The sequence below is a fragment of the Pseudoduganella sp. HUAS MS19 genome, assembly GCF_053615455.1.
Genome location: NZ_CM132133.1, coordinates 2,324,695 through 3,232,293 on the forward strand (window position 1 = coordinate 2,324,695; position 907,599 = coordinate 3,232,293).

General features: G+C 62.8%; 811 protein-coding genes, 17 tRNA genes, 1 other RNA gene, 5 pseudogenes and 1 riboswitch (2 of these 835 cut by a window edge). Of the genes and pseudogenes, 499 read left to right on the forward strand and 335 right to left on the reverse strand.

The features are described from left to right. Positions 1–1,385, forward strand: the 3' portion of a protein-coding gene (locus ACWBU6_RS10630) for a TonB-dependent receptor (protein ID WP_452648764.1). The gene continues 1,354 nt to the left of window position 1, outside the view; 1,385 of the gene's 2,739 nt are visible here — the last part of the coding sequence; the start codon falls outside the window, past its left edge; its stop codon occupies positions 1,383–1,385. Here the strand turns inward: ACWBU6_RS10630 and ACWBU6_RS10635 are convergent. Beyond that, positions 1,382–2,068, reverse strand: a complete 687-nt coding sequence (locus ACWBU6_RS10635) for a YjjG family noncanonical pyrimidine nucleotidase (protein ID WP_452648765.1) — start codon at positions 2,066–2,068, stop codon at positions 1,382–1,384. The genes ACWBU6_RS10630 and ACWBU6_RS10635 overlap by 4 nt on opposite strands. A 51-nt stretch (positions 2,069–2,119) precedes the next feature. Further along, a tRNA-Lys gene (locus ACWBU6_RS10640) sits at positions 2,120–2,195 on the reverse strand. An 83-nt stretch (positions 2,196–2,278) separates the two neighbouring features. Between ACWBU6_RS10640 and ACWBU6_RS10645 the strand changes: the two genes are divergently transcribed. Both ACWBU6_RS10645 and ACWBU6_RS10650 read left to right on the forward strand, forming a co-directional pair. Next, the gene (locus tag ACWBU6_RS10645; protein WP_452648766.1) at positions 2,279–2,494 is read left to right on the forward strand and encodes a hypothetical protein; all 216 of its coding nucleotides are present in this window, start codon (positions 2,279–2,281) and stop codon (positions 2,492–2,494) included. Positions 2,495–2,501: 7 nt separating this feature from the next. Then, positions 2,502–3,149: a pentapeptide repeat-containing protein gene (locus ACWBU6_RS10650; RefSeq protein ID WP_452648767.1), complete on the forward strand. Its 648-nt coding sequence runs from the start codon at positions 2,502–2,504 to the stop codon at positions 3,147–3,149. 89 nt (positions 3,150–3,238) lie between these two features. Here ACWBU6_RS10650 and ACWBU6_RS10655 read toward each other — a convergent pair whose 3' ends face one another. After that, complete coding sequence (locus ACWBU6_RS10655) at positions 3,239–5,437, reverse strand: DUF945 family protein (protein WP_452648768.1); 2,199 nt, start codon at positions 5,435–5,437, stop codon at positions 3,239–3,241. Positions 5,438–5,598: 161 nt separating this feature from the next. Here ACWBU6_RS10655 and ACWBU6_RS10660 point away from each other — a divergent pair, with 161 nt between their 5' ends. Continuing rightward, positions 5,599–6,744, forward strand: a complete 1,146-nt coding sequence (locus ACWBU6_RS10660) for a glycerophosphodiester phosphodiesterase (protein ID WP_452648769.1) — start codon at positions 5,599–5,601, stop codon at positions 6,742–6,744. Position 6,745: 1 nt separating this feature from the next. Here the strand turns inward: ACWBU6_RS10660 and ACWBU6_RS10665 are convergent, their stop codons facing one another. The 4 genes from ACWBU6_RS10665 to ACWBU6_RS10680 form a co-directional block, all read right to left on the reverse strand. Further along, on the reverse strand, positions 6,746–9,733 hold the full coding sequence (locus ACWBU6_RS10665; protein WP_452648770.1) for a TonB-dependent receptor: 2,988 nt from the start codon (positions 9,731–9,733) through the stop codon (positions 6,746–6,748). 115 nt (positions 9,734–9,848) lie between these two features. Further along, entirely contained in the window at positions 9,849–11,909 is a 2,061-nt protein-coding gene (locus ACWBU6_RS10670) for a hypothetical protein (protein ID WP_452648771.1), read from the reverse strand. Positions 11,910–11,919: 10 nt separating this feature from the next. After that, complete coding sequence (locus ACWBU6_RS10675) at positions 11,920–13,878, reverse strand: glycoside hydrolase family 97 protein (RefSeq protein ID WP_452648772.1); 1,959 nt, start codon at positions 13,876–13,878, stop codon at positions 11,920–11,922. 69 nt (positions 13,879–13,947) lie between these two features. Beyond that, positions 13,948–14,976, reverse strand: a complete 1,029-nt coding sequence (locus ACWBU6_RS10680) for a LysR family transcriptional regulator (protein WP_452648773.1) — start codon at positions 14,974–14,976, stop codon at positions 13,948–13,950. Between the two features lie 154 nt (positions 14,977–15,130). On the opposite strand from ACWBU6_RS10680, the gene ACWBU6_RS10685 reads away from it, so the two are divergent. The 4 genes from ACWBU6_RS10685 (at position 15,131) to ACWBU6_RS10700 (ending at position 18,386) form a co-directional block, all read left to right on the forward strand. Continuing rightward, a complete protein-coding gene (locus tag ACWBU6_RS10685) occupies positions 15,131–16,357 on the forward strand; it encodes a GNAT family N-acetyltransferase (RefSeq protein ID WP_452648774.1) in 1,227 nt (408 codons plus the stop codon). 104 nt (positions 16,358–16,461) lie between these two features. After that, positions 16,462–17,526 carry an acyltransferase family protein gene (locus ACWBU6_RS10690; RefSeq protein ID WP_452648775.1) on the forward strand — a complete coding sequence of 355 codons (1,065 nt, stop codon included), beginning with the start codon at positions 16,462–16,464 and terminating at the stop codon, positions 17,524–17,526. Positions 17,527–17,607: 81 nt separating this feature from the next. Next, on the forward strand, positions 17,608–17,832 hold the full coding sequence (locus tag ACWBU6_RS10695) for a hypothetical protein (protein ID WP_452648776.1): 225 nt from the start codon (positions 17,608–17,610) through the stop codon (positions 17,830–17,832). Between the two features lie 5 nt (positions 17,833–17,837). After that, on the forward strand, positions 17,838–18,386 hold the full coding sequence (locus tag ACWBU6_RS10700) for a substrate-binding periplasmic protein (RefSeq protein ID WP_452648777.1): 549 nt from the start codon (positions 17,838–17,840) through the stop codon (positions 18,384–18,386). Here ACWBU6_RS10700 and ACWBU6_RS10705 read toward each other — a convergent pair. The 3 genes from ACWBU6_RS10705 to ACWBU6_RS10715 all read right to left on the reverse strand — a co-directional run bounded on the left by ACWBU6_RS10705 (position 18,307) and on the right by ACWBU6_RS10715 (position 22,531). After that, positions 18,307–21,258, reverse strand: coding sequence for a hypothetical protein (locus tag ACWBU6_RS10705; protein WP_452648778.1), 2,952 nt, complete (start codon positions 21,256–21,258; stop codon positions 18,307–18,309). The genes ACWBU6_RS10700 and ACWBU6_RS10705 overlap by 80 nt on opposite strands. A 111-nt stretch (positions 21,259–21,369) precedes the next feature. Further along, a complete protein-coding gene (locus ACWBU6_RS10710) occupies positions 21,370–21,687 on the reverse strand; it encodes a putative quinol monooxygenase (RefSeq protein ID WP_452648779.1) in 318 nt (105 codons plus the stop codon). 31 nt (positions 21,688–21,718) lie between these two features. Next, positions 21,719–22,531 (reverse strand): helix-turn-helix domain-containing protein, encoded by an 813-nt coding sequence (locus tag ACWBU6_RS10715; protein WP_452648780.1) that lies wholly within the window; start codon positions 22,529–22,531, stop codon positions 21,719–21,721. 69 nt (positions 22,532–22,600) lie between these two features. Here ACWBU6_RS10715 and ACWBU6_RS10720 point away from each other — a divergent pair, with 69 nt between their 5' ends. After that, a complete protein-coding gene (locus ACWBU6_RS10720) occupies positions 22,601–23,548 on the forward strand; it encodes a gliding motility protein GldB-related protein (RefSeq protein WP_452648781.1) in 948 nt (315 codons plus the stop codon). Positions 23,549–23,583: 35 nt separating this feature from the next. Here the strand turns inward: ACWBU6_RS10720 and ACWBU6_RS10725 are convergent, their stop codons facing one another. Beyond that, positions 23,584–24,489, reverse strand: coding sequence for a LysR substrate-binding domain-containing protein (locus tag ACWBU6_RS10725; RefSeq protein WP_452648782.1), 906 nt, complete (start codon positions 24,487–24,489; stop codon positions 23,584–23,586). A 116-nt stretch (positions 24,490–24,605) separates the two neighbouring features. On the opposite strand from ACWBU6_RS10725, the gene ACWBU6_RS10730 reads away from it, so the two are divergent. Then, positions 24,606–24,998, forward strand: a complete 393-nt coding sequence (locus ACWBU6_RS10730) for a RidA family protein (RefSeq protein ID WP_452648783.1) — start codon at positions 24,606–24,608, stop codon at positions 24,996–24,998. Between the two features lie 78 nt (positions 24,999–25,076). On the opposite strand, the gene ACWBU6_RS10735 is transcribed toward ACWBU6_RS10730, so the two are convergent. The 12 genes from ACWBU6_RS10735 to ACWBU6_RS10790 all read right to left on the reverse strand — a co-directional run bounded on the left by ACWBU6_RS10735 (position 25,077) and on the right by ACWBU6_RS10790 (position 34,383). Next, entirely contained in the window at positions 25,077–25,697 is a 621-nt protein-coding gene (locus tag ACWBU6_RS10735; RefSeq protein WP_452648784.1) for a hypothetical protein, read from the reverse strand. 146 nt (positions 25,698–25,843) lie between these two features. Next, entirely contained in the window at positions 25,844–27,655 is a 1,812-nt protein-coding gene (locus ACWBU6_RS10740; protein WP_452648785.1) for a GmrSD restriction endonuclease domain-containing protein, read from the reverse strand. 282 nt (positions 27,656–27,937) lie between these two features. Then, positions 27,938–28,013: transfer RNA gene (locus ACWBU6_RS10745), tRNA-Lys, on the reverse strand. A gap of 17 nt (positions 28,014–28,030) precedes the next feature. Next, positions 28,031–28,106: transfer RNA gene (locus ACWBU6_RS10750), tRNA-Lys, on the reverse strand. A 64-nt stretch (positions 28,107–28,170) separates the two neighbouring features. After that, positions 28,171–28,923, reverse strand: coding sequence for a tol-pal system protein YbgF (ybgF, locus tag ACWBU6_RS10755; RefSeq protein ID WP_452648786.1), 753 nt, complete (start codon positions 28,921–28,923; stop codon positions 28,171–28,173). Between the two features lie 337 nt (positions 28,924–29,260). Continuing rightward, positions 29,261–29,785, reverse strand: coding sequence for a peptidoglycan-associated lipoprotein Pal (gene pal, locus ACWBU6_RS10760; RefSeq protein WP_452648787.1), 525 nt, complete (start codon positions 29,783–29,785; stop codon positions 29,261–29,263). A gap of 55 nt (positions 29,786–29,840) precedes the next feature. Beyond that, positions 29,841–31,106 carry a Tol-Pal system beta propeller repeat protein TolB gene (tolB, locus tag ACWBU6_RS10765; protein ID WP_452648788.1) on the reverse strand — a complete coding sequence of 422 codons (1,266 nt, stop codon included), beginning with the start codon at positions 31,104–31,106 and terminating at the stop codon, positions 29,841–29,843. After that, positions 31,106–31,954 carry an energy transducer TonB gene (locus ACWBU6_RS10770; RefSeq protein ID WP_452648789.1) on the reverse strand — a complete coding sequence of 283 codons (849 nt, stop codon included), beginning with the start codon at positions 31,952–31,954 and terminating at the stop codon, positions 31,106–31,108. Before ACWBU6_RS10770 ends, tolB begins: the two co-directional genes overlap by 1 nt. 3 nt (positions 31,955–31,957) lie before the next feature. Beyond that, positions 31,958–32,398: an ExbD/TolR family protein gene (locus ACWBU6_RS10775; RefSeq protein WP_452648790.1), complete on the reverse strand. Its 441-nt coding sequence runs from the start codon at positions 32,396–32,398 to the stop codon at positions 31,958–31,960. Between the two features lie 15 nt (positions 32,399–32,413). Further along, positions 32,414–33,103, reverse strand: a complete 690-nt coding sequence (tolQ, locus tag ACWBU6_RS10780) for a protein TolQ (RefSeq protein WP_452648791.1) — start codon at positions 33,101–33,103, stop codon at positions 32,414–32,416. Positions 33,104–33,121: 18 nt separating this feature from the next. Next, a complete protein-coding gene (ybgC, locus tag ACWBU6_RS10785) occupies positions 33,122–33,520 on the reverse strand; it encodes a tol-pal system-associated acyl-CoA thioesterase (RefSeq protein WP_055935129.1) in 399 nt (132 codons plus the stop codon). A gap of 119 nt (positions 33,521–33,639) precedes the next feature. Beyond that, positions 33,640–34,383 (reverse strand): SDR family NAD(P)-dependent oxidoreductase, encoded by a 744-nt coding sequence (locus ACWBU6_RS10790; RefSeq protein ID WP_452648792.1) that lies wholly within the window; start codon positions 34,381–34,383, stop codon positions 33,640–33,642. 217 nt (positions 34,384–34,600) lie between these two features. Then, a riboswitch (ZMP/ZTP riboswitch) is annotated at positions 34,601–34,711 on the forward strand. 80 nt (positions 34,712–34,791) lie between these two features. Between ACWBU6_RS10790 and glyA the strand changes: the two genes are divergently transcribed. The 9 genes from glyA (at position 34,792) to ACWBU6_RS10835 (ending at position 41,401) form a co-directional block, all read left to right on the forward strand. Then, positions 34,792–36,036: a serine hydroxymethyltransferase gene (gene glyA / locus ACWBU6_RS10795; protein WP_452648793.1), complete on the forward strand. Its 1,245-nt coding sequence runs from the start codon at positions 34,792–34,794 to the stop codon at positions 36,034–36,036. Between the two features lie 78 nt (positions 36,037–36,114). Then, a complete protein-coding gene (nrdR, locus tag ACWBU6_RS10800) occupies positions 36,115–36,588 on the forward strand; it encodes a transcriptional regulator NrdR (RefSeq protein ID WP_090443505.1) in 474 nt (157 codons plus the stop codon). 60 nt (positions 36,589–36,648) lie between these two features. Further along, positions 36,649–37,245, forward strand: coding sequence for a type IV pilus modification protein PilV (gene pilV, locus ACWBU6_RS10805; protein ID WP_452648794.1), 597 nt, complete (start codon positions 36,649–36,651; stop codon positions 37,243–37,245). Beyond that, complete coding sequence (locus ACWBU6_RS10810) at positions 37,242–38,114, forward strand: PilW family protein (protein ID WP_452648795.1); 873 nt, start codon at positions 37,242–37,244, stop codon at positions 38,112–38,114. The genes pilV and ACWBU6_RS10810 overlap by 4 nt, the downstream gene beginning before the upstream one ends. Before the next feature lie 9 nt (positions 38,115–38,123). Then, on the forward strand, positions 38,124–38,684 hold the full coding sequence (locus ACWBU6_RS10815) for a pilus assembly PilX family protein (protein ID WP_452648796.1): 561 nt from the start codon (positions 38,124–38,126) through the stop codon (positions 38,682–38,684). After that, positions 38,681–39,124, forward strand: a complete 444-nt coding sequence (locus ACWBU6_RS10820) for a type IV pilin protein (RefSeq protein WP_452648797.1) — start codon at positions 38,681–38,683, stop codon at positions 39,122–39,124. Before ACWBU6_RS10815 ends, ACWBU6_RS10820 begins: the two co-directional genes overlap by 4 nt. Further along, the gene (locus tag ACWBU6_RS10825) at positions 39,052–39,678 is read left to right on the forward strand and encodes a GspH/FimT family pseudopilin (protein WP_452648798.1); all 627 of its coding nucleotides are present in this window, start codon (positions 39,052–39,054) and stop codon (positions 39,676–39,678) included. The genes ACWBU6_RS10820 and ACWBU6_RS10825 overlap by 73 nt, the downstream gene beginning before the upstream one ends. Further along, the gene (gene ribD, locus ACWBU6_RS10830) at positions 39,675–40,772 is read left to right on the forward strand and encodes a bifunctional diaminohydroxyphosphoribosylaminopyrimidine deaminase/5-amino-6-(5-phosphoribosylamino)uracil reductase RibD (protein WP_452649552.1); all 1,098 of its coding nucleotides are present in this window, start codon (positions 39,675–39,677) and stop codon (positions 40,770–40,772) included. Before ACWBU6_RS10825 ends, ribD begins: the two co-directional genes overlap by 4 nt. An 8-nt stretch (positions 40,773–40,780) precedes the next feature. Next, the gene (locus ACWBU6_RS10835; protein ID WP_452648799.1) at positions 40,781–41,401 is read left to right on the forward strand and encodes a riboflavin synthase; all 621 of its coding nucleotides are present in this window, start codon (positions 40,781–40,783) and stop codon (positions 41,399–41,401) included. 6 nt (positions 41,402–41,407) lie between these two features. Here ACWBU6_RS10835 and ACWBU6_RS10840 read toward each other — a convergent pair whose 3' ends face one another. From ACWBU6_RS10840 to ACWBU6_RS10850, 3 genes are all read right to left on the reverse strand, one after another. Next, on the reverse strand, positions 41,408–42,703 hold the full coding sequence (locus tag ACWBU6_RS10840; RefSeq protein ID WP_452648800.1) for a DUF7256 domain-containing protein: 1,296 nt from the start codon (positions 42,701–42,703) through the stop codon (positions 41,408–41,410). A gap of 85 nt (positions 42,704–42,788) precedes the next feature. After that, positions 42,789–43,502, reverse strand: coding sequence for an SDR family oxidoreductase (locus ACWBU6_RS10845; protein WP_452648801.1), 714 nt, complete (start codon positions 43,500–43,502; stop codon positions 42,789–42,791). A 118-nt stretch (positions 43,503–43,620) separates the two neighbouring features. Next, complete coding sequence (locus ACWBU6_RS10850) at positions 43,621–44,043, reverse strand: OsmC family protein (RefSeq protein WP_452648802.1); 423 nt, start codon at positions 44,041–44,043, stop codon at positions 43,621–43,623. Between the two features lie 145 nt (positions 44,044–44,188). On the opposite strand from ACWBU6_RS10850, the gene ribBA reads away from it, so the two are divergent. From ribBA to ACWBU6_RS10880, 6 genes are all read left to right on the forward strand, one after another. Beyond that, entirely contained in the window at positions 44,189–45,298 is a 1,110-nt protein-coding gene (ribBA, locus tag ACWBU6_RS10855) for a bifunctional 3,4-dihydroxy-2-butanone-4-phosphate synthase/GTP cyclohydrolase II (RefSeq protein ID WP_452648803.1), read from the forward strand. A 39-nt stretch (positions 45,299–45,337) separates the two neighbouring features. Next, complete coding sequence (ribH, locus tag ACWBU6_RS10860) at positions 45,338–45,826, forward strand: 6,7-dimethyl-8-ribityllumazine synthase (protein WP_452648804.1); 489 nt, start codon at positions 45,338–45,340, stop codon at positions 45,824–45,826. Positions 45,827–45,846: 20 nt separating this feature from the next. Then, entirely contained in the window at positions 45,847–46,317 is a 471-nt protein-coding gene (gene nusB / locus ACWBU6_RS10865; RefSeq protein ID WP_130313202.1) for a transcription antitermination factor NusB, read from the forward strand. Positions 46,318–46,425: 108 nt separating this feature from the next. Beyond that, a complete protein-coding gene (locus tag ACWBU6_RS10870; RefSeq protein ID WP_452648805.1) occupies positions 46,426–47,481 on the forward strand; it encodes a type 1 glutamine amidotransferase domain-containing protein in 1,056 nt (351 codons plus the stop codon). Between the two features lie 2 nt (positions 47,482–47,483). Further along, positions 47,484–48,155: a response regulator transcription factor gene (locus ACWBU6_RS10875; protein WP_452648806.1), complete on the forward strand. Its 672-nt coding sequence runs from the start codon at positions 47,484–47,486 to the stop codon at positions 48,153–48,155. Next, positions 48,152–49,435, forward strand: a complete 1,284-nt coding sequence (locus ACWBU6_RS10880; RefSeq protein ID WP_452648807.1) for a sensor histidine kinase — start codon at positions 48,152–48,154, stop codon at positions 49,433–49,435. The genes ACWBU6_RS10875 and ACWBU6_RS10880 overlap by 4 nt, the downstream gene beginning before the upstream one ends. 42 nt (positions 49,436–49,477) lie before the next feature. On the opposite strand, the gene ACWBU6_RS10885 is transcribed toward ACWBU6_RS10880, so the two are convergent. Further along, positions 49,478–50,410 carry a transglycosylase SLT domain-containing protein gene (locus ACWBU6_RS10885; RefSeq protein ID WP_452648808.1) on the reverse strand — a complete coding sequence of 311 codons (933 nt, stop codon included), beginning with the start codon at positions 50,408–50,410 and terminating at the stop codon, positions 49,478–49,480. A gap of 476 nt (positions 50,411–50,886) precedes the next feature. Here ACWBU6_RS10885 and ubiD point away from each other — a divergent pair, with 476 nt between their 5' ends. The 6 genes from ubiD (at position 50,887) to recR (ending at position 56,424) form a co-directional block, all read left to right on the forward strand. Next, entirely contained in the window at positions 50,887–52,371 is a 1,485-nt protein-coding gene (gene ubiD, locus ACWBU6_RS10890; RefSeq protein ID WP_452648809.1) for a 4-hydroxy-3-polyprenylbenzoate decarboxylase, read from the forward strand. A 16-nt stretch (positions 52,372–52,387) separates the two neighbouring features. Further along, positions 52,388–52,486: signal recognition particle sRNA small type (gene ffs / locus ACWBU6_RS10895), an RNA gene on the forward strand. A gap of 112 nt (positions 52,487–52,598) precedes the next feature. After that, positions 52,599–55,166, forward strand: a complete 2,568-nt coding sequence (dnaX, locus tag ACWBU6_RS10900; protein WP_452648810.1) for a DNA polymerase III subunit gamma/tau — start codon at positions 52,599–52,601, stop codon at positions 55,164–55,166. Between the two features lie 36 nt (positions 55,167–55,202). After that, the gene (locus ACWBU6_RS10905) at positions 55,203–55,529 is read left to right on the forward strand and encodes a YbaB/EbfC family nucleoid-associated protein (RefSeq protein WP_130313213.1); all 327 of its coding nucleotides are present in this window, start codon (positions 55,203–55,205) and stop codon (positions 55,527–55,529) included. Between the two features lie 9 nt (positions 55,530–55,538). Continuing rightward, a complete protein-coding gene (locus tag ACWBU6_RS10910) occupies positions 55,539–55,829 on the forward strand; it encodes a YciI family protein (protein ID WP_452648811.1) in 291 nt (96 codons plus the stop codon). Between the two features lie 4 nt (positions 55,830–55,833). After that, positions 55,834–56,424 (forward strand): recombination mediator RecR, encoded by a 591-nt coding sequence (recR, locus tag ACWBU6_RS10915; protein WP_452648812.1) that lies wholly within the window; start codon positions 55,834–55,836, stop codon positions 56,422–56,424. Here recR and ACWBU6_RS10920 read toward each other — a convergent pair. From ACWBU6_RS10920 to ACWBU6_RS10935, 4 genes are all read right to left on the reverse strand, one after another. After that, positions 56,404–58,491 (reverse strand): putative bifunctional diguanylate cyclase/phosphodiesterase, encoded by a 2,088-nt coding sequence (locus ACWBU6_RS10920; protein WP_452648813.1) that lies wholly within the window; start codon positions 58,489–58,491, stop codon positions 56,404–56,406. The genes recR and ACWBU6_RS10920 overlap by 21 nt on opposite strands. Positions 58,492–58,495: 4 nt before the next feature. Further along, on the reverse strand, positions 58,496–61,465 hold the full coding sequence (locus tag ACWBU6_RS10925; RefSeq protein WP_452648814.1) for a response regulator: 2,970 nt from the start codon (positions 61,463–61,465) through the stop codon (positions 58,496–58,498). Between the two features lie 178 nt (positions 61,466–61,643). Next, positions 61,644–61,844 carry a YbdD/YjiX family protein gene (locus ACWBU6_RS10930; RefSeq protein WP_452648815.1) on the reverse strand — a complete coding sequence of 67 codons (201 nt, stop codon included), beginning with the start codon at positions 61,842–61,844 and terminating at the stop codon, positions 61,644–61,646. A gap of 4 nt (positions 61,845–61,848) precedes the next feature. Further along, positions 61,849–63,909 (reverse strand): carbon starvation CstA family protein, encoded by a 2,061-nt coding sequence (locus ACWBU6_RS10935; protein WP_452648816.1) that lies wholly within the window; start codon positions 63,907–63,909, stop codon positions 61,849–61,851. A 129-nt stretch (positions 63,910–64,038) separates the two neighbouring features. On the opposite strand from ACWBU6_RS10935, the gene ACWBU6_RS10940 reads away from it, so the two are divergent. The 7 genes from ACWBU6_RS10940 (at position 64,039) to ACWBU6_RS10970 (ending at position 74,632) form a co-directional block, all read left to right on the forward strand. Continuing rightward, on the forward strand, positions 64,039–65,400 hold the full coding sequence (locus ACWBU6_RS10940) for a cache domain-containing protein (RefSeq protein WP_452648817.1): 1,362 nt from the start codon (positions 64,039–64,041) through the stop codon (positions 65,398–65,400). Further along, entirely contained in the window at positions 65,397–66,014 is a 618-nt protein-coding gene (locus tag ACWBU6_RS10945) for a response regulator (RefSeq protein ID WP_452648818.1), read from the forward strand. The genes ACWBU6_RS10940 and ACWBU6_RS10945 overlap by 4 nt, the downstream gene beginning before the upstream one ends. Before the next feature lie 204 nt (positions 66,015–66,218). Then, positions 66,219–67,382 (forward strand): HDOD domain-containing protein, encoded by a 1,164-nt coding sequence (locus tag ACWBU6_RS10950; RefSeq protein ID WP_452648819.1) that lies wholly within the window; start codon positions 66,219–66,221, stop codon positions 67,380–67,382. Positions 67,383–67,384: 2 nt separating this feature from the next. Further along, complete coding sequence (locus tag ACWBU6_RS10955) at positions 67,385–69,442, forward strand: putative bifunctional diguanylate cyclase/phosphodiesterase (RefSeq protein ID WP_452648820.1); 2,058 nt, start codon at positions 67,385–67,387, stop codon at positions 69,440–69,442. Positions 69,443–69,444: 2 nt separating this feature from the next. Next, complete coding sequence (locus tag ACWBU6_RS10960) at positions 69,445–70,242, forward strand: substrate-binding periplasmic protein (protein WP_452648821.1); 798 nt, start codon at positions 69,445–69,447, stop codon at positions 70,240–70,242. 271 nt (positions 70,243–70,513) lie between these two features. Further along, positions 70,514–71,746 (forward strand): TonB-dependent receptor plug domain-containing protein, encoded by a 1,233-nt coding sequence (locus ACWBU6_RS10965; RefSeq protein WP_452648822.1) that lies wholly within the window; start codon positions 70,514–70,516, stop codon positions 71,744–71,746. A gap of 9 nt (positions 71,747–71,755) precedes the next feature. Beyond that, complete coding sequence (locus tag ACWBU6_RS10970) at positions 71,756–74,632, forward strand: TIM-barrel domain-containing protein (RefSeq protein WP_452648823.1); 2,877 nt, start codon at positions 71,756–71,758, stop codon at positions 74,630–74,632. A 9-nt stretch (positions 74,633–74,641) separates the two neighbouring features. On the opposite strand, the gene ACWBU6_RS10975 is transcribed toward ACWBU6_RS10970, so the two are convergent. The 5 genes from ACWBU6_RS10975 to ACWBU6_RS10995 form a co-directional block, all read right to left on the reverse strand. Further along, positions 74,642–77,473, reverse strand: coding sequence for an MASE4 domain-containing protein (locus ACWBU6_RS10975; protein WP_452648824.1), 2,832 nt, complete (start codon positions 77,471–77,473; stop codon positions 74,642–74,644). Between the two features lie 118 nt (positions 77,474–77,591). Further along, positions 77,592–77,936 carry a YggL 50S ribosome-binding family protein gene (locus ACWBU6_RS10980; protein ID WP_452648825.1) on the reverse strand — a complete coding sequence of 115 codons (345 nt, stop codon included), beginning with the start codon at positions 77,934–77,936 and terminating at the stop codon, positions 77,592–77,594. A 208-nt stretch (positions 77,937–78,144) separates the two neighbouring features. After that, entirely contained in the window at positions 78,145–78,732 is a 588-nt protein-coding gene (locus ACWBU6_RS10985; RefSeq protein WP_452648826.1) for a hypothetical protein, read from the reverse strand. Further along, positions 78,713–79,096, reverse strand: a complete 384-nt coding sequence (locus ACWBU6_RS10990; RefSeq protein ID WP_452648827.1) for a hypothetical protein — start codon at positions 79,094–79,096, stop codon at positions 78,713–78,715. The genes ACWBU6_RS10985 and ACWBU6_RS10990 overlap by 20 nt, the downstream gene beginning before the upstream one ends. Positions 79,097–79,105: 9 nt before the next feature. Then, on the reverse strand, positions 79,106–79,600 hold the full coding sequence (locus ACWBU6_RS10995) for an Hcp family type VI secretion system effector (RefSeq protein WP_452648828.1): 495 nt from the start codon (positions 79,598–79,600) through the stop codon (positions 79,106–79,108). Between the two features lie 1,342 nt (positions 79,601–80,942). Here ACWBU6_RS10995 and ACWBU6_RS11000 point away from each other — a divergent pair. The 8 genes from ACWBU6_RS11000 (at position 80,943) to istB (ending at position 91,044) form a co-directional block, all read left to right on the forward strand. Further along, a complete protein-coding gene (locus ACWBU6_RS11000) occupies positions 80,943–81,974 on the forward strand; it encodes a DNA cytosine methyltransferase (protein ID WP_452648829.1) in 1,032 nt (343 codons plus the stop codon). A gap of 1 nt (position 81,975) precedes the next feature. After that, the gene (locus ACWBU6_RS11005) at positions 81,976–83,757 is read left to right on the forward strand and encodes an ATP-dependent nuclease (RefSeq protein ID WP_452648830.1); all 1,782 of its coding nucleotides are present in this window, start codon (positions 81,976–81,978) and stop codon (positions 83,755–83,757) included. Positions 83,758–83,782: 25 nt separating this feature from the next. Next, on the forward strand, positions 83,783–84,487 hold the full coding sequence (locus ACWBU6_RS11010; protein ID WP_452648831.1) for a hypothetical protein: 705 nt from the start codon (positions 83,783–83,785) through the stop codon (positions 84,485–84,487). Positions 84,488–85,705: 1,218 nt separating this feature from the next. Next, positions 85,706–86,341 (forward strand): hypothetical protein, encoded by a 636-nt coding sequence (locus ACWBU6_RS11015; RefSeq protein ID WP_452648832.1) that lies wholly within the window; start codon positions 85,706–85,708, stop codon positions 86,339–86,341. Between the two features lie 835 nt (positions 86,342–87,176). Next, positions 87,177–87,425 carry a hypothetical protein gene (locus tag ACWBU6_RS11020; protein ID WP_452648833.1) on the forward strand — a complete coding sequence of 83 codons (249 nt, stop codon included), beginning with the start codon at positions 87,177–87,179 and terminating at the stop codon, positions 87,423–87,425. A 14-nt stretch (positions 87,426–87,439) separates the two neighbouring features. Further along, positions 87,440–87,871 carry a hypothetical protein gene (locus tag ACWBU6_RS11025; protein WP_452648834.1) on the forward strand — a complete coding sequence of 144 codons (432 nt, stop codon included), beginning with the start codon at positions 87,440–87,442 and terminating at the stop codon, positions 87,869–87,871. Between the two features lie 874 nt (positions 87,872–88,745). Continuing rightward, a complete protein-coding gene (gene istA, locus ACWBU6_RS11030) occupies positions 88,746–90,257 on the forward strand; it encodes an IS21 family transposase (RefSeq protein ID WP_452644063.1) in 1,512 nt (503 codons plus the stop codon). Then, positions 90,250–91,044, forward strand: a complete 795-nt coding sequence (istB, locus tag ACWBU6_RS11035) for an IS21-like element helper ATPase IstB (RefSeq protein ID WP_452644064.1) — start codon at positions 90,250–90,252, stop codon at positions 91,042–91,044. Before istA ends, istB begins: the two co-directional genes overlap by 8 nt. A 440-nt stretch (positions 91,045–91,484) precedes the next feature. Here istB and ACWBU6_RS11040 read toward each other — a convergent pair whose 3' ends face one another. The 4 genes from ACWBU6_RS11040 to ACWBU6_RS11055 all read right to left on the reverse strand — a co-directional run bounded on the left by ACWBU6_RS11040 (position 91,485) and on the right by ACWBU6_RS11055 (position 96,305). Next, a complete protein-coding gene (locus tag ACWBU6_RS11040) occupies positions 91,485–93,446 on the reverse strand; it encodes a hypothetical protein (protein ID WP_452648835.1) in 1,962 nt (653 codons plus the stop codon). 42 nt (positions 93,447–93,488) lie between these two features. Continuing rightward, positions 93,489–93,578 (reverse strand) — tRNA-Ser (locus tag ACWBU6_RS11045). A 79-nt stretch (positions 93,579–93,657) separates the two neighbouring features. Continuing rightward, complete coding sequence (locus ACWBU6_RS11050) at positions 93,658–94,677, reverse strand: LacI family DNA-binding transcriptional regulator (protein ID WP_452648836.1); 1,020 nt, start codon at positions 94,675–94,677, stop codon at positions 93,658–93,660. Positions 94,678–94,742: 65 nt separating this feature from the next. Continuing rightward, the gene (locus tag ACWBU6_RS11055; RefSeq protein WP_452648837.1) at positions 94,743–96,305 is read right to left on the reverse strand and encodes a tryptophan halogenase family protein; all 1,563 of its coding nucleotides are present in this window, start codon (positions 96,303–96,305) and stop codon (positions 94,743–94,745) included. Positions 96,306–96,414: 109 nt separating this feature from the next. On the opposite strand from ACWBU6_RS11055, the gene ACWBU6_RS11060 reads away from it, so the two are divergent. From ACWBU6_RS11060 to ACWBU6_RS11070, 3 genes are all read left to right on the forward strand, one after another. Then, positions 96,415–98,775: a TonB-dependent receptor gene (locus ACWBU6_RS11060; RefSeq protein ID WP_452648838.1), complete on the forward strand. Its 2,361-nt coding sequence runs from the start codon at positions 96,415–96,417 to the stop codon at positions 98,773–98,775. 71 nt (positions 98,776–98,846) lie between these two features. Beyond that, complete coding sequence (locus ACWBU6_RS11065) at positions 98,847–100,148, forward strand: GH1 family beta-glucosidase (protein WP_452648839.1); 1,302 nt, start codon at positions 98,847–98,849, stop codon at positions 100,146–100,148. Beyond that, positions 100,145–101,446 (forward strand): MFS transporter, encoded by a 1,302-nt coding sequence (locus tag ACWBU6_RS11070; protein ID WP_452648840.1) that lies wholly within the window; start codon positions 100,145–100,147, stop codon positions 101,444–101,446. Before ACWBU6_RS11065 ends, ACWBU6_RS11070 begins: the two co-directional genes overlap by 4 nt. Here the strand turns inward: ACWBU6_RS11070 and ACWBU6_RS11075 are convergent. Continuing rightward, positions 101,422–102,252: an alpha/beta fold hydrolase gene (locus ACWBU6_RS11075; RefSeq protein ID WP_452648841.1), complete on the reverse strand. Its 831-nt coding sequence runs from the start codon at positions 102,250–102,252 to the stop codon at positions 101,422–101,424. The two genes, ACWBU6_RS11070 and ACWBU6_RS11075, sit on opposite strands and share 25 nt — an antisense overlap. 151 nt (positions 102,253–102,403) lie before the next feature. Here ACWBU6_RS11075 and ACWBU6_RS11080 point away from each other — a divergent pair, with 151 nt between their 5' ends. The 3 genes from ACWBU6_RS11080 (at position 102,404) to ACWBU6_RS11090 (ending at position 104,712) form a co-directional block, all read left to right on the forward strand. Further along, positions 102,404–103,300 (forward strand): ribose-phosphate pyrophosphokinase, encoded by an 897-nt coding sequence (locus tag ACWBU6_RS11080; protein ID WP_452648842.1) that lies wholly within the window; start codon positions 102,404–102,406, stop codon positions 103,298–103,300. A gap of 54 nt (positions 103,301–103,354) precedes the next feature. Further along, complete coding sequence (locus tag ACWBU6_RS11085) at positions 103,355–104,038, forward strand: hypothetical protein (RefSeq protein ID WP_452648843.1); 684 nt, start codon at positions 103,355–103,357, stop codon at positions 104,036–104,038. 113 nt (positions 104,039–104,151) lie between these two features. Next, the gene (locus ACWBU6_RS11090) at positions 104,152–104,712 is read left to right on the forward strand and encodes a hypothetical protein (RefSeq protein ID WP_452648844.1); all 561 of its coding nucleotides are present in this window, start codon (positions 104,152–104,154) and stop codon (positions 104,710–104,712) included. On the opposite strand, the gene ACWBU6_RS11095 is transcribed toward ACWBU6_RS11090, so the two are convergent. Continuing rightward, positions 104,709–105,725, reverse strand: a complete 1,017-nt coding sequence (locus ACWBU6_RS11095) for a zinc-binding alcohol dehydrogenase family protein (protein WP_452648845.1) — start codon at positions 105,723–105,725, stop codon at positions 104,709–104,711. The two genes, ACWBU6_RS11090 and ACWBU6_RS11095, sit on opposite strands and share 4 nt — an antisense overlap. 102 nt (positions 105,726–105,827) lie before the next feature. Here ACWBU6_RS11095 and ACWBU6_RS11100 point away from each other — a divergent pair, with 102 nt between their 5' ends. Then, entirely contained in the window at positions 105,828–106,730 is a 903-nt protein-coding gene (locus tag ACWBU6_RS11100) for a LysR substrate-binding domain-containing protein (protein WP_452649553.1), read from the forward strand. Here ACWBU6_RS11100 and ACWBU6_RS11105 read toward each other — a convergent pair. After that, positions 106,727–106,951, reverse strand: coding sequence for a hypothetical protein (locus ACWBU6_RS11105; RefSeq protein ID WP_452648846.1), 225 nt, complete (start codon positions 106,949–106,951; stop codon positions 106,727–106,729). The two genes, ACWBU6_RS11100 and ACWBU6_RS11105, sit on opposite strands and share 4 nt — an antisense overlap. Positions 106,952–107,059: 108 nt before the next feature. On the opposite strand from ACWBU6_RS11105, the gene ACWBU6_RS11110 reads away from it, so the two are divergent. From ACWBU6_RS11110 to ACWBU6_RS11120, 3 genes are read left to right on the forward strand one after another with little or no spacing between them, the layout of a single operon-like run. Further along, positions 107,060–107,722: a phosphatase PAP2 family protein gene (locus ACWBU6_RS11110; RefSeq protein WP_452648847.1), complete on the forward strand. Its 663-nt coding sequence runs from the start codon at positions 107,060–107,062 to the stop codon at positions 107,720–107,722. Then, positions 107,719–108,621 (forward strand): diacylglycerol/lipid kinase family protein, encoded by a 903-nt coding sequence (locus ACWBU6_RS11115; protein WP_452648848.1) that lies wholly within the window; start codon positions 107,719–107,721, stop codon positions 108,619–108,621. Before ACWBU6_RS11110 ends, ACWBU6_RS11115 begins: the two co-directional genes overlap by 4 nt. Further along, entirely contained in the window at positions 108,621–109,430 is an 810-nt protein-coding gene (locus ACWBU6_RS11120; RefSeq protein ID WP_452648849.1) for a metallophosphoesterase family protein, read from the forward strand. The genes ACWBU6_RS11115 and ACWBU6_RS11120 overlap by 1 nt, the downstream gene beginning before the upstream one ends. Here ACWBU6_RS11120 and ACWBU6_RS11125 read toward each other — a convergent pair. The 3 genes from ACWBU6_RS11125 to ACWBU6_RS11135 form a co-directional block, all read right to left on the reverse strand. Beyond that, positions 109,427–109,876 carry a hypothetical protein gene (locus tag ACWBU6_RS11125; RefSeq protein ID WP_452648850.1) on the reverse strand — a complete coding sequence of 150 codons (450 nt, stop codon included), beginning with the start codon at positions 109,874–109,876 and terminating at the stop codon, positions 109,427–109,429. The genes ACWBU6_RS11120 and ACWBU6_RS11125 overlap by 4 nt on opposite strands. Positions 109,877–109,929: 53 nt before the next feature. After that, positions 109,930–111,351, reverse strand: a complete 1,422-nt coding sequence (locus ACWBU6_RS11130) for a phospholipase D-like domain-containing protein (protein WP_452648851.1) — start codon at positions 111,349–111,351, stop codon at positions 109,930–109,932. Between the two features lie 64 nt (positions 111,352–111,415). Beyond that, on the reverse strand, positions 111,416–112,693 hold the full coding sequence (locus tag ACWBU6_RS11135) for an acetyl-CoA hydrolase/transferase family protein (RefSeq protein WP_452648852.1): 1,278 nt from the start codon (positions 112,691–112,693) through the stop codon (positions 111,416–111,418). A gap of 71 nt (positions 112,694–112,764) precedes the next feature. Between ACWBU6_RS11135 and ACWBU6_RS11140 the strand changes: the two genes are divergently transcribed. Together ACWBU6_RS11140 and ACWBU6_RS11145 are read left to right on the forward strand one after the other, a co-directional pair. Continuing rightward, positions 112,765–113,850 (forward strand): porin, encoded by a 1,086-nt coding sequence (locus tag ACWBU6_RS11140; RefSeq protein ID WP_452648853.1) that lies wholly within the window; start codon positions 112,765–112,767, stop codon positions 113,848–113,850. A gap of 40 nt (positions 113,851–113,890) precedes the next feature. After that, a complete protein-coding gene (locus tag ACWBU6_RS11145; RefSeq protein ID WP_452648854.1) occupies positions 113,891–114,730 on the forward strand; it encodes a branched-chain amino acid aminotransferase in 840 nt (279 codons plus the stop codon). Here ACWBU6_RS11145 and ACWBU6_RS11150 read toward each other — a convergent pair. The 4 genes from ACWBU6_RS11150 to ACWBU6_RS11165 all read right to left on the reverse strand — a co-directional run bounded on the left by ACWBU6_RS11150 (position 114,711) and on the right by ACWBU6_RS11165 (position 117,027). Beyond that, the gene (locus ACWBU6_RS11150; protein WP_452648855.1) at positions 114,711–115,304 is read right to left on the reverse strand and encodes a DUF3617 domain-containing protein; all 594 of its coding nucleotides are present in this window, start codon (positions 115,302–115,304) and stop codon (positions 114,711–114,713) included. The two genes, ACWBU6_RS11145 and ACWBU6_RS11150, sit on opposite strands and share 20 nt — an antisense overlap. 63 nt (positions 115,305–115,367) lie before the next feature. Continuing rightward, the gene (locus ACWBU6_RS11155) at positions 115,368–116,033 is read right to left on the reverse strand and encodes an OmpA family protein (protein WP_452648856.1); all 666 of its coding nucleotides are present in this window, start codon (positions 116,031–116,033) and stop codon (positions 115,368–115,370) included. Positions 116,034–116,129: 96 nt separating this feature from the next. Then, positions 116,130–116,276, reverse strand: a complete 147-nt coding sequence (locus ACWBU6_RS11160; RefSeq protein WP_139232699.1) for a lmo0937 family membrane protein — start codon at positions 116,274–116,276, stop codon at positions 116,130–116,132. Positions 116,277–116,355: 79 nt separating this feature from the next. Next, on the reverse strand, positions 116,356–117,027 hold the full coding sequence (locus ACWBU6_RS11165) for a glycine zipper 2TM domain-containing protein (protein WP_452648857.1): 672 nt from the start codon (positions 117,025–117,027) through the stop codon (positions 116,356–116,358). Between the two features lie 128 nt (positions 117,028–117,155). Between ACWBU6_RS11165 and ACWBU6_RS11170 the strand changes: the two genes are divergently transcribed. Continuing rightward, positions 117,156–117,875, forward strand: coding sequence for a Crp/Fnr family transcriptional regulator (locus tag ACWBU6_RS11170; RefSeq protein ID WP_452648858.1), 720 nt, complete (start codon positions 117,156–117,158; stop codon positions 117,873–117,875). Here the strand turns inward: ACWBU6_RS11170 and ACWBU6_RS11175 are convergent. Both ACWBU6_RS11175 and ACWBU6_RS11180 read right to left on the reverse strand, forming a co-directional pair. Beyond that, positions 117,872–118,093 (reverse strand): glycine zipper 2TM domain-containing protein, encoded by a 222-nt coding sequence (locus tag ACWBU6_RS11175; protein WP_452648859.1) that lies wholly within the window; start codon positions 118,091–118,093, stop codon positions 117,872–117,874. The two genes, ACWBU6_RS11170 and ACWBU6_RS11175, sit on opposite strands and share 4 nt — an antisense overlap. An 89-nt stretch (positions 118,094–118,182) precedes the next feature. Further along, positions 118,183–120,201: an AsmA family protein gene (locus tag ACWBU6_RS11180; protein WP_452648860.1), complete on the reverse strand. Its 2,019-nt coding sequence runs from the start codon at positions 120,199–120,201 to the stop codon at positions 118,183–118,185. A 109-nt stretch (positions 120,202–120,310) separates the two neighbouring features. On the opposite strand from ACWBU6_RS11180, the gene ACWBU6_RS11185 reads away from it, so the two are divergent. From ACWBU6_RS11185 to ACWBU6_RS11210, 6 genes are read left to right on the forward strand one after another with little or no spacing between them, the layout of a single operon-like run. Beyond that, positions 120,311–120,703, forward strand: coding sequence for a DUF4398 domain-containing protein (locus ACWBU6_RS11185; RefSeq protein ID WP_452648861.1), 393 nt, complete (start codon positions 120,311–120,313; stop codon positions 120,701–120,703). A gap of 13 nt (positions 120,704–120,716) precedes the next feature. After that, positions 120,717–121,610 carry an OmpA family protein gene (locus ACWBU6_RS11190; protein WP_452648862.1) on the forward strand — a complete coding sequence of 298 codons (894 nt, stop codon included), beginning with the start codon at positions 120,717–120,719 and terminating at the stop codon, positions 121,608–121,610. Positions 121,611–121,622: 12 nt separating this feature from the next. Beyond that, entirely contained in the window at positions 121,623–122,129 is a 507-nt protein-coding gene (locus ACWBU6_RS11195; RefSeq protein WP_452648863.1) for a ferritin-like domain-containing protein, read from the forward strand. 26 nt (positions 122,130–122,155) lie between these two features. Then, complete coding sequence (locus ACWBU6_RS11200; RefSeq protein ID WP_426170993.1) at positions 122,156–122,458, forward strand: DUF883 family protein; 303 nt, start codon at positions 122,156–122,158, stop codon at positions 122,456–122,458. 3 nt (positions 122,459–122,461) lie between these two features. After that, positions 122,462–122,851: a phage holin family protein gene (locus ACWBU6_RS11205; protein ID WP_452648864.1), complete on the forward strand. Its 390-nt coding sequence runs from the start codon at positions 122,462–122,464 to the stop codon at positions 122,849–122,851. A gap of 10 nt (positions 122,852–122,861) precedes the next feature. After that, on the forward strand, positions 122,862–123,221 hold the full coding sequence (locus ACWBU6_RS11210; protein ID WP_452648865.1) for a hypothetical protein: 360 nt from the start codon (positions 122,862–122,864) through the stop codon (positions 123,219–123,221). On the opposite strand, the gene ACWBU6_RS11215 is transcribed toward ACWBU6_RS11210, so the two are convergent. The 4 genes from ACWBU6_RS11215 to ACWBU6_RS11230 form a co-directional block, all read right to left on the reverse strand. Further along, positions 123,218–123,829, reverse strand: coding sequence for a Crp/Fnr family transcriptional regulator (locus ACWBU6_RS11215; RefSeq protein WP_452648866.1), 612 nt, complete (start codon positions 123,827–123,829; stop codon positions 123,218–123,220). The genes ACWBU6_RS11210 and ACWBU6_RS11215 overlap by 4 nt on opposite strands. Before the next feature lie 78 nt (positions 123,830–123,907). Further along, positions 123,908–124,255, reverse strand: a complete 348-nt coding sequence (locus ACWBU6_RS11220) for a hypothetical protein (RefSeq protein WP_452648867.1) — start codon at positions 124,253–124,255, stop codon at positions 123,908–123,910. Between the two features lie 14 nt (positions 124,256–124,269). Continuing rightward, positions 124,270–124,422: a DUF3309 domain-containing protein gene (locus ACWBU6_RS11225; RefSeq protein ID WP_452648868.1), complete on the reverse strand. Its 153-nt coding sequence runs from the start codon at positions 124,420–124,422 to the stop codon at positions 124,270–124,272. Positions 124,423–124,434: 12 nt separating this feature from the next. Then, positions 124,435–124,884, reverse strand: a complete 450-nt coding sequence (locus ACWBU6_RS11230; RefSeq protein ID WP_452648869.1) for a glycine zipper 2TM domain-containing protein — start codon at positions 124,882–124,884, stop codon at positions 124,435–124,437. Between the two features lie 156 nt (positions 124,885–125,040). Here ACWBU6_RS11230 and ACWBU6_RS11235 point away from each other — a divergent pair, with 156 nt between their 5' ends. Together ACWBU6_RS11235 and ACWBU6_RS11240 are read left to right on the forward strand one after the other, a co-directional pair. Beyond that, on the forward strand, positions 125,041–125,352 hold the full coding sequence (locus ACWBU6_RS11235; RefSeq protein WP_452648870.1) for a BON domain-containing protein: 312 nt from the start codon (positions 125,041–125,043) through the stop codon (positions 125,350–125,352). 18 nt (positions 125,353–125,370) lie between these two features. Next, entirely contained in the window at positions 125,371–126,441 is a 1,071-nt protein-coding gene (locus tag ACWBU6_RS11240; protein WP_452649554.1) for an AI-2E family transporter, read from the forward strand. A 2-nt stretch (positions 126,442–126,443) separates the two neighbouring features. On the opposite strand, the gene ACWBU6_RS11245 is transcribed toward ACWBU6_RS11240, so the two are convergent. From ACWBU6_RS11245 to ACWBU6_RS11255, 3 genes are all read right to left on the reverse strand, one after another. After that, positions 126,444–127,319, reverse strand: a complete 876-nt coding sequence (locus ACWBU6_RS11245) for a YihY/virulence factor BrkB family protein (RefSeq protein WP_452648871.1) — start codon at positions 127,317–127,319, stop codon at positions 126,444–126,446. A 94-nt stretch (positions 127,320–127,413) separates the two neighbouring features. Then, positions 127,414–128,466: an OmpA family protein gene (locus ACWBU6_RS11250; protein WP_452648872.1), complete on the reverse strand. Its 1,053-nt coding sequence runs from the start codon at positions 128,464–128,466 to the stop codon at positions 127,414–127,416. 252 nt (positions 128,467–128,718) lie between these two features. After that, positions 128,719–128,967 (reverse strand): hypothetical protein, encoded by a 249-nt coding sequence (locus tag ACWBU6_RS11255; protein ID WP_452648873.1) that lies wholly within the window; start codon positions 128,965–128,967, stop codon positions 128,719–128,721. A gap of 233 nt (positions 128,968–129,200) precedes the next feature. Between ACWBU6_RS11255 and ACWBU6_RS11260 the strand changes: the two genes are divergently transcribed. From ACWBU6_RS11260 to ACWBU6_RS11270, 3 genes are all read left to right on the forward strand, one after another. Next, complete coding sequence (locus ACWBU6_RS11260; protein ID WP_452648874.1) at positions 129,201–129,836, forward strand: winged helix-turn-helix domain-containing protein; 636 nt, start codon at positions 129,201–129,203, stop codon at positions 129,834–129,836. Between the two features lie 94 nt (positions 129,837–129,930). Continuing rightward, positions 129,931–130,827: a M90 family metallopeptidase gene (locus ACWBU6_RS11265; protein WP_452648875.1), complete on the forward strand. Its 897-nt coding sequence runs from the start codon at positions 129,931–129,933 to the stop codon at positions 130,825–130,827. 18 nt (positions 130,828–130,845) lie between these two features. Beyond that, positions 130,846–132,039 carry an ATP-binding protein gene (locus ACWBU6_RS11270; RefSeq protein WP_452648876.1) on the forward strand — a complete coding sequence of 398 codons (1,194 nt, stop codon included), beginning with the start codon at positions 130,846–130,848 and terminating at the stop codon, positions 132,037–132,039. On the opposite strand, the gene ACWBU6_RS11275 is transcribed toward ACWBU6_RS11270, so the two are convergent. Together ACWBU6_RS11275 and ACWBU6_RS11280 are read right to left on the reverse strand one after the other, a co-directional pair. Beyond that, the gene (locus tag ACWBU6_RS11275) at positions 131,999–133,261 is read right to left on the reverse strand and encodes an HD domain-containing phosphohydrolase (RefSeq protein WP_452648877.1); all 1,263 of its coding nucleotides are present in this window, start codon (positions 133,259–133,261) and stop codon (positions 131,999–132,001) included. The two genes, ACWBU6_RS11270 and ACWBU6_RS11275, sit on opposite strands and share 41 nt — an antisense overlap. Beyond that, positions 133,258–134,679 carry an ATP-binding protein gene (locus ACWBU6_RS11280; protein WP_452648878.1) on the reverse strand — a complete coding sequence of 474 codons (1,422 nt, stop codon included), beginning with the start codon at positions 134,677–134,679 and terminating at the stop codon, positions 133,258–133,260. Before ACWBU6_RS11280 ends, ACWBU6_RS11275 begins: the two co-directional genes overlap by 4 nt. 123 nt (positions 134,680–134,802) lie before the next feature. Here ACWBU6_RS11280 and ACWBU6_RS11285 point away from each other — a divergent pair, with 123 nt between their 5' ends. Then, positions 134,803–135,333, forward strand: a complete 531-nt coding sequence (locus ACWBU6_RS11285) for a hypothetical protein (protein WP_452648879.1) — start codon at positions 134,803–134,805, stop codon at positions 135,331–135,333. A gap of 166 nt (positions 135,334–135,499) precedes the next feature. Further along, positions 135,500–135,859 (forward strand): hypothetical protein, encoded by a 360-nt coding sequence (locus ACWBU6_RS11290; RefSeq protein WP_452648880.1) that lies wholly within the window; start codon positions 135,500–135,502, stop codon positions 135,857–135,859. A 6-nt stretch (positions 135,860–135,865) separates the two neighbouring features. On the opposite strand, the gene ACWBU6_RS11295 is transcribed toward ACWBU6_RS11290, so the two are convergent. From ACWBU6_RS11295 to ACWBU6_RS11325, 7 genes are all read right to left on the reverse strand, one after another. Then, positions 135,866–136,765: a universal stress protein gene (locus ACWBU6_RS11295; RefSeq protein WP_452648881.1), complete on the reverse strand. Its 900-nt coding sequence runs from the start codon at positions 136,763–136,765 to the stop codon at positions 135,866–135,868. A gap of 9 nt (positions 136,766–136,774) precedes the next feature. Beyond that, on the reverse strand, positions 136,775–137,152 hold the full coding sequence (locus ACWBU6_RS11300) for a TraR/DksA family transcriptional regulator (RefSeq protein WP_055934865.1): 378 nt from the start codon (positions 137,150–137,152) through the stop codon (positions 136,775–136,777). A 54-nt stretch (positions 137,153–137,206) separates the two neighbouring features. Beyond that, positions 137,207–137,671 carry a hypothetical protein gene (locus tag ACWBU6_RS11305; RefSeq protein WP_452648882.1) on the reverse strand — a complete coding sequence of 155 codons (465 nt, stop codon included), beginning with the start codon at positions 137,669–137,671 and terminating at the stop codon, positions 137,207–137,209. After that, positions 137,668–138,492, reverse strand: a complete 825-nt coding sequence (locus ACWBU6_RS11310) for a hypothetical protein (protein ID WP_452648883.1) — start codon at positions 138,490–138,492, stop codon at positions 137,668–137,670. Before ACWBU6_RS11310 ends, ACWBU6_RS11305 begins: the two co-directional genes overlap by 4 nt. A 72-nt stretch (positions 138,493–138,564) precedes the next feature. Beyond that, on the reverse strand, positions 138,565–139,347 hold the full coding sequence (gene otnI / locus ACWBU6_RS11315; RefSeq protein WP_452648884.1) for a 2-oxo-tetronate isomerase: 783 nt from the start codon (positions 139,345–139,347) through the stop codon (positions 138,565–138,567). A gap of 95 nt (positions 139,348–139,442) precedes the next feature. Continuing rightward, the gene (locus tag ACWBU6_RS11320; protein ID WP_452648885.1) at positions 139,443–140,864 is read right to left on the reverse strand and encodes a DEAD/DEAH box helicase; all 1,422 of its coding nucleotides are present in this window, start codon (positions 140,862–140,864) and stop codon (positions 139,443–139,445) included. A 152-nt stretch (positions 140,865–141,016) separates the two neighbouring features. Beyond that, positions 141,017–141,799, reverse strand: coding sequence for an inositol monophosphatase family protein (locus ACWBU6_RS11325; protein WP_452649555.1), 783 nt, complete (start codon positions 141,797–141,799; stop codon positions 141,017–141,019). A gap of 151 nt (positions 141,800–141,950) precedes the next feature. Between ACWBU6_RS11325 and ACWBU6_RS11330 the strand changes: the two genes are divergently transcribed. The 6 genes from ACWBU6_RS11330 to ACWBU6_RS11355 all read left to right on the forward strand — a co-directional run bounded on the left by ACWBU6_RS11330 (position 141,951) and on the right by ACWBU6_RS11355 (position 150,471). Continuing rightward, positions 141,951–142,712: an RNA methyltransferase gene (locus ACWBU6_RS11330; protein ID WP_452648886.1), complete on the forward strand. Its 762-nt coding sequence runs from the start codon at positions 141,951–141,953 to the stop codon at positions 142,710–142,712. Positions 142,713–142,780: 68 nt separating this feature from the next. Then, the gene (locus tag ACWBU6_RS11335) at positions 142,781–143,278 is read left to right on the forward strand and encodes a hypothetical protein (RefSeq protein WP_452648887.1); all 498 of its coding nucleotides are present in this window, start codon (positions 142,781–142,783) and stop codon (positions 143,276–143,278) included. After that, entirely contained in the window at positions 143,275–144,882 is a 1,608-nt protein-coding gene (locus ACWBU6_RS11340; RefSeq protein ID WP_452648888.1) for a GMC family oxidoreductase N-terminal domain-containing protein, read from the forward strand. Before ACWBU6_RS11335 ends, ACWBU6_RS11340 begins: the two co-directional genes overlap by 4 nt. Positions 144,883–144,885: 3 nt before the next feature. After that, the gene (locus tag ACWBU6_RS11345) at positions 144,886–145,773 is read left to right on the forward strand and encodes an esterase/lipase family protein (protein ID WP_452648889.1); all 888 of its coding nucleotides are present in this window, start codon (positions 144,886–144,888) and stop codon (positions 145,771–145,773) included. Positions 145,774–145,843: 70 nt separating this feature from the next. Then, positions 145,844–146,812: a sensor histidine kinase gene (locus ACWBU6_RS11350; protein WP_452648890.1), complete on the forward strand. Its 969-nt coding sequence runs from the start codon at positions 145,844–145,846 to the stop codon at positions 146,810–146,812. Positions 146,813–146,847: 35 nt separating this feature from the next. Next, the gene (locus ACWBU6_RS11355) at positions 146,848–150,471 is read left to right on the forward strand and encodes an EAL domain-containing protein (protein ID WP_452648891.1); all 3,624 of its coding nucleotides are present in this window, start codon (positions 146,848–146,850) and stop codon (positions 150,469–150,471) included. Here ACWBU6_RS11355 and ACWBU6_RS11360 read toward each other — a convergent pair. Next, entirely contained in the window at positions 150,468–152,372 is a 1,905-nt protein-coding gene (locus ACWBU6_RS11360) for a SagB/ThcOx family dehydrogenase (RefSeq protein ID WP_452648892.1), read from the reverse strand. The two genes, ACWBU6_RS11355 and ACWBU6_RS11360, sit on opposite strands and share 4 nt — an antisense overlap. An 84-nt stretch (positions 152,373–152,456) precedes the next feature. On the opposite strand from ACWBU6_RS11360, the gene ACWBU6_RS11365 reads away from it, so the two are divergent. Genes ACWBU6_RS11365 through ACWBU6_RS11375 form a run of 3 tightly spaced genes read left to right on the forward strand, consistent with a single transcriptional unit; the run spans position 152,457 to position 154,061 of the window. Beyond that, on the forward strand, positions 152,457–152,804 hold the full coding sequence (locus ACWBU6_RS11365) for a phasin family protein (RefSeq protein WP_452648893.1): 348 nt from the start codon (positions 152,457–152,459) through the stop codon (positions 152,802–152,804). A 58-nt stretch (positions 152,805–152,862) separates the two neighbouring features. Then, positions 152,863–153,528, forward strand: coding sequence for a TetR/AcrR family transcriptional regulator (locus tag ACWBU6_RS11370; protein ID WP_055934831.1), 666 nt, complete (start codon positions 152,863–152,865; stop codon positions 153,526–153,528). Next, positions 153,525–154,061, forward strand: a complete 537-nt coding sequence (locus ACWBU6_RS11375) for an LOG family protein (RefSeq protein ID WP_452648894.1) — start codon at positions 153,525–153,527, stop codon at positions 154,059–154,061. The genes ACWBU6_RS11370 and ACWBU6_RS11375 overlap by 4 nt, the downstream gene beginning before the upstream one ends. Positions 154,062–154,132: 71 nt before the next feature. Here ACWBU6_RS11375 and ACWBU6_RS11380 read toward each other — a convergent pair whose 3' ends face one another. Next, positions 154,133–154,630: a YgjP-like metallopeptidase domain-containing protein gene (locus tag ACWBU6_RS11380; protein WP_452648895.1), complete on the reverse strand. Its 498-nt coding sequence runs from the start codon at positions 154,628–154,630 to the stop codon at positions 154,133–154,135. A 26-nt stretch (positions 154,631–154,656) separates the two neighbouring features. Here ACWBU6_RS11380 and ACWBU6_RS11385 point away from each other — a divergent pair, with 26 nt between their 5' ends. Both ACWBU6_RS11385 and ACWBU6_RS11390 read left to right on the forward strand, forming a co-directional pair. Beyond that, positions 154,657–155,502 (forward strand): endonuclease, encoded by an 846-nt coding sequence (locus ACWBU6_RS11385; protein WP_452648896.1) that lies wholly within the window; start codon positions 154,657–154,659, stop codon positions 155,500–155,502. Then, the gene (locus ACWBU6_RS11390; protein WP_452648897.1) at positions 155,503–155,718 is read left to right on the forward strand and encodes a DUF7661 family protein; all 216 of its coding nucleotides are present in this window, start codon (positions 155,503–155,505) and stop codon (positions 155,716–155,718) included. Positions 155,719–155,762: 44 nt separating this feature from the next. Here the strand turns inward: ACWBU6_RS11390 and cydX are convergent, their stop codons facing one another. Genes cydX through ACWBU6_RS11415 form a run of 5 tightly spaced genes read right to left on the reverse strand, consistent with a single transcriptional unit; the run spans position 155,763 to position 159,393 of the window. Next, the gene (gene cydX, locus ACWBU6_RS11395) at positions 155,763–155,915 is read right to left on the reverse strand and encodes a cytochrome bd-I oxidase subunit CydX (RefSeq protein ID WP_452648898.1); all 153 of its coding nucleotides are present in this window, start codon (positions 155,913–155,915) and stop codon (positions 155,763–155,765) included. Positions 155,916–155,927: 12 nt separating this feature from the next. Beyond that, entirely contained in the window at positions 155,928–157,070 is a 1,143-nt protein-coding gene (cydB, locus tag ACWBU6_RS11400) for a cytochrome d ubiquinol oxidase subunit II (protein ID WP_452648899.1), read from the reverse strand. Then, positions 157,067–158,623 (reverse strand): cytochrome ubiquinol oxidase subunit I, encoded by a 1,557-nt coding sequence (locus ACWBU6_RS11405; RefSeq protein ID WP_452649556.1) that lies wholly within the window; start codon positions 158,621–158,623, stop codon positions 157,067–157,069. Before ACWBU6_RS11405 ends, cydB begins: the two co-directional genes overlap by 4 nt. Positions 158,624–158,626: 3 nt before the next feature. Then, positions 158,627–158,812, reverse strand: a complete 186-nt coding sequence (cydP, locus tag ACWBU6_RS11410; RefSeq protein ID WP_452648900.1) for a cytochrome oxidase putative small subunit CydP — start codon at positions 158,810–158,812, stop codon at positions 158,627–158,629. Further along, entirely contained in the window at positions 158,809–159,393 is a 585-nt protein-coding gene (locus ACWBU6_RS11415; protein WP_452648901.1) for a GbsR/MarR family transcriptional regulator, read from the reverse strand. The genes cydP and ACWBU6_RS11415 overlap by 4 nt, the downstream gene beginning before the upstream one ends. A 111-nt stretch (positions 159,394–159,504) precedes the next feature. Here ACWBU6_RS11415 and modA point away from each other — a divergent pair, with 111 nt between their 5' ends. From modA to ACWBU6_RS11460, 9 genes are all read left to right on the forward strand, one after another. Further along, entirely contained in the window at positions 159,505–160,245 is a 741-nt protein-coding gene (modA, locus tag ACWBU6_RS11420; RefSeq protein ID WP_452648902.1) for a molybdate ABC transporter substrate-binding protein, read from the forward strand. 3 nt (positions 160,246–160,248) lie between these two features. Then, positions 160,249–160,923, forward strand: a complete 675-nt coding sequence (gene modB / locus ACWBU6_RS11425) for a molybdate ABC transporter permease subunit (RefSeq protein WP_452648903.1) — start codon at positions 160,249–160,251, stop codon at positions 160,921–160,923. After that, positions 160,920–161,600 carry an ATP-binding cassette domain-containing protein gene (locus tag ACWBU6_RS11430; RefSeq protein ID WP_452648904.1) on the forward strand — a complete coding sequence of 227 codons (681 nt, stop codon included), beginning with the start codon at positions 160,920–160,922 and terminating at the stop codon, positions 161,598–161,600. Before modB ends, ACWBU6_RS11430 begins: the two co-directional genes overlap by 4 nt. Then, entirely contained in the window at positions 161,593–162,393 is an 801-nt protein-coding gene (locus ACWBU6_RS11435; protein WP_452648905.1) for a TOBE domain-containing protein, read from the forward strand. Before ACWBU6_RS11430 ends, ACWBU6_RS11435 begins: the two co-directional genes overlap by 8 nt. Before the next feature lie 78 nt (positions 162,394–162,471). Next, positions 162,472–162,834 (forward strand): DUF805 domain-containing protein, encoded by a 363-nt coding sequence (locus ACWBU6_RS11440; RefSeq protein ID WP_452648906.1) that lies wholly within the window; start codon positions 162,472–162,474, stop codon positions 162,832–162,834. A 4-nt stretch (positions 162,835–162,838) separates the two neighbouring features. After that, positions 162,839–165,037: an FAD-binding protein gene (locus ACWBU6_RS11445; protein ID WP_452648907.1), complete on the forward strand. Its 2,199-nt coding sequence runs from the start codon at positions 162,839–162,841 to the stop codon at positions 165,035–165,037. A 1-nt stretch (position 165,038) separates the two neighbouring features. Further along, positions 165,039–166,058 carry a hypothetical protein gene (locus ACWBU6_RS11450; protein WP_452648908.1) on the forward strand — a complete coding sequence of 340 codons (1,020 nt, stop codon included), beginning with the start codon at positions 165,039–165,041 and terminating at the stop codon, positions 166,056–166,058. 65 nt (positions 166,059–166,123) lie between these two features. After that, on the forward strand, positions 166,124–166,276 hold the full coding sequence (locus tag ACWBU6_RS11455; RefSeq protein ID WP_452648909.1) for a hypothetical protein: 153 nt from the start codon (positions 166,124–166,126) through the stop codon (positions 166,274–166,276). Between the two features lie 137 nt (positions 166,277–166,413). Next, positions 166,414–166,653: an alpha/beta fold hydrolase gene (locus ACWBU6_RS11460; protein ID WP_452648910.1), complete on the forward strand. Its 240-nt coding sequence runs from the start codon at positions 166,414–166,416 to the stop codon at positions 166,651–166,653. Here ACWBU6_RS11460 and ACWBU6_RS11465 read toward each other — a convergent pair. The 3 genes from ACWBU6_RS11465 to ACWBU6_RS11475 form a co-directional block, all read right to left on the reverse strand. Further along, entirely contained in the window at positions 166,650–166,937 is a 288-nt protein-coding gene (locus tag ACWBU6_RS11465) for a KGG domain-containing protein (RefSeq protein WP_452648911.1), read from the reverse strand. The two genes, ACWBU6_RS11460 and ACWBU6_RS11465, sit on opposite strands and share 4 nt — an antisense overlap. A 121-nt stretch (positions 166,938–167,058) precedes the next feature. Next, positions 167,059–167,604 (reverse strand): hemerythrin domain-containing protein, encoded by a 546-nt coding sequence (locus ACWBU6_RS11470; RefSeq protein ID WP_452648912.1) that lies wholly within the window; start codon positions 167,602–167,604, stop codon positions 167,059–167,061. Between the two features lie 58 nt (positions 167,605–167,662). Continuing rightward, positions 167,663–168,673, reverse strand: a complete 1,011-nt coding sequence (locus ACWBU6_RS11475) for an NADP-dependent oxidoreductase (RefSeq protein ID WP_452648913.1) — start codon at positions 168,671–168,673, stop codon at positions 167,663–167,665. A gap of 102 nt (positions 168,674–168,775) precedes the next feature. Here ACWBU6_RS11475 and purU point away from each other — a divergent pair, with 102 nt between their 5' ends. From purU to ACWBU6_RS11515, 8 genes are all read left to right on the forward strand, one after another. Next, positions 168,776–169,645, forward strand: a complete 870-nt coding sequence (gene purU, locus ACWBU6_RS11480; protein WP_452648914.1) for a formyltetrahydrofolate deformylase — start codon at positions 168,776–168,778, stop codon at positions 169,643–169,645. Between the two features lie 6 nt (positions 169,646–169,651). Beyond that, positions 169,652–170,188: a YaeQ family protein gene (locus tag ACWBU6_RS11485; RefSeq protein WP_452648915.1), complete on the forward strand. Its 537-nt coding sequence runs from the start codon at positions 169,652–169,654 to the stop codon at positions 170,186–170,188. A gap of 31 nt (positions 170,189–170,219) precedes the next feature. Next, positions 170,220–170,939 carry a M48 family metalloprotease gene (locus tag ACWBU6_RS11490; RefSeq protein ID WP_452648916.1) on the forward strand — a complete coding sequence of 240 codons (720 nt, stop codon included), beginning with the start codon at positions 170,220–170,222 and terminating at the stop codon, positions 170,937–170,939. 15 nt (positions 170,940–170,954) lie between these two features. Continuing rightward, positions 170,955–171,374, forward strand: a complete 420-nt coding sequence (locus tag ACWBU6_RS11495; RefSeq protein ID WP_452648917.1) for a DUF2946 domain-containing protein — start codon at positions 170,955–170,957, stop codon at positions 171,372–171,374. Positions 171,375–171,409: 35 nt separating this feature from the next. Then, positions 171,410–171,856, forward strand: coding sequence for a copper chaperone PCu(A)C (locus tag ACWBU6_RS11500; RefSeq protein WP_452648918.1), 447 nt, complete (start codon positions 171,410–171,412; stop codon positions 171,854–171,856). Between the two features lie 10 nt (positions 171,857–171,866). Further along, positions 171,867–172,253, forward strand: coding sequence for a YcnI family protein (locus ACWBU6_RS11505; protein WP_452648919.1), 387 nt, complete (start codon positions 171,867–171,869; stop codon positions 172,251–172,253). A gap of 8 nt (positions 172,254–172,261) precedes the next feature. Then, entirely contained in the window at positions 172,262–174,496 is a 2,235-nt protein-coding gene (locus tag ACWBU6_RS11510) for a TonB-dependent receptor (protein WP_452648920.1), read from the forward strand. An 89-nt stretch (positions 174,497–174,585) separates the two neighbouring features. Continuing rightward, a complete protein-coding gene (locus tag ACWBU6_RS11515) occupies positions 174,586–175,593 on the forward strand; it encodes an Rpn family recombination-promoting nuclease/putative transposase (RefSeq protein WP_452648921.1) in 1,008 nt (335 codons plus the stop codon). 33 nt (positions 175,594–175,626) lie between these two features. Here the strand turns inward: ACWBU6_RS11515 and ACWBU6_RS11520 are convergent, their stop codons facing one another. Further along, positions 175,627–176,397, reverse strand: coding sequence for a head GIN domain-containing protein (locus ACWBU6_RS11520; protein ID WP_452648922.1), 771 nt, complete (start codon positions 176,395–176,397; stop codon positions 175,627–175,629). A 139-nt stretch (positions 176,398–176,536) separates the two neighbouring features. Between ACWBU6_RS11520 and ACWBU6_RS11525 the strand changes: the two genes are divergently transcribed. Further along, positions 176,537–177,172, forward strand: coding sequence for an SAM-dependent methyltransferase (locus tag ACWBU6_RS11525; protein ID WP_452648923.1), 636 nt, complete (start codon positions 176,537–176,539; stop codon positions 177,170–177,172). A gap of 78 nt (positions 177,173–177,250) precedes the next feature. Continuing rightward, positions 177,251–178,363 (forward strand): type IV pilus twitching motility protein PilT, encoded by a 1,113-nt coding sequence (locus ACWBU6_RS11530; RefSeq protein WP_452648924.1) that lies wholly within the window; start codon positions 177,251–177,253, stop codon positions 178,361–178,363. A gap of 85 nt (positions 178,364–178,448) precedes the next feature. Here ACWBU6_RS11530 and ACWBU6_RS11535 read toward each other — a convergent pair whose 3' ends face one another. From ACWBU6_RS11535 to ACWBU6_RS11545, 3 genes are all read right to left on the reverse strand, one after another. Beyond that, a complete protein-coding gene (locus ACWBU6_RS11535; protein WP_452644803.1) occupies positions 178,449–179,636 on the reverse strand; it encodes an IS4 family transposase in 1,188 nt (395 codons plus the stop codon). A gap of 153 nt (positions 179,637–179,789) precedes the next feature. After that, on the reverse strand, positions 179,790–181,073 hold the full coding sequence (locus ACWBU6_RS11540) for a c-type cytochrome (protein ID WP_452648925.1): 1,284 nt from the start codon (positions 181,071–181,073) through the stop codon (positions 179,790–179,792). Then, entirely contained in the window at positions 181,070–181,777 is a 708-nt protein-coding gene (locus ACWBU6_RS11545) for a c-type cytochrome (protein ID WP_452648926.1), read from the reverse strand. The genes ACWBU6_RS11540 and ACWBU6_RS11545 overlap by 4 nt, the downstream gene beginning before the upstream one ends. Before the next feature lie 91 nt (positions 181,778–181,868). Here ACWBU6_RS11545 and ACWBU6_RS11550 point away from each other — a divergent pair, with 91 nt between their 5' ends. Continuing rightward, positions 181,869–183,326 (forward strand): aminotransferase-like domain-containing protein, encoded by a 1,458-nt coding sequence (locus ACWBU6_RS11550; RefSeq protein ID WP_452648927.1) that lies wholly within the window; start codon positions 181,869–181,871, stop codon positions 183,324–183,326. Here ACWBU6_RS11550 and ACWBU6_RS11555 read toward each other — a convergent pair. Together ACWBU6_RS11555 and ACWBU6_RS11560 are read right to left on the reverse strand one after the other, a co-directional pair. Continuing rightward, positions 183,299–183,991, reverse strand: coding sequence for a 3'-5' exonuclease (locus tag ACWBU6_RS11555; protein ID WP_452648928.1), 693 nt, complete (start codon positions 183,989–183,991; stop codon positions 183,299–183,301). The two genes, ACWBU6_RS11550 and ACWBU6_RS11555, sit on opposite strands and share 28 nt — an antisense overlap. Further along, positions 183,991–184,467 (reverse strand): ProQ/FINO family protein, encoded by a 477-nt coding sequence (locus ACWBU6_RS11560; RefSeq protein ID WP_452648929.1) that lies wholly within the window; start codon positions 184,465–184,467, stop codon positions 183,991–183,993. The genes ACWBU6_RS11555 and ACWBU6_RS11560 overlap by 1 nt, the downstream gene beginning before the upstream one ends. Before the next feature lie 349 nt (positions 184,468–184,816). Between ACWBU6_RS11560 and rpoD the strand changes: the two genes are divergently transcribed. Continuing rightward, positions 184,817–187,285, forward strand: a complete 2,469-nt coding sequence (gene rpoD, locus ACWBU6_RS11565; RefSeq protein WP_452648930.1) for an RNA polymerase sigma factor RpoD — start codon at positions 184,817–184,819, stop codon at positions 187,283–187,285. Positions 187,286–187,351: 66 nt separating this feature from the next. Here the strand turns inward: rpoD and ACWBU6_RS11570 are convergent, their stop codons facing one another. Together ACWBU6_RS11570 and ACWBU6_RS11575 are read right to left on the reverse strand one after the other, a co-directional pair. Continuing rightward, entirely contained in the window at positions 187,352–188,902 is a 1,551-nt protein-coding gene (locus ACWBU6_RS11570; RefSeq protein WP_452648931.1) for a S10 family peptidase, read from the reverse strand. A 276-nt stretch (positions 188,903–189,178) separates the two neighbouring features. Then, positions 189,179–189,520, reverse strand: coding sequence for a zinc ribbon domain-containing protein YjdM (locus ACWBU6_RS11575; RefSeq protein ID WP_452648932.1), 342 nt, complete (start codon positions 189,518–189,520; stop codon positions 189,179–189,181). 10 nt (positions 189,521–189,530) lie between these two features. Here ACWBU6_RS11575 and ACWBU6_RS11580 point away from each other — a divergent pair, with 10 nt between their 5' ends. Beyond that, entirely contained in the window at positions 189,531–190,208 is a 678-nt protein-coding gene (locus tag ACWBU6_RS11580; RefSeq protein ID WP_452648933.1) for a GNAT family N-acetyltransferase, read from the forward strand. A gap of 23 nt (positions 190,209–190,231) precedes the next feature. Here the strand turns inward: ACWBU6_RS11580 and ACWBU6_RS11585 are convergent, their stop codons facing one another. Next, positions 190,232–190,858, reverse strand: coding sequence for a GIN domain-containing protein (locus tag ACWBU6_RS11585; RefSeq protein ID WP_452648934.1), 627 nt, complete (start codon positions 190,856–190,858; stop codon positions 190,232–190,234). A gap of 95 nt (positions 190,859–190,953) precedes the next feature. After that, positions 190,954–193,773, reverse strand: coding sequence for a phosphoenolpyruvate carboxylase (gene ppc / locus ACWBU6_RS11590; RefSeq protein WP_452648935.1), 2,820 nt, complete (start codon positions 193,771–193,773; stop codon positions 190,954–190,956). 166 nt (positions 193,774–193,939) lie between these two features. Between ppc and hemC the strand changes: the two genes are divergently transcribed. The 6 genes from hemC to ACWBU6_RS11620 all read left to right on the forward strand — a co-directional run bounded on the left by hemC (position 193,940) and on the right by ACWBU6_RS11620 (position 200,496). Next, on the forward strand, positions 193,940–194,923 hold the full coding sequence (hemC, locus tag ACWBU6_RS11595) for a hydroxymethylbilane synthase (protein ID WP_452648936.1): 984 nt from the start codon (positions 193,940–193,942) through the stop codon (positions 194,921–194,923). Between the two features lie 148 nt (positions 194,924–195,071). After that, positions 195,072–195,836: a uroporphyrinogen-III synthase gene (locus tag ACWBU6_RS11600; RefSeq protein WP_452648937.1), complete on the forward strand. Its 765-nt coding sequence runs from the start codon at positions 195,072–195,074 to the stop codon at positions 195,834–195,836. After that, positions 195,833–197,020 carry a uroporphyrinogen-III C-methyltransferase gene (locus ACWBU6_RS11605; protein ID WP_452648938.1) on the forward strand — a complete coding sequence of 396 codons (1,188 nt, stop codon included), beginning with the start codon at positions 195,833–195,835 and terminating at the stop codon, positions 197,018–197,020. The genes ACWBU6_RS11600 and ACWBU6_RS11605 overlap by 4 nt, the downstream gene beginning before the upstream one ends. Continuing rightward, on the forward strand, positions 197,020–198,216 hold the full coding sequence (locus ACWBU6_RS11610) for a heme biosynthesis HemY N-terminal domain-containing protein (RefSeq protein ID WP_452648939.1): 1,197 nt from the start codon (positions 197,020–197,022) through the stop codon (positions 198,214–198,216). Before ACWBU6_RS11605 ends, ACWBU6_RS11610 begins: the two co-directional genes overlap by 1 nt. Before the next feature lie 82 nt (positions 198,217–198,298). After that, on the forward strand, positions 198,299–198,835 hold the full coding sequence (gene ppa / locus ACWBU6_RS11615; protein ID WP_452648940.1) for an inorganic diphosphatase: 537 nt from the start codon (positions 198,299–198,301) through the stop codon (positions 198,833–198,835). 83 nt (positions 198,836–198,918) lie between these two features. Further along, entirely contained in the window at positions 198,919–200,496 is a 1,578-nt protein-coding gene (locus ACWBU6_RS11620) for an FAD-dependent oxidoreductase (RefSeq protein ID WP_452648941.1), read from the forward strand. Here ACWBU6_RS11620 and ACWBU6_RS11625 read toward each other — a convergent pair. Then, entirely contained in the window at positions 200,493–201,614 is a 1,122-nt protein-coding gene (locus ACWBU6_RS11625; protein WP_452648942.1) for a GNAT family N-acetyltransferase, read from the reverse strand. The genes ACWBU6_RS11620 and ACWBU6_RS11625 overlap by 4 nt on opposite strands. 146 nt (positions 201,615–201,760) lie before the next feature. Here ACWBU6_RS11625 and ACWBU6_RS11630 point away from each other — a divergent pair, with 146 nt between their 5' ends. After that, positions 201,761–203,815, forward strand: a complete 2,055-nt coding sequence (locus tag ACWBU6_RS11630) for an NAD(+) synthase (RefSeq protein ID WP_452648943.1) — start codon at positions 201,761–201,763, stop codon at positions 203,813–203,815. Positions 203,816–203,835: 20 nt separating this feature from the next. Beyond that, positions 203,836–204,174, forward strand: a complete 339-nt coding sequence (locus ACWBU6_RS11635; protein ID WP_452648944.1) for a P-II family nitrogen regulator — start codon at positions 203,836–203,838, stop codon at positions 204,172–204,174. Here the strand turns inward: ACWBU6_RS11635 and ACWBU6_RS11640 are convergent, their stop codons facing one another. The 5 genes from ACWBU6_RS11640 to trxB form a co-directional block, all read right to left on the reverse strand. Further along, positions 204,175–205,380, reverse strand: coding sequence for a GGDEF domain-containing protein (locus tag ACWBU6_RS11640; protein ID WP_452648945.1), 1,206 nt, complete (start codon positions 205,378–205,380; stop codon positions 204,175–204,177). It abuts the gene before it with no gap. Continuing rightward, on the reverse strand, positions 205,377–206,603 hold the full coding sequence (locus ACWBU6_RS11645; RefSeq protein ID WP_452648946.1) for a GGDEF domain-containing protein: 1,227 nt from the start codon (positions 206,601–206,603) through the stop codon (positions 205,377–205,379). The genes ACWBU6_RS11640 and ACWBU6_RS11645 overlap by 4 nt, the downstream gene beginning before the upstream one ends. Positions 206,604–206,698: 95 nt before the next feature. Continuing rightward, entirely contained in the window at positions 206,699–207,325 is a 627-nt protein-coding gene (locus ACWBU6_RS11650) for a trimeric intracellular cation channel family protein (protein WP_452648947.1), read from the reverse strand. A 67-nt stretch (positions 207,326–207,392) separates the two neighbouring features. After that, positions 207,393–208,082: a Smr/MutS family protein gene (locus ACWBU6_RS11655; protein ID WP_452648948.1), complete on the reverse strand. Its 690-nt coding sequence runs from the start codon at positions 208,080–208,082 to the stop codon at positions 207,393–207,395. Continuing rightward, positions 208,079–209,029, reverse strand: coding sequence for a thioredoxin-disulfide reductase (gene trxB / locus ACWBU6_RS11660; RefSeq protein ID WP_452648949.1), 951 nt, complete (start codon positions 209,027–209,029; stop codon positions 208,079–208,081). Before trxB ends, ACWBU6_RS11655 begins: the two co-directional genes overlap by 4 nt. Positions 209,030–209,207: 178 nt before the next feature. Between trxB and ACWBU6_RS11665 the strand changes: the two genes are divergently transcribed. The 16 genes from ACWBU6_RS11665 (at position 209,208) to ACWBU6_RS11740 (ending at position 223,584) form a co-directional block, all read left to right on the forward strand. After that, positions 209,208–211,604 (forward strand): DNA translocase FtsK, encoded by a 2,397-nt coding sequence (locus ACWBU6_RS11665; protein ID WP_452648950.1) that lies wholly within the window; start codon positions 209,208–209,210, stop codon positions 211,602–211,604. A gap of 8 nt (positions 211,605–211,612) precedes the next feature. After that, a complete protein-coding gene (gene lolA / locus ACWBU6_RS11670) occupies positions 211,613–212,230 on the forward strand; it encodes an outer membrane lipoprotein chaperone LolA (RefSeq protein ID WP_452648951.1) in 618 nt (205 codons plus the stop codon). A 2-nt stretch (positions 212,231–212,232) separates the two neighbouring features. Further along, complete coding sequence (locus ACWBU6_RS11675; RefSeq protein ID WP_452648952.1) at positions 212,233–213,012, forward strand: hypothetical protein; 780 nt, start codon at positions 212,233–212,235, stop codon at positions 213,010–213,012. Continuing rightward, complete coding sequence (locus tag ACWBU6_RS11680) at positions 213,002–214,309, forward strand: replication-associated recombination protein A (RefSeq protein ID WP_452648953.1); 1,308 nt, start codon at positions 213,002–213,004, stop codon at positions 214,307–214,309. Before ACWBU6_RS11675 ends, ACWBU6_RS11680 begins: the two co-directional genes overlap by 11 nt. A 74-nt stretch (positions 214,310–214,383) precedes the next feature. Then, entirely contained in the window at positions 214,384–215,001 is a 618-nt protein-coding gene (locus ACWBU6_RS11685) for a TetR/AcrR family transcriptional regulator (RefSeq protein WP_452648954.1), read from the forward strand. A gap of 104 nt (positions 215,002–215,105) precedes the next feature. Continuing rightward, complete coding sequence (locus ACWBU6_RS11690; protein ID WP_452648955.1) at positions 215,106–215,846, forward strand: alpha/beta fold hydrolase; 741 nt, start codon at positions 215,106–215,108, stop codon at positions 215,844–215,846. Between the two features lie 79 nt (positions 215,847–215,925). Next, a complete protein-coding gene (locus ACWBU6_RS11695; protein WP_452648956.1) occupies positions 215,926–216,444 on the forward strand; it encodes a hypothetical protein in 519 nt (172 codons plus the stop codon). A 153-nt stretch (positions 216,445–216,597) separates the two neighbouring features. Then, positions 216,598–216,795, forward strand: coding sequence for a hypothetical protein (locus ACWBU6_RS11700; RefSeq protein WP_452648957.1), 198 nt, complete (start codon positions 216,598–216,600; stop codon positions 216,793–216,795). A gap of 93 nt (positions 216,796–216,888) precedes the next feature. Then, positions 216,889–218,178 carry a serine--tRNA ligase gene (serS, locus tag ACWBU6_RS11705; RefSeq protein ID WP_452648958.1) on the forward strand — a complete coding sequence of 430 codons (1,290 nt, stop codon included), beginning with the start codon at positions 216,889–216,891 and terminating at the stop codon, positions 218,176–218,178. 82 nt (positions 218,179–218,260) lie between these two features. Further along, positions 218,261–218,351: transfer RNA gene (locus ACWBU6_RS11710), tRNA-Ser, on the forward strand. Positions 218,352–218,630: 279 nt separating this feature from the next. Further along, positions 218,631–220,085: a helicase-related protein gene (locus ACWBU6_RS11715; protein ID WP_452648959.1), complete on the forward strand. Its 1,455-nt coding sequence runs from the start codon at positions 218,631–218,633 to the stop codon at positions 220,083–220,085. Positions 220,086–221,009: 924 nt separating this feature from the next. Continuing rightward, complete coding sequence (locus ACWBU6_RS11720; RefSeq protein ID WP_452648960.1) at positions 221,010–221,426, forward strand: PAAR domain-containing protein; 417 nt, start codon at positions 221,010–221,012, stop codon at positions 221,424–221,426. After that, positions 221,423–221,929, forward strand: a complete 507-nt coding sequence (locus ACWBU6_RS11725) for a DUF4123 domain-containing protein (RefSeq protein WP_452648961.1) — start codon at positions 221,423–221,425, stop codon at positions 221,927–221,929. The genes ACWBU6_RS11720 and ACWBU6_RS11725 overlap by 4 nt, the downstream gene beginning before the upstream one ends. Before the next feature lie 94 nt (positions 221,930–222,023). Beyond that, complete coding sequence (locus tag ACWBU6_RS11730) at positions 222,024–222,269, forward strand: hypothetical protein (protein WP_452648962.1); 246 nt, start codon at positions 222,024–222,026, stop codon at positions 222,267–222,269. After that, positions 222,269–222,862, forward strand: a complete 594-nt coding sequence (locus ACWBU6_RS11735) for a Tox-REase-5 domain-containing protein (protein ID WP_452648963.1) — start codon at positions 222,269–222,271, stop codon at positions 222,860–222,862. Before ACWBU6_RS11730 ends, ACWBU6_RS11735 begins: the two co-directional genes overlap by 1 nt. Continuing rightward, on the forward strand, positions 222,859–223,584 hold the full coding sequence (locus ACWBU6_RS11740; RefSeq protein ID WP_452648964.1) for an immunity 52 family protein: 726 nt from the start codon (positions 222,859–222,861) through the stop codon (positions 223,582–223,584). The genes ACWBU6_RS11735 and ACWBU6_RS11740 overlap by 4 nt, the downstream gene beginning before the upstream one ends. A 747-nt stretch (positions 223,585–224,331) precedes the next feature. On the opposite strand, the gene ACWBU6_RS11745 is transcribed toward ACWBU6_RS11740, so the two are convergent. Genes ACWBU6_RS11745 through ACWBU6_RS11755 form a run of 3 tightly spaced genes read right to left on the reverse strand, consistent with a single transcriptional unit; the run spans position 224,332 to position 225,847 of the window. Beyond that, positions 224,332–225,054, reverse strand: coding sequence for an aquaporin (locus tag ACWBU6_RS11745; protein WP_452648965.1), 723 nt, complete (start codon positions 225,052–225,054; stop codon positions 224,332–224,334). Beyond that, positions 225,054–225,530, reverse strand: a complete 477-nt coding sequence (locus ACWBU6_RS11750) for an arsenate reductase ArsC (protein WP_452648966.1) — start codon at positions 225,528–225,530, stop codon at positions 225,054–225,056. Before ACWBU6_RS11750 ends, ACWBU6_RS11745 begins: the two co-directional genes overlap by 1 nt. Further along, complete coding sequence (locus tag ACWBU6_RS11755) at positions 225,527–225,847, reverse strand: ArsR/SmtB family transcription factor (protein WP_452648967.1); 321 nt, start codon at positions 225,845–225,847, stop codon at positions 225,527–225,529. The genes ACWBU6_RS11750 and ACWBU6_RS11755 overlap by 4 nt, the downstream gene beginning before the upstream one ends. A 182-nt stretch (positions 225,848–226,029) precedes the next feature. Here ACWBU6_RS11755 and ACWBU6_RS11760 point away from each other — a divergent pair, with 182 nt between their 5' ends. The 6 genes from ACWBU6_RS11760 to ACWBU6_RS11785 all read left to right on the forward strand — a co-directional run bounded on the left by ACWBU6_RS11760 (position 226,030) and on the right by ACWBU6_RS11785 (position 233,056). Beyond that, complete coding sequence (locus ACWBU6_RS11760; protein WP_452648968.1) at positions 226,030–226,296, forward strand: ArsR/SmtB family transcription factor; 267 nt, start codon at positions 226,030–226,032, stop codon at positions 226,294–226,296. Positions 226,297–226,354: 58 nt separating this feature from the next. After that, positions 226,355–228,217 carry an arsenic resistance N-acetyltransferase ArsN2 gene (gene arsN2 / locus ACWBU6_RS11765; protein ID WP_452648969.1) on the forward strand — a complete coding sequence of 621 codons (1,863 nt, stop codon included), beginning with the start codon at positions 226,355–226,357 and terminating at the stop codon, positions 228,215–228,217. Positions 228,218–228,229: 12 nt separating this feature from the next. Next, entirely contained in the window at positions 228,230–229,120 is an 891-nt protein-coding gene (locus ACWBU6_RS11770; RefSeq protein WP_452648970.1) for a sterol desaturase family protein, read from the forward strand. Positions 229,121–229,123: 3 nt separating this feature from the next. After that, the gene (locus ACWBU6_RS11775) at positions 229,124–230,326 is read left to right on the forward strand and encodes an MFS transporter (protein WP_452648971.1); all 1,203 of its coding nucleotides are present in this window, start codon (positions 229,124–229,126) and stop codon (positions 230,324–230,326) included. A gap of 730 nt (positions 230,327–231,056) precedes the next feature. After that, on the forward strand, positions 231,057–232,520 hold the full coding sequence (zwf, locus tag ACWBU6_RS11780) for a glucose-6-phosphate dehydrogenase (RefSeq protein ID WP_452648972.1): 1,464 nt from the start codon (positions 231,057–231,059) through the stop codon (positions 232,518–232,520). 158 nt (positions 232,521–232,678) lie between these two features. After that, a complete protein-coding gene (locus tag ACWBU6_RS11785) occupies positions 232,679–233,056 on the forward strand; it encodes a thermonuclease family protein (protein ID WP_452648973.1) in 378 nt (125 codons plus the stop codon). Here ACWBU6_RS11785 and ACWBU6_RS11790 read toward each other — a convergent pair. Beyond that, positions 233,053–233,949, reverse strand: a complete 897-nt coding sequence (locus ACWBU6_RS11790; RefSeq protein ID WP_452648974.1) for a LysR family transcriptional regulator — start codon at positions 233,947–233,949, stop codon at positions 233,053–233,055. The genes ACWBU6_RS11785 and ACWBU6_RS11790 overlap by 4 nt on opposite strands. A 116-nt stretch (positions 233,950–234,065) precedes the next feature. On the opposite strand from ACWBU6_RS11790, the gene ACWBU6_RS11795 reads away from it, so the two are divergent. Together ACWBU6_RS11795 and ACWBU6_RS11800 are read left to right on the forward strand one after the other, a co-directional pair. Beyond that, positions 234,066–234,584, forward strand: a complete 519-nt coding sequence (locus tag ACWBU6_RS11795; protein WP_452648975.1) for a hypothetical protein — start codon at positions 234,066–234,068, stop codon at positions 234,582–234,584. Positions 234,585–234,654: 70 nt separating this feature from the next. Next, the gene (locus tag ACWBU6_RS11800; protein WP_452648976.1) at positions 234,655–235,284 is read left to right on the forward strand and encodes a glutathione S-transferase family protein; all 630 of its coding nucleotides are present in this window, start codon (positions 234,655–234,657) and stop codon (positions 235,282–235,284) included. A 152-nt stretch (positions 235,285–235,436) separates the two neighbouring features. On the opposite strand, the gene ACWBU6_RS11805 is transcribed toward ACWBU6_RS11800, so the two are convergent. Further along, positions 235,437–236,450 carry a glycoside hydrolase family 53 protein gene (locus ACWBU6_RS11805; protein ID WP_452648977.1) on the reverse strand — a complete coding sequence of 338 codons (1,014 nt, stop codon included), beginning with the start codon at positions 236,448–236,450 and terminating at the stop codon, positions 235,437–235,439. 126 nt (positions 236,451–236,576) lie between these two features. On the opposite strand from ACWBU6_RS11805, the gene ACWBU6_RS11810 reads away from it, so the two are divergent. Beyond that, positions 236,577–237,098 (forward strand): DUF4256 domain-containing protein, encoded by a 522-nt coding sequence (locus ACWBU6_RS11810; RefSeq protein WP_452648978.1) that lies wholly within the window; start codon positions 236,577–236,579, stop codon positions 237,096–237,098. A gap of 19 nt (positions 237,099–237,117) precedes the next feature. On the opposite strand, the gene ACWBU6_RS11815 is transcribed toward ACWBU6_RS11810, so the two are convergent. The 4 genes from ACWBU6_RS11815 to ACWBU6_RS11830 all read right to left on the reverse strand — a co-directional run bounded on the left by ACWBU6_RS11815 (position 237,118) and on the right by ACWBU6_RS11830 (position 244,878). Then, positions 237,118–240,021, reverse strand: a complete 2,904-nt coding sequence (locus ACWBU6_RS11815) for a response regulator (protein WP_452648979.1) — start codon at positions 240,019–240,021, stop codon at positions 237,118–237,120. Positions 240,022–240,058: 37 nt separating this feature from the next. Continuing rightward, a complete protein-coding gene (locus tag ACWBU6_RS11820; RefSeq protein WP_452648980.1) occupies positions 240,059–240,304 on the reverse strand; it encodes a hypothetical protein in 246 nt (81 codons plus the stop codon). A gap of 259 nt (positions 240,305–240,563) precedes the next feature. Then, positions 240,564–242,546 (reverse strand): site-specific recombinase, encoded by a 1,983-nt coding sequence (locus ACWBU6_RS11825; RefSeq protein WP_452648981.1) that lies wholly within the window; start codon positions 242,544–242,546, stop codon positions 240,564–240,566. Between the two features lie 25 nt (positions 242,547–242,571). Next, positions 242,572–244,878 (reverse strand): glycosyl hydrolase family 28 protein, encoded by a 2,307-nt coding sequence (locus ACWBU6_RS11830; protein WP_452648982.1) that lies wholly within the window; start codon positions 244,876–244,878, stop codon positions 242,572–242,574. 177 nt (positions 244,879–245,055) lie between these two features. Between ACWBU6_RS11830 and ACWBU6_RS11835 the strand changes: the two genes are divergently transcribed. The 6 genes from ACWBU6_RS11835 (at position 245,056) to ACWBU6_RS11860 (ending at position 255,950) form a co-directional block, all read left to right on the forward strand. Further along, on the forward strand, positions 245,056–247,965 hold the full coding sequence (locus ACWBU6_RS11835) for a TonB-dependent receptor domain-containing protein (RefSeq protein WP_452648983.1): 2,910 nt from the start codon (positions 245,056–245,058) through the stop codon (positions 247,963–247,965). A 1-nt stretch (position 247,966) separates the two neighbouring features. Beyond that, positions 247,967–250,168 (forward strand): pectinesterase family protein, encoded by a 2,202-nt coding sequence (locus tag ACWBU6_RS11840; protein WP_452648984.1) that lies wholly within the window; start codon positions 247,967–247,969, stop codon positions 250,166–250,168. Between the two features lie 92 nt (positions 250,169–250,260). Beyond that, positions 250,261–251,352, forward strand: a complete 1,092-nt coding sequence (locus tag ACWBU6_RS11845) for an SMP-30/gluconolactonase/LRE family protein (protein ID WP_452648985.1) — start codon at positions 250,261–250,263, stop codon at positions 251,350–251,352. 197 nt (positions 251,353–251,549) lie between these two features. Beyond that, entirely contained in the window at positions 251,550–253,472 is a 1,923-nt protein-coding gene (locus ACWBU6_RS11850; RefSeq protein WP_452648986.1) for a TonB-dependent receptor plug domain-containing protein, read from the forward strand. A gap of 4 nt (positions 253,473–253,476) precedes the next feature. Then, complete coding sequence (locus ACWBU6_RS11855; protein ID WP_452648987.1) at positions 253,477–254,073, forward strand: YfiR family protein; 597 nt, start codon at positions 253,477–253,479, stop codon at positions 254,071–254,073. Next, positions 254,073–255,950, forward strand: coding sequence for a hybrid sensor histidine kinase/response regulator (locus ACWBU6_RS11860; protein WP_452648988.1), 1,878 nt, complete (start codon positions 254,073–254,075; stop codon positions 255,948–255,950). Before ACWBU6_RS11855 ends, ACWBU6_RS11860 begins: the two co-directional genes overlap by 1 nt. A gap of 152 nt (positions 255,951–256,102) precedes the next feature. On the opposite strand, the gene ACWBU6_RS11865 is transcribed toward ACWBU6_RS11860, so the two are convergent. Continuing rightward, on the reverse strand, positions 256,103–256,288 hold the full coding sequence (locus tag ACWBU6_RS11865) for a hypothetical protein (RefSeq protein ID WP_452648989.1): 186 nt from the start codon (positions 256,286–256,288) through the stop codon (positions 256,103–256,105). A 175-nt stretch (positions 256,289–256,463) separates the two neighbouring features. Between ACWBU6_RS11865 and ACWBU6_RS11870 the strand changes: the two genes are divergently transcribed. The 14 genes from ACWBU6_RS11870 (at position 256,464) to ACWBU6_RS11935 (ending at position 269,086) form a co-directional block, all read left to right on the forward strand. Further along, a complete protein-coding gene (locus tag ACWBU6_RS11870) occupies positions 256,464–256,601 on the forward strand; it encodes a hypothetical protein (protein ID WP_452648990.1) in 138 nt (45 codons plus the stop codon). A 67-nt stretch (positions 256,602–256,668) separates the two neighbouring features. Further along, positions 256,669–257,028: a hypothetical protein gene (locus tag ACWBU6_RS11875; protein ID WP_452648991.1), complete on the forward strand. Its 360-nt coding sequence runs from the start codon at positions 256,669–256,671 to the stop codon at positions 257,026–257,028. A 6-nt stretch (positions 257,029–257,034) separates the two neighbouring features. Next, positions 257,035–257,898, forward strand: coding sequence for a class I SAM-dependent methyltransferase (locus tag ACWBU6_RS11880; RefSeq protein WP_452648992.1), 864 nt, complete (start codon positions 257,035–257,037; stop codon positions 257,896–257,898). A 156-nt stretch (positions 257,899–258,054) separates the two neighbouring features. Continuing rightward, positions 258,055–258,192, forward strand: coding sequence for a hypothetical protein (locus tag ACWBU6_RS11885; protein ID WP_154668206.1), 138 nt, complete (start codon positions 258,055–258,057; stop codon positions 258,190–258,192). Between the two features lie 81 nt (positions 258,193–258,273). After that, positions 258,274–259,248 carry a TOMM precursor leader peptide-binding protein gene (locus ACWBU6_RS11890; protein ID WP_452648993.1) on the forward strand — a complete coding sequence of 325 codons (975 nt, stop codon included), beginning with the start codon at positions 258,274–258,276 and terminating at the stop codon, positions 259,246–259,248. A gap of 3 nt (positions 259,249–259,251) precedes the next feature. Continuing rightward, a complete protein-coding gene (locus ACWBU6_RS11895) occupies positions 259,252–260,580 on the forward strand; it encodes a YcaO-like family protein (RefSeq protein WP_452648994.1) in 1,329 nt (442 codons plus the stop codon). Continuing rightward, complete coding sequence (locus tag ACWBU6_RS11900; RefSeq protein WP_452648995.1) at positions 260,577–261,434, forward strand: SagB family peptide dehydrogenase; 858 nt, start codon at positions 260,577–260,579, stop codon at positions 261,432–261,434. The genes ACWBU6_RS11895 and ACWBU6_RS11900 overlap by 4 nt, the downstream gene beginning before the upstream one ends. Continuing rightward, a complete protein-coding gene (locus ACWBU6_RS11905) occupies positions 261,431–263,791 on the forward strand; it encodes an ATP-binding cassette domain-containing protein (RefSeq protein WP_452648996.1) in 2,361 nt (786 codons plus the stop codon). Before ACWBU6_RS11900 ends, ACWBU6_RS11905 begins: the two co-directional genes overlap by 4 nt. Further along, positions 263,788–264,897, forward strand: a complete 1,110-nt coding sequence (locus ACWBU6_RS11910; protein WP_452648997.1) for an ABC transporter permease — start codon at positions 263,788–263,790, stop codon at positions 264,895–264,897. Before ACWBU6_RS11905 ends, ACWBU6_RS11910 begins: the two co-directional genes overlap by 4 nt. Before the next feature lie 22 nt (positions 264,898–264,919). Further along, positions 264,920–265,363, forward strand: coding sequence for a DUF2141 domain-containing protein (locus tag ACWBU6_RS11915; RefSeq protein ID WP_452648998.1), 444 nt, complete (start codon positions 264,920–264,922; stop codon positions 265,361–265,363). Beyond that, on the forward strand, positions 265,363–266,037 hold the full coding sequence (locus ACWBU6_RS11920; RefSeq protein WP_452648999.1) for an ABC transporter ATP-binding protein: 675 nt from the start codon (positions 265,363–265,365) through the stop codon (positions 266,035–266,037). The genes ACWBU6_RS11915 and ACWBU6_RS11920 overlap by 1 nt, the downstream gene beginning before the upstream one ends. After that, a complete protein-coding gene (locus ACWBU6_RS11925; RefSeq protein ID WP_452649000.1) occupies positions 266,034–267,263 on the forward strand; it encodes an ABC transporter permease in 1,230 nt (409 codons plus the stop codon). Before ACWBU6_RS11920 ends, ACWBU6_RS11925 begins: the two co-directional genes overlap by 4 nt. Positions 267,264–267,266: 3 nt before the next feature. Then, complete coding sequence (locus tag ACWBU6_RS11930) at positions 267,267–267,977, forward strand: outer membrane lipoprotein-sorting protein (RefSeq protein WP_452649001.1); 711 nt, start codon at positions 267,267–267,269, stop codon at positions 267,975–267,977. Beyond that, the gene (locus ACWBU6_RS11935) at positions 267,974–269,086 is read left to right on the forward strand and encodes a hypothetical protein (RefSeq protein WP_452649002.1); all 1,113 of its coding nucleotides are present in this window, start codon (positions 267,974–267,976) and stop codon (positions 269,084–269,086) included. Before ACWBU6_RS11930 ends, ACWBU6_RS11935 begins: the two co-directional genes overlap by 4 nt. A 25-nt stretch (positions 269,087–269,111) precedes the next feature. Here ACWBU6_RS11935 and ACWBU6_RS11940 read toward each other — a convergent pair whose 3' ends face one another. Beyond that, positions 269,112–270,494, reverse strand: coding sequence for a M16 family metallopeptidase (locus ACWBU6_RS11940; RefSeq protein WP_452649003.1), 1,383 nt, complete (start codon positions 270,492–270,494; stop codon positions 269,112–269,114). A gap of 3 nt (positions 270,495–270,497) precedes the next feature. Then, positions 270,498–271,814: a M16 family metallopeptidase gene (locus ACWBU6_RS11945; protein ID WP_452649004.1), complete on the reverse strand. Its 1,317-nt coding sequence runs from the start codon at positions 271,812–271,814 to the stop codon at positions 270,498–270,500. A gap of 104 nt (positions 271,815–271,918) precedes the next feature. Here ACWBU6_RS11945 and ACWBU6_RS11950 point away from each other — a divergent pair, with 104 nt between their 5' ends. Continuing rightward, a complete protein-coding gene (locus ACWBU6_RS11950; RefSeq protein WP_452649005.1) occupies positions 271,919–274,789 on the forward strand; it encodes a CheR family methyltransferase in 2,871 nt (956 codons plus the stop codon). 27 nt (positions 274,790–274,816) lie between these two features. Continuing rightward, positions 274,817–275,299, forward strand: a complete 483-nt coding sequence (locus tag ACWBU6_RS11955) for an acyl-CoA thioesterase (protein WP_452649006.1) — start codon at positions 274,817–274,819, stop codon at positions 275,297–275,299. A 9-nt stretch (positions 275,300–275,308) separates the two neighbouring features. On the opposite strand, the gene ACWBU6_RS11960 is transcribed toward ACWBU6_RS11955, so the two are convergent. The 3 genes from ACWBU6_RS11960 to ACWBU6_RS11970 all read right to left on the reverse strand — a co-directional run bounded on the left by ACWBU6_RS11960 (position 275,309) and on the right by ACWBU6_RS11970 (position 279,225). Then, positions 275,309–275,500: a hypothetical protein gene (locus ACWBU6_RS11960; RefSeq protein WP_452649007.1), complete on the reverse strand. Its 192-nt coding sequence runs from the start codon at positions 275,498–275,500 to the stop codon at positions 275,309–275,311. Between the two features lie 19 nt (positions 275,501–275,519). Continuing rightward, entirely contained in the window at positions 275,520–278,390 is a 2,871-nt protein-coding gene (locus ACWBU6_RS11965; protein WP_452649008.1) for a bifunctional diguanylate cyclase/phosphodiesterase, read from the reverse strand. Positions 278,391–278,451: 61 nt separating this feature from the next. Further along, positions 278,452–279,225: a spermine/spermidine synthase domain-containing protein gene (locus ACWBU6_RS11970; RefSeq protein ID WP_452649009.1), complete on the reverse strand. Its 774-nt coding sequence runs from the start codon at positions 279,223–279,225 to the stop codon at positions 278,452–278,454. 154 nt (positions 279,226–279,379) lie between these two features. On the opposite strand from ACWBU6_RS11970, the gene ACWBU6_RS11975 reads away from it, so the two are divergent. From ACWBU6_RS11975 to ACWBU6_RS12005, 7 genes are all read left to right on the forward strand, one after another. Beyond that, positions 279,380–279,655, forward strand: coding sequence for a hypothetical protein (locus tag ACWBU6_RS11975; RefSeq protein WP_452649010.1), 276 nt, complete (start codon positions 279,380–279,382; stop codon positions 279,653–279,655). A gap of 21 nt (positions 279,656–279,676) precedes the next feature. Next, positions 279,677–280,846 carry a GGDEF domain-containing protein gene (locus ACWBU6_RS11980; RefSeq protein WP_452649011.1) on the forward strand — a complete coding sequence of 390 codons (1,170 nt, stop codon included), beginning with the start codon at positions 279,677–279,679 and terminating at the stop codon, positions 280,844–280,846. 65 nt (positions 280,847–280,911) lie between these two features. Further along, a complete protein-coding gene (locus ACWBU6_RS11985) occupies positions 280,912–282,366 on the forward strand; it encodes a Ppx/GppA phosphatase family protein (RefSeq protein ID WP_452649557.1) in 1,455 nt (484 codons plus the stop codon). 42 nt (positions 282,367–282,408) lie between these two features. Then, positions 282,409–282,906, forward strand: coding sequence for a hypothetical protein (locus ACWBU6_RS11990; protein ID WP_452649012.1), 498 nt, complete (start codon positions 282,409–282,411; stop codon positions 282,904–282,906). Positions 282,907–282,989: 83 nt separating this feature from the next. Further along, positions 282,990–283,769: a GNAT family N-acetyltransferase gene (locus ACWBU6_RS11995; RefSeq protein WP_452649013.1), complete on the forward strand. Its 780-nt coding sequence runs from the start codon at positions 282,990–282,992 to the stop codon at positions 283,767–283,769. 121 nt (positions 283,770–283,890) lie between these two features. Continuing rightward, a complete protein-coding gene (locus ACWBU6_RS12000; RefSeq protein WP_452649014.1) occupies positions 283,891–284,361 on the forward strand; it encodes a nuclear transport factor 2 family protein in 471 nt (156 codons plus the stop codon). A 2-nt stretch (positions 284,362–284,363) separates the two neighbouring features. Beyond that, positions 284,364–284,921, forward strand: coding sequence for a TetR/AcrR family transcriptional regulator (locus ACWBU6_RS12005; protein WP_452649015.1), 558 nt, complete (start codon positions 284,364–284,366; stop codon positions 284,919–284,921). 62 nt (positions 284,922–284,983) lie between these two features. Here ACWBU6_RS12005 and ACWBU6_RS12010 read toward each other — a convergent pair whose 3' ends face one another. The 6 genes from ACWBU6_RS12010 to ACWBU6_RS12035 all read right to left on the reverse strand — a co-directional run bounded on the left by ACWBU6_RS12010 (position 284,984) and on the right by ACWBU6_RS12035 (position 289,417). Further along, on the reverse strand, positions 284,984–285,271 hold the full coding sequence (locus tag ACWBU6_RS12010) for a hypothetical protein (protein ID WP_055934583.1): 288 nt from the start codon (positions 285,269–285,271) through the stop codon (positions 284,984–284,986). A gap of 136 nt (positions 285,272–285,407) precedes the next feature. After that, positions 285,408–286,088, reverse strand: a complete 681-nt coding sequence (locus tag ACWBU6_RS12015; protein WP_452649016.1) for an ABC transporter ATP-binding protein — start codon at positions 286,086–286,088, stop codon at positions 285,408–285,410. A 3-nt stretch (positions 286,089–286,091) separates the two neighbouring features. Further along, complete coding sequence (gene phnE, locus ACWBU6_RS12020; RefSeq protein WP_452649017.1) at positions 286,092–286,880, reverse strand: phosphonate ABC transporter, permease protein PhnE; 789 nt, start codon at positions 286,878–286,880, stop codon at positions 286,092–286,094. Beyond that, positions 286,877–287,722, reverse strand: a complete 846-nt coding sequence (locus ACWBU6_RS12025) for a PhnE/PtxC family ABC transporter permease (protein ID WP_452649018.1) — start codon at positions 287,720–287,722, stop codon at positions 286,877–286,879. Before ACWBU6_RS12025 ends, phnE begins: the two co-directional genes overlap by 4 nt. A gap of 3 nt (positions 287,723–287,725) precedes the next feature. Next, complete coding sequence (locus ACWBU6_RS12030; protein ID WP_452649019.1) at positions 287,726–288,547, reverse strand: phosphonate ABC transporter ATP-binding protein; 822 nt, start codon at positions 288,545–288,547, stop codon at positions 287,726–287,728. A gap of 3 nt (positions 288,548–288,550) precedes the next feature. Then, positions 288,551–289,417 (reverse strand): putative selenate ABC transporter substrate-binding protein, encoded by an 867-nt coding sequence (locus tag ACWBU6_RS12035; RefSeq protein WP_452649020.1) that lies wholly within the window; start codon positions 289,415–289,417, stop codon positions 288,551–288,553. 109 nt (positions 289,418–289,526) lie between these two features. Here ACWBU6_RS12035 and egtD point away from each other — a divergent pair, with 109 nt between their 5' ends. Both egtD and egtB read left to right on the forward strand, forming a co-directional pair. Further along, positions 289,527–290,531 (forward strand): L-histidine N(alpha)-methyltransferase, encoded by a 1,005-nt coding sequence (egtD, locus tag ACWBU6_RS12040; RefSeq protein WP_452649021.1) that lies wholly within the window; start codon positions 289,527–289,529, stop codon positions 290,529–290,531. Next, complete coding sequence (gene egtB / locus ACWBU6_RS12045) at positions 290,524–291,711, forward strand: ergothioneine biosynthesis protein EgtB (RefSeq protein ID WP_452649022.1); 1,188 nt, start codon at positions 290,524–290,526, stop codon at positions 291,709–291,711. The genes egtD and egtB overlap by 8 nt, the downstream gene beginning before the upstream one ends. A gap of 29 nt (positions 291,712–291,740) precedes the next feature. Here egtB and ACWBU6_RS12050 read toward each other — a convergent pair whose 3' ends face one another. From ACWBU6_RS12050 to leuA, 5 genes are all read right to left on the reverse strand, one after another. Beyond that, positions 291,741–292,928, reverse strand: coding sequence for an IS4 family transposase (locus ACWBU6_RS12050; RefSeq protein WP_452644803.1), 1,188 nt, complete (start codon positions 292,926–292,928; stop codon positions 291,741–291,743). A 211-nt stretch (positions 292,929–293,139) separates the two neighbouring features. Further along, positions 293,140–293,757, reverse strand: coding sequence for a hypothetical protein (locus ACWBU6_RS12055; RefSeq protein ID WP_452649023.1), 618 nt, complete (start codon positions 293,755–293,757; stop codon positions 293,140–293,142). Between the two features lie 19 nt (positions 293,758–293,776). After that, on the reverse strand, positions 293,777–294,844 hold the full coding sequence (locus tag ACWBU6_RS12060; RefSeq protein ID WP_452649024.1) for a HAMP domain-containing protein: 1,068 nt from the start codon (positions 294,842–294,844) through the stop codon (positions 293,777–293,779). Positions 294,845–295,107: 263 nt separating this feature from the next. Beyond that, entirely contained in the window at positions 295,108–296,733 is a 1,626-nt protein-coding gene (locus ACWBU6_RS12065; protein ID WP_452649025.1) for a methyl-accepting chemotaxis protein, read from the reverse strand. Between the two features lie 106 nt (positions 296,734–296,839). After that, complete coding sequence (gene leuA, locus ACWBU6_RS12070; RefSeq protein ID WP_452649026.1) at positions 296,840–298,537, reverse strand: 2-isopropylmalate synthase; 1,698 nt, start codon at positions 298,535–298,537, stop codon at positions 296,840–296,842. A 278-nt stretch (positions 298,538–298,815) separates the two neighbouring features. Between leuA and ACWBU6_RS12075 the strand changes: the two genes are divergently transcribed. Both ACWBU6_RS12075 and ACWBU6_RS12080 read left to right on the forward strand, forming a co-directional pair. Next, on the forward strand, positions 298,816–299,265 hold the full coding sequence (locus ACWBU6_RS12075; RefSeq protein WP_452649027.1) for an Lrp/AsnC family transcriptional regulator: 450 nt from the start codon (positions 298,816–298,818) through the stop codon (positions 299,263–299,265). A gap of 30 nt (positions 299,266–299,295) precedes the next feature. Continuing rightward, the gene (locus ACWBU6_RS12080; protein ID WP_452649028.1) at positions 299,296–299,937 is read left to right on the forward strand and encodes a hypothetical protein; all 642 of its coding nucleotides are present in this window, start codon (positions 299,296–299,298) and stop codon (positions 299,935–299,937) included. Here ACWBU6_RS12080 and ACWBU6_RS12085 read toward each other — a convergent pair. The 3 genes from ACWBU6_RS12085 to senB all read right to left on the reverse strand — a co-directional run bounded on the left by ACWBU6_RS12085 (position 299,915) and on the right by senB (position 302,840). Continuing rightward, entirely contained in the window at positions 299,915–300,682 is a 768-nt protein-coding gene (locus tag ACWBU6_RS12085) for a flagellar regulator YcgR PilZN domain-containing protein (RefSeq protein WP_452649029.1), read from the reverse strand. The genes ACWBU6_RS12080 and ACWBU6_RS12085 overlap by 23 nt on opposite strands. A gap of 125 nt (positions 300,683–300,807) precedes the next feature. Then, complete coding sequence (gene selD, locus ACWBU6_RS12090) at positions 300,808–301,857, reverse strand: selenide, water dikinase SelD (RefSeq protein WP_452649030.1); 1,050 nt, start codon at positions 301,855–301,857, stop codon at positions 300,808–300,810. After that, positions 301,854–302,840, reverse strand: a complete 987-nt coding sequence (gene senB / locus ACWBU6_RS12095) for a selenoneine biosynthesis selenosugar synthase SenB (RefSeq protein ID WP_452649031.1) — start codon at positions 302,838–302,840, stop codon at positions 301,854–301,856. Before senB ends, selD begins: the two co-directional genes overlap by 4 nt. Positions 302,841–302,876: 36 nt before the next feature. Between senB and senA the strand changes: the two genes are divergently transcribed. After that, positions 302,877–304,079 (forward strand): selenoneine synthase SenA, encoded by a 1,203-nt coding sequence (senA, locus tag ACWBU6_RS12100; RefSeq protein ID WP_452649032.1) that lies wholly within the window; start codon positions 302,877–302,879, stop codon positions 304,077–304,079. Between the two features lie 103 nt (positions 304,080–304,182). On the opposite strand, the gene ACWBU6_RS12105 is transcribed toward senA, so the two are convergent. After that, complete coding sequence (locus ACWBU6_RS12105) at positions 304,183–306,249, reverse strand: prolyl oligopeptidase family serine peptidase (protein WP_452649033.1); 2,067 nt, start codon at positions 306,247–306,249, stop codon at positions 304,183–304,185. A 75-nt stretch (positions 306,250–306,324) separates the two neighbouring features. On the opposite strand from ACWBU6_RS12105, the gene ACWBU6_RS12110 reads away from it, so the two are divergent. Beyond that, positions 306,325–308,154 carry a DUF885 domain-containing protein gene (locus tag ACWBU6_RS12110; RefSeq protein WP_452649034.1) on the forward strand — a complete coding sequence of 610 codons (1,830 nt, stop codon included), beginning with the start codon at positions 306,325–306,327 and terminating at the stop codon, positions 308,152–308,154. Positions 308,155–308,244: 90 nt separating this feature from the next. Here ACWBU6_RS12110 and ACWBU6_RS12115 read toward each other — a convergent pair whose 3' ends face one another. The 5 genes from ACWBU6_RS12115 to ACWBU6_RS12135 form a co-directional block, all read right to left on the reverse strand. Continuing rightward, entirely contained in the window at positions 308,245–309,477 is a 1,233-nt protein-coding gene (locus tag ACWBU6_RS12115; RefSeq protein ID WP_452649035.1) for a malic enzyme-like NAD(P)-binding protein, read from the reverse strand. 106 nt (positions 309,478–309,583) lie between these two features. Next, positions 309,584–310,867 (reverse strand): Glu/Leu/Phe/Val family dehydrogenase, encoded by a 1,284-nt coding sequence (locus ACWBU6_RS12120; RefSeq protein ID WP_452649036.1) that lies wholly within the window; start codon positions 310,865–310,867, stop codon positions 309,584–309,586. Between the two features lie 156 nt (positions 310,868–311,023). After that, a complete protein-coding gene (locus tag ACWBU6_RS12125; RefSeq protein WP_452649037.1) occupies positions 311,024–311,986 on the reverse strand; it encodes a LysR family transcriptional regulator in 963 nt (320 codons plus the stop codon). 10 nt (positions 311,987–311,996) lie between these two features. Then, positions 311,997–313,256 (reverse strand): MFS transporter, encoded by a 1,260-nt coding sequence (locus tag ACWBU6_RS12130; RefSeq protein ID WP_452649038.1) that lies wholly within the window; start codon positions 313,254–313,256, stop codon positions 311,997–311,999. Beyond that, a complete protein-coding gene (locus ACWBU6_RS12135; RefSeq protein ID WP_452649039.1) occupies positions 313,256–313,681 on the reverse strand; it encodes a MarR family winged helix-turn-helix transcriptional regulator in 426 nt (141 codons plus the stop codon). The genes ACWBU6_RS12130 and ACWBU6_RS12135 overlap by 1 nt, the downstream gene beginning before the upstream one ends. A 101-nt stretch (positions 313,682–313,782) precedes the next feature. Between ACWBU6_RS12135 and ACWBU6_RS12140 the strand changes: the two genes are divergently transcribed. Further along, positions 313,783–314,319 (forward strand): DUF882 domain-containing protein, encoded by a 537-nt coding sequence (locus tag ACWBU6_RS12140; protein WP_452649040.1) that lies wholly within the window; start codon positions 313,783–313,785, stop codon positions 314,317–314,319. On the opposite strand, the gene ACWBU6_RS12145 is transcribed toward ACWBU6_RS12140, so the two are convergent. The 3 genes from ACWBU6_RS12145 to ACWBU6_RS12155 form a co-directional block, all read right to left on the reverse strand. Beyond that, on the reverse strand, positions 314,310–315,083 hold the full coding sequence (locus ACWBU6_RS12145; protein ID WP_452649041.1) for a M23 family metallopeptidase: 774 nt from the start codon (positions 315,081–315,083) through the stop codon (positions 314,310–314,312). The two genes, ACWBU6_RS12140 and ACWBU6_RS12145, sit on opposite strands and share 10 nt — an antisense overlap. A gap of 10 nt (positions 315,084–315,093) precedes the next feature. Continuing rightward, positions 315,094–315,993 carry a L,D-transpeptidase family protein gene (locus ACWBU6_RS12150; RefSeq protein ID WP_452649042.1) on the reverse strand — a complete coding sequence of 300 codons (900 nt, stop codon included), beginning with the start codon at positions 315,991–315,993 and terminating at the stop codon, positions 315,094–315,096. A gap of 128 nt (positions 315,994–316,121) precedes the next feature. Then, a complete protein-coding gene (locus ACWBU6_RS12155) occupies positions 316,122–317,834 on the reverse strand; it encodes a DEAD/DEAH box helicase (protein WP_452649043.1) in 1,713 nt (570 codons plus the stop codon). Positions 317,835–318,334: 500 nt separating this feature from the next. Here ACWBU6_RS12155 and ACWBU6_RS12160 point away from each other — a divergent pair, with 500 nt between their 5' ends. Further along, positions 318,335–318,823 carry a hypothetical protein gene (locus tag ACWBU6_RS12160; protein ID WP_452649044.1) on the forward strand — a complete coding sequence of 163 codons (489 nt, stop codon included), beginning with the start codon at positions 318,335–318,337 and terminating at the stop codon, positions 318,821–318,823. A 133-nt stretch (positions 318,824–318,956) separates the two neighbouring features. Here ACWBU6_RS12160 and ACWBU6_RS12165 read toward each other — a convergent pair whose 3' ends face one another. The 4 genes from ACWBU6_RS12165 to ACWBU6_RS12180 all read right to left on the reverse strand — a co-directional run bounded on the left by ACWBU6_RS12165 (position 318,957) and on the right by ACWBU6_RS12180 (position 321,591). Then, positions 318,957–319,568, reverse strand: a complete 612-nt coding sequence (locus tag ACWBU6_RS12165; protein WP_452649045.1) for a class I SAM-dependent methyltransferase — start codon at positions 319,566–319,568, stop codon at positions 318,957–318,959. After that, positions 319,552–320,424, reverse strand: a complete 873-nt coding sequence (locus tag ACWBU6_RS12170) for an ADP-ribosylglycohydrolase family protein (protein WP_452649046.1) — start codon at positions 320,422–320,424, stop codon at positions 319,552–319,554. Before ACWBU6_RS12170 ends, ACWBU6_RS12165 begins: the two co-directional genes overlap by 17 nt. 108 nt (positions 320,425–320,532) lie before the next feature. After that, positions 320,533–320,724, reverse strand: coding sequence for a hypothetical protein (locus ACWBU6_RS12175; protein WP_452649047.1), 192 nt, complete (start codon positions 320,722–320,724; stop codon positions 320,533–320,535). Positions 320,725–320,730: 6 nt separating this feature from the next. Continuing rightward, positions 320,731–321,591, reverse strand: coding sequence for an SPFH domain-containing protein (locus ACWBU6_RS12180; protein ID WP_452649048.1), 861 nt, complete (start codon positions 321,589–321,591; stop codon positions 320,731–320,733). A 142-nt stretch (positions 321,592–321,733) separates the two neighbouring features. Here ACWBU6_RS12180 and ACWBU6_RS12185 point away from each other — a divergent pair, with 142 nt between their 5' ends. Continuing rightward, positions 321,734–324,577 (forward strand): VIT domain-containing protein, encoded by a 2,844-nt coding sequence (locus ACWBU6_RS12185; RefSeq protein WP_452649049.1) that lies wholly within the window; start codon positions 321,734–321,736, stop codon positions 324,575–324,577. 2 nt (positions 324,578–324,579) lie between these two features. On the opposite strand, the gene ACWBU6_RS12190 is transcribed toward ACWBU6_RS12185, so the two are convergent. The 4 genes from ACWBU6_RS12190 to ACWBU6_RS12205 form a co-directional block, all read right to left on the reverse strand. Further along, positions 324,580–325,317, reverse strand: a complete 738-nt coding sequence (locus tag ACWBU6_RS12190) for a hypothetical protein (protein WP_452649050.1) — start codon at positions 325,315–325,317, stop codon at positions 324,580–324,582. Further along, positions 325,314–325,850: a sigma-70 family RNA polymerase sigma factor gene (locus ACWBU6_RS12195; RefSeq protein WP_452649051.1), complete on the reverse strand. Its 537-nt coding sequence runs from the start codon at positions 325,848–325,850 to the stop codon at positions 325,314–325,316. Before ACWBU6_RS12195 ends, ACWBU6_RS12190 begins: the two co-directional genes overlap by 4 nt. Before the next feature lie 165 nt (positions 325,851–326,015). Beyond that, the gene (gene fabI / locus ACWBU6_RS12200; RefSeq protein WP_426171296.1) at positions 326,016–326,807 is read right to left on the reverse strand and encodes an enoyl-ACP reductase FabI; all 792 of its coding nucleotides are present in this window, start codon (positions 326,805–326,807) and stop codon (positions 326,016–326,018) included. A 135-nt stretch (positions 326,808–326,942) separates the two neighbouring features. Then, positions 326,943–328,253, reverse strand: coding sequence for a transglycosylase SLT domain-containing protein (locus tag ACWBU6_RS12205; protein WP_452649052.1), 1,311 nt, complete (start codon positions 328,251–328,253; stop codon positions 326,943–326,945). A gap of 172 nt (positions 328,254–328,425) precedes the next feature. On the opposite strand from ACWBU6_RS12205, the gene ACWBU6_RS12210 reads away from it, so the two are divergent. Continuing rightward, on the forward strand, positions 328,426–328,983 hold the full coding sequence (locus tag ACWBU6_RS12210) for a DUF1415 domain-containing protein (RefSeq protein ID WP_452649053.1): 558 nt from the start codon (positions 328,426–328,428) through the stop codon (positions 328,981–328,983). Next, positions 328,983–329,177, forward strand: coding sequence for a DUF1289 domain-containing protein (locus ACWBU6_RS12215; protein WP_452649054.1), 195 nt, complete (start codon positions 328,983–328,985; stop codon positions 329,175–329,177). The genes ACWBU6_RS12210 and ACWBU6_RS12215 overlap by 1 nt, the downstream gene beginning before the upstream one ends. 107 nt (positions 329,178–329,284) lie before the next feature. Here ACWBU6_RS12215 and ACWBU6_RS12220 read toward each other — a convergent pair whose 3' ends face one another. Continuing rightward, a complete protein-coding gene (locus ACWBU6_RS12220; RefSeq protein ID WP_452649055.1) occupies positions 329,285–329,800 on the reverse strand; it encodes a DUF1993 domain-containing protein in 516 nt (171 codons plus the stop codon). Between the two features lie 87 nt (positions 329,801–329,887). On the opposite strand from ACWBU6_RS12220, the gene ACWBU6_RS12225 reads away from it, so the two are divergent. Together ACWBU6_RS12225 and ACWBU6_RS12230 are read left to right on the forward strand one after the other, a co-directional pair. Continuing rightward, positions 329,888–333,004: an EAL domain-containing protein gene (locus ACWBU6_RS12225; protein WP_452649056.1), complete on the forward strand. Its 3,117-nt coding sequence runs from the start codon at positions 329,888–329,890 to the stop codon at positions 333,002–333,004. A gap of 10 nt (positions 333,005–333,014) precedes the next feature. Continuing rightward, positions 333,015–335,282: a molybdopterin cofactor-binding domain-containing protein gene (locus ACWBU6_RS12230; RefSeq protein ID WP_452649057.1), complete on the forward strand. Its 2,268-nt coding sequence runs from the start codon at positions 333,015–333,017 to the stop codon at positions 335,280–335,282. Here ACWBU6_RS12230 and ACWBU6_RS12235 read toward each other — a convergent pair. Continuing rightward, on the reverse strand, positions 335,279–335,704 hold the full coding sequence (locus tag ACWBU6_RS12235) for a thioredoxin family protein (RefSeq protein WP_452649058.1): 426 nt from the start codon (positions 335,702–335,704) through the stop codon (positions 335,279–335,281). The two genes, ACWBU6_RS12230 and ACWBU6_RS12235, sit on opposite strands and share 4 nt — an antisense overlap. Positions 335,705–335,744: 40 nt before the next feature. On the opposite strand from ACWBU6_RS12235, the gene tsaB reads away from it, so the two are divergent. Genes tsaB through ACWBU6_RS12255 form a run of 4 tightly spaced genes read left to right on the forward strand, consistent with a single transcriptional unit; the run spans position 335,745 to position 339,238 of the window. Beyond that, on the forward strand, positions 335,745–336,443 hold the full coding sequence (tsaB, locus tag ACWBU6_RS12240; protein WP_452649059.1) for a tRNA (adenosine(37)-N6)-threonylcarbamoyltransferase complex dimerization subunit type 1 TsaB: 699 nt from the start codon (positions 335,745–335,747) through the stop codon (positions 336,441–336,443). Further along, entirely contained in the window at positions 336,443–336,913 is a 471-nt protein-coding gene (gene rimI, locus ACWBU6_RS12245) for a ribosomal protein S18-alanine N-acetyltransferase (protein ID WP_452649558.1), read from the forward strand. The genes tsaB and rimI overlap by 1 nt, the downstream gene beginning before the upstream one ends. After that, a complete protein-coding gene (locus ACWBU6_RS12250) occupies positions 336,910–338,277 on the forward strand; it encodes a uracil-DNA glycosylase family protein (RefSeq protein WP_452649060.1) in 1,368 nt (455 codons plus the stop codon). The genes rimI and ACWBU6_RS12250 overlap by 4 nt, the downstream gene beginning before the upstream one ends. After that, positions 338,246–339,238: a DUF1853 family protein gene (locus tag ACWBU6_RS12255; RefSeq protein ID WP_452649061.1), complete on the forward strand. Its 993-nt coding sequence runs from the start codon at positions 338,246–338,248 to the stop codon at positions 339,236–339,238. Before ACWBU6_RS12250 ends, ACWBU6_RS12255 begins: the two co-directional genes overlap by 32 nt. A gap of 1 nt (position 339,239) precedes the next feature. Here ACWBU6_RS12255 and lplT read toward each other — a convergent pair whose 3' ends face one another. Next, the gene (lplT, locus tag ACWBU6_RS12260) at positions 339,240–340,502 is read right to left on the reverse strand and encodes a lysophospholipid transporter LplT (protein ID WP_452649062.1); all 1,263 of its coding nucleotides are present in this window, start codon (positions 340,500–340,502) and stop codon (positions 339,240–339,242) included. Positions 340,503–340,628: 126 nt separating this feature from the next. Here lplT and alr point away from each other — a divergent pair, with 126 nt between their 5' ends. From alr to fliD, 4 genes are all read left to right on the forward strand, one after another. Continuing rightward, complete coding sequence (gene alr / locus ACWBU6_RS12265) at positions 340,629–341,717, forward strand: alanine racemase (protein WP_452649063.1); 1,089 nt, start codon at positions 340,629–340,631, stop codon at positions 341,715–341,717. A 4-nt stretch (positions 341,718–341,721) separates the two neighbouring features. After that, positions 341,722–343,098, forward strand: coding sequence for a DNA repair protein RadA (radA, locus tag ACWBU6_RS12270; RefSeq protein WP_452649064.1), 1,377 nt, complete (start codon positions 341,722–341,724; stop codon positions 343,096–343,098). A gap of 66 nt (positions 343,099–343,164) precedes the next feature. Next, a complete protein-coding gene (locus ACWBU6_RS12275) occupies positions 343,165–343,485 on the forward strand; it encodes a PilZ domain-containing protein (protein WP_229210053.1) in 321 nt (106 codons plus the stop codon). Between the two features lie 18 nt (positions 343,486–343,503). Next, entirely contained in the window at positions 343,504–344,805 is a 1,302-nt protein-coding gene (gene fliD, locus ACWBU6_RS12280) for a flagellar filament capping protein FliD (protein ID WP_452649065.1), read from the forward strand. A gap of 290 nt (positions 344,806–345,095) precedes the next feature. Here fliD and sixA read toward each other — a convergent pair whose 3' ends face one another. Then, positions 345,096–345,563 carry a phosphohistidine phosphatase SixA gene (sixA, locus tag ACWBU6_RS12285; protein ID WP_452649066.1) on the reverse strand — a complete coding sequence of 156 codons (468 nt, stop codon included), beginning with the start codon at positions 345,561–345,563 and terminating at the stop codon, positions 345,096–345,098. 21 nt (positions 345,564–345,584) lie between these two features. Then, positions 345,585–347,651 carry a polyphosphate kinase 1 gene (ppk1, locus tag ACWBU6_RS12290; protein WP_452649067.1) on the reverse strand — a complete coding sequence of 689 codons (2,067 nt, stop codon included), beginning with the start codon at positions 347,649–347,651 and terminating at the stop codon, positions 345,585–345,587. A gap of 135 nt (positions 347,652–347,786) precedes the next feature. On the opposite strand from ppk1, the gene pstS reads away from it, so the two are divergent. The 15 genes from pstS to ACWBU6_RS12365 all read left to right on the forward strand — a co-directional run bounded on the left by pstS (position 347,787) and on the right by ACWBU6_RS12365 (position 362,863). Beyond that, entirely contained in the window at positions 347,787–348,830 is a 1,044-nt protein-coding gene (pstS, locus tag ACWBU6_RS12295) for a phosphate ABC transporter substrate-binding protein PstS (protein WP_452649068.1), read from the forward strand. A 230-nt stretch (positions 348,831–349,060) separates the two neighbouring features. Next, entirely contained in the window at positions 349,061–350,026 is a 966-nt protein-coding gene (pstC, locus tag ACWBU6_RS12300; RefSeq protein ID WP_452649069.1) for a phosphate ABC transporter permease subunit PstC, read from the forward strand. Further along, the gene (pstA, locus tag ACWBU6_RS12305; RefSeq protein ID WP_452649070.1) at positions 350,023–350,880 is read left to right on the forward strand and encodes a phosphate ABC transporter permease PstA; all 858 of its coding nucleotides are present in this window, start codon (positions 350,023–350,025) and stop codon (positions 350,878–350,880) included. Before pstC ends, pstA begins: the two co-directional genes overlap by 4 nt. A 12-nt stretch (positions 350,881–350,892) precedes the next feature. Further along, positions 350,893–351,657: a phosphate ABC transporter ATP-binding protein PstB gene (gene pstB, locus ACWBU6_RS12310; RefSeq protein ID WP_452649071.1), complete on the forward strand. Its 765-nt coding sequence runs from the start codon at positions 350,893–350,895 to the stop codon at positions 351,655–351,657. A gap of 24 nt (positions 351,658–351,681) precedes the next feature. After that, on the forward strand, positions 351,682–352,380 hold the full coding sequence (gene phoU, locus ACWBU6_RS12315) for a phosphate signaling complex protein PhoU (RefSeq protein WP_452649072.1): 699 nt from the start codon (positions 351,682–351,684) through the stop codon (positions 352,378–352,380). Beyond that, entirely contained in the window at positions 352,381–353,073 is a 693-nt protein-coding gene (phoB, locus tag ACWBU6_RS12320; RefSeq protein ID WP_452649073.1) for a phosphate regulon transcriptional regulator PhoB, read from the forward strand. Beyond that, complete coding sequence (phoR, locus tag ACWBU6_RS12325; RefSeq protein WP_452649074.1) at positions 353,070–354,383, forward strand: phosphate regulon sensor histidine kinase PhoR; 1,314 nt, start codon at positions 353,070–353,072, stop codon at positions 354,381–354,383. The genes phoB and phoR overlap by 4 nt, the downstream gene beginning before the upstream one ends. A 141-nt stretch (positions 354,384–354,524) precedes the next feature. Beyond that, positions 354,525–355,505 (forward strand): patatin-like phospholipase family protein, encoded by a 981-nt coding sequence (locus ACWBU6_RS12330; protein WP_452649075.1) that lies wholly within the window; start codon positions 354,525–354,527, stop codon positions 355,503–355,505. Between the two features lie 18 nt (positions 355,506–355,523). Continuing rightward, complete coding sequence (locus ACWBU6_RS12335; RefSeq protein ID WP_452649076.1) at positions 355,524–355,928, forward strand: heme-binding protein; 405 nt, start codon at positions 355,524–355,526, stop codon at positions 355,926–355,928. 49 nt (positions 355,929–355,977) lie between these two features. Next, a complete protein-coding gene (locus tag ACWBU6_RS12340; protein ID WP_452649077.1) occupies positions 355,978–356,664 on the forward strand; it encodes a substrate-binding periplasmic protein in 687 nt (228 codons plus the stop codon). 3 nt (positions 356,665–356,667) lie between these two features. Then, complete coding sequence (locus tag ACWBU6_RS12345) at positions 356,668–357,315, forward strand: substrate-binding periplasmic protein (protein ID WP_452649078.1); 648 nt, start codon at positions 356,668–356,670, stop codon at positions 357,313–357,315. A gap of 179 nt (positions 357,316–357,494) precedes the next feature. Beyond that, a complete protein-coding gene (gene carA / locus ACWBU6_RS12350) occupies positions 357,495–358,658 on the forward strand; it encodes a glutamine-hydrolyzing carbamoyl-phosphate synthase small subunit (protein ID WP_452649079.1) in 1,164 nt (387 codons plus the stop codon). After that, positions 358,659–361,877 (forward strand): carbamoyl-phosphate synthase large subunit, encoded by a 3,219-nt coding sequence (gene carB / locus ACWBU6_RS12355; protein ID WP_452649080.1) that lies wholly within the window; start codon positions 358,659–358,661, stop codon positions 361,875–361,877. 96 nt (positions 361,878–361,973) lie between these two features. Continuing rightward, complete coding sequence (greA, locus tag ACWBU6_RS12360; protein WP_452649081.1) at positions 361,974–362,450, forward strand: transcription elongation factor GreA; 477 nt, start codon at positions 361,974–361,976, stop codon at positions 362,448–362,450. Beyond that, complete coding sequence (locus tag ACWBU6_RS12365) at positions 362,450–362,863, forward strand: DUF4149 domain-containing protein (protein WP_452649082.1); 414 nt, start codon at positions 362,450–362,452, stop codon at positions 362,861–362,863. The genes greA and ACWBU6_RS12365 overlap by 1 nt, the downstream gene beginning before the upstream one ends. A 98-nt stretch (positions 362,864–362,961) precedes the next feature. Here ACWBU6_RS12365 and yhbY read toward each other — a convergent pair whose 3' ends face one another. After that, the gene (yhbY, locus tag ACWBU6_RS12370; protein WP_452649083.1) at positions 362,962–363,423 is read right to left on the reverse strand and encodes a ribosome assembly RNA-binding protein YhbY; all 462 of its coding nucleotides are present in this window, start codon (positions 363,421–363,423) and stop codon (positions 362,962–362,964) included. A gap of 44 nt (positions 363,424–363,467) precedes the next feature. Between yhbY and ACWBU6_RS12375 the strand changes: the two genes are divergently transcribed. The 6 genes from ACWBU6_RS12375 (at position 363,468) to ACWBU6_RS12400 (ending at position 368,842) form a co-directional block, all read left to right on the forward strand. Further along, positions 363,468–364,115 (forward strand): RlmE family RNA methyltransferase, encoded by a 648-nt coding sequence (locus ACWBU6_RS12375; protein ID WP_452649084.1) that lies wholly within the window; start codon positions 363,468–363,470, stop codon positions 364,113–364,115. Positions 364,116–364,281: 166 nt separating this feature from the next. Then, positions 364,282–366,168 (forward strand): ATP-dependent zinc metalloprotease FtsH, encoded by a 1,887-nt coding sequence (gene ftsH / locus ACWBU6_RS12380; protein WP_452649085.1) that lies wholly within the window; start codon positions 364,282–364,284, stop codon positions 366,166–366,168. Between the two features lie 191 nt (positions 366,169–366,359). Next, positions 366,360–367,184 carry a dihydropteroate synthase gene (gene folP, locus ACWBU6_RS12385; protein ID WP_452649086.1) on the forward strand — a complete coding sequence of 275 codons (825 nt, stop codon included), beginning with the start codon at positions 366,360–366,362 and terminating at the stop codon, positions 367,182–367,184. Positions 367,185–367,203: 19 nt separating this feature from the next. Then, positions 367,204–368,556, forward strand: coding sequence for a phosphoglucosamine mutase (gene glmM, locus ACWBU6_RS12390; protein WP_452649087.1), 1,353 nt, complete (start codon positions 367,204–367,206; stop codon positions 368,554–368,556). A 54-nt stretch (positions 368,557–368,610) separates the two neighbouring features. Next, positions 368,611–368,687: transfer RNA gene (locus tag ACWBU6_RS12395), tRNA-Pro, on the forward strand. A gap of 78 nt (positions 368,688–368,765) precedes the next feature. Beyond that, a tRNA-Arg gene (locus ACWBU6_RS12400) sits at positions 368,766–368,842 on the forward strand. Positions 368,843–368,986: 144 nt separating this feature from the next. On the opposite strand, the gene ACWBU6_RS12405 is transcribed toward ACWBU6_RS12400, so the two are convergent. After that, positions 368,987–369,862: a DUF7305 domain-containing protein gene (locus ACWBU6_RS12405; RefSeq protein ID WP_452649088.1), complete on the reverse strand. Its 876-nt coding sequence runs from the start codon at positions 369,860–369,862 to the stop codon at positions 368,987–368,989. A 339-nt stretch (positions 369,863–370,201) separates the two neighbouring features. Here ACWBU6_RS12405 and ACWBU6_RS12410 point away from each other — a divergent pair, with 339 nt between their 5' ends. After that, positions 370,202–370,774, forward strand: coding sequence for a PEP-CTERM sorting domain-containing protein (locus tag ACWBU6_RS12410; RefSeq protein ID WP_452649089.1), 573 nt, complete (start codon positions 370,202–370,204; stop codon positions 370,772–370,774). A 65-nt stretch (positions 370,775–370,839) separates the two neighbouring features. Here the strand turns inward: ACWBU6_RS12410 and ACWBU6_RS12415 are convergent, their stop codons facing one another. Then, the gene (locus ACWBU6_RS12415; RefSeq protein WP_452649090.1) at positions 370,840–371,535 is read right to left on the reverse strand and encodes an SOS response-associated peptidase; all 696 of its coding nucleotides are present in this window, start codon (positions 371,533–371,535) and stop codon (positions 370,840–370,842) included. A 117-nt stretch (positions 371,536–371,652) separates the two neighbouring features. Between ACWBU6_RS12415 and ACWBU6_RS12420 the strand changes: the two genes are divergently transcribed. Continuing rightward, positions 371,653–371,829, forward strand: coding sequence for a hypothetical protein (locus tag ACWBU6_RS12420; protein ID WP_452649091.1), 177 nt, complete (start codon positions 371,653–371,655; stop codon positions 371,827–371,829). A gap of 12 nt (positions 371,830–371,841) precedes the next feature. Beyond that, positions 371,842–372,474 (forward strand): NAD-dependent dehydratase, encoded by a 633-nt coding sequence (locus ACWBU6_RS12425; RefSeq protein WP_452649092.1) that lies wholly within the window; start codon positions 371,842–371,844, stop codon positions 372,472–372,474. A gap of 3 nt (positions 372,475–372,477) precedes the next feature. Here the strand turns inward: ACWBU6_RS12425 and ACWBU6_RS12430 are convergent, their stop codons facing one another. The 3 genes from ACWBU6_RS12430 to ACWBU6_RS12440 are packed head-to-tail and all read right to left on the reverse strand — an operon-like array spanning position 372,478 to position 375,610. Next, on the reverse strand, positions 372,478–372,948 hold the full coding sequence (locus tag ACWBU6_RS12430) for a Dps family protein (protein WP_452649093.1): 471 nt from the start codon (positions 372,946–372,948) through the stop codon (positions 372,478–372,480). 35 nt (positions 372,949–372,983) lie between these two features. Beyond that, on the reverse strand, positions 372,984–374,999 hold the full coding sequence (locus tag ACWBU6_RS12435) for a spermidine synthase (protein ID WP_452649094.1): 2,016 nt from the start codon (positions 374,997–374,999) through the stop codon (positions 372,984–372,986). An 8-nt stretch (positions 375,000–375,007) separates the two neighbouring features. Further along, positions 375,008–375,610 (reverse strand): LysE/ArgO family amino acid transporter, encoded by a 603-nt coding sequence (locus ACWBU6_RS12440; RefSeq protein WP_452649095.1) that lies wholly within the window; start codon positions 375,608–375,610, stop codon positions 375,008–375,010. Positions 375,611–375,717: 107 nt separating this feature from the next. On the opposite strand from ACWBU6_RS12440, the gene ACWBU6_RS12445 reads away from it, so the two are divergent. Further along, the gene (locus tag ACWBU6_RS12445) at positions 375,718–376,608 is read left to right on the forward strand and encodes a LysR family transcriptional regulator ArgP (protein ID WP_452649096.1); all 891 of its coding nucleotides are present in this window, start codon (positions 375,718–375,720) and stop codon (positions 376,606–376,608) included. A gap of 53 nt (positions 376,609–376,661) precedes the next feature. Here the strand turns inward: ACWBU6_RS12445 and ACWBU6_RS12450 are convergent, their stop codons facing one another. Further along, on the reverse strand, positions 376,662–377,729 hold the full coding sequence (locus ACWBU6_RS12450; protein ID WP_452649097.1) for a type II asparaginase: 1,068 nt from the start codon (positions 377,727–377,729) through the stop codon (positions 376,662–376,664). A 122-nt stretch (positions 377,730–377,851) separates the two neighbouring features. Here ACWBU6_RS12450 and ACWBU6_RS12455 point away from each other — a divergent pair, with 122 nt between their 5' ends. The 10 genes from ACWBU6_RS12455 (at position 377,852) to ACWBU6_RS12500 (ending at position 386,980) form a co-directional block, all read left to right on the forward strand. Continuing rightward, positions 377,852–378,325, forward strand: a complete 474-nt coding sequence (locus ACWBU6_RS12455; RefSeq protein WP_452649559.1) for a DUF3305 domain-containing protein — start codon at positions 377,852–377,854, stop codon at positions 378,323–378,325. Further along, positions 378,315–378,725: a DUF3306 domain-containing protein gene (locus ACWBU6_RS12460; protein ID WP_452649098.1), complete on the forward strand. Its 411-nt coding sequence runs from the start codon at positions 378,315–378,317 to the stop codon at positions 378,723–378,725. Before ACWBU6_RS12455 ends, ACWBU6_RS12460 begins: the two co-directional genes overlap by 11 nt. After that, complete coding sequence (locus tag ACWBU6_RS12465) at positions 378,700–380,838, forward strand: 4Fe-4S binding protein (protein ID WP_452649099.1); 2,139 nt, start codon at positions 378,700–378,702, stop codon at positions 380,836–380,838. Before ACWBU6_RS12460 ends, ACWBU6_RS12465 begins: the two co-directional genes overlap by 26 nt. Beyond that, complete coding sequence (locus ACWBU6_RS12470) at positions 380,835–381,395, forward strand: TorD/DmsD family molecular chaperone (protein ID WP_452649100.1); 561 nt, start codon at positions 380,835–380,837, stop codon at positions 381,393–381,395. Before ACWBU6_RS12465 ends, ACWBU6_RS12470 begins: the two co-directional genes overlap by 4 nt. Positions 381,396–381,463: 68 nt before the next feature. After that, the gene (locus ACWBU6_RS12475; RefSeq protein ID WP_452649101.1) at positions 381,464–381,661 is read left to right on the forward strand and encodes a hypothetical protein; all 198 of its coding nucleotides are present in this window, start codon (positions 381,464–381,466) and stop codon (positions 381,659–381,661) included. Positions 381,662–381,673: 12 nt separating this feature from the next. Continuing rightward, complete coding sequence (locus ACWBU6_RS12480; RefSeq protein WP_452649102.1) at positions 381,674–384,640, forward strand: formate dehydrogenase subunit alpha; 2,967 nt, start codon at positions 381,674–381,676, stop codon at positions 384,638–384,640. Between the two features lie 10 nt (positions 384,641–384,650). Further along, positions 384,651–385,253 carry a formate dehydrogenase FDH3 subunit beta gene (fdh3B, locus tag ACWBU6_RS12485; protein ID WP_452649103.1) on the forward strand — a complete coding sequence of 201 codons (603 nt, stop codon included), beginning with the start codon at positions 384,651–384,653 and terminating at the stop codon, positions 385,251–385,253. Further along, positions 385,250–385,471: a hypothetical protein gene (locus tag ACWBU6_RS12490; protein WP_090436928.1), complete on the forward strand. Its 222-nt coding sequence runs from the start codon at positions 385,250–385,252 to the stop codon at positions 385,469–385,471. The genes fdh3B and ACWBU6_RS12490 overlap by 4 nt, the downstream gene beginning before the upstream one ends. 11 nt (positions 385,472–385,482) lie before the next feature. Then, a complete protein-coding gene (locus ACWBU6_RS12495; RefSeq protein ID WP_452649104.1) occupies positions 385,483–386,637 on the forward strand; it encodes a formate dehydrogenase subunit gamma in 1,155 nt (384 codons plus the stop codon). Positions 386,638–386,647: 10 nt separating this feature from the next. Further along, positions 386,648–386,980 (forward strand): hypothetical protein, encoded by a 333-nt coding sequence (locus ACWBU6_RS12500; RefSeq protein ID WP_452649105.1) that lies wholly within the window; start codon positions 386,648–386,650, stop codon positions 386,978–386,980. Between the two features lie 43 nt (positions 386,981–387,023). Here the strand turns inward: ACWBU6_RS12500 and ACWBU6_RS12505 are convergent, their stop codons facing one another. Then, positions 387,024–387,575, reverse strand: a complete 552-nt coding sequence (locus ACWBU6_RS12505) for an FxDxF family PEP-CTERM protein (protein WP_452649106.1) — start codon at positions 387,573–387,575, stop codon at positions 387,024–387,026. A gap of 473 nt (positions 387,576–388,048) precedes the next feature. On the opposite strand from ACWBU6_RS12505, the gene ACWBU6_RS12510 reads away from it, so the two are divergent. The 8 genes from ACWBU6_RS12510 (at position 388,049) to ACWBU6_RS12545 (ending at position 394,181) form a co-directional block, all read left to right on the forward strand. Continuing rightward, the gene (locus tag ACWBU6_RS12510; protein WP_200951567.1) at positions 388,049–388,204 is read left to right on the forward strand and encodes a hypothetical protein; all 156 of its coding nucleotides are present in this window, start codon (positions 388,049–388,051) and stop codon (positions 388,202–388,204) included. A gap of 164 nt (positions 388,205–388,368) precedes the next feature. Further along, entirely contained in the window at positions 388,369–388,725 is a 357-nt protein-coding gene (locus tag ACWBU6_RS12515; protein WP_452649107.1) for a LiaF transmembrane domain-containing protein, read from the forward strand. Beyond that, on the forward strand, positions 388,725–389,483 hold the full coding sequence (locus ACWBU6_RS12520; protein WP_452649108.1) for a LiaF transmembrane domain-containing protein: 759 nt from the start codon (positions 388,725–388,727) through the stop codon (positions 389,481–389,483). Before ACWBU6_RS12515 ends, ACWBU6_RS12520 begins: the two co-directional genes overlap by 1 nt. After that, positions 389,483–390,544, forward strand: a complete 1,062-nt coding sequence (locus ACWBU6_RS12525) for a sensor histidine kinase (protein ID WP_452649109.1) — start codon at positions 389,483–389,485, stop codon at positions 390,542–390,544. The genes ACWBU6_RS12520 and ACWBU6_RS12525 overlap by 1 nt, the downstream gene beginning before the upstream one ends. A 1-nt stretch (position 390,545) precedes the next feature. Next, positions 390,546–391,271, forward strand: a complete 726-nt coding sequence (locus ACWBU6_RS12530) for a LytR/AlgR family response regulator transcription factor (protein WP_452649110.1) — start codon at positions 390,546–390,548, stop codon at positions 391,269–391,271. A gap of 272 nt (positions 391,272–391,543) precedes the next feature. Further along, positions 391,544–392,014, forward strand: coding sequence for a glutaredoxin domain-containing protein (locus ACWBU6_RS12535; protein WP_452649111.1), 471 nt, complete (start codon positions 391,544–391,546; stop codon positions 392,012–392,014). A gap of 955 nt (positions 392,015–392,969) precedes the next feature. Beyond that, on the forward strand, positions 392,970–393,533 hold the full coding sequence (locus tag ACWBU6_RS12540; RefSeq protein WP_452649112.1) for a hypothetical protein: 564 nt from the start codon (positions 392,970–392,972) through the stop codon (positions 393,531–393,533). A gap of 144 nt (positions 393,534–393,677) precedes the next feature. Then, positions 393,678–394,181: a DUF4124 domain-containing protein gene (locus tag ACWBU6_RS12545; RefSeq protein ID WP_452649113.1), complete on the forward strand. Its 504-nt coding sequence runs from the start codon at positions 393,678–393,680 to the stop codon at positions 394,179–394,181. On the opposite strand, the gene ACWBU6_RS12550 is transcribed toward ACWBU6_RS12545, so the two are convergent. From ACWBU6_RS12550 to ACWBU6_RS12575, 6 genes are all read right to left on the reverse strand, one after another. Further along, the gene (locus ACWBU6_RS12550) at positions 394,178–396,448 is read right to left on the reverse strand and encodes a helicase C-terminal domain-containing protein (protein WP_452649114.1); all 2,271 of its coding nucleotides are present in this window, start codon (positions 396,446–396,448) and stop codon (positions 394,178–394,180) included. The genes ACWBU6_RS12545 and ACWBU6_RS12550 overlap by 4 nt on opposite strands. Further along, complete coding sequence (locus ACWBU6_RS12555; protein ID WP_452649115.1) at positions 396,445–398,085, reverse strand: VRR-NUC domain-containing protein; 1,641 nt, start codon at positions 398,083–398,085, stop codon at positions 396,445–396,447. The genes ACWBU6_RS12550 and ACWBU6_RS12555 overlap by 4 nt, the downstream gene beginning before the upstream one ends. 62 nt (positions 398,086–398,147) lie before the next feature. Continuing rightward, positions 398,148–398,681, reverse strand: a complete 534-nt coding sequence (locus ACWBU6_RS12560; RefSeq protein WP_452649116.1) for a phasin family protein — start codon at positions 398,679–398,681, stop codon at positions 398,148–398,150. 49 nt (positions 398,682–398,730) lie between these two features. Beyond that, positions 398,731–398,931 carry a hypothetical protein gene (locus tag ACWBU6_RS12565; protein ID WP_452649117.1) on the reverse strand — a complete coding sequence of 67 codons (201 nt, stop codon included), beginning with the start codon at positions 398,929–398,931 and terminating at the stop codon, positions 398,731–398,733. Beyond that, entirely contained in the window at positions 398,928–401,063 is a 2,136-nt protein-coding gene (locus tag ACWBU6_RS12570; RefSeq protein ID WP_452649118.1) for an ATP-binding protein, read from the reverse strand. Before ACWBU6_RS12570 ends, ACWBU6_RS12565 begins: the two co-directional genes overlap by 4 nt. Before the next feature lie 12 nt (positions 401,064–401,075). After that, positions 401,076–401,465, reverse strand: a complete 390-nt coding sequence (locus ACWBU6_RS12575) for a winged helix-turn-helix transcriptional regulator (RefSeq protein WP_452649119.1) — start codon at positions 401,463–401,465, stop codon at positions 401,076–401,078. Between the two features lie 82 nt (positions 401,466–401,547). Between ACWBU6_RS12575 and ACWBU6_RS12580 the strand changes: the two genes are divergently transcribed. Next, on the forward strand, positions 401,548–402,399 hold the full coding sequence (locus tag ACWBU6_RS12580) for an NAD(P)H-binding protein (protein ID WP_452649120.1): 852 nt from the start codon (positions 401,548–401,550) through the stop codon (positions 402,397–402,399). Positions 402,400–402,440: 41 nt separating this feature from the next. Here the strand turns inward: ACWBU6_RS12580 and ACWBU6_RS12585 are convergent. From ACWBU6_RS12585 to ACWBU6_RS12605, 5 genes are all read right to left on the reverse strand, one after another. Continuing rightward, positions 402,441–402,525, reverse strand: a tRNA-Leu gene (locus ACWBU6_RS12585). A 33-nt stretch (positions 402,526–402,558) separates the two neighbouring features. Next, positions 402,559–402,643 (reverse strand) — tRNA-Leu (locus ACWBU6_RS12590). Between the two features lie 178 nt (positions 402,644–402,821). After that, positions 402,822–402,906: transfer RNA gene (locus ACWBU6_RS12595), tRNA-Leu, on the reverse strand. 64 nt (positions 402,907–402,970) lie between these two features. Then, complete coding sequence (locus tag ACWBU6_RS12600; RefSeq protein ID WP_452649121.1) at positions 402,971–404,041, reverse strand: NF038122 family metalloprotease; 1,071 nt, start codon at positions 404,039–404,041, stop codon at positions 402,971–402,973. Between the two features lie 162 nt (positions 404,042–404,203). Continuing rightward, a tRNA-Leu gene (locus ACWBU6_RS12605) sits at positions 404,204–404,288 on the reverse strand. A 214-nt stretch (positions 404,289–404,502) separates the two neighbouring features. On the opposite strand from ACWBU6_RS12605, the gene rnr reads away from it, so the two are divergent. From rnr to ACWBU6_RS12640, 7 genes are all read left to right on the forward strand, one after another. Then, positions 404,503–407,064: a ribonuclease R gene (rnr, locus tag ACWBU6_RS12610; protein WP_452649122.1), complete on the forward strand. Its 2,562-nt coding sequence runs from the start codon at positions 404,503–404,505 to the stop codon at positions 407,062–407,064. 61 nt (positions 407,065–407,125) lie between these two features. Next, positions 407,126–407,857 carry a 23S rRNA (guanosine(2251)-2'-O)-methyltransferase RlmB gene (rlmB, locus tag ACWBU6_RS12615; RefSeq protein WP_452649560.1) on the forward strand — a complete coding sequence of 244 codons (732 nt, stop codon included), beginning with the start codon at positions 407,126–407,128 and terminating at the stop codon, positions 407,855–407,857. 25 nt (positions 407,858–407,882) lie between these two features. Next, positions 407,883–409,625, forward strand: a complete 1,743-nt coding sequence (locus ACWBU6_RS12620; RefSeq protein WP_452649123.1) for a hypothetical protein — start codon at positions 407,883–407,885, stop codon at positions 409,623–409,625. An 84-nt stretch (positions 409,626–409,709) separates the two neighbouring features. Continuing rightward, positions 409,710–410,450, forward strand: coding sequence for a serine O-acetyltransferase (cysE, locus tag ACWBU6_RS12625; protein ID WP_452649124.1), 741 nt, complete (start codon positions 409,710–409,712; stop codon positions 410,448–410,450). Positions 410,451–410,459: 9 nt separating this feature from the next. Then, the gene (locus tag ACWBU6_RS12630; protein WP_452649125.1) at positions 410,460–411,134 is read left to right on the forward strand and encodes a YceH family protein; all 675 of its coding nucleotides are present in this window, start codon (positions 410,460–410,462) and stop codon (positions 411,132–411,134) included. 102 nt (positions 411,135–411,236) lie between these two features. Next, complete coding sequence (locus ACWBU6_RS12635; RefSeq protein ID WP_452649126.1) at positions 411,237–413,123, forward strand: methyl-accepting chemotaxis protein; 1,887 nt, start codon at positions 411,237–411,239, stop codon at positions 413,121–413,123. An 11-nt stretch (positions 413,124–413,134) separates the two neighbouring features. Next, a complete protein-coding gene (locus ACWBU6_RS12640; protein ID WP_452649127.1) occupies positions 413,135–413,953 on the forward strand; it encodes an outer envelope protein in 819 nt (272 codons plus the stop codon). Between the two features lie 56 nt (positions 413,954–414,009). On the opposite strand, the gene ACWBU6_RS12645 is transcribed toward ACWBU6_RS12640, so the two are convergent. Next, positions 414,010–414,570 (reverse strand): glycine zipper 2TM domain-containing protein, encoded by a 561-nt coding sequence (locus ACWBU6_RS12645; RefSeq protein ID WP_452649128.1) that lies wholly within the window; start codon positions 414,568–414,570, stop codon positions 414,010–414,012. Positions 414,571–414,763: 193 nt separating this feature from the next. Here ACWBU6_RS12645 and ACWBU6_RS12650 point away from each other — a divergent pair, with 193 nt between their 5' ends. The 4 genes from ACWBU6_RS12650 (at position 414,764) to groL (ending at position 417,781) form a co-directional block, all read left to right on the forward strand. Beyond that, positions 414,764–415,033, forward strand: a complete 270-nt coding sequence (locus ACWBU6_RS12650) for a hypothetical protein (protein ID WP_452649129.1) — start codon at positions 414,764–414,766, stop codon at positions 415,031–415,033. 24 nt (positions 415,034–415,057) lie between these two features. Continuing rightward, positions 415,058–415,687, forward strand: coding sequence for a diguanylate cyclase (locus ACWBU6_RS12655; RefSeq protein WP_452649130.1), 630 nt, complete (start codon positions 415,058–415,060; stop codon positions 415,685–415,687). A 146-nt stretch (positions 415,688–415,833) separates the two neighbouring features. Beyond that, positions 415,834–416,148, forward strand: a complete 315-nt coding sequence (locus tag ACWBU6_RS12660) for a co-chaperone GroES (protein WP_452649131.1) — start codon at positions 415,834–415,836, stop codon at positions 416,146–416,148. 28 nt (positions 416,149–416,176) lie between these two features. After that, complete coding sequence (gene groL / locus ACWBU6_RS12665; RefSeq protein ID WP_452649132.1) at positions 416,177–417,781, forward strand: chaperonin GroEL; 1,605 nt, start codon at positions 416,177–416,179, stop codon at positions 417,779–417,781. 68 nt (positions 417,782–417,849) lie between these two features. Here groL and ACWBU6_RS12670 read toward each other — a convergent pair whose 3' ends face one another. The 4 genes from ACWBU6_RS12670 to ACWBU6_RS12685 form a co-directional block, all read right to left on the reverse strand. After that, positions 417,850–418,815 (reverse strand): hypothetical protein, encoded by a 966-nt coding sequence (locus ACWBU6_RS12670; protein WP_452649133.1) that lies wholly within the window; start codon positions 418,813–418,815, stop codon positions 417,850–417,852. Continuing rightward, the gene (locus ACWBU6_RS12675) at positions 418,812–419,669 is read right to left on the reverse strand and encodes an ABC transporter ATP-binding protein (RefSeq protein WP_452649134.1); all 858 of its coding nucleotides are present in this window, start codon (positions 419,667–419,669) and stop codon (positions 418,812–418,814) included. The genes ACWBU6_RS12670 and ACWBU6_RS12675 overlap by 4 nt, the downstream gene beginning before the upstream one ends. Continuing rightward, complete coding sequence (locus ACWBU6_RS12680; RefSeq protein WP_452649135.1) at positions 419,666–420,034, reverse strand: GntR family transcriptional regulator; 369 nt, start codon at positions 420,032–420,034, stop codon at positions 419,666–419,668. The genes ACWBU6_RS12675 and ACWBU6_RS12680 overlap by 4 nt, the downstream gene beginning before the upstream one ends. A 125-nt stretch (positions 420,035–420,159) precedes the next feature. Continuing rightward, a complete protein-coding gene (locus tag ACWBU6_RS12685; RefSeq protein ID WP_452649136.1) occupies positions 420,160–420,972 on the reverse strand; it encodes a DUF72 domain-containing protein in 813 nt (270 codons plus the stop codon). Between the two features lie 47 nt (positions 420,973–421,019). Between ACWBU6_RS12685 and ACWBU6_RS12690 the strand changes: the two genes are divergently transcribed. From ACWBU6_RS12690 to ACWBU6_RS12735, 10 genes are all read left to right on the forward strand, one after another. Next, positions 421,020–421,610: a DUF1439 domain-containing protein gene (locus ACWBU6_RS12690; RefSeq protein WP_452649137.1), complete on the forward strand. Its 591-nt coding sequence runs from the start codon at positions 421,020–421,022 to the stop codon at positions 421,608–421,610. Between the two features lie 30 nt (positions 421,611–421,640). Next, positions 421,641–422,396 carry a hypothetical protein gene (locus tag ACWBU6_RS12695; protein WP_452649138.1) on the forward strand — a complete coding sequence of 252 codons (756 nt, stop codon included), beginning with the start codon at positions 421,641–421,643 and terminating at the stop codon, positions 422,394–422,396. Positions 422,397–422,415: 19 nt separating this feature from the next. Next, positions 422,416–422,799, forward strand: coding sequence for a hypothetical protein (locus ACWBU6_RS12700; protein WP_452649139.1), 384 nt, complete (start codon positions 422,416–422,418; stop codon positions 422,797–422,799). Further along, entirely contained in the window at positions 422,796–423,794 is a 999-nt protein-coding gene (locus ACWBU6_RS12705) for a DinB family protein (RefSeq protein WP_452649140.1), read from the forward strand. The genes ACWBU6_RS12700 and ACWBU6_RS12705 overlap by 4 nt, the downstream gene beginning before the upstream one ends. A 65-nt stretch (positions 423,795–423,859) precedes the next feature. Further along, positions 423,860–426,331: an adenosylcobalamin-dependent ribonucleoside-diphosphate reductase gene (locus ACWBU6_RS12710; RefSeq protein ID WP_452649141.1), complete on the forward strand. Its 2,472-nt coding sequence runs from the start codon at positions 423,860–423,862 to the stop codon at positions 426,329–426,331. A gap of 175 nt (positions 426,332–426,506) precedes the next feature. Next, entirely contained in the window at positions 426,507–426,758 is a 252-nt protein-coding gene (locus ACWBU6_RS12715; protein ID WP_452649142.1) for a hypothetical protein, read from the forward strand. A gap of 91 nt (positions 426,759–426,849) precedes the next feature. Then, a complete protein-coding gene (locus tag ACWBU6_RS12720; RefSeq protein ID WP_452649143.1) occupies positions 426,850–429,120 on the forward strand; it encodes a nitric-oxide reductase large subunit in 2,271 nt (756 codons plus the stop codon). Positions 429,121–429,123: 3 nt separating this feature from the next. Further along, positions 429,124–429,519: an RrF2 family transcriptional regulator gene (locus ACWBU6_RS12725; protein ID WP_452649144.1), complete on the forward strand. Its 396-nt coding sequence runs from the start codon at positions 429,124–429,126 to the stop codon at positions 429,517–429,519. A gap of 10 nt (positions 429,520–429,529) precedes the next feature. Then, positions 429,530–429,757: a DUF2249 domain-containing protein gene (locus tag ACWBU6_RS12730; RefSeq protein ID WP_452649145.1), complete on the forward strand. Its 228-nt coding sequence runs from the start codon at positions 429,530–429,532 to the stop codon at positions 429,755–429,757. Further along, positions 429,757–431,016 carry a permease gene (locus tag ACWBU6_RS12735; protein WP_452649146.1) on the forward strand — a complete coding sequence of 420 codons (1,260 nt, stop codon included), beginning with the start codon at positions 429,757–429,759 and terminating at the stop codon, positions 431,014–431,016. The genes ACWBU6_RS12730 and ACWBU6_RS12735 overlap by 1 nt, the downstream gene beginning before the upstream one ends. Here the strand turns inward: ACWBU6_RS12735 and ACWBU6_RS12740 are convergent. The 7 genes and pseudogenes from ACWBU6_RS12740 to ACWBU6_RS12770 all read right to left on the reverse strand — a co-directional run bounded on the left by ACWBU6_RS12740 (position 430,973) and on the right by ACWBU6_RS12770 (position 438,472). After that, the gene (locus ACWBU6_RS12740) at positions 430,973–431,653 is read right to left on the reverse strand and encodes a Crp/Fnr family transcriptional regulator (protein WP_090440394.1); all 681 of its coding nucleotides are present in this window, start codon (positions 431,651–431,653) and stop codon (positions 430,973–430,975) included. The two genes, ACWBU6_RS12735 and ACWBU6_RS12740, sit on opposite strands and share 44 nt — an antisense overlap. 77 nt (positions 431,654–431,730) lie before the next feature. Continuing rightward, positions 431,731–433,137 carry a copper-containing nitrite reductase gene (gene nirK, locus ACWBU6_RS12745; RefSeq protein WP_452649147.1) on the reverse strand — a complete coding sequence of 469 codons (1,407 nt, stop codon included), beginning with the start codon at positions 433,135–433,137 and terminating at the stop codon, positions 431,731–431,733. Between the two features lie 178 nt (positions 433,138–433,315). After that, entirely contained in the window at positions 433,316–435,109 is a 1,794-nt protein-coding gene (gene ampC, locus ACWBU6_RS12750; RefSeq protein WP_452649148.1) for a class C beta-lactamase, read from the reverse strand. A gap of 12 nt (positions 435,110–435,121) precedes the next feature. Further along, the gene (blaOXA, locus tag ACWBU6_RS12755; protein ID WP_452649561.1) at positions 435,122–435,970 is read right to left on the reverse strand and encodes a class D beta-lactamase; all 849 of its coding nucleotides are present in this window, start codon (positions 435,968–435,970) and stop codon (positions 435,122–435,124) included. Between the two features lie 39 nt (positions 435,971–436,009). Beyond that, positions 436,010–436,858, reverse strand: a pseudogene (locus tag ACWBU6_RS12760) (M56 family metallopeptidase); the annotation flags it as partial. A 20-nt stretch (positions 436,859–436,878) separates the two neighbouring features. Continuing rightward, positions 436,879–437,259: a BlaI/MecI/CopY family transcriptional regulator gene (locus ACWBU6_RS12765; protein WP_452649149.1), complete on the reverse strand. Its 381-nt coding sequence runs from the start codon at positions 437,257–437,259 to the stop codon at positions 436,879–436,881. 73 nt (positions 437,260–437,332) lie between these two features. Next, on the reverse strand, positions 437,333–438,472 hold the full coding sequence (locus ACWBU6_RS12770; RefSeq protein ID WP_452649150.1) for a cytochrome-c peroxidase: 1,140 nt from the start codon (positions 438,470–438,472) through the stop codon (positions 437,333–437,335). A gap of 202 nt (positions 438,473–438,674) precedes the next feature. Here ACWBU6_RS12770 and ACWBU6_RS12775 point away from each other — a divergent pair, with 202 nt between their 5' ends. Beyond that, positions 438,675–442,208 (forward strand): IPT/TIG domain-containing protein, encoded by a 3,534-nt coding sequence (locus tag ACWBU6_RS12775; protein ID WP_452649151.1) that lies wholly within the window; start codon positions 438,675–438,677, stop codon positions 442,206–442,208. A 30-nt stretch (positions 442,209–442,238) separates the two neighbouring features. Continuing rightward, the gene (locus ACWBU6_RS12780) at positions 442,239–447,707 is read left to right on the forward strand and encodes an RHS repeat-associated core domain-containing protein (RefSeq protein WP_452649152.1); all 5,469 of its coding nucleotides are present in this window, start codon (positions 442,239–442,241) and stop codon (positions 447,705–447,707) included. A gap of 532 nt (positions 447,708–448,239) precedes the next feature. On the opposite strand, the pseudogene ACWBU6_RS12785 reads toward ACWBU6_RS12780, so the two are convergent. Continuing rightward, a pseudogene (locus tag ACWBU6_RS12785) lies at positions 448,240–448,434 on the reverse strand (transposase domain-containing protein); the annotation flags it as partial. 558 nt (positions 448,435–448,992) lie between these two features. Between ACWBU6_RS12785 and ACWBU6_RS12790 the strand changes: the two are divergent. The 5 genes from ACWBU6_RS12790 to ACWBU6_RS12810 all read left to right on the forward strand — a co-directional run bounded on the left by ACWBU6_RS12790 (position 448,993) and on the right by ACWBU6_RS12810 (position 453,489). Further along, positions 448,993–449,439, forward strand: a complete 447-nt coding sequence (locus ACWBU6_RS12790; protein WP_452649153.1) for a hypothetical protein — start codon at positions 448,993–448,995, stop codon at positions 449,437–449,439. Between the two features lie 569 nt (positions 449,440–450,008). Continuing rightward, a complete protein-coding gene (locus ACWBU6_RS12795; RefSeq protein WP_452649154.1) occupies positions 450,009–450,575 on the forward strand; it encodes a hypothetical protein in 567 nt (188 codons plus the stop codon). 544 nt (positions 450,576–451,119) lie between these two features. Next, the gene (locus tag ACWBU6_RS12800; RefSeq protein WP_452649155.1) at positions 451,120–451,575 is read left to right on the forward strand and encodes a hypothetical protein; all 456 of its coding nucleotides are present in this window, start codon (positions 451,120–451,122) and stop codon (positions 451,573–451,575) included. Between the two features lie 538 nt (positions 451,576–452,113). Continuing rightward, entirely contained in the window at positions 452,114–452,491 is a 378-nt protein-coding gene (locus tag ACWBU6_RS12805; protein WP_452649156.1) for a hypothetical protein, read from the forward strand. A gap of 47 nt (positions 452,492–452,538) precedes the next feature. Then, entirely contained in the window at positions 452,539–453,489 is a 951-nt protein-coding gene (locus ACWBU6_RS12810; protein WP_452649157.1) for a bifunctional helix-turn-helix transcriptional regulator/GNAT family N-acetyltransferase, read from the forward strand. A gap of 31 nt (positions 453,490–453,520) precedes the next feature. On the opposite strand, the gene ACWBU6_RS12815 is transcribed toward ACWBU6_RS12810, so the two are convergent. Genes ACWBU6_RS12815 through ACWBU6_RS12825 form a run of 3 tightly spaced genes read right to left on the reverse strand, consistent with a single transcriptional unit; the run spans position 453,521 to position 455,452 of the window. Next, positions 453,521–454,246 carry a UDP-2,3-diacylglucosamine diphosphatase gene (locus ACWBU6_RS12815; RefSeq protein ID WP_452649158.1) on the reverse strand — a complete coding sequence of 242 codons (726 nt, stop codon included), beginning with the start codon at positions 454,244–454,246 and terminating at the stop codon, positions 453,521–453,523. Position 454,247: 1 nt separating this feature from the next. After that, positions 454,248–454,739: a peptidylprolyl isomerase gene (locus ACWBU6_RS12820; protein ID WP_130313869.1), complete on the reverse strand. Its 492-nt coding sequence runs from the start codon at positions 454,737–454,739 to the stop codon at positions 454,248–454,250. Positions 454,740–454,771: 32 nt separating this feature from the next. Next, entirely contained in the window at positions 454,772–455,452 is a 681-nt protein-coding gene (locus tag ACWBU6_RS12825) for a peptidylprolyl isomerase (RefSeq protein ID WP_452649159.1), read from the reverse strand. 184 nt (positions 455,453–455,636) lie between these two features. On the opposite strand from ACWBU6_RS12825, the gene cysS reads away from it, so the two are divergent. The 22 genes from cysS to ACWBU6_RS12935 all read left to right on the forward strand — a co-directional run bounded on the left by cysS (position 455,637) and on the right by ACWBU6_RS12935 (position 498,909). Beyond that, entirely contained in the window at positions 455,637–457,034 is a 1,398-nt protein-coding gene (cysS, locus tag ACWBU6_RS12830) for a cysteine--tRNA ligase (RefSeq protein WP_452649160.1), read from the forward strand. Further along, entirely contained in the window at positions 457,034–457,681 is a 648-nt protein-coding gene (locus tag ACWBU6_RS12835) for a DNA-3-methyladenine glycosylase family protein (RefSeq protein ID WP_452649161.1), read from the forward strand. The genes cysS and ACWBU6_RS12835 overlap by 1 nt, the downstream gene beginning before the upstream one ends. Before the next feature lie 65 nt (positions 457,682–457,746). Continuing rightward, positions 457,747–458,721 (forward strand): acetyl-CoA carboxylase carboxyltransferase subunit alpha, encoded by a 975-nt coding sequence (locus tag ACWBU6_RS12840; protein ID WP_452649162.1) that lies wholly within the window; start codon positions 457,747–457,749, stop codon positions 458,719–458,721. Between the two features lie 107 nt (positions 458,722–458,828). After that, positions 458,829–460,151, forward strand: coding sequence for a tRNA lysidine(34) synthetase TilS (gene tilS, locus ACWBU6_RS12845; RefSeq protein ID WP_452649163.1), 1,323 nt, complete (start codon positions 458,829–458,831; stop codon positions 460,149–460,151). A gap of 134 nt (positions 460,152–460,285) precedes the next feature. After that, positions 460,286–461,533, forward strand: a complete 1,248-nt coding sequence (locus ACWBU6_RS12850) for an aspartate kinase (protein WP_452649164.1) — start codon at positions 460,286–460,288, stop codon at positions 461,531–461,533. Positions 461,534–461,624: 91 nt separating this feature from the next. Next, positions 461,625–461,717 (forward strand) — tRNA-Ser (locus ACWBU6_RS12855). Between the two features lie 175 nt (positions 461,718–461,892). Further along, positions 461,893–463,344, forward strand: a complete 1,452-nt coding sequence (locus ACWBU6_RS12860) for a type VI secretion system Vgr family protein (protein ID WP_452649165.1) — start codon at positions 461,893–461,895, stop codon at positions 463,342–463,344. Next, a complete protein-coding gene (locus ACWBU6_RS12865) occupies positions 463,226–467,407 on the forward strand; it encodes an RHS repeat-associated core domain-containing protein (protein ID WP_452649562.1) in 4,182 nt (1,393 codons plus the stop codon). The genes ACWBU6_RS12860 and ACWBU6_RS12865 overlap by 119 nt, the downstream gene beginning before the upstream one ends. Positions 467,408–467,439: 32 nt before the next feature. Continuing rightward, positions 467,440–468,024 (forward strand): hypothetical protein, encoded by a 585-nt coding sequence (locus ACWBU6_RS12870; protein ID WP_452649166.1) that lies wholly within the window; start codon positions 467,440–467,442, stop codon positions 468,022–468,024. 93 nt (positions 468,025–468,117) lie between these two features. Next, positions 468,118–468,621 (forward strand): SMI1/KNR4 family protein, encoded by a 504-nt coding sequence (locus tag ACWBU6_RS12875; protein WP_452649167.1) that lies wholly within the window; start codon positions 468,118–468,120, stop codon positions 468,619–468,621. A gap of 255 nt (positions 468,622–468,876) precedes the next feature. Then, positions 468,877–469,461, forward strand: a complete 585-nt coding sequence (locus ACWBU6_RS12880) for a hypothetical protein (RefSeq protein WP_452649168.1) — start codon at positions 468,877–468,879, stop codon at positions 469,459–469,461. Between the two features lie 164 nt (positions 469,462–469,625). Beyond that, the gene (locus tag ACWBU6_RS12885; RefSeq protein WP_452649169.1) at positions 469,626–470,132 is read left to right on the forward strand and encodes a hypothetical protein; all 507 of its coding nucleotides are present in this window, start codon (positions 469,626–469,628) and stop codon (positions 470,130–470,132) included. Positions 470,133–470,501: 369 nt separating this feature from the next. Continuing rightward, on the forward strand, positions 470,502–471,017 hold the full coding sequence (locus ACWBU6_RS12890) for an RNA polymerase factor sigma-70 (RefSeq protein ID WP_452649170.1): 516 nt from the start codon (positions 470,502–470,504) through the stop codon (positions 471,015–471,017). 128 nt (positions 471,018–471,145) lie between these two features. After that, positions 471,146–471,382, forward strand: a complete 237-nt coding sequence (locus tag ACWBU6_RS12895; protein ID WP_452649171.1) for an MbtH family protein — start codon at positions 471,146–471,148, stop codon at positions 471,380–471,382. Positions 471,383–471,390: 8 nt separating this feature from the next. Continuing rightward, positions 471,391–472,131, forward strand: a complete 741-nt coding sequence (locus tag ACWBU6_RS12900; RefSeq protein WP_452649172.1) for a thioesterase II family protein — start codon at positions 471,391–471,393, stop codon at positions 472,129–472,131. Further along, positions 472,109–472,789, forward strand: a complete 681-nt coding sequence (locus tag ACWBU6_RS12905) for a 4'-phosphopantetheinyl transferase family protein (protein WP_452649173.1) — start codon at positions 472,109–472,111, stop codon at positions 472,787–472,789. Before ACWBU6_RS12900 ends, ACWBU6_RS12905 begins: the two co-directional genes overlap by 23 nt. Positions 472,790–472,830: 41 nt before the next feature. Continuing rightward, positions 472,831–473,808, forward strand: a complete 978-nt coding sequence (locus tag ACWBU6_RS12910) for a TauD/TfdA family dioxygenase (protein WP_452649174.1) — start codon at positions 472,831–472,833, stop codon at positions 473,806–473,808. A gap of 25 nt (positions 473,809–473,833) precedes the next feature. After that, positions 473,834–479,143 (forward strand): amino acid adenylation domain-containing protein, encoded by a 5,310-nt coding sequence (locus ACWBU6_RS12915; RefSeq protein WP_452649175.1) that lies wholly within the window; start codon positions 473,834–473,836, stop codon positions 479,141–479,143. A 2-nt stretch (positions 479,144–479,145) separates the two neighbouring features. Continuing rightward, entirely contained in the window at positions 479,146–483,654 is a 4,509-nt protein-coding gene (locus ACWBU6_RS12920; protein ID WP_452649176.1) for an SDR family NAD(P)-dependent oxidoreductase, read from the forward strand. A 9-nt stretch (positions 483,655–483,663) separates the two neighbouring features. Further along, positions 483,664–487,002 carry an amino acid adenylation domain-containing protein gene (locus tag ACWBU6_RS12925; protein WP_452649177.1) on the forward strand — a complete coding sequence of 1,113 codons (3,339 nt, stop codon included), beginning with the start codon at positions 483,664–483,666 and terminating at the stop codon, positions 487,000–487,002. A gap of 3 nt (positions 487,003–487,005) precedes the next feature. Continuing rightward, positions 487,006–494,811, forward strand: coding sequence for an amino acid adenylation domain-containing protein (locus ACWBU6_RS12930; protein WP_452649178.1), 7,806 nt, complete (start codon positions 487,006–487,008; stop codon positions 494,809–494,811). Continuing rightward, a complete protein-coding gene (locus ACWBU6_RS12935) occupies positions 494,812–498,909 on the forward strand; it encodes an amino acid adenylation domain-containing protein (protein ID WP_452649179.1) in 4,098 nt (1,365 codons plus the stop codon). Positions 498,910–498,981: 72 nt separating this feature from the next. Here the strand turns inward: ACWBU6_RS12935 and ACWBU6_RS12940 are convergent, their stop codons facing one another. Next, positions 498,982–501,177, reverse strand: coding sequence for a TonB-dependent siderophore receptor (locus ACWBU6_RS12940; protein WP_452649180.1), 2,196 nt, complete (start codon positions 501,175–501,177; stop codon positions 498,982–498,984). Between the two features lie 41 nt (positions 501,178–501,218). Beyond that, positions 501,219–502,508 (reverse strand): SidA/IucD/PvdA family monooxygenase, encoded by a 1,290-nt coding sequence (locus ACWBU6_RS12945; RefSeq protein ID WP_452649181.1) that lies wholly within the window; start codon positions 502,506–502,508, stop codon positions 501,219–501,221. 195 nt (positions 502,509–502,703) lie between these two features. Between ACWBU6_RS12945 and ACWBU6_RS12950 the strand changes: the two genes are divergently transcribed. The 4 genes from ACWBU6_RS12950 to ACWBU6_RS12965 all read left to right on the forward strand — a co-directional run bounded on the left by ACWBU6_RS12950 (position 502,704) and on the right by ACWBU6_RS12965 (position 509,129). Next, a complete protein-coding gene (locus ACWBU6_RS12950; RefSeq protein WP_452649182.1) occupies positions 502,704–503,528 on the forward strand; it encodes a formyltransferase family protein in 825 nt (274 codons plus the stop codon). Between the two features lie 28 nt (positions 503,529–503,556). Next, a complete protein-coding gene (locus ACWBU6_RS12955) occupies positions 503,557–506,034 on the forward strand; it encodes a penicillin acylase family protein (protein ID WP_452649183.1) in 2,478 nt (825 codons plus the stop codon). A 126-nt stretch (positions 506,035–506,160) separates the two neighbouring features. After that, positions 506,161–507,819, forward strand: coding sequence for a cyclic peptide export ABC transporter (locus tag ACWBU6_RS12960; RefSeq protein ID WP_452649184.1), 1,659 nt, complete (start codon positions 506,161–506,163; stop codon positions 507,817–507,819). Further along, entirely contained in the window at positions 507,816–509,129 is a 1,314-nt protein-coding gene (locus ACWBU6_RS12965; protein WP_452649185.1) for a PepSY-associated TM helix domain-containing protein, read from the forward strand. The genes ACWBU6_RS12960 and ACWBU6_RS12965 overlap by 4 nt, the downstream gene beginning before the upstream one ends. Positions 509,130–509,138: 9 nt before the next feature. On the opposite strand, the gene fur is transcribed toward ACWBU6_RS12965, so the two are convergent. Continuing rightward, the gene (gene fur, locus ACWBU6_RS12970; RefSeq protein ID WP_452649186.1) at positions 509,139–509,561 is read right to left on the reverse strand and encodes a ferric iron uptake transcriptional regulator; all 423 of its coding nucleotides are present in this window, start codon (positions 509,559–509,561) and stop codon (positions 509,139–509,141) included. Positions 509,562–509,759: 198 nt separating this feature from the next. On the opposite strand from fur, the gene ACWBU6_RS12975 reads away from it, so the two are divergent. The 5 genes from ACWBU6_RS12975 to ACWBU6_RS12995 all read left to right on the forward strand — a co-directional run bounded on the left by ACWBU6_RS12975 (position 509,760) and on the right by ACWBU6_RS12995 (position 513,259). Then, on the forward strand, positions 509,760–510,119 hold the full coding sequence (locus ACWBU6_RS12975) for a hypothetical protein (protein WP_452649187.1): 360 nt from the start codon (positions 509,760–509,762) through the stop codon (positions 510,117–510,119). A gap of 46 nt (positions 510,120–510,165) precedes the next feature. Beyond that, positions 510,166–510,906 carry a substrate-binding periplasmic protein gene (locus ACWBU6_RS12980; RefSeq protein WP_452649188.1) on the forward strand — a complete coding sequence of 247 codons (741 nt, stop codon included), beginning with the start codon at positions 510,166–510,168 and terminating at the stop codon, positions 510,904–510,906. A gap of 76 nt (positions 510,907–510,982) precedes the next feature. Continuing rightward, on the forward strand, positions 510,983–511,480 hold the full coding sequence (locus ACWBU6_RS12985) for a hypothetical protein (RefSeq protein WP_452649189.1): 498 nt from the start codon (positions 510,983–510,985) through the stop codon (positions 511,478–511,480). A gap of 198 nt (positions 511,481–511,678) precedes the next feature. Further along, complete coding sequence (locus ACWBU6_RS12990; protein ID WP_452649190.1) at positions 511,679–512,758, forward strand: extracellular catalytic domain type 2 short-chain-length polyhydroxyalkanoate depolymerase; 1,080 nt, start codon at positions 511,679–511,681, stop codon at positions 512,756–512,758. 18 nt (positions 512,759–512,776) lie between these two features. Further along, positions 512,777–513,259 (forward strand): hypothetical protein, encoded by a 483-nt coding sequence (locus ACWBU6_RS12995; protein ID WP_452649191.1) that lies wholly within the window; start codon positions 512,777–512,779, stop codon positions 513,257–513,259. Positions 513,260–513,296: 37 nt separating this feature from the next. Here the strand turns inward: ACWBU6_RS12995 and ACWBU6_RS13000 are convergent, their stop codons facing one another. Continuing rightward, positions 513,297–515,405 (reverse strand): TonB-dependent receptor, encoded by a 2,109-nt coding sequence (locus ACWBU6_RS13000; protein ID WP_452649192.1) that lies wholly within the window; start codon positions 515,403–515,405, stop codon positions 513,297–513,299. Positions 515,406–515,547: 142 nt separating this feature from the next. Here ACWBU6_RS13000 and ACWBU6_RS13005 point away from each other — a divergent pair, with 142 nt between their 5' ends. From ACWBU6_RS13005 to ACWBU6_RS13030, 6 genes are all read left to right on the forward strand, one after another. Next, complete coding sequence (locus tag ACWBU6_RS13005) at positions 515,548–516,804, forward strand: IS256 family transposase (RefSeq protein WP_452645046.1); 1,257 nt, start codon at positions 515,548–515,550, stop codon at positions 516,802–516,804. A gap of 216 nt (positions 516,805–517,020) precedes the next feature. Continuing rightward, positions 517,021–518,688, forward strand: coding sequence for a sodium:solute symporter family transporter (locus tag ACWBU6_RS13010; RefSeq protein ID WP_452649193.1), 1,668 nt, complete (start codon positions 517,021–517,023; stop codon positions 518,686–518,688). Between the two features lie 42 nt (positions 518,689–518,730). Continuing rightward, positions 518,731–521,316, forward strand: a complete 2,586-nt coding sequence (locus tag ACWBU6_RS13015) for a TonB-dependent receptor (protein WP_452649194.1) — start codon at positions 518,731–518,733, stop codon at positions 521,314–521,316. Between the two features lie 13 nt (positions 521,317–521,329). Further along, positions 521,330–523,777, forward strand: a complete 2,448-nt coding sequence (locus ACWBU6_RS13020; RefSeq protein WP_452649195.1) for a beta-galactosidase — start codon at positions 521,330–521,332, stop codon at positions 523,775–523,777. A gap of 12 nt (positions 523,778–523,789) precedes the next feature. Beyond that, positions 523,790–524,716: a Gfo/Idh/MocA family protein gene (locus ACWBU6_RS13025; RefSeq protein WP_452649196.1), complete on the forward strand. Its 927-nt coding sequence runs from the start codon at positions 523,790–523,792 to the stop codon at positions 524,714–524,716. Between the two features lie 94 nt (positions 524,717–524,810). Next, positions 524,811–525,176, forward strand: a complete 366-nt coding sequence (locus ACWBU6_RS13030; protein ID WP_452649197.1) for a hypothetical protein — start codon at positions 524,811–524,813, stop codon at positions 525,174–525,176. On the opposite strand, the gene ACWBU6_RS13035 is transcribed toward ACWBU6_RS13030, so the two are convergent. Next, positions 525,122–525,757: a cysteine hydrolase family protein gene (locus tag ACWBU6_RS13035; RefSeq protein WP_452649198.1), complete on the reverse strand. Its 636-nt coding sequence runs from the start codon at positions 525,755–525,757 to the stop codon at positions 525,122–525,124. The genes ACWBU6_RS13030 and ACWBU6_RS13035 overlap by 55 nt on opposite strands. Positions 525,758–525,837: 80 nt before the next feature. Here ACWBU6_RS13035 and ACWBU6_RS13040 point away from each other — a divergent pair, with 80 nt between their 5' ends. Next, positions 525,838–526,797, forward strand: a complete 960-nt coding sequence (locus ACWBU6_RS13040; protein ID WP_452649199.1) for a GlxA family transcriptional regulator — start codon at positions 525,838–525,840, stop codon at positions 526,795–526,797. Here the strand turns inward: ACWBU6_RS13040 and ACWBU6_RS13045 are convergent. The 14 genes from ACWBU6_RS13045 to ccmA are packed head-to-tail and all read right to left on the reverse strand — an operon-like array spanning position 526,783 to position 537,438. Further along, entirely contained in the window at positions 526,783–527,364 is a 582-nt protein-coding gene (locus tag ACWBU6_RS13045) for a cytochrome c3 family protein (protein WP_452649200.1), read from the reverse strand. The genes ACWBU6_RS13040 and ACWBU6_RS13045 overlap by 15 nt on opposite strands. A gap of 10 nt (positions 527,365–527,374) precedes the next feature. Continuing rightward, the gene (locus ACWBU6_RS13050; protein WP_452649201.1) at positions 527,375–527,857 is read right to left on the reverse strand and encodes a nitrate reductase cytochrome c-type subunit; all 483 of its coding nucleotides are present in this window, start codon (positions 527,855–527,857) and stop codon (positions 527,375–527,377) included. 5 nt (positions 527,858–527,862) lie between these two features. After that, positions 527,863–530,358, reverse strand: coding sequence for a periplasmic nitrate reductase subunit alpha (napA, locus tag ACWBU6_RS13055; protein ID WP_452649202.1), 2,496 nt, complete (start codon positions 530,356–530,358; stop codon positions 527,863–527,865). Beyond that, positions 530,355–530,624: a chaperone NapD gene (locus tag ACWBU6_RS13060; protein WP_452649203.1), complete on the reverse strand. Its 270-nt coding sequence runs from the start codon at positions 530,622–530,624 to the stop codon at positions 530,355–530,357. The genes napA and ACWBU6_RS13060 overlap by 4 nt, the downstream gene beginning before the upstream one ends. A gap of 2 nt (positions 530,625–530,626) precedes the next feature. Then, positions 530,627–530,788, reverse strand: a complete 162-nt coding sequence (gene napE / locus ACWBU6_RS13065) for a periplasmic nitrate reductase, NapE protein (RefSeq protein ID WP_452649204.1) — start codon at positions 530,786–530,788, stop codon at positions 530,627–530,629. Positions 530,789–530,825: 37 nt separating this feature from the next. After that, complete coding sequence (locus tag ACWBU6_RS13070) at positions 530,826–531,917, reverse strand: tetratricopeptide repeat protein (RefSeq protein WP_452649205.1); 1,092 nt, start codon at positions 531,915–531,917, stop codon at positions 530,826–530,828. Continuing rightward, complete coding sequence (locus ACWBU6_RS13075) at positions 531,914–532,237, reverse strand: cytochrome c-type biogenesis protein (RefSeq protein ID WP_452649206.1); 324 nt, start codon at positions 532,235–532,237, stop codon at positions 531,914–531,916. The genes ACWBU6_RS13070 and ACWBU6_RS13075 overlap by 4 nt, the downstream gene beginning before the upstream one ends. Next, positions 532,230–532,757 (reverse strand): DsbE family thiol:disulfide interchange protein, encoded by a 528-nt coding sequence (locus tag ACWBU6_RS13080; RefSeq protein ID WP_452649207.1) that lies wholly within the window; start codon positions 532,755–532,757, stop codon positions 532,230–532,232. The genes ACWBU6_RS13075 and ACWBU6_RS13080 overlap by 8 nt, the downstream gene beginning before the upstream one ends. Continuing rightward, positions 532,754–534,757: a heme lyase CcmF/NrfE family subunit gene (locus ACWBU6_RS13085; RefSeq protein ID WP_452649208.1), complete on the reverse strand. Its 2,004-nt coding sequence runs from the start codon at positions 534,755–534,757 to the stop codon at positions 532,754–532,756. The genes ACWBU6_RS13080 and ACWBU6_RS13085 overlap by 4 nt, the downstream gene beginning before the upstream one ends. Then, on the reverse strand, positions 534,754–535,203 hold the full coding sequence (ccmE, locus tag ACWBU6_RS13090) for a cytochrome c maturation protein CcmE (protein ID WP_452649209.1): 450 nt from the start codon (positions 535,201–535,203) through the stop codon (positions 534,754–534,756). Before ccmE ends, ACWBU6_RS13085 begins: the two co-directional genes overlap by 4 nt. Then, positions 535,200–535,373 (reverse strand): heme exporter protein CcmD, encoded by a 174-nt coding sequence (gene ccmD / locus ACWBU6_RS13095; protein ID WP_452649210.1) that lies wholly within the window; start codon positions 535,371–535,373, stop codon positions 535,200–535,202. Before ccmD ends, ccmE begins: the two co-directional genes overlap by 4 nt. Beyond that, positions 535,370–536,140, reverse strand: a complete 771-nt coding sequence (locus ACWBU6_RS13100; protein ID WP_452649211.1) for a heme ABC transporter permease — start codon at positions 536,138–536,140, stop codon at positions 535,370–535,372. Before ACWBU6_RS13100 ends, ccmD begins: the two co-directional genes overlap by 4 nt. A 15-nt stretch (positions 536,141–536,155) precedes the next feature. Further along, on the reverse strand, positions 536,156–536,824 hold the full coding sequence (ccmB, locus tag ACWBU6_RS13105) for a heme exporter protein CcmB (protein WP_452649212.1): 669 nt from the start codon (positions 536,822–536,824) through the stop codon (positions 536,156–536,158). Further along, positions 536,818–537,438 carry a cytochrome c biogenesis heme-transporting ATPase CcmA gene (gene ccmA, locus ACWBU6_RS13110; RefSeq protein ID WP_452649213.1) on the reverse strand — a complete coding sequence of 207 codons (621 nt, stop codon included), beginning with the start codon at positions 537,436–537,438 and terminating at the stop codon, positions 536,818–536,820. Before ccmA ends, ccmB begins: the two co-directional genes overlap by 7 nt. A 144-nt stretch (positions 537,439–537,582) precedes the next feature. Between ccmA and ACWBU6_RS13115 the strand changes: the two genes are divergently transcribed. Beyond that, on the forward strand, positions 537,583–539,781 hold the full coding sequence (locus ACWBU6_RS13115) for a carbohydrate binding family 9 domain-containing protein (RefSeq protein WP_452649214.1): 2,199 nt from the start codon (positions 537,583–537,585) through the stop codon (positions 539,779–539,781). A gap of 9 nt (positions 539,782–539,790) precedes the next feature. Here ACWBU6_RS13115 and ACWBU6_RS13120 read toward each other — a convergent pair whose 3' ends face one another. Together ACWBU6_RS13120 and ACWBU6_RS13125 are read right to left on the reverse strand one after the other, a co-directional pair. Then, a complete protein-coding gene (locus ACWBU6_RS13120) occupies positions 539,791–541,005 on the reverse strand; it encodes a diguanylate cyclase domain-containing protein (protein ID WP_452649215.1) in 1,215 nt (404 codons plus the stop codon). Positions 541,006–541,120: 115 nt separating this feature from the next. Continuing rightward, positions 541,121–543,247, reverse strand: coding sequence for a TonB-dependent receptor (locus ACWBU6_RS13125; protein ID WP_452649216.1), 2,127 nt, complete (start codon positions 543,245–543,247; stop codon positions 541,121–541,123). 92 nt (positions 543,248–543,339) lie between these two features. On the opposite strand from ACWBU6_RS13125, the gene ACWBU6_RS13130 reads away from it, so the two are divergent. From ACWBU6_RS13130 to ACWBU6_RS13150, 5 genes are all read left to right on the forward strand, one after another. Beyond that, positions 543,340–544,596, forward strand: coding sequence for a PepSY-associated TM helix domain-containing protein (locus tag ACWBU6_RS13130; protein WP_452649217.1), 1,257 nt, complete (start codon positions 543,340–543,342; stop codon positions 544,594–544,596). A gap of 20 nt (positions 544,597–544,616) precedes the next feature. Beyond that, positions 544,617–545,621, forward strand: coding sequence for a diguanylate cyclase domain-containing protein (locus ACWBU6_RS13135; RefSeq protein WP_452649218.1), 1,005 nt, complete (start codon positions 544,617–544,619; stop codon positions 545,619–545,621). 75 nt (positions 545,622–545,696) lie between these two features. Continuing rightward, entirely contained in the window at positions 545,697–546,455 is a 759-nt protein-coding gene (locus ACWBU6_RS13140) for a TorF family putative porin (RefSeq protein ID WP_452649219.1), read from the forward strand. 10 nt (positions 546,456–546,465) lie between these two features. After that, positions 546,466–548,454: a methyl-accepting chemotaxis protein gene (locus ACWBU6_RS13145; protein WP_452649220.1), complete on the forward strand. Its 1,989-nt coding sequence runs from the start codon at positions 546,466–546,468 to the stop codon at positions 548,452–548,454. Next, entirely contained in the window at positions 548,451–548,825 is a 375-nt protein-coding gene (locus ACWBU6_RS13150; protein WP_452649221.1) for a four-helix bundle copper-binding protein, read from the forward strand. The genes ACWBU6_RS13145 and ACWBU6_RS13150 overlap by 4 nt, the downstream gene beginning before the upstream one ends. Here ACWBU6_RS13150 and ACWBU6_RS13155 read toward each other — a convergent pair whose 3' ends face one another. After that, positions 548,826–550,505: a diguanylate cyclase domain-containing protein gene (locus ACWBU6_RS13155; protein ID WP_452649222.1), complete on the reverse strand. Its 1,680-nt coding sequence runs from the start codon at positions 550,503–550,505 to the stop codon at positions 548,826–548,828. It abuts the gene before it with no gap. Between the two features lie 275 nt (positions 550,506–550,780). Here ACWBU6_RS13155 and ACWBU6_RS13160 point away from each other — a divergent pair, with 275 nt between their 5' ends. Continuing rightward, the gene (locus ACWBU6_RS13160; protein WP_452649223.1) at positions 550,781–553,084 is read left to right on the forward strand and encodes an FdhF/YdeP family oxidoreductase; all 2,304 of its coding nucleotides are present in this window, start codon (positions 550,781–550,783) and stop codon (positions 553,082–553,084) included. Here ACWBU6_RS13160 and ACWBU6_RS13165 read toward each other — a convergent pair. Then, positions 553,068–554,684 (reverse strand): sensor histidine kinase, encoded by a 1,617-nt coding sequence (locus ACWBU6_RS13165; RefSeq protein WP_452649224.1) that lies wholly within the window; start codon positions 554,682–554,684, stop codon positions 553,068–553,070. The genes ACWBU6_RS13160 and ACWBU6_RS13165 overlap by 17 nt on opposite strands. After that, a complete protein-coding gene (locus ACWBU6_RS13170) occupies positions 554,681–555,424 on the reverse strand; it encodes a substrate-binding periplasmic protein (RefSeq protein WP_452649225.1) in 744 nt (247 codons plus the stop codon). Before ACWBU6_RS13170 ends, ACWBU6_RS13165 begins: the two co-directional genes overlap by 4 nt. A 227-nt stretch (positions 555,425–555,651) precedes the next feature. Here ACWBU6_RS13170 and ACWBU6_RS13175 point away from each other — a divergent pair, with 227 nt between their 5' ends. The 11 genes from ACWBU6_RS13175 to ACWBU6_RS13225 all read left to right on the forward strand — a co-directional run bounded on the left by ACWBU6_RS13175 (position 555,652) and on the right by ACWBU6_RS13225 (position 570,966). After that, complete coding sequence (locus ACWBU6_RS13175; protein WP_452649226.1) at positions 555,652–555,918, forward strand: DUF6916 family protein; 267 nt, start codon at positions 555,652–555,654, stop codon at positions 555,916–555,918. Positions 555,919–555,935: 17 nt separating this feature from the next. Further along, positions 555,936–556,442 carry a phage tail protein gene (locus ACWBU6_RS13180; RefSeq protein WP_452649227.1) on the forward strand — a complete coding sequence of 169 codons (507 nt, stop codon included), beginning with the start codon at positions 555,936–555,938 and terminating at the stop codon, positions 556,440–556,442. A 12-nt stretch (positions 556,443–556,454) separates the two neighbouring features. Beyond that, entirely contained in the window at positions 556,455–556,982 is a 528-nt protein-coding gene (locus tag ACWBU6_RS13185; RefSeq protein WP_452649228.1) for a phage tail protein, read from the forward strand. 10 nt (positions 556,983–556,992) lie between these two features. Beyond that, a complete protein-coding gene (locus ACWBU6_RS13190; RefSeq protein WP_452649229.1) occupies positions 556,993–557,520 on the forward strand; it encodes a phage tail protein in 528 nt (175 codons plus the stop codon). Further along, the gene (locus ACWBU6_RS13195; RefSeq protein ID WP_452649230.1) at positions 557,520–557,993 is read left to right on the forward strand and encodes a GNAT family N-acetyltransferase; all 474 of its coding nucleotides are present in this window, start codon (positions 557,520–557,522) and stop codon (positions 557,991–557,993) included. Before ACWBU6_RS13190 ends, ACWBU6_RS13195 begins: the two co-directional genes overlap by 1 nt. Next, the gene (locus tag ACWBU6_RS13200; protein ID WP_452649231.1) at positions 557,986–558,402 is read left to right on the forward strand and encodes a DUF6916 family protein; all 417 of its coding nucleotides are present in this window, start codon (positions 557,986–557,988) and stop codon (positions 558,400–558,402) included. The genes ACWBU6_RS13195 and ACWBU6_RS13200 overlap by 8 nt, the downstream gene beginning before the upstream one ends. Before the next feature lie 9 nt (positions 558,403–558,411). Next, positions 558,412–565,818, forward strand: coding sequence for a YDG domain-containing protein (locus ACWBU6_RS13205; protein ID WP_452649232.1), 7,407 nt, complete (start codon positions 558,412–558,414; stop codon positions 565,816–565,818). Positions 565,819–565,845: 27 nt separating this feature from the next. After that, positions 565,846–566,166 carry a hypothetical protein gene (locus ACWBU6_RS13210; protein WP_452649233.1) on the forward strand — a complete coding sequence of 107 codons (321 nt, stop codon included), beginning with the start codon at positions 565,846–565,848 and terminating at the stop codon, positions 566,164–566,166. 20 nt (positions 566,167–566,186) lie between these two features. Continuing rightward, the gene (locus ACWBU6_RS13215; protein ID WP_452649234.1) at positions 566,187–567,893 is read left to right on the forward strand and encodes a ShlB/FhaC/HecB family hemolysin secretion/activation protein; all 1,707 of its coding nucleotides are present in this window, start codon (positions 566,187–566,189) and stop codon (positions 567,891–567,893) included. Between the two features lie 121 nt (positions 567,894–568,014). Continuing rightward, positions 568,015–570,204 (forward strand): NHL repeat-containing protein, encoded by a 2,190-nt coding sequence (locus ACWBU6_RS13220; protein ID WP_452649235.1) that lies wholly within the window; start codon positions 568,015–568,017, stop codon positions 570,202–570,204. Between the two features lie 12 nt (positions 570,205–570,216). After that, positions 570,217–570,966 carry a substrate-binding periplasmic protein gene (locus tag ACWBU6_RS13225; protein ID WP_452649236.1) on the forward strand — a complete coding sequence of 250 codons (750 nt, stop codon included), beginning with the start codon at positions 570,217–570,219 and terminating at the stop codon, positions 570,964–570,966. On the opposite strand, the gene ACWBU6_RS13230 is transcribed toward ACWBU6_RS13225, so the two are convergent. Then, positions 570,967–571,266, reverse strand: coding sequence for a putative quinol monooxygenase (locus ACWBU6_RS13230; RefSeq protein ID WP_452649237.1), 300 nt, complete (start codon positions 571,264–571,266; stop codon positions 570,967–570,969). It abuts the gene before it with no gap. Positions 571,267–571,373: 107 nt separating this feature from the next. On the opposite strand from ACWBU6_RS13230, the gene ACWBU6_RS13235 reads away from it, so the two are divergent. Then, positions 571,374–572,342, forward strand: a complete 969-nt coding sequence (locus ACWBU6_RS13235; RefSeq protein ID WP_452649238.1) for a GlxA family transcriptional regulator — start codon at positions 571,374–571,376, stop codon at positions 572,340–572,342. Positions 572,343–572,348: 6 nt separating this feature from the next. Here ACWBU6_RS13235 and ACWBU6_RS13240 read toward each other — a convergent pair whose 3' ends face one another. Together ACWBU6_RS13240 and ACWBU6_RS13245 are read right to left on the reverse strand one after the other, a co-directional pair. Next, a complete protein-coding gene (locus tag ACWBU6_RS13240) occupies positions 572,349–574,757 on the reverse strand; it encodes a CehA/McbA family metallohydrolase (protein ID WP_452649239.1) in 2,409 nt (802 codons plus the stop codon). Between the two features lie 213 nt (positions 574,758–574,970). Further along, positions 574,971–575,414: a universal stress protein gene (locus ACWBU6_RS13245; RefSeq protein ID WP_452649240.1), complete on the reverse strand. Its 444-nt coding sequence runs from the start codon at positions 575,412–575,414 to the stop codon at positions 574,971–574,973. A 102-nt stretch (positions 575,415–575,516) separates the two neighbouring features. Here ACWBU6_RS13245 and ACWBU6_RS13250 point away from each other — a divergent pair, with 102 nt between their 5' ends. From ACWBU6_RS13250 to ACWBU6_RS13280, 7 genes are all read left to right on the forward strand, one after another. Then, positions 575,517–576,533, forward strand: coding sequence for an ABC transporter substrate-binding protein (locus ACWBU6_RS13250; RefSeq protein ID WP_452649241.1), 1,017 nt, complete (start codon positions 575,517–575,519; stop codon positions 576,531–576,533). Next, positions 576,530–577,111, forward strand: coding sequence for an SCO family protein (locus tag ACWBU6_RS13255; protein ID WP_452649242.1), 582 nt, complete (start codon positions 576,530–576,532; stop codon positions 577,109–577,111). The genes ACWBU6_RS13250 and ACWBU6_RS13255 overlap by 4 nt, the downstream gene beginning before the upstream one ends. After that, positions 577,108–577,545: a cupredoxin domain-containing protein gene (locus tag ACWBU6_RS13260; RefSeq protein ID WP_452649243.1), complete on the forward strand. Its 438-nt coding sequence runs from the start codon at positions 577,108–577,110 to the stop codon at positions 577,543–577,545. The genes ACWBU6_RS13255 and ACWBU6_RS13260 overlap by 4 nt, the downstream gene beginning before the upstream one ends. Further along, positions 577,533–578,291 (forward strand): ABC transporter permease, encoded by a 759-nt coding sequence (locus tag ACWBU6_RS13265; RefSeq protein ID WP_452649244.1) that lies wholly within the window; start codon positions 577,533–577,535, stop codon positions 578,289–578,291. Before ACWBU6_RS13260 ends, ACWBU6_RS13265 begins: the two co-directional genes overlap by 13 nt. Then, positions 578,281–579,009 (forward strand): ABC transporter ATP-binding protein, encoded by a 729-nt coding sequence (locus tag ACWBU6_RS13270; protein WP_452649245.1) that lies wholly within the window; start codon positions 578,281–578,283, stop codon positions 579,007–579,009. The genes ACWBU6_RS13265 and ACWBU6_RS13270 overlap by 11 nt, the downstream gene beginning before the upstream one ends. Before the next feature lie 5 nt (positions 579,010–579,014). Beyond that, positions 579,015–579,638, forward strand: coding sequence for a glutathione S-transferase family protein (locus ACWBU6_RS13275; RefSeq protein ID WP_452649246.1), 624 nt, complete (start codon positions 579,015–579,017; stop codon positions 579,636–579,638). A gap of 82 nt (positions 579,639–579,720) precedes the next feature. Next, on the forward strand, positions 579,721–581,316 hold the full coding sequence (locus ACWBU6_RS13280; protein ID WP_452649247.1) for a hypothetical protein: 1,596 nt from the start codon (positions 579,721–579,723) through the stop codon (positions 581,314–581,316). Positions 581,317–581,480: 164 nt separating this feature from the next. Here the strand turns inward: ACWBU6_RS13280 and ACWBU6_RS13285 are convergent, their stop codons facing one another. Then, positions 581,481–582,236 (reverse strand): helix-turn-helix domain-containing protein, encoded by a 756-nt coding sequence (locus tag ACWBU6_RS13285; RefSeq protein WP_452649248.1) that lies wholly within the window; start codon positions 582,234–582,236, stop codon positions 581,481–581,483. A 101-nt stretch (positions 582,237–582,337) separates the two neighbouring features. On the opposite strand from ACWBU6_RS13285, the gene ACWBU6_RS13290 reads away from it, so the two are divergent. Genes ACWBU6_RS13290 through ACWBU6_RS13315 form a run of 6 tightly spaced genes read left to right on the forward strand, consistent with a single transcriptional unit; the run spans position 582,338 to position 587,595 of the window. Then, positions 582,338–583,282, forward strand: a complete 945-nt coding sequence (locus tag ACWBU6_RS13290; RefSeq protein WP_452649249.1) for a 4-hydroxyproline epimerase — start codon at positions 582,338–582,340, stop codon at positions 583,280–583,282. Between the two features lie 2 nt (positions 583,283–583,284). Then, entirely contained in the window at positions 583,285–584,406 is a 1,122-nt protein-coding gene (locus ACWBU6_RS13295; protein WP_452649250.1) for an NAD(P)/FAD-dependent oxidoreductase, read from the forward strand. Further along, the gene (locus ACWBU6_RS13300; RefSeq protein WP_452649251.1) at positions 584,399–584,641 is read left to right on the forward strand and encodes a 2Fe-2S iron-sulfur cluster-binding protein; all 243 of its coding nucleotides are present in this window, start codon (positions 584,399–584,401) and stop codon (positions 584,639–584,641) included. The genes ACWBU6_RS13295 and ACWBU6_RS13300 overlap by 8 nt, the downstream gene beginning before the upstream one ends. After that, the gene (locus tag ACWBU6_RS13305) at positions 584,638–585,915 is read left to right on the forward strand and encodes an FAD-dependent oxidoreductase (protein WP_452649252.1); all 1,278 of its coding nucleotides are present in this window, start codon (positions 584,638–584,640) and stop codon (positions 585,913–585,915) included. Before ACWBU6_RS13300 ends, ACWBU6_RS13305 begins: the two co-directional genes overlap by 4 nt. Position 585,916: 1 nt before the next feature. Next, positions 585,917–586,828, forward strand: a complete 912-nt coding sequence (locus ACWBU6_RS13310; protein ID WP_452649253.1) for a dihydrodipicolinate synthase family protein — start codon at positions 585,917–585,919, stop codon at positions 586,826–586,828. 23 nt (positions 586,829–586,851) lie between these two features. After that, positions 586,852–587,595 (forward strand): YoaK family protein, encoded by a 744-nt coding sequence (locus tag ACWBU6_RS13315; RefSeq protein WP_452649254.1) that lies wholly within the window; start codon positions 586,852–586,854, stop codon positions 587,593–587,595. On the opposite strand, the gene ACWBU6_RS13320 is transcribed toward ACWBU6_RS13315, so the two are convergent. The 3 genes from ACWBU6_RS13320 to ACWBU6_RS13330 form a co-directional block, all read right to left on the reverse strand. After that, entirely contained in the window at positions 587,592–587,996 is a 405-nt protein-coding gene (locus ACWBU6_RS13320; RefSeq protein WP_452649255.1) for a universal stress protein, read from the reverse strand. The two genes, ACWBU6_RS13315 and ACWBU6_RS13320, sit on opposite strands and share 4 nt — an antisense overlap. Before the next feature lie 58 nt (positions 587,997–588,054). Then, positions 588,055–588,465, reverse strand: coding sequence for a DoxX family protein (locus tag ACWBU6_RS13325; RefSeq protein WP_452649256.1), 411 nt, complete (start codon positions 588,463–588,465; stop codon positions 588,055–588,057). A 98-nt stretch (positions 588,466–588,563) separates the two neighbouring features. Next, positions 588,564–589,019, reverse strand: a complete 456-nt coding sequence (locus ACWBU6_RS13330; protein WP_452649257.1) for a bacteriohemerythrin — start codon at positions 589,017–589,019, stop codon at positions 588,564–588,566. 79 nt (positions 589,020–589,098) lie between these two features. Between ACWBU6_RS13330 and ACWBU6_RS13335 the strand changes: the two genes are divergently transcribed. Then, positions 589,099–589,839: an SDR family oxidoreductase gene (locus tag ACWBU6_RS13335; protein ID WP_452649258.1), complete on the forward strand. Its 741-nt coding sequence runs from the start codon at positions 589,099–589,101 to the stop codon at positions 589,837–589,839. Here ACWBU6_RS13335 and ACWBU6_RS13340 read toward each other — a convergent pair whose 3' ends face one another. Then, positions 589,840–590,259: an NUDIX hydrolase gene (locus ACWBU6_RS13340; protein WP_452649259.1), complete on the reverse strand. Its 420-nt coding sequence runs from the start codon at positions 590,257–590,259 to the stop codon at positions 589,840–589,842. Between the two features lie 233 nt (positions 590,260–590,492). Here ACWBU6_RS13340 and ACWBU6_RS13345 point away from each other — a divergent pair, with 233 nt between their 5' ends. The 4 genes from ACWBU6_RS13345 to ACWBU6_RS13360 are packed head-to-tail and all read left to right on the forward strand — an operon-like array spanning position 590,493 to position 595,481. Next, complete coding sequence (locus ACWBU6_RS13345; RefSeq protein WP_452649260.1) at positions 590,493–591,743, forward strand: hypothetical protein; 1,251 nt, start codon at positions 590,493–590,495, stop codon at positions 591,741–591,743. 14 nt (positions 591,744–591,757) lie between these two features. Beyond that, a complete protein-coding gene (locus ACWBU6_RS13350; protein ID WP_452649261.1) occupies positions 591,758–592,180 on the forward strand; it encodes a phosphate ABC transporter substrate-binding protein in 423 nt (140 codons plus the stop codon). Between the two features lies 1 nt (position 592,181). Further along, positions 592,182–594,827 (forward strand): bifunctional diguanylate cyclase/phosphodiesterase, encoded by a 2,646-nt coding sequence (locus ACWBU6_RS13355; RefSeq protein ID WP_452649262.1) that lies wholly within the window; start codon positions 592,182–592,184, stop codon positions 594,825–594,827. An 18-nt stretch (positions 594,828–594,845) separates the two neighbouring features. Further along, the gene (locus tag ACWBU6_RS13360; RefSeq protein ID WP_452649263.1) at positions 594,846–595,481 is read left to right on the forward strand and encodes an FABP family protein; all 636 of its coding nucleotides are present in this window, start codon (positions 594,846–594,848) and stop codon (positions 595,479–595,481) included. On the opposite strand, the gene ACWBU6_RS13365 is transcribed toward ACWBU6_RS13360, so the two are convergent. After that, positions 595,482–596,669 (reverse strand): NnrS family protein, encoded by a 1,188-nt coding sequence (locus ACWBU6_RS13365; RefSeq protein WP_452649264.1) that lies wholly within the window; start codon positions 596,667–596,669, stop codon positions 595,482–595,484. It lies immediately after the preceding gene. 93 nt (positions 596,670–596,762) lie between these two features. On the opposite strand from ACWBU6_RS13365, the gene ACWBU6_RS13370 reads away from it, so the two are divergent. Together ACWBU6_RS13370 and hmpA are read left to right on the forward strand one after the other, a co-directional pair. Continuing rightward, the gene (locus ACWBU6_RS13370; protein WP_452649265.1) at positions 596,763–597,227 is read left to right on the forward strand and encodes an RrF2 family transcriptional regulator; all 465 of its coding nucleotides are present in this window, start codon (positions 596,763–596,765) and stop codon (positions 597,225–597,227) included. Positions 597,228–597,302: 75 nt separating this feature from the next. After that, the gene (gene hmpA / locus ACWBU6_RS13375; protein WP_452649266.1) at positions 597,303–598,484 is read left to right on the forward strand and encodes an NO-inducible flavohemoprotein; all 1,182 of its coding nucleotides are present in this window, start codon (positions 597,303–597,305) and stop codon (positions 598,482–598,484) included. Positions 598,485–598,505: 21 nt separating this feature from the next. Here hmpA and ACWBU6_RS13380 read toward each other — a convergent pair whose 3' ends face one another. Continuing rightward, positions 598,506–599,342, reverse strand: coding sequence for an HDOD domain-containing protein (locus ACWBU6_RS13380; RefSeq protein ID WP_452649267.1), 837 nt, complete (start codon positions 599,340–599,342; stop codon positions 598,506–598,508). A 128-nt stretch (positions 599,343–599,470) separates the two neighbouring features. Next, positions 599,471–600,760, reverse strand: coding sequence for a D-amino acid dehydrogenase (locus ACWBU6_RS13385; RefSeq protein WP_452649268.1), 1,290 nt, complete (start codon positions 600,758–600,760; stop codon positions 599,471–599,473). 99 nt (positions 600,761–600,859) lie between these two features. On the opposite strand from ACWBU6_RS13385, the gene ACWBU6_RS13390 reads away from it, so the two are divergent. The 5 genes from ACWBU6_RS13390 (at position 600,860) to ACWBU6_RS13410 (ending at position 605,351) form a co-directional block, all read left to right on the forward strand. Further along, positions 600,860–601,354: an Lrp/AsnC ligand binding domain-containing protein gene (locus ACWBU6_RS13390; protein ID WP_055926035.1), complete on the forward strand. Its 495-nt coding sequence runs from the start codon at positions 600,860–600,862 to the stop codon at positions 601,352–601,354. A 94-nt stretch (positions 601,355–601,448) separates the two neighbouring features. Beyond that, positions 601,449–603,023, forward strand: coding sequence for a hypothetical protein (locus ACWBU6_RS13395; protein WP_452649269.1), 1,575 nt, complete (start codon positions 601,449–601,451; stop codon positions 603,021–603,023). A 111-nt stretch (positions 603,024–603,134) separates the two neighbouring features. After that, positions 603,135–603,593 (forward strand): hypothetical protein, encoded by a 459-nt coding sequence (locus ACWBU6_RS13400; RefSeq protein ID WP_452649270.1) that lies wholly within the window; start codon positions 603,135–603,137, stop codon positions 603,591–603,593. Between the two features lie 55 nt (positions 603,594–603,648). Beyond that, a complete protein-coding gene (locus tag ACWBU6_RS13405; protein WP_452649271.1) occupies positions 603,649–604,947 on the forward strand; it encodes an NAD(P)/FAD-dependent oxidoreductase in 1,299 nt (432 codons plus the stop codon). Beyond that, a complete protein-coding gene (locus tag ACWBU6_RS13410; protein WP_452649272.1) occupies positions 604,944–605,351 on the forward strand; it encodes a hypothetical protein in 408 nt (135 codons plus the stop codon). The genes ACWBU6_RS13405 and ACWBU6_RS13410 overlap by 4 nt, the downstream gene beginning before the upstream one ends. 3 nt (positions 605,352–605,354) lie before the next feature. Here ACWBU6_RS13410 and ACWBU6_RS13415 read toward each other — a convergent pair whose 3' ends face one another. Continuing rightward, positions 605,355–606,038 carry a sensor histidine kinase gene (locus ACWBU6_RS13415; RefSeq protein ID WP_452649273.1) on the reverse strand — a complete coding sequence of 228 codons (684 nt, stop codon included), beginning with the start codon at positions 606,036–606,038 and terminating at the stop codon, positions 605,355–605,357. 115 nt (positions 606,039–606,153) lie between these two features. On the opposite strand from ACWBU6_RS13415, the gene ACWBU6_RS13420 reads away from it, so the two are divergent. Then, positions 606,154–606,648, forward strand: a complete 495-nt coding sequence (locus tag ACWBU6_RS13420) for a hemerythrin domain-containing protein (RefSeq protein ID WP_452649274.1) — start codon at positions 606,154–606,156, stop codon at positions 606,646–606,648. Here the strand turns inward: ACWBU6_RS13420 and ACWBU6_RS13425 are convergent, their stop codons facing one another. Next, entirely contained in the window at positions 606,649–607,734 is a 1,086-nt protein-coding gene (locus ACWBU6_RS13425; RefSeq protein WP_452649563.1) for a hybrid sensor histidine kinase/response regulator, read from the reverse strand. It abuts the gene before it with no gap. 228 nt (positions 607,735–607,962) lie between these two features. After that, a pseudogene (locus tag ACWBU6_RS13430) lies at positions 607,963–608,280 on the reverse strand (response regulator); the annotation flags it as partial. Positions 608,281–608,403: 123 nt separating this feature from the next. Here ACWBU6_RS13430 and ACWBU6_RS13435 point away from each other — a divergent pair. Then, positions 608,404–608,820, forward strand: coding sequence for a hypothetical protein (locus ACWBU6_RS13435; RefSeq protein WP_452649275.1), 417 nt, complete (start codon positions 608,404–608,406; stop codon positions 608,818–608,820). A gap of 32 nt (positions 608,821–608,852) precedes the next feature. Here the strand turns inward: ACWBU6_RS13435 and ACWBU6_RS13440 are convergent, their stop codons facing one another. The 3 genes from ACWBU6_RS13440 to ACWBU6_RS13450 all read right to left on the reverse strand — a co-directional run bounded on the left by ACWBU6_RS13440 (position 608,853) and on the right by ACWBU6_RS13450 (position 613,552). Beyond that, entirely contained in the window at positions 608,853–609,824 is a 972-nt protein-coding gene (locus ACWBU6_RS13440) for a diguanylate cyclase domain-containing protein (RefSeq protein ID WP_452649276.1), read from the reverse strand. A 126-nt stretch (positions 609,825–609,950) separates the two neighbouring features. Beyond that, complete coding sequence (locus ACWBU6_RS13445) at positions 609,951–612,692, reverse strand: ATP-binding protein (RefSeq protein ID WP_452649277.1); 2,742 nt, start codon at positions 612,690–612,692, stop codon at positions 609,951–609,953. A gap of 47 nt (positions 612,693–612,739) precedes the next feature. Beyond that, positions 612,740–613,552 (reverse strand): response regulator, encoded by an 813-nt coding sequence (locus tag ACWBU6_RS13450; RefSeq protein WP_452649278.1) that lies wholly within the window; start codon positions 613,550–613,552, stop codon positions 612,740–612,742. A 384-nt stretch (positions 613,553–613,936) separates the two neighbouring features. On the opposite strand from ACWBU6_RS13450, the gene ACWBU6_RS13455 reads away from it, so the two are divergent. The 6 genes from ACWBU6_RS13455 to ACWBU6_RS13480 all read left to right on the forward strand — a co-directional run bounded on the left by ACWBU6_RS13455 (position 613,937) and on the right by ACWBU6_RS13480 (position 617,143). Beyond that, positions 613,937–614,013 (forward strand) — tRNA-Arg (locus tag ACWBU6_RS13455). Between the two features lie 95 nt (positions 614,014–614,108). Then, a tRNA-Arg gene (locus ACWBU6_RS13460) sits at positions 614,109–614,185 on the forward strand. A 54-nt stretch (positions 614,186–614,239) separates the two neighbouring features. Further along, positions 614,240–614,316 (forward strand) — tRNA-Arg (locus ACWBU6_RS13465). A 71-nt stretch (positions 614,317–614,387) separates the two neighbouring features. Continuing rightward, positions 614,388–614,855 (forward strand): DUF3016 domain-containing protein, encoded by a 468-nt coding sequence (locus tag ACWBU6_RS13470; protein WP_452649279.1) that lies wholly within the window; start codon positions 614,388–614,390, stop codon positions 614,853–614,855. A gap of 87 nt (positions 614,856–614,942) precedes the next feature. Continuing rightward, positions 614,943–616,079: an alpha-hydroxy acid oxidase gene (locus ACWBU6_RS13475; RefSeq protein WP_452649280.1), complete on the forward strand. Its 1,137-nt coding sequence runs from the start codon at positions 614,943–614,945 to the stop codon at positions 616,077–616,079. Between the two features lie 167 nt (positions 616,080–616,246). Continuing rightward, complete coding sequence (locus ACWBU6_RS13480) at positions 616,247–617,143, forward strand: LysR family transcriptional regulator (RefSeq protein ID WP_452649281.1); 897 nt, start codon at positions 616,247–616,249, stop codon at positions 617,141–617,143. 3 nt (positions 617,144–617,146) lie between these two features. Here ACWBU6_RS13480 and ACWBU6_RS13485 read toward each other — a convergent pair whose 3' ends face one another. Further along, positions 617,147–617,326 carry a hypothetical protein gene (locus ACWBU6_RS13485; RefSeq protein WP_452649282.1) on the reverse strand — a complete coding sequence of 60 codons (180 nt, stop codon included), beginning with the start codon at positions 617,324–617,326 and terminating at the stop codon, positions 617,147–617,149. A gap of 113 nt (positions 617,327–617,439) precedes the next feature. Between ACWBU6_RS13485 and ACWBU6_RS13490 the strand changes: the two genes are divergently transcribed. Genes ACWBU6_RS13490 through ACWBU6_RS13510 form a run of 5 tightly spaced genes read left to right on the forward strand, consistent with a single transcriptional unit; the run spans position 617,440 to position 621,237 of the window. Next, positions 617,440–617,670: a hypothetical protein gene (locus ACWBU6_RS13490; protein ID WP_090440761.1), complete on the forward strand. Its 231-nt coding sequence runs from the start codon at positions 617,440–617,442 to the stop codon at positions 617,668–617,670. Positions 617,671–617,683: 13 nt separating this feature from the next. Beyond that, entirely contained in the window at positions 617,684–618,067 is a 384-nt protein-coding gene (locus tag ACWBU6_RS13495) for a response regulator transcription factor (RefSeq protein WP_452649283.1), read from the forward strand. Beyond that, positions 618,064–618,798 carry a YaiO family outer membrane beta-barrel protein gene (locus tag ACWBU6_RS13500; RefSeq protein WP_452649284.1) on the forward strand — a complete coding sequence of 245 codons (735 nt, stop codon included), beginning with the start codon at positions 618,064–618,066 and terminating at the stop codon, positions 618,796–618,798. The genes ACWBU6_RS13495 and ACWBU6_RS13500 overlap by 4 nt, the downstream gene beginning before the upstream one ends. Beyond that, on the forward strand, positions 618,776–619,825 hold the full coding sequence (locus ACWBU6_RS13505; protein ID WP_452649285.1) for a HEAT repeat domain-containing protein: 1,050 nt from the start codon (positions 618,776–618,778) through the stop codon (positions 619,823–619,825). Before ACWBU6_RS13500 ends, ACWBU6_RS13505 begins: the two co-directional genes overlap by 23 nt. After that, entirely contained in the window at positions 619,822–621,237 is a 1,416-nt protein-coding gene (locus ACWBU6_RS13510) for a glycosyltransferase family 2 protein (protein ID WP_452649286.1), read from the forward strand. The genes ACWBU6_RS13505 and ACWBU6_RS13510 overlap by 4 nt, the downstream gene beginning before the upstream one ends. An 8-nt stretch (positions 621,238–621,245) precedes the next feature. Here the strand turns inward: ACWBU6_RS13510 and ACWBU6_RS13515 are convergent, their stop codons facing one another. Genes ACWBU6_RS13515 through ACWBU6_RS13525 form a run of 3 tightly spaced genes read right to left on the reverse strand, consistent with a single transcriptional unit; the run spans position 621,246 to position 625,287 of the window. Beyond that, positions 621,246–623,396 carry an ATP-binding protein gene (locus ACWBU6_RS13515; protein ID WP_452649287.1) on the reverse strand — a complete coding sequence of 717 codons (2,151 nt, stop codon included), beginning with the start codon at positions 623,394–623,396 and terminating at the stop codon, positions 621,246–621,248. Further along, positions 623,393–624,343 (reverse strand): D-2-hydroxyacid dehydrogenase, encoded by a 951-nt coding sequence (locus tag ACWBU6_RS13520; protein WP_452649288.1) that lies wholly within the window; start codon positions 624,341–624,343, stop codon positions 623,393–623,395. The genes ACWBU6_RS13515 and ACWBU6_RS13520 overlap by 4 nt, the downstream gene beginning before the upstream one ends. Further along, positions 624,340–625,287, reverse strand: coding sequence for a LysR family transcriptional regulator (locus tag ACWBU6_RS13525; protein WP_452649289.1), 948 nt, complete (start codon positions 625,285–625,287; stop codon positions 624,340–624,342). The genes ACWBU6_RS13520 and ACWBU6_RS13525 overlap by 4 nt, the downstream gene beginning before the upstream one ends. Positions 625,288–625,453: 166 nt before the next feature. Here ACWBU6_RS13525 and ACWBU6_RS13530 point away from each other — a divergent pair, with 166 nt between their 5' ends. The 7 genes from ACWBU6_RS13530 to blaSMB all read left to right on the forward strand — a co-directional run bounded on the left by ACWBU6_RS13530 (position 625,454) and on the right by blaSMB (position 634,039). Further along, positions 625,454–625,621 carry a hypothetical protein gene (locus ACWBU6_RS13530; RefSeq protein WP_452649290.1) on the forward strand — a complete coding sequence of 56 codons (168 nt, stop codon included), beginning with the start codon at positions 625,454–625,456 and terminating at the stop codon, positions 625,619–625,621. Further along, entirely contained in the window at positions 625,618–626,463 is an 846-nt protein-coding gene (locus tag ACWBU6_RS13535) for an alpha/beta hydrolase (protein WP_452649291.1), read from the forward strand. The genes ACWBU6_RS13530 and ACWBU6_RS13535 overlap by 4 nt, the downstream gene beginning before the upstream one ends. Positions 626,464–626,568: 105 nt before the next feature. Next, positions 626,569–627,777 (forward strand): efflux RND transporter periplasmic adaptor subunit, encoded by a 1,209-nt coding sequence (locus tag ACWBU6_RS13540; protein WP_452649292.1) that lies wholly within the window; start codon positions 626,569–626,571, stop codon positions 627,775–627,777. Positions 627,778–627,780: 3 nt separating this feature from the next. Then, entirely contained in the window at positions 627,781–630,960 is a 3,180-nt protein-coding gene (locus ACWBU6_RS13545; protein ID WP_452649293.1) for an efflux RND transporter permease subunit, read from the forward strand. A gap of 1 nt (position 630,961) precedes the next feature. Next, complete coding sequence (locus ACWBU6_RS13550; protein ID WP_452649294.1) at positions 630,962–632,401, forward strand: efflux transporter outer membrane subunit; 1,440 nt, start codon at positions 630,962–630,964, stop codon at positions 632,399–632,401. A 130-nt stretch (positions 632,402–632,531) separates the two neighbouring features. Beyond that, the gene (locus ACWBU6_RS13555) at positions 632,532–633,200 is read left to right on the forward strand and encodes a polyphenol oxidase family protein (RefSeq protein ID WP_452649295.1); all 669 of its coding nucleotides are present in this window, start codon (positions 632,532–632,534) and stop codon (positions 633,198–633,200) included. Continuing rightward, positions 633,197–634,039 (forward strand): SMB-1 family subclass B3 metallo-beta-lactamase, encoded by an 843-nt coding sequence (gene blaSMB, locus ACWBU6_RS13560; protein ID WP_452649296.1) that lies wholly within the window; start codon positions 633,197–633,199, stop codon positions 634,037–634,039. The genes ACWBU6_RS13555 and blaSMB overlap by 4 nt, the downstream gene beginning before the upstream one ends. Before the next feature lie 418 nt (positions 634,040–634,457). Here the strand turns inward: blaSMB and trbK are convergent, their stop codons facing one another. Both trbK and ACWBU6_RS13570 read right to left on the reverse strand, forming a co-directional pair. Continuing rightward, positions 634,458–634,697: an entry exclusion lipoprotein TrbK gene (gene trbK / locus ACWBU6_RS13565; protein WP_452649297.1), complete on the reverse strand. Its 240-nt coding sequence runs from the start codon at positions 634,695–634,697 to the stop codon at positions 634,458–634,460. Positions 634,698–634,879: 182 nt separating this feature from the next. Beyond that, positions 634,880–635,263 carry a hypothetical protein gene (locus tag ACWBU6_RS13570; RefSeq protein ID WP_452649298.1) on the reverse strand — a complete coding sequence of 128 codons (384 nt, stop codon included), beginning with the start codon at positions 635,261–635,263 and terminating at the stop codon, positions 634,880–634,882. Between the two features lie 188 nt (positions 635,264–635,451). Here ACWBU6_RS13570 and ligD point away from each other — a divergent pair, with 188 nt between their 5' ends. Then, the gene (gene ligD / locus ACWBU6_RS13575; RefSeq protein WP_452649299.1) at positions 635,452–637,899 is read left to right on the forward strand and encodes a DNA ligase D; all 2,448 of its coding nucleotides are present in this window, start codon (positions 635,452–635,454) and stop codon (positions 637,897–637,899) included. Between the two features lie 193 nt (positions 637,900–638,092). On the opposite strand, the gene ku is transcribed toward ligD, so the two are convergent. Both ku and ACWBU6_RS13585 read right to left on the reverse strand, forming a co-directional pair. After that, complete coding sequence (ku, locus tag ACWBU6_RS13580; protein ID WP_452649300.1) at positions 638,093–639,097, reverse strand: non-homologous end joining protein Ku; 1,005 nt, start codon at positions 639,095–639,097, stop codon at positions 638,093–638,095. Between the two features lie 2 nt (positions 639,098–639,099). Then, positions 639,100–640,083 (reverse strand): SDR family oxidoreductase, encoded by a 984-nt coding sequence (locus ACWBU6_RS13585; protein ID WP_452649301.1) that lies wholly within the window; start codon positions 640,081–640,083, stop codon positions 639,100–639,102. 112 nt (positions 640,084–640,195) lie between these two features. On the opposite strand from ACWBU6_RS13585, the gene ACWBU6_RS13590 reads away from it, so the two are divergent. The 5 genes from ACWBU6_RS13590 to ureB all read left to right on the forward strand — a co-directional run bounded on the left by ACWBU6_RS13590 (position 640,196) and on the right by ureB (position 646,216). Beyond that, the gene (locus ACWBU6_RS13590) at positions 640,196–641,644 is read left to right on the forward strand and encodes a diguanylate cyclase (protein ID WP_452649302.1); all 1,449 of its coding nucleotides are present in this window, start codon (positions 640,196–640,198) and stop codon (positions 641,642–641,644) included. Positions 641,645–641,755: 111 nt separating this feature from the next. After that, positions 641,756–642,325: a TetR/AcrR family transcriptional regulator gene (locus ACWBU6_RS13595; RefSeq protein ID WP_452649303.1), complete on the forward strand. Its 570-nt coding sequence runs from the start codon at positions 641,756–641,758 to the stop codon at positions 642,323–642,325. Continuing rightward, positions 642,325–643,953, forward strand: coding sequence for a SulP family inorganic anion transporter (locus ACWBU6_RS13600; protein ID WP_452649304.1), 1,629 nt, complete (start codon positions 642,325–642,327; stop codon positions 643,951–643,953). Before ACWBU6_RS13595 ends, ACWBU6_RS13600 begins: the two co-directional genes overlap by 1 nt. A gap of 172 nt (positions 643,954–644,125) precedes the next feature. Continuing rightward, on the forward strand, positions 644,126–645,874 hold the full coding sequence (locus ACWBU6_RS13605) for a DUF885 domain-containing protein (RefSeq protein ID WP_452649305.1): 1,749 nt from the start codon (positions 644,126–644,128) through the stop codon (positions 645,872–645,874). A 69-nt stretch (positions 645,875–645,943) separates the two neighbouring features. Further along, on the forward strand, positions 645,944–646,216 hold the full coding sequence (gene ureB / locus ACWBU6_RS13610; protein ID WP_452649306.1) for an urease subunit beta: 273 nt from the start codon (positions 645,944–645,946) through the stop codon (positions 646,214–646,216). Here the strand turns inward: ureB and ACWBU6_RS13615 are convergent. Next, positions 646,194–646,796 carry a 1-acyl-sn-glycerol-3-phosphate acyltransferase gene (locus ACWBU6_RS13615; protein WP_452649307.1) on the reverse strand — a complete coding sequence of 201 codons (603 nt, stop codon included), beginning with the start codon at positions 646,794–646,796 and terminating at the stop codon, positions 646,194–646,196. The two genes, ureB and ACWBU6_RS13615, sit on opposite strands and share 23 nt — an antisense overlap. A 109-nt stretch (positions 646,797–646,905) precedes the next feature. On the opposite strand from ACWBU6_RS13615, the gene ACWBU6_RS13620 reads away from it, so the two are divergent. The 7 genes from ACWBU6_RS13620 to ACWBU6_RS13650 all read left to right on the forward strand — a co-directional run bounded on the left by ACWBU6_RS13620 (position 646,906) and on the right by ACWBU6_RS13650 (position 654,139). Beyond that, positions 646,906–648,249 (forward strand): sigma 54-interacting transcriptional regulator, encoded by a 1,344-nt coding sequence (locus ACWBU6_RS13620; RefSeq protein ID WP_452649308.1) that lies wholly within the window; start codon positions 646,906–646,908, stop codon positions 648,247–648,249. Positions 648,250–648,503: 254 nt separating this feature from the next. Beyond that, positions 648,504–650,300 carry a hypothetical protein gene (locus tag ACWBU6_RS13625; RefSeq protein WP_452649309.1) on the forward strand — a complete coding sequence of 599 codons (1,797 nt, stop codon included), beginning with the start codon at positions 648,504–648,506 and terminating at the stop codon, positions 650,298–650,300. A gap of 34 nt (positions 650,301–650,334) precedes the next feature. Then, complete coding sequence (locus tag ACWBU6_RS13630; protein WP_452649310.1) at positions 650,335–650,733, forward strand: hypothetical protein; 399 nt, start codon at positions 650,335–650,337, stop codon at positions 650,731–650,733. Continuing rightward, positions 650,730–651,398 carry a C39 family peptidase gene (locus ACWBU6_RS13635; RefSeq protein ID WP_452649311.1) on the forward strand — a complete coding sequence of 223 codons (669 nt, stop codon included), beginning with the start codon at positions 650,730–650,732 and terminating at the stop codon, positions 651,396–651,398. The genes ACWBU6_RS13630 and ACWBU6_RS13635 overlap by 4 nt, the downstream gene beginning before the upstream one ends. A 12-nt stretch (positions 651,399–651,410) precedes the next feature. After that, a complete protein-coding gene (locus ACWBU6_RS13640; RefSeq protein ID WP_452649312.1) occupies positions 651,411–651,830 on the forward strand; it encodes a hypothetical protein in 420 nt (139 codons plus the stop codon). A gap of 10 nt (positions 651,831–651,840) precedes the next feature. Next, on the forward strand, positions 651,841–653,148 hold the full coding sequence (locus ACWBU6_RS13645; RefSeq protein WP_452649313.1) for an acetate kinase: 1,308 nt from the start codon (positions 651,841–651,843) through the stop codon (positions 653,146–653,148). 52 nt (positions 653,149–653,200) lie between these two features. Then, positions 653,201–654,139 carry an MBL fold metallo-hydrolase gene (locus ACWBU6_RS13650; protein WP_452649314.1) on the forward strand — a complete coding sequence of 313 codons (939 nt, stop codon included), beginning with the start codon at positions 653,201–653,203 and terminating at the stop codon, positions 654,137–654,139. A 98-nt stretch (positions 654,140–654,237) separates the two neighbouring features. On the opposite strand, the gene ACWBU6_RS13655 is transcribed toward ACWBU6_RS13650, so the two are convergent. The 3 genes from ACWBU6_RS13655 to ACWBU6_RS13665 form a co-directional block, all read right to left on the reverse strand. Then, positions 654,238–655,293, reverse strand: a complete 1,056-nt coding sequence (locus tag ACWBU6_RS13655) for an alkene reductase (protein ID WP_452649315.1) — start codon at positions 655,291–655,293, stop codon at positions 654,238–654,240. Further along, positions 655,290–655,598: an ArsR/SmtB family transcription factor gene (locus tag ACWBU6_RS13660; RefSeq protein ID WP_452649316.1), complete on the reverse strand. Its 309-nt coding sequence runs from the start codon at positions 655,596–655,598 to the stop codon at positions 655,290–655,292. Before ACWBU6_RS13660 ends, ACWBU6_RS13655 begins: the two co-directional genes overlap by 4 nt. 80 nt (positions 655,599–655,678) lie before the next feature. Further along, positions 655,679–656,038 carry a DUF1304 domain-containing protein gene (locus ACWBU6_RS13665; protein WP_452649317.1) on the reverse strand — a complete coding sequence of 120 codons (360 nt, stop codon included), beginning with the start codon at positions 656,036–656,038 and terminating at the stop codon, positions 655,679–655,681. A gap of 124 nt (positions 656,039–656,162) precedes the next feature. On the opposite strand from ACWBU6_RS13665, the gene sugE reads away from it, so the two are divergent. After that, positions 656,163–656,483 carry a quaternary ammonium compound efflux SMR transporter SugE gene (gene sugE / locus ACWBU6_RS13670; RefSeq protein WP_452649318.1) on the forward strand — a complete coding sequence of 107 codons (321 nt, stop codon included), beginning with the start codon at positions 656,163–656,165 and terminating at the stop codon, positions 656,481–656,483. Here sugE and ACWBU6_RS13675 read toward each other — a convergent pair. The 3 genes from ACWBU6_RS13675 to ACWBU6_RS13685 form a co-directional block, all read right to left on the reverse strand. Continuing rightward, positions 656,480–657,268 (reverse strand): substrate-binding periplasmic protein, encoded by a 789-nt coding sequence (locus ACWBU6_RS13675; RefSeq protein WP_452649319.1) that lies wholly within the window; start codon positions 657,266–657,268, stop codon positions 656,480–656,482. The genes sugE and ACWBU6_RS13675 overlap by 4 nt on opposite strands. A gap of 39 nt (positions 657,269–657,307) precedes the next feature. Next, entirely contained in the window at positions 657,308–658,270 is a 963-nt protein-coding gene (locus ACWBU6_RS13680; RefSeq protein ID WP_452649320.1) for a succinylglutamate desuccinylase, read from the reverse strand. Positions 658,271–658,349: 79 nt separating this feature from the next. Then, positions 658,350–659,630, reverse strand: a complete 1,281-nt coding sequence (locus ACWBU6_RS13685; RefSeq protein ID WP_452649321.1) for an RNA-guided endonuclease InsQ/TnpB family protein — start codon at positions 659,628–659,630, stop codon at positions 658,350–658,352. 119 nt (positions 659,631–659,749) lie between these two features. Here ACWBU6_RS13685 and ACWBU6_RS13690 point away from each other — a divergent pair, with 119 nt between their 5' ends. Next, a complete protein-coding gene (locus ACWBU6_RS13690; protein WP_452649322.1) occupies positions 659,750–660,904 on the forward strand; it encodes an acyltransferase family protein in 1,155 nt (384 codons plus the stop codon). After that, the gene (locus tag ACWBU6_RS13695) at positions 660,867–661,565 is read left to right on the forward strand and encodes a hypothetical protein (RefSeq protein ID WP_452649323.1); all 699 of its coding nucleotides are present in this window, start codon (positions 660,867–660,869) and stop codon (positions 661,563–661,565) included. The genes ACWBU6_RS13690 and ACWBU6_RS13695 overlap by 38 nt, the downstream gene beginning before the upstream one ends. Here the strand turns inward: ACWBU6_RS13695 and ACWBU6_RS13700 are convergent. The 3 genes from ACWBU6_RS13700 to ACWBU6_RS13710 are packed head-to-tail and all read right to left on the reverse strand — an operon-like array spanning position 661,562 to position 663,540. After that, the gene (locus ACWBU6_RS13700; RefSeq protein ID WP_452649324.1) at positions 661,562–662,029 is read right to left on the reverse strand and encodes a hypothetical protein; all 468 of its coding nucleotides are present in this window, start codon (positions 662,027–662,029) and stop codon (positions 661,562–661,564) included. The two genes, ACWBU6_RS13695 and ACWBU6_RS13700, sit on opposite strands and share 4 nt — an antisense overlap. Positions 662,030–662,052: 23 nt before the next feature. After that, positions 662,053–662,922 (reverse strand): pirin family protein, encoded by an 870-nt coding sequence (locus ACWBU6_RS13705; RefSeq protein ID WP_452649325.1) that lies wholly within the window; start codon positions 662,920–662,922, stop codon positions 662,053–662,055. A gap of 18 nt (positions 662,923–662,940) precedes the next feature. Next, complete coding sequence (locus ACWBU6_RS13710; RefSeq protein ID WP_452649326.1) at positions 662,941–663,540, reverse strand: FMN-dependent NADH-azoreductase; 600 nt, start codon at positions 663,538–663,540, stop codon at positions 662,941–662,943. Positions 663,541–663,663: 123 nt separating this feature from the next. On the opposite strand from ACWBU6_RS13710, the gene ACWBU6_RS13715 reads away from it, so the two are divergent. Next, positions 663,664–664,593 carry a LysR family transcriptional regulator gene (locus tag ACWBU6_RS13715; RefSeq protein WP_452649327.1) on the forward strand — a complete coding sequence of 310 codons (930 nt, stop codon included), beginning with the start codon at positions 663,664–663,666 and terminating at the stop codon, positions 664,591–664,593. A 425-nt stretch (positions 664,594–665,018) separates the two neighbouring features. Here ACWBU6_RS13715 and asd read toward each other — a convergent pair whose 3' ends face one another. Beyond that, positions 665,019–665,870: an archaetidylserine decarboxylase gene (asd, locus tag ACWBU6_RS13720; RefSeq protein ID WP_452649328.1), complete on the reverse strand. Its 852-nt coding sequence runs from the start codon at positions 665,868–665,870 to the stop codon at positions 665,019–665,021. Positions 665,871–665,962: 92 nt separating this feature from the next. Here asd and ACWBU6_RS13725 point away from each other — a divergent pair, with 92 nt between their 5' ends. From ACWBU6_RS13725 to ACWBU6_RS13740, 4 genes are all read left to right on the forward strand, one after another. Beyond that, entirely contained in the window at positions 665,963–668,101 is a 2,139-nt protein-coding gene (locus tag ACWBU6_RS13725; protein ID WP_452649329.1) for a TonB-dependent receptor plug domain-containing protein, read from the forward strand. A 191-nt stretch (positions 668,102–668,292) separates the two neighbouring features. Beyond that, entirely contained in the window at positions 668,293–668,586 is a 294-nt protein-coding gene (locus tag ACWBU6_RS13730; protein WP_452649330.1) for an H-NS histone family protein, read from the forward strand. 150 nt (positions 668,587–668,736) lie between these two features. Next, the gene (locus ACWBU6_RS13735; protein ID WP_452649331.1) at positions 668,737–669,351 is read left to right on the forward strand and encodes an LON peptidase substrate-binding domain-containing protein; all 615 of its coding nucleotides are present in this window, start codon (positions 668,737–668,739) and stop codon (positions 669,349–669,351) included. A 50-nt stretch (positions 669,352–669,401) separates the two neighbouring features. Then, positions 669,402–670,106, forward strand: coding sequence for an FMN-binding negative transcriptional regulator (locus ACWBU6_RS13740; RefSeq protein WP_452649332.1), 705 nt, complete (start codon positions 669,402–669,404; stop codon positions 670,104–670,106). Here ACWBU6_RS13740 and ACWBU6_RS13745 read toward each other — a convergent pair. After that, positions 670,093–671,046: a DMT family transporter gene (locus tag ACWBU6_RS13745; RefSeq protein WP_452649333.1), complete on the reverse strand. Its 954-nt coding sequence runs from the start codon at positions 671,044–671,046 to the stop codon at positions 670,093–670,095. The genes ACWBU6_RS13740 and ACWBU6_RS13745 overlap by 14 nt on opposite strands. A 60-nt stretch (positions 671,047–671,106) precedes the next feature. Between ACWBU6_RS13745 and ACWBU6_RS13750 the strand changes: the two genes are divergently transcribed. Further along, positions 671,107–672,438 (forward strand): erythromycin esterase family protein, encoded by a 1,332-nt coding sequence (locus ACWBU6_RS13750; protein WP_452649334.1) that lies wholly within the window; start codon positions 671,107–671,109, stop codon positions 672,436–672,438. Here ACWBU6_RS13750 and ACWBU6_RS13755 read toward each other — a convergent pair. The 3 genes from ACWBU6_RS13755 to ACWBU6_RS13765 all read right to left on the reverse strand — a co-directional run bounded on the left by ACWBU6_RS13755 (position 672,385) and on the right by ACWBU6_RS13765 (position 674,403). Beyond that, entirely contained in the window at positions 672,385–672,687 is a 303-nt protein-coding gene (locus ACWBU6_RS13755; RefSeq protein WP_452649335.1) for a DUF1294 domain-containing protein, read from the reverse strand. The two genes, ACWBU6_RS13750 and ACWBU6_RS13755, sit on opposite strands and share 54 nt — an antisense overlap. Further along, entirely contained in the window at positions 672,687–673,706 is a 1,020-nt protein-coding gene (gene trpS / locus ACWBU6_RS13760; protein ID WP_452649336.1) for a tryptophan--tRNA ligase, read from the reverse strand. Before trpS ends, ACWBU6_RS13755 begins: the two co-directional genes overlap by 1 nt. A gap of 283 nt (positions 673,707–673,989) precedes the next feature. Next, the gene (locus tag ACWBU6_RS13765; RefSeq protein WP_452649337.1) at positions 673,990–674,403 is read right to left on the reverse strand and encodes a YXWGXW repeat-containing protein; all 414 of its coding nucleotides are present in this window, start codon (positions 674,401–674,403) and stop codon (positions 673,990–673,992) included. 133 nt (positions 674,404–674,536) lie between these two features. Here ACWBU6_RS13765 and ACWBU6_RS13770 point away from each other — a divergent pair, with 133 nt between their 5' ends. The 5 genes from ACWBU6_RS13770 to ACWBU6_RS13790 all read left to right on the forward strand — a co-directional run bounded on the left by ACWBU6_RS13770 (position 674,537) and on the right by ACWBU6_RS13790 (position 679,162). Beyond that, a complete protein-coding gene (locus ACWBU6_RS13770) occupies positions 674,537–676,426 on the forward strand; it encodes a CocE/NonD family hydrolase (RefSeq protein ID WP_452649338.1) in 1,890 nt (629 codons plus the stop codon). 29 nt (positions 676,427–676,455) lie between these two features. After that, complete coding sequence (locus ACWBU6_RS13775; protein WP_452649339.1) at positions 676,456–676,881, forward strand: GNAT family N-acetyltransferase; 426 nt, start codon at positions 676,456–676,458, stop codon at positions 676,879–676,881. A gap of 16 nt (positions 676,882–676,897) precedes the next feature. Further along, the gene (locus tag ACWBU6_RS13780) at positions 676,898–677,335 is read left to right on the forward strand and encodes a DUF6869 domain-containing protein (RefSeq protein WP_452649340.1); all 438 of its coding nucleotides are present in this window, start codon (positions 676,898–676,900) and stop codon (positions 677,333–677,335) included. A gap of 276 nt (positions 677,336–677,611) precedes the next feature. Beyond that, positions 677,612–678,607, forward strand: coding sequence for an MBL fold metallo-hydrolase (locus ACWBU6_RS13785; RefSeq protein WP_452649341.1), 996 nt, complete (start codon positions 677,612–677,614; stop codon positions 678,605–678,607). A 9-nt stretch (positions 678,608–678,616) separates the two neighbouring features. Further along, a complete protein-coding gene (locus ACWBU6_RS13790; protein WP_452649342.1) occupies positions 678,617–679,162 on the forward strand; it encodes a hypothetical protein in 546 nt (181 codons plus the stop codon). Positions 679,163–679,180: 18 nt separating this feature from the next. Here the strand turns inward: ACWBU6_RS13790 and ACWBU6_RS13795 are convergent, their stop codons facing one another. The 4 genes from ACWBU6_RS13795 to ACWBU6_RS13810 are packed head-to-tail and all read right to left on the reverse strand — an operon-like array spanning position 679,181 to position 682,788. Continuing rightward, complete coding sequence (locus ACWBU6_RS13795; protein ID WP_452649343.1) at positions 679,181–680,053, reverse strand: EamA family transporter; 873 nt, start codon at positions 680,051–680,053, stop codon at positions 679,181–679,183. Beyond that, positions 680,053–680,877 (reverse strand): substrate-binding periplasmic protein, encoded by an 825-nt coding sequence (locus tag ACWBU6_RS13800; protein ID WP_452649344.1) that lies wholly within the window; start codon positions 680,875–680,877, stop codon positions 680,053–680,055. Before ACWBU6_RS13800 ends, ACWBU6_RS13795 begins: the two co-directional genes overlap by 1 nt. Before the next feature lie 7 nt (positions 680,878–680,884). Beyond that, a complete protein-coding gene (locus ACWBU6_RS13805) occupies positions 680,885–682,141 on the reverse strand; it encodes a TCR/Tet family MFS transporter (protein WP_452649345.1) in 1,257 nt (418 codons plus the stop codon). Further along, a complete protein-coding gene (locus tag ACWBU6_RS13810) occupies positions 682,138–682,788 on the reverse strand; it encodes an HD domain-containing protein (protein WP_452649346.1) in 651 nt (216 codons plus the stop codon). Before ACWBU6_RS13810 ends, ACWBU6_RS13805 begins: the two co-directional genes overlap by 4 nt. A 145-nt stretch (positions 682,789–682,933) precedes the next feature. On the opposite strand from ACWBU6_RS13810, the gene ACWBU6_RS13815 reads away from it, so the two are divergent. Further along, a complete protein-coding gene (locus ACWBU6_RS13815) occupies positions 682,934–683,404 on the forward strand; it encodes a chemotaxis protein CheW (protein WP_452649347.1) in 471 nt (156 codons plus the stop codon). Then, on the forward strand, positions 683,401–684,948 hold the full coding sequence (locus ACWBU6_RS13820) for a methyl-accepting chemotaxis protein (protein WP_452649348.1): 1,548 nt from the start codon (positions 683,401–683,403) through the stop codon (positions 684,946–684,948). The genes ACWBU6_RS13815 and ACWBU6_RS13820 overlap by 4 nt, the downstream gene beginning before the upstream one ends. Here ACWBU6_RS13820 and ACWBU6_RS13825 read toward each other — a convergent pair. Next, the gene (locus ACWBU6_RS13825) at positions 684,945–685,412 is read right to left on the reverse strand and encodes a ribonuclease HI family protein (RefSeq protein ID WP_452649349.1); all 468 of its coding nucleotides are present in this window, start codon (positions 685,410–685,412) and stop codon (positions 684,945–684,947) included. The two genes, ACWBU6_RS13820 and ACWBU6_RS13825, sit on opposite strands and share 4 nt — an antisense overlap. A 58-nt stretch (positions 685,413–685,470) precedes the next feature. Here ACWBU6_RS13825 and ACWBU6_RS13830 point away from each other — a divergent pair, with 58 nt between their 5' ends. The 5 genes from ACWBU6_RS13830 to ACWBU6_RS13850 are packed head-to-tail and all read left to right on the forward strand — an operon-like array spanning position 685,471 to position 692,864. After that, positions 685,471–686,835: an SWIM zinc finger family protein gene (locus ACWBU6_RS13830; protein ID WP_452649350.1), complete on the forward strand. Its 1,365-nt coding sequence runs from the start codon at positions 685,471–685,473 to the stop codon at positions 686,833–686,835. Continuing rightward, positions 686,835–688,382, forward strand: coding sequence for a DUF5691 domain-containing protein (locus ACWBU6_RS13835; RefSeq protein ID WP_452649351.1), 1,548 nt, complete (start codon positions 686,835–686,837; stop codon positions 688,380–688,382). The genes ACWBU6_RS13830 and ACWBU6_RS13835 overlap by 1 nt, the downstream gene beginning before the upstream one ends. A gap of 2 nt (positions 688,383–688,384) precedes the next feature. Further along, positions 688,385–689,473 (forward strand): AAA family ATPase, encoded by a 1,089-nt coding sequence (locus ACWBU6_RS13840; protein WP_452649352.1) that lies wholly within the window; start codon positions 688,385–688,387, stop codon positions 689,471–689,473. Further along, on the forward strand, positions 689,473–691,719 hold the full coding sequence (locus ACWBU6_RS13845) for a DUF5682 family protein (RefSeq protein WP_452649353.1): 2,247 nt from the start codon (positions 689,473–689,475) through the stop codon (positions 691,717–691,719). Before ACWBU6_RS13840 ends, ACWBU6_RS13845 begins: the two co-directional genes overlap by 1 nt. Next, positions 691,716–692,864 (forward strand): VWA domain-containing protein, encoded by a 1,149-nt coding sequence (locus ACWBU6_RS13850; protein ID WP_452649354.1) that lies wholly within the window; start codon positions 691,716–691,718, stop codon positions 692,862–692,864. The genes ACWBU6_RS13845 and ACWBU6_RS13850 overlap by 4 nt, the downstream gene beginning before the upstream one ends. A 15-nt stretch (positions 692,865–692,879) precedes the next feature. Here the strand turns inward: ACWBU6_RS13850 and ACWBU6_RS13855 are convergent, their stop codons facing one another. After that, positions 692,880–693,416, reverse strand: coding sequence for a YXWGXW repeat-containing protein (locus ACWBU6_RS13855; RefSeq protein WP_452649355.1), 537 nt, complete (start codon positions 693,414–693,416; stop codon positions 692,880–692,882). 108 nt (positions 693,417–693,524) lie between these two features. After that, complete coding sequence (locus ACWBU6_RS13860; RefSeq protein WP_452649356.1) at positions 693,525–693,764, reverse strand: hypothetical protein; 240 nt, start codon at positions 693,762–693,764, stop codon at positions 693,525–693,527. Positions 693,765–694,028: 264 nt separating this feature from the next. Between ACWBU6_RS13860 and ACWBU6_RS13865 the strand changes: the two genes are divergently transcribed. The 4 genes from ACWBU6_RS13865 to ACWBU6_RS13880 are packed head-to-tail and all read left to right on the forward strand — an operon-like array spanning position 694,029 to position 699,865. After that, a complete protein-coding gene (locus ACWBU6_RS13865; RefSeq protein ID WP_452649357.1) occupies positions 694,029–696,218 on the forward strand; it encodes an SPFH domain-containing protein in 2,190 nt (729 codons plus the stop codon). A 12-nt stretch (positions 696,219–696,230) separates the two neighbouring features. Further along, positions 696,231–698,543, forward strand: coding sequence for an SUMF1/EgtB/PvdO family nonheme iron enzyme (locus ACWBU6_RS13870; RefSeq protein WP_452649358.1), 2,313 nt, complete (start codon positions 696,231–696,233; stop codon positions 698,541–698,543). A gap of 33 nt (positions 698,544–698,576) precedes the next feature. Further along, the gene (locus ACWBU6_RS13875; protein WP_452649359.1) at positions 698,577–698,975 is read left to right on the forward strand and encodes an OsmC family protein; all 399 of its coding nucleotides are present in this window, start codon (positions 698,577–698,579) and stop codon (positions 698,973–698,975) included. Positions 698,976–698,980: 5 nt separating this feature from the next. Beyond that, the gene (locus tag ACWBU6_RS13880) at positions 698,981–699,865 is read left to right on the forward strand and encodes a pirin family protein (RefSeq protein ID WP_452649360.1); all 885 of its coding nucleotides are present in this window, start codon (positions 698,981–698,983) and stop codon (positions 699,863–699,865) included. On the opposite strand, the gene ACWBU6_RS13885 is transcribed toward ACWBU6_RS13880, so the two are convergent. Together ACWBU6_RS13885 and ACWBU6_RS13890 are read right to left on the reverse strand one after the other, a co-directional pair. After that, positions 699,862–701,352: an FHA domain-containing protein gene (locus ACWBU6_RS13885; protein WP_452649361.1), complete on the reverse strand. Its 1,491-nt coding sequence runs from the start codon at positions 701,350–701,352 to the stop codon at positions 699,862–699,864. The genes ACWBU6_RS13880 and ACWBU6_RS13885 overlap by 4 nt on opposite strands. 217 nt (positions 701,353–701,569) lie before the next feature. Beyond that, on the reverse strand, positions 701,570–702,010 hold the full coding sequence (locus ACWBU6_RS13890) for a glycine zipper 2TM domain-containing protein (protein WP_452649362.1): 441 nt from the start codon (positions 702,008–702,010) through the stop codon (positions 701,570–701,572). A gap of 195 nt (positions 702,011–702,205) precedes the next feature. On the opposite strand from ACWBU6_RS13890, the gene ACWBU6_RS13895 reads away from it, so the two are divergent. After that, a complete protein-coding gene (locus tag ACWBU6_RS13895; RefSeq protein ID WP_452649363.1) occupies positions 702,206–703,642 on the forward strand; it encodes a M20/M25/M40 family metallo-hydrolase in 1,437 nt (478 codons plus the stop codon). 61 nt (positions 703,643–703,703) lie between these two features. Here ACWBU6_RS13895 and ACWBU6_RS13900 read toward each other — a convergent pair whose 3' ends face one another. Next, a complete protein-coding gene (locus tag ACWBU6_RS13900; protein WP_452649364.1) occupies positions 703,704–704,561 on the reverse strand; it encodes an MBL fold metallo-hydrolase in 858 nt (285 codons plus the stop codon). 156 nt (positions 704,562–704,717) lie between these two features. On the opposite strand from ACWBU6_RS13900, the gene ACWBU6_RS13905 reads away from it, so the two are divergent. From ACWBU6_RS13905 to ACWBU6_RS13925, 5 genes are all read left to right on the forward strand, one after another. Further along, positions 704,718–706,643: a TonB-dependent receptor plug domain-containing protein gene (locus tag ACWBU6_RS13905; protein WP_452649365.1), complete on the forward strand. Its 1,926-nt coding sequence runs from the start codon at positions 704,718–704,720 to the stop codon at positions 706,641–706,643. Positions 706,644–706,668: 25 nt separating this feature from the next. Then, positions 706,669–707,052 (forward strand): hypothetical protein, encoded by a 384-nt coding sequence (locus tag ACWBU6_RS13910; RefSeq protein ID WP_452649366.1) that lies wholly within the window; start codon positions 706,669–706,671, stop codon positions 707,050–707,052. 72 nt (positions 707,053–707,124) lie between these two features. Further along, the gene (locus ACWBU6_RS13915; protein WP_452649367.1) at positions 707,125–708,480 is read left to right on the forward strand and encodes a TolC family protein; all 1,356 of its coding nucleotides are present in this window, start codon (positions 707,125–707,127) and stop codon (positions 708,478–708,480) included. Next, on the forward strand, positions 708,477–709,865 hold the full coding sequence (locus ACWBU6_RS13920) for a multicopper oxidase family protein (protein WP_452649368.1): 1,389 nt from the start codon (positions 708,477–708,479) through the stop codon (positions 709,863–709,865). Before ACWBU6_RS13915 ends, ACWBU6_RS13920 begins: the two co-directional genes overlap by 4 nt. Next, positions 709,858–711,078, forward strand: coding sequence for a chloride channel protein (locus ACWBU6_RS13925; protein ID WP_452649564.1), 1,221 nt, complete (start codon positions 709,858–709,860; stop codon positions 711,076–711,078). Before ACWBU6_RS13920 ends, ACWBU6_RS13925 begins: the two co-directional genes overlap by 8 nt. Here the strand turns inward: ACWBU6_RS13925 and ACWBU6_RS13930 are convergent. The 6 genes and pseudogenes from ACWBU6_RS13930 to ACWBU6_RS13955 all read right to left on the reverse strand — a co-directional run bounded on the left by ACWBU6_RS13930 (position 711,067) and on the right by ACWBU6_RS13955 (position 716,783). Further along, positions 711,067–711,930 carry a DUF72 domain-containing protein gene (locus ACWBU6_RS13930; RefSeq protein WP_452649369.1) on the reverse strand — a complete coding sequence of 288 codons (864 nt, stop codon included), beginning with the start codon at positions 711,928–711,930 and terminating at the stop codon, positions 711,067–711,069. The genes ACWBU6_RS13925 and ACWBU6_RS13930 overlap by 12 nt on opposite strands. Then, complete coding sequence (locus ACWBU6_RS13935) at positions 711,927–712,715, reverse strand: NF038132 family protein (protein ID WP_452649370.1); 789 nt, start codon at positions 712,713–712,715, stop codon at positions 711,927–711,929. The genes ACWBU6_RS13930 and ACWBU6_RS13935 overlap by 4 nt, the downstream gene beginning before the upstream one ends. Before the next feature lie 134 nt (positions 712,716–712,849). After that, positions 712,850–713,383 carry a hypothetical protein gene (locus ACWBU6_RS13940; protein ID WP_452649371.1) on the reverse strand — a complete coding sequence of 178 codons (534 nt, stop codon included), beginning with the start codon at positions 713,381–713,383 and terminating at the stop codon, positions 712,850–712,852. 5 nt (positions 713,384–713,388) lie between these two features. Then, on the reverse strand, positions 713,389–714,063 hold the full coding sequence (locus ACWBU6_RS13945) for a hypothetical protein (RefSeq protein ID WP_452649372.1): 675 nt from the start codon (positions 714,061–714,063) through the stop codon (positions 713,389–713,391). Continuing rightward, positions 714,023–715,095: pseudogene (locus ACWBU6_RS13950) on the reverse strand (ATP-binding cassette domain-containing protein). The gene ACWBU6_RS13945 and the pseudogene ACWBU6_RS13950 overlap by 41 nt, the downstream one beginning before the upstream one ends. Further along, positions 715,092–716,783 (reverse strand): ABC transporter permease, encoded by a 1,692-nt coding sequence (locus tag ACWBU6_RS13955; protein ID WP_452649373.1) that lies wholly within the window; start codon positions 716,781–716,783, stop codon positions 715,092–715,094. Before ACWBU6_RS13955 ends, ACWBU6_RS13950 begins: the two are co-directional and overlap by 4 nt. 325 nt (positions 716,784–717,108) lie before the next feature. On the opposite strand from ACWBU6_RS13955, the gene ACWBU6_RS13960 reads away from it, so the two are divergent. The 5 genes from ACWBU6_RS13960 to ACWBU6_RS13980 are packed head-to-tail and all read left to right on the forward strand — an operon-like array spanning position 717,109 to position 722,215. After that, positions 717,109–718,023, forward strand: coding sequence for an STM4015 family protein (locus ACWBU6_RS13960; RefSeq protein WP_452649374.1), 915 nt, complete (start codon positions 717,109–717,111; stop codon positions 718,021–718,023). Next, positions 717,992–719,122, forward strand: coding sequence for an STM4014 family protein (locus tag ACWBU6_RS13965; RefSeq protein WP_452649375.1), 1,131 nt, complete (start codon positions 717,992–717,994; stop codon positions 719,120–719,122). The genes ACWBU6_RS13960 and ACWBU6_RS13965 overlap by 32 nt, the downstream gene beginning before the upstream one ends. Continuing rightward, positions 719,119–719,955, forward strand: coding sequence for an STM4013/SEN3800 family hydrolase (locus ACWBU6_RS13970; RefSeq protein ID WP_452649376.1), 837 nt, complete (start codon positions 719,119–719,121; stop codon positions 719,953–719,955). The genes ACWBU6_RS13965 and ACWBU6_RS13970 overlap by 4 nt, the downstream gene beginning before the upstream one ends. Beyond that, on the forward strand, positions 719,952–721,334 hold the full coding sequence (locus tag ACWBU6_RS13975) for an STM4012 family radical SAM protein (RefSeq protein WP_452649377.1): 1,383 nt from the start codon (positions 719,952–719,954) through the stop codon (positions 721,332–721,334). The genes ACWBU6_RS13970 and ACWBU6_RS13975 overlap by 4 nt, the downstream gene beginning before the upstream one ends. Continuing rightward, positions 721,328–722,215 carry an STM4011 family radical SAM protein gene (locus ACWBU6_RS13980; RefSeq protein WP_452649378.1) on the forward strand — a complete coding sequence of 296 codons (888 nt, stop codon included), beginning with the start codon at positions 721,328–721,330 and terminating at the stop codon, positions 722,213–722,215. The genes ACWBU6_RS13975 and ACWBU6_RS13980 overlap by 7 nt, the downstream gene beginning before the upstream one ends. An 8-nt stretch (positions 722,216–722,223) precedes the next feature. On the opposite strand, the gene ACWBU6_RS13985 is transcribed toward ACWBU6_RS13980, so the two are convergent. Continuing rightward, positions 722,224–722,307, reverse strand: a tRNA-Leu gene (locus ACWBU6_RS13985). A gap of 125 nt (positions 722,308–722,432) precedes the next feature. On the opposite strand from ACWBU6_RS13985, the gene ACWBU6_RS13990 reads away from it, so the two are divergent. From ACWBU6_RS13990 to ACWBU6_RS14000, 3 genes are all read left to right on the forward strand, one after another. After that, the gene (locus ACWBU6_RS13990; protein WP_452649379.1) at positions 722,433–723,278 is read left to right on the forward strand and encodes a hypothetical protein; all 846 of its coding nucleotides are present in this window, start codon (positions 722,433–722,435) and stop codon (positions 723,276–723,278) included. Positions 723,279–723,281: 3 nt separating this feature from the next. Beyond that, positions 723,282–725,480, forward strand: coding sequence for a penicillin acylase family protein (locus ACWBU6_RS13995; protein WP_452649380.1), 2,199 nt, complete (start codon positions 723,282–723,284; stop codon positions 725,478–725,480). Positions 725,481–725,563: 83 nt separating this feature from the next. Continuing rightward, on the forward strand, positions 725,564–726,874 hold the full coding sequence (locus tag ACWBU6_RS14000) for a hypothetical protein (RefSeq protein WP_452649381.1): 1,311 nt from the start codon (positions 725,564–725,566) through the stop codon (positions 726,872–726,874). On the opposite strand, the gene ACWBU6_RS14005 is transcribed toward ACWBU6_RS14000, so the two are convergent. Genes ACWBU6_RS14005 through ACWBU6_RS14015 form a run of 3 tightly spaced genes read right to left on the reverse strand, consistent with a single transcriptional unit; the run spans position 726,871 to position 730,743 of the window. Beyond that, a complete protein-coding gene (locus ACWBU6_RS14005) occupies positions 726,871–728,205 on the reverse strand; it encodes a peptidylprolyl isomerase (RefSeq protein ID WP_452649382.1) in 1,335 nt (444 codons plus the stop codon). The two genes, ACWBU6_RS14000 and ACWBU6_RS14005, sit on opposite strands and share 4 nt — an antisense overlap. Continuing rightward, positions 728,192–729,370, reverse strand: coding sequence for a trans-sulfuration enzyme family protein (locus ACWBU6_RS14010; RefSeq protein WP_452649383.1), 1,179 nt, complete (start codon positions 729,368–729,370; stop codon positions 728,192–728,194). Before ACWBU6_RS14010 ends, ACWBU6_RS14005 begins: the two co-directional genes overlap by 14 nt. Then, positions 729,367–730,743, reverse strand: coding sequence for a pyridoxal-phosphate dependent enzyme (locus ACWBU6_RS14015; RefSeq protein ID WP_452649384.1), 1,377 nt, complete (start codon positions 730,741–730,743; stop codon positions 729,367–729,369). The genes ACWBU6_RS14010 and ACWBU6_RS14015 overlap by 4 nt, the downstream gene beginning before the upstream one ends. A 142-nt stretch (positions 730,744–730,885) precedes the next feature. On the opposite strand from ACWBU6_RS14015, the gene ACWBU6_RS14020 reads away from it, so the two are divergent. From ACWBU6_RS14020 to ACWBU6_RS14035, 4 genes are all read left to right on the forward strand, one after another. Further along, a complete protein-coding gene (locus ACWBU6_RS14020; RefSeq protein WP_452649385.1) occupies positions 730,886–731,437 on the forward strand; it encodes a thymidine kinase in 552 nt (183 codons plus the stop codon). Next, the gene (locus ACWBU6_RS14025) at positions 731,438–731,926 is read left to right on the forward strand and encodes a hypothetical protein (RefSeq protein WP_452649386.1); all 489 of its coding nucleotides are present in this window, start codon (positions 731,438–731,440) and stop codon (positions 731,924–731,926) included. Between the two features lie 145 nt (positions 731,927–732,071). Next, the gene (locus tag ACWBU6_RS14030; RefSeq protein ID WP_452649387.1) at positions 732,072–734,318 is read left to right on the forward strand and encodes a carboxy terminal-processing peptidase; all 2,247 of its coding nucleotides are present in this window, start codon (positions 732,072–732,074) and stop codon (positions 734,316–734,318) included. A 330-nt stretch (positions 734,319–734,648) separates the two neighbouring features. Next, entirely contained in the window at positions 734,649–736,907 is a 2,259-nt protein-coding gene (locus ACWBU6_RS14035; RefSeq protein WP_452649388.1) for a gluconolaconase, read from the forward strand. Between the two features lie 88 nt (positions 736,908–736,995). Here the strand turns inward: ACWBU6_RS14035 and ACWBU6_RS14040 are convergent, their stop codons facing one another. After that, positions 736,996–737,838 (reverse strand): head GIN domain-containing protein, encoded by an 843-nt coding sequence (locus ACWBU6_RS14040; RefSeq protein WP_452649389.1) that lies wholly within the window; start codon positions 737,836–737,838, stop codon positions 736,996–736,998. A gap of 340 nt (positions 737,839–738,178) precedes the next feature. On the opposite strand from ACWBU6_RS14040, the gene ACWBU6_RS14045 reads away from it, so the two are divergent. The 5 genes from ACWBU6_RS14045 to ACWBU6_RS14065 all read left to right on the forward strand — a co-directional run bounded on the left by ACWBU6_RS14045 (position 738,179) and on the right by ACWBU6_RS14065 (position 742,365). Beyond that, on the forward strand, positions 738,179–738,817 hold the full coding sequence (locus ACWBU6_RS14045) for a PEP-CTERM sorting domain-containing protein (RefSeq protein ID WP_452649390.1): 639 nt from the start codon (positions 738,179–738,181) through the stop codon (positions 738,815–738,817). 69 nt (positions 738,818–738,886) lie between these two features. Beyond that, a complete protein-coding gene (locus ACWBU6_RS14050) occupies positions 738,887–739,528 on the forward strand; it encodes a PEP-CTERM sorting domain-containing protein (protein ID WP_452649391.1) in 642 nt (213 codons plus the stop codon). Positions 739,529–739,582: 54 nt separating this feature from the next. After that, complete coding sequence (locus ACWBU6_RS14055) at positions 739,583–740,773, forward strand: acyl-CoA dehydrogenase family protein (protein ID WP_452649392.1); 1,191 nt, start codon at positions 739,583–739,585, stop codon at positions 740,771–740,773. 9 nt (positions 740,774–740,782) lie between these two features. Further along, complete coding sequence (locus ACWBU6_RS14060; protein WP_452649393.1) at positions 740,783–741,907, forward strand: acyl-CoA dehydrogenase family protein; 1,125 nt, start codon at positions 740,783–740,785, stop codon at positions 741,905–741,907. Continuing rightward, the gene (locus ACWBU6_RS14065) at positions 741,907–742,365 is read left to right on the forward strand and encodes a MaoC family dehydratase (protein ID WP_452649394.1); all 459 of its coding nucleotides are present in this window, start codon (positions 741,907–741,909) and stop codon (positions 742,363–742,365) included. The genes ACWBU6_RS14060 and ACWBU6_RS14065 overlap by 1 nt, the downstream gene beginning before the upstream one ends. On the opposite strand, the gene ACWBU6_RS14070 is transcribed toward ACWBU6_RS14065, so the two are convergent. From ACWBU6_RS14070 to ACWBU6_RS14145, 16 genes are read right to left on the reverse strand one after another with little or no spacing between them, the layout of a single operon-like run. Further along, positions 742,356–743,285, reverse strand: coding sequence for a diguanylate cyclase domain-containing protein (locus ACWBU6_RS14070; protein WP_452649395.1), 930 nt, complete (start codon positions 743,283–743,285; stop codon positions 742,356–742,358). The two genes, ACWBU6_RS14065 and ACWBU6_RS14070, sit on opposite strands and share 10 nt — an antisense overlap. Then, positions 743,282–747,712, reverse strand: a complete 4,431-nt coding sequence (locus ACWBU6_RS14075) for a PAS domain-containing protein (RefSeq protein WP_452649396.1) — start codon at positions 747,710–747,712, stop codon at positions 743,282–743,284. Before ACWBU6_RS14075 ends, ACWBU6_RS14070 begins: the two co-directional genes overlap by 4 nt. A gap of 41 nt (positions 747,713–747,753) precedes the next feature. Further along, entirely contained in the window at positions 747,754–748,986 is a 1,233-nt protein-coding gene (locus tag ACWBU6_RS14080; RefSeq protein WP_452649397.1) for an acyl-CoA dehydrogenase family protein, read from the reverse strand. 10 nt (positions 748,987–748,996) lie between these two features. Then, on the reverse strand, positions 748,997–750,067 hold the full coding sequence (locus ACWBU6_RS14085) for a phosphotransferase (protein WP_452649398.1): 1,071 nt from the start codon (positions 750,065–750,067) through the stop codon (positions 748,997–748,999). A 24-nt stretch (positions 750,068–750,091) separates the two neighbouring features. Continuing rightward, positions 750,092–750,817 (reverse strand): histidine phosphatase family protein, encoded by a 726-nt coding sequence (locus tag ACWBU6_RS14090; RefSeq protein WP_452649399.1) that lies wholly within the window; start codon positions 750,815–750,817, stop codon positions 750,092–750,094. Positions 750,818–750,823: 6 nt separating this feature from the next. Next, a complete protein-coding gene (locus tag ACWBU6_RS14095) occupies positions 750,824–751,372 on the reverse strand; it encodes a prepilin-type N-terminal cleavage/methylation domain-containing protein (protein WP_452649400.1) in 549 nt (182 codons plus the stop codon). A 22-nt stretch (positions 751,373–751,394) separates the two neighbouring features. Then, complete coding sequence (locus tag ACWBU6_RS14100; protein ID WP_452649401.1) at positions 751,395–752,096, reverse strand: type II secretion system protein; 702 nt, start codon at positions 752,094–752,096, stop codon at positions 751,395–751,397. Further along, positions 752,093–752,797, reverse strand: coding sequence for a hypothetical protein (locus ACWBU6_RS14105; RefSeq protein WP_452649402.1), 705 nt, complete (start codon positions 752,795–752,797; stop codon positions 752,093–752,095). The genes ACWBU6_RS14100 and ACWBU6_RS14105 overlap by 4 nt, the downstream gene beginning before the upstream one ends. After that, complete coding sequence (locus ACWBU6_RS14110; RefSeq protein WP_452649403.1) at positions 752,781–753,341, reverse strand: hypothetical protein; 561 nt, start codon at positions 753,339–753,341, stop codon at positions 752,781–752,783. The genes ACWBU6_RS14105 and ACWBU6_RS14110 overlap by 17 nt, the downstream gene beginning before the upstream one ends. Then, on the reverse strand, positions 753,338–753,964 hold the full coding sequence (locus tag ACWBU6_RS14115; protein ID WP_452649404.1) for a hypothetical protein: 627 nt from the start codon (positions 753,962–753,964) through the stop codon (positions 753,338–753,340). The genes ACWBU6_RS14110 and ACWBU6_RS14115 overlap by 4 nt, the downstream gene beginning before the upstream one ends. After that, entirely contained in the window at positions 753,961–755,505 is a 1,545-nt protein-coding gene (locus ACWBU6_RS14120; RefSeq protein ID WP_452649405.1) for a hypothetical protein, read from the reverse strand. Before ACWBU6_RS14120 ends, ACWBU6_RS14115 begins: the two co-directional genes overlap by 4 nt. 4 nt (positions 755,506–755,509) lie before the next feature. After that, positions 755,510–756,706 (reverse strand): type II secretion system F family protein, encoded by a 1,197-nt coding sequence (locus ACWBU6_RS14125; protein ID WP_452649406.1) that lies wholly within the window; start codon positions 756,704–756,706, stop codon positions 755,510–755,512. A gap of 1 nt (position 756,707) precedes the next feature. Next, complete coding sequence (locus tag ACWBU6_RS14130; protein WP_452649407.1) at positions 756,708–758,402, reverse strand: GspE/PulE family protein; 1,695 nt, start codon at positions 758,400–758,402, stop codon at positions 756,708–756,710. A 6-nt stretch (positions 758,403–758,408) separates the two neighbouring features. Beyond that, on the reverse strand, positions 758,409–760,229 hold the full coding sequence (locus ACWBU6_RS14135) for a hypothetical protein (RefSeq protein WP_452649408.1): 1,821 nt from the start codon (positions 760,227–760,229) through the stop codon (positions 758,409–758,411). Further along, on the reverse strand, positions 760,226–762,049 hold the full coding sequence (gene mshL / locus ACWBU6_RS14140; RefSeq protein ID WP_452649409.1) for a pilus (MSHA type) biogenesis protein MshL: 1,824 nt from the start codon (positions 762,047–762,049) through the stop codon (positions 760,226–760,228). Before mshL (ACWBU6_RS14140) ends, ACWBU6_RS14135 begins: the two co-directional genes overlap by 4 nt. Continuing rightward, positions 762,046–762,930, reverse strand: coding sequence for an ExeA family protein (locus ACWBU6_RS14145; RefSeq protein WP_452649410.1), 885 nt, complete (start codon positions 762,928–762,930; stop codon positions 762,046–762,048). The genes mshL (ACWBU6_RS14140) and ACWBU6_RS14145 overlap by 4 nt, the downstream gene beginning before the upstream one ends. Positions 762,931–763,108: 178 nt before the next feature. Between ACWBU6_RS14145 and ACWBU6_RS14150 the strand changes: the two genes are divergently transcribed. From ACWBU6_RS14150 to ltrA, 5 genes are all read left to right on the forward strand, one after another. Next, positions 763,109–764,815, forward strand: a complete 1,707-nt coding sequence (locus ACWBU6_RS14150) for a GspE/PulE family protein (protein WP_452649411.1) — start codon at positions 763,109–763,111, stop codon at positions 764,813–764,815. A 1-nt stretch (position 764,816) separates the two neighbouring features. Further along, the gene (locus ACWBU6_RS14155; RefSeq protein ID WP_452649412.1) at positions 764,817–766,046 is read left to right on the forward strand and encodes a type II secretion system F family protein; all 1,230 of its coding nucleotides are present in this window, start codon (positions 764,817–764,819) and stop codon (positions 766,044–766,046) included. A gap of 8 nt (positions 766,047–766,054) precedes the next feature. After that, complete coding sequence (locus ACWBU6_RS14160) at positions 766,055–766,594, forward strand: hypothetical protein (RefSeq protein WP_452649413.1); 540 nt, start codon at positions 766,055–766,057, stop codon at positions 766,592–766,594. 36 nt (positions 766,595–766,630) lie between these two features. Next, positions 766,631–767,149: a type II secretion system protein gene (locus ACWBU6_RS14165; protein ID WP_452649414.1), complete on the forward strand. Its 519-nt coding sequence runs from the start codon at positions 766,631–766,633 to the stop codon at positions 767,147–767,149. Between the two features lie 479 nt (positions 767,150–767,628). Then, positions 767,629–769,023, forward strand: a complete 1,395-nt coding sequence (gene ltrA / locus ACWBU6_RS14170; RefSeq protein WP_452646893.1) for a group II intron reverse transcriptase/maturase — start codon at positions 767,629–767,631, stop codon at positions 769,021–769,023. Positions 769,024–769,095: 72 nt separating this feature from the next. On the opposite strand, the gene ACWBU6_RS14175 is transcribed toward ltrA, so the two are convergent. The 5 genes from ACWBU6_RS14175 to ACWBU6_RS14195 are packed head-to-tail and all read right to left on the reverse strand — an operon-like array spanning position 769,096 to position 773,872. Continuing rightward, entirely contained in the window at positions 769,096–769,572 is a 477-nt protein-coding gene (locus tag ACWBU6_RS14175) for an MSHA biogenesis protein MshP (protein WP_452649415.1), read from the reverse strand. Beyond that, on the reverse strand, positions 769,569–770,384 hold the full coding sequence (locus ACWBU6_RS14180) for a PulJ/GspJ family protein (protein ID WP_452649416.1): 816 nt from the start codon (positions 770,382–770,384) through the stop codon (positions 769,569–769,571). The genes ACWBU6_RS14175 and ACWBU6_RS14180 overlap by 4 nt, the downstream gene beginning before the upstream one ends. Before the next feature lie 11 nt (positions 770,385–770,395). Then, positions 770,396–770,857, reverse strand: a complete 462-nt coding sequence (locus tag ACWBU6_RS14185; protein WP_452649417.1) for a type IV pilus modification PilV family protein — start codon at positions 770,855–770,857, stop codon at positions 770,396–770,398. Continuing rightward, a complete protein-coding gene (locus ACWBU6_RS14190; protein WP_452649418.1) occupies positions 770,847–771,311 on the reverse strand; it encodes a pilus assembly FimT family protein in 465 nt (154 codons plus the stop codon). The genes ACWBU6_RS14185 and ACWBU6_RS14190 overlap by 11 nt, the downstream gene beginning before the upstream one ends. Continuing rightward, the gene (locus ACWBU6_RS14195) at positions 771,308–773,872 is read right to left on the reverse strand and encodes a DUF6701 domain-containing protein (protein ID WP_452649419.1); all 2,565 of its coding nucleotides are present in this window, start codon (positions 773,870–773,872) and stop codon (positions 771,308–771,310) included. The genes ACWBU6_RS14190 and ACWBU6_RS14195 overlap by 4 nt, the downstream gene beginning before the upstream one ends. A 205-nt stretch (positions 773,873–774,077) precedes the next feature. Here ACWBU6_RS14195 and pilM point away from each other — a divergent pair, with 205 nt between their 5' ends. From pilM to ACWBU6_RS14275, 16 genes are all read left to right on the forward strand, one after another. After that, positions 774,078–774,980, forward strand: a complete 903-nt coding sequence (gene pilM, locus ACWBU6_RS14200) for a type IV pilus biogenesis protein PilM (protein ID WP_452649420.1) — start codon at positions 774,078–774,080, stop codon at positions 774,978–774,980. After that, positions 774,977–775,642 (forward strand): hypothetical protein, encoded by a 666-nt coding sequence (locus ACWBU6_RS14205; RefSeq protein ID WP_452649421.1) that lies wholly within the window; start codon positions 774,977–774,979, stop codon positions 775,640–775,642. The genes pilM and ACWBU6_RS14205 overlap by 4 nt, the downstream gene beginning before the upstream one ends. Further along, positions 775,639–776,310, forward strand: a complete 672-nt coding sequence (locus ACWBU6_RS14210) for a hypothetical protein (protein ID WP_452649422.1) — start codon at positions 775,639–775,641, stop codon at positions 776,308–776,310. The genes ACWBU6_RS14205 and ACWBU6_RS14210 overlap by 4 nt, the downstream gene beginning before the upstream one ends. Continuing rightward, a complete protein-coding gene (locus tag ACWBU6_RS14215) occupies positions 776,295–776,666 on the forward strand; it encodes an MSHA biogenesis protein MshK (protein WP_452649423.1) in 372 nt (123 codons plus the stop codon). Before ACWBU6_RS14210 ends, ACWBU6_RS14215 begins: the two co-directional genes overlap by 16 nt. Positions 776,667–776,674: 8 nt before the next feature. After that, positions 776,675–778,456 carry a pilus (MSHA type) biogenesis protein MshL gene (mshL, locus tag ACWBU6_RS14220; protein ID WP_452649424.1) on the forward strand — a complete coding sequence of 594 codons (1,782 nt, stop codon included), beginning with the start codon at positions 776,675–776,677 and terminating at the stop codon, positions 778,454–778,456. Further along, a complete protein-coding gene (locus tag ACWBU6_RS14225; protein WP_452649425.1) occupies positions 778,456–779,367 on the forward strand; it encodes an ExeA family protein in 912 nt (303 codons plus the stop codon). Before mshL (ACWBU6_RS14220) ends, ACWBU6_RS14225 begins: the two co-directional genes overlap by 1 nt. Beyond that, positions 779,364–780,662: a tetratricopeptide repeat protein gene (locus ACWBU6_RS14230; protein WP_452649426.1), complete on the forward strand. Its 1,299-nt coding sequence runs from the start codon at positions 779,364–779,366 to the stop codon at positions 780,660–780,662. The genes ACWBU6_RS14225 and ACWBU6_RS14230 overlap by 4 nt, the downstream gene beginning before the upstream one ends. A 250-nt stretch (positions 780,663–780,912) precedes the next feature. Then, complete coding sequence (locus tag ACWBU6_RS14235; RefSeq protein ID WP_452649427.1) at positions 780,913–781,272, forward strand: DUF2750 domain-containing protein; 360 nt, start codon at positions 780,913–780,915, stop codon at positions 781,270–781,272. A gap of 127 nt (positions 781,273–781,399) precedes the next feature. Then, the gene (locus ACWBU6_RS14240) at positions 781,400–781,993 is read left to right on the forward strand and encodes a hypothetical protein (RefSeq protein WP_452649428.1); all 594 of its coding nucleotides are present in this window, start codon (positions 781,400–781,402) and stop codon (positions 781,991–781,993) included. Between the two features lie 180 nt (positions 781,994–782,173). Continuing rightward, the gene (locus tag ACWBU6_RS14245) at positions 782,174–782,311 is read left to right on the forward strand and encodes a hypothetical protein (protein WP_452649429.1); all 138 of its coding nucleotides are present in this window, start codon (positions 782,174–782,176) and stop codon (positions 782,309–782,311) included. 103 nt (positions 782,312–782,414) lie between these two features. After that, positions 782,415–783,122, forward strand: a complete 708-nt coding sequence (locus ACWBU6_RS14250; protein WP_452649430.1) for an enhanced serine sensitivity protein SseB C-terminal domain-containing protein — start codon at positions 782,415–782,417, stop codon at positions 783,120–783,122. 54 nt (positions 783,123–783,176) lie between these two features. Next, positions 783,177–783,635 (forward strand): hypothetical protein, encoded by a 459-nt coding sequence (locus ACWBU6_RS14255; protein ID WP_452649431.1) that lies wholly within the window; start codon positions 783,177–783,179, stop codon positions 783,633–783,635. A gap of 204 nt (positions 783,636–783,839) precedes the next feature. Further along, a complete protein-coding gene (locus ACWBU6_RS14260; protein ID WP_452649432.1) occupies positions 783,840–784,688 on the forward strand; it encodes a hypothetical protein in 849 nt (282 codons plus the stop codon). An 88-nt stretch (positions 784,689–784,776) separates the two neighbouring features. Next, positions 784,777–785,103: a DUF2489 domain-containing protein gene (locus ACWBU6_RS14265; RefSeq protein ID WP_452649433.1), complete on the forward strand. Its 327-nt coding sequence runs from the start codon at positions 784,777–784,779 to the stop codon at positions 785,101–785,103. 72 nt (positions 785,104–785,175) lie between these two features. Further along, the gene (locus tag ACWBU6_RS14270; protein ID WP_452649434.1) at positions 785,176–785,565 is read left to right on the forward strand and encodes a hypothetical protein; all 390 of its coding nucleotides are present in this window, start codon (positions 785,176–785,178) and stop codon (positions 785,563–785,565) included. A gap of 1,380 nt (positions 785,566–786,945) precedes the next feature. After that, positions 786,946–788,046, forward strand: coding sequence for a serine hydrolase domain-containing protein (locus ACWBU6_RS14275; RefSeq protein ID WP_452649435.1), 1,101 nt, complete (start codon positions 786,946–786,948; stop codon positions 788,044–788,046). 131 nt (positions 788,047–788,177) lie between these two features. Here the strand turns inward: ACWBU6_RS14275 and ACWBU6_RS14280 are convergent, their stop codons facing one another. The 4 genes from ACWBU6_RS14280 to ACWBU6_RS14295 form a co-directional block, all read right to left on the reverse strand. Further along, positions 788,178–788,666: a hypothetical protein gene (locus ACWBU6_RS14280; RefSeq protein ID WP_452649436.1), complete on the reverse strand. Its 489-nt coding sequence runs from the start codon at positions 788,664–788,666 to the stop codon at positions 788,178–788,180. A 173-nt stretch (positions 788,667–788,839) separates the two neighbouring features. Further along, the gene (locus ACWBU6_RS14285; protein WP_452649437.1) at positions 788,840–789,829 is read right to left on the reverse strand and encodes an HD-GYP domain-containing protein; all 990 of its coding nucleotides are present in this window, start codon (positions 789,827–789,829) and stop codon (positions 788,840–788,842) included. Positions 789,830–789,846: 17 nt separating this feature from the next. Then, positions 789,847–791,001, reverse strand: a complete 1,155-nt coding sequence (locus ACWBU6_RS14290) for a pyridoxal phosphate-dependent aminotransferase (RefSeq protein WP_452649438.1) — start codon at positions 790,999–791,001, stop codon at positions 789,847–789,849. Between the two features lie 80 nt (positions 791,002–791,081). Next, a complete protein-coding gene (locus tag ACWBU6_RS14295) occupies positions 791,082–791,531 on the reverse strand; it encodes a putative toxin-antitoxin system toxin component, PIN family (RefSeq protein ID WP_452649439.1) in 450 nt (149 codons plus the stop codon). Between the two features lie 33 nt (positions 791,532–791,564). Between ACWBU6_RS14295 and yaaA the strand changes: the two genes are divergently transcribed. Then, on the forward strand, positions 791,565–792,323 hold the full coding sequence (gene yaaA / locus ACWBU6_RS14300; RefSeq protein ID WP_452649440.1) for a peroxide stress protein YaaA: 759 nt from the start codon (positions 791,565–791,567) through the stop codon (positions 792,321–792,323). 39 nt (positions 792,324–792,362) lie between these two features. Here yaaA and ACWBU6_RS14305 read toward each other — a convergent pair whose 3' ends face one another. Continuing rightward, positions 792,363–793,160, reverse strand: coding sequence for an outer membrane protein assembly factor BamD (locus tag ACWBU6_RS14305; protein WP_452649441.1), 798 nt, complete (start codon positions 793,158–793,160; stop codon positions 792,363–792,365). An 83-nt stretch (positions 793,161–793,243) separates the two neighbouring features. Between ACWBU6_RS14305 and ACWBU6_RS14310 the strand changes: the two genes are divergently transcribed. Together ACWBU6_RS14310 and pgeF are read left to right on the forward strand one after the other, a co-directional pair. After that, a complete protein-coding gene (locus ACWBU6_RS14310; protein ID WP_452649442.1) occupies positions 793,244–794,326 on the forward strand; it encodes an RluA family pseudouridine synthase in 1,083 nt (360 codons plus the stop codon). Then, entirely contained in the window at positions 794,327–795,160 is an 834-nt protein-coding gene (gene pgeF, locus ACWBU6_RS14315; RefSeq protein WP_452649443.1) for a peptidoglycan editing factor PgeF, read from the forward strand. Here pgeF and ACWBU6_RS14320 read toward each other — a convergent pair. After that, a complete protein-coding gene (locus tag ACWBU6_RS14320) occupies positions 795,150–795,350 on the reverse strand; it encodes a hypothetical protein (protein ID WP_090442024.1) in 201 nt (66 codons plus the stop codon). The two genes, pgeF and ACWBU6_RS14320, sit on opposite strands and share 11 nt — an antisense overlap. Before the next feature lie 35 nt (positions 795,351–795,385). Here ACWBU6_RS14320 and phaC point away from each other — a divergent pair, with 35 nt between their 5' ends. The 5 genes from phaC to ACWBU6_RS14345 all read left to right on the forward strand — a co-directional run bounded on the left by phaC (position 795,386) and on the right by ACWBU6_RS14345 (position 802,034). Further along, a complete protein-coding gene (gene phaC / locus ACWBU6_RS14325) occupies positions 795,386–797,107 on the forward strand; it encodes a class I poly(R)-hydroxyalkanoic acid synthase (protein WP_452649444.1) in 1,722 nt (573 codons plus the stop codon). Between the two features lie 97 nt (positions 797,108–797,204). Next, positions 797,205–797,759 carry a polyhydroxyalkanoate synthesis repressor PhaR gene (phaR, locus tag ACWBU6_RS14330; protein WP_057265143.1) on the forward strand — a complete coding sequence of 185 codons (555 nt, stop codon included), beginning with the start codon at positions 797,205–797,207 and terminating at the stop codon, positions 797,757–797,759. 96 nt (positions 797,760–797,855) lie between these two features. After that, positions 797,856–799,247: a 30S ribosomal protein S12 methylthiotransferase RimO gene (gene rimO, locus ACWBU6_RS14335; RefSeq protein ID WP_452649445.1), complete on the forward strand. Its 1,392-nt coding sequence runs from the start codon at positions 797,856–797,858 to the stop codon at positions 799,245–799,247. A gap of 146 nt (positions 799,248–799,393) precedes the next feature. Continuing rightward, positions 799,394–800,557 carry a cystathionine beta-lyase gene (locus ACWBU6_RS14340; RefSeq protein WP_452649446.1) on the forward strand — a complete coding sequence of 388 codons (1,164 nt, stop codon included), beginning with the start codon at positions 799,394–799,396 and terminating at the stop codon, positions 800,555–800,557. A 103-nt stretch (positions 800,558–800,660) separates the two neighbouring features. After that, positions 800,661–802,034, forward strand: coding sequence for a hypothetical protein (locus ACWBU6_RS14345; protein ID WP_452649447.1), 1,374 nt, complete (start codon positions 800,661–800,663; stop codon positions 802,032–802,034). Here ACWBU6_RS14345 and ACWBU6_RS14350 read toward each other — a convergent pair. Together ACWBU6_RS14350 and ACWBU6_RS14355 are read right to left on the reverse strand one after the other, a co-directional pair. Next, a complete protein-coding gene (locus ACWBU6_RS14350) occupies positions 802,029–802,394 on the reverse strand; it encodes a DUF4870 family protein (RefSeq protein WP_452649448.1) in 366 nt (121 codons plus the stop codon). The genes ACWBU6_RS14345 and ACWBU6_RS14350 overlap by 6 nt on opposite strands. 9 nt (positions 802,395–802,403) lie before the next feature. Further along, the gene (locus tag ACWBU6_RS14355) at positions 802,404–802,751 is read right to left on the reverse strand and encodes a GFA family protein (RefSeq protein ID WP_452649449.1); all 348 of its coding nucleotides are present in this window, start codon (positions 802,749–802,751) and stop codon (positions 802,404–802,406) included. 68 nt (positions 802,752–802,819) lie between these two features. On the opposite strand from ACWBU6_RS14355, the gene ACWBU6_RS14360 reads away from it, so the two are divergent. Both ACWBU6_RS14360 and ACWBU6_RS14365 read left to right on the forward strand, forming a co-directional pair. After that, a complete protein-coding gene (locus ACWBU6_RS14360; RefSeq protein ID WP_452649450.1) occupies positions 802,820–804,013 on the forward strand; it encodes a CaiB/BaiF CoA transferase family protein in 1,194 nt (397 codons plus the stop codon). A gap of 481 nt (positions 804,014–804,494) precedes the next feature. Then, the gene (locus ACWBU6_RS14365) at positions 804,495–805,274 is read left to right on the forward strand and encodes an APH(3')-I family aminoglycoside O-phosphotransferase (RefSeq protein ID WP_452649565.1); all 780 of its coding nucleotides are present in this window, start codon (positions 804,495–804,497) and stop codon (positions 805,272–805,274) included. A 71-nt stretch (positions 805,275–805,345) separates the two neighbouring features. Here the strand turns inward: ACWBU6_RS14365 and serB are convergent, their stop codons facing one another. From serB to ACWBU6_RS14385, 4 genes are all read right to left on the reverse strand, one after another. Continuing rightward, positions 805,346–806,191 (reverse strand): phosphoserine phosphatase SerB, encoded by an 846-nt coding sequence (gene serB, locus ACWBU6_RS14370; protein WP_452649566.1) that lies wholly within the window; start codon positions 806,189–806,191, stop codon positions 805,346–805,348. Between the two features lie 14 nt (positions 806,192–806,205). Beyond that, positions 806,206–809,637 carry a transcription-repair coupling factor gene (gene mfd, locus ACWBU6_RS14375; protein WP_452649451.1) on the reverse strand — a complete coding sequence of 1,144 codons (3,432 nt, stop codon included), beginning with the start codon at positions 809,635–809,637 and terminating at the stop codon, positions 806,206–806,208. A 61-nt stretch (positions 809,638–809,698) separates the two neighbouring features. Next, positions 809,699–810,646, reverse strand: coding sequence for a lipase secretion chaperone (locus tag ACWBU6_RS14380; protein ID WP_452649452.1), 948 nt, complete (start codon positions 810,644–810,646; stop codon positions 809,699–809,701). Next, a complete protein-coding gene (locus ACWBU6_RS14385) occupies positions 810,643–811,551 on the reverse strand; it encodes an esterase/lipase family protein (protein ID WP_452649453.1) in 909 nt (302 codons plus the stop codon). The genes ACWBU6_RS14380 and ACWBU6_RS14385 overlap by 4 nt, the downstream gene beginning before the upstream one ends. A gap of 245 nt (positions 811,552–811,796) precedes the next feature. Between ACWBU6_RS14385 and ACWBU6_RS14390 the strand changes: the two genes are divergently transcribed. Continuing rightward, complete coding sequence (locus ACWBU6_RS14390; protein WP_452649454.1) at positions 811,797–813,629, forward strand: methyl-accepting chemotaxis protein; 1,833 nt, start codon at positions 811,797–811,799, stop codon at positions 813,627–813,629. On the opposite strand, the gene ACWBU6_RS14395 is transcribed toward ACWBU6_RS14390, so the two are convergent. From ACWBU6_RS14395 to ACWBU6_RS14405, 3 genes are read right to left on the reverse strand one after another with little or no spacing between them, the layout of a single operon-like run. Further along, positions 813,626–814,396, reverse strand: a complete 771-nt coding sequence (locus ACWBU6_RS14395) for a PP2C family protein-serine/threonine phosphatase (RefSeq protein WP_452649455.1) — start codon at positions 814,394–814,396, stop codon at positions 813,626–813,628. The genes ACWBU6_RS14390 and ACWBU6_RS14395 overlap by 4 nt on opposite strands. Beyond that, a complete protein-coding gene (locus tag ACWBU6_RS14400; RefSeq protein ID WP_452649456.1) occupies positions 814,393–815,403 on the reverse strand; it encodes an ABC transporter substrate-binding protein in 1,011 nt (336 codons plus the stop codon). The genes ACWBU6_RS14395 and ACWBU6_RS14400 overlap by 4 nt, the downstream gene beginning before the upstream one ends. A 2-nt stretch (positions 815,404–815,405) precedes the next feature. After that, positions 815,406–817,796 carry a penicillin-binding protein 1A gene (locus ACWBU6_RS14405; protein ID WP_452649457.1) on the reverse strand — a complete coding sequence of 797 codons (2,391 nt, stop codon included), beginning with the start codon at positions 817,794–817,796 and terminating at the stop codon, positions 815,406–815,408. 107 nt (positions 817,797–817,903) lie between these two features. Between ACWBU6_RS14405 and ACWBU6_RS14410 the strand changes: the two genes are divergently transcribed. Genes ACWBU6_RS14410 through glpD form a run of 3 tightly spaced genes read left to right on the forward strand, consistent with a single transcriptional unit; the run spans position 817,904 to position 822,949 of the window. Then, a complete protein-coding gene (locus tag ACWBU6_RS14410; RefSeq protein ID WP_452649458.1) occupies positions 817,904–820,135 on the forward strand; it encodes an OPT family oligopeptide transporter in 2,232 nt (743 codons plus the stop codon). A 13-nt stretch (positions 820,136–820,148) separates the two neighbouring features. Next, positions 820,149–821,426, forward strand: a complete 1,278-nt coding sequence (locus tag ACWBU6_RS14415; RefSeq protein ID WP_452649459.1) for an amidohydrolase family protein — start codon at positions 820,149–820,151, stop codon at positions 821,424–821,426. 11 nt (positions 821,427–821,437) lie between these two features. Continuing rightward, entirely contained in the window at positions 821,438–822,949 is a 1,512-nt protein-coding gene (gene glpD / locus ACWBU6_RS14420; RefSeq protein ID WP_452649460.1) for a glycerol-3-phosphate dehydrogenase, read from the forward strand. Between the two features lie 62 nt (positions 822,950–823,011). Here the strand turns inward: glpD and ACWBU6_RS14425 are convergent, their stop codons facing one another. After that, on the reverse strand, positions 823,012–824,517 hold the full coding sequence (locus ACWBU6_RS14425) for a peptide MFS transporter (RefSeq protein WP_452649461.1): 1,506 nt from the start codon (positions 824,515–824,517) through the stop codon (positions 823,012–823,014). A gap of 182 nt (positions 824,518–824,699) precedes the next feature. On the opposite strand from ACWBU6_RS14425, the gene ppnN reads away from it, so the two are divergent. After that, positions 824,700–826,070, forward strand: coding sequence for a nucleotide 5'-monophosphate nucleosidase PpnN (gene ppnN / locus ACWBU6_RS14430; protein WP_452649462.1), 1,371 nt, complete (start codon positions 824,700–824,702; stop codon positions 826,068–826,070). A gap of 70 nt (positions 826,071–826,140) precedes the next feature. Here the strand turns inward: ppnN and lysS are convergent, their stop codons facing one another. The 4 genes from lysS to ACWBU6_RS14450 form a co-directional block, all read right to left on the reverse strand. After that, on the reverse strand, positions 826,141–827,670 hold the full coding sequence (gene lysS / locus ACWBU6_RS14435) for a lysine--tRNA ligase (protein WP_452649463.1): 1,530 nt from the start codon (positions 827,668–827,670) through the stop codon (positions 826,141–826,143). An 8-nt stretch (positions 827,671–827,678) separates the two neighbouring features. After that, positions 827,679–828,335 carry an HAD family hydrolase gene (locus ACWBU6_RS14440; protein WP_452649464.1) on the reverse strand — a complete coding sequence of 219 codons (657 nt, stop codon included), beginning with the start codon at positions 828,333–828,335 and terminating at the stop codon, positions 827,679–827,681. A gap of 3 nt (positions 828,336–828,338) precedes the next feature. Further along, positions 828,339–829,443, reverse strand: a protein-coding gene (gene prfB, locus ACWBU6_RS14445) for a peptide chain release factor 2 (RefSeq protein WP_452649465.1) whose coding sequence is annotated in 2 segments (ribosomal slippage) — positions 828,339–829,361 and positions 829,363–829,443 — 1,104 coding nt in all. Because the reading frame shifts where the segments join, the coding sequence is not laid out codon by codon here. A gap of 70 nt (positions 829,444–829,513) precedes the next feature. Further along, on the reverse strand, positions 829,514–829,798 hold the full coding sequence (locus ACWBU6_RS14450; RefSeq protein ID WP_452649466.1) for a DUF6916 family protein: 285 nt from the start codon (positions 829,796–829,798) through the stop codon (positions 829,514–829,516). Between the two features lie 217 nt (positions 829,799–830,015). Between ACWBU6_RS14450 and ACWBU6_RS14455 the strand changes: the two genes are divergently transcribed. Together ACWBU6_RS14455 and ACWBU6_RS14460 are read left to right on the forward strand one after the other, a co-directional pair. Then, the gene (locus tag ACWBU6_RS14455) at positions 830,016–831,995 is read left to right on the forward strand and encodes a bifunctional 2',3'-cyclic-nucleotide 2'-phosphodiesterase/3'-nucleotidase (RefSeq protein ID WP_452649467.1); all 1,980 of its coding nucleotides are present in this window, start codon (positions 830,016–830,018) and stop codon (positions 831,993–831,995) included. Positions 831,996–832,042: 47 nt separating this feature from the next. After that, positions 832,043–833,017 (forward strand): tetratricopeptide repeat protein, encoded by a 975-nt coding sequence (locus ACWBU6_RS14460; RefSeq protein ID WP_452649468.1) that lies wholly within the window; start codon positions 832,043–832,045, stop codon positions 833,015–833,017. On the opposite strand, the gene ACWBU6_RS14465 is transcribed toward ACWBU6_RS14460, so the two are convergent. The 3 genes from ACWBU6_RS14465 to ACWBU6_RS14475 are packed head-to-tail and all read right to left on the reverse strand — an operon-like array spanning position 832,980 to position 834,432. After that, positions 832,980–833,300, reverse strand: a complete 321-nt coding sequence (locus ACWBU6_RS14465) for a DUF2288 domain-containing protein (RefSeq protein ID WP_155456938.1) — start codon at positions 833,298–833,300, stop codon at positions 832,980–832,982. The genes ACWBU6_RS14460 and ACWBU6_RS14465 overlap by 38 nt on opposite strands. A 10-nt stretch (positions 833,301–833,310) precedes the next feature. Then, positions 833,311–833,994, reverse strand: coding sequence for an RES family NAD+ phosphorylase (locus ACWBU6_RS14470; RefSeq protein ID WP_452649469.1), 684 nt, complete (start codon positions 833,992–833,994; stop codon positions 833,311–833,313). Next, on the reverse strand, positions 833,995–834,432 hold the full coding sequence (locus ACWBU6_RS14475) for an MbcA/ParS/Xre antitoxin family protein (protein ID WP_452649470.1): 438 nt from the start codon (positions 834,430–834,432) through the stop codon (positions 833,995–833,997). It abuts the gene before it with no gap. Positions 834,433–834,563: 131 nt separating this feature from the next. Here ACWBU6_RS14475 and ACWBU6_RS14480 point away from each other — a divergent pair, with 131 nt between their 5' ends. Genes ACWBU6_RS14480 through ACWBU6_RS14490 form a run of 3 tightly spaced genes read left to right on the forward strand, consistent with a single transcriptional unit; the run spans position 834,564 to position 837,282 of the window. Beyond that, positions 834,564–836,024 carry a type VI secretion system baseplate subunit TssF gene (locus tag ACWBU6_RS14480; RefSeq protein WP_452649471.1) on the forward strand — a complete coding sequence of 487 codons (1,461 nt, stop codon included), beginning with the start codon at positions 834,564–834,566 and terminating at the stop codon, positions 836,022–836,024. Further along, positions 835,988–836,797, forward strand: coding sequence for a type VI secretion system baseplate subunit TssG (locus ACWBU6_RS14485; RefSeq protein WP_452649472.1), 810 nt, complete (start codon positions 835,988–835,990; stop codon positions 836,795–836,797). The genes ACWBU6_RS14480 and ACWBU6_RS14485 overlap by 37 nt, the downstream gene beginning before the upstream one ends. A gap of 32 nt (positions 836,798–836,829) precedes the next feature. Next, positions 836,830–837,282: a YybH family protein gene (locus ACWBU6_RS14490; protein WP_452649473.1), complete on the forward strand. Its 453-nt coding sequence runs from the start codon at positions 836,830–836,832 to the stop codon at positions 837,280–837,282. On the opposite strand, the gene recJ is transcribed toward ACWBU6_RS14490, so the two are convergent. After that, positions 837,283–838,977, reverse strand: coding sequence for a single-stranded-DNA-specific exonuclease RecJ (gene recJ, locus ACWBU6_RS14495; RefSeq protein ID WP_452649474.1), 1,695 nt, complete (start codon positions 838,975–838,977; stop codon positions 837,283–837,285). It abuts the gene before it with no gap. Beyond that, entirely contained in the window at positions 838,974–839,972 is a 999-nt protein-coding gene (locus ACWBU6_RS14500; RefSeq protein WP_452649475.1) for a hypothetical protein, read from the reverse strand. Before ACWBU6_RS14500 ends, recJ begins: the two co-directional genes overlap by 4 nt. A gap of 65 nt (positions 839,973–840,037) precedes the next feature. On the opposite strand from ACWBU6_RS14500, the gene ACWBU6_RS14505 reads away from it, so the two are divergent. From ACWBU6_RS14505 to dcd, 7 genes are all read left to right on the forward strand, one after another. Beyond that, the gene (locus ACWBU6_RS14505; protein ID WP_452649476.1) at positions 840,038–841,288 is read left to right on the forward strand and encodes a lipoprotein-releasing ABC transporter permease subunit; all 1,251 of its coding nucleotides are present in this window, start codon (positions 840,038–840,040) and stop codon (positions 841,286–841,288) included. Further along, on the forward strand, positions 841,281–842,543 hold the full coding sequence (locus ACWBU6_RS14510) for a lipoprotein-releasing ABC transporter permease subunit (protein WP_452649477.1): 1,263 nt from the start codon (positions 841,281–841,283) through the stop codon (positions 842,541–842,543). The genes ACWBU6_RS14505 and ACWBU6_RS14510 overlap by 8 nt, the downstream gene beginning before the upstream one ends. Further along, positions 842,536–843,213: a lipoprotein-releasing ABC transporter ATP-binding protein LolD gene (lolD, locus tag ACWBU6_RS14515; RefSeq protein ID WP_452649478.1), complete on the forward strand. Its 678-nt coding sequence runs from the start codon at positions 842,536–842,538 to the stop codon at positions 843,211–843,213. The genes ACWBU6_RS14510 and lolD overlap by 8 nt, the downstream gene beginning before the upstream one ends. Before the next feature lie 10 nt (positions 843,214–843,223). Continuing rightward, positions 843,224–844,027, forward strand: a complete 804-nt coding sequence (locus tag ACWBU6_RS14520; RefSeq protein ID WP_452649479.1) for a TatD family hydrolase — start codon at positions 843,224–843,226, stop codon at positions 844,025–844,027. A gap of 25 nt (positions 844,028–844,052) precedes the next feature. Beyond that, positions 844,053–846,521, forward strand: a complete 2,469-nt coding sequence (locus tag ACWBU6_RS14525) for a DNA internalization-related competence protein ComEC/Rec2 (protein ID WP_452649480.1) — start codon at positions 844,053–844,055, stop codon at positions 846,519–846,521. A 63-nt stretch (positions 846,522–846,584) separates the two neighbouring features. Then, positions 846,585–847,424, forward strand: coding sequence for an alpha/beta fold hydrolase (locus ACWBU6_RS14530; protein ID WP_452649481.1), 840 nt, complete (start codon positions 846,585–846,587; stop codon positions 847,422–847,424). Positions 847,425–847,465: 41 nt separating this feature from the next. Further along, positions 847,466–848,032: a dCTP deaminase gene (dcd, locus tag ACWBU6_RS14535; RefSeq protein ID WP_090443665.1), complete on the forward strand. Its 567-nt coding sequence runs from the start codon at positions 847,466–847,468 to the stop codon at positions 848,030–848,032. A gap of 3 nt (positions 848,033–848,035) precedes the next feature. On the opposite strand, the gene ACWBU6_RS14540 is transcribed toward dcd, so the two are convergent. Both ACWBU6_RS14540 and ACWBU6_RS14545 read right to left on the reverse strand, forming a co-directional pair. Next, the gene (locus ACWBU6_RS14540; protein WP_452649482.1) at positions 848,036–849,607 is read right to left on the reverse strand and encodes a HAMP domain-containing sensor histidine kinase; all 1,572 of its coding nucleotides are present in this window, start codon (positions 849,605–849,607) and stop codon (positions 848,036–848,038) included. Positions 849,608–849,610: 3 nt separating this feature from the next. Beyond that, entirely contained in the window at positions 849,611–850,294 is a 684-nt protein-coding gene (locus tag ACWBU6_RS14545) for a response regulator transcription factor (RefSeq protein WP_452649483.1), read from the reverse strand. 127 nt (positions 850,295–850,421) lie between these two features. Between ACWBU6_RS14545 and ACWBU6_RS14550 the strand changes: the two genes are divergently transcribed. From ACWBU6_RS14550 to ACWBU6_RS14590, 9 genes and pseudogenes are all read left to right on the forward strand, one after another. Next, positions 850,422–850,901, forward strand: a complete 480-nt coding sequence (locus tag ACWBU6_RS14550; protein ID WP_452649484.1) for a Spy/CpxP family protein refolding chaperone — start codon at positions 850,422–850,424, stop codon at positions 850,899–850,901. Then, positions 850,891–851,019, forward strand: coding sequence for a hypothetical protein (locus ACWBU6_RS14555; protein WP_452649485.1), 129 nt, complete (start codon positions 850,891–850,893; stop codon positions 851,017–851,019). Before ACWBU6_RS14550 ends, ACWBU6_RS14555 begins: the two co-directional genes overlap by 11 nt. A 128-nt stretch (positions 851,020–851,147) precedes the next feature. Further along, positions 851,148–851,648 (forward strand): annotated as a pseudogene (locus ACWBU6_RS14560) (dioxygenase family protein); the annotation flags it as partial. 149 nt (positions 851,649–851,797) lie between these two features. Next, entirely contained in the window at positions 851,798–852,970 is a 1,173-nt protein-coding gene (locus ACWBU6_RS14565) for a hypothetical protein (protein WP_452649486.1), read from the forward strand. 5 nt (positions 852,971–852,975) lie between these two features. Next, positions 852,976–854,235: a hypothetical protein gene (locus ACWBU6_RS14570; protein ID WP_452649487.1), complete on the forward strand. Its 1,260-nt coding sequence runs from the start codon at positions 852,976–852,978 to the stop codon at positions 854,233–854,235. A gap of 13 nt (positions 854,236–854,248) precedes the next feature. Beyond that, positions 854,249–856,426, forward strand: coding sequence for an 8-amino-7-oxononanoate synthase (locus ACWBU6_RS14575; protein ID WP_452649488.1), 2,178 nt, complete (start codon positions 854,249–854,251; stop codon positions 856,424–856,426). Positions 856,427–856,433: 7 nt separating this feature from the next. After that, entirely contained in the window at positions 856,434–857,471 is a 1,038-nt protein-coding gene (locus ACWBU6_RS14580) for an aminotransferase class I/II-fold pyridoxal phosphate-dependent enzyme (RefSeq protein ID WP_452649489.1), read from the forward strand. Next, positions 857,464–858,546, forward strand: coding sequence for a hypothetical protein (locus tag ACWBU6_RS14585; RefSeq protein WP_452649490.1), 1,083 nt, complete (start codon positions 857,464–857,466; stop codon positions 858,544–858,546). The genes ACWBU6_RS14580 and ACWBU6_RS14585 overlap by 8 nt, the downstream gene beginning before the upstream one ends. Beyond that, positions 858,543–859,271, forward strand: a complete 729-nt coding sequence (locus ACWBU6_RS14590) for an amidohydrolase family protein (RefSeq protein ID WP_452649491.1) — start codon at positions 858,543–858,545, stop codon at positions 859,269–859,271. The genes ACWBU6_RS14585 and ACWBU6_RS14590 overlap by 4 nt, the downstream gene beginning before the upstream one ends. On the opposite strand, the gene ACWBU6_RS14595 is transcribed toward ACWBU6_RS14590, so the two are convergent. The 4 genes from ACWBU6_RS14595 to ACWBU6_RS14610 form a co-directional block, all read right to left on the reverse strand. Further along, positions 859,268–860,605: a sigma 54-interacting transcriptional regulator gene (locus tag ACWBU6_RS14595; RefSeq protein WP_452649492.1), complete on the reverse strand. Its 1,338-nt coding sequence runs from the start codon at positions 860,603–860,605 to the stop codon at positions 859,268–859,270. The two genes, ACWBU6_RS14590 and ACWBU6_RS14595, sit on opposite strands and share 4 nt — an antisense overlap. 193 nt (positions 860,606–860,798) lie before the next feature. Continuing rightward, entirely contained in the window at positions 860,799–863,054 is a 2,256-nt protein-coding gene (locus ACWBU6_RS14600; RefSeq protein WP_452649493.1) for an Orn/Lys/Arg family decarboxylase, read from the reverse strand. 92 nt (positions 863,055–863,146) lie between these two features. Continuing rightward, entirely contained in the window at positions 863,147–863,710 is a 564-nt protein-coding gene (locus tag ACWBU6_RS14605) for a DUF4337 domain-containing protein (RefSeq protein WP_452649494.1), read from the reverse strand. 3 nt (positions 863,711–863,713) lie between these two features. Continuing rightward, positions 863,714–864,196 (reverse strand): dihydrofolate reductase, encoded by a 483-nt coding sequence (locus ACWBU6_RS14610; protein ID WP_452649495.1) that lies wholly within the window; start codon positions 864,194–864,196, stop codon positions 863,714–863,716. A 214-nt stretch (positions 864,197–864,410) separates the two neighbouring features. On the opposite strand from ACWBU6_RS14610, the gene carA (ACWBU6_RS14615) reads away from it, so the two are divergent. From carA (ACWBU6_RS14615) to ACWBU6_RS14630, 4 genes are read left to right on the forward strand one after another with little or no spacing between them, the layout of a single operon-like run. Next, entirely contained in the window at positions 864,411–865,568 is a 1,158-nt protein-coding gene (gene carA / locus ACWBU6_RS14615; RefSeq protein ID WP_452649496.1) for a glutamine-hydrolyzing carbamoyl-phosphate synthase small subunit, read from the forward strand. Then, positions 865,561–869,379, forward strand: coding sequence for a carbamoyl-phosphate synthase large subunit (gene carB, locus ACWBU6_RS14620; protein ID WP_452649497.1), 3,819 nt, complete (start codon positions 865,561–865,563; stop codon positions 869,377–869,379). Before carA (ACWBU6_RS14615) ends, carB (ACWBU6_RS14620) begins: the two co-directional genes overlap by 8 nt. Before the next feature lie 3 nt (positions 869,380–869,382). Continuing rightward, positions 869,383–871,116, forward strand: coding sequence for a methyl-accepting chemotaxis protein (locus ACWBU6_RS14625; protein WP_452649498.1), 1,734 nt, complete (start codon positions 869,383–869,385; stop codon positions 871,114–871,116). A 17-nt stretch (positions 871,117–871,133) separates the two neighbouring features. Further along, the gene (locus ACWBU6_RS14630; RefSeq protein ID WP_452649499.1) at positions 871,134–872,660 is read left to right on the forward strand and encodes a M48 family metallopeptidase; all 1,527 of its coding nucleotides are present in this window, start codon (positions 871,134–871,136) and stop codon (positions 872,658–872,660) included. Here ACWBU6_RS14630 and ACWBU6_RS14635 read toward each other — a convergent pair. The 10 genes from ACWBU6_RS14635 to wrbA are packed head-to-tail and all read right to left on the reverse strand — an operon-like array spanning position 872,657 to position 884,643. Continuing rightward, positions 872,657–873,628, reverse strand: coding sequence for a thymidylate synthase (locus tag ACWBU6_RS14635; protein WP_452649500.1), 972 nt, complete (start codon positions 873,626–873,628; stop codon positions 872,657–872,659). The two genes, ACWBU6_RS14630 and ACWBU6_RS14635, sit on opposite strands and share 4 nt — an antisense overlap. A gap of 12 nt (positions 873,629–873,640) precedes the next feature. Further along, the gene (locus ACWBU6_RS14640) at positions 873,641–875,203 is read right to left on the reverse strand and encodes a DEAD/DEAH box helicase (RefSeq protein ID WP_452649501.1); all 1,563 of its coding nucleotides are present in this window, start codon (positions 875,201–875,203) and stop codon (positions 873,641–873,643) included. Continuing rightward, positions 875,200–876,279: a threonine aldolase family protein gene (locus ACWBU6_RS14645; protein ID WP_452649502.1), complete on the reverse strand. Its 1,080-nt coding sequence runs from the start codon at positions 876,277–876,279 to the stop codon at positions 875,200–875,202. Before ACWBU6_RS14645 ends, ACWBU6_RS14640 begins: the two co-directional genes overlap by 4 nt. An 8-nt stretch (positions 876,280–876,287) precedes the next feature. Beyond that, positions 876,288–878,105 (reverse strand): ABC transporter transmembrane domain-containing protein, encoded by a 1,818-nt coding sequence (locus ACWBU6_RS14650; protein ID WP_452649503.1) that lies wholly within the window; start codon positions 878,103–878,105, stop codon positions 876,288–876,290. Positions 878,106–878,125: 20 nt separating this feature from the next. After that, positions 878,126–879,193: a lipocalin-like domain-containing protein gene (locus ACWBU6_RS14655; RefSeq protein WP_452649504.1), complete on the reverse strand. Its 1,068-nt coding sequence runs from the start codon at positions 879,191–879,193 to the stop codon at positions 878,126–878,128. Then, the gene (locus tag ACWBU6_RS14660) at positions 879,193–881,805 is read right to left on the reverse strand and encodes an FtsX-like permease family protein (protein WP_452649505.1); all 2,613 of its coding nucleotides are present in this window, start codon (positions 881,803–881,805) and stop codon (positions 879,193–879,195) included. Before ACWBU6_RS14660 ends, ACWBU6_RS14655 begins: the two co-directional genes overlap by 1 nt. Continuing rightward, positions 881,793–882,218, reverse strand: a complete 426-nt coding sequence (locus tag ACWBU6_RS14665) for a DUF4124 domain-containing protein (RefSeq protein WP_452649506.1) — start codon at positions 882,216–882,218, stop codon at positions 881,793–881,795. Before ACWBU6_RS14665 ends, ACWBU6_RS14660 begins: the two co-directional genes overlap by 13 nt. Continuing rightward, positions 882,215–883,627, reverse strand: coding sequence for an FAD-binding oxidoreductase (locus ACWBU6_RS14670; RefSeq protein WP_452649507.1), 1,413 nt, complete (start codon positions 883,625–883,627; stop codon positions 882,215–882,217). Before ACWBU6_RS14670 ends, ACWBU6_RS14665 begins: the two co-directional genes overlap by 4 nt. A gap of 2 nt (positions 883,628–883,629) precedes the next feature. Continuing rightward, positions 883,630–884,031, reverse strand: coding sequence for a DUF2069 domain-containing protein (locus tag ACWBU6_RS14675; RefSeq protein ID WP_452649508.1), 402 nt, complete (start codon positions 884,029–884,031; stop codon positions 883,630–883,632). A 3-nt stretch (positions 884,032–884,034) separates the two neighbouring features. Next, a complete protein-coding gene (gene wrbA, locus ACWBU6_RS14680) occupies positions 884,035–884,643 on the reverse strand; it encodes an NAD(P)H:quinone oxidoreductase (RefSeq protein WP_452649567.1) in 609 nt (202 codons plus the stop codon). A 53-nt stretch (positions 884,644–884,696) separates the two neighbouring features. Here wrbA and ACWBU6_RS14685 point away from each other — a divergent pair, with 53 nt between their 5' ends. After that, a complete protein-coding gene (locus ACWBU6_RS14685) occupies positions 884,697–886,049 on the forward strand; it encodes a YihY family inner membrane protein (protein WP_452649509.1) in 1,353 nt (450 codons plus the stop codon). Between the two features lie 8 nt (positions 886,050–886,057). Here ACWBU6_RS14685 and ACWBU6_RS14690 read toward each other — a convergent pair whose 3' ends face one another. Next, on the reverse strand, positions 886,058–886,852 hold the full coding sequence (locus tag ACWBU6_RS14690; protein ID WP_452644025.1) for an alpha/beta fold hydrolase: 795 nt from the start codon (positions 886,850–886,852) through the stop codon (positions 886,058–886,060). Continuing rightward, complete coding sequence (locus ACWBU6_RS14695; protein ID WP_452644027.1) at positions 886,849–888,159, reverse strand: O-acetylhomoserine aminocarboxypropyltransferase; 1,311 nt, start codon at positions 888,157–888,159, stop codon at positions 886,849–886,851. The genes ACWBU6_RS14690 and ACWBU6_RS14695 overlap by 4 nt, the downstream gene beginning before the upstream one ends. 145 nt (positions 888,160–888,304) lie before the next feature. Here ACWBU6_RS14695 and ACWBU6_RS14700 point away from each other — a divergent pair, with 145 nt between their 5' ends. Then, positions 888,305–888,763, forward strand: a complete 459-nt coding sequence (locus ACWBU6_RS14700) for a CBS domain-containing protein (protein WP_426161414.1) — start codon at positions 888,305–888,307, stop codon at positions 888,761–888,763. A 68-nt stretch (positions 888,764–888,831) separates the two neighbouring features. Here ACWBU6_RS14700 and ACWBU6_RS14705 read toward each other — a convergent pair whose 3' ends face one another. Continuing rightward, a complete protein-coding gene (locus tag ACWBU6_RS14705; RefSeq protein WP_452644030.1) occupies positions 888,832–891,093 on the reverse strand; it encodes a GGDEF/EAL domain-containing response regulator in 2,262 nt (753 codons plus the stop codon). Positions 891,094–891,310: 217 nt separating this feature from the next. Between ACWBU6_RS14705 and aroC the strand changes: the two genes are divergently transcribed. Together aroC and ACWBU6_RS14715 are read left to right on the forward strand one after the other, a co-directional pair. Further along, the gene (gene aroC / locus ACWBU6_RS14710; RefSeq protein ID WP_452644031.1) at positions 891,311–892,417 is read left to right on the forward strand and encodes a chorismate synthase; all 1,107 of its coding nucleotides are present in this window, start codon (positions 891,311–891,313) and stop codon (positions 892,415–892,417) included. Positions 892,418–892,419: 2 nt separating this feature from the next. Continuing rightward, complete coding sequence (locus ACWBU6_RS14715) at positions 892,420–893,562, forward strand: MFS transporter (RefSeq protein ID WP_452644033.1); 1,143 nt, start codon at positions 892,420–892,422, stop codon at positions 893,560–893,562. A 3-nt stretch (positions 893,563–893,565) separates the two neighbouring features. Here ACWBU6_RS14715 and ACWBU6_RS14720 read toward each other — a convergent pair whose 3' ends face one another. Next, positions 893,566–895,044, reverse strand: coding sequence for an HDOD domain-containing protein (locus ACWBU6_RS14720; protein ID WP_452644035.1), 1,479 nt, complete (start codon positions 895,042–895,044; stop codon positions 893,566–893,568). Beyond that, a complete protein-coding gene (locus ACWBU6_RS14725; protein WP_452644037.1) occupies positions 895,041–896,774 on the reverse strand; it encodes a putative bifunctional diguanylate cyclase/phosphodiesterase in 1,734 nt (577 codons plus the stop codon). The genes ACWBU6_RS14720 and ACWBU6_RS14725 overlap by 4 nt, the downstream gene beginning before the upstream one ends. 246 nt (positions 896,775–897,020) lie before the next feature. Here ACWBU6_RS14725 and ACWBU6_RS14730 point away from each other — a divergent pair, with 246 nt between their 5' ends. From ACWBU6_RS14730 to ACWBU6_RS14745, 4 genes are all read left to right on the forward strand, one after another. Beyond that, positions 897,021–898,703, forward strand: coding sequence for an isovaleryl-CoA dehydrogenase (locus ACWBU6_RS14730; RefSeq protein WP_452644039.1), 1,683 nt, complete (start codon positions 897,021–897,023; stop codon positions 898,701–898,703). 45 nt (positions 898,704–898,748) lie between these two features. Then, positions 898,749–899,399, forward strand: coding sequence for a uracil phosphoribosyltransferase (gene upp, locus ACWBU6_RS14735; RefSeq protein ID WP_452644041.1), 651 nt, complete (start codon positions 898,749–898,751; stop codon positions 899,397–899,399). A gap of 3 nt (positions 899,400–899,402) precedes the next feature. Next, a complete protein-coding gene (locus ACWBU6_RS14740; RefSeq protein WP_452644043.1) occupies positions 899,403–899,756 on the forward strand; it encodes an Hpt domain-containing protein in 354 nt (117 codons plus the stop codon). Positions 899,757–899,957: 201 nt separating this feature from the next. Further along, entirely contained in the window at positions 899,958–900,161 is a 204-nt protein-coding gene (locus tag ACWBU6_RS14745; protein WP_130314543.1) for a cold-shock protein, read from the forward strand. Positions 900,162–900,308: 147 nt separating this feature from the next. Here the strand turns inward: ACWBU6_RS14745 and ACWBU6_RS14750 are convergent, their stop codons facing one another. After that, positions 900,309–901,214 carry a LysR family transcriptional regulator gene (locus ACWBU6_RS14750; RefSeq protein WP_452644045.1) on the reverse strand — a complete coding sequence of 302 codons (906 nt, stop codon included), beginning with the start codon at positions 901,212–901,214 and terminating at the stop codon, positions 900,309–900,311. Positions 901,215–901,338: 124 nt separating this feature from the next. Here ACWBU6_RS14750 and aceB point away from each other — a divergent pair, with 124 nt between their 5' ends. After that, a complete protein-coding gene (gene aceB / locus ACWBU6_RS14755; RefSeq protein ID WP_452644047.1) occupies positions 901,339–902,928 on the forward strand; it encodes a malate synthase A in 1,590 nt (529 codons plus the stop codon). Between the two features lie 40 nt (positions 902,929–902,968). Here aceB and ACWBU6_RS14760 read toward each other — a convergent pair whose 3' ends face one another. After that, positions 902,969–903,619 (reverse strand): DsbA family protein, encoded by a 651-nt coding sequence (locus ACWBU6_RS14760; protein WP_452644049.1) that lies wholly within the window; start codon positions 903,617–903,619, stop codon positions 902,969–902,971. A gap of 13 nt (positions 903,620–903,632) precedes the next feature. Next, positions 903,633–904,418 carry a hydroxyacylglutathione hydrolase gene (gene gloB, locus ACWBU6_RS14765; protein WP_452644051.1) on the reverse strand — a complete coding sequence of 262 codons (786 nt, stop codon included), beginning with the start codon at positions 904,416–904,418 and terminating at the stop codon, positions 903,633–903,635. Between the two features lie 20 nt (positions 904,419–904,438). On the opposite strand from gloB, the gene ACWBU6_RS14770 reads away from it, so the two are divergent. The 6 genes from ACWBU6_RS14770 to ACWBU6_RS14795 all read left to right on the forward strand — a co-directional run. Next, the gene (locus ACWBU6_RS14770; RefSeq protein WP_452644053.1) at positions 904,439–905,218 is read left to right on the forward strand and encodes a class I SAM-dependent methyltransferase; all 780 of its coding nucleotides are present in this window, start codon (positions 904,439–904,441) and stop codon (positions 905,216–905,218) included. After that, the gene (rnhA, locus tag ACWBU6_RS14775) at positions 905,211–905,651 is read left to right on the forward strand and encodes a ribonuclease HI (RefSeq protein ID WP_452644055.1); all 441 of its coding nucleotides are present in this window, start codon (positions 905,211–905,213) and stop codon (positions 905,649–905,651) included. The genes ACWBU6_RS14770 and rnhA overlap by 8 nt, the downstream gene beginning before the upstream one ends. A 45-nt stretch (positions 905,652–905,696) precedes the next feature. Beyond that, positions 905,697–906,398, forward strand: coding sequence for a DNA polymerase III subunit epsilon (dnaQ, locus tag ACWBU6_RS14780; RefSeq protein WP_452644057.1), 702 nt, complete (start codon positions 905,697–905,699; stop codon positions 906,396–906,398). 12 nt (positions 906,399–906,410) lie between these two features. Next, positions 906,411–906,485 (forward strand) — tRNA-Val (locus tag ACWBU6_RS14785). A 569-nt stretch (positions 906,486–907,054) separates the two neighbouring features. Continuing rightward, a complete protein-coding gene (locus ACWBU6_RS14790; protein WP_452644059.1) occupies positions 907,055–907,363 on the forward strand; it encodes a type I restriction-modification system subunit M N-terminal domain-containing protein in 309 nt (102 codons plus the stop codon). Further along, positions 907,360–907,599 carry the 5' portion of an N-6 DNA methylase gene (locus ACWBU6_RS14795; RefSeq protein WP_452644061.1) on the forward strand. 207 nt of this gene lie beyond the right edge of the window, so the window shows 240 of its 447 coding nt (coding positions 1–240); it begins with the start codon at positions 907,360–907,362; the stop codon falls past the right edge of the window. Before ACWBU6_RS14790 ends, ACWBU6_RS14795 begins: the two co-directional genes overlap by 4 nt.

The window sequence follows — 907,599 nt, forward strand, 5'->3', positions numbered from 1 at the left end:
GCGAGGCCCGCATGCATGCTTCGTGGGCGCATGAGGTAGGCGCCTTCAAGGGCCTCGATACCGGTGTCTCGTACTCGCAGCGCAAGGTTGGGCGCAAGCAGTGGGAGAGCGATTCCTGGAATGCCTTCAGCGGCTATCATGTGCCGCTGCCGTCGTCCCTGTTCACTGTGAAGTCGCTGGACAATGCTTTCCCTGGCGCGCCGGCCAGCTACCTCAGTTTCAATCCCTACGAGTACATGAACTACCTGAACCAGCCGTCCACGCTGGCCCTGTCGAACGATCCAGCGCTGTACCTGGACAAGACCAGGTTCCCCAACGGCCCGATGGCTATCGACTACACCAAGCCGAACTTCTGGAGCGTGCAGGAAAAGGTATCGAGCATCTTCCTGGACTCGAAGTGGGAAGGCGAACGCTGGTCGGCTAATGCAGGGGTGCGCGTGGTGCACGTGAATTCGACCTCCACCGGCATCAGCCGCGTGCTGCTGTCGGCCACCAAGAGCCCGAACGACACCACCTACATCCTGAACTACGGCCCGGCGGTCGAGACTTCCGTTTCGAACAGCTACAACAGCGTGCTCCCTTCCGGCAACCTGAAGTTCGACCTGACCGACGATATGGTGCTGCGCCTGGCGGCCTCCAGGACCGAGACCCGGCCGACGCTGAACCAGATGGGCGTGGATAACTGGTACGGCGGGCGTTTCGGCGACGTGCAGACCGGCGGCGGCAATCCTTACCTGAAGCCGATGGAGTCGAAGAACCTGGACCTGTCGTACGAGTGGTACCTGTCGAAAACCAATTTCCTGGGGGCCGCGATCTTCCAGAAAAGGGTTTCGAATTTCCTTGAGAAGCGCCTGGAAGACATGACGATCCCGCAGTATTCGGAAGTGGTGCACGACACCCGTATCCGCAACGGACAGAAGGGCAAGATCAAAGGCATCGAGCTGGCGGGCCAGTACGCGTTCGATAATGGCATCGCCTGGCTGCGCGGCTTTGGTGTCGCCGCCAACTACACCTTCGTCGACGCCAACGCCAGCCGCGACGACGCAGCCGCGCTGGATTGCGGCTATCCAGGCCTGTCAAAGCAGTCGTACAACGCTTCGCTGTTCTATGAGAACGAGACCTTCTCGGCACGCGTGAGCTACAACTGGCGCAACAGGTTCGCTGTCGACTGCGGCGGTGGCAGTACCCAGCCTCGCACCCGCGCAGCCTACGGACAGTACGACCTGAGCCTGCGCTATAACGTCACGCCGAAGATCGCGCTGTACCTGGACGGCATCAACCTGAGCAACTCGCGCATGCACGAATATGCCAACAACGAGAGCCAGTTCCTGACGCTGGAAGATGTAGGGCGCCGCGTCAACGCCGGCCTGCGCTTCGCGTTTTAAGCCAGCAAGCGGGCGATATCGTCAAGGTGGGCGGCTTCGAAAGTGGGCAGTGCTTGCGTGTCGTTGGTCAAACGGCCCGGGTTGTACCAGCAGCATTCGATGCCGAAACGGTTGGCGCCGAGGATATCGGCGTCCAGCCTGTCGCCCACGATGATGGTTTCGTTCTTGCTGAAGGCGCGCGCCATTTTTGTCGCGTACTCAAAGAAGCGGCTGTCCGGTTTGGCAAAACCGCATGCTTCGGAGGTGGCTGTGAAGGAGATGTAGTCGCCCAGGCCGGAGCTGGCAATGCGGCGCTCCTGGATATGGGCCACGCCGTTGGTGATGATGCCCACTTCGCCCGCAGCGGCAAGCGTTTCGCACAAGGACTTGGCGCCATCGACCAGCACAACGGTCGCCGACAGCGACTCGAGGTAGCGGTGGCTCGCCTGCTGCGGATCGATCTCCAGTCCGTTTTCCGCGAAGGTCTTGCGGAACCGTTCCACTTTCAGGAATTCCTTTGAGACCGCGCCCGATTCAAACGCACGCCACAAGCCGATGTTGATGCCTTGATATTGCTGGAACAGTTCATCGATTCGGTCGTTGTAGCCCAGCTCGCGCAGTACGCGCTCGAAGGAGAGCTTCTCCGAAGCGCGAAAATCGAGCAGGGTGTCGTCGAGGTCGAACAGGAAGAGGGAGTGCTTCATAGTGCGGAAAATAGAATAGCCAGCCCGAAGGCTGGCTATTCTATCTTTTTCTGGTAGGCCGTGCGGGGCTCGAACCTGCGACCAACGGATTAAAAGTCCGCTGCTCTACCAACTGAGCTAACGACCCGAAGGGCCCGAATTATATAGAACCCGGATTGTTTCTGCAAGTGCCGGCGCGGCGCGTATAATCGCCACCGGAAGGAACCGATCATGACCTACGAAGAATACCTCGACGAAGTGACCACGCTCATCTTCGAAAAATACAACCTGAAAGACAGCCTTGCGGTGAAACTGGTAATGGATGCGCAGGATGCGGAATTCTTCGTGCGCCATGACGACGACAAGAAGCTCCGTAACATCGACCAGGCGCACAAGGACGCCAAGACGATCTACGAAGCCTACGCGGCCAAAAGCCAGCGCCGCTAAGATGGAAATGGATCGCGACTCGCTGGCGCAGCAGCTTGCTGCCGGCGTCCGTCATTTCGTGCAGCGCAGTTTTGACGACGCCGACTTGTCCCGCATGGACCTGCAGGACTGTGTGTTTGAGCGCTGCACTTTCAGCGGAACGATTCTGTACGCCTCTAAGATGGCCCGCAGCAACTGGCAGCGTTGCCGCGGCATGGCGGCGGACTTCGAATCCGCCGACCTGGTCGACACCCAGTTCGAAGGCTGCGACCTGAATAACAGCAAATGGCGCCGCGCCAAGCTGGCCTCGGCCGGCTTCCGCGCTTGCAAATTGACCGGCGCGGCTTTCGAAGAGGTGTCGCACCTGGGCGCAAGTTTTGAAGAATGCCTGCTGGTCGGTGCCGACATGCGCGGCTTTTCGTTCCGCAAGGCGACCTTGAACCAGCTTGATTTTTCGGATGCCGACCTGTCCGGCTGCGATTTCCGCGAGGCCGTGCTGGAAGGTTGCAGCCTGCGCGAAGCCGTGCTCAAACTGACCCGCTTCGAAGGCGCCGACCTGCGCGGGGCAGACCTTGGCGGCCTCAAACTGGCCGACGTGCGCGCATTCAAAGGTGCGGTGATTTCCCACAGCCAGGCCGCAGCGATCATGGGCGAAATGGGACTTGTCGTAGCCTGAACTTCCTGATGCCTGGCCTGCTGCATGGCGGGGATTCCGCAGGGGACGACCTGGGGCAAAGTAGACAGCCCGCTTCCTCGCCGCCCCCGCTAGTCCGGCCGCTGGAAATTGAAGTTGCAGTTGGCGGTGGAGCAGATGATGGACAGGACTTCAACCGGGAAATCCACTTCCTGCACCAGTGACGTGTCACCGTTCACGACGAAATGGACTTGCTTGCCGGTGGTGTAGACCACCAGGTCGAGCTTGTCTCCCGGCTTGTACCGCTTTTCCAGCGATTTTTCATTGCGCCCCTGGGCGCTTTGGGTGCCCGCGACCTTGCTGCTGACTTCAACTTGCGGCACTTCGCCCTGGCGGCCGCCCAGGTTGACGCAGGCACGGTCGCTGGGGTTGATCGCGCTCACGCATAGCGACAGCAAAGGCCCCCATTTTTCGTGTTCCTGGAGATTGTCGATCGACAGGCTCAGACGGCGATGCTTTGCCGCGTCAAAGCGAAAATCCAGGATCTCGTAAAAACCGGCATCCGTTACAAACGAAAAGTCCCACTGGCCCTCCACTGCGGCTTGGACGGGAACAGCCGGAGCGGCCTGGTCGCCAGCATCCGTCTCCTTCATTGCCTCGATTGCCTTCTTGTAGCCATGCCTGGCGGAGCGCTGCAGGTAGCCGGCGGCTTTCTGCTGGTCTTTCGGTACGCCCTTTCCTTCGCTATGGAGACGGTACATCAGGAATTGCGCTGCATCGACATCGTGCTTGTCAGCGGCCTCCTGCAGCATGCGGGGAATGGCGGGATCGTCCAGTTGCCCGTCCAGGTATAGCCTGGCCAGGGGCAGAGGCGCCTGGTAGCGGTGATGTTCCCATGCCCTGGTACACCATTTACTGGCCTGCTGCGGATCCTTATCGACCTCGTTGCCCTGTGCCAGACGTTCGCACAGTTCCAGCATCCCTTCCGGATTCCCGTTCATCGCAAACAGCTGCGCTGCTTCCAGGCCCCGGTCGCGCATGGAGATGACGACCGGCTGTTGCGTATCGGCCGGAAGCGGCTTCTGGTGCTCGAGCAGCGCCAGCAGCGGTTCCAGTGGCATGGCGGTGCCGTTGATGGCCAGCAGGCCGCCTTTCAGTTCAATGGTGGTGCGCAGGAACTGCTTGTCCAGCCGCGCATAATTGTTGGCGATTGCCTTGCCAAGCATCGTCTCGTAGATTTGCGCGGCCATCTTGTCAACCGGGACCTGCTGCCCTTCATTCTTGCCGTTGTGGTGGACCGCTACCGAATAGGCGATTTCACGCAACAATTGCAGGGGAATGGCCACCTCCAGTCGGCCCTGCAGTTTCTTCAGGGCCGCCGCGCCGGACGCGAAATCTTCTTCCGCCGCATGCGGCATCGACAGGCTGCCCTTGATGACGACCTTCTGACCATTGTAGCTGCCGCTCAGGTCTTCGATCTCCAGCGCCGCACCGCGCATGACCAGGCGTTTCATCAATGGCACAAGGCGTGTCAGCACATCCCCAGTCTCCCGCTCGGCGTCGCCTGCGGTGCGCGCCTGTTCCAGTTCTCCCTTCAGTCCAGCGATGGCGCCGGCATCGAGTTTGCGCAAGCGCAGGCCCAGGTGAAGGTTGTCAATGGCGTGGCCAAAGGCGCTCGAACGGCCGAATGCGATTTCCGTCCGGCTGCCGACGTACTTGCCCTCGCGTTTCGAGTCGCTGCGATACCGGATATCGTCAATGGTGAAACCGGTTTCCTCACCGCCGACCGGGGCGAAGCGCACTTTCCCGATTTCCAGGCTGGTCTTGCCGACCAGCGGATCTGCCGCGACGGTGCCGCTGCTGCGCACGCCGGACAACTCGATGCGGTCCTCTCCGTCGCTGTAGCGCACGAAAGGCAGGCTTGCCGAGAACTGCTGGCTGCCGTTCGGCGCTACGGCCAGGTTCAGGTTGGCCTGCGCCCAATCCATGGTGCTTTGGCCGTCCGTGTATTGGCGCGCCGGCAGGGACATGCTGTAACTGATGCGGCCTGCGGCGGCGGGCTGGCGCTTGACCACCAAGGGATCTTCGCTGCCGAACACTGCGCGAACTGCCGCCATCTGTTCAGGGGGATAGCTGTTTTTGCTGGCTTTATCGGGCTGGATGGATTTTCCATGCCGTACGGTGAGGCGGGAACCCAGCTCGCGCTTCACGTAGTCCGCCGCAAGGCTGGCGGTCTCCGCTGGCTTGGGCGATTCGGCTGGTTCGGCTGGTTCGGCAAAGGCAAGCGGGGACAGGGCGAGCAAGGTCCAGATGAAATACGGTTTAGCCACGGCAGGGTACAAGTACTGATTGTTGATAAAACATTATACACCTTGGTGCTGCGGCAACTTCCGCCCGCTGCCCGCACCTGCGCACGCTTGCGCGATTCACAAGCCTGTCATTTTCACTTCCTACAATCCGCCACGTTTTCAACTTATTCAGCGGGGCAGCAATGAAAAAGGCAGTAGCAGGAGCGGTGGCAGCAGCGGTATTGGCGGCATGTGGCGGCTCTGACCAGGCGCCACTTCCAACCCTGGACGGCAAGCCAACCCTGGTGGCCGCGCACCGCGGCGCCAGCGGCTACCTGCCGGAAGAGACGGTGGAAGCCTATGCCAGGGGGATCGAGATGGGCGCCGACGCGATCGAGCCGGACGTGGTCTCCACCAAGGATGGTGTGCTGATCGCCCGCCACGATCCGAACCTGGCCTACAGCACCGATGTGGCGCAGCACCCTGAATTTGCCGCCCGCAAACGCACGCTAAGCGTGGACGGCGAGGTGCAGGAGGGCTGGTTTGCCAGCGACTTCACGCTGGCGGAAATCAAGACCCTGGGGGGCATTTCGACCGATGCCGAGCGCCCGCAGCAATTCAACGGCCGGTACAAGATCGCGACCATCCAGGAAGTGATCGACATGATCAAGAAAAGTGGCCGCAATATCGCCATCTACCCGGAAACCAAGAACCCGACTTTCCACCGCCAGCAGGGCGTGCCGCTGGAAGACAAGCTGTTGGCAATGCTGGCCGCCGCCGGCTGGACCGAACGCGATGCGCCGGTCTTCATCCAGTCCTTCGAACCGGGCAGCCTGAAGTACATGCGCAGCAAAGGCTCGAAGCTAAAGATGGTGCAACTGATCGATGCCAATGACGTGGACCTTAAAACCGGCGCCCTGACTTACGCCGCACCATACGACAAGCCGTTCGACTGGGCGCAGGCCGGCGACAAGCGCCTGTTCAGCGATATGGTGACCCCGGCCGGCCTGGCCGAAATCAAGACCTATGCCGACGGCATCGGCCCATGGAAGCGCTACATCGTCAGCGTCAAGGGCGCCGTGGATATCAATGGCGACGGCAAAGTGAATGACGCCGACACCACCACCATGGAACCGAGTTCGCTGGTGGCGGATGCACACAAGGCAGGCCTGTTCGTGCACCCGTACACCTTCCGCAACGAGAAGCGCCGCCTGGCCAGCAATTACAAGGGCGACCCCGTACTGGAGTACAAGCAGTTCTTCGCCCTTGGCGTCGACGGCCTGTTCACCGACTTTGCCGACACGGCATTGGCGGCGCGTGCGGAATACCTGAAGGAAGCAGGGCGCTGACTCAGAATTTGTAGTTGTATTCCGCAGCGAAGCGCACCTGGCGTTCGGGTGCGCGCCCCAGCACTTGCCCATAGTATGGGCTGACGGTGTCGGCGCCCGCGTTGTAGACCGGCTGGGTGGCCAGGGTGGTCTGGCGGTTCAGAAGGTTGAACACGTCCGCCTTCAGGGCCAGTCCCTTGAACATGCGCGGCATATAGGTCGCGTTCAGTGCAACGCGGACGTCGGTCGGCATGCGGCCCAGGGAACCGCGTGGAGCGGGCTTGTCGTCGCAATAGAACACGGCGGCGCCGTACCCTGCGGCAGGGTTGGTGCCGTTCGGGTTGCGGGCTGCGGGCAGGTTGCCGATGCAGGATTTCGGCGCACCGGTGACGATGTTGATATTGCCGCCCACCATCCACTGCGGATCGAGCTGGTAGTAGCCGAAGGCCTTCAGCACGTGGGTATGGTCGTTGGGCAGCGGGCCGCTGGCGTAGTCCATCAGTTCAGGGAAATCGAAGGAGGTGGTGGCGGCAATATCGGCCTGGCCGATATCGGACATCACCTGGCCTTCCATATTGCCCCTGGTGCGCGACAGCGTGTAATTGAGCTTGCCGTACCAGCCGTTGCGCATCGGGTGCTCGATAAAGAGGTCCAGCGCGGTATAGGTGCGTCGCACTTTCGGCAAGCCGATTTCCTCGGCCGTCAGCGGTATGGAAGCCAGCCTGCCGTCGCCAGCCAGGTCGAGCGTCAGCGTATTGTCGCGGCCCGGGTTGATCAGCAGGCATGGCATGTTGTATTTGCTGGTATCGACATTATTGCGCTTGCCCCAGGCGTGCAGTGGACGCGAATCGCACCAGTCTTCGATGGTATTGCGCAGCGTTCGGTAGGTGAGCTTGCTGCCCACCGTGTACTCGGGCGTCAATGCCGCTTCCAGGCCCAGTGCCAGTTCATCCTGGTAGGTGGCGCCCAGGTTGCTCGATGCGACCTGGCGCGGGTCCTTGGCGTTGCCCCATTCGTTGCCGCCGGAAACCGGCGGGGAGATTTCTGTCAGTCCGGTCGGTGCGCCGGTTCTCGGATCGACGCCGGTGTAGGTGTAGTAGTGATCGATATGCACCGGGTTGCCCGCCAGGCGCAGTGCCACGCTGGTGGGGATCTGCAGGTGGTAGCGGCCAAGATTGGCAAACGCTTTCAATGTGCCGTCGCCGCGCACATCCCATGACGCGCCCAGGCGCGGTGCCAGCATGTGGCGTTGTGCGGCATAGGCCTGGCCTAAGCTGTTCTTGTTGGTGAACTGCTCGTTGCGCAGGCCCAGGTCGAGCAGCACGGTATCGGTGATCTGCCAGCGGTCCTGGATATATTGCGCCGACTGGTCGGTCTTGGGCGAGGCCGAGTCGCTCTGGTGGTACTCATTCACGTAGTAGCCCTGCAGGCCGTAGCCGCCGCCGGAAGCCGGCGTGCGGCCGCCGGGAACCGCCTTGTCCGGGTCGCCGCGGAAGTAGTTCCAGCTTCCGCCGCCGGCCAGCTCCGAGCCATTGATGGACGAAACGTTATTGCGGTCGATGCCGGCGCGCAGGGCATGATTGCCCAGTTTATATTCGATATCCAGGCGCAGTGTGGATTGCTTGTCTTCCGCGTTGGGCACCTGGATGGTGCCGCCGATGGCCTGCGGGTTGGTGTAAGCCAGTCCCGGGACCTGGGCATTGACCGGTGCGTTGACCTGGTACAGGCCCGGCACATAGCCTTCGCGCGATTGCGGATAGGTGGACTTGAAGCGGCCCGCCAGTGCGGTCACTGTCAGGTTGTCGCTCAGGAAGCCGGTGTACTTCAGGATCGAGTCGTCGGTCCTGGCGCCATCGCCGGTGGTGCCGCCGGCGCGCACCCCGTTGCGCTGCAGGGTGGCGTAGTCGAAGCCGTAATTCTGCTGTGTCTTCTTGTTCTCGTCGTGGATCCGGGTGAATTCGATGCGATGATTGTCGCTGATGTTGTAATCGAGTTTGAGCAGATAGCGCGGCGTGCGTTGTTCGCGTTCGGTCCAGCCATTGGTTTTGTTGAGCGAATCGGAATCCTTGCTGATGTAGCCGGTGCTGAAACGGTCCTGTTCAATGTTGGCGAACATGAACAGCTTGTCCTTGATCAGCGGGCCGCCGACGTAGGCGCTGCCGAAAACGTCGGTGGCGTTGTTGCTGCGGCGATAGGTGAGCAGCTTGCCGTCGGTCTTCGGATTGTGGCCGGTGTTCGGGTAGTAGGTGTTTTCCGGCTTGGCACGCAGCCGGTCCGGCGTATATTGCAGTACGGCGCCGGCTTCCCAGTTGTTGGTGCCGCTCTTGGTCGTGATGTTCACCACGCCGCCGGTGGAGCGGCCGAATTCCGCGCTGTATCCGCCTTGCAGGATCTGCGCCTGTGCGATGGCGAAAAAGGGAAGGGTAGTCGAGCCGATCTGGCGATACACATTGGTGACCGGGAAACCGTTGATGAAGTAGGCGTTCTCCGTTACGCCGGCACCGCCGAAGCTGTCGCCGCCGACGCGCGGATTGCCGCGCGAGGTGCCCGGCGCAAGCTGGATGATGCCCGACAGGTTTTGCGAAATCGGCAGCGCGGCCAGTTGGCGCGCGGTGAACACGGCGCCGTTGTTGGTGTTGCTGACGTCGATCGCCGGTCGGCGGCTGCTCACCGTCACGGCCTGGATGGTTTCGAAGGACGCCTCCACACCCTGGCCAATCAGCGCTTCCACTTCGAGCACGCGTTCGACCACGCCATTCCGCACCAGCATGACCTTGTAGGCGCCCGGCGGCATGGAACTGGCGTTGTAACGCCCGGAAGCGTCGACGGTGATGGTGCGGCGCGCGCCGGTAGCGATATTCTCCAGCACCACGCTGGTCCCGCTTGCGTTGGCGACCTGGCCGAAGATGGTGCCGGTGGCATTCGATTGTGCAAGGACCGGCCCAGAGAAGGCCATTGCAAGGGCGTGCGCGACTAGCGTCATCCGCACACGTTGGGAAGGGTTCTTCATTGCGTCTCCTGTTGTGGTAATGATTCGGCCGCGCAAGCGCGGCCGATGGAGACATGCTAGGCAGGATGATGATGGCGAACAATTGAATGTTTACGCACCATATATGCCCAAAAGGTTATATCTGGCCTGGTAGCGTGACGAGCAGCGGCGCCTTGCCGTCCCAGGCCTGGTCTAGCAAGGTCTTCCCGTCAAGGCGCACCAGCACGCGCTGGCCGCGCGGCGAGCGCGTGGTGACGATGTCGATGCCTGCGCCATCTGCGCCTGCGCCGAACGCACGGATGTGCCGCAACGCCATGCGTGGCCAGCCTTGCGGCAGGCGCGGTGCGATAGTAAAGCTGCGCAGGCTGGTTGCCTCAATGCCGAACAAGCCTTCCGTCACAACTCGCGCGTACAACCCGCTTTCGGCGGACAGGTGGCGTTGCTGGCCTTCCGGCCAGGCTTCCACGGCATACGGCACATGGTCGCCCAGCAGGCGGCGGCCGGAGTAGTAGCGCAGATAAGGCATGGTGCGTTCCAGCTCACCGGCTTTCAGCAGGCCGCGCAGCGCATACAGCGTGGCGCGGTCCCAGAAGGTCTTGTCGCCAGCCTCGGTCAGTACGCCGTTTTCGCTCCAGAGCTGCGGCGACAGCAGGGCATCGACCGTGCCGCGCTGGCGCTCATTGATGCCCAGGGCGAGCGGCAAGGCGATCCAGGCGCGCAGTTTTTCGTTGCCGTCGTAGTAGCGGTAAGTGTCGAAGCCTCCCACCTGCGCGCCGAAGTAACGCTCGATGGCGCTGCGCTGCGACTCCGCCTCCTGCCGCAAGGCCGTCGCGCGCTGCGCATTGCCCAGCGAAGCGGCCAGGCGGGCGGCGCCCTGCAGGCCGCCGTAGGCCAGCACATTGGTCGACAGGTTGGCTTTTCCTGCCGGGAAGCGGCCCTCCAGCTCATCGCTGTCCGAATGCACGATGCCTTGCGCATCGCGCTTGCGTCGTGTGAATTCCAGGCACCAGTCGATCAGGGGTTGCAGCTGGCGCGCGGTGCCGACGTCGCCCTGCGCCAGTGCGAACTGGCTGGCGCCATAGGAAATCATGGCGCAGTCTCCGCGGTCGCCGGCGCCGTTCCAGTAGCTGCGGCCTTCCGCGATGACGGAGGAGGGGATAGGCTTGTAGTCCGCGTTCATGTAGCGCGCGAACATGCCGAAGCTGGTGAGTGCGCTTTGTACGCCGGCGCTGTCGCCCAGGTAAGGGAAAAAGGGATTGATGTATTCCGCCTGGTCGTTGGCCCACACGGCGGCATAGTAGCGGGTGCCGCCGGGTCCGTGCAGCAGGCCGCCGCGCGTGGCGAAGATGCTCTCAGCTGCGCGGACCTTGGAGAACGCGAACATGGCATCCAGCACCGGCTCCGGCGTCTCCAGCACCAGGTTGGCGCGCCACTGCTCCACCTTGCGTGCGCGCTCCTGCAGGGCTTCGCTGCCGTCCACGTAAACCATTTCGTTTTGCAGGCGGCCGCTGATGATCACGTCGACATGGACGCGGGCGCCGGGCGCCAGCTCGCCTTCGCGGGCCGGGGAGCGCACTTCGACCACATAGGCGCCGTGGGTGCCACGTTCTGCCGGCGTGGTCTCGCTGCGCTCCAGTGCAGCGAAGCTGTAGCGTCGCGTGGCCGTGCCATGGTTGGCCAGCTCCAGCCGCTCCACCAGCGCCGGTTCGGTGGGCGAGGGCGTCAGGGTGCGTGTGAGCGTCAGTCCCGGCGCCAGTTGCGACCGTAGCGCGAGGCGGCCGTCGAAGCGCACTTGCTGCAGGCGTTCGGCGCCAGCGGGCTCGCCGTCGATCGCGAGGGCTGGCGAAGCCTCCGCGCCAAGCTTGCGGATCAAACTGGCGTGGGTGTCGTCCGGGACGGTGCGCAGCATCGGCCACACCACGGTGCGTGACAGAAGCAGCGAGCCGTCGGCCTGGCTGCCGTAATCGATTACCGCCGAGACCTGGCGGCCGCTCATTTCAAGCTGGTCGCGATGGACGTCCTTCACCTGCCAGCGAATGGCATCGCCATCGATCTGCCAGCGCGGCGTGAAGGCCGGGGGCGCAGCGTGCGCCCCGCCGGCGGCAGGCGCGGCGACAGCTGCGGATGCGGCGAGCGATGCGGCGGCGGCAAGGGCGGCGACGATCCGGGCCGCATGCATGCGGGATGTGTTCTGCATCTGTGTCTCCTTATTGTGTCTTGCGGATGATCGCCGCCCAGCCGCCGCCAGGAGCCATATGCATCGTCAGGCGGCTGTTGCGCGTGACGCTTGCGCTGCCTTGCCGGACGTCGGTGGCGAAGACCCCGGCGTTCGGGCCGTCTTCCATGCTCTCGAGCTGGTAGTTACCCTCGCCCAGGAAGGACAGATCCAGTTCCAGGTCGTGCCCGTCGGCGCCTGTCATCGCGCCCACATACCAGGCATCGCCACGGCGGCGTGCCATGGCGACGTAACGGCCAAGCTGGGCGTGCAGCACGCGGCTCTCATCCCATTCCACCGGGACCTGCCGGATGAACTCAAGCGAGGATGGATTGGCGCGGTATTGCGAAGGGCTGTCGGCCAGCATCTGCAGCGGGCTTTCGTAAATCACGTACATCGCCAACTGGTGCGCCCGTGTGCCCTGGCTCATGGGGCGGTCGAAACTGGCGGTGAAGTCCTTGCGGTGCGCGTTGCTCATGGCGCCCGGTGTGTAGTCGATCGGGCCGGCAAACATGCGGATGAAGGGCAGGGTGACGTCGTGTTCCGGCGTCTGCCTGTCGCTCCACTTATTGTTTTCCAGGCCCTTCACGCCTTCAAAGGTCAGCACGTTGGGCCAGGTGCGATGCAGGCCGCTGGGCTTGAAGCTGCCGTGGAAATCGACCAGCAGGCGGCGGGCGGCGGCCTCGCGCGCCACGCGCTCGTAGTAGTTCACCATCCACTGGTCCGAGCGCTGCATGAAGTCGACCTTGATGCCGGCCGCGCCCCAGCGCGCGAACTGGTCGAGCGCCGCCGTCATCTGGGCGTCCAGGGTTTTCCACGACACCCACAGGATGATGCCGACACCGCGCTGTCTTGCGTAGGCCATCAGTTCGGGCATGTCGATCTCGGGCTTGACGGCCAGCAGGTCGCCCAGCTTGTACCAGCCTTCGTCCATGATGATGTATTCGAGGCCATTGTCGGCTGCGAAGTCGATGTAGTGGCGGTAGGTGCGGGTGTCCAGACCGGACTTGAAGGGCACGCCGTACAGCTTGTTGCCGTTGTACCAGTCCCAGGCCACCTTGCCGGGCTTGATCCAGCCGGTCTCCTTCAGTTCCTGCGGTTCGGCCAGCAGGTAGGGCATCTGGTTCAGCAGCAGGCCGCCGGCATCGGCAGCGATGCCCAGGATACGCCATGGGAAGGCGCGTTTGCCGTCGGTGCGCGCGATGTAGGGCGCCTCCTGCGTGACGGGCACATTGCGGTCGTCGCGCGCGGTTTCGGCCAGAGCCACTTTGGGGAAGACGGCGCGCAGGCCGGCGGCTTCGCCGTGCAGGTACAGGCCCGGATAATCGCGCAAACCCGATTCGGTGAACACCAGGTGCACGCTGCCGTTCCGCACCAGGGCCGGTACGCCGACCAGCTTGCCGGCCGCCTCGCCGACGCTGAGCGCCTGGTAATAGTGCTCGTTATGCGACTGCATCGATTTTTCCTGCGGCCAGTACAGTGTGTAGTGCGGGCGCAGCCTGACGCCGGCCTGCTCGTCTTCGACCGTGACCTGGCCGGGCAGGGCGGTGCGGAAGCGGTAGGCGATGCCTTCGTCGTAGGCGCGCACCTCCAGCGCATAGCCGCCGGCGAAATCGAGTTGCAGGGCGTTGTAATGGTCGCGCACTTCGCGGGATTTCTGCGCCACGACCGGCCGCACGGCCGTGTCGACGCTGCGGCGCTGCTGGCCGGTCAGGCGCGGCTTGTCGCCCAGGGTGCCAATGCCGGCCAGCGTCATGCCGATCGGCGTTGGCAAGACCAGCTCGGCGCCGCGATGGCTGACGGCAAAGGCCAGCCGTTCGCCGGTATCGATTGTTACGCGCAGCTGGCGGTCGGGGGAGCTGAGCTCCAGCTGGCGGCCGGCGTGGCCGGCCAGCGGTGCAATCAGCAGCAGCGCGCCGGCCAGGCGGCGCGCGAGGGACAGATGGTTCAAGGCAGGTCTCCGGATATAGGTGTGCCGGTCCATGCTATGCGCATGTGCGGGTACCGATCCAATGACTTTTTAGGCGAGAGCTATGTCGTGCAGGTTATAGCAAGCCGGCTGAGGCTTCGTCTCCGGCTCGGGCGGCTGGGCGCTGGACGGCGCAGCGGACGGCGGCGCCGACGCCTCGCGCCGGATCGCCTGTAGCAGCAGCTCCGCGCCCGGCGACAGCACACTGTCGCGCCTGCGGATAATGCCGAAAGGGTCCATGCGGCAATCCAGCTCCAGCGGCAGGATCGCCAGCAGGCCCAGTTCACGGTAGCGCCGCGCCACGTCCGCCGACATGACATTCAGCGCATCGCTCATTTGCAGCATGCTGGTGATCAGCACGATTTCGCTGGTATCGACAATGTCGCCAGGCGGCTCCAGGCCGGCATTATGGAACAACTGGTCGAAGCGCTGGCGCAGGATGCTGCCGGGCGGCGGTGTAATCCATGGCGCCTGCACCAGTTCATGCAAAGCAAGGCCGCTTCGCCCGGCCAGCGGATGCCCGGCGCGCGCCACCACGACCACCGGCTCCGGCGCCAGTTCCTCGTACTGCAGTTCCGCGCAGTCGTGGAAGCCGGTAAGGCGCGCCAGCAGGAAGTCGAGCGTGCCGCGCTGCAGCCGCTCCAGCAGTTCGTTACTGGACTCGATCTGCACACCGATGCGCAGCTGCGGCACCTGCTGCTTGATGCGCGTGATGGCGCGCGGCAGCAGGCTCAATGCCGGCGTCATGATGCTGCCCACGTCGACCTGGCCCGCCAGTCCGGCTTTCAGTGCCACGATGTCCTCATGGGCACGCGCCAGGCTGCTCAAGGCCATGCGCGCGTGGCGGATCATGCTTTCGCCGTAGATGGTGGGCACCATGCCGCGCGGGTGGCGTTCGAACAGGGCGATGCCCAGCATGTCTTCCAGTTCCTTGAGCTGCTTCGAGGCCGCCGGTTGCGTCATGCACAGCGTCTCGGCGGCGCGCAGGATATTGCCCGCATCGTCGATGGCGATCAACAGCAGGAGCTGGCGGGTCTTGAGCCGCGCACGCAGGTACCAGTTCGGATTTGGAGCGCTCATTGCATTGCCTTTCGGGTAGATCGGCATTTTTATCATGTTCAAATTGATATCGGTGTTGCCAATTTGTTGATTGGATTTATATCGTGGCGCCCTTCAACGTATTCAGCACAATGCGGCTCGTGTTAGACTGCGCCGTCCCATTGCCAATTTTGTAATGATGAAGATCCAGCAAAAACTGCGCTCAGTCAAAACCGCCCTGTCCGAACGCCGCGAAGTGCGCAAGCGCCTGCGGGGGCCGGCCCAACTGCGTTACGCCATCGCCGACTCGATCGGCATGCTCGATGCCCAGGCATGGAAAGAGCTCACAGCCCAGTCGGGCTTCTTCCTTTCCTACGATTACCTGCGCTCGCTTGAGACGGTGCTGCCGACCAACCTCGATCCGCGCTATGCCCTGGTGTACGAGGACGAGCAGCCGGTGGCCGCACTCTATATGCAGCTGGCCGACATCAAACTGGCCCAGGCCAGCAAGACTTCTTTCGGTTCCCTGGGCGAGAGCCTGGGCCAGCGCGTACTCACCTGCGGCAACCTGCTGACCTTCGGCCAGCACGGCATTGCCATCGCACCCGGCGTCGATCCGGAACTGGCGTGGCATGGTGTGGCGGAAGTGCTGTACCGTGTACGGCAGGCCGAAAAGCTGGCCGGCTCGGCCAACTTCGTCATGATCAAGGATTTGCACGGACCGCAGGCGGAAGACGCCGCCTTCCTCAAGAACCTCAGCTACCGCTTCGTGGAAACGGAGCCGAATATGGTGCTGGCGCTGGGCGAAGACTGGAAAAGCTACGATGACTACCTGGCCAGCCTGGCCTCGAAGTACCGCGCCAATGTCCGTAACGGCATCCTGAAGCCGATCGAAGCGGCGCAGTGCACGGTGGAGCATTTCACCGACATGGCGGCGATGCAGGACGAGATCCACGCCCTTTACAAGGCAGTGCAGGTCAACGCCGGCTTCCGCCCGTTCGAACTGCTGCCGGAATACTTCCCGGCCCTGCAGGAGTCGGCAGGTGAGCGCTTCCGCTGCAGCGTGGTCAAACGCGAAGGCAAGATGCTGGGCTTCCTGGTCACCATCGCCGACGGCGAGACGGCCATCGCCTTCCATATCGGCTTTGACCGCGCCGCCGCGGCCGACCTGCCGATCTACCTGCGGCTGCTGCATGCCGGTATCGCCGATGCCATTAGCCTGGGCTGCAAGCGCGTTTCCTTTGGCCGCACGGCACTGGAGCCCAAAGCGGCGCTGGGCGCACGTCCGGAAACGTTCGGCGTATTGATCCGCCACCGCCAGCCTTTGATGAACAAGGTGATCAAGCACCTGCTGCTGAACATCGACCACGATGATGCGCCTGACCGCAGCCCGTTCAAGAAATCTGAAGGGAAGGCGGCGTAACATCTCGTTACTTTCGCGGTGCTAGGCGCGCGCCTTTAATCTGCTGAGCTCGGTTATCATGTCGACCTTTTGCATAGTCGGCAGCAGATGTAATGAAGTATGGCGTGATCAATCTATTAAAGGCTGTTGCAGCGCAGTTAATTGTGCTGCACCACCTGGCGTTTTACGGTCCCATGGCCGACCACGTGCGGCACCTCATGCCGGACCTGATCGACTGGCTGGCAGGCAGCGCCCGCATCGCCGTGCAAGTGTTCCTGGTGGTGGGCGGCTTCCTGGCCGCCAAATCGCTGGCGCCCAGCGCGCAGCCGCTAATGGCCGACCCGCTGGGAGCGGTCTGGCGCCGCTATGCCAAGCTGGCGCCGCCTTTCATCGCGGCTACCCTGATCACAGCGGTGGCGTCGGTGCTGGCCAGCCAGTGGATGGACCACGATTCCATTTCCGCACCGGCGACCGTGGGCCAGCTGGCGGCGCATGCCGTGCTGGCTCATGGCGTGCTCGGTTACCCGTCGCTGTCGGCTGGCGCGTGGTACGTAGCAATCGATTTCCAGTTGTATGCAATGGTCGTGGCCATCCTGTGGCTGGCCGCCCGCATCAGCGGCCCGGTGCGTCGTGCCTGGCTGGTGCCTGGCATGGTCGCCGTTGGCAGCGCACTGTCGCTGCTGCATTTCAACCTCGATTCCGAATGGGATAACTGGGGCGCTTATTTCTTCGGCAGCTATAGCCTTGGCCTGGCCGCATGGTGGGCCGGCGATCCGCGCCGCAAGACGCGCGGCGCGGTGCTGGTGCAGGCAGCGATCTTCCTGCCAGCCTTGCTGGCACTGGCCGTGAACTTCCGCAGCCGCCTGGCGCTGGCCATGATGGTGGCGTGCGCCCTGGTGATCGTCGGACGCATGCAGTTCAGCGGCGAGGGCCACCTGCTGGCAGCCGTCAACGCACTGGCCCGTACCTCGTACGCGGTGTTCCTGATCCACTTCCCGGTCTGCCTGCTGGTGAACGCCGCCTTTACCCGCTTCGTGCCAGCCGATCCGGTGCTGCAGGGGGTGGGCATGCTGGCTGCCTGGGGCGCCAGCCTGGCTGCCGGCGCCGCGTTCCACCGCTGGATCGAAGTGCCGCTGGGACGCCTGCTGCAGCCATCTTCGAGCGCAGCCGGCGCCGCCCAGCGCGCATAACTAGGCAGCAAGCCTCCCCTGGTATATTGTGTAGATAAGTAGGGGGACTGAGGCAGCATGTGGCTCAGGCATGCACTGCGAATGCGGTTGCGAATCTGGCTTTCGATTGCCCTGGCCTGCAGCAGTGCCGCCAGCGCGCAGGAGGCGGCCATGCCGGAAGTTCATGTCGGCATGGGTTTGCCCAAGCCACCGTATGTCATGGAGTCAGGTGTTGCCGGAGTGGACTACGACATCGCCAGGCAGGCACTGGCTGCCGGCGGTTATAAGCTGGTAGGGCACATGCTGCCGGCGGTTATAAGCTGGTAGGGCACATGCTGCCGCAAACCCGCGCGCTGGCGATGCTGCGCGCTGGCCAGCTCGATGGCCTGCTGTCGATCAGCGAAGGGATTGGCGGTCAGGACTACTTCACAGATAATTACATCGTCTACCAAAACGTCGCGACCACGCTCGCCCGCCGCAACCTGAAGATCCAGCAGATTGAAGATCTGTCCAACTATTCTGTGGCGGCATTCCAGAATGCGAGCATGGTGCTGGGCGACCGCTTCAGTCTCGTTGCCAGCGGCCATTCGGACTACAGGGAAGTGCCGGCCCAGATCACGCAGAACAAGCTTCTTTTCACGGGCAGGGTAGATGTTGTGGTGGGCGACCGTTTGATCTTCCGCTATTTCACTGAAAAGCTGGAGCCTCAGATCAACGCCAGGCAGGCGGTGGCTTTCCACCGGATCTTCCCCGAAAGCCCGCGCAAGGCCGTGTTTCGGGATGCCCGAGTGCGCGATGCGTTCAATTCCGGCCTGAAAAGCATCCACGCCAACGGCACTTACGATGCGATCGTGAAGCAATACCTTGGACCACAGCCCTGATCCAGGCGCCCGGCGGTGGCCGGCCCCAGGCCAGCAACACTGCAAGTCCAAGCATCAACACCAGCCAGGTTTGAGGTTCGGGTACCGGGGCGATGCCGAGCGCGTAGTCGAATCCGAATCCGCCTGGCCGGTCCAGCGTGAATACGGCGGTGACCAGCACCTCCTGCAGACCGGCATTGGCCGCTCCCAAGAGCAGCAGGCGATGGTCGAAGAAAAGCTCGACCTCCGACGGCGAAGCGAACGAGCGCGCAAACAGTTCGGCGCCGTGGTTGCTGATCGACAGCGCCATTGAAACGAAGCCGTTTTGTTCAGCCATGGTATCCAGCATGGAGAACGCCAATTGCCCGGGAGCAGCGAGGTCGAACTGGAAGTACGCCGTCAAAGTGCTGGAGAGCGGGCCGCCGTAAAGTTCGGGGCGCACCAGTACACCCATGGCGCCGGCTCCGGCCTGCTGTCCGCCGGCGAACGCCCCGCTGAGCTGCCGGGATTCGCTTGGAGCAGTTGCTGCATGCGAAAAGGCCGAATGCCATTCGGGGTCGAATTGCAGGGCAGGGGCCGCGCCGCCGATATTGGCCGAACTCAGTACGGCAAACGCGGTGCCATTGATGTCGGCCGCCGCGCTGGCGCGCGCTTCCGATCCATCCCACCCGGACGAAATGCTTTCCGCTCCCAGTGTGCCCTGCAGGCCATAGCCGGTCGTCCTGGCTGCGTTGCCGGCGGCGCCAAGGGAGCGGGACTTCGCCCTGGCGTCAACATACGCTCCCCAGCCGTGCGCACGCGCATAGGCGCCGCCGCTTCCGTTTGCCTCCGAATAGACAATGGCGGTCGTATCCGATGTCCTTTCGTTACCGGCGATACCGGTTGCCTCGGCGCGGGCGGTACCGGCAGCAATGGCAAATGCATGCGATGTGACGCTGCCGTCGCGGACCGGGCGATACGAGTTGATGCTCCTGCCGCCTTGAGCGGTCGCGTACGCCGAGCCATCACCCGCCGATACAACGGCCGCGCGGGCGCTCGCACTGCCGGCGCGGAGCGCTCCTGGCAGGGTGCCACCCATAACATAGCCGCCTTGCGCGTAGCTGGCCGCCTCCGCTTGCACACCGCTGGCCGTCGCCAGCAGCGCCGATGATGCGCTGGCCGAGCCGCTCCGTCCAGCCAGGGCGCCATTGCTGCCGTTGCCACTGGCGCCACCTTCCGCTGACGTGCTCAGCTTCACCTGCGCTGCTTTGCTTTCCGTCCAGGCGATACTAGAGCTGGCATTGCCGCCGTTGCCGGCCACGCCGCCTTCGCTGTTGCCGCCATTGCCGCCGGCTGCACCTTGGATCAGCCATAAACTTCCATTGCCGCTGCCCGTGACGCTGTCTGTTATGTGCGCCGACGCGCCATTGCCGCCATCGGCGCCATCCAGGCCCATGCCGCCGGAGCCGCCGTGCACGCTGGCGCCGGCCATCACATCGCCCATATTGCCGTGAGCGGTTGCTCGTGCCGAGCCACTTCCGCCATCGCCGCCACGGTTGCCGGCGCCGCGTACCCCGCCCCCGGTCCCACCAAAGGCCGAAGCGTTGCTGTACACGCTGGATCGGCCTGTGGCCTCGCTGAAGGAGAAGCCATCGCCGCCGGCGGCACCGCGGCCGCCATCGTTCTGCCATCCTCCTTCGCCGCCGTAGCCGTAGGCGTTGGAGTGGACCGCAGCAAGGCTGTTAATCGTTGACCGCGCAAGCCCGCTTGCGCCGGCACTGGAGGCGCCGCCGTACTCGGCATAGCCACCCCGTCCGCCATGGCTGATAACAAACACCTGAATCTCCGAGGCCTTTTCGTCGCTCAGTTCAAGCGCCGCCTCGCTGGCACCGGCCTTGCCCGCCTTGCCGCCGCTGCTAAAGCCGGCGGAGCCGCCAAACACGGCAACTGTATGGTGGACCTTGCCGCTGGTTGAAATCGCCGGTGTCGCGGCGTAACGCATCGCCGCGCCGTCGCCGCCCTCGGCACCACTGTAGCCGGAGCCGCCGTTTCCTCCACCCAGCCAGATATGCGTCTTCAGGTTGCCGTGGCCGGCGCTGGCTGACATCGTAGCCTGCGCAGCGGCGCCGGCGCCGCCGCGATTGCCGGCACCCCGTCCGGCCCCACCGTGGCCGCCTTGCGTGCTGCTTGAGAGCGTGACGCCCGGCCCTGCCGTTTTGGCCGACAAGGCGCTTGAAGCGGCGCCGCCATCGGCGCCGTTGCCTTGCAGGAGCGCATCGCCGCCTTGTCCTGCCGTCACCTCTACTGCGGCAGAGGAGGGCGCCTCGTCATAGCCAACCAGGGCCAGTGCGGCCTGCGCCGATCCGGCGCGACCGGCACCATTGCCGCCATTGCCACCCGTTGCCCGCACGGTCACGCCCTCGGCTTTTCGTACCCCAGGCCATAGCACGGCGGTCACGCTTGCATCGCCGCCGGCGCCGCCGATGGCGACGGAACCGCCGGCAGCTCCCGCCCCGCCCATGCCCGGAAGGCCCGCATTGCCGCCGTCGCCGCCTTTGGCGATCGCATAAAAATAGGGGCCGAGAAAGTAGGGAATATTCGTTGTGCCATAAACCTGAAGGCGTGCATTGCCGCCGGCTCCGCCGGCACCGGCGGCACCACCATCTTGCCCGGCATCGCCTGCGGCGCCATTGCCACCTGCGCCACCCGCACCCCCAGTCACCTTGTGCGCCTGGGCGGTGGCCGCGTTGGCAAGGATTGCCAGGTCCTGGCCCGCCGCCCCATTGCCGCCCGCAGCCCCTGGCGACATGCCCGGGGCGCCCGGCGCTCCCGGTTTTCCAACGATTTCGACTGCCAGTGCGTGCCCGCTGGCAATGGCGAGCAACAAAGTCAAATGGTGCAAGAATCGTCTCATGTCTTCACTCGCTGAAGTGATGGGATCTGCAGCTGTGGCCGGCAGCGATGTCGCGCGAATGAAATGTACACCGATGGCGGAAAAAGGTTGGAAGAGCTCACTACAGGACAGCTAGGCAGTTTGGTGCAATCCTTCGCACAGGAAACCTTCGAGCCGTGTCATGCGGGCCAGGGCCGGAGGCGTAGTGAGCCAGGTCCCGAACTTGGCGGCCAGGGCCTGGAGTGGCGCGCTGTCGAGGTGTGCCTGCATTGCGGCGGCATCGGCGTAGCGCTCGAAAACGACGATGCGGTTTTCGTTTTCAAGGTCGGCAAGCACCTCATATTGCAAGGTTCCAGGCTCGGTATGTGAATGAATCACCAGTTGCTCCAGTGCGGCGAGCAGGTTGGCGCGAAACCGGGGGTGAACGTCGAGCGTGGCAAGCAGGTACATTGGAAACTCCGTGAGTGAATGGAGCTTCAGCTTACGCAATCGGCCTTGAAGGCGGATTGTAAAAATGGGACTTTTCACGCATGCCGGCGATGATGGTTTGCGGCGCATAGCTCGTGAGTGTGCGTGTTTCGTGGATAAAGTGCGACTGGTCGAAATAGCCCATGCGCAAAGCAGCATCGATCGCGGGCATGCCGGGAGAAAGCGCCAGCATGCGCATCGTATGGCCAAGGCGGGCGATGCGGGCGAACTTCTTTGGTCCGAGGCCGTAAGTGTCGGTGAACTTGCGCTGGAAGTGGCGGCGTGTCCAGCCGGATTTTTCAGCTAAAGCGTCGATGCTGGTGCCAGGCGAGTAGTACAACTGGTCGAGCAAGGTGTCGAGCCAGCGCCCGCTGCGGTCTTCATACTGGCCAAGCCGCGCCAGGAGGAATTGGTCGAGCAGTGCGGAGCATTCGGCTGGACTATCAGCCTGAAGCAGGCGGTCGGACAGCCGTTCTGCGTGATCGCCCCAAATGGCTTGCGCAGGCCATTCCTGGTCGTGCAGGTGGGCCAGCGATGGCGCGCAAAAATGCCGCAGGCTGCCGCCGCGAAAACGAACGGCGACGAATCCGAGTGGTCCGTTCTCTTCGATGGCGATGGCGCGTGTGCGCACGCACAGGAGCACGCCACGCGGCGCTTCTTTTCCGTTCAGCAGGAACGGCGAGCCGTAATGGAAGATGCACTCAGAACCGGTCCCGGGTGGAAGCCGGGGCGGGAGCGTCTGTTGGCCTTGCCAGCCCCAATAGCGGTCGATATAGGGACGCAATTGCGCGGACGGACGCAGATGCCAGCGTCGGGAGTCGAACATTCTAGTTTTCATTTCAGCAACATGATATCCTGCCGCTCCTTGAACGCAATTGGTAATTTGGTAATGAGATTGAGAAAGCTGCTTCTGCCTGTGGCCCTGCTTTGGACCGGCACGGCGTTCGCCGGCGCGAAAGTCGATGCGCTCACGATCGATATTGGTCTCGGTGATGCCCTCCGATTCGCAAAGATCATGAAGGATGGCGTAGTGCCGACAGCCGAAGTCCTGCAGCGCGAATACCTGGATCAGTCCGGCGCAGGCGTGAAAGTGTTCACTCCAATGCGCATCGTGGACGCAAAGCGCTTGGCACGCGCGGTCGCCGCTAAACCCGACAATTACCGCTACGCGATCCGCGAATGCCTGCCACGGCTGCCTGCCTTGCGGAGTGACCTCAAAGCGATCTACCTGGCTTTTGCAGGGTTAATGCCAGAACGGCCGTTACCCGCTATTGAGGTCGTGTTCGGCGCTTTGAATTCCGGCGGCACGGCCAGTTCCGACATGCAGGTAATCGGCCTGGAAGTCACCTGCCCACCCGGCACGACACCCGAGCAGTTCCGGACGACGATGCGAAGTTTTTTTGCTCATGAAACGGTACACACCTGGCAGGGCGCAGCATCGCCGCAAGCACTCGCCGATCCTTTATTGAGCCAGTCCCTGAGAGAAGGCATCGCTGACTACCTCGCGTACGTAGTCACTGGCGAAATGCCCAAACCCGATCGCGATGCATGGGCACGCGAACGCGAATCGTGGTTGTGGGAAGAGTTCAAGCGTGATCGCCAGTTGATGCAGGCCGACGGCGAGAGCTTGCGCAATCCTATGGCTAATGCGCGTTTCAAGCGCTGGTTCGCCAATTGCGGAGCCGCCCCGGAGGGCTGGCCTTGCGAGGCAGGCTATTGGATCGGCATGCGCATTGCCGAAACCTACGTGAACCGATCTCCTGACAAGTATGCGGCGATCAGGAAACTGATCGAACTTGAGGACCCCGCAGCAATCCTGAAAGCCAGCGGATACGAGGAATGAGGCGCCGAATCGTGGCTGCCCGAGGGCATGGGTAGCTAGCGGCCTTGTAATTGGTGGCGCTCCATCAGTTCGACGATCCAGTCGATGAACACGCGAAGCTGTTTGCGAACATATCGATTGGGTGGATATGCCACGTGGAGCGGCATCGGCTCGATACGCCAGTCCGTGAATAGCTGCACGAGCGCGCCGCTGTCAACATGCTGCCTGGCCATGTACTGCGGCAGCCATAACACGCCAAGCCCGGCCAGTCCGGCTGTCAGGTAAGCATTGCCGTCGTCGATCGTCAGGAAGTAGCGGCCACCAATCCTGACACGCTCGCCGGATCTCTCCATCGTGTAGGGCAAACCGTTGGTCCAGCGGTACTGGACGATACGGTGGCCGGCGCCATGCAATTCACCGGGAGACGTTGGCGTTCCCGCCCGGGCCAGGTATGACGGCGCGGCATAGACCCCCAAATGCAGGTCGGCGACTCGCCGTGCAACGAGCGAAGCATCATCAATGCCGCCGCCGCGCACCACGCAGTCGACATTGTCGCCAATCAGGTCGACCTTGCGGTCGCTGGCGCCGATATCGAGCTGGATTTCCGGGAAACGGGCGTGGAATTCAGGCAGAGCCGGCACCAGGATGATGTTCGCAAACGGGCTCGGGACATCCACCCGCAACAGGCCGCGCGGCGCAGCTGATTCGCCGGGAATATTGTTTTCGATGTCCTCAAGTTCGGCCAGCAGGCGGATCACCCGCTCGTAGTATTCGGAGCCTGCCGTCGTCACGTTCACCTTGCGGGTCGTTCTATTGAGCAGCTTGATGCGCAGTTCGGCTTCCAGTTGCTGCACCAATTGGGTGATCGTGGTTTTGCTCACACCCAGCGTTTCGGCGGCCTTGGTGAAGCTGCCCGCCTCAACCACCCGAACGAATGCCCGCATGCCTTCCAGTTTGTCCATCTCGAGTTCCGCCAATAGTTTGGTTTTTCCAAACAGTGTAGCAGCCATTTTGCGGTTTATCCGAATGATTGCCGTAGCTATAGTGCTGGCATTCATCAGCACAAGGAGCAGACACCATGAAAGCGCGCGAAACCGTTTTTCCGGCCGGGCGGCACGAACTTTACGCAGTCCATAAATACTCGGCTGCGATTCGATCGGGGGATTTGCTATTCGTCTCCGGCCAGGTCGGCAGCCGTCCAGATGGAGCGCCGGAACCTGAATTCGAGGCCCAGGTACGGCTGGCATTTGAGAACCTGAAGGCGACGCTGACGGCTGGCGGGTGCGGCCTGAACGACATCGTTGACGTGACGACTTTTCACACGGACCCGGAAAAGCAGTTCAGTACAGTGCTGGCGATCAAGGACGAAATCTTCCGGGACTCGCCCTATCCGAACTGGACCGCCGTAGGGGTCAACTGGTTGGCCGGGTTCGACTTCGAGATCAAGGTCATAGCTCGGATTCCCGACTGAGTAATGCAGGGTTGGAGCAAGAACAAAAAAAGCCCACGAACCGAAAATTCGTGGGCTTCCTTGCCTCTTAAACCGCGTTTACCACTTCGGCACTAGATGAGCATGGGACTTGTTCCATTCATCAAAACTGGCAGGAACGTCGGGTTTTTCATCCGACTTTGGAATTACGGCCAGTCTCTCTTCGTCGCGGGGCTCGCGTGTGTAACCATCGAGTTTCGTCACGGTGCCTTTGATTTGATCTTTATCGATGTTGCCGGAGAACGTCAGCAGGACTCGTGCTTCGCGCTCCTTGCCGTCCACGACTTCAGTGCCATCCGAATACTTTGCCTTGAAAGAGATGGTCTTCTGTTCTTCGTTGTAGGCCACGTCATATATGGCTGCGTGCCATGGCTCCAATGAGCCGTCGGCCATTCCGATTGCGCCAAAAACGACGTTGCCTTGCTTGTACAGCTCGACGCTATAGCCGGACTCGGCGTGTGGCTCTTCGGTGTCGCTGTATTCCATGCTGAAGAAGGCCCCGATCAGCGCTACAGGCCCGGCAGGCGTGCTCGCAGGCTTTGCATTTGCCGTCATCGGCGGCGGCTGGACCACCTTGGCGCCTGAAGCAGGCAGGCTGCCGGACGTATAGCTGAAGATGCCGGCAGCCAGTACCGCAATTGCGGTGCCGGCAGCTGCAACGAGTGCAAATGATTTTTTCAATGCTGAGTTCCAGAGCGTTGTTGGGGGCAAAAACAAAAAAGCCCACGAACCGAAATTCGTGGGCTTCTCTGCGTATCTTGGTAGGCCGTGCGGGGCTCGAACCTGCGACCAACGGATTAAAAGTGCGTTTCTCTAAAGTACTCGGTCTATTTAACAAAACGAGAAAACAATTCGGCAAAGCTGTCTGGTTTTACTTCATCAAGATTGCTCCCATGCCTTACGAAATACTGATTGCCGTAGATGGAAGGTTTTGCGTCAGATTCAATTTTTAGTATTACTACCGTCTTATCAAAGTATTTGACGGAAGAGATGTTTCGCGAGATGTAATCCTTGTCACGATCACTAATTGGCTCGTTCTTAACCAATTGAGTAAGTTTCGTGAAGTAGGTATCTACATCCTTATGATGCTTCAATGCCTCACTGTCGATTCCGCAAATATGGAAATTGGCATACTTTATTGGCTTTGCCGAATAAAATTTCGCAAACTGCGCTGCTGATGAATCCTTATCTGCAATTCCCAAGACGCAATAACCAACCGAGTTAGGCAAAGTGTTCGCCATTGCGGTTAGGGTTTTAATTATTTTCGAAAAAAGCTTCTGATCAAAGGTAGAATTATCTTTGTCAAGAGAGTGCAATCCGACTTTGAAGTCATATAGCGTCTGCTCTGTGGATGATTGCATTAAAATATTTTCCAAACGAGTAATCCAGTGATTTCTCCCGGGGTCGTTTGAATTATCTTTTGCAAAGCACTTGCGGATAACGCCAGTCAACGAGTCGACAGCATTCTGTTTTTCTTTTGCTGACCAGTTGCCGCCGCCTTGGCTTAAGTTGATTAGTTTATCACCGGCCCCGTCAAGTAAAGATACCAATGTTGCCATATCAGAAACTTCCATATCTTCCTCTATCAGCATTTCATAGATAGCCAAATAGAAGATCTGGAAGTAGCGTGGGGCGCGCTCAGGAACTTTCGCAAACAGCAATGCACCGAAACTCTTCCCTGAAGCCGTCAGAATCGCAATTATTTTATCAAAAACATACTGGATATTGGTTGTGACTTGCTCTTCATTAATTTTTTGAATTTGCAAATCAACTTGGCTTGCCAACGAGGTTTCACTTGTTGCGCCCGCTGCCACATTAAGACCATATAATTGATCCAAGATGTCTGGACTTGATCGCGTTCCTCGTTCTAGCGTAACCCAAGCGGTAATGTCCGCGATAATTTCTTCATCCTTGGATTGACGAAGATCTTCTCGGTTAATGATGTTATTTCGAATCCAAAATATGTCGTCAATCGCAATTCCATAATCGAGATGCTTGTTCGTAATACTGATCTTCTTCATTGCGCTTAGATTGAGAACATCGGATGCGCTGGCATCGCCTCTTATCCCCGTAGAAACCTTACGGACGATCGATGCAAATTTACTTATAGCACCTGCTTGCCTAAGTTCTTGCCTTGAAAGGTGGCGGCCATTGGAATTAAGACGACGGAAGACTTCATCGACGTGGTCACTCCCCGTTTCTTGGAACACGGATAATGGGATTTGGTATCGAACAATATTGGCGCAAAGTTCTCGAGCCAAAACATTTTCTTTTTGGACTAATGTCTTATTATCTTTTAGGAGCTTTGTGTCCGCCATGGTATCTAGATCAAAGTAGCCTCCGCTTACATCAAATTCTTGCTCAATGAAAGACATTATTGCATTGAGTCGTTGCATCCCGTCAATGATCTCCAGCACCCTGCGTGGCGCTGAAATCTCCGCGAGGAGCACCAAAGGTACAGGATAGCCTTTCAGTATGGAATCGATGAAAGCGCGCTTCTCGTCGATGGTCCAAACCAGCTTGCGTTGGTAACGGCGATTAACGAGAAAGGTATTTGAAAGGTAGTACCCGTACAAGCTTTGAATGCTCTCGCCTTTGATCGACAGCTCAACAGTATCTTTTCGTTCTTGTTGTTTCATCAGGTATCCTGTTCTCGTCCTAGTGGCCTTTTTTGAAACCTTATCTTAACGCATTTGGTTGCGTGATGGAATCGCATGACACGAGGTTTGCATTCAGAACTTGTGGGGGCTAGAAATTGCGTCGTAGCGTCTCAAGGACCGAAATTGTACCGAAAGCGGCTGTTAAGCTCCGACTTGACCGGATGCAAAAGAGGGGAGGGGGTTTTTAGCAACTTGGACCAGAAATGGACCAGAAAACAAAAAAGCCCACGAACCGAAATTCGTGGGCTTCCTTGCGTATCTTGGTAGGCCGTGCGGGGCTCGAACCTGCGACCAACGGATTAAAAGTCCGCTGCTCTACCAACTGAGCTAACGACCCAAGGTTCCACTTTCGAATGGTAGGCCGTGCGGGGCTCGAACCTGCGACCAACGGATTAAAAGTCCGCTGCTCTACCAACTGAGCTAACGACCCGTCGAAAGAAGAAGCGAGATTATAGGCTGGGTCGGCCCAGCTGTCAAATGCTCGCTTGTACTTTTTACCTGATGGATTTCAGGCGGTCCTTGGCGGTAGCGGCCGCCGGGGTGCCCGGATAGTTCTTGATCAGGTCTTGCAATGTCCTTTTGGCATTATTTACTGCCTTCAGCTCCGTCTGGCAGCTGGCAATGTTCAGCATGGCGTCGGCAGCTTTCGGGCTGTCCGGCCAGGTTTTCACGACCACCTGCTGGGCGGTGATGGCGTTTTTGCAATCGCCCTGGGCGTAATAGGCGTTACCGAGCCAGTATTGCGCGTTCGGTGCGTAGGCCGAGGCGCCGAAGCGCTTCACGAAGTCGCCCAGCGCGTTGGCGGCGCCTTTGTAGTCGCCGCTCTTGAACTGCGCCATAGCGTTGTCGTAGGCGTTCTGTTCGTCCATGTTGACCGAGGAGGTCTGGCCGTCGATGGTCACCTGGCGCGGCTCGAGCTTCTTCATGCGGGCGTCGAGGTCAGTGTAGAAGTCCTTCTGGCGTTTTTGTGCGACCTGGATTTCGTTCAGCAGGATTTCGGTCTGGCCGCGCAGGCGTGCAACTTCTTCGCGGAGCTGGTCCTGCTGCGAGATCATGTCGAGCGTGGTGCTTTTGTCGGTCTTGGTGTCGATCAGGTTCTTCAGATCCGCTTCCAGCTTGGCGACCTTGGCCTTCAGATCCATGATGGCCTTGCGTGCCTCTTCATCGTCGAACAGGCCGGCCGATGCGGTCAGGGGCAGGGTGGCAGCAAACAGGGCTGCCAACAGGGCAGACTTAGTGAATTTCATTTTTTCTTCCTTGCACAAAAAAAGAAAGGGGGCAGGGCGCAGTATAAACTGCGCGCTGCCCCTTGTGCGGCATTGTTAGGCTGGCGAATTACTTCGCTTTGTAAATGATGTCGGTGCCGCGGTTTTGCGACCACGCTTGTTCGGCATGCCTGCCTCCTTTGGATTTTCTTCGCCCAGCGAGACCGCTTCCATTTGATTGGCGCCGAGCAGGCGGTAAGCAGGAGTATTGCGCCGATGGCGGTGAGTATATTGCGCATTCAGTTGCCCAAAAAATTAGGGGCGGTGCGCAGTCTATACTGCGCACCGCCCCTTGAGTGCGGCATCTTAAGCTAAAAAATTACTTAGCTTTGTAAACGATGTCAGCACGGCGGTTCTGCGACCATGCTTCTTCGTTGTGGCCTTCAGCCTTAGGCTTTTCTTCGCCCAGGGACACGGCTTCCATGCGGCCTTCTGGCACGCCCAGGGCTGCCATCGACTTGCGCACAGCTTCAGCACGCTTCTGGCCCAGGGCCAGGTTGTACTCGGAGCCGCCGCGTTCGTCGGTGTTACCCTGGATCAGGATGGTGCGCTGGTTTTTGCCCAGGTATGCGGAGTGGTTCTTCACCACTTCCTGGCCTTCTGCTTTAACAACGTAGCTGTCGAAATCGAAGTACACGGAACGGTTTGCCAGTTTGCCGCCTGGTACGTCCAGTTCGTCAACTTCTGCAACCACTGGCTTGACTTCGCGTGGCTCAGCTTGCTTGACTGGCTCGGCTGGCTTCTCAACCACTTCAGGTGCTTTGGTTTCTGGTTGTGGGGTCGAGCAAGCTGCCAGCAGGGCGGCGGTGCTGAGGATGAAGGCTACGTGTTTTACGTTACGCATTTTTATTTCTCCTGGTCGTTAAAGGTGCTACTTCTCGTTTACTTCTTTTACTTCTTCACTTCATGAAAGGGCCCCAAGTGGGTTCCTTGATATTGCCCGCCTGAATACTCAAGCGTTGCTTAACCCGGCCGTCTGTCGATGCCACCGCCAGCGAGCGGCGGCCGCCGTTCTGAGTGGCGTACAGGATGTACTTGCCATTCGGAGCGAAGCTTGGCGAATCGTCGCTGGTGGTATCGGACAGGCGTTGCTCTTGGCGGGACTCCAGGTCCATTACGAACAACTGGAAGGCGCCGCCATCGCGCCGCGAAATATAAGCCAGCGTCTTGCCGTCAGCGGAAATGCGCGGGCTGATATTGTACGAGCTGCCGAACGTCACGCGCTGGGCTTCCCCGCCGTTGACGCTCATGCGATAGATCTGAGGACCGCCGCTGCGGTCGCTGGTGAAATAGATGTACTGGCCGTCGGCACTGAATTGCGGTTCGGTGTCGATGGTGCTGCCATTGGTCAGGCGGCGGATGCCGCTGCCGTCGGCGTTGACGATGTAGATCTGCGTGTTGCCGGGCTTGGAGAGGGCCACAGCCAGGCGCTTGCCGTCCGGCGACCAGGCCGGTGCGGAATTGTTGCCCTTTTCATTGGCCACAACGGTGCGCTGGCGGGTTACCAGGTTCTGCACGTAGACCACCGGCTTGCGCTGTTCGAACGAGACATAGGCCACCTTGGTGCCGTCAGGAGACCACGATGGCGAAATGATTGGCTCGGTGGAGGTCAGGGCAGGGATCACGTTTTCGCCGTCGGCGTCCGCCACTTCCAGTCGGTACTGGCGGCCTTGCTGGATCACGTAGGCAATACGGGTCGAGAACACGCCTTTGATGCCGGTCAGCTTTTCATATACATCATCGGCGATCTTGTGCGCGGCCAGGCGGCCGTACTGGTTCGGCATCGGGGCGCGGAAGCCGGACAGGTCGTTACCCTGCACGGTGGACATCAGGCGGTACTGCACCTCGAACTGGCCGTTGCCGAGCGTTTGCACGGAGCAGGCCACCAGTGCGTCGGCGCCGCGTGCCTTCCAGCTGGTCGCTTCGGTCTGCATCAGGTTGGTGGTCGGCGTGGCGTCGATAATCTTGAACATGCCGCTGCGGGTCAGGTCGGCTTTGACGATTTCCGAGATCTGGGCCGGGGCCGAGGCTTCGCCGGCGCACGGGCCGATGGCGACCGGGATCTGGTTGCTGCCGACGCCGGAAATTTCGACGCGCAGTTGCGCCTGTGCCGACAGCGCGAACGCTGCGCCGGCAACTACGAACATAAATTTAGCTTTGTTCATCAAGGTACGTCCTTCAAATTGAACACGAGTTCAAGCTCGCGCGCCACCGTGCCGTCATCACGCTTGGGCAGGGGCGAGGCCTTATAAATCGCATTCTCCACCGCAGTGTCATACGCAGCTACGCCGCTGCTCTTGGTTTTCTTAACCGACATGACTTCGCCGCTGGGAAGCTGGCTGACCATGAACCTGGCTTCGATATCCTGCTTGGCGCCAGGATAGTCGATGCGGCCCATGATCTTGGTGCGCAGCTTCGCGACATAGCCCTTGTCCAGGTTAGGCGCGGTCGAACGTGCCGCCGTTCCGGTGGAGCCTGCAGCTGCCGAACCCATGATGCGCTGCATTTCTGCAGCACGGGCTTTGGCAGCCTTTTCCTTCTCTTTCAGTTCCGCCAGTTTTTTGGCTTTTTCTTCTTCCAGCTTTTTCTGCTTGTCTTGTTTATCTTGCTCAGCCAGGAGCTTCTTTTCTTCTTCCAGCTTTTTCTTCTGCTCGGCGATCTTCTGCTCGAGCTCTTTTCGCTCTTTTTCTTTCTTCTTCTGCAGCGCGATGTCCGGATCAGGCTGAACCGGCTTCACCACTTCCGGCGGGGGAGGTGGCGGCTCTGGCGTGCGCGCAGGCGGCTCGGGCTCGGGCTGCGGGTCCGGCTCAGGCGCCTGCGGTGCGGCCATCTGCGTGGTCATGTCCCAGATTTCGGCATCGACGCCGACCGGGTCATTGTTCCAGCGAATGCCCACCCACAGGAATACAAACAGCACGCCATGCATCACCAGGGCCAGCGCAAACGCGCGCGTGCCGCCGTGCCGCTTCGGCACACGGTACGGTCCGCCTGCATTTGCCATCGTCATTGCCATGCCTTACTTCGTTGCCAAGCCAACGCGGTTAATCCCCATCTTCTTCGCTTCGGAAATCAGTTGGATCACATCGTCGTACTTGCTTTCCTTGTCGCCGGCGATCAGCACCGGGTACTCAGGATATTGTTCGTGCAGGGTGCGCAGCTTGCGCACCAGGGCTTCACGGTTCGGTTCGGTTTCCGGTGCCTCGGCCGATTTGCCGCCGATACCGATCATCAGCGAGCCATTCGGTTTCACTTGTACCTGGATGAAGGCATCCGGCGGGCGCGACGCTTTCTCCGCGTGCGGCAGGTCGATCGAGCTCGGGTTGTTCGAGGTCGGCATCACCATGAAGATGATCAGCAGGCAGAGCATGACGTCGATATAAGGCACGACGTTGATCTCGGACTTCAGCTTGCGGCCGCCGCGGCTGCCGCGCATGCTGCTGGAGAAGGAAGAAGCCATCTTCAGTTTCGCCTTTTAACGGGACTGGCGCTGCAGGATGTTCGAGAATTCTTCAACGAAGCTCTCGAAGCGGATCGCCAGGCGGTCAATGTCGTGCGAGAAGCGGTTGTACGCCACCACGGCCGGGATAGCTGCGAACAGGCCGATAGCAGTCGCGATCAGCGCTTCGGCGATGCCGGGCGCCACGGCCGACAGCGTGGCCTGCTGCACATTGGCCAGGCCGCGGAAGGCGTTCATGATGCCCCACACCGTGCCGAGCAGGCCGATGTAAGGGGAGACCGAGCCGACCGAAGCCAGGAAGGCCAGGTGGGCTTCCAGGGCATCCATCTCGCGCTGGAAGGCAGCGCGCATGGCGCGGCGGGCGCCATCCAGCACGTCGCCCATATTCATGTCGCGGCTGCTGGCAGCGGCTTGCTTGCCCTTGATGTACTCACCCATGCCGGCTTCGAAGATGCGGGCCAGGGCGCCACTGTTGGCGCGGTTGCTGCCGGCGCTGGCGTGCAATGCATGCAGGTTGCCGCCGGCCCAGAAGGTCTTTTCGAACTCGACGGTCTGGTTGCGCGCGCCGCGCACATCAAACAGTTTCTTGAAAATATAGGTCCAGCTGATAACGGAAACCGCAAGCAGCAGCGCCATGATCAACTGAACGATCAGGTGTGCGTTGGTGATGAGGGCGATGAAGGAAAGGTCTTGGTTGACGTTCATTGTTTCTCAATCTAATTATTATGCGCGCATGCGGGCCGCAACGGCATCGGGCACGGCGCGTGGGCGCAGGGCCGAGTCGACGCAGCCAACTTTAACGTGGGCAGTATTTAAGAGGCGGTCGCCGCACCACGCCTCCTGTACAAACTGGATCGAAGCGCGGCCCAGTTTATCAATACGAAGCGTCAATTTTATTACATCGTCTAGTCGCGCCGGCGCGTGGTAGTCCGCGCTGACATTTTTGACAACAAACATGGCGTCGTGTTCGCGCAGGAGGCTGTCCTGGTTAACGCCGAGGGAGCGCAACCACTCGGTGCGCGCGCGCTCGAAGAACTTCAAATAGTTCGCGTAATAGACAATTCCGCCGGCGTCCGTGTCTTCGTAGTAGACGCGGACCTCCCAGGTGAACTCAGACGACATAGATAGAAGAGCTACTAAGTGAGAATCGGCAACATTTTACGCCAAATGAATCGGCGACAAGGTATTTTGCACAATCTCGTAACAATTGCTTACGGTTTTCCCTTATATGGGGCGGCATTTTAGCTGCGTTTGATGGCGAATGGCGAGAATCCTTGGCAGGTTGGCATCAATTCGATGGAATTTACATTAATGTGTTGCGGCAATGTTGCAATCCAGAAAGCCGTGTTGGCGATATCGTCGGCAGTCAGCGGGGTGGTGCCTTCGTAAATCCTGACTGCCGCCGCGTCGTCTTTCAGGCGCACATTGGAGAATTCGGTGCCGCCGCACAGGCCAGGGGCGATATTGGTGGCGCGCACTCCGGTGCCGATCAGGTCGGCACGCAGGTTGAGGGTGAATTGTTCGACGAAGGCTTTGGTGGCGCCGTAGACATTGCCGCCCGGGTAAGGGTAGGCGCCGGCCACCGAGCCGAGGTTGATAATAGTGCCGCGGCCGCGCTCGACCATGCCCGGCAGCAGGGCGCGCGTGATGGTGACCAGGCCGGTACAGTTGGTCGCAATCATGGTCTCCCAGTCTTCCAATTCGGCTTCGTGGGCGCCTTTGATGCCGAGCGCCAGGCCGGCGTTATTAATAAGCACGTCGACTTCCTGCCAGCCGGCAGGGAGGGAGGCCAGGGCGGCATGGATCGCACCCTTATCGGTCACGTCGAGTTTTACGGGCAGTAAGTTCGGGCCGAGTTCGCTCGCCAAGGCTTCCAGGCGCTCGGTGCGGCGGCCGGCGGCGATCACCTGATGACCGTTCTTGACGAAAACACGCGCCATTGCGGCGCCAAAACCAGCGGTTGCGCCGGTAACTAACACGATCATGGTCGAACTCCCATTATTAACTTTGGGGATTCTAACGCCAAAACCGGTAAACCAGTGTCAGACCCGCGGGGTCTGACACTGACTGATCATCTGGCCGGGCCGCAAGCGGGGTCTGACCCTGGTTTACCGGTTCTAAGCCGAATAAGCCGCGAAATCAGCCGAATCCGGCCAAATGATTGCCGGATTAACTCACTTAAATTACAATCCTGACTCCATTACTGTCTCACGTAACTGGCGAAAAACCAGCTGGCGCTTGCGCTGCTGGTGAGAGGTGGGCAACCACCGGGGAACGTGAGATCTCAAACAGCCGTTCGCCTGGGCAGCCACGATGGAAACGTGCGTTTCGGCTGCCCTGTCACTTTTGGCTCCCGATTCGATCCAATCTGCCTTAAAAACTGGAGTAATTTCATGTTCGCAAAAGATCACACCCTCGCCAACGTTGACGCGGAGCTGTTTGCCGCTATCCAGAACGAGAACAAGCGCCAGCACGACCACATCGAGCTGATCGCTTCTGAGAACTACACTTCGCCAGCCGTAATGGAAGCCCAGGGCTCCCAGCTCACCAATAAATATGCCGAAGGCTACCCAGGCAAGCGCTACTACGGTGGCTGCGAGTACGTGGACGTCGTCGAGCAACTGGCAATCGACCGCGTGAAGCAGCTGTTCGGCGCGGAAGCGGCCAACGTGCAGCCTAACTCCGGTTCCCAGGCCAACCAGGGCGTGTTCTTCGCCGTGCTGAAACCAGGCGACACCATCATGGGCATGTCGCTGGCGGAAGGTGGCCACCTGACCCACGGCATGGCGCTGAACATGTCCGGCAAATGGTTCAACGTTGTTTCCTACGGCCTGACCGCCGAAGAAGACATCGATTACGACGCTATGGAAGCCCTGGCCAAGGAGCACAAGCCCAAGCTGATCATCGCCGGCGCTTCGGCCTTCTCCAAGAAAATCGATTTCGAGCGCTTTGCCAAAGTGGCCAAGGCCGTTGGCGCCTACTTCATGGTCGACATGGCCCACTACGCCGGCCTGATCGCCGCCGGCCTGTACCCGAACCCGGTTCCGCACGCAGACTTCGTGACCTCCACCACCCACAAGTCCCTGCGCGGCCCACGTGGCGGCATCATCCTGATGAAGGCCGAGCACGAAAAGATCATCAACTCCTCGATCTTCCCTGGCATCCAGGGCGGCCCGCTGATGCACGTTATCGCAGGCAAGGCAGTCGCTTTCAAGGAAGCCCTGTCGCCGGAATTCAAGGCCTACCAGCAGCAAGTGGTGAAGAATGCCGACGTGCTGGCCAAGACCCTGATCAAGCGCGGTCTGCGCATCGTTTCGGGCGGCACCGAGTCGCACGTGTTCCTGGTCGACCTGCGCGCCAAGAACCTGACCGGCAAGGAAGCGGAAGCGATCCTGGGCCAGGCTCACATGACCTGCAACAAGAACGGCATCCCTAACGACCCTCAGAAGCCATTCGTGACTTCCGGCATTCGTCTGGGCTCGCCAGCCTTCACCACCCGCGGTTTCAAGGAAGCCGAGGCGGAAGAAGTGGGCAACCTGATCGCCGACGTGCTGGATAACCCGCACGACGCAGCAACCATCGAGCGCGTGAAAGCCGCTGTGAAGGTGCTGGCTGACAAATTCCCTGTTTACGCCTAAGCAAGCGGTTGGTACTATCGAGGCGCCGGATCGTAAGGTCCGGCGCTTTTTCATTCAATAATAAGAGACGCCACATCCATGAAATGCCCGTTCTGCCAGCACGATGATATCCAGGTTCTCGACACCCGCGTGTCGGAGGAAGGGGATGCCATCAAACGGCGCCGGCGCTGCGTGAACTGCGATAAGCGCTTCACCACGTGGGAGCGGATCGAACTGACCATGCCTTACGTGGTCAAGAAGAACGGCAGCCGCACCGAGTATTCGGCCGACAAGCTGCGCGCCAGCCTGATGCTGGCCCTGCGCAAGCGCCCTGTTGCTGCCGAGTCCGTCGACAAGGCAGTGTCCTCCATCGAAGAAAAGCTGCTGACCAGCGGCCAGCGTGAAGTCGACTCCGTCTTCGTTGGCGAACTCGTCATGGCCGAACTCAAACGCCTCGACAAGGTGGCGTATATCCGCTTCGCTTCGGTCTACAAGAACTTCGAAGACCTGGCCGAATTCCAGGATGCGATCGAAGAAGTTGGTGACGGTCAAGAGCTCTCTCCCAAGGCTTGATATTTCTCAAACCTGCGCGCCCTTTGCTGACTAATTTGATCAGCAGGGGAGGGCTGCGCTATGCGTCGTCCATTTGCTGGGTTCACCATGCTGGAAGTGCTGGTTGCCGTGCTGCTGCTCGCCGTTGGCCTGGTCGGCGCGCTGGCGATGCAGGCGCACGCCATGCGCACCCGGCAGGAATCGGCGCTGCAGACCGAAGCCCTGCAGGCTGCCGCCACGCTGGCTGAACACATCCGCGCGAACGCCGCGCAGTCCTCCGCTTACCTGGGGTTTGAGTTTGATGCCGCTGCCGGCAGTGGCGCGCCCGATGCGCCGGCCGCCTGCAATGGCGCCCCATGCGATTCGGTCACCATCGCGCAGCAGGAGCTGCATGAATTCCGCCGGCGTCTCGCGGCTGCGCTGCCGCTTGCCCGCGCGGTTGTTTGCCGCGATGCCGGCGCCGCGCCCGGCGGGCAGTTGCAATGGCCGTGCTCGGGCGCTGCCGATGCTCCTGTCGCCATAAAAATAGGCTGGCGCAGCAGGCGGCCGGATGGCACCAGCTTCGGCGCGGCGCCGGCTGTGGCGCTGTCTGTCGCGTTAGCCGGATCGCCTGCCGCCCCGGCAGTTCCGCCGGGCCCGCCGCCAAACATTCGGCCTGGCGCTGGGGGCGCGCAATGATGGCGCACCAGCACGGTCTGGCTTTGAGCGAGATCCTTATTGCGATGGCGCTCAGCCTGTTGGTCGCCCTGGCGGCAGCCTCGCTCCTGCACGCTTCCAGTGGCGACTTCCTGCATAACGGCGCCAACACGCGCATTGACGACAATGGCCGCTTCGCTCTGGCAATCATTGGTCAATCGCTGCGTCAGGCCGGCTATCCCGGGGAGCCCGGGGCTGGTGCCGCGGCACCTGTGCCGCCGCTGGCTATTGAGGGCCGCGACGCCGCAAGCGTGGCCACGAATTCGGATGGGCTCGGCGACGCGCAAACTTCTGTCAACGGCAGCGATGCGCTGGCCATCCGCTACCTGCCCACAGCAATCGCCGGCGCGTCGGCTGGCGGCGCCATGCTCAATTGCGCCGGTTTCCCCGCCGAGCCAGGCGAATGGGCGTGGAGCATTTTTTACCTGGCCCGGGCCGGCGACGGCATCGCCGAACTTCGCTGCAAATACAAGGGCGAGAACGGTTGGGGTTCCGATGCCGTGGTGCGTGGCGTGGATGCGTTTCACGTGCTGTACGGCATTGATACCGATGCCCCGCGCGACAACATCCCCAACCTTTACCTCACCGCCAGCGGCATTGACGCTCTCGACGACTTGCTTCCCGCGCCGGAACGCGTGATGCGGCCTCATTGGCGCCGCATCACCAGCATCCGCATTGCTTTGCTGCTGCACGGCGAACGAGGCTCGCGCGGAGGAAGCCGCTTAAGCAGCTATGAACTGCTTCCGGGTGCCGATCCAGGGGCGCGCATCGATGAAGCCAGCCTGCCGGCACCGATGCAGCACCGTGCCCGTCGCCGGTTCACGGCAACCGTCGCCCTGCGCAACCCGTAGGAGGCCGCGATGCACTACTACCAGCGTGGCGTCACCCTTCCGGTAACGATGCTGTTGCTGCTCGCCGCGCTGGCCATCGGGGCATCGGCGGCACAAATGGCCATGCTGGGTGAGAAGGCGGCCCGCGCGGAACGGGACCGCCTGATCGCCTTCCAGTCTGCGGAGGATGCACTGATGGATGCAGAACGTGATATCAACGCCGGCCTTGGCCCGCCACTCGATCCGGCGCCTGATCCCGGGCGGGCACCCGCCTGGCAAACTGTCGACCTGGCGGGCAACGGCGGCACCGAATACGGCGCGTTCACCGGCGCTTCCATGGAAACCGGTCAGGGCCTGCTGCCGTTCCGCCGTCCGCGCTACCTGGTGGAACGCATCGCCTATACGCCGGCAGGCGCGCCGCCTGCCCATTACTATCGGGTGACAGTCATCGGATTCGGTACGCGCCCCGGTTCCGAGACCGTGCTGCAGGCCAGCTTCACGCCCCCGGCACCAGTGCGTCGCCACAGCTGGCGCGAAATCATGGATTGGCAGGCGCTGCACGACGCCGCAAGCCGCGAGGACGAACAATGAATTCGCGCACCTCTGCCGGCGGCACCCTGCTCGGCATGCTGACCACGCTGGTCATCATCGGTATTCTCACCGCGGTCGCAATTCCTGTCTGGAACGGAGCGGTCATTCGCATGCGCCGCAGCGAAGCGCAAGCGACGCTGCAGGAGCTGATGCAGCAGCAGGAGCGCCACTACACGCGTTTCAACAGCTACGTTGCGTTCTCGGCGGCGACCGGCGACGAATACCGGTGGTGGTCGGGCCGTACGGCCAGCTCCAGTGCCTATGAGCTGGAAGGCAAGGCCTGCGATGGCCAGCAAATCAGCGACTGTATCCAGGTGGTCGCCACGCCCGGCACGCCCAATGTCGACGGCCGCTTCAGGGATCCGCAATGCGAACGCCTCATCCTCACCAGCAGCGGGCTTCACCTCGCCACCGGTCCCTCACGCAACTGCTGGCGCTGAGGCGAACCGCCCGCGAACGGGCGGGGCGACGACCCGGCTTCACGCTGCTGGAGCTGATGATCGTGCTCGCCATCCTGTCGATCCTGTTCGCCTCCGCGCTGCCTGAGCTGGGCAATATGCTGGCAGGTCGCCAATTGCGCAGCGCCTCCGCCGACCTGCTGGCAGCCATCAACGATACCCGCGCCCAGGCCATCGCCCGCCGCCGCGTAGTCACGCTGCTGGCCGAAAACGGCAATTGGCAGCAAGGTTGGCTGATTATTATCGACGCCAACGCCAACCGCAGCCCCGACCAGGGCGAGGCGATCCTGTACCGCCACGTGGCGGCGCCCGAGCGCCTGCGGGTAAGGGCCAGGTTCACCGACAACACGGCCCCGGCCTATATTTCATATAATGCAGCAGGAAGAAGCTGCCGCGCCGCCCATCCGAATGCCGCCAACTTTGGCACCATCACCCTTGAACTGGCCGGCGCGCAGCGCAATATCAAGATCAATATGCAGGGCAGGGCGCGCTTATGCGATCCCGCCCTGGAACCGGCGACCTGCGCAAGCATATGAATATCAACAGCGACCTCGAAGGCATGCAACTCGCCCTGCAATGGGCTGAAAAAGGTCTGTTCACCACCTCCCCGAATCCCCGTATCGGCTGCGTGATCGTGCGCGACGGGGGGGTCATCGGCGAAGGCGTGACGCAGGCCGCCGGCCAGGATCACGCCGAAGTCCAGGCCCTGAAAGATGCCAAACGGCGTGGCCATGATGTACGCGGCGCCACCGCTTACGTCACGCTGGAGCCCTGCAGTCACCACGGGCGTACGCCGCCCTGCGCCGATGCGCTGGTGCGCGAAGGCCTGGCCCGCGTTGTCGCGGCGATGGAAGATCCGAATCCGCTGGTTGCCGGCAACGGCATGGCGCGCCTGTCCGCCGCAGGAATTGAAGTTGCCAGCGGCCTTCTGGCCGATCAGGCATACGAAATGAACATTGGCTTCTTCCACCGCATGCGCCACGGCCTTCCATGGGTTCGCATGAAGACTGCCGCCAGCCTGGATGGCATGACTGCCCTGCACAATGGCCAGAGCCAGTGGATCACCGGCGCCGAGGCTCGCGCCGATGGCCATGCCTGGCGCGCGCGTGCCTGCGCCATCCTGACCGGCATCGGCACGGTAAAGGCCGATGACCCGCAACTCAACGTGCGCGCGGTCGAAACGCCGCGCCAGCCGCGCCGCATCGTGGTCGACAGCAAGCTGGAAATCAGCCCGCAAGCGCGTGTGCTGGAAGGTGGCGGAACCTGGATCGTCGCCGCCGCCCATCATCGGGAAAAGGAAGCGATCCTGCGCGACAGGGGCGCGGAGATCATCGTCCTGCCGAACGTGCACGGTAAAGTCGATTTGCCGGAGCTGATGCGCGAGCTGGGGCGCCGCCAGATCAACGAGCTTCATGTCGAAGCAGGTGGCAAGCTGAATGGCTCCATGATCCGCGAAGGATGCGTGGACGAACTGCTGGTCTACCTGGCGCCAACCTTGCTGGGCGACGCGCAAGGCATGTTCGCCTTGCCTGCGCTGACTGAACTCAGCGGCAAGCACAGCCTGAAATTTCACGAGGTTAAGCAAGTCGGGGCCGATTTGCGTATCCTTGCCCGATTCAACCCACATTAAAGATCATTATGTTTACTGGAATCGTTGCCGCAGTCGGCAAAATCAAATCCGTAACCCCGCTGGAAGGCGGCGCCGACGCAGGCGTGCGCCTGGATGTTGACGCCGGCGGCCTGCCGATGGCCGACGTCGGCCTGGGGGATTCGATCGCCCTGAACGGCGCTTGCATGACGGTGGTGGAGAAGACCGCCACCGGCTTTACTGTCGACGTTTCGCGAGAAAGCCTGAACAAGACCGTCGGCCTGGACACGACCACGGAAGTGAACCTGGAAAAGGCCCTGACCCTGGCCGAGCGCCTGGGCGGCCACCTGGTATCCGGCCACGTCGATGGCCTGGGCGTGGTGCGCAAGTTCGAACCGGTCGGGGAATCGTACGAACTGGTGATCGAAGCGCCGCGCGAGCTGGCGAAATACCTGGCTTACAAAGGTTCGGTGGTGGTGAACGGCGTGTCGCTGACCGTCAACCGCGTTGAAGACAGCGCCACCGGCTGCTCCTTCTCGATCAACCTGATCCCGCACACCATCCAGGTCACCACCCTGAAGCACCTGAAAGCCGGCTCCAGGGTCAACCTCGAGATCGACCTGATCGCCCGCTACGTGGAGCGCATGCTGAGCCTCGCCAAGGAGGCGTAATTCAGCCTAGTGGGACCAGTTGAGGACCATGCGCTTGAGGTCTATCTGGATGTCGCCGCCTGCCAGGTTGCAGCCGGCGAAGTCTTCATGGAACTCCAGGTAGTAGGGGCCAAAATACATGCTTTCGGCATTGCCGTACATCGTGCCGCCCAGGTGATGGACATGCGGGGCCTCGTGAAAGCGGGCGAAGCCCAGTTTTTCGCCCTCATCGGAAAACATTGCGATGTAGGCGCGTTCTGCGCCATCTTCTTCATCTTCCTCGCGCGGCGGTATGCCAACGTTCGGATCCTCCTGCCTTAAGGCCGAGGAAATTGGAAAGGCGGCACGCAAATCGTCTTTGCCTTCGCCTGGCGGCCACGCAAGCCGCTCCCCGCTTCCGTCGCGTGGCGCAGCGAAATGCAGCGCATAGCCGTCTGACATCCATTTTATCTCTGCGAAGTCCAGCGCTTGCGCCGTGGCCGGTGGCATTGGCGGATAACAAAGCGGCCCATCAAATTCCTCCTGGGTCAGCCAGATGGCAACATAGCTGCGGCAGATCGCGTCCTCCATCGTAAAGCTTTGAGGATGGGAAACGAGCTGTGTCGGATCAAAGCCTTCGAGATCTGGCGCATTTTCCGCCATGTCGCCCACAAAGAGGCTCAGCGCCACCAGTTTTTCGCTTTTGACCCTGTATTCAGGCGGCAGGCGCAAGGTAAATGCATGGCGTAGCGGGTAGCCATGGCGAGGGTTGAGTGGCCAATGCTGGTGCTCAATCCCCGGCGGCAAGCCGAATGCCCAGCCGTTTTCCCATTCTGCACCACGGAGCGATGCGGGAAGCAACTGTGCCTCGCCGGGCCAGATGTTGAAGGCATCTTTCAGTCCGGGATCGGCCGGTTCGAATGCAGGGTAGACGGCATCGCGTGAGCGCAGGATGATGTCGCTGACCTGCTGGCCCTTGGCCTGGATCACGATGTCGTAGCCAGGCTCGCTGCGGTCGATGAAGGCGGCGATGTCCGCGCCGTTTCCGTCTGCTGCGGCCGGCAGAGGTGTCAATTGCGGGCGTTGGGCGAGCGCCTTGTCCAGCCGCATGCAAACGAACAGTCCTTCGATACGGTGACTTTCGGGAAAGCCGGTCGAAAAACTGAGCTCCCCGATCATTTGACCGGCATCCAGGCGAGCGGCAAACTTCTTCTCATTCTTGCGTGGGACTCTGATGCGGCCCAGGTCACCATATTCGGGTGACTGCCATGCGTCGCCAAATGCTTCGGCCAGCATGCCCATCGGAAGGCCCGGGCGTAAGTTCGCAAGTTTTTGAAATTCCATTGACAAACTCTTTCGGTGTTGAACTGCGGAAATGTTATCATGGCAAAAAAAATCAACACCAGAGTTTGTCTGCAGTGATCGAGCGTTAGGTGGCGGCACGCGCAGCGGCGATGTAGGCCGGCGGTTCCGCATTAATGCCCAGCTTTACCTGACGGGTGAGGTCATCCGCCAGCACTTCGTCTTTCCCTTCCGCCAGCGCAGCAATGATTTGTGCCGCGACATCGTCCGGTTTGATCTTCGCGATGTCGTAGCCAGCGGTCATATCGGTATCCATATAGCCCATGTGGGCGCCGACCACCAGTGTGCCCTGCGCGGCCAGCTCGATACGCAGGCCGTTGGTCAGCGCCCAAGCGGCCGACTTCGACATGCTATAGGTGTTGGTCGGGCCCTGGCTGTACCAGGCCAGTACGGAAAGGATGTTGACGATGGCACCGCCGCCGTTGGCTTTCAGCGTAGGGGCGAAGCCTTTGCTCAACAGCATAGGGCCGATCACATTGGTTTCCATCTCTGCGCGCGCCTGATCGAGGGCATTGTCGGCCAAGATGCCGCCGGCTTTGACGATGCCGGCATTATTGATCAGAACACTCACGTCCTGGTATTCACGGGTGACGGCGGCGATTTCGTCGTGTTTGGTCACGTCCAGCTGGACTGGGATGACGCCAGGCAGGGTGAGCGTTTTCGGATCCCGGGCGGCGCCGTAGACTTTTTTCGCGCCAGCTGCCATTGCCGCTTTTGCCAGCTGCAGGCCCAGGCCACGGTTAGCGCCAGTGATGAATACGACGGAATCTTTGAGGTTCATGATGGTTTCCTTGAGGGTCAAAAATGATGATCATCATCTAATGGCTTAATAATAGTGATCGCAATTAAAAATTTCAAGGAAATTTTGAAAAGGGGCGCGCGACGCGCCCCGGCGGGGACTACAGCAGGGTGGTGGTAAGGGTGATGTTGGTATTGAACAGCTTCGAGACGGGGCAGCCAACTTTTGCCTTATTGGCAAGCTCTTCGAACTTGGCCTTGTCGGCGCCAGGAATCTTGGCTTGCAGGTCGAGGTGGATAGCGCTGATGGAGAAGCCGTCGGCTACCTTGTCCAGTGTCACTTCGGCCCTGGTTTCCATCTTTTCGGCAGTAAAACCGGCCTCGCCCAATATCAGCGACAAGGCCATGGTGAAGCAGCCGGCATGCGCCGCCCCGATCAGTTCTTCCGGATTGGTGCCCGGTTTGCCTTCGAAACGGCTGGAAAATCCATAAGGCGCCGCCTGTAGCGCACCACTTGCAGTACTGATCGCTCCACGTCCATCCTTGATGCCGCCAGTCCAGACGGCCGAACCGCTAGTCTTCATCGCTGCCTCCTTCAGGGTTGAAAAAGCAATTCAGTCTAGGCCAAATCGCCTAATGGCGGCGCCCGAGGGGGCGGAAGTGCGCCAAATCCTTTAAAATAGCGGGTTAACAAAGAAACGCTCTGTGCCTCACATCAAAGGAAAAAATATGTCCATATCCAGCACCGAAGAAATCGTCGCCGAACTGCGCGCCGGTCGCATGGTGATCCTGGTCGATGAAGAAGACCGTGAAAACGAAGGCGACCTGGTGCTGGCCGCCGAACACGTCACGCCGGAGGCGATCAATTTCATGATCAAGCACGCGCGCGGCCTGGTATGCCTGACCCTGACCGAAGAGCATTGCAACCAGCTTGACCTGACCATGATGACGGCCAAGAACGGCACCTCCTTCGGCACCAATTTCACAGTGTCGATCGAAGCGGCGGAAGGCGTCACCACCGGCATTTCGGCCGCCGACCGCGCCAAGACCATCCAGGTCGCCGTGGCCAAGGGCGCCAAGCCAAGCGACATCGTGCAGCCGGGCCACATTTTCCCGCTGCGCGCGGTGCCTGGCGGCGTGCTGATGCGCGCCGGCCATACCGAAGCTGGCTGTGACCTGACTGCGATGGCTGGCCTGATGCCGGCTTCCGTGATCTGTGAAATCATCAAGGACGACGGTACCATGGCGCGCCTGCCGGAACTGCTGGAGTTCGCCAAGGAACATGGCCTGAAGATTGGCACCATCGCTGACCTGATCCACTACCGCAGCCAGAACGAGTGCATGGTGGAGCGTATCGCCGAACGTCCTCTGCGCACCGCGCACGGCGATTTCCGCATGATCGCTTTCCGCGATAAGCCAAGCGGCTCGGCCCACCTGGCCTTGGTGCATGGCGATATGGCTCCTGGCAAGGAATCGCTGGTGCGCGTGCACCAGCCAGTCTCCATCCTGGACCTGCTGGAAACCGAAGCCACCACCCATTCCTGGAACGTGTCGTCCTCGATGAAGGCGATCAAGTCGGCGGAGCAGGGCGTGATGGTGCTGCTGAATTGCGGCGAGACCGCGGAGCAGCTGTTCGGCCAACTGGAGGCGCTGGACAAGAACGTGCGTCCAACCGGCCGTGCCGCCAGCATGGACCTGCGCAGCTACGGCATTGGCGCGCAAATCCTGCGCGATGTGGGCGTGCACAAGATGCAGCTGCTGGCCAGCCCGCGCAAGATGCCTTCGATGACCGGCTTTAACCTTGAAGTCACCGGCTACATGGCCAAACCTGCTGCCTGAAGCGCGGCATAATCCAATATCCTGAGAAAGAGGTACACCATGACCGTAGCAACCTACGAAACCAACTTGTCCGGCGAAAACCTGCGCATCGGCATCGTGCAAGCGCGCTTCAACGAAGACGTTTGCCACGGCCTGCTGTCGGCCTGCCTGCAGGAGCTGAAGAACCTGGGCGTGGAAGACGAAGACATCCTGCACGTGACCGTTCCGGGCGCGCTGGAAGTGCCGCTGGTGCTGCAAAAGATGGCCGAGTCCAACCAGTTCGACGCGCTGGTCGCGCTGGGCGCCGTGATCCGCGGCGAAACCTACCACTTCGAGCTGGTGTCCAATGAATCCGGCGCAGGCATCACCCGCGTGGGTCTGGATTACAGCATCCCTATCGCCAACGCCATCCTGACCACCGAGAACGACGAACAGGCGGAAGTCCGCATGGCCGTCAAAGGCGCCGAAGCAGCGCGCTGCGCCGTCGAAATGGCCAACCTGTCGATCGCCCTGGAAGAACTGCACCAGGACCTGGGCGACGACGAGTAATTCAACAAGAAGAGAAGAATATGACTGACAAAATGACGCATGCCAACCCGAGCAAGAACCGCACGCCGCGCCACCGCGCCCGCGAGTTCGCGCTGCAGGGCCTGTACCAGTGGCTGCTGAACAATGAAGACGCGACCAAGGTCGTCAACAATATCCGCGGCGCCCACGGCTTCGACAAGGCGGACGGCGAGTATTTTGCCGACCTGCTGCGCGGCACCATCAAGCAGTCGGTCGAGCTGCGTGAAGTGTTCCTGCCGCTGGTCGACCGCGGCATTGGCGAGCTCTCTCCGATCGAGCACGCCGTGCTGCTGATCGGCGCTTATGAGCTGAAGAACCACATCGAAATCCCGTACCGCGTCGTCATCAACGAGGCGGTGGAGCTGACCAAGTCCTTCGGCGGCATCGATGGCCACAAGTATGTAAACGGTGTGCTGGACAAGCTGGCCGCCCAACTGCGCGCCGACGAAGTCGCCGCCGACAAGAAGCGCTGATTCTTCACATCTGCTTCACGCCTCCGGGCGCAGCATGTCTCCTGGACAAGCGGGCGAAAAATGGGGTACGTCCCCATTTTTCGATTCCATTTTTACCAGGAGAAATCAATGATCAAGCAGTTCATGCGCGCCGCCGCCTGGCTTGCCGCAATCCTCGCCTTGCTGGCCGCCTCCGGCTACGCATACTTCCTCAGCTTTGAACTGGACCGGCAGCCGCGTGCGAATCCCCAGGCGCGGCCGGCCGATCTCGCCTGGCTTGCGGCCGCCCCGGCTGCGTCGCGTGGCCGGGTATTGGCCGTCGTGTCGAGCGCAGCGTACTTTCCGGATGGCCGCAAGAAGGCTGGCTTCGAGCTGACCGAGCTGGCGCGCGCCTATTATGTGTTCCAGGCCAGCGGGTACGAGGTCGACATCGCCTCGCCGGCCGGTGGCCGGCCTCCCGAGCGTATCGATGCGGACGATATGGGCGACGCCGACTACGCCTTCCTCAACGATCACGCCGCGCAACGAAAGCTGGAAGCTACCCTGCCGCTGGCCGGCGTCGATCCGGCCCGCTACGCGGCGGTCTTTTTTGTCGGCGGCAAGGGCGCCATGTTCGATTTTCCGGACAATGCCGATGTGGCGCGCATTGCCTCGGCGATTGCGGCAAGGGGCGGGGTGGTCGGCGCAGTCTGCCACGGACCTGCTGCCTTGTTCGGCGCGCGCAGTCCGGATGGCGGCAGCCTGCTTGCAGGCCGCCGCGTGACGGGCTTCACGAATGACGAGGAATTGTTCCTGATGAAGGATGCGCGCCAGCGCATGCCCTTCATGCTGGAGGATCGCGCCCGGGCCATCGGCGCCCGCTTTGCGGCTGCGCCGAAGTATGTCGGCCACGTGGTGGTGGACGGAAAGCTGGTAACCGGCCAGAATCCGTGGTCCACCTGGGCCACGGCGGAAGCGATGGTGAGCGCCATGGGCGCCACGCCGGCTGCGCGGCCGCAGACGGCAGAGGAGCGTAGCACGCTGGCGCTGGCGGCGTATTACAACAGCGGCCTGGAAGCGGCGCGCGCAGAGCTCCGGCAAGGCAAGGGCTTTGATAAGATGTTGGTGCTGATGCACGCCTTGGTGGCGGGCATGCAGGGCCGGGTGGGCGATGCATTCCAGCTGCAGCGCCTCGCTAAAGGATAAGGATGCCGCTGAATATACTCGTCGTCGAAGACAATCAACTGCTGGCCCGTAACCTGGCCGATGCCTTCGGCGGCCATGGCCATGCGGTGGACTTCGCGGCGAATGGCGAGCATGGCCTGTCGCTGGCACTGGAACACCCCTACGACGTGCTGGTACTGGACCTGGCGCTGCCGGGCATCGACGGGCTGGAGGTTTGCCGCCAGTTGCGTGCCCGCCTGCCGCGCCGCCTGCCGGTACTGATGCTCACTGCGCGCGATACGCTGCAGGACAAGCTGCAGGGCTTTGACGCCGGAGCCGACGATTACCTGGTCAAGCCTTTCGCCATGGAAGAACTGTTGGCACGCTGCCAGGCGCTGGCCTTGCGGCACAGGGACTACGCGCTGGAGGTAGGCGGCCTGCGGATCGACCGGCGGGCGCAGGCGGTGACACGCGCCGGCCTGCCGGTACGGCTGCAGCCCGCCGCCTACCAGTTGTTGCTGGCGTTGGCCGAGGCGCATCCCCGCGTGATGACGCGCAGCGAACTGACGCAAGTGCTGTGGCACGACGACCCGCCCGATTCGGACGCATTGCGCAGCCATTTGTACCAGCTGCGGCAGGCGCTGGACAAGCCGTTCGCCCGGCCCATGCTGCTGACGGTGCATGGTGTCGGCTTTCGCCTCGATGCCGCCCCATGAAAGCCGGACATAGCCTGCGCCGCCGCCTCGCTGCGGCCTTTGCCCTGATCGCCCTGTGCACGGCGCTGCTGTTTTCCGGCTTCGCCGTGGTGTTCATGTATGCGCTGGAGGACGAGTTCTTTGCCAACCTGCTGGCGCAGGAGACTGCGCACCAGCAGGCCAGCTGGCAGGAATCGTCCGCGCTGGCCGTGCCGCTGCGGCCGTATGTCAGCGTGCACCGCGGCCTGGCAAGCTTGCCGCCGGACCTGCGGCGCCAGCCCGGTGTTGCGCGCGGTGGCGAATTCTTCGGCGACAGCGGCCGTCATTACCACGTGCGCCAGCTCGCATTGCCTGCGGCGCCGGCGATGCTGCTGGTGGCGGAAGTCAGCAGCGAACTGCTGGTCCGCCCGCGCTTGCCGCAGGTCCTGGGCTTGCTGGGCGGATCCCTGCTGCTGCTCCTGGCGCTGACGCTGGGCTTGGGCTATTGGCTGGCCTGGCGTGCCACGCGTCCCTTGCATGCGCTGGCGCAGCTGGTCGGCAGCGCTGCCCCAGGGAGCCTGCCGCAAGGCTTCTCCGAAAGCTATCCACGCAACGAGATCGGCGCGCTGGCGAGGGCGCTCGACGATGCCATGGCGCGCACGGCCGCCTTCATCGAGCGCGAACAGCATTTCACGCGCGACGCCAGCCACGAGTTGCGCACGCCGCTGGCAGTGATCGAAGGGGCCGCCTACCTGCTGGCCGAGCAGCCAATGCCTCCGGTCGCGGCGCAGCAGCTGCAGCGCATCCGCAGTGCCGCCACCCATATGGGGCAAACCGTCGATATTCTGCTGGCGCTGGCGCGCGAAGACCTGGAGCAGGGCGCCGGCTTGCCGGCGCCGCTACCGCCAGTGCCGCTGCTGCCCCTGGCCGAGAGCACCGTGGTGCAGCTGGCGCACCTGCTGGATGGGAAAGTGGTGAGCGTCGAGGTGGACATCGGCCAGGACGCGCATTTCTGTGTGCCGCGGCCGGCACTCGCCGTCGTTCTGTCGAATATCGTCAGCAACGCTTTTCAGCACACGCGTGAAGGGTGTGTGCGAATCAGTTTCGGCGGCGGGAGCCTGTCCGTCAGCGATGAGGGTCCCGGCGTGGAGGAGTCGATCCGTACGCGTTTGTTCGAGGCGGGCGTCAAGGGCTGCAACAGCAGCGGTCATGGCCTCGGGTTGTCGATCGCACGCCGGCTGGCGGAACGCATCGGGCTGGAGCTGGCCCTGGCCCCGGGTGAGCATGGCGGGACGGTCGCCAGGCTGGCGCCGCGAAAATAAAAATGCCACCCGGGGGTGGCATTGTGTGCGGGCCGGTGGCGATTACAGGCCGGCCAGCTGGTCTGCGCTGATTGGCTTGTCGGCCTGGGCCACGGTGGTCGGGGCTTCTTTCGGCTTGGCCGGGGCTGGGGCAGGAGCGGCGGCAACCTGTTGCGGCGGGGTGATGTAAGGCACCTTCTTGCCGGCAGAAACCTGCTTCAGGCGGGAGTATTCCGCCAGGACGCGCGAGCCATAGCCGTCATCGGTTTCGAAGGCGGCAGCGCCGACGTAGTATTTCAGGCCGGCTTCAACGGAACCGCCTTTGGCTACGTAATCCTTCAGGATCAGGGCGCCAACGCGGATGTTGGCCACCGGGTTCAGCGCAGCCTGCACGCCGCCCATGTCCTCGAACTTATCGGTGTGCACCTTGGACATGACCTGCATCAGGCCTTGCGCGCCCATCGGGCTTTCCGCGAACGGGTTCAGTCCCGATTCGATCGCCATCACGGCCAGGATCAGCAGCGGATCGAGCTTGATTTCGCGAGCGGTCAGGTAGGCGGTGGAGACCAGCATATTGGTCGCATCGCCAGCTACACGGTAACGTTTGGACAGCCAGTTGGTGACGGCAACCTGCTGCTGCTTGGAGCCTGCCAGTTCTTTGTCCTCGGCGGCAGGCCGGGTTTCTGCAGTTGCGACAGCCAGGCCTGCCGGACGCACCGCTGGCGCTTCCATCAGCTCGGACAGTGGAGGCGCAACCACCACTTGCTTAGGCACCGGCTGCTCGCCACGCAGGGCGTGGGCCAGGTCGGTCGCCAGTTCAGGACGGGCAACCATGGCGCAAGCCATTACCAGTGCAGCGATACCCAGGAGGCTCAGCATGGACTGAGCGGCGGTCAGCAGGCCGCGTGCCGAAATGCTCTGCGTGGAAATCCACGCGGCGGGCTGGCGAGCCCACAGGCGGGTGCTATCAAGCAACCCATTGAATCGATTGTTCATTCAGAACTCCCCTGAAATGTAAGAGTCAAAACGCGTCCCCGCCGCGTTAAAACGCGGTCAACTCGACGTGCCATAGTCGTTACATCAGTGTTATCTTCGTCCACCGCCGCACAGGTCGCACGGGACTGGACGCCATCATTGTTTGCTAAAGCTGGCGATTTTGTTGGGCCAGTTGCAACACAACTTGTTCCGGGAGGGAGGCAGACGCCTCGTGAAAAACACTCCTTAAAATGTCTGTGGAGCCCGGATGCTCCGTGAATGTAATGAGTGACAACTTAGTTGGCATATAGGCCATGTCCTCATCAGGTAGGTCAAATTGTAGGAGGCGTATTATATCTAGTCAATACTAACACTTCCGTTCTTTATTACTTTTGAGTATGATTTTCTCGTGAACACATTGACAAAAACCAATAAAATCAACGGCTTGACTAAAAGTGCTCAGACGGCTCGTCCGGAGCAAAAAAATCGTAAAAAGTATGAAATACCGCGATCTTCGAGATTTTATTTCCCAGTTGCAAGGCATTGGCGAACTTAAGCGCACAAGCTTGCCTGTTTCACCACACCTCGAAATGACGGAGGTCTGCGACCGCACCCTGCGCGCCGGCGGGCCGGCGATCCTGTTCGAGAAGCCGGCCGGTTTCGACATGCCGGTGCTGGGCAACCTGTTCGGCACCCCGCGCCGCGTGGCGCTGGGCATGGGGGCGGACGATGTCGGCGAGCTGCGCAAGATCGGCCACGTGCTGGCGCAGCTGAAGGAACCCGAGCCGCCTAAAGGCTTCAAGGACTTGATGGGCCTGGGCTCCCTGGTAAAAGCGGTGTGGGACATGTCGCCCAGAGAAATGCGCGGCGCGCCTTGCCAGGAGATCGTCTGGGAAGGCAACGATGTGGACCTGGGCCGCCTGCCGATCCAGCATTGCTGGCCGGGCGACGTGGCGCCCTTGATTACATGGGGTCTTGTTATCACCAAGGGCCCGAACAAGAAGCGCCAGAACCTGGGCATCTATCGCCAGCAGGTAGTGGAGCGCAACAAGGTGATCATGCGCTGGCTGGCGCATCGCGGCGGCGCGCTCGATTTCCGCGAGCATTGCATCAGGAATCCGGGCCAGCCTTATCCGGTTTGCGTGGCGCTCGGCGCCGATCCGGCGACCATCCTCGGCGCCGTGACGCCGGTGCCGGACAGCCTGTCGGAATACCAGTTCGCAGGCCTGCTGCGCGGCAGCCGCACCGAGCTGGTCAAGGCGATCGGCAGCGAACTGCGCGTCCCCGCTTCGGCGGAGATCGTGCTGGAGGGGCATATCTACCCGGACCAGAACCATCCGTCCGGCTACGAGCATGGCCTCGAAGGGCCGTACGGCGACCATACCGGTTATTACAATGAGCAGGACTGGTTCCCGGTCTTCACCATCGACCGCATCACCATGCGGCGCGACCCGATTTACCACTCTACCTATACCGGCAAGCCGCCGGATGAGCCGGCCGTGCTGGGCGTGGCGCTGAACGAGGTGTTCGTGCCGCTGCTGCAGAAGCAGTTCAGCGAAATCACCGACTTTTACTTGCCGCCGGAAGGCTGCAGCTACCGCATGGCGGTGGTGCAGATCCGCAAGCAGTACGCCGGCCACGCCAAGCGCGTGATGTTCGGCGTGTGGAGCTTCCTGCGCCAGTTCATGTATACCAAGTTCATTATCGTGGTGGACGAGGACGTAAACATCCGCGACTGGAAGGAGGTGATCTGGGCGATAACGACCCGGGTTGACCCGACCCGCGACACCACGCTGGTCGACAATACGCCGATCGACTATCTCGACTTTGCATCGCCGGTCAGCGGCCTGGGCAGCAAGATGGGCATTGACGCCACCAATAAATGGCCGGGTGAAACCAGCCGGGAGTGGGGCACGACGATCGCCATGACGCCCGAGGTGAAAGCCCGTGTCGATGATATTTGGCAGCAGCTAGGTTTATAGCCTATAATTGCGCCCGGGCGGGCCCCTGCGCATTGTGGCACGGTTAACCTGGTCAGGTCGGGAACGAAGCAGCCAAAGCTGTTCACCGCAAGTGCCGCAGATCAGGCTCGCCTCTTTGAATTCATGAAAAGCTGCCACTGGCAGCTTTTTTATTGCCTGTTTGTTGCGCAAAAGGCAAGCGTGCAATCTTGTCCTCAGCGTACGCTATCTACGGTAAAATCGCGCACATGTCCTATCAAGTCCTCGCTCGCAAATACCGTCCCCGGAACTTTGAAACGCTAGTCGGCCAGGAGCACGTTGTCCGTGCGCTGACCCACGCGTTGCATACCGGGCGCCTGCACCACGCCTACCTGTTTACCGGGACGCGCGGTGTCGGCAAGACGACGCTATCCCGAATCCTGGCCAAGTCGCTCAACTGCGTCGGCCCGGACGGCAACGGCGGTATCACGGCCACCCCGTGTGGCGTGTGCGAGGCTTGTACCGCGATCGATGGCGGCCGCTTTGTCGATTACGTGGAGATGGACGCGGCGTCCAACCGCGGTGTCGATGAAATGGCGCAGTTGCTGGAGCAGGCGGTGTACGCACCGTCCAATGCGCGCTTCAAGGTCTATATGATCGACGAGGTGCACATGTTGACCAACCACGCCTTTAACGCGATGCTGAAGACGCTGGAGGAACCGCCGGAGCATATCAAGTTCATCCTGGCGACTACCGATCCGCAAAAGATTCCCGTCACCGTGCTGTCGCGCTGCCTGCAGTTCAACCTGAAGCAGATGCCGCCGGGCCATATCGTCGGCCACCTGGAAAATATCCTGGGCCAGGAAAACGTGGTGTTCGAGCAGCCGGCCTTGCGCCTGCTGGCGCAGGGCGCGCACGGTTCGATGCGCGATGCCTTGTCGCTGACCGACCAGGCGATTGCCTATGCGGCCGGTGCCGTGACGTTGGATGCGGTACAGGGCATGCTGGGTGCGTTGGACCAGTCCTACCTGGTGCGCCTGCTGGACGCGCTGGCCAACAAGGATGGCGCGGACCTGATGGCGGTTGCCGATGAAATGGCGACACGCTCACTGTCCTACAACGGCGCCTTGCAGGATCTGGGCACCTTGCTGCACCGGATCGCGCTGGCGCAGACCGTGCCTTCCGCGGTACCTGCGGACCTGCCTGAGTATAACGATATCGTGCGACTCGCTTCGCTGTTCGATGCGGAGGAAGTGCAGCTGTATTACCAGATTGCCGTGCACGGACGCAATGAGCTGGGGCTGGCGCCGGATGAATATGCCGGCTTCTCCATGACCCTGTTACGCATGCTTGCCTTTCGGCCCGGTATCGGCGGGGCAGATGGCCAACCGGCCAGCGCCCCTGTAGCGGCGCGTCCGGCCGGCGCGAATCCGGCCCGTGCGGCTGCCGCAGCGGCCATGGCGGCCAGTGCCGCAACGGCTGACCGCATGAGTGTTCCGGTCGGCCAGCCGGCGCCTGCTGCCGCTGCACCGGCCGTGCCGCCTGCACCGCCGGTCCAGCAAGTCGCATCCGCAACCGCTGCCGCTGCCAACGCCGCCAGTGCATCGCACCTGGCCAGCGTTCCAGCCGGAGCGCCGGCTTCCGCTGCACCGCAAGCACCTGCCAATGCCGCCGGTGCGCCGGTCGCTGCGCCGCAAGTCTCTGCGCCAGCCGCCGGCGCACCAGCCGCCGTGCCTCACGGTTCCGCACCGGCCGTCAGCGCACCGGCGCCTGCGCCGCAAACCGGTTCGACTGCCGCCGTTTCGCCAGCTTCCGCGCCTGCAGCTGCACCGGCCCAAGCCGCCGCACCGGCGCCGCAGCCGGCGCCTGCAGCCGACAGCCGCCCGATGAGCCCAGCGAAGATGGCCATCACCGCGGCATTGGAAGCCGCGCGCGCCGCAGCCGCTGCCCGTACCGGCCAGCGCGCCGCGGCGCCGGCACGTCCGGCGGCAGCACAGCCAGACGTGTCCGCGCCTGCACCGGCCGCCGCTGCCCAGGCGATACCTGCCGCGGCGCCGCGCGCCGCAATGCCGTCCGCGCCGGCACCGGCACAATACCAGGCGCCTGCCGCGCCAACCGTATCGCGTCCAGCACCCTGGGAAGACGATCCGGCCCCCAACGCAGCAGCCGCGCAAACCGGCGCGCCCTGGGACGAGCAGGGTGGCGGCGCCACCGTAATGGAAGCTCCGCAGCAAGTACAGCAGCGCCGCGCTGCGCCGGTAACGCAGCAAGCGGAAGAGGACGACCTGCCACCCTGGGTAACCGACTTCTCCGAAGACTCCGCAGTGCCGGCCGGCGCCGAGCATATTTCCGGGATGTCGCAGGCGGCGCCGCAGCAGCGCGCTGCCGCGCCAGCCAAGGCGCCATACGAATACGTCATCACGCCGGTTCCTGAACTGGGCTGGGACGGCAACTGGCCGGCGCTGGCCGCCCACCTGCCGCTGCGCGGCGTGGCGCAGCAACTGGCCACCCAGGCCGAACTGGTAAGCTGCGCCTTCGACGGCAATATGGCCGTGTTCCGCATCCGCTGCCCGATCGAAACCTGGGCTACGCCGGCCAACGTGGAAAAACTGACCTCCGCACTGACCGAACGCTTCGGCCGTGCGGCTCGCGTCGAGACCGAAATCGGCAAGGCCTGGTACACCACCAGCGTCGAAGCCCAGGTCCATCGCGACAACTGCCAGCGTGCGGCCGAAGAAGCAGTGGCGGCCGATCCATTTATCAAAGCAATGGTGCGCGACTTCGGCGCCTTCGTCGTGCCCGGCTCGATCGTGGCGCCGATGACGCCAGCGCACTGAACCAATACTCAACACCGAAATACGGAGAACCACACCATGATGAAGAACCAACTGGCCGGCCTGATGAAGCAAGCGCAAGCCATGCAGGACAACATGAAAAAGGCGCAGGAAGCGCTGGCCCTGATCGAAGTTGAAGGCCAGGCCGGCGCCGGCATGGTAAAGGTCGTCATGACCTGCAAGAACGACGTGAAGCGCGTATCGATCGACCCGTCGCTGCTGGGCGACGACAAGGACATGCTGGAAGACTTGGTAGCCGCCGCCTTCAACGACGCCGTGCGCAAAGCCGAAGCGACCGCTTCTGAAAAAATGAGCGGCCTGACCGCCGGCCTGCCGCTGCCGCCTGGCTTCAAGATGCCGTTCTAAACCACCATCATGTTCATCATCACGCTCACGTACCTGAAACCGGCCGAGGAGATCGACAAGCTCCTCGCGGCGCACAGCGAGTACCTGCGCGAGCAATATGCCAACGGTATGTTCCTGATGTCTGGACGCCTGGTGCCGCGCACTGGCGGCATCATCCTTGCCACGGCCGACAGCCGGGCCGATATCGAGGCGGTGATCGAGCTGGACCCGTTCAACGAAGCGGGTGCCGTCAGCTACACGATCACCGAGTTCGTGCCTACCAAGACGGCCGATTTCCTGAGCGCCTTCAAGCAATCCTGATCCAATGGCGAAGTCCTTTGAATTTTTGACGGAGGCGCTGCGCCGATTGCCTGGTGTCGGACCCAAATCGGCCCAGCGCATGGCTTTTCACCTGTTGCAGCATGACCGCGAAGGCGCCGCCATGCTGTCGCGCGCCCTGTACCAAGCGGTGGAGCAGGTGCACCACTGCGCGCTGTGCAATACCTTCACCGAGACCGACATCTGCGACACCTGCGCCGACGAGTCGCGCGACAGGCGCCAGCTGTGCGTAGTCGAAACGCCGGCCGACCAGGCCATGATCGAATCCACGCTGACTTACAAGGGCCTGTACTTTGTGCTGATGGGCCGTCTATCGCCGCTGGACGGCATCGGCCCGAAAGACATCCATCTCGAAAAGCTGCTGGCGCGAGCCGCCGATGGCGTGGTGGAGGAGGTGGTGCTGGCGACGAACTTCACCAACGAAGGCGAAGCGACGGCCCACTACATCAGCGAAATGCTGAAAGCCCGCGGCCTGGCCGTGACCCGCTTGGCGCGCGGCGTGCCGGTCGGCGGCGAACTCGAATATGTCGATGCCGGCACCATCGCCCGCGCCATGTTAGACCGCCGCAGCACCTGATCCCGCGCACGCCAGCATCCGGCTGATGGCATCCTGCGGGACGGGGCGGCCGAGCAGGTAGCCCTGCGCCATGTCGCAGCCGTAGTGCTTCAGCAAGTCGAGTTGTTCGGGCGTTTCCACGCCTTCCGCTACCACGATCATCTTCAGGCCGTGCGCCATGGCGATGATGGCGCGTGTAATGGCGGCATTCTCGCTGTCTTGCGGCAGGCCGCTGATGAAGCTCTTGTCGATCTTCAGCGCTCGCACGTCAAAGCGTTTCAGGTAGCTCATGGACGAATAGCCGGTACCGAAATCGTCGATCGACAGGAACACACCGATGCCGCGCAACTGTTCCAGCGTGGCCAGCGTGGCGAGGGCATTATCCATCAAGGTGCCTTCGGTCAGTTCCAGCTCCAGCAGGCTGGGGTCGAGGCCGGTGTCCTGCAGCACGGACAGCACGATCTGCGCCAGGTTTTCGTCCTTGAACTGGCGTGCTGAGAGGTTGACTGCCATGCGCACCGGCTGCTCGCATTCGCGCTGCCAGGCGCGGGCCTGGTTGCAGGCGGTACGCAGTACCCATTCGCCGATCGGCACAATCAGACCGGTTTCCTCCGCCAGCGGGATGAACTCCGTGGGCGGGATGATGCCGTGTTCGGGATGGCGCCAACGTATCAACGCCTCCACGCCGACGATACGGGTGGTGGGCACGTCCACCTGCGGTTGGTACAGCAGGTATAGCTCGTTGTTCTGCAAGGCCTTGCGCAAGCCGACTTCCAGCTTGACGTGGCTCATGATCTGCATCGTCAGCGAGGAGCTGTATAGCTTGGCGTTGTTCTTGCCGCAGTTCTTGGCGTGGTACATGGCCGTGTCAGCGAACTTGAGCAGCGAGGTGCAGTCTTCGCCGTCTTCCGGATAAAGCGAAATGCCGATGCTGGCAGTGACGAAGATTTCATGGCCGTCCAGGTTGAAAGGCCGGCGCATGGCGTCCTTGACCCGATGCGCCACGGCCAATGCGTCGTCCACCCGTTCGATGTCCGGTAGCAGGATGGTGAACTCGTCGCCGCCCAAGCGCGCCAGGCTGCACAGGTGATCGCCTGGACGGATGGTCTCGCGCAGGCGCTCGGTGACGATCTGCAGCAGCAGGTCGCCGATGTTGTGGCCAAGCGTATCGTTGATGCGCTTGAAGGAATCCAGGTCCATGAACAGGATGGCGAACTTGCGTTGTTCGCGTTGCGAGCGTTCCAGCTCGCGCTCAAGGGTTTCGAGGAAGGCCTGCCGGTTGGGGATGCCGGTCAGGCTGTCGCAGTAGGCCAGCTTGCGGATCTGCTCCTCGGTGCGTTTGCGCTCACTGATATCGCGTACCAGTCCCAGGACTTCGCCGGATGCGGTGCCGACCAGGCGCGCTTCAAAATGGTGGCTGACGCCGTCGCGCGTCAATTCGTAATCGACCGAGTGCACGGAAACGGAATGCAGCACTGCCGACAACTGGTCCAGCATGCGGCTTGCGATTGGCGCGGGCAGCACGTCGCGGATGTGCCGTCCCACGCATTCGCGGCTGGCGAAATCGGCGCCGGGCTCATGGCCTTCTTCGTAATCGAGGTAGTAGCCGTCGGCACTGAGGCGAAAGAACGTGTCGGGAATAGCCGCCAGCACGGCTCGGTTATGGGCGTCGGCAATGCGCAGGCGGGCGATGGCGTCGCTGGCGCGCAGCACGTACAGCACGCGGTGGCCGAGAATTGGCCAGTTGATGGGCTTGGAGACGAAGTCGGTGGCGCCGGCTTCGTAGGCTTGCGTGACGGCTTCCAGGTCGTCGCCGCCGGTGACCATGATGACGGGAACGTGGGACGAGCTTTCCAGCTTGCGGATGGCGCGGCAGACCGAAAAACCGTCCAGCAGCGGCATATCGACGTCGAGCAGGACCAGATCCGGCGCGTTGTCGCGAAAGCTTGCCACGGCTGCGCGGCCGTCGCTCGCTTCCACTGCGTCGAGCCCGACCTGGGCCAGCATCTCCAGCATCAACAGGCGCATGACAGGGTCGTCATCCGCCACCAGCACGGTGCCGCGTTTGGGGGAATAGAGCGCTGCCATGATTTCATGCTCCCTTCGGCAGGATGAGGCTGAGCGAAAGCCGGACTGACTGGAATTCACGCTCCAGTTGCGCAATCAGCTCTTTCGCACCGTCGGTCTGCCCGGCGCGGGCCATTTGTTCCAGGTCCCTGAACAGCCTGGCCAGCCGATCGGCGCCGACGTTGGCGCTGCTGGATTTCAGGCTGTGGGCGGTCTTGCGCATGGTGCCTGGGTCGCTTTGTGCGACCGCTTCGTGCAATGCTGCGAGTTGGCGCGGTGTGTCTTGCAGGAAGGTGGTAAGCACGCGCTGCACCAGTAGCTCCCCTTGTTCCGCACTGAGTGCACGGATGGCGTCCAGCGCCAGTGGATTGATGGCCGCCGCTTGCGCAGCTGCCGGAACCAAGCCTGCATCGGCCGGGCCGAATGCAGGAGGGGTGGGCGCCTTGCCGATGCCCTGAGCGCTTGCCTGCGGCGCCTGGCCCGACGCGGCGCGCACAGCGAGAGCGCGGGATATCGCACTGGCAGGGCTGTGGTGACCTGTCGCTGCGGTATGCGGGGCGGCGGCGTGGGCGGCTGGCGCATCGGGTGCCCGCGTTGGACGTGGCAGGGCTATCCAGCGGCCAAGCGTGTCGGCCAGCGCCTGCTGCGAGAAGGGCTTGCTGATGTAATCGTCCATGCCCGCCGCCAGGCAGCGCTCGCGATCCCCTTGCAGCGCGTTGGCCGTGATGGCAACGATCGGCGTGGTGCGCGCGCGGCCGCGCTGCTGCTCCAGACGGCGGATTTCGGCAGTTGCGGCCATGCCGTCCATCACCGGCATCATGCAGTCCATCAGCACCAGGTCATAGTCGCCTGCCCGAACGGCGGCCAGCGCCTCTTCGCCGTTGGCAGCGCAGGCCACTTCCATGCCCAGGCCACGCAGCATGGCCGACGCCACCTCCACGTTGACGGGATTATCTTCCGCCAGCAGGGCGCGCGGTCGCTGGCCAGGACGCGGGCGCGGCGACGCCTGCGCCGGCGATGCGCCGGCCAGCGCGGCAGCCCCCACGCCTTCGGTGGCGCGCACCGGCGTCACGATGCAGTCGTACAGGTCGGGCTCGCGTACCGGCTTAATGAGCTGGAATGCCACGCCGGCAGCGCGGCGCTGCACCTGGTCCGCGGCATTGCGTTCAGAGGAAAGCAAGATCAGGCGCACCGGCGCTATATCGGGGTCGGACTTGATCTCGGCCGCCAGCGCAAGCCCGCCGATATCGTCCAGTCCCATATCCAGCAGGGCCACATCGTAGGGCCTGCCGCGTGCGGCGGCCGTGTGCAGCTCGCGCAAGGCATCGGCCGCGCTGGGCGCGCAGCTGACCTGCAAATGCCAGCGTGCCAGCAGCCGTTGCAGCGCCAGCGCGCTCTCGGCCTGGCGGTCGACCACCAGTGCGCGCAAGCCCTTGGTGGGTTTCTGCTGGAAGCCCGCATCGTCCGCATCCACGCGCCGCTTGTCAAATTGCACGGTGAACCAGAACACCGCGCCGCGCCCCAGTGCGTTGTCGACGCCGATCGCGCCGCCCATCAGCTCCACCAGTTGCTTGGAAATGGCCAGCCCCAGCCCCGTGCCGCCGTGTTTGCGGGTAGTCGAGCCGTCGCCCTGCGAAAAGGAGTCGAAGATGTGGGCCCGTGCTTCGCGCGAGACGCCGATACCGGTATCGTGCACCTCAATGCGCAGGCGCGCCGACTGCGCATCTTCCTCAGCCACCCGGACCGCGACCTTGATCCGGCCCTGGTCGGTGAACTTGACCGCATTGCCCAGCAGGTTGACGATCACTTGCCGCAGCCGGTTCGGATCGCCGCAGATCGCCAGCGGAATATTGTGTGCCACCGCGAATTCCATCTCGATGCCCTTGGCCTGGGCCTGCGGCGCAAACACGTTCTCGATATCGTCCAGCAGCTCGCGCAGGTTGAAGTTGATGTATTCGACGGTCAGCTTGCCCGCTTCCACCTTGGAGAAATCAAGGATGTCGTTAATGATCACCAGCAGGTGCTCGCCCGAACGCCGTACCATGCTGGTGTAATGGCGCTGGGTTTCGGTGAGTTCGGTGGCGGCCAGCAGTTCAGCCATCCCCAGCACGCCGTTCATCGGCGTGCGGATTTCATGCGACATATTGGCCAGGAAAGCGCTCTTGGCCTGGCTGGCCGCTTCCGCAGCGTCCTTGGCCTTCTCCAGTTGCGCCGTGCGGATACTGACTTGTCGTTCCAGCTCGCCACGGTATTGTGCCAGTTTGGTGTCGCGGCTCTCGATCTGCGCCAGCATGCCGTTGAAGCTGTCGATCAGCGTCCCCAGTTCATCGCTGCGCTGGTGCTGCACCTGGGCGTAGGTTTGGCTGCTGCTCACCTTGTCCGCCGCCGCGATCAATTGCGCTATGGGCGCCGCAATGCCTTCGCGAAAGCGCGCCGACAGCACCAGCGCCAGCCCGAACGAGCAACCGGTGGCGGCCGCCGTAATGCCAAGGTTGCGCAGGATGCCCAGCCACAGCGAGGCTTGCCCGGCCTCGATCATCACCGCCCCGATGACATGCTGGCGCACCCGCACCGGCCGGTAGAGCCGTAACAGCGGCGCCCATGGCGGGCCATCACGCTCGGCCAGTTCGCCCGACGCCAGTTGCCGCAGGCGCAGCGAATCGAGTGCCGCGGGTGCCAGTTCGCGCAGGGCCGGATAGGAGGCGAACAGTTTGCCGTTCCGGTCGAACAGGGCAGCGCGCGTGATATCGCCCTTGACCGCCAGCGCGGCCAGGGCCTGTTCGGCCGTGGGCCGGTCGGCGTAGAGCAGGGAAGCGACGCTGTTGGCGCCGATGACGTCAGCCAGGGAGGTAAGCTGCTTGCGCTCCCCGCTGGTGTGGGAAAGGATGGACGCGACGGCGAATGCCACGAACACCAGCAGCAGGGCGCTGCCGGTGGTGAGCACCGAGATGATGGTCAGTTTCTGGCTTAAGCCGGACCGTTCGAAGTTGAGCATTTTCGCCGCCGAAGGACGATTCCATCGGGCAAAGAATAAATGCTAAGAATTTCGACACTTTGATCTGGCTCTAACTTCCAGTCGCTAGCAAAAATGTCCAGTTCGGGGTCAGGAACCCAAGTGGACAAATTCTGTAACGAAATGTCCATTTTCGTTCCTGACCCCAAGGTGGACATTGCTAGCAGCAGCCGCCTCGCTTGCCGGCGCCGCCGTAGCGCGCTTCCTGCCGTTCGCGGAAGAATTCCTCGTAGCTCATCACGGGCTCACCCGGGTGGGTGCTCTCGCGATGGGCGACGTAGGTGTCGTATTCCGGCAGGCCGCACATCAGCCGCACGCTCTGTCCCAGGTAGCGGCCTGCCTTGACGATTTCGCCCAGCATGGTCTTACTTGGCCGCCGCCGCGTACTGGGCAGGGCTTTCGTTATGGGTCGGGCGGCTGGCGTTCCAGGCTGCCAGTGCGGTGCGCGCGCCGAATACCAGCACGCTGACCACGACGATCATGAAGAAGGCCGCCAGGCCTGCATCGAGGTAGTCGTTGAAGATCACCTGCTGCATCTGTTCGATCGACTTGGCCGGCGCCAGCACCTTGCCTTCGGCCAGTGCGGCCTGGTACTTCGCGGCGTGGGCCATGAAGCCGATCTTCGGATTGGCGTCGAATATCTTCTGCCAGCCGGCGGTCAGGGTGCACAGCAGCAGCCAGACGGTGGGCACGATAGTGACCCAGGCGTACCTGGCGCGCTTCATCTTGAACAGCACGCAGGTTGCCAGGATCAGCGCCACGGCGGCCAGCATCTGGTTGGCGATGCCAAACAGCGGCCACAGGGTGTTGATGCCGCCCAGCGGATCGACCACGCCCTGGTACAGGAAGTAGCCCCAGGCCGCCACGCACAGGCCGGTGGCCAGCAGGCTGGCGAACACGGAGTCGGTGCGCTTCAGCGCCGGCGAGAAGGAGCCCAGCAAATCCTGCAGCATGAAGCGGCCGGCGCGGGTGCCGGCATCGACGGCGGTCAGGATGAACAGCGCTTCGAACAGGATCGCGAAGTGGTACCAGAACGCCATCATGGCCTTGCCGCCGATGACGTTCGACAGGATATGCGCCATACCCACCGCCAGGGTCGGGGCGCCGCCGGCGCGGGAAATGATGGTCGATTCGCCCACGTCCTTGGCGGTCTGGGTCAGCATTTCAGGCGTAACGTAGAAACCCCATTGCGAGATGGCTTTCGCGGCCGATTCGGCGGTGGTGCCGAGCAGGGCGGCCGGGCTGTTCATCGCGAAGTACACGCCCGGTTCGATGGTCGAAGCGGCGATCAGTGCCATGATGGCGACGAAGGACTCCATCAGCATCGCGCCGTAGCCGATGAAGCGGGCATGGGTTTCGTTCTCGATCATCTTCGGCGTGGTGCCGGACGAGATCAGCGCGTGGAAGCCGGACACGGCACCGCAAGCGATGGTGATGAACAGGAAGGGGAACAGGTTGCCGGACCACACAGGGCCGGTGCCGTCGATGAACCTGGTCAGCGCAGGCATTTGCAGCATCGGCGAGACGATTACGATGCCCAGCGCCAGGCCGACAATGGTGCCGATCTTCAGGAAGGTCGACAGGTAGTCGCGCGGCGCCAGCAGCAGCCATACCGGCAGCACGGAGGCGATGAAGCCGTAGCCGATCAGCATCCAGGTCAGTTCGGTGCCGGAGTAGGTGAACATCGGCGCCAGGGCAGGGTTTTCCTGCACCCACTGGCCGCCGAAGATCGCCAGCATCAGCAGCACGAAGCCGATCAGCGAGACTTCGCCGACGCGGCCCACGCGGATGTAGCGCGAATAGACGCCCATGAACAGCGCGATCGGGATCGTGGCCATCACGGTGAAGGAGCCCCAGGGCGAGTGCGCCAGTGCTTTCACCACGATCAGCGCCAGCACGGCCAGGATGATCACCATGATCATGAAGGTGCCCAGCAGCGCGATATTGCCCGGCACCGGGCCCAGTTCGGACTTGATCAGGTCACCGAGCGAGCGGCCGTCGCGGCGCGTCGAAATGAACAGCACCATGAAGTCCTGCACGGCGCCGGCAAACACCACGCCGGCCAGGATCCACAGCATGCCGGGCAGGTAGCCCATTTGTGCCGCCAGCACGGGGCCGACCAGCGGGCCGGCGCCGGCAATCGCGGCGAAGTGGTGGCCGAACAGCACGTTCTTATTGGTCGGTACGTAGTCCAGGCCATCGTTGTATTTATGGGCCGGGGTCAGGCGGTCAGCCTCCAGGCCCATGACGTTTTTGGCAATGAACAGGCTGTAGAAGCGGTACGCGATCAGGTACACGCAGACGGCTGCAATCACCAGCCAGATGGCGCTGACAGGCTCGCCGCGCTTGAGTGCAATCACGCCCAGGGCGCTGGCACCCAGCACGGACATCGCTGCCCAGCCAAGTTTCTTCATAACGGGATTCATCGGGGTCTCCTCCAAGGATGAATGGCCAGTATTCAGGAATTGAATATCTGTCACAAGCGCACCACTACGCAAACACCGTCCGTATAACTACGTAGGACAAGTGCCCGGCAGCGGGCTTACAATCGCCGCATGAAGCTGCGGCAAAAGTTCCTGTTCCTGGCCATTGCGCCACTGATCCTGGCCTTGTGCGCGATCGCCATCGCGGTGCGCTACCAGGCGACCACGCTTGCCAGCCAGCAGCGCGACACCATCCAGCAGGCCTACCTGGCCAGCAAGGAAGCGGAGCTCAAACACTACGTCACGCTGGCCAACCATTCGATTGCCCACCTGGTCAAATCCGGGCGCACGGACCCGGCCACGCTGGATGAAGCGAAACGCATCCTGTCCACCCTCAGTTTCGGCGATGACGGTTATTTCTTCGTCTATGACATGCAGGGCAATTCACTGATGCATCCGCGCCAGCCGGAGCTGGTGGGCCAGAACCTGTTCATGCTCAAAGACCAGGAAGGCAACCCCACCATCCAGCGCCTGCTGGCGCGCGCGCGCGAAGGGGGAGGACTGGAGCGCTACAACTGGGTCAAGCCCTCCACCCACAAGCCGGCGCCCAAGCTGGGCTATGTGATTCCGCTGCCCGAATGGGGCTGGATGCTGGGCACCGGCATCTATCTCGATGACGTCGACGCGGCGCTGGCCAAGGTCGACGCCCAGCAGCGCGGCAATATCCGCAACACCCTGCTGTGGATGGCAGCCATTGCCGCGATGGCGCTGGTGGCCGTTGGCGTATCCGGCCTGGCGCTGAATATCCGCGAATACCGCGTGGCCGACGCCAAGCTCAAGGTGCTGGCGCAGCGCGTGGTCGAATCGCAGGAAGAGGAGAGGGCGCGCCTGTCGCGCGACCTGCATGACGGCATCAGCCAGTGGCTGGTGTCGATCAAGCTGCAGATCGAGGCCGGCATCATCCGCCTTGGCAATCCCGCGCAGCAGGACAAGGCCAGGGCAGCGTTCGAGCACACGGCGGAACAGTTGAATAATGTGCTGGGCGAAGTGCGCCGCATTTCGCACAACCTGCGTCCGGCCATCCTGGACGACCTGGGCTTGGGCGCCGCGCTCGACCACCTGGCCGCCGAGTTCCGCGTGCATATGGGCGCCGACGTGACCTTCAGCGCCACCGGCTGCACCGACCTCCTGCCGGACGTGGCCAACACGGTGCTGTTTCGCATTGCGCAGGAAGCGCTGACCAATATCGAGCGGCATGCCGGCGCCAGCAGCGTCGATATCAGCCTCGAAGGCGATGCCGAGGGCGTCACGCTGCGCATTGCCGACAATGGCAGTGGCTTCGATGCGGAGGGCATCGCCGGGCATCCGAAGCGCGGCATCGGATTACGGAATATGATGGAGCGCATGGAAGCGATCGGCGGCCAGTTCCGCATCGCCTCCTCGCCGGCCGGCACCACGGTGCTGGCGCGTGTAGACAATAAGGGCAAGCAATGACCAGGATTCTGTTGGTAGACGACCACCCCCTCGTGCGCGACGGCCTGCGCGCGCGGCTGGAAGCGATGGCGCAGTTCGAAGTGGTAGGCGAGGCAGGCAGCGCGGCAGAAGCGCTGGAAGCCGCGCGCCTATATGGCCCCGACCTGGTCCTGATGGACATCAATATGCGCGGCACCAACGGCATTGAAGCCACCGCCCTGTTCAAACGCCAGTTCCCTGCGATTGCGGTGCTGATCCTGTCGATGCACGACAAGCTGGAATACGTGACGCAGGCCATCCAGGCCGGCGCCCGCGGCTACGTGCTGAAGGACGCGCCCGGCAAGGATATCGTGGTCGCCATCGAAACGGTGATGGCCGGCGGCATTTACTACAGCGCCAACCTGGCGCAGCAACTGGCCAAGCCCATGGCGCAGGACAACCAGCTCACCAGCCGCGAGGCGGAGGTGCTGCGCCACCTTGCCAATGGCGAATCGAACAAGCATATTGCGCGCGAACTGGACCTCAGCGTGCGCACGGTGGAAACCCATCGGCTCAACATCAAACGCAAGCTTGGCATCGAAGGCCAGGCGGAATTGATCAAGTTTGCCGTACAACACGCCCAATTCGATAAATAGAGATTAGTAAAATAATCGGTAATGTATATTTACTGATACAAAATCGACAATTCGATTGCCTCCTCTACCACTAAAAAGCTGAATTTTGGGCAATTTCTGTTAGACTCGCCGAGTCTTGTAACACAGGGTGTCCGCGCGCGCTCAATGGTTGCTTTACATTAATAGACCATTTACCATTGTTAGCGTTGCCACACCGAGATTCCGATGTTTGCGTCAGACCCGAATTCGTTTCCGCTGGTGGGCATCAAGCCTGTCCTGGATACCCAAGACCATTGGGCAGGACTGGCATTTCAAATGCCGGTAGCGGCCTCGCTGCCCGCCCTGCAAGCGCTCCTGTGCTGCCCGGAATCGGAAGAACTGGGTTCGCTCGATTACTTCATTCCCCTCGCCGATCCGCTCGCACTCGATCCCGGCCAGCTCGATGGCCTGCCGCTCGAACGCATCGTCTTCACCGTGCCCGCCGCCCTGCTGGCCGACGGCGCGGTGCAACAGCGCTGCAAGCAGTTGGCCGACCGCGGCCTGCGCCTGCTGGTCGATGGCGATGCAGGCATCGCCGTTGCCCAGGCGGGCATCCGCGGCCTTGATGCCGATTGCGCCGATGCGCTGCCGGCAGCGATCTCGATGATGTCGCTGGCCGGCCCGCACCTGGCGCGCAATGCGGATGCGCTCGGCGCCGACGCATGCCGCAAAGCCGGCTTCACCCTGTTCCGCTGCGAACTGCCAAGGGTGCCGGAGCATGACGCGGGGCAGGGCGATGGCACCAGCCGCAAACGCCTGCTTGCCTTGCTTGGCCTGCTGGCCCAGGACGCCGATTCGCGCGAGCTGGAGACCCTGCTAAAGCAAGACCCGGCGCTGTCGTTCCAGCTGCTCAAGCTGGTGAATTCGGCCGCCTTCGCACCGAACAGCCACCCGATCCACAACTTCGGCCAGGCCATCAACCTGTTGGGACGCCGCCAGCTGCAGCGCTGGCTGCAGCTATTGCTGTATGCGCGCCAGCATGCGGACGGCCAGGCGAATACGTTGTTGCCGCTGGCTGCCCTGCGCGCAGCGCAGATGGAAGCGCTGTGCAAGCTGCGCGGGGGCGAACGCGATGAGCAGGACCAGGCTTTCCTGGCCGGCGTGTTCTCGCTGCTCGACGTGCTGCTGGCCATGCCGATGATCGACATCGTCTCGGCCCTGAACCTGGACCTGGACGTGGTAGCCGCCCTGCTCGACCGCAGCGGCAACCTGGGCGAGATGCTGGCGCTGGTGGAAATGCATGAACCGCAGGCGAGCGTACTGCGCGACATCGGCATCGACAACGAAACCTACTGGCGCAGCCTGTTGCAGGCCTACCATTGGGCGCTGCAGGTCAGCAGGAACGTATAAGCATGCCTGCGCCACCGGTTGCCAACTTCCTTGCCAGCAGTGCCGCCGTGTGCGACGCGGTGCTGCGCTTGCGCGGCCCCGCGCTGGTGGAGGAGCTGGGCCGCGTGGCGCGGGAAGTCACCGGCAGCCCGCACGGCCGTTTTGTGCCGCGCGATGTGACCCCGGCCACCGGCTTGCCCGGCTGGGAGCGCGGCCTGTCGCAACTGATCCAGTATGACCAGCAGTATTTCGGCCGCTTTGAAGTTTCCGGCCTCGACAGCTACACTGAAACCAGCCGGCAGAACCTGGCCAGCCTGGCCAGCCTGGCAGGCAGCGTGCTGCAGGTTCATTCGATAGCGCAGCGCACCACCCACGCCTATGTGCAAGTGGAAGCGCGCCTGCAGCACCAGACACAAATACTGGACCAGATCCACGAATCGGTGCTGACCATGGACCTGAACGGCTTCATCACAAGCTGGAACAAGGGCGCCGAGCGTCTGTTCGGCTATTCGGCGGTGGAGGCGGTCGGCCGCAACATCATCTTCCTCTACGACGACGAAGACGAAAGCCTGGGTGACGAATTCCTGGAGCAGGGTGGCCGCCTGATGGAAGTGCGCCGCAGGAAAAAGAACGGCGAAGTATTCTGGGCCAGCCTGTCGCTGTCGCAGCTTTGCGATATGGAAGACCGTTCGATCGGCCTGATCGCCTACCTGACCGACATCACGGAACGCAAGCAGGCGGAAGAGCGCATCCACCACCTGGCCTACTACGACGCCCTGACCAGCCTGCCGAATCGTTCGCTGTTGACCAAGCTGGTCGACCAGGCCATGACCGTCGCCCAGCGCAGCAAGGCGGACGGCTGTGTCATGTTCATCGACCTGAACCGCTTCAAGCAGATTAACGACACGCTGGGCCGTGCCGTCGGCGACGCGCTGCTGCGCGAAGTGTCGCAGCGTTTCCGCCTCGCCCTGCGCGACCAGGACGTGGTGGCACGCCTGTCCGGCGACGAATTCGCGGTCGGCCTGTTCGACATCCACCAGCATTACGAATCGAGCATGGTGGCCAACAAGCTGCTCTCTGCGCTGAACGAACCTTTCCTGATCGATGGCCACGACCTGCGCGTCAGCGCTTCGATCGGCATCAGTGTCTACCCGCAGGACGGTAATGATGCGGAAACCCTGCTGCGGCTGGCCGATATCGCCATGTACCGCGCCAAGCAGAACGCGTCGACGGACGGCGAACATATCGCTTTCTACAGCCAGGACATGAACAAGGGCATGCAGGAACGCATGCGCATCGAATCGGGCCTGCGCCAGGCGCTGGGCAACGGCCAGCTGCTGCTGCACTACCAGCCCAAGTTTGAAATCAGCAGCGGGAAGATCATCGGCGCCGAAGCGCTGGTGCGCTGGAAGCATCCCGAGCGCGGCCTGGTGCCGCCGGCCGAGTTCATCCCGCTGGCGGAAGCTACCGGCCTGGTGGTGCAAGTCGGCGAATGGGTGCTGGAGGCGGCTTGCGCGCAGGCGCAGGCCTGGAAGGAAAAGGGCCTGCCGCCGGTGCGCCTGGCGGTCAACGTGTCGGCGCGCGAGTTCACCTCAGCGCTGCCTGGCCGCGTGATGGAAACGCTGCAGCGCTACGGCCTCGAACCATCGTGGCTGGAGCTGGAAATCACCGAGTCCACCCTGATGCACAATATCGAGCGCGTGATCGGCATCATGGATCGCCTGACGGCGGCCGGCATTACACTGTCGCTGGACGATTTCGGCACGGGCTATTCCAGCCTGTCCTACCTTAAGCGCTTCCCGATCGACACGCTGAAGATCGACCGCTCGTTCACCACCGGGATTCCGGTCGACACCAACGACTGCGCCATTGCCAGCACCATCATCAGCATCGCGCAGCAACTGAACCACAAGGTCATCGCAGAGGGGGTGGAAACCCCTGAGCAACTGGCCTTTCTCAAGGATTCCGGCTGCGACGAAGTGCAGGGCTACCTGTTTTCGCGCCCCTTGCCAGCCCTGGAGTTCGAGCACGCGCTGCTGCGGAACTGGGCACCGTCAGAACCCGTTGCTGCCGCCGGCTGACCATGTTCCGCGCCGCCGCCCTGGCACTGCTGGTTTCTTGCCCGACGCAGGCGGCAGAGCCGGCGCGCATCAAGTTCGGTCTGCAGGACGACATCGCCCCCTTCGTCATGCCGGACCGCCAGAGCGGCTTGCTGGTTGACGTGCTGCGCCAGGCAATGGCAACCCAGGGCGTCAGCGCCGAATTCTTCTACCTGCCGATGAAGCGCACCGAAGATGCGCTGCGCAGCGGCCTGGTCGACGTTGCCACCAGCGGCAAGCCCTCGATGGCATCTGGCGGCGTGATCAGCCGCTGGCCGGTGACCAGCTTCCATAATATGGCGATCACCCGCCGCGCGGACTTGCCGCGCCTCGATTCGGTGGCTGACCTGTCCCGTTACCGTGTGACTGCCTTCAACGGCGCCAGCCGCATGCTGGGCGCTTCCTATCGCGATGCGGTGCGAGGTAACCCGCGCTACGCGGAGCCGATGACGCTGCAGTCACCGCTGCTTGTGCTGAGGCAGGTGGATGTGGTGATCTCGCAGCGGGATATTTTCAATTACTACCTGAATCGCCAGTCCTACCTGCGCGACGGCGACTTCGACCTCGTCTACCACGATATCCTCGGCAAGCCGAACGAATACTGGTTCGTATTCCGTACCGGAGAACAGCGTGACAGCTTTGAGCGCGGCGTCGCCGCGCTGTACAAATCCGGAGAAATCGACCGCATCTTCGAGCGCTACAACAAGTCCTATGGCACCTCGCGCGAATTTTTCCGGCCGCTCGACTGCCAGTTCGCCGCCGTCAAGCCCAAGCCTTGTTAGCTAGCGCGGCACGAAGCTGTCCACTTCATCGAAGAGTCGTGGGCGGCCGCGCGCCGGCCGCTCGCGAGATCGCTGGTGCTGTCGCTATCGAGCAGGCTTTGTCTTTGCCGAGGCTGCGTCCGCAGAAGCCCACTGAGAAAAAACTCCATTCTGTTTGAAATCGTTTTCACTTTTGGTGAATTTCGTAATTGCGGCGGCGAAATTCGTAACACAAACTGTGACCACAAACGTGGAGGACCACGTGGATCGAGAAAAACGAGGAGACAACAGAGTGAATCAGTACCAGCTGAAGAAAACTGCTATCGCCATCGCTACAGCCCTTCTCGCACTGCTCGCCGCCACCAATGCAATGTCCCAGGCCCAGGCTGTGGCCGCGACAGGCGCCCAGCCGGAATCCGCCTCGGTGGTGGTCGTGACCGGCCAGCGCGCGGCGCTGCAGTCGGCCCAGGCCATCAAGCGCAACGCCGACGAAATCGTGGACTCCATCGTTGCCGAAGATATCGGCAAGCTGCCCGACCGCTCGGTGACCGAAGTGCTGCAGCGCGTGGTCGGGGTGGCAATCGACCGCACCATGGCGAAGAACGGCCCCGAACACTATTCGGTGGAAGGCTCCGGCGTGACTGTCCGCGGCTTGACCTACGTGCGTTCCGAACTGAATGGGCGCGATTCCTTCTCCGCCAACGGCGGCCGGTCGCTGAATTTCGAAGACGTTCCGCCCGAGCTGATGGCCGGCGTGGATATCTACAAAAATCCTTCCGTCGAGCAGATTGAAGGCTCAATTGGCGGCCTGGTCAACCTGCGCACGGCGCTGCCCTTCGACTACAAGGGTTCCAAAGTGGCCCTGAGCGCAGACTACACGTACAACGAACTTGGCGGCAGGAAGAAGCCGGACGGCTCCATCCTCGCTTCGAACTGCTGGAAAACGCCGGCGGGCGACTTCGGCGCTTTGGTCGACCTGGCCTATTCCGAAAGCGCCACGCGCACCGATGCCTTCCAGGTCGAGCCGTATTATCCGCGCACCGACGTCGTCAACGGCAAGACCGTGTGGGTGCCCAAGGGCGCACAGTGGCGCACCCTGGAGTTCGACCGCAAGCGGGAAGGCCATTACGGTGCGCTGCAATGGCAGAAGAACTCCATGCTCAAGTCGCACCTGACCTACTTCAAATCCAAGTACCAGATGCAATGGGACGAACGCGCGATCTTCTCCCAGGCCAGTCCCTACAATATCCGTGTCAGCCCGGACGCCATATATGGCCCGAACGGCGCCCTGCTGGCCGGCACCATGACCGATCCTGCCGACGGCGGTATCAACTTCGGCGGCGATACCCGTACCGCCAAGCACAAATCGGACACCACCGACATCGGCTGGAACATCGGCCTGGAAGGGACCAACCTGACCGACGCGAAATACCGCCAACTGATGCAGCAACATACCGGAATGATGGGCCGCGCCTGGTTCGTTTCCGGCCCGCGCTATTCCATGAAAATGCGCTACTCGTTCTAAGGAGAAGAAATGCGTCTTAACCCGATGCGGGCGGTGGCTTTGCTCGCCCTCGCTGCCAGCGGAACCGCCGTTGCCGGCATCTATGAACAAACTGCTCATGGCCTGGTTGTCAAGCCGGACAGCGGGGCGGCAAAGGAAATCCGGCTTGAACTCATGGACGACAACATCATCCATGTGGTCAAGCTGGACCAGGGGGGCAAAGTACTGGTGCCCTCGCTGATGACGGTGGCCAAGCCGTGCGCCTGCACCTTCACTGTTAATCGCAAAGGCGACACGGTCACGCTCAAGGCGAACAGGATTGCCGTTGCCGTGTCGCTGGCCACCGGCAGCCTGCAGTTTTCCGACGCCGGCGGAAAGGCGTTCCTGAGCCAGGCGTCGGAGGCCATCGAGCCGATCGAAGTGGGCGGCAAGCCGTTCGTGACCGTCAAGCAGGGCTTCAACCATGGAACGAAGGATGCGTTCTACGGCCTGGGCCAGCACCAGAATGCGCAGATGAACCTGAACGGCGAAGACGTGCTGCTGGCCCAGCACAATATGATCGCATCGGTGCCGTTCGTGATCTCGGACAAGAATTATGGTGTCCTGTGGGACAACAACGCCATCTCCCGTTTTGGCAATCCGCGGCCTTATGGACCGCTGAAGCGCGACCTGAAACTGGTCGACGCGGAAGGGAAGGCCGGCGGGCTGACCGCGCGCTACTACGTCGGCGGCAAGCTTGCTCTGACTCGCCAGGAACCGGATATCGCCTACCAATACCTGAAAGACGTGGCGGAAAACTGGCCGAAAGAACTCGGCCCGCTGAAAAGCCTGAAGGACGTAAAAGTAGTATGGGAAGGCACGCTCGCCAGCGGCAAGCCCGGCGTGCACAAGATGCAGCTGTATGCCTCCGACTACGCCACGCTGACCATCGATGGTAAGCAGATCATGGATGTGTGGCGCCAGGACTGGAACCCCTGGTACCACAACTTCGAACTCAAACTGAAGAAAGACCAGCCGGTCAGGCTGAAGCTGGAATGGAGGCCGTCCGGCGGCATGCTTGCAATGACGCACAGCGACCCGCTGCCGGACGCCGAACGCCATTCCCTGACGCTGTCGTCCGAAATCGCCCAAGGCATCGACTATTACGTGATTCGTGGCGCCAGCATGGACAAGGTGATTGCTGGATACCGCCACCTTACCGGACAGGCGCCGATGATGCCGAAATGGGCCTACGGATTCTGGCAATCGCGCCAGCGCTACGAAACCCAGCAGCAGCTGCTGGACACGCTGCGCGAGTACCGCAAGCGCCAATGGCCACTCGACAACATCGTACAGGACTGGTTCTACTGGCCGGAAAATGCCTGGGGCTCGCACGATTTCGACAAGGCACGCTTCCCCGATCCGAAAGGCATGGTGGACGAGGTGCACCGCCAGAACGCGCGCATCATGATCTCCATCTGGGGCAAGTATTACGACACCACGGACAACTACAAGGAGTTCGCTTCCAGGGGCCATATGTGGACCAGGAACGTCGAGAACGGCGCATTGGACTGGGTCGGCCCCGGCTACAAGAACAGCCATTACAGCCCTTATGCACCGGAAGCGCGTGAAATCTACTATCGCCAGATGAAGCACAAGCTTGTCGACCTGGGCTTTGACGCATGGTGGATGGACAATACCGAACCGGACGTGCTGTCCAACACCCGTCCCGAGGATTTCAAGAAACTGATCGGCCCCACAATTTACGGCGCGGGCGAAGTCACCTTCAATCCCTACAGCCTGTTGCACACCCAGGGCATGTACGAAGGCCTGAAGCGCGACCAGCCGGACAAGCGGCAATTCATCCTGTCACGCTCCGGCTTTGCCGGCATCCAGCGCAATGCGACAGCCGTATGGAGCGGCGACGTGGCCGGCCGCTGGAACAACCTGTACGACCAGATCGCATCGGGCGTCAATATGTCGATGTCCGGCATCCCGAACTGGACGCACGATATCGGCGGCTACGCGCAGGAAAACCGCTACCAGTATGGCGATCTGGGCTCGGCGCAGGAAAACCGCAGCACTACTGGCGGCAAGATCGACCCGGCCGACCTGAAGGAATGGCAGGAACTGAACCTGCGCTGGTTCCAGTTCGGGGCCTTCTCGCCGCTATTTCGCTCCCACGGCGAAGTGGTCAAGCGCGAGATCTACAATATCGCGCCGGAAGGCTCCGAGATGCGCGATTCGATGGTGTCATACCTGAAGCTGCGCTATCGCCTGATGCCCTACATCTACGCTACAGCCTCGGACACCTATCACAGCTCCGGTACCATCATGCGCGGCATGGTGATGGACTTCCCGCAGGACGACCGCGTGAAAGATATCAAGGACCAGTACCTGTTCGGCCGCGCCTTGCTGGTTGCCCCTGTGACCAGCTACGGCGCCCGCGAACGCGCCGTCTACCTGCCCAAAGGCGCGAGCTGGTATGACTTCGACAGCGGGGCAATGCACAAGGGCGGCACCACCATCACGGCAGCCGCTCCCGCCGCACGCATTCCGCTCTTCGTGAAGGCCGGCGCCATCGTGCCGACCGTGCCGGTGCAGCAGTACGTGGACCAGCACCCGGATGCACCGGTCACGCTGAAGGTCTACACCGGCGCCAGCGGCGAATTCTCACTGTATGAAGACGATGGTGTCAGCAATGGCTACCTGCGTGGCGAGTACAGCCGGATTCCGCTGCGTTACGATGACAAGACCGGCACCGTGACCATCGGCCAGCGGGAAGGGCGGTACAAGGGCATGGTGGAAAAGCGCACGTTCAGGATTCACTTCATCAAGCCTGGCATGTCAACCGCGGGGAGCCTGGATAGCGCCGACAGCGAGGTCACCTACGCAGGAAAGGAGACCGTGGTCAGGTCGCGCGGCTAGCACGCACGCCTAATGCCGCACCGGCGACGCCGGTGCGGACGCCGGCATACTCATCGACAGCAGCACGTCCAGTTCCGTGTGGTTGACCGGCTTGGTCAGGTGGAAATCGAAGCCGGCCTCGCGCGTCAGCCGGCGGTCGCTTTCCTGGCCCCATCCGGTGACGGCGATGATGCGCGGTCCCGGTTGGGCAATCCGTCCCCGCAGCTCGCGCGCCACGTCGAAACCCGACATGCCGGGCATGCCCAGGTCGAGCAGGACCACTTCCGGCTCGAACTCGAAAGCGAGCCTGAGGCCTTCCTTGCCGTCGTGGGCCTCGCGCACCTGGTGGCCGGCAGCCTGCAACAGCGCGGCCATGCTGGTGGCGGCATCGCGGTTATCGTCGACGACAAGGACGCGGCGCGGCTGCAGCCGCGTCTCACGGCTGGTGCGCGGCACGTCCGCCGGCGCCAGGGCCGGCCGCTCGAGCAGTGGCAGGCATACCGTGAAGGTGCTGCCGGCACCGGGGCCTTCACTCTCCGCCTCGACACTTCCGCCATGCAGCTCGATGAAGCCCTTCACCAGCGACAAGCCGATGCCGAGGCCGCCCTGGCTGCGCTCGAGTGCGGGGGCGACTTGCGAGAACAGGCCAAAGATATCCTTGAGGTGTTGCGGCGGAATACCGATGCCGCTATCGGCGATCGAAATCTTCGCCTTTCCCGCCAGCCGCTCGGCCGAAACGCTGATCACGCCACCGTGCGGTGTGAACTTGATGGCGTTATTCAGCAGGTTGAGGAAGCACTGGACCATGCGGGTTGCGTCGGCGGACGCATACAATGGGTCGTCTGGCAACTGCACCAGCACCTCGTGCCCGGCCGCCTTGAGCGCTTCTTCCACCGCCTGCAGTGCGTCGGACAGGCAGTCGACCAGCGACACGTCGGTCTTGCGCAGGGAGACCTTTCCTTGGGTGATGCGCGAGACCTCGAGCAGATCGTCTACCAGCCGCGCCAGGTGGCGCGACTGGCGGTCGATGACGGCCAGTACCCGCTCGGCGTTGGGCGGCAGACCGGACATGCGCGACAGCAGTACTGCGGCGTTGCGGATCGGCGCCAGCGGGTTGCGCAGCTCATGGGCGAGGGTGGCCAGGAACTCGTCCTTGCGCTGGTCCGCCAGCTTGAGCGCCTGTTCCGCCTCGGTCTGGGCGGTAATATCGGCATTCACCCCGAACCAGTGGATGATCTTTCCTTCGTTGTTGCGCAGCGCCACGGCCCGGCTCAGGAACTGCCGCCAGCGGCCATCCGTGCCCTTCAGGGGGACGACCATTTCGTACGGCTCGCCGGTGGCGACCGAATGGCGCCACCTTTCAACGATGATCGGCAACAGTTCCGGGTCGTTCACCTGCCGCCAGCCCCAGCCTTCGGCCTCGCGCTGCGACAGTCCGGTGTACTCGTGCCAGCGCCGGTTGAACCAGTAGATCCAGCCGTCCGGCCGTGCCATCCATGCGATCTCCGGCAATTCGTCTGCCAGCGTGTGGAAATGCGCCTCCATCTCGGCGGCCGCCGCCTCGCCGCGCTTGCGCTCCGTGATATCGGCAATGACGCCGGATACTGCCGTCGCCTTGCCGCTGTCGTCGTAGCTGGCTTTGCCACGGGCGAACGCCCATCGCGCGTTGCCCTGCGCATCGCGCAGGCGGAATTCGACGTCGCAGTCGCGCCGGGTATGCAGGCAGTCGCCAACGTGCGCGCGCAAGCGGTCGCGATCCTCGGCGAACACGTATGCGAGGAGCGCGTCCGGCTCAGCTGCCAGATCCCCGGGCCGCAGCCCCAGGATGTCGTGTTCCACTTCCGGACTCCACCAGGCGCGCTTGTTGACGAGATCCCAGTTGAACACGCCCATCCTTCCCGCTTCCAATGCCAGGCGCAGCACTTGCTGCATCCCCTGAAGCCTGGCCGCGGTGCCTGCAGTGGCCTGGGCTTCGGCCAGATCGCGGTACATGCGCCCGTGCTCGGTCAGCAGCATGATGAGGACGAAGCTCGAGGCGACCAGGCCGTATACCCTGCCGGCGTAAAAGCCGACATCCCATCGGCCGGCGTTGAACACGCTGACGAGCCCGATTTCGAAGAACCATGCGGACAGCACCACCACCAGCCACATATCCAGCGTCGAGGTCGAGCGGCGCGTGAACAGGATTGCCAGCGCCAGCGCGGTGATGAACCATTGGCCGTAGCGCCCTATATTGAAAACGGACGAGTAACGGTCGTCCTTCAGCATCGGCGGCAGCCAGTCGCCTCCGGCCGTGGCCAGTGTACCCAGCAAGGCCGCGCAGGCAAATGTCACCAGCAATGCCTTGGCCGTCGCCCATCCCGGCCTTTCGGCCTGCCAGTCGGCTTGCTTGATGAGGGAATAGGCGATGACCGAAGCGGGAAAACCGAGGTGCCAGAAAACGTGCAAGTAGCCGGTGGTCTGCGGGCCGGCGCCAAGCAGGCCGGTGGGCGTGAATACGCCCGGAAAGGACAACAGGTGCACCGTTGCCATGACGGCCGAGTACAGGTAGCCGCAGGCCAGGATGAGGATGCAGCGCTTGCGCACGAGGTGGAAATAGCCGAGCAGCAGTGTTGTCGTGATCAGGTCGTTGATCGCGAGCACCGGCTGGTGCAAGGGGATGAACCAGGGCACGGCTGCCAGCGGCGTGCGGGCGAAAGAGATGAGCGCGATGAACATCCCGAGCGATACTGCAACGATGATCAGCGCCAGGCGCTTTGACGCAGGGCCGGCCTCGTATTCGAACAATGTTCTGGCGGCTTTGCTGTCAGCGGAAGCCGTGCCATCGCGCGGCACGCCCGGCACCTCGGATGTGTAGTTCATGCGCAATGACCGTCACCCAAGTTTTCGCGCACACATCGTATGTCAGGTGACGAAGAAACGGAGCACGGTACAGCACTGCAGCTTCCTGTGCGGCAGCGGCGCCTGCCAGCGCCTTATTTCAGCCCCAACCGTACCACGCGTCGCGCAGTTCACCGACCTTGATGTTGGTCAGCTTGCTTTGCCTGGAAAGCCAGTCCTGTACCAGCGCACGATGGCTTTCTTCGACTTTGCCGTAGGGCTTGTTCGACACTACGATGCCACCGAAATCGTCGTTGTAGCCGCCGCCGAATGCGAGGCCATTGGCTTCGATGGCTTCTTCGAGGAACTGGTGGATCAGGGCATTGTGCTCGGCCAGGGTCAGGGTGCCGACCAGTTGCGCCTCGACGAGGAAACCGAGTTCCTGGAATTCACCGAGGTGCTTTTTCTTGAGTTGACGTTTGTTATAGCGGCGGGATGCGGTCATGGTAGGGGGCTCTTTCAAGGTAGCGCTGGGATTCGAACCCAGCGAACGGGCGTTAACAGTCAGCAGTTTGAAGTGGGCCGAAATTATTACACACATTCATTGTGTTAACGGTGTTACGGGTCTGAGGCATTATGGTGGGCGGAAGCGAAAAGAAGGCAGGGTGGCTAGCCCTGCCTTCCAAGGGACAAACCAAAAAAGGCCGCTTTATCTAATGCGCTGGCCCAAAGTAAGGTTTGAACGCTTCCTGCATCTCGGGCGGCAACTGATTGAAGTCGATACGCTGCTTCTTAATTGCAGCACGCAAGCGCTGCGCGCCTCCGGCGGCGCGCGCCATGCGCGTTACCAGATCCTGGGCGAGCGCTTGTAGCACTTCCCGTGGAATTTGCCGTGGGTCGCGCACCACAAACGTTTCTCGCGCCGGATCGCCACTGCATTCGCTGCCGGAGACCTTATAGACGCCGCCATCAATGTGTTGGAGATACGGTCGCTGGTCCGGCGTAGGGTTGCGGCGCTTGGAATACCCGTTAACGAGGTAATACGTCGCTGTGGAATGCTTTGCAACACCGAAAATCCATTGACGTGTGGTCCATGCTTCAGTGTCGGCCATCTGCACGCAAAGTGCGCGAATATCTTCGGGCACAAGGTCCAGTTTGATGCCGGCTGCAGGCAGCCTCAGGCCCAGAATGGGGTCACGCAAGAACTGGGGCGGATGGTTGCTTTCTTGCGCACCCGCACTGGCGCAGAGTACCGCAAGCAAAATGGCTACGCACCGGCCTTTAATAGCGGTAGACAGCATGGCTTGGTCTTTCTGCTCGGTATCCGGGACCTGCCCAGAAGTCAGTTTGAACGAAATCGGAAACCCACCTGCTGCCATCATAGCCGGCCACATGTCCATTCTGATTACCTCCGGTGTACGGTTGCATGACCATAACGTCGCCTTTCATAAAATGAAAGGTATCCGGGTTATCTACTGTAATTTCATGAAAGCCGAGTTGAAGCAGGACCGGGCCAAAATCTTTCCCCGACGGTGCATACTGCGCAACTTGCGCCCCGCCAGCTTGAAGGGCCATGCGGACATACTTCGCGCATTTCCCCTGTCCAAATCCTGGGAGCGCATTACTCCGCAAATGTTGCGCAAATTGATCCAGATTAAGTGGCATGAGCGGCCTTTAAACGACTTTGTTGGTTGCCAGATCCCAGCCGCCAGACGTATTGCCGCCAGTACCGCCGCCAATCTTCTGCTGCGTATATTTCCACTTCACTTTCGAGAACTTCAAGTTGACGTTCTCGGTTAAAAGCGTGTCGCTGCCACCCAAATGCGGTGTCACCATGCTGATCAGGACATTTTCGAGTTCGATCTCGAAATACTTCACGCGATCGCCGTTGGAATCAGCCCGGAAGAATTCAAACTTGGCTTTCGGGATGGTTTTTCCGGACGCGCAAGTTTGGAGCAGGATTGGCGAGGACAAATCGCTGAACTTGGAAAAGGATATGTCCGACATTTCTGCGCGTTCGGCAGTATGACCGCCGGCAGTCGATGCGGTCGCGCTTTTTGGCTGGTGCACGCCCCAGTGAATACCCCTAACTTCGATCCATTCTTTGTGCTTGTCGTCTTGCGACTCGCCTTTGATACCATCAATTTGCAAATAAACGTCAATTGCCATACTTTCCTCTTGAGTACAAAACTATCGAATAGGTAGTAACTTCCAGCAGAGTGGATTTCCAGGCTATAACCCACTCCCTTGGAAGTGCTGCGTAAAAATTAAAAATTTCGCAACAGAAAAATTATAACAATGAAACTATTTTCTTGATCAGTTCACGCCGTCAATCGTGCGCGTCCCCCTGCGAGCGGAATAAAGCGAACCGATTTTCCCTGCTTCTCCCGAGAGCTTGCAAAATACCGCTGGGACCTGCTGGAACCAAAAAACGCGTGTATTGCGATCTGATCTCCAATTGAAGCGATAAGGAAGGTAAGTATGTTGGCACTGTTACAATTGAATAAGATGGTGAGACTCTTGTTTTGCGCCGCTGCAACGTCTGTGAACTGCTTCGCTCAGGATGTCGTCACGGACCCTTTGTTGGAATATCGGACCCGGGGGAACCGGCACGGTCTTTACGAGATCAGGGAGGCGGCGAAGGAATTCATTCGCCGCGAAAATTTAGCGAAGAAGTCTCAATGGGTAGTTGGAAATCCAGATATCCGCGTTGTCGTTTGGGAGTGCGCGGTTCCTTTGGTCGCCAAATGGAAAGAGGCTGACGTGCGCAAAGGACTAAGGATCGCAGTCAGTTGCCCCCGGACATTGAAAAACGCGCCAGTGAAAACTTGGCGCGTGAGAGTTCCAGTTTATCCCTCATAGAAATCCCTTGCCTTTCCGGCGTAATGACAACTTTAAAGTCATAAGTCAATGATTTTTAAAGGAAAGTGGTGGGGACGGTGGGAGTCGAATCCGCGTGCTGGTAAAGCCTGCCTTTGCCAGGTGGATCGGAGGTCCGCATCGCGAGATAGATTCAGGCACGAAACAAGACGTCACTTGGGGAGTGAGGCCTGGAGAGTGATCAATGTCACTGAAACTGATATTGGGTAGGGGTGACCACAAAACGTTGCGGAACGGTTTCCGCAACTGGCGCTCGAAGTACTACGTGAAGGCAATAGGAAGTAATGCCGTCACTTAGGCTAGAAACGCAAAAGAGCCCTACAGGTGTGCGGGCTCGTTTGAACTCTCTGGCGGAAGCGGTGAGATTCGACGTCAGTAAAAAAAATCCAGTTAAATTAAGCACTTATTTTCCTGCGCCAACCGGTCCTTGTACCGCACATTTGTACCAGAGTAAGACTCGGTGCCGCGATGATACAAGCCAGCCCGGACAAGTGCAATGTTTCGGCACTTGGGGGGGCAACGTGCGTGCCGAATTATCCGCTGGGCACGTTGATGACTGAGTGGCAACGTTGCGGCCCGGCATGGCTTACATTAATGTATACTTGCGGGGCCCCAACTAGAGTCGCTACCAATGCCCGTTCCCAAGAAGAAACTCATCGCAATTGACCTTTTTAGCGGTTGCGGAGGGCTAACGGCCGGGCTTAAAGAGGCCGGCTACAAGGTTGTCGCAGCCGTGGAGTTGGACGAGAAAGCAAGGCAAACTTATGCATTGAATCATCCTACGACCCGGCTTGCTGGACGCGATATTCGAGACGTAGATGCAGATGACTTGATGAGTTCCCTTGGTTTGCTGCCAGGCGAGTTGGACCTGCTAGCTGGATGTCCACCGTGCCAAGGGTTCTCCAGAATGCGTAAGCGAAATAAGAACTCGTCGGCAAAGGACGACCGCAATGGTTTGATTGACGACTTTTTGCGCTTCGTCCTGACTTTTCTCCCTAAACGGGTGATGATGGAAAATGTCCCTGGGCTGTTGGATTACTATAAATTCAAAAAATTCAAGTCAGCGTTGCGTCAAGTCGGATATGACGTTCTAACCGAGGTATTAGACGTCTCTGACTTTGGTGTTCCTCAGCGTAGGAAGAGACTGATAGTTTCGTGTTCTGCACAAGGAAAAGCAGTTTTGGCACTTCCTGAGCGGAGTAGGACTACAGTTCGTGAAACTATCGCTGATTTGCCAGTTGCTGGAGCAAGCGGCGATGCACTTCACGACATCGGCGAGAGGCGCTCGCCGAAGGTGCGAGAATTGATTGAACTCATTCCACTCGATGGTGGCAGCCGCAAAGACCTTCCTCCCCATCTGCAGCTTGAGTGCCACAAAAAGTCTGACGGCTTCAATGACGTCTACGGCCGGATGTCGTGGGATGATATCTCGCCGACTATCACTGGCGGATGCTTCAATCCTTCTAAGGGGCGCTTTCTCCACCCCGCATTCCATCGAACGATTACCTTACGTGAGGCTGCTTTGTTGCAAGGGTTTCCTCGTAATTACAAGTTCGATGTTCGGCATGGAAAGGAGGCTATTGCATTGATGATTGGAAATGCTTTGCCGCCTCGATTTATTGCAGCACATGCTCGAGCAATTGCAAACTCCATAATAAGATAATATGGCAATTTCCATTGAAATAGCAAAATTAATTCAAGCCCTTAGTAAGTTTTCTCCCGGCAAGCCTCTTAATAATTTCATCGGGGAGGCGACATTTCCGAATTTTAAAGGATTGGCGCCGGGCGCAAAGATTACATTCGAGTTTCCTTTAACTGCTATTGTTGGTCCTAATGGAAGTGGAAAAAGCTCAATCCTGCATGCTCTTTGGGGTATGCCATTAAAGAAAAGCACAAGTCGTTTCTGGTTTTCGACGGCAGTCGACCCAATTGCTGAAGGCGGCGCTTATGGCGTGACGCGATACCACTATAAGCATTGGATTAGTGAACTAAATCAGTTTGTTGAGACGCGAAAAGTTCGCGGACGAAAGCGACGTGGCTATTGGGAGCCTGCTCGTGCGTTGGTGAGCGATGGAATGGCACCGATGCCTGCCCCAACAGCGAAAGCAGAGCCGTTTCGCTCGGCTGACAGGTGGACACCTACAGTGCGGGAGGTTAAATACCTTAATTTCAAATGCGAATTTAGTGCATTCGACCGGGTATTTTATTTCGCTGACAGAAGTCAAACTCTTGAGCAACGTCAGAATGATATTGCAAAAGATGCTGAGAAATTGGCTCGTGTAATTGGCAAAGGGTTGCAATCATATAAACCTGGTGGTTATCAGGCAGTGTTTGAAAACCGCGAGCTGACGCCTGTTGAATTGGAGTGGGTCTGCTATATTCTCGGCCGAGAGTATGTTAGTGCACGATATGTCTTGCATCGTTTGTATGGGCTGATTGAGGCTCCAACCGTAGTATTTAGGCGGCCAAATCTTACCTATTCTGAAGCATTCGCTGGTAGTGGCGAGCTCGCTGTTGTTCGAGCTGTCATTGAAATTCTAAGCTACCCGCAATACACCTTGGTTCTTTTGGATGAACCAGAAACTTCACTTCACCCAGGCGCCCAAGAACGATTCATGGGCTTCCTTTTGGAGACGATACGAACTAAACACATCCAAGTTGTTGTCTCAACTCACTCTCCAACATTGGTCAATATGCTGCCGCCAGAAGCAATTCGCACTTTGGAAGAGGATGCCAATGGTAAAACGCAAATTGTTGCAGTGAATCACCCAGAGGCCGCCTTCAACGTCTTAGGGCACCAATCGAACGACAAAATTACGATTGTTGTGGAGGATGTGCTGTTGACAAGTCTTGTGCAACTTGCGGCAAAACAGCTTTCCGCTGGTGACCAAAGCGCAATTACGTTCCACACGCCAGCGACTGGAGCGGACAATATTCTTACCTATGATATCCCAGGTTGGATTTCGGAAAATAGAAACATATTTGTCATATTAGATGGCGACCAAAATCCTGGTAATAAGATAGATTTCGGTAAGCTTACGGACGCGGAAAAGTTAAAGTTAGAGACTTACATTCATGCGCGCTATAAAGTTCGTCCACTTCACGTATCGGATGGAAAAGTTGAGCCAGGTTTGACGTATTTGAAATGGGTTGAGGAACGTGTTCACTTCTTGTCGTCAGTATGCCCGGAGCAGGTACTGCTGGAACAACTCGTTGGAGTGGATGCGGCGAAGCCCAGCGCGGCTAACAATAAACTTGCAAAGAAGAAGTTGATTGAGAAACTAGCTGCGGATGGGCATGCAACGGATGCTCAGGCGCTTCGTGCTTCCGTTAGTTTTATCATTCCAAACTTTGGCCGCGATAATAATCACATCAAGGCGCTGGCGGATACTCTTCGCGAAATTATAAAATTTGATGTGGCAAGAAAGGCTGCAGCAAAAAAATAGTTCTGAATAATTGGGAATCTTGGTTATGCGTGAAAAATTCAAATTTCCTTCACGAGGATTTTATATTGTTGCCGACAAGATTGCCGAAGCAGATTATTTTCTCGAAAAAATGAGGGAGACACAGTTTTCCCTTTTTGAGTTTTCATACAACCTGAGTGCATTTGCGTCAGCTGCAAGGAGTATTACATTTTCACTTCAAGCAGTAATGTCTAAGTACCCTGAATTTAGTGACTGGTATCTCCCTCATCAATTGAATCTCAAGAACAATGAGTTGGCTAAATATTTCGTAAATTTGCGGAATCACATCTTGAAAGTCGGGGAGATGCCAGTTCGTCATGCTGGAGCGATGCGTTTCGGGAAGCTTAGAAGTATGTCGCATTTTGTGGATGTCGACGGGTTGCGGAATTCACCGGATGGTGAGGTTATATCTCTGGCCGAGACTTACTTCACTGACATTCTCAAAGTTATCGAATCCTGTTACCGAGACTATTGGGCATATATAGACCCTCGCGCTATATTTACCGAAAAGGGTTTGGAAATTCTCGGGTGGACAATCGAAGATATTGAAGAGGCTTTTGGGCTACCTAGAGGATGGACTGATATCCCTTATGAAGGGGATGATAAAAATTTTCAACGACTAAGGCTGCTGGAGCGCCAATTTGGCGGCGATGAACAGTTGGAACAGTATTTCGATAAATATAAAGTAGGGCAGGGTGCGGCAACACAGTAAGCCATTCGATACTGATGGTTGCAATGACGCAAGTAAACCGGGCGGCGAAGAACCGCCCGGTCAGAGTGCCAAAAGATGCCTTTCAAGTAATATTTCCAACCTCGCTATTGAATCCGCCAAGATTCAAGTTCGTGTATCACGCCGCCAGGCGCGATATGCAGCACATAACAGCAACGGGCCGCCAAGCCCTGCCACACACTTTCGCAAACGCTCCAACCTTTCGGAACACGGTGCCAGCCGTGTCGTCACTGATGTGACTCCCCATACGCTTCGGTCGTATCGCGCACGGGTCAATCCCTACTCAGTCGGTCTCCCCCTCTCATCCATCATCCTGTACGGTGCCAACCTGCACAGTTCGGTGAGAGGTTCCCACGTTAGTTATCGGCTACTACGCAACGTAACGCCACTGTCTCCACACTTCCTTAGCCTTCCGGCTCCCCTTAGGTTTCCCCAGCCCGATGTTCCATAGCGGCTCAAGTACTCAGGTTGTGCTTCATCGACTACGAACCACGGCTTAATGCCTATGGCTTTACGCTGCTCCGCACAGCACCCATCATGGGGTGCCGTTACACGCTTAAGCTATCCAGAGACCCCCGGTTTCCCAAGGTGCCAACTGCGCCAGGTTTCCCCTTGCAGCCCTCGTACATCACTGTACGCTCATCAGCCGTCGTGTGCGGTACGGGTTACGCCCTTGCGGTACGTCCCCCGAGCCGGATTTACACCGGCATTCACCAGATAACAGGTCGCCAGGCCATTTCCTGCCTGTCGCCGTTTCCGTGTCGCCCAACGTCATGCCGGTCCCTGCCGGCGTGATTGGGTCGAAGGAGGGAGTTGCACCCTCCAGCGCCCATCGCAGCCGCACCAGCCCTATTAGAGGCATGCGGCTACAGCATTTGCTTTGCTCCAGGCTGGCGGCCTGGAACATGTCGGGTTGGCGCCCCGACGTGTCCTTTCGGACGTGTGTGTTTTGCAGTTTGGCGGTCCGCTCGCTGAGCCCTCAAGCGACTATGGAAGGCGCACCGAGCGAACCACCGTGCATGCGAGCAGTGTCGACTTTCGTCGGCCGGTGCCCTCGCAAACACGTCTTTCCTTCTAATGTATAGCTCCTCTCCCGAGCTGCGCTCGGAACATCATTACGTCTCATACCCGCTAAACCCAATGACATCTTATTCGCGCGGTTTTTTTGCTATACGGAGTGTGACTTTGATAAGGATTCATATGCTTCCATCTACGCCCATCGCACGTAGCAAAACAGCCGCCTTAGCCCGGATTCTCGACAGTGTCCCGAAAGGCTATCGACGGTTTACCTGCGGCACGGTCAACGCGGCCAAGGCCAAAGCTCTGGCGAACAAATTCCACACCCTGTATGGCATCGGATGCTCGCCGGCGCAGCGCTTAGTCAGGAAGTCGAAGGGCCTTGCTAATGCCATCCTCGTGATGTTCTGGCCGGAAAACGCGGTCGAAGTGAATTGGCTGCTACTTGCGACAGATGGTGCCGGGCTTGAATCTGAGAAGCTTCGTCCTGTCGAAGAGAAGCCCCGCCTGACTTGGCTAGGCTATGAGTTAGTTCGGCGCAGTGCGCAAGGCAGGACAAGCTGGACATGGCGACGGTCCCGGGTGGAAATGGCCGAACTACATGCTCAGTTAGCATGGCAAGCCAGTCTCAGACACCAGAAGGCCATAGAGGAAACGCTTGAGCGCATTGCTCGGCAACCAGGGTTCAGTGGCATACGGGCGCAGTCTTGGTCACTATGCCAGGAAGCCCGGCGACGCGGCTACAGCGGCCCGCTCCCCCACCTGTTCTTCATCCAGAAGGTCTGCCACGGCGACCGTCTGACTCTGGACCCGTCTTAGCTTGACCGCCCCGAAGCCCGACCCGCTACCCGAACAAAGTGGAGCTTGCCGCTAGCTGACAGAAGATACTCGCAATGAGGCGGGAAAAACGAAACCTGCGGCACCACATCCCGGCCGCCCTGGCTGCCCGACCGCGAAGCGGCGGTCTACGCACATTTGAGGGGTGCAAAGAATAAAAGATATGCTCAATTGAGCATATCTGGTTATTCCAATTTATATTCAAAATTTAATATACACAACAGGAATAACCTAATGCATATCCTCACGTAAGAATATGCTTAAGTAAGGATATTCTTACTTAAAGGATTCTAGGAAGAATATCCTTAATTTTTATATGTTCAGGGAAGGATATTCACTTTAGAGTAGCTAGGAATAGCCGAAGGCCCCTGGGGCCTTCCATCATCCAGAGTTGGATGACTCCGACAGTCATTTCGAGTCACGCGCTATCTTCACCCGCGTGCCGGTCATCTCAACTCTCCCCACAGAGACCGGTATCCCCTCGCTGCTGCCGTTTTTAGCCGACCAGCGAGGCGGTCACTCCACCTGTTCCCCTCAGTCGGAGAGGAAGGCTTTATCGTCAGGTGGCATGTGCTCAGCCGACGACGGTGACAATAGAGTATATGGAGATGGAAGGGGGCATGTTCGATGTTTCTCAAGAATATATTTCGTGGAGAGCATTTTGACGCCGCTATGCGCCTTGCCGACGTTCCTTATTGGTAATGAAAAAACAACAACAAATTGTTGCCTTGCTGCAACAGCACGTATACAGTGAAATTCGCACTTTGCAAAGCGACCAATATGCATTGATTGACCTGCACCGAGACACGTGATTATATTGGCTTTCATACTTCAGTATATTGCCTGGCATGAAATGCGACCATTAGAAAACCTCGGCCATTTGAAACAAGATTCACTTCCGGCTTGGCTCAGCGAAGTTAAGAAAACAAATCAAAGTCTTGCAACGGAACGAGCCAGTAATGCATTGATGAATGCGGCCACATTAAGAGAGAAAAATGTCGCTGGACAAGAATTGATAGCGGCTATCTTATCTGCCATCGCCCAAGATATGGCACTCATTAACTAATAGGAGCGCTAATTATGCCGGTATCCTGTGATGACCGCGTGCCGATGCTATTAGAGAAACTTGGTTTCACTGAAATCGGTCCCATGAGTGGAGGTGTCTATCACCTCGAAAACAAGCTCAGCAAAGGAAGCGCTTCTGCAGAGTACATTGCGCTTTTGTATTCACCAGCGCCGATTAGTTCAGAGACAAAATTAATACAACTCTTTGTGCAGCGTGTACCTGACCCGCTGCCAATAGATATGACTCCTACTCAAATTCAAATTCATTGGCAGAACTTGGATGCTCGCCGTCTGGAAGAATCGGGTCTGGAGCCGATAACAATAGACTTGCCAACGGATGAGCAATGGAACCAGTTGCCGATGGTGGAGTACGTCCGACCAAGTGAAACCCGGCGTATCCGTCATTGCGTACAGCTGCCTACTGGAGATGTTGTTTGTTACAACTAACCTTTTGTCACAGATACTGATTTCCCGCCTTTTGTGAGGTCTTGACCATGGACGACTTTAGCTTTTCTGCCGATGATGGATGCTCTTGCTCATCATCCTACACTTCTCCTGTTTTAGACCATTACGCAGAGTCATACAACTTTGCCACCTCCGACCTGACTGCAATCGCCATACGCCATAATCGGGAGCTCCTAGAGAGCCTTCACAGGGACGCGGACGAAGCTGCTTGTTCGAAAGGAATAGGAGCAAGCGCGCCACCGCGCTACGAGTCGTTAGCTATTTCAACTTCTTTTAGCAAATCCGCGCCGTATGAACCCGATGCACCAGATGCATACTTGGCCGCAAAGGCGCGCGGACAAAAATACTACAGCCTGCCAGGTCAACCTCAGAGCTGGCGCTGGCCTTTTGCTTCACCAGGCGGGAAGTATGACTCAAATTGGTGGCGGATATTCCACAATGCAGACTCACAGTCGATGGAACTGGCTAACGAGCTTGGTTACGTTGGAGCGCGCGATGCCGATGGATGGATTCGTCCGACCCGATTGGAACTCCTGCGCATGGGCTTCTGGAAGGCGCAGCGCTATGCTGGCGCTTACGCAGAGTTCGCTGAGGAATATGGCCTAAGAATTCCGAAGTGGGTACAGATACTTCGAACTGCGCGGAGAGGCGAGCCCAGGTCGTCTTGGTAGCACGCTAGCGCGCCTATACTGCTACATCAGGCCAGTGTAAAGCCAGTGATTCTCTCCCCGGGCCTTCTCCTGTTGCCGCCGACCGAAAATTGACCCACTTTGAGGGCTGATGCCGACTGAAAATTGACCCAGGTGTTCTACTACTCCCGCCTATTTTTTGGGCAGGAGATAATAAGGTGATCACCATGGAAATGTTAGGTAAAGTTCGACGGATGTACCTGCGCGACAAGCTGTCGCTGCACGAGATCGCGAAGCGCACGGGCCTGTCCCGCAACACGCTGCGCAAATGGCTACGCAAGCCGGAAGACGCGCCACCGCCGCGCTATCGGCGAGAATCGGCACCCACCAAGCTGAGCGAGTTCCACGCCACACTGGAGCAGGCGCTCAAAGCTGACACCCACCGCAACAAGCAGAACCGGCGTACCGGGAAAGCGCTGTTCGCCCAACTCAGGGCCGAAGGCTACGTCGGCAGTTACAGCCGGGTTACCGACTTCATCCGGGAATGGCGTGGCCGCGAAGGCAAGGCGGCAGAGGCTTTCGTCCCGCTCAGCTTCGAGCTGGGCGAAGCGTTTCAGTTCGACTGGAGCGAGGAAGGCATGGTGGTCGGCGGCATCTACCGGCGTCTGCAGGTGTCGCACATGAAGCTGTGCGCCAGCCGCGCCTTCTGGCTGGTGGCCTACCCCAGTCAGGGACACGAGATGCTCTTCGACGCCCACACCCGCTCGTTCACAGCGCTGGGCGGCGTGGCCCGGCGCGGCATCTACGACAACATGAAGACGGCGGTCGACAAGGTCCAGAAAGGCAAGGGCCGCGTGGTCAACACGCGCTTCACCGTCATGTGCGCGCACTACCTGTTTGAGCCCGATTTCTGCAACGTGGCCTCAGGCTGGGAAAAGGGCGTAGTGGAGAAGAACGTGCAGGATAGCCGGCGCCGGATCTGGATCGAAGCCCAAGACCGCCAGTTCGCTTCCCTCGCTGAATTGAACGCTTGGCTCGGAGAGCGCTGCCGGACGCTGTGGGGAGAATTGCAGCACCCGGAGTACGAGGCGCTGAGCGTGGCCGACATGCTGGAACAGGAGCAGGCCCACCTGATGCCCATGCCCACGCCGTTCGACGGCTACGTGGAAAAGGCGGCGCGGGTGTCGTCCACCTGCCTGGTCACCGTGCACCGCAACCGTTATTCAGTGCCGTGCGAGCTGGCCGGGCAGATGGTGAGCACAAGGCTGTACCCGACCCGCGTGTGCGTGGTGGCCGGCGATGCGCTGGTCGCCACCCATGAACGCATCGTCGATCGCAAGCAGGTGTGCTACGACTGGCAGCACTACATCCCGCTAGTGCAGCGCAAGCCCGGTGCGTTGCGCAACGGCGCCCCCTTTGCCGACATGCCCGCGCCGCTGCAGCGGCTGCGGCAAGGCTTGCTGCGCCACGCCGGCGGCGACCGGCTCATGGCGCAGGTGCTGGCGGCCGTGCCCGGCGCCGGCCTGCCGGCAGTGCTGGTGGCGGTGGAGCTGGTGATCGAGTCCGGCGTGCTCAGTGTCGAGCACGTCGAGAATGTGCTGGCCCGCCTGAGTGCCGCCCCGCCGCCGGCACATGCCGAGACCAGCCTGGTATTGAAGGAGGCGCCGGTAGCCAACACCAGCCGCTATGACAGCCTGCGCGAGACGGCTGGCAGCAGCGCGGAGGTGAACCATGCGTGACCTGATCAAGGAATTGAAGGGCCTGCGCCTGCACGGCATGGCCGACGCTTGGACCGATCTGGTGGCGCAAGGAGAGCACGCCGTGTCGTCGTCCAAATGGCTGATTGAGCACCTGCTGCGCGCCGAGCACACGGACCGCGCCATGCGTTCGGTGAACCATCAGATGAACGCCGCCAAATTCCCCGTGCACCGCGACTTGGCCGGCTTCGACTTCGCGGCATCCAGGGTCGATGAGGCCCTGGTGCGGCAACTGGCCACGCTGGCCTTCACCGATACGGCGCAGAACGCAGTGTTCATCGGTGGCCCCGGCACCGGCAAGACGCATTTGGCGACGGCCATCGCGGTGGCGGGCATTGCCTCAATGGGCAAGCGGGTGCGCTTCTACTCGACGGTCGATCTGGTCAATGCGTTGGAGCGCGAGAAGCGGGAAGGCAAGGCCGGTCGGCTGACACAGTCGTTGATGCGGATCGACCTGGTCATCCTCGACGAACTGGGGTATCTGCCGTTCAGCCAGGCCGGCGGCGCGCTGCTGTTCCACCTGCTCTCGAAGCTGTACGAACATACCAGCGTGGCCATCACGACGAATCTGAGCTTTGCTGAATGGTCCGCCGTGTTCGGCGACGCTAAGATGACCACGGCGCTGCTAGACCGGCTGACGCACCACTGCCACATCGTGGAGACTGGCAACGACTCCTACCGCTTCCAGCACAGCAGTATGGCGGCCAAGGGGCGGATCAAGGCGCGGGAGCAAAAACAGAAGGCCGGGAAGGCGGACTTTCCGGTGTAGCTTTGAAGACAGGATGTATAACGATATAAATCGTTTACTCCGTTAATTAACTATTGAACTGACTAAGGGGGGATTCACGGCGGGCTGCGCCCACCGCGAATCCCCCCTGTCTTTGGTACACTTATCCACAGACGCCGGCTCCCAAAGCAGCGTCCCGCCCTGGGTCAAAATTCAATCGGCAGGGTGGGTCAAAATTCAGTCGGCGCCAACATTCTCCTCCAAACCGCGTGCGTCGCGGCTCTCATGCCCTTTCTCCGGTGCCGATAATCTGCATGTGAGCTCCATGTGCTGATGAATGCACTGACTCATAGGCCAAATCGTACAAGGGCAGCGGAGAGTGGAGGCCGGGCGGCGAGCAATTCTCCCGGTCTTCCCCATTCATCTAACTTAGCTGTAGCTTCTCTGGCACGCGCAATATAAGTGCAGGTTTCATCGCTGTGCTAGCCATCCCGCCAAGCTCTTCCCCATTGAGTATCCAGAAGCGCAACCAGGTGAGAGTCGACCGCTGGACGTCCATCAAGCCATTCGGCGAACGGTTTAGGTAGCTTGATGCCGCCGTATTGAATCCTTTGAACCCAAGGCAAGATTGTGGCCGGGTCAAATCCGTCGCCATACAAACGGTCACTCGATACCTCCAAAAACAGCCTCTTGTCAGCATCGCTAGGCAACGTACGCCCGCTATAAAATTGGCCCAAACCTGGGGGCCACGGCTCAACTAACTGGGCTTGGCGCATACACCGTTCAAGCGTATGCCTGAAGCTATGATTGCCAAACCCCTTGCCGTAACCGAGCGAATCCCTTACCCATCGCAGAAAACTCTGCTCATATGAACGTCCCCACAGTGGCGCCAGACTCGAGCGCTCTGGAAGCGCAGAAGGAAACAGGGGGGCAGACAGTCCGTGGCGCCTCGAAAGTTCAAGGAAATCTAGGAACCCGAGCTCAATCAATTTCGGATGAACAGGAACCTGCCTACGAGTCGCTTCATTCTTCAGTCGTCGCGTCGGAAGTGCATTGTTATTCTTATCCTCATCATCCTTATCTTCATCATTCTCATCGCTATCAGTGTCTTCCACCTGGATTGCCATTAACAGATGGCCCGCCTTGAGCCCGAAGTCGCTTACGCGAAGCTGCATCGTCTCGCGAACCCGTAGGCCGTGGTACACGCTGATTAAGGGAGCCCAGTAACGGGCACCTAAGTCCCACTTCATCTTCCCACGCCAGTTTGTTGCGTCCGGATTAAACCAGTCGGATTCAAGAAGGCCGTTGAGTTGTTCGACTTCATACGCCTTCCGTGGCTTCTTCCTTTTCTGCTCCTCAGCCGCTTTTATTTTTGGCATCAAGTCCAGCTCTCCTGCTGGATTTCTGCTACAAAGATTCTTGAGTTTTGCAATGCCAAACGCATCCTTTAAACCAGCACGAACTTTCGGTAAATATCCCATACTCCAGGGTTTTTGCTCTGCGTACAGGCGGCTGTTGAAAAATTCGTAGATGTCGTTCTCGGAGACATCCTCTAGCGCCTTATTGTGGCAGAAGTCGACAAGTGCGACCCACCATGAAAGTTTTGTTGTCTGGGTCTTTCGGGGAGCCGTGGAGAGTCTTTCCTGATAAAGCGGAGTGATATCGGAAAGTCTGTGGACTTTCTTTTGTTTGGCCTTGGTGCTTGGAATATTGAGTTGCCAAACCGCTTGTAGTGGCTCACCCGGTGGGATATTTGGCTCAGCAAATTGTCCATCTTGACGTGCAGCCAGGACCCGGCAGCCTTCTTGAACGGCGCGTAAGAAATCATAGGTGAGGGCCTGCATGTCTTCGCCCGATTCGTCAATCAGCACGTAACCCCGCCAAAGTGCTAGCCCTGTGACTGTTGGGATAAACGCTGAAACATCGCCCATTGCTATTGCGTTCTTCAACTGCGCGGTCACCTCAGCCAATTCACCATTAAAGGCGCTCATCTCCGCTTCGCTCATCCATCTATGACCGAGGCGACGGGCTTCGGCCTCTTCAGCTAATGGTTGCAGATGCAGGACAGCCAGCTGATTTGCCAAGCCGACAGTTGCGGCAGGGAGCCGCTTTGGAGCAGGTTTATTGCGGAGATAAGCTTCCAGCGCCGACTCTTCAGACAAATGCTGCTCGAGCAGCAGTCTCTTTGCTTCGAAGAGTTTCGTGGTGTAGGCCTCAAGTTCGGACCACTGCAGCCTTATAGCTCTAGGGTCGCCGGTGAGCTGCTTCTTGATTTCGGTCTGGCCGACGAGCTTTTGCAGCTCTTTGGGGACAACCTTGCGGTACTTGTAACCGCCCGATTTCTTCTTTACGAGATTTGGAAGCTTTGAAAGTATCACATCAACCTCTTCGGTTGACGTCGGACGCTTCTTGTTTGTACCAGTCATTTGTACCAGGCGTTGCAAAAACTCAGCAATATTAAGCCAAATTATACGCCTAGAGCATTCTGGCGGAAGCGGTGAGATTCGAACTCACGAACGGGATTAACCGTCGGCAGTTTTCAAGACTGCTGCCTTCAACCACTCGGCCACGCTTCCGGAGTGCCGCATTATACAGAAATCATTGCACGCGGGCCAAACATTCCGCGCAGGCGGCCGGGGAGGGCGCTGCCAGGCATTAGCGGACGCGTCGCGTAGTCTCCCGCACCACCAGCTCCACCGGCGGGATGGTGCCTTCGACATCTTCGCCGTTGATCAGGCCCAGCATGGACTGGACGGCCGTCTGGCCGATCACGTACAGCGGCTGGCGGATAGTGGTCAGGGGCGGTGTGGTGTAGGAGGAGCCGGGCAGGTCGTCGAAGCCGACCAGCGATACATCGTCCGGCACGCGGATGCCTTTGCGGTAGAGGAAAAGCCGGGCGCCGTATGCCGTCTGGTCATTGACTGCGAACACCGCGGTGAAAGGATGATTGCTGTCGAACAGGCGGTTCATCGCCATCAGGCCACCGGCTTCCTGCAGGTCGCCTTCCACCACCAGGGCAGGATCGAAAGGGATATCGGCTTCCTTCAACGCGCGCTTGTAGCCGGCCAGGCGTTCAACCGAATCGCGGTTCTCGACCGGCCCCGCCAGATGGGCGATGCGGCGGTGGCCCATCTCGATCAGGTGGCGCACGGCCAGCCAGGCGCCGTGTTCATTATCGAGCGCAAAGCCGATGGCGCGGTTGGTGCGCAGCACGCGGCCCAGCGAAACCACAGGCCGCTGTGCCGCGAAGCTTAGCACTGCGGCATCGGTCATGCGGCCGGTCAGCAGGATGATGCCGTCCACTTTGCGCGCCAGCAGCAGGCGGATGCGCTCCGCTTCTTCGTCGGCATTCCAGTGACCGCTGACGATCACCGAGGCGTAGCCTGTGCCTTTCAGCCCATCGTCCACGCCATGCAGGATCTCGTCGAAGAAGGGCGAGGCGATATCCTGCACCACGATCCCGATCGTCATCGTGCGTCCGTGCTTCAGGCTTTGCGCCATCTGGTTCGGTGCAAAATTCAGTTCGCTGATCGCGGCCTGCACGGCTTGCCGTTTTTCGTCGGCTACCTTGGCGGTGCCGTTCAGGATGCGCGATACGGTGCTGGGGGAAACGCCGGCGCGGCGGGCGACGTCGGTCAGCGTGGCAGGCGAGGGGGCGTTGGTGTGGTCGTTCAAGGAGTTTCTCGTTATGAAAAGCTTTTCAGGTGGAGATTACCATAGAACCCGGCAGCAACCGGCGCTCAGGGGCCGGCTGTTGCACGAATGGTATGAAAATCGTTTCTGAAAGCGTTTTCATGACGGCATAACTGGGCTATGAAGGCGCGGTGGTCGGGCAGGTCGGCCACCGCGCGCGCTGAAACAGCGGCGATGTTGGCGAATTCCCGGCGCGCCGCTTCAGCCATCGATTCCAGGCCGGGCAGCTGCGGCATCGCCTGCGGGAAGCCCATGCCATACAGGACGTACTGCCAACTGGCGGGCGGATACATCTCGAAGTCGGTTGCGAAGTCCATGCGCTGCGGCGGGCGGCAGCGCCACATGGCGAGCTTGTCGCGCAGGCTGGCGGTCCAGCTGGCGGGGGCGCAATTATCGATCCAGAACTGCTCGCGGCGTTGGCTCAGGCAGTAATGCAGCTTGATGAAGTCCACGATGCGGGCATAGCGCTCACGCATGAACTGGTTGAAGTGGCGTGCCAGCGGCGCCATTTCGCCATTGTGCGGGAACAGGGCGCCCAGCATGTGCACCGCCGTTTCCACCAGGCCGATGCCGGATGCTTCCAGCGGTTCGAGGAAGCCGCCAGCCAGGCCGATCGCCACGCAATTGCCGATCCATTGCTGCTCGCGGTAGCCGACGCGCATGGGGATCTTGCGTACGTTCAGTCCTTCGGCGGCGGGCCCAGCGTAGCCGCGCAATATCAGTTCGGCGCGCTCATCGCTGGTATGCCGGCTCGAATACACGTAGCCGATGCCGCGCCGTTCCTGCAGGCCGATGTCCCAGGTCCAGCCCGCTTCGTGCGCGGTGGAGATGGTGGCGGAGGCGATCGGCGCATCGTGCGCCGCGTGGGGTATCTGCACGGCCAGCGCCGTATCGCAGAGCAGGACGTCGCCCACGCTGCGGAACGGTGAGCCGAGCGCGCCGCCAATCAACAGGGCGCGGAAGCCCGAGCAGTCGATATACAGGTCAGCGGTGAGCGCGCCGTGCTCGCGCGTCTCCACGCTGGCAATGGCGCCGGTGAGGTCGAGCTGGACGCCTTCGACGTGGTCCTGCACATGGCGCACGCCAAGCTTGCGGGCATGCCGGGCCAGCAGTGCGGCAAAGCGGACGGCGTCGAAGTGGTAGGCGTAGTTCATCGGGCCGTTGTAGTCGCTGTCGCCGATGCGTTTCGGCGCGCGTTGCGCATCGACTACGCGCTTTTGCATGGTGACCGCTTCGGCGAAAGGGGTGTCGCCTGCCATGCCTTGCAGCCAGTAAGGCAGCAGTTCCGGCGCACCTGGGCGCTGGCTCGGTATGGAGAAGGGGTGGAAATAGTGATCGTCGCCGTGCCGCCAGTTGCGGAAGGTGATGCCTTGTTTGAAGGTGGCGCTCGATTCGCGCACGAATTCCGCCTCCGGGATGCCGAGCGCCGCGAGCGTCGCGCGCAGGGAAGGGAAACTGCCTTCGCCGACGCCGATGGCACCGATTTCAGGCGCTTCCACCAGGGTGATCTCCTTGCTGTCGCCGAACATCCTGGCCAGGTAGGCAGCGCACAGCCAGCCTGCGCTGCCGCCGCCGACGATGAGTATCCGCCGTATTGGAATCGGTACCATTCTGCTCGTCTCCTTAAAAAATCTGTTGACTTTTTATTTTTTGAAAATGTACCATGAAAACGTTTTCAAGAAATAAGAAATCGTTTTCACAACAACTACCGGAGACAACATGAAGTTTTCTGCAATCCAGATCGGGGTGCTGGCCCTGGTCGCGTCCGCGAACAGCGCCACCGCGCAGCAAGCCCCTGCCGCGCCGGCCGCCAATGCCGAATCCACCGTCGTGCCAGAAGTGCTGATCACGGCGACCAAACGCACCACCTCCCTGCAAAAGACGCCGGTGGCCGTTACCGCCCTGGATGCAGCGGCGCTCGAAGACGCGCACGTGCAAACCATCCAGGACGTGACCAACCTGGTGCCAAGCTTCCAGGCCACCGGCCAGGGCGACCACGGCGTCATCACCATGACCATGCGCGGCATCGGTAACGACTCCGCCAAGACCGAATATGCTGATCCGGAAGTGGCCTTCTTCGTGGACGGCATCTACTCGCCGCGCCCGGAAGGCGCCACCGCGCTGCTGTTCGACGTGGAGGCGATCGAAGTCCTGCGCGGCCCGCAAGGCACGCTGTGGGGCCGCAACTCCACCGTCGGCGCGGTCAATATGCAGACCGTCAAGCCCAAGCTGAAGGAATTCTCGGGCAGTGTTTCCGGCGGCATCGGCGATTACGCCCGCCTCGGCGCCCGTGCAGCCTTGAACGTGCCGACCGGCGACAACTCCGCCCTGCGCGTGGCCGTGATCCACGAAGAGCACGACGGCTACGTGAAATACCAGACCTTCCCGAACATTTCGATCGCGGACCAGCAGGCGGCCTACCTGGCGGGCGGCGGCGACCCGGCCAGGTTCCAGCCGATTAACCCGAACAACTACGTCGTCAACGGGCCGCGCTACAACGCACAAAACCAGAGCGGCATACGCGTAAGCTGGCTGTACCAGCCGACCGATCGCCTGAAGTGGAATATCTCCTACGAACGCTTCCAGGACCGTGGCACCCCAAGCATGAACTTGATGCAGACCCCGCGCGCGGGCCAGGATGAGTGGTCGGCCCTGATCGACACCGCGCCATTCCTGCACCGTAATGTGAACACCTTCCGCAGCCGCGTCGAGTACGCCGTGAGCCCGGATATGTCGCTGACCTACATCGCTGGCCATTCCAAGTTCTCCGGTTCGTCCACTTATGACCAGGATGGCGGCCGCGTGCTGCCGACCAGCTTCACCACCGGCGGCGATTACCAGGCCAATAACACGGTCTGGTCCAAGTACAAGAGCAACAGCCACGAATTGCAACTGCAATCGGTAGGCCAGAAAGAAGTGGACTGGCAACTTGGCGCTTATTACGCGGCGGAAGACAATGGCATCCGCTTCGACATCCCGATCATGCACGGCACCCAGCAGGGCAGCGTGTCGTGGCAGGGTTCCTTCATCCAGCCGAAGGAAACCGTGGATTCGCGTGCCGTATTCGGCCAGGCCACCTGGAATGTCGGCAGCCTGCACCTGACCGGCGGCTTGCGCTACACCTCGGACAAGCGCACCAATCAGGGCGGCAATGGCTATACCTGGAACTACGACCCGAATGTGCCGCAAGTTCCGCTGAGCCCAAGCATCGATCCCACCAGGCCGGGCCAGGGCTACAACCCAAGCGTGCCTTCCAACGAGGGCCGCTACAAGGGCAACAAGACCACCGGCCTGGCGCGCTTGAGCTACGATGTGGACAAGAACCATATGCTGTACGCCAGCGTGGCGACCGGCTACAAGGCGGGCGGCCTGCAGGACGGCGGCCGTACTTATGACCCGGAGACCCTGACCAACTACGAGATCGGCAGCAAGAGCTCCTTCCTGGGCGGCGCGCTGCGCATCAACAACGCGCTGTACTACGAGGACTTCAAGGACTTCCAGTTCAGCTCTCCGGTCACCAACCCGGACGGTTCGCACACCTTCGTGACCAGCAATGTAGACGGCGCCAAGGTGTGGGGCGTCGAGTCGGAAATCCAGGCCAAGCTGTCGCCGGACGACAAGCTGGCGCTGGCCCTGGCTTATACCCATACCAAGCTGGGTTTCCTGATCGCCGGCTCCAACGACTACGCGCTGCCGTTCTGCCCGGACCTGAACTCGAACTGCCTGAACGTAACCGGCAATATCATGCCGCACGCACCGAAGTTCTCGGCCCACCTGAACTATCAGCACACCTTCCGTATGGCCAATGGCGACACGCTGGTCCCGCGCATTTCGGCGCACTACGAAACGAAGTCGGAGCTGTCGATTTTCAACCTTGGCCCGGAAGACCAGCAAGCTGCCTACACCAAGTTCGACATCGGCCTGCGCTACCAGGGGCCGAAGCAGTTCTGGGTGGATGCCTTCGTGCGTAATGTCGGCGACAAGCGTATCAAGACCAGCGCCATGAACGGCGCCAATGTGTGGGTGGCGCAGTACCTGCCCCCACGCACCATCGGTGTTAACGCGGGTATTGAGTTCTAAGCCCGCCGCAACGCGGCCTGCCTCGTCCCCCGGGGCAGGCCATCCCTGAGTTTTTACCTGCGAAATCAATAATGAAAGACACACGCCTGCCGCCCGATTTTCTCTGGGGCGTAGCCACCAGCGCCTTCCAGATCGAGGGCGCCAACCAGGAGGACGGCAAAGGCCTCTCTATCTGGGACGTTTTCTGCAATACGCCCGGCAAGATCAAGGATGGCAGCGACGGCAGCGTCGCCTGCGATCATTATCATCGCTACCGCGAGGACGTCGACATCATCGACTCCCTCGGTGTCGATGCCTACCGCTTCTCTATTGCCTGGTCCCGTGTGCAGCCGGACGGCAAGGGCGCCTGGAACGAAGCCGGCTTCGATTTTTATGAACGCTTGATCGACGCGCTGCACGAGAAGGGCAAGCAGGCCTATGTCACGCTGTATCACTGGGACCTGCCGCAAGCCTTGCAGGAAGAGGGCGGCTGGCTCAATCGCGCCACCTGCCGGCATTTCGCTGCCTACGCTGCCGAAGTGGCGCGCCGCTTCGGCGACCGCGTGGCCAGTATCGCCACCCATAACGAGCCCTGGTGCACTGCCAATCTTGGTTACGGCAATGGCCAGTTCGCGCCGGGCGTACGCGATGCAAAAGCCGCAGTGCAGGTTTCGCACCACTTGCTGCTGTCGCACGGCATGGCGATGAGCGCCATGCGCGCTGTCGGTTCGAAGGCCAGGCTCGGCATCGTGTTAAACCAGTGGACCGCCGACCCGGCCACGGATACCGACGCCGACCGCGCCCTGGCTGAAATAGAGTACGCGCGTTCGGTACAATGGTTCATGGATCCAATTTTCAAAGGCCATTATCCTGAACTGGCACTGCGCCACCACGGCGCCAATGCGCCGCACGTGGAAGCGGGCGATATGGCCGCAATCCACCAGCCGATCGACTTCCTCGGCGTGAATTATTACTTCCGCGCCTTTTGCAGCGCTGAAGTTCCGCCGCGCACGCCGCCGCTGGAAAACGGCCGCACCGACATGGGCTGGGAAATTTATCCGCAAGGCCTGACCGAATTGCTGCTCAAGCTGAAAGGCGAGTACGCATTGCCGCCGATCTACATCACCGAGAATGGCATGGCCAGCAGCACGCCGGAACATGATGAGGAGCGCATTTCCTTCGTTTCGCGCCACCTCGATGCGCTGGCCGGTGCAATGGAACAGGGCGTCGACGTGCAGGGCTATTTCATGTGGAGCCTGCTCGATAACTTTGAATGGGATTCCGGCTACGCCAAGCGCTTCGGTATCGTTCACGTCGACTACGCCACGCAAAAACGCACGCTGAAAGACAGTGCGCACTGGTACCGCGAGTTCATCAAGGTGCAGCGTTCATGAACCGCTCGCCGCTGCAGTGGGTGCCGAGCGGCTACTTCGCGATGGCGATGGGCTATATGATGCTGACCAGCGTCACATCCATCATGTTCAAGAACCTGGGCATGGACAATGGCCGCGCCGCCCAGTATTCGAGCATGCTGATCCTGGCCTACACCATCAAGCCGCTGTTCGCACCGGTGGTGGAAATGTACCGCACCAAGAAATTCTTCGTGCTGGTCACCCAGTTGCTGCTGGGCCTGGGCTTTGGCGCGGTAGCCCTGGTCATGGGCATGCCGGGCGCGATGGCGTTGATGATGGTGCTGTTCTGGATCATGTCCTTTATCGGCGCCACCATGGATATTGCCAGCGACGGGGTGTACGTCACCTCGCTTAGTTCGCGCAGCCAGTCGCTGTATTGCGGCGTGCAGAGCCTGAGCTGGAATATCGGTCCGGTGGTGGCCTCCGGCGTGCTGGTCTACCTGAGCGGCCGCCTGCATTCGGACTACGGCATGGACTGGCTGGGCGCATGGCGCATCGTTTTCGTCGCCGTGGCGATCCTGCTGCTGGCGATCACTGCCTGGCATTGGCGCGTCATGCCGGATGGCGCTCGTGCTGCCGACACGCCGGAAAACCTGGGGCAGGCGGCCTTCATCCTGCGCGACGCCTTCAAGACCTTCTTTGAAAAGCGCGGCGTGTGGACCATGGTGGCCTTCGCGCTGCTGTACCGCGTGTCGATCGGCCTGCTGGAAAAGATCGGCCCCTTCTTCATGGTCGACCCGGTTGCGAAGGGTGGGCTGGGCATGTCGAACGAGTTGCTGGGCATCGTGTACGGCACCTATGGCCTGCTGGCCGTCCTGGCCGGCTCCCTGATCGGCGGCTGGTACGTGGCCAGGCGCGGCTTGAAGCCGGTGCTGTTCACCTTGTGCTGCGTGCTGAACATCCCGATCGCCACTTTCCTGCTGATGGCGATCTACCAGCCCTCCAACCTGTGGCTGATAGGCGCCGGTGTAGTGATCGAGAAGTTCTCCTTCGGCTTCGGCTCGGTGGGCTTCATGATCTACCTGATGCAGCAGCTGGCGCCCGGCAAATACACCACGACGCACTACGCCTTCGGCACTGGCCTGATGGGGATGTGCGGCATGTTGACCGGCATGGCCAGCGGCCACCTGCAGGAAGCCATGGGCTATGTCAGCTACTTCTGGCTGGTGATGGCAGCGACCGTGCCATCCTTCATCGTCACCTGGTACGCGCCGTTCCACCATGAAGAAGCGCGGGCCGTCGCCGCACCCGATGATCAACTGCAGTGTAAGGCTGGCTGACGCTTGCCGTCGCGGGCGCCGATGACGTCACGGATGGCGGTGACCACCACTTCGGGATTTGCCTGCTGCATCTGGTGATCTGAGTCGACGATCACCTTGCAGGCTTTCGGGTACATATTCTTGACCATGCTGCGGGTCTGCTCGTCGTTGTTCACCGTACCCAGGTCGACTGCCACGGCGCCGGCCGACTTGGGCACGTTAAACAGGCGCACAACGGGGATTTCGTCGTTCCACGGCATCGCCAGCATGGCCTGGCCGGTGCTGTTGATCTGGTCGACTTCGGCCTCCATTGCGGAATTCAGGAAAACGTACTTGGCCATGCGCGTCATCAGGGGAAATTCCTCCGGCTTCTTGATGATGCCGGGGTAGATCGAATCGACCAGCACGACACCCTGGACTTCCTGCGGGTAGGCGCGCGCATACATTTGCATATACAGGCCGCCGAGGGAATGCCCGACCAGGGTGTAGGGCGGCTGCAAGCCTTGCTGGCGCAGCAGCTGGCGCAATTCTTCAACCACGGTTTTGCCGTCGCGCGGCGTTGTTGGCTTGTCGCTCTTGCCGTAGCCGGGGCGGTTGTAGGCGAACACGGTCGCTTCCTTGCCCACTTCCTGGATCACCTTGTCCCATTTATCGAGGGTGATGCGCGAACCATTTTCGAAAACCACGGTGGCTGGGGCACCTGGCTTGGCGATCTTCAGGACTTCGATCTTATGGCCGGCGAAGTCCTGCAACACGGCTTCGGCGTGCACGTGGGCGCTGGCCAGCGCCAGTGCCAGCACGGGCAGGGTAGAACGGGGCAATGGCATGTAAATCTCCAGGTTTGATAACGGAGGCGATTCTGGCTGCTGCGCCGGCTAGCTACCCGGAGATTGCGACGAGTTGTCAAAAATGATGCATGAATTGCGCAATTACCGGCACGAGGGCTAGAATAAAAGTCACCACTTTGAGGGAACCGCCATGACGCCACTCCTGTTCGCACTGCCCGGCAATGAAGCAACGACAGCGCAAATTGCGGCGTTGTCAGGGTGGGAACAGGGGAGTTTGCAGGTACGGCGCTTCCCGGACGGCGAATCCTACGTGCGCTACCACTCCGACGTAAAAGGACGCCAGGTGGTCCTGGTCTGCACCCTGGACCGGCCGGATGACCGCTTCATGCCCTTGTACTTTGCAGCGTGCATCGCACGCGACCTGGGGGCCGCCAGCGTCGGCCTGGTCGCCCCTTACCTGGCTTATATGCGGCACGATGCCATCTTCAACCCAGGCGAGGGCATCACCTCCGCACATTTCGCGCGTCTGGTGTCTGGCGTATTCCACTGGATGGTAACCATCGACCCGCACCTGCACCGCCATCACGACCTGGCGGAAATCTATACCATCCCAACCCGCGTGTTGCATGCCGCGCCGGCCATCTCGCAATGGATTGCGGCCAATGTGCCGCAGCCGCTGGTGATCGGCCCGGACGCGGAGAGCGAGCAATGGGCGGCCGAGGTCGCGCGCGGCGCCGGCTGCCCCTGCATCATGCTGGAAAAGGTGCGCCGGGGTGACCATGATGTGGAAGTCTCGGTCCCGGACACCGAACGCTGGCTGCACCACACTCCTGTCATCGTTGACGATATCGCATCCACCGCCCGCACCATGATTGCCGCCGCAGGCCATGTGCGCAGGGCCGGCTTGCCGCCGCCAGTGTGCGTCGCGGTCCATCCTTTATTCGCCGGCAGCGCCTTCGAAGACTTGCAAGCCTCCGGGGTAGCCCGCACCGCGAGCTGCGACACCGTGCCGCACAGCAGCAACGCCATTCCTGTAGCATCCATGCTGGTGCCTGCCCTGACAGACATGACACGAGGCGCAGCCTAGGCTATATTCCTGCCTATGTGGAATTGGATTCGTAATTGGTATCGCAAGCTGCGCATGCCCGCAGCGTATCGCGCTTACGAGCGCAGGCTGCGTGCCGCCCATGAGGAAGAGGCGCGCAAGAAGTTTTCTACCGTGCGCTACGAGGCGCGCCTGCTGGCCGCCAACAAGGCGATGGAGGAGCGTGCCCAGCGCCGCTTCGACATGCCGGTCGCCAAACTCCAGCTCGAAGTGGTGGCCCTGGAGAAGCAGCTCGAGTCCTGCCTAGCCCAGTTAGGCAATTTCGAACGCCCTTTCCGCGACGAATACGAAGTGCTGGAAGCGGAAATGGCCCTGCTGGGCGAGCGCCGCCGCAACGCCTACGCGGCCAAGGACAGCAAAGCCATCGACGAAGTCAACGCGGAGATCGCCGAACTGCAAAAGCGCACCAACGCCGTGCGCGGCGACCTGGCGGTGCAGACCGACCTGCGCGACCAGGGCCTGACGCCGGAGAAGCTGCGCCGCACCGTGCAGCGTTGCGAAGGCCGGCTGCAAACCATCAAGGACGAGCAGGAGCGGATCCAGCGCGAACGCGCCAGTTACATGAACCACTCGGCCGACCGCGCCGAGATCGATGCGATCGAACGCGAGATGCTGGCGCTGGAACGCAAGCATGTCCAGTTCCTGCGCGACTTCGACTCGCCTGCCGAACGCCGCCGCCGCGAACGCGCCCACGAACAAACCTGGCTCAACGGCGCCTAATCGCTGCTCCTTTAATCTGCATCAACCCCGGGCCTGTTCCCGCCAGCCTTGCGCTGCCTATACTTGGCTTGTCGCGCCATGCTTTCGCACGGCGCATCGTCGGGAGGAAGGCCATGCGCAATCAATCCCTTGGCAGCAATATCGGCGCGGTCCTGCGCCGTTGCAAAAAAATGGAAACCACTTTGCGGCGTGCGGGCTTGCCGGCCTTCCTGGCCTGTTTGCCGATGGCGCTGCTGGCCTGGCAATATGCGCTGATCCTGCGCCAGAAAAATGCCAACATCAGCCGCATCAGCCGCCGTATCCGTTGCTGGCAGGGCACGGTGTCTGAATTGTCCGCCCACGACTGTGCCCGTACCGAGTTCATCGACCTTGACCGCAAGATGCGCGCCGATATCGAGGGGGCCTGCGATTCCATGCGCACGCTGCGCGACCTGTGCCTGGAGATTTGCGAAATGTTCAGCGCGGTCGGCTATGAGTCGCCCATGCTGGCACGCGGCCGCGACCGCTTCGACGAGACGGTCAAGCAAGCATGCCAGCTTTCACAAGCATTGATCGACCTGGTCGATGCGCATGACCGGCGCGCACTGGCGATTCGCCAGCAGCAGCACGCGATCGAGCAGGCTGGCCAGGCGAGCGCGGTGGCCCATGCCGTGCGCGCCGCCGCCGAAGCTTAAAACCCTTCCAGCACAATCTTGCCGCGTGCGCGATTGCTTTCGAGCAGGGCGTGCGCGCGCTTCAGGTTGGCTGCATTGATGTTGCCGAAGCGTTCACCCAGCGTTGTCTTCAGCACGCCGCTGTCGACCAGGCGCGACACGTCATTCAGCAGGGCATGCTGTTGCGCCATGTCGTCGGTTTCAAACATCGAACGCGTGAACATGAACTCCCAATGCAGCGAGACGCTCTTGCGTTTCAGCAGGCGCACGTCGATGTGTGCCGGATCGTCAATCAGCGCCAGTTTGCCTTGCGGTGCCACCAGTTCGGCCAATGCGGCGAAGTGCTGCTGGCTTTCATTCAGGCTGGCGATGTAATTGACCGGCGGCAGGCCGAGGCGGCGGATTTCTTCATCCAGCGGTTTGCTGTGATCGATCACGTGGTGGGCGCCCAGCGACCTGACCCATTCAGCAGTTTCGGGGCGCGAGGCGGTGCCGACCACGGTCAGGCCGGTCAACTGGCGTGCCAGCTGGACGAGGATGGAGCCGACACCGCCGGCAGCGCCGGTCACCAGCAGGGATTTGCCGGCTTCATGCGCCACGTCGCGGCTTGCGCCGAGGCGGTCGAACAGCAGCTCCCAGGCGGTAATGGCGGTCAAGGGCAGGGCGGCTGCCTCGGCGAAGCTGAGCCTGGAGGGCTTGTGGCCGGCGATGCGCTCGTCCACCAGGTGCAGTTCGGCGTTGGTACCCGAACGGCCAAGCGCGCCGGCATACCAGACTTCATCGCCCGGCTTGAACAGGCTGGCATGCGGGCCGACTGCGCGGACGATGCCGCTGGCATCCCAGCCCAGTACTTTATTTTCGCCCTCGGCAGGAGCGACGTTGCGCCGAATCTTGGTGTCGACCGGGTTGACGGAAATGGCCCTGATCTCGACCAGCAGGTCGCGGCCGGTGGCAACGGGGGCGGGCAATTCGACATCGATCAGCGCATCGGCGTGCTCGATTGGCAGGGAGGCGCGGTAAGCGACAGCTTTCATGCTTGTGTCTTTCTTAAAAAGTGGTGATGTCGGAATCTTCGATCATTACGGCTTCAAGAAAAAGACTAAAATCATGGAAACACTTTCAATGGAATGCTGAAAATGCTGCGCCTGGACGACCTCGAAATCTTCGTCAATACGGCTGACCGCGGCAGCCTGTCGGCAGCGGCGCGCGCTCTGGACATCTCGCCAGCCCTGGCCAGCGCAGCCTTGAAGCGGCTGGAAGACGCGCTGCAATTGCGCCTGTTCGCCCGCACCACGCGTTCATTGCGCCTGACGGCGGAAGGGGAACATTATCTGCGTCATGCGCGCGAAGCGGTGCGCCAACTGCGCGAAGGGCACGAGGCGATCAGGCAAGGCCAGCAGGAATTGGCGGGCCTGCTGAGGATTTCGATGCCGTCCGACGTCGGCCGCAACGTGCTGCTGCCGTGGCTTGACGCCTTCCAGGCCGAGTACCCGGCCATCAGCCTGCAGCTGCACGTCAGCGACCGGGTGGCGGATATGTATCGCCAGCCAGTGGACCTGGCCCTGCGCTATGGCAAACTCGATGACTCCAGCCTGGTGGCCATGCCGATTGCGCCTGGCAACCGGCGCACACTGGTGGCCTCGCCGGAGTACATTCGCCGGCAGGGCGCCCCGGCCAACCTGGACGAGCTGGCGCGGCACAATTGCTTGCGCTTTGCATTGGATGATGTGCTGTATGACCGCTGGGCCTTCCCCGCCCAGGGCAAAGTGGTGCAGGTCAGGGGCAACCGCAGTAGCGATGATGCCGACCTGGTGCGCCGCTGGGCGGTAGCGGGATGGGGGATTGCCTACAAATCACGGCTGGACGTGACCGCCGACCTGAAGGCCGGCCGCTTACGCTTGCTGCTACCAGATGTAATGGGTGAAGAGGTGCCATTACAGTTGGTTTGCATGCATCGCTCGCAGGTCACGCCCATCGTGATTCGATTGCGCGACTATTTGCGCGCTCAGTATGAACAGCTATGCGAGACTGAAGCTTAGTGGGCCTTGGAGAAGATCAGCAGCCAGCGGCTGAACAGCAGTACTTCCAGGTGGCCAGGCTGCACGCCGGTGTCGCACTCGATGATCGGGTTCACAGCGTAGAAGCGCTTGCGGAAGTCGCGGCACACCAGCACTTCGCGTTTGCCGAAGCGAACCAGGAAAGACGTAGGGGCATATTCCAGGCCAAAGCGGGAGCCGAAGGTGTTGTGCATCGTGGTCATGACGAATTCCTTTTGCTGTGATGTGTTTAACGAGTGATTAGAATAACACAAATACTGTATGAATCAACAGTACTGGATGAAAAATCAGGTATTTTTGCAAAACGTTGTATGAGAGATACGATCCGCCTTCCTTTACACCTCGTGGCCGGCTTGACCCTGCTGATCGTCGCCGCTGCCGTTTTCCACGCCATTGCCGGGGCTGCCGTCGGCCCGGGGGCACGGCTGTCCGCGCTTGATGTCACGGTGTCGCAATGGCTGCATGCCCGCGCCAGCGAACCGTGGACGACAATGATGCTGGCGGTCAGTCACCTGCACAGCGTGGCCGGTATCGCCTTGCTGACGCTGCTCTTTGCCTGGCAGCTCTGGCGCCGCCAGGCGCGCTACTGGTTGCTGGCCTTGCTGCTCTCGGTGCCGCCGGGCATGGTGCTGAACGTCCTGCTCAAGCACAGCTACCAGCGGGTGCGCCCCAGCTTTGACGCGCCGCTGCTGACGTTGCCGACATACAGTTTCCCCAGCGGCCATGCGCTTGCCGCTACTGTGTTCTACGGCGTGCTGGCCTGCTACTTGTGGTCCCACACTCGCGGCAGCGCCCGGCGCGCGGCGATTGTGCTTGGCGCCGTGCTGATGGTGGCACTGGTTGCATTCAGCCGCCTCTACCTTGGCGTCCATTATTTGACGGACGTGCTGGCTGCCGTGATGGAAGGGCTGGGCTGGCTGGCCATCTGCGTGACGGCGGTCTCCAGCCTGCGCCGGCACCGGGAGCGGCCATGAGCCCGATGGCGGTGATCGTCAATGCCGGTGCCGGCCTGGGCTATGGCCAGCCGTGGCGCGAAACGCTGGCCGCGCGCTTTGCCAGCCATGGCCTGGATGCGGAGATTACGCTCGCCGCCGACGTCAATCATTTGATGGAGGCCGCCCGCTCGGCCCTGGCCGCCGGTGCGCCGGTCGTGGTGGCGGGCGGAGGCGATGGCACGATCAATGCCGTGGCCTCGGTCGTGCTCGATAGCGGCGCCGTATTTGGCGTGCTGCCGATGGGAACCCTCAATCATTTCGCGCGCGACCTGCGCATCCCGCCGCAACTCGATGCGGCCATTGCCACCCTGGCTGCCGGGCATGTGGCGCAAGTGGATGTAGGGGAGGTAAATGGCCGCATCTTCCTGAACAATTCCAGCCTCGGGCTTTATCCGGACATCGTGCGCGACCGCCAGCGGCAACAGCGCCGCCTCGGCCGCGGCAAGTGGACGGCGTTCGGCTGGGCGACGCTGGCAGCGCTGCGGCGCTATCCTTTCCTCAGCGTGCGGCTGACGCTCGGCGAGCAAGGCCATGCGCGGCGTACGCCTTTCGTTTTCATCGGTAATAATAAATACCATATGCAAGGCTTCAATATCGGCGAGCGGGCGCGTATCGATGGCGGCATGCTGAGCGTCTATGTGGCGCAGCGGCCGACGCGTTTTGGCCTGCTGAAACTGGCCTTGCGCGCGCTATTCGGACGGCTGCGCCAGTCGCGCGAGTTTCATGTGTTCCAGGCTGGCGAAATGATGATCGAGACCCGCCACCGGCGCCTGCGGGTGGCGACCGACGGCGAAGTCACAGTCATGGCGCCGCCTTTGCGTTACCGGATTCGACCGGCTGCCTTGCCGGTGATCGTGCCGCGCCCCGAGGAGGAGTGATGCGAACCCTGGTCCATATCTCCGACCTGCATTTCGGCCGCGTCGACAACGCGCTGCTGGCGCCCTTGCGGGAACTGATCGGCGATATGCGGCCGGATGTGGTCGTGGCCTCGGGCGATCTGACCCAGCGCGCCCGCAGCGCGCAGTTCCGCCAGGCACGGCACTACCTCGATACCTTGCCCATGCCGCAGATCGTGGTGCCGGGCAATCACGATATCCCCCTGTATAACGTGGCCGCGCGCTTCTTCCGCCCACTGGTCAAGTATCGCCGCTATATCACGCGCGACCTGGAACCGGAATTCATGGATGAAGAGATAGCCGTGCTCGGCCTGAACACAGCGCGTTCGCTGACCTTCAAGAATGGGCGCGTCAATCGCCACCAGGTCGACTACCTGCATCACCGCTTCGCGCGCTTGCCACGCAGCATCACGCGGGTGGTGGTTACCCATCATCCCTTCGACCTGCCGCAGCACAAGGACCGCGACGATATCGTGGACAGGGCGCCGATGGCGATGGAAGTATTTGCACGCTGCGGCGTCGACTTGCTGTTGGCGGGCCACCTGCACACCAGCCACAGCCACAACACTTCCGAACGCTATGAGATTGATGGCTATGCCGCGCTGGTGGTCCAGGCAGGAACCGCCACCTCCTCCCGCAGCCGCGGCGAAACGAATTCATTCAATGTGCTGCGCGTGCAGCACGACGAAATCCAGGTCGAGCGCTATAGTTGGATCGAAGGCAACGGCTTCACCCTTGCCGCCACCGACATCTTCCGCCGCCAGGGCGACATCTGGCGTCCCGCCATCTAAATGGCTCCAGTCACCTTGGCCAGCAGGCCAAGCAAGCCGCCAACCAGCGCGGTCAAGATCACGATGATCATGTAGTAGATTTTTGTGAAATGGCTATTCCATTCCCGCTGACCAGCGTCGATCTTGTCGTTGAGCTTTTCCGCCCCGTGATCGATCTTATCGTTGAGCTTTTCCAGCCCATGATCGATCTTCCTGTTGAGATTTTCCAGCCCATGATCGATCTTCGCATTGAGATTTTCCAGCCCGTGATCGAACTTCTCGTTGAGCTTTTCCAGCCCGTCGTCGAGCTTCTTGTCCAGCTTGTCGACCTTCAGGTCGAGCTTGTCTAACCGCAGGATAACTTCTTCCACCATTACCTCCAGCCTGGCTACGCGCGTGGGGATACCTGCATGGTCATCGCCGGGCGGGGGCTTGTCAAGCGAGGTGGGCGGCTTATGATCGTTCATGGCTCTTCCAGCCTAGGCTGAAAAGCATGGCAAGGCTTGAGAAATCTTAAACTTCAGAGCCAGTAGTCCCACACGCGGGCAAGCCATTCTTTCAAACGGTTGGAGATCGGTCGCTTGTTCCACTCCACCAGGGTGACCTCCTTAGAGTTGTTCAGGTCTTCCTTGAAGGCCTTCTCCATTTCGAGCCCGAACACGTCGCCCATGACGATCACATTGATTTCGCTATTGTGAAGGAAACTGCGCCGGTCCAAATTGGTGGAACCAACGGTCGACCACACGCCATCAATCACCACCGTCTTCGCATGCAGCACAGACAGCTTGAGCTCGTAGATCTTGACGCCCGCCTCCAGCAGGGGCTGGTAAAACGCCCGCCCGGCATGGAACACCAGCCCGCTGTCGGACACGCTTGGCAGCACAAGCTTCACATCGACACCGCGCCGGGCCGCGTCAGTCAGCGCTTCCATGGTCTGGTCATCCGGCACGAAATAGGCGCAGGTAATGTGGATCGATTTCTTCGCCTCCTGCATGGCCAGCAGCAGGGCCTGGTAGATCTCGAAGCGCCCCTCCGGCCGTGATCCCAGCACCCGCACCACCTTGTCGCCGGCTGGCGCCACCTCGGTGAAGTATTTGGCGTCGCGCAAATCATCCGCATCCTGCTCGATCCAGGCTTGCACGAACAGCCATTGCATGGCCTGCACCGCCGGACCTTCGATGCGCACATGCGTATCGCGCCATCCGACATTGTTCTCGCCCTTGGCACGGGTGGGGCCGGAGCCGCCGCCCGAACCGGAGCCAATGCCGCTCGATCCGCCGCGGAATGGCGAGCTCTTCGAATAGGTATCGCTGATATTGATCCCGCCGGTGAAGCCAATCTTGCCATCGACAATCAGCATCTTGCGATGGTCGCGGTTGTTCAGCTTCCAGCCATTGCCGCGCGCCTTGGCCGGATTGACAGGATTAAAGGCCAGCAGCTTCACGCCGCCCGCCTTCATATGGTCGAAGAACTCTTGCGGCACGCCGATCGTGCCGACACTGTCGTAGATCACATTGACCGTCACGCCTTCGCGCTGCTTTTGTATCAGCAGTTCGGCGAACTTCATGCCCAGCTCATCCTGGTCGAAGATATAGGTCTCGAAATTGATATGGTCCCTGGCTGCGGCAATGGCCTTCATCATCTCCGCCATGGTTTGCGGGCCATCGAACAGCAGTTGCACCTTGTTGCCGGCAATGAGCGGCACACCGGTCGCGGCTTCCTCCAGCGCCGCCTGGGCCTTCAGGTCCAGGGTCGACTTGGCCCAGCGCTTTTTCAGCAACTGTTCGGTCGTCTGGCGCGGCAGCTTGCCTTTGGCGGTGACCACTTCCGGCACCGCGCTGGCGCGCGCCTTGGTCCGCTCGGCATCGACCTCCGGCAGCGATGCGCAGGCCAGCAGCGTCCAGCCCGCGAGGATAAAAGCCAGCAAGCGACTTGCCTTCATGAGTAACCTCCGATGGCCAGTCTAAGGCAGCTGCGAACGGTTGAACGTTCGCTGCCGAACATAGTTAGCCGTAGTTCAGCCGGGCGGCTTCGCGCCGTAACTCGCCGCGAAAATCGGGATGCGCAATGGCAATCAGCGCTTCGGCCCGCTGCCGGGCCGACTTGCCGCGCAGCTGTGCCACGCCATATTCGGTCGCTACATAATTGATGTCGTTCTTGCTGGTGCTTACATGCGTGCCGGCGCAAAGCGTCGGCACGATGCGCGAGATGCTGCCTGCCCTGGCGGTCGAGGGCAGCACGATGAAGGATTTGCCACCGCGTGAACGATTCGCCGCGCGCACGAAGTCGGCCTGGCCGCCGGTGCCGGAATAGGGCAGGTGGGCCAGGCTTTCCGAACCGCATTGTCCCAGCAAATCGATTTGCAGGCTGGCATTGATCGACACCAGCTTGTCGTTCTGCGCCGCGATATACGGATCGTTGGTGAAGCTGACCGGATGCATTTCCAGCATCGCGTTATGGTGCATGAAGTCGTACAGCTTGCGCGAACCCAGTGCGAATGTGGCAACCATGCGCCCCGGCATGAAGGTCTTGCGGCGGTTGGTCACGGCGCCGCATTCCACCAGCTTGAGGATGCCGTCGCCAATCATTTCCGTATGGATGCCAAGGTCTTGCTTGCCGGTCAGCTGCATCACCACCGCGTCGGGAATGCCGCCGTAGCCGATCTGCAAGGTCGAGCCATCTTCGATCATCGGCGCGACGTGGGCGGCAATTGCCTCCTGCACCGGGCCGATGCTCGGCAGCCCGACTTCAATCACCGGCTCATCGCTTTCCACCACGGCGGTGACCTGCGAAATATGGATATGGCATTGGCCATGCGCAAACGGGACGTTGGGATTGGATTCCAGCACGATCACGCGCGCTTTCTGCAGTGCCGCCATGGTGTAGTCCGCGCCCAGGCTGAGCGAGAAGTTGCCGTGCTGGTCCATTTCGGAGGCCAGCGCAAACACCACGTCGGCCGGCATCTGACCGTGTTCGATCAGGGAGGGGATCTCGGAGAAATAGGCTGGAATGAAATCTGCCCAGCCAGCCTGTCCGGCCGGCCGCGAGGCTGCGCCAAAGAACAAGGCGCAGTGCCTCACATGGTGCGCCGTTGCAGGGTCGAAGTAATCGTACTTGCGCATGGCCAGGATTTGCGCCACCTGCACGCCCTGGAAATTGCGGCGCTGGGCCGACAGTTCCTTCAACAGCGTGGGCGGTTCGCCGGCGCCGGTGGGAACGATGATCATGTCGCCATCACGCACGAGGCGGATGGCGTCGGCGGGGCTGCAACGCTTGCTGGACATACCGGGTCTCCGAGTAGTTTTGTTTGTGTGCGCACAGATTGCATGACACTGCTTACCCTAAGCTGACAAGCATGAAAGCTCTTGCCATCCTGCTCACATTGCCCGCACTGGCGCTGGCGCAGACCAGGGAACCGCCGGCGGGACCAGGCGTCCAGCCCTATGGCGTCGTGGATGCCGGCGTCGTGCTCGAGCGTGGCTGCAAAGGGGATTGCGCCAGGAGCAAGGTCTCCCCGGGCATTTCGGAAGGCTCGCGCATCGGCATCAGCGGGCGCGAACCGCTCGGCAGCCATAGCACTTCTGCCGTCTTCACGCTGGAGGGCGGGGTCGAGAACGATACCGGCCGCTCGGAAGAAAGCCGGCTGCTGGGGCGCCAGGCTTGGGTCGGGCTCGACGGACCGTGGGGCATGCTGACCCTCGGGCGCCAGTACAACCTGCAATATGAGACGCTGGCCGAGGTGGCCGACCCCTTCCACGGCGGCCTGGCCGGCACCGCAACCAACCTGATGGGCTTCACCACCAAGCGCTACGACAATGCGCTGAAATACCGCACGCCGGCCGGCCACCAATGGAGCGCCAGCGCCATCTACAGTTTCGGCGAATCGGCCTTCAGCACCTCGCGCAACCGCGCTTATGGCGCAACGCTGGGCTTTGCCAATGGCTTGTTCGATATCCGTATCGCCCACCAGCGCAAGCGCAATCCGATCGAAGCGGTCGGCACCACGCAGCCGGTGGACCTTTCCGCGCGCAACACGCTGGTGGCGGCCAACCTCAACCTGGGCGCCGCCACCGTCTTCGCCGCCTATGGCATCAACCGCGGTCTCGGCAGCTCGCCGTGGGACCCGTCGAATCCCTATGGCGCCCTGGCCCTGGCCACGCCTTCGCTCTACAGCCACGATATGCTGGCCGGCCTGTCCTACACCAGCGGGCGCGCGACCTATATGGTGTCCTTCATCCACAAGGATGACCGCAGCCCGCCCAACCATGATGCCGACCAGGCGGCCATCGGCATGGTGTACTCCCTGTCCAGGCGCACCGCGCTGCACGCATCCTTCGCCCATATCCGCAACCGCAACGGTGCGCCGTATACGGCCGGCACCGCCACCGAAAGCGGCAAGGGTAACCGCGCCATTACCTTCGGCCTGCGCCACGCTTTCTGATGTGCTACATTCCCATGCTGAACTTTCAGCGGGGAACACTATGTATCTGACTTACTACAATGGAAACTGGGCGGAAGGCAACGCGCCGCTTTTCGGTGCGATGGACCACAGCGTCTGGCTCGGCTCGTCCGTTTTCGACGGCGCGCGCGCCATCCGCGGCAAATTGCCCGACCTGCGGCCGCACCTGGAGCGCGTGATCCGCTCGGCGCGCAGCCTGGGCCTGGAATGTCCGCTTAGCGTCGAAGAAATGGAGAAACTGGTGAAGGAGGGCGTCGCCCGTTTCCCGGCCGACGCCGAGCTGTATATCCGCCCGCTGGTATTTGCCACCGATGGCTTGCTGATCCCGGTTGCCGAAAAATCGGCCTTCGCGCTGACCTTGTTCGATGCGCCGGTGCCGCCCTTTACCGGCTTCTCCGCCTGCCTGTCGGCCTTGCGCCGCCCGGATGCGGACATGGCGCCGACCGATGCCAAGGCATCGGCACTGTATGCCAATTCGACCCGCGTGCTGCGCGAGGCAAAGGAGCGCGGCTACGATAACGCAGTGGTCTGCGACAGCCAGGGTAATGTGGCGGAGTTCGCCACGGCCAACCTGTTCTTCGTGACGCCCGAAGGCAAGGTGGTCACGCCGGCCCTGAACGGCACCTTCCTGGCCGGTATCACCCGCGCCCGCGTGATCCGGCTGCTGGCCGAAGCCGGCATCGAAGTGGAACAGCGCACGGTCCGGCCGGAAGAACTGGAGCGCGCCAGCGAGATCTTCAACACCGGCAATTTCGGCAAAGTCATGCCTTGCGTGCGTTATAACGGCCGCGCACTGCCGGCCGGTCCGGTCGCCGCCAAAGCCCGCGAACTGTACTGGGCGTTCATTGAGCGCGGCGAGTAGGGGCCTGCACCTCCGGCCCTGGTTTGCTGGGCGGTGCGGCTGGCGCCGGCGCGGCCACGCTGCCGCAGTCCGCGCCGAGCCAGCGGCCGCTGCCTTCCACCAGCATGGTTTGCGGCTTGCCCTGCGCTGAACTGTTCACGTTCATGCGCATGCTGTAGGCCGTGTCGCCGTCGAAGATCACCTGGCCATTGCCGCTGGAAGGCGGCCGGCTGCAATTGAAGGTCACATTCAGGCCGCCGGGCACCGGCGTGCGCGTGGTGGTGCACTGGCCGGGCTGGCCGGCGGGCAGGTCCTGCTTCTCGGCCATGTCCTTGGTCATGCAATAGGTCAGCTTGACGCCGCCGTTCGCGCCCAGGCCCAGGTTGACGCCGTGGCGCGCCATCATCTGTTCCATTGCCTTGCGCTGTTCCGGCGCCATATTCGCCATCTGTTGCTGGGCCGCCGCCATCACCGCCATCATTTCGGGGCTGGCGGAAGCAATGCGGTTATCCAGTTCCCACAGGCCCGGTTTCAAAGGCTGCGCCAACGCCGGCGCAGCGGCCAGGCAGAGCAGGAAGAAGGATTGGATTTTCATAGAGGCTCCCGGGATTCGGATACACGGCCCGCGGCACGCTTGCCGCGGGCCGTTCATACTGGTTTAGCCTTGCGGCTGGCGTGGCTCGGCCACGTAGATTTCCACGCGGCGGTTACGCGCACGGCCGGCCGCGTCGTCGTTCGAGGCGACCGGCTCCTGCTCGCCGCGGCCTTCGATCACGATGCGGGTTGGCGACACGCCGCGGGTCGCCAGGTAATCGCGCGTATGGGCGGCGCGGTCAACCGACAAGGGCTGGTTGACGCTGCTGCTGCCGGTGCTGTCGGTGTGGCCGACAATGCTGACGGAGGTGGCCGGGTTTTCATTGAGCGTGGTGGCAAAGCGGTCCAGGATAGGGCGGAAGTCCGGCTTGATGTCGGAGCGGCCGGTGTCGAACGAGATATCGCTCGGGATTTCCAGCTTCAGGCGGTTATCGCCGGTTTGCGAGACTTGCACGCCAGTGCCTTTGGTGGCTTGTTCCATCTGCTGCTTTTGCGCTTCCATGCGCTTGGACCAGACGTTGCCCACCACGGCGCCGACGGCGGCACCGAGTACCGCACCGCCGGCAGCCCGTTTGCCGCCGCCAGGACCAGTGGCGGCGCCGAGTACGGCGCCAATGCCGGCCCCGACACCTGCGCCGGTGGCAGTGCCGCGCTGGGTGGCATTCATCTCCGCACAGCCGGTCGTGACAAGCACGGCAATCAGCAGGGTAGCAAGGGTTTTATTGGGCATGAGCTTCTCCTTCGTAAAATATGCTCGAAAAAAAGCGGGACGGGTCCTGCGCCGCAGTCCCCGCCCCGCTAGTGTACGCCGGCTTGGCCGGCTTAACTAAATGCCGCGCCCACTGATCAGGCGCAGCAGGATCATGATGACGGCTACCACCAGCAAGATATGGATGAAACCGCCCACCGTGTAGGAGGTCACCAGGCCGAGCAGCCACAAGATGATGAGTACGACAGCGATCGTATAGAGCATGATGTTTTCCTCTCATAGTCCGTAATCCTGGGGTCATTATTGCTGCGTCCGACCGCGTCATCTGTACGTTGTCGAACTATCAGCGTCGTTGCAAACGCCCCTTGACGACTTTCACCTGGTCGCCAGCTTGCCAGCTGGACGAGCTGGTGCTGATGGTGCGCAGCTTGCCGTCGTCCATGCGGACGCGCACCTGGTAGCTGGTGCGCGACTTCATATTGCCTTCCACTTGGTTGCCGACCACGGCGCCGCCGACCGCGCCGGCCACGGTGGCCAGCTTGCGTCCGTTGCCGCCGCCGACCTGGTTGCCCAGCAGGCCGCCGACGAGCGCACCGCCTGCCGCGCCGAGGCCGCTGCCTTCGCCGCGTTGGGTCACGGTCTTCACCGATTCCACCACGCCGCAGCTATGGCAGGCAGCGGGCGCCGGCGCTGCCGCATAGCGGGCGTCCGGGCCGGTGTGCTCGGCCGGCGCCGCGCCGCCGCCATAGCCGGCCGCAGCGCCGCCCGAGTCGCCCGAGGTGTCAGCCATGCGCTCGAGCGGCGCATACCCTGCGGGCGCCGGTGGCGGCCCCATATCGCGCGTGCCCACCTGGACTGGCGCTTCGGCCACCGGCGGCCCCATCTTCGCGCCCGATTGCGGCAGCCAGCCCATGAGCGCGGCGATGCCGACGCCGCAGAACAGCACCACGGCGATGGCGGCAATCAGCAGCAAGGGGTGGGTGGTATAGCGCATGACTTCGGATTGTCGTTGCATGGTGTACTTCCTTTCCTATCGGCTATATGCATTGTGGCGGCCGGGCCGGGCAGCTTCCGTGCGTCAGCGTACATACAGCTGGTTTAATTGCCGCTACGCTCCGCCTAAACTCCACCAGGCTGACGGCAATGACCCTGAATCTTCATACCGTTCCAAGCAGTGAATCGCCACCCCCCCGCATTGGCAACCGCCTGCTGGCAACCCTGCCGGAAGACGACCTCGAACACCTCGAGGGCTTGTGCGAACTGGTGGACCTCGCGGCCGGCGACATCCTGTTCGAAGCCGGCCAGCCCATCGACTACATCTACTTCCCGCTCGACGCCCTGGTCTCGTTGCTGGCCGTGGCCGAAGGGCGCATGACGCTCGAAGTCGGCTCGGCCGGGCGCGAAGGCATGGTGGGCGCCTCGGTGGCGCTGGGCCAGCGCCTGGCCCAGGTGCGTGCCGTGGTCCAGCGCAGCGGCCATGCGCTGCGGATGGAGGCGGAAGACTTCATTGCCGAATTCGCGGAAATGGAATCGCTGCAGCGCCTCCTGCACCGCTATACCGACAGCCTGCTGGCGCAAGCGATCCAGATTGCCGTGTGCAGCCGCTTCCACGTGCTGGAAGCCCGCCTGGCGCGCTCCCTGCTCGTCACGCGTGACCGCCTGCAATCGGACCGCTTCCACATGACCCACGAATTCCTGGCCCATGCGCTGGGCGTGCGCCGGGTCGGCGTGACCAAGGCGGCCAGTGCCTTGCAGGGACAGGGGCTGATCAGCTACAGCCGGGGCAATATCGAAATACTGGACCCGGCTGGCTTGGAAGCGGTGTCCTGCCATTGCTACCAGCAGGTCCGTCTGCCGTCTTAGCGGCGCGGTTTGTCGACCTGGTTGCCGATCACGCCGCCGACCACGGCGCCACCCACCGTACCGGTGGTGGAGCCGCCGGTCAGCACGGAGCCGGCCACCGCGCCGACACCGGCGCCAATGGCCGTGTTCTTATCCTGTTGCGACATCGAGGAGCATGCACCCAGGCCCAGCATGGCGGTGGCGATAGCAAGGCGGGCGGCGATCTGTTTGGTTTTCATGATGTTTCCTCCGTAACTTGGAATGCTGCTTCCAGCTTACGAGTGAGCATCGATGTGCTCTGTTCGCCATTTCACGGTGTAACGGTTTGTTACCTTTGCCTCTTGCCCGGCGGCGGCGCCTGCGGTTTTTCGCGCGCCGCCGCGAGCAGGGCGGCGCACTGGTTGTCGCCCTGGCCGCCGGCGCTGATCAGCGGTGCCAGCGCCGCCACGGGGGCGGCAATGGCCCCCAGGGCAAGGGCGCCGCCGGCACGCATCGCAATCACGCCTTTGTCGATGTCGACGTCCGGCTGTTTGAGCGAGCCGCGCACATAGATCGGGGCGCGCAGCGAAATGATGCGCAAGCCCTTGCTCTCGGGCCGCAGGGTCATGTCGATCTTTTCGCTGGCCAGGTTGACCGAACCGTTGACCCGGACGGTCGCATCTTCCGTGTCGGCAATGAAATAGCGCGTTTGCGCCAGGCCATCGCGCACGCCGAAGTCGCCGGCCAGGCAGTTCAGGTGTACCGGCTTGTCGCCGAACAGCTTGGTCAGCACGATATTGCCAATGTTCAGGCCCATCTGCTCCAGCAGCAGCTTGCTGACGGTGCCGTCATTGACCAGGGTCTTCAGTTCACCGTTCGCGTGCGCCAGCAGCGTGGCCACCGAGTTGCCCTTGGCCGTCAGCTTGGCATTGGCATTGATTTCGCCGATGGTGGCCTGCTTCAGCTCAGGCAGCTTGGGCAACAGCTGCTTGAGCTTGATATGCCGGGCGCTGGCCTCGAGCGTGGCGGCCACCGCTGCGCCGCTGCTGCCGTCCAGCGTGGCCCGGGAAGCGACCTGGCCGCCGGCAAATTCGAAATTGAGCGGCGTCAGGCGCAGCACGCCATCCTTCAGGTGGAATTCCGTTTGCAGTTTGCTGAGCGGCAGTTCCTTGGTGCGCACGATGCGTTCGGCGCGGAAGCTGACATCGGCGTCGATCGCGGTCCAGCGTTCAGTCTTGAACGTTTCCACCGGCAGCAGCTTGCCGGCCGGCTGCACCGCGGCCACGCCGCGCTCTTCCTTGCTGGCGTTGGAGTCGGCGCCAATCAATGGGCCGAGGTCGCTAAATTGCAGCAGGCGCGAATGCACCGCGCCGCTCAGCAGGCCGCGCGGCTGGCGCTGCTGGTAGGACAGGGTGCCGGCGATATCGCTGTCGCCGACGCGGCCGGTGAACTTTTCGTAAGTCCACTGGCTGGCGCCCGGGGCCAGGTGGCCGCTCAGGCGCCCGGCGGTGGTGAAGGGCGGGGTTTCCGGCAGCAGCAGCCCGGTCAGCGCATACAGGCGCGCGGCGGAAGCGCCGGCGACCTTGAGCTGCAGGTCGATGGCCGCCAGCTGGGCCGGATTGGTCAGCGTGCCTTCCGCCGCCACGCTGACCAGGCCGACTTTGGCGTCGGCCTGGAGCGGGAAGGGCTGGCGGGTGTCGCGCAAGGCCAGCACGGCGCCGGTCTTGCCCTTGCCGCTGATGTCCTGCTTGTGCCACTTGCCGGCCAGCGTCCATTGCACGCCGTAGCGTGGGTCGTTGTCGAGGGTATCGACGTGGGCGGTGGCGGCGATCTGCTGTTGCGCGTCATCGAGCCTGATGCTGCCGCGGGTGAAGACCACGCGCTCCAGCTCCATGCGCCATGCCGACGGCGGGCGCTTGGGCAGGGTCCAGTTGTTCCTGCCGTCGGCCTGGCGCAGCAGCGCGAGCTGCGGCTGGTCGAAGCGCAGTTCGGGAATGGCGATCTTGCGGCCCAGCAGGGCCAGGGGGCTCAAGGAGAAGGCCAGCGTTTGCGCGCTGGCCATGTCGCCCGGCGGCAAACCGGCCGGGTTACCGACGTGCACGTCGTGCGCCACCAGGTGGGGCCAGGGAAGATGGTCGCGCCAACTGCGCGCCTGCGGCGGCAGCGGCTGCTTTTGCCAGGTCAGCGACAGCGCGCCGCGCAACGCGACCGGCCTTTGCAGCGCTTCGCTGGCGCGCGCCCCCAGCCAGGGACGGGCACGGTTCCAGTCGTAGTTCAACAGGATCACCAGGGCCACCGCCGGAATGGCCAGCAGGAAGCCCAGCACAGCCAGGCTAAGCTTTGCGCGGCGAGAAATTGTATGTGCCATGGCGACAGCTTACACCGGGCAGCCCGACTTCAATGTGCGGCACCGTACTGAACCCAGCCGGGACAGCTTATATAACTGCCATACCCCAATCGCTTTGAGGAGAACAACAATGGATCCGCTGAATCGCCTACCACTGTTGACTACCGCCTGCGCAGCATGCGTGATCGCGTTGGCCGGTTGCAGCAGCATGAAGACCCCGGCCACGGCCGAAGTAGCATCGTCGCGCACGGCAGTGGAAGCTGCTGCCTCGACTGGCGCACCGGAACTGGCTCCGGCCGAGATGGCGGCAGCGCGCGACAAGATGCTGCGCGCCAACCAGGCGCTGGCAGCCAAGGATTACCGCACCGCCCAGGACCTGGCGCAGCAGGCCCAGGCTGACGCCAAGCTGGCGCAAAGCAAGGCCAGCAGCGCGAAGGCCACCGAGGCCGCCAATAAACTGCAAGAAGACATCCGTGTGCTGCGTGAAGAACTCGATCGCGCCAACAGCACCATGACTCGCTGAGAAAGGAGCCATCATGTTCAAGCCATTCCTGAAACCTGTTGCCCTGGCAGCGGCCCTGGCCCTGGCAGCCTGCAGCACCACCCCGACCAGCACCGGCGAACTGGAAACCGCGCGCGCCGATTATGCGCAAGCGCAGGGCAACCCGATGGTTGCCAAGTACGCCGTCGCCGAACTGGCCGCCGCCACCCGCGCCATGGACAACGCCAATACGGCCGCGGCGCGCAACGAGAGCCTGGCCGAGATCGACAAGCTGGCCTATATCGCCAAGCAGAAGATCGCCAGCGCCCAGGAAGTCGCGCGCGCCAAGTCTGCCGAAGACCAGATGAAAGATGCCGCCGCCCAGCGCGACCAGGTGCGCTTGCAGGCGCGCACGGCGGAAGCCGAGGCGGCCAAGCGCCGCGCCGACCAGGCGCGAATGGATGCCGAAAACGCGCAGAACCAGGCCGCCAGCGCCGAAGCTGCCACCCGTGACGCCCAGGCGCGCGCCGCGGCGCTGGCCGCTGCCCTGTCCGAGCTGCAGGCCAAGCAGACCGAGCGCGGTATCGTCATCACCTTTGGCGATGTGCTGTTCAACGTCGACCAGGCCGTGCTGACCGCGCAAGGCATGGCCACCGCCCAGCGCCTGGCCGAAGTATTGCGCGACAATCCGGACCGCACCGTGCTGGTGGAAGGCTTTACCGACAGCACCGGCAGCGATGCCTATAACCTGCAATTGTCGCAGCGCCGCGCCGAAGCCATTCGCAGCGCGCTGGGCCAGATGGGGGTGGACCGCGCGCGCATCGAAACGCGCGGCTATGGCGAAGCTTACCCAGTGGCCAGCAATGCCACGGCTGGCGAGCGCCAGATGAACCGGCGGGTGGAGATCGTGCTGTCCGAAGCGGGCCGCCCGGTGACCTACCGCCGCTAACGAGGAGTTTTTATGATCGATAAAAATGCGATCCGCGCGGCCGCCCGCAATATGGCCGACGGTCCCGTGACCGAAGGCTACAAGGGCAACCGCGCGCTGGTGCTGCAAATGCTCAACGAAGCGCTGGCCACCGAGCTGGTCTGCATCAACCGCTACAAGCGCCACTACTACATGGTGACCGGCCTGTCGAACGCTTCCATCAAGGCCGAGTTCCTGGAACATGCGACGCAAGAGCAGGAACATGCCGACTGGCTGGCCGAGCGCATCGTCCAGCTCAACGGCGAACCCGATTTCAATCCAGCAACGTTGCTCGACAGGAGTCATGCCGAGTATGATGACTCAAGGGAGGTGCAAGCGATGGTGCGGGCCAACCTGGTGGCAGAACGGGTGGCCATCGAGAGCTATCGCCAGATGATCGAACTGATTGGTGACAGCGACCCGACGACCAAGCAACTCTTGACGCAAATCATGGCGGTGGAGGAAGAACACGCCGACGATATGCGAGACCTATTGGCGTAAATCACTTACGAAAGAGGAGTCCTATCATGCTGGAACAGAACATCAGTACCGTCAACAACGATGTCAAAACCCTGGTCAAGGATGCGCAAGCCCTGTTCACTGCCGCCACCGCGTTGACCGGTGAAAAAGCGGACGAACTGCGCGGGCGCGGCATGAAAGCGCTGGATTCGGCCCTGGCCAAGGCCCACGAAGCCCAGGCCAGCGCGATTGCCGGCGCCAAGCACGCTGCCGCTTCGACCGATGCCTACGTCAAGGAAAACCCATGGCGTTCGATCGCGGTGGCCGCCGGCGTGGGCCTGCTGGTAGGCGTTATCCTCGGCCGCAAATAAGCGATGTCCGCCGAGAACCAGGTATCACCACCCCCGCCCGGCCTGATTGCCTCATTGGCCGGGCTTGCCAAAAACTGCCTGCATCTTTTGCTGTCGCGCCTGGAGTTGGCCGCTCTCGAGCTGACCGAGGTGCGCGACACCCTGCTGCAATTGTCCATCGTGTTTGCCGTGGCCCTGCTGGCTGCCTGGTTCGCCATCGCGTTCGGCACGGCGGCCCTGATCTACCTGTGCTGGGAAGCGATGGGCTGGAAGATCCTGCTGGTGCTGGCGATCGCCTTTGCGGTATTGGCGCTCGCCCTGGTGCTGTGGGGGCGCAGCCTGGTGCGGCAAGGCAAACTCGGCTTGTCGGCAACGATGGCGGAACTCAAGTCCGACCGCGACATGCTGCTTTGAAAGGGAGACCATGGCGTCCAGACAGGAATTACAGGCGCTTGCCGTTGCCAAGGAAAGGCTGGTGCGGGAAGGGGAGTTGTACCGCCTCGGCACGCTGCGTTCCAAGCATGAAGTGCTCCATGCCCTGCAGCCGCAAGCCTTGCTGCATGGTGCGGTCGACCAGGCCATCGGCACGCTGCAGTCGCGCCTTGGCGCCTTCATCGGCCAGGGCGGCGGCCTGTCCGGCCTCAGCTTCAAGACGGTGCTGCCGTATGCGGTCACGCTGGGTTCATGGATTGCCCGCAAGCGCCTGTGGAAACCGGCCGCGGCAGCCGGGGTACTGGCGGCAGTGGGCGCCTGGTGGCTGATGCGGCGCAAACCCGACGCCTAGGGCGTCTTGCGCAGGCGCGACATGTACTGCGTCGTGATGCCGAGATAGGAGGCCAGCGCGCGCTGGGTGATGCGTTGTTCCAGGCCGGGAAACTGGCTGCGGAACGCTTCCAGCCGCGCTTCCGCCGTATTGTGGCTGCGGATCTGCAGGTTGGCCGCATAGCGGCGGATACTGCATTCGATAATTTTCAGGTAATACTCGTTGACGAAGCTGTGCTCGGCTTTATGGCGCTGCATGGCCATCCAGTCGATGCGCCAGGCTTGCACGGCAGTCTCGGCAACGAAGAATTCGCGCGCCGGTTCGCCCTGCAGGCCACCCATCATATCGCTGTGCGAACCGGTGTTTTCGCCTTCGGTGATGAAGCCCAGGGTCAGGTCTTCGCCGGCCACCGAGATATGGCCGCGCCGGGCCACGCCGCTGGCAATCCAGTAGTAATGGGTGGCGCGGGTGCCCGCTTCCTGCAGCATCGTGCCCTTGCGCACGTGGACCGGGGTCACGTGCGGGGCGCTCAGTGCGGTATAGCGGTCGTAAAGCTCCGCGCCAATGCCCAGGCGCTGGACGGTGGTGGCGCGGTGTTGCTCTCTTTGTAATTGGTATGCATGTGGCATGCACGCATCATACCCGACCTGGCCAGAGCTCAGGATGACTTTTTATGATGCGCCCATAACTTGCGGTTGTCCGCTTGCTTATTTGCCACTGGTTTCATAGGTACGCGACATGTCGCGCGTGGCCAGGTGGATCTGGCGCGCGTTGGCCATGTCCGACGCGGCGATGCGGCGCGCTTCCTTCACGCAGTCGCTGTTGGCGCCTGCTCTTTGCTGCTTGCACGCTTCCAGCGCTTCGCGCAGGGCTGCGTTGATTTCCTTGCGCAGCGTGGCAAGCTGGGCCGCTTCGGTGCGGTCCGGCTGGGTCCAGCGCGGCGGGTCGCCGCGCTTGAGTTCTTGCTGTTGTTGCCGTGCAATTTCCGGCGGCGTGACCTGGGCCCCGGCCAGCCCGCACAGGGCCAGCGCGGCGGCGCCAATCAGCATTTTCATGATGGGCTCCTTCGCTACAGCCTGCCGGTCAGCAGCAGGATGAGCAGAACGACAACGATCAGGCCGGCAATGCCGCTCGGGGCATAGCCCCAGTTGCGGCTGTGCGGCCAGGTTGGCAGGGCGCCGATGACAAGCAGCACCAGGATGATCAGCAAAATGGTGGCCATGGCGACCTCCCGTTAGTAGCGGTACACCCGGCCATCGACCACGCGCACGCGCGTGCCGACCCGCAGGTCGTAGGCGCTGTCCTGGTTGACGGTACGGTAGTCGCCGTTGTCAAGGCGCACGCTGATCTGGTACACATCGCGCGGCATGTTGCGGCTCTCTTCGACACGGTTGCCGATGACGGCGCCGCCGATGGCGCCGGCGGCGGTGGCCGCGGTACGCCCCGAACCGGAGCCGACCTGGCTGCCGGCCAGTGCCCCCAGCAAGCCGCCGGCGACTGCGCCGGCCCCGCTGGTCGCCGGGTCAACGCGCACCACGCGGATCGAGTCCACCGTGCCATACGTCGCAATATCGGCCTGCGAGGAATAATCGGTGGCCTGGGGATAGGATGGATTGCTGGCGCAGCCGGCCGACAGGGCGGCCACCGCCACCATCATCGCTGCAAGGGATACAGAGGGTTTCATGACGTCTCCTCCTGTGGGTGGGATTAGGCGCAGCTTATGGCTGGCTGCGCGTGCTCGTCTGTGCGATTCCGCACAATGTTCGCCAGCGAACAGAAAACCGGGCTTGTTAGCTGGACACTAGTGCCCGGAACACCCACCACACATAGGAGAAGCGTCATGAAATTCACTCAGAAATTCGCTGCTGCCGTGTTCATCGCAACCACCCTCGGCCTGGCTGGCTGCGCCTCGACCCCCACCAAGGAAAGCGCCGGCGAATATATCGACGACGCCGCCCTGACCACCAAGGTCAAGGCCAGCATCTTCAACGAGCCAACGCTGAAGTCGACTGAAATCAATGTCGAAACCTTCAAAGGCACCGTGCAGCTGAGCGGCTTCGTGGCCCAGCCTGCCGATATCACCAAGGCGGGCGAAGTCGCACGCGGCGTGAAAGGTGTCAAAGAAGTCAAGAACGACATCCGCGTCAAATAAACGCGGGTGGCATGGCCGATGCGCCTGGCGCAGACCATCCTTGCCACCGTCGCCTTCCTGTACGCCTTGCAGTGGGGCCGGGGTTTCCTCGTGCCCCTGCTGCTTGGCATCCTGCTGGCCTACACGCTCAATCCGCTGGTGGCCTGGCTGGAACGCGTGCGCGTACGGCGTGCGCTTGGCACCACGCTCATCACTTGCGCCGTCCTGGTCGGCGGCGCGGTGACGGCGGAGCAGGTGCACGTCGAATTTTCCAACATCATCGAAGAACTGCCCGAGGCCGGCCGCAAGCTGTCGCGCCTGGTCGCTTCCGCTACCGGCGGCAAGGACAGCACGCTCAAGCGCATCCAGGATGTCGCCACCCAGATCGAACAAGCCACCGCCGGCAAGCCTGCCGGCGCGCCGCGCAAGTCGGTGGCCGTGGTGACGCAGGAGGGGGGGCGCATCAAGGTCATCGACTGGGTCTGGGCCGGTTCGCGCGGCCTGCTGTCGTTTCTGAGCCAGGCCACCATGGTGGTATTCCTGGTGTTTTTCCTGCTGCTGTCGGGCGACACCTTCAAGCGCAAGCTGGTCAAGCTGGCCGGGCCTTCGCTCACGCGCAAGAAGGTCACGCTGCAGATCCTCGACGAGATCAACAGCTCGATCCAGGGCTATATGTTCATGCTGCTGGTGACCAATGTGCTGCTGGCGCTGCTGATGTGGCTGGCCTTGCACTTCATCGGCCTGGAGAACGCCGGCGCCTGGGCCATCGTGGCCGGCCTGCTGCACCTGATGCCGTATTTCGGTCCCTTGCTGATCGTGTGCGCCCTGAGCGTCGCCTCCTACCTGCAATCGGAATCGCTGCAAATGGTGGCGCTGGTGGCGCTGGCCTCGATTGCCATCGCGACCCTGGTCGGCACCGTCATCGCTACCTGGATGACCGGCCGCATCGCCCGCATGAATGCCGCCGCCGTCTTTGTCAGCCTGCTGTTCTGGGGCTGGTTGTGGGGCGTATGGGGCTTGCTGCTGGGCGTGCCGGTGGTGGTGATCGTCAAGGTCGTGGCCGAGAAGGTCGAAGGCATGGAAGTGGTCGCGGAATTGCTTGGCGAATGATTTCAATACTTGTGCCGCAGGCTGCCAAGCTGGATGGCGTACTGGCGCGCGAACTCGGCGCCGAGGAAGAACACCTGGGCCGAGTAGTAGACCCACAGCAGCACCGCGATCAGGGAGCCGGCCGCGCCGAAGCTGTCGGTCACGCCGCTGTTGCCGATGTAGGCGCCGATGCCGTATTTGCCAAGCGTAAACAGGGCAGCCGTGCCGAGGGCGCCGATCACCACGTCGCGCCAGGACAGTTTGACGCGCGGCAGCATCTTGTAGATGACACCGAACAGGGCGGAAATCACGCAGAAGCTGATCACCTGGTTGAGGATGGTCAGCAGCAGCGCGGCATCTTGCCAGTAGGCGCCCATTTTTTTCTCGACGAAGGCGAGGGCGGCGCTGACCGCCAGCGACACCAGCAGCAAAAAGCCCAGCACCAGCACCATGCCGAAGGATAGCAAGCGGGTGCGCACCGTATCCCAGAGGCCGCTGCTGGCCGAGGGCGGCAACTGCCAGATCTCGTCCAGGCTGCCTTTCAACTCGGTGAAGACGCTGGTGGCGCCAAACAGCAGCAGGGCGCCGGCAATGGCGGTGGCGATCAAGCCTTGCCGTTCGTTGGCGGCGCCGGACAGGATCAACTGGATGGCTTCCGCGCCGGCGCTGCCGACCAGTCCGCGCAACTGGAAGAACAATTCGCCCTGCGCCGCTTCCTTGCCGTAAAAAAGGCCGGCGATGGCGATCACTAGCACCAGGATGGGCGCCAGCGAGAACAGGGTGTAGAAGGCGAGCGCCGCCCCCTTGCTGCTGGCGCGGTGCTCCAGCCATTCGGTCACGGCGCACCAGCCAACGGCAGGCAGCTTCCTGGCGATGTGGGGAAAACGTCTCCAGCTCATGCGACACACCTTACGCCGCCGGCGGCAGGCTGACCGTGCGCCGGAGCACAAAAAAGGGGCCCGAAGGCCCCTTGGCATACTGCGCCGGCAGTGCTTACTTCACGCGGCGTTCCGCAGTCACGTTATCGATTTCAACGCGGCGGTTTGGCTCGAGGCACTTGATCAGGTCGGCGCGCTTCATCTTCTTGTTGTTGCACTGGACCAGAGGCTGGGACTTGCCCTTGCCTTGCGCGGTCAGGCGCGAACCGTCCACACCCTTGCCCACCAGGTAAGCCTTGACGGCTTCTGCGCGGCGCTCGGACAGTTTCTGGTTGTACTTGTCGGAACCCAGGCGGTCGGTGTGGCCGGTGATGACCACGTTGTTGACCGATTTGTCTTCGTTGAGCAGCTTGGCCATGTCGTCCAGCTTAGGCTGGTCCGCTGCCAGATTGGCGCTGTCGAAGCCGAACAGTTCCTGGGCCGACATGGTCACTTTTTCGAACTTCGGCGCTGGTGGCGGAGGGGCCACTGGCGCTACCACCGGTGCCGGGGTTGGCTCAGGCGCCACCACTGGCGCAACCGGTGCCGGGGCCGGGGCTGGCTGCGGAGCTGCGCCCAGCAGGTAGTTCAGCGAGAACATCAGGTACTTGTTGTTCGATTTCGAGTTGTTGAACTCGTTGCCGCGGATGAAGCCGTGCACATTGCGCAGGTCAGCTTGCAGGAACAGGCGCTCGGTGATGTTGGCCTGCAGGCCCAGGCCGACCGACACGAACGGCGAATTGCGCTTTGGCTCGGCCAGGCTGTTGGCCGCGGTGAACACGTCGCGTTCCACGCCGGCGCCTACCAGCAGGAAAGGACGTACGGATTTACGGGTGAACATGTACAGACCGTCCACGCCCAGGGTTTTCTGGCCGTAGCGGGCGCCGTTTTCCTTGGCACCGGCTTCGGTGGCGTTGAACTGCAGGTCCCACTTGTCGTTCAGCGCGCGACCCAGCTTCAGGCCGAAAGCGGCGTCGTACTTGTCGATGCCCCAGTCGGTGTCCGGACGGACCACGCCGGCGCCGGCGCCGAGGTACCAGTTTTGGTTGAGCAGGGTGTCCTGCGCCGAAGCGGCGAACGAAGCCGACAACATCGCAGCGGCGATGGCGATATTCTTAATCTTATTCACTAGAAAACTCCCGTTGTTTGAGTAGCAAAGTCGCAAAAAAAAGTTGCGCGACTTCCCTTTCCCAGCGGTGATGCATTGCTGTGGGTTCAGTTTAGGCGGTGTTACCCGCCAGTATCAGTGCGTTAGCGCACATTTTGCTTTGAAGTGTAGCAAGTATGTAGCATTTATGCAACATATAGCTTCATTCACTATTGAATTTTTCTTCAAGCCGCCACCTAAACGGGTATAGGTGGCGGTTGGTTGACTTACTGTCTATTTGTTTTCAGGTTCTGCCGGCGCCGGCGGCGGGGTTTGCGGCTGCACGATGACGGTGTCGCCGGCCTTGCCCGGCTCGCCTTGCGGGCCCGGCGCGCCCGGTTCACCTTGCGGTCCCGGCGGCCCCGGTACGACGGCAGGGGGCGGCGCCGGTTCTACCGTCGGCGGCGGATTGTTGGTGACGGTCTTTTCGCAGGCGGTCAGGCCCACCAGGGCCAGGGCTGCGAGCAGGACTGGATATTTCATGGTCGTTCCTCTCTGGTTGGTTGATGCCGGCTCCAGCATAGGCCGCTGCCGGGTTGGCCCTCTGTTCGGGAACACACACAGGAAATGCCGGTCCAAAGCAGCTGACGCAACTGAAATTGGCAAATAGCCAATGTTTGTGCGATTGTATGTTCGTTGCCGCACAGACCGATGAGTCGCAGGCAGGGCACTCTGGAGCCTGCGAATCCACCCTGGCATCTACAAGGAGTGTTCAAATGCACGCAATCAGAGAATCGTCCCATGGCCTCGAAATCGAAGCTACCGCAGAGCTGCCGGCACCGTTGCCGGCTGTGCCGTCCCGTCCACGCCTGGCGCTTGTCGAGCGTCCCGGCCCCGTGACGGAGCGCAAAGCCCTGTCGCTGGCCCCGATCGAGCGCGTCCGATCCACCTCGGCGACCCTGCGCCGCATCGAAAATATGCAGAAACTGGTGGCGGAATTACAAAACCACGAAATGCTGGCTGACGAAATCGCCTGGTTCCTGAAATTTTCGCCTTCGGGCGCCCGCAAATATATCCGCGACCTGCGCGAAGCCGGCGTGATCGAACTGGCTCGCTATATAGAAGGCACTGCAACCTACCTGGGCAAGGCGGTCTACCAGCTGACCCCGGACGCAGAACGGGTGCAAGCTTTCCTGGCCGCCATCGCCCAGCCCAAGCGCGAAGGCGCGCCGCCGCGCAAGGAGCGCCCCAGCCTGCGTGAGCAGAGCATGGCCGGCAATGGCCGTCACTTCCATATCCTGGCAGATGACACCCATTATGCAATCCGCGTCAACCGCGGCCCGGTCCAGCGCGACCCCCTGGTGGCAGCCCTGTTCGGCGCCCCCGGCTCCATGCAAAAGGCTCTGCCTTAAGGCCAGAACGGTGATAAGCTTCCATTAATGGCATGTTGAAATGCCATTAAGCAGCCCCATCTGTGGCGGAACGAGTTCTGTTATGGACGGCATCATGGACGCTTTGGTTTTGCTTATCTTGACGGCGCTGGGCATCGCGGCGCCGGTCGTGTATCCGCGCTGGAGTTTGCGGCGGGCGCTGTCCCGGCCGCTGGCAGCGGCCGAGCAGGCGGTGCTCGAACGCAGCATTCCCTTCTATCGCCAGCTGGCGCCCGATGCGCAGCGCCAGTTGCAGCGCATGGTGGTGCAATTCCTGCACCAGAAAAAATTCGTCGGCTGCGCCGGCCTCGAGGTGACGGATGCGATGCGCATCACCATCGCCGCCCAGGCTTGCCTGCTGCTGCTGAACAAGTCGAGCAAGGTGTACCGCGCCTTGCATACCATCCTGCTCTATCCGGGCGCCTTTGTCGCCCAGCGCGACGAGATGGGGGCGGGCGGCGTGATCACCGCTGCGCGCCAGCAGATGCTGGGCGAATCGTGGAGCGATGGCCGCATCGTGCTGTCGTGGGACGATGTCGAGCGCGCCACGCTGGACTGGCAGGGCGGCAACAACGTCGTGCTGCACGAATTTGCCCACCAGCTCGACAGCGAATCGGGCAGCACCAATGGTGCTCCTTATCTCGGCAGCCCGGACAGCTACCGCAGCTGGTCCGAAGTGCTGTCGCGCGATTACGCCAACTTGCGCCATGAAGCCTGGCTGGGCCGGCACGATAGCGTGCTGGACCATTACGGCGCCACCAGCCCGGCCGAATTCTTTGCCGTGGCGACGGAAACCTTCTTCACGCGGCCATGGCAGCTGGCCGCGCGCCATGCAGCCTTGTATGGCGAACTGCAAAAATATTACCGGGTCGATCCGCGCGACTGGCTGGCGGCACCGCCGCCGCCCGTGCCGGAGCCGGACTTCCCGCCCATGCCAATGCCCGTGCGAGCCTTCGCCTGGGCCGACTGGTAAGGAGAGCCCCGGGGCGCCATGGAATTCGAAGACTTCGATTTCATCACCAGCGAAGCGCCGGCCCGCGCCAGCGAACCGGCCGATCCGCTGCAGCGCCTGAAATACCTGGTCGACAATACCCCGGCCATCATCTACAGCACCGTGCCCAGCGGCGACTTCAAGATGACCTTTGTCAGCGCCAATGCCCTGAACGTGCTGGGCTACCGGCCGGAAGAGATGGTGGCCGACCCCAACTTCTGGTTCGACCATATCCATCCCGACGACGCGCCCAACATCTTTTCCAGCCTGGCGCAAATCTTTAGCGAAGGCGAGCGCGCCTACGAATACCGTTTCCGTACCGCCGACGGCCGCTACCTGTGGATGCATGACCAGCTGCGCCTGATCCGCGACGAGCAGGGCGCGCCGCTGGAAGTGATCGGTTCACTGACCGACATTACCGACCGCAAGCAGATGGAAGATACCCTGCTGCAGGCGCAGAACATGGCCTCGATCGGCCAGCTGGCGGCGGGCGTGGCGCACGAAATCAACAACCCGGTGGGCTTTGTCACCTCCAACATCGGCACCCTGAAAAGCTATGCCGAGACCCTGTTCGAACTGGTCGAGCACAGCGCCACGGCGGAGCAGCGCAGCCAGGCCGACTTCGACTTCATGAAGGAAGACACGGCGGCCTTGCTGCGCGAATCGATGGATGGCCTGCGCCGCGTGCGCGACATCGTGCAGGCGCTGAAGGATTTCTCCGAGGGCGGCGACAGCCAATGGCAGCAAACCGACCTGCATGAGAGCCTGGAGAGCACGCTGCAGGCGCTGGCCAATGAATTGCGCTTCAAGGCCAAGGTGGACAGGCATTACGGCAAGCTGCCCCTGGTGCGCGGCCTGCCGGGCCAGTTGCACCAGGTGTTCCGCAACATCTTGCTAAATGCGGTCCAGGCCATTCCCGGCCAGGGCATCATCCGTATCGTCACCAGCGCCGACCGCGAAGCCGTGCATGTGCGCATCCAGGACAACGGCGTTGGCATCGCGCCGGAAAACCTGGGCCGCATCTTCGATCCCTTCTTTACCACCAAGCCGGTGGGCAGCGGCACCGGGCTGGGACTCTACCTGGCCTACGGCATCGTCAACAAGCACGGCGGCCGCATCAACGTCATTTCCGAGCCCGGCAAGGGTTCGGCCTTCACCGTGGTCCTGCCACTGCGCCCCGCTGAACCCAGATAGGCAGGCGGTGGCCGCTCTTTTTCTCGAAATCCTGCAATTGCTGGATCATGCGCTCGTTGAGCACATGGTCCGAGGCGAGCAGCATCAGGCCGTCGCGGCTGACCACGTCGCGCGAGAGCACCATGCCCGGCACCAGTTCGCCCGACAGCAGTTCGACGTCGGTGCTTTCGGCCGCGCCGCGGATGCCGCCGTCGACCACCTGGCGGAACGCCTGCACCACCTGCGGGTCGTAACGCTTGCCGCTGCCGTCCATCACCAGTGACTTGGCTTCTTCCGGCTTCAGGTGGCGCTGCACCAGGGCGCCTTGCTGCAGGTTGTAGTAGTCGATCGCCAGGGTCAGGATGCGCGAGCCGATCGGGATGGCAAAGCCGGCCAGCCGGTCCGGATAGCCCTGGCCGTCGAAGCGCTCCATCTGGTGGCGCACGATGGCGGCAACGCCGGCCATGTCGGTCAGCGGCATCAGCAGCTGCGCGCCCGATACCGGGTGCTTGCGGAACAGGGCCAGGTCGGCGCCTTGCAGCATGGTCATCGGGGTGCGCAGCATGTCGTCGGAAAAGCCGATGCGGCCCAGGTCGTGCAGCAGGGCGGCGATGAAAATATCCTGCACCTCATTCATGTCGAGCTTGAGCTGGGTCGCCATCTTGCGCGCCAGGTCGGCCACCTGGCGCGTCTGGCCGGTCTGGCCCGTGCCGCGCGCTTCGGCTATGCTGGACAGGATCTTGATGGTGGTCAGGAAATTGGCCTTGAGCTGGCGCGTGCGCTCTTCGACTTTCTGTTCCAGGCCGGCGTTGAGTGACTTCAGTTCCTCGTTCTGCTTCAAGGTCAGCGCTTCCAGGCGCTGCTTTTCCAGTTCGAGCTGGTGCCGCTCCAGCGCGTGGCGCACGATCAGCAGGATGTCGTTGTCATCCCAGGGCTTGGTGATGTAGCGGTAGATCTCGCCGCAATTGATGGCGTCCTGGATCGACTGCACGTCGGAGTAGCCGGTCAGCAGCAGGCGCACGGTATTGGGCCAGCGTTCGCGCACCTGGGCCAGGAAGCGGGCGCCGTCCATTTCCGGCATGCGCATGTCGGAGATCACCAGGTCGACCGGCTGCTGTTCCAGCAGCTCCAGTCCCTGCGCGCCGCTGATGGCCGTCAGCACCTCGTAGCCTTTGCCGCGGAACAGGCGGCGCAGCGATGAGAGGATGTTCGGCTCGTCGTCGACACACAGGATGGTCATCATGAGGTGGCTTCCTTCTGCTCGTTGGGAGGACGCTTCTTGGGGAGGGTGACACGGAAGGTGGTGCCCTGGCCCAGCACCGAATCAACCTCGATCCGGCCATGGTGCTTTTGCACGATGCCGTAGGACAGGGACAGTCCCAGGCCGGTGCCCTTGCCCACTTCCTTGGTAGTGAAGAAGGGATCGAAGATGCGGCTCAGGTTTTCCGGCGCGATGCCGCTGCCGTTGTCCGAGACACTGAACCAGACATTGTCGCCGTCGCAGCCGGTGCGGATCTCGATCCGGCCGCGCATGGAGCCGATGGCGTGGGCGGCGTTGACCAGCAGGTTCATCACCACCTGGTTGATTTGCAGCGGCAGGCATTCGATGTCGGGGATCTCGGCATACTCGCGCACCACGTCGGCCTTGTATTTGATCTCGTTGCTGACGATGTTGAGGGTGGAATCGATGCCCTGGCGCAGGTCGGCCCATACCCATTCCTGCTGGTTGTCGATGCGCGAGAAGTCCTTCAGGTCCTGCACGATGTGGCGCACGCGCACGATGCCTTCCTTCGATTCCTGCATCAGGGTCGGGATGTCGGTGCGCAGGAAGCCCAGCTCGACCTGGTCGCGCATGGCGCGCAGGCGCGCCGCCACCGCCGGATCGACAATTGCCGCCTCGGCTTCCTGGTAGGCGTCGAGCATGGAGAACAGGCTGTCCAGGTAGCTTTGCAGGGTGCCGAAATTGGAAAAGATATAGCCGATCGGGTTGTTGATTTCGTGCGCCACGCCGGCCGCCAGCTGGCCGATCGATGCCAGCTTGTCGGACTGCACCAGTTGCTGCTGCGTGCGGCTCAAGGTTTCGTTCAGTTCGGTCAGCTCGATATTGCGCCGCCGCAGTTCCTCTTCGGCGCTCTGGCGCTGGCGGATGTCTTCCGCCAGTTGGGCCGTGCGCTGGCGCACGGTCTGTTCGAGATTGTCGTGGGCGCGGCGCAGGGCGTTTTCCGCCACCCGCCGCTCGGTCACATCGCGCAGGCTCTGGATGGCGCCCACCAGCTTGCCGTCGTGCCCGCGCAGCGGCGCTGCCGTCGATTGCAGCCAGTGGCCGGCGGCGCCCAGGTTGGGGAAGAAGTCTTCCTCCTCATAGGCGCCATCGATCAGGGAAGAGGGCTTGTACTTGTCGCGGAAATTGCGGTCCGTGGCGGGATCGATGTTATCGACGATCAGGTCCGCCAGCAGGGGGCGCGGCCGGGTGTAGAACGCTTGCCAGTGCTGGCGGGTGCCGACCATTTCATGCGTGCCCCAACCCAGCAGGTGTTCGCAGGCCTTGTTCCAGTGGGTGATGACATGGTCGGTGTCGATGACAAAGGTCGCAACGGGGTGACCGTCCAGCAATTCGGACAGGGCGTGCTCGACAGACCTTTCGACGTGGAAGCTACTCATGTCAAAGTGGCATCTGGTGTGGACGAACTGATTATACGGCGGGAAAGAGAAAAGGTGCGCGTGCGATAGCTAACAGTCATGCCGGCGCGCCTTAGGCACCCTAGGGCTTTTGAGGAGAAAACCATGAGCACCATCATTGCAGGACATTTCCAGCTGCAGGAAACCGCGCTCGATGTATGCGAAGCGTTCAAGGCGGCCGGCTTTGAGCCCGGCCGCGTCACCAGCTTTTTCAACAATCCGCCCGGGCAGCATAATGTGATCCCGACCGGCGGCGACCGCGCCGAGTCGCCGGGGGCCAAGCAGACGCCCGGGGCGGTGGCCAAGGGCGAGGTGACCGGCGCGGCCATCGGCGCAGCCGCCGGGGCAGCCACCATACCGCTGACCGGACCGCTCGGCCCGGTGCTGGGCGGCCTGGTCGGCGCCCACGTGGGCTCGCTGTACAGTTTTTCCGAGTTGAAAGAAAAAGATGAGTCGGGTCCGCCGCCGCGCCATTCGGGCATGATGGTCGCCGTGGCGGTGGCGGATGGCGAGGAAGCGCGCGCCATCGCGCTGATGCGCCAGCAGGGCGCCGAAAAGATCGAGCGCGCCCAGGGCATTATCGAAGATGGCGACTGGAGAGATTTCAATCCCTTGTCAGTCCCGCAATATGTCTGAACGCCCTGTTGCGGAATGCAAACGCCCCCTGTGCGAAAAGTAATTTTCGGTATGATAGTTGCTACAATAAAAGCAGCGAACTAGACGTGGATCATGACCACGGCGTGCCGTCCAGTACATCATCTGCCACAAGAGCTATCGCTTTGTTCTGAGGGGGAGAGGGCCAATGACACAGGCATGGGTAGTACTTTCGCGGCCCGACCGCCGCGATATTTCGGCGCCCACCGAAGCCCAACTGGTGGCGGCACTGTCGGATGTGTACGGCGGCAAGATTCACGGCCCCGACGGCATTCCCGGCAGCGCCACCCTCAAGTTCGGCTACGACGATGGCCTGATGTACCAAGTGGAAGTCGGCCAGGATGGCGCCGTGCGCTACGAGGAATGGTCGGACCGCGATTGCGAGATCGCGCTTGCCACGCCGCGGCATATGAGCTGCAAGCAGGAAGACGCGCTGCAGATCTGGAAATGGCTGGCGCTGCGCCAGGTGGCCAAGATCCGCAGCCAAGCCTGGCTGGCCGACGACTGATGCCGTTCAGTGCGACATCAGCAGCGGCAGCGTCATCGCATCGAGCACACTGCGCGTAACGCCGCCCAGCAGTGTTTCGCGGAAGCGCGAGTGGCCGTACGCCCCCATCACCAGTAAATCGCAATCGCGCTCGGCAGCCAGGGCCAGCAATTGGTCGCCCACATTGCCGGGACGCTTCAGGATGCCCTGGCGCTCGCTTTGCCCCAGCACCAGTTGCGCCACCACGCCATGCCGTTCCAGCCAGGCCAGTACGTCGCTGCCGGCCGGTTCGCCGAATACGCCGGGGCGGGCATCGGCATCGTAGATCGCCACGGTCACGCTGTCGGCGCGGCGCAGCAGCGGCAAGGCATCCTGCAGGGCGCGGCCGGCCTCGCGGCTGGCATTCCAGCCCACCAGGATGTGGCGCGCCGGCGCCGGGCCGCCGGGGCTGGCCACGCCATCGCTGCTGACGGCGATCGCGGACGAGGTGCGGGCGGCAAAGGGCATGACCAGGACCGGCTTGCCGCTGCCGGCCAGCACGTCGGCCGGCACGTCGGGACCGCGCCCGTTGGGGGAGAGCTGGCCGACAATCACCAGGTCGGCATGGCGCGCCATCAGGCTCAGGCCGGCCGCCGGTTCATCGTCGAGAATGCGCTGCTCGAACGATTGCACGCCCAGTGCCTGCAGGCGCGGCGCAAATTCCGCCAGCGCATGGCCGGCGCGTTCGCGCAGGATGTCGAGGTGGCGCGCCAGGTTGGGATCGTTGTCGTCCACCGTTTCATTCTGGTACAGGAAGCGCGAAATGCCGGTGGTGGCCACACCGATCACGTGGGCGCCTTCCTGCAGCGCCAATTCACCGGCCAGCAGGATGCGCGCTGCGCTATGCGGCGCTTCATCGACATGCACCAGGATAGTTTTATAAGCCATGGCTTTGCCTCAGCGCAGGGCCGCTGTCGCTTTCTCCAGCCGCGTCTGGCACGCGATGCAAAGCGGCGCTTCGGGCCGCGCATTCAGGCGCGAGAAGGGGATTTCATTGCCGCAGTTGTCGCACAAGCCGTAGCTGCCCTCATCGATCTTGGCCAGGGCATGGCGGATACTGCTGAGCTGGGCCTGTTTGTGCTCGTCCGCCTCCAATTCCAGCTGGTTCAGGGTGCGGTTGCTGGCGCTGTCGGCCGGCGAGGTTTCGATTTCCTCGACCGCCGGAACGCGCGCCAGCTCGCCGTCCATGCGGCCGGCAAGCTGCTGCAAGAGTGCTAGCTTGCGTTGCTCCAGCGCGGCTTGCAATGATGCAAGCTGATCCGGCGACAGGCCCATGGCGGTCTCCACGAATTCATTGTTCGGAAGACCATTGTATGCCTGCTGCGTTATTTACGCACTCTCGCGTGCATGGCGTGCGGCCAGCTGCTTTTTCAGGCTTTCCAGCGGTGCTGCCAGATGTTCCGGGCGCGCCGCCGCAATCGCTGCCGCCACCGCCAGCAGGTCGGCGCTGATGCCGGCCAGCTCCTTGACGCGGTCGATGCGGCCGATGGTGGCGCGCGCTTCAGCGGCCAGGCGCAGCATCTCGGGCAGTGTGACGCCCATGCCTTCCAGCGAATGGCTGGCAGCATCGACGTACAGGCTGTTGGCTTGCTGGCGCAGCGCCACCTCGTTTTCGAACAGGGCCTGGGCCGCGCCGTGCGTCAGCGGCGCGGCGCCGCCTTGGCCATTGCTGCCCTCCAGCCGCTGTTGCTGGCGGATGCCGCGCATGATGCGTTCATGCAGTTCGTCGGCGCTGGCGGACAGGCTGTCGGCCAGCGTTTCCAGGTCGTGCGGCAGGGCGGCGGTCAGGCTCATGGCTGGACTCCTTGGGCGGTGGCGAAGGGGATGGCGGGCGGTGCGGCGCTGGCGGCATCGGCTGCCGGCAGCGGGTCGAGGCCGCGGTACAAGGCTGCATGGCGTTCGCGCATGGTATCGACGTTCTGCGCCGCCAGCGTATGGCGCAGGCCCAGCAGGCGGTACTCGCGCAGTTTTTCCTGCCGGTGCGAGCGCGCCAGCGCGGCCAGCAGGCGGTCGCGCGGCGCATCGGCATAGGGAATTTCAATCTCCAGCATGCCGAGCACGATGCGCTGCTCGTTATCGTGATGCTTATTGAAATAGCGCAGCAGGGTGGCCATCGCGTCCAGCGTGCCCTGCAATGGCTCATAGCCTTCGCGCAGCATGGCTTGCACGGCCTGCTCCTGTTCGCGTGCGGTGGCGGCGCGCAGCAAGACGCGCACCAGGCCGGCGTAGGCATTGACGTGGCGGTCGGTCAGGCCGGTGTCGGGCCAGGCCTTGATGCTCCCGGCCATCTGCTTGACCTGGTCGCCGTAATTGAAGGTGTCGCCGCCGGCCAGGGCGCCCAGTGCGCGCAGGTAGGTGGTGGCGGCGCTGTGCAGGGCGGTGAAATCGGGCTGGGCATCGCGGCGCTTGCGGTCGACCGCTTCTTCGCGCTGCATTGCCGCGTTGCTGAGGTAGGGCTGCTGGCGCTGGTAGGTATCGCGGAAGCGCTGGCTGAGCTCGTTGAAACCGGCCAGCTTGGGGGCGTCGTCGGCAAGGGCGCGCACTTCCTGCAGGCGCGGATGGCTGGCGCAGGCAGCCAGTAGCAGGCACGACAGAATGCACAGGTAGCGTTTCATGATGGGTCTCCTCGGGCGGCAGAGACCATCTTGCGCCTCGGCGCAGGCGGCGCGTTTGCGCCAGCGCAAAGGTCAGGCGCGCAGGTAGGGAGCGAGCCAGGCCAGGCTCGCTTCGGTGCGGGCGCTGGGCAGGTATTCGCAGCCGATCCAGCCCTGGTAGCCGAGCGCGTCGAGCAGACGGAACAGGAAAGGGTAGTTGATCTCGCCGGTACCCGGTTCGTGGCGGCCCGGCGTGTCGGCCAGCTGCATGTGGCCGATTTGCGGCAGGCAGGCGCGGATGGTGTTGGCCAGCTCGCCTTCCATGCGCTGCATGTGGTAAATGTCGTACTGCAGGAACAGGTTGGGGCGGGCGGCATCGGACAGGATGTCGAGCGCCTGCCGGCTATGGTGCAGGAAGTAGCCCGGAATGTCGAAATGGTTGATCGGCTCGATCAGCACGTCAATGCCGTGCGCCGCAAACTGGTCGGCGGCAAACTGCAAGGCGCGGACATACGCATCGCGCGCACGTTCCGGCGCCAGGCCGCCGGGCAGGATGCCGGCCATGCAGTGCACGCGCGGCGTCCCCAGTTCCCTGGCGTATTCCAGCGCGAGGCCGACGCTATCCTGGAATTCCTCGAAGCGGCGCGGATCGCAAGCCATGCCGCGCTCACCGGCCTGCCAGTCGCCCGGCGGCAGGTTGTGCAGGACCAGCTGCAGCTGGTGGCGCTGCAAGCGTTCCTTGATGTCATCGGAATCGAAGGCGTAGGGGAACAGGAATTCCACGCCCTGGAAGCCGGCCGCGTGCGCCAGCCCGAAGCGCTCGATGAACGGCGCTTCGGTAAACAGCATGGACAGGTTAGCGGCAAATTGAGGCATGCCGCAAATTATAAATGTCCACCTTGGGGTCAGGAACGGAAGCGGACATTTTTTCCAGAAATGTCCACTTTGGTTCCTGACCCCGAAGTGGACATTTAGCGTGGCGGGCGGTTGCGCGGGGCGTTGGCTGGGCGGGAGCCGCTTGGGCTGCCGCCCGGGCGGGCGTCGCGGCGGATGCCGGCCGGGGCGGCGCCGCGCGGCGCACCGCTGTTGCCGTTGGCTGCCACGCGCGGCTTGCCCTGGCCGTTCTGGCTGCGGCTGCCGCTGCCATTGCCATTGCTGCCGGCGCCACCCTGGCGTGGCGGGCGGTTCTGGTGGCGGCCAACGCCGCTGCGCAGCTGGATCGGCTGCGCCTTGGCGTTCGGATCCGGCTCGAAACCGGCGATCACTTCGCGCGGCAGCGTCTGCTTGATCAGGCGTTCGATATCGCGCAGCATGCCGTGTTCGTCAACGCACACCAGCGACACCGCTTCGCCCTTGGCGCCGGCGCGGCCGGTACGGCCGATGCGGTGCACATAGTCTTCCGGGACGTTCGGCAAGTCGTAGTTGACCACGTGCGGCAGCTGGTCGATGTCGATGCCGCGCGCGGCGATATCGGTGGCCACCAGGCATTGCAGGGTGCCATCCTTGAACTCGGCCAGGGCGCGGGTACGCGCGGTCTGGCTCTTGTTGCCGTGGATTGCCATGGCTTTCACGCCGTCGCGGCCCAGTTGCTCAACCAGCTTGTTGGCGCCGTGCTTGGTACGGGTGAAAACCAGCACCTGGGTCCAGGCGTGGGTACGGATCAGGTGCGACAGCATCGGGTGCTTCTTGTCGCGGTCGACCGGATGGATCTTCTGCGAAATGATTTCCACCGTCGAATTGCGGCGTGCCACTTCGATGGTCTTCGGGTTGTCCAGCAGGCCGTCGGCCAGTGCCTTGATCTCGTCGGAGAAGGTGGCCGAGAACAGCAGGTTCTGGCGCTTCGGCGGCAGCGCGGCCAACACTTTGCGGATGTCGCGGATGAAGCCCATGTCCAGCATGCGGTCGGCTTCGTCGAGGATCAGGATTTCGATCTGGTCGAGGTTGACGGTGCCCTGGCCCATATGGTCCAGCAGGCGGCCCGGGGTGGCGACCAGGATGTCGACGCCGTGCTTGAGCAGCTTGATCTGCGGGTTGATGCTGACGCCGCCAAAGATCACGGCCGAATTCAGCTTGGTGTATTTGCCGTAGGTCTTGACGCTTTCCTCCACCTGGGCCGCCAGTTCGCGGGTCGGGGTCAGGATCAGGGCGCGGATCGGGCGCGGCGAAGTCGTGTTCGCGAGCTTGCTGCCGAAGGCGTCGGTGGACAGGCGATGCAGCACGGGCAGCGTGAAGCCGGCGGTCTTGCCGGTGCCGGTCTGGGCGCCGGCAAGCAGGTCGCCGCCATTCAGCACGGCGGGAATCGCCTGGCTCTGGATCGGGGTAGGGGCTGTATAGCCGGTTTCGGCTACCGCACGCACGATGGCATCAGACAAGCCGAGATCGGAGAAAGACATAGTGTGATTATTATATAAATTATGTGGAAATTATTGCCATACGGAAACGTCGGCCCTGTGCGGAGTATAACAGTAAGTCAGAATCGTTGACGCACGGCAATAACAAAAGAGGCCCCGCAGGGCCTCATTGTGTGGCGATTTTGGGCTGATCGTTATGCAAACTCTGCCAGCAGGCCAACCATCTGGCCGAACACTTTTGGCGAGGCTGCAATGATGTGGCCGGTGTTCATATAGTTCGATTCGCCGTTGAACTCGCCAGCAATGCCGCCGGCTTCGGTGACCAGCAGGGCGCCGGCCGCGATGTCCCAGGGCTTCAGGTTCTTTTCGTAGTAGCCATCCAGGCGGCCGCAAGCGACATAGGCCAGGTCCAGGGCGGCGGAGCCGGCACGGCGGATGCCATGCGAGCGCTCGGCCATGATGGTGAACATCTTGGCGAATTCAGCGATGGCAGCCGGGCTGCCTGGCTTATAGCCGGAGGCGAGCAGGGCGCCGCTGATGCGGTCGAGCTTGTTGACGCGGATGCGCTTTTCATTGAGGTAGGCGCCGGCGCCCTTGGTGGCGGTAAACAGGTCGTTGTGCACCGGGTCGTAGACCACGGCCTGGGTCACCACGCCTTTTTGCTGCAGGGCGATGGAGATGCAGTACTGGGGGAAGCCGTGCATGAAGTTGGTGGTGCCGTCCAGTGGATCGATGATCCACACGTATTCGCTCTCGTCATTGACGGTGCCGGTGATGCCGGATTCCTCGGCGAAGATGGCATGCTCGGGGTAGGCTTTCAGCAGCACTTCGATGATTGCCTGTTCGGCGGCCTGGTCAACATCAGTGACGAAGTCATTGTGTTGTTTTTCAGTTACGTTCACGCGATCCAGGTCGAAGGATGCGCGGTTGATCACAGCGGCGCCACGGCGCGCGGCCTTGATGGCCGTATTCAGCATTGGGTGCATACTAGCTTCCGTAAAATAGACATTGCCGCCCACGGAAGCGCTTCGCGCATCCGGCAGCGGAAATGATGACAAGATTGAAAAAGAGCGGCGCGTTGTGCGGGCAAGGTAAAATGCGGCCCAACGCAGAATCCCGCTATTGTAAATGAAGCAGACCGAAACCGCATCCTCCGCCTTCCACCGCCTGCGCGTCGTCCTGGTGGAAACCAGCCGTCCGGGCAATATCGGGTCGGTGGCGCGCGCCATGAAAACCATGGGTTTCTCCGACCTGGTGCTGGTCAATCCGCGCTTTGAAGGGGCTTGCGGGCATGAGGAAGCGGTGGCCTTTGCCTCCGGTGCGCAGGACATCCTGTCCGCGGCGCGGGTGGTGGGCAGCATGGCGCAAGCGCTGGAAGGCATCAACTTCACGGCAGCCGTGTCGGCGCGGCTGCGCGAGTTTTCGCCGCCGGTGGTGACGCCGCGCGAATTCGCCGGACAACTGGCGGCCGGTCCCGAGCTGCGCGCGGCCCTGATCTTTGGCAATGAGCGCTTCGGCCTGCCGAATGAGATTGTCGAACCATGCAATGTGCTGGTGAATATTCCGGCCAATGACGATTATTCGTCCCTGAACCTGGCGCAAGCGGCCCAGGTGCTGGTGTATGAATGCCGCATGGCGGCGCTCGATGGGCAGCGGGCGGCCAGCCCGGTCGGTTTCCACGGCGAGGCAGCCAGCGCGGCCCAGATCGAAGGCATGTACCAGCACCTGGAGCAGGCGCTGGTGGAGGTCGGTTTCCTTGATGCGAACAACCCGCGCAAGCTGATGCCGCGCCTGAAGCGCATGTTCGCCCGCGCGCGGCTGGAAACGGAAGAAGTGAACATCCTGCGCGGCATTGCGCGCCAGATGCAGGCCCGCAGCCGCAAGGATTAGAGTCCTTTCTCTAGCCGGGGCGCGGCGGCGTCCTTAGAATCCCCCTATAACTATTAAGAGGGGACTTGATGCAACGCAGAACATTCTTGAAGGCTGGGCTGCTGGGCGGCCTGGCGCTGGTTGCGGGCGGCGCCGTGTACCGGCACCTCCGCCCGGCCGTGGCGCAGCGTTTCGCGCTCGACGCCCAGGGCCGCGCCATGCTGGCCGTGCTGATACCGGCCATTGCCGGAGTCGCGCCCGATGCGCCCGCGCTGGCCGCGGCCATCGATCGCGTGGCAGCGGCCATCAACGGCCTGCCGCTGCGGGTGCAAAAGGAGATCAGCGACCTGTTTGGCTTGCTCAATATGGCGCCGACGCGCCGCCTGCTGGCCGGCGTGCCGGCCTGGCCGGAAGCGACGCCGGAACAGCTTGCGGCCTTCCTGCAAAGCTGGCGCACCCACCGCACGGAAATGCTGCAAACGGCTTACCACGGCTTGCACGACCTGGTGATCGGCGGCTGGTATGCCGAGCCATCGACCTGGGCCGCCATCGGCTATGCGGGTCCGATGAAGGAGCTGAGCGCATGAGCAGCCCGATCCCGGATCCGATCCAGGCCGGCATCGCGGCCGGCTGGCAAGTCATCGACGCTTCCGCGCTGCAGCAGGACCGCAGCTTCGACGCCGACGTGGTCATTGTCGGCACCGGCGCCGGCGGCGGCGTCACGGCGGAAATCCTGGCGCAGGCCGGCCTGAAAGTACTGATGGTGGAAGAGGGCGCGCTGAAATCCTCGAAGGATTTCAAGATGCGCGAGGCCGAGGCCTATCCTTCGCTGTATCAGGACTCCGCCGCCCGCAAGACCGCGGACAAGGCGATCAATATCCTGCAGGGCCGCACCGTGGGCGGGACCACGGTGGTGAACTGGACGTCCAGCTTCCGCACGCCGGCCGACACGCTGGGCTGGTGGCAGTCGAAGTACGGCCTGCGCGATTACGGCGTGGAAGACATGGCGCCGTGGTTCCGCAAGATGGAGGAACGCCTGCACATCAACGACTGGCCGACCCCGCCCAACGCCAACAACGACCTGCTGCGTACCGGCGCCGAAAAGCTGGGCATCACGACCGCCCTGATCCGGCGCAACGTCAACGGCTGCTGGAACCTGGGCTACTGCGGCATGGGTTGCCCGACCAATGCCAAGCAGTCGATGCTGGTGACGACCATTCCGGCCGCGCTGGAGAAGGGCGCCGTACTGCTGACGCGGGCCCGTGCCGAGCGTTTCACGCTCGCGGGCGGCCAGGCCACGGCGCTGGAATGCGTGGCGCTGACCGCCGACGGCATGGAGCCGACCGGCCGCCGCCTCACCCTGAAGGCGCGTCACTTCGTGGTGGCCGGCGGTGCGATCAATTCGCCGGCGCTGTTGCTGCGTTCCGGCGCCCCCGATCCGCAGCAGCTGCTTGGCCAGCGCACTTTCCTGCATCCGGTAGTGATTTCGATGGGACTGTACCCGCAGGCGGTGGAAGCGTTCAACGGCGCGCCGCAGACCGTGTATTCCGACCATTTCCTGCATACCCAGGCGGTCGATGGCCCGATGGGCTACAAGCTGGAAGTCGCCCCGCTGCATCCGCTACTGGGCGCCACGACACTGTCGGCATTCGGTGCCGCGCACGCCAACCTGATGCGGCGTTTCGCCCATGTGCAAGGCATGCTGGCGCTGCTGCGCGACGGTTTCCACCCCGATTCGACCGGCGGCCGCGTCACCTTGCGCAGCGACGGCTCGCCGCAGCTGGATTATCCGTTGACGCCGTACTTCTGGGACGGTGCCCGCCGGGCCTTGCTGGCGATGGCGGAAATCCAGTTCGCCGCCGGCGCCGATGGCGTGAGCCCGGTGCATGAACTGGTGGCGCAGCCGTACAGAAGTTGGGATGAAGCGCGCCAGGCCATCGCCGCGCTGCCGATGCAAAAGCTGCTGACAAGGGTGGTTTCCGCCCACGTCATGGGCGGCTGCGCGATGACGGGCGATGCCGCCACGGGCGTGGTGGCGCCGGACGGCCTGTATCGCGGCATCGGCAACCTGTCGGTCCACGACGGTTCGCTGTTCCCGACCTCGCTCGGCGCCAACCCCCAGTTGTCGATTTATGGCATCACGGCCCGCCTGGCGAGCGGGCTGGCGGAACGCCTGGCGCGAAGGGCCTGAGCAATGGTCAAACGCATGCTGCTGATGATCATGGCCACGCAAGTGGCCGTCGCGATCGGCATCGCATGGGCGCTGTCGCGCGTGGTGCCGGCCGACGTGGCGCTGCTGCTGGCGGTAATCGTTGTACTGCTGGTACGCCTGGCGATCACGGCCAATAATTTCCGCATGACGCTGCGGCCCTTGCCGGAAGACGCACAGCTCGGGCCGCTGCAACGCGCGCAGCTATTCTTCCACGAGTATGCGTCCACCATGGCGGTCACCTCCTGGCATATGCTGCGCCATCAGCCGCGCATGCATATTGCAAGGGCGCCGCGCGGCCTGCCGGTACTGCTGGTGCACGGCTATGGCGCCAACGGCGGCTTCTGGGTGCATCTTGCCGCGCAGCTGGAGCAGCGCGGCTACAGCCATGCGACCGTCGACCTGGAGCCGGTGTTCGGCGATATCGAGGATTTCGCCGTGCAATTGGAGCAGGGCGTGCAGGCGCTGCTGGCCGCCAGCGGCAGCGACAAGCTGATCATCGTGGCGCACAGCATGGGCGGCCTGGTGGCGCGCGCCTGGCTGCGCCGCTTTGGTGCGGACCGTGTGGCGCGCATCATCACGCTGGCCACCCCGCATCACGGCACCGACCTGGCGCATATGGGGCCGGGCCACAACGCGCGCCAGATGCGGCGCGATGCCGAATGGCTGGCGCAGCTCGACGCCGCCGACCGCCGCCAGCGCGGGCTGTTTACTTCCATCTACTCCTGGCACGACAACATCATCGCGCCGCAGGATTCCTGCCACCTGCCCGGCGCCCGCAATATCGCCTTGCGCGGCATCGGCCATGTCGGCATGGGGCGGCATCCCGCTATCGCAAGCCACATTCTTGCGGAGATTATGGGGATCACTTAGACTGTCTTGAGGCCAAGCAAGAAACGCTGCAATTTTTGATCCGAGTAGGTTTCAATCAGAAAGCGGGACGATGGCGATCGATTACGGCAAGCTCGAAGACACCCTGGAGAGCGAAGTGCGCTTCGGCAGCCTGCTCGAATCCATGCCCGATGCCATTGTGGCGGCCAGTGACGACGGCCGCATCGTGCTGGCCAACGGCCGGGCGGAAGACCTGTTCGACTACCTGCCCGGCGAGTTGCACGGCATGGCCATCGAAACCGTGCTGCCCAAAGGGCCGGAAGCCTGCGGAGCGCGCAAGGGCGGGGAGCGCTTCCCGGCCGACGTGCGCAGCAGCCAGCTGCACGCCGGCGCGAGCCGGCTGCATGTCCATTCCGTGCGCGACATCAGCGAGCTGGCCAAGGCCAGCCAGGCCAAGGAGCGCTTCCTGGGCGGCATGTCGCATGAGCTGCGCACTCCGCTCAATGCCATCATCGGCTTTACCGGCACCTTGCTGATGCAGCTTCCGGGGCCCTTGAACGAGGAACAGTCCAGGCAACTGCGCACCGTGCAGGGAAGCGCGCGCCACCTGCTTGCCCTGATCAATGACTTGCTCGACTTCGCCAAGATCGGCTCGGGCAAGGTGGAACTGCACCCCGAGCCGCTGAACTGCCGCGGCATCGTCGAAGAGCTGGTGCTGGTACTGCGGCCGCAGGCAAGGCAGAAAGGCCTGGTCCTGCATTTTCGCGCACCGTCGCAGGCGGTGATGCTGCGCGCGGACCGTCGTGCGCTGCAGCAGATCCTGCGCAACCTCTTGGATAACGCGATCAAATTTACCGAACGGGGAGAAGTCAGTATCGCCCTGGAACGCAGCGTGGCAGAAGGCAAACCCTTCGTGCAAGTGAGTGTCAGCGATACCGGGAGCGGGGTCACCGACGACATCATGCAGCAACTGGGCATCCGCCTGAGCCAGAAACTGGCGGCATTATTGAACGGGTCGGTGCGGCATTTCGACAAACCGGGCAATGGCAGCATATTTGTGCTCACATTGCCACTGGAATAGCGGATACTAGAGGCGATACATCGACAGGAGTACCCATGTCAGCACGCATCCTGATTATCGAAGATAACCCGACGAATATGGAGCTGATGGTGTACCTGCTCCGCGCCTTCGGCTATCAGCCGCTCCTGGCCCATAATGGCGAGGAAGGCGTGGAGGTGGCGCGCCGCGAAGTACCGGACCTGATCATCTGCGACGTGCACCTGCCCAAGCTCGATGGCTACGGCGTGGTGGCCCAACTGAAACAAGACCCCAAGCTGAAAGACATCCCGGCGCTGGCGGTGACCGCGCTGGCCATGGTCGGCGACCGCGAAAAGCTGCTGGCTGCCGGCTTTGACGGCTATATCGGCAAGCCGATCGAGCCCGATACCTTCGTCACGCAGATCGAGTCTTTTTTACCGGGGGAGATGTCGCCCCAGGATGAGAACGACATCGCGACGATCCTGATCGTCGACGACCATGTGCTGAACCGCGAGTTCCTGATGACGCTTCTCGGCTACAGCGGCCATCGCTTGCTGGAAGCGTCCAGCGGCATGGAAGGCTTGAAGGTGATGGAGGCGGAGCGGCCGGACCTGGTCATTTCCGACATCCTGATGCCCAACATGGATGGCTACGAGTTCGTCAACCGCATCCGCAGCAAGCCGGAACTGGCGGACGTGCCGATCATTTTCTATACCGCCACCTACCGCGAGCGCGAAGCGATGGCGGTGGCTGAGGCTTGCGGCGTGCGCTGGGTGCTGCCCAAGCCGTCCGATCCGGACGTGATCCTGAAGACGGTGCACCAGGCGCTAGGCATGGCGGAGCAGGGCGAGGCGCTGCCGGCATTTGCTCCGGAACCGCCCAGCCAGGGGCGCCTGTTCGACATCGAGCACAAGGTCGCCGAGTATATCGACGAACTGGAATCGAGCAGCCAGCTCATTACGCGCATCGCCAATAACGGCGAGTCGCACGATGGCGAGCCGGAACACCTGAACCAGATGACCGAGCGCCTGTCGCGCTCCCTGTCCAGCCTGCAGGCGGTCAGCCTGCGCCTGACCGCGCTGATCGAACTGGGGATTGAGCTGGGCGCGGAACGCGACGCGCAAGGCCTGATCGAAATCGGGGTGCGCGTGGCGCAGAATATCTGCGTGTCGCGCTTCGCCTGCATCGGCGTGCTGGAACAGGATGCACAGGAGACCAGCTACTTTGCTTCCTGCGGCGCGGGTGAGCAGGCCAGGGTGGTGGCGAGCCAGCCGCGCGCCGGCATCCTCGACAGCCTGCTGCAGCAACGCCAGCCCGTGCGCATGAGCCGCCTGGGCGGCGATCCGCGCGAGATCGGCCTGCCGGTCGGGCACCCGCAGGTGCATTCCTTCCTCGGTGTGCCGATCGCTTCGCGCGAGCGGGTGCACGGCTGGCTGTACCTGGTGGACAAGCTTGGCGCCGACGAGTTCAACGAAGTCGATGAGCGGGTGGCGGTGACGGTGGCGGCACAGATTTCGGTCGCCTACGAAAACCTGCTGCTGTACGAGGAAATCAGCCGCCACCACGCACAGCTCCAGCTGGACATGAATGCGCGCATCAGGCTTGACGAAGACCTGCGCCGCTTCCGGCTGGCGATGGACGCGACGGCGGACGCGATTTTCCTGGTCGACCGCGCCAATTCCTGCTTTATCGACGTCAACGTGACGGCCTGCCGCATGCTGGGCTTCGCCCGCGAGGAATTCCTGAAAGTGGGGCCGGAACGCGAACCCGATCCCGCCCTGCAACCGCTGCAAGACCTGTACGACAAGCTGCTGGCGGGCGACCAGAGCGGGGCAATGGCCGAGCTGCTGCTCGAATGCAAGGACGGTGCGCCGCTGTCGGTGGAGGTACAGCGCCGCACGCTGCGCTCGGGCCAGAACTGGATCCTGGTGGCCGTTGCGCGCGATATCACGGAGCGCAAGGAGGCCGAGCGCCGCCTGCTCAAGCTGGCCCATTTCGATACCCTGACCGGCCTGCCGAACCGCAGCCAGTTCTACGATTCGCTGATGCTGTCGCTGAAGCAGGCGGCCGAGCACAACTGGGCGCTGGCGGTGCTGTTCCTCGACATGGACCGGTTCAAGAACATCAACGACACCCTGGGCCACACGATCGGCGACGAGCTGTTGCGCCAGTTCTCCAGCCGCCTGGTGGAATGCCTGCGCGTACGCGACACCATCGGGCGCTTCGGCGGCGACGAGTTTGCCGCGATCCTGATGCTGCCGGAAGGGGCGCAGAATGCCATCGCAGTGGTCGACAAGATCCGCGAGGCGATGCGCCAGCCCTTCGATTTGAAGGGGCACGAAGTGACGGTAACGGCAAGCATAGGGATTTCGGTATTCCCCGACGATGGCAGCGATCCCGACACCCTGATCCAGTACGCCGATACGGCGATGTATCGCGCCAAGGAGGCCGGGCGCGATGCCTTCCGCTTCTTCACCGCGGAGATGAATGCGCAATCGCTGGCGCGGCTGGATATGGAAAATGCGCTGCGTCGCGCGATCGACAACAATGAATTCCGCCTGTTCTACCAGCCCAAGGTGCATATCGCTTCCGGCCGCATCAGCGGCGCTGAAGTGCTGCTGCGCTGGGAGCGTCCAGGGCATGGCATGGTGTCGCCGGCGCTGTTCATCCCGCTGCTGGAAGAAACCGGCCTGATCGTGCGTGTCGGAAGCTGGGTGATCCACGAGTCCTGCCGCAAGATTGCCGAATGGTCCAAGGGCGACGTTGGGGCGGTGCATTTGTCGGTGAACGTGTCCGGCATCCAGTTCTTCGTCGGCGGGCTGGAAGAAGAGGTGATGCGGGCTATCAAGGAGAACGATATCTCGCCCGAATTGCTGGAGCTGGAACTGACCGAAAGTTCGCTGATGTCCAATGCCGAAGAGACCATCACCGTGCTGCAAAACCTGAAGGCGCTCGGGGTAAAGATTTCGATCGACGACTTCGGCACCGGTTACTCGTCGCTGGCATACCTGAAACGCTTCCCGATCGACAAGCTGAAGATCGACATCGCTTTCGTGCGCGAGGTGACCAGCAACCCGGATGATGCGGCGATTGTGCTGGCCATCATCAATATGGCGCACAGCCTGAAACTGAAGGTGATTGCGGAGGGCGTGGAGAAGGATGCGCAACTGTCCTACCTGCGGCGCCATGATTGCGATGAGATGCAGGGCTATTATTTCAGCCGGCCTTTGCCGGAGAACGACTTCGTGCAGATGCTGCGCGAAGGCCGCCACCTGCAAACGCCGAGCGACGAGAACATCGTCGACCAGCAAACCTTGCTGATTGTCGACGATGATGCCTTCATGCTCGACGTGCTGAGCGATTTCCTGGCGCAGGACGGCTACAAGATCCTGACCGCGCAGACGGCGGCGGAAGGATTCGACGTGCTGGCACGGCACCGCGTGCAGGTGATCCTGTGCGACCAGTGCATGCCGATGATGACAGGGACCGAGTTCATGGAGCGGGTCAAGAACCTGGCACCGGATACTTTCCGGATCATGCTGTCGGCCTATGCCGACTTGACGCCTATCATGGCCGCCATCAACCACGGCGCCATCGACCGCTTCTACACCAAGCCGTGGAAGGGGGCGGTGCTGCGCGAGAATATCCGCGAAGGATTCCGGCTGCATTCGCAGATCCGGGCGCCGCAGTACCTCAATTAGTCGTCCACGCGGCCGAGGGCGGCGAAGTGCAGGACCCAGCGGCCTTTTTGCGCCTTGACCAGCGCCGCCGCCTCGTCGTCGTAAAAAGCGCCGACCGGGCAGGCGCCCAATCCCCTGGCGACGGCGCCGAGCAGCCAGCGCTGTCCCATCAGGCCCGCTTCCAGGAAGGCCATGCGGTAGCCGCGGGCGCCGTGCTTGAGCGCCTGGGCGCTGTCCGCCGACAGGATCAGGACTGCGGCGGCGTCGCCGATGACGTCCTGGTCCAGCGCTGCATTGCGGGCTTGCGTGGCGAAGTCGCCCGACTGTACCGGCTGGAGTGCATGTTTGGCCGGCAGGTAGCGGTAGACGCCTGGTTTAAGTCCCGTCACGCGATTGACCACCAGGTCGGCATGCAGCGCGCCTGACAGGAGTGGCGCTTGCGCCATGTCCGCCAGGATCGACGCCAGCTGCCGCAGTTCGACCGGCCGCTCCGAGAAGCGGCGCTGGCTCCGGCGCTGCAGGATAGAGCGAGCCAGATCCATTTCAGCCGCGGCACCGGCCGGCAGCGCTAGCAGCCCATCCCCGCCGCCGCCCTGGCCGGTGTCGCTGCCATTGACCGCCTGCGGGACGGTGAGCGAGGTGGCGGCATGGATCTGGCCCGTCACACCAAGCCCGCCCGCCTGCGCTGTCCGGGACCCGCTGGCGGGCGGCGGCGCAATATCCGCCTGCGCCGGAGGGGAGGCAGCGGCGCCTGAGAATGCCGCCACCGCAATCACGCCTTCCTGCAAGCCATCGAGCCCGAATAGCGACGCCAGCGCCATTTCATCAAACTGCCGGAGCAGGGTGGCCCGCGCACCAACATAGTGTCCCGCCAGCCGTGCATTTTCCAGCAAGTGCCCGAGATCGGCCCCGACGTAGCGGTAGGCCCGGTCGCGGTACTTGTAGCCGGTCCGCTGGAACACCGCCGAGACCACCAACAGTACGTCGGCATCGGCCGTGTGCAGTCCGCCCGGAAGCTGGCCTAGCCTTGCCAGCCGGTGCTGGCCGGGATCGAAGTGGTAAAGCCCCGGCTGCAAGCCATCCACGCGCCGAACCAGCAAGTAAAGCTCGGCGGGGAAAAGCGCGCCGGAAGAGGGGGCCGCTCGCAGCGCCAGGCCGCCGCGCCGCGCGGTGACGCCCGCAGTCAGGTGCAGCAGCTGGCCCACGGCCGCAAGATCAAGTGCCCGTGCCGAGGGCTTTGTCGCTGAACCGCGCAGCATGGCGCCGAGGCTGCGTGTGCCAGGATCGTCCGGCAGCGCGCGCGGCAGTGCAATGTGGGGCGCTGCCGGATAGGCTTTGAAGGGAGCGGGCTGCGTCCCCCAATCCACGGCGGGAGCGCGGCGCAGTACGCCGCTGCGGGAGGTGGACGATGCGTCGTGATAGCGCAGTACGGTTGCGATGGCGGCGGCATCGCCGTCCGCCTCCGGTGAGCCGGGAGCGGTCCGCCTTCCCTGTCCGCTCCAGTGCGCCCCCAGCGCAAACGCCAGCGCCAGGGCCCCGGCCGCGCCGACGGCGCGCACACTGGCGCGCCGGCTGCCGAAGGGGCGGGACCCGGGCGTTGCCGGCTTTGCCCTCTCCGCGCGCGGCGTTTCCCGCCGCTGCCGCAGCCAGCGCAAGGCTGTCGGCAGATTGAAAAACAAATGCAGCGACAGCAGCAACAGCGTCACATAGCCGAACAGGTAATGCCAGTCAAATACCGGCAATTGCTGGTTGGCGACCCAGAACAAGCCCAGTCCGGCAGTGGAGAGCAGGTAGGCTGCCAGCAGCAAGCTGCTGTGCAGATTGAGCGCCAGGCGCGACGGCGCCTTGCCGCGCCACGCCAGCGCGAGCAGGGCGGCATACACCGCCAACGGCAGCAGCACCCACAGGATTTTCGGCCCCATGCGGGCATTGTAGACCGCATTAGAAGCCCTGTTCTAGAGAGTGCGCCGTACAATGGCCCCGGAATCAATACAGGAGCCGCCGCCATGGGTAAAAAGACGAAATCGTTTGAGGAAAGCGAAGAACGGCTGACCAAGGCAGTACGCGAATCGGCACAGGAAATCTGGAAGGCGGGGCTGGGGGCCTTCACCGACCTGCAAAAACGTGCCCGCGCGGTCGAAGGCGACCGCGCCGGACATGTACGCGAAACCGTCAACTCGCTGGAAAAAGTGTTCGAAGAGCGGGTAACCCGGGCCTTGGAGTCGATTGGCGTACCGATGCGGCAGGACATTAACGCCCTGATCGACCGGATGGAGGAATTGAGCCGCCAGGTCGAGGAATTGAAGGCTTTGGTGAAAAAGCCGGTCAAAAAGGCCACAACGAAAAAAGCGTAACTTCTGGAAAACTTCTAATAGTGATATCCTTGCAGGGGAAACAATAGAGCCCCCTGTTATGCTACAAAAAGCGCCAAGACGAACCCGCGAACGCATCCTGGAACTCTCGCTGCGCTTGTTCAACGAGTTCGGCGAGCCAAACATCACGACCACTGTCATTGCCGAGGAGATGAATATCTCCCCGGGGAACCTCTATTACCATTTCAGGAACAAGGACGACATCGTCAATTCCATCTTCGTCCAGTTCAAGGCCGAAGCGGAGCGCATGCTGCAGGTGCCGAGCGGCCGCCGTTCGAACGTGGAGGACGTGTGGCTGTACCTGCACCTGATGTTTGAGCTGATCTGGCGCTATCGCTTCTTCTACCGCGACCTGAACGACCTGCTGTCGCGCAACCGCAAGCTGGAACTGGAATTCAAGGAACTGCTGGCGCACAAGATCAAGGTGGCGCGCAACCTGTGCCTGGACCTGCGCAGCGAAGGTTCGCTGGAGGCGAGCGACATGGCGATCGATGCGATGTCGGTGAATATGGTGGTGGTGGCGACTTATTGGCTGTCCTACGAATACGTGCGCAACCCGCGCAAATACTCCGAACAGCAATCCATGGCCGATGCGCTGGCGCGCGGCTGCTATCAGGTGCTGTCCCAGATCGGTCCATACCTGCGCGGCGAGACCAGCCTGCTGTTCCAGAAACTGTCCGAAGAATACCTGAAGAAGCTCAAATGAAATCGATTTGCGTGTATTGCGGCGCCAATGCCGGCGCTTCCCCCCGTTACGCCGAACATGCCCGTGCGCTGGCCGCGGCACTGGTGGAGCAGAACCTGGCGCTGGTGTACGGCGGCGGCAATGTGGGCCTGATGGGCGTGATCGCCGACGAAGTGCTGCGGCTTGGCGGCGAAGTGACCGGCGTGATCCCGACCGCCCTGGTCGAGCGCGAGGTGGGACACACCGGCCTGACGCGCCAGTTCATCGTCAAGGACATGCACGAGCGCAAAGCCATGATGGCGCAGTTGTCGGATGGCTTTATTGCCATGCCGGGCGGCATGGGGACGCTGGAAGAACTGTTCGAGATGCTGACCTGGTCGCAGCTTGGCATCCACAGCAAACCGGTTGGCCTGCTGAACGTGGACGGTTTCTACGACAAGCTGGTCGGCTTCATCGAACACGCCCGCGACGAGGGCTTTATCAAGCCGCAGCACGCGGCCCTGGTGCGTGTAAGCGGCTTGCCGGCTGCCCTGGTGCAAAGCCTGAAATGCTGAGCAGGGATGCAGCCGAGCGGCTGGCGGAGGCAGTATTGGCGACCGAGCGCGCCAGGCATGCGCTGCGCCGCCTACCAGAGGCGCTGGCCGCTGGCGTCGAGGTGGGTCAGGTATAGGCGGGTGTCGAACTCGTACTGGTGGTAGTTCGGCTCCATATAGGTACACAGCTTGTAGAACGCCTTGTCGTGTTGTTTTTCTTTTACGTGGGCCAATTCGTGCACTGCGATCATCCGCAGGAATTCCAGCGGCACCTCCCTGAACATGGTGGCGACCCGGATCTCGTGCTTGGCCTTCAGCTTTCCGCCCTGGACGCGTGATACCGAGGTGTGTAAGCCCAGTGCGTGGTTGATCACGTGGATCTTGCTGTCGAATGCCACTTTATCGATCGGCGCCGCATTGCGCAGGAACTCGTTGCGCAAATCCTGGACGTAGTCGTACAGTGCACGGTCGTTGCGGATATCGTGGGCTTTCGGATAACGTTGCAGCAGCACTTCGCCCAAGCGGCCCTGGTCCATCGCCTGGCGGACCTGGGAAAGTGTTTGTTCTGAGTAAGCGCTGAGGTATTTCATGGCGGGCCGAATGGTATCATGCCCGCATGCGCACCCACGTCAATTCGGTGGGACTGCTGGTGGTCAGCGACCCCGTTTTGAACTTCAGCTATCCCGCCCACATCCCCAGAGATTGCATCGATGCCTTGCCATCGCTGCCGGGTATTTACATCTTCCGCGATGCCGCCGGCAAGCCGGTCTACATCGGCAAGAGCGTGAACATCCGCACGCGGGTGCTGTCGCATATGCGCACGGCAGAGGAAATGCAGATGCTGGCGCGCGCCGCCACCATCGACTTCGAGCGCAGCGGCGGCGAGATCGGTGCCTTGCTGCGCGAATCGGAGCTGGTCAAACAGCACCAGCCGGTTTTCAACTCCAAGCTGCGACGGCTGCGCGAGATGTGCTCGATCAGCATGGCGGGCGACCAGCCAGAGATTGTCTTCGCGCGCGAGACGGACTTTGCGCTGGCCGAGCAGCTGTACGGCCTGTTCGGCAGCAAGAAGGCCGCCATCGAAACGCTGCGCGACGTCGTCCATGCGAGCGGCCTGTGTACGGTGGCAACGGGGCTGGAGAAGGGCATGCCGGGCCGGCCATGTTTTGCGCGGCAAGTGGCGCGCTGCAAAGGCGCCTGCACTGGCGAGGAACCGGCGGCCGAGCACGCAGCACGCGTGCGGCTGGCGCTGGCGCCATTGCGCGTGACACGCTGGCCGTTCGCTGGTGCGGTGGCAATCGTCGAGGAATCGGGAGGCTTGCGCCAGCGTGCAATCGTCGACCGCTGGTGCTACCTCGGTGTCGACAAGCCGCGGCCCGCAACTGCCAGCTTCGATATCGATGTGTACAATATCCTCGTGCGCCCGTTGCAGACGGGCGCCTTACGCATCGAGGAGCTCTGAATGTCGTTGAAGTTCAATGTTTTCGGCACGCGCATCCATATCGAGCGCCAGGGCAGCCAATGGGCCGCCTTCTATCCTGGTTCGGACGGCAAACGCCGCCCGGCCGATTTCGTCATTCCGCACGATGTCGAGGAGGCGGATCTGGCACTCTACCTCGGCGATCTGTTTCACGAAGATGCACGTCCCGCTTATCCGGAAGTGACCAGGATAGCGTAACTTCTTCCTCCACGCGGGTTAGCGTTGCCGCGACGCGGCGACCGTCACGGATCGGCATCGCGCGCGGATTCGAAGCGGGAGCGGGTCAGGTCTTCGTTGCGTTCACCGAAAGCGTAGTTGGCCTCCAGCCACATCACGTTGATGACGCCAGCGAAGATGGCGACGCAGATACCCAGGATCCAGGTGAAGTACCACATGTCCGATTCCTTTCAATAAGCGGTGTGTTCGTTGTCGAGGATGTGGGCAGTGGTCACCTTGCCGCGCACCACCCGGTATACCCAGCTTGTGTACATCACGACAATTGGCAGCATGATTGCTACGACCCAGAACATCACGGCCAGCGTCTTGTGGCTGGAGGTGGCATCCCACGCGGTCAGGCTGTGCGAGGGCATCAGCGAGGAAGGCAGCACGAAGGGGAACATGGCGCCTCCGGCGGTGAGCAGGACGCCGGCCACGCTCATGCCGCTGGCAAGGAAGGCTGCCACGGTGCGGCGCGCGGCGCTGAAGACGATTGCCAGCAGGGCGCCCAGGAAGGCTGCCGCCGGGAAGGCCAGCGTCAGCGGCCAGCGCGAATAGTTGTCCATCCAGGCGCCGGCGGCTACAACCACCGTTTTCGCGGGAGGCATGAAAGCTGTGCCGGCATCCGGCATGGCGGTGATGCGGTAGCCTGGCAGGGACGTGGCGACCCAAACTCCAGCAGCCGCGAACAATACGATGGTCAGCCCGGCGGCACCTATTGCCATGCGGCGGGCGCGGTCGGCAATCACGCCTTCCGTTTTCGGGTGCAGGAAGGTGGCGCCGTGCATGGCCAGCATGGCGACGGCCAGCACTCCGGACAGCAGGCCGAATGGATTCAGCAACTGGAAAAAGTTGCCGGTGTATTCAAGGCGCAGCAGGTCGTCGTAGCGGAATGGAATGCCTTGCAAGACATTGCCCATGCCGACGCCGAAGATCAGCGGCGGTACAAAGCCACCAATGAACAGGCCCCAGTCCCAGGCATTGCGCCAGCGCGGGTCGGCAACCTTGCTGCGGTAATCGAATCCGACGGGACGGAAGAACAGGGCAAACAGGGCCACGATCAGCGCGATGTAAAGGCTGGAAAATGCGGCGGCATAGACCAGCGGCCAGGCCGCGAACAGCGTGCCGCCAGCGGCGATGAACCAGGTCTGGTTGCCTTCCCATGTCGGGCCGATGGTGTTGATGATGACACGCCGTTCGGTGTCGTCCTTGCCGAGGAAGGGCAGGGACATGCCGACGCCGAAGTCAAAGCCGTCGGTCAGCGCAAAGCCCAGCAGCAGCACGGCGACGAAGCACCACCAGATCACCTTATACGTCTCGTAATCGAAGATCATGATTGCTGCTCCCAATGGTATTTGCCGGTATGCAGGGCGCTTGGGCCGAGGCGGGCGTACTTGAACATCAGCTTCATTTCAATCACCAGCAGCACTGTATAGAACAGGGCGAAGCCGGCCAGGCTGAAGTACAGGTTCGATGGCGGCACGCTGGATGCGGACAGGTGCGTCGGCAGGATTCCCGCAATCGTCCAGGGTTGGCGGCCGTACTCCGCCACGATCCAGCCCAGTTCCGCGGCGATCCAGGGAAGCGGGATTGCTAACACGGCCAGCTTGAGCAGCCAGCGCTGCGGTGCCAGGCGCTGGCGGACCAGGAAGTAGAACGAGGCGCTGAAGATGAACAGGAACATGATCCCCAGCCCCACCATGCCGCGGAAGGCCCAGAAAAGCGGGGCAACCTTGGGGATTGTGTCGTCCACCGCCATCCTGATTTGCGCTTCGGTGGCGTCGATCACATTTGGCGTGTATTTCTTCAGCAGCAGGCCGTAGCCCAGGTCCTCCTGCAGGGCCTTGAAGGCGGCAACTGCTTCAGGCGATTTGTCGCCCGATTTGAGGCGGGCCAGGGCGGCGTAGGCTTGCATGCCGTTGCGGATGCGGAGTTCATGCTCGAGCTTCAAGTCCTTGATGCCGGTCACTTGCCTGTCGACCGAGCGCGTAGCGATCAGGCCCAGTACATAGGGGATCTTCACCGCGTAATCGGTGCGCTGCTCCTCGTCGTTGGGCAGGCCGAAGACCGTAATGCCTGCCGGGGCGGGGGCGGTATGCCATTCGGCTTCAATGGCGGCCAGCTTGACCTTGTTTACTTCGCCCGCCGTATAGCCGGATTCATCCCCCAGCACGATGACGGACAGCGTCGACGCCAGGCCAAAGCCGGCTGCAATGGCGAACGAGCGCAGGGCAAAGGCCACGTCGCGCGCTTTCAGCAAATACCAGGCAGAGACGCCAAGCACGAACATGGAGGCCGTCACGTAGCCGGCAGCGACGGTGTGCACGAACTTCACTTGTGCCACCGGATTGAAGATCACGTCGGAGATGCTGGCCAGCTCCATGCGCATGGTTTCGTAATTGAACTGCGCGCCGACCGGGTGGTTCATCCAGCCGTTGGCAATCAGGATCCACAGCGCGGACAGGCTGGAGCCGAGCGCCACCAGGAAGGTCACAAGCAGGTGCTGGCGCCTGGAAAGCTTGTCCCAGCCGAAGAAGAACAGGCCGACGAAGGTCGATTCGAGGAAAAAGGCCATCATGCCTTCAATCGCCAGCGGGGTGCCGAAGATATCGCCCACGTAGTGCGAGTAGTAAGCCCAGTTGGTGCCGAACTGGAATTCCAGCGTGATGCCGGTGGTGACGCCCATGGCGAAGTTGATGCCGAACAGCTTGCCCCAGAACCTGGTCATGTCGCGGTAGATTTCGCGGCCGGTCATCACATAGACCGACTCCATGATGACCAGGATCCAGGACAGTCCCAGCGTCAGCGGGACAAACAGGAAATGGTATAGCGCCGTAAGCCCGAACTGCAGCCGGGACAGGGCGACGACTTCATCGACGGGGGCCATCATTCACTTTTCGCCAGGTTTCGCGGGCGCCGAGAGCAGGTGGCTTTCCACCTGCCCGGCCGGCAGCCGCATTTTCGTGGTTTGGGGATGCGAGAAAAAGGCGTACCACAGGCCGTACAGCAGCAAGACCTTCACTGCCAATGCGACCGTGATCGCCAGCGCCAGGCTGTGGCCGGCGGGGGGCTTCACTTGCTGTCCTCTTCGGCTTCGCTGCGGCTGGGGCGGAACTTGCCGCGCACCGCGTCGCCGACATCGAGCAGCTTCTTGACGGTGGAGCCCATCTTCATCAGGGAGGCCAGGGTGTCGGGCGACAGGCGCTGCACGTCGTCGAACCAGGAACTGGAAAGCTCGATCAGCTCATACATTTCGCGCATGCGTTCCTGCGCATAGCGGTCTTCCGCCGTGGAGGCCGATTCCAGCATGGCGTCGCGCAGCATCGACAGGGTCGGCTCGACTTCGCGGCGGCGGCGTTCTTCCAGCAGGGCCTTGAAGATGTCCCACACGTCTTTCGGCGGTTCGAAATATTCACGGCGGTCGTTCGGCTGGTGCAGCAGCTTGACCAGGCGCCACGATTGCAGTTCCTTCAGGCCCATGGAAACGTTGGAGCGCGAGAATTCCAGGTGCTCGGCGATCTCATCGGCGTTCAAGGGGCGGTTGCTGACATAGAGCAAGGCATAGATTTGGCCGACGGTACGGTTGATCCCCCAGCGGCTGCCCATTTCGCCGAAGTGGAGGATGAATTTTTGCGCGAGGGGGCTCAGATTTACCATTTCTTGATCTGCCTTCTTGAGTTTTTTGAAGTTTCAGGATTTCCTGAAATTATAAGACTATTCAAAAAACTTTGCGCTGTATAATTGTGTATATTGCGCTTTTGGAAAGGAATGCTGATGAAACGTATCACTGCTGTCCTGCTGTTGTGCGCCGCCGGCGCCGCCTCTGCTGCCGAGATCACCGTATCCGCCGCTGCCAGCCTGAATAACGCTTTCCGGGAGGCGGCAGCCGCTTTCGAAGCGGCCCATCCGGGCGACAAGGTCTTGCTGAACTTTGCTGCATCCGATGCGCTGGTGGCCCAGATTGCCAAGGGCGCGCCGGTCGACGTGTTCGCCTCCGCCGACCAGGAAGCGATGGGCAAGGCCGAGCCGCACCTGGCGCCGGGCAGCCGCCGCGATTTCGCCAGCAACCGGCTGGTGGTCGCGGTACCGTTCGGCAGCAAGCGCGACCTGCGGACGCTGGCCGACCTGCGCCAGCCGGCGCTGCAGCGCCTGACCACCGGCAATCCGGCCAGCGTGCCGGTGGGGCGCTATACCCGCAGCGCATTGGAAAAAGCCGGGTTGTGGTGGGAACTGGAGCCGAAGTTCGTGTTTGGCAGCAATGTGCGCCAAAGCCTTGATTACATCGCGCGCGGGGAGGTCGAGGCGGGCCTGGTGTACCAGACCGACGTTGCCGCGCAGGCCGATAAGGTGCGCGCCGCGTTCGTGGTGCCGACCACGGCGCCGATCACCTACCCGCTGGCAGTGATCAGGAATGCGCCGAATGCCGCTGGCGGCCGCGCCTTTGCCGATTTCATCATGTCGCCCGGCGGGCAAGCCATCCTGGCGCGCCACGGATTCGGAAAGCCATAAGCAATGGATGCTGCACTGATCGCACTTGGCCTGTCGCTGAAGGTGGCGCTGTGGGCCACCGTGATTGACCTGGTGCTGGGTGTCGGCTTCGGCTACCTGTTGGCGCGCGGCCGCTTTCCCGGCCGCGATGTGCTGGATGCCTTGCTTACGCTGCCGATGGTGATGCCGCCCACCGTGCTTGGCTATTACCTGCTGGTGCTGATCGGCCGCAATGGCCCGATCGGCCATTGGCTACTGGAACATTTCGGCATCAACCTGATTTTCACCTGGCAAGGTGCGGTCATTGCGGCAGCGGTGGTTGCTTTCCCGCTGGTGCTGAAAGGGGCCCGTTCAGCCTTCGAAGCGGTGGACGTGCAGCTGGAACAGGCGGCCCGCGTGCTAGGCGTTGCCCCGCTCGGCGTATTCTTGCGCGTCAGCCTGCCGCTGGCGTGGCGCGGCGTACTGGCCGGCACCTTGCTGGCCTTCGCCCGTTCGATGGGCGAATTCGGCGCCACGCTGATGGTGGCGGGCAGCATCCCCGGCAGGACGCAGACGCTGTCGATTGCCGTGTACGAGGCGGTCCAGGCCGGGCAGGACGATACCGCGAACCTGCTGGTGATGATCACTTCGCTGACATGCGTCATCGTGCTGGTGGCGGCCAACCGCCTGGTGCCGAACCGCGCGCAGGGGGCAGCATGACGATCAGGGTGGACATCCGCAAGACCCTGCGCGCAGGCCAGCGCAGTTTCCAGCTCGATGCGCAATTCGAGTCGGCCAGCAAGCGCGTAGTGATCTATGGCGCTTCGGGTGCGGGCAAGAGCCAGATGCTGAAGGCGATTGCCGGCCTGTCGCGGCCGGATAGCGGCGTGATCGAACTGGATGGACGGAAGCTGTTCGACAGTAGTGCGGGCATCGATGTGCCGGCGCGCAAGCGGCGCGTGGGGTATCTGTTCCAGGACTATGCGCTGTTCCCGCACCTGAACGTACGGCAGAATATCGGCTTCGGCCTGCAGCGCGCCTGGTTCAACCCGGCGCCGCGCGGCGAGCCGGAAGCGGTGCGCTACTGGTTGGAAGCTTTCGGCCTGGCCGAGGTGGCGCACCAGCGGCCGGCGCAACTGTCCGGCGGCCAGCGGCAGCGTGCGGCGCTGGCGCGTGCGCTGGTGGCGGAGCCAGGCGCACTGTTGCTCGACGAGCCGTTTGCAGCGCTGGACCCCGCGCTGCGCGTACGCATGCGCGCCGAACTCGATAGCCTGCAGCGGCGGCTCGATATCCCGATGCTGTTGATTACGCACGATCCCGACGATGCCGCCACTTTCGGCGGCCATGTATTGACGATGGCGGACGGCCGCGTGGCCGGGGAGGACAGCAATGGATAAGCAGGTCGCCCTGCAAGGCGAAGTTCGGATCACGCTCGATGGCAAGGACTTCGGCGGGCACCAGCGCGTCGAACTGCTGGCCAGCATCGCCGAACACGGCTCGATCACGCAAGGCGCAAAGGCGATCGGCATGAGCTACAAGGCCGCGTGGGATGCGATCGATGCGATGAATAACCTGGCCGGCGAAGCGCTGCTGGAGCGCTCCGCCGGCGGCAAAGGTGGAGGCGGCACGCGGCTTACGCAGCGCGGTGCGCAGCTGGTGGCGAATTTCCGCCGCATCGAGTACGAACACACGGTGTTCATGAAACACCTGAGCCGCCAATCGCAAGGGTTGGCAGATGATTACCTCCTGTTGCAATCAATGAAAATGAAAACCAGCGCACGCAATCAATTCTCGGGAACAGTCGCGCGTATCAAGCCGGGCGCGGTCAACGACGAAATCATTTTGCGCATTGTTGGAGGGCAGGAGATTGTTGCAATCATCACACACGAGAGCGCAGAAAGCCTGTGTTTGCAAGAAGGAACCGAAGCTTTCGCTTTAGTTAAGGCTTCTTCGATCATCCTGGCGACCGGCGCAAGCGGCAAACTGTCGGCGCGCAATCAGTTGCGCGGGACGGTATGCCGCGTGCAGCCTGGTGCCGTTAATTCCGAGGTGACGCTTGCCTTGCCTGGCGGCGGCACCATCGCGGCCACCGTCACGCGCGACAGCGAGCAAGCGATGGAGCTTGATGTGGGCGTCGAAGCGACCGCCTTGTTCAAGGCATCCAGCGTGATCATAGGTGTTCCGATATGAATTCCGTTGTGCAACATTCTTAGGATTTGCTAAGCTAGTCCACTTTTCGGGCCCGCCCCGTCCTTTGTGGGAAATGAAATGGAACTGCTAGCAAAATATTTCCGATGCCAGGGGCGCATCAATCGCCGCATCTGGCTGTCACGAGTTATCGCATTAGGCCTGGTCTGCCTGGCCTTCGGCATGCTTGCCAACGAGCTGCTGGGCGATCCCGGCGCAGCAGTGTTTGCGCTGGCATTTACATGGGGCGCGCTGGCCGTGTCCACCCAGCGCCTGCACGATATCGGCCGCTCCGGCCCGAGTCTACTTTTGCTGTTGATTCCTATCCTGGGCCCACTTTGGGTATTGCTCCTGCTTGGCCGCCGCGGTGGCGAAGGCAAGAACCGTTATGGCGATGACCCGCTGTCGCGCCACGATTACCTGCAAGTGAACATCGCAAAGTAAGACTATGCCAACCGTAAACGACGTTACCCAGCTCAATCCGATCAATGTCTACGCCGTGGCGACACCAAGCAGCACGGCGGATTTGCAGGACGCACTGCGCAAGACCAGCCTGCCGATTTCCATCGGCGGCGGCCATTTCAGCATGGGCGGCCATACGGCCAGCACCGGCAGCCTGCACCTCGATCTGCGCGGCATGAACCGCGTGCTCGAGTTCTCTCCAGCAGAGCGCCTGATCCGCGTGCAGACAGGCATCCGCTGGTGCGATATCCAGCGCTTTATCGATCCGCACGGCCTGTCCGTGAAGATCATGCAGACCTATGCCAACTTTACCGTTGGCGGCACGCTGTCGGTCAACGCCCATGGGCGCTACATGGGCCTGGGCCCGGTGGTGCTGTCGGTGCGCTCGATTACGCTGGTGTTGGCCAGCGGTGAAGTGCGCGAGGCGAGCCCGCAGCAGAACAGCGAGCTGTTTTACGCGGCCATCGGCGGCTATGGCGCGATCGGCATCATCGCCGAGGCGGAGCTGGAACTGGTGCCGAACACGCGCGTGCAACGCGGCAGCGTGAAGCTGGCCACCAAGGATTACCCGGCCTGGTTCGATGTGAATGTACGCGGCCGCAAGGAGATCACTTTCCACAACGCCGACCTGTATCCGCCGTATTACAACCGGGCGCGCGCTGTGACCTGGACCGTCACCGACCTGCCGGCCGACAAGCCGCGCCTGCAGCCACTGAACCGTGCCTACTTGGCCGAGCTGTACTTCCTGTGGTCGGTGTCCGAATCGCCGTTCGGCAAATGGCGCCGCGAATACCTGCTCGACCCGCTGCTGTACCGGCAGAAGAAGGTGCATTGGCGCAACTACGAGGCGGGCTACGACACGGCGGAGCTGGAACCCCTGGGCCGCACCGAGCGCACCTATGTGCTGCAGGAGTATTTCGTGCCCTGCACGCGCATGGACGAATTCGTGCCGAGAATGTCGGCCATCCTTGCCAAGCATAGCGTCAACACGATCAATATCTCGATCCGCCACGCCCTGTCGGATCCTGGCACGCTGCTGGCATGGGCACGCGGCGAAACCTTCGCTTTCGTGCTGTACCACAAGCAGCGCACGCGCGACAATGCGCGCGAACGCGTCGGCGTGTGGACGCGCGAGCTGATCGACGCCGTGCTGGAATGCGGCGGCACGTACTACCTGCCATACCAGCTTCACGGCACGCATGAGCAGTTCCACCGCGCCTACCCGCGTGCCAAGGAACTGTTTGCGCTGAAGCGCGCGCTCGATCCGGAGTATCGCCTGCGCGGCGCGCTGTGGGACAAGTACTATGCACCGACGCTGGACCTGAATCCGGATGGCGAGGCCGCGCGCCGTTCGCTGTTCCATTCCGTGTACGACAGCGAGCGCGAGGCCGACAAGTTCTATTCCTTCCTGCAGAATATTTTCAACCTGTTCCCGGAAGACCGCTTCCACACCCTGATCCGCAAGGCAACCACCGAGAACCACGACGAGGAGTCGATCTACCGTGCCTTGCAGGCCGGCCTGCCGGGCATTACGCCGCCGCTGTCCCAGCTGCGCTACGCGCTGCCGTCGCTGGCTTTGCAGAAAGAGGAGATGGGCAGCCAGGCCAGGCGCCTGCTGGGCGACCAGCCGTTGCGGGACTATGTGGAGATCGGCACCACCGGCCGCTACGTCAAAGCGCTGCGCAAGCATCTCAAGCTAAGGGGCAAGGTGACGCTGGTGCACGACAAGGAGCCGGGCTATTCGGCGGTCGACATCGTCGAACGCGGCGGCCTGATGCAAGTTGGCAGGTTCGTGCACATGAAAGACTACGCGCCGCTCGAGCTGCCTGAGCAAAGCGCGGACCTGGTGAGCTGCTTCGCCGGCCTGCACCATATGGCACCGCAGAAGCTGGAGCCATTCCTGGCATCGGTGGCCAGCATCGTGCGCCCTGGCGGCTATTTCGTGGTGCGCGACCACGACGTGAAGGACCGCGCGATGGACGATTTTGTCAGCCTGGCGCACTGCGTATTCAACGCCGGCCTGGGCGAGCCCTGGGCCGTCAATGCGTCGGAGCTGCGCTTCTTCGCATCGGTGGACGAATGGATCAAGCGCGTGGAAGCGGCCGGCTTCGAACACACGGGTGAACGTATCGTGCAGGAAGGCGATCCGTCCGCGAACGTCCTGCTGGCCTTCAAACGGATCTGATATGCGCAAACTCTTGCTGGCATTGAGCCTGCTGGCCGCTTGCCTGACCAGTTCCGCGGAAAGCCCGATTGCACCGGAGCAGCGGCGCAGCGTGGAGCAGACTTTCCTGACCTTCCCGGAATGGTTCCTGGTGCACAGCCCGGCCGAATACGCCCGCTATGTGAAGAAGCATCCGGCCCACAATTTCCCCTTCCTCGGGCACGCGGGCCAGATCTGGACCAGCTATGCGGCCGTGACCGAAGAACAGGTGCGCGCCAGATATCCCGGCAACCCCGGCTATCACGCCATGATCGGCGTGATCGGCAGCAGCACCACGCTGGAATACGGCTTGCGCTCGCTGTATGAAAACACGCTGGGCCGCATCAGTTGGGCCACGGCATCCGCGCTCACGCCGGAAGATGAATACGGGGCACGCGTGGCGCAGGATTACGTCGATTTCATCCGCAAGGAGCCGTGGTACCTGTACGACTTCAGCGCCAAATTGAAAGGGCTGTGGGCCGATACGCCGCTGTTCGGCGCCAATATGCTGCGCAAGCTGGAACGGCGCTATGCGCTGACGACGGAATACCTGGTCAAGGCCGCGTACGGCCAGTTGATCAAGCTGGGCACCCGCGCAGCCTACGAACCGGCCCAGATGACGACCCAGGTGGTGGCCGACCGCGAGCCTTACGACCTGGCCGAACAGCCCAACATCAAGCTGCTGCGCATGCTCGACGATGGCCGCGCGCTGCTGGAATTGCCGCGCTATTACGACTTCCGCCTGGCTGCGACGCGCCTCGGATTGCAGGACGTGCAGCTGCAGGACATCGCCGGCAACAGCGACGTGATCCTGGTGACGGTGCTGACGCGGGGGCAGGGCACGGCAGCGCCGCCAGCCACCCGGGTGCTGTTCGAACAGCCGATACTGACCGAACCGGGGCGCAAGCGCGTGGCGCTGGTGATGCGGGTGGCAGCGCTGTCGCGCTACCTGGTCGACGCTCCGCGCCAGGGGGTGGAAGTCGAACACGTTTATGACTATTAAGCGCCTGCTGGGCTACACGCTGCTGGCGCCTGGCCGGCGCCGCGGCCGCGCGGGGCGTCTTTGCCGTGCGGCAGGCGGAAGGGCGCCAGACCGGCCAGCGCGAAGCGCCGGCCACCAGCCTGGGCTACCAGGCGATCGCGTTCGATATGCCGCCTTTCGGCTCCTCGATCCCGCCCGAATCGGGCGAATACGGCAAGCAGCAGGCAGCGCTTGCGTAGGGCGCTTGACAACGCGGGGCTGGTGGATGCCGCGCCGGGACTGGATGGCGCACAGGCGCCGGGCGATAGCTTGCTGCAGTCCATCCTGCGCTGGCGCTGGGTCAGCCAGCCCCTGGCGCTGGATGGCAGCTACAGGCATGTCGCGGCCAGGCTGCCGGAATTGCCGGCCGGTGACCTTGCTGTGGGGCGAGACCGGCACGATCACGCCCCTGTCGCAGGCGGAGAACCTGCAACGCCGGATTCTCGGCGCACAAATCGTGCGCATCCCGCGTGCCGGGCATATCCCGCAGAGCGAGGCGCCGGAACTGTTCCAGCAGGCGCTGGCACGCATCCTGCAGGATGCGAGGCCCGGCCGCCGATCGTCAGGGCGGCCTTAGCCAGGCTCGCCTTTTTCCCCCTGCCGGTTGCCATGGCGCGCGGTTTGCCGACTCTCGCCGCCCTTGCGCCCGATTTCCGCCATGTGCTCGCGGTTGCGGCTTACCACTTCGCCGCCTTTCTGGCCGGCGCGGCGCGCTTCTTCCGGGGTGAATTCATGCGCCGTACCTTTCTGGTGCGCGGCCTGGCCGCCCTTGCTGGCAATCATGCGCTGGGTTTCCTTGTCCATCGCCGCGAAGCCGCGTTTGCCATTGCCGGTCCTGACCTGCTCGTCCTGTGTCGCCATGATCCACCTCCTCAATGTGCCCAAGAATCCGGGCGCGGGCCCGGGCCGGAAGCAGCGTCGTGGCTGCTTCTTGGGCTTTGAGGAAAGGTCTGCGGTAAAAGTTCAAATTATTTTTTCGACATCAGGAACCGGCCTGGCCGGTGGCCGAACGCTCGCCTTCGGCTTCAGCCGTGTTGTTGCCGCGCACGGGCTGGGCGCCGAAATCGTGCTCCAATTCTTCCTTGCGCTCTTTCAACTGCTCGCACATTTGAACCAGGTCGGCATCGCTTTGCCGCACCGTGGGGAACATTTCCTGTTCTTCTTCGGCGACGTGATGCTCCACGCATTCGCGCAGTTTCTGCACCGCGCCATCGAGCTCGCTGTCGCCGGTCGCCATGCCGCGAATATGTTCGACCAGCTCCTTGATGGTGCCGTGTTCTTCCAGCGCTTCATCGACTTGTTGCTGCGCGCCGGTGTCGGCGCGCACGGCGGGATAGAAGATTTCTTCTTCCATCGTTGCGTGGATAGTCAGGTCCATGCAGATTTGCTGCGCCAGGTCATGCTTCAGGCCCTGGTGCGCGGCGTCGCATTTTTCAAACTCGCGGAAAAGTTTCTTGACCTTGTCGTGGTCGGAGGTGAGGAGCGCCACGGCATCCTTGGCCGTGGCGTTCTGGTTTTGCTGGCTCATGCTGGCTCCTTCGCTGCGTCGGTTGGGCCGCGCACAAGGAGCCGCAGGGGAAGGGCGGTCAGGCGACCTGCAGGACCAGCTTGCCGAAGTTCTTGCCTTCGAACAGCATCGTCAGCGCCTGCGGGAATTGCTCGATGCCTTGCACCACATCTTCCCGGCTTTTGATCTTGCCTTCCTGCAGCCATTTGCCGAGCGCGGCAACGGCCACGTGGTAGCGGTCGGCGTAGTCGAAGACGACCATGCCTTCCATTCGCGCGCGGTTTACCAGAAGCGACAGGTAGTTGGCCGGGCCTTTGACCGCCGTCGTGTTGTTGTACTGCGAAATTGCGCCGCAGATCACGATGCGGGCCTTCAGGTTGATGCGCGTGAGAACGATGTCGAGGATGTCGCCACCTACGTTGTCAAAGTATACGTCAACGCCATTTGGACAGTGTTCCTTCAGGCCGGCACGCACGTCGCCGCCCTTGTAGTCGATGCAGGCGTCAAAGCCAAGCTCATTGACCACGAAGTCGCACTTTTCCTTGCCGCCGGCAATGCCGACCACACGGCAGCCGAGCTGTTTGGCAAGCTGGCCGACAGTTTGGCCGACAGCGCCGGCCGCGCCGGATACGACGACGGTTTCGCCGGCCTTCGGCTGGCCCACTTCCAGCAGGCCGAAGTAGGCTGTCATGCCCGGCATGCCAAGGGTGTTGAGCCAGGTGGTGGCCGGCGCCAGACGGGTGTCGATCTTGTGCAGGCCGGCGTGGCGGTCGTCGGCGGCGCCAACCCAGTACTGCTGGACGCCGAAACCGCCGCCCACCTGGTCGCCCACGGCAAAGCGCGGCGACTTGGAGGCCACCACTTCGCCCAGGCCGCCGGCACGCATGACTTCGCCAATGCCGACCGGACGGATATACGATTTGGCGTCGTTCATCCAGCCGCGCATGGCCGGGTCGAGCGACAGGTAGCGCGTCTTGACCAGCACTTCACCGTCGGCCAGCTCGCGCACCGGCTCTTGCGTGACTTGCCAGTCGCTGTCCTTGGGCAGGCCGACCGGGCGGGCGGCGAGGCGGAACTGGGTGTTCTCCATTTTTGCTCCTTTTTAGAAATAGTACGGTCATTCTATTCCGGAATTTGGCAGCCGTGGCAATGTTCATGCGACAATACCGTCCCGCCCATGACCTGAACTGCCATGAATCACCCAGAATACATCCTTACGCTCTCTTGCCACGACCAGCGCGGCATCGTTCATCGTGTATCGGGATTCCTGGCGGAACATGGCTGCAACATCATCGATTCGGCCCAGTTTGGTGACGCGGAAACGCAACGTTTCTTCATGCGCGTGCATTTTGCGCGCGAAGATGCGGCGTTTGGCGATGCCGTGCTGCGCGCGGACTTCGCCAAGGTGGCCGAGACCATGGGCATGGAATGGGCGCTGCACGACGCGCACGCCAAGCCGCGCGTGATGCTCATGGTGTCCAGGATCGGCCACTGCCTGAACGACCTGCTGTTCCGCTATAAGAGCGGCCTGCTGCCGGTCGAGATTCCGGCCATCGTGTCCAACCACATGGACTTTTACCAGCTGGCGGCCAGTTATAACATTCCGTTCCATCACTTGCCGCTGGCAACCGGTGCGCCGGAGGAGGCCAAGCTGGCGCAGGAGGCACGCATCGCGGAGCTGATGGATACCCATAAGGTGGACCTGGTGGTGCTGGCGCGTTATATGCAGATCCTGTCGCCGTCGATGTGCGAGCGACTGAAAGGGAAGGCGATCAATATTCATCACTCCTTCCTGCCCAGCTTCAAGGGCGCCAAGCCGTACGCGCAGGCGCACAAGCGCGGCGTGAAACTGATTGGCGCCACCGCCCATTTCGTGACGGGCGACCTGGATGAAGGCCCGATCATCGAGCAGGACGTCGAACGCGTCGACCACGCCATGGATTCGGATGCCTTGACCGCCATCGGCCGCGACGTTGAGTGCGTGGTGCTGGCGCGCGCTGTGAAATGGTTCGTCGAACACCGCATTCTGCTGAACGGCGATCGAACTGTAATCTTCAAATAACAAGTAATGGCTCTGAAATCTACGATTTACAAGGCGGAACTGTCCATTGCGGACATGGACCGCAATTACTACGCAACCCATATGCTGACGCTGGCGCGTCATCCGTCCGAAACGGATGAACGCCTGATGGTGCGCATCGTCGCTTTCGCGATCCACGCCGATGAGGCGCTGGTCAACGCGAAAGGCATTTCCGACACCGAAGAACCGGACCTGTGGCAGATGGACCTGACCGGCGCGATCCAGTTGTGGATCGAAGTGGGGCAGCCGGATGAGCGCCGCATCCTGAAGGCGGCCGGCCGTTCAGAGAAAGTGATGGTGTATTCCTACAGCTCCGCCTCGCACGTGTGGTGGAAGCAGCTCGCCAACAAGATTGACCGCGCCAAAAATGTCAGCGTGGTGAACATCGACGCCGAAGCCAGCGCCGCGCTGGAGAAGATGGCGCAGCGCTCGATGCAGCTTCAGTGCACGATCCAGGATGGCCAGATCTGGCTGACCGACGGCGCTACCACCGTCGAAATCCCGCGCGAGGTCTGGAAAGCCTGAGCCTGAGAATCGGTGGCAGAATGTGCTCATCATGCTGCGCTATCTTGTTGCCTTTCTGCTGATCGTCCACGGCGCCGCCGCCCAGGCGGTGACACAGGCTGAAGTCATGGCCGGCGCCGCGAAACTGTACCGCGAGCAGATTGACGAGTTGCGCCGGGCCTATCGGCTTGACGACGATGAGCGCTTTGGCGCGCGGGTGGCAGCGCTGGCGCGTCCGCTGATCGAGCAGGCAAAGCGCGAGTTTCCCGAGTCCGGCACATGGGATTGGGAGCTGCATACCACCACCGATGGCGATGCCAACGCCTTTGCCATGGCTGGCGGCAAGCTGCTGGTCAGCCGCGCCTACGTCGACGAGATGGCATTGACCGATGCGGAACTTGCCATGCTGCTGGCGCATGAAATCATGCACGCGGCACTGCGCCACAACCTGAAAGAATTCGAGGAGGCGCTGCGGCTTGAACCCGCGCGGGCGACACAGCCGTTCGCTGAACTCGAACACGATATCGACCACGATAATGCGCTGATGCGCAAGCTGGCGAGCCTCAACCTGCAGCAGGAGCTGGAAGCCGACCGTGAGGGGCTGCTGTTTGCGGCGCGCGCCGGATGGCCGCCGGGGGCGCTGGCCGCTTATTTCCGCAAGCTGGCAAAGCACAGCCATTCGCCCAACTTCGAACGTTTCGCCCATCCTTCGCCCGCCAGCCGCTGGCGCGCGGCGCGTGAGCTGGCGACGCGATTGGAAGCGTCGCGCTAGGCTATAATGCCCGCCATGCAGATGAAATCGTCAACCCGCCTGCGCTGGGTCTGGATCGCGTGCTTCGCCATCCTGATGAACGCGCTCGCCCCGGCGATTTCGCATGCGGTGAGCGGCAAGCCGCGCACCTGGGAAATCTGCCTGAACGACGGCACGCGCGTGACTGGCGTCGGCGAACTCGATTACGCGACCTTCGTCGCAATGACCGACCGCAGCAAGGCGCAGACCACGGTGCAACCGATGGCGCAGATGGACATGGAAGACTGCTCCTACTGCTTGCCCCATGCGGGATGGTTTGGCTTGCCGCCGACCGGCCTTGCCTTACCTTTGCCGCTCGATGGCGCGGCCTCGCGCCCAACCCTTTTCTACCAGTCGCCACAACCATTGCCGGTGTGGTCGGCGTCCAATCCGCGAGGACCGCCTACACACGCCTGATTTCGTCCCCCATTTAACGAATCAAGGAGTGAAAAATGAAAAAGCAGATCTTCGCGCTCGCAATGTCGATCGCCTTCGCCGCTTCCGCAGCGGCACAAGTCACCGTGCGTGAGCCATGGATTCGCGCCACCGTGCCGGCTGCACAGGCAACCGGCGCCTTCATGGAGCTCGTTTCCAAACAGGATGCACGCCTGGTCGAAGTGCGCTCGCCCGCCGCCGGCATTATTGAGATCCACCAGATGTCGATGCAGGGCGACCGCATGATGATGTCCGCTGTCGAAAGCCTGGATCTTCCGGCGGGCAAGCCGGTGGCGCTGGCCTCCGGTGGCTATCACATCATGATGATGGACCTGAAACGCCAGATGAAGGCGGGCGAAACGGTCCCCATGACGCTGTTCATCGAGAAAAAGGACAAGAAGCGCGAAACGGTGGAAGTGCAGGTGCCGGTCAAGCCGCTGTCCTACACGGCTCCCAAGCACTAAGGAGCCTGCCATGAAAAAATACCTGATTGCCGCAGCATTGCTGGCGGCAACGTCGGCGCACGCCCATATCTCTCTGGAACAGCGCGAGTTTGCGGCAGGAAGTTACCAGAAGCTGGTATTCCGTGTCGGCCATGGCTGCAACGGCAGCCCCACCGTGGCGGTCGGCATCCGTCTGCCGGAAGGTTTCGCAGCGATGCGGCCAATGCTGAAGAATGGCTGGAGCATCGCGCGTACGCCCGAGAGCCTTGCCTGGCGCGGCGGCCCGCTGCCGGACGACTTTTACGATGAGTTCGTCATGTTCGGCAAAATGCCGGCGGCAGGGCGCCACGTCTTCAAGATCGTTCAGACCTGCCAGTTTGGCAGCGCGAACTGGGAAGCTATCCTCGAAACGCGCTAGGACTGACCATGAAACTTGAATACAAACCGCTGGCGCTAATGTTGGCGGCGATGGGCTTCGTCTGCCCGGCGCAAGCGAACCATGTGGTGAAAATCAATGGCGGCCGGCCGACATCGCTGCCGATGCAGATACCGACCACGATAGAGGGCATCACCGGCGCGCAGGTAGAGGAGCGCATCAACGCTTTCGACAGCGAGGATGCACTGAAATACCTGCCAAGCCTGAACGTGCGCAAGCGCTTCATCGGCGATTATGACCATGCCGTGCTGGCCAGCCGCGCGTCGGGCACGGGCAACAGTGCGCGATCGCTGGTGTACGCCGACGGCATCCTGTTGTCCAACTTGCTGGGCAACGGCGCCAGTTACACGCCGCGCTGGGGCCTGGTAACGCCGGAGGAAATCGAACGCGTCGATGTACTGTATGGCCCGTTCTCGGCGGCGTATGCCGGGAACTCGGTTGGAGCCGTGGTCGATTTCCAGACGCGCATGCCAGGCAAGCTTGAGGCGCATGCCAAGCTGTCGTGGGCCGGCCAGGATTTCGAGCAATATGGGACCGATTCGCGCCACACCGGCCGCCAGTACAGCGCCTCGCTTGGCGACCGTACGGGGCGTTTGTCTTGGTGGGTGAACCTGTCGCGCCTTGACAGCGACGGCCAGCCAATCGCCTTCGCCAACAAGATGCTGTCGGCCGGAGCCGTGCCAAAGCCCGGCGAAACGACGGGCGTGCCGGTAACTGGTGCGATCGCAGACCGCAACGCATCCGGCAAGGCGTGGTACATCCTGGGCAGCACGGGCCAGGTGAATACAGTGCAGGATCACGCCAAGGTGAAGCTGGCGTATGACCTCTCCCCCACGCTTCGCGCCAGCTACACGCTGGGCTGGTGGCAGAACGATGTGGTTCGCAATGCCGATTCCTATTTGCGCGATTGCGCCGGCAATGCGGTGACCAGCGGCGTGATCAATATCGATGGCAAGCGCTTCACGCTGCTGCCTTCCGATTTTGCCGGTGCGCGCGCGGACCTTGAGCATGTAATGCATGGCCTGTCGTTGAAGACGCATGGGGGCGGCAGCTTCAATTGGGAAGTCTCCGGCAGCGCATACGACTACTCGCGCGACCTGGCGCGGGTGCCAACCGGTGGCGGGCGGGGTAACCTAACCGACATTGGAGGTAGCGGCTGGAACACCCTGGCGTTGCGCGGCAACTGGCGTGCCGGTGCCGCGCACCAGCTCGAGTTTGGCGCCCAGCGTGAGAGCGCCAAGCTGCGCACACATGTGACCAGCATTGCGGACTGGATCGCGGACGAGGGCGGCAAACATGTGTCGACATTCAACGGTAATACTCGGCTGGAGAGCCTGTACGCGCAGGACACCTGGCGCCTGTCGCCAGAGTGGAAGGCGACTTTGGGCGTGCGGTATGAAACCTGGCGCGCCTATGGCGGTGAAGTTTCTGGCATGGCCGGCAAGCTGCTGCCATTCAACGATCGCCGCGAACGGGCATGGTCGCCCAAAGCCGCTGTGGCATGGCGTGCGGACGAAGCCTGGACGCTGAAGGCATCCGCTGGTCGCGCAGTGCGGAATCCGACCGCAGCGGAGCTGTTCCAGGGCTCGATTGTCGAGGACAGGATTGTCAACACCGATCCGAACCTGCGCGCGGAGAAGTCGTGGACCAGCGAGCTGACAGCGGAATATATGAGCGCGCAGGGTAGTGCGCGCGCCACACTGTTCGGCGAAGCCACGCGCGATGCGCTCTATTCGCAGCCGCTGAGCGCCACCGTCAACACGGTGCAGAACGTCGGCAAGGTCCGTACGCGCGGGCTGGAACTGTCGCAGCAGGCGGATGATGTCCTTACGCACGGACTGACGCTGCAAAGCAGCCTTACCTATGCAGATTCGGAAATTGTGTCGAACGCAGTCATGCCGTCCAGTGTAGGCAAGCGTCAGCCGCGTGTGCCCAAGTGGCGCGCGAATATGCTGGCTTCCTACCATGCAGGGCAGCATTGGACTGCGACGTTCGGCGTGCGCTACAGCGGCAGGCAATATGGCACGCTCGATAACAGCGATCCGAATGGCTCAACCTATATGGGCGTGTCGGACTACCTGGTCGCCGATGTGCGCCTGCGGTACCGCCTCAACCGTCAGTGGGCGGCGTCGGTCGGCATCGACAATCTGAGTCGCGAGAAATACTGGGCTTTCCATCCCTATGCCCAACGCACTTTGAGCGCCGACCTCAAGTTCGACCTCTAACGCTCCCAAGCGCAAACGCCCCGCCTGCCGGGGCGTTCTTCTTTGCGTTACGCCAAAACCGAGTGGCGCCAGATTCCTACAATCGAGTGATGCCATCCCGACATGACTCCGCGTTCAAGCTTGTGTTCAGCTATCCAGAGCTGGTGCAGTCCCTGTTGGAGCTCGTACCGGATTGTCCTGCAAGGAAAGCGACCGGATTCGAACGCTTGAATTGCAGCTTTATCAGTAGTTCTGAGCGCCAACGCAATGCCGATATGGTCTGGCGTATCTATTGTCCGGAATCGTTGTTCTACCTGTTGCTTGAATTTCAGTCGACGGTGGACCGGCAAATGATGCAAAGGATGAGAGTTTATTCGGGACTGCTGTCGCAGGATCTGTATGCCCAGCATAAAAGCGCGGAACCTTTGAACCTGCTGCCTGTCGTAGTCTACTCGGGGAGCCGCAAGTGGACTTTGGCTCACCATGCGGTCCTGGACTGGCTAAGACCTTTGCAGGAGGGGAAAGTGTATGTGCTGATAGATGAGGAATCCGCTGGCGATTCCATCATCGGCGATGTCATTCGCCTGGTGCGCGCTGACACCCTCGCCGACGTCGTGAGAACGCAGAACGCCTTGCTGGCCTGGCCACGGGCGAGCGAAGGGTTACAGCGGGCCGTAATGAAGATTGCCGATGAGCGTATGAGGCTCTTTGGCGCCAACCAGGAGGCAATCATGAATGAACAAGTTCACGAGGCGGGCCGGAAAGAGTTTACCGAAGAGGAGCACGCCCTCATCCAGGAGTATATTCTGGGCGTTTATAACGCGGCCAAGGATATGCCCGAGATCAGGCGGATAGTCGAAGCTCGGCGCGCAGGCGCGCTGGAGGGCCGGCAGGAAGGTCGGCAAGAAGGTCGACAAGAAGGTCGACAAGAAGGCCGGGAGGAAGGGCGAGCGGAAGCGTTCCGGGCAATGCTCAGCAAGGCGTGTAAGCAGCGCGGTGGCGGTGAGCACCTTGTGGCAAGGATCGCGAGCGCTGAACTGGGTCAACTGGAAAGCTGGCTGGACAGACTGATCGCTGGCGAGAATCTGGAAGCATTGCTGGAAGAAGGTGGCCCGTGAAGCTGGTGGCGACCCGGGCCAGGAGAATACTGCTTAGTTCGGGCCGCCAGCCAGGCGCTTCACGCTGCCGGAACCCATGACACTCTTGGTCAGCTGCGGCTCGCCGTAATAGCTCACGTCGCCTGAGCCAGCGACACTGACGGACAGCGTTTGCTTGGCCCACACCACGGCCTGGCCCGAGCCGCCAATACTGACCGCAGCATCGCGCGTCGCCAGTTGGCCGGTGCTGACTTTGCCGGAACCGCCGATCGACACCTTCAGTTTGTCGGCCGAGCCGGTTGCCTTCAGGTTGCCGCTGCCACCCAGCGAGACAGTGACCGATTCGCCTTCGATATTGCGCAAGTTCAAAGAGCCCGAGCCGCCGACATTGAAAGACAGCTTGCCGCCACGCAGGCCTTCCGCGTCGACCGAGCCGGAACCGCCGACCGAAATGCGTTCCAGTTTCCTGGCGGTGATCACAACCTTCAGGTTGCGGGTATCGAATTGCAGGTTAGGGCGGACAGGGCGAATTTGCAGGATGCCGTCTTCGACCACGGTTTCGATCAGGGGCAGGATGTTGTCGTCGGACTCGATGCTGACGCTGTCGGTATTGCCGATGCGCACTTCCACACTGCCCGGCAAGCCCAGGCCGAGGCCGGTGAAGTTGGACGCTTCGCGTGCCTGCCTGGAGATTTTGCCGTTGCCCTGGACGCGTTCGCCGGCGAACCAGCCCAGCGGAGCCGCCGATACCACGGCGACTGGGGCGGCGACAGCAAATACGGATGCGGCGACCAGGGCGTTGCGCACTGCAGCAGACATTTTCATCGTGTTTCTCCTCAATTTGAATGAGAAGCATCGTATCGAAGCCGGGACCATGGCGCCTGCCCGATGCGACAGGACGCCGTCTCGCGGGAACAGAATGCAAATGCCGGAGACAGGGCGCCGCTGCTGTATCATTTCGCCCATGCTTACCATCATCATCAAACAGGGCAAGGAGAAGTCCATCCTTGCCGGCGATCCCTATATTTACCTGTCCGCCATCGAGCGCGTGGATGGACGTCCTGCCGAGAAGAACAAGCCCGGCGCCACCGCCACCGTGCTGTCCTCGTCCCGCAAATTCCTGGCCCGCGCCGCCTATAACGCCAGGTCGCAGATTGCCGCCCGTGTCTGGACCTTGCGTGAAGACGAGCCGGTCGATCACGCCATGGTGAAGCGCCGCGTACGTGCTGCCATTTCGCGCCGCAGCCATACGCTGCAATCGGCCCGGCCCGACGAGCTGGTGCCGGTCGTGCTCGGCGACGAAGACGGCCTGTCCGGCCTGCTGGTGCAAAGTTATGGCGGCAAGGATGGCTACCTGGTGTGCCAGTTCCAGTCGGCGGCGGTGGAAGCCTGGAAAATCGGCATCGTACAAGCCTTGATCGCCGAAACGGGTTGTCAAAATGTTTACGAGCGCGCGGACAAGCTGATTCGCGAAGGTGAGGGCTTGCATGTCAAGTCACGCGCGCTGGCGGGAGCGGAGCCGCCGCAGCGCCTGACCGTTACCGAGCGCGGTCGCAGTTTTCCTTACGATATCCGGACCGGATTTGAGTATCCGAAATAAATGTTGTTCACCAGCCACTTACATTCCGTTGAGTAAATGCAATAGAATCATGCGTACCAATTGGAGAGCACAGGCACTATGGAATACTCGCAAATTCGCACCCTGACGTATATCGAGAACGAAGACCACCCGGTCTTCGGCACCCTCGTCGAGCAAATCCTGCATCTGCTGAATTCCAAACTGGTCTTTTCCGATATCCTGATCCACCAGAACAGCCCTTTGCTGCTGCGCCAGCCAAAGGGCCTGGTAGCCGTGACCGACTCACCGATCACGCGCGAGGAGCTGGAAGAATTCTTTGAAGTCGTGGAACCGAACTGGCGCGAACGCATCCAGGACCGCGCGTTCGACCGCGCCATCGACCTGCATACCGCGCGCATCCGGGCCAACTGTTTCAGCTTCCAGGGCAAGAAACGCCTGGGCTGCGTGATCCGCCGCTTCCCGAAAGAACCGTTGCTGCTGTCCGGCCTGGGCTTGCGCCCGACCGAGGAAAAATTCGCCCAGCTGTCGAGCGGGCTGGTGCTGATCATTGGCGACACCTGCCAGGGCAAGTCGACCACCATCGCCTCAATGCTGGACGACATCAACAAGAACCGCTCGGGCCACATCATCACCATCGAAGACCCGGTGGAGACGCTGATCCCGCAACGCAAATGCGTGATCACCCAGCGCGAAGTGGGCTTTGACGGCGACGTCGAAACCTTCGACCTGGGCGCCAAGGATGCGTTGCGCGAACGCCCCGACGTGATCGTGATCGGCGAGATTCGCGACGCGGAGACCGCGCACGAAGCGCTGGCGCTGGCCGAATCCGGACCGCTGGTGCTGGCCTCGCTGCACGCACGTTCGACCGAACTGGGCCTGCAAAAGATGATCCGCCTGCTGGGCAACGCCGAACCGCAGCGCCAGGCGCTGGCCCATGCGCTGCGCGGCGTGCTGTGCCAGGCGCTGATGCCGGCAATGGACGGCGACCGCTACTACCTGGCCACCGAAAGCCTGAGCGTCAATCCGGAAGTGGCTGCCGTGATCGAAAACGGCAACGTCGCCGACTTGCGCAACGTCATGGAGCGCAAGTCCGCCCCCGGCTGCTACACCATGAACGAATGTCTGGGCAAGCTGCTGGCCGAAAAGAAAGTCAGCATCGAAGACGCCCGCCACGCCACCACCGACCGCCTCGGCTTCGCCGACATGCTGTAAAGGCGAAAGTCGGGGTCAGGTCCGGCAATCGGACATTGCGCTTCGCGCAATGTCCGATTGCCGGACCTGACCCTGACCCTTCCCCTCATATTTTGCAGACACGCACCATCGATATCAGTTCGATAAGTGCGTGTTTGATATCTGTCAGATGGATCGAAGGCGGTTGGGCCTCATTAATCCAATGCATCGCCAATGACAGGATTGACAGAGTGCTGGCAGCCTTCGCGCGACTGCCGTAAGCGACACTGAAACCTGTTTTGCGAGCGGCGAGTCCGATAAGCCAGAGTGCGTAGGTGAGCAATGTCCCCAGCAAGAGCAAAATAGCCAAGCGCCGCAATGTGTGGGTCTGACTAAGGCGTAATCCCATTCCCCACTGCGCGTTCTTGAGGTCGCGGAAGGTTTGTTCGATCTGCATGCGGCCAGCGTAAATGTTGGCGATTTGCTCGGCATTGAGTGAGGCGAGCTTGGGTGAAACGGCGAGCAACCATGGCTCGCGTTGTCCCCGACTATTCTTCTTGCTGTGGCAGCTGCGTGCCGGCTTGCCTATCTTGGTCAATCGGCGCCGCCCCTTTGGGTGGCGTTTCAGCAGCACAAGCCGGCACAGGACAGGATTAGCGCGTGTGTAAAAGTATTGGCCCAGGTCGCGCGCATGGGCGCTGGCCTGTGCATAGAGCGTCTTGCAGCCAACCCAGCCAGGACTGTCGTGCCAGCGCACCATGTCGCGATTGCGGATCCTCCCCACCCAGGCAAATCCGAGCTGGTTTAACAGCTTGAACCAACTGGCGCGAAAGCCGGCATCGGTGATGATGATGGCCCGGCTGCCCGGTGGAAGTATGCTGCGCAACGATTGTAGAAAGTGTTGATGCACAATCGGTGAGCCAAGCTTGGCGCAGGGGTGGGTTTCCTCATAGAGGGTGAACGCACGCCCTTTGACGATGGCTGCTGCCCGTAGCAACTGAATGCTGCTATCGTCTCGTACCGCCGACCAGTCCACAGCAATCTGCACACCAGGCTGGCGGATCACACGGCGAGCCAGCGCACGGTACACGGCATGCTTTTCCTGCGCCAGATGGGGGTTACTCAACAGCCGATCACAGCATTTGATGCGATGGCGCAACTGCGTCGCCGAAGCCAGCTTCTTCCCCATGCGCACCAGACTTAGGCCACCATGCAACGCCGCTGTCGCCACCTTGGCCAAGCATGTCCGCCGCTTGGCATGCATGTTCGGACATTCCTGATCCAATAACCCCTGTATGATTGCATGTGCATGCATGGCGTATTCCTTTCCCTCGCAGTTTGGACGCTACGAATGAAAGGGGTGACACAGCCATGCATGCGCCGTTTTTGGGATTGAAAGTTAACAGCTTCCTTCAACGTTTACAACAAAAATATGAGGGGAAGGGTCAGGACCTGACCCCGACTTTCATTATTCCAGGGGCACGTTGCGGTAGCGGTTGACTGTGCTGCTTTCCACGGGTGGGGCGTTGTTGCCCCATGCGGCGCGCAGGTAGGACACTACTTGCGCTACTTCCACATCATTCAATGCATGGCTGAACGGCGGCATGCCATAGGGACGCGGGTTGCCTGCCGTGCCGGGGGCGAAGCCGCCATTCAGCACGATGCGGATCGGATTCACCGCTTCATCCATCGTCAGGGCGCGGTTGCCTGCCAAGGGCGGGTAATGCGGGGCGATACCTTCGCCTTTGGCGCCGTGGCAGTCCAGGCATTGCTTGCTGTAGATTTTCTCGCCGGCTGCCAGCCAGGCCGCAGCTTCCGGTTCCTTCGAGCGTTCATATGGCTGGCGTGCGCCGCTTTCGTTCGGCAGCGATTTCAGATAGACGGCCATGGCGCGTGCATCTTCATCAGTCAGGTGCTGCAGGCTTTCGCGTACTACTTCCGCCATCGGGCCGAACACTGTCGCCCGTTGCGAGATCCCGGTCTTCAGCAGGTCGGTGATGTCTTTCACCTCCCAGTCCCCCAATCCTGCCTCGCGGTCGGAGGTGAGGGAGGGTGCATACCAGCCCAGCACGGGGATCAGGCCGCCCGACAGGCCTTTGTCGCTGGCGCCCAGGGCATTGCGTTCACTATGGCAGGCGATGCAATGGCCGGGCCCTTGCACCAGGTAGGCACCACGGTTCCATTCGGCGGATTTGCTGGCATCGGGCGTGTACACGGCGGGTTTGAAGTACAAGGCGCGCCATACAGCCAGCAGGGCTTGCTGGTTGTACGGGAAGCGCAGCGTGTGCGGCCCGCTGGCCTGCTTCACCGGCGTGATGGTCTGGAAGTAGGCGTGCATCGCGTCCGAATCGTCGCGCGTCATCGCGGTGTAGTTCGTGTAGGGGAAGGCGGGGTACAGCAGGCGGCCATCTTTGGCTTTGCCGTTGTGCAGGGCGTTCCAGAAATCGTCGGCCGACCAGTTGCCGATACCGGTTTCCTTGTCTGGCGTGATGTTGGGAGAGATGACGTTGCCGAAAGGGGTTTGCAGGACGCGTCCGCCGGCAAAGGCTGCGCCGCCGCGCGTGGTGTGGCAGGCCATGCAATCGGCAGCCTTGGCCAGGTAGGCTCCGCGCGCGACTTTCTGCGCAATCGGCATATTGTTTGAGGCGGCGCTGGGAGCCGGGCCGGTGTCGTGCTTGGGCCAGACGAATCCGACCGCTGCAACAATCAGCAGCAGCGGTATGGCGATCGCGATTTTCGTATTGCGCTTCATGGTCGGTTTGCTTGGTTGGGGATGCCGCCGCATTCCATCGGCAGTGGCTTGGGCAGGGAGCTTGCGGGGCGAGCATTCGGATCTGCCGCTTGTGCGGCCAGCCAGCCGGATACGGCTGCCACATCGGCTTCGCTCATGCGATTGGCTACTTCGGCCATGCAGTCCGGTGTGTGGGCCTTGCGCTTCTGGTTGCGCCAGGCGCCGAACTGCGCGTTGATATAGTCGCGCGGCAGGCCGATCAATCCGGGAATGGCAGGCGCCACGCCTGTCATCGCTGCGCCATGGCAGGCGACGCAGGCCGGCACTTTGCGCGATGGGTCACCCTGGTGCACCAGCACACGGCCGCGCTCGATCATCTGTGGCGTGGCGCTGCTGGTTGCCGGCGGCGGATAGGGGGCATGCTGCTCGGAGAAGTATTGTGCGATCTCGCGCAGGTAGGCGTCCGGCAGCTGTTCGACCATGTAGGTCATCATCGGATACTGGCGGCGGCCTTCCTTGAAGTTCAGGAGCTGGTTGTACAGGTAGCCGGCGGGCTTGCCGGCGATGCGCGGAAAGAATGCGTCGCCCTGCTCATTGGCCTTGTGGCAGGCGATGCAGGCTGCGACGCGCTGCTCGACCGTGTCCGGCAGGCTGGCCGGGGCGGCAATGGCGCAGGTGGCCACAAGCGCGGCGCTAAATGAGAGAATGCGGAGGAAAAGTCGCATGATGAACCCGTTTTTCTTGTGATGGTTCAAGGATACGCCTGCGTGTCAAAGAATAACAGGCTCAGAATGGCCAGGGAATGAGGGTATCAGTTTGAAGCTTTACGAAGCGCTTGCCGACGAATTGGCGGGCTTGATCGCCTCCGGCGTGCTGCGGCCGGGCGAGAAGCTGCCATCGGTGCGGCAGCAGCAGGAGCGGCGCGGCGTCAGCCCGTCCACTGTATTCCAGGCGTACTACCAGCTCGAGGCGCGCGGGCTGATCGAATCGCGTCCGCGTTCGGGCTATTACGTGGCGGCGCGGCGCTTTGCTGCAACGCCGGAGCCGGAGGTGTCGCGGCCCGATGCCGCTTCCACCCTGGTCGATGTCAGCGAGCTGGTGTTCCAGGTCCTGGAGGCCAGCCGGGCGCCGGGCAATGTGCCGTTCGGTTCCGCCTTCCCCAGCCCCTTGCTGTTCCCCCTCGATAAGCTGGGCCGAGCGGTCACGGCCAGCATGCGCCATATCGATCCCTGGAGCACGATTGCGGACCTGCCGCCGGGCAATGCAGAGCTGCGGCGCCAGATCGCCTTGCGCTACCAGCTCGATGGCTTGCAGGTGTCGCCCGACGATATCGTTATCACCAATGGCGCGCTGGAAGCGTTGAACCTTTGCCTGCAGGCGGTGGCACGGCCGGGGGATACAGTGCTGGTGGAGTCGCCCAGTTTCTATGCGGCTTTGCAGGCGCTCGAACGCATCGGTCTGAAGGCGGTCGAGGTGGCGACGCATCCGCGCGAGGGTGTTGAGCTTGGGGCGCTGGCTGCTGCGCTGGCGCAGCACAAGCCGAGTGCGTGCTGGCTGATGACCAGCTTCCAGAATCCGCTTGGCAGCCTGATGCCGGCCGAGAAAAAGCGGGCTTTGGTCGAACTGCTGGCGGCGCATGATGTGCCGCTGATTGAAGATGACGTGTACGGTGAACTGTACTTCGGTGCGCAACGGCCTGCGCTGGCAAAGCGTTTCGACAGCAAGGATATCGTCATGCATTGCGGCTCGTTTTCGAAGTGCCTGGCGCCTGGATTCCGTGTCGGTTGGGCTGCCGCCGGGCGTTTCGCGCGGCAGGTCGAGCGGCTCAAACTGACTACGTCGCTGTCGGCGGCGATGCCTTCGCAGTTGGCGCTGGCTGAGTATCTGGGACAGGGCGGCTACGAGCGGCACCTGCGGCAGTTGCGCAGCGCGTTGGCGGGGCAGCAGCAGCGGATGCTGGCGGCGATTGAGGCGCATTTCCCGGAAGGCACGCGGGTGACGCAGCCGCAGGGCGGGTATTTCCTGTGGGTGGTGCTGCCGGAGTCAGTCGATGCGCTGGAGCTGCATCGGCTGGCGCTGGGGCTTGGAATCAGCATTGCGCCGGGGCCGATGTTCAGCGCGAAGCGGGCGTTTCGCAACTGTATTCGGCTTAATTACGGGCATGCTTGGGATGTGCGGCAGGCGCATGCGATTGCCGCTCTGGGGATGCTCGCGAAAACCGGTAAACCAGTGCCTGACCCGCAAGGTCAGGCACTGTTACGCGGCGGTCGCTGATCAAGTGTCTGACCCTGTGGGTCTGACACTGGTTTACCGGTTTTAGGGCGCTTGGGCGGCTTGATCGGCGGCAGGACGTTGCCGATGCCGATCCAGTGGCGATACACGCGCAAGGCCACCTGCGCGTCGTCGGCCGCGTACAGGATCTGTTTTTCGTTCAAGCGCGGCGTAGCCCAGTTGGTGGTCGAAATCTTCTTCGACTTGGTCAGCGCCTGTCCGAAATACTTGGCGACGGCGCTCTTGGCTCCGAGGTCGTTCTTCTGCCCCGGCACGCGCAGCACTAAGCCCAGGTCCACCACTTTGAGCGGCTCGATGCCCAGCTTGGCGCGCACGCGCTTGACGTCGTCGGACAGGCCAAAGCCGATCTTCAGCGTCATATCGGATTCCAGGATCGCCTTGACGGTGGCCAGGTAGGGGAAGCCGGCGCCCACCTGGAACAGCCAGGCATGGCGGTCGTCGGCAAACTGGATCAGGTGCGGACCGTCCGAGCTTTCGCCCTTGACGAACGTCGGTTTGGACTCGGTGTCGAAACCGATGGCATCCGCCGCCAGCAAGGCCGCCTGCGCAGCCTCCGCATCGGCGGCGGTTTTCACGAGCCTGACGTCGGCCAGCCGGATGCCTTCATAGGGAGGCAGCTCGGGGACCGCTTCCGGCGCGCCGCTCATTACTTCTTGGAGAACTTGGCGGTCAGCGCCTGCAGCTTCTCCGCGCGGCGGCGTTCGGCTTCCTCGGCGGCGGCGGCTTCGCGTTCGGCGGCGCGCTCGGCCTTGCGGCGTTCGACTTCCTTCTTATAGCGCTCCGCCAGGGTTTCCTTGGCGTGCTTGCGGTGTTCGTCGGTGACTTCGGCGCCGGTGCTGCCATCGAGGTTGTAGCGGACAGTGGCTTTTTCCATCACGCGCAGGTAGCGCTGGGAGGAAGTGTGGATGCCCAGGGCAGCGCGCATCAGCTTGCGGTTAAGTTCCGGCATCGCGGCGATGAGCTGCTTGTCGATGCCGATCGACAGCGGCAGGCTGTCGCGGAACGGGGCATACTGTTGCTGCAATTGCTTGAGCAGGGCGCGTGCTGAATTGGGAGCGGCAGGTGCGGCGGCTTGGCCTTCGGCCGGCTGCTGAGGGGTAGTGCTAGTGTTCATCGACTTCATAGGTTAATCAAGAGCCGCCAGCATACCACGACGCAGGTGCGCGGCGCATTGTGTTTTCGCTCATGATGTGGTTTTGATATCGAATTAATGGGTGCGGTCCGGCACAAAACCTTGTATAATGGCAGACGCGCCAAATGCAGGACGGTGCGAATTCAGTTTGGTAAAGAGTTTCGGCCGGGGCCGCGCTGCCCTGTGAAGTCCAGTTCCAGGGCATGTGCCCTCTCTAATCACTGAATCATCGGAATCGAGCCCGGTCAAGCGGGCTTTTTCTTTTCCCGATTATCCCTGAAACCGGGCCATCGCGAGCCTTCGATAAGTGCACTTCCGGGTGTGCTGAGAGAGATATTGAATGACGAAACCTAAGACCCTGACGTTGTCCGCCAAGAAGTCCACTGGCTCCTCCACTACCAGCGCCTCGTTGGCCGTGCCAAAGACCAGCCTTTCGTATGTGATCGACAACGCTCAAGAGGAAGCAGGAAAAGTCACCGTAGTAAAGAAATCCCGCCGCCTGGCTGCCGTGCCGGTGGAGGAAGCGCCGGTGCAAGCCGTTGCCGAAGAAACGGTCGTCAAGACCCGTGCCCGCAAGACCGCTGCTGCCAAGCCGGTGTCGCTGGCTGTTGTCGCTGAAGAAGCGCCGGTGGCGGCGCCTGCAAAGCGCGGCCGCAAGCCAAAGGCTGCCGAACCGGCGCCAGTGGTCGTGACCACCGGTCCGGCGGCCGTGACCGAAGTGCGCGATGCCGCCGTGCTGGCCTCGATCGACACCTCCGGCTACCTGCTGCCGCAGGTGAAGGTGCCGGGCCGCCGCGGCCGCAAGCCAAGCGAATTCACGCCGGAAAACGATGAAGTTGCGGCACTGAACGCCGTGGAGCGCGCCGAGCTGAAGGCTGCGTCCAAGGCGCGCGAACGCAAGGCCAAGGGCATCGACGCTTTCGGCATGGCCGACGGCGCCAACGCGGAGGAGCTGGAAAAACGCCGCACCCAGTTCAAGAACCTGATCAACCTGGGCAAGGACCGCGGCTACCTGACTTACGCCGAGATCAACGACCATCTGCCGGAAAACATCGTCGATCCGGAAGCGATCGAAGGCATCATTGCGACCTTCAACGACATGGGCATCGCCGTATACGAGCGCGCGCCGGATGCGGAAGCGCTGCTGCTGTCCGATAACGTGCCGACCGCCGCCAGCGACGACGAAGTGGAAGCCGCTGCCGCCACCGCGCTGTCGACCGTCGATTCCGATTTCGGCCGCACCACCGACCCGGTCCGCATGTATATGCGTGAAATGGGCGCCGTGGCGCTGCTGACCCGCGAAGGCGAGATCGAGATCGCCAAGCGCATCGAAGGCGGCCTGCGCGACATGATCCAGGCGATTTCCGCCTGCCCGACCACCATTTCCGAGATCCTGGCCCTGGCCGAGAAGATCGAGAAGGACGAGATGAAGGTGGACGACGTGGTGGACGGCTTCGTCGACTTGAACGAAGATGCGCACACCCCGGCGCCGGCCAAGGTTCCGGCCGCCGCCTCCGACGAGGAAGATGAGGAAGAGGAACTGGACGACGAGGAGGAAGACGGCGACGTCAACGGCGGCGCCGCCGGCTACTCGACCGAACAGCTGGCGCAGCTGAAAGATGACGCGCTGGCCAAGTTCGCCCTGATCTCGAGCCAGTTCGACAAGATGCGCAAGGCCGCTTACGGCAATGCGGCCTACGTGAAGGCGCAGGACATCATCTCCAACGAACTGCTGGGCATCCGTTTCACCGCCAAGGTGGTGGAGAAGCTGTGCGACACCCTGCGCGGCCAGATGGAGCAGGTGCGCTCGATCGAGCGCGCCGTGCTGGAGCTGTGCGTGAACCGCTGCGGCATGCCGCGGGCCCACTTCATCAAGGTCTTCCCGGGCAATGAAACGGACCTGGACTGGGTGGACGGCGAGGTGGCTGCCGGCTATCCGTACAGCGCGGTGCTGGGCCGTAACGTTCCTGCCATCAAGGAACTGCAGAACAAGATGATCGACCTGCAGGAGCGCGTCGCGCTGCCGCTGGCCGACCTGCGCAAGATCAACAAGCAGATGGCTGCCGGCGAGAAGCGCGCGCGTACCGCCAAGCGCGAAATGACCGTGGCCAACCTGCGCTTGGTGATCTCGATCGCGAAGAAGTACATCAACCGCGGCCTGCAGTTCCTGGACCTGATCCAGGAAGGCAATATCGGCCTGCTGAAGGCGGTCGACAAGTTCGAATACCGCCGCGGCTACAAGTTCTCGACCTACGCCACCTGGTGGATCCGCCAGGCGATCACCCGTTCGATCGCGGACATGGCCCGTACCATCCGCGTGCCGGTGCACATGATCGAGACCATCAACAAGATGAACCGCATCTCGCGCCAGATCATGCAGGAAACCGGTTCCGAGCCGGATATGGCAACCCTGGCGCAGAAGATGGAAATGCCGGAGTCCAAGGTGCGCGAGATCATGAAGATCGCCAAGGAGCCGATTTCCATGGAAACCCCGATGGGCGAGGATGGCGACTCCCAGCTGGGCGACTTCATCGAAGACAATACCACCCTGGCGCCGCTGGACGCCGCGTTGCACGCTTCGATGCGCAATGTGATCAAGGAAGTGCTGGACTCCCTGACCCCGCGCGAAGCCAAGGTGCTGCGCATGCGCTATGGCGTGGAAATGTCGAACGACCATACCCTGGAAGAAGTGGGCAAGCAGTTCGACGTGACCCGCGAACGTATCCGCCAGATCGAGGCCAAGGCCATGAGCAAGCTGCGCCAGCCTTCGCGCTCCGACAAGCTCAAGACGTTCCTGACGGAGAAGTAACAAAAAATAGGGGACGTACCCCATTTTCCGCTTCGACGGAAAATGGGGTACGTCCCCATTTTTTTGTCAGTACTTCGCAGGTACGCCGGCGCCTGGCAACGCCTTCTGGACGAAGTCGCGCAGGTCGTCGTTAGATTTCACCAGGTCTTCCGCGCGCAGGTACATCATGTGGCCGCTGCGGTAGCCCTCAAAGCGCATGCGGTCCTTCATGCGGCCGCTCGGGTCGAGCTGCCACATGGTGTACTTTGCGTCGAAGTAGGTGGTGGCGCCGTCGAAGTAGCCCGATTGCACCAGCAGCTTGAGGTAGGGGTTGGCCGCCATCGCCTGGCGCAGGTTCTCGCCAGTGTTGTCGTCCTTGTTGTCCCAGGGGTGCACCGGGCCGAACATATTGTAGGTAAGGTCGGTCTTGTACCCCAGCACGTCGCGCAGGTAGTAGTTGATGGCCGGCGTGAACGAGTGCAGCCAGGAGGTCAGCTCCGCGTTGTAATCGACCTTGTCGCCGGCATCCTTCTTGTCGATGCCCAGGTAGCGCGAATCCAGGCGGCCGATGGTGTAGCCTTTATCGCGCAGCAGTTCCTTCCAGAAGGTGCCGACCGGCACGCTCAGATTGTTCTGCATGACGACCTTTTCCGGCAATCCCGAATAATGCGCCACTTTCGCCGCGACGGCATTGCGCCTCTGCGCGTCGAGGAAGCCGCCGTTGGCAAGTGCCGGGATCAATTCGTTTACCGCAAACGACTCCGCTTCCGGCAGCACGTCTTTCAGGTCCTTCTTCTGCAGCTCTGCCGGCAGGGCTTTCTGGTACCACGCGGCGGCGGTGTAGTAGGGCAGGGCGAGCGCCTGCCCTACCGGGCCGTCGCGCTTCAAGCCCAGGCCGGTCGGGGATACCAGCACTACGCCGTTCAGGTACATCCAGTGCGCGTTCTGCAGCTCCAGCGCCAGGCCCGAAACGCGTGCCGTGCCGTAGCTTTCGCCGATCAGGAACTTCGGCGAAGTCCAGCGGCCTTCGCGCGAGACGAAGGCCTGCAGCCAATCGGCCAGGTACTTGATGTCGGCATTCACGCCGAAGAAGGCCGCGCGGTCGGCTTTCGGATCAAGGATGCGCGAGAAGCCTGTATTGACAGGGTCGATGTAGACGATGTCCGCCACGTCCAGGATGGAATGCGGGTTGTCCTTCACGCCGTATGGCTGGACGGGATAACCTTCCGAATCGATGTTGAGCACCTTGGGGCCGGTGTAGGCAATGTGCATCCATACCGATGCCGAACCGGGGCCGCCGTTAAACGACAGTACCAGCGGGCGGCGCGACTTGTCGCTGACATCGCTGCGCTGGTAATAGGTGTAGAACAGGGAGGCAATGACCTTGCCGTCCTTGTCCCACACCGGCTGGGTGCCGGCTGTGACTTTGTAAGGTACGGGCCTGCCCCTGATGGTGACCGTGCTGTTCTTGCTGACCGAGGATTCGGCCTTGAGTGTGCGGTCGAAGGCCTTGGTCTCGGCCGGACGATCGGCGGCGGCCTGGGTTTTGGCGGCGTTTTCTGGCGCCGGCTTTTCCTGGGCATGCACGCAGCTTGCCGCAAGCATCAGGGCTGGGACGATTCGGATGTATGTTTTCATCCGGCGAGTATTGCACATAAAAAGCGCGCCGCTACGGCGGGCGGCACGCCGGAAACAAGCCGTTACATTGCTGCTATGCGATAGAAAGCATCCGGCGCTTGCTGAAGTCGAAACCTTTGCGGACATGGTCGCGGGCCTTGAATCCTGCCGTGACAGCGACGAGGGCAAGAAAGCCGAGGATCAGCCACTCGAGCGGCTTGGGTCCATGGTATGAAGGCGTGCCAGCTACGGTCCTCCATTTTGGATGCGCCGACCCGAATAAATACTCGCGGATCGTCACACCTTGCGGACGAACTCCGATTTCAGGCTCATGGCGCCGAAGCCGTCGATCTTGCAGTCGATATCGTGGTCGCTGTCGACCAGGCGGATGTTTTTTACCTTGGTGCCCTGTTTGATCACGCCGCCGGAGCCTTTTGGTTTCAGGTCCTTGATCACGGTAACAGTGTCGCCATCTTGCAGGATATTGCCGGCGGCGTCCTTGTATACGCGTACCGATTCGCCGGCTGCTTCGGCGGCCTGCCTTGGCCATTCGTGGGCGCATTCAGGGCAGACATAGTTATCGCCGTCTTCATAGGTATACTCGGACTGGCATTTTGGGCAGGCTGGGAAATTGGACATTGGAACTCGTATGCATGAATTGGAAAACCCGATCTGGGCTGCGCTGAACTCCGCGCAGCGGCATTTTAACATTGCGGCAGGTGCGGCCGGCCGCTATCCGGCCGAGGTGGCGCCGTTCATGGCGGTGGCCGAAGCGGGAGTAGCCTTGTCCGCGGCCGACCTGGAAGGGGTGGGCGAAGGCTATTACTTCCTCGGCGCCATGCCGACGCTAGCGCCAGGCTGGACGCTGCAAGCGCTGTCCGGCGTGCTGCAAATGGTGTACCAGGGCGGCCCGGTCGCAGCGCCGGACATGTCGGCGATCCGCGTGCTGGCCGCCGGCGACCCGGCGATGGTGGAGCTGACCGATATCGCCTTTCCCGGCTACTTCCGGCCGCGCACCGGCGAGATGGGCAGGTATGCCGGCATCCACCACGACGACGGTCGCCTGGTGGCGCTGAGCGGGGAACGCATGGACCTTGGCCACATGCGCGAAGTGAGCGCGGTGTGCACGCATCCCGATTTCACGGGGCGCGGCTATGCGCGCAAGCTGGTCGAATTCATCATGCACGGCATGCAGCAGCAGGGTGTGCGCCCCATGCTGCACGTGGGCGCGGCCAATGCCCGTGCCCAGGCCCTGTACCGCTCGATGGGATATGTGGCAACCCGCGAGTTGCCGCACGCCCGGCTGGTACGCGACGCCGCAGCGTAGGCAGGTCCGGGTCCGCGGCAGGCTTACTTGCCCGCTTTGACGCTGCCAAGGCCCGTCACGGATTTGTTGACATGCTTGGGGTTGCCGAAGTAGGTGAAGTTGCCCATGCCCTGGACAACCAGGTTCAGGGTGTCGCTGGCGTGGACGCTGACCTCGCCCATGCCGTTGAAATTGACGTCGGTGCGTTCGGTGTGCAGGTCCCTGGTATTGACCTGGCCCACGCCCTGGCCCTTCATGCGCAGCAGTTTGACGGTGCCGCTGGCGTACAGCGCTCCGGCGCCTTCGAAGCTGATGTCGATGCGCTCACCGCTGATGTTGGTGAGGCGCGATTCGCCGGCGCCAAGCACGCGGAAGCTGGTCAGGGCCGGTACGGTGATCGTGATCCGGTCGCCATCCTTGACCTCAACCGAGCCTTTCTGGTCTTTTTCATAGATCACGCGCAGCACGCCGCCGTCGACGGCGGTGCTGACCTTGCTGATGTATTCAGGGCGTCCACTGACCTTGACGGTCTGCGCTTTGCCGACGTCGACATAGACATTGACCGGGCCTTTGACATTCACACCGTAGAAGGTGCCGAGCGTGCGCGCCTGGTCATCGGCCAGGGCAAGGGAGGGAAGCAGCAGTGCAGCTAACAGCGTCAAACGGAACATACGTTCTCCTCATATCCGAGCGCATGATTATGACGCAGTTATGGCGTTTTTGCTAAGCGGGCCCGGATTTGCCCGGGCCCGTTGGCCAGCGTGGCTTAGCCTGTGTTGCGCAGGCCGGCGGCGACGCCGTTGATCGACAGGTGGATGCCGCGGTTGACGCGCGGGTCGGCCCGTTCTTCCTCATTGCCCAGCGCGCGGCGGCGCTTGATCAGCTCCACCTGCAGGTGGTTCAGCGGGTCGAGGTAAGGGAAGCGGTTGGTGATGGACCGCGCCAGCAGCGGGTTGCCGGCCAGCCGGTCGCGCGTGCCGGTGATCGATTCCAGGCAGTCGAGGGTCTGGTGGTACTCCTCGGTGATGCGCTTGAAGATGCGCTCACGCAGTTCCTTGTCCGTCACCAGCTCGGCGTAGCGCGAGGCGATCGCCAGGTCGGTCTTGGCCAGCACCATGTCCATGTTCGACAGCAGGGTGGCGAAGAACGGCCAGTGCTGGAACATGTCGCGCAGTTGCGCCGTGCGCTCGTCCTTGTTGCCGGCGGCGATCCAGGCGCCGATGGCGGAGCCGAAACCGTACCAGCCCGGCAGCAGCAGGCGGCACTGGCCCCAGCTGAAGCCCCAGGGGATGGCGCGCAAGTCTTCGATGCGGCGCGTCGATTTACGGGAAGCCGGGCGCGAACCGAGGTTCAGTTCCGCGATCTCCGCGATCGGGGTGGCCGAGAAGAAGTAGTCGGTGAAGCCCGGGGTTTCGTATACCAGGTTGCGGTATGCCTTGTAGGCCAATTCGGAAATCTCGGCCATCACGGTTTCGAAACCGGCCAGGCGCGGGCCGTGGCAGGCGTCGGCCGGCGGCGGCATCAGGCTCGCTTCCAGGGTCGAGCAGACCAGCAGTTCCAGATTGCGGCGGCCGATTTCGGCGTTGGAGAACTTGGAAGCGATGATCTCGCCCTGTTCCGTCAAACGCAGCTGGCCGTTTACCGTGCCCTTCGGTTGCGCCAGGATGGCCTCGTAGCTCGGACCGCCGCCGCGGCCGACGGTGCCGCCGCGGCCATGGAACAGGCGCAGCTTGACGCCGGCCTTGGCGAAGATCTGCACCAGGGCCAGTTCCGCCTTGTACAGCTCCCAGTTGGAGGTCATGAAGCCGCCATCCTTGTTGGAGTCGGAGTAGCCCAGCATGACTTCCTGGATCTGGCCCTGCTTGGCGATCAGCTTTTGCACCATCGGCACCGCCATCAGCGCTTGCATGATGCCGGCGGCGCGCTGCAGGTCGGGAATGGTCTCGAACAGCGGAATGACCATCAGGTCCGAAGTGTGCTCGCCGCTTGCGTCCTGGCGCAGCAGGCCGGTTTCCTGCTGCAGCACGAACACTTCCAGCAGGTCCGATACGGTCTCGGTGTGCGAGATGATGTAGTTGCGGATGGCGCGCTTGCCGTAACGCTGGCGGATTTCGCGGGCGGTACGCAGGATGCTCAGCTCGGAAGCGGTTTCGTCCGAATACTCGATGTAGGGCGAATACAGCGGGCGTGGTTGCGCTAACTCGGCCAGCAGCAGTTTGACCTTGGCATCTTCGTCGAGCGACGCATAGTCGGGCTGCACGCCGGCCTTGGCGAACAGTTCCGCCAGTACGCGCTCGTGGATGTCGGACGACTGGCGCATGTCCAGCGACGCCAGGTGGAAGCCGAAGATGTCGGCAGCGCGCTTTAGGGTGGTCAGGCGCGGACGGGCCAGCATGGAACCGTGGTTGGCGTCCAGCGATGCGATCAGCACCTGCAGGTCGGCCGAGAAATCGGCCGGGCATGGGTAAGGTTCGGCGTGGCCGACCTCCTTGCGCAGGATGTTGGTGGCACCCAGGGCGCGCGCGGTACTGGCCAGGCGGGCGTAGATGCCGATCAGGGCGCGGCGGTAAGGCTCGTCGCTGCGGTGGTCGGAAGTGTCGGTCGACGCGTCGGACAGCTCTTGCAGCGCAGGCGAGCAGCCAACCATCAGGGTCGACACCGACAGCTCGGCGCCCAGCGCGTGGGTTTCATCGAGGTAGAAGTCGAGGATGGTGGTGGCCTGGCGCTCCAGCGCATGCTGCATGGTGCCGGCGTTGACGTTCGGGTTGCCGTCGCGGTCGCCGCCGATCCAGCTGCCCATCTGCACGTAGGAGGCGTCGATGGCGGGCGCCGACGGGCCGTAGTGTTCGGCGATCTCGGTCTCGATATCGTCGTACAGGGCCGGCAGCTCGCGCAGGAAGGTGATGCGGTAGTAGGACAGGGCGTTGTCGATCTCGTCGGCCACGGTCAGCTTGGAGTAGCGCAGCATGCGCGTCTGCCACAGCGTCGCGATGCGGGCGCGCAGCATGTGCAGGTTGGCGCTGCGTTCCTTCGGCGTCAGCGGCAAGTCGCGCTGGGCCAGCAGGCGGGCGATATCGTGTTCGGCGTCCAGGATGGACTTGCGCTGCACCTCGGTTGGGTGGGCGGTCAGGACGGGGCTGATCAGGGCTTCCTTAAAGAAGCTGGTCACGGTGTCCAGTTCGACGCCGGATTCTTTCAGCTTGTCGAGGGCAAAGCTGATGCTGCCTTTTTGCGGTGCCGAGCCGGCCAGCAGGTGGGCGCGGCGGCGGCGGATGTGGTGCTGGTCTTCCGCAATATTGGCCAGGTGGGAGAAGTAGGAGAAGGCGCGCACCACCGTAATGGTCTGTTCGCGGGTCAGGATCTTCAGCATGCCGTCCAGTTCCTTGGCGGCGCCGGCGTCGGCTTCACGGCGGAAGCGGACAGCGGTCTGGCGAATGGTTTCGACGACGGCGAATACTTCCTCTCCTTCCTGTTGCCGCAGGACGTCGCCCAGCAGGCGGCCCAGCAGGCGGATATCTTCTTTCAACGGCGCGTCTTTATCGGCGCTCTGGTTTGCTTCGTCTGTTGCACTTACTTGATTTGCCATAGTTAATCAGTCAAAAGATAAGAATGGTCGTGCAAAAGGCTCGTGGCCGCAGTCTGCATAGGGGGCGCGCATGCTAGAATTTGTGGTCCCGATCATGCGCAATAAACTGGTGAAGGCCGGTTTGGCGCTAGCAACAGCGAAAGAACTGGTTTTGAATACTCCTGAAATGGCCCGACAGCTCCCTTCCAAATTGGTGATCGCTTCGCGCGAAAGCCGCCTTGCCATGTGGCAGGCCGAACACGTCCGCGCTCGCTTGTCCCAATTATATCCGCAGTGCAGCATCGAGATCCTGGGCATGACGACCCGGGGCGACCAGATCCTCGATCGCGCGCTGTCCAAGGTCGGCGGCAAGGGGCTGTTCGTGAAGGAACTGGAAGTGGCGATGGAAGAGGGCCGCGCTGACCTGGCCGTCCATTCGCTGAAGGATGTACCGATGGAATTGCCGCAAGGATTCGCCCTGGCGGCAGTGCTGGAGCGCGAAGACCCGCGCGACGCCTTTGTTTCCAACGATTATGCGTCGCTGGCCGAACTGCCGGCCGGCGCCATCGTCGGCACCAGCAGCCTGCGCCGCCAGGCCCTGATCGCCGCGCGTTATCCGCAGCTGGTGATCAAGCCTTTGCGCGGCAACCTGGACACCCGCCTGGGCAAGCTCGATCGCGGCGATTACGCGGCCATCATCCTGGCTGCCGCCGGCCTGAAACGCCTTGGCCTGCCGCAGCGCATCAAATCGCTGCTGGCGCCGGAAGATTCGCTGCCGGCCGCGGGGCAGGGCGCGATGGCGATTGAAATTGCGGAACGCAGCGATGGCCTGGACCTGAAAGCCATCCTGGCGCCGTTGAACGACCTGCCGACTGCGCAAGCCGTGGCGGCCGAGCGCAAGGTTTCCAAGGTGTTTGGCGGCTCCTGCCAGGTGCCGCTGGCGGCCTTCGCCACTGTCGACGCCGGCCGGATGCACCTGCGCGCCATGGTCGCCACCCCGGACGGCACCCGTGTCGCCCGCGCCGAAGTGAGCGGCGCCGCGACCGACGCCGAAGCGCTGGGCGCCAACGTCGCCGAGCAACTGCGCGCCCAGGATGCCGAAGCCATCCTCGCCGTCTGCCTGGCCGAACAAGCCGACGCCATGAACCCGAACGCCGCTCCCGCGGCCTGATCCCGGCGCCCCGCATGCCTGCCACCTGTCCGGCCGAGCCCGTGGCAACCTTGGGGTCAGACCCTTTGCTTGCCATTCGCCTTGTCGAGACCGTGTCAACCGGAGGGCCTGACCCCAAGGTTGCCACGATCGATCGGTGCTGCACTTGATGTCGCGTCCAGTCGTCATCACCCGTCCCATCGGGCAGGCCGAGCCACTGGCGGGCCGCATTCGCGCCCTTGGTCGCCAGGTCGAGGTGTTGCCGCTGCTGGAAATCAGCCCGCTGCGCGACCAGGAACCGTTGCGCTCGGCCCTGGCCGGCCTGGCGGGCTACCAACTGGTCGCCTTCGTCTCGCCGAACGCTATTGAGGCCGCCTTCGCCCACATCCCTGCCTGGCCCGAGGGCCTGCAAGCTGCCGTCGTAGGGGAGGCCAGCCGCCTGGCGCTGGTCGCCAAAGGCGTGCCCGCCAGCCAGATCGCCAGTCCCGCCGACCCCGCGCACAGCGATACGGAACATCTGCTGCAGGCGCTCGAGCTGCCAGCGCTGCGCGGCGCCAGGGTAATGATCGTGCGCGGCGACGCGGGCCGCGAGCTGATGGCCGAAGCCTTCCGCGCCGCCGGCGCCGAGGTGACCGTGCTGCCGGCCTATCGGCGCGCCGTGCCGCAGCTGACGCCGGCACTGGCCGCGCGCCTGCTCACGCTGCTTGCCACCCCGGCCGACTGGGTCATCACCAGTTCCGAAGCGCTGCGCGGCCTTGTCGGCCTGCTAAAAGAATTGAACAAGTTGACAATCGTTGCATCGTTGCAACAACATCATCTGATCGTGCCCCATTCCCGTATTGCCGAAACGGCAAGGGGTTTGGGTTTCCCGAATGTGACTCTCACAGGATCAGGCGACGAACGGGTGCTCGCCGCGTTACAATCACGTCCATGAACGATTTGCCTAACCAAACTGACAACAAAGACGTCCCGCCAAATCCGCACACTGCGCCGGCCGTCGACATTCCCACTACCGCCCAGGCTGCGCCAGCGACCCCGCCGGCTCAGGAGCGCGACGCCCTGCGCCAGCCGCTGACCATTGCCGTGGTGGTGCTCGGCATCTTGCTGGCTGCGCAAGCCTTCTACTCGAAAAACCAGGTGCACCGCCTGCGCGAAGAGATGGCGCGCCGCCTGCAGCAGGGCGATTCCCTGAATGCGCAGACCAGCCAGCTGACGAAGAGCGTGCAGGAAACGACCAAGGAAATCCAGCTTAAGGTAGGCGTGCTGGAAAACCGCCAGCAGGAAGCGCAGGCGCAGCAGCTCGCGCTGGAGCAGCTTTACCAGGACATGTCGAAGAACCGCGACGAGTGGGCGCTGGCCGAGATCGAGCAGGTACTGTCGACCGCCAGCCAACAGCTGCAATTGGCCGGCAACGTGCCGGGCGCGCTGATTGCGCTGCAAAATGCCGACCGCAGCCTGTCCCGTTCCGACAAACCGCAATTCATCACCATCCGCCGCGCCATCGCCAAGGACATTGAACGGCTGAAGGCGCTGCCGAACGTCGACAATGTCGGCCTGGCCGTGCGCCTGGATAATGTGATCGCCCAGGTCGACGGCCTGCCGATGCTGTCCGACGCCAAGCCAACCCCGCCGGCGCCGCCGGAGCGCAAGGCCCATGCGCCGGCGCCGGCCAAGGCCAAAGGCAAGGACGCCGCCGCCAGGGATGCCGCGTCCGCACCGGCAGAAGACGAGAACAGCTGGGGCAATCGCCTGCAGACGGTGTGGCAGGACTGGAGCCGCGATATGTGGGCGGAAGTGTCGACCCTGATCCGCGTGCGCCGCGTCGATACGCCGGACGCCATCATGCTGGCGCCGGAAGAAGCCTACTTCCTGCGCGAGAACCTGAAACTACGCCTGCTGAACGCGCGCATGGCGCTGCTGTCCCGGAACGAAGCGGCCTTCCGCGCCGACCTGCTGGCCGCACAGGAATCGCTGGCACGCTACTTCGACACCAAGACCACCCAGACCAAGACCGCGCAGCAGCTGCTGCGCCAGCTGCAAGGCAGCAACCTGCAGATCGAAATGCCGACGCTGGCCGACAGCCTGAACGCGGTGCGTAACTACAAGGCGAAGCCATAATGCGTCTCTTTATCTGGCTCGTTGTAATGATGGCCGCGGCCATCGGTATCGCCGTGACGGCGCGCTTCAACCCGGGCAACGTGGTGCTGTTCTACCCGCCGTACCGCGTCGACCTGTCGCTCAACTTCTTCATGGTGCTGCTGGTTGCAGCCTTCCTGCTGGTGCACTTCCTGGTGCGCGCTTTCAACGCCACCGTCAACATGCCGCGCAAAGTGGCCGCCTACCGCCAGCACAAGCGTGAACGCGACGGCAACAAGGGCTTGCGCGATGCGCTGAAAGCCCTGTTCGAAGGCCGCTTCGGCCATGCCGAAAAAGCAGCACTGCGCGCTGCAGAGCTGCCGGAAAACGCCGGCGTCGCCGCCCTGATCGGCGCCCGCGCCGCGCACCGCATGCGCCAGCAGGCCCGCCGCGACCAGTGGCTGGCCCGCATCGCCAGCGACAGCAGCATGAAGACCGCGCGCCTGATGACCATGACCGAGCTGCTGGTCGACGACCACCAGCCGGAAGCGGCGCTGGAAGCCGTGCGCGAGCTCAATGCCAGCGGCACCCGCCACATCCACGCCCTGCAATGGTCGCTGAAGGCTGAACAGCAAGCCAAGAACTGGCCGGAAGTGCTGCGCCTGGTGCGCCTGCTGGACAAGCACAAGGCCCTGCATCCGGCGCTGTCGGCGCGCCTGCGCGAACTGGCGTACGACGACCTGCTGTCCGATAACGCGCACGACGCTGAATCGCTGCAGCGCGTCTGGAGCACCATCCCGAACGCCGACCGCCTGAAACCATACGTGGCATGCCGCGCCGCCACGGCCCTCAATGCACGGGGGCTGCACGACGAAGCCCGCGTGGTGTGCGAAGAGTCGCTGGCCGCCAACTGGGATGAGCGCGTGCTGCGCGCCTACCGCGACGCTGCCGCACCGGTCGGTTCCGCCGCGCTGCTGGTGCAGATCGAGCATTGCGAAGGCTGGGTGCGCGAGCGCCCCAACGACGCCGAGCTGGCGCTGACCCTCGGTTCGCTGTGCCTGAAGCAGAAGCTGTGGGGCAAGGCCCAGCGCTACCTGGAACAGGCCCTGTCCGACGCCTCCGAATCGCGCATGGTGCGCGAATCCCACCTCAAGCTGGCGCAGTTGCACGAAGCGCTGTCCCAGCCGGAAGAAGCGGCGAACCATTATCGCCAGTGCGCCTTGGCAACTATCCTGTGACGGTGCTGCGCCGCACAAGCGGCCTCCACTTCGCTATAATTGCAAGGTTAGACTGATTAAAATGCATTAAACGAGGAAAAACATGAGCCTGAATAAAGTACCGGCCGGCAAAGACCTGCCGAACGATTTCAACGTGATTATCGAGATCCCGATGAACGCGGATCCGATCAAGTATGAAGTGGACAAGGAATCCGGCGCCATCTTCGTCGACCGTTTCATGGGCACCGCCATGCACTACCCATGCAACTATGGCTACATCCCTAACACCCTGTCCAACGACGGCGATCCGGTCGACGTGCTGGTGATCACCCCGTTCCCGCTGATCCCGGGCGTGGTGGTGCGCTGCCGCGCCATCGGCGTGCTGAAAATGACCGACGAATCCGGCGAAGATGCGAAAGTGCTGGCGGTTCCGGTCGACAAGATCCTGCCGATCTACAAGCACTGGCAGAAGCCGGAAGACCTGCAGGACCTGCGCCTGCAGCAGATCCAGCACTTCTTCGAGCACTATAAAGACCTGGAGCCAGGCAAGTGGGTCAAGGTCGAAGGCTGGTACGGCCCGGAAGAAGCGAAGAAAGAAATCATGCACGGCGTCGCACAAGCGGCCAAGCAGGAAGGCTGATTGCAGGCCTGATCGAAGAAAGCGCCCCGTGGGGCGCTTTTTTTGTATAGTCGATGCGTGCACCCTTGCAGGGAGGACGCGAGATGGAAGGATCATTGTCGATCTGGGCGAAGACCGCCCCTGTCGCCGCCATGCCGGAACTGAGCGGCGAACTGCAGGCCGATGCCTGCATCATCGGCGGCGGTATCGCCGGCCTTACGACTGCATACCTGCTCGCGCTGGAAGGGCGGCGCGTGGTACTGCTGGAAGCGCGGCAGCTGGGCAGCGGTGAAACCGGACGCACCACCGCGCACCTGATGCCGCCGGATGAGTGGTACCACTGCATCGAGCAGAACTTCGGCTCAGTCAATGCCAGGCTGGTGGCCGCCGGCCAGATGGCAGCCATCGACCAGGTGGCGTCCATCGTTGGCAGCGAAGGACTGGACTGCGAGTTTGAGCGGCTCGACGGTTACCTGTATTCCGCCACTGGCGACCCCAATGAAATCCGCCTCGAAGGCGAGGCAGCCACGCGCGCCGGGCTGGAAGCCGAGCTGTTGCCCCAGGTGCCAGGCCTGCCGTTTGAAAGCGGCACCTGCATGCGCTACGCCCGACTGGCGCAATTCCATCCGCTGAAATACCTGGACGGGCTGGCCGATTGCATCCGTCGGCGCGACGGGCGTATTTTCTGCGGCAGCCGTGCCACCGGCATCGACCGCGCCGGGGACAAGCTGCAGGTGAAGACGGCCAACGGCCGCGTGCTTGCAAACGCCGTGGTGGTGGCCACCAATACCCCGTTCAATAACCGCGTCGTGCTGCATACCAAGCAAAATGGCTATCGCACCTATGTGATCGGGGTGGAGGTGCCGCGCGGGTCCCTGCCGCACATGCTGCTGTGGGATACGGGGGATCCATATTATTACGTGCGGCTGGAAGCAGGTGGCGCCAGCCCGGGGCATGAGCTGCTGATTGTCGGGGGCTGCGACCATAAGGTCGGGCAGGACGGCGACCCGCGCCACCGGCACGACCAGCTTGAGGCCTGGACGCGGCAGCACTTCCCGATGGCCGGAGCGGTGACCCTGCGCTGGTCGGGGGAAGTCATGGAGCCGGCCGACGGGCTGCCGTTCCTCGGCCGCAATCCGGCCGATGACAGCCAGGTGTATGTAATCAGTGGCGACTCGGGCACCGGCATGACCCACTGCACGCTGGGGGCAATGATCGTGCGCGACCTGGTGATCGGACGGGAAAATCCCTGGGCCGAGCTGTACGATCCGGCCCGCAAGCCTTTCCACGGCATGAAGGAATTCATGCAGGAGCAGGTCAACACGCTGGCGCAGTATGGCGACTGGCTGCGTGGCGGCGACGTGGAGTCGGCGGTGGAAATCGCGCCGGGACAGGGCGCTATCCTGAATCGCGGCGCCAGGAAGGTGGCGGTCTATCGCGACGACGATGGCGGACTGCACGCGATGTCGGCGGCATGCACCCACCTCGGCTGCGCGGTGAGCTGGAATCCTGCCGAACGGTCCTGGGATTGTCCATGCCACGGCTCGCGCTTTTCGGCTGAGGGCGCGGTGCTGCACGGGCCGGCCAACACGGCGCTGGCGGCGGACGCGCTGGATGATGACGAAGCCGGCATCCAGCCGGTGCCGGGCCGGCACGGCAGCAGCCACCGCGCGCCGCGCTAGCGGCGGAAGGGCGTATGTTCGTTCAGTTCATCGAGGTAGGTGTCGATGCCGCCTGCCTCGCGTTCCAGGAAGCGTTGCACCGCGTCGCTGAAGGCGGGATGGGCCAGCCAGTGGGCGGAATAGGTCTTCTGCGGCAGGAAGCCGCGCGCCATCTTGTGTTCCCCCTGGGCCCCGCCTTCGAAGGTCTTGATGCCGTTGGCGATGCAGAATTCGAGCGGCTGGTAATAGGCGGTTTCGAAATGCAGGCAGGGGATGTGTTCCGTTGCGCCCCAATAGCGGCCGTATAGCGTCTCTTCGCTGTGGATGAGCAGCGAGGCGGCGACCGGCTGGCTGCCGCGCTCGGCAAGTACCAGCAGCAGGTGTTGCGGCATGGTGCGGGCCAGGCGCAGCCAGAAATCCAGGTTCAGGTAGGGCGAGGAGCGGTGCTCGGCGTAGGTGTTGCTGTAGCAGCGGTGAAAAAAGCGCCAGTCTTGCTCGCTCGTTTCGTGGCCGCGCAGCCGGCGCATGGTGATGCCGGCTTCCTTGACCTTGCGGCGCTCGGCGCGGATGTTTTTGCGTTTCTTGTGTTCCAGCGTGAGCAGGAACTGGTCGAAATGCTCGTAACCCTGGTTCAGCCAATGGAACTGCACGCCGCTGCGCAGCATGAAGCCGGCCTCGCGCAGTTGTTCCGCCTCGTCCTCCGGCGGATAAAGGATATGGGTGGAAGACATGCCGGCCACGCCTTGCTGCTCGCGCAGGAAGGTCAGCAGGGCGCTGCGCGCCGCCGCATCGCGCGCCAGCAGGCGCGATCCGGTAACGGGCGTAAAAGGGATAGCGGACAGCAGCTTGGGGTAGTACGCGACGCCGTTGCGGTGATAGGCGTCGGCCCAGGCCCAGTCGAACACATACTCGCCGTAGGAATGGGCTTTGATGTAGAGCGGCATGGCCGCAGCCAAGCTCTCGCCATCCCATACGGCGAGAAATTGCGGCTGCCACCCGGTTTCCGCGCACGCACTGCCTGATTCATGCAAGGCGTGCAGGAAGGCATGCGACAGGAAGGGATTGCCCGCCGCCAGCCGATCCCATTGGGCAGGGGCGACATCGGCGAGGGAAGAAAGGACGCTGGTACGGTATTCCATCGCGCCATTCTAACGAAATGTCCACCTTGGGGTCAGGAACGAATGTGGACATTCCTTTGGGAATGTCCACATTCGTTCCTGACCCCAAGGTGGACATTTCGCTGCAATGTTAAAATCTTCGCCATCACCTTTGGCCTTGCTGAGCTATGTCGCATTCCTTCCATAATTTGTACAACCATGATTTTGCCCGCGTGGCGGTTGGCGTGCCGCGCTGCCGGGTGGCTGATCCGCTGTTCAATGCGGCGCAGACGATCGCACTGGCGGAGCAGGCGGCGGCGAAGGGGGCGGTGCTGGTGGCTTTCCCGGAGCTGGGCTTGTCTGCCTACTCTTGCGATGACCTGTTCCATCAGCGCGCGTTGCTAGATGGGGTGTTGCAGGCCTTGCAGTGCGTTGTCGAGGCGTCCAGCCGCATTCCGACGGCCCTGGTCGTGGGGGCGCCGCTGCGGGTCGACCACCAGTTGTTCAATTGTGCGATCGTGGTGTCGGGCGGCGTGATTCGCGGCGTGGTGCCGAAGTCTTACCTGCCGAATTACGGCGAGTTTTACGAGGCGCGCCAGTTCAGCGCGGCCGACGAGGCGATTGCCACCGAGATCTCGCTGCTCGGCCAGCAGGTGCCGTTCGGCGCCAGCCAGCTTTTCGAGCTGGAGAACCTGCCGCTGTTCAAGTTCCATATCGAGATTTGCGAGGATGTGTGGGTGCCGATCCCGCCGTCCTCCTTTGCTGCACTGGCCGGGGCGACTGTGCTGGTCAACCTGTCGGCTTCGAATATCCTGGTCGGCAAGGCCGACTACCGCCGCCAGCTGGTGGGGCAGCAGTCGGCGCGCTGCATCGCGGCTTACCTTTATTCTTCGGCGGGGCGCGGCGAGTCGACCACCGACCTGGCCTGGGACGGGCAGGCGCTGATTTACGAGAATGGCGAAATGCTGGCGGAGTCTGAGCGCTTCGCGGAGGAATCGCACATCATCTTTGCCGACGTGGACCTGGAGCGCCTGTCGCGCGAGCGCATGCGCACCACGACCTTCGGCCATTCGAGCCGCCGCCACAAAGCGGAAGTGGCGCAGTTCCGTACCGCGCGCTTCCCGGTTGAACTGCCGTCGCACCGCGTGTTGCCGCTGGAGCGCAATGTGGCGCGCTTCCCGTATGTGCCGTCCAACCCGCAACTGCGCGACCGGCGCTGCAACGAGGTCTATAACATCCAGGTCAGTGCGCTGGTGCAGCGCCTTTCCTCGTCCGGCATCAGGAAGGTGGTGATCGGAGTGTCGGGCGGGCTCGATTCGACCCACGCGCTGCTGGTCTGCGCCAAGGCGATGGATCATCTCGGCCTGCCGCGCACCAATATCATCGCTGCCACCATGCCGGGCTTTGCCACCAGCAGCCGCACGCTGGACCAGGCGCGCGCGCTGATGCAGTTCATTGGCTGCACTGCGATGGAAGTGGATATCCGCCCAAGCTGCATCCAGATGCTGAAGGACCTCGGCCATCCGTACAGCGAGGGCAAGGAACAGTACGACATCACGTTCGAGAACGTGCAGGCCGGCGAGCGCACCAACCACCTGTTCCGCATGGCGAACCACCATAACGGCATCGTCATCGGCACCGGCGATCTGAGCGAGCTGGCGCTGGGCTGGTGCACTTACGGTGTGGGCGACCATATGTCGCACTACAACGTCAATGCCAGCGTGCCCAAGACCCTGATCACGCACCTGGTGCGGTGGGTGGCCGAGAGCAAGCAGTTCGGCGACGTCAATTCGAGCGTGCTGCTGGCCGTCGTGAATACGGAAATCAGTCCCGAACTCGTGCCGGGCAAGGCTGGCGAGGAAGTCCCGGCGCAGGTGACGCAGGACTTCATCGGCCCTTACGAACTGCAGGATTTCAACCTTTACTACACGCTGCGTTTCGGCTTCTCGCCGGCGAAGGTGGCCTTCCTGGCCTATCACGCGTGGCGCGACCGCGAGGCGGGCCAGTGGCCGGAAGACGAGCATGTGCCGCGCAACCAGTATGAGCTCAAAGACATCAAACACAACCTGGGCATCTTCCTCAAGCGCTTTTTCCAGAGTTCCCAGTTCAAGCGCACTTGCGTGCCGAACGCGCCGAAAGTCGGCTCCGGCGGTTCGCTGTCGCCGCGCGGCGACTGGCGCGCACCGAGCGATTCGGAAGCTGCGGCCTGGCTGGAAAACCTGAAGACCGTGCCTGACGCTTAAACCACTATAAGGAGAACGCAATGAAGCAAATTACCGCCATCATCAAGCCATTCAAACTGGACGAAGTGCGTGAATCGCTGGCCGAAGTGAACGTGACCGGCCTGACCGTGACCGAGGTAAAAGGCTTCGGCCGCCAGAAGGGCCATACCGAGCTGTATCGCGGCGCAGAGTACGTGGTCGATTTCCTGCCGAAGGTGAAGGTGGAAGTGGTGGTGGACGACGGCGTGGTCGATACCGCCGTCGACGCGATCATCAAGGCGGCGCGCACCGGCAAGATCGGCGACGGCAAGATCTTCGTGCAGAATATCGAGCAGGTGATCCGCATCCGCACCGGCGAAACCGGCGCCGACGCGGTTTGATCAGGCCGCAGTCTTAGCGACCTGTACGCAATCGCGGCCGGCGTTCTTGGCCGCGTACAAAGCCTGGTCGGCGCGCGCCAGCAGCGTGTCCGGGCCAGTGTCTTCCGCCGCCAGGCAGGCAATGCCGATGCTCAGCTGGAGTGGAACGGCCTGGCCATCATGCCGCACTTGCAGGGCATGGGCGCCAGCCCGCAGGCGCTCGGCAACTATCTGCGCCTCGTTGCTGCCGGTTGATGGCAGCAGGATTGCAAACTCCTCGCCTCCCAGCCTTGCCGCCAGGTCGCTGCGCCTGCAGGCCGTGGCGCAGTGGCGTCCGATGGCGGCAATTGCCCTGTCGCCAACAGGGTGGCCGAACTTGTCGTTGATCGACTTGAAATGGTCGATATCAATCATCAGCAGCGAGAGCTTGTGCCCATAGCGGCGCGAGCGTTCGATCTCCATTTCGCTGCGTGCCATGAACTGGCGGCGGTTGGCAATGCCGGTCAGGAAATCGGTGGTCGCGATCTCGTGCAGTTCCCGGCAGCGCTCCTCGACCGTTTTTTCCAGTTGCATGCTTTCCACTTCCAGCGCATCGGCCTGGGCCTGGAGCGAGGTCCGCGCATTGTCGCTCTCGATGCGGAACTGGGCGGCAATGACGAGAATGGCAAGCGCGCCGCGCAGCAGTTCTCCGGCCGCCGTGAGGCTGGCCGGGCCTGCGGCAATGCCGGTCAGATGCCAGGCTGCGTCGATGCCGAACAAGGCGCACAAGATGGCGCGGCCATTGCCGGGCGCGTGGCGCGACAGCAGCACGACGGCTGCCAGCAGCAATGGAACGCGAAGCGCTGCGCCAAGGGCGATGCGAGCGCTTTCGCCCGCAGGCCCGGAGCAGGCGTAGAGCAGGGCTGTCGCCAGCAGGAATTCCGTCCAGGGCTGGGGTTTGAGCAGCCATGGCGGTGGCACGGGCATGTAGCGCGCGGCCCCGCGCAGCAGCAGCACGGCATTGGCGGCGAGCAGCACGTTGGGCAGCGTGAGTGCCAGCGCGGCCGGAAGCTTGCCGCTGACACCGGCCAGCAACCATGCCAAGCCCTGGCATATGGCGGCCAGGCTCCAGTTCGAGCCGGCGGAGCGCCCATCATGCAGGGCATGCAGGCCGATGAAGGCAATACCGATCGCCAGGCATGCAAAGCCGAGCGTGAGGTGACAGGTGCCAATGTGCAGGGTGTTCAAGCCGCCTCCACCCGGTTGCGGCCACCGTTCTTGGCGCGGTACAGCGCAGCGTCGGCGCGCACCAGCAGTCCTTCCATTGACGCATCATGCGATCTGAGCGCGGCGACGCCGAAGCTGGCCGTGACCTGATGCGGCACGCCCGACAGCTCAGGCGTGATGGCGGCGATGGCGCGCCGCAGCCGTTCGGCCGCAAGGCGGGCGGCAACGGCGCTGGTTTCCGGCATCAGCAAGGCAAATTCTTCGCCGCCGAGGCGGCCTGGCAGGTCGACGTTGCGGGCGTTGGTCTGGCAGGCTTGCGCAATCACCTGCAGCAGTTTGTCGCCAGCCGGGTGCCCGAAGCGGTCATTGATCTGCTTGAAATGGTCGATATCGAGCAGCAGGAGTGCCAGCGGCAGGTGGTAGCGGCGGGCGCGTTCGATTTCGTCGTTTCCGCGCTCCATCAGGTGGCGGCGATTGGCGATGCCGGTCATGCTGTCGGTGCTGGCCTGCAGGGTCAATTCCGCGGTGCGCTCGGCCACCTCGGCCTTCAGCATGTCGCGTTTCTTGCGCAGGCGGCCGGCGTGGGCTGCCAGTTCGTCGCGAATCTGCTCGCTCTCCAGGCGGAACTGGAAGGCATTGACCAGCACATGCAGGGTGCCGCCCACTGTCACCATGACGGCAAACGACGAACCGCCTGCCAGAAAACTGTCGATATGGCTGCCGGAGAACAGGGCCGCCCCCAGGCGCAGCAGGCTCCAGATGGCGGCCAGCGCCAGGATGTCGACCAGGTAGCGGGCGCCGGCGGGCAGGCCGGGACGCTTAACCAGCATCAGCAAGGTGGCGCAGTAAAATGCGGCGCGGTAGGCGGACACCAGTCCGATGCGTGCCTGCACGCTCGGCTGAACGTAACTGAACCAGGCGAAGCCTGCGGCTGCCGCTGCAACCCCCAGGACGTAATGGCGGTCGCTGGGGCGTGCACCCACCAGTATTGCGGTGCCGCGATGGATGAAGACCAGGCTGACCACCGTCAGCGTATTGTCGGCGATGGTGCCAAGGTAGTCCGGCAGGGCGGCGGCGTTGGCTGCCAGCAGCGCGGCCGCACCGCCTGCCAGGGCCGACATGGCCCATTGCCCGCCGGGCGTGGCGCCCAGGGTGCCGCCGTGCAGGCCGCGGAAGGCGCAGGCAATCAGGATCGACAGGAAGCCGACCAGGCTAGTTGCAGTAGCGACATCAAAGGTAAACACGGACAGGCAGGCGCATCAAAAAGTTGCGACATTGTATCAGTTGTTACCAAACGTTAAGTTTTAACTTTCCAATTGAAAGTAAGATGCCGATAGCCCTATGGCCGGCTGATTTTCAGGTCGAAGCGCCAGGCCAGCAGGCGCATCACGGTGATCAGGCCGGCGCTGGACCACAAGGCCACATCGTCCGAAACCTGGGTGTATTGCAGCGCAATGTAGAGCCAGCAGCCGAAGAAGGCGCAAATCGCGTAGGGTTTGCCGTCGCGGAACACCATCGGCACCTCGTTGCAGATAATGTCGCGCAGCACGCCGCCGAAGATGCCTGTGACCACCCCCATCATCACGGCGACAAAGATCGGCATGTCCGCCGCCAGCGCCTGCGCCACGCTGGCCACGGCAAACAGGCCGAGGCCAACGGCGTCGGCCACCACGATCAGCCGCTCGGAAACGATATGGCGGATATGCTTGAAGAAGGGGGCGGCCAGCAGGGCCACCACGAACAGCAGGATGGTGTATTCCTGATGCGCGACCCAGAACAGCGGGCGCTTGTCGAGCAGGATATCGCGCACCGTACCACCGCCGAAGGCGGTGATGAAGGCGACAATGAATACGCCGACGATGTCCATGCGCTTACGGCGCGCTTCGATAAATCCGGAGAAGGCCCCGACCAGGATTGCTACGACCTCAATAATGGTGATCAGGGAAACGGCGGGGACGATTTTCATGAGGCGCAGATTAGCATCCTGATAGCAGAACCTGCAAGCCGGGCGTGCCGCCGCCAGGCGGGATGGATCAGCGCTGCGGCGCCAGGGCGGAACGCAGCAGCACCATGATGGCGCCTTCGCCGCCTTCTTCGGCGCGGGCCTGGCAGAAGGCGATCACGCCGTCGGTCTGCACCAGCCAGGAATGGACCATGGATTTCAGCACCGGCTCGCCGCCGCGCGAACCGAGGCCGCGGCCGTAGATCACGCACACGCAGCGGTAGTTGCGGCGCCTGGCCTTGAGCAGGAAGTCGTCCACCGCCTGGCGCGCCTCGTCACGGCGCTTGCCGTGCAGGTCCAGTTCATCCTGGACCGGCCAGTGGCCCTTGCGCATCTTCTTCATCACGTCCGGGCCGATGCCCGGCGCGCTGTAGTTCAGCGCCGGGTCTTCTTCCATGTAATGGTCGACGTCGAACATGTCCGACAGCATCGACTCGCGCAGCACGGCGGCATCGTCGGCCGCCTGTTCCTCGGCCGTTTGCGGCTTGCGCTGGCCGGCCGGCGCAGGGCGGCCCGCCATGGCCGGACCCTTGGCGGGCGGCGGCACGTAGCGGTCGGACGGTTTCATCTTCTGCACGCCGGCCATGGAGGACTGGAACACGTTGGCAGCGGCGGCAGCAGCCTTTTCCTGCCTGGCACGCTCCTTTTGCTCGGCCGCGCGCTGCTCTTCCTGCTCCTTGAGCTGTTTGCCCAGTCCTTTCAGGTCGGCGAAGCTTTTCACTCTTGCGCTTCCAGGTAGCGTTGCGCGTCCAGCGCGGCCATGCAGCCGGTGCCGGCCGAGGTGATGGCCTGGCGGTAGATGTGGTCTTGCACGTCGCCGGCCGCGAACACGCCTGGCACAGAGGTGGCCGTTGCCATGCCTTCGGTGCCGGTACGGGTCTTGATATAGCCGTCTTTCATTTCCAGCTGGCCTTCAAAGATGCCGGTGTTCGGCTTGTGGCCGATGGCGATGAACAGGCCGTGCACGGCCACGTCGGTCATCTCGCCGTTATTGTGCTTGACGGTGATGGCGTTGACGCCGGACTGGTCGCCCTTCACTTCGTGCAGGGTCGAGTTCAGTTTCAGTTCGATCTTGCCTTCGGCAACCTTGGCCATCAGGCGGTCGACCAGGATAGGCTCGGCGCGGAATTTCTCGCGGCGGTGCACCAGGGTGACCTTGGTGGCGATGTTCGACAGGTACAGGGCTTCTTCGACAGCGGTATTGCCGCCGCCAACCACGGCCACTTCCTGGCCACGGTAGAAGAATCCGTCGCAGGTGGCGCAAGCGGAAACGCCGCGGCCCATGAATTCCTGCTCGGTCGGCAGGCCCAGGTACTGTGCCGAAGCGCCGGTGGCAATGATCAGGGTGTCGCAGGTGTAGACGTTGCTATCGCCGACCAGGCGGATCGGTTTTTCGTTCAGGTGGGTGGTGTGGATGTGGTCAAACACGATCTCGGTCTTGAAACGCTCGGCGTGCTGCAGGAAACGCTGCATCAGGTCCGGACCCTGGACGCCCATCGGGTCGGCCGGCCAGTTTTCCACGTCAGTGGTGGTCATCAGCTGGCCGCCCTGCTCAACGCCGGTCACCAGCATGGGGTTCAGGTTGGCGCGGGCGGCGTAAATCGCGGCGCTGTAGCCTGCAGGACCGGAGCCAAGAATCAGGACTTTGGCGTGTTTGGTAGTAGTCATGGCGGATTCTTTACCTAGTTAGGATGTCTTGAATATGGGTGCGGACAGGAATGCTACAAGTCCGGGCCCAGGCAAACCGAAATTATATGCGAAGCGTGCATTTCACATGTACCGTGGGGCCGTTTTACCTTGATATGCCTTAGAATAAGCGCAATTATGGAATTTTTGCCTCCAAGCAATGAGTAAGAAGAGTCAAAAGAGTCAAGAGACAACTTCTGGTTACACTCGCAATGTCACCGAACGCCAGCCATTACCCAATCGGCTGGTGCGACTGCTGTCGGAGGCACGCTTTTTCGCGCTGTTCGTCGTCTGCGTCTATTTCATCCTGATCCTGGCCAGCTATAACCGGCTGGACCCGGGCTGGTCGCACAATAATGTGGTGCCGAAGGTGTTCAACCTGGGCGGCCGCGGCGGCGCCTGGCTGTCCGACCTGATGCTGTTCATCTTCGGTTTTTCGGCCTGGTGGTGGTGCGTCTATATGCTGCGCGTGGTGTGGCAGGGCTATCGCCGCCTGACCCGCAAGTTCGTGCTGGAAAAGGAAGAGGACCCTGAACACCGGCAGGAAGGCCTGATCCGCGTGATCGGCTTCGGCCTGATGCTGATCGGTTCGATGGGCCTGGAGTTCCTGCGCCTCTACACCATGAAAGTGCAGTTGCCGCGTGCGCCGGGCGGCGTGCTCGGTGAGCTGATCGGCCATGGCGCCCATGTGGGCCTGGGCTTTACCGGCGCCACGCTGCTGCTGTTGCTGCTGTTTGGTACCGGCTTTAGCCTGTTCTTCCACGTATCGTGGATGTCGGTGGCTGAACGGATCGGTGAAGTCATCGAGATGGGCATCGACTGGATCCGCGCCCGCATGGAAGACCGCGAAGACCGGCGCCAGGGCGACGTCGCCGTCGTCAAGCGCGAGGAGAAAGTGGTCAAGGAGCGCGTCAAGCACGAGGAGAAGCATCCGAAGCCGGTGGACCTGCCGCCGGATGCGCCGCCGGCGCCTATCGTCAAGATAGAGCCGCAGATCACCCAGGTGGTCCAGTCCGAGCGCGTGATCAAGGAAAAGCAGGGCACCCTGTTCCAGGAAATCGAAAACACCACGCTGCCGCCGCTGTCGCTGCTGGACGATGCGCCGCCGCAGCAGGAAACGGTGGCCGTGGAGACGCTGGAATTCACCAGCCGCCTGATCGAGAAAAAACTGTCCGACTTTGGCGTGGAAGCCAAGGTGGTGGCCGCCTATCCGGGCCCGGTCGTGACCCGCTACGAAATCGAGCCGGCCACCGGCGTGAAGGGCAGCCAGATCGTCAACCTGGCGCGCGACCTGGCGCGTTCGCTGTCGCTGACCTCCATCCGGGTCGTGGAAACCATCCCCGGCAAGAATTACATGGCGCTGGAGCTGCCAAATCCCAAGCGCCAGATCGTGCGCCTGACCGAGATCCTCGGCTCCAAGGTCTATAACGACAACCATTCGCCGCTGACCGTGGCGCTGGGCAAGGACATCGCCGGCAAGCCGGTGGTGGCCGACCTGGCCAAGATGCCGCACTTGCTGGTGGCCGGTACCACCGGCTCGGGCAAGTCGGTGGGTATTAACGCCACCATCCTGTCGCTGCTGTACAAGGCCGACCCGCACGATGTGCGCATGATCCTGATCGACCCGAAGATGCTGGAAATGTCGGTGTACGAAGGCATTCCGCACCTGCTGGCGCCAGTGGTGACCGATATGCGCCAGGCTGGCCACGCCCTGAACTGGGCGGTGAACGAGATGGAGCGGCGCTACAAGCTGATGTCCAAGCTCGGCGTGCGTAACCTGGCCGGCTATAACGCCAAGATCGCCGAGGCGGAGAAACGCGAGGAAAAGATCCCGAACCCGTTCTCGATCACGCCCGACGCCCCTGAGCCGCTGGAGAAACTGCCAACCATCGTCATCATCATCGACGAGCTGGCCGACCTGATGATGGTGGTCGGCAAGAAGGTGGAAGAACTGATCGCCCGCATCGCGCAGAAAGCCCGTGCAGCCGGCCTGCACTTGATTCTGGCAACCCAGCGCCCATCTGTGGACGTGATCACGGGCCTGATCAAGGCCAATATCCCGACGCGTATTGCGTTCCAGGTATCGTCCAAGATCGACTCGCGCACCATTCTTGACCAGATGGGCGCCGAAACCCTGCTGGGCATGGGCGATATGCTGTATATGCCGCCCGGTACCGGCCTGCCGGTCCGCGTGCACGGCGCCTTCGTGTCGGACGATGAAGTGCACCGCGTGGTGAAGCATTTGAAGGCGCAGGGCGAGCCGAACTACATCGAGGGCATCCTGGAAGGCGGCACGCTGGAAGAGGGCGGCGGCGACGGCGCCATGGCCGGCGCGGGCGGCGGCGGGGACGGCGAGGCCGACCCGATGTACGACCAGGCCGTGCAGGTCGTGCTGAAGCACCGAAAGGCGTCGATCTCCCTGGTCCAGCGCCACCTGCGCATTGGCTACAACCGCGCCGCACGCCTGCTGGAACAGATGGAAAACAGCGGCGTTGTATCGGCCATGCAGTCGAACGGCAACCGCGAAATCATCGCACCTACCGCGTCGGCGGAATAAGGAATTCTATGAAGACCACCAAGTTGATGGCGGCCCTGGCCGCCGGCCTGCTGTTTGCAGGTTCCGCCGGCGCTGCGGCGCTGGACCAGTTCAAGGCCTTCGTGGCCAGCACCAAGGCCGCCAAGGGCGAGTTCACGCAAAAAGTCGTGGCGCAGGGCAGCAAGGACAAGCTGTCCTCCGGCAGTTTCTCCTTCGCCCGTCCGGGCAAGTTCATCTGGACTTATACCAAGCCTTACGACCAGGTGCTGCAGGCGGACGGCGAGCAGCTCTATATTTACGACAAGGACCTGAACCAGGTTACCGTGCGCAAGCTGGGCGATGCGCTGGGTTCTTCCCCGGCCGCCATCCTGTTCGGCTCCAATGACCTGGAAAAGAACTTTGCCCTGTCCGAAGGCGGTAGCCGCGACGGCCTGGAATGGCTGAAAGCCACCCCGAAAGCCAAGGATTCCAGTTTCGAGCAAATCCTGATCGGGCTGAAAAACGGCGTGCCGGAAGCCATGGAGCTGAAAGACAGCTTCGGCCAGACTTCCATCCTGTCGTTCAAGAAGTTTGAAAAAAATCCAGCGCTGAATGCAACGTCCTTTAAATTTGTCATGCCCAAAGGTGCGGACGTCATCAACAATTAAGCATGAAGATTTACCTGACAATGCTGGCGTTGGCGTGCCATGCCACGGAATCTTTTGCCGCGGATTTCGGCAAAGAGGACCTGGTGCGCGACGACCGCATGGTCTATGAAAAAAGCTTCACCCAGGCCGAATCGGATCGCTTCAGGCCACTCATACAGGCCGCCTTCGACCGGGTCGCCGCTTTCTACGGCGAACGGCAAGGCGTCACGCCCGACATCTATTTCTGTAAAAGCGCGGCCTGCGCCCGCTTCCTGCTGGGGCCGGAATTTCGTTCGTATTCCGATATCCGGGGCGGCCAGCGCTACTTGAACGGGAGGCACCTGTTCGACAATCCCAGCATCGTGGTGACCACCCTGGCCAGCAATGCATTCGCCACCGATGCGCGCTTGCTGTCGGTGCTGAGCCATGAGTTGTCGCACCTCGAGTTGTACGCACGCGCCGCCGGGCGCCATGTGCCGGCCTGGTTCAACGAAGGGCTGGCGAGCATGGTGGGCGGCAGGGCGTGTACGCCCGGTGCCAGCGGGATCGACGACCTGTCGAAGCTGTCGGCCATGCGCGATTGGCTCGACCACACGCGCTCACGTAACAGCCAGAGCAATGCGACGTACTGCCAGGCCAAGGCGGAAGTAGAGGCGTGGGCGGTGCGGCATGGCGGACCGAAAGGAATCGTCGCGCTGCTGGCCGGCCTGCGGGAGAAAGATTTCGCCTCCCAGTATGGCGCCTTGTTGACGCGGCCGCTGCCCGCCATTAACCCCAGGGGTGCAAGAGAAAATGACCGCTGACCTGTTTGCCCCTGAGCCGACCCCGCCACTGGCCGAAGCGATGCGCCCGCACAGCGTGGCGGACGTGATCGGCCAGAGCCACTTGCTGGGCGAAGGCAAGCCGCTGAACCTGTTGTTCAAGTCGGGCAAGCCGCATTCGATGATCCTGTGGGGCCCGCCGGGCGTGGGCAAGACCACGCTGGCCCGCCTGTCGGCGCGCGCCTTCGCCTGCGAGTTCATTGCCATTTCGGCCGTGCTGGGTGGGGTCAAGGATATCCGTGCCGCCATTGAGCAGGCCGAGCAGTTTGTCGCCAGCGGCAAGCAGACCATCCTCTTCATCGACGAGATCCACCGCTTCAACAAGGCGCAGCAGGATGCACTGCTGCCTTACGTCGAATCGGGCCTGGTTACGCTGATTGGCGCCACGACGGAAAACCCTTCGTTCGAAGTCAACTCCGCGCTGCTGTCGCGTGCCCAGGTGTATGTGCTCAAAGCCTTGACCGAGGAAGAGATGCGCCAGTTGCTGGCCCGCGCCAGGGAGCGCGTCATGCCGGACCTGGACTTTGACGAGCTGGCCATCGACACCCTGATCGGCTATGCCGACGGCGATGCGCGCCGTTTCCTCAATTTGCTGGAGCAGACCAAGACTGCAGCCGCCACTGCGCGCACCAGCAAGGTCACCGGTGAATTCGTGCAGAATGCGCTGACCCTGAATGCGCGCCGCTTCGACAAGGGCGGCGATAATTTCTACGACCAGATATCGGCCCTGCACAAGTCCGTGCGCGGCTCCAATCCGGACGGCGCCCTGTATTGGTTCTGCCGCATGATCGATGGCGGCGCCGACCCGCGCTACCTGGCGCGCCGTATCGTGCGCATGGCTTGGGAAGATATCGGCCTGGCCGACCCGCGTGCCTTGACCATGGTGAACGACGCCGCCGAAACCTATGAGCGGCTCGGTTCGCCGGAGGGGGAACTGGCACTGGCCCAGGCCGTGATTTACCTTGCTGTGGCCGCCAAGAGCAATGCCGGCTACAACGCCTACAATGCCGCCATGGCTTTCGTGCGCCGCGACAAATCGCGCGAAGTGCCGGTCCACTTGCGCAACGCTCCGACCAGGCTGATGAAGGAGCTGGGCTACGGTCACGAATACCGCTATGCCCACGACGAACCGGACGCATATGCAGCCGGCGAAACCTATCTCCCCGACGGCATGGCCGAACCAGGCTGGTACCAGCCGGTACCACGCGGCCTGGAGTCCAAGATCGCGGACAAGCTGGCCTTTCTGCGCAGGCTGGACGAAGAAGCACGCAAGGGTTAAGCGGCCGAGCAACCCTGATCGTCACGGCACTGGAATTCTTGACGTGATGGGACATTTGTCCTAGGCTGGGCCGCATGACTAATCAGGCGACAGCCACCCGCGAACGCATTGTCGAAACGGCCGACCGGCTGTTTTATGAGCGCGGCTATGGCCACACCAGCTTTGCCGACATCGCTGCGGCGGTTGGACTCTCGCGCGGCAATTTCTACTACCACTTCAAGACGAAGGACGAGATCCTGGCGGCAGTGATCGAACTGCGGCTGCAGAAGACGCAAGCCATGCTCGACGGCTGGACCGCGCAAGCATCCCGGCCAGCCTTACGCATCGGCTGTTTCATCGACATGATGGCGATGAATGCGCCCTCGATCCGCCGCAATGGCTGCCCGGTCGGCACCTTGTGTACCGAGCTGGCCAAGCTGGAACATCCCGCACTGGTGCAGGCGAACGCGCTGTTTACGCTGTTCCGCGACTGGCTGCGGGCGCAATTCGAGCAGTTTGGCTCAAAGGCCGCTGCCGACGCCGATGGACTGGCCATGCACCTGCTGGCGCGCAGCCAGGGTATTGCCACCCTGGCCAACGCCTTCGACGACGGCACATTTATCCAGCATGAAGTTGCACAACTCCACGCATGGCTGGATGCCCTGGACGACGAGACCGGTTCGGGTCCAGCTGCTATCAGTTCGCAATTGTAGGAATATTCCTATTAATTGTAGATAAACTAGTGCAAACTCGTACGGGACTTTACATTTCAATTGCTCAACGTTAGGATGTTGTAAATATTCTAACGGAGGGCGGAATGGCGCAGCGTCTGACAGTCGATGGAGTAACCGTCCATGTGGAGGGGGAAGGCGAGGAAGCCATCATGATGATTCATGGCTGGCCTTACGACCGCAGCCTTTGGGATGCCCAGGTTGCGGCCTTCTCTTCAAGCTATCGCTGCGTTCGGTTCAGCTTCCCCAGCCAGGGCGTCAAGGGCAGCCACACGATTGACGAAGTGTCAAAGCTCTACGCCGATACCGTTCATGCCGTGAATGGCGGCCGTCCCGTAATCCTGATGCTGAGCGACTGGGGCTGCGTCTTTGGCTATCAGTTCGCGCTGCGCTACCCGGAACTGGTGAGCCGGGTGATCAGTGTCGGCATTGGCGGTTCCAGCCAGATGACCTACCGTGCTTCACTGGACTGGAAGACGCGCCTGCGCCTGGCGTTTGCGCATCGCCGCCTGAAAGCTTCCAGCGGCAACAGCCGTGCGGCGCGCGAGGCCTGCGCCCGCCTGCAGCTGCCCCATGCGGTCACCTGGCTGCGCGCAACCACGCCAGCGGTGGGGACCTTGCCGTTCAAGCTGCGCTGGCCCATGCTGTACATCTACGGCAAGCGCAAGCCGTTCTCCTTCCATACCCGCAGTTTTGAAGCGGCGGTCCAGTCCAAGCCGGACAGCAGGGTAATCGCCTTTCGCACCGGGCATTGGGTCATGCGCGAGCAACCGGAGGCTTTCAATAGTGCGGTGAAGGGGTGGCTGGAGCAGGGCCGCACGATGTGAAGCTTGGATTGCAGCAGGGCGCCGCGGACCGTATAGTGCCGAGTTCGCAATTTTGCGCTAATGCAATTAAAGTTTATCAATGAAATTCTTCAAGGCCACTCTTGTGCTGTCCGCATGGGCAGCATGTTCCGGCGCTTCGGCCACCGAGCGTCTCTATCTTCAAACCCCGGTTCAGTACGCTCCTACTACTTTCGCCCCCCAAGCCGTCAGGAACGAGTGCGAGCTTGAGCGCCATCTGCTCGAGGATGCCTCGGCCCAGATCGGTAAGATATATGGCCGCGTCGAACTGGCAAGTGCCAATGACGAGGTCGGCAACGACCAAGTCGTCAAGATTACGATCACCAATGCCTGGGGCGCTGGCGGGGGCAAGTGGTCGGGACCCAAATCACTGGAGGTGCTTGCCGAGCTCAGGCAAGGCGACGCCACGCTGTCGTCCGCATCGTTCAGGCGCACGACCAACGTCGGTTTGTTCCGTGGCACCTGCGAGATGTTCCATAAAGTGACCAGGGAACTGGGCGAGGACGTTGCCGTTTGGCTGAAGCGCGGCGCGCCGTCCAAGGCCGCCCCGGTCGAGAAGGCACAGAAGCCTGCTGAATAAAGCGGACCGGCAGGGCTGCAGGGCGGCGAATCCGCATTTCATCCCGCGTTTTTTGCGCTTCGTCGCAAGCACAAGGCAGGGCAGGGAGGCTTTAGGTACAGTGTAACCATGGAAGCACGCAAGTAGTTCAACACTGACCTGAAGGAGAACATCATGAATGCCCTGAAACACATGGAAGCGATCTTCGTTGTCGCAGCAGCCCTGGCCACCGCGACCAGCTTTGCAACCGCCACCACACCGGTGTTGCACGTGGCGGCCGACCCGGTCGTCGCCAAAGTGGACACCAGCATTCCAACCGTGGTGGTCGCCGCCAAGCGGCTGAGCGCAGCAGAAAAAGCGGCGCTGTTCTGACAGCGCAGCGCCGGAGGGCGTAAAACTCGGTTGTTGTGCTGTCATCTTGGTACAATTGCCCCTTTCGATTAAACCTCGTAGCGGCAGCAAAACATGATTGACATCCAACTTCTCCGTAAAGACATTGATACTGTCGCCGCCAAACTGGCGACCCGCAAGTTCCAGCTCGACGTGGCTGGCTTCAATGCCCTGGAAGGCGAGCGCAAAGCCATCCAGATGCGTACCGAAGAATTGCAAAGCAAGCGTAATTCGCTGGCCAAGCAGATCGGTATGATGAAGGGCAAAGGGGAAGATACCACCGCCGTAATGGCCGAAGCAGCAGGCCTGGGCGACGAACTGAAGGCCAACGAGATCAAGCTGGCCGACGTGCAGTTGAAGATGAATACCTTCCTGCAGGCCGTACCGAACCTGCCGCACGAATCCGTGCCGGCCGGCGCCGACGAAACGGGCAACGTGGAAGTGCGCAAATTCGGCACCCCGCGCAGCTTCGACTTTGAAGTCAAAGACCACGCCGACGTAGGCGCAGCGCTGGGCCTGGACTTCGAGACCGCCACCAAACTGACCGGTTCCCGCTTCAGCGTGATGAAGGGTGGCATCGCTCGCCTGCACCGCGCACTGGCGCAGTTCATGCTGGACACCCATACCGACAAGCACGGCTACACCGAGTGCTACACCCCCTACATGGTCAACGCCGAATCGCTGCTGGGCACCGGCCAGCTGCCGAAGTTCGAAGCGGACCTGTTCTCGGTAAAGAAAGGCGGTGCGGAAGGAGAAGGCCAGAATTTCTACCTGATCCCGACTTCTGAAGTGTCGCTGACCAATATGGTGCGCGACGAGATCGTCGCTGTCGAGACGCTGCCGATCAAGGTCACTGCCCACACGCCATGCTTCCGTTCCGAAGCAGGTTCCGCCGGCCGCGACACCAAGGGCATGATTCGCCAGCACCAGTTCGACAAGGTTGAACTGGTCCAGGTGGTGCATCCGGAGAAGTCGTATGACGCACTGGAAGAAATGGTTGGCCACGCAGAATACATCCTGCAGACCCTGGGCCTGCCATACCGCGTGATGCAGCTGTGCACCGGCGACATGGGCTTTGGCGCTGCCAAGACTTATGACCTCGAAGTGTGGCTGCCGGCGCAGAACACCTACCGTGAGATTTCGTCGTTGTCGAACTGCGAAGCCTTCCAGGCCCGCCGCATGCAGGCGCGCTTCCGCAATGCCGCGGGCAAACCTGAACTGCTGCACACCCTGAACGGCTCCGGCCTGGCAGTCGGCCGCACCCTGGTCGCCGTGCTGGAAAACTACCAGCAGGCTGACGGTTCGGTGGACATTCCAGCCGCGCTGCAGCCTTATATGGGCGGTCTCACCAAGCTCGTAGCATAAAGTTGAAAATAGCCCTTCCTTTTTTCGGAAGGGCTGCTATAATCTTGGCTCTCAACGGCGACCACCGTTAAACGCAGTACCTGGAGAGGTGGCAGAGTGGTCGAATGTACCTGACTCGAAATCAGGCGTAGGGTGTCCCCCTACCGTGGGTTCGAATCCCACCCTCTCCGCCAGAATACGAAGAACGGCCCCGGCAACGGGGCCGTTTTTTTTCGTCCGCACTCTGGGGAAAGCTTGACCAATGTCCAGGCACGTCCACCGCAATCCACTAACATCCAGACGTGAAAGGTGGATAGAAAGGTGGATAGGCTTGGTCTCGCCGAATCCGATCAAACGGTGGAGCGTGAAATTATGATAAATCAGGCGCTGCTGAACGGATTGTCGGACCCGGTGGTCAAGTTAGATTCGATCGGGTTGTTTGTTCTAAGCGATCGATCTGTGCGGGACTTTTCATGAGATTTCTGGCCGGTTATCCGGCTTTCAAAGCTCTACGCGATGCACTCGGCGATGCACAGCAAGCGGATGACTTTACCTGCCAAGATGTTCCGTTTGAGCGCTTGCGACGCGCTCTTCTGGATCAGGGCCTCACTCCATTAGACCGCGCTTTACGATTGCGTCATGCGTTGAGATATGCTGAGTTTACCTTGGCAGAGCGTGGTGAACGACTCACCCTGCCAATTCCGATGTCTAATGAATGGCCTGACAAAATGCTGGCTGCTAACTGCGGCCTCTATATCGGTGCAGGAAAAGAAACTGAAGCGCTACCTTGGGTGCCGGATTGGCTTCCGGCGGTCGGCCAGAATGGCGTTGACAGGACTGGGATGCGCGCAGAAGCCCGCCGCTGGACCAATCGCCTCCCAGACGCTGATCCCTGGCTGGCGAAGACCTTTCATCACGGGTTGTACAAAGGACCTGGCCAGGCCTTGGCAATTCGCTCGGCGCTTCAAATGCCGGCTGACCAAACTTTGCTAGCGGTGATGCCCACCGGAGAGGGTAAAAGCCTTGTGTTTCAGTCGCTGGCGGCGGCTCATCCGGATCAAGTGGTGGCAGTTGTCGTGCCTACCGTAGCACTGGCGTTAGCCCATTCCGATAGCGTCTCGCAATCCGCTGCTCTAAAACCAGAATTTGGTCATGCATACGTTGGAGGCAATGCGAGCGGAAATGCAAGCATCATTTCTCGTATCCCGAGCGGAGAGCAGGGGCTGATTTTTGCTGCGCCCGAGGCTTTCGTCGGTCGCCTGCATAAGCCGCTATTAGATGCTGCGCGTAATGGTCGCCTGGCTGCATTTGTCATCGACGAAGCACATCTAGTTGACGCATGGGGGGCCGATTTCAGAAATGAGTTTCAACTTCTTGGTGCTTTGGTCGCCGAGTTGCGCAATGCTGCACCTCTAAAACAGCAACCAAAGGTGGTCTGCTTATCTGCCACCGTGACACAAGAAGCATTCGATTCGCTGCAAGCATTGATTTCGCCTGGAAGGGCGCTTTCGCTCATCGCGGGGGCTAGATTACGCCCAGAGATCGAAACGTGGATAGCGCCTATGGCTGACCATCCTGCGGTTCGAGAACAGCGAGTTCTCGAAGCTTTGGCTCACCTCCCCAGGCCCGCTATTTTATATGTGACTCGCCAAGAGGACGCGGACGCATGGTATGACCGGCTCAAATGTGCCGGTTATGGGAGAGTACGAGTATTACACGGTGGGACTAGCCACGAAAGTCGAAATGACGTTGTGCAGGCCTGGCGCCGAGGTGAACTGGACCTTGTCGTGGGTACTTCGGCATTCGGTCTTGGTATCGATTATCCGCACGTTCGCGCCGTGGTACATGCGTGCGTACCAGAAAGCTTGGATCGATATTATCAAGAGATTGGACGTGCAGGGCGAGATAACCATGCAGGGATTGGCTAATTCACGCAGCCCTTTCAAAGCGTCCGCGAGACTCATGCTTACTTTTTGACTCACCTTGGAGGTGTCTAGCTTAAGCCAGTTGCCAATGGAGATAGACTCGATGTGAGTCCGTTTCTTCGCTCTACTGAATATGCCGACCTGGTGTGTCAGCTCCTTAGCAATCGCCTCGGTAATCAGATCGGCGGGATTAGCTTTACTGTTTTCCCACAGGTCAACATAGACAACAGTGATGGTGCGACTTTGAAGTTCGGGGCGCAGATCGTTTTGCAAAAACGTTGACTTGCCCGTGCGTCGAGGTGACGTCAAAAACAGACCGTTGCTTCCATCGCCAAACACTACCTTTCCTTCTAAGTTGTCGGCTAGCGCTCGCGCTAATTGTGGTCTGGGGAAGTGGTTCATATTTCCTCCCGCAAATTATGTCCCTTTATGGGAAAGCGCATAAAACCACCGGATGCTGGTTCCTGCTGCGAAAGTCAGCTGCGAGCCTAACTCTTCGCGGTCGGCGAGTCCGTCTCGCCTATTTTGTACTATAGCTACGGTGCGAAAGGGAACAAGCGATTGCGCGAAGCGTGGCGCAGTCCATTGATGTAGATCAGCAGTGCTGCGGAAATGTGTCGTACATGGCGGATCAAATTCCTGCCGATTTTGTGAATGGAGAATTGGAAATGCTGAATGTGAATTTTTACTTCAGCAATTTGACATCTCGATCCAATGGCAGGTGTTTTTGGGGGGAACATTGGCCTAATCGTTCGGTTTTGGAATTTCGCTATCGACATTCGCTAACAGCTCTACGGTGTTGGCATTTCACCTTCATAGTCGTTATCATGGGAGATTGATGATTTGGCAATTATATTTGCGGCGCGATAGCCGTGCCCAGGTCAACCGGATAGTCCGGCTACCAGGTATCAGCACTAGGAGTTACGTTTGAGTAGACCCCTCATTGTCATTGGCGACAAGACCAGCCATGGTGGCACGGTGATTACGGCCGACATGACATTTGATATTCACGGGAAATATGTTGCCCGTCTCGGCGACATGACGGTTTGCCCTAAATGCAAAGGCACGTTTCCTATCAAATCGGCGGCAGACGATCTAGTCGATGGTATGGGCAACGGTTACGCGCGGCACCTCGACAAAACTGCTTGTGGCGCGACGCTCATTTCCGGGCAGCTTACGACGACTTGGTCCAACCAGAGCTCTGCGGGTGATCCCGCGGCGACCGAAAAGGCCGAGGCATTGGCGGTTGCCGGCGATTTGGCCGTCCCAACCAATTCCGGGATTTGCCTCGACTGCTTGCTAAAGGCCGCCGCCGCTGGCAATGCTCTGGTGGTGCGTGAATGATCGCGCCACTTGACGTGTCGGATCGCCTGGAGCATCTGCAGCTGGAATACCCAGGGCTGAAGTTATACGGATTGCTGGACGGCGCCCAGTATCTAGAACGGACAGGTAAGCGATTCAATGCGCAGCCAGGTGCGGAGGCGCTTTTTTGGGAAACACCGGATGCGGCGCTGGCGTTCGCCGGCCCATGGTTGCTTGATACGGCAAGCGCCGATTCAGCACTGCTACAGGAATTGGTCGGTCTGGAGCGAAGCACGTACGGTGTCAGTTGGCTGATTGCGTATCAAGATCTGCGCGGACTTGCGCAACTGCTGCGTTTGAACCTGGAAACCGAACTTCCGGACGGCCGAACTGCCCTGGTCCGATTCTGGGATCCGCGCGTGCTGGCCGGATTGGCCGAGGTGCTCACCCCAGAACAGCGGCAGGAGTTTTGTGGCCATATCTTCGAATGGCATTTGTTGCTAAATCGTGAGCAACGCGTACGGATCGGGAGGCAGGGTGCTTAGGCTGAGTGAAGCACAATACGAAGCGCTGCGGGGGCGCGACGCGGACCAGTTCGTCCGTGCAGTCTGCGACCACTTTCTAAGTGAGCGGCCAGAGATGGCCGTGCAGCCGGCCGCCTCCGCCGTCTACCGACACATGCTGCGTGCGTTTGACTTTGGCAGGCGCCTGGGCTTTCAGTCGACGCCACACGTGATCCGTCTTATGTACCTGGCGGCTGATGCACCGGGCTTCCACGAAGATGCCGCAGTGTCGGCGCATCTCCGCCGTACCGGCGCGCCGCCGGAACAACGACTGGATGACTTGTTTGCCGTGATGAACCACAAACTCAAAGGGGTTAACTGATGGCCGCTTTGGCAGGACCATTAATCGAGGCAGCGGCGGTGCGCGCCCTGGCCGCGCTGGGTGTTGGCGCAGCCGGCACGAAGGCCGTGGAGATCGCGCGCAAACGCCAACAGGAAGGAGCGAAGGCGTCCGCCATGCCCATCGCCCGTGTCGATGCATGCACTGAAGATAACAGCAAATGTAAGGACTGCCCGCCAGACAAAGGCATGCCCTATTTGAGAAATACGGCCGGCTGGTCCGACGCTTCAATCACGTATCAAATTCGGATTGCGCAAATGCCCTCCGCGCCTGCAGGCTTCCTCACGGAATGGGAATTCCGCGGGGTGAAGTTCGATGGTTTTGACGCGTCCCAGTGTTTGCTTAAGGAGTCGAAGGCGAAGTACGACAAGTTCTTCGATGATTATGGCGCGCCTCGCGATTGGTGGACGGGGGACGTCGACATTCAGAAGGAAGCGACTAGTCAGTCGATGGCCGCCAAACCTATGCCCCCGGTACAATTGCGCTGGTACTTCATGACACCCATGATGTACCGATATTGCTCACAGTTGTTTGCAGCGATGGGACTACAAATTGAAACTCAATTCCAGCCATGACAAGACCAATTGAAATCACCACGACCTTTCGGCATCCTGGAAATCTGAAGGTAGAGGAACAGGTCGGCGAATTATATGCACTGCTGCCTTACATGTTGGATTGTTCACCATTGTTGAATCCTTGGCTGTTGAAAGGGAAGAGCAAGGAAGACGCGCAACGCTACATAGTGTTCGACGCCGACGGCGCCGCTACGGCGGGGATCGCGGTATTGGCCGAAGACATGAAGAAGGATGTTGATCCGCGCATCGTAGGAGTATGGAACGGGAGGGATGATGCAGAAGGGGCTTCCCTGCAATACGTTTCTCGGCCAGCGCCGCAAAGAAGCATGGTGGTTCTGCGGGCGAAACCGAAAGCCTTCACCGATGACTGGCATCTCGTCGCAGACCTGATTAAGGGCGCGGTCGCCATCTGGCAACCAGCGATGGTGAGTGTCGAACCATTTGGTTACTTTGATCATAAGGTGTTCAAGGACCGCCCGGGTGCCGGCTGGATGCTGTATCTTCCAAAGGTTTTAACTGCGCGGGAAGTCCCGGAGGCGCGCGCACTGCTCCCTGTTATGGGGACGAATGCCAAAGGCAAGCAGGAACAGATCGGCACCATCATCGTGAGTGTAATCGACGATGTATTCTCGCTGGAAGATCCTGATCATCTCAACATCGCGAACTCGATCGAGGTGCGCTTGGTTGACCAGGATCTGCTACCGAATTACGCTGAACTTTGAATTTCGGTGCCGCAATCGCTATTCGGTGCAGGAATTGTCAGATTGTAAAGGCTGCGATCGGCGGACAAAGCTTCCGTTGGACCGCTTACCATCCGTGAATTGGCGCACTGTCCCCGATGATGCGCCACTATCATCATATTGAAACGCCAGGGGCAATAAGAAGGTGGATAGGAAGGTGGATAAGGTACTGTTGGGGCAATTTCTGCCTCTCAGTACTACGGACACCCTCTCCGCCAGAATACTGAAAAAGCCCCGATGAAAATCGGGGCTTTTCCTTTTTCAGGCGAGCCGATAGATTTCCCAGCGTGGAGTGACTGAGGCAATCATTGGTTCCAGGTCTTTACTCCATTTGCGATGCGCTGCCAAAGTGCTGAGCTTATTCCAGGCCTGGCCCAGTTCCGCCAAATCCTCAATCCGAACTTCAAGCTCAACGGTCGATTCCAGTGCTCCCACGGAACCAGTCGTAATGCGAGTAGCGCTGGCACGACGCCAGCGCGAAAGGTGCACGCTGCGGCAAACCATACAGCTGCATGGATGCCGAATGAGTTCGCAATTGCGCCGGAACGCAGTGCACCGAACGCATATCCCAGGTCGCGCCAAACGCGCCTTGGGGGATCAATCACATCGCCGATGGCGGCCTGCATCGTTGGATATGCCATTGCAGTTCCAATGCCGGGCAAGACGCCGCCCGGTGCAAACTGGTGGGAAATCAGCCTCGATGTTCGGCAGATCGCTGATAGTCACGCATTAGTCCGTAACTGATTGATTGGCAAATGCGCTCGGCGCGACAGTGCCGCCCACCGTGGCGTTGGCTGGCGGAGCCGGGTAGAGCCAGGTGAAGAGCAGCGTTGCGGCAGTGGCGCCTAGCAGCTGGGCGACGATGAATCCCGGCGCGTCGGCAGGCCGAATACCGGCGAAGGTATCCGTTGCCGCGCGGGCCAAAGTCACCGCAGGGTTGGCGAATGAGGTCGAGGCGGTGAACCAGTAAGCGGAGGTGATGTAAGCGGCTACGGCGAACGGGGTGATCGATGGGCGGCTGCGCGAGCAACCGATAATCACGCCAATGAGTCCGAATGTAGCGACGAACTCGCTCCACCATTGCGCCGCACCGCTGCGCACATGCGCCGAGGCGAAGAATGCGGGTTCACTGAACATGGCGTGGGCAGCCGCAACACCGGCAAATGCGCCAGCGATCTGCGCAACGATATATGGCAATACCTGGCCTGCGGGCACGTTACGCTGCCATGCTTCGGACAGCGTGACCACAGGATTGAAGTGCGCCCCCGAGATGGTGCCGAACATCAGGATCAGCGCTGCCAGGCCGGAGCCGGTGGCGATCGTGTTGGCCAATAAAGCAATGGCCACATTGCCGCCGGCAAGGCGTTCGGCCATGATACCGGAACCCACGACCATGGCCAGCAGCAGGGCGGTGCCAAGAGTCTCCGAGACTATGCGTCGGGAAAGCGTCATCACACTACCTCGCCAATGCGGTCCAGTTCCGCTTTCATGCGGGCGCGGTCATGCTTGATTTCGTCCAGGGGAAGGGCGAAGAATAGTTCGATACGCTTGCGCAGGATGCGATAGGCAGTCATAAATGCCGCGTCAATCTCTTCGTCAGTACCGGTTGCGTGGGCCGGGTCATCCACGCCCCAGTGAGCGCGCAGCACCGGGCCAAGGTAGGCTGGACAGGTCTCGCCTGCCGCGCTGCCGCAGACAGTGATGACGATGTCTGGCGTTGCCGGCAGGTTGTCCCAGGACTTGCTATGGTAGCCCGCGGTTGGGATGCCCTCACGTTCGAGCAGCGCGAGTGAGCGCGGGTGAACGTAGCCGGCAGGTTTGCTGCCAGCGCTGAGGGCGTGCCAGCCGGTTGGAGCCAGGTGGTTGAATGTGGCTTCGCCGAGGATGGAGCGGCAGGAATTGCCAGTGCAGAGGATCAGGACGTTCATGGTTTGCAGGATTGGGTGGATGGGGAGCAGCTTTCGCCGCCGCAGCAGTTTTCGGTCAGGAAAGCCAGTACGTTGTTCATGGTGTCGAAGTTGGCGCTATAGATGATGAAGCGGCCGTCCTGGCGCGCCTCGATTAGCCCGGCGTTGCTCAGTTCCTTCAGGTGGAAGGAGAGCGAGGACGGGGCGATCTCCAATTGCTCGCCGATCTTGCTGGCGGCAAGGCCCTGCGGGCCAGTCTGGACCAATAGTCGAAAGACCTTGAGCCTGGACTCCTGTGCCAAGGCGGCAAGGGCAGCGATGACGGATTTGGTTTTCATAGAGTGCGGCTGATGGCGATTGTTCGGGTTGCCGATTATGGCATTTCTGTACGATATTTCAAAGAATATCGAATTATCTTGACAGCTGAATGACATGCGGATTATTCTTCGTTCGTCGATGAACGAATGAGCTGGGTATGATTAGTTGTTGTGGTGAGAAATCGGAAGGAGCACTGCCGGCAGTGGATGCCGACGAGGTGGCCAGGCTTTGCAAAGCGCTCGCCCATCCTGCGCGCGTCCAGTTGTTGTGCTACCTGGCGTCGTATGGCGCATGTTACTTCGGTAACCTTGCCGACGTGCTGCCGCTGTCACCGTCTACTATTTCTCAGCATGTCACCATTCTCAAGGAAGCGGGACTGATTCTTGGCTCGTCCGACGCGCAACGGGTGTGCTATTGCGTCAACCCCGAGCGGATCGGACAGCTCAAGCAACTGATCAATGCCCTCTGAGGGCATTTTTTTGAATGCTGTATTCGTAATTCGCCGAATAACAAACAGGAGGTTGGAAATGAGCTTGGAGCTGGAAATCCGCAATGCCACCGGGGCCGACTGGCGCGCCATCGAGACACTGCTGGCAGACAGTGGACTGCCTGTGGAAGGCGCCCGCGAACACCTGGACTTCTTTATCGTCGGCGCCAGCGGGAGTGAAATCCGCTGTGTTGCGGGCATTGAACTGTATGGCAGCGTTGCCTTGCTGCGTTCTGTGGCGGTCTCCAAAGCGCTGCGCGGGCAGGGGGTAGGCGACCGGCTGCTCCATGCGATCCGGTCAAAGGCGCGTGCCGAAGGTGCTGCGACACTTTACTTGCTGACCACAACGGCAGCGGCATTCTTCGGGAAAAGGGGATTTCGGCAAATTGAGCGCAGCAACGCGCCCGACATACTCAAAGCGTCGCGCGAATTCCAGGGCGTATGCCCGGCATCGGCAACGTTGATGGTGGAGAGTAGCGGTACTTCCCACCTGCCGGTGGCCGTTCTCGGCGCAGGACCGGTGGGTTTGGCTGCGGCGGCGCACCTCATTGCGCGGGGTTTTACGCCGCTGGTGTTCGAACGGGGCGAATCAGCGGGGGCCAACCTGAATAGCTACCGTCACGTGCGTCTGTTTTCGCCTTGGCAGTACAACATCGACAAGACCGCACGGCGAATGCTCGATGCGCACGGCTGGACTGCGCCTGCCGATGATCAACTTCCAACTGCGGGGGAGGTGGTGGACGCATACCTGCAGCCGCTTGCCTCCCTGCCGGAATTAGCGCACAAGGTCTACTACGCACACCGGGTTATCCGGATAACCCGCGACGGGTTTGACAAGGTCAGGACGCGTGGCCGCGAAGCGGCGCCTTTCGTTATCAGGACGCAAAGCGCGTCCGGCGAGAGGGACCACAAAGTGCTTGCCGTGATCGATGCTACCGGCACCTGGTCGCAGCCCAATCCGCTCGGCGCCGACGGACTGCCTGCATTTGGTGAAGATGCTATGGCGTCGCGCATTGACTACGGCATGCCGGATGTCCTCGGCGAAGCCCGCCCGTACTACGCGGGGCGCCGTGTACTGGTCGTCGGTGCAGGACATTCGGCGGCAGGCAATCTGCTGGCGCTGGCCAAGCTTGCCGAAGAGGTACCTGGCACGGAGATCGTTTGGGCGATGCGCGGCAATCGATTGGCCAAAGTATTTGGCGGCGGCGATGCCGATGGCCTGCCGGCGCGCGGGCAACTGGGCGCACGGCTCAAAGCCCTGAAGGAATCCGGTCGTCTTGAACTGCATACCGATTTCCGGATCAGTGCATTGCAGGAACTGGGCGGTTCCCTCACGGTGGAGGGCACAGGGGCTGATGGCGGAGCCCGAAGCATTGATGGAATCGCTCGCATTATCGCCTCGACCGGAGCTCGTCCGAACCTGGACCTGACGCGCGAACTTCGGGTGCGCCACGATCCCTGGCTCGAAAGCACTGATGCGCTGGCACCGCTAATCGACCCGAACGAGCACAGTTGCGGCACCGTGCGACCACATGGCCACCGTGAGCTGGCGCATCCGGAACCAGGCTATTACGCGGTCGGCGCGAAGAGTTACGGTCGTGCGCCGAACTTTCTGATGGCGACTGGCTACGAGCAGGTCCGTTCGGTCGTGGCCGCGCTGGCCGGCGACTTTGCAGCGGCTGATGACGTCCGGTTGGAATTGCCCGAAACCGGCGTTTGCAATATTCAGTTCGTCGATAGCGCTTCGGGCGGCGCCACTGGTTGTTGCGGAGGCCCGGCACCTGCTGGCAGTGAGGCTTGCTGCGCGCTCGATGCCGAGGAGAAGGCGAAAGGCGCCAGCGGCTGCACCTCGTCCGGCACCTGCAAACCGCGCCGCCCTGAATCATCGGGTTGCTGCGCTTGATGGGGGAGGGGCATGCGTTCACTTTTCATGCGTGGGTTCCTTCCACTTTCACTGGCGGTCAGCGTTGCCTCGTTCTGGCTGGCGTTGACACATGGCGGCAACCTGGAGTTGGCCGTCGTTTTGCCAGCGGTGGCGGCTTTGCTCGTCGGCACGGTGGCTGAGCGCCGATGGCCGTATCGTGCCGACTGGTCCCGTTCACGGGGCGATGTGGCGACTGATCTTGTGAGTGCCGGCGTATTGTTTGCGGCCGTAGATCCATTGCTTAAGTGGCTCGGTCCCGCCGCTGTGACCACCGCGTTGGCAGGCAGCGACGCAGCGAAATCGCTGGACCTGTTCCCAAGCAGTTGGCCGTTTGTGCTGCAAGTGTTGCTGGCCACGCTTGTCGCGGAATTCGGCAGCTATTGGTCGCACCGCCTGCACCACGAACGTGCCTCGTTGTGGTGGCTGCATGCCCTGCATCACGGGAGCGAACGCCTGTACACGCTCAATAACTTCCGTTTCCATCCCCTCAATTATGCGCTGAACTACCTGATGGGCATCCTGCCGTTGCTGTTGCTGGGAACGCCTGAAGCCGTGATCCTGGGATACTTCGCGGTGACGCTGCCGGTGCTGATGGTGCAGCATGCGAACCTGCCGCTGCAGAATGGATGGCTTAATTACATTTTTAGTACCAGTGAAATCCACCGTTGGCACCACTCCAGCCGCGCGGGGGAAGGCGACACCAACTTTGGCCGTTCGCTCGTGATCTGGGACCAGGTGTTTGGTACGTATCGGAACTTCCCGACGAACAATCATCCGCGCATGATCGGCCTCTACGCAGCAAGCAACTACCCTTTCCGTGCATCGTTCTTCGAGCAAGTGTGGTCGATGTTCCTGCCGGCCTGCTGCCGCAAGGCAGCTTAAAGGATGGCGATGACAGGTCCTGCTAACGCAATGCTCACCTTGGGTGTGACGCAGATAATTTCATGGGGCATCCTTTACTATGCGTTCGGCGTCATGGCGCCCGCCATACAAAGCGAGCTTGGGATTTCCGCCGCAAAGATCTATGGAGCGTTTTCGTGGGCGGTGCTCGTTGCCGGACTTGCATCGATCCCGGTGGGAGTACTCATCGACCGGCATGGAGGCAGTCGCGTCATGGCCGCTGGGTCGCTACTCGCCGGTGTAGGGCTATGCATACTCTCGGGGAGCCGCGACGTCTCGGCTTACTACCTTGCCTGGACCTTGATCGGCCTCGGTATGGCAATGAGCTTATATGAAGCCGCATTCGCGACGTTAAACCGGAGCATGCATGGCGCCTCTCGCAAAGCGATTTCGAACGTTACGCTGATAGGTGGGCTTGCAAGCACCGTGTTTTGGCCACTGACCGCATGGTTGCTTGGACGCCTGGATTGGCGTCAAACCTGCTTAATTTTCGCCCTTACGTTGCTGGCCGGCTGCATGCCGTTGCACGCGGCACTGGACGATGGGCGGGCGCGGCCAAACGCTCAAACCCCGGAGCGGCGACATTTTGCACTCGCCGAAGCGATTGCCCACCCGGTTTTCTGGCTCCTGGCGGCGATCTTTGCTACCCACGCATTCATCTTTTCGGCCCTTTCGGTTCATATGATCCCACTCCTTAGGAAGACGGGTCATCCGGAACAGGTGGTCGTTGGTCTGGTTGCCATCATCGGGCCGATGCAGGTGTTAGGGCGGCTGATCGAACGGGTTTTCGCAGGCCGCGTATCGCCTCGGGTAGTCGGCGTTGTTACAATCGCAGGGTTGCCGGCAGCGCTCGGAGTGCTCTATGCGATGGGCGAAGAGGCCTGGGCCGTAGTGTTGTTTTGCGTTCTGTATGGATTGAGCAATGGGGTTTTGACGATCCTGCGCGCTACCTTACCCCAATCGATCTTTGGCCATGCCAATTACGGGGCAATCTCTGGCGCACTGACTGCCCCATCCCTTATTGCAAAGGCGGGAGCGCCGCTGGCGCTGGCACTGATGCTTCGGGAGGATAACCACTGCCTGCTGCTCGGAGGGTTGTTCGGGCTGGCTTCGGTTTCGTTCCTGGTCTATCTGCTGGCGATTCGAGGGGGCATAGGGGAGGGCGCTACTTCGATGGAAAGGGCATAGCTTTACGCTTGGTACTATATGGCAGGCATCGGCTCGACAGGAACTTTGACGCGCCATTCACCTTTGCCCCATGTGGTCCGGGTGGCCTTGCGGCAGATTACATCGACGCTGGTCCTCGCGCCGTCCCGCCATTCGACTGCCAAGGGCGCGACGCATTTCGGCACCATCGTTTCGTCTCCCGGGTACCCGGCCTTCCATTTCGAATGACGCCGCGCATTTTCGCGGCCAACGAAGTCGCTCGCCGCTTTGTGGATATAGTAGTTTGGCTGCATGCTCTCGGAGAAAATCTCGACCGCGACCTTCCATTTGCGATCGTGGGTGGAGGGGCCGGCACGGCCGCAACTCACCATCACACTTTTCCGCGCTTGGAAGATGGCCCAGTTTGCCCTCAATGGGACAAGGCACGGCTCCAACACCATTCGGATATCAGGGCCAAGTGGCTGCCAGTCCGTCTTGTGCCTGATATTTTGCTGGTCCAGGAACCTGCTGGCGGCAGCCTGGATCTCGCATAGCTCGTGATAAGGACCGCCTTTATCGGCGCGATAGTGTGGCGGTTCGCAAATCACTCCGCCGGCCCAGGCGGGGAGCGACAAGAGGAGTAAGGCGCTTACAGTCGCCGATCGTAAAAGTGCTGGCAAACCTCCTCCTTCATCGCGGTCCAGCCGGCTGGCGAGACTTTGGGTATTATTGTCATTCCGACCCGCTACTGTAAACGCTTTTGAGCCTTGACATGACCTCTACTCCGCAATTCGACTCCAGCCTGCCTCTCGACATGATTATCTTTGGCGGGGTGGGCGACCTCGCCATGCGCAAACTGCTGCCGGCGCTGTACATGGCGCACCTGCATGGCAACCTGCCGGCCGCGACCCGCATCGTTTCCACGGGCCGCCAGGACTACGACCGTACGGCATACCTGGCCTTCGTCGAAGAGCATTCGCGCCCCTTCATTAGCGGGGAAAATTTCACGGAAGAGGCCTGGCGCAGCTTCCTGCAACTGCTGGAATTTGTGCGCGTCGACGTGGAAAAGGACGGCATGGCCCCACTGGCTGAGGTTTCGCGCTCCGGTGCGGAGCGAGTGTTCTACCTGGCCACCGCGCCGTCGCTGTTTACCACCATTTGCGACAAGCTGGCCGAAGCCGGGCTGGTTGACCGCAACGCGCGCGTGGTGCTCGAGAAGCCTCTCGGACGCGACCTGGCGTCCGCGGTAGAGATCAACGAGGCTGTCGGCAAGCACTTCGCGGAATCGCAGATTTACCGAATCGACCATTACCTGGGCAAAGAGACCGTGCAGAACCTGATGGTGCTGCGCTTTGGTAACTCGATTCTGGAGCCGCTGTGGCGTGCGCCGAACATCACCAGCGTGCAGATTACAGTCGCCGAAGAAGTGGGCGTGGGTAGCCGCGCAGGTTTCTACGACAGCGCCGGCGCCATGCGCGACATGGTGCAGAACCATCTGCTGCAATTGCTGTGCATCGTCGCAATGGAGCCGCCTGCCTCGCTCGCACCGGACGCTGTGCGCGATGAAAAGCTCAAGGTCCTGCGCTCGCTGCGCCGCTTCAGCCTTGCCTCGATCGCGCGCGACACGGTGCGTGGCCAGTATGTGCGCGGCGTGAGCGGCAACCAGGAAGTGCCGGGCTACCTGGAAGAGCGCAATGTACCTGAGGGCAGCAGCACCGAGACCTTCGTCGCACTGCGCGCTTACGTCGATACCTGGCGCTGGTCCAAGGTGCCGTTCTACCTGCGTACCGGCAAGCGCATGGCGCGCCGCTCGTCCAAGATCGTGATCGAGTTCGCCAACCCGCCGTTCCCGCTGTTCCCGGAGACGCCGGGCGGCGTGGCCAACAGGCTGGTGATCGAGCTGCAGCCGGAAGAGGCGATCAAGCTGCAGTTGATGGCAAAGCAGCCCGGCAGCGGCATGCAAATGCAACAGGTGGCGCTGAACCTGGACCTGCAGTCCGCGTTTTCGCAGCGCAGGGCCGAGGCCTACGAACGCTTGCTGATCGACGTGGTGCGCGGCCGCCTGACCCACTTCATGCGCCGCGACGAGCTGGAAGCGGCCTGGGAATGGGCCGATCCGATCATCAACGGCTGGAGCGCGCTGGCCGAGAAGCCGAACCCTTATGCTGCCGGTACCTGGGGGCCGTCCGAATCGTTCGCTCTGCTTGCGCGCGATGGCTTTAGCTGGGTGGAGTAAGCACGCTTGCTGCGGAAGCCGCGCTGTAACGATACAATTGCGGCCATCCAAACAAGTGGGGTAGGGAAATTAAGAAGCTTGCACTGATCTTTGCACTGATTTGTAATCAATCTTACGCAGACCCGGTAATCGGCGTTTCCGATGGCGACACGCTGACTGTGCTGAGCAAGGGGCGTCCAGTCAAGGTTCGCCTTGCGAACATCGATGCGCCGGAGAAGAAGCAGCCGTTTGGCGCGCGCTCGAAGCAGTCGCTGTCGGACCTTTGCTTTGGGCGTGACGCCAGGCTTGCTTCGGGCAAGCAGGACCGCTACGGACGCACGGTTGCCGTCGTACACTGCGGCGACGTCAACGCCAATGTGGCGCAAGTTCGCAAAGGAATGGCCTGGGTCTATCCCCAGTATAACCACGATCCGTCGCTGCCGGCGGTCGAAGCCGTGGCGCGCAGTTCGCGCGTGGGCTTATGGGCAGGGCGCGATCCGCTCGAGCCCTGGCTGTTCCGCAAGGAGCGCAAGGCGCGCAGCAGCTACCCGAACTAAGCGCTTCGGCCCTCGAACAGGTCTTTCATCTCACGCAGGCCGGCAGTCAGGCATTCGACCGTTGCCGACACCTTCGGCACGCCGCGCAACTGGCGTGGCGTGAGCAGCCATAGCTGCGAGCGGAACTCCGTCAGCAGCGGTGAAACGCGGCGCAGGCGCGGGTTGGCGTCGCCCAGGTGGCATGGCAGGATGCCCACGCCCAGCCCCTCTTCAATCAGCCTGCACACGGCCAGGGTGCTGGAGCAGCGCACCACCGCGCGCCGCATCAGGCCTTGCGCTGCCAGCCATTTCGATGACGCCAGGTGGCCCAGCGATTCATCAACCGTGATCCATGGCTGCTCGCGCAGGTTTTCGTCGGATACATTGGGCCAGCCTGCCGGTGCGTAGATGGCCACCTCGATATTGCAGATCACGCGCCCGATCAAGTCTCCATCGGGCTCACCGCCGGATCGCAGGGCGATATCGGCTTCCCGCTGACGGACGTTCGCCAGGTTCTCGCCGGTTTGCAGGTTGATCGAGATATCGGGCAGTTCGCGCCGGCAGCGCGCCAGCAGCGGCGGTACGATGCGGGGCACCAGCACTTCGGTCGTGGTCAAGGCCAGGCGCCCTGCGGCACCCAATCCGGCGTCCCGTTCCAGGTTGCGCAGGCGCTGGTCGAATTCTTCCGCGAGCGCCAGCAGCTCCGCGGCGGCGGCTGTCGGCTGGTACCCCTGCCTGCTGCGCTCGAACAGGGTGGCGCCGAGGCCGGCCTCGATATCGCGAATGCGGCGGAACAGCGTGGGATGGCTCGAGCCCAATGCGTCGGCGGCTTTGGACAGGGACCCGTGGCGGGCAACGGCTAGAATGACCTGGTAATCGTTCCAGGCTAGCCGGCTGGTCAGGAATGTGCTCATCGCAGCATTCTATCGTGTTGTTCATCCTTGAAAGCCCGTTGTTCATTCGATGGCTGTCGCCCGAGGAGTGCGGTGGCGACAATGGCGGCATCCAATCACTCTTCAAAGGAAAGAAAATGATCCGCAGCCTTCTGTTATCTGTTGCTTTGCTGCTTGCCGCCACTGCACATGGGGCGGAGAATACCGCCTGCAGCGCGGCGGAATACAAGCAGTTCGACTTCTGGGCCGGCAACTGGGAAGCCTTCGACCGCAATGGCAAACTGCTTGGACATACGCTGATCGAAAAGATCGAGCAGGGATGCGTGTTGCAGGAGTGGTGGCGCGGCAACGGCGCGGAAAACGGCGCGGGCACGAGCCTCAGTATGTATGACCGCAAGCACAAACTGTGGCGCCACGTCTGGGCGAGCGCGCGCGGCAATTTCGCGCCGATCGACGGCGGCTGGCAGGGCGACCGCATGCTGATGACCGGCTACTTCATCAACGACAAGGGCGAGCGGGAATTCCATCGCACGGTCTGGAAGCCGGTTCCAGGCGGTGTGCACCACGTGTGGGACGCCACCACTGATGGCGGCGTGACCTGGACAGTCCTGCACGAAGCGTGGCTACGCCGTACCGACAAGGTCCTTGCGAAGTAGGGCGCCTGCAGCCGCCGGCAATCTGATTTACTATTGTCCTGCTGACGACACCCAACTCAAAAGGACCAAGATGGCGGAATTCAAATTGCACTGCTTTGCAGCTTCCGGCAACTCGTACAAGGTTGCCCTGTTCCTGGCGCTGGCCAATGCGGACTGGGAACCCGTGGTGGTGGACTATTTCGGCGGCGAGACCCGCACTGAAAGCTGGCGCGATAAGCTGAACGAAATGGGCGAGATTCCGGTGCTGGAGCACAAGGGCCTGACCATCAGCCAGTCCGGTGTGATCCTCGACTACCTGGCCGGGGCGACCGGCCAGTTCGGGGCGCGCAACGATGATGAAAAGCGCGATATCTGGCGCTGGATCCTGTTCGACAACCACAAATTCACCAGCTACTACGCTACCTTGCGCTTCATGTACGGCCTGCAGAAGACCGGGGACACGCCAGTGACGCAGTTCCTGCGCGAACGTGCGCTTGGCGCTTACCGGATCGTCGACAAGCACCTGGCCGATACCAGGTTCCTGGTCGGCGAGCGCCTGACCATCGCGGACCTTTCGCTGGCCGGCTATGTCTACATGCCGGAAGAAACCGGCATCGACATGAGCGAGTTTGCCAACATCGCAGCATGGAAGGAGCGCATCAGCGACCTGCCGGGTTGGCGCCACCCGCACGAGCTGATGCCCGGTAAAAAGGCATTCTGATTGGCCGCTGCTTGTACCTTTTGCAGGCATGCCGGTACTTAAAACCGGGTACCGAACCGTCCAGCATGGCCGCGTCCTGAAACGGTGCACTGGATGCACAGCGCTACCTGGAGCAGTTGTCCAGATAAGCCCGGTCGCCGGCCGCAGGCCATCTATTTGGCCAGGAACGCTTTCATCGCCTTGGTCGGCTTGCCGTTGTCGCCCCAGGCGCTAAGCGGATATTGGCTCCAGCTCCGGGCGCCAATGGGCTCCCAGTAGATGACCCCCAGCCCCTTCCGGCCGGGAACCGCCTTGACTTTGCGCTGCACGGCGACCAGCATGTCGTAGGTGTTTTGCGCGCGCTTGTCTTCGCCGCCCACTTCCACCACCATGACTTCCTTGCCGTAGCGCGCGGACATGTCCTTCATATTGCGGGCAAGGTCGTCTATCGATTTCCTGTAATCCGGTTTTCCTGGCAGCCAGTAGGGGTAATACGACATGCCGATGACGTCGTAGCGGGCGCCGTTGGCTTTCGCGTTGTCGAACCAGGTTCTGAAACGCTTGCCGTCGTTGCCGCGGTCCAGGTGCAGGATCACCTTGGACGAAGGGCTGGCGGTCTTGATGGCGTCGTAGCCCATATTGATCAACTGCGCCAGTTGCGGCCAGTTCCTGGTGCTGCCTTCCGGATAGATCATGCCGCCTGCGGTTTCATTCCCCACCTGCACCCATTCCGGCGTGACACCAGCCGCCTTGAGTGCGCTCATCACGTCAAAGGTATAGCTGTAGACATCCTCCAGCAGGCGAGCGAAGTCGTGGCCTGTCCATGCTGCCGGCTTTTTCTGCTGCGACGGATCGGCCCAGCTATCGCTGTAGTGGAAGTTGATCATCACCCGCATGCCCATCTTTTGGGCGCGGACGGCCATGGCGACTGTCTCGTCCTTGCTATTGTGGCCATTCGTCCTGTGGTCCGATGGATTGACCCAGGTGCGCAGGCGTACCGTGTCAATACCGTGATCCTTGAGGATTTGCAGGGCATCTTCCTGCCTTCCCAGGTCGTTATAGAACTTGTAGCCGGTCGCTTCCATTTGCTGCAGCCAGCCGATGTCGGCTCCCTTGGCGAATTGCGCGGCGCCCGCAGGCATCGCGATTGCAAGGAGCAAGGAAACCAGCGCACCAATCTTCTTCATTCTCCACTTTCGATATTTTTGGTGGCACAATGCTAGGCCAAGAACCGGCTTTGCAGGTATGACGAAACTCGTGCGGGCCATGCGGGATCGATATGAATCGGAAAACGGAATCTCCAGGAGTGCGCCATGATCGAACTGCTTGAGCAGCGCTTCCATCAGAACATGGAGCGTCATAAAGGAATAGCCTGGAGCACAGTAAGCGCACGGCTGGAAGCGAATTCCGGCAAGCTGCGCGTGCTCGGGGAAATGGAGCGCACTGGCGGCGAGCCCGATGCCGTGGGCATGGATCCGTCGACAGGCGAAGTCGTATTCTGCGACTGCTCGCCGGAAAGCCCGGCGGGGCGGCGCAGCCTGTGCTTCGACAAGGCTGCACTGGAAGGACGCAAGGAAAACAAGCCTGCCGGCAGCGTGCTGGAAGTGGCCAGGGCGCTGGGAATTACGCTGTTGACCGAGGCCGAGTACCGCCACTTGCAAACGCTGGGTGAGTTCGACCGCAAGACATCGAGCTGGGTGCAGACGCCGGCCGATATCCGCAAGCAGGGCGGCGCCTTGTTCTGCGACCGCCGCTATGGCCACGTTTTCCTATACCACAACGGCGCCGAGTCGTATTACGCGGCGCGCGGCTTTCGCGGCATCCTGCGGGTTTAAGAGACCGTTTCAATGAACGCTAAGACGGCAGGTAGCGTTCCAGGGTCTGCATCATCTCGTCGATATCGAGCGGCTTGGGAATGAAGTCGTCCATCCCGGCGGCCAGGCAGTCGGCGCGTTCGGACTCCATCACGCCGGCAGTCATCGCCACGATGGGCAGCTTCATGCCCAGTTCCTGCCGGATGATGCGGGTCGCGGTATAGCCATCCATGACCGGCATCTGCACGTCCATCAGGACCAGGCGGTAGGCCTCTGGCGAAGCGCGCAGCATGCGCACTGCTTCCTCGCCGTTGTTGGCGACATCGACGGCCGCGCCGGCGCGCTCCAGGATGCCGACTGCGACCAGCTGGTTCATGGCGTTGTCTTCCACCAGCAGCAGGCGGCCGTTGAGGCGCTGGGCAGGCGAAGCGTCCGCTTGCACTTCTTGCAGGTCGGCCTTGTCCAGCACCTCGTGCACAGTGTCAAACAGCGTCGAAGCGGTGATCGGCTTGGTGACCAGGCCTGCGCGATCGGCATCCTCCTCCAGCATTTTGCTGCGCTCGTAGGCGCTGACCATGAGTATCACGGGAACCGCCGGTTCTTGTGCGTGGCGCAGGGATTCGATATAGCGCTGGTCCGCTTCGGGTACGCTCCAGTCGGCGAGCACCACGTCATAGGGCAAGGAGCGCTGCGCGGCCAGGGCCAGCATCTTTTCCGCCTCTGCGGCGGAAGAGGTCACGTCGACGCCCCAGCCCCAGGCTTGCAGCGTCTTGGACAGATAGACACGGCTGGTGAAATGGTCGTCCAGCACCAGCACGCGCAGGGGCCGTGAGCCGCTGCCGGTGGCGCCCTGCTTCTGTCCAGCGGGGACAGTGCCAAAAGGCAGGGTTACTGTGAAGGTGCTGCCCTCGCCAGGCTGGCTGTCGAGTGCAATGTTGCCGCCTTGCAGTTCGACCAGGCGTTGGCAGATCACCAGTCCCAGCCCGGTGCCGCCGAACTTGCGGGTCACCGATTCGTCGGCCTGTACAAAGGGCGCAAACAGGTTGGCCTTTTGTTCGGCCGAAATGCCGATGCCGGTGTCGCGCACGATAAAGCGCATGACGGAACGTTGTTCATCGCACTCCGCGCATTCGACCTTCAGGCTGACTTCACCGCGTGCAGTGAACTTGATGGCGTTGCTGGTGAGGTTGACAAGTACCTGTTGCAGGCGCAGGGGATCGCCGACCAGCATGCGCGGAACATCCGGTTCCACGCCGATGGCAAGCTCCAGCTCCTTCTCGCCGGCATTGACGCTCATGATGGTCGATACCGCGTGCAGCACCGCATCGAGTTCGAAGCGGGTGGCGTTGAGCTGGATCTTGCCCGCTTCGATCTTGGAGAAATCGAGGATGTCGTTCAGCAGCGCCAGCAAGGACTGCCCGGAGGTGCGCAGCATCGTCAGGTAGCGCCGCTGTTCCAGCGATAGCGGGGTGGTGGTCATGAGGTGCGCCATGCCCAGCACCGCGTTCATCGGCGTGCGCAATTCGTGGCTCATATTGGCAAGGAAGGAGCTTTTCGCGGCATTGGCTGCCTGCGCTTCCTTGACTGCCTCGCGCAGGGCGGCTTGCGACTTTTTCAGCTCGGTGACGTCGCGCAGCACGCCGACAAAGCGGTACCTGCCTTCGTCAATAATGGCACTGATGGTCAATTCGACGGTGAACTGGCTGCCATCCTTGCGCAGGGCCGGCAACTCCACGGCCCCCTTGCCGATCACGTGCGGCTCGCCGCCCGAGAGAAAACGCTGCATACCGCGCTGGTGGGCCGCGCGCATGGAATCCGGCATCAGCATCTGGATGCTGGAACCGACGGTTTCTTCCGGCGCGTAGCCGAAAATCTGGCTGGCCGCGCGGTTGAAAGTCTCGATCCGCCCTTGTTCGTCGATGGTGACGATGCCTTCACCGACGCTATCGACGACGGTGCTGATGCGCAGGTTGGCATCTTCGAGCTGGTCGGTGCGTTCGTGGATCAAGCTTTCAAGCTGACGGATTTTGCCGCTGATGAACCAGGCCAGGCCGAAACCGGCCAGCAGCAGGGCCAGCACGATCCAGGTAAGCCAGGTGACCGATGCCAGCAGCTCCTGCAGGATGGTGGCGCGCGGTACGCCCACCGCAACTGCCCAGCCGGTGCGGCTGGAGCGGGTGAAGATCGTATATACCGGAATGCCTTCCAGTGTCGTGGATTCGAATACGGCTTCGTCGGTCTCGGACAGGCGCTTGACCAGGCTGGCCGAACCCGGCCGGCCGACAAAGCGCTCGGGTTCGTGGGTGCGCGCAATGATCTTGCCCTGGCGGTCGAAGATGGCGAGGACGCGGTCCCTGGGCAATGTGCCGGATGTGAGGACGCGCCCGAGATTGTCCGGCAGGTAGCCAACCGACAGGCAATACACGACTTGTCCACCCCGTATCACGGGCACATGGACAGCGACCAGCGGCTTGCCGGTGGCGCCGCCAATGAACACGTCGGACACTACCACTTGTCCCGTCTCGAACACGCGCTGGATGCGGTCGCGGCTGCCGGGGTCGGGTATCTGCGGCCCGAAAGGGCGCAGGGTGTTGAGGAGCTGGACCGAGTCGCGCGAGCTGAGCACGATGTTCGAGCCGGGGAAACCGGCGTTGACGATGTTGCGCGCCTTGCGGTGGAAGCCAGCCAGGTCGCCCTGGTCAAGTTCGGCCGACATGGCCAAGGCCCGGGCTGCGGTGATGCCGAGGTCGAGATCGCGGTCAACGGCTTGCATCATGGAGCGGACGACGAACAGGGAATCCTGTTCGATCTGGGCCCGTTCACGGCTGTAGAAGTGCTGGATCAGCAGGCCGAATCCCAAGGCCGCCGGCAGCGCACATGCCAGCACCAGTGCAAACAGCATGCGGCGCAGGGTGGGCCGTCTCGGGTGCCTGGTTGGAGCCAAGTGGCGTCTTCCTTCAAGTGGGCAAGTTGTAAGCTGGTCATCGCATTGTACAGTCGTAAGCCTCGACAGGGCGCTGGATTCCGACCGTGCGCATGGCACGCTGGGCAACTTCGGCAATATTCGGTACGGCATCGCCCCAGCGTTCGAAGGGCGTGCGCAAGATGACCATGATGTCCTGATCGGCTACCCCGGCCATCGCAAGGTAAGCCCAGGCATAGACGCCGCCATAGACGAAGTCAATGCAATGGGCGTTCAGGATAATGGAAGGTCGGGGCGTGCGCATGCAGTTTCATGTTAAAGCTAGCGCACAAGAGCGGGGTGCAGCGGGAATCGGGACGGCGGCATGCGAGGTGGGGCGTGCCGTAGCTGCTGCACTCTAGCATGCGTCACGCCATCGCATCAAGCTTTTGCGTTGCTGCGCCAGGCGAGAATGTGCTCTTCGGCCAGCGAATGGCCCTCGATCATGGCAGAGCGGGCATTGATTTACGCCAGCCAGGCAGGAAGATCTGCGCGCCGCTGCACGCATGACAAGGATTTTCAGTTCAAACAACTTCACGCGGCGGCAGGAAGAAACTGCGCGGCGCCAGGCGGAAGCGCTGCCATACCAGGCCGGCCAGGGCGCGGCCACGGCCAAAACTGACGCGGCGCGAGCGCAGCGCCACCATCAGGGCCAGCGTGAAGCTCACCGCCAGGTTGGTCAGTGCGATGAGCACGATCCCGGACAGCGACAGCAGCCATTGCTCTGTACTGAGCTGGTAGTCGAGCCCGACCAGCGCGAAAGCGAAATTGGCGCTGGAGAAGGTGACATGGCGGATATCGATCGGCAAGCCCAGTACGAAGCCGATGGTGCCGATCGTACCCAGCATGATGCCGAAGAAGAAATTACCTGCCAGTGCGCCCAGGTTGCGTCCGATATAGCCGGTGACGCGCGCCAGGCGTTTCTCGCCCAGCAGCCAGCGCAGCCAGCGCAATTGCCGCAGGCGCGGGGCGATATCGTTATAGGCGGCCTTGTTGTCGTAATAGCCCGAAATCAGCCCGGACAGGAACAGGCACACACCGGCGATGGCGGCGTGCGGCAAGGCCAGGCTGTGGAGCGGATCGATATCGTGCAGCAGGTGTTGCGCCTTTTCCGCGCCCGCCAGGTGCTGGCCGAAGGCAGCCTGCCATGCCACGGCAATGGCGAAAGCGGTCGGCATGGCCAGCGCCACGTTGCCGACGATTGCCACGAATTGCGAGCGCAGCACCTTGACCACCAGGTCCGCCAGTTCGTCCAGCTTCTTCTGGCCTTCGTCGATGGCCGCCGCAATGCGCGCCGCCGTCATCGCCGGCTGCTTGGTGGCCACAGTGAAGTGCAGCACGTGGATCAGCATGAAGCCAAGCGAGTAATTCAGGCTGTACAGCGCTGCATAGCCGATCGGGGCAAGCAGCAGGCGGGCCATGAGTATCTTGAGGGTGGCCATGAAGCCGACGATGAAGCCTGCGCCGGCCGCGGAGCGCATCATGGACAGCCACTCCGCGCGCGTGCTGGCCACATAGTGTTCGCCTGAACGGCCGGCGTGCTCCGTCACCTGCAGTGCCAGCAATTCGGTATTGGTCTGGAACAGGTCGGTTAGGCTCAGCTTGCGGTTGTCGGCTTCAACCAGTTGCCGGAACAGGTCGAGCGCAGCGGGCAGCGTTTCCTGCAGCGAGGGCGCTTCCAGCAGGTCCAGCAGGATGCGCAGGCGGCCGATGCTTTGCGTCAGGCGCAAAAGCAGGCGGGTCAGGCTGACCGACACCCCTTGCACCGACGCCGCCTTGCGCACGCGGCCGATGATCTCTTCGCACTGGCCAAGCAGCACGTCAAGGTGGCGGGCGTCCGGTACTTCGGCTTGCGCATCGACCAGGCGGGCGCGCCACGCTTCGGTCAGTTGCACCACCTCGGCATTCTGGCGCAGGAAGGGCGACTCGAAGCGTTCGATGTCGGGATGGACGCGCACCAGCTCGGGCTCCAGGCCGATGGCGCTGATGCGATAGGAGAGCACTTGCACGGCTTCCAGCAGTTCGCCCAGTCCCTGGCCTTGCAGCCATCCATGCTGCGGAAGCTGGAGTGCGCTGATCAAGTCCAGCCAGACCGACGGTTCGACGCCGTTGACCCACTTGTAATCGTCCCGGTGGCTGAAGACCTGGCCGAAGACGTCCTTCAGGTAGGCGTCGTTGACGGTCGGCGGCAGCCACTTGTGGTTCAGACGGCGCCATAGTTCGCCGAAGAAGCCCTGGTTTTGCAGGACGCCCGTATCGGTGAGCAGGTGCACCAGTTTGCGCTGCCCGATTACTTCGGCCAGGTACTCGCGCAAGGCATGCGCCCATTCGGGCCGCGTGGCAAGGAGATGCGCGAGGGCGCGCAGGCGGTTGGTAGCCTGTTGCAGGTCATTGGCATGCTTGGGACGCAAGCTGCCAACCAGTTCCTGCAGCAGGGACGTATCGCGCGACGGGGCCGTGGCCTGGATGCGCGCCAGTATGCTGTCCATCATCATTTGCGACAGCATACTGGCGATCGCCGCGCTTGTCCAATCAGGCGCTGAGCGTGGTGTTGAACCGTTGGCCGCCGATGGCCACATTTTCCAGCCTGAGACCGGCTACGTTATACAGCCAGACCGGCTGCCTGGCGTTGACCGGATTGCCAAAGTCGCAGTTGCTGATGGTGACCCGGCGCACCGGTAGTACAGGCGGCGCGGGCGGCGCTCCGTTGTAGTCGCTGGCGACCGGTCCGAGGATGGCGATGGCCTGGTAGCAGGAGCCGGCAGTGCCGCCTTTGCTCACATTGCCGACGGTGATATTTTCGATATGGACGTCGGACACTTCCGGCGGGCGGATGCGTACGTTGTCGGCCGATGGCTGGTAGTCGCAATCGAAAGAGACGACGGCGCCGGCTGCGGTGGCCAGGCCTTTGGTATCGATCGGTGAGCCCGGCAGCAGGGCGTAATGCGAGGCGCTAAGCTGTACGCCGTTCGGGATCGTCACGTTCCGGACGTAGAAATGGCGTAGGTAGCCGCCGCGGTTCATATTGGTCTTGAGGCGGATCGCAATGTTCAGCGGATCGGTTGCCCAGTGCGCATTTTCGAATACCAGGTCACGGGCATAGACGTGCTCGATGCCGCCGGCCATTTCCGAGCCCAGTGTGACGGCGCCATGGCCACTGTGCATGGTGCAGCCCTGGATCACGATATTGCGCGTCGGGCCGTATTGGATGTCGCGGTTCTTGCCGGCCTTGATGGCAATGCAGTCGTCGCCGGAATCGAAAACGCAGTCTTCCACCAGCACATGATCGCAGGCTTCGGGGTCGAAGCCGTCGCTGTTCGGGCCACGGCTCTCGGCATGGACCTTGCGGATCACGAGGTTGCGGCAATTGACCGGGTGGTGCTGCCAGAACGGGGTGTTCTGCACATGGTAGCCCTGTAGCAGTACGTTGGTGCAGTTGATGAAGTGGATCATCGGCGGTCGCAGGTAGTGGCCTTTGCCGAAGACGCGCTGCTCGACCGGCACGCCGGCCTCCGACAGTGTGGGCAGGTAGCGTTCGTCGCTGCGCCATTTGTCGCCTTCGCCTTCGATCAGCTTGCGCTGGGCGGCGTCCAGGCCCGGGGCGACTTCTGACAGCGGCTTGTTAAGCGGGTTGGGCACCGCTTGCGTGGGCTGGCCTTCCTTGTAGCCAGGCGCGGTGGTTTGCGAGACGGCGTTCATGGTGCGGTTCCTGCCTTTCCAGGACCACCAGCAGGTGCCGGCTTCGTCGAAGGCGACGCCGCCCTGGCCGTCCAGTTTCGAGCTCCAGTCCTCGCCGGTGAGGGCGATATTCCTGGCGTTGACGGCGTACACCATGGGCGAGTAATTCAGGCAGTCGTTGCTTTGCCAGCGCGAAAGCGTGAGCTTGCCGTTTGCGCCGCAATCGAATTCTCCGTGGCGGGCATAGTCTTCGGGGTTTTGCGAGAACAGGATGTGGGCGCCGGATTGCAGGTGGACGTGGACGTTGGAGCGCAGCACCAGTGGGCCGGCGCAATACCAGTAGCCTTTCGGGATCACGACACGGCCGCCGCCGGCGGCGGCGCAGGCGTCGATCGCTGCCTTGAAGCTGGCGTAGCAGTCAAATGCGTCGCCGGCCTGGGTAGGCACCGGTTCCTGGTCGTCGTGCGTGACCCAGGCTTTGACTTGCTTCGTTCCGCAGGGCCGGGCGCCGAAGGCCGTGACAGTGAAGTCCTCCTTGCGGAAGCTGACCGGTGTGCGTAGCGCGGCGACGATGGCGTCGGCGCGGCGCCAGGCCGCTGCGCTGGCACGCGCTGCGGCGGAGGAGGGACCTGCGGCAGTTGCAGCGGCCAGCGCCGGCAGCCATTGCGGGGCGAGGAGTGCGGCGCCGGCTTGCAGCAGGCTGCGGCGGCGCAGGTGTCGTGGTGTGGTCAAGGCATGTCTCCTAAGCAGAGAATGTGCGGGTAACGCGGCCCAGATGCGCATGGCTTTGCGCGCAGCGGCCGGATCATGGCTGGCGATGGCTTGCAGGATGGCGCGTTCGGTCGCCACTTGCGCTGCGAGGCCGGCAATCTCCGATTCAATGACGCGCTGCGCTGACAGGACCTCGAACGGCCCCGGCCCGGCTTCCGGTAAAGGCGTGTGGCCGGGACGGCCGCAGATATAGACGCCCGAATGGCTGCGCACCTCCACCACACCGGTCAGCTCCAGCGCAAGCAATCCTTTACGCAGCGAGGCGCGACTCACTTCCAGCCTGGCCGACAACTCGCGTTCCGACGGCAGGCGATCGCCGCAAGTAAATCGTTCAGTAGCGATCATCGCCGGGATCTTGTCCGCCACCTGTTTATATAGCCTGGCCTCCATGTGCCCCGATTTTAATGTGGTCAGGCCAAAATAACAATTTGGACTGGCCAAAGAAGTGGTTTTTTTGCACAATCCTGGAATTTTTTCTTGTGAAAGTGGCCTAACCAATTTAGCCTTTGGTTGTACCAAAAGCTAAAATCGATCAAGCCAATTTGGTCGCATACTTGGAGGAGACTCATGAATTACGTGCCAGGCCCACAGGCCAAGCGTCCCGTGCTGGCGGCAGCAGTAGCAGCGGCCGTCCTGCAGATGGCGAACCAGGCGGCGGCCCAGACTGCCGCCCCGGCAGATGAGGCGATAGCCTCGGTGGTAGTGACCGGCTCCCTGATCCGCCGCGTTGCCAATGAGGGGGCAACCCCGCTGGTAACCATCAAGTCCAGCGAGCTGCAGGCGCGCGGCAACACCGAACTGAAAGACCTGGTGCTGGAGATGCCGCAATCGCTGTCGCTGGGTACCAACAGCGGTGCGGCTGGCCCGATCATCAACCTGCGCGGCCTGGGCCCGATGCGTACCTTGACCCTGTTGAACGGCCGCCGCCTGGCCAACGAACCGCTGCAGGACCAGTATGTCTCAGTCAACGTGATGCCGCGCATGGCGCTGGACCGCGTCGAAACGCTGAACGGCGGCGCCGCTTCGATCTACGGTGCGGATGCCATCGGCGGCGTGCAGAACTTCCTGACCAAGCGCGGCTTCGAAGGTGCCACGATCAAGGCCGAATACGCGCCGACGCAAAAGGGTGGTGCGGACTCGAAGAGCGTCGGCGCGATCCTGGGCACCGGCAACCTGTCGCGCGATGGCTGGAATGCCTATGTGGCGATCGATTACCAGAAGAAGGATGCGCTGTTCCAGGGCGACCGTCCGGAGCAGCACGACCCTGCCATCCTGCGCACGCTGGGCCTGGGCATGACGCCCGACGCACGCAACCCGACCCCGGCCGCCAACTTCGGCTTTGCCCGCAACGCCAACTCGAACTACAACCCGACCTTCGCCAGCGGCTGCCTGGCGCCGTACGCGACCCCGACCCTGGGCAACAACAGTACCGCCGCAACGCCGGTCTACGCGCCGGGCTGTGCGCGTAATCCACTGTTCTGGAATGCCGTCACCGACGGCAGTGAAATCATCAACGTCAGCGGCCGCGCGAGCCTGAACCTGCCGGGCGGCCATAAGCTGGACCTGGACGTCCTGCACTCCGAATTCACGGTGCAGAAGTACCGCGGCATGCAGGTGCCGGGCACCGCCCAGCCGTTTACCACTTATTCGCTGCCGGCCACCAGCAAATATTATCCAGGCAAAGGCATCACCCCTGCGGTGCAAGTGGTGGGCAGCAATACCGGTTCCAACACGCCAGCCATGTTCATCGACCCGGCCAGGACGCCAGGCACGGTCAGCGACCTGGATATGAACAACCGGACCATTTACTTCCAGTGGGGGCCTGCCGAACTTGGCCCGGCGTACCGCAATGATAAGCAGACCAACGACCGCATCGTGCTGGCCGCCGAAGGCGAGGTGCTGGGCTGGGACTATCGCGCCGGCCTGAATTACGGCGAATCGAAGCGCGACACCCGTGTCGGCGAAGGCTACATCCTGTACACCAGGGCGCAGGAAGGCTTCAACAACGGCACGCTGAACCCGTTCGGCCTGCAAGACGAGGCAGGCTTGGCTTACCTGCAAAGCATCCAGGCGGAAAACTATACCTACCGCCTGAACAAGGCCTTCAACCAGAGCGTGGACCTGACGCTGTCCAAGGGCCTATGGGAGTTGCCGGGCGGCCCGTTGACCCTCGCGGTTTCCGGCGAACTGCGGCGCGACGGTGCGCAGACTTTCAATGCCCCGCTCGACTATGTGCTGAAAAAGGCTGACGGCAGCCACAATATCGACGCGGCCGGCAATGTGGTCCAGTCCGACCTGGTGGGCGAAACACCGCAGGGCGTAGCCAAGAAAATCCACCGCACCATCGCTTCGCTGCTGATGGAAGCGGAAGCGCCGGTCACCGACAAGTTCCTGCTCAATGCAGCGGTTCGGGCCGACCGGTACAACGACCTGAAGCAGACCACGGTCAACCCGAAACTGGCCGCCCGCTGGCAGCCGTTCCAGCAACTGGTCCTGCGCGGCAATGTGAACACCGGCTTCCGCGCGCCGTCGATCATCGACATCCAGAATCCGACCCCGGAAGTGCGCAACCAGGTGATGGACGATCCGGTCCTGTGCCCAAGCACCCAGCCGCTGGTGGCCGGCACGGGCACGCCGGCGGCAGGCTACACCTATGACCAGGTATGCAATGTCGCCACCAACTACTGGACCAAGTCGCCGAATAACGACTTCCTGAAACCGGAAAAATCGCGCGGCTTCTCGTTCGGCTTCGCGCTGGAGCCGGTAAAAGACCTGTCGATCACGGTCGACTATTGGGGACTGAAGCTGCGCGACGTGCTGGGCGCAGTGACCATCGCGGAGATCCAGCAGAATCCCGCCAAGTACGAAGTCAACTTCCTGCGTAACGCGGACGGCACCATCGACCACATCGTGGCAAGCCAGGCCAACCGCGGCCAGACGCGCATCCGCGGCCTGGACCTGTCGGCCAGCTACCGCTTCCCGAAAACCAGCTTCGGCACCTTCGATGCGAAACTGGACGGCACGTATATGGACAAGTACGAGTTCCAGTCCGAGAAAAACGGTCCCTGGCTGGGCAACGTGGGCATCATCACCAACGATGGCCGCTTCGGCGGTTCGGGCCCGAACGCCGGCCTGGCCGGGCTGCCGCAGATTAACCCGCGCTGGAAGCATACCGCTTCGGTCACCTGCACCAATGGCGCCTGGGCCGGCACGCTGTCGCAGCGCTATAACTCCAGCGTGACAGACGTGACGCCGCGGGCCGGTTCGACCCTGACTGAAGTGGAAGCCTACAAGCAGTACAACCTGAACGTGAACTACACGGGCTTCAGGAACACCACCATCAGCTTCGGCGTCAACAACCTGACAGAGGAATGGCCGCCATTGACCTCCAACAGCACCTATAGCGGCGGTTATGTGACCTCGATGGCCGATATGCTGGGGCGCGTGTACCGCTTCTCCGTAGAGTACAAGTTCTGACATGCTGCTACGTTGCCTGCTGCTGGCCTGTACCTTGCTGCTGCCGGCAGCGGGGGCGAACGCCGCGCCCACTGCACAGGGCGTGGTGGAACTGCTGCCGGCTGCGGAAAATGCTGCCGTCAGTTCGGACCGCTACTTTGTCGAAGCACGCATGCGCGCTGCGCCAGGGGGAGCCGGGCAGGGCTATGTCATTGTCCGTTACAGCGATCAGCGCAACTGGCTCGGCTTTGGGCTCGATGCCGGCCCGGCCAGGCTGGCGGTGAACATTGTGCGCATGATCGACGGCCAGCCGAGGCTCCTCAAGCAAGTTCGTATCGAGCCCGATGCAGGCGAGGCTTTCTACACGATCCGCCTTGATGTGGAGGGCGCGGCTCTTACGGCCTTCCTCAATGGCACACGCCTGATCGGCGTCGACGAGCCCAACCCGCTGCCGCCGCGCATCGGCATGCTGGTGCATGGCGGCCAGTTTGAAATCCGGGGCCTGCGGGCGGGCGACATTGCGCAAGCGCCAACCAGCATCGGCCTGGTCCACCGCCATAAGCAGCTGACCCTGCAAGTTGGCGAGGCGCCGCAGCGCTTTGCAGTACGCGCCATCAGCCGCGACAGCGTGCGTGCCATACCCTTTAGCGCTGTCACGAGCGACCCGTCCGTGACCTGGGCCAGCGTGGATGGCGATGCGCTTGTGCTGGCACCGCGCGGCAACGGCAAGGCGGCAGTCACGCTTGCCAGCGCGGAGGATTCGAATGTCCGGGTGACGCTGGCGGTTCGGGTAGAGCCGGCGTTTGCGGCCGCGCTGCGCACCCCCCCGCTGGCGCCGGGCAGGGCATCGCCCGCAGCAGGTGAGCGCGATGTCCCGGTCGATACGCGCCTGCAGCTTCGCTTCGACCGTGTCCCGTCCCTCGGCGACCATGGTTCAATACGCATCGTTCGCGCAAAAGACAATGCGATAGTCGACATCATCCGGCCCGGCATGGAACTGGACGAGATCGGCGCCACGCGTGACGGCGTGAAGCGCGTTGTGCGCTACAAGGCGATCTCCATCGACGGCACAGCGGCGACAATCCGCCCGCACGACGGCAAACTGGCGTACGGCACCGACTATTACGTACTGGTCGACCGCAAGCTCTTCCCGGGCGCCATGCTGGATGGAGTGCCGTTTGACGGCATCGGGGCGCCGGCCGCATGGAAGTTCCGCACCCGCGAGCATGCGCCGCGCGGCACAGTCCTGCGTGTGGCAGCGGCAGGCAAGGCCGACTTCCGCACTGTGCAAGGTGCCCTGAATCATTCGATGCAGAACTTCCCGCGCGAACAAGCTGTGACCATTCGCCTCGCCAACGACAGGCACGAAGGCTTGCTTTACCTGCGCGGCAAAGACAACGTCACACTGCGCGGCGAAAGCCGCCACGGCGCCATCATCACAAGCGAAAACAGCGACGGCATCAACCCCGGCAGCGGTGCCGGGCAATTGCCAATGGCGCCAGGGGCCAGCGGCGGACGCTCGGTGTTCCTGGTGGAGGACGCCGACCTGCTGCGCCTGGACACGCTGACCCTCGTTAACACCACCTGGCGCAGCAGGACCATCGGTGCGCAGGCGGAAGCGCTCAACTTCAGCAGCGAAGGCCGTCTCATCGCCACGCACGCCGATTTTCACAGCGAGCAGGACACCGTCCAGGTCAAGGGCTACTCGTGGTTCTACCGCAGTCTTGTCGCCGGCAACGTGGACTTCATCTGGGGCTACAACCGTGCGGCGCTGTTCGAGCAATCGGAGATCCGGTCCATCGGCGACAGTGCCAATCCATCTGGCGGCGGCTACCTGGTGCAGGCACGCACCGTGGCGGAAGACGATCCCGGCTTCGTATTCCTGAATAGCCGCCTGACGCACGGCCCCGGGCCTGCCGGCAACAATGTGCCGCCGGGTTCGTCCTTCCTGGCACGGCCGGGTGTCGCCACGGCGTGGGACAACGTCCGCTATATCAATTGCAGCATCGGGCCGCACGTCAACGCTGCGGGCTGGCATGGCAAACCGCGTGGCGGCAAAGGTTGGGAAGAGGGCGGCAGCAGCGACCTGGAGGGCAAGCTGCTCGACCTGTCGCAGCGCAGGGAAGGGCGTGCACTGCTGCCGGCCGATGCAGCGCGCTACGACAGCCGCGCCAAGGTCTTTGCGCAATTCGCCGGCGGAAAAGGATGGGATCCCCAGCCATGAGCCGCCGCAAGCCGATGCCCGCACCGAAATTGCTCGACGTGAGTTGATAATTAGTTAAAAATGTCGGCTATCTTTGTTGTGGGGAGAGACGCTTGGAGAGCTCGAAGGGACATAAGATCGCAGCAGGCGCCGGCCTGACGCTGGCGGGGCTGGTGGCTTACCTGCTTCTGTGGCCAGTGCCGGCCGAGCCGGTTGCGTGGACACCGCAGCAGGCGCCGGGCTACACCGGGGCGCACGCGCCAAACACCAGGCTGGCCGGACTGCAGAAGATCGACATCGGCACCGAGCATGGTCCCGAGCACCTGGCCATGGGCCCGGACGGCAAGCTGTATGCCGCGGTCACCAGCGGAAAAATCCTGCGCATGGCGCCGGACGGCAGCCAGCGGGAAGTGTTTGCCAGCACCGGCGGCCGCGTGCTGGGCTTCGACTTCGATGCCGGCGGGCGCCTGATCGCGGCCGATGCGATGAAAGGCCTGCTGGCGATCGCGCCGGACGGCAAGGTTACCGTGCTGGCTGCCCAAGTCGCGCCAGGCGATCCGATCCGCTACGCCGACGGCGTGGTCGTCGCGCCCGGCGGCATGATCTACTTCACCGATGCGTCGACCCGATTTGCGCCTGCGGAGTGGGGCGGCACGTTCGAAGCCAGTGTGCTGGACATCCTTGAGCAGTCCTCGACCGGCCGCGTGCTGGCCTACGACCCGTCGAACGGCAGCACGCGCATTCTTGCCAGCGGCTTGTCGTTCGCCAACGGCATTGCCTTATCGGGCGACGGCCGCACGCTGTTCGTCAATGAGACCGGACGCTATCGCATCTGGAAGATCGACGCCCAAAGCGGCAAGCGCGCGATCCTGTTCGACAACCTGCCAGGCTATCCCGACAACCTGATGCGCGGGCGCGGCGGCAAGATCTGGGTCGGCCTGGTCAAGCCGCGCAACCCGACCATCGACAAGCTGGCGCAACAGCCCTTCATGCGCAAGCTCACGCTGCGCTTGCCGCGCGCCCTGTGGCCGGTGCCCAAGGCCTATGGGCACGTGTTTGCCTTCAGCGAAGATGGAAAGGTACTGGCCGACATGCAGGATCCTTCCGGTGCCTATCCGGAAACCACGGCCGTCTTGGAAACCCGGGAGCGCCTCTATATCCAGAGCCTGCATGCTCCCTATATCGGCTGGACACCCGGCACCTGATCCGGCGTCACCCAGGCTGCTGCCGCTCGGGGCGCGGCGGTTTGGGGAACATGGCCATCTCCTACATGTATCGAATGCGGCACATATTGGGCGCCCATGGCAAGTTTGCAAGCACATTATGGTGCCAATGCACCCAACGTGCTCCGTGCGCCAGATAGTTGTGTTTATAATTCCCCACGACAATTTGCATCCAAGCCATGTACCGGAATCCGACCCCCCTGCTGTTGCTGGCCGTGCTGTCCTTTGCGCGGGATGCGCGCGCCAGCGGCATGGCCGATGGCGACATCGCCGACCTCACGCTGGAACAATTGAATGAAGTGGTCGTCACTTCGGTATCGCGGCAGGAAGAACGCCTCGGCAACGCCGCCGCCTCGCTGTTTGTCATCAGCGCCACCGATATCCGCCGCAGCGGCGCGCGTTCGTTGCCGGAGGCGTTGCGCCTGGCACCCAACCTGCAAGTAGCACGTGTCGATGCTCGCAACTATGCCATCACTGCGCGCGGCTTCAACAGCCCTTTCGCCAACAAGCTGCTGGTGCTGATCGACGGCCGAAGCGTCTACTCGCCCTTCTTCTCCGCCGTGTTCTGGGATGCCCAGTCGGTGGTAATGGAGGATATCGAACGCATTGAAGTGATCAGCGGCCCCGGCTCGACGATCTGGGGCGTGAACGCGGTCAACGGCGTGATCAACATCATCACGCGCAATGCCAGGGACAGCCAGGGCGCGCTGCTGTCGGTGGCGGCATCGGACGGCGAGGGCGATGCCAGCCTGCGGTTCGGTGGGGGCCTGCCGAACAACGGCTTTTACCGCGCCTACGCGCAGGCCATGGCTGCCGAGGATACCGAGACCGCGGCCGGCGCCAACACCCTGACCGGCATGCAGCGCCGCCAGGCCGGCTTCCGCGCCGACTGGGGGCTGCCCGGCGGCAGCTTCACCGTGTCGGGCGACGCCTACCAAGCCAACCTGGGGCAGGCCGGCACGCGCGATATCCGCCTGTCCGGCGCCAACCTGGTTGCGCGCTTCACTCGCACGCTGGCCGAGGACAATGCCTTGCGCCTGCAGCTTGTGCTGGACCATACGGAACGCAACCAGCCCAGCGCCTATGTCGACCGGCTTGATACGGTGGAGCTGGAAGGCCAGCACGATGTGCGCTTGGGCATGCACAAGCTGTCCTGGGGCGGCGGCTACCGCCATTCGCGCGATGACAACACGCCAGGACCGGCGTTCGGCTTCTGGCCATACGAACGCAATATGCACTGGGGGAACCTGTTCGCCCAGGATGAAGTGGCGCTGACCGACAGGCTGCGCGTCACCGGCGGCGTGAAGGTGGAACACAATACCTACACCGGCTCCGAAGTATTGCCCACATTGCGCCTGGCCTGGAGCCCGGGCGCCGCGCATACCCTCTGGGGCGCACTGTCGCGCACCGTGCGCGCCCCGGCGCGCAGCGACCGCGACTTTGTAGCGCCGCCGCAACCGGTCGTGAGCGGCGGCGTGCCGCGCTTCACCATCGGCACCAGCCCCGCATTCGACTCCGAGGTGGCCAAGGTGCTGGAACTGGGCTACCGCGCGCAACCGGTGCAGAACTGGTCGTACTCGGTCACCGCCTGGTACGCCGACTACGACAGGTTGCGCACGCTGGAGCCGAATGCCACGGCCGCCCCCTATCGCGGCCTGCTGGAATTCCGCAACCAGGCGCAAGGGCGCACGCGCGGTATCGAATTGTGGGCGCGCTGGCAACCGATGCTGCGCTGGCGCCTGAACGCCGGCCTGGTGGTGCAGGATATCGACACCAGTCTCAAGCCAGGCAGCAGGGATGCCACCACTGCCGGCCTCGCGATCAACGATCCGCCCAGCACCTGGCAGTTGCGTTCTTCCCACGAAATTGGCGAGCACATGCAGTTCGACTGGACATTACGATACAACGGCAGCATGCCCAAGCCGCACGTTCCGTCGTATCATGAGCTGGATGCGAACCTGGTGTGGAAAGCCAGTCCGAATATTGACGTCGCGCTCGCCGGACAGAACCTGCTGCATGCACGGCATGGCGAATGGGGCGGCTACCCCGGCCGCAATGTGTTCGAGCGGCGCGCGGTCCTGAAATTGACGATGCGGTACTAACGAAATGGTAAGCGCAAGCCTTGCTTTATGTGCCGCGCCGCCGCAGGCGGCGGGCAGCTGGAGGAGCCGCCTCCTGGCGCTGGCGATGCTGCTGTTCGCCTTCAGCTGCGTGGCGGTCGGCTCCCAACAGAACGGTGCAACGCCGGTGCTCGAGCGCAGCGTCAAAGCTGCTTTCCTGTATAAATTCCTGGGTTATATGGAGTTTCCGTCCGACCCCGGGCCGACCCTGGTGGTGGGCGTGCTGGGCGCCGACGAAGTCGCGGCCGAACTGGCGCAGATCGCCAGCGGGCGCAGCGTCGGCAACCGCGGCATCAGCGTGCGCAAGCTGGGCGAGGGTGATGCGCTGGCCGGCCTGCACCTGCTCTTCGTCGGTGGCGCGGCCAGCCTGCCCGAAGCCGCCCTGCGGGCAGCGGAAAAGAATGGCACCGTCACCGTGACCGAGCAGGATAATGGCTTGCAACGTGGTAGTGTCATCAATTTCCGCCTGGTGGATGAACGCGTGCGCTTCGAAGTCTCGCTGCCGGCCGCCGAGCGCTGCAATGTGCGCCTCAGTTCACGCCTGTTGTCCGTCGCCTATTACGTGCAGAAAGGCGGGCAGTGATGATCGCCATGGCGTCAGGATCAGTGCGCATCAAACTGATCCTGACGGCACTGGTCACGACTTTTGTTGCGCTGGTGGTGAGCACGGTCTCGATGCTGGTGTATGACCTGCAAAGCTTCCAGCAGGGCTGGGTCGATGACCTGACCACGCAGGCAGAACTGGTTGCGACTGCTTCGGCGCCGGCCCTTTCCTTCAATGATCCGCGTGCGGCGCGCCAGAACCTGGGGCTGCTTCGCGTGCGGCCGCAGATCGAGGCCGGCGCCATCTATGCCGCCAACGGCAGCCTGTTCGCATCCTATGTGCACGCTCCGTCCGAAGTGCGGACCTTGCCGCAGATGCCTGGCCCGCTCGGTTACGCGATTGAAGGCGGGCGCATGGTGGTGACCCACCCGATTGTTGAAGAAGGCGAGCGCATCGGCACGGTGTACCTGAGCGCCTCTTACCGCCTGCTGGACCGGGTGCAAAGTTACGCCCTGATCCTGCTGGGTGTGATGCTGGGCAGCCTGCTGCTGGCTGCGCTTGTCGCGCACCGGCTGCAGCAGACCATCACGCGCCCGCTGCTGGCCATGACCGATGTGGCGCGCGCCGTGATGCTGAGGCGCGACTATTCGCTGCGCGTGGGCGAGGGCGCCAGCGGCGAGATCGGCACCCTGGTCGACGCCTTCAATGACATGCTGGCCGAGATCGCGCGGCGCTCGAATGCGCTGCAGGATGCCAACCGCACCCTGGAACACGAAATGACGGTGCGCCAGGGCGCCGAGCGGGCGCTGTTGCTGGCCGACCGCCGCAAGGACGAATTCCTGGCCACGCTGGCGCACGAGCTGCGCAACCCGCTGGCGCCGATCCGCACCGGCCTTGACATCATGCGCATCAATGCCAGCGACCAGGCGGCCTGCGAGCGTGCCCGCTCCATCATGGAGCGCCAGCTGAAGCAGATGGTGCGGCTGGTGGACGACCTGCTGGATGTCTCGCGCATCAATACCGGCAAGCTGACCATCCGCCGCGAACAGCTCATGCTGCAGGACGTGGTGAACGATGCGCTGGAACTGGCACGGCCTTTCATCGCGGCGCAGGGCCATACCCTGCATGTGCAGGTGCCGGAGCAGGCCGTCTACCTGGTGGGCGATGCGACGCGCCTGGCGCAAGTGCTCTCCAACCTGCTGCACAACGCCGCCAAGTACACCGCGCGCGGCGGCAGCATCGCGCTGGAAGCGGAGGCGCAGCAGGCGCAGGTCGAGCTGCGCGTGCGCGACAACGGTATTGGCATCCCGCCTGCCATGCTGCACGATATTTTCGAGATGTTCATCCAGGCCGATTCTTCGCTTGAGCGCAGCACGGCCGGGCTGGGCGTGGGCTTGTCGCTGGCGCGCAAGCTGGTGGAACTGCACGGCGGCAGCATCCGCGCCGACAGCGCCGGCACAGGCCAGGGCAGCACCTTCACCGTGACGCTGCCGATGCTTGCCGGTGCCAGCGCCGCCACGCCCGCAGCGGAAACGTTGCCGGCCGATGCGCGCCTGCACCGCATCCTGCTGGCCGACGACAACGTCGATTTCGTCAACGGCATCGGCGGCTTGCTGCGCTCGATGGGCCACCAGGTGCATATTGCGCACGACGGCAAGCAGGCGCTGGCGGCAGCCGAATCGTTTGCGCCCGAATTTGCCTTCCTCGATATCGGCTTGCCGGAATTGAACGGCTACGACCTGGCGCGCGCCCTGAAGCGCTTGCCGTCGCTGCGCCACACGGTGCTGGTGGCGGTGACCGGCTGGGGCCAGCAGAAAGACCGCCAGCGGGCGTTCGAAGCAGGCTTCCATCACCACCTGGTGAAGCCTGTCAGTATTGACCAGTTTCAGGAAATCCTGTCCCAAGCCGGCTCTTGATATCCTGCGAAAACGCCCGATCTGCTTTAGCAGGCAATGTTAATCGAGGAGTAATGCCATGCGAGCGCATATCACACCCGACCCGGAAGTACCTCCGCCCGAGCCGGAGAAAGATCCGCCCCCGGACGACCAGCCACGGCCGACTGAGCCGCCTATCGAGGAACCGGTGCCGAAACCCCCGCCGATGCAGGCTTGACCGCCGGTTCGGGCAGGGGCGGGATCTGGCGGATCTGCTCGTCGGTTTCCTGCTCGCCCGGCGTTTTCTCGCCGCTGCCGATATCCGCTTCCTCGATGAAATGGCGGCCCTTTTCGGGCTGCGATTTTGCTGGCTGTTCCATACTGGACCCTCCTTGCTGCCGATGCTACCAGCGCCGTGCATGCACTGTCGCTTGCTTGCTAATAGGAAACAAGTGTTGTGCGGGATGAATAAATTTTGTGTTGTCACGAACGGGTCACGATCCGCTCTCTATAATAGGTCATCGACACACGCTTTTTCTTTCGTCGGAGGCCGCGATGGGCAATTCCCTGCACAACAAGATCTACCTCAAACGCCGTTTTGACCTGCACAGCCGCCGTGTCCAGGCGCTGGTGTGCGCAGGGGCAGTGACAGGGTTGGCGCTGATGTGGCTGGCACTGCGCGCGCTCAAGTAAGCTTGCCGCCTCCGGTGCGGGCGCGTACCATGATGGGTTGCAAAGGCACCATCATGGAATACGAGCAATGAAAAACGAAAAACTGAGCACCGACGAATTCAATGCGCTGGAAGAGATTGCCCGCGGCATCAAGGGCAAGCCCAGCGCTTGCGTCGGCCGCAACAGCAAGCGCCTGTCCGGCATCAAGTTCATCAAGTTCGAGCGTAGCGGCGCCATCATCCTGACCGATGCCGGCCGCCAGCAGCTGTTCCTGCGCCGCTGCGTGATGGCGCTGCGCGCGCTGGCCCAGGCGCCGGGCGCGGTGGCGGACAAGGACGTGGCCCTGTTCCTGGGCAAGAAGTCGCACATCGTGGCGACGGCAGAGGGCTTCGCCATCACCGAGAAAGGCCGCGAGTCGCTGGCCGACATCGAAGCGCAAGGCATGTAAGCGCCCATGTCCAGCCACCTGCTCAGCGAAGGCCAGCCCAGCCGCAGCGCGCTGATGGTGGCGCGCCTGCGCGCCGCCCACCAGTTGCTGGACACGCCCGCCATTTTCGACGACCCGCTGGCGCTGCCGGTGCTGGGGCCGGAAGACTGCGTGCAAGTGCAGTCCAATGCGCGCGTCTACGACGCCGGCTTCAGCCGCATCCTGCGCGCCGCCATGGCCGTGCGCAGCCGCTTTGCCGAAGACCAGCTGGCGCGCGCCGCCGCGGCCGGGGTACGGCAATACGTGGTGCTGGGCGCCGGTCTCGACACCTTTGCCTGCCGCCGCCAGCACGATGCGGCGCTGCAGGTGTTCGAAGTGGACCATCCGGCGACCCAGGCGTGGAAGCGCCGGCTGCTGGCGGCCAGCAGCATCACGGTACCGGACAGCCTGCGCTTCGTGCCGGTCGACTTCGAGCGCGACGGGCTGGCCGACGCGCTGCGCGCGGCCGGCTGCCGGCTGGACCAGCCGGTGTTTTTCTCTTGGCTCGGCGTGACGCTGTACCTGACCGAGCAAGCCATATTCGATACCCTGGGCCTGGTGGCCAGCCTGCCAGCAGGCAGCGGCATCGTGTTCGATTACGGCATCAAGCCCGAGCTGCTCGACACGCTGGAACGGGCCGGCGTCGAGTACTTTGCCCGCCGTTATGCCGAGCAGGGTGAGCCATGGCTGTCGTTTTTTGATCCCGCCGAACTGTGCGCACGGCTGCGTAATTTAAGTTTTTCCACAGTGCAAGATTTTGGGCGCGATGCCCTGGAAACCCGCTATTTTGCTGGGCGCGGGGACAATTTGCGCCTCGGCGGCGGCACCCATTTGATGCTAGCCGGCAACTAAAGTGTTATGATTTTTGGAATGTTTCTTCTACTGGTTGTAGTTTAGTTTCATGCTACCTTCCTGAGCGGTCGTGCCCGATGCGGATTCCGCATTTGCATATGCTGGTTTCGCATATGGCACGGCCATTCTCTTAAAAACTCAAAAGGAAGCAGAGAAATGACCATTTTGATTGAAACCACCCACATCCAGATCACCGACTCCACCGAGCCGGAATACCTGATGGACGACATGAGCGGCGCCCTGGCCGACGTGAGCGTCTCCTGCTGCACCTGCTCCTGCTCTTGCTGCTGCTAAACGGTTAAGTCCGGACCCCGGCGCCGGTGCCTCGTGCACCGGCGCCGGCGCCTTGCCTTTTTTCTGAGACGGGTTAAGAGAATGAGTGAGTCCCTGTACATCTCGCCGCTGGCCGAAGTGACCACGCTGGGCGAAGACAAGATTGCCATTTCCGTGGTGGGCCGCCGATTCACGGTGGAAGACCGGGTCGGCATCCTGAAAAGCATCCTGGCCGACGCCGCCAACGGCGTGACGCTGAAACAACTGCTCGACGACCGCGCCGAGAGCTTCCCGCCCGAGGCGGTGGAAGCGGCGGTCAATGCGCTGGTCGAGGCGCGCGTGCTGCTCAAGCACAACGGCCGCACCGGCGGCGACGCCACCTTCCATCACCTGCAGCACCGCCGCGAGCAGGACGGCATGTCCGGCCCGGCCCAGCGCCCGCTGTACGACAAGTCGAACTGGGTGCTGGCGCTGGCCGGCAGCGGTTCCTGTGCCGATGCGCTGGCTGCCTCGCTGACCGAACTTGGCGTGCGGGTCGAGCGTGTGCTGCGCGACGGCCCCTTGCCGGACAAGGGCGAGCGCCGCGCGCTGCTGCTGGTGGCGTCGGACTTCGACGATATCGCACTGTTCCGCGCCATGAATGCCAAGGCGGTTGCCGCCGGCTGGCCGGCGCTGACTGTCGGCATCGACTGGAACACTGTGCATTGCGGCCCGCTGGTGCTGCCGAAGGCCACCGGCTGCTACGAATGCTACTTCCACCGCGTGCGTTCCACCCGCAAGTTCGTGGCCGAATTCGATATGCGCAGCCAGTCGGAGAACATCCTGTACCACGCGCTGCCCAGCCGCCTGGCGGTGCAGTTCGGCGTGGCCGAAGCGTCGCGCGTGGCACTGCAATTCCTGGCCGGCACGCTGGAAGGCCTGCAGCAAAGCGTGTTTAGCGAAATCGACAGCGCCAGCGGCGAGATCCTGCGTTCGCGCGTGCTGCGCCTGCCGCGTTGCCAAGTGTGCGGCACAGCCAGCACGGAGCGCCCGGTGGGCAGCGTATTCCAGCAGGCGCTGTTGCGCCGTCGGGCTTAAGCCATGGAGCGCTTGTCCGATGCGGGCCAACTGGCCCTGGTACACGACGCCCTGGTGCACCGCCGCCACGGCATCATCACGTCGCTGCTGGAAGAAACCGAACACCCCGATGCACGCGGCCTGTTCGTCTTCAATGCCCTGATGGTGGACATCAAGAGCATGATGATAGACCCGGCGCGCGGCAAGGCGAACAACCCCAACACCGACCGCGCCAGCCTGGCCGGGTCCGGCGCCGCCTTCGACCGGACGTCGGCCATGTGGGCGGCTTTCGGCGAAGCGGTGGAGCGTTATGCGGCTGCCGCGCATTTCGACGACCAGTTGCTGTATGCCTCTCAGGATGCGCTGGGTGATGCGGCAGTCGGCCCTGGACAGTTCGTGCTGTTCGCGCCAGGGCAGTATGTCGAGGGCTTTGAATACGCGGCAGACGACACCTCGCTGGTGCGCGCCTGGGCGCCGGCCGCCGACCTGATGGACCCGGCGCGTGAAACCTATGTGCCGGCGCAGATGGTCTACCTTGGCATGCAGGTCAAGGACAAGCGCGAGATCGTGATGCAGTCTTCTTCCACCGGCCTGGCGACGGGCATGGACGAGGGCAGGGCGCTGCTGAGCGGCCTGGCTGAAGTGATCGAGCGCGATGCCTTCGCCGGCATGTGGCAGATGAAATATGCGCCGCGCAGGCTGGTGCTCGCACCATCCACCATGGAACGGCTGCTGCCGGGCGTACGCCGCCAACTGGCCCATCCCAGCCTCGACGTGCACCTGTGGGACATTACGACCGATGTCGGCATGCCGGTGGTGCTGTGCCTGGCGCGCAGCCGCAACGACGGCACCATGTCGCTCGGCGCCAGCGCCCACCTGGACGTGGCCACTGCCATCAACAAGGCCGTGGTGGAAGCCTTCCACGGCTATGTGTGGGGCAGTTCGATCCTGGCGGCCGGCACGCCGCTGCCGGAGCAGGCGGCAATCCGCAACCCGGGCGACCATTTCGCGTACTTCCTGGACCGTTCGCGCCAGGGCGCGATGGACTTCCTGTTTACCAGCGAGGCCACGGTTTCTTCCGACGATCCTTCGCTGCGCCAGCTCTCCGGCATGGGCGACCTGCTGGCACGCCTGAAAGTCATGGGCCTGCGCGCGCTGGCGGTGGATGTCACTTCCGCCGACGTCGCCAGCCTGGGTTTCTGCGTGCTGCGTGCCTTTATCCCCGGCCTGCATCCGCTGCTGTTCGGCGACGGCCTAATAAGCCGCGACGAACGCCGCCTGCGCGCCATAGCCGCGCACTGGGGCTTGCCGGGCGTGCCTGAACCTAACCTCGAACCGCATCCGTTCCCATGACCAAGACACTCCAGGAATTGCTGCCGCCGCAGGCCATGGCGGGCCAGTTCGATATCGACGACCCGGCCGAAATCCTGCACGAGCAGACCAAGTTCCACCGCGCGACCTTGATGGGGCAGGTGAAGAACATCGTGCGCTTCCTGCGCCATCCGGCCTATATCGCGCGCGGCGCGGCGGGCTACAACGCTTACCCGTCCTGCCCGGCGATCGAGTTGCCGGAGCCGGTGCTGGCGCTGGGCGAGCTGGCGCAGGCGCTGGAATTGCGCAAGAGCGCGCGTGCCTTCGCCGGGGCCATGACGCTGCAGGAGCTTTCCAGCCTGCTGCACCATTCGCTGCGCGTGCGGCGCATGGCCAAGAGCGATATCGCGCCGCATGTGAAGCTGGCGTTCCGTTCCTATCCATCGCCGGGCGGCTTGTACCCGACCGAGTTCTACTTCTTCCTCAATGAAGTGGAAGGCATCGCGCCGTGCATCGCGCATTACGATGCCCGCAGCCACCTGCTGCGCGTGCTGAAGCCGCAGCAGGGCGATGCCTTCGGCAGCGCAGAGGTGAAGTCGGGCGAGTCGGGCGTCAAGGCGCCGGTGGTGTGCGTGATGACCAGCGTGCCGCAGCGCGCCACCGCCAAGTACGGCGCGCGCGGCTACCGCATGTCGCTGCTGGAAGCCGGCCATGCCTCGCAGAACCTGTGCCTGGCTGCGCAGGGCCTGGGCCTGGGCTCCCTGGTCTATGGCGCCTATTACGACGACGAATTGGCGGCCTTGCTGGATATCGACGGCGTGACCGAGACCGTGGCTTCGGTCATGCTGCTCGGCCGCGAAGCGCCGCCTGCACCTGCCGCCGGCGAGGACGAATGAACGACGCACCGGGCTGGCAGGACAGCGAGTTGTGGCTGCGCGATGCGGCAGGCGCCGTGCTGCGCCTGGCTGCGGCCGGCGACAGCGAAGGCGCCGCGCAGGCGCTCGATCGCCTGTTCGCGCTGCGCGGCCGCTTCCATGCCTATCCAATTCTGCAGGACATGCTGGCCGGGCGGCGCGCGTGGCGTGCTTGCGGCAGCGTCCATGTGCTGGGCGACCATGAGCCGCCCCCTGCGCTGCTGCACAACTTCGACGAAGCGGTGAGCGCCTGCGCCGCCTTCCTCGGCCTGCCGCCGCCGTGCATCCTGCTGCAATGCGTGCCGTCCGAACGCAATATGCACCTGACGATGGAAAGCCTGCCGGGGCTGGCGCTGGTGCGGATGTCGACGCAGGCCGACGGCTATGCCGACGGCCTGCGCGCGGTGGTATTCCACGAAGTGGCGCATTGCTTCCTCACTTGCGGCGTGCGCTTGCTCGATGAAGGACTGGCACAACTGTTTGCCAACCGTTTCGGCGGGGCCACGCCTTTACCGCGGCGGCCGGAGTTGGCGCCGGCGCTGCGTACCATGCTGTCGCGCGACGGCGACGCCATGTTCGGGCCCTCGGCTGGCGCCGGCATCGACGCCTACCGCGCCGCCTGCCGCATCGGTGCAGACCTGGTGGAAGCGGTCGACGCACGCGGTGGCGCGGCGGCGATTGTTTCGCTGTTCCGTGCCGTCTCGCGCGCCGCGGCGGATGCCCAGATAGTCGAGCTGGCAATGCAAGCCAGCGGCATCCCGATCGCCGCGCTGGCGGCAAGCGGTGACGGTGCCGATGCCCGCCAAGCCGGCCTGATCGCGCAGGTGCAGCAGGCCATCTTCACCGCCTGGAGCAGCAAGCGCGCCGAGCACCTGTCGGCCGGCATCGCAATGCTTGAAGCGGAAGCGGCGTTCACCCAGCCAGCGCTGCTGGATGCCTTGCTCGGCGCGCGCCTGAACCAGGCACTGCTCCATGTTCACGGCGGCGCCAGGCTGGCGCCCGCTCAGGAGGCCGGCATCGATGCCTTGCTGAAGGCCGCGGACATCCTGCCGGCAGGCCGCCAGTGGCTATGGCGCGGTGTACGCGCGATCCTGGCCATCCTGCTGGCCCAGCCCAACATCATCAAGGTCGCGACGGCAGGGCAGAACGCCTTGCACGCCTTCGGCAAAGCGCAGGAGCTCATTGCCGGCGATCCGGACCTGCTGATCCATCACGCCTCGCTGCTGCTGCACGCCCCACCCAATTACGGCGGGGACCGCGACCGCGGCGCGGGCATGCTGCGTGAAGCGATGCAGCACCCGTTATACCGCGCCCATGCACGCGAAATGCTGCTCGATAACGGCATCGATCCCGGCGACGAAGTCATGGCCATCGCGCCATCGACGCCCGAAGCGGCGCCTTCCTCGCCAGAGGCCGCGTGCGATCCGGACCCTGCGGCGCCATGCGCCGCGCAACCTTCCGCCATTGTCCTCGAGGCGCTCGGCATCGAACTGCGCCTGCCATCGGGCTTCACGCTGAAACCGGGCGACCTGGCACTGCGCAAGGGCGAACGCGTCGCCGTAGTCGGCCCCAATGGCAGCGGCAAGACCATCCTGCTGGAGACGCTCCTCGGCCTGCGCACGCCCGGCAGCGGCAAGGTCCAGCTGGCAATCGGGGACCCGCGCGACGCCAAAGTAAGGCAGCAATTAGGTGGCCTGCTGCAAAGCGCCGACCTGCCGGGCCAGATGCGCGTCAGTGAAATCATGGCGCTGCACGAAACGGTTTACGCCCGCACCGAACCGGCGGTGACCCGGGCCCTCGGCATGGAAGAGCTGCGCAGCAAACTGTGGCAACAACTCTCGCGCGGCCAGAAACAGCGCGTCATGCTGTGGCTCGCGCTATCCCACGTGCCGCAGCTGGCGCTGCTCGATGAACCCTCGCTTGGACTCGACGAATGGCACGCCCGCGCCTTGCGCGACCTGCTGGCCGGCCTGCCGACGACGATCCTGCAGATTTCCCACATCCCTGCCGACTTGCTCGGCATGGACCGCATCCTCTGCATGGAAAAAGGCAAGCTGGTGGACGGCGGCACGCTCGACCAACTGCTGGCGCGCCGGGTTGGCCGCTTCAAGGCCCGTATCGGCCAGGCGCTGGCAGGCGACATTGAACAATCCATGCGCGCCTTGCCGGGGCTGGTGCGCGCCGAAGCAACGCTGCAAGGCTGGCAACTCCAGGGCGCCCAAGGCTTCGACGCCGGATTCCGCCGTTTCATCGACCAGCATGGCATCGCCCACTTCAGCCTCGAAGCCTCGACCATCGAAGACTTCCTGGCCGACCTCACCAAAGGTGGAACCGCATGAAGAACCTGCTGCATCTGGCGCGCGCCGACCTTGCGCTGTTCCTGCGCGGCCGCCTGGCCCTGTTCTGGACTTTCGCCTTCCCCTTGCTGATGCTGATGATGCAGATGGCCCTGTTTGGACAGGAAGCCAAGCTTGGTCCGGTAACGCTGGTAGTGCACGACATGGACCGCAGCGCGGAAAGCGCAAGCTATGCCAGCGAACTGGCGCGCGGCCTGCGGCTGCAGAACAGCATCGAGTTCCGGGTGGTTGCGCCGGCGCTGGGCATGAAGCCGGACCTGGAACTCACCATCCCCGCCGGCTTCGCCGAAGCGGTGCGCGCCGGGCACAGCACCGAGATGAAGCTGGCGACCACGCTGACCGCCGGCCCCACACTGGAGGCCAGTTACGGCATGCTGCGCGGCTTCAGCGACGGCTACAACCTGGCGGGATTGCAGGACGAACCGCGCGTGGTCTTGCCAGCGCCGCCGGCGCCAGCCGCCGGCGCACTGGACTACCGCCTGTTCCTGGTCAGCGGCCTGGCCGGCCTGGTCATACTGTCCACCAGCCTGATGGGATTTGCCGGTCCGTTGGTCGCCGCCCGCGAAGGCGGCATGTTCCGCCTTTACCAGCTCTTCCCGATGCCGACTGGCGTGGTGGTGCTGGCCTGGTGCCTGTCGCGCCTCATCATCATCGTGCTGGCCAGCGTCGTCATGTTTGTTGTCGCCTGGGCCGTATATGGCGTGAAGCTGAACGCCGGCCCAGCTGGCATTGCGGCGGCGGGTGGCATGCTGGCCCTGGGCTGTGGCGCCTTCCTGGCGCTGGGACTATTGCTGGCGGCCGTCAGCCGCAGCGTGGCGGGCGTCACCATGGTCAGCAACCTGTTGTACTTCCCGCTGCTCTTCTCGGGTAACCTCATGATTCCGCTGGGAGGCCTGCCGCCATTCCTGCGCGATGCGTTCGAGTATCTGCCGCTGAACGCCATGATGGCCAGCATTCGCCACGCTCTCACCGGCGGCATGAGCTGGAAGGGCGACGCCTACAGCATCGTGGTACTGGCCGCAATGATGTGTGCCTGCCTGCTGCTGGCGGTGCGCCGCTTCGGCTGGACGCCGCGCGACCTGCATTAAAAGGAGTCCTGGATTGAAGAGCATGAATATCCTGATAATCGCCGGCGTGCTGGCACTGGCCGGCGTCGCCGCTGCGTATGCTTTCGGCAGCCGGCAGCCGGCAGCTGCCGGTACGGCAACCGTGAGCGTGACCCTGGACGGCATCGCAGGGCAGAAGGGCGCGTTGATGGGCGCCATCTGCAACAAGAACTCCTTCCTGAAGGCCTGCCAGTACTTCGCGGTGCAGCCAGCCGCCGCAGGCAACGTGCTGAAGTTCCCCGGCGTGACGCCTGGCAGCTACGCGGTCATGGTTTACCACGATGAGAACCTTAACGGAAGGCTGGATAAGTCGGCCAACGGCATGCCGCAGGAAGGCTGGGGCTTTTCCCGTAACGCGCGCGGCCATTATGGCCCGCCCACGTTCGACGATGCGCGCATCGACGTCAAGCCCGGCGCCAACGACGTCGCACTGGACATGGTGTATTGATGGCGCCGATCGTCGACGTCAGGCAAGTGAGCAAGCATTACCGCCGCGGCGAAGAGCGAATCGCCGCGCTCGATAGCGTTTCCTTCCAGGTGGCGCAACCGTCGGTGGTGGCAATTGCCGGGCCGTCCGGCAGTGGCAAGAGCACCTTGCTTGGCATGCTGGCGCGCTTCGAGCAACCGGACAGCGGCACGATCCACCTCGACGGCGCAGCGCTGCAGGCTTTACCGGAACATGAACTGGACACCTTCCGCAACCGCAAGCTGGGCTTCGTCTTCCAGAACTTCAACCTGGTCGGCACCCTGACCGCGCAGGAAAACGTGGAGCTTGCGCTGGCCACATGCGCCTTGCCGAAGCGCGAGCGGCGCAAGGCTGCAAGCGAGGCCCTGGCGCTGGTGGGCATGCAGCATCGCCTCGACCACACACCCGCGCAATTATCCGGCGGCCAGCAGCAGCGCGTGGCGATTGCACGCGCCCTGGTCAACCGCCCCAAGCTGGTGATCGCCGACGAACCGACCGGCAACCTGGATAGCAAGACCGCGCAGCAGATGCTGGAACTGGTCGACCGCCTGCATCGCGACCTCGGCACAACCTTCATCATCGCCACCCACGACCAGCGGGTGATGGAGATGGCGGCCCAGGTACTGCGCCTGGAGGACGGCAAGGTGGCCGCATGACGCAGTGGCTGGTGCTGGCCCATCGCAACGTGCTGCGCAACGGCCGCCGCTCGCTCCTGCTTGGCGGGACCATCGCCATCGGCACATTGGCCTTGCTGTTGTTCGCCGCGTACATCGCCGCTTCGCTGGACGGGCTGCGCGAGAGCACTATTCGCGGCGGGCTGGGACATGCGCAGATCGGCGCGGTCCCGCCCGCGGACGGCTATACGGAGCAGCAGCTCCAGTACGGGCTGGACGCCGCCGAGCGCACCCGCATCGAAACCATCCTGGCAAAAATGGAAGGTGTGCGCCGCATCGCACCGCGCCTGCAATTCAGCGGCCTGGTGTCGAACGGGCCGCGCACGCTCAACTTCGAAGCCCAAGGCGTGGACCCGCTGCGCGAGCGCCAGGCCTACGGCGCTTTCCAGGTACTGGCGCAGGGCGAGCCATTGCGTGCTGGCGACGAAGGGCGCTACCAGGTCCTGATCGGCAAGGAAATGGCGCGCCGCCTCGGCGTTCATCCCGGCCAGTCCCTGACGCTGATGACCACGACGGTGCAGGGCAGCGTAAACGCGATGGATGTCGACGTGGCGGGCATCATCGCTACCGGTATTCCGGAGCGCGACTTGTATGCGCTGCAGGTTCCCATCGAAACTGCGCAAGAGCTGCTGCGCACGACGAAAATTTCACACCTGTCCTTGCTTTACCATGACACGCAAAGTGCCGAAGCGCAGTCGGCCGCCATCACGCAGGCAATCGGAAGCGGGGTACGCCTGCAGCACTGGCAGGAACTCGCGCCGCTTTACCCTCAAGTCATGGCCCTGTTTCGCAACCAGTTCATTGTCTTCGGCGCGATCATCGGCCTGATCGTATTTCTCGGCGTGGCGGCCATGACGCTGGCTACGATTTATGAACGCGGCAAGGAGATCGGCACGTTGCGCGCCATGGGCATTCCACAAGCGATGGTACGGCGCCTGTTCATGTTCGAAGGCCTGCTGCAAGGCGCCTTCGGCGCCATCGCCGGCGGAACGGCCGCATGGCTTGCCACGCTGGCGATTAACGCAGCCGGCATCGAACTCGCGCCGCCGCCGGGGCGCAATATCGGCGTGCCTTTGCACCTGCTTTGGCTGTTTCAGCCAAGCCTGGCGATCGTCGTAGCCTTGCCGCTGCTCGCGATGGCAGCGGCCTGGCTGACCAGCAGGCGCATCGGCCGCATGCCGGTGAAAGCCATCCTGACTTCCAACTAGACCATGCTGAAACGATTCCTCATCCTGATGTTCGCTGCCGGCGCGGCACAAGCGTCCGCGCCGAGCGCCACCGAAATCCTGCAGCAGGTGGACCAGTACCGCATGCCGGTCAACAGCTTTGAAGCGAACGTGCGCATCGAAGCGGGCAATGGCCAGGAGCCCGGCACTTACGTGATCCGCGGCGCCAACTACAACCAGGTGCTGGTGGAAGCGACCAGCGTCGACCAGCGCGGACAGAAATTCCTCACCACCGATAGCGGCCTGTTCTTCTACGCACCGCGCACGCGGCGCGCCATCCGCCTGACGCCACTGCAAACCCTGCTTGGCAAGGCGAACATCGGCGACCTGTCGCGCATCCGCTTCAGCCATGATTACGATGCCGCGGTGCTGGAAGACGCGGCCGATGGCTGCCCGGTGAAGAGCTGCATCGCGCTTGAACTGCGCAGCCGCAACGAGGCCGCCACGTATTCGAAGATTACCTTGCTGGCAGCGCGCCAGGACGGGCGCTATGTGCCGCTCAAGGCGATGCTGTACGTCGCCAGCGGCAAGCTGCTGAAGATCGCCACCTTCGACACGGCAAAGGGCGGCTTGCCCCCAACCACCCGCTACGCCGACCCGCAGCAGCCGGGCGAAGAAACGCGGGTCGTATTCGAAAAGCTAAGGGCGGCGCAATTCCCGGCCAATATGTTCAACCCGCGCACGCTGGAGCAATGAAGGGCTTGCAATGCCTGCCGCTGGCGGCAGCCGTCGCCGCCGCGCCGGGCGATGCCTCGGCAGGCGAAGACTGGACTGGCGGCTTCGTATTGGGCGCGCAGGAGCGCACCATCCTGCAGGACACGCCGCTGAACCGCGATAACTTCCTCGGCATCGCAGGCAGCGGCACGCGCGCTGTCGCACTGGTTGAAGGCCGCCGGCACGACTTCACATGGCGCGTGCGCACCGAAGCGCTGCATGCCGACCGGGATGGAACGCGCGGCAAGGCCGTGCTGCAGGAACTGAACCGCGTGTTCGAGCTGGGCGCGGGAGCATCGCTGTCGCTCGGCAAACGCCTGTACGCGCTGGACCCCTCGTATATCAACCAGCCGCTTGGCTTCCTGCAAAAGCGCACGGACCTGAGCGACCCGCTGGACACCCTCGGCAACGCCGAAGGCATCCCGATGGCGGTGCTGTCGTGGAGCGGCGAGCGTGCCAGCGCCGCCGTACTGCACGCACGGCAGGCGGGCGGCCGGGTGCAGACCATGCTCAAGTTCGGATATGAATTCGACGCCATCAGCGCAGGGATGTTGCTGCGCCGGGCCCATGGCGAGCGTGCCGGTATTGGCGCCACGGTCAGCGCCGCGCCGGCCGATGTCTTGTCCTGGTACGCCTCGGCCTACCGCGCAGGCGGCGCAGATGGCTACACCCGCGCTACCGCAGGCATTGTGCTGACACCGCCAACCCTGCCCAAACTTCAACTGGAATACGCCTACAACGGCCAGGGCATGGCGCAGGAAGAATACGAAACGCTGCGCCAGCAAGCGCAATCGAACCTGCCGCCGCACGTGCTGGCAACGCTGGCCAGCCGCCTCCCCAGCCTGGGCGCAAGGCAGCATTACGCCAGCCTCACGGTATCAAAGGCGGCCGGCGCCTGGGACGTAGGCGTTGGAGTGTATCTGGGACTGGACGACAGCAGCCGGGTGTGGCACGGCCAGGCCGACTACGCACTCAGCGCACGTACGCACCTGATGTTCTCGGCCATGCGCCAGGGCGGAAAGACCGGCAGCGAAAGAGCCCTCGCACCGGTCAAGGAAACGCTGGCCCTACGACTGCGCCATGCATTTTAGAAGTCGGAGCTGACCCCGACTTTCATCATGGCTGGAAGCCGTCGGCGGTGATCTCGAGCTTGGTCACTTCGCCGTATTTGGCGGCGATCTGGTCGATCTCGGCGGCTTTGCCGACCAGAACCATCTGCAGGTTCTTGCGCGGGAAGTGCTTCGCCACCAGCTGCTTGGCGCGTTCCGGGGTCAGGCTGTCGACGTCTTTCATGAAGTTGTCGATCTGGCTGCGGCTGACGTCGTTGGCGTACATGTCTCCCAGCAGGGATGCCAGTTGTTCGCTGGTTTCGTAGCGCGGCGGGAACTGGCCTTTGACGTATGCCTTGGCCGAATCCAGCGTGGCCTTGTCGATGCCTTTGCTCCACAGGCGGTCATAGGTCTTCAACGCCAGGTCCAGCGCCGCTTCCGTCTTCGGCAGCGCGGTGAAGCTGGAGATCGAGAACGTGCCGGTCTGGGACAGGGTGTTGAAGCTCGAATTGGCGCCGTAGGTCAGGCCGGAATTCACGCGCAGTTCGTCGTTCAGCCAGGAGGTGAAGCGGCCGCCCAGCACCGTATTCAGCACCTGCAGCGGCACATAGTCGGGATCGTTGCGTGCAATGCCGGGGCCGCCGATCAGGAAGGTGGTCTCGCTCGCGTCGGATTTGTTCACCACCCAGACGCGCGCCTTGTCCGCTTGCACCGTGCCGTAGCTGGCGCGTTGCGGGGCGGGGCCTTCGGCCTTCCATTGGCCAAACAGCGCTTCCACTTTCCTGCGCATCTCGGCCGGGTCGAAGTCGCCCACCAGCACCAGCGCTGCGTTATCCGGGCGGAAGTAGCGCTGGTGGAAGGCTTTCACGTCTTCCTGCTTCAGCGCTGTCAGGCTGTTGACCGTGCCGGAGGATGGGTTGGCATATGCGGCGTTCCCGAACAGCATGGCGCGGTAGTAATTGCCGACCACCAGCCGCGGACTTTCCTTGGCCTGCTTCAGGCCATCGACCTTGCGGGCGCGCAGCTTGTCCAGTTCTGCTGCGTCGAAGCTTGGCGTCTGCACCAGTTCTGCGAACAGCGGCAGCAGGGTGTCGGTATCCTTGCGGGCGAAATTGGCTGCCACGGTCGATTGTTCGACGCTGCCGCCGCCGGCCAGGACGGCGCCGCGGAAGTCGAAGGCCTGGTCGATTTCGGCCTTGCTGTGCCTGGCCGAACCGAGCAGCACGCCGTCGCCGGTCAGGTTGGCGAGGCCGGCTTGCTTGCCGTCGTTGACCGCGCCGGCTTTCACCACGGCGCGCACGGCGACCAGCGGCACGTCGTGGCGTTCCATCATGTAGACGGTCAGCCCGTTCGGCAGCCTGGCGGTTTCAAACGCCGGCAGCTTGAATTCGGCGCCTTGCGCGGAGGCGGCAATGGCGCCGGTAAGCGCTACGGTAATCACGTTCTTCATCAATCAATCCTCCTTCGCGGCCAGCACGCCGATGGTGCGTTGCGATTTCTTCAGGTACTTGGCGGCGACGGCCTGGATGTCGGCGGTCGTCAGTTTTTCGTAGGCGGCCGGTGCGTCGAAGGCTTTCTTGTAATCGCCGTTGAAGACCTCGTAGTTGCCCAGCATCTGCGCCTTGCCGTTGATGGTTTCCTGCATGCGGTAGATGCCCAGCAGGCGGGAATTCTTCACCTTTTGCAGCTCCTCCTCGCTTACGCCTTCCTTCACGACCTTGTCGATCGCTTCCAGCATGGCCTTTTCCAGCTTGGCAGGTTCCACGCCGGCGGCGGCCACGGTCATGATGTACAGCAGGCCCGGGTCGAAACCGTCGCTGCTGTTGGCGCCTACGCTGGTTGCCAGGCGGGTTTCCACCAGGGCTTTGTACAGGCGCGAAGTCTTGCCGTCGGTGAGCACCGATTGCAACACGTCCAGCGCGTAGGTATCGGCGGAGGCGCGTTCCGGTATCTTGTAGGCCGCTATCAGGTTGGCGGAAGTGGCGGAGGGCTTGGCGACGAACAGGCGGCGTTCGCCTTTCTGTTCAGGCTCCACGGTGCGCACAGCCGGCGGCGCGGCGCGTTTGGGGATGCTGCCGAAGTATTTGGTGGCCAGCTTCTTGACCTCGGCGAGCTTGACGTCGCCGACGATCACGGACACGGCATTGTTCGGCGCGTAGTAGGTGCGGAAGTAGTCCTGCAGGTCTTTCAGCGTCCAGGCCTTGATGTCCGATTCCCAGCCGATGGTCGGAATCGCATAAGGGTGGGCCACGAAGGCGACGCTGTCCAGGTCCTGCATCAGCATCTGCGCATTGGAGTTCTCCAGGCCGGTGCTGCGTTCGGACAGCACCACGCCACGCTCGCTTTCGACCATCTTGGGATCGATCGACAGCTGGCCGATGCGGTCGCCTTCCAGCTTGAAGATGGTTTCCAGCGAAGAGGCCGGGAACCAGTCCTGGTACACCGTCACGTCGCTGTTGGTGTAGGCGTTGTTCGAGCCGCCGTTGGCTTCCATCGTACGGTCGAACATCTTCGGGCCGTAGTGCTTCGAGCCGTTGAACATCATGTGCTCGAAGAAGTGCGACAGGCCGCTGGTGCCCGGCGCTTCGTTGCGCGAACCGACCTTGAAGTAGGTGTACATGGTCGCATTCGGGATGCTGGCACTTTCCAGCACGATGAACTTCATGCCGTTATTCAGCGTGAAGCTCTTGACCTGGTCGGCCGTCAGCGCGGCCTGGGCATACGCCGCGGCTGCATAGGCCAGCACCGTTGCCAGGATTTTCAGTTTCATCGGGTTTCCTTTTCCATCAAAGAAGTTGCCGGAAGAATACTAGATCCATAGCGAAAATGCTATTCGTTCGGAAGGCGGTACAATGGACCAGGAGCACATATTCAATGAACCCGCCAAACGCGCCCGACAGGGTTGAGCAGGCCACCTCCAGCGCGAAATTTCCGCTGGTCGGCATCGGTGCGTCGGCGGGTGGCCTGGAGGCGCTGCAAAGGCTGCTGCCTGGCTTGCCGCCTGAACCGGGATTTGCCATCGTGATCATCCTGCACCTAACGCCGGACCAGCCCAGCCAGTGTGCCGAGGCCCTGCAGCGTTTCTGCAACATGGCCCTGGTTCAGGTCACCCGGCACCCGACCCAGGTCCTGGCCAACCATGTTTATGTGATCGCTCCGGGCACCCTGCTCAAAGTGGAGGATGACTATCTGTTCCTCGATGAAGCTGGTGGTGATCGGACCACGCTGGGCGTGATCGATTATTTCTTCCATGCGCTGTCCTTGTCGCACCGGAACATGGGGGTTGGCGTGCTGCTGTCAGGGATGGGCCATGACGGATGCGGTGGGCTCGCCGCGCTGCGCGAGCAGGGCGGCACTGCAATTGTCCAGTTGCCGCAAGATGCGCAATTCGCGCTCCTGCCGCAGTCTGCCATCGATGCCAGCCAGGCTGACATGGTCTTACCGGCCGCAGAGATTGGGCCGCGCCTGCAGTTGCTGTGCCAGTCGATCGGCGCGGCGCTGCCGGAACCGGCGCGCTTGCCCGATGAGGCGCAAGCGCTGCAGGAGGTGCTGTCCATGTTGCATGAGCGCACCGGGCACGACTTCCGGCATTACAAGCGCCCGACCATTCTGCGCAGACTTGAGCGCCGCCTGCACCTGCACGGCGTGCACAGTGTGGCGGCTTACCGCTCGCTGCTGGCATGCGACGAAGAGGAAGCGGCCCGGCTGATGAAGGATTTGCTGATCGGCGTGACAGGCTTTTTCCGCGACAGCGAGGCTTTCGGCCGGCTGCGCGAGGTGGTGCTGCGTGCCTTGCTGGATGGGCGCCAACGACGCGAGTTGCGCGTCTGGGTGGCGGCTTGCTCGACCGGGCAGGAAGCGTATTCGCTGGCCATGCTGTTTGCCGACATGACACGCAATATGCCGGAGCCGCCGCGCATCCATATCTTTGCATCCGATATCGACGAGCAGGCGTTGGGCGCGGCGCGCGCCGGCCTGTATCCTGCATCGATCCGCGACGAGATGCCGGCGGCCACCCTGGAGCGCTATTTCGTCCGTATCGGCAAGCAATACCGTGTCCGCCAGGTACTGCGCGAGAATATCACGTTTGCCAGCCATAATCTGCTGCGCGATCCTCCGTTCTCGGAGCTGGACCTGGTGACCTGCCGCAATTTCATGATCTATCTTGACCGGCCCATGCAAAGGCTGGTGTTGCAGCGCTTCCACTTCGGCCTGGCGCGCGGCGGCTACCTGTTCTTGGGCAGCGCCGAAACCGCGGACACAATGCCTGAATTGTTTACCGGGATCGACCGCGCCAGCCGCATCTACCAGGCACGTGTGGTCAACGGGCTGCTGCCGCTGCCGCCGGCGCCCGCTTCTGCCGCCAGGACCTGCGCGCCCGCCTTGCACCCGGCGGCAGAAGGCACGCCGCCAGCAGGATCGCCATCGCTGGATGATCTGCGCGACCGCCTGGCGGTGGCGGAGAGCGGGTGCGAGCAACTCCAGTCCAATAATGAAGAACTGAGCATCATCAATGCCGAACTCAAAGCGCGACTGGAAGACAGCAGCAAGGCCAACGACGACCTGAACAACCTGATCGCCTCGGTCGACCTGGCAACCGTGTTTGTCGATCCGCACCTGAGGATCAGGCGCTTCACGCCGCGCGCGGCCGGCATCTTCAACCTGCTTCCGCGCGACGCCGGCCGCAGCCTGCTCGACCTCACCCACCGCCTGGACTACCCGCAGCTGGAAGACGATGTGGTGCGCACTTTCGACAGCCTGCAGCCGCTGGAGCGCGAAGTACAGGGCAGCGATGGGCGCCATTACATCGTGCGCGTGCGGCCCTACCGTACGGGTGAGGACGAGATCATTGGCGCCGTGCTGACGTTCTTCGATATCAGCCGCCGCCGCAGCGCGGAAGATGCGGCGCGCCTGCTCGCCGACGACCAGGAATTCCTGCTGCAGCTGGGCGACAGCCTGCGCCCGCTGGAGGAACCGCTGCAAGTGCTGGCTTTGGGATGCCGCCTGCTGGGAGAGCGGCTGGCGTTGCCGCAACTGGCATTCGCCGATATCCATGACGGACACTATGTGATACTGCCCGGCCATGCCGCAGGCATGCCGCCGCTGCAAGGAACGGGCGAAGTCGAGGCGCTTGGGACGGCCGTGCGGGCGCGCTGGCGTGTGGGGGAGGCCGTGGTGCTGGCCGACCTGGCCGGCGACGAAAGGGCTGCCGACGCCGCTGGCGCGTTGGCCGGCATAGCCGGCAGGAGCGGTGCGTTGTTGTCGGTGGTCTGCCGCAAGGGTGAGCGTTGGCTGGGCTTCTTCCTGGGCTGCCAGGAGACCGCGCGCCAATGGACACGCCCGGACGTGAGCTTGTTCGCCGAGTCGGCCGCGCGCATTGGCGTGGAATTCGAGCGGGCACGTGCGCAGGCCGCGCTGCAAGCCAGCGAAGCGCGCTTGCGCCTGCTGCTGCGTGGCTTCGCCCAGACCTGCTGGGAAACCGATGCCAGCGGTGAGGAGAGCGAAGTTTGGCTGGATTCTGTCCACCCAGACGACCGCGCCCGTGCGCAAGGCATGTGGCGCGAGGCCGTGCGCAGCGGTGCCGGCATGGACGCTGAAGTGCGCCTTCGGCAACCCGGCGGCGGCTGGCGCCGCGGTAGCATGCTGGCCACGCCGCTGCTTGACCAGCAGGGCCAGGTCCGTCACTGGAGCGGATGCATCGTTGATACCGACGAGCGCTTGGCGGCGCCATCGGGTAGCATATAGCCATCTGTAACTACCCTTGGCATGGCGATGGAAAACACGATGCACTGGTCGGCGCACGAGCTGTCGATGACGGTTTTGATGACGCCCGACATGGCAAACTTCTCTGGCAACGTGCACGGCGGCGCCATCCTCAAGCTGCTGGACGGCGTGGCCTATGCCTGCGCCAGCCGCTACTCGGGCAGTTATGTGGTGACGCTGTCCGTGGACCAGGTGATGTTCCTGCAGCCTATCCACGTGGGCGAACTGGTGACTTTCCTGGCATCGGTCAACTATACCGGCACCAGCTCGATGGAAGTGGGTATCCGCGTGGTGGCGGAAGATATCCAGCAGCGCCTGGTGCGCCACGCGAACAGCTGCTACTTCACGATGGTGGCAGTGAGCCAGGACCGCAAGCCGCAGGCGGTGCCGCCGCTGGTGCCGCAGACCCCGGAACAGATCGCGCGCTGGGAAAAGGCGAAGCTGCGCAAAGCGGCCCGCCAGCAAGTGGCGGCTGCGGTCAAGAAAGCTTAAGCAGGCGGCTCAGGCCGGGCGGCGATGGCTCGGATAGACCAGCGTGCGCAGCGCGATCGGCTGCGGCACGCCCATCGCAAACAGGAATTCAGCGGCGCGGCGCAGGCCCACTTCGGGCAGGGCGGCGACGGCCTGGTTGATGATGTCGCGCGTCCGGTGGTCGGTGCGCACTTGCTGTCGGTGCAGGTCTACGCTGTTCATGTCCACTCTCCTTGTCTCCTCAGGCTCGCAGCCGGCGGGGCGCCGCGCTGGACAGTTGCTTGCCATCCTGCAACATCTGGCGCATCGCCGATGCGTCGACAGGACGGCTGAAATAGTAACCCTGGATTTCATCGCAGCCATGGCGGCGCAGGAATTCAAGCTGCTCTTCAGATTCTACCCCTTCCGCAATCACGCGCAACTCAAGGTTGTGCGCCAGGGCGATCACCGACACCACGATGGCTGCGTCGTCGGCGTCGGTGACGATGTCGTTGACGAAGGAGCGGTCGATCTTCAGCACGTCGATCGGGAAATTGCGCAGGTAGGACAGGCTGGAATAACCGGTGCCGAAATCGTCGATCGACAGCGCCACGCCCAGCGATTTGAGTTCGTGCAGCAGGTTCACGCCCTGCGTCACGTCGTGCATGAACAGGCTTTCAGTCAGTTCCAGCTCCAGCGCGGACGGCGGCAGGCCGGCTTCCTCCAGCACGGCGGCGATGCTGGATACCAGCTCCGGCTGCGCAAACTGGCGCGCCGACAGGTTGACCGCCATGCGCAAGTCCTGGAAGCCGGCATCGCGCAGGACGCGCGCCTGCTGGCAGGCGGTGCGCAGCACCCAGGCGCCGATCGGCACAATCAGCCCCGTTTCTTCGGCCAAGCCGATAAAGCGCGCCGGCGGCACCATGCCCAGTTCCGGATGCTGCCAGCGCAGCAGGGCTTCCATGCCGACGATAACGCCCGAGGCCAGGTCGACCTGGGGCTGGTAATGCAGCACGAACTCGTCGCGTTCCAGTGCATTGCGCAGGGCGCTTTCGATGCGCAGGCGCTCCTGCGCCTCGTCGTTCATCTGAGGCTGATAGAACTGGAAGGTGTTGCGGCCCAGTTTCTTGGCCGAGTACATGGCGATGTCGGCGTGCTCGATCAGGTTCTGCGCAGGCGTGCCGTCGGCGGCGTAGACCGCCACGCCGATGGAGCAGGTAACGAAGAATTCCTTGCCTTCCAATAGCACCGGCTGCGCCAGCGCCTTCATCACGCGTTCGATGATGGCGGGCGACAGCTGCTCGTCCGGGTACTGGCTCAGGATCGCCACGAATTCGTCGCCGGACAGGCGCGCCACGGTATCGCTTTCGCGCACGCTCGACTGCAGGCGCGTCGCCACCGTCTGCAGGAGTTGGTCGCCGGCCTTGTGGCCCAGGCTGTCGTTGACGAACTTGAAGCGGTCCAGGTCGATCAGCACCACCCACATCGGCAGGCCGCTGCGGTTGGCGTAAGCGATGGCCTGCTGCAGCCGGTCCTGCAGCAGCACGCGGTTGGGCAGGCCGGTCAGGACGTCGTGGTGGGCGATGTGATGGATGCGTTGTTCGGCCTCTTTGCGCTCGGTGATCTCGCTGCCGGTGCCGCGGTAGCCCTTGAATTCGCCCTGGGTGTCGTACACCGGCTCGCCGCTGGTGTTGAACCAGCGCGTCACGCCGTCGTGGCCGACGATCGAATATTCAAAGTTGGAGAAGGGCAGGCGCGCCTGCACCTTGTTGATATGGTCGCGGCCGGCGCTGCTGGTGTAGAGCTCCGGCGTGCATTCCCAGCGCGTGCGGCCGAGGAAGTTCTCCTTCGCCACATGCCCTTTCTCGAAGAAGCCGCCGGTAATGTGGGTGAAGCGGAAATGCGTGTCCTGTTCCCAGTACCAGTCGGAGGACAGGGCCAGCAGGCGGCGGAAGCGGTGTTCGGACTCCTGCAGCGCGCGCTCGGTGCGCTTGCGCGCCGCCACGTCTTGCGCCAGGCGCTGGTTGGAGCGCTGCAGGTCGGCGGTGCGGGCATCGACCAGCCATTGCACGCGGCGCGAGCGCTGCACCAGCGTATGCACGAAGGCGGCCGCCAGGGCGCTGAACAGCAGGCCGCCCAGCAAGGTGCCCAGCGAACCGAGGTGGTCGGCCAGGAAGGGGCGCGGCAAATCGTCGCTGCGGATATGCCATGTGCGGCCCAGAACGTCGAAGCTGCGCATCTCGCTGCTGTGATAATCGAAATCGAGCCAGCGGTGCAGCCAGTGTTCCTTGCGGTCGAGGGGCGCCGGCCCGTGGCGGTAAGCCAGGCTGCCGCTTTGCGAAGGATCGCCGGCGTACACGCTCAAGCCCAGGCTGGCGTCGTGCAGCAAGCCGTTTTGCTGCAGGATGGTGTGCACCAGGTGCGGGGTGCGGATCACGGCTGCCGTATCGCCGGCCCAGGCCTCATGGCGCTCGGCGCGCGTGCCGGTCGGCATGCCGGGCCGGTATACCGGCATGATCATGATGAAGCTGTTGCGTTGGGCCGGGTCCTGCGCCAGCTGCAACTGCTCGGTGGCGGAGGGCCGGCCGTTATGCAGGATGCGGTTGATGGCGCCGCGCACATGCACGTTATTGCCGGTATTTAGGCCCAGCGCCGGCTCATTGCCCTGCATCGGCTCCAGGTATTCAACGACGTTGTAGTAAGGCCGCTCCGGCGCCGGCACCGCTTTCCCTTCGGGTGACAGCTCGGTGATCCGGAATCCCGGGTAGAGCGCCTGCATCGACGCTTCGAACCCCGGGCGCTCGGCATGCGTCAGCACGCGGTGGTAGTTGAAAGCCTGGATGAACGGGTAGCGCTGCAGCAGCGGCTGCGAGAAGGAGTGGAACTGCGCGCGGCTGACCGGTTGCACGGTGCGGAACAGTTCATTGATCACATTCAGCACTTCCTCGGCATCGGCCAGGCCGCGCTCGATGGCGGTTACGCGGGCGTTGGCGCGCTGCTGGAAGCCCAGTTCCATCTTGCCGAATTCGAGGGCGCTGACCGAGACGAACAGCACGGCGGTGGCCGCCAGGCCAGCGCCCAAGGTGAGTGCGGCTGCACCGTAGTGCGATAGTCCCCTGCGCCGACCTGCCATGGTGTCCTTTGCATAAAAAATGTAGTTTGTCACAATTCTCATGGCTTTGGGGCAATAGTCTTTAAATTCCTGTCAAATCTCCCCGGCGCAGGCGCGCAACGGTGTAAATTGCCAACAGTCGGTTGGCCAGGCCGAATCCCAGTCCCGGCGTCGGGCTGCCCCAGGCGGCCACCCGGCGCTGCATGGCGCTGGCCGGGGCGCCGGGGGAGCGCCCGGGACGGATCGCAAACAGGATGTGGTTATTGCCGGCGATGCCGGTGAACTGGCAGACGCGGTCATGGAAAGCATTTGACAGCCGCACCAGCACGCTGCGGTACTTGGGGTCGTAGCTGAACACGTTGGCTGCCAGAACGCCGTCGGGCCGCAGCGCGCGCCGGCAATCGGCGTAGAAGTGCTCGGTGGACAGCGCATTCGGCAAGCCGTCGGCGTCGAAGCCGTCCACCAGCAGGACGTCGGCGCTGTCCTTCAGTTCCTTCATATACTGGGCAGCGTCGCACTGGATGACGCGAAAGCGCTCATTGTCCTGCGGGATGGCGAAGCGTTCGCGCAGGGCGATGACATCGGCCCGCAACTCGAGCACGGTGATGCGGGCGCGGGGCAGGTAGCGATAGCAGAATTTGGCCAGCGAGCCGCCACCCAAGCCCACCATTACGATATGCTCGGGGTTGGGCTTGAACAGGACAAAGCACATCATGGCCCGCGCGTAGGCCAGCACCAGGGCATCCGGATCGGCCGGATCCATCTGGCTCTGCACTTCGCCGGGCGTGAATTCCAGCGACAAGCGACCGCGCCGGTGGCGCACCAGCGGGCGGTGGTGGTCGGGGATGGAAGTCATTTTGTCAACTTGTTATGAACCGTGATGATCTGATAAGCTGCCGTGCTCCGGTCTCCGCCCCAGTGTACCGGATGAGCCCTGCGATAGGGCGCTCGCGTTTACATCGGCAACTTTTATAGGTACATTGCCAACATAGGCAGCCTGGAGACGATAAATGTTCTTAGACCATCCAACCATAACAGCGACCAACAGTTTCACCGAGCCGGATCGCATCGAGCGCCTGACCCGCGTCTATGGTTACGTGGCAGCGCTGGCCGACTACGCCGGCAAGCAGCAATTCATCGAAAAGGTCAGCCAGCTGCATGACCACAAAGGCACGCTGATCGTGTTCTGGCACGATGCACCGACCGAAGACGAAAAAGAATTCTTCTCCAAAGCCTGGGCCAGCAAGATCGGCGACGGCAGCAGCAACGTCGAACACGAAGTCTGATAGCGGCCTGCCCGCCAAGCAATGGATATCAAGACCCTGGTTCTCGCCCTTGCACTGGGCAACCTTAGCCTGTGCGCGGCGCTGTTTTTCTTCGAGTATGAGAACAAGAAGTCGCTGACGCTGTCGACCTGGGCCATAGCGAAGCAGTGCCAGGCGGTGGGCTGGATCCTGTTGTATTTCCGCGGCGTGGTGCCGGAGCTGCTGGCCGGCCCGCTGGCCAATGCCGTGCTGCTGGCCGGCTTCGCGCTCGACGCCGGCGCCCTGTGGGAAGGTGTCGGCCGCCCGCGCTGGCGCAATGTCGTGTACCCGGCGCTTTCGCTGGCAGTCGGCGCGCTGCTCGCTTTCCATATCCTTGACAGTTCGCCGGCGCTGCGCCTCGGCGCCGGCTCCCTGTTTGTCGGCTTCTTCTTCTTCGCCGGCGTGCTGGCGCTGGCGCGCGCCTGGCGCGGGGGCAGCATGCTGCGCCGTTATCTGGTGGTTGCCATGTTCATACTGGCACTGGTGATCGTTGGGCGCGGCCTGCTGACAGCTGCGTTCCCGGACGGCCTGTCCTGGATCGGTGCCAATGCGATGCAGCTTTTCGGCTTTGGCGGTTTCTACCTGATGATGCTGGTGAATGCCTTCGGCTACCTGCTGCTGTCGCGCGAGAAGCTGCAGATGGACCTGGCGCGGCTGGAAACCACCGATCCGCTGACCGACGTGCCGAACCGGCGCGGCTTTTACCAGGCTTTGGCGCCATGGATGGCGCTGGCGCGCCGCCCCGGCCAGCCGACCGCCATGATCATCCTGGCGCTGGACCAGTTCAAGCGCGTCAACGACAGCTACGGGCACGCGGCGGGCGACGCCGCGCTCAAATCCATGGTGGAAACCTGCAAGAAGCAATTGCGCGACTCCGACCTCATGGGTCGCCTGGGCGGGGCCGAATTCGCCATCCAGCTCCCGCGCACCGGGCAGGAAGACGCCATGATGGTGGCGGAGCGCATCCGCCGCGCCATCGAGGCGACGCCGGTAAAGGCCGAGCGGGCGATTATCAAGCTGACGGCCAGCATGGGCGTGACCACCATCCGTGCCGACGACAGCACGGTCAGCCTGTTCAAGCGCGCCGACGAAGCCCTGCAGGCGGCGAAAGTGCGCGGCGAAAACCAGGTGGCGCAGCCGCCTGCGCCCCAGTCACTGGAGGCCTTGTCATGACAGCGTAACACTGGCGGCGTACTGTGCTACCATTTTCGTTATAAACGATATAAATGGATTCCTCGATGTACGCCGCAGTGGACCTGGGCTCCAACAGTTTCCGACTCTCCATCGGCCAGCACGATGGGGGCAAGATCCGCGTGCTCAACAGCATGCGTGAACCTATCCGCCTTGCCGCCGGCCTGGATGCGGTCGGCAATCTCACCGATGAAGCCCTGCAGCGGGCGCTGATCTGCCTGAAGAATTTCCGCGTGGCGCTGGCCGCCTACGAGTTCGACGGCGTGCGCGTAGTGGCTACCGCCATCCTGCGCCAGGCGCGCAATGCGGCCGATTTCCTGCCGCAACTGGAACAGGCCATCGGCTACCCGATCGAGATCATCTCCGGCGAGGAGGAGGGGCGCCTGATCTACATGGGCGTGGCCAATGCGCTCGGCCAGCCGAACGAGAGCCGGCTGGTGGTCGATATCGGCGGCGGTTCGACCGAATTGATCCTTGGCCGCGGGCTGGACATCGAACGGGTTGAGTCGTTCAGCGTGGGCAGCGTCAAGCAAAGCCTGTCCTTCTTCGTCGGCGGCCGGGTCGATGCCCGCTCTTTCGAAGCGGCTGTGCTGTCGGCCCGCTCGCATTTCGAGGATGGGGCGCCGCCTTACCATCCCGAATACTGGAAGCGGGCCTACGGTTCCTCCGGCACCATCCGCGCCATCGGCGAGATCATCGAGAAGAACAAGCTGGGCGACGGCATCACGCTGGCGGCCCTGAACGCGGTGCGCAAGCGCTTCATCGAATTCGGCCAGGTGTCGAAGATCGACATGCCGGGCCTGCGCCCCGACCGCGCCAGTACCGTGATCGGCGGCTTGGCGATCCTGATCGCGGTAGTGCAGGAGTTGGGCATCGAAAAGCTGGAACCGATCGATGCCGGCCTGCGCATGGGCGTGATGTGGGACCTGTACCTGCGCTCCACGCGCCGCGACCGGCGCGACGAATCGGTCGGCGCCTTCCTGGCCCGCTTCCATATCGAGTCCGAGCGCGGCGCCCGCGTGTCGGAGGCGGCATCCATCCTGTTCCAGCAGATGAAGCCGGCCAGCGATGCCTTGCTGCGCCACCTTTCGTGGAGCGCACAGTTGCACGAAGTAGGGCTGGTGGTGTCGCAGACCGGCTACCATAAGCACTCGGCCTACATGATCGAGAACGCAGACATGCCCGGCTTTACCACCCGTGAGCAAAAGCTGATGGGCCGCCTGGTCCTGGCCCAGAAAGGCAACCTGCGCAAGGTCAGCGAACACCTGGCGGACAGCGATTTCGCCAAGGCGGTGGTGGCCCTGCGGCTGGCCATCGTATTCATGCACTGCCGGATCGAGGTCGAAGAGCGGGCCGTGCGCCTGCGCATGAAGAACCGCATCGACCTTGAGCTGAAGCGCGATTGCGTGACCAGCCACCCAACCTTGTCGTACTGGATGGAGAAGGAGCAGGAGTTCTGGGACGAGATCGGGGTGGATTTCAGCGTTCGCACTGTTGCGTAATAATCGTATATACTGTTTATATAATTCAACAATGGAGTATCCATGAACGCAACGAAGTCCAAAGCCCCGGCCGCCAAGCCGGCAACCAGGCCTGCCGCCAAGCCTGCCGCCAAGCGCGCACCGGCCGCTGCGAAGACTACCGCAGCCGCCAAGCCCGCCCCGGTAAAAGCTGCCGCCAAGGCGGTCGCCGCAAAGCCGGCCGCGAAAGCTGCCGCCAAGCCGGCGCTCAAGCGTGCAGCCCCAGCCAAACCGGCTCCAGTAGCGGCGCCGGCGGCCAAGCCCGTCAAGGCAGCCAAGGCAGAAAAGCCGGTCAAGCAGCACAAGGAAAAGCTGGTGCGCGACAGCTTCACCATGCCGGAATCCGAATACGCGGTGCTGGGCCAGGTCAAGAAGACCTGCCTGAAGAACGGCGTGGAAGTCAAGAAGTCCGAGCTGTTGCGCATTGGCGTCGCCCTGATCAGCCGCCTGGACATGGCTACACTCAAGCAAGTGCTGGCCTCCCTGCCGCAATTGAAGACGGGCCGCCCGAAGAAGGCGTGATGTAATATTTCTGACACATCGCTGTCATGTTCGTGCAGCAATAGCGCAGCAAACTGGCTTCGTCACTACAGAAAGGACGAAGCATGCAAACTACCATCGTCAGCGCTGCCCAGCGCACAGAAGCCAGCCCCCGCCTGGTATTGAGCATGGCAGCCACCCCGGAAGAGGTGCGCGAAGTACAACGCCTGCGCTATAAAGTCTTCATTGAAACCCAGGGCCTGAGCGCCCTGGCGACGCCGGATGGCCTGGATTGCGACGAATTCGACGCCGCCTGCGACCACCTGATCGTGCGCGATACCGCCACCCTGAAAGTGGTTGGCACCTACCGTCTGCTGAACCCCGCCGGCGCCCGCAAACTGGGCCGCCATTACTCTGAAAACGAATTCGACCTCGGCCGCCTGAAACACCTGCGCGGCCGCATCGTGGAAGCGGGCCGCGCCTGCATTCATCCGGATTACCGCGGCGGCAGCGTGATCATGCTGCTGTGGTCAGGACTGGCCGAATACATGCGCCGTCACCAGTGCGAGTACCTGATTGGCTGCGCCAGCATCAGCCTGGCCGATGGCGGCCACAATGCAGTCGCCGTGTACCAGCAACTGCGCGAGCAACACATGGCGCCGGTGGAGTACCGCGTCACGCCGCACCTGCCGTTTCCGGTGGAGAAGGTGGAGGCCGCGCGCGCCGCACAAGTGCCGCCCCTGCTCAAAGGCTACCTGCGCTCCGGCGCATGGATTTGCGGCGCACCGGCCTGGGATCCTGATTTCGAAAGCGCCGACCTGTTCGTGATGATGCCGCTGGCGAACCTGGACGGCCGCTACGCCCGCCACTACAACGTGGCGTCGGAAGCTGCCTGCGTCAGCTGATCCGCCAGTGCTTGCCGGTGCAGCACCGGGCCATGGTTCATATGGCACAGAAAAATGTGCTATATTTGGTGTACCGATCGGTAAATTGTGATCCGATCGGTACATTTGAAAGGATCAAACCATGTCAGTCCGACCTCCTGTACCACCCTTCACCCGCGCAAGCGCCATCGAAAAAGTCCGCCTGGCCGAAAACGGCTGGAATACCCGCGACCCGGAGAAAGTGTCCCTCGCGTATACCGAAGACAGCTGGTGGCGCAATCGCGCCGAGTTCGCGCAAGGCCGCGCCGCCATTGTCGCCCTGCTGAAGCGCAAGTGGGCACGCGAGCTCGATTACCGCCTGGTCAAGGAATTGTGGGCGCACGATGGCAATCGCATCGGTGTGCGCTTTGCCTACGAATACCATGACGATTCGGGCCAGTGGTACCGCGCCTACGGCAACGAAAACTGGGAGTTCGACAAGAACGGCCTGATGCACCACCGTCATGCCAGCATCAACGAACACCCGATCAAGGCCGAAGAGCGCAAGTTCTTCTGGGACCGCAGCGGGCCGCGTCCCGACGACCATCCAGGCTTGACCGAGCTGGGGCTCTGATCATGGCACGCGTTGTCGCGGAACGGGCAGACGTGATCCCCCTGGTTGCGGAAGTGTTCCGTACGTATGGCTTCGAAGGCGCCAGCTTGTCCCGCATCACCGCGGGCACGCGGCTGGGCAAGGGCAGCATTTATCACTTCTTTCCGGGCGGGAAAGACGAGATGGCGGCTGCGGTGCTGCAGGACATCGAGCAGTGGTTCCGCTTGCACGTTTTCGAGCCGCTGCGCGAGAGCGCAGATGCGGGGCAGGGCATCGCTGCCATGTTTGCGGAGGTGGAGCGGTACTTCCTGTCCGGGCAGCGCGTGTGCCTGGTAGGCGTGTTCGCGCTTGGCAATGAGCGCGACCGCTTTGCCGCTGCCGTGCGCGATTATTTCGAAGAGTGGATCGAGGCGCTGGCTGCAGCGCTGGTGCGCGCCGGACACAAAGGCAAGCAAGCCAGCGCGCTGGCGGAAGAAGTAGTGGGTGGTATTCAGGGGGGGCTGGTACTGTCACGTGCGTTCAACCGGCCGGCGACGTTTAGGGCGGCGTTGAAGCGCTTGCGGGAGAGACTGGACCGCTAGCAGGAATCGGCGCCGGTGAATGCGATGCCGGCGCCTGGCATCTATCTCAGCGTGAACCGAGCTCAGTGTACTGAGGCATTCGACAGTTCTTTGAGCTCGCGGATAGAGAGCTCAGATTTCTCATGCATGCGCAGCAGGATGGTAGCCCCGACTGCGAGCTTGCGGTGACGGATCTTGCTAATGATGGGTGGTTGCACTTCCAGCACCCTGCAGAGCTCCGCATCATTCTTCAGGTGCATCTTCTCGATCAGCGTGTCGAGCAGTTTGTTTGGAACGAAGCTGGATGGCTCCAACGCACGCGCCCTGTTCATTGCCTCGATTAGTTCGAGTTTCTTCTGCCTGACGCTCATTTTGCTCCTCCTTGACGTTGTTAACTACGTGGATAGAAAAAGCAGGCTTGCATGTTGTATTGATAACGAAGCAAGTTAATTAAATAATACTCCGCTTACCAAAAAAGCCAAGAATTTGTGAGAAAAATAATGAGTTTTATTGCGAGGCAGGGTTGACGACTGTTGTAACTTTGAGTCCATTTTTAGTGAGGCGCAGAACTTTATCGGCGCGCGCAGCGGCGGCCGGGGAATGCGTCACCATGATGGTGCTTGCGCCGCTGGATTTAAGTTCCTGGTGCAACAATTGCAGTATGGAATTTGCAGTGTCGGGATCGAGGTTGCCGGTCGGTTCGTCCGCCAGCACCAGGGCCGGGCGGTGCACCAGGGCACGGGCTATGGCAACCCGTTGCATTTCACCGCCGGAAAGTTGATGGGGGTAGTCATGGCCGCGGCCGCCGAGGCCGACTGCTTCCAGCATGTCGAGTTCGCGGCCTTGCGGCATACCGTTCAGCAGCAGGGGCAGGGCCACGTTCTGTTGCAAGGTCAGGTGGGGCAGCACATGGAAAGCCTGGAAGATGAAGCCCATGCGTGCGCGGCGCAATCGCGTGGCCGCATCGTCGTCAAGCGATGCCAGCGGCGTACCGTCGACGATGATCGCCGGCTCCTCGCTCGGGTCTGGCTGGTCGAGGCCGGCAATCAGGTTCAGCAAGGTCGACTTGCCGACGCCCGAATCGCCCATGATGGCGACAAATTCGCCAGGCTCGAAGGTCCAGCTCAGCCGATCAAGCACGCGGCGTTCGTTCGAGTAACTCTTGGTGAGGTTTCTGAGCTGGAGCATGGCTTAACGGGTCAGTGAGCGGCGCAGCGCGAAGCTCAGGGCATCGACCACGGCCACCAGCAGCAGCATGGCCAGGATCACCGTGGCAGCGCGCTCCATCTGGAACAGGGACAGGTGGTATTTGAGCATCTGTCCCAGGCCGCCGGCGCCGACCACACCCAGCACGGCGGCGGCACGGATATTGTTTTCCCACCGGTACAGCGTGTAGGACAGCATTTGCGGCAGCGTCTGCGGCAGCGTGGCGTAGAAAAAAGCCGCCATCGGCGTCGCGCCGTTCAGGCGCAGGCTTTGCTCGGGCAACGGCGGCGCATTTTCCAGCGCATCGGCAAAGAGGCGTCCCAATACGCCAGCCGTGTGGGCCGCCAGCGCCATGGTGCCGGCAAACGGCCCCAGGCCTGCTGCCACCAGCAGGATCGACGCCCACACGAGTTCCGGGATTGAGCGCAGCACGTTCAGCATGCCGCGCACCAGGGCGCGCGGCGCGCGGCCGAAACGCCCGGCGCCCGGGATCGCCAGCAGCAGGCCGCCTGCCACGGCAAGCAAGGTGCCAAGGGCCGACATGGCCAGCGTTTCCATGGTCGCGATGCCGGTCTTGCGCAGGAAGCCGCCGGCCATTTCCGGCGGCGCGAAGCCGGCCAGGAAATTGCCCATGCTGCGCATGGCTTCAACGGTGAACAGGTCGCCCAGCTTGAGCGACAGCGTGGCGAAGCTGGCGATCACCAGGGCCGCCAGTGCGGCTGCGAACAGCCAGCCGGACCAGTTGCGCGCGGGCGGCGCGGGCATATGGCTCATCCGAGCCTCCGGCGCAGGTATTTGGACACCATGTCGGCAGCGGCAACCAGCAGCACGAACACGATCAGCATGGTCGACACTTCGCCGCCGGCCAGCATCTTGGTCGATTCCTCCATGCGCTGGCCCAGGCCGCCGGCGCCGACGAAGCCCATGATCACCGAGCCGCGGATCGCGCATTCCCAGCGATAGACGGTATAGGACACCAGCTCGGATGCCGCTTCCGGCAGGGCGCCGTACAGCAGGGCGGCCAGGCGCCCGCTGCCGTTTTGTAGCAGCACATCGCTGGCGTGGTGGTCGGTGGACTCCAGGATTTCGGCATACACCTTGCCCAGCATGCCGGAATAGGTCAGGGCGATGGCCAGTACGCCGGCGGTCGGCCCCAGGCTGAAAATGCGTACGAACAGCAACGCCCACACGAGCTCCGGCACGCTGCGCAGCAGTACCAGCAGCCAGCGCACAAGCTGGCGCACGATGCGCGGCAAGGCTGCGATGCGGCCAGTGCCGATGCGCGAAATCGACATGCGTTCAGTGACGATCAAGGTGGCGGGAATGGCGCCCAGCATCGCGAGCGTCAGGCCGCAGGTGGCAATGGCCACTGTCTTCCATGCTTCACGCGCCACCATGGCGAGGAATTCCGCATCGTGCGCCGGCGCCAGGAAATCGGACAGGAAGCGCCAGGTGGCCTGCAGGCTTTGCAGGTCGAACAGCGTCCAGGGATAGAACTCGGTCGCCACCACCAGCGGCCACAGCAGCGCAATGCCGACAGCAACCGCCGCCAGGCGCTGGCGCCATGCGGGATCCGGATGGTGGGGCGAAAGGGGAACGGCAGGAACGTTATGCATCGCTTACAGGCACGCCCCGACGGCCAACTTGGCTGCCAACTCGTCCGGCTGCGGCGAGTTCGCCGGCGGCAGTTCGCCGAGATACAGCTCATCGACCATCGCTTGCGTGACCTGCTCTCGCGGCAGGTCGAAAGCGATGCGGCCATTCTTCAGCGCCACGATGCGCGGGAAGTGGGCCAGCGCCAGGTCGACCTGGTGCAGGCTGCAAACCAGCAGCGCATTGCGCTCGCGCGCTTCCTGCTGCAAGGTGTTCAGGGTGAGCTGCGACAGCGCCGGGTCGAGCGCGGACAAGGGCTCATCGACCAGCAAGGCCTGCGCCGACGACAGCAGCAGGCGCGCCAGGCCGCAGCGCTGGCGCTCGCCGCCGGACAGGCGGTCGACGCGGGAATACAGCTTGTCGCCCAGGTTGAAACGGGTCAGCGCGCGGAAAGCGGCTTCCGGATCGGCGGGCTTGAACAGCGAGAGCAGCGCCTGGCCCAGGCTCCAGTGCGGCAGGCGCGCTGCCAGCACCGCCGTCACCACGCGCTGGCGCGGCGGCAGAGGCGGCGTTTGCGGCGCCAGGAACAGCCGTGCGCGCATGGCATGGCGGCCGGCATCGGTCAGTTGCCAGGGATTGGTGCCAAAGGCCTTGAAAGCGCCGCCATCGGGGCGCTGGGCGCAGGCCAGGGTCGAGAGCAGGGTGGTCTTGCCGGCACCCGAAGGACCGATCAGGGCCACCTGTTCGCCAGGCTCGAAGGCCAGGGAAATGTCTTGCAGCGCAAGGCCGCGCGAACCGCCGATATGGCGGACCGAGAGGCCCTGCAGCTCGTACCAGGCAGAAGACATTGATTACTTCAGCAGTCCGGCATTCCTGGCTGCCGCTTCGATATTGCTGTAGTTGGCAGTCTTGGTCGGGATGAACTTCGACGCGCGCTGCAGGTCCAGGATCGCCTTGTCTTCAGGCTTGGCGCTGTCCAGCGCCAGGAAGGCGTCGCTGATCTTCTTCTTCAGCGCCTCAGGCATGTCGGCACGGACGGTCCAGTTGTAATCGTAGTAGGCCGGGGTGGTGTAGAACACGCGCACCACGGACGGGTCGACCTTCTTCTGTTCGTTCAGTTTTTCCCATACGGAGATATTCAGCGCGCCGGCATCGACCTTGCCGCCCGCTACGGCGGCCACGGTGGCGTCATGGGCGCCGGAGAAGGAAATGCGTTTCAGGTCGGTGTCCGGATCGATCTTCGACGCCAGCAGGAAGGAGCGCGGCATCAGGTGGCCGGAAGTCGAGGACTCGGAACCGAAGCTCAGGGTCTTGCCTTTCAGGTCGGCCAGCGAATTGATCGACTTGTTGGTGGTGACGAAGACCGAGCGGAACTTCTCGTCTTCCACGCGCTGCACCAGCGGCACGACCTTGCCCTTGCTCATGTGGTTGGCCTGGACGAAGGTGAAGCCCCCGAACCACACCATGTCCAGCTTGCCGTTGACCAGGCCTTCCACCGAAGCGGCGTAATCGGTCACCGGAGTGAACTCCACTTTCATGGCCAGTTTCTTCTCGAGGTATTCGCCGAGGGGCTTGAACTTGCGCTGCAGCTCGGTCGGCGCTTCGTCCGGAATGGCGGAAACGCGCAGGACCTGCTGGGCTTGGGCGCCGGCAGCGGCGAAGAGCACACCGGCAGCAAACAGGGCCGATTGAATGGTGCGGAGGGAGAAGATGGACATGAATGATCCTTATTTATGTTAATGACGAGCCGCACGCCTCGGGTGTGGGTGCGGTACCTGGTCTTGGATATTCAGCTATGATAGCAAAAATGTCCCTGGAGCCTGAGCCATGACCTTGTCACGCACGGCAGCGATCCGCCTGGTCGCACCGGAAACGAGCAGTGTGTTGTCCCCCAGAACCGCCCATGGCAACGCGGCCACCATTGCAGAGATCAGCGCCGGGCTGCTTGCACCGCAGGCTTCCACCTCGCCAAAATATTTCTACGACAGCCTCGGTTCGCACCTGTTCGAAGCGATCTGCGAATTGCCCGAGTACTACCCGACGCGCACCGAAGCGGCGATTTTCGCGCGTCATGGTGCCGACATGGCGGCCTGCACTGGCCCAGGCATGACGCTGATCGACCTGGGTGCAGGCAATTGCGCCAAGGCTGCCAGCCTGTTCCCCCTATTGCAGCCCAGCCAGTACGTGCCGGTCGATATCGCCAGCGAGTTCCTGCAGCAGGCCGCGGCGCAGCTTCGCCAGCGCTTTGCCGCCATCGAGATCACGCCGCTGGTGCTGGACCTGTCGCAGCCGCTGGTGCTGCCGCCAACGGTGCCGGCGGCGCGGCGCCAGTTTTTCTATCCCGGTTCATCGATCGGCAATTTCACGCCGCACGATGCAGTGGCCTTCCTGCGCCAGGTGCGCGAAAACGTGGGAGCCGACGGCGGCCTGCTGATTGGCGTGGACCTGGTCAAGGACCCGGCGCTGCTCGATGCGGCCTACGACGACGCGATCGGCGTCACGGCAGCCTTCAACCTGAACCTGCTGCGCCACCTGAACCACCTGGCCGGCACCGACTTCGATCCGGCACAGTGGCGCCACGTCGCCTTCTTCAACGATGCGGAGAGCCGCATTGAAATGCACCTCGAGGCGCGCTGCGCGCTGACCGTGCACTGGCCGGGTGGCGAGCGCAGTTTCGCCCAGGGCGAGCGCATTCATACCGAAAACAGCTACAAGTACACGCTGGAGGGATTCCGCAGCCTGCTGTGGGAAGCGGGCTTCCGCGTCGATGGCACCTGGACGGACGATGCGCACTGGTTCGCAGTGATGCACGCCGCGGCGGCTTATGCGTGACACCAGCCTGTGGACCGAGCGCTACACGCAAGTGCGCGCGGCAACGATGGCGTTGGCCGAGCCGCTGTCCGACGAAGATTGCGGCGCGCAGTCGATGCCGGATGCCAGTCCGGTCAAGTGGCACCTGGCGCACACCACCTGGTTCTTCGAGACCTTCATCCTCGAACGCTTCGAGCCGGATTTCCAGCCGTTTCACCCGGCATTCAGGGTGCTGTTCAATTCCTATTACAACGGCATCGGCGACAAGCACCCGCGGCCGCAACGCGGCCTGCTGACGCGGCCTTCGATGGCCGACGTACGCGCCTATCGCGCCAATGTGGATGCACGGATCGCCGCGCTCGCGTCGCGCCTGGCCGCCAGCGACGCCCGCCTGGCCGCCTTGCTGACGCTCGGCCTGCAGCACGAACAGCAGCACCAGGAACTGATCCTCACCGACATCAAGCACCTGTTGGCGCAGAACCCATTGGCGCCGGCCTACCTGCCTGGTGCCGTACCGGCCGTGCCCGCCGCAGCGGCAGCGCAATCCTGGCTAAGCTTCGATGGCGGCGTGCACGAGATCGGCCATCAGGGCGAGGGCTTCTGTTTCGACAATGAGCTGCCGCGCCATCATGTCTGCCTTGCTCCGTTCCGGCTGTCCAGGCGCCTGGTGACGAATGCCGAATACCTCGCCTTCATCGAAGCCGGCGGCTACCGCGATCCGAGCCTGTGGCTGGCCGAAGGCTGGGACTGGATTCGCGCCCAGGGGATTGAAGCGCCGCTGTACTGGCGGCGCGGCGCGGAGAAGGGCGTCTGGTCGGCATTCACCCTGCACGGGCAGCAGCCGCTCGAGCTGGATGCGCCGCTAAGCCATATCTCACTGTTCGAGGCCGACGCCTACGCCCACTGGTCCGGCGCGCGCCTGCCGACCGAAGCAGAGTGGGAACGCGCGGCCAGCGCAGGCACGCTTGAGCAAATGTTCGGCCACTGCTGGCAATGGACCAGCAGCAGCTACGCCCCATACCCCGGCTTTCGTCCTGCCGAAGGGGCAATCGGGGAATACAACGGCAAGTTCATGGTCAACCAATACGTGCTGCGCGGCTCCAGCCGCGCCACCCCGCAAGGCCACAGCCGCGCCAGCTACCGCAACTTCTTCCCCGCCAGCGCACGCTGGCAGTTCACCGGCATCCGCCTCGCAAAATAAAAGTCGGGGTCAGCTCCTGACCCTTCCCCTCATATTTTGCAGACACGCACCATCGATATCAGTTCGATAAGTGCGTGTTTGATATCTGTCAGATGGATCGAAGGCGGTTGGGCCTCATTAATCCAATGCATCGCCAATGACAGGATTGACAGAGTGCTGGCAGCCTTCGCGCGACTGCCGTAAGCGACACTGAAACCTGTTTTGCGAGCGGCGAGTCCGATAAGCCAGAGTGCGTAGGTGAGCAATGTCCCCAGCAAGAGCAAAATAGCCAAGCGCCGCAATGTGTGGGTCTGACTAAGGCGTAATCCCATTCCCCACTGCGCGTTCTTGAGGTCGCGGAAGGTTTGTTCGATCTGCATGCGGCCAGCGTAAATGTTGGCGATTTGCTCGGCATTGAGTGAGGCGAGCTTGGGTGAAACGGCGAGCAACCATGGCTCGCGTTGTCCCCGACTATTCTTCTTGCTGTGGCAGCTGCGTGCCGGCTTGCCTATCTTGGTCAATCGGCGCCGCCCCTTTGGGTGGCGTTTCAGCAGCACAAGCCGGCACAGGACAGGATTAGCGCGTGTGTAAAAGTATTGGCCCAGGTCGCGCGCATGGGCGCTGGCCTGTGCATAGAGCGTCTTGCAGCCAACCCAGCCAGGACTGTCGTGCCAGCGCACCATGTCGCGATTGCGGATCCTCCCCACCCAGGCAAATCCGAGCTGGTTTAACAGCTTGAACCAACTGGCGCGAAAGCCGGCATCGGTGATGATGATGGCCCGGCTGCCCGGTGGAAGTATGCTGCGCAACGATTGTAGAAAGTGTTGATGCACAATCGGTGAGCCAAGCTTGGCGCAGGGGTGGGTTTCCTCATAGAGGGTGAACGCACGCCCTTTGACGATGGCTGCTGCCCGTAGCAACTGAATGCTGCTATCGTCTCGTACCGCCGACCAGTCCACAGCAATCTGCACACCAGGCTGGCGGATCACACGGCGAGCCAGCGCACGGTACACGGCATGCTTTTCCTGCGCCAGATGGGGGTTACTCAACAGCCGATCACAGCATTTGATGCGATGGCGCAACTGCGTCGCCGAAGCCAGCTTCTTCCCCATGCGCACCAGACTTAGGCCACCATGCAACGCCGCTGTCGCCACCTTGGCCAAGCATGTCCGCCGCTTGGCATGCATGTTCGGACATTCCTGATCCAATAACCCCTGTATGATTGCATGTGCATGCATGGCTTATTCCTTTCCCTCGCAGTTTGGACGCTACGAATGAAAGGGGTGACACAGCCATGCATGCGCCGTTTTTGGGATTGAAAGTTAACAGCTTCCTTCAACGTTTACAACAAAAATATGAGGGGAAGGGTCAGGGTCAGCTCCGGCAATCGGACATTTCGCTTGCGAAATGTCCGATTGCCGGAGCTGACCCCGACTTTTTAAGTGCGAGTTACAGGCGGGTGATGCCGAGGGCCTGGCTGATCTCTGCCTTGAATTTGGCGGCCTGGTCGGCGTTAGGGATCTCGCCGGCCAGTTTCAATGCCAGCAGGCGTAGGTCGCTGATCTCGTCGAAATAGTCGCCGCATACGATCGCTGCCATCGGGCCGATGTAGGTGGCGAGGGTGTTTTCGAAGATGGTGCGCTGAGCCTGCGACAGGGCGGGCTTGCTGGAAGCGGGCTTGCTCGGTGCTTCCGGTGCGGCTGCCGGGCGGCGTGCCACGCCGGCCAGCAACGTGGACGCAGGCGAACTGCCTTCCGGCAGTTCGGTGATGCTGCCGTACAGGTAGTCGAGGATCGCTTCGGTCGACCATGGCAGCGGTTCGTTATTGCCTACGCTCGGACGGTCCAGGCTCATCCGTGCGCGCTGGATGGTGCGCAGGATGTCCAGGCCGTCGCGGCCGCGGCGGCCGCGGCACAGGACGAACACGATGCGCCCGCTGTCGAGGTGGATCTGCGCCATGCGGTTGTCATCGCTGACCAGCATGATGGTCGCGGTGTCGCCCTGGGCGCAGAAGCCGGCGATCTTGTCGAGCAGCTCTACGAAGGGAGTGAACTCTGGCTGTGACATATCAGTGCGCCTTTACCGATTATTTCTTACGCAGGCGATCCATCGCCATCTGGATACTCACGCCCAGGCGTTCCACCGCACGCGCCAGCGAGCCGATTTCGTCGCCGCGGGTGGTCTGTGGAATGGTCACGTCCAGCTGGCCTTTGCTCAGCTTTTCGGCGATGTCGGTCAGGTGGTTGATCGGACGGGTCAGTTGTTTGCCGAGCACGAATGCCAGGCCGGCAACCAGCACGATAACGATGATGATCAGCAGGCGCGCTTCGTTGCGCATCTTGGTCATGGCGGCATAAGCTTCGTCGTAACGCTGCTCAACCAGCACGGTCCAGCCTTGCGGCAGGTTGCGCACGAAGCCAACCATCTTCACGTCGCCGTCCATATAGACTTTTGGATCGTCGGTGATGCCTTCCACTTGCAGGGCAGGGTGCTTGCTGAAGTCTTGCAGGGCGGTCTTGATCTTGCTTGCATCACCGTGGGCGATGACTTTCTTGTCGCCATCCAGCAGGATGGCGTGGCCGGTTTCGCCGATGCGGATGTCGGTCACGGTGCGGGAGACCACGCCCAGGTCCATCGCCATTGCAAATACGCCAACAATGGTGCGGTTTTCATTGCGGATCGGCACGCCGATGTTCAGCGACGGTTTGCCGCTGGTCTTGCCGATCGCCACCAGGCGGCCTTCTTCCTTGCCGGACATGATGGCCTTGAAGTAGGAGCGGTCGCCGTAGTTGAGCATTGGGTTGCCGTCGCTACGCGCCACGTCCATGCCGTCCACGCCCAGGGTGTGGATCAGGTAGACCCATTCGTAGGAAGCGGCAGTCGCCATCAGGACCGGCGTCTGGCGCGCGGTGTTCATGGAGATCATGTCGTCCAGGCGTGCAGCCTGGCGCATGGCGCGCATATTGGTGTCGTCCCAGCCGTTAACGCCGGTGGCCACGGTGTCGGTGGTGGCGACCAGGTTTTCCGAAATTTTCGCGGTCAGTTCCTGTTCCGCGGAAGTATTGCCCAGGTACCAAAGGGCGAACAAGGGACCAAGGGTCACCACGAGCAGGGTGATCAGGACTTTTTGAAAGATATTAAGTGACAGTTTCATTTTCATAAATCATTCGTAATAATCGCGCTGACACCACCGCATTCGAACACGGACAGCGTCGGCATTAAGGCTTATTTCGAGGCAAAGCTGATGACTTGCCCGAGGCTGTTTGCAGCGCCAAGCACGCTACTTCGGGCATTGTCTGAGCAACAATTTTACGAAATCACAGGTCGCTGCTGGACCCTTATCAGGCGTGATTTTCCTGTTGCTCAGTTTATAAGTTCACGATTATACATCAGTCGGTTTCCAGGCGGAAATGATATTTAAGCGTTGTGCGCGCTGGCCAGGCGCGGTGTGTTGCGTGGCTGCGAAGCCAGGGCCGGCCGCCGGGGCCCGGCCGCCTCTCCGGAAAGGCGGAACTGGCTGACCAGGGTTTCCAGTTCGGCTGCCTGGTCGCTCATGGCCGAGGCGGCAGCAGCGGCTTGTTCCACCAGGGCGGCGTTCTGCTGCGTGGTCTGGTCCATCTGCATGATGGCCATGTTCATCTGTTCAATGCCGTCGGTTTGCTCGCGCGTGGCCAGCGAGATCTCGGCGACGATGCCGGTCACGCGCTGGACCGCCGACACCACCTCCTCCATCGTGGCGCCGGCCTGGGCAACCAGTCTTGCGCCTGCATCGACCTGCTGCACCGAGCTGGAAATCAGTTCCTTGATTTCCTTGGCTGCGCTGGCCGAGCGGGCGGCGAGGTTGCGGACTTCGCTGGCCACTACGGCGAAGCCGCGGCCTTGCTCGCCCGCACGCGCAGCTTCCACGGCCGCATTCAATGCCAGGATGTTGGTCTGGAAGGCGATGCCATCGATCACCGCGATAATGTCCACCACTTTGCGCGAGGAATCGTTGATCGAGCCCATGGTCGATACGACCTGCGACACCACCTCGCCGCCGCGCTGGGCGATGGAAGAGGCCGTACTGGCCAGCTTGTCCGCTTCACGCGCATTGTCGGCATTGGCTTTGACGGTGGATGTCAGCTCTTCCATCGACGATGCGGTTTCTTCCAGCGCCGAGGCCTGGTTCTCGGTGCGCGCCGACAGATCCATATTGCCGGTCGCGATCTGGCCGGAGGCGGAGGCTATGGCCACCGTGCCGTTGCGCACCTGGCCGACGATCTGCGACAGCGCATCGTTCATTTCGCGCAGGGCTTGCAGCAGCTGGCCGGCTTCGTCCTGCGAATGGGCCTTGATCTGGCTGCTCAGGTCGCCCGATGCGACAGTGCGGGCGACGTTCAGGGCATAGTTGATCGGGCGGGTGATCGAGCGCGTGACCCAGACAGCACAGGCGGCACCCAGCACCAGCGCCGCCAGGCCGAGCGCCACCATCGTCGCCTGGGCGGCGCCGATGTGCTGCCTGATTTCCGCGCCATTGGCCGTGACGATGCCGTCCTGCAGGATGGCCAGCTTTTCCACCGTTGCCTGCAGCCTGGCCAGGCGCGGCATGGTTTCCGACAGTGCGCGCTGCGAAGCCTGTTCGCGCTGGCCTTCTTCGAGCAGTTTGAGAACACCGGAAAACGATTGCACATAGGCTGCGCGTTCATTGGCCACCTGCGCCAGCAGCTCGCGGCCGGCGGGTCGGTAGACCAGCTTGTCGAGCGTGGACAGCGCGTCCGTGATGGCGGCCTTGTTCTTTTCGACCTGCTTGCGCAATTCGGCGGATTGGGCGGCATCGGTTACAAGCAGCAGTTGCAGCACCAGCGCTGCATTGGCGCGCGTGGTGGCGGTGACCGTGGCCGCCGCGTCGGCCTTGACCCAATCCTTGTCGATGATGGTGGAGCTCAGATCACCGATGCTGGAAAGGCGCTGGCTGCTTACGGCGATCAGCATTGCCATCAAGGCGAAGACAATTGCGAAACACAAACCCAGGCGGGTCCCGATCTTCAGGTTGGCAATGCGCATGAATGCTCCTTCCGGCGGCATGGAAAACGATTTACCAGTATAGGTAAATGCCGCAAGGAGACATTTTTGGGGACAGCACGCAGGCCGCCCCCGAATGAAAAACCGCTCAGGCAGCCGCTTGCGCGATGCTAGCCGGGACTTCCGCCTTCAATGCGATCTGGCGGTTGATGGCGCTCAGCACGGCCTTGAACGATGCGGTGACGATATTGCTGTCGATGCCGGCGCCGAACAGGGTAGGGCCGCCGTCCAGGCGCAGCTCGACGTAGCAGGCCGCTTTGGCATTGGCGCCGTGGCCGATGGCATGCTCGTGGTAGTCCATCAGTGTGACGTCCAGGCCGAGCGCGTCGACGAAGGCATCGATCGGGCCGTTGCCGCCGCCTTGCAGCGACATCGAAGCCTTGTTGTGCAGCAGGCCGATATCGATCTGCACCGGTTCGTCGCTGGCGCTGTCTTCCACCATCTTATGCGACACATAGGCGTAAGGCGCGGCCTGGTTCAGGTACTCGTTTTCGAAGATCCGGTAGATGCCTTCGGATGTGATTTCCAGGCCGGTCTGGTCGGCCACTTTCTGTACCGCGCGGCTGAACTCGATCTGCAGGCGGCGCGGCAACTCGAGGCCGTAATCCTGTTCCAGCAGGTAGGCCATGCCGCCTTTGCCGGACTGGCTGTTGACGCGGATGACGGCATCGTAGCTGCGGCCCAAATCCTGCGGGTCGATCGGCAGATACGGGATCTCCCAAGGTGCGCCTTCCTGTTGCTTGGCGAAGCCTTTCTTGATCGCATCCTGGTGCGAGCCGGAGAAGGCCGTGAATACCAGGTCGCCAACGTATGGATGGCGCGGGTGCACCGGCAACTGGTTGCATTCCTCCACCACCTTGCGCACGGAGTCGATATCGGAGAAATCCAGGCCCGGATGCACGCCTTGCGTGTAGAGGTTCAGCGCCAGGGTCACCAGGTCGACGTTGCCGGTGCGCTCGCCGTTGCCGAACAGACAGCCTTCGACGCGCTCGGCGCCGGCCATGACCGCGAATTCGGCGGCGGCGATGCCGGTGCCGCGGTCGTTATGCGGGTGCACCGAGATGATGATGGCGTCGCGGCGTTCCAGCTTGCGCGACATCCATTCGATCTGGTCGGCGTACACGTTCGGGGTCGAGCATTCGACGGTGGCGGGCAGGTTGACGATCATCTTCTTGTCCGGGGTCGGCTGCCAGATGGCGGAGACCGCGTCCACGATGTGCTTGGCGAAATCCAGTTCGGTGGTGGAAAAGGACTCCGGCGTGTATTCGTACGCCCAGTCGGTCTCCGGATGCTGGGCCAGCAGCTCCTTTACCAGCTTGGTGCCGGACGTGGCGATATTGGTGATCTCTTCGCGGCTGGCGCCGAACACCACCTTGCGGAATACCGGCGCGGTGGAGTTATACATGTGCACGATGGCGCGCTTGGCGCCGATGCAGGATTCCACGGTGCGGCGGATCAGTTCCTCACGGGCCTGCGTCAGCACGATGATGGTGACGTCGTCCGGGATGCGGTCTTCCTCGATCAGCTTGCGCACGAAATCGAAATCGGTCTGCGAGGCGGAAGGGAAGCCCACTTCGATTTCCTTCAGGCCCACCTTGATCAGCAACTCGAAGAACTTGATCTTCTTTTCCACGCTCATCGGCTCGATCAGCGCCTGGTTGCCATCGCGCAGGTCGGTGCTCATCCAGATTGGCGGCTTGGCAATGACGGCGTTGGGCCAGGTGCGGTCGGTCAGGCCGACGGTCGGGTAGGGACGATATTTCGCGGCAGGGTTCTTCAACATCATGGTGATACTCCTGTGTTTTTCAATTTTTTGGAAACCGGGACGTGGCGCAAGGGCGGCCAACGTGGGGTACAGCCAGGGGGAAATCAGGCGCGTGCCAGTAGTAGCGCCCCTAGGGATAGGGCGCCTGGCAGGTGAGCGGAAACGTGCAGATGCGAGGTCATGTCGGCCAATGTAAGGCACCGGATTTGCCCTTGTCAAGAAAAAATCTCGGCGGTAGCTTGCGATGTTTTCGCACTTTGTGCTGCTAGAATACGGGCATTAACGAAGAAAGATCGGAAATGGATAGGATTGATCGAGAAATAATCGGGCTTTTGCGCGATGATGCGAGGATAAGTTTTAAGGATTTAGGTGAGCGCGTAAGCCTCAGTGCGAACACGGTGGCGGACCGCGTGCGGCGCCTGGTGGCCGATGGCGCCGTGCTCGGATTCGAGGCGCGCATCGACCACGCGGCCCTTGGCCTGCACCTGCAGGCCTATATCGACGTCAAGCTGAAGTCGGGCACCAATACCCACGAATTCGAGGAGATCGTGAAGACCATTCCAGGCGTGCTGGAAGTGGCCCTGCTGACCGGCAATTACGACGGCCTGCTGCGCGTGGCCTGCAAAGACCAGGCCCATTTGCTGCGGCTGATCGATACCTTGCGCGACCGCGCCGGCGTGCAGGACACCTATAGCCGTGTAATCCTGCACCAGACTCCCGTGCGTGCGCCGCTGTCTGTGACAGAATAGCGGCCCCGATGATTTGATTGCAGGATTCCGATGCAAAAGCTGAATGCAGAATTGAGCCGACTTTATCTTGCGCCGCCGGATGGCGGTACCCGTCGCATTTGCCTGTCCTTCAGGAAGCTCGCTGGCGAGGGCGAGGCGTCGCACTGGGAGCGGCTTTGTGCGGTGGCTAATTCGCTGCAAGCGGAGCTGGGCTTGCCCGCTCCAGCGGTGAGCATTTCCGGGGACGGCGCATTTGGGCTTTGGCTCTCCCTGCAGCAGCCTGTAACGGCGGTGCAGGCGCAGGAATTCGCCAGGCTGGTATGCCCCGGCGCCGAGGCTACGGTAGCGCCATTGCCGCCGTTCCTGAACCAGGCTGGCGGCAAGTGGTCGGCCTTCATCCATCCTGGCATGGGCGCCTCCTTTGCCGGCGACGAAGGGCTCGACATGCAGCCGCCAGAAGCGGGGCAAGTCGCCTTGCTCGAAGGCCTGGAAAGCATTGGGGCGGCCCAGTTTGCGCAAGCGCTCGCTCAACTGCGCCCGTCCGCTGCGGTGGCAAATCCGGAGCAGGGCTCGGCACCGGGGCCTGGTGGTGCCGTACCGGATGGCTTGCTGCTGAAGGACGCGACGCTGGAAGACATCGTCACGTTCCTTCATGCGAAGAACATCGAACCTACTTTCCGCTTCCTGAAATGAGCGGCAGTTGTGCGGCGAGCTGCGCCGCCGTCTCCGCCGCCACGTTGATGAACATGCAGCCGATATGGAGCTGCTCGCCGAGCAGGAAGGAGCGGAAGCCGCGCGTAAAACGGACCTCAAGCTCCGTGGCGATCTCGATATCCTCTCCCAGCTCCAGCAGGACGTCGGGGATCTTGCGCCCCTTGAGCAAGCCTTTCGCCTCGACCTTCGAGCAGCGCAGGCCGATGCCTCCCAGCGAAAGATCGTAAATTGGCAGCTCATACGCATGGCCGTTCAATACGAATGAGGCCATGAAATTCGCTCCCAGCGGCGTTTCCATGCGTTCGGAAGCGCGCCGGTTCAGCACCGTGCAGGTTTCCGGGAATGTCATCGGGATCAGGTGCGGCTTGCCTGCGACGGGCTTCCATTCCTGGCTGGAGAGGCGAAATTGCAGCTTGGCGGTACGCAGCCAGCTTACGAAAGTGACTTTGCCGGGCTGCAGGACAGCACCTTCGTTCAACTCCATCACGAAATGCGGCAACTGCGGGTCGACGGACAGGATGCGCCCAAGGACCGGCTCGCGGTTGCCGGGCACGTACATCGAGATCGCGTCTCCGGTCGCAGCAAGAAGTGTCAGCGCGTCGCCGATCTCGTCTTCGCTCGTCATGTCGAACGAGCTGGCGGAAGCGATGAACGGGGCTAGCGCGTCTTGCGGCCGCGGTGGTCCTTTGCGGATCGGGACGGCATGAGGCTCATTGAGCAGCATATCGCGTGCATACGGGGCTGTTTATAACCTCATCATAGGACGCGAATTGCCAAATGGCAACCTCTTTTAAGTTCCTGAAAAGAGGCGGGCCAGCCGCCGAAGACAGGGGCGGCTGGCGGGGACTGTCAGGCGGCGACTTGCACGCGTGGCTCACCGGCGGCCATCTCGCCGATGACGGCGGCGTGCTCGAAGCCGTGGCTGCGGAACAGGGCCAGAACTGCGTCGACGCTCGATGGATCGCAGGACACCAGCAAACCGCCCGAGGTTTGCGGATCGGTCAGCAGGGTGTGCTGCGGCTGGGTGATGTGCGGCGACAGCAGCACGTCCTTGCCGTAAGCGTCCCAGTTGCGGCCGGAGGCCCCGGTGAAGAAGCCGTCATGCGCCAGTTTCTCGACGCCCGGCAGCAGCGGGATCTGCGACATATTCAGCCGGGCGGTCAGCTTGGCGCCGCGTGCCAGTTCCAGCAGGTGGCCCAAAAGGCCAAAACCGGTGACGTCGGTCAGCGCGTGCACGCCGGGCAGTTCGGACAGGGCCTTGCCTGGCTTGTTCAATTTGGTGGTGTTGTCGATCATGGCCTGGTAGCCTTCATCGCCCAGCACGCCTTTCTTCAGCGCGGCGGACAGCACGCCCACGCCCAGCGGCTTGCCCAACACCAGCACGTCGCCCGCTTTGGCATCGGCGTTGCGTTTTACCTTCGACGGATGCACCAGGCCCAACACGACCAGGCCGTAGATCGGTTCTACCGAGTCGATGGTGTGGCCGCCGGCAATCGGAATGCCCGCCTCGTTGCAGATCGATTCGCCGCCCTTGATGATCTTGCCGATCACGTCGATCGGCAGCTTGTTGACCGGCATGCCGACCAGGGCCAGCGCCATGATCGGGGTACCGCCCATGGCGTACACGTCGGAGATGGCGTTGGTGGCTGCGATGCGGCCGAAGTCGAACGGATCGTCGACGATCGGCATGAAGAAGTCGGTGGTGGCGATCAGGGCCTGCTCGTCGTTCAATTTATAGACGGCGGCGTCGTCTGCGGTCTCGATGCCGACCATCAGCTCCTTCGGCACAGGGAAGCCGTTGGTGTTTTTCAGGATCTCGGACAGCACGCCGGGCGCGATCTTGCAGCCGCAACCGCCGCCGTGGGAGAAGGAGGTGAGTTTGATTGGTTCAGTGCTCATGATGGGGTCTTTCGGTTCGTATGGAGCAGATTATCCACCAAGTCGAGCAGGGCTGCGTGCTCGGCTTCGGGGGCGAAAAGTCTGGCGCGGCGGGCGCATTGTTCCTGCAGCTTTGCATACCAGCCGGCGTCGTTGATGCTTTTGTCGACCAGGATGGCCAGCGCTTGAGCGTCGCCGAGCGGGAAGTAGCCAAGGTAGTCGTCGCCCAGCATGCCGCGGTTGCCGCTGATATCGCTCGCCAGCACCGGAACGCCGCTGGTCACCGCCTCGATGATGACGTTGGCGCCGCCCTCCATGCGCGAGCAGATCGCCATGGCGTGGGCGTGTTTCAGGCGCTGGCGGGTATCGGCGTGGGGCAGGGGGCCCAGCCATTGGTAGCGTCCCGGCCAGGCCGCGTTGGCTGCGGTGGCAGCTTCGCCCAGTTCGGGATCGAGCACGCCGCCGATCTGAATCAGGCGCGCGGAGGGGGCTGCCAGGTGCGAGGCGGCAAGCATGAAAGTGCGTGGGTCTTTTTCTTCGCGCAGGTGGCCAACCATCAGGATGTCATGATGGCGTGGGTTAGCAGGCCGCGCGACTGGCGCCAGGCTGGGTGCGGACTGGTAGATCACCCGGGCCTTGTGGCGCAGGTGGGGCGGCAGTTCAGTGAGGCCGGCTGGCTGCAGCAGCACCAGGGCGGCGGCGCGCTCCAGCGAGGCTTGCGCGCCGGCGTCGTTGCCGATGTCGCGATACAGGTCGGTACCGGTCAACACCAGGATGGTTGGACGGCCGGGATGTGCGGCGCAGAAGCGCGCCAGCGGTATGGCCGAACGGCGCGCGTGCAGGGCGATCAGCAGGTCGGGCGCGGCTTCGGCAGGCCAGTCGGACGCAATGTCGGCCAGGTAGCGCGTGCGCAGGAACTGTGCCCAGCGACGGGCAGTTTGCCAGTTGCCGTTGTTGGCCTGTGCCAGCGCCGGGCTGACGATGCAGATTGTCTGCTTGCTCACTGGTGTAATTCGCTCAAATATCGCTACAATCGACCCATGAACGCCATCCATGCCTCGTTCCGGACCGCCCGAACACAGCAACTTGCCGATGCCTTGCAGGCTGCGCGCAATTATACGCTGAGCCTTTTCGATTGCTTTGTTGCCGCTGGCATGGACGTGTCGATGCGGGTGCCGCAAATGCGCATTGTCAATCCGCCGTTGTGGGAGCTGGGCCATACCGCCTGGTTCGCGGAATGGTTCGTCTTGCGGGAAGCGATTTCCAGCCATCCGGCCGATGCGCTGTATATGTCCCTGCTGCGCAAGGGAGACGACTGGTTCGATTCGAATATGGTGCCGCACCGCAGCCGCTGGAGCCTGGACTTGCCGAGCACCGGCGGCGTCAAGACCTACTGCCATGAGGTGCTGGACCGCGTCCTGGACAAGCTCTCGCGCGAACCGAACACGGACGAAGCGCTTTACCCGTACCGGCTGGCGCTGGCCCACGAAGACATGCATGGCGAAGCCTTTCTCTACACCTTGCAGACATTGGGTTTGCAGGCGCCGGCGCACCTGACCCATGACGAACGTGCCACCGGTGCACCGGGCGACATTGCATTCCCCGGCGGCACGCTGCAACTGGGCTGCGCACCGGATGCGGCTGGCTTCATCTTCGATAATGAAAAATTTGCGCATCCCTGCCATGTTGCGCCATTCCGCATGGACGCCACGCTGACCACCAACGCCCAGTACGCGGATTTTGTGGAAGATGGCGGCTACGAGCGGCGCGAGTTCTGGAGCAATTCCGGCGCCGACTGGCTGATGCGGCAGGAACGTTCGGCGCCGCGTTATTGGCGCCGCGACAACGGGCAGTGGCGCACCATGCGGTTCGGGCGCCTGACGACGTTGGCGGCGCACGAACCGGTGCGGCATGTATCGCTGTATGAGGCCCAGGCCTACTGCGCCTGGGCCAATCGCCGGCTGCCGACGGAAATGGAATGGGAGTACGCGGCGCTGCATGGGCACCCGGCGTTCCGCTGGGGTCAGTTGTGGGAGTGGACGGCGTCGCCGTTCGAGCCTTACCCGGGCTTTACTGCCGACCGTTATCGCGAGTATTCGGCGCCCTGGTTCAGCACCCACCAGGTGCTGCGCGGGGCCTCATTTGCCACGCCGTCGCGGCTTGGCTCGGCCAAGTTCCGCAACTTCTACCTGCCGGAACGCGACGATATATTCAACGGCTTCCGCACTTGCGCATTCGAATAGCTTGACGCTGCTGCGCCAGGCGGGAAGCGGCTGGGAGTTCGTGGCTGTGCGTTCGATGCCGCTGGCCAGACAATAAAAAGCCGCCCGGAGGCGGCTTCAAGGCTTACTTTTTCTTCAGGTGGTCATCCAGCCAGCCGATCACGGTGTGGTGCCACAGGATCGAATTGGCGGGCTTCAGCACCCAGTGGTTCTCGTCCGGGAAAACCAGCAGCTTCGATTCGATGCCCTGGCGCTGCAGCGCCGTGAAGGTGCCCAGCGCCTGTGCGGTCGGGATGCGGAAGTCCAGGTCGCCCTGGATCACCAGCATCGGGGTCTTCCACTTGGCCACATGGTGCACAGGGTTGAATTTTTCGTAGCCGTTCGGGTTGGCGTAGTAGGTGCCGCCGTTATCCCATTCGGTGAACCAGAGTTCTTCGGTGGAGTAAGCCATGCCACGCTGGTCGAACACGCCGTCGTGGTTGACGATGCACTTGAAGCCATCGCTCCAGTTGCCTTCGATCCAGTTCATCATGAAGCCACCGTAGGAGGCGCCCAGCGCGCAAGCGTTCTGGCCATCGAGGAAGTCATACTTGGCCACGGCAGCCGCCAGGCCTTTCTGCAAGTCTTCCAGCGGCTTGCCGCCCCAGTCGCCACTGATCGAATCGGTGAAGGCCTGGCCGTAGCCGGTCGAACCGTGGAAGTCGATGAATACCGAAGCATAGCCTGCGCCGGCATAAACCTGCGGATTCCAGCGGTAGCTCCAGCTATTGCCGAAGCTGCCTTGCGGGCCGCCGTGCACCAGGAAGGCAATCGGGTACTTCTTGCCCGGTTCGTAGTTCCAAGGCTTCATCACGTGGCCGTACACGGTTTCGCCGTTTGCGCCTTTGAAGGAGAACTGTTCGTACTCCGCCATCCTCACATCTTTCAGGCGATCGGCGTTGGCCCAGGTCAGCTGCATGCCTTTCTGCTCGGCGCCTTCGGTTTTCAGCTTGACCAGCTGCGCACCGCCGCCCAGCGAGGCATGTGCGGAAATCACGGTGTCTTTCTGCACGTCGAATTCGCCGGCATAGCCTTTGCCGGTCAGCGCGGTGACCTTGCCTGAGCCGAGGTCCAGCGAGAACAGGCGATGGTTGCCGACGTCGTCGGCGTTGGCCAGGAGGGCCTTGCCGTCAGGGCGCCATTTGTAGTCGGCGACGGAGCGGTCCCAATCCTGTGCCAGCACGCGCTTTTTGCCGGTGGCGACATCCATCAGCACCACGTGGAAGCGGTCGGCCTCAAAGCCCGGGCGCTTCATCATCAGGTAGGCCAGGGTCTTGCCGTCGGGGGAGAAGGACGGCTTGGCGTCCCAGGCCGGGTTTTCGGCAGTCAGGTTGCGCGGTGCGGCGCCGCCGGCGGCCGGGACTTCGTACAGGTCGAAATTGGTGGACCAGGATTCGGCCTTGCCCGCCACACGCGCCGAGAACACGACTTTCTGGCCGTCGGGACTGAAGTGGTAGTCGGCGTTGTCGCCGAAAGGCTTGGAGTGCACGTCGCCATCGAGCGTGCCGCTCAGGCTGACCGGAGCGCCGGCCTTGCCGCTTGCGTCGATTGGCGCTGAGTACAGTACGTTGCGGCGGCCATCGGCCCAGGTATCCCAGTGGCGCACGAACATCTCGTTGTACAGCATGCCGGTCGCCTTGTTCCTGGACTTGTCGTCCAGGCGCTTTTTAGTGCATGCCAGGTCCGCGCAATCGCGGAATACTTCGAAGGCCATGGCCAGGCGGTCGCCCTTTGGCGACAGGCGGAAGCTTTCCACGCCCAGCGGGTAATCGGTAATGCGCACCGCTTCGCCGCCGGCGTTCATCGGCAGGCGCCAGACTTGCGCGGAGCCCGAACGGCCGCTGACGAAATAGATGGCGTCGCCCGAAGGGGACCATTGCGGCTGGCTGCTGCTGGCATCGTGCTGCGTCAGTTGCACCGGGGCCGGCTTGGCGGCCTTCAGGTCGATCATCCACAGTTGCGTGATGCCGCGGTTCTTTTCCATATTGGTGGCGCGGACGGTGTACACCACGCGGCTTGCATCCGGCGACAGCACAGGGCTGCCAACACGGTCCATGCTCGCCAGGTCTTCGATGGTCAAGCCGCGCGGGGCGGCAACGGCATTGGTAGCCGCAGCGATGGCGGCGCCCAGTACCAGCAGGCGTAAGGTCATTCGGGATCTCCGGTCTGTTATCAAATCTGCCAGCTAGTGACTGGCCAGCGGGCATGATACTGTAATATGCCGCGCATGGAGATCAATACTAAGAAAATCGCGGTCTGGGGATTGACCGGCGCCACCGCAGCCTTGTGCGCCGGCGCCGTACTGTTGACGCAAACGTGGTATTCGAAGCCGCTCAAGCTTGAATGGTTTTACATGCGCGGCTTTGCCTCCGTTGCGCTGAAAAGCCCGGAGATGATGTCGAAGCTGCGCGTGCTGCCCGGCTGGCTGGATTTCAGCAGTTCGCGGCTGGATGACGAATCGCCGCGCCGCCGGCATGAGTTTTACCAGGACATGAAGGACAACCTGGCCATGCTCGACCGCTACGACCGCAATGAACTGGGGCGCGAAGCGCAGCTGTCCTACGACACGCTGCATCATTACCTGACCACGGTGGCGGAGGGCGAGCGCTTCCAGCTCCATGAATTCCCGGTCAACCAGGTGCGCGGCCTGCAAAGCTCGCTGCCCGAGTTTATGTCCGATGTGCACCGCGTGACTACCCGGGGCGAGGCTGAGAGCTACATCGCCCGCCTGGAGAAATTCCCGCGCAAGTTCGGACAACTGATCGAAAGCCTGCGCGCCCAGGAGGCCGCCGGCATCCTGCCGCCGCAATTCCTGGTCGAGAAGGTTCTGCTGCAGATGCACGGCTTCGCGGGCCGGCCGGCGCGCGAGAACATGCTGTATACCACCTTCAAGGCCAAGCTCGATGCGATCCCCCTGGCCGACATGAGCGAAAAGGTGCGCAACGAGCTGCTGCAGGGCGCGGCAGACGCGATCCGGAAAAGCGTCTACCCGGCCTATGCCGAATTGATCCGCCATTTCGTCGACCTGCAGGGCCGCGTCCAGGCCAACGACGGCGCCTGGTCGCTGCCTAGCGGTGACGAATACTACGCTTGGTGTGTGCGCTTTCACACTTCGACCAACCTGACGCCGCAACGGGTGCACGAGCTTGGGCTGGCCGACGTCGACCGCCTCACCGGCATCATGGACCGCCTGCTGCGCCAGATCGGGCTCGACAAGGGCAGTGTCGGGGAACGCATGCAGCAGCTGCAGCGCGACCCGCAGTACCGCTACCCCGACACGGAGGAGGGCCGCAAGCAGATGCTGGCGGAGTACCGCGCCATCATGCAAGAAGCCGATGAGAAGCTGGCGGGCGCGTTCAGTACGCATCCCAAGGCTGCGGTGGAAGTGCGGGCCGCGCCGGCCGAATCGGCAGCGACAGCGCCCACTGCATATTACATTCCCGCCGCGATGGATGGCTCACGTCCAGGCGTGTTCTATGCAAACATGCGCTCGCTGAAAGACACCCCGAAATTTGGCATGCGCAGCACGGTCTTCCACGAGGTGATGCCGGGCCACCATTTCCAGGTATCGCTGGCGCAGGAGATGAAGGGTGTGCCGTTTTTCCGCCGGGTGATCAGTTTTTCGGCATATCAGGAGGGCTGGGGCCTGTATGCGGAGCGCCTCGCGTCGGAAATGGGCCTGACGCCGGACCCGCTCGACCAGTTGGGCCGCCTGCGCGACGACATGATGCGCGCCGTGCGGCTGGTGGTCGACACCGGCATCCACTATAAACGCTGGTCGCGCGAAGAAGCCATCGAATACATGATGGACATTACCGGCATGGCCGAACAGGAAGCGACGGTGGAAGTGGAGCGCTACATCGTTTCACCCGCCCAGGCGCTGGCTTACAAGGTGGGCATGCTGTCGATCCTCGGCTTGCGCGAAAAGGCGCGCAGCGAGCTGGGCGACAAGTTCGACCTCAAGGAATTCCACCACGAAGTCCTGAGCCACGGCGCCTTGCCGATGACAGTGCTGGAGCGTGTGGTGGACGACTGGATCGCCTCCCACCGCAGATGAAGGTCGGGGTCAGCTCCGGCAATCGGACACGGGCTCAAGCGCTAAGCGCTTGAGCCCGTGTCCGATTGCCGGAGCTGACCCCGACTTTAATTACAGAAGGTGCTTGCCGAGCGCTTCGAGGCGTTCGAAGTAGGCGGTCATGTCCAGCTCTTTACGGGCTACGCCGCTGCGCATTGCCGCCTGGGCGATCTTCGGCGTGACGGTTGGCAGCAGGCGGTCGTCCAGCAGGCCGGGCACCACGTAGTCCTTGCCGAAGCGGGCGTCGCTGTGCGCCAGGCCGGCCAGGGCGGTCACGCAGGCGCGCTTCATTTCCTGGTTGATGGTGGTGGCGCCGGTGTCCAGCGCGGCGCGGAACAGGTAGGGGAAGCACAGCGCGTTGTTGATCTGGTTCGGGTAGTCGGAGCGGCCGGTGGCGATGATCGCGTCCGGCGCCACTTCGCGTACCAGTTCCGGACGCAGTTCCGGTTCCGGATTGGCCAGGGTGAACACGATTGGCTGCTTCTTCATGCGCTGCACGTCGGCTTGCGACAGCACGCCTGGCCCCGACACGCCGAGGAATACGTCGGCGCCTTCCATGACGTCGGACAGCGTGGTGGCAGTGGTGTCCTGCGCCCAGTCGGCCTTCTCGCCGGTCAGGTTGCGGGCCTTGGTCAGCACGCCCTTGGAGTCGCACACGAAAATGTTCTCGCGGCGTGCGCCGATATCGACCAGCAGTTCCACGCAGGCGATAGCCGCTGCGCCGGCGCCGGAGCAGACGATCTTCACGTCGGCGATGTCTCGCCCGGTCATCTCGACGGCGTTCAGCATGCCGGCGCCCACCACAATCGCGGTGCCGTGCTGGTCGTCGTGGAATACCGGGATGCTCAGGCGTTCACGCAGCTTGCGTTCGATGTAGAAGCACTCGGGCGCCTTGATGTCTTCCAGGTTGATGCCGCCGAAAGTAGGGTGCATGGCGGCGATGATGTCGACCAGCTTGTCCGGATCGGTTTCGTCCAGTTCGATGTCGAAGGAATCGATGCCGGCGAATTTCTTGAACAGGATGGCCTTGCCTTCCATGACCGGCTTGCCGGCCAGTGCGCCGATATTGCCCAGGCCCAGCACCGCGGTGCCGTTGGTGATGACTGCCACCAGGTTGCCCTTGGCCGTGTATTCATAGGCCAGTGCCGGATCGCGTGCGATTTCCACGCAAGGCGCCGCTACGCCTGGCGAGTAGGCCAGGGCCAGGTCGTCCTGGCTGCCAACGCTCTTGGTCACTGCAATGGCCACTTTGCCGGGCGTGCCGGCCTTGTGGTATTCCAGGGCCTTTTGTTCAAGACTGCTCATTCTGTGCTTCTCCTTTTGTTCTGCGAAAAACGCCCGCTACAGGCCAGTTTAGCCTGTGCGGGCGTATGCTGCAGGGCGCTACGCGGGCGCCCGGCTTGGTATTTGATTAAGGGTACAGGCCACGAACTTCGCGGGCAGCCAGCACGCGGGTGCATGCCAGGATGAAGGTTGCGGTGCGCAGCGATACCTTCTTCTCTTGCGACACTTCCCATACGGAGTTGAACGCGTCCTGCATGATGCGGGTCAGGCGTGCATTGATTTCTTCCTCGCTCCAGAAGAAGGAGGAGAAGTCCTGCACCCATTCGAAGTAGGACACGGTCACGCCGCCGGCGTTACACAGCACGTCCGGAACGATCAGGATGTCTTTTTCGTTCAGGATGTCGTCCGCTTCAGGGGTGGTTGGACCGTTGGCGCCTTCCAGGATGATCTTGGTGCGGATCTGGCCTGCGTTCTTGGCGGTGATCTGCTGTTCCAGTGCTGCCGGTACCAGGATGTCGGACTCGATGCCCCAGAAGGAATCGCGGTCCTGGGTTGCTTCCGCACCTGGGAAGCCAGCCACGCCGCCGGTTTCCGCTACGTGCTTGTGCAGTTCAACGACGTTCAGGCCGCCCTGGTGCACCACGGTGCCGGTGTGATCCTGCACGGCGATGATCTTGGAGCCCGCTTCTGCGAACATGTTGGCAGCGATGCCGCCCACGTTGCCGAAGCCCTGGATTGCAATGCGTGCGCCCTGGATTGCTACGCCGCGCTTTGCAGCCGCTTCACGGCCGGTCACGAACACGCCGCGGCCGGTTGCTTCACGACGGCCCAGCGAGCCGCCCATCGAAATCGGCTTGCCGGTGACAACGCCGGTCGACAGGTTGCCTTCGATCATGGCATAGGAGTCCATCATCCATGCCATCACCTGTTCATTGGTGTTGACGTCAGGTGCAGGGATATCCTTGGTCGGGCCGATGATCAGGCTGATCTCGCTGGTGTAGCGGCGGGTCAGGCGCTGCAGTTCACCTTTGGACAGGGTCTTCGGATCGACACGGATACCACCTTTTGCGCCACCGTATGGCACGTTGACGGCGGCGTTTTTCACCGTCATCCATGCCGAAAGGGCCATCACTTCCGACAGGGTCACATCCTGGTGGAAGCGTACGCCACCCTTGCCAGGGCCGCGAGACATATTGTGTTGAACGCGATAGCCTTCGTAGTGGGCGATCGTACCGTCGTCACGCTCGATTGGAACGTCGACAACGAGGATGCGCTTAGGGCGCTTCAGGGTTTCTACCCAGCGGGACAGGCCGCCCAGGTGAGGGGTGACGCGATCAATCTGTTTCAGGTACTGGCCCCAAGGACCGAGATCTTCGGAGTTGAGGTAAGAAGGCAAGGCGTGGTTGGTCATTGTGTGACTCGCTCAGTTGTTCGGTAACGCGGCGAATCTTATTCCTGTGCAATTGCCGAAGCCAATGCCGAGTGCGCATCCGGTTATGCAAAATTTGCATAACGTGTCGGAATGGCATGTGTTTGAACCAAAACTACAAACCGGCGCAGGCCGGTTTTAACGGTCCGAAGCCGGCACGCGCCGCTTTGCCGAAGCCGGCTTTTGCTTCTCCGCCAAGTGCTCCCACAGGCGCGCCACAATCGCCTTGCCAGGCCGCGCCGCGCTAGGCCGTTCGCGGTACAGGCGGATCTCCATCTCGATTTCCCACTCCGCACGCCCGCCATCGGCGCGCGCCAGCAGCTTCTGCTTCACCTCGCGCGTCACCGCCGATTCCGGCAGGAAGGCAATCCCGCGCCCCTCCAGCGCCATCATCTTCAAGCCCTCCGCCATATCGGTTTCGTAGTGCGTCTCAAGGTGCAAAGACTGCTTCGCATCCGACATGATCAGGTCGACCATGCGCCCCAGGTAGGCATTGGTGGTGTAGGACAGGAAAGGCAGCGGGGAAGTTTTCCGTCCCGGCAGCACGAACTCCGGCTGCTTCGCCTTGTCGCAGCGCGCATAGGCGCGCAAAGCCTCGCGCCCCAGCACCAGCATGTCGTAGCGCCCGGGATCAAGCTGCACCGGCTGGCGTGGGTGGTGATAGCAAAGCAGCAGGTCGCATCCGCCTTCCACCAGCTGCAGCACCGCATCGTGTACGTTCAAGGCCATCAGGCGTGAATTGATCGGCGCGAATTCCTCCTCGAGCTGCGTGATCCATTTCGGAATGAAGGTTAGCGACAGCGTATGCGGCACGGCAAGGTCAATGCTGTTTTGCGCCGCCGCCCGCTTGCCGCGCAACAGCTCGCGCACGCCGTTGATCTGGCTGAGCATTTCCAGCGCCTGTTCGTAGAACACCAGGCCCGCCGGCGTGACGCGCGTGGGGTAGGAGGTGCGGTCGATCAAGTCCATGCCCAGCCAGTTCTCCAGCGACTGGATGCGGCGCGAGAATGCCGGCTGCGTCACGTGGCGCAGCTGCGCCGAGCGGCTGAAACTATTTGTTTCAACCAGCGAGATAAAGTCTTCCAGCCATTTTGTTTCCATGTATGTAATCCTAAGCAGCGGTTGCGATGCGGCGCATTGGCGTGAACAGCAACGCAAGCGTAGCGCAAACCAGCAGGATTGCGCCACCGCCAAAGAACATTTGCGGCAGGGTCGCGCTTTGCATGATCCATCCGGTTGCGGCCGAAGACAGCGGCGCCAGGCCGAACATGATGAACATGAAGATGCTCATCACCCGTCCCATCATCTGCGGTTGCACGCGCTTCTGGATCCAGGTGAACACCGCCACTTGCACCAGGCCGACCAGCGCGCCGAGCGACAGCAGGAGCAAGCCCCCTTGCCAGGCCGCGGTGATCAGGCCAAGCGGCATAAGCAGCAGGCCGGCCATTGCATCGACCGACAATGCGAGCAGGCCAATGCGTACAGGCTTGCCGGCGTTGTACCTGGCGCTCATGCCGGAGAAGACCATGCCCGCAAGCATGCCCGCGCCGTGGGCTGCCATCAGCATGCCGAAGGCAGCGCCGTCGTGCAGGCGTTCCTTGGCCAGCACTGGCAGGGCCACTTGCATGGTGCCGCCGATCAGCACGGACACCAGCGCCCAGTAGGCGAAGCAGGTGCGCATCTCCACGTCGCGCCACACCGACAGCAAGCCTTCGCCGACGGCGTACAGCACGTTTTGCGGCACTGGCGGCGTGGCGCCGGGCAGAGGCACCACGCGCGACAAGGTCCACGCGGAGACCACGAAACTCAGGCTGTCGAACGCGAATGCCAGTCCGAGCGCACGCATGCCGCCGGTTGCATCGCCGGCGTCGCCGATTGCCAGCAGCAGGGCGGCCAGCAAGGGACCGGCAAGCATGCCGACCTGGCGCACACCCATGATGGCGCCGTTTGCCGCCTGCAGGAGGTCCGCAGGAATGGTGCGCGGCAAGATCGAGCTGCCGGACGGGTAGGCGAATGCTTGCGCCAGGCCAATGCCGAGTGACAGCGCATACACCAGCGGCAGCGTGGCCGCCCCGGTCAGCGTAAGCAGCGCCAGGGCGCCTACCAGCAAGGCGCTGGCGTGCTTGGTCAGCATAAACACGCTCTTGGGCGAATAGCGGTCCACCACGGCGCCGCCGATCAGGATGAAGATCGCGCGCGGCGCGCCCAGCAGGGCCAGCGCCAGGCCAAGCGATAAGGGATCGCCGGTGAGTTTCAGTACCAGCCAGGGTAGGGCAATCAGGGTGAATTGATCGCCCAGCATGGAAAGGATGCCGCCGCTGAGCAACCAGCGGAAGTTGGCATTGGTTTTCAGGCTTGGGCTGGGCGTCATTATTGTGGTCCGATCAGGTTGGCGAGAACGGCGTTCAGCGGCGCCAGTTCTTCATCCTTTGAATGCCGCAGCAGATCGGCCGCGTATTCATTGGCGGTGCGTTGGGCGTTGTCGAGCAGCGCGTGGCCGGCGGCGGTAATGACCGCGTAGCCGACGCGCGCATCGCGTTCGTCAGCCTGGCGCGCCACCCAGCCGGTCTTCTCCAGCGGCAGCAGGGTGCGGGTGACGCCGGACGCGGTCAGTCCCAGCCGGTCGGCCAGGTCGACCCGGCGCAGGCGGCCGCCAGGCGCGTTGGCCAGGCTTTGCAGCAGCATGAAGTCGCTGAAGCTGAGGCCATGGTGGCCGCCCAGGACGGTGTCGAGGCGGCGAATGATGGCGGCGTGAGCGCGCGCAAGGCGCAGGCAGAATTCGAGTGCGTTATCCATGATTGCTCATTGAGAAGTGCTTGAGTACTCAAGTATATCGAAACTTCTTGCCGCGCGCCATAAAATAACATCGGAATCGGTGTCAGCGGTAGACTAGCGTCATGAACAACCGCCGATCATTTCTCAAGAGTTCCGTCGCGGTGGCATCGGCTTTGGCGCTGCCGGCCATGGCGCGCGCTGCCGTCGCGGCGCCGCATGAGCGCAGCCTGCGCTTCTACAACACGCATACCGGCGAAACCCTGCGCACCATGTTCTGGGCCGAAGGGCAATTCATCCCCGAGGCGCTGCAGGACATCAACCACCTGCTGCGCGACCACCGCAACGACAAGATCGCAGCCATCGATCCCGAGCTGATATTGCTGCTCGACCGGGTCAGCTCGCAATTTAGCAATCATGAAGTGATCCATGTGATATCCGGCTACCGTTCGCCGGAAACCAACCGCAAGCTGGCCGAAGCCGGCGGCGGTGTGGCCAAGCACAGCATGCATATCGAAGGGAAGGCGATCGACGTGCGCATTCCGGGGCGCGACCTGGCGCGCTTGCACAAGGCCGCGCTGTCGTTGCAGGGCGGAGGTGTCGGCTACTACCCGACCTCACAGTTCGTGCACATGGACACGGGCCGTGTGCGTCACTGGTGAGCCAGCAGCGGGTAAGGATTGATCGGCTTACCCTGCCACCAGTTCTTCTCCGGGCCCAGTTCAAACATGGCGAAATGCAGGTGCGGCGCTGCCGGATCGGCATTGCCGGTCGCGCCGACATAGCCAATCAAGTCGCCACGCTTGACCTGCTGGCCTTCTTTCAGCGCGCTGGCGTAGTGGTCGAGGTGGGCGTAATAGTAGGAATATTTCTCGCTCGGATCGAACTGATAGATCGTCAGCCCACCCGGTTTGCTGGTGAATAGCTTGGTGATCTTGCCGTCTGCCACTGCATAGACCGGAGTGCCTATCGGCGCGAGGATGTCGAGCGCTTCATGCACGCGTTCGGAGCCGCGCGGCTGGTTGTAGGTGTCCTGGATTTGCGCGAACTTGACGCCGGCCACGGGGATCAGCAGTGAATTGCCGCTGCCGCTTGCTGCCGGCCCGCCGGTCCCGCTGCTGTCGTTCGGACGCATGCCGGCCAGCGAATCTCCCGCCTTGCCGGGCCTTAGGGGGGCGGCAGCGTGCGGCGGATCGATCGGCGCCGCCGGTGTCGGCGTGAGCGCCGGTGCGGGCACTGCGGCGGAATCGATGACGGGTTGGCTCGCCGGTACGGTTTGCGGTACGGCTGCCGGACGGTCGCCAGGCATCGTAATGGCCGCCGTTTCACGGTTATCGAGCGGCACGCGGCTAAGCAACAGCAGCGTGCCCGCGGCACCAAGGGCGATGCCGGCAATCAGGGTGCCGAATGTGCCGATGGGTCTCATGGCAGCCTCCTTATTCCTGCAGCACGACTGGCGTTCCCGGCCCCACGGCATCGGCGACGCGCGCGGCGTCCCAGTTGGCCAGCCTGATGCAGCCGTGCGACTGCGTTTTGCCGATCTTGCCCGGCTCCGGCGTGCCGTGGATGCCGTAGTGATCTTTCGACAGGTCGATCCACGCGACGCCGACCGGGTTGTTCGGTCCGGGCGGGATGGTGGCCTTGCTCTCGCCGGGTCGCGCATCCCAGAACAGCTTCGGGTTGTAGTGGAAGGGCGGGTTGCGCGCCACGCCATTCACCTTCCATTGCCCGATGGGGAGCGGGTCATGCTCGCTGCCGGTACTGGCAGGCACTTGCGCAATCACCTTGCCGCCGGCGTCCAGCAAAGTCACTGTACTGTCGCTGCGGTCCACGACCAGGCTGGCCGCTTTCGGCAAGGGGCGCTCGCCGCCGATATTCGGCACGACTATTTGCGTGCCGGCCCGCTCAATGTCCTTGCCGGGGTTGAGCTTGCGCAGCAGCGCCGGACTGGCGTGAAAACGTTCCCCCAGGGCTTCGGCGGCGCTGGAGTAGCCAAGCGCCTGCAGCTTTGCCTTATCGGCCATCTCCTCCGGTATTGGCTGGAACGGGCCGGCGACATCGGCCTCGGTCACGGTGTATGCAGTCAGCACTGGCTGGCCGTCATCAAGCGCGGCGAGCGTAGCGTCATCCACCTTGCCCGTCTGCGGCAGGTTGCGCGCGCGCTGGAAACCGATCAAGGCTTGTCGCATATTGCTGCCGACCGCGCCGTCGATCTGCCCGCCGGAAAAGTTGGCCCGGTCCAGCAGCACTTGGGCGCGCACGGTTGGCGAGGGCGAGTCCGGAGCCGCATGCGCGCCCGTGCTGGCTAACAACAGGGCAATCAGGGTTGTTCTCATGGGCGCAGTGTCGCGCCGTTTTCCAGGCCGCTCCGTTCGGTAACGTACAAAAGAAAAAGGCCGCCGGGTTGCCCCTGCGGCCTCGGTACTAGGGTCAGACCCTTGGGTCTGAGCCAGGTTGACCGGTTTTAACGATCACCCCATGGACGGCGCGGAGCATCGGTGCGTGGGCCTTTGAAGCCGCCGGCATCGCGGTCGCGATTGCGGAAGTTGCTTTCGCCGCGCTCACGGAAACCGCCTTCCTTGCGGAAGCCGCCTTCGGCAGGACGCTCAGCGCGGAAACCGCCTTCGGAACGGAAACCGCCGCCGTCAGCACGGTTGCGGAAACCGCCTTCAGCTGGACGCTCGGAGCGGAAGCCGCCTTCGTTGCGGTTGCGGTAGCCGCCTTCAGGGCGCTCGCTGCGGAAGCCGCCATCTGAACGATCGGAACGGAAACCGCCTTCTGTACGGAAGCCGCCTTCATTGCGATTGCGGTAGCCGCCTTCCTTGCGCTCGCCTGCGAACGGATTGCCTTCGCTGCGATAGTGGCCGCCTTCCGAACGCGGATTGGAGAAGGAACGCTGGCCTGGCTTGGCGTTACGTCCGTCGCCTGGCTTCCAGCCTGGGCGCGATGCGGAGCGCGAAGGCGCTGCACGCTTAGGCTCGAAGCCTTCGATCACTTCGACCGGGATCGGCTGGCGGGTGAGGCGCTCGATGCGGCGTACCAGCATGTTTTCCGCATGGTTCACCAGCGATACAGCGATACCGTTGCGGCCTGCACGGCCGGTACGGCCGATGCGGTGCACGTAATCTTCAGGGAACTTCGGCAGGTCGTAGTTGAACACGTGGGTGATGTTCGGCACGTCGATACCGCGTGCTGCCACGTCGGTTGCAACCAGCACCTTCACGTTGCCGCGGCGCAGGCCGTCCAGGGTGCGGTTACGCGCGCCCTGGTGCATGTCGCCATGCAGCGCGGCAGCGGAGAAACCGGCGATGTTCAGGCGGTCGGCGATGGTGTCGGCGTCGCGCTTGGTGGCGGTGAAGACCACCGCCTGGTCCATGGTTTCGTCGCGCAGCAGGTGGTCGAGCAGACGGTTCTTGTGCGACAGGTCGTCCACGAAGTGCACGCGCTGAGCGATGTTTTCGTGCTTGGTGGTCGCGGTGTTGATCTGGATGACCAGCGGGTCCTTGGTGATGCGGCGCGCCATATTGCCAACCACACCATCCAACGTTGCCGAGAACAGCATGGTTTGGCGCGATTCAGGAGTGGCAGCAACGATCTTCTCGATGTCTTCGATGAAGCCCATGTCCAGCATGCGGTCGGCTTCGTCCAGCACCAGGATTTCCAGTTGCGAGAAGTCGATCTTGCCTTGATCCATATGGTCGATCAGACGGCCCGGCGTCGCCACCAGGATTTCCGGATTCTTCGCCAGCAGTTGCATCTGTTTCGGATACGGCATGCCGCCCAGAATCGCGACCGACTTGATGTGGCGCAGATGCGAGGTGTACTTGGTGGTGTTGGTGGTGACTTGCAGGGCCAGTTCACGGGTTGGAGTCAGCACCAGCATCTTTGGCTGGGCAGGGCGGAAGCGTGGACGCTCGCCGCGGGCACGTGCCGACTGGGCTTCTTGCGCGGCGGTCTTGCCGGACGTGCCGGCATAAGGCGCGCTGGCCAGGCGGTGCAGCGATGGCAGCATGAAGGCCGCGGTCTTGCCGGAGCCGGTTTGCGAGGAAACCAACAGGTCCTTGCCCTCGATCGCGGCAGGAACGGCCTGCTGCTGGACTGGAGTCGGCGCAGTGTAGCCGGCTTCGGTCAGTGCGTTGAGGATGGACGTGTGGAGACCAAGTGCTTCAAAAGTCATGTATATCTTTCGTAAAAAGCGAAAAAAGCTACGCTAAACCAAAACGAAACGACTCTATTTTGTATAGAAATTTCGGCACAAAAGCTTTGCGCCGGGACGGTGTCATTAACGACGACACACAGGGCGGAAGGGCTTTTTAGGCGGCATCCAAATTCAGGGATGCGGCAGATAGTTTCGCGAAGCTGCTATTTGTGTTGTTATTTTCAGCTGCGTTGATGTGTTGCAGCGCACAAGCGGTGAATTATACATGGAAACGCTGCTGTGCGGTAGCTTTCGTTTGGATTTGCGGCAGAGCAATATTGCATGGTTTGCGCGGCGGGAACTTCCGACCTCGGGTAGTTAGGCCAAATTCGACCCGCAAGAACTTCCTGTTCTTCGGTTCCGATAGCGGCCGCCAGCGTGCCGCCGCCATGTGTCGCCGATTTGTTGCCATGGAACGTCGCTGATTAAGTGCGTCGGCAACCAATCTAAAACAACGCCGGTTACGATAAACTGGCGACATGGATACCCGCCTAATTGATGCCTTGCGCATCGCCCCCAGCATCGACTTGTATCAACTTAGCCTGGCCGTCAGTCAGATGCTAAGCGACCCGCAACGCATTCTTGAGGTACGACGCCATCTCCACCTTGGCGCTAACGTCATGTATTTCGATCACCGTCGCGGCACCTTGGCGCCTGGCCGCGTGCTCCAGCTTCAGGCAACATCTGCGACCGTTCAGGACGATGCCACACGCACACACTGGAAGCTGCCTTACGCCGCCATCGTCGCCGATCCCGCACAGCGCGCAGAACAGGCATCACAGGCGCCACCGCGTCGTCCCGACATGAGCGCATTCAGGCTCGGAGATACCGTCAGCTTCACGGACAAGCATCTGCGCGAACGCATCGGCACGATCACTCGAATGAACACCAAAACCTATTCCTTGCTCTGCGACGGTGAGCAGTGGCGAGTGTCGCCGGGACTCTTGCGTAAGGTCGTTGATATCTAAGAAGCCTGAGTAGCGAATCCCAACCACGCGTCAAATCGTCACGCACGGCGCCCTGGAACGGAGCCCCGGCGAGGCGCGGATGGCTGCTTTCGAGGTGACCGGGCAACCGTCACCTATTGCACGAGTACACTCCTTACCTACGGAACGCAAGGCGCGTCCAAGTCACGCCTGCCATCCGATTTTCTGTCGAAACTGACTGGGTGCGAACGTTCAAAACCGGCTGTAGTCCATGAGACCGCGCTAGTTGCACGGTTTCCTCGGCTGTTACTTCAAACATGCGTCGGCCTCTTGGAACTGGGCCATGACGCAGCGACATAATCATGACACCAGTTTTGCTGAGCAATGAAGCCACGATGGGCATTGCTTTTTGGCGAAGTTCCTCATCGAGATGCATCCACACCGCGGTCAGCATAATGACATCAAACTTCTGATACCTTGATCGAAGGACTGACAAGTTCGGAAGACTGTCGTCAAGCCATTCAACGGCATATGTCCGATGCATTTCTATACCTGGAATACGCAACTCCTTGGTCGGTTCGACTGCGACGACCTGGTGGCCCATCGCAGCGAACGCAGCCGCATCAATGCCAATACCTGAACCGATGTCCAATACCAGGCTTGGGGCCGGCGGCAAAAGGCTGAAAACTATTTCATGCTGATCCTCAAAAGATATACTCCGCCATCGTTCGATTAATAGTTTTGCTTCCTCGGCGTAACCCTCTGTGCCGCTAACTTGAGCGGACATTAGTTCGTCTGTCGGCTAGGGCAGGAAAACGTTCCGCCAGCGCTTCATCAAGTCGCCGCAAATAGCTCCGGCCATATGTCCCGTCTTCCAACGCATCCACCAACCCGTGCGGAATATCGGCGACGTATTCTCGGGACAGCGAGGCTAATCCCATAGCGATGGCCGCTACACTATCGACATCTCCACCAAAGTTCACGCAGTCACGCAAAAGGCCAGACATACTGCGATTTCTGAGCAAGGCGGTGTTCACTGCATGCATCGTTTGAATCGCATCACACTCTATCTCTGCCTGCCAGTCGCGGCGCAAAGAAAGTCCCGTCTCTTGCACCACGAGGTCCGGCAAAGCGTCCAGCCGAGCATTTTCATACAAAAGCCCATGCGCCATCAATGCCACCGCTTGCGACGACAACACGCCTGCGCTGGTGGCGTGTGTGACTAGTGCCTGCTCGCGGGCAAGCGCCATCACGCGTTGTTTGTCGGCCATTAGGCCCAGCGGCACCGCCCGCATCGCAGCACCATTTCGCTTGCTATCTGGGCGGATGCGCTGCCTGAGCACGGCCCCGGTCTCACATTCGTCCAGGAGCGCCTGCAAGCCCTTAGCGTATCCCAGCCTGCGGTCGCGCCGGTAACAGCGGACATAGGCGTCGGCGAAGTCATCGCTGCGCGCGTCGGAACTGGCCAGCAGCACTTCGGCGTTGGCAATGCTCATCTGTGTATCGTCGGTATATCGGCCGGCCTCGAGCCCGAGCTCATGCTCGACGTAAGCGGCAAGCGTGTTGTACGCATCGATCTTCTCCCGGCCACAGAACTCAAAACCCGCTCCGTAGGCATCTCCAATCGCAATTTCAATCAGCATTCCAGCCTTTCCCTTTCGCATGTGGTAGCGTGATGCACAAGTGCCCGCCCGATTTGCTGTTCCCGGAAGACTCAGCTGCGCTGACAATCATTGTTTTATCAGGCCAAACTAATCGCCATCGTTCGTTGCTGGACTGTGCGGCGATTTCGGCTTGATGCCCCGGCGCGCCAATGCCTCGCGCAGCAGGAACTCGATTTCCGCGTTCACGCTGCGCAGGTCCTGGGCGGCCAGGCGTTGCAGTTCGTCCCACAACGCCGGGTCTATCCTCAGGGGGAATGCTTTTTTGCCGGGGCTGGCCATCTTGGCTCAGTTATACAGCGTGCCAGTGTTGACGATGGGCTGGGTCTCCTTATCGGAGCACAGCACCACCAGCAGGTTGCTGACCATCGCTGCCTTGCGTTCGGAATCCAATTCAACGATGTCGCGTTCGGCCAGCGCGTTCAGCGCAGATTCAACCATGCTGACCGCGCCGTGCACGATGCGGGAGCGGGCGCTGACGATGGCCTCGGCCTGCTGGCGGCGCAGCATGACTTGTGCGATTTCCGGCGCGTAGGCGAGGTGGGTCAGTTTGGCGTCCACCGTTTCCACGCCGGCTGCCTTGAAGCGTTCCTGCAGCTCGCTGCGCAGGGCCTGCGACACTTCATCCATGCCGGAACGCAGTGTCATTTCCCCCTTGGACAAGTCTTCACCATCGTCGTACGCATAGCTGGATGCCAGGTGGCGGATTGCGGCTTCGGCTTGTACGGCCACATAGCGTTCGAAATCATCCACGTCGAAAATGGCTTGCGCGGTGTCCTGCACGCGCCAGACGATGGCTGCCGAAATCTCGACCGGGTTGCCGCGCTTGTCGTTCACTTTCAGCGTCGGTGCATTCAGGTTGCGGGCGCGCAGCGACAGGCGCTGCTTGCGGTACAGGGGGAAGGCCCAGCGCAAGCCTTCATTGCGGTCGGTGCCGATGTACTGGCCGAACAGGGTAAGGATGGCGCTTTCGTTTGGCTGCAGCATGTACAGCCCTGGCGCCAGGAATACCGCTATGACGGCGCAGGCCGCTGCCAACAGCGGCTGGAATGCGCGCAGCAAAAGGAAGGCAAAGATCGCCAGCAAAACGACGACGGTCAAGGCCAGGTAACCACTGTAAGACGAAAACGGCTTTTCGGTTCGGTTCATGATCGATCCAGGAGGGTTAAATCAAAGTGATATCACTTTAGTCTCACTTTTCGGGGTTGTCAAATTATTCTCGAATGTTTAACCCCTTTTTTTCCGCCAGCCCGATTCCTGTTCAGAAGCGTTCATTTTGAAGGGAGTAAACATGTTGGCGAGGCTCATCCTGGTGGTATGCATGCTGGCTGGCGGCATGGCCATGGCGCAAACACCACCACTTATCAGGTCCAGTACGACTGGCGGCGAAATGCCGGTCCGTGTCCAAAGCGCGGCCGTGCAGACTGTCATATCGGGCGGCATGGCGGAAACGATTGTGAAGCTGGTCTTCTATAACCCGAACGTGCGCCAGCTTGAAGGCGAACTGCAGTTCCCGCTCGGCGAGGGGCAGCAGATGACGGGTTTTGCGCTGGACGTCGGCGGCGAATTGCGCCCGGCAGTGCCGATCGAAAAGGAGCGTGGGCGCCAGATCCTTGAGGCCGAGGAACGGCGCCGCATCGATCCGGGGTTGCTGGAGCAGACACAGGGCAATAACTTCAAGTTGCGCATCTATCCGATCCCGGGCCGTGGCACGCGCACGGTGGAGCTGAAGTACGCAGCCTTGCTGGCGCGCCAGCAGAAGAACTGGAGTTACCGACTGCCGTTGAAGCAATTCGGCATCCCGGTGGCGCTGGATATGCGCGTGATGGGTAGCGAGGAAGCGCCGCTCGCCCTTGGCCTGCCGGACCGCTTTGCCCGTACCGATGACGGCTGGCAGCTGGATGTGGCAAAGGCGAAAGGGGAAATCCTGGTGCGGGTGCCTGCGGCGCAGGACAAGCCGAAAACTTATTTGGAGGAGTTTAACGGCCAGCAGTACTTCCTGGCGGAAGTGCCGGTTCCCGCCGAGCGCAAGCCACGCACCTTGCCCAAAGTCGTTGGCGTGTTGTGGGATAGTTCGAACTCCGGCGCGCATCGTTCCCTGAAGGCAGAATTGCGGGTGCTTGCCAGTTACCTTGAAGCGGCAGGCAACGTTGAAGTGCGCCTGGTGCGCCTGCGCGATAAGGCAGAACCGGCCAAGGTGTTCAAGCTGGCCAAAGGGCAGGCAGGGGCCTTGGTTGAGGAGCTGGAATCGACCGTCTACGATGGCGCCAGCGCACTGGCTGACTGGCAGCCGCAGCCCGATGTCGACGAATACCTGATGTTCAGCGACGGATTGCGAAACTACGGCACCGGTGTTTTCCCGCAGCTCGCCAAAGGCCGGCGTCTGTTCACGCTGAGCTCCAGTACTGGCGCGGATATCGCGCGTCTGGCCGCTTGGGCTAATACTAACGGTGGCCGCCATATCGCCATCGATCCTGTCGATGCCCATCACGCCGCGCAGGAACTGGTTACCGATGGAGTCAGGGTAACCGGTGCCACCGGCGCGCATTCCGGCGATGTGGTGGTTGACGAAAGCCAGGTGCAGGCCGGCTTGCTGCGCGTGGCGGGCAAGGTGCGGGGCAGGGAACCGTTGGCCGTAACCCTGGAGAACCAGGGCCGCAAGATCGAGGTCGCCATCGATGCTGCCAGCGGGAAGAACGCTGCGCATCCTCTTGCAGCCTGGTGGTGGGCTAATCGGCGTATCGCCCAGCTGGAGGGCAATTACGAGCACAATCGCGCCGCGATCCGGCGTCTTGGGCTGGAATTCGGCTTGCCCACGCGCGAGACTTCGCTTCTGGTGCTGGAGCAGTTGGACGACTATGTGCGGCACGATGTGACGCCGCCTGAAAAATTCCGCGCCGCTTTCGAACAAATGAAGGCGGAGAGCCGCGCCCAGGGTGCCAACCAGCGTGTGAAGCACCTCGACAATGTGGTGCGCGAGTTCCAGGCCAAAGTGGCGTGGTGGGAGAGGCCTTTCCCCAAGTATCGTCCTCCTGCGCCGAAGAGGAAAGCCGTAGCCGACGTTCTCGACATGCGGATTGCCGAAGCACCGATGATGGAGGCGATGCAGGCACCGCCTCCGCCGCCTTCGCCGGCCGCGCGTGCGGCTCCGGCTGTACCGCCGATGCAGGTCGACGAGCTGGATATGCCAGCCGGCAAGCCGATTAACGGCGGCGTGAGCGTCCGGCTAAAAGCATGGCAAGCCGACGCGCCGTACGCAGCACGCATGCGGAAAGCGGCTGCAGGCGACATGTATCGCATCTACCTGGACGAACGGCCTTCGCACGCAGGCGGCAGCGCCTTCCTGCTGGACGTGGCGGGGCTGATGCTGGAACGCGGCCAGCGCGATCTCGGCTTGCGCGTCCTGTCCAACCTGGCCGAGATGGAATTGGAGAACCGCCACGTGCTGCGCGTGCTGGCCTATCGTCTGATGGAGGCAGGCGCGCCAAGGCTCGCGGTTCCCTTGCTGGAGCGTGTGCAGGATATGGCGGAAGAAGAGCCGCAATCCTTCCGCGACCTGGGGCTGGCGCTCGCCGCGAGCGGCCAGGAGCAGCGGGCCATCGAACAGCTATACCAGGTGGTGTTGCGGCCTTGGGACGGGCGTTTCGCCGAGGTGGAGCTGATTGCGTTGACCGAACTGAATGCGATCGTTGCGCGCGCCAGGGCTGCCGGCCGTACGCTGGATACGCGCGCGATGGATTCACGGCTGCTGCGCAACCTGCCAGTGGATTTGCGCGTGGTGCTGACCTGGGATGCGGACAACAGCGATATGGACCTGTACGTGATCGATCCCGACGGCGAGCGCGCCTACTTCGGCCATCAGCTAACCTACCAGGGCGGCCGCATGTCGCGCGACTTCACCGGTGGCTACGGGCCGGAAGAGTTCATGTTGCGGAATGCCAAGCCAGGCATATACCGCGTCGAGGTCAATTACTTTGGCAGCGCGCAGCAGATTGTCACCGGCGCTACCACGCTTCAGCTTCGATTCACGACCGGGTTTGGCACGCCCAAGGCGGACGACAAAATGGTTACGCTGCGATTGAAAGAGCAGGGCAGTTCCATCCTGGTAGGGGAATTCGAGGTGAAGCCGAAGTAGGGCTAATCCAGCGCTTTGAGGCGGTCCGCCAGGGTATCGGGCACCGGATAGTCCGGGTGGGCTTTGCGGAAGCGCTTCCACTGCGCGCCAGCCGATTCGGGATCGCCGGCATCGAGCATGCGTTCGATAGCCTGCAGCCAGTCTTTCGGGCTTTCGGCTTCGGGCGCGCGCGCGGCTGCTTTGCGGGGCGGCGGGTCGAGTTCATCCACTTCCATTGCCGGCGCGGGCGGAGCGGCTGCCGGCGCTGGCGCTGGCGCGGGCGGAGGCGGGCTTGCAGCCGCCGCCGGCTCCGGCGCCTGGATAGGCGCTTCCGCTACATGGGGTGGCGGTGCCGGTTTCGCGTAGACCATGGCGGCCTCGCGCTTCTTGTCCTCGGCTGCGACGACCTCCGCATTAGCGGCTTCTGGCATGGGCAGGGCCGCGGGCAGTTGCTCTGCCACGATGCGGACTTCAACTGGCTGGAGTTCCTGGCGCTGATAGCTGCGCCAGACCGGGAACAGGATGGCAATCCCAGCCAGGCTGGCGGCAAACGCCAGTGGTGCACGGTAGCGATGTTTTGGCCCTGGACGCGGGGCATGGACGGCCGGATCATTGGCTGCGGCAGGGCCGGGCGCCAGGTCTTTCTGGACGTGCGCGAAAATGGCCGCGTCAAGCTCCGCCGATGGCTCCGGTTGTGGCAGGGCGGCCAGGCGGCGGACCAGGTCAGCGTCTTCGAAGTCGTCTTTGTCGACTGGCGTCATACCGTCTCCTCCTGCTTGAATTGCTCGCGCAGCTTGCGCATGGCGTAGCGCAGGCGGCTTTTCACCGTCTCCGCCGGCGCCGCGACGACCAGCGCAATTTCTTCGATACTCAAGCCGCTGAAGTGCTGCAGCACCAGCGCTTCCTTCTGCTCCGACGGCAGCAGCCGGATGGCGGCATGCAAGGCCAGGTTCCGCTGGCGCTCCAGCGCAGTCGCTTCCGCCGAATCCTGCACCGGGCCGATGTCGGCGCAATCGTCGATATCGGGCTGGCGCTGCATGTCGGCCAGGCGATTGCGGCCGATCTGGAACAGGTAGCTGCGGAAGCTGCCTTGTGCAGCATAGCGCATGCGGGCGTGATGCACTGCCAGCCAGGTTTCCTGCGCCACCTCGTCAGCCCACTCCGTGCGCCCGCTGCGCCAGGCCAGGAAGCGATACAAGCCGCGGCTGTGGCGGCGATACAGTTCCTGGAAGGCTGACAGCTCGCCATCGCGGTAACGCAACATCAGTTCGTCGTCGGATTGCTCGAGGGGCATGCGCGGCGGGGACTTCCAGGTAGGCGGAATCGAGGCGCCCACTTTAGTCAATTGGTGGGGACTGCGCAAGTCGCTTATGGTTGCGTTCGTGTCTGATTGCCGGAGCTGACCCCGACTTTAAAAACAAAAGCCGCCCGGGGGCGGCTTTTTTGGGGCTGGCGCCGGTTACTCGTAATCGCTCGAGTTCAGGCCCATCACGTGGGAGAAGCCGCCGTCGACGTACATGATGTCGCCGGTGATGCCGGACGACAGGTCCGACAGCAGGAACGCCGCGGCGTTACCCACTTCTTCGATGGTCACATTGCGGCGCAGCGGGGCGTGGCCGGCGGCGAAGCCGAGCAGCTTGCCGAAGTCCTTGATGCCGGATGCGGCCAGGGTCTTGATCGGACCGGCGGAAATGCCGTTGGAACGGATGCCGTGCTGGCCCAGGTTCTCTGCCAGGTAACGCACCGATGCTTCCAGCGATGCCTTGGCCAGGCCCATGGTGTTGTAGTAAGGGATCGCGCGCACTGCGCCCAGGTAGGACAGGGTCAGCACGGAAGAGCCTGGCTTCAGCAGCGGCAGGGCGGCCTTCACCATCGCCGGGAAGCTGTATGCCGAAATATCGTGGGCCACGCGGAAGTTTTCGCGGGTCAGGCCGTCCAGGAATTCGCCGGCAATCGCTTCGCGCGGGGCGAAGCCGATGGCGTGCACGAAACCGTCCAGTCGGTCCCAGCTCTTGGCCAGGTCGGTGAACAGGTTGGCGATCTGTTCGTCGCTGGTCACGTCGCAGTCGAAGACCAGATTGCTGCCGAATTCGGCAGCGAATTCAGTGATGCGGTCTTTGAAGCGCTCGCCAACGTAGGTGAAAGCCAGTTCGGCGCCTTCGCGGTGGGCTGCCTTAGCAATGCCGTAAGCGATGGAACGGTTGGACAGGACGCCAGTAATCAGGATTTTTTTGCCTTGCAAGAAAGCCATATCTACTCCAATGGGGTTATACCGCAAGAACGGGATTGTAAACGCGCCTAGTCGGGGACTGCAAGATTTAACTTCTTGCAACCAGTCCCCGACGCCCCTGCAAGTTTGGCAAGGGGTAGCGTGTTGATAATACGGTTAATTGCTGCGGCGGGACTTCGATTTGCCGGCCTGGTCGCGCTTGACGCGTGCCTTGACCATGCTGACCGCAGGCTTGGAATCGCCGCGCGCTGAGGAGGCTTGACGGTAGTTGCTGCGTTTTGGGCCCGGGCGCTCGTTTTCCACGGCCAGGACAGCGTTTTCGATCACGTCGGCCGAAATGTCCTTGCCGGAGGCCGAGGCGGAAATATTCGGCACCAGAATGGTCGAGCCGGCTTTCAGCACGGACTTGTGCGGGATGTTGTTGGCCTGGCGGATCGCATCCGGGGTGGTGCCGAACCTGCGCGCCAGGGAGGCGATGCTTTCGCGGGCGCTGGAAATCTTATGGGTGGTCCAGCTCGACAGGGCGTGGGTCCACGAAGCCAGGTTGGCGGCGAACTTGGCGGCATTCTCGGTCGGCAGCAGGATCTTGGTCTGCTCGTTGCCGGTAATGACGGGCTTCTTGAACTGCGGGTTCAGGGCCTTGAATTCATCGACCGAGATTTCGGCCAGTTTGGCGGCCAGCGCCATGTCGATATCGCGCGTCTTGTCGATCGCTGTGAAATACGGCTCGTTGTCGATTACAGGCAGGTGCACGGCGTATTGCGACGGGTTGGCGACGATGTTTTTCACCGCCTGCAGCTTCGGCACGTAATTGCGGGTCTCGGCCGGCATCAGCTCGGCCAGGCTTTCGAAATCGGTCGGCTTGCCGGCAGTCTGGTTGCGCTTGATGGCTTTCTGCACATTGCCTTCGCCCCAGTTGTAGGCGGCCAGGGCCAGGTGCCAGTCGCCGAACATGGTGTACAGGCGCTGCAGGTAGCTCAGGGCGGCGTCGGTGGAAGCCAGCACGGAGCGGCGGTCATCCTTGAAGGCATTCTGCTTCAGGTCGTAATCGCGGCCGGTGCCCGGCACGAACTGCCACAGGCCGGCCGCATTGGCGGTCGACAGGGCTTGCGGGTTGAAGGCGGATTCGATGAAGGGCAGCAGGGCCAGTTCGGTTGGCATATTGCGCTTTTCCAGCTCTTCCACCACGTGGAAGAGGTAGAGCGAGGCGCGGGCGGTGGTGCGGTCGAGGTAGTCCTGGCGGTCGGCGTACCATTTCACATGCTTGGCCACCAGGGCATTATTTACGTCGGGAATGGCGTAGCCGGAGCGGATGCGGCCCCAGACGTCGGTTTCCTTGTATTCTTCCACGGCAGGCTGCAGCACCACGGATTTGCTGGTGTCGGCGGAGGCCAGGGCGGAGGCTGCCGGGAGCGCAGCGCACAGCGCCAGGGCGATCAGGACAGCACTTTTGATTCGTTCTTGCATAGCGTTTCGCAGTTGTCTTGTGGAAACAAGGGGCGGACTATCTAAGGCCGGAGTGTAGGGTTGAATCCCTGTCGAGTCAAGGAAAAATTCGCTATGTGCCTGATTTTCTTGGATAATTATGTCGATCAAGCTATATAATTGGTGTCTTGGATAACGATTTTTGGATGTATAGATGAGCAACACCCGAGTGGATTACGAAGCCGTTATCGCGGCAACCGAACAGTGGCTGGAAAAGGCGGTGATCGGCCTGAACCTGTGCCCGTTCGCCAAAGCCGTGCATGTGAAGAAGCAGGTGCGCTATGTGGTGTCGGAAGCTTCCTCGCCTGAGGAATTGCTGGAAGACCTGATCAAGGAGCTGGAATTCCTGGCGGCGGAAGACCCGGAAGTGGTCGATACGACCTTGCTGATCCATCCGCTGGTGCTGCAGGATTTCGAGGATTACAACGAATTCCTCGACGTGGCCGATGCGGCATTGGAGGAGCTAAGGCTGGAAGGCGAGCTGCAGGTGGCCAGTTTCCACCCTGAGTACCAGTTTGCCGATACCGACAAGAACGATATCTCGAACTACACCAACCGTTCGCCTTACCCGACCTTGCACCTGCTGCGCGAGGCGTCGATCGATCGTGCGGTGGAGGCGTTTCCGGAGGCGGCCGATATCTTCGAGAAGAATATCGAGACGATGGAAAAACTCGGCCATGAGGGCTGGGACAAGCTGGGTTTGGGGAAGTGATGACGGAAGAGAAATTACCTGAGCGGCCGGATACGCCTTGCGTGGCGGTTTGCTCGACGACGTTCGATGAGATTTGCCGCGGGTGCGGGCGCACCTATATCGAGGTGGCGCACTGGGTGGCCATGAGTGCCGAGGAAAAGGAAAGGGTCTGGCAGCGGATCCTGGCGCAGGGCTATCCGCGGCGAAATTCCTGAAACCGGTAGGGCGCTGTCTGGCCCGCAGGCTCAGGCAGCAGGCCCGAAGCCCGCGGCCGCCGATCAGTCAGGGTCTGACCCCGCGGGGCAGGCCCTGGTGTGCCGGATTACTCAGCCTTCCAAGACCCGATAAAGTCCTTCTTGCCAATCTCCAGCCCGTTATGGCGCAGGATGTTGTACGCAGTCGTGGCATGGAACGTGAAATGCGGCAGCGCATAATGCATCAAATACTCCTGACCCACCCACTGCTTGCTCTTCTCTCCGCTACCGGTGGTTACCGAACGTTGCGCCGAATCCTCGATGGCCTGGCGCGGCAGCGAGTCCAAAAAAGTCAGCGTACGCTGGATGCGCAGCTTTAATTCACCAATGGTCTTTTCCGTATCTTCATAAACCGGCACATCCGCGCCAGCCAGGCGCGCGCCGGCGCCTTTGGCGAAGTCGGCGGCAATCTGGATCTGACGGGTAAAGGGCAACATATCCGGGAACAGGCGGAATTGCAGGAAGGCATTTGGATCAAGCTTCTTTTCTTCGATGTGGGCTTCAGCCTTGTCGAGGATGGAGAACAGGCTGCCAAGGATCTGGCGGAACACCGGAATGGAAGCGGAATACATGGAAAACGACATAGGTAAACTCCTCTGATATAGAGTGGCGATGATAGCGCGTTACGTGCATAATTGCTGCTGGATAATCTTTTCCACCAGACCTGCTGAATGGCTCGGAATTTTTATAACAAATTAAGGTCCCGCCTGAGCGCTCTGTATGGGCTGTCGATTTATGGCGCCTTGTTACTGGTAGTATTCGGCGGCCTGGTGATTCCGGCCATTATCGGCTCCTACCTGCTGATCGGGGTGCACGAACAAAAGTCCGCCCAGACAGCCCTGAACGAATCCTTGCAACGCAACGCCGACATCCTGGCCCTCGGCATGCAGGAATCGCTGTGGAATATGAACGCGGAATCGGCACACTCGCTGGTCGAGTCCGTGATGCGCGACCGTTCCGTGCTGCAGGTGCAGGTCACCGGGCAAGCCGACACCCAGTTCATGCATGTCGAGGCGCCCAAGCGCGCCATCGGCAACGTGGTGCGCGCCGAGCGCGAGATCATGGTGCGCGGCGAGAAGATCGGCAAGATCATGGTCGAGATGGACGATGCCCGCAGCCAGCAGGAACTGCGCGAGAAGCAGCTTTCCTATGTCTTCGTGCTGGCGGCCCAGCTCACTGTGTCGCTGCTGCTGATCGTGCTGTTCCTGAACCAGCGCCTGCTGAAGCCCCTGCGCAAGCTGATGCGCTTCTCCGACCGCCTGTCGCATGGCGATTTCGAAACCCGCATGGAGTTAAGCGGCAACGATGAGCTGGGCCGCCTGGCCGGCCAGTTGGACCAGATGCGGGTGGCGATCAAGCACTTGTTCGAAGACATCGCCCAGCGCGAGGAACGTTTCCGCACCATCGTGACCCAGGTGCCGGGTGCCGTGTTCCGCTTCCGCCCCGATGGCCCGATCGATTTCGTGTCCGACGCGATCGAAGAAATCTCCGGCTACCCGGCCTCCCAGTTCATGCGCAGCACCACGCATGCCTGGGCCAACCTGATCTGCCCGGAAGACCGCAAACGCCAGCGCCGTGTGGTGGTGCAGGCGATCCAGGACGGTAAGCCGTACGAAATCGAATACCGCATCATGGATTCCACGGGCACTGAGCGCTGGGTGGCCGAGAATGGCCAGCCGCAGGCGGCGGAGGCGGGCGGGGCGCCATGGGTGGACGGCATCATCTCCGACATCAGCCAGCGCAAGCACAACGAAATGCGCATCGAGGCCCTGCTGGCCGAGCAGAGCGCGATCCTGGACAACGTGATGTTCGGCGTGATGTTCGTGCGCCACCGTACCATCGTCTCGGTCAACCGCCGCTGCGAAGAGTTGTTCGGCTATGAGCCGGGCCAGATGATTGGCGCCTCCACCGCCATCGTGTTTCCGACGACCTTCGATTTCGAGTCGGCCGGGGCGCGCCAGTATTCCACGCTGGGCAACGGCGAGTACTTCAGCGAAGAGCGCAATTACCGCCGCCAGGACGGATCGCGGTTCTGGTGCATGGTGTCCGGCTGCGCCATCGACCAGAACCGCCCGAACGAAGGCTCGATCTGGGTTTATGCCGATATCAGCGCCCGCAAGGAAGCGGAAGAAAAACTGCGGCTGTCGGCCACCGTGCTGGAACACATTGCCGATGGCGTGATGGTGATCGACGACAAGGGCACTATCGTCGCCGTCAACCCGGCCTTTACCCAGATCACCGGCTATACCGAATCGGAAGCCTTGGGCCACGACGTCGGCCTGACGCGCTCCGGCCGCCACGATGAAGGCTTCCACGCCGAATTGTGGAAAGAACTGGTCGAGCATGGCTACTGGCGCGGCGAGATCTGGAGCATGCGCAAGAGCGGCGAGCTGTTCCTCGAGTGGCTGACGCTGACCGCCGTGCGCGATACGCGCGGCGCGACCACCCACTATGTCGGCGTATTCAGCGACATCACCCTGGTCAAGCAGTCGCAGGAGAAGCTGGACCACCTGGCCCACCACGATGCCCTGACCCAGCTGCCCAACCGCCTGTTGTTCCACGACCGGCTGCAGCATGCCATCCAGCGCGCCACGCGCGGCAACGAGCAGCTGGCCCTGCTGTTCATCGACCTGGACCGCTTCAAGAACGTCAACGACACGCTGGGCCACCACATCGGCGACGAGTTGCTGAAACAGGTGGCGCACGCGCTGTCGGAGAAGCTGCGCGAGGGCGATACCCTGGCGCGCCTCGGCGGCGACGAATTCATCGTGCTGCTGGAGGACGTGGAAGGCCAGTACGGCGCCGGACAGGTCGCCGAGAAGCTGGTGACCATGTTCGAGCATCCGTTCATGGTGGCGGGTCACGAGCTGTTCGTGACCTGTTCGATCGGTGTCTCGGTCTTCCCGACCGACGCCAGCGACCTGAATATGCTGATCCGTAACGCCGACGTGGCCATGTACCAGGCCAAGGCGCGCGGCCGCAACGGCTACCGCTTCTACCAGCCATCCATGGCGGGCGAGGGCGTGGAGCGGCTGCGCCTGGAAACCTACTTGCGCCGCGCCATCGAAAAAGAGGAAGTGTTCCTGAACTTCCAGCCGCAGGTCGAGATCGATTCCGGCAAGCTGCTCGGCGTGGAAGCGCTGGTGCGCTGGAACCATCCGGAGCTGGGGCTGGTGCCGCCGCACCGCTTCATTCCGTTGGCCGAAGACACGGGCTTCATCAGCCAGTTGGGCCAGTGGGTGCTGTACGAAGCCTGCCGCCAGATGGTGCGCTGGCAGGAAGCGGGGCTGCATGTGCCGAAGATCGCGGTCAACCTGTCGGCCAAGCAGTTCGAGCGCGGCAGCATGGTCAACATGGTGGCCGACATCCTGCGCGAGACCGGCCTGGAGCCGCACCGCCTGCAGCTTGAAGTGACCGAGTCCGTGATCATGAATACCGGCGACGCGCTGGGCTTCATCAACGACCTGCACGCGGTCGGCGTGTCGCTGGCAATCGACGATTTTGGCACCGGCTATTCATCGCTGGCTTACCTGAAGCAGATGCCGGTGCAGACGCTGAAGATCGACCGCTCCTTCATCAAGGATATTTCGACCGACGTCAACGATGAGGCGATCGCCATTGCCATCATCCAGCTGGGCCGCAGCATGAACCTGTCCGTCATTGCCGAGGGCGTGGAGACTGAACAGCAGGCGGCCTTCCTGCTGCGCCACGGTTGCAACCAGGCGCAGGGTTTTTATTACAGCCGTCCGGTGATGCCGGAGGACTTGCTGCAGCGTTGGCTGCCATAACGAGGGAGCCATGCTCAAACCGAAGAAGTTTTCCCGCCGCCATTTCCTGCTGAGCGGCGTCGCGGTCGCCGGGGCCATGGTGGTCGGCTGGGGCGTGATGCCGCCGCGCCAGCGCGTGCGCGGCCAGGCCCCGCTGCCGCTCGAAAACGGCGCTGTCGCCCTGAACGGCTGGATCGCTATCGACCCCGACGGCGGCGTTCAGCTGGCCATGCCGCGCGCGGAAATGGGGCAGGGCGTGCATACCGCCTTGTCCATGCTGGTGGCGGAGGAACTGGATGTGCGCCTGGAGGCGATCAAGTTGATCCAGGCGCCGGCCGACAAAATCTACGCCAACCTGGCCGTGATGCGTGAAACCTTGCCTTTCCATCCGGACGATACGGGCCGCTCGCGCGAGCTCGCGACCTGGATGCTGGGCAAGGTGGCGCGCGAGATGGGGATTGTGATTACCGGCGGCTCGTCCAGCGTGAAGGACGCCTGGACCTCCATGCGCGAAGCCGGCGCCACGGCGCGCGCCATGCTGGTCGCCGAAGTCGCGCGGCAATGGAAGGTGCCGCCGGAGCAGGTGCGCGCGGAAAATGGCGTGCTGTATCACGACATCGGCAAAAAGTCCGTGGGCTACGGCGTGGTTGCCGCGCGCGCAGCGCTCGGCCGGCCGGGCAAGGTCACCTTGAAAGACCCGCACAGCTTCCGCCTGATCGGCACCAGCGTGCCGCGCCGCGATTCGCGCATCAAGTCGGACGGCTCGGCGATGTATGGCATCGACGTGCGGCCGGAAGGCATGGTGTATGCGGCGGTACGCATGTCGCCGGTGGTGGGCGGCAAGGTCGCCGGCGTGACGCCGGGCGAAGTGGTGAAGATGCCGGGTGTGCTGTCGGTGATCGATTTCTCCAATGCCATCGAAGAGAATTATGGTGCCGGGGCAGGCGTTGCCGTCCTTGCGCGCAGCTACTGGCAGGCCAGGCAGGCTGCTGCTGCGCTGCCGATCCGCTGGGACGACGGCGCCAATGCCAAGCTGTCGAGCGAGGCGATTTATGCCACGCTGGCAAATGCCCTCGAAGCCGAGGATGGCGACAATTACCACCAGCGCGGCGACATGGCGCAGGCGGCCAGCGCGCTGCGCACCATCAAGTCGGTGTACCGCGTGCCCTACCTGGCGCACGCCTGCATGGAGCCGATCAACTGCACGGCCCAGGTCAAGGATGGCAAGGTCACGGTATGGGTCGGCACCCAGGCCCCGACCTTCGCCCGCGCCGCAGCAGCCCGCGTCGGCGGCGTCAGCGAGGCTAATGTGATCCTGCATGAATACCTGCTGGGAGGCGGCTTTGGCCGCCGCCTGGAGATGGACATGGTGGCGCAGGCGGTCGCCATCGCGCGCGAGGCAAAGGGCCTGCCGGTGCAGGTGATCTGGACACGCGAGGACGATACCACGCACGACGTCTACCGCCCGGCCGCCGTGGCGCGCATGACGGCGGGGCTGGATGCCGCCGGTAATATCGTCGCATGGGAAGCCAAGACGGCGGGCGGTGCGCTGACCCACCAGTTCACCCAGCGCAACCTGCGCCTGCCCGGCGCCGGGCCGGATCGTTCGACTGCTGAAGGCGTGTACGACATGCAGTACGAAATCCCTAACCAGCAGATCGACCACGTGGTGGTCGATAGCGCCGTCCCGCTGGGGAACTGGCGCTCGGTGGGCCATTCGCAGAACGCATTCTTCAAGGAGAGCTTTGTCGATGAAATGGCCGGCGCGGCCGGCAAGGATCCGGTGGAATTCCGCCGCACCATGCTGCTGGGCCACCCGCGCCACCTGGCGGTGCTGAACGCGGCCGTCTCCAAGGCCGGCAAGGCGCCGGCAGGGCGTGCGCATGGCGTGGCGTTGCACCAGTCCTTCGGCGCCATCGTCGCACAGGTTGCCGAAGTGTCGGTGCAGGACAAGCAGATCCGCGTGCATCGCGTGGTCTGCGCGATCGACTGCGGCATTGCCGTCAATCCCAACATCATCGCGCAGCAGGTGGAATCGGGCGTGGTCTACGGCCTGTCGGCCGCGCTGGGCGGCGAAATCACGATCAAGGACGGCAAGGTCGTGCAAAGCAATTTCGCCGACTACCCGGTGCTGCGCATGAATGAGGTGCCGCTGGTGGAAACGGTGATCGTGCTGAGCGCCGAGCCGCCGGAAGGCGTGGGCGAACCTGCCACGCCGCCTATCGCACCGGCAGTGGCAAATGCGGTGTTCGCGCTGACGGGCCAGCGCTTGCGCAGCCTCCCCTTGAAATTGGCTTAACTGCGTTGTCCTAACAGGGCACGCAGGTTGCATTGCTGCTGCCACTGGCGGCGTTGCGGGGTGGACGCTGCCTGGCGCGCCAGTTCTTCGTCGGACAGTTCGGCCTGGGTTTCGATCAGGCGCTGCGCCACGTTCGGATCGGGCAGCATGGTGCCGAAGAAGGCCACGTGCTCGTGGCGCTGGATCAGCAGGGTAGGGAAGTTCTCGACATCCAGGTCGCCGACCAGGTCCGCATGGTCTTCGATATCGACCCACAGGAAGTACTTGTCCGGATGGCGGCTGGCCAATTCCTCGAATACCGCGCGGTAGGATGCGCAGGTGCCGCACCAGGCGGCGCACAGGCAGGCCACGACCAGGTGGTCCTGTGCCAGCGCGGCGGCTGCTTCGGCGCGGTTGTCGGCATGTAGGGTAGTGCTGTGCATGGGGTGCTATTGTACATGCCCACAGGGTAAAATACCGGCCATGGCTACCATTCTTGCAATCGAAACATCCTCTGAAATGGCTTCCTGCGCCTTGCTGCGCGGGGAGCGCGTGCATTTTCGCGAATCGTCCGGCGTGCGCACCCATTCGCAGGCAGTGCTGCCCATGATCCAGGAATTGCTCGCGGAGGCAGGTATCGTCCTGCGCGATTGCGATGCCATCGCCTATGGGGCCGGCCCTGGTTCCTTCACCGGCGTGCGCACCGCTTGCGGCATCGCACAAGGCCTGGGTTTTGGCGCAGGCCTGCCGTTGCTGCCGGTCGTGACGCTGGACGCCATGGCCCTGGCTTGCCGCGAGCGCCATGGCTCCGATGAAGTCCTGGCCGTGCTCGACGCACGCATGAACGAGGTCTATTGGGCCCAGTACCGGTTTGAAGGCGGCCACCCAGTGGCAACCCTGCCGCCGGCCTTGTCGGCGCCTGATGCCGTCGCCCCTTCCGGTCCGGCGCGCGCCTGTGGCAACGGCTTTGCCGCCTATGCCGAAGCGTTTGCGGGCAAGGATTTCGCCGACGGCGCCGATGGCGCGATCATGCCGCATGCGGTGCAGGTTGCGCAGCTTGGGCGCGCAGCATTTGCCGCCGGCCATGCCGTGCCGGCCGCACAGGCGCAGCCGCTGTACCTGCGCAATAAGGTTGCCTATACAAAGGCTGAACGTGAAGAGATGAAGGCGTCGCAGGCATGATGCATCAGTTATGGGATCTGGCCCGGCTCATTTACGAGCCCATGCAGGAAAGTGACCTCGATGAGGTGGTGGCGGTGGAGCAGGAGGTTTATCCCTATCCGTGGAGCCGCGCGAATTTTTCCGATTCGCTGTCGCAGGGTTATCACGCCTGGATATTACGCGCCCAGGACCGCCAGTTAATGGGGTATTTTCTGGTGATGGGGATTGTCGACGAGGCGCACCTGCTGAATGTTGCGGTGTCGCGTAACTGGCAGGGGCGCGGGGTAGGGCGCTTGCTGGTGAACCAGGCTGTCGCCTTGTCGCGCGGGCTGGGCATGGAATCGGTCCTGCTGGAAGTGCGGCCATCCAATGCCCGTGCACTGGAAATCTACCAGCGCTACGGTTTCGCCGAAATCGGACGGCGCAAAGGGTACTATCCCGCTGCTGATTCAACCCGCGAGGACGCTATCGTGATGCGTTTTGGCCTATGAGTGACCGCCGGTCCGCAGTGTTCCTGGAGGAGATGGGCGTGGGTCCGCAGTGGCGCCTGCGCAATCGCCAGGTTTCGGCCGATGCCGCCGAAGCTGCTGCCTTCGGCAGCGCCGCTGAAGCTGCGCAAGCGCCGCTGGCGCCGGCCCAGGCCGCCCCCCCTCACGCGGCAGCCGTCGCCCGGCAATCCGCGCCTGCTGCGCCACCGGCGGCCGACATGGCGCGCCGCCCAGGCGGCGCGGATGACGCATTCGCCGACGCACCGCCTGCGCCGGCCGCGGCACCAAATGTCCCCGCTGCCGGCCAGCAAGCGCCCGCCGCAATGCCGCGCGCTCCCGGCAACGCCCAATCTCCGGCCGCGGCTGCAGCTGCGGCGCGCCAGGCCCCGCCGTCGCCATCTGCGCCTGGTGCTCCTGCCGCTCCCGCTGCACCAGAGCGCGTGCCCGGCACGCCAAGCATTGCATCGACCGGCGAAGACATGTCCTGGTTTGACGACGCTCCAACGCCAGAATACAAACCGCAGCGCAAGAAAGTGGCGGCTCCCGAGCAGCCTGCCGAAACACCGCCGCCGCGCCCGATCCCAACGGCAAGGCCTGCGCCGGTACCGCCGCGCAGCGCCGGCACTGCGCCGGCAGCCAGGGCCGACGATATGCCTGCCTACGACGATATCCGGATGGACGAACCGCCATCCTGGTTCGACGACGGCCAGCCCGCCGCGCCGGGCATGGCGCCGGCAGCTGCCCGCGGCAGGGAAGAGGCGCCGCGCCAACTTGTGCCGGCCGTGGCCCGCGCACCGCAACGAGGCCAGCCCACCGACGAACAGATCGGGCAGATGGACTGGCCGGCAATGCAGGCCGCGATCGCAAGCTGTACGCGCTGTGGCCGTTGCGAAACCCGCCGGCAAGCCGTTCCGGGCCGCGGCGACGAGCAAGCGGCCTGGATCGCCCTCGACACCGCGCCCGGCCAGGCGGAAGACACCGAAGGCTACCAGTTCGCTGGCGACCCCGGCTACCTGCTCGACAACATGCTGAAAGCTGTCGGCCAGGCCACGGAAAAAGGCGCCTACCTCACCAGCCTGGTGAAATGCTACGCCCCGCACGCGCCAGGCGCTGACGAATTGCAGGCCTGCCGCCCCTACCTCCAGCGCGAGCTGGAACTGACGCAGGCAAAAGTCATCGTCGCCTTCGGGCACAGTACCGGCAAAGGCTTGCTGGGCGGCGCCGCGCGCGGCCGCATCATGCTGCATGGCAGCGTGCCCGTGGTTGCCACCTACCACCCGGCTGACCTGCTGAAGAAGCCGGAAGAAAAGGCCAGGGCATGGCAGGACTTGTGCCTTGCCAAAGCCGCCCATGCCGGCCGACGCTAGGACTTTCCACCGTAAATGGGGCCACCTCGCGCGGCCCCATGTCCGTGCCCTGGCCTGGCTGCTGGATTCGCCCGACCTGCTCGATCCCGGCAGCCCGCATTGGCAGGGCAAGATCGCCACGCTGGGACCCATCACGCCCGCCGTGGCGAACTGGCTCGACGATCTCGATGCCGACCCTTCGCCATTGGACGCAGCCCTCGGCAACCGCTTCTATTCCCGTCTTGGCTTGTACGCCGAAAAGCTGATGGCTTTCTATTTTGCCCGGCATGGCGCATTGGCCGCCCACGGCCTGCAAGTGCGCGACGGCAAGAACGGCACCATCGGCGAGTTCGATTTCCTCCTGCGCGAAGAGGGCAGCGAGAGCTTGCGCCACATTGAATTCGCCACCAAGTTCTACCTGCTCGATGGCGACCCCGGCAGCGGAAACTACAATCGCCTGGTCGGCCCCAACCTGGCCGACACGCTGGGCCTGAAAATGCGTAAGATCTTCAACTCCCAGTTGCAGCTGTCCCGGCATCCCATCGCGCAACAGGTCGCGCCGGCACCTGTCGCCAGGGCGCAGGCCCTGGTCAAGGGCTGGCTGTTCTACCATGCCACCGAAGCCGCGCCGCAAATCGAAGGCATCTCGCCCGACCACTGCCGCGGCCACTGGCGGACCCACAGCGAACAGGCGGCAGCCCCGGGCGAGCAATTCATCGTGATGCCGCGCCTGCAGTGGCTGGCGCCCCTGCGCACGCCTGCCACGCGCAGCGGCAATGCGCCAACGCCTGCGCCGCTGGGGCGTGCCCGATTGCTGGAGGTGCTGGCGGAAAAATTCCTGGCCGACCCGAGCCCGGTGCTGGTGGCGACGGTGCGGGAAGAGGGCGGCTGGCTGGAAGAGGTGGAGCGCGGCTTCGTGGTGCCGGATGACTGGCGCGCCCGTGCCCAGGCGCGCCGTAGCGACGGGGCGTTGCCCGCCTAGATCAGTGTTTCTGCTCGCCGATCAGGCCGAGCGAGTCGTGCTGCCGCTGGTTTGCAGCGTGCAACTGCTGGATCGCAAACATCGAACCCGCAACGAACAGGCCGAACAGTACGATGATGGCGTTGATGCTCAGGTGCATTTTCACCATCAGCGAGTACATGGCCAGCATGGTCAGGATCGACAGGTTTTCGTTGAAGTTCTGCACTGCAATCGAATGTCCCGCGCTCATCAGGACGTGGCCGCGATGCTGCAGCAGCGCGTTCATCGGCACCACGAAAAAGCCCGCCAGCAGGCCGACCAGGACCAGCAGCGGATAGGCCAGCCGCACATCGTGCACAAACACCATGAGCATGACGACAATGCCCATGGCAATCCCCAGTGGAATCACGCGCAGCGAGTTGCGCAGCGTAATGAAGCGCGCCGACAGGCCCGCGCCCAGCGCTACGCCGACAGCAAACACGGCGATGGTACTGGTGGCCTTATCCAGCGGCATGCCCAGCGATTGCTTGGCCCATTCGAGCACGATGAACTGCAGGGTGGCTCCCGCGCCCCAGAACAGCGTGGTCACTGCCAGCGAGATCTGGCCCAGCTTGTCGCGCCAAAGGATGCCGCAGCAGCCGGCGAACTCGCTGATCAGGCGCAGTGGGCTGCGCTCCTGATGCGCGTAGCGCGCACCGGTATCCGGGATGCGCCAGTTGAACAAAGTCGCCAGCAGGTAGCAGATCATGACAACCATCAGGGCGGTCTCGCTGACGGTATCGATGCCTGTCGTAATGCCCGGCATATCGAAGCTGTTCAGCGCGGCGGAAACCGGACCGCCGACCAGTGCCCCGCCCAGGGCGAAGCCGAGGATGACGGAGCTGACAGTCAAGCCTTCGATCCAGCCATTGGCCACCACCAGCTTTTCCGGCGGCAGCAGCTCGGTCAGGATGCCGTACTTGGCCGGCGAATAGACCGCTGCGCCAAAGCCGACCACCGCATAGGCTGCCAGCGGATGGACGTGATAGAAAATCAGCGCGCAGCCGAAAATCTTGATCAGGTTGGAAATGAACATGACCCGGCCTTTAGGCAGGGCATCAGCGAAGGCGCCTACAAATGCTGCCAACAGCACGTAAAACAGTACAAAAGTCAGCTTAAGCAGGGGTGTAACCCAGGCCGGAGCTTGCATGGTCACCAGCAGGTCGATCGCCACGATCAGCAGAGCATTGTCTGCCAGCGACGAAAAGAACTGCGCGGCCATGATGGTGTAAAAACCACGATTCATTCAGGACGCCCGATAATTATCTCGGGATGCTTTATACCATGGAAAGTATGGTTTCCAAAGATTTCGCCCTGCAGTCGGCGGGCACAGACGGTAAAATGCGCCATTCTTCTTTACCGGTTTTCCGTCATGCCTAGGCCAATCGTCGCGCACATCCATCTCGCTGCAATGCAACATAACCTGGCGCGCGCCAAAGCCTGCGCACCGGGCGCCAAGGCCTGGGGCGTCGTCAAAGCCAATGCCTACGGGCATGGCCTGGAGCGCGGCATGCGCGGTTTCGCCGCAGCAGACGGACTGGCGCTGATCGAACCGGACAACGCGGTGCGCCTGCGCGAACTGGGCTGGAACAAGCCGATCCTGCTTTTAGAGGGATGGTTCGACTGCGCCGACTTGCTGGCGATGGCAGAACATAGTATTGAAGGCGCCGTTCACTGCGTCGAGCAGCTGGAAATGCTGGAGCGTACCCCGTTGGCGCGCCCGCTCAATGTGCACCTGAAGATGAACACCGGCATGAACCGCCTCGGCTTCAAGCCGGCGGCCTACGCCGGCGCCTATGCGCGCCTGCGCGCCATCCCGCACGTGGGCAGCATTACCCTGATGACCCACTTCGCCAACGCCGACGAACTGCACCACCCGTGCATGCCGCTGGCGGAGCAGGTGCGCCGCTTTAATGAGGGGACGGCCGGCTTGCCGGGCCCGCGCAGCCTGTGCAATTCGGCCGGCATCCTGCACATGCCCGACCTGGGCGCCGGGCTGGCGACGGAGTGGATCCGTCCCGGCATCATGCTGTACGGCGGCACCCCCGGCGGCAAGACGGCCGCAGAGTTCGGACTGAAGCCGACCATGACCCTGTCCAGCGAATTGATCGGCGTGCAGGAAATCGGCCGCGGCGATTACGTCGGCTACGGCAGCCGCTTCAAGGCCGAGCAAACCATGCGCATCGGCGTGGTGGCCTGCGGTTATGCGGACGGCTATCCGCGCCACGCGCCGCTCGATACGCCGGTCCTGGTGGATGGCGTGCGCACCCGCCTCGTCGGCCGCGTTTCGATGGACATGCTGACCGTGGACCTGAGCAATGTGCCAAACGCCCGCGTCGGCAGCAAGGTCGTGCTGTGGGGCGAAGGCATGCCGATCGATGACGTGGCAACGGCCGCCGGCACCATCGGCTATGAATTGATGTGCGCCCTGGCGCCGCGCGTGCACGTGGCCGAGGCATAAACAGATGGCCAAGGCAAAGACCAACTACACCTGCAGCGAATGCGGTGGCATCAGCAGCAAATGGACCGGCCAGTGTTCGTCCTGCCAGCAGTGGAACACCATGGTGGAAACCGTGATTGAAGCCGCCGGCGGCAACCGTTTCTCGCAGGCCCAGCACCAGTCGCTGGCGCAGACCGCGCCCGTGCTGTCGCTGCAGGACATCGAAGCACTGGACGTGCCGCGCTTCGGTACCGGCATCGAGGAATTCGACCGCGTCCTGGGCGGCGGCCTGGTGGCGGGCGGCGTGGTGCTGATCGGCGGCGACCCCGGCATCGGCAAATCGACCCTGCTGCTCCAGGCGCTGGCCAATATGTCGAAGGTCAAAAGCGTGCTGTATGTCAGCGGCGAGGAATCGGGCGCCCAGATCGCGCTGCGCGCCAAGCGCCTGGCGGTCGATGCCAAGGAACTCAAGCTGCAGGCTGAAATCCAGCTCGAGAAAATCCTCGGCACCCTGGCCGACCTGAAGCCGCAGGTGGCGGTGATCGACTCGATCCAGACCCTGTATTCGGACGCCCTGGCTTCGGCGCCAGGCTCGGTGGCGCAGGTGCGCGAATGCGCGGCGCAACTGACCCGCGTGGCCAAGATGAGCGGCACCACCATTATCCTGGTCGGCCACGTCACCAAGGAAGGTTCGCTGGCCGGACCGCGCGTCCTCGAACACATCGTGGACTGCGTACTGTATTTCGAGGGCGACAACCACTCCAGCTTCCGCCTGGTGCGGGCCATCAAGAACCGCTTCGGTGCGGTGAATGAACTGGGCGTGTTTGCCATGACGGAAAAAGGCCTGAAGGGCGTGTCGAACCCGTCCGCGCTGTTCCTGTCCTCGCATGAGAACCAGGTGCCCGGCTCCTGCGTCATGGTGACGCAGGAGGGCACGCGCCCGCTGCTGGTCGAGGTGCAGGCCCTGGTCGATACCAGCCACCTGCCCAACGCGCGCCGCCTGTCGGTCGGCCTGGAGCAGAACCGCCTGGCCATGCTGCTGGCCGTGCTGCACCGGCATGCCGGCATTGCGGCCTTCGACCAGGACGTGTTCATCAATGCGGTGGGCGGGGTGAAGATCACCGAGCCGGCGGCCGACCTGGCGGTGCTGATGGCGATCAATTCCTCCATGCGCAACAAGACCCTGCCGAACGGCTTCGTGGTCTTTGGCGAAGTGGGGCTGGCTGGTGAAATCCGGCCGGCGCCGCGCGGACAGGAACGCTTGCGCGAAGCGGCCAAGCTCGGCTTTTCCATCGCCATGGTCCCGAAGGCCAACGCCCCCAAGCAGCCGATCGACGGCATGACCATCATCGCGGTCGAGCGCATCGACGACGCCTTCAATCGCTTGCGCGAGCTCCAGTAATATAGATTTTTACGAAATATTGGCTACAATAACAAGCTCGATTCCAATCAGAAACTGGACAAGAAATTGTTATTAGACTCAAGGCAAGGCGCCCGCAAGATCCTGCGCGTGCGGGCAATGATCGTGATGGATGGCGGCGGGCCGATGGCGGCACGTACCTTTGACCTCGGCCTGGCAGGCATTTCCCTCACTTCCGAACATAAAGTGCAGGTCGGCGCCAACGGCCAGGTCGTGTTCGAGATGCTTGTTGATGGCAAGCCACAAATCGTCAACACGCGCGGCAAGGTCAACAATTGCATCTTCAGCGGCGACGAATTCAAGATCGGTTTCACTTTCGCGCCACTCGACAACGAAGCAGCCGGAGCAATTACCAAGTTCATGCGCTAAACTGTAAAGATGAACAATGTGAGCAGCCTGCTAAGCACGATGTACGGAACCTCGCTGGCATTCGGGAATGCCAGCGTCGTCGGGACGCCATCGGAAGCCGTTCTGGCGCGGGTCGAGCAGACGCTCGCGCCGCAGCGCGGTGCGGCTGCCAAGCTCAATGCAAGCATCAATCTGACCCAGGCGCGTTTCTCGGGCCTGGGGCAATTGCAGTCGGCCCTGTCGGTTTTCCAGGATTTGGCCGAGAGCCTTGCCGGGACCGGCCTTAGCACGCGTGGCAGCAGTTCAGCGGCCGCTGTGCTTGGCGTGACAAGCAGTTCGACAGCAGCGATCGGCGCGCATGAAGTCAAGGTCAGCCAGCTGGCCCAGCAGCAAATTCTGGTCAGTCCGGAAGTGCAGACGGCCGACACCAGGATCGGAACCGGCTCCCCGGCCGTGATCCGGATTGGCACTGGCGACAGCAGCAAGACCATCACAATCGATAGCCGCAACAACAGCCTGCAAGGCATTGCCGATGCGCTGAAGGACGCTGGTTTCGATGCCAGCCTGGTGCGTTCCAGCACGGGCACGGCGCTGCAATTGCGCAGTGCCAGCGGAGCCGGGAACGAGCTCAATATCACGGTTGCCGGCGATACCGCGATCCGCAGCCTGTTCAGCCAGGCGACGCAGACCCAGGCGGCGCAGGACGCCATCCTGACCGTCGACGGCAAGACCATCAAGAGCGCCGACAACAATGTGGAGTCGGCCATCGAGGGCGTCACGCTCAAGCTGGCTGACGAAGGCGATGCCACCGTCACCATTGCGCGGGACAACAGCCAGATCGCCAAGAATGTGGAAGCATTCGTCAAAGGCTTCAACGCCCTGCAGGATCGCCTGGACAGCCTGGGCAAGGGCGCCTTGCGCGGCAATCCCGCACTTGGACAGGTGCGCACTCAATTGGACCAGCTGGTGCGCTCGGCCGGCGGCAGCAGCGAGGCGCTCGCCAATGTGGGGCTGTCGATCGATACGAATGGCCGCCTCAAGCTCGATAATGGCATTTTGAATGCCGCGATCACGGCCAATCCCGACGCCGTCAGCAAGGTCTTTACCAATGAGGGCAGGGGGCTTGCCGATGCGCTTGGTGCGCGGCTTGAAAGCCTGGGTGGCGAGCGCAGCGTCATTTCGCGCGCCTTGAGCCAGGCCGACCGCGAAGTCGATACCCTGCAAACCCGCAAATCGGCGATGGCGCAAATGCTCACGGTACAGGCGCAGGCGCTGGTGCGCCTGTACACGCAGGACGAGCAGCTGGGCGGCGCCGCATCGCTGTTCGACCTGCTGGTCTGATCCTAAAAAGACTGAAGGCCCCGACACCAGAATCCCGAAGGATCTGCTGCGGAGCCTCGCTTCTGCAGAAGCGAAATGCTACTCGTGGTAGCGGTCGACCAACCGATGATGTCCGCCGCGATATTCAGAGACAATTTCGAAAGCGATCAACGCGATCATGGCGCCGAATATGCTCATGGTGAACAATACCCACATGACTAACCAGCCGACGTTTCCGGGGGCTGCTCCCTAGAGTTGATACAATTAAACTCTAGCATCCAATCAGGCAATTGCAAGGCCAGCAGAAAGATCTATTTCGTCACAAGGTCAGGCTGCATTACGGCCTTGAGATAGAAGCTGGAAGGGTCGTCCGCTTCACGCTGCACAAACCACCAGGCGGCGCCTTTTTTCATCTCCCAATCGCTATCGTCTCCTGTCATCAGCAGGGCCGCGGCCTGTCCCAATGTGGGCTGGTGCCCAACCACCAACACCGCTTCTTTCGACGATGGCCAGTTGGCTGCCTTCAGGACGTCGCCGGCGTCGGCGCCTGGCGCCAGGTCGGGATGGATCTTGTACTTGCGTCCCAGGCCCGCCACCGTCTGCACGGTGCGCGTGGCGGGGCTGACCAGGATGCGGCAGTTTTCCGGCAAGACGGAATCGAGCCACTGGCCCATGCGGCGCGCCTGTTTATGTCCTTTGGGCGTAAGCGTGCGTTCCAGGTCCTCCAGCCCGGGCTGGGACGGTTCGGCTTCGGCGTGGCGCCACAAGATCAGGTCCATGCATCCTCCCGTGAGCAGGCTTCAATCCGCCGCCGCATCGGCCGGCGTACCGAGTAACTCCATCAAGTGCTGCTGGGCGCTGAAGGCTTTCTGCTTGCCGCGCGCTTTGCGGCGATGATAGTGCCCGTGCGAATCCAGCTCCCACGCGTTGGAGTTATCCTTCAGGTAAGGCGTCAAACCTTCCGCAATGACACGCCGTTTCAGGCCCCGGTCCAGTACCGGGAACGCCACTTCAATGCGGCGCAGCAGGTTGCGGTTCATCCAGTCCGCGCTGGCCAGCATCACGTCGTGGGCCAGGTCGTTGCGGAAGTAATAGATGCGGCTATGTTCAAGGAAGCGGCCGATGATGGAGCGTACGCGGATGTTCTCGGACAGTCCCGGCACCCCCGGCATCAGGGTGCAGGCCCCGCGTACGACCAGGTCGATCTTGACCCCGTCCTTCGAGGCGGCATACAGCGCCCGGATTACCGGTTCATCGGTTAATGCATTGATTTTAGCGATAATCCGGCCCGGACGCCCGGCTTTCGCGATTTTTGCCTCATTCCGTATGGCCTTGATGATCTGTTCCTGCAACGCGAACGGCGCCAGCCAGAGATGGTTCATGCGCTGCGGCTTGGTCAGGCTGGTCAGGTGCATGAAGACTTCGTTGACGTCGCGCCCCAGTTGCGGCTCGCAGGTCAGGATGCCGAAGTCGGTATAGAACTTGGTCGTTGTCGGGTGGTAGTTGCCGGTACCGAGGTGGGCATAGTAGCCGAGGCCGCCTTCATCGCGGCGGATCACCAGGGCGATCTTGGCGTGGGTCTTCAGGCCCACCACGCCGTACACTACCTGGGCGCCGGCCTGCTCCAGCTTGTCGGCCCAGTTGATATTGGCTTCTTCGTCGAAACGCGCCATCAGTTCGACCACCACCGTAACTTCCTTGCCGCTGCGGGCGGCGGCAATCAGGGCCTCCATCAGGTCGGAGTTCATACCGGTGCGGTAGACGGTCTGCTTGATTGCCACCACGGCCGGATCGAGCGCCGCGCTGCGGATGAAGTCGATCACTGTCTGGAAACTCTGGTATGGATGGTGCAGCAGGATGTCGTGCTTGCGGATGGTGGCGAAGATGTCATTGTTGACAGTCTTGGCCTGCACGCCAGCAATGAAGGGCGGGAAGCGCAGCTCGGGACGGCGTGCCTGCTCCACGATTTCATTCAGGCGCACCATATTCACCGGGCCATCGACCCGGTACAGGCGGCTCTGGTCCAGGTTGAACTGGTCGAGCAGGAATTGCGACAGCTCAGGCGGGCAGTTCTTGGCAACCTCGATGCGCACCGAGCGGCCGTAGGCGCGGCCTTGCAGCTCGCCTTTCAGGGCCTGGCGCAGGTTTTTCACTTCATCTTCGTCGACCCACAGGTCGGAGTCGCGCGTGACGCGGAACTGGGAATAGGCCATCACGTCGCGCCCGGCGAACATTTCGGAAATGTGGGCGTGGATGACGGAGGACAGCAGGCAAAACGCCACGCCGCCTTCTTTCGACAGGTGGTCGGGCAGGCGGATCACGCGCGGCAGCACGCGCGGCGCTTTCACGATCGCGATGGCGGTGCCGCGCCCGAAGGCATCCTTCCCGCTCAGGGCAACGATGAAATTGAGGCTCTTGTTAACTACCTGGGGGAAGGGGTGGGCCGGATCGAGACCGATCGGGGTCAACAGGGGGCGTACTTCGCGGTCAAAGTACTCCTTGACCCAGGCCCGCTGGGCTTCGTTGCGCTGGCTGTGGCGCACGATGTGGATGCCCTGGGCTTTCATTTCCGGCAACACTGCCGTATTAAATATTTCGTACTGGCGTTTGACCAGTTCATGACATTCGTTGCTGACCCGTTCCAGCGTGGCCGCCAGGGCCGGGTGGGTGGCGAGATCGCCGTCGACGCTGGCGGCAGCCAGCAAGCTGGCCACCCTTACTTCAAAGAACTCATCGAGGTTGCTGCTGACAATGCACAGGTAGCGCAATCGTTCGAGCACGGGGATGGTGGGGTCTTCTGCCTGGGCCATCACACGGCGGTTGAACGCCAGCTGTGACAGCTCCCGATCTAGGAATGCTGTTTTCATAACTAATAGTATATTTGAGAAATATGACAAGTTTGTGACCTTGTCCTACACTTAATTTTGACGTGTCATAAAGCTGTCATATTGGCGTCATACACTGCGCAGCATTCAACCCACCCCCTGAAAAGGACCATTGATATGCGTATGAAACAGTTGTTGACCTCCTTCGTTGTTGGCGCTTCGGCGGCAATGGCGTTCTCGACCGCTTTCGCAGCGGACATGACCGGCGCAGGCGCAACTTTCCCTTATCCGATTTACGCCAAGTGGGCTGAAGCCTACAAGGCGGCCACCGGCAACGGCCTGAACTACCAGTCCGTCGGTTCCGGCGCAGGTATCAAGCAGATCAAAGCAAAAACCGTCGATTTCGGCGCTTCCGACATGCCGCTGAAAGCAGAAGACCTGGACGCCGACGGCCTGATGCAATTCCCAGCCATCATGGGTGGCGTGGTGACCGTAGTGAATCTGGATGGCATCGCACCAGGCCAGCTGAAACTGACCGGCCAGGTTGTTGGCGACATCTACCTGGGCAAGATCACCGAATGGAACCACGCGGCCATCGCCGCCCTGAACCCTGGTGTCAAGCTGCCCGCCGCTGAAATCACCGTGGTGCACCGTGCTGACGGCTCCGGCACCTCCTATCTGTTCACCGACTACCTGTCGAAAGTAAACCCTGAGTTCAAGACCAAGATCGGCGCTGGTACCGCCGTGAAGTGGGTGACCGGCGTGGGCGGCAAGGGCAATGACGGTGTGGCCGCCAACGTGCAGCGTATCAAGGGCGCTATCGGCTACGTGGAATGGGCCTACGCCAAGAAGAACAAGATCGCTCACACCCAGCTCAAAAACAAGGATGGCAACTTCCTGCAGCCTGACGACGACAACTTCAAGGCCGCTGCCGCCAATGCGGAATGGACCAAGACCCCAGGCTTCGGCATTGTCCTGACCGACCAGGCCGGCAAAACCTCCTGGCCAATCACCGGCGTGTCCTACATCCTGATGCACAAGCAGCAGGCCGATGCGAACAAGGGCAAGGAAGTGATCAAGTTCTTCGACTGGGCATTCAAGAACGGCGACGCCGCTGCTACCGAACTGGACTATGTGCCACTGCCGGATACCGTGGTGAAACTGGTTCAGGCTTCGTGGAAGGCTAACCTGAAAGATGCTTCGGGCAAGCCGCTGAACTGATCTTCTTTAAACCGGTAAAGCAGTGTCAGACCCGCAGGGTCTGACACTAGCCCTCGGCAGCCGCAGGGCGGGTGTCTGACCCTGGGGGTCTGACACCGGGTTACCGGTTTGACGAGGAGGCTAAGCGGGGCAGCTTCCAATAAGGCGGCCCCGGTTAGCTAACCAAAACATAAATCATGAGTGCAGAAATCACCTCGCCAGCTCCCCTCCAGTTATCGGAACCCGCCACCATGAGTGCCTCCGTAGCTGCCATGCAGTCCGTGGTGCGCAAGCAGCGCATCCAGGACTGGTTCTTCCACAAGATCACCATGGTATTCGCGCTGACCGTACTGTTTGTACTGGTCGGCATTATCATTTCCCTGATCAACGGCGCCTTGCCCGCCCTGAAAGAGTTCGGGCCCGGTTTCATCACCACGGTCGAATGGGACCCGGTCAATGACCAGTATGGCGCCGCGATCGCCATTGTCGGCACCCTGGCCAGTGCCGGCATCGCCTTGCTGATCGCCTTCCCGGTCAGCTTCGGCATCGCCCTGTTCCTGACCGAGGTTTGCCCGGTCTGGCTGCGCCGCCCGCTGGGCACCGCCATCGAACTGCTGGCCGGCGTGCCATCGATTATCTACGGTATGTGGGGCTTGTTCGTGTTCGCGCCGATGTTCAGCGAATACGTGCAGCCGCTGCTGAAATCCAGCCTGGGCGCCTTGCCCTGGATCGGTGTCCTGTTCAAGGGGCCGACCATGGGCATTGGCATCCTGACCGCCGGCCTGATCCTGGCCGTGATGATCATCCCGTTCATCGCCTCCGTGATGCGTGACGTATTCGAGATCGTGCCGGCCGTGCTGAAGGAATCGGCCTACGGCCTGGGCTGCACCCGCTGGGAAGTGGTGCGCAAGATCGTGCTGCCATATACCAAGACCGGTGTGGTCGGCGGTGTCATGCTGGGCCTGGGCCGCGCCCTGGGCGAAACCATGGCGGTCACCTTCGTGATCGGTAACGCGGCCAAGCTGCCCACTTCGCTGTTCTCGCCGGGCAGCTCGATCGCCTCGACCCTGGCCAACGAGTTTGCCGAAGCGTCCACGACGCTGCACGTGTCCTCGCTGTTCGCGCTGGGCCTGATCCTGTTCCTTATTACCTTTATCGTCCTGTCCGGCGCCAAGCTGATGTTGATGGGCCTGTCGCGCAAGGAGGGCGTCAAATGATCCAGACCAAAAACCCTGTTTACCGCAAACGCCTGTTCTTCCATCGTGTCGGCATGGCCCTGTCGGTGGGCGCCATGTCGCTCGGCCTGATCGCACTGCTGTGGATCCTGGCCACGCTGCTGATCAACGGCTTCTCGGCTCTCGACGTGCTGATCTTCACCGGCGACACGCCGGCGCCAGGCAGCGAAGGCGGCGGCCTGCGCAACGCCATCGTCGGTTCCCTGATGATGGTGGGCTTGTCGACCGCAGTCTCGACGCCGATCGGCATCCTGGCCGGCATCTACCTGGCCGAATACGGCGAGGAGAACAAAGTGGCGCAGGTCACCCGTTTCGTGACCGACATCATGCTGTCCGCGCCGTCGATCGTGATTGGCCTGTTCGTGTACGCCATGTACGTGGCCAAGGTGCAGCACTTCTCCGGCTACGCCGGCTCCATCGCCCTGTCGCTGATCGCGATCCCGGTGGTGGTGCGCACCACGGACAATATGCTGAAACTGGTGCCGAACTCGCTGCTGGAAGCGGCTTACGCCCTCGGTGCACCGCGCTGGAAAGTATCGGTGATGGTGCGCCTGCGCGCCGTCAAGGCCGGCGTGATGACCGGTGTGCTGCTGGCCGTGGCCCGCGTGGCAGGCGAGACCGCGCCGCTGCTGTTCACTGCACTGAATAACCAGTTCTTCAGCGCCGACATGAACCAGCCGCTGGCCAACCTGCCGGTGGTGATCTACCAGTTCGCCATGAGTCCATACGACAACTGGCGCGAGCTGGCATGGGGCGGCGCGCTGATCGTGACCTTCAGCGTCCTGGCACTGAACATCCTGTCGCGCACCGTGTTTGCGCAAAAAGCACCAAAATAACGAGTACAGATCATGACCCAAGCTAGCAAAATCATTGAAATCTCCGGCCTGAACTTCTACTACGGTAAGACGCGCAGCCTGCATAACGTCAACCTGGACATCCACGAGAAGAAGGTGACCGCCTTCATCGGCCCGTCCGGCTGCGGCAAATCGACCCTGCTGCGCACCCTGAACCGCATGTACGACCTGTACCCCGGCCAGCGCGCCGAAGGCGCCATCCGCTACCGCGGCCAGAACATCCTGGAATCGGGCCTGGACGTGAACATGCTGCGCGCCAAAGTGGGCATGGTGTTCCAGAAGCCGACGCCGTTCCCGATGTCGATCTATGACAATATCGCTTTCGGCGTGCGCCTGTATGAAGATCTGTCGAAAGGCGAGATGGACGAACGCGTCGAATGGGCGCTGAAGAAGGCCGCGCTGTGGGGCGAGGTGAAGGACAAGCTGGCCAAGAGCGGCCTGTCGCTGTCCGGTGGCCAGCAGCAGCGCCTGTGCATCGCACGCGGCGTGGCGGTGAAGCCAGACGTGCTGCTGCTGGACGAGCCGACTTCCGCGCTGGACCCGATTTCGACCTCCAAGATCGAGGAACTGATCTCCGAGCTGAAAGAGGACTACACGATCGCCATCGTGACCCACAATATGCAGCAGGCGGCGCGCTGCTCCGACTACACCGCCTATATGTACCTGGGCGAACTGGTGGAATTCGGCGAAACCGACCAGATTTTCATGAACCCTGTGCGTAAAGAGACCCAGGACTACATCACCGGCCGCTTTGGCTAACCAGAAGAAGAGAGAGAAGAGATTATGATGGGCGAACATTCCTCCAAGGCTTACGACACCGAACTCGAAGGCATCCGCTCCAAAGTGCTGCTGATGGGCGGCATGGTCGAGACCATGTTCCTCGATGCGATGACCTGTTTCCGCATCGGTAACGTGGAACGCGCCGAGCGCGTGGTGGCCGAAGACGCCAACGTCAACCAGCTGGAAGTGCAGCTGGACGACCAGTGCAGCCACCTGATCGTCAAACGCCAGCCGACCGCCAACGACCTGCGCACCGTGATGGCCACCCTGAAGGTGATCACCGACCTGGAACGCATCGGCGACGAAGCGGCCAAGATCGCGCGCATTGCCAAAGCCCTGCACGCACGCGGCGCCGTGACCCTGAACCACTACGAAATGGTGCGCACCATCGCCACCGCCACCAGCGACCTGCTGCACGATGCGCTGGACGCCTTCGCCCGCGGCGACGAAAAGCAGGCGCTCGAACTGATCGCACAGGATGCCGTGATCGACCACGAGTACCGCTCCATCATGCGCAACCTGATTACCTTCATGATGGAAGATCCGCGTACAATCTCGGCAGCGCTGGACACGATGTGGGTGGCCAAGGCCATCGAGCGCATCGGCGACCACGCCAAGAATATCGCCGAATACGTGATCTACGTGGTGGAAGGCAAGGACATCCGCCACTCCCACGGAGCGACCCAAGAAGCAAGCAAATAAATGGCATCCGACAAAACGACTGTACTGATTGTTGAAGATGAACCGGCGATCGTAGAGCTGGTAAGGTTCTCGCTGCGCGAAGCGGGCTGGAACTGCGTGGTGGCCCAATCCACGCAGGAGGCATGGGAAGTCATGCAGACCCGCACCCCGCAACTGGTGCTGCTGGACTGGATGCTGCCGGACCAGAGCGGGTTGCGCCTGCTGGCGCGCATCCGCGGCGACCGCCATTTCGCCAATGTGCCGGTGATCATGCTGACTGCCAAGAGCATGGAAGAGGACAAGCTGGCCGGTCTGAACGGCGGCGCGGACGACTACATCACCAAGCCGTTCTCGCCGCGCGAGCTGCTGGCCCGCGCCCGCGCCCTGCTGCGCCGCAAGAGTCCCGAGCTGGCAGAAACCCAGCTCAAGGCCGGCCCGGTGGTGCTGGACCCGGTCAGTTGCACGGTGTCGATGAACGATAACAAGATCGACATCGGCCATGCCGAATACAAGCTGCTCAAGTTCTTCATGGCCCACCCCGAGCGCGTGTTCTCGCGCAGCCAGCTGCTGGACAAGGTGTGGGGCGACCATGTGGTGATCGAAGAGCGCACCGTGGACGTCCATGTACTGCGCCTGCGCAAGGCGCTGAAGGATGCCGAGCACCTGATCAAGACGGTGCGCAGCGTGGGCTATATGCTGACCGAGAAACCATGAATCCAAGAGTAGTGTTCTGGGTGCCGGTAGGGATACGGCTGGGCTTCCTGCTTGCCGGGGCAGGCCTGATGTGGTGGTGGTTCGGCCTGGCGGCCGGGATTGTCACTGCCTTTGCCGGCGTGCTGGCCGCCGTCTTCATCCAGCTCAAATACCTTTACCAGCTCAGTGAATGGCTGGACAAGCCCGAATCGGGCCGCCTGCCGGACGGCTGGGGCGAGTGGACCAATATCTTCTCCCGCCTGTACCGCCTGCGCCGCGACGACGAAAAGAACCAGGCCGAACTGACCGAATGGCTGGCGCGCTTCCGCCAGGCCATGCACCTGCTGCCCGACGGCGTGGTGATCATGGACGACGTGCTGTTCCTCGAATGGTGCAACCCGGCGGCCGAAGAGCACCTGGGCTTGCAGCAGGCGCGCGATAAAGGCATGCGCGTGACCAACCTGGTGCGCAGCCCCGACTTCATGGACTACCTGATCCTGGGCCGCTACGACCAGCCGCTGACGCTGAATTTCCGCGGCCGCAAGCTGGTGGTGCACATCATCCCGTTCGAGAACCGGCGCCAGATCCTGGTCACGCACGACATCACCGAGACCCAGCGCGCCGAAATGATGCGCCGCGACTTCATCGCCAATGCATCGCACGAACTGCGTACGCCGCTGACCGTGATTGCCGGTTTCCTGGAAATCGCCGCCTCGATGGAGCTGGACCCCGAGACCCGCGCCGCCCACCTCAAGCTGATGACCGAGCAAAGCCACCGCATGCAGCACCTGATCGAGGACATGCTGACCCTGTCGCGCCTGGAATCGGTCGACCACCCGATGCGGCCGGAGCACGTGAACATTCCAGCGCTGCTGGAACAGGTGCTGCACGAAGCGCGCGCGCTGTCCGGCGGCAAGCACGAGATCACCCTGGAAGTGCATGGCGGCGATGTGATGGGCAATATGGACGAATTGCATAGCGCCTTCGGCAACCTGGCCTCGAACGCCGTGCGCTACACGCCGGCTGGCGGCGCGATCCGCCTGCGCTGGGAAGATACGCCGACCGGCGTGCAATTCCAGGTGCAGGACACCGGCATCGGCATCAACCCCGAGCATATTTCCCGCCTGACCGAGCGTTTCTACCGCGTCGACAAGAGCCGCTCGCGCGAAACCCAGGGTACGGGACTGGGCCTGGCCATCGTCAAGCACGTGCTGCTGCGCCACAGCGGCAAGCTGAATATCAGCTCGGAGCCGGGGCAGGGCAGCACCTTCACGGTCAGCCTGCCGAAGTCGCTGGTCTCCACTACCGTCGAGCCCGCGCAAGCCGCGTAAGCAAATGTCCACCTTGGGGTCAGGAACCAGAATGGACATTTTCGTGGGAAATGTCCACTTTTCTTCCTGACCCCGAGGTGGACATTTGCTGGCTTGAGGTAAAATCTGCTCGCCTAAAAAAACGAGCTGATTAACCACTACATGCACTTGAAACGTTTCGCTTTTGCCATCCTGGCCGCCGCAGCGCTTGCCGGGTGCCAGACTACCACCTCTACCGTTACTACCGACCTGCCGCCGCCGATCAATTCGAACGACGTGCCGCTGGTCTCCGTTGAGCCGCCATTGCCGCAGCCGCCGGTGCAAGCGCCTGCGCCCGTCCTGCGCAAGGTGAAGATCGGCCTTGCCCTTGGCGGTGGCGCCGCGCGCGGCTTCGCCCACATCGGCGTGATCAAGGCCCTGGAGGCGCAGGGCATCGTGCCGGATATCGTGGTCGGCACCAGTGCCGGTTCCGTGGTGGGCGCCCTGTATGCGGCCGGCAATGACGCCAAGACCCTGCAGAAAATGGCCATCGACCTGGATGAATCGGCCATTTCCGACTGGGCACTGCCGCTGTTCGGCAAGTCGTCCGGCGTGCTGAAAGGCGAGGCCCTGCAGTCCTTCGTCAACAAGGCGGTGGGCAATCGCGTCATCGAAAAACTGAAAATGCCGTTTGGCGCCGTGGCATCGGACCTGAAGACCGGCCAGCCTATCCTGTTCCAGCGCGGGAATACCGGCATGGCGGTGCGCGCCAGTTCGGCCGTGCCGGGCGTATTCCAGCCGGTGAAGATCGGCGACCATACCTACGTCGATGGCGGCCTGGTGGCGCCGGTGCCGGTGCGCTTTGCGCGTGAAATGGGCGCGGAATTCATCATTGCAGTGAATATTTCGACCCAGGCCGAGGCGCAGGCGACCAATTCTTCGCTGGAGGTCATCATGCAGACCTTCTCCATCATGGGCCAGCGCATCAACCAGCTCGAACTGCGCGATGCCGATATCGTGATCCAGCCGCCGCTGGGCAAGATGGGTTCCGCCGAATTCACCAACCGCTCGGGCGCCATGCTGGCGGGCGAGCGTGCAACCTTGGCCGTCATGGCGCAACTGAAGCAGAAGCTGAAGGCGCGCCGCGAAACCCCGGCCCCATAATTATCAGGAAACGAGAGAATGATCACCAAGCCAGTGCTGTCCCTGGACGACATCAAAAAAATCGCCGCAGCCGCCGAAGCGGAAGCCGTCAAGAATAACTGGGCAGTCACCATTGCCATCGTCGACGACGGCGGCCACCTGCTGTGGCTGCAGCGCCTGGATGGCGCGGCGCCGCTGTCCTCGCATATCGCCCCTGCCAAGGCGCGCCTGTCGGCCCTGGGCCGCCGCGAGACCAAGATTTACGAAGACATGATCAATGGCGGCCGCACTTCCTTCGTCGGCGTGCCGATGGTGGAAGCGCCGCTGGAAGGCGGCGTCAATATCGTAGTCGATGGCCATACCATCGGCGCGGTGGGCGTGTCGGGCGTGAAGTCCAGCGAAGATGCACAAATCGCCAAGGCGGGCATTGCCGCATTGGCTTAAGTCTTGCAATTGAGGCAATGTATTCCTAGAATACAGGCAAGGGGGAGTTATGAGACTGCCGGTTACCTTGCTGTTTTGCCCAATCATCCTGACGGTGCCGCTGCACGCTGAAGAGCTGCAGCTGTCGGTCATCTCGCGCAGCACGACCCATGCCGACCTGTGGAAAGCGGCGGAAGCCGCTTTCCAGCGCGCCGGCATCAACGCGGTGGTGCGCGAGGTATCGCCTGAACGCTCCGCCGTGCTGGCCAATGAGGGCAAGACCGACGGCGATGTCGGGCGCTCATCCGGCCTCGAAAAAACCTTTCCCAACCTGATCCAGGTACCTGAACCGGTCTACCAGTACGCCCCGACGGCGTTCGCATACCAGCGCTTCGACGTGACGGCCGGCTGGGAATCCCTGCGCTCGCACACGGTCTGTATCCGGCGCGGCCTGCGCCAGACCGAGCAGCGCACCAGGGACCTGGCACGCCAGGTGCTCGCCGACGAGGCGACCATGCTGCGTATGCTTGCCGCCGGCGGCTGCGATGTCGCGGTCATGGAGCGCAATAATGCGCTGGCGCGTGCCGCCATGACTGCGGAACCGCCGCTGCAGCGCCTGTTGCCGCCGATGGAAATCATGCCCCTGTATATCTACCTGCACAAGAGCCATGCGGCGCTGGTGCCCAAAGTCTCGGCGGCACTGAAGCAGATGCGGGCCGACGGCACCATGCAAAAGCTGCTCGGCGAAGGGGAGTAGCCCATGAAAGTCCTGGCCACCCTGCTGTGCGCGCTGGTTTCGGCGCCGCTGCGAGGCCAGGACTTACAGCTCTTCGTCATCCCGGATACGCCGGCCCATATCGAGGCCTGGAAAACCGTCGAAGCAGCCGCGCGCCGCGCCGGCGTGCGCGTCCAGGTGCGGGCATTGTCATCTGAGCGCGGCATGGTGCTTGCCAACGAAGGGAAACTGGACGGCGCCATCGGGCGCACCATGCTGGCGGCGCGCAGCTATTCCCACCTGGTGGCGGTGCCGGAACCGGTTTATCTGTACGCGCCGACCGCTTACTCCTATAAGAAGATTGATGTATCGCGCGGCTGGAAGTCGCTGCGGGGCCATACGCTGTGCATGCGGCGCGGCTACAACTTTACCGAGGAGCGCACCGCCGGCCTGCCGCGGCAGCGCCTGGATAACGATGCCTCCCTGTTGCGCATGCTGAAGGCGGGCGGTTGCGATATCGCGGTCATGGGGCGCAGCAACAAGGAAGTGCTGGCGATGCAAGAGCACGATCCGGACCTGCTGCAGTTGCTGCCGCCGCTCGAAGAAGTGCCGCTTTACCTGTTCCTGCACAAGCGCCATGCGGCCCTGGTGCCGCGCCTGTCCACAGCCCTGAAACAGGTAAAACGAGAATAGGGCGGGCTTGCCGGCGGAGGAACTTTGGGTTATAATTCAAAGGTTTAGCCAATTACCATTCGACCGTAGCGCCTACCTCACACATCCATCATCATCTGACCCGCGAGCCCGGCATTGCGCCCGTCCGCCCGTGGGTTGTCTGAGTGGCGTCGCTACGGTAACTTAATCAGGAGTTGCCCTTGCCGCCATTTTTTTCTGGCCCAGCCGTTCCAGCCATCCTGGCACTAGCCGACGGAACAATCTTTAAAGGTATTTCCATTGGCGCTGCCGGTCATACGACGGGCGAAGTCGTTTTCAATACCTCCATGACGGGTTATCAGGAAATCCTGACCGATCCATCGTATTCCCGCCAGATCGTCACCCTGACTTACCCCCACATCGGCAACTACGGTATCAATGCCGAAGACGTCGAAGCTTCCAAAGTCCACGCCGCAGGCCTGATCATCCGCGACCTGCCGCTGATCCATTCGAATTTCCGCTCCAGCCAATCGCTGACCGACTACCTGAAGGCCGAGAACATCGTCGCCATCGCCGGTATCGACACCCGCAAGCTGACCCGCGTGCTGCGCGAGAAGGGCGCCCAGGCCGGCGCCATCGTGACCGGCGTGCAGGGCAACGAGCCGTCCGTGCAGCAGGCACTGGAACTGGCGCGCAGCTTCCCTGGCCTGGCCGGCATGGACCTGGCAAAAGTCGTCACTGTGCCGGAAGTGTACGAGTGGACTGAAACCGAATGGGAACTGGGCAAAGGCTATGGCAAGGTAGCCGACCCTAAGTTCCACGTGGTGGCCTACGACTTCGGCGTCAAGCGCAACATCCTGCGCATGCTGGCCTCGCGCGGCTGCAAGGTGACCGTGGTGCCGGCGCAGACTTCCGCCGCCTACGTGCTGTCGCTGAACCCGGACGGCGTGTTCCTGTCCAACGGTCCTGGCGATCCTGAGCCATGCGATTACGCAATCGAAGCGACCAAAGTCTTCATGGAGAAGAAGATCCCGGTGTTCGGCATCTGCCTGGGCCACCAGATCATGGCACTGGCTTCCGGCGCCAAGACCCTGAAGATGAAGTTCGGCCACCATGGAGCCAACCACCCGGTGCAGGACCTGGACAGCAAGAAGGTGATGATCACCTCGCAGAACCACGGTTTCGCCGTGGATGCGGACACGCTGCCGGCCAACTGCCGCGTGACCCACGTGTCGCTGTTCGACGGCTCGCTGCAAGGCTTCGCCCGCACCGACGTGCCGGCCTTCTGCTTCCAGGGCCACCCAGAAGCCTCGCCTGGCCCGACCGACGTCGCCTACCTGTTTGACCGCTTCATCAACATGATGAATGCCGCGGAGAAGAAATAAATGCCAAAACGTTCTGACATTAAAAGCATCCTGATTATTGGCGCCGGCCCGATCATCATCGGCCAGGCCTGCGAATTCGACTACTCCGGCGCGCAAGCCTGCAAGGCCCTGCGCGAAGAGGGCTACAAGGTCATCCTGGTGAACTCCAACCCGGCGACCATCATGACCGACCCGGAAATGGCCGACGTGACCTACATCGAGCCGATCACCTGGCAGGTTGTTGAGCGCATCATCGACAAGGAACGTCCTGACGCGATCCTGCCGACCATGGGCGGCCAGACTGCACTGAACTGCGCGCTGGACCTGCACCGCAACGGCGTGCTGGACAAGTACAAGGTCGAACTGATCGGCGCCACCCCGGAAGCCATCGACAAGGCCGAAGACCGCGCCAAGTTCAAGGACGCGATGACCAAGATCGGCCTCGGTTCCGCACGTTCCGGCATCGCCCACTCGATGGACGAAGCCTGGGCAGTGCAGAAGGAAGTCGGCTTCCCGACCATCATCCGTCCTTCGTTCACCATGGGCGGCAGCGGCGGCGGCATCGCTTACAACGAAGAAGAATTCGAAGCGATCTGCAAACGCGGCCTGGAAGCGTCGCCAACCAATGAGCTGCTGATCGAAGAATCGCTGCTGGGCTGGAAAGAGTACGAGATGGAAGTGGTGCGCGACAAGGCGGACAACTGCATCATCGTGTGCTCGATCGAAAACCTGGACCCGATGGGCGTGCACACCGGCGACTCGATCACCGTCGCTCCGGCGCAGACCCTGACCGACAAGGAATACCAGATCATGCGCAATGCCTCGCTGGCAGTGCTGCGCGAGATCGGCGTGGATACCGGCGGCTCCAACGTGCAGTTCTCGATCAACCCGAAAGACGGCCGCATGATCGTCATCGAGATGAACCCGCGCGTGTCCCGTTCCTCGGCACTGGCATCGAAAGCCACCGGCTTCCCGATCGCCAAGGTGGCCGCGAAACTGGCGGTGGGCTTCACCCTGGACGAACTGCGCAACGAAATCACCGGCGGTGCCACGCCGGCCTCGTTCGAGCCTTCGATCGACTACGTCGTGACCAAGGTGCCGCGCTTCGCCTTCGAAAAATTCCCGGTTGCCGACGATCGCCTGACCACCCAGATGAAATCCGTGGGCGAAGTGATGGCCATCGGCCGCACCTTCCAGGAATCGTTCCAGAAAGCTCTGCGCGGCCTGGAAGTGGGCGTGGATGGCCTGAACCAGAAAACCACCGACCGCGAAAAGCTGGAAGTGGAACTGGGGGAGCCTGGTCCTGAGCGTATCTGGTACGTGGGCGATGCATTCGCCCAGGGCTTCACCCTGGAAGAAGTGCACAACCTGACCAAGATCGACCTGTGGTTCCTGGTGCAGATCAAGGAGATCGTCGACCTGGAACTGTGGCTGGATACCCAGAAGCTGGAAAACCTGGACAAGACCACCCTGTACAAGCTGAAACAGAAGGGCTTCTCCGACCGCCGCCTGGCTTACCTGCTGCAGACCACCGACACCGAAGTGCGCAACAAGCGCCGTGCATTGGGCATCCGCCCGGTGTACAAGCGGGTCGACACCTGCGCGGCCGAGTTCTCGACCGACACCGCCTATATGTACTCGACCTACGACGAGGAGTGCGAGTCCAACCCGACCGACAAGAAGAAGATCATGGTGCTGGGCGGTGGCCCGAACCGTATCGGCCAGGGTATCGAGTTCGACTACTGCTGCGTGCACGCGGCGCTGGCGATGCGCGACGACGGCTACGAGACCATCATGGTCAACTGCAACCCTGAGACCGTATCGACCGACTACGATACCTCCGACCGCCTGTACTTCGAGCCGCTGACGCTGGAAGACGTGCTGGAAATCGTGGACCTGGAAAAACCGTATGGCGTGATCGTGCAGTACGGCGGCCAGACCCCGCTGAAGCTGGCGCTGGACCTGGAAGCCAACGGCGTGCCGATCGTCGGCACCTCGCCTGACATGATCGACGCTGCGGAAGACCGCGAGCGCTTCCAGAAGCTGCTGCAGGACCTGGGTCTGCGCCAGCCGCCTAACCGCACCGCACGCACCGAAGAAGAAGCGCTGGCGCTGGCGCAGGAAATCGGCTACCCGCTGGTGGTGCGTCCTTCCTACGTTCTGGGCGGCCGTGCGATGGAAATCGTGCACGAGCAGCGCGACCTGGAGCGCTACATGCGCGAAGCGGTCAAGGTGTCGAACGACTCGCCGGTGCTGCTGGACCGCTTCCTGAACGACGCCATCGAGTGCGACGTCGACTGCATCTCCGACGGCGACACCACCTTCATCGGCGGCGTGATGGAACACATCGAGCAAGCCGGCGTGCACTCGGGCGACTCGGCCTGCTCGCTGCCGCCTTACTCGCTGTCGCAGGAAACCATCGATGAACTGAAGCGCCAGACTTCGCTGATGGCCAAGGGCCTGAACGTGGTCGGCCTGATGAACGTGCAGTTCGCGATCCAGAAGCAGGACGGCAAAGACGTTGTGTTCGTGCTGGAAGTGAACCCGCGCGCATCGCGTACCGTGCCTTACGTGTCCAAGGCCACCGGCCTGCAGCTGGCCAAGATCGCGGCACGCTGCATGGTCGGCCAGAAGCTGGCGGAGCAGGGCATCACCAAGGAAGTCGTGCCGCCTTACTACAGCGTCAAGGAAGCCGTGTTCCCGTTCGTAAAGTTCCCTGGCGTGGACACCATCCTCGGCCCGGAGATGAAATCGACCGGTGAGGTGATGGGCGTTGGCAGCACCTTTGCCGAAGCCTTCGTGAAGTCCCAGCTGGGCGCAGGCGTCAAGCTGCCGACTTCGGGCAAGGTGTTCCTGTCGGTGAAAGCCTCCGACAAGCCGCGCGCCGTGAAAGTGGCGAAAGACCTGGTTGACGCCGGCTTCACCCTGTGCGCCACCAAGGGCACTGCTGCCGTGATCGAGGCGGCCGGCATTCCTGTCACCCCGGTGAACAAGAAGTCGGAGGGGCGCCCGCACGTGGTCGACATGATCAAGAACCACGAAATCGCCCTGGTGATCAACACCGTGGAGGAGAAGCGTACCGCGATCAACGACTCGCGTAGCATCCGTACCTCGTCGCTGGCAGCCCGCGTGACCACCTATACCACCATCGCCGGTGCCGAAGCGGCCGTGGCCGGTATCCGCCACCTGGACGAATTGCGTGTGTACGATTTACAAGGGCTGCATAAGTCTTTAAACTAAGCCCACACAGTAGTACGCTTGACAATATAACCACAGAGCCCGCGCTGAAGCATGGCGCGGGCTCTGTGCTTTTTAGCAATTTGACCAGAGACTGACATGAATACCGTTCCACTGACTAAATTCGGCGCCGAACTCCTGAAAGAAGAGCTGCACCAGCTCAAGACCAAGGAGCGCCGCATTGTCATCGATGCCATCGCCGAAGCGCGTTCGCACGGTGATTTGTCCGAAAACGCAGAATACGATGCCGCCAAGGAGCGCCAGGCCTTCGTCGAAGGCCGTATCGCGGAGCTGGAAGGCAAGCTGAGTTCGGCCCAGATCGTCGATCCGGCCACCCTGGATGCGGAAGGCCGCGTAGTGTTCGCCTCCACCGTGGACCTGGAAGACCTGGAATCGGGCCAGAAGGTCAGCTACCAGATCGTCGGCACCGATGAAGCCGACCTGAAAATGGCCAAGGTATCCGTCACCTCGCCAATCGCCCGCGCCCTGATCGGCAAATATGCCGGCGACGTGGTGGAAGTGCAGGCCCCGTCCGGCCCACGCGAGTACGAAATTCTCGAAGTGCGCTACGTTTAATGCTGCTGGCTAAGGTACGCCTGCTGGTGGCCGCCCTGTGGGCCGGCAGCCTGTGGGCGGTCGGCTACCTGGTGGCGCCGACCCTGTTTGCGTCGCTGGACCGTGTGCTGGCCGGATCGATCGCGGGCCTGATGTTCCATGCCGAAGCCATGCTGTCGCTGGGCTGCGGGGCTGCCATGGGCGTGCTGCTGTTCTTTGGCACCCGCGACTGGACGCCAAAGCGCCGCCGCTCGGTGCTGCTGATCGTGGTGGGGATGGTGATGTGCACGGTGGTGAGCCATTTCGGCATCCAGCCGATGATGGCTGCCGCGAAAGCTTCGGCTGACGGCAGCTTTGGCAAGCTGCATGGGATTTCGAGCACCATCTACCTGGTGCAGAGCGTGCTGGCGGGCTGGCTGCTCTGGAAGCAATAGACCGGTCACCCGGTGTCTGACCCGCAGGGTCAGACACCCGACACGCGGCGGCCGCCTATGAGTGTCAGACCCTGCGGGTCTGACACTGGTTTACCGGTTCAGGCAGCCGACTTCTTGGTGCCGACTTTCTTCTTGACGCGCTTGATAGTACCGCCGGCGGTAACGCGCTCGTTCCCCTTCAGCAGGACCTTGCTTACGGATGGCTTCTTGGTGCCGGAAGCGCTTGGCTTGACGATGGTGACCATGCGCATGCCCTTGCCGGCCTTGCCGGTGGAGGCTTTCTCGGCTTCCACGCGAGGGCGGTACAGCACCAGCAGCTTGCCGATGTGTTGAACGGGTGCTGCGCCAGTCTTCTCGCAGATGGTTTCGTACATTTCGATGCGGGCTTCGCGGTCATCGCCGAAAACGCGCACCTTGATCAAGCCGTGGGAGTCCAGGCCCAGCTCGATCTCCTTCATCACGGAAGGGGTCAGGCCGGATTCGCCGACCATGACGATTGGTTTCAGGCCATGGGCTTCAGCACGCAGGACACTGCGTTCGGCAGGGGTAAGGTTCAGCATAGTTATTTTTGGATAGGTTCTCTTAAAGGCAGTATTCTACGCTAATGGCTAAGAACAAATTAAACAAAAACTGGTTGCACGACCATATTAACGATCCGTATGTGAAGGCCGCCCAGCGCGACGGCTACCGTGCCCGGGCAGCCTATAAGCTGAAAGAGATCGACGAAGATGCCAAGTTGATCAAGCCCGGCCAGGTGATCGTGGACCTGGGTTGCACGCCCGGCTCCTGGGGCCAGTACACCCGGCGCAAGCTGTCGGGCAAGGAGGGCGGGGGCATCAACGGCACCATGATCGGCCTGGACATCCTGCCAATGGAGCCGATCGCCGACATGCATTTCATCCAGGGTGATTTCCGCGAACAGGAAATCCTCGACCAGCTGGCCGAAGTGCTGCAAGGCCGTAAGGCGGACCTTGTGCTGTCCGATATGGCACCCAATTTGTCCGGTATTGCCGTGGCCGATGCTGCCCGCATGGAAGATCTTATCGATATCGCCATCGATTTCAGCCAGCACCATATGAAACCAGGCGGCGCTTTATTGGTGAAGTGCTTCAAGGACCTGGGATTCAGCCAGATCGTCGAGAAATTCCGGCGCGAATTCAAGACCGTGGTGCAGAAAAAGCCGAAGGCCAGCCGCGATAAATCGTCCGAAATCTTCTTATTGGGCCGGGGATTGAAGAATCCGGTCGAATAATTGGCATTTTGACCCTTGAATTAGCAGGGAAATCCCTCATATCCTGCGCAGGAGCGCCACACAATGGATGCACCTTTGGCCGGTTTGTAGCACGGCCCGGGTTTAACGAGTAAAATCGAATTTCTGCTACAGGTAACTGGTGCGCTTTCGCATCCAAGGAGTTTTCGTGAATAACATGTTTTCCAAATCGGCTATCTGGGTCGTTGTAGCCTTGCTGTTATTTATGCTGTTTAAGCAATTTGACAGCCACAGCATCGCTGGCGGCGCGAAGCCTATCGCTTATTCCGATCTGCTGGATGAGGTCAAAGCGAAGCGCGTTAAAGATGTCCTGATTGAAGGGCAGACCATTACTGCCACCCGTGTTGACGATTCCAAAGTCCGTACCACCTCGACCTTCCTCGACCGCGGCCTGATCGGCGACCTGCGCGACAATGGCGTGCGCTTCGACGTGAAGCCGCCTGAAGAGCCAGGCATCCTGCAACAGGTCTTCGTGTCCTGGTTCCCGATGCTGCTGCTGATTGGCGTATGGGTATTCTTCATGCGCCAGATGCAGGGCGGCGGCAAGGGCGGCGCGTTCTCCTTCGGTAAATCGAAGGCGCGCATGCTGGACGAAACCAATAACACCGTGACCTTCGCCGACGTGGCAGGTTGCGACGAAGCCAAAGAGGAAGTGACCGAGATCGTCGACTTCCTGAAAGATCCGACCAAGTTCCAGAAACTGGGCGGCCGTATTCCCCGCGGCGTGCTGATGGTCGGTCCTCCAGGTACCGGTAAAACCCTGCTGGCGCGTGCCATTGCGGGTGAAGCAAAGGTGCCGTTCTTCTCGATTTCCGGTTCGGACTTCGTTGAAATGTTCGTCGGCGTGGGTGCATCCCGTGTGCGCGACATGTTCGAGAATGCCAAGAAGCATTCGCCTTGCATCATCTTCATCGACGAGATCGACGCCGTTGGCCGCCATCGTGGCGCCGGCATGGGCGGCGGTAACGACGAGCGCGAACAGACCCTGAACCAGCTGCTGGTTGAGATGGACGGCTTCGAGGCTTCGTCCGGCGTGATCGTGATTGCTGCCACCAACCGTGCCGACGTGCTGGACAAGGCGCTGCTGCGTCCTGGCCGTTTCGACCGCCAGGTGTCCGTGGGCCTGCCGGATATCCGCGGCCGCGAACAGATCCTGAACGTGCACATGCGCAAAGTGCCGATCAGCACCGACGTGAAGGCCGACATCCTGGCCCGCGGTACCCCGGGCTTCTCCGGCGCCGACCTGGCCAACCTGGTCAACGAAGCAGCCCTGTTTGCCGCACGCCGCAACAAGCGCCTGGTCGACATGAGCGACTTTGAAGACGCGAAAGACAAGATCTACATGGGCCCGGAACGCAAGTCCATGGTGATCCGCGAAGAGGAGCGGCGCAACACCGCTTACCACGAGTCCGGCCATGCTGTGGTCGCCAAGCTGCTGCCGAAGGCTGACCCGGTCCACAAAGTGACCATCATGCCGCGCGGTTGGGCACTGGGCCTGACCTGGCAGCTGCCGGAGCACGACAATATTTCGGGCTATAAGGACAAGATGCTGGAAGAGATTTCCATCCTGTTCGGCGGCCGTATCGCGGAAGAGATCTTTGTCGGTCAGATGTCGACCGGCGCCTCCAACGACTTCGCCCGTGCTACCAAGCTGGCCCGCGCCATGGTCACCAAGTACGGCATGTCCGATGCGCTGGGCGTGATGGTGTACGAAGACAGCCAGAACGACGGCTGGCTGGGCGGCGCCAACAAGACCATCTCGGAAGCGACCCAGCAGAAGGTGGATGCGGAAATCCGCACCATCCTGGATACCCAGTACGCCCTGGCGCGCAAGCTGCTGGAAGAGAACCGCGACAAGGTTGAAGTGATGACCAAAGCACTGCTGGAATGGGAAACCATCGATGCAGACCAGGTGAACGACATCATGGCCGGCCAGGAGCCGCGCCCACCGAAGGCAGGCGTTTCCATCCGCAAGCAGCCGGGCAATGACGGCTCAGGTTCCAACCCGAACCCGAACGCTACCGCACCAGCCTGATCAAAACCGGCAAACCTGGGTCTGACCCATAGGGTCAGGCCCAGTCATATCAGCCGCTGTTGGTGAGGGGCTAGGCCTTTGACCTTCGTCGAGAGTTCCAAAGCCCATACCCCAGCCACCAGCCGCCGCACACTGGGGGTCTGACCCAGCGGGTCAGACCCCGCCTTACCGGTTTAAGATCACAGAACCCCATGCCCCAACACAAGTTCGGCCGCTTCAATTTCCCCACCAGCCGCGCGCTGGTGATGGGCATCCTCAACGCCACCCCCGATTCCTTCAGTGACGGCGGCCAATTCGCCAGCCTCGACTACGCAATCACCCACGCCGAGCAGATGATCCGCGATGGCGTCGACATCATCGACATCGGCGGCGAGAGCAGCCGCCCCGGCGCCCCGGCCGTCCCGCTGGGCGAAGAATTGCGCCGCGTCATGCCCCTGATCTTTGCCTTGCGCGACTGTGGCAAGGCGATCAGCGTCGACACCTGTAAGCCGGAGGTCATGCGCGAAGCGGTACTGGCCGGGGTCGACATGATCAACGATATAAACGGTTTCCGCGCGCCCGGCGCCATTGAAGCCGTCAAGGACAGCGATTGTGCGTTGTGTGTAATGCACATGCTTGACAATCCGACAACAATGCAGGCCAACCCCGAGTACAATGATGTTGTGCGTGAAGTCACGGATTTCCTGGCTGAGCGCATTGCCGTCCTGACGGCGGCAGGCATCGACAAGGAACGCCTGTGGATCGATCCGGGCTTTGGTTTTGGTAAAACAGTCGAGCACAATTACGCACTGCTGAAGGCGGGCAGGCAGATGGTTGCCGAACTGGGCGTGCCGCTGCTGGCCGGCCTGTCGCGCAAGTCGATGATCGGCGCCATCACCGGCAAGCCTGTCGAGCAGCGCCTGGCCGGCAGTATCGGGGGAGCGCTGGCAGCAGTAGCGCAAGGTGCCCAGATCGTCAGGGTGCATGATGTAGCAGAGACCGTCGACGCACTACGCGTGTGGCAGGCGGCGCATTAGAAAAGGAAGAAAACACAATATGGCACGCAAATATTTCGGTACTGATGGCGTACGTGGCCTGGTGGGCCAGGCTCCGATCACCCCCGACTTCGTCATGCGCCTCGGCTATGCCGCAGGCAAGGTGCTGGCCAAGACCGCCGCGACGGGTACTTCCCGCCCAGCCGTCCTGATCGGCAAGGACACCCGTATTTCCGGCTACATGCTGGAAGCCGCGCTGGAAGCGGGCTTCTCGGCAGCCGGCGTGGACGTCAAGCTGGCCGGTCCGATGCCGACCCCGGCCATCGCCTACCTGACGCGCGCGCTGCGCCTGCAGGCCGGCGTAGTGATCTCCGCATCGCACAACCCGTTCCAGGACAATGGCATCAAGTTCTTCTCCGACCAGGGCACCAAGCTGCCCGACGCGGTCGAGCTCGACATTGAAGCGATGCTGGACCAGCCGATGGACTGCGTATCGCCGGAAAAGCTGGGCCGCGCCCGCCGCCTGGACGACGCCCAGGGCCGCTACATCGAATTCTGCAAGAGCACCTTCCCGTATGAGCTGGACCTGCGCGGCCTGAAAGTCGTAGTCGATTGCGCCCATGGCGCCGCCTACAACATTGCTCCGCATGTATTCCATGAACTGGGCGCGGAAGTAGTCGCCATCGGCAACAAGCCGGACGGCCTGAACATCAACGACGGCGTTGGCGCCACCGCGCCGAAAGCCATGGCTGCCGCCGTGCTCGAGCACAAGGCCGACCTCGGCATCGCGCTGGACGGTGACGCAGACCGCCTGATCATGTGCGACGCGACCGGCCGCCTGTATAACGGCGACGAGCTGCTGTATGTGATGGTGATGGACCGCGTAGCCAATGGCGGTGTGGCCGGCGCCGTCGGAACCTTGATGACCAATATGGCGGTCGAGGTGGCGCTGAAACAGAAGGGCATCGGCTTCGCCCGCGCCAAGGTGGGCGACCGCTACGTGCTGGAAGTGATGCAGGAAAAAGGCTGGATCCTGGGCGGCGAGGGCAGTGGCCACCTGTTGGCGCTGGACAAGCACAGCACCGGCGACGGCATCATTTCCGCGCTGCAGGTACTGTCCGCGCTCAAGCGCAGCGGCAAGACCCTCGCTGAGATCGCCGGCGAAGTCACGCTGTTCCCGCAAACCCTGATCAACGTGCGCGTGCCAGCCGGTTTCGACTGGCAGAAAAATGCCGCCATGGTCGCGGAAAAAGAGAAGGTGGAAGCCGAACTGGGCGACACCGGCCGCGTGCTGATCCGCGCTTCCGGTACCGAGCCGCTGATCCGCGTCATGGTCGAAGCGCGTGACGCCGACAAAGCCCAGAGCATGGCGCGCCGCATCGCCGATAAAGTCGAAACGGCGCTGGCAGCATAAAGTTGCCCGCGTGACATTGACGGATAATGCCTCGCCGGGGTATTATTCGTTCATCGGAGTGTAGCGCAGCCCGGTAGCGCACCTGCTTTGGGAGCAGGGGGTCCAAGGTTCGAATCCTTGTACTCCGACCAGGAAATTCTCGAGCGGGTTGTCTTTGGACAACCCGCTTTTCATTTGCGGCATGGCTTATCATTGCATCGCCCGCGACTCTGCCCTTAGCTCAGTTGGATAGAGCATCGGCCTTCTAAGCCGAGGGTCGCAGGTTCGATTCCTGCAGGGCAGGCCAATTACTTCAAGGACTTAAGATGCTTCTTGGTCCTTTTTTTGTATCTGAAGCTTTCGGGTCGGCCGTGCGCGGCCACAGCAGAGTTTCCAGGTGGCCCCTTGTCAAAGGATGACGCAGTGGCCACTTGGACTTGCTTTGATAAGTTCAGCCATAGCGACGACGGAACAGTGCCAACGACACCAGGCCAATTGCCAGCAGTAGCAGGCTGCCTGGCGCTGGAACTTCTGCAGTTTCCTCCGGCATTGCGGTCACGCTGCTGCCCAGGTTTAATTGGATGTTCTTTCGCACGATGAACGTGCCGCCCAGTTTTGAGTCCTGGTTGAAGTGCAAAGTGCTGTCCGCGCCGGAAGCGAACAAGGTGCCGAACCATTCGCCCCATGCACCCTGTGTCCAGTTGCCCTTGGTTTCTGTGTAGATATCGTTGGCGCTGCCGTTCAGCATTTCGAAATCGAACTTCGAGTCAATGTTGACGTTGCCGTCGATAAATAGGTTAATCGCGCCGCCGGATAGGTCGAAGATGAATCTGCTCTCGGCGCCGACTGTCAGCGAGTCAAAGTAGTACGAGCCTGCGCTCAGCTTCAGGGTCGAGCCGTACTCGAGATTGACCTTGCCGTACTGACCTGTCGCCATTTCTCCAGTAGCGCCAGATTTAAGGCCATACGCATTGCTGCCAGCCTTGAAATCGGTGGCGGGCGGCAAGGCATTCAGCGACGGTGAATTCGTCTTGACGGCAACGTTGCCGGTCACATTGGCCTGGTATTTCACCTCAACCATGTTGCCGGCAGTCGCATTTCCTTTGACCTGGGATTTCTGCTCAAGAGTGATGTTGCCGCCAGCAGCCAGGTTGCCGCTTACCTGCGACTCATATTTAGCGTGAATGTTGCCTTTAGCGCCAACGTTACCAACGACGTTGCTGCCTTGTTCCAGATTGATGTTGCCACCTGCGAGAAGAGTAAATGGTGTGGCATTGGCAAAGGTCGGGGATGCAAGGAGGGCGGCGGCGAGGAGCTTGAAGTTCATAAATGATATCTAAAATTTGCTACTGGCAATTAAGGATTTCCATAAGCAAGTTCTAGGCCATGTAGTTATAAATCTTTGATTAATAAAGAATGTAACGGCCCCGTGCATCCGCAACGGGTGCTGGATGTAAAGTTTATCGACATTAAAAAACTAATAAAGATTGACTTTGTTGCAACCCCACTTAAGACGTATGGTGTCGAAATTTTTTACATGTGCCCGCCCGGAATATCCCACGTCCTCAGCAGATCATTGTTTTCAAACAAAATTTCCATATTGGCATGAGAATTGCTTAAAAATAATTTGTGATGTCCTCACGTAAATTTAATTAAGAAAGTGAAAATGAAACTGCTGAAGAAACTGTCCCTGGCTACCGCCCTGTCGATTTCCCTGATGGCTGGCGCTTCCGCGAATGTGATCCAAACCACGACCCCGGTGTCGATGGATTCCAACGGAGGCTGGAAGGTGCAACAGATGTCCAGCATCACGCTGGCACACGGCACCAATGAGATCTTCGGACTGACCAGCTCGATGAACATTAAAGACCAGGGCTGGGGCGGCCAGGATCCGGCGGGCAACCATGTTCTGATCGGCCTGTTCTCGGACGGTGTCAATTTGTTCAACGTGCACGTTGCAGGCGGCTTGCATAGCTGGACGACCCAGGCTTTTGACATCGCGAAAGATGGCAACGCGCTGAAAAACCTCAACCTCAAGCTGGACTCGATTGACTGGACCTTGAACCCTATCGTCAAGTTGCAGATGTTCGCGTCGCCAATCGGTTATCCGGGCTGGCAGTTGCATGTGACGAATGCGACCTTCACCGTCGATTCGGCCAAGGTTCCTGAGCCTGCTTCCTTAATGCTGCTTGGACTGGGCCTTGCTGGCCTGGCAGTAGCGCGCCGTCGCAAAGCCTGATTGCTGGCATTCTTGCCAAGGGCCGGGTTCTGCATTGCGCAGGGCGCGGCCCTTTTCAATTGAAGCTACAGATCCAGCAGTGATTGCTGCTGCGGTTCGGACGCTTTTTTCCTGGCCGGTGGGCGTGGGTCTGCCCATGCCTGCATCAGGTCGTGGGGATAAGGGTTAAGAAAGGCGCGGGCAAACTCGGGATCGCGGCAGGACAGCCAGTCGCGATAGGCTTCCGGTGGTACCACAACCAAGGTGCGCTTTTCGTCGTCGGGTTTGTGGAAACGCTTCAGCAAGGGGTGTTCGTCGGCGTTGATGGTTAGCTGGGTGAATGAATGCCTGATGCCGCCGTCTGCTTCTTCCCAACTGCGCCACATGCCGGCCACGGCGAAGGGGCGTCTATCTGCCATGCTGATCTGCCAGCGCACGGCTTTGCCTGACTCGTAATTCGGTTCGTAAAATCCTGTCATCGGAACCAGGCAAAGCTGGCTTGCGCGCCAGTATTTGCTGTAGGAACGTAGTTGGCCGATGGTTTCGCTGCGGGCATTCATGGTGGTGAGCGATGGCATTGCCGCTGGCGCATGGCGGCGCGGCACAAAACCGAAGGAGGCAACGACGCATTCGGGCTGGCCGTCGAGGCCAAGGCGGATGATGGGGGCGTCGTAGTCCTTCCAGGTCTCGTCGGGCCATTCCATGCCGGCGATGTTGGACAGGTCAATGTCCATCATTTCCTGCAGCAGGTCGCGCGAAGTGGGGCGGTAATTGGTACACATGGGGGCTATGCTAACCCGATTGTGCTTGCTAAACTACTGTATATGCATACAGTTACACGAAAGCCGCTAACTGCCGCTCAGCTACGTGAAATCTGGCTGCGAAACCAGAATGACGACATGCTGGCCGTGCTGTGGGAGATCAAGCGCCTGCGCAGGCTGGTGGTACGGGCGAGTCATTTGCACTGGACGTTTCGCGAGGAACTCAAGGGAGAGCCGTGCCTGGAGGAGGACCGGCCATTTGCCACGGCAAGGGAATTGCGGCGGCGGGCCAATGCAATCAGGAATGCGGACTGATATCATTCCTGCATGAAAAATCTACTCCTGGTGGGAGCGACCGGCCTTGTCGGCCGCGTGGTATTGAAGCTGGCGCTGGCCTCGCCGGAGGTGGCGCAAGTCATTGCGCCTGTGCGCCGGAGGCTGGAGCCGCACCCTAAGCTGGTGGCGCCGATCGTTGACTTTGACCGCTTGCCGGCGCTGGAACCCTGGTGGCAGGCCGATGCTGTGATCTGCACCTTGGGTACGACCATCAAGGTGGCGGGCTCGCAGGAGGCCTTCCGCAAGGTGGACTATAGTTATCCGATGGCCGTGGCGCGGCTGGCGCGCCAGCATGGCACGCCTGCATTCGTGCTGAATTCAGCACTGGGCGCTGACGCCGGATCGAGCGTTTTCTATAACCGGGTGAAGGGCGAGGTGGAGCATGGGGTACGCTCGCTGGGATTCGAATCGCTGGTGATTGCGCGGCCTGGCTTGATTGGCGGCCTACGTGACGAATTCCGTCTGGGCGAAAAAATCCTGGTGCCGATCCTGTCGGCGCTGGCGCCGGTGCTGCCGCGCGCATGGCGCATCAATCCGGCCGGGCACATTGCGCGCGCCATGTTTGACGCTGCAATGCACCCTCAGCCGGGGGAGCACATCATTACTTCGGACAGGATGGCCTGAGGCCTATTCTTCCAGCAGGCTGCGCAGCATCCACGCGGTTTTTTCGTGCACGTCGAGGCGCTGGGTCAGCAGGTCGGCGGTCGGCTGGTCGTTCGCTTCGTCCACTACCGGCAGCAGGGAACGGGCAGTGCGTGCGGTCGCTTCCTGCGCTGTGACGAGGTGGCGCACCATGTCCATCGCCTTTGGTACGCCGGACACTTCCTTGACGGTGCTCAGCTTGCCGAACTCGGCATACGTGCCCGGAGCGGGGTAGCCCAGTGCGCGGATGCGTTCTGCAATCAGGTCCAGCGCGGTCCACTGCTCGGTGTATTGTGTCATGAACATCTGGTGCAGGGAATTGAACATGGGACCCTTCACGTTCCAGTGGAAGTTGTGGGTCATCAGGTAAAGCGAGTAGCTGTCGGCCAGCAGGCGGGACAGGCCATCGGCAATGCGTGCGCGGCTGTCGTCGGACAGGCCAATATCAATCTTCATTGCGTATTCCTTTCGATCGGTTAATTGCTTGACGATTATTTCATGATTCCTAACAGGCTGCTGTAATCGTCCGTCCAGGGGCGCACATCCGGCGCTGAGGGCAATTCCTGCAATCCTGCATAGGGCACCAGGCGCTCGCGCTGGCCTATCAGGACCCAGGTGGCCGCAGTCGTGCCGCGCTGCGGATCGGAGGCGTTCTGCGACAGGAAAGCGGTACGGCGGAAGCTGTCCGCGGCTCGCCTGACCACTGGCGCCATGTCCAGGTAGCGGTTGGAGATGTGGATCGCCAGCACGCCATCCGGCTTCAGGTGGCGGAAATAGATGTTGAAGGCCTCCGTGGTCAGCAGGTGCACCGGCACCGAGTCGCCAGAGAAGGCATCTACCGCCAGCACGTCGAACTGTTGCGGCGCTTCGGCATTCAGCACCAGGCGTGCATCGCCAAGAGCGATTTCCTTCCTGGCAGGGCAATCGCGCAGGAAGGTGAAATAATGGTCCGCGAAATCGAGCACCAGTGGATTGATTTCGTAGAAGCGGTAGATGTCGCCGGGCCGGCAATAAGCCGCCATGGTACCGGCGCCCAGGCCGATGACGCCGACATGCTGTGCCGAACCATTGCGGCTGGCGGCAATGGCAATGCCGGCACCGCTGTTGCTGCCGTAATAGGTGGTTGGCCAGCGCCGCTTTTGCGGTTCGAGAAACTGGCGGCCGTGCACGATAGTGCCATGGGTGAGCTGGCGCACCTGGCCGGCGCCGGGTTCCGTATCCTTGATCTTGACTGTCCCATAGAAATTGCGGGCCTTGATCGACGGTGTCGTTGGCCAGATCGCATTGGCGGCCCACAAGACGCCGACCAGGGTGGTGAAGAACACCGCAGCCTTGATGCGTGCTCCGCGCTGCATCGGCGCCGATGGGCGGTGGTGGCATGCGACACCGACGATGCAGACGGCGGCGATACAGGAAAGGATCAGTTCGTAGTCGTCATTGAACATGCGCGGTGCCAGCAAGCCGGTGAACAGGCCGCCAATCGCCCCGCCAGTTGCAATCATCAGGTAGTAGGCGGTCAGGTGGGTAGCTTGCGGCTTGAGGCGCGCCAACTCGCCGTGGCATGCCATGCAGTAGGTGAAGATGCAGGCGCTGAAGAGCAGGGTGGGCCATATGATTCCGCGCGGCATCAGGCTGGGGAAGGTGCTGCAGGCAACCAGCAGCGGCGTCAGCAGGGCCATCAGTGGCAGGAAGAGCCAGCGCTTGTACCAGCGCGCACTTTCGAAGCAGAGAATGAAAGTCAGCAGATAAATCACCAGCGGCAGTACCCAAAGCATGGGCACCGGCGCGATGTTGGCAGTCAGGTGGCTGGTGGCCGCCATCAGCACCACCGTTGGTACGGCGGCGAGGCCACACCACAACAGGCTGTCGTGCAAGGTCGGCTTGCCTGCCATCGCATCTTCGCGCAAGGTATGGGGCGCAGCATTGCGGTTGCGGCCACTCAAGGCGAGGGCGCCGCAAAACAGGGCAAACAGGCCAAAGCCCGCTGACCAGAAGGTGGACATTTCTTTGACGGCAAAGCGTGGCTCGAACAGCAGCGGATAGCTCAGCAAGCCAAGCAGGGAAGCGAAGTTGGACAGGGCAAACAGGCGGTAAGGCACGCTGCCGGGACGTTCCTGGGCAAACCAGTGCTGGACCAGCGGCCCCGTTGTTGAGAGCAGGAAGTACGGCAGGCCAATGGTTGCGGCAAGCAAGCCGAGCAGCAGGAGCGCCGGGTCGTCGCCTGGTGCCGGCTTCCAGCTATCGCTGGGGAGGATGGGCAGTGCCAGTACTGCGATGAGCAGCAGGCCGGCATGCAGCCATGCCTGGCGGCGCGGCGCCAGGTAGCGGCTGGTGAGGTGGGAGTACAGGTAGCCCAGCAGGAGGGTGACCTGGAAGAACAGCATGCAAACCGTCCACGCAGCCGCGGAGCCACCGAACCAGGGCAGCACCATTTTCCCAATGATGGGCTGCACCTGGAATAGCAGGAAAGCGCTGAGGACGATCGTTCCGGCGTAGAGGATAAGCATGAGAAATACTAACTCATGATAAGCCCCGCGGCGAGCGCCAGCATGACCGCGCCGGTCATTCCTTCAATGCACTTCCAGGCCAGGGGGCGCCCGAACACGCCCGCGAGGCGCGTCGCGCCAAAGCCCAGTGCGCTGAACCACAGCAGGGAGGCGGTCATGGCGCCTGCCGAAAAGCCCACGCGCTGGCCGTCCGGGTAGCTGCCGCCGATGGAGCCAAGCAGCACCACCGTATCAAGGTAGACGTGGGGATTCAGCAGCGAGAGCGCGACCACGCTGGCCAGCGCCTGCCTGGCATCCGGTGCCGGCGCCACAGCGTCGACGTCCAGCGATTTGGGCGTCAGCATCGCGCGCCAGCTGCGCAGCCCGTACCAGGCCAGGAAGGCAGCGCCCCCCCAGCGGGCAGCAGCCAGCAGGAGCGGCGAATCCTGGATCACGGCGCCCGCGCCGGCGACGCCAAGTGCAATCAGGACAACGTCGATCACGATGCAAGCGGCAACCGTCAGCGCCACATGCTGGCGTTTGATGCCCATCCGCAGCACATGGGCATTCTGGGCGCCGATGGCCATGATCAGGCTCGCGCCGAGCCCCAAACCGTTTACATAACTCTGCATTTTTCTTTGCTCCTGTTGTGGAGCCCGAATTTTGCCGCCACTGGCCCCGCAAATGAAGCTGGATTAAGATAATTCAGTATTCATTAATTTTGCTAAAGGTGATGGGGATGATTCCAGACGCGCGACAAGGCGAGGCTTTGCTGGCGGTGATCGATTCCGGCAGTTTCGAGCAGGCCGCGGCCGCCCTGCATTTGACGCCGTCGGCCATATCGCAGCGGGTCAGCGGTCTGGAATCGGCAGTCGGCTCGCCGCTCCTGATTCGCAGCCGCCCCATTCGCCTGACCAGCGCCGGGCAGCGGCTGGTGCAATACCTGCGCCGCAGCCGGTTGATGGAACAGGAATTCCTGGCTGAACTGAAAGCCGACGAGGCCCTGCCGCCACGCATTCCGGTGGCGGTAAATAACGATACCCTCGGCACCTGGTTCTTGCCGGAGTTGAGCGCTTTCCTGAATCGCGAAAACATCCTGCTGGAGATAATCCTGGACGACCAGGACCATACTTATTCGCTATTCGAAAAAGGATTGGTGCTCGCTGGTGTTTCCAGCGAGCCGGAACCGATGCGCGGCTGTCGATCGCAACACTTGGGCTTCATGCGCTACCGCTTATTGGCCCAGCCGGGGTTCGTCAAACAATGGTTTCCCGATGGCTTTAACCGCGAAGCCGCGCGCAAAGCGCCGGTGATGTTTTTTGACCGTAAAGATTCGCTGCAAGAGATATTCATCGAGCGGGAGCTGGGACTGCCGTTGGGCGCTTATCCCATTCATTATGTTCCTTCCAGCGATCCGTTCGTGGAGTCAATCCGGCTGGGAATGGGATACGGCATGCTGCCGCGCCAGCAGTATAAGTCGCTGATCGAATCGGGGGAGCTGGCCGATTTAGTGCCGGGCAAATACCTCGATATCCACCTCTATTGGCACTCGTGGCGGATCCAGTCGCCGAAGCTTGAACTGCTCACAGAGCAGGTGCTTGCCGCTGCAGGGCGGGCGCTGGATCGCTAGGCTGGAAGTTGGTGCAATCGCGCCAGTAGTTGGCGCGATTTCACACAGTGGGTTTAATACGTGTAGAACATGCGCTGCAGTTCTTTGGTATTGGCGGTCTTGGCCATGCCCAGCATCAGCAAGATGCGCGCCTTTTGCGGGCTCAGGGTATCGGCGACTACATAATCCAGTTCATCGTCATTTGCTTCGCCATTGCGGGCCAGGATGCCGTTACCGACGCGGCTGGCGCGAACGATAATGGTGCCGCTCTTGCGCGCTGCAGCCAGTTCAGGTTTTACTTTGGCTGCCACGCTGCCATCGCCCACGCCTGCATGGATAATCCCTTTCGCGCCGGCCGCAATAAAGGCATTCAGCGCCACCGAATTCATATTCGCGTAGCCATAAACGATATCGATTTGCGGCAGGGTGTTCAGGTTGGAAATATCGAATTCAGTGTCGGCGGTATGCTTGCGGGCCGAAGTGCGATAGAAGAATGCTTTAGGACCCTGCACATAACCCAGCATGCCCAATTCAGGGGTTTTAAACGAATCCGGGGTCGAGGTATTGGTCTTGGTAACGTCGCGGGCGCCGTGAATTTGATCGCCCAGGGCCACCAGTACACCTTTGCCAACCGCATCCTGGCTACCGGCAATCAATACCGCGTTGTACAGGTTGATCGGACCGTCTGCCGACAGGGCGGTGCCTGGGCGCATGGCGCCCACCAGCACCACCGGCTTGCGCGACTTGACGACCAGGTTCAGGAAATAGGCGGTCTCTTCCAGGGTGTCGGTACCGTGGGTGATGACGATCCCGTTGACGTTCGGCTGTGCCAGCAGGGTGTTGACGCGCTTGCCGAGGGTCAGCCAATGTTCATTGGTCATGCTTTCTGAAGCGATCTGGAACACTTGCTCGCCGGTGACGTTGGCAATCTTGGACAGTTCCGGCACTGCGTTTATCAATTGTTGGACGCCGACTGTCGCGGCGGTGTAGCCCACCGTGGTCGTGGAAGTGGCGCCCGAGCCGGCAATGGTTCCGCCTGTGGCAAGAATCGTGATGTTAGGAAGCTTCTCTGCATGAACACTGAATGCGATCAAGAATGCAAACAGGGTGAAAATGAAGTGCTTGGCTGTGTTGCGTTGCATAAGTTCTCCTGTGGTTAGTTTTAAGAATGTTGCGCATGTTACTAGATTTGGTGCAGTATGGCTGTACTTCCTAAGCAAGGACAATGCCAGTGGAAACAGACGCACTAAGTCTCGCTGTGGTCATGCAGCGCAAAGCATTGAAAAGCATTTGGCAACCATCGCAGTGGTTGCCGGCGGAGGTCGTCTTGTCGCCATTACCTGCCGGCGCGCCGTGTTGTTTGCGGGACGATCCTTCCGAGACCTTGTGGCTTTACCCTGGGCTGTCGATGCGCTTGTATTCCGACGAGGCGGAAGGCTACTTCCTGAATCTCGATTCCGGGTCGCCGTGCTGGTTCATCATGTGGCGGCTGGAAGGGGAGTTGGCTGTGCCGAAATTCGTGACGCTGTCCTATAACGAGGCGGCGCGCCTGATGGATGGTGGCGAGCAGGTCGATACCTTGCCCTTGCCCCCGGTACTTGTGGAGAGGCTTGGAGCATTTGTGGCGGAGTATTACCGCCCGGAGCCGAAGGGCAAGCGCCGCCGGCCTTCCTTCGAAGGCGGTGCCGCGGTTCAGCAAATGGCGCGTGCGGAAAGGGAGGGGCGAGGTGGCCGCTGAGACTTTCTTCGCCCGCTGGTCGCGCGTGAAGGCGGAGGCTCGCCAGGAGCCTGGCGCCCCCGCCACCGTCGCCGAGCACCCAGCTGTCGCAGGCGAATCTTCGGCAACCGATGCGCCGGCTCCGACCCTTGAGCAGGTGGAAAGCCTGACGCCCGATTCCGATTTCACTCCCTTCGTCGCGCGAGGCGTTGATGAAACCGTGCGGCGCGCTGCGTTGAAGAAGCTGTTTGCGGACCCGCGTTTCAACGAGATGGACGGCCTCGACACCTACGTTGGCGACTACAACAAATTCGAACCCCTGACGCCCCTGATGGTGGCAGCCCTCAATCATGCCCGGGACCTGATCGCGCGCGAATTCGACTCGGAAGAAGACGATGAGCCAAAAGACGAGGATCTGTAACTGCAACAACACCATGCCGATGGATGGTGCGGCCATTGGCAGCGCCCTCGGCGAAGGCGCGCTGCCGGTCGCCAGCCAGCTTTGCCGCCGTGAAGTCAGCCAGTACCTGCAAACGCTGGAAGGCGCACAGCGCATCGTGATCGCTTGCACGCAGGAGGAACCGCTCTTCCGAGAACTGGCGGAGATGAAATCCGCCGTGGCGCCGCTGCATTTCGTGAACCTGCGCGAGACGGGCGGGTGGAGCGAGGAGTCTCGTCACGCTACGCCCAAGATGGCGGCCTTGCTGGCCGCTGCCCGTTTGCCCGATCCGGAACCGGTGCCGGAAGTTGAATATCGATCGGAAGGCCGCGTGTTGCTGCTTGGCCCGGCGCGGCGTGTGCTGGCATGGGCGCGCAAGCTGGAGCGGCAACTCCAGGTGAGCGTGCTGCTTACGGACGGGCGGGATGCGGCGATTGCCGGGCACTCGTGGCCCACTTTCAGCGGCAGCACGCCTCGCGTGCAAGGCTGGCTGGGTGCGTTCCATGTGAGCTGGCGGCAGTCCAATCCGATCGACCTTGAACTGTGCACGCGCTGCAATGCCTGCGTGCAGGCCTGCCCGGAAGGCGCAATCGGCCTGGCCTACCAGATTGAGATGGATGCCTGCCGGTCGCACCACGATTGCGTCGCGGCTTGCGGTGCGGTGGCGGCGATCGACTTCGATCGCGCCGACAAAGAACGCAGCGGTGATTTCGACCTGGTATTCGATCTGGGCGACACGCCTTTGCTGCGCATGCACCAGCCGCCGCAGGGCTATTTTGCACCCGGCGCGGACGAGGCAGCGGCTGCATTGGCTGCAATGCAGATGCTGGAACTGGTCGGTACCTTCAGCAAGCCGCGCTTCTTCCAATATAAAGAGAGCATTTGCGCGCATAGCCGCAGCCGGCAGCCGGGCTGCAATGCCTGTATCGATATCTGCTCGGCCGAGGCGATTGGCAACGCGGGCGACCATATCAAGGTATCGCCGCAACTGTGCGCCGGTTGTGGGGCGTGCACGACCGTGTGCCCGTCTGGCGCGCTGACGTATGCGTGGCCGCGCGCTCCTGATTTCGGCGAACGCATCCGGACCATGCTGGCGGCCTATGCACGCGCCGGCGGTTTGCGGCCAGCGCTGCTGGTGCACAGCGACGAGGAGGGCAATGCGTTCGTGGGCGAACTGGGGCAGCTTGCGGCTGCTGGCGCGGCGCATGGCGTGCCATCGCGTGTGCTGCCTTTGCCGGTGCATCATATTGCATCGGTGGGGATGGATTTGTGGCTTGCCGCGGTTGCGTATGGTGCGGTGGACGTGGCGGTGCTGGCGACCGGCTGCGAGGCGCCGCAATACCTCGATGCGATCGCAGGGCAAATGGCATTCGCGCAAGCGATCATCGACGGCTTAGGCTACAGCGGCATCCAGCTGCACGTGCTCCGCGCGCGCGACGCGGCGGAACTTGACCGCGAGCTGCAACGCTTCGCCGCCACTGCTTCGTCCAGCGCCGGCCGCCCGCCCGCGAGTGCATCTGCGGCGGCGGGGCCAATGCCAGGGGTGCCGGCAGCGACCTTCCATGTCGCGGCGGCGAAGCGGGAAACGCTCGATTTCGCGGTCACGCACCTGACCAGGCACGCGCCAAGCCCTCAGGACTGCATCGCTCTCCCCAACGGCGCACCGTTTGGGACGGTCGAGATCGACACCGCCAGGTGCACGCTCTGCATGGCCTGTGTCGGCGCCTGCCCCGCATCGGCCCTGTCCGACAACCCCCAGGCACCGCAGCTGCGCTTTACGGAGTCGAACTGCGTGCAATGCGGCCTGTGCGTGAACACCTGCCCCGAGCAGGCACTCAGCCTGCGGCCGCGCCTTGCTTTGGGCACAACAGCCAGGCAAGCCCGCGTCCTCCATGAAGCCCAGCCGTACCATTGCATCAAGTGCCGCAAACCCTTCGGCACGCAGCAAATGGTGGAAAATATGGTCAACAAACTCGCGGGCCACGGGGCCTTCTCCGGAAACCTCGACCGCATCCGCATGTGCCCCGACTGCCGCGTGATCGACATGATGCAGCCGGAAAAAGAAGTCTCCATCTTTGAGGTAAAACGCCAATGACCGAAGACGAAGAATATGCGCGTTCCGAACTGTATGGCGTGCTCTCCATGCTGTTCTATGGCCCACCATCGCAAGCCGTTCTGGACCTGATCGAAAGCGCAGCCATTGAAGGCGACGGTGTGTTGGCCGATGCATGGCGCGGCCTGCAATCCGCCAGCAGCAAGACCGATGCAGCGCGCGCGCGCGAGGAATATGAGGCGCTGTTCATCGGGACCGGCAAGCCCGATGTCATGCTGTACGGCTCCTATTACCAGTCAGGCTTTCTGATGGAAAAGCCGCTGGCGGCATTGCGTCAAGACCTGGAGCGGCTTGGCCTCGAGCGCTCCGAACACCTGGCCGAAAGCGAAGACCATTTCGCCGCCCTGTGCGATGCAATGCGCTTGCTGCATGGCAGCATTGCAACACAGAAGGAATTTTTTAGCGCGCACATTCAGCCATGGGCACGCCAGCTTTTCGACGCGATCGAGGCCCATCCCGGGGCGGCTTACTACCGGGCAGTATCCGGCCTGGCGCGCAGCTTCGTGGATGTGGAAGCCCAGGCGTTCGATATGGACTAAGCATTAATGCATTGTTAAAACATTTGTGCTAGTGTTAAAAGACTAACTGTTGTTGGTTATGGGAGACCATGATGTCAACGCAATCCAACTCCGGACGACGGTCTTTTTTCACCGGCATGGGGGCCCTGGCCGCTGCCGGCATCGCCGCGAAAATGGCGAGTAGTCCGCCTGGCACGACGCCGCCAGCAGAACCGGAACCGCCTCCCGGCTCCGGCTACCGCCTCACAGAACACATCCAGAAGTACTACCGCACCACCAAGATCTGAGTGGAGGGCAACATGACGCTCCTTACACGCAAAGGGCCAGCCGGCCTCCGTACGCCTGGACGAATTGCATCGAGCCTGGAAGGCAGCCTGGCACGGGCCTTGCCGACCATGGACCGGCGCGCATTCCTGAAACGCTCCGGCATTGGTGTCGGCATGGGGCTGGCGGCATCGCAGATTTCGCTGATGCGCAAGGCGCAGGCGAAAGATCCTGCCGCTGTTGATAGCGGTAGCAGGCAGGTCGTGCGGCGCACGGTCTGCAGCCACTGTTCGGTGGGTTGCGCGGTTGATGCGGTGGTGGAGAACGGTATCTGGATTCGCCAGGAACCGGTATTCGATTCACCGCTTAACCTGGGCGCGCACTGCGCCAAGGGCGCCGCACTGCGCGAGCATGGGCACGGCGAATACCGCTTGAAATATCCGATGAAGCTGGTCAATGGCAAATACCAGCGTATCAGCTGGGACCAGGCCTTGCAGGAAATCTCGGCAAAGATGCTGGACCTGAAAAAGAAGGATGGCCCGGATTCGCTCTTCTTCGTCGGCTCGTCGAAACACAATAACGAGCAGGCGCAGCTGCTGCGCAAATTCGTCTCCTTCTTCGGCACGAATAACTGTGACCACCAGGCGCGCATCTGCCATTCGACCACCGTGGCCGGCGTGGCGAATACCTGGGGCTATGGCGCCATGACCAACAGCTACAACGATATGCAGAACGCCAAAGCGGCCATGTATATCGGCTCCAACGCTGCGGAAGCGCATCCGGTCTCGATGCTGCACATGCTGCACGCGAAGGAAAACGGCTGCAAGATGATCGTAGTCGACCCGCGCTATACGCGCACTGCCGCCAAGGCCGACCAGTACATCCGCATCCGCTCAGGTTCGGACATTCCTTTCCTGTACGGGATGCTGTGGCACATCTTCAAGAACGGCTGGGAAGACAAGGAATACATTGCGGCCCGCGTCTACGGCATGGACAAGGTACGCGAAGAAGTCGCCAAATGGACGCCGGATAAGGTGGAAGAGGCCTGCGGCGTGCCGGAAGCCCAGGTGCTGCAAGCGGCGGAGACAATGGCGAAGAACCGCCCCTCCACCGTGGTGTGGTGCATGGGCCAGACACAGCACTCGATCGGCAATGCGATCGTGCGCGCTTCCTGCATCCTGCAACTCGCATTGGGCAACGTCGGCAAGAGCGGCGGCGGCACCAATATCTTCCGCGGCCACGACAATGTGCAGGGCGCGACCGACGTCGGGCCGAACCCCGATTCGCTGCCGGCCTATTACGGACTGGCTACCGGCGCCTGGAAGCACTGGTGCTCCGTATGGGGCGTGGACTACGAGTGGGTCAAGAGCCAGTTCGCCTCTCAAGCCATGATGGAAAAGTCCGGCACGACTGTGTCGCGCTGGGTCGATGCGGTGCTGGAGAAGAACGAGCTGATCGACCAGGACAGCAACGTCAAGGCAGTGTTCTTCTGGGGCCATGCGCCGAACTCGCAAACGCGCGGCCTGGAAATGAAGAAGGCGATGGACAAGCTGGAAATGCTGGTGGTGATCGACCCGTATCCGTCCGCCACTGCCGCCATGGCCGCGATGAAAGTGGAAGGACAGGAAGTCAATGCCAACCGCGCCGTCTACCTGCTGCCGGCGGCTACCCAGTTCGAAACTTCCGGCTCGGTGACGGCATCGAACCGTTCGGTGCAATGGCGAGAGAAAGTGATCGAGCCGCTGTTCGAATCGCGCACGGACCATATGATCATGTACCAGCTGGCGGAGAAGCTGGGTTTTGGCAAGCAGCTGGTGGCCAGGATCAAGCTGGTCCCGGGCAAGGGCAATATGCTGGAGCCGGAACCGGAAGACATGCTGCGCGAAATCAACCGGGGGAGCTGGACCATCGGCTACACCGGCCAGTCGCCGGAACGCCTGAAGGCGCACATGCGCAATATGCACATGTTCGACGTGAAGACCCTGCGCTGCAAAGGCGGCAAGGATGCGGAGACCGGCTATGACCTAACTGGCGACTATTTCGGCTTGCCCTGGCCTTGCTACGGCACCCCGGAACTCAAGCATCCCGGCTCGGCCAACCTGTACGACAACAGCCAGCACGTGATGGATGGCGGCGGCAATTTCCGCGCCAATTTCGGCGTGGAGCGCGAGGGCGTCAACCTGCTGGCGGAAGACGGCTCATTCTCCAAAGGGGCCGATATTACGACCGGCTACCCGGAATTCGACCACGTGCTGATGAAAAAGCTGGGCTGGTGGGAGGAGCTGACCGATGCCGAGAAGCTGGCGGCAGAAGGCAAGAACTGGAAAACCGACCTGTCTGGCGGGATCCAGCGCGTATGCCTGAAGGGACATGGCGTGCACCCATTCGGCAATGCCAAGGCGCGCGCCGTGGTGTGGAATTTCCCCGATCCGGTACCGCTGCACCGCGAGCCGCTGTTCGGCACACGGCCCGACCTGGTGGCCAAGTATCCGACCCACGAAGACAAAAAAGCCTTCTGGCGCATGCCTACGCTGTACAAGACCGTGCAGCAGAAGGCGGTCGACGATGGGCTGGCGAAGAAGTTTCCGATCATCCTGACTTCCGGTCGGCTGGTCGAATACGAAGGTGGCGGGGAAGAGACGCGTTCCAATCCATGGCTGGCCGAGCTGCAGCAGGAGAATTTCGTCGAGATCAACCCGAAGGCCGCTGCGGAGCGGGGCATCCGCAATGGCGACTACGTGATCGTGTCGACGCCGACCGGCGCGCGCATCAAGGTGCGGGCACTGGTAACCCAGCGCGTAGGCGTGGACACGGCCTTCATTCCCTTCCACTTTTCGGGCTGGTGGCAGGGCAGGGACATGCTGGAATATTACCCGGAAGGCGCGGCGCCGATTGTGCGCGGCGAGGCGGTCAACACGGCCACGACTTACGGCTATGACTCGGTCACCATGATGCAGGAGACCAAGACGACCATCTGCAATATCGAACGCTTCGCGGGCTGAGGAGATTGCCATGGCACGGATGAAATTCATTTGCGACACCGAGCGCTGCATCGAATGCAACGCTTGCGCGACAGCATGCAAGAACGAGCACGAGGTGCCCTGGGGCGTGAACCGGCGCCGCGTTGTGACCATCAACGACGGCATCGTCGGGCAGGAAAAATCGGTTTCGGTGGCGTGCATGCACTGCTCCGACGCGCCTTGCATGGCGGTGTGCCCGGTCGATTGCTTCTATCGCACCGAGGAGGGGGTGGTCCTGCATGACAAGGACGCCTGTATCGGCTGCGGCTACTGTTCTTACGCCTGCCCCTTCGGTGCGCCGCAGTTCCCCTCCAACGGGACCTTCGGCTTGCGCGGCAAGATGGACAAGTGCACCTTTTGCGCCGGCGGTCCTGAAGAAAACGGCTCGCAGGCCGAATTCGAAAAGTATGGCCGTAACCGGCTGGCCGAGGGTAAATTGCCGGCCTGTGCCGAAATGTGTTCAACCAAGGCGCTGCTAGGCGGCGATGGCGATGTGGTGGCTGACATCTTCCGCACCCGGGTTGTCACACGCGGCAAGGGCAGCGAGGTATGGGGCTGGGGTACCGCTTACGGCAAGCAGGAGGCGAAATCATGAAGCTCTATCTGGTAGCGCTGCTGGCGCTGGCTGGCTGCGGCGAGGTTTCGCAGTCGAAGCAGGGCAGCGCGGTAAATCGCGGCGATGAGCCGGGATACAAGGGGGCACGTACGGCGCAAGTAGCCAAGGGTTGGACGCCGGGCGACAAGGCTTCATGGGACAAGCAGGTGCGCGAACGCGGGCAACTGCAGAACGAGTACGTGAAAACCAACCGCTAGGGAGGTTCGCCATGAAACGATGGTTGGCAATGCTGGCCGTGGCACTTGCCGCCGGCACGTCCCTCGCAGCCGACACCCCTGTGCCGCGCCAGCAGGACGCCTCCGCTCCAGTGGCCAGCGGCAAGGCGTCCGGTAGCGCAATGCCGCGCGTGGAACCGGTGGACATTCTCAAGCAGAACCAGGCCGAACGCACGCGCGACCAGCCGGGCAATAACGCGCCGGTATGGCGCCAGGTCGTGGCAGGGGAGACGCACTACAGCAGCCTGCCTTACCCCGAAGCCGGCGTACTGATCCAGCCCAAGGCGCAGCTTCCTGGCCAGCCCGTGGCGACGACGGCAGGCGAAGCATGGCGCCGCTTCCGCAATGGCCCCATGATGAGCATTGGCGGCTGGCTGATCCTCGGCGTGCTGGCCGCAATCGCCGTGATGTATTTCGCCAAAGGCCCGATCAAGGTCCATTCGCCGCCAACCGGCCGCAAAATCCAGCGCTTCACGCCAACCGAACGTTTCGTGCACTGGACCACAGCCATCACCTTCGTCCTGTTGGCCGTCTCGGGCCTGTGCATGATGTTCGGTAAATTTGTGCTGATGCCCGTTATCGGGCACAGCCTGTTCGGCTACCTGACCTATGCCCTGAAAACCATCCACAACTTCGTGGGCCCGCTGTTCACGATTTCGATCGTCGCCACCTTTATTCTTTTCGTTAAAGATAACTTCCCTATCGTTGCCGACATCAAATGGCTGGCCAGGCTGGGCGGCATGTTCGGCCAGGGCCACGCCCCCGCCGGCCGTTTCAATGCCGGTGAAAAGCTGTGGTTCTGGGGCGGTGTCACCTTCCTTGGCCTGGCGGCCAGTGCATCCGGCCTCGTACTCGACAAGCTGGTGCCCAATCTTGAATACACCCGCTTCGTGATGCAAGGCGCGAACCTGCTGCACATCACGGCTACCGTGCTGATGATGGGCCTGGCCCTTGGCCACATCTACCTCGGCACCATAGGCATGGAAGGCGCGTACAAAGCCATGCGCGAGGGTTTTGTGGATGATGCCTGGGCGCGCGAGCACCACGATATCTGGTACCAGGAAGTCGTGGACGGCAAAGTGCCGCGCGTGCGTGCCCCTGAACACGATGGCGAAACGGTACCGCCGCCCGCACCCAAGACTGTCTAAGGAGCATGCCATGAACAAGCCTATTGTCGCCCTGGTACTGCTGGCTGGCTGCTGCGCCGCGCAAGCCAAACTGCCAGCGCCTACCGAAGAACAGAAGGCCGCCGCAGCAGCGGCAAAAGACAAGCAGGCCTGGAACGACAAGGTTGCCGCCTACAAGCTATGCCAGGCGCAGGATCGCGTAGCGGCCCACTATTTCAAGGCAAAAGCAAGCAGCGCCAAGCCATCGGCGGCGCTGCCGCCATGCGCCGATCCCGGGCCGTATGTGGCCCAGGTGGCTGCTACCAGGGAAGTCGGTGTCGCTGATGCGAAGCCGGTGCCCGAGGCGGGCAAGAAGAAGCAATGAAAAACCCGCCGCAGCGGGTTTCCACGGGGGGAGTGGTTGCGGCTTAGCCCAGCTTGTCGTTGGACTTGCGACGGGAAGCCAGGCCCAGCAGGCCAACGCCTACCAGCAGCATCGCATAGGTAGCTGGTTCCGGAATCGGAGCCGCCAGGTTCAGGTTACCAGCATAGGAACCGCCCAAGCCTGCGATGGCGGTGCTGCCGGTGACCGTAAAGCCATAGTTCCCCGACATCAGGGCATCGATCGGGAAGAACTCGATACCGGACGAAGTGTCGAAGGTGGTGGACAGGGGAGTCTGGCTGCTGTCGGCTTCAACTTTGAAGAACTCAATGCCAGTGATGCCATAGTTTGCCAGGCGCGAACCATCGATCCAGGTTTTACCTACCACCACGCTACCGCTCGCATAGGTTGCGTTGGTATCCACGGTGAACAGGTAAGTATCGATATAGTCCCCGGCAGTCGCGTGCAGTGCGCCGAAGATGGCATTGCCTGCTGCATCAAAGGTCAGGGTGGTCTGTGCCATAGCGCCGGAGCTGGCGAACAGCCCTGCGGATAGCATCAATGTTCCGGCTACCTTGCTAAGAAACGCTTTCTTCATGTTAATACCCCTTGAGATAGTGTTGTTGTGAAGGTGAAGCGGTTGTCAGTGTGCAAGAGATTGCTTGGTTATATCGTCAGTGGCCTGCTGAAAACATAACCTTTCCTGCTTACCAACGACGATCAATATAGCCCACCCCCTCCGGCCATTAGTTCACTAATGAAGTGTGTATGTTTGCAAGCGTACAGAGCTCGACCAGGCCTGCGGGGCACAGGTAAAGCGCCGAAGAACGTCAAGGGAAAAATTTTTGTGTGCTCGAGCCCGCAAGGCTTTTCCGCCACATCGCGTAGTCCGATTCCGACAGGAACAAGAGCCGAACTGACGGGGGAATTGTGAGCAAACGCACCGTATGCAAGCGGGCCGGAAAATAAGATGGAAGCGTGATCGAAGCGCCAAGCGCTCATTACCAGACAACCTGGCCGGCTACTGCCGCAGCGAGGCACCGGCCCAAAAACAGAATACGGAGGCCTATCATGACCCAGACCAACCACCCATCCAAGTACGTGGTAAGGGAGTACCTCGAACGCCGTTCTCAAGCCGCCAAGCCACCTCCATCGCCAGAGGAGATTCGCCGTCAGTTGGGCTGGGGTTTGATGTTGTTCGAGCCGAAGATGGAAACAGGGCGCTAGACCCCCGTACTGCCACATGACCCGCCGCTTTCGGCGGGTTTTTTTTCGCCGTTCGCTGAATTGTTCGCCATTCACCGAGCCGCCGCCGTCGTTCACCGAAAAGCCGTTTCGCCGCCTCCCGCCCCCCGCTATCGTTCATCCATCCAATCAACGGGGAGCAAAAAATGAGCAAAGAAATGCAATCGCGCAGCCAGCTGCTCTGGGGCCTGATCGTGATCGCAGTCGGCGTGCTGTTCCTGACCGACATCGATATTCCGCCAATCGGCCAACTGTGGCGCTACTGGCCTTTCCTGGCCATGGCATTCGGCGCAGTCAAATTGATCCCGCCGACCACGCCGAAACATGTGCTCGATGGCCTGTGCCACATCGCCTTTGCCGGCTGGTTTTACATGTCGTTCGAACATATCTGGGGCCTGACCTTCCACAATAGCTGGCCCATCCTGGTTATCATCGCCGGCATTTGCCTGCTGGTGCAGCCATTTGTGATTAAATACAGCGCCAATAAAGAGGAGAACCAATAATGCGCAACCGCAGCCATCGCGAACGTAACACCACATCCCAGATGCTGATTGGTGCCGGCGTCATCCTGGCCGGCTTCCTGTTCCTGATCGATAACCTAGGCTGGATCGACCTCGACCTGCGAGTGCACTTCTGGCCCGTCATCCTGATGGTATTTGGCGCTTCGACCCTGGCGCAGGCGCCGCGGCGCGGCAGTGGGGCAGCAGTAGCAGGCATTTTCATGATCGGCTTTGGCGCATTATCGCTGCTGAAGGGATTGGGCCTGATTTACTTCAGCTGGAAGGTCATCTTCCCGATCGGGATTATCGGGGTAGGCCTGATGATGGTGTTCCGTGCCAGCAAGCGGCGTAAGGAGCCGGACGGCGACAGCACTGCCGCCAAAGATTTCGCCGACGACAGCTTCGTGTTCGGCGTATCGGAAGGCGAGACCAGTGAGCGCGTGCTGGACCTGACGGCCATCCTCGGCGGTTTCCAGCGCAAGGTGACCACGCAGGACTTCCGCGGTGGCGACCTGACCAGCATCATGGGCGGCATTGACCTGGACATGCGCACCGCATCGCTGAACGGCTCGGCGGTACTGAATGTGTTCGCCCTGATGGGCGGTATTTCGGTCAAGGTGCCAACCGACTGGACGGTGGAACTGGAAGGTACGCCTATCCTGGGCGGCTTCGAAGAAAAGACCATGGAGCCAAAGGACAGCAGCAAGCGCCTGGTGATCCGCGGCACCGTCATCATGGGCGGCCTGGAAGTCCGCAACTGATGCAGAGCGTGTTGACCAGCCGCAGCGGTGCGCTGCTGTACCTGACGGTCTGGCTGTTGCTGGGCATAGGCCTGGGCGGGGCGGTGGCCCAGCTGGGCGACGAACCCTGGCTGCGCGCCATGCTGTTCGCAGTGCCGGTGACCTTGCTGTTTTCGGTCGGGGCCGGCTTCTCGGCCTACTACATGTGCAAGGCCAACCCGTTGCGCGAACGCAGTCCGGCAGTGATCCTGGTGTCGATGCTGACTGCTGCCGTGTGGGCCGGCTTCTTGTGGGTGTTCCTGATGCGGCTCTGGAATGCCGCTGCTGAATCGTTCGACGTCCAGGGCATTGCGATCCGCCCGCAGTTGACGGCATTGTTGTTCTCGCTCGGCATCCTGATGTATGGCTTGCTGGCGAGTTTGAATTACCTGGTCAGCGAGTTTGTCCGGGCCCGCCAGGCGGAACAGCGCGAACTGGAATCCAAGCTGCTGGCGCGCGACGCGGAACTGCGCATGCTGCGCACCCAGATCGACCCGCACTTCCTGTTCAACAGCCTGAACTCGATCAGTGCGCTGACATCGATCGACGCCAAGCGTGCCCGCGACATGACGCAACGCCTGTCGGACTTCTTCCGCCAGAGCCTGGGCATTGAAGCGCAGGGCAAGATCACGCTGGAAGAGGAGGTGCGCCTGGTCGGCCACTTCCTGGCAATTGAAAAAGTGCGTTTCGGCGCGCGGCTTGGCGTGGAGCAGGAAGTGGATGAGGCAGCGTTGCCATGCCTGCTGCCCCCGATGATCCTGCAGCCGTTGGTGGAGAACGCCGTCAAGCACGGCATCGGCGGCATGCCGGAAGGCGGCACGGTGCGCATCGACGCCCGCCGCGAAGGCTCGCGCCTGAAGGTCACCGTGGAAAACGATACCGACCCGGACACGCCATCCCGCAAGGGCAATGGCATTGGCCTGGTCAATGTACGGGAACGATTGGCAGCGGCCTATGGCCACCTGGCCAGCGTGCACTGCACACACGAAAACAACAGTTACCGGGTGGCGCTGACGCTGCCCGCCGAGACGAAGGAGTCCTGAAATGCGCGTCATCATTGTCGATGATGAAGAATTAGCCCGCGGCGTCATGCGGGAATACCTGCGAGCCCACGCCGATGTGGAAGTGGTGGCCGAATGCGGCAACGGCTTCGAGGCCGTGAAGGCGATTGCCGAACTGGAACCGGACGTGGTGTTCCTCGACATCCAGATGCCCAAGCTGGATGGCTTTGAAGTGGTGGAGCTCGCCGGCAGCAAACCGCATTACGTATTCGCCACAGCCTACGACCAGTACGCGTTGAAGGCCTTCGAAGTGCACGCGATCGATTATCTGCTCAAACCGTATCCTCAAGAACGCCTGGACCAGGCAGTGGCGCATGTCCGCACCCGCCTGGGAAGTGCGCGCCCGCCGGTAGCGCAGATGGCGACCGAGGCTGCGACTCGCAATGGCCCCCTGGAGCGTGTGCTGATTCGTGACGGCTCGCGTGTGCACGTGATTGCCGCTGAACGCATCGACTCCATCGAAGCCCAGGACGATTACGTCGAGATCCTGGCGGAGGGAAAGCCTTACCTGAAGAACCAGCGCCTGTCGGAGTTGGAAGAACAGCTTGACCAGAGCCGCTTCGTGCGGCTGCATCGTTCATGGATCGTCAACGTGGAACGCATCGAACGCATTGAGCAGGCGACCAAAGACAGCCACTGCGCGGTGCTGAAAGATGGCCGCAGAATTCCAGTCAGCCGCAGTGGCTACCAGAAAGTGAAGGGCCTATGAGAATTGCAGCGGAACTCGCGGAGGGTATCCTCCGCGGACAGACCGCATTCATTAGATGGCTGCAGGCTGAATTGCGCTTGGCCCTTGGGCTTGCGCCATGGGGGCGCAAATGAAGCTGCAGGCGTGCCATCACTTGCCTGAAACAGGTAGTTTGCGGCAAACTAGCAAAATGATAAAAAATCAACTGAGTTACTGGAAAAAAATCCCGGAGGTTGGCGCAAGCTCGCGCGAGACGGGGCTTTTCTACAGCCTTGTTAGGCGTTAGGGCACACATGATCCGCTTCTGCATAATCACCGCATTGATGCTCGTCTCCTCGCCGGGCATGACCCAGACGCTATACAAGTTCGTTGGACAGGATGGAAAGATTGTTTATAGCGATCGCCCTCCCGCAAATGGAAAGATCGAAAAGACGCTGCACACCCAAAGTCTTCCGAACACGGCCTTGCCAAGTGCAACAGCTGGCGAACTGGCCCGCCTTCGAAAGGAAGCGAAGCCCACGACCAGTCCTAATGCTGGAACGGTCATGTTCAGTGCAGCCTGGTGTGGATACTGCCGTCAGGCGAAAGCCTATCTTGCCCAGCGCGGGGTAGCGTACAAAGAAGTGAACATCGACACTCCTGAAGGGAAGACGGCGTTCGCTAAAGCGAGCACCGAAAACGGAGTTCCTTACCTGCTCAAGGACGGTGAGGGTCTACGCGGCTACAGCAAAGAGGCGTATGACGAATTCTTTGCCAGGCGCTGAGTGTCGTCTGGCAAACAATGACTCGCTGCGGAGGTCCCTTACCGCCGCGAGGCCATTACTACGCACGGACTAAAACAGGCGCTGCGTGGTGCCGGAAAATGCGGGACACCGATCTGCTGCGGCTCCGATGCAATTTCCGAATCGGACTTCGAGAATTTGGAATGCCCTTCCGAGAGCGCAGAGGTACGGGCCGAGCAGTCGAAACCATCCATGAGCATCATCCGGGAGAACCGATCTGGAGCGAACATATCAAAACCCCTAACCGGTTAATCAACCTGACGGCTTAACGGCTGCGCGTTCAGCCGACAGGTATCGTGCCCATTCATATCATACGGAACGCTATGGCAACCACCCCACCAACAAACCCTGACCGAAGAAAGCTCCTGTGGGATCTTTCATCGGAGCGCCGGAATCAAGGCCGGCATTCCGAAAACCTTCGAGCTACAGTTGCGGCGCAAACGATGACGGTAGCTTCGGCACTGGTGGCCGTAGCAGTTTACGACAGCAAAATTAACCTCGTTGACCTTCCGTTGTGCGTTCTCGTGACGTTGGTAGGCGTCATAGGCACGGTCTTTTCTGCCACATACACAGAGCGGTATCATCGCAACCGTAAGCGGGCCTCCGATTTGCTGAAGGAGCTCGACGCGTGCACGGAGCATGGCGATCGGCAATCCGCAATGGAAATCGAGCGATGCGCAGACGAACAGACCTGGGCTAAAAAGCGCTTTTCCATCGTCCGGAGAATATCGAGCTCCCATTGGCTGTGGCTTCTGTTCCCACTTGCAGTCGCATTACTTGGCGTCGTACTTTGCGTAGTAGCGCTGGCGGCTGGTCAGTCTTCGCAGTAACAATAGCGGCCATCAGAAAGTGAAGCGCTGTGGCGCCGTCCAACCGTCTCGCGCGGAGCTATCGTGCCGGGACTGTATCGGATCGCTTAACAACCAGGAACGAAAGCATGAAGCCTGACAGGATTTACTTCAAAGACAATCCGTGGCCGGAAGGCCACCCGATCAAGGAATTTACCTGGTCTGCCAAAGAGATCGACGGTGAGATCTGGTTCGATTTCCATCTCGAGTCGGACGATTACTACGCTGAGCGGGACATTGAGGACGACGAAAACACGGAGTATCCGTCCGATTGGGCAGCCCCCATCGTATGGGGAAATTACCATTCCTGCATCTTGTCTTCAAGCTATTGGGACAATGATGGGTTCCGGGTTTGCACCAAGGCGGACTATACGCCGGAACTGCTGGATGGCCTGGAGCTGGTCTTAGACCCGGACCCGGAGGCACTTGAAGATTTTGAAGACCTGGCGTTTCACATTTATTTGTTGGGACATGATGCGGTCGGCAAGCATAAAATCAGATTCGATCGCATTGATGAAACTTCCCGGTTCAGGATTACTTGGAGCGGAAACATCGCTCGGGCCTACGTTGGTGATTACGAGTTCAAGCAGGAGTTCTCGCTTGTGATTTCGAGTGCGGATTTCCCCATGCCCTTCATTGCGAAAGACCTGTGAACGCACCGGCAACTGAAAACGCCCGATCAAGCTATTACCACTCTTCCTGGATTTAATGGTGCCCTGCGCCAGTTAATGGGTTCACACACGGAGGGTGAGAATGTGTGAGACACGGCAGGATTCGTTTTTCATATACTTCGCGTTATGAAAATTTTCTTGTCTCTGATTCTTGCCGTGGCGGCCTTGCCGGCGTATGCACAACTCTATAAGTGGACCGACGCCGACGGTAAGGTCCATTACTCGGACCGTCCCCAAGACGGTGTTAAATCCAAAGAAATCGCTGTGCAACGTCCCGCTTCGAAGCCTGCTGCGGCACCCGGCGACGATTGGCAGCGGCGCGAACTTGAGTCGCGCGAAAGGCGCATGAAGCGTGAGGTGGCAAATCAGGAAGCTGCCGACACTGCGGCACGCAATGCGGGAAAAACGCCGTACAACCCCAGCCAGCACCGCAACAACAAGCCGATGACCGATGACGATGTCTGCAAGCGCGATGCGCAACAAATTGAGTTTTCCGAAAAGGTTCCAAGACTGGCATTTGGTGGCGCGAGCGGATCAGTCACTGTCAGCGAAGAAGAGCGCCAGGCTATCGTCCGCCAGCGCAAGGAAAACCACGCCTTGCTGTGCGGCTCGGGCCAGCGCACGCGCTAAGCCCCCAGTTGCCACCAGGCGGGAAGCAGGGCCTGGACTTCAGGACGGCCGAAGCGGTCGTCGATAAGGTGGACGGTGCCGCGGTCGCTGGTGGTGCGGATTACACGGCCGGCGGCTTGTACGACTTTCTGCAGGCCTGGATAGAGGTAGGTGTAATCATAGCCCGCGCCAAATGCCGCTTCCATGCGGGCCTTGATCTGCTCGTTGACCGGATTAATCTGCGGCAGGCCAAGCGTGGCGATGAAGGCGCCGATCAGGCGCTCGCCCGGCAAGTCGATGCCTTCGCCGAAAGAGCCTCCCAGTACAGCAAAACCAATGCCTTCGCCGCCTTCACGGAAGCGGGCGAGGAAGGCGTCGCGCGCTGTTTCGTCCATGCGCCGTTCCTGGCGCCATAGCGGAACGCCGGGATGGCGGGCGGCGAACAGTTCGGCCACCTTTTCCATGTAGTCGAAGCTGCTGAAGAAGGCCAGGTAGTTGCCGGGCTGGCGCTGGTACTGCTCGCCCATAAGCGCTGCGATGGGTGCCAGTGAGCGATCGCGGTGCTGGTAGCGGGTGGAGATGTGGCTGGCGATGTGAACCTGGAGCTGCTGTGCGTCAAAGGGGGAGGCTACGTCGACCCACGCGGTATTGGCCGGCATGCCAAGTGTGTCGGCGTAGTAGTTCCAGGGGCTCAGCGTGGCGGAGAACAGGGCCACCACGTGCGCGGCTTCGAAGCGCTGCTTGAGAAATGGCGCGGGAAGGATGTTGCGGATGCAGAGCACCGAATTGACGCGGCCTGCGGCGGCACCACGGCCACCGTCGGATTTCTCGATGTCGAACAGGGAGTGCTCGCCGAAGCTTTCCGCCAGGCGGCCGAACAGCAGGGCGTTGAAGTAGAAGTCCAGCACGTCGGCATCGAACCAGGCGGGATGTTCGGCCATGTAGTCGCCGATCTCGGTGCAGGCCGTTTGCAGCGCGGCCATGAACTTTTCTGGCAGCTCGGCGTGGCTGGTGTAATCGGCGTCCTGCGCCTTTTCCAGCGCGCTCCATTGGCGGTGTACGCGGTCGAGCGGCTTGTGGAGCGCTTCCGGCGCGGTCTTGCGCAGCACGCGCAGGCGCACGTGGTCCATGTCGGCCGAATACATCTTGCGGGCGCGCGAGACCATATTGTGGGCTTCGTCGGCCAGCACGCCGACCTTCCAGCCGTTCATCTGCATCAGGCTGTACAGCATGGCGCTGATGTCGAAGTAGTAGTTGTAGTCGCCCACCACCACGTCGGCCCAGCGCACCAGTTCCGATTGCAGGTAGTAGGGGCAGACCTGGTGCGCCAGTGCGACTTCGCGCACCGAGGCGCGGTCCAGCATCGGCTGTTGCAAGGCGGCGGCGCGCGCAGCCGGCAGGCGATCATAGAAACCTTGCGCCAGCGGGCAGGATTCGCCGTGGCAGGCTTTGTCCGGGTTCTCGCAGGCAGTGCTCTTGGCCGCCAGTTCAAGTGCTCGCAACGGCAGCAAGGGTGCGCTGCGCTTGATGGTTTCGACGGCGCCGAGCGCCATGCTGCGGCCGCTGGTTTTGGCGGCCAGGAAGAACACCTTGTCCAGGCCATGTTCGGCGCTGGCCTTCAGCATCGGGAAGATGCTGCCGATGCTTTTGCCGATGCCGGTTGGGGCCTGCGCCAGCAGCGAGCAGCCGCGCGCGCTGGCCTTGTACATGGCTTCCGCGAGCTGGCGCTGGCCGGGGCGGAAGTCGGCGTGCGGGAAGCGCAGTGCGCGCAGGTGTTCGTCGCGTGCGGTACGGTGCGCCAGTTCCTGTTCGGCCCAGGCCACGAACCGGCCGCATTGCTCTTCGAAGAAGGCACGCAGGGAGGGGGCATCCGCCTCCTCGGTCAGTACCGTTTCCTTTTGCGTGCCGATGTCGAAATAGACCAGCGCAAGGCGCACGGCGGCCAGTTCGCGCGCGGCGCACAGCAGGTGGCCGTACACCTTGAGCTGGGCCCAGTGCAGGATGCGGTGGTTGGCGGGCTGGCGCGACAGGTCGCCGCGATAGGTCTTGATTTCTTCAAGCTGGTTCTGGCGCGGGTCGTAGCCGTCGGCGCGGCCGCGCACGTGCAGCGGCCCGAAGTCGCCGGACAGGCTGATCTCACGCTCGTAGTCCTCGCCGCGGCGGCTGGTGACGATGGCGTGGCCTTCGATGCCTTCCTGGGCCGTCGGTGTGGGCGTGAAGCGCAGGTCAAGGTCGCCTTGCTTGGCGGTGAATTCGCACAGGGCGCGGACGGCGATGGTGTAGCTCATTCTTGCCACGCCAGGTAGCACACGGACACCGGCATGCCATGCTCGGCGCAATAGTCGATCCAGCGCAGCTGGTTGTCCTGCAGGCGGTCGCCCGGGCCTTTGACTTCCAGCATCTGGTAGCGCTGCTCGGCGGGCCAGAAGCGGATCAGGTCGGGGAAGCCGCTGCGGTTGGCCTTGATGTCCAGCAGGATGCGGTCGAACCACAGCTTCAGATGGGCTGCCGGGATGCAGTCCAGCGCGAGGCCGAGCAGGCCCTCATCGATCGCGTCCCAATAGACGAAAGGCGATTGCAGGCCGGCCTTGGCGGCGAAGTTGGCGTGAATGGCGTCGCGGTAGCTGCCGTCTTCCAGCCGCGCAAAGCAGGCTTCGAACAGGGCGGCGCGGCGGCGCTGGAAGTCGGCGCTGTGCAGATCCGCCGGGCCATGGTGGAAGGGATGGAAGAAGGCGCCGGGAATGGCGGCAAACACCGCATCCCAGCACAGCAGGCCAAACAGGGAATTGGCCAGTGCGTTTTCCACGTAGAAGCAGGGCACATCGTCCTGCCACAAATGGTCGCGCACGACGCCTTCCACCCACCATTCCTCGTCCGGCATCGGCAACACCAGGTCGATGCGTTCGACTGGCGTTGGCTTGTGCGCCGGCTCGCGCATGTGGCCAAGCTTGCGGCGCAGGCGCGGCGCCATACGCAGCAGTTGCTGCCGTTCGGCTTCGCTTTCCGGCGCGGCCTGGGCGCGCTGCAGCCATTCGTAGGCCAGGCCGACCCGTTCGTCCTTTTCCAGCACGCGGATGGCGCGGGCACGCGCCCCGGGGTAGGCGCATTGCCCGTACAGTTCGAAGGCGCCGGCCCAGTTGCCCAGTTTTTCCAGTTGCTGGCCGAACTGGAACAGCATTTTCTGGCGGCGGCTGTGCAGCCATTCGTTGTCGCCGGCAAGGGCCGGCAGTTCGCGCGCCAGCTGCAGCGGGTCTTCGCCGTCCGCGAATCGTTCGCGGCAGGCGTGCAGGGCCAGGTAGTCGTCGATGTCGCGGCGCGAGCGGAAGCCGCGTGCAGCCGGCGAGAATTCGACTTTCTCGTAGCGGTAGATGCCCAGGTTGGACAGTACGAATTCCGACCAGTCCTGGTGGAAGTTGCCGAAGAAGATCAGGCGCAGGCGATCGCACAGGGGCTTGGACAGGATGTGGTAGACCTGATCGCCGGCGTCGGCATACCAGGCCGTGAAGCGGTGGCTGCCTTCGTGGCGCTCGCGCAGCGCTGCGAGCTGGTCGGCCTTGCGTGCGCTGCGTTCGGCGCCGCTCAGGGCAAACACACGGGTGATCTCGGGCTTTTGCAGCAGGTCGAACAGCTCGTCCAGCGTCAGCTCAGGGTCTTGCAGCACCCAGCCTTGCTCGACCAGCGGGCCGGCGGCGGCAATGGTGCAGCCAATCTCGGGGTAGCTAAGCTTGGAGGCGCGGAACAGTTCTCCCTTGCGCATTACCATGCGCACGAACAGGGCGCGGGACGGCTGGGGCAGGGTGGGGAAGCAGGCAAGGAAGCCCGCTTCCTCGTCCGTGAGCAGGTCGCTATAGCGCTCGCCGATCCAATGCAGGACCTGGTGGAAGTTCTCCAGGTAGTAGAACGGATTTTCAAGGATCTGGTTCATGCAGGCGAGGGCGACGCGAAAACTGTATTTTTATACAGTATAACGCGTCGCCGCCCGCGTTGTCAGCCCTTCTTGCTGGCGGCGTTGGCCTTTTCCACCTGCTGTTCGAAGGCCTTGACGGCGTCGCGGGTGGCCTGGGTCACCTGCTCGTAGCCCTTGAAGGCGTTTTCAATGGCGTTTTTGACAATCTCCACGGCGTTGTCCGAACCAGGGCGCACGTTCTTGGTCACGTCGTAAATCAGGGCGCTCAGGTTGGATTTGGCTTCGGCCAGGTGGGCGTCGGCTGCCTTGTGGAAGTCGTTCGACATTTCGGTCAACAGGGCGCCAAGCTGCTGGTTGTAGGCGTTGGTGGCGGCCATGCCGGGCTGCAGGCGGGCATTGATGACGTCCAGCGCTTCCTGCGGCGTGGCGGAGGCGTTGACCTTGCGGCCGGCGTCGATCTGGTCGTCCAGCGCCTTGCGCGCCGTGGCGATATTCAGTGCCACCGCTTGCTCCACCCCTTGCATGGCGCGGCTGGTCAGGGTATTGAAGGTCTCCAGCTGGAACTCAAACAGCGTCTTGGTGGCGTTGGCGAACTGCTCGGGATTCTGAAACATACGGTCTCCTTGTCGAGGTGGGATGGCGCTGCTTCTTGCTTTGACTTCATTATTTATTACGTACCAACTTTTCGCAATGGGCATCTTTAAACGGGCCGGCCATTTGTACCCAGCCTTTGCCCAGCGGGGTTTGCGAGCATGCGCGCTGGCCGTCGACGCTGCTTTGGTACAGGTACCACCAGGCCGGGCGGGCGCTGGCGATGCCGGCCGCGGCGGCGGCCAGGAGCAAGATGGAGAGGTGTCGTTTCATAGCGGTGCGGTCGCCGGAAGGCGCATGGTGAAGGTGCTGCCCTGGCCGGGCGTGCTGGCCACGTCGAGATGCCCCGCCAGGACGCCGGTCACGATATTGTGGGTGATGTACAGGCCAAGGCCAGACTGCCCGGCGCCAAGGCGCGTAGTATAGAAAGGGTCGAAGACGCGGTGCAGGTGTTCGGGCGCAATGCCGATGCCGTTGTCGGCCACCGTCAGCAGCACGTCGCTGCCCTCGGCGCTGGCGGTGATGGTGACTGTTGGCTCACCGCCTGCCGGTGCGGCGAAGGCGTGGACGATACAGTTGTCGACCAGGTGCCCAAGCGCCTGGCTAAGCGGGATCGGATAGCTGTCGAGCTGCAGGCCGGGCACCACGTCCAGCACCAGGTTCGGGCGCGGCTGCGGCAGGCTGGCCCACAGGGGCGCCAGCATTTCCTGCAATAGCTGGTCGAGGAAGAAGTGGCGGCGCTGGGCATCCGTGGTTTCGACGGCGATCTGTTTGAAGCTGCCCACCAGGTTGGCGGCGCGCTGCAGGTTGCGCTGGATGATGTCGCCAGCCTCGCGTGCGCGCTCCAGGTAGGCGTCCAGTTCCGAGCGGCGGATGCCGGCATCGACCTGGCGGCTCAGGGCCGCGGTGTGGTCGGCCAGCGTCGTGGCGGTGATCAGGCTATTGCCGATCGGCGTATTCAATTCATGCGCCACGCCCGCCACCAGCGAGCCGAGGGCGGCCAGCTTGTCGCGCCGCACCAGTTCATCCTGCGTCATGCTGAGGTTTTCCAGCGCCGCTTGCAATTCTTCGCTGGTCAGCTCCGCATGCTCCTTGGCGCGCGTCAGTTCGGCGGTACGGGCTTCGACCAGCTCTTCCAGGTGGCTGCGATGGCGCGCCAGTTCAGCCTCGCGGCGGGCGCGCTCGATGGCGATGCTGGCCAGGTGGCTGGCGACGCCGATCAGGCGCTGTTCTTCCGCATCCGGATGGCGTACGGTCCGGTAATACATGGCGAAGGAGCCCAGCACGGTGTTCTCATCCTGCATGATGGGCATGGACCAGCAGGCACGCAGGCCGTAGTCCCGTATCAGGTCGAGGTAGGGTGCCCAGAGCGGGTCGTGTTCGATGTCCGAAACCACCACGGCCTCGCGGCGGTGCATGGCGGTGCCGCAGGAACCCACACCGGGGCCGATGGCCAGTCCATCGAGGATGGCGGCATAGGCGGCGGGCAGGCTGGGACAGCAGCCGCAGTGCATATGCACGCCGTCTTCGCCGAGCAGCATGACGGAGCACAGTACGCCGGGCGATTGCGATTCGACCAGTTGCACCAGCTTGTGCAGCGTGTCTTCCAGCGGCACGCCGCGCGCCATCATCTCCAGCAACCGTTCCTGGCCGACGCGCAAATCTTCGGCGCGCTGGGTGCCGGTGACGTCCACCAGGCGGATATGGAACAAACGCCGGCCCGGCTTGGCGATCCGCACGCCACGCGCGTTGCATTCGACCGTGCGCCCGCTGCTATGGCGTAAGGTGATGCGATGCACGCGCAACTCACCGGCCAGCACGCTTTGCATCATCGCGTTCATTTCCAGCGGGTCGCAAAAGGTGGCAAAGGGGGCGGTCAGCAATTCCAGGGCGCTGCGGCCAAGCAGTTGTTCGGCGCGATGATTCAGGTCGACGGGGCGGCCGCTGTCCATGTCGATCAGCACCACCGCATCGGGCGAGGCCGCCGCCATCATGTGGTAGTTCACCTCGAGGTCGAAGCCGCCGATGCGCTGGCCTTGCAGCGCAAACAGCACATGGTCGACCACGCTGGTGGTGGCCAGGGGCAGGGTGAAGTAGCCGTCGGCGCCGGCGCGGGCGGCGCGCTCCTTTTCGTCGTGGCTCGGGCGATGCGACATGAGCAACACCGGGATGCGGCGGTTGGCATCGGCCTGGGTCAACTGGCCGGTCAGTTCGAGCGCGGCGCTGCCGGCCAGTGCGGTATCGAGCAGCACCAGCCCAACGCCGCCGGCGGCGGCCACCTCCAGTGCATGCTGGCCGCTGGTGACCGACTCTACGCGGTACTGGTGCCGGGCGAGCGCCAGCTCCAGCGCCGCCACATCGAGACTGGCGCCGGTTGCCACAAGGATGGTGTTGTTCGCTTCCACGCTGCCAGTGTATTACACCTGCGGCGCGACGATGCGTTGCAGGTTGTCCTCAATCCAGTCGACCAGGACTTCCAGCCGTTCCGCCACTTCGCGGCCCAGCGGTGTCAGGGTGTATTCGACGTGGGGCGGGATCACGGGCAGGGCAGTGCGCAGCACGAAGCCGTCGCCCTCCAGCGCAACGAGGGTCTGCGCCAGCATTTTTTCGCTGACGCCGCCCACTTCCTTGCGCAACTGGCTGAAACGGTGCATGCCGTCGAGGAGCACCACCAGCACCAGCACGCCCCAGCGGCTGGTCACGTGGCTCAACACCGCCCGCGACGGGCATTCCGGCGCCAGCACATTGCCCGGTCTTGCCGAGCGGCGGGCCAGGGCGGCCCGCAAGGATTTTGAAGTTTTTTCCATACTTACGAAAAAGTACGTACTTACGAAAAGTTAGTGGCGGCCCTATTATAGCCCCACATCGTTTTCAACCAAGGAGAAAAACATGATCGTCGTAACCGGCGCTTCGGGCGCATTGGGTCAACTGGTGGTGCAGGGCTTGCTGGCGAAGGTGCCGGCAGCGCAAATCGTGGCGGCGGTACGCGATCCGGCCAAAGTGGCGCACCTGGCGGCGCGCGGGGTGCAGGTGCGCCGCGCGGACTATACCGATCCGGCCTCGCTGGATGAGGCATTTGCCGGCGCCGACCGCGTGCTGCTGGTGTCGGGTAACGAGATCGGCCAGCGTGCCGCGCAGCACCGTGCCGTGATCGAGGCGGCAAAACGCGCCGGCGTGAAGCTGCTGGCTTATACCAGCATCCTGCGCGCCGACAGCTCGCCGCTGCGCCTGGCCGAAGAGCACGTCGCCACCGAAACTGCCATCCGCGACAGCGGCCTGGCGTACACCCTGTTACGCAACGGCTGGTATTCCGAGAACTTCTACGGCCGCATTGCCGGCGCCGTGCAATATGGAGAGATGGCCGGCAGTGCAGGCGAGGGCCGTATTTCAGCTGCCGCCCGTGCCGATTATGCCGCCGCCGCTGTGGCAGTCCTGACCGCGCAAGCGCCGCAGCAAGTATACGAACTGGCGGGCAGCACGTCGTTCACCCTGGCTGAACTGTCCGCCGAGGCGGCGCGCCAGTCGGGCAAGGCAGCCGTCTATCGCGACCTGCCGCGGGCCGAATTTGCCGGCGTGCTGGCGGGTGTGGGCGTGCCTGCGCCCTGGCCTGACTTACTGGCCGATTCGGATGCCGGCTCCGCGCGCGGCGCACTGTTCGATGAGGGGAAAGCGCTGGAGAAGCTGATCGGCCGCTCAACCCGCAGCCTGTCGCAAGCGGTGGAGGCGGCGCTGAGCGCATAAATGAAAAAAGCTCCCGAAAGGGAGCTTTTTTGCGGAATTCTTGGTGCCCACGGAGGGACTCGAACCCCCACACCTCGCGGCACATGGACCTGAACCATGCGCGTCTACCAATTCCGCCACGTGGGCACTGTTACTGCATTCGTCTCAGAAGGTAGCGTTTGGTGCCCACGGAGGGACTCGAACCCCCACACCTCGCGGCACATGGACCTGAACCATGCGCGTCTACCAATTCCGCCACGTGGGCGCTAACTTCTTCAACTCTCTGTTGCGGTGTTGTGTGCAACAGAGGCACGCATATTAATGGCCGAGACCGAATCGGTCAAGCTTTAATTCATATTTTCGTGCAACTTTCCATTCTGCCGACCCGCAGCGGGCGCGCAAAACAAAAAAGCCGCTTTTCAGCGGCTTTTTTGCGGAATTTTTGGTGCCCACGGAGGGACTCGAACCCCCACACCTCGCGGCACATGGACCTGAACCATGCGCGTCTACCAATTCCGCCACGTGGGCATTGTTGCGTTGTTCTGCAACGAGGCACGCATAGTAATGGCCGGATGCCCACTCGTCAAGACAATTATGAAAGCTTGTTGGAACGGCCACGCCGGCGCACCGCGAACAGCATCAGGCCTGCGCCCAGCATGGCCCAGCCGGAGGGCTCGGGAATGGCGGCCACGTTCCAGCCAATCGCGTCCATGGCCAGTATGTCGTTGCCGCTAATTTCCAGCAATTCGCCCCTGCCTGCGGTCGGGTCCATCAGGCCGATGAACAGGTCGTCCTTCCAGTGGCTGGCCTGGCGGCCGTCGCCGAAGTTCACGCCGGTGGAGAATTCCGGCCCCACGGTGGTACCGTCGAGCGAGAAGTATTTGCTGCGGTTGTCGGCGCTCCAGTCGATCACGCCATGTGCCGCGCTCATGGCGGAGTAGCGGAACAGGTCGAGTGCGGAGACATAGGTGAACAGATTGTCGTTAAACGGCCCGTTGTAGGGCGGAGCGTTGCCATCCAGGATGTCGACGCCGCTGATGAAGCCCAGCACATGGCCGATTTCATGCGCCGCAACGCCCACAAAATCGAAGGCGGTGGCGTCGATGCCGTTGCCGGGGTTGAAATCGAAATTGAAATCGCTGTTGAACTGGATGAAGCCATCGCAGGTGCCGATGCAGCCGCTCAGGGTTTGCGGTGTGACGGCAAGTCCGATGGCCTTGGCTTCGGCATTCGTGATCGCCAGCACCTGGTTGTTGGCATCGCCATCGCTGTCGACGTAGGGCAGGGAGCTGCCGGAGCCGTTCGGATTGTTGGCCGTGCGGTTGATCAGCATGCCGAACGCCGAGCCGCCGGGCAGGTGGGCAACCGCCGTGGCATCGGCGGCCGAGGTGGCGTCGGCCGCCAGTGCGTTGCGAACTGAAGCATAGGTATGGAAGTCTTCCGCCGAGGCTGCTTGCCCGAGGATGCCGCCGCCAAGAGAGTTGAAGCCGACCGTCAAATTTATCGTCACATTATCGGTCAGCAAGCTTGACCAGCGTGCCGCCGCTGCCTGAAAGCCTTGCTGCGCCTGCAGCGAGGTGCCGGCAATGTAATTGAAGTTGAAAACGGGCGCTGCGGAGGCGGTACTGGCAGCCAGCAAAAGGCCGGCGAGCATTGTTTTCATGGCGGTCTCCTACGGATTGATGGGTAGGGAGGATGCCGCAAGAAGTATGCGCGCCACTGCCATGGTGCGGCGCGCGACTGCCGGGAAGCCTGGAGCGTAAAGAAAGGCGACGACGAAAACAAAAAAGCCGCTGAACAATCAGCGGCTTCTCTGCGGAATTTTTGGTGCCCACGGAGGGACTCGAACCCCCACACCTCGCGGCACATGGACCTGAACCATGCGCGTCTACCAATTCCGCCACGTGGGCATAAGCAAACAACATCTGCTATCATACTGCTTTGGTGAGTTTTGCGCCAGATGAACTTTCATTCCACACTGCACATCGACTCGCCATTCCCGCATCGCTGCGAGAGCCAGAATTATAGAGGAAACTCTGCCGATGTCAAAGGGGCTGCGAAAGATTTTTGTGCACGGCCCTTCCTGTTACACTAACAACCAATAATAAGATTACTGAAGAACTTTTGAACTCCACTCATATCATTCCTAGCCGCGAAGAGATTCTCGGCATCTTCCGCAGCGCCAAAGCGCCGCTCGACCTGCGCACGCTGGCGCTGTCGCTCAAAGTCAAAGCCGATTCCCACGCCGTCCTGACGCGCCGCTTGAATGCGATGGAGCGCGACGGCCAGATCCGTTCCGATACCAGTGGTTTTTACGTGCTGGCGGACCATTCCGAATTCATTGCCGGCCGCGTGTCCAGCCACCGCGACGGCTACGGCTTCCTGATTCCAGACGAACCGGGCGAAGACCTGTTCCTGGCCGAGCGCGAGATGCAGAAGGTGCTGCACGGCGATAAGGTGCTGGGCCGCATCATCGGCCATGATCGCCGCGGCCGTCCGGAAGGCACCATCGTCGAAGTGGTCCAGCGCGGCACCACCCACATCATCGGCCGCCTGCTGAAGGAAAACGGCGTGTGGGTCGTGGCGCCGGAAGACAAGCGCATCAGCCAGGACATCCTGGTGCAGGGCGCTGTCGGCAAGGCCAAATCGGGCCAGATCGTCAGCGTGGAGCTGACCGAGCAGCCGGGCCGCTTCAAGCAGCCATCGGGCAAGATCGTTGAAGTGCTGGGCGATATGGACGACCCGGGCATGGAAATCGAAATCGCCGTGCGCAAGTTCGGCGTGCCGCATATTTTCTCGGATGCTGCGCTGAAGCAGGCCGCCAGGCTGCCGGACGTAGTGCACGAAGCCGATTGGGGCGAGCGTGTCGACCTGCGCGATGTGCCGCTGGTGACCATCGACGGCGAGGACGCGCGCGACTTCGACGATGCCGTATATTGCGAGCCGGTGAAAGTCGGCCGCAGCAAGGCCTTCCGCCTGATCGTGGCAATTGCCGACGTGTCGCACTATGTAAAGCCGAACGACGGCCTGGATGGCGATGCCATCGAGCGCAGCACCTCGGTCTACTTCCCGCGCCGCGTGATTCCGATGCTGCCGGAGAAGCTGTCCAATGGCCTGTGTTCGCTGAACCCGCGCGTCGACCGCCTGACCCTGGTGTGCGACGCCGTGATCACCGCGCAGGGCGAACTGAAGGCCTACCAGTTCTACCCGGCCGTGATCCACTCGGCTGCGCGACTGACCTATACCGAAGTGGCGGCCATTCTCGGCAACACCAAGGGCCCGGAAGCGGCGCGCCGCGCGGAAATCGTGCCGCACCTGCAGAACCTGTACGACGTGTACCACGCGCTGCAGAAGTCGCGCCAGGAGCGCGGTGCGATCGATTTCGAAACCACCGAGACCTACATCGTCTGCAACCCGGCCGGCAAGATCGAGAAGATCATCCCGCGCACCCGCAACGATGCGCACAAGCTGATCGAAGAATGCATGCTGGCGGCGAACGTGTGCGCGGCGGACCTGCTGCTGCGCCACAAGCACCCGGGCACCTACCGCATCCACGCCGGCCCGACCAAGGAGAAGCTGACCCAGGTCCGCGATTTCCTGAAGCAGCTTGGCCTGTCGCTGGGCGGCGGCGATACGCCGGTCGCCCGCGATTACGCCGACCTGATGAAGAAGATCAAGGAGCGTCCGGACGCGCAACTGCTGCAAACCATGCTGCTGCGCTCCATGCAGCAGGCGGTCTACAGCCCTGACAATATCGGCCACTTCGGCCTGGCGTACGAGGCATATGCCCACTTCACCAGCCCGATCCGCCGCTACCCGGACTTGCTGACCCACCGCGCCATCAAGGCGATCCTGGCGGGCAAGAAGTACGAGCCGAAGGTCAGCGACCAGTCGGTGCTGAACACCACGATCTCGAACGCGCAGCGCCGCCAGGCACTGAAAGACAAGCAGGAAGGCAAGGAGCCGAAGTCCAAAGGCGACCAGACCATCTGGGACGCCCTGGGCGTGCACTGCTCGGCCAACGAACGCCGCGCCGACGAAGCATCGCGCGATGTGGAAGCGTGGCTGAAGTGCTACTTCATGCAGGACAAGCTGGGCGAAGAGTTCAGCGGCATCATCACCGGCGTGACCAACTTCGGCATCTTCGTGCAGCTTGACCAGTTGTTCGTGGAAGGCCTGGTGCACATCACCGACCTGGGCGCGGACTTCTTCGAATACGACGATGCCCGCCACGAACTGCGCGGCGAGCGCACCGGCAAGCGTTACCAGCTCACCGGCCGTGTCAACGTGCAGGTGGTCCGTGTCGACCTGGAATCGCGCAAGATCGACTTGCGCCTGGCCGACAGCGAGATCTCGACCCTGCCGCCGCAAGGCAAGAAGGGATCCCGCAAGGGCGGCGGCCTGGCTGGTTCGTTCGGCGACTTCGACAGCTTCGACGACGAATCCGAGAGCCCGGCCGTCGCGCGCAAGCGCAAGGCGGCACGCACGGCGCCATCGATCTCGACGCGTGAAGAGGCCCCAACCCGTGCCCCGGGCCGCGCTCCGGCCAAGCGCAGTGCCGCCTCTTCGGCTTATGCCCCGCCGGCCCCCGCGGCACGCAAGGCGGCCAAGCCGAAGGCCAAGGCCAAGCCGAAAGCCGCCGCCAAGCGCGTGACCAAGGCCGCCAAGCCTAAGAAAAAACGATAAGCACCCCGTCCGGCGCTTCGGCGCCGGACTTATTTTGAGAACTACGATGTCCAAGAACAAAATGATTTTCGGCTTCCACGCCGTTACCTCGCGCCTGCGCCACGAAGCTTCCAGCGTCGAAGAGATCTTCTTCGACCAGGCCCGCGACGACCGCCGCATGAAAGACCTGATCGCCCATGCGAAAGCGGCCGGCGTACGCGTGATGCCGGTGGAATCGGAACGCCTCGACAAGATTGTCGGCACCCGCCGCCATCAGGGCGTGATCGCCTTTGCCTCCCAGCTGGCGCTGGCGCGCAACCTGGATGAGCTGCTGGACGCGGTGGAAGGCCCGCCGCTGCTGCTGGTTCTGGACGGCATTACCGACCCGCATAACCTGGGCGCCTGCCTGCGCGTGGCCGACGGCGCCGGTGCGCACGCGGTGATTGCCCCGAAAGACCGCTCGGTGGGCTTGAACGCGACCGCGGCCAAGGTGGCTTCTGGTGCTGCGGAGACGGTGCCGTTCATCACCGTGACCAACCTGGCGCGCACCCTGCGCGAACTCAAAGAGCGCGACATCTGGCTGATCGGCACCTCCGACGATGGCGAAAATGGCCTGTACGAAGGCGACTATTCGGGCCCGACCGCGATCGTCATGGGTTCAGAAGGCGAAGGCATGCGCCGCCTGACGCGCGAAACCTGCGACGTACTGGTGTCGATCCCGATGTTCGGCTCCGTTGAATCGCTCAACGTTTCGGTCGCATCCGGCGTCTGCCTGTACGAGGCACGCCGCCAGCGTATCGCCAAAGAAGGCTGATTTCCCCTCACTTGAAGGAATCTTCATGATCTTGTCGTTGCAGGAGCTTGGTAGTCTGGTAGAGAAGTTGTTTGACGATGAAGCCGATTTCGAGGAAGTCGAGGCGCAGCTGGATGCCTACATCGCCGCCAATCCGGCACAGGCGGACGGTTACCGTCTCCGCGCCCGGATGATGGAGGCTTGCGGCATTCGCCTGTCGGCCCTGGCTGACTGGAAAATGGCCGCCAGGCTCGATCCTGCCGACCGCGCCAGTGCTTTGCGGGCAGCGCGCGGCCAGTTCCGCTGGGCCCACGCTGTCGCCGAAGAAGAGCTTGGCGCAGGCGAAGATGAAGAGGACGAAGATTACGGTGAAGATGACGACCAGGAAGCGGAAGCAGATCCCCGCTTCGACGCGCTGGTCGAGCAGTTGCAGGGCGAGGCGCTGGCCAGCGTGCGCGGCCTGGCCGCCGCCAACGCCGCCGATGCGGGCTTCATGGCCGAGTTGCTGGCCGCAGTCGACGACATGGGCTGTACTCCGCCATGGCTGAAGTACGAGCTGATCCTGCTGGCCCTGGCTGCCAGTCCTGCGCATCCTGCTTTGTTGAAGCAGGAAGCACTGTTCCTCGCGCGCGCTGCCATCTCCTTTGGCGACGAAGAGGAAACACCGCCCGGGCATTTCGAAGACGCTAGCGGCAGCCGTTACCACGTTGCCACCATGTTGGCGGCGCTCGAAGCGATTGAAGCCGTACCCGGCCTGGCGGACGACGGCGAATTGCTCGACACCCGGGCCGGCCTGCTGCAGGCCCAGGGACGCTATGAGGATGCGGCACGAACCTACCGTCTCGCCGCGGCAGCCTGGCAAGGCGCGGTTGCCGCTGCCGGCGACGATGAGGAGCGTGAACGCGCCCAGGATGCAGGGGAGCACAGCGAAGAACAGGCCGTGTTGTGCGATGGCGGCCGTGCTGCGGTGCAGGCTGGCCAATACGCTGCGATGCGCGAAGCGACCGAGCGCCTGCGCGAGATGCGCAGCCAGTTTGGCGGCCTGGCCGAAGACAGCATGGGTGAGCTGGACGCTCTTTGCGAGCAATGGCAGGGCGAACAGGCCCTGACAGAGGCCGGCCCCACCGCGGCCGACCTGGCTGAATTGGCAAGCCAGGCAGAGAGAGTGGCTGACAGCGTAGTGCGCCTGATCAGCTTCGATCCGGTCGAACTGGTGCCGCGCGCGGCCGACGGGCTGGAATGGTTCGAAGAACTGGCGCCCGAGCTGGCAGGCAACGGCTTGACCCTGCATTGCGGCTTTGAGAACCCGGCCATTTCCGCGATGCTGGGCGGTGCCATGCACGGCCAGTTCTGGAGCGATACCCATGGCGACGTGGCGGTCGTGGCGGAAACGGTCAACGCGCTGCGCCTGGTGCGGGTGGCGAGCTTGCTGGAAGACGGCACCATCGTGCTGACGGCGCCGGTGCGCGGCAAATCGATGTTCAGCAGCGGCCCCAGCGTGCAGGGCCTGCAGATGGAAGCGGATGCGCCGGTTGCCGAGATCCTGCGCCTGCACCGGGCACGCCTGGCTCGCCTGCAAGCGAAGCACCCGGGCATGCGCACTTTGCCGCTTGACACCCTTGCAAGGCTGGCGGACTACGAGACGCGGCAGCGGCAGTCAGCCGTGGCATTCCGCCTGGAGCACGGCATCACCGAGCCGGAAGTGCTGGGCATGCACGTGCGCCACCACGAGGCGTTCCTGGGCCTGTTGCGCGACGCGGTCGACCGCCGCCTGGCGCCGCTGCGCTGAGGAAGGCCTCTAGCCGCCGCCCTGCAGCAGGGCGGCGGATGCGCTATGATGTTCGCCTGACCAACAAGCAAGCGCACCACCAACATGTTTGACCACCTCCGTGACGATATCCGCAGCATCATCGAGCGCGATCCTGCAGCTCGCAATGGCTGGGAGGTGCTGACCTGTTACCCAGGCCTGCAAGCAATCGTCATGCACCGCTGGGCGCACTGGTGCTGGACCCATGGCCTGAAATGGCTGGGCCGTTTCATTTCCTACCTGGCCCGCATTGTCACCGGCATTGAAATCCACCCTGGCGCCACAATCGGGCGCCGCGTCTTCATCGATCATGGCTTTGGCGTAGTGATCGGCGAAACCGCGGAAGTCGGCGACGACTGCACGATTTACCAGGGCGTCACCCTCGGCGGCACCTCGCTGCACGCGGGCGCCAAGCGCCACCCCACGCTGGAACGCGGCGTGATCATCGGCGCCGGCGCCAAGATCCTGGGCGGCTTCACGGTGGGCGAGTATGCCAAAGTCGGCTCCAACGCCGTGGTGCTGAAGCCGGTGCCGGCAGGCGCCACCGCCGTCGGCAACCCGGCCCACCTGGTACAGAAAGAACACGCACCATTGCCATCCTCGCGCTTCTTCTCCGCCTATGGCGTCACCGCCAACGGCGATGACCCGCTGTCGAAGGCCTTGCATAGCCTGATCACCCATGCGGTGGCGCAGGAAGAACAGATCGAGCGCCTGTCGGCAGCGATGAAGGCGGCGGGCTTGGCCTGTCCGGACCTTAAGCCATGCGACAAGCTCGATTCCGCTGAACTTAACAAACTGGTCGAATAAGGAAAAACCATGGACGATATTCTGGACCCGTTTGAAATCCGCGTGCTCGCGGTACTGGCCGAAAAAGAAGGCCTGACGCCGGACAACTATCCGCTCTCCCTGAACGCGCTGACCAATGGCTGCAACCAGCTCTCCAGCCGCGAACCGGTCATGCAGCTGAGCGAGGAAACCGTGGCCGACGTGCTGGCCCGCCTGGGCGAGCGCAAGCTGGTTGGCACCGTCAGCCAGTCCGGCGCGCGCGTGGTCAAATACGAACACCGCATGCGCATGAAGTGGACGCTGGAGCAGGATAAGCTGGCAATCCTGACCATCCTCATGCTGCGCGGCCCGCAAACGGCTGGCGAAATCCGCACCCGCACCGGACGCTTGCACGAATTCAAGTCCGTGGCCGATGTTGAAGCGGGCCTGCAATTCCTGATTGATAAGTATCCGCCGCTGGTCTCCAAACTGCCGCTGGCGCCGGGTTCGCGCGAACCGCGCTACGGCCAACTGCTTGGCGGTGAAGAAGCGCTGGCCCGCGAGGCCACCGCCGGCGCCTACGGCGGCAGCGCAAGCGCGGCGGGCGAGGGCGGCGGCAGCCGTGCCGATCGCGTGGCCCAACTGGAGCAGGAAGTGGCCTCCCTGCGCGAAGAGGTTGCCGCCTTGGCAGCGCAAGTCGCGGAATTGCGGGCTGTAATCGAGTAGCAGTAGCTGTTGTGAGAATCCGCCATATTCGTTCGGATTGATTGTGGCGGCTCCCGGGCATTGATATGCTGGATGCACAATATCAATACCCCGGGAGATCGAATGGAATTGCTGCACCGCTTGTCCATCCGGCACAAGCTTCTTCTCAGCATGGGCTTGACCCTCCTGCTGTTCATCATCATTTCCTCCACCCTCAGCATCATGAAGACCAGCCAGGCGGCGCGCGAGCGCGTGCTGCGGCAGGAACTTCCGGCCCAGGTAGCAGCCATCCGCAACGACGTGCTGCGCCAGATCGCTACGCCGCTGGCGGTATCGCAAACCCTGGCCAACAATACCTTCCTGCATGCCTGGGAAGAGGCCGGTGTGCCGGACGAAGGCCTGGAGGCGTGGTCCACAGAAGCGAAAAACCTCAAGTCGAAGAACAATGCGGCCACCGTGTTCTGGGTGTCGCGCGCGACCGGCAAGTACTTCACCGACAAGGGCTACGACCGCACGCTGAACGAAAAGGCCGCCAGTGACCAGTGGTTTTACGGCTTCCTGACCGGCAGTTCGGCCTACCAGCTCGACATCGACAAGGACGTCAGTGCCGATACTTATATGTTGTTCATCAACACCCGCGTGCAGACTGCCGGCGGCAAGCAGGCTGTCGCCGGCCTTGGCCTGTCCGTCAACGCACTGGCGGAGGCCGTGCGCAACTATAAACTGGGCCAGTCCGGCTACGTCTTCCTGGTGCGCGCCAACGGCACGGTGCTGATCCACCGCGACCCGAAAATGGTCGACGGCAAGCACCAGTTGGCGGAAATGCACGGCATGACGCCGGCTCTGGCCAAGCGCTTGTTGGGCGGCGAAGCTTTTGTGGCCGACAGCTTCAAAGGTGCCGAGGGCGAAATGCTGGTGGCATCGTCCTTCATCCCCGAACTGAACGCCTACCTGCTTGCGCAAGTGCCGGAGGCGGAAGTCCTGGCCGGCATCGCACGCGGCGCCGCCATGACCTCGCTGATCGCCGCCGTCATCGGCGGCGGCATCGGCATGCTGGCGATTTTTGCGATCGCCCGCGCAATCGCATCGCCGGTAGCGAAGGCGGCTGAACTGCTGGAAGACATTGCCAGCGGCGGCGGCGACCTGACACGCCGCATGCCTGTCCAGTCGAAAGATGAACTGGGCGCGCTGGCAGCGGCCTTCAACAAGTTTGTCGAGTCGCTCAACACCACCATCCTGCGCGTGCGCGACAGCAGCCGCGCCATCGGCGCTGCGACGGGCGATATCGCAAGCGGCAATATGGATCTGTCGGCCCGCACCGAAGCACAGGCCTCGAACTTGGAGGAAACCGCGGCCGCGATGGAAGAACTGACATCGACTGTGCATAACAACACCGCCAACGCGGAGCAGGCTAACAAACTAGTGGCCGGCACTGCCGAATCGGCCAGGCGCGGCGGCGACGTGGTGGGCCAGGTGGTCGAGAAGATGGCGACGATCACTGCCAGCTCGAACAAGATTTCCGACATCATCGGCGTGATCGACGGCATCGCGTTCCAGACCAATATCCTGGCGCTGAATGCCGCTGTGGAAGCTGCGCGCGCCGGGGAGCAGGGGCGCGGCTTTGCAGTCGTCGCCAGCGAGGTGCGCAATCTGGCGCAGCGCAGCGCCGCTGCGGCAAAGGAGATCAAGGAGCTGATCACGGAATCAGTGCAGCAGGTAGCCGATGGCGGCAAGCTGGCAGATTCGGCTGGCGCCGCGATGCAGGAAATCGTCAAGTCGGTGCAGAACGTGGCAGGGCTGATGCAGGAAATCGCCAGCGCGAGCCAGGAGCAAAGCCTGGGCATCGACCAGGTCAACCAGGCCGTGACCCAGATGGACAACACCACGCAGCAAAATGCCGCGCTGGTGGAGGAGGCCGCAGCCGCCGCGCAATCGCTCAGCGAACAGGCCGCGCGGCTGGAGGAGGTGGTCGGCTTGTTCAAGCTCGACGCCACCCCGAAATTACGCTAACAGGAGGACGCATGATCCGATTTGCACCGCTGGCGCGCACCGCCGCCATAGTCTCCCTGGCGCTTGGCGCCGCGCAGCCGGCGCTCGCGCTGGACTGGATGGACAATTCCATCGGCTACCGCTTCGGCACCAGGTTCGCCGAGCCGTACAACCCGCAGGACATCCGCAAGAGCATCATCAACCTGACCCACGCCAGCGGCTACCGGTACGGCAGCAATTTCATGAACCTGGACATCCTCAAGTCCAACCGCAAGGACGACAGCGCGACCGAAACCTACCTGCTGTACCGCCACACGCTGGACATCGGCAAGCTGTCCGGCAAGGAGTTCAAAGGCGCCGGCATGCGCGGCCTTGGCTTCACTGCGGGCTTGGACTGGAACCACAAGAACGACAAGAGCTATGCCTCGCGCAAGCAAATGCTGGTGATGGGACCGACGCTGATGGTCGACGTGCCGGGCTTCCTGAATATCAGCCTGTTCGCACTATGGGAAAGCAATGAGCCGATCGGCGTGTCCAAGCGCTACCATTACGACACGCACGCCATGCTGAATGCAGCGTGGGGCATTCCGCTGGGCGGCGGCTGGTCTTTCGAAGGGTATATGAATTACATCGGCGAGAAAGGCCGCAATGAATTCGGCGGGCCAACCGCGCCGGAAATTAACATCGACATGCAGGTGATGTATGACTTCAGCGCGGCCGCAGGCCTAAAGCCGGGTAAGCTGAAGGCCGGCTTCGAGTACCAGTACTGGCGGAATAAGTTCGGCAATCCATCCAACGTGCCGGGCAGCCTGGCGCAGACCCCTATGGTCCGCGCCGAGTACCACTTCTGATTGCTGGCAGATGTTTGAGCTGCCCCGCTGGCAGGAAGCCACGGGGCCAGCAACAGTTATTGCTGCTGTTGCGGTTGCTGCTGCTGTTGCTCTTGCTGCTGGCTGCGCTTGGCAATTTCGTTGCCAACGTAACCGCCGCCGATAGCCCCGACAACCGTGGCCACCTTACGGCCATTACCTCCGCCAACCTGATTGCCGATCAAACCGCCTACCACTGCGCCGATGCCGATGCCAAGCGCGCTGTTCTGCGGCGCAGGCGCCGGTGCAGGCGCAGGTGCCGACACTGACGCTTGCGTAGGCGCCGGCTCAGGCTCGGCACGCGGAGCTGGCGCGGGAGTACGATGTGCGACTGTCTTGTGCTCCACTTCACGGCGGACCTCTGGCGGACGCACTGGCGCTGCAACTGGCGCCGGCGTGGCAACCGCCGCCACCGGAGCCAATGCAGCGGCCGGAGCCACCGCGGCGGCCGGAGGGGCAGCATCGCTCGGCGCCGTAGTCGCGTTGGAGTTCGGCAGAAGGCCAGCAATTGATGCGGCTCCAACCAGACTTACAAGCGCTACCGAAGCAGCGGCGATAACCATCATTGGATGAATTTGGGTGCGTGGGCTGTTTTCCATTTTGTTCTCTCCTGAATCGCCATCATTGGCGCCTGCTTGCAAAACGGCCCAGGCAGAAAATACGGTGACGCAAAAAATGTTTCTGCGGTAAGTAAATGTTACTGAACAGCAAGCGCGAATCTCGCGGGGTCTTGAAATTTTTGGAGCCAAACCAGAAATAATTTGCCTTGTTATGTGTTCTTAAGGAGAGACTATGGAACATAAAGAGGCTTTTTTGGACAGCCTGGCGGAGCTGCGGACCGCGCATGACAAGGCCAGCCGGGCAATGGCGGACATTACCGCTACCGGAGCGCGCGCCCTGAAGGGCTGCGGCAACCTGCCTTCGCCGAGCCAGTTGCGAAGTTACGCGCAGGCGCTGGCCCTGGCGCAGCGGCAGCTTGATCGCTGCCAGGAGTTGATGCCGGGCAGAGCAGCCCTGGGCGTGAGTCCTGAGGCGGCAACCGGACAGCCCTACGTCCATTAACCCTGCCGCCAGGAGGACTTTGCCATGCATATTTTCGATGCTGTGTCTGCGCAAATCTCCGCCATGGGATTGCCGTTGTTTGCCGTCAGTGCCACGCGGGCCAACTGGCCCGATACACCCTTGCTGCTCTTTCTCCATTGGCATGGCTTCCGACGGGCCACACCTTTGCAACTGGATGGAGTGGATCTGCCGGCGCGTGCGGTGGCGAGTTCCGCCCTGCAGTTCGATGGGCCATGGGCCAGCAGCGTGGCAGCCGAGGAAGCCTTGCTGGATGTGGCCTGGCGACTGGGAGCCTGGCAATTGGAGCGTTTGCAACTGCGAGCCTGCAACTCGGCCGGGGCTGCCGCCAGCGAAGCCTTCGCTTGTCGCCAGGCTTTCGGCGACAACGCGGCAGGCTACCCGGATGAACCGGTGTTGGGAGGTGACCTTGATGCGCGCCTGGAACTGATGGACCTTGCGGCGCGCAAGGGCTATCAGCAATGGCTTTTCCAGCCGATTAAAGGCGGGCTGTGGGAAGGCATTGGTCCGGCGGATGACAGCCTTGCCCCGGACGGTGGGCGTCCATCAGATTGCCCGGTACGGCCGCTGCCGACTACCAAAGACAAGCGCGTGGTGTACCAGCTGGGCCGTCACGATCACCTCCTCCTGCCATGAAACATTTTGTTACAAACTCGGATGTTGTGGCCATCTTGAAAATGAAAATGCGAAAACATATTTTCGACGACGCTGAAGTCTGGCTCTAGCTTTGTCTGGACCGATTCACTTTGTAAATGATCTGACACCATTTGGAGATTGAAGAAATGAAGATTCGTCCCCTCTATGACCGGGTTATTGTTAAGCGAATTGAAAAACAACGCCAAACCGCATCCGGCATCGTGATCCCTGATTCCGTCACCGAGAAGCCCGAGCAAGGCGAGGTGCTGGCGGTCGGCCATGGCCGCGCCCTCGCTGACGGCAGTGTGCGTCCATTGGCCGTGAAAGTCGGCGACGCGGTCCTGTTCGGAAAATACGCCGGGCAGACCGTCAAGCTTGATGGCGAAGAACTGCTGGTCATGCGCGAGGAAGACATTCTTGGCGTGATCGAGCATGCCGCCACCAACGCCAAAGCGGCCTGAATCCAAAACGTTCCAGGGAGATAAAATTATGACTGCTAAAGACGTCCAGTTCAACGAAGATGCCCGCGCCCGTATCGTAAAGGGCGTGAATGTGCTGGCCAACGCCGTGAAGGTCACGCTGGGTCCGAAAGGCCGCAACGTGCTGATCGACCGAAGCTTCGGTGCACCCACCATTACCAAGGATGGTGTTTCGGTCGCCAAGGAGATCGAGCTCAAGGACCGCCTGGAGAATATGGGTGCGCAAGTTGTCAAGCAAGTGGCTTCGAAGACTGCTGATGTGGCGGGCGACGGCACCACCACAGCCACCGTTCTTGCCCAAGCCATCGTGCAGGAAGGCATGAAGTACGTGGCTGCCGGCATGAATCCAATGGACCTGAAGCGCGGTATCGACCAGGCGGTTGCTGCCGCCATTACGGAGCTGAAGGCCATTTCGCGGCCCATCGCCACCAGCAAGGAAATTGCCCAAGTGGGCGCCATCTCTGCCAACTCCGACGGCGCCATCGGCGACATCATTGCCCAGGCGATGGAGAAAGTGGGAAAAGAGGGCGTAATTACCGTTGAAGATGGCAAATCGCTGGAAAACGAGCTCGATGTGGTGGAAGGCATGCAGTTCGACCGCGGCTACCTGAGCCCCTACTTCATCAACGATCCGGACAAGCAACTCGCGCGGCTGGAAGACCCGCTGGTGCTGTTATACGACAAGAAGATCAGCAATATCCGCGAACTTCTGCCCGTTCTGGAGCAATCGGCCAAGGCTGGCAAGCCGCTCTTCATCGTGGCGGAAGACGTTGAAGGTGAAGCGCTGGCGACGCTGGTGGTGAACTCGGTGCGTGGCATCCTGAAGGTGGCCGCGGTCAAAGCGCCTGGTTTTGGCGACCGCCGCAAAGCCATGCTGGAGGATATTGCCGTGCTGACCGGCGCCACCGTGATTTCGGAAGAGACCGGCCTCACGCTGGAAAAGGCCACGCTGGAGCAGCTGGGCAGCGCCAAGCGCATCGAGGTGCAGAAGGAAGCCACTACCATCATCGACGGCGCCGGCGAGCAGCAGCGCATCGATGCGCGCGTGACGACTATCCAGGCCCAGATTGCGCAGGCGACCAGCGACTACGACAAGGAAAAGCTGCAGGAGCGTGTCGCCAAACTGGCAGGGGGCGTTGCTGTCATTAAAGTCGGCGCAGCCACCGAAGTGGAAATGAAGGAGAAGCGCGACCGCGTTGACGATGCTCTGCACGCGACCCGCGCTGCCGTTGAGGAAGGTATTGTGCCGGGCGGTGGCGTGGCGCTGCTGCGTGCACGTGCGGCCATCACCCAGCTGAAGGGGGCTAATGCCGACCAGCATGCAGGCGTGCAGATCGTGTTGCGCGCCTTGGAAGCCCCGCTGCGCGTGATCGTTTCCAATGCCGGCGAAGAGCCTTCTGTGGTGGTGGCCAAGGTGGCAGAAGGCAAGGGCAACTTCGGTTATAACGCTGCCACCGGCGAGTACGTCGACATGGTGGAAAACGGCGTGATCGACCCAACCAAGGTGACCCGCACCGCATTGCAGAACGCCGCCTCCATCGCTGGCCTGCTGCTGACTACCGAGGCGACTGTGTCCGACACGGCGCCTGAGGAGAAGGAAGCGCTGCCTGCCTGACGTCCTGCCAGCGCACGCGCTGATGGGCGGCCGTGCTTGTGAGGCGGCCGCCCTTTACCGGTTTCGAATCAGCTCTCTTCGCGCCAGCGGCGCATCCAGATCGCGGCGGCGATCATCGCCACGCCTGCAGCCACCCCGACCCACAGTGTCGGGCTGGCCAACGAGGCGTAAGTCTGGTTGAAGAAACCGCCGATCTGGCCGACCGGGTCGTTCTCCATTCCGGGTGCGTGTTTCATTGCCTCATGGGCCGAACGGTCGAAGATGAACCAGGCGCCTGGCAGCACGCTGCCCAGCAGGCGCAGCACCACCTGCGAGAAGAACCATTCCATGTTGACGCCCAGCTTGAAAGCATAGTTGGCCCAGGCCAGCAACGCACCGGTCATCAGCGGAGTGCCGACCGCCCACAGGAACACCTTGCTGCGCGCCCAGCTCGACACCATCAGAAGCCAGCCCACGGTCGGCAGTGCCCACAGCAGGTAGACCGGGATCAGCGACAGCATGCGGAACGGCGAGAGCCACAGGTTGGTGGAGGAAAGCAGGTCGCTGAACACGTTCACGCCATGGAAGCTGAGGGCGATGGCCGTCATCAGGATAATCGCGAGCGATGCCACGAAGCCGATCGCCGATACGATCAGCGGCGCCGCCACAGTTGCCATCGCCACTTTGGACAGCACGGTGGTGACGTCCGAAACCGGCAGTGATTTCCAGAACAGGATGCTGCGGTCGCGGCGGTCGTCGTACAGGGCGCCCAGGCAGTAGAAGAAGATCACGAAGGACATCAGGATGTACAGCGGCGTGGCCATCATCGGGAATGCAGCGCCAAGGGCATTGGCCATTTCGTGCCGCTGTCCGGCGGTCATTTCATGGAAGCGTTCCAGGGCATGGCCGTTGATGTGCATTTCCATTTTGTTGCCGACGATGAGCATGACGGCGGTAAATACCACCATCAGGCCGGAGATAATGGCGGGGGCCCAGAACAGCATGCCCTTGTTCTCCCAGTATTCGCGCTGCATCAGCCATTTCATCGTATTCATTCGTATGTTCCTTTCATGCTGGCCACGAACAGGTCGGCCACGCTGGGGGTACGGGTTTCGCCAAACGTTTCAAGCTGCTTGCGCGAGACGCCGTCGAACAGCATCACTGCCTTGCCGAACACCGTGCGCTGGTGCAGTGGCTGCAGGGCGCTGGCGGCGGTCATGTACTCCGGCTGCACCATCACTTCGGTGTAGCGGTCGCCGATTTCGTCCATCGAGGCGGCGAGGGTGATCTTGCCGTCGCGGATGAACATCAGGTCGGTCAGGATGTTTTCGACTTCCTCGATCTGGTGCGTCGTGATCAGGATGGTCTTGTTTTCGTCGAAGTAGTCTTCCAGCAGCTGGTGGTAGAACTGCTTGCGGTAAAGGATGTCCAGGCCCAGGGTCGGTTCATCCAGCACCAGCAGCTTGGCGTCGATTGCCATCACCAGCGCCAGGTGCAGTTGCACGATCATGCCCTTGGACATGGCCTTGACCTTCATGTCCGGCGACAGCTTGGTATTGGCGATGTATTTCTCGGCGCGTTCGCGGTTGAAACGCGGGTGGATGCCTTCGCAGAAACTGATCGCGTCCTTGACTTTCAGCCAGCGCGGCAGGATGGCGACGTCGGCGATGAAGCAGACGTCCTTCATCAGCTCATCGCGCTGCTGGCGCGGGTCCAGGCCCAGCACATTCAGTTCGCCTTCGAAGCGCGACAGGCCGAGGATGGCTTTCAGGGTGGTGGTCTTGCCGGAGCCGTTTGGGCCGATCAGTCCGACGATGCGGCCGGCGTTGATCTGGAAACTGGCATCATCCAGCGCCTTGGTGGCGCCGAAGCTTTTGCTCAGGTGTTTAGCGGTGATGATCGCTGTCATGCCGGGGCTCCTTGTGGCGGCACAGTCGTGGCGCGCAGCAGTTGTTCAATGTCCAGGCCCAGGCGGCGGATGCGTTCGACCATTGCGGGCCATTCTTCGCGGATAAAGCGCTCGCGTTCAGTGGACAGCAGTTTATCAACAGCGCCTTCGGTAACGTACATTCCTAATCCCCTTCTTTTTTCCACCAAGGTTTCGTCGACCAGCTCCTGATAGGCGCGGGAGACGGTAATCGGATTCAATTGATAATCGGCAGCGACCTGGCGTACCGAGGGTAAGGCATCGCCCGGCTTGAGCAAGCCATCCAGCATCATGCCGACGACCCGCTCTTTCAACTGCAGGTAGATCGGGCGGTTCTCATTCCACATACAGCGTTTCCTCCAGTGTTGGTGATTTAATGAACTGGTGTTGTAGTGAACTATAACACCGAAACTGCTGGCTGCAAGTGGTTTTTTTGCAAATGCAAATTAGGATGGATAGTTCGCGAACCGGATCATCCAGGAAGTGAAGAGGGGACGTGAGACGTGAGCAGCTTGTGGAGAGCTCTCGCCTGCCGGTTTTGGGTGCCTGACATCGTGTTGTCGAAGATGACCAGCGCCTTGCCGCGCTGGTCGCGCAGCCAGGAGGCGACTTGCTGCAGCCGTTCGGGTTCGTAGATTGAACGATAGATTTGCGGGCTGCCGTGCAGGCGTACGTAAGCAGCTTCGTCGTTTGTTGCTATAAATGGCCCGGGTTTTCCGGCGGGCGGGTCGGCTACCACGCGAATCACGCCCATTTCGCGCAGAAGCGCCGTCGCCTCATTGTCAAACCATGTGCCATGGCGTGCTTCGCAGGCCAGAAGCACTTGCCTTTGCAGCGCTGGGTTTGGTCCGTTTGGCGCGCGTGCCGCAACGTCGCCCCTGTTACTGCCAAAGCGTTCGCCAAGGCCTGCGAAGAGGGCTGCCACAGCCGCCGGGTCGAAGCGTAGGCTGGGCGGCGTTTGCACCAGTATCCAGCCTAGCTTTTCGCCCAGTGCGCCTGCCTCCGCCGCAAAGCGGTCCAGGTCTGCGCCAGCATCTTGCAGGCGCTTTTCATGGGTGATGGATTTCGGGAGCTTGACGGCGAAGCGGAATTCTTCGGGAACGATGGCTGCCCACCGGGCGTAGGTCTGCGGCAGGTGTGGGCGGTAAAACGAGGAGTTGATTTCGACGGCATTAAACACTGCGGCGTAGCGCGCCAGGTTGCTGCCGAAGCTTGCCGGCGGAAAGAGGGCGGCGTCGGCGCGCGGTAAAGCCCATCCAGCGATACCAATGGTTACAGGTTGCATATCCGATCCCCGTTATCATGGCTGCGACTATGACACAGGAGCCTCAAATGACCCCACACAGACGACTCGCTGCGCGCGCCATTGCCGCTGCTGTCCTGGCGGTTGGCGGCGGCGCTGCCGTGCTGCTGTCTGGCTGTGCAAGCTTCGCCGGACCGCGCGATCACGAAGTGCCGCTGGCGCGGCTGCAGCGTAATATCGACCAACGCTTCCCGCTCGAGCATCGCGCACTGGCAGTCTTCGAACTGCGGCTGGAGCAGCCGCGGCTTTCCACGCTGCCGAACGACCGGATCGCGCTGGCAGCCACGCTGTCGGTTTCGTCGCCGCTGATGCGGCAGCAATTCACCGGCAGCCTTTCATTGTCGGGCCGGCTGAATATCGACCAGGGCCGTAACGCGGTGATGCTGGCCGACGCGCGCCTGGAAGATTTCACCCTGGACGGGCTGGATGAACGCACGCAGCGCCAGGTCGCCGCGGCCGCGCGCTTGCTGGCCGATACCCTTGCGCGCGACACGCCGATCTACACCTGGCGTCCTGATGAGCTACGTTATGCCGGCGTACAGTTCGTGCCGACCGCGATCCGTACCTCAGCAAGTGGCCTCAGCATTCACCTCGAACCCTTGCGCGACGGTCGTCTATAATCGAAACTTCAACTAATAGGAGAAAGAGAAATGCCGTTTGTCGGTCTGGGTCTGCATATACTGGTTGCCATCTTTTTTGCGGTACACGCGGTGCGCCGCGGGCGGGAGCTGTATTGGCTGCTGATCCTGTTCTCTTTCCCTCTGCTGGGCAGCCTGGTGTACTTCTTCGCCGTGTACCTGCCGAGTTCGCGCCTGGAAGTCGGTGCGCGTAAAGCGGTTGCCGCGGCTGGCCGGATGCTCGATCCGGGCCGCGAGCTGCGCGAAGCGCGCGATGCTTTCAACTTCACGCCGACCGCGCAGCACCAGATGCGCCTTGCCGCCGCGCTGCTGGCAGCGGGCGAAGCTGCCGAAGCGGCTACTACTTATGAGGCTTGCCTGCAGGGCGCTTTTGGCTCGGACCTGGAGATCCGCCTCGGCGCGGCGCGCGCTAACCTCGCAATTGGCGCACATGCCAAGACCATTGAGCACCTGGAATTCATCCGCCGCACGGACGCCAATTACCGCGCCGAGCAATGCAGCCTGTTGCTGGCACAGGCCTTGGCGGCTGCTGGACGCAATGGTGAAGCCCGTGCCGAGTTTGAGAATGCGGTTAATCGCTTCGGCAGTTTCGATGCGCGTGCCGAGTTTGCGATCTGGGCTGCCGGTGCGCGCGAATTCCAGTTGGCGCAACGCTTGCAGAGTGAGCTGCAACATACAATGGATCGCTGGAACCGGCATACGGCGTCGATGAATGGCGCCACGGTCCGGCGATTGAATGCCGCGTTCGCGCAAGTGCCGCGCAACTGAAAAGTGAAGGAGCATCAGAATGCATAGCCCGGTCCTGATGTTCCAGTCGTCCCGCTTCGAAATCCTGGCGGATGAGGACAAACTGACCAATCCCGGCATTTACGGCCGCAGCCTGGCTGAATGGATGGCCAATGAACTGCCCTTGCATGGCTATCGCGCCATGGGTGAGGTGATTCCTGAGGACTTTGCCTGGTGCGTGCCGGTGGAGGCTGAGGATTGCGAGCTGTATGTGGCTTGCACCAATGCGGAAGAAGGCTGGCAGGCTTATGTCTTCGCCGATTGCGGCTTGATGGAGCGGCTGGCCGGGCGCGATCAGCGCGCGACGGCGGTGGCGGGGCTGTATTCGGCGGTGCGGTCGATTCTCGAAGATGCGCCGGGCATCACTTATTTGCATATCCAATGAGTTATCCAGTTTCGGTGAAGGGCGTTTTCTGCGCGCCCGACGGTAGAGTCGTGCTCTTGAAGAATGAGCGCGAGGAGTGGGAGCTGCCGGGCGGGCGTATTGAGGACGGTGAGACGGCGGCGGCGTGCCTTGCCCGGGAGGTCTGGGAGGAGCTTGGCGTGCGCGTCGACGTCGGGGCGCCGCTCGATAGTTACCTGTTTGAGGTAGTGCCGGGGAAGAAGGTGTTTGTCGTGACCTACGGCTGCACACTGCAGGGCGGCTTCGTGCCGGTGTTGAGCCATGAGCACAAGGAAGTCGGATTGTTTGCCCGCGATGCCCTGCCAGCGGGGCTGCCGGAAGGCTACCGCGCGTCAATCGTGGCAACCTTGGGGGCAGACCCCAAGGTTGCCACGGGCTCGGCTGGGCGGCTGTCGCGGCATTTGCTGAGCGAGGCGTATAACAATGGCTGGGCTAACCATCGGCTGTTGCGGGCTTGTGCCCAGTTGTCGCAGGAGGATTTCGTGGCGCCGCGGTCGGGGTTCTTTCCGTCGATTAGGGCTACGCTTAATCACATCCTTACCGTGGATTGGTTTTATATCGATGCGCTGGAGCGCGAGGCGCGCGGGGCGCCGCCGCATCCGGATTACTGCAGCGAATTTTTTGCGGTGGAGGAGCCGTTCGATACCTGCGCGGCGCTTTGGAAGGCCCAGCGTGAGGCAGATAAGCGCCTGATCGCGTATTGCAAGGCTTTGCGCGATGGCGATCTTGGCCGGGTGGTGACCATTGACCGCGGCCAGGGCGACTTCCAACGCGATACGCGCCAGCGCCTGCTGGCACACATCTTCGAGCACCAGATCCATCATCGCGGCCAGGTGCATGCGATGCTGTCGTCGACGCCTATCGCTCCGCCGCAACTGGATGAATTCTTCTCCGAGGGCGAGGCTCCCTTGCGGGTGCAGGATTTCAAGGAGCTTGGCTGGTCGGAAGAGGAAATCTGGTCGCCAAACTTATCCTGAATCAAGGAATTTGCTCCGGCATTCAGGGATAGTCAGGCTCAGTTTTAACCTGAGCAGGACTATTCATGAATGCAAACGAAAAAATGTTCGGCAGTCCCATGCCGCCCCAGGAAATCTCGCTGGACGTGCTGCGCGAAAAATACGCGAAGGGGAATGAGCAGGACATCATTGACGTCCGCCGCCGCGTAGCGCGCGCATTGGCCGCGCTGGAGGCGCCGGAGCTGCGCGACGATCTCGAGGAAAAATTCCTGTGGGCCCAGGAGCATGGCTTCGTGCCCGCGGGACGGATCAATTCGGCCGTTGGCCTGGGCCTGAAAGCCACCTTGATGAACTGCTTCGTGCAGCCGGTGGGTGATTCGGTGACGGGGGAAGACGATGGTCTGCCGGGCATCTACACTGCCGTGGCGGAGGCGGCTGAGACCATGCGCCGCGGCGGCGGCGTGGGATACGATTTCAGTGCCATCCGTCCGGCGGGGGCGAAGGTGAAGGGCACGCAGTCGCGTGCTTCCGGCCCGGTGTCGTACATGGAGGTGTTCGACGCTTCCTGCAAGACTGTGGAATCGGCGGGCGCGCGGCGCGGCGCGCAAATGGGCGTGCTGCGTATCGACCACCCGGATATCGAGCGCTTCATTGCTGCCAAGGACGATGGCGGCTTTCGCAATTTCAACCTGTCGATCGGCGTGACGGATGCCTTCATGCGTGCGCTGGCTTCGGACGCCGTGTTTGAGCTGGTGCACAAGGTCGAACCGGGGGACGAGGACCTGGCGGCAGGCGCGCACCGGCGTGAAGATGGGCTGTGGGTCTATCGCCGCGTGCCGGCGCGCGAGCTGTGGGACAAGGTGATGACGTCCACCTATGACCACGCCGAGCCGGGCGTGCTGTTCGTGGACCGCATCAACGCCGAGAACAACCTGTATTACTGCGAGACCCTGCGCGCCACCAATCCGTGCGGTGAGCAGCCGCTGCCCGGTTACGGTTGCTGCGACCTGGGTTCGCTGAACCTGACCTGCTTTGTGCAGAATCCTTTCACCGATCGCGCAAGCTTCAACCATGAGGCGATGCGCGAGGTGGCCGGTATCGCGGTGCGCATGCTGGACCTGGCGCTGGATGCGACCCAGTGGCCGTTGCCGCAGCAAGCCGACGAGGGAGCTGCCAAACGCCGCATTGGCCTGGGTTTCCTCGGGCTGGGCAGCGCGCTGGTGATGCTGGGCTTGCGCTATGACTCCGAAGGTGGCCGTGCGATGGCGGCTGGCATTGCGGAGGCTTTGCGAGATGCGGCCTATGCCGCCTCGGTGGCGCTGGCGCAGGAGAAGGGGGCTTTCCCGTTCTTTGACAGGGATAAGTACTTGGAAGGGGCTTTCGTGCGCCGTTTGCCGGCGTCCTTGCGCGAGGCAATTGCAAAGCATGGCATCCGCAATTCGCACCTGCTGTCGATTGCGCCGACCGGCACGATCACGCTGGCGTTTGCGGACAACGCTTCCAACGGCATTGAGCCGGCGTTCTCGTGGGTCTACCAGCGGCGCAAGCGCATGCCGGATGGCTCGTCGCGGTCCTATGAGGTGGCGGACCATGCATGGCGCTTGTACCGCCATATGGGCTTTGACATGGGGCAGTTGCCGCCGCAGTTCGTTACGGCGCTGGATATGGCGGCGCTGGACCACGTGAGCATGATGGAGGCGGTGCAGCCTTTCGTCGATACGGCGATTTCGAAGACGGTGAATGTGCCGGAGGATTATCCATACGACGATTTCAAGGAACTGTACACCGATGCGTGGGTGGCGGGGCTGAAAGGACTGGCGACCTTCCGTCCGAATACGGTGACCGGCAGCGTGCTGAGCGTGGTGCCGGAGCCGGCGGCTGCTTCCACTTCTGCCGCGCCGGTGCTGCGTGATGATGATCCGCTGCGCAAGCGCTTCGATGGGCGTCCGTTAGGCGAGCTGGAGTCGGTGACGTCCAAGGTCGAATACTGGACGCAGGAAGGCAAGAAGTCGGCTTACCTGACCGTGAGCTTCATCACTGTCGACGGCATGCTGGATGGGGCGCCGGTGCGCATTGAGCGGCCGTTTGAGTTCTTCATGCCGGCTAACCAGCGCAGCGATGGTCAGCAGTGGATCACCTCGTCCATGCGCTTGCTGTCGATGGCGGCGCGCGCCGGCAGTTCGATCGCCAAGGCGCTGGCCGACATGCGTGAGGTGGCGTGGGAGAAGGGGCCGGTGCGCTGTGGCCTGCTGACGCGCGAGGATGGGGTGCAGGTGCCGGTCTTTCACGATTCCGAGGTGGCGGCGATTGCGTTTACCTTGCAGCGGATCTTGATACGGCGGGGGTTTCTGGATGCGTATGGGAATCAGGTGCCGGTGCCGCAGCTGGCGCTGCGGTGTGCTTCGACCGGACATGTGGCGCCGGAGACGATGACGGCGGCAGGGGCGGCGCCAACGCAGTCGGCGGGGAAGTGTCCGGAGTGTGGGGCGCGCGCACTGCGCAAAGTCGACGGCTGCACCCGATGCGTCGAATGCCACTATATGGGGGGCTGTGGTTAAAACCGGTAAGCCAGGACCAGCCCCTGTCTGCGATCGCCCCCGTCTGAGAAACCGTTGGGGGTCTGACCCTGTGGGTCAGACCCCGGTTTACCGGTTTTGCTTAAGGTGCGTCAAGGACATCCCCCCAGCCCCTCCATAAACTTCCTCCCACACTAACCCCGAGGAGGACTTACAAATGCATCATTCTTTCCAACTTGCTTCCGTCCTGGACGCCGCCCATGTCACCCGCGTGCTTGACCTGCTGCGCACCGTACCGGGCATCCGCGGCGTACACGCTCCAGCCGGCGCTGCCCACGTTGAAGTCGCCTTCGATGATTCCCTGACCAGCGTCCAGCACCTTGGCAAGCTGCTGGAAGAACACGGTTACCCGCCTGTGGCGCCGCAACAGCGCAGCCACACCTGCTGCGGCGGTTGCGGCGGCCATTGATCAACACTTGACCTGGATCATGTGAGCTGCCTTCGTGGCGGCTGTATTCTGGCTAAAAACATACATTTGAAACACCACAAAAGGAGCTATCATGCACGCCACTAAGAAGTTATGGACGTGGCTCGCCATTATCTGCCTGTTATCGTTTACGGTACTGGGCTGGGTGGGCCGCGAAATCTACCTGAAAGCGCCCCCAATAGCGCAAGTCGTCGACGAGACCGGCGCAGTCATCTACACCCCTGACCAGGTCAAGCACGGCCAAAGCTCCTGGCTGTCGGCTGGCGGCCAGCAACTGGGTACCGTCTGGGGCCATGGCTCCTACCTGGCGCCGGACTGGTCGGCCGACTGGCTGCACCGCGAGGCCGTGGCGCTGCAAGACCTGTTCGCGCGCAAAATCTTCAGCAAGGACTACGCCCAGCTCGAAGCCGGCTCGAAAGCCCACGTGGATGCACTGGTGAAGGCCGAACTGCGCACCAACACCTACAACGCCGACACCAATGAGGTGAAGCTGTCCGCCATCCGCACGGAAGCAGTGCGTATCGTGGCTGCCCACTACACTGGCTTGTTCGGCGATGAGGCGCAATACGCCAAGCTGCGCGAGCAGTACGCCATGACCCCGAACGCGCTGCCTGAAGCGGCCGACCGCGCGGCACTGAGCGGCTTCTTCTTCTGGTCCTCGTGGGCTGCCGCTGCCGACCGTCCGGGCGAAACTGGCCTGAGCTACACCAGCAACTGGCCGCACGAACCGCTGATCGACAATACGCCCAGCGCCGGTGCCGGCATCTGGTCGATTGCTTCGGTCATCCTGATGATCGGCGCCATCGCCGGCATGCTGTTCTACCACGGCATGCACAAGGAAGAAGAGGATCCTGTACCGCCGAAGAACGACCCGCTGTTCAGCCTGAAGGCGACGCCTTCGATGAAGGCCACCAAAAAGTACTTCCTGGTCGTCGTCGGCCTGATCCTGGCGCAAGTCGGCATGGGCGTGATCACCGCGCACTATGCGGTGGAAGGCACCAGCTTCTTTGGCTATCCGCTGGCCGACATCCTGCCGTTCACCGTCAGCCGCACCATCCACACCCAGTTCGCGGTGCTGTGGATTGCAACCGCTTGGCTGGCAACCGGCCTGTATATCGCTCCGGCCATCTCCGGGGTGGAACCGAAATTCCAGAAGCTGGGCACCGACGTGCTGTTCTACGCGCTGCTGTTCATCGTTGTCGGCTCGACCGCCACCGGCTGGCTGGGCGTGCTGCAACACAAGGGCACCGACTTCGCTTTCTGGCTGGGTAACCAGGGCCTGGAGTTCACTTCCATGGGCCGTATCTGGCAGATCCTGCTGTTCGTCGGCCTGCTGTTCTGGGCCTTCCTGCTGGGCCGTGGCCTGTGGCCGGCGCTGAAGAAGCCATCGGAAAGCCGCGGCATTATCGCCATGGTGTTCCTGGCAGCACTGTGCATTGGCGGTTTCTACGCAACCTCCCTGACCTGGGGCAAGTCGACCCACTACTCGATGGTCGAGTACTGGCGCTGGTGGCTGGTCCACCTGTGGGTGGAAGGCTTCTTCGAAGTGTTCGCAACCGCTGTCATCGCGCTGCTGTTCACCCGCCTGGGCCTGATCCGCGCTGCTTCGGCCAATAGCGCCATCATCCTGGAAACCATCGTCTTCCTGTTCGGTGGCATCCTGGGCACCTTGCACCATCTGTACTTCACCGGCACCCCGACTTCGGTGATCGCCATCGGCGCCATGTTCTCGGCGCTGGAAGTGGTTCCGCTGTCGCTGATCGGCATCGAAGCCTACCGCAACTACAAGCGTTCGCAATCGGCCCCATGGCTGGTTTCCTACAAATGGGCCATCCTGTGCTTCATCGCTGTCGGCTTCTGGAATACCGTGGGCGCTGGCCTGCTGGGCTTCTCGATCAACACCCCGATCGCGCTGTACTACATGCAAGGCCTGAACATGACCGCTGCACACGGCCACGCTGCGCTGTTTGGCGTGTACGGCATGCTCGGTATCGGCCTGATGTTGTTCTGCCTGCGCGGCCTGGTGGACCGCCTTGCATGGTCGGACAAGCTGCTGGCCGGTATGTTCTGGACCATGAATATCGGTCTCGCCATGATGGTGTTCATGTCCCTGGTCCCAGCCGGTATCTACCAGGCAGTGGCTTCGATCACCAAGGGCATGTGGTACGCCCGTTCGCCTGAGGTGGTGCACTCCACCTTCATGGAAACCGCAGTCTGGCTGCGTGTTCCCGGCGATATCGTGTTCGCGGTTGGTTGCCTGCTTCTCGGCCTGTTCGCGCTGCGCCTGATCGGCAAGCGCAAGCAGGAAGAAACCGTGGCAGAAGGCGTGGCGCTGGAGCGCTAGGCAATGCGCCTCACGGGCCACACCGACTACGCCTTGCGCCTGCTGATGTACCTGGGCCGGCAGCAAGGCAGGTTGGTCACCGTGCAGGAGATCGCCAGGGCACACGGCATCTCCGAACATCACCTGCGCAAGGTGGCTCACCGGCTCGGCCAGGCCGGGCTGGTGGCCACCTGGCGCGGACGGGCCGGTGGCCTGCGCCTGGCGCAGCCACCGGCTTCGATTTCGGTGGGCGCAGTGGTGCGCCTGGCCGAAGCCGACTTTACGATTGTTGAATGTTTCAATGCTACGCGCAATACCTGCCAGCTGGCCGGCGCTTGCCGCCTGCAGGAGGGATTGCACAGGGCGACCGAGGCCTACCTCGGTCATCTCGACCGCCAGACGCTGGCGGACCTCATCTGAAGGAACCATCATGAGTGCGCCTGAAATTTTGCTGGAGCTGTGCGGCATGGTGCCGCCCGAACCGATGGAGCGCGTATTGGAAGCGCTCGACCTGCTGCAACCTGGCCAGCATATCCGCATGGTCATCGACCGCGAGCCGGTCCCCCTTTACCGCATCCTCGAGAAGAACGGCTACCGCTACGCCACGTCGATGCGTGAAGACTATATCTACGAAATCCTGATTACCCAAGCTAACTGATGCAACGCAAGCTGGCATTCGAGCATACGCCCGGGCTGGCGCTGCCGCTGCGATTCCTGCTGGCGGCGCCGTGGTTCGGGGCCCTGGCCGGCCTGCTGCTGGTATGGCAGGGCGCCGAGGCAATGAGCACGCGCTGGGCACCGGCCACGCTGGCAGTCACCCACTTGCTGACCCTGGGCTTCCTTGGCATGGCCATGGCAGGTTCGCTGCTGCAGATGGTGCCGGTAGTAGCCGGCGTCGAGCTGCGTTGGGCGCGCCGGCTGGGACCCGTTATCTGGGGCGCCTTGGCTGGCGGCGCACTGCTGCTGGCGGCAGGCTTCCTGCACGGTTTGCCGTGGTGCCTGCGCGCGGCCGGCATCCTGCTGGCGGGTGCCTTCATCCTCCTTGTTGCTGTGCTGGCGCGCGCGCTGGCGCAGCGCTCGGCACCGAATGCATTGCCCGTCGTGGCTGGTATGCGCCAGGCCGTGCTGGCCCTGGCCTGCGCAGTCACGATCGGTGTGGCGCTGGCTGCGTTCCTGGTGGGCGCGGTGCGCCTGCGTGTGATGGAATGGACCAATGTGCATGCCGCCTGGGCCCTGGTGGGCTGGGTGGGCGTGCTGGTCGTCTCGGTGGTATTCCAGGTGGTGCCGATGTTCCAGTCCACCCAGCTGTTCCCGCGCCAGCTGGCTTTCACGCTGCCGCCGCTTTGCCTTGCCGGGCTTGCGCTGTGGACTGTTGGCTACCTGCTCAACCAGCCGTGGCAATGGATCGGGGCGGGCCTGGTGAGCGTTTGCCTGGCGCTGTTCGCGGTCTACACCCTGGTGCTGCTGCTCCGCCGCAAGCGCGCGGCCGATGTATCGACCTGGTACTGGTGGCTGTCGCTTGGTTCGCTGCTGGCCAGTGTCGCCGTATTCCTTTGCCCGCGCGGGTTGGATAAGGCCCTGGTCCTCGGCGTGCTGTTTATCGGGGGCTTTGCCATGTCGGCCGTGAACGGTATGCTGTACAAAATCGTGCCTTTCCTGCTGTGGTATCACGGGCAGCACGCCGGCTGCGATGTGCCTGGCGTGCGCCAGTTGATGCCGGACAGCGAACCGCGTGTGCAGTTCGCCTGGCATGCCGCCAGCGTGGTGATGCTGCTTGCCGCTGCCATCGCACCCGGCTGGCTTGCCCAGCTGGCAGGTGCGGTACTGGCAGTTTCCTGCATGCGCCTGGGTTTCGACCTGGCGCTGGCTGCGATCAGCCTTCGTAGGCTCGCAAACGGGCCGAATCAAGAATCTTGATCTGGCGGCCGTTCACGGCAATCATGCCCTGGTCGGCCAGCTCGTGCAGCACGCGCGAGAAGTACTCCGGCGTCAGGTTCAGGCGCGAGGCCAGCAGCTTCTTGCTGACCGCCAGCGTGATCTCCGAACCATCTCCCGCGTCGTCGTCCTTCAACAGGTAGCCGATAATGCGCTGGCTGCCAGAGCGCAGAGAATAGGCTTCCACGTCTGAAATCAGGCCGTGCAGGCGGCGGCTCATGCCGGCCAGCATGCGGCGTGCAAACTGCGCATTGCGCGCCAGTTCGGCAAATACGGTGTGCTTGGAAATGTGCAGCAGCATGCAGTCGCTGACTGCGTGGGCAGTGACGATGTATGGCTTTTCCATGAACATCAGGGCTTCGCCGAAACTGTGACCTGGACCGATGATCTCGACAATCTTCTCGTTGCCCTGGGCTGAGAGGAAGCTGAGTTTGACCTGGCCGAAGATCACCATGTGGAAGCCGACGCATGGATCGCCGCGCTGGAAGACTGCGCTGCCGCGCGGGATGTGGTGTTCGGTCGTGCCGGCAGCCACCAGCGTCAGCTCCTCCGGCGACAGGTCTGCAAAGAGGGGCAGTCGCTTGAGGAACTCGCGGGGGTCGATTTTGGGGCTTGGCATTTGGTTCTCCTGAAATGGCAAAAGGACCCGCTCGGCGGGTCCTGTCCTGGTTAAGGTAATGTCGGGGCTATTCCTGCTTAGTGGCCCGAATCACCGTCAGGCTTGCTGTTGGTCCGGAAGATCTCCGGATTCTCCTTGCCGGTCACGTGAAGCAAGCCGACCAGGCCTTTCTCCATGCGCGACAACGCGTGGTCGACCAGGATGAAGCGTCCTGGAACTTCGGTCTTGAACTCGACCATCGTTGCGCCGCCGGGAGCCACGGTGGTGGTCTGCACGTTCTGCAGCGGTGGCGAGGTCAGGTCGCCCAGGTTATACACGCGGTCGAACACTTCGCCGATCACGTGGAAGCTGGAAGTTGCGTTAGGACCGCCCACGCCGAAGAAGATGCGGACGGTTTCGCCAACCTTGGCCTCCATGCGGTGGGTCTTGGTCAGCGCATCGTGGGTACCGTTGAACATCAGGTGCTCCGGCTGTTCGGCCAGCAGTTTGTCCAGCGAGAATTCAGCCTCGCCCGGCGTGCCATGCTTCTGCGCGGTGTACAACTCACCCTGCATCACATAGAACTCGCGGTCGACTTTCGGCAGGCCGCCTTCAGGTTCGACCAGGATCATGCCGTACATGCCGTTGGAGATGTGCTGTGCCACCATCGGGGTAGCGCAGTGGTACACGTACAGGCCCGGGTTGATGGCCTTGAAGGTGAAGCTCTTGGTGCTGCCGGGGGCCGCCTGGGTCACTGCAGCGCCGCCGCCCGGACCGGTCACGGCGTGGAAGTCAACCGAGTGGATCATGTGGCTGTCCTTGGCGTTGGACATGTCCACATTCACGGTATCGCCCACACGGACGCGGATGAACGGGCCAGGGATCTTGTTGTTGAAGGTCCAGTACTTGTAGGTGGTGCCGTCCATGAGCTGGCCGAGGATTTCGGTGGTATCGAGCTTCACGTTGACGGTTTGCGGACCGCGCTTGCCGACAGGGATGCCTACCTCCATCGGGCTGCGCGAAACATCCGCGCCCTGCGGAGCGGCTTTGGTTTCACCTTCGCCAACGATGATCTTGCCGATCATGCCGGCTGCCACGTGACCGGGCAAGGTGCAGATGTAGGTGAACTCGCCTTTCTTGTCCGCCTTGAAGACGATGGCGGTCGATGCGCCTTTGTCCTTCAACTGGTTCGATTTAGCCTTGAAGTCGGGCACGGAAATATCGTGGGTAGCGCCGTCGCCATTGACCAGGTTGATCTGCACTACGGCGCCAACAGGCACGCGCAGCGTCGGATTAACCTTGCCCTTGGATTCGCCGGTGTCACTGATGAAGACCAGCTTCCCGTCTGCGATATCGGTGCGCAGCGTGTAGGTCACATCGGGACGATATTTGACGGCAGTACTGCCATTGCCGCCATGCTGGCCATGTTGTGCATAAGCTGGCGCCAGTGTTGCGGCGCCGATCACCAGTGCTGCAATGGCTTTGGACATCAAGGTCGGTTTCATTTTCTTCTCACAGGTTTGTCCGGCACGGGATTGCGCCGTTTGACAAACAAATCTTATGTTTTACATGCATGTTATTGAATTGACGCAGGTCAAAAATTTGGAAAGAACTGCGTATTCTCAATGCAAGTCAGATTTTTTTGACTTAGATCAAGTGAGAAGAAGACCCGGCACAACGCGCCTAAGGCGCGAGCTGCTGCAGGATTGCGTAGGCGGCCTTGATACGCTCTGCATTCGGATAGACGGAGTTTGCCAGCATGACAATGCCGATCTTCCTCTGCGGGACGAAAACGGCATAGGCACCGAATCCGCCCGTGGAACCGGTTTTGTGGAACAGGGTGGCGCCGCCAGTCGAATCGCGCGCCACGAGCCGCTTGGCTGCAACCAGTTCCCGGGTCATGGCCGGATCGCTGCCGCTTTGCAGTTGTTCCAGCGTGCCTGGATACGGGTACTGTTCCCAGCCAAGGCCCTGCAAAAGGGGGCCGGCCTCGAAATAGGGCACGTGGGTTGCCGCCACGGCGCGCCGCATGGACGGCTCCAGGCGGCCCGGATCTATGTTCGCTTGTACAAAGCGCAGCAGGTCTGCGCTGCTGGTCTTGACGCCATATGCCTCAGCATCGAACGGTCCTGGATTCACGCGCACCTGTTTTTCCTTGGCATAGCCCCAGGCGTAATGCGACATGGCGCGCTCCGGCACGTTTTCGTAAGTGTCCTTCATTCCCAGGCGAGGGAATATTTGTGCTTCCATCAGCGTCGCAAAGTCTTGCCCCAGTGCGGCGGCGGCGGCGTAGCCGAACAAGCCAATGCTGGGGTTCGAGTAGCGTCGCATGGCACCCGGCGCCGCATCTGGCTTCCATGCGCGGAAGAAGGCCATTTCCTGCCCTTCGCGCACATCGTCGGGGAACTGCAACTTGAGTCCACCAGCGGTGTAGGTGCCGAGATGGAGCAGGGTAGCTTTGTCGATGGCGCTGCCTTTGAGTTGCGGCAGGTAGCGTGAAGGATTCGCGTCCAGCGAGAGCTTGCCCCGCGCTTGCGCCCAGGTGCCCAGCGTAGCGGTCAGGGTCTTGCTCACCGAGCCGATTTCAAACAGCGTATTTTCACTGACCGGTGCATCGGTTTCGCGCGAGGCGACGCCGTAGTTGAAGTAGTAAGGCTTGCCGTCCAGCGTGACGGCGACTGCCATGCCGGGCAACTCGTGCTCCGCCATCAGCGAAGGAATGGCGCCTTCCACCGCAGCCCGTACTTTCAGGCCGCGCAGGAATTCATCGCGCACCTGCATGCCGTTGGCGTCGCCCATCTGGGCGAAGACGACGCGTTGGTCGCCACGTTCGAGCCAGCCGATGTACCAACCCAATTTGCGGCCGCCATCGCTGCCGCTGCCGGTCTTGCCGAACACCTGCCAGCCGCCGACTTGCTCGGGCCATTTGACCAGCGTCTTCGCCATGTCGTAAGCATTGGGCTTGATGCCCAGGTCGCGATTGACGACACGCCGCAGGAACCCGATTTGCTCGTCCGGCGAAATGCGCAGCGAGGAGCCAAGCCAGGATTCGGACAGGCCGTTGTTCTTGCCAGGTTCGCCGCTGACATCCGCGTTGCCGTAGCCGAAGCGCTTGACGTAGTTGGCGAAGCGCTCCTCGCCCATCTGCAGCGTGATTTGCTGGGAATACCAGACGACCGATTCCTTCATCCACGAGCTGGGGTCATGCGATTGTTTCCACACGGGTCGCCAGTCCACATAGCCTTGCTTGAATGGCAGCACAGGTGCATGCTCGTCCCATAGCACGCCCGCGTCATAGCCCATCAGCGCGATAGGCAGCTTGAAGGTGGACATTGGCGGCAGGCGCTTATCGCAGACGCCCTCGTGCACCAGCCACTTGCCGGTGCTTGCATCGGCCATCGCCAGGCAGTGCTCTGCAGAATACGCGAGCAAAGGGAGGCCCAGCCCTGCAAGCAGGGCGAAGATTTTGCGTTTCATTGTTATCCTCGGTTAGAGTTTTGCGAGTTGCGCGGGGAGGTCGCGCAAGAAGGCTTCTTTGGTGCGCGGGCCCGCTGCACCTTCGATCAAGGTTTCGTCCTGTGCCAGGCGAGCGAACACAATGGTGCGTTGGCCATTGGTCGCCCAGCCTACGAACCAGCCGTAGGAACGGGAGTAATCGTCCTTGCCGTCCGGGCCCACCGGGGCGCCGGTACCGGTCTTGCCGAAGACCTGCCAGCCGTTCGGCAAGTCTTTCACCTTCAGCAGGCGCGCGGTCTGTTCGTGCGCGTACTGCGAAACAGGGAGCTCCTTGCGCACCAGGCGGCGCAGGAAGTTCGTTTGCTCGTCCGGCGAAATCTGCATCGAGGAGCCGACCCACGACCATGTGAGGCCGTTGTCCTTGCTCTTGTCGCCGCCGATGTCGCGGTTGCCGTAGCCAAAGCCTTGCACATAGCGCTCGAATCGCTCACGGCCAATGTGCTGCGTAACTTGCTGGGCGTACCAGACGGCCGAATAGCGGATCCACTGGCTCGGGTCCATATCGCGGTGCCATTCCTTGTTCCAGGCTTGATAGCTCTCGCGGTAAGGCAGCACCGGAGCATGCAGGTCTTTCAGGAAGCCGCTGTCGTAGCCCATCAGGCTGACCGCGATATTGAAGGTCGATACCGGTGTGATGCGCGCCGTGCAATCGCCTTCGCGCAGCAGCGCTTTGCCGCTGGCGGCATCGATGAAAGTAGTGCAGTTCAGCGCGGCTACCGATTGCGCGGATGGCGAAACGCTCCACGCCAGGGCGGGCTGCAGGGCGAAATTGCCGCCGACGATGGCGGCCAGCGCGGCGATTGTCACGGCACGCGCCCACATGGCGCGGCGCGCGTTGGCAGGCGTGCGGATCAGCGAGACGCGTTCGGTGAGCGTGTTCGCATCGATGCTGCCAAAGGCCAGCGCACCTTGTGGCGCAAGGTGTTGCAGCTTGAGCTGCGCCACCAGTGCGGCGGCATAGGCCTTGCGTTGCGACGCCGGGCGGCCGCGTAGCACGTCTCGGTCGCAGCCTAGTTCCTGCGCCCAGGTCAGGTTGGCACGCAGCAGCCGCATGAAAGGATTGAACCACAACAGCGTTTGCAGCAGCATGCCGGCGGCCATCCATTGCAGGTCGTGGCGGCGCAGGTGGGTCATTTCGTGTTCGACGATCATTTCGCGCTGCAGCTTGTCGAAGCCGCCCAAATGGCGCGGCAGCAGCAGGCGAGGACGGAACAGGCCAAGCAGCATCGGTGAGATCGGTGCATCCACTTCAATGATGGCGGCGCGCCCAGTGCTTGCAACATTGCCGGTCCGCGCCAGCCGGTCAAGCATGCGCTGCGCGCGCCACAGGCTGGCGGCCGACCAGGCCAGGCCGGCCAGGTATACGCATAGCCACAATTGGGCGCCATGCAGCATCCAGACACGCGTGTTGGAAGAATTGTCCGTCTCGCGCGTCTCTTCGGCAGTTGTATTGGGCAGCGCCGGAGTCTTTGGCGGCGCGATGTAGTGGGTGACAGTTTCGGTCGCTGCTTCAAGCGGCGGGATCAGGCGCACGCGCTCGCTATGAGGCAGCAACAGCAGCGCGAAGGTCGCCAGCACGGCCAACTGGCCAAGCAGCCAAAGCGAGCGCTGTGCCGCCAGTGCAGGCAGGAAGCGCCGGAGCAGGGCGCTCAATGCCCACACGCTGAAGCCGGCCGCGAAGCAGCCAAGGCTCGCCAGCAGGAAGCGCATCAAGAGCAGGTCGAAGTCATTCACTTTGCGTCGTCCTCGTCGGGCCAATCGGACAGCATCTGCTCGAGTTGGGCGAGCTCGCTGGCATCGACCAGCTTACTGCCGGCGAACATGTTCACCGGCAGCGGCGTATCGAGTTCCATGATGCGCGAGCCGAAATCATGGGCGTAAGCGGCTAGTGTCTCGACCTTATCCAGCAGGGCCTCATACACTTGCACCCCGTGGCGCACGTGCTGCGCGATCATTTGCTTCTCCATCATGCGCTCGACTGTCTTGCGTGTGGATGAAAACGACCAGCAGAGCTCATCCTCCACCGCCTCATGGATTTCGCGCGCGCTTAAAGGCGTATGGCGCCAAAGTGCTTTAAGGACGCAGAGTTCAGGGGTAGAAGGGATAAGCATGACATAGCGGTGATTGTGACGATTGGTGCTAGTATGTGACAACTGTCGCAGTCGTGTCAAGCGATGAACAAAGTCAATCAGGTGCTCGCCACTCGCGTGGGGGAACAAGGGCGGCTGGGCTGCTGAGGCTTTCCAAGAACTGCACAAGATCGTCTTTCTCGGCTGGGGTCAAAATCAGGGGATAACCGATTTCGGTGCTCCGATAGTAGAGCTCGAGCTCGACGGCTTCAGGCAGGGTTGGGATGCTGCCGTCATGCATATACGGCGCTGTGAGCGCCACGTTGCGAAGCGATGGCGTGCGGAACCGGCCGATATCGAGTGGTCGCATGGTTACGGCAAATCGCCCGAGTTCTGCCAGTTTTACGTCGTGAAGAATGGTGGGATCAAGGCTGAGGTTCTGTTCTTTCAACTTCACGATCCGCTTGGTCAACTCGGGCAAATCGTTCGCGATTCTCGAAATGCCAATGCCCAGTTGATGAAACTCATTGTCCGTGAATAAGGCACCCTGTTTATCAAATGAGTGGCAACTAATGCATTTGGCGCTGCCCTGAAATAGTTTCAGTCCGCGCTTTGCAGCGGCGCTGATGGCGGACTGGTCGCCGCCAAAATAGAAGCGATCAAAAGGGGAGTTCGCCGCAACGAGGGTTCGTTCAAAAGCGCCGATTGCTGTTGCAACCTGCTTGGCGGTGATCCCCGGTTGCTCTTGGGTGAAGGTGCCTGAAAATTGGGTTTTGTAGCCGGGATCGTTCTGAATAATGTTCAGCATATTATTCAGGTCGGTTATTCCATGCTCCCTTGGATTTATGATCGGATCCAACGCCTGATTTTCCAGCGTATCTTGCCGTCCATCCCAAAAGAGCGACGTACTGAATTTTGCGTTTAGCAATGACGGTGTATTCCGTGTGCCCACTTGCTCATTAATACCAATGGCCAGAGGTTTTCCGTCGGCAAACGCTTTCTCGGGAATATGGCAGGAGGCGCAACTGATCGTTCCGTTAGCGCTCAATCGCTTGTCGAAAAATAGTTGCCTACCCAATGCAATCAGGTTTTTGGACTGCGGCCCTTCCGCGGGCCTTTCTGCAGGAAGCCCGCGAAGTTCAGCAAAGGCTTCACTTGCTTCAGTCTTGGCGAAGAACGCAAATCCCGCGAAGGTGGCCAAGAAAATATGGAGATACCAGAATCGAATCCGCAGCAGTTTCAATCTATTTAACATCAGGAATTCTATCCAATTATCACTCTATAAATTTGTTGATCTTTGCCTTTTGCTGTGCAACACTTCACGCCGCAAATTTCCATATGGAAATTATACACGCCTGATAACTCGATTGAAGAGGTTGCAAATGCTGTTCGGTCTGCCCGGAAGACAGAAGTTGAAGAGAGAAGGGGGACGCTCCGTTCCCGCAGGAGCTTGGAAGTTGCTCCTTACGCTTGTTGTCGCAGTGGCGGTGCAGGCTAATACTCCAGCTCTGGCAGACCAGATCCGCTACGTTTATGACGAAGCAGGTAGGCTGGTTCAGGCCACTTCCTCCGACGGAAGCGGGACAGCGTACCGCTATGACGAGATCGGAAACATTCTCTCGGTCAAACGCATTGTCGCTGGCGGCGTTGTTGTTTCCGAGTTTTCTCCAAACTCGGGCGCGAGTGGGGCTCAAGTTTCTATTTATGGCAGCGGGTTCGACGAAGTCGCCACGAACAATGCAGTAACCATCAACGGCACATCCGCAGCGGTTCTGACTGCGACGAAGACCATGCTGACCGTTACGGTTCCTTCGAACGCGACCACGGGGAAGATCAGCGTATCAAATTCGAAAGGGATGGCGACCAGCACTTCCGACTTCCTGATCGCGACTGCCAAAGGGCCTACCATTACGTCCTTCAATCCAGCCATGGGTCCTGTGGGAACGGCAATCACAATTACCGGAACGAACTTTGGTGCGCAGCCGGCATCGAACAAGGTAAAGATTGGCGAGTACGCGGCCGCCGTAAGCAGCGCCAGTGCCAACCAGGTTGTAGCTTCAGCCCCAACGATTTCTGCTTCCGGCAGGATCTCTGTAACGACAGCCTTAGGAAAGGCGGTCAGCACAAATGACTTCTTTGCATTGCCGCCGGGAGTAAGTGCGGCCGATGTTGTTCATACGGGGCGGCTCGTGGCGGGTGGAAGCGCACAGACTGTCCAGATCGGGACAGCGGGCAAAAAAGCAATCCTGCTGTTCGATGGCAACGCGAAGCAAATGCTTTCGCTGTTCTCCAGCGCGGGCACTTTCTCAAGCTCGCCAGCGATGACGGTCTATGGTCCGGATGGACAAACCGTGGCATCTACCAATATCAGCAACAACTACTATTTTGACTTCACGGCGCTACCTGCCTATGGCACTTACACGATGGTGTTGTCCGCGTCTGCTGCAGGCAAATTTGACTTGCAACTGAAGGCCGCGGATACCGGCACGCTGTCGGTCGATGGTCCGGCGAAGCTTGTCAATCTTAGCGCTGCGCAAAACGGCTACTACACGTTCACAGGCGAAGCGGGGCAGTATTTTGGTCTGGGATACACAGACCTTTCGGTGAATCCTAGCGGCTCTATGTCGTACAAGGTCCTCAAGCCGGATGGTTCGCAGCTGTTCGGCGACACCTGGGGCAGCAACAACAGTAACAACTTACCGATGTTGCCGGTAACCGGGATTTATACGGTGGTTGTTGATCCGCCAACTGTCTCGACCGCTATCCTGAACCTGTGGTTATCCAAGGATATCCCTGGGCAGCTCGTATTCGGCCAGACAATGACTGTAAGTTCTTCCCGTGTTGGACAGAACTTCCGCATGACGTTCAACGGCGTTGCCGGGGAGGGCTATTGGCTCGCGCTAAATGGCAGCACGCTATCTTCCGCATATGTGAGTGTGGTGAAGCCCGATGGTACTGTGCACACGAGTTTCTCGATCGGTACTTCCGCGACGAATTTCGAGATCCCGGTGTTGCCTACGACCGGTACGTACTCGATCGTCATAGATCCGACCTCCACCGTGACGGGAAAAGTTGACGTCCAGCTCAATCAGGTGGCGCCGGACATCGTGGGGCCAATCGACATCAACGGTCCTGCATTGCCGCTCGCCCTTGGCGTTCGCCAGCGTGCCATGCTTACCTTCAATGGCATTGCCGGGCAGCGCTTGGGTATGGGGTACGCCAATGTACTTACCAATCCAGAGTCGCAGTCCATCTATTACACCGTGCTTAAACCGGACGGAAGCTCGCTTTTCTCAGATAGCTGGAGCAACAGCAACAGCAATAATCTGCCAACGCTGCCAGTGAGTGGTACTTACACCATCCAGGTTAAGTCCGGCACGTTTGCAACTTCGAGCCTGTCTTTGCTGCTGTCGAGCGACGTGACGGGAATTCTCGTGCCGGATGCCGCCCCTCTGAATGTGAACATCGCTCGCATCGGCCAGAATGCGCGCCTGACGTTTGATGGCGTGGCTGGCAAGCATTATTGGCTTAAGCTGCGCGGGGGAACATTCCCTGGCACGGCCACTATCTACATTTACAAGCCGGATGGTTCTACGTTGAATACCACGTCGATCTCGACGTCGCAGGACTTCGATATGGGCGTGCTCCCGGCATCGGGTACTTATGTTGTCTGGTTCGATCCTAGTTCCACCAACGCGGGCAAGGTCGATGTGGAGCTTGTAACGATTCCCGATGACTACGTCAGTCCGATCGAGATCAACGGAGCTGAGCTGCCTATCTCCCTCGGCGTTCGCCAGCGTGCCATGCTGACCTTTAATGGCGCTGCAGGCCAGCGCTTGGGGCTGGGCTATGCGAATGTCATGACAAATCCAGCGTCGCAAGCCATGTATTACGCAGTGTTTAATCCGGATGGAAGCCAACTGTTTGCAGATAACTGGGGCAGCAGTAACAGCAATAACCTGCCGACATTGCCCGTGAGTGGCACGTACACCATCAGGGTGCAGTCCGGTACTTTTGCAACGTCGAACTTGTCTCTACTGTTGTCGAGCGACGTGACGGCGAATCTCCTGCCGGATTCGGCTCCGGTCAATGTGAACATTGCTCGTATTGGGCAGAATGCCCATCTGAAATTCGAAGGTGTAGCTGGCAAGCGCTATTGGCTCAAGATGCGCGGAGGGACATTCTCCAGCTCGGTCTCAATGTACGTCTACAAGCCGGACGGTTCTACGTTGAACTCCACTTCGATTTCGACGTCACAGGACTTTGATACCGGCGTGCTTTCGACATCCGGCACTTACGCCATATGGCTGGATCCTAGTTCCACGACTACCGGCAAGGTAGAAGTGGAGCTTGTGACGATTCCAGCAGATCTGGTCGGTACGATTGCGATTAACGGCGCTGCAGCATCCCTCAACCTTGCCCCGGGCCAACGCGCGATCCTTAGTTTCGCAGGGGGGGCTGGGCAGCGCTTGGGGCTTGGTTATACAGGAGTTAACACAGTTCCAGCGTCAAATAGCATCTATTACTTCGTCATTCAACCTGACGGAACCCAGCTGTTCTATGACAGCTGGTACAACGACAACAGCAATGACTTGCCGGCGTTGCCAAGCAGCGGAACCTACACCGTTGTCGTGAGAGGGAACAACTTTGCGGGTGTTTCGACCAGCGTCTGGCTTTCGGCTGACGTGCCTGGAACCCTCGTCCGGAACGGTCCCGCGATAACCGTTCCAATCACCCGTGTTGGACAGAATGCGCGCCTGACGTTCAATGGTGTTGCTGGTCAAGCCTACACCTTGCGATTCACTGGTGGCACCTTCCCATCTTCGGTCAGTGCCACAGTAGTCGACCCAAGCGGAAATTCATTGACTTCCGCATCGGTTTCATCGAGTGCGACCTTGAATTTGTCGGCTCTCGCGACGACGGGTACTTACACAGTATTTATCGGACCGAGCGGAGCGACGACCGGCCAGGTCGACGTGCAGTTGCAGTAAGCGAACAGCAAACGAATACGAAGAATAGAAATGACCCCACAAGAAAAAATCAACGTGGCAAATCGAGAATATGAACAACCTGCGATTCCCGCTCGCACAGGTAAGTCGCGTATGCTGAAATGGATGATTGCGGGCCTGTTCCCGGCGCTGCTCGGTATCTCTGCTGTTGGCCAGCTTCCTGCGCTGGCGGCTGCCCCTGCTGCTTCAGGTGTACTCGCCTTGGGATATCCTTCTGCGCCAACCACCCTCCGAGGACAATCGGCGACGTTGCTGCCGGACGGGCGATGGTTGTTGCTAGGAGGTGAAGGAAAGAACCATAAAGTGAAAGCGTCCGCGACCGTTATCGCGGCCGATGGCAAATCACAGGTACTGCCGGTTCAATCGACCACCGGCCGTACGTCGCATTCGGCGACACTCCTTCCAGATGGAACCGTGCTGATTATTGGTGGTGCCGACGGAGCCGGAGAAGTGATATCGACGCTTCAACGCTTTGACGTCGTCACTGGCCAATTCAGTGCTCCCAAAGAATCCGCCTTGCTCCCACGAAGAGGCCATACGGCGACAGTCTTGATGGATGGGCGCCTTTTGATCGCAGGCGGTGCAGACGCGCGCGGAAATGCCGTCTATGAGGCCGAGATCTATGATCCGGTGACTAAGACAATCGAGCGCTTCAATCCAAAACTCGATGCACCGCGACTGAATCACATTGCGACGCTGCTTCCGTCGGCTGACGTCCTGCTGTGGCAAGGACTCGACGCTGAGAACCAGGCGCGCGAAGATGGCGAACGGTACGAATTTACGTCGCAGCGATTCAGCGCATTGTCGAAGGCGGCAACGGCGGACGCTATTCGCGAGGCGAAAGCGCCAGAGGTTGCAGCCATCATGGCAACCCGGCCGGAAGCGAACGATCCATCCGCACCGGTAGATCAACCGGTTGTCATCCGTTTCAACCAGCCGATGGCGGTGTCGTCTCTTAACGCGTCGACCGTTACGCTGATGGGGCCGCACGGTGCGGTTCCAGTGAAGATTGTGCCGGTAGAGCAGGGCATGCTCGCCTTTGTTAAACCCACGATCGATCTGCTGCCGGATAGCCGGTACAACCTGTTCCTTGATGGCGTTAAGTCCTGGACTGGCAAGGCGTTGGCCTTCAGTTCGTTTGGCTTTACCACTGCCCGCCTGAATGGCAGCGGCAATAATGGTGAGCCCCACACACCGTCCGATAGTGGTTCTGTGAATCACGTGCTAGCGGATACAAGCTCCCCGAGTGCATCGAGCATCGCGCAAGAAGCGCTGCAGGCGGTTGGCGCAGCACCATCGCTTGAGCGCCAGGTATTGGCAGCATTGGCCAAAAATACTGACAGTGAGTTCTGGCTGCCGGATGGGCGTCATTTCAAGGGCGACTGGAACGCAAAGCGCGGAGCAAGCCCCTTGCAGAGGTTGCCCGCGTTGAAGGCGCCTCCAGGAGTTACTGCACTCGCTGGACAAATCCTTACGGCCCACGGTCGCGCGCTGCGTAACGCAAGGGTGCAGATTGGCAATCAGGTGGCGTTGACAGACGAAACCGGCCGCTTTCTGCTGACGAACCTGACGCCTGGCGCACAGCCGTTGATCATCAATGGTGGCGGAGAGGGCAAAGCCCAGTACGGCTACTACCAGGTGCGCGTTGACGTCAAGGCGCAGCAGACCAACGTCTTGGACTACACGATCTGGAGCACCCGTCTTGATCCCGCCGGCAACGTGGCATTGTCTTCCCCTACTGCAGGGGAAGTTGTTTTGACGTCGCCACGTATCCCAGGCCTGGAGCTGCGTATCCCTGCGGGCACAATCATTCGTGACCACAACGGCAAAATTGTCACCCAATTGAACATGACGGCGATTCCTATCGACCGTCCACCGTTCCCATTGCCAAACGTTGGCGTACCCGTTTACTTCACGATTCAACCTGGTGGCGCGACACTGACCAGTGCAAGCGGCCAGGCGCTGCAGGGTGCTCGCCTGATTTATCCGAACTTCAACGGCTTGGCGCCGGGTAGCCGCGTCGACTTCTGGAACTACGATGCCCGTGGCAAAGGCTGGTATGTGTACGGCCAAGGCACGATCAGCAAAGACGGCAAGCAGGCTGTCCCTGACGCTGGAGTAAAGATCTACGAATTCACCGGCGCGATGATTTCCCTGCCAGGTAACGCACCGTCCGATGGACCACCGCCGGGCGGTTGCGGTGACAACGGTACGACGGGGCCGAGCGCTACGTGTCCAGCTAATAAGCCTCCAGCGCCGAAAGGCTGCGGGGGCGATCCAGTCGACTGTAGTACCGGCTTATTCCTGAACTCGGGTACTGACCTCGTGATTAACGACATCATGCCGATTGAGATTTCGCGCACCTATCGTCCGCGCGACGCAGCTTCGCGCGCGTTTGGTATTGGTACAAACCTCGCGTATGACATCTTCCTGGTCGGCGATACCAACCCATGGACCTATCAAGAGCTGATTCTGCCGGATGGCGGAAGAATTCGTTACAACAGAGTTTCGTCAGGTACCGGCTTTGGCGACGCAGTCTACGAACATAAATCTTCCGCCACCAGCTATTATGGTTCGACCCTCAGGCGAGGTAGTACCAACGCTTGTTACTGGGATCTCGCGCTGATGAATGGCAGCCATATCTGCTTCCCTGAGTCGATGAATTCGGGCTCCGCCCGCCATGCGGCAGCAGTTTCGATGTCCGACCGGTATGGCAATGCATTGGTATTCACGCGAACGAACGACAATCTTACTCGAGTTACCTCGCCATCCGGACGGACTGTAGACCTGCAATATGACGCCGCTAACCGTATCACGCAGGCGACAGACAATATCGGTCGCACCGTAAAGTATGAGTACGACGCACAAGGCCGCTTGGTCAAAGTAACTGATCCGCTTGGGAACTTTGAGGCCTTCACTTACGACGCAATGGACCGCATGCTGACGGTGCAGGATAAACGCGGCAACATGATGGTGACGAATGAGTATGACGGCAATGGTCGCGTAGCCAAACAGACCTACGCCGACGGAACCACGAATCTGTTTGCGTACACCGTGGACGCAAACAATCGCGTTACGCAGACCGACATTACGAATGAACGCGGTGTGGTGAAGCGCATGGTGTTCGGCTCGGCGGGCTATATCACGTCTATTACCGAAGCATTGGGCCTGCCGGAGCAGCAGATCACTACGTACGAGTACACTCCCACGACCAATCTGCTGTTGTCCGTAACGGATCCACTCGGACGGAAGACTGCGTACGAGTACGACGCAAAGGGCAATATGTCTCGTAAGACTCTGCTCGCAGGGACGGCAAATGCAGTCTCAACGGAGATCACCTACACAGCTGATTACGACAACGTCCAGACCATTAAAGACCTAGCTGGGCGGGTGACCACGCGCAGCTACGATGGCGCAGGTAATTTAGTCCGGGTTGCAGATGCGATCGGAGTGCTATTCAAAGGAAGTTATAACGGCTCGGGTCAACTGGTCGCATCGGAAGATGCTCTTGGCAATCTCACGACCTACCACTACGACGGCTTTGACCTCGTACAAGTGACGGACCCGCTTGGCCATTCGTCGCGTAGGGTAACTGATGCGGTTGGGCGTGTAACGGCAACCTTGACCCCATCAGGGATTCGTACTTCTGTCGACTTGGACGTTCTAGACCGCCCGGTGACGTCACGTGACGGACTTGGCAACGCTACGACCTTGGGATACGACGGAAACAGCAACCGAACGTTGGTTCGCAATGCGAAAGGAGGCGAGCATAGCTTCGGGTTCGATAAGCGTAACGCGACCACACAGCAGACGAACCCCGTTGGTCAATCCGGTTCGATCGATTATGACCCCGGACACAACGTCAAGCAAACCATTGACCATAAAGGTCAGGTGACCCAATTCCAGCATGATGCACTTAATCGCCTGAAGTTGGTCACTTATGCAGATCACAGCACAATTGCATACACATATGATCAGGGAAACCGGGTCGCCCAGATTGCTGATTCTGCAAACGGGACGATCACGCGAACCTATGATGGATTGAACAACATCACGAACGAAATGACTCCTGAAGGAAACGTGAGTTATGCGTACTATTCTGATGGTCGCCGTAAAACGATGTCTGTTGCGGGACAACCTACGCTGACTTATACCTATACAGCGCGAAATCATGTGGAAGAAATTTCCCAGGCCGCAGATGCATTCAATGGTAATCAAGCTAGAAAAGTGGTCTTTGAATACGATGCTGCCGGTCGACGTACTAAGACCACATACTTCAACGGCATGGTTCGCGAGAATGGTTTCGATAAGTCAGGCCAATTGACGTCGATTACGTACAAAAGCGTAAGCGCGAGCGTTGTTGGTGACCTAACTTACCAGTACGATGTTGATGGCCGGATCGTTGAAAAGGGCGGAAGCATGGCACCGTCCACTCGGTCTACGGAGATGGCCGATGCAACGTATGACGCGGCAGCGAAAATGTCTGGCGTTTATGGTGTTACGCTAACCTATGATGAAAATGGGAACTTGACCTCGGATGCCTCGGCCTCATACGTCTGGAATACAAGGGATCAATTAGTTGAAATGCGTAATTTGCAAGGGGGCGTCATTGCACAGTTCAGCTATGATGCATTGGGAAGGCGTCGCCAGAAGACAATCTATGGCGAAACCTCCCGATACGTTTACGACCAACTGGATGCGGTGCAAGAGCAGGGAATCGATTCGCGAATCAAAGCTGTTTACGTTACGGGGGCGTTGGATGAACGGTTGCAAAGAATTACGCCGAACGGATCGACAACTCGAACAGACACATATCTAACTGATCATATTGGTTCCATCTTGGCATTAAAAGACTTGGCAGGACGAGACGTAGTGGCATATTCTTATGACTCGTTTGGGAACAGCGAAGCAAGTGCAGTCGACGGAAATCCGTTCCAATTCACCGGACGAGAGAACGATGGAACTGGTCTTTACTATTATCGTGCTCGATACTATTCTCCGACGAAGCATCGTTTCGTGCAAAGCGACCCTATCGGACTCGCGGGAGGTATCAATACGTACGCATACGTTGAAAACAATCCGATCCTTGATAAGGATCCTTTAGGGTTAATGGGAAGTCGAGGTAATCCAAACCCAGGGCGCAGCAGCTTCCCATATTTTCCTTCACGCTCAGAACATGTCAATCGGAACGCAAATAATGCCTGCCCGCGCACGAAACCGAGTACCGACAACCAGTGCCCAAAATGGACCCAAGATACTGGTGCATTAGGTGGAATGAATGGTGGGAAGTTTAGGTCTGATCGCGGTGATGAGTGTGCGTACGACGCGAGCGGAAACTTGCTGCCAGATGAAAACGCAAATTACACCTATAACTATAGTCCCGATCCCTGGACCGCCCAACATATCTGGCAAGACGTATTGCCACACTTCATTTATGGCGGACCTACTTCATATGCACCGGGTTTATCGAGAACTTATTAGTAACGCTGAGAAACAAACCATGAAGATTTTTTTTGCGGTTCTTATTTTGGTTTTGATGTCAGGATTCGGATTCCTGTCGCTTCCGGTATTGCAGCAAACTGGAAGCAATCTAATATTTGTTGTAATTAGTGTGTTAAGTGGGCCTATTGTTGGTACGTTTTCCACTTTGGTCGAGGGTACTATCATAAATGCCTATCCTCTCATAATCTTTGGGTTTATGATTTGTGCAGGGGGCATCTTTTGGTACCGAAAGCAACGAACATTATTGAGCTTCGTCATTGCCTCGTTATCGTGGACCGTTACGGGTCTGCTACTTTCCGTTGGTATCTACGTTTAGCTCGCTATCGAGTGTGACAATGTGCTTGAAGTTACGTGCCCTCAACGCCCCCGGTGATGGAATGGCTTGTGCAGGGGCTAAATAACGTAGTGATCCGGTGCCAGGTCTGTCATTTGGACATCTGCGATCGTTCTTTGATCTTTCTAAATGCGCAAATCTGCGTAAGCGGCCAGTCGTCTCACCTACGCAGCGGAATCAGGACTGCGTAGAGTTCGGGAATGGCGGCAACGAATCGATCTGGCTGTTGGGGCACGTCGGGAGACGTTCCAATACGCTGGCCAGCCAACGCAGCGGATCGAGGCCATTGAGCTTGGCGGTACCCAGCAAAGTCTGAATGGCGGCAGCGCGTCGGCCGGCGCGCTCCGAGCCGGCGAGAAGCCAGTTTTTCTTGTTATGCGGAGCTCCGCAAAACAAGAATTATGCTCGGTCCGCGATTATGCGGAGTAGCCGGCGGAGAGCGGAGCTGTCTATTCACCGCCGGAGCCGACATAATCCCTCCATTCTGAGGCGAGGTATTTCTAATGTCTGAGTTCATGTGTTCTCCTAGCTTTGACGATTATTGCTTACGCAACGTGGTTATTGATGAGGCGCTTAAGGAACGGTGATCCAAAGTATCAGAGTTTTTGGGAATGGATTATGCATATTTTCGACGCATTGCTGGGGCTTTAAGCTGTAGGGTACCTCGATTTCGGCGCGTGTCATGAGCCAATGCCAGGTCCGTCATTTGGACATCCTCTAACGTTTTTTTATCTTTCTCAACAGGTAAATCTGTCGCCTTTCTCGGGTTGAGAAGGATCAAATGATTGCGCTAGCTGTTCGAATTCAGACTTGGCACTTGATTTAAATAAGTCAATTGAACAAGAGCAACAATCAGGCGGGTGCTATCATCGCAGGAATGACATTAGGGGGCAAATGGATAGGTCGCGGGTGCTTGTGTTGGCAAAGCGAATGGCTGCGGTTGTGCTGATGGCCTGCTTTGTTCTTCCTCTTTCGCGCTGCACGGCCAAGGCCGATCCGGAAGGGCGTGTGGCCGGAACGGACACCTATTTGTATGGATACGTGATGGCGCAAGACGCCGTGAAGAACATCCAAGAGGACCCGTTTAACGGAGTGACCACGTTGGCAGGAATCGCTATCGTATTTTTCATCCCTGTTGTTTGCCTTGGTCTAAAAGACAGCTTACAAGCGCCGATTTATTTGTTGGGCTCTGGCGTAGCGGCTTATTTCTTGTTTGGCTGGGTGTTTCTATTTTCGACCAGCGTTCAAATTGGTGGGGTGATCGCCGTCATATGCTGGATGCTCCTATTTTTTACAAGCAGTAAAACGATGTTCGATCTTCTGATGGCTAGGGTAAGGAATAAGGTCGGCCCGTCTCATGAGCGATTGCCTAAATGAGACTTCTTGGAACCCTCTTTCGTTACTGGATCGCTGCGGTTGGTCTGACGTTAATTTTGTCCGGAGTTGCTTTAATGGTAGCGTCCACGCCGCTGGTCAACTTGTGTAGGCGCTGTGGCGCGGTCACGTTCAAGTTATAACAAAGTTCCCGAAGATTGAGCAAAAATTTTCCGCTGAGGCATTTGCCGAAGCCGGCTTGGGAACACCAAAGGCGAGGGAGCTTTCCAAGCAAATGAGGAAAGTCATTCCCGAATGGGGCTAAATAACATAATGGTAACAATCTTTTGGTTCATTTTTGTGCTTCTGGCGATGGCTATCCTTGCGAACAGGTTCAGAATATTTGGGCGTGTTCCAAAGATGGAAAAGGCTCTGAGAGCGGCGCTCTTCGTTATCGGTCTCATTCTTTTGTTGTTTTTGACATGGGGCATTCATCATATGTCATTTGACGTGCTCCCTCAGGTGACCCGCTAACCTATGCATGAGGCTCACAGGGGTATATCGTTTTGATTTTTAAGTAATACGTTTTCACTAGCGGTTCGGATGTCAGGTCTGGCACTAGATTCACAAATATGAAGAGCAATATTCAATTAGGGTCAATGGCTCCTATAATGCAACTGGGTGATAATATGCTGAGGTGGAATATACGATCATCGAGTGGGAGAGATTCGTTCACTTGCACCTTCATTCGCGTGTCTACTTCTGATCAGTCTTATGTGCTTGCTGAAATTGCAATCTCTGGTCTGCAGTTTGAGCGTGATCGGTCGGCAATGTTCGCTGAATCCATTCTTGATTACGAGGTTACTCTTCATCAAGTTGTGTTGCGCATTGATAGGCTTGAGTTGCTACTTAAAGCGCTGGGGAAATGGTTTGAATCGCAAGAAGAAGTGAGTATTGAGCTTAGTGAATTCTGCGGGCAGTATTTTCAGTTACTGATCGGCGCTCTTCCTGGATTAATCTCGTCAAAGGAAAAGCCAGCCTTTGCAATTCGTTACACTGGCGGAACAATTAGCTCCGCAGACTTGGCATTTGTTGTCGATCAGTCTTGTCTGCGGACCTGTTATGAAGAGTTAAATACTGCTCTTCTTGGCTTGAAAGCTTTGATCAATGTATCTTCTGGTTCGACGAAAACATGCTGATAAGCAGGGAAAGCTGGCAATGAATCTTTTCTGTGCTCTTCTTGTTTGGATTTTAATGTCAGGACTGGGATTCTTGGCACTTCCTTTATTGCAGAAGAATGCCGAGAGCCTAGTAAATGTAAGCGTGGCCGTGTTAAGTGGACCTATTGCAGGAGTAATTTCCGCAGCGACGAATGGGGCACTCGGAAATGCTTTTCCAGCTCTAATCTTCGGGTGTGCGATTTGTGCATTTGGCGTCGCTTGGTGGCGAAAACGGCGAACATTTTTGAGCTTTTCATTGCATCTTTATTGTGGTCAGTAACGGGGCTGTATTTTTCTGTTGGAATTTCTATCTAGTTCAACCTAGAAAACGAATCTCACTCAATCGGTGTCAGATTTGAGCTGCGAATCAACCGCTCGGCGTTGCTCTCGTTTTAACAAATATCAAGAGATTTCGCTAACTTTCCGAATGTCAGGCCAGGCACCGACTTTGGGTGGGAACTTAATACACAAGCATTGTTCCGCCTAGTGAAATTCGATCAATGCGGCAAGGGTAGAGATAAAGATGCCAAAAATAGAGCTACCTACATTGGGTGTCACAATTGGCGGCGCAGTCGTCGTTATATTCGACATCTTGGTGATTTCCGGATGGTTTATATCTGGAGTTTGCCTGCTTTCGGGGGCATATTTAGCATTCAATTGGTCGAGCCAAACCAAGAGAAGGCGGAGCATTGCGATTTTTCTTATTGTGATTTTTGTGGCAACGACTGCCGGAGGCTACTCGGTGAACGCTTTCATTTCTAGGGATGTTATGAATTTTGCAGTCCAAGCTGGCACTCCGGCCGACAAGTTTGAACTCGGACGGATGGGAAAGAATGGCTTGTCGCCGCTTACAAGATTGCACTTGTACAGCTACGCGAACGTTGATGGAGTAGCTATTGCTAAACTACGGGCGTTCCCATACAAAATTACGGAGTTTGATTTCGATACGAAGCGTTTTACCACGCGCCGTTATGATTAGCACAAGGGTTCTGAGTGGAAGATGATGTCGAAGTTTATGCCATGAATAGAAATGAAGTTGATCGGAGCGCATTAATCAGGATTGCTTTTACGGCATTGCTGGGATTGTCCTTTATTTACATTGACATAATTTATCTGGGAATCCCGTTTTTTGCATTTTTTGTTTGCCCGTTAATTTCCATTTGCTTGGTTGGGAACTTGCTTCTTCAGAGGGTAGGCATAAAGAATGTCCTGATTAGTTTGGTGATGGGGCCGCCCGCTGCATTTTTGCTGGTGACCGCTGTGACACTAGGACTAGGAGAACTTCATAATCAATGGGTTCTACACGAGGTTCGCGTTTGGGGAAATGAGTTGCGTCAGCAGCGAAGTTCAGCCGGAGTGTTCCCTGCGACCCAGAAAAGGTTCATTCATGGACATCGCGCTGTGTTTATTAACGCAGAATCTAATGGAGCACCTCTCATTTCGGTCGACCTGTTTGGGTACACTCGGCAATCGTATTCAGTAACGAATGATCAGTTCCTTGAAAGGCGGGATCTTTGATGCGCGGCTCGAAGCTACTCGCCGCAGTTGTTGCCGTTTGGTTAGTGGCATGCAGCCATGTGGATGAGGTCACGCCCCGCGGTTATGTACTCATGCTCGACGGGGGATTGAAACAGCAGCGTGAATCGATTGCGAAAGCACTTTTGGGCGGACGAAAGATACCGATCGCCGGCCCGTTGGTTTGGGCTGATGACGGCACGCGAACACCTTCGGCGCCCGACTATGGATGGATCGCTGCCACTGGCGTAATCGTCGTACAGAGCGAAAAGTATGGTGTGCTTTTGATCGAAGAGCCCAGCATTTCGGAAGGAAAGGTGACCTGGCGTTGCGTTGTGCATCCTGCTGAAGCCATGCCGAGGTTATGCGGCTTGGGCTAGATGGTTATTTTGTTGACTGAGTCAACAAATGAATCTAGACTGTTTGCATGACTGATCCGATCCAGAATGACCGCATCGCAGCGGTACGCTCATTCAACCGCTTCTTCACGCGCCAAATTGGCGTGCTGCGTGAGGGGTTGCTGCATAGCGACTTTACCCTGACCGAAACCCGCGTGCTCTATGAGCTGGCCCACCATGGCGAGCAAACTTCCAGCGCCTTGTGTCGCGATCTTGGGCTGGACCGAGGTTACCTTAGCCGCATTCTTGCAAAGTTCGAGAGTGATGGGCTGGTGAAAAAGATGCCATCAGCGAAAGACGGGCGCTCCAAGTGCCTGCAATTGACCGAACGCGGGCGCGCAGTGTATGAACCGCTCGATCGCTCTTCTCGCGAAGAGGTGGGCGATATGCTCTCTCGCCTGGATGATGCTGACCAGCTCCGTTTGCTCGATGCGATGGCAACGATCCGCGAGCTGGTAGGGAAGCAAGCTGGGATGAAGTTTGCGCAGCCTTTTGTCCTGCGCACGCATGGCCCGGGGGATATGGCGTGGATTACGCGCCGCCATGGCGAGTTCTACTGCAGACGGCTTGGTTGGGATGACAGTTTCGAAGCCCTCGTCGCGCAGATATGCGCGGATTTCGAACGCGATTTTGACCCGGCATTGGAGCGCTGCTGGATTGCTGAAATTGGCGGCGAGCGTGTTGGGTCTATCGCAGTCGCAAAAAGCGGAATTGAAGGTGTGGCCAAGCTGCGGCTGTTGCTGGTCGAAGAGGGGGCGCGTGGCTATGGGCTTGGTTCCAGCCTGGTCGATGAATGCCACCGCTTTGCACGCGCTGCGGGCTATCGCAAGATCCAGTTATGGACAACCAACCAGCAGCTGGAAGCGCGGAAAATCTACCAGGACAAGGGATATAGCCTGGTGGCCAGCGAGCCGGTCCACGCGTTTGGTAAGGACATGGCGAACGAGACTTGGGCGCTGGATCTGTCAGGCCACGAATGAATTTGTCTGATTGCCGGAGCTGACCCCGACTTTAATCGATGAAGTGACGGGTGATGGTGCCGTTGTCGGCGATGCTGATCCAGCCGCCGCGTGGGGGCGTGGATTCGGGTTCCCAGTCCGGCAGCACGTAGCGGCGGGTGCCGGCGACTTCGTGCAGGGCGGGTCGGTGGGTGTGGCCGTGGATCATGATCGTGGTGCCGGTTTGGGTGAACACGTCGGCGATCGCTTCGGGCGTTACGTCCATGATTTCGTAGGACTTCTCGGCGTGGCCTTGCTTGCTCTGCTCGCGCAGGCCGGCGATGATCTGCTTGCGCTGGGCTAGCGGCATGGTCAGGAATTGTTGCTGCCATGCTGGCTGGCGCACTTGTGCGCGGAACGCCATGTATTTCACGTCTTGCGTGCATTGGGCGTCGCCGTGCAGCAGCACGATGCGCTGGCCGTAGGCGTCGATCACCCAGGTTTCGGGCAGCAGGGTCAGGCCTGCCGCTGTGGCGAATTGTTCGCCGACGAGGAAGTCGCGGTTGCCCGCGATCCAGAATAGCTGAACGCCCGCGTCGCTTACGCGGCGCAGGGCGGACACGATCTGCTGGTGGAAGGGCTCCGGCAGGTCATCATCGCCTGCCCAATATTCAAAGATATCGCCCAGCAGGTAGAGCTGCTTTGCGCCCAGCGCATGCTCGTCGAGGAAGCGCAGGAACGCTTCCGTCAGCACCGGCCGCGCCGGCTGCAAATGCAGGTCTGATACGAAGAGAATCAAATTAAGCCGCTTCGATCTTTTCGATGATGATGTCTTCCGCTGGCACGTCCGAGAACATGCCGGAACGGGTGGTCTTCACGCCTTTGATTGCGTCGACCACTTCGGTGCCCTGGGTGACTTTGCCGAATACGGCGTAGCCCCAGCCGTCCTGGCCTGGGTAGTCCAGGAAGGAATTGTTCTTCACGTTGATGAAGAACTGGGCGGATGCGGAGTGCGGTGCAGAGGTGCGTGCCATGGCCAGGGTGTATGGCTCGTTTTTCAGGCCGTTCTTGGCTTCGTTTTCCACGGTCTGGTCGGTTGGCTTTTGCTTCATGCCTGGCTCGAAACCGCCGCCCTGGATCATGAAACCATCGATTACGCGGTGGAAGATGGTGTTGTTGTAGTGGCCAGCGTTCACGTAGTGCAGGAAGTTCTCAACGGTCTTTGGTGCCTTCTCTGCGTCCAGCTCGGCAACGATGGTGCCTTTGTTGGTGGTAATGGTGATGGTGGTCATCTTGTTGTCCTTTTGTGTTACTTGAAAAAGCGTTATTTTACAGGGTCCTGCTGCGGAGCAGGAGTGGGCTCCTGAACTGGAGCTGGTTCTTGGGCTGGTGCAGGTTCGACGACTGGCGGTGGGGCGGGAGGTGCAGGCGGTACGATGCGGTTCTTCAGGATGGTTGCCGACTTGATCACGATCGGCTTCACAGGGATGTTCTGGAAGCCTGGCTTGTCGTCCACCAGCACGCCTTTGATCTTGTCGACGGTTTCTTTCCCCTGGATGACTTTACCGAAGACGGCATAGCCGTGGCCCTTCATATTCGGGTAGTCCAGGCCGATATTGTCCACCACGTTGATGAACCATTGCGAATTGGCGGAATTCGGCGAATCGTGGCGCGCCATCGAGATCGTATAGGCCAGGTTGGACAGGCCGTTCTTTTCTTCACTCTTGATGTCCGGACGCAGCGGCTGTTTGGACTTCAAGTCGGCCGTATAGCCGCCGCCCTGCACCATGAAGCCGTTGATCACGCGGTGGAAAATCGTGTCCTTGTAAAAGCCGCTCTTCACGTAGGCGAGGAAGTTGGCGGTCGAGATCGGGGCCTTTTCCTGGTCCAGCTCCACGATGATTTCGCCAACGTTGGTCTTGATCGATACTTGCGGGTTGTCGGCAGCTGCCGCGGCGCCGCCAATCAGCAGGCCGGCCAGCAGGGCAATCCATTTCTTCTGCATTCTTGTTTCCTTTATAAGAATTGCTACTCGCGTGCGCGAAATTTTCAGTGCTATACTTCGCCAGACGTTCCATTCTAACAAAGTAGAACTATAACAAAGGGACCAAACATCCCCCTGGTACACACCGAGCACCGGTGCGACGCCCCAGGCGCTTCGCACCAGTGACCCGTTTACTTCTAGTCCGATGAGCAATTTAAAGATTTTCAACACGCTGGCACGCGAAAAGCAGTCGTTCAAACCTATTGAGGCGGGCAAGGTCCGGATGTATGTCTGTGGCATGACCGTTTACGACTACTGCCACGTGGGCCACGGCCGCATGTTGATGGCGTTCGACGTCATCTACCGCTGGCTGAAGGCGTCGGGCTATGACGTGCGCTATGCGCGCAATATCACGGATATCGATGACAAGATCATCAAACGCGCGGTCGAGAATGGCGAAACCATCGGCCAGTTGACCAGCCGCTTTATTAAATACATGGATGAGGATTGCGAGGCCCTGGGCATCCTGAACCCTACCGACGTGCCGAAAGCGACCGAGTACGTGCCGCAGATGCTGGGCATTATCGAGAAGCTGGAAGCGAAGGACCTGGCTTACAAGGCTGCCGACGGCGACGTTAACTATGCCGTGCGCCAGTTCGAAGGCTACGGCAAGCTGTCTGGCAAGTCGCTGGACGACCTGCGCGCCGGCGAGCGCGTGGACGTGAACACCGGCAAGCGCGATCCGCTGGACTTCGTGCTGTGGAAGGCTGCCAAGGAATCCGAACCGGAAGAGGTGAAGTGGGATTCCAAATGGGGCAAGGGCCGTCCGGGCTGGCACATCGAGTGCTCGGCCATGTCGTGCTCCCTGCTGGGCGAGACCTTCGACATCCATGGCGGCGGCGCGGACCTGCAGTTCCCGCACCACGAGAACGAGATTGCGCAGTCGGAAGGCGCTTCCGGCAAGACCCTGGCGAATTATTGGATCCACAACGGCTTCGTGCGCGTGGACGGCGAGAAGATGTCGAAATCGCTGGGCAATTTCTTCACCATCCGCGAAGTGCTGAAGCAGTTCGACGCTGAAGTGGTGCGCTTCTTCATCCTGCGCGCCCACTACCGCAGCCCGCTGAACTACTCGGACGTGCACCTGGAAGACGCGCGCGGTGCGCTAACCCGCCTGTACACCGCCCTGGATGGGGTGCAAGGTGACGGCCAGCCGCTGGACTGGAACGAAGACAACGCCAAGCGCTTCGCCGAGGCGATGGACGATGACTTCAACACCCCGATCGCAGTGTCGGTACTGTTCGACCTGGCGTCGGAAGTGAACAAGACCAAGTCGCCGGCCGCGGTGCGCCAGCTGAAAGGCCTTGCCGCAGTTCTTGGCCTGCTTGAGCGCAGCCCTGAGGAATACCGCAAGGCTGCCCCGAAAGGCGCGGTAGGCGAGGGCATGGACGAGGCGGCAATCGAAGCGGCCATCGCCACCCGTGCCGCAGCCAAGAAGTCGCGCGACTTTGCCACTGCGGACAAGGTGCGTGCCGACTTGCTGGCAGCCGGCATCGTCCTCGAAGACAAGCCTGACGGCACTACGAACTGGCGCCGCGCGTAATGGTTCTATCCAGGGAAAACGGGGATCAGGCCCCGGTGCCGCCGTATTGGGAGGAAGCCAAGGCAGAGCTCATGAAGCGCGACCGCATCATGAACCGCCTGATCCCCCAATTCGGCGATCTGCACCTGGTCGGCCATGACGACCCGTTTATCACCCTGGCGCGCGCCATCGTGAACCAGCAGGTCACGACCCAGGTTGCCAATGCAGCGTGGGCCAAACTGCTGGAAACCTGTCCCAAATTCACCCCGGCGGCCGTGCAAAAAGCCGGCGCCGCTGCGCTGGCGGGCTGCGGCCTTTCAAAGCGCAAGGCCGAATACATCCTGGATCTGGCCGACCATTTCAAGAACAAGAAGGTCCACGCCGCCCAATGGGCGCAGATGGATGACGAAGCAGTGATCGCTGAACTGGTTCAAATTCGCGGCATTACACGCTGGACAGCGGAGATGTTTTTGATATTTAATTTGCTCCGACCCAACGTGCTGCCGCTTGACGACAGCCGGCTGATCAGTGGAATCAGCCAGAATTATTTTTCCGGGGAGCCTGTGTCGCGCAGCGATGCGCGCGAGGTTTCGGCCAACTGGGAACCCTTCCGCACGGTCGCCACCTGGTATTTGTGGCGTAGCCTTGATCCGGTTCCGGTAAAATAGCGCAAATTCTCACCGGCAACCGTTATTGCAATGTTGTCGGGGAAGCAAAAAACCTTGGAGGTACAATGATTAAAACGACTTTCCTCAACTTTGAGCAACCGATCGCGGAGCTGGATTCCAAGATCGAAGAACTGCGATTCGTCCAGGACGATTCGGCAGTCGATATCTCGGAGGAGATCGACCGCCTGGCCAAGAAGAGCCAGCAACTGACCAAAGACATTTACGCCAAGCTGACGCCTTGGCAGGTTTCCCAGATTGCTCGTCACCCGCAGCGTCCATACACCATGGACTACGTGAACGAGATCTTCACCGACTTCCACGAACTGCACGGCGACCGCACCTATGCGGACGACCAGTCCATCGTTGGCGGTTTCGCCCGTTTCAATGGCCAGCCATGCATGGTGATTGGCCACCAGAAGGGCCGCGATACCAAAGAACGCGCAATGCGTAACTTCGGCATGCCGAAGCCCGAAGGCTACCGCAAGGCCATGCGCCTGATGAAGCTGGCCGAGAAGTTCAACCTGCCTATCTTCACCTTCGTTGACACTCCAGGTGCATTCCCTGGCATCGACGCGGAAGAGCGCGGCCAGTCGGAAGCGATCGGCCACAACCTGTACGTGATGGCGGAACTGAAAGTGCCGCTGATCGCGACCATCATCGGCGAAGGCGGCTCCGGCGGCGCGCTGGCGATTGCGGTGGGCGATTCCGTGCTGATGCTGCAGTACGCGACTTACTCGGTGATTTCGCCCGAGGGTTGCGCGTCGATCCTGTGGAAGACTTCCGAACGCGCATCCGATGCGGCCGAAGCGCTGGGCCTGACCGCGCATCGCCTGAAGGCGATCGGATTGGTCGATAAGATCATCAATGAGCCGCTGGGCGGCGCACACCGCGATCCTAAGGAAATGGCCAAGATGCTGAAACGCGCGCTGGCGGATTCGCTGCGCCAGTTCCAGGGTGTGAAGACCAAGGACCTGCTGGCGGCTCGCCATGAGAAGTTGATGAGCTACGGCAAGTTCAAAGAGACTACCGCTTCCGAATAAAACCGGCAAGGCGATGTCTGACCCGCAGGGTCAGACACCTCGGCCAGCGGCCGCCGCGTCATAAGTGTCAGACCCTGCGGGTCTGACACTGGTTTACCGGTTTCAGTATGCGCGCCCAACAAATCCTCCAGCATTCCCTCGCCGAACTCCCGCACGGCCCCATCGCCATCGCCTACAGCGGCGGCTTGGACAGCAGCGCCTTGCTGCACCTGGCGGCGCAAAGCGGCCGCAAATCCTACGCCTTCCATATCCACCACGGCCTGAGTCCCAATGCCGACGCCTGGGAAGCCCACGCCCGCAAGGAATGCGAACGCCTGAACATCACCTTTGCCAGCCGTCGTGTCACCCTCGACGACCGCAGTGAAGCATCCGCCCGCAAAGCCCGTTACGCAGCACTAGGCGCGCTATGCATCGAGCACAATGTGCACCTGCTCCTGACTGCACACCACCTCGACGACCAGGCCGAAACCGTCCTGCTGCAGCTCCTGCGCGGTGCAGGCCCCGCCGGCATGTCCGGCATGGATGCCTTCAACCGCGCCTCAACGCTGCTCGGCACCCCGGACGTGCTGCTGGCCCGCCCACTGCTGCAAGCCAGTCGCGCCGAGCTTGAAGAATACGTGCGCGAAAACGCGATCGCGCACATCGAAGACGAATCCAACGCCGATACCCGCTACGCCCGCAACGCCTTGCGCCATGAAGTGATGCCGCGGCTGGCCGAAGCCTTCCCCGGCTACCAGGAGCGCTTCGCCCGCAGCGCGCGCCACGCCCAGTCCGCGCAGCGCCTGCTGACCGAGCAGGCAGCAGAAGACTTGCGAACCTGCCTGGCGGGCGAGGATAGCCTTGGTATGGCAAAGGTCCGCACACTCAGTGCCGACCGCATCTCCAACCTGCTGCGCCATTGGTTCGCCGAACGCGGCATCCGCCTGCCATCGGCAAGCTGGCTGGCCGAAATGCAGGAACAGGCCCTGACCGCGCGCGATGACGCCAACCTCAAGGTCACCCACCCAGACTGCGAAGTGCGCCGCCACCGCGACCGCCTCTACCTCGTGCCGCGCCGCGCTGAGGCAGACGCCGAACAGCGGGAGAGCTTCCGCTGGAACGGGGAGGGCAGCATCGAATTCCCGGCCTTTGGCGGCACGCTGCACATTGAGCTTGCGCCGCTTGGCCTTGACCCCGAATGGTTGCGCCAGCAATTGCTGACGATCGAGCTGCGCAAGGGCGGCGAAAAGCTTAAGCCGGCCCGCAACCGCCCCACGCGTACCCTTAAGCAGCACTACCAGACCCTCGGTATCCCCGCCTGGGAGCGTGAGCGCCTGCCGATGGTATCGATCCCCGGCGATATCCTGTATGCCGCCGGTATCGGCATGGATTGCCGCAAACTGGACTCCGGTGGCGAGCATCGTTTGGTGTTTCGCTGGGAAACCAAATAATTTTTGCTGGCACCTGTCTAGACATATGAACTTATGCCAAATAGGTATGAGGGTATGTACTTTTTGACTTGAGATTTTGCAACGCAACATGTAGAGTAAAGGGCTCCCTTTATCACATCAATGCGGAAATCAGCATGGCTTTAATCGTTCACAAATACGGCGGCACGTCGATGGGCTCGACGGAACGCATCAAGAACGTCGCGCGTCGCGTCGCCAAATGGCACGATGCGGGACACCAGGTGGTCGTCGTTCCGTCGGCAATGTCCGGCGAAACCAACCGCCTGATTGCCCTGGCCAAGGAAATCCAGAATCCGCCAGACCCGCGTGAACTGGACATGATTGCATCCACCGGCGAGCAAGTATCCGTGGGCCTGCTGTCGATGGCGTTGCAAGCGATCGGCAAGGACGCCATTTCCTACACCGGTTGGCAAGTAGCGATTAAAACCGACTCCGCCTTCACCAAAGCCCGCATTCAGTCGATCGAAGACGGCCGCGTGCGCGAAGACCTGGAGAAGGGCCGCATTGTGATCATCACCGGCTTCCAGGGCGTGGACGAGAACGACAACATTGCCACCCTGGGCCGCGGCGGTTCCGATACTTCGGCCGTGGCGATTGCTGCCGCGCTGAAGGCTGATGAATGCCTGATCTATACCGACGTCGACGGCGTCTACACCACCGACCCGCGCGTGGTTTCCGAAGCGCGCCGCCTGAAGGCGATTACGTTTGAAGAGATGCTGGAACTGGCTTCGCTGGGCTCCAAAGTGCTGCAAACCCGCTCGGTGGAATTCGCCGGCAACTACCGCGTACCGACCCGCGTGCTGTCCTCGCTGACCGATCCGCTGATGGATCTGGCAGAAGAGGCCAACTCGGGTACCCTGATTTCGTTTGAGGAAGACCAAAACATGGAACAAGCAGTCATCTCCGGCATCGCCTTCAACCGCGACGAAGCCAAAATCACCGTACTGGGCGTGCCAGACCGTCCAGGCATCGCTTACCACATCCTGGGCCCGGTCGCCGAAGCTAATATCGAAGTCGACATGATCATCCAGAATCAGGCCGTGGACGGCAAGACCGACTTCACCTTCACCGTGTCGCGCAACGACTACCAGAAGGCGATGGATGTGCTGCACAACGAGAAAGGCGAGATCGGCCACCATACCCTGGTGGGCGACGCCAAAGTGTCCAAGATTTCCGTGGTCGGCGTGGGCATGCGTTCGCACGTTGGCGTGGCTTCCCAGATGTTCAAGACCCTGTCGGAAGAGGGCATCAACATCATGATGATCTCGACTTCCGAGATCAAGATTTCCGTCCTGATCGATGAGAAGTACATGGAGCTGGCCGTGCGTGCATTGCACAAAGCATTCGAGTTGGAAAAAGAGTAAATATTTCCAAAAAAACTGCGGTATTTGCCTTGACCAAAGCGGTCCCGGTCTTTAATATTGCGGTCGCGTTGACGCAGTAACATATCAACGAGGAGGCGTGGCCGAGTGGCCGAAGGCACTTCCCTGCTAAGGAAGCATACGGGCAAAACCTGTATCGTGGGTTCGAATCCCACCGCCTCCGCCAGATTCAAGCGAAAAGCCCCGAGGAAACTCGGGGCTTTTTGTTTTTCCGCGCCCGGAAAAGGGGCGCACGATTGAAAACGCGCTAACTCAACAGCAATAGTACAATTGTTCAATTATTTCCGATTTGACAACCAAACCCGGAATAGTCGAATGAAGACAATGTACGAGGCACTGTAATGCGCGATGAGGTCAAACCAGCGCTGGCTGCACTGGCAGACGGCCAACACCACCGGCTCCTGAGAATCGAGTTTCCCAACCAGGATGCGCCCGGAAACCTGCTCGTCAATCGGCTCGATGCTGAAGAGGGCTTGTCCCGCCCCTTTGAATACAAGGTCGAGCTGCTGTCCGACTCAGCGCATATTGCGCTCAAGGACATGCAGGGCAAGCTGGTGGCAATCCATCTGGTGCGCGGGGACGGCAGTATCCGCTACTTCACAGGGTACGTGTTCAGTTTTGGCTTGATGCGAGTCGATGGCGGCGTCGCGTTTTACGAAGCCACGCTGGGCCCCTGGTTCAGATTTTTGAGCTTGCGCAAGGATAACTACCTGTTCCATAACGCGACGCTGTACGACCAGACTTCGAGCGTGTTTGCCGATTACGAAGGCCTGTGCGATTGGGATTGGCGCGTTTCGGGCAAGCAGAAAGTCATGAACGACGCGTGCCAGTTCGACGAAACCGATAGCAATTACCTGCAACGGCGCTGGAATGCGGCGGGTCTGGTGTACTGGTTTGAGCATACAGCCGGCGGCCACCAGCTGGTGATCTCCGACGACACCATGAGCGCGCTGCCTATCGATGGCTTCGAGGAAGTGCCGTTCCAGCGCCACGCTGGCGCACTGGAAGAAGATGGAATCGGGGAATGGTCCCCGGTGCGCCATCTCATGCAGGGCAGCGTGGCAGTTGCCAGCTACGACTTCAAGAGCGGCAAACCGATCGTCAGTTCGATGCCGACCGTGAACCGGCAGGGCAATGTGCCGGTCATCGAGTCATACGAATATACCGGCGCGCTGGGCTTCAGCGATGGCGCATCCGGCGAGGAACTGGCGCGGCTGCGCATGGAGGAGCTGGAAGCGGCCGGCAAGCAGTTTCATGGCGCGGGCAACAATCGCCAACTGGCGCCGGGCCGCTGGTTCCGGCTGACCGGGCATTTCGATGGCGGCGACAGCGGCTCCGCCAACGAGTTCCTTGTCATTGAAGCGCGCCATCGCGCCTCCAACAATTACCAGGTCAAGACCGACCGCCCGTCCCACTATGAGAACGAGGTGATCTGCCTGCGCAAAGCCATTCCGTGGCGTCCGGGCCGCACGCTCAACTGCGTGGAAACAAAGATCTTCGGCCTGCAGACCGCCACCATCACCGGCCCGGCCGGCGAAGAGATTCATACCGACGAATTCGGCCGCGTGCGGGTGCAATTCCACTGGGATCGCGTTGGCGTGCGCGACGAGAACAGCTCCACCTGGAGTCGGGGCTTTGGTTGGCGCCGCGCTTACCGCGTTGGTCGTCGCTGCGGTGGTAGCAACCGTAGCGACCGGCGGTCTCGGCCTGGGGGCAGTGCTGGCGATCGGCTTTGGCGTGAGCATGGCGATGGAGGCAAGCGGGCTAAATGGATTCATAGACAACCAGGTTAACCGGGCTGTCGACAAATTCATTCCACCTTCAATCGAGGGCAAGATCGTCAGCGGATCGCCGGACGTCAAGTTCAATTCGCTGCCTGCGGCTCGCGCCGCCGCGCCAGGCGAACTCGATACCATTACATGCGGCAAGCATTCGTCGGGACCGCCGCCGATGCTGGCGCAAGGTTCCGACAACGTCTTCATCAACGACCAGCCCGCGGCGCGAAAGGGCGACATGACCACTTGCGGCGGCACCATCGCCGAGGGTTCGGAAGATGTTTTCGTCGGCGGCGGCACGGTGACGGTGCGTGAAATCGAAGACGAGCGGCCATGGTGGATTACGGCGCTCGGCGTGGCCATCGGTGTCGCGTTGACGCTGTGCGGGCGCGGGAAGATGAATTTGTCGGCGCTCAAGTCGGCACTGCCTTGCCTGCTGCTCAATTTCGGCGCCTCCTTTGCAGGTAGTCTGGCCGGCCAGCAGATTCGCACCACGATTGGCAACCCAGTCAACGTCATCACCGGCGGGAAGGTGCTGAGCGATCCGCCGGATTTCTCGCTGTCTGGGCCTCTCGCATTGAGCTGGGAGCGGTTCTACAGCAGCCACGACGGCCGCGAGGACGGCCTGTTTGGCCGTGGCTGGAGCGTGCCGTTTGAGTTGACGCTGGAAGTTAAGCGGGACGGCGCCGGCGCGATTACGACCCTGGATTTCACCGATGCCCAGGGCCGGGCCATGGCATTTCCCGCTGTGCTGCCCGGTGAGAGCCATTGCAGCACCGCCGAAGGGTATTACCTGATTTGTACCGAACTCGGCCAATATCTCATCGAAAGCGTCGACGGACTGTATTTCGACTTTGGGGGCCCTGAGCCGGGATTTTGCGGTACGCTGAAGCTGCAGCGCATCGAGGACCGCAACGGAAACTGGAACGCGCTGCGTTATGACGCTTCCGGAAAATTGCACCAGCTGAATGACGGCTGCGGCCGCACGCTCGCGCTGCATTATTCGCCGGTCCACCCGCGTCGGGTCGAACGAATCGACCTGGTCCAGGGTGTTGAAGGCGAACCGGCGGAAACGCTTGTCTGCTACCGCTACGATCTTCAGGGGCAACTGGCCGAGGTTGTCGACCGCGACCGGCAAACCACCCGCTGGTTCGCTTACCAGCAAGGTTTGATGAGCGAACACCGTGCAGCTGGCGGTTTGCGCTGTCACTATGCGTGGAGCGGCAGCGGCCCCGACGCGCGCGTGATCCGCCACTGGACCGACGACGGCGAAGCCTATGATTTCGAGTATGACCTGATTCACGGTGTCACCGCCGTCACGGACCAGATTGGTCGCGTCAATCGCTGGGAATGGAATCGCGATTGCCAGCCAACCTCCTACACGGACCCTGAGGGAAGTACCTGGCACTACGACTGGGACGAGCGGCGCAGGTTGACGCAGATGACCGATCCGCTCGGTGCGCGTACGCAATGGGAATACGATGAAGCCGGCCGCATGGTCAAGAGCATCAGTGCGCTGGGTCAGATCGAATCGGTGCAATGGCACGATCGCTTGAACCTGCCGACCGCGGAAATCGATGCCGCGGGCAACCGTACCGAATACCACTACGACAAGGTCGGCAATCTGACGGCCATCACCGACCCGCTCGGCCACGTAACGGAACAATCCCGCGATGCGCGGGGCTTGCCGCATACACTGCGCGATGCGCGCGGCGGCTTCAAGCATCTGGAATGGAATGCGCGGGCGCAGCTGACCGCGCATGTCGACTGCTCGGGAAAGCGCACCGTCTACGAATACGATGCGCGCGGCAACTTGGCCCGCCGCGTAGATGCCTTGGGACAAACCACGGTTTACACCGCAGATGAACAAGGACGCGTTGTCTCCATCGTTCACCCCGACGGCACGCAGGAAAAGTTTGAATATGACGCCGCAGGGCAGCTCAGTGCCAGCCGGACTGGCGACGACCGGATCACACGCTATGAACGCAACGCGCGAGGACTGGTCACGCGCCGCCGCAATGCCGCGGGCAGGAGTGTTGAGTTCAGGTACGACGCTGCGTTCAGGCTCATCGAACTGGTTAACGAGAATGAAGAGTCGTACCGCTTGGCTTACGACAAGAATGACCGCGTGATTGCCGAAGTCGGACTGGACGGGGTTACCAAGCGCATCGGGTATGATCCGCGCGGACTTGCGGTAGCCGTCACCAGTGCCGCTGGCGAGGCCGATGAATTGACTGTGCGGATGGAGCGCGACCTGATGGGGCGCCTCACATGTCGCCATGCGCGCGGATTCAGCACGTCGTTCCGCTATGACCAGTTGGGCCAGCTCGTGCATGCCGCCACCTTCAGCGATTACCGGGGTGCGCGCAAGGTCTACGATGAATTGGGCTTTAGCTACAGCAAGCGCGGCGAGATACTCAGCGAAACCGGCCACATGGGGATGCTCGTACATAGTTACGACGAACTCGGGAACCGTGTAAGTACGACACTTCCCGACGGAAGGGTTATTCAGTTACTGCATTACGGATCGGGACATGTCCACCAGATCAATCTGGATGGCGAACTTATTTGCGACCTGGAGCGTGACGACCTGCACCGGGAAATTGGACGCAGCCAGGGTGCGCTGAGCACCACCTTTAGTTATGACACCATAGGCAGGCGGACCCGCGCCCAGTCCATGCGGGATGGCCGTGCTGTGTTTGCCAAGGAATGGGCTTATGACACGTCCGGCGAGGTGGTTCGGAAAGATCATTCACTCAATGGCCGGACTTCCTATACCTACGATCCATTGGGAAGGATCTCTTACGCGGGCCAGGACGTGCGGCGCGAAATGTTCCACTGGGACGGTGCGGCCAATCTGGTTGACTCCGTTCAGCCCGGCGGCTATGTGCGGCACAACCGCATCATGGTGTTCCAGGACCGGCGCTTTGAATACGACGTGCACGGACGGCTTCAATCCAAGCGTACGGGCTCGCACACCGAGCAGCATTTCAGCTATGACGGCGAACAGCGCCTCAGTCATGTCGAGACGCGCCGCCAGGGCGTAGTGCAGCAGGTGCGCTTCGACTACGATGCGCTGGGACGCCGCATTCGCAAGCATGACGAATTCGGCACGACGCTGTTCTTGTGGGATGGCTTGAGCCTGCTGCAGGAGCAGCGGGGAACGCAAGCGGCGGCGTACCTCTACGAAGCGAACAGCTACATACCGGTCGCCAGGATCGATAAAGCGGTTGAAGGAATAGCTGTGGGGGAGGGCGGCGTGAGCCGCGCAAGCCCGAAAGCTTCAACGTATTATTTCCATTGCGATGTTTCAGGGTTGCCGGAGGAGCTGACTGCCGCATCGGGAGAGCTTGCGTGGAGCGCTCAGTACAAAGTCTGGGGTAACACGGTGGTCGAGAACTGGACTATCGAGCAGGACGGCACGCACGCCCTGCACGCGCAACCGCTGCCGCAAAACCTGCGCTTCCAAGGACAGTACCTGGACCGTGAGAGTGGCCTGCACTACAATACCTTCCGCTATTACGATCCGGATATAGGCCGCTTCATTTCGCCCGACCCCATCGGACTCGCGGGTGGGATTAATCTCTACCAGTATGCCCCTAACCCGGTTGGGTGGAGCGATCCGCTCGGCTGGGCGGGGCTGCCGGACGTGGTTCGCTATAAGCCGCGGGACGAGCTGGGCGCTCAGTCGGGCGCTCGCGGCACCGCGATCGACCGGGCCTGGGTTCAGGAAAAACTTTTGATCGAAAAGACAGGGATGGGAACGCGCGATTGGAGCCCATCGGAGATCGAACTGATCAAAAATACGAAAAACGGCAGCTTAACGACCGTGATGAGCGAACGTGGTTATACCGGGCACCACATTAATTCGGTTAAAAACAATGGTGCCTTGGGTCTCAAGTGGAAGGGGGATCCGCGCAACATCGTTTTCCTGGAAAACGATAAGCATCCGAACAGTACTAATATGCCGAACGCTTACAATGAGCACTTCCATTCGGAGCAGGGCCATCGTGGTACGACCACTAACACTTCGCGCGGCCGTCTGATTGACCGGATGGCGACGCTTCGATGCCGAAGTTAGCGCTCTTGACTAAATAAAACTGGAGAAATTGAATGTCGCTCGACGTCGCATTGAAAAATTTTGCTGACGCTTTTGCAGCTGGGGCCGAAAATATCGGAACTGTTGAGTATCGCGCACCCCAGCCCATCGTCGAACCGATTCCACTTGGGGCAGTCCTGCGAGACTACTACGAGAGGCTACGCTTTAGCGACAGGCCACTCGTAGGGGGAAGGCTCTTGCTGAAGCTCTTTCCGCTCGATTGGCTAGAAGCAGCCCAGCACGGATGGCGCTGGGTACCCAGCAAAAGTGGCCCTCTCACGGAGAATCCCGTCTGGAACAAGCACTGGATTGTCATTGCGGACCGCAATGGTGATGCGCTGGTTGTCGATGACAGTACCGCAAGCGGAGTAGTGACTGGTCACATTGGCTCATTCAATGTGAAGATTGCCGACGATCTCGCTAGCTTTTTTCAGGTCATGGCCGAGGCTATGACGCTTGAAGCCAACACCTTTAACTATGACGTGCTGGACGATGAACTCAATCCTATGCCTGATTTTCTTGATGAGGTCAGGGCCATTGCGCTGCGCATTCTTGGCCCTGACGGGGCGGAAGGTTTCATGGAATTCTTCTTCGGGTAAGCCCACCGCTTATGGAGCGACGGCCTCGCACTCCAACCATTCGTTGAACTGGTTACGAGGTCGTCCAACAGGGCGACTGAAGCCTGGATGTTAATGGAGAATGATATCGCTGAGAACAACGTGTTTGACACAGTAGCACCCGCAATTTCAATGGCCGAATTCGGCGATCTGGAACGAGCAGTGGGGCATCCCTTGCCCGAATCGTTCAAGCAGCATTACGTTCACTATAACGGCGGAGCGCCGACTGACACTCTGGTGCCAGGCGACGATGTTTGGGAGCCAACAGATGTTGCGATGTTCTATTCGATCAAGCACCCACTTCCCGGGCAGGACGACACGTCGGAAATGCTGAACCACTTCCGGGCCATGCGTGCGAAGAAAGTTATCCCAGATTTTTTCTTGCCATTCGCTTGGGATCCGGGCGGAAACTTCTTCGGTCTTGATTTCCGTGATGAGACAGTCGCCTACTACGCGACCGATGTGTTCGATCCAACGCTTAGCGAAGCAGAGAACTACAAGAAAGCACAACGACGCGTTGCGAAGTCATTCGAGCATTTTCTTGAAATTTTGGAACCAAACCCGGACGCGAGTTGGTAGCCCATTTCCCGTGAAGATTGTAGAGTTGCTAGTGGACTGTAGCGCTCAAATCGGAAGCGCCCAAGCGACTCCGGTGCAAATGCATGCATGTCACTCTGACGAAAGGCGGAATTGGCTGTAGATAGGCCAGGCGCCAACAAAGTGTTGCTTGAAGTGGTCGAAACGTTAAGGAAGCCTCTAAAACCTATTCTGTGGAGAGCGACAAGGCGATATCGGCGTTAACCACGCTGCGTTGAATGGCCAATGGAGAATCGAATGTCGCTTGGAACAGCCTTGCATAACTTTGCTGACGCTTTTGCCGCCAGTTCTAAAAACTTCGGAACGATCGAATACCGTGCATGCCAGCCAATCGTTGAACCGATTTCGCTGGGACCAGTCCTGCAGGAATACTATGGGCGCCTATGCATGAGCGACATGCCGCAGGTGGGCGGGTGGCTCTTGCTGATGCTCTTTTCACTCGATGAAGTTGCGACTGCGCAGCACGGATGGCGTTGGATACGTGTCAATGGCGGCCCGGTCAAGGAAGACGCCACTTGGAATGAGCACTGGATCGTCGTCGCCGACCGCAATGGCGATGCGATCGTTGTCGATAGCAGCACCGCCACCGGCGTGGTAACGGGCCACATTGGACCGCGCAACTTCAAAATTGCCAACGATCTCGCCAGCTTTTTCCAGGTCATGGCCGAGGCTATGACGATTGAGGCAAACACCTTCAATTACGAGGTGCTCGACGAAGACTTCAGCCCCGTTCCCGAATTTCTCAATGCTGTCAGTGCCGTTGCACTGCGCGTTCTTGGGCCGGATGGTGAGGCAGGTTTTATGGAATTCTTCTTCGGTTGAACACACAGTTGATGGTGCGACCGGTCCCTGAGTCTGGGCTCGCAAGCGAATTGCAGTGGTCTGATCGTGCGAGTTACAATGCCGGCCCGGCGCTTAAGTGTTGGCCTTCCTTCGGGTTTTCTTCCCCCCGCGGCCCCAGCCAGATTCAATCAGAAGGATTTGATATGAAGTTGATCTCCGCAATCCTGCTTGCCATTTCGCTCGCCACCAGCGCCCAGGCAGCCAACCCGAACCCGGATGCTGGCCAGGTGAAGGCCACGCACGACCTCCTGGTGGCGATGCAAGCCGAGAAGATGATGCGCATGACCGCCGGCATGAGCCGGTACCCATCGGAAGCCGACCGCAAGCGGGTGATGGACAAAGTCATCGCAACGCCGGCGGAAACCATCTACGCCGGGCTGGCAACGCCTGTGGCGCGCCTCCTCAGCCCGGAGACCGTGACCGAGATGACGCGCTTTTACCAGTCCAGCTACGGCAAGAAGGTGCTGAACAACACCTATAACAGCGGCGCGCAGCTTTACCCGACCGTCCCCAAGCCGACGCCAGCCGAACAGGCCGAGTTGAAAAGACCTGCCTACATCAAGGCCGATGGCGAATTCAAGGCGAATGAGCGGGCCATCCACCACGAAGTTTTCGTGCTGCTTAAACGAATCATCAACCCGAAGAAATAGCGGGCTCTAACAGTCGATTACTTCGACCGGCCTGGTGCCCCCCGCCAGGCCTGATCTCAACTACCCGAACAACCCCGGTGGGGACCCGCATGCCGGGTGGTGAGAAATTTCCAAATCGTCCATCTACGTCCACTGATATCGAGCGATATCGGTGGCTTTCTTCGGCTTCCGGCCTCCCATCCCGCGCCCGCACTTGCTATCAAATTGCTATAAACAATGAACGCGAATGAGAATGATTCGTATTGTCATTCAATCGTAAACTCCGTAGAATCTGGAGCTTGTGCATATGGCAATGGTGCACAAACCAGATCAATCGACTGCTGCTAGCGCCGAGGCGTGACGGGCAGGGAATCAATTACGGAGGAATACTTGAGAGGTCCTAAGGAATTCGAGGACGAGCTGACCGGAATCTTCATTGCCCACCGGGCTCAACTGCGCCACGCCGCAATGCGAATTGTCGGAACCCCCGAGCAGGCCGATGACGTGGTGCAGGACGCTTACCTCAGGGTAGCGGAGATGAATTCCGTATTCAACGTCAGGCAGCCGCTGGCATATCTTTTCCAGCTGGTGCGCAACCTGGCCATCGACCGGCATCGCCAGGCGGCACTGGAGTGGCGCTACTTCACCGGGGAAGAGGATGGCTTGCACGTGCCTTCCAGTGCCGCGACTCCGGAGACCTTCGTCGGCAATATGCAGCAACTGCGCCTGATCGCCGATGCGCTCGCGTCCCTTCCCGAACGTACCCGAAAGGCTTTCGAGCTTTGCCGGTTGGGCGGCCATACCCAGCGCGAGGTCGCCGCGCAGATGGGTATCTCGGCCACGCTGGTGAACTTCATGATCCGCGATGCGATGACCTCGTGCAGTGCCGTGGCTGCGCCGGCCTGACGACAGCATTGCACGCAGCGGGCTTAAACAAACCACTGCCTGCTTCGTCTTCCAATACGAATGGTCCGCGCGCCGGCAGGCATTGCCGAACGTCGCGGCCGTAACTCTTCAACCATGCAAGGACCGCTATGACCACCAGTTGTTTTGACCGCGAAGACGAGGTCTTCATCGTTCTCACCAACCACGAAGAACAGTACTCGATCTGGCCGCAGTGGAAGGCCGTTCCCGGCGGCTGGCGCGCAGTCGAGGGTGTCCAGGGCGACAAGAAGACGGTCCTCGAATATGTTGAGCGGACTTGGACCGATATGCGCCCGCAATCGCTGCGCAACTGGATGGACGAACAGGCTGCGGGCGCCGCCCAGTGATTGCTTCCATGCCAGCGCAGCACATCGATTTGCTGGTCTTGCCGTGCGCGGGCGCGAGCGCAACCATGTACCTGCGCTGGCGCCGCCTGCTGCCGCAATGGATACGCCTCGTTCCCGTGGAGTTGCCCGGCAGAGGGAGCCGGATGGGCGAACCCTATGCCGGCGAATTCCAGCGTCTCGTTCAGCTGCTGTGCGAGGAGCATGCGGAGTCCCTGCGCGGCCGCTACGCTTTGTTCGGACATAGCATGGGGGCCTTGCTGGCATATGGGATGGCACTGCGCCAGCGCACTTTGGGCCGGCCGATGCCATCGTCGTTGCTGGTCTCCGCAAGCCCGGCCCCTTCGCAATGCGAACCGGAGCGCTTCGCCCTTAAAACCGGCGATGCAGCCCTGGCTGCCGACCTGCGCGAGCGGGGTGGAACGCCGGAGGAAGTCTTCGGCAGCGACGAGCTGCTGCGGATGGCGCTTGCCACCCTTGGTGCCGACTACCGGGTGTGCGGAAGCTTCCGCTACACCGCGCCGGCGCCACTGCCCGTTCCGCTTCACGTGCTTGCGGGCCGCGATGACGACATCGCGGCCGACCGCATCGACGCCTGGCGCCTGGAGGCCGGCGCCGGGTACTCGCTCGACTGGTTCGAGGGCGGCCATTTCTTCATCCGCCCGCGCGAGCAGGAAGTACTGGCCGTGATCGAGCGCGCGCTGCAGCAAGGGATGACTGGAGCGCGGCATGCGGCAAGTCGCGCTGCCTGAGGCGCTGCAAGCGCAGGTCGATGCCTGGCTGCTGGACTTCGACCTGGCGGCGCCGGTTGCCGACACCGACTGGTCAATCCTCGCCCGGGACGAAGCGGAGCGGGCGCTGCGTTTCGCCAGGCACGAAGACCGTGTGCGTTACGTCTCGACCCGCGCGACACTGCGGCGCCTGTTGTCAGCCCGCCTGGGGCGCCGTCCTCAGGACCTGCGCTTCCTCACCAGCCGGCAGGGCAAGCCCCGGCTTGCGCAGCCGTGCGGATCGGATGTGCGTGTTGAATTCAATGTGTCCCACGCCGGCGCCCACGGGCTGGTCGCCATCTCGGGCGGCCGCGCAGTCGGTGTCGATATCGAGCGCAGCGACCCGTCCCTTGATATCGCGAGTCTAGAGCAGCAAGTGCTCTCGCCTGCGGAGCGGCAGCAGGACGGCGCGTCGCGGCTGGACTTCCTTGAGCGCTGGGTAGTCAAGGAAGCTGTGCTCAAGGCGAGCGGCGCCGGCATCGGCAGCCACTTGCAGCGGCTGTCGGTCGAGAGGCCGCCGGCCGAAGGGGGCGGGCGCTATGGCTTGCGATATGAAGAGCCCTTGCAGCCATCGCTGGCGGCCTGGCGGCTGGATGCCCCGCCGGGTTACATGGCTGCCATCGCATTCGAAATCGAATAAGTTCGTCTGGCTTGACAGGCGATTCAGATCAAGGAGCTGTAATGAATGAAATGTTGACGCGGTTCGAAAGGACGGCTCCGGTGGGTTGCGAGCTGCCGGTGCTGATAAGGCCAGCGAGGGAAGGGGAGCCGCTGCTGGATGCCTTGCCGCGCCTGCGCGCTGATATCGAGGGCATCGTCTCGACGGTCGGCGGCGTTCTGCTGCGCGGCTTTACTGTTCCCGGCGTGGACGATTTCCGCGCCTTTGCGGCAGGCTTCGGCCAGCCACTGCTGTCCTATGAATTCGGCTCGACGCCACGGACCGACGTGGGCGGCGGCGTGTACACCTCGACCGAGTATCCGGCGCACCAGTCGATCCCGCTGCACAACGAGCAGGCTTATACGCGCGAATGGCCGATGAAGATCTGGTTCCATTGCGTGACGGCGGCACCCGAAGGGGGCGCCACGCCGATCGCCGACAGCCGCGCCATCCTGCGCCGCATGCCGGCGGCGATACGCGAGCGTTTTGCAGCCGGCATCCTGTACGTGCGCAATTACGGCGAATTCGATGTGCCCTGGCAGAAGGTGTTCAACACGGAGAGCCGCGCCGAGGTCGAGGAGTTCTGCCGCAGGAACGGCTTGCGCTACGAGTGGAAGCCCGACGGTGAACTGCGCACCACCCAGCTGTGCCAGGCGGTCGAGACTCACCCGGTGACCGGCGAGGCCGTATGGTTCAACCAGGCGCACCTGTTCCACGTCTCGAACCTGCAGCCCGATGTGCGCGAATCGCTGGAAGACCTGCTGGGCGTCGAGAACCTGCCGCGCAATACCTATTTTGCCGATGGCTCGCCGATTCCCGATGCCATGCTCGACGAGGTGCGCGCCGTGCTCGATGCCGAAACCGTGTCCTTCGCCTGGCAAGCGGGCGACGTAATGATGCTCGACAACATGCTAGCCGCCCATGCCCGCGCGCCATTCGCGGGCCCGCGCAAGGTGGTGGTGGCAATGGCCGGACAGCACGGCAATCTGGGCAAGTTCTGAACAAGCTGACCTGCGAGGTAAATCAATGACCACCCCACACGATCTCATTCAACGCGATCGCGCTTTCGACCATCCGGATAATTTCATTGCCTGCCTGCGCCGCCTGGCGACGGAGCGGCCCGCAGACCTGGCGCTGGTCGTGGTAGGTGAACGCGCGGGCGAGCCGACTGAAATGTCGCTGACCTATGCGGCATTCGAGCTGCGCGTGCGTGCACTGGCGGCCGTCCTGCAGCAGCGTTTCGCCAAGGGTGACCGGGTACTGATCCTGCTTGACAACGATGAGCACTATGCAGTCAGCATGTTCGCCTGCTTCTTTGCCGGTGTCATTGCCGTCCCGGCATTTCCGCCAGAGTCGGCACGGCCCCAGCACCTGGCGCGGTTGGCGGGAATGGTCGCCGATGCACAGGCGCGCGGCATCCTGGCTGCCAGTGCCATCCAGGAACTGGCGGCGATCGCGGCCAGCCAGTTCGGGGTGCCTGAAGTGATCGCGGTCGACCAGGTCGATCCTGCCGCCGCCCAGTCCTGGCGCGCAGGCGAACCGGCCCCGGACGATGTCGCCTTCCTGCAGTACACATCCGGCTCCACCTCGGCCCCGAAAGGGGTGATGGTCACCCATGGCAATCTGGTTGCCAACGAGCGCGCGATCCGCGAGGGATTGTCGATCGGGGCGGATGACAAGTTCGGCGTTTGGTCGCCGCTGTTCCACGACATGGGCCTGATTGGCGGCCTGCTGCAGCCGTTTTACAGCGGCATCCCGTGCGTGCTGTCTTCGCCGCGCTATTTCCTGGAACGCCCGGTGCGCTGGCTCGAGATGATCTCGCGGCATCGCGTGACGATCAGCGGCGGCCCGGACTTCGCCTACCGCCTGTGCCTGGACCGTATCAAGGACGCTAAGCTGGGCGGGCTGGACCTGTCGAGCTGGCGGGTGGCCTACACCGGCGCCGAGCCGGTGCGGCACGATACGATGGACGCTTTCGTCGAACGCTTCTCGGCGGTGGGCTTTGGCGCCGATGCGGTCTACCCTTGCTACGGCCTGGCCGAAGCCACCCTGTTCGTGACGGGAGTACGGCGCGGCAGCGGCATGTCCGCCCAGCGCTTCGATGCCGATGAGCTGGCCCGCCGCACGGTGCTGCCGGATGCCGGTGGCGCCACCTTGGCCAGCTGCGGGTACGTGCCGTCCGCGCACGAGGTCAGGATCGTCGACGCGCAAAGCGGCGTGGTGGCGGCAGCGGGAAGTATTGGCGAGATCTGGGCCGCCGGCCCCAGCATCGCGGCGGGCTACTGGAACAAGCCGGAGGAAACCGCGCAAACCTTCGTCGAGCGCGACGGTCGCCGCTGGCTGCGCACCGGCGACCTGGGTTTCGAGTACCAGGGGCAGCTCTTCGTGGCCGGCCGCGTCAAGGACATGATCATCGTGCGCGGGCATAACATCTACCCGCAGGATATCGAGCGCGCTGTCGAAGCCGAGGTGGAAGCGGTACGCAATGGCCGGGTGGCCGCCTTTGCCGTCAACCTCGATGGCCAGGAAGGCATCGGGGTGGCCGCCGAAGTCTCGCGCGGATTGCAGAAGCTGGTCCCGCCGCAAGCCCTGGCCGATGCACTGGGCGAGGCTGTGAGCGAGCAGTGCGGCGAAGCGCCGCAGGTGGTTGTGCTGCTCAATCCCGGCGCGCTGCCAAAGACTTCCAGCGGCAAGCTGCAGCGCGCCGCCTGCCGCAAGGGCTGGGCCGAACGCACACTCGACGCTTATGCGCTGTTCGAGGGTGGCCGCCTGGCCGGCGCCAGCGAAGAGGACGGCGGGGCCGCGGCGCAGCTTGACGAAACGGCGCAGGCCCTGGCCGCGTTGTGGCGCGAGGTCCTACGGCATGAACAGGGGCGTTCTTATGCGGGCGATGCCCATTTCTTCGCACTGGGCGGGAACTCGCTGACAGCTGTGACGCTGGCGGCGCAGGTTGTGCAGCGCTGGTCCATCGACTTCACGCCGCGCCAGGTATTCGAACAACCGCGTTTGCAGCAACAGGCCGATGCCATCCGCCGCAGCGTGCAGGATGGGGGGGCAGTCGCCGCGCCGGCTATCCCGGTCCTGCCGGCGGAACTGCGCGCCGGACCAGTGCCGCTGTCGCCCGCGCAGCAGCGGCACTGGTTCCTGTGGCAGCTCGACCCTGCGAGTACCGCCTACCACGTCCAGGGTGCACTGCGCCTTGGCGGCTCCCTCGATGCAGGCGCCATGCGTGCCGCACTAGCCGGGCTGGCGCAGCGCCACGCGTCCCTGCGGACCGTGTTCCGGTCCCGCCCTGATGGTGGCGTCGAGCAACTGCTGGCCGACGGCGTCGCTCCGGACATGCAGTTCCTCGACCTGGTCGATAGCGAGCCAGGCCAGCGTGAAGCGCGCATTGCCGAATTCCTGCACGCGCTCAACGCGCAACCGTTCGACCTGACGCGCGGGCCCCTGGCGCGTGCGGCTCTGGTTCGCGTGGACGGCGAATCGCATGTGCTGTCGCTGGTCATGCACCATATCGTCACCGATGCCGCATCGATGCAGGTCCTGGTGGACGAGTTGGGTGCGCTGTACGCCGCTGCTGCAAGCGGTACGACTCCGGCACTGGCTCCGGCGCCGCTTCAGTATGCCGATTACGCTGCGTGGCAGCACGGGCAGCCGGACCGGGAAACGCATGCCCGCCAGCTCGAGTACTGGCGCGCCCAGCTTGGATCCGGGGCAGCGGATGTGCATCCGGTACTGGCGCTGCCGACCGACCACCCGCGCCAGGCGGTGGCGCGCTACCGCGCCGCGCAGTTCCGCTGCGCGGTGCCGGCCGGGCTGCTGGAAAGCCTGCAGCGCCTGACCGAGACCCATGGCACCACGCTGTTCATGGCCCTGCTTGGCGCTTTCCAGGCGCTGATGCACCGCTATACCGGGCTGCAGGACATCCGCATCGGCGTGCCGGTGGCCAACCGCGCCCGCCCTGAGCTGCATGGCGTGGTCGGCTGCTTCGTCAATACGCTGGTGATGCGCAATGCGGTCGACGGCCGCCTCAGCCTCGCGCAAGTGCTGGCCCAGGCGCGCGAAGCGGCGCTCGGCGCGCAGGCTAACCAAGACCTGCCTTTCGAGCGTTTGGTGGAAGCGCTGCAGCCGGAACGCAGCCTGGCGCATACGCCGCTGTTCCAGGTGATGTTCAATCACCTGCAGGACACTGCCGGCACGTTTGCACGCCGCACCGGCTTGGCCACGGAAGAAATGGCATTGGCCGAACAGGCCGCGCAATTCGAGCTTGCCCTGCAGTCGCGCCAGTACGAGGATGGCCGGGTCGAGCTGTGCTTCAGCTATGCGGCCGAACTGTTCGAGCCCGCGACTATCGCGCGCATGGCCGGTCACTACCTGGCGCTGTTGCAGGCGCTGGCGGCGCAACCGCAGCTGGCGGTGGGCGAAGCCGTTCTGCTGGACCGGGAAGAGTCGGCGCTGCTGGCGAGTTGGGGCGAGGGCGGCCCGGCCTGGCCGGAGACGCAGCCGGTACAGCGCCTGTTCGAGCAGCAGGTGCGACTGCAACCACAGGCGATCGCGCTGTTGTGCGGCGATGAGACGCTCAGCTACGCCGAACTCAATGCCCGCGCCAACCGCCTGGCGCACCACCTGCTGCGGCTGGGCGTCCAGCCGGAAACCCGGGTCGGCATCGCGCTCGAGCGCTCGGTGGACATGGTGGTGGCCCTGCTGGCGGTGCTCAAGGCCGGCGGCGCCTATGTGCCGCTCGACCCCGACTATCCGTCCGAACGCCTGGCCTATATGGTGGAGGACAGCGGCATCGCGCTGCTGCTGACGCATGGCGCGCTGCGCGGCCGCCTGCCGCCTGCCGGCGCGCTGCCGGTGCTGGAGCTGGACGGCCTGGCCCTGGACGGCGAGCCGGCGCACGACCCGCAGGTGGCGCTGCACGGCGAGCATCTGGCCTATGTGATCTACACCTCGGGCTCCACCGGCCGGCCCAAGGGCGCGGCCAACCGCCACTGCGCCTTGTATAACCGCCTGGCCTGGATGCAGGACGCCTACCGCCTGGACGGCAGCGACACGGTGCTGCAGAAGACGCCGTTCAGCTTCGACGTTTCGGTATGGGAGTTCTTCTGGCCGCTGATGGTGGGCGCGCGCCTGGCCATGGCCGGGCCGGGCGAACACCGCGACCCGGCGCGCCTGGTCGAGCTGATCGTGCGGCACGGTGTCACCACGCTGCACTTCGTGCCCTCGATGCTGCAAGCCTTCCTGGCGCACGCCGGTATCGAAGCGTGCAGCGGCGTGCGGCGCATCGTCTGCAGCGGCGAGGCGCTGCCGGCGGAAGCGCAGCAAGGCGTGTTCGCGCGCCAGCCGCAGGCCCGCCTGTACAACCTGTACGGGCCGACCGAAGCGGCGATCGACGTGACGCACTGGCGCTGCCGCGACGATGGGCGCAGCCAGGTGCCGATCGGGCAGCCGATCAGCGGCATCCGCACGCTGGTGCTGGACGCGGGGCTGAACCTGGCGCCGGCCGGGGTGGCCGGAGAGCTGTACCTGGGCGGCATCGGCCTGGCGCGCGGTTACCTGGGGCGTGCCGGCTTGACGGCCGAGCGCTTCGTGGCCGATCCGTTCGATGCGGCCGGCGGCCGCCTGTACCGGACCGGTGACCTGGTGCGCTGGAACGGGGCTGGGCAACTGGAGTACCTGGGACGGCTGGATCACCAGGTGAAGATCCGCGGCCTGCGCATCGAGCTCGGTGAGATCGAGGCGGCGCTGCTGGCGCAGCCGGAAGTGCGCGAGGCGGTAGTGGTGGCGCAGCAAGGCGCCGGCGGGGCGCGCCTGGTAGCGTACGTGGCGGCGCATGCGGGCCAGGCCATCGACACGGCGGCGCTGCGCGCACGCCTGGGCCGGACCCTGGCCGACTACATGGTGCCGGGTGTGGTGATGGTGCTGGAGCGGCTGCCGCTCAACGCCAACGGCAAGGTGGACCGCAAGGCCTTGCCGGCGCCGGAAGCCGCAGCCGGCAAGGCATACGAGGCGCCGCAAGGCGAGGTGGAAGCGGCGCTGGCGGCGATCTGGGCCGAGGTGCTGGGCGTGGAGCGCGTGGGCCAGAACGACAACTTCTTCGACCTCGGTGGCCATTCGCTGCAGCTGATCCGCGTGCACCGCTTGCTGGAGGACCGCTTGAAGCCAGGCCTGTCGGTAATGGAGCTGTTCAAGTTCCCGACGGTTGCCGCGCTGGCGCGCCGTATCGGGCAGGGACCGGTCCCGGAGGCTGAAACCGCCCCTGCTGGAGATGGCGCCCAGCGCCGGCGCGCGGCCCTGCTGCAGCGCAAACGTGTCGCTGAGAGGATGAATTGAAGATGGACCAGTACGAACAGCAAGACGCCACGGGGCTCGAGATTGCCATCGTCGGCATGGCTGGGCGCTTTCCCGGCGCCCCCGATATCGAAACCTTCTGGAGCAATATTCGCGACGGCGTGGAATCGGTCGTTCGCTATACCGACGCGCAACTGCGCGAACGCGGCGTGCCGCAATTCCTGCTGGACGACCCCGGCTATGTGAAGGCCGGCGTGCCGTTCGATGGCGCCGACAAGTTCGATGCGGGCTTTTTCGGCTATACGCCGCGCGACGCCGAGCAGCTCGATCCCCAGCATCGCCTGTTCCTGGAATGCGCTTGGGAGGCGCTGGAGCACGCGGGCGTCGTGCCGCAACGCTATCCGGGCACGGTGGGCGTCTATGCCGGCAGTGGCGCCAGCCTTTACCTGATGCGCCAGCTGCTGCCGCATTACCAGCTTGAAGACGGCGGCAATATCGCAGACCTGCTCGGCCTGATGAGCGGAAACCTGGCCGATACCCTGTGCACCCGCGTGGCCTATAAACTCAACCTGCGCGGACCTGCCGTAACGGTGCAGACGGCCTGTTCGACTTCGCTGATGGCGGTGCATACCGCATCCCAGGCCCTGCTCAATCATGAGTGCGACATGGCGCTGGCGGGCGGCGTTTCGCTCAACCTCCTGCAGAACGGCGGCTACCGCTACCAGGCGGGTGCGATCTTTTCGCCGGACGGCCATTGCCGCGCGTTCGATGCCAGGGCAGCGGGCACGCTGCTCGGAAGCGGCGCCGGCATCGTCGTCCTGAAGCGGCTGGAGGACGCGCTGCGGGATGGCGATACGGTCCATGCGGTGATCAAAGGCAGCGCCGCGAACAACGATGGCGCCGACAAGGTCGGTTTCACCGCGCCGGGCATCAACGGCCAGGCGGCCGTGATCCGCGCCGCGCAGGAGATGGCCGGCGTCGATGCCGGCTCCATCTCTTACGTGGAAGCGCACGGCACCGGCACCACCCTCGGCGACCCGATCGAGATCGCCGCGCTGACCCAGGCGTTCCGCGCCGGCACGGCGCGCAAGGGCTACTGCGCCGTCGGCTCGGTGAAGACCAACATCGGCCACCTGGATGCGGCAGCCGGCGTCACTGGCCTGATCAAGACCGTATTGGCGTTGGCGCACCGCACCATGCCGCCGAGCCTGCACTACGAACAACCCAATCCGCAGATCGATTTCGCAGCCAGTCCTTTCTTCGTCAACACGGCTGCACGGCCGTGGGAGACGGCTGACGGCCCGCGCCGTGCCGGAGTCAGCTCGTTCGGCATCGGCGGCACCAACGTCCACGTGGTGCTGGAGGAGGCGCCGCCTGCCGCCCGTGCTATGCAGGGCAGCGCCGCAGCGGCACATGATGGCCTGCATGCCCTGCAGCTGTCCGCCCGCAGCGAACCTGCCCTGCAAGAGATGCGCGCGCGCCTGGCGCGCCAGCTGGAACGTCAGCCGGAACTGGCAATGGCCGACGTCGCGCAGACCTTGCGCGAAGGGCGCCAGCGCTTCGCACACCGCGCAGTCGCGCTGGTGCGGGACCGCGCGGGCGCACTCGATGCGCTCACGCAGGCCGCATCGGCCGCTTTGGTGCAGGGAAGGGCGCTGTCGGAGCGGCCGACCGTGGCCTTCCTCTTTCCAGGGCAAGGCGCCCAGCATGTGGACATGGCCCGAGCTCTGTACGAACGTGATGAAACGGTGCGCGGCACGGTGGACCGCTGCTGCGCGCTATTGCAGCAGCACCTGGGTTTCGATCTGCGTACAGTTCTGTTCCCGGTGGAGGACGCCGAAGCCGGCGCGCGCCTGGCACAGACCGCGCTGACGCAGCCCGCGCTGTTCGTGATCGAGTATGCCCTGGCACAGTGGTGGCTGCGGCAGGGCGTGCAACCGGATGCGCTGCTGGGCCACAGCATCGGCGAATACGTTGCAGCCTGCCTGGCCGGCGTGTTCTCGCTCGAGGATGCACTGGCCGTGGTGGCGGCGCGCGGCCGGCTGCTGCAGGGCACCGCGCCCGGCGCCATGCTGGCGGCCGGCCTGTCCGAGGACCAGCTTCAGGCACACCCGTATCCCGGCTGCGACCTGGCTGCCGTCAATGCGCCGGAACTGTGCGTGCTGGCCGGTTCCACCGAGGCGCTGGCGCGGGCCGAGCGCGACCTGCGCGAGCGCGGCGTGGCCGTGCGCAGTCTTCATGTCTCGCATGCTTTCCATTCGACGTCGGTCGAGCCGGTACTGGACGAATTCGCCGCACTGCTGGCGCGCATCAAGCTGTCGCCGCCGCGCATACCTTTCGTTTCGAACGTGAGCGGGCGCTGGATCACCGATGCAGAAGCCTGTGATCCCGGCTACTGGGTACGCCATATGCGCGGCACCGTGCGCTTTGCCGGCGGCCTGGAACAACTGCTGGCCAAGGCCGACCGCGTGCTGCTGGAAGTGGGGCCGGGGGAGACCCTGGCTACGCTGGCGCGCCGCCATCCGCGTGCAGCCTCGCGGCCGGTGCTGTCCACGCAATGCCATCCCGGGCAAGCGGCGGAGCGCAATGCGGTGCAACCGCAGCGCTGCCTGGCCGAACTCTGGACATCCGGCATCGAGGTCGATGCGGCACCATCCTGGCCGGCCGTGCCGGGGCGGCGCGTGCCGTTGCCGGCCTATCCATTCGAGCGCCGCTCCTACTGGGTCGACGCGCCCGACGCTCCGGCAGCTAAGGCGGTTGCGCAGCGCCGCGATGTCGCGGACTGGTTCCACGTGCCGGCCTGGCGCCGCAGCCCGCTGCCGGACCGGCGCGGTGCGGCGGGCGAAGCACCACGCGGTGGCTTCCTGCTGCTGTGCGATGCGGGCCCGCTGGCCGACGCGCTGCTGACGCAGTTCCATGCGCAGCAGCGGCAGGCGGTCCTGGTGGAGCGCGGCGAGGCTTTCAGCCGCCGCGGCGCTGGGCACTACACGGTGCGGGCCGGCGCGCGTACAGACTTCGAAGCGCTGCTGCGCGGCGTCGAGGCGGATTTCGGGACCATCGGCGGGATCTGCCACCTGTGGAGCTTCCACTCTGGCGCAGCGCCGGCGCCACAGGCGGCGCTCGAAGACGGCTTCTACAGCCTGCTGGCCCTGGCCCAGGCGCTTGGGACCGAACGCAAGCTCGCCATCACCGTGGCCGCCAGCCAGGTGGAAGACGTAACGGGCACCGAGCCGCTGTGCGCGGAGAAGGCGGCCATTCACGGTGCCTGCAAGGTGATTGGGCAGGAGTATCCGCAGCTGGCATGCCGCCTGCTCGACGTCCTGGCGCCGGTGGATGGCGGCGGCCAGGTAGTGCGCCAGCTCATGGCCGAACTTGGCGCGCCGGATGGCGAGCCCCTGGTCGCCTACCGTGGCTTACACCGCTGGGTCAAGGATTATGCGTCGCGCCGCGACACCCGGGCCGGGGGACAACTGCGCAAGCAGGGCGTCTACCTGGTGACCGGTGGCCTTGGCGGCGTCGGGCTCGCGCTGGCGGAATACCTGGCTCGCGCATGGCAGGCCAAGCTGGTGCTGCTGGGGCGCAGCCCCGTGGCCGGGTGCCCGGCGGCGCTGGCGGGACTGGAGGCCGCCGGCGCCGAGGTGCTCGTATTGCAGGCGGATGTAACCGATGCCGGGCAATTGCAAGCGGCGGTCGCCGCGGCGCGCCAGCGTTTCGGCGCCCTGCACGGCGTGATCCATGCTGCTGGCATGGCGGGCGGTGGCATGATCGCGCAACGGGAGCGGGGGGCGATGGAACAGGTGCTGGCGCCGAAGGTCCAGGGTACGCGGAACCTGCTGCGCGCTTGCGAAGGGGAAGCGCTGGACTTCGTCCTGCTGTGCTCCTCGCTCACCGCCATCACGGGCGGCTTCGGCCAGGCCGACTATTGCGCGGCCAATTGCATCCTCGATGCCATTGCGGCGGAAGCTTCGCGGCAAGGCCGCTGGCCCGTGCAGTCCGTCAACTGGGATACCTGGCGCTCGTTGGGCATGGCGGCAGGGCAGTCCTTGCCGGACGGAGTGGGCATTCCGGCGGCCCTGGCAGGCGAACTGCTGGAACGGCTGCTGTCCATCCGCGACGCCTGCCAGGTGCTGGTCTCGACGCTCGACATCGGCCAGCGCATGGCGCAACTGCAGTCCATCGAAATGGCCGGGCAGGTGCTGCCGGAAGCCACGCCAAGGCGCGCAGGTCATCCCCGCCCGGCATTGCGCACGCCTTTCGTGGCGCCGGCCGAAGGGATCGAGCACGACCTTGCCGCAATCTGGAGCGAGATGCTCGGGATTTCGCCCATCGGCGCTGCCGACAACCTGTTTGAACTTGGCGGCGATTCGCTGCTCGCCATCCAGCTGCTGGCCAGGGTGCGCCAGGCTTACGGCGTCACGCTTCATCCCGCCGGCCTATTCGAGACGCCGACGGTGGCCGCCCTGGCTTTGCTGGTCGAAGACCGGCTGCTGGAAGAAATCGAAAACGCAGAAAGCGATGCCGGCGCCACGCCTGGCATGGCTGCAAACCAATAAGAGGTCTTCATGTCCGATATCCATCAAATTGCCGAACGGCGCGCCCGGCTGAGTCCCGAGCAGCAGGCCAGGCTGGCGCAACGCTTGCGCGGCGCTGGCACTGGAACGCCCGGGGCCGAGCGGCAAGGCATTCCGCGCCGCCAGCAGGAAGGCGCGGCGCCACTGTCGTTCTCCCAGCAGCGCATGTGGTTCCTCTGGAAGCTCGATCCGGCCAGCGCCGCCTATCACCTGAGCGGCGGGCTGCGCTTTGATGGCGTGCTCGACACGGCCGCGCTGCAGGAAAGCCTGGCTGCGCTGGTACAGCGTCACGCAACATTGCGCACCGTGTTCCGCGAGACCGGCGTGGGAGGCGTGGAGCAACTGGCCATGCCTGCGGTGGAAGTGCCTTTGCCCTGCGTCGACCTGGCCGAAGGCCGGGCCGGCGCGGACCCGGGACGCATCGCGGCGGAAGTGCAGCGCTTGTGCGCCGCGCCATTCGACCTCGCAACCGGCCCGATGATGCGCGCGGCCCTGCTGCGCAGCGGCGAACGTGAGCATCGACTGATCGTTGTGATGCACCACATCGTCTCCGACGCGCATTCGACCCATATCATCCTCGATGAACTGGCGGCTCTTTACCGCGCCCGTGTGCAGGGCCAGCCGGCACAATTGGCCGCCTTGCCGATCGAGTACGCCGATTACGCCGCCTGGCAGCGTGCATGGCTGGCCGGCGCGGAAGGGGAACGGCAGGGCGATTGGTGGAAGGCGCAACTGGGCGAGGACTCGCCGGTCCTGGCCCTCGCCACCGACCGGCCGCGCAAGGCCGACGGTGTCTATTCCGCGGCGACCCACACCATCGCGATCGATCCGCAACTGGTCGCCGCGCTACGCCAGGCCGCACAGGACCGGGGCTGCACCCTGTTCATGGCCTTGCTCACGGCTTTCCAGGCCGTCCTGTTCCGCCATACGGGTATGGCGGAGATCCGCGTCGGCGTGCCGGTCGCAAACCGCAACCGCGCCGAAACCGCGGGGGTGGCGGGGTTCTTTGTCAATACCCAGGTGTTGCGTGCGCAGGTCGATACTGGCGATACGCTGGAGACGCTGCTCTTGCGCGCCCGCGATACTGCCCTGGGCGCCCAGGCGCACCAGGACCTGCCGTTCGAGCGCCTGGTCGAAATCCTGCAGCCGGCGCGCAGCCTTTCGCATACGCCGCTGTTCCAGGTGATGTTCAACCACCTGCGCCGCGACGATCGCTCATTGCAGGAGTGGCCCGGCCTTGCGGTCCAGCGACTCGATTTCGACGCGCCGAATGCGCAATTCGAATTGACGCTGGAAACGTGCGAGCATGCCGGCGGCCAGGTGGAAGCCGCCTTCCGCTATGCGGCCGAACTGTTCGAGCCCGCGACTATCGCGCGCATGGCCGGCCACTACCTGGCGCTGTTGCAGGCGCTGGCGGCGCAACCGCAGCTGGCGGTGGGCGAAGCCGTTCTGCTGGACCGGGAAGAGTCGGCGCTGCTGGCGCGCTGGGGCGAGGGCGGCCCGGCCTGGCCGGAGACGCAGCCGGTGCAGCGCCTGTTCGAGCAACAGGTGCGCTTGCAGCCGCAGGCGCCTGCGCTGCTGTGCGGCGATGAGACGCTCAGCTACGCCGAACTCAATGCCCGCGCCAACCGCCTGGCGCACCACCTGCTGCGGCTGGGCGTCCAGCCGGAAACCCGGGTCGGCATCGCGCTCGAGCGCTCGGTGGACATGGTGGTGGCCCTGCTGGCGGTGCTCAAGGCCGGCGGCGCCTATGTGCCGCTCGACCCCGACTATCCGGCCGAACGCCTGGCCTATATGGTGGAGGACAGCGGCATCGCGCTGCTGCTGACGCATGGCGCGCTGCGCGGCCGCCTGCCGCCTGCCGGCGCGCTGCCGGTGCTGGAGCTGGACGGCCTGGCCCTGGACGGCGAGCCGGCGCACGACCCGCAGGTGGCGCTGCACGGCGAGCATCTGGCCTATGTGATCTACACCTCGGGCTCCACCGGCCGGCCCAAGGGCGCGGCCAACCGCCACTGCGCCTTGTACAACCGCCTGGCCTGGATGCAGGACGCCTACCGCCTGGACGGCAGCGACACGGTGCTGCAGAAGACGCCGTTCAGCTTCGACGTTTCGGTATGGGAGTTCTTCTGGCCGCTGATGGTGGGCGCGCGCCTGGCCATGGCCGGGCCGGGCGAACACCGCGACCCGGCGCGCCTGGTCGAGCTGATCGTGCGGCACGGTGTCACCACGCTGCACTTCGTGCCCTCGATGCTGCAAGCCTTCCTGGCGCACGCCGGTATCGAAGCGTGCAGCGGCGTGCGGCGCATCGTCTGCAGCGGCGAGGCGCTGCCGGCGGAAGCGCAGCAAGGTGTGTTCGCGCGCCTGCCGCAGGCCCGCCTGTACAACCTGTACGGGCCGACCGAAGCGGCGATCGACGTGACGCACTGGCGCTGCCGCGACGATGGGCGCAGCCAGGTGCCGATCGGGCAGCCGATCAGCGGCATCCGCACGCTGGTGCTGGATGCGGGGCTGAACCTGGCGCCGGCCGGGGTGGCCGGAGAGCTGTACCTGGGCGGCATCGGCCTGGCGCGCGGTTACCTGGGGCGTGCCGGCTTGACGGCCGAGCGCTTCGTGGCCGATCCGTTCGATGCGGCCGGCGGCCGCCTGTACCGGACCGGCGACCTGGTGCGCTGGAACGGGGCTGGGCAACTGGAGTACCTGGGACGGCTGGATCACCAGGTGAAGATCCGCGGCCTGCGCATCGAGCTCGGTGAGATCGAGGCGGCGCTGCTGGCGCAGCCGGAAGTGCGCGAGGCGGTAGTGGTGGCGCAGCAAGGCGCCGGCGGTGCGCGCCTGGTGGCGTACGTGGCGGCGCATGCGGGCCAGGCCATCGACACGGCGGCGCTGCGCGCACGCCTGGGCCGGACCCTTGCCGACTACATGGTGCCGGGTGTGGTGATGGTGCTGGAGCGGCTGCCGCTCAACGCCAACGGCAAGGTGGACCGCAAGGCCTTGCCGGCGCCGGAAGCGGCAGCCGGCAAGGCATACGAGGCGCCGCAAGGCGAGGTGGAAGCGGCGCTGGCGGCGATCTGGGCCGAGGTGCTGGGCGTGGAGCGCGTCGGCCGCCACGACAACTTCTTCGAACTTGGAGGGCACTCGCTTCTGGCGGTGCAGGTGGGCGCGCTGCTGGCCAGCCGGCACGCCTGCGAGGTTCCGGTGCGCACCTTCTTTGAAGCTGCCACGCTTGCGGCCCTTGCGGCGCGGCTGCCGGCGGAACGATGGCAGGGCAGCGGCTCGCGCGCCGTCCGCCTGGCACAGATGGACTTTTTGATGAACGAATTCGAGGTGTAAAAGATGGAACGCAACGATCAGAACCTTGCCCGCCGGTTCGCGGCCCTGAGCCCGGAAGCGCGGCGCGGTTTCCTGGCAAAGATGCGGGAGGCCGGCCTGAGCTTTGCCGAGCTTCCCATCGTACAGGCGGACAGGAGCGGCGAGCTTCCGATCTCTTATGCCCAGCGCGGCCTGTGGCTGACGTGGCAACTGGACCCCGCCAGCCCCGCCTACAATATGCCGGGCATGCTGCGGTTCGGCGGCAGGCTCGATTGTGGCGCTTTGATGAAGGCGTTGAACTTGCTGGCCGAGCGCCACGAAACGCTGCGCACCGTGTTCAAAACCGGCAGCGGTGGCGAGCCCCTTCAGCGCATCCTGCCGGCCGGTGTGGTCCAGGCTGGGATCACCGACCTGCGCGGACTGCCTGCTGCGGAACGCAATGCGGAGTTGCTCCGGCAGCAGGAGGCTTTCGTGCGCGCCCCGTTCAAACTCGATGAAGAAGCGCCGGTGCGGGCCACGCTTTGGCAGCTCGCCGATGACGAGAACGTGCTTGGCATCGTGCTGCACCACATCGCGGGCGACGGCGTCTCGGTGCGCATCCTGGTCGAAGAACTGCTCCACCTCTACCAGTACGAATGCGGCATGCGCCCAGACGGATTGGCGCCGCTGCCGATCCAGTTTGCCGACTACGCGGCCTGGCAGCGCAACTGGTTCGAGGCGGGCGAGAAGGAAAACCAGCTCGCCTACTGGCAGGCGCGCCTCGGGCTCGAACACCCGCCGCTGGAGCTGCCCTTCACACATCCCCGCGGCAACCTGGACGGCGGGACGGAGGGCCAGCATGCCTTCCGCCTGGAGCCCGGGCTGAGCGATGGACTGCGGCAGCTGGCGCGCGAGCATGGCGCTTCGGTGTTCATGGTGATGCTGTCCCTGTTCAAACTGATGCTGTGCCGTTTGAGCGGACAGGCCGATGTGCGAGTCGGCGCCCCGGTGGCGAACCGCCAGCGCGCCGAGACGCGCGGCCTGGCCGCCTACCTGACCAACGTGGTGGTCCTGCGGACACAGGTCGACTTGTCCGGCAGCTTTGCCGGGCTGCTTGGCGCGGTGCGCGAAACCGTGCTGGAAGCGCACGCGCACCCGGACCTGCCGTTCGATTTACTGGTCGAGGCCCTGCAGCCCGAGCGTCAGGCCGGCGTGCATCCCTTGTTTCAGGCGAAGTGCACGCAGCAGGATGACATCCCCGCCAGCTGGCAACTGCCCGGCCTGACAATCGGCATCGAACGCCGTTCGGGTGGCGACGCGCACTTCGACCTCAGCCTCGATTTCGTGGACAAGGAGGGCGGGATCGAAGCGGTGCTGGTCTATTCGAAAGATCTGTTCGATGAGGCGGCCATCGCGCGGTTCGCGCGCATCTTCAGCAGCCTTGCCGGGTTTGCGGTAACGTCTCCCCGGGCCGAGCTGGCTGCAGCGGATGCGGGCGAGCAGGACGCCAGGCTGGAAGGTGCGCAGCGCGGCTACCCGCATGCGGACGTGATGGACCTGTGGGATGAGGCGGTGCGCCGCTTCCCGCAGCGTAGTGCGGTGCGCTGCGAGCACGCCGTGTACAGCTATGCCGAAGTCGATGCCCATGCCGACCGGCTGGCGGCGGAACTGCGCAGGCAGGGCGCCGGGCCTGAGTCCAGGATCGGCATCCATGCCGGGCGCACCTGCGAGTTCGTGCTCGGTGTGCTGGCCGCGCTCAAGGCAGGTGCCGCGTATGTGCCGCTCGACCCGCAGCTGCCGGCGGAGCGCCTCGCTTACCAGGCGCACGACAGCGGCGTGGAGATCCTGCTCGCCGAGCAGGCGCCCGCCTGGCAGGTAGCGGTTCCGCAACTGGCGCTGGCTTTTGGTCCGCTGCCGGAGCGGCAGGCGGCGGCGCGCCCTGCGCCGCATCCGGCGCAGGCGGCATACGTGATCTACACCTCGGGCTCCACTGGCCGTCCCAAGGGTGTGGTCGTCAACCGCGGCGCTCTGGCCAACTATGTGCAGGCGGTGCTGGATCGGGCGGACCTGCCGCCGGAAGCCAGCGCGGTGGCGATGGTCTCCACCGTTGCCGCCGACCTGGGCCATACCAGCTTCTTCGGCGCCCTGTGCAGCGGCCGTACCCTGCACCTGATCCCGCCCGAGCGTGTATTCGATCCGGACGCCTTCGCAGAAACCATGAAACGGCACCATGTGGACGTCCTCAAGATCGTGCCGAGCCACTTGCAAGCTTTGCTCAACGCGGCCAACCCGGCGGACGTGCTGCCCGCATGCCGGCTGGTGGTTGGGGGCGAGGCGACACGTTGGCCGTTGCTGGACCGGATCGCGCAACTGAAACCCGGCTGCCGGGTACTTAACCACTACGGTCCGACCGAAACCACGGTGGGCATCCTGACACAAGAAGCAAGCGGAGCGCGGCGCGACGCCGCCACCTTGCCGGTCGGGCAGCCGCTGGCCAACAGCCGGGCCTATGTGCTCGACGCCGGACTCAATCCGGTGCTGGCTGGCGTGGCGGGCGAACTTTACCTGGGCGGGGCTGGCGTGGCGCGCGGCTACCAAGGGCGCGCCGCGCAGACGGCGGAGCGCTTCGTCGCCAGTCCGTTCGTGGCAGGCGAGCGGCTCTACCGTACGGGGGACCGCGTGCGCCTGCTGGCCGACGGCAGCCTGGAATTCCTGGGACGCATGGACGACCAGGTTAAAGTGCGCGGCTACCGGGTCGAGTTGCGCGAGATCGCCCAGGTGCTGCAGGCGCAGCCCGGCGTGGCGGCGGCGGAAGTCATTGCCCGCGAGGATGAACAAGGGAACAACCAGCTGCACGGCTACGTGGTGGCCGCTAGCGGCGAGCGCCTCGATATGGCGGCCTTACGCGAAGCGCTGGCTGGCGGGCTGCCGGACTATATGGTGCCGGCCGCGCTGATGCAGCTGGATGCCTTGCCGCTGACTGCCAACGGCAAGATCGACCGCAAGGCCTTGCCGGAGCCGACGGCGCGCGCCGAATCGGGCTACCTGGCCCCGCAAGGCGAGGTGGAACAGGCCCTGGCGGAGATCTGGGCCCAGGTGCTGCGCTGCGAGCGCGTCGGCCGCCATGACAATTTCTTCGAGCTGGGCGGCGACTCCATCCTGACCCTGCAGATCATCGCCCGGGCGCGCAAGCGCGGCCTGCGCTTCACGCCGAAACAGCTGATGGAGCGCCAGAGCGTGGCGGCGCTGGCGGCGGTCACCACGCTGGAATCGTTGCCGTTGTCCGGCAAGCCGTCTGCCATGCCGGCCGCAGCCGTCGATGCAGGCGCGTTCGCGCCGTTGCCGGCACAGGCATGGTTCTTCGATCAGGAATTCACCGACAGCCACCATTGGAACCAGTCGCTGATGCTGGCCGCCACCGAAGCCGTCGAGCCCCTGCACGTACAGCGGGCCGTCGAGGCGGTGGTGGCGCAGCACGAAGCCTTGCGCCTGCGCTGCGTGCGCGGTGGCGATGGCCGATGGTCGCTGTCAAGCCAGGCGCACGGCCAGCCGGTCTTCGAGAGCGTTGACCTGGGCGCGGAGCGCGACGCGGCGGCGGCCATTACCGCCTCTGCCGACCGCGCCCAGCGCAGCCTCACACTGGAACAGCCTTTCAAGGCGGTCTGGATGGAACTGGGCATGGGACGTCCCGGCCGGCTGCTGCTTGCCGCGCACCATCTGGTGGTCGACGGCGTGTCGTGGCGCGTGATTCTCGAGGATCTGCAAAGCGCCTACCGCCAGTTGTGCGGAGGGCGTTCGCCCAACCTGCCCGGCGCCACCAGTTCCTTGCGCGACTGGTCGGCGGCACTCCTCCGCCACGCCGGCGGCGCGGCGCTGCAATCCGAATTCCCTTATTGGCAGGCGATGGTCGGGCGTGCCGAACCTTCCTTGCCCGGCAATGCCCATGGCAGCAACACGGTGGCGGATGCACGCACGATCGTCACCGCCTTCGACGAGCTGCGCACCGAGCAGTTGCTGGCGGAGGTGCCCCAGGCATACCGCACGCGCATCGATGAAGTCTTGCTGGCGGCGCTCGCACGCACCCTGTGCGCCTGGGATGGACGCGAGAGTGTGCTGGTGGAGCTGGAAGGACATGGACGCGAAGAGCACCTGTTCCAAGGCATCGACCTGAGCCGCTCGGTCGGCTGGTTTACCAGCCTGTACCCGGTGCGCCTGGCGCCGGGCGATGCGGCACAAGGCGACAGCCTGAAGGCGGTCAAGGAACAATTGCGGCACGTGCCCCACAAGGGGCTTGGCTACGGCGTACTGCGTTATCTTTCAACGCAGGGCAGGGCATTGGCTGAAGGTGCCTATCCGCAAGTGACCTTCAACTATCTCGGCCAGCTTGACCAGAGCTTCGAGCCGGGGTCGGTGTGGCGCCTGGCGCGCGAGAGCGCCGGCCAGGAGCGCGCGCCTGGCAGCCGGCGCCGTACCTGGCTGGGCATCGATGCCGACGTGTTCCGCGGCCAGCTGCGCCTGCGCTGGACCTACAGCGCCGCCGTGCACGACGCGGTCACGGTGCAGGCGCTCGCCGATCGCTTCATGACGGAACTCGAAGGGCTGGTGGCGCATTGCCTGGGCGGCGCGCGCGGTGCGACACCGTCGGACTTCCCCCTGGCCCGGCTCAGCCAGGAGAGACTGGACGGCCTGTCCCTGCCATGGGACCAGCTGGGCGACCTCTATCCGCTGTCGCCGATGCAGGCGGGCATGCTGTTCCACAGCGTCCTCGAGCCGGAAGGGACGGCCTATATCAACCAGCTGCGGCTGGAATTCGAAGACCTGGACAGCGCCCGCTTCAAGGCTGCGTGGCAAGCCACCATGGCGAGCCACGACGTGCTGCGCACCGCCTTCATCCAGGGCGACTATCCTTTGCAATGGGTGGCGCGTGCGGTGCAATTGCCGCTGGCCGAGCATGACTGGTCCGCACGCCCCGACCAGGATGCCGCGCTCGACGCCCTGGCCCTGGCCGAACGTGCGCGCGGCTTCGACCTGGCAACGCCGCCGCTGATGCGCCTGGTGCTGGTCGATTGCGGCGGCGGGCGCCACCACCTGGTCTGGACGCGCCACCACTTGCTGCTGGACGGCTGGAGCTCGGCGCGCCTGATGGCCGAGATCATGGCCCGCTATGCGGGGCAGGCGCCGGCGCTCCCGCGTGCGCGCTATCGCGACTACATCGGCTGGCTGCAGCAGCGCGACGGCGCGGCGGCGGAGCACTACTGGCGCACACTGCTGGCGGACGTGGAAGGACCGACGCTGCTGGCGGCGCTGGTCAAGGCCCCTGACGGCGGCAGCGGCCACCACGAGCACGTCCAGGCCTTCGGGCCTGCCGAGACGGAACGGCTGGCGCAGTTCGCGCGCGCCCAGCGCGTGACGCTGAATACCCTGGTGCAGGCCGCCTGGGCGCTGCTGCTGCAACGCATGGTGGGACAAGGCGGGCAAGGCAGCGTGTGCTTCGGCGCGACCACGGCTGGCCGGCCGGCGGAACTGCCGGGTGCCGATGAAGTGCTGGGCCTCTTCATCAATACCTTGCCCGTGCTGGCAAAGCCTGATCCGCACCACCGGGTCGGCGATTGGCTGCGCGCGCTGCAGGCGCAGAACATCGCTTCGCGCGAATTCGAGCATACGCCGCTGTACGAGATCCAGCGTTATGCCGGCACCAGGGGGCAGGCGCTGTTCGACAGCATCCTCGTGTTCGAGAACTACCCGGTGGATGAAGCCTTGCGCCAACCCGGCCTGCGTGTCACGTTGGCCGACGTGCGCGACGACACCAGCTATCCGATGACGGTGCTGGTCAACCTGGGGCAGGAGCTGGCCATCAGCTATGGCTTCCCCGGACAATGCTTCTCCGCCGGCCAGGTGCAGGAGCTGGCTGCCCAGATGCGCGCCCTGCTGTTTGGCCTGTCCGAGTCGCCGCAGCGCTGCCTGGCCGATGTCGCCATGCTGCCGCCGGCCGATACCGAGCTGCTGGCGCGCTGGGGCGAGGGCGGCCCGGCCTGGCCGGAGACGCAGCCGGTGCAGCGCCTGTTCGAGCAGCAGGTGCGCTTGCAGCCGCAGGCGATCGCGCTGCTGTGCGGCGATGAGACGCTCAGCTACGCCGAACTCAATGTGCGCGCCAACCGCCTGGCGCACCACCTGCTGCGGCTGGGCGTCCAGCCGGAAACCCGGGTCGGCATCGCGCTCGAGCGCTCGGTGGACATGGTGGTGGCCCTGCTGGCGGTGCTCAAGGCCGGCGGCGCCTATGTGCCGCTCGACCCCGACTATCCGTCCGAACGCTTGGCCTATATGGTGGAGGACAGCGGCATCGCGCTGCTGCTGACGCATGGCGCGCTGCGCGGTCGCCTGCCGCCTGCCGGCGCGCTGCCAGTGCTGGAGCTGGACGGCCTGGCCCTGGACGGCGAGCCGGCGCACGACCCGCAAGTGGCGCTGCACGGCGAGCATCTGGCCTATGTGATCTACACCTCGGGCTCCACCGGCCGGCCCAAGGGCGCGGCCAACCGCCACTGCGCCTTGTACAACCGCCTGGTCTGGATGCAGGACGCCTACTGCCTGGACGGCAGCGACACGGTGCTGCAGAAGACGCCGTTCAGCTTCGACGTTTCGGTATGGGAGTTCTTCTGGCCGCTGATGGTGGGCGCGCGCCTGGCCATGGCCGGGCCGGGCGAACACCGCGACCCGGCGCGCCTGGTCGAGCTGATCGTGCGGCACGGTGTCACCACGCTGCACTTCGTGCCCTCGATGCTGCAAGCCTTCCTGGCGCACGCCGGTATCGAAGCGTGCAGCGGCGTGCGGCGCATCGTCTGCAGCGGCGAGGCGCTGCCGGCGGAAGCGCAGCAAGGCGTGTTCGCGCGCCTGCCGCAGGCCCGCCTGTACAACCTGTACGGGCCGACCGAAGCGGCGATCGACGTGACGCACTGGCGCTGCCGCGACGATGGGCGCAGCCAGGTGCCGATCGGGCAGCCGATCAGCGGCATCCGCACGCTGGTGCTGGACGCGGGGCTGAACCTGGCGCCGGCCGGGGTGGCCGGAGAGCTGTACCTGGGCGGCATCGGCCTGGCGCGCGGTTACCTGGGGCGTGCCGGCTTGACGGCCGAGCGCTTCGTGGCCGATCCGTTCGATGCGGCCGGCGGCCGCCTGTACCGGACCGGTGACCTGGTGCGCTGGAACGGGGCCGGGCAACTGGAGTACCTGGGACGGCTGGATCACCAGGTGAAGATCCGCGGCCTGCGCATCGAGCTCGGTGAGATCGAGGCGGCGCTGCTGGCACAGCCGGAAGTGCGCGAGGCGGTAGTGGTGGCGCAGCAAGGCGCCGGCGGTGCGCGCCTGGTAGCGTACGTGGCGGCGCATGCCGGCCAGGCCATCGACACGGCGGCGCTGCGCGCACGCCTGGGCCGGACCCTGGCCGACTACATGGTGCCGGGTGTGGTGATGGTGCTGGAGCGGCTGCCGCTCAACGCCAACGGCAAGGTGGACCGCAAGGCCTTGCCGGCGCCGGAAGCGGCAGCCGGCAAGGCATACGAGGCGCCGCAAGGCGAGATGGAAGCGGCGCTGGCGGCGATCTGGGCCGAGGTGCTGGGCGTGGAGCGCGTAGGCAGGAACGACAACTTCTTCGAGCTGGGCGGGCATTCCATCCTGGCCCTGCGCCTGCAGGGCGCCGTGCAGCAGCAGTTTGCGGCCCGCCTGCCTTTGCGCAGCTATTTCGAGAATCCCAGCGTGGCGGCACTGGCGCAACGCCTGGCCGAGGCCGGCGGCGGCGCTTCGCGCGCCAGCGACCTCGAACAGATGGCCTCTCTTCTGGAACAATTGGAGTATTGAATGGGAATCAATGAACGCGAGATCGCCCTGCGTGTGGCCGGTCTGCCGCGAGAGAAACAAAGCATCTTCCTCGGCGCCCTGAAAGCGCAGGGGATCGATTTCGGCAAGTTGCCGATCGTCCCGGCCCGGCGCGATGGCAGGGCGGCGCTGTCTTATGCCCAGCTGCGCCAGTGGTTCCTCTGGCAGCTGGACCCGGAGGGGACCGCGTACCACATCAGCGGGGCGCTGCGCCTGGCCGGCGCGCTGGACACCGTGGCCCTGAAGGAGAGTTTCGCGGCCCTTGTGGCGCGCCACGAATCGCTGCGCACCGTATTCCGCGCCACCCCGGACGGCCATGCCGAACAGGTGATCGGCATGCCGGACGGGGTGCCTGTCGAGGAGATCGACCTGGGCGCCGTGGCGGCTGCGGAACGTGCGGAGCGGGTACGCGCGGAAGCGCAGCGGCTGCAGCGGACGCCGTTCGACCTGGAACAAGGCCCGCTGTTGCGGGTGGGTCTGCTGCGCGAGGCGGACGATGCGCATGTGCTGGTGGTCGTGATGCACCACATCGTTTCCGACGGCTGGTCGATGCAGGTGATCGTCGACGAGTTCGTGGCGGAGTACAGGGCGCGCGCGCAGGGAATGCCGACGGAGCTGGCGGCCTTGCCGATACAGTACGCGGACTACGCCATCTGGCAGCGCAACTGGCTTGAAGCGGGCGAAAGGGAGCGCCAGCTGGCCTACTGGAAAACGCAACTGGGCGACAGGCACCCGGTGCTCCAGCTGCCGGCGGACCATCCGCGCCGTCCTGACGGGCGATACACGGCCGCACGCCACGAAATTGAGCTGCCCGCGCCCCTGGTGCGGGCGATGCAGGCGCGTGCCAAGGCGGAGGGTGCGACCTTGTTCATGGTGCTGCTGGCGGCGGTCCAGGGGCTGCTGTCCCGCCATACGGGGCAGGACGACATCCGCGTCGGCGTCCCTACCGCAAACCGTCATCGGGGCGAGACCGCCGGAGTGGTCGGCTTTTTCGTCAATACGCAGGTTATGCGCAATGTGCTCGGGCCCCGCATGGGGCTGGACCGGATCCTGCGCCAGGCGCGCGAAGCCGTGCTGGGCGCCCAGGACCACCAGGACCTGCCGTTCGAACAACTGGTCGAGGCCTTGCAACCGGAGCGCAACCTGGACGCCAATCCCCTGTTCCAGGTGATGTACAACCACCAGGGCCAGGAGGGGCGTGGGCGGCGCCAGTTGCCGGGGCTGGAGCTGGCGGAGTACCCGCTCGGGCAACTGGGCGCGCAATTTGAACTGGCGATCGACAGCAGCGAAACGGCGGAAGGCGAGGTACGCGTGGCATTCAACTATGCCGCCGAACTGTTCGAAGGGGCCACCATCGAACGCATGGCGAGCCACATGATCGCACTGCTGCAAGCCTTGTCCGAACGCCCGCAACAGGCGCTGGGCGACGTCGCGCTTCTCGATGAACGGGAGCGGGGCCAGCTGGCTGCCTGGGGCGTGAATGCGGACCGCTACGCCTGGCTGCAGCCGGTTCACCGCCTGTTCGAGCAGAAGACGCGCGAGCATCCAGGCGCGCCCGCGCTGGTGTTCGGCGAAGAGGCGCTGAGCTATGCTGAGCTGAACAGGCGCGCTAACCGGCTGGCGCACCGCCTGATCCGCCTCGGCGTCAAGCCCGAGGACAAGGTGGCGATCGCGATCGAGCGCTCGGTCGAAATGGTGGTGGCCATGCTGGCGATCCTGAAGGCGGGCGGGGCATACGTGCCGCTGGACCTGGAGTACCCGGCCGAGCGGCTGGCTTACATGATCGACGATAGCGGCGTCGGGTTGCTGCTGACTCAACGCCGGGTGCGTGGGCGCCTGCCGGATACGATCGCGGTGCCGGTGCTGGAACTGGAACCCGGGCTGGCAGTGGAGCTCGATAGTGAGCCTGCGCACGATCCCGAAGTAGCCGTGCACGACGAGAACCTGGCCTATGTGATCTACACCTCGGGTTCGACCGGCCGTCCCAAGGGCGCGACAATCCGGCACCGCTCACTGGCCAGCTGCATGACATGGATGCAGCGCACCTACGGCCTGACGCCGGCCGACACGGTGCTGCACAAGGCGCCGTTCGGCTTCGACGTCTCGGCATGGGAAATCTTCTGGCCGCTGACGGCGGGCGTGCGCCTGGTGGTTGCGGCACCCGGCGACCAGCGCGATCCCGAGCGGATCACGGCGCTGATCCGCCGCCACCAGGTGACGACGCTGAACTTCGTGCCCGCCATGCTGCAGGCTTTCCTGGCGCACGAGGGCATTGAAAACGAGACGCGCCTGCGTTACGTCATCTGCGGCGGCGAGGCGATGCCGGCAGCGACGCAGGCCGAGGCGCTGCGCCGGCTGGCCGGCGTCAGCCTGCAGAACCTGTACGGACCGACCGAAACCACGATCCACGTCACGCAGTGGACCTGCCGCGACGATGGGCAGGCCCTGGTGCCGATCGGGCGGCCGATCGCCGAGACCACCGCCTATGTGCTGGACGAGTCGCTGGGCCTGGTGCCGCGCGGGGTGGCGGGCGAACTGTATATCGGCGGCGACCTGCTGGGGCGCGGCTACCTGGGCCGCGCCGGCCTGACGGCCGAGCGCTTCGTGGCCGATCCGTTTGGTGCGCGGGGCGGCCGCCTGTACCGCACGGGCGACCTGGTGCGCTGGAACGCCGAAGGCCAGATCGAATACCTGGGGCGGATCGACCACCAGGTCAAGATCCGCGGCCTGCGCATCGAGCTGGGCGAGGTCGAGGCGGCCCTGCTGGCGCAGCCGGAACTGCGCGAGGCGGTGGTCGTAGCACGGGACAGCCCGGCCGGCACGCGCCTGGTGGCCTATGTATCGGCCAAGGCTGGCCAAGCCGCCGACCCGGCCGTCCTGCGCGGGAAGCTGGGCAGGGCACTGCCCGACTATATGGTGCCGGGCCTGATCATGGCTCTGCCGTCACTGCCGCTCAATGCCAACGGCAAGGTGGACCGGAAAGCGCTGCCGGAACCGGCCTTCCTGCCCGAGCGCGATTACGAGCCGCCGCAAGGTCCGCAGGAGGAAGCGCTGGCCGTGCTCTGGGCCGAAGTGCTGGGCGTGCCGCGCGTGGGCCGGCACGACAACTTCTTTGAGCTGGGCGGCCATTCTCTGCTGGCGCTCAAGCTGGTCCAGCGCATGCGCGAGCACCCGGGTGTAGCGGGGCCCGGGCTGCGCGAGCTGTTCGCGGCGCCGACGATCGCCGGCTGCTGCGGCCGGCGCGGTGCCGGCGCGCCGGCGATCGCGCTGAACGCCGCGCGCGAGGGCCAGCCGCCTTTATTCATCCTGCACGATGGCTGGGGCAGTGTGCTCGACTACGCCACGCTGGCCCAGGCGCTGGCCGGCCAGCGCCATTGCATCGGCCTGCCGGTAACCCGGCGCGACGTGGGTGGCGGCTTGACGGCACTGGCGCGGCGCCATGCCGCCACCATCATGGCGCAGCAACCGGACGGGCCATGCCTGCTGGCCGGCTGGTCGCTGGGCGGCACGCTGGCGCCGCTGGTGGCCGCCCGGCTGGAAGAGCTGGGGCGGGAGGTGGCCCTGGTCGCCGCCATCGAGCCGTTCGCGCCCGGCGCGAATGATACCGGGCCGGTAACGCTGCGCCAGCAGCTGGAGCGCTTCTTTGCGATCCTGATGCCGCGCCATGTCCACCAGCGGCTGCTGGAGGATACGGAACTGGGCGCCCAGCTCGCCGGCATCAGCGGCGACCCGGCGCGGCTCGCGAGCCTGGTCGGGCGCGTGCGCAGCGCTGTTCCGCCCGCGGACCTGCACGAGTACGCGGCGCTGGACGACGCCGAGCTGGTCGAGATGTTCTTCACGGCGCGGGCGCTGCAGGCCGCAGCAGGCGAGCCGTGCGAGCTACCGGTGCTGGCCGCGCCGGTGGAAGTCTGGTGGTCGGCCGGCCGGGCGCCGGAAGAACAGGAGCGTTTCGCTACCTGGCTACGGCTGCGCAGCGGACGGCATGCGGTGGAACACCGCATCGATGCCGACCACCTGGCGATCGTGCGCTCGGAGGCTTTGTCCAACCAGCTGGCCACAGCGCTGGCCAGAGCGCACTGAGGGCAGGACGAAAAAAAGCCGGAAGCCCAGGCAAGGGCTTCCGGCTTGCGGCCGGCGCTTATGCGCGCGGCATCAGAACTGCAGCTGCGCGCTCAGCTTCGCGGTGCGGGGCGCACCTTGCATCATCGTCGCGCGGCCGGCACGCATTACCCAGTGCGCCTTGTCAGTCAGATTGTCGACGTTAAAGCGCAGCGTGAGGCCTTTGCCGGCCAACCGGGTTTCGTAACGGGCGCCGGCATCGAACAGGGCGACCGAGCCGATATCCCATTGGCCGAAGGCGTCGACTGGACGCTTGCCGAAATAGCGGGCGCCGGCGCTAAGTGTCAGCGGCAGTCCACCAACGCGGTATTCGGAATAGAAGCTCGCCTGCTGGCGCGCCACGCCGCGGATGCGCTGTCCATCCAGCGTGCCGCTGTCGGTCTTGCGGTTGGTCGCGTCGAGCCACATCGCGCTCGCGGTCAACAGCCACTGCGGGTTCAGGCGCAGGTTGCCGGCCAGTTCCAGGCCCTGGTAGCGCGCTTCGCCATCCTGGGTGAAGAGGTTGGACGGGGTGGTGTAGCTCAGGCCCTTTTTCAGCTGGAACAGGGCGGCAGTCGCGCCCCAGCCGTTGCCCTCGGCCTTCGCGCCTACCTCGACCTGCTTGCTCACCAGCGGCTCGAACACCTCGCCGCGGTTGCTGGCGGTCAGCGGCGCAGTTTCACCCTGTTCCAGCGCCTCGACGTAGCTGGCGTACAGCGACAGGCCGGCGGCCGGACGGAATACCGCGGCGACGGTAGGGGTGGTCTTGGTCTTGTTGTAGCCGGCGTCCCTGACCTGCAGGCGGCCATGGCGCAGGCCGACGATCAGGTCCCAGTCGGCGCCGAAGTGCAGGGTGTCGGAAGCAAACAGTTCGCGCCGGCGCACCAGGTCGAATTCGCTCTTCGCATCGGACACGGAAACCGGGCTGGTGAACGGATTGGCGAAGTCCACCGGATTGGCCAGGCTGGCCGGGCCCAGGACGGCGCTTTCATAGCGGCCGCCGCCCATCCAGGACGCCGCCTCATCGGAGGCGCTGCGCGATACGCCCACTGCCACTTCATGGCGCACCGGGCCGGTCGCCAGCCTGCCGGTCACCATGGCTTGCGCGTGGCGGCTCTCCAGGCGGCCCGAGAAATTCTGGGCCAGTACGCTGTATACGCCCTGTGCATTGGCCAGCACGTCGGTGCCGTTCATCAGTTCGCGGCCGAATTCCGTGGTGCGGTAGGCCACGGCCAGCTTCCAGTCCGGCGCGAACTGCCAGGACAGGTCGCTGCCATAGGTTTCGAATTCGGTATAGATACGGCCAAAGCCGGGGGCGATACGGGTGCTGCCATCGATCGCCGCAGGCGGCTGGGCATTGCCCGAGAAGCCGCCAGCGCGGGTGCCGGTGACGCTCGGTGTCACCCAGGCGTTGGCGCCGTTGCGTACCTGGTCGCCGCCCATGGCGTCGACCTGCCAGACCAGGTGCGGGGTGATGCGCCAGTCCAGTGCGACCGAACCGGAGGTGCGGCGCTGCTTGCCGCCATCGACGGCCGTGTCGCCCGTCTCGCGCACCAGGTTGACGCGGTAGCCGAAGGCATCGCCTGCGCCGAAGCGGCCGCCAAGGTCGCCATGCACCAGCAGCATGCCGCTGTCGCGCACTTGCGTGGTCACGCTGCGCACCGGCACGGCGCCGGCCCGCTTCATCACGTAATTGACGGTGCCGCCCGGGGAGGCAAAGCCGTACAGGAAGCCGCCTGCGCCTTTCAGCACTTCAACGCGGTCCATATGCTCCAGGGGCAGTTCGTTGAACATCATGCCGTAGCTCAAGCCATCGAGTTTGCTGCCGTTGTACTGATCGGTTTCGATGCCGCGAATGCCAACCCAGCTCTCAGCTCCGGTCTGCTCCACCATCAGGCCGATGGCGGCGTCGCCTTTGGTGAGGTCCGCCAGCGAGCGCGCCTGCTTGTTCTCCATCAGCTCGCGCGAATACACGCCGACGCTGAAGGGCGTGTCCTGCAGGGACTTCTCGCCCAGCACGCCGACATTCGCGTTCCTGGCGCGGTAGGCGGTATCGGCGGAGCCATCTTCGGCGGCGGCTTGCACCAGCACGGTCGGCAGGGTCGCCGCCGTTGCGGCGCCGGAAGCAGAGGCCGGGTCCTGGGCATGGGCGGCGGCGCCGGTCATGGCAATGCCCAGCATGGCGATGCGCAGGGCGGCGCTGAGCGGGGTGAGTTGGAAGTGGTGGCGGGCTAGAGTTGAAGTGTTCATGAAAAACTTACAGGTGGTCAAAAAAAAGCGGTGAGTATGCATCAGGCCTGGATGGCCTGGCGCGCGCCTGCCGTGGCGGATTTGCCGGCCGCCTCCAGTGCGTCGAGGATTTCGCCGGCGCGGATCGCCGTAATCGATAACAGGGTGTCCGACAGGCCATGGCTCGCCTCGGAGGCGCCCTGGACGAACACGGCGGGATGGAAACCCTCAACGCTGCGCAGGCGGTAGTGGCGGTCGGTCTCGAAGCCGGGCAGGTAGGACGCCAGCGGGGCCAGGATGGTTTTGTGCTGCTCGCGCGCGTAGCCGGTTGCCAGCACCACGGCGTCGTACTGGGCGACAAACTCGCGCCCGGCGTTGACGTCGTGCAGGCGCAGTTCAATGGCCTTATCGCTCACCTGGACGGCCTGCACTTCGTGTCGGCGCAGGAAGCGGTGGTGCTCCTCGCCCTTGACCTTCTGCTGGTACAGGACCTTGAAGATCTGCTCGATCAGCTCCAGGTCGGGGCAGGCGTAATTCGTATGCCGGAACTCGCGCAGCATTTCCCCCCGCTCGGCGGCTGGCCGGCTGAAGATATGGTCGACGAAGTCCGGGTTGAAGATCTCGTTGACGAAGGGGCTGGCATCGGACGGCTTGATGGCCCTGGCCCGCATGACCAGGTCGACCTGCGGTGCGTTGGGCCTGCCGTGCAGGTCCATGAAGATCTCGGCGGCGCTTTGCCCGGCGCCGATGACGGCAATGCGCTGGGCGCCGGCATTGGCGGCGATACCTTGCAGGTAGGTATGGGAGTGGAAAATGCGCGGGTCGTGCCTGAATGGCCGGAAGCATTCAGGGATGCTGGCGGTGCCGCCGATGCTTACCACCAGGTTGCGCGCCAGGCGTTCGTGGATGGCACCGGCCTGGTCGCGCGAACGCACGCGCAGCAGGGCAACTTCGCCGTCGCGCTCTTCCGGCACCAGCTCGAACACTTCTTCGCCGTAGATGCACTGGTCCTCGAACTGGGCGGCAGCCCAGGCGAAGTAGTCGTTGAATTCGTGCCGGCTCGGATAGAAGGTCTTCAGGTTGATGAAATCCTGCAGGCGCTGCTTCTCGTGCAGGTAATTGACGAAGGTGAAGCGGCTGGTCGGGTTGCGCAGGGTGGCCAGGTCCTTGAGGAAGGCCACCTGCATGTGCGCATGGTCGAGCAGCATATTTTTGTGCCAGATGAAGCCCGGCTGCCGCTCGATGAAGAGCGAATTGAGACGGCCGCCGGCCTGCCGTTTCTCGTCCAGGGCAATCGCCAGCGCGATATTGGACGGGCCGAAACCGATGCCGATGAGATCGTGTATGAGCATGCTGCACTCCTTGTTGTAGGCTGCGTGGTTTGCACCAATTTAGTGCATTGAACCGCTGGCCATGGGTGGGCCGGACTGGTGTTTTCCTGTAGACGAATGGCGCTGTCATTTGTTTAAGCCTCCGGCCGCTTAAACAGCGGGGCCGCCCATTCGTCTTCCGTATTCCTGATCAATCTTTTTTGGTGAAGCGCGGATATGCAGAAGAAGAAACTCGTCTATATATGGTCATTCCGGAACGCTGCGGCCGACAGGGCCGGGCAGTTCATCGAGTACAAGGGAGAGCGGCGCTACATGAAGTCGCCGCTCGAATACCTGGTCGAGGCACTGAACGGCACCAGCCTGGGCGACGCCTATTCCCTGGAAGCCGTGTTCTTCGACGACGACGCCGGCTCGGAGCGCGACCGCGAAAAGGTCCGGGAGTATGGATTCAGCTGTAAACCGGATGGGCAATGGTTCTATCCGGCCGGCCTCACGGTGCAGGGCAGGCCGGTGAACCAACTGCTGCACGGCGTGCCCTCGACCTACCGCCGGCTGGCCCTGGATGCCCCGGAGCGGCCGGCGGGCAAGAGCGCTTTCGAAGCGCGCCTGCTGGACAAGCTGCAGACCGTGGGTGCGGATGTGGTGGTGCTGGACGGCCTGCTGGTCATCCTTGATGAGCTGGTACGGCCCGGTGCGCCGTTCCACCGCAAGATCTGCAACATCCATCCCGGCATCACGCGCCTGGAATCGCCTTACGAGCGGCGCGGCGCCTGGGCCACGCTCGATGCGCTGTACGGCGCGCGCGGCCTGAAGGTGACCGACTGGCAGACGATGGAGACCAGGACGGTGCCAGTGGTGGACAAGACCGGCGCTTCCTTCCATTACGTGGACAACGGCATCGACTCCGGCGAAGTGATCGCCGACGCGCTGAATACCCGGATCGCGCCGGAGGACACGATCCTGGAACTGCGCTGGAACAATTTCAACAACAGCCTGTTCCCGGCGCTGCACCGGGGACTCGAAATCATGGCCGGCATCTGAGGCGCAAAGGATAGAGGAGCCCATCATCTTGAACAGACTGAAAAAAACAGCATTGACCCTGGCGCTGGCGGCGCTGGCCCAGGCGCCGGCACTGGCGCGCAGCGACAGCGCACCCGGCGCCAGCCTGGCCAGGAGCGGCGTCGAAATCCGCCGCACGACCGACGGCATCCCGCACCTGCGCGCCCACAACTGGCGCGACCTCGGCACGGGCGTCGGCTACGTGCAGGCGCAGGACGCCCTGTGTACGCTGGCCGAAGCCTTCGTCACCTATGAGGGGCGCCGTGCCTGGTATTTCGGCGCAGATGCGCGCCCGGCCCTGGACTCCACGTTCGGCAAGCCGAAGAATATCGACCTCGACTTCTTCTTCCGCTCATTCGCCGACGAGCAGGTGCTGGCCCAATACCGTGCGCAACAGCCGGCCGGTCTGAAGGACCTGATCGACGGCTTCGCCGCCGGTTATAACCGCTTCCTGGCCGACGCGCGCAGCGGCCGTGTCCAGGCCGAGGGTCGCAGCTGCCTGAACGAAGCCTGGGTCCGCAGCATCACGGCAGAGGACATCTATCGCCGCATGTATTCCGCCCAGGTCGCGGCCGGCTACGCGCGCTTCATTGGCGCGATTGCAGCGGCCAAGCCGGCTGCGGCGGTGCCAAGCCAGGCCGGCGCCGGCGACGGCGCAGCCTCCCTCGGCGACAAGCTGGCGCAGTCGATCGGGGACCAGCCCGGCATCGGCAGCAATATGCTGGCCCTGGGGCGGCAGGCGACCGGAGAAGAGGCGGCGGTCTTGTTCGGCAACCCGCACTGGTACTGGGGTGGCCCGGACCGCTTCTACCAGATGCACCTGACGATTCCGGGCCGCGTCAACGTGGCGGGTGTCTCCTTCCTCGGCGTGCCGGTGGTCATGATCGGCTTCAACGAGCATGTCGCCTGGAGCCACACGGTGTCGGCGGCACGGCGCTTCGGCCTGTTCGAGCTGACACTGGACGCGGCCGACCCGACCCGCTACCTGGTCGATGGCAAGGCCGAAGCCATGTCGGCGCGCGAAGTCAGCGTCGACGTGCGCGGCGCGAATGGCGCAGCGGAGCGCGTCACGCGCACCCTGTACCGCACGCGTTTCGGTCCCGTCATCGACCTGAGTGTCCACAACGCCGCATTCGGCTGGGGCTCGGAGCGTGCCCTTGCCATCCGCGACATCAACGCCGATAACTTCCGCATCTTCCGCAACTTCTTCCATTGGAACCAGGCCAGGTCGCTCGAGGAGTTCATTGCCATCCAGCGGCGCGAAGCGGCCGTGCCCTGGGTCAACACGGCGGCCATCGGGCGCGGCGACGGGCGCGTCTGGTTCGGCGACGTCGGCGCAGTGCCAAACGCGCCCGACGACCTGCGCGCGGCCTGCGCCACGCCGCTGGGGCAGGGCTTTGCGCGCATCGACCCGCTGACGCCTTTCCTCGATGGCAGCCGTGCATCCTGCGACTGGCGCAGCGACCCGGCCGCCGTGCAGGCCGGCGCCATGCCGGCGTCCGTCCAGCCAGGGCTGCTGCGTCCCGATTACGTCGCCAACATGAACGACAGCTATTGGCTCAGCAATGTGCACCAGCCGCTGGAAGGCTTCCCGTCGCTGTTCGGCGGCGAGCGCAAGGCGCTGGAGCTGCGCGGCCGCCTGGGCCACCGCATCGCGCTGGACCTGCTGGCCACACCGGCCCGTTCGTCGGCGGAGCTGGGCAAGCGCCTGATGGACGAGGTCCTGACCCCGCGCGTCCATACGGCGGAACTGTTCAAGGACGAGCTGCTGGCGCAAGCTTGCTCCGTACCCGAGGTGGAACTGGACGCGGCCGCGCTCAAGCCGCTCGCGCCGGCCGGCCAGGCCCTGCCGGAAGGTGGACGCAAGGTCGACATCGCCGATGCCTGCCGCATCCTGGGCGGCTGGACCGACAAGGGCGATGCCGCCGACCGCGGCGCCTTGTTGTGGGAAGCGTTCTGGACGCGGCTGCGCAAGATCCCGTCCGAAAAGCTCTACCAGGTGGCCTTCTCCAGCGACGAGCCGCTGGCCACGCCCGCCAAGCCGCGGCTGGAAGGCGCGGCTGCGGCGCAGGCGCTGGCGGCGGCCGTGCTGACGCTGGAAGCCCAAGGGGTGGCGCCGGACGCGCCGCTGGGCAGCCGGCGTTTCGTCGACACTGGCGGGCAGCGCCTGGCGTTGTATGGCGGCTGCCACGGTTCCGGCTATTTCACCGTGGCCTGCGGCTATGACGAGAGCGGCCGCCTGGGACCGGATTCGCATGCGAACTCCTATCTCCAGCTGGTGCGTTTCGGAGCGCGCGGCGTCGAGGCGCACACGCTGCTGGCACATGGCCAGGATGAATCGGCCGCCGACAACGGCCAGGGCCGCGCGCCGGTCGCGCGCTATGCGAGCAAGCAGTGGCTGCGCTTCCCGTTCCGCGAGGCGGACATCGCGCGCGACCCGGCACTGTCGCGTACCGTGCTGCGGCTGCCGGCCGCGGGACGGGAGTAAACAAACCGGCCTGCCGTTCGTCTAGAGTTCGTCTAGACTATGGCAGCCGCGGGCGGGCCGCGCCGCTTCGGGCGGCCGCCCCGCGCCGCCGTGGTCCCAACCTGTTCTTGCCTGGAGTGCATCCCCTTGCTTGCCTACCTTATCCGACAGTCGCGCAGCCTGCTGGCCGCCGCCGCCCTGGCCAGCATCGCGTGCGGCATCTGCAGTGTGCTGCTTGTCACGCAGATCAACGCCGTCCTGACCGCCCCCTCGTTCGCTGAAAGCAGGGCGCTGGCCTGGGTGTTCGCTGCCGTGGCGGTAGCCACCATGCTGACCCGCATGCTGTCGTCCGTCCTGGCCGAGCGTCTGAGTCAGCGTGCGCACGCCGACCTGCGCCATTTCATTTCGTCGCGCGTGGCCAGCGCCGAGTTTCGCCGGCTGGAGGAAATCGGCGGTCCCAAGGTGCACTCGGCCCTGTCCGAACATAGCGCCCGCGTGGCCGAGTTCTTCGTCAGCTTTCCGGCCACCCTGGTCAACGGCGTCACCGTGCTGGGCTGCCTGGCTTATATGGCCTGGCTGTCGTGGCAGGTGTTCCTGGCCGCTGTCCTGGTGATCGGCCTGGGTTCCATCGGTTACCACCTGGCGCATGTGAAGGCGATCCGCCACCTGTCGCTGGCCTCGAAGGAGCAGGACCGCCTGTTCGAGCATTTCCGTTCCCTGGTGGACGGTGCCAAGGAGCTGCGCCTGAATGCCGCCAAGCGCGGCCGCTTCGGGCGCGACGTGCTGGGCGCCTCGATCGAGACCGTGCGGCGCGAACGCGCGTTCGGCATGTCGCTGTTCTCGGTCTCCGTCGCCTGGGGCAGTTTCCTGATCTATGCCTTCATTGGCCTGGTGCTGTTTGTGCTGGTGGGCGAGGTGCCGGACAGGGCAAAGATCATGACCGGCTTCGCCCTGGTCTTCGTCTACATCGTGGTGCCGCTGGAGAGCCTGCTGCTGGTGCTGCCGCGCGCCAACCTGGCCAAGGTTTCCGGCAGCCATATCGATGCGATCACGCAGCAGCTCGACCATGGGCCGGACACGGCCCCGGGCGCCGGCGAGCCGCGCCTGCAGTCGCTGGTGCTGCAGGGCGTGGCCCACCGCTATTACCACGAGGGGACGGACGACCTGTTCACTCTCGGCCCGGTCGACCTGGCGTTCGTCCCCGGCCAGGTCACCTACCTGGTGGGCGGCAACGGCAGCGGCAAGACCTCGCTGGCCAAGCTGCTGGTTGGCCTTTACCGTCCGGAGCAGGGCCAGATCCTGCTCAACGGCGAAGCAGTGGACGACGCGAACCGCGACCGCTACCGGCAGCTGTTCTCGGCCATCTTCCCGGATTTCCATCTGTTCGACCAGTTGCTCGATGCCGCCTCTCCTGCGCTGGACGCGCAAGGCAATGCGCTGATCGCCAAACTGAACCTGCAGCACAAGGTGCAGGTGCGCAATGGCGCCTTCACCACGCGCGCCCTGTCGCAGGGCCAGCGCAAGCGCCTGGCCCTGGTCGTGGCCTACCTGGAAGACCGGCCATTCCTGCTGTTCGACGAGTGGGCGGCGGACCAGGACCCGGCCTTCAAGGACGTGTTCTACCGCGAGCTGCTGCCTGAACTGAAGGCGCGCGGCAAGGCGGTCCTGGTCATTTCCCACGACGACCGCTACTTCCACCTGGCCGACCGCCTGATCCGCATGGAGAACGGGCAGGTGGTGGCGCTGGAGGCGCCGCTGGCGGTGCAGGGAAGGGGACAGCACGGCAACCTGGCAGCGGTGTCATGACTACCGCGCAAGCGCCCCGGCGCGTCCGCTTCGGCCGCTCATCGCTGGTGACGCTGCACCGCTGGGCGGGCCTGGTCCTGGCGGGCTTCCTGCTGCTGGCCGGGGTGACCGGGGCGCTGCTGGCCTGGAACCACGAACTGGAAGCCGCCATCAGTCCTGAGCTGTTCATCGCGCTGCCGCCGGCGCCCGGTGCACCCATGCTGGACCCGCTGCTGCTGCGCGAGCGCGTCCAGGCCGCGTATCCGCAGGCCTACGCCGGCAGGGCGCCGCTGCAGGCCGAGCCTGGGCGCACCATGCTGTTCCGCCTGTCCCTGCGGCCCGGCCCGGCCAGCAGCGCCGGCGCGGAACTGCCCAACGACCAGGTGTTCGTGAATCCTTACACGGGCGCGCTGCAGGGCGAACGGAAATGGGGCGACATCAGGCAAGGGCGCAAGAACCTGATGTCCTTCATCTACCGCCTGCACTATACCCTGGCGCTGGGCACGCTGGGCAGCTACACCATGGGCGTGCTTGCGCTCCTGTGGATGGCCGACTGCCTGGTGGGCGCGTTCCTGACTTTCCCTGCCGCGCAGCGCAAGCCGGCACGCCTCAGCGCGGTAGTGCCGGGGGCGCAGACAAGGCGCGGCAAGGCATGGCTGGCCCGCTGGTGGCCGTCGTGGAAGGTGCGCCTTGCCGGCGGCTCCTACAAGCTCACGTTCGACCTGCACCGTGCCGGCGGATTGTGGGCGTGGGCCATGCTGTTCGTGCTGGCCTGGAGCGGTGTCGCCTTCAATCTCACCGAGGTGCATGACCCGGTCATGAAAGCCTTGTTCGCGCACCAGGATGAAGGGACCCTGCAGCGCCTGCAGCAGCCGGTTCTCGCGCCGCAACTCGATTGGCAGGCCGCACGCAACAGGGGGCGCGCCCTGGCCGCGCAGGCATCGGCCGCGCACGGTTTCGCCGTGCTCGGCGAAGACCTGCTGGTGCACGATCCGGTGCGTGGCGTCTACCGCTACGCCGTGCGCAGCAGCCGCGACATCCTGCACCAGGGCGGCTGGACCAGCGTGGTGTTCAATGCCGACACGGGGGTGCTGAACAGCCTGTGGATGCCGACCGGCGCCGCCAGCGGCGACACGATCCGCACCTGGATCATCAGCCTGCACATGGCCCTGGTGTGGGGTATCCCGTTCAAGGTTTTCATGGCGGTGGTGGGACTGGCGGTGGCGATGCTCAGTATTACCGGACTGGCCATCTGGTGGAAAAAGCGGCGTGGACGCCTGACGGCGGCGCAACGCAATATAGCGCTGCCGGCCGCGGTCAGCGGCCGGTGAGCGCCGGTTTCAGGCCATTTGCCTGGAACTGCATGCCTGGCACAGGCCATACAGGGACAGCGTATGGTCGACCAGGGCGAAACCATGGCGGGCGGCGACCGCCTGCTGCCGCGCTTCGATGTCCGGGTCGACGAATTCATCGACGCGGCCGCAGTTGGTGCAGACCAGGTGGTCGTGGTGCTTGCCGGTATTGAGTTCGAAGCGCGCGGGCCCGTTTTCGAACTGGTTGCGCACCAGGATGCCGGCTTCGACGAACTGCACCAGCACGCGGTAGACAGTCGCCATGCCGAAATCGTGGTGTTCGAGCATCAAGCGGTAGACGTCTTCTGCGGTCAGGTGCTGGTGGCGGCCGGCGTGGAAGAGCTCAAGGATGCGCTGGCGCGGTGCTGTCACCTTCAAGCCGGAGGCGTGGATGTCGCGGGATATGTCCAAGGGGTTGACTCCATAGTTTTCTTGCAAGAAGTGTAAATGAGAATCATTTACAACGCAAATCCAATCGTGTTCTGCGGGGGCGCGCTCCGGAACTGGCTCTTGCTGGGTTGCCTGCCGGGTGAGAAAATCGCGCGGCGCGCGGGGCAAATCCGTTTTGCACCTTGCGGCGTCCGTTCCCAAATACTCGTGAGATTTTTAATGGCAGTTTCCAAGACCCGTCTCGATGCATCCCGTTTCTTCCTCCGCCTTGCCATTGGCGGCATGGCGATCCTCATGGGCTTCCAGGCCCTCCGGCATTCCGCCTTCCCATCAACGCTTAACGGCGCCGGCCACTGGGGCTTACACCTGGCCGAGATGCTGTGCGGCGCGCTGATCATGATCGGCCTCCTGATGCCTTACGCCAGTGCCGTACTGACCCTGGTCGTCGGCCTGCCGATCGTGCTTGGCTGGATTCACGGCGCGCCTGTCCTGGGCAACCTGCATGCCCTGTTCCTTTTGCTTGTCGTGACGGCGACCGCGCTTGGCGGCGCAGGGCAGTGGGCGCTCGGCAAGGACTAGGAACAAGAATCCGGGCGGCCTTCCTTTTCTGCGCTATGCTGGCGCGATGAGCTGGAAGGCACTCCTGTTTTGCGTGTTGGCCGTACCGTTGGCGCGGGCGGAGACCATTACGCTCAGTAATGGCGAGTGGTTGCCTTATCTTTCGGCGACATTGCCGCATTACGGCGCCGTGTCGCGCATCGTGTCGGAAGCCTTCGCGCTGGAAGGCATTACCGTCAATTACGTGTTCCGACCCTGGCCGCGTGCCTACGCCGAGGCGCAGCGGGGCCTGGTCGACGGCTCGCTGGTCTGGAGCGTGGGCCCGCCTACCACCGGGCGCGCCCGGGAATTCCTGTCCAGCGATACCGTGCTGGAGGCGCAGTCGGTGTTCTTCCACCGCAAAGGCTACAGCTTCAGCTGGACCAGGGACGCCGACCTGGCGGGCTTGCGCATTGGCGGCGTGGCCGGCTATGAATACCGCTTCGAGGACGTTCCGGGCGTGCGCCTCGACCGCGCGCCGACCGAAGAACTCAATTTCCGCAAGCTGGTGGCGGGCCGCGTCGACGTGGTTCCGGCCAGCCTGGATGTGGGCCGCTACATCCTGCGCACGAAATTCAGGCCGGAAGAAGCAGCCGGCATCACGGTGGCAGCGGGGCGCTACAACACCACCCAATACCGCCTGATCATGCGGCGCGCCGACGCTGCCAATGCCCTTTATATCGAGCGTTTCAACCGCGGCCTGCGCAAGCTGAAGGAAAGCGGCAGGTACGACCAGTACATGGCCGACCTGGCCGCGGGGCGTTACTGATCCTGCGCTACTTGTTGGAAATAAATAACTGTATATAATCACAGTATTTTCAGCAAACTAATAATTGGAGCCGCACATGATCGATGAGTTCTTGGAAGAGGAAGTGCTGGTGCAGGAAGACCGCGTCTGGCAGGACAACGGCTGGACCGCGCGTGTCATCAAGAACGAAGACGACGACGGCTGGGCCGTTGCGATGATCAAGGATGGCGAAGCGGAACCTGCATTGGTCGGTCCCTGGACCATGGGCCGCGACAAGAAGAACCCCAAGCCGCTGGACGTGAATGCCTTCAATACCCTGGTCAAGACTGCCAGCGAAGTGATACGCCGCCATGAGCAGCAGCTGCATGCGCAACTGCACCGCAGCGTGCGCGTCCACACCGAGGGGGCGGCCTACATCACGGTCAACCTCGACATCACCCCGGACGAGGACGATCCATACGCGACCCTGACGGCCTTCGATCCGTTTGGCGAGGAACAGGCGCAGGTGCGTGTGGCACCGAATTTCAAATTGAGCGTCGCGAGTGCGACCGCCTGGATGGAGTCGGGATACCGCAAGCCCTCCAGCTCCCGCTAGTTCCTGGGCGCACATGAAAAAAGTTCATGTGCGCCATTGGCCCGTTCGTGACAATGCGCGGACTTTCCAGGCCGATCCGCTGCTAATCTAGTTTGCGCAAGCTCAATTGCTGACGATGCCCGCGACGATATAGTCGCTGGACGCCTTTCGTGGCGTTCCCGCCGTTCCGTCAACTCATTGCTTATCAGGAGGCTCAGCATGATTGCAAGCTCCAGCAGCAAAGTCGTCCAACTCGGTTCGTACAAGGCATCAAAGCGCAACAATTCGATCTCCGGTCTTTCGTCCGGAGCCTTCATGACGGTGCAGCTGCATCTGGCCCATTCGGCGAGTTTCGCGGGTGCGGGCATTATTGCCGGCGGGCCGTTCCGGTGTGCCGAAATCTTTCGGCCGGACGATATGATGACCGCGGAAGACGCCTGCATCGAAAACTCCCTGTACATCTGCATGAACCCGTTGATTCCGCAGGTGTCGCCGGACGCGCAGAAGCTGGCCGACATGGCCAGGGAGACCGCCAGCGCAGGCCGGATCGATGCGGTGACCAACCTGGCCGATGACCGCCTCTACATCTTCACCGGCAGCGCGGATGACGTGGTGGATTCGGACGTTGTGGCGCGCACGCGCAAGTTCTACGAGCTGCTGGGCGTGAAGCCGGCCAATATCCGTTATGTCGACAATGTGCCGGCAGGGCACAGCATCATTACCGACAACCCGGAAGATGCGGGGCTATCGACCAACCAGCCGCCGTACATCAACAATGGCGGCTTCATGCAGTCGCACGACATCCTGCGGCACATCTACAGCGATTTGCAGCCGGCAGCGGAAAACCTGGCCGGCCAATTGCTGCGCTTCGACCAGAGCGAATTCTTTGCCGACGCCCATGACAGGGCCAGCATGAGCCAGTTCGGCTACATCTACATCCCGTCCAACGTGGCTGCCGGGCGCGTGAAAGAACCGCGCGTGCACATCGCGCTGCATGGCTGCAAACAGGGCTACAACTACACCGACTACGTCAACGGGCGCGCCGACATCGCCAACCAGCCGCCTTACGGCAACCGCTATTTCACCACCACGGGCTACAACCACATCGCCGAGAGCAACGACATCATCGTGCTCTATCCCCAGGCCGAGGGAACGGACAACGACACCGTCCAGAACCCGGACGGCTGCTGGGACTGGTGGGGCTATAGCAGCGTGGATCCGCAAGCTCCCGATTACTACTCGCGTGAAGCGGTGCAGATCAAGGCGATCCACGCCATGCTCGACCGGCTTTGCGCCTAAGCGCCACTGGAGGATAAGATGAGCAAACTTCCCGTTTCCGTCGGTCTGAAATCCATCGATAAGCCGGGCGTTCCCGCCTTGCGCGAAGCGCCGGCAGCCAGAGCCCTGGCGCCGCTGCACAACTCCATGAAGGCAGGCACGCTGGTCCAGCGGCAGGCGGCGCGCATGCTGCACAACAGTGTTCTGTCGGCCGGCCTGGCCAGCCGCCTGGGCGATCCGCAGGTCTGGAGCGAATGGGCCCAGTTCCAGGCCGCGGTCATGCAGCGGCTGCACCAGCAGAACATCGATTGGCGCGAGGGCTGTGCGATCCTGGCTGAGGACTTCGCGCTGATCCGGCATGCCAATACCATGTCCAAGCTCGCTGAAAAGCAGTCCAATCTTGTTTCGCAATGGATGCTGCTGTTGACCACGCAGGCCACCAGCCTGGTGGAGCTGGTGGAAAACATCCACGTCGACTACGGCTACTGGGCAAGCCAGAAGAGTGCAATCGGGGCGGGCTAGTTGCACAGGGAGCGCGCGCCGCGCTCCCTCGCTTCGCTCAGAATCCCAGCGAATAGGCCAGCGTCACGCTGCGTCCGCGGCCGGCGAAGTAGCGGGCCGGTTCCACCAGGGCGCTTTGCGAGTAGTAGGTAATGTAATTCTTGTCGAACAGGTTGGCGATGCCGACGCGCAGCATGCCGTTGCTCAGCTTGTAGCTGAGGGAGGCGTCGGCCAGCGTATAGCCGCTGAAATCCTTGCTTGTGCCCTTGGGCAGGTCGTCAAAGTCCTCGCTGAAGGCGTGCTGCACCTGCACGTAGGAGGACAGCTTGTCGCTCCAGCTGGCGCTCCAGCTTGCGATCAGGCGATTCGGGGCGACGTTCAATCCATCGAGCTTGGCATCCAGGCTGCCGTCGCCGTTGCTGTCGTAGCGGCCTTTGGTGTAGGCATAGGCCAGGCTGGCGCGTTGCGATTTGCTGAAGCGGTAGGTGGCACTGGCGTCGTAGCCTTCCAGGCGGGTCTTCTCGCGCGCCATCTGGAATACGCCGCCGACCGATATCACGCGCGCCCCAAAGTCGGAGTCGGAGCGGAACCAGGCCGCGTCCAGGTCCCAGTCGCCCTTGCGCACGCGGGCGCCGAGCTCGATGCCTTCGGTCAGGATCGGTTCCAGGTTGCGCATATTGCTGATGTTCTGCCCCGGCGCGTTGATGGAGCGCAGGGTGCGGCCGATGTCCGGCAGGCCAAAGCCTTCCGAATAGCTGGCGTACACGGTCACGTCCTTGACTGGCGTCAGCACCAGGCCCGCATTGGCCAGCGTTTCGTTGAACTTGATCTTGCCGCCTTCGACGAAGGTATTCTTGTATGCGGCCAGCGTGCGGTAGCTGCCCACTTTCAGGTCGGCGTTTTCGCGGCGCACGCCGGCGTGCGCGGTCAGGGTGTCGAAGACCTTGAACTCGCCCTGGGTGAACAGTGAGAGATTGGTGTATTCCGACTCGGGCACAAAGGTGCGGCCGGTCAGGTACATGTCCTGCTTGCCTTTATCGGACAGCGTATCGATGCCGGCCGTCAGTTTAAGGCGGCCGTCCAGCAGGCCTGCCTTGCTTAGGCCGACTTTACTGCCGAACTTGGAAGCGACAGCACGCGACTGGTCGTAAAGGGTACCGGCCGGGGCGATCTTCACGTCCTGGAACGTTGCCGACCTGTCGGCGCCGAACAGGCCGACGAATTCCTGGTTGAAGAGCATGGCCGACAATTCCATCCCGGCCAGGTCGTAGTGGTTGTAGCTGGCGCTGCTGGTCCACACATCGTTCCAGGCCGGCACGCCCGGCGGCGTGCCTTCGACCGAAGTGGAGGGGATGCCTTTGGCGCGGTCGCCCGCCACCCCAAGATAGCTGGCCTTGGACTTGATGCGGTAGCGGTTGACGGAGAACTGCAGCTTTTGCCGGTCGTCCGGACGGTAGCCGATCTTGGCCAGCACGTCGTAGCTGCGCGCGTCCATCAGGTCGCCCTGGGTCACGTCGGCGCCGATGCTGCGGCCCTTGCCGTCCAGGTACAGGCCCTGGTCTTCATAAGAGGCGGCAAACAGGTAGTCCAGCTTGTCCAGGCGGCCGTCAATGCGGTAGCTGGTCTTGTAGCTCAGGGTGTCGCCTTCGGCATGGGTAGTCGGCGCCGTGGCCTGCACGCCGACGGTCTGGTTCATCGTGCCTTTTTCAGGGCGGCGCGTGATGATGTTGATGGTGCCGCCGGTTGCACCCAGGCCGTTGATCGCGTTCGGGCCCTGCACGATTTCGATGCGCTCCACCATGGAATAGTCGATGGTGTGGGCTTCGCGGCCGGTCGGACGCACCGGGTTCGATTGCGGCACGCCGTCGACCAGGATCAGCGGGGTGCGGCCGCGCAGCGTTTCGCCGGAGCCGTTCATCTTGCCGCGGCTTGGCGTGTAGGAGGGGAGGATGCTGCTCAGGACATCGGAGGAATTGCCCGAAATGGCAAGTTGCTGTTCGATTGCCTTCTTGTCGATCACGATCACCGTTTGCGGCGCCCGGTCCGCCTCGATATTTGAACGCGAGGCCTGGATGATGACAGGTTCGATCACGAGTCCCAGTTGTTCCTGGGCCTGCGATTGCGCCGACATGCCCAGCATGAGGGCCGCTAACTGATATGACTGCACGGAGAGCTCCTTGATTGAGCGAGGCTGGCTATCCGCGCATATGATGCAAGAGTGGCTGGCTAGTTGAGAATGCTTCGCATTGAGCCTGTCAGAATTTTAGTGTGAATCTGGGGTCATGAAATAATACCGAAAGGGATTGTCCATGACCGACGTAATGACCACTAAAAAACCAAAAACCAAGAAGCAGTACCCGTTTCCTGTTGAACTGATTGACCAGTTGCTGGCCCAGGTCGAGAACAAGGATGCCGAATCGATTCTCGGGGAGTCAGGCTTGGCCGGCCAGCTCAAAAAGATGCTGGCCGAGCGCATGCTGACAGCCGAATTGACCCACCACCTCGCCACCGAAGGCGACGCCAAGAACCACCGTAACGGCAAGAGCCGCAAAACCGTTTTGGCACCGGGCGGCGAGCTGGAATTGGAGATCCCACGTGACCGTCTTTCCAGCTTTGAGCCAAAGCTCGTCGGCAAGCACCAGCGCCGCATGCCGGGCTTCGATGACCACGTCATCGGCATGTATGCTCGCGGCATGACCGTGCGCGAGATTCAGGCGCATTTGTTGGAACTGTACGGCACCGAAGTGTCGCCAGACCTGATTTCGACCATCACCGACGAGGTCATGGATGAAGTGGCGCAATGGCAGCAGCGGCCGCTGGAGACGATGTACCCGATCGTCTACTTCGATGCACTGCGGCTGAAGATCCGCGATGAAGGCACCGTCAAGAACAAGGCCGTATATTTGGCGCTGGGTATCCGCGCCGATGGCCGCAAGGAAGTGCTGGGACTATGGATCGAACAAACCGAAGGCGCCAAGTTCTGGCTGAAGGTCTTCAACGAGCTGCGCAACCGTGGATTGGAAGACATTCTGATTGCGGTCGTCGATGGCCTGCGCGGCTTCCCTGAAGCGATTGAGGCCGTGTATCCGCAGGCGCAAATCCAGACCTGCATCGTGCACCTGATTCGCAACTCGATGACGCTGGCGTCCTGGAAGGATCGCAAGGAGCTTGCAGCTGCGCTCAAGCCGATCTACCAGGCAGCGAACGCTGACGCCGCAGCGGCGGCGTTAGACGCCTTTGCAGACGGCCCGTGGGGGCAGCGCTTCCCGACCGTGCCGGCGATGTGGCGGCGCCAATGGGAGCAGGTGACTCCGTTCTTCTCGTACCCACCGGAAGTACGTTCGATTATCTACACCACGAATGCCATTGAGAGCCTGCACATGCGGTTGCGGAAGATCGTGAAGAACCGTGGCCACTTCCCGAGCGACGAGGCAGCGACCAAATTGCTGTACCTGGCCTTGCGCAATATCGAAAAAGATTGGAAGATGCCGCAACGGACCTGGAAGATGGCCGCCAACCAGTTTGCCATTCTGTTTGGTGAACGCTTCACCAACGCGATTAACTAACTACGAACCGCGACCCCGGCACACAAAATTCCTGACAGGTCCTTCGCATTATCATTGTGCAGGATGCAAGTGTCAACAAAACCCCGGCTAAGCTATTCCATAAAATCATAGCTTAATGGTTATTCCTCATAACTGCGGAATAGGCAATTCGTTAATCTACACGCATTAACGATAAGCAAATGTTTCCCCTGCATTTGCAAACAGAGACGCACGCCCATGAAAATCACATCGCTCGACTCGATTGTCTTCCTCTTTTATTTCGCCGTGGTCACGGCCTACGGCATCTGGGTGTACCGCCGCAAGAACAGCAGCTCCGGCTCCGCTTCGCGCGACTACTTCCTGGCGGAAGGCTCGCTGACCTGGTGGGCTATCGGCGCCTCGCTGATCGCCTCCAATATCTCCGCCGAGCAGTTCATCGGCATGAGCGGTTCCGGCTTCAAGATCGGCATGGCGATCGCGGTGTACGAATTGATGGCGGCGGCAACGCTGGTCATCGTGGCGGTCTTCTTCATGCCGGTGTACCTGAAGAACCACATCTACACCATGCCCCAGTTCCTGGAGCAGCGTTATGGCAAGGGCGTGGCGATGACCATGGCGCTGTTCTGGCTTGGCCTGTACATCGTGGTCAACCTGACTTCCATCCTCTACCTCGGCGCCATTGCGATCAGCAGCATTTCCGGCCTGAGCGTGGGCGCCTGCATGCTGTTCCTGGCGCTGTTCGCGACGGTCATCACGCTGGGCGGCATGAAGGTGATTGGCTACACCGATGTGATTCAGGTGGTATGCCTGGTGATCGGCGGCCTGGTGACCACCTGGATTGCGCTGGACCTGGTGGCCAGCCTGGGCGGCGGCAAGGGCGCGCTGCAGGGCACGGCCGAACTGTTCTCCCGTGCCCGCGGCCATTTCGACATGGTGCTGGAGCGCGATCATCCAAGCTATATGGACCTGCCGGGCCTCAGCATCCTGTTGGGCGGCATCTGGATCGCCAACCTGAATTACTGGGGCTGCAACCAGTACATCACGCAGCGGGCGCTGGGTGCCGACCTGCCGACCGCGCGTAAAGGCCTGCTGTTCGCCGCCTTCCTGAAATTGCTGATGCCGGTCATCGTGGTGCTGCCGGGTATTGCGGCCTTTGCGCTGGACCAGGCCGGCGCGCTGGGCGGCGCCCTGCGCCATGGCGGCGAGCTGAATCCGGACCGCGCCTACCCAACCTTGCTGGCGTTGCTGCCGGACGGCTTGCGCGGCGTGGCTTTCGCTGCGCTCACTGCGGCAGTCGTGGCTTCGCTGGCGGGCAAGGCAAACAGCATCGCCACCATCTTCACCTTGGATATCTATCGCAAGAAATTTGTACCCGCCGCGAGCGAAGAGCGCATGGTGTGGGTTGGCCGCCTTACCGTGGTGGCGTCGATGGCAGTTGCGGTGCTGATCGCACCTCTGCTGGGCATCGACAAAAAGGGCGGCTTCCAGTACATCCAGGAGTACACCGGCTTTGTCTCGCCGGGCATCCTGGCCATGTTCCTGCTTGGCTTCTTCTGGAAGAAGGCCACCAACGCCGCTGCCATGTTTGCGACCGTGGGCGGGCTGGTGTTCTCCATCATCCTCAAGTTCCTGCCGGCGATGATGGACTTGTCCTTCCTGGCGCCAATCGGCTTCGCCGCCGACAACGGCAGCGGTGTCTACGAGATTCCGTTTATCGACCGCATGTTCCTGGTGTTCTGGGCCGTGGTTGCGGGCATGGTGCTGATCAGCCTCGTGGACCGGCGCGATGGCGAGGCGAAGGCCATGCTGGTGGAGCGCCAGCTGTTCCGCGTCGACCGCGGCTTTGCGATCGGATCGGCCGTGGTGTGCGTGCTGCTGGCCCTCATCTACGGCGCACTCTGGTAATACAACAAATCACATAAGAACTACGGAGAAGTTAAAAGGATCATGAAGCAGAAAAAAATCAGTTTTCTGGTGAAGTCGCTGTTCCTGCTGCCTGCAATTCCGGCCGCGTTCGCGCAGCAGGCGGAAGAGCCGTCGGTGCAGAAGGTCACTGTTTCCGGTATCCGCGCCTCGGTGCGCAGCGCCCTGAGCGTCAAGGAGAATTCGAACAGCATGGTGGAAGTCGTGGCGTCCGAGGATATCGGCAAGCTGCCGGATACCACCATTGCCGAATCGCTGGCCCGCCTGCCGGGCCTGGCCGCCGGCCTGGATCGCGGCAACGCCAGCCAGATCATTGCGCGCGGCATGGGCGAGCGCTTTATCGGTGCGACCTTGAATGGCCGCGAGCTGGCTTCGTCGGAGCCGAACCGCGCCGTGCGTTTCGAGCAGTTCCCGTCTGAATCCCTGTCCGGCGCCATCGTCTACAAGACCCAGAATGCAGACCTGGTGGAGGGCGGCGTCGCCTCCAGCATCGACCTGCAAACCGTATCGCCGCTCAAGTACAACGGCCGCCAGGCTTCGCTGAAGGCAGATGCGCTGTATTACCAGGAGGCGCGCGACCTCGATGCCAGGGCGGTTCGACCGCGCCTGGGCGGCATTTACATCGACCAGTTCGCCGACAGGAACGTTGGTATGGCCCTGGCCTTCAGCTACCAGAAGCAGCCTTCGGTGGAGAAGCGCAAGAACCATTGGGGCTTCAACGAAGACCACTCGGCCGACATCGATGGCGACGGCAAGGTGGACAGGACGCCATGGGGCTTCGAGACGGAATTGAAGCGCGGCACCAATGAGCGTGGCAGCGTCTTGGGCAAGGTGGAATGGAAGGCCGGCCCGGACGCGATGATTACCGCCGACGTCTACTACGCCAGGAACAAGATCCGCGAGCCTGCCATGTCGCATTGGACGGGCGACCTTGGCAACTGGGACGGCTGGCAAAGTGCGAATTATTCGAACCTCGAGGTTCGCAACGGCTATGTGGTTGGCGCCACCGTGAACAACGTGGGCCTGACTACCAACAGCACGCTGTGGACGCAGGACATGGACAACCTGGCCGCAGGCCTGAACGGCAAGTTCAACGTCGGTCAATGGAAGGTCGATGCCGATATCGCCACCTCCTCGGCGGGCCGCGACAGCGCATGGCGCGATGTGCGCCAGTTCGCCCTGGACAACGGCACCATCACATGGGCTTTCACCGGCGACCAAACCCAGGACTTCAGCTTCAGCCACGATTCGGGCAACCCGGCAGCTTTCGGCAACCCAACCTTGTATGTCGATACCGATGGCCACGTCGACGATCGCCTGAGCTCTGCGCAACTGAGCGCCTGGCGTCCGCTTGAGGCCGGTGTGGTAAGCCGCATCAAGTTCGGGGCGCGCTTTGCCGAGCGCGAGAAGAAGTACCGCCAGACCACCTGGAACCTGGCTTCCAATACCGCTATCCCGGCTTCGGCTTATGAAACGGTGAATGTCTCCGGCTTCGCTCCGTTCATCGTGCTGAAGGACTTCATAGGCGCCGCCAGTGGCCTGTGGGGCGCGGATGCATTCAGCCCGGATGGCCGGACCCCGGGCGCCAGCGACCTGCTGGCCGGTTGGAAGGTCAAGGAAAAGAACAGCAGTGTCTACGCCCAGGCCGACCTGGAAGGCGAGTTGTTCGGCAAGACGTTCCGCGGCAATGCCGGCGTGCGCGTGGTGCATACCCGCCAGACCGGCACCGGCATGGAGTCGGTCAACGGCGCGGCGCCCACGCCGGCGGAAGGCGGCGCGTCGTATACCCGCGTGCTGCCCAGCGTGAACCTGATCTTCAACCTGGACCAGGCGCAAAAGCAGCAAGTTCGCTTCAGCGTGGCGCGCGCCATGTCGCGTGCACCGATGGATGAAATGCGCGCTTCGCGCCAGCTGGCGATCGATACCAACCCGGGCTCGCAGCAGCCGGTCACCGGCAGCGCCGGCAATCCCGGCCTGCTGCCGATGATGTCGAACCAGGTCGACCTGTCGTGGCAGTACTACTTTGAGAAAGGGTCGCTGCTGTCGGCTGGCGTGTTCTACAAGAAGGTGTCGGACTACATCGGCATCACCACCGACAACACGACCGTCAACGGCCGCGCCGCAACCCTGACCCGTTCCGTGAACGGCAAGGGCGGCAATGTGCGGGGCCTGGAGCTGGTGGCGCAGCATGCCTTCACCGGCCTGCCGGCCCCGTTCGACGGCCTCGGCGTGGCTGCGAATTTCTCGTACAACGACAGCAGCATCAAGGAATACACCAACGAATACCCGATGGTGGGCCTGATGAAGCGCAATGGCGGCCTGACACTGTGGTACGAAAAAGCCGGCTACGAAGCGCGCCTGTCGGCCAACTACCATAGCGCCTTCGTGCGCATGCCGCGCTGGACCGCAGGCTACATAATCGAGAATCCGGCCGAGACCTATGTTTCCGCCAATTTCTCGAAAGGGCTGACCCCGCAACTGCAGCTGCGCCTGGGCCTGGACAACATCACCAACCAGAAAGTGGTGGAAACCCAGTCCAATAATCCATACATGCAGAATGTGATGGAGTATGGGCGCCGCTACAACCTGGGCCTGAGCTACAAGTTCTGATCGAGGTATGCCGATGATCCGTAACACACTTTGCCTGGCCGCGATGGCCGTTGCGCATGCGGCCCAGGCCGGACAGGTGCTGGCCGTCGATGCCAGCGCTCCCGCACCGGCGCCTTTGTCCGGCCACATCAAGATGGGCGCGGCCGCCGCACCCGGCGGCCATGTCCTTGGCATCAACAACCAATACCTGACGCGCGACGGCCAGCCCTGGCTGCCGGTGATGGGCGAATTCCATTATTCGCGCAGCCCGGCGGAGAGCTGGGCGTCCGAACTGGCCAAGATGAAGTCGGCTGGTATTAACGTGGTGGCCAGCTACATCATCTGGAACCACCATGAAGAGAAGGAAGGGAAATTCAACTGGAGCGGCAACCGCGGCCTGCGGCGCTTCATCCAGCTTGCCGGCAAGGCCGGGCTGGAGGTGTGGATACGCATCGGCCCCTGGTCGCATGCGGAAGTGCGCTACGGCGGCATTCCCGACTGGGTGGTCGACGCCATGCCGACGCGCCAGGACGACCCGCAATACCTGAAGCATGTGGAGCGCTTCTACCGCGAGATCGCCAAGCAGGTCGACGGCTTGCTGTGGCAGCAGGGCGGTCCCGTCATTGGCGCGCAGATCGAGAATGAATACAACCTGGCCGGCCCGGGCCGCGGAGCGCAGCACATCGCCACGCTGAAGGGCATGGCGCTGAAGGCCGGTATCGATGTGCCGTTCTACACGGTGACCGGGTGGGACCAGACCCTGTATCCGTCCGGTGAAGTGGTGCCCGTGTTCGGCGGCTACCAGGACGAGCCGTGGGCCACCAGCACCGCCGAGCTGCCGCCGAAAGAGACTTACGCCTTCCGCTTCGACACGCGCGTCAGCGGCGACCTCGGTGCGCAAACCCGCGCCACGCAGCAAGGGACGGCGGAGACCGATATGGACCGCACGCCTTTCCTCGGCGCGGAATACGGCGCCGGCCTGCCGGCCATGTACCGCCGCCGCACGCTGGTGTCGCCGGACGATATCGCCTCGACCCTGCCGGTGCAGATGGGCTCCGGCGTCAACCTGATGGGCTATTACATGTTCCATGGCGGGCGCAACCCGGTCGGCATGACGACATTGGAAGAGAGCACGCGCACCGGCGGCTACAACGATACGCCGGCCGTCAATTACGACTTCAATGCGCCGCTGGGGCCCGATGGCCAGCAGCGTGACGTGCTGGCGTACCTGCGGCCCTTCCATTACTTCATGAACGACTTCGGCGCGCGCCTGGCGCCAATGACCGTACGCAAGCCGGCTGCCGTGCCGGCCGGCCCAGGCGACCTGTCGGCGCCGCGCTGGTCGGTGCGCAGCAAGGGCGAGCAGGCTTTCCTGTTCTATAACAGCCATGTCCGCCAATACGCGCTGCCGGCGCAGCAGCAGGTGCAGTTTGCGGTGAAGCTGGACGGGAAGACGGTCACGCTGCCGCGCCAGCCGGTGGATATCGCGGCGGGCAGCTACTTCTTCTGGCCGATCAACTTCGACCTGGACGGCTACCGCCTGCAACACGCCAGCGCACAACCGGTGGCGCGGCTGGAGCGCGGCAAGGCGGGCAGCGTCTACGTGTTCTCGGCGCAGGACGGCATTGCGCCTGAATTCGCGCTGGAGGGCGCGGTGCGCGGCTGCGTCAAGGCGCCGCAGGGGCGGGTGACCGATTCGGCGGCGGGCGTGCTGGTGGATGAGATGCAGCCCGGCCTCGGCGCCGCGCTGACGCTGGACTGTGCCGGCAAGAAACCGGTGACGGTGCTGCTGCTGTCGCAGCAGCAGGCGCGCCAGCTGGCCATCGGCCAACTGCAGGGGGAGCGCCGCCTGGTCGTCAGCGACAGCCAGGTGCACTTTGCCAACGGCCGGCTGGTCATGCGCTCGGCGGGCCAGCCGGCCTTCCGCGCTGCCGTGTTCCCGGCCCTGCCGTTGCCCCTGCAAGGCAGCGCGGCGCTCGAGGCAAGCGGCAAGGATGGCTTGTTCCAGGTGGTCGAGGCAACGCTGCCGGCGCAGGCGCTCGCTGTCTCGGCACGCGAGCTGCGCGCCGCACAGCCGGTCCCGCCGATTAGAATTGGCGGCAACGCCAGGGCCGCCGTCCAGCCGGATGCGGAAGTCTTCGGCAACTCGGCCGCGTGGGAGCTGTCGCTAGGGCCGACCCGGCCGAAAGGCGTCGATTCGGCGCTGCTGGAGATCGATTTCACGGGAGACGTCGCGCGGCTGTTCGACGGCACACGCATGGTCGACGACTGGTATTACAACGGCCAGCGCTGGCAGTTCGGCCTGCACAACCTGCCGGCGCGCGAGCATGGCGCGCTGACGCTGACCGTGCTGCCGCTGCGTGCAGACGCGCCGATCTACCTGCCGAAGGAGCACCGCCCGGCGTTCAACGGGAAGGCCCAGATCGCGGAACTGCGCGGCGTAAAAGTGACGCCGGTGTATCGTGTCGACATTGGCCGCTGAACGGAGTTTGAAATGGCATTGAAAATCGGATTGGTCGGGCTGGGTAAAATTGCTGTCGACCAGCATATCCCGGCGATTCGCGGCAACCAGGGACTGGCGCTGGTGGCCGGCTGCTCGCCGGCCAGTGCGCCGGCAGGCGTGCTGCGCTACCCTGACATGGCCAGCATGCTGGCAGCCCATCCTGAAATCGAGGCGGTGGCGATTTGCACGCCCCCGCAGGTGCGCCACCAGCTTGCCTGCGAGGCGATTGCAGCGGGCAAGCACGTGTTCCTCGAAAAACCGCCGGCGGCAACACTGGGCGAAGCCGCAGCCATTGCTGCAATGGCTGCGCAGCACGGCGTGACCGCGCTGGCAGGCTGGCACTCGCGTTTTGCGCCCGGCGTGGAAAGGGCCCGTGAATGGATGCTGGCGCGCACCATCAAGGCGATCCAGGTGCGCTGGAAGGAAAACGTGCGGCAATGGCACCCCGGCCAGAAGTGGATCTTCGAGGCCGGCGGCATGGGCGTGTTTGATCCCGGCATTAACGCCTTGTCGATCCTGACCCGGCTGCTGGACGGGCCGGCCTTGGTGCGCAAGGCGGCCTTGCACGTGCCATCCAATTGCAGCGCACCGATCCAGGCCGAGCTGGAAATGGTAAGTGGGCGCGGGGTGCCGATCGATGCGCAGTTCGACTTCCTGCAAGTGGGCCAGCAAACCTGGAGCATCCTCGTGGAATCTGCAGCCGGGGACAGCATGGCCTTGCATCTCGGCGGCCGCATCATGGAAGTGAACGGTCAAGTGGTGCTGGACGAGCCTGAGCGCGAATACCCGGCGATGTATGAACACTTCCGGCAACTGGCGGGTGCCGGCCGGTCCGATGTTGACTTAACCCCGCTGCAGGCGGTGGCGGATGCCTTCCTGGTCGGCAAGCTCTCCAGCGCAGAACCATACTTCGAATAAGAAGATCTCCTACAAAGCCAGTTTCCCTGCGCCGATACAGGCTCTGGGATAGGGGGCGCATCATGGTGGCATCCATCAGCAGGAGGGTATTGCCATGATCAGCAAGGAGAAAATGAACCCGGTTGCGCCGGACAGTCTGAAAGCGCGGGCGCCTGGCGTTGAGCCGGGCGGTGAGCAGCGCGGCGCGCCGCAGGGCAGCAATGTACAGCGCGGCAGCGACACGCTGCAGCGCGATACTGCCGGCGTAGGTGAGCGGGGCGGCGTGGCCAGCCAGCAGACTGGCTGGGCAGCCCGCCAGTCGGCGCAACGGATGCGCCAGCGCGCCGAAGGCGAAAGCGGCGCCGGCATGCAGCAGGACCAGCATGCCGGTGCGCAGGAGTCGGCCACCGGCCCTGCCGGCAAGCGTCAGACCGACGAGGCGCGTCCCAAGCTGTCACGGGCGCGCGAGTTGGACAAGTAGATATTGTCACTGGCCAGTGCGCGGTTGGCGCTGACAGCGTCGGCCCAATCGCGCGTGGTCGTTACGGCCGCGAAGTTGGAGTGGAACACGACGCTGAAAACGCGGTGGATTTCTTCCGCCGTTGCGCGGCCGGCTGTGTTTTCATAAGGCAGCGAACCGGTGGCGTCGGACAGGTATTCCACCGCCAGGCCCATATGCGCCGCCTCGATGATGGTTGAGGCATTGCAGTTGTGCGTCATGTAGCCGGCGATCGCCAGCGTGTCGATCCGCTTGTCGGCCAGCCATTGCGCCAGGCCGGTGCCGGCAAAGCTGCTGGCCAGTTTCTTGCTGACGACATGGTCGGCGCCCTGCGCCGCCACTTCCGGGTGCAGTTGCCAGCCATCCGACCCGACAGCGAATACCGGCGCGGCGGCAGGGGTGTCGTGCTGCACTACTACGACCGGAATGCCGCTTTCGCGCGCCACCTTCATGGCTTGCACGATATTGGGCAGCGATTGCCCGACTGGCGGGTATTCGATCGGCAGCTTGCCGGTAAAGTATTCGTTCTGTACGTCGATCACGATCAGGGCGCGGCGTGGCATGTTGTTTCCTCCATGTGGGTTGTTGATGGAAGAGATTCTGCGCCTGGCGCCGATATCGCAACAGTGGCCCGGGAGACAATATGCGATACAATCGGGCCATGCGCAAAAAAGTGGCCATTATCGCCTTTGACGGCATTACGCCGTTCCACCTGTCCGTGCCTTGCCTGGTTTTCGGCGGGCCGCACGCCGAGCATTTATACGATGTCACGGTATGCGCAGCCGAGAAGGGACCGATGCGCACGACGGCCGGATTTGAGATTGCTACCGGCAAGGGCCTGCGTGCCCTGGATGGCGCGGACATCGTCATCATGCCGACCTGGCACGACGACTGCCGGCCTTCGCCGCCGGCGCTGCTGCGGGCGCTGCGGCGGGCGCATGCCCGCGGGTCGACCATCGTCGGCGTGTGCCTGGGCGCTTTTCCGGTTGCGGAAGCGGGCTTGCTCGACGGCCGTACGGTCACCACCCACTGGGCGTTTGCCGGCCAACTGGCGGAACGCTGCCCGCAAGTGAAAGTCGATGAGGGCGTGCTGTATGTGGACGAAGGCGACGTGCTGACGTCGGCCGGAGCGGCGGCGAGCCTGGATTGCTCGCTCTACCTGCTGCGCAAGCTGCAGGGCGCCGATTATGCGAATATGGTGGCGCGCCGCCTGCTGGTGGCGCCGCACAGGGAAGGCGGGCAGGCCCAGTTCATCAGCCGCCCGGTGCCGGCGACCGCCAGCGACAGCCGGCTGGCGCAGGTGCTCGATTGGGTGCAGCACCGCCTGGCGCAAGAGCACAGCCTGGATGCGCTGGCCGAACGGGCCGCCATGAGCCGCCGCAATTTCACGCGCCACTTCCGGCAAGCCACCGGTACCTCGTTCAAGCAATGGCTGCTGAACCAGCGCCTGGCCCATGCCCAGCGCATACTGGAGAGCAGCGACGCCCCGATTGAAGCGGTGGCGCAGGCCGCCGGTTTCGGCAGCGCGCTATCATTAAGGCAGCACTTCCGCGCTGCCTTCCACAGCTCGCCGTCGGCTTACCGCAAATTATTTGACGCCTGACATATCCGGCAGGGTATGCGCGATGCCCTTGTGGCAGTCGATACAGGTCTTTTCGCCGCTGGCCAGCTGGGTCGAGTGGGCATCCACCGCGCGCTTGCTCTGGCGGGTGAAGTCCATGGAATCGAACTGGTGGCAGTTGCGGCATTCGAGCGAGTTGTTGGCCTTCATGCGCCGCCACTCATTGCCTGCGAGCTGGAGGCGGTGCGCCTCGAACTTCTCGCGGGTGTCGATGGTGCCGAACACCTTGCCCCACACTTCCTTGGAAGCCTGCATCTTGCGGGCGATCTTGCTGGTCCACTCGTGCGGGACATGGCAATCGGAGCACTTGGCGCGCACTCCTGTGCGGTTGGAGAAGTGGATGGTGCGCTGCAGTTCAGGATAGACGTTGTCGCGCATCTCGTGGCAGCCGGTGCAGAACTTCTCTGTGTTGGTGGCTTCCATGGCGGTGTTGAAGCCGCCCCAGAATACCACCCCGGCCACGAAGGAACCGATCACCAGGAAGCCCAGGCTAAGGTGCATGCTTGGGCGGCGCAGGACGTTCCAGTAGTTTCGAATCAGCCTGATCATGGCATCACCCTTATTTCTGCTTTGCCGGCTTGGCTGGCGCGGCCTGGTTCAGCATCGTGTCGACGTCCTTGAACTGGTTCGGTACCAACGGTTCCAGGTTCGCCTGCGGCACGTGGCATTGCAGGCAGAAGTAGCGCCGTGGCGACAGCTCGGCAAGGAAATTGCCGTCACGGTTCTGGAAGTGCGTCACGCTGATCATCGGCGCCTGGCTTTCCTGGGTGCGGGTGCGGGCATGGCACATCATGCAGCGGTTGGCGCTCTTGTCGATCTGGTAGCCCTCGATCTTGTGCGGGATGACCGGCGGCTGCATGGCGTAGTTGCGCACGCGCTTGACGTCGCTGTTGTCGGGATTGACCATCGGCGCCGGCCTGGTGGTTTCGGCCAGCGGCGTCGGACCGCGCATATTGTCGAGGGCACGCGGTGCCTGCGCCTGGGCGAGGACGGACAGCGGCAGCAGGAGTGCGAGAAGGAATGCGAATTTTTTCATGGCCATGGCTCCTAAACCTTGCGGATGCTGACTGCGCACTTTTTGTAGTCAGTCTGCAAAGAGATTGGGCAGGTAGCATCCAGCGTCACCTTGTTGACAAGCTGGCTGGCGTCGAAGAACGGGATGAATACCAGTCCGCGCGGCGGCCGGTTGCGGCCGCGTGTTTCAACGCGCGTATGGATCGCGCCGCGCCGCGACTTGACCTCGACCAGGTCGCCGCGCCGCGCGCCAAGGGCTTTGGCGTCCTCCGGGTGCATGAAGCAGACGGCATTCGGCACGGCGCGGTACAGTTCAGGAACGCGGCGTGTCATGGTGCCGGTGTGCCAGTGCTCCAGCACGCGGCCGGTGGACAGCCAGAACGGATATTCCTGGTCCGGCGATTCGGCCGGCTTCTCATAAGGCAGCGCAAAGATCACGGCCTTGCCGTCCGGATGGCCGTAGAAGCGCACACCTTCGCCCTTCTTGACATAAGGGTCCAGGCCTTCGCGATAACGCCAGCGGGTTTCCTTGCCGTCAACGACCGGCCAGCGCAGGCCGCGCGCCTGGTGATAGGTGTCGAACGGTGCCAGGTCGTGGCCGTGGCCGCGGCCAAAGCTCGCGTATTCCTCGAACAGGCCTTTTTGCGGATAGAAGCCGAAAGCCTTGGCCTCATCGTTCTGGTAGCCCGCTTCGATCTGCGAAACGGGGAATTTGTCGACCTGGCCGTTGCGGAACAGGACATCGAACAGCGTCTTGCCCTTGTAGGCAGGCATGGCCGCCAGCAGCGGCGCCGGCCACACTTCTTCCATTTTGAAGCGCTTCGAGAATTCCATGAGTTGCCACAGGTCTGAGCGCGCCTCGCCCGGCGCGCTGACCAGCTGGTGCCAGAACTGGGTGCGGCGCTCGGCGTTGCCATAGGCGCCTTCCTTTTCCACCCACATGGCCGTTGGCAGGATCACGTCGGCAGCGGTGGTGCTGGCGGTCGGGTAGGGGTCGGACACCACGACGAAGGCATTCGGGTTGCGAAAGCCCGGCAGGATCTCGCCCATGATGTTCGGGCCGGCCTGCATATTGTTGTTGCACATGACCCAGTAGGCGTTCAGCTTGCCGTCCTTGAGCATGCGGCTTTGCAGCACCGCGTGGAAGCCGGGCTTGTCGGGAATGGTCCCGGGCGGCAGCTTCCAGATTTTCTCGGCGATTTCGCGGTGCTTGGGATTGGCCACCAGCATATCGGCGGGGAGTCGGTGCGAGAACGTGCCTACCTCGCGCGCCGTGCCGCAAGCGGAGGGCTGTCCGGTCAGCGAGAATGGGCTGTTGCCCGGCGAAGAGATTTTTCCCGTCAGCAGGTGGATGTTGTACAGCAGGTTGCTGCACCAGGTGCCGCGCGTATGCTGGTTGAAGCCCATGGTGAAGAAGGACATCACCTTGGTTTTCGGATCGGCGTACAGTTCGGCCAGGCGCTCCAGGCGGTCGCGCGCAACGCCGCTCAGCTTCGATACGGATTCCACATCGTAGGCGCTGACGAACCTGGCGAATTCTTCGAACGTGCTTGGCTTGCTGCCGCCGGCATCGCCGGCATTGGTGGCCGCCTTTTGCAGCGCATTGTCGGGGCGCAGGCCATAGCCGATGTCCTTGTTGCCCATCACGAAGCGCGTGTGCCGGTTGATGAAGTCCTTGTTCACGCGGTTGTTCTTGATGATGTAGTTGGCGATGTAGTTCAGGATCGCCAGGTCGGTCTGCGGCGTGAAAACGATGGGTTGGTCGGCCAGTTCGAAGCTGCGGTGTTCGTAGGTCGACAGCACGGCTACCTTCACGTGCGGGTTCGACAGGCGGCGGTCGGTAATGCGGGTCCACAGGATCGGGTGCATCTCCGCCATGTTGGATCCCCAAAGCACGAAGGCATCGGCCGCCTCGATGTCGTCGTAGCAGCCCATCGGCTCGTCCATGCCGAAGGTGCGCATGAAGCCCGCCACGGCGGATGCCATGCAGTGGCGTGCATTCGGGTCGAGGTTGTTGGTGCGAAAGCCTGCCTTCATCAGCTTGGAGGCGGCGTAGCCTTCCCAGATGGTCCATTGGCCGGAGCCGAACATGCCAACCGCGGTCGGGCCTTTCTCGTTCAGCACTTTCTTGAATTGCCTGGCCATTTCATCGAAGGCGGTATCCCACGAAACAGGCTGGAACTCGCCGTCCTTGGCGTATTTGCCGTTCTTCATGCGCATCAGGGGCTGGGTCAGGCGGTCGGCCCCGTACATGATCTTCGACAGGAAGTAGCCCTTGACGCAGTTGACGCCGCGGTTGACTTCGGCGTTGATGTCGCCATGCGTCGCCACGACGCGACCGTCCTTGACGCCGACGTTGACCCCGCATCCCACGCCGCAGAAGCGGCAGGGCGCCTTGCTCCATTTGAGCTGGGTTTTGGCGGCGTCGGTGACGACATTGGAGGCGACGGCAGGCAACTGGATGCCGGCGGTGGCGGCTGCCGTCATCGCGGCAGTCTGTGTGATGAAATCACGGCGAGTCTGTTTCATTGTAATTCCTCGTCCATTGAGTTGGCGGGTTCGGCATGCTGGTAAACCAGGGCGACGTTGAGGACGCCGGGCAGGGCCCGGATGGCGTCCATCGCGTCGAGTGTGCGGGGCGCGCTTTCCGCTTCCAGCGTGACGATCAGTCGACCGTCCGCTTCAGCGGCGTGCACGATGCAGCGCGGCAGGATGGCCAGCTGCGCACGCACTTCCGCAAGCTGTGCGGGAGAAGCGTGGACGATGATGCCGGCGATGTGGATTTCGGCGGCCATGGTCATGCACCTGGCAGGCGGCCGGTGAGCATCTGGTACATCCATACGATGAATCCATAGCCGCCCACCGTTGCTACCGCGAGGATCGGGGCCAGGACCACCGTCATGAACAGGAAGACCTTCAGTTCTTGCGCCTTGGTGGCGACGGGTTCTTTGTTTTCCATTTGTTCACCATTTTACGGAGTAAGGTGCTTCATAAAATTAGCGCAGATCAAGCGCTTTATCTAATACAGAACTTTCTGCCGCGGGACGGCGCACGGCCAGTTCAATCACCAATCCGCTGGCGCCTGCGGCGACCGGGCCGGCCTGTCCTTCAAGCTCTCCCGCTTGCGGCGTGGCACTGCCGCTGGCGGAAATACGGGCGCCTACGATCAACTGGCCGGCGTCGGCCAGGCGCGTGCCGGATGCCAGTGCGCTGCTGTCGTCCAGCACAAACTGCAGCGGCAAGTCCCCGGCCTTTCGTTTGATCGCGGCCAGCGGCATCGGCGATCCGTTGGCGGCGCGGGCGTAGATGAACAGCGTCTGGCCGGGAAGTGGCGCGGCGCTGCCGGGCGCTAGCCGGACCGTGCCGGAGAGGCTTGCGGTGGCGCCGCCGCTGGCCGGCATGCCCTGGCGGGCGCGCGCCTGCGCGATGCCGGACTGCGTCGAGCGCGCGAATTCGGAGTCGTCGGGCACCAGCGGCAAGACTGCCAGCCATTGCTTTTCCGCGCGGGCGAAGTCGCCGCGGGCAAAGGCCGCACTGCCGGAAAGCGCGAGTGCCTTCGGTTGCTGCGGGTCGATGGCAAGCGAGCGTTCTATCAGGCGCTCCGGCTCACCGGCAAGGGCGCCGTTTCGTGCGGTGGCCAGCGCATCGGCGTAATCGGCCAGCACGCCGGCGTCCCGAGGCAGGAGCGTGGCGACGTGGCCGTAGGCTTGGGCGGCATCGGCGTGGCGGTTCATGGCGCTGTAAGAGCGCGCCAGCATATGCCAGCCGTCAATGTCCTGCGGCTGCGTGCGAAGGCGCGCCGCCAGGCGTTCAACCATGGCCGGGATATCTTCTTCGGACGGCCCATGGTCGGCAGGGGTGGCGGCGGCCGCCAGCAGCTCGGGCGGCATGGTCAGGGCGTCGGGACGGCCAACCTGCATGTAGATGGCGACTGCCGCCGCCGGCATCAGCACGGCCAGTGCCAGGGCCAGGCGCGTTTGCGGCTGCGGGCCAGCCAGGGCGCCGGCGGTACGGCGCAGCAGCGGCGGGACCACGCAGGCCAGTGCGATGGCGGACATCAAGCCGACGATGGCGATAAACATGTTCATTTCCTGGCCTTCCAGAATCCGCGCAGCGCCAACACGCCGAATGCGAGCAGCAACAGTGGCCCGAACCAAAGCAGGGCCGTGCTGGCGTTCAGCGGCGGTTCGTACAGGACAAAGTCGCCGTAGCGCTGGACCATGAACTCCACCACTTGCTGTTCGCTGCGGCCCTGGGCCAGTTGCTGGCGGATCTGCTGGCGCAGGTCGAGCGCCAGTGGCGCGTGCGAATCGGCCAGGCTCTGGTTCTGGCATACCAGGCAGCGCAGCTCTTCCGCCAGCGCCATGGTGCGCGCCTCCAGCGTGCTCACTGTCGCGACATCAACCATGCGCCAGCTCCTTCACCATGCGGGCTACGCGCTCCCGCGCTTGCGGCAGGGACAGCGGTCCGACATGCTTCATGCGGACGATGCCGTGGCGGTCGATGACAAAAGTCTCCGGTACGCCATACACGCCGAAATCGATGCCGATGCGGCCGTCATGGTCGAAGGCGACTTGGCGATATGGGTTGCCGTGGTTCTTCAGCCAGCGCAGCGCGTCGTCGCGCTGGTCCTTGTAGTTCAAGCCGATCACCGGCGCATCGACGGCGCGCGACAAATCCATCAGGTCCTTGTGCTCGATGCGGCAGCCTTCGCACCAGGACGCCCACACGTTCAGCACCCACACGCGGCCTTGCAGCTTCGCCGGCGACACGCGCTCGGCCGGATTGTCCAGCAACTGCGCCGAGAATTGCGGCACCGGCTTGCCGATCAAGGGCGAGGGCAGCTCGCGCGGATTGCGCTGCAGGCCGGCCGCAAGGAAGGCGAGCAGCACTGCGAACAGGCCAATAGGCAGAATAAAGCGTTTCATTGAGGCTCCTGCAGCAGGGGGATGGCGGCCAGGGCGGGCAATGCCGCCTGGGCCGCCTGGCCGGCGCCGGCCGATGGAATGGCGCATGGCACGGCCTGGCGCGCTGCGCGATAGCGGCGATCGGACGCCGCCAACAGGCCGCCAAGGGCGAACAGCACGCAGCCGCCCCAGATCCAGCCGACGAAAGGCTTGAGCTGGATGCGCAAGAGCCAGCGGCCATCGCCGGCCGAATCGCCAAGCGATACGTACAGGTCGCGCAGAAGGCTGCGGTCGATGGCCGCTTCCGTCATGGTGTCCTGCGCCACGGTATAGCGGCGTTGCTCCGGATGAAGGAGCGCCACCGTCTGGCCGTCGCGCCTGATGGCGACAGTGGCGCGCAGGGCGGTGTAGTTTGGCCCGCGCGTGTCTTCCAGCTTCTGCAATGTGAAGCCGTATTCCCCAAGCGACGCTTGCTGGCCCGGCGCCAGTACCACGTCCTGCACCAGTTCGTGGCCCTTGACCATGGTAACGCCGATCACGAATACGCCCAGGCCGGCGTGCGCTGCCAGCATGCCCCACCAGGAACGCGGCTGGCGTGCCAGCTTGCCGCGTTGCTGCAGCAGCTGCCATGCGGTGCCAAGCAGTATCCACGCGGCGAGCAGCAGGCCGAGAGAAGACATCAGCGAACCGCGCACCAGCAGCGCCGCGCCGATGCCGGCGCCGCCTGCGATCGCTGCAGGCCAGCGCAGGCGGCGCGCCAGCTGCGCCAGCGTGCCGTTGCGCCAGCCGGCGAACGGGCCCGCTGCGACCAGCAGCAGCACCGGAATCATCATCGGGACAAAGACTTTCTCAAAATAGGGCGGGCCAACGGAGATCTTGCCCGCGCCCAGAGCGTCCAGCACCAGCGGGTACAGGGTGCCAAGCAGCACAGTGCCGGTCGCGGCCAGCATGACGACGTTCTGCAGAAGCAGCAGCGATTCGCGCGACATTGGCGAGAACTCGGTGCGCTGGCGCAGGCGCGGCGCGCGCCAGGCGTAGAGCATGAGCGAGCCACCGACCACCACCGCCAGGTAAGCCAGGATAAAGGCCCCGCGGCGCGGATCGGTGGCAAAGGCGTGCACCGAAGTGAGCACGCCGGAGCGCACCAGGAAGGTTCCCAGCAGCGAGAGGGAAAAAGCCAAAATCGCCAGCAGCGCCGTCCAGCTTCGGAAAGTGCCGCGCTTTTCCGTGACGGCCAGTGAATGCAGCAGCGCGGTGCCGACCAGCCATGGCATGAAGGACGCGTTCTCGACCGCATCCCAGAACCACCAGCCGCCCCAGCCCAATTCGTAATACGCCCAGAAGCTGCCCATGGCGATGCCCAGCGTCAGGAAGCTCCAGGCCGCCAGCGCCCACGGCCGCGACCAGCTCGCCCACGAAGCATCGAGCCGCCCGCCCAGCAGGGCCGCGATGGCGAAGGCAAAGGTCACGGAGAAGCCGACGTAACCCATATATAGCAGCGGCGGGTGCGCAATCATGCCCGCGTCCTGCAGCAGGGGGTTGAGGTCGTTGCCGTCCGGTGCGGCCGGCAGCATGCGCATGAAGGGATTGGAGGTCAGGATCAGGAAAAGCAGGAAGCCGACCGCCACCAGTCCAAGCACGCCGAGCAGGCGCGCCTGCACTTGGCGCGGCAGTTGCTGCGACAGGCTGGCGGCGGCAAAGGTCCATGCGGACAGCAGCCAGGTCCAGAGCAGCAGCGAACCTTCGTGGCCGCCCCATGCTGCACTCAGGCGATATTGCCATGGCAGCAGGGAATTGGAATGCTGGGCCACGTAGCGCAGCGAAAAGTCGTTGGCGTACAGGGCGTAGAACAGGCAGCCGAAAGCCAGGGTGCTGAAAATGAATTGCCCTGTGGCGGCGGGCCGCGCCAGCGCCATCCAGCGCCCGTCGCCACGCTGCGCTCCGGCCAGCGGCAGCAAACCCTGCACCGCTGCCAGCAGCAGGGCCAGGACCAGCGCGAAATTGCCTGCCTCGGCAATCATGGCGTGCCTTTCAGGGAAGCCGGCGCGCGGCCTTGTTCCAGCGCATGCGCGGCTTCCTTCGGCATATAGTTCTCATCGTGCTTGGCCAGCACCTCCTGGGCCAGGAACAAGGCACCCTGGCCAAGCCGGCCCTGCGCTACGGCGCCCTTGCCTTCCCTGAACAGGTCGGGCAGGGTGCCCTGGTAATGCACCGGCACCTTCTGCACATTGTCGGTGATGATGAAGCTGACTGTCAGGCCGTCGTCCAGGCGCCGCACGCTGCCTTGTTCCACCAGGCCGCCGATGCGGAAGATGCCGCTGCGCGGCGCGTCGCCCGCCACCACTTGCGTGGGCGTGAAGAAAAACACCAGGTTATCGCGGAAGGCGGACAGCACCAGCGTCGCTGCGATTCCGCACGCGGCCAGGCTGGCGCCGATCATGGCAAGGCGTTGGTGGCGCGGCTTCATGCTGCACCTTCGGCGTCATGGCTGGCTACGGCCGCCTGCGCTTCGCGCTCGCGCCGTCCCAGTGCCCTTAGTTCCAGCATCATCAGACCGCACACCACACCAAACGAGCCCCACACATAGGTGCCGTAACCGCCCATGGCCAGGAACTCCTGAAAGCTATGCCAATTCATTTCGACCTCCGGCGCAGCCACGCGGCACTGCCGTGCCGTTCCAGCACGATGCAGCGCGCGCGCCGCAGCGCGACCACAATCCCGTAACACCAGAACGCCGCCACCATCAACAGCATCGCAGCCAGCATGGCCGGCGCCATGGTCGGCGCGTTGCCCAGGGTAACCGACGGCCCCTGATGCAGGGTGTTCCACCAATAAACCGAGAAATAGATGATCGGGATGTTCACCGCTCCCACCAGGGCCAGCATGGCAGCGGCGCGGTCGGCGCGGCGCGGGTCGGCGATGGAGGCGTGCAAGCCCATGTAGCCCAGATAGAGGAACAGCAGGATCAGTTCCGAAGTCAGTCGCGCATCCCACACCCACCATGCGCCCCAGGTCGGCTTGCCCCAAAGGGCGCCGGTCCATAGCGCGAGGAAGGTGAACAGGGCGCCAGTGGGCGCCAGCGCGCTGGCCATGATCGAGGAGACGCCGGTGCGATAGGCCAAGCCGAAACCGGCCCATCCCGCCATCGCCAGGTACACCAGCATCGACATCCAGGCCGCCGGCACATGGACGAAGATGATGCGGTAAGCATCGCCTTGCTGGAAATCGGTCGGCGCAACTAGCAAACCGATACCAAGCCCGGCCAGGCCGGTCAGCACGCCAAGCGCGGTGAACCAGGGGACCAGGCGACCGGCCAGGTAATAGAAGTTACGCGGGGAAGCGAAAGTGAAGAATGTGAGGCGGCGCCGCGCGCCGTTTGCGTTGGAATAATACGGTTGATCCATAAGCTCAACTCCGTCCTACTCGTGTGCGATCCGCAGCGCTGCGGCAGTAGCCCAGGGTGCGGCTGCCAGCGAACCTGCCAGCAGGGCCCCCAGCAACATCAGGTGGGGCGTACTGCCGGTACCATCGCTGGCGGCTACCACGGCGGAGCTACCAAGAATTAGTAAGGGAATATACAGGGGCATCAATATCAGTGCAACCAGCACACTGCCACCGCGCGCGCCCAATGCCAGTCCTGCGCCGATGCTGCCCAGCAGGCTCAGGACGGGCGTGCCAAGCAGCAATCCAAGCCACAGTACGCCGATCGCTTCGGCTTCGAGGCCGTACTGGGTTGCGACCAGCGGCGCCAGCACCAGCAGGGGCAGGCCGGCGGTCAGCCAGTGCGCAAACACCTTGGCCAGCACCAGGATTTCCAGCGGCTGCGGCGACAGCAGCAGTTGTTCCAGCGAGCCGTCCGCATGGTCGTCGGCGAACAGGCGTTGCAGGCCAAGCAGCGAGGCAAGCAAGGCTGCAACCCAGACGATGCCCGGGGCGACGCTGCGCAGCAATCTGGTGTCCGGACCGATCGCCAGCGGAAACAGGGTGGTCGTGACCAGGAAGAAGGCCAGCGGCATCAGCGCGTCGCTGCGCCGCCGCATGGCCAGCAACAGGTCGCGCTGCATCAGCTGGCGGGCCGCTTTCAGCATGTGGCGCCCAGTTGCAAGGAGCGTACGCCCGGCAGGGCCGGGTCCTGGTGGGTGGTCAGGACCAGCATGCCGCCGCGGGCGCAATGCGCCTGCATGACCTGGCCGACCTGTGCTGCCGAAGCCTGGTCGAGCGCGGCCAGCGGCTCGTCGAGAATCCACAAGGGCCGGGCCGGCGCCAGCAGCAGCCGGGCCAGGGCCACGCGCTTGCGCTGGCCTTGCGACAGCAGGCGTGCAGGGCGCTGGCTTTCCGCCTTCAGCCCGATTTCATCCAGTGCCTGCAGGGCGGCCTCGCGGCTGCATCGCTCGCCGGGAAGGCCGGCCAGCGCCAGGTTTTCCCAGGCCAGCAAATCGGGCTTCAAGCCGTCTGCATGGCCGATGTGGAGCAGTTGGGAATGGTAATGGGCGCGCGCGGCGAGGATGGGCCGGCCTTGCCAATGGACTGCCCCGCGGTCGGGCAGGGCCAGCCCGCACAAGGAGCGCAGGAGGGTGGTCTTGCCGCTGCCATTGCGGCCCTGCACCCAAAGCGCTTCGCCGGCGTGCAGCGCAAAGCTGACGCCCGCGAACAGGGTGCTGCGGCCGCGGCGGCAAGTAAGCTGTTGACAGGTCAATCCCATGAATCCCCTCATCGAAGTGGCCTTCATCCTATCACCCGTATGTTCGCTTGCCAGCGTCGAATTGGCAAATCTATAATCTAGATCATGTATCCCCGAAATTTTTTACGCTTCCTGGTTTTTTCCCAGTTTGCTGTATCCATCCCATTGTTTGCCGCCGAAAGCGAAGAACCGAAACGCCGCAGCGTCGCCGCGCATGTGGCGCCGCAAGCGCTTGCGCTGCAGCTCGACGGCCGCCTTGATGACGCGGCCTGGGAGCTTGCGCCCGTCAACACGCGCTTCTATCAATACCAGCCGGAAGACGGGCGCGACGCACCGGAGCGCCTGCGCACCACGGTACGGGTGCTGGTGGACCAGGATGCCCTGGTGCTTGGCATCCGCGCCTGGAACGGTGACCCGAAGACGCTGAACAGTACCCTGGCACGGCGCGACAAGGTGGACCGCGACCAGGACTTCATCGGCATCTGGATCGATCCGAGCGGGCATGGTCGCGCGGCGCAATTCGTGCGCGTCAACGTGGCCGGCGTCATGAGCGACGGCATCTATCGCGCCGATGAAGACGAGGAAGACCTCGGCCCGGACTATCCGGTGGAGAGCGCAGTCCACCTGCTGCCCGACGGGTATACGATGGAAGTGCGCTGGCCGCTGTCGAGCCTGCGCTTCCCTTACGGCGAAGGCAAGCCGTGGCGCCTGATGATCGAGCGCAGCGTGCCGCATGCGGACAATATGCTGCTGCTGAGCGCACCGCTGAAGAAACAGTCCCTGCATTTCATCGCCGAGATGGAAGAGATCGAAGGCATGGCGCAAGTGCTGCCGCGCGTGCAGGACCGGGCATTCTGGGAGTTGCGCCCCGAGCTCACGCAGCGCTTCAACCGCGATTACGGCCAGCGCAGCAAGCAGACCAGCCTTGGCCTGGACATCAGCGCCCGCCCGCGCGCGGACTGGGTCTTCAATGCCATGCTGAACCCGGACTTCTCGCAGGTGGAAATCGATGCCCCGACCAGCAATGGCACCAACCGCATCGCCCTCAGCCTGCCGGAGAAGCGCGCCTTCTTCCTCGAAAGCGCCGACGTGCTGGGCATGCGCCTGCCGGCGTTCTATTCGCGCACCGTGGCCGATCCGCGCTGGGGCATGCGCGCCACCTGGCGCGGTGCCGCGGCGGATGCGACGGCCCTGGCGCTCGACGACCGCGCCGGCGGCGTCGTGATGCGCGGCAGCCCGTATGAAACGCAGGAACACGCCAGCGAGGGCGACAGCAAGGTGACGCTGTTGCGGGCGCGCAGCCATGGCGAGGAAGCGGTGGCCGGCGTTTTCCTGTCCGACCGCGATTACGGCAAGGGCGCGCGCAACACCGTGCTTGGCACCGACGGCCAATGGCGCGCGCCGTCCAACGGCGACGGCCACATCCAGCTGGCGTGGACTGCCATGGCCTCGCGCACGACTTCGCAATTCGACAGCGACGGCCGCGCCCTTGCCACCGGCGCGCGCAACAGCGGCTATGGCTACGGCAGGCTCAATTACAGCTCCGACGACTGGCTGAATATCGCGCAGCTGGAGGTCATCGGGAGCAACTTCGCCAACGATAACGGCTTCGTGCCCCAGGCGGGCATTATCAAGGGCGATCTCGAGCTGAATCGCCGCATGGGCGCGCGCAACCTGGCGTTGTTTGAAGCGTACGAAACGGAGCTGCACCTCGGCCTGCACGAGATCCGCACGCTGTCGCACGAAACCGTGCAGCGCTGGGTGCGGCCCGGCATCTGGTTCTACGCGGGCCGGCAGACGCGCTACTGGGCCGACTTCGGCTTGGACCGCCAGCGCGGGCGCGCCGGGGCAAGGCTGCACAAGACGCCGGCGGCGCACATGGGCATCGAAAGCACGCCATCTTCATGGTTCGTCAAGCTGAAAGGGGAGCTGACGCTGGGCCGCCAGCTCGACGTGGAGGCGGACCAGGTAGGGAAGGGCGGCAACCTGGAACTGGAGGCCAACCTGCGCTTCCCCCTGCCAGGCGGCTGGAGCCTGGAGTCGGACCATCGCTGGAATCGTTCCTGGGTCAAGCACCGCAGCCTGCAGGATTTCAGCGACGCCGGATGGCGCTGGGTCGGCACCCTGCACGCCACACCGCGCGATGCCTTGCGCATGATCGTCCAGAACACCGCGTCGGAGCGCCAGGACTTGCCGCCGCAGTTGCTGGAACCGTGGAGCGAGCGTTACCGCCATCGCTCGCTGCTGTACAAGCGCACCACGCGCCACGACCGCATTGTCTCAGTCGGCGCCACCACTGACGCCAACGGCGCCCTGCCGGGTTCCAGCAAGGGCTTGACGCTGAAAGTCCAATGGGGGATTTGAAGCGCCTGCTTAGACGGTAGCGCGCTGTCTTGCGCGCTGCTTGTCGAAGTACATGGCCCGATCCGCTTCAGCCATCACCTGCGCCACGGTATCGCCGTCCTCGGGAAAGCTGGCGGCGCCGACGCTGGCGCTGACGCGCAACAGTTTGTCCTCCCAGCGAAGCCGCTGGCCGATACGCATCGAGACGGCCAGGCGCAGGCTGTGCAGGCGGTCCGTGTTGTTCGCCGCCAGCGGAATGACGATGACGAATTCGTCGCCGCCAAGCCGGGCCACCATGTCCTCCGGGCGGATCAGGCCCACCAGCTTTTTCGCCACCTCGGCTAATACTGCATCGCCGGCGGCATGGCCATGCTCGTCGTTGATCGGCTTGAACCCATCTAGGTCGATGAACAGCAAGCCGACGCTGTTGCCGCTCACCCTGGCGTCGGCCAGCAATTGCTGCGCCCTGCGCTCGAAGCGCAGCCGGTTCGGCAAGCCGGTCAGGTGGTCGTGCTCGGACAAATGCTGCGACTGGCGCTGTTCGTAACCGGCGCTCTCCAGGTCCTTGCGCAGCATATGTTTCAACAGGAAAGCCTGGCGCGAGAAGTTTTCGCGCGCCAGCATCGACAGCATGCCGATCAGGTTGGTACTGACCAGGAAAAAGACGATGGCGACCAGCACGCTGCTTTCGTGCTGCTCTTGCAGGCCCTGCAGCCCGGTGGCAAGCGCCAGGTACACCACCGTGAGCGTACCGCCGAGGATGCACGCTGCAAACGGTGTGACATAGGTCCAGGTGTACAGTGCAGTCGTGACCAGGGTCAGGCCGGCGTAGTAATGTGTCCAGGAAGCCTCGCCTGGCGAGGAAGCTGCGATGATCGCCTCGATTCCCGCACCCCACAGGGCATACAGGCCGATCGTCAGGGCATTGTAATTGTCGGTAAACCACTGGCGGTTGCGCCATGCGCGCAGCAGGCACGCCAGCGTTGCCAGCACGACCACGGTGCGCACGGCCCACGCAAAGCCCACGGAATTGGGCAGGGCCCAGAGATCGAGAATGCCGAAGCACAGGTAGAGCAGCATGCAAAGCATGCAAGCCTGGCTGAAAGCACGGTATTTTGCCGGGACGATGTCCAGCTGATAACTCTCTTCCAGCGCGGCCGGGAAGTCAGCCGCTTTGGGCAACGAAGGATCGCGCGGATAGGCACGCGCAAAATTGAAAACCGAGTTGAGCGATAGGGTAGCCACTGCCAATTCCTTGTCTGGAACAGGTGGCGAGGTCTTGGCCGGAATGAAAGGTTGCGCGAAGGTGGGGCGCGGGGACGTTGGCAGTATACCTCAGTCCCGCGCGCGGGTGTGTTGTTTAGAACGAACGCGTCAGGCTGACTGACAGGGTGCGGCCGCGGCCGGCGAAATGCGCCCCGGTGTCCTTGAAGCTGACCGATTGCGGGTAGTAGCCGACATACTGGCGGTCGGTCAGGTTCTCGATGCCCACGCCCAGCTTGCCCCATGGCGAGTCGTAGCCGGCGGCCAGGTCGAACAGGGTGTAGCCGTTGAAGTGTTCTTCCAGGTTGGACGTGTTCACCATGCGGCCTTCGTTGATGTCGCGGTCAAACAGCTTGGCCGCTTGCAGGCGCAGGTTTGCCTTCGGCATGAATTGCCAGTTGGTGCCGGCCACCAGCTTGGTCGGACCTTGCGAACGGGCGCCGAGCGCCACGTCCATCGGCGCGCCGGCGGTAGTGGCGGTCTTGCCCATGGTGCGGGCGAAGGAGCCGAAGGCCGACAGCGTTTTCGATGCCCGCAGTTCGCCGGAAATTTCCCAGCCGCGCACCGTGGTCGGAACGCGGTCCAGCTGGCCGATGCCGGCGGCGTTGATGCGCAGCGCGGTACCCAGCTTGGAGCGCGAGTCGTAGAAGGAGGCGCCCACGTTGCCCATGGCGCCGCGCCAGTTGACGCCGATCTCGTTGTTGCGCGTGATGACAGGCTGCATGTCGAACAGCTGGTCGACCGACTGGCCAGGCTTGTTCACGGCGCGCAGCACCAGGCCGACGTCCGGCAGGCCGAAGCCTTCGGCGCTCGATACGAAGGCCGACCAGTTCTGGTCGAAGCGCCACACGGCGCCGATGTTCTTCACGTTCTTGGTGAAGGAGCGTTCGCCGCCCCGTACCAGGCGGCTGCCGTAGGCTGCCAGGGTGGTATAGGTGTCGACATTGAGCTTGGCGTCTTCATGGCGGACGCCGCCGCGCACTGTCAGCGGGCCGTACTCGTATTCGAGCTGGGTGAACGGGGCCAGCGAGGTGAAGTCCAGGGTCGGCACCCAGGTGCGGCCGGTGCCGGCCAGCCATTGCTTGGTGCGGTCGCGCAGGTAGTCCAGACCGGCCGTGAATTCCAGGCCCTTGACCAGGGTATCCGGGCGCACGTAGGTCAGCTTGGCACCGTATTTGTCGGCCACCACCTCGGACTGGTCATACAGGGTGCCGCGCGGCGCAAGCGCCGTGTCCTGGAAAGTGGCGGTGTTGGTAGCGCCGTACAGCGAGGCGAAGTCCTGCTTGAACAACTGGGCGTTGAAGCTGCCGCCCAGCACGTCGTTGTGGCGGTATTCCAGGCTGCTGGTCTCGACCTTGTTGCGTGGCGGCGCGCCTGGCGGCGTGCCTGGCGTGGCGCTGGTCGGGGTGCCATTGGCGAAGTTGGCCGGGACCGGGGCGTAGTCGCCATCGCCTTCCATGCGGAAGCGGTTGATGGTCAGCTGCAGGCGCTGCTCGCCGAAGTTCTTGCCGATCTTGAAGAACAGGTCGGTGCCTTCGGAGTCCATCGTGTCGCCTTGCACGGTTTCGATGCCGAGCGGGCGGCCCTGGCCGTCATAGCCCAGGCCGCGCTGCTGGATGCTGCCGAATGCCAGCAGGTCGAAGTCGCCCGACTTGTGCTGCAGGGTGTAGCCGGTCTTCCAGTCCAGGCTGTCGTGCCGCAGCTGGGACGACAGGCGCGCATTCACGCTATGGGTGGTGCCGTCGGTCTTGGCCGACTTGGTGATGTAGTTGACGATGCCGCCGGTGGCGCCCATGCCCTGCATGGCGGAAGCGCCGTTGATCACTTCCACGCGTTCGATGATGGCGGTGTCGGCCACATAACCTTCACGCATGCCGCCGCGCAGCGGATTGGTTTGCGGTACGCCGTCCAGCAGGATCAGGGCGGCGCGACCGCGCAGCGATTCGCCGGTGGAGCTCATTTTCTGGCGGCTTGGAGCGTAGCCGGGGATGTAGGTGGCCAGGGCGGCGGAAGGATCGTCTGCCAGCAGGTACTGCGCTTCGAGTTCCTTTTGCGAGATCACGCTTACCGCGCCCGGGATCTTGTCCACGCTCTTGCTGTTGCGGGTTGCCGTCACGACCACTTCCTTCATCGGCTCGCCGGCTTCTTGCGCCATTGCCACAGCGCCGGGAAGGGCGATGCAGGCCAGTGCCACGGCACGGGTGAGGGGATTTAATGTGGTCATGGAGTGACTCCTAAACAGAAAGATACAAAAGAAGGCAGCAATGATAATCATTCTCATTTATAATTTCAAACATTTTATTGCTGACGTTAAAAATGCTGACCGGCTTGCTGCGTGCACGACTGCGCGATCTCCACCTGTATGTGTCCCTGGTATTCGGGGCGATATTTGTCATGGCCGGCCTGACCGGCGTGGTGATCGCATGGACCCACGAGCTGGATGCGGCGCTGAATCCCGGCCTGTTGCATTCGCGCGGCGGGCAAGGCAAGGCCGATGCCGCGCCAACCCCGGCCCAGGCCCAGGCTGCATTCGACCGCCTGGCCGCCGATCCTGCTTATGGCAAGCCGACCACACTGATGCTGCCGTTCGAGGCGGATGACGTCTACGTGGCCTGGTATCGCAAGCCGAACAAGGACAAGGGCAGCTTCGACAACGACATCTCGCGCCAGGTCATGCTGGACCGCTACACGCTGGACATCCTCGGTGAGCGCAACTACGGCGAGATCGGCGTGTCGCGCGAACTGTTGATGCCGACCCTGTTCCAGTTGCACCGCTATATGCTGGCCGGCGAATTCGGCAAGACCGTGATCGGCATCAGCGGCTTGCTGCTCATGCTCACATCGCTGCTTGGCCTGGCGCTGTGGTGGCCGAAGCACACCCTTGCCAGCTTCCGCAAGTCGCTCACCGTGCGCGGCGGCGTGACGTCGCGCCAGTTCAATTACAGCTTCCACCGCTCGGCGGGCTTCTTCATGACGCCGGTGCTGGCTGTGCTGGGCTTCACCGGCATGGCCATGAACCTGCCGGACTGGGTGCGGCCCGTAGTGGGGGCTGTGGCCACCCTCGAACACAATGGCAAGGTAGCCAATGGCCCGGCCGCGGGACGGCAGCCGATCGATGTCGCTGCCGCCTTGGAAATCGCGCAGCAGCGCGTGCCGCAAGGACGCCTGTCGCGTGTGACGCTGGGCTCGGCCAAGGCGCCGTATGAGATCCGCATGCGCCAGGAAGGAGAAATCCGGGCAGGCGACGGCAATACCCGCGTCAGCGTGGACACCTTCAGCGGTGCGGTGTTGCGCGTACGCGACCCGCTGACCGCGGCCTCCGGCGACACCTTCCTCAACTGGCAGTTCCCGCTGCATACCGGCGAAGCTTTCGGCATGGCGGGCCGGGTCCTGGTCTCGTTCAGCGGACTGGCGCCGCTGGCCTTCATGGTCACCGGCCTGGTGTTATGGCTGGGCCGCCGCGCCCTGCACCGCAAGGCCCGGGCCGCAGCCGCGCAAGCTAGCATTAAAGAAGTTAAAAACATTGCCAACCGGTCACAGCCACACTTAGAATTGGAGCGTGAGAATGTGTGAGATTTTGTGGCCGCGGCAAGATGAGTGCACCGAACTTGAATCCGGCAATATTGCTGGAGATCATCAATCTTCAAACTGATATTGCCCGCCAGGGCCTGGACCTGGGCGGCGTGATGCAGCTGGTCTGCCAGCGCGCCGGCGCCTTGTGTGGCGCCACCGCCGCGGTGGTGGAACTGGCCGAAGGCAGCGATATGGTGTACCGCGCCACGGCCGGCGTGGCCGAAGGTGCGCTCGGGCTGCGCCTGAAACGCGAAGGCAGCCTGTCCGGCCTGTGCGTGGCGCAGGACCAGATCCTGCAATGCGACGATTCCGAGACCGATCCCCGGGTCGACCGCGCCGCCTGCCGCAAGGTCGGCCTGCGTTCGATGCTGGTGGTGCCTTTGCGCCATGAGGGCGAGACGGTCGGTGTGCTCAAGGTCGGCGCACCGCATGTGGATGCCTTCGATGCCTACCAGGCGCAGATCCTCGGCCTGCTGTCGGAACTGATCGGCGCCGCCATCTACCATGCGGTGCAATACGAATCGAGCGACCTGTATTACCGCGCCACACACGATGCCCTGACCAGCCTGGCCAACCGGGCACTGTTCTATGACCGCCTGCGCCAGCAACTGGCGCAAGCCAACCGCGCCTGCAGCAGCGTGGCCGTGCTCAACATCGACATGGACGGCCTGAAGGCAATCAACGACAGCCTGGGCCACCGCGCCGGCGACGCCGCCATCTGCCAGGTGGCCGAACGCATCTCGCGCGAGCTGCGGCAGGAAGACCTGGCAGCCCGCCTGGGCGGCGACGAGTTCGGCATCATCCTGTGCGGCGTGCGCGACCGCGATAGCGTCGGCAACAAGTGCAACAGCATCACCCATGCCATCGGCGCCCCGTTTGAATTCGAAGGCCGTGCACTGCGGCTGGGCGCCAGCATCGGCTACGCCATCAGCCCGGAAGACGGGCAGGACATGGACCGGCTGATCGAACTGGCCGACCAGGCCATGTATCGTGTAAAACACGCACGCAAGGCTGTTGCAGCGTAGTATCGTTTGGAGTTGGTACGGATAGCCTGATAGTATTGTTTGCATCTCCCCGAACAATAAGAAAGCGAGGGCGCGATGAAACGTTGCTTATGGTTGGCGGCTTTGCTGCCGCACGCAGTCATGGCGCAGGAGCCACCGGCGCCATCCCTTACCACTACTGTTACGTTTGCCAGCCAATACGTCTCGCGCGGCATCCGGCAGACCTGGGACAAACCGGCGCTGCAGCTTGGCATCGATTATGTCCATCCCAGCGGCCTGGTTGCCGGTACCTGGGCTTCCAATGTCAGCGACAAGTTCATCGAAGACGCCTGGATCGAATGGGACTTATACGCCGGCTATTCCGCAAGCAGAGGCGATATCGGCTACAGCCTGATCCTCTACCAGTACCTGTATCCCGGCGCTCGGGTCAGCGCCACCGATACCACGTTCAACTACACCGAGTTGTCGCTGGGACTGACCTACAAGTCCGCCTACGTCAAATACAACTACACGGTCAGCCCACATTTCTTCGGCATCACGCATGGCCGCGGCACGCGCTATCTCGACATCGGCCTGAACCAGGACCTGGGCAATGGCTACACGCTCAACCTGCATGCCGGCGATGCGCGCGTGGGCGGCGCCGGCAACAGGATCTGGGACTGGCGCGATGCCAAGGCCGGCGTTACCAAGACGCTGCAAGGCGGCTGGTCGATTGCGGCTGCCGTCACGCGCGGCTGGGGCGCTACCAATGTGTATCGCGACTACACCAGCGGCGTGCCCGATGCCAACGGCCAACTGGCTTTTTCCAACACTGAGAAGGCCACCTTTATCCTGACCGTCGCCAAGACCTTCTGAGGAGCGCCACATGTTGTCGAACCTCTCGCTGAATGCCAAGATCAATTTCGCCGCGACCGCACTGGTGGTGCTCAGCCTGGGCATCACCGCGGCCGTCACCGGCTACGAGGCCAGCCGCACCGCCGAGCGCGATGCGATGAACCTGGCGCGCACCCAGGCCGCCGCCGCCGCGTCGGCCCTGCAAGCGCGCATCGTCCGCAACCTGGCGGCCGTGATCCAGCTTGGCGCAACCCAGCGTGCCACGCGCGGCAGCAACCTGCCGCTGTCGCGCGAACAGACCGGTGAAATCACCAAGACCGTGGTGCTGGGATCGGAAGACCTGATTGGCGGCGCGGTGACCTGGGAGCCGAATGCACTGGACAACAGGGATGCAGAATACGCCGACAAGAAGCCGGAGTTCGATGCCAGCGGCCGCTACATGCCTTATTACACCAAGGCGGCGGGCGGCGGCACCAACGTCGAGCCCATTGTGTTCGACCCCAAGCCGGGCGCCAACGACTGGTACGATATTCCCAAGCGAACCGGCAAGGTCTTCTTCACCGAGCCATATTCTTATCCGGTGAGCGGCAAGGACGTGCTGATGGCCTCACTGGTGGCGCCGATCATGATCGGCGGCGAGTTCCGCGGCACCGCCAGCGCCGACTTCATGCTGACGCGCCTGGGAGAAATCCTCAAAGGCCTGAAGTCGATCGAGGGCGGACGCTTGTCGCTGGTCTCGAATGGCGGGCTGTATGCCAGCAATCCCACAGAAGCCCTGGTGGGCAAGCCGGCCGGCGACATCCCGAAGGAAGGCCTGGAGGCGATCCGCTCCGGCCGGCCTTACGAATACACGGACAAGGCCGACATGGTGCACCTGCTGCAGCCGCTGACGCTGCATCCGGACATCGCGCCGTGGGCGGTGAAAATGAGCTTCCCCCATGCGGTAGCGACGGCGCCGGCGCGCGACCTGCTGAAATATACCTTGCTGGTTTCGCTGGTCTGCGCGGTGGCAATGGGGCTGATCCTGGTGACAGTGCTGTTCCGCCTGATGCGGCCGGTGCGCGAACTGGCCGACGCGATGAACGGCCTGGCCAGCGGCGACGCCGACCTGGGGGCGCGGCTGGAAGTACGGGGCAAGGATGAACTGGCGGTCATCGGCACCGGCTTCAATACCTTCGTCGCCAAAATCCATTCGGTGCTGGCGCGGGTGCGCGAATCGTCGGAGAGCGTGGCCACGGCCAGCACGGAAATCCGGCAGGGCAATACCGACCTGTCCTCACGCACCGAGCAGCAGGCCAGCGCGCTGGAGCAGACCGCCGCCACGATGGAGCAGCTGACCAGCACGGTGCGGCAGAACGCCGACAATGCACGCCAGGCCAACCAGCTTGCGGCGCAGGCCTCGGAAGTGGCTGCGCGCGGCGGCCAGGTGGTGTCGCAGGTAGTGGATACCATGGCCTCGATCAACAATTCCTCGCGCAAGGTGGTCGACATCATTTCCGTGATCGACGGCATCGCTTTCCAGACCAATATCCTGGCCCTGAATGCAGCAGTGGAAGCGGCGCGCGCGGGCGAGCAGGGCCGCGGCTTTGCGGTGGTGGCAAGCGAGGTGCGCAACTTGGCGCAACGCAGCGCGGCGGCGGCGAAAGAAATCAAGGAGCTGATCGGCAGCTCGGTCGGCGAAGTGGAAGCCGGCAGTGCGCTGGTGGCGCAGGCAGGCACTACCATGGACGAGGTAGTGGCCAGCGTGCGCCGCGTCAGCGATATCGTCAACGAGATCAGCGCGGCCAGCGGCGAACAAAGCAACGGCATCGGCCAGGTCAACCAGGCCATCAGCCAGATGGATGGGGTGACGCAGCAAAATGCGGCGCTGGTCGAGCAGGCAGCCGCGGCGGCGGAAAGCTTGCAGCAACAGGCGGCCACACTGGTGGCGCTGGTGGGCGAATTCCGCATGGGACAAGCGGTGCGCGCTCCAACCCGGGCGAGTGCTAGTCTGGCCCTTTCCGAAAGGAGGCCGTCATGACCCAGCAACAGTACCAAAGCTGCATTGAAGCCTGCAACGATTGCGCCGCCGCCTGCGACCATTGCGCCGCCAGCTGCCTGCAGGAGCAGGACGTGACCAGCCTGGCGCACTGCATCGCCACCGATATCGACTGCGCCCAGGTCTGCCGGGTATGCGTCGGCCTGATGCAGCGCGGCAGCAAACTGGCTTCAAGCCTGTGCGAGGCATGTGCCGAGATATGCGATGCCTGTGCCGACGAGTGCGAGCAGCACACCCACGAGCATTGCAAGGATTGCGCGATCGCTTGCCGCCGCTGCGCCAGCGAATGCCGCAGCATGGCCGGCATGGCGCAGTCGCAGGTGCGGCCGGCGGTCATTCCGCCGCGCCATTGATCAGAAACGGCTGGAGGGCCAGTTCTTCCTCTCGCCTTTGTCCGCTTTAGCCGGGGCGGCGAAGTCGCGGACCGAGAGAATGCGCTCGGCGCCGACGGTATTGACCGCAAAGCCGTTGCGGCCGGCGGCCTTGACGCAGTACAGTGCCTGGTCGGCGGCCAACATCACCTTGTCCACATCGGCCGGCAACTCGGTCGTGAGCGCGATGCCGATGCTGGCCGTGACGTTGAGCGGGCGGCCATTGACTTCAAACGGCGCTTGCATGGCCGCCACGATTTTCTGGCCCAGCAGGTTGACGTCGTGGCCGGCCTCCAGGTGCTCGAACACGATCACGAATTCGTCGCCGGCGATGCGCGCCACGGTGTCGGTGCTGCGCACGGCATGGCGCAGGCGGCCGGCAAACTGCACCAGCACGGCGTCGCCCGCCTGGTGGCCGAAATTGTCGTTGATCCCCTTGAAGTAATCGATGTCGAGCACGGCCAGGCCGATCTGCTGGCCGGCGCGGATGGCGCGCTTCAAGGCTTGGGGGAAGAATTCGTCGAACATGCGGCGGTTGTGGGCGCCGGTGAGCGGATCGGTGGTGGCCAGGCGCTGCAGGTTGCGTTCAGCCATCTGCTGCTGGCGCGCAACCTGGTAGAAGGCGCGGCTCAGGTGCCCGAACTCATCGGGCTTGCCCGAATTGAACTGTTCAATGTCGATGTCGCCGCGGCCGAACGCACGCACCTGGCCGTGCAGCTGGTACAGGGGCGCCAGCAGGGCGCGCAGCAACAGCCATGCCGCCAGGCCGGCGGCCAGGGCCGCCACCGAGGCGGTAGCCAGGGCGCGCCAGCGCAGGGCGGTCATGGAAGCAAAGACATCGCTGATCGGGAAGGAGACGGCGATCGTCCAGTCGGCCTTGTGCAGGCGCTTGTGCGCCAGCAGCACTGGCTGGCCCTCATCGACCGCATCATCGCGCCAGCCGTCGACATTGGCCAGCACGGCGTGGCCCAGGGTGCCTGGGCCGGCAGCCTTGCTCAGCACGCGGTTCTGGTCGGGATGGTACAAGGTGGTGCCGTCGGCAGTGAGGATGAAGAGATAGCCCTCGGCTTTGCCGCGCAGCGCGTTCAGTTGGCCGGCAAAGGCGGGGCGCTGCAGGTCGATGGTGCCGACCAGGATGTAGTCGATGCGGCCATCGTGACCGAACACGGGCTGGGTAATGGCCAGCACCGGGCGGCCAGACAGCACGCTGCGGAACGGGGCCGAAACAATGCCTTCCTGGGCGGCGACGGTATCGCGGAAGTACTGCCGGTTCTTACTGTTGAGCTTGCCGATCATGCGGCGGTCCTGCAGGTTGGCCACCAGCTTGCCGTCGGGATCGTAAGCGGTGACGTTGAAAAACTCATCGCGCAGCGCGCCGCGCAGTTCGAGCTGGGCCTGGACCTTGGACGGTGCAACCGGCTCGGCGTGCATGCTCTCGGCCAGCAGGCGCAGAACTTGCTGTTTGGAAGTGATGTCGCGGTCGAGGTAGGCCGCCGCGCTCGCCAGCATGGACATTTCCTGTGCGGCGATTACCTTGCGCATTTCCTGCTCGGCCACCAGTAGGGAAACGCCGGCCACCAGCGCAGAGGCCAACATGACCATCAGCACCAGCAGGGCAGCAATCTTGAACTTGAAAGTCCGGAGTCTGGGAATTTGGCGCACAACCGTCCCCTGAAAGGGAAAATGCCAGGCGAGGGTTTGGCCAGAGGGAAACGTTGCGCGGGGGTAAGGCGCAGGCGCAGTATAAATCAATGCGCCCGCCCGGGCTACCGCAGCACACCACTCGTTGTCCCAAGACAACTCAACAGTAGCAGCGTGAAAGTCGGGGTCAGCTCCGGCAATCGGACATTTCGCGCAGCGAAATGTCCGATTGCCGGAGCTGACCCCGACTTTCATATGTTAACATCGCCGCCTTGACAGAATGGCTGGAGATTCCTGTGCAGCATCCGATTCGTTTCTATGACAAACCCGCTGGCGGCCTGGGCTCGCTGCACGGCACCGCCAAGGCTCTGCGCAGCAATAGCGCGTTGCCGGCCTTGAAGGTCTTGCCGCAGCTGAACCAGCCGGGCGGGGTGGATTGCCCGGGCTGCGCATATCCGGATTCGCCCAGTGACAAGGCGGTCGATTTCTGCGAGCAGGGCGCGTGGGCGATTGCACATGAATCGACGGCGCGCCGCGCAACGCCGGAGTTTTTTGCGGCCAATCCATTGGCGGCGCTGCGCGAGCGCGCAGAGTGGGAACTTGAGGGCTTCGGCCGCCTGACCGCGCCAATGCTGTACGACCGCGCCAGCGATACCTACCGCGAGATCGAGTGGGATGAGGCGTTCAAGCTGGCCGGCGGTGCGCTGCGGGCGCTCGATGCGCCGGGCCGCGCGGTGTTTTATGCCTCCGGCCGCAGCAGCAATGAGGCGGCTTTCCCCTACCAGTTGTTTGCGCGGGCTTTCGGCACCAATAACATGCCCGATTCGTCGAACTATTGCCATGAGTCGTCCGGCATGGCGCTGGGCACGACGCTTGGCGTCGGCAAGTCGACCGTCACGCGTGAGGATTTCGAACACGCGGAGGCGATCTTCGTGTTCGGCCAGAACCCTGCCACCAATCACCCGCGCATGCTGGGCGACCTGCGCGAGGCCTCGCTGCGCGGCTGCCGTATCGCGGCTTTCAATCCCATGCTGGAGCCGGGCCTGCGCGGTTTCGCCGACCCGCAGTCGCCGGTTGAGACCCTGACGGGGCGCGGTACGCGCATCGCCAGCGAGTATTTCCAGGTACGCGTGGGCGGCGACCTGGCAGCAATCATCGGCATGTGCAAGGCCGTGCTGGAGGCGGAGGAGGCGGGCGGCAAGGTGCTGGACCGTGATTTCATCGCGCGCCATACCAGCGGCTTCGAAGAGTTTGCCGCTGCCGTGCGCGGCCAGTCGTGGCAGCAGGTGGAGCACGATAGCGGCCTGTCGCGCGAGCAGATCGAAAAGGCGGCGGCGATCTATATCGCTTCCAGGGCCACCATCGCCACCTGGTGCATGGGCCTGACCCAGCATGAGTATGCGATCGAGACGATCCAGATGCTGGTCAACCTGATGCTCCTGCGCGGCAATGTCGGCAGGCCCGGCGCCGGCCTGATGCCGGTGCGTGGCCATTCGAACGTGCAGGGCGACCGCACGGTGGGCGTGACCAACCGGCCGAAGAAGGAGTGGCTGGAAGGCCTGGAGCGCGTGTTCGGCTTCACGCCACCGGCGCAGCATGGACTCGATGCGGTGGCCGCCATCAACGGCATCATGGACGGTTCGGTGCACGCCTTCCTGGGCTTGGGCGGAAATTTTGCCGTGGCCGGGCCGGATACGCCGCGCGTACTGCAAGCGATGGAACGGCTGCAGTTGACGGTGCATATCGCAACCAAGCTGAATCGCACCCACCTGCATCCGGGCCGGGTCGGCCTGCTGCTGCCTTGCCTGAGCCGCACCGAGCGCGACGAGCAGGAGGGCGGCCGCCAGTTCGTCAGCGTGGAGGACACGGCCAGCATGGTGCATGCTTCGGCGGGGCGCAGCGACCCCGCCAGCGCCAGGCTGCGCTCGGAGCCGCATATCGTCACCGAGCTGGCGCGCCACACGCTGGCCGGCGCCGCACTGCCCGGTATCGACTGGCAGGCCATGGGCAGCGACTACAGCGTAACGCGCTCGCTGATCGAGCAGGTCGCCAGCACCGCCGTGGCGGGTTTTGAGAAATACAACGACCGCATTGCGCAACCGCGCGGCTTCCACCTGCCGAACAGTGCGCGCAACCGCGACTGGAAGACCGCCAGCGGCAAGGCGCAGTTCACCGCCATTGCGCTGCCGCAGGACACCATCATGGGCCGCGCCCGTGCCGCCTTCGGCGACGAGGTGCTGTGCCTGGCAACCGTGCGGGCGCACCGCCAGTACAACACCACCGTCTACCGCGACACCACGGGCGAGGTGGACCGCTACCGTGGCGTGCACCATACGCGCAAGGTACTGTTCATCTCCGCTGCGAGCATGGCGCGCCTTGGCTTGCGCGACGGCCAACTGGTCGACGTGCACGCCGCCGCGCCGGACGGCATCGCGCGCAAGTGCTGCGGCTACCAGCTCGTGCAATACGATGTGCCGGAGGGCGACGTATTCGGCTACTTCCCTGAGCTGACGCCCTTGGTTTCCCCGGCGCTGGTGGCGCGCGGTTCGGCTACGCCGGCCTTCAAGGAAGTGCCGGTGCTGCTCAGGCCCGCGGAATAATCGGCTCTTCGTGGTGCATCGGCGCATCGAGCGGGATGGTGATGCGGAAGGTGGTGCCGACGCCGGGCATGCTGTCGACGTGGATCTTGCCGCCCAGGATGGTGGTGACGATGTTGTGCACGATGTTCAGGCCCAGCCCTGAGCTGCCTTCGCTCATGCGGGTGGTGAAGAAGGGGTCGAAGATCCGGTTAAGGTGGCTGGACGCGATACCGGCGCCGTCGTCGCCGATGATGATGTCGGCATAGTCGTCGGTCGGCACCGGCACCGTGATCGACAGCCTGCCATGGCCGCGATTGTGGAAGCCATGCATGATGGCGTTGTTCACCAGGGCTGCCAGCACCTGGCCAAGCGGGCCGGGGTAGCTGTCCATTGCCACCAGCGGCGCCACGTCCACCGTTACCTCATAGGGCGTCTTGCGCAGCACCGGCGACAGGGTATTCATGTTTTCCTGGATCACGGCGCCCAGGTCGAACTTGCGGCGCTGCGAGCTGGCGCGGTCCACTGCGACCTGCTTGAAGCTCGATACCAGGCTGGCCGCGCGGTCGATATTGCGCGTCAGGAGCAGGCCGATGCCGTCGGCTTCTTCCAGGAATTGCTGCATGTCCGAGCGGCGCAAGCCGCTTTCGAAACGCTGGCCCAAGGCGTGGACCTTGTCATTCAAGGTGCTGGCGGCAACCAGGCTGTTGCCGATCGGGGTATTCAGTTCATGTGCTATGCCGGCCACCATCGAGCCCAGGGCCGCCAAGCGTTCGCTGCGCGCCAGTTCGTCCTGTGCATGGCGCGCCGCCTCCGTCCGTTCGGCCACGCGCCGCTCCAGCGATTCGTTGAGGACCGCCAGTTCTTGGTACAGCACGGCCCTTTCCGACAGGCCGGCCAGGATGTTCTCCCGCATTTCGTTGATCTTGTTGGCCAGCAGGTCCAGTTCCGTATTGCCGCCGTGCTTTAACGCCAGCGGCTGGCTGCCAAGGTTGTCGATGGTCAGCTGGCCGACATAGTCGCTGAGTTGCTGCAGCGGCTTGCCCAGCCAGTGCCGCACCACCAGCACGAAGATGAACCATAGCGCCAGGGTCTTGATCACGGAGTTCACGAGGATCAGGAAGAAACCGTATTCCACCTGGCTGAGGATGATGCGCCGGTTCGAGTAGACGGTCCACCTGCCGATTTCCTGCGGCGTGCCGTTCTCAAGTTTGTATGAAATGGGGAATTCACGGCTGAAGATCTGGCCGAACAGGCCATCGTTGCGCTGGGGCGGCGCCAGGCGGCCGTCGGGCTGGGCCTGCATATGCTTGCCCTGTTCGTCGAGCACCGTGCCGACTGCACGCACCAGCTTGCCCTGTTCGTCGACCACCTTGATGCCGACCACGATCGGCAGCTCCTTCATGCCGGCCAGTATGCCGCGCATGATGTCGTCGTTGAAGCGCCACATGGCGTCGGCGATACCGGGACCGAAGGTGTGCTGCATGGCCTCGATCTCGCTTTCGACGCGGCTGCGGGTGTGTTTGTATTCCGCGGTCAACTGGATGACGGTGACTACCGCCGTCACGATGAAGTAGCAGCCGAAGATAATGCGCAGCAGGCGGGCGGCGATCGAGCGGGTCATTTGAACCACCGCTCCTCGATCTGCCTGTAACGGGGCGAGTTGAGCAGCTTGCCGTATCCCTTGTTAAAGCGTGCCAGCATCTCGCGGCTGCCAGGCGCGGTCCTGCTGAAAGCGATGAACAGGTCGGGTGTGGCGACAGTCCCCACCAGCGTGAAGCGGCCGGCGAATTCGCCGGGCTTGCTACGGAACAGGGCGTTGGCGATGCGTTCTTCGGCTGCCATGTATTCGATGCGGTCAGCCAGCAGCATGCGAAAGCCATGCTCGTTCTTGTCCACCACGCGGCGCCTGATGCGCGTATTGACGTCGAATTCCTCTCCATATTCGTAATCGCGCTGCACGCCGACCGTGTGTCCCTCCAGGTCTTTGGCCCGCAGGCCGCGCTGGCGGGAACCTGAACGCGCGTAGATATTCATGCGGGTCGAAAACAGGGGCATCCGGGGCCACAGGTAAAGCGGCCGGGTCAGGCTGTTCGGTACTGCGTCGAAGCATGCCGTCAGTTGCCCGCTGCGCGTTTCGGCCATGCAGCGGGAATAGGGCAGGGCCCTGAATTGCGCCTTGACGCCTGCCAGGGCAAAGGCCTCGCGCACCACATCGACCGCAAATCCCTGCGCATGCTGCTGCGGCGCCGATGAATAGGGCGCCCAGTCATCCTCCGCGCCGACCACCACCGTGGGGGCGGCGCAGGCGTGCGATGCGGCAAGCAGTGCCGCAAGAATCGGGTGGCGAAGCGCACGGCACATGTTGAGTGACACCGTTGGGGAAGCGGGCTGCATTCAGGCAAGTATAAACTCTGCTTTCACTAGCGTTTAACTATTTGGGGCGCCTGTTGTAGCCGAACCATAGAACCTTGGCGCCGCTTCGGGAAATTTCTAATGTTTCAGCTTTATTGCAAAAATGTAATACAGATCAAGGAAAAATAATCGTACAATGTGAAATTTTTCAACGATAGAAAAGTTTCAAGATTGCCGTGTCGACAGTTGTCTCCTATTTCCAGGCCCGCCTCGGGGCCGAGTTCTCCATAGCTGGCTCAGCCTTGTCCTTGGTCTTGACCGAAGTTCAGCCAACGGCCCATCCGCAAGCTTTTTCGGTGACTTTTCAGGGTCCTGCCACCGCGGAGCTCGAACAGCAAACCGTCATCCTGGAACGTGCTGGTGATGACGATCTGGCAATTTTCATCGTTCCTGCGGCGCGTCACAGCGGCGGAGTGCAGTATCACGCCGTATTTAACAATTAACCTCACCAGGAGACCATATGGCAGAGCCATACTTGGCCGAGATCAAGCTTGTCTCGTTCAATTACCCGCCGAAAGGCTGGGCTTTATGCAATGGGCAGTTTTTGCCGATCAACCAGAACCAGGCCTTGTTCTCCCTGCTGGGGACCACCTACGGCGGCAATGGGCAAACCACGTTCGCGCTGCCGGACCTGCGCGGCCGCGTGCCGGCGCATGTCGGTGCCGGCATTATCCAGGGCCAGGCCAGTGGTGCGTTTGTGCACACGCTGTCGCATGCCGAATTACCTACGCACAACCACCGGCTGGGTACCAGCACGGCCATCGCGAACACCAGCGATCCGAATGGCGCATTGCTGGCGCGCAAGGGTCGGCTGACTGCGGATGTCTTCAATGGTTCGCCCAATACCGGGCTGGTGCCGACCCAGGTGTCCAGCACCGGCGGCGCGCAGCCACACGAGAACACCCAACCCTACCTGACGCTGAATTTCATTATCGCGCTGCAGGGCATTTTCCCTAGCCAGAACTGAGCGGAACCGACCATGTCTAATCCTTTTATCGGCGAAATCCGCATGTTCGGCGGCAATTTCGCACCGGCCGGCTGGGCCTTTTGCGATGGCCAGCTGTTGCCCATCTCCGAAAACGACGCCCTGTTCACACTGATCGGCACCACTTATGGCGGCGATGGCCAGTCCACCTTTGCGCTGCCCGACATGCGCAGCCGCGTGCCGCTGCATTCCGGCAGCCTGCAAGGCCGCACCTTCGCCATCGGCGAAATGGGCGGGGCCGAGAGCGTGACCCTGACTTCGCAACAGATCCCCAGCCATACCCACGCGATCGTTGGCAGCACCGAACGCGGTAGCGGCGCCTTTACCAATCTGACCGGTTACCCGGCAGCGACAGTGGCGGGCGGCACGGCAATGTACGGCACGTCCGACAACAATGTGCAGCCGATGGCGGCAGGGGCCATCACGCCGGCCGGTGGATCGCAACCGCACGACAATATGGCGCCTTACCTTGGCGTCAATTTCATCATCTCGCTGTACGGCGTATTTCCGCAGCAGTCTTGAGGACCTTCCGATGAGTTCACCATTTGTTGCGGAAATCCGCATGTTTGCCAGCAACTTCGCGCCAACCGGCTGGGCCACCTGCGACGGCCAACTGTTGCCGATCTCGCAGAACACGGCGCTGTTTTCCCTGCTGGGCACTACCTATGGCGGCGACGGCAAATCGACTTTTGCCTTGCCCGACCTGAATGGCCGCACACCGCTGCATCCTGGGCAAGGGGCCGGCCTGTCGCTGCGCGACCTCGGCCAACAGGGCGGCAGCGCCACGGTCAGCCTGATCGAATCGGAAATGCCGGCGCACGCCCATAACCTGCAAGCGACCACCGTCACGGCCAACCAGCTGGCACCAAGCGGCTCAAGCGGCTTCGCCAAGTCCGGCGCGATGAACCAGATCTACAGCAAGACCACGGCCGGCATGCTGCAGATGCGCCCGGAAGTGCTGGCGCCGTCTGGTGGCGACCAACCGCATAACAACCGCCAGCCTTACCTGGGCCTGTTGTTCTGCATCGCCCTGCAGGGCGTGTTCCCGCCGCGCTCCTGATGGATGTGACGCTGCGCAGCGAGACTGCGGCGGACCGCGCTTTCCTGCGCGCGCTGTCCGGCGAAGTCCGCGGGTCGGAGCTGGGGTTGGCCGGCATGGACCAGGGCATGTTGCAGACTTTGCTCGCCATGCAGTTCGAGGCGCAGCGGCAATCGTACCTGCAAGCCTACCCGGCTGCACGCTGCGACATCATCGAAGTCGACGGACTTCCTGCCGGGAGGCGCGTTGTGGCGCGGGCGCGTGGCGCTTTGCACCTGGTCGACATCGCACTGATGCCGGCGTGGAGGGGAAAAGGCATCGGCAGCACGCAACTGCGCGGCTTGCAGCGGGAAGCAGCCGACGCAGGCCTGCCGCTGCGCTTACATGTAGCACTGAATAACCGAGCCGAGGCGCTGTATCGCCGCCTCGGCTTCAAAGAAACCGTGGTGTCCGGCATGCACCGGACCATGGAATGGGAGAACAACAATGAATGATCGAGTAACTTCGCGCCGCACCTTGCTGAAGGCAGGTGGCGGTTCGTTGCTGGCCGCGGGCCTCGGCTTGCGCGCACCGGCAGTCCTTGCGGACGAAAACGGTAGCAGCTTTGGCTGGAGCCGTGCCGCTGCCGAGGGCCTGGTGGGCCAGGTTTTCTGGCTGAACCACCCTGAGCACCGCGCTTTGCAAATCAAGCTGGAACGGGTTCAAGCCTCGAAGCTCGCACCCGACGGCGCGGAAGTAAGCCAGTTCACGGTGCTGTTCTCTGCCGCCGCGCAGCCGGCCATCCAGGCTGGCAGCTACGAAATCGAACATGAAGCGACAGGGCGCCAGCTGGTGTTCCTGCAGCCGGGCGCGCGCCAGGGTGCGCTGGTTACACTGCGCGCCGACTTCAACCTGCACGTTTAAGGAAACACAATGCACAAACACGCCTCCGCCAACCGTTTTTATCGCCTTGTCTGGAGCACGGTGCACCGCTGCTGGGTGGCTGTAGCCGAAGGCACGCGCAGCCATGGCAAGGGCGGCGCGCGCCGCCGCGCCGCTGCCGTGCTGGCGGGCAGCCTGGCGATGGCGGGAGCGGCTACGGCCGGCGCGCCTCCGGTCAATGCTCTGCCGACCGGCATGCAGCTGGTAGCCGGCCAGGCCGGGGTGAGTGTGCAGGGCAGCAGCATGACGGTGAACCAGGCCACGCAGCAGGCCATCATGAACTGGCAGGGCTTCAATATCGGCGCCAACGCCCAGGTGCGTTTCATCCAGCCGAACGCATCGGCGGTGGCGTTGAACCGGGTAGTCGGCGGCGAGGCAAGCACCATCTTCGGCAAGCTGTCGTCCAACGGCAAGGTATTCCTGGTCAACCCGCAGGGCTTGCTGTTTGGTGCCAGCGCGCAGGTGGACGTGGGCGGACTGGTTGGCTCCAGCCTTGGCATCACGGACCAGTCTTTCCTTTCCGGCAGCTATCGCTTCAGCGGCAGCGGAGCCGGTGCGGTACGCAATGAAGGCCGCATCAATGCTTCTGACGGCGTCGTGGCGCTGTTGGCGCCAACCGTATCGAACAGCGGCAGCATTGCGGCGCCAGGCGGCAGCGTGGCGCTGGCGGCAGGCAATGCCGTCGGGATGGACTTCCGCGGCGACGGCCTGATCACGCTGCGCGTGGAGCAGGGCGCGCTCGATGCGCTGGCCGAGAATAAGGGCTTGCTGCAGGCCGATAACGGCCAAGTGCTGCTGACGGCGAAAGCGGCCGACGCGCTGGCGCGTTCCACCGTCAACAATGCTGGCTTGGTGCAGGCGCGCGGCCTGGTAGCCGACGGCGGCGCGATCCGCCTGGTGGGCGACGGGCGGGTGCAGGCCGGCCAGCTTGACGCTTCGTCCAGCGGCGGGCAGGGCGGCAGTGTCAAGATCGCGGGCGGCTTCGTTGCACTGGACGGCGCGGTGCGCGCGGACGGCGTGCGCGGCGGCAGTGTGGACGTAACAGCCGCTGGCGACCTGTCGGCAGCTGCGGCATTGTCGGCAGCCGGAACGGCAGGCAAGGGTGGCAGCATCAGTCTCCTCTCCGGCGCCGGCCTGGCGGAGAACAATTCTGCTTCCACCAATGTGAGCGGGGCGACTGACGGCGGCGCTGTGTCGCTGCAGGCTGGCGGCAGCTTGCTTTCTTCCGGACGGCACGACGCGCATGGCGTGTCGGGAATAGGCGGCCGGGTGGACATCAGCGGTGCTGATGTGCGCCTGATGGGGGCGAACGTCGATGCTTCCGGTGCCACCCAGGGTGGCCTGGTGCGTGTCGGGGGAGCTTTCCAGGGCGGCGCACAGCGCGCCGATGCTCCGGACGTGGACCGTTTCACTGCACGCTGGGGCGCCATGGCCAGTATCGCCAATGCAGACGCCACTTTTATCAACGACAGTACCGCGCTGGACGTCTCGGCACGTGGCGCAGCAGGACAGGGCGGCACTGCTATCGTGTGGTCGCAGCAGCAAACCACTATGCTCGGCGCTGTCAAGGCTACCGGTGCTGCGCGCGGCGGGGCTGTCGAAATCTCATCGCAAGCGGACCTGCGTCACGTGGGCCTGGAACGGCTTGACATCGGCGCCGGCGGCCGTCTGCTGCTGGACCCGAAGAATATCGTGATCGGGAGCTTCGCCAACCAGTGGACGTATGACGCCGTCATCGGCAAGGGTTTCAGCGGCGGCAAGAACCGCGACGTGGCAAGCCTGAAGGAAGGCGACTGGTTCGGCTACAGCGTGGCGCTAACCTCCGACGGCAGGGGCCTCGCGGTCGGCGCGCCGCTCGACGACGGCGCTGCCGGCGCCGCCGACGCGAACTACGGCGCCGTGCGCCTGTTCACGTTCAGCGACGGCCAGTTCAACGGCGGTACACTGGTGGGCACCATTGGCCATGGCTACACCGGCGGCAACAACTACAATATGTCGGCGCACTTGACCGGCGGCGATGCGTTCGGCAGTTCTGTCGCATTGAGCAGTACAGGCGACGTGCTGGCTGTCGGCGCGCTTGGCAGCGACTATGCTGGCAAGGTGTACACCATCGGCTTTGGTACCGGGTTTACTGCACCGGCCGTGACGCAAACGATCGCCAGCAGCGCTGGCGGTTCGAATGGCTTCGGCGTCTCGGTCGCCCTGAATGGCGACGGCGGCAAGCTGGCGGTGGGGGCATTGTTCGACAATAGTGTCGAACTTTTCACAAAGTCGAACGGCAGCTTCTCCCGCCTGTACACGCTGAACGGCACGGCAGAGACCCAGTTTGGCAGCGCAGTGGCTCTCAATGACGCGGGCACGCAACTGGCGGTGGGCGCTGCGGCCGCGAACAACGGCAAGGGAATGGTCTACCTGTATTCCACGCCGTTCGATTCCTTGATCAGTTTGGGCTCGATTGGCCAGGGCGGAAGCAGGCTGGATATCGCCCTGAATGATGGCGAGTTATTCGGTTCCTCGCTGGCGATGAATGATGCCGGGACGCGCCTGGCAATCGGTTCTCCAACGAATGGCGGTCTAGGCAGCCCCGGCACCGGTCCTGGCGCAGTGCGCGTCATCGACTATAGCGGCAACTTCTCCTCGCCTGGCGTCACGGCGGTGATCGGCCGCGATTACACCCAGGGCGCAAACGCCAGCCTCGTCCTCAACGATTACGGCAACTTCGGCTTTGCCGTGGCCATGAACGGCGCTGGCGACAGCCTGGTGGTGGCCCAGCCATTCGCCGACTCGGCCGATGGCAGCGTGTTCCAGACCGGATCGGTGAACTTGTTCCGCCTGCTGCCGGCTCCCGCAGCCGCATCCTTGTCGTTTGGCCAGGCCTATCCGCAAGCAAATGTGAACGCTTCGGTGGACGCGCAGAAGTTGGCGGCCGCCCTGGCAGCGGGCACCAGCATCACGCTGCAAGCCAATAACGACATCACCTGGCTGGCCGGCAATGCCATCAATGCGGCCGGCACCGGCGACCTGTCGCTGCAAGCGGGGCGCAGCGTCGAGCTGAACTCCAACATCACCATGGGCGGCAGGCTGAATGTCACCGCCAATGCCGGTACCGGTGCCGGCGTGATTAGTGCTTACCGCAGTGCGGGCAACGCGGCCATTACGGTCGCCAACGGTACCGCGATCAACGCCGGCAACGTCAGTCTGACCATCGATACCGGTGCCGGCCAGACCGAGAACGCCAGTGGCGACATTACCATCGCCGGCGCTGTCAACGCCAAGAAGATTACCGTCGTCAATAAGGGCCCATCGGCCGGCAGCGATGTCGTGATCAACGCGGGCGGCAGCTTGGTCGGTAGCGACGGCGGATATGCGGCAACGGTGGTTGTCGCTGCCGCCGGCGCCGCTGGCGGTACCTTTACCAACAATGCGGGCAGCAATGCGCTGCAGGGCGGAATCGATGGCTATTACCACGTCTACGCCGATGCGCCGGCAAATGCCTTGGAAGGAATGAGCGGATACAACAAGCGTTACAGCCAGTCGTATACGGGCACCGCTCCCTCATACACTTCCATGAGCGGTAACTGGTTCATGTACAAGTTGTCGCCAACACTGACCGTTACAGCGCAAAACGCCAATAAAGTCTACGATGGTACCGGTTCGCTGCCGGCCTTCAACTACAACGTCACCGGCTACATCGATGGCGATTCCGGCGGCATCGTCGGTTCGGCTGCCGCTACGGGCTTCACCAAAAATGTCGGCACCTATAGCCTGAACCGGGGAAGCATCTTCAGCGAACTGGGCTACAACATTAGTTTCTCCACTGGCAAAACGCTGACCGTCACGCCCAAAGCGCTGACCGTCACCGCCACGGGGATCAACAAGGTATATGACGGCCTGGCGAGCGCCGGCGTGACGCTGAGCGACGACCGGGTCCATGGCGACCAGCTGACCGCGAGCGCAACGTCGAGCACCTTTAGCGACAAGAATGCCGGCAACGGCAAGGCGGTCGGCGTAAGCGGCATTGCGCTGTCCGGCGCCGATGCGGCAAACTATTCGCTGGTGTCGACGACGGCATCGACCAGCGCGAACATCAGCCGGCGCACGCTGAACGTGAATGCTACTGCTTCGAACAAGGTCTACGACGGTTCGGTCAATGCCAGTGCAACCTTGGGCGACGACCGTGTGGCCGGCGATACGCTGTCGGTCAGCCAGGCTGGCGCTTCGTTTGCAGGCAAGGACGTGGGAGTAGCCAAGGCAGTGCAGGTGACGGGGCTTTCCCTGTCGGGCACCGACGCGGCCAATTATGTGCTTGGTGCGAGCACGGCTTCGGCTGCAGCCGATATCACACAGCGCCAGCTGACGGTGGGTGTGAACGCTGCCGACAAGGTCTACGACGGCGCACTGGCTGCGACGGTCGGCTATACCGATAATCGTGTCAATGGCGACGCGCTGACGATTTCGGGCAGCGCCGCCTTCGCCGACAAGAACGTTGGTACTTCTAAATCCGTCACGGCAACGGGCCTGGCGCTGTCCGGCGCCGATGCCGGCAACTACGCTTTGGCGTCGCCTGCCGCCAGCACCACGGCGTCGATCACGGCGCGCACGCTGACTGTGACGGCAAACGGCAATAGCAAGGTGTACGACGGCTCGCAGGCGGCGACGGTGAATCTGAGCGATGACCGCGTGGCGGGCGATGTGCTGTCGGTTGGCGGCAATGCTTCCTTCACCGACAAGAATGCCGGCATTGCCAAGGATGTCAATGTGACCGGCATTGCAATCTCCGGGACCGATTCTGGCAACTATGTGCTGTCGTCGACCCAGACCGCCACCAAGGCCGATATCGCCAAACGTACGCTGACGGCCACCATGACCGGCGGCAACAAGACCTATGACGGGACGACAAGTGCGACAGTCGGCCTGGCAAGCGACGCCTTGGGCGGTGACAGTCTTTCGCTTGGCAGCGCAAGCGCCAGCTTCACCAGCAAGGACGCCGGCACCGGCAAGACCGTAAACGTCAGCGGCATTTCCATCGTTGGCGGTACGGATGCGGACAACTATGTGCTGGCATCGAGCGCCATCAGCGGAACGGCCGATATCGCGGCGCGCACGCTGGTGGTGACGGCCACTGGTGCCAACCGGGTGTACGATGGCAGCCGTGCAGCCGGCGTGAGCTTCAGCGATGACCGCGTCAATGGCGACGTGCTGACCGTCAGCGGCAACGCTACGTTCGCCGACAAGAACGTGGGCATTGCCAAGGATATCAGCGTGAGCGGCGTTGCACTGTCCGGCGCCGATGCAGGCAATTACGTGCTGTCGGCCAGCCCGGTCGCCACCAAGGCCGATATCGGTGCGCGCATCCTGAATGCCGTTGCGACGGGCTCGAACAAGGTGTATGACCAGGGCACCACGGCGTCCGTGACGCTGGGCGACGACCGTGCAGCAGGCGATGTGCTGTCGCTGGGCTATGGCGCTGCAAATTTCACCAGCAAGGACGCCGGCAACGGCAAGACGATCAATGTCAGCGGCATTTCCCTTACGGGGACGGATTCCGGCAATTATGTGCTGGCGTCGACCAATGCGACCGCCAGCGGCAACATCACGCCGCGGACGCTGGCCGTCGCTGCCCTGGCTTCGAGCAAGGTGTACGACGGCAGCCGGTCCGCCAGTGCCGGTTATACCGATGACCGCCTGGCCGGCGACCAGTTGTCTGTGAGCGGCATTGCCACCTTTGCCGACAAGCATGCCGGTAACGGCAAGTCAGTGACGGCCAGCGGCCTGTCCTTGTCCGGAACCGATGCCGGCAACTACGCGCTGGTTTCGAACAGCGTCGGCACTACCGCCGATATCACGCCGCGCGTGCTGAACGTCAATGTGCAAGGCAACAAGATTTACGACGGCGGCACCGCGGTTTCGGCAAGCTATAGCGACGACCGCGTGACGGGCGACGTGCTGTCCGTCAGCGGCAATGCCAGCTTTAACAACAAGAATGCCGGCAATGGCAAGTTGCTGACGGCGAGCGGCCTTGCCCTGTCCGGTGGCGACGCGGGCAATTACCGGCTGACGTCGACTACAGTGGCCGGCTCCGGCTCCATTGCAGCCCGCACCTTGACGGCTACCGTCGCCGCCGCCGACAAGGCTTACGACGGCACGACCACCACCTCGGTTGTGCTGCTTGGCGACGATCGGGTAGCGGGCGACCAGTTGGCACTCACCGGCGGCACCGGCAGCTTCTTCGACAAGAATGCCGGCAACAACAAGGCAGTTTCCTTGTCCGGACTCAATCTGAGCGGCGCGGATGCCGGCAACTACGACATTTCCTTCGTTGCCAATTCCACGGCCAGCATCACCCCGCGCTCGCTGCAGGTAAGCGTCGGCGGCGTAGACAAGGTATATGACGGCTTGCTGGCTGCCGGGGTGACTTACGGCGACAACCGCCTTGCCGGGGACCAGCTGCAAGTTACCGGCAATGCCAGCTTCGCCGACAAGAATGTCGGCAATGGCAAGGCAGTTTCCGTGTCGGGTATTTCCCTGACCGGCGCGGATGCCGGCAATTATGCCGTCAGCAACGGCACTGCAAACACCACCGCATCCATCACGCCGAAGGCGCTGGCGGCTGTTGCGAATGGGGTAGTGGGCAAGGTGTATGACGGCAGCACGGCGGCGCACGTGGCTGCGGGCCAGGTCGGCCTGACCGGCTTTGTCGCCGGCGAAGGCGCGTCCATCGGCGCGTTGCAAGGCCAGTACAACAGCGGCAATGTCGTGGGCGCAACCAGTGTCAAGGCGAAGCTCGATGTCGCCGCGCTGAACGCCGATGCCGGCACGGCGCTGTCGAACTATGTGCTGCCGGCGGAGGTTGCGCTGGCAGGCAGCATCAGTGCGCGCCGGCTGACGATCGACGGCGTCACTGTCGCGAGCAAGAGCTACGATGGCAGCACCAACGCCAGCCTGGCAAATATTGGCAGCTTGTCCGGCCTGGTCAACGGCGAAAGCCTCGTATTGCGCGCTCCGGACAGCGTTCGGTTCGATAACAGCAATGCCGGAGCCGGCAAGCAGGTCGTCGCCAGCGGTTACAGCCTGGCGGACGGCAGTGGCCTGGCATCGAATTATGCGCTGGCCGGCAACAGCGTTACCGCCAGCGGAACTATCAATCAGGCGAAGCTGCTGGTGAAAGCTGACGACCAGACCCGCGCGTACGGCGGCAGCAATCCGGCTCTGACCTGGACTGCCAGCGGCCTGGTCGGCGGCGATACTGTGGCGCTGCTTGGCGATGTGCATACGGCAACCACCGCGGCCCGGGATTCGGCTCCCGGCAGTTATGCCATCACGATCGGCGGCAGCAACCTGGCCAACTACATGGTCGATTACGTCAACGGCGTGATGACCGTGGCGCGTGTCCCGTAGCAGTTCGAAAACGTCATCGGCAACGCCGTGAATCCGGCATTGCCGGGCCGGTACGATGCGACCGGGCGCGATATGAACGTATGGATGCAACTGGCCGGCGACGGTGGTCCCCTGGTCGGCGTGCCTGCGGATGTTGCCGCGGTCAATGGCGCCGCCGGCCCGGCCACCTTGAACGGGTGGGGATGGCTGACCGATCTGGTGCAGCGTGCGATGGCGCCAACTGCCAGCGACACCGCTGTCGCCGCGCCGCAGCAACGCGTCGGCGAAACGCGCGAATACACCATCGGCGGCGGCAGCCGCGTGAAAGTACGCGACGGCGGCGTGAATGGCGCCGTCGCACCTAACTGATAGGAAGCAGGGAACCAGAAGTGCAGAAACATACCAAAAACAGCCTGGCGCTTGCCATTCTGGGCGCACCGGCCCTGGCATTGGCGCAAGCCTTGCCGGACGCAGGCCGCATTCTCGAACAGAACCGCCCGCCGGCGCTGGTGCGCCAGCCGGCAGCAACCGCAAAGGTGGTGCCGGACGCGGCACCCGTGCCGGGCCTGGCGCTGGAAGGCGCGCAGAAGGTAATGGTTCGCCGCTTCACGCTGCAAGGGGTGGGGGCATTCGATCCATCCGCATTGCACGGCGTACTGGCGCCATTTGCTGGTCGCGAACTGACGTTTGCCGAATTGCAGCAGGCCTGCAATGCGGTGACGAACTACTATCGCGCCCACGGCTATTTCGTGGCCAGCGCAGTATTGCCGGCGCAGGAAATCAGCAACGGCGAGGTGAACATCCAGGTGCTGGAAGGACGCATTTCCCAACTGCGGATGGTAGCGGATGGCGATGTGCGCCTGCGGCCTGAGATCGCGCGGCGCTACCTCGATGCGCTTGTGCCGCAGGGGCAGCCGGTGCAGGAAGACCGCCTGGAGCGCGCACTGCTGTTGACGCAGGATTTGCCCGGCATGGGCGCCCGCGCCGAATTGAGCCAGGGGCAGGGCATCGGCGAATCCGACCTGGCGGTGCAACTGAGCGAAGGCCCGCTGGCGAACGGCACGCTGAGCCTGGACAACGCCAGCAACCGCTATACCGGCGCAACCCGTTTGACCGGCAACGTTGCGCTGAACGACCTGGGCGGCTATGGCGGCCAGCTGTCGCTGCTGGCATCGAGCGCTGGCGACGGTTTCAGCTATGGCCGCGCGGGCTATATCGCGCCGATGGGCTTTAAGGGCTTGAAGGCCGGCGCCGCCTTCTCGCGCCTGCGCTACAAGCTGGGCGAGGATTTCAAGTCGTTGGACGCGCACGGCACGGCGTCGGTGTCGCAACTGATCGTCACCTATCCGCTGCTGCGCACCCGCAGCACCAATATCCAGCTGCGCACCGGCTACGACGACAAGCGTTACGAGAATTTCGCCAACGGCGCCCAGACCAGCGACAAGCATGTCAAGGTGCTGCCAATGGCTGTAAGCTTCAGCCGCCAGGACCAGCATGCCATGACCCAGGCCAGCCTTGAGCTGAGCCTCGGTCGCGTGGACCTCGGTGCCAATGCGGCGTCGGCAGCGGCGGATGCGGCCGGCGCACGCAGCGACGGCCGCTTTGCCCACCTGGCTTACACGCTGGGCCGCTTCCAGCGCCTGGTTGGCAATGTCGGCCTGCTGCTGAATGCCAGCGGCCAGCTTGCGTCGCGCAATCTGGAATCGGGCGAGAAATTTTCGCTTGGCGGCGCAGGCCGCGTGCGCGCCTACCCGGCTGGCGAGGCCACCGGCGACGAGGGGCATGTGCTGAGCACTGAACTGCATTACGAATGGCAGGCTTTGCGTACCGACCTGTCGGCCTTCGTGGACGTTGGCCATGTGCGCCTGAATAACGGCCTGTATGCCGGCGCCCTGGCCGGGAATGGCCCAGGCAACAGCTACACGTTAAAGGGCGCCGGACTGGGCGCGACCTGGCGTGGCGCAAGCGGTACCGTGCTGCAGTTGCAAGTGGCACGCAAGCTTGGCCACAACCCCGCGCCAGGTGCGCAAGGTGAAGATGCGGATGGCAAGACGTCCAAAGTCCGCGCCTGGTTCAACCTTACTGTACCATTCTGAGACCGCCAACCTAGCCAATTGATAGCTCGCCGTCCCTGCCGTTACGGGCTTTCCTGCCGATGTTGCCGAATTCCTGGGCAGCCGGGATACTGGAATGCTCCACTAACAGGCAGGGATGGCCATGAGCAAATTTCATCATATTACGCACTACGGTGAGCTTGTCATGCCGGGCACCACGGCGCGCGGCGAGTTGCCTGACGACTTCACCATGAATTCCCCGGTCGGCATTGCGCGCGACCATTATGACCATGTCTGGGTATGCGATACCGGTAACAGCCGCCTGCTGGTTTTCAGCGCGGACCTGAACACGCTGCTGCACGTGATCGATACGCCGGGCGAGGGCACGGAGCAGGCGCGGCGCCTGCTGATGCCATTCCACCTTTGCCCGCATCCGGAGCAGGACCTGATGTACTGCACCGACATGGGCAACGGCCGCATCGTGGTGTTCGAGTATGACGAGCACTCGGTCGACCTCCAGTTCGCCTTCGGCGATGCGGCCGACGGCATCAACGGCAAGGGCTTCGTGCCACTGAGCGACCCGAACGGCATCACCATCGTGAAGGAGGCCAGCGGCGAGTATTTCGTCTACGTCTGCGACGAATTTTTCCATACCAAAGGCGACGACCGCAGCCGCTGCGTGAAGTTTACGCCGGAAGGCAAGTTCGTGCTGCAGTTCCGCACCATTGACGACGCCAACAGCGTCCATGACCTGCTGTGGCCACAGGGGCTGGCCTCGGACTCGCGCGGCAACCTGTACCTGGCCAATACGGGCCATTACGAAGTGCTGAAGATCGATACTGCCTGGCCGATCAAGAACGAACGTGTGCAGTGCCCCGGCGAGACGTCGCTGCTGCACAGCTTTGGCAATCCGGCCGGCATTGGCAAGTTCAACGTCATGCGCTCGGTGTGCGTCATCAATGACCGCATCTTCGTGCCCGGCCAGGTGGAGGATTCGATCACGGTCTACGATACCGACGGCAAGCTGCTGACGATTGTGGAGGGCATGCTGCCGCTGTGGAACCACAAGCCCCAGGTCATGCATTCGATTTCCGACCTGGTGTACGGCTCGCTGGAAGACGCCGTCTTCGTCGGCCCTTACCAGATCTGCGCGGCGGCCGACGCCAACGTCTACTACGTGACCGAGCCTTTTGCCTCCACGGTGCTGAAGATGCGCATTGCGCCCGACCGCGACGGGGGCGACCAGGATGCGATCCTGCTCGATGCCGTTGGCCACCGGCGCGACAACCAGGCGGAGAAAGCGGTCACCTCGCAGTTCAACTGCATGACGGCGGTGATCGGCGTCGACCCCAAGCGTGCGGGCAGCGGCACCTTGCCGCAGTCGAACTGGATCGATAGCTGGGCCAGCGCAATGGCCAATATCTACAAATACTGGTACGACCAGCTGAAGCACCACGCGCGCATCGACCCGCTGGCGGGGGCTGCCACGTCGTCCTACAACATCGATTCCGGCAACTGGTGCATGAAGACCTTCAACACCGCCGCCGATCCGATTGCGCAGTTGCAGGACATGATGCGCGGCTTCTTCATGCCGGGCGGGTTGGCCATGGCCGTGTACTACCCCTCGCAGCCGCTGCTGGGGCAAATCTGTCCAGGCACGCCGCTGGTGTTCGTTACCAATTTCAATGCCTGCACGGTGTCGATGTTCCAGTTCGGCCCCAGCGGGCATTTGCTGAATTACGGCCTGCCGTTTGCACGCGAGGGCATCGGCGGCGATGGCACGTTGAAAGCGCCGCAGGGGCTGGAAGTGAACAGCCATGGCGAAATATATATCGCCGATTCCCTGAACAACCGCATATCGATGTGGCAATTGCAGCCGACCGGCCTGGTGTCCTTCGTCAAAAACTTCCAGTGGACGGAGGACGGCAAGCCGCTGGCCAGCTTTGCGCCCTGCGACGTGACGATCGATGCCCAGGATCGCGTGTTCGTGTGCGACCAGTTCAACAACTGCATCCGGGTGTTCGACCGCCAGGGCAAGAGCCTGTGGAGCTATGGCCGCGCCGGTTATTGCGACGACCTGGAAAAGGATGCCGACAAGTTCTACCTGCCGGCCAGCCTGTGCGTGGACCAGGAAGGGCACCTGATTGTGAACGATTTGGTAAACCGGGCGCTGAAGATCTTCCGCATCGGCGAGGACACGCTAGAATACGTTACAGGAGAACTTGTATTCAAAAAGTATCCCGAAGTTGGCGGCGTCTGGATGCCGTTCTTCATTTACGCGCGCGACCGTCGCGTGTACGTGCCCGACACCACTTTCAACGTCGTCAACATTTACGCCTACCAGCTTGAATGACGGAGGTGCGCCATGTGGAGAGGGTTGTTGGCCGGAGTGCTGGCATTGGGCGTCGCACAGGCGGACGACAAGAAAACCTTCTCCGTTGGCGTTGAGGACTACAAGAACTGGCTACCGTATTCCGAGGTAAGGAACGGATTGTACGGCGGCCTGGGAAAGGACATCCTCGATGCCTTCGCCCGGCAAATGGGCTACACCTTTATCTATGAAATTTATCCGTTGAAACGGCGCGACCGCCTGTTCGTCGACGGCCAGCTGGACCTGGCCTTCCCCGACAATCCGAACTGGGTGGTCGAGATGAAGAAGGAGCTCAAGATCAGCTATGCCCCCATGCTGGAATTCACCGATGGGGTGCTGGTGCGGCCGGAGAACCTGGGCAAGGGGGTGGGGCGCCTGAAAACCCTCGGCATTCCGCTGGGCTTCACGCCCTATCCTTACCAGCAGCTGATGTCGGCCGGCGCCTTGCGCATCGAGGAAACGGCCGACTATGACGCCCTGTATGAAAAGCTGATCATGCGGCGCGTAGACGGCGCCTACATGAACACCCGCATCGCGCGCCACTACTGGACCCAGATCCGCAAGCTGCCGCAAGTGCCGGTGGTGTACGACCCGAACCTGCCGCACGCTTCGGGCCAGTGGTACCTGTCCTCGCACAAATATCCGAAGGTGGTGGAAGAATTCCGCCGCTTCATGCAGACCAATAAGGCGGACGTGGAGGAGTTGAAGAAAAAGTACAACTTCGTCTCCTCCGAGGACCAGTAATCAGGCTGCCTTCAGGCCCAGCACTTCAATTGGTTCGATGCTTGGCGGGGTGGCGAACAGTTCGGGCGCCTGTGCCATCAGGGCCTGGGCGATCGGGCCGTTCAGGTGGCCCCGGCGCGCCTCCTCCGTCTCGAAAGCGTCGAACACGCCGAACACGCGTTCAGACAGGCGCAGGGCAAACCAGTATTTGGTGCCAGGTTCCTGTTTGGCCAATGCCAGGCCGGTGTCGAGGAAATCGGCAACGGCGGATTCCTTGCCCGGCTTGGCTTCGAAACGGGCGAACAGTGCGTACTTGATCATGCTTATCTCCTGGTTGGATTGATCGCGAATCTGCGATGGAGGTACTTTACCGGCGTCCCGCCAGGGGTTAAATTGGCGAGATTGACATCTTTGGTATCAATTGCGCCATGAATATCACCGTACTCGCGCTGGACAGCGTGTTCGACACCGGACTTGCGGCAGTGCTGGACGCCTTCACCACAGCCAATGAGCTGGCGCCCATGCTGGAAGCACCGCAACCCGTGTTCAATGTGACGCTGGCTGGATTGCGACCTGCCGTACGCAGTGCCCAGGGCATGCAGCTGCCGGTGGTGCCGCTGGCGTCTTCGCCTGCGCCGGACCTGCTGATCCTGCCCGCCATCGGGCACAAGATGCCCGCTCCGCTGGAGGCTGCGTTGGCATCGGCGGAAGTGGCGGAAGCGGGAGCCGCGCTGCGCAAGCTGGCCGGGCAGGACGTGCGCATTGCCGCCGCCTGCATCGGCACCTTCGTGCTGGCGGAGAGCGGCTTGCTGGACGGCGAAGAAGCGACAACGACCTGGTGGCTCACGCCCATGTTCCGCCAGCGCTATCCTTTGGTGCGCCTGGATGCGCAGCGCATGGTCGTGGCGTCGGGCCGGTTCGTGACGGCGGGAGCGGCGCTCAGCCACCTTGACATGTCGCTGGCACTGATCCGGCAAGCCAGCCCGGAACTGGCGGCAATGGTGGCGCGTTACCTGGTGGTCGATGCCCGGCCGGCGCAGTCGGCCTATGTGATCTCCGACCACCTGGCCCATGCCGATCCGCTGGTGGCCGGTTTCGACCGCTGGGTGCGGCAGAACCTGGCGCAAGGGTTCAGGCTGGAGGCGGCGGCAGCGGCGCTGGCTACCAGCAAGCGTACGCTGGCGCGGCGCCTGCAGGAGGTGCTGGGAAAGACGCCGGTGAACTACGTGCAGGATTTGCGCATCGAACGCGCGCTCCACCTGCTCAAGACCAGCGACCAGAACGTCGATCGCATCGCCGGGCAGGTGGGCTATCGTGACGGCGTGACGTTGCGCACACTGTTGCGGCGCAAGCTTGGCAAGGGCTTGCGCGACATCAGGAACCCTGCACGCAGCTGAACAGGATTACTGCACGTTCAGCGTCACGTCATCCACGATGAAGGAGGTAGCGATGGTGGAGCCCTCGACACCTTCAAAGTGGACGCGTACCGTCTGGCCTTTGTATGCGCTCAGGTCGAAGGTGCGCTGCACATAGCTGGAACCCTTGTTCAGGTTCGAGTAGGTGGCCAGCGTGGCCAGCACGGCGCCGCTGCTGTTGCGCAGCTGGACTTTCAGCGTGTCGTAGGCCTGGGTCGTGGTGGTTTCGTCGGAAGTGACCTTCAGCCAGAAGCCGAGGGTGGCGCTGCTGGCGGTCGATGGAATGGTTACCTGCTGGTACAGCGAGTCGGTATGCGCGCTGCCATAGCCGTTCATCCAGGCCTTCCAGGTGCCGGCGCGGGCCGCCACGGAGGAATCGTTGGTGATCACGCCGCTGCTGGCGCTCCAGTTCGTGCTGCCCGATTCAAAGCCGCTGTTCAGTAACAGTTGCTGCGTGACCGTGGTGTTGTTCACGCTGAAATTGACTGGCGAGGACAGCGCGCTGTTGCCGGCGGCATCGAAGGCCTTGGCGGTCAGCACGTGGCTGCCGTTCGACACGCCGGTGGAGTTGAAGGCGTACGACCATGGCGCGGCGGTGTCGCTGCCTTTCAGGGCGCCGTCCACGTAGAACTCGACCTTGGTTACGCCCACGTTGTCGGTGGCGTTGGCGCTGAAGGTGACGGTGCCGCTGCTGCCGCTGCTCGTTGCGCTGACGGTCGGGGCTACCGTGTCGCCGCCGCCGGAGCCTTGCTGCGTCACCCAGACCGGCGCCGACCACAGGATGTTGCCGTCGTCCTGGGTGACCTTGGCGTAGTAGAAGTGCGCGCCGTCGGTCGGGGTGATCGTGGTGTTGGCGCTGGTGGCGAGCAGGGTGACGGTGCCGTTGCGGCCCGGGACGCCTTCGTAGAATTCGGAAGTCGAGACGGTCTTGCCGGAGCTGCTGGTGAAGTTGGCCACCAGGTTCAGCGGACCGCTGTTGGTAAAGCGCTCGCCCATGATATGGCCGTTGGCGGTCAGCACCAGTTGCGACGTCTTGTCCATGGTCGCGAAGACGCGGCGGGCGCGGATGGCGTCCATGAAGCTGGCCGTGGTGAGCGCGGTGCCATTCGGGATCAGCACGCCGGTGCGGTTGGTGTAGGAGGCGCCCCAGTTGGCGCAATGGTTGTCCTGGTTGGTGGTGAAGGCGACGTGGTAGCCGGCTTCCAGCGCCTTCTTGCAGGCGCCTTCGTAGTTGCTGCGGCCGGTTTCGGTCTCGGTGGTGTTGGTGGAGAAGGCCGAAGTGTTCATCACTTCGCACAGCGCCATCGCTTCGTCGCCGTCGGCCGTGTAGCCGAGCGGTACGCCATTGACCAGGAACTGGCCGCTGGAGGAAGGGTGGTTGAACTGGCCCAGCCAGCCGCGCTGGCGCATCAGGGTGTACAGGCCGGCGTAATCGTTCTTGGCGGTCAGCGTATCGGCCAGCAACTGGCCGGAGCCGTTGCTTTCCCAGCCCAGCAGCTCATTCGAATTGAGGATATTCATGTGGCCGCCATTGCTGATCACACCCCATTCCATGCCGTAGATTGCCAGGAAGTCCGGGTTGGCGCTGTTGAAGTTGGCCGCTTCGGTCAGGCCGGACTGGTACAGGGCCTTGGCGGTGGCCGGGCTGGCAGAAGTGTTGGTCGAATCCGAGCCGTCGTACATGTGGTTATGCTCGGAGGCCAGCAGGAAGTCCAGGCCGCGGCCCTTGGCATAGCTGAATGCATCGGCCGGGCCGTGGGCGCCGGACTGCGGGGCCTGCGAACCGCCGCAGCTGCCCAGGGCGCCACCGCCGTCGCTGTGGTTGGTCTGGCTGTGCAGGTTGCCGAAATAGACGGTGTAGGGCAGGGAAGAGGGGGCGGGAGCGGCGGCCATCAGCGATGGCGCGGCGCTCCTGGCTTGCTGCTGCTGGCCGACGGCGATATCCCATTGCTGGTCGTGGATGTCGCCGTCGTGGGCGGCCAGGCGGCGCAGCACTGCGTCGGCGCCGGCGGAGAGGCCGCGTTTTGCATCCTCGGAAATGGCGCGCAGGCGTGCCTTGTAAATGCCGTTCGGCAGGGCGTTGCGGCGGTTGCGGCCGGCCCATTCGACGTTGACGGCGACCGGCTTGTCGTGCAGGCGTTCGACGCCGGTCCAGCGCTCCACCACGCTGCCGTTCGGCGCAACGACTTCCAGCACCCAGCTCACGGACTGGGCGCCATCGGCGTGGGGGTAGCTGAATTCGAGCTTGAAGCTGCGCGCTTCATTGGTCCCGGCGACCGCACGGTAAGGTGCGTGCAGTGTGGCTTCGAACTCGTGGTGGTCGGCGATAGATGCCTGGGCGGTGCCGATGGCAGCCAGTGCTGCGGCCATCGCCAGTTTGCGAAATGCGAAAGTCATGGTTTTCCCCGTGCTGTGATAATGCGCGAGAATATGCGGCAGCACGGGAACGGCGACAAATATGGAAAAGCTTGGCGATTAAGACGCAGACCTTATATACCGGTTTGAATTGTCTCAATTTGAACGGATTGCATGATTTGTCCGGATTTGAAAGAGTTATGTGACGGGGGCGTCATAAATCTCTTGGCAACATGTGGCGTATTTGCCTCAGGTTTACATGGGCCGGAACACAAGGACCGGCACCGGTGTATTGAGCAGCACGCGATGCGTCTCGCTCCCCAGGAGCATGCCTTTCACGCCTTTGTAGCCATGTGTCGCCATGGCGATCATGTCGCAGCCGTAATCGATGGCGGTGGCGACGATGGTTTCGTAGGGCTGGTCGGAGCGGCGCTGCACGACGTCGCAAGGCACGTTGTATTCGCTGGCGACCCTGGCCACTTCATCGAGTACGGCAGCCGAATGCACTTCGCTGTCCTTCAGGTAGACGCCGCGCGTGTCCTCCAGCATGTCCGGGTGATAGGTAAAGATGTGGAACTCGGGCATCACGTGCAGCGCCGTGACCCGCGCCCCCGCTTCCTGCGCAAATTTGATGGCCGAATGCAGGGCCGCACCGGATGCGGGCGAGCCGTCGGTGGGGAAGAGGATGTGCTTGAACATGGCTTGCTCCAGGGGTGGATTGATGCTTCAAGTCTGCGCATCGGCATCCCTTGCAGCCATGACCTGGGTCAAGTTTCGACCAGCCAGTGCTAGAATGTTTGAATGTCAACCTTAATTGAACATGAACACCTCCTGCGCCGGCGCAAGCTGCTGGGCGGAGCACTGGCACTGCCGGCCGTCGGCCTGGGCGGCGCCTTGCTGCCCTCCATGGCGCGGGCGGCGGACCCGTTGGTGGTGGGCGGCCTGCCGGTCACCTGCAACCTGACCTTGCCGATCGCCTGCAGTGCGCGCGGCGGTGCTTTCGAGTTCAGTAAGTACAGCGGCTGGCCGGAGATCAAGGAATCGCTGATGACGGGCCGCATCCAGGCCGCCTACATGCTGGCGCCACTGGTGATGGACCTGGCCGACAAGAAGATCCCGCTGAAGGTGGTTTCGCTTGGCCACCGCTCCGGCGCCGTGATCATGGTGCGCACCGATTCGGCGTACAAGCGTTTTGCCGACCTGCGCGGCAGGCGTATCGCGATCCCAAGCCGTTTTGCTGTGGACTTTCTGTTCCTGCGCAAGATGCTGGCGCGCGAGAACATGTCGCCGAAGGATGTGCAAATCATTGAAATGGCGCCGCCTGACATGCCGGCCGCTTTATATGCCAATGCCGTGGATGCCTATTGCACCGGCGAGCCTTTTGGCGCGGCCGCGCAGAAGGCAGGCTATGCCCGCCCGCTGTCGATGACGCGCGACGAGTGGCGCAATTATATTTGCTGCGTGCTGACGGTGCGCGAAGAGCTGATCAAGTCCGATCGACCGCTGGTGCAAGACCTGGTGAACCATGTGCAGGCAGCCGGCAACTGGCTCGATGCCACGCCTGCCAACCGCGCCAAGGCGGCCAGGATCGCCTCCAGCCGCAAGTTCTTCAACCAGGATCCGAAAGTCATCCAGTTCGTGATGGACAATCCGGCCGACCGCGTGACCTACGGCGACCTGCGCATGATCCGCGCCGAGTTCGATGAGCTGATGAAGCTTTCCATCGAGGCGGGGACCCTCAAGCGCCCGGTGGCCTTCGAAACCTATGTGGACGAGAGCTTCGTCAAGTCCATCAAGCCGGTGAGCATTACCCTATGATCCGTCCAGTTCTGATAGCGCTGTCATTGGCCGTGGCAGGTGTCGCGCACGCGGCCGACAAACTGAAATCCGGCATTTTTGACCCGCCCCGCATGGCCCCCCAGATCGCGCAGAAGGCAGCCGACGGCAAGCAGTTCGTGCTCGACAAGCACCGCGGCAAGGTAGTGGTGCTGGAGTTTGGCTATACGAGTTGCGCCGACGTGTGCCCGGTTTCGCTGGCGCTGCTGAAACAGGCGCGCGATAAGCTGGGGCCATTGGGTGACAGGCTGCAGGTGGTATTTGTCACCGTCGATCCGCAGCGCGATACGGCGCCCAGGCTGAAAGCCTACCTCGAGCAATTCGATCCAGGTTTCATTGGCCTGACGGGCAGCGAGGAGCAGATGGCGGCCATTCGCAAGGCCTACGGCATCTCCGCCACCAAGAAGATGGTCGAGGGCAGCAAAACCGAATACACGATGGGCCATTCGTCCTACCTGTATTTCATCGACCCGCAAGGCAGGCTGCGCGCGCTGATGCCCTTTGGCCGTCCGGCCGACGACATCGTGCATGACGTGACCTTGCTGGCCAAGGGACAATGAAGCGCCGGCTGGCTGTCACCGCATTACTGCTGGCAGCCGCCGTTGCGGGTGTGCTGGCCTGGGGCGCATACGCCCCGATACGCGCTGCTACACGCGATGCGCTGTTCGAGATCCCGAAGGGCACCTGGGATCGCCGCATGGCGGGGGGAAAAGCCGAGATCCTGCCCGACACCATCACCCTCGTGCTGGGCGTGAACGATGTGCTCCTGCTGCGCAACAGCGACACGGTGCCCCAGGTTTTTGGTCCCGTGCTGATCATGCCGGGCCAGGACTTCCGCCTGCCGTTCGAGCAGGCGGGTGAACATCCCTTCGCCTGCACCGCCCACGCCAGCGGCCAGATGACGGTCGTGGTCAAACCCACGCCGTCGGCCGGCTGGCAGCGGCTGCAATGGCGCCTTCAACCCCTGTTAGCCAAAGCCCCATGGAGAGACTGAACAAGATTTGGCCGCCGCTGGCGGTGCTGCTGGCAATTGTCGCCGTCTGGTGGTACGCGGTAGCAGCGACCGAAAGCCTGATATTCCCGACGCCCGGGCAAGTGGTCACCGGCACCATGGAACTGGTGGAGGATGGCAGCCTGTGGCAGCACATCGGCGCTTCGCTGATGCGGGTGGGCATGGGCTTCTCGCTGGCGATCCTTGTCGCGGTGCCGCTGGGATTATGGATGGGGCGCGTGGAAGGGGTGTTCCGTACGCTAAATCCAGTGTTCCAGATCCTGCGGCCGATCTCGCCCATTGCCTGGATTCCGGTGGCGATCCTGTGGTTCGGCGTTGGCAACGCCTCCCCGGTTTTCCTGATTTTCATCGCAGCCGTGTTCCCGATGATCGTGCAGACTGCCGCTGGCGTGCACACCATCGAGAAGCGCTACCTGCGTGCGGCAGAGAACTTCGGCGTGCCGCGCTCGAAGCTGTTTCGCCAGGTGATCGTGCCTGCCGTGCTGCCCGAAATTATCGTCGGCATGCGCATCTCGCTCGGCGTAGCCTGGCTGGTGGTGGTCGCGGCGGAGATGATCGCGCTGCGCTCGGGGCTTGGTTACCTGATCATCGACTCGCGCAATGCCGGCAACCGCTATGACCTCGTCATCGCGGGCATGATCATTATCGGCCTGATCGGGCTGGCGCTGGACGGCATCATGCGCCTTCTGGAAAAACTCAAAGTCGTAAGGTGGCGCTATGGACGCTAAGATTTCCGTCAACCGGATCAGGAAGAAATTCAATGCGCTGCCGGTGGTCGACGGCGTCGATTTTACCGTTGCCGACGGCGAGTTCGTGGCGATCGTCGGGCCTTCCGGTTGCGGCAAGTCGACGCTGATGAAGATTGTGGCCGGCTTTGAGCATCCCGACGAAGGCTCGGTGACAATCGATGGCAATGCGATGACCAGGCCAAGCCCGAAAGGGATCGTGATCTCGCAGCACGGCTCCGTTTTCCCCTGGCTGACGGTGCAGCAGAACCTCATGTTCGGGTTAAACGGCAACAACCACGGCGACAAGGCTGCCCTGGCCGATCACTATGCCGAGATGGTGGGCTTGAAAGGCTTCGAGAATGCCTATCCGCACGAGCTGTCCGGCGGCATGCTAAAGCGCGCCGAGATCGCACGCGCACTGGTGGTAAAGCCGGAAATCCTCTACATGGACGAACCGTTCTCCGCGCTGGACGCGCTGATGAACCTCAAGATGCGCAATGAGCTGCTGCGCGTGCTGTCCGAGGAGCGCCATACCGTGCTGCTGATTACGCACGATGTGGAGGAGGCGATCTATCTGGCCGACCGAATCCTCGTGCTGTCGCCGCGCCCGACCCGCATCCAGGCCAGTTTCGAAGTGGACCAGCCGCACCCGCGCAAGCTGTCGACGCCGGAATTGCAGCAATTGAAGGAAGAAATCCTTTCCCAACTGGGGCTATGAATACCATGCTCAAACTTCTCGGAAAACCAACTTCGATCAACGTTCGCAAAGTCCTGTGGACGCTAGCCGAAATCGGCCTGCCATATGAGCGTGAAGACTGGGGCGATGGCTACCGCGCGACGAACGTTCCCCAGTTCACAGCCCTGAACCCCAATGCCATGGTGCCGGTGCTGGTGGACGGCGATTTCATCCTGTGGGAGTCGAACAGCATTTGCCGCTACCTGTGCGGCAAGGCAGGGCGCCACGACCTGCTGCCGCTCGAACCGCAAGCCCGCGCCCGCGTCGAGCAATGGATGGATTGGCAGGCAACTGAGCTGAACCCCTCGTGGCGCTACGCTTTCATGGCGCTTGTACGCCAACACCCGGCCTTCGCCGATCCTGCACAAATCGCCGCCAGCACCGCGGCCTGGAACCGAAATGTCGGCATACTCGACCGCCATCTTGCTGCCGGCGGTCCTTTCGCGGCGGGCGAACAGTTCTCGCTGGCCGATGTCGTCCTCGGCCTGTCATTGAACCGCTGGCTGATGACACCAATCGAGCGCCCGGATTTCCCGGCCGCTGCCGCCTACATCGAACGCCTGCTTGAGCGCCCGGGCTACCGCGAGTTCGGGCGCAATGGGATACCATGATCTGGTTGAATTATTGGCAATTGCTTGGTGGTAATATAGCGGTTTTACATTCTCAGCTGCCTTGCGCGTCGATTCACCCCATATGATTACTGACCAGGCTCACGCCCATCCCATCGACAACACATTTGACGTTCTTGTCGCGAAGATCAACGATCGCTTCAGTACCTTGAGTGGCCCGATATTCGAGACCAATGCTAGTGGAATATTCGACGCTTACCTCGATGCCTGCGACGATCCGGCCGAGCGCCAGAAGCGTACATGCAGCTGCTGCAGGAAGTTCATCGAGCGCTTCGGCGGGCTGGCGACGGTTGGCGACGATGGCCAACTGGTGCCTGCGCTGTGGGATAGTGCCGATGTGCCGGAACCATACCGCCAGGCGTTCGATGCGCTCGAACGCAAGGTGAGGCGGGCCAGCATCACCATGCCTTTCCTGTCGAGCGAGACGGTGCTTGGCAAGCCGGAAAAGGGCGGCTGGCGCCATTTCGCCGTCAAATCGGGAAAGGTCTTTGCCAGCAAGGGGCTCGATAACGCGTTCCAGGCTGCCAGTGCCAGGCGCGAAGCGTTCGATTCGGTGCGCCGTGCCCTGGACGAGTACACGCAGTCGACCTGCGCCACGGCATTGCGCTTGCTGAAAGACGACTCATTGGCCAATTCGGAAGCGGCTTTAGGCCAGGCGCAATTCCTGGTCGACCTGCATGCCGCGCGCGACGCAGTCAACGGCCAGCAAGGGAAGGACAATATCGTCTACCGCATGGTGGCGGTCGCGCCGGCGGGATTTTGCCATCCGCGATCGAGCATGATTGCCACCTTGCTTGACGACATTGCGGCCGGCAAATCGTTCGAGCAGGCTGCCGCCAGCTGGGCCGCCAAAATGCATCCGCTCCGATACCTGCGGCCACAGGCGGCTCCGACCGAAGGCGCCATCAAGGCTGCCGAAGCGGCTTTCGAAAAGCTGGGCGCGGGAACGGCGCTGCAACGCCGCTATGCGACGATGGCGGATATCCTGGAAACAGTGTGGCTGCCCGCCACCCAGGAGAAGCCGGCATCCAAAGGCGGGCTATTCTCCAGCATTGTTCCCAAGGGCGTGGGCGCGCGGGTCGCATCCATGATGGCGCCGGCGACGGTCATGACACTCGACAAATTCCGCCGTACCGTGCTGCCGACCGCGGACAAGATCGAGATGGCTGCGCCGGCTGGCCCCACTTCATTTGTTGCGCTGACATCGGCAGTTCATGCCGATGCCCGGCCGATCCTTCAATGGGACAATGAAAACCAGCGCAACCCGGTCGCCTGGTACATCTACCATGGTGGCTCATCGGCCAGCGATTTCAATTTGTCCGGCAGTTTTTACGAGGTGACGGCATTGACGCTGCAGCCCCATGCCTGGCTGGGCCAGGTGCATCCCCAGCACGGTGAAGGCCTTGTGTTATTGCTGAAGAACGCACGCGACTTACGCAAATGCGAAGGGCATTCCGCCATATTCCCCGCTTGCCTGAAGGGCGAGTTGCACGGCTTCAGGTCGACCATCGAAGCGTACAGCAAGACCAATAGCCTGGCGGGCTTTGGCGAAGACAATGTGGCGGGCTTGCTGCTGTCCAAGGGCCAGCAGTATCAGGTCACGCTGCGGGTCACCTCGGGCGACCAGGTCAGCGACTACCGGCTCGACCGCTGGGATTAGACCCTGCTGGTTTCGTTCCAGTCCTGCGCAGTGACCGGGCCGGAACGAGATCGCGTAGCTCAATCATCGGCAGGTTTGTAATAGTGATTGAGTTTGCTCTTGTAGTTCCAGTGATCCCAGGGGCACTCGCCAAACAGCTCTTTCAGGACTCGTGCTGACGAATACTACCCCTCGCGAAGCAGAAGCCGGTACTCGCTCGGCGTCACGCCGACGGTGGCGCGGAACTGGCGGGTGAAGGCGCTATGGTCGGCGTAGCCGCAGGCCTGGGCGATGTCGGACACGCTGGAGTCGCCGGCCAGCATGCGCGAGGCGGCTTCCAGGCGCGTCTTGATGATCATCTGGCGCGGCGTGAGATGGAAAATGCGCTCGAAGTAGCGTTCGATCTGCGCGACCGACATATTGGCGGTGCGCGCGAGCTGCGGCAGCGTCAGGGTCTCGCCGTACTTTTCATGGATCAGGCGGACCGCATCGGCCACCTTGTGATAGGCGGGGTTCTTGTGGTCGGCCATGGCCAGATCGCGCGACACCCCGGCCAGCCCGACGATCGCGCCATGCGCATCGCGCAAGGGCCGCTTTTGCGTCAGGCACCAGCCCGGATCCCGGTTGGGATAGAGGTGCAGCTCCAGCTGGTCCTCGATCTGTACGCCTTCATCGAGCACCGACTGGTCCTGGGCCTGGAAGCGCTGGCCGAGCGGCGCCGCAAAGACCTCGTTTGCAGTCTTGCCCAGCAGGCCGGACTTGTCCTTCATCCCGCAACGACGGGCCAGGGTCTGGTTCACCACCACATAGCGCCCGGCACGGTCCTTGACAAAAAACACCACATCCGGCAGCGCATCGAACAGCGGCTCCGCGAAGAAAACATCGCCGATCCTGGCGCCAAGATCGCTGCGCGCCGCGCTTTGCAAAAGATGTACTGACATGCCGTCCTCCCGGTGAGTTTGTCTATTTTTACACGATTATGCAGATTTCGTCATCTTCGGCAGTCCGGCGATGCAAGACGGCGGCGCGGGGAAGGCATAAGATGGCAAGCATGAAAACCATAGCCATTATCGATTCCCACACCGGCGGCGAACCGACCCGACTGGTGATTGACGGCGGCCCTGACCTGGGCACCGGTCCCCTCAACGAACGCCTGGCGCGCTTCCGTGACGAGCATGACGGCTTCCGCTCCGGCGTGGTGTGCGAACCGCGCGGCTCGGACGTACTGGTGGGGGCGTTGCTGTGCGAACCGCATGCGCCTAATTGTGCAGCAGGCGTCATCTTCTTCAACAATGTCGGCTACCTCGGCATGTGCGGCCACGGCACCATCGGGCTGGTGGCATCGCTGGCCTTCATGGGCCGCCTGAGCGCGGGCCTGCATCGCATCGATACACCGGTAGGCGTGGTGGAAGCGCAGCTGCATGAAGATGGCAGCGTGACCGTGAACAATGTGCCGTCGTGGCGTAAGGCGAGCGGGGTGCCGGTCGATGTTCCGGGCTATGGCGTGGTGCGCGGCGATATCGCCTGGGGCGGCAACTGGTTCTTCCTGGTGTCCGGCCATGGGAAGCAACTCGAACTTGGCAATGTGCGGGAGTTGTCGGCATATACCACCGCGATCAAGGACGCATTGGAAGCACAGGGCATCACCGGCGATAACGGCGCGCTGATCGACCATATCGAACTGTTTGCCGCTTCCCGCAGCGGCCTGGGCGACAGCCGGAACTTTGTCCTGTGCCCGGGCAATGCCTACGACCGTTCGCCCTGCGGCACCGGCACCAGCGCCAAGCTGGCCTGCCTGGCGGCGGACGGCAAACTGGCGGAAGGCGAAGTCTGGCGCCAGGAAAGCATTGTCGGCAGCGTATTCGAGGGGTCTTACCGCCGCGATGGCGGCCGCGTGCTGCCCAGCATTCGCGGCAAGGCCTGGGTGAATGCAACCTCGACGCTGGTGCTGGACCCGAGCGATCCATTTGTCTGGGGCATCCGTTGATCATGAAACCGGACGTCCTGATCGTCGGCGCTGGGATTATCGGCGCTGCCTGCGCCGATGCCCTGTCGGCGCGGGGCTTGCGCGTGACTGTGATCGAGCGCGATGCGGTCGGCAGCGGAGCAACGGCGGCCGGCATGGGCCACCTGGTGGCCATGGACGACAACGCGGCTGAACTGGCGCTGAGCTCGCATTCGCTGGAGCTTTGGAAGGAGCTGGTGGAAGGCCAGTCCCAGCGTCACGAATACAGCCGCTGCGGCACCATCTGGGTCGCTGCGGACGATGAAGAACTGGAGGCCGCACGCGCCAAGGCCGCCACCATGGCAGCCCACGGGCTGGAATGCGGCGTGATCGGCGCGCAAGAATTGTACCGGCTGGAGCCGAACCTGCGGCCGCACCTGGCCGGTGGCTTGCTGGTGCCGGGCGACGGGCTGGTGTACCCGCCGAAGAGCGCGCGCATCCTGCTGGCACGCGCAGTGGCGCGCGGCGCATCGCTGGTCGCGGGCGAAGCCGTGGCGCTGGAAGACGGCGGTGTCGTGCTGGCGGACGGTTCGCGTGTGTCGGCGGGACAGGTGGTGCTGGCCGCCGGCACGCGCTGCCTGGCGCTTGCACCCGACCTGCCACTGCGGCCCAAGAAGGGCCACGTGATGATCACCGACCGCTATCCAGGATTCATCAGGCATCAACTGGTGGAGCTTGGCTACATCAAGAGCGCGCATGCCGCCGAGGGCGAGTCGGTGGCATTTAACCTGCAGCCGCGGCCTACCGGCCAGGTGCTGATCGGCTCGTCGCGGCAATTCGATACCGTCAACCTGGCGGCAGAGCCGCCGATGATGGCGCGCATGCTGGCCAGGGCGGTCGAATATACGCCTGCGCTGGCGGGCCTGAATGTGCTGCGTTGCTGGACCGGCCTGCGTGCGGCGACGCCGGATGGCTTGCCGCTTATCGGTGCGGACCCGTCGCGCCGCAATGTGTGGCTGGCAACCGGCCATGAAGGCCTTGGTATTACGACCTCGCTGGCGACGGCGCAATTGCTGGCGGCGCAGATGGCCGGAGGACAGGCGGGAATTGATCATCGCCCTTATTTGCCGGCCCGCTTCGATGCACAGGGGAGGGCGTATGGCTGAATCCGTCACTTTGACAATAGACGGGCGCGGCACGACTGTCGCTGCCGGTACCACTGTCGCCGCCGCCATTGCCGGCGTGACGCGGCGCTCGGTCAGCGGGCAAATGCGCGCGCCCCTGTGCGGCATGGGCGTTTGCCAGGAATGCCGCGTGACCATTAACGGCCGGGCGCATGTGCTGTCCTGCCAGACGCTTTGCCGCTCAGGCATGGACGTGCAGACGGGAGCGGCAGCATGACGCAGTTTTTTGACATCCTGATCGTCGGCGCCGGCCCGGCAGGCCTGGCGGCGGCCCACGCAGCGTCAAGCACCGGCATGCCCGGCAAGCGCAGCATCGCCATCGTCGACGACAACCCGCTGGCCGGCGGCCAGATCTGGCGTGGCGGCCCGGCAAAGCAGCAGGAGCAGCGCGCACGCCAGCTCTGGCAGGGGATCGAGGCGGCAGGCAATGTGAGCTTCCTGCCGGGCACACGCGTGCTGATGCAGACCCAGCCCGGCGAACTGCTGGTGCAGGATGCTGAACAGGCCCGCACCATCCGCTACAACCAGTTGATCCTGGCCACCGGCGCACGCGAATTGCTGCTGCCGTTCCCGGGCTGGACCCTGCCTGGCGTGACTGGCGCTGGCGGTCTGCAGGCACTGGCAAAAGGCGGCTACCCCGTACAGGGCAAGCGCGTGGTGGTAGCCGGCACCGGTCCCCTGCTGCTGGCTGTCGCGGCGACGCTGAAAGAGCGTGGCGCGATCGTCGCTGCCATTGTCGAACAGGCGGGCATGCCGGCCCTGGCGCGCTTTGCGGCCGGGCTGGCGCTGACGCCGGCCAAGGCGGTGCAGGCCGTCAGGCTGGGCGTCGCGCTGCGCGGCATTCCCTACTTTGCCAACAGCTATGTGACGACGGCGCGCGGCGATGTGCAACTGACTTCCGTTCAAATCCAGCGCAAGGGAGCGAAGCTCGATATCGATTGCGACTACCTCGCTTGCGGCTATGGACTGCTGCCGAACACCGAACTGGCGCGCGCGCTCGGCTGCGACATCGAGCAGGGCGCGGTGAAGACCGACCCATGGCAACGCACCTCGGTGCCGAATGTGCTGTGCGCAGGCGAGGGCACCGGTGTCGGCGGCGTCGACCTGGCGCTGGTCGAGGGCCGCATTGCCGGCCTGGCCGCCTGCGGCGAAGGCCTGGCGCCGGAACAGTTCACCGAACGAACCCTATGGCAGGGCTTTGCCGCCCGGCTGGCGCGCACCTTCGCCCTGCGCGAAGAACTGCGCACGCTGGCGCAGGCCGACACCATCGTCTGCCGCTGCGAAGACGTCTGCCATGAAGAATTGCGCGAGCAGCCGACCTGGCGCAGCGCCAAGCTGCATACCCGCTGCGGCATGGGCCCGTGCCAGGGGCGCATCTGCGGCAACGCAACCGATTTCCTGTATGGATGGCGTCCGGACGCCGTGCGTACACCGATCTCGCCGGCACGTGCCGGCAGCATTATCACCCTCGAACCTCACAAGGAGACTTGAAATGGCAGCAATCAAATGGGAAGGCGTATTCCCTGCAGTAACCACCAAATTCCACGCCAACGAGGAGCTGGACCACGCAGAAATGGAGAAGCACTTCTCCTTCATGATCGACAGCGGCTGCCACGGCCTGGTGACCTGCGGTTCCCTGGGTGAAGCGAGCACCCTGTCGTTCGAAGAGAAGCTGGCTGTGGCCAAGACCGCCGTCAAGGTCGCCAACGGCCGCGTGCCGGTGCTGGCCAACGTCAGCGAGACCCGCACCGCCAATGCCGAACGCTATGTGCAGGAAGCGCGCGACCTGGGCGTGGACGGCTTCATGGTGATGCCTTCCGTGCTGTATGCTGCCGATGCGTACGAAGCCAAGGCCAACCTGCGCACCATCGCCAAGGCCGCCAAGCTGCCGATCATGGTGTACAACAACCCGGTGACCTACAAGGTCGACCTGACCCCGGCCGACTTCAAAGAGCTGTCCGATTGCGAAGAACTGGAAGCGATCAAGGAATCGACCGACAATATCCGCCGCGTGACCGACCTGCGCAATGCCGTGGGCGACCGCTACGCCATCTTCATGGGCGTGGACGACCTGTCCTTCGAAGGCCTGGCAGTTGGCGCCGACGGCCTGCTGGCCGGCCTGGTGGTGGCGTTCCCGAAAGAGACCGTGGCCCTGTACAAGCTGGTCAAAGCCGGCCGCCTGGCCGAGGCCCTGAAACTGTACCAGTGGTTCATGCCGCTGCTGCACCTCGACGTTTCGACCAAGCTGGTGCAGAATCTGAAACTGGTGGAAGCACTGGTCGGTGCCGGCAACGAAAACGTTCGCCGTCCACGCCAGCCACTGCGCGGCGCTGACCGCGAGTTCGTGGTGCAGGTGGTGCAGCAGGCACTGGCAACCCGTCCGGACGTCAGCGCTTACCTCTGAGGTTTGAGCCATGCCGGGGACCAATGCCGATCAATTATGTAAGACGCCTGACAGGGCGGCAGCGCGCCGCCCAGGCTAACCGCCACCTCGGCATCGCCCTGGCCTTCGTGGCCGGGGCGGCCAACGCCGGCGGCTTCCTCGCCGTCAAGCAGTACACCTCCCACATGACAGGCATCCTGTCGTCCGCCGCGGACGACATGGCGCTGGGCGCAGTCGACGCTGCCCTCGACTGCGCCGGCGCCTTGCTGGCCTTCCTCGCCGGCGCAGCCTGTTGCGCCGTCATGGTCAACTTTGCCCGCCGTCGCCAGCTTCACAGCGAGTTTGCCTTGCCGCTGCTGGTCGAAGCAGTGCTGCTGCTGGCCTTTGGCGTGATGGGAACGCGCCTGCAGGCGATCGACGTCATCGTGCTGCCGGCCACGGTGATGCTCCTGTGCTTCATGATGGGCTTGCAGAATGCCGTGATTACCAAGCTGTCCAACGCGGAAATCAGGACCACCCATATGACGGGCATCGTGACCGACCTTGGCATCGAGGCCGGCAAGGCGATGTACTGGAACCGCGACGACCAGGCCGTGCCGCGCGTGGCGGCCGACTGGAAGCGCGTACGGATTCTCGCTTCGCTGGTAACTTCCTTCTTTATTGGCGCGCTGGCAGGAGCATTCGGCTTCAAGGCCGTTGGTTTTGGCGCCGTGCTGCCGCTGGCCTGCGTGCTGCTGGCCTTGGCGGCAGTACCGATCTACGACGACCTGGTGGCCGTTCGCCGTTAGCCTTCTCGGAACACCAGGACCGGGATCCTGCTGTGCGTGAGCACCTTTTGCGTCTGGCTGCCCAGCATCAGGCTGGCCAGGCCGCCGCGGCCGCGCGATGCCATGGCGATCAGGTCGCAGCCGCGCTGCAAGGCGGTGGCGATGATGGCGGCATGCGGCTGGTCGCCATGCACTTGCAGCGTGGTGCAGTTGACATGCAAAGTCGTGGCCTGGCGCGCGATATCGGCCAGGATCATGTTTTCGATGGGCGCGGCGGCCAGGCTGGCCAGCGCCGGCTCTTCCGGCAGCACGTGGACTGCGGTAACGCGGGCGCCGCTTTCGCGGGCCATGCGCAGGGCGGCGTTCACTGCCAGTTGCGAAGCGGCGGAGCCGTCGCTTGGGATCAGAATGTGGCGAAACATCGGTTGCAAAATCTCCTCGTGCCGCAGTCTAAGTGCTCCGCCACCTGCCTGCAACCGATCAGGCGCTACGCAGTGCCGTGGCGCTGCGGCGGGCGTCCAGGCTCAGCTTGCCGGCGCCAAAAGCGGCGATCTGCAGCAGGCCGCCAGCCATCGCCAGGTTTTTCATCAAGTGGATCATCTGGTTCTGGTCGGCAATCGCGCTGTGGAAAATCAGGCCGGTCATGATCGAGAACGCGGCCAGGGCCAGTGCCACAGGACGGGTGTACAGGCCGGCTACCAGCAGCAGGCCGCCCACCACTTCGATGCCGATGGCGCCGGCCAGGGCGAGCTGCGGAAATGGCAGGCCCATGGCGCTGATGTAGCCGAGGGTGGCGCCCGGGTTGGCAATCTTGCCCAAGCCGCTGAGGACGAAAATGGCTGCCATCAGGATGCGGCCGATGAGTGGCAGGAAAGTGTTGTTGGCGTTCATGGATGACTCCTTCAATGAATGGGTGGTTGATGGAGTGATCTTATGCCGCAGAGATATATTCCGGAAGCCAATATATTCAGATGCAATGTATCGCTATTTTAGATGGATTGCTCCTGCAGCAATTGCGCCAGTTGCTGTCTTAATTTGGCGTTGGAAGGCTGGCTGTGCGGATGGCCGGCGTTTTCCACGGCCACGGCCAGCGGCAAGTCCATGGCGCTCAGGTGGCCGAGGAACCAGCGCGGCAGCCGCTCGAGCAGGGTGCGGGCGCCGCCGGGATCGGCCTGCGCAACGGGCAGCGCGTGCTGCAGCGCGGCCAGGGCCCGGCGATGCGCGGCGCGGTGTTCGTGGTCGGTGGGATAGTAAAGCTGGTCCATCAGCGCTTCTTCCTCGGCGAAATCGAGGACCAGGGCGTTGAGCAGTTCGGCGATGCGGGTCGGCAGCGAACCATCGTCGGCGTCGATGGTCGCGTGGATGCGTTGCAGCAGGGCGCGGTGCGATGCATCCATTTCGGCCACACCGGTTTCCAGCAGCGGGCTCCATTCGAGGCGTTGCATGGCGGTCTCCTTGTCAATCCCTCAAGTCTGGCCGGGAGCAGGCGCGGAATCCATGACCCAAATCAAATAGAATACGGCTATGGAAAAAATAGTGATCGTGACAGGCGCCAGCCGCGGCATTGGCGCTGCCATCGCGCGCCGGGCGGCAGCGGATGGCTGGGTGGTGGCCGTCAATTACCTGCGTGATGCGGATGCGGCGGCGCAGGTGGCGGCCGACATCGGGGCGGCCGGCGGCCGGGCGCTGGCGGTGCAGGCGGACGTGGCGTGCGATGAGGACATCGAGCGCCTGTTCGTGACGGTCGAACGCGAACTGGGCCCGGTGTCGGCACTGGTGAATAATGCCGGCATTACGGGCGGGCTGGGCATGTTTGCCGATACGGGAGCGGCGGCCGTGGAGCGGGTATTCCGCACCAATGTGCTGGGCCTGATGCAGGCCAGCCGCCGTGCGCTGGCGGCATTTCGCGCGCATGGGCAGGGCGGGGTGATCGTCAATATCAGCTCCACCGCGGCGACCGCGGGCAGTCCGAATGAATACGTGACTTATGCGGCCAGCAAGGCGGCGGTCGATACCTTCACCATGGGGCTTGGCAAGGAAGTTGCGCCCGAGGGCATCCGCGTGTGCGGCGTGGCGCCGGGGACGACGCAGACCGATATCCACGCCACTTCGGGCGACGCGGGACGGCCGGCCCGTGTGGCAGCGCGCATCCCGATGGGGCGCGTGGGCGAGCCGGAGGAAATTGCGGAAGCCGCGGTGTGGCTGATGTCGCCGGCGGCGCGCTATATTACCGGCACCACGATCCGTGTATCCGGCGGCGCCTGATCACCACGCGATCGACAGCAGCCGCGACGCCATGCGCGGCCAGCACAGGGAGCTCAGTTCATCGCGCGAGGCCCAGCGGAAGCCGTCCGCTTCCGGCGTCGGCTCGCCGGTGCGCTGGTGGGGGAAAAAGCTGGTGCAGCGCAGGTGGTCAAGGCTGCACAATTCGTCGCCGGCTTGCACTTTGAACAGATGCAGCCGCTTGTCGGGGCGGTAGCTGAATTGGCCCAGGTCTTCAAACCGCCCGGCATCGAAATCCAGCCCGGCTTCCTCGAGCAATTCGCGCCGCGCCGCCTCCAGCGGCGATTCGCCGGCGTCCTGCAGGCCTTTGGGAATATCCCAGCTGGCCGTGCCGGTGACATGGCATAACAGTACCTGGCGTGCGCTATTCAATACCAGGGTGCCGCATGAGACTTGCTGCATGTCCTTGTTTCCTTTGCTTTTCTACACATTTGAATATTTCCCAATTGATAGTAAGGATGCTCTAGGGAAATTTCTCGACAGATACAAAGCGCTGTTATAAAGTGTGAGAATTCAAAAAAAGCGCCGTTCGAGCGCCGCGTTTAACCAGTCCAATCCCACCTCCAGCGCGCACGCATGCCGGCATGGCAAGCGACGCTGGTTTATTGCCGACGTTTCTTGCCAAGAGTGCCATTATGCCAAAGCTGCACCAGACGCCTGTCCTGTTCGCCGTTGCCGCTGCACTGCTGGTGCAGCCTGCCGCGCACGCCGGGCACACGGCGCAGCAGGATGGCAGCTGGACTTTTGGTGGCTTCGGCACCCTGAGCGCCGTGCATTCGAGCGAGAAGCAGGCCGACTACGCGGCCAATCCCTTGACTCCCGGCGAGGCCGGCGCCACGCGCGACTGGAGCTATGCGGTCGATAGCCGCCTCGGCGCACAGCTTGGCTATAACAGCGGCGGCCACTGGTCGGCCGTGCTGCAGGTGGTGGCCGAGCGCAAGCTCACGCATTCGTGGACGCCGAAAGTCGAATGGGCCAATGTGCAATACCAGGTTTCGCCGGAACTGAGCCTGCGCCTTGGCCGCATTGCGCTGCCGCTGTTCCTGTCGGGCGACTACCGCAAGGCCAGCTACGCCTTGACTGCCGTGCGTACCCCGGTCGAACTGTATGGCGCGCTCCCGATCAGCAATAGCGACGGCATCGACGCCAGCTACCGCTGGACCTTCGGCAAGGTGAAGAACACCACGCAAGTGCTGTTTGGCGGCACCAGCGTGCCGCTGTCCGACGTCACCCGCGTCAAGGCGCGCAAGCTGGCTGGCATTTCCAGCACCAGCAGCGCCGGAGCGCTGACGGTGCGCGCCACCGCCATCCGGGCCGAGCTGGAAACGCCGCTGCTGCAAGAGCTGTTTTCCGCCATCCGCCAGTTCGGCCCGCAGGGCGAAGTGTTGGCACGCCGCTACGAACCGGACCGCAAGCGCGCCACGGTGTTCAGCATCGGCGCTTCGTATGACCCGGGCAATTGGTTCGTGATGGGGGAGATAGGGCGCGTCAATGCCCGCTCCATGCTGGGCGATAAGAGCGCCGGCTATGTCAGCGGCGGTTACCGCCTGGGCAGCTTCACGCCGTACGGCACCTTCAGCAAAGTGCTCGCAAACACCCCGAACCGGGTCGCCGGCCTGGACTTGGCCACGTTGCCGCCGCCCTATGTGCCGCAGGCCCAGCGCCTGAACGCGGAACTGAATGGCTTGCTCAGCATGATTGCGCAACAGGACAGCACCAGCCTTGGCCTGCGCTGGGATGCCACCGGCAATGCCGCCGTCAAGCTGCAGTTCGACCATGTGCGCCCGCGCAGCGGCACCAGCGGCACGTTGTCGAACATCCAGCCCGGCTATCGTTATGGGCGCAGCTTCGGCGTGTTCAGCGCCTCGCTGGACTTCGTGTTCTGATGGGGGAGGTCCACATGATGCGGAAGCTCCTTTGCTGCCTGCTATGGGCGCTGCTCGCCGGCGCCGCCGCCGCTGCCGACCTGGTGGTGGTGGTTTCGGCGCGCAGCCCCATCACGGCCCTGCGCGCTGAGCAGGTGGCCGATATCTTCCTTTCCGAAGCGACGCGCTTTCCCGATGGCGGCGAGGTGGTGGCGCTTGACCTGCCGATCGGCTCTCCGCTGCGCGACGACTTCTACCTGAAAGTAGCCAACCGCAGCCCGGCGCTGATGAAGGCCTATTGGACCAAGAAGATTTTCACCGGGCGCGGCCAGCCGCCGCGCGAACTGCCCACCAGCCAGGCGGTGCGCCGCCTGGTGGCCGATAACCCAACCCTGATCGGCTACATCGAGCGCGGTGCGCTCGATGCCAGCGTGCGTCCGGTCCTGGTGGTGCATTGATATGAAACGCTGGCTGCGCATGTGCCTTGAGACGCAAGTCTCGCTGCCCCTGTTCACCATCGTCCTGTTGGCGGTGGTGTGGGGAACGACGCTGCATTTCATCGACAGCGAGGCTGCCGCTTCGCGTGAGCTGGCCGCCGAATCGGCCAGCGAACTGGTCGCGACCTATGAAGCGCAGGTGGCGCGCAGTATCAACGGCATCGAGCAAACCCTGCAGGTGCTGAAGTATAGTGCCGAGAGCCAGGGTGCGCTTGGCGCCTTGCCGGAGCTGCAAGCGCACGGCCTGCTGCCATCGGGCCTGGTTTTCATTGTCAGCATTGTCGACGCCCACGGCAATACGGTTGCCAGCAATCCTGCCGCGCAGCAGATCAATGTCGGGAAACAGGAGTACTTCAGCTTCCACCAGCAGCACCGCAGTAATTACACCTTCATCTCGCAGGCGATGCGCGACGAGGCAAACCAGGACTGGCACTTGCATTTCACGCGCCGCCTGGACGACAAGCGCGGGGAATTTGCCGGCGTAGTGATCGTGGAAGTCGATCCGGCTTATTTCACCAGTGGCTATGAACGCAGCCGCCTGGGCGAGCAAGGCATGCTTGGCCTGGTCGGGGACGACGGCGTGGTGCGCGCGCGGCGCGTCGGCGACAAGGTGTCTTTCGGACAGAAACTGGACCTGGCGGCGCTGCAGGCGCGCCGTGGCGTCGCCGTGGCCAGCAAGATCGACGGCATCAGGCGATACACGGAGGTGCGCCAGCTGGCCGGACTGCGCCTGACCGCGATGGTGGGCCTGTCGGAACAGGAGCAGATGGCCGGCTTTGCGGCCCAGCGCCGCCAGTTGCTGTGGGAAGCCGGCGTCGCCAGTGCGGTGCTGATCCTCCTGGCGGCCCTGGTCTGGGCGTGCGTATGGCAGGGGGCCAAGGCGCGCCGGCGCATCCGCCGCGCGCAGGAAACCTATGCCGCCGCGTCCGAATCGAATATGGATGCCTTCTTCGTGCTGCGCGCTATCCGCAGCAAGGAAGGCGTGGTAGTGGACTTCAAGTTCTCCGCAGTCAATTCGCGCGCGGAGGAACTGACTGGCCGCAGCCGCACCGAACTGCGCGCGCAAACCTTGTGCGGCTGGATGCCCGCTGCGCGCCATAATGGCATGTTCGAGCGCCTTGCGCAGGTCACCATGAACGGCGGCGTGCACCAGGAAGAAGGGCCGAACCAGGTGCCGCAGTTGCAGGCCGAATGGCTGCACTGGCAGGTGGTTGGCGTGGAGGGCGGCGTGGTGGCGATCGTGCGCGATATCACGGAGCGCAAGCGCGCCGAGGAACGCATCTACCACATGGCTCACCACGACACCCTGACCGGGCTGCCGAACCGCAGCCTGATCTGCGACCGCCTGCAGCAATCGATCGCCCATGCGGAGCGTAACAGCGAATCGGTGCTGGTGGCCTTCATCGACCTCGACAGCTTCAAGCTGGTCAACGACACGCTGGGCCACAACGCCGGCGACGAGCTGTTGAAGGAAGTGGCGTGCCGCATGGTCGGCTGCGTGCGCCGCGAAGACACCGTGGGCCGCTTGGGCGGCGATGAATTCGTACTGGTGCTGCCGCACGTGAACGGCAACCCGCAGGTGCTGGTGCCGCTGCTGAACAAGATCCTGGAATCGGTGGTGCAGCCGATCATGCTGGATGGGCAGAAAATGCAGGTCAGCTGCTCGATCGGCGTTGCCGTCTACCCGCGCGATGGCCGCGACGCCGACACGCTGATGATGCATGCCGACGCGGCGATGTACCGCGCCAAGGACAGCGGCAAGAACAACTGCCAGTTCTACACCCGTGAGATGAATGCCGGCCTGGAAGAAAAGCTGGCGCTGACGGAAGGCTTGCGCAAGGCGCTGGAAGAGCAGCAGCTGTCGCTGGCCTACCAGCCCAAGGTGAACCTTGAATCGGGACGCATGTTCGGCGTTGAGGCATTGCTGCGCTGGCAGCATCCCCAGCGTGGCGCCGTGTCGCCGGCCCAGTTCATCCCCCTGGCGGAAGAGCATGGCCTGATCATCCCGATCGGCGAATGGGCCTTGCGCGAAGCTTGCCGCCAGGCGTGCGCCTGGCAGGACGCCGGCTTGCCGCCGCTGGTGGTATCGGTGAATGTGTCGGCGCGCCAGTTCGATGACCCGCGCCTGGTCGAGCGCGTGGCCGCGGCCCTCGAGTGGAGCGGCCTGGAGGCGCAGTGGCTGGAGCTGGAGGTCACCGAGAGCATGATCATGCGCGACACCGCGCAATCGGTGGCCAAGATGCGCCAGCTCGAGGCGATGGGCATTACGCTGGCCATCGACGATTTCGGCACCGGCTATTCCAGCCTTGCCGCATTGAAGTCCTTCCCGATCAGCCGCCTGAAGATCGACCAGAGCTTCGTGCGCGACCTGGTCGCCAACCCGGACGACCAGGCCATCACCTGCGCCATCATCTCGCTGTCGCACCAGCTCGACATGCGGGTGATCGCGGAAGGCGTGGAGACGGAACAGCAGCGCAGCTTCCTGCAGCAGCACGGCTGCGACGAGATGCAGGGCTATCTGTTCAGCCGTCCGGTGCCGCCGCAGGAGATTACCGCCATGCTGCTCGGCGCAGAAGCCGGCGCCGCGGTTACAATGCTTGCTCCCTGATTAATGAGCAAGCATTCAATGAGTGAATATAGCAACGACATCTACACCGAACCTTCCAGCATCGACATGAACACGCTGGACAACCTTGGCCCGCTGACCGCCATGGCCGGCATCTGGGAGGGCCAGCGCGGCCTTGATATCAAGCCAAAGGCGGACGGGCCGCGCAAGCAAGCCTATGTCGAGCGCATCGAACTGCAGCCGATCGACCCGGTGACCAACGGGCCGCAACTGTTCTACGGCCTGCGCTACGTCCTGATCGTCAACAAGCCCGACAACATCAAGACCTATCACGAACAGGTCGGCTACTGGCTGTGGGAACCGGCCACCAATACCGTGATCCAGACCCTGGCCATTCCACGCGGCCAGATCGCCATGGCGTCCGGTACCGCGGCGCCGGATGCCAGGAGCTTCGAACTGGTGGCCCGGCGCGAGCAGGATACTTACGGCATCTGCTCCAATCCCTTCCTGGAATTCGGCTTCAAGACCACCGAGTACCGCATCAAGGTCACCATCAACGATGACGGCAGCTGGGGTTACGAAGAAGATACCGTCATGCTCTTGCGCGGCAAGGAGTCGGAACCATTCCACCACGTCGACCGCAATGTGCTGCACAAGGTGGCCGAGCCGACGCCAAATCCGCTGGCACGCGGCTGATCATCCTTCCCGCCCGTCGATGCGCCCCTGGCTCAGGTAAGGCGCATACACCAAAAGGTAGAGCAGGAAGGCGGCCGACCAGGCCAGTGTCGAGCCCAGCAACAGGATGTCACGCAGTGCTGCGGGAACGATATTGGCGCACAAGCGGGCCAGCGCGCCGGCTTGCAGCAGAAGATACATTGCGCTTTCGGCCCGTCCGGCCCGCAGCATGCGGCCGGTGTGGCCCAGCGCGGTTCGGGTGATCATGCCAAGGATCAGGCCCGACATGCCGCCGACAGCCAGAGCGTGAAAGGCGCTGCTGGAGGAACCGATGCCCAGCGCCGCAAAACCCAGCAGCACCAGGCCGGCCACGATCCAGGCGTAGGCCAGGTGCAGGATCCACAACAAGGGCACGCGCACCGTGGCGAATGGCGCCCAGCCGGCCAGGCGGATGGCATTGAGCGCCGCCGCCGCAAAAGCCACCGCTGCCACCACAAAGCCCGGCAGGCCGGAAACCCAGGCCAGCGCAGTGGCCAGGAGCAGGGCGATGCTGGCCTTCTCACGCCATGCCACGGTAACGGGCTGGCTGCCTGGCGCGCCGTTTCGGGTAAACATCGGGATCACGCGGCCGCCGATGACTGCCTCCAGGACCGTGATCATCATGATCGCGCCATGCACGGGAGTCAGCGGGGACAGCGAAATCCAGCCGTTGGCCGCGCCATGGAACAGCAGGTTGGCCACCGACAGCAAAGCCAGGATGCCGCAGATAGGGTAATTGCGTTTGCTCTGTGCCAGATATAGCACGCGGCCGAACGCTACTGCGCACAGCGGCAGGAACAGGCCATCGATCATCAGCGCCGGCACGCCGGGCGCCAGCAGCATGGCTACGCGTCCGGCGATCCACAGCGCGGCCAGGCCGGCAAGCTGTCCGCCTGCCGGCGTCTGCAGGTTGGTCCAGTTGCGCCCTGCAGTAAACAAAAAACCGACGATCACTGCGCCGCCGAAACCGAACACCATTTCGTGCATATGCCACAGTATGCTGGCCGCAGGCAGGGCTGGCAGCATGCCCTTGTACGCCAACAGCCACAGTGGAACCGACAGCATTGCCAGGGCTGCCGCCAGCAAGTAGAACGGGCGGAACCCCAGTCGCAGCAGGGGATGCGGTTGTCCGGCTGGCGCGGGTTCAGTGGGAATATGGATGCTGCGCATGGCGGGCCTCATGTTCTTAAGATGTATAATGAATGCTACATTAGGGCTAGAGCCAAAGCAATATTCCGAATGCATCTTTATATGACGTAGATCATGAGACTGACATCCTTCACCGACTACACCCTGCGTTCGCTGATGTACCTCGGCATGAACCGCGACAAGCTGGTCACGATCCAGGAAATCGCCGACCTGCACGACATCTCCAAAAACCACCTGACCAAGGTGATCCACCAGCTAGGCGCCAGCGGCCTGGTGGAAACCGTGCGCGGCCGGCATGGCGGCCTGCGCCTGAACCGGGAACCGGAAGAGATCAATATCGGCGAAGTGGTGCGCGACAGCGAGTCCGACTTCTACATCGCCGAATGCTTCGAAGCCGAACCTGGCCACTGCGCCTTCCTGCGCGATTGCGCACTGAAACGCAAGCTGGGCGAAGCCACGGAAGCCTTCCTCCATGTCCTCGATGGCATGACCCTGGCCGATATCCTGCCCGGCCCGCACGGCGGCAAGGGCGCCAAGGGCGGAGAACAAACCGTGCTCCTGCGTAAAATGCGCATTTGATCTGCATCTTTATTGACGCAGTTTAAGATAAACATGTATTATGAGTGCATGTTTATCCGAGAAGGAGCCATACCCATGCTGTCCGCCGAACACCGTGCCATCGTCAGCGCCACCGTTCCAATCCTGGAGCAAGGCGGCGAAGCCCTGACCCGCCACTTCTACCAGACCCTGTTTACCGACTTCCCGCAGGTGAAACCGTTCTTCAACCAGGCCCACCAGCACAGCGGCGAGCAGCAGCGCGCCCTGGCCAACGGCATCCTGATGTACGCCAGGCATATCGAGCGCCTGGAAGCACTGGGCCCGCTGGTAAACACCATCGTCACCAAGCACGTGGCGCTGCAGATCCAGCCGGAACACTACCCGATGGTCGGGGCCAGCCTGCTGAAAGCCATCCGCGAGGTGCTCGGTGCTGAAACCGCAACCGACGCGGTGCTGGAGGCATGGGGCGCGGCGTACGGCCAACTGGCCGGGATCCTGATCGGCGCCGAAGGCAAGACTTATGAAGCGGCCGCGGCCGCGCCAGGCGGCTGGATGGGGGCGCGCCAGTTCGCCGTGGCCGCCAAGCGGGTGGAAAGTGATGAAATCACCAGTTTCGTGTTCCGTCCGGTCGACGGGCAGCCGGTGCTGGGCTTCACGCCAGGCCAGTACATCGGCATCCGCGTCGTCGTGGATGGCGAAGAGCAGCGCCGCCAGTATTCGCTGTCCGCTGCGCCGAACGGCCAGACCTACCAGATCAGCGTCAAGCGCGAAGAGGGCGGCAAGGTGTCGGGCTTCCTGCACGCGAACCTGAAGGAGGGCGATAGCGTGGACCTGTTCCCGCCGACCGGCGCCTTCACGCTGGCCGAAGGCAGCCGCCCGATCGTGCTCATCTCCGGCGGCGTCGGCATCACGCCGACCCTGGCCATGCTGGAGCAGGCGCTGGGAACCGGGCGGGAAATCCGCTTCATCCACGCAGCCCGCCATGGCGGCGTGCACGCCTTCCGCGACCATGTCGACGGCCTGGCCAAACGCCACCCGCAACTGAAGCGCCACTACATCTATGCGGAGGAGCGCGACGGCCAGCCGGGTGCCGATGCAATCGGCCTGCTTGGCAACAAGGAACTGGGCGAATGGCTGCCGCCATCGCGCGACGTCGACGCTTATTTCCTCGGCCCGCTGCCGTTCATGCAGGCCGTGAAGCGCAGCCTGCGCGAACTGGGCGTGCCGGAAGCGCAGACCTATTTCGAGTTCTTCGGCCCGGCCAAGGCGCTCGACTAAAGGTGCATTGCAGCTGCCGGTTCAGACCAGCAGCGCTGCATTCATGGCGGAAGCATCGGCTTCCGCTTCCTCAAGCATCTGCTCGCGCTTTTCGGCATCGATGAACAGATCCATCACGGAATCTTCGTGTGGCGGCTGTTGTTGTTCCGGGGCCAATGGCGAGGCGACCGGCGCGAAATGGTTGGCCAGCAGCAGCGTGTCGAGCAGGGTGTCGGGCGGGATTTGCAGCATGCCGCTGCGCAGGCTCTCGATCGCTTCCGCCACTTCGGCCGGAATGCCCAGTTTCTTCAGCACTTCGCGCGTGATGATTTCCTCGCTCGCGGTCTGCCAGTTCTCTGGATCGGGTTCGAGCAGACCGGGGAACTCATCGGCGCGCGACAGCAGGTAAAAACTGCCCACTTCATGCACGATGGCCGCGAACAGGGCGGTGTCCGGATTCACGCCGGTGACTTCGCGCGCAATGATGCGCGCCAGGCAGGCGACGTGGATGGTGTGCTGCCAGAGCTGCTCGGCCTTGGCGCGCAGCCCCGGATCGGAGATCTTGCTGCCGAAGGCGCGCACCACCATGGCTGCCGCCAGTGCGTACAGGTTGTGATAACCCACGCGCATGATGGCGTTGCGGACGTTGGTGATATCCGGCCCGCCAGTCCGGTTGAACATGGCGGAGTTGGACAGCGAGACGGTGCGCGCGGCCAGCTGCGGCTCGGCCAGCACCAGCTTGATGGCATCTTCCATCGGGCAGTCCGGATCGTCCAGGGCGAGCTGTACTCGCAGGGCGGCATTAACGCTGGTAGGAAACACGAGGTCTCCGCGGATCGCCAGCGCGGCGACGTGTCCGAAGGCTTCCAGTTTATTCATGCCGAAAATTATACGGCCCCATGGACCATAGTGCCAAATGCAAGTCGGGGTCAGCTCCGGCAATCGGACAAAAGGCGCACATTCGTGCGCCTTTTGTCCGATTGCCGGAGCTGACCCCGACTTTTATCTTAGGCGCCGGCCAGTTGGGGTTGGCGTGCGGACTGTTCCTGGCTGTAACGCGCTGCCGACAAGTCGTCGGCGAAGATGGCCGGGCGCTTGGCGGACATGATGTCGGCCAGCAGTTGCGCCGAGCCGCAGCTCATGGTCCAGCCCAGGGTGCCATGGCCGGTATTGGTGAACAGGTTGCGAATGCCGGTGCGGCCGACGACCGGGGTGCCGTCCGGCGTCATCGGGCGCAGGCCGGTCCAGAAGCTGGCTTCGGCAGTGTTGCCGGCGCCGGGGAACAGGTCGTTCACCACCATTTCCAGCGTTTCGCGGCGGCGTGGGTTGAGCCTGGTGTTGTAGCCGGCAATCTCCGCCATGCCGCCAACGCGGATGCGGTCGTCGAAGCGGGTCACTGCGATCTTGTAGGTTTCGTCGAGGATGGTCGAGGTCGGGGCCTTCCCGCCATCGACGATCGGCACGGTGATCGAGTAGCCTTTCAGCGGGTACACAGGAATCTCGAACAGCTCTTTGAGGAACGGGGTCGAGTAGGCGCCCAGCGCCACCACGAAGGAGTCGCCTTCCACCAGCTCGGCGCCGCATTGCACGCCCTTGACCTTGTCGCCTTCCATCGCCAGCCGGTCGATCGCAACGCCGTAACGGAACTTGACGCCCAGTTCTTTTGCCATCGCTTCCAGGCGGGTGGTGAACATCTGGCAGTCGCCGGTTTCATCGTTCGGCAGGCGCAGGCCGCCGACCAGCTTGTGCTGCGATGCGGCCAGGCCTGGCTCGGCCTTCATCAGGTCGGCGCCGGTCAACAGTTCATATGGCACGCCGGTTTCTTTCAGGACTTCAATGTCCTTGGCTGCGCCATCGAGCTGGGCCTGGGTGCGGAACAGCTGGGTGGTGCCTTGCTGGCGGCCTTCGTATGCGATGCCGGTGGCGGCGCGCAGCACTTTAAAGCAGTCGCGGCTGTATTCAGCCAGGCGCACCATGCGCTCCTTGTTGATTGCATAAGATTCGGCATTGCAATTGCGCAGCATCTGCCACATCCACTTCAGCTGGAAGGTGGTGCCGTCAGGGGTGATGGAGAGCGGCGCATGGCGCTGCAACATCCATTTCATGGCTTTCAGCGGAATGCCGGGGGCGGCCCATGGCGAGGCGTAGCCGGGCGAAATCTGGCCGGCGTTGGCGAAGCTGGTTTCCAGGGCAGGGCCCGGCTGGCGGTCGAGGACGGTGACGTCATGGCCGGCCTGGGCCAGGTAATAGGCACTGGTGACGCCGATGACGCCGCTGCCAAGGATAACTACGCGCATGAATTGCCTCCGGAATATTTGTTGCGGATTATTTTGCTATGATAAGTAAGTTTTCCTAGTATTTGTTACTATATGAAAAGCTCAAAACAGTAAAAAGTCATGCGAATCCAAAAAGAATCGGCCCGGGGACTGGATAAGATTGACCGAAAGATACTGCGCATCCTGCAGGAGGACGCCCGCATCGCCATGAAGGACCTGAGCGAGCAGGTCGGGCTGTCCATTACGCCGACCATCGAGCGGGTCAAGCGCATGGAGCGCGATGGAGTGATTGCCGGGTATCACGCGCGCCTCAATCCGCGCGCCCTCGGCGCCAGTTTGCTGGTGTTCGTCGAAATCACGCTGAACCAGAAGTCGGCCAGCCATTTCGAGCAATTCCGCCGCGAAGTGCTGCGCATTCCGGAAGTGCAGGAGTGCCACCTGGTGTCGGGCGATTTCGATTACCTGATCAAAGCCCGCATCCATGAGATGGCGGAATACCGCAAGCTGCTTGGCGACATGCTGCTGAACCTGCCGGGCGCTGCGCAATCGAAGTCTTATGTCGTCATGGAGGAAATCAAGGAAACCTTGATTCTGCCCACTGAGCCCGCGCCCTAGCCGGCAAGCATGGCCGATCCGGATCAAACTGTTTGGGGGATGAGCGCTCTTGGTCTAGAATGCCATTAACCTGGACTGGCCGAACGGAGAATTTGTGCAAAGCACTTATGGAGCCGCGAGCGTCACCCCGCCAGCCGCCGCCGCGCAGGCTGCCCCCGAGCACGCTGTCCTTTTGCGTGGCCTCGATGAACACCTCTCTTCCGACCAGAGCTTTACTTCCAGCCTGGCCCGTACCGTTGGCGCGATCGCCAGCACCGACGGCAGCCTGACCCTGGCCCAATTTGCCGCCGTGACCGACCTGGCCGGCGATGGCCGCGCCTCCGCCGTCTTCACCGCGATCATGCTGAACGCTATCGAATGCGGCATTTCCGTCGACTGGGCGCTGCAGGCGCTGGCCCGGTCCAGTCCGACTGTCGCCGAGCAGGCGCGGCACAAGGCCTTTAACCTGATGAAGCCGCTGTTGGCGCTGCAAGGCACCGCCGCGCGGCCGCTGGCGCAAAAGATCGCCAAGGCACTGCACGTCAAGCTCACCCCGGAACAGTTGTTCGGCTTGCCGCCGGAAGAAGAGCGCCGCCTGCTTAGCAACCTGGGCAACCAGGCGCGCAAGCTGGTCAAGGGCAGGGGGCTGGCCGATGCCGTGGCCGATTTCGGCCGCTCGATGGGCCACGCCGAACTGCTCAACCACGCGCGCGGCTACAACGGTGGGCTGATGAGCCAGGAAGAGCTGCAGGACGCCGTCGAGCGTGCCGTGTCCACCATCTGCCAGGGCATCGAGAGTTATCGCGAACACGAAAGTTCGCCGCTGGCGTGCGAGGCCAGCGCTGCCGGCTTGTTGGCCACGGCCCAGCAGTTGCGCCAGCAAGTGCAGCAGCGCCTGGCGCTGGTCGATGCGCGCATCGCTTACGAGCGCCGCCTGCTGAACCAGGATATCGACGATGCCGTGCACGATGCCGGCAACGCGATCGAACTGGCGCTGGCCTGCCAGCCGGAAGTCAATGAACGCGCCAGCGGCGAGCAATTCGGCAAGGAAATGGAGTCGCGCCTGGACCGCGTCGTGCGGCGCAAGGAAGAAGCACTGGACTTGCTGCAGCACGACCTGTCGCTGTTCCAGTCCGACATCCGCCTGACCCAGAGCACCGTGTTTGAACGCCAGCACCACGCCACGCTGGCGCGCCTGATGCCGCGCATGCGTGTCGGCACCCGCCTGGCACAGACGGTGGATGCCGCAGCCAATCTCACCCTGATGGGCAGCGCCGTCGCAGCCGCCAGCACCGGTACCGCGGCCTACCTGTTCGGCGTTGCGGTGGTGCTGCCGGTGGTGGCGCCGGCCGCGCCCTTCGTCGGCGGTGCAGTGTTGCTGGCGGGCGCATTCAAGTGGTTTGCCGATGCCGGCCGCCGCAAGCGCTCGGAAATCCAGGACCGTCGCAGCGCCTTCGAAGACGAGCTGCGTAAGCGCTTGCAGGAAGTGCAGGCCGCTTTCGGCCGCCAGTTGGACCGCATTGCCTCCAGCTTCCATGAATCGGCAACCCAGTTGCTGACGCCGTTGATGCTGGAGGCGGAAGCGGCCGGCCGTGTGCAGGCGGTCCGCAAACGTATTGCCGATAAGGTAATTTCCCAAGCCCATGGCGCGATTTCCCAGCTGCGCGCGGCAATGAGCGCGCACGCCTGATGTGTTGCGTTTCGGCAATGTCTGTGCGTTGCTGAACGTAAGTCGCCAACTTGCTTTGGTACAATAACTGGCGGGCAACGCACTTTTTCAACTACTTATATAATCACGACCATGAAGACCCAGCTCTTAGCCGCCGCCATGCTGGCGCTCAGCACTTCTGCTTTCGCCACCGATGTTGGCGTGTCTGTCACCATCGGCCAGCCAGGCTTCTATGGCCGCATCGATCTCGGCAACATGGCGCCGCCGCCAGTGCTGTACCCGCAGCCGGTGATTATCCAGCGCCCGGCACGCATCATTGCCGAGCCGCTCTACCTGCGCGTACCGCCAGGCCATGCCAAGAACTGGGGCAAGCATTGCGGCAAGTACAACGCTTGCGGCCGCAATGTCTACTTCGTGCGCGACGAGTGGTACACCAACGAATACGCCCCGCGCTACCGCGACAGCCATCGCGGCGGCCGCGACCGCGATTACGACCGTGACGACCGCGACGATGACCGCGGCCACGGCAAACACAAGGACAAGGGCCATGGCCACGGCCATGGCCATGGCCATGGCAAGCATAAAGATTAACCCGGTGGCATAGCCGGGCTGGCAGCCCGCTCCCCACCGATGTCAGGAGAACTGTTTGCAGAGCAAATATGTGATCGTAGGTGGCGGGGCGGGCGGCCTGGAGCTGGCCTGCAAACTGGGCCGCAAACTTGGCCCGCAACAGGTGATGCTGGTCGATAGCCGGCTTTACCACATCTGGAAGCCGTCGCTGCACGAAGTGGCGGCCGGCACCCTGGATATCCACCAGGAGGGCTTGTCCTACCAGATGCTGGCGCACGACAATGGCTTCACCTATGTCTATGGCGCCATGACGGCACTGGACAGCGGCGGCAGGCAAATCACCGTCGCGGCCATTACCAGCGAAGGCGGCGAGACCGTCCTGCCGGAGCGCCGCATCGGCTACGAGTCGCTGGTGATGGCAGTCGGCAGCACCTCCAATTATTTCGGCGTGCCGGGCGCGGCCGAGAACACCATTTCCCTGAACGCTACCGAGGACGCGGAACGCTTCCGCCTGACCCTGCTCAAGCTGCTGACGCGCGCTGCGCTGCAGAAAGGCGCGCAGCAGGGTGCTTCCGGCGTCGATGTCGTGATCATCGGCGGCGGCGCCACCGGTGTCGAGCTGGCGGCGGAATTGCGCGAAGCCAGCGGGGTCTACACTTCTTACGGCTTCGGCCACCTTGACCCGGTCCGCGATGTGCGCATTACGCTGCTGGAGGGGGCGCCGCGCATCCTGGCACCGCTGCCCGAGCGCGTATCGAGTGCAGCGCTGAAGCTGCTTCACGAACGCGGCATCAAGGTGGTGACCGATTGCCGCGTGACCGCGATTGCCGAGGACCACGTTGCCGTTGGCGAGCAGCGCTACGCCGCGGATATCGTGGTGTGGGCGGCCGGCATCAAGGCGCCGGCCTTCCTGGCCTCGCTTGGCCTGCCGACGGCCAAGGGCGGCCAGATCGAAGTCAGCGGCGAGCTGCAGGTCAAGGGCGTGCCCGGGGTCTATGCGTTGGGCGATTGCGCGCAGTGCATGGGCGCCGACGGCAAGCCGGTGCCGCCGCGTGCCCAGGCCGCGCACCAGCAGGCAGACTACCTGCTGGAGACATTCATGCGCCAGGTGAAGGGCAAGCCCCCGCAAGGCAAGCCCTATGCATACCGCGATTATGGCTCGCTGGTCTCGTTCGGCCAGTCGACTTCGGTGGGCAGCCTGATGGGATCGCTGCGCGGTTTCAACTGGTTCGTGGAGGGCTTCTTCGCGCGCATGATGTACGTCAGCCTGCACCTGCTGCACCACCAGGCGGTGCTGGGTACCATTCGCACCGGCGTGCTGGCCTTGGCGCGCTTCCTCGTCAAACGGGCCACGCCGCTGGTCAAGCTGCATTGAGGGTCCTGCTGGCTGGCGCCGCCGCCGCCGCGCTGCTGGGCGGCTGCTATAACCGCGCCGGCGACCTGGCCGAACTGTCGCGCCATCATGCGGCTGTGGCAGGGCGTGTCGTCGTCCTGGATTGCCATAACGCCGGCCAATGGTGGTATGAGTTCGAGTTGGCAGGCAAGCGCCGGCGGGGCCCGGTGCACGAGCCGGCCGGCTGCGGCCGGCGCCAGCTCGGCGACAGCGTCACGGTCTACTACAACCCCGCGGCGCCACAGGTGCATCGCGCCGTCGACCCGGTCACGGCATATGAACAGGAGCGCGGCTTTCACGTGCCGACCTGGCTCTGGTTCGGCATTGGCGCATTGGCGCTGCCGCTCTCGGCCTGGATGGCGCTCAGGCGCGGCAGCAGGCGCTAGGCTTCAGCTGACCGGCCCCTTGGGCAGGGTGACGGTCAGGGCCGCGCCCTGGCTGCCATTGGCGGCCAGGACCAGCGAGCCGCCGAGGAAGATGGCGCGCTCGCGGATCATGCGCAAGCCGTGGTGCTGGTGCCAGTCGCCGTCGGCCACGGCGGCCTGCCCCAGGCCGACGCCGTCATCCTTCACCATCAGCACGATGCTGTCTGCCATATCGTCGACAATCACCTCGACCTTGCTGGCGCGTGCATGCGTTGCCACATTGCGCAAGCCTTCTTCCGCGGCGCGCAGCAATACCACGCGGTGCGCGCGCGGACAGGCCGGTTCGTCTTCGGGTAGGCTGCAGTAGGCTTGCATCAGGTGTTCCGCACCGAACTGGGCCACCAGTTCACCCAGCGCCACCCGCAAGCCGAGGAATTCCAGCTTGTCGTTCCACAGCTTGTGCTGCATGCCGCGGTTGGTTTCGATGATGTTGTGCAGCAGGTTCTTCATCTGTGCTGCACGGTCGAGCAGGGCGGGCTCCTGCGGCAGCTTGGAAGTCAACAGGCCCAGGTGCATGGTCAGGGCCGTCAGGGAAGAACCGAGGCTGTCGTGCATCTGGCGCGACAGGGCGCGCCGCTCGTCGTCCCAGCAATTGTTGACGTAACCCAGCAGCTCCCGCAGTTCGGCGGCGTCCGTGTTAGCAGACATATGTTTGGCAGTCCATGTTTATTGCCTTGATCATACATGAGGATGGTCGTGGGGTGGCGCACATACAGCCAGCCGTGCGCCTGTCAATCTGGCAGCTCACCAGAGGAGATGCCAAATGAAAGATGCCATTGCTTTGTTGAAACAAGACCATGCCAACGTCAAAGCCATGTTCCAGCAATTCGACGAATTGGGCGACCGCGCTTTCTCCAGCAAGAAGAAGCTGGCCGACAAGATTTGCCTCGAACTGACCAAGCACGCCACCGCCGAAGAAGAAATCTTCTATCCGGCCGTGCGCGCAGCTTCGAAAGAAGCCGAAGACCTGGTCGACGAGGCAACGGTTGAACATTCGAGCGCCAAGGACCTGATCGCGCAGATCGGTGAAATGGACCCGCATGACGAGCTGTTTGACGCCAAGGTCAAGGTGCTGGGCGAGTACATCAATCACCACGTCAAGGAAGAGGAGGGTGAAATGTTCCCCCAGGCGAAAAAAGCCGGCCTTGACCTGCAGGCCATGGCGCGCGAGATCGAAGCGCGCAAGGACGAAATCGATTTCGTGCCGCCGCGCCTGCCGCAGGCGCCGGCCAGCCAGGCCGGACGCGCACGCGCCTGATCACGAACGCATGGTGGCCGGCGTGCGCGCCAGGCATTCGTCGATGGCGCGCAGCAGCTGCTCGACGTCGACCGGCTTTACCAGGTGCATGTCGAAACCGGCGTCCATCACGCGGCGCTGGTCGTCGGCCAGGCCATAGCCGGTCAGGGCGATCAGTTTGATGTGGTGGGTATCCGGATTGGCGCGCATGCGGCGCGCCACTTCATAGCCGTCGATGCCCGGCAGGCCAATGTCGACCAGGGCGATGTCGGGCTTGTCCGCAGCAGCCTTGGCCAGGCCCTGGAAACCGTCGGCGGCATGCTGCACCGGGTAACCGTAGCAGCCCAGCATCATGGCCATCATTTCGCGGCCGTCGTCGTTGTCCTCGACCAGCAGCACGGCTGGTTTCGGCTGTTCGCTTGTGTCCATGGGAAGTGCCTTTGGTTCATTTACATGCTCGATGCAGGGAAGGTGCAGGGTGAAGGTGCTGCCTTCGCCCGGGCCATCGCTTTCAGCATACACATTGCCGCCGTGCAGTTCCACCAGGCGCCGCACCAGCGACAGCCCGATGCCGAGGCCGCCTTGCGCGCGATCGAGCGTGCTGGTGCCTTGCACGAAAACGTCGAATACTTGCGGCAGCAGTTCGGCGGAAATGCCGACGCCGCTATCGTGCACGCTGATGGTGACTTCGCCATCGTCCACATCGCTCAGCAGCTCGATGCGGCCGCCGGGCGGCGTATATTTGAGCGCGTTGTCCAGCAGGTTGCTGATGACCTGTTCCATGCGCGTCGCGTCGCCATGGATCCAGCACGGCGCGATTTCGGCCACCACATGGTAGTCCTCGAACCGGCCGGTGGCGCGAAAGGTTTCCAGCGTGGTCTTGAGCAGGGCCGCCAGGTCCAGCGGCAGGCGATTGAGCAGGATCTTGCCCGACATGGCCCGACTCAGGTCAAGCAAGTCGTCCACTATGCGGCCCAGGTGCCGGCTCTGGCGCTGGATAATCTTCTTGGCGTGGCTCACGCTGTCGGCATTTACGCCCGGCAAGCCAATCAGCGAAGCGGCACTGCTGATGGCCGACAGCGGGTTGCGCAACTCATGGCCAAGCATGGCCAGGAATTCATCCTTGGCGTGGCTGGCGCGTTCGGCGGTCTTGCGCTCTTCGATCTCGCGCAGCAGGCGCTGGTTGCTGGCGATCAGGTCGGTAGTGCGCTGGCTCAGCTGGCGCGCCTGGCGCCGTAACTCTTCGTTTTTGGTGGCGAGCGACACGAAGACACTGATCTTGGCGTACAGCATCTGCGGGATCACTGGCGTGAACAGGAAATCGACCGCGCCTTTCTGGTAAGCCTTCAGGCGGTCCAGTTCATCGGCCACGAAGGCGGTGATGAAGATGATGGGGATGTCCGAGGAACGCGGCCGCTGGTGGATCGCTTCCGCCGTTTCGAAACCGTCCATGCCCGGCATATTCACATCGAGCAGGATGACCGCGAAGTCGTGCGTGAGCACCTCGCGCAACGCTTCCTCGCCCGAACGCGCGGCGACCACTTCGTAATTCTCTTGCGCGGCCCACTGCTCCAGCAGGTTCGTCAGCGCGAAGAGACTGTTGGCATCGTCGTTGACGACGAGGATCTTTGGCTTGTCCACCTGCCTGATCATAGCGGCGCCCCTTTACCGTGTCAAAAGAACACATGCCAATCGAACACGCGTTGTGTTCGCACGCGCACAGTCAGGCGGGAGCCCTGCTGCCATAGTGAAAACTCGTCCAATGGAGGAGTGACCATGAATATCGACACCATCGTTGACAAAGAGTATGTGGACAAGAGCTTCCGCGAACTGGCCGACGCCCCCATCAGCGCCTTGCGCGGCCTGAGCCCGAAAGACGCCAAGGCCATGCATACCGCCTTTGGCGTGACCACCGTCCGCGAACTGGCGCAGCTCAACTTCGTGCGCTGGGCTTGCGCCATTGCCATCCTGGCCGACGAAGAACAACTGGCGCCCGCCGAAAAGGCCAAGGAGGAACTGCTGGACGATGCGGTCGAAATGACCTTCCCGGCCAGCGACCCGATCTCGGTCGATGCCGGCATCACGCGCATTGAAGTGGCACCGGAAAAGGTCGACGCGCAGCAGGATCACCAGCACGCAGGCAAGGTCGAAGAATCGACCGAAATCGGCCGCGAGGCGGAAACCACATCGTGAGCGGCATGGCGGCCTGGCGCATCAGGCCCGCTTCAGGCTGCTGTTACGTGGGCTTGCGGCGCCTGCGCCGCGTCGGTTGACGCTGCGGCGCAATAGCGGTTCTTGCCGGTGCGCTTGGCTTCGTACAGTGCCGCATCGGCGACATGCATCAGGTTGTCGACGGTTGTGGCGTCATCCGGATAGAGCGCGATGCCGAGGCTGGTCGACAACTGCAAGGTCAAGCCGTTCACCAGGTAAGGCTGGGCCACTACTTCGATCAGCTTGCTGGCCGGTTCCTGCGCATCGGCCAGGGTGCCCACTTCGCCCAGCACGATCACGAATTCATCGCCGCCGATGCGCGCCACGGTATCTTCCTTGCGGGCGGAATTGACCAGGCGCTGCGCCACCTGCTTGAGGATTTCATCGCCGTAGGCGTGGCCGTGGGTATCGTTGATGGCCTTGAAGCCATCGAGGTCGAGGTACATCACGGCGGCGCGGCGCTGCTGGCGCGCGGCGTGCTGCAGCGCGGTGGCAATCCGGTCTTCCAGCAGGCGGCGGTTGGGCAGGCCGGTCAGCGGGTCATGCAAGGCCAGTTCCTGCTGCTGCTTGCTGTAAGAAGCCAGTTCTTTGTACAGCAGGCGCACTTCCAGCATATTGTGGATGCGCTTGTGGACTTCCAGCAGGTCGAACGGCTTGCTGATGAAGTCGCGCGCGCCCGCTTCCAGCGCGGCGATCTTAAAGCTGGGCTGGGCGGTCAGGGCCAGCACCGGCAAATAGCCTTCCTGTTCGATTTCCTTCAGGCCCTTCATGACCTGGAAGCCATTTAGTTCCGGCATCTGCAGGTCGAGCAAGATCAGATCATAGCGATGCTGGCGGTGCAGGGGGCAAACCTGCTCCGGCAGCATGGTGGCCGTGACATTGGTGTAACCGGCATCGCGCAGGATTTCCAACATCAGGTCGATATTGTCTGCGCAATCGTCAACTACCAAGATCTTGGCATTCAGGATCTCATCAGGGCTTGGCATGGCGGTCTCGGGAACTGGACTCTCAGTGTATCTTGCGACAGTTTGCCGCGGCGCACGTGTCATTTACCAGTCTAGCAAAGATTTCGGCAGTTTCTTGTAGGACATTTTCCCGTGCGCCGGTAGTCCTCAACCACCCTTGCTGGCGAGGCAAACGCGCTCGATGGTGGCTACCAGTTCAGAAGGTTCGATGGGTTTGGGCACATGGTCGAGAAAGCCCGATTCGAGGGCATGCAGGCGGTCTTCGGGACGGGCAAAGGCGGTCAGGGCGATGGCGGGCAGGGCGCCGCCGCGTGCCGGGCCCAGGGCGCGAATTCTTGATAACAGTTCAAAACCGTCAACATCGGGCATGCCGATATCGCTCACCAGCAAGTCGTAGCGCCCGCCACGCGCCAGGGCAACCGCCTCGGCGGCATTGGCGGCGGCCTGCACTTCGCAGTTGCAATCACGCAAGATCCGGCCGACCAGTTCGCGCGCGTCGGCCTCGTCGTCAACCAGCAACACTTTCATGCCGCCCAGGTCGCGCAAGCCCAGCTCGGGCAGGGGCACGCTTTCGCTGCGCGGCGGACTGTGCATGCGGGCCGCGCGGATTTCCCCGCTTGCCAGCGGCAGCCGCACGCTGAAACTGGAACCCATGCCTTCGCCTTCGCTGGCCGCCGACACGGTGCCGCCATGCTGCTCCACCAGGTGCTTGACGATGGACAGGCCCAGGCCGAGGCCACCGTGCCGGCGCGTGGTGGAAGCGTCGGCCTGGCGGAAGCGTTCGAACACATAGGGCAGGAACTCGTGGCGGATGCCAAGGCCGTTGTCGGTCACCGTGATATCGACATGGCCCTGGTGCGCCCAGACCGAGGCGCGCACCGTGCCGCCGCGCGGGGTGAACTTGAGTGCGTTGGTGAGCAGGTTCCACACCACTTGCTGCAGGCGGTTGGCGTCGCCCGCCACGTGGCCGGTAGGGGAGAAGTCGCGTTCGAGCCGGATGCCTTTGGCCTCGGCTGCCGGGCGCACAGCTTCCAGCGCGGCGTCGACCACCACGCCCGGCATCAGCAGCTTCATGTCCAGCAAGACCTTGCCCGAGGTGATGCGGCCCATGTCCAGCAGGTCTTCGATCAGCTGCGCCTGGGCGCGCGCATTGCGCTCGATGGTTTCCAGGCCGCGCAACTGTTCTTCCGGCGTGCGGTTGCCGCGCCGCAGCACCTGGGCCCAACCCAGGATGGCCGTCAGCGGCGTGCGCAGTTCGTGCGACAGCGTGGCCAGGAATTCATCCTTCATCTGGTTGCTGCGCTCGGCCTCGGCGCGCGCATTGCGTTCCCGGTCCAGCAGCACCTTGCGCTCTTCCGCGGCGCGCTGGGCCGCATCGACCATGCGCGCATTGTCGATGGCAATACCGGCCTGGGCTGCCACGCCGCTGACGATGCGTTCCGTGCGCTCGTTGAACATATGCGGTTCCGGGTGGCCGAAGAACAGCGTGCCCACCACTTCCCCTGCACGCGCCAGCACCGGTACGGCCAGGCCGCTGCGCACTTGCGGATGCGGCAAGCCCTGGAAGTCATCCGGTGGCGCGCCCGACAAGGTATGCATGGCCTGCTTGCCGCCGTCGGCGCCGGCGCCGTGATAGAAGAAGGCGCCAAAGCGGGCGCCGGAAATGCTGGTCGCGGCATCGGTGACCTCCTGCAGCAACGAATGCAGGTCACGGTTCTGTACCAGGGCGGTGCCGGTGCTGTTCAGCAGTTCGAGGATATTGGTTTCATCGCGCAACTGCTCCTGTACGCGCTTGACCTGGTCGACGTCGGTGCTGGTGCCGAACCAGCGCAGGATGCGGCCGCTGGCATCGCGCATGGCGTTGGCGCGTGTCAGGAACCAGCGGTACTGGCCGTCGCGCGCGCGGATCGGGAATTCCATTTCGAACGGGCGCCCGGTTTCCACCGACATGCGCCAGTGCGCCAGCATGGCGGGAATCGCTTCCGGCGCGTACACCTGGCGCCAGCCCTCGCCCAGCATATGGCGGTCGTCCATCCCCGTGTACTCCTGCCAGCGCTCGTTGTACCACATCATGGCGCCGTCGCTGCTGGCGATCCAGGCCAGTTGCGGCATGCTGTTGGCAAGGGCGCGCAATTCCTCCTCGCTGTTGCGCAAGGCGTCTTCAGTGGATTTGCGCGCCGTGATGTCCTGCACCATGCCGACTACGCCGCGCAACTGGCCTTCGTCGCTGAAATCGCCGTGGCCGATCACGGACAGCCAGCAGGTGTCGCCGTTACGGTGCCGGATACGGCATTCGACGTTGAAATCGCGGCGCGACTGGACGGCATCGGTGAAGGCCTGTTCCACCACCTTGAAGTCTCGCCGGGCGATGCGGTCGCGCAGCACCGGCCAGGTAATGGGGATTTCGGCCGGCAGTTCGAAAATTTCGGCAGCGCGGCGGCCCAGGCGCACCTGGTTGCTGGCGGCATTCCACTCCCAATCGCCAAGCCGGCCGGCGGCCAGCGCCACCTGCAACCGGTTGGTGCTCTCGCGCAGGCCGCGCTCATGCAGCTTGCGCTGGTGGATGTCGAGCAACAGGCAAGTCATGCCGAGCGGCGACGGCCAGGCGCGCACTTCCAGCCAGCGCTGGCTGGGCTGGTAGAACAGTTCGCAGCTGGCGGGCAGGCCCTGCTCGAGGGTGCGGCGCAGCGGCGCTTGCAATGCGCCGGCGAGGGCAGGGAAGGCTTGCCACAGCTGCTGGCCGCGCAGATCGTGCAAGGTGGGCACTGGCGGCAGCAGCATGTCCGCCGCTTTGGGATTCAGGTATTGAACGGTCCAGTCCCGGGCTATGACGGCAAAGCCGTCACCCATGCTATCCAGTACGTTGTGCGTGCGGGGATCGGGACTCATAACGTTCGATTGTAGCCTTGACAAGCAACTTGCCGACGCACCATTGCTCAATGCAAACCTTGCAACACCTGCTGGAGCTGCTCGATGTCGTATGGCTTTTGCATGGAAACGGCGGGGAAGTCGAGGTGGCTGGTCAAAGACTGGCTGTAGCCTGAAGCAAAGATAATGCGCAGGCGTGGCTGGCGCTGGATGGCTGTGCGGCCCAATTCGACGCCGCTCATGCCGGGCAGGCTGACGTCGCTGAACAGCACATCGTATTCCGCCTTGGCCAGCAGCTCGAGGGCCGCTTCGCCATTGGCTGCGGCGCTGACTTGGTGGCCGAAGGCGCGCAGCATTTCACAGACGAGGTATTGGGCGTCCTGGTTGTCTTCCACCACCAGGATGCGCAAATGGCCGTCGTTGGCGGCCGCGGCGGGCGCGGCGGCGGCGCTGGGCGGAGCCAGCGTGCACAGGATGCCGCCTACTTCGCCATCGGCCCCGCGCAAGGGCGTGTAATGCAGGTCAAAGCTTGCCTCCGCCATATGGCCGTCGCGCCACAGCTTGATTGGCTGGCGCGGAAAGACCAGGCTTTGCCCGTTCCAGGCTTGTTCGATGGCGGGCGGGTTCCAGCTCCAGGCGGAAGGCGGCACGGCCGGCACGGTGCCGCCGGGCGGCACTGCGCTGGCGCTGCCCACATTGCTGGCGTAGGCCTGGTTGTAGAGCATGATTTGCCGGTGGCTCCACATCAGCAGCATCGGCAGCGGCGTGTTGAGCATGATGTCCAGTGCCAGGCGCAGCGGCGCGGGCCAGCTTTCCTGCGGGCCGAGATCGGAGCGCGACCAGTCCTGGGTTGCCATGCTTTCACCTGCGATTTGCGCCATGTCGTATCAGTGCCGGGATGTCAATATGGGCAATGCTACACCAAGGGCGGCAAAAAAAAAGGCCCGCTATCCGCGGGCCCGAATTCTATTTTCTTGGAGGAGAATAGAGGAGACAGGTGAATGATGCTGTATCGCGGGACAAAGATCCAATTTCCGTTCATGATGAGAGAAATACGTTTCATGAATGAAGTAATAATGTCCGAAAGGCAACGAAAGAAATTGTGTCGCAATACTGGACAAGCGGGAAACACCCACATATAATTCTGCCTCCTTGCACAGGATACTGCGCAGGAAAGAGCCGGAAACGCCGGTTTCGCCTAGGAAAGTTGAGTAGAATGTAAGCTTTCCAAAACGAAATTCATGCGATATAATCCTGCTTCTTAAGCGGCTGTAGCTCAGCTGGATAGAGTACTTGGCTACGAACCAAGGGGTCGTGGGTTCGATTCCTGCCAGCCGCGCCAGAATTTGCAGTAAATGTTTGGGCCCTTCGCTGTCGAGCGGAGGGAGTAGCAGGAAGTTGGTAGTATGCATAACTGACTGTTATAATTTAGTTTTTGCGGCTGTAGCTCAGCTGGATAGAGTACTTGGCTACGAACCAAGGGGTCGTGGGTTCGATTCCTGCCAGCCGCGCCAGATTTTGTAAGGGTTGTACCCGCCGCTGTCGAGCGGCGAGGAAAAAGCAGTTTTGCGGCTGTAGCTCAGCTGGATAGAGTACTTGGCTACGAACCAAGGGGTCGTGGGTTCGATTCCTGCCAGCCGCGCCAAATTGAAAGGGTCCATGCCGGAAGGTGTGGGCCCTTTTTCCTTTTTGCCGTTTGCGGCATATACTTCAGGCATGAACAAGCTCATTCATGCTGCCTTGCTGATGCTCGTATCGGCCAGCGCCGCCGCCACTGCCACCGTCACTTTTGCCGATATCGGCAAGATGACCGATGTGCCGCACGATTACCGGAAACGGGACGACATGCAGTTCCTGTTCCGCGAACACCTCAACCGGCTGTCCGAGCAGCTGCCGCCAGGGCAGGTGCTGAAGGTCGACTTCCTCGATATCGACCTGGCCGGCGATGAATTTCCGCGCGTCGCCGTGCACGATATCCGCGTGCTGAGGGGGCAGGCCGACTGGCCGCGCATGCACCTGCGCTACAGCGTCGAGCAGGGCGGCACGGTGGTCGCCAGTGGCGAAAGCAAGCTGTCCAACCCCGGCTACCTGATGGGCATGAACCGCTACGACCGCGACCTGTACGGCCACGAAAAGCAAATGCTTGACGAATGGTTCCGTAAGGAAGTCCTCAAGCAGCGCTGAGCTATTGCCAGCTTGCAACGGCAGCGCGATGGCTTGCATGCGGCCATGATCTCAGCCGTGGTTCAATTCCTGCGTTAATATGCAGGAATGACACTCATCACCTGCATCGAAGACCTGCGCCGCCTGGCCAAGCGCCGTGTGCCGCGCATGTTTTATGACTATGCCGATTCCGGCTCCTGGACCGAATCGACCTACCGCGCCAATGAAGAGGACTTCCGCAAGCTGAAGTTCCGCCAGCGCGTGGCCGTCGACCTGAACAACCGCAGCCTGCGCAGCACCATGGCGGGACAGGAAGTGGCGATGCCGGTGGCGCTGGCGCCGACCGGCTTGACCGGCATGCAGCACGCCGACGGCGAAATCCTGGCGGCCCGCGCGGCGGAAAGATTCGGCATCCCGTTTACGCTGTCGACCATGAGCATCTGCTCGATCGAGGACGTGGCGGCGCATACCAGCAAGCCGTTCTGGTTCCAGCTGTATGTCATGAAGGACCGCGATTTCATCAATCGCCTGATCGACCGCGCCAAGGCGGCGAAGTGTTCGGCCCTGGTGTTGACGCTGGATTTGCAGGTGCTTGGGCAGCGCCACAAGGATTTGCGCAACGGCCTGTCGGCGCCGCCGCGCCTGACCCTCGCAAACATGCTGAACATGGCGACCAGGCTGCGCTGGTGCGCCGGCATGCTGGGAACGTCACGCCGCCAGTTCGGCAATATCGTCGGCCACGCGCAATCGGTGTCGGACATGTCTTCGCTGTCCGCGTGGACCAGCCAGCAGTTCGACCCCAGCCTGTCTTGGAACGACGTCGAGTGGATCAAGAACCGCTGGGGTGGCAAGCTGATCATCAAGGGCATCATGGATGCCGACGATGCGCGCCTGGCTGCCAACAGCGGCGCCGATGCGCTGATCGTCTCCAACCACGGCGGGCGCCAGCTCGATGGCGCGCCATCCTCGATTGCGGCGTTGCCGGGGATCGTGGACACGGTGGGCCGGCAGATCGAAGTCCATATGGATGGCGGCGTGCGCTCGGGCCAGGACGTGCTGCGGGCGGTGGCGCTGGGCGCGCGCGGCGTCTATATCGGACGTCCTTTCCTGTACGGGCTGGGGGCGATGGGCGAGGCAGGCGTGACGCGCTGCCTCGAAATCATCCGCAACGAACTGGATATCTCGATGGCCTTTTGCGGCAAGCGCGATATCCAGCAGGTCAGCAGGGAGATCCTCCTGCCTTGAACACCAGGCCGGCCAGGAGCTTGCAGAGTTCATCAAACCAGTTGGGTTCCGTGTTATTCATTTGCATTTCCTTTCTGCTAAAGGTCGAAGTAAGCGCATTGTGAACTGTTTCATTGTTGGGATAAATGCTTATAATTGAATTGAGTATCCCAAAAATGGAGCAATGAATGGACAGGCTGCACCATATGCGTCTTTTCGTCGAAGTGGCCAAGCGCAAGAGTTTTCGCGCCGCTGCCGAGGCGCTGGACATGTCGAATTCCACCTTGTCGCGCAATATCGCCGAGCTGGAGAAATCGATCGGCTTGCGCCTGCTGCACCGGTCGACCCGCAAGGTGGAATTGACGGAGGCGGGGGACGCTTATTTCAAGCGCTGCCAGGGCATCGTGGAAGAGGCGATGAGCGCCCACGAAGCGCTGCTGGACTGGTCGGAAAAGCCGGCCGGGATCCTGCGCGTGACCATGACGTCCAGTTTCGGGGTCGGCTACCTGGCGCCGGTGCTGACGGAATTTGCCGACATGTACCCGGACATCAAGATGGAGTTCGATATTTCATCGCGTACCGTGGACTTGCAATCGGAACCTTTCGACCTCGCCATCCGCATGGGCCAGGCGCCGAGCGCGCCGTCCACCCTGGTGGTGCGGCGCATTGCGATGATGCCGCGTTACCTGTACGCCTCGCCGGTCTACCTGGCCAAGATGCCGCCGCTGGAGCATGCCTGCGACCTGGTGCGGCATACCATGTGCGGCCGCTCCTTTTCCAGCCGCCTGCCCGATATCTGGCGCAAGCTGTACCGCGGCGAGGAAGTGGTGGAGGTCATGGCGCACTCGCGCTATGCCACCAACAGCGCGGCGCTCAGCATGTCGTTTGCCGCCAATGGCTTGTGCATCTCGGCGCTGGACCCGCTGCTGGCCAAGCAGGAAGTGCAGGCCGGCCGCCTGCAGCGCGTGCTGCCGGACTGGCATATGGAGCCCATCATGGTGCATGCGCTGACCGAGACCCGGCACCTGCCGGCACGCACGCGGCTGTTCATCGACTTCCTGCGCCATCGCCTGGGCGCCGGCTAGCGTCTAGCCGCCGCCGATGCCCTCGACGATACGGCCGGTACCGCCGCAGTTGGGGCAGTCCTTGCCGTCCGGCGTCTTGCCGCAGCCGCTGCAGAGCGGGCAGATGCCTTCGCCGCTGCCGGGCGTGCCCGGCGCAGCTTCGTCGCCGGGATGGAGCGGCGCCTGGGTGGCTGATGCGTTCATATTGCGATCCTCCTGGCCACAGCCTGCCACGCGCAACGCTTTTCAACCGTTAGCTGGGTAACCGAGAACAATCGGCATTACAATGCCAGCATCACCCGATAGGAGTACGCGCCATGGCCACGCTGATCCGACACCGCAAGACGCGCATCATCACGCTTGATGCCGGCGATGACTTGCACGAGCATTGCAAACCCAGGGACATCGCCCTGGTTCCCGACCCAGCGGGATGGTGGACCTATTTCATCGGCGAGGACGGTTCAGTCGAACGCTACGATATTCCCTTTGCTACCTATAATGAAGCGCTGTGGTCGGCCAAGGCCGCCGCGGAATTCGACGCGCAATAGAACCTGAGAACTTATGCCTGAGACCACCATCCTGGTAATCGAAGACGACGAACATATCGGCCAAATCCTGACCTTCATCCTGCAGCGGCAAGGTTACCAGACCACCCTTGCTGCCGATGGCCTGGCGGCACGCAAGGCCATTGTCTCCGCCGTGGCGCCGCCCTCGCTGGTGCTGCTGGACGTAATGCTCCCCTATATAGACGGTTTCGAACTGGTGCACATCATCCGCGAGCGCGAAGGCTGGCAGGACGTGCCGATCGTGATGCTGACCGCCAAGCATACGGAAAAAGACATTGTGCGTGCGCTCGACGAAGGCGCCAACGATTATGTCGTCAAGCCGTTCCAGCCCAATGAACTGCTGGCGCGCGTGCGCCGCCACCTGAAGGAGCAGGTATGAAGGCCGCGACCCTCGCTGCGCTGGCTTGCTGTGCCTTGCCGGCCGCGGCCCGGACCACCATCGGTATCAACCACGGGATCGACCACCTGAGCGGACCGGCCGCAAACTGGCGGGAGAGCTCGCTGAATGTGCGCCACCAGGCGGCGCCGCGGCTTGGCTTTGGCGCCGGCGTTACGCGCGTCGAGCGTTTCGGCATCGGCGAAACCCAGATCAGTGCCGGCGCCGACCTGCCGCTTTCCGAGAAATTGACCGCATCCGTCGACGGCAATTTCAGCAGCGACCATCAGATCCTGGCCCGTCGTGCGCTGGGTGCGAGCTTGCAGTATGAATTTGCCAAAGGTTGGCTGGTGCATGGAGGAGGGCGCAGCAGCAGCTACAACGATGTCCACGTCAACCAAAGCCTGCTCATGCTGGAGCGCTACGTCGGGAATTACGGCTTTGCCGGCGCCTGGCGCGCGGCGCGGGCCTTCGGCACCACTGCGCACAGCGGCGAACTACGCGCCAACTACTATTACAGCGACCGCAGCGCCGTCGGCCTGTCTTTCGCTTTCGGCAAGGAAGCAGCCAATATCGCCGGCACCACGCGCCTGACCAGTGTGGAGTCGGCCGCGCTGGTGGGGCGGCACTGGCTCGACCAGCGCTGGGCCCTTACCTACGCCGTGGCGCATACCCGCCAGGGCGACTTCTACGTGCGCAACGGGGTCAATCTTGGACTTCAGGCTGCCTTCTGACAGCTACCTGCTGGTTGCCTTCTGGGCCGGGATCGGTGCCCTCGGACTGACCCTGCTGGTCGGCCTGCAGATCATCGCCCTGCGCATGTCGATGCGCAGGACACAGCGCCGCGAGCAGGCCCTGACGCTGAAGTGGCGTCCGTTGCTGAATGCCGCCATTGCCGGGGAGGGCCTCGGCAACCTGCCGGATCTGCCGTGGCGCGACCGCGTGCTGTTCATCAAGCTCTGGCTGCATTTGCAGCAGGCCGTGCGCGGCGAGGCAAGTGAAGGCCTGAACGGCATAGCGCGGCGCCTGGGCTGCGACGAGCATATGCGTACGCTGCTGGTGCGCGGCAACCGCGCGGAGCGCCTGCTGGCAACCCTGGCCCTGGGCCATATGCGCGACAAGGAATCCTGGGCTGCGCTGGCCCGCGCGGCGCACGCCACCGACAGCGCCTCCTCGGTGCATGCGCTGTGGGCCTTGGTACAAATAGACGCCGCACGCGCCGCGCAGGAGATGGCGCCATTGCTGCTTCGGCGCGACGATTGGCCCTTGTCGCAGCTGGCGAACATCCTGCAGAACGCGCGCAGCGAATGGCAGCCGGTGCTGGCAGGAGCGCTGTCGCGCGTATCGCCGGAGGAGCTGCCGCAGGCCCTGCGCCTGGTGGCGGCGCTGCGCATCGACCTGCCGCAGGCGCAGCTACAGGAATTCCTGGGCAGTCCCCAGCCGGACATCGTGCTTGCAGCGCTGCGCCTGGCGCGCACTCCCGGCGTAATCGGGCAGGTCCGGCGGCACCTGCAAAGCAATGACTGGCGCATCCGCCTGCAGGCCGTGCGTGCGCTGGGCGAGCTGGGCGATCGCAGCGATGTCGCGCGCTTGCGCAACTTGCTGTCCGACCCGGAGTGGTGGGTGCGCTATCGCGCCGCGCAGGCTTTGCTGGCGCTGCCATTCCTGACGGAGGCGGAGCTGGCGCAATTGCAGGATTCCGGCGACCGCTACGCTGCCGACATGCTGGCCCAGGTCCTGGCGGAAAAGGAGGCGGCGTGACACCCGATCCGTACGTCATCCATGTGATGACCTTCTGCGTGCTGGCGTATTTCGTGCTGCTCAACGGCGGCTACCTGTTGCTGAATTTGCTGGCCATGTTCGCCTTGCGGCGGCGGGCGCAGGAAGCCGTACTGGACGACCTGCCGCAGGTGTATTCTGCGCTCGAACCACCCATCAGCATCCTGGTCCCAGCCTACAACGAAGCAGCCACCATCGCGGCGTCCGTGCGCTCCATGCTGCAGCTGTCGTATTCGGAAATGGAAGTCATCGTGGTCAACGACGGTTCGGCCGACCGCACGCTGCAGGTGCTGACGGAGGAATTCTCCCTGGTACCATTCCCCGAGGCTTACCGCATCCAGCTCGAAACACGTCCGGTGCGGGCGATCTACCGCTCCACGCGCTTCCCCAACCTGCGCGTCATCGACAAGGTCAACGGCGGCAAGGCCGATTCGCTCAATGCAGGCATCAATGCGGCGCGCTATCCCTTATTCTGCGGCGTGGACGCCGATTCGATCCTGCAGCGCGACAGCTTGCAGCGGCTGGTACGGCCCTTTCTCGGCGATCCGCAAATGGTTGCCAGCGGCGGCACGGTGCGCATCGCCAACGGCTGCGAAGTGCGCGGCGGCTTCCTGACGCGGGTCGGCATGCCGCGCAATGTCTGGGCCCTGTTCCAGGTGGTCGAGTATTTGCGGGCCTTCCTGTTTGGGCGCCTTGGCTGGTCCGTCATCAATGGCATGCTGATCATCTCGGGAGCCTTTGGCTTGTTCCGCAAGGAGACGGTGGTGGCGGTGGGCGGTTATAACCCGAAAGCCATTGGCGAGGACATGGAACTGGTGGTGCGCATGCACCGCAAGCTGCGTGCCCGCGGTATTCCCTACAAGATCGAGTTCGTACCGGACCCGGTGTGCTGGACCGAGGCGCCGGAAGAGCGCAAGCAGCTGCGCAACCAGCGCATCCGTTGGCAGCGCGGCCTATCGGAGAGCCTGAGCAGCAACTGGGGCCTGATGTTCAGCCGCCATGGCGGCGTTGCCGGCTGGATGGCGTTCCCGTTCTTCGTGCTGTTCGAATGGCTCGGCGCCCTGGTCGAGATGTTTGGCTACCTGTTCATGGCCGTGGCGTGGTGGCAGGGCTGGATATCGTGGGAATCGTTCGCGATTTTCCTGTTCGTGGCGGTCGGCCTGGGTATCTTGCTCTCCGCGTTCGGCCTGCTGCTGGAGGAAATCTCCTTCCACCTGTACCAGCGCCCCGGCCAGCTGCTGTTGCTGGCCGCGGTCGTCATCGCGGAAAACTTCGGCTACCGCCAGTTGAACAGCTGGTGGCGCCTGGTCGGCCTGTACCGGTGGGCGCGCGGCGGTGAAGCCAAGTGGGGCGTGATGACACGCAAGGCCAGCTGGCAGCGCGATATCAACTGACTTGTCCGTTACAGGGCCGGCAAGGTCACGTGGAAGGTAGTGCCGCGGCCTTCCTCGGTGTCGAAGCCGATGATGCCGCCGTGCTGTTCGGCGATGGCGCGGCAAATTGCCAGGCCCAGGCCGGTACCGCCTTTCAGGCGGGTGTCTGAACTGTCGGCCTGGGCGAACTTCGCGAACACGCGGGCCTGGAACGCTTCCGGGATGCCGGGGCCATTGTCGCTGACCGACAGCCGGACGCCGGCCGGCACCGCGCTGCAATCGAGCGTTACGCTGTTATATTGCGGCGAGTATTTGATGGCATTTGACAGCAGGTTGACCAGCAGCTGCACCAGCCGGTCATGGTCGCCGCGCACGCGCAGCCCGGTGGCGCTGCCGCTGCGCTCCAGTGCCACCGGGCGTTGGGCAGCGCTGCCGCGCACCGCGTCGATCGCTTCGTCGAGTACTGGAGCGATGTCCAGCTCGTCGGTGCGAAACTCCATCTTGCCGGCTTCGATCTTCTCGATATCGAGGATGTCGTTCACCAGGCGCACCAGCCGCTCGCTGCTCTGGTAGGCGATGTTGACCAGATGCTGCACGTCCGCCGGCAGCTCGCCGGCGCCGCCGTCGACCAGCACGGAAAGAGAGGCCCGGATCGAAGTCATGGGCGTGCGCAGTTCATGCGACACGGTGGCGATGAATTCGTTCTTCATTTCTTCGACCTGGCGGCGCTCCGAAATATCGTGCAGGAAGACGCAAAACAGGCCGTTGGCCGGCCGGCTGATGCTGGCCTCCACTGTCAGCTCTTCGCCGTCACGCCGGATAAGGGTGCGTTGCACGCGGCGGCCGAAGTCGGGGGCGTCCGCCGTACTGGCAGCCACCAGCGCGGCCTCCTGCTGCGCGCGAAAGCGCTGCGGCACCAGCAGGTCGATATAGCTCTTGCCCATCGCTTCCTCCCGCGTCCAGCCGAACATATGTTCAGCCGCAGGGTTCCAATCGGTGATACGCCCGTCCGGCCCGACCGCAATGAAGGCGTCTTGCGCGGTTTCGATAATGGCGGCAATGCGCTGCATGGCGTCGCGCAACTGGCTGGTGCGGGCGCTGACGCGGCCTTCGAGATTGGCGACCAGGGAATTCAGGGTGCGCGAGAGTGCCTGGACTTCCGCGTAAGGTGCCAGCTGCGGCAACTCGGCGGCCGCGCCGCGCCGGATGCGGTCGGCGGCATCGGCCAACTCGCTCAGTGGCCGGGCAATGCGGCGCGCCAGCGGGAAGGCCAGCAGGGGGAGCAGGGCGGCCATCGCCACGCCCAGCCACAAGGCGCGTTTTTGCAAGGCGCGCACCGGCGCCCAGGCCGTATCGGCACTCTGGCGCACCAGCACCGTCCAGCCCAGACCGGGATAGGAGGCGTGGCCACGCGTGCGGGCATAGCCGACCAGGTAGTCCACGCCGTCGGGCCAGCGCTCGACGTGGTAGCCGTTGTCCCGGCTTGGCAGCGGCAGCTCCCTGGCCAGCAGTCCTGGTGGCCCAAGCAGCACCTTGCCGTGATGGTCGAGGATGATCGCCTGCACCTGGCGGTGTGCGCTGGCCGGTCCGATCACCGAGCGCTCCAGTTCGCGCGCCCATTGCCATGACAGGTGCGCCCCAAGCATGCCGCTGCCGTCCGCCAGCGGGAAGGCGAGGTCGACAAAGCGCAGCGGTTGCGGCCCCTGCGCCGGCAGCAGCTTTGCCAGCAAGACGGCATCGTGCACGTCGCCGACAAAGGTGCCGGCCTGGGCGTTGCGATACCAGGGGCGGCCGCTGACGTCGAGGCCTTCGAGCATGGCACCGGTTGCGGCCTGCACCTTGCCCTGGCGGTCGGTCAGGCCCAGCCAGGCGTAGTGCGGATAGCTGCCCTGGTGCTGCTCCAGCGTCTTGCGCCTTGCGGCCAGCGGGGCGGCAGCGCCCATGTCGGAGCGCTGGGCCAGCAATTGCACTTCGCGGTAACGCTCGAACATATTGCGATCGAGCTTGTCCGCTGTCTGCTGCGCGAGCTCCGATAGTGCGCTGCCGATATCGGCCTTGACCTGGTTGCCGGCAGTGCGCGCAACGATCGTGGCCAGGACCGCGCCCATGGCGATGGCCAGCGCGCAGAAAGCGATCGCAAGGTAGGTCCCGATCCCCGCCCGGGAATGTGCACGCTTCATGCGACGCGGTTGGCCGGACGGCCTGCCATGAAGGCTTCCATATTGGCGACCAGCTGGTCGGCCAAGCCCTGCATGGCTTGCCCGCTGGCCCAGGCCGAATGGGGCGTGAGCAGGAAGTTCGGCAGGCGCAGGCGCAGCAGCGGGTTGTCCGGTACAGGCGGCTCTTTGGTCAGGACGTCAAAGCCGGCGCCGGCGATCACGCCTCGCTGCAAGGCCTGCGCCAGCGCCGCTTCGTCCACCAGGCCGCCGCGCGCGGTGTTCACCAGGATGGCGCTTGGCTTCATGCGTGCCAGCTCGGCCGCGCCGATGATGTTGCGTGTGGCGTCGGTGAGCGGCGCATGCAGGCTCAATACGTCCGAGGTTTCCAGCAATTCGTCCCAGCTGACGTTGCGCACACCCGGATCGTCGCTCGCGGTCCGTGTATGCACCAGCACCTCCATCCCGAAGGCGCGGCCCAGATGCGCAACCTGCCTGCCAAGATCGCCGTAACCCAGCAAGCCGAGGCGGCTGCCGTGCAGGTCGCGGATCGGGTGATGGAACAGGCAGAAACGCGGCGACTTTTCCCACAGCCCCGCCTCGACATCGGCACGATAGGCCAGCAACTGGCGGCGCAGTGCAAGGATCAGGGCGAAGGTATGTTCCGGCACGGCGGCATGGGCGTAGCCCTTGATATTCGACACCACGATGCCGCGTTCGCGCGCAGCGGCCAGGTCGACATGGTCGGTGCCGGTGGCCGCGATGGCGATCATCTTCAAGCCGGGCAGGGCAGCGAGCGCCTCGGCGCGCAGCGGCACCTTGTTGGTGATGGCGATGGTGGCCCCGCGCAGGCGTTCGACCGCCTCGGCGGCACTGGAGGCCGGGAAATCGGTCCATTCGTGGGCAAACGAAGGGGGCCGGATCTCGGCAATGATGCTGTCGCGGTCAAGGAAAACAAGGCGTTCGGTCATACGGTAAGCTCCACAGGGAGGGACGCGGCCAGGGGGCGCAGCCGCATCTGGGGATGGCTGGCCATCAGGTCCGCCACCCATTCGACGAAGACGCGCACCTTGGCCGACAGGTGGCGGTTTTGCGGGTACACCACATGGATCGGCAACGGGTCGGTGACCCAGTCTTCCAGCACGCGCACCAGGCGGCCGTCCTTGCCGTGGTTGCCCAGCTGGACATCGGTCATCATGATGATGCCCAGGCCTGCCAGTCCCGCTTGCAGGTAGGCGTTGGAATCGTTCAGGGCCACCACGCCGGGCAGCATCATCTCGATGCGCTCGCCGTCGCGCGTGTAGTCCCAGTTGTAAATCTTGCCAGTCTTGGACGAGAAATAGTTCACGCAGCGGTGCCGCTCCAGCTCGCGCGGGTGGTTTGGCGTGCCAAAGCGCTCCAGGTAGGAAGGCGCCGCGCAGGTGACAAAATTGAGCAGGCCGACGCGCCGTGCGATCAGGGTGGAATCGGCCAACTGGCCACCCCGCACTGCACAATCGACGCCTTCTTCGATCAAATCGACCGGACGGTCGCCGCAACCCAGTTCGAGCTGGATATCCGGGTATTGTTCGAAGAAGGAGGGCAGGGCCGGCACCAGGATTTCGTTGGCCAGGCCGGTCGGCGCATCGACCCGCAAGCGGCCGCTCGGGCTCAGGCGGGTGCGCGACAGCGATTCCTCGGCATCCTTCACATCGGCCAGGATGCGCAGGCATCTTTCATAGTAGGCGGCGCCGTCGGCGGTGACCGAAACGTGGCGCGTGGTCCGGTGCAGCAGCTTGACCGACAGCGCCGATTCCAGGCCGGCCACCAGGGTGGACACGGTGGCCTTGGGCAGCTGCAGGGTTTCCGAGGCGCGCGTGAAGCCGCCGGCGTCGACCACCTGTACGAACACTTCCATTGCTTGGAGCTTATTCATGAGTCCACCTTCATTGTTCGAGATTCTGAACAATCAATTCAACATTAATGTATTTTTCTTATTCTAGTGGAAGTTTATTATTACCGTATTGCAGCATAAAAAAGCCCTTGACCCTCCCGCGGTGGGAAAGTTTAAAGTGGCTTCCAGTATCAGAAAAGGAGCAGTCATGAGTAACCGGGATGGATTCTTTGCAATGGTATCGCTGGCGCTGGGCGCGATCGCCCTGGCAGGCGTCCTGTATACCGACGAATACTCGCACGGCGCGCAAGTCGGTTTCGGCGCGGCGCCGGCGCCCACCTTGCTGGCATCGGCCAGCTCGGAGGCGAAGGAATGACGGCGCAGGTGCCGGCGGAGCTGAAGATCCGCGAACTCGAAGTGCGCGGCGCGCAGGGGCCCCTGGCCGCTCGCCTCTACCTGGCCGGGAATTCGTCCGCCAAGCGCGACGCGCTGATCGTCTTCTTCCACGGCGGCGGCTTCGTAGCCGGCGACCTGGAGGAGGCGGACGAATTCCTGCGCCACCTTGTCACGTGCAATCCTCACCATGTGATCCTGGCCACCAACTACACCCTGGCGACCGTCAGCCCGTTTCCGGCGGCGGTCGAAGATGCCCATGCCGTGCTGGCCTGGGCCAAGAAAAACAAGGCCAAGCTGTCCTGGAGCGGCAAGCAGTTGCTGACCGCCGGCATCGAAGCCGGCGCCAACCTGGCAGCCGTATCGGCGCTGATGGCGCGCGACCGCGGCGGTCCTGCACTGGCGGGGCAGATCCTGATCATGCCGATGCTCGATCCCGGCCTGTCCACTTGTTCGATGCGCGAACTGCCGAACTGCCCGGACCAGATGAAGGTAGCCAATACCTGTGCCGCCGCCTACCGCGGCTACCTGCCGAATGCCGCCGACCGCGCCCACCCGTACGCGTCGCCCCTGCAGTCGAGCCGCCTGAAAAATTTACCGCCGGCCCTGATCCTCTCGGCCGAAGACGACCCGCTTAGGGATGAAGCAGAACAGTACGGGGCGAAACTGATCGCCTGCGGAGTAAAGACAACAGTCAGACGCATGCCACCGGCGCCACTGCAGGAGCCGGGAGCCAGGAACGAATGCGCGTGCAGGGGCTTTGCACTGAAAGAAATGGCCAGTTTCATCAGCGCCATCGACGGGACGGAAACGCCCGCAGTGTAAGGCTGGTTTAAATAAAACAGAAGTTTAGAAAAAAGTGCCTGCGAGGCACATGGGCCCCTTTTTGCCTGAATTTTCCAATTAATTTTCACCCCCAAGAGGTTAACAATGAAAAAGATGAATCAAATGTCCACTCTTGTGCGGCCGCTGGTTGCCGCATTGGCGATGGGCGGGCTGGCGGCGGCCATCCTGTCCGGTTGCAGCGCCAATAGCAAGCCGGCCGAAAGCCAGGCGCCTGCCGCAGGCGGCCCGCCCGTATCGGCGGCCGTCGTGGTGCAGAAGTCCGTCGCCGAAACCCAGGAATTTTCCGGCCGCCTGGAAGCCATCGAGCGCGTGGAAATCCGCCCGCGCGTCAGCGGCTTCATTACCGCGGTGAATTTCAAGCCCGGCAGCGAGGTGAAGAAAGGGGATGTACTGTTCGTGATCGACCCGCGTCCATTCCAGGCCGAAGCCAGCCGCGCCGATGCGGCCGCCAATTCGGCTCGCGCCAAGGCCGACCTGGCCAAGCTGGAACTGGCCCGCGCCGAAAAGCTGCTGGCCGATAAGGCGATCGCCCAGCGCGAATTCGACGAGCGCGCATCGGCATTGAAGGAACTGGACGCAACGGCCCGCGCCGCCGCTTCGGCCGCGGAAGCAGCGCGCCTGAACCTGTCCTACACCCAGGTGACGTCGCCGATCAACGGCCGCGTGTCGAAGGCAGAGATCACCCTCGGCAACCTGGTTGACCAAAGCGCCGTCCTGACCAGCGTGGTCTCGCTGGACAAGATCTACGCCAGCTTCGACGGCGACGAAGACACCTTCCTGCGCGTCGGCGGCCAGGCCTACAAAGGCCAGCCGGTGACCGTGAAGGTCGGCCTGGCCAACGAAGCCGGCTTCCCGCATGAGGGCAAGCTGGAATTCGTCGACAACCAGCTCGACACCCGCACCGGTTCAGTGCGCATGCGCGCCACCTTCGACAACAAGGACCGCGCCCTGGTGCCCGGCCTGTTCGCCCGCGTCCAGCTGGACGGCGGCACCGCCACCCAGCAAGCGGTGTTGATCAACGACCGCGCCGTCAGTACCGACCAGGACCGCAAGTTCGTGTACGTGGTCGGCGCCGGCAACAAGGCGGAATACCGTCCTGTGGTGCTGGGCCCGAACGTCGATGGCCTGCGCGTGGTGCGCAACGGCCTGAAACCAGGCGAGAAGATCGTCGTCAACGGCCTGCAGCGCGTGCGTCCCGGCGCGCCGATCACGCCGGAAATGGTCGACATGACTTTTGACCCGATGGCGCAACAGAAAGTAGCGGCCACCGAAGCCAAAACCTCCAAGGAATAATCCATGAATTTTTCTCGCTTCTTTGTCGATAAACCGATTTTCGCGGCGGTTTTATCGATCATCGTCTTCGTAGCGGGCTTGATCTCGATCTTCAAGCTGCCCGTCTCCGAATACCCGGAAGTGGTGCCGCCATCGGTCGTGGTGCGTGCCGTCTACCCGGGCGCGAACCCGAAAGTGATTGCGGAAACCGTCGCCGCGCCGCTCGAAGAGCAGATCAACGGTGTCGAGAACATGCTGTACATGTCCTCGCAAAACACCTCCGATGGCGCGCTGATGCTGACCGTGACCTTCAAGATCGGCACCGACGTCGACAAGGCTGAAACCGCGGTGCAGAACCGCGTGCAGCGCGCCTTGCCGCGCCTGCCGGAAGAGGTCCGCCAGATCGGCGTGACCACGGTGAAGTCTTCGCCTAACCTGACGATGGTGGTGCACCTGCTGTCGCCGAACGGCCGCTATGACGACCTGTACCTGCGCAACTACGGCGTGCTGAACGTGAAAGACCAGCTGGCACGTATTCCGGGCATGGGCGATGTGCAGATCTTTGGCGCTGGCGACTACGCCATGCGCGTCTGGCTCGACCCGCAGAAGGTCGCCGGCCGCAACATGACCGCGTCCGACGTGGTCGATGCGATCCGCGAACAGAACGTGCAGGTCGCCGCCGGCGTGGTGGGCGCCGCGCCTTCCAAGTCGGCCGACTTCCAGCTGACCGTCAACACTCAGGGCCGCCTGAGCACCGTCGAGGAATTTGGCGAGATCATCGTCAAGACCAACGAAGACGGCGCGCTGACCCGCCTGAAGGACGTGGCCCGCATTGAACTGGGTTCCAACAGCTACTCCCTGCGTTCGCTGCTGAACAACAAGTCGGCAGTGGGCCTGGGTATCTTCGAAGCGCCTAACAGCAATGCGCTGGAACTGTCCGCCAATGTGCGCGCCAAGATGGAGGAACTGAAGAAGGACTTCCCTGAAGGCGTGGCCTACGACATCGTGTACGACCCGACCCAGTTCGTGCGCGAGTCGATCAAGTCCGTGATCCACACCCTGCTGGAAGCAGTGGCCCTGGTGGTGATCGTGGTGATCATCTTCCTGCAAACCTGGCGCGCATCGATCATCCCGCTGCTGGCGGTGCCCGTATCGATCGTCGGTACCTTCGCCGTGATGATCGGCTTCGGCTTCTCGATCAATACGCTGTCGCTGTTCGGCCTTGTGCTGGCCATCGGTATCGTGGTCGACGACGCGATCGTGGTGGTGGAGAACGTCGAGCGTAATATCGCCAACGGCCTGTCGGCCCGCGATGCGACCATCCAGGCCATGAAGGAAGTGTCCGGCCCGATTATCGCTATCGCACTGGTGCTGTGCGCCGTGTTCGTGCCGATCGCCTTCGTGTCCGGCCTGACCGGCCAGTTCTACCGCCAGTTCGCGCTGACCATCGCCATTTCGACCGTCATTTCGGCACTGTGCTCGCTGACCCTGGCCCCGGCCCTGTCGGCATCGCTGCTGCGCCCGCACGACGCACCGAAAGACGTGCTGACCCGCGTGATGGACAAGATCTTCGGCCGCTTCTTCGCCTGGTTCAACCGCTTCTTCAACCGCGCTTCGCACAGCTATGAAACCGGCGTGCAGGGCGTCTTGAAGCGCAAGACCGCATCGATCGTGGTGTACCTGGTGCTGGCCGCTGCCGCAGGCGTGATGTTCAAGGTTGTGCCGAGCGGCTTCGTGCCGGGCCAGGACAAGCAGTACCTGGTGGGCTTCGCCCAGCTGCCTGATGCCGCATCGCTGGAACGCACCGAGCAGGTGATCCGCAAGATGTCCGACATCGCCAAGGAAATTCCTGGCGTGGATGCTTCGGTTGCCTTCCCGGGCCTGTCGATCAACGGCTTCACCAATGCGCCGAACGCCGGTATCGTGTTCACCACGCTGAAGCCATTCCACGAGCGTACCGACAAGTCCCAATCGGGCGAAGCGATTGCCGCGGAAATCAACAAGCGCATGGGCGCTGTGCAGGACGCGTTCGTGATGGTCTTCCCACCGCCGCCGGTGAACGGCCTGGGCACCACAGGCGGCTTCAAGATGATGATCGAAGACCGCAACAACGCCGGCTACGATGAACTGTACAAGACCGTACAGGCGATCCAGATGAAGGCATGGCAGGACAAGCGCCTGGCCGGTGTGTTCTCCAGCTTCCAGATCAATGTGCCGCAGCTGTTCGCGGACATCGACCGCGCCAAGGCCAAGCAACTGGGCGTGCCGCTGCAGACCATCTACCAGACCCTGCAGATCAACCTCGGTTCGCTGTACGTGAACGACTTCAACCAGTTCGGCCGTACCTACCAGGTGCGCGTGCAGGCTGACGCCCCGTTCCGTTCGCAGGCCGAGCAGATCTCGCAGCTGAAAGTGCGCAACAGCAAAGGCGAAATGATCCCCCTGTCGTCGCTGATGCGTGTGAAAGACAGCTATGGTCCTGACCGCGTGGAGCGCTACAACGCCTATGTATCGGCCGAGATCAATGGCGGTCCGGCTCCGGGCTTCTCGTCCGGCCAGGCCCAGGCCGCGCTGGAAGAGATCACCAAGGCGACCCTGCCTAAAGGCATGGGCTACGAATGGACCGAGCTGACTTACCAGGAAATCCTGGCCGGTAACACCATGATCTACGTGTTCCCGCTGTGCGTGTTGCTGGTATTCCTGGTGCTCGCTGCCCAGTACGAAAGCTGGACTCTGCCGCTGGCCGTGATCCTGATCGTGCCGATGTCGATCCTGTGCGCCCTGATCGGCGTGAAACTGACCGGTGGCGACAACAACGTGTTCACGCAGATTGCCTTGTTCGTGCTGGTCGGCCTGGCGTCGAAGAACGCGATCCTGATCGTGGAATTTGCGCGGGAACTGGAAGACCATGGCCGCACCATCCTGGAAGCGGCACTGGAAGCTTGCCGCCTGCGTCTGCGCCCGATCCTGATGACGTCGATCGCCTTCATCATGGGTGTGGTACCGCTGGTGTTCTCGGTTGGTGCAGGTTCCGAAATGCGTCATGCAATGGGTGTGGCAGTGTTCGCCGGCATGCTGGGCGTGACCTTCTTCGGCCTGTTCCTGACGCCGGTGTTCTACGTCCTGCTGCGCACCCTGGCCAAGCGCCTTGAGAAGAAACCCAAAGCAGCCGACGCTGCCCCGCAATTGGAAGGGACCCACTAATATGAAGAGTATGATTGCGAAGGGCGTCGCCCCGCTGCTGGCGGCACTGCTGCTGACCGCATGCGCCGCGCCTGACTTCAAGCAACCGCAAATCGACACCCCGACCGCCTTCAAGGAGTCGCAGGTGATGACTGCCGAAGACGGCACCAGCTGGAAGCCAGCCCAGAACGCCGAGCGCCAGCCGCGCGGCGAGTGGTGGCTGGCCTTCAGCGACCCGGCCCTGAATGAGCTGATCGCCGAGGCGACCCGCAACAACGCCAACCTGGCCGTGGCGGCCGCCCGTGTCAAGCAGGCGCGCGCCATCGCCGGCATCGCCGAAGCGGACCGCATTCCGCAGATCGGCGTGGGCGTGGGCGCCCAGCGTGCCCGTAATTCGGCCCTGTCGCTGGGCGTTCCAGCCAGTACCGACATTGCGCCGCAGACCACTTACAACGCGAACCTGACGGCAAGCTACGAAGTGGACCTGTTCGGCCGCGTATCGAGCAATGTGGCCGCGGCCCGTGGCGACGCCGCGCAGGTGGAAGCGAACTACCGCTCCGTCCTGCTGTCGCTGCAAGCCGACGTGGCACAGACCTATTTCCGCCTGCGCGCCACGGACGCCGAACTGGCGACTGTGGAGCAGACGGTCCGTTTGCGCGAAGAGAGTGTAAAGGTCAACCAGCGTCGCTTCGACCTGGGCGACATCGGTGAATTCGATCTCTCCCGCGCCAAGACCGAACTGGCAACCACCCGCGCGGAAGCGATCGGCCTGCAGCGCCGCCGCGCCACCACCGAGCACGCACTGGCGGTCCTCCTGGGCAAGCCGGCAGCAGGTTACACGGCGGGCAACAGCCCGCTGCTGGACTCGACGCTGCTGCCTGCGATCCCGACCGGCGTACCTTCTTCGCTGCTGGAGCGCCGTCCCGACATCGCCGCCGCACAGAAGTCGATGGAAGCGTCCAACGCCCGCATCGGCGTGGCGCGTTCGGCCATGTTCCCGGCGCTGAACATCACTGCCAACGGCGGCGGCGCGTCCGGCCACTTCAGCGATGTGTTCAAGTGGAGCAGCCGCTCGTGGGTGCTGGGCGCCTTGCTGTCGATGCCCCTGATCGACGGCGGCCGTAACAGCAACAACGTCAAGCGCAGCGAAGCAGCGCTGGAAGAATCGGTTGCCGGCTACCGCCAGACCGTGCTGGGCGCCTTTGCCGAGGTGGAAGACAACCTGGCAGGCCTGCGCATCCTGGGCGGCCAGACCGCGCAGATCGACGAAGCGCTGGTATCGGCACGCCGTTCCGCCGACCTGGCGCAGAAGCTGTACGACGCCGGCCGTTCCAGCTACCTGGACCTGCTGGACGCACAGCGCAACCTGGCAGCGGTCGAACGCAGCGCAGTGCAATTGCGCGGCGACCGCGCGGTCACCACGGTTGCCCTGATCCGGTCCCTGGGCGGCGACTGGAACTGATCCAAGTTTGATCAGCCCTTAACGGCGCACCGCTTCGGCGGGCGCCGTTTTTTTTCGCCTGTAGCAACGCACGCTTGCAAATCCAGCAGGATCAGCCTATGATTGCGACAACTGTCACACAAAGGCTAATATGGTCACAAGTAGTCTGTTAAGCAGCATCCCTGGCATCCGGCACGGATTCGGAAGCGCTGCGTCGCTGGTACCGGCCGAGCTGGCAACGGTCTGGAGTCTGAGGCCGGCCAAGCGCCAGGTCCATGGCACCCGCATCGCCGCCATTTGCGAGCCGCAGCAGGAGGTCGGCGACGCGGATGGCTTCCACACCAAAGGGCCAAGCCTTCCAGTCAGCATCATCACCGCCGACTGCGTGCCGCTGCTGCTGGCGCGGCGCGATGGATCTCACGTCGCGGCAGTGCATGCTGGTTGGCGTGGACTGTACGGCGGCATCATCCCCGCTGCGCTGGCCGCGATGGGCGAGGGCGTGCCGATTGTCGCCGCAGTAGGACCAACCATCTGCGCCGCATGCTACGAAGTGAGCGAAGAGCTGGCAGACGATTTCTCCCAGCGCTTCAAGGAACTACCGCGCGAGGTCGTGCTGCCAACGCACCGCCATCTCGACCTGCGCGCCATCGCCGAGCACCAACTGCGCACAGCAGGCGTCGAGGAAATCGAGCACGTTGGCGGCTGCACCTGCTGCGCACGCGACACCGCCGGCGAACCCATTTACCGCAGTTACCGGAGAGGCGACCGAGGGTCGCAAATGCACTCCGGCCTGTACATCACCACCAAAGGAGAAAAATGAAGGTCATCGCATCCCTCATCCTGGCCGCTTTCGCGACTGTCGCCAACGCTCAAGAACGTGATTGGAGCGCACCGCAGCAGCCATTTACCATCTACGGCAACACTCATTATGTCGGTACCGCCGGCATCAGCGCCATCCTTGTGACGTCGCCCAAAGGCCACTTCCTGGTCGACGGCACTACGGCCAAAGGCGCCGATGTCGTCGCGGCGAATATCCGCACGCTGGGCTACAAGCTGGAAGACGTGAAATACATCCTCAGCTCCCACTCGCATGAGGACCACGCCGGCGGCGTCTCCGCGCTGCAAAAGCTGACCGGCGCAAGCGTGCTGGCCGGAAGCGCCAATGTAGAAACCATGCGCACCGGCGTATCGCCGAAAATCGATCCGCAATTCGGCAGCCTGTCGAACTTTGCCGGCTCTGCGAATGTACGCGCCATCAAGAACGGTGAAGTGATCAAACTGGGACCGCTGGCCGTCACAGCCCACAGTACGCCAGGTCACACCGCAGGCGGCACCACCTGGAGCTGGCAGTCCTGTGAAGCAGGCAAGTGCAAGAACGTGGTGTTTGTCGACAGCCTGACCGCCGTCTCGGCCGATAGCTATCGTTTTACCAACCACCCCGAGGTCGTCGCCCAGCTGCGCAGCAGCTTTAACACCGTTGACAGCCTGGCCTGCGACATCGCAATCGCCGCGCATCCTGAAGTGAACGATTTGTGGGGGCGCCAGCAGCGCGCAGCGAAAGAGGGCAGCGCCGCCTATGTTGATACAAAGGGTTGCCAAAACATCGTCGAAGGCGGCCGCAAGCGGCTTGAGACCCGTCTCGCCAGCGAGAAGCGCTGATCGTCGATGCGCAGCGAAGTTCGCAAGGAGGATACTCTGTAAGAACTTTGAATCAGCCGATGGGAAAAGGGGCCGTATGTTACCGGCTAAAACGCGACATCAGAGTCTGGGCTACGGAACTTGGCCGGAAGTGAGGACATCTCACGTGTTGCAATTGAACCGTGGGGAGAAGAACTCTCGCTTCAACCGGGCGATCAACTCGGCTGCGTCGCGCATGGGCCAAAGAACGCTGGAGTTCTCAAACTCGAGTATGAGGGTAACACATTGTTTCTGTATGCGTGGCAAGGCACTCAATACGGCACCTGGAGTCATTGCCGCAATCTGACTGCGGCAGCGAACTCAACCAGGTCGCCAGGCAGTGGCGGAGGCGACTTCATCACCGCAACAGCTAAGCAGTTCCGAAACAATGAACCAGATCTCAATTAATCTGCGCCTTCTCCAGCTTTGCGCAGTTCGCCGATAGAACTGATCGCTCAAGCGCATCAGTAACTTGCTTGATTGCCTCAGGCGTACAGTGGGCGGCCGTTGGTTTGGATACCATCTGCTCCGGCTGGCGGGTCAGGCTCTTAAATGCAATCACTGCAAGAACAGCAGCGGCGAGGATTGCGATGACGAGGTTTGTGCGGGATTTCAAAGGGCTGTCCGTGTCAATGGTCAATGAATGTCCAATGATACGGCGCGCCGCACCGCAAACGCAAAAAAAACCCGCCTGGTCAGCGGAGAGCCCTGCCAGGCCGGGAAGAAAATTACCGCGTTTGGTCCCCGCCGGGACAGCGCGCCATTCCGGTTTGGAGGCGGATTCGGGAGGCGCGCTGGCTGGTGGGGAAGCTGCGGTCTGGATTACTTAGCCGGTGCGGCTTCCTTGGCACCTGCTACTTCTTTGGATGCAGCGGTTTTTTTGGTGGACTTGGTCTTCTTCACTTCCTTGGTCGCGCTGGAATGCTCATGCGATGCGGCAGGGGCCGCGGCGTTGGCCGGGGAGGCTGGGGTAGCAGCTACCGCTGGCGTGGCAGGAGTTGCCGGAGTCGCCTTGCTGCCTTTTTCTGCAGGAGCGGCCGGAGTAGCAGGTACGGCAGGAGTTGCAGGCGTCGCCGGTGCCGCAGCAGTGGCGGCAGGTGCCGGGGCAGCAGCAGGTTTTGCCGCCTGGCCGCCGGCAGCGGGGGCTTGGGCGAAGGCTGCGGTTGCAAACAGGCCGGCGATCACGGTGGCGATGGTCTTCTTCATGGTCAAGCTCCTCGGAGAAAATGGGTAAATCGTTTCGGGTGTCGTGCACTATTGCCGTGTCACTGAGCTGAAAACGGTGGCCCGCCCGCCGTAGTTGACGGGTATTACACATGGTTACATCTGCCAAAACTGCTTACAAAGTGCGGTAAATAACCGTCCCGCGCCGGCGGCGCCCGTACAGTGGTCCTATGAAGGACGCACTCAAGACTTACAAGGCGAAGCGGGACTTCAGCATCACGCCGGAACCCGCAGGGGGAGGCCAGCCAGGACGGGGGCGGCTGGCCTTCGTTATCCAGAAGCACTGGGCGCGGCGGCTGCATTACGACTTCCGCCTGGAGCTCGACGGTACAATGAAAAGCTGGGCTGTGCCGAAAGGGCCGAGCTACGACACGCACGATAAGCGCATGGCGGTCCATGTCGAGGACCACCCGATCTCCTATAACGAATTCGAAGGCACCATTCCCGAGAAGCAGTACGGCGCGGGCAAGGTGATCATCTGGGATCGTGGTACCTGGGAGCCGGTCGATGATCCGCACAAGGGCTACCGCGCCGGGAAGCTGGTATTCCAGCTGCATGGCCACAAGATGCATGGGCGCTGGGCGCTGGTGCGCATGCGTGGAAAAGGCGAGGACAAGGAGCCCTGGCTGCTGATCAAGGAAAAAGACGAATACGTCCGGCCCGCCGCCGAATTCAGCGTTGTCGACGAGATGCCGGACAGCGTGAAGACGCTCGGCCCCGCCGCCGCGGCACAGGCGCCAGAACAACCTGCGGCGCCCCGCGTCAAGCGCCTGCCCGCCGAGCTGGAGCCGGAGCTGGCGACACTGGTGGACGGTCCGCCATCAACGCCTGAAGACTGGCTGTTCGAAGTCAAATATGACGGCTACCGCCTGCTGGCCCGTATTGAGGGCGGCGACATCACACTGCATACCCGCAACCGCAACGACTGGACGCACAAGCTCGAACCCCTGCGCGCAGCGCTGGCCAAGGCGAAACTGCCGGATGGCTGGTACGACGGCGAGATCGTGGTCCATAACGAAGATGGCCGCCCCGACTTCGGCCTGCTTCAGCAAGCGTTCGACGGCCAGCGTACGAAAGACATCGTCTACTTCCTTTTCGACGCGCCTTACCTGGCTGGCGAAGACCTGCGCGGCTTGCCACTCGACGAACGCCGGGCCAGGCTGGAAGCCGCGATGTCTAAGGTGAAAGGCGACACAATCCGGCTGAGCGCCGTGTTGCAGGCTTCTCCCGACGAAATGTTGGCCGCCGCCTGCAAGATGGGCCTGGAGGGGGTGATCGGCAAGCGCCGCGACTCCACCTACACCGAACGCCGTTCGCGCGACTGGATCAAACTTAAATGCGCGCAGCGTCAGGAGTTTGTGATTGGCGGCTACACCGACCCGCAAGGCAGCCGCACCGGCATTGGCTCTCTGCTGCTCGGTGTTTATGGCAAGGATGGCGGGCTGCATTATGCCGGTAACGTCGGCACCGGGTTTAATGATAAAACCCTGCGCGATCTCGCCGAGAAACTCGGGCGGTTGAAGGCGAACGAAAGTCCGTTTGCCCCGAGCAAAGCCATTGCCCGCAAGGCCCACTGGGTGAAACCGCAGTTGGTGGCAGAAGTCAGCTTCGGCGAGTGGACACGCGGCGGTTCGGTGCGGCATGCTGTCTTCCAGGGGCTGCGCAAGGATAAGAAGGCCGGTGAAATCGGTCGCGAGGAACCGGCACATATGGAGGATACTGTGCAAAGCAAGCTGCCCGCATCGCTCAAGGTGACCAATCCCGACCGGTTGGTTGATCCGGCCAGCGGGATCAAGAAAATCGACATGGTGCGCTATTACGCGCTGGTCGCAGACCTCATGCTGGAGCACACCAAGGGCCGACCCGTGGCTTTGCTGCGCGCACCGGACGGTGTCGGTTCCGAATTGTTCTTCCAGAAGCACGCAGATGTGAGCAAGCTGCGTGGCTTGAAAGAGTTCCCGCGCGAGCTGGACCCCGACCATCCGCCAATGCTGGAGGTAGGCAGCACGCAAGCCTTGCTGTCTGCCGCCCAGTTCAATGTGATTGAGTTCCATACCCAGAATGCCGTTGGCCGCACTTACGAAAAGCCGAACCGCATCCTGTTCGACCTCGACCCCGGCAGCGGTGTCGAATGGGCGCAAATGCAGGAGGCGGCGCAACTGGTACACGCCTTCCTGGATGAATTAGGCTTGCCGTGCTTCCTCAAGACCAGCGGCGGCAAGGGGCTGCACGTGGTCGTGCCGATCAAGCCTTACTACGATTGGGACACTGTGAAGGCGTTCAGCAAACAGGTTGTGGAGCACATGGCGACGACGCTGCCCGACAGGTTTGCCTTCAAGAGCGGGCCAAAAAACCGGGTCGGCAAGATCTTCATCGATTACCTGCGCAATGGGCGAGGTGCGACGACCGTGTCGGCTTGGTCGGCCAGGGCGCGACCGGGGCTGGGAATTTCGGTACCGGTAGCCTGGGACGAGCTTGCCAGCTTGCGGGGCGGCGACCATTGGACTGTGGCCACAGCGCACACGCGGCTGGATGTGGGCAATACCCCTTGGGACGGGTATGCGAAGGCCGCTGTCGGCCTGGCGCCGGCATTGAAAGCGATCGGCGCGGCAGGTTGAGCAGCGGCGGAAATCGCTATTGCACGGGGTGGAGGAAGATCGGGGCTGGCCCGGGTTTAACGGTTTCTCCTTTGTTAGTCGAGTACTCGGGCAAGGTCGCGGGCGGCGCGAGCGCGTTGTAAACCGGCAAACCAGGGTCAGACCCAAGGGGTCTGACCCTGATATTCGTTGGGCGCTGACTTGCGGACTTGATTCAGGCGGCTTTGCGGCGCGTGCTGGTCGATTTGGCGCTGGATTTTGCCGCACTCGTGCGCTTGGTGGCAGGCTTGCTTGTCGATGTGGCCGAGCGTGACGAGGTCGTGCGGGTCTTGCTGGCGCTGGCGCCCGATCCGGTGCTGCGGCGGGCACGCGGGGCGCGTGGTGCTTCTTCCTCGTCTTCCTCCATTTCGTCGGCAGTGGTGGCTGCGGCTTTGCCCTTGGCGCCAAGGCTTTGCTTGAGCAGCGCCACCAGGTCCACCACGTTGCTGGCCTTCGGCACCGGCGATTCGTCGGAGGGAGCGGTAATCGTGTGGGTCTGTCCAGCCTTCACTTTTTTCTCAACCAGCTTGAGCACGTCTTCGCGATAGGTATCGTGGTATTCCTTGGGATTCCACTTTTCGCTCATGTCTTCCACCAGCGACAAGGCCATCTTCAGTTCCTTGTCGGTCAGGCCTGAATCGCCCGGCAGCTTGAGGTCGTCCGGATTCCTGATCTCGGTTGCATAGCGCAGCGTATTCATGATGATGCCGTCGCCAACGGAAACCAGAGCGCACAAATGCTGGCGGGTGCGGATCACCACCGTCGCGATGGCAATCCTGCCTGCCTTGTTCAGCGTTTCGCGCAACAGGGCGTAAACCTTGTCGCCGCCGCGGCCGGGCGAGAGGTAATACGGCGTTTCGTAGAAGGTCAGCGGCACCGAATCCGCATCGACAAAGGCCATGATGTCGATGGTCTGCGTCGCCTTCGGGTTCGCCAAGCGCAAGTCCTCGTCGCTCAGCACCACGTACTCGCCGTCCGAATACTCATAGCCTTTGACGATATTGTCCCAGGTGACCTCCTTGCCGGTGCCCTTGTTATAGCGTTTGAAACCGATCGGCGAGAAGTCGCGCTTGTCCAGCATGGTCAAGTCCAGGTCGTGCGATTCCACGGCCTTGTGCAGTTCCACCGGAATGTGCACCAGGCCGAAACTGATTGCGCCTTTCCATAGTGCTCGTGCCATCTTTATTCTCCAATACTTCCGGTAATCGGTAATACGATGCCGGTGATATAGCTGGCGCAGGAGGGCGCCGCCAGGAAGACGAAGGCCGGCGAGATCTCTTCCGGCTGCGCGGGCCGGTGCATATCGGTCTGCGAACCGAATTCCTTGATCTTGTCGGGTGTCTGGTCGGCCGGGTTCAGAGGCGTCCACACGGGGCCGGGGGCCACCGCATTGACGCGGATGCCTTTCTCCAGCAGGTTGGACGCGAGCGACATCGTGAATGCGTGGATGGCGCCTTTGGTGGTGGAGTAGTCCAGCAGCTTTTTCGAGCCGCGCAGGCCTACCACCGAGCCAGTGTTAAGGATCGAGCTGCCGCGTTGCATATGCGGCAGCGCGGCCTTGGCCATGTGGAAGTAGCCATAGATATTGGTCTTCATGGTCAGGTCGAAACGTTCTTCCGACAAGTCTTCCAGCGACCCGGCGTGTTCCTGGAAGGCGGCGTTGTTGACCAGAATGTCGATCTTGCCGAAGGCACGCAGCACCTCGTCGATGGCATGGCGGCAGAAGGCCGGATCGCGCACGTCGCCGGGAATCAGCAGGCAGCGCTGGCCCTCGGCCTCGATGTATTGCTTGGTTTCCTGCGCATCCTGCTGCTCCTCGGTGAGGTAGACCAGGGCGACATCGGCGCCTTCGCGGGCATACAGCACGGCTACCGCGCGGCCGATGCCAGAATCGCCGCCCGTGATCACCGCAGCCATGCCGGCGAGCTTGCCGCTTCCGCAATAATCGGGCGCCATGAATTGCGGCTTCAATTGCATCTGGTGTTCAAGCCCGGGCTTTTCCAGGTGCTGTTCAGGCAGCGGCGGCGCTGGATACTCGTGCGTGCCGGTTTGCGCCGGCTGCTTCTTTTCCTCCGCCTTTGGCTTGGCCGCGTCACGCTGGTCCTGTTCTTGCTGGACGGTGCGCTGTTCGCTGCCCGCACCAGACTTTTGCTGCGAATTCGACATGGCTTCCTCCTGTGCTCGGAAGTCCAGTATTCGCCCCGGCAACGTTGCTAACCGTGCGCTCCCACACATAATAGGGATGTTGTCGGAGTGAACTTGTGGCAAACTGAGTTACATGCCAAATGCCGCTGGCCGCCGTCATCGTACCGGCCTCTTCTTCCATCCCGATCCCGCGCGGAGCCAGGAGTTTGCAGCCGCGTGTGCCGAATCGTTCGAGCGTTTGCTGACTGCGGACAGCATAGCCAGCGCACGCTATGCGATGGCACATAACAAGATCTCTCTGCTCATCATTGACCTCGATGGCCCCGACATGACGGCCGGTAACGAACTGGCTGCCCTGGTGCGCAGCCGTGCCGGGGCCCCGGTGCTGGTGCTGTGCCCGTATTCGCGGTCCTCGACCATGGCCGAACTGATGGCGCAAGGGCCGCTGGCTTACCGTATTACGCCCATAACGCCCCAGGCCGTGTGCGACGCGGTAACCGCACTGCTGGCGCCGGCCGCCAATACCAAGGCCTCGGCCCAGCAGCACTTGCTGGACCTGGAGGCGGATCTCAATGACCTGCTGTCGCTCCAGCGCAGCTTGCAGCGTGCACTTTACGGTTCCGAAGAAATCGAACGGATGGGGGGCCGCATCTGCAGCGCGCTGTGCAGCTACCCCGGCATTTGCCACGCCGCCTTGCTGCAAGCGGTCGATGACGGGGCGCTGCGGCTGGTGGCGCAGGACGGACGCGTTGATCTCGATATCAAGGAAGTGCTGGGCGGGCGCGAGGAATTGCTGGAGGCGCCGGTGCGGCGCGGCGAGCTGGTGCTGCTTGATGCGCCATCCAAGGCCGGCGACCAGGAGCTCACGGCGATGCTGGAAGAGCAGGGCGTGCATATGCTGCTGGCCTTCCCGCTGCGCGGCGAACCGGGCGGGCCGCTGCTGGGCGCCATCAGCATGCTGTTTGACCGGCCGCTGATCATGAGCCGCGAGCATTTCAGCTGCTTCGGCTCTGCAGCGCAATTGATCAGCTTTGGCATGGTGATGGGCGATCTGCGCCACCAGAACAATGCGCTGGGCCTGGAGATCACGCAGATCACGCCGTTCGATGGTTTGACTGGCGTGTCCAACCGGCGCCAGGGCGAACAGGTGCTCGATAGCGAGATCCGGCGCGCCCGCCGCTATGCGGTGCCGCTGGCGGTGATTGCTTTCGACCTGGACGGTTTCCGTACTATTAATGAGCTACATGGCTACACGACGGGCGACCGTGCCCTGGCCGTGCTGGCCGCCACTGTGCAGTCGCGCCTGCGCAATTCGGACACGATCGCCCGCATGCGCGGCGAACAATTCATGGTCATCGCCACCCATACGGTTGCGATCGATGCGTATAAGCTGGCCGAAGAACTGCGCGAGACGATTGCCGCCACCGAACTGCCGGGCGGGGACACGGTAACAGCCAGCTTCAGCGTGGCCCAGCTCGCGCCGGACGAAGGCGCCACCGAACTGGTTGCACGGCTGGAAGCCGCGCTGCACCGCGCCAAACGGGCGGGACGCAATTGCGTGGAACTGGCCATGGCCCGCTAAAAAGACGGCGGCTTACCCTGGCAAGCCGCCGCAAAGCACGATAGATAGATGATGATCGTCATCCACGTGTGATATATTACATCCATAATAAAAATAATCAAGGAGAAGATCATGCGTGTAAGCAGGGAACAGGCGGCCCAGAACCGCGAACGCATTGTTGAGACGGCATCCCGGCTGTTCCGGGAGAAGGGCTACGATGGCATCGGCGTGGCCGACCTGATGAAAAGCGCCGGCCTGACGCATGGCGGCTTTTACGGCCATTTCGCCTCCAAGGAAGATTTGCTGGCCGAAGCGTTTGGCAAGGCGATGGAGAATTCGGCCAAACGCTGGCGCGAACTGCTGGCCGGGCAACCGGCCAATCCGCGCTCCGCACTGGCCCATATGTACCTGACTGCCAAACACCGCGACAACCCGGGCAAGGGTTGCGCGCTGGCGTCGCTCGGTCCCGATGTGTCGCGTGTCGGCCCGGACGTGCGGCATGCCATGGACGAGAGCTTCAAGGCCCAGCTCGAGGCGCTGGCGCGGGCGCTGCCGGGCGAACCGGCGCAGGCGCGGCGCGACGCCATCGCCACATATGCGGCGATGGTTGGCGCTTTGGTGCTGGCACGTTCGGTGGCGGATAAAAATCAGTCTGACGAAATCCTGTCGGCGGTACTGTCTTCGCTGGAACAGGAACGTTGATGCTGGCCTGGCTGCGAAACTACCGGCGCGCAATGCTGCCGGGCGATATCAGCGCGGGCATCGTGGTGGCGATGATGATGATCCCGCAAGGCATGGCGTATGCGCTGGTCGCCGGCTTGCCGCCGGTGACGGGCATTTACGCCAGCATCCTGCCACCCATCATTTACGCGGTGTTCGGCACCAGCATGACGCAATCGGTGGGACCGATGGCGATCGTGTCGCTGATGACGGCCGCGATTATCGGCCCGATGGCAACTGCCGGTTCCGGCCTGTACTCGGTGCTGGCGGCGCAACTGGCGCTGGTGGCGGGCGCGGTGCTGCTCCTGTGCGGCCTGCTGCGTCTTGGCTTCCTGGCCAATTTCTTCTCGCGTCCGGTCATGAGCGGCTTTACGGTCGGTTCCGCGCTGGTGATTGCATGGGGCCAGATCAAGCCTTTGCTGGGTGCCGAACCGCCGCACTGGCACGCGCCGAGCGCCGCGATGGGATTCGGCTCCATGCTGTTGCTGGTGCTGGCCCGCAGCCATCTTGCGCGCTTGCTGCGCGCCCTCGGCATGAAACAGGCGTGGGCCGACATGGCAGCGCGCCTGGCGCCGATGCTGGTCGTGATGCTTGGCCTGGCGCTGGTCCAGCTGCTCGGGCTGGAAGCGATGGGGGTGAAAACCACCGGCGATGTGCCGGGCGGCCTGCCGCAACTGAACCTGGCCATGTCGCCGGCGCATTGGCAGCAACTGGTGCAGCCTGGCCTGCTGGTGGGCTTCGTGATCTTCATCATGAGCATGTCGGCGGCGCAGTCGCTGGCGCTGAAGCGCAATGAAAAGCTGGTCAGCAACCATGAACTGATTGGCCTGGGTGCTGCCAATGTGGGCAGCATGCTGTCCGGCGCGTTCCCGGTCACGGGCAGCATGTCGCGCTCCGCAGTGAATTTTGCGGCCGGTGCGCAGACGCCGCTGGCCAGCATCATCACGGCCGGCTTGCTGGCCGTGGCGCTGGTGGCGCCGACCCGCTGGCTGGCCTTGCTGCCCATGCCGGTGCTGGCGGCGACCATCATCGTCGCCGTGCTTGGCATGCTGGAACTGGACACCCTGCGCACCGCCTGGCGCTACGACCGCGGCGATGCGCTGGCCTGGTTTGCCAGTGCTGCCGGCGTGATTGCGCTGGGGGTGGAGGCGGGCGTGCTGGTGGGCGTCGCGCTGTCGATGGGGACCCTGATCTGGCGCGCCAGCCGGCCGCATATCGCGGTGCTGGGCCGCATTGCCGGCAGCGAGCATTTCCGCAATATCGAACGCTATCCGGCCGAAACGCGCCCGGAACTGCTGGCATTGCGCATCGATGCCAACCTGTTCTTCGGCAATGTCGAGGCGGTGCAGGAGCGCATCGAGGATGAACTGCGCAGCCATCCGACCGCGCGCAACCTGGTGCTGGTGATGACAGCGGTCAGTTCGATCGATACGTCGGCGCTGTTCGCCTTGTCGGAATTGAACCAGAACCTCAAGCGGCGCGGCATCGGCTTCCACCTTGCCGAGGTCAAGGGGCCGGTGATGGACCGCCTGCGCCAGTCCGACCTGCTGCAAACGCTGAACGGCGAAGTTTTCCTCAGCATCGACATCGCCGACAAAAAGTTGCAGTAGCTGCTGGGCCGGGCATGATCGCTCCATGGGCGCCATATGTGGGCGCCGCCGCTTCGGTTGAATCCACGCGCGGCCTGATACGTTTCTGCACAATCCCGCCATTGACGCCGCCGGGCCTTTGGCCGTAAGGTACACTCCCGGAACCGTTACCAACCTGAGCTTCGGGAGCACCATGAAACAGATTGTCGCAGCACTCGCCATCGCAGCAGCCTTCAGTTCTCCATCCTTTGCAGCAGCCAAACCCGGTAGTGCCGACGCCCGTTTCGCCGCCATCCACAAGGCGGAGTGGAAGTGGCGCCTGCAGCAACGTCTGGAAGACGACGAGGACGATGTGCGCGGCGTCGAGAGCCGCCTGCCGGACGTCAGTCTTGCGGTGCAGATGCAGCGCCAGAAGAAATGGGAGGAGACGCTGCGCCAACTCGAAAGCATCAAGCCGGAACAGCTTTCGAACAAGGAGCGCATCAACTACCAGGTGTACCGCGCGCAGATCGCCGCGCTGCTGGATAACCAGCGCTTCCGCGAGTACGAAAAGCCGCTGAATGCCGACTCTTCGTTCTGGGGCAACCTGGCAGGGGAGGCGCGCAAGTCCTTCCGCACGGTGGAAGACTACCGCAACTACGTGGCGCAGCTGAACGACGTGCCGCGCTACTTCAGCGAAGAAATCACGAATATGCGCGCCGGCCTGGCGCGCGGCTTCACGCCGCCGAAGATCACGCTCGAAGGCCGCGACAAGTCGATCACCTCGGTCACGGAAGCGAAGCCCGAAGATGTGGTGTTCTTCAAGCCGTTCAAGGAAATGCCGAACGTGATCCCGGCTGCCGAACAGGAAGCCTTGAGGGCGGAAGGCCTGAAGGCGATCCGCGAAAAAGTGGTGCCGGCCCACGCCGCGCTGCTGAAATTCATGCGCGAGGAGTACGTCCCGAAGGCGAAGGAGGCGCTGGCCGCCGAGAGCTACCCGGACGGCAAGGCGTATTACCAGTCGAAGATTGTCGAATTCACGACCACCAGCCTGAGCGCCGACCAGATCCACCAGATCGGCCTGGACGAGATGGCCAAGATCCGCGCCGAGATGCATGAGGTGATGAAACAGGTAGGCTTCAAGGGCGACTTGCCGGCCTTCCTGCAGTTCCTGCGCACCGATCCGCAGTTTTATGCCAAGACGCCGGAAGAACTGCTGATGCGCGCGGCGTGGATCGCCAAGAAGTTCGATGGCAAGGTGGCCGACTACTTCGGCCGCCTGCCGCGCAGCCGTTTTGCCATCATCCCGGTGGCGCCGGAGATCGCACCGTTCTACACCTCCGGCCGCGGCGGTCCTGGCGGGTACTGGGTCAACACCTATAACCTGCCGGCGCGTCCACTGTACTCGCTGCCCGCATTGACGCTGCATGAATCGGCGCCGGGCCACGCCTTCCAAATGCCGATCGCGCTGGAGCAGAAGGGCCGCCCGCCGTTCCGCAATGCCTATATCTCCGCGTACGGCGAAGGCTGGGCCTTGTATTCCGAGCGCCTGGGGACCGAGATGGGCATCTACGAAACCCCGTATGAAGTGTTCGGCATGCTGAGCTACCAGGCCTGGCGCGCATCGCGCCTGGTGGTGGACACCGGCGTGCACGCCAAGGGCTGGACCCGCGAACAGGCGCAGAAGTACCTGATGGAGAACACCGCGCTGTCCTCGCATGAGGTGATGACCGAGGTGGACCGCTATATCTCCTGGCCGGGCCAGGCGCTGTCCTACTACCTGGGCGAGATGGCGATCTTCGAAGCGCGCAAGAAGGCGGAGAAGGCGCTGGGCAGCAAATTCGATATCCGCGCCTTCCATGACACCGTCCTGGAACTGGGCTCGGTGCCGCTGCCGGTGCTGCACGCGCGCATCGATGAATTCATCGCCGGTGGCGGCAAGAGCCCATATCCGCAGGAATAAGCGCACCTGTGTGGTGCATTGCTTTATGCTGGTGCAAAAATAGTGAGAGAATCACTTGAAATTACTGGCATGAGTCTTGCAGATATAGGTCATATGACTGATCGCACTACACTGACCGTAACCAACCAGGGGAACCGTCCAATCCAGGTCGGCTCCCATTTCCACTTTTTCGAAGTCGATTCGGCGCTGCAGTTCGAGCGCTGGAAGGCGTATGGCATGCGGCTCGATATCGCGCCGGGGACGGCGCTGCGCTTCGAGCCGGGCAAGGCGCAGACCATTACGCTGGTGCGCCTCGAGGGGGATGCGGAGGTGTCGGGCTTCAGCGCTGGCGCAAGACGATAGGCGCCATCAGTTCCGGATGCTTGCCGAGGTGGCCGTCGAAGCCGGCGCGAATGGCCGCCATGTCCTGTTCCTCGTCGCCCGTCATCCAGAGGTGGTCGACCAGGCCCAGGGTCTTGTTCGGGTAGTCGATGTAGACCAGCACCAGCGGCACTTTGGCGGCCAGGGCCAGCTGGTAGAAGCCGCTCTTCCAGTAAGGCTTGTAGCCGCGCGTGCCTTCCGGCGTGATGCCGACCCAGTACCAGTCTTCCTTCATCATGGCATCGGCCTGGGCCTGGATCAGGCCTTGCGGCGCGCTGCGGTCGACCGGCGCGCCGCCGAGGTAATAGAACCAGCGGCCCAGCAGCGGAATCTTGAACAGGCTGTGCTTGGCCAGCCAGCGGAAGGGCAGGTCCAGCGCCCATTTGCCGAGCAGCCCGATGATGAAATCCCAGTTCGAGGTATGGGGATACACCACGGCGATGCCGCGCGGCTCGGGCAGCGGCTTGAACCTCATCTGCCAGCCGAATGCATGCAACAGGCGTAAGGCGACGCGCTGCTTTAGTGTTGGCAGTTTGTCCGCCTCTAGCTTATATTGATCCATGCCTTCCCCATTGTGTTATTGCCACCATTGAGAGTTTGTAACTCTTGGTGCTGAAAATTTGTGCGGCGGTATTCTATCCCGCCGGTCCCCGGGGCAGCAAGGTGAAATTATGACAAGGCAAGTCTTGTGCGTCGCTGCGACAACGGCAGCGTTGCCGGCGGCTTTGCTTGCCGCCGACCAAACGTTCGACGTCTGCCACGTGGCCGGCCTGGCCGAGGCAGCGGCGGCCTTGCGCGAACAGCACTTCCCGGTTGGCTTGCTGGTACTGGATGGCTGGAGTGGTCCGCTTACCGAGCTCGACCATTTCCTGCGCCGGCACAGCCGGCCGCGCTGGGTCGCCATTTTCCTGCCCCAGGCCCTGGAACAGGCGTCGTTCCGCCAAATCGTGCACGACCATTGCGTTGATTTCCATACCTGGCCGCTGGACGCGGAGCGCCTCAGCCATACCCTGGGACATGCCCTGGGCTTGGCGGCGCTTGCCGAGCTGGGCCAATTGCCGCAAGAATGCCAGGCGATGCGGCTGACCGGGCGCAGCGCGGCCATTACGCTGCTGCGCCAGCAGATACTGAAAGTAGCGGGCGCCGATGCGCCCGTGCTGATCTGGGGCGAAAGCGGCACCGGCAAGGAGCTGGTGGCGCGCGCGATACATGAACATTCAGGCCGTGGCGCGGGCCCGTTCGTGCCCATCAATTGCGGCGCCATCCCGGCCTCGCTGGTGCAATCGGAACTGTTCGGCTATGAGAAGGGCGCGTTTACCGGCGCCGGCCCCGGCAAATGCGGGCTGATCGAATCGGCCAGCGGCGGTTCGATTTTCCTCGACGAGATTGGCGACCTGCCGCTGGAACTGCAGGCCAACCTGCTGCGTTTCCTGCAGGAGAAAACCATTTACCGCGTGGGCGGGACGCGCAGCGTGCCGGTCGATGCGCGCGTGATCGCGGCATCGCACGTCAAGCTGGGCGATGCGGTCGAGCGCGGCCTTTTCCGCGAAGACCTGTTCTACCGGCTCAATGTGCTGACCTTGCAGGTGCCGGCCTTGCGCGAGCGGCGCGACGATGTAGTGCCCTTGGCGGAGGAAGTCTTCCACAGCTATGCGACCGAACGTGCGCGCCGCGTGCGCGGCTTCAGCAACAGCGCGTTGCGCGCGCTGCGGGCCCATGACTGGCCGGGCAATGTGCGCGAGCTGCTGAACCGCGTACGGCGCGCCGCCGTCATGGCCGATGGCGCCCTGATCCAGCCCAACGACCTCGAACTGGACGGCATGGACAGTGCCGCTGCCGGCGAAGACCTCGATAGCGCCCGCGCCAGCGCGGAACGGTCAGCACTGCAAGGGCGCATCGATGCCGGCCACAGCATCACGTCGGTGGCGCGCGAACTCGGCGTGTCACGGATGACGTTGTATCGCCTGATGGCAAAGCACGGCATCCAGCGTCCGGTGCGCCGCAGCGAAGACTGAGGCGCGAACAGCCGCGTAACAAAGATGTGACATTGTCACACGTCCGTTCTCTCCTATGGTGGAAGGCACGTCGCCTTCAGCGGCCTGTCACAGTTGCGTGACAAAGTGGCCTCCTTCTTGCACGCCACTTGCTGCGCCGCCGCACCAAAGTCGAGCAATTTCAACAGCTTAGGGAAGGTGGCATCAAGCTTGCGATACCGGTTCAGGCCCCAGTATTGCGGGCGCTTGAAGAACCCGACATCAGCGAGGACGAGATGAAGAAAACTTTGCTTGCAGCAGCCATCGCGCTGGCGATGGGCAGTGCATTCGCGCAGGAGACACCACCGCCGAACGTGAACCAGGCAGGACCGGGCGCCCAGGCCAACGACAATTCCACGGCCACCCAGGACAGCAGCCAGGCCAACGCCAACAACAACAGTACCGGCGCCGCCGATGCCGCGGCCGCAGGGGCCGCGGCGGCCAATAACGGCGCCACCGCGACATCGTCGATGACCAATGCCTTCAATACTTCGACCGCGACCGCGGTCAGCACCCTGACCGGCACCGTCACCAACAACACCATCAACAATATCGGTAACGTGGCCAGCAATGGCGGCAGCGCCAATGGCGGCGCAGGTGCCGGTGCCCTGGCCGGCGGCGCCGTGGGCGGCAATGCCAGCAGCACTGGCGGCGCCGGCGGCATGTCCAGCGGCGGCGCCGGTGCGACCGGTGCAGCCGGCGGCGTGGCCTTCAATGGCAGCGCCCTGGGCGGCAACGGCAGCGGCGGCGGCGGTTCGGGCGGGACGGCGATGGCCGGCGCAGGAACCGGCGGCACGACGGGCGCTGGCGGCGTCGCTGCCGGCGCCGCGAGCGGTCGCGGCGGCGATGGTGCGCGCGGCGGTGAAGGCGGCGCCGGCGGCGCCGGCGGCATCGTCGTGGCAGGCGCCGGCGGTGCCGGTGGCGCAGGCGGTGCGGCAGCCGGCGGCGCCGGCGGCCTGGTTGGTGCTGCCGGCAGCGGCGCGGGTGGTGCCACTGGCGCTGCGACCGGTGCCCGCGGCGGCGACGGCGGCGCGACCGGTGCAGCCGGCGGCGGTGCGGGCGGTGCAGGCGGGGCCGGCGGCGCCGCAGGCGCCGGCGGCATGGCGGGCGCCACCGGCAGTGTAGCGACTGGCGCTGCCACTTCCACGCAGGCGTCGACCGGCGGCGGGGCGGCAAGCGGCAGCGCGGGTGCCAGCAATACCGCCTCGATCGGCAGCGGCGGAACCGAGCCGCTGGCGGTGCCTGCCATGGGGGACCAGAACGGCACGGGCGGCACCACCGGCTCGGCTGACGCCCGTTCTGCCAATACCGGCAATGCGTCGACGTCGGGCGCAGGCACCAGTGGCGCCGGTGGAACCGGCGGTGCCGGCGGCACTGGCGGTGCCGGCGCGGCGGGCGGCAGCGGCGCCTCGGCAAGCAATACCGCCGGCAATGGCGCTGCCGGCGGCAGTAATACCTCGGGTGCCGGCGGCGGCAGCGGCGCGGTGGCGGCCAACGGTGGCGCCGGTGCATCGGGCACGGGCGGCGCCGGCGGCGGCGGCGCGGCTGGCGGTGGCGGCACCAGCACCGGTGGCGCAGGTGCGGCGGGCGGCGCGGGCGGCAATGGCGGCTCCAGCGGCCTGGCCAGCAATACTGCCGGTTCGAGCGGCGCCGCCGGCGGCGGCACCGGCGGTGCGGCGACCGGCGGCAGTGGCACCGGCGCGGCGGGCACCGGTGGTGCGGCGAGCAATGGCAACGCCACGGCTGGCGACGGCGGCGACGGCGGTGCCGGCGGCGGTGGCAATGTGGCCGGTGCGGGCGGCGATGGCGGCACCAATACCGCGGGCGCGGCGACCGGCGGCAACGCCACCGGCGGCAACGGCGGGGCAGGCGGCACCAATAACGTCACTGCCGGCACCTTCGACATGTCGAACACCATGAGCGGCGTCGGCCAGTCGGCCGCCGGCATCATGGTGATCAGCCAGAACAACGGCATGTCTTCGCTGGTGCAGCAGAGCGTGAATGTGCAGGCCAACCTGGCCGTGGGCAAGTGAGCCGCGCAGCATCATGCGAAGCTTAGGCAGGCCAGTGCAAGTCCTGGCCCTGTGCGCTGCATTGGCGCCGGGCCTGGCGGCGGCGTCCCCGTGGACGGGCGCGCTGCCGCTTGGCCCGCTGCTTGCCGCTGCGGGCCCATCCCCGCCCGGACTGCAGTCTGCGTTGCAAGCGGCGCCTATGGCGGCCGGCAACGAGCGCCCCGCGCAGGATGAGCGCCTGGCACAGATGCGCGGCGGCAGCGAAGCGCCGTGGAGCGATATGAAGCTGGCCGGTACCGTGGCGAACAACAGCGCGGTGAACGTCGTCACCGGCGCCAATATCGTGACCGACGGTGCGTTCAGCAACGCCTCGGGAATGCCGATGGTGATCCAGAATTCCGGCGCCAACGTGCTGATCCAGAATGCAACCATCGTTAACGTGCAGATCAAATGAGAGGCCTCATCAGCGTTCTGGCATTGCTGCCGGCATTTGCCGCGCAGGCCGCCGACTTTTCAGCCGGCGGCGCCAGTTTTGTGCTGCCGGTGACCAGCTTGAAGGAGGCACGCTTCCGCACGACGGTGCGGCAACAATACGATTTCAGTTGTGGCTCGGCAGCGTTGGCGACCCTGCTTAGCCACCACTACGATTTTCCGGTCACGGAGCAGGAGATTTTCCGTGACATGTTCGTGCGCGGCGACCAGCTGCGTATCCGGCGTGAAGGTTTTTCATTGCTGGACATGAAGCGCTACCTGGCTATGCGCGGCTTTACGGCGGACGGCTTCGAGCAGCCGCTGGACAAACTGGCGCAGGCCGGAATGCCGGCGATCGTGCTGGTGGCCGAGAATGGCTATCGCCACTTCGTCGTGATCAAGGGCGTGCAGGACGACCGGGTGCTGCTTGGCGATCCGGCCGGCGGCACGCGCGCCTTGTCGCGCCGGGGCTTTGAAGCAATCTGGCAAAACCGCCTGTTGTTCGTGATCCATGGCCGGCCGGGCAGGGCGCGCTTCAATGAAACGATGGACTGGCGCGTGGCGCCGCGGGCACTGCTGTCGGAAGGCATCGTGCGCGACAGCCTGCGCGACGTGACAGTGCCGAAGCTGGGCGCCAGCGATTTTTGAAGGGAGGACAACATGAAGCGGGAAGTCGGGGCTGCGGCCGGCGCGTTGCTGATGCTGGCAATACCCGCCTGGGCGCAGGGCCCCCCCGGGGACTGGGCCCCGGCGCCGGATGCCGTGCTCGACGCGGCGCGTGGCGGTTTCGAGCACGGCAGCTTTGTGCTGGCGGCCCTTGGTGTGGAGCGCACGGTCGAAGTGAACGGGGTGGTGGTGGCGCGCAATCGTGTCGAACTGGCCGATGTGGCGCGGCTGGCGAATACGCCGGAGGCCGGCGCCGCGCTGGCGCCGATGCTGGTGCAGAACAATACGAATGGGCAGTTGATCCGCAGCCTGACCACCATCGACCTCACCGTCAACGCGCTGTCGACACTGAAAAGCATGAACCTGGAGGGCAACCTGCGCCAGGCATTATCGAACGCCATTGTGCCCCGCTAGGGAGGGAGCGATGCTTTCAAAGAATTTCGCGGCCGGGATGCTGGTGCTCGCGAGCCAGGCGGCCTGGGCGCAAGTCCCGGCGGAACAGCGCAGCAATGCCGAGCTGGCAGCTGAGCTGACCGAGTTGAAGCAGGCGTTGGCCGAGCAGAGGATGCTGCTGGAGGACTTGCGGCGGCAGGTGGCGGAGGAACGGCTGGCATCGGCGCGCGGCACCGGTGGCGCCGGGGTGGGCGCGGGCGCTGCGCAAAGCCAGCCGCAGCCCAGCGTGCCGCCGCCCGGGCCGGCGCCACATCCAGCGGCGCCCGCTGCCCCGCAGCAGCCGGCGCTGGCGGTCGGCCAGCCGCCGAAACGCGACGCCGGGCCGCCGCAGGTGGCGCCGATCTTTGAAAGCCCCGGGGTGCTGACCGGGCGCGGCAAGTTTGTGCTCGAGCCTGCCTTCCAGTTCGGCTATTCGTCCAGCAACCGCGTGGCGCTGGTGGGCTATACCATCATACCGGCCTTGCTGATCGGCCTGATCGATGTACGCGAGGTGAAGCGGAATACCAGTACCGCCACCCTGAGCGGCCGCTATGGCTTGAGCAACCGCACCGAGCTTGAACTGCGCCTGCCTTACATCTATCGTTCCGACTCCACCGTCAGCCGGGAAGTATTCACCGGCGCCGCAGTAGAGAGGGTATTCGATGTCAGCGGGCGCGCCCTGGGCGATGCCGAACTGTCGCTGCGGCACCAGCTCAATGACGGCGGCGCCGAAAAGCCGTACTACGTGGCAGGCCTGCGCTTCAAGAGCCGCACCGGGCGCGATCCGTTTGATGTCGTCACCGATTGCGTGCGGCGCTGCCTGGGCGAGAACGCGACAGGCACCGGCCTGCCGCTGGAACTGCCCACCGGTTCCGGCTTTTACGCGCTGCAGCCGAGCCTGACCTGGCTCTATCCGACCGATCCGGCAGTGTTGTTTGGCAGCGTCAGCTATTTGCACAACTTCCAGCGCAAGAACCTGAGCCGGCTGGTGCTGGACGGCGAGCGCGAGCCGCTTGGCACTGTCAAGCCCGGTGCCGTCATCGGCATCAATTTCGGCGTCGGCCTGGCGCTTAACGAAAAGGCCTCGCTCAGTTTCGGCTACGACCACAGCTCGATTGCCCGCACCCGGCAAAATGGCGTGCCCGCGCCAGGTTCGGTGCGTACGCAACTGGGCACCTTGCTGGTCGGCTTTTCCTATCGCCTGGACCCGAAACGGACGGTCAATGTTTCGGTAGGAGCAGGGCTGACGCGCGACACGCCGGATGTCTCTTTGATGCTACGCGTACCGACGAGCATGTAGTTGCTGTTTACGCTAATCTAGCGTTTTGGCAACTAACAAGAGGGGAGATCGCATGATCCTGACAAAGCTCGCCGTACCGTTTGCATTCGCCGCCATTGCGGGCGTTGCCCAGGCTTCCGCGCCGATGGTCAAGACCCAGGCGCCTGGCTATTACCGCATGAATGTGGGCGACATTGAAGTTACCGTGCTGAGCGACGGCACGGTCGACCTGCCGATGGACAAGCTGCTGCACCAGAAACCGGAAAAAACGGCCAAGGCGCTCGAGCACCACTTCCTGCAATCGCCGGTGGAAACTTCGGTCAATGCATTTCTGGTCAATACCGGCACGAAGCTGGTGCTGATCGATACCGGCGCCGGCGGCCTGTTCGGCCCGACACTGGGCAATATCGTGACCAGCCTGAAAGCGGCCGGCTACCAGCCGGAACAGGTTGACGAGATCTACATCTCCCACTTGCACGGCGACCACGTCGGCGGCCTGGGCGCACTGGACAAACCGGCTTTCCCGAATGCCGTGGTGCGCATGGACAAACGCGATGCGGACTATTTCCTGAGCAAGGCGAACCTGGACAACGCCGGCCCTGATGCGAAGGGGAATTTCCAGGGGCCGATCAATGCGGTGTCGGGTTACGCGGGCAAGGTCAAGCCCTTTGACGGCAACACCGAACTGGTGCCGGGCGTGCGTTCGACTTCCAGTTATGGGCATACGCCGGGCCATACCACTTATGTGGTGGAGAGCAAGGGCCAGAAGCTGGTGCTGATTGGCGACCTGATGCACAACGCGGCAGTGCAGTTCCCTGATCCGGGCGTGACCATTCAGTTCGACAGCGATTCCAAGGCGGCACTGGCGCAGCGCAAGGCAGCCTTTGCCGAGGCGGCGAAGCAGGGCTACTGGATGGGGGCGTCGCATTTGCCGTTCCCGGGCGTGGGACATTTGCGCGCCGAGGGGAAGGGCTATAAGTTCTTCCCGGTGAATTATTCGGCGAACCGTTAAACCGCTAAGGCGGTGTCTGACCCGCAGGGCCAGACACCGATGCGCGGCTGTCGCAGGCTGGTATCTGACCCTGTGGGTCGGATAGCGGGTTACCGGTTTCAGGCCAGCGCCGGATAGTCGGTATACCCCTCAGCTGTCGGCGCGTAGAACAACTCCGGACGCTGCGCATTCAGCGCGGCCCCTGTCTGCAGGCGGTGCGGCAGGTCTGGATTCGCAATGAAATCCTTGCCCCACGCAATCGCATCCGCTCGGCCCTCAGCCAATGCTGCCTGCGCACCGGCCACATCAAATTTCTCATTGGCGATATAGATCCCGCCAAACTCACGCTTTAGCAACGGACCCAGCGAATCGTCGCCAACCGCCTCGCGCGCAGCGATGAACGCAATACCACGCTTGCCCAGTTCGCGTGCCACATAGCCGAAAGTTTCCGCCGGCGTCGAATCGCCCATGTCATGCGCATCGCGGCGCGGGGCCAGGTGCATGCCGACGCGCTCGGCACCCCAGACGCCGATCACGGCATCGGTCACTTCCAGCATCAGGCGCGCCCGGTTCTCAATGCTGCCGCCATATTCGTCCGTGCGCTGGTTGGTCGAATCCTGCAGGAACTGATCGAGCAGGTAGCCGTTGGCGCCATGGATTTCCACGCCGTCGAAGCCGGCTTTCCTGGCATTTTCAGCGCCCTTGCGGTACGCCTCGACCACACCGGCGATTTCCGCTGTGTCGAGTGCGCGCGGAACGGCGTAAGGGCGGGGAGGACGCAGCAGACTCACATTGCCTTTGGCGGCGATTGCACTAGGCGCGACAGGCGCCTGGCCAGCCAGCAGGCTAGGGTCGGAGATGCGGCCGACATGCCACAGTTGCAGCACGATCTTGCCGCCTTTCGCGTGCACCGCTTCGGTAACCAGCTTCCAGCCTTCAACCTGTTCGTCGGACCAGATGCCCGGGGTGTTTTCATAGCCCACGCCCTGCGGGGTAACAGAGGTCGCTTCGCTGATGATCAGGCCAGCGCTGGAACGCTGGGCGTAGTACTCGGCCATCAAGGCATTTGGCACGCGCTTGCCGCCGACGGCGCGCGAGCGGGTGAGGGGCGCCATGACGACGCGGTTTTTCAAGGTCAGGGCGCCAATGGTGACGGGGTCGAACAGGGTGCTCATAAGGTATTCCTCTCATGCTCAATGAATTGCAGGATGACCTCCTCATTGCGCTTGAAGAAATTCCACTGGCCGACCCGCTGCACTGTCACCAGGCCCGCCTTTTGCAAGATGGTGAGGTGGCCGGAGACGGTCGATTGCGACAAGCCGGTCTGCTTGTCGATCATGCCCGCGCAGACGCCCAGCGACAGCGGCGCGATCTGCTCGCTGAACCAGGCCTCCGGCTCTTTCAGCCAGGACAGGATCTGGCGCCGGACCGGATTTGCCAGGGCCTTATGGATTGCATCAATGTCAATAGAGTGGGTCATATTTCGGTGTTTCGCGATAAGTATATCGGAAAATCCCGATACTAATATCGGAGCATGACGATGAAATTCAAGGCTTGATTTTATGCCAAGCGATACAGCCCCAGTGCCAGGATGGCCGGCACGGTCTGGACGAAGATGATGCGCTTGCTGACGGTCAGGCCGCCCCAGACGCCCGCCACGGCCACGCACAACAAGCCATAAGTGATGAAAGCGGAACGCACCGCCGGCTCACCGTGCAGCAATCCGACCGCCAGCGCCGCCACCAGGAAGCCGTTATAGCAGCCCTGGTTCGACATGGCCGGCTTGACGATGGCCGCCTTCTCCGCCGACAGGCCAAACACGCGGCGGCCGCGGGTGTCGAAGAAGACGGTTTCCAGCAGGACGATATAGACGTGGATCAGCAGGACGATGGCGACGGCGATCTGCGCGAACAGCAGCATTGGGGAGCTCCCTGAAAGTTTGGAGTGCCAATGATATACTGTCGGCCTTCTCCCGCGGGGACGACCTCGCCGCAAGAACAGGGAGCCAGGCGGGGACGACCCCGTCATGACTTGGGAGAGCATCATGCATTGGATCGTCCTGTTACTCGCCGGCCTGTTGGAAGTCGTCTGGGCTGTCGGACTCAAATACACCGAAGGTTTCACCCGGCTGGTGCCAAGTGCCGTGACGCTGGCCGCCATGGCCGGCAGCGTGGTCCTGCTCGGGCTGGCGCTGCGCTCGCTGCCGCTGGGGACTGCTTACGCGATCTGGACCGGCATCGGCACCGTGGGCACCGTCATCTGGGGCATCATGATGCTGAATGAGCCGGCCAGCATGGCGCGGCTGGTGTGCATCGCCATGATCGTGCTGGGTATCGCAGGCCTGAAAATCTTGTCGCCGCATTAATTGTTGCGCGTGCCAACTCCGGATTCGTCGGACCAGCGCGCGTAGATGCGCGCCAGCTCGCCGCTATCGTTCAGCTTCTTGACCGCGGCGGCCAGCATCGGCACAGCCTGCGGCGGCGCCTTCTTGCTCACCCAAAGGAACATCGAATCCTCTTTCAGTACAGCCGGCATCAGCTTGACCTGACCCTGCAGGCCCATTTCGCGGATCAGCCAGTGCAGCGTCAGTTCGTTCATGTAAAAGTAGCGTACATGCCCGGCCAGGATTTTCTTCAGGTTGGTGACGTTGCTGCCCGTGCTGTCGTCGACGGTGATGCCGCGTTCGCGCAACTGGTCGATGTACGCCGCGCCGCGCGACGTGGTGACCAGCGGATTCAAGCGCGCCAGGTCGTCCAGGGAGTTGATTTCGGCGGTGTCGTTTGCCGCGGCGGCCAGGCGCTGGCGCGAGATGTAGAGGGGCTGTGGGATGGCGAAGGCAATATGGCGGCGCAATGGCGTGGAAACCAGGGCGCAGGCGATATCGGCTTTGCCAAGGCGCAGGTTCTGTTCGATCACCAGTACCGAGCGGATGTCTTCCAGCCCGGTGAAGCGGAGCCGCGGCTCGATGCGGGAAATGGCGGCAAGAATATCGGGACAAACCCCGCTGGACGGCTGGCCGTCCCGCTGGACCCATTTGGGCGGCAGGCTTTCCTGGCCGGTGACGCGCAATACCAGGTCGCTGGCGGCTGTCGCAAAAGGCAGGGCCGCAAGCAGGATCGCGCCGAGCGCGGTAAGTGGGAATATGTTCATATTATTGACCCCTTACCGCGATTGTAGAACCAATGGCTATCAGGTGAAAGAGTCACTCACTTTGGCAAGGTAGAACCATTCGGCGTTCGGCTTGGCATTGACGTCCGGGAACAACATATAGGCATCGAATGGCGCCAGCACCGCGCTGCCATCGGCACGGCGGCCGATTTCATCGCCGGTCTTGAGGCGGTCGAAACTGGACCAGGTGCGGCTGAACGCATCTGCCGGGTCCAGCTTGTCGTGCACTTCGACCATCGACAGGTATTCCATGTCTTGCAGTGCGATCGGCTGCGGCTTCGGTGCGTCGATCAGGCCGAAATGGGCCAGGACGTTCATGATGGCTCGGTAGGCCACATCCGGTGCGTGCGGATCGAAGTGCTGGCCGCATTCCAGCGTCAGGGCCATGCCGCCGGTGCTGCGCATGTATTCGGTGGTGCCGACGCCGTACTTCAGGACCGTCTGCACTTCGCTGTCGTTGCGCAGGCGGCGCTGCACGCCGGCGCCATAGGTTGCCATCCAGCCGTCAACGAAGCGCTTGACGCCGAGGATGCGTGCCATGGCGCGTTCTTCCGCTTCATGCTGGAACGGTTGCAGTGTGCCGTCGTTGTTGCGCGGGCCGACCATGACGAAAGGCTGGCTCTGGGCATTGAAGGAGTGCAGGTCCAGCAGGATTTCGTGCTGGCCGAGCAGGGGACACAGCCAGTTGGCAATGTGGTCTTCAAAGTCTTGCGGACTCTCGGCAGGGAACAGGTTGCGGTTCAGGTTGCGGTCGCCGGAGCGTTCGCCTTTCTGGTACGCCAGCGGATTGGTGACCGGCACGAAGGTCACGCTGCCGTTCAGGATATGCAGTTCGCCCTTGTCCAGTTGCTCCATCACGCGCAGGATGCCTTTGGTGCCGCAGGTTTCGTTGCCGTGCACGGCGCCGGTGACGATCAGGCGGCGGCCCTTGCCCTGTCCTGTGTAGTTGACAGATTTGAAATGCATTTTACTGGCGTCGGTCATGCTGTTCCCTTGTGGCGAATAAGTGGCCGATATTCTAGCGCAGTTGACATCCATCCGGTCCTCGGCAAATGGCCGCCACTTACATGGGTAGGAACGGAAATCCTGCAGCGTTACCATCAGCTTTTACCTGATTGGTGACGCGTCGGTGGGTTCCTGCTGCTGGCAACCTCGCTGCATTGCTCACTTCACAGGCGAACCGGGCGTAGTCCCGCCCTTCGTTGCTAAGAACTTCTTCCCCTCGGCGAAGTACGTTAATCGCGGCTACGACATCAGCATTGTTCGAGTAGCCACATGATTGACACGCAAATACCGCTTGCTCATGTCGATTCAATGCGGACACGTGTTCGCAACATGGACAGGTTTGGCTTGTAAAGTGAGGTGGCACGGCTACTAAAAGACCGCCTCGCCACGCGAGCTTGTATGCCAACTGACGACGGAATTCGTACCAGCCTTGATCGAGTATTGCCTTATTCAAACCAGACTTGGCTCGCACCTGCTTGCCCGGCGATGCAACTTTGCCGCGCGCCGAATGCGACATAGAACGCACTCGCAAATTCTCGACAAAGACAACTGCGTGTTTTTTGCAGATATCTGTCGTAGCTTTGTGAAGAAAGTCACGGCGAGAATTTGCGATCCGCGCGTGAATGCGTTGAACCTGGGAGCGTGCTTTTTTCCAATTTCTGCCGTATTGAACCTTGCGACTTAGCGATTGCATTGCTCTGCGCAACGTGACTTCGTGGCGCCGGAAGCTGTTTAGCGGCGAGAGAAAAGCCCCGTCGGACAGAGTCGCAAAACGAATGATGCCCATGTCGACCCCAACCCTACCGCCCTGTAATGGCGGCAACGCGACTTCTCGAACAGTTTGAATTGAAATGAACCAACGCCCTGCCTGCCGGCTCACGGTCACATTGCGCAAGTTGCCTAACACATTGCGGCTAACTCGATAACGCAACCAGCCAAGTTTAGGCAAATAAATACGGCCACTGCTCTGCTCAAGCTTGATCTGTTCCGGCTGAGGGTAGCGAAAACTATCGTGCTTGCCCTTGCGCTTGAATTGGGGCGCGGCGGCCCGCTTAGCAAAGAAATTGTCGTATGCCCGTTCCAGATCCTTGAGCGCCTGTTGTTGAGGTTGCGCAGGCGCCTCCCGCAGCCATGGTATCTCAGTACTTGCGCGCCACTTCGTCAATAACTTGCATAGTTCCTCGTAGCTTAGTTTGGATTCGCCATTCTTCCGGCGCTCTTGCTGATGGTTTAGAGCTTTGTTGAAGACATAGCGGCACGCACCGGCAAAGCATTGCATCAAGCTTCGTTGGCGAGCAGTCACTTGAACTTCGAACTTAAATGCTTGAAGACGCTTCATACTGTAAATATATACAGTGTTTGGGGTGGACGGCGCGCGACAGGATGTCTTCGGCAGTCGGGCTTGCGATAGGGTTTCGGTGCGAGCGGGGCTTTCTGTGTCTTAGGTACAATGCGGGCATGAATCGATCTTCCCGCGTCCATGGCCTGGATACTTTGCGCGCGCTGGCCATCATGCTGGTGTTTGCCAACCACTACATGTCTTTTGTCAGTCGCGAGCCGACCTTCGGCTGGTTCAGCGAAATCGGCTGGACCGGCGTGGATTTGTTCTTTGCGCTTTCCGGTTACCTGATCGGTAACCAGGTGTTTTCCGCCTTGCGCGGGCCTGGCTTGTCGCTGCCGAACTTTTATGCGCGCCGCCTGCTGCGCACCTTGCCGGCCTACCTGGTGGTGCTGGCGCTGTATGCGTATTGGCCGTATTGGGCCGGCAATGCACCGCATGCGCCCTGGTGGAAGTACCTGACCTTTACACTGAATTTCGAGCTCAAGCCGGGGACCTTGTTCTCGCACGCCTGGTCCTTGTGCGTGGAGGAGCAGTTCTATCTCCTGTTACCGCCGGTCGCGCTCGCCATCGCGGCGCTCACGCGGGCGCGCGCTTCCCGCGGCGTCGCGCTGGCGCTGGGCTGGGCGGCGCTGGCGTCGGCCATCGGGGCAGGCATGTGGCTGCGCGATGGATGGTGGCAGCCGGCCATGGACCTGGGCGAGCGGGGCAGCCGCAGTTATTACACCCTGATCTACTACTCCACGTTCTCGCGCTTCGACGAGCTGCTGGCCGGTGTTGCCCTTGCCATGCTGCGCAACTTCCACCCCAGCCTGTGGCAACGCCTGGCCAGGCACGGCAACTGGATGCTGGCTGCCGGCGCGGCGCTGACGGCGCTGGCCTTCTGGCTGTTCCTCGAATACCACTTCAGCTGGGGGATGTCGGTCTTTGGCTATCCCTTGCTGGGACTTGCCTTCGCCACCCTGTTGCTGGCCGCCCTTAGCGAAGGTTCGCTGCTGAACCGCACCCGTATTCCCGGCATGGCTTCCATTGCCCTCTGGTCCTATTCGATCTACCTGACGCACAAACAGCTTTGCATCCTGCTGGCCGAGCACTGGGAGCCGGTCGACCTGGACGCGATCGCCATCATGATCGCGGCCAGCATTTTTGCCGGATGGCTGCTATATTTTGCGGTCGAAGCGCCGTTCATGAAGCTGCGCGAGCGCTTCATCCCGAACAACTTCAAACGGAGATCGCATGAAGCATCTGTTGGCAGCGTCCCTGTTACTCCTTAGCGCAAATACGTTCGCACAGCCCGTCGCAGGGCCTTTCGCACGCATGGTCGTGATCGAGCCGAAACCGGGCCAGGTTGCAGCTTTCGAGCAGGGTTACCAGCGCCACCTCGAGTGGCACAAGGGCGCGAACGACCGTTGGACCTGGCATGGCTGGTCGTTCGTGCTGGGTGAGCGGCTTGGCATGTTCATGGATGGCACGTTTGGTCACGCGGCGGCGAATTTCGATGCCGCCGTGCAGCCGGCGGGCGACGCGGCCGACAATGCCGTCAATGTCGTACCGCATGCCGATTTCCTGAGCCACGGAGTGTTCCGCCGGCTCGACACGGCCAGTGTCGGCCTGCCGCTGCCGGATACATCGCCTTTCCTGGCGATGGCCACCTACAGCATAGCCCCCGGCGAGGAAACGGCGTTCGAACGCCAGCTGGTGGCCGGTGCATCGGCACCTGCGCACGCGGGCCGTGCGGCCCAGCGATTCACCTGGTACCGCTTGCAGATCGGCGGCGCCGGCGGCCAGTATGTGCTCATGCGCGCCGTGCCGAGCTTCAGCGCTGCGGCCGAATTGCAGGATGTCCTCCCGGCCGGGGCAAGGGCGCTGGTGCGCGGTGTCCGCACGGAGCTGCTGCGCTATCGCGCCGATATGAGCTACGTCCCCAAGACCTAGCTGCGCATTTCGATGACGTTGTCGTTCTGGGCGTCCGTCAGGAAGGCAAACAGCGTGCGCACGCGGGCCGGCGCCTCGTAGCCTTCGGTCGCTTCGATGGCGCGGCGCAGGCCGGGCGCCGCTTCGACGGTATGCGGACTGCCGTACGCGCGGATCAGCAAGGCCGCCAGTTGCGCAGCTTCGCGCTCATGGTTCTGGCGCAAGCGGCGCTCGATCAAGTCGATCAGCACACGCTGCATGCGCGGGGTGGGATTTTCAATGTGGGCAAACACCAGCGGCGTATTGGCGATCGCTTCGCACATGCGGCGCTCGATGTCGTCCGCCTTGGTGTCGGAGGGGATATCGAAATACGCGCCTGTCCAGCGGGTACGTGCGTACTGGTGGCCAGGCGGGAAGGAGTCGGCGGTGTCGAAGCCGAGCGCATGGCTCAGCTTCTTCAACCAATCAAGGATGACGGTGCTCATGGCGGCAATTGTACCGCCACTGCTTATGCAGCGTGCGCTTCCTCGCCGAGGCGGCCGGCGCGGAAGTCCTCGACGGCCTGGAAAATCTCGGCCTGCGAGTTCATCACGAAGGGGCCGTACTGCACGATCGGCTCATTCAGCGGCCTGCCAGACAACAGGATGAAGCGGCTGTCAGGACCTGCCTTGATGGTCACGCCATCGGCGCCTGCATTATTGGCCAGGATCGCCATGCTTTGCGCCGGCACCGCCTTGCCGTCCACCGTCACCTCACCGCGATAGGTGTAGATGAAGGCATTGTGGCCTTCGCCGATCGCCTGGCTGAAACCTTCGCCGGCAGGCAGCTCCACGTCGAGGTACAGCGGTTCCGTCACTTCGCGCTGCACTGCGCCTGCCACGCCCTGGCTTTCGCCGGCGATGACACGCACCGTTGCGCCGTTTTCGGTCTCTACGACCGGGATCTCGCCCGCCTGGAAGTCCTTGTACCAGGGCTGCCGCATCTTGTCCCTGGCAGGCAGGTTGAGCCACAGCTGGAAGCCTTCCATCAAGCCTTCCGCCTGCTCCGGCATCTCGGAGTGGATCACGCCACGCCCGGCCGTCATCCACTGCACGCCGCCACTGGCCAGCAAGCCTTCATTGCCGGCGCTGTCGCGGTGCCGCATGCGGCCGGTCAGCATATAGGTGACCGTTTCAAAGCCGCGGTGTGGGTGGTCGGGGAAGCCTGCGATGTAATCGTTGGCTTGCTCCGAACCGAAATTGTCCAGCATCAGGAACGGGTCGAGGCGACGCTGCAGGGGCTGGGTCAACACGCGGTTGATTTTCACGCCAGCGCCATCCATCACGGCCTGGCCGCGGATAATCCGTTCCACTGTGCGGGTTTGAGCGATGTTGTCCATTTCTGTTTTCCTTTTTAGTTAAGCCAGCATTTCTTCAACTCGTGCATCGGCTGCAGCTTTCTGCTGCGCGGCCACTTCCGGACCATAGCCCTGGCCTTCGATGAATACATACTCCACATCGGTCAGGCCAATGAATGCCAGGAACATCTTCAGGTGCGGGAACTGGGTATCGGTGGCCGCATCCTTGTGCATGCCGCCGCGCGAGGTGGCGACATAGACCTTTTTCCCTTGCAGCAGGCCGAGTGGGCCGTTCTCGGTGTACTTGAAGGTGACACCGGCGCGGGCAATCGCATCGAACCAGGACTTCAGCTGCACGGTGATGCCGAAGTTGTACATGGGGGCGCCAAGCACGATCACGTCTGCGGCCTGCACCTGGGCGATCAGGGCGTCATCCAGGGCGACGCGGGCAGCTTGTTCCGGCGTGCGCTTGTCGGCAGGGGTGAACAGGGCCTGCAGGGTGGATTCGTCCAGCACCGGGTGCGGGTTGGCAGCCAGGTCGCGAACTTCAACGGTGGCGCCCGGGTTGGCAGCCAGCAGCTTGTTCACGATATTGCTCGCCACGCGGGTCGATTCGGAACCGGAGCTTTTGGCGCTGGAGTTGATTTGCAGGATGTTCATGGTGTGCTTCCTTTCGGTATTCGGTTAGTTGCTGCGATGGAGTAACTATAGCGGTTCCATATTTGATCCAGAAGGCATTAAAATGGATAACATTGTTCCATTGGTGGAACGAGGAGCTTGCAAATGACCGAGATTGACCCCAGTGACCTGCTGCTGTTTGCGCGTATCGTGGAATTTGGCAGCCTGAGCCAGGTTTCAGAGCGGCTGCAGCTGCCGAAATCGACAGTTTCCCGCCGCCTGACCCAGCTTGAGGCGCGCCTTGGCGAACGCCTGCTGACCCGCACCACCCGCAAGCTGGTGTTGACCGAGTTTGGCGCCAGCCTGCTGGAGCATGCGCGCCGGGTGGCGGAGGAGACCGAGGCGGCCGGGGCGCTGGCCCAGCACCGCCAGCAGGCGCCCAGCGGCTTGCTGCGGGTATCGATGCCGGCCGATTTCGCCAACATCTACCTGGCGACCATCCTGCCGGCATTCATGGCGAGCTACCCGGGCATTAAACTGGAGCTGGACTTGTCGCCGCGCCGGGTCGACCTGGTGGCGGAGAACTACGATATCGCGATCCGCATGGGGGCGTTGCCGGACGATGCCACGCTGGCGGCGCGCAAGGTGCTGGTTTCGACCTGGGGCCTGTATGCGGCACCGTCCTACACTGTGGTGCACGGTTTGCCCGAGCATCCGGACGATTTGTTCAAGCACGAGCTGCTCAGCCTGCGCCCCATGCCGAATGGGCTGGTGCGCTGGACACTCGCGCGCGGCAAGTCGACCTGGGAGCGAGACTTGCCGGTGCGGCTAATGGCGAATTCCCCTGAACTATTGACGCGCATGGCTGCCACCGGCATGGGCATCGCCACCTGCACCACGCAGTTCGCGGCGCCGCTGGTCGCGCGCGGGGAACTGGTGCGCGTGCTGCCGGATTGGTGCTTCCCCCAGGTCACCGGCTGGGCGGTTTTCCCGGGCCGCCGGCTGATGCCGGCCAAGACGCGGGCCTTCCTCGATATGCTGGAATCGAATTTTGCGAATCAGAAGCCAGTCATTGCTTCCGCAACCGCTTCCTGAGTGGCAAATTTGCCTGCCAGGTAATGGGCAATGATTCAACAGCGCAGTTGAGTTCTCGCGAGGAAGTGACCGCCGGACGGTGCAGCCAGGTGCGGCTCCGGACGAGGCTGCATGGCTCGACGGCTAGCGGCTGCCTGGGGGATGTTCGGGAGCTTGTTGCGTAAAGGGGGCTTGCGGAACAACGATGGCAGTTGGTGCCGGTGCCGCGGTTGCCTGGTTAGCGCGCGGCATGGCATTGTTCATTCGTCGATCTTCGCTTCCAGTGCCAGACGGGTTTCGCCAACGGTATTGTCAAGCTTGTTGTCGAGACCGTTGAAGCGGGCATCGAAGTATTCTTTATCGCTTGTCGTCATAACGCCTGCCTTTGGACAGTGTAGACCATCGGGAGGCGCTTGGAGTTTGAGGCGCGTTAAGCGCCGTGAGCCTTACTTCAGGTTGGCCATGACCTCACCGAGACGAACCGGGCCGGCCGGCTGCCATTGGCTGTTGAAGTGCAGGGTGTCTTTCGGGAACAGCATGACGACGGTGGAGCCGAGCAGGAAGCGGCCCATTTCCTCGCCTTTCGTGAATACGTACTCGTTCTTCTTGTAAGTCCATTCGGTGACCTTCGGCAGGCGCGGCGGGTTGACGACGCCATGCCAGGTGGTTGCCATGCTGCCGACAATGGTGGCGCCGACCAGCACCATCACGAACGGGCCGAAAGCGGTGTCGAACTCGCACACCACGCGCTCGTTGCGCGCGAACAGGCCCGGCACGCCGCGCGCAGTGGTCGGGTTGACGGAAAACAGCTCGCCCGGCACGTAGATCATGCGCTTCAGCGAGGCATTGCACGGCATGTGGATGCGGTGGTAGTCGCGTGGGCTCAGGTACAGGTTGGCAAAGCTGCCGTGTTCAAAGCGCTTGGCCAGTGCGGCATCGCCGCCGACCAGGGCGGTGGTGCTGAACTTGTGGCCCTTGGCCTGGAATATCTGGTCGCCTTCAATCGCTCCGAACTGGGAGATGCGGCCGTCGACAGGGCAGACGAAATCGGCCTTGGCCAGCGGCCGGGCGCCCGGCTTCAGCGCGCGGGTAAAGAATTCGTTGAAGCTATGGTAGCTGGCGATGTCCGAATTGGCCGCTTCGTCCATATTGACGTCGTACTTGGTCACGAACCAGCGGATCAGGCGCGTTGTCATCTCGCCCGCTTTGGCGCCTGCCACGCGGCCGGCAAAGTTGGTCAAGGCACTTTTCGGGAGCAGGTATTGCGGCAATACGGCAAGTCGGGACACGGTCGGCATTCCAAAGATTGATGATCCCGAATTATATCCTTGCTACCGTTTGCACCATAGGGTAGAGTTGCGGCGAGGAATTATTTATATTTTATGTAAGAATGATTCGTTCAACACTCGCAGCAAGCGCCATCCTCGCCGCCGCCCAGGCCATGGCCGCGGAGCCGCAGCAGGAAACCGTCCAGAAAGTCGAAATCAAAGGCGCGGCCGAAGCCTACAATCCCCGCAAGGACGATACCGCCAGCAAGATCATCGTCAGCAGCGATGAACTGAAGCGCTACGGCGACACGTCGATCGGCGATGCGCTGAAGCGCGTGCCGGGCGTGTCGGTTGGCGCCGGCGGCCGCGATATCCGCATGCGCGGCCTGGGCAGCGGTTATACGCAAATGCTGCTGAATGGCGAGCGCGTGCCGCCGGGCTTCAATATCGAGACGCTGGCGCCGGACAGCATCGAGCGCATCGAGGTGATCCGCGCCGCCAGCGCGGAGTTCAGTACCCAGTCGATCGCGGGGACCATCAATATCGTGTTGAAAAAGGCGGTCAAGACGGCGCAGCGGGAGCTGAAGTTCGGGGTCAGCCGCAGCAAGGAAGCCACCAACCCGAACGGGAACCTGGTCCTGTCGGACAAGGACGGCAATTTCTCCTATTCGGTCAATATGGGCGGCGGCCGTTACGAATTCGACCGCAACAACTTCACCGACGAGGAGCTGATCGGCCTGGCCGGCAAGCCGCTGCTGGACCGCCGCATGCTGACACATGACCGGGGCCATGCGCGCGGCCTGGAACTGTCGCCGCGCCTGAACTGGAACCTGCAGAATGGCGATACGCTGACCTCGCAGTCTTTCATCCACCGTAATATCTTCAAGAGCGCGATTGATCGCCGCTACGGTGTTGACGTCGGGGCCGCACCGTTTTTCGACGCCGTGCATATACATAACGAGAACAAGAGCCTGTTTGCCCGCACGGACCTGAACTGGGTGCACAAATTCGGCGAAGGCGCGAAGCTCGATGCCAAGGTTGGCGGCCACCGCATGCGCTCCAACGGCAAGTGGTACGAGTCCGATGCGCACGACGGCGCACCGATCCTGCAGCATGACGTTTTCAGCGGCGTGCGTGAATGGGGTTTCAGCAGCTCCGGCAAATATTCGATGCCAATGGGCGCCGACCACTCACTGGCGGCAGGCTGGGAAGCGGGCTACACCGACCGCGACGACTGGCGCAACCAGCGCGACCTGTTCCACGCCAGCGGCGCTCGCGACGACCGCGACGAGGGTTACCAGGCTACGCTGCGTCGCGCCGCCGCCTTTATGCAGGACGAATGGAACATCAATAAGGATTGGTCTGTCTATGCGGGCTTGCGCTGGGAGGGCGTGCATACGCAAAGCGCCGGCGCCGGCTTCGACCCGGTCAGCAATCGCAGCAGCGTGTGGAGTCCGCTGGCGCAAACGCTCTATAAGCTCCCTGGTGGCAAAGACCAGTTGCGTGCCGCGCTCACCCGCACTTACAAGGCGCCCCAGGCTTCCATTCTTTCCGGCCGCCGCTTCACCTCGACCAACAACAGCCAGCTCGACCCCGACTGGATCGGCAACCCGAAGCTGAAGCCGGAACTGGCGACGGGTATTGACGCCTCATATGAGCATTATTGGGGTGAGGGCGCGTTGTTCAGCGTGGCCGCTGCCGCCCGCCGCATCACCAATTTCACGCGCCGCAGCGTGTTCCTTGACGGGACGGGCCGGTGGGTTTCCACGATGACGAATAACGGCCGGGCCGATGTGCGCAGCGTCGACGTGGAACTGAAATTCCCGATGAAGGCGGTGATGGATAAGGCGCCGGCGCTCGACGTGCGTGCCAGCGTCAGCCGCAACTGGTCGCGCGTCGATTCGGTTCCCGGCCCGCACAATACGCTGGACCAGCAAGTGCCGCTGACGGCTATTTTCGGCCTCGATTACAAAACGCCGGACGGCAGCTGGAGCATGGGTGGCAGCTATAACCTGCGCACCAGCGGCGAAGTGCGCATGGATGTGAATCGATATAGCTGGGCAACAGTATCGCGCCAGCTGGATGCATACCTGGTATGGAAACTGGATAGCCAGACCCAGCTGCGTTTCTCCGCCTGGAATTTGCTCAAGCAGGATTCCCGGGCGAAGACTATCTACATTACGGATAATGGCGCGCTGGCTTCGGAGTCGACCAGTTTTGGCGTGCGGAATATACGCCTGCAGCTGGAGACGCGCTTCTGAAAGTAAATAGTCCTGATATACCGGGATTTAATAGAAATGAAATAAACAGCGCCGCCCATCAAATGTGTGGCGCTTTTTTTTTAATATGGTTAAATTATGTGGATAAAATCATCGTAACTATGGTACATTGCGGGCAGGAAATCTCACACATTGTCACACTTTGATTTTTCATACACTTAGGGTAAAGAAAGATGACCACCTACCAAGAATACCAAGCAAAAATTGCCGAATTGCAAAACCTGGCGGCGGATGCGCGTAAAGCCGAAGTGCAAAAGGCGAAAGAACAGATCTGGTCCATCATGCGCGAATATGAGCTGTCGCCAGCTGATCTCGGTCCTGCGGCCAAGAGCAATAAGCCGGTCAAGCCGCGCGCCCGCGTTCCAATGAAATACCAGGACCCGGTATCGGGTTCCCAATGGACCGGCCGCGGCCGAGCACCGAAATGGCTCGAAGGCAAGAAGAAGGAAGACTTCCTGATTAAATAAGCCGGTCGCGGCAAGAGGGGCGGATTAATATCCGCCCCTTTTCTTTTTATACGCCGGGAATAAGCGGGCCGGGCTTATGCGGCCGCCGTTGCGGCTTGGGCAGCTGGCACGAAAGGCGGCGTTGGCGATCGAAACGTGCGATGATGAAGTATGTCCGCAATCCCCTTATTCCCCTTGCATACGGTGCTGTATCCGGATGGCTACCTGCCGTTGCAGATCTTCGAGGTGCGCTACCTCGATATGGTGAAGCGTTGCATTGAACATCATGAAGAGTTTGGCGTCGTCGCGCTGGTGCAGGGCGATGAAGTGCGCAAACCCGACCAGCACGAAACCCTGTGCGCGGTGGGCACGATGGCGCATATAGATGAATGGAAGGCGGTGATCCCGGGCCTGATGCAGTTACGCTGCAGCGGGCACCATCGATTCCGCATTGTCTCCGCCGAGCAGCTGAAACACGGTTTGTGGATGGCCGACGTGGCGCTGATCGATGACGATATGACGGTACCGGTTCCTTCCGACCAGCAGGACGTCGCGGACAGCCTCGGTCTCCTGATCCAGACCTTGCAAGAGCGCGGCATTCCTGCCGGGCAGATGCCGATGCAGGCGCCATACCGCCTGCAGGAAGCCGGCTGGGTGGCGAACCGCTGGTGCGAGTTGCTGCGCCTGTCGCTGGCGCAGAAGCAGCTCTTGCTGGCGCAGGAGAATCCTGTGCTGCGGCTGGAACTGGTGCAGGATGTCATGGTTGAACATGGCCTGCTGAATTAGGACATCGCTGGCTCTATGCGCGTTCCGGCGCGCCGCGCTACACTGGGCGCATGTATCTTCCTACTGCTTTCGCTGAAGACCGGCTTGAGGTCAAACATGGCCTGATCCGGGCCTACCCGCTCGGAATGCTGCTGATTACCGGCGCCGCACCGACTGCGGACCTGGTGCCGTTCGCGCTTTATCCCGACGAGGGGGAAGCCGGGCTGGGCATGCTGCGGGCGCATATGGCGCGGGCCAACCCGGCCTGGCGTTCCCTGGCTGCCGGCAGCGAGTGCCTGGTAGTGTTCCAGGGGCCGGAGGCTTATATCAGTCCCTCATGGTACGCATCGAAAGCAACCTCCCACAAGGTGGTGCCGACCTGGAATTATGCGATGGTCCAGGTGCGCGGTGCTGCGCGCGTCGTCGAGGATGCAGCCTGGCTGCGACGGCAGCTCTGCGACCTGACTGCAATGCAGGAGAGCGGTTTGCCGGAGCCATGGGCGGTCTCGGATGCGCCGGTTGATTTCGTGGATGGGCTGCTGAAGGCGATTGTCGGGATCGAGATTCCGATCGCGTCGATCGTCGGCAAGTGGAAGGTGAGCCAGAATCGCGGCGCCGCGGATGCGGAGGGTGTCGTGGCGGGCCTGAGCGCCCGCGCGGCAACCGCAGGAAACCGCGGGGCGCAAGGCGGCCCCGATCGGGCGGCGGACGAGGGCGCGGCGGCGATGGCGGCACTGGTGGCCGAGCGCATCGGGTCCGGCGTCAAGCCGGGCTGAGCTCCTCCTCCTGGGCGTGCACGTGCATCGACCATGTGACGCCGGCGATCAGCAGCACGATGGCGGCAATTTCCAGCGGGCGCGGGAATTGCTGCTTGTAGATAAAGCCGTACATCAGCGCGAACAAGGTTTCGAACAGGATCAACTGGCCGGACAAGGTCACCGGCACGCGGCGGCTGGCGACGTTCCATAAATGGTTGCCGATCACCGAGGCGCCCAGGGCCAGCAGGCTGTTACAGATCCAGAACAGTGTCCAGTCGCGGCCCGACGCAGCGCCGGCGGCCCCGGTCACATCGCCGTGGAAGATGACGAAGGCGATGCCGCCTACCACCAGGGAAATCACGCCGGTCGAAAGGCCATACAGCGCCGACCATTCTGCGCTGCTGTAATGTGGCTTGCGCTTCAGGTAGCGCGCATTATCCAGCGTGTACCAGCTCCAGCAAAGTAAGGCGCCAGTTGCGCACACCACGCCGATGACGGTATTGAGCATGGACGCACCATCGGCGGCGGCATGCTGGAACACGTCGATATTGATGCAGGTGATGCCGGCAGCCGTCACCAGCAGCGGCATGGCCAGCTGGCGCAGCGGTACCGCGCCGTGGTCATTGCGTCCCATCAGGGTGACGGCAATCGGCAGCACGCCAATGATCAGGGAGGTCGGCGCCACGCCGGCCAGTTTTACGCCCAGCGCGAGGAGCATGTAGTACACCAGGTTGCCCGCCAGGGCGTGCCGTACCAGTGCCAAATAGTCATCGCGCTCCAGGCGGCCTACCAGGTTGCGCAGGCGCGGCAACATCAGGACAAAGGCAAGCGCGCCATAGGCGACGTAACGGCCGACCGCCATCTCCAGCGGCGTAAAGGCCGACAGCAACTCCGGCACGATAAACACCATGCCCCACATCGCGCCCGCCAGCAGGCCGCACATTACACCAGTCCACATGCAATATTTCCCCGATTAAACCTGCGACAGTGTCGCACAGCTTGCGATATCTTGCAGGCCATGGACAAGACGTTGATCGCCGCGTTGCAGCGCGAGGCGCGGCCATTGGAAACGGCGGAGGACCTGGACTTCCTGCTCGACAGCATCGGCGATGCATCGCTGGTGTTGTTGGGCGAAGCCACCCATGGCAGCCAGGAGTTCTACCGCTTGCGCGCCGACATCAGCAAGCGGCTGATTGTCGACAAGGGTTTCGACGCGATCGCAGTCGAAGCCGACTGGCCGGATGCCCTGCGCGTCAGCCGCTATGTGCAGCACGGCGGCGATGATATGAGTGCCGACCAGGCACTGTCGGGATTCAAGCGCTTCCCGCAATGGATGTGGCGCAACCACGAGATCGTGGGCCTGGTGAACTGGCTGCGCGTCCACAACCACCACGTCGCCAGCCCGGCGCGCCGCTGCGGCTTCTACGGCCTTGACTTGTACAGCCTGCAGCAATCGATGCACGCGGTGATCGCTTACCTCGATCAGGTTGACCCCGAAGCGGCGTCCCGTGCGCGCCAGCGCTACGGCTGCATCGACCACTTTGCGGAAGACCCGCAGCGCTACGGTTACGCCACCAGCTTCGGCATGAAGCCCGATTGTGAAGCCGAAGTGCTGCGCCAGCTGGTCGAATTGAACCGCGCCGCCAACGAACACCTGCGTACCGGCATGGTGCCCGATGAGTTGTTCTACGCCCAGCAGAATGCGCGCGTCACCCGCAATGCAGAGGTGTATTACCGCGCCATGTTCAAGGGTCGCGACGAATCATGGAATGTGCGCGATTCGCATATGGCGGAAACGCTGCAGGCGCTGCGCGAACACGTCGGCCAGGCCATCGGCCGGCCGGCGCGCATCGTCGTCTGGGCGCACAACTCCCACCTGGGCGACGCGCGCCATACCGAGATGGGCAAGCATGGCCAGTTGAACCTGGGCCAGCTGGTGCGCGAGCGTTACCGGCCGCAGGACAGCTTCCTGCTTGGCTTCACCACCCATGCCGGCAGCGTGACGGCAGCCAGCGACTGGGATGGACCTGCCGAGCTGAAATCCATCGTACCGTCACGGCCCGACAGCGTGGAGCGTGTGCTGCACCAGGTGGGCATGCCGGCCTTCCTGCTGCCGCTGCGTGGCCGCAACAGCGCCTTGGCGCGGGCTGGAGGGCGATTGCTGGAAAGGGCGATCGGGGTAATCTACCGGCCCGATACCGAGCGTATGAGCCATTACTTCTTCGCCGATGCGGAACAGCAATTCGACGCACTGATCCATGTTGACCGTACCACGGCCCTGCGGCCGCTTGAGCGTTCAGCCCTGTGGCAACACGAGGAACCTGCCGAGACTTATCCATCCGGCCTGTAGCGCAACGAGGACGGCCAAGTTCATAATCACGGTGAGCCAGAATTTGACGAGGAACGAGGTTTTGGATGATTTATGGCGCAAAAGCTGCTGCGCCGCGAAGCCGCCGGGCCAGCCGCCGGCCAGTCCAAGGAGAAGGAGCGTGCGCTCGGGCGTACGGCGGCGTCCCTCGCGGGCTGCCGTCTTGTCGAGCGCATAGGCGATGAAGCACACCGCGCTGGCGAATGCATACAGCGCGGCGGCGAACAGCATCAGAAGTAGTTCAGGCCCAGGGCGGCCTTGACTTCATCGGTGGTGCGGGCGGCAACTTCGCGCGCGCGCATCGTGCCTTCTTTCAGGACTTGCATGATGTAGCCCTTGTCCTTGGCCAGTTCTTCGCGGCGGGCGCGGATGGGGGCCAGCATGTCCTGCAACACGGCTTCCAGGCGCTTCTTGACGACGGAGTCGCCCAGGCCGCCGCGCACGTAGTGGTCCTTCATCTCCTGCAGGCTGGCCTTGTCGTTGTCGAAGGCATCCAGGTAGATGAAGGCGACATTGCCTTCCAGGTGACCCGGATCGGATACTTTCAGGTGCAGCGGGTCGGTATAGACCATTTTGACGGCAGCGGTGATCTCGGCCGCGCTGGCGCCCAGGTTGATCACATTGCCCAGCGACTTGGACATTTTTGCCTTGCCGTCGATGCCTGGCAGGCGGCCCACTTCCGGCACCACGGCCTTGCACTCGACCAAGATCTCCTTATTGGCCAGGCGGTTGAACTTGCGCACGATCTCGTTGGTCTGCTCGATCATTGGGATCTGGTCTTCGCCGACCGGCACGATGGTGGCCTTGAAGGCCGAAATATCGGCAGCTTGCGATGCAGGGTAGGTCAGGAAGCCGGCCGGAATGTCGCGCTCAAAGCCGCGCAGGACGATCTCCTGTTTCACGGTCGGGTTGCGCTCCAGGCGGGCTACGGTGACCATGTTCAGGTAATAGAAGGTCAGTTCGGCCAGTTCCGGGATCTGCGACTGGATCAGGATGGTCGACTTGGCCGGGTCGATGCCGCACGCCATATAGTCCAGTGCCACTTCGACCACATTACGGTGCACCTTGTTGGTGTCTTCCATATTGTCGGTCAGGGCCTGAGAGTCGGCCAACATGATGAACTGGTTGTAGTCGTCCTGGTAGGAGACGCGGTTGCGCAGGCTGCCCACGAAGTGACCGAGATGCAGCGGGCCGGTCGGGCGGTCGCCGGTCAGGATAATCGGTTTGGCGTTGGATGCTGGCTGGCTCATAGGGTTCTTTCTGCTTGCCCCTACCGATTGCGCCAAGAAAAACGCCACCTGGACAGAGGCGGCGTTGATATTAAAATCACATCACTTTTCAGTGGCCGCGCGATATCAGCGACGCCACCAATTGCGGGAGAACAGATGTGCTTGAATGAATTTCATGGCGCAATGGTTACAGTTCAGCGCGGCCCTGTCAAGATGTCCACCTCGGGGTCAGGAACGAATGTGGACATTTCTGGGGCAAATGTCCACTTTGGTTCCTGACCCCGAAGTGGACATTTGATGCCGCTCAGTAGCGGTTGGGGTTGTTCGGGCGTTCGTCCATCCGGTTCGGCACGCCGTCGTTGTCGCGGTCGCGGTCGTAGCGGTTGGGGATGCCGTCGCGGTCACGGTCGCCGCGTTCCCAGCGGCCGCGTTCCATGCGCCAGCGGCCGTTGTCCATCTGGGCCCAGGCCGGTTCGCGCCAGTAATAGCCGTCGCGGGCGCGCACGTATTTGCCGTTGACCCAGACGTGACGGTGGCCGTTCCAGCGCCAGTAGCCTGGCGTCCAGATATAGCCGGCACGGGCCGGCGGAATGACCTCATCGCGTGGTGGCGGTGGCGCAACACGGACAACGATTACATCGGCGCTGGCGACCGGCGCAATCACCAGTCCGCCGCCCAGTGAACCTGCCAGAAGGGTGGCAATGAGCAATTTTTTCATGATTGGCTCCTTCCATTTCATCGTAGGACCCATTTTTGACGGGCTTGCCCCGACCGTATGTGCGCGCACTAGCTTTCATCCTGGCATTGATTTTCTAGTAATATTGCGCAAGTTATAAAGTCGCGGAGTTCCCATGCCTAGCTGCCTCACCCTGATGACCTTGCTGCTGGCCGCCCCGGCCGGCGCGCAAACCTCGCCGATGGCGCCGGATATCGTGCCAGGTTTCGAGGCGCCGCAGGAGAGGGCGGATTACGTCAAACGGGTGGTGATGATCCCGATGCGCGATGGTGTCCGGTTGCATACCGTGATCGTGGTCCCCAAGGGTGCCAGCAAGGCGCCGATCATCCTGACCCGCACGCCATACAATGCTGCTGGCCGTGCGCGCCGCAATGTGAGTCCTTATATGCAGTCCGCGCTGCCGCAGGGCGACGAAGTATTCGGCCGCGATTTCATTCGCGTGTTCCAGGACGTGCGCGGCAAATACGGTTCGGAAGGCGAGTACGTGATGACCAGGCCGGTCCGGGGCGCGCTGAATTCCAGCCCGACCGACAACGGCACCGACGCCTGGGACACCATCGACTGGCTGGTGAAGAACGTGCCGGAAACGAACGGCAAGGTCGGCATGATCGGTTCCTCGTACGAGGGCTTTACCGTGCTGATGGCGCTGACCGAACCGCATCCGGCGCTCAAAGCAGCGGTACCAATGAGCGCGATGGTGGACGGATGGCGCGGCGACGACTGGTTCCACAACGGCGCCTTCCGAGTCAATACATTGGACTATATCGCGAGCCAGAATACTGTGAAAGGCCGCGGCGAGCCGCTGGCGACCGGCGCCTACGACGACTACGAGGTGGTATTGCGCGGCGGCTCGGTGGCCAGCCTGGCGCGCAAGTATGGCCTTGACCAGCTTAACTTCACGCGCAAGCTGTTCGAGCATCCCGCCTACGACAGCTTCTGGCAGGAGCAGGCGCTGGACCGTATCCTGGCCAGGCGTCCTTTGTCTGTGCCGACCATGCATGTAGTAGGGCAGTGGGACCAGGAAGATATTTACGGCACCTACGCGGCATACGCGGCGCTGGAAAAACAGGACAAGGACAATCAGCTGAATTTCCTGGCGGTCGGACCGTGGCGCCATAGTGGCGTGAATTATGATGGCTCTGCACTGGGCGCACTGCAGTTCACCGGCGACACGGCGCTGGTGTTCCGGCGCGATATCATGCTGCCCTTCCTGAAGCAGCATCTGGTCGATGGCGCGCCGGCCGCGGATACGCCACCAGTGCTGTCCTACCAGACCGGCAGCAACAAGTGGCAGCGGCTGGCGCAATGGCCGGTGTCTTGCGCAACGGGCTGTGCGTCGGCGGCGAAGGCGGTGTACCTTCAGGATGGTTTCAGATTGTCGTGGTCCGAGCCGGGCAATGCCAAGAGCTTCGATGAGTATGTGGCCGATCCCGCCAAGCCGGTGCCGTTCGTGCCGAGGCCGGTACGCATGGGCGATGAGAATGTGTGGAAGCCCTGGCTGGTACACGACCAGCGCTTTGTCAGCGATCGCACTGACGTGTTGAGCTATGTGTCCGAACCGCTGAAAGAACCGCTGGTGCTCTCGGGTGCGCCGCAGGTACAGCTGGTAGCTTCGACGTCGGGCAGCGATGCGGACTGGGTGGTGAAGGTGATCGATGTTTATCCGGACGAAGTGCCCTCACAGCCGAAACTGGGCGGATACCAGTTGCCGCTGTCGATGGACATCCTGCGCGGGCGTTACCGCGAGAGCTTCGAGAAGCCCTCTGCCATCCCTTCGAACAGGCCAGTCCAGTTCAATTTTGCGCTGCCGCCGGTGAACCACGTCCTGCTGCCGGGGCATCGCCTGATGATCCAGGTGCAGTCAAGCTGGTTCCCGCTGTATGACCGCAATCCGCAGACCTTCGTGCCGAACATCTTCTTTGCGGAACCCGGTGATTACAAAAGGGCGACGCAGCGCGTGTTCCATGGCAGTTCGGTTGTGCTGCCGGTGGTAGGGAAACAATGAACTTCGCATACATCCGCTAGGAGGCTTTCATGGCAATTCGCTGGACTGAATCGATCGAAACGCTCGATTGGGAAGAAATGTCCGAGCTCTATCGCATCGCACCTCTTGGAATCAAGAGTGGCGAGTGGTTGAAGACCGGTTACTCAAATAGCATGTTCAAGTGCATTGCGTTCGACGGTGATCGAATTGTCGCCGCAGGGCGCGCGGTTGCCGACGGCGTCGATTGCTCTTATCTGTGCGACATTGTGGTTCACCCTGCCCATCAAGGCTCGGGACTTGGGAAGGAACTCATTCAAAGGCTTGTCGACCTGTCCAGGGGCCACCGGAAAATTATCCTGTATGCCGTTCCGGGCAGGGAGCCGTTCTACGAGAAATTCGGATTTCGCCGCATGAACACTGCCATGGCGATCTTTGCAGACCCGCAGAAAGCGGTCGCGGACGGTTATACGCAGTGATCGGGGATTGAACTGAATGGCAACGAATACCTATGAGCGCTGGAAGGAGTTAGGCTACCCAGTCGATTACCTTATGGAGTGTTGGCTAGCCGCTCAGTCAGCCGATCTTCAGCTCAAAGCAGAAAATGAATGGGCTTTCATGGAACCTGTCGATGAAGTCCGCGACAATCCGGAAAGAGCTTGGGAGTACATCCTGTTCGCGGCAAAGGATCATCGCTTCTCGGATCACGACGTCGGCATTATGGCAGCTGGGGCGCTGGAGGATCTTCTTTCGTGCCATGGGCCGGCCTTCATCGACCGGGTGGAGCAAGAAGCCAAGAAGAACCGTAGATTCGCCTGGATGTTAGGCGGGGTCTGGAAGTCCGAAATGAGCGATGAGACTTGGGCCAGGGTTCAGGCAGTATGGGACAGGCGCGGTTGGGATGGGACGCCAACTGCTCCGACGGATGATTGACACCGACTTTGGCAGCCGCGGCTTTTATCATTGAACGAGCCGCGGTGCTTGATCCTGCGTGCGTCGCCATTTGGAGTGAACGGCTCGTGATTCAAAGGTATTGGGAACACGGCCTATCTGCGTTCGCAAACGCCCTGTCGATGGCACGTCAGCCGAATGCAGGGCGCACGCGAATGGCGAGCAGGCGGAATCGTCCAGATCAGTTTGATTTACTCTTCTTGACATCTCGCCACCTAATTGCTGCTAGAGTGCTGGTTATATGGACGACCCGGAGAAATGCAATTGAAGTATTCGCTGCTCCTACTTGCCGCGATCGCGCCGGTTGCGGCACTCGCGGCCGAACCGGCTACCGCCGGAATGCCTGCACCGCATCCGCAAGCGCCTTACACCTTCATCGAAGGGAAAGTACCGGAAAATGCGCAGCCGGATGGGAACTCAATAGTGTTCGAAGGTGCGAACGAGTTTCTTGTCATCGATACCGGACGTCATCCCGAGCATACCGATAAGATCATTGCCGTCGCAAAGGCGCGGAATAAGCCCATTACGGCGATCATTAACACGCATTGGCACCTTGATCATGCGACGGGCAATGCACGCATTCGCGCTGCGTACCCGGGAGCGAAGCTCTACACCAGCACGGCTATAGAGGGTGCGTTGAAAGGCTTTTTAAGCCGGAATGTCGACAAGGCGAAGGCCCGGCTGGACGATCCGACAGTGCCGGAATCGTCCAAGGTCGATACGCGCCTGTACCTGAATGCGATTAGCGATCCGGCGAACCTGATTCCCGATCTGCCGGTGAAAGGAACGATGTCGGTCAGGCTGGGCGGCCGCGAACTGTGGCTGCATCTGGCAAAGCATGCGGCGACCGAGGGCGACGTCTGGGTCCATGATGCCGCCAGCAAGACCGTATTCGTCGGCGACCTGGTGGTGGTGCCGCTGCCATTCTTTGACACGGGATGTGCGGAAGGCTGGCGCCAGGCGCTGGCCGAGATTGACCGGGTCGATTTCCAGACCCTGGTGCCGGGGCATGGTCTGCCAATGGACCATGCCACGTTCTCCAGCTACCGCAGCGCATTCGATGCATTCACGGCCTGCGCCGCAAGCACCCAGCCAACAGCGAGCTGCGTTGCGACCTGGATGCAGAAAGCGTCTGCCTTCGTTGCGATGCACCCGGATCGTAAGTACACAGAGACCGCACTGACCTATTATGTCGATCAGGTGCTGCGCGCGCCTGCCAGGCGCGCTGAACTCTGCGGCAAACCAAGCATCTGATAACTGGAAATGCGCGAATTCATTGAAACATCAAGGAAACGAGGCACGGATCCGGTTCGCGGCTACAGCGAAACCGAGCTGGCTCAGATTTCACGTCTGTATGACATCGAAATTTCGGGAGACTTCAGGCTATTTTTGTTGGAAGCCGGGCGGTCATCAGGGTGTGAACTCGGCGATGGCGCATTGGGATTTGAACTGGACTTCTTTCCTTATTGTTCATCCAATGTGCGGCTTCAGGTGCTTCGGCAACACCAGTTGCGGGAAGACTTTTTGAACCTTGCTTTCGCTGAGATGAAGGCTCAGGAGCAGTACGATATCAACAAGACGAAAATGAACGAGTTCATTGAGAGTAAGCCGTTCTTTCTCTCACGTGAGAATCAGACCCAGTACTTTTTTGTTCCCACTGCCAACGGCAGTGATGTGGTTCATCGGTTCGACGAGAATAGCGGGGAGGTGATCCGTGCTGAGTTCGGGCTCGAAGATTACCTGGAGCGGATTCTGGTGCCGGAAAAAACATCGGGCCGAATCTGGTGCGGTGAATTACTCGTGCCGTAACCAGCAGGACTATTAACGTCAGGCGAGGCGCATTAATACGGCGCCTGCGGCGATTGCTGCGATGGCGAGGGCGCGTTTGCCGCCTATGCGTTCGGAGAGGAAAAACCTGGCGATCAGCGCAGCGAACAGGATCGAAGTTTCGCGCAGGGCTGCGACGGCGGCCAGCGGGGCGACGGTCATTGCCCAGAGTGCGAGTCCATACGCACCGAGCGTACCGGCGCCGCCGAGGATGGCGACTTTCCAGAATTGCCGGGCATAGTCCTGCAACTCGCGCGGACAGCGGAGGAGGCACCAGGCCAGCAAACCGACGGCGCTAAGGACGTGCAGCCACATGACGTAAGCGGCTGGCGCGGCGGAAGCGCGGACGCCCAGGCCATCGATCAGGGTGTAGGCGGCGATCACCAGCGCGTTCAGCAAAGCGTAGACGGTTGCCCGGCGGCGGGGACTGGTATCGGCGAGCGACGAGGCGCTGTGCGGCGCGGCAGACTGTGCAGCGAACCACAGGCCGAAGATGCCGCCGCTGATGCAGGCGATGGCAGCATACTGGATGGCGCTGAGATGTTCGCCGAGCAGGGGCACGCTGGCGATGGCGACCAGAAGCGGAGCGCTGCCGCGCATGAGCGGGTAAGCGTGGCTCATATCGCCGTGCCGGTAAGCGGCGGCCAGCAAGCCGTAGTAGGCATAGTGGATTGCGGTGGACGCCAGGGCGTATGGCCAGCTTGCTGCGGCCGGCTGCGTGAGGAAGGGTAGCAGCGGTAGCGAAATCAGCCCCGCGCCGCTGGCCACGAGTACGCTGCTCAGGAATGGATCGCGGCCCTTCTTGACCAGCGCGTTCCAACCGGCGTGCAGCAGCGCGCCGCACAGGACAATGGCGACAACCGACGGGGCCATCAGCGCGGGCGCACGCTTTCTGCCAGGATTTCCGGACGGTGGTAGCGCTGGAAGCCTTCCAGCACTACGTTCGACTTGGCGGCGCGTTCCAGCAATTCGAGCAGGACGGCGCGGTCATCCGGGTTCAATGACGTACGCGAGACATAGACCCCGGTCTGCTGCCAGGGCAGTTCCGGGATCGGCTCCATGCGCAGCCGGTCCAGCATGCCGTTTACGCGCGCCTCGCGGTTGATGGCGCCGGCCAGGATGGTCGGGCCCATGATCGTGATGTCCACTGCGCCAACGTGCAGCAGGCGGGCGATTGCGCCTGGCTCGACTTCGGTGAACAGGCGCCCCTGGCGCGCAAGTTCGCGCACGATGGCCTGGTAAGCCTCGCCGTAGTCGTAGCCGCGTACGATGGCCACGCGCAGATCGCGGCGATCCAGCAGGTCCTGGGCATTGGCGATCTGCGGGCGCGGGCTTTGCAGCGAAATGAGCACGGCGCGGTGTCCCACCATCGGGACGAAAATGCCGTGCACGTCGCGCGCCGGCGTGCGTGTAGCTGGCAGCAGCAAGTCGGCTTTGCCGGTTTCGAACAGCAGTTCCTGCCGAGCGCGCGGGACCGAGGTGAAGCTGAAATGGCAACCTGCGCGCGGCCCGAGGCTGCGGAATATCTCCGGGTAGATTCCGCTGAATGTCCCGTTGCCGACGATGACGCTGACGCCGGTGGTCGACACGGGAACGACAATGTCGCGCGAACAGTCGGCATGCGACGGCAAGGCTGCCACTGCCAGCGGCAGGGCGGCGAGCAACTGGCGGAAGAAGCTGTGCACGCGTGCGGTCATGCCTCGATTATGCGCCTGTTTCCGTTGTCGCCGTGGACGCCATGCGGTGCTGGCGGAAATAGCGCCGGGCGACGTAGATGCCCACCGCCTGCATCGCAGCGCAGAGGAAGAAGGTGCTGCCGATGCGCCAGTCGCTCGGCGGCAGATGGCTCACCGTACCGAGAATGGCGCCGCCCAGCAGGGGCATGACCACCGTGCCAAGGCTGCTGATCGACTGCAAGGAGCCCATCAACTCTCCCTGTTCGTTGGCCGGCGTGGCCTTCGACACGATACCTTGCAATGCCGGGCCGGCGGCGAATGCCAGCAGGTTGCACAGGATGAAGACGTACATCATCCAGCCATGCGTGGCCAGGCCGTACAGCATATAGGTGATCGCGCCCGAGGTCAGGCCAAGCAGCGACAGGCGAACTTCGCCGAACTTGCGGATCAGGACGCCGAGCAGGCCCGCTTGTACGACGGCAGCGGTCAGGCCGACGCAGAACAGGGCGGCGCCGTTTTCCGCCGGACTCCAGCCGAAACGGAAGTGGGTGTACAGCACCCAGGTCGATTGCAGCATCATTTGCGCACCGGTCACCAGGGTGAAGGTGATGACCAGGCCGCGAATATCTTCGCGCCGGGCCAGCTTGGCCAGCGAATTGAACGGGTTGACCGACACCAGCTTGAACTTGTCGCGCTGGGCTTCCGGCAGCGATTCGGGCACGAAGAAATAGCCGTAAATGAAGTTGGCAAAGGACAGGGCTGCAGCCACGTAGAAAGGCAGGTGCAGGTTGACGTCGCCCAGCAGGCCGCCCAGCATCGGGCCGCAGATGAATCCGAGGCCGAAAGTGGCGCCGATCTTGCCAAAGCTCTTGGCGCGGTCTTCATGGGTGGAGATGTCGGACGCATACGCCGAGGCCACGGACATGCTGGCCGAGGACATGCCGCCGATCACGCGGCCGATGAACAGGCAGGCCAGGTTCGGAGCCCAGGCCGTGGTCAGGAAATTGATGCCCATGCCGGCCATTGAATACAGCAGGACGGGGCGGCGGCCGACCCGGTCGCTGATTGCGCCCAGCATCGGCATGAAGATGAACTGCAGCAGGCCGAAGGTGGCGCCGAGGATGCCGTACCACAGCGCGTGCAATTCGCGGTCCTGCACGAACTGGCCGACCAGGATCGGCAGCACCGGCACGATAAGCCCGATGCCCAGCATGTCGATGAAGATGCTGACCAGGACGAAGTTCAGGTTGCCTTTCGATCTGGTGTCCGGTGCGGCCCCGCTCATGCCGCCACCGCCCATTCTGCGACGAAGCTGTCGCGGAAGGCCAGCAGCTCCCGCAGGCGTTGCTCCCCCAGTGCGCGGCCGGCGGCGGTTTGCATGGTGCCGGGCAGGGTGGCCAGTTTTACCTCGATGTGGTCCAGCGAGTAAGCCTTGTCATTGCGTTCGCGATTGACGGCAAGGGGATCGTCCGGATGCGCCAGCGCTGTGCCCATGCGGCCTGCAATATAGAACATGCGCGCCAGGCCGACGGCGCCCAGCGCGTCGAGGCGGTCGGCGTCCTGCACGATGCGCGCTTCGAGCGTGGTTGGCGCAAGCGCGGCGGAGAAGCTGTGGGTTTCGATGGCGTGGGCTACCGCCTCCAGGCGTTCGGCCGGGAAGCCGGATCCGGCCAGCTGGGTGCGCGCCAGCACGGCGGCCTGGCGCGAGGCCAGATGGCGTTGCGGGTGGTTCTTCGGCAGGTTGACCAGGTCATGCAGGTAGCACGCTGCCATGACGACCAGGCGGTCGGCCTCGGGGTGCTGTTCCAGCAGCAGCTTGGCGTTGCGCCACACCCTGTGCAAATGATTCGTGTCGTGGGCGCCGTCGTCGCCCGCCGCTGCACCGGCCAGCGCGACCAGGCGCGCTTGCCAACTGCTCAGAGAGATATCCATAAAGCCTTGGTTCCGTTTTTAGCTGCGCAATTGTGCCATGTATTTATCGCAAGCTTGTATGTTTCTCTAGAGCAAAATTGTTGATGATTATTTTATTGGGCTACGGTAACATTATGCTGTCATCGTTCATAAGTGAAAAATTATCATGACCACAACAACCAGCCAAGCTGCCGAGTTCCTGGCCTTTACCCTCGGGCAGGAAGAATACGGCATCGATATCCAGAAGGTCAGCGAGATCCGCAGCTATGAGAACCCGACCCGCATCGCCAGCGCGCCGGACTACGTGAAGGGCGTGATCAACCTGCGCGGCCTGATCGTGCCGATCATCGACATGCGCGTGCGCTTCCAGCTTGGCGAGCCGACTTACGGCCCGTTCACCGTGGTCATCATCCTGCATATCGGCAGCCGCACTGTGGGTATCGTGGTCGATGCGGTGTCCGATGTAACGACCCTGCAGCCGGAACAGATCAAGCCTGCGCCGGACATCAGCGGCTCGATGGATACTCAATACATCACCGGCCTGGGTACCATCGATGACCGCATGCTGATCCTGGTTGATATTGAACGCCTGATGTCGTCTGCCGACATGGGCCTGATCGAGAAGATGGCGGCATGAAATTCCTGAATAACATGAGTATCGGCAAACGCCTGGCTTTCGGCTTTGCCGTAACGCTTGCACTGTCCATCGTGATTGCCGCCATCGGCGTATGGCGCCTGCAGCAAGTGGCCGGCGCAACGCGCCAGATGATGGAAACGCCGCTGGCCAAAGAACGCATGATCTCCGATTGGTATTCGAAGATCGATAGTGCTATCCGCCGCACCACGGCCATTGCCCGCAGCAGCGACCCATCTCTGGGTGCCTTCTTCGCCGACGAATCGAAAGCCTCCACGGCCGCTTCGTCGGACCTGCAGAAACGCATCGAGCCCCTGATCGGCGATCCTGATGAAAAAGAGCTGTTCGACCGCATCATGGCCCAGCGCAAGGTGTACATTGCTTCGCGCGACCAGGTCGCCAAGCTGAAGACCGACGGCGAACTGGAGCAGGCGAACGAGGTATTTGAAAAGACTTATCGCCCGGCTGCCGCGCAGTACCAGGTGCTGGTGCAGGACCTGCTGTCCATGCAGCGCGGGAAGATCGACTCCATCGGTAAGGAAATCGACAGCGTTTCGGCCAACAGCCGCAGCCTGTTGACGGTGCTGGCCGCACTGGCGGTGGCGTTTGGCGCGGTGTGCGCCTTCGTGCTGACCAAGGGCATCACCACGCCGCTGTCGCGCGCGGTGGAAGCGGCGCGCCGTGTGGCTGCGGGCGACCTGACCGGCGACATCCGCGTGCACGGCAGCGACGAAACCGGCCAGTTGCTGGGCGCCCTGCGCGACATGAACCAGGCCTTGCTGAACATCGTCAGCGAAGTGCGCAACGGTACCCATTCGATCACCATCGCTTCCAGCGAGATCGCGGCGGGCAACCAGGACCTGTCGGCGCGCACCGAGCAGCAGGCCGCGTCGCTGGAAGAGACCGCGTCGTCGATGGAAGAACTGACCTCGACCGTCAAGCAGAACGCCGATAACGCGCGCCAGGCCAACCAGCTGGCCGGTGCGGCGGCTTCGGTGGCGCGCAAGGGCGGCAGCGTGGTGTCGGAAGTAGTGGGTACCATGGAATCGATCGACGCTTCCTCGCGCAAGATCGTGGACATCATCACCGTGATCGACGGCATTGCGTTCCAGACCAATATCCTGGCGCTGAATGCGGCGGTGGAAGCGGCGCGCGCCGGCGAGCAGGGCCGCGGCTTCGCGGTCGTGGCGTCCGAAGTGCGCAACCTGGCGCAGCGTTCGGCCGCTGCGGCGAAGGAAATCAAGCAGCTGATCGGCGACTCGGTCGAGAAGGTCAACGCGGGTACGCGGCTGGTGTCGGATGCGGGCAATACGATGGAGGAAATCGTCTCCAGCGTGCAGCGCGTGTCGGACATCATCAGCGAGATCACCGCTGCCAGCGCCGAGCAGAGCTCCGGCATCGACGAAGTCTACAAGGCTGTCGGCCAGATGGACCAGGTCACGCAGCAGAATGCCGCGCTGGTGGAGGAAGCGGCTGCCGCCGCCGAATCGATGCAGAACCAGGCCAGCAACCTGGCCGAGGTGGTCAGCGTGTTCAAGGTTCGCTAAGCATTGCCTTCGCGGACCGCCTGTTGCGACAGGCGGTCCGCATCGCCATTCCTGTGGCGCGGCACCCAGCGCACATGCACTTGTGCCAGTGCCGCCATCAGCTGCCCAACCCGGGCGCGATGCTCCTCCAGCGCTTTCGCCCCTGACTGCGGCGATACCAGCACATCCTGCACTACCACCTGGCTGTCGCCGAACACCAGCAGTTCCGGCACGCCCAGTTCCACGGCCTTTTCCAGCGCTGCGATCAGGGCGAGGTATTCCGCATCGCCACTGCTGCCGTGGCCTGCCCGGCGGCTGATCTCCACGCGCTCCCCGGCAGGGCCGGACAGCAGTACGCCGATGCCGATGCGGCCAGGGTTGGGGTGGGCGGAACCGTCGAACCACGCGCGCCATGCGGCCGGGGAGGCGGGGGCGGATTGGCGGGCGAGTTTCTCGGCGTGCGCACGTTCTTGTTTGATTGACATAGGTAAATATATTTGCAACACTTGCGGCTCGTTTTACCCTCCACTTTAACAGGTGATTGTGAGCCTTACTGCCGAACAAATCCTGGCGCTTGCGCCGGACGCAGCATCCGCCAAAGCTGGCACCGGGCAGGCCAGCTTCTCAAAATGGTCCGGCCTCGGCGGGCATGCACAAGCCCTGTGGGGGCTGTGCCAGGGCAGCGGCAAGGAACCTTACCGTGCCCAGATCGACCTGGCCGGCCCGGCCTTCAAATGCAATTGCCCCAGCCGCAAATTCCCCTGCAAGCATGGCATCGGCCTGTACCTGCTGTATGCGCGCGACAGCGCCGCTTTCAAGGAGACCGATGCGCCCCAGTGGGTGAGCGACTGGCTGCAAAGCCGCGAAGAGCGCAGCGAGAAAAAAGCCGCGAAAGAAGCCGAAGCGGCAACCCCGGAAGCGATCGCCGCGCGCGAAGCAAGCCAGCAAAAACGCCAGGAGAAACGCCAGGGCAATGTGGAAGCCGGACTGGCTGTGCTGGACGCCTGGCTGGAAGACCTGGCGCGCGACGGCCTGGTTACGCTACGCGGCAAGCCGTCGCGGGACTGGGAAGCGATGGCGGCCCGCCTGGTCGACACGCAGGCGCCGGGACTGGCCTCGCGCGTGCGCCGCCTGGGGCTGGCGATTTATGGCGGGAGCGGCGACGGCTGGGAGCTGGCCGCGGCGCGCGAACTGGCGCAACTGGCACTTTTGCGGCAGGCCTACGGGCGCCTGTCCTCGCTGCCTGCCGGCTTGCAGCATGAGGTACGCGCGGCCATCGGCTGGGTGACCAGCCAGGACGAAGTCGTGGCGCAGCCGGGTGTCCACGACCGCTGGCTGGTGCTTGGCGCGCGTACGCAGGAGGATGGCCGCGTGGGGAGTTGCGCAACCTTCCTGCGCGGCGCAAGCAGCGGTCGCTGGGCCATGCTGCTGCAGTTTTCGGCAGGCAGCCAGGCCTTGCCGCCAGCGCCGCCGACCGGTGCCATTTACCAGGGGACCGTGCATTACTACCCCGCCGCGTTGCCGATGCGGGTGGTTTTCGCCGACGATATGAAGCTGCTGGATGCCGCGCCTGGCGCGGAGCCGGCCACCGCGCCGACGGAGCTCGGCGAGGAGCTTGAGCGCTATGCGCAGGCCTTGGCCGCCAATCCCTTCCTCGAATCCTGGCCGATGGCGCTGCAACAGGTGACGCCTGTCCATCATGCGGGCAAGGCCATGCCGTGGTCGCTGCGCGGCGCCAATGGCGATGCACTGGCGGTGGATGCGGCCTTCCGCCAGGGCTGGCAGCTCCATGCGCTGGCCGGCGGCCATCCCCTGCAGGTTTTCGGCCTGTGGCATGGCTATTCCTTCCTGCCGCTGTCGGCCTGTGCCGGCGGCCGCAGTTTCAATCTCGATGGAGGCAATGGCTGATGCAGCTGCCGGTTAATTTGCATAAGGCCGTGCTGGCGGGCACCAGCCGCGTTCCGTTCGATGCCGCAACCGGGGTGGCGCCTGCGTTGCTGCCTGTGGCCGGACAAAACCTGTGGCATGCACTGGCCGCGCAGGACCTGTGGCAGCGCGCAGGTTTCCGGCCCGCTGGCGGCATTGATGCCCCGCCGGCAGCGGCCCCGGATGGCACCGCGTGTCCGCGCGCCGCCGAAGACATCCTGCTATTGCTGATGCGCGGCATGCATGCAAGCCTGCTGCCAACCTGGCTGACGCTGGCGCATGCGAGAGGCGTGAGCCTGCCGCATGCCTGCCTGGTGCCTTTGCTGGAGCAGGGCATGGGCAAGCCGGCACTGCGCGAACAACTGATGCCGGTGCTCGGCGAGCGTGGCCGCTGGCTGGTGACGCAGCACCCCGAGTGGAGCGCGAAATACGTTGCCGGCGCCGACGATGCGGCTGCCGTGGACCTGGCGTGGAATACCGGCGGCCCGGCGCAGCGCGCGGCGGCCTTGCGCGCGATGCGCGCCGCCGATCCCGCCGCAGCCCTGGCCAGCCTGCAAAGCGGCTGGGCGCAGGAGGCGGCCGACTTGCGAGGCGCCTTGCTGCCATGCCTGGAAGTGGGACTGTCCCTGGCCGACGAGGCTTTCCTCGAGGCAGCGCTGGAGGACAAGCGCAAGGAAGTCCGTGGCGCAGCGCGCGAGCTGCTGGCGATCCTGCCGGGCTCCCAGCTCAGCGCACGTTGCGCGGCGCGCATGGAAGCCTTGTTTTCGCTGCAGCCCAAAGGAGAGGGCCAGTTGCCCGCATTGGAAGTGACCTTGCCGGAAGCCTGCGACAAGGCGATGAAGCGCGACGGCGTGGGCGCCGAAAACCCTTACCACATGGGCGAAAAGCAGTCCTGGATGTTCAATATGATGCAGTGCGTGCCGCCCGCCCATTGGGCTGGACGCTGGGGCGTGTCGCCGGCAGGCGTGCTGCAGGTGATGCAGGCATGCGAGTTCGGGCGTGTGCTGCAGGAGGGCCTGGTGCACGCCATCGGCCTGTCCGCCCGGGCCGGTTCGCCGCAGGCGGCGGACTGGTTCGTCGCCATCCACGCCTCGAAAGTACCTAATGCCCGCGTGCTGTCGGCCAGGTTCGCCGAGATGGCCATGGCCCTGGCGCCGGCGGAGCGCGAGCGCGTGCTGCATGCCTGGCTGGAATGCGGCAAGGCCCAGGGCGTACCGGATGCGTTGATGCTGGCGCGGCTGATGGCGAGCGAAGGCGGCGCCCCGGTGTCGCCGGCCGCGTCGCGCCTGTTGCTGGGCCGGCTGCAGCAGATGATGCGCGAAAAGGATGCGCCGGGCTATGCGATGAAGCTGGAGTTCGACACGATGGCTACCTTGCTGGACACCGGCGAAATGGATTACCTGGAACAGGGATGGCCGGAGCCGGCATGGGCGCATTGGGACAACTGGCGCCAACTGGTCGATGAATTGAAAGAAGCGCTGCGCTTTAAGAATACGCTGCACCGCAGCTTTATGGACAATAAGGAATGAGCATGGCTAACGAGATCAAAGTACTGCGCCAGAGCGCCGAACAGCAGTTTGCGCATGAACTGGCGGCGTTGAAGGAAGCCGACCAGCGCCAGCGCCCGCCGAACTGGGAACTGTCGCCCTGGGCGGTCGCTACCTATCTGCTGGGAGGCACGCTGGATAACGGTTTCGAGATTACGCCAAAGTACATCGGCAAGCGCCGCATCATCGAGATCGCCGTGGCCACGCTGGCGACCGACCGCGCCTTGCTGCTGCTGGGTGTGCCGGGCACGGCAAAGTCCTGGGTGTCCGAACACCTGGCGGCGGCCATCAGCGGCAATTCCAACCTGGTGGTGCAGGGCACGGCCGGCACGGCGGAAGAGACCATCCGCTACGGCTGGAACTATGCGCAACTGCTGGCCAAGGGCCCGAGCCAGGATGCCATCGTGCCAAGCCCGGTAATGCGCGCCATGCGCACCGGCAAACTGGCCCGCATCGAAGAGATGACCCGCATTCCATCCGAAGTGCAGGATGGTTTCATCAGCCTCCTGTCCGAAAAGATCCTGCCGATTCCCGAACTGGATGAGTACGTGCAGGCGGCCAAGGGCTTTAATGTGATCGCCACCGCGAATGACCGCGACCGCGGCGTGAACGACTTGTCCAGCGCCCTGAAGCGCCGGTTCAACACGGTGGTGCTGCCGCTGCCGGACAGCGCCGACGAGGAGGTGAGCATCGTCGAGAGCCGCGTCGCCAGCCTGGGGCGCGCGCTGGAACTGCCGATCGAGAAGCCGGCGCTGGAGGAAATCCGCCGCATCGTCACCATCTTCCGCGAACTGCGCGCCGGCCAGACCGAGGATGGCAGGATCAGGCTCAAGTCGCCCAGCGCCAGCATGAGCACCGCGGAAGCGATCTCGGTGGTCACCAACGGCATGTCGCTGGCGGCGCACTTTGGCGACGGCATGCTGCGCGGCGCCGACATGGCGTCGTCGGTGGTTGGCGCCATCGTCAAGGATCCGGTGCAGGACCGCGTGGTCATGCTTGAATACCTGGAAACCGTGGTCAAGGAACGCGAAGGCTGGAAAGACCTGTACCGCGCCTGCCACGCAGTGCTCTGATGGCCCTGCATTTCTTCGGCATCCGCCACCATGGCCCGGGCTGCGCGCGCAGCCTGGCGCAAGCTTTGCAACAGCTGCAGCCGGACGCGATCCTGATCGAGGGGCCGCCGGAAGCGGACGAGCTGCTGGCGCTGGCCGCCCATGCGGAGATGCGCCCGCCGGTGGCACTGCTGGTGTATGCGCCGGCAATGCCGCAACATGCCTCGCATTTCCCGTTCGCCGAGTTCTCGCCGGAATGGCAGGCCATCCGGTACGGCCAGTCGCATGGCGTGCCGACGCGCTTCATCGATTTGCCGATGGCGCATACGCTGGCGGCGCACATGTCGGTTCCGGCCGGGGAAGACGGCGACGGCGAAGCGGACGCCGAGGACGCGCCGCGCCCGGGGCGGCGCAGCGGCGACGCCATGCTGCAGCTCGCGCAGGCCGCCGGATTCTCCGACTTCGAGACCTGGTGGGACCACCTGGTCGAGCAGCGCCACGACAGCCTGGAGCTGTTTGCCGCTATTGAAGAAATGATGTCGGTGGCGCGCAAGTCGCTGGACGAGCCGCTGGCGCCGCGCGAAGCCCAGCGCGAAGCGCATATGCGCCAGATGATCCGCGCCGCCCAGAAACAGGGCTATGATCGCATTGCCGTGGTGTGCGGCGCCTGGCACGTGCCGGCCCTGCGCGACATGCCCACTGCAAAGCATGACAAGGAGGTGCTGAGCGACCTGCCGAAAGCCAGGGTTGCCGCGACCTGGACGCCCTGGAGCTACGGCCGCCTGAGTTTTGAGAGCGGCTATGGCGCAGGCGTGCAAGCCCCCGGCTGGTACCACCACCTGTGGAATACGCCGCAACGCGCCTCCACCTATTGGCTGACCGATGCTGTGCGCCTGCTGCGCAAGCATGGGCTGGATGCCTCGTCGGCGCATGTGATCGAAGCGCTGCGGCTGGCCGAAAGCCTGGCCGCGCTGCGCGACCGCTCGCGCGCCGGCCTTGGCGAACTCCTGGAGTCGCTGCAAAGCGTGCTGTTCGGCGATAGCGATGCGCCGCTGCGCATGATCGAGCGCGAATTGCTGGTCAATGACCGCCTCGGCGCAGTGCCGGCTGAAACGCCGGCTTTGCCGCTGCCGGCGGACGTGCGGCAGCTCCAGAAAAGCTACCGCATGGCGCCGCGCGCCGACCAGCAGGAGCTCGAACTGGACCTGCGCCAGCCGAAGCACATGGAAAAGAGCGTGTTCCTGCACCGCCTGTCCTTGCTGGGCATCGATTGGGGGCGCACCCGTGCCGTCAGCAACAAGAGCGGCAGCTTCCATGAAAAATGGATATTGGCATGGGAGCCGGATTTCGAGGTGCGCCTGATCGAAGCCAACGTCTGGGGCGCGACCGTGGAAACGGCATGCAATGCGCGCCTGGTGCACCTGGCGCGCAACGCGACGCGCCTGGCCGACGTGACCGGGCTGGCCGAACAGATGCTGCTGGCCGATGCGCGCCACGCCGTGCCGGAAGTGATGGCGCGCATGCAGGCCCTGGCTGCGACCACCCACGAAGCAGGCGCCTTGCTCGAGGCGCTGGCGCCGCTGGCCAATGTGCTGCGCTACGGCAGCACGCGCAACACCGATACCGCCAGCGTGGCGCAGGTCATGGACGGCCTGGTGCAGCGCGCCTGCATCGCCTTGCCGCTGGCGGCGCGCGGCATCAACGAAGAGGCGGCACAGGTATTGTTGCGGCAACTGCTGCAGGCGGACAGTGCCATCGGCCTGTTGCAAAAGCCCGGGCACCGCGAAGCATGGCTGGCAGCGCTGGTGCAATGCACGCGCGGTCAGGCGCATGCGCTGGTCGCCGGCCGCGCCGTGCGCATCCTGCTGGAGCAGCAGCACTGGCAGGTGGAACAGGTGGCGCAAGCCTTGTCGCTGGCTTGCACCAATCCGGTCCAGCCCTTGTCCAGCGCCGAATGGCTGGAGGGCTTCCTGCAGGGGAGCGGCTTGCTGCTGGTGATGAACGAGCTGCTTTGGCAGATCCTGCAATCCTGGGTCGCCAGCCTGCCCGGGGACACTTTCATGGAACTGTTGCCGCTGCTGCGCCGGACCTTCGCCACTTTCGAGGCGGCCGAGCGGCGCCAGCTGGGGCAGCGTGTCGCGACCGGCGCGGTCGCATTGGCGCCGGCGGCCGCCGCTGCCGGAACGGATGAAACGCGCGCCGGCCTGGTGCTGCCGGTATTGGCGGCCCTGCTGGGTCCTGTCGAAACTAGCGAGGTGGCAGCATGAGCGTCAAGCAGTGCTCACAAGAAGAACTGGAACGGCGCTGGCGCCTGATGCTGGGCAGCGAGGCCGATAACCTGCCGCTGCAGCAGCAGGACGCGGCGCTGGACCGCACCCTGGCCGCGCTGTACGACCCCGGCGAGCGCCGCGGCGGCCTGCAAGGCTCGGCGCCGAACGTGGCGCGCTGGCTGGGCGATATCCGGCAGTACTTCCCGAGCAGCGTGGTGCAGCTGATGCAAAAGGATGCCATGGACCGCCTGGGCCTGCACCAGATGCTGCTGGAGCCGGAAATGCTGCGCAGCGTGCAGCCGGACGTGCACCTGGTTGCCACCATGCTGTCGCTGAACCGCCTGATGCCCGGCAAGACCAAGGAGACGGCGCGCCAGGTGGTGCGGCAAGTGGTGCAGGAGCTCGAGCGCAAGCTGTCCAACCCGATGCGCCAGGCGGTCAGCGGCAGCCTGAACCGGGCGGCCCGCAACCACCGGCCGCGCCACAACGAAATCGATTGGCTGCGCACCATCAAGGCCAACCTGCGCCATTACCAGGCCGACTACCAGACCATCGTGCCGGAACGGCGGGTCGGCTTCGCCCGCAAGACGCAGGCCTTGCGCGATATCGTGCTGTGTGTCGACCAGAGCGGCTCGATGGCGCCTTCCGTGGTGTATGCGAGCATCTTCGCAGCGGTGCTGGCGACCATCAAGGCAGTCAGTACGCAGGTGGTGGTGTTCGATACGGCAATCGTGGACCTGACGGACTTGCTCAGCGATCCGGTTGAAGTGCTGTTCGGCACCCAGCTTGGCGGCGGCACCGACATCAACCGCGCATTGGCCTACTGCGAAGGCCTGGTGCACCGTCCGCAGGAGACGATCTTCGTCCTGATCAGCGATTTGTACGAGGGCGGGAATGCGGCGCAAATGCTGGCCCGGGCGCGCGCCATGGCGGCCAGCGGCATGCAGATGATCTGCCTGCTGGCACTGGACGACAATGGCGCACCGGGCTTCGACCGGCATCATGCCGCGCAATTTGCCGCGATGGGAATTCCCTGCTTTGCCTGCACGCCGGACAAGTTCCCGGACCTGATGGCCGCCGCCATCCGCAAGCAGGACCTGGCCGCCTGGGCCGCGCAACAGGAGATTGCGGTTGCGGGCTAGGCGGCCCTGGCGCCGTTAGCGGCGGTAAGGGTTGTCGGGGCGATGGTCGTAGCGGTTAGGTACGCCGTCGCCATCGCGGTCCCGGTCGCGGCGGTTTGGCACGCCGTCGTTGTCGCGGTCGCGGTCATAGCGGTCCGGTACGCCGTCATGGTCGCGGTCGCGATGCCGGCCGCGATGGTGGTCGCGGTAGTAGTTGTCGCGGTGGTAGTCACGGTAGCCGTAGCTTGGGCGGCTATCGTAGACGGCCCAGCCGCCCTCGCGCCATCCCCAGCCGTTGTCGACACGGACCCACTGCGACGGGTGATAGCGATAACCCGGGCGTTCGTGCAGCCAGTGGCCAGCCACCCAGACGTGGCGGTAACCATCCCAGCGCCATACGCCGGGCGCCCAGACGTAGCCGTAACGCGCCGGCGGCACGCTTTCAAACCGCAGTGGTGGAGGAGCGTTGCCGATCACGACGCTGAAATCAACCTGCGCCAGCGCGGCGGTCGGTGCGAATGCAACCGTGCCAATTGCCAGGGCGGCTGCAGCGATGAGTTTCGATTTGAACATGGCTTTTCTCCTGTGTGGTGATGCGCTGAGTTCAATATACCAAGCGCACCGCCGCGGAGATAAGCCTGATTCAGTTTTTTACAAATCGCGCAGCGAAGTAACAATTGCTCAGATATTGCCGTCTTTGGCCGCCTTGCGCTCTTCCGCCAGCGAGGCTTGCTTTTCCGCTTCGCTCATGCGCTTGGCAGCCACCACCACGACCGGCACCGCAGGCGCTGCCCGGGACGCGCTGGCGTAGTTGGCCGGCGCCGCGGCTTCGGCAGTACGGTTTTCGAACACGAAGTTGGCGGCACAGGCCAGGCCGAGAATGGCGATGAACAGGGCTTCGAAGTTGCGCAGGACTTTCATGATGTTCTCCGGTTGAGGACTATCCATGTGCCCACTGTAGCCATCCGGGCTGCGGCTGGCCACCGCCGTGCGACAAGCGGTCTGAAACGTGGTGTGAAATGCAAAAAGACGGGGCTTTTGCGGCCGAATCGCGAACAGAAGGGAAATCCCCCTTCATACGGAACGAATGGATGGGCTGCCCGTGTGCCAAGATAGGGAGGTGCGTATTGGGCGCATGGCGCCCCTGTTACAATCGACAGGCGCGGGTCAGAGAAGGAGCAGGAAATGTTCAAGATGTTTGGTTTTGGCGGCGTGAAGTGCCCGCGATGCGAGCACCGCAACGGCGACTCCTCCGACTACTGCAGCCAGTGCGGCCTGTCGCTGGGCGCGCCGGGCAACGCGCCTGTGTTGCGCGATAACCGCTGGATGCCGGCTCACGATGAGCTGGCGGTGTTCTTCGGCGTGCGCCAGCTATCGGGCATCTTCAGCAAGACCCTGCACGTCCCGGCCGCGGCGCGCGCTTTCATCCTGCAGGGCGAGCAGATTACCGAGGTGCCGCAGGGCGATTACGAGCTCGATGGCTTTTTTGCCCGCCTGGGCAAGCTGCTGCGCGAGCAGCGCGGCGACATCCTGGTCACGCGCACGGCGCCATTGCCTGTCGACTTCAATTTCACCGACTTGCACAGTGCCGAATTCCTGAAACTGGCGGCCCAATTCACGGTCGGCCTGACGGTTGACAACGTGCCGGCTTTTGCGCGGCATTTCATGACTGCGCCGGGCACCGTCACCACCTTGCAGCTGCACGACCTGCTGGCGCCGGCCATGCGCCAGCTTGCGGCGGAGTTCCTGGGCAGCCGTTCGGTGCGCGATATGGCCAGTTCCAACGCGCTGCGCGAACAGCTGAACGAACGCCTGCACAGCGCACTGGGGCAGCGGCTGGCCGAATATGGCCTGGCAGCGGTGCAGGTGGAAACATTGTCACTTCGGCATGATAAGTACGATGACAACCGCGAGCGCGAGGGCAGCCTGTTCCTGGTGGCCGACGAACGCCAGCGGCAGCTGGAACACGTCAAGCAGCTCGACCAGCTTTACAACGAGGAAGAATGGCAGGCGATCAGCCGGCAGGAGCAGAAGATGCGCAGCGATTTCCGCCGGGCCGAGCTCAAGGCCGACGCCGAGGAGCAGCTGCAGGCCATCCGTGCCCGCGAGATCGACCTGTATGGCCGTATTGTCCAGGCCAGGACGCGCAAGCAGGCTTTCGAGCATGGCGCCGGAGCGGCGCTGGCCGACCTCGAGCACGAACTGGCACGCCGCAAGGCCGTGCATGCCGGCGAGGCGGCCCAGTGGGACCAGGTGCGCCGGCTGGCGCAAATCAAGATGCGCACCGAGATGGAGCTGGCGCAGCAGGCCGGCTTGGAAGAAAAGGCCATGGCCAGGCAGCGCTTCTCGCACCAGCTGCACCAGCAGCAGCTGCAGCACCGCATCCAGCAAGCCCTGGCCATCGAGGACGAGGAACACCGGCGCAAGCAGCTGCAGCTCCTGCGCAAAGCTGAAATCGACGCCCAGCAGCGCGAGCAGGAAATCGAGGCCGAGCATCACCGGGCAAAATTCCAGGGCCTGGCGCTGGCCAACGCAGCCCGCCATCGCGAGTCCGAGCGCATCGCCGAATGGGAAGAAGAACAGCACCTGGCCCGCAAGCGCGAGCTGGCGCGCGGCGAGGAAGCCAAGGATGCCGGCGCGAATGTCCACGTGGCGGAAATCAGCGCCAAGCTGGAAGAACTGAAGCGCAGCGGCGCCGCGGCCGAATCGGTCGCCCAGTACGAAAAGCTGCTGCGCACCATCGAAGCGGACGGGGTGCAGCAACGGCAGGGGCAAAACCTGGCGCGCCAGGCCATGCTCGACCAGGTTGCCGTCGAAGAGCAGCGCCTGGAACTGAAATTGCGCGACCAGGAAGCGCAGTGGCAGCAGTCGCTGAAAAAGATGGAAGTGGAGCGCGAAGAGCGCTTCAACCGCTGGAAAGTGGAATACGACAGCATGGTGGCGCAGCAGCAGCATGCTGCCGAACTGGCGCGCATCGATATCGAGCGGCTGGAAGCGGTCGGCCGCATGAGCGATACGGCCAAGATTGCGCTGGCCGCGACGCCCAATGCCGAAGCGCTGTCGCGCCTGATGCGCCAGCAGGCGCAGGCCGCGATGTCGCCGGAGCAGCTGCAGGCGCTGGCTGGCGTGGTGGCGGCCGAGAACAGCATTACCCCGGCCGAAGCGCTGCGGCTGGCGCGCGAGGAGGTCAGGGAAGAACGTTCGTATCGCAACAATACCGGCGACAAGGAGCGCCAGCACCAGCTCGACCTGCTGCGGGCGCAGGCCAGTGCCGGTGCCGCGGCCGCGCGCCGTTGCCGAAATGGCCATATTGTGCCGACCGATTGCGGAGATGCGAAATTCTGTCCAGAATGCGGGGCGCCGCTGGCGAGGTAAAGCACGAGAGAGATGCAGACAGCCCGAGACAAGATCCGCGAACTGCGTGCCCTGCACGAAGATGGCCTGTTAAGCCTGCAAGAGTTCGACCGCCGCAAGAATGCCATCCTGGACGCCGAGTACGCGCCCCCGGGAGGGGCGGCAGCGCCCATCAGCATCCCGCGCCAGGGGACGGAGCTGGGCCTGATGGCCGGCCAGGAAATCGGCCCGCACAACCGGCGCTACCGCCTGGAGCGCCTGATCGGCATGGGCGGCATGGGCCAGGTGTGGCAAGCGACCGACCTGGCGACCCATGCGGAACTGGGCCACAGCGCCGTGGTTGCGCTGAAGATCCTGCCGCCCCAGCTCACCCAGAGTCCGGCCCACGCCAAGCTGCTGATTGAAGAAGCCACGCAGGCGCGCCGGCTGGCGCATGACAATATCGTGCGGGTCTACGAATGGGCGCAAGATCCGGCCACGTCCAGCTATTTCATCATCATGGAGTGCCTGGAGGGCCAGGATCTCGATGCCTGGCTGGGAGAACACGGCAAGGCCACGCCGGCCCAGGTCGAGCAGATGCTGCGGCCGGTGGCCGATGCGCTGCAATATGCCTGGGACAAGCACCGCCTGGTACACCGCGACCTCAAGCCGGGCAATGTGTTCCTGACCAGGGCCGGCGAAATCAAGCTGCTGGACTTCGGCATCGCCTCGCGCGCACGCTCGACCGGCACCGATCTTGGCATGGCGGCCCCGAATGCCGGCACCGCCGGCTATCGTGCGCCGGAAGCCGGCACCGGCCAGGGCACGCCCCGGCCGCAGCTCGATGTCTACGCCGTCGCGGTCATGATCTACCAACTGCTGGAAGGCCGGTTGCCGTTCGACCAGCCGACGGCGCTGCTTGAACCGCCCAAGCCCGCGGCACTCAATGCGCAGCAATGGGAAGTGTTGAAGCACGGCTTTGCCAACCGCGCCGGCGAGCGCCCCGAGTCGGTGGCCGAATTGCTCGACGCATTGAAGCGGGCGGCCGAGCCGAGCGCCGAGGAAGCGGCGCAGCAGGCAGCCGCGCGCAAGGCCGAACGGGCCGCGGTGGAGCAGCAGGAACGTGAAGCGCGCGCCGCCCGCGATCAGCGCGCCCGTGCCGACGCCATCGCCCGCGCCGAGGAGGAGGAGCAGCGACGCCAGAAAGAGCTGGAGCTTGCGGCACGGCGCAAGGCCGAAGCCTTGGCGGCGGCGCAGGAACAGGCGCGCCAGGAGCAGCTTCGCCGGGAGCAGGAGAAGCAGCGCAAGCTGCAGGCGGAACAGGAAGCGAAAGAGCGCAAGGAACGCCTGCGCCAGCAATTGATCGCGCGCCGCGATGCCGACGCGCTCAAGGCCCGCCAAGCCGAGGAGGAATACCAGCGCAAGATGGCGCAGCTGAAAGCGGAAGCGGCCTATCGCGCCGAGCAGGAACGCCATCGCAAGGAACAGGCGGCGCGCAAGGCAGCCGAACTGGCGGCACTGCTGCCAAGCGCCAGCAGTCCAGTAGCCGACGCGGAGGGCGTCCTGCGCGACCGGTTCGCCGATGGCAGCGGCGTCGGGCCGGACCTGGTGCTGATCCCGACAGGACGCTTCCAGATGGGTTCATCCGAGCATGAACACAAGATCGCCGTCAAGGCAGGCGCCCAGAAAACCTGGCTGGACAAGGAATTGCCCGCGCATTGGGTTGGCATCGAGCAGTCTTTCGCGCTGGGCCGCTATCCGGTCACCGTGGGCGAGTGGCGCGCCTTCGTGAAGGCGACGGGCTGGCAATCCAGGATGGACGTGGACTGGGAGCAGCCCGGTTTTGCCCAGGATGAGCGCCACCCCGTGGTGTGCGTGAGCTGGCACGATGCCCAGCTCTACCTGCAATGGCTGAGCGAGAAAACCGGCCAGCAATACCGCCTGCCAAGCGAGGCGGAATGGGAGTACGCCTGCCGTGCCGGCAGCCACACGGCATTTAGCTTCGGCGACCAGATCACGCCGGAACACGCCAACTACGACGGCCATTTCACCTACAACGACGGCCCGAAAGGCAGCAGCCATGGCGGCACCACCCGCGTCGGCAGCTACCAGCCGAATCCCTGGGGCCTGTTCGACATGCACGGCAATGTCTGGGAGTGGACGCAGGATACGGTGCACGACAACTACCTCGGCGCGCCGACCGATGGCAGCGCGTGGGAGCAGGGCGGCGACAAGGCACGCCGCATCCTGCGCGGCGGCGCCTGGCTGTACCAGCCGCGCTACCTGCGTTCGGCACTGCGCAACGGCTATTCCGCGCTGCTGGCGAACGACGTGGTGGGCTTCCGCGTGGCCCGCAAGTTGGTGTAAATTGCTGGCTAAACCAACAAGCAGGAAACCTATATGACCGTTAAAGTAGTCCGCGACCAGTCGCTCCCGATGCGCAGCATCCTGCATGTGCGCAACCACATCGTTTCCGTCGACGGCACGATCGAAGAAGGCGGCAACGACGCCGGCCCTTCGCCGCACGACCTGTACGACGCCGCTGTCAGCGCCTGCAAGGCCCTGACGGTGATCTGGTACGCCCGCCGCAAGGGCATCCCGGTGGAAGACGTGCACGTCACCACCGAGCGCGATGCGAGCGAAGAACGCAAGGGCATCTACCGCCTGGCGGCAACCCTGCACCTGAGCGGCGAGCTGACGGATGAACAGCGCGAAGAGTTGCTGGCCATCTCGCAGAAGTGCCCGGTGCACAAGCTGATGACAGCCGTGACGACCGAAATCTCCACCAGACTGGGTTAATTGCCATGAGCATTGCGCAACTCCTGAAAGGCCACGAGAAGGACCTGGGCGGCGGCTTCGTCGTGCGCCGCTACCTGCCGGCAGCAGTCAAGCAGGCAGTAGGCCCATTCATCTTCTTCGACCATTTCGGCCCGGTCGACGTGCCGGCCGATGCCGACCATGACGTGCGTCCGCACCCGCATATCGGACTGGCTACCGTGACCTACCTGTTCGAAGGTGCGATGGAACACCGCGACAGCCTGGGCACGCTGCAGCGCATTGAACCGGGCGCCATCAACTGGATGACGGCCGGCCGTGGCATCGTACATTCCGAGCGCACCCCGAAGGACCTGGTGGGCGTGCCGCACCGCACCCACGGCTTGCAGTTGTGGGCTGCGCTGCCCAAGGCGCATGAGGAGGACGAGCCTTCGTTCGCCCACACCCCGGCAGCGACGATTCCGGAAATGGCAGTGGACGGGGCAAAGGTGCGCGTCCTCATTGGCTCGGCTTTCGGCCACACCTCGCCGGTGAAGACGTTCAGCCAGACACTGTACCTGGACGTGAGCCTGAAGGCGGGCCAGCAACTGGCCCTGAACGGCCTGCCGCCGGAAGCTGCCATCTATCCCGTCACTGGCTCGGTCGATGTCGACGGCGCGCCTGTGCCGCAGAACACCATGGCCTTGCTCAATACGTCCGCCTCGCAGCGCGTCACGGCGAATACCGACGCGCAGTTCGTCATCATCGGCGGCGAGCCGCTCGATGGCCAGCGTTTCCTGTTCTGGAATTTTGTTTCGTCGAGCAGGGAGCGCGTGGTGAAGGCGGCCGACGATTGGGAAGCACAGCGCTTCGACAAGGTTCCCGGCGAGACGGAATTCATTCCGCTGCCGAAAAGGCCTTCCTCCGCGGCTTAAGCGGTCGCCTCGGCCGGCGGCAAGTGCGCAGCGCCGCTGCGCACGATCCAGTGTTCCGGGTAAGGATCGCTGGCGAAACGGGTATGGGCGGGGATGCGGCTCAGTTTTTCCTGTTTCGGCGTCGGCGCCAGCGCGGTTTCCTTGCCGGTAAGCTGGTCGATATGCCAGAAGCCGCCCTGGTGGTGCATCAGCAACGGTAGGCTGGATGCCCTTGGCAATGCATGGTGGCGCGGCAGCGGGTAGCCAGGATGGGTGTCCGCGGCGAGCAGCACGAAGCACTCCGCCCGCGCCCCTTCGTCGATGCGGTGCAGGATCACGCCATGCGGCATCACGGCGCTCACTTCCAGCAGCACGATGCCCTTGATGCTGGCGCTCATTTCAATCTTCATGCCGGTGCGCAGCGGCACCGGCTTGTTCTTGCCCGGCCAGACGCCGTCCAGCAGAAGGCCGTAACGCGAAACGTCCTCGATTTCGAAGCCGTTGCGGGTGCGGCGGATCACCGCGTGGCGACCGGACAGGCGGCGCGTCAGGCCTGCCGAATCCGGGCCTTCGGCGCTGAAGTGGTGCAGCAGCACGTCGGCTTCAGGATCGGCCGGTTCGAAACGGCCGAGCGAGACTTCCTCCATGGCGAACAGGCGGATGTGGCGGCAGGCACCGTTTTCCGGCGCGGCATTGATGAAGCTTGCGGCCAGGGTAGGGTGGGGATGCGAAGGGCCGCTGCGCGGCTGCTCGATCTCGATCAGGTCTTCATCCCAGGCGATGGTTGAATAGCCGACATCCACCTTGCCCGGTGGGGCGCCGAGGTCGAGGTGGGCGATGCCGGCATTGCGGGCTGTGACGTCGATGTCCATGGTGTTGCCGCCCTGGGCGGACACGCGGGCAATCGCGGCATCGTCGGCCATCACGCGCACGTTCTTGTGGGTGCTGAGGAAGGTGCGGTGGATTTCGCCCAGGCTGGCGTCGACGCGCGGCACTAGGATGACAAACGTGCATTCCCACTGGCGCTGCGCGCTATCGTCCTTGCTGACGATTTCGGCGTGGATCTGGTACTGCCCATGTTCCTTGCCGCGCGAAGAGAATTCCACGAACACGGGGCGCCAGTCGCCGTGCACGGAGCGGATGAATTGCTGCTGCAGCGAGCCGTGTGGAATGAGTTCGGAGCGCAGGCGGATCGCCAACTGCGGTGCGCAATCCTGCGGCATGCCGCGCAATTCCATCTTGAGCGACTGGCGGCCGCCGGCCGCGCGCGGGTCAAAGCCGCTGATATGCAGCTGGGGGTAGAGGCGTGCCGGCGCCGGGTAGCCCGCGGCCGGAACTGCGGCAGCTGCCGGCGGGCCGCTGCGGGCGTTGCGCATCGTGTTCAGCAGCGCGAAGCTGCCGCCTTCCTCTTCCGCGGCCGGCTGCGCATGGCCGCCGGCGCACGTGCTGTCCCCTGGCATGACCCAGTAGGTGCAATGCGGATGGTCGGGGTGACAGCACTTGTTCATGGAAGGGCATTCGTAGGGATACCGCAACTTTACGCGTTTACACCGCTGCTTGGCAACACGCCTTTCCTTCGATAAAGGGTGTTTTTACCCCTGTATTCCCCGTGCGCCAAAAGCGCAACATTTTATTGCTGGAATGGAACGAAAAAAGAGGGACGTACCCCATTTTCTGCCTTCACAGAAAATGGGGTACGTCCCTCTTTTTCAGAGCGTTATCTGATTACCAACGACGGTGGCCGTGGCCGTGGCCATGGCGGTGCCGGTGGCCGCGGTCGCGGTAGTAGTACACCGGGCGCGGTTCGACATAGACCGGCGCCGGCTGGTAGTACACGCGTGGGGCTGGTTCGTAGTACACGCGCGGCGGCGGGTTGTAGTAGACCGGGGCTGGCTCGTAGTAGACCGGCGCCGGCTGCGCGTACACGCGGGTCTCGACGTAGCCGCGGCCGTGGCGGCTGCCGCCGGACAGGGAATTACCAACGGCGGCGCCTACCAGGCCGCCCACCACGGCGCCGCCGGTACCACCGTTGTGGTTGCCGATCGCGGCGCCGATGACGGCACCCGCGGCGGTGTTGAAGTCACGGTCGCCCGCGGCAAAAGCGGCGGAGGAGGCGGTCAGGGCTGCGCCCATCAGCACCAGCCCGGCAAAACGTTTGTTGAACATGGTAAGTCCCCTTTCAATCTTGGTTGGAAGCTAGATTATCCAACGGTGAAAACTTGCGCCAGTGCATATACACATTCTTACAAACTGCACAGGGGCGATAGATTTGTATCGTTAAGTTGCCCTCTCTGCAGGATCTTGTTAAATACGCTATTGTGTCAAGTTCCGAGCGAAACTTCACCTTCTCACAGGAAACGCATGAACCTCCGCAAGCCCGCATTCTCCGCCCTGTTTGTTTGCCTGCTGGGCGCAGGCTTCTCCGGCATTGCCAGTGCCGCCAACCCGAACGAGGCCGCCACCCTCGACAAGATCCGCGATGCTGCCATGCAGAGCGATTACGCTTACCAGCGCCTGGAAGACCTGACCGACCTGGTTGGCCCGCGCCTGACCGGCTCCGTTGGCGGCGCCGCCGCGGTGGAGCAGGTGGCTGCCGCCATGCGCGCCATGGGCGCCAAGGTTACGCTGCAGCCGGTCAAGGTGCCGCACTGGGTGCGTGGCGAAGAGAAGGCCGAACTGGTCGACTACAAGGGGCGTCCGGCCAATGTCACCCAGCGCGTGGTGCTGACGGCACTGGGCGGCTCCGGCGCGACCCCGGCAGCCGGCCTGACCGCGCCTGTCGTGGTGGTGCGCGACTTCGACGAACTGAAGGCCCGGGCGGCGGAAGTGAAGGGCGCCATCGTGCTGTTCGACGTGGTCTTCGACCAGGGCATGGCGGACCGTGGCCTGGCAGGCAACACCTACGGCCAGGGTTCGCGCTACCGCTCCAACGGTCCACGCATGGCGGCCGAGCTGGGCGCCGTGGCGGCGCTGGTGCGCTCCGTCGGCGGCGCCAATTACCGCCTGCCGCATACCGGCGCCACCAACCTGAAGGATGACCAGCGCATCCCGGCCGCTGCCGTGACGGCGGAAGATGCGATGCTGATCGGCCGCCTGATGAAACGCGGCCCGGTCAAGATGAAGCTGACCCTGACCCCGCAGAACCTGCCGGACACCAACACCTTCAACGTGATCGCCGACCTGCCGGGCAGCGACAAGGCCGATGAAGTGGTGATCGTATCGGGCCACCTCGATTCCTGGGACCTGGCGACCGGCGCGCATGACGATGGCACCGGCGTGACCACTTCGATGGGCGTACTGCAAACCATCAAGCAACTGGGGCTGCAGCCGCGCCGCACCATCCGTATGGTGGCGTGGGCAAATGAAGAGAACGGCCTGAAGGGCGGCAATGCCTACTATGAAGCCAACAAGGGCAAGCTGGAAAAGCAGTTTGCCGCGATCGAGACTGACGGCGGCGTTGGCCGTACGTTCGGCATCATGGGCAGCGTGCGTCGCGAAGCGGAGAAATATTTTGCGCCGGTGAGCAAAGCGCTGCTGCCGATCGGCGCCGGCGTGTTCAACCGGCGCGATTCGGCATCGGGCGCCGACGTGCACCAGCTGGAAGCGGGCGGCGTGCCGGCCTTCATGCCTTACGTCGATACCAGCGCCTACTTCAATTACCACCATACGCCGGCCGATACCTTCGACAAGGTCGACCCGGTGAACATGAAGAAGCACGTCGCCGTCATGGCCGCGCTGACTTGGTTCCTGGCCAACACCGACGACCCGATCGGCCGCGCCCCGGAACAGTTGAAATAAGCTGAGCCCGTGGCAACCTTGGGGTCTGACCCCACGGTTGCCACGGGCGCGGCAGTAGTGGCTACAGGGCGTTCAGGGGGATCTTGAGGTAACGCACGCCGTTATCCTCGGCTTCGGGCAGGTGGCCGGCGCTGAGGTTGACCTGAATCGCCGGCAGGATTAGCACCGGCATCTGCAGCGTGGCGTCGCGCTTGGTGCGCATGGCCACGAATTCTTCTTCGCTGACGCCGTCGCGGATGTGGATGTTGGCGGCGCGCTGTTCGGCCACCGTGACTTCCCAGCGCGGCTCGCGGCCGGCTGGCGGGTAGTCGTGGCACATGAACAGGCGGGTTTCCGGCGGCAGCGACAGCAGGCGGTGCACCGATCTGTACAAGTCGCCGGCGCAGCCGCCCGGGAAGTCGCAGCGCGCGCTGCCCACGTCCGGCATGAACATCGTGTCGCCGACAAATACTGCATCGCCTACCTGGTAAGCCATGTCGGCCGGTGTATGGCCGGGCACATGCAGGGCGCGTGCCTTGAGCCTGCCGATCATGAATTCCTCGTCGGCCTGGAACAGGTGGCCAAACTGTGAACCGTCTTCCTTTTCTCCCTTGCGGTTGAAGATCGCCGAGAAGGCGTGCTGCACCTTGCAAATGCCGGCACCGATGCCGATGCGGCCACCCAGCTTCTCCTGCAGATAGGGCGCGGCCGACAGGTGGTCGGCGTGGGCATGGGTCTCCAGCAGCCAGCTCACATTCAGGCCATGCTCGCGCACGAAGGCAATGATCTTGTCGGCGGCGGTCGTCGCGGTGCGCCCGGCCTTGGGGTCGTAATCGAGGACTGAATCAACGATGGCGCATTCGCTGCCGTCAGCTTCATAAATGACGTAGCTGACCGTGGATGTAACGGGGTCGAAGAACCCCTGGATCTCTGGCTTCATATCAGGATAGTAGGAAGATTCAAGCCCAGCTATTATAAAGAATCCTGATATGGCGGGCGAGGCTTATTCGTTTTACGATGAAAGCCATCCGTGTGGCGGGGAAAACTATCGTCGTGCTAAGATTTTCCCACAGTGCTTCCAGGAAGAGAGGCCGCCATGCCCAAAGCAGGCTGTTCACTGAAGTGGGGACTGGCCACTGGCTGTATCTGCAGCCAGTCGCTATCGGCAGTCGCTGCCATCGGCGGCGGCGCCACGCCGGAAAACTTTGCCAACCTGTCGCTCGAGGAATTGAGCGACGTGCGCGTGGTGTCCGTCTCAAAACGCGAAGAGAGACTGGGCGACGCGCCGGCTTCAATCTTCGTGATCTCCGCCGACGATATCCGGCGCAGCGGCGCGCGCAGCCTGGCCGAGGCGCTGCGCATGGCGCCCAACCTGCATGTGGCGCAGACGCCTGCCGGCAATTACATCATCACCGCTCGCGGCTTCGCCGGCAACAGCGCCAACAAGCAATTGGTAATGATCGACGGCCGCTCGGTCTATACGCCGCTGCTGTCCGGCGTGTCCTGGGGCGTGCATCAGCTTCCGATGGACGCGATCGAGCGCATCGAAGTGGTCAGCGGGCCAGGCGGCACCCTGTGGGGGACCAATGCCGTCAATGGTGTGATCAATGTGATTACCAAGCCTGCCGCGTCGACCCTTGGCGCGATGGCCGACCTGCGCTGGGGGCAGGCGCAGTCGGGCGCAGCCTTCCGCTATGGCGCGGCGATGGATGATGGTGCCTGGCGCGCTTATGGCATGGATTACGCAATGCCGCATGGCGAAACCCTGGATGGCAAGTCGCTGGGCGATGCCTGGCACATCGCGCAGGCGGGTTTCCGCGCCGATTGGCTGCGCGGCAGCGATGCGCTTACGTTGCAGGGCGATACTTACCGTATCGGCGCAGGGCAGGTCTCGGCGGCCGCGGGGAGCGCGCTGCCAGCGGCAACCATGCGCGGCGTTAACTTGATGGCGCATTGGACGCGCCAGCTATCCGGGGGAGCCGGCATATCCTTGCTGGCCTATTATGATGGTACGGACCGCAACCAGCCCGGCGTCTACAAGGAGAACCTGGACGTCGCCGACGTGCAGGCGCTTTATAATTTCGCGCCCCTTGGCCGTCACACGCTCGCGCTTGGCGCCGAATACCGCTTCGCGCGCGACCGGGTGGTGGTCACCAGCGGTACCGCATTCCGGCCCGAGCGAGCGATCATGCATTGGACCAGCCTGTTCGGGCAGGACACCATTGCCCTCAGCGATCAGTTGAACCTGACGGGCGGCCTGCGCATGGAACGCAATATGTACACGGGCACGGAATGGCTCCCCAACCTGCGCCTGGCGTGGAAGGCGACACCGTCGACTTCCTGGTGGGCCGCCTTGTCGCGCACCGTGCGGGCTCCGTCCCGCGTTGACCGTGAAATTTACCTGAACGCCGGTCCGCTCGGTACGCTCACAGGCGGCCCGAACTTCAAATCCGAGACGGCCCGGGTCCTGGAAATCGGCCTGCGCCAGCAGTTCGGCAACCGCGCCAGCTATTCGCTCACGCTCTATCGGGCACTGTACGACAAGCTGCGTACCATCAAGCCCGTTGCTCCGCTGGCACTTGAAATTGGCAACGGCATGGAAGGCGAAACGCGTGGCCTGGAAGCCTGGGGCAGTTTGCAGGCTGGCCCTGACTGGCGGCTCAGCGCAGGCCTGACCCTGATGCATGAGGAGTTTTCGCTTAAGCCGGGCGAGGCCGACTTCCGCAACCGTTCGCTGACGGGCAACGCGGACCCGCGCCGCGTGGCGAAGCTGCGCTCATCCTACACCTTGGGTGAGGGACGTGACCTGGACCTGACTTTGCGCCATGTCGGCCCGCTGCGCTTTACCACGGCGCGCGGCTATACCGCGCTGGACATCAACTTCAACTGGCAGCTCAAGCCGGGGCTGGAGCTGGCCGTGGGCGCCAGCAATGCATTGGACCGCGACCACGAGGAATTCAGCGGCAACACCCGGCTGTCGCTGGGGCGCGGCGCCTATGCCAGGGTCATAAGCCGCTTCTAAGGCGGGCATGGTAAGATCGCTGCCCATGAAATCCATGATCCGTGTCATTGCGCTTTGGCTAATGCTGGTGGCTTTGCCCTTCCAGGGTTTTGCCTCGGCCAGCATGCTGCTGTGCGGCGCGGCCAAGCCGGCCAAAGCGGCCATGCAGGCCGCGCACGGGGCGGATCACGATCATGCCGCGATGCTGGCGTCTGCCCAGCAGGACGACGCTAGCGGTGCGCATTGCGGCGGCAACACGCATGGCAGTGCCATGGGCGATTGCTGCGTGGGCGCCGCATTGGCCTACGCCTTGCCGCAACCCGCAACGCAACCCCAGCTTGCAGAGCGCCTGCGCCTGCCCGAACCTGTGCCGCCTCTGCCGGTCGACCTTGCCCTGCCCAAACGCCCACCGCGGGCGATCCTTGCCTGATCCCTGCCAGCCGTGGCGGCTGGCCCTATCCTGCGCCCCCGCGCAGGGCGACCACGCATTGGAAAGACAAACATGAATCAAGCATTCAAGCTGGCGGCGATGGCCGCCGCGGCAGCGCTGCTCGCCGGTTGCGCCACGTTCTCGAACGATGGCGGCTTCGGCGCAGTAGCACAGGCCGCCAGGAGCCGCAGCGGCGCCGAAACGCGCCTGCTGCGCAATGACGACGACCGGCGCGCGCTGGACGAGCAACTCAAAAAACTGCTGGCCGAGCCGCTGAGCGCCGACGCGGCAGTCCAGATCGCACTGTTGAACAATCGCAGCCTGCAGGCGCGCTACTGGGACCTCGGCATTGCCGAAGCGGAGCTGGTGCAAGCCGGCCGCCTGGCCAATCCCGGTTTCAGTTTCAAACGCATGCACGGCGGCGGCGAGGTGGGCATCGAGCGCACCCTGAGCATGAACTTCATCCAGCTGCTTACGCTGCCGCTGGCCAGCCGTATCGAATCCCAGCGCTTCGAGCAGGTCAAGCTGGAACTGGCCGGCGAAGCGGTCGCCATGGCCCACCAGGCACGCCTGGCCTGGATCGAGGCCGTAGCGGCGCAGCAGGGTGCTGGGTATGCCCAGCAGATCAGTGACGCTGCGGAAGCCAGCGGCGAGCTGGCGCGGCGCATGCAGGCGGCCGGCAACTGGAGCAAGTACGATGCGGCGCGCGAGGAAGCCTTCCACGCGGATGCCATGGCCGACGTTGCGCGCGCCCGCAAGGCCGCCACGGCCAGCCGCGAAAAGCTGACCCGAATCCTGGGCCTGGCAGGCTCGGAAGCGATCTCCTACCGCCTGCCGGAACGGTTGCCGGAACTGCCGGCTATCCCCCGAAAGATCGACGACGCCGAAGCCGCCGCCATGCGCGAGCGCCTCGACGTGCAGGCGGCCCGCCTGTCCTCGGAGCACACTGCCAGGTCGCTGGGCCTGAACAAGGCCACCCGCTTCGTCAATGTGCTGGAATTGAGCGGAATCAGCGAGCGCGAAGGCGGGCACCGTTCGCGCGGCTATGAGATTTCGGTGGAGGTGCCGCTGTTCGACTGGGGCGGCGCGCGCGTGGCACACGCCGAAGCGACCTATATGCAGTCGCTTAACCTGCTGGCGGCTGCAGCAATTAATGCCCGCAGCGAGGCGCGCGAAAGCCATCAGGATTACCAGGCTTCCTACGAGCTGGCCAGGCATTACCGCGATGTGGTGATCCCGCTGCGCAAGAACATCTCCGAGGAGACCCTGTTGCGCTACAACGGCATGCTGCTGTCCGTATTCGAACTGCTGGCCGACGCCCGGGAGCAGACCAGCGCCGTCAATAACTACATCACCGCGCTCAAGGAATACTGGATCGCGGATGCCAATCTGGATGCCGCGATTGGCGGCAAGGGAGTACAGCAATGAATCATCCTGTCAACAAGCGCCGTTCATTCCTCGCCAATGGCGCCGCCGCCCTGATCGGAGCGGGCCTGGTGAGCCGTGCCGGCGCTGCCGGCTTGCCGGAGGCGCCGGTGCAGTCAGGCGCTGCGACCGCGCCGCCGCTGGCGCCGCCCAATGGCCGCCCCTACAATCCAGTTGTCACCCTGAACGGCTGGAGCCTGCCTTGGCGCATGAAGGATGGGGTCAAAGAGTTCCACCTGGTCGCGGAGCCGGTGGTGCGTGAAATCGCCCCCGGCATGTACGCCAAGATGTGGGGCTACAACGGTCAGAGCCCGGGCCCGACCATCGAGGTGGTGGAAGGTGACCGGGTGCGCATCTTCGTCACCAACAAGCTGCCGGAGCACACCAGCGTGCACTGGCACGGCCAGATCCTGCCAAGCGGGATGGACGGCGTGTCCGGCGTGAGCCAGCCGGCTATCCAGCCGGGCAAGACCTTCGTCTACGAATTTGTCGCCAGACATGCCGGCACTTTCATGTACCATCCCCATGCCGACGAGATGGTGCAGATGGCGATGGGCATGATGGGCTTCTGGGTCACGCACCCGAAAGACCCGCGCCAGCATGCGGTCGACCGCGATTTCGTGTTCCTGCTCAGCGCCTACGATATCGAACCCGGAAGCATGGTCCCCAAGGTCAACACGATGACTGACTTTAATATCTGGACATTCAACAGCCGCGTCTTCCCCGCCATCGACCCGCTGGTCGTGCGCCAGGGCGACCGCGTGCGCATCCGCGCCGGCAACCTGACCATGACCAACCACCCGATCCACATCCACGGCCACCGATTCGAAGTGACCGGCACCGACGGCGGCTGGGTGCCTCCGGCCGCGCGCTGGCCGGAAGTGACCACCGATGTCGCGGTGGGGCAGATGCGCGCCATCGAATTCATTGCCGACAATCCCGGCGACTGGGCTTTCCACTGCCACAAATCGCACCACACCATGAATGCCATGGGCCATGACGTACCGACCCTGATCGGCGTGGACCACAAGGGTGTGGCCGAGAAGATCAACAAGCTGGTGCCGGGCTATATGGTGATGGGCGACAAGGGCGGCTCGATGGCCGGCATGGAAATGGAAATCCCCGAGAACACCCTGCCGATGATGACCGGTACCGGCCCGTACGGCGATATCGAGATGGGCGGCATGTTCACCCTGATGAAGGTGCGCCCCGACCAGAAAAAGGGCGACTACTCGGACCCCGGCTGGTACAAGGCTCCCAAGGGCACTACGGCATACGAATGGACCGGCGAACTGCCGCCGCCTGTATCCGCGCCCAATGCCCCGGCACCGGCTGGCGTCAAGCCGATGGAAGTGACCCGCGAGAAGAAGGGGCACGACCATCATTAAGCAACTGCGCTACCTGGGAAAGTGGAGCCTGCTGGCCGGCATCGTTGCTTTGCTGGCGGGCAGCGCGTCCGCATTCTTCCTGGTGGCGCTGGACGTGGCGACCGCCTGGCGCGAAGCCTATCGCTGGATGGTATGGCTGCTGCCGCTGGCCGGATTTGCGGTCGGCTGGATCTACCTGCACGTTGGCAGCAGCGTCGAGGCGGGCAACAACCTGCTGATCGACGAGGTGCACGATCCGAAAAACGTGCTGCCGCTGCGGCTGGCGCCGCTGATACTGGGCAGTACCGTGGTGTCGCATCTGTTCGGCGCCTCCGTCGGGCGCGAAGGTACGGCGGTGCAGATGGGCGGCGCGCTGGCCGACCAGCTCACCCACGTATTCCGCCTGCCGAAAGAGGATCGCAGCACCGTGCTGATGGCCGGCATCAGCGCCGGGTTCGCGTCGGTGTTCGGCACCCCGCTGGCCGGCGCGATCTTCGGGCTGGAAGTTCTGGTGGTGGGACGCATGCGCTTTACCGCGATCTATCCGTGCATGCTGGCAGCGGTGCTGGCCGACCAGGTGACGCGCGCCTGGGGCGTGGGGCATACGCATTATCCGGCTGGCGCGTTGGCGGCGCCGGACGGCCCGCTGCTGCTGGCGCTGGCTGGCATCGTTGTGGCTGGTGCCGTTTTCGGCCTGGTGGGACGGGCGTTTGCCGCTGCCACGCACGGCCTGTCGGCCTGGTTCAAGGCACGCCTTGCTTATGCGCCGTTGCGGCCGCTGGTGGGCGGTGCCGTCATCGCGGTTGTGGTTGGCGCCGGTAGCGCGGCCGGCATCGACCTGCACCGCTATCTTGGCCTGGGCATAGGCCCCATGGTCGAAGCTTTCCGCATCCCTCTCGACTGGTGGGATTGGCTGGGCAAACTCGTTTTCACGGTCGGCTCCCTGGGTTCGGGCTTCAAGGGCGGCGAAGTGACGCCGCTGTTCAATATCGGCGCGACCCTGGGCAATGTGCTGGCACCCATCCTGCACCTGCCATTGCCGCTGCTGGCGGCAATCGGCTTTGTTGCAGTGTTCGCAGGAGCTGCCAATACGCCGCTGGCCTGCACGGTGATGGCGATGGAGTTGTTCGGGCCTGCCATCGGTCCATATGCTGCGTTGGCGTGCGCGGTCGCCTTCATGTTTTCCGGACAAACCGGGATCTACCGCGCACAGCGGCGCCCTTCAGGCGGCTAAGCGCCGCGCCAGGTCCTGCGCGTCATAGGGCGCATGCACTTTGATGTCGTTGTCGAAGTAGCAGAAGATGTCTCGGCTGGCGCGCTTTGGCGCGGCGCTATCGGCGATCAGTTTTGCGTCGCCGGGCTGGCTGCCTGCCGCCCATGCCCGGATACGGCTTGCCCAGCGGTCCAGTGATTCCGGCGTGTAGCCGCTGGCATAGAGCTCCTTTTCGCCGTGCAGGCGCAGGTACATGAATCCGGCGGTCACATCTTCGTAGTCGGGCCATTTGCCGGCCGTGTCGGCCACGACCAAGGCCACCTTGTATTTGCGCAGCAGCTTGACGAAGGCGGGATCGGCAAATGACTCATTGCGGATCTCGACTGCGTGCAGCAACTTGCGCCTGGCATCGGTCTCGGTGGCCGCGCGGCCGTTCATGCGCGGCTCGTGGCGGCGGGCCAGGATGGACGCCTGTTCGGTGTCGCGCGGCAGCAGGTCCAGGAAATGCTCGAACAGCTCTTCATCGAACTTGAAGTTTGGCGGGAATTGCCAAAGAAAGGGACCGAGTTTTTCACGCAGGAGCAGCACGCCGCTGGCGAATACATTCGCCAGCGGTTTCTCAGGCTCGCGCAAGCGGCGCAGGTGGGTGATGTAGCGGTTGCCCTTGTGGGCGAACACGAAACCGTCCGGCGTGGCTTCGTACCACGCCTGGTAGCTTTCCGGCCGCTGCAGCGAGTAGAAGGAACCGTTGATCTCGATAGTGCGCACGGCGCGCGAGGCGAATTCGAGCTCGCGCGCCTGCGCCAGGTCGGATGGATAGAACACGCCGCGCCACGGCGTATACCGCCAGCCGGAGATGCCGATCCGGATCACCGCGCCAGGCGCTTCAGCGTACCGAGCAGGGCCAGGCCGGCCAGCAGCATGGCGTACTGTCCGGGCTCGGGAATGGGCAGGGGTTCGCCGCCGACGGTAATGGCATCAATCGCCAGGCCGGAGTCGAAATCCTCGTCGTCCCAGTTCGTTACGCCGAATTCAAGCCGGTATTTGCCGGCGCCGGCAATGGCGTACTGGGCCCGCACCCAGCCCGTGGCGCCGCAGCCGGCGTCATAGCATTCGTCCGAATCGGGGCCGAGCGGCGCCCACCTGGTCTGGCCGGGCGCTACGGCGACGGGGAAGGGCGTGAGCGTCGCCTCGGGTGCCGGCATGTCGAAGCCAGGGATCGCGTCGCCGTCCTCGTTGGTGCGGGCGGTGAACAGCAGCGCAACTTGCCGGTTGTCGGCATCGAGCAGGCGCGCCCAGGCATAGTCCGCATAGCCCGCGCCATCGGTCGTCACATAGTTGAAACGGAAGTTGAGCGCTGCGTTGGCTGTTGCCATGAAGGAGACCGAGCGCAGGAGCGAGCCATTCGTTGCTTCGCCGACGCCGCCCACGCCGGGCAGCGCGACCTCGCTGGTGGAGTTGAAGCTGGAGATCCAGCCGTAGGCGCTGCCCCCGCCCGGCGCGAGGGTGACCACGCCGTTGGCCCCTGAAGTCCCGCAACTGCCGGTACAGCGCCAGGCGGCTGGAATGCCGTCGTCGAAAGTGCCGGAGAAAGCGGGCGCGGCCAGTGCGGCCGATGCCGCGCCCGCGGCGAGCAGCAGAAAGTTTCTGATATTCATTTTGCAGCCCCGTCGAAGAGAACGCCATCATTCTCCACTTGCCGGCCGCATCTGCCGAAAGCCTGCCGCTATCGTGCGGACGATAACGATAGGCTATTTCGCGACGGAATGCTGGTGCTTCGCGCGCAAGACGGCTAGCGGAACGGCGCGGCTGGGCCCGGCCACACAGTGTCGGCCAATGGGCGGCCCTGGCAGCGCGACGGGTCGGTGAGGGCGCCGGTCTGGACGCCGCGGCAGGCCCAGATATCGCTGCCGTTTTCGCCGGTATAGCGGTCCCAGGCCCATTCGCGGTCGGTATTCGGGGCGTAGCGCGGTTCTGCATACCAGTCGTCGTTGTACAGGCCGACCGTGCCGCCGATCCCGATGCTGACATCGTTATGCTTGCTCGCTGCCACGGCCAATGCCACTACGCCGGCCGCTACACCCACCGTTACCCAGGTCTCGCGCTCCTTGATCACTTCTGGGCAAGCTGCCTCGGCTACGCCGCGGCGGCCCAGCTCCATGCGCAGGGCATTGGCAAAGTTGATGTCGGGCGAGCCCGTGGCAAGGGTCTTGCACATCTCGAACGGGCTTGCCGCCGACGGATTGGCGTAAAAGCTCTGTGCGCCAATGCCGGCGCAGCCAGTGAGGAGCGCAGCCAGCGCTGCGATGGGAAGCAAGGTTTTCATGCCCGCTAGTATAGCAACCCCGGTAGCGCCCAGGTCATGCCAAGGGCCAGCTGATGCGGCGCGCCACGCGTTTTTGCAACGCTGGCATCGAGGTCCAGGCGGCCTTCGATCACGGTATAGCGGATGCCTGCTTGCTTGGTCGGCGGGCGGTGGCGGCTGCCGTAGCTTTCGACGGAAGCGCTCCAGCGTGGGGCAATGCTATATTCGCCGCCGAGGCTCCAGGTGGCGCGGCTGGATGCGCCGTGCTGGCGCATCCAGCCTGCGTTCAGGTGCAATAGCAGCGCATCCCCCGCGAAGGACATTGTCAGCGGCAGGTTGGCCGAATGCTGGCGGCTTGCGCCATGCTGGGCGGCGATGGCCAGCCCAAGGCCCCAGCCACCTGCCTGCAGCCCGCGCAGGACTGTCTTGGCCTGCAGCGCGGCATTGCGCGACTGGCCTTTGCCGGCGGCCAGTTCCCAGCCGCCGGCGCGGCACGCCGGCATGGCCCACCACTCGTGCAGCTGGCCCGTGTGCTGGTGCCAGGCTTCCAACTGGCAATCGTTGGGCTCGAGGATGGACGCATCATCGGTGACCAGGGGCCGGCCCGCCCATGCTGCCGTCGACAGCAGCAGGCCCGCAGCCAGCATGGCGCCGCGTCGATCAGGCCAGGCGCAGGCGGCGCGTGTGGAAATCGAACTCATATAGCTCTCCATATCGACCCCATTCGACGGCGGTACGCATGATGCGGCGCGCCGTTTCCGGGTCATGGGATTCCATGAGGTGCGACAGCACTTGCTCTTCCGGCAAGATGCCGCCTGCGCAAGCACGCAGCATGCCGTAAATATATTGTGGCAGCGCGCCTTGCGCCAGCAACTGCCGGCCGAGCGTGCTCATGGCGATGTCGCCGCCCTGCATCATGGGCGGCGGTGGGCGGGACCGGCTTCGCCTGCCGGCACGGCGGTGGGCGGGCGCATGGTCATCAGGCCATACACCTCGTCCACAAGCCGGCGCACGGCCGGGCTGTCCGGGTTGCGCGGGCGTGGCAGGCCGATGCGGATTTCAGTCCGGATGCGGCCAGGATCGCTGGAGAGCATGATGACCCGGTCCGACATCATCACCGCTTCTTCGATACTGTGCGAAACAAGCAGCATGCCGCGCGTTGGTAGGCGGCCCCGGTCCCACAGTTCGAGGATGTCGTTGCGCAAGGTTTCACCGGTCAGCACATCGAGTGCGGAAAACGCTTCATCCATCAGTAGCACATCCGGATGGGTGACCAGGGCGCGGGCGATGCCCACGCGCTGGCGCATGCCGCCGGACAGTTCGCGCGGCAGCGCGCCTTCGAAGCCGGACAGGCCGATCAAATCCAGCATGGCTTTGCTGCGTGCGGCTCGCTCGGCCTGTGCCATGCCTTGCGCCTCCAGGCCCAGTTCGACATTCTGCTGCACGTTCAGCCAGGGGAACAGGGCAAAGGACTGAAACACCATGGCGATGCCCGGCACCGGTTCCGCCAGCGGCACGCCGCGATACCGGGCTGCGCCGGCATCGGCCTGCACCAGGCCCGCGATAATGCGCAGCAGGGTCGATTTGCCGCTGCCCGACTTGCCAAGCAGGGCGACGATCTCGCCCGACTCGAGGGCGAAATCGACGCCGTCGAGCACGGTGCGGCTGGCGCCATCGCCAGTGCGGAAGGATTTGCCGACACCTTGCAAGTCGACCAGGACTTCTTTCTTCATTTTTGCTCCAGATACAAACGGCTCCAGACGAAGCGGTTGATTGCCATGACAAATATGCACATCACGCCGATGCCAAGGGCGATGCGCGGAAAGTCGCCGGCATCGGTCATCTGCTTGATATAGCTGCCCAGGCCATGCGCCACCAGGGTGGTTTTGCCCCAGGTGACGTATTCGGCCACGATGCTGGCGTTCCATGAGCCGCCGCTGGCCGTGACAGCGCCGCTCACGTAGCTTGGGAATATGGCCGGCAGGTAGACCCTGCGCCATTTCAGCCAGCCCTTGAGGCCCAGGTTTGCTGTCGCCAGGCGCAAGTCTGCGGGCAGGGTGGAAGCTCCCGCCACGACGTTGAACAGGATGTACCATTGGGTACCGAACACCATGAGTGGACTGAGCCAGATGTCCGGATTGAGGCCCAGATTTAGCACCGCGTACACCGCCGGCGGAAACAGCAGGTTGACCGGGAAGGCAGCCAGGAATTGCATCGCCGCCTGGATCTTTTGCGCATAGCGCGGGCGCAGTCCGATCCACACCGCTACCGGCACCCAGAACAGCGATGCCAGCGCAATCAGCACCGCGACGCGCGCCATTGTCGCCAGGCCGAGTCCGAACACACTGGCCGCCTCGCGCCAGCCAACTTCTGTGTGGATGAAGGCAGCCACACGGTAGCTGGCCCAGGCCGCAAGCACGAGCAGCAACGTATCGGCGGCGCGTGCCGGCAGGCGCCAGCGGCGTACGGTTCTGCCGGCGGCAGCCGCGCCGGCCGGCCGGGCCGGGAACCAGCCAAGGGTAGAACGCATCAGGCGCCAGGCCTGGCCGGTAAGGCGGCTGGCAAGGCGGCTGCGGCGCACCCAGTTCAACAGCCAGGAACGGCGGCCCGTTTCACCCTCAAGCTCTTCGAAGCGGAATTTGTCGGCCCACGCCAGCAGGGGGCGGAAGAAAAGCTGGTCATACATGACAATGCCGATGAACATGGCACCGATAGCCCAGGCGATGGCGCGGCCGTTTTCAGCTTCGATAGCGACTGCCATATAGGAGCCGATGCCTGGCAGCTTGACGTCCTGCCCGGCGACGGAGATCGCTTCCGCTGCCACCAGGAAGAACCAGCCGCCGGACATGGACATCATCATGTTCCACAGCAGGCCGGGCATGGCGAACGGCAGCTCCAGGCGCCAGAAGCGCTGCCAGGCCGACAGGCGGAACACGCGGCTCGCTTCATCAAGTTCGGCCGGCACGGCGCGCATCGACTGGTACAGGCTGAATGCCATATTCCAGGCCTGCGAGGTGAAGATCGCGAAGATGGCCGCGCACTCCACGCCCAACTGGCTGCCGGGAAAGAGGGCAATGAATGGCGCGATGGCGATCGCCTGGAAACCCAGCACCGGCACCGACTGCAGCACGTCCAGCAGCGGCACCAGGACTTTTTCAGCCAGCCGGTATCTGGCCGCAAGCGCTGCGAAAACGAAGGCGAATACCAGCGAAACGCCGAGCGCGGCGAACATGCGCAGGATGGTGCGCAAAAGGTAGCAGGGCAGCGCGGCCGGATCGAGGCTGACCGGCATAGGCTGGCCAGGCACGAAAGGGCGCGCCACCTGCATGGCGCCAAAGACGACAGCGAGCAACACCGCCAATACGAACGGCAGCAATGCCCAGTCCCAGCGGTTGGGACGGGTGGTGATAGATGCGAACATCAGGCTCTCCGCAAAAATGCGGGCCCGCGATCGTGCGCGCTTGAATCATCATCCGCTCACGGCAGATGACGGTAGGACAGGAGCCCTGGACGTGATCGTGCCGTTATGCGATGCCGAAGTGAATTCGGTGACAACTATGACTCGAACAAGTGCCCATGAAAGGGGGCTCCAAAAAAAATGATAACGGTGCGGAGTGTATGTTTGCGCGGCGTGCGCCGTCAACTTAGGGGATCACGTAATTTAAGGCGCCGTTAAGGGCCGCGCATGCTAATATTTCAATATTTCCCAGGCGAAAGGCGCCAGGGTCTTTTCCAGGAAGCGCACCGTGACCATCTCCGAAAGCACTGAAACCTTCTTCAATAAAACCGTTACCGCTTACGATCCGGCATCGCCTGTCGACCTGTCCGGCGACAAGGTCTACCGCCTGACGCTCGACTATGACGATGAACGCAAGATGTCCGACCTGATCGGGCAGTTCCTGCAAAGCGCCGACAAATCGAAGCTGGACGCCCTGGTGATCGGCATGTGGGGCGAGCCGTATGAGGAAAGCGCCGAAGACGTCATCGCTGCCCTGGTCGCCCGTGCGCCCGATCTGCCGGCATTGCGCGCCCTGTTCATCGGCGACATGACGTACGAGGAATGCGAAATCTCCTGGATCGTGCAGGGCGACTACACGCCTTTGCTGAAGGCGTTTCCAAAGCTGGAAGAGCTGCGCATCCGCGGTGCACAGGACTTGTCGCTGGAACCGGTAACGCATACGGCCTTGCGCAAGCTGACCATCGAATCGGGTGGCCTGCCGTCCGAGGTGGTGGAGGCATTGATCGGGTCTTCGCTGCCTGCGCTGGAGCACCTGGAATTGTGGCTGGGCTCCGATGAATACGGTTTCGATGGCGATGTCGACCTGTACCGCCGCCTGCTCGGCGCATTGGCCGGTCCATCGCTGCGCTACCTGGGCCTGCGCGACTCGCAGATCTCCGACGAACTGGCGCAGTGGCTGGCGGAAGAGGAAGTGGTCAGCCGCCTGCACACGCTGGACCTGTCGCTGGGCACCCTGGGCGATGAAGGCGCGCGTGCGCTGCTGGACAGCCCGCATGTGCGTTCGCTGCAGCGCCTGGATCTTTCGCACCATTACATCTCGGCGGCTTTGCAGCAGCATTTGAAGGCGCTGCCGCCGGAAGTGGTGCTGGATGACGCGCAGGAAGAAGACGATGGCGAGCGTTACGTCGCCGTTGGAGAATAAGGCATTGCCCAGCCGTTTTGTCCTGCTGGGCGTCGCAAGCGGCAAACGCATACGGCTGACGCAGCAGGCCCGTAGTGATGCCGGCCTGCCGCCGGCCGAGGTACTCGAATGGCGCGACTGGCTGGCTGCTCCGGAACGCCTGGATGGCATGCTGGAGCGGCCCTGTGTGTTCAAGGCCGAACCGCCCGGCGACGATCCGGCCGTCCAGGCACGGTTGCTGGCCGAGGGTTGCGCTGCCGAAGGCATCGCCGTGCCCGGCCTGCAGGAACACGGCGAGGTCGCGGTTTCCGGCGCCTGGTTCAAGGGCCTGGCGCGTGCCTTTCAATGCCTGGAGCGGCAACTGGCCGCGACGCGGGATGTACGGGTCATGAACGCCCCGCACGAAGCGCTGCTGATGACGGACAAGCTGGCTTGCCAGCAGCACCTGGCAAGCCATAAGGTGCCCGTTCCGATGCTGCTGGGCATGGTGGAAGGATATGATCATTTCCACTTCCTGCTCGAGCGGCACGGCGTGGACCGGGCCTTCATCAAGACCCGTTACGGCTCCAGTGCGTCCGGCGTGGTGGCCTACCGGCGCAACCGGCGCGGCGATGAACAGGCCACCACATCGGCGCAACTGGTGCAAGCGGCAGGCGGTCCGCGCCTGTACAACTCCAAACGCATGAGCCGCTATCACCGTGCGGCGGACATGCGCAGCCTGCTTGACCTGCTGGCTGCGCAGCATGCATATGCCGAGGCGTGGCTGCCCAAGCCGCGGGCCGGCAATGGCCATTACGATATCCGTGTGCTGACGCTGGCCGGCCAACCGGCGCACCGTGTGGCCCGCATCGGCACGCGCATGATGACGAACCTGCACCTGGATAACCGCCGTGCCGCCACCGATAGCTTGCTCGATCCCGTTTCATCGGCAGCACTGGAACGGGTCGCGCGGCAGGCCGCGCAGGCTTTCCCCGCCAGCCACGTGATCGGCCTGGACGTGGTGGCGCAGCGCGGCGAAGCCCATGTGCTGGAAGCGAACGCTTTCGGCGACCTGCTTCCCGGCCTGCTCTGGGAAGACCAGGATACCTACACGGCCCAATGGAAAAGCTTCATGCAATGACACTGCAGGCACACAGCATTCCCGATATGAACCAGGTGGTCGGAAGCCACGACATCCTGTTCATCACGCTCGATACCCTGCGCTACGATGTGGCCCAGCAGCTGTACGAGGCGGGTGAACTGCCCGTGCTTGGCCGCTGCCTGCCGCCCGGCGGCTGGGAGCGGCGGCACACGCCGGCCAGTTTCACCTATGCCGCGCACCATGCGTTCTTCGCCGGGTTCCTGCCGACGCCTGACAGCCCGGGGCCGCACCCGCGCTTGTTCGCCACCGCCTTCCGCGGCAGCGAGACCACGTCCGCGCATACTTGCGTGTTCGAACAGGAGAGCATTCCGGCCGGGCTGGCGGCTGCCGGCTACCACACCGTCTGTATCGGCGGCGTTGGCTTTTTCAACAAGCTGACCGCACTGGGATGCGTATTGCCGTCGATGTTCGCCGAGAGCCACTGGTCGCACTCGATGGGCGTGGACGCCCCCAACTCCACTGCCAACCAGGCAGCGCTGGCGCAGCAACGCCTGCAGGCCGCGGGCGGGCAACGCGTGATGCTGTTCTTGAACGTGGCCGCGATCCATAAGCCCAACCGCGTCTACCTGCGAGGCTGCAAGACCGACAGCCTGGACAGCCACGCCGCCGCACTGCGCTACGTGGACCGCGAACTGGAGCCGTTGCTGGCCGCCTGTGCGGCGCGTGCGCCGACCTTTGTGATCATTTGTTCCGACCATGGCAGCGCTTATGGCGAAGCAGGCTACCAGGGCCACCGCCTCGCGCATGAAACCGTGTGGAACGTCCCTTACGCGCATTTTTTCCTTAACCCGCCCGGAGCGCCGCAATCTTGAACCACCCCGTACCCGCCAGCACACTGGCGCAACGCATGCGGCAAACGCCGTATCAGGCGTATTCCTATTCCTACCCGCATAAGTCCGCGTACCGGGCGCTGGAGCAGCCATTGCCGCTGCAGCCATTGTGGGCCGGGGAAGACCGATCCGCCCTGTTCGGCTATATCCACGTCCCGTTCTGCGAAATGCGCTGCGGTTTTTGCAACCTGTTCGCGATGGCCAATCCCGGCGACGAACTGGTCGAGCGCTATGTGTCGCAAGTGGTGCGCCAGATGCGGGTACTGAACGAGGTGCTGGGCGAGCGGCGCTTTGCCCGCTTCGCATTGGGTGGCGGCACGCCGACCTTCCTGCAGCCACGCCAGCTCGAAACCTTGTTGCGCGCCGCCGAGGACATCCTAGGCATTCCGTTGCAGGACACCCCCTCCGGCATCGAGGCCTCGCCGGAAACCGCGACCGCGGACAAATTGGCCGTATGCCGGGCGATGGGCATCGACCGCGTGAGCCTTGGCATCCAGAGCTTCTCGGCCCCGGAAATGCGCGCCCTGGCAAGACCGCAGCAAAACGATGCGGTACGCAGCGCCATTGCGCGCATTCGCGAAGCAGGCTTCCCGACGCTCAACCTCGACCTGATCTACGGCATCGCCGGGCAAACCGTCGCCAGCCTGCTGGCGTCGATCGACAGTGCGCTGGAATTCAAGCCGGAAGAACTGTACCTGTATCCGCTCTATGTGCGCCAGCACACTGGCCTGGGCAAACTGGCGCAGCGCAAGGCGGGGGCAGGGGACTTCGGCACGATCCCGCTGGCGCCGGATGGCGACAGCCGCCTGCAACTGTACATCGCGGCGCGCGACCACCTGCGTGCACGCGGTTATGTGCAGGTGTCGATGCGCATGTTCCGCGCCCCCCATGCGCCGGAGCAGTCCGGCCCGTCCTATTGCTGCCAGAACGATGGCATGGTTGGCCTGGGCACGGGCGCCCGTTCCTACACGCGCTCGCTGCACTACTCGACCGATTACGCGGTGGGGCGCGCCGCAACGATGGACATCATCAATGCCTATCTCGCCTATGAAGAGACAGACTTCATGGCGGCCCGCCACGGCTTCCGCCTCAGCCAGGAGGAACAGCGGCGCCGCTTTGTCATCCAGTCGCTGCTGACAGAGCCGGGCCTGGACTTGCTGGCCTATGCGCAGCGCTTCGGCAGCGCATGCCTGGACGATCTGCCGGACTTGCGTGAGTTGTCCGCAGTTGGGCTGGCAGAGCAATCCGGCTCCATGCTGCGCCTGAATGACCTGGGCTACGCTTACGCGGATACCATCGGCCCGTGGCTGGCATCCGGGCAGGTGCAGGAGCTGATGGCGAGCGGCGGCGCGTCGTGCTGAAAGACGGCGGCGCAGCGCCGCTCTCGCTGCTGTACCGGGGGACGCTGGAAAGCTGCAACTACGATTGCGGCTATTGTCCTTTCGCCAAGCGCAAGGACAGCCGTGCCAGGCTCGCAAAGGACGCCGCGGAAGTTGCCCGGTTCGTGGCGTGGGCGGGGCAGCAGGATCGTCCCTTGCGCATCCAGTTCACGCCCTGGGGCGAAGCACTGGTGCGGCGCCATTACCGCGAGGCGGTGCTGGCGCTGGCAGCCATGCCGCATGTCGAACAAGTCTCGGTGCAGACCAACCTGGCGGCACCGCTGTCATGGCTGGAGCAGGTCGAGGCAGGCAAGGTGACGCTTTGGTGCACCTATCACCCCGGACAGACTTCGCAACAGCGATTCATCGAGCGTTGTTCCCGGCTCGGCAGGATGGGCATACGCTTTTCCGTCGGCGTGGTGGCAATGCGCGAGCATTTCGGCGCCATCCGCGAACTGCGTGCGGCGCTGGCACCAAACCAGTATCTCTGGCTGAACGCCTACGACCGGCGCGGTCCCGCTTACTACTCGGCGGAGGACCTGGCATGGCTCGATGCTCTCGATCCATGGTTCGCCCATAACCGCCGCCCGGCACCGTCACGCGGCAGCCCGTGCGCCGCCGGCGAGGAAGTGATCGCCGTGGATGGCGATGGCGAAGTGCAGCGCTGCCACTTCATTCCCGCGCGTTTGGGAAATCTGTACCGCGATACGCTGGAGTCGATGCTGGGTGAGCGGCCATGCAGCCGCCTCAAATGCGATTGCTTTATTGGCTATGCGCACCGGCGGGATTTGCCATTCGGGCGGGATTTCGGCGCCGGAACGCTGGCGCGCATTCCCTTGCGTTTTGTGGCAGGCGAAGCCTGACAGGAGAGTGCCCCGGGCCGGAATCGAACCGGCACGGCCTTGCGGCCAACGGATTTTAAGTCCGGTGTGTCTACCAATTTCACCACCGGGGCATGCTTGAAGCCCGCTATTATGACATGACTGATCGTTAACATCCAGTAGTGGCAAATCTGGCAATGCTTGAAATCGCTGTGGAATGTTGTAGCATGCTGGTCGCAGAATTCCCTGGAAAGACCACATGCAAATCAAGATCAATGACGTCCTGCGGGACTATATCGAACCGCTGACCGAGGCTGAGCGCAGCGCGCTGGAGCGCAGCCTGCTGGCCGAAGGTTGCCGCGATGCGCTGGTGCTTTGGAACGATGTTCTGGTCGACGGTCATAACCGCTATTCGATCTGCCAGCAGCACGGCATCCCTTTCAAAGTGACCCAGAACACGAGCTTCAAGAACATGGAAGACGTGATGCTGTGGATGATCGACAATCACCTGGGGCGCCGCAGCGTGTCGGACTTCCAGCGTGGCGTGCTGGCCTTGCGCCAGCAGGAAATCCTGGCCAAGCGCGAGCAGGCCGTGAGGGAACAGGCCAAGGCCGAAGATGCGGCCATTGCGCCGCCGGACCCGGAAGCCGAGGAAGCGGCGCCGCCGCCAAAGCCGAAAGCCAAGCGCGAAGACATCGCGCGCGCTGCGCGCCTGAGCGCCAACACCTTGGGACAGATCGAGAAGATCACCCGCAGCGCCACGCCGGAACTGGTGGAAGCCGTGCGCTCGGGGACGATTTCCATCAACGCCGCCGCCACGGTGGCATCGCTGCCGGAGGAGGACCAGAAGTCGGCCGTCGCCGGCGGCCGAAAGTTCCTGCAGCAGGCCGCCCGTGAGATCCGCGAACAGCGCGCCGCCAACCGTCCGCCGAAGCCGCCGAAAGAGGATGCTGGAGCGGGACATGCCGCGGCCGAGCGCCCGGCCCCGCTGACCGAGGTGGAGGTGCTGCGCCTTGAGGTCTCGCAACTGAAGGAAAAGAATGCCGCGCTGCGCGCTGAAAACGCCGAGCTGCGCGAGCGTATTGCTCAATTGGTGGAGCAATAAGGCATGCGCAAGCTGAGTGCCGCGCTGGCCGCGTTCTGTGCCATTCCCGCGATTGCCGCTCCGGCCGCCCCGCAGGCGGCCGGGGCTCTGGCTCCCGCGGAGGTGCTGCGCCTGAAGGCGCTTGCCAAGCGCGTCACGATCCTGCGCGATAAATGGGGCATTCCCCATATCTACGGCAAGAGCGATGCGGAGGCGGTATTCGGCATGATGTACGCGCAGTCGGAAGATGATTTCAAGCGCATCGAACTGAATTACATCAATGCGATGGGCCGCCTGGCGGAAGTCGAAGGCGAGCAGGCGCTGTACCAGGACCTGCGCATGAAACTGTTCATCACGCCCGAAGAGTTGAAAGCGCAATATAAGGCCAGCCCCGATTGGCTGAAAAAGCTGATGGTGGCCTGGGCCGATGGCTTGAACTTCTACCTGCACACCCACCCGCAGGAGAAACCGCGCCTGCTGACCCGTTTCGAACCCTGGATGGCGCTCAGCTTCAGTGAAGGCAGCATCGGCGGCGACATCGAAAGCGTCAACATCGAGCAGTTGAAGGCGTTCTACAGCAAGCACCCGGCACCGGCGGCCGCCGCCGGCAGCGACCTGGATCAGGAGCCGCGCGGCTCGAACGGTTTTGCCATCGCGCCGGCACTGAGCAAATCGGGCCACGCGCTGCTGATGATCAACCCCCATACTTCGTTCTACTTCCGCCCGGAAATCCATGTGATCAGCCAGGAAGGCCTGAATGCCTATGGCGCAGTGACGTGGGGCCAGTTCTTTGTGTACCAGGGATTCAATGACCGCATTGGCTGGATGCATACATCCGGCGGTGGCGATGTGATCGACGAGTACCTGGAAACTGTGGTGGAAAAGAACGGCAAGGTTTTCTACCAGTATGGCAAGGAACTGCGTCCGTTCCGCAGCGAGCTTGTACGCCTGCCGTACAAGGCTGCCGACGGCAGCATGGCGGAGAAGACCGTGTCGGCCTATTTCACGCATCGCGGCCCGGTGGTGCGCGAGCAGGATGGCAAGTGGGTATCGGTGGCGATGATGAACGAGCCGCTGAGGGCGTTGACCCAATCGTTCATCCGCACCAAGGCGCGCAACTATCCGGCCTTCTACAGGTCGATGGAACTGCGCACGAATTCCTCCAACAACACGGTGTACGCGGACGCGGATGGCAATATCGCCTATTTCCACGGCAATTTCATGCCGGTACGCGACCGGCGTTTCGACTATTCCAAGCCAGTGAGCGGCGCCGAACCGGCGACCGACTGGAAAGGTTTGCACCCGGTGCGTGAAACGATCCAGCTGTTCAATCCGAAGAACGGCTGGATCCAGAACACCAACAACTGGCCATTTTCGGCGGCGGGCGCCTACAGCCCGCGCCGTGAGGACTATCCGGCCTATATGTCGGTCCACCCCGAAAACGCGCGCGGCATCCATGCGGTGCGCGTGCTGCAGGGGAAGAAGGACTTCACCATCGACAGCTTGATCGCGGCCGCCTACGACAGCCAGCTGACGGCCTTTGAACCGCTGCTGCCATTGCTGTTACGCGCTTACGACGAATCGCCTGCCAGCGACCTGTCCAAAGCTGCCGTGATCGAACAGATCACGCTGCTGCGCGACTGGGACATGCGCTATTCATTGAACTCGGTGCCGACCTCGGTGGCCATCTACTGGCTGCAGGACCAGGTCAAGCAGTATGGCCCGGCGGCGAAAGAGAAGGGCATGCCGGTCCTGGACTTCCTGGCAACCCAGCTCACGTCGAAGCAGCGCCTTGAAGCACTGGTGCGCGCTTCGAACAAGCTGTCTTCCGACTTTGGAAGCTGGAAAACGCCCTGGGGCGAGATCAACCGCTTCCAGCGCCTGACGGGCGATATCGTGCAACCGTTTGACGACAACAAGCCCAGCATTCCGGTGCCTTATGCGTCGGGGAATTTCGGCGCGCTTGCGGCCTACGGCATGACGTCGCAGCAGCGCACCAAGCGCATTTATGGCGAGCGCGGCAATAGCTTCGTGGCGGCCGTGGAGTTCGGGCCGAAGGTGAAGGCGAAGAGTATCCTGGCCGGCGGCCAGAGCGGTAATCCGGCATCGCCGCACTTCAACGACCAGGCCGAAATGTACGCGCGCGGCGAGTTCAAGGACGTGCTGTTCTACAAGGAAGACATCGAGAAGAACCTGGAACGCAAATACCATCCGGGCGAATAAGATTGCCGTTTGAGCTAGCGCAAAGTCCTCCCGGCATTGGCAGGCGCACAATGAAGTGACATCCTGCTAATGGGGAGGCGCCCATGTCTTCCAGTCCTGACGAGAATGGCAGCACTGCCTGCCAACGGATCGAAGAGTTCATCTTCGTTCGCGAGCTGAACGAAGTCTTCCTGCTGCTTGACCACATTTCCGGACGCTGGGACAAGAGCCTCTACAACTTCCACAACCACGACGACGGCGAGCCGCACATCGACGAGCTGTGTGCGATCGGTTTGACCCCACCCGGAAGCGACGAGCTGCGCGTGGCCCAGGCGGTGAAGGTACTGTGCGCCAAGGACAAGCTGAATGCTGCTGCCCGCCCGGCGACGGGCCTGACGATTGCGTTCACTTTGCTGGTGGTGGGCGAAGACAACCGCCGCGACTGGCGCAACTGGCTGCGCAACAAGATGTTTGGCAACGGCGCGGGGGAGAACGGCGACGCCCACAGCCCACACTGGAACAAGCCGACCCGCCTTACCCTGGCCCGCAACGCATTTCCCGGCCTGGTCAGGGTTGCCGCAAGTTTCAACCTGCGCATGAAACTGGTGGTCTACCTGCTGCTGGTGGGCCTGGTGCTGACCTGTCTCATGTCCTGGCACGTCGCCGGCGGCAGCGCGATCCTGCAGCACCTGGACGCGGTGCAGGCGGCGCAAGCCGCACTGTCGAAGGAAATAGGGGAGGCGGAGTTCAAGCATGCCGCCAGCGCCACGGCGCCGCCAGTGCAGTTCTGTGCTGAATCCGGCATGGCAGGCGTGGCGCATTATCGCAGCACGGACGAGTACCAGCTTTGTTCCCGGCGCCATCATCTGGCGGCGCAGGCGGCCGCAATCAGCATGAACCTGCGCGATTGGCTGGTGCCCTGGCAGGCTTGCTATGGCTTGCTGGCTCGTCCGTTCGGCCGCATGCCCGAGGATGGCGTGCTGCAGGCGGTTGCCACACCCGCCGAAAGGGAAAACCGCCTGCAGCGTGCGCTGGAGGAACAGGCGCGTGTGGTGACGCTCGTCGTGGGCACAGCCGTCCTGCCTTTGTGCTACGGGGTGCTGGGTGCGGGCGCCGCCGTGGTGCGGGGCCTGTGGGCGAAGATGCGCGAGAGCCTTTTGTCTCCGCGTGATTTCACGCTGGCTTTGCTGCAGCTTGCCCTGGGCGCCACGATCGGCGCCTGCATTGCGCTGTTCGTCAACCCTTCGGGCCAGACGCCGGGCAGCGAAATTGGCCTGCTGGGGAACTGGGCTCTCAGCACTTCGGCGTTGTCGTTCATTGCAGGATTTGGCGTGGAGGGCGTATTCGTGGCGCTCGAGAGCCTGGTGCGGCGCGTGTTCAATATCAGCGATCCGGTACGGCGGCCTGCCGACTAACGCGCTTCCAGGACTTCGATGATGTGGAAGCCGTCTTCCGCCAGCAGCGGTGGGCTGATTTCATGGACCGGCAGGCAAAAGGCCGCCCGTTCGACGACGGCTGACGCTTCGCCCCTGCGGAAAAAGCCCGACGGTATGCTGCGCGGGCTGGCGTAAGGGTTGTTGAATTCTTCTGCCAGGATTTCGAACGCTCCACCGTTTTCCCATTGGCCCCGCAGCACCCTGGCGCGCTGGTAGGCGGCCTGCATGGCGCCGAACGTGGCCTTGGCCGGGCCAGGACCCGGTGCCCCCGGCACGACGACAAGCTGGCGTACCCGCACCTCCCGACGTACGGAAGAATGGATGTCGCATCTCAGATCGGCCTCTTTGAAGCGCGGACTGTAGGAAATCAGCGGCGCCTCCTGGGGTGTCCAGGTGGAGCGTTGTGCAGCTTGCCTGTACCAGGCCATGGCTGCGAGCGCGACGGCGCCGATCAGCAGGCCGAGCGCCAGCCTGAACTGGAAACCATTGCGCCCTTGTGCGCGCTGGTCTTCGCCAAAATTGACAGCGACGTGCTGTGCGGCGGTTTTGAGCTTGATGTCGTCGCGTACCGATGCCAGCGCGGCTTCCGCGGCCTGGGCCGCCGCCGTGGCAGCGCGCGCGGCGTCCTCGGTATCCCGGCGGAGCACAGGCGCCTGGCAGCGGGGGCAGTGGATGTCGCGCGTCAGGTCGATGGCGCCGCCGCACGCATGGCATGCGTGCTGGCCGACTTCCGGAGCGGGAGCGGCGCCGGCGGCGCCGTCCGGCGCGACCGCCATTGCCAGCCGGGCCGGATCGATGACCCCAACTGCCGAACGGCAGGCCGGGCATGCTTCGACAGGCCGCCCGGACAATGGGAAGCCGCAGCCTGCGCAAAAGACTTCTTTGCCTGCAGCCTGCAGCGAACGGATATCCGACCATGCCAGGGGCCGGGCGAAGCCTTTCTCGGCCAGGTAGAGGATGTAGGTCTGGTAGTAGCCATGCCCCTGCGGGCATTCCAGTTTGGAAGTGCGCCCGAAGCGCGACATATCGAAAACGTGCTTCAGGGCGGCGCTGCAGACCGGGCAGGACTGCACCCGGGCCAGCGAGACCGCATGGGCATGCTCGCCGCCGGGCTGCATTGCGCCATGGATTTCGCGCACGAGTTCCGCGATCCCCGGTCCGGCCAGGCGCACCGATTCCGTGTCGTCGAACCACACCAGGCAGCAATGCGGGCAGGAGTCGATCTCCACCCGCCGCTGGTAGTGGCCGGACAGGTCCAGCACCCGCATCGGGCGCTTGCAGTTGCTGCAGTGGCGATCAGATGGCGTCAAGGGCATTACGCAGGTCTTGGCGCAAGTCCTCGATATCTTCGATGCCAACCGACAGCCGGATCAGGCCATCGCCGATCCCCAGTGCGGCGCGCTGCGCGGCCGGAATCGATGCATGGGTCATCAGGGCGGGGTGCTCGATCAGCGATTCCACGCCGCCCAGGCTCTCGGCCAGCGCGAACACTTCGCAGCGTTCGAGGAAGCGGCGGGCGCCGGCCAGGTCGGTGTCGAGGTCGATCGAGATGATGCCGCCGAAACCATCCATCTGCGTCTTGGCCAGCGTGTGCTGGGGATGCGACTCCAGGCCGGGATAGAACACCTTCCGGACCTTGGGTTCGCGATCCAGCCAGCGCGCCAGTTCCAGGGCGCTTTTGCAGTGGCGCTCCATGCGGATCGCCAGCGTCTTCACACCGCGCAGGGCCAGGAAGGCGTCGAACGGGCCGGCAATGGCGCCGACGGAATTCTGCAGAAAGGCCAGTTGCTCGCGCCAGGCCGACTGGCGCTCTTCGCCGCCGACCACGGCGATGCCGCCGATGATGTCCGAGTGGCCATTCAGGTACTTGGTTGCGGAGTGCACCACGATGTCGAAGCCCAGCTCCAGCGGGCGCTGCACGATCGGGCTGGCAAAGGTGTTGTCGGCCACCGCCAGGATGCCGCGCTGGCGGCAGATGCGCGCGATTGCCGCCAGGTCGGCCAGCTTCAGCATTGGGTTGGTCGGCGTCTCGACCCACACCATCTTTGTTTCCGGACGCAGGGCGGCCAGCAGGTTTTCCGGATTGGTCAGGTCGGCGTAGGTGAATTCATGCCCGGCGCTTCTGCGGCGCACGCGCTCGAACAGGCGGAAGGTGCCACCGTACATATCGTCGCCGGCGACGATGTGCGAACCGGCATCGAGCAATTCCAGCACGGTCGAAATGGCGGCCAGGCCGGAAGCAAAGGCAAAGGCCTGCGCGCCGCCTTCCAGGTCGGCCACGCAGCGCTCAAGCGCCCAGCGCGTGGGATTGTGCGAACGGCCGTAATCGAGGCCCTTGTGCACGCCGGGGCTTTGCTGGACGAAAGTTGAAGTGGCATAGATCGGCGGCATGATGGCGCCGGTCGATGGATCCGGGTGCTGGCCCGCGTGGATGACGCGCGTGGCCAGGTGGGCTTTGGTTTTCTTTTCGGTCAAGATAAAGTCCTGCGCAGGTGGTTAAGTAAGTCGTAGCGGGTGATCAGGCCATAGAATTTGCCGCCTTCGGCGATGACGGCGGTCAGTCCCCGGTCCAGCGTATCACGCAGGCCGGGCATGCCGGCAGATGGCGCCAGGGTTTCGACGCGGCTCGTCATAGTGCCGCCCACCTCGCTCTTGAACTGGGCCGCATCGTTCTCGACCTTGAGCAGGATGTCCGACTCGTCGATGATGCCCACCAGCTTGCCGTCGTCGATCACGGGCAATTGCGCCAGGTCGGCCGCACGCATGCGGTTGAACGCGATCAGCAGGGTATCGCCCGGCGCTACGCTGACGACGTCGCCGTTCTCGAACAGGCGGCCAATCAGGTCGCGCAAGTCGCCCAGCTTCTGGCGCTGCAGCAGGCCCTGGTCGAACATCCAGCTATCGTTGTAGACCTTGGACAGGTAGCGGGTGCCGGTGTCGCAGACGAAAGTCACCACGCGCTGCGGCCTGGTCTGTTCGCGGCAGTATTTCAGGGCGGCTGCCAGCAGGGTGCCGGTGGAGGAGCCGGCCAGGATGCCTTCGGCGCGGAGCAGGGCGCGTGCGCTGTCGAAGCTCTCCTGGTCGGTGATGGTATAGGCCTGCGAGATCGCCTCCATGTTCGCGATGGCAGGGATGAAGTCCTCGCCGATGCCTTCCACCGCCCAGGAACCGCTGGTATCCGCCACTTTGCCGGTGTCCACGTATTCCTTCAGGATCGAGCCCTTGGGGTCGGCCAGGATGAACTTGACGTGCGGCGCCACCTTGCGGAAATAGCGCGCCAGGCCGGTCAGGGTGCCGGACGAACCGACCCCCACCACGATGGCATCGATCTCGCGCGCCATCTGCTCCCAGATTTCCGGACCGGTGGTGGTCTCGTGGGCCAGCGGGTTGGCCTGGTTGTTGAACTGGTCGGCGAAGAAGGCGCCCGGGATCTCGCTGGCCAGTCGGGCCGCGTAATCCTGGTAGTACTCGGGGTGGCCCTTGCCCACGTCGGAGCGGGTGATGCGCACGTCGGCGCCCAGCGCCTTCAGGTGCAGGATCTTCTCGGTGGCCATCTTGTCCGGCACCACCAGCAGCACCTTGTAGCCTTTGATGGCGCCGACCAGCGCCAGCCCAAGGCCGGTATTGCCGGCCGTGGCTTCGACGATGGTGCCGCCCGGCTTGAGCAAACCTTCGCGCTCGGCCGCTTCGATGATGGATAGGCCGATGCGGTCCTTGATGGAGCCGCCGGGATTCTGGGATTCAAGCTTGAGGAACAGCCGGCATGGGCCGGTGTCGAGACGGGTTACTTCGGCAAGCGGTGTATTGCCGATCAGGCTGAACAAAGCTGCAGGACGGGTATTCTGCATTTTCTCTCCTTGCGAAAAGCGCGCATTGTGTGGCGATTCGATTGAACCAAGAAGGAATTTCTTTGCGCTAGCTTATACCTTTTTTGGCGGTTGCAGACTCGCGCTTTATAATCCCGCAGCAACTTCTAAAATAATTTCCACTGTGGCAAAACTCTACTTCCGCTATTCTGCGATGAACGCAGGCAAATCGACCTCCATGCTGCAGGTCGCCCATAACTATGAAGAGCAGGGCCTGATCGTGCGCCTGTTCACCGCCGCCATCGACGACCGCTACGGCGTGGGCAAGGTGACCTCCCGCCTGGGACCGCAGCGCGAAGTCGAGCTGTTCTCGGCTGAAACCGACTTCCTGCAAGACATGCAGAAGGTGGCTTGCGTGCTGGTCGACGAGGCGCAGTTCCTGTCGCCGCAGCAGGTCAAGCAGCTGCACCAGCTGGCGCAGGCCAAAGGCGTGCCGGTGATCTGCTACGGTCTGCGCAGCGACTTTCGCGGCGAGCCTTTCCCGGGGTCGGCCTACCTGCTCGCGCTGGCCGACGATATCGAGGAAATCAAGAACATTTGCACCTGCGGCAAAAAGGCCACGATGAATATCCGCGTCGACGAAAAGGGCGAGCGTATCCGTGAAGGCGAGCAAATCAGCATCGGCGGCAACGAGGCCTACCGCCAGGCTTGCGGCCGCTGCTTCTACACGGGCTAATTGGATCAACTGTTTTACCTGGCCCCGTCGCTATGCCTGGCGGCGCTCATCCGGCTCCTGTCGCGGCGCCACATCGTGTTCTCGCTGCTGCAGCTGCCGGGCACCCTGTGCCATGAACTGGCCCATTTCCTGGCCGGACTGGCCACATTGGCACGGCCGGTTTCACTTTCCATCATTCCGCGCCGCGAGGGCAAGGGCTATCTCCTGGGCGAGGTCAAACTTGCCAACGCGAGCTGGTACAACGCCGCGCCCACCGCGCTGGCACCGCTGTTGCTGGTGCTGGTCCCGTGGGGAATTGCCACGCTGCGCACGCGTACTGCCTGGCATTTCACGCCCCTGGATGCTGGCCTGGCCTTCCTGATCGCGCCGCAGTTCCTGGCCTGCTGGCCATCCGCGGCGGACTGGAAGCTGGCCATGCGCTCATGGCCATTGCCGCTGATCGCCGGGGCAGGGTGGTATGCCTGGATCAAGCTGGGCTGGCTGATTTAGTTTCCATCTGGAAATTTGTGCCTTCAGGCCCGCTTAAGTGAAGCACAGCACACTCCCCATCACCGCTCTCTCCCGGAGAGTGTCCTATCCTGTAGAATGGGATAAGCACTATTCTTATGGAATCACCTACGTTCGGAGCAAGCCGATGAAGAAGCACACCCTGTTGGCCACCCTGTCCCTGGCACTGATCAGCGCCTACGCGGGCGCCGCCCAGGCAGACAAGGCGACAGACGTCACCGTCAAGCCCGCAGCACAACAAACCCAGGCCGCCTTGTGGGCGTCCCGCGTGCTGTCGCGCTACCATTACAAGGCTATGCCGCTGGACGACGCGATGTCGGAGAAGATCTTCGACCGCTACTTCAAATCGCTCGACGGCGAGAAGCTGTTCTTTACCCAGGCCGATGTCGATTCCTTCAGCAAGGAAAAGTCCCGCCTGGACGACGCGATCACCGGCGAAAACCTGCAAACGCCTTTCACCATCTACAACCTGTACCAGCAGCGCTTCACGGACCGCATGGCCTATGCCCGCGAGCTGTTGAAGACCAGGTTCGACTTCACGCAGGATGAGAGCTACCAGTTCGACCGCGAAAAGGCCGACTGGCCGAAGACGGAAGCGGAAGTGAAGGACCTGTGGCGCAAGCGCGTCAAGAACGACTGGCTGCGCCTGAAACTGGCCGGCAAGGACGACAAGTCGATCCGGGAAACGCTGGACAAGCGCTACGAAAACTATGTCAGCCGCTCGCGCAAGCTGAATAGCGAAGACGTGTTCCAGATCTTCATGAATGCCTACGCCATGTCGATCGAGCCGCACACCAACTACCTTGGTCCGCGCGCTTCCGAAAACTTCGACATCGCCATGCGCCTGTCGCTGGAGGGCATCGGGGCGGTGCTGCAGAACCGCGACGAATACACCGTGATCCGCGAAATCGTGCCGGGCAGCCCGGCCGGCCTGTCCAACAAGCTGAAGGTAGGTGACCGCATCGTCGCCGTGGCACAGGGCGAATCGGACAAGTACACCGACGTGCTGGGCTGGCGCATCGACGACGTGGTGCAACTGATCCGCGGTCCGAAAGATTCGACCGTCAAGCTGCAGATTCTGGGTGCCGAGGCAGGGCCGGACGGCAAGCCGTTCGTGCTGTCCCTGGTGCGCAAGAAAATCAGCATGGAAGAGCAGTCTGCCAAGCGCTCGATCCTGGAAGTCAAGGATGGCGCCGTCAAGCGCCGTATCGGCGTGATCTCGCTGCCGACCTTCTACCAGGACTGGGATGCGCGCCGCAAGGGCGACAAGGATTACAAGAGCGCCACGCGCGACGTCGCCCGCCTGCTGGGTGAGCTGAAGAAGGAGAAGGTCGACAACGTGCTGATCGACCTGCGCAACAACGGCGGCGGTTCGCTGACCGAGGCGGTCGAGTTGACCGGCCTGTTCATCGACCGTGGTCCTGTGGTGCAGCAGCGTAATGCCGAAGGCCGGGTGGAAGTGGAGGCGGACAATGTGCCAGGCCTGTCGTGGGATGGCCCGGTCGGTGTGCTGATCAACCGTGGTTCGGCATCGGCTTCCGAAATCTTTGCGGCGGCAATCCAGGATTACGGCCGCGGCCTGGTGATCGGTGAGCCGAGCTTCGGCAAGGGCACCGTGCAGACCCTGGTCAACCTGGACCGCTTCGGCCAGAGCGACAAGTCGCGCTTCGGCGAGCTAAAAATGACGATTGCCCAGTTCTTCCGCATCAATGGCGGCACCACCCAGCTGCGCGGCGTCACGCCGGACATCAAGCTGGCTTCCACCAGCGATGCCGACAACTTCGGCGAATCGAGCTACGACAACGCGCTGCCGTACACCCAGATCAAGCCTGCGGTGTACATCCCGGCCGGCGAGTTGAAAGAGATCGTGCCGATCCTGGGCAAGAAGCACGAAGCACGCGTTGCCAAAGACAAGGATTACCAGTACCTGCTGGACGATATCAACTACGTCAAGAAGCAGCGCCAGGACAATGTGGTTTCGCTCAATGAGACCGTGCGCCGCAAGGAGCGCGACCAGCAGGAAGCGCGCGCCAAGCTGCGTGAGCAGCGCATGGCTGCCGGCCCGTCGCCGGATGATCCTATCCTGGTGCCGGACCCGAAAGATGCCCTGAACAAGGCCATTGCCGCCAAACCGGCCAACCCGCGCGCCGCCCAGCGCCAGGCCAACCAGGTCCGCGGCGCGATCCGCACCGACGATGGCTTGCAGGCGGATGAGCGTTCCCTGTCGGCTGAACTGGATGCCGAAAAGGCTGCCAAGAATGCCAAGGACGTATTGCTGAATGAAGCAGTGCATATCCTGGCCGACGAGGTCAGCGTGCTGCGCACCGACACCCGTTTGGCCAGCCGTGTGCTGCCCTATGTAAGCGACAAGTGATATTGCGGTTGGTTATATCTAGTATTACTACAATAAAGTAGACAGATATACCGCGCCGCAGCATACTTGCACCTGTCTCCTCTATTCTCCTCCAAGGAAATAGACTTCAGCCCGCTCCCAGAGCGGGCTTTTTTTTTCATCGCGGATTCGAGAACGCGAAGAGCCGTAAAGGGATTGCCATGTTGTCCACCAAGGGCGAACAACGGGTTGCGTCAGGTGCATCGCACGGCGTTCACGAAGACCAGCCTGCCGCAAGCGACAGGGAATGCAATTTGGCGGCATGAGGCTGCCGATAAGCGGGCATGTCCGGTGGGCGGTAAAATGCTGCCCGTGCGTACATCCATCAAATTGACGATTATCGGAGCTGCGGTGCTGGCAATTGCCGGTGCGGGTGGCTATTTTTACTATTCCACACCGGTGCGCAGCGTGGCGCCGCGCTTGCCGGAGCTGGTCAAGCGCGGGCCGGCGCCGACTGAGCGGGCCTGGCCGGCGCGGCTGGAAACCTTGCTCGATGCCGGGCTGGCCGATCCCTACGGTGTGGCTGTCGACAAGCGGGGGAATATCTATTTCGCCGACGGCGGCGAAGCGAACACGGTTTCGGTGTTGGCGCCCGATGGCAGCACACGTGTGCTGGCCGGCGGGATCGAAGGCTACAGCGAAGGCCTTGGCGCTGCCGCAGCCTTCAACACGCCATCCGGCATTGCCCTGGACAAGGAAGGCAATGTCTACGTTGCCGATACCGGGAACCATGCAATCCGCAAGATCGCGGCGGACGGCACGGTGTCGACGCTGGCCGGCAGCGGCGTTGCCGGGTTTGCCGATGGGCAGGGCGTACAGGCGCAGTTCAACGGGCCGGTTGGCGTAGCGGTCGATGCCGCAGGCGTGGTGTATGTCGCCGATACCTATAACGACCGGATCCGCAGGATCGCACAAGATGGCACTGTGACCACGCTCGCTGGCGGCGGGCGGCCCGGATTCGTCGATGGCATCGGTGAGGGAGCGCTATTCGACACCCCGTGCGGGATCGCCGTCGGCAAAGATGGCATCTACGTCGCCGACACCAGCAACGACGCCGTGCGCCGCATCAATGCGGATGGTTCGGTGCTTACCATTGCCGCGGCGCCCGAGCTGGAAAATGAGCAGCTGCTGCGCCGCCCGATGGCGCTGGCGGTGACCCATGATGGCTTCGTCTATATCGCCGTGTCTTCGCGTGGGCGACTGCTGCAGCTGGCGCCGGATGGCAGCCTGGCAGGAATGCCGGATGCGGCGCGGCCAGCCGATCCGGTAACCGGCATCGATGGCAATATCCAGGTTTATGGCCCGCGCAGCCTGGCACTGGCGCCGAACGGCACCCTGGTGCTCGCCGACGGCTCGGCGCAGAGCCTGCACCGCGTGGTGCGGGCCGGTACCGGTGCGAGCGGGGCGCAGCCAGGCGCACCTAGCGCCAAGGCGGTGCAACCCGCCGCCGCATTGATTGGCGCCGTGCACGCTGCTGAGCAGGCTCCGGCTCCCGCCACGATGGAAGGGACGCCTGCCGCAGCAACCCCGGGCGCCGGGCCGACGGCCGATGCAGCATCCGCGGCGGCCAGCGACATCATGGCCAGGCGCAGCCAGGGCCCGATGCCCTGGCCGGTCCTTCCGCAGAACCAGCCGCATGAGGTGGTTGGCCTGATGGGCGAGGTAAGGGGAAGCTACGGCGGCGACAGTCGCCACCACTTCCACGCCGGACTCGATGTGCAGGCCGATGTCGGCAGCTCGGTGCACGTGGTTGAAAAGGCCAAGGTCAGCGACCCGCTCCCCAACTGGGCCTTCGCCTCGATTGGCGAAGGCATCAATCTCGGCACGACCAGCTACATCCACATGAAGGTGGGGCGCGACAATAAGAACCGTGCGCTGGACGAGCGCTTCCAGCTCTTGCTGAATGATAAGGGCAAGCCGGAACGTGTCCGGGTGCGCCGCGGCACGCGCTTCTACGTCGGCGAACAGCTCGGCGTGGTAAACCAGATGGCCCATGTCCACCTCAACCTGTATGACCGCGGCCGCGTGGTGAACCCGCTGGCGCTGCCATTCCCCGGCCTGCGCGATACCATTGCGCCGGTGATCCAGGGCATCGCCCTGTATGACGCCAACGACAAGCGCCTGCCGGCCAGGAAAGGCAAGCGCCTGGAAGTGCCGCGCGAACTGGGGGAAGTCAACGTGGTAGTCGACGCTTTTGACAAGATGGACGGTAACCTTGCACGGCGCCGGCTGGGCCTGTACGAACTGGGGTACCAGTTGTTGCAGGCGGACGGCACGCCGGTGGCGGGCTACGAGCAACCGCGCATCATGCAAACCTACGACCAGCTTCCCAAACAGCGCGAGGCAGTGAAGGTCGTGTACTCCGCCGACAGCGGCATCACAGTCTACGGCAGCAAGTCCACGCGTTTCACCTACTCGCTGCTAAGCCACCTGTCGCAAGGTGAGGTCACGCCCGGCCGTTGGAACGTCAGCGAACTCGCACCAGGCGAGTACACGCTGCGTATTTACGCCGCCGACTTTGCCGGAAACATCGCCTCAGCCGGCCGCGACCTCGCCCTGACGATCAACTAACACTTAAGATGAAAGTCGGGGTCAGCTCCGGCAATCGGACATTTGGCTGCGCCAAATGTCCGATTGCCGGAGCTGACCCCGACTTTCATTATTGGATTGAGGTGTTGCGGCCGTACAGGGTGCGCTGGGCGGGGTTGCCGGTGACGGCGATACGGCCGGAGCCGTTGGCGCGGGCTTCGACTTTATGCTGCACCCAGGCTTGTACGCCGCCGGATCCGTTGCTGGTGATATTGGCTTCGTCCGCGCGCAGGTCGTTCAGCTGCGCGCTGCCTGAGCCTTGCACCTGCACGTCGAGCGTGTGCACGATGCCGCGCGCGTAGAAGCTGCCCGAGCCGGCGGACGACACGCGCAGGGAGTCGCCGCGTACCGAGCCGATATTCACGCGGCCGGAACCTACCATGTGCACGACCGCCGACTTGCTGTCGAGGCCATCGGCATATAGTTGGCCCGAGCCGGTGTGGCGCATATCCAGGCGGTCCACCTGGCCGCGCAGTTCGAGGTAGCCGGAGCCCGTGTGGGCAACTGTCAGCGGGCCGCCAGCGAGTCCTTCCACGCCGGTGCGCACGGAACCGGTCGATTCCAGGTTTTCCAGGCGCGGCACCGTGTAGCGCACGTGGATCGGCGTGCGGCTGTCGATGCGCTCTTCGGTCCACACGCGCAAGGTGTCGCCGCGCACTTCGGTATGCACCAGCGGTACCAGGTTGTTGTCGCCTTCAATTACCAGCGAGGGCGCGCCGCCCACCTTGACTTCGACATTCATGTCGACGCGATGGCGGTTCTCGATGCGCAGTCCGGTGGCACTGGCAATGCTGCGGGTTTCGGTGCTGGTCGTTCCGTTGCCCTTGACGTAGTCGCCGCTGTCGTTCAGCACGACGACGCAGCCGGCAAGGCTGAGGGAGAGCAGGGCGGCGAGGGGGAGCTTGATGCGCATGGTTGTGTCCTTGTTGTACATGCTAAGTGGATGTGAACATCCTACCGGCCGTCGCCCTTGCCCAGGGCTGGAATGCGACGAAACGCAGAAATTGAGTGCTGGGTTGCAAAAATTGATAATATGAAAGTGTCGGCATCCTGCCGGCCCGGCAGCTCCGCTGCTGAGAACAATCAAAGTTATATACCCCTTATTTTCGCCGCGGATAGGCCATCTGCGGCGTTTCTTTTTGCATGCCCGTGCTTTTTCCTCCTGCCCGGCCTTGTGCCGGCACAAAGCCAGCCATGGCCGTGCTACCTAAGCTGTTGAAAGGAACGGCTTTTTCAGAGGGGAGGGCTATATCATGTGTGCAATTGCAAGAAAGCTGGCCTTGGCCGCCACCAGCCTGGTACTGGCGGCAAGCGCTTATGGTGCAGGCAGCATCGGCAATACATCGGCCGATGACGTCACGCTCGGCGGTTTCGATGCGGACGCCTTTGTCTTTGCCGCCGGCTGGAATCCGCATGCCGGCTTGAACGGCGATACCAGCGGTTTCGGTACGGCCTTCGATGCCTATGGCAGCGGCCCGTGGAGCTTGCTGGACAAGTACGACGCGAGCGCAGTGTTCGGTAACACCGGCGTGCTGCAATTCGGCTTTGCGCTGAGCGGCGGCACCACAGGCACCTGGTCCGTGCACAATACCGGCGCGGCGCACCTGGTGCTGGATCTTGTGTTTGCCATGCATGCCGCTGAAGCCGGCGCCGGCTTCCTGTTCGATAACCAGGCCATCAATGCCGGCCAGACCTTGAATGGCACCTGGCGCATCGAATGGTTCACCGGGAATAACAACGCCTATCCGGACTTTTCCAATCTCGCCCTGTTTGCGCGCAATGTGTCGGCCGTGCCCGAGCCGGGCGAATACGGCATGCTGCTGGCGGGCCTTGGCGTGCTTGGCGTGCTTGCCCGCCGGCGTCAGGGCAGTGACTATATTTCGGAAAGGTAATGAACGCCGTCGAGGTCGCTAAACCGCTACAGTGAAGTGGCAGTCTCAACTTCAACAAGGGGAAGCGCAATGGAAGCAATTGCAAAGAAGTTTGCATTGGCCGCCAGCAGCATGCTCCTGGCGGCAAGCGCCTTCGGCGCGACAACCATCGGTAATACCTCTGCAGACGACGTCACACTGGAAACCCACAGCGCCGACGCCTTCGTCTTCACCTCAGGCTGGAACCCGCAAGCCGGCCTGAGCGGCAACACGGGTGGCATGGGCGCCAGCTTCGACAGTTTCGGCAGCGGCGACTGGACCTTGCTGGGCAAGCTGGATGGTGCTTCGGGATCGGGCTTCAGCCTGTACAGTACGCTGGACTTCAGCTTCGATGTGGGCGATGGCAAAACTGGCAGCTGGACCATCACCAATACCAGTGCCGGCCAGGATATTTCGCTGGACCTCGTGCTCTCGCTCAAGGCTGCCAACGGCGCCGGTGCCTTCCTGTTCGATAACCAGACCATCGGCGCCGGCCAGACGCTGAGCGGGACCTGGAACATCGCATGGTTCACCGGCAATAAGCAATCCAATCCCGATTTCTCCAACCTGACCGTTTTCGGCCGCGAGATGGATGGCATCACCACGCCAGTCCCTGAACCCGGGGAGTACGCCATGCTGCTGGCCGGCCTGGGCCTGCTCGGCTTTGTGGCACGGAGGCGCAAAGCGCTGTAGACTCCTTGAAACGGTCGTGCTATTTTGCTGGCGCGACCACATCAAGGAGACAGCATGGACTTGAACTACTCTGCCAGGGATGAGGCCTTCCGCGCTGAAGTGCGTGCTTTCCTGGCAGCGAACCTGCCGCCCGAGCTGCAAACCAAAGTCCGCAAGCACCTGCGCCTCCGGCGCGAAGATTATGTGCGCTGGCATAAGATCGTCGCCCGGCAAGGCTGGGCTGCCCCGGCCTGGCCGGCCGAATTCGGCGGCCCGGGCTGGGATGCCGTCCAGCGCCACATCTGGGAAGAGGAGTGCGCGATTGCCGGCACCCCGCCCATCCTGCCTTTCGGCGTCAATATGGTGGCGCCAGTCATCATGGCGTTTGGCAGCCCCGAACAGAAAGCCTACTTCCTGCCGCGCATCCTCGATTGCACCGACTGGTGGTGCCAGGGTTATTCCGAACCGGGATCAGGCTCCGACCTGGCCTCGCTGACAACGACCGCGGTGCGCGTGGGGGATCATTACCTCGTCAATGGCCAGAAGACCTGGACCACCCTGGCCCAGCATGCCGACATGATCTTCTGCCTGGTGCGCACGGACAGGAATGTGCGCAAGCAGGAGGGCATCTCGTTTCTCCTGATCGATATGAAGACGCCAGGCATTACGGTGCGCCCGATCGTCATGCTGGACGAAGACCACGAGGTGAATGAAGTCTTCTTCGATAATGTGCGCGTGCCGGTCGCAAACCTCGTTGGCAAGGAGAACAAGGGCTGGACTTACGCCAAATACCTGCTCGGCCACGAGCGGACCGGCATCGCGGCAGTGGGGCGCTCCAAGCGCGAACTGCAGTTCCTCAAAAAGATCGCGAACCGGCAGCAGAAGAATGGCAAGCCTTTGCTGGAAGATGCGCTGTTCGCGGCGCGCGTGGCGAACCTGGAAATTGAGTTGATGGCGCTGGAAGTGACGGTGCTGCGCACCATTGCGCAGGAGGCGCAAGGCCCGGGACCGCAAGCTTCAGTGCTGAAGGTGCGCGGGTCCGAGATCCAGCAAATGCTGACAGAACTGTTGGTCGAAGCCATGGGCCCGCAAGCTTTGCCGTTCGATCCGGATTATCTGGATGGCGAGCGCGAATACGCATTGGCCGGCGACGACGATGCCGCGCCTCTGGCGGGCTATTACTTCAATTTCCGCAAGACGTCGATCTACGGCGGTTCGAACGAGATCCAGAAGAATATCATCACCCAGATGATCCTGGGACTGTAAGGGGGCGGCATGGAGTTCACTTTCAGGGAAGAACAGCAACAATTGGCCGATGCGCTGCGCCGCTGGGTCGACAAGGATTACAGCTTCGAGGCGCGCAAGAAGATTATCCATTCGGTTGCCGGCGTTTCCGACGAAGCCTGGGCCACGCTGGTGGAGCTGGGGATGCTGGCGCTGCCCGTGCCGGAGGAGCAGGGCGGTTTCAATGGCAGCGCGGTCGACATGATGGCCGTGATGCAGGAACTGGGGCGCGGCCTGGTCGTCGAACCGTACTTCGCTACCGTGCTTGGCGCCCAGTTCCTCAAACTGGCCGGCGGGCAGGAAGCGTTGCTCGAGCGTGTTGCCGCCGGCGAGCTGAAGCTGGCGTGCGCGCTGGGCGAGCAGCAGTCGCGCCACGCGCTGAATGACGTGCTGGCGACCGACAGCGGCGGCGCAGGCCGGATCTGGGGCCGCAAGACTGTCGTGCTGCACGGCAGCGAGGCTGGCGCGTTTATCGTATCGGCCCGCAGCAGCGGGCCACAGCGCGACACTGGCGGCATCTCACTGTATGTGGTGCCGCGCGATGCTGCAGGCGTGAAGGTCGCCGGCTACCGTACCATCGACGGCCAGCGCGCCGCGACGGTTGACTTCATGGATGCCCAGGGCACTCTGCTCGGCGAACCGGGCAAAGGATGGCAGCTGCTCGAGGCGGCCGCCGATTACGGCGCCGCGCTGCTCTGTGCGGAGGCCATCGGCGCCATGGATGCCATCTTTGCCGCCACCCTGGAATACCTGAAAACCCGCCAGCAGTTCGGTGCCCCGATCGGGAAGTTCCAGGCGCTGCAGCATCGTATGGCCGACATGTTCATCCATCTCGAACAGGCGCGTTCGATGGCCATGCTGGCAGCGGTCAAGGCCGGGTCGGACAGCCATGAAGAACGGCGCCGCGCGGTCTCCGCTGCCAAGGTGCGCGTCGGCCAGGCCGCGCGCTTCGTCGGCCAACAGGCGGTGCAGCTGCACGGCGGCATGGGCGTGACGGACGAACTGCCGCTCGCCCACTATTTCAAACGGCTGGCGGTGATCGAGCTCACACTGGGGGATGCAGATCATCACCTGGAGCGCTTTATCGCCCAGCCAGGATTCAGGGAGGCCGCTTGATGGCTCGTTTGGTACGCAACGTTGCGGAGCTGGAAGCATTGGTTGGGCAGGAAGTCGGCGTTTCCGGCTGGGTCGACATCACGCAGGAACGCGTCAACACATTCGGCGCATCCACCAACGACGAGCAGTGGATCCATACCGATCCGGTGCGTGCCGCCGCCGAATCGCCGTACGGCGGCACCGTGGCGCATGGCTTCCTGACCTTATCCCTGCTGCCAGGGCTGCTGCAAGACGCGGTGTGCATGGAAGACATGCGCATGGGCGTGAATTATGGCCTGGACAAGGTGCGCTTTCCTGCACCGGTGCCGGTCGGCGGCCGCGTGCGCGGCCATGTAATCCTGCGCAGCATCAATGCGGTGGCAGGCTGCCACCAGCTGGCTTGGGAAGTGACCGTCGAATGCGAAGGCAGCGAAAAGCCCGCCTGCGTTGCGGAATTCCTGATGCGCCGCTACCCCTGAACGCATTCATCAACGCAGAAACGGTTGCGGCCGTCCTTCTTGGCCCGGTAAAGGGCATCGTCGGCGCAGCGTACCAGCGCGTCCGGGTCGCCGCCCATCCCCGGCAGGAGCGTGGCCACGCCCAGGCTGACGGTAACCATGTCGCTGGCCGATGACATGCGGTGCGGGATGGCCAGTGCACGCACGCTGGCCAGGATCCGCTCGGCCACCGTTTCCGCTCCCTGCGCGTCGACCTGGGGCAGCAGGATGACGAACTCTTCGCCGCCGTAGCGCGCCAGCAGGTCGGGCGAACGGCCGGCGCACTGCAGCATGGTGCCGGCCACCTGTTTCAGGCAGGCGTCACCGGCTTGGTGGCCGTAGGCATCGTTGTATCGCTTGAAGTGGTCGATGTCGATCATGATGACCGACAGCGGCATGCCGGAACGGGCGCAGCGCCGCCATTCGTTCTGGATCGCGTCGTTGAAGCTGCGCCGGTTGGCGACGCCGGTCAGGGCGTCGGTCAGCGTCATTTCGCGCATGGCATCGGACTGGCGTTTTAAGGTCAGGTGGGTGCGCACGCGGGCACGCACCACGGCGACATTGAACGGCTTGGTGATGAAATCGACCGCACCTGCTTCCAGCGCCCGCGTCTCATCCTCGGGCGTGGTCAGCGCGGTGACGAAGATGATCGGGATATCGCGCACATCGGACGTGGCGCGCAGGGCGGCGCAGACTTCGTAGCCGTCCATGCCCGGCATGACGGCGTCCAGCAGGATCAGGTCGGGCTGGTGCTGGTGTGCCAGCTCCAGCGCCTTCTCGCCACTCATGGCAAACAGCACTTCATGTTCCTCGCCCAGCACGTGGTTGAGGATCTGGATATTCTCCATCGCGTCATCAACGATCAGCAGGCGCCCGTTGCGCGCCTGGTCGGTCCACGTCATGCCGTTTCCTCCCGTTTCATGATTTCCTGCAGCCGCTGTTCGGCGTCGGCGAAGTCGAGCGTTTCGATGGCATTGGCCAGGCCGGGCAGCAGGTCGGGACAGCGCTGTTCAAGCACGGGGCTGAGCGCCTTGAAGGCTGCCAGCGCGCGCATATTGCTGTTCCTGAGCAGCGTCCGCAAATCGCCCAGGGCTTGCGGCAGGTTGGACACGGCAGTGCCGCTGGCGGCGGCCGGCAGCGGCAGCGGCAGCTCGCGCGCGGCGTTGATCACCACGGCCAGCGCCTGCTCCAGCGACAGCAGCAGCGCGGCAGCCGAACTGTCCTGGCCTTCCGCGACGGCAGCTTCGGCCTGGGCACTGAGGCGGGCTACCTCGGTGGCGCCCAGGTTGGCGGCCACGCCTTTCAGGCGGTGCAGCACACGCGTGGCGGCATAGCGCTTTTCCTGCGCCAGGCATTCGCGTACTTCCTGCACGGCGTCGCCCTGGGAGTTCTCGAAGCGCTTGAGCAAGCCGGCGAAGGCGGCATAGTTTCCCGCCACGCGCCGCAGCGCCGCTTCCAGGTCGATGCCGGGTACCGTGGACGGGCATCCGTCTGTGCGCTGGTCCGCGCGCACAAGGCCGGGCTGGCCGCCTGCCAGCTCCGGATGCAGGGGTGCGAGGCGGGTCAGGGTGGCGATCATTTCGTCGACGTCGATGGGCTTGGCAATATGCGCATCCACGCCCGCCTCGATGGCGCGAATCCGGTCTTCCGGCATGACGTTGGCCGTCATGGCAATGATGGGCAGGGTACGCAGGCCCATGGAACGTATCGATTCGGTGGCGCGGTAGCCGTCCATCACGGGCATCTGCAGATCCATCAGCACGGCATCGAAACGCTGCGGATCGTCGCGCAGCATATCCAGTGCAATCTCGCCGTTGGAGGCCACCTCCACCAGTGCGCCGCAGTGCAGCAGGATGTAGCGCGCCATCTCCTGGTTGATCTCATTGTCTTCCACCAGCAGCAGATGCATGCCGGCCAGGCTGCCGGAAAGGGCGGCGTGGCTGCTGCGATGCTCCGTCTGGCGGGAGCCGGTGAGCACCGCCAGGGCCGCGTCGCGCAGGCGTGCCGGTGTAAAGGGCTTGGCCAGGACGGCGTCGATCTGGAGGCTGTCGGCAAGCTGCTGCAAGTCGTCGCTGGTGCGTTCAGGCGCCATCATCACGACTTTAGGCAAGGCGACGCCCTCGTCGCGCGCCTGCACCAGCAGTGCGATGCCATCGGTGCCGGGCATCGCACTGTCGACCAGCAGCAAGTCGAAGCGCTGCTTGCGCAATGCCTGCAGGGCGTCGGCCGCGCTGGCGGCGGTGGCCATGCTCCATTGCAGGGCGGTGCCGGCCCGCTGCAGCACCTGGCGCACGGTGGCGTTATCGTCGACCGCCAGCACGGACAGTCCACACAGGCTGGCCGGCAAGTCCTGAGGTGCGCTGCCGGCGACCCGTTGCAGGGGACAGGTGAAGCGGAAGGTCGAACCTTTGCCCAGGGTGCTGTCCACTGCGATGACACCGCCCATCAGGTCGGACAGGCGGCGCGCAATGGCCAGGCCAAGTCCCGTGCCACCGTAGCGGCGGCTGGTGCTGCTGTCGCCCTGGGAGAACGCGTCAAACATGTGCTGCTGCTGTTCCGCAGGGATGCCGATGCCGGTGTCGCGCACGGAAAACTCCAGCGTCAGCGAATTGCGGCTGCCTTGCGCCTCGCGCACCGTCAGCACGACTTCGCCCCGTTCGGTGAACTTGATGGCATTGCTCAGGAGGTTGAGCAGGACCTGCTGCAGGCGCATCGCATCGCCCACCATTTCGGCCGGCAGGGTCGGGGGAATGTCGAACACCGGTTCCACCCCTTTGTCCCAGGCGCCGTTGGCCACCAGCACCGCCGTCCCGGCCAGCATGTGCTCGAGGTTGAAACGCGCCTGCTCGAGCTGCAGCTGGCCGGCCTCGATCTTTGAAAAATCCAGCACGTCGTTAACCACGCCAAGCAGGCTTTGCGTCGCAAGCTGGATCTTGCTGACGTAGCTGCGCTCGCGCCTTTCCAGCGGCGCTTCCTCCAGCAGGCGCGCCAGACCGGTGATGGCATTCATCGGCGTGCGGATCTCGTGGCTCATGTTGGCCACAAATTCGCTCTTGGCGCGGCTGGCGGCTTCGGCGCGGTCGCGTGCCCGCATCAGTTGTTCGTTCAGCTCCTGCAATTTCAATTCGCTGCGCTTAAGTTCAGTAACATCCGAGCCTAGGGCATAAAAGCCGCGCACGGCGCCCGATTCGCCGCGGTCGGGAATGAAGTTGATCCAGGTGTAGCGCGGCTCGCCCGATGGCAGTTCCAGCTCGCGCAGGAAGTGCTGCGGGCTGCCGGCCAGCACGGCATTGATATGGGGCCGGATCTGCTCCAGCAGGGCTGCCGGCAGCACGCGGTCGATCGGCTCGCCCATGGCCTGCTCCAGCGTCTTGCCGAACCAGGCCAGGAAGTATTTGTTGGCGAAATGGCAGCACAGTTCCGCATCCCAGTAGGCTACCAGTCCAGGCAGGTTTTCCGTCACCGTGTGCAGGAAGCTGGTGCTGCGGGCCAGGCTCAGGGAGGTCTGCTGCAGGGCTTCGTCGGCACGCTTGCGGTCCGTGATGTCGAGCGAAATGCCCAGCAGGTGGGTGGCAATGCCCTGGTCGTCGCGCAGGGCCACTTTGCGGGTGGTCAGGTAGCGCATCTCGCCGGCGGCGATGCGTACCGCTTCTTCGGGAATTTCCATGACCTGGTCCGATGCCAGCACCTTGCGGTCCGCTTCCTGGAAGGCCGCAGCCTGTTCCTGCGGGAAGAAATCCCGGTCGCTTTTGCCGAGCAAATCCTCGCGCGGGCGGCCGAGCAGCAGTTCGCCCTGGCGGTTGAGCAGTTCAAAGCGCAGGTGCTGGGCGTCCTTGACGAACACCATGGCAGGCATATTTTCCAGCACGGATTTGAACAGGGCCTTGGACTGGCGCAATGCCGCTTCCGTATCCTTTTGCTGGGTAATGTCCATCAGCACGGTAGTAATACCGACCATTGCGCCGTCGGCGCCGAAGACGGGGTAATAGCCGGTGATGAAATGGCTGCTGCGGCCTGGCCGCGCAGCGGTATTGCCGGTGATTTCGGCGTTGGGCACCGCTGCGGCGGTGGCCAGCACGCGGCGGTAGGCCTGGTTGACCTGCGCTACCAGGTTGCGGTCGCCGATCACTTCGTCGAAGCGGCGCCCGATATGGTCGTTGACCGCCATGCCATTCATGGACGCCAGGTAGTCGTTGATCATGAGGATGCGCAGGCGGGTATCGACAAAACTCAGGCCGACCGGCGCCGTGGCGTAGATGGTCTCCAGCAGGGCGTTGGAATTTTCCAGCTGCTGCGTGCGTTCTTCGACTACGCGCTCAAGGTCCTGCCGGTGGCGCCTCAGGTCGCGGTCCAGCCGCAGCAGGGTGTCGCCGATCTGGCGCGCCTCCTGGAAGGAGACGCGCGGCGCTTCGATGGCCGCGCCGCTGGCCAGCGCCTGGGCCGGCGCATGCAGGGCGTCGATCGAGCTGGCGATGCGGCGTGCCGCCAGGGCCGCCGCGGCAAAGCCGGCCAATACCAGCGCCGCCAGCATGGCGCACAAGGCGTAAAACAGGCCGTCGAAGGCCACCAGTGCGCCAGGCGCTGGCGCAGCGACGGCGACGCTCCAGGGACTGTCGGCGCCGCGCAGGTAGCCGACCTGCAGCGGCAGGCCGTGCAGGACATCGGTTGCCGGCTGGCCGCTGACGCGTCCGTCGTCATGGCTGCGCGCCACCAGGGTGCCTCCGGGCGCCAGCACGGCGATCACGGTGCCCGATGGCAGCTGCATCTCCTCGGCTACCTTGTCCAGCGCGTCGCCGGGCAGCAGCACGCTGAGGGCGGCAGGCGGCTTGCCGGGACGCTCGATCGGCACGTCGACTGCCAGGTGGGCCGGCTCCTTGCCGTTTGCGCGCAGCAGGCTGACGGCCGATCGTGCGTTCGGCGCGAACCTGATGCGGGCGGCGTTGGCGGCGCGGTCAATGGGCAGCGCGCCGCCGGCTATGACATGCGCCGTGCCGCTTTCGGTGAAGATGATATGCGACCGGTAGGGCAAGGCCGGCGGCAGGGCGGCAGCCGCCTGGCTGCGCAAGGCCACCAGGTCGCCGCTGCGTGCGCTGGGGCTGCTGGCGAGCGTGAGGGCCGCCGCTTCCGCCGCCAGCAGCTGGCGGTCCACGATGGCGGCCGCAGCGCGTGCCATGCGCTGGAGCTGTAATTCCGCGCGGCCCAGGTCGCGCTGCTGGAAGTACACCAGCAGCAACGCCACCGCCAGCAGCGCGGGGGCGGCGCAAGCCGCAGCCAGCAGCGCAATCTGCGACCGCAGCGGCGGCAAGGGCTTGCTGGATTCGTCCTGCACGGCACATCCTTTCGGAAGAGTGACTGCAGGACGATGATAGCTTAGCTTGCCTTGGGCGAGAAGCGCGCGATCTCCAGTTTGGCGATGGCGTTGCGGTGCACTTCGTCCGGACCGTCGGCCAGGCGCAGGGTGCGGTTGCCGGCCCACTGGTAGGCCAGCGGGAAATCATCCGACACCCCGGCCGCGCCGTGGGCCTGGATGGCCCAATCCAGCACCTGCTGTGCCACATTGGGCGCCAGCACCTTGATCATGGCGATTTCGGATTGGGCGACCTTGTTGCCGACCGTGTCCATCATATAAGCCGCCTTGAGCGTGAGCAGGCGTGCTGTGTCGATCCTGATGCGCGACTCCGCGATGCGTTCGCGCCACACGCCCTGGTCGGACAGCCGCTTGCCAAATGCAACCCGCGATACCAGGCGCTGCACCATCAGCTCCAGTGCCCGCTCGGCCACGCCGATGGCGCGCATGCAGTGGTGGATGCGGCCCGGGCCCAGGCGGCCCTGCGCGATTTCAAAACCGCGGCCTTCGCCAAGCAGGATGTTCGACGCCGGCACGCGAACGTTCTCGAACACCATTTCGCAGTGGCCGTGCGGCGCGTCGTCGTAGCCGAAGACCGGCAGGGGGCGCAGCACACGCAGGCCTGGCGTATCGGCCGGCACCAGGATCATCGATTGCTGGGCATGGCGCGGCGCGTCGAAATCGGTCTTGCCCATGGTGATATAGACCTGGCAGCGCGGGTCGCCTGCGCCGGAGATCCACCACTTGCGGCCATTGATCACATAGTGGGCGCCATCGCGTTCGATGCGCGTTTCAATATTGGTCGCGTCGGACGATGCCACCGCCGGTTCGGTCATCGCAAAGGCCGAACGGATCTCGCCGCGCAGCAGCGGCTCCAGCCAGCGCTGCTTATGGTCTTCCGTGCCGTAGCGCTCCAGCGTTTCCATATTGCCGGTGTCGGGCGCTGAGCAGTTGAACACTTCGGCAGCCCAGGGCACGCGGCCCATGATCTCGCACAGCGGCGCGTAATCGAGGTTGGACAGGCCCTCCGGCGCGCGGCTCGAACGCGGCAGGAACAGGTTCCACAAGCCCTGTTCGCGCGCCAGCGGCTTGAGGCGCTCGATCAGCTCGGTGGGGATCCAGCGGTTGCCTTGCTCGCGGCCGTTGCGGTCCACCTCTGCGTGAAAGGCTTTTTCGTTCGGGTAGATATGCTGCTCCATGAAGGCCAGCAGGCGCGCCTGCAGTTCCTTGGTGCGCGCGGAGTAGTCGAAGTCCATGGCGGTTCCCTTATTCGATTGCCTTGCCCTGGGCGTAAGCCCAGCCCATTGCCGCCATCGGGCGCGCCAGCTTGCCCGATTCCAGTGCCTGCGCGCTGGCAGCCGTGCCGTCCACATAGCGCTTCATGATGCCCTGCATGATGCTGGCAAGGCGGAACATATTGAAGGCGAGGTAGAAGTTGAAGTCTTCCAGGCGGATCGCCTTGCCGGTACGCTCGGCGTAGCGCGCAATGTAGTCGCGCTGCGATGGGATGCCCAGCGCTTTCAGGTCCAGGCCGGCAATGCCGCGGAATTTGCCCGGCTCGATGTGCCAGCTCATGCAGTGGTAGCTGAAATCCGCAAAGGGGTGGCCCAGCGTGGACAGTTCCCAGTCCAGCACCGCCAGGATGCGCGGCTCGCTGGGGTGGAAGATCATATTGTCGAGGCGGTAGTCGCCGTGCACGATGGCGGTGTCTTCGCCGGGCGGGATATTGGCCGGCAGCCAGGCAATCAACTGGTCCATCGCTTCGATGGACTCGGTCTCGGAGGCCTTGTACTGCCTGGTCCAGCGCTCGATCTGGCGCTGGAAGTAATTGCCCTGCTTGCCGTAGTCGCCCAGGCCGATGGCGTTGTAGTCGATGCTGTGCAGTTGCGCGATGACGCGATTCAGTTCGTCGTAGATGGCTGCGCGTTCGGATGGCGTCATGCCGGGCAGTGCCTGGTCCCACAGTACGCGGCCCTCGACAAACTGCATCACGTAGAAGGCGCGGCCGATCACGTCTTCGTCCATGCACAGGCAATATTGGCGGGCCGCCGGGAAGCCTGCCTTGTACAGGGCGTCCATCACGCGGAATTCGCGCTCGATCGCATGGGCCGAAGGCAGCAGCTTGGCGGCCGGCGCCGGCTTGGTGCGCAGCACATAGTGCTGCCCGCCGATGGAGAGCTTGAAAGTGGGATTGGACTGGCCGCCCTTGAACTGCGCGACCTTCAATTCCCCTTGCGGATAATCTCGAACGTGCCGGCGCAGGTATGCGTCCAGTGCGGCGGTGTCGAAACGGTGGCGTTCCGACACTTCCTTGGTGCCCATGAATTCTTCGAACATAATGCCTCCCTTCGAACGATCGTACTATTTTTGTGGGCGGGAAAGCAAGCGGGATTTGGCGTATTCGTTAAAGAGCTGCTCCATCGTGGTGCTGCGGGTGGCGCTTTGCAGGGGAGCGGGCGGCGCAAAGTTGGAAAAACGTACGATCCAGTCATGCGGCCCGGTCCCCACGTCGAGCGCATTGATGCAGCCGGCAGCCTGGGACAGGTTGCCGAGGAAAAGGCGCTGGCCGCCGCTCAGGGCATAGGACAGGATGGCGCGATTGACGCCGCCATGCAGGACCAGCAGCACCGTGTCCCAGCTATCGTCGTCCAGCAGCCTGGCGATGGCAGGATGGATGCGGTCCATCAGTTCGCCCACCGATTCCCCGCCCAGGAAGCGGCGCTGCTCCGGCACCACGCCTTCGAAAGCACCGGTGAACGCTTCGCGCAGCTTGTCGTCCGGGATGCCGGACAGCTTGCCGCCGCGGATTTCGGCCAGCTCGGGCCAGGTTTCGAGCTCGATTTGCTGGCCGGTCTCGGCCAGGACACGGGCCGCTGTTTCAACGGTGCGCGGCAAGCCCGAGACGATGACCCGGTCGAACCGGATGCCATCGGCGGCAAAGGCCAGGCCGGCCGCTGCGGCCTGGGCACGGCCGGTTTGGTTCAGGGGCACGGTTTCCGGGAGATAGGGTTTGCCGGCTTCGTCGAAATACGTGACGCTGCCATGCCGCATCAGGAAGACGCGGCGCCGTTCAGGATTTGCAGTCATAAGCTTTCAGAAGAAGATTGCGAGGCGCGTAATGATGGTTCCGTTATTAGTATAAGGCCCAGTCGCCCGCACGCTGCCGGAATCCGGTTTGCCGTCATCGAGCTTGGCATCGATCTGTTCGGCAAATGTGTCCGGCAGGTTGTCGAAGCGGATGCCGTTGCCGCCCCGGCCGCCGACCACGTCGTTGTAGATGTAGACCGCGCCGCCCTGTGCGCTGGTCATGAAATCCGTGGTGCCGTTGTAGGAACCGGTGATCAGGCCCGCCATCGCCAGGTGCTGCGGCGCCAGCTGGTACTCCGTGATCTGGCCGTCGCCATTGCCATTGCCGGCCGCCCCGGGCACGTGGGTGGTGGCGAGGATATCGTCGCCGGGCAGGGCGCGGAAGCGGTCCTGGTAGGCATTGACGGCGGCCTGCAGGGCGGTCGCCTGCTGGGTGATGCTCTTGACCTTGGCGCTGTCGATCAGGGCCTGTCCCTTCAGCACGCCGCCCAGCAGCAGGCCGATGATGACAAGGACGATAGCGATTTCAACGAGGGTAAAGCCGCGGGGTCTCATGGCGCTCTCCTTTGCTTGCATGTCATGGCAGCCTTTGGGCTGCGAGCATTCGGTTGAACAGGATGTTGGGCGATAGCCAGACCACGATATCATCGTAGGCCCCGCCCGCCGCGGCGGGATTGTCGGCGCGCTCGCGCGCGATGAACATGCGCCCGTCGCCCTGGAAATTGGCCTTCTCGTCGACATTGCCCTGGCCCATGTCGGCGGCCTGCACGCCGACGTCGCTGAAGGCGCCGAAGCCATTGCGGCCTTGCGACAGCACGACAGCGGGAATGTCGTTGGGCGCGCTGGCCGGCACCATCGCGCCGGACGCGTCGCGGGCGCCAATGGTGATGTCGCGTGGGGTGTTGAGGCGGAACGGTACGCCGCTGTCGCTGAAGGCGGGCGTGACGCTGTACAGGTAGAGGTGCTGCCAGGCGTCGAGCTTGGGCAGGCCCAGGGTTGCCCACGGCAGGAAACCGAAACGGCGCTCGTTGCCGCAGCGGGTGCCGCTGCGGTCTTCCAGCCCGTTCGAAGCCGAAATGGCCGGGCAGGGCAGGAAACCGTTGCGGGCCGCGAATCCTGCCAGGGCGTCGCGTGCTTCTTCCAGCGCTTTGCCGGTGTCGGCGGCGCGGCGCTGCTCCATTTGCGCCGAGAGCGGCGCCAGCATGCCGCCCAGCAGCAGGCCGACGATGACCAGCACGATCGCCATCTCGACCAGCGTAAAGGCGGTTTGATTTCTCATGGCAAGGTCCTGGCGGCGGCCATCCTTTCGTACAGCGTGTGCAGCGGAACCACCACCAGCAGGTCGTCGAAAACGCCGCCGGGAGCATTGCTTTCCGTGCTGAGCGGCCGCTGCATGAAGGTCGCGCTCGCCTGCAGGTTGCCCGCTTCGTCCTGGCTGTCGGGCGCGTCGCTGCGCCCGCGCGAGAGAACGACTGCGGGCGCGCATTGCGCGGCCAGCGAGCAGGCATCCTGCCCGGCGACAAAGAACAGCGCGCCGTTCGCGTCGCGCGACAGAACGCGTTTGCTGGCGATGAGCGCCGTCCGTGCCAGCGGTGCGGCAGTGAATGCTGGTGTCACGCTATAGCGCAACTGGCGGCCCCAGTGGTCCGCGGCCGGCAGGCCGAGATCCATCCAGGGCAGCAGGCCGGTGCAGTCGGCCTCGCTGGTGCAGGGGGCGCTGCGCTCGCGACCGGACCCGCCGTCGCCCGCAGCTGGGCCGGGCGGCCCGGAGGCGGCGGGGCGGGGCAGGCGGCCATGGGTGGCCGCGAACCCGATTAATGCCTCGCTTGCCTGCGCAAGCAGCGCGTGGGTACGTTGCTCGCGTGCGCGCTCGATGCCGCTGCCGCCGAATGCCGACAGCAGGACTGCAGCCAGCGCCACCGTGGCCACCAGCAGGAGCGTGAGCAGCGCGGCGCCGCGCTGCCTAGCGTGCGGCTTCATGGACTTCTCCTGTCGCCGGGTCATAGCGTTGGCCAGGCTTGAGCACGACCGGCCGGCCGTCAGCCTGCAATGTGACCGTGCCGCGTGTTACGCCTCCCGCCGGGGCAGGTTGGGCTTCGCCGTTGACGATGATCATCGTTGGCCCGTTGCTGCGCCGGATAACGCCGCCCAGCCGAAGTCCCGCTTGTTCCGGCTCTGCCGCACCCTGGGCCGCACCCGCGCCCGCGTCCGTGACGGCGCCGGCCGCGCCGCCCGTGCCAGCCATCCCTGGCGCCGCAGCCGGAGGGCAGCCAGGCGCCGCTCCGGGAGGACAGCCTGGCGCAGCGTCCATTGCCGGCGCCTGGAGCCCGCCAGTCCAAGCAGCCCCGCCAGCGGCTGGCCCGGGCGCTTGCGGCACGCTGCCGGCAGGCGCGGCCTGGTTGCGCTGCGTATCGAGCCGCACGCGCTCGTCCGGCGTCGTGAACAACCTGCCCATGCTGACGAAACCCTGCGCGCCAGCCTGGGACGCCAGCAGCAAAAGCAGCACCGGCAGGGCTGGCTTCATGATGAGCCTCGCACCGGCTTGCCCGGCGCGGGCGCAGGCGTCAGCGTCAGCCAGTTCAACGTGCAGTCGGCATTCAAAGTCGGCGCCAGCACGCCGGCAACCGGGGCGCCTCCGGCTGCACGCCGGATCACGCAATCCTGCACCGCAAACGTCCCCGTCAGGCGCAGGTCGGCAAGGAAATTGAGCAGATCCAACTCATGCAACAGGTCCATATGCAGGACCATCCGGCTGCCAAGCAGGGCGTAATCGCCGGTCGGCAAGGCGGTCTCCAGGCGGTACGGTTGCTGCACCTCGATCTCGTAAGTCAGGGGCAGCAGGCGCCGCTGCTCCTGGATCTGCCGGATCGCCTCCACCCAGTCCAGCCGCCGCTCGGGGCCAACCAGGCCGCGGCGGCGCAATTCCACGAACTGCGGCTGGTACTGCCGGATTTCCTCCTTTTCCGTCTCGGCGTGGGCCAGCCGCAAGCGCGCAGCGTCGCGCTCGAGCAGTGCCGCAGCTTCCTCGAAATGGGACCGCTTCAAATGCCAGGAACTGGCAAACACGGCGGCCAGCGAAACCGCCAGGGTGGCGAGGAACAGCAGCACCGCATTGCGCAGCAGCGAAAATTCGCGGAACAGGATCATGGCGCCCACCTGAGATTCAAGGTGAATTTCGACCGTTCGCCCAGCCCTGCCGGCGAACCCGCCTTGCCACTCAGCTTGACGTTGGGCCTGATATCGAACGGCAGCTGCTCGATTTCCACGATCATGCCCGGGGTACGGGCCAGTTCCTGCGCAAAGCGGTTCATGCTAAGCAGTACGCTGCGATAGTCGTCCTGCTCCACCAGGACCTCGGCCTGCAGGCGGACCTGCTGTGGCGGCGCCTTGGGTATTCCAATCAGCATGGACGATTGCGGCGCCACCAGGGCAGGCGTCGTTGCGGCGCCGGGAAACGCGCTGCTGGCCGTGACAGGCACCACGCCGGGCGCATTGGCCCGCCAGTCCAGCTGCGTCAGGCGGATCTGCGGCGAGCGCTCCAGCGCGTCGCTGAGGATGCCCATCACCGCCTGCGGCCAAGGCCCCTGGCGCGCCACCATTTGTGCAATCTGCACCGCGGCCTTCATGTTGGCAGTCTTGTCGACCGCCGGCGGCATGCTTGACATGCTGCTGCGGTAAGCGTTCGCGAAGCCATGCGTCTCTTGCCGCAATTCCTGGGTGTGGCTGCGTGCCAGTGTATAGCCCGCGATGTTTGCACCAGTCCACAGCAGGCAGCAAGCCGCCATGACCGCACTCGAAGCGTACAGCGACTTGCGCGTGCGCCAGACGTCGTAATAGCGCTGGCGCAGGCCGAGCGGATAGTGGCTGGGCGGGGCGGCGCGCGCAGCCAGTCCAAGGAACAATTCATCCGGGTTGTCGGTAGCAGCCAGGCGCAGCCGGGAAGCGGCCTCGCCCAGCGGGATGACCCGCCAGTCCAACAAGGGAGCATTGCCTGCCGCCGGCGGCAAGGCAATACGTGCCAGTGGCAGCATTGCCAGCACCTGCAAGGGCGCATCGCGCCGCAGCATGTGAGCCCCGACGAGGAACTGGCGTGTACGCTCGGCTTCCTGCTCGGCGCTCGCTGCAGCCTGGGCCAGCCTTGAAAAGCGTGCCTTGCCGTACTGGAAATAGGTCTGCCGTATGCCGCTGGCATGCTCTGTCACCAGCAGGAGATGGGCTTCCTGCCGCGCCGCTTCCGGCAACAGGGCGCTGCTGAGCAGGGCGGGCGTGTAAAGCGCCGCCAGCGCAATCCGCCGGCCTTCCAGCGCATCGAGCCAGGGCGCAAGGATTGTCGGGTTGGTCAGCGCTGAGAAAAGAACGATGTCGTCGCGCCGTCCTTCATCCTCGCGGCCCTGGACATGGGCGCAGCGGAATGGCGTATCGCGCCAAGCCTGCACCAGGCGCCTCTCGCGCATGACCGACCCGGCGCGGCCGGCCACGTGCGGCAGCAAATGGCGTTGGAAATCCTCTTCCACCAGGTCGGCCACCATCAGCGCCGGCGCGTCTTCCCTGCCTTCCAGCCAGCCGGCGAAGCTCTCCAGGCCATCCGGGGTGGGGACGAAGCAGGGCCCTGCTGCCAGGGCGCCGCGCTCCCAGAGCCAGCAGCATAGCCGCTCGCCGGTAAGGTGAAGGATCAGTTTGCGAGTCATGGCTTCAAATCCTGATTGAGCTGATAGTGTCGTAAATCGGCCCAAGCACGGACAGCATGATCCAGCCCAGCAGGATGCCAAGGACGACAGTCATAGCCGGCTCGATCATCGATTGCATGCGCTCGATCCTTTCGCGCACCTCGCGATGGTAGAAGTAAGCCACGTTGCGCAGCGTCGCATCGAGGGCGCCGGTCGATTCGCCAACGCGCAGCATGCGTACCACCAGCGGCGGGAATAGCTCGACCTGCCTGAAGGCTGCCGCGACGGTGTGGCCTTCCGAAATCAACTCCCTTGCGCGGCGCAGGGCGGCGGCCACGACGCGGTTGCCGGCAATTCCTTCCGACAGGCGAATGCATTCGAGCACGGGTATTCCGGCGGCATACATCAGCGCAAAGTAGGTCGCGAAGCGCGCCATGATCAGCTTGTGCAGGACCGGCACCATGCGCAGCAGCAGCCGGTCGAAGGCGAATGCCGTGCGCTCGCTGGATCGCAACTGCCAGCGCAGCAGCCACCATGCCGCGAAGGGCACCGCCAGCAGCAAGTACCAGTAGTGGATGAAAATGCCGGAGACCGCAATCAGCGCGCGCGTATGCAGCGGCAGTTCCTGCCCCATGTTCTGGATGAAGGCCGTCAGCTGAGGCACCAGGTAGATCATCAGGAAGAACAGCACGCCGCTGACGATCACCAGCACGAAGGCCGGGTAGGTGATGGCCTTGCGCGCTTGTGCCGCCAGCTCGTCCTGCCATTTGAGGTTTTCCGCCAGGTCGCGGAACACCTCGTTAACCTTGCCGCTTTGCTCGCCCGCACGAACCAGGCTGGTGAAACTCTGGTCGAACACTTCCGGATAGGATGCCAGCGCGCCGGAGAGCTGCAGCCCGCCCTCGATCTTTTCCACCAAGTCGGTGATGATTTCGCGCAGGCGCAGGTTATCGGCGCTGTCGCGCAGGTCGCGCAAGCCGTCCAGCATCGGCACGCCGGCGCTGCTCATCTGCTCGAGGTGGAAGCAGAAGTTGATCAGGTCGCGCCGTGTGATGCGGCGGCCGCCGATGCGCAGGTCGCGCTGGCGGGTCTCGCGATAGTCGATCAGGTCGAGCGCCATGCGCTGCAGGCGCAGTTCGAGGTCGGGCACGTTATGCGCGTCCATATTTCCCGGCACGATAGTGCCGTTGGCGTCCATGGCGCGGTAAATGAACTGTGGCATGTCAGCCCAACCTGTCGGTGAGATCGACCACGCGCGATACTTCGTCCAGCGTCGTCAGGCCTTCCAATACGCGGCGGATGCCGTCGTCGACCAGCGAGCGCAGGCCGGCGGTGCGGGCGGCATTGCGCAGCTCCCGCGCCGGCGCGCGCCGCGCCACCATTTCATCGAGTTCCCCGCTCATGCGCAGCAGCTCCATGATGGCCATGCGGCCCTTGTAGCCCTGGTGGGCGCAGCGGTCGCAGGCCCCGGCGCGGTAGATGGTGGCCGGCGGCTGGTCGGCCGCGAGCCCCAGCAACCGCCGCTCCAGTTCATCGGCTTCGACCGGCTGCCGGCAGTGCGGACACAGCTTGCGCACCAGGCGCTGGGCGATGATGCCGATGATGTTCCCGGCCAGGACATCGGCCACCACGCCAAGGTCCAGCAGGCGCGGAATGGCGCCGACCGCGGAATTGGTGTGCAGCGTGGAATAGACCTGGTGGCCGGTCATGGCCGCGGCCAGGGCCATGTCGGCGGTTTCCTTGTCGCGGATTTCACCGACCAGTATCACGTCCGGATCTTGCCGCATCATGGAGCGGATGCCTTCGGCAAACCCCAGCTTGGCCGATTCGTTGACCGAGGTCTGCCGGATCTGGTGCATCGGGTATTCGACCGGGTCTTCCATCGTCATGATATTCACGGACTCGGTGTTGATGTGGTTCAGGATCGAATACAAGGTGGTGGTCTTGCCGCTGCCGGTCGGACCGGTGACCAGGATCAGGCCATCGGGCCGGGCAATCATCAGTTTCAGCACGTCGAGTTCATGCTCGGCCAGGCCCAGCTTCTCCAGCGGGACGATGCCTTTCTGGCGGTCCAGCACGCGCAGCACGATGTTCTCGCCGTGGGTGGTGGGCTGGCTGCTGGCGCGGAAGTCGATCTGGCGGCCGGAAAACTGGATCGAGATACGGCCATCCTGCGGGGCGCGCGTCTCGGCGATATTCATCTGGCTGATCACCTTGAGCCGCACTGCCATGGCCGGCCAGTACGAGCGGTGCAGGCTGCGGATCTGGCGCAGGATGCCGTCGATGCGGTAACGGACGCGCAGGAAGCTGTGCTCCGGTTCGAAGTGGATATCGGAGGCGCTGTTTTGCACTGCATCGGCCAGCAGCGCGTCGATCAGCCGTACCATCGGCTGGCTGTATTCGTCGGAAGCGGCATCCAGCGTCACCTCGCCAGTTTCGATTTCATGCAGGATGCCGTCGATCGACAGCTCAAATCCGTAGTAATGGTCGATCGCGTGCGCGATATCGGAATCGTTGACCAGCAGGGGCACCAGGGTGATGCCCTTGACCAGCATGGCGCTGATCTGGTCCAGTGCCACGATGTTGGTGGTGTCGGACATGGCCAGCACCAGTTCGTCGGTGGCGCGTTCATACACGATCGGGAAGACGCGATAGCGCTTGGCCACTTCCTTCGGGATCAGCTTGAGCGCGACGGCGTCGACCACCAGGCTTTTCAGGTCGGCCGAACGCGTATTGAGCTTTTCGCTGAGCGCCTCGCGCATGGTCGCTTCGGTCACGAAACCGAGCGCGATCAGCAGCTTGCCCAGGGGCTCGCTGTTGCGGGTTTGCTCGGTCAGTGCGATCCGGAGCTGGTCTTGGCTGATGACGCCTTTCTGGATCAGCAGTTTGCCGAGCGGGATTTTCTGCGTGTCGGCCATTGTGCTTTATCGGGGCGGCGTTTCCAGGATTTGCAATCGCTTGCGGACGGCGTCGGGGTTGAAGCTGGGCGGACTGGCCTGGGCCAGTTCGAGCGCACGGCGGTAATAAGTTTGCGCCAGGCGCGGCTGGTTCATGTGGTCCAGGCCGACGCCGAGGTTGAAGGCATAGTCGGCATTCTCGGGCATCGCACTGAAGGCGCGGAAATAGCTTTGCTGGGCTTCCGGCCAGCGGCCCTGGCGGGCGAACAGGTTGCCAAGGGCGAACTGCACAGGGCCGGAGCCGGGGTGCTGGCGCGCCAGGCCGCGCAGCCTGATCTCGTTGGCTTGCAGGTCGCCCGGCCGCAGCTCGCTGAGCCCGGCCAGGGCCTCGGGGTCGCCCGGGTCCAGCTCGAGCAGGCGCAGGTAGTTGTTGGACGCTTGCATGCCATCGTGCTCGCGCAGCGCGACGGCGGCGGCGCCGAGCAGGGCGTCGCGGTTATTCGGGTCCTGCAGCAGGGCGAGGTCGTATTGCCGGCGCGCGGTGGCCAGGTCGCCGGATTTCAGGGCGGCATAGCCATTCTGGACCGCTGGCGCCACCTGTGTCGTCGCCGTGCCGCGCACGAACTGGACGTTGCCGTTTTCGCCGATGGCCGTTTGCAGGGTGGCTTCGCCTTGGCGCGCCAGGCGAGGCTTGCTGTCCGTAGCCTGTGGCGGCGACGCCGATCGGCCGGCTTTTAAAGAGGGGGCCGGGGCGCCGGGCGCATTGGAGTGCGGCGTTGGCGGCTGCGCCGCCGGCGGGGGCGCGGCGGCTTGCGCGGTGTCGGCGGCGCGGACCTGCCGCGCGGCGCGCTCTGCTGCGTCGCGCATGGCTTCCGCGCGAATGGCCGGGTCGGCAATGGCTGCCAACTGCTCGGGGGTTGGGATTGTGACGTCGGCATCTGGCCGCGTGGCCGGTGCTCTGGAGCCCAGGGCCGGCGCGCCGGCCGTAACGGCGGCGCCACTCTCAGGCGCGCCTGCGCCGGCAAGTCCGGCTGTGCCGTTAGCACCTGCCGTGCCGGCAAGCGTGGAGGCGGCTGCACCGTCCACCGCGGCCGCACCGCCAGGGACCGGGCCTACTCCTTCGGCGGCACCTGCGGCGCTGCCGGGCGCCGTGGCCTGTGCACCGGGGTCGGCACCAATCGGCGTGACATAAGGCGTCACCGGTATGGGGGCACCTTGCTGCGCTCCATCCTGGGCCAAAGGCGGCGAGCCCGGGGCCGGCATCGGTACCATGGGCAGCCGCGCCCCGGGCCCCGGCGCCGATAAGGCTCGCCAATAGATGAAAGCAAATATCGCCAGCAAGGCAGCCAGGGTTCCCGCCAGTATCACCAGCCGGCGTTGCGACGAGGCGATTGCCCTCGGCAGGCCTTGTTTGCGCGTGGTGCCAGTCCTGGGGCTGGCGTCCCCTCCGGGACCCGGGCCCGCGCCTGGGCCGCCAGCTGCGCCAGCGCCGGGAGCATCCGGTATCTGGCGCGTGGCGGCCGAGGCGCGAAGCTTGTCGGCGGCAGTCGCAGCCGGCGGCATCCGGGAGGCCGCAGGTGGGCGCAGCGGCTCATGGCGAGCCTGCGGCGGCACCGGATCATGCGCCGCCTCCTGCGCCGCCACGACGGGCGGCTCGGCATCGAGCGGTTCAAGGCGCCACGCATCCGGCATCACGGCAAACGCCGGCCCGCCTTCCATGGGCGGAGGCGAGGGCACCGCATCGGCGCCGAACTGTGGCTGTTCCACATCATGTTCATGCGCGGCCTCATGCCCGTTCTGTGTCCGGGCGCGTTCGGCCTTGCGCAAGGCTTGCATGAGTAGGCTCATAATTCCCCCGCCGGCCGCGATGGCATGAGGTAGCGGTAGTTGGAATAGTCGCCTGCCATGCTGGCGTCCTTCACCACCACCGGCCGCAGGAAGATCACCAGCTCGGTTTTGCTGGCAGTCTCGTTGCGGTATGAGAACAGGTCGCCGAGCAGCGGTACCGACCCGACCAGGGGAATGCTGTCTTTCTTGTTGTCGACCGAATCCTGCATCAGGCCACCCATGACGGCAACCTGTCCGCTCTGCACCTTCAGGATGGATTCCATTTCGCGCGCCTGGATCACCGGCACCCGGCTCTTGACGTTCTGCTTGCTCAGCTCAGGATTGGGGTCCTCGACATAGTCGACAATGCGCGTGATGGTCGGCCGCACGTTCAGCGTGACTTCGTCTTCCGCCGAAATCTGCGGCGTCACGCTCATCACAAAGCCCACGGGGACCGTCTCGACCTTGGATTCATAGGTCGCCGGCGTTGCAATGGTGCCGTTGGAGGTCAGCACGGCAGGCGTCACTTTCAGCGTGAAGAAGATGCTGTTGTCGACCACCTTGAGCAAGGCCGTCTGGTTATTCAGCACGCTGATCTTGGGACTGCTCAGCACTTTCACCTTGCCGAACGATTCCAGCAGCTGAATGGTGGCGGTGATGTTGCCGAAGCGCGTGGTCGGGTTGGCGTAATCGAAGATGAAGATGCCTGCCGAACTGTTCGGGGCCACGCCCGAAGGCAGCGGTGTGGTGCCGACCCGGCCCTGTCCCAGCTTGCCGTGGCCATTGATGCGTGACCAGTTGATGCCTTGCTGGTACTGGTCGCTGAGCTTGACTTCGATGATGGTCGCCTCGATCAGCACTTGCCGCTTGGCGGCCGTCATGACGATATCAAGGAATTCCTGCACTTTTTCATGCTGCCTGCTGGTCGCGCGCACCGACAGCAAGCCGCCTTCCGGATTGGAGATCACTGATGGGAAGTTGCGCCCCTGTGCGGCGCCAGCACCGCCGAATGCGCTGTTGGCGGCTGTGCCGCCAGGCGGGGTGCGCGCTTGCGCGGCAGCGGCCTGCGCGCCGGGATAGTTGGCATCGGGCGCGCCGGCGCCAGCTTGCATCTGCTGCACCATCGCGTTGGCCTGTTCGCGCATCTGGGCCAATGGATCGGTCAGCTGGTCATTGAGCGTGGTCGGCCGCAGCATGTCGCGGACGTTTTTCTCCAGGCTGTACCAGAAATTGTTATCGGAGCGATTCGCGACGGACGTGGTCGAGTTATTGTTGCCGCCACTGCCCAGCGAACTGCTGGCAGCCGGCACCGGCGTAGCAGCTGTGCCGCCGCTGCTGCTGCCGTACGCCGAGCCGCCTGTGGTGGAAATCTGCGTCGCGATATTCACGCTGCTGTTGGTGCTGCGCGCGATATTGACGTAGTCGATCTTGTAGTGGCTCCAGTAAGGCTGGTCCGGCAGCACAACCAGGTTCTTGCCCTGCAGCTCGTAGCGCATATCGACTTGCTTGCCGATACGCGACAACAACTGCGGCAAGGTCTGGTCGAGCGCATTCAGCGTCACCGTTCCTTCCACCGCCGGATGGACGTCGACATTCAGCCCGGCATCGCGGGCAAGCGCAAACAACACCGACTGCACCGGCACGCGGTGCACCGACACGCTATAGGTGTCCTGCCGCGCAGCGGGACGCGGCGGCGCAAGGGCGGCGCTTTGCTGCACCGGCTCCGGAATCGCGCCAGCCACTGGCTCAGGCTCGGCCACATGGGTAGGGGATAAGGGGAATTTCGGCGCTGCGCAAGCCGCAAGCAGGACGCATAACAGGAAAGCCGCAAGGTTCTTCATGTCGATCGCCGCCTGAAGCAAGTTGCCAGGAGTTTATCGAAAACGATCATACTGCGATTGCCTGCAAGCGCCGCGCACGAATAACGGCTGTCTTCAATCGCCTGCCGCACGTGGTAGGAATTTACGTATGGCAAATCCTCGGCAAAGGCAGCCATCAGCGATTTGTCGGCCAGCACATTGATGCGCCGGACGATGCCTTGCGAACCGCGCGCGATCAGGCGCACCGCGCCACGGCTGAACAGCTCGGGGCCCTGGTAGCCGGCAGCGCGCAAGCGGTGCGACAGGAAGTAGGGGATCTGTTCACGCGGCATTGGCGGGACATGGAAGCTGTGCGTGATGCGTTCACGCAGCTGCCGCATGCGCGGCAGCGACAGATGCTCATCGAGTTCCGGCTGGCCGAACAGCACGATCTGCAGCAGCTTGCTGCGGGCCGTTTCCAGGTTGGTCAGCAGCCGCACTTCCTCCAGCGTTTCCAGCGGCATGGCTTGCGCTTCTTCGACCAGCAGGACGACCCGGTGCCCGGCTGCATGGCGCGCGATCAGTTCAGCGTGCAAGGCGCGCAACACCTCATCGGCGCGGCGCCCGCTGGTGTCGAGTCCCAACTCGGCCGCGATGGCATGCAGGACTTCCTGCGGGCCAAGCGTGGGATTGACGAGGTAGAGCACGTCTACGCCTCGCGGCAGGCGCGACTCGAGCATGCGGCACAGCATGGTCTTGCCGCAGCCGACTTCGCCCGTCACCTTGACGATGCCTTCGCCTTGCGTGACGGCATAGAGCAGGGCGGACAGGATTTCCCCGCGCGTGTTCCCGCTATAGAAGAACGCAGGGTTCGGCGTAATGCCGAACGGGGCCTCTTGCAGGCCAAAATGTTGCTGGTACATGGCGGCGTGCAGGCAATGGGTCGGTTGGATGGGCCCTGCAATTGGAGCACGTATCGCAAGAATTCGTCGCCCTCCAGCCACGCCCGCAAGTTGTGGTGAATGTATTAACTAGTTTTGCTATGCCTGCACGATTCCTTCGCATACAATTCCATCCACATCATGGACGCGGGGACACGGTATGACGAGGCCGGACAAGGTTCGTTTAGGTGAGATCCTGGTGCAGCAAAAACTGCTGTCGGAAGAACAGTTGGGCATGGCGCTGACGGAGCAGAAACGCAGCGGCCGCAAACTGGGGCGGGTATTCGTTGAACACGGCTTCGTCACCGAAGAACAGATTTCCGGCGCGCTGGCACGGCAGCTCAACATCCCCTACATCAACCTCAAGTTCTACCAGATCAGTTCCGACCTGGTACGGCTGCTGCCGGAAACCCAGGCCCGCCGCTTCCGCGCCCTGGTGCTGGAAGACCGCAAGGGCAGCATGCTGGTCGGCCTGTCCGATCCGACCGACCTGTTTGCCTACGACGAAATCTCGCGCCTGCTGAAACAGAGCATCGAACTGGCCGTGGTCAACGAGACCGAGGTGCTGGCCGCTATCGACCGCATCTACCGCCGCACGGAAGACATTTCCGGCCTGGCGCGCGAACTGGAACAGGAGATGGGCGAGGGCTCGGTGGACTTCGGCGCACTCGCCGCGGCCAGCCCGGGCCTGGAAGAGGCGCCGGTGGTCAAGCTGCTGCAATCGCTGTTCGACGATGCGGCCCAGGTGCGCGCATCGGACATCCACATCGAGCCGCAGGAAGGGCGGCTGCAGATCCGTTTCCGCATCGACGGCGTGCTGCACTTGCAGACGGAAGCCGACATCAAGATCGCGCCGGCCCTGGCGCTGCGGCTCAAGCTGATGTCCGACCTGGATATTTCCGAGAAGCGCCTGCCGCAGGACGGGCGCTTCGCCGTGCGCGTGAAGAGCGCCCGCATCGATGTCCGTATCTCCACCATGCCGACGCAGTATGGCGAATCGATCGTCATGCGTTTGCTGAACCAGAGCGGCATGACCTTGCGGCTGGATGCCATCGGCATGCCCAGGCCGCTGCTCGAGCGTTTCCGCGCCATCGTGGCCCGGCCGAATGGCCTGGTGCTGGTGACCGGCCCGACCGGCAGCGGCAAGACCACCACGCTTTACTGCGCACTGGCCGAACTGAATTCGATGGAGAAGAAGCTGATCACCGTCGAAGACCCGGTCGAGTACCGCCTGGCGGGCATCAACCAGGTGCAGGTCAACGAGAAGATCGAGCTCGACTTCGCGCGCGTGCTGCGCTCCGCGTTGCGCCAGGACCCGGACATTGTGCTGGTCGGCGAGATGCGCGACCAGGAGACCGCGCAAATCGGCCTGCGTGCCGCGATGACCGGCCACCTGGTGCTATCGACCCTGCACACCAATGACGCCGCCAGCACGCCGCTGCGCCTGATGGACATGGGCGTGCCGCGCTACATGGTGGGCAGTTCGCTGCAAGCCGTGCTGGCGCAGCGCCTGGTCCGCGTGATCTGCGAATCCTGCACCACGCCATACACGCTGACGCCGAACGAGCACGAATGGCTTGGCCTGGAACTCAAGGACAAGGTCGACCTGGGCAGCTACTTCTACGGCAAGGGCTGCTCGCATTGCAATGGCCTCGGTTATCGCGGCCGGGTCGGCGTGTACGAGCTGCTGGAAATGACGCAGTCAGTGGTGGACGCGGCCAACGACGTCGATCCGGCGGTGTTCCTGAAGGCCGCCAACCAGCAGATGGGCGGCCAGACCTTGCGCCGCCATGCGGTTCAGCTGGTGGTCGAGGGCCGTACCACAGTCTCGGAAGCCATGCGCATCAGCCATCAGCTGGAGGATTGACGTGCCGCTGTTTGCCTACAAGGGCCGCAATGCACGCGGCGAGTTGATGCAAGGGGTGCTGGAGGCAGCCGACAGCGGCGCTGTCGCAGACCAGCTATTCAGCACCGGTGTCACGCCAATCGAGATCAATGCCACCAAGGCCGCCCCCAGGCAAAGCGATGAAAGCCTGTGGGAGCGGCTGACCGAGAAAAAAGTCAGCGCGATGGACGTGCAGCTTTTCAGCCGCCAGATGTATACGCTGCTGAAATCGGGCGTACCGATCATGCGCGGCCTGGCCGGTTTGCAGGAGTCTGCCATCAGCAAGTCTTTCGGGCGCGTGATCAAGGACCTGCGGGAGTCGCTGGATGCCGGCCGTGAACTGTCGGCGGCCATGCGGCGCCACCCGGACGTGTTTTCGGCGTTCTACCTGTCGATGGTGCGCGTAGGCGAGATGACGGGCCGGTTGGAGGAGGTATTCCTGCGACTGTTCGACCACATGGAATTCGACCGCGATATGCGCGAGCGGGTCAAGACGGCACTGCGCTATCCGGTCTTTGTGATCATTGCGATGGCAATTGCAATGGTGGTGGTGAACATTTTCGTGATCCCCGCGTTCGCCAAGGTATTCGAGAGCTTTCACGCCGAGCTGCCGTTGATGACGCGTATGCTGCTGGCCACTTCGAGCTTCATGCAGAACTACTGGGGCTTGCTGCTTGTTGTCGCGCTGGCGGCGTTCTTCGGCTTCCGCGCCTGGATCAAGACTGACAAAGGACGCTATGAATGGGACCGCATCAAGCTGCGCATTCCCATTGCCGGCAAGATCATCCACAAGGCGACGATGGCGCGCTTTGCCCGCAGCTTCTCGCTGTCGGCGCGCAGCGGCGTGCCCATCGTACAAGCGCTGACGGTGGTGGCGCAAACGGTCGACAATGCCTACCTGACTTCGCGCGTTGAGCAGATGCGCGACGGCGTTGAACGCGGCGAGTCGATCTTGCGCACGGCAATGACGGCAGCGGTATTTACACCGGTGGTCCTGCAGATGATCGCCGTGGGCGAGGAATCCGGCTCGCTGGATGAGCTGATGGACGAGATCGCCGGGATGTATGAGCGCGAAGTCGATTACGAGCTCAAGACCCTGGCGGCGCAAATCGAGCCTATCCTGATCACTTTCCTTGGCGTCATGGTGTTGGTACTGGCCCTCGGTATCTTCCTGCCAATATGGGACCTGGGCAAGGCGGCGCTGCGGCGATGAGGACCAAGATGCCCGCGCAGCTTCCGGCGGCAAATAGTGTAGCTTTGCCGCAACGCTTGCGCCAGGGCGGTGCAGGGTATTTTGAGTTTGCCGTCGTGGCAACTGTTTTTGCCGTGCTCTGTGGCGTGCTGCTGCACAAGCTGCAGTTTTACCAGCAGGAAGCGGAGCGACTTGCAGCCGAACAAGTTGTAACGAGTGTGCGTGCGGCGCTTGCCAGCAAGATGGCTTCGTTGTATCTAAGGGGTAACGAGGGCGAAATGGCAGCGCTGGCCCGGCAGAATCCGATGGACTGGCTGGAGCGGCGGCCGCCCAATTATGCGGGCGAGTTCGCGGCGCCAAAAGAGGGCACGGTGCCTTTCGGCCACTGGTATTTCGACCGCTCATCGGCAACCTTGTCATATGTGTTAAATAAGCGCGTATTTTTTGGAGAAAGCAGTCCGAAACGCTTGAACTACAAGGTAAAATTCGCGCAGCACCCTTCAAATCTCACACAAAATCACGAAGGGCCAGGACCCGGCGGCGTAACCCTGGAACAAATTGTTGAATAGGCCGCAAAGACACCTTCAAGTACTCGGAGAGCGCCAATGAAAAAGTTTCAAGCACCTAAACAACAGTCCGGTTTCACCCTGATCGAATTGATCGTTGTGATGGTGATCCTCGGCATCCTGGCTGCGACCGCATTGCCGCGCTTTATCAACCTCGGCGCCGATGCGCGCGTGGCGAGCCTGAACGGCGTACGCGGCGCGATCGCGTCGTCGGTGGCGCTGGTGCACGGCAAGTGGCTGGCGTCCGGCGGCAAGGATTCGAAGATCACGGTTGACGGCATTGAACTCGACCTGGACACCAAAGGTTATCCAAAGAATGCCGATTACGCGGATATGCTGGCGGTGGCGGGGGTGACTGCGGGCGACTATAAGATCTATGGTCCGGGCACTGCCGTTGGTCCCAACAATCCTGCGACCAGCAGCACCGAGATCGCCATCGTCCCGAACAGTGTAGCGAGTAACCCAACCGGATTGAAGTGCTTCATCAAAGTGACCCACACGGATGACGTGGATGCCCAGCCGACGGTTTCGGCGGCGCCGCCCGTTGCCGACTGCTGATCTTCGTGGGCTTCGGAAGAAACCAGGCTGCGGCCTGGTTTTTTTTTGTGGTGCGCCCGGCAGGGCGCACCTACTTGGAGGTGAAAGTCCTCTGCTCGCCCGACAAGGGGAAGAGCTAGCGGAAGGCAAGGGTGTCGCGGGCGACTGCGAATCTGGAGGAAGCCGGAAGCAAAGCGCTGGCCTGACGAACAGGAAGCGGATACGAGGCGGCGCAGCCGGGTGAGGTGTCCATAATCACCAAAGCCCAAAACTTGTACGGAAGGCGGCGACGTAGATCCGACAGGCATAAGCGTGAAGGTAGGTGCGCAATACCCGGGGAGATCTGCACATGTGCCACTGTGCTACCGGCATCGTGAGGTGACGGGATGCATGTGCAGAAGTCAGCCGAGGGCATAGTAGGTCGAGACAAGGACGAGGAGTCCGCAGAGCTTGGCCGAAGGCCTGAACATTCAACAACGCGAGTAGGACATTCGACCTCGATGCGAACCGATGAAACAGCAAGGCAGGCAACTGCGCCAGTGACGGGGGAAAGCGGCCGGATGTCGCTGGGGGCCGTCCCTGGAGTCGAGGAATGCACGGCGGCGAATAGGCGAACGAAAGCGGAAGGACTGCGGCAGATGGACGCCGTGGTCGAACGTAACAACCTCTGGCGAGCGTATGAGCGGGTCATGCGAAACAAGGGAGCGGCGGGAGTCGATGGACTCGTGCTTGCCGACTTCAAGGCATGGCTGCGACAGCACTGGCCAGCTGTCAGGACAGCGCTGCTCAAGGGCGAGTACATGCCGATGGCGGTTCGCAAAGTAGAAATACCGAAGCCAAACGGCGGGGTACGACTGCTGGGCATCCCCACGGTAATGGACCGCTTGATTCAGCAGGCGCTGCTGCAAGTTCTGCAGCCGCAGTTTGAACCTGGATTCTCCGAACACAGCTATGGCTTTCGTCCTGGCCGTAATGCGTGGCAAGCAGTAATGCAAGCGCAAAGCTATGTCAGGGAGGGCCGCCGCTGGGTGGTCGACGTTGACTTGGAGAAGTTCTTCGACCGTGTGAACCACGACATCCTGATGTCGCGCGTTGCACGCAAGGTCAAGGACGAACGGGTTCTGAAACTGATCCGGCGCTACCTCGAAGCGGGACTGATGGAAGGCGGTGTCGTCAGCGCGAGAACTGAGGGGACGCCGCAGGGCGGACCACTGTCGCCGCTGCTGTCGAACATCCTGCTGACCGATCTGGACCGTGAACTGGAGCGCCGGGGCCACCGGTTCTGCCGCTATGCCGACGACTGCAATATCTATGTCGGAAGCGAGTTGGCAGGGCAGCGTGTGATGGATGCGATGACTGGCTACCTCGAGCATAAGCTCAAGCTCAAGGTAAACAAGGACAAGAGCGCCGTTGCACGGCCTTGGGAAAGGAAGTTCCTCGGCTACAGCTTTACATGGCACAAACAGGGGCGTCTGAAAATCGCGGCGGCAAGCCTGAAGCGATTGAAAGACAAGGTGAGGGAAATCGTGGTCGGGAACGTATCTCGCAACCTGGCTACGACGATCCACGAGCTGAACCCGGTGCTGCGAGGCTGGATATCGTACTTCCGACTGACTGAGGTAAAGGGCGTGCTGGAGGACCTGGACGGGTGGATAAGGCGCAGGCTGCGCTGCATTTTATGGAGGCAGTGGAAGCGTCCGGCGACCCGTATCAGAAAGCTGCAAGCGAAGGGGCTGGACGCGAAGCGTGCGTGGAAGTCGGCAAACAACGGACGTGGCCCCTGGTGGAACGCCGGCGCGAGCCATATGAACGCCGCCTACCCGAAGAAGCACTTCGATGCACTAGGGTTGGTTTCGCTGCTCGCTACACGGCAGCGCTTCCAGTTTATTGAATGAACCGCCGTATGCGGAACCGCACGTACGGTGGTGTGAGAGGGCGGCGGGGGTAACTCCGCCCCCTACTCGATCTCAGCAAGGTTCCAGCGGGGGCGGCCCGTTCTGCAGGCCGCAAGCGGTGACGACGCGGCGGCGCTCGGTGTACTCGAGCGTCGCCGATTTTGCGTTGTCGGGGCAGGCGGAAGCGTTGCAGGCGATGGCGTCGATGGTGAATACAGTTTTTGCTTGCGGCGTGCCGGGACTGCCTGGCACTTCGCCCTCGCTGAAGACGAAGGCGTTGCAGGTGACGGAGACGGCGAAACCGGTGTCCCCTCGCAGGTCCAGCGTGGTGGGCACCTGGCTGCATTTGTTCAGGCGCAGCGCATTGTAAAGGCCCCACTCGCTGCCGGCGCGGGCTGCCTGCCACGCCCGCGCCGAGAGAATGTCCTGGGCAATGCCTGTCTGCTGGGTGGTGGTGAGCCGCACGGAGGCAACGCCCAGCATGGCCAGCACGACGACAACGACGATCGCCGCGATGTAGCCGAAGCCGCGCTGATTCCTGTTTTTCATGGCAGATTGTCCACGTGGACGCCGAAGACCAGGCGTACGAATTCATTGGCTTCCTGCAGCGTGATATCGGCTTCGACATAGCCGCTTTCCTGCGTGGCGCCGGGGTTGGGGTTGTAAGCGAAGCTGCAAGCCGAAACGTTTTTCGCGACGATCGCCGAATCGGCGGCGACGGATGGGCATGAGCCCGGGTTGGCGAATGCGTAGCCGGAGACGCGATACAGCGTCCTATCCTTGCAAACGTAAGAAACCGGTCCCTGTGCCGCGGGGACGATGACGAACCTGGCTCCGTCATAGCCGGCGGGCACGTTCATGCCGCTGCCGGCGAGCTTGATCCGTTTTACGCCAATGCCGGCGATGGGTGGCGCGTCCACGCTGGCGATGGCGGCGCGGTTGCTGCCGATGTAAACGTCATCCGGATTCTGGTTGCCGATGACTATCCAGTCGCTTGCTGCCGCGCTCACGTCGGTCAGCGCATCGAACTCGGTGACGGCGCGGCCAGGCTCCACCGCAAGCGACTTGGCTTTATTGATGTCGGGCGCAGTGCGATAGCGCCCGCCGGCGGAAGTGGGCACCATTTCCAGGCATTGGCCGCCATGGGTGCGTACGGAGTTCGGCACGGACGCGCGCACGTCGCGTGTCAGCTTGCGCATGGCGCGGTCGGCTGCATCGCTGAGTGCAGCGCGGCGCGAAGCGTCGAAGTAGTTTTGCATCGCGGGGCGGAAGAATACGACCAGTATCCCGGCAAGAATCCCCATGATCACCATGGCGACGATCATCTCAACCAGGGTAAATCCGCGCTGCGGCTTGTTCATTGGCCGGGTCCTCAGTAGGCGTAGCGCCAGCCGGCCAGCGCGTAACTGGTGGTGCCCCGATTGACCGTAACCTGTATGCGCACCACGTCGGCGCCCGGCAGGCCGCCTGAAAGAGCGTTGCCGGTCGCCGCCGTAATGCCGACCTTGACCCGGTATCCGGCGACACCAGCTGTGCCGGTGACGTCGCAAACCGGCTGGTCGTATCCGTCATAGTCCTTTATCTCGTCGAAATCCGTGCGCATGCAGCCGGCGCCGGCCGGCACCGGAGTATTGGGCCCCTTCACGGGCTTGAGCATAATCTCTTCCATCATGCCTTCGGCGATGGCGGTTACCTGTTTCGTCAGCATCGGGTCGGCGCTTTGCACGCTGGTGCGGGAAAGTACTGTAATGACGCCGGCCAGGCCGACCGAGATGATCACCATTGCGATAATCATCTCGACCAGCGTGAAGCCGTGCGCGGACCTATTCGACATAGCCCGTCCTGCCATCGATCATGAGAGGAGCCTGCCCGGTGACCGTGATCGGGCCGACTGCAAACACTGCCCCGGCGGCATCGGTGGTGATATCCCCGCTTGGCTGGAAGTACAAGGTGTGGCCGATGAAGTCGCCGCCGGCCTCAACTCCGCTATCCCGGCTTTGGTATGACGAGCCGTCAGGGCTGCTGAAGTCCCGGTTGCAGGGCGGCGTCTGGCTGGCGATCGTCAGCTTCACGGTGGACTTCGTCAGCGCAGCGCAAACCAGGCGGCGGTGACTGACGGCGCTTTTCTGGGCATGGCGCAGGGCGCTTGCAACTTCATTGCGGTAGGCGCTGGAGCTGAAGGCTCCGGTCTGTGTGAGCCGTGGAATGGCAATGGCCGAGAGGATGCCAATGACGACCATGATCGTCACCATTTCGACAACCGTGAAGCCGTGGACGGGGCGCTTCAATTAAAGGACTCCCGGACGTGGATAGTGCTCCTGTTTTCGCGCGTGGTCACGCCGAAACTGGCGCGCGCTGTCGGGTCCTGCGCCCAGATCACGGCTGGGTCGCTGGTGCCGCTTGGGTCGCAGGCACCGTTGCGCGAGCGTAGCCAGCCTTGCCTGGCGCCGATGGAGCCAGCAGTATTGGTCAGGCAGGAACTGTCTTTGGCGAGTTCGCCGAGATTGGCGGCAATATCAACGTAGCCTACACCATTCGAGCTTGCGTCACGTTTGGGAGGGTTGAGCAGCAGCTTGCCTGAGCCACGCTGCATGCCGATGCTGCCGGCGACAGTGACGCCCTTGATCGTTGGGCCGTGGTTGAGGGCGAAGGCCGCCGGCAGCAGGGTGGTCTTGCTGTCGTCCTTGTTCAGCAACCAGGAGCTGCCGGTCCAGTATTCAACGCGGGCCGGGATGATCACGGTGCTGTTCACGCCACCGAAAGCATTGCTCATGCGCAGGCGGCCGGTGCGAATTTCCAGAACGGCCTTGCAGTGCATGTCGGAGCTGACGTTGTCGCCGTCCCTGGCGCAGATGGCGATGGTCGCAGGCTTGACCGGCAGGCTGCCAGCATTGAACGCATAAGCGACGTTCGCCAGCACCACGCCTTCACCCTGGTCTGCCAGGTTTTTTGACAGCACTGCAGGCGGAGTGAGGGCGCCGGGACCGGGATTTGGTGCCGCCGGGGTTGGTGTTGCGCCGATGGCGGTAAACGCCAGGTCCTGGACAATGCCAAGCGTGGCGCTGCCTTCGATATCGTCCTCTTTGTTGTAGTTGGACGTGATGGTTCCCTGAGCATTGTAGGCGGTAACCAGCACACCGATCGGCTCTCCTGAGTAGGCCCATTTGCGGCTGGGGTCTCCTTCCACCGACTTGACCGAGGCATCGAGGGAAGTCTGGAAGTAGCTCGGTCGGAAGCGGCCGAACTTGCCGGTGCATTTGCCTGGGGTGGCGTCCGGATCGAGATCGGTGCTGCCTTTGATATTGACGTTCAAGCCGAGGTAATCGTCGTTGCTGGCCTCGACGTCGATGGTGCCGACTTCGCCCCATTTGCTGTTGGCCGATTCGGCCGATCCGTACGCGAAGTCGCCAAGCGTGCCGCTGGCGGTTCCGTCGTCTCCGCCCACGGGTTTGCAGCGAACGAACTTCAGGATTGCGCTTTCCTTCGTCTCTTCGCGCCCGTAGTTCGGCGTTGGCTTGTTCGCAGCATTTAGTGCCGTTACCTTGACCCGGAAGTCTGCGCCGGCAACCAGGGTGGCCGAAGGATTGGGCCAGGCGACTTCGAATTTCTGCGGGTATGTCGTGAAAGTGGCGCCGCCGGTCATCGTCGCGCTGGAATAGTTCGCGGCAAGGTAGACTTTGCCGACATCGCCGTAGCTAAGGTTGATGCGGGCCTTGCCGCCGCTGTCGAAGTTCAGGTCGAGGGTCTGCGCAGCTCCGCCGCAGGCCAGGTTTTTGGAGGCGCCGCCGCCCGCAATGGCGACCGGGCGCTCGTCGCCGGCGGTAACCGGTGCTGCATCCTTCGGGTCGACATAGGCGCAGGTGAAGGACATGCGCTTGGTGCCTGAGAACGCTGGCACGCAAGTATTCCCGCTGGCGCTCTTGCTGACGGCATAGATGTCGACGGCTTGCGTCGTCGCCGATACGTGGTCATTGACCCTGACATCGAAACCCAGGTCGTTGTAGACATGCTGGCAGCTTGCGGCATCTCCGTCCCAGCATGTTGACCCCGAAGTATTGGTTGCCAAGAAGACCGTTTCGGTGCCGGAGTAGGGGACCAGCACGGTGGCATTGGTCTGTCCGGCCGGGATGCTGAAATCGTAGGTGGCGATCACTGTTCCACCGGCGTTCTTGACCTGCAGTTTGCCGCTCGCCCCGCCTGTCGTGGTCGGGCAGGTTCCGCCGCTGCCGCTGGTCCCGCTGCAGGCCCATACGGTCACTTCGGACGGCGTGCACGTCAGGCCTGTGCCTTCATGGTCGATCAGGAAGTGATCAAACGAGACGTCCGGTGGCGGGTCGACCTTATGGCAGTAGTAATTGGTGTTCGTGTACGAGCAGTTACCGGTAATGCTGCTGTTCTTGCCTACCTTGAGCGTATTTTTTGTAAAGACATCGCCACCAATGAGCGAGTCTTTTGCGATCGTGATGTTGTCGCCGGAATTGAGGTCGCCGTAAAGAATGGTGTTTTTGGCGAAGCTCATGCTTCTGGTGGACTTGATGTCCAGGTAACCGTTCATGTCCTTGGCAAAGGTCACGCTGCCGACCACGTCGAGCAGCAGCGAAGCACCCTTGGGGATGATGAAGTTTTTCGCCGCTGTGAAGTTGCCGTTGACGTGCACCACCAGCGGCGATGCGATGACGATGTACACGTCCTTGGAAAAATTCATGGCCGGGCAGTTGTACTCGCCCGGCGCAAGCAATGTGCAATTGAAGTCGGGGCCCGTCAGGTCTGCGGGCCAGGTATAGCTTTGCGCGTGCGCCAGCGTGGCGGCGCACCACAGGAAAAGGGCGAGGATCGCACGGTAGATCATGGCCAATCAGACCATGTGGAAACAGAATGTGTCAAGGCCGTAACACTGCCGGAAAATAAATTGATAATCGGTGAAAATTTGGTAAAGGTGTAATGTGATCTTGAATATAATCAAGCATATACGTCGCGAACCTCGCGTAACCTTTCCTTTACAGATTGGCGGCATGCGCTTTTTCTCCAAGGCAAGAAAAAAAGAAGGCATTCTTGTGACGTCTTTCCATGCGGACGGCATTTGCGTGGCACGCGTCGAGCGGCAGCCTGCCGCCAAACCAATCGTCAAACTCGCGGCATTCCATGCCACCACGCCCAGCCTGTCTGCAGAAGCACTGGCGCGGGCCGCGCGCGATGCGCACGCCGGCAATTTCATTGGATCGACCTTGCTGGCAGGCGGCGAATACCAGCTGCTGCAAGTCGAGGCGCCGAATGTGCCGCAGGACGAATTGAAGACTGCCGTGCGCTGGCGCCTGAAAGATATGCTGGACTTCCACATCGACGATGCGACGATCGATGTGCTGGACATACCTGTTGACAAAACTGCCGGCAACCGCACCCATTCAATGTTCGCGATTGCGGCGCGTAACAGCTTGATCCAGTCGCGCCAGGATATGTTCGCGGAGGCGCATGTGCCGCTGTCCGTCATCGACGTTCCCGAGATGGCGCAGCGCAACATCTCGGCGCTGATGGAGCCGGAGGGGCGCGGCCTGGCAATGCTGTCGTTCGATGCTGCCGGTGGCCTGCTGACAGTCAGCTACGACCAGGAACTGTATCTTGCGCGCCACTTCGACGTGACGCTGGCCATGCTGCAGGAGCAGGACATCGAGCGGCGCCATGCCGCATTCGACAAGATCGCACTCGAATTGCAGCGATCACTGGACCACTTCGATCGCCAGTACCATTTCATCAGCATCTCGCGCCTGATGCTGGCGCCTGCTGGCGTGCCATCACTACAGGACTTCCTGTCGGCGCAGATGTACATGCCGGTGGAGTCCTTCAGCCTTGGCGATGTGTTCGACCTGACGGAGGCGCCGGGCCTGCATTCGCCGGACGAGCAGGTGCGCCAGTTCCTGACGCTGGGCGCCGCCTTGCGCCACGAGGAGCTGGTGCTGTGAGCCAGCAAATCAACCTGTTCAACCCGATCTTCCTCAAGCAGAAGAAGATCTTCACCACGATGCACATGGCGCAGACGCTTGGCATGGTGGCAGCGGGCGCTTTACTGCTCGCCGTGTTCGGGATAGTAAAGACCAGGCAGCTGGAACAGCATGCCGCGGCCGGCCAGGCTGCGGTGGCCGCCGCGGAAGCGCGCCTGGCACAGGTCGTGAAGGACTTCCCGCCGCGCCAGAAGAACAAGGATATTGAAGCCGAAGTTGTGCGCATGCAGGATGAGTTGAGAGGGATGCGTGAAGTGCGTTCGGTGCTCGAGCGCGGGGAGCTGGGTAATACGGCTGGCTACGCGGAGTACTGGCGCGCCTTTGCGCGGCAAAGCGTGGCGGGCGTCTGGCTGACCAGCGTCAGCGTGGTTGGGCCGGGCAAGGAGATCGGCTTGGAGGGCAGGGCCTTGCAGCCGGAACTGCTGCCGGGGTATATCCAGCGGCTGACGCGTGAGGCGGTCTTGCAAGGGAAGACGTTCGGCAGCCTCGAAATCTCGCGGCCAGGCGCGGTACCGGCGGCGCAACTGGCCGGTACGGCGGGCACGGAAGGTAGTATCGGGGCGCCTTATGTGGAGTTCCGTCTGGCGACGCAGCCGGTTCAGCCGAAGGAGGGCGCGAAATGAATGCGCAGTGGCTGAAACTGTGTAGCCGCATTGACGGTATGAGCCTGCGCGAACGCATCGCGATTTTCGTCGCGTCGGCGGCTGTGCTGCTATTCCTGATGGACGCCATCGTGCTCGAGCCGCTGTTCGCGCGCAACCGCGACCTGGGCGAGCAGATCCGGCAGCAGAACATGCGCCTTGAGACGGCAAATACCGGCGTGGCCGTGCAGATGGCCGCATTCAGCGGTAATCCCGACGAGGCAGCGGAGTTGCAGTTGGCCAGCCTGAAGCGCGAGGCGGCCACGCTCGCCGGTTCGCTGCGTGCGATGCAGAACGGGCTGGTGGCGCCTGAGAAAATGGGGGAGTTGCTGCAGCAGTTGCTGCGCTCGAATGGCAAGCTGAAGCTGCTTTCGCTGCGCACCTTGCCGGTCGCCGGCATGGGCGGTACCGCTGCTACAGCCGATGCGAAAGCAGCGCCCGCGCAACGCGAACTGTTGTACCGTCATGGCGTTGAGGTGGTGCTGCAGGGCGGCTACATGGACATGCTCGATTACATGCAGGCGCTGGAGGGGTCGCCGCAGCAGGTGTTCTGGGGCCGCGCCCAACTGGATGCACGAAATTACCCGGCATCCACGCTGACGTTGACGCTGTACACCCTGGGCCTGGACGAGAAATGGATGACGCTGTGAGCGCGCGCCTGCTGACCATTGCCTTGCTGGCCGCTCCGCTTTGTGCAGGAGCGCAGTCGCGCGCGGGCCTGAGCGATCCCACTCGTCCACCTCCCGAAATCCTGCAGCCGCAGGTGCCGGGATCGGCGCCTTTGCCCAGCGGCCCGCGCAAACCGGTGCTGCAATCGGTCCTGGTAGGCAAAGGCCATGAAGGCCGTGAAGTCGCGGTGATTGACGGCGTGATCGTGCGCAAGGGTGAGACCTTCCGTGGCGCAGTGCTGGAGGAGGTGGGCACCAATGTGGCCGTCCTTCGCCGCGGCAAAAAGACTGAAACGCTGGTTTTATTTCCCCTCGCGGCGGGCAGCCGCAAGAAGTGAGAAGAGCAATGAGAGACCTCCTTAGCCGTGCAACCGTGTTTTCCCTCGCCGCAGCGTTGGCGGGATGCAGCATGAATCCGCCGCGCGATACCTATAACAAGATCAATGAGGAAATGGCGGCTGTCAGCAAGCCTGCTGCCGCAGCGGCGGCGCAGCCCGATGCGGTATCGAATGCCCTGCTGCCGCCGGTCAGCTCACTGGCGGGCGCTTTGCCGCAGGCGCGGGCTGTCATGGAGGAGCGTTTCAACGTGGCCTTCAATAACGCGCCGGCGCAGCAGTTCTTCGTCTCGCTGGTAGCGGGTACGCGCTACAACATGCTGGTGCATCCCGAGGTGGCGGGCACCATCACGGCCAACCTGCGCGACGTGACGATGGTGGAGGCGCTCGATGCGATTCGCGAGCTGTATGGCTACGACTACAAGATCGAGGGCACCCGCATCTATATTCGTCCGTTGACAATCCAGACCCGCATGTTCCAGGTGAACTACCTGACGGCGCAGCGGCTTGGCATGTCGAACCTGCGCGTGAGTTCGACGTCGGTGGCGGATGCCGCTGGTAATAACAGCAATAGCAACAGCAATAACAACAACCAGCAAAACAATAATCAGGACAGCAATAACCAGGAGAACAGCGGCCAGGGCGGACGCGTGCGCGACGCCAGCAATGTGCTGACCCGCACGGAGTCCGACTTCTGGAAAGAACTGAAGCTGTCGCTGGAAACGCTGGTTGGCGGCAAGGAAGGCGGCCGATCCGTCGTGATCAGCCCGCAATCCGGCGTCATCGTTGTGCGCGGAATGCCGGACGAACTGCGCGCCGTCGATCGCTACCTGAAGGCGACGCAGCTTTCGGTCGAACGCCAAGTGATCCTGGAAGCGAAAATCCTGGAGGTGGAGTTGAACTCCGGCTTCCAGTCAGGAATCAATTGGGCCGCCTTCGGCACCGGAAACAATCACCGTATCTCAGGCGGCGTGGTGCAGCCGGGCACGGGGTTGGCTGGGCTGCCGCGCAACGGTGGCCGAGATGCCGCAGTGGACCCGATCGGCAACACGATCAGCGGCCTGGTGTCCACCACCGGAAGGACCCTGCTCAATGCCGGCGAGGCGGGAGGTACGCTGTTCGGCATGGCTTTCCAGACCAGCAATTTCGCGGCGCTGATCTCTTTCCTGGAGTCGCAGGGCACGGTGCACGTGCTTTCCAGCCCGCGCATTACCGCCACCAATAACCAGAAGGCCGTGCTGAAGATCGGCACCGATGAATTTTTCGTGACTGGCGTGAGTACGACTACCACGACCAATTCGGCGGGCAACGGCACCGTGTCGCCGAATGTGACGCTGCAGCCATTCTTCTCCGGCGTGGTGCTGGATGTGACGCCGCAGATCGATGAACACGGAAATATCCTGATGCATGTGCATCCATCGGTGAGCCAGGTTTCGACCGTCAACAAGTCGGTCAACCTGGGGGCCACGTTGGGCTCCCTGAACCTCCCGCTGGCATCGTCCACGACGTCGGAATTCGATAGCCTGGTGCGCGGCCAGGACGGCAAGGTAGTGGCCATTGGCGGCTTGATGCGCCAGGCTACCACCAGCGACCGTTCCGGCGTGCCGGGTGTGGGCGGCTTGCCAGTGATCGGCAATTTGTTCAGCAACCGGCAGGAGGTGATGCAGAAGCGCGAACTGGTGGTGCTGATCAAACCGACCATCGTCGAAGGCGAGGGTAGCTGGAGCGAAAACTTGCTGAATGCCGAGAGCAGGATCAGGAACCTTGATCCTGCAAGGCGGGGAGTGCGCTGATGTACGAGCAGCATTTCGGCCTGCGTGAGCTGCCGTTCGGCATCACGCCCGATACTTCGTATTTCTTTACCAGTGCCCATTCGCAGGAGGCGCTAAATACGCTGCTGGTTGCGGCCCGCAGCGGCGAAGGGTTCATCAAAATCACTGGTGAGGTGGGGACGGGCAAGACCCTGTTGTGCCGCAAGTTCCTGGCGACGGTGGGCGAGGGCTTCGTTACTGCCTATATCCCGAACCCTTACCTGGAGCCGCGCACGCTGATGTTGGCGCTCGCCGACGAGCTGGAAGTACCGCTGGAGCGCGATGTGGACCAGCACCAACTGCTTAAATCGATCACGCAAAAACTGATGGCGCTTGCGGCCGATGGCAAGCAGGTGGTCTTGTGCCTCGACGAGGCGCAGGCGATTCCTATCGAGAGCTTGGAGGCATTGCGCCTGCTGACCAACCTGGAGACCGAAAAGCGCAAGCTGCTGCAGATCGTCCTGTTTGGACAGCCGGAGTTGAACCGGCACCTGGAAGTCGATTCTATCCGCCAGCTCGCGCAGCGCATCACCTTCCATTACCACATGGGGGCTTTGTCGCGCGATGACCTTGACTTCTACCTTGCCCATCGCCTGCGGGTGGCAGGCTTCACCGGTGCTCGCCTGTTTTCCCAGGCGGCGGTGAAGCGGCTGTTTGCGGCCAGCAAAGGCATTCCGCGCCTGGTCAATATCGTGGCGCATAAGTCGCTGATGCTGGCTTATGGGGAAGGGAAGCAGCAGGTAGAGAAAAAGCATGTCCTGATGGCGGCGCAGGACACTGTCGGACGCGGCAATGCTGCTTCGGTAGCAGCTGGCGTGCGGTGGCCCTGGCTGGCGGCGGCGGCGGGCGTGCTGATGGCAGCGGGCGGCGTAGCCTGGGCGGTGCTGAAATGAGCTTGATCAACAAAATGCTGCGCGACCTCGATGCCCGCGGGAGCGGCGGGACGCGAGAAGGCGCGGCATCGCAGGTGCGGCCTGTCAGCCATCGCTCGCGTGGTGGGCTGTCGCCGCTTGCGATTGGCGCTGGTGCCGTGGTTCTGGCGTTGCTTGGCATTGGCGGATTCGCGGCTTGGAAGTATTTGCGGGGCGTGCAGCAACCAGTCGCGCCGCCGGCAGTGGCTGTCGCCCGGACGCCGCAGGCTGTGCCTGCGCAGCCGGGCGCCCAGAAGAGCGGCCCGGTGGCGGCAGCAGTTGGCGATGAAGGCCCTGCTGTTGTACCAGCGGATATTCCTCCCGAAGCGCACCGCGCGGCAGGTGAAAAGATGGCGCGCGAGATGGAGGAACGGAACGCCGCGGCACGGCGGGCGGCCGAGGTGAGTGGCGCAATGCCTTCAAAAGCTGCGGCCGTGCCTGAGCGGGATGCGACGCAGCCGACTGGCCCGGCGCCGGAGCGGTTTGCGCGTGCGCGATCGGACTTGCCGGCGGCGACTGGTGCGAAGCCGGACGGCGACGCCGCGAGCCGGGTCGCAGCCAGAAATGGCCCGTCAGCGGCAACTGCCAGCGAGCGACAATCTTCCGGACGCGGCAAGGGGCGTGTGCCGGCTGGCCAAGCGGCTGCCGGTGGGGCAGCAGTGGGCGGCGCCATTGCTTCGGACGGTCCCGAGGCGGTTGGCAGTGGCCTTAGTCCACAGCAGAAGGCGGAGAACGAGTATCGGCGCGCGTTGGCAAAGCTGCAGGATGCGCGCGTCAGTGAGGCGCTGGTGGGGCTGGAGCGGGCACTTGGGCTGTATCCGCGCCACGAGGCAGCGAGGCAAACGTTGGTCAGCCTGTTGATTGAGAGCGGCCGCAATGCTGAAGCAATCCATCACCTGGCGCTGGCGACCAGCCTGGACCCTCGTCAGGCAAGCATGGCAATGCTGCTGGCACGTTTGCAGATCGAGAACGGCGGCAATGCCCTGGAGACGCTGCAACGCAGCCTGCCATATGCTGAGTCGAACCCGGAGTTCCGTGCGATGGTGGCTGGTGTCCTGCAGCGTGCCAATCGCCATAATGAAGCGGTCGAGCACTACCAGGCAGCAGTGAGGCTTCAGCCAACCAACGCTGTCTGGTGGATGGGAATGGGCATCTCGCTGCAAGCGGACAAGCGCAACGGCGAAGCAAAAGCCGCCTTCCAGCGCGCTGCCGAAAGCGGCCGCCTGACGCCAGATTTGCAGGCATTCGTTGAGCGCCGCCTGCAGCAGGTCCATTAGATCCGGTTTTCAGTCTTGACCTAACGTTGGCTGCTGATTGGCAATCAGCTTTCGCCCGTTTGTGGACGTCCAGGATTCTACAAAGCGATCGTTCAAACGAACACCTTAGTTGTAGTAGTTGACACTCGACCTGACATTGGCTGTCAGATGGGTTAGAGTTCTCCTTGGCCCGCTTCCGGCCAGGAACAGACACTCCGTTCAACGTGCATTACGCTCTTTGCTGAAGCCCTGAAAGACAAGAGGAAAATCTGTGTCACTGCATTTGATCGCTGATCTCGCAGCAAATAGAGATCGCTTCATTCGGCGAGTGCTCGAAACTGGTCGAGTTTGGGGGCTGCGATCCAATGACGGCTGGGCTAACTGTCCATCTAGCCAGAATGATGCTGACGTTTTGCTCTTTTGGTCCGACGAAGCGTATGCCAGGCGTCTCGCTGAAAAGGAGTGGGCTGATTACATTCCAACGCCAATTGATCTGCCATCTTTCATCGACAACTGGCTCCAGGGCATGCATCGAGACATGGTATTAGCCGGAGTCAACTACAATTCGGATCTGGCAGGGCTGGAGATCGATCCACGGGAGTTGGCCAAGGAACTTTTGCAGCATCCATAATATGGAGTTTTCCCTGTCTGCCTTGCAGGCAGAACCCGGCCAGTTGCGGAATCTGAACTTGGTGATTATGAGTGCGGGTAATATAACGACGTTAAAGTCATGGCATAGCTAGTTAGGTAATGTAGACATGAACCCGATATTTAAGATTCGACGATCCGAACACCGCTGGTCACACTGGGGTGATTACGGTGACGTCCTTTTTCATGGGATGACTAATCATATCGGCCGCAACGAAGGCTCGCTGCAGCTAAGCAGAACTGGTCCTTTCGTCCCGGGCCTCGCTATGCCGGGCATCGCCGATATCATTGTCACGAACTCGGTAAAGTGCGAACTAGAATCTATGATTCGCGGCTTGACTTTCATTCCCGTTCGGAAGTTGCAGATCGTGCGCTTGAACTGGCACGAGTGGCCGCAGGCCAGCGCTGAGCCGGCGGAATACCCAGAATCTGGTGAACCTGAAGACCTAATCTTCGGTGGTGAACATGATCCTGTACTAGCCGAGGAAATTGGTCTTATCTGGGAGCTGTCCCCCGAAATTGACTCCGAGATTCAAGGCCCTGGCGGGACCGTCAACGCACAAAGATATAGTGGGCAACACATAGTAAGAGCGGACATCATGGCGGGGTATAACTTCATTAGCGCCGAGTTGAAAAATGCATTGGCCATAGCCGCACCGGGATGCGTTGAGTTCGTCGCTTTACCCGCGCCCATGCAAAGTTGAGAGTTTTAGTCAGCCGGGAATGCTGCCGGGGTAGAGATTGAAGACCTGAAAATTCTTGCTAAGCGAAGAGTTGGTGCAGTTCGTATTTGAGGCCCAAGTGCTCAAACGCTGAACAAAGTACATCGTTTTCGGCCAGTTGCAGACGTCTGAAAATGTTCACTTGGATATCGAGGAAAGCGCATGGAAAACGCAATTGCCGGACTGTTGTTTGCAATCGCATGCGGGGTGTTTGGCATTTGCCGAGTATTAGACAAGATTTACTTAGAAATCGCGACGATTCGGAAGATGCAAGAACATGACTTCGAGAAGAGATTTTGATTAGCACCCGCTTGACAGAGGACTGTCCGGCTGTGCTCGGCCAGAAGCTGCCGCACCAATGAATCAGCATGGGTGAAAATCCCATCGTGTTAAAGGCTATCGAATGTTTGGAAAATTTTTTGGCTCGGGAAAGAGCGCTAAGGCATTTCAAGTACCCAGCCCCGCCATGGAATTTCTGGGCGAGCCAGCGGGTAACGGGTTGGTCGAGTTGCGAATCGAGATGATGAGCCGCTTACTGCAATACCCCGAGGTAAAGAATGCCTATCTAGTTAGGCTCAGGCATCACGGCGAAGATTCTATTCGTATTTGTCTTGCCGTCGACGCAGGAGCGGCAACTGAGAAGCAGATGCAGGAAATCGCCAATGCATGCGCTGGGGTTATCCCAATGGACATCATATTCCTTGGCCAGTTGGAGGGAAAAGTAAGCTCCCAGGTGACAGAGAATTCTAGTCCCTTGTTCATCCCTGGTTTAAGCCTATTTGAATGTCCTATTATAGTTACCAGGGGCTCAAATGCCGAGATGCCCGGAAGCTGGCAAGGCGCAGTCATTTGCATGTACGTCGCCGCACCTGACTTAGAACAAGCGATTTTGACGGCTGTACGGAAAATCAGGGCGGACGGGTACGAGTATCATTCCGTATACGATGGGAAGGTCAATCTGATCGATACGCAGAGTTGGTGGGACGGCTTTGTTTTGAAAGTGTGGCCAAGTCAGGCATCACACTTCCCGTCGCAAGAACGGATATTGGCGTTGGTGGCCACTGGTGGCTATTTCCAGGGCCCTATTCTGGAACACAAAACGACGGATTAGCAAGGGCGCAATCCGGCGGTACCCGGCCAGAACCAGACTTTCGACGCAGGCACTTTGTTCACCGAGCTGCTTCAAAATTTCGTTGAGGACTTCTGTATGGCAGAGTTGGAACTCCGATGGTTCGACAACCCGGAGGATGAAGGGCAACTAAAACAACTATTCGATTCACTTGCGGCACTTGACGCCGATATGCTTAGCCCGAATGACGTGGTCCAGCTCCTCGGCGTCTTCGAGCGTTTTCCCAACGACGATGGATTCGAGGGGTTCTGGCAAATTCTCCATTTAATAGAGCGGGCCGGTGGCTACGAATCTGCACTTGTCGACTCCGTGCGGCGCAGCCCTGGCGAATTCAATCTGACCATGATAAACCGCCTGCTCAATGGGGGCATTGAAAATGTCGGCGCTCAGTCGCTTTTATCGCTACTGGAAGAAGTGGCGCGAACGGAGCAGGCCGACCCGGAGTCAGCACAGTGGGCGATGCATTTCTTGGAATATCAGCGAGCCAAGGCCTGATCTATTAGGTCTAAGAGCCGTCAATACGATGGGTTCAAGAGTGACTCGACAGGAACCTTAGCTTTAAATGCCAGCTGTAACGGCAGTTTTGGGGGGATGCGCCAGCTTGGTGACCGAGTACAATCGGCCAGAACCGGGCGCTTAGGAGTGGTTCATTCGACCATAACGTGCTGAAGTTTGGTGAAAGAGGAATTTGGGGGAGCGATGCGGGACGATGAAAAAATCACGGTAAACATTGTGTCCGAAGGTGAGCGGGAATTAATCCTGCTAACGCCAGCGGGAGAACGTGAAACGTATCATCTAAACCCCATTCGCACAATGCGGCTGATTGCTTCTGAGCTGCAAATAATGTGCGGGGCAGAGTCGCACACTTTCGACGCTCCGGAACGGCTCCCAAGCCCACAGTTCAGAGTTCAGGGGGAAGCTTGGCTTGAGAAGGGGCACATATCGGTTATCGGTGAGCCTTCGAATAAATCACGAGCCGTCGATATTACGTTCAGGGCCTACGATGAAGCGGACATCTCTAACCGTGAAAAGAAGTTAGGGAGGTTGCCGCCCTTAGTACACGTAGGGTTCATCAGGCGGGATTGGGAAATTGGGTTTGACGATTCTTGGTTTGTCGCGGCCTACGTGTCACAGCAAATGCTTGACTCCATCATTTCTGCCATCTCGGCAGGTACTCTGCGAGAAATGAGCTTAGGCTTAGACCTGGAAGGCATCTATACGGACAATGACTGGGCACCTCCGTCGATGAGCGCCGATTGGTTCCTTCGTCCGTCGCGCACTGATAACTCGCTGAAAAATCCAGAAATGGCTCGCGGATATGTGTCTGTTATCAATCTCTGCTTATCGAAGATCGATTTGCGTTCTAAGCCAGAGACGGAGGCTGAGAATGAGGACGGGAATGACGTAGCAAGTAGTGCGGTGCCGGAACCAGACTTGAAACATCTGGCACTTTTGGCCCTTAACAGCAATATTGAAAAGTTTCAAGGAACAGTCAAAGCAATAGGATGGGCCATTGCTCTATTGCTGCTGGTTGAAGTCCTGAAGTAGCATTGAAGCTCAATAGCGTGCTCTGCGGCGATCAGCGAAGAGCCGACGCCCAACGCCACCTTGAACTAAGTGCACTATGAGCGAGGAAATGAGTCGTGAACAGTATGTAGAATCTGTTCGGTTAGAGGTGGTGGAAACCGCGCGAGCGATGCTTGACGGGCGGTTGAGCTACCTCTTGGGCGCTCGGAAATTGGACGCGCTACGACACGAAGCAAACGTAAATGACGATGATGCTGACTTCATGGTGTTCGTTGCGATCGCCTCAGACACTGACGACTACCCGCTCGGATCAGTTCGCGAATTATGGGATAAGCAGGCGCTTGAAAAGCTGCAACCCGAAATTGACTCGGCAGAGCGCTGGGCAAAGGAGCAATCAATGTCTACTTGTACGAAACTCGTTCAGCGTTTTTCGTAGGCGCTTGGATGCCGTGCACACATTCGGCCAAAAGCCGACCTCCGCAATTCGCTTTACATGACACGCTAATCCATGCAACTCCCAACGACGTCAGACGAACGCTTTGCATTCATTTCAGCCCTTCAATATCGCTTAAAGCCTGAGAATTTTTGGGTTACGGATTTCCTGGCTCAGCGCCTTATGGATGTTGAATGGACATTTTGCGGCGGTGAGAAAGAGAATGCAGCCACTGTTAAGCGATGTGCGGAATATAGTCGGGATATTTTGCAGACCATGCATCCCGACCAAGTCGATTTTGGCGAGAGCCTTCAATTAGTCGCAGTTTCTGCGTCAGCAAAGGAGAAGGTCCGTGATCTATTTGCCTTGGATGCGTCAATGGATGCAGCTCAGGTGACGACTCAACAAGCATGTGGTGCTGTTTCGGCCTTCTTGCAACTTGTATACACTCGTGATTTCAACTAAACCGACGCTGTCGGCCAGTGAAAGTAGACCATGCTCCACCGCAGCGCGCACTATTGGCTATGTTGCATCGAGTTGGAAGTCGACACCGTTCAGCAGATGCTAAATGTTTCTTCGGTAAGCGTAAAAAGAGCTCAAGGACCAAAGACTAAGTTTGGACCCTTTGATTATCTTTTCATTGAGGCTTCAGATGTGGATAAGCCAGCTGACCTCTTGCTGGAAGAGCTTCTCGAGAAACTTGAGGCGAGGCGTGACATTGTTGAAGGCTGGGACGTCAGCAGGTTAGTGGTGTTACCTTGTTAGTACGGAGCAGCAAAGGTCAATATTCGGAAGCGATCAGTTCAGATACGTTGGAACGCTTGGCCCGGCTCAAGCTTCAGCTATCGCTGAAGTATGAGCACTTAGTGGATGCTAAGTCATAGTTTCTCGTGCGCCGACTCCTCCCGGCAAAAATCAGACATTACAGGGCGCGGTTCGTATGCAAACATTGACGGGAAAGATGCCTAACGTTATAGCAAGCTGTGCTGTTTTGGGCGGGCTTCCGTTATTAGCATTCATAGCTCTATTTCTTCAGTTGACGGCGGCACGAAACGCAGGGCACCCACTAACCGGGGATGCGATTGGCCTAGCCGTGATGTCAGCATTTTCGTACGGACTTGCTTTACTGAGCTTTGGGATTGGCGCTGTGTATTTTGGATATAAGCGGGTACGGTATCATCTGTTCCCCAAACGCTGGCATTTAATAGCTTTAGCTTGGGGTGCTGTTGAAATTGCCGCACCAGTTCTGTACTTTGTATTTTTTTGAATGTGATGGTTAACGGCCAAAGAGCCGACACAAGCCATTAATTGTGCGCTAGTGAGCAGCCGCCTTGTATTGACGCGGCCAGGGGCCGCTTTGGGGCGGAAGCTGTCGGCCATCTGACGCAACCTGTCAGGTTCCGTCTGAGTTAGTACACTTTACTTCTTAGCCGTTTTTCGCTAAGGCTTTCATTATTTAGTTCCAACCGGGACGTCAATTTTCGCCAGTGGCTGCGCCGTGCCAATTCCGCCCCTTTCGGCAACTGATAAGCGTGCCAATAAGTTGGGCTGCTGGCTTCCATAAAGTGGGGCGAGGCTGCCATCAATGGCGGACCAGTCAACATCATCCACCGGATTTCTCGAGGTTTGGTTCATTGTGATTTACCGGGTACTGGTGACTCAGGCCCAAATTTCGCAGCATAGCATCCTGCCAGGAAAATACCGACTACATTGGTCGCTGATTGATTTTGGCGTTCAGGTGCGCTTTTCGGTCGTTCAGGCGCGAATTTGAGCATCTGGTCGGATTTGCAGGGACCCGCCTTCTGGCCTGCTTTACTATTTGCTGCACTTACAACGGGAGACACCATGAAGCGCAAAGTTTTTGCAGCATCCTTATTTTTGTTCGGCAGCGCCTTGGCGCAGGCCCAGGTTACGAGCGACGAGTTGCACAAGATGTTGGCAGGCGCCCTCAAGGACCGCAGCGTTCCAGCCATGGGCGTGCTGGTCATTCGCGATGGACAGCCGCAGGCCCAGGCCGTCGGGGGCATCCGCGCTAAAGGCAGCGCGGCGCCAGCCAGCCTTCAGGACAGTTGGCATATCGGCTCCGACGCCAAAGCGATGACGGCCACATTGGTGGCGCGGCTGGTGGAACAGGGAAAACTGTCGTGGGATGCGCCGTTGAAGGAGTTGCTGCCGTTGCCCGGCATGCGCGCCGAATACGCCGACGTCACGCTGGCCGACTTGCTGTCGCACCGCGCAGGCCTGCCGCCCAATAGCGACGAGAAACTGATCGAAGCGACGCGTAAGGACTTGCGCCCGTTGCCCGTGCTGCGCATGGAATACGCGCAGCGCGCTCTGTCTGAAGCACCGGTTGGCGCTATTCGTACCGAAGCGCGCTATTCGAATAGCGGCTTCATGATCGCCGCTGTGATCGCGGAGCGCGCCACCGGCAAGACGTTCGAAGAGCTGATGCAGGAGCAGGTATTCGAACCGCTCGGCATGCGGGTCGATACCGCGCAGGCGAAACGCGGCCAACTGCTAGGGCATAAGAAAGGCAAGCCGCTGTCTGGCCCAGGTTCGGACATCCCACCGTTCTTCGCGCCTGCCGGTGCTACGGTCCGGATGTCGATGACCGACTGGTCGAAGTTCCTGGTCGACCAGATGGCCGGCGAACGGGGGCAAGGCAAGCTGCTGACGCCGGCCAGTTACGCCTACCTGCATGCGCCACAAGGCGACTCCGGCTCGGCGCTGGGCTGGGGCGTCAAGACCAACTGGCCGGCTCAGGCGCCGATGCGTATGCTGATGCACGCGGGTTCCAACGGTTACTGGAATGCGCTGGTCGCGCTGGCGCCGGACCGTCAGGACGGTGTGCTGGTGGTGGCCAACGCCGGCGAAGGTACGGGGGCCGAGCAGCAGCAAATGAAGCTGGTGATGACGCTGATGTCCGCCATCGCCAAGCAGGAATAGGGCTGGCAAACGTAAGCGCCATCACTTCAAGGCCGGAAACGCGCCGGCATTGCAAGCAGTAAGGGAGCCGGTTGCCGCGCTCCCGTTCACGGAAAGCGCGGAACACTGATTATGGCGGAAGTCAGGTAGCGCTAGACGCTGGGGAAAGCAGTCTGAATATGCAGCGGCGCCCACGCCGGCGCCGGCGCCACCTTGTTGATCAGTACAAAGACAGAAGTGACGTCCACCATGTGAAGGTATTGCTGTGGGCCTTGCGCTGGCACATTCTGGTTTCCGATCCTGACCATAGGGCTACGCACGACATTGGCCTTGACTTTTCCAAGCTGGGCGGTCAGTTGGACGGTGATCTTGCAGCTGTTCACGCCATGATTGTTCAGCTTGGCCAATTCAGTCTGGCCGACAGGGTCGTGCAAGGCTTCCTGGATGGCCAGGATCTGGTCTTTGCGGCCAGCGAAGGTGGAGTCCTGCTTGATGCTGCGGCGGTCGAACGGGTCTTCGCGCTGTTCGGTGTGCCGGCTGATTGCATGGCCATGGTGGACGCCGCCAGGACGCTGGCGACGCTCACTCAGGCACAAGATCTGGTGGATTTCTTCTCGCGTGTAGTTCCGATCGTAGCCCATCGATGAATCTCCATACGGTTTGTGAAATGGGTAATCGTGTCCAAGCTGATGACGGTGTGATGCGCCTCATATACTACGCTTTGGAGGAGATGGGGGCGCCACTTTTTCTCGGTATCGAGAAGGTATCCTTCCCCGGTTGCTCCTTTGGAGCAAGGGGCCCAGCGGGCTGCGGTTCAGAGCGCGGCTTGCGCGCCCCAGATCTGCTTCATGCTGAAACGCAGTTCCGCCTGGTCTTCCGTGAGCGCCTCGAGGATAGCGCATTCCGGTTGGTCGGTGCGGCGGTGCGTTGAGGTGGGCAAAGTCATGCCTGCCGCATCGCGCATACAGTGCACTTCCAGAACGCCATCGCCGTTGTCGCGACATGTCACGACACCCAGCTCGCCGTTCGCCAGCCGCACCAGCACGCCGGGTGGGTATTTGCCAACCTGGCGGTGGAATTGTTCCTGCAAGGCGGGATCGGCCGGATGCAGCGGATCGTGCAAAAGTTTTTCGAGCGCCTCGTCGGGCAGCATCGAGCAGCGGTAGTTGCGTGCGGAGACCCGCGCGCAGTAGCGGTCGGCCAGGCTTAGCAAGCGCGCGTTGTTGGTGATCTGTTCGCGCGTCATACCAGCAGGGTAGCCGGTGCCGTCGTCGTTCTCATGGTGCATCAGGACGCAGGAAATCCACTCGTCGTCCTCTATGCCCGCATATTTCAGCATTTCAGCGCTGTCTTCCGGATGGCGGCGGACGATCGCCATTTCTTCGTTATTCAGCGTGCCGGGTTTGCACTGGAAGTTGTCGTGATGGCGAAGCATGCCGACATTCATGGTCAGCGCAGCCGCCGTCAGGGAAATCACCTCATCGGAAGCCTTGCCAAGGCCGCGCGCTACCAGTACGACCACGATGGCGGTCTCAATGCAATGGCGCACCGCATAGGTGCCGGCAATCTGGTTCAGGAACAGGCAGGCGAGTGCGATATCCGGGTTCATTTCGACCGCACGCGCTACTTCGCGCGCGATGTTGCGCAGGTCGGCATCCGCATTGCGCTCGTTGCGCAAATCCCCCAATAGCTTCTCCAGGCGCTTGTTGGCGAGGTTCAGTTCATGCAGCACGGACGGCGGCGGTTCCAGCCGCGATCCACCTTCCATGCCAAGGTCCTGCAAGCTATTGAGGTACTGGTTCATGATGTTGTCCTTTCGTGTTACACGCGCGCCAGTCGCTCCAGTGCGAGCCCCAGCGTCTCGTCTTTCTTGGCAAAACAAAAGCGCACGATGCCGGAATCCTTGCCGCCGCGGTAGAAGGCCGAGACGGGAATGGCGGCCACTTTGACTTCGATCGTCAACCATTCCGCAAACTCTGCCTCGGAGTGCGAGGAAATGCGGTCGTAGCGCACGCATTGGAAATAGGTGCCGTCTGCCGGCAGCAGCTCGAAGCGGCTACCTTCCAGCCCCTTGCGGAACAGGTCGCGCTTGCGCTGGTAGAAGGCGGGCAAGCCGATGTACGGCGCTGGATCGGCCATATAGCTGGCAATGCCGTGCTGCATGGGAGTGTTCACCGAGAACACGTTGTATTGGTGGACCTTGCGGAACTCGAGCGTCATCGTCGCGGGTGCGGCGACATAGCCGACCTTCCATCCCGTCACGTGGTAAGTTTTGCCGAAGCTGGAAACGACGAACGAGCGCTCGGCCAAGTCGGGATAGCGGCACATGGATTCGTGGCGCTGGCCGTCGTAGACCATGTGCTCGTAGACCTCGTCGGACAGGATCAGGATGTCGGTGCCGCGCACGATCTCGCGCAGCGCCTCCAGATCGGCGGTGCGCAGCACGCTGCCGGTCGGATTGTGCGGCGTGTTGATGACGATCATGCGGGTGCGTTCCGTCACTGCCGCCTCCACGCGCGCCCATGGCACGCTGAAGCCGCCATGCGGCGCCACTTCCATCTGCACCAGCACAGGCACGCCGCCAGCCAGTTCAATAGCCGGCAGGTAGCTGTCGTATGCCGGTTCGATCACGATCACTTCGTCGCCCGGATGGACGCTGCACAGGATGGCCGTGGTCAGCGCCTCGGTCGCGCCGGGCGTGACGGTGATCTCGGTGTTGACATCGTAGTGGTGGCCGTAGACATGGCTGATCTTGTCGACGATGGCCTGGCGCAGCTCGAGCGCGCCGACGCCGGTCGGGTATTGGTTATAGCCTTCGCGCATGGCGACGGTGACCATGTCGACCAGCTTCGGATCGCAGGCGAAATCGGGAAAGCCCTGGCCCAGGTTGACGGCGCCGTGCTGTCCGGCCAGGGCCGACATGCGCGAAAAAATGGTGGTGCCGATATGGGGCAGACGTGAAGTCAGTTGTTTCATCGTGCTTAGGAAAAGGACATTTTTTCCATTCTAGCGCAGGCGATTAAAACAAGTGTTGCCCCGAGGGTAAAACTGGAATGTCAAGCTTCCAGGCTCCATTTTTCCGGCTGCATCACTTTGAACATGCCGGCTTTCGCCAGCCGCTTGGCCAGCTTGAGCAGCGCTTTGTCCTTGGTGATCAGGAGATCGGCCTGGGCGTCGCGCGCCAGTTCCAGGAACTTCTGGTCGTCGCGGTCGGTGCACACCGGCAGGCGCGCGCCGGATTCGGGCGGTTGCACCACTTTGATGTACCGGTCGAAACGGGCCGCACTGGCAGGGCGCGTGCTTTCGTCGAGCGGGAGATGAGGGTAGTTCAGTACGAACAGGTATTCGGCGCGGCAATCGGCGCGGGTGATCGCTTCGACAGCGCCGCTTTCGATCGCCGCCAGCAGGGATGCCCAGCGCGGGTCCTGGAAAACGAACAGGTCGAGGCAGACATTGGTGTCGATGACGATGCGCTTAGGTGAAATATGCGGTGAAACGGGTATCATGTCGAAGTTTTTCGTTTTGAATTTTGAAATCTTATGCTGATTGTGCTGTCGCCTGCAAAAAGTCTTGACCTGGAAACCCCGCCAAGCACCAAACTCGCAACGCAGCCGGCGTTTCTCGATCATTCCGAGCAGTTGATCGAGCGCCTGCGCGTTTTCTCGCCGAACGAACTGGGCGAGTTGATGGACCTGTCCGACGCCTTGTCGACGCTGAATGTGGCGCGCTACGCGTCCTGGACCAAGGATACCAGTGAAGCGCGCCAGGCCGTCATGACCTTCAACGGCGACGTCTACGACGGGCTCGATGCACGTTCCATGTCGGCCAAACAGCTTGATTACACCCAGTCGCGCATCCGCATCCTGTCCGGCCTGTACGGCATGTTGAAGCCTTTGGACCTGATCCACCCGCATCGCCTGGAAATGGGTACCCGCCTGCAAAATCCGCGCGGCAAGAATCTTTATGAGTTCTGGGGCGACATGATTACCGAGGCGCTGAACAAGGAAGGCTCGCCGGTCCTGGTTAACCTGGCTTCGGACGAGTATTTCAAGTCGGTCAAGCCGAAGAAACTGAATATGCCGGTCATCACGCCAGTGTTCGAAGACTGGAAGGGCGGCAAATACAAGATCATCTCCTTCTTCGCCAAACGCGCGCGCGGCATGCTGGCACGTTACGCGGCAGTGAATAACATCACCGATCCGGCAAGACTGAAGAATTTCGATGTGGATGGATACAAGTTCGAAGCGGACGCCTCGAACGATACTACCTGGGTATTCCGCCGCAAGATCGCAGCCTGACGGCGCCGCGCCTGCCCGGCGGGGCAGGCGCTCAAGGCATTACCAGATGTTGTACCAGGCCTTCTTCTTGCTCCCGTCATCTTCCAACATCTTGCTGTCAGGGAAGTTTTTCACGAAGACGCGCTTGGTATCGTCGCGCAGGGTCATATTGCCCATCTTGTCGTAGCCGCGGTACATGATGGCCAGCGCTTCTTCGATCGATGGCGAATCGGCGTAATCGGTCAGGACGCCCTGGGCGCGGTTGATCGCCGCCAGGTAGGCGCCGCGGCGGTAGTAATAACGCGCCACATACACTTCATATTTCGCCATCGCATTAATGAGGTACTTCATGCGATCAATCGCGTCAGGCGTGTATTTGCTTTCTGGAAACTTCTCGACCAGGGCTTTGAAGGCAGCGAACGCTTCACGGGTTGCTTTCGGATCGCGTTCCGCAGGGTCTTGTTCGTACAGGAAGTTCAGCAGGCCGATGGAATCATTGAAGTTCACCAGGCCACGCAGGTAGTACATGTAGTCAACGTTTGGATGGTTCGGGTGCAGCTTGATGAAGCGCTCCACGGCTGCCAGCGCCTGGGCCTGGTCCTGTGCCTTGTAGTGGGAATAAGCGATTTCCATCTGCGCCTGCTGCGCATAGGTGCCGAACGGATAGCTGGATTCGAGGCGCTCGAAGAGCTGGACGGCACGTTCGTAGTTGCCGCTAGCCTGTTCATCCTTGGCCTCCGAGTATAATTTCGTTGCGGACCAGCCTCGAGTCTCGTCCGCGCGTTCTGGTAACAGGCCACAAGCTGACAAACTAAACAGTACGACTGTTGCTGCAACTACTGATAATTTTTTTTGCATGTTGATGTGCAAGGAATCGTTAACCAAAATACTAAACTTGGCTGATTATAGCCGATGGGAATGCTGTGATATTGAAACCTGAGATGAATTCGGCAGAACAAGTGCCTGATAACGATTTTGACGCCGATTTTGAAGGTGATTTAACGGCCGATCCCCTCGCGCCGATCGAACTCGAACTGAGCAAGTCGGACTGCGGCGAACGCCTGGACAAGGTGGTGGCACGCCTGGTGCCGCAGTTTTCGCGCGGCCGCCTGCAGTCCTGGATCGAAGAAGGCCATATTACCGTCGACGGCAAGCCGGCCAAAATCCGCGCCACCGTCTATGGCGATGAAAAAATCCTGGTGATTCCCCAGCCGGCGCCGGAAGACGTGGCGTTCACCCCGGAAGAAGTGCCGCTCGATATTGTTTTCGAAGACGATCACCTGCTAGTGATTAATAAGCCGGCGGGCCTGGTGGTTCATCCGGGCGCCGGCAACTGGTCCGGCACCATGTTGAACGGCCTGCTGCATCGCTGGCCGCAACTGGGCGGCGTACCGCGTGCAGGCATCGTGCACCGCCTGGACAAGGACACCAGCGGCCTGATGGTGGTGGGCAAGGACCTGCCGACCCAGACCGACCTGGTGCGCCAGCTGCAAGCGCGTACCGTGAAACGCGTTTACTGGTGCATCGTGTGGGGTACACCGCGCATGAGCGGCACCATCGACGCGTCGATGGGCCGCGACCAGAAGGACCGCGTCAAAATGGCGGTGTCGACCAGCATGGGCTCGAAACCAGCCATTACCCACTACCAGCGCCTGGCCGAAGGCACGCTGGACGGGCGCCCGGTGTCGCTGGTGCAGTGCCGCCTGGAGACGGGCCGCACCCACCAGATCCGCGTCCATATGGCGCACCTGGGCTTCTCGCTGATCGGCGACCAGGTCTATGGCAAGCAGCACATGGCCAGCGTATTCCCGCGCCAGGCGCTACAGGCACGCCGTCTCGGCCTGGTGCATCCCGCGACCGGCGATCAGATGGAGTGGCTGGTTCCGCTGGCCGATGACTTCAAGGAACTGATGGAGCGCGCAGGCATCGAGGAACCGGATGAGTCCGTCCTGTCGGCCGCCGCGGCCACCCATGGCGAGTACGAAGACTACGATATCTACGACGACGAATTCGACGACGAATAAATGCAGCAATCTTTCCAAGGGGCGCAATGGCTGGTGCCTGACTGGCCCGGCGCGCCGGCCAATATCGGTTTTGTCTGTACCACGAGGCGCGGCGGCGTGAGTCCTGAGCCATATGGACCTGGTCCGCAGGCCATCCCCACGACGGGAGGCGGCCTGAATCTGGGTGTTCACGTTGGTGACGATCCATCGAACGTGGCGTTCAACCGGGCGATCCTGTGCGGCCGCTTGCCGACCGAGCCGGCCTGGCTGGCGCAGGTCCACGGCACCGCCGTAGTGCGCGCCGACCGGCTTGGGCGGGGCGAAGTGCCGGAGGCGGACGCCAGCATCGCGGCCATGCCGGGCGCCGTGTGCGCGATCCAGACTGCGGATTGTTTGCCGGTGCTGCTCACCAACCGTGCCGGCACCGTCGTTGGGGCGGCCCATGCCGGCTGGCGCAGCCTGGCCGGGGGTATCCTCGAGGCGACAGTGGACGCCATGCGCGCCGAATCGGGCAGTGGTGAAGATGACGGCGAGATCATCGCCTGGCTTGGTCCGGCGATCGGCCCGCAGGAATTCGAAGTCGGCGAAGACGTCCTGGCGGCCTTCCTGGCCGGCGCCGATGGCGCGGCGGTGGATGAGGCGGCGGTACGTGCCGCCTTCATTGACCGTCCGGGCATTCCGGGCAAATACCTGGCGGACATTTACGCCTTGGCGCGGCTGGCCCTGCGCCGGGTCGGCGTCATGGAGGTCAGCGGCGGCGATTTATGCACGGTGACCGATGCCAGCCGCTTCTATTCCTACCGCAGGGACAAGGTCACTGGAAGGCAGGCCAGTTTGATCTGGATCAAGGAGTAGGTGGATCATTACGACGGGCGGCTTCGGCTGCCCGTTTGCGTTTGCGGCGTTTGCCGCCAGTTAGATAAAATAGTATTCCTAATGGCAACAAGCCATAGAGCAGGAAGGTCATGATGCCGGCGACCACGGTCGGTTCCGTGAAAGCCATCAGTATTGTGACGTAGAGCCAGGCAATAGCAACAATCAACATAAGTAGTCTTTTTAATTTCTGAATGGACTCAAAAAATGAACATGCCCGACCCGCAAGCCTTCGCAAACGCATGGATGGCGCAAATCAGCGATCCCAACCAATGGCAATCCTGGTTCAAGATGATGCCGGAAATGGATGCTGTCCCAGGCGCCGCACTGCTGCGCGATGCAGGTGCTTCCGTCCGCCCCGAGGCAATGGAACAACTGCGAAACGAGTACATGGGCGAGTTCGGTGCGCTGTGGCAGGAATTCCTGACCACCGGAAAAGCGCCGTCCCTGAAAGACCGCCGCTTTTCCTCCGAAGCCTGGCAGGGCAATCCGGTGTCCGCGTTCAATGCGGCATCATACCTGCTAAACAGCAAATTCCTCATGCAAATGGCGGAAGCCGTTGACGCTAGCCCGCACCAGAAGCAGAAAATCCGCTTCGCCGTGCAGCAGGTGGTCGATGCCATGTCGCCGGCCAACTTCCTGGCTACGAACCCGGAAGCGCACCAGAAACTGATCGAAACCAAGGGCGAAAGCTTGACCAAAGGGCTGGCCAACCTGCTGGGCGATATCCAGAAGGGCCATATTTCCCTGTCCGATGAAAAGGCCTTCGAAGTAGGCCGCAACCTGGCCACCACCGAAGGCCAGGTGGTGTATGAGAATGAACTGTTCCAGCTGATCCAGTACACCCCGCTGACCAAGACCGTGCACGAACGCCCGCTGCTGATGGTGCCGCCTTGCATCAACAAATACTACATCCTGGACCTGCAACCGGAGAATTCCCTGGTGCGCTATGCGGTGGAGCAGGGCAATACCGTGTTCCTGGTCTCCTGGCGCAATCCGGACCAGTCGCTGGCCAACACCACGTGGGACGATTACATCGAAAAGGGCACGATCAACGCGATCAATATCGCCCGCGAAATCACCAGGCAGGACAAGCTCAATGTGCTGGGCTTCTGCGTCGGCGGCACCTTGCTGTCGACGGCGCTGGCCGTGCTGGCGGCGCGCGGCGAACAGCCGGCTGCCGGCATTACGCTGCTGACCACTTTCCTGGACTTCAGCGACACCGGTGTGCTGAATGTGTTCGTCGACGAGCCGCAGGTGCAACTGCGCGAGCAGACCCTCAAATCCGGTGGCCTGATGCCGGGCCGCGACCTGGCCAGCACTTTCTCCAGCCTGCGCCCTAACGACCTGGTATGGAACTACGTGCAGTCCAACTACCTGAAGGGCAACGAGCCGCCGCCGTTCGACCTGCTGTACTGGAATTCCGACTCGACCAACCTGCCTGGCCCGATGTTCTGCTGGTACCTGCGCAATACCTACCTGGAAAACAGCCTGAAAGTCCCGGGCAAGCTGACCGTGGCTGGCGAAAAGGTCGATCTGTCGAAGATCCAGGCGCCGGCCTTCATCTACGCTTCGCGCGAAGACCATATCGTGCCGTGGAACTCGGCATACCAGTCGACCAGGATCCTGAACAACAAGAATCCGGAGCTCAACAAATTCATCCTGGGCGCATCGGGCCACATTGCCGGCGTGATCAACCCGGCTGCCAAGAAGAAGCGCAACTACTGGACTAACGATGCCCGTCCGGCCTCGCATGAAGAATGGTTCAATGGCGCGACCGAGCATCCGGGAAGCTGGTGGGGCGAATGGTCGGAATTCCTGGCGGCCCATGGCGGCAAGGATGTGAAGGCGCGTAGCAAGCTCGGCAACGCGAAGTACGAACCGGTCGAACCGGCACCAGGGCGTTATGTGAAGGCTAAGGCGGATTGATTTTTGGTAACGTTAAGTTGCAATGCAATATTGTCGTGCCAAAAGCTTTTTTTTCGCCCTATAATGGGGTTGCAAATATTATCAACGGGACACAGCGATGAGTAGTGCAAAAAAAAGTACTGAACGTTTGATTAAGAAATACCCCAATCGCCGTCTTTACGATACCCAGACCAGTTCCTACATTACCCTGACGGACGTGAAACAACTCGTGCTCGACGCCGAGGAATTCACTGTTGTCGACGCCAAGACCAATGAAGACCTGACCCGCAGCATCCTGCTCCAGATCATCCTGGAGGAAGAGGCAAGCGGCGTTCCGATGTTCTCTACCGATGTACTGGCGCAAATCATCCGCTTCTACGGCCATGCCATGCAAGGCATGATGGGTTCTTACCTGGAAAAGAATATCCAGGCATTTACCGATATCCAGCGCAAATTCACGCAGGGCGCCGCTACTTTCGATGGCAAAACCTTCAGCCCAGAAATGTGGACCCAGTTTATGAATGTGCAAGCGCCGATCATGCAGGGGATGATGAATAATTACATCGACCAGTCGAAGAGCCTGTTTGTGCAAATGCAAGAGCAAATGCAGAACCAGAGCAAGAATATCTTCGGCAGCTTCCCGTTTGCTGCACCGCCAACGGATAAGAAATAAGCAAAAAGGGGGCCGTAAAAAATGGGGTACGTCCCCATTTTTTTACGTCCCCTTTTGCTATAATGGTGGATTGCCCTGAATCATCAGCTTTCTGCCATGCAATCCAAGCAAATCACCCGCATCACTTCAGCCGACGGCGCACCAGCTCCAAAAGTAGGTTTTGTTTCCCTCGGCTGCCCTAAGGCGCTGGTCGACTCCGAACAGATCCTGACCCAGCTTCGCGCTGAAGGCTACGAGACCGCCAAGTCCTACGACGGCGCCGACCTCGTGATCGTGAATACCTGCGGTTTCATCGACGCCGCCGTGCAGGAATCCCTGGACGCCATCGGCGAAGCGCTGGCTGAAAACGGCAAGGTTATCGTGACCGGCTGCCTTGGCGCCAAGAAGGACAAGGATGGCGACGACATCATCCAGAAGGTGCACCCGAAGGTGCTGGCCGTGACCGGCCCGCACGCGGTGGGCGAGGTGATGGCCCAGGTGCACACCCATCTGCCTAAGCCGCACGAGCCGTTCATCGACCTGCTGCCGCCGCAGGGTATCAAACTGACCCCTAAGCACTACGCTTACCTGAAGATTTCCGAAGGCTGCAACCATCGCTGCTCGTTCTGCATCATCCCTTCGATGCGCGGCGACCTGGTATCGCGTCCGATCGCTGAATTGATGCTGGAAGCCGAGAACCTGTTCAAGGCCGGCGTGAAGGAGCTGCTGGTGATTTCGCAGGACACTTCCGCTTACGGCGTGGACGTGAAGTTCCGTTCCGGCTTCTGGAACGGCCGTCCGGTGAAGACCCACATGACCCAGCTGACCCAGGCCCTGGGTGAACTGGCCAGGCAGTATGGCGCGTGGGTGCGTTTGCACTACGTTTACCCTTACCCGCACGTGGATGAAATCATCCCGATGATGGGCGACGGGCATATCCTGCCTTACCTGGACATTCCGATGCAGCACGCCCACCCTGAAGTGCTGAAGCGCATGAAGCGCCCGGCTTCCGGCGAAAAGAACCTCGAGCGCATCCTGAAATGGCGCGAGATGAATCCGAACCTGACGATCCGTTCGACCTTTATCGCTGGCTTCCCAGGCGAGACCGAGGCCGAATTCGAGTATCTGCTGGACTTCCTGAAGGAAGCGCAGATCGATCGCCTGGGTTGCTTCGCCTACTCGCCGGTGGAAGGTGCAAGCGCCAACGAACTGGCGAACCCGGTCCCGGAAGAAGTGCGTGAAGAGCGTCGCGGCCGCGTGATGCTGCTGCAGGAGGAAATTTCGCGCAATCGCCTGAAGGCGAAGATTGGCACCACTGTCAAGGTGCTGATCGATGAGCTGACTCCTAGCGGCGCAATTGGCCGCTCGGCTGCGGATGCGCCCGAAATTGATGGCGTGGTGCACGTCAAGCGTCCGTTCGATCCAAAGAAGAAGCTGGCGGTGGGGCAGTTCTTCGATGTTGAGATCACGACTGCCGATGCGCACGACTTGTGGGGTGAGGCTCAGTAAAAACCGGTATACCAGGGTCAGACCCAAGGGTCTGACCCTGTCTGCTCGGAGGCCGCGGGATCTGGTTGAATCCGCGGCCTTTGCACATCCGGGGTCTGACCCTGCGGGTCAGACCCCGCTTCACCGGTTTTGGTTAGAATAGGTGCATGACCAAAAAGCACCTGCAAACCCAAATCATCCATACGGACTACGTGCCGCCCGAGGGCTTCTCCGCCTTCCCCAGCGCGATCCACCATGCGTCGACCGTCCTGTTCAAGAATGTCGCCGCCATGCGCTCGGGCGACTGGAAAGAAAAGAACGCCTACACCTACGGCCTGCACGGAACGCCCACCACCTTCACCCTGGAAGCCCGCTTGGCCGAAATCGAAGGCGGCACGCACTGCCTGCTGGCCCCCAGCGGCCTCGCCGCCATCGCCATGTGCGACTTCGCTCTGCTGAAATCGGGCGACGATGTCCTGTTGCCCGACAACGTCTACAGCCCAAACCGCGACCTCGGCAGATGGCTGAGCGCTGATTTCGGCATCACCGCGCGCCTGTACGACCCGATGATCGGCGCCGGCATCGCAGAACTGATCCAGCCAAACACTCGCCTGATCTGGACCGAGGCTCCCGGATCGGTGTCGATGGAGGTACCCGACCTGCGCGCAATCTGCGACGCGGCGAAGCAAAAGGGCGTGCTGGTCGCACTCGACAACACTTGGTCGGCCGGCCTGGCCCTGCGCGGCTTCGATCTGGGCGTCGATATCGTGATGCAGGCCCTGACCAAATACCAGTCGGGCGGTTCCGATGTGCTGATGGGGGCACTGGTCACGCGCGATCCGTTGCTGCACGAACGCCTCAGCATGGCCCACATGCGCCTGGGCATGGGCGTGAGCGCCGACGACACTTACCTCGTGCTGCGCAACCTGCCCACGCTGAAGATCCGTTTCGAAACGCATGACGCTTCGGCGCGCAAGGTGGCAAGCTGGCTCAAAGCCCGTCCCGAGATCCGTAAGGTCCTGCACCCCGCCTTGGAAGACTGCCCCGGGCACGAAAACTGGAAGCGCGACTTCGCCGGCGCCGGCGGCCTGTTCTCCGTGCTGTTCGACGAGAAATTCACTGAAGAGCAAACCGACCGCTTTGTGGATTCGCTCAAGCTGTTCGGCATCGGCTATAGCTGGGGCGGCGCGCACAGCCTGTGCATCCCATACCGCATCCAGGCCATGCGCAAGAACTGGAAGGAGAAGGGCATCCTGGTCCGCTTCAACATCGGCCTTGAGGACCCCGAAGACCTGATCACCGATATCGAGCGCGCCCTGGCAACCATGTAGCTAGTTAGCTATCCCTGCGATTGATCAATACAATGGCGTGCGCGTATTGATCGATCTTCCCTACTTGCTTAAATTGGTCGGACATCAAGCAGGGGAGACCGTCATGCAAATTCTGAAGATTGCAGCAGGCGCCGTGCTGTGTGGCGCTACGTGTTTGATTTCGGCAGCGCCGCCTTCCAGTTATATGCCTGTGGTGGCGAAAGAGGATTTCCAAGCCACGTTCGAAAGGATGAAGGCGGCGCGGGCTGGCCTGATCCGAGAGCAGGCGGCCTTCCTGGAGAGCCGCTATGACTTGTCGAACCGGCCAGCGAAGGGCGTCACCATGTTCCGAGGAAAGGCGGTCCAGGAGGGCGTACGGGTCAAGCTGCCGCGGGGTGCAAGCTGGGACAAACTGGGCGCAATGAGCCCGGAGGAAATCCGTGAGAAGGGACTGTACCCGAACGGCTTCCTGCCGCTGCCGCACCCGAACCATCCTGAAGGCGGGATGCTGTTCCCCCAGTTCCACATCGACGAGATCAAGAAACAGGAACAGCGCGACCTCAATCGCTTCGATCTCGCGTTCGACTTCCCGGACCACTTGCTGCCGGAATTCCCCGCGCCGATTTTCCTGACCACGCGTCCCGACCTGGGGGATGTCTCGAAAGGCAAGCTGCTGACCATCGACAACTTCCACCAGATGTTCAACGGCATCCTGAACCCGAAGCAGCTCGAAGGACTGCGCCTGTTGCTGACGCCATTCCCGCAACAGCAATTCAACCAGACCGAGGATCGGCGGTCGGAACGTCCAAGCCGCGGCGTCACGTGTTTCGATTGTCATGCGAACGGCCACACCAATGCCTCAACCCACCTGGCGGGCGACGCCCGGCCGCAGGCTTTCCGGCATCGCATCGACACGCCTTCGCTGCGAGGCGTGAACCTGCAGCAGCTGTTCGGCTCTCAGCGTGCGCTGAAATCCGTGGAGGACTTCACAGAATTCGAACAGCGCGCCGCGTACTTTGACGGCGACCCGGTGATCGCAACGAAGAAGGGGGTCAATGTGCTGGAGCGCGGCAGCCAGGTGCACTTTATGGGCGAGTTCCAGAACATCCTCGACTTCCCGCCGGCGCCAAAGCTGGGCGTCAACGGCAAACTCGATCCGCGCAAAGCCAATGAGCAGGAACTGCGCGGCCAGGCGCTCTTCTTCGGCAAGGCCCAATGCGTTACGTGCCACACGCCGCCACACTACAGCGACAACCTGATGCACAACCTGCGCACGGAGCGCTTCTTCAAGCCGCACGAAGTGAAGGGCGCCATGATGGTGGGCGATGGCCCGATCAAGACCTTCCCGCTAAGGGGAATCAAGGAATCGCCGCCTTACCTGCATGATGGACGGCTGCTGACGCTCGAGGACACGGTGGAGTTCTTCAACCTGATCCTCGAGACGAAACTGTCGGCGGCAGAGAAGGCCGACCTGGTGGCCTTCCTGCGTACTTTATGAGTTGCCGACCGGCGCGTTGTTATTGAGGGCGGTGATGCCGCGAATCAGGCGGTAGATCTTCCACAGCCAGGCGCCGACCCAGACCAGCCACGCGAGCGGGATGCCGAAGATGGTGATGAACAGCACCCAGCCGACGGCGATCCACACCAGGTACCACCAGAACGAGCGGATCATCCAGCCGTGGTGGCTATGCACGAAGGTGCCGGCGCTGTCGTCGCGTTTGACGTAGTTCAGGATCAGCGGGATAAAGGACGCGGCGCCGAGCGTGAAGAATACGCTCAGCCCGTGGCCGAGGTAAAGCCAGAATGCCCAGTCTTTGGCCGATCGCGTCTGGTTGTCGAAAACGAGTTCTTGTGCCATGTTGGCTCCTTACAGTTTGCGTCCGTCGTAATGCTGGACAGGGTAGCTGTCCAGCTCAATGTCTTCCAGCACGCGAGCGTTGACGGCGGCCATTTCGCTGCCATTCGGCGCTGTGCCTTCGCCGTAGGTGTGAATGCCGCATTTCGGGCAGAAGCGGTGCCTGATCACGTGCTTGTTGAAAACGTAGCTTGCCTGGTCTTCTTCGGGCGTCAGCAGTTTCAGGCTGGCGCGCGGAATAAACCACATCAAAGCGCCTTTGCGCTGGCAGATGGAGCAATTGCAGGCTACCAGCCCATCGATATTGCCTTCTGCCTCAAACCTCACATTGCCGCAATGGCAGCTTCCCTTGTACAGCATTTTTCGCCTCCGGTTAGAATGATTGGTTTGGCGCTAATGATAATGTAATTGCAAGAGGAGTGGGCGAAATGGCGGGTCCGTTGCTGGGAATTAAGGTTATCGAGATTGGGACGCTGATTGCGGCGCCGTTTGCGGCCCGGCTGATGGCGGAATTCGGGGCCGAAGTCATCAAGATTGAAGCGCCGGGCGAGGGCGACCCGATCCGCAAATGGCGCAAGCTGCATAAGGGCACGTCGTTGTGGTGGTACCTGCAGTCGCGCAACAAGAAGTCCATTTCCATCAACCTGAAGGCGCCCGAGGGCATTGCGCTGGTCAAGCAATTGTGTGCCGACGCCGATGTGCTGATTGAGAATATGAAGCCTGGCGCGCTGGAGAAGCTGGGCCTTGGCTGGGATGTGCTGCATGCCTTGAATCCGAAGCTGACCATGGTGCGCATCTCGGGTTACGGCCAGACCGGCCCATACAAGGATCGCCCGGGTTTCGGCGCGATCGGCGAGGCAATGGGCGGCATTCGTTACACCACGGGCGAGGCGGGCGGCGTACCGGCTCGCGTTGGCGTGAGCCTTGGCGATTCGCTTGCGTCGCTGCATGCTGTGATGGGCGCTCTGATGTCCGTGCTGCGTGTGAAGATGGGGAACGGCGATGGGCAGGTGGTGGACGTATCGCTGGTCGAGAGTGTTTTCAATCTGATGGAATCGCTGGTGCCGGAGTACGACCTGCTTGGCCATGTGCGTGAGCGAAGCGGTGGCGCCTTGCCGGGTATCGCACCATCCAATACCTATCCCACGCGCGACGGTTCGTATGTGGTCATCGCCGGCAACAGCAACCCGATATACAAGCGCCTGATGCACGCCATCGGCCGGGCCGACATGGCGGAAGACCCCCAGTTCGCGCAGAACGATGGCCGCGCGGCGCAGGAAAAGCTGATCGATGCTGCGATTGCCGGCTGGACTTCGGCCCATACCATCGACGAAGTACTGGCGGTACTGGAGCGCGCCGAAGTGCCGGCGGGCCGTATTTATTCGGTCAAGGATATCGTCGCCGACCCGCATTACCAGGCGCGCGATATGCTGCTGGAGACGGAGTTGCCGGACGGCGTGCACGTCAAAATGCCTGGCATCGTGCCTAAGCTGTCCGAAACGCCGGGGGAAGTGCGCTGGCAGGGGCCGACGCTGGGCGAACATACTGACTGCGTGTTGTCTGCATTGGGTTTGCCTGACGCCGAGATCGCCGCGCTGCGGGAACGCGGTGTCGTGGCTTAAGGTCAGGTCCAGCAAATTTTTCAAGGCTCTGCATGCAGCGTAAGCGTTATCGACTCATTTTTGCGGGGCTGGTCGTCCTTGCAATTGCGTTATTGACGATATTCCTGGCTGATGGCATACCTCAAGTTCTTTCTTGCGCGGTGTTTTTGTTCGTCATTGGGTATGCGAATATCTGGTCGGTCATGGCAGCGCTTGAACGCGGCGCATTTGATGACGGGAGTTTCAGGCCCGTTGTAAGAAGCGGTGCTCCCATTAGATTCTGGCTTACGCTTATGGTATTGGGCGCTATGGGACTCGCTGCAGGCGTTGGCTCATTGGCCATATTCGGCGTCACGTTGTGGTCAGCGTTTAAATCGGGGTAAGTCCACATGCCGCGAATTTACCTTGCCTTGCGCTTTACTCATTGAGACTGAATATGAATTTTTCTGAGAGACTTGAATCTTCCCGTGAGTTGACCGACGAAGAATTCCTGGACGATATCATGCCTCTGCCGGCCGACATTTCGGTCGCGATGGCGGGATATCGATGGACTCGTAATACTGTTGGCCAATCGGGAAGCGCAGTTTGCCGACTGCATGGAAAGGCAAATGCTCCCGACTTGTTTTTGAAGTATGGCGTGGGGGGAGTGGCCGACGACATCAGCGAAGAAATGGTGAGGTTGCGTTGGCTGGGAGGACATATACCCATGCCGGCAGTTGTGCGTTTCGTCCGCACCCCCAAAGAGGCCTGGTTGCTGATGACGGAGGTGCCTGGCGTAACTGCTTACCAGCTTATGGTGTCGAGCCCGGACCGCCGTACCGCTATTGTGGACGCCATCGCTGTGTTCCTGCGCCGGATACACGCAATCCCGGTCGGCGATTGTCCCTTCACCAGCAATCATGAGCATCGGCTGCTTCGTGCGCGAGCGCGCATCGATGCCAACCTGGTGGACGAGGACGATTTCGACGAGGATCGGGAGGGTTGGAGCGCCGAACAGGTTTGGCAGGCAATGCAAGGCCTGCTGCCGATGGCGCCCGATCCCGTGGTTACCCATGGCGATTTCTCCCTGGATAATCTCCTTATCCAGGACGGGGAGGTTGCGGGCTGTATTGACGCCGGGCGAGTCGGTATCGCCGATCGTTACCAGGACCTCGCAATAGCCTGGAATTGCCTCGGCGAGTTCGGCGCATCACTGCAGGAACGCTTCCTGGCGCAGTATGGCGTCCGTGACCTGGACCGGAGGAAGCTCCAGTTCCATTTGATGCTGGATGAATTGTTCTAGACGAAAGAATTACCAATGAACAGGTCTGGCGAGCGGACAAAATGTCCGATTGCCGGACCTGACCCCGACTTTTAATGCGCTAGCAGGTTGAGGATGCCGTCCAGGCCGACGAAGTTGAGGGCGACGTTGGCTTGTTCGCGCACCACGGGCTTGGCGCGGAAGGCGACCGACAGGCCGGCGATGCTCATCATCTTCAGGTCGTTGGCGCCGTCTCCCATCACGATGGCTTGCTCGGGCAGGATGCCGATGGCGGCGCAGACGTGTTCGACGGTGTTGCGCTTGACGGTGGCGTCGACGATTTCGCCGATGACCTTGCCGGTCAGTTTGCCGTCCACGATTTCCAGCTCGTTGGCGCGGGTGAAGTCGAGGCCGAGGCGGGTTTTCAGGCGCTCGGTGAAGAAGGTGAAGCCGCCCGATACCAGCAGGGTTTTCAGGCCGGCGGCCTGCACCGCTTTCAGCATTTCCTCGGCGCCCATCGACAGGCGCAGGCGTTCTTCGTAGACGCGCTCGAGGGCCGAGGCTTCCAGGCCTTCCAGCAGCGCCACGCGGCGTTTCAGACTTTCGGAGAAATCGAGCTCGCCGCGCATGGCCGCTTCGGTGATTTCGGCTACTTGCGGCTTCAGGCCTTGCATGTCGGCGATTTCGTCGATGCACTCGATCGTGATCAGGGTCGAATCCATATCCATCGCGACCAGCTTGAATTCGTCCAGGCGGCGCACTCCCATCATGTAGGTCGCGTCGAGCTGGGCTGCCTGGGCTGCGATCTCGATGGTCTGGCGCAGGGCTGGCGTGAAGCTGATTCCTTCGCAGCGCACGGCGTTGCCGGAAACGGTTACCACTTTCTTCGGCGCGGTCAGGGCGGCAATGCGCTGCAGGCGGGGGGCGCATTCGCCGACGCCTTGCAGCACGAGATTCATGGTCATGTCGTTGTTCATGTCAGTTGTTTGATGGCGGTCTTGATCTGGTTCACGCGGGCCGCCAGGTCAGGCATGTTCGCTGTGATCTTGAGCTTGTCCTGTCCGTTCAGCTTGATGTGGCGCTGGTTCTGGATCAGGTGGATGATGCGCATCGGGTCGATCGGCGGCTTGGGCATGAACTGCAGGTTGACCGCTTCCGAATGGGCATCGATCTTGATGATGCCGACAGTCTTGGCGGCGATACGCAGGCGGTGGGTTTCCACCAGCGCCTTGGCGGATTCAGGCAGTTTGCCGAAGCGGTCGATCAGCTCCTCTTGCAGGTCGTCGATTGCGTTCTGGGTTTCGCAGTTGGCCAGGCGTTTGTAGATCGACAGGCGTTCGTGCACGTCGCCGCAGAAGTCCGCGGGTAGCAGGGCCGGCGTGTGCAGGTTGATTTCGGTGGTGGTGGCCAGCGGGGCGGCCAGGTCGGGCTCCTTGCCGGCCTTCAGTGCGCGCACCGCTTCGTTCAGCATGTCGGTGTAGAGCTGGAAGCCCACTTCCAGCATTTCGCCGGACTGGTTCTCGCCCAGCACTTCGCCGGCGCCGCGGATTTCCAGGTCGTGCATCGCGAGGTAGAAGCCGGAGCCCAGTTCTTCCATCTGCTGGATGGCGTCGAGGCGGCGCTGCGCCTGCTTGGTCAAGCCTTGCACGTCCGTCACCAGCAGGTAGGCATACGCCTGGTGGTGCGAACGGCCGACACGGCCGCGCAGCTGGTGCAACTGCGCCAAGCCGAACTTGTCGGCACGGTGCATGATAATGGTGTTCGCGGTCGGCACGTCGATGCCGGTTTCGATAATCGTGGTGCAGAGCAGGATGTTGTAGCGTTGTGCCACGAAGTCGCGCATGACTTTTTCCAGGTCGCGTTCGTGCATCTGGCCGTGGGCGACGGCGATGCGCGCTTCGGGCAGCATCTCTGTCAGCTTGGCCAGGCGGTTCTGGATCGTTTCGACTTCGTTGTGCAGGAAGTAGACCTGGCCGCCGCGTTTCAGTTCACGCAGAACCGCTTCGCGGATGATGGAGTCGTTCTCGCTGCGCACAAAGGTTTTGATGGCCAGGCGCTTTTGCGGGGCGGTGGCAATCACTGAGAAGTCGCGCAGGCCTTCCAGCGCCATGCCGAGCGTCCGCGGTATCGGCGTTGCGGTCAGCGTCAGCACGTCGACTTCGGCGCGCAGGGATTTCAGCGCTTCCTTCTGGCGCACGCCGAAACGGTGTTCCTCGTCGATGATGACCAGGCCGAGGCGGTCGAACTTGACGTCGTCCGATAGCAGCTTGTGGGTGCCGATCACGATGTCCAGCGTGCCGTCCTGCATGCCTTTGATGGCGTTGGCGATCTCCTTGCCGGTGCGGAAGCGCGACATTTCGGCGATGCGGACCGGCCAGTCGGCGAAGCGGTCGGCGAAGGTTTGCGCGTGCTGTTCGGCCAGCAGAGTTGTCGGCGCCAGCAAGGCAACCTGCTTGCCGCCCATGACGGCGATGAAGGCTGCGCGCAGGGCCACTTCGGTCTTGCCGAAACCGACATCGCCGCATACCAGGCGGTCCATCGGTTTGCCGGAGGTCATATCCTTGATCACATTGCCGATCGCTGCCGCCTGGTCGGGGGTCTCGTCGAAGCCGAAGCTGTCGGCGAAACGTTCATAGTCGTGCGAGGAGTATTCGAAGGAGTGGCCTTGGCGCGCGGCGCGACGGGCGTACAGGTTGAGCAGTTCAGCGGCGGTATCGCGTACCTGTTCGGCGGCCTTGCGTTTGGCTTTGTCCCACTGGCCGGAGCCGAGGGTGTGCAGCGGCGCGTCGTCCGGGGAGGCGCCGGAGTAGCGCGAGATGACGTGGAGCTGCGAGACCGGCACGTACAGCTTGCTCTCCTTGGCGTATTCCAGGTGCAGGAATTCGGTTTCGCCTTCGCCCAGGTCCATACTGACCAGGCCCATATAGCGGCCGATGCCGTGGTTGATGTGCACCACCGGGTCGCCGATCTTGAGTTCGGACAGGTCGCGCACCATCGATTCGACCTGGGTGACCGCTTCCTGCTTCTTGCGCCCTGCACGGCGGCCGCTGCCGGCATACAGTTCGGTTTCGGTGATGAAGGCGATGCCTTCGTCCAGCTCGAAACCGGCATGCAGGGGCGATACGCCCAGCACGACCTTGGCTTCGCTGGCGAGGAAACCGTCGAAGCCTTCGACCAGGGCCGGCGCCAGGTCGAACTCGGCGAAGTACTGCTGCAGGGTTTCGCGGCGGCCGTTGGTTTCGGCGCAGATCATCGCGCGGCGGCCGGACTGCATCAGGTAGGCGCGCAGGTTGGTCAGCGGGTCGTCCAGGTGGCGGTTGACGGCAATGTTCGGGACCGGCGCCGACAGTTCGGAAGACGGCAGCGACATGTCGCGCGAGATGGCGATGCGCGGGTGCGGCTTGGCCATCACGAAGAACTGCTCGTCGCCCAGGAAGATATCCTGCGGCGGCAGGATAGGGCGCTCGCGGTCGGCCTTCAGGAATTTGTAGCGCGATTCGGTGTCGGCCCAGAAGCGCTTGATGGCGGCGTCAATGTCACCCACCATGGCCACGCTGGCTTCTGCCGGCAGGTAGTCGAAGAAGGTCGCGGTTTCGTCGAAGAACAGCGGCAGGTAGTACTCGATGCCAGCGGAGGCGATGCCGCTGCTGATGTCCTTATAGACCACGGCGCGCGACGGGTCGCCTTCGAATGCCTCGCGCCAGCGGCTGCGGAAGGCGGTGCGCGAGGCCTCATCCATCGGGAACTCGCGGCCCGGCAGCAGGCGCACTTCCTTGACCGGGTACAGGGAGCGCTGGGTGTCGGCGTCGAAGGTGCGGATGGTTTCGATGGTGTCGCCGAACAGGTCCAGGCGGTAGGGCAGGGCGGAACCCATCGGGAACAGGTCGATCAGGCCGCCGCGCACGGAATATTCGCCGGGCGACATCACCTGGGCGACGTGGGTGTAGCCCGCCAGCGTCAGCTGCGACTTGAGCCTGGCCTCGTCCAGCGATTCGCCCTGCTTGAAGAAGAACGTGTAGGCGGCCAGGAAGGAGGGCGGCGCCATGCGCACCAGCGCGGTGGTGGCGGGGATGATGGCCACGTCGCATTGGCCGGTCTGGATCTCATGCAGGGTCGCCAGGCGCTCGGACACCAGGTCCTGGTGCGGCGAGAAAGCGTCGTAAGGCAGGGTTTCCCAGTCCGGCAGCAGGTGGCAGCGCAAGGCGCCGTTGGCAAACCACGGGATTTCAGCCAGCAGGCGCTGGCCGTCGCTGGCCTGGGCAACGACCACGGCCAGCATCTGGCCGCGTGCTTTGAGTTCGCGTGCCGTTTGCGCCAGCGCGTAGGCGTCAGCGGAGCCGAACAGGTTGGGCAACGCGAAGCGGTTGCCGGGTTTGGGAAGTGCTTTTTTGAAGTCGAAAGGCATGCAAACGTGGCGCTAACTGAGGGGACACTAATATGCTGGCCCCACATTATAGTGCAAGCACCTATTCGTAGGCGCCCAGCCGTTTTTGTTCCCGTGATGTAAAAAGACTATCGCGCAGCTGCTCGATGGCGGCATGGTTGCCGCCCAAACCGGCGCTGGCGGAGCGGTAGGCGGCGATCCGGCGCAGCCATTCGGCCTGTTCCCGGTCCAGTTGCGCCAGCCGGCTGGCCGCTTGCGGGTCGAATGCTGCTGCGCGCAGGCGGAAGATGTCGTCCTCGCTGGCGCCGGAACTGCGGGCGCTTTCGACCTGCTGTTCGGTGGCCAGGACCCGTTGCGGCGCGGCCCGCTCCTGCTGCAGCCCGGCCGGCAGGCTGCGGTCAAGGTCCGCCATCCCTTGCATGCGCTGGCCGGGAGTCAGGGATTGGTCGTGCGCCAGTTCCAGGCGGGCGATGGCGTCCTGGTCGCGGGCGTCGGTATCGCCGAACAGCCCTGCGGCTTCGCTGTGGCTGAAATAACGCTTGCGCAGTTCCTGCATGGCGCGCAAGCGGTTGCGGGCCGCGGCGGCGAATGAGGTGCCGTGGCCGGGGCCGCCCTGGCTTTGTTCGGCTTCGCCCAGGGCGCGCTTGTAGGCCAGGTACTGGCCGAGCAGGCGCTTGGCTTGCGCAGCTGCGGCGGGTTCCAGGCGCCGTTCCAGCTCGCGTTCGATGCCGGCGCGGATGGCCGGCAGTCCGGCTTCGCCCAGCGCGGCCAGGTAGTAATCGAATAGATGCCGCAGCTCAGCGTCGACTCGCAGCGCGCCGCCGGCAGCCGCGCCGGGCCGGCCGTCGGGCTGCGTGCCGGCCATGGAGGGAACGAAAGGGGCCGGCGCGGCCGGCGCCGGACCCGGCCGCGGCGACACAGTCCGGGCGCCTGGCCCTGGCGGCGTGCCGGCCACGTGCGCCCAGAGCGCAATCGCACCGGCCGCCGCCAGCACGCCCGCCGCCCATCCCGCCCGGCCCCGGGCGCTCACAGTCCCATTCCCTGCAGGCGGTTGGCGTGCTGGCGGAACAACGTCACCGGGCTGGTTTCGAACAGGTGGGTGATGCCGACCATCTGGTTGACTTCATCGAGGTGGTTCATCCAGTAGTCGTCGCGAATCACACGGCCCAGGTGTGTGGAGCAACTGGCGACCAGGCCATCGTTTTTGGCGCCGCCAAAAGCAATGGAGGTGACGGCGAGGAAGGGATCGGCGGGATCGAAGATATTGGTGTAGGGTTTGGCCCCACTCCAGGAGAAGTAGTACACGCCATTGGCCTGGTGCGCACCCTCGCCGCAGGCAGTCGACGGCAATCCGGCGGGATGGCGGGCGTTAAAGGTGGCGGTGCCTGCGGTACTGAGCGATTGTGCCGCCGCTTGGGCGTCCTGCGGCAGCGAGGCACTGCCGGAAATCAGGCCGAGGAAGCCGCCCAGCGCGTTGCCGATGCTGTACACCAGGTCGGGCGCCGCACCGACCAGCGCGTCCGCCACCTTCGAACCTTTGTTCACGCCGCCGATGCTGGTCACCGAGGCCACCAGGTCCGGCCGCACCGACGCGACATAGCGCGAGGTCGGGCCGCCGTGGCTATGCCCGATCAGGTTGACCTTTTCCGCACCGGTGGCCGCAAGCACCTGGCGCACCTGGAACAGGAGCTGTTCGCCGCGCACTTCGGTACTGTTGGCCGCTGAAACGGAGGTCACATAGACCTGTGCCCCGCCGCTGCGCAGCGCCCCCGGGATGCCATAAAAGTATTCGAGCGGACCAAGGCTGTCAAAGCCGAACAAACCGTGGACCAGGACGATGGGGTAGCGCGTTTGCGTGTAGCCGGTTGCAGAAGCGGGAATTGAGGTGAGGGCGATGAACAGGACCGAAAGCAGCTGCCAGACGAACTTCTTCATAAAGCCTCCTGTGCTGATTGGTTGTCGGAGAGTCCAATCTAGCACCAGCAATGCGCTGCGCGAGAAGATTGCCCGATTAGCACGGTGGGTTCCTTCAGTGCCAAATCACTTTGTTGCATGGATGGCGCGCGGGACAAGGATTCCGTTGACGCTTGGAAATTAAAGCCCGATATTCCTTCGTGGAGAGCACAATCTCACCAAATATCACAAGCTTAATAATATTGCCTTACATGAAGGAGGCCGCCATGTTCAAGAATCTCATGATCAAATGGAAGCTGGCCGTGCTGGTGGCAGTGATGACGCTGGCGTTGGCGGTGCTCGGAATTTCCGGCTATCGCGGCATTGCCGGCGTGGGCGAATCCGTCAACGAGATCGGCGTGGTGCGCCTGCCCTCGATCTACGGCTTGCTGGTCTTAAGCGAAGGGCAGACTGCTGTCGACAAGGCGACCTTGCAGAGCGCCATCTACGAGAATGACTACCAGGCGCAGGCGAAATTCGCTGAGGTGGCGAAGGCGCGCGATGCGGCGTGGGCCAAAGCCACGGCAGGCTGGAAAAAGTATGAACCGCTGCCGCAGACGGCTGAAGAAGCCTTGCTGTGGAAGCAGTTTGTCGGCGAGTGGGATGCCTGGAAGTCCGCGGATGCGAAGCTGGGCGGCACCGTCTCGGCCCTGGCCGGCAACCAGGACGAGGCAAGGCAGAAGGAACTGTTTGTCCAGTTCTACGGGCAGTACCAGGCTGCGGGGCCGCTGTTCGCCAGGGCGGAACAGACCCTGAACAAGATCATTGAACTGAATGATGTCATCGCCAGGGATTCCGTCAAATCCGGCAGCGAGGCGGTCGTTTCGGCAGAGCGCACGATGGTGGCCACTGCCGTGGCAGCGATGGCGCTGGCGATTGCCATTGCCTGGTATATCGCGCTGGCGATCACGCGGCCGATCGCGTCGGCGGTAAAGGTGGCGCAGACGGTGGCGGCGGGCGACCTGACCAGCGCTATCGCGGTGGAGAGCAACGAGGAAACCGGCCAGCTGCTGCAGGCGCTGAAGGATATGAACACAAGCCTGATCAGCGTGGTGGGCCAGGTACGCAAAGGCACCGGCACCATTGCCAGCGCGACGACGGAAATCGCAAGCGGCAATATGGATCTCTCCAGCCGCACCGAAGAGCAGGCCAGTTCGCTGGAGGAAACCGCCTCGTCGATGGAGGAATTGACTTCCACCGTGCGGCACAACGCGGACAATGCGCAGCAGGCAAACCAGCTGGCCAAGACCGCATCCACAGTGGCGGCCAAAGGAGGCGAGGTGGTGGCGCGCGTGGTGGCGACCATGGATTCGATCAATGAGTCGTCCAGCAAGATCGTGGACATCATCAGCGTGATCGACGGCATCGCCTTCCAGACCAATATCCTGGCTTTGAATGCAGCGGTGGAGGCCGCCCGGGCCGGCGAGCAGGGGCGCGGCTTTGCGGTGGTGGCATCCGAGGTGCGCAACCTGGCGCAGCGCTCGGCGGCTGCGGCGAAGGAGATCAAGCAGCTTATCGGCGATTCGGTGGAAAAGGTTGGCGCCGGCAGCAGGCTGGTGGGCGAGGCTGGCGCGACCATGGGCGAGGTGGTCACCAGCGTGCAGCGGGTCACCGACATCATTTCCGAAATCAGCCTGGCGACTCAGGAGCAAAGCGCTGGCATCGACCAGATCAATATGGCGGTCAGCCAGATGGACCATGTGACGCAGCAAAATGCCGCGCTGGTCGAGGAAGCTGCTGCGGCTTCGGCAGCGCTGGAAGAGCAGGCGGCCCGGCTGATGGAAGTGGTGAGCGTGTTCAAGCTGGATGCGGCGGCGATGGCCGGCCCTGGAGATGAGGCGCCGGCACGGCGGCCGTCAACCCAGGCCAGGGCACTGGCCGTGGCACGGCCGGCGCGCGGCAGCGAACAGCGCGCGGCCAGGCGCGGCGAAATGCATGCCGCTGCCCGCGAGGATGCGGGCGCCGGGACGGACGGGGGCGCGGGCGCGGGCACGCGGGCCGGGGCGCGCCGCCCGGCTGAGGCAGTGGCCAGGCCCGGCGACGATTGGGAAGAATTTTAGGCGGGGCAGCGCAGCAGGATGGCCGTGATGTTATCGCGGCTGCCGTCCTGCTTGGCTTTTTCCACCAGCGCCGCACAGGTTTCGGGCAGGTTGTCCGGAGCGGCGCTCGCCAGCAGCGCGGACAAGGCCTCCTGCGTCGACGCCCCATACAGGCCGTCACTGCACAACAGGTAAAGGTCGCCCGGCGCCAGCCGATGCGAGAACACGTCCGGACGCACTTCTTCGCCCGGCCCGATCGCCTGCAGCAGCAGGTTTCGCGGCGGCAGGATGCCTTTCATGCCGGCCTCCAGCGCCTGCTGGTACAAGGTCTGGTCGTGGGTAAGTTGCGCCAGATATCCGTCGCGATAGCGATAGATACGGCTGTCGCCGACGTGAAAGATGAAAGCCGGACCATCGGCATGCGGTTGCCACATGCCTGTCAGGGTGGTACCCATGCCATAGCCATCGGCCAGGCCGGCAGCCGCATTGTTGCGGAACAGGGTGCTGTTGGCGAACAGGACTGCTTCATGCAATTGACGCAGGGCCTCGCTATCGCTGCCCGGCGCATGCTGGGCGCGCAGATGCTTCCAGACGAGCAGCAAGGCTTCGGTGCTGGCGATATCGCCGCCGACGTGGCCCCCCATGCCGTCCGCAACAGCAATAAGGTTCATTTCCGGCAGCAGCAACAAATTGTCCTGGTTGCTGGGCCGTACAGTGCCGACGTCCGTCAATCCATAGGCCAGGCCCATGGCCATCTGCTGCAATACCGGCGGCGACAGCGGGGTCATTTGATTTGCTCCGCAAATTGCAGCACGCGCGCTGGCGGCATCATGCCGAGCTGGCGTGCCACGTCCATGTTGACGAGGTAAGAATAACTGCCCGGCGTTTCAATCGGAAGCGCGGCGGGCTTGACGCGATGGTACAGGATCTGGGCCGCCTTATGTGCAGTCAGGCGCCCGACATTTTTATAGCCGGCCACCAGGCCAAACAGGGCGCTGCCGTCGCGCAGCGCTACTTCGGCCGCGGAAAACACGGGCAGGCCGAGCGCCAGCGCGGTTTCCGTGAGCAGGATGCGCTGGGAAGCGATGAAACTGTCGGGGCCAATATAGATCAACTGCGACTTGCGCTCCGCTAAATCCTTCAGCATGTCCGGAATCGCCTGCGCGCGCGGCAAGCCTTGTTCATCCAGCGGTAGCGGGCGCGGGGTAAACTCGGCGCCCACGCGTTCCGCTTCGGCCCGCATTTCCCGCATGGCGACGCGCGCGTTCACCTCGTTCGGATTGTAGATCGCGCCGATGCGGTCGAAGCGGCGGTAGTTGCGGATGGCGCTCATCTGCTGTCGCGCCGGCACCACGTGGCTGACGCCTGTCAGGTTGCGCCGCGACGAGGCCATGTTTTGCACCATCCCGGCTGCAATCGGCGCGGAAACCATGGTGAACACGATGGGGATCCCGAACTCCCTGGCCGCCACCGCCAGGCTGACCGGCGTACCCCAGGTGTAAATCAGGTCTGCATGCCAGGCGCGCGCTTCATCGAGCAGGGCCGGCACGCGGCTGGCATCCATGTCCACGCTGCGCACCATGAAGTCCGCTTGCAGCCGCTTGTCCTTGAACCACTGGTGGAATCCCGCTTCGACGTCAGTCTCGCCGCGGAACAGGATCATATAGATGCGCGGGATATGCGGGGCGGCGCTGTGGGCGCCGGCGGAAGGCGCGATGGCCGCCAGCGGCGCAAGCGCCGCCGCGGCGCCGAGCAGGCGCCTGCGCCGGAACGATGCAGCCCTTTGGCCCGGCATGCTCAGACCCCCATCGGCGCTTGCTGGTGCGGCACTTGCTGGAGCGCGGGCTGGGCGGGCGGTGCTGGCTGCGCCGGCGCGGCGGGCGGCTGCACTGTGCCATCAGCCGGCACTGGCGGCTCGTCTTCGTCCGGCACTTCGCCCATGTCGATGGCCAGCACGGTCGGGTCGGTGGCGTATTCTTCCAGGATCCAGTCGCCGTTCAACTGCACTACGCCCTCCGGCGCCGGCCGGTCGAGCGGCGGGTGTTTCGGCAATGCCGAACGCATGTAATCCATCCAGATCGGCAGCGACAGCGTAGCGCCGAACTCGCGGCCGCCCAGCGATTTCGGCTCGTCGTAGCCCATCCAGGCAACGGCCACCACACCACCGCCATAACCGGCGAACCAGCCATCGAAGGAGTCGCTGGTGGTGCCGGTCTTGCCGGCCAGGTCAGAGCGGCCAAGACGGCCGGCCGCAGCGCCGGTGCCGCTGCGGGCGACATCGCGCATCATGCTGTCGGTGATGAAGACGTTGCGTTCGTCGATCACGCGTTCGCCGGTATTGGCAGGCGCCGGAGGCTGGATGTCCATGATCGGCACGCCCTTGGCGTCGGTCACGCGCGAGATCAGGTAAGGCGTCGCCTTGTAGCCGCCGTTGGCAAAGACCGCGTACGCTCCGGCCAGCTGCAGCGGGGTGACGGCGCCGGTGCCCAGCGCCATGGTGAAGTTCTTGGGATGGCGAGACTGGTCGAATCCGAAGCGGGCCAGGTAGGCGTGGGTGTCGTCCAGGCCGGCGGCACGCAGGATGCGCACCGAAGGCACGTTCTTCGATGCCGCCAGCGAGCGGCGCATGGTGACCTGGCCGTCGAACTTGAAGTCGTCATTCTGGGGCTTCCAAGGCTGGCCGATGGCACTGCCCGGCAGTTCCAGCGGTTCGTCGGAGATCACCGTGCCGGGGCCGAAGCCCTTGGCGACTGCAGCCGAGTAGATGAATGGCTTGATCGAAGAACCCGGCTGGCGCCAGGCCTGCGTTACGTGGTTGAACTTCTGCAGGCCGTAGTCGAAGCCGCCCACCATGGCCTGGTAGGCGCCGGTGTTGGCGTCCAGCGCCACAAAAGCGGCGGCCACTTGCGGCACCTGGGTAATGGCCCAGCCCTTCTTCTCGGTCTGCATGACGCGGATCACGGCGCCGGGACGGATCGCGGAAGCCGGCTTGGCCTTCTTTGACAGCGCGGAAGCGGCCAGTTTCAGGCCTTCGCCGCTGATTGACAGCACGTCGCCGTCCGAGGTTTCCGCCTTGACCAGGGCCGGGCCCGCTTCCAGTACCACCGCCGGAATCAGGCCATCGCTGACGATGCGCTTGCCCAGCACTTCATCGATGGCGTCGCCGCGCTCTTCCTCATCGGCAGGCAATTCGATATAGGTTTCCGGGCCGCGGTAGCCGTGGCGCTGGTCGTAGGCCACCACGTTGCGGCGCACGGAATTGTAGGCCGCCTCCTGGTCGCGCGACTGGATGGTGGTGTAGACGTTAATGCCTTTGGTGTAGCTCTCTTCCTTGAACTGCGCGAAGACAACCTGGCGCGCCAGTTCGGCCACGTATTCCGCGTGCACGTCGAACTCCTGGCCGCGGTGGTTGACGTGAAGCTGTTCCTTCTTGGCTTTTTCGTACTGCGCCTCGGTGATGTATTCGAGTTCGAACATGCGGCGCAATACCACCTGCTGGCGCGAGCGCGCTTTCTTCGGGTTGACGGCCGGGTTGTTGCGCGAAGGATTTTGCGGCAGGCCCGCCAGCATCGCCGTTTCGGCGATCGACAGTTCCTTCAGCGATTTGCCGAAGTAGGCCTGGGCGGCGCTGGCGAAGCCGTAGGAGCGCTGGCCCAGGTAGATATTGTTCATATACAGCTCGAGGATCTTGTCCTTGTCCAGCGCATCCTCGATGCGATAGGCGAGCATGGCTTCGGCCAGCTTGCGCGAGATGAATTTATCTTTGCTGAGATAGAAGTCGCGCGCCACCTGCATGGTGATGGTCGAGCCGCCCTGGCGGAAGCTGCCGCGCAGGTTGGCGCGGGCGGCGCCCAGCACGCGCACCCAGTCGATGCCGCCGTGCTCATAGAAACGAGAGTCTTCAATCGCCAGCACGGCCTTCTTCATCAGGTCCGGCACTTCGGCGATTGGCGTGAAATCGCGATGCTCTTCGCCGAATTCGCCAATCAGCACCTTGTCTGCCGTGTAGATGCGCAGCGGGATCTTGGGACGGTAATCGGTAACGGCTTCCAGGGTTGGCAGGTTGGGGCGGATCACGAAGGCCGCGTAACAAGCCAGGGCGATGCCGCCGGCCAGGGCGGCGAGGCCGGCGCCGATACTGGCGCGGATGATGTTACGGCGGTTCAGCCAGGAAGGACGATTGATCAAATCAGCTCTCTCGGTTGCTAAGTCGGGGCATTATAGACTACTCGGTAGTTGCTACTTCATTGCTATATATGCCATAGTCCTAGGTGTTTTCGTCTAAAAGGATTCTAGTGTTCCGTCCCTATATACCCGACGAGGCGAGGCTGCCGGAGCTGACGTTCCGCGCCTTGTTCCTCGGCACCTTGCTGGGCATGGTGTTTGGCGCTTCTTCGCTGTACCTGGTCCTGAAAGTCGGCCTGACGGTCAGCGCTTCGATTCCGGTGGCGGTCATTGCGATTACAGTCTTCGGCCTGGCCAGGAAACTGGGAGGCAAGGACGCCAGCATCCTGGAAAACAGCATCGCACAGACTGCCGGTTCGGCCGGCGAATCGATTGCCTTTGGCCTGGGCGTAACCATGCCGGCCATCCTGATCCTTGGCTTCGACCTTGAGATCTGGCGCGTCATGCTGGTGGGCGTACTGGGCGGCCTGCTGGGCATCCTGATGATGATTCCGATGCGCCGCACCATGATCGTGGACCAGCACAATGAGCTGAAGTTCCCGGAAGGGACCGCCTGCGCCGAAGTGCTGAAGGCCGCGGCGAGCGATTCCTCGCGCCAGGCGGCCGGCGAACCTTTGCAGGGCGAGTCGGAAGCTGCGCGCGATGCGCGGCGCCGTGCGCGCCTCATTTTCGGCGGCTTTGCGGTGGGCTTGCTGTACAAGGCGCTCAACGTTTCCTTCAAGGGCTGGAAAGATACGCCGGAGCTCGTGCTGGGCGCACCGCTCAAGGGCGGTTCGGTCGGCGCCGAAGTCTCGCCGGAGCTGCTGGGCGTGGGCTACATCATCGGCCCGCGCATCGCGCTGACCATGACGGCCGGCGGCGTCCTGTCCTACCTGCTGCTGATCCCGATGATCAAGTTCTTCGGCGACCCGCTGGCCACCATCCTGGCGCCCGGCACCATGCTCATTTCCGATATGGGTCCGGACGATGTGCGTGGCGCCTATATCCTGTACATCGGCGCGGGTGCTGTGGCGGCCGGCGGCCTGATAGCGCTGCTGCGTGCGATGCCGATGATCTGGCGCAGCCTGGCGGCAGGCTTGGCCGGCGCAGGTAACAGCAGCAAGGCCGATACGACGCGCCGCACCGAGCAGGATATCCCGATGAAATGGGTGGTGCTGGGCTGCCTGGGACTGATCGCGGTGATCACGGCTTCCGCGCCGCTGCATATGAACCTGCTGGGCGCCTTGCTGATCCTGGTATTCGGCTTCCTGTTTTCCACCGTTTCGTCGCGCCTGACCGGCGAGATCGGTTCGTCCTCCAACCCGACTTCCGGCATGGCGGTGGCGACGCTGCTGTTTACCTGCCTGATTTTCCTGATGGTCGGCTGGACCGGCGGCCAATACTATGTGACGGCGCTGTCGGTGGGGGCGATCGTTTGCATCGCCTCCGCCAATGCGGGCACGGTGTCGCAGGACCTGAAGACCGGCTTCCTGGTCGGCTCCACGCCGCGCCTGCAGCAATACGCCATGCTGGTCGGCTCGCTGGCCTCGGCCCTGCTGCTTGGCCCGATCCTGCTGCAACTGAATAACGCCAGCACGGTCTACGTTCCTGCGGCCCAGGTTGCGCCGGGCTTGGCGACCGATGCGTCGCGCCTGACCGCCAGCGCGCGCCTGGAAGGCCCGCAGGCAGCCGGCGACACCGCCACCTACAAGGTCTGGCAGAAACCGGACGCGCAGGGCGGGCCGGAAGGCAAATACCTGGTGGCACCGGACGGCAAAGCTGTCTGGTACGTCGATCCGGGCATCAACGGTACGCACAACAAGCGCCCGGACGGCACGGAGGTGCGCAAGTACGACGCGCCGAAAGCGGTGCTGGTGTCCTACATCATCAAGGGCATCCTCGACCAGGAATTGCCGTGGACGCTGGTGATGCTGGGCGTGATGATCGCCGTGGTGCTGGAGATGTCGGGCGTGCAGTCGCTGTCTTTTGCGGTGGGCGTCTATTTGCCGCTCTCGGCAACACTGCCGATTGCGGTGGGCGGGGTGCTGCGCTGGGTGGCCGATCGCCGCAACAACAAGCTGCCGCAGTACGCGGGGAAAAGCGGCGAAGAGTTGCAGGCGGCCGGTGACCGCAGCGAAGGCGTGCTGCTGGCGTCCGGCTATATCGCAGGCGGCGCCCTGGCCGGCATCGTGATCGCGATCACCGCAGGGGTGATGACCAATTTCGATGCTGCGGTCACAGCGTGGGCCGAAAGCAGCAATCCATTCTTCAGCGGGCCGCTGGCCGATTTGCTGTCCTTGCTGCCTTATGCTGTAATCATGGGGCTGCTGCTGTGGGCGGCGCGAGAAAGATCCACACGTTAAAGGAGGCTGGGCGATGAGGAAACTGGCTGCGGCAGGCCTGCTGCTGGCAATGGGAACAGCGGGGGCTGCCACGCAAACGGTCGATTGTGGCCGACTGCTGGACGTCAAGGCCGGCGTATGGCGCGAAAAGGTCACGGTGCATATTGAAAACGGCTCCGTGAAGGCCGTCGAGCCGACCAAAAGCAAAGGCGACGTCGACTTGAGCGCGATGTCCTGCATGCCGGGCTTCATCGACATGCACGTGCACCTGACCAGCCAGACCCAGCCCCAGGTCGAAGCGCTGCGCGGGCAGATGACGTTGGACGCCATCGACCGCGCCTATGATTCGGTAGCCTTCGCGGAACGTACCCTGAAGGCAGGTTTCACCACTGTGCGCGACCTTGGCGCAAACGAGGGCCTGAATACCGCCATGAAGCGCGCCATCGGCTCCGGCGCCATTGCCGGCCCGCGCATGTTCACATCCGGCAAAACCATCGCCACCACCGGAGGCCATGGCGACCCAAGCAACGGCAAGTCGCGCGAATTGCGCCACCTGCAGGGCACGCCCGGCCCGGTTGAAGGCGTGGTCAACAGCCCTGATGAAGCCCGCCAGGCCGTGCGCGCCCGCTACCAGGAAGGTGCGGACCTGATCAAGATCACCGCCACCGGCGGTGTCCTGAGCCAGGCCAGCAGCGGTATGAATTCGCAGTTCGACGACGCCGAACTGAAGGCGCTGATCGCCAGCGCCAGGGATTACGGATTCAAGGTCGCAGCGCACGCCCATGGCACGGAAGGGATGAAGCGCGCCCTGAAGGCCGGCGTCGATTCGATCGAGCACGGCACCTTCATGGATGACGAAGTGATTGCCCTGTTCAAGAAGACCGGCGGCTGGTATGTTCCAACCATCAGCGCCGGCCGTTATGTGGCGGACAAGGCAAGGGAACCGAATTATTATTCGCCGCTGGTGCGGCCGAAAGCCGCCGCCATCGGCCCGCAGATCCAGGGTACGTTCGCGCGCGCCTACAAGGCCGGCGTGAAGATCGCCTTCGGCACCGATGCCGGCGTCTTCCCGCATGGCGAGAATGCCAAGGAATTCGCCTATATGGTGGAAGCGGGCATGCCCGCGCTGGAGGCCATCCGTTCGGCCACGCTCGGCGCCGCCTCGCTGCTGGGCCAGTCCGGCCGCCTTGGCTCGCTGGAGCCAGGCTTTGCCGCCGATATCGTGGCGGTGGCGGGCGATCCATTGAAAGACATCACCCTGCTGCAGAAGGTAGGATTCGTGATGAAGGAAGGCGTAGTTTATAAACAGTAGTCGGGGAACGCATGGCGGACGTAGATTGCGATGTACTGGTAGTTGGCGGCGGGATTAACGGGGCGGGCATTGCGCGCGATGCGGCGGGCCGCGGACTGTGTGTCGTGTTGTGCGAGAAGGATGACCTGGCGTCGCACACCTCGTCCGCCTCAACCAAGCTGATTCACGGTGGCCTGCGCTACCTCGAATACTATGAATTCCGGCTGGTACGCAAGGCATTGGCAGAGCGGGAAGTACTGTTGCGCAGCGCGCCGCACATCATGTGGCCGATGCGCTTCGTGATGCCGCACGACGCAGGCCAGCGGCCGGCGCTGATGATCCGTGCCGGCCTGTTCCTCTACGACATGCTGGCCAAGCGCGAGCTGTTGCCCGGCTCGCGCGGCATCAACCTGCGTTGCCACCCGGCGGGGCGGCCGCTGAAAGAGTCCTACAGTGCCGGTTTCGAATATTCCGACGGCTGGGTGGACGATGCGCGCCTGGTGGTCCTGAACGCAATGGACGCCTGTGCCAAGGGCGCCTGCATCCTGACCCGCACCACCTGTGCCGGTGTGGAGCGTCACGCCGGCCACTGGGTGGCGACGCTGCGCAAGGCCGACGGCACCGAAAAGCGCATTACCGCCAGATCGGTGGTCAACGCGGCAGGCCCGTGGGCGCAGTCTTTCATCCAGGCGGCGGGCGGCAAGCAGCAATCGCGCAATTTGCGCCTGGTCAAAGGCAGCCATATCGTGGTGCGCCGCATCTTCGAACATGACCAGGCATATATCTTCCAGAACAAGGATGGCCGTATCGTGTTTGCCATCCCGTATGAACGCGATTTCACCCTGATCGGCACGACGGACCTCGAATACAAGGGTGATCCGCAGCGGGTGGCGATTGAAGAAAGCGAAATCCGCTACCTGTGCGAGCTCGCCAGCGGCTACTTCCGTGAGCCGGTGCGGCCGGCGGACGTGGTCTGGACTTACGCTGGCGTGCGTCCCTTGCTGGAGGACGCCGCAGCCGACGCCAAGGCAGTCACCCGGGACTATTTCCTGGAGCTGGACAAGGAAGGCGCTCCGCTGCTGAATATCTTCGGCGGCAAGATCACGACCTTCCGCAAGCTGGCCGAAGACGCGGTAGACCTGCTCTGCAAGACGCTCGGCCGTCCGGCGAAAAGTTGGACCGAAAAGGCATGCCTGCCCGGCGGCGACCTGTTTGGCGCCATGCCGCAGAACCGTTCGGTCCTGGAGTTCTGCAGCTGGGCCGCTGCGGTGCAGGTGAAGTACGCCTGGCTGCCGCAGGAGCTGGTGCAGCGCTACGCACGGGCCTATGGCACACGCGTGCACACCCTGCTGGAAGGCCGTGCATCGCTGGCCGATATGGGGGAGGAAATCCTGCCCGGAGTCTACGCAGCGGAAGTGAACTACCTGCGCCGCATGGAATGGGCCGTAACGGCCGCCGACATCCTGTGGCGCCGCTCCAAGCTTGGCCTGCACTTGCCGGCCGGGGCGGAAGCCAGGCTCGACGCCTGGCTCGCAGCCAACTAAAGAAAAAGGCAGCCGAAGCTGCCTTTTTTGTTGCCTGAAAAATGGGGACGTACCCCATTTTTTTATTTCACGCCGTGCATCAGCTTCTGCACCAGAGGTGCAATGATGAACAGCACGACGCCAGCGCCCATCAGAGACCAGAAGCCGAAGGTGTAGCCGGACAGCGCCGAGGCTACCGACATGCCGCTGTCGCCGGAAACATGGGAGGCGAAGATGCCGGACAGGTTGTTGCCGATACCGGTGGACAGGAACCAGCCGCCCATGCCCATGCCAACCAGGCGGACCGGTGCCAGCTTGGTCACCATCGACAGGCCGATCGGAGACAGGCACAGCTCACCGATGGACTGGATCACGTAGACCATGAACAGGGTCCAGAACGGGATCAGGCCTTTGTCGTCGACCAGGAAGCTCAGGGCATACATCAGCAGGCCGAACGCCAGGCCGTTGCCGAGCAGGCCCAGGCCGAATTTGCGCGGGATCGAAGGATTCAGGTTGCGCTTGCCCAGCATCACCCAGATCGCCGCCACGACCGGCGCGAAGACGATAATGGCAAGCGAGTTGACCGACTGGAACCAGGCCACCGGGAACTCCATGAAGCCCAGGTCGCGGCTGACGATCTTGTCGGCCAGGAAGGTGAAGGAGGAACCAGCCTGCTCGAAGAAGCACCAGAACAGAATGTTAAAGGCGAAGATGATCATCATGGCGATGGTCTTGTCGCGCGCCACAGGGCCATTGCGCACGCCTTCGACGATCAGCATCACGACCAGGATTAGGAACAGCACGGTCAGCACGCCTTGCAGCTTCTCGGCGCCCAGCGCCAGCAGGGTGAACACGACCGGGATCACGGCCAGTGCGCCCAGCGACACGTAGACGATGCGCATCGGGCTCTTCGCTTCCGGCGCCGGTTCGCCGATGCCTTTCAGGCCCTTGCGGCCGAGGTAGAACCAGAACAGCGAAATGATCATGCCAACGCCAGCGGAGATGAACACGATCTTGTACGCCGGGGTGTCGCCGGTGGCGAAGATCTTCTGCGCCAGCAACTGGGTGAAGATCGGAGCCAGGAAGCCGCCGACGTTAATGCCCATGTAGAAGATGGTGAAGCCGGAATCGCGGCGCGTATCGCCCATCGAGTACAGCTTGCCCACCATGGTGGAAATGTTCGGTTTGAACATGCCGTTACCCACGATAATCGTCGACAAGCCAAGCTTGAAGATCGTGTCGTCCGGTATCGCGATCATGAACAGGCCGGCCGCCATGAAGGTCGCGCCGACCAGGATGGAGCGCTGGTAGCCCAGCACGCGGTCGGCGACATAGCCGCCGAACAGGGCACCGGCATATACCAGTGCCAGATACGATCCGTAAGTCAGGTTGGCCGCAGCCTGGCCCGATGCATCGCCGCCGTAGAACTGCGAAACGATGTACAGTACCAGCGCCCAGCGAATCCCGTAGAACGCAAAGCGTTCCCAGAATTCAGACATAAACAGCATCCAAAGCGGAGCAGGGTGACCCATGATCTGCTTGAATTCGGGGATTTTAACCTCGGTGGTTTGCGTGGTTGGACCGCTCATGCGGCTTCTCCTGGTCGAAAAAAAGCCGAATTGTAATCCACCCCGCACAGTTAAGGGCAAATTCGCGTGCTGCAAAGCAGCATTGTGGTATGTTTGCCAAGCTTGCGTCTGTGAATCGGCATACCAAGAGCGTATATTGAAGGTGCAGCCCCCAAAAAGTTAAATAAAAGGATTTACGTATCATGGACAGCAACGTTGTCGATACTCTCATCGCTCCGGAGGGCAGGCTGGAAGTCCTGTCCAAGGCGGAGGTAGTCCAGCTGCTCGACTCGGGCAAGGGCGGCCTCTATAACATCTTCCGCAACTGCGCCCTGGCGGTGCTGAACTGCGGCAGCACGATCGACGATGGAAAGGAATTGCTGGATCGCTTCAAGTCGTTTGACATCAACATCCTGCAGCGCGAACGCGGCATCAAGCTGGAGATCAAAGGGGCTCCCGCCATCGCTTTCGTCGATGGCAAGATGATCAAGGGTATCCACGAGCACCTGTTTGCTGTGCTGCGCGATATTGTCTTTGTCAGTAACGAAGTCACGGGTAACCCCAAGTTCGACCTGGCCCGCAGCGAAGGCATCACCGATGCGGTATTCCATATCCTGCGCAATGCGAATGTGCTGAAGCCGCAGCTCAATCCGAACCTGGTGGTGTGTTGGGGCGGCCACTCGATCAACCGCGCCGAATACAACTATTCGAAGGAAGTGGGTTACCAGCTTGGCCTGCGCGGGCTGGATATCTGCACCGGCTGCGGCCCCGGTGCAATGAAGGGGCCGATGAAGGGTGCCACCATCGGTCACGCCAAGCAGCGCTTTACCGGCGGCCGTTACCTTGGCATCACGGAGCCTGGCATTATTGCGGCAGAATCGCCGAACCCGATCGTGAACGACCTGGTGATCATGCCGGATATCGAAAAGCGGCTGGAGGCGTTCGTGCGTGTCGGTCACGGTATTTGCGTGTTCCCGGGCGGTGCAGGGACGGCGGAGGAGATCCTTTATATCCTCGGCATCCTGCTGCATCCCGATAATGCCGACATTCCTTTCCCGCTGATCTTCACCGGGCCGGAAACCTCGCGCGATTACTTCGTTCAGATCAATGAGTTCATCGGGCACACGCTCGGCGCGGAGGCGCAAAAGCGCTACAAGATCATTGTCGACGACCCGGAACTGGTGGCGCAGGAAATGCAGGAGGGGATGAAGCAGGTGCGCGAGTATCGCAAGTCGCGCTCGGACGCCTACTATTTCAACTGGGCGCTGAAGATTGACGATGAATTCCAGCGCCCGTTCGCGCCAACGCACGAGAATATGCGCAACCTGAGTCTGCACAAGAACCAGGCGGTGCATGTGCTGGCGGCTAACCTGCGCCGGGCGTTTTCGGGGGTGGTGGCGGGGAATGTGAAGGAAGAGGGCATCCGTACCATCGAAAAGTACGGCCACTTCGAGATCCACGGCGACAAGGAAATCATGGGGCCGATGGATGCGCTGTTGGCGTCGTTTGTGGCGCAAAGCCGCATGAAGCTGGCGGGCAAGGCTTACACGCCTTGCTACCGGGTGATCCAGTAAGTAGAAGAGCCCGTGTCACACTTGGGGTGTGACCCCAAGGTGTGACACGGGCTCATCCGTACGGCTGCGTTTAGTCTTCTTTGCGCAGGTGCGGGAACAGCAGGACGTCGCGGATGTTTGGCGAGTCGGTCAGCAACATCATCAGGCGGTCGATGCCGATACCGCAGCCCCCGGCTGGCGGCATGCCGTATTCCAGGGCGCGGATGAAGTCTGCATCGTAGTACATTGCTTCGTCGTCGCCGGCTTCCTTGGCTTTCATCTGGGCCAGGAAGCGTGCCGACTGGTCTTCGGCGTCGTTCAGTTCGGAGAAGCCGTTGGCGATTTCGCGGCCAACCATGAACAGTTCGAAGCGTTCGGTGATGCCTTCGCGGGTGTCGGAAGCGCGGGCCAGCGGCGACACTTCGATCGGGTAGTCGATGATGAAGGTCGGCTCCCACAGTTGCGCTTCGGCGGTTTCTTCGAACAGCGCCAGTTGCAGCGCGCCCAGGCCGGAGGTGGCGAATGGCTTGACGCCGAACTTCAGCAGCTCGGCCTTCAGGAAGTCCATGTCGTTCAGCTGCGCTTCGGTGTAGTGCGGGGCGTATTTGTTGATGGCGCCGCAAATGGTCAGGCGCTGGAACGGCTTGGACAGGTCCAGTTCGCGGCCGCCGTAAGTCAGCACGGCGGTACCCTTGGCGTCGACTGCTGCCTGGCGGATCACCTTTTCGGTGAAGTCCATGATCCATTCGTAGTCGGTATAGGCCGCGTAGAACTCCATCATGGTGAATTCCGGATTGTGGCGGACCGACACGCCTTCGTTACGGAAGTTGCGGTTGATCTCGAATACGCGGTCGAAGCCGCCCACCACCAGGCGCTTCAGGTACAGCTCGGGAGCGATACGCATGAACATCTGCATGTCCAGCGCATTGTGGTGCGTGATGAATGGCTTGGCCGATGCGCCGCCCGGAATCGGGTGCAGCATCGGGGTTTCGACTTCCATGAACTCGTTTGCTTCCATGAAGCGGCGGATGGACGAGATCGCAGCGGTACGCGCCTTGAAGGTGCGGCGGGTTTCTTCGCTGGTGATCAGGTCGACGTAGCGCTGGCGGTATTTGGTTTCCTGGTCGGCCAGGCCGTGGAATTTGTCCGGCAGCGGGCGCAGGGCCTTGGTGATCAGGCGCACTTCGCTCACTTTGACGGTCAGTTCGTCGGTCTTGGTCTTGAACAGGGTGCCGGTCACGCCCAGGATGTCGCCCAGGTCCCAGCCACGGAAGGCTTCCATTGCCTCTTCACCAGTGGTGTCCAGGGTAACGTAGATCTGGATGCGGCCGTCGGCTTTCTGGCCGGAGGAATCCTGCAAGGTGGCGAATGCGGCTTTTTTGCCCGCTTCGCGGCGCAGCATCATACGGCCGGCGATGACGACGGTTACCGGCGCGGCTTCCAGTTCTTCGCGGGTCTTCTCGCCATACTGCACATGCAGGTCGGCAGCCTTGTGCTGAGGGCGGAAGTCGTTAGGGAAGGCGACGCTCTGTTTCTCGCGGATGGCAGCCAGCTTGGCGCGGCGCTCGGCGATGATCTTGTTGTCGTCCTGGCCTGGAGGCAGTTCATTATCCGTAGTCATGGTTTTATTTAGTTTGTCAGTTTATTGATATCGATTTCGCTGAAGTCGCGTGCAATGCAGATCACATTGTCGAATGCACTGAACGCTTCAGCAGGCAAAGTGGTTGTCAGGACGACGCAGCGCATGCCGGCTCGGCGCGCTGCTTCCACGCCCAAGGGCGCGTCCTCGAACACGATGCAATGCGCCGGATCGGCGCCGCAGCGTTCGGCGGCCAGCAGGAACACGTCCGGTTCCGGCTTGCCGCGTTTGACGTCGGCGGCGCCGACGACGGTGTCGAACAGTTCGCGCACGCCCAGGCCGTCCAGCGTGAAGTCCACGTTGCAGGGCGGGGCGGCGGTGCCGACTGCCAGGCGGATGCCGGCAGCCTGGGCAGCGCTCACCAGTGCGCCGAAGCCTTCCACGGCGCGCAGGTGGGGCGCGTAGATTTCGCGGTACAGCACTTCCTTCTCGCCGATCAGCGCAGTCACGTCGTCATGCGCCAGCGCGTCGCCGAGGTATTGGCGCATGATCTCGTGTCCGGTACGGCCGGCGGTGGCGGCAAAGAATGCCGCTTCGTCGATAGCATGGCCGCGGCGGCTGAAGAACTCCAGCCACGAGCGGGTGTGGAAGCCCATGTTGTCGACGATGGTGCCGTCCATGTCGAAAATGAAGGCGCGCTGCACCATTGCTTAGATGCCTTGCTTCAGGGACGCGGAGATGAAGTCGTCCAGGTCGCCGTCCAGCACGCCCTTGGTGTTGCCGGTCTCGAAGTTGGTGCGCAGGTCCTTGATGCGGGACTGGTCCAGCACGTAGGAACGGATCTGGTGGCCCCAGCCCACGTCGGTCTTGGAGTCTTCCAGCGACTGCTGCTCGCTCATGCGCTTGCGCAGTTCCAGTTCGTACAGTTTGGCCTTCAGCATGTCCATCGCTTCCGCCTTGTTGCGGTGCTGCGAGCGGTCGTTCTGGCACTGCACGACGATACCGGACGGGCCGTGGGTAATACGCACCGCGGAGTCGGTCTTGTTAATGTGCTGGCCGCCGGCGCCGGATGCGCGGTAGGTATCGATGCGCAGGTCGGCAGGGTTGATCTCGATCTCGATCGAGTCATCCACTTCCGGATAGACAAACAGCGACACGAAGGAGGTGTGGCGGCCGCCGGAGGAGTCGAACGGCGACTTGCGTACCAGGCGGTGCACGCCGGTTTCCGTACGCAGGTGGCCGTAGGCGTATTCGCCGTCCACTTTCAGGGTGGCGGTCTTGATGCCGGCAACCTCGCCCTCGGATTCTTCCAGCACTTCAACCTTGAAGCCCTTGCGTTCGCAATAGCGCAGGTATTGGCGCAGCAGCATGGAGGCCCAGTCCTGGGCTTCGGTGCCGCCGGCGCCGGCCTGGATGTCGATGAAGCAGTTGTTCGGGTCCATCGGATTGCTGAACATCCTGCGGAATTCCATCTGCTCGATGGTCTTCTGGATTTCTGCGGTATCCGCAATCACGGCTTCGAGCGTGTCGTCGTCGCCTTCTTCCTTGCCCATCGCGAACAGTTCGTTCATGTCGCGCAGGTCGCTTTCTGCCTTCTGCAAGGTCAGGACCACGCCTTCGAGGGCTTTTTTCTCGCGGCCCATGTCCTGGGCTTTTTTCGGGTCATTCCAAACGGCCGGATCTTCCAGTTCGGCGTTCAGTTGTTCCAGTTTCTCCGACTTCTTATCGAAGTCAAAGATACCTCCGAAGTTCGGCTTCGCGGTTGGTCAGGTCCGCGAGCAGGTTGGCGAGGGAATTGATGCGTTCAGCTTCCATGGTTTTTCAGGTCTGATAGTTGTTAAATCGAACCTGAAATTATACCTCAGAGACCGCCGCACCGGGCGGCTCATGGCGGCGGGCTGAATTCGGCGCGGTAGAGGGCGCCCAGACCGTTCGACGGGCCGCGGCCGGCCGGTTCCAGGAAGATGGACAGGCGTCCACAAAGCGGGTTGTCGATTTCATAAATTCCTGCCTCCAGCCCCGGTGCGCCGGTGAAAAGCAGGGTGCCCGGCCGCACCGCAAGCAGGTCGAGCGGCGTGCCGCGTCTGCCTTGGCAGGCGGTGAACTGCCTGCCTACCAGGTCGGGAAAGCCGGCCGCGTGCAAGCCGGATGGAAATTGGCAGCGCTCCATGATTGATTCCTTTGTCAGAGAGTTGGATCATATGCCGGGTGTTTGTCGGCGATACATTTATCCATGCCGCCGTGGCATCCCTGCAAAGATTCCATATAATTTTGCAAGTTGGTTTGCTGCAGCCCGAAGTGCAATCTGCAATTCTTGGGTTTTCAAGGGCGATGGCAGCAGCGCTAGATAATTATTAATCAGTAAATATCAATTAAAAAGACAGTCAATGCGCATCCTTTTCATCGCGCCGGCGGCCGCCTTTCTGGCCGCATGCAGCTCTATTCCAGCGAAGGCTCCGCCAGGCTCGCAAGCCACGTTTGCGATTCTCGAGACGACGGACCTGCACGCCAATGTCCGCAGCTATGACTACTACAAGCTGGCCCCGGACGCTTCGCTCGGCCTGGAGCGCACTGCTACCCTGATCCGCCAGGCGCGCAAGGAGTTCCCCAACTCGCTGCTGCTCGATAACGGCGACACGATCCAGGGCACGGCGCTGGGTGATTACCAGGCGCTGGTAGCGCCGGTTGGCTGCAGCCAGCCGCTGGCCATCTACAAGGCCATGAACGCGCTCGGCTTCGAAGGCGGCTCGGTGGGCAACCACGAGTTCAACTGGGGCCTCGATTTCCTGGGCCAGGTCACCGCCAGCCGCTTTGGCGCGAACGGCGCTTCGGCGCGGCCCGAACCCTGTGCCGGCCCGGCATTCCCGGTCGTGCTGGCAAATGTGGTGGACGCCCGCACAGGTGTCCCATTGTTCGCGCCTTACCGTATCTTCGAAAAACGCCTGAGCGCGACCGGGCCGGATGGCAAGCCGGTTGCTGCGAGCGTCAAAGTGGGGATCATCGGCTTCACGACTCCCGCCATCATGGGCTGGGATAGGCGCTGGCTGGAAGGGCGTGTGCGCACCGAAGGCTGGCGCGAGGCGGCGCAGCGCTACGTTCCGGAGATGCGCGCCAAAGGCGCGGAAGTCATTGTGGCAATCTCGCACGCCGGGCTGGATGGTGCGGCCTATGCGCCTTCCATGGAGAATGGCAGCCTTTACGTGGCGCAGGTGCCAGGCATTGACGCACTGTTGCTGGGGCATTCGCATGACGTGTTCCCGAATGCTGCGAGCAAGGCCGCCGGTTTCAACCTGCCTGGCGTCGACAAGGCGCAAGGGCGGGTACACGGCGTGCCGACTGTGATGCCGGGCCTGTGGGGCAAGCACTTGGGCGTGATCCAGCTTGCCCTGCGCCACGACGGCCGGCGCTGGGTGTCCGACGCCGCTGCGGCGAAAGTCGAAACGCGCAGCATCCAGCGCCCCGACCGCAGCTTCGTGGAGCCCGACCCTGAAATCGCCGCGCTGGTAAAGGCCGAGCATGAGGCGACCATCGCCTACGTCAAGACGCCGATTGGCGATACGGACTTCCGCATGTCGGCTTATTTTGCCGACGTTGGCGACGTCTCGGCGGTCCAGATTGTGAACCAGGCCCAGGCCGACTATGTGCGCCGCCACATCCAGGCCAGCCTGCCGCAGTATGCGCAGTTGCCGGTGTTGTCGATGTCCGCGCCATTCAAGACCGGTGCCGCGGGCGTGGCCGACTACACCGACGTCGCTCCCGGCAAAATGGCCCTGAATAATGCGGCCGACCTTTACCTGTACCCGAACGACCTGCATGCCGTGAAGGTGGATGGGGCAACGCTGAAAGCGTGGCTGGAGAAGGCTGCCGGCCGCTTCAACACCATCGATCCGAAGCGCAGCGAACCGCAGGAGCTGGTGAATGCCGCTTTCGCAGGCTTTAATTTCGACATGCTGACCGATCCTGACGTGCGCTACCTGATCGATGTGACGCAAGCGCCTGGCCAGCGCATCAAAGAGCTCTCATGGCGCGGCCAGCCGGTGCGCGCGGAGCAGGAATTCATCGTTGCGACCAATAATTTCCGCGCCAGCGGTGGTGGAGGCTTCCCGGGGCTCGATGGCAGCAAGACCATTCTTGCCTCGGCGGACACTAACCGCTCGGTGCTGATCGCCTACATCAAGTCGGTGCAGCACCTGAGCCGCGCAGCCAACGGTTTGGCGCGCAGCTGGCGCTTTGCTGAGGTAAAGATGAAGGGGCCGGTGATATTCCGCTCGGCGCCAAATAGACTGGTATTGGCGCGTGAAGCAGGGCTGACGCATGTCAGGGAGCGTGGGGATGGGCTTTATGAGATTCTGTTCGATGGCCGATAGTCAACTCAGCTACTGAGCTGGCGATTGCCTACCGGGACGGGGAACTTGTGGCGAAGGATTTATCGCGTTCGGCCAAGTTGCTGAAGGCGGCGGCCCAACTAGGGGAGGCGGACCCGCAAGGTGAACTGGCGAGGTATTATCTGTACGGCATGGGCGTCGATGTGGACTACCACGAAGCACGGCATTGGGCGGAGCTGGCGGCCGAAAAGGGCAGCCAGCTGGCACAGGAAAACCTTGGCGAAATGCTGTTTCGAGGGCTAGGTATGCCGAAGGATGAAGCGCGCGCTGTCGAGTTGTTTCAGCAGCTAGTTGATGCAGATGATCAGTTCGTGCACGCGAAGTTCCGCCTGGCTCAGGCCTTTCTTGAAGGATCAGGCGTGCCGAAAGATCCGGCGAAAGGGGTGTCCTATTTGATTCAGGTGGTATCGAATTATCGCCCGGCGAAAGAGTACTTTGCCGATCTTTATGCCGAGGGTGAGCTGATCCAGCGGGATGATATGCTGGCCCGCGAGCGATTCGACCAGTGTGTTGCCTCTGGCTCTCCGCCCTGCCAGTACAGCTTGGCCAATATCCTCGCCGAAGGCCCGAATGGGAGTGCTGACCTGATTGAGGCCGCTCGCCTGTATGGCTTGGCCGCAAGCCAGGGGGATGGGCGTGCCTTGAACAACCTGGGCGACCTGTATGAGAAGGGGCATGGCGTGCCGAAGGATTACAGGCAAGCGATGAAACTTTACCAGCGTTCGGCGAATGCCGGGATCCCGCTGGCTTTCTGGAACATCGGCAACCTGCTCGAAAAAGGCTTGGGCGTCTCGCAAGACTCTTCGTTGGCATATACCTACGTTTGTTTAGCGATGAGGCTCTGCAAGTCTTGTACGAAATGGGAGAGCGATCGCACTGCCATTGTAGGCAAGCTTAGCCCTGGCGAGCGCGAAAAGGCCGATGCAATCGTCGCAAAGTGGCGCGCAGGCGATCCCCTGCCTGGCTTCAATGAGGCTTCCGCTTCTCCTGCTGGACAAGAATGAACGGGCTGACGACGCTGGCCCACAGGTTGGCGTCGCTGGCGATCCATTCCTGGCATTGCTGGTCGGAGACCTTGGCGAGCTGACCGGCCTCCATCCATGCCGAAATGCTGGCCTTGTCATCGTGGGCGATGCGCACGGCAACGTCCACCAGGTCCAGTTCATCGGCCACCCACACCACATTGCCCTGGGCGAAGTGCTTGAGCAGTTCGCTCCATGGGATGCGTGCGGTTTCGCGGTTCACTTTGGCGCGGAGTTCCGCGTCTTTTTCTGGTTTCAGCTGCATTTGTCTATTCTTAAATCGTGGGAATCTGCTCGACGATGGCCGCCGGCGAACCCCGCCATGTTAACCGATACGCCGGGCCTTTGCGAACATTGCCCACCAGGGCGGGGCGGAAACAGGCCAGGTTGGTGCCGCCTTCGCGCCGTACGCTTGGGTAGATGACGCCGGTCGAGCCTTCGGCCAGCAGGCTGCGCGCCAGGCGTTGCGAGGCGACGTAGCTGTCCGGGTCCAGGCAGTCGGCATACTCGGGCCGGCCGCAGATGTCGTGGAACTGGGCGCTGAAGTCCGAGAGCAGGGCCTGGTAGCTGACCGAGTCGTCGAAGCGGTCGATCTCGGCATACTCCACGGTCTTGTGGAAGATCACTTCCGCCAGTGCGGTTTCGTGTTCGAAGGCGCAGTACCAGGCGCCGCGCTGGCCGTCGTTGAAGCGGCTGCCCTGCGGGCGGGCGTAGGTGAACGCGGCATTGATGCTGCGGTAGTTGGGAACGTAATAGACCAGTTCTTCGATACCGATGCCGATAGCGCCGCCGTGTTCGGCGCGCAGGCGGGCATTGGTGGCGTTATCGAGTTCAAATAGCTGGTGCAGCTCGGCGTCGTTATCGGCCAGGGCCGCCAGCACGGAATCTTCCTTGTCGACGAAGCGCGAGGGGATCAGGCGCACGGTGTCGAATTGGCGCAGCAGGCGAAATGGCGGCAATTACAAGCCTCCGCGACGAGCGTCGAGCAATTGGCGCACGGTTTGCATGGCGAGCAGGCCGCCCGCTTCCATGTAGTCGAGCGGGGTACGGCCGCCAAAAATACTGTTGCGGTTGGCCAGGCTGACCCATTCGTCGGCCAGCTTGTCGCCGTAAATGATGTGCAGGGACTTGTAGATGCCCAGCAGGTAGGAGATGCGCGTGATGCGGTCGACTTCAAGCACCCGGTCGGGGTGCTTTTTCCATTCGTAGAAGGCGCTGCTGGACAGGCCGCCCAGCAGTTCGCGGGCATCGTCGTCGCGCAACTTCCAGGCCGCTGCCAGTTTGAAGAAGCCCTTGAGGGCGGCGTGCGACAAGCGTTCACGTTCCTCTTTGCGGCTCAGGTCGACCGGTTGGGGAAGTGTGTATTCGCTGGTGGGGTAGGCAAAGGCGGGATTCATATTTCCTCCGTTTATGGATTATTTATACTCCACTTCCGAATCTATTTCAAGTTGAATGTGTTTGTGCCCGGTCAAAACGGCGCGTGCCGCCTGCTGTCAATATTGCATTAAGTCATCGAAAAGGACGCGCGATGGAGAAACTTCTTCCGGCGCTGGAGGGGCAGTTGCGGCGCTTCAGGGCAAATGCCGCCGGGATGGCTGAGCGGCACCCTGGCCTGGCGCGGCAGCTTGGCGTTGCGGATTGGCCGCCTGATGTCCATGTCGACTGCCTGGTGCAGGGCGTCGCGACACTTCATGCCCGCACGGCCTTGGCCCTGCAGCGGGCACGCTGCCAGCAGGATGAACATATGCTTGAGCTGTATTTCCCGGAGCAGCTGCGGCCTTTCCCGGAGTGCCGGATTGGGCCGGGCGCCGAGGTGGGCAGCGGCCGGGGTGCGGCGATCGTCTCAGCCGTCTATCGCCACGGCCCGCCGGCTTCGATTGAACTGGAGATCGATTTCGGCCCGGCTGCGGCGCACTGCGCATCGCTGCGCGAAGCCTGCCTGGATATCTTCATCAACGGCGACGCTGCTTTCAGCGCTGCGCTTCGCAGTGCTTTGCTCGCAGGCGGAGACGGCGCCTGCGCTGCGGCTGCCTGCGAGGAGGGAGCGGGCGCCTGGCGCTCGCTTGCGCGCTGGCCGTTGGCGCCAGCCGGACTCGATCCGGCGGAAGCGCTGCTCCCGCGTGCGCCAGGTGCGCATGCCGGGCTGGCGCTGCTGCGCGAGTACTTCACTTTTCCTGCGCGCTTCAACATTTTGCGCCTGGACCTTTCACTGTTCATGCGCGCGCCGCGCGCAAAGCTCAGGCTGCCGGTGCCCGCAGTGCGCCTGCTCGCATCGCTGCAAGCGGGCCACATGCGCGCCGGCTGGACTGCCCACGCCTGCCTGCAGCGCGTCGCCGCTGCGCCGGTCCGGATCGACGGACGCCAAAGCGAATACCTGCTCTCAGTCCCGCCCGAACTCGAGATCTTCAGCATCGACAGGGTGCAGGCGGGTGGCGCGCAGGATCGGGGCTGGAGCGTGCGGCGCGCAGAAAATGCGCCCCCTGGCTGCGAATGGCGCATCGCTTTCCATGGCGGGCCGGCATGGCGGACCGGCGCGGTGGCATCGATCGACGTCAGCTGCTGCGAGCGCAGCAAAGTGCTGGCACGGCCGGCGCGCGGCGCGGGCTGCCGCTGGCAACTCAATTCCCTGCTGGCGCTGGAGCACCTGCCGCCCGGCGCGGACACCTTGCGCGAAACGATGGCAACGCAGGCCATCGACAAGTCCCCGGCAAGCCTGGCGATCATTGCAGCGATACGGGCGCTCGAGGCGCATCCAGCGATGCTGCGCCGCGGCCGCGCTACGCCACTGGTGGGCACCGAAATCCGCCTGCTGGTCGATGGCGCGCCATTCGCGGGCTGCGGCCTGCAGCTGTTCGGCCAAGTCATGGACCGATTCTTCGGTGAATGCGCCCACATGAATACATTCACCCGGCTGGTGCTGGCATCGGCCGAGACTGGCGAGGAGCTGATGCGATGCAGAGCGAGGAATGCGGATACCGTGCTGGAGTGAGCGCAGCAGGGGCGTACCGATATGGCATCTTCCAGTTGGCGGGCTTGTTTGGCACGCCCGAATGGCGCAATGGCCTCTCGCTGGCGTTCCCGCCAGGCGACGTCGCCGCAGTGGACGGCCGCGTCGTCACGCCGGCTTGCATAGGCCTGCTTGGCATGGCTGGCGCACTGCCTTACTACTACACGGAGGCGGTGGCGCGCAACGCTGGAGGAGGAGCGCGCGCCTTCATCGACTTGCTGTCGGCACCGGCAATCGATGCTTTCTGCACCGCGTGGCGCGAAGGGCGTCCCGGATTCACGCCGTTACCCCCAATGCCGGCCCTGCGCGGTCCACTGAGGGCAAGGGCGCTTGGCGAACAGCTTTCGCATGTCCTTGGCGTGCCTGTGCGGATTGAACAATTTGCCGGCCGCTGGGGCACTCTGCCGCAAGCGCAAACGAGCGTTCTCGGCAGAGCCAACAGCTGCTGCGGGGCCGGGTTGCTGCTGGGCGAACGCCTGTGGCGGATCGATAGCGCCGTGCGGGTTCATATCGGACCGCTCGGGCGGCAGCCGGCCCAGGCATTCCTGCCTGGCGGCCGCGGTGCACAGGCCCTGGCGAAGCTATGGCGCTCGGCAGTGGGCGAGGGCGGCATACTGGCCGAGGCGCGCGTGCATCTTGCCGCCGGTGTGGCTGCCGGTGCCCGGCTTGGTGCTGGCCGGCGCCTGGGGTATGACGCGCTGCTCGCAGCGCAGCCTGCCGGCGAGAGGGATGACTTGTGTTATCAGCTTTGCTAGTATTTGGCCATCCAACCAGGCGAGGCGACAAGATGAAGAAGATGATCCTGCTGCTGGCTTTTGCAGCGACAACGGCGTGCTCCAGCATGCACAGGCCTCCAGCTAATGCGGAACTGAAGCAGCAGGTGGCCGACACCGAACGCGCCTTCGCCGCCACCATGGCCAGGCGCGACCATCAGGCCTTCGTGACTTTCCTGGCCGACGAGACAATCTTCTACAGCGGGCCGAAGGCCTTGCGCGGCAAGGACGCTGTCGCCGCGGAGTGGAGGGCCTTTTACGAAAAGCCGGAGGCGCCGTTCAGTTGGGAGCCGGACCAGGTCGAGGTGCTCGATTCCGGCACACTGGCGCATTCCTCCGGCCCGGTGCGCGATCCGCAAGGCAAGGTCACCGCCCGTTTCAACTCAGTCTGGCGCCAGGAGGCGCCGGGCAAATGGCGCATCGTGTTCGACAAGGGCGAACGCGTATGCGACTGCCGGAAACCATGATCAGGCCGATTCGGCGTGCTCCACCAGCAGCTGAACGCGGGTCACGCCGTTGTATTCGTTGGCATCGAGGCGGAAGGCTATGCGGGCCCGTTCGCCCAGCGCATCGGTATGGCCGAACCAGATGGCGTCGTAGCGCACGCCTTTCTTCTCCAGCATCAGCTTGAGGTGGCGGTCCTTCAGGATACGCTGGCTTAGCACACGGAATTCATCGCAGAAAACCGGCGGGGCAAAGCCCTGGCCCCATACCTGGCCATCGAGCAGTTCGATGAACTGGGTGGTGTAGCAGCCATCTTCCAGCGGGCCGTCGGTTTCCACCACGCGTTCGAGCTGCGATTCGGTCAGCCAGGCCTGGCCTACCGCCTCGAAGGCGGCGCAGAAATGCTCGAAAGCTTCGGCGCGCAGGCTAAGGCCTGCCGCCATGGCATGGCCGCCGAACTTGTCGATCACGCCCGGCGCGCGCTTGGAGACCAGGTCCAGCGCATCGCGCAGGTGGAAGCCGGGAATCGAGCGGCCGGAGCCCTTGATCATGCCGTCGCCGGCCGGGGCGAAGGTGATCGTCGGGCGGTAGAAGCGTTCCTTCAAGCGCGACGCTACGATGCCGATCACGCCCTGGTGCCAGCTGTCGTCGTAGACGCAGATCGTGGTGCGGTCGGCCGGCTGGAAATCGTCCAGGTGCAGCAGGGCGGCGTCTTGCATCTCCGCTTCGATTTCGCGGCGCTTGAGGTTGATGTCGTTAAGCTGCTGCGCCAGTTCCCAGGCACGCGTTTCATCGTCCGTCAGCAGGCATTCGATCCCGAGCGACATGTCTTCCAGGCGGCCGGCTGCGTTCAGGCGCGGGCCAAGGGCAAATCCGAGGTCGAAGGGCGAGGCGGTGCGCGCGGCGCGCCCGGAGACGCGGAACAGGGCCGCCACGCCCGGGTGCATGCGGCCGGCGCGCATGCGCTTCAGGCCCTGGGCGACGAGGATGCGGTTGTTGGTATCGAGCCGCACCACGTCGGCAACGGTGCCCAGCGCGACCAGGTCGAGCAGGGAGTCCAGCTTGGGCTGGGTCTGGGCATCGAATACGCCGCGGCGGCGCAGTTCCGCGCGCAGTGCCAGCAGCACGTAAAACACCACGCCCACGCCGGCCAGGTGCTTGGACGGGAAGCCGCAGGCCGGCTGGTTGGGGTTCACGATCACGCGCGCATCCGGCAGGCTGTCGCCGGGCAGGTGGTGGTCGGTCACCACGACATCGATGCCGCGCCGCCTGGCTTCTTCCACGCCTTCGATGCTGGCGATGCCGTTATCGACCGTGATGATGATGTCGGGCGACTTCTCGCGGGCGGTCAGGTCGACGATTTCCGGCGTCAGGCCGTAGCCATATTCGAAGCGGTTGGGCACGATGAAGTCCACCTGGGCGCCCATGGCGCGCAGGCCGCGGATGGCGGTGGCGCAGGCAGTGGCGCCGTCGCAGTCGTAGTCGGCCACAATGACCATGCGCTTGCCCGCTGCGATGGAGTCGGCCAGGAATTCAGCCGCGCGGTCGATGTGCAGCAGGCCCGAAGGCTGGATCAGGGCGGCCAGTTCGCTGGAGAGGTCCGCCGGATTGTTCAGGCCCCGCGCGGCAAACAGGCGGGCCAGTACGGGATGGACGCCGCCCAGGCGCAGCAGTTCGGCTTCCTGCGACGGGCAGGGACGGATGGCGATACGGGTCATTGCGTGAGGTTCTTGAGGTTCTGTGCACGCCAGAACTTGCGCAAGGCAGGTTTGCTGGTGCGGATTTCGGTCCAGCCTGCGCGGCTGGTGAGGATCAGGGTCAGGTCGGCGGTGCTGCCGTCGCGCAGGCCGGCCAGCAGGGGGGCGAACCATTCCTGCTCCAGTTGCTGGATGGCGCCCAGCCAGGCGCCCCAGTCGTTACCCGCGCCGGCGGGAATCAGCTGGGGCAGCACGACGGTACCGGCCAGTCCCGGCGCTGCCTTTGCGTCAGGCGTTGCCAGGGCGGCCAGCCAGGGCGGCGCCGGGCCGTTACCCTGACCAGCGGCGACAGCGAGGGCCTGTGCGGGGGCGCCGGCGGCCGCTGCAGCGGCGCTGGCTCCGCCCCACATCCAGAAGGAATTCACCGGCGCCAGTCCGCGCAGCTGGCGCGCTTCGTTGACGGGATGCTCGTGCCACAGCATCTGGATCTCATTTTGCAGTTTCTTGAAAGCCAGGGCCGTCGGGCCGGCTGGCATCCAGTCTGCCAGGTTGCTGCCCATGGCGGCATCCGGCGAGGCGGCGTCCAGTCCTTGCCAGCCATCGGCGCGCATGAACCAGGTCTGGGCATCACCCCAGACCAGTTCGTCGAAAAATGGCCTGGCCAGGTCGAACAGCGCGCGGGCATCCGTTTCGTCCAGGCGCAAGCGGCGCGAATCGGCCAAGACCAGGTGGTTGCGGGCGAGCTGGATGTGGACCGGGTGGACGATGAACCAGTAGCCTTCCCTGGGCGCCAGGCCGAAGCCGTGCATCACTGCGGCAGCCAGTGCGCCGCGCTCCCGGGCCAGCCAGGCTTCATGCGGCAGAATGCGGCTTTCGTCAGCAATAACATGCTTTTTAAGCAAGTTATAACGTGAAAGCAAAGCCGCAAGGGCGGGGGCCTGCAGGTTGCGGGACAGTTCCGGGGCCAGTTCGGCAGGCGGCAATGCGAAGGGAAGAACGACGGTCGTGGAAGCCATGCGGCATTGTAGTGGAATCTCTTTATATGGCAAACTGCGGGCTTTACTGTGTCAATTTAATAAAAATGCCGTTTGAATGGCTGGTTGGCCTGCGCTACACACGCGCCGGCAGGCGCAATGGGCGCAATAGCTTCATCTCCTTTATCTCCGCGATTTCGATGGCAGGCATCGCTCTTGGCGTAACCGCCCTGATCGTGGTGCTGTCTGTCTATAACGGCTTCCAGACGGTAGTGACCGAACGCATGGTGTCGGTGCTGGGGCATGTGGAAGTCTATGAGGTGAGCGGTGCGGGATTGGGCGATTGGCGAGCGGCCGCCGCCGACGCTGCCCGCAATGCGCAGGTGAAAGGCGCTGCGCCGTTCGTCGAGATGCAGGGGATGCTGGTGCATGGCGGCGACTTCCTGCGGCCGTCCATCGTCCGTGGGGTGCTGCCGGGCGAGGAGCCGAAAGTGTCCGATATCGGCAAGCAGATGAAGCAGGGCACGCTGGACTTGCTGCAGCCCGGAGCCTTCAACATCATCCTTGGCGCCGAGCTGGCGCGCGAACTGGAAGTCAAGGTGGGTGACAAGCTGGCGCTGGCGCTGGCGCAAGGCAATTCCATGTCGAATATGGCGCCGACCATGCGTTCCTTCACCGTATCGGGCACTTTTGAGGCTGGGCACAATGAGTTCGACTCTGGGCTGGCCCTGGTGCACCTGGACGATGCCCAGGAATTGATCAAGGTCTCCGGTCCGTATGGACTGCGCCTTCGCTTGCAGGATATGCAGAAAGCTCCGGCAGTGGCAGATGAACTGCGCACCATCATGCCGGGCCACCTGGTGATTCGCGACTGGACCAAGCTTAATTCGGCCTGGTTTGCTGCCGTGAAGTCGCAAAAGAACATGATGTTCATCATTCTGACCCTGATTATTGCGGTAGCGGCCTTCAACCTGGTGGCTACGCTGGTCATGACCGTGACGGACAAGCAGGCCGATATCGCGATCCTGCGAACGCTGGGAGCTTCGCCGTTCTCGATCATGAAGATTTTCGTGGTCCAGGGCGCCCTGGTTGGCGTGTCCGGCACGGCCATCGGCGTCGTCTGCGGCGTGCTGCTGGCCCTGAACGTCGGCGCAATCGTGGGCGCAATGGAAAGCCTGTTCGGCGTGCATTTCCTGTCCAAGGAAATTTATTTCATCAGTGCCGTGCCGTCGGACTTGCGCTGGGGCGACGTCGCCTCGATCGGCGTGACGTCCTTGCTGCTGGCACTTGTTTCTACCCTCTATCCAAGCTGGTGGGCCGCCCGCGTCAAACCTGCCGAGGCCCTGCGTTATGAGTAAAAACCTCCCGTTCGAATGGATCGTCGGCTTGCGCTATACCCGTGCGGGCAAGCGCAATAGCCGCAACAGCTTCATTTCCTTCATTTCCCTGATTTCGGTCGGCGGTATCGCGCTTGGCGTCGGCGCCATGATCATCATCCTGTCGGTGATGAATGGTTTCCGCAAGGATGTTACCGGCCGCATGCTGTCGGTGCTGGCTCATGTCGAAGTGTTTGAACGTGGAACCAGCCTGCCGGACTGGCAAGGCCTGGCCAGGAAGCTGCAAACGAATCCTGAGGTGAAAGGCGCAGCGCCGTTCGTCCAGGCCGAGGCCATGCTGTCGCACGGCGGCGAGGCGTTACGCCCTGCGGTGGTGCGCGGCGTGCTGCCCGAGGTGGAGCCGGAAGTGTCCGAGCTGGCAAAAACTACCCGATATGGCAGTTTCAATGACCTCAGGCCGGGCGAGTTCCGCATCGTGCTGGGTATCGATATGGCGCGCGCCCTGCAGGTCAATCTCGGCGACAAGGTGACCATGGTGCTGCCGCAAGGCACCGTCACCCCGGCCGGCATCGTGCCGCGCATGCGATCCTTTACCGTGGCCGGCGTATTCGTGGCAGGACACCAGAAGTTCGACGAGAGCATGGCTTTCATCCATATTGAGGACGCAGAGAAGTTATTGAGGCTTGAGGGACCGGCCGGCCTGCGCCTGCGCCTGCAAGACATGCAGCGCGCTCCGGAAGTGGCTGGCGAGCTGCAAAAGCTGGTTCCGAAGGAAATGACTGTACGGGATTGGTCAAAACTCAATGCGACCTGGTTCGCGGCGGTGCAAACTGAGAAACGCATGATGTTCGTGGTGTTGGCGCTGATCGTGGCGGTAGCGGCTTTCAACCTTGTCTCTACGCTGGTCATGACCGTGACGGACAAGCAGGCCGATATCGCCATCCTGCGTACGATTGGCGCATCGCCGCGTTCGATCCAGAAAATCTTCGTGATCCAGGGCGCGCTGGTCGGCCTGCTTGGCGCGGTGCTCGGCGTGGCCGGCGGCGTGGCCGTGTCGCTCAACATCGACGTCATCGTTCCATTTATTGAAAACCTCCTGGGAGTGCAGTTCTTGCCTAAAGATATTTACACAATCAGCTCCGTGCCATCGGACATGCATTGGTCCGACGTGGGCGTGATCGGCGTGGTAGCCGTGCTGCTGGCGTTCGTGGCGACCTTGTACCCGAGCCGCTGGGCGGCCAACGTCAAACCTGCGGAGGCGCTGCGCTATGAGTAATGTATTGAGCTGCCGCGACCTCGGCAAGACTTTCACCCAGGGCAGCTACAAGGTCAAGGTGCTGGAAAAGATCAACCTGTCGGTGGCGCGCGGCGAACGGGTGGCGATTGTCGGGGCTTCCGGTTCCGGCAAGTCGACGCTGCTGCACCTGCTGGGCGGCCTGGACACGCCGACCGAAGGCAACGTCGTCCTGAAAGGCAGCGATTTCGCTTCGATGAGCGAGGCGGCGCGCGGTGACCTGCGCAATAGCGAACTGGGCTTCGTCTACCAGTTCCATCACCTGCTGCCGGAATTTTCGGCACTGGACAATGTGGCAATGCCGCTCCTCATCCGCCGCGTCAAGCGCATGGAGGCGGAAAAGGCAGCGCAGGAAATGCTGGCGCGGGTGGGCCTGGAAAAGCGTGTGACCCACGTGCCGGGCGAGCTGTCGGGGGGCGAGCGGCAGCGCGTGGCCCTGGCGCGCGCGCTGGTGACGCAGCCTGCTTGCGTGCTGGCCGATGAACCGACCGGCAACCTGGATCATTCGACCGCCGAGAAGGTGTTCGACCTGATGCTCGATCTGTCGCGCACCCTCGGCACGGCCTTCATCATCGTCACCCACGACGCGAGCCTGGCCGAGCGTTGCGACCGCATGCTGCGCCTGACCGACGAAGGCTTGAATCCTGCCTGAGGAGCGCACCATGTGGATCGATACCCATTGCCACCTTGATGCCCACGAATTCGGCGAGCAGTCGCTGGCGCTGGCAGCCCGGGCACAAGAGCGCGGGGTGGGAATGGTGGTGATTCCGGCGGTCGACCGCGCGAACTTCACGGTGGTTCGCGAGCTGGCTCACACGGCGCCGAACGCGTGCTATGGCCTGGGAATCCACCCGCTCTACGTGCCGCACGCGGTGGAGGACGACCTGGCCTTCATGCGCGAGGAGGTGGCGCGGGCGATGGATGATCCCCGTTTTGTGGCGATCGGCGAGATCGGGCTGGATTTCTTCATCCCCATGCTGTGCGAGCCGGATATGCGCGAAAAGCAGGTGTTTTTCCTGCGCGAGCAGCTCAGGATCGCGCGCGACTTCAATCTGCCCGTGCTTTGCCATGTGCGCAAGTCGCAGGACCAGGTGCTGAAGCATGTGCGCCAGGTCGGTCCGGCGGGCGGCATCGCGCATGCGTTCAATGGCAGCTTCCAGCAGGCGCAGGCCTATATCGACGCCGGCTTCAAGCTGGGTTTTGGCGGCAACCTGACTTTTACCCGTGCGCTGCAGATCCGCCGGCTGGCGGCTGAATTGCCGCTGTCTGCCATCGTGGTCGAAACGGATGCTCCGGATATTGCCCCGTCCTGGGTGCATCCGGGCGTGAACACGCCGGCCGAAGTGGCCGGGATCGGCGCGGCGCTGGCCGGCCTGCGTGGCGCGGAGCCCGGCCTGGTCGCTGCGGCGACAACGGAAAATGCGTTGGATGTGATGCCGCGCTTGCGGGCCTTGCTGCCCGCCTGACCGGCCAGAGAGCCGGGGAGGGGAGATGCGGTGCGCAATCCTCGGCCTGATCGGCGGCGTGGCCTGGCTCCAGGCACAGGCAGTCTTGCCCGGGGCGGGCATCCAGCTAGGCTGCATCCTGGCCGCGGCGCTGACAGCGCTGGGCGCCGCCTGCATTACGCGCAGGGCCTTGGCTTCCGCCTTGCTGCGCGCGGCATTTGCCGCCGCCGCGGGCGCTTTGGCCGGTTTTGCGTGGGCCGCCTTTGTTGCCCAAGGCGCCCTGTCCACCGAACTGGCGAAGCCCGACGAAGGCAACGACTTCGAGATAATCGGCACGGTCGACAGCCTGCCAAGCCGCCAACAAGGCAGCACACGCTTCAACTTTGCCGTCGAATCGCCATCTGCCGTCCCGCGGCGCATCGTGCTGTCCTGGTATGCCGGGACGCGGACGGGCAGCAGTGCGCCGCTGCCCGAACTGCTGCCGGGGGAGCGCTGGCGCCTGAAGGTACGCCTTCAGCGGCCGCATGGCAATGCCAACCCGTTTGGCTTCGATTACGAGTTATGGCTGCTGGAGCAGGGCATCCGCGCCACCGGCTACGTACGTGCCGAGGGCCGCAATGAGCGCCTGTCCGGATTCGTGCCAACCGCGCATAACGCCCTCGAACGCGCCCGTTACGCGATCCGCGAGCATATCAACGACGCCTTGCCGGATGCGCGCTACGCCGGCGTGATTGCCGCGCTGGCGATGGGTGACCAGCGCGGCATTTCCCAGCAGGACTGGCAAGTCTTCAGCCGCACAGGCATTTCGCACCTGGTTTCCATATCGGGACTGCACATCACCATGATCGCCGGGCTGGTGGCGTGGACAGTTGGCTGGCTATGGCGCAAATCGTTCTTCATGCCGGAGTGGCAATTGCCCTTGCTGCTGCCTTCCGCGCGGCTGGCGGTGATTGCCGGCTTCCTCGCTGCGTGGGGGTATGTCGCGCTGGCAGGATTTGGCGTTCCTGCGCAGCGCACCTTGTATATGCTGGGGGTGGTGGCACTTGCGGTATGGCTGGACCGGCTGTCAGCGGTCTCCCATGTGCTGGCGCTGGCAGCTGGCCTGGTTGTGATCCTCGACCCGTGGGCGCTGATGTGGCCTGGATTCTGGCTGTCGTTCGGCGCCGTGGCCGCGATCCTGTACGCAACGGTCGGCAGGATGTCGCTGGCCGGCAGCGCGCTTTCCGCAGATGCGCTGGCGATGGCGCCGTCAGTGCAGGGGGCGGCGCCCGGCTGGCGGGGCGCCGCCTGGCTCGCCCGTGCGCGCGAAAATCTGCGCCTGGCCGCCGTGACGCAGCTTGCTGTGACGGTCGGTCTTGTCCCGCTGACAATGCTGTTGTTTTCGCAAGTTTCGCTTGTCAGCCCCCTCGCGAACGCCATCGCCATCCCTGTCATCAGCTTACTGGTCACCCCCCTGGCACTGGCGGGCAGCATCCTGCCAGGCCCGCTGGCGGCGCCGGTGCTGCAGTGTTCCCACTGGCTACTGGAGGCGCTGCTCGCGCTGCTGCAATGGTTGTCGGCCCAGCCATTGGCTGTCTGGTCCGCTCCTGCGCCAAGCTGGCCCGTATTCGCCTTCGCCCTGGCCGGAACTGCCTGGATGCTGGCCCCGCGCGGCTGGCCCCTGCGCTGGCTTGGCCTCGCTTGCTGGCTGCCGCTGCTGTCCGCGCCACCGGCAAGTCCGCCGCCGGGCGTGCTGCGCGCGCTCGCCTTCGACGTCGGGCAGGGCATGGCCATCCTGCTCGAAACCAATAAACATCGCCTGTTGTACGACACCGGGCCCGCCTATACGCCCGACACCAACGGCGGCAACCGCGTCATTCTCCCCTACCTGAGGGCGCGCGGCATCAATGCGCTGGACGGCATGATTGTCACCCACAGCGACAGCGATCATTCTGGTGGCGCCCTGGCGATCCTGCGCGAGATCCGCGTTGGCTGGGTACTGTCGTCACTGACGGAGGAGCACCCGATCGCGCAAGCATCGCCCCGGCATAGCCATTGCGTCGCCGGCCAAAGTTGGGAATGGGACGGTATCCGCTTCGAGCTGCTGCACCCCCAGGCCGCAAGCTACCGGGACCACAGCCTGAAGCCCAATGCGCGCGGCTGTACCCTGCGCATCTCGGCGAAAGGCGGCGCACTGCTGCTGCCGGCAGACATCGAAGCCCCGCAGGAGTCGGCGCTGGCGGCAGCGATGCCGGCAAAGCTGCGCGCCGAGATTCTCCTGGTGCCGCATCATGGCAGCGCCACCTCTTCGACCCCTGGCTTCCTGGCAGCGGTGCGGCCGCAGCATGGCGTTTTCCAGCTCGGCTACCGTAACCGCTACCACCATCCGCGTGCCGACGTCTTGCAACGCTACGTCGAAATGGGCGCTGGAATTTGGCGAACCGACGAATCCGGGGCCATTTCGATCGAGATCGGCGCCACGCGACAGCTCAGCGCCTATCGCCGGCAGCATGCCCGCTACTGGCATGGCCGCTAATCCTGAGCGATAATTAGAAGCTTTGTACGAAACACTTGTTGCCATTGCTTTTAGAATAAGTCGATGACGAAACCGAAAGTCCATTTCGCTCACGCGAACAGTTATCCGGCGGGGACCTACCGCCAATTCTTCGAGTACCTCGGCCAGGATTTCGAAGTGCAGGCGCTCGACATGCACGGCCACAACCCGCGCTACCCGGTCGAAGATGGCTGGGCCAAGCTGGTCGAAGAGCTGATTTCCGAGCTGGAAAGCCGCTACCATAAGGAACCAGTGATCCTGGTCGGCCACTCGCTGGGCGGTCTCCTCAGCCTGATGGCGGCGGCGCAGCGCCCGGAGCTGGTGCGCTGCCTGGTGATGCTCGATTCCCCCGTGGTGGCCGGCTGGCGCGCCAATGTATGGCGCCTGTTCAAGGGCACCCGCTTCTCGGACCGCTATTCCCCGGCGCGCTTCTCGGCCAAGCGCCGCAATGTCTGGCCGAACCATAAGGAAGCGCTGCGCCATTTCGCCAGCAAAGAAATGTTCGGCGCCTGGGCGCCCGGCGTGCTGCAGGATTACCTGGAGCACGGCCTGGTTGAGCACCCGGAAGGCGTGCAGCTTCGTTTCAGGCGCGAGACCGAAACCGCCATTTACCGCACCCTGCCGCATCACATCGGAACCCTGGTCAGGGGCCAGTTCCCCGTGCCGGTGGCCTATGTGGCGGGCGACAACTCAGTGGAGAACCGCCAGGCAGGCCTGGAGCACACGCGCCAGCTGGTGGGCCGCAATTTCCGCATGATGCGCGGCTCGCACCTGTTCCCGATGGAGATGCCGCGCCTCGCGGCGGAAATGACGCGCGATTTGATCCGCCAGATGCTGGGGAGCGAGCTCCAGGCCGGCGAAGCGCCCCAGCGCATGCGCGCCTGATGTAAAATCCGCACCATTATTTAAACCAGAAAGCACCTGCGATGACGATTAAAAGCGACAAATGGATACGCCGCATGGCGGAACAACACGGCATGATCGAGCCGTATGAGCCGGGCCAGGTACGTGCCGTGGACGGCCGCAAGGTGATTTCCTATGGCACTTCCTCCTACGGCTACGACATTCGCTGTGCCGACGAATTCAAGGTGTTCACCAATATCAACAGCACTATCGTCGATCCGAAGAACTTCGATTCGAATTCCTTTGTCGACGTGAAGAGCGATGTCTGCATCATTCCTCCGAATTCCTTCGCGCTGGCCCGCACCATCGAGTATTTCCGCATTCCGCGCAATGTGCTGACCGTTTGCCTGGGCAAATCGACATACGCGCGTTGCGGCATCATCGTCAACGTCACGCCGTTCGAGCCGGAATGGGAAGGTTATGTGACCCTGGAATTCTCGAACACCACGCCGCTGCCGGCCAAGATCTACGCTGGCGAAGGCTGCGCCCAGGTGCTGTTCTTCGAAAGCGATGAAATCTGCGAAACCTCGTACAAGGACCGCAACGGCAAGTACCAGGGCCAGCATGGCGTGACCCTGCCGAAAGCTTAAACGCTAGGCATTGGCTAGCGGGAGCGAGAGCTCCACACAAAGTCCGCCGCCGCATCGATTGGCGGCGGCGATGCGGCCGCCGTGCTGCTGCACCACCTGCTGGGCGATTGCCAGACCCAGTCCATGTCCGTCCACGTCCTTTTCCGTGCTGCTGCTGCGGTAGAAGGGCTGGAAAATCTTCCCCAGATCTTCCTGCGCCACGCCAGGGCCGCTGTCCATCACGCGGATCCGGATGAAGCGCGTATCGCGTGCGGTTTCCACTTCGACCTTGCCGCCTGCGGGGCTGTGCTTGATGGCATTGCGGATCACGTTTTCGATGGCGCGCGCCAGCAGTTCCGGCTGGCCATTCAACTGCGCATCGGCGCTGCATTCGATGGCCATTTCGCGGCCGTTGGTGGCTGCTTCGAAGCTTGCGTCCTGCAGGATGTCGTCGAGCAGTTCACCAATACTGAATTCCTGCTTCGGCGCGTCGAAGGCACCGGCTTCAAGGCGCGACAGGGTAAGCAGTTCGCCGACCAGTTTGTCCATGCGCACGCTTTCACGCTCGATGCGTTCCATCGAGGCGGCGGCCTTTTCCGGCTGCTGGTGAGCCAGGCCAATGGCCGCTTGCAGGCGGGCCAGCGGCGAGCGCAATTCATGCGAGACGTCGTGCAGGAGGTTCTTCTGGCCGTCCAGCAGGGCACGCAGGCGGCCTGTCATGCGGTCGAAATCGCGGCCCAACGACGTGAGTTCGTCGCCGCCGGCGCGCGGCTTGGCTGTGAAGCGCGGGGCGAGGTCGCCATTTGCCGCTGCGTCGAAGGCCTGGCGCAGCGCGCGGATAGGGCGGGCGAAGTACCACGCAAGCAGGGCGGCGAACAGCAAGCTTGCCAGCACAGCGGCGCCAATGGGGATAAAGGGCGTCAACGGGCGGAAACGCGGCGGCGGGCCGCCCGATGCGCCGCGGCCGGGGTCTGGACCGGGGCCGGCGCCCGGATCCTGTCTTTGGCCGGGACCTGGAGCGGGGCCGCCGCCATGCGCGCCGGCGCCGGTGCGTACATCAGCGCCGGGCGGGGGCGCCGCAGGGCGGCTGTCCGCGTGGCGGTTGTCCGGGTGGCGAAATGCGCGCGGGTCAAGGCCCGGGATGCCCGATCCGGCAAGCAGGTTGCGCGAGTCCGGCGCATCAAGCCTGCCCTGGTGGCGGCGGGAAGGCAGGAACAGCAGGTAGCGCTGGCCGTTCGGCGCAGTCACCTGACGGACGCCGCGCGGGTCAGGGCTGGCGAGCCGCTTCTGCGCTTCCGACAGCATGCCCGGCGTGGTGATGCGTCCCAACAGCTCCTTGCCGTCATCGCCGACGGCATATACCCGGTGGCGCGGCATATTCTCCAGAAGCTGGCGCAAACCGCCGGTGCCGCCAAAGGCCAGCGTTGCGGCGGCAGACTCGATCGATATCTCCGCCGGCGGCCCGGTTTCGATATCCGAAGGCCGCGCTTCGGCGGCAGCGCGCGCCTTGAGCCATACCGCGCCACCGATCGCAGCGGTGGCCGCAACCTGGGCGAGCAGGATCGAGAAGAAGAACTTCCAGAACAGGCGGCCCACGGCTTACTCCCGGATCAGCTGGTAGCCCAGGCGGTACACGGTCTGCAGGCAGGAGCGGCCGTCCGAAATGGCGCCCAGCTTGTGCCGCAAGCTGCTCATGTGGACATCGATATTGCGGTCGAAACGCGCCATCGGGCGTCCCAGCCCCTGTTCTGACAGCACGTTCTTGCTGACCGGCTTGCCTGCATTGCGCGCCAACACTTCAAGCAGGTTGAATTCGGTGCTGGTCAGCTCCAGCGGCACGCCGCCCCATGCCGCGCGGCGCTGCTCCGGCCACATGGTCAACTGGCCGACGACCAGCGGTCCGCCGCCCGTATCGGGCACGGCCTGCGTGCGGCGCAGGATGGCGCGGATGCGCGCCGTGAGCTCGCGCGGCGTGCAGGGCTTGGTGACGTAATCGTCGGCGCCCAGTTCCAGGCCGACGATGCGGTCGGTATCGTCGCCGCGCGCCGTCAGCATCAGGATCGGCATCCGGCTCACGGCGCGGATGCGGCGCAGCGTTTCCAGGCCGTTCATGCGCGGCATCATTACATCGACGACGGCAATGGCGTACGTCCCCGTCAACGCGGAGGCGGTGCCGGCTTCGCCGTCGTAGGCGGTGCTGACTTCGAAGCCTTCCTGCTCCAGGTATTCCTGGAACATGCCGACCAGTTCGACGTCATCGTCAATCAACAGGACCTTGTTCATGGCGCCCATGATAACAAATCGTTCCGGCCTGGCTCCCCCATCTTTACACGTTTTTACCTGCTACTTACGGCGCTTTACAGGCTGTAGCAAGAGAATGGGATCTCACCATCACCACCGGAGACCCACCATGAAGAAGATGAAATTGCCCCAGCTCCTGTTGGCCGCCGCGATGGCGCTGCCGCTAATGGCCGGCGCGGAGGAAGGCTTGCCGCCAGAAGCGGACCGGCCGCTGTTGGCCGGGCCGCGCGGCGACGGCAGCCGCCATTTTGCTGGGCCGGGCTTGCCATTCCTGCACGGCTTGGATTTGTCGGAAAGCCAGGAAGACAAGCTGTTCCAACTGATGCACAACCAGGCGCCTTACCTGCGCGAGCAACAGCGCTCCCACGACAAGGCAATGCGCGCCTTGCATGACATGCGCAATGCCGAAAAGTTCGACGATGCCGCCGCCACCAGGCTGGCGCAGGCCGCGGCGCAGGCACAAGCCAACCTGACCATGTCCCATATCCGCACGCACCAGAAAGTGCTGGCCCTGTTGACCCCAGAGCAGCGAAAGCAGGTGGACGATCGCAGGGCTGGCCGGCAACGCGGAGGCTTCAATGAACGCTAATCCGGCCAGTTTTTACAGCCATGTCCCGCTGGCGGACGGCCTGCAAGGCCTGATCTTGTCGCTGCAGGGCGATCGGTCCGAGAGCGGCAGAGGCAACTTGGCCAATACCACGGCATAAAAAGGAGAACCTTATGGACGCGCATGACCACGGCCTGGCAGCGGACCTGGAAGCAATGATGAACATGGACGGCGGCCGCCGTCGTACGCAGTGATACCCGCAACAGCTTCAATGGCGCCAGCGGCACTGCCGCCGGCATCCCGCTAACGATCAAGCTGAAGATCATCAACGCGAACAATAGCTGTGCGGCGGCCCGCGAGTTCGCGGTCTACCTGTGGCACTGTGACCGCGAAGGCCGCTATTCGCTGTACTCCAGCGGGGTAACGGACCAGAACTACCTGCGTGGCGTGCAGGGCGCGGACGCAAACGGCGACTTGTCCTTCACTACCATCTTCCCTGGGTGTTACGACGGCCGCATGCCGCACGTGCACTTCGAGGTCTACCGCAGCCTGGCGCAAAGCACCAGCGCCGCCAACCGGATCAGGACATCGCAGTTCACCTTTCCGCTGGCGACGCTGAACGAGGTCTATGCCACTTCGGGTTACAGCAGTTCCGCAAGCAACCTGTCGCGCATCAGCTTCGCCACCGACAACATCTTCAGCGATGGCTACTCCCTGCAGCTCGGCGTCATGAGCGGCAATGTCACGGACGGCTACGTCGTTAGCCTGACGGTCGCTGTCGCGGCCTGATCCCCATCGGGGCGAAGCGGATTTCGCCCCAGGTCCGTTCTTTTCGTCCCCATCCGAAATTTCTTTCGCCGCCGCGGGCGCCCGCCCCGGCGGCGGCGCTGGCACGCGCCTTGCACTGATCCTTGCATGGTTTAGGCAATGGAGAAAGCATGGACCGTCTGCTCAGCTATCGGCCGGAACTGGAATTGTCTCTGGCGGCGCCATACGCAGCATGGCGCGATGAAAGCCTGCCGCAAGCCGCCGAGTTGCTGGCGGCGCGCCGCGAGGGCCGTTTGCCGGCCTGGTTCCGCAGCGCGGCGCCAGGACTGGATGGCGTGCTGCCCAGGCTGGCCGACCGGGTGCTTTCCGCAGGTCCTAGGGCCGGCCGTATGCTTGGGCTGGAACTCGAAGGCCTCAGTGCCGAAGACCGTGAGTTTGAAACGGCGCGCCAGTTCATGCGCTTTGCCGGACTGGCGGCGCGCCGCGCAAGGCAGGCAGCCCGCGGCGACCCACGCCAGATAAGGCGCGCTGCATTGAACCTGGCGGCAAGGCGATATGCACCGGGCCTGCTGCCCGCCATCGTATCCATCATGGAACGGCATTCCGTTCCACCATCCGCAGCATCACATCAAAGGGGGCAAATCATGCATGACATCGACCGTACCACCCTGGAATTCGGCAACGAAACTTCCTATGAAGGCGAGTATGAGTTTGGCGAATCGGAATGGGGCGGCGAAATGGGCCAGCAAGGCATGCTGACCGAAGCCGAGGAAATGGAACTGGCCAGCGAACTGCTGTCCGTGACCAATGAAGCGGAACTGGAACAGTTCCTGGGAGGTTTCCTGAAAAAGGCGGCCTCGTTCGCCGGCAACGTGATCCGCTCGCCGGTTGGCAAGGCCATTGGCGGTGCGCTCAAGGGCGTGGCGAAGAAGGCCCTGCCGCTGGCAGGCGGCGCGATCGGCGGCTACTTCGGCGGCCCGCTTGGCGCCAAGATCGGTAGCGGCCTGGCTTCGGCCGCCGGCAGCGCCCTGGGCCTGGAAGCGGAGGGCGAGATGTCCGGCGAGGATCGCGAATTCGACGGCGCCCGTACTTTCGTCAAACTGGCCGCAGATACCGTCAACCGCGCGGCCCAGGCCCGTGGCGGCGATCCGCGCCAGATTGCCATGCAGGCCGCTACGGCGGCCGTGCGCCAGCACGCGCCGGGCTTGCTGGGGCGTGCCGGGCAGCAGGGCGGCCAGCAAGGTGCAGCCGGCCGCGGCATGGGCGGCGGCGCGGGTGCCACGCAGGGCAGCAGCGGGCGCTGGGTGCGCCAGGGGCGCAAGATCGTGCTGTACGGAGCTTGAGCCAAATGAACCCGTACGCCGCCTGGATGCTGGCACAGGAGGCGCGCTCCTTGCTGACGCGCCTGGCCCGAGTGCTGCCCTTTGCCCTGATCGAGCCGATGGTGCCGGCTGCCGCCTTGCTGCCGCGGGCGCAGCGTGGCATCGAACGGCAACTGGTGGCGGGGCGGCGCGAGCTGCGGGCCATGGTGCGCGGCTTCCTGCGCTGGCTGCGCAGCCCGGACGGACGGCGCGCCAGTCCTGCCCAGGCCCAGCGCCGCTTCACGTTCCTGCGCATGAAGTTCAACGCGGCACTGATCCAGTTCGATATGTTCAACGACGTGGTCACGCAGCGCAGCGAACATCGCAACGGCGTATGGTTGGCAGGGCTGGACATCGCATCGGCCGATGCCCTGGCCCTGCGCGGCGGCTACTACAGGCCGCCGCCGGTGGTGTGCTACCTGGATCGCGGCCCCGGTGCTGCGATCCGGCGCGCCCGAACCCGCCTGCCCGGCGGCGGCGACAACCCGGTCGCCATCATCCGGGTGCCGCGCGAACGGATGGTCGGCGCCAGCATTGCCTCCTCGCTGTTCCATGAAGTCGGACACCAGGGGGCGGCTCTGCTGGACCTGGTCAACTCGCTGCGCCCGGTGCTGCAATCGCTGCAATCCGGCGGCGCGGGACCGGGGCAGGTGTGGAAGCTGTGGGAGCGCTGGATCTCCGAAATCGTCGCGGACTTCTGGTCGCTGGCGAGGGTGGGCGTGGCGGCCACCCTCGGCCTGATCGGTGTGGTCAGCTTGCCGCGCATATTCGTTTTCCGCATCAACATCGACGATCCCCATCCGGTGCCCTGGATCCGGGTCCTCCTGAGTTGCGCGATGGGCGAGCGGCTTTACCCGCACCGGCAGTGGGGGCGCATGGCACGCCTGTGGGAGTCCTACTATCCCCTGGATGGCGTACCGGAAGCGGACCGGCAGTTGCTGATCTCGCTGCGCCGTTCGATGCCGGCACTGGCGGGCCTGCTGGCCAACCATCGTCCCGCCCTGCTGCGCGGAGCTTCGCTGCCGCAGGCGCTGCAAGTGGAGCACCGGCAACCCGCCTACCTGGCCCTGTTGTTCCGCCTTTGGCAGCGCAAGCCGCACCGCATGTACGAGGCGGCTCCGGTACTGGTGTTCGCCGTGATCGGCCAGGCGCGCGCGGACGGAATCCTGAGCCCGGAACATGAAAGCATCCTGCTGGCGCGCCTGCTGACGCACTGGGCGCTTCGCAATACCCTGACTGATCTTTGAGGAGAGTTCCATCATGACGAAAACGAGTGCGGCAGCCGCAGGCGCAAGCGGCAAGATCGATGTCAACGTGCGGGCCCGGATATCGGACAATCGCTGGGTCCCGGTGGTGCACGCCCACCTGCTGCTGGTTCATCCGTCGGACGCGCAATTGAAGCAGCTGCAGCAGCTCAATGCAGCGTCGGCCAGCCCGGAAGAGGCGCGCAAGATGATGTCCGCCTGGCCCGTGGTGCGCCCGACCCACACCGGCCCCAATGGCCGTGCCCGTTTCGACGGCCTGGAAATGGGCACCTACTACGTGGTCTACAACAACGTCACGCCCTTCGACAAGGACTTCGAGCGGTTCAACAGGATCGACATCCTGACCTCGGACACGCGCGGTGAGACCGAATTCCTGCTGGACCCGTCGTTCAGGCTGGACCCGGTCTTCTTCGCTAATGGCGACGACCAGGACCGGCCGCACGGCCTGGTTGGCGATACGGTCTGGGTAACGGTATCGCACGGCGTGGCGGGACAGGCGAACCCGATGGAGGGCATGTACTACGTGCCGGAGCCCCCGCTGCAAAGCCAGGCGCAGAAGGGCGTCAAGTCGAACATGCGCCTGAATGCAACCGGCACCACCGAGGCCGCAGTCAACGTCTACATGGCCGCGCTGGAGCCGGACGGGGTGACGCCCGACCCGAACGACGCCGCCCACTATCGCGCTTCCGAACCCATCATCGTCGACGAAGGCAGCGCGACGCAGGTGAGCGGCACCATCACCACCCAGGCCTCACGCACGGAGGCCGAATTCCGGCCCGTGATCGCGCACTGGACCCTGATCCGGAACAGCGCCGAAGCGCTGTCCTTCAATACCTACAAGCTGTTCATCGACCACCTGTTCTGCAACGACGCGGGCGGCGAGGTGCCGGAATTCGAGCGCGGCCGTTTTAACGAGAAGGAACGCGTCTTCCGCCAGCTGGAGAAGCGGCGTACCTTGCCGTTCAGCGATTCGGACTCCTATCGCGTGCTGAAGGCAGCTACCGAGGCTTTCGTCATGGTCAATTGCGGCGTGCTGCGCACACCGTATGCCTTCCGTCCCCAGGAGGACGCCGACTACCTGGACCGGCGCGACCTGCCGGGCGAGCGCAAGCTGGAAGATGAGCTGGTCAAGCGCTACCTGACCTCGCTGGACCAGAAGACGCGCATCCTGCCCTACCTGGCCCTGATCCGCAGCAAGCTGCCGGACGTGCGCATCCACATGGATCACAGGGAGCACCACGACGCGGAGCTGTGCGCGGGCTTCATCCGCGACCGGCTGGTCAATCCGTGCATGATGGAGCTGATCTGGTCCTACTGGCAGGAAGAGGGCATGCTGGTGCAGACCATGAATGCCATCACGCGCCGCTTCCAGAACGTGCGCTCGTCGGCCCACGGCAACGGCGCCGACCCCCTGGCGAACATGGAGGTCGACATGCTGCGGCCCCTGAACAACCTGTTGTGGGGCTATGTGCAGGACGAGCAGCATCGCCTGAGCGTTGTGCGCCGCAACTATGAGTACGACCACCACTACGGCATCCACCTGGACGGCAGGGCGGTGCGCGATTTCCGGCCGGCCGACAGCCGTTCCAAGTTCGTCGAGGCCTTCCACAACCTGCTGCGCCAGCTCATGCCCTTCTACCGCCAGGACGACGACACCACGGTCAAGGCCGACGCCTTCCCGATCCTGAATGCACTCAAAGAGGTGCACCTGATCCTGTCGCAGGGTGCGCACAACCAGTTCGGCGACTTGCCGTCCACTGCGCGTATCGAGATGCTGATGCAGCAATGGATGCTGGCGCGGCCGGAGTTCCGCGAATTCCTGCCGACCCGGCTCATGGTGGCGCACCCCGAGCCCTGGATGGACCGGGTGGACGCGATGAAGAAGGTTCAGGGCTGGAGCGACACCAGCATTGCCCATTTCCGCGACCTGGCCATGTTCGGCGAGCAGCTGCTGCTCTCGATCCGCTACACCCACTGGAGCGACGTGTACGACCCGACCGAAGCGTTTGCGTGGGCGCGCTTCTGGCGCCCGCAGGCCCAGGGTTATATGCATGCCTACCGCGCGGTGACGGGCGTGGACATGACTTCCGAAACGGCGAACCCGAAACTGGAGTCCACCATGCCGTCGGTGCTGTTGCGCCAGCGCCTCGAGGCCATGCCCCGCACTGCGTGAGGCGCTGGTGCGCACCGACTTCACCAGCGCCCTCTACCTGGGCATGCGGCATGGCGCGCAGGCGCTGCCGGCGTGGGATGAGCTGACATTGGGGAAGCCGGCGGCGCTGGAACCGGTGCCGGGTGAAGCGGAGCTGGGCGCCGCCCTCGCGCGCCTGATGGATTGCGAGGCGGCCTGCCTGCTGCCTTCCAGCCTGCACCTGTTCTGGGACGTGTTTGCCTGGCTGGCGGCCGCTCCGGTGGCGTTGCTGGTCGACAGCGCGGCCTATCCGGTGGCGCGCTGGGGCGCCGAACGCGCCAGTGCGCAAGGGGTGCCGCTGCAGTGTTTCAGCCACTGCAATGCCGCCCAGGCTGCGGCGCTGGCGCGGCGCTGGCGGCAAGCCGGACGCGGGCCGGTCATCCTGGCGGACGGCTATACGCCGGGCGACCCGGTGGCACCGCCGCTGGCGGCCTATGCGGACATCGCCGAATCCAGTGGCGGCCTGCTGTTGCTGGACGATACCCAGGCGCTTGGCGTCCTGGGCATGGATGGCGGCGGTTCGGTCGCGGAACATGGCCTGGCCGGCGCACCGGTACTTGCCGGGGCCTCGCTGGCCAAGGGGTTCGGGGTCCCGCTTGCCGTACTTGCCGGGCCGCGCAAGATGCTGGGCCGCTTCATGGCCGCCAGCGAAACGCGCGTGCATTGCAGCCCGCCGTCGGTGGCGGCAATTATGGCCGGGTGCTGCGCGCTGCAAGCGAATCGCCGGGTCGGCCGGGCCTTGCGCGAGCGCGTTCTGGAACGGATTAAGCAACTGCGAGGCCTGCTTGCGGCACGGGGGATTGCCTGCCAGGGTGGCCAATTCCCGGTGCAGCGCATCTTGCTGCCGGCCTCTTGCGATGGACCTGGATTGAGGCGCGAGCTGTCGCTGGCCGGAATAGAAGTGCTGTTGCAGGGAACACCGGCAAGGCAGTTCCTGACGTTGCTGCTGCGGGCCGACCACAGCGCGCAGCAGGTCGCCTATGCCGCCCGCTCAATTGGACAACTGATGGAGGTGCTGCATGTTTGAGACGATGGAATTCGAATGGCGGTCCAAAGGTGGCCGTACGATGGGGCGCCCGCGGGCACGTCCCTCCCGCAAATCCCGCCCGGCGCGATCTTATGGAGGGGGCTGGCCTTACCGGGTACCGGTATTCGAGCCGCTGCCGCTGCTCGAGCCGCCGGCCGTCGACGAACCCGGTCCCGATGACGGCGACGGCGACAGCGAACTGCCGCCAACCATCGCCCAGGCGGTGGGGCGGATGCCGCCGGCCCTGCAGCCGGCCTATGCGCCGATCGTTTCGCTTGACCGCGCACCTGCCGATCCGCGCACCCACGGCCCGGGGCTGTACTACCTGGAATTCACTGTCAACGGCCAGCGCCGGGGCTATAGTGGCCAGGCCCGCCATATGGGGCAGCGCCTGGCGCAGCACCGCATCTGCGCCGGCATGATGGGCATCCGGCCATCCGATGTCAGCGTCTACATTGCGGCCAACCTGGCCGACGACGCCGACCGGCGGAGGCGCGAACGCACCCTGCACGATACGATGTTCCGGCATCACCAGGGCGTGCTGACCAACCAGCGCCGGGAGCTGGAACTTGAACTGTTGGGTGAAGAGCACGAAGCCCCCTGCGGCTGCAAGCGTTGCCGGCACGGCCCCTTCAGCACGGCTCAGGAAACGGAATTGGCAATGGAGCTGCTGGGCGTGCAAAGCGAGGCGGAGCTTGAGCAATTCCTGGGCAAGATGTTCAAAGGTGTCTGGAAGGGCATCAAGAAGGTGGCCAAGCCGCTGGGCGGCATCCTGAAGGGCGTGGCGAAGAAGGCATTGCCGTTCGTCGGTGGCGCGTTGGGATCGTTCATTCCGATTCCCGGCGTGGGAACAGCCCTGGGCCGCGCGCTGGGCGGGGCGCTGAGCAAGGCGCTCGAAATGGAGATGCAGGAGATGCCGGGAGCGGACCGCGAGCTGGAAGCGGCGCGCCGCTTCGTACGCATCGCCGGCAGCGCCGCCCAGGCGGCCGGCGCCAGCGATGGCAGCCCGCAGGCGGTACGCCGTGCCGTGCTGGAAGCCTTGCGCACCCACGCCCCGCACTTCGGCAAGTCATGATCATCGACTGCCATTGCCATGCCGGGCCGGGCGACGGCCTGACCGGTCCCTGGGACAGCAACGCCGCGCTGGGCCGCTACGCCCGGCGCGCGCGCGAAGCCGGTATCGATCGTACCGTGCTGCTGGCGGCATTCCATTCCGATTACGGCGCTGCCAATGCCGGCGTGGCAAGGCTGGTGGCCGCCGAACCGGAGCGCTACCTGGCCTTCGCCTTTGTGCACGCCCGGCGCGACGCGGGACGGATCGCAGCGCTGGTGCGCAGGGCGGTGGAGGATTACGGCTTTGCCGGCATCAAGCTGCACCGGCACGACGCGCCGATTACCGGCGAAGTATGCGAAGTTGCGCGCCACTTTGGCTTGCCGGTGCTGTACGACCCGGTCGGCGTGACGTCGGTGGCGCAGCTGCTGGCAGAGCAATACCCGGACGTGAATTTCATCCTGCCGCACCTGGGCAGCTTTGCCGACGACTGGGCGGCGCAACTGGCCTTGATCGATCACCTGGCGCGGCACCGCAACATCTATACCGACAGCGCAGGCGTGCGCCGCTTCGACCTGCTGGAGCAGGCGATCCGCCGGGCCGGCGCGCACAAGGTCCTGTTCGGGACCGACGGGCCCTGGCTGCATCCCGGCGTGGAGCTGGAGAAGATACGCCTGCTGCGGCTGGGAGCAGGGGACGAAGCCCTGGTGTTGGGCGGCAACCTGCTGCGCCTGACCGGATTGGGCTAGACGGGTGCATTGCGCGCCTTGCGGCGCAGTTGCAGCGTGCGGTCCGTCACGCCAAGGCGCAGGGCAGCGCGCTGGTTGTTGTCGCCTTCCTGCTGCAGTACGAGCTGGATTGCCGCGTCCGTGGCCGCCTGGCCGATGCGCGGCAGGTTGATGCCAAGTTCCACCGCGCGCCCGATGGCGTTGAGAAAGGCCGCATCGGGCCAGGAAGAACCGCCACCGGCCGGCCGCTCTTCCGGCGGTACATCGCCGATGGTGAGCGGCCCCGGCCCGATATGCCGGTGCCAGATGCGCGCCACGGTCTGGCGCAGGTCGCGCACGTTGCCGGGATAGCTGCGCGTGAGCAGGTATTGACGCACCGCCGGATCGAGTTCGACATCGCGCCCGCCAAGCTGGCGCAGGAAATGCTGCACCAGCGGCAGGATATCGCCTGGCCGTTCGCGCAGCGGCGGCGTGCGGCAGCGCCAGGCGGCGATGCGGTAATACAGGTCGGCGCGAAAGGTTCCGCGCTGGACCTCCGCCTCAAGGTCGCGATTGGTGGCGCACACCAGGCGAAAGCGCGTCGGATGCCAGTCATTGCTGCCGACGCGGCGATATTGCTGCTCCTGGATTACGCGCAGGAGCTGCGCCTGCAGCGGCAGCGGCAACTCGCCAACCTCGTCGAGAAACAGCACGCCGCCGTTAGCTGCCGCGAAGGCGCCATCGCGTGCAGTGTAGGCGCCGGTAAAGGCGCCACGCTCGTGTCCGAACAGTTCGCTGCCGGCCAGTTCTGGCGAGAGCGTCGTGCAATCGACGACTGTGAGGGGCCCCGGCCCGGTTTGCAGGCGGTGGATGGCTTGCGCCAGCAGGTCCTTGCCGGTGCCGGTTTCGCCAGTGATCAGTACAGGCGAGTCGGCAAACGCCGCCACCTCGACCAGACTGCGCAGCAGGCGCCGCCATGGCGCACTTTGTCCTACCAGGCAGGCGCGAATGCGGTCGGAAGACATCAGTTGCGCGACTTCGTGCCAGCGCTCCAGCCGCGCCAGCACCTGCGCCAGGATTGGTTCGTCGTTGCGCCATAGGAGCAGGTCGGATGCGCCGGCCGCGAGGACGTCCCACATGGCGTCGGCCTCCAGTTCGGCGGGTTCGCAACAGATGGCCAGCATTTGCTGGCCGCTGGCCGCTTGCAGCCTGGCCGCCAGTTCACCATCCCATCGTCGGAACAAAAGTATGGACGCGTCGTTTTCCTGCGGGGCTTCGATGAGGGAGACGCCAGCGTCGGACAGGTCGATCCGTAGCTGGTTGCTGGCATTTGCCGGCGCCTCTCCGGCCGCGAGAATGCAAGCTGAAAGCGCCATATATTCGCCCCTAGATTAGGACTGGAAGTCAACTATAGAGCGAAATCGGTGCATTGAGTTGAGCTTGCTCAATCGTGTGTTGCATCCTGGCGATGCGCCGAAATTCGGCACGCTTCCAGCGTAAAGGTGCGACGAATGCATGAAAGCCCGCAGGGACTTGCATCCGCTGCGGGCTTTGCATTGCGGGCAGAGCTTACTGCTTGACGCAGTCGACGAAGTAGTCTTTGCGGCCGTTGACTTCGCGCTTGACCAGGCCGTGCACGTCGGTCTCGAAGCCAGGGAAGCGTTCGTTGAAGTCACGTGCAAAGCGCAGGTAGTCGACGATGGTCTTGTTGAAGCGCTCGCCCGGGATCAGCAGCGGGATGCCCGGCGGGTAAGGCGTCAGCAGGATCGAAGTAATGCGGCCTTCCAGGTCGTCCAGCGCCACGCGCTCGATCTCGCGGTGGGCCATCTTGGCGAAAGCGTCCGATGGCTTCATTGCAGGCACCATGTCCGACAGATACATCTCGGTGGTCAGGCGCGCAACGTCGTAGGCTTTGTAGAAGTCGTGGATCTGCTGGCACAGGTCGCGCAGGCCCATTTGCTCGTAACGCGGATTGGCCGCCGAGAATTCCGGCAGGATGCGCCACATCGGTGCGTTCTTGTCGTAGTCGTCCTTGAACTGTTGCAGTGCGGTCAGCAGTGTGTTCCAGCGGCCTTTGGTAATGCCGATGGTGAACATGATGAAGAAGGAGTACAGGCCGCATTTCTCGACGATCACGCCGTGCTCCGCCAGGTACTTGGTCACGATCGATGCCGGGATGCCGGTCTCGCCGAACTGGCCGTCCAGCGACAGGCCCGGGTTGACGATGGTGGCCTTGATCGGATCGAGCATGTTGAAGCCTGGCTTGAGGTCGCCGAAGCCGTGCCACTTCTTGCTCTCTTCGGTGAAGATCCAGTCTTCCTGCGAGCCGATGCCTTCGTCGGCGAAGCTGTCCGGACCCCAGACCTTGAACCACCAGTCCTGGCCCCATTCCTCGTCGATCTTCTTCATCGCGCGGCGGAAGTCCAGCGCTTCCAGGATGGATTCTTCCACCAGGGCGGTGCCGCCCGGTGCTTCCATCATGGCCGCTGCCACGTCGCAGGAGGCGATGATCGAGTACTGCGGCGAAGTCGAGGTGTGCATCAGGTATGCTTCGTTGAAGGCATCCTTGTCCAGCTTGACGGTTTCCGAGTCGCGCACCAGCACCTGCGACGCCTGCGACAGGCCGGCCAGCAGCTTGTGGGTCGACTGGGTCGAGAAGATCATCGACTCCTTGGCGCGCGGACGGTCCTTGCCGATCGCGTGCATGTTCTTGTAGAAGTCGTGGAAAGTTGCGTGCGGCAGCCAGGCTTCGTCGAAATGCAGGGTGTCGATCTTGCCGTCCAACATCTCGCGCAGGGTTTCCACGTTGTAGACCACGCCGTCATAGGTCGACTGGGTGATGGTCAGGATGCGCGGCTTCTTGTTCACCGCTGCCTGGGCGAACGGGTTGTTGGCTATCTTGCGCTCGATGCTCTCCATCGAGAATTCTTCCAGCGGGATTGGGCCGATGATGCCCAGGTTATTCCGGGTCGGCATCAGGAAGACCGGGATCGCGCCGCACATGATGATCGAGTGCAGGATCGATTTGTGGCAGTTGCGGTCCACCACGACGATGTCGCCCGGCGCCACGGTCGAATGCCACACCATTTTGTTGGAGGTGGAGGTGCCGTTGGTGACGAAGTAGGCGTGATCGGCGTTGTAGATGCGGGCCGCGTTGCGCTCGGATGCGGCAACAGGACCGGTGTGGTCCAGCAACTGGCCCAGTTCTTCCACCGCATTGCAGACGTCGGCGCGCAGCATGTTCTCGCCGAAGAACTGGTGGAACATCTGGCCGATCGGGGACTTCAGGAACGCCACGCCGCCGGAATGGCCCGGGCAGTGCCAGGAGTAGGAGCCGTCGTTCGCGTAGTGCACCAGGGCGCGGAAGAATGGCGGCGCCAGGCTGTCCAGGTAGGACTTGGCTTCGCGGATGATGTGGCGTGCCACGAATTCCGGGGTGTCCTCGAACATGTGGATGAAGCCGTGCAGCTCGCGCAGGATATCGTTGGGGATATGGCGCGAGGTGCGGGTTTCGCCGTACAGGTAGATCGGGATGTCGGCGTTCTTGTGACGGATCTCGGAAACGAAGGCGCGCAGCGATGCCAGCGCCAGGTCGGTTTCCTCGAGCGAGCCGCCGCCAAACTCCTCGTCGTCGATCGACAGCACGAAGGCCGAGGCGCGCGACTGCTGCTGCGCAAACTGCGCCAGGTCGCCGTAACTGGTCACACCAAGGACGTCCATGCCTTCATTTTCCATCGCGGCGGCCAGGGCGCGAATGCCCAGGCCGGACGTGTTCTCGGAACGGAAATCCTCGTCAATGATGACGATGGGGAAGCGGAATTTCATTGATGGTCTCCAGGCGCGACCAGGCGCCGCAAAAAAATAAGACCGGGAGTATCGCAGAATTTCCCGGCGTGGGGTAAATTTTTTACAGCTTTTTAAACCATTGCCAACAAGCCGAGGCCAAGGCCCAGCGCGGCCACGCCGTAGGTGGCGTACATCAGCCATTTACGGTTGGTGAGCAGGGTGATCGCGGCCAGAGCGATGGCAACCTGCTCCGCCGTGGTGGCCTGGGCCCACTGGTGGTGCTTATGCAGGGCGTGGTCGGATTTATGGTCCCACTCGGCCGACTTGGCTTCCCATCCCTCGGCATCCTTCTTGATGGCGTCTTTCTCTTCCTTGTAGCGCAGCACCTCGGCCTTGTACTTTTCCACATCGGCGTTGGGCAGCAGCATGGCCAGTTCGGCCAGGTTCTGCTTGGACGATTTGGCCTGGTAGTAGTTCCAGCGGTTCGAAGCTTCGGTCTTGGCAATGGCAGCATTGTTCTTGAACAGGGCTGCGTCGTTCTGCGTGGCGCCGCCCTGGTAGCCGAAGATGGCGCCCACGGTGGCCAGGATGGCGGTGGTCACGGCGATATTGCCGGAGAATTTGTCGTTGCTGTGTGCTGCGTGTTCTACGGCATGATCGTGCGGGCCGTGGACGTGAAAACCGTGTCCGGACATGTTCTAGTTCCTGGTAAAGCTGATAAATGCATAGGGCAGTCCTGCTGCCGAAACGTGTTCTTCACGCGCCACTTCCCGCCATTCGCCCGCGGCCAGGGCCGGGAAAAAGGCATCGCACTCATAGCTGCGGCCGATGCGCGTGACGACAAGCTTGTCCACCAGCGGCAAGGCTTGCTGGTACACCTGTGCGCCGCCGATGACGAAAGCCTCGCCCGTGCCTGCGACCAGCGCTTGCGCTTCTTCCAGCGAACCAACGCGCTCGACTCCGTCGTGCCGCCATGCCGCATTGCGGCTGATGACGATATTGCGGCGGTTGGGCAGGGGACGGCCGATCGAATCGAAGGTCTTGCGGCCCATGATAATCGGATGGCCGGAAGTGAGGCGCTTGAAGTGCGCCAGGTCCTCAGGCAGGTGCCATGGAAGAGTGTTGTGGATACCTATGCCATTGCTGGAGTCAGTGGCAACGATGATGGTCAAATTTGTCATGGCCGACATTATATATCGGAGCACTTTGCTATTCGGTCACGTTGCGCAATTGCGCCACCGCAATCTATTTTGGCGGCTGAACGGCCCCTTGTGACCATTGGAGAGTTTTGACGGGGGTGTGGCGGCGTATCGTAGCTTCCAGCGCGCTAGGAATTACTGCTGAGTAATTCTGTTTGTTGGTTTTATAACGATACGGACCCAGGAGAACCCCCTGATGAAACACCCACTCAAGCATCCCCACGGGAATGCCGGGCGCGCTATTCTCGCATTGGCGGATGGCACCCTTTTTGAAGGCATCTCGATCGGTGCCAACGGCTCCACGGCTGGTGAAGTCGTGTTCAATACTGCCATGAGCGGCTACCAGGAAATCCTGAGCGACCCGAGCTACAGCCGCCAGATCGTCACGCTGACGTATCCGCACATCGGCAACACGGGTGTCAACCGCGAAGATGGTGAAGCGCCCTTGATCCACGCGGCAGGCCTGGTGGTGAAGGACGTGCCGTTCCTGGCCTCGAATTTCCGCAGCGAGCAAGACCTGCCGTCATGGCTGGCGGAGCAGGGCGTGCTGGCGATTGCAGGCATCGATACCCGCAAGCTGACCCGCATCCTGCGCGACAAGGGCGCCCAGTCCGGCGCCATCATCGCAGGCGGCGCGGCCGAAGAAGCACTGCGCCTGGCACGCGAGTTTCCCGGCCTTTCGGGCATGGACCTGGCGCAAACCGTCAGCACCGCCGCTCCTTATGAATGGACCGAGACCGAATGGATGCTTGGCTACGGCCATGGCCGCCAGATGCAGCCGCGCTGCCACGTGGTGGCTTACGACTTTGGCGTGAAGGCCAATATCCTGCGCATGCTGGCCCAGCGCGGCTGCCGCGTGACCGTGCTGCCTGCCAGAGCCGGCGCCGCAGCGGCCCTGGCCCTGAACCCGGACGGGATCTTCCTGTCGAACGGCCCGGGCGACCCGCAGCCCTGCGACTACGCCATCGAAGCGGCACGCGAGGTGATTGAGCGCGGCATACCGACCTTCGGCATCTGCCTTGGCCACCAGATCATGGCGCTGGCATCGGGCGCGCGCACCGTGAAAATGAAGTTCGGCCATCACGGCGCCAACCACCCGGTGCAGGACGTCGAGACCGGCCGCGTGATGATCACTTCGCAGAACCACGGCTTTGCCGTCGATCCCGATTCGCTCCCGAATAACTGCGCAGTCACCCACATTTCCCTGTTCGACGGTTCGCTGCAGGGCTTTCGGCGCACCGACAAGCCGGCCTTCTGCTTCCAGGGCCACCCCGAGGCTTCGCCGGGACCGCATGACCTGGCGCCGCTGTTTGACCGTTTCATCAGCATGATGGAGGGCGCCCGCCATGGCTAAGCGTACCGATATCCGGCGCATCCTGATCATTGGCGCCGGCCCGATTGTGATCGGCCAGGCATGCGAATTCGATTACTCCGGCGCCCAGGCTTGCAAAGCCCTGCGCGAAGAGGGCTACGAAGTGGTGCTGGTCAACAGCAACCCGGCCACCATCATGACCGACCCGGGCATGGCCGATGTCACCTACATCGAGCCGATCACCTGGGAAACCGTGGCGCGCATCATTGAAAAAGAGCGTCCGCAGGCCGTGCTGCCAACCATGGGCGGCCAGACCGCGCTCAACTGCGCGCTGGACCTGCACCGCCACGGCGTGCTTGAGAGTTTCAACGTGGAGCTGATCGGCGCCACACCGGAAGCGATCGACCGCGCCGAAGACCGCGCCAAGTTCAAGGCGGCCATGGAGCGCATCGGCCTGCAGTCGGCCCGCTCCGGCATCGCCCACACCATGGCCGAAGCCTGGCAGGCGCAGGAGCGCCTCGGCTTCCCGGTGATCATCCGCCCATCCTTCACCATGGGCGGCAGCGGCGGCGGCATCGCCCGTAACGCCGACGAGTTCACTGCCATCTGCCTGCGCGGCCTGGAGCTGTCGCCGACTTCCGAACTGCTGATCGAGGAATCGCTGATCGGCTGGAAGGAATTCGAGATGGAAGTGGTGCGCGACCGCAAGGACAACTGCATCATCGTCTGTTCGATCGAGAACCTGGACCCGATGGGCGTGCACACCGGCGATTCGATCACCATCGCTCCGGCGCAGACGCTGACCGACAAGGAATACCAGATCATGCGCGACGCGTCGCTGGATGTGCTGCGCGAAATCGGCGTGGATACCGGCGGCTCGAACGTGCAGTTCGCGGTCAACCCGCAAGACGGCCGCATGATCGTGATCGAGATGAACCCGCGTGTGTCGCGTTCCTCCGCGCTGGCGTCCAAGGCCACCGGTTTCCCCATTGCCCGCGTCGCCGCCAAGCTGGCGGTTGGATTCACGCTGGACGAACTGCAGAACGACATTACCGGCGGCGCCACTCCGGCCTCGTTCGAACCGGCGATCGACTACGTGGTCACGAAGATCCCCCGTTTCGCGTTCGAGAAGTTCTCGGGCGCGAACGACCGCCTGACCACCCAGATGAAATCCGTAGGCGAAGTCATGGCGATGGGGCGCACCTTCCAGGAGTCGTTCCAGAAAGCGCTGCGTGGCCTGGATATCGGCGTCGATGGCCTGCAGCGCATCGCCACCGGCCGCGACGTGATCGAGCAGGAGCTGTGCCTTCCCGGGCCGCAACGCATCTGGTACGTCGGCGAAGCATTCGCACAGGGCATGTCGCTGGTCGAGGTGCAGCGCCTGTCGCACATCGACCCATGGTTCCTGGCGCAGATCCAGGACCTGGTGGAAGTCGAAGAATGGGTGGCAACGCAGCAGCTGGGCGGTTTTGACCGCCACGTGCTGCGCCGCCTGAAGCAGCAAGGCTTCAGCGACCGCCGGCTGGCCGGCCTGCTTGGCGTGCATGAAGACGAGGTGCGTGCGCAGCGCCATGCCCAGGGCATCCGCCCCGTGTACAAACGGGTCGACACCTGCGCCGGCGAGTTTGCGACCCGCACCGCGTACATGTACTCGACCTACGACGAGGAATGCGAAGCCCAGCCGACCGGCGCGCGCAAGATCATGGTGCTAGGCGGTGGCCCGAACCGGATCGGCCAGGGCATCGAGTTCGACTACTGCTGCGTGCATGCCGCGCTGGCGATGCGCGAGGATGGCTACGAGACCATCATGGTCAATTGCAATCCGGAGACCGTGTCGACCGACTATGACACCTCCGACCGGCTGTACTTTGAATCGCTGACGCTGGAAGATGTGCTGGAAATTGTCGCCATCGAGAAGCCGGAAGGGGTGATCGTGCAATATGGCGGCCAGACACCGCTCAAGCTGGCTTTGGCGCTGGAGGCCAACGGCGTGCCGATTATCGGTACTTCGCCCGACATGATCGACGCCGCGGAAGACCGCGAGCGCTTCCAGAAGCTGCTGTTCGAGCTGGATCTGCGCCAGCCATCGAACCGCACCGCGCGCAACGAACAGCAGGCCGTGGCCATGGCCGAGGAGATCGGCTACCCGCTGGTGGTGCGCCCATCCTATGTGCTGGGCGGCCGCGCCATGGAAATCGTCCACGAGCTCGCCGACCTGGAGCGCTACATGCGTGAAGCGGTCAAGGTTTCCCATGACTCGCCGGTGTTGCTGGACCGCTTCCTGAACGATGCCATCGAGGTGGACGTGGACTGCGTGAGCGACGGCACGGAAGTGGTGATCGGCGGCGTGATGGAGCACGTCGAGCAGGCCGGCATCCATTCCGGCGATTCAGCCTGCAGCCTGCCGCCGTACTCGCTGTCCGACGCCACCGTGGCGGAAATCAAGCGCCAGACCGTGCGCCTGGCGCAGGGCCTGAACGTGGTCGGCCTGATGAACGTGCAATTCGCTGTGCAGCGACAGAAAGCCGATGGCCGTATGGTCGACCGGGTGTATGTGCTGGAAGTGAATCCCCGCGCTTCGCGCACCGTGCCATTTGTGTCGAAGGCGACCGGCGTGCAGCTGGCCAAGGTCGCGGCGCGCTGCATGGCCGGACGATCGCTCGCTGGGCAGGGCATTACTGCGGAAGTGATTCCGCCTTATTACAGTGTCAAGGAGTCTGTTTTGCCGTTTGCAAAATTCCCCGGAGTCGACACCATCCTCGGTCCGGAAATGAAGTCCACCGGCGAAGTGATGGGTACCGGCGCCACTTTCGGCGAAGCCTTCCTGAAGGCCGAACTGGGCGCCGGCGTGCGCATCCCGATGGCCGGCTATGTTTATATGCGCGTGCGCAAGGCCGACCAGGCGCGCGCCGTGGCGCTGGCGCGCGAACTGGCCGATGCCGGCTACCTGCTGTGCGCCAGCGAAGTGACGGCCGCCGTGCTGGAAGCCGGCGAAGTGCCGGTCAACACGATCGAAGACGAAACCCTGCTAGGCTTGCTGGCGCTGCGCGAGATCGCGATGATGGTGGTTACGGTGGATGAGAAGCGCACGGCAATTACTGCCACGCGCAGCCTGCGCATGGCGGCGCTGGCTTCCGGGACCGTGATTTTCACGACCATTGCCGCGGCCGAAGCGGCAGCGGAAGCGCGCAAGCATGCCGATAACACCACCGTGCGCTCGCTGCAGGAACTGCACGCCATGGTCGGCAGCGAACAGCGCCAGGTGCCGCCGCCGGCGCCGCGTCCCGTACCTGGCGCAGTGGACCTGGCCGCTGCCGCCTGGCAGATACCGGAGCGCCGTTCTCAATCGCGCCAGCGCAGCGTCGGCATGGAGCCGCTGAAAGTCTTCATCCGCCAGCCGTTCACCGAATCGAACGAGCACGAACAGCACATGATCAGCGAAATCATGCAGATGATCGACAGCGCCAACGGCCTGCCTCATGCCTTCGACTATCTGACGGGCTTGCAGGCCGAAAGCGCGGAGACCTTCCGTGCCTCGTTCGAACGGAGCCAGGGCCTGCCTTTCACGCCGCAGAACTTCCGACGCCACCGTCTTGCGCTGCTGGACCAGGCGGACGTGTTGATTAACATCCGTGTCGGAATGAGTGAAAGCAGTGCATTCGAGTTGAGCTATCACATATTCAAAGGCCGCCGAACGCCTATCCTGTTCCTGGTGTGGAAAGGGGCGCCGATCAAAACCACGCTGCTGCGCGAACTCGATGACCTGGTGGATATCACCTATATCGAATTCGACGACGTTTCGGAATTGCGTGGCCGGTTGCATCAGTTTTTCAAATGTTTGGTAAAGGAGTGAGCGATGTTCAATAATTTCAAGATCAAGACCCTGCTGGTAGGCGTGCTGGGTTTGCTGATTGGCCTGCTGGCGATTATTGGCGGCCTCGGAATCCTGAGCGCGGAGCGCTCGGTCGGACTGGTCAAGGACGTGACGGTGGCCAACCAGAAGAACATTGCAGAGCGCAATGCGATCCGCCTGGACATGGAAACGGGCCGCAGCCAGATCCTGCAAGCCTTGCAGCACAATCCGGACTTTGCCTGGAGCAAGCTGCATGACCACCCGCTGACCAACCATTTCAACATCGTGGACGAAGTCACGGCGCGCGTGCAAAAGCGCTGGGAAAGCTACCTGGCGAGCATCAAGTCGCCCGAAGAGCACAAGCTGGCCGAGGACTGGTTCGCCAAGAGCGATGGCCTGGGGATAGAACATATCCGTGCTGCCGCCAGCGCGGTGAAGGAAAACCGCTGGGATGACGCGGAAGGGGTCCTGATCAAGAAGATCAACCCGTCCTACCGCATTGGCGACGGCGCGTTGAAGACGCTGTCCGAGCATGCCGACAAGCGGATCGAGGCCGATGCCGCCGCGGTTGCCGCGGGCCTGAGCCGAAACAGCACGACCGTTACCGTGGTGCTGATTGCCGGCCTGGCACTGAGCGTCTTTGCCGGCATGGTCCTGATGAAGGCAATCTCCGAACCGCTGGCCGAAGCCATGGATGTGGCGCACCGCGTCGCCGACGGCGACCTGAAAGGCCAGGCCACCAAGCACGCGGACAACGAATTCGGCGAACTGCTGCGCGCCCTGGACAAGATGCGCGACAACCTGGCTGCCATCGTGACCGAAGTCCGTGGCGGCAGCGATACGATCTCCAGCGCCTCCGCCCAGATTGCGGCGGGTAATATGGACCTGTCCGACCGCACCGGCGAGCAGGCTGCTTCGCTGGAGGAAACCGCCTCCTCGATGGAAGAACTGACCAGCACCGTGCGCCAGAATGCCGACAACGCGCGCCAGGCCAACCAGCTGGCCGTTTCGGCGTCGAGCGTCGCCACCAAGGGCGGCGAAGTGGTTGAGCAGGTGGTGGCGACCATGGGTTCGATCAATGAGTCGTCCAACAAGATTGTTGACATCATTGCAGTTATCGACGGCATCGCATTCCAGACCAATATCCTGGCCCTGAATGCGGCAGTGGAAGCGGCACGCGCCGGCGAGCAGGGGCGCGGCTTCGCGGTTGTCGCCAGCGAGGTGCGCAATCTGGCGCAGCGTTCGGCTGCCGCGGCCAAGGAAATCAAGCAATTGATCGATGATTCTGTTGGCAAAGTGGAAAGTGGCGCCAAGCTGGTCAACCAGGCCGGCAGCACGATGAAGGAAATCGTGACGAGCATTCAGCGCGTGACTGATATTATGGGAGAAATTACCAGTGCTACGCAGGAACAAACCGCGGGCCTGGAGCAGATTCACCAGGCCATTACGGAGATGGACACCATCACCCAGCAGAATGTCGCCTTGGTGGAGGAAGCTGCTTCGGCCTCGGCGGCACTGCAAGACCAGGCCAACAGCCTGTCGAAAGTTGTCAGTGTGTTCCAGATTGACGGCCAGCGCCGCGAGCATCCTGCCGCGGTGCAGGCGCGCGCGGTGATCCAGGCGGTTCGCACCAAGCCTGCATTGCCGGCCAAGGCCAAGCCGGTGCAGCGCGACGGCAAGCCGGCTGCATCGCGCAAGGTCGCCAATAGCGAGGTGGGAGATTGGGAAGAGTTTTGATTAAGTAAGGAGCATGATTGGATTACAAAGCGTTTGAGCACTTGGTTCGCCGGCTGGAGCTCGATTCAAATGCCAGCCCGGCGGCATTCCGCCGCAAGGTGTATGCGATCAGCCTGGCCGCCTATGCAATCCTGTTTGGACTGCTGGCCGGGCTAATTGCATTATTTATCATGCTCGTGCAGTGGGCAGTTGAATCGCATCGTGCCTTCACGATGTTCAAGGCCGGCCTGGCCGGCTTGTTCCTGCTATCGCTGATCTTTGTCGTCTTGCGCGTCATGCTCATGCGCCTCGACCCGCCGCTCGGGCGCGAACTGGCCCGAGAGGAGGCACCCAAGCTGTTTGATATCCTCGACAAGCTGTACGGCAAGCTGAAAGGCCCGCGCATCGATCATGTGCTGATTACGGACGAATACAACGCGGGGATCGTGCAGCACGCCCGCTTCGGTATTTTCGGCGGTTACCGCAACTACCTGCTGGTCGGCCTGCCATTCCTGCTTGGCTCGGGGCCCAAGGAACTGCTGTCGGTGCTGGCCCACGAATATGGCCACCTGTGCGGCGACCACGACAAGGACGCCGCCCGCATCTACCGCCAGCGCCGCCTGTTCGTCGCCCTGTACCAGCACCTGGAGGGCAGTGCGGACGAGAGTGTGCTCAGTGCGGGCGTTGTCCGTGCCCTGAAGCGCATCTTCCCTTACTACAGCGCCTATACCTTCGTCCTGTCGCGCCAGGACGAATACGAAGCCGACCAGACTGCCGTCGAAATGGCCGGCCACACGGCGAGCGCCAATATGCTGGTACGGGCCCGCTTGCTGGGCGACTGGATCGCCCGGGATTTCTGGCCCAGCATGTATGAGAATGCGGATCGCCTGGAGCGGCCGCCGTTCATGCCGTTTGCCTCGATGCGGATGGCCTTCAAGGCCAATTACGATGAATGGGCTACGAAGAAAGCGCTGGACGCTGCCTGGGCCAAGCCTTCCGACCTCGACGACACCCACCCCTGCCTGCGCGATCGGCTGGATGCCATCGACATGGCGCCGGTCCTGCCGCCGCCGCTGGATACCTGCGCGGCCGACGTCTTGCTGGCGTCCGGCGTGGGCAAGAAGCTGGAAGCGGAGCTCGACCAGGATTGGTGGGAGGTCAATTCGCGCGGCTGGGTTCATCGCTTCCGCCAGGTGAAGAACTCGCGCGTTCGCATCGACGAGCTGTCGGCAACGCCGCTGAAGAATCTTTCAGTGCAGGACTTGATGGAACTGGCGTCGCTGAAGCTCGAATTCGAGGAAACTGTCGCCGCCAAGCCGGCGCTGGTCGAACTGATGAAGCGCGCAGGCGGGCCTTACCCGCGTGCCTCGCTGATGTATGGACGCGTGCTGGTGGCCGAAGGCGACCGCCGCGGGGTCGATCACCTGCGCGAGGCGGCACTGAACGAGCCGCGCTTGCTGGAAGAAGCCGCGCAACGCGGCTACCAATTCCTGCTGGAGCGCGACGGCGAAGCCGTTGCCAAACGCTGGTGGGGCAGCGTCGTGCCCCAGGACGAACCGGCTTAAACCGCCATCGGCGCCGTCAGCGGCGCGTGGTGCTGGTAGCCTTCCAGCGTGAAGTCGGAAGGCTCGATCTTCTCCAGCCATTCCGGTTCGTACTTGCCGGTTTCCGCGAACGAAGGCACGCGGCTGTTGATATGCAGCTGCGGCAGCGGCAGCGGCTCGCGCTTCAACTGCTCCTGCACCATCTCCATGTGGTTCTCGTAGATGTGCGCGTCGCCGATAAAGTAGCTGAACCAGCGCGGCTGGTAGCCGGTCAGGCGCGCCACCAGGTGCAGCAGGGCGGCACCTTCCGCGATATTGAACGGCGTACCCAGGCCGATATCGTTGCTGCGCACGTACAGGCACAGCGAAATCTCGCGCGTGGTGGCGTTAGGGATGAACTGGTACAGCAGGTGGCAGGCCGGCAGCGCCACCTGATCCAGCACGGCCGGGTTCCAGCCATGGAACAGGATGCGCCGGCTCGAAGGATTGTGGACGATGGTGTCCAGGCATTCGCGCAACTGGTCGATGGCCTTGTACATCAGGACTTTCTGCACGCCATTTTCTTCCAGCGGCGCGACCTGCCGGAAGCCGTTGCGTTCCGCGTCCGCAATCTGCGCTGCCGCGGCGGCGTCCAGCACCTTGTACCCTGGCCATTGGCGCCATTGCACGCCATACACCGGACCCAGGTCGTCGGTGCCTGTGCGGTGGGGATTGCCAAGCCATTGCGCGTTCTCATTGGCGTTCTGGTCCCACACCTTGCAGCCCAGCGCGCGGAAATCGGCGGCGCTGCGCGAGGCGCGCAGGAAGGCGCACAGCTCGCCGACCACCGACTTGAAGGCCAGCTTCTTGGTTGTCACGGCCGGGAAGCCATCGTTCAGGTCGAAGCGCATCATTGCGCCCGGCACGCTCAGGGTGCGGATCCCGGTGCGGTTGTCCTGCCAGCTTCCTTGTTCCAGCACGGTGCTGATCAATTCTTTGTACTGCTTCATGTGTTTCTCCGTTTATCGTTTGTTGCCACGGCCGCCTGGCTTGGCGGCGGCGCGGCCGGCCGCGCGTGCGGCCGATTTGGCGCCGCGTGTCGCGGTCACCACGACTTTGCCGCCCTGGCCGCCTGCGGCGCCACCGGCACCGGAGCGGCCGCTGCCAGTGCTTCCGCGGCCGCCGCTGCCTGCGCCCGGGCTGCCGGCGCGCGCGCCGTAGATCGGCCCGCGCGAGCGTTGCTTTTCTTTTGGCGCCAGCTCTTCTTTCAGCCCGCCGAATCCGCCGGCAGGGCGGGGCGTTTCGTCGCGGGCCGGCTGCCTGGCCGACGGCCGGGCTTGTGCGGCCGGCGGCGCTCCTTTGGCTGTCCTCGCCGTAGTCCGAGCGGGCTTGGCGCTGGCCGGGCGTGCCGTGGGCGCGGCGGCCGGCGTGCCGGTCGATGGTACGCGATGGTCGGCCTCGAAACCTGCTTCTTCCCGGCGCGGCAAGATGGTGCCGGTCAGCTTTTCGATTGCCCGCAGCAGCTCGACTTCGTCGGCGCAGACAAGGGAGATTGCTTCGCCTTCGGCGCCGGCGCGGCCTGTGCGGCCGATACGGTGCACATAATCTTCCGCCACGGTCGGCAGGTCGAAGTTCACCACCAGCGGCAGGGCTTCGATATCGAGCCCTCGGGCCGCAACGTCGGTGGCGACCAGGATCTGCACATCGTTCGCCTTGAAGCGCTTCAGTGCCTTGATACGCGCCGGCTGAGGTTTGTCGCCATGGATCGAATCGGCAGAAATGCCTGCGTCCTGCAGCAGGCCGACCAGATGCTCGACGCCTTTGCGCGTCTTGACGAACACCAGCACCTGGCCCCAGCTCTCCTTGCGCAGCAAGTGAAGGAACAGCTCCGGCTTGTTGCGCTTATCGGTGGTGAAAACCAGCTGGCGCACGGTGCGGGCAGCCGTGTTGGGCGCGCTGGCCTGCACGGTGAGCGGATTGCGCAGCAACTGCCGTGCCATTGCCCGGATCGATTCGGGCATGGTGGCCGAGAAGAGCAGGGTCTGGCGCTCGGCGGGCAGCACGGCGAACAGCAAATCGAGGTCGGCTGCAAAGCCAAGATCGAGCATGCGGTCGGCCTCGTCCAGCACCAGGGCGGTCAGTTGGCCGAAGTCGACCGCGCCTTTGCGCTGCAGGTCCAGCAGGCGGCCGGGCGTGGCCACCAGCACGTCCAGGCCCTTGCGCAATCGGGCCAGTTGCGGCTCCATCGGCACGCCGCCGTAGGCGACGGCCGAACGCAGCGGCAGGTTGAAACCGTAGGTGTGGAAGCTCTGGTAGACCTGGTCGGCCAGTTCGCGCGTAGGAACCAGCACCAGGCAGCGCACGTGGTTCGCTGCAGCCTGGTCGCCTTCCATGGTCAGGCGCTGCAGCAGGGGCAGGGCGAATGCTGCGGTCTTGCCGGTGCCGGTCTGCGCGGCGGCCAGCAGGTCGCGCCCGGCCAGCACCGCCGGGATGGCTTGTTTCTGGATCGGCGTCGGGGTGTTGTAGCCAATCGATTCGAGTGTGCGAAGGAGCCCGTCAATCAGGTCCAGCGAAGCAAAACTCATAGCGCGTCGCTCCATAAAGTGAGGGCATGGCGGACTTGGTCGTCCGATAGGGAAAGCAGGTTGTCGCCGACATACCATTCGGTATGGCTGGTGCCGGGCAGTTGCGCATGGGCTGCGCGGTTAAGCAGCCACACGCCATGATGCACCGCGATTTCATTGCGGATCCGTAGCAGGCGGTCGCGCTCGACCGGCGCGTGGATATGCAGCATATTCGCATGCGGCTGCGAAGGATTGGCGCGCAGGCGCGGATAGTCGCGCAGGGTGTCGTACAGCCATCGCGTACGGCGGAAATACTCGGGCATGGCCGCCAGCCGCGCGTCGAACTGCATCGCGGCGGCGACGACATAAGGTGTGCGGTGGATCACGTTGCCGCCCTGGCGGCGGAACCACTCCTGGGCGCGGGCGACGAAGGCGCGGTTGCCAAGCAGCATGGCGCCACCCAGGCCGCCGATCCCTTTGTACAGTGAAATGTAAACACTATCGAAGCCTGCCGCCAACTCGGCCGGCGGGCGGCCATAGCCGGCGGCGGCTTCCCATAGCCGCGCGCCGTCCATGTGCAGGTGGATGCCTTGTTCGCGGCAGTGGGCCTTGATGGCTTCCAGCTCGTCCCAGCGCGGCGTCTGGCCGCCCAGCTCGCGCGCCGGCAGTTCCAGCGACACGGCGGCCAGCCGGTCCGGCACGGCCTGCAACTCACCAAGGGTAAACGGGCGGTGCACGTCGCCCAGCTGGATGGCCTGGAAGTGGTCCAGCAACTGGTGATTGCCGCGTTCATGCCTGAAGATGTGCGCTGTCGGGTGCAGCGCCACCAGGCGGCTGCCGCGTTCCATGCAGGCCAGGCGCAAGGCGGTGACCTGGGTCATGGTGCCGGTGATGCAGAAGGTCGCGGCCTCAAAACCCAGCATGCCGGCGATCCTCTGCTCGAATGACTCGATCAGATCGCCCTCGCCATACACGTCGTGGGCGATGCCGTTGGCCTCGCACCATGCGGCCATGGCGGCAAAGGTCTCGGCCGGCGAAGGCTGGCGATGGCCTGGCAGGACCGTGTGGCAAGCCTGGCGCAGTTCGGCGTCGGTCACGTTGCGCCTCAATGGGTCACATGGACGTGATGGAACTGCAACGCCGCCAGGTTGGCGTAGATGCCGCCCAGCGCCACCAGGGACTGGTGGGTGCCGGTTTCGACGATCTTGCCGTCTTCCATGACGATGATGCGGTCGGCGCGCTGCACGGTGGCCAGGCGGTGCGCAATGATGACGGTGGTGCGGCCTACCATGGCCGCCTCCAGCGCTCCTTGCACCAGGCGTTCGGATTCGGCATCGAGGGCGCTGGTTGCTTCATCGAGCAGCAGCAGGGGGGGATTCTTCAACAGCGCCCGTGCAATCGCAATGCGCTGGCGTTGGCCGCCCGACAGGCGCACGCCGCGTTCGCCGAGGAAGGACTTGTAGCCATTCGGCAGCCGTTCGATGAATTCGTGGGCGGCTGCCAGGCGCGCAGCCTGGATCACTTCCTGGTCGGTGGCGTCGGCGCGGCCGTATCGGATGTTTTCCATCGCGTCGGCCGAGAAGATCACCGTATCCTGCGGCACGATGCCGATGGCGCCGCGCAGGGTGTGCAGGTCCAGCAGGCGGATGTCGGTGCCGTCGAGGCCAATTGCGCCCGATTGCGGATCGTAAAAGCGCAGCAGCATCTGGAACAGGGTGGTCTTGCCGGCGCCGGAAGGGCCGACCACCGCGACGGTCTCGCCCGGCTTGATATCCAGCGTCACGTGGTCCAGGGCCAGGGTGTCAGGGCGTGAAGGGTAGCTGAACGACACCTCGGACAGGCTGAGCGCCGCACCGTTGGCGGCGCGCGGCGGCAGTGTCTGCGGCTGCGCAGGATTCTGGATGTCCGAACGCACTGCCAGCAATTCCAGCAGGCGTTCAGTGGCGCCGGCGGCGCGCTGCGCTTCGCCCATCACTTCGGACAAGGCGCCGATCGCGCCGGCGACGATGGATGCGTACAGGATGAACTGGCCGAGGTCGCCGCCGGTCATGCTTTCTTCCAGCACCGCGTGCGCGCCAAGCCACAGTACGAACACGATGGTGCCGAACACCAGCACGATCGCCAGCATGGTCAGGAAAGCGCGCGCCTGGATGCGGCGCATGGCGGTGCTGAATGCGCCTTCGACAGAACCGCCGAAGCGCTTCGCTTCCAGGTTTTCATGGGTAAAGGCTTGCACGGTCGGCATGGCGTTGAGGATTTCGCCGGCCATGGCGGAAGCGTCGGCCACGCGGTCCTGCGAATCGCGCGACAGCTTGCGCACGCGGCGGCCGAAGACCACGATCGGCAGCACGGTCAGCACCAGCAGGCCGAGGATAATGGAGGACAGCTTGGGACTGGTAACGAACAGCATCACCAGGCCGCCAAGGAACAGCAGCACGTTACGCAGGGCCATCGAAATGCTGGTGCCCACCACGCTCTGGATCAGGGTGGTGTCGGTCGTCAGGCGCGACAGCACTTCGCCAGACTTGGTGGTTTCGAAGAACTCGGGGCTTTGCTGCACCACGTGGGAGTACACGGCGTTGCGGATGTCGGCCGTGACACGCTCGCCGAGCCAGGACACGCTGTAAAAGCGCGCCGCCGTCGCCAGCGCGAGCACCGTAGCGACCGCGAACAGGGCCAGGAACACCTGGTTGACGTGGGTAGCGCTGCGCACGCCGGCATCGGCGCCGAAGCCCAGGTCGATCATCTGCTTGAACGCGTAAGGAATCGTCAGGGTCGAGGCGGCGGCGACCACCAGCGCGATGCCTGCGATGACGAATCGGTTGCGGTAGGGCTTGAGGAAGGGCAGCAGGCCCTTGAAGGCGGCCAGGCTGCCTTTCCTGAGTTCTCGGGCTTCAGGCTGGCCGTTGTCGGTGGTGCTCATTGCGTATTCTACGTTCTTGTTCAAAGTTTCATCGGACGGACATAGCCCGTCAACTCCAGGTAACCGCGTCCCGCCGGCTTGCCGCCGCGCGCGACTGTTACCGCGCCTTCCCAGTACACCGCGCCGGTCGAGCGGCGCGAATCGAGCTCCTGGTCCTGTTGCAAAGGACTGACCTGCCATTGTTCGCGGCCGGTGGTGATCAGGGTGGCGACGGGATACTCGGCTTGGGTGCGCGGCGATTTCCAGCGCACCTGCGGGGTAAAACTGACCTGGTCCTGCGAATAGTGCGTGATCTTACCGGATGCATCGCGCCATGTCGCGTGGGCCCACAGTTTACCACCTTGGCGGTCCCTTATCTGGAATGCCATCAGGGCGCCGCCGTCGTCCAGATTGACCCCGGCCCAGTCCCAGCCCGCCGCGGCCGGGTCGAGCACCTGGGTCGACCATTCGTGATCGAGCCAGGTCACCCCGCGCACGGATTGCGGGGCGGCGCGGCCGCGCGTCAAGGTGCCGCTGGTGCGCAGCTGGGGCTTGCTATAGTAATAACTGGCTTGTTCGGGCAGCGGACCTTTGCGGGAGAAGCCGGCGTCGCCCTGCAGCAGCACGGGCTGGGTCGGCTGCAGCTTCAGTGCGAGCTTGAATTCGGCGGCGTCGATGTCGATATGATAAGTTCCATCGCTCGCGCGCTGCATGCGCCAGCCATCGAGCTGCACATCGGTGTCTTGCGTCGAGGCGCTGGCCAGGCCGAATCCGGCGCGGGCGGTGCGTTGATCGTGCAGCAGTTTGCCCTGTGCCGGGTCGGAGAGCGCGACGTGGGCGACGATGATGTCTTTCGGGGCGAACTGGCTCGGGTTGTCGCGGCCATGCCCGGTGCTGCTGCGGAAGAATGTGACCTGGTAGCCGAGCTGGCGGCCGTCGGCGGCGTCCAGCCAGCCTGTGGCGTACCACCATTCGGTCTTGAAGCCGGGGTGGGCGCCAAAGTCGCGTGGAAACTGCAGCTCGACGCCGGGCGTCACTGGCGTGAAGTCGGCCGCACGCAGCGGCAGGCCGATTGCCAGCGCTAGCACGATACCAAGCAGGGTGCGCATCACCAGTCCTCCCTGACGGCACGGATTGGGCCGGCGGAGAGCGCTTGCCGGCCTGCGATGAGTGCCGTTGCCGCCGACGACAGCAACAGCGCGAGTGCGACGCTGGCCAGCAGCGGCCAGGGATAGTGCATTTGCATCGTCCAGTGGAATGATTGCGGGTTGATGACGTGGACCAGGACCAGGCTGATGACCCATCCCAGCACGAAGCCGGCCAGGATGCCGAGCGTGGTCAGGGCGGCGCCTTCCAGCGCCAGGATGCCAAGCACCTGGCCGCGTGTGACGCCGACATGGCGCAGCATGCCGAATTCGCGCGCCCTTGCCAGCGTTTGTGCCGAGAAGGTGGCTGCTACGCCGAACAGGCCGATGACGATGGCAATGGCTTCCAGCAGGTAGGTGACGGCGAAGCTGCGGTCGAATATCTTCAGCGTCAGGTTGCGGATCTCGGAAGGGGCGGTGGTTTCCAGCAGCTCGCCGAAGGGGAGTTTGCGGATGTTCTCCTGCACGGCGGCTGCACTGGCGTTCTTGGCCAGCCAGATGGCTGCGTCGCCCGCATCGCGGTCTCCGGTCAGGGCGATGTAGTCGGAACGGCGTACGATGACTGCGCCGCCGGCGCGGGCATAGTCGCGCCAGATGCCGGCGACACGGAATTCACGTTGTTTGCCCTGCAGCGGCAGGCGGACGATAGCGCCGGGTTGCAGACCATACAGGTCGGACATGGCCTCGGACACCCAGGCCGGGGGCAGTGCTGCGGCGGCGCCTGGGGCCGGCGCATGCGCCGGCTGGTCGACCATGACCATTGCGCGGCCCGGATCGGCCGGGTCGACGTCACGCGCCAGCACGGCGACGTTGGCACGGTCCGGCGCCAGCGAGACCGATCGTATGCGCAGGAATTCGATGCGGGCTATGCCGGGCACCGCCCGCAGCGCCTCCTGTTCGGCGGGCGAGAGACCGTCCGTGCTGCCGGCCGAGGCGCTGCCCGCGTACAGGTCGGCCGGCAGGATGCGCAACACCCATTCGTCAACCGAGGTCCGGAAGCTGGCCACCATGATCGCCATCGCCACCATCAGGCTGAAGCTCGCCAGCACGCCGCCCAAGGCGATGCCGGCCTGGCCCGATGCGTTGGCGAGCCGCGCCAGCGCCAGGGCGCGCACGGGCCGCGCCGCCACGCCCCGGGCCGAGCGGGATGCGGCCGGGGAGGCTGCGCCAGGACGCTTGGCAGCGGCGCCGGATGCTGCTTGGCGCGCGAGGGCGGTGAACGCCATGCCCGACAGGCGCGGCATCAGGGCGATCGCGCCAACCAGCAGCAGGGCGATCGACAGGTAGCCGAAGATCGGCAACTCAAAGACGGGCGGCGCGAACGCCATGGCGCCGGCCAGGCAGAGGCAGGCGAGCCCGGGCCACGGGCGGGACAGGGGACGCAACGCCGTTTCATCGGTGCCAGCCTTGAGCGCGACGGCGGGCCGCGCGCGGGCAGCGTCAAGGGCCGGCGCCAGGCCGCCCAGCAGGGCGACGCCGAGGCCGAGCGCAAAATATGCCAGCGCCGCAACCGGCGCCCATTGGACACTGGGCTGGACGCCGGCAAAATAGCCGGCGCCAAGGTCGCCGCCAAACAGGCGCAATACGGCGGCAGCCAGGGCATAGCCGCCGGCCACGCCGAGCGCGGAGCCGATGCTGCCCAGCACGCCGCCTTCCAGCAGCACCTGGCCGATCAGCTGGCGGCGCTCCAGCCCCAGTACGCGCAGCAGGGCAAACTCGCCGCGACGGCGCAAAACCGACAGCGCCTGCGAGGAGAACACCAGGAAGGCGCCGGTGAACAGGGCCACCAGTGCGAGCACGCTCAGGTTGACCCGGTAGGCCCGGCTCAAGTTCGAGTTGCGGCTTTCCTGCTCGGCGTCGTTCGGCTGCCCAACGCGCAAACGGCCCGGAAACTCCTGCTCCAGGCGCCTGGCCAAGGCACGCTCGAATGCGCCACGATCCACGCCGTCGCGCAGCTTCAGGTCGACACGCGACAGCTTGCCCAGGCGCTGGAACTGCCACTGTGCAGCCGCGATGTCCATCACCGCGAAGCGTTGCCCCACGCGCGCCCGCTGCAGCGAGCCTGCCACGCGCAGTTCCGTCACTTTGCTGCCCGCCTGCAGCCGAAGTTCCGTGCCGGGCCGCGATTGCAGCCAGCGCATTGCCGCAGGCGACAGGAAAATGGCGTCGTCAGCCAGGGTGTCGTAGGGGAGGTCATCATCCGGGGCGCCGATCAGGTCGGGGGTGATAAAGCCCGCGCGGAATACATCCAGTCCAATGATTTTCAGCGCTTGTCGGGCGCCCGGCAGCGACGCGTCGAATTCGAGCACCGGCGAGGCCACTGCCACCTCGGGCAGTCGCGCCAGGACCGGGTAGATGGCCTCGTCAAATGTCGCCTCGGTGCCGTTCACCTGGATATCGGCCTGGCCCGACAGGCTATGGACGGCCGTGGTGAATTCGTTCAGCGCCGCCGCATTGACCAGATGGATGGCAAACCCCAGCGCCACCCCGATCGCAATCGCCGCAATGGCGGTCAGCACCCGCACCGGATGCGAACGCCATTCGCCCAGGGCCAGCCAGCGCGTCAGCCGCCGCATTCCAGGTGGTACATGTCGGCGGCGCGCCTGGCCTTCAGCTTCGCGCGTTCAGTGTTCTGGAGCGTGGCGCCGCGCGCGTCTTCCTCCGCCCATTTCTGCTGCATCTGGAGCTTCTTGCATTTCTTGTTGTGACTTGCCACGGCCCGCGCCTCGGCCAGGCTTTCGCGCTCTTCCCGCGCCTCGCGTTTGCGGCGCTGGCTGGCCATCCTTTCCGCCTCGCGCTCCTGGCGCTTCAGGTTGGCCGCAGCTGCGGGATCAGGGGGTGGGGCCGCCGGCACGTCGATCGTGCTGGCTACGCCTTTCTCGCAAGGTTGCTGCGAGTAGCTTACCTTTCCATCGATGGTGCACTTGTGCAGGGCTTGCGCCCCGGCAGGAAGCGCCAACGCCAACAGCATCAAGGGCAGGAGTTTCATATGATTTTCCCCGGATTCATCAAGCCCAAAGGATCCAATGCGGCCTTGATTGCCCGCATCAGGTTCAACTCCACTGGCGACTTGTAGCGCGCCAGTTCATCACGCTTTAACGCGCCGATGCCATGCTCGGCCGAGATCGAACCGCCAAAGGCGGCAACGGCATCATGCACCACGCGGTTGACCGCCTCCTGGCTCAGCAGGAAGTCTTCATTCGCAACGCCGGCCGGCGGCGCAACGTTGAAATGCAGGTTGCCATCGCCCAGGTGGCCGAAACAGACCAGCTGGCAGCCGGGGAAGGCCGCCTGTAATTGCGGCTCGGTGGCGGCGATAAAGTCGGGAATCGACGATACCGGCAGCGAAATATCGTGCTTGATGTTCTTGCCATCGGCCGCCTGGGCCAGTGGAATATGCTCGCGCAGGTCCCACAACCCGCGCGATTGGGCGGCGGAGCCGGCAACCACCGCATCCTGCACCACGCCTTCGCTGAGCGCCATTCCCAGCGCGCGTTCGAGCAGAGCCGCCGCGTGGGCTTCGGATTCGTTGCTGGAAAGTTCGAGCAGGGCGTATTGTGCAGGATCGCCGGGCAGCGGCTGCGCCAGGGCCGGGAAGTGCTTGGCCACCAGACGCAGGCAAAATGCCGACATCAGTTCGAAGCCAGTCAGGCTCGCGCCGCAATGGTCCTGCATGATGGACAGCAGCCGCAATGCCGCTGCCGGCGACTCCATCGCGGCCAGTGCCGTAACGCAAGCCTTGGGCTGGGGATAAAGCTTGAGGACCGCACCGGTAATGATGCCCAGCGTGCCCTCGGCGCCGATGAACAGGTCGCGCAGGTCGTAGCCGGTATTGTCCTTGCGCAGGCCGCGCAGCCCGGACCAGATCTCGCCTTGCGGCGTGACGACTTCCAGCCCCAGGCAGAGCTCACGCGTATTGCCATAACGGAGCACGCCGGTGCCGCCGGCATTGGTGGACAGGTTGCCGCCAATCGTGCAACTGCCTTCTGCCGCCAGCGAGAGCGGGAAGAGGCAGCCGTATTCGGCGGCCGCTTCCTGCGCACGCTGCAGGATGACGCCCGCATCGACCGTCATGGTGCGGTTGACCGGATCAACCTTGCGCACCTTCCGCATGCGCGCCACCGACAGCACAACGGCGGTTCCGCTGGCATCGGGCACGCTGCCCAGCACCAGCCCTGTATTGCCGCCTTGCGGCACGATCGGAATGCGCGCTTCCATGCACAGTTTGACGGTGGCCGCCACCTGTTCGGTATCGGCCGGCCGCAGCACTGCCAGGGCGCGGCCGGTAAAGCGCCCGCGCCAGTCACGGAGGAAGGGCGCCATGTCCGCTTCATCGGAAATGACGTGGGCGTCGCCGAGCAGGGCGCGGCAAGCGCCCAGGAAAGCGGATCTATCCATATTTACTTGGTTTTGCTGGTGTTGACCTTTTCCAGCAATTCGCGGGCCGCCTGTCTGGCTGCCTTCTTATAGGGCTGAACGTACAGGATGGCGCACAGGAAGTAGACCACAACCAGGGCCGCCTCGCCCCAGCCCAGCCACGGCGTGACCTTGTCGCCATAGGCGCGCACCACGCCCTCGATGAAGTAGATGAGGATCATCATCGAGGTCCACTGCAGCGTGTAGATATCACGTTTGATTACACCCAGCAGCGGGAATAGCAGCGGCACCGCTTTCAGCACCAGCCATGAGCCGCCCGGCTTTAACGGCGCAATCCACATTTCCCAGGCCACGCTCCAGGCGATGAGCAAGGCCAGGCTGGCGATGGCGCCCCAATGGAAAAGTTTGTGCTTGGTACTGTTCATTTTCTATTTTCCCCGCAGCTTGACGGCCGCCTCGGCCAGCCGGCGGCCCATCGCGACCGCCAGGCGTTTTTCATCGTCCGTGAACGGCTTCCTGCCGTCCAGTCCCGACCAGTGGCTGGCGCCGTAAGGTGAGCCGCCGCTGGCCGTCGTCATTAGTTCGGGATGGGTGTAGGGCAGGCCCATGACCATCATCCCATGGTGCAGCAAGGGCACCATCATCGTCAACAGCGTTGACTCCTGGCCGCCGTGCTGGCTGCCGGTCGAGGTGAAGACGCAGGCCGGCTTGCCGGACAGGGTGCCGGCCAGCCACTGCGCCGACGTCCCATCCCAGAAATATTTCATTGCTGCAGCCATATTGCCGAAGCGGGTGGGGGAGCCCAGCGCCAGGCCGTCGCATTCGGCCAGGTCCTGCAATTCAACATAGGGCGCGCCATCCGGCGGCACGTCCGGCTCGGTCGCTTCTGTCACGGTAGAAACGGCCGGCACAGTGCGCAGACGGGCGTCGCAGCCCGCTACGGACTCAACGCCCTGGGCAATCATTTCCGCCAGCTTGCGTACGGATCCATGCCTTGAATAATACAAAATTAGAATTGTGAGGTGAGTTCTGTTCATCATTGCTATTATATGGCCCTTTACACAAGTTGCATGACTAATAAGCTTCACTGATGGTTTTCAAGTCCCTTTACACCAACGTCGCGCGCGCCTGCACCAAAGGCGTGGCTGAATTGCGTGCGCTGTCCTGGGCCGAGCTGCACGACCTGATCCAGTTCGGCCGCCGCCGCCTGCGCGAAGAAAGCCTGCCCCAGGTCGCGGGTGGCCTGACGTTTACCACCGTTTTCGCGCTGGTGCCGGTCCTGACGATCGCCCTGGCGATCTTTACCACCTTTCCGATGTTCAATACCTTCCGCACGGCGCTGGAAGCGTATTTCATCAAGAGCGTGATGCCGAAGGCGATTTCCAGCACCATCCTGGGCTACCTGACCACGTTCGCCGCCAAGGCGACGCGCCTGTCGGCCGTCGGCGCGGTCACGCTGGTGCTGACATCCGTCGCGATGATGAGCATGATCGAGCGCGCCTTCAACCGCATCTGGCGCGTGAAGACCGAGCGCCGCCTGGTACGGCGGGTGCTGGTGTATTGGGCGCTGATCACCCTCGGCCCGCTGCTGATCGGCGTGTCGATCAGCCTCTCGACCCATCTGTTCGACGCCACCAGCGGCCTGGTGGGATCCATTACCGGGCCGATTTTCTATACGCTGTTGTCGGTGCTGCTGACCACCCTGGCCTTCACATTCCTCTACATCACGGTGCCGAACCGGATGGTGGACTGGCGCGATGCGATCTGTGGCGGTGCGCTGGCGGCGGTGTCCTTCGAGCTGGCCAAGCGCGGCTTCGCGATCTTCATTACCCAGGCGCCGGCTTATTCAAAGATTTACGGTGCATTGGCAGCCTTGCCCTTGTTCCTGCTGTGGATTTACGTTTCCTGGCTGATTACCCTGCTGGGCGCTTTGCTGACAGCGGCGCTGCCGGTGGTGAAGTATGAACGCTGGTGGCATGAAGCGGTGCCGGGCGGTGAATTCGTCGATGCCATGGCGGTGCTGAAAGTGCTGCACGAGGCGCGGGAGCGGGGCGATAACGCGGCTGTCAGTGCGGCCGAAATGCGGGGCCGCACCAGGCTTGGATTCGATGAGATGGACGCGCTGCTGGAGAAGATGCTGGTTCCCGGCTGGGTGGCGAAGGTCAAGATTGCACCACCGCCGCGCGTACAGTTCGGCAAGCGGGTCAGTGAAGGGGCCGACAACTGGGTGCTGCTGGCCAACGTCCACAAGGTCACCGTGGCCGACGTCTACCGCCTGTTCGTGTTCGGCGACAAGTCGCTCAATGCCGGCGTGCTGGCCGACTCGGATGACGAGATCGACCGCCAGGCCAGCCGCGATGCGGCCACCCTGGCACGTCAGGTCGAAACCGCGGTGGAATCCGGGCTGGGCGCCACCCTGGCCGAGCATTTCGGCCTGGCCTGAGGGCGGCTTTAGCGGAGGAAGGCCAGGAGCGCGTCCAGCACCGCGTCCGGCTGCTCGGCCATCATCTGGTGGCCGGCATCTACCGTCACGGTCTTTGCGCCCGGCAGCGCCGCCAGCAGCGCTTTGGTGCTGCGCGGTGGCGTCATCATATCCTTGCTGCCGAAGATGAACTGCACCGGGCAGCGCACGCTTGCAGCCGCCGCATCGCCATTGGCATAGCCGTTGCAAGCGGTGAAGTCGGTATGGAACAGCAGCTCTTCGCCTTGCGCGGAAATGCGCTCCATCAGCCGCTTCGCCATCCCGCCGACGTAGAATCCGGGCCCCGGGCAGGATGGCTTCTGCGCCCAGGAACTATGGGACCAGATGTTGACCATGTCGATCGCATCGCCCTCGGCTTCGCGTGCTGCGTTGAGCAGCGCATCGGACACCCTCATCGGATAAGTGGCGCCAAGAAGCGCAATATGCGTGATGCGCTGCGGCGCCTGGTGGGCCGCCTCCAGCGCGATCAATGAACCCATGCTGTGCCCGACCAGCGCAGCCTTACCGGCGCCGGCCGCGTCCAGCAACGACAGCAGCCAGCCCGCCATTTCCTCTACGCTGCGCAGCGCGGCGCCGCGGCTGCGGCCATGGCCCGGCAAGTCCACCGCCAGCACGCCAAAGCCGTGATGGGCCAGGTAACGCGATTGCAGCGCCCAGACGGAATGGTCGTTCTGGGCGCCGTGGATCATGACCACCGTCGGCAGCGCCGGGTCAAACGCCTTGCCGCCCGTATAGCAGTAGGAGTCGCCGAACATCATGTTCATGCTCCCTTCTGCGAGGCTTTGAGCCCGCGCGCAAGGTCTTCCAGCAGGTCGCCGGCGTCTTCCAGGCCGACCGACAGCCGCATGGTGCCTTCCGCAATACCGGAGGCCGCCAACTGGTCGGCCGGCACGCGGAAATGCGTGGTGGAAGCGGGGTGGATCACCAGCGAACGGGCATCGCCCACGTTGGCCAGGTGGGAAAACACCTTCAGGCTATCGACAAAGCGCTTGCCGGCTGCGCGGTCGCCTTTTAACGTAAACGACAGCACGGCCCCGGCGCCCTTGGGCAGCAGCCGGGCGGCCAGCGTGCGGTCCGGATGGCTCTCCAGTTCCGGGTAGACCACCGTTTCGACTGCCGGATTGGCAAGCAGGAATTCGGCAACGCGGCGCGTATTGGCCACATGCCGGTCCATGCGCAGCGCCAGCGTTTCCACCCCTTGCAGGATGGCGAAGGCGTTGTGCGGGCTCATGGCGGCGCCGAAATCGCGCAAGCCTTCGCGCCGGGCCCGTAGTGCAAACGGCGCAACGGTCGATTCTTCGGCAAACACCATGCCGTGGAAACCCTCATACGGCTCGCACAGCTCGGCAAAGCGGCCGGTCGCCTCGTAGGCCGCCTGCCAGTCGAAAGTGCCGCCGTCCACCAGGACGCCGCCGATCGCGGTACCGTGGCCGCACAGGAACTTGGTGGCGGAATGGAATACCAGGTCGGCGCCATGCTCGAATGGGCGCAGCAGGTAAGGGGTGGTTAAAGTCGAATCGACCATCAGCGGCAAGTGGGCGTCGTGGGCAAGCGCCGCCACCTTGGGGATGTCCAGCACATCCAGGCCAGGATTGCCCAGCGTTTCGCCGAACAGCACCTTGGTGTTGGGCCGGATCGCCGCCCGCCAGGCGTCCAGGTCGCGCGGATCGACAAAAGTGGTCTCGATGCCGAAGCGCTTCAGCGTATAGCCCAGCAAGTTGTGCGAGCCGCCGTACAGTGCCCGCGACGCGACGATATGCGAGCCCGCGCCGGCAATCGTGGCGAGGCCAAGGTGCATGGCGGCCTGGCCGCTGGCGGCGGCAATGCCCGCCACGCCGCCTTCCAGCGCGGCCATGCGTTCCTCCAGCACCGCATTGGTCGGGTTGGAAATGCGCGAGTACACGTGGCCGGCCCGCTCCATATTGAACAGGGCCGCCGCATGGTCCGAATCGCGGAAAACGAAGGAGGACGTGAAGTGGATAGGGGTAGCGCGGCTGCCGGTGGCCGGATCTGGCGTGGCGCCTGCATGAAGGGCGAGGGTATCGAACCCGGGATAATTTGGCGTTGTCATGGTTGCCATGCTATCGTGTTATTTAGCTTGTGAATACTGTTGAGTTTTGATTAATCCAACTCTGGATTTTTCGCTTGGCATACGCTAAATTCGATGGTAAGGCTTACAATAAAACCATAATCACCACCGGACAGGACGGCCCAAAATGAAAGTATCTGAAATCCTCCAAGTCAAAGGGAACATCCTCTATACAATCACTCCGGACCAGCCGCTGGTCGAAGCGGCGAACACCATGGCCGAAAAGGACATCGGCTCGCTGGTGGTGATGGAATACGGTGACCTGGTCGGCATGCTCACGTTCCGCGAAGTGCTCAAGGCGCTGCACGCGAACCAGGGTTCGGTCGGCGGCGGTACCGTGCGCAAGCATATGGATGACCACCCGATCACCGTGACCCCCGATACGGAAGTCAACGAGGTGCGCCGCATCATGCTGGAAAAGCACGCGCGCTACCTGCCCGTGATGAATGCCAAGACGCTGCTGGGCGTGATCTCGTTCTACGACGTGGCACGCGCCGTGCTGGAAGCGCAAAGTTTCGAGAACCGCATGCTGAAGGCATACATCCGCGACTGGCCGGCCGAGGAAGAAGAAAAGTCGGAAAGCTGAAATAAAAAAATGGGGACGTACCCCATTTTTCGCAGCTCAAAAATGGGGTACGTCCCCATTTTTTTTATTCAGGCGACGCCGGCCATGGCGTCATCGCTGAGCCAGCCTGAAAGCGCTTCGCCGGTCATCGGGCGGGCGAACAGGAAGCCCTGGCCCAGCGGGCAGCCCAGGGTATGCAGGATTTGCGCCTGGCGCTCGTCTTCCACCCCTTCCGCAATGACGGCCAGGCCGAGGTTGCGCCCCAGTTGCACCACCATTTCGGCAATGCTGCTGCCGCGCGCCGAATTGGTAATCTCGGTGACGAAGGCGCGGTCGATCTTCAGGCGGTCGACCTGCAGGCGCTGCAGGTAGGACAGCGAAGAGAAGCCGGTGCCGAAATCGTCGATCGCAATCGTGACGCCGGTCTGCTTGATCTGTGCCAGCATCTTGATCAGCATGTCCGGTTCTTCCATCGCCATCGATTCGGTGATTTCCAGTTCCACATACTCCGGCGGCGCGCCCGTATCGTGCAGGGCATTGCGCAGTGTTTCCATGAAGTGCGGGTGGCGGAATTGTACCTGCGACACGTTGATCGACATGGTGAACTCGGTATGGCCGGCCGCGCGCAAGGCCACCAGTTCCTGCATTGAGGTGCGCATAACCCATTCACCCAGGTCGATAATCAGGCCCGAATACTCTGCAATGGGGATGAAGCGGTCGGGCGACACGAATTTGCCGTCCGGCGTCTGCCAGCGCAGCAAGGCTTCGGCGCCCATCGGGCGGCGCGTCCCGAGGTCGACTTGCGGTTGGTAGACGACAAAGAGTTGGTTCTGGCTGAAGCCGGTGCGCAGGGCGTGCATCATGCGCACCCGTTCGCGGATCTCGACACCCATGCTGCGCGAGAAGTAGAAGTGGCCGGCGCGTTGCTGGGTCTTGGCCCGCTTCAACGCGATATCGGCATCCTTCAGGGCATCGGCGCCGCTGCCGTCGTGTTCCAACAAGCGTACCAGGCCAAGGGTGGCCGACAACTGCACGTCCTGCCCGTCGATGCTGAACGGGGCTGAGAACAGGCCGATGATATTGGCCGGGTTGACCTGGCCGGCATCGCCCAGCACGCAGAATATATCGCCGCCTATGCGCGCCACAGTCAGCTGCTTGCCCAGGCTGTTCTGCAGGCGCGCCGCCACGGCGGACAGCAGCAGGTCGCCGAATTCGTGGCCCAGCGCATCATTGGTCTCGGCAAAGTGGTCGAGGTCGACCAGGCAGAGCGTAGCGTCCTGCTTGGCCGGCCCAGCCAGCGTGGCGTCGAGGATCTCGATCAGGCGGGTGCGGTTCGGCAGCTTGGACAGGTTGTCGTAGAAGGCAGCGGTATGCAGGTGGGAAACCAGTTCCACGTTGTCAAGGCCCACGGCCACATTGCTGCAGAATACTTCCAGCAGGCTTTCTTCGAGCGCGGTCGGTGCGCGCGTAACATCCATGAATGCCACGAAGGTGCGGCTGGCTTTGCCCGCGAAGTAAAGCGCAATGCTGTCGCCGCAATAGGTATTGCGGCGTGCGGCCAGGCATTCCTCCATCGCCTTGTGCACGCGCGGGTCTTCCTTGGCCGTAAGCTGCGTATTGGACAGGTTGTGGTGGCTGCCGCTAGCGGCCATCACAACCAGCTCGTGGCAGCCGGCATCCGGGCATTCCTGCACACACAGCACGCCGTGCGGCTCCTGGCCCAGCAGTTCGGCGATTTGCGACAGCACGCCGGAGGCGAAATTCTGTACCCCGTGCAGCGCCATCAGCTCCGTACTGGAATGGACGATGCGCGCCAGGCCGCGGCGGCTTTCGTTGATGTTGCGGATTTGCTCGTAGGAGCGGATGGCGGCAGTCACGGTGGTGAACAGCTTGATGCGCGTCAGCTCGGACTTGGTCTTGTAATCATTGATGTCGAAGTCGCGGATGGCATCGATCTCGGGTGCGTAGCCGGGCTGCCCGGTGCGCAGGATGATACGGACATCGGCCAGTTTCAGCGTTTCGCGGATATAGCGCACCAGGTGCAAACCGGCGTCATCCTGCTCCATGACTACGTCGAGCAGGATCACGGCGATTTCCTGTTCGTGCTTGAGCATCTCCCGCGCCTGTGCGGCGGAATAGGCGTGCACGAATTCCAGGGGGCGGTGCTGCATGTCCAGGTTGCCAAGGGCGAACGTCGTCGTCGAATGGACGTCTTCGTCGTCATCGATGATCATCACGCGCCAGACATTGCGCTGTGTGGGGAGAGCTGGCTGAGCCGTATGCTCTTCTAAGAAAACCAGATCGTCCTGATCGTCGTGGCTGCCGTCCGGCGCCGTGATCGAAGGGGGCATGTGTCGCTTCTCCAAGGGGTCTCGGTGTTCTTACAACTTAGTATATAGCGAATTATTCCTGAGAACGACCATTAAAACACTTTCATGGAAGTTAACGAATAGCGGTGTGCAAGTTTCGCAAAAGTTGTAGTTAAATAAGCTACTTCCTGCGGGTTTTGCCATAACGGGTTAGAATGGGTAGTTTCTCCCGCTATTATTCACCTTCTTCATCGTCATCATGTCCGGTAATTCCTTTGGCAAGCTGTTCACCGTCACCACCTTTGGCGAATCCCATGGTCCTGCAATTGGCTGCGTCATCGACGGCTGCCCACCGGGCCTGGCGCTGACGGAAGCGGACATCCAGCCGGAGCTCGATCGCCGCAAGCCTGGAACTTCGCGCCACGTGACGCAGCGCCAGGAGCCCGACACGGTGCAGATCCTGTCCGGCGTCTACCAGGGTGTGACGACCGGCACCCCGATCGCGCTGCTGATCAAGAACGAAGACCAGCGCAGCAAGGATTACGGCAATATCGCGGAGAGTTTCCGTCCCGGTCACGCCGACTATACCTACTGGCATAAGTACGGCGTGCGCGACCCGCGCGGCGGCGGCCGTTCGTCGGCGCGCCTGACCGCCCCGGTGGTTGGTGCGGCGGCCATTGCCAAGAAATGGCTGAAGGAGAAGTACGGCACCGAGTTTGCCGGCTGCATGAGCCGGCTGGGTGAAATCGAAGTGCCGTTCGAGAGTTTTGAGCACGTGCCTTCAAACCCGTTCTTCGCCGCCACCTCCGACGCGGCCCTGATCGAGCGCATGGAAGATTACATGGACAGCCTGCGCAAGGATGGCGATTCCATTGGCGCCCGCATCGACGTGGTGGCGCGCAATGTGCCAGTCGGCCTCGGGCAGCCGATCTACGACAAGCTGGACGCGGATATCGCCTATGCGATGATGGGCATCAATGCGGTGAAGGGTGTCGAGATCGGCGCCGGCTTCGACAGCGTGGCGCAGCGCGGTTCCGAGCATGGCGATGAGCTGACCCTGGAAGGCTTTGTCGGCAACAACGCCGGTGGCGTACTTGGCGGGATTTCGACCGGCCAGGACATCACCGTGTCGATCGCCATCAAGCCGACTTCCTCGATCCGCACGGCGCGCCGTTCGATCGACAAGGAAGGCAACCCCGTGATGGTGGAAACCTTCGGCCGCCACGATCCTTGCGTCGGCATCCGCGCCACCCCGATTGCGGAGGCCATGCTTGCCCTGGTGCTGATGGACCACGCGCTGATGCATCGGGCGCAGTGCGGTGACGTAAAAGTTTCCACGCCGGACATCTCGAAAGCGTCGAAATAGGCGTGTTACCACCCCAGGCTTTCGGATTCGCGCTTTTCCTCTTCTGTTATTACGCTTACGCCGGCACCTTCTCGACTTACGCCAGCCTGTATTTTCAGGGCAGGGGGATGTCGGTAGCGCAGATCGGCGTCCTGATGTCGCTGATCCAGGTGCTGCGGATCTTCGGCCCCAATCTCTGGGGCTATGTCGCTGACCATTCCGAGCGGCGCGTATTCGTGCTGCGCCTGACCGGCGTGGCGGCGCTGGTTGCCTTCTCCGGTTTCATTTTCGGTTCCACCTTCGCCCATTTCTTCGCCGCGATGGTGCTGCTCAATCTTTTCACCAGCGCGCAAGGGCCGATGTGCGAAGCGCTGATGCTGTCCGAGATGCGTGGCGACCTGACCTACTATGGGCGCATCCGCCTGTGGGGTTCGATCGGCTTCATCGTCACAGTGATGCTGGCCTCGTTCCTGATGGACTGGCAAGGCACCAGCGCGCTGGTCTGGTTCTGCGCAGCGCTGCTGGTATGCGTGCTGGGCGCCGCTTTCCGCCTGAAAGACGTGCCGCGCCTGACCCATGCCGGCAAGCCGCCGGCATTGCTGGCCGTGCTGCGCAAGAAGGAAGTGCTGGCATTCTTCGCATCAACCGCCCTGATGGTGTCCGCCCACGCGGCGCTATACACCTTCTACTCGCTCTACCTGGAAAAACAGGGCTACAGCAAGACTGTGACGGGCCTTATGTGGTCGGTGGGCGTGGTGGCGGAGGTGCTGTGCTTCTACTACCAGGCACCCTTGTTCCGGCGTTGGGGCGCCAGGCGGCTGATGTATGCCTGCTTCGCTTTCGGCGTTGTGCGTTTCGCGCTGATCGGCGCCGGGGCGCAGTCGCTGGCCTTGCTGGTGGCGGCGCAGGTGATGCATGCGGCAACCTTCGCGCTGCACCACTCGGCATCGGTACAGACCATGCAGCGCTGGTTCAGTGGCCCGTTGCAGGCGCGCGGGCAGGCGCTTTACATCAGCATTTCGTACGGCGTCGGCGGCAGTATCGGCAGCCTGGCGCTGACGCCTGTCTGGCAGAACGTGGGGCCGCAGTTCATCTTTTACGTGGCGTCGGGACTGGTGGCAGCTGGTGCTGTGGCTGCCACGCTAAGCTACCGCTGGCAGCGGTAACGCTCAGGCAGCGCGGTGGACGGCGCCGATCTGGTGGCGGCGCTCGGCCGCCTTCACCACCAGTGAGCGGATGTCGTTCAGCAGGGAGAATTCTGTCGGGCTGAGGTGGATGGCAGGGAAGGAATCGTCCCAGTCGCCATACAGGAAGCCGGTCGGCTGGCCATTGGAGCACAGCGGCAGGATGACGAAACTGCGCGCATCGCTCAGCGTGTCACGCCACCAGGGCGGCAGCTTGGCCGTAAATTTCGGGTCGGCCGCATTGTCGATGAAGATCACCCGGTCGCTGCTCAGGGCCGCATGGAACACATTCGGTTCGTAAGTATCGGCAAATCGCATGGCCGGCAAGTGCTCGCGCACGCCTTCGCCCAGGCACATGCGCGCCGCATACTTGCCTTCGCGGCGGTTGCGCACGAATGCCACCGCCCGGGTGAACTGCAGGCCCTTGAACACGGTTTCCAGCGCGATCGATACCATCTGGCCCGGACTCGCGGTGTCGAGCGAATCCCGCATGTCGGACAAGCCGCTAAGAAGGATGCTATTGCCGGCAGCGCGCTGGCGCGTTTGCGCCATTGCTCTGGCACGGCGTTCAGCCGGCTTGGACAGCGGGGCAATCGCCAAGTCGGTTGCTGCAACGACTTTGGCCTGCTCAATGGCCAAGGCCAGCTTGTCGGTGCTGACCCCGATCATGGACGAATAACGGGCGGTGATGCGCCTGACTTCCGCAGCCCCTTCTTCATTGTCATTCCACAGCGCGCCGGCGCAGATGCAGGACATGGTCGAAACGCCCGCCACCCAATCTTGCGGGCTGAGCGGCTCGGCCGGCAGGTCGTCGGCAGGCGGCGCCAGGGTGCGCATGCCCGACTGCAGGTTTTCAGGCAAGCCCCAGTGCACGGCTGCGGCGCGGCCGACATCCTGCAGGCTCAGGCCCAGCATTTCAATTGCGGCGCCGTCTTCCTTGCCTTCGCCGGCGGCCTGCTGCAGGGCGGTCCAGCGTTCCGGCATGTAGAAGGTGACCAGCATGCGGCCCAGGGTTTGCAGCATGGCACAGACGACTGCTTCTTCGCCATGGCGGTTCTCCGCCGTGGCCGACACTTCGCGGGCGACGATACCTGCCAGGACAGCCTTCTCCATCTCGATATGGGCCAGGCCGGAATCGGGTGACACCACGGACAGTTCTTCTATCAGTTTCAGGCCCAGGGCCAGGTGGCCAATGGCCTCCGTGCCCAGCACCAGCATGGCCTTGCTGACGGTATTGATCTTCTGGCCGAAGGCGGAGTACATGCCGCTATTGGCCAGGCGCAGCACCTTCTGCGTCAGCACAGGGTCCGACAGCACGGTGCGCGCCATGTCGAACTCTTTATCGTCTTCGCCGCGCATGGCGCCGAGGATGGCGGTGATGGCCTTGGCGAAGCCAGGCATGTCGCCCTGCTGGCGCGTGCGCTCCCATAGCGTGGCCAGGGTCTGGTCGCCCAATGCGCTCATTGGGCCACCTGCCGCGGTTCCTCAGTCATCAGGGATGCATAGGTACGCTCTTTAAGCGCCGCCATGGCGGTGTGTGCGGCCATGGGGCGCCCTGTCAGGAAGCCCTGTACATACTGGCAACCGCGCTGTTCGACGTAATGCAACTGTTCGTCGGTCTCGACACCTTCCGCAACGACCGATAAGTCCAGGTGTTTCGCCAGGTCCAGCACGGCGTTGCAGATCGCGCCATCCTTCTCCGAGCCAGGCAGGTCACGGATGAAGGTGCGGTCGATCTTCAGGACGGAAATCGGGAAACGCTTGAGATAGGACAAGGAGGAGTAGCCGGTGCCAAAGTCGTCGATTGCAATACGGGCGCGCCGTTCGGCCATTCTGGCAAGGATCGTTTCGGCGTGGGCCGGATCGATCATCAGTGTGCCTTCAGTAATCTCTAAGACCAATTGTTCACCAGGCAGGCCCGAGAAGGCCAGTGCATTGTCGAGTACATCGAGGAATTTGTCGTTGCGGAACTGACGGGGGCTGATGTTGACAGAGATATATAACGGCCGCTTGGCCACATCCTGGAACTGCTTCAGCTGCACACAGGCCGACTTCAGCGCCCATGCACCGAGCAGGTTGATCAGGCCATTGGTTTCCGCGATCGGAATGAAACGGGCCGGCGGCACCATGCCGAGGGTAGGGTGCTTCCAGCGCATCAGGGTTTCGAAGCCCTCGATTTCGCGTGTGCCGGAGTTGACGATAGGCTGGTAGTACAACAGGAATTCACCCTCGCGCACGGCCTGGAACATGGCCGCCTCCAGCGAAATGTCGTGTTCCGGCGGACCGCTCTGGCGCTGGCTGTAGACCACGCAGCGGGCCTTGCCGGTTTCCTTGGCGCGCGACATGGCGGCATCAGCCAGTGCAACCAGCCGTACCTCGTCTTCCGCGTGTTCGGGATACACCGAGACGCCAAGCGAAGCGCTGATATAAATTGTATGCTGCTCCACCTCGTACGGCGACTGCAAGGTGGCGAGCAGGCGGCCGGTCACCAGCTTGATCTGCGCCTCGTTGTAGGTGCCGGGAAGCACGGCCACAAATTCGTCGCCGCCGACGCGGGCCAGCGTATCGCTGTCGCGCAGGGTCTTGCGCAAGCGCGCCGCGGCCATTTTCAATACTGCGTCGCCAACCGGATGGCCCAGGCCATCATTCACCTTCTTGAAGCTGTCGAGGCCGATGGTAGCCACCGCAAAGCCCTGGCCGGAGCGCCGGGCTTGGGCGATGGTCACGCGTAGCCGATCAGACAACAGCAGGCGGTTCGGCAGTTCGGTCAGGCCGTCATGGGTCGCCATATGGCGCAGGCGTTCTTCGCTTGCATGCTGGGCCGTCATGTCGCGGCCAACCACCAGCAGCTCATGGGCCTTGTTGCCGATGGCGTAACTGCTAAAACGCAGTTCGAACCAGATTTCCTGCTCGGGAGTTTTGAGGCGGACTTCAGTGCGGCAAGCACCGCCGGCCTGGATGGCTGCGGCGAGGGCCGCCTTCAGCGCAGCATGGTCCAGGTCGCAGACAAAGGCAAGCAAGGGCTGGCCATCAAGAATCTGGCCATTCCGTAATAAATTGATGGCGCGCTGGCTGGCGAAGAGGACTTGTCCCATCAGGTTCAGCCTGAACACCACATCACCCGCTTCCTCGAGCAGGAGGTTCGCCTCATGGTGGGATGATGTAGCAAGCACTGTTGGGGAGCAGGAAAGCATTGTTGCGCTCGATTCTTTCTCTTCGGGTCGTAACCAGGGGGAAATGTATCACTTAAACCTCGTGTTACACATGAAAAAGAGCAACATTAGTCCATGTTTTTAGGAAATTTGTTGCCCGAGATCAGTTTTATATGAAAGCAGTAGAAGTTTGATGCTTTAGTAAGCAAAGTTTCATTTTTACGCCAACCTTGCTACTGCTGAAAGTTTGCGCTAGCCTCGGGTTACAGAGGAGCTGAGGAGGGCGACATGAACCGTTTCGACACGCACGAGGTTTTCAACCAGGTGAGCCCGTTTGTAAACGTCAACCTGTTCACATGCGACACCGCCTTGCGCGAAGCGCTGGAGCGCGAAGGCGGCGCTTTCGCGATTGCTTCGCTGATGGAGCTGGGCGCGGAACTGGGCACCGCCGAGATGCAGGAGCTGGCGCGCCAGGCCAACGAACACCCCCCTATCCTGAGGAACTTCGACCGCGCCGGGCACCGGGTCGACGAAGTCGAGTTTCATCCCGCCTGGCACAAGCTGATGGAGCTGATGATCGCGGCCGGCGCCCACGCCTCGCCTTGGGAAGGCAAGCATCAGCACCACGGCGCGCAGGTGGCGCGTGCGGCCCGTTACATCCTGTTCGGCCAGGTTGAAAACGGCGCGCAATGCCCGATCACCATGACCTATGCCAGCGTACCGGCGTTGCGCCAAAGTCCTGGCCTTGCCGCACGCTGGCTGCCGAAAATCCTGTCGCGCGTGTACGATCCAAGCCCTTTGCCGATTGATGAAAAGCGCGGCGCGCTGATCGGCATGGGCATGACGGAAAAGCAGGGCGGTTCCGACCTGCGCGCCAACACGACACAGGCCGAAGCGGTGGCGGCGAGTGAAATACGCGCGCTGTTCGGCGCCGACAGCGAACCCGTATATCGCCTTACCGGCCACAAATGGTTCTTCTCCGCGCCGCAATGCGACGCCCACCTGGTGCTCGCCCAGGCCGGCGATGCGGGCTTGAGCTGCTTCCTCGTTCCGCGCTTCCTTCCGGATGGCAAGCGCAACCAGATACGCGTGCAGCGCCTGAAGGACAAGCTGGGCAATAAATCGAATGCGTCATCCGAAGTCGAATTTACCGGCGCCTATGGCTGGCTGCTTGGCCCGCTGGGCCGCGGCGTGCCGACCATCCTCGAGATGGGCAACCACACCCGCCTCGATTGCGTGCTAGGCACGGCCGGCATCATGCGCGCCGCACTGACCCAGGTGCTGCATCACGCGCGCCGCCGCAGCGCATTCGGCAAACCGCTGGCAGAGCAGCCGCTGATGCAGAACGTGCTGGCCGACCTGGCATTGGAATCGGAAGCGGCAACGGTATTCGCAATGCGCCTGGCGCGTTGCTTCGACCATATGGACAACCCCGCGGAGGCCTTGCTTGCACGCCTGCTGACGCCAGCGGGCAAATATTGGATCTGCAAACGCGGCCCCGGCTTCGGTGCCGAAGCGATGGAAGTCTTGGGCGGCAGCGGCTATGTCGAGGAAAGCTCGCTGGCGCGCCTGTACCGCGAATTGCCGGTGAACTCGATCTGGGAAGGCTCCGGCAATGTCATGTGCCTGGACCTGCTGCGCGGCCTGTCGAAATCGGGCCAGGCGTTGGAAGTGCTGGCCGCCGAACTGGGCGAGGGCAGCCACGCCAATCCCGACTACGTGCGCTTCACCAGCCAGTTGCTGGCCGACCTGCCCAAGGCCCGGGAAGATGAGTTTGGCGCGCGCCAACTGGCCGAGCGCATTGTGTTAGCGATCCAGGCCGGTTTGCTGCTGCGCCATGCGCCCGCTTTTGTCAGTTCCACCTTCGTCGCCAGCCGCCTGGCGCGCGAGCCCGGCGGCGCTTACGGAAGGTTGCCACACGGAACAAACTGTGAAGCCATTCTACAGCGGGCGCTGGTGGAAAACGCCTGAGGCTGGGATAATGCGCGCAATTGAACGAATTTATTCCTAATTGACATGAAACAAGATCCGCGCTTTCCCAACCTGTTCATCACCGACCACCCGCTGATCCAGCACAAGCTGAGCCATATGCGCGACAAGGCAACGTCCACGCGCACTTTCCGCGAACTGCTGAAAGAAATCACGCTGCTGATGGGTTACGAAATCACCCGTGACCTGCCGCTGACCACGCGCGAGATCGAAACCCCGCTGGAAACTATCCAGGCGCCTGTCATCGCCGGCCGCAAGCTGGCTGTTGTGCCGATCCTGCGCGCTGGCGTGGGCATGAGCGACGGCCTGCTGAACCTGGTGCCCTCGGCACGCGTCGGCCATATCGGCGTGTTCCGCGACCCGGAAACCCACCAGCCGGTGGAATACCTGGTGCGCCTGCCGGACCTGGTCGACCGTACCTTCATCCTGTGCGACCCGATGGTAGCGACCGGCAACTCGGCCGTGCACGCGGTCGACGTGCTGAAAAAGCGCGGCGTCAGCGACGACCAGATCATTTTCCTGGCCCTGGTTGCTGCCCCGGAAGGCATCGAAGTGTTCCAGAGATCGCACCCGAACGTGAAGATTTTCTGCGCCTCGCTGGACTCCCACCTCAACGACCACGCCTACATCGTTCCAGGCCTGGGTGACGCGGGCGACCGCATTTTCGGTACCAAATAAGCGATGGCTACGCCGGTCGACCCAGAGTACCAGGACCGGCTGCAAGCCTTGCGCGACAAATATGCCGCCAGCGTTCCGGAACGGATGGCGGGCATTCGCCACGCCCTGGCGCGATGCCAAGCCGAGCTGGTCCCGTCCAATATCGAGCAACTGCACCACGCACTGCACAGTGTGGCCGGTTCCGCCGGTTCGTTTGGCCTGGCCGCGTTAGGCGACGAAGCCCGCCGCATCGAACAGATGGTGCGCGCCGTCATGGAAGGCGGGGCACCGTGGGTTGGCATCGATTCTGCCGTTTCCGCTCTGTTGCAAAGGGCCGACAAGGATTTTGGCGCGGGGAAAATTGCCGCGCACGATTGATATTTATCAAACAAGATTGATAAATCTTGTCTATAGTTAGCCATACATGTTCGGGACCTGCTTTGGCACTCGTGAATTAATTTTCATCGCGGCGTGTTTTTAACAGGTATTTCGGTATAATGGCGGATCGTTTAGATTCAGGTGACTGGGTTCAAACGGTATCACGGGCGTAAAGCTCATTTAACTGTAATAGGAATTGTAATGGCAACTGGTATCGTAAAATGGTTCAACGACGCAAAGGGTTTTGGCTTCATTACCCCTGATGAAGGCGGCGAAGATCTGTTTGCTCACTTCTCGGCTATCCAAAGCACCGGCTTCAAGTCGCTGCAGGAAAACCAACGCGTGTCCTTCGACGTGACCTCCGGCCCAAAAGGCAAGCAGGCGTCGAACATCCAGCCTCTGTAATCGAGACGGATCAAAACGATAAAAAATCCTCCGATTCGGAGGATTTTTTTTTCGCCCCTACACTCCAGCCCGTGTCAACCTTGGGGTCAGACCCTTTGCTTGCCATGCATGGCAAGCAAAGGGTCTGACCCCAAGGTTGACACGGGCTCAGCCCTTGCGCCAGTAGCCGGGTGCGGCGTAGGTGTGACGCAGGAAATCGACGAAGGCGCGGATGCGGAATGGCAGGTGGCGGCGTTGCGCAAATACCGCGTAAATATCATTGCCGGGTGCGGAATATTCACTGAGCACCGGTTTTAAGCGTCCCGCTTCAATATCGGCGCCTACCTCCCACATTGAACGCCAGGCCAGGCCTTTGCCGGCCAATACCCAGTCGTGCAACACAGCCCCGTCGTTGCAACTCATATTGCCCGCGATTTTAAGCGTCACGTTTTTATCGCCTTCCCGAAAAGTCCAGCCGCGCTGGCTTCCTTCGCTGCTGATGGTCATGCAGTTGTGCTTGGACAGGTCATCCAGCGTCTTCGGCACCCCATGGCGTTTGAGATAGGCTGGCGTGCCGACGACCACCCGGTGGTTGTCGGCCAGCTTCACGCTCACCAGGTTGGAATCCGACATCGAGGCAATGCGGATCGCCACGTCCACGCCTTCACCAATCAGGTCAACCACTCGGTCGTTCAGGTTCAACGTCACCGCGACGTCACGGTGCTCCGCTAAAAAAGAGGGAACCAGCGGGGCGACATGCAGGCGTCCGAAACCCGCCGGTGCGGAAATCAGCAGGTGCCCCGTGGCGCGCGCGCTACGTTCCGCCACCGCCGCTTCCGCGCTTTCCAGTTCGACCAGGATGCGTTGGCAATCCTCAAGGAAGGCGGCGCCTTCGTCCGTCAGCGCCAGCTTGCGCGTGGTACGCTGGAGCAGTTTGACGCCGAGCCGCTGCTCCAGTGCGTCGAGGCGGCGCCCGATAACGGCGGGTGCGATGCCTTCCGCGCGCGCTGCCGCCGACAGGCTGCCGCGGTTGACCACTTCTACAAAGGTGGAAATTTGCCTGAACTGACCCATAAGACCTCATTTATGACTAAAACGCACAGATGAAGTGCTTTTTAGTCTTGTTTCTCTATGTTTTTAGTCAATATACTGGAAAACATCGAATCACAACACTAATCATCATTAACGGAGAAAGACCATGAGCATCACTCTGCCAGCAGGTATGCAAATCACCGGAGAAATCAAGCCAGGTTTCGAGCGCGTGCTGACCCCGGAGGCACTGGCCCTGGTGGCCAAGCTGAGCCGCGAATTCGAACCGCGCCGCCAGGAATTGCTGGCCAAGCGCGTTGAGCGCGCCAAGCGCCTTGATGCCGGCGAGCGCCCGGACTTCCTGGCCGAAACCGCCCATATCCGCAATGGCGACTGGAAGATCGCGCCGATTCCCAAGGCCCTGGAATGCCGCCGCGTGGAAATCACCGGCCCGGTCGATCGCAAGATGGTCATCAACGCGCTGAACTCCGGCGCCGACTCCTACATGACCGACTTCGAAGATTCGAATACCCCGAACTGGGACAACCAGATCTCCGGCCAGATCAATATGCAGGACGCTGTCCGCAAAACCATCTCCCTGGAACAGAACGGCAAGTCCTACAAGCTGAATGAAAAGACCGCCACCCTGGTGGTGCGTCCGCGCGGCTGGCACCTGGACGAAAAGCACGTGACTGTCGACGGCAAGCGTGTTTCGGGCGGCATTTTCGACTTCGCCCTGTTCATGATCCACAACGCGAAAGAGCAACTGGCACGTGGCGCCGGCCCATACTTCTACCTGCCGAAGATGGAGTCGCACCTGGAAGCCCGCCTGTGGAACGATATCTTCGTGGTGACCCAGAACGAACTGGGCCTGCCACAAGGCACCATCAAGGCCACCGTTCTGATCGAAACCATCCTCGCCGCCTTCGAGATGGACGAGATCCTGTACGAACTGCGCGAGCACAGCTCCGGCCTGAATGCCGGCCGTTGGGACTACATCTTCAGCTGCATCAAGAAGTTCAAGCTGGACAAGGACTTCTGCCTGGCCGACCGCGCCAAGGTCACCATGACTTCGCCGTTCATGCGCGCCTACGCGCTGCTGCTGCTGAAGACCTGCCACAAACGCAATGCACCGGCGATCGGCGGCATGGCTGCGCTGATCCCGATCAAGAACGATCCGGAAAAGAACGAAGTGGCGATGGGCGGCGTGCGCAACGACAAGGCGCGCGATGCGACCGACGGTTACGACGGCGGCTGGGTAGCCCACCCGGGCCTGGTCGAGCTGGCGATGGGCGAGTTCAGGAAAGTGCTGGGCGATGCGCCGAACCAGATCGCCAAACAGCGTCCGGACGTGGAAGTCAGCGCGGCCGAACTGCTGGACTTCAAGCCGGAAGCGCCGATTACCGAAGCCGGCCTGCGCTACAACATCAACGTCGGCATCCACTATCTGGGCAGCTGGCTGAATGGCAATGGCTGCGTGCCGATCCATAACCTGATGGAAGACGCGGCGACTGCAGAAATCTCGCGCTCGCAGGTATGGCAGTGGATCCGTTCGTCGAAAGGCGTGCTGGAAGACGGCCGTAAGGTGACCGCCGACATGGTGCGCGCGATGATTCCCGAAGAACTACCGAAGGTGAAGGCCGCCGCTCCGGACGGCGCCACACCTGCATACGACCGCGCCGCGCAGATCTTCGAAAAGATGTCGACTTCGGAGGCGTTTGAAGAGTTCTTGACGCTGCCGCTGTACGAAGAGATCTAAAGCGCTAAACCGGGTCTGCCCCTATGGGGCAGACCCAGGCCTATCTGTTCTGGCGAGAAGCCAGCGGCGGTCTGTCCAGAAACTCCTGCAAGCGGGCTTCATCGATACGATGGCCCGCAATCCGGCGCAACAGGCTTTCGATCCGATCCGCACCCCAGAACAATTCCCCTTCGTAGACAAAACTCGGCACGCCAAATATGCCGTCAGTAATGGCTTGCTCGGTCGCGCGCGCCAGTTCCGCTTTGACCTCCGGCGTCCCCGCCGCTGCGACAAGAGCATCGCCATCCAGCCCGCAATCACGCGCCACGCGTGCCAATACCGCGAAGTCCTGCGCATCCTGCCCCAGTTCCCAGGTAGCCGCCATCACCGCAGTTACGAACGCAATCCGCTCCGCTCGGCCGCCGATCGCCGTCGCCATGCGCAGCATCGGCAAGGGATTGAAGGGATGCCCCGGTGGCCCCGCAAACTCCAGCCCTTGCGCCGCCGCCTGCCGCATCACATCGCGGAAAGTCAGCACGCGCTTTGCCGGCACCTCCGCCGGACCCACCAGGCCATGCTTGTTCAACATCGCGGCAAACAAAACAGGTACCATTTCAAGCTGCACACCCGCCGCCTCAATGCGGGCAATCTGCTTGGTTGCCAGCCACACGAAAGGGCTGATGGGATCAACATACATGCGGACGGTTTGCATAAATCTCCTCAAGTCAGAAGTTGTTTTTCCACTCCCTCAGCGCAGCAAAGACGGCAACCGGTGGCTCGCTGCCATCCAGCTTGCCGGCCGCGCGCAAGCGGGCCGCGATTTCAGGCTCACGATAACGCAAGAATGGATTGGTTGCACGTTCCAGGCCGATGGTGCTCGGCACTGTCGGCTGGCCTCGTTCGCGCGTCGCAGTATCGGCCGCCACCCGGGCGCCAAGAGCGGCATTTCCCGGTTCCACCGCACTGGCAAAACGCAGGTTGGACAGGGTGTATTCATGGGCGCAGAACACTTTGGTGGCCGCCGGCAGCGCCGCCAGCTTGCCGAGTGAATTGACCATCTGCTCCGCAGTACCTTCGAACAGGCGCCCGCAACCGCCGGCAAACAGGGTATCGCCGCAGAATACCCACGGTTCGGCTCCCTCGCGGACATAAGCGATGTGGCCGCTCGTATGGCCTGGTACGTCGAGTACACGTAGTGACAGGTCCAGCCCCGGAACCTCCACCTTGTCGCCTTCGCCCAGCGGCACGGTCACTGCTGCGATACCATCATGGCGGGGACCAAAAACCGGTACCCGGAACTGGGCCAAAAGCCCCGGCACGCCGCCAATATGGTCAGCGTGGTGATGGGTGAGTAAAATGGCGGTAAGTGTCAGGCCGTTCTCCCACAAGGCGGCAAGGATAGGCGCTGCGTCGCCGGGATCGACTGCTGCCGCGTTGCGGCCATCGTGGATCAGCCACAGGTAGTTATCCTTGAAGGCGGGGACGGTCAGGACAGAAACAGGTTTGCTCATGGGCTCAGTAAAGGGAATGCATGGATAGCGCAACATCCGACGAATCCATTATAGCGTTCGACAAATGGCTGGAAACACCGCCTGGCGCATACGTGCGCGCCTGGGAGCAGGCATGCCTGGACAAGATGGTTGCTGATATCTTCGGCTTCAACGCCGTGCAGATAGGCATGCCGCAGATTGACGCGCTGGCGGCCAACCGCATGCCGCACCAGTGGCTGGCCGATATCCGCCTGCACCCGCGCCAGTCCGGTAGCAGCCGTCCGGTGGCGGTTACGCTGGACAGCGTGGAACTGCCGTTTGCTACGAACAGCATGGACCTGGTGGTGCTGCCGCACGTGCTGGAATTCTCAGCCGAGCCGCACCAGGTGTTGCGCGAAGTGGAGAGGGTGCTGATTCCAGAGGGGCAGGTAATCGTTTGTGGCTTCAACCCAGCCAGCCTGTGGGGCCTGCGCCAGTTAAGCGGCCGCATGACAGGATCTGACTACCTGCCAAGGGCAGGGGAGTTCATCTCCATGCCGCGCATCAAAGACTGGCTAAAATTGCTGAATATGGGTGTCAGCCACACGCATCTTGGATGCTATGCGCCGGCCTGCCGCACCGAACGCTGGCTGGCGCGCTATAACTTCATGGACCGGGCCGGCCCCAATTACTGGCCGTATTTCGGTGCGGTCTACATGGTGCAGGCGATCAAACGCGTGAAAGGCATGCGCCTGATCGGCCCGGCCTGGAAACAGAAAACGGCCAAGGCGGGCGTGCCTGTCCCGGCCGCCAACAAACACAAAGAAAGACTCGATGGATAAAGTAGAGATTTACACCGACGGTGCATGCAAGGGCAATCCCGGCACCGGCGGCTGGGGCGCGCTGATGATCGCGGGCCAGGCCAAGAAGGAACTGTTCGGCGGCGAGCTGAATACCACCAATAACCGCATGGAACTGACCGCAGTGATCGAATCGCTGAAAGCCCTTAAGCGCCCGTGCGAAGTAGTCCTGCACACCGACAGCCAGTACGTCCAAAAGGGCATCAGCGAATGGATTCACGGCTGGAAGTCGCGTGGCTGGAAGACTTCGACCAAGGAGCCGGTGAAGAACGCCGACCTATGGCAAGCGCTCGACGCAGCGCAGGCAGTGCACAGCGTCGACTGGCGTTGGGTGCGAGGCCACAACGGCCACCCGGGCAACGAGCGCGCCGACCAGCTGGCGAACCTGGGCGTGGAATCGGTGCGCCGCAAGTAAGGCCTGCTATACTTCGCCGCTTGCTACGAACATACTCGTGAATTTATGCGTCAAATCGTCCTCGATACCGAAACTACCGGCATTAACCCGAAACAGGGTAACCGAATCATTGAAATTGGCTGCGTTGAGCTGTTCGAGCGCAAGCTGACCGGGAATAACTTCCACCGCTATATCAATCCAGAGCGAGATTCGGAAGAGGGCGCACTGGCGGTGCACGGGCTGACGACGGAATTCCTGCGCGATAAACCGCGCTTCCACGAAGTCGTAGAAGAACTGCGCGAGTACATTCAGGGCGCCGAAGTCATCATTCACAACGCGCCGTTCGACCTTGGTTTCCTGAACCACGAGTTCAACCTGCTCAAGCTGCCAACCTTCGATTCTCACATCAACGGGGTGATCGACACCCTGGTGCAGGCGAAGGAAATGCGCCCCGGTAAGCGCAACTCGCTGGACGCATTGTGCGAACACTTCGGCATCTCCAACGCCCACCGCAAGCTGCACGGCGCTTTGCTTGACGCGGAGTTGCTGGCCGATGTTTATCTGGCAATGACCCGTGGCCAGAACAGCCTGGGCATGGACATCGTCATCGAGGAAACCGGCAGCGGTATCGCCATGGCCGAGATCGCCCTGGCCGAAGTCAAGGTACTGCGCGCAAACGAAGCGGAAGAAGCCGAGCACATCGCGCTGTTGGATGGCCTCGATAAAGCGGTCAAGGGAACTTGTGTTTGGCGCAACCCTAGTCTATAATTGCGCCACTTCGGGAGGTTAGCTCAGGGGTAGAGCACTGCATTCACACTGCAGGGGTCGCAAGTTCGAAACTTGCACTTCCCACCAAATTTATTTAGTAAAATCAAAGGCCTACATAAATTCGATGCGGGCCTTTTTTGTTGCTGAAGCGAAATGTACGGAAAAAGTACGGAGTTTCGAGAATCAGTGCCGTTTGTCCGATTCGGTAATCTAAGGGTTTTGCCGTGGCTTGTTCGGCATTGAGCTCATATCGCCATCAGCAATTGGTTTCTCGTTGAAGGTTCGCTGAAGCGGGGCGAGGGCTGATGGCTTGGCAGGTTGGGACAGTTTGAATTTCCCTCTCTCCGCCAGAATCACTATGGCGTTAAATGATGTGTTGGTCCTACCCGCCATCGAACCGGCCAAAAAATCGAAGCCCGCGCAAGCGGGCTTTTTTTGTTTTTCGGTCTCGATTGGCGACGTACATTGGGATGGCCGCCCTGAAGCGGGATTGATGGGCAAAAGTAGGCGATTACACGCACTGCCTCAATTGCCGGTAAGCACGTAGAATTATGCGTTCTGCCAAATTATCACAGCCGCACGTACAAATCCGACTAAAGTCATATCCACTTAAGGTGGAATGGCAATGCAAACTCTATCAAAACAGGAACAGTAATATGACCAGCGCCCAACAACGCGCCGAACTGCAACGCCGAATCTGGCAAATCGCTAACGATGTCCGTGGCGCCGTCGACGGCTGGGACTTCAAGCAGTATGTCCTGGGAACCCTGTTCTATCGCTTCATCAGTGAGAACTTCGCCAGTTATATCGAAGGGGGCGACGACAGCGTCAATTACACCGCGCTGACCGATAGCGTCATCACCCCGGAAATCAAAGACGACGCGATCAAGACCAAGGGCTATTTCATCTATCCAGTCAGCTGTTTGCCAAAGTGGCTGCCAGTGCCCACACCAACGAGAGCTTGAATACCGACTTGGCCACTATCTTTGCGGCCATCGAAGCGTCTGCCAATGGCTACGCTTCTGAACGCGACATCAAGGGCCTGTTCGCTGACTTTGATACTACTAGCACCCGCCTCGGCAACACTGTCAAGGACAAGAACGCCCGTCTTGCCGCTGTACTTAGAGGTGTGGCCGAGCTGGACTTCGGGCATTTTGACGCCAGCCATATCGACCTGTTCGGCGATGCCTACGAGTTCCTC

What these genes read in the sequence shown, in the direction of transcription:
- ACWBU6_RS10635 (WP_452648765.1), bottom strand. Translation starts at nt 2,068, where the DNA reads ATGAAGCACTCCCTCTTCCTGTTCGACCTCGACGACACCCTGCTCGAT.
- ACWBU6_RS10645 (WP_452648766.1), top strand. Translation starts at nt 2,279, where the DNA reads ATGACCTACGAAGAATACCTCGACGAAGTGACCACGCTCATCTTCGAA.
- ACWBU6_RS10650 (WP_452648767.1), top strand. Translation starts at nt 2,502, where the DNA reads ATGGATCGCGACTCGCTGGCGCAGCAGCTTGCTGCCGGCGTCCGTCAT.
- ACWBU6_RS10660 (WP_452648769.1), top strand. Translation starts at nt 5,599, where the DNA reads ATGAAAAAGGCAGTAGCAGGAGCGGTGGCAGCAGCGGTATTGGCGGCA.
- ACWBU6_RS10665 (WP_452648770.1), bottom strand. Translation starts at nt 9,733, where the DNA reads ATGAAGAACCCTTCCCAACGTGTGCGGATGACGCTAGTCGCGCACGCC.
- ACWBU6_RS10670 (WP_452648771.1), bottom strand. Translation starts at nt 11,909, where the DNA reads ATGCAGAACACATCCCGCATGCATGCGGCCCGGATCGTCGCCGCCCTT.
- ACWBU6_RS10680 (WP_452648773.1), bottom strand. Translation starts at nt 14,976, where the DNA reads ATGAGCGCTCCAAATCCGAACTGGTACCTGCGTGCGCGGCTCAAGACC.
- ACWBU6_RS10685 (WP_452648774.1), top strand. Translation starts at nt 15,131, where the DNA reads ATGATGAAGATCCAGCAAAAACTGCGCTCAGTCAAAACCGCCCTGTCC.
- ACWBU6_RS10695 (WP_452648776.1), top strand. Translation starts at nt 17,608, where the DNA reads ATGCGGTTGCGAATCTGGCTTTCGATTGCCCTGGCCTGCAGCAGTGCC.
- ACWBU6_RS10700 (WP_452648777.1), top strand. Translation starts at nt 17,838, where the DNA reads ATGCTGCCGCAAACCCGCGCGCTGGCGATGCTGCGCGCTGGCCAGCTC.
- ACWBU6_RS10705 (WP_452648778.1), bottom strand. Translation starts at nt 21,258, where the DNA reads ATGAGACGATTCTTGCACCATTTGACTTTGTTGCTCGCCATTGCCAGC.
- ACWBU6_RS10710 (WP_452648779.1), bottom strand. Translation starts at nt 21,687, where the DNA reads ATGTACCTGCTTGCCACGCTCGACGTTCACCCCCGGTTTCGCGCCAAC.
- ACWBU6_RS10715 (WP_452648780.1), bottom strand. Translation starts at nt 22,531, where the DNA reads ATGTTCGACTCCCGACGCTGGCATCTGCGTCCGTCCGCGCAATTGCGT.
- ACWBU6_RS10725 (WP_452648782.1), bottom strand. Translation starts at nt 24,489, where the DNA reads ATGGACAAACTGGAAGGCATGCGGGCATTCGTTCGGGTGGTTGAGGCG.
- ACWBU6_RS10730 (WP_452648783.1), top strand. Translation starts at nt 24,606, where the DNA reads ATGAAAGCGCGCGAAACCGTTTTTCCGGCCGGGCGGCACGAACTTTAC.
- ACWBU6_RS10740 (WP_452648785.1), bottom strand. Translation starts at nt 27,655, where the DNA reads ATGAAACAACAAGAACGAAAAGATACTGTTGAGCTGTCGATCAAAGGC.
- ybgF (WP_452648786.1), bottom strand. Translation starts at nt 28,923, where the DNA reads ATGAAATTCACTAAGTCTGCCCTGTTGGCAGCCCTGTTTGCTGCCACC.
- pal (WP_452648787.1), bottom strand. Translation starts at nt 29,785, where the DNA reads ATGCGTAACGTAAAACACGTAGCCTTCATCCTCAGCACCGCCGCCCTG.
- tolB (WP_452648788.1), bottom strand. Translation starts at nt 31,106, where the DNA reads ATGAACAAAGCTAAATTTATGTTCGTAGTTGCCGGCGCAGCGTTCGCG.
- ACWBU6_RS10770 (WP_452648789.1), bottom strand. Translation starts at nt 31,954, where the DNA reads ATGGCAATGACGATGGCAAATGCAGGCGGACCGTACCGTGTGCCGAAG.
- ACWBU6_RS10775 (WP_452648790.1), bottom strand. Translation starts at nt 32,398, where the DNA reads ATGGCTTCTTCCTTCTCCAGCAGCATGCGCGGCAGCCGCGGCGGCCGC.
- tolQ (WP_452648791.1), bottom strand. Translation starts at nt 33,103, where the DNA reads ATGAACGTCAACCAAGACCTTTCCTTCATCGCCCTCATCACCAACGCA.
- ybgC (WP_055935129.1), bottom strand. Translation starts at nt 33,520, where the DNA reads ATGTCGTCTGAGTTCACCTGGGAGGTCCGCGTCTACTACGAAGACACG.
- ACWBU6_RS10790 (WP_452648792.1), bottom strand. Translation starts at nt 34,383, where the DNA reads ATGATCGTGTTAGTTACCGGCGCAACCGCTGGTTTTGGCGCCGCAATG.
- glyA (WP_452648793.1), top strand. Translation starts at nt 34,792, where the DNA reads ATGTTCGCAAAAGATCACACCCTCGCCAACGTTGACGCGGAGCTGTTT.
- nrdR (WP_090443505.1), top strand. Translation starts at nt 36,115, where the DNA reads ATGAAATGCCCGTTCTGCCAGCACGATGATATCCAGGTTCTCGACACC.
- pilV (WP_452648794.1), top strand. Translation starts at nt 36,649, where the DNA reads ATGCGTCGTCCATTTGCTGGGTTCACCATGCTGGAAGTGCTGGTTGCC.
- ACWBU6_RS10810 (WP_452648795.1), top strand. Translation starts at nt 37,242, where the DNA reads ATGATGGCGCACCAGCACGGTCTGGCTTTGAGCGAGATCCTTATTGCG.
- ACWBU6_RS10815 (WP_452648796.1), top strand. Translation starts at nt 38,124, where the DNA reads ATGCACTACTACCAGCGTGGCGTCACCCTTCCGGTAACGATGCTGTTG.
- ACWBU6_RS10820 (WP_452648797.1), top strand. Translation starts at nt 38,681, where the DNA reads ATGAATTCGCGCACCTCTGCCGGCGGCACCCTGCTCGGCATGCTGACC.
- ACWBU6_RS10825 (WP_452648798.1), top strand. Translation starts at nt 39,052, where the DNA reads ATGCGAACGCCTCATCCTCACCAGCAGCGGGCTTCACCTCGCCACCGG.
- ribD (WP_452649552.1), top strand. Translation starts at nt 39,675, where the DNA reads ATGAATATCAACAGCGACCTCGAAGGCATGCAACTCGCCCTGCAATGG.
- ACWBU6_RS10835 (WP_452648799.1), top strand. Translation starts at nt 40,781, where the DNA reads ATGTTTACTGGAATCGTTGCCGCAGTCGGCAAAATCAAATCCGTAACC.
- ACWBU6_RS10840 (WP_452648800.1), bottom strand. Translation starts at nt 42,703, where the DNA reads ATGGAATTTCAAAAACTTGCGAACTTACGCCCGGGCCTTCCGATGGGC.
- ACWBU6_RS10845 (WP_452648801.1), bottom strand. Translation starts at nt 43,502, where the DNA reads ATGAACCTCAAAGATTCCGTCGTATTCATCACTGGCGCTAACCGTGGC.
- ACWBU6_RS10850 (WP_452648802.1), bottom strand. Translation starts at nt 44,043, where the DNA reads ATGAAGACTAGCGGTTCGGCCGTCTGGACTGGCGGCATCAAGGATGGA.
- ribBA (WP_452648803.1), top strand. Translation starts at nt 44,189, where the DNA reads ATGTCCATATCCAGCACCGAAGAAATCGTCGCCGAACTGCGCGCCGGT.
- ribH (WP_452648804.1), top strand. Translation starts at nt 45,338, where the DNA reads ATGACCGTAGCAACCTACGAAACCAACTTGTCCGGCGAAAACCTGCGC.
- nusB (WP_130313202.1), top strand. Translation starts at nt 45,847, where the DNA reads ATGACTGACAAAATGACGCATGCCAACCCGAGCAAGAACCGCACGCCG.
- ACWBU6_RS10870 (WP_452648805.1), top strand. Translation starts at nt 46,426, where the DNA reads ATGATCAAGCAGTTCATGCGCGCCGCCGCCTGGCTTGCCGCAATCCTC.
- ACWBU6_RS10875 (WP_452648806.1), top strand. Translation starts at nt 47,484, where the DNA reads ATGCCGCTGAATATACTCGTCGTCGAAGACAATCAACTGCTGGCCCGT.
- ACWBU6_RS10880 (WP_452648807.1), top strand. Translation starts at nt 48,152, where the DNA reads ATGAAAGCCGGACATAGCCTGCGCCGCCGCCTCGCTGCGGCCTTTGCC.
- ACWBU6_RS10885 (WP_452648808.1), bottom strand. Translation starts at nt 50,410, where the DNA reads ATGAACAATCGATTCAATGGGTTGCTTGATAGCACCCGCCTGTGGGCT.
- ubiD (WP_452648809.1), top strand. Translation starts at nt 50,887, where the DNA reads ATGAAATACCGCGATCTTCGAGATTTTATTTCCCAGTTGCAAGGCATT.
- dnaX (WP_452648810.1), top strand. Translation starts at nt 52,599, where the DNA reads ATGTCCTATCAAGTCCTCGCTCGCAAATACCGTCCCCGGAACTTTGAA.
- ACWBU6_RS10905 (WP_130313213.1), top strand. Translation starts at nt 55,203, where the DNA reads ATGATGAAGAACCAACTGGCCGGCCTGATGAAGCAAGCGCAAGCCATG.
- ACWBU6_RS10910 (WP_452648811.1), top strand. Translation starts at nt 55,539, where the DNA reads ATGTTCATCATCACGCTCACGTACCTGAAACCGGCCGAGGAGATCGAC.
- recR (WP_452648812.1), top strand. Translation starts at nt 55,834, where the DNA reads ATGGCGAAGTCCTTTGAATTTTTGACGGAGGCGCTGCGCCGATTGCCT.
- ACWBU6_RS10920 (WP_452648813.1), bottom strand. Translation starts at nt 58,491, where the DNA reads ATGGCAGCGCTCTATTCCCCCAAACGCGGCACCGTGCTGGTGGCGGAT.
- ACWBU6_RS10925 (WP_452648814.1), bottom strand. Translation starts at nt 61,465, where the DNA reads ATGCTCAACTTCGAACGGTCCGGCTTAAGCCAGAAACTGACCATCATC.
- ACWBU6_RS10930 (WP_452648815.1), bottom strand. Translation starts at nt 61,844, where the DNA reads ATGCTGGGCGAAATCGTCAAGGCAGGCCGCTACCTGGGACAGAGCGTG.
- ACWBU6_RS10935 (WP_452648816.1), bottom strand. Translation starts at nt 63,909, where the DNA reads ATGAATCCCGTTATGAAGAAACTTGGCTGGGCAGCGATGTCCGTGCTG.
- ACWBU6_RS10940 (WP_452648817.1), top strand. Translation starts at nt 64,039, where the DNA reads ATGAAGCTGCGGCAAAAGTTCCTGTTCCTGGCCATTGCGCCACTGATC.
- ACWBU6_RS10945 (WP_452648818.1), top strand. Translation starts at nt 65,397, where the DNA reads ATGACCAGGATTCTGTTGGTAGACGACCACCCCCTCGTGCGCGACGGC.
- ACWBU6_RS10950 (WP_452648819.1), top strand. Translation starts at nt 66,219, where the DNA reads ATGTTTGCGTCAGACCCGAATTCGTTTCCGCTGGTGGGCATCAAGCCT.
- ACWBU6_RS10955 (WP_452648820.1), top strand. Translation starts at nt 67,385, where the DNA reads ATGCCTGCGCCACCGGTTGCCAACTTCCTTGCCAGCAGTGCCGCCGTG.
- ACWBU6_RS10960 (WP_452648821.1), top strand. Translation starts at nt 69,445, where the DNA reads ATGTTCCGCGCCGCCGCCCTGGCACTGCTGGTTTCTTGCCCGACGCAG.
- ACWBU6_RS10970 (WP_452648823.1), top strand. Translation starts at nt 71,756, where the DNA reads ATGCGTCTTAACCCGATGCGGGCGGTGGCTTTGCTCGCCCTCGCTGCC.
- ACWBU6_RS10975 (WP_452648824.1), bottom strand. Translation starts at nt 77,473, where the DNA reads ATGAACTACACATCCGAGGTGCCGGGCGTGCCGCGCGATGGCACGGCT.
- ACWBU6_RS10980 (WP_452648825.1), bottom strand. Translation starts at nt 77,936, where the DNA reads ATGACCGCATCCCGCCGCTATAACAAACGTCAACTCAAGAAAAAGCAC.
- ACWBU6_RS10985 (WP_452648826.1), bottom strand. Translation starts at nt 78,732, where the DNA reads ATGCTGTCTACCGCTATTAAAGGCCGGTGCGTAGCCATTTTGCTTGCG.
- ACWBU6_RS10990 (WP_452648827.1), bottom strand. Translation starts at nt 79,096, where the DNA reads ATGCCACTTAATCTGGATCAATTTGCGCAACATTTGCGGAGTAATGCG.
- ACWBU6_RS10995 (WP_452648828.1), bottom strand. Translation starts at nt 79,600, where the DNA reads ATGGCAATTGACGTTTATTTGCAAATTGATGGTATCAAAGGCGAGTCG.
- ACWBU6_RS11000 (WP_452648829.1), top strand. Translation starts at nt 80,943, where the DNA reads ATGCCCGTTCCCAAGAAGAAACTCATCGCAATTGACCTTTTTAGCGGT.
- ACWBU6_RS11005 (WP_452648830.1), top strand. Translation starts at nt 81,976, where the DNA reads ATGGCAATTTCCATTGAAATAGCAAAATTAATTCAAGCCCTTAGTAAG.
- ACWBU6_RS11010 (WP_452648831.1), top strand. Translation starts at nt 83,783, where the DNA reads ATGCGTGAAAAATTCAAATTTCCTTCACGAGGATTTTATATTGTTGCC.
- ACWBU6_RS11015 (WP_452648832.1), top strand. Translation starts at nt 85,706, where the DNA reads ATGCTTCCATCTACGCCCATCGCACGTAGCAAAACAGCCGCCTTAGCC.
- ACWBU6_RS11025 (WP_452648834.1), top strand. Translation starts at nt 87,440, where the DNA reads ATGCCGGTATCCTGTGATGACCGCGTGCCGATGCTATTAGAGAAACTT.
- istA (WP_452644063.1), top strand. Translation starts at nt 88,746, where the DNA reads ATGGAAATGTTAGGTAAAGTTCGACGGATGTACCTGCGCGACAAGCTG.
- istB (WP_452644064.1), top strand. Translation starts at nt 90,250, where the DNA reads ATGCGTGACCTGATCAAGGAATTGAAGGGCCTGCGCCTGCACGGCATG.
- ACWBU6_RS11055 (WP_452648837.1), bottom strand. Translation starts at nt 96,305, where the DNA reads ATGGTACCGATTCCAATACGGCGGATACTCATCGTCGGCGGCGGCAGC.
- ACWBU6_RS11060 (WP_452648838.1), top strand. Translation starts at nt 96,415, where the DNA reads ATGAAGTTTTCTGCAATCCAGATCGGGGTGCTGGCCCTGGTCGCGTCC.
- ACWBU6_RS11065 (WP_452648839.1), top strand. Translation starts at nt 98,847, where the DNA reads ATGAAAGACACACGCCTGCCGCCCGATTTTCTCTGGGGCGTAGCCACC.
- ACWBU6_RS11070 (WP_452648840.1), top strand. Translation starts at nt 100,145, where the DNA reads ATGAACCGCTCGCCGCTGCAGTGGGTGCCGAGCGGCTACTTCGCGATG.
- ACWBU6_RS11075 (WP_452648841.1), bottom strand. Translation starts at nt 102,252, where the DNA reads ATGCCATTGCCCCGTTCTACCCTGCCCGTGCTGGCACTGGCGCTGGCC.
- ACWBU6_RS11080 (WP_452648842.1), top strand. Translation starts at nt 102,404, where the DNA reads ATGACGCCACTCCTGTTCGCACTGCCCGGCAATGAAGCAACGACAGCG.
- ACWBU6_RS11085 (WP_452648843.1), top strand. Translation starts at nt 103,355, where the DNA reads ATGCCCGCAGCGTATCGCGCTTACGAGCGCAGGCTGCGTGCCGCCCAT.
- ACWBU6_RS11090 (WP_452648844.1), top strand. Translation starts at nt 104,152, where the DNA reads ATGCGCAATCAATCCCTTGGCAGCAATATCGGCGCGGTCCTGCGCCGT.
- ACWBU6_RS11095 (WP_452648845.1), bottom strand. Translation starts at nt 105,725, where the DNA reads ATGAAAGCTGTCGCTTACCGCGCCTCCCTGCCAATCGAGCACGCCGAT.
- ACWBU6_RS11100 (WP_452649553.1), top strand. Translation starts at nt 105,828, where the DNA reads ATGCTGCGCCTGGACGACCTCGAAATCTTCGTCAATACGGCTGACCGC.
- ACWBU6_RS11105 (WP_452648846.1), bottom strand. Translation starts at nt 106,951, where the DNA reads ATGACCACGATGCACAACACCTTCGGCTCCCGCTTTGGCCTGGAATAT.
- ACWBU6_RS11110 (WP_452648847.1), top strand. Translation starts at nt 107,060, where the DNA reads ATGAGAGATACGATCCGCCTTCCTTTACACCTCGTGGCCGGCTTGACC.
- ACWBU6_RS11115 (WP_452648848.1), top strand. Translation starts at nt 107,719, where the DNA reads ATGAGCCCGATGGCGGTGATCGTCAATGCCGGTGCCGGCCTGGGCTAT.
- ACWBU6_RS11120 (WP_452648849.1), top strand. Translation starts at nt 108,621, where the DNA reads ATGCGAACCCTGGTCCATATCTCCGACCTGCATTTCGGCCGCGTCGAC.
- ACWBU6_RS11125 (WP_452648850.1), bottom strand. Translation starts at nt 109,876, where the DNA reads ATGAACGATCATAAGCCGCCCACCTCGCTTGACAAGCCCCCGCCCGGC.
- ACWBU6_RS11130 (WP_452648851.1), bottom strand. Translation starts at nt 111,351, where the DNA reads ATGAAGGCAAGTCGCTTGCTGGCTTTTATCCTCGCGGGCTGGACGCTG.
- ACWBU6_RS11135 (WP_452648852.1), bottom strand. Translation starts at nt 112,693, where the DNA reads ATGTCCAGCAAGCGTTGCAGCCCCGCCGACGCCATCCGCCTCGTGCGT.
- ACWBU6_RS11140 (WP_452648853.1), top strand. Translation starts at nt 112,765, where the DNA reads ATGAAAGCTCTTGCCATCCTGCTCACATTGCCCGCACTGGCGCTGGCG.
- ACWBU6_RS11145 (WP_452648854.1), top strand. Translation starts at nt 113,891, where the DNA reads ATGTATCTGACTTACTACAATGGAAACTGGGCGGAAGGCAACGCGCCG.
- ACWBU6_RS11150 (WP_452648855.1), bottom strand. Translation starts at nt 115,304, where the DNA reads ATGAAAATCCAATCCTTCTTCCTGCTCTGCCTGGCCGCTGCGCCGGCG.
- ACWBU6_RS11155 (WP_452648856.1), bottom strand. Translation starts at nt 116,033, where the DNA reads ATGCCCAATAAAACCCTTGCTACCCTGCTGATTGCCGTGCTTGTCACG.
- ACWBU6_RS11160 (WP_139232699.1), bottom strand. Translation starts at nt 116,276, where the DNA reads ATGCTCTATACGATCGCTGTCGTACTCATCATCTTGTGGCTGCTCGGC.
- ACWBU6_RS11165 (WP_452648857.1), bottom strand. Translation starts at nt 117,027, where the DNA reads ATGCAACGACAATCCGAAGTCATGCGCTATACCACCCACCCCTTGCTG.
- ACWBU6_RS11170 (WP_452648858.1), top strand. Translation starts at nt 117,156, where the DNA reads ATGACCCTGAATCTTCATACCGTTCCAAGCAGTGAATCGCCACCCCCC.
- ACWBU6_RS11175 (WP_452648859.1), bottom strand. Translation starts at nt 118,093, where the DNA reads ATGAAAACCAAACAGATCGCCGCCCGCCTTGCTATCGCCACCGCCATG.
- ACWBU6_RS11180 (WP_452648860.1), bottom strand. Translation starts at nt 120,201, where the DNA reads ATGGCACATACAATTTCTCGCCGCGCAAAGCTTAGCCTGGCTGTGCTG.
- ACWBU6_RS11185 (WP_452648861.1), top strand. Translation starts at nt 120,311, where the DNA reads ATGGATCCGCTGAATCGCCTACCACTGTTGACTACCGCCTGCGCAGCA.
- ACWBU6_RS11190 (WP_452648862.1), top strand. Translation starts at nt 120,717, where the DNA reads ATGTTCAAGCCATTCCTGAAACCTGTTGCCCTGGCAGCGGCCCTGGCC.
- ACWBU6_RS11195 (WP_452648863.1), top strand. Translation starts at nt 121,623, where the DNA reads ATGATCGATAAAAATGCGATCCGCGCGGCCGCCCGCAATATGGCCGAC.
- ACWBU6_RS11200 (WP_426170993.1), top strand. Translation starts at nt 122,156, where the DNA reads ATGCTGGAACAGAACATCAGTACCGTCAACAACGATGTCAAAACCCTG.
- ACWBU6_RS11205 (WP_452648864.1), top strand. Translation starts at nt 122,462, where the DNA reads ATGTCCGCCGAGAACCAGGTATCACCACCCCCGCCCGGCCTGATTGCC.
- ACWBU6_RS11210 (WP_452648865.1), top strand. Translation starts at nt 122,862, where the DNA reads ATGGCGTCCAGACAGGAATTACAGGCGCTTGCCGTTGCCAAGGAAAGG.
- ACWBU6_RS11215 (WP_452648866.1), bottom strand. Translation starts at nt 123,829, where the DNA reads ATGCCACATGCATACCAATTACAAAGAGAGCAACACCGCGCCACCACC.
- ACWBU6_RS11220 (WP_452648867.1), bottom strand. Translation starts at nt 124,255, where the DNA reads ATGAAAATGCTGATTGGCGCCGCCGCGCTGGCCCTGTGCGGGCTGGCC.
- ACWBU6_RS11225 (WP_452648868.1), bottom strand. Translation starts at nt 124,422, where the DNA reads ATGGCCACCATTTTGCTGATCATCCTGGTGCTGCTTGTCATCGGCGCC.
- ACWBU6_RS11230 (WP_452648869.1), bottom strand. Translation starts at nt 124,884, where the DNA reads ATGAAACCCTCTGTATCCCTTGCAGCGATGATGGTGGCGGTGGCCGCC.
- ACWBU6_RS11235 (WP_452648870.1), top strand. Translation starts at nt 125,041, where the DNA reads ATGAAATTCACTCAGAAATTCGCTGCTGCCGTGTTCATCGCAACCACC.
- ACWBU6_RS11240 (WP_452649554.1), top strand. Translation starts at nt 125,371, where the DNA reads ATGCGCCTGGCGCAGACCATCCTTGCCACCGTCGCCTTCCTGTACGCC.
- ACWBU6_RS11245 (WP_452648871.1), bottom strand. Translation starts at nt 127,319, where the DNA reads ATGAGCTGGAGACGTTTTCCCCACATCGCCAGGAAGCTGCCTGCCGTT.
- ACWBU6_RS11255 (WP_452648873.1), bottom strand. Translation starts at nt 128,967, where the DNA reads ATGAAATATCCAGTCCTGCTCGCAGCCCTGGCCCTGGTGGGCCTGACC.
- ACWBU6_RS11260 (WP_452648874.1), top strand. Translation starts at nt 129,201, where the DNA reads ATGCACGCAATCAGAGAATCGTCCCATGGCCTCGAAATCGAAGCTACC.
- ACWBU6_RS11265 (WP_452648875.1), top strand. Translation starts at nt 129,931, where the DNA reads ATGGACGCTTTGGTTTTGCTTATCTTGACGGCGCTGGGCATCGCGGCG.
- ACWBU6_RS11270 (WP_452648876.1), top strand. Translation starts at nt 130,846, where the DNA reads ATGGAATTCGAAGACTTCGATTTCATCACCAGCGAAGCGCCGGCCCGC.
- ACWBU6_RS11275 (WP_452648877.1), bottom strand. Translation starts at nt 133,261, where the DNA reads ATGATGACCATCCTGTGTGTCGACGACGAGCCGAACATCCTCTCATCG.
- ACWBU6_RS11280 (WP_452648878.1), bottom strand. Translation starts at nt 134,679, where the DNA reads ATGAGTAGCTTCCACGTCGAAAGGTCTGTCGAGCACGCCCTGTCCGAA.
- ACWBU6_RS11285 (WP_452648879.1), top strand. Translation starts at nt 134,803, where the DNA reads ATGAGCACCATCATTGCAGGACATTTCCAGCTGCAGGAAACCGCGCTC.
- ACWBU6_RS11290 (WP_452648880.1), top strand. Translation starts at nt 135,500, where the DNA reads ATGACACAGGCATGGGTAGTACTTTCGCGGCCCGACCGCCGCGATATT.
- ACWBU6_RS11295 (WP_452648881.1), bottom strand. Translation starts at nt 136,765, where the DNA reads ATGGCTTATAAAACTATCCTGGTGCATGTCGATGAAGCGCCGCATAGC.
- ACWBU6_RS11300 (WP_055934865.1), bottom strand. Translation starts at nt 137,152, where the DNA reads ATGGGCCTGTCGCCGGATCAGCTTGCATCATTGCAAGCCGCGCTGGAG.
- ACWBU6_RS11305 (WP_452648882.1), bottom strand. Translation starts at nt 137,671, where the DNA reads ATGAGCCTGACCGCCGCCCTGCCGCACGACCTGGAAACGCTGGCCGAC.
- ACWBU6_RS11310 (WP_452648883.1), bottom strand. Translation starts at nt 138,492, where the DNA reads ATGAAACGCTACCTGTGCATTCTGTCGTGCCTGCTACTGGCTGCCTGC.
- otnI (WP_452648884.1), bottom strand. Translation starts at nt 139,347, where the DNA reads ATGCCTCAATTTGCCGCTAACCTGTCCATGCTGTTTACCGAAGCGCCG.
- ACWBU6_RS11320 (WP_452648885.1), bottom strand. Translation starts at nt 140,864, where the DNA reads ATGTCTTTCTCCGATCTCGGCTTGTCTGATGCCATCGTGCGTGCGGTA.
- ACWBU6_RS11325 (WP_452649555.1), bottom strand. Translation starts at nt 141,799, where the DNA reads ATGCTGAATACGGCCATCAAGGCCGCGCGCCGTGGCGCCGCTGTGATC.
- ACWBU6_RS11330 (WP_452648886.1), top strand. Translation starts at nt 141,951, where the DNA reads ATGAAGCAGACCGAAACCGCATCCTCCGCCTTCCACCGCCTGCGCGTC.
- ACWBU6_RS11335 (WP_452648887.1), top strand. Translation starts at nt 142,781, where the DNA reads ATGCAACGCAGAACATTCTTGAAGGCTGGGCTGCTGGGCGGCCTGGCG.
- ACWBU6_RS11340 (WP_452648888.1), top strand. Translation starts at nt 143,275, where the DNA reads ATGAGCAGCCCGATCCCGGATCCGATCCAGGCCGGCATCGCGGCCGGC.
- ACWBU6_RS11345 (WP_452648889.1), top strand. Translation starts at nt 144,886, where the DNA reads ATGGTCAAACGCATGCTGCTGATGATCATGGCCACGCAAGTGGCCGTC.
- ACWBU6_RS11350 (WP_452648890.1), top strand. Translation starts at nt 145,844, where the DNA reads ATGGCGATCGATTACGGCAAGCTCGAAGACACCCTGGAGAGCGAAGTG.
- ACWBU6_RS11355 (WP_452648891.1), top strand. Translation starts at nt 146,848, where the DNA reads ATGTCAGCACGCATCCTGATTATCGAAGATAACCCGACGAATATGGAG.
- ACWBU6_RS11360 (WP_452648892.1), bottom strand. Translation starts at nt 152,372, where the DNA reads ATGGGGCCGAAAATCCTGTGGGTGCTGCTGCCGTTGGCGGTGTATGCC.
- ACWBU6_RS11365 (WP_452648893.1), top strand. Translation starts at nt 152,457, where the DNA reads ATGGGTAAAAAGACGAAATCGTTTGAGGAAAGCGAAGAACGGCTGACC.
- ACWBU6_RS11370 (WP_055934831.1), top strand. Translation starts at nt 152,863, where the DNA reads ATGCTACAAAAAGCGCCAAGACGAACCCGCGAACGCATCCTGGAACTC.
- ACWBU6_RS11375 (WP_452648894.1), top strand. Translation starts at nt 153,525, where the DNA reads ATGAAATCGATTTGCGTGTATTGCGGCGCCAATGCCGGCGCTTCCCCC.
- ACWBU6_RS11380 (WP_452648895.1), bottom strand. Translation starts at nt 154,630, where the DNA reads ATGAAATACCTCAGCGCTTACTCAGAACAAACACTTTCCCAGGTCCGC.
- ACWBU6_RS11385 (WP_452648896.1), top strand. Translation starts at nt 154,657, where the DNA reads ATGCGCACCCACGTCAATTCGGTGGGACTGCTGGTGGTCAGCGACCCC.
- ACWBU6_RS11390 (WP_452648897.1), top strand. Translation starts at nt 155,503, where the DNA reads ATGTCGTTGAAGTTCAATGTTTTCGGCACGCGCATCCATATCGAGCGC.
- cydX (WP_452648898.1), bottom strand. Translation starts at nt 155,915, where the DNA reads ATGTGGTACTTCACCTGGATCCTGGGTATCTGCGTCGCCATCTTCGCT.
- cydB (WP_452648899.1), bottom strand. Translation starts at nt 157,070, where the DNA reads ATGATCTTCGATTACGAGACGTATAAGGTGATCTGGTGGTGCTTCGTC.
- ACWBU6_RS11405 (WP_452649556.1), bottom strand. Translation starts at nt 158,623, where the DNA reads ATGGCCCCCGTCGATGAAGTCGTCGCCCTGTCCCGGCTGCAGTTCGGG.
- ACWBU6_RS11415 (WP_452648901.1), bottom strand. Translation starts at nt 159,393, where the DNA reads ATGGTAAATCTGAGCCCCCTCGCGCAAAAATTCATCCTCCACTTCGGC.
- modA (WP_452648902.1), top strand. Translation starts at nt 159,505, where the DNA reads ATGCTGATGAAACGTATCACTGCTGTCCTGCTGTTGTGCGCCGCCGGC.
- modB (WP_452648903.1), top strand. Translation starts at nt 160,249, where the DNA reads ATGGATGCTGCACTGATCGCACTTGGCCTGTCGCTGAAGGTGGCGCTG.
- ACWBU6_RS11430 (WP_452648904.1), top strand. Translation starts at nt 160,920, where the DNA reads ATGACGATCAGGGTGGACATCCGCAAGACCCTGCGCGCAGGCCAGCGC.
- ACWBU6_RS11435 (WP_452648905.1), top strand. Translation starts at nt 161,593, where the DNA reads ATGGATAAGCAGGTCGCCCTGCAAGGCGAAGTTCGGATCACGCTCGAT.
- ACWBU6_RS11440 (WP_452648906.1), top strand. Translation starts at nt 162,472, where the DNA reads ATGGAACTGCTAGCAAAATATTTCCGATGCCAGGGGCGCATCAATCGC.
- ACWBU6_RS11445 (WP_452648907.1), top strand. Translation starts at nt 162,839, where the DNA reads ATGCCAACCGTAAACGACGTTACCCAGCTCAATCCGATCAATGTCTAC.
- ACWBU6_RS11450 (WP_452648908.1), top strand. Translation starts at nt 165,039, where the DNA reads ATGCGCAAACTCTTGCTGGCATTGAGCCTGCTGGCCGCTTGCCTGACC.
- ACWBU6_RS11460 (WP_452648910.1), top strand. Translation starts at nt 166,414, where the DNA reads ATGTCGCGGCCAGGCTGCCGGAATTGCCGGCCGGTGACCTTGCTGTGG.
- ACWBU6_RS11465 (WP_452648911.1), bottom strand. Translation starts at nt 166,937, where the DNA reads ATGGCGACACAGGACGAGCAGGTCAGGACCGGCAATGGCAAACGCGGC.
- ACWBU6_RS11470 (WP_452648912.1), bottom strand. Translation starts at nt 167,604, where the DNA reads ATGAGCCAGCAAAACCAGAACGCCACGGCCAAGGATGCCGTGGCGCTC.
- ACWBU6_RS11475 (WP_452648913.1), bottom strand. Translation starts at nt 168,673, where the DNA reads ATGGAGAACACCCAGTTCCGCCTCGCCGCCCGCCCGGTCGGCCTGCCC.
- purU (WP_452648914.1), top strand. Translation starts at nt 168,776, where the DNA reads ATGAATCACCCAGAATACATCCTTACGCTCTCTTGCCACGACCAGCGC.
- ACWBU6_RS11485 (WP_452648915.1), top strand. Translation starts at nt 169,652, where the DNA reads ATGGCTCTGAAATCTACGATTTACAAGGCGGAACTGTCCATTGCGGAC.
- ACWBU6_RS11490 (WP_452648916.1), top strand. Translation starts at nt 170,220, where the DNA reads ATGCTGCGCTATCTTGTTGCCTTTCTGCTGATCGTCCACGGCGCCGCC.
- ACWBU6_RS11495 (WP_452648917.1), top strand. Translation starts at nt 170,955, where the DNA reads ATGCAGATGAAATCGTCAACCCGCCTGCGCTGGGTCTGGATCGCGTGC.
- ACWBU6_RS11500 (WP_452648918.1), top strand. Translation starts at nt 171,410, where the DNA reads ATGAAAAAGCAGATCTTCGCGCTCGCAATGTCGATCGCCTTCGCCGCT.
- ACWBU6_RS11505 (WP_452648919.1), top strand. Translation starts at nt 171,867, where the DNA reads ATGAAAAAATACCTGATTGCCGCAGCATTGCTGGCGGCAACGTCGGCG.
- ACWBU6_RS11510 (WP_452648920.1), top strand. Translation starts at nt 172,262, where the DNA reads ATGAAACTTGAATACAAACCGCTGGCGCTAATGTTGGCGGCGATGGGC.
- ACWBU6_RS11515 (WP_452648921.1), top strand. Translation starts at nt 174,586, where the DNA reads ATGCCATCCCGACATGACTCCGCGTTCAAGCTTGTGTTCAGCTATCCA.
- ACWBU6_RS11520 (WP_452648922.1), bottom strand. Translation starts at nt 176,397, where the DNA reads ATGAAAATGTCTGCTGCAGTGCGCAACGCCCTGGTCGCCGCATCCGTA.
- ACWBU6_RS11525 (WP_452648923.1), top strand. Translation starts at nt 176,537, where the DNA reads ATGCTTACCATCATCATCAAACAGGGCAAGGAGAAGTCCATCCTTGCC.
- ACWBU6_RS11530 (WP_452648924.1), top strand. Translation starts at nt 177,251, where the DNA reads ATGGAATACTCGCAAATTCGCACCCTGACGTATATCGAGAACGAAGAC.
- ACWBU6_RS11535 (WP_452644803.1), bottom strand. Translation starts at nt 179,636, where the DNA reads ATGCATGCACATGCAATCATACAGGGGTTATTGGATCAGGAATGTCCG.
- ACWBU6_RS11540 (WP_452648925.1), bottom strand. Translation starts at nt 181,073, where the DNA reads ATGAAGCGCAATACGAAAATCGCGATCGCCATACCGCTGCTGCTGATT.
- ACWBU6_RS11545 (WP_452648926.1), bottom strand. Translation starts at nt 181,777, where the DNA reads ATGCGACTTTTCCTCCGCATTCTCTCATTTAGCGCCGCGCTTGTGGCC.
- ACWBU6_RS11555 (WP_452648928.1), bottom strand. Translation starts at nt 183,991, where the DNA reads ATGAGCGGCGCGCCGGAAGCGGTCCCCGAGCTGCCTCCCTATGAAGGC.
- ACWBU6_RS11560 (WP_452648929.1), bottom strand. Translation starts at nt 184,467, where the DNA reads ATGAAGTCGATGAACACTAGCACTACCCCTCAGCAGCCGGCCGAAGGC.
- rpoD (WP_452648930.1), top strand. Translation starts at nt 184,817, where the DNA reads ATGACGAAACCTAAGACCCTGACGTTGTCCGCCAAGAAGTCCACTGGC.
- ACWBU6_RS11570 (WP_452648931.1), bottom strand. Translation starts at nt 188,902, where the DNA reads ATGAAAACATACATCCGAATCGTCCCAGCCCTGATGCTTGCGGCAAGC.
- ACWBU6_RS11575 (WP_452648932.1), bottom strand. Translation starts at nt 189,520, where the DNA reads ATGTCCAATTTCCCAGCCTGCCCAAAATGCCAGTCCGAGTATACCTAT.
- ACWBU6_RS11580 (WP_452648933.1), top strand. Translation starts at nt 189,531, where the DNA reads ATGCATGAATTGGAAAACCCGATCTGGGCTGCGCTGAACTCCGCGCAG.
- ACWBU6_RS11585 (WP_452648934.1), bottom strand. Translation starts at nt 190,858, where the DNA reads ATGTTCCGTTTGACGCTGTTAGCTGCACTGCTGCTTCCCTCCCTTGCC.
- ppc (WP_452648935.1), bottom strand. Translation starts at nt 193,773, where the DNA reads ATGGCAAATCAAGTAAGTGCAACAGACGAAGCAAACCAGAGCGCCGAT.
- hemC (WP_452648936.1), top strand. Translation starts at nt 193,940, where the DNA reads ATGGCCCGACAGCTCCCTTCCAAATTGGTGATCGCTTCGCGCGAAAGC.
- ACWBU6_RS11600 (WP_452648937.1), top strand. Translation starts at nt 195,072, where the DNA reads ATGTCGCGTCCAGTCGTCATCACCCGTCCCATCGGGCAGGCCGAGCCA.
- ACWBU6_RS11605 (WP_452648938.1), top strand. Translation starts at nt 195,833, where the DNA reads ATGAACGATTTGCCTAACCAAACTGACAACAAAGACGTCCCGCCAAAT.
- ACWBU6_RS11610 (WP_452648939.1), top strand. Translation starts at nt 197,020, where the DNA reads ATGCGTCTCTTTATCTGGCTCGTTGTAATGATGGCCGCGGCCATCGGT.
- ppa (WP_452648940.1), top strand. Translation starts at nt 198,299, where the DNA reads ATGAGCCTGAATAAAGTACCGGCCGGCAAAGACCTGCCGAACGATTTC.
- ACWBU6_RS11620 (WP_452648941.1), top strand. Translation starts at nt 198,919, where the DNA reads ATGGAAGGATCATTGTCGATCTGGGCGAAGACCGCCCCTGTCGCCGCC.
- ACWBU6_RS11625 (WP_452648942.1), bottom strand. Translation starts at nt 201,614, where the DNA reads ATGGAATACCGTACCAGCGTCCTTTCTTCCCTCGCCGATGTCGCCCCT.
- ACWBU6_RS11630 (WP_452648943.1), top strand. Translation starts at nt 201,761, where the DNA reads ATGTCGCATTCCTTCCATAATTTGTACAACCATGATTTTGCCCGCGTG.
- ACWBU6_RS11635 (WP_452648944.1), top strand. Translation starts at nt 203,836, where the DNA reads ATGAAGCAAATTACCGCCATCATCAAGCCATTCAAACTGGACGAAGTG.
- ACWBU6_RS11650 (WP_452648947.1), bottom strand. Translation starts at nt 207,325, where the DNA reads ATGAAAATCGTCCCCGCCGTTTCCCTGATCACCATTATTGAGGTCGTA.
- trxB (WP_452648949.1), bottom strand. Translation starts at nt 209,029, where the DNA reads ATGACTACTACCAAACACGCCAAAGTCCTGATTCTTGGCTCCGGTCCT.
- ACWBU6_RS11665 (WP_452648950.1), top strand. Translation starts at nt 209,208, where the DNA reads ATGAGTAAGAAGAGTCAAAAGAGTCAAGAGACAACTTCTGGTTACACT.
- lolA (WP_452648951.1), top strand. Translation starts at nt 211,613, where the DNA reads ATGAAGACCACCAAGTTGATGGCGGCCCTGGCCGCCGGCCTGCTGTTT.
- ACWBU6_RS11675 (WP_452648952.1), top strand. Translation starts at nt 212,233, where the DNA reads ATGAAGATTTACCTGACAATGCTGGCGTTGGCGTGCCATGCCACGGAA.
- ACWBU6_RS11680 (WP_452648953.1), top strand. Translation starts at nt 213,002, where the DNA reads ATGACCGCTGACCTGTTTGCCCCTGAGCCGACCCCGCCACTGGCCGAA.
- ACWBU6_RS11685 (WP_452648954.1), top strand. Translation starts at nt 214,384, where the DNA reads ATGACTAATCAGGCGACAGCCACCCGCGAACGCATTGTCGAAACGGCC.
- ACWBU6_RS11690 (WP_452648955.1), top strand. Translation starts at nt 215,106, where the DNA reads ATGGCGCAGCGTCTGACAGTCGATGGAGTAACCGTCCATGTGGAGGGG.
- ACWBU6_RS11695 (WP_452648956.1), top strand. Translation starts at nt 215,926, where the DNA reads ATGAAATTCTTCAAGGCCACTCTTGTGCTGTCCGCATGGGCAGCATGT.
- ACWBU6_RS11700 (WP_452648957.1), top strand. Translation starts at nt 216,598, where the DNA reads ATGAATGCCCTGAAACACATGGAAGCGATCTTCGTTGTCGCAGCAGCC.
- serS (WP_452648958.1), top strand. Translation starts at nt 216,889, where the DNA reads ATGATTGACATCCAACTTCTCCGTAAAGACATTGATACTGTCGCCGCC.
- ACWBU6_RS11715 (WP_452648959.1), top strand. Translation starts at nt 218,631, where the DNA reads ATGAGATTTCTGGCCGGTTATCCGGCTTTCAAAGCTCTACGCGATGCA.
- ACWBU6_RS11725 (WP_452648961.1), top strand. Translation starts at nt 221,423, where the DNA reads ATGATCGCGCCACTTGACGTGTCGGATCGCCTGGAGCATCTGCAGCTG.
- ACWBU6_RS11730 (WP_452648962.1), top strand. Translation starts at nt 222,024, where the DNA reads ATGGCCGTGCAGCCGGCCGCCTCCGCCGTCTACCGACACATGCTGCGT.
- ACWBU6_RS11735 (WP_452648963.1), top strand. Translation starts at nt 222,269, where the DNA reads ATGGCCGCTTTGGCAGGACCATTAATCGAGGCAGCGGCGGTGCGCGCC.
- ACWBU6_RS11740 (WP_452648964.1), top strand. Translation starts at nt 222,859, where the DNA reads ATGACAAGACCAATTGAAATCACCACGACCTTTCGGCATCCTGGAAAT.
- ACWBU6_RS11745 (WP_452648965.1), bottom strand. Translation starts at nt 225,054, where the DNA reads ATGACGCTTTCCCGACGCATAGTCTCGGAGACTCTTGGCACCGCCCTG.
- ACWBU6_RS11750 (WP_452648966.1), bottom strand. Translation starts at nt 225,530, where the DNA reads ATGAACGTCCTGATCCTCTGCACTGGCAATTCCTGCCGCTCCATCCTC.
- ACWBU6_RS11755 (WP_452648967.1), bottom strand. Translation starts at nt 225,847, where the DNA reads ATGAAAACCAAATCCGTCATCGCTGCCCTTGCCGCCTTGGCACAGGAG.
- arsN2 (WP_452648969.1), top strand. Translation starts at nt 226,355, where the DNA reads ATGAGCTTGGAGCTGGAAATCCGCAATGCCACCGGGGCCGACTGGCGC.
- ACWBU6_RS11770 (WP_452648970.1), top strand. Translation starts at nt 228,230, where the DNA reads ATGCGTTCACTTTTCATGCGTGGGTTCCTTCCACTTTCACTGGCGGTC.
- ACWBU6_RS11775 (WP_452648971.1), top strand. Translation starts at nt 229,124, where the DNA reads ATGGCGATGACAGGTCCTGCTAACGCAATGCTCACCTTGGGTGTGACG.
- zwf (WP_452648972.1), top strand. Translation starts at nt 231,057, where the DNA reads ATGACCTCTACTCCGCAATTCGACTCCAGCCTGCCTCTCGACATGATT.
- ACWBU6_RS11790 (WP_452648974.1), bottom strand. Translation starts at nt 233,949, where the DNA reads ATGAGCACATTCCTGACCAGCCGGCTAGCCTGGAACGATTACCAGGTC.
- ACWBU6_RS11795 (WP_452648975.1), top strand. Translation starts at nt 234,066, where the DNA reads ATGATCCGCAGCCTTCTGTTATCTGTTGCTTTGCTGCTTGCCGCCACT.
- ACWBU6_RS11800 (WP_452648976.1), top strand. Translation starts at nt 234,655, where the DNA reads ATGGCGGAATTCAAATTGCACTGCTTTGCAGCTTCCGGCAACTCGTAC.
- ACWBU6_RS11805 (WP_452648977.1), bottom strand. Translation starts at nt 236,450, where the DNA reads ATGAAGAAGATTGGTGCGCTGGTTTCCTTGCTCCTTGCAATCGCGATG.
- ACWBU6_RS11810 (WP_452648978.1), top strand. Translation starts at nt 236,577, where the DNA reads ATGATCGAACTGCTTGAGCAGCGCTTCCATCAGAACATGGAGCGTCAT.
- ACWBU6_RS11820 (WP_452648980.1), bottom strand. Translation starts at nt 240,304, where the DNA reads ATGCGCACGCCCCGACCTTCCATTATCCTGAACGCCCATTGCATTGAC.
- ACWBU6_RS11825 (WP_452648981.1), bottom strand. Translation starts at nt 242,546, where the DNA reads ATGCTGTCGCAAATGATGATGGACAGCATACTGGCGCGCATCCAGGCC.
- ACWBU6_RS11830 (WP_452648982.1), bottom strand. Translation starts at nt 244,878, where the DNA reads ATGGAGGCCAGGCTATATAAACAGGTGGCGGACAAGATCCCGGCGATG.
- ACWBU6_RS11835 (WP_452648983.1), top strand. Translation starts at nt 245,056, where the DNA reads ATGAATTACGTGCCAGGCCCACAGGCCAAGCGTCCCGTGCTGGCGGCA.
- ACWBU6_RS11840 (WP_452648984.1), top strand. Translation starts at nt 247,967, where the DNA reads ATGCTGCTACGTTGCCTGCTGCTGGCCTGTACCTTGCTGCTGCCGGCA.
- ACWBU6_RS11850 (WP_452648986.1), top strand. Translation starts at nt 251,550, where the DNA reads ATGTACCGGAATCCGACCCCCCTGCTGTTGCTGGCCGTGCTGTCCTTT.
- ACWBU6_RS11855 (WP_452648987.1), top strand. Translation starts at nt 253,477, where the DNA reads ATGGTAAGCGCAAGCCTTGCTTTATGTGCCGCGCCGCCGCAGGCGGCG.
- ACWBU6_RS11860 (WP_452648988.1), top strand. Translation starts at nt 254,073, where the DNA reads ATGATCGCCATGGCGTCAGGATCAGTGCGCATCAAACTGATCCTGACG.
- ACWBU6_RS11865 (WP_452648989.1), bottom strand. Translation starts at nt 256,288, where the DNA reads ATGGAACAGCCAGCAAAATCGCAGCCCGAAAAGGGCCGCCATTTCATC.
- ACWBU6_RS11870 (WP_452648990.1), top strand. Translation starts at nt 256,464, where the DNA reads ATGGGCAATTCCCTGCACAACAAGATCTACCTCAAACGCCGTTTTGAC.
- ACWBU6_RS11875 (WP_452648991.1), top strand. Translation starts at nt 256,669, where the DNA reads ATGAAAAACGAAAAACTGAGCACCGACGAATTCAATGCGCTGGAAGAG.
- ACWBU6_RS11880 (WP_452648992.1), top strand. Translation starts at nt 257,035, where the DNA reads ATGTCCAGCCACCTGCTCAGCGAAGGCCAGCCCAGCCGCAGCGCGCTG.
- ACWBU6_RS11885 (WP_154668206.1), top strand. Translation starts at nt 258,055, where the DNA reads ATGACCATTTTGATTGAAACCACCCACATCCAGATCACCGACTCCACC.
- ACWBU6_RS11890 (WP_452648993.1), top strand. Translation starts at nt 258,274, where the DNA reads ATGAGTGAGTCCCTGTACATCTCGCCGCTGGCCGAAGTGACCACGCTG.
- ACWBU6_RS11895 (WP_452648994.1), top strand. Translation starts at nt 259,252, where the DNA reads ATGGAGCGCTTGTCCGATGCGGGCCAACTGGCCCTGGTACACGACGCC.
- ACWBU6_RS11900 (WP_452648995.1), top strand. Translation starts at nt 260,577, where the DNA reads ATGACCAAGACACTCCAGGAATTGCTGCCGCCGCAGGCCATGGCGGGC.
- ACWBU6_RS11905 (WP_452648996.1), top strand. Translation starts at nt 261,431, where the DNA reads ATGAACGACGCACCGGGCTGGCAGGACAGCGAGTTGTGGCTGCGCGAT.
- ACWBU6_RS11910 (WP_452648997.1), top strand. Translation starts at nt 263,788, where the DNA reads ATGAAGAACCTGCTGCATCTGGCGCGCGCCGACCTTGCGCTGTTCCTG.
- ACWBU6_RS11915 (WP_452648998.1), top strand. Translation starts at nt 264,920, where the DNA reads ATGAATATCCTGATAATCGCCGGCGTGCTGGCACTGGCCGGCGTCGCC.
- ACWBU6_RS11920 (WP_452648999.1), top strand. Translation starts at nt 265,363, where the DNA reads ATGGCGCCGATCGTCGACGTCAGGCAAGTGAGCAAGCATTACCGCCGC.
- ACWBU6_RS11925 (WP_452649000.1), top strand. Translation starts at nt 266,034, where the DNA reads ATGACGCAGTGGCTGGTGCTGGCCCATCGCAACGTGCTGCGCAACGGC.
- ACWBU6_RS11930 (WP_452649001.1), top strand. Translation starts at nt 267,267, where the DNA reads ATGCTGAAACGATTCCTCATCCTGATGTTCGCTGCCGGCGCGGCACAA.
- ACWBU6_RS11935 (WP_452649002.1), top strand. Translation starts at nt 267,974, where the DNA reads ATGAAGGGCTTGCAATGCCTGCCGCTGGCGGCAGCCGTCGCCGCCGCG.
- ACWBU6_RS11940 (WP_452649003.1), bottom strand. Translation starts at nt 270,494, where the DNA reads ATGAAGAACGTGATTACCGTAGCGCTTACCGGCGCCATTGCCGCCTCC.
- ACWBU6_RS11945 (WP_452649004.1), bottom strand. Translation starts at nt 271,814, where the DNA reads ATGAAACTGAAAATCCTGGCAACGGTGCTGGCCTATGCAGCCGCGGCG.
- ACWBU6_RS11950 (WP_452649005.1), top strand. Translation starts at nt 271,919, where the DNA reads ATGAACCCGCCAAACGCGCCCGACAGGGTTGAGCAGGCCACCTCCAGC.
- ACWBU6_RS11955 (WP_452649006.1), top strand. Translation starts at nt 274,817, where the DNA reads ATGGAAAACACGATGCACTGGTCGGCGCACGAGCTGTCGATGACGGTT.
- ACWBU6_RS11960 (WP_452649007.1), bottom strand. Translation starts at nt 275,500, where the DNA reads ATGAACAGCGTAGACCTGCACCGACAGCAAGTGCGCACCGACCACCGG.
- ACWBU6_RS11965 (WP_452649008.1), bottom strand. Translation starts at nt 278,390, where the DNA reads ATGGCAGGTCGGCGCAGGGGACTATCGCACTACGGTGCAGCCGCACTC.
- ACWBU6_RS11970 (WP_452649009.1), bottom strand. Translation starts at nt 279,225, where the DNA reads ATGACTTCCATCCCCGACCACCACCGCCCGCTGGTGCGCCACCGGCGC.
- ACWBU6_RS11975 (WP_452649010.1), top strand. Translation starts at nt 279,380, where the DNA reads ATGTTCTTAGACCATCCAACCATAACAGCGACCAACAGTTTCACCGAG.
- ACWBU6_RS11980 (WP_452649011.1), top strand. Translation starts at nt 279,677, where the DNA reads ATGGATATCAAGACCCTGGTTCTCGCCCTTGCACTGGGCAACCTTAGC.
- ACWBU6_RS11985 (WP_452649557.1), top strand. Translation starts at nt 280,912, where the DNA reads ATGTACGCCGCAGTGGACCTGGGCTCCAACAGTTTCCGACTCTCCATC.
- ACWBU6_RS11990 (WP_452649012.1), top strand. Translation starts at nt 282,409, where the DNA reads ATGAACGCAACGAAGTCCAAAGCCCCGGCCGCCAAGCCGGCAACCAGG.
- ACWBU6_RS11995 (WP_452649013.1), top strand. Translation starts at nt 282,990, where the DNA reads ATGCAAACTACCATCGTCAGCGCTGCCCAGCGCACAGAAGCCAGCCCC.
- ACWBU6_RS12000 (WP_452649014.1), top strand. Translation starts at nt 283,891, where the DNA reads ATGTCAGTCCGACCTCCTGTACCACCCTTCACCCGCGCAAGCGCCATC.
- ACWBU6_RS12005 (WP_452649015.1), top strand. Translation starts at nt 284,364, where the DNA reads ATGGCACGCGTTGTCGCGGAACGGGCAGACGTGATCCCCCTGGTTGCG.
- ACWBU6_RS12010 (WP_055934583.1), bottom strand. Translation starts at nt 285,271, where the DNA reads ATGAGCGTCAGGCAGAAGAAACTCGAACTAATCGAGGCAATGAACAGG.
- ACWBU6_RS12015 (WP_452649016.1), bottom strand. Translation starts at nt 286,088, where the DNA reads ATGCTCCAGCTCAGAAACCTCACCAAGAGTTACTCGAACGAACGCCGC.
- phnE (WP_452649017.1), bottom strand. Translation starts at nt 286,880, where the DNA reads ATGAGCCATATGCCCGCGCCGCCCGCGCGCAACTGGTCCGGCTGGCTG.
- ACWBU6_RS12025 (WP_452649018.1), bottom strand. Translation starts at nt 287,722, where the DNA reads ATGCATAACGTTCCTGCCGTTCCCCTTTCGCCCCACCATCCGGATCCC.
- ACWBU6_RS12030 (WP_452649019.1), bottom strand. Translation starts at nt 288,547, where the DNA reads ATGTCTTCTGCCTGGTACGAGCTGCAGGGCCTCTCGGTCCGCCATATC.
- ACWBU6_RS12035 (WP_452649020.1), bottom strand. Translation starts at nt 289,417, where the DNA reads ATGTCCATCTTCTCCCTCCGCACCATTCAATCGGCCCTGTTTGCTGCC.
- egtD (WP_452649021.1), top strand. Translation starts at nt 289,527, where the DNA reads ATGACCTTGTCACGCACGGCAGCGATCCGCCTGGTCGCACCGGAAACG.
- egtB (WP_452649022.1), top strand. Translation starts at nt 290,524, where the DNA reads ATGCGTGACACCAGCCTGTGGACCGAGCGCTACACGCAAGTGCGCGCG.
- ACWBU6_RS12050 (WP_452644803.1), bottom strand. Translation starts at nt 292,928, where the DNA reads ATGCATGCACATGCAATCATACAGGGGTTATTGGATCAGGAATGTCCG.
- ACWBU6_RS12055 (WP_452649023.1), bottom strand. Translation starts at nt 293,757, where the DNA reads ATGTCACAGCCAGAGTTCACTCCCTTCGTAGAGCTGCTCGACAAGATC.
- ACWBU6_RS12060 (WP_452649024.1), bottom strand. Translation starts at nt 294,844, where the DNA reads ATGAAACTGTCACTTAATATCTTTCAAAAAGTCCTGATCACCCTGCTC.
- ACWBU6_RS12065 (WP_452649025.1), bottom strand. Translation starts at nt 296,733, where the DNA reads ATGCGCATTGCCAACCTGAAGATCGGGACCCGCCTGGGTTTGTGTTTC.
- leuA (WP_452649026.1), bottom strand. Translation starts at nt 298,537, where the DNA reads ATGATGTTGAAGAACCCTGCCGCGAAATATCGTCCCTACCCGACCGTC.
- ACWBU6_RS12075 (WP_452649027.1), top strand. Translation starts at nt 298,816, where the DNA reads ATGGATAGGATTGATCGAGAAATAATCGGGCTTTTGCGCGATGATGCG.
- ACWBU6_RS12080 (WP_452649028.1), top strand. Translation starts at nt 299,296, where the DNA reads ATGCAAAAGCTGAATGCAGAATTGAGCCGACTTTATCTTGCGCCGCCG.
- ACWBU6_RS12085 (WP_452649029.1), bottom strand. Translation starts at nt 300,682, where the DNA reads ATGCTGCTCAATGAGCCTCATGCCGTCCCGATCCGCAAAGGACCACCG.
- selD (WP_452649030.1), bottom strand. Translation starts at nt 301,857, where the DNA reads ATGAGCACTGAACCAATCAAACTCACCTCCTTCTCCCACGGCGGCGGT.
- senA (WP_452649032.1), top strand. Translation starts at nt 302,877, where the DNA reads ATGAACGCCATCCATGCCTCGTTCCGGACCGCCCGAACACAGCAACTT.
- ACWBU6_RS12105 (WP_452649033.1), bottom strand. Translation starts at nt 306,249, where the DNA reads ATGACCTTACGCCTGCTGGTACTGGGCGCCGCCATCGCTGCGGCTACC.
- ACWBU6_RS12110 (WP_452649034.1), top strand. Translation starts at nt 306,325, where the DNA reads ATGGAGATCAATACTAAGAAAATCGCGGTCTGGGGATTGACCGGCGCC.
- ACWBU6_RS12115 (WP_452649035.1), bottom strand. Translation starts at nt 309,477, where the DNA reads ATGAGCAGTCTTGAACAAAAGGCCCTGGAATACCACAAGGCCGGCACG.
- ACWBU6_RS12120 (WP_452649036.1), bottom strand. Translation starts at nt 310,867, where the DNA reads ATGACCAACCACGCCTTGCCTTCTTACCTCAACTCCGAAGATCTCGGT.
- ACWBU6_RS12125 (WP_452649037.1), bottom strand. Translation starts at nt 311,986, where the DNA reads ATGGAAACAAAATGGCTGGAAGACTTTATCTCGCTGGTTGAAACAAAT.
- ACWBU6_RS12130 (WP_452649038.1), bottom strand. Translation starts at nt 313,256, where the DNA reads ATGACGCCCAGCCCAAGCCTGAAAACCAATGCCAACTTCCGCTGGTTG.
- ACWBU6_RS12135 (WP_452649039.1), bottom strand. Translation starts at nt 313,681, where the DNA reads ATGGATAACGCACTCGAATTCTGCCTGCGCCTTGCGCGCGCTCACGCC.
- ACWBU6_RS12140 (WP_452649040.1), top strand. Translation starts at nt 313,783, where the DNA reads ATGAACAACCGCCGATCATTTCTCAAGAGTTCCGTCGCGGTGGCATCG.
- ACWBU6_RS12145 (WP_452649041.1), bottom strand. Translation starts at nt 315,083, where the DNA reads ATGAGACCCATCGGCACATTCGGCACCCTGATTGCCGGCATCGCCCTT.
- ACWBU6_RS12150 (WP_452649042.1), bottom strand. Translation starts at nt 315,993, where the DNA reads ATGAGAACAACCCTGATTGCCCTGTTGTTAGCCAGCACGGGCGCGCAT.
- ACWBU6_RS12155 (WP_452649043.1), bottom strand. Translation starts at nt 317,834, where the DNA reads ATGACTTTTGAAGCACTTGGTCTCCACACGTCCATCCTCAACGCACTG.
- ACWBU6_RS12160 (WP_452649044.1), top strand. Translation starts at nt 318,335, where the DNA reads ATGGATACCCGCCTAATTGATGCCTTGCGCATCGCCCCCAGCATCGAC.
- ACWBU6_RS12165 (WP_452649045.1), bottom strand. Translation starts at nt 319,568, where the DNA reads ATGTCCGCTCAAGTTAGCGGCACAGAGGGTTACGCCGAGGAAGCAAAA.
- ACWBU6_RS12170 (WP_452649046.1), bottom strand. Translation starts at nt 320,424, where the DNA reads ATGCTGATTGAAATTGCGATTGGAGATGCCTACGGAGCGGGTTTTGAG.
- ACWBU6_RS12175 (WP_452649047.1), bottom strand. Translation starts at nt 320,724, where the DNA reads ATGGCCAGCCCCGGCAAAAAAGCATTCCCCCTGAGGATAGACCCGGCG.
- ACWBU6_RS12180 (WP_452649048.1), bottom strand. Translation starts at nt 321,591, where the DNA reads ATGAACCGAACCGAAAAGCCGTTTTCGTCTTACAGTGGTTACCTGGCC.
- ACWBU6_RS12185 (WP_452649049.1), top strand. Translation starts at nt 321,734, where the DNA reads ATGTTGGCGAGGCTCATCCTGGTGGTATGCATGCTGGCTGGCGGCATG.
- ACWBU6_RS12190 (WP_452649050.1), bottom strand. Translation starts at nt 325,317, where the DNA reads ATGACGCCAGTCGACAAAGACGACTTCGAAGACGCTGACCTGGTCCGC.
- ACWBU6_RS12195 (WP_452649051.1), bottom strand. Translation starts at nt 325,850, where the DNA reads ATGCCCCTCGAGCAATCCGACGACGAACTGATGTTGCGTTACCGCGAT.
- fabI (WP_426171296.1), bottom strand. Translation starts at nt 326,807, where the DNA reads ATGGCTTTCTTGCAAGGCAAAAAAATCCTGATTACTGGCGTCCTGTCC.
- ACWBU6_RS12205 (WP_452649052.1), bottom strand. Translation starts at nt 328,253, where the DNA reads ATGCAAGAACGAATCAAAAGTGCTGTCCTGATCGCCCTGGCGCTGTGC.
- ACWBU6_RS12210 (WP_452649053.1), top strand. Translation starts at nt 328,426, where the DNA reads ATGAGCAACACCCGAGTGGATTACGAAGCCGTTATCGCGGCAACCGAA.
- ACWBU6_RS12215 (WP_452649054.1), top strand. Translation starts at nt 328,983, where the DNA reads ATGACGGAAGAGAAATTACCTGAGCGGCCGGATACGCCTTGCGTGGCG.
- ACWBU6_RS12220 (WP_452649055.1), bottom strand. Translation starts at nt 329,800, where the DNA reads ATGTCGTTTTCCATGTATTCCGCTTCCATTCCGGTGTTCCGCCAGATC.
- ACWBU6_RS12225 (WP_452649056.1), top strand. Translation starts at nt 329,888, where the DNA reads ATGGCTCGGAATTTTTATAACAAATTAAGGTCCCGCCTGAGCGCTCTG.
- ACWBU6_RS12230 (WP_452649057.1), top strand. Translation starts at nt 333,015, where the DNA reads ATGCTCAAACCGAAGAAGTTTTCCCGCCGCCATTTCCTGCTGAGCGGC.
- ACWBU6_RS12235 (WP_452649058.1), bottom strand. Translation starts at nt 335,704, where the DNA reads ATGCACAGCACTACCCTACATGCCGACAACCGCGCCGAAGCAGCCGCC.
- tsaB (WP_452649059.1), top strand. Translation starts at nt 335,745, where the DNA reads ATGGCTACCATTCTTGCAATCGAAACATCCTCTGAAATGGCTTCCTGC.
- rimI (WP_452649558.1), top strand. Translation starts at nt 336,443, where the DNA reads ATGCATCAGTTATGGGATCTGGCCCGGCTCATTTACGAGCCCATGCAG.
- ACWBU6_RS12250 (WP_452649060.1), top strand. Translation starts at nt 336,910, where the DNA reads ATGAGTGACCGCCGGTCCGCAGTGTTCCTGGAGGAGATGGGCGTGGGT.
- lplT (WP_452649062.1), bottom strand. Translation starts at nt 340,502, where the DNA reads ATGAATCGTGGTTTTTACACCATCATGGCCGCGCAGTTCTTTTCGTCG.
- alr (WP_452649063.1), top strand. Translation starts at nt 340,629, where the DNA reads ATGCCTAGGCCAATCGTCGCGCACATCCATCTCGCTGCAATGCAACAT.
- radA (WP_452649064.1), top strand. Translation starts at nt 341,722, where the DNA reads ATGGCCAAGGCAAAGACCAACTACACCTGCAGCGAATGCGGTGGCATC.
- sixA (WP_452649066.1), bottom strand. Translation starts at nt 345,563, where the DNA reads ATGGACCTGATCTTGTGGCGCCACGCCGAAGCCGAACCGTCCCAGCCC.
- ppk1 (WP_452649067.1), bottom strand. Translation starts at nt 347,651, where the DNA reads ATGAAAACAGCATTCCTAGATCGGGAGCTGTCACAGCTGGCGTTCAAC.
- pstS (WP_452649068.1), top strand. Translation starts at nt 347,787, where the DNA reads ATGCGTATGAAACAGTTGTTGACCTCCTTCGTTGTTGGCGCTTCGGCG.
- pstC (WP_452649069.1), top strand. Translation starts at nt 349,061, where the DNA reads ATGAGTGCCTCCGTAGCTGCCATGCAGTCCGTGGTGCGCAAGCAGCGC.
- pstA (WP_452649070.1), top strand. Translation starts at nt 350,023, where the DNA reads ATGATCCAGACCAAAAACCCTGTTTACCGCAAACGCCTGTTCTTCCAT.
- pstB (WP_452649071.1), top strand. Translation starts at nt 350,893, where the DNA reads ATGACCCAAGCTAGCAAAATCATTGAAATCTCCGGCCTGAACTTCTAC.
- phoU (WP_452649072.1), top strand. Translation starts at nt 351,682, where the DNA reads ATGATGGGCGAACATTCCTCCAAGGCTTACGACACCGAACTCGAAGGC.
- phoB (WP_452649073.1), top strand. Translation starts at nt 352,381, where the DNA reads ATGGCATCCGACAAAACGACTGTACTGATTGTTGAAGATGAACCGGCG.
- phoR (WP_452649074.1), top strand. Translation starts at nt 353,070, where the DNA reads ATGAATCCAAGAGTAGTGTTCTGGGTGCCGGTAGGGATACGGCTGGGC.
- ACWBU6_RS12330 (WP_452649075.1), top strand. Translation starts at nt 354,525, where the DNA reads ATGCACTTGAAACGTTTCGCTTTTGCCATCCTGGCCGCCGCAGCGCTT.
- ACWBU6_RS12335 (WP_452649076.1), top strand. Translation starts at nt 355,524, where the DNA reads ATGATCACCAAGCCAGTGCTGTCCCTGGACGACATCAAAAAAATCGCC.
- ACWBU6_RS12340 (WP_452649077.1), top strand. Translation starts at nt 355,978, where the DNA reads ATGAGACTGCCGGTTACCTTGCTGTTTTGCCCAATCATCCTGACGGTG.
- ACWBU6_RS12345 (WP_452649078.1), top strand. Translation starts at nt 356,668, where the DNA reads ATGAAAGTCCTGGCCACCCTGCTGTGCGCGCTGGTTTCGGCGCCGCTG.
- carB (WP_452649080.1), top strand. Translation starts at nt 358,659, where the DNA reads ATGCCAAAACGTTCTGACATTAAAAGCATCCTGATTATTGGCGCCGGC.
- greA (WP_452649081.1), top strand. Translation starts at nt 361,974, where the DNA reads ATGAATACCGTTCCACTGACTAAATTCGGCGCCGAACTCCTGAAAGAA.
- ACWBU6_RS12365 (WP_452649082.1), top strand. Translation starts at nt 362,450, where the DNA reads ATGCTGCTGGCTAAGGTACGCCTGCTGGTGGCCGCCCTGTGGGCCGGC.
- yhbY (WP_452649083.1), bottom strand. Translation starts at nt 363,423, where the DNA reads ATGCTGAACCTTACCCCTGCCGAACGCAGTGTCCTGCGTGCTGAAGCC.
- ACWBU6_RS12375 (WP_452649084.1), top strand. Translation starts at nt 363,468, where the DNA reads ATGGCTAAGAACAAATTAAACAAAAACTGGTTGCACGACCATATTAAC.
- folP (WP_452649086.1), top strand. Translation starts at nt 366,360, where the DNA reads ATGCCCCAACACAAGTTCGGCCGCTTCAATTTCCCCACCAGCCGCGCG.
- glmM (WP_452649087.1), top strand. Translation starts at nt 367,204, where the DNA reads ATGGCACGCAAATATTTCGGTACTGATGGCGTACGTGGCCTGGTGGGC.
- ACWBU6_RS12405 (WP_452649088.1), bottom strand. Translation starts at nt 369,862, where the DNA reads ATGAACTTCAAGCTCCTCGCCGCCGCCCTCCTTGCATCCCCGACCTTT.
- ACWBU6_RS12410 (WP_452649089.1), top strand. Translation starts at nt 370,202, where the DNA reads ATGAAACTGCTGAAGAAACTGTCCCTGGCTACCGCCCTGTCGATTTCC.
- ACWBU6_RS12415 (WP_452649090.1), bottom strand. Translation starts at nt 371,535, where the DNA reads ATGTGTACCAATTACCGCCCCACTTCGCGCGACCTGCTGCAGGAAATG.
- ACWBU6_RS12420 (WP_452649091.1), top strand. Translation starts at nt 371,653, where the DNA reads ATGCTGGCCGTGCTGTGGGAGATCAAGCGCCTGCGCAGGCTGGTGGTA.
- ACWBU6_RS12425 (WP_452649092.1), top strand. Translation starts at nt 371,842, where the DNA reads ATGAAAAATCTACTCCTGGTGGGAGCGACCGGCCTTGTCGGCCGCGTG.
- ACWBU6_RS12430 (WP_452649093.1), bottom strand. Translation starts at nt 372,948, where the DNA reads ATGAAGATTGATATTGGCCTGTCCGACGACAGCCGCGCACGCATTGCC.
- ACWBU6_RS12435 (WP_452649094.1), bottom strand. Translation starts at nt 374,999, where the DNA reads ATGCTTATCCTCTACGCCGGAACGATCGTCCTCAGCGCTTTCCTGCTA.
- ACWBU6_RS12440 (WP_452649095.1), bottom strand. Translation starts at nt 375,610, where the DNA reads ATGCAGAGTTATGTAAACGGTTTGGGGCTCGGCGCGAGCCTGATCATG.
- ACWBU6_RS12445 (WP_452649096.1), top strand. Translation starts at nt 375,718, where the DNA reads ATGATTCCAGACGCGCGACAAGGCGAGGCTTTGCTGGCGGTGATCGAT.
- ACWBU6_RS12450 (WP_452649097.1), bottom strand. Translation starts at nt 377,729, where the DNA reads ATGCAACGCAACACAGCCAAGCACTTCATTTTCACCCTGTTTGCATTC.
- ACWBU6_RS12455 (WP_452649559.1), top strand. Translation starts at nt 377,852, where the DNA reads ATGCAGCGCAAAGCATTGAAAAGCATTTGGCAACCATCGCAGTGGTTG.
- ACWBU6_RS12465 (WP_452649099.1), top strand. Translation starts at nt 378,700, where the DNA reads ATGAGCCAAAAGACGAGGATCTGTAACTGCAACAACACCATGCCGATG.
- ACWBU6_RS12470 (WP_452649100.1), top strand. Translation starts at nt 380,835, where the DNA reads ATGACCGAAGACGAAGAATATGCGCGTTCCGAACTGTATGGCGTGCTC.
- ACWBU6_RS12475 (WP_452649101.1), top strand. Translation starts at nt 381,464, where the DNA reads ATGATGTCAACGCAATCCAACTCCGGACGACGGTCTTTTTTCACCGGC.
- ACWBU6_RS12480 (WP_452649102.1), top strand. Translation starts at nt 381,674, where the DNA reads ATGACGCTCCTTACACGCAAAGGGCCAGCCGGCCTCCGTACGCCTGGA.
- fdh3B (WP_452649103.1), top strand. Translation starts at nt 384,651, where the DNA reads ATGGCACGGATGAAATTCATTTGCGACACCGAGCGCTGCATCGAATGC.
- ACWBU6_RS12490 (WP_090436928.1), top strand. Translation starts at nt 385,250, where the DNA reads ATGAAGCTCTATCTGGTAGCGCTGCTGGCGCTGGCTGGCTGCGGCGAG.
- ACWBU6_RS12495 (WP_452649104.1), top strand. Translation starts at nt 385,483, where the DNA reads ATGAAACGATGGTTGGCAATGCTGGCCGTGGCACTTGCCGCCGGCACG.
- ACWBU6_RS12500 (WP_452649105.1), top strand. Translation starts at nt 386,648, where the DNA reads ATGAACAAGCCTATTGTCGCCCTGGTACTGCTGGCTGGCTGCTGCGCC.
- ACWBU6_RS12505 (WP_452649106.1), bottom strand. Translation starts at nt 387,575, where the DNA reads ATGAAGAAAGCGTTTCTTAGCAAGGTAGCCGGAACATTGATGCTATCC.
- ACWBU6_RS12510 (WP_200951567.1), top strand. Translation starts at nt 388,049, where the DNA reads ATGACCCAGACCAACCACCCATCCAAGTACGTGGTAAGGGAGTACCTC.
- ACWBU6_RS12515 (WP_452649107.1), top strand. Translation starts at nt 388,369, where the DNA reads ATGAGCAAAGAAATGCAATCGCGCAGCCAGCTGCTCTGGGGCCTGATC.
- ACWBU6_RS12520 (WP_452649108.1), top strand. Translation starts at nt 388,725, where the DNA reads ATGCGCAACCGCAGCCATCGCGAACGTAACACCACATCCCAGATGCTG.
- ACWBU6_RS12525 (WP_452649109.1), top strand. Translation starts at nt 389,483, where the DNA reads ATGCAGAGCGTGTTGACCAGCCGCAGCGGTGCGCTGCTGTACCTGACG.
- ACWBU6_RS12530 (WP_452649110.1), top strand. Translation starts at nt 390,546, where the DNA reads ATGCGCGTCATCATTGTCGATGATGAAGAATTAGCCCGCGGCGTCATG.
- ACWBU6_RS12535 (WP_452649111.1), top strand. Translation starts at nt 391,544, where the DNA reads ATGATCCGCTTCTGCATAATCACCGCATTGATGCTCGTCTCCTCGCCG.
- ACWBU6_RS12540 (WP_452649112.1), top strand. Translation starts at nt 392,970, where the DNA reads ATGAAGCCTGACAGGATTTACTTCAAAGACAATCCGTGGCCGGAAGGC.
- ACWBU6_RS12545 (WP_452649113.1), top strand. Translation starts at nt 393,678, where the DNA reads ATGAAAATTTTCTTGTCTCTGATTCTTGCCGTGGCGGCCTTGCCGGCG.
- ACWBU6_RS12550 (WP_452649114.1), bottom strand. Translation starts at nt 396,448, where the DNA reads ATGAGCTACACCATCGCCGTCCGCGCCCTGTGCGAATTCACCGCCAAG.
- ACWBU6_RS12555 (WP_452649115.1), bottom strand. Translation starts at nt 398,085, where the DNA reads ATGAACCAGATCCTTGAAAATCCGTTCTACTACCTGGAGAACTTCCAC.
- ACWBU6_RS12560 (WP_452649116.1), bottom strand. Translation starts at nt 398,681, where the DNA reads ATGTTTCAGAATCCCGAGCAGTTCGCCAACGCCACCAAGACGCTGTTT.
- ACWBU6_RS12565 (WP_452649117.1), bottom strand. Translation starts at nt 398,931, where the DNA reads ATGAAACGACACCTCTCCATCTTGCTCCTGGCCGCCGCCGCGGCCGGC.
- ACWBU6_RS12575 (WP_452649119.1), bottom strand. Translation starts at nt 401,465, where the DNA reads ATGGAAAAAACTTCAAAATCCTTGCGGGCCGCCCTGGCCCGCCGCTCG.
- ACWBU6_RS12580 (WP_452649120.1), top strand. Translation starts at nt 401,548, where the DNA reads ATGATCGTCGTAACCGGCGCTTCGGGCGCATTGGGTCAACTGGTGGTG.
- ACWBU6_RS12600 (WP_452649121.1), bottom strand. Translation starts at nt 404,041, where the DNA reads ATGAAAACAATGCTCGCCGGCCTTTTGCTGGCTGCCAGTACCGCCTCC.
- rlmB (WP_452649560.1), top strand. Translation starts at nt 407,126, where the DNA reads ATGATTTTCGGCTTCCACGCCGTTACCTCGCGCCTGCGCCACGAAGCT.
- ACWBU6_RS12620 (WP_452649123.1), top strand. Translation starts at nt 407,883, where the DNA reads ATGATCTTGTCGTTGCAGGAGCTTGGTAGTCTGGTAGAGAAGTTGTTT.
- cysE (WP_452649124.1), top strand. Translation starts at nt 409,710, where the DNA reads ATGTTTGACCACCTCCGTGACGATATCCGCAGCATCATCGAGCGCGAT.
- ACWBU6_RS12630 (WP_452649125.1), top strand. Translation starts at nt 410,460, where the DNA reads ATGGACGATATTCTGGACCCGTTTGAAATCCGCGTGCTCGCGGTACTG.
- ACWBU6_RS12635 (WP_452649126.1), top strand. Translation starts at nt 411,237, where the DNA reads ATGGAATTGCTGCACCGCTTGTCCATCCGGCACAAGCTTCTTCTCAGC.
- ACWBU6_RS12640 (WP_452649127.1), top strand. Translation starts at nt 413,135, where the DNA reads ATGATCCGATTTGCACCGCTGGCGCGCACCGCCGCCATAGTCTCCCTG.
- ACWBU6_RS12645 (WP_452649128.1), bottom strand. Translation starts at nt 414,570, where the DNA reads ATGGAAAACAGCCCACGCACCCAAATTCATCCAATGATGGTTATCGCC.
- ACWBU6_RS12650 (WP_452649129.1), top strand. Translation starts at nt 414,764, where the DNA reads ATGGAACATAAAGAGGCTTTTTTGGACAGCCTGGCGGAGCTGCGGACC.
- ACWBU6_RS12655 (WP_452649130.1), top strand. Translation starts at nt 415,058, where the DNA reads ATGCATATTTTCGATGCTGTGTCTGCGCAAATCTCCGCCATGGGATTG.
- ACWBU6_RS12660 (WP_452649131.1), top strand. Translation starts at nt 415,834, where the DNA reads ATGAAGATTCGTCCCCTCTATGACCGGGTTATTGTTAAGCGAATTGAA.
- groL (WP_452649132.1), top strand. Translation starts at nt 416,177, where the DNA reads ATGACTGCTAAAGACGTCCAGTTCAACGAAGATGCCCGCGCCCGTATC.
- ACWBU6_RS12670 (WP_452649133.1), bottom strand. Translation starts at nt 418,815, where the DNA reads ATGAATACGATGAAATGGCTGATGCAGCGCGAATACTGGGAGAACAAG.
- ACWBU6_RS12675 (WP_452649134.1), bottom strand. Translation starts at nt 419,669, where the DNA reads ATGACAGCGATCATCACCGCTAAACACCTGAGCAAAAGCTTCGGCGCC.
- ACWBU6_RS12680 (WP_452649135.1), bottom strand. Translation starts at nt 420,034, where the DNA reads ATGTGGAATGAGAACCGCCCGATCTACCTGCAGTTGAAAGAGCGGGTC.
- ACWBU6_RS12685 (WP_452649136.1), bottom strand. Translation starts at nt 420,972, where the DNA reads ATGCAACCTGTAACCATTGGTATCGCTGGATGGGCTTTACCGCGCGCC.
- ACWBU6_RS12690 (WP_452649137.1), top strand. Translation starts at nt 421,020, where the DNA reads ATGACCCCACACAGACGACTCGCTGCGCGCGCCATTGCCGCTGCTGTC.
- ACWBU6_RS12695 (WP_452649138.1), top strand. Translation starts at nt 421,641, where the DNA reads ATGCCGTTTGTCGGTCTGGGTCTGCATATACTGGTTGCCATCTTTTTT.
- ACWBU6_RS12700 (WP_452649139.1), top strand. Translation starts at nt 422,416, where the DNA reads ATGCATAGCCCGGTCCTGATGTTCCAGTCGTCCCGCTTCGAAATCCTG.
- ACWBU6_RS12705 (WP_452649140.1), top strand. Translation starts at nt 422,796, where the DNA reads ATGAGTTATCCAGTTTCGGTGAAGGGCGTTTTCTGCGCGCCCGACGGT.
- ACWBU6_RS12710 (WP_452649141.1), top strand. Translation starts at nt 423,860, where the DNA reads ATGAATGCAAACGAAAAAATGTTCGGCAGTCCCATGCCGCCCCAGGAA.
- ACWBU6_RS12715 (WP_452649142.1), top strand. Translation starts at nt 426,507, where the DNA reads ATGCATCATTCTTTCCAACTTGCTTCCGTCCTGGACGCCGCCCATGTC.
- ACWBU6_RS12720 (WP_452649143.1), top strand. Translation starts at nt 426,850, where the DNA reads ATGCACGCCACTAAGAAGTTATGGACGTGGCTCGCCATTATCTGCCTG.
- ACWBU6_RS12725 (WP_452649144.1), top strand. Translation starts at nt 429,124, where the DNA reads ATGCGCCTCACGGGCCACACCGACTACGCCTTGCGCCTGCTGATGTAC.
- ACWBU6_RS12730 (WP_452649145.1), top strand. Translation starts at nt 429,530, where the DNA reads ATGAGTGCGCCTGAAATTTTGCTGGAGCTGTGCGGCATGGTGCCGCCC.
- ACWBU6_RS12735 (WP_452649146.1), top strand. Translation starts at nt 429,757, where the DNA reads ATGCAACGCAAGCTGGCATTCGAGCATACGCCCGGGCTGGCGCTGCCG.
- ACWBU6_RS12740 (WP_090440394.1), bottom strand. Translation starts at nt 431,653, where the DNA reads ATGCCAAGCCCCAAAATCGACCCCCGCGAGTTCCTCAAGCGACTGCCC.
- nirK (WP_452649147.1), bottom strand. Translation starts at nt 433,137, where the DNA reads ATGAAACCGACCTTGATGTCCAAAGCCATTGCAGCACTGGTGATCGGC.
- ampC (WP_452649148.1), bottom strand. Translation starts at nt 435,109, where the DNA reads ATGAAACGCAAAATCTTCGCCCTGCTTGCAGGGCTGGGCCTCCCTTTG.
- blaOXA (WP_452649561.1), bottom strand. Translation starts at nt 435,970, where the DNA reads ATGTGGGCGCGTGCCGTGACAATCGCCGCGCTGGCCGCCATCGTCGGC.
- ACWBU6_RS12765 (WP_452649149.1), bottom strand. Translation starts at nt 437,259, where the DNA reads ATGCTTATCCCTTCTACCCCTGAACTCTGCGTCCTTAAAGCACTTTGG.
- ACWBU6_RS12770 (WP_452649150.1), bottom strand. Translation starts at nt 438,472, where the DNA reads ATGTTAAATAGATTGAAACTGCTGCGGATTCGATTCTGGTATCTCCAT.
- ACWBU6_RS12780 (WP_452649152.1), top strand. Translation starts at nt 442,239, where the DNA reads ATGACCCCACAAGAAAAAATCAACGTGGCAAATCGAGAATATGAACAA.
- ACWBU6_RS12790 (WP_452649153.1), top strand. Translation starts at nt 448,993, where the DNA reads ATGGCTGCGGTTGTGCTGATGGCCTGCTTTGTTCTTCCTCTTTCGCGC.
- ACWBU6_RS12795 (WP_452649154.1), top strand. Translation starts at nt 450,009, where the DNA reads ATGAAGAGCAATATTCAATTAGGGTCAATGGCTCCTATAATGCAACTG.
- ACWBU6_RS12800 (WP_452649155.1), top strand. Translation starts at nt 451,120, where the DNA reads ATGCCAAAAATAGAGCTACCTACATTGGGTGTCACAATTGGCGGCGCA.
- ACWBU6_RS12805 (WP_452649156.1), top strand. Translation starts at nt 452,114, where the DNA reads ATGCGCGGCTCGAAGCTACTCGCCGCAGTTGTTGCCGTTTGGTTAGTG.
- ACWBU6_RS12810 (WP_452649157.1), top strand. Translation starts at nt 452,539, where the DNA reads ATGACTGATCCGATCCAGAATGACCGCATCGCAGCGGTACGCTCATTC.
- ACWBU6_RS12820 (WP_130313869.1), bottom strand. Translation starts at nt 454,739, where the DNA reads ATGACCACCATCACCATTACCACCAACAAAGGCACCATCGTTGCCGAG.
- ACWBU6_RS12825 (WP_452649159.1), bottom strand. Translation starts at nt 455,452, where the DNA reads ATGCAGAAGAAATGGATTGCCCTGCTGGCCGGCCTGCTGATTGGCGGC.
- cysS (WP_452649160.1), top strand. Translation starts at nt 455,637, where the DNA reads ATGAGCAATTTAAAGATTTTCAACACGCTGGCACGCGAAAAGCAGTCG.
- ACWBU6_RS12835 (WP_452649161.1), top strand. Translation starts at nt 457,034, where the DNA reads ATGGTTCTATCCAGGGAAAACGGGGATCAGGCCCCGGTGCCGCCGTAT.
- ACWBU6_RS12840 (WP_452649162.1), top strand. Translation starts at nt 457,747, where the DNA reads ATGATTAAAACGACTTTCCTCAACTTTGAGCAACCGATCGCGGAGCTG.
- tilS (WP_452649163.1), top strand. Translation starts at nt 458,829, where the DNA reads ATGCGCGCCCAACAAATCCTCCAGCATTCCCTCGCCGAACTCCCGCAC.
- ACWBU6_RS12850 (WP_452649164.1), top strand. Translation starts at nt 460,286, where the DNA reads ATGGCTTTAATCGTTCACAAATACGGCGGCACGTCGATGGGCTCGACG.
- ACWBU6_RS12860 (WP_452649165.1), top strand. Translation starts at nt 461,893, where the DNA reads ATGCGCGATGAGGTCAAACCAGCGCTGGCTGCACTGGCAGACGGCCAA.
- ACWBU6_RS12870 (WP_452649166.1), top strand. Translation starts at nt 467,440, where the DNA reads ATGTCGCTCGACGTCGCATTGAAAAATTTTGCTGACGCTTTTGCAGCT.
- ACWBU6_RS12875 (WP_452649167.1), top strand. Translation starts at nt 468,118, where the DNA reads ATGGAGAATGATATCGCTGAGAACAACGTGTTTGACACAGTAGCACCC.
- ACWBU6_RS12880 (WP_452649168.1), top strand. Translation starts at nt 468,877, where the DNA reads ATGTCGCTTGGAACAGCCTTGCATAACTTTGCTGACGCTTTTGCCGCC.
- ACWBU6_RS12885 (WP_452649169.1), top strand. Translation starts at nt 469,626, where the DNA reads ATGAAGTTGATCTCCGCAATCCTGCTTGCCATTTCGCTCGCCACCAGC.
- ACWBU6_RS12895 (WP_452649171.1), top strand. Translation starts at nt 471,146, where the DNA reads ATGACCACCAGTTGTTTTGACCGCGAAGACGAGGTCTTCATCGTTCTC.
- ACWBU6_RS12900 (WP_452649172.1), top strand. Translation starts at nt 471,391, where the DNA reads ATGCCAGCGCAGCACATCGATTTGCTGGTCTTGCCGTGCGCGGGCGCG.
- ACWBU6_RS12905 (WP_452649173.1), top strand. Translation starts at nt 472,109, where the DNA reads ATGCGGCAAGTCGCGCTGCCTGAGGCGCTGCAAGCGCAGGTCGATGCC.
- ACWBU6_RS12910 (WP_452649174.1), top strand. Translation starts at nt 472,831, where the DNA reads ATGAATGAAATGTTGACGCGGTTCGAAAGGACGGCTCCGGTGGGTTGC.
- ACWBU6_RS12915 (WP_452649175.1), top strand. Translation starts at nt 473,834, where the DNA reads ATGACCACCCCACACGATCTCATTCAACGCGATCGCGCTTTCGACCAT.
- ACWBU6_RS12920 (WP_452649176.1), top strand. Translation starts at nt 479,146, where the DNA reads ATGGACCAGTACGAACAGCAAGACGCCACGGGGCTCGAGATTGCCATC.
- ACWBU6_RS12925 (WP_452649177.1), top strand. Translation starts at nt 483,664, where the DNA reads ATGTCCGATATCCATCAAATTGCCGAACGGCGCGCCCGGCTGAGTCCC.
- ACWBU6_RS12930 (WP_452649178.1), top strand. Translation starts at nt 487,006, where the DNA reads ATGGAACGCAACGATCAGAACCTTGCCCGCCGGTTCGCGGCCCTGAGC.
- ACWBU6_RS12935 (WP_452649179.1), top strand. Translation starts at nt 494,812, where the DNA reads ATGGGAATCAATGAACGCGAGATCGCCCTGCGTGTGGCCGGTCTGCCG.
- ACWBU6_RS12940 (WP_452649180.1), bottom strand. Translation starts at nt 501,177, where the DNA reads ATGAACACTTCAACTCTAGCCCGCCACCACTTCCAACTCACCCCGCTC.
- ACWBU6_RS12945 (WP_452649181.1), bottom strand. Translation starts at nt 502,508, where the DNA reads ATGCTCATACACGATCTCATCGGCATCGGTTTCGGCCCGTCCAATATC.
- ACWBU6_RS12950 (WP_452649182.1), top strand. Translation starts at nt 502,704, where the DNA reads ATGCAGAAGAAGAAACTCGTCTATATATGGTCATTCCGGAACGCTGCG.
- ACWBU6_RS12965 (WP_452649185.1), top strand. Translation starts at nt 507,816, where the DNA reads ATGACTACCGCGCAAGCGCCCCGGCGCGTCCGCTTCGGCCGCTCATCG.
- ACWBU6_RS12975 (WP_452649187.1), top strand. Translation starts at nt 509,760, where the DNA reads ATGGCAGTTTCCAAGACCCGTCTCGATGCATCCCGTTTCTTCCTCCGC.
- ACWBU6_RS12980 (WP_452649188.1), top strand. Translation starts at nt 510,166, where the DNA reads ATGAGCTGGAAGGCACTCCTGTTTTGCGTGTTGGCCGTACCGTTGGCG.
- ACWBU6_RS12985 (WP_452649189.1), top strand. Translation starts at nt 510,983, where the DNA reads ATGATCGATGAGTTCTTGGAAGAGGAAGTGCTGGTGCAGGAAGACCGC.
- ACWBU6_RS12990 (WP_452649190.1), top strand. Translation starts at nt 511,679, where the DNA reads ATGATTGCAAGCTCCAGCAGCAAAGTCGTCCAACTCGGTTCGTACAAG.
- ACWBU6_RS12995 (WP_452649191.1), top strand. Translation starts at nt 512,777, where the DNA reads ATGAGCAAACTTCCCGTTTCCGTCGGTCTGAAATCCATCGATAAGCCG.
- ACWBU6_RS13005 (WP_452645046.1), top strand. Translation starts at nt 515,548, where the DNA reads ATGACCGACGTAATGACCACTAAAAAACCAAAAACCAAGAAGCAGTAC.
- ACWBU6_RS13010 (WP_452649193.1), top strand. Translation starts at nt 517,021, where the DNA reads ATGAAAATCACATCGCTCGACTCGATTGTCTTCCTCTTTTATTTCGCC.
- ACWBU6_RS13015 (WP_452649194.1), top strand. Translation starts at nt 518,731, where the DNA reads ATGAAGCAGAAAAAAATCAGTTTTCTGGTGAAGTCGCTGTTCCTGCTG.
- ACWBU6_RS13020 (WP_452649195.1), top strand. Translation starts at nt 521,330, where the DNA reads ATGATCCGTAACACACTTTGCCTGGCCGCGATGGCCGTTGCGCATGCG.
- ACWBU6_RS13025 (WP_452649196.1), top strand. Translation starts at nt 523,790, where the DNA reads ATGGCATTGAAAATCGGATTGGTCGGGCTGGGTAAAATTGCTGTCGAC.
- ACWBU6_RS13030 (WP_452649197.1), top strand. Translation starts at nt 524,811, where the DNA reads ATGATCAGCAAGGAGAAAATGAACCCGGTTGCGCCGGACAGTCTGAAA.
- ACWBU6_RS13035 (WP_452649198.1), bottom strand. Translation starts at nt 525,757, where the DNA reads ATGCCACGCCGCGCCCTGATCGTGATCGACGTACAGAACGAATACTTT.
- ACWBU6_RS13040 (WP_452649199.1), top strand. Translation starts at nt 525,838, where the DNA reads ATGCGATACAATCGGGCCATGCGCAAAAAAGTGGCCATTATCGCCTTT.
- ACWBU6_RS13045 (WP_452649200.1), bottom strand. Translation starts at nt 527,364, where the DNA reads ATGATCAGGCTGATTCGAAACTACTGGAACGTCCTGCGCCGCCCAAGC.
- ACWBU6_RS13050 (WP_452649201.1), bottom strand. Translation starts at nt 527,857, where the DNA reads ATGGCCATGAAAAAATTCGCATTCCTTCTCGCACTCCTGCTGCCGCTG.
- napA (WP_452649202.1), bottom strand. Translation starts at nt 530,358, where the DNA reads ATGAAACAGACTCGCCGTGATTTCATCACACAGACTGCCGCGATGACG.
- ACWBU6_RS13060 (WP_452649203.1), bottom strand. Translation starts at nt 530,624, where the DNA reads ATGGCCGCCGAAATCCACATCGCCGGCATCATCGTCCACGCTTCTCCC.
- napE (WP_452649204.1), bottom strand. Translation starts at nt 530,788, where the DNA reads ATGGAAAACAAAGAACCCGTCGCCACCAAGGCGCAAGAACTGAAGGTC.
- ACWBU6_RS13070 (WP_452649205.1), bottom strand. Translation starts at nt 531,917, where the DNA reads ATGAACATGTTTATCGCCATCGTCGGCTTGATGTCCGCCATCGCACTG.
- ACWBU6_RS13075 (WP_452649206.1), bottom strand. Translation starts at nt 532,237, where the DNA reads ATGGTTGATGTCGCGACAGTGAGCACGCTGGAGGCGCGCACCATGGCG.
- ACWBU6_RS13080 (WP_452649207.1), bottom strand. Translation starts at nt 532,757, where the DNA reads ATGAAACGCTTTATTCTGCCTATTGGCCTGTTCGCAGTGCTGCTCGCC.
- ACWBU6_RS13085 (WP_452649208.1), bottom strand. Translation starts at nt 534,757, where the DNA reads ATGATTGCCGAGGCAGGCAATTTCGCGCTGGTCCTGGCCCTGCTGCTG.
- ccmE (WP_452649209.1), bottom strand. Translation starts at nt 535,203, where the DNA reads ATGAAGCCGCGCCACCAACGCCTTGCCATGATCGGCGCCAGCCTGGCC.
- ccmD (WP_452649210.1), bottom strand. Translation starts at nt 535,373, where the DNA reads ATGAATTGGCATAGCTTTCAGGAGTTCCTGGCCATGGGCGGTTACGGC.
- ACWBU6_RS13100 (WP_452649211.1), bottom strand. Translation starts at nt 536,140, where the DNA reads ATGGATCAACCGTATTATTCCAACGCAAACGGCGCGCGGCGCCGCCTC.
- ccmB (WP_452649212.1), bottom strand. Translation starts at nt 536,824, where the DNA reads ATGCTGAAAGCGGCCCGCCAGCTGATGCAGCGCGACCTGTTGCTGGCC.
- ccmA (WP_452649213.1), bottom strand. Translation starts at nt 537,438, where the DNA reads ATGGGATTGACCTGTCAACAGCTTACTTGCCGCCGCGGCCGCAGCACC.
- ACWBU6_RS13125 (WP_452649216.1), bottom strand. Translation starts at nt 543,247, where the DNA reads ATGACCACATTAAATCCCCTCACCCGTGCCGTGGCACTGGCCTGCATC.
- ACWBU6_RS13130 (WP_452649217.1), top strand. Translation starts at nt 543,340, where the DNA reads ATGCTGACCGGCTTGCTGCGTGCACGACTGCGCGATCTCCACCTGTAT.
- ACWBU6_RS13135 (WP_452649218.1), top strand. Translation starts at nt 544,617, where the DNA reads ATGAGTGCACCGAACTTGAATCCGGCAATATTGCTGGAGATCATCAAT.
- ACWBU6_RS13140 (WP_452649219.1), top strand. Translation starts at nt 545,697, where the DNA reads ATGAAACGTTGCTTATGGTTGGCGGCTTTGCTGCCGCACGCAGTCATG.
- ACWBU6_RS13145 (WP_452649220.1), top strand. Translation starts at nt 546,466, where the DNA reads ATGTTGTCGAACCTCTCGCTGAATGCCAAGATCAATTTCGCCGCGACC.
- ACWBU6_RS13150 (WP_452649221.1), top strand. Translation starts at nt 548,451, where the DNA reads ATGACCCAGCAACAGTACCAAAGCTGCATTGAAGCCTGCAACGATTGC.
- ACWBU6_RS13165 (WP_452649224.1), bottom strand. Translation starts at nt 554,684, where the DNA reads ATGACCCGCTCGATCGCCGCCCGCCTGCTGCGCATTATCTTCGGCTGC.
- ACWBU6_RS13170 (WP_452649225.1), bottom strand. Translation starts at nt 555,424, where the DNA reads ATGTGCCGTGCGCTTCGCCACCCGATTCTTGCGGCACTGCTTGCCGCA.
- ACWBU6_RS13180 (WP_452649227.1), top strand. Translation starts at nt 555,936, where the DNA reads ATGGCAGAGCCATACTTGGCCGAGATCAAGCTTGTCTCGTTCAATTAC.
- ACWBU6_RS13185 (WP_452649228.1), top strand. Translation starts at nt 556,455, where the DNA reads ATGTCTAATCCTTTTATCGGCGAAATCCGCATGTTCGGCGGCAATTTC.
- ACWBU6_RS13190 (WP_452649229.1), top strand. Translation starts at nt 556,993, where the DNA reads ATGAGTTCACCATTTGTTGCGGAAATCCGCATGTTTGCCAGCAACTTC.
- ACWBU6_RS13195 (WP_452649230.1), top strand. Translation starts at nt 557,520, where the DNA reads ATGGATGTGACGCTGCGCAGCGAGACTGCGGCGGACCGCGCTTTCCTG.
- ACWBU6_RS13200 (WP_452649231.1), top strand. Translation starts at nt 557,986, where the DNA reads ATGAATGATCGAGTAACTTCGCGCCGCACCTTGCTGAAGGCAGGTGGC.
- ACWBU6_RS13205 (WP_452649232.1), top strand. Translation starts at nt 558,412, where the DNA reads ATGCACAAACACGCCTCCGCCAACCGTTTTTATCGCCTTGTCTGGAGC.
- ACWBU6_RS13220 (WP_452649235.1), top strand. Translation starts at nt 568,015, where the DNA reads ATGAGCAAATTTCATCATATTACGCACTACGGTGAGCTTGTCATGCCG.
- ACWBU6_RS13225 (WP_452649236.1), top strand. Translation starts at nt 570,217, where the DNA reads ATGTGGAGAGGGTTGTTGGCCGGAGTGCTGGCATTGGGCGTCGCACAG.
- ACWBU6_RS13230 (WP_452649237.1), bottom strand. Translation starts at nt 571,266, where the DNA reads ATGATCAAGTACGCACTGTTCGCCCGTTTCGAAGCCAAGCCGGGCAAG.
- ACWBU6_RS13235 (WP_452649238.1), top strand. Translation starts at nt 571,374, where the DNA reads ATGAATATCACCGTACTCGCGCTGGACAGCGTGTTCGACACCGGACTT.
- ACWBU6_RS13240 (WP_452649239.1), bottom strand. Translation starts at nt 574,757, where the DNA reads ATGACTTTCGCATTTCGCAAACTGGCGATGGCCGCAGCACTGGCTGCC.
- ACWBU6_RS13245 (WP_452649240.1), bottom strand. Translation starts at nt 575,414, where the DNA reads ATGTTCAAGCACATCCTCTTCCCCACCGACGGCTCGCCCGCATCCGGT.
- ACWBU6_RS13250 (WP_452649241.1), top strand. Translation starts at nt 575,517, where the DNA reads ATGTCAACCTTAATTGAACATGAACACCTCCTGCGCCGGCGCAAGCTG.
- ACWBU6_RS13255 (WP_452649242.1), top strand. Translation starts at nt 576,530, where the DNA reads ATGATCCGTCCAGTTCTGATAGCGCTGTCATTGGCCGTGGCAGGTGTC.
- ACWBU6_RS13260 (WP_452649243.1), top strand. Translation starts at nt 577,108, where the DNA reads ATGAAGCGCCGGCTGGCTGTCACCGCATTACTGCTGGCAGCCGCCGTT.
- ACWBU6_RS13265 (WP_452649244.1), top strand. Translation starts at nt 577,533, where the DNA reads ATGGAGAGACTGAACAAGATTTGGCCGCCGCTGGCGGTGCTGCTGGCA.
- ACWBU6_RS13270 (WP_452649245.1), top strand. Translation starts at nt 578,281, where the DNA reads ATGGACGCTAAGATTTCCGTCAACCGGATCAGGAAGAAATTCAATGCG.
- ACWBU6_RS13275 (WP_452649246.1), top strand. Translation starts at nt 579,015, where the DNA reads ATGCTCAAACTTCTCGGAAAACCAACTTCGATCAACGTTCGCAAAGTC.
- ACWBU6_RS13280 (WP_452649247.1), top strand. Translation starts at nt 579,721, where the DNA reads ATGATTACTGACCAGGCTCACGCCCATCCCATCGACAACACATTTGAC.
- ACWBU6_RS13285 (WP_452649248.1), bottom strand. Translation starts at nt 582,236, where the DNA reads ATGTCAGTACATCTTTTGCAAAGCGCGGCGCGCAGCGATCTTGGCGCC.
- ACWBU6_RS13290 (WP_452649249.1), top strand. Translation starts at nt 582,338, where the DNA reads ATGGCAAGCATGAAAACCATAGCCATTATCGATTCCCACACCGGCGGC.
- ACWBU6_RS13295 (WP_452649250.1), top strand. Translation starts at nt 583,285, where the DNA reads ATGAAACCGGACGTCCTGATCGTCGGCGCTGGGATTATCGGCGCTGCC.
- ACWBU6_RS13300 (WP_452649251.1), top strand. Translation starts at nt 584,399, where the DNA reads ATGGCTGAATCCGTCACTTTGACAATAGACGGGCGCGGCACGACTGTC.
- ACWBU6_RS13305 (WP_452649252.1), top strand. Translation starts at nt 584,638, where the DNA reads ATGACGCAGTTTTTTGACATCCTGATCGTCGGCGCCGGCCCGGCAGGC.
- ACWBU6_RS13310 (WP_452649253.1), top strand. Translation starts at nt 585,917, where the DNA reads ATGGCAGCAATCAAATGGGAAGGCGTATTCCCTGCAGTAACCACCAAA.
- ACWBU6_RS13315 (WP_452649254.1), top strand. Translation starts at nt 586,852, where the DNA reads ATGCCGATCAATTATGTAAGACGCCTGACAGGGCGGCAGCGCGCCGCC.
- ACWBU6_RS13320 (WP_452649255.1), bottom strand. Translation starts at nt 587,996, where the DNA reads ATGTTTCGCCACATTCTGATCCCAAGCGACGGCTCCGCCGCTTCGCAA.
- ACWBU6_RS13325 (WP_452649256.1), bottom strand. Translation starts at nt 588,465, where the DNA reads ATGAACGCCAACAACACTTTCCTGCCACTCATCGGCCGCATCCTGATG.
- ACWBU6_RS13330 (WP_452649257.1), bottom strand. Translation starts at nt 589,019, where the DNA reads ATGCAACGCCTCGAATGGAGCCCGCTGCTGGAAACCGGTGTGGCCGAA.
- ACWBU6_RS13335 (WP_452649258.1), top strand. Translation starts at nt 589,099, where the DNA reads ATGGAAAAAATAGTGATCGTGACAGGCGCCAGCCGCGGCATTGGCGCT.
- ACWBU6_RS13340 (WP_452649259.1), bottom strand. Translation starts at nt 590,259, where the DNA reads ATGCAGCAAGTCTCATGCGGCACCCTGGTATTGAATAGCGCACGCCAG.
- ACWBU6_RS13345 (WP_452649260.1), top strand. Translation starts at nt 590,493, where the DNA reads ATGCCAAAGCTGCACCAGACGCCTGTCCTGTTCGCCGTTGCCGCTGCA.
- ACWBU6_RS13350 (WP_452649261.1), top strand. Translation starts at nt 591,758, where the DNA reads ATGATGCGGAAGCTCCTTTGCTGCCTGCTATGGGCGCTGCTCGCCGGC.
- ACWBU6_RS13355 (WP_452649262.1), top strand. Translation starts at nt 592,182, where the DNA reads ATGAAACGCTGGCTGCGCATGTGCCTTGAGACGCAAGTCTCGCTGCCC.
- ACWBU6_RS13360 (WP_452649263.1), top strand. Translation starts at nt 594,846, where the DNA reads ATGAGTGAATATAGCAACGACATCTACACCGAACCTTCCAGCATCGAC.
- ACWBU6_RS13365 (WP_452649264.1), bottom strand. Translation starts at nt 596,669, where the DNA reads ATGCGCAGCATCCATATTCCCACTGAACCCGCGCCAGCCGGACAACCG.
- ACWBU6_RS13370 (WP_452649265.1), top strand. Translation starts at nt 596,763, where the DNA reads ATGAGACTGACATCCTTCACCGACTACACCCTGCGTTCGCTGATGTAC.
- hmpA (WP_452649266.1), top strand. Translation starts at nt 597,303, where the DNA reads ATGCTGTCCGCCGAACACCGTGCCATCGTCAGCGCCACCGTTCCAATC.
- ACWBU6_RS13380 (WP_452649267.1), bottom strand. Translation starts at nt 599,342, where the DNA reads ATGAATAAACTGGAAGCCTTCGGACACGTCGCCGCGCTGGCGATCCGC.
- ACWBU6_RS13385 (WP_452649268.1), bottom strand. Translation starts at nt 600,760, where the DNA reads ATGCGCGTAGTTATCCTTGGCAGCGGCGTCATCGGCGTCACCAGTGCC.
- ACWBU6_RS13390 (WP_055926035.1), top strand. Translation starts at nt 600,860, where the DNA reads ATGCGAATCCAAAAAGAATCGGCCCGGGGACTGGATAAGATTGACCGA.
- ACWBU6_RS13400 (WP_452649270.1), top strand. Translation starts at nt 603,135, where the DNA reads ATGAAGACCCAGCTCTTAGCCGCCGCCATGCTGGCGCTCAGCACTTCT.
- ACWBU6_RS13415 (WP_452649273.1), bottom strand. Translation starts at nt 606,038, where the DNA reads ATGTCTGCTAACACGGACGCCGCCGAACTGCGGGAGCTGCTGGGTTAC.
- ACWBU6_RS13420 (WP_452649274.1), top strand. Translation starts at nt 606,154, where the DNA reads ATGAAAGATGCCATTGCTTTGTTGAAACAAGACCATGCCAACGTCAAA.
- ACWBU6_RS13425 (WP_452649563.1), bottom strand. Translation starts at nt 607,734, where the DNA reads ATGCTTGGCCATGAGTTGCGCAACCCGCTGTCGGCCATCAGCAGTGCC.
- ACWBU6_RS13435 (WP_452649275.1), top strand. Translation starts at nt 608,404, where the DNA reads ATGAATATCGACACCATCGTTGACAAAGAGTATGTGGACAAGAGCTTC.
- ACWBU6_RS13440 (WP_452649276.1), bottom strand. Translation starts at nt 609,824, where the DNA reads ATGCCAAGCCCTGATGAGATCCTGAATGCCAAGATCTTGGTAGTTGAC.
- ACWBU6_RS13445 (WP_452649277.1), bottom strand. Translation starts at nt 612,692, where the DNA reads ATGAGTCCCGATCCCCGCACGCACAACGTACTGGATAGCATGGGTGAC.
- ACWBU6_RS13450 (WP_452649278.1), bottom strand. Translation starts at nt 613,552, where the DNA reads ATGGCGCAAATCGCAGGTGAAAGCATGGCAACCCAGGACTGGTCGCGC.
- ACWBU6_RS13470 (WP_452649279.1), top strand. Translation starts at nt 614,388, where the DNA reads ATGAACAAGCTCATTCATGCTGCCTTGCTGATGCTCGTATCGGCCAGC.
- ACWBU6_RS13475 (WP_452649280.1), top strand. Translation starts at nt 614,943, where the DNA reads ATGACACTCATCACCTGCATCGAAGACCTGCGCCGCCTGGCCAAGCGC.
- ACWBU6_RS13480 (WP_452649281.1), top strand. Translation starts at nt 616,247, where the DNA reads ATGGACAGGCTGCACCATATGCGTCTTTTCGTCGAAGTGGCCAAGCGC.
- ACWBU6_RS13485 (WP_452649282.1), bottom strand. Translation starts at nt 617,326, where the DNA reads ATGAACGCATCAGCCACCCAGGCGCCGCTCCATCCCGGCGACGAAGCT.
- ACWBU6_RS13490 (WP_090440761.1), top strand. Translation starts at nt 617,440, where the DNA reads ATGGCCACGCTGATCCGACACCGCAAGACGCGCATCATCACGCTTGAT.
- ACWBU6_RS13495 (WP_452649283.1), top strand. Translation starts at nt 617,684, where the DNA reads ATGCCTGAGACCACCATCCTGGTAATCGAAGACGACGAACATATCGGC.
- ACWBU6_RS13500 (WP_452649284.1), top strand. Translation starts at nt 618,064, where the DNA reads ATGAAGGCCGCGACCCTCGCTGCGCTGGCTTGCTGTGCCTTGCCGGCC.
- ACWBU6_RS13515 (WP_452649287.1), bottom strand. Translation starts at nt 623,396, where the DNA reads ATGAAGCGTGCACATTCCCGGGCGGGGATCGGGACCTACCTTGCGATC.
- ACWBU6_RS13520 (WP_452649288.1), bottom strand. Translation starts at nt 624,343, where the DNA reads ATGACCGAACGCCTTGTTTTCCTTGACCGCGACAGCATCATTGCCGAG.
- ACWBU6_RS13525 (WP_452649289.1), bottom strand. Translation starts at nt 625,287, where the DNA reads ATGAATAAGCTCCAAGCAATGGAAGTGTTCGTACAGGTGGTCGACGCC.
- ACWBU6_RS13530 (WP_452649290.1), top strand. Translation starts at nt 625,454, where the DNA reads ATGAGTAACCGGGATGGATTCTTTGCAATGGTATCGCTGGCGCTGGGC.
- ACWBU6_RS13535 (WP_452649291.1), top strand. Translation starts at nt 625,618, where the DNA reads ATGACGGCGCAGGTGCCGGCGGAGCTGAAGATCCGCGAACTCGAAGTG.
- ACWBU6_RS13540 (WP_452649292.1), top strand. Translation starts at nt 626,569, where the DNA reads ATGAAAAAGATGAATCAAATGTCCACTCTTGTGCGGCCGCTGGTTGCC.
- ACWBU6_RS13545 (WP_452649293.1), top strand. Translation starts at nt 627,781, where the DNA reads ATGAATTTTTCTCGCTTCTTTGTCGATAAACCGATTTTCGCGGCGGTT.
- ACWBU6_RS13550 (WP_452649294.1), top strand. Translation starts at nt 630,962, where the DNA reads ATGAAGAGTATGATTGCGAAGGGCGTCGCCCCGCTGCTGGCGGCACTG.
- ACWBU6_RS13555 (WP_452649295.1), top strand. Translation starts at nt 632,532, where the DNA reads ATGGTCACAAGTAGTCTGTTAAGCAGCATCCCTGGCATCCGGCACGGA.
- blaSMB (WP_452649296.1), top strand. Translation starts at nt 633,197, where the DNA reads ATGAAGGTCATCGCATCCCTCATCCTGGCCGCTTTCGCGACTGTCGCC.
- ACWBU6_RS13570 (WP_452649298.1), bottom strand. Translation starts at nt 635,263, where the DNA reads ATGAAGAAGACCATCGCCACCGTGATCGCCGGCCTGTTTGCAACCGCA.
- ligD (WP_452649299.1), top strand. Translation starts at nt 635,452, where the DNA reads ATGAAGGACGCACTCAAGACTTACAAGGCGAAGCGGGACTTCAGCATC.
- ku (WP_452649300.1), bottom strand. Translation starts at nt 639,097, where the DNA reads ATGGCACGAGCACTATGGAAAGGCGCAATCAGTTTCGGCCTGGTGCAC.
- ACWBU6_RS13585 (WP_452649301.1), bottom strand. Translation starts at nt 640,083, where the DNA reads ATGTCGAATTCGCAGCAAAAGTCTGGTGCGGGCAGCGAACAGCGCACC.
- ACWBU6_RS13590 (WP_452649302.1), top strand. Translation starts at nt 640,196, where the DNA reads ATGCCAAATGCCGCTGGCCGCCGTCATCGTACCGGCCTCTTCTTCCAT.
- ACWBU6_RS13595 (WP_452649303.1), top strand. Translation starts at nt 641,756, where the DNA reads ATGCGTGTAAGCAGGGAACAGGCGGCCCAGAACCGCGAACGCATTGTT.
- ACWBU6_RS13600 (WP_452649304.1), top strand. Translation starts at nt 642,325, where the DNA reads ATGCTGGCCTGGCTGCGAAACTACCGGCGCGCAATGCTGCCGGGCGAT.
- ACWBU6_RS13605 (WP_452649305.1), top strand. Translation starts at nt 644,126, where the DNA reads ATGAAACAGATTGTCGCAGCACTCGCCATCGCAGCAGCCTTCAGTTCT.
- ureB (WP_452649306.1), top strand. Translation starts at nt 645,944, where the DNA reads ATGAGTCTTGCAGATATAGGTCATATGACTGATCGCACTACACTGACC.
- ACWBU6_RS13615 (WP_452649307.1), bottom strand. Translation starts at nt 646,796, where the DNA reads ATGGATCAATATAAGCTAGAGGCGGACAAACTGCCAACACTAAAGCAG.
- ACWBU6_RS13620 (WP_452649308.1), top strand. Translation starts at nt 646,906, where the DNA reads ATGACAAGGCAAGTCTTGTGCGTCGCTGCGACAACGGCAGCGTTGCCG.
- ACWBU6_RS13625 (WP_452649309.1), top strand. Translation starts at nt 648,504, where the DNA reads ATGAAGAAAACTTTGCTTGCAGCAGCCATCGCGCTGGCGATGGGCAGT.
- ACWBU6_RS13635 (WP_452649311.1), top strand. Translation starts at nt 650,730, where the DNA reads ATGAGAGGCCTCATCAGCGTTCTGGCATTGCTGCCGGCATTTGCCGCG.
- ACWBU6_RS13640 (WP_452649312.1), top strand. Translation starts at nt 651,411, where the DNA reads ATGAAGCGGGAAGTCGGGGCTGCGGCCGGCGCGTTGCTGATGCTGGCA.
- ACWBU6_RS13645 (WP_452649313.1), top strand. Translation starts at nt 651,841, where the DNA reads ATGCTTTCAAAGAATTTCGCGGCCGGGATGCTGGTGCTCGCGAGCCAG.
- ACWBU6_RS13650 (WP_452649314.1), top strand. Translation starts at nt 653,201, where the DNA reads ATGATCCTGACAAAGCTCGCCGTACCGTTTGCATTCGCCGCCATTGCG.
- ACWBU6_RS13655 (WP_452649315.1), bottom strand. Translation starts at nt 655,293, where the DNA reads ATGAGCACCCTGTTCGACCCCGTCACCATTGGCGCCCTGACCTTGAAA.
- ACWBU6_RS13660 (WP_452649316.1), bottom strand. Translation starts at nt 655,598, where the DNA reads ATGACCCACTCTATTGACATTGATGCAATCCATAAGGCCCTGGCAAAT.
- ACWBU6_RS13665 (WP_452649317.1), bottom strand. Translation starts at nt 656,038, where the DNA reads ATGCTGCTGTTCGCGCAGATCGCCGTCGCCATCGTCCTGCTGATCCAC.
- sugE (WP_452649318.1), top strand. Translation starts at nt 656,163, where the DNA reads ATGCATTGGATCGTCCTGTTACTCGCCGGCCTGTTGGAAGTCGTCTGG.
- ACWBU6_RS13675 (WP_452649319.1), bottom strand. Translation starts at nt 657,268, where the DNA reads ATGAACATATTCCCACTTACCGCGCTCGGCGCGATCCTGCTTGCGGCC.
- ACWBU6_RS13680 (WP_452649320.1), bottom strand. Translation starts at nt 658,270, where the DNA reads ATGACCGACGCCAGTAAAATGCATTTCAAATCTGTCAACTACACAGGA.
- ACWBU6_RS13685 (WP_452649321.1), bottom strand. Translation starts at nt 659,630, where the DNA reads ATGAAGCGTCTTCAAGCATTTAAGTTCGAAGTTCAAGTGACTGCTCGC.
- ACWBU6_RS13690 (WP_452649322.1), top strand. Translation starts at nt 659,750, where the DNA reads ATGAATCGATCTTCCCGCGTCCATGGCCTGGATACTTTGCGCGCGCTG.
- ACWBU6_RS13695 (WP_452649323.1), top strand. Translation starts at nt 660,867, where the DNA reads ATGAAGCATCTGTTGGCAGCGTCCCTGTTACTCCTTAGCGCAAATACG.
- ACWBU6_RS13700 (WP_452649324.1), bottom strand. Translation starts at nt 662,029, where the DNA reads ATGAGCACCGTCATCCTTGATTGGTTGAAGAAGCTGAGCCATGCGCTC.
- ACWBU6_RS13705 (WP_452649325.1), bottom strand. Translation starts at nt 662,922, where the DNA reads ATGGACAACATCGCTCAAACCCGCACAGTGGAACGGATTATCCGCGGC.
- ACWBU6_RS13710 (WP_452649326.1), bottom strand. Translation starts at nt 663,540, where the DNA reads ATGAACATCCTGCAAATCAACTCCAGCGCCAAAAGCTCCGGTTCCGAA.
- ACWBU6_RS13715 (WP_452649327.1), top strand. Translation starts at nt 663,664, where the DNA reads ATGACCGAGATTGACCCCAGTGACCTGCTGCTGTTTGCGCGTATCGTG.
- asd (WP_452649328.1), bottom strand. Translation starts at nt 665,870, where the DNA reads ATGCCGACCGTGTCCCGACTTGCCGTATTGCCGCAATACCTGCTCCCG.
- ACWBU6_RS13725 (WP_452649329.1), top strand. Translation starts at nt 665,963, where the DNA reads ATGATTCGTTCAACACTCGCAGCAAGCGCCATCCTCGCCGCCGCCCAG.
- ACWBU6_RS13730 (WP_452649330.1), top strand. Translation starts at nt 668,293, where the DNA reads ATGACCACCTACCAAGAATACCAAGCAAAAATTGCCGAATTGCAAAAC.
- ACWBU6_RS13735 (WP_452649331.1), top strand. Translation starts at nt 668,737, where the DNA reads ATGTCCGCAATCCCCTTATTCCCCTTGCATACGGTGCTGTATCCGGAT.
- ACWBU6_RS13740 (WP_452649332.1), top strand. Translation starts at nt 669,402, where the DNA reads ATGTATCTTCCTACTGCTTTCGCTGAAGACCGGCTTGAGGTCAAACAT.
- ACWBU6_RS13745 (WP_452649333.1), bottom strand. Translation starts at nt 671,046, where the DNA reads ATGTGGACTGGTGTAATGTGCGGCCTGCTGGCGGGCGCGATGTGGGGC.
- ACWBU6_RS13750 (WP_452649334.1), top strand. Translation starts at nt 671,107, where the DNA reads ATGGACAAGACGTTGATCGCCGCGTTGCAGCGCGAGGCGCGGCCATTG.
- ACWBU6_RS13755 (WP_452649335.1), bottom strand. Translation starts at nt 672,687, where the DNA reads ATGCTGTTCGCCGCCGCGCTGTATGCATTCGCCAGCGCGGTGTGCTTC.
- trpS (WP_452649336.1), bottom strand. Translation starts at nt 673,706, where the DNA reads ATGAGCCAGCCAGCATCCAACGCCAAACCGATTATCCTGACCGGCGAC.
- ACWBU6_RS13765 (WP_452649337.1), bottom strand. Translation starts at nt 674,403, where the DNA reads ATGAAAAAATTGCTCATTGCCACCCTTCTGGCAGGTTCACTGGGCGGC.
- ACWBU6_RS13770 (WP_452649338.1), top strand. Translation starts at nt 674,537, where the DNA reads ATGCCTAGCTGCCTCACCCTGATGACCTTGCTGCTGGCCGCCCCGGCC.
- ACWBU6_RS13775 (WP_452649339.1), top strand. Translation starts at nt 676,456, where the DNA reads ATGGCAATTCGCTGGACTGAATCGATCGAAACGCTCGATTGGGAAGAA.
- ACWBU6_RS13780 (WP_452649340.1), top strand. Translation starts at nt 676,898, where the DNA reads ATGGCAACGAATACCTATGAGCGCTGGAAGGAGTTAGGCTACCCAGTC.
- ACWBU6_RS13785 (WP_452649341.1), top strand. Translation starts at nt 677,612, where the DNA reads ATGCAATTGAAGTATTCGCTGCTCCTACTTGCCGCGATCGCGCCGGTT.
- ACWBU6_RS13790 (WP_452649342.1), top strand. Translation starts at nt 678,617, where the DNA reads ATGCGCGAATTCATTGAAACATCAAGGAAACGAGGCACGGATCCGGTT.
- ACWBU6_RS13795 (WP_452649343.1), bottom strand. Translation starts at nt 680,053, where the DNA reads ATGGCCCCGTCGGTTGTCGCCATTGTCCTGTGCGGCGCGCTGCTGCAC.
- ACWBU6_RS13800 (WP_452649344.1), bottom strand. Translation starts at nt 680,877, where the DNA reads ATGACCGCACGCGTGCACAGCTTCTTCCGCCAGTTGCTCGCCGCCCTG.
- ACWBU6_RS13805 (WP_452649345.1), bottom strand. Translation starts at nt 682,141, where the DNA reads ATGAGCGGGGCCGCACCGGACACCAGATCGAAAGGCAACCTGAACTTC.
- ACWBU6_RS13810 (WP_452649346.1), bottom strand. Translation starts at nt 682,788, where the DNA reads ATGGATATCTCTCTGAGCAGTTGGCAAGCGCGCCTGGTCGCGCTGGCC.
- ACWBU6_RS13815 (WP_452649347.1), top strand. Translation starts at nt 682,934, where the DNA reads ATGACCACAACAACCAGCCAAGCTGCCGAGTTCCTGGCCTTTACCCTC.
- ACWBU6_RS13820 (WP_452649348.1), top strand. Translation starts at nt 683,401, where the DNA reads ATGAAATTCCTGAATAACATGAGTATCGGCAAACGCCTGGCTTTCGGC.
- ACWBU6_RS13825 (WP_452649349.1), bottom strand. Translation starts at nt 685,412, where the DNA reads ATGTCAATCAAACAAGAACGTGCGCACGCCGAGAAACTCGCCCGCCAA.
- ACWBU6_RS13835 (WP_452649351.1), top strand. Translation starts at nt 686,835, where the DNA reads ATGCAGCTGCCGGTTAATTTGCATAAGGCCGTGCTGGCGGGCACCAGC.
- ACWBU6_RS13840 (WP_452649352.1), top strand. Translation starts at nt 688,385, where the DNA reads ATGGCTAACGAGATCAAAGTACTGCGCCAGAGCGCCGAACAGCAGTTT.
- ACWBU6_RS13845 (WP_452649353.1), top strand. Translation starts at nt 689,473, where the DNA reads ATGGCCCTGCATTTCTTCGGCATCCGCCACCATGGCCCGGGCTGCGCG.
- ACWBU6_RS13850 (WP_452649354.1), top strand. Translation starts at nt 691,716, where the DNA reads ATGAGCGTCAAGCAGTGCTCACAAGAAGAACTGGAACGGCGCTGGCGC.
- ACWBU6_RS13855 (WP_452649355.1), bottom strand. Translation starts at nt 693,416, where the DNA reads ATGTTCAAATCGAAACTCATCGCTGCAGCCGCCCTGGCAATTGGCACG.
- ACWBU6_RS13860 (WP_452649356.1), bottom strand. Translation starts at nt 693,764, where the DNA reads ATGAAAGTCCTGCGCAACTTCGAAGCCCTGTTCATCGCCATTCTCGGC.
- ACWBU6_RS13865 (WP_452649357.1), top strand. Translation starts at nt 694,029, where the DNA reads ATGTTCAAGATGTTTGGTTTTGGCGGCGTGAAGTGCCCGCGATGCGAG.
- ACWBU6_RS13870 (WP_452649358.1), top strand. Translation starts at nt 696,231, where the DNA reads ATGCAGACAGCCCGAGACAAGATCCGCGAACTGCGTGCCCTGCACGAA.
- ACWBU6_RS13875 (WP_452649359.1), top strand. Translation starts at nt 698,577, where the DNA reads ATGACCGTTAAAGTAGTCCGCGACCAGTCGCTCCCGATGCGCAGCATC.
- ACWBU6_RS13880 (WP_452649360.1), top strand. Translation starts at nt 698,981, where the DNA reads ATGAGCATTGCGCAACTCCTGAAAGGCCACGAGAAGGACCTGGGCGGC.
- ACWBU6_RS13885 (WP_452649361.1), bottom strand. Translation starts at nt 701,352, where the DNA reads ATGAACAAGTGCTGTCACCCCGACCATCCGCATTGCACCTACTGGGTC.
- ACWBU6_RS13890 (WP_452649362.1), bottom strand. Translation starts at nt 702,010, where the DNA reads ATGTTCAACAAACGTTTTGCCGGGCTGGTGCTGATGGGCGCAGCCCTG.
- ACWBU6_RS13895 (WP_452649363.1), top strand. Translation starts at nt 702,206, where the DNA reads ATGAACCTCCGCAAGCCCGCATTCTCCGCCCTGTTTGTTTGCCTGCTG.
- ACWBU6_RS13900 (WP_452649364.1), bottom strand. Translation starts at nt 704,561, where the DNA reads ATGAAGCCAGAGATCCAGGGGTTCTTCGACCCCGTTACATCCACGGTC.
- ACWBU6_RS13905 (WP_452649365.1), top strand. Translation starts at nt 704,718, where the DNA reads ATGCCCAAAGCAGGCTGTTCACTGAAGTGGGGACTGGCCACTGGCTGT.
- ACWBU6_RS13910 (WP_452649366.1), top strand. Translation starts at nt 706,669, where the DNA reads ATGAAATCCATGATCCGTGTCATTGCGCTTTGGCTAATGCTGGTGGCT.
- ACWBU6_RS13915 (WP_452649367.1), top strand. Translation starts at nt 707,125, where the DNA reads ATGAATCAAGCATTCAAGCTGGCGGCGATGGCCGCCGCGGCAGCGCTG.
- ACWBU6_RS13920 (WP_452649368.1), top strand. Translation starts at nt 708,477, where the DNA reads ATGAATCATCCTGTCAACAAGCGCCGTTCATTCCTCGCCAATGGCGCC.
- ACWBU6_RS13935 (WP_452649370.1), bottom strand. Translation starts at nt 712,715, where the DNA reads ATGAATATCAGAAACTTTCTGCTGCTCGCCGCGGGCGCGGCATCGGCC.
- ACWBU6_RS13940 (WP_452649371.1), bottom strand. Translation starts at nt 713,383, where the DNA reads ATGAAAACCTTGCTTCCCATCGCAGCGCTGGCTGCGCTCCTCACTGGC.
- ACWBU6_RS13945 (WP_452649372.1), bottom strand. Translation starts at nt 714,063, where the DNA reads ATGAGTTCGATTTCCACACGCGCCGCCTGCGCCTGGCCTGATCGACGC.
- ACWBU6_RS13955 (WP_452649373.1), bottom strand. Translation starts at nt 716,783, where the DNA reads ATGTTCGCATCTATCACCACCCGTCCCAACCGCTGGGACTGGGCATTG.
- ACWBU6_RS13965 (WP_452649375.1), top strand. Translation starts at nt 717,992, where the DNA reads ATGGCGAGCGTTACGTCGCCGTTGGAGAATAAGGCATTGCCCAGCCGT.
- ACWBU6_RS13970 (WP_452649376.1), top strand. Translation starts at nt 719,119, where the DNA reads ATGACACTGCAGGCACACAGCATTCCCGATATGAACCAGGTGGTCGGA.
- ACWBU6_RS13990 (WP_452649379.1), top strand. Translation starts at nt 722,433, where the DNA reads ATGCAAATCAAGATCAATGACGTCCTGCGGGACTATATCGAACCGCTG.
- ACWBU6_RS13995 (WP_452649380.1), top strand. Translation starts at nt 723,282, where the DNA reads ATGCGCAAGCTGAGTGCCGCGCTGGCCGCGTTCTGTGCCATTCCCGCG.
- ACWBU6_RS14000 (WP_452649381.1), top strand. Translation starts at nt 725,564, where the DNA reads ATGTCTTCCAGTCCTGACGAGAATGGCAGCACTGCCTGCCAACGGATC.
- ACWBU6_RS14015 (WP_452649384.1), bottom strand. Translation starts at nt 730,743, where the DNA reads ATGCAGAATACCCGTCCTGCAGCTTTGTTCAGCCTGATCGGCAATACA.
- ACWBU6_RS14030 (WP_452649387.1), top strand. Translation starts at nt 732,072, where the DNA reads ATGAAGAAGCACACCCTGTTGGCCACCCTGTCCCTGGCACTGATCAGC.
- ACWBU6_RS14040 (WP_452649389.1), bottom strand. Translation starts at nt 737,838, where the DNA reads ATGCGCATCAAGCTCCCCCTCGCCGCCCTGCTCTCCCTCAGCCTTGCC.
- ACWBU6_RS14045 (WP_452649390.1), top strand. Translation starts at nt 738,179, where the DNA reads ATGTGTGCAATTGCAAGAAAGCTGGCCTTGGCCGCCACCAGCCTGGTA.
- ACWBU6_RS14050 (WP_452649391.1), top strand. Translation starts at nt 738,887, where the DNA reads ATGGAAGCAATTGCAAAGAAGTTTGCATTGGCCGCCAGCAGCATGCTC.
- ACWBU6_RS14055 (WP_452649392.1), top strand. Translation starts at nt 739,583, where the DNA reads ATGGACTTGAACTACTCTGCCAGGGATGAGGCCTTCCGCGCTGAAGTG.
- ACWBU6_RS14060 (WP_452649393.1), top strand. Translation starts at nt 740,783, where the DNA reads ATGGAGTTCACTTTCAGGGAAGAACAGCAACAATTGGCCGATGCGCTG.
- ACWBU6_RS14065 (WP_452649394.1), top strand. Translation starts at nt 741,907, where the DNA reads ATGGCTCGTTTGGTACGCAACGTTGCGGAGCTGGAAGCATTGGTTGGG.
- ACWBU6_RS14070 (WP_452649395.1), bottom strand. Translation starts at nt 743,285, where the DNA reads ATGACGTGGACCGACCAGGCGCGCAACGGGCGCCTGCTGATCGTTGAT.
- ACWBU6_RS14080 (WP_452649397.1), bottom strand. Translation starts at nt 748,986, where the DNA reads ATGGACTTCGACTACTCCGCGCGCACCAAGGAACTGCAGGCGCGCCTG.
- ACWBU6_RS14085 (WP_452649398.1), bottom strand. Translation starts at nt 750,067, where the DNA reads ATGTTCGAAGAATTCATGGGCACCAAGGAAGTGTCGGAACGCCACCGT.
- ACWBU6_RS14090 (WP_452649399.1), bottom strand. Translation starts at nt 750,817, where the DNA reads ATGACTGCAAATCCTGAACGGCGCCGCGTCTTCCTGATGCGGCATGGC.
- ACWBU6_RS14095 (WP_452649400.1), bottom strand. Translation starts at nt 751,372, where the DNA reads ATGAGACCCCGCGGCTTTACCCTCGTTGAAATCGCTATCGTCCTTGTC.
- ACWBU6_RS14100 (WP_452649401.1), bottom strand. Translation starts at nt 752,096, where the DNA reads ATGAGAAATCAAACCGCCTTTACGCTGGTCGAGATGGCGATCGTGCTG.
- ACWBU6_RS14105 (WP_452649402.1), bottom strand. Translation starts at nt 752,797, where the DNA reads ATGAAGCCGCACGCTAGGCAGCGCGGCGCCGCGCTGCTCACGCTCCTG.
- ACWBU6_RS14110 (WP_452649403.1), bottom strand. Translation starts at nt 753,341, where the DNA reads ATGAAGCCAGCCCTGCCGGTGCTGCTTTTGCTGCTGGCGTCCCAGGCT.
- ACWBU6_RS14115 (WP_452649404.1), bottom strand. Translation starts at nt 753,964, where the DNA reads ATGATCCTGTTCCGCGAATTTTCGCTGCTGCGCAATGCGGTGCTGCTG.
- ACWBU6_RS14120 (WP_452649405.1), bottom strand. Translation starts at nt 755,505, where the DNA reads ATGACTCGCAAACTGATCCTTCACCTTACCGGCGAGCGGCTATGCTGC.
- ACWBU6_RS14125 (WP_452649406.1), bottom strand. Translation starts at nt 756,706, where the DNA reads ATGCCACAGTTCATTTACCGCGCCATGGACGCCAACGGCACTATCGTG.
- ACWBU6_RS14130 (WP_452649407.1), bottom strand. Translation starts at nt 758,402, where the DNA reads ATGGCCGACACGCAGAAAATCCCGCTCGGCAAACTGCTGATCCAGAAA.
- ACWBU6_RS14135 (WP_452649408.1), bottom strand. Translation starts at nt 760,229, where the DNA reads ATGAGCCTACTCATGCAAGCCTTGCGCAAGGCCGAACGCGCCCGGACA.
- mshL (WP_452649409.1), bottom strand. Translation starts at nt 762,049, where the DNA reads ATGAAGAACCTTGCGGCTTTCCTGTTATGCGTCCTGCTTGCGGCTTGC.
- ACWBU6_RS14145 (WP_452649410.1), bottom strand. Translation starts at nt 762,930, where the DNA reads ATGTACCAGCAACATTTTGGCCTGCAAGAGGCCCCGTTCGGCATTACG.
- ACWBU6_RS14150 (WP_452649411.1), top strand. Translation starts at nt 763,109, where the DNA reads ATGACGAGGCCGGACAAGGTTCGTTTAGGTGAGATCCTGGTGCAGCAA.
- ACWBU6_RS14160 (WP_452649413.1), top strand. Translation starts at nt 766,055, where the DNA reads ATGCCCGCGCAGCTTCCGGCGGCAAATAGTGTAGCTTTGCCGCAACGC.
- ACWBU6_RS14165 (WP_452649414.1), top strand. Translation starts at nt 766,631, where the DNA reads ATGAAAAAGTTTCAAGCACCTAAACAACAGTCCGGTTTCACCCTGATC.
- ltrA (WP_452646893.1), top strand. Translation starts at nt 767,629, where the DNA reads ATGCGAACCGATGAAACAGCAAGGCAGGCAACTGCGCCAGTGACGGGG.
- ACWBU6_RS14175 (WP_452649415.1), bottom strand. Translation starts at nt 769,572, where the DNA reads ATGAAAAACAGGAATCAGCGCGGCTTCGGCTACATCGCGGCGATCGTC.
- ACWBU6_RS14180 (WP_452649416.1), bottom strand. Translation starts at nt 770,384, where the DNA reads ATGAACAAGCCGCAGCGCGGATTTACCCTGGTTGAGATGATCGTCGCC.
- ACWBU6_RS14185 (WP_452649417.1), bottom strand. Translation starts at nt 770,857, where the DNA reads ATGTCGAATAGGTCCGCGCACGGCTTCACGCTGGTCGAGATGATTATC.
- ACWBU6_RS14195 (WP_452649419.1), bottom strand. Translation starts at nt 773,872, where the DNA reads ATGATCTACCGTGCGATCCTCGCCCTTTTCCTGTGGTGCGCCGCCACG.
- ACWBU6_RS14210 (WP_452649422.1), top strand. Translation starts at nt 775,639, where the DNA reads ATGAATGCGCAGTGGCTGAAACTGTGTAGCCGCATTGACGGTATGAGC.
- ACWBU6_RS14215 (WP_452649423.1), top strand. Translation starts at nt 776,295, where the DNA reads ATGGATGACGCTGTGAGCGCGCGCCTGCTGACCATTGCCTTGCTGGCC.
- mshL (WP_452649424.1), top strand. Translation starts at nt 776,675, where the DNA reads ATGAGAGACCTCCTTAGCCGTGCAACCGTGTTTTCCCTCGCCGCAGCG.
- ACWBU6_RS14225 (WP_452649425.1), top strand. Translation starts at nt 778,456, where the DNA reads ATGTACGAGCAGCATTTCGGCCTGCGTGAGCTGCCGTTCGGCATCACG.
- ACWBU6_RS14230 (WP_452649426.1), top strand. Translation starts at nt 779,364, where the DNA reads ATGAGCTTGATCAACAAAATGCTGCGCGACCTCGATGCCCGCGGGAGC.
- ACWBU6_RS14240 (WP_452649428.1), top strand. Translation starts at nt 781,400, where the DNA reads ATGAACCCGATATTTAAGATTCGACGATCCGAACACCGCTGGTCACAC.
- ACWBU6_RS14245 (WP_452649429.1), top strand. Translation starts at nt 782,174, where the DNA reads ATGGAAAACGCAATTGCCGGACTGTTGTTTGCAATCGCATGCGGGGTG.
- ACWBU6_RS14250 (WP_452649430.1), top strand. Translation starts at nt 782,415, where the DNA reads ATGTTTGGAAAATTTTTTGGCTCGGGAAAGAGCGCTAAGGCATTTCAA.
- ACWBU6_RS14260 (WP_452649432.1), top strand. Translation starts at nt 783,840, where the DNA reads ATGCGGGACGATGAAAAAATCACGGTAAACATTGTGTCCGAAGGTGAG.
- ACWBU6_RS14265 (WP_452649433.1), top strand. Translation starts at nt 784,777, where the DNA reads ATGAGTCGTGAACAGTATGTAGAATCTGTTCGGTTAGAGGTGGTGGAA.
- ACWBU6_RS14270 (WP_452649434.1), top strand. Translation starts at nt 785,176, where the DNA reads ATGCAACTCCCAACGACGTCAGACGAACGCTTTGCATTCATTTCAGCC.
- ACWBU6_RS14275 (WP_452649435.1), top strand. Translation starts at nt 786,946, where the DNA reads ATGAAGCGCAAAGTTTTTGCAGCATCCTTATTTTTGTTCGGCAGCGCC.
- ACWBU6_RS14280 (WP_452649436.1), bottom strand. Translation starts at nt 788,666, where the DNA reads ATGGGCTACGATCGGAACTACACGCGAGAAGAAATCCACCAGATCTTG.
- ACWBU6_RS14285 (WP_452649437.1), bottom strand. Translation starts at nt 789,829, where the DNA reads ATGAACCAGTACCTCAATAGCTTGCAGGACCTTGGCATGGAAGGTGGA.
- ACWBU6_RS14290 (WP_452649438.1), bottom strand. Translation starts at nt 791,001, where the DNA reads ATGAAACAACTGACTTCACGTCTGCCCCATATCGGCACCACCATTTTT.
- ACWBU6_RS14295 (WP_452649439.1), bottom strand. Translation starts at nt 791,531, where the DNA reads ATGATACCCGTTTCACCGCATATTTCACCTAAGCGCATCGTCATCGAC.
- yaaA (WP_452649440.1), top strand. Translation starts at nt 791,565, where the DNA reads ATGCTGATTGTGCTGTCGCCTGCAAAAAGTCTTGACCTGGAAACCCCG.
- ACWBU6_RS14305 (WP_452649441.1), bottom strand. Translation starts at nt 793,160, where the DNA reads ATGCAAAAAAAATTATCAGTAGTTGCAGCAACAGTCGTACTGTTTAGT.
- ACWBU6_RS14310 (WP_452649442.1), top strand. Translation starts at nt 793,244, where the DNA reads ATGAATTCGGCAGAACAAGTGCCTGATAACGATTTTGACGCCGATTTT.
- pgeF (WP_452649443.1), top strand. Translation starts at nt 794,327, where the DNA reads ATGCAGCAATCTTTCCAAGGGGCGCAATGGCTGGTGCCTGACTGGCCC.
- ACWBU6_RS14320 (WP_090442024.1), bottom strand. Translation starts at nt 795,350, where the DNA reads ATGTTGATTGTTGCTATTGCCTGGCTCTACGTCACAATACTGATGGCT.
- phaC (WP_452649444.1), top strand. Translation starts at nt 795,386, where the DNA reads ATGAACATGCCCGACCCGCAAGCCTTCGCAAACGCATGGATGGCGCAA.
- phaR (WP_057265143.1), top strand. Translation starts at nt 797,205, where the DNA reads ATGAGTAGTGCAAAAAAAAGTACTGAACGTTTGATTAAGAAATACCCC.
- rimO (WP_452649445.1), top strand. Translation starts at nt 797,856, where the DNA reads ATGCAATCCAAGCAAATCACCCGCATCACTTCAGCCGACGGCGCACCA.
- ACWBU6_RS14340 (WP_452649446.1), top strand. Translation starts at nt 799,394, where the DNA reads ATGACCAAAAAGCACCTGCAAACCCAAATCATCCATACGGACTACGTG.
- ACWBU6_RS14345 (WP_452649447.1), top strand. Translation starts at nt 800,661, where the DNA reads ATGCAAATTCTGAAGATTGCAGCAGGCGCCGTGCTGTGTGGCGCTACG.
- ACWBU6_RS14350 (WP_452649448.1), bottom strand. Translation starts at nt 802,394, where the DNA reads ATGGCACAAGAACTCGTTTTCGACAACCAGACGCGATCGGCCAAAGAC.
- ACWBU6_RS14355 (WP_452649449.1), bottom strand. Translation starts at nt 802,751, where the DNA reads ATGCTGTACAAGGGAAGCTGCCATTGCGGCAATGTGAGGTTTGAGGCA.
- ACWBU6_RS14360 (WP_452649450.1), top strand. Translation starts at nt 802,820, where the DNA reads ATGGCGGGTCCGTTGCTGGGAATTAAGGTTATCGAGATTGGGACGCTG.
- ACWBU6_RS14365 (WP_452649565.1), top strand. Translation starts at nt 804,495, where the DNA reads ATGCCTCTGCCGGCCGACATTTCGGTCGCGATGGCGGGATATCGATGG.
- serB (WP_452649566.1), bottom strand. Translation starts at nt 806,191, where the DNA reads ATGAATCTCGTGCTGCAAGGCGTCGGCGAATGCGCCCCCCGCCTGCAG.
- mfd (WP_452649451.1), bottom strand. Translation starts at nt 809,637, where the DNA reads ATGCCTTTCGACTTCAAAAAAGCACTTCCCAAACCCGGCAACCGCTTC.
- ACWBU6_RS14385 (WP_452649453.1), bottom strand. Translation starts at nt 811,551, where the DNA reads ATGAAGAAGTTCGTCTGGCAGCTGCTTTCGGTCCTGTTCATCGCCCTC.
- ACWBU6_RS14390 (WP_452649454.1), top strand. Translation starts at nt 811,797, where the DNA reads ATGTTCAAGAATCTCATGATCAAATGGAAGCTGGCCGTGCTGGTGGCA.
- ACWBU6_RS14395 (WP_452649455.1), bottom strand. Translation starts at nt 814,396, where the DNA reads ATGACCCCGCTGTCGCCGCCGGTATTGCAGCAGATGGCCATGGGCCTG.
- ACWBU6_RS14400 (WP_452649456.1), bottom strand. Translation starts at nt 815,403, where the DNA reads ATGCCGGGCCAAAGGGCTGCATCGTTCCGGCGCAGGCGCCTGCTCGGC.
- ACWBU6_RS14415 (WP_452649459.1), top strand. Translation starts at nt 820,149, where the DNA reads ATGAGGAAACTGGCTGCGGCAGGCCTGCTGCTGGCAATGGGAACAGCG.
- glpD (WP_452649460.1), top strand. Translation starts at nt 821,438, where the DNA reads ATGGCGGACGTAGATTGCGATGTACTGGTAGTTGGCGGCGGGATTAAC.
- ACWBU6_RS14425 (WP_452649461.1), bottom strand. Translation starts at nt 824,517, where the DNA reads ATGAGCGGTCCAACCACGCAAACCACCGAGGTTAAAATCCCCGAATTC.
- ppnN (WP_452649462.1), top strand. Translation starts at nt 824,700, where the DNA reads ATGGACAGCAACGTTGTCGATACTCTCATCGCTCCGGAGGGCAGGCTG.
- lysS (WP_452649463.1), bottom strand. Translation starts at nt 827,670, where the DNA reads ATGACTACGGATAATGAACTGCCTCCAGGCCAGGACGACAACAAGATC.
- ACWBU6_RS14440 (WP_452649464.1), bottom strand. Translation starts at nt 828,335, where the DNA reads ATGGTGCAGCGCGCCTTCATTTTCGACATGGACGGCACCATCGTCGAC.
- ACWBU6_RS14450 (WP_452649466.1), bottom strand. Translation starts at nt 829,798, where the DNA reads ATGGAGCGCTGCCAATTTCCATCCGGCTTGCACGCGGCCGGCTTTCCC.
- ACWBU6_RS14455 (WP_452649467.1), top strand. Translation starts at nt 830,016, where the DNA reads ATGCGCATCCTTTTCATCGCGCCGGCGGCCGCCTTTCTGGCCGCATGC.
- ACWBU6_RS14465 (WP_155456938.1), bottom strand. Translation starts at nt 833,300, where the DNA reads ATGCAGCTGAAACCAGAAAAAGACGCGGAACTCCGCGCCAAAGTGAAC.
- ACWBU6_RS14475 (WP_452649470.1), bottom strand. Translation starts at nt 834,432, where the DNA reads ATGAATCCCGCCTTTGCCTACCCCACCAGCGAATACACACTTCCCCAA.
- ACWBU6_RS14480 (WP_452649471.1), top strand. Translation starts at nt 834,564, where the DNA reads ATGGAGAAACTTCTTCCGGCGCTGGAGGGGCAGTTGCGGCGCTTCAGG.
- ACWBU6_RS14485 (WP_452649472.1), top strand. Translation starts at nt 835,988, where the DNA reads ATGCAGAGCGAGGAATGCGGATACCGTGCTGGAGTGAGCGCAGCAGGG.
- ACWBU6_RS14490 (WP_452649473.1), top strand. Translation starts at nt 836,830, where the DNA reads ATGAAGAAGATGATCCTGCTGCTGGCTTTTGCAGCGACAACGGCGTGC.
- recJ (WP_452649474.1), bottom strand. Translation starts at nt 838,977, where the DNA reads ATGACCCGTATCGCCATCCGTCCCTGCCCGTCGCAGGAAGCCGAACTG.
- ACWBU6_RS14500 (WP_452649475.1), bottom strand. Translation starts at nt 839,972, where the DNA reads ATGGCTTCCACGACCGTCGTTCTTCCCTTCGCATTGCCGCCTGCCGAA.
- ACWBU6_RS14505 (WP_452649476.1), top strand. Translation starts at nt 840,038, where the DNA reads ATGCCGTTTGAATGGCTGGTTGGCCTGCGCTACACACGCGCCGGCAGG.
- ACWBU6_RS14510 (WP_452649477.1), top strand. Translation starts at nt 841,281, where the DNA reads ATGAGTAAAAACCTCCCGTTCGAATGGATCGTCGGCTTGCGCTATACC.
- lolD (WP_452649478.1), top strand. Translation starts at nt 842,536, where the DNA reads ATGAGTAATGTATTGAGCTGCCGCGACCTCGGCAAGACTTTCACCCAG.
- ACWBU6_RS14520 (WP_452649479.1), top strand. Translation starts at nt 843,224, where the DNA reads ATGTGGATCGATACCCATTGCCACCTTGATGCCCACGAATTCGGCGAG.
- ACWBU6_RS14525 (WP_452649480.1), top strand. Translation starts at nt 844,053, where the DNA reads ATGCGGTGCGCAATCCTCGGCCTGATCGGCGGCGTGGCCTGGCTCCAG.
- ACWBU6_RS14530 (WP_452649481.1), top strand. Translation starts at nt 846,585, where the DNA reads ATGACGAAACCGAAAGTCCATTTCGCTCACGCGAACAGTTATCCGGCG.
- dcd (WP_090443665.1), top strand. Translation starts at nt 847,466, where the DNA reads ATGACGATTAAAAGCGACAAATGGATACGCCGCATGGCGGAACAACAC.
- ACWBU6_RS14545 (WP_452649483.1), bottom strand. Translation starts at nt 850,294, where the DNA reads ATGAACAAGGTCCTGTTGATTGACGATGACGTCGAACTGGTCGGCATG.
- ACWBU6_RS14550 (WP_452649484.1), top strand. Translation starts at nt 850,422, where the DNA reads ATGAAGAAGATGAAATTGCCCCAGCTCCTGTTGGCCGCCGCGATGGCG.
- ACWBU6_RS14555 (WP_452649485.1), top strand. Translation starts at nt 850,891, where the DNA reads ATGAACGCTAATCCGGCCAGTTTTTACAGCCATGTCCCGCTGGCGGAC.
- ACWBU6_RS14565 (WP_452649486.1), top strand. Translation starts at nt 851,798, where the DNA reads ATGGACCGTCTGCTCAGCTATCGGCCGGAACTGGAATTGTCTCTGGCG.
- ACWBU6_RS14570 (WP_452649487.1), top strand. Translation starts at nt 852,976, where the DNA reads ATGAACCCGTACGCCGCCTGGATGCTGGCACAGGAGGCGCGCTCCTTG.
- ACWBU6_RS14575 (WP_452649488.1), top strand. Translation starts at nt 854,249, where the DNA reads ATGACGAAAACGAGTGCGGCAGCCGCAGGCGCAAGCGGCAAGATCGAT.
- ACWBU6_RS14585 (WP_452649490.1), top strand. Translation starts at nt 857,464, where the DNA reads ATGTTTGAGACGATGGAATTCGAATGGCGGTCCAAAGGTGGCCGTACG.
- ACWBU6_RS14590 (WP_452649491.1), top strand. Translation starts at nt 858,543, where the DNA reads ATGATCATCGACTGCCATTGCCATGCCGGGCCGGGCGACGGCCTGACC.
- ACWBU6_RS14595 (WP_452649492.1), bottom strand. Translation starts at nt 860,605, where the DNA reads ATGGCGCTTTCAGCTTGCATTCTCGCGGCCGGAGAGGCGCCGGCAAAT.
- ACWBU6_RS14600 (WP_452649493.1), bottom strand. Translation starts at nt 863,054, where the DNA reads ATGAAATTCCGCTTCCCCATCGTCATCATTGACGAGGATTTCCGTTCC.
- ACWBU6_RS14605 (WP_452649494.1), bottom strand. Translation starts at nt 863,710, where the DNA reads ATGTCCGGACACGGTTTTCACGTCCACGGCCCGCACGATCATGCCGTA.
- ACWBU6_RS14610 (WP_452649495.1), bottom strand. Translation starts at nt 864,196, where the DNA reads ATGACAAATTTGACCATCATCGTTGCCACTGACTCCAGCAATGGCATA.
- carA (WP_452649496.1), top strand. Translation starts at nt 864,411, where the DNA reads ATGAAACACCCACTCAAGCATCCCCACGGGAATGCCGGGCGCGCTATT.
- carB (WP_452649497.1), top strand. Translation starts at nt 865,561, where the DNA reads ATGGCTAAGCGTACCGATATCCGGCGCATCCTGATCATTGGCGCCGGC.
- ACWBU6_RS14625 (WP_452649498.1), top strand. Translation starts at nt 869,383, where the DNA reads ATGTTCAATAATTTCAAGATCAAGACCCTGCTGGTAGGCGTGCTGGGT.
- ACWBU6_RS14635 (WP_452649500.1), bottom strand. Translation starts at nt 873,628, where the DNA reads ATGAAGCAGTACAAAGAATTGATCAGCACCGTGCTGGAACAAGGAAGC.
- ACWBU6_RS14640 (WP_452649501.1), bottom strand. Translation starts at nt 875,203, where the DNA reads ATGAGTTTTGCTTCGCTGGACCTGATTGACGGGCTCCTTCGCACACTC.
- ACWBU6_RS14650 (WP_452649503.1), bottom strand. Translation starts at nt 878,105, where the DNA reads ATGAGCACCACCGACAACGGCCAGCCTGAAGCCCGAGAACTCAGGAAA.
- ACWBU6_RS14655 (WP_452649504.1), bottom strand. Translation starts at nt 879,193, where the DNA reads ATGCGCACCCTGCTTGGTATCGTGCTAGCGCTGGCAATCGGCCTGCCG.
- ACWBU6_RS14660 (WP_452649505.1), bottom strand. Translation starts at nt 881,805, where the DNA reads ATGCGGCGGCTGACGCGCTGGCTGGCCCTGGGCGAATGGCGTTCGCAT.
- ACWBU6_RS14665 (WP_452649506.1), bottom strand. Translation starts at nt 882,218, where the DNA reads ATGAAACTCCTGCCCTTGATGCTGTTGGCGTTGGCGCTTCCTGCCGGG.
- ACWBU6_RS14670 (WP_452649507.1), bottom strand. Translation starts at nt 883,627, where the DNA reads ATGGATAGATCCGCTTTCCTGGGCGCTTGCCGCGCCCTGCTCGGCGAC.
- ACWBU6_RS14675 (WP_452649508.1), bottom strand. Translation starts at nt 884,031, where the DNA reads ATGAACAGTACCAAGCACAAACTTTTCCATTGGGGCGCCATCGCCAGC.
- wrbA (WP_452649567.1), bottom strand. Translation starts at nt 884,643, where the DNA reads ATGAACAGAACTCACCTCACAATTCTAATTTTGTATTATTCAAGGCAT.
- ACWBU6_RS14685 (WP_452649509.1), top strand. Translation starts at nt 884,697, where the DNA reads ATGGTTTTCAAGTCCCTTTACACCAACGTCGCGCGCGCCTGCACCAAA.
- ACWBU6_RS14690 (WP_452644025.1), bottom strand. Translation starts at nt 886,852, where the DNA reads ATGAACATGATGTTCGGCGACTCCTACTGCTATACGGGCGGCAAGGCG.
- ACWBU6_RS14695 (WP_452644027.1), bottom strand. Translation starts at nt 888,159, where the DNA reads ATGACAACGCCAAATTATCCCGGGTTCGATACCCTCGCCCTTCATGCA.
- ACWBU6_RS14700 (WP_426161414.1), top strand. Translation starts at nt 888,305, where the DNA reads ATGAAAGTATCTGAAATCCTCCAAGTCAAAGGGAACATCCTCTATACA.
- ACWBU6_RS14705 (WP_452644030.1), bottom strand. Translation starts at nt 891,093, where the DNA reads ATGCCCCCTTCGATCACGGCGCCGGACGGCAGCCACGACGATCAGGAC.
- aroC (WP_452644031.1), top strand. Translation starts at nt 891,311, where the DNA reads ATGTCCGGTAATTCCTTTGGCAAGCTGTTCACCGTCACCACCTTTGGC.
- ACWBU6_RS14720 (WP_452644035.1), bottom strand. Translation starts at nt 895,044, where the DNA reads ATGAGCGCATTGGGCGACCAGACCCTGGCCACGCTATGGGAGCGCACG.
- ACWBU6_RS14725 (WP_452644037.1), bottom strand. Translation starts at nt 896,774, where the DNA reads ATGCTTTCCTGCTCCCCAACAGTGCTTGCTACATCATCCCACCATGAG.
- ACWBU6_RS14730 (WP_452644039.1), top strand. Translation starts at nt 897,021, where the DNA reads ATGAACCGTTTCGACACGCACGAGGTTTTCAACCAGGTGAGCCCGTTT.
- upp (WP_452644041.1), top strand. Translation starts at nt 898,749, where the DNA reads ATGAAACAAGATCCGCGCTTTCCCAACCTGTTCATCACCGACCACCCG.
- ACWBU6_RS14740 (WP_452644043.1), top strand. Translation starts at nt 899,403, where the DNA reads ATGGCTACGCCGGTCGACCCAGAGTACCAGGACCGGCTGCAAGCCTTG.
- ACWBU6_RS14745 (WP_130314543.1), top strand. Translation starts at nt 899,958, where the DNA reads ATGGCAACTGGTATCGTAAAATGGTTCAACGACGCAAAGGGTTTTGGC.
- ACWBU6_RS14750 (WP_452644045.1), bottom strand. Translation starts at nt 901,214, where the DNA reads ATGGGTCAGTTCAGGCAAATTTCCACCTTTGTAGAAGTGGTCAACCGC.
- aceB (WP_452644047.1), top strand. Translation starts at nt 901,339, where the DNA reads ATGAGCATCACTCTGCCAGCAGGTATGCAAATCACCGGAGAAATCAAG.
- ACWBU6_RS14760 (WP_452644049.1), bottom strand. Translation starts at nt 903,619, where the DNA reads ATGCAAACCGTCCGCATGTATGTTGATCCCATCAGCCCTTTCGTGTGG.
- gloB (WP_452644051.1), bottom strand. Translation starts at nt 904,418, where the DNA reads ATGAGCAAACCTGTTTCTGTCCTGACCGTCCCCGCCTTCAAGGATAAC.
- ACWBU6_RS14770 (WP_452644053.1), top strand. Translation starts at nt 904,439, where the DNA reads ATGGATAGCGCAACATCCGACGAATCCATTATAGCGTTCGACAAATGG.
- rnhA (WP_452644055.1), top strand. Translation starts at nt 905,211, where the DNA reads ATGGATAAAGTAGAGATTTACACCGACGGTGCATGCAAGGGCAATCCC.
- dnaQ (WP_452644057.1), top strand. Translation starts at nt 905,697, where the DNA reads ATGCGTCAAATCGTCCTCGATACCGAAACTACCGGCATTAACCCGAAA.
- ACWBU6_RS14790 (WP_452644059.1), top strand. Translation starts at nt 907,055, where the DNA reads ATGACCAGCGCCCAACAACGCGCCGAACTGCAACGCCGAATCTGGCAA.